General features: G+C 55.5%; 858 protein-coding genes, 14 tRNA genes and 34 pseudogenes (2 of these 906 only partly in view). 431 read left to right on the top strand and 475 right to left on the bottom strand.

Annotated features, from left to right (window positions below):
* The 3 genes from AC0L6A_RS12415 to AC0L6A_RS12405 form a co-directional block, all read right to left on the bottom strand.
* Positions 1-628: the 5' portion of a hypothetical protein gene (locus tag AC0L6A_RS12415; protein ID WP_473290424.1), read on the bottom strand. 50 nt of this gene lie to the left of the window's left edge; the window shows 628 of its 678 coding nt (coding positions 1-628); it begins with the start codon at positions 626-628; its stop codon lies beyond the left edge, outside the window.
* A gap of 36 nt (positions 629-664) precedes the next feature.
* The gene (locus tag AC0L6A_RS12410) at positions 665-1822 is read right to left on the bottom strand and encodes a tyrosine-type recombinase/integrase (protein ID WP_473290422.1); all 1158 of its coding nucleotides are present in this window, start codon (positions 1820-1822) and stop codon (positions 665-667) included.
* Between the two features lie 499 nt (positions 1823-2321).
* Positions 2322-4331, bottom strand: a complete 2010-nt coding sequence (locus tag AC0L6A_RS12405; RefSeq protein WP_473290420.1) for an autotransporter domain-containing protein — start codon at positions 4329-4331, stop codon at positions 2322-2324.
* A 799-nt stretch (positions 4332-5130) separates the two neighbouring features.
* On the opposite strand from AC0L6A_RS12405, the gene AC0L6A_RS12400 reads away from it, so the two are divergent.
* From AC0L6A_RS12400 to AC0L6A_RS12380, 5 genes are all read left to right on the top strand, one after another.
* On the top strand, positions 5131-5373 hold the full coding sequence (locus AC0L6A_RS12400) for an acyl carrier protein (protein ID WP_473290418.1): 243 nt from the start codon (positions 5131-5133) through the stop codon (positions 5371-5373).
* Positions 5374-5491: 118 nt separating this feature from the next.
* The gene (locus AC0L6A_RS12395; RefSeq protein ID WP_473290416.1) at positions 5492-7090 is read left to right on the top strand and encodes a GSCFA domain-containing protein; all 1599 of its coding nucleotides are present in this window, start codon (positions 5492-5494) and stop codon (positions 7088-7090) included.
* Positions 7091-7100: 10 nt separating this feature from the next.
* Entirely contained in the window at positions 7101-8339 is a 1239-nt protein-coding gene (locus AC0L6A_RS12390) for a hypothetical protein (RefSeq protein ID WP_473290414.1), read from the top strand.
* A gap of 41 nt (positions 8340-8380) precedes the next feature.
* On the top strand, positions 8381-9847 hold the full coding sequence (locus AC0L6A_RS12385) for an AMP-binding protein (protein WP_473290412.1): 1467 nt from the start codon (positions 8381-8383) through the stop codon (positions 9845-9847).
* Between the two features lie 51 nt (positions 9848-9898).
* Entirely contained in the window at positions 9899-10462 is a 564-nt protein-coding gene (locus tag AC0L6A_RS12380) for a GNAT family N-acetyltransferase (protein WP_473290410.1), read from the top strand.
* A 258-nt stretch (positions 10463-10720) separates the two neighbouring features.
* Here AC0L6A_RS12380 and AC0L6A_RS12375 read toward each other — a convergent pair whose 3' ends face one another.
* The 8 genes and pseudogenes from AC0L6A_RS12375 to AC0L6A_RS12340 all read right to left on the bottom strand — a co-directional run bounded on the left by AC0L6A_RS12375 (position 10721) and on the right by AC0L6A_RS12340 (position 20251).
* Entirely contained in the window at positions 10721-14095 is a 3375-nt protein-coding gene (locus AC0L6A_RS12375; RefSeq protein ID WP_473290408.1) for an error-prone DNA polymerase, read from the bottom strand.
* On the bottom strand, positions 14092-15585 hold the full coding sequence (locus AC0L6A_RS12370; protein ID WP_473290406.1) for a Y-family DNA polymerase: 1494 nt from the start codon (positions 15583-15585) through the stop codon (positions 14092-14094). The genes AC0L6A_RS12375 and AC0L6A_RS12370 overlap by 4 nt, the downstream gene beginning before the upstream one ends.
* Entirely contained in the window at positions 15527-16093 is a 567-nt protein-coding gene (locus AC0L6A_RS12365; RefSeq protein ID WP_473290404.1) for an ImuA family protein, read from the bottom strand. The genes AC0L6A_RS12370 and AC0L6A_RS12365 overlap by 59 nt, the downstream gene beginning before the upstream one ends.
* Positions 16094-16200: 107 nt before the next feature.
* The gene (locus AC0L6A_RS12360) at positions 16201-17055 is read right to left on the bottom strand and encodes a ferredoxin--NADP reductase (RefSeq protein ID WP_473290402.1); all 855 of its coding nucleotides are present in this window, start codon (positions 17053-17055) and stop codon (positions 16201-16203) included.
* Positions 17056-17123: 68 nt separating this feature from the next.
* Positions 17124-17535, bottom strand: a pseudogene (locus AC0L6A_RS12355) (DUF934 domain-containing protein).
* Entirely contained in the window at positions 17532-18272 is a 741-nt protein-coding gene (locus tag AC0L6A_RS12350; protein ID WP_473290400.1) for a phosphoadenylyl-sulfate reductase, read from the bottom strand. The pseudogene AC0L6A_RS12355 and the gene AC0L6A_RS12350 overlap by 4 nt, the downstream one beginning before the upstream one ends.
* Positions 18262-19932, bottom strand: coding sequence for a nitrite/sulfite reductase (locus AC0L6A_RS12345; protein ID WP_473290398.1), 1671 nt, complete (start codon positions 19930-19932; stop codon positions 18262-18264). The genes AC0L6A_RS12350 and AC0L6A_RS12345 overlap by 11 nt, the downstream gene beginning before the upstream one ends.
* Positions 19925-20251 (bottom strand): DUF2849 domain-containing protein, encoded by a 327-nt coding sequence (locus AC0L6A_RS12340; RefSeq protein ID WP_473290397.1) that lies wholly within the window; start codon positions 20249-20251, stop codon positions 19925-19927. Before AC0L6A_RS12340 ends, AC0L6A_RS12345 begins: the two co-directional genes overlap by 8 nt.
* 140 nt (positions 20252-20391) lie before the next feature.
* On the opposite strand from AC0L6A_RS12340, the gene AC0L6A_RS12335 reads away from it, so the two are divergent.
* Positions 20392-20853, top strand: a complete 462-nt coding sequence (locus tag AC0L6A_RS12335; RefSeq protein ID WP_142853437.1) for an Lrp/AsnC family transcriptional regulator — start codon at positions 20392-20394, stop codon at positions 20851-20853.
* Here the strand turns inward: AC0L6A_RS12335 and AC0L6A_RS12330 are convergent, their stop codons facing one another.
* The gene (locus AC0L6A_RS12330; protein WP_473290395.1) at positions 20854-22029 is read right to left on the bottom strand and encodes a cytochrome P450; all 1176 of its coding nucleotides are present in this window, start codon (positions 22027-22029) and stop codon (positions 20854-20856) included.
* 59 nt (positions 22030-22088) lie between these two features.
* Here AC0L6A_RS12330 and AC0L6A_RS12325 point away from each other — a divergent pair, with 59 nt between their 5' ends.
* The 5 genes from AC0L6A_RS12325 to AC0L6A_RS12305 all read left to right on the top strand — a co-directional run bounded on the left by AC0L6A_RS12325 (position 22089) and on the right by AC0L6A_RS12305 (position 28460).
* Positions 22089-23825, top strand: a complete 1737-nt coding sequence (locus AC0L6A_RS12325) for a sensor histidine kinase (protein ID WP_473290393.1) — start codon at positions 22089-22091, stop codon at positions 23823-23825.
* Positions 23822-25063: a sigma-54-dependent transcriptional regulator gene (locus tag AC0L6A_RS12320; RefSeq protein ID WP_473290391.1), complete on the top strand. Its 1242-nt coding sequence runs from the start codon at positions 23822-23824 to the stop codon at positions 25061-25063. Before AC0L6A_RS12325 ends, AC0L6A_RS12320 begins: the two co-directional genes overlap by 4 nt.
* A 235-nt stretch (positions 25064-25298) precedes the next feature.
* Entirely contained in the window at positions 25299-26300 is a 1002-nt protein-coding gene (locus tag AC0L6A_RS12315) for a DctP family TRAP transporter solute-binding subunit (protein ID WP_473290390.1), read from the top strand.
* 105 nt (positions 26301-26405) lie between these two features.
* A complete protein-coding gene (locus tag AC0L6A_RS12310; RefSeq protein WP_473290389.1) occupies positions 26406-27065 on the top strand; it encodes a TRAP transporter small permease in 660 nt (219 codons plus the stop codon).
* Between the two features lie 3 nt (positions 27066-27068).
* Entirely contained in the window at positions 27069-28460 is a 1392-nt protein-coding gene (locus tag AC0L6A_RS12305; protein ID WP_473290388.1) for a TRAP transporter large permease, read from the top strand.
* Positions 28461-28574: 114 nt separating this feature from the next.
* On the opposite strand, the gene AC0L6A_RS12300 is transcribed toward AC0L6A_RS12305, so the two are convergent.
* The 7 genes and pseudogenes from AC0L6A_RS12300 to AC0L6A_RS12270 form a co-directional block, all read right to left on the bottom strand.
* The gene (locus AC0L6A_RS12300; RefSeq protein WP_473290387.1) at positions 28575-28778 is read right to left on the bottom strand and encodes a YgaP family membrane protein; all 204 of its coding nucleotides are present in this window, start codon (positions 28776-28778) and stop codon (positions 28575-28577) included.
* Between the two features lie 77 nt (positions 28779-28855).
* The gene (locus tag AC0L6A_RS12295; RefSeq protein ID WP_473290386.1) at positions 28856-29515 is read right to left on the bottom strand and encodes a Crp/Fnr family transcriptional regulator; all 660 of its coding nucleotides are present in this window, start codon (positions 29513-29515) and stop codon (positions 28856-28858) included.
* A 25-nt stretch (positions 29516-29540) separates the two neighbouring features.
* Positions 29541-30431, bottom strand: coding sequence for a 3-hydroxyisobutyrate dehydrogenase (gene mmsB, locus AC0L6A_RS12290; protein WP_473293490.1), 891 nt, complete (start codon positions 30429-30431; stop codon positions 29541-29543).
* Positions 30425-31453, bottom strand: coding sequence for a 3-hydroxyisobutyryl-CoA hydrolase (locus AC0L6A_RS12285; protein ID WP_473290385.1), 1029 nt, complete (start codon positions 31451-31453; stop codon positions 30425-30427). Before AC0L6A_RS12285 ends, mmsB begins: the two co-directional genes overlap by 7 nt.
* A pseudogene (locus AC0L6A_RS12280) lies at positions 31453-32605 on the bottom strand (acyl-CoA dehydrogenase family protein). The gene AC0L6A_RS12285 and the pseudogene AC0L6A_RS12280 overlap by 1 nt, the downstream one beginning before the upstream one ends.
* A gap of 139 nt (positions 32606-32744) precedes the next feature.
* Positions 32745-33896: a carboxylate-amine ligase gene (locus AC0L6A_RS12275; protein WP_473290384.1), complete on the bottom strand. Its 1152-nt coding sequence runs from the start codon at positions 33894-33896 to the stop codon at positions 32745-32747.
* 122 nt (positions 33897-34018) lie between these two features.
* Positions 34019-35518 (bottom strand): CoA-acylating methylmalonate-semialdehyde dehydrogenase, encoded by a 1500-nt coding sequence (locus tag AC0L6A_RS12270; protein ID WP_473290383.1) that lies wholly within the window; start codon positions 35516-35518, stop codon positions 34019-34021.
* Between the two features lie 164 nt (positions 35519-35682).
* Here AC0L6A_RS12270 and AC0L6A_RS12265 point away from each other — a divergent pair.
* The 5 genes and pseudogenes from AC0L6A_RS12265 to AC0L6A_RS12245 all read left to right on the top strand — a co-directional run bounded on the left by AC0L6A_RS12265 (position 35683) and on the right by AC0L6A_RS12245 (position 38764).
* Positions 35683-36577, top strand: a pseudogene (locus AC0L6A_RS12265) (LysR family transcriptional regulator).
* 95 nt (positions 36578-36672) lie between these two features.
* Positions 36673-37107: a CBS domain-containing protein gene (locus AC0L6A_RS12260; protein WP_473290382.1), complete on the top strand. Its 435-nt coding sequence runs from the start codon at positions 36673-36675 to the stop codon at positions 37105-37107.
* 204 nt (positions 37108-37311) lie between these two features.
* Positions 37312-37803 (top strand): pantetheine-phosphate adenylyltransferase, encoded by a 492-nt coding sequence (coaD, locus tag AC0L6A_RS12255; RefSeq protein WP_473290381.1) that lies wholly within the window; start codon positions 37312-37314, stop codon positions 37801-37803.
* A 306-nt stretch (positions 37804-38109) separates the two neighbouring features.
* Positions 38110-38577 (top strand): MmcB family DNA repair protein, encoded by a 468-nt coding sequence (locus AC0L6A_RS12250; protein WP_473290379.1) that lies wholly within the window; start codon positions 38110-38112, stop codon positions 38575-38577.
* Positions 38578-38581: 4 nt separating this feature from the next.
* The gene (locus tag AC0L6A_RS12245) at positions 38582-38764 is read left to right on the top strand and encodes a hypothetical protein (protein ID WP_473290378.1); all 183 of its coding nucleotides are present in this window, start codon (positions 38582-38584) and stop codon (positions 38762-38764) included.
* 3 nt (positions 38765-38767) lie between these two features.
* Here AC0L6A_RS12245 and AC0L6A_RS12240 read toward each other — a convergent pair whose 3' ends face one another.
* Entirely contained in the window at positions 38768-38974 is a 207-nt protein-coding gene (locus AC0L6A_RS12240; RefSeq protein WP_473290376.1) for a DUF6324 family protein, read from the bottom strand.
* Between the two features lie 106 nt (positions 38975-39080).
* Between AC0L6A_RS12240 and AC0L6A_RS12235 the strand changes: the two genes are divergently transcribed.
* Positions 39081-39157 (top strand) — tRNA-His (locus AC0L6A_RS12235).
* 28 nt (positions 39158-39185) lie between these two features.
* On the opposite strand, the gene AC0L6A_RS12230 is transcribed toward AC0L6A_RS12235, so the two are convergent.
* Positions 39186-39515 carry a DUF6476 family protein gene (locus AC0L6A_RS12230; protein WP_473290375.1) on the bottom strand — a complete coding sequence of 110 codons (330 nt, stop codon included), beginning with the start codon at positions 39513-39515 and terminating at the stop codon, positions 39186-39188.
* Here AC0L6A_RS12230 and AC0L6A_RS12225 point away from each other — a divergent pair.
* The 4 genes and pseudogenes from AC0L6A_RS12225 (at position 39514) to rpoH (ending at position 43104) form a co-directional block, all read left to right on the top strand.
* Positions 39514-40548 (top strand): RluA family pseudouridine synthase, encoded by a 1035-nt coding sequence (locus AC0L6A_RS12225; RefSeq protein WP_473290374.1) that lies wholly within the window; start codon positions 39514-39516, stop codon positions 40546-40548. The genes AC0L6A_RS12230 and AC0L6A_RS12225 overlap by 2 nt on opposite strands.
* A 33-nt stretch (positions 40549-40581) precedes the next feature.
* A pseudogene (locus tag AC0L6A_RS12220) lies at positions 40582-40716 on the top strand (hypothetical protein); the annotation flags it as partial.
* Positions 40717-40744: 28 nt separating this feature from the next.
* Positions 40745-42028 (top strand): phospholipase D-like domain-containing protein, encoded by a 1284-nt coding sequence (locus AC0L6A_RS12215; protein ID WP_473290372.1) that lies wholly within the window; start codon positions 40745-40747, stop codon positions 42026-42028.
* Positions 42029-42207: 179 nt separating this feature from the next.
* Entirely contained in the window at positions 42208-43104 is an 897-nt protein-coding gene (rpoH, locus tag AC0L6A_RS12210) for an RNA polymerase sigma factor RpoH (RefSeq protein WP_473290371.1), read from the top strand.
* A gap of 72 nt (positions 43105-43176) precedes the next feature.
* Here rpoH and AC0L6A_RS12205 read toward each other — a convergent pair whose 3' ends face one another.
* The 16 genes and pseudogenes from AC0L6A_RS12205 to AC0L6A_RS12130 all read right to left on the bottom strand — a co-directional run bounded on the left by AC0L6A_RS12205 (position 43177) and on the right by AC0L6A_RS12130 (position 58126).
* Positions 43177-43971 (bottom strand): hypothetical protein, encoded by a 795-nt coding sequence (locus AC0L6A_RS12205; protein WP_473290369.1) that lies wholly within the window; start codon positions 43969-43971, stop codon positions 43177-43179.
* Between the two features lie 4 nt (positions 43972-43975).
* Positions 43976-46003, bottom strand: a complete 2028-nt coding sequence (gene paaZ, locus AC0L6A_RS12200; RefSeq protein ID WP_473290367.1) for a phenylacetic acid degradation bifunctional protein PaaZ — start codon at positions 46001-46003, stop codon at positions 43976-43978.
* A gap of 36 nt (positions 46004-46039) precedes the next feature.
* Positions 46040-46798, bottom strand: coding sequence for a Phenylacetic acid catabolic protein (locus AC0L6A_RS12195; protein ID WP_473290365.1), 759 nt, complete (start codon positions 46796-46798; stop codon positions 46040-46042).
* Positions 46799-46808: 10 nt separating this feature from the next.
* Positions 46809-47873: a 2Fe-2S iron-sulfur cluster-binding protein gene (locus tag AC0L6A_RS12190; RefSeq protein WP_473290363.1), complete on the bottom strand. Its 1065-nt coding sequence runs from the start codon at positions 47871-47873 to the stop codon at positions 46809-46811.
* 20 nt (positions 47874-47893) lie between these two features.
* Positions 47894-48356, bottom strand: a pseudogene (paaD, locus tag AC0L6A_RS12185) (1,2-phenylacetyl-CoA epoxidase subunit PaaD).
* Between the two features lies 1 nt (position 48357).
* Entirely contained in the window at positions 48358-49116 is a 759-nt protein-coding gene (gene paaC / locus AC0L6A_RS12180) for a 1,2-phenylacetyl-CoA epoxidase subunit PaaC (protein ID WP_473290362.1), read from the bottom strand.
* Positions 49116-49400 (bottom strand): 1,2-phenylacetyl-CoA epoxidase subunit PaaB, encoded by a 285-nt coding sequence (gene paaB / locus AC0L6A_RS12175; protein ID WP_473290360.1) that lies wholly within the window; start codon positions 49398-49400, stop codon positions 49116-49118. The genes paaC and paaB overlap by 1 nt, the downstream gene beginning before the upstream one ends.
* A gap of 11 nt (positions 49401-49411) precedes the next feature.
* Entirely contained in the window at positions 49412-50389 is a 978-nt protein-coding gene (gene paaA, locus AC0L6A_RS12170) for a 1,2-phenylacetyl-CoA epoxidase subunit PaaA (RefSeq protein ID WP_473293488.1), read from the bottom strand.
* 12 nt (positions 50390-50401) lie between these two features.
* A pseudogene (gene pcaF, locus AC0L6A_RS12165) lies at positions 50402-51595 on the bottom strand (3-oxoadipyl-CoA thiolase); the annotation flags it as partial.
* A gap of 157 nt (positions 51596-51752) precedes the next feature.
* On the bottom strand, positions 51753-52691 hold the full coding sequence (locus AC0L6A_RS12160; RefSeq protein ID WP_473290359.1) for an AEC family transporter: 939 nt from the start codon (positions 52689-52691) through the stop codon (positions 51753-51755).
* Positions 52688-53503 (bottom strand): MBL fold metallo-hydrolase, encoded by an 816-nt coding sequence (locus AC0L6A_RS12155; RefSeq protein ID WP_473290357.1) that lies wholly within the window; start codon positions 53501-53503, stop codon positions 52688-52690. Before AC0L6A_RS12155 ends, AC0L6A_RS12160 begins: the two co-directional genes overlap by 4 nt.
* Positions 53500-54303, bottom strand: coding sequence for a TatD family hydrolase (locus AC0L6A_RS12150; RefSeq protein WP_473290355.1), 804 nt, complete (start codon positions 54301-54303; stop codon positions 53500-53502). Before AC0L6A_RS12150 ends, AC0L6A_RS12155 begins: the two co-directional genes overlap by 4 nt.
* 16 nt (positions 54304-54319) lie before the next feature.
* Positions 54320-55447, bottom strand: a complete 1128-nt coding sequence (locus AC0L6A_RS12145) for a DNA polymerase III subunit delta' (RefSeq protein WP_473290353.1) — start codon at positions 55445-55447, stop codon at positions 54320-54322.
* Positions 55444-56073: a dTMP kinase gene (gene tmk / locus AC0L6A_RS12140; RefSeq protein WP_473290351.1), complete on the bottom strand. Its 630-nt coding sequence runs from the start codon at positions 56071-56073 to the stop codon at positions 55444-55446. Before tmk ends, AC0L6A_RS12145 begins: the two co-directional genes overlap by 4 nt.
* Positions 56074-56080: 7 nt before the next feature.
* Positions 56081-57283: a D-alanyl-D-alanine carboxypeptidase family protein gene (locus AC0L6A_RS12135; protein ID WP_473290349.1), complete on the bottom strand. Its 1203-nt coding sequence runs from the start codon at positions 57281-57283 to the stop codon at positions 56081-56083.
* Between the two features lie 63 nt (positions 57284-57346).
* A complete protein-coding gene (locus AC0L6A_RS12130) occupies positions 57347-58126 on the bottom strand; it encodes an SPOR domain-containing protein (protein WP_473290347.1) in 780 nt (259 codons plus the stop codon).
* Between the two features lie 287 nt (positions 58127-58413).
* On the opposite strand from AC0L6A_RS12130, the gene AC0L6A_RS12125 reads away from it, so the two are divergent.
* The 5 genes from AC0L6A_RS12125 (at position 58414) to argE (AC0L6A_RS12105) (ending at position 63958) form a co-directional block, all read left to right on the top strand.
* Positions 58414-58503, top strand: a tRNA-Ser gene (locus tag AC0L6A_RS12125).
* 117 nt (positions 58504-58620) lie between these two features.
* Complete coding sequence (locus tag AC0L6A_RS12120) at positions 58621-58881, top strand: hypothetical protein (protein WP_473290345.1); 261 nt, start codon at positions 58621-58623, stop codon at positions 58879-58881.
* A 1149-nt stretch (positions 58882-60030) separates the two neighbouring features.
* The gene (locus AC0L6A_RS12115) at positions 60031-61170 is read left to right on the top strand and encodes a helix-turn-helix transcriptional regulator (protein WP_473290344.1); all 1140 of its coding nucleotides are present in this window, start codon (positions 60031-60033) and stop codon (positions 61168-61170) included.
* Positions 61171-61560: 390 nt separating this feature from the next.
* Entirely contained in the window at positions 61561-62799 is a 1239-nt protein-coding gene (locus tag AC0L6A_RS12110) for a flavin-containing monooxygenase (protein WP_473290343.1), read from the top strand.
* A complete protein-coding gene (argE, locus tag AC0L6A_RS12105) occupies positions 62789-63958 on the top strand; it encodes an acetylornithine deacetylase (RefSeq protein WP_473290341.1) in 1170 nt (389 codons plus the stop codon). The genes AC0L6A_RS12110 and argE (AC0L6A_RS12105) overlap by 11 nt, the downstream gene beginning before the upstream one ends.
* On the opposite strand, the gene AC0L6A_RS12100 is transcribed toward argE (AC0L6A_RS12105), so the two are convergent.
* The 23 genes from AC0L6A_RS12100 to AC0L6A_RS11990 all read right to left on the bottom strand — a co-directional run bounded on the left by AC0L6A_RS12100 (position 63955) and on the right by AC0L6A_RS11990 (position 87069).
* Positions 63955-64887, bottom strand: coding sequence for a LysR family transcriptional regulator (locus AC0L6A_RS12100; RefSeq protein WP_473290340.1), 933 nt, complete (start codon positions 64885-64887; stop codon positions 63955-63957). The genes argE (AC0L6A_RS12105) and AC0L6A_RS12100 overlap by 4 nt on opposite strands.
* A gap of 30 nt (positions 64888-64917) precedes the next feature.
* Positions 64918-66060: an aromatic ring-hydroxylating oxygenase subunit alpha gene (locus AC0L6A_RS12095; RefSeq protein WP_473290338.1), complete on the bottom strand. Its 1143-nt coding sequence runs from the start codon at positions 66058-66060 to the stop codon at positions 64918-64920.
* The gene (locus tag AC0L6A_RS12090; protein ID WP_473290337.1) at positions 66053-66727 is read right to left on the bottom strand and encodes a DUF1028 domain-containing protein; all 675 of its coding nucleotides are present in this window, start codon (positions 66725-66727) and stop codon (positions 66053-66055) included. Before AC0L6A_RS12090 ends, AC0L6A_RS12095 begins: the two co-directional genes overlap by 8 nt.
* Entirely contained in the window at positions 66724-67140 is a 417-nt protein-coding gene (locus AC0L6A_RS12085; protein ID WP_473290336.1) for a RidA family protein, read from the bottom strand. Before AC0L6A_RS12085 ends, AC0L6A_RS12090 begins: the two co-directional genes overlap by 4 nt.
* 9 nt (positions 67141-67149) lie before the next feature.
* Positions 67150-68277 (bottom strand): aromatic ring-hydroxylating oxygenase subunit alpha, encoded by a 1128-nt coding sequence (locus tag AC0L6A_RS12080; RefSeq protein WP_473290334.1) that lies wholly within the window; start codon positions 68275-68277, stop codon positions 67150-67152.
* Positions 68278-68766: 489 nt separating this feature from the next.
* A complete protein-coding gene (locus AC0L6A_RS12075; protein ID WP_473290333.1) occupies positions 68767-70398 on the bottom strand; it encodes a hypothetical protein in 1632 nt (543 codons plus the stop codon).
* Positions 70399-70401: 3 nt separating this feature from the next.
* Positions 70402-71142 (bottom strand): ABC transporter ATP-binding protein, encoded by a 741-nt coding sequence (locus AC0L6A_RS12070; RefSeq protein ID WP_473290331.1) that lies wholly within the window; start codon positions 71140-71142, stop codon positions 70402-70404.
* A gap of 301 nt (positions 71143-71443) precedes the next feature.
* Positions 71444-72076 (bottom strand): tyrosine-type recombinase/integrase, encoded by a 633-nt coding sequence (locus AC0L6A_RS12065; RefSeq protein WP_473290330.1) that lies wholly within the window; start codon positions 72074-72076, stop codon positions 71444-71446.
* A gap of 274 nt (positions 72077-72350) precedes the next feature.
* Complete coding sequence (locus AC0L6A_RS12060; protein ID WP_473290328.1) at positions 72351-73046, bottom strand: RraA family protein; 696 nt, start codon at positions 73044-73046, stop codon at positions 72351-72353.
* A complete protein-coding gene (locus tag AC0L6A_RS12055) occupies positions 73046-73738 on the bottom strand; it encodes an alpha/beta fold hydrolase (protein ID WP_473290326.1) in 693 nt (230 codons plus the stop codon). The genes AC0L6A_RS12060 and AC0L6A_RS12055 overlap by 1 nt, the downstream gene beginning before the upstream one ends.
* Complete coding sequence (locus tag AC0L6A_RS12050; protein WP_473290324.1) at positions 73735-74859, bottom strand: cobalamin-independent methionine synthase II family protein; 1125 nt, start codon at positions 74857-74859, stop codon at positions 73735-73737. Before AC0L6A_RS12050 ends, AC0L6A_RS12055 begins: the two co-directional genes overlap by 4 nt.
* A 20-nt stretch (positions 74860-74879) precedes the next feature.
* Positions 74880-75839 (bottom strand): cupin domain-containing protein, encoded by a 960-nt coding sequence (locus AC0L6A_RS12045; RefSeq protein ID WP_473290323.1) that lies wholly within the window; start codon positions 75837-75839, stop codon positions 74880-74882.
* Between the two features lie 150 nt (positions 75840-75989).
* Positions 75990-76964: a nuclear transport factor 2 family protein gene (locus AC0L6A_RS12040; protein ID WP_473290321.1), complete on the bottom strand. Its 975-nt coding sequence runs from the start codon at positions 76962-76964 to the stop codon at positions 75990-75992.
* Entirely contained in the window at positions 76961-77980 is a 1020-nt protein-coding gene (locus AC0L6A_RS12035; RefSeq protein WP_473290319.1) for a LacI family DNA-binding transcriptional regulator, read from the bottom strand. The genes AC0L6A_RS12040 and AC0L6A_RS12035 overlap by 4 nt, the downstream gene beginning before the upstream one ends.
* Complete coding sequence (locus AC0L6A_RS12030; protein WP_473290318.1) at positions 77977-78741, bottom strand: SDR family NAD(P)-dependent oxidoreductase; 765 nt, start codon at positions 78739-78741, stop codon at positions 77977-77979. Before AC0L6A_RS12030 ends, AC0L6A_RS12035 begins: the two co-directional genes overlap by 4 nt.
* Positions 78738-79784: an ester cyclase gene (locus tag AC0L6A_RS12025; protein WP_473290316.1), complete on the bottom strand. Its 1047-nt coding sequence runs from the start codon at positions 79782-79784 to the stop codon at positions 78738-78740. The genes AC0L6A_RS12030 and AC0L6A_RS12025 overlap by 4 nt, the downstream gene beginning before the upstream one ends.
* On the bottom strand, positions 79784-81094 hold the full coding sequence (gene hisD, locus AC0L6A_RS12020) for a histidinol dehydrogenase (protein WP_473290315.1): 1311 nt from the start codon (positions 81092-81094) through the stop codon (positions 79784-79786). Before hisD ends, AC0L6A_RS12025 begins: the two co-directional genes overlap by 1 nt.
* A gap of 14 nt (positions 81095-81108) precedes the next feature.
* Complete coding sequence (locus AC0L6A_RS12015; RefSeq protein ID WP_473290314.1) at positions 81109-81648, bottom strand: ester cyclase; 540 nt, start codon at positions 81646-81648, stop codon at positions 81109-81111.
* Positions 81645-82673 carry a nuclear transport factor 2 family protein gene (locus tag AC0L6A_RS12010; RefSeq protein WP_473290312.1) on the bottom strand — a complete coding sequence of 343 codons (1029 nt, stop codon included), beginning with the start codon at positions 82671-82673 and terminating at the stop codon, positions 81645-81647. The genes AC0L6A_RS12015 and AC0L6A_RS12010 overlap by 4 nt, the downstream gene beginning before the upstream one ends.
* 45 nt (positions 82674-82718) lie before the next feature.
* Positions 82719-83561 (bottom strand): carbohydrate ABC transporter permease, encoded by an 843-nt coding sequence (locus tag AC0L6A_RS12005; protein WP_473293486.1) that lies wholly within the window; start codon positions 83559-83561, stop codon positions 82719-82721.
* 46 nt (positions 83562-83607) lie between these two features.
* Positions 83608-84630 carry a carbohydrate ABC transporter permease gene (locus AC0L6A_RS12000; protein ID WP_473290311.1) on the bottom strand — a complete coding sequence of 341 codons (1023 nt, stop codon included), beginning with the start codon at positions 84628-84630 and terminating at the stop codon, positions 83608-83610.
* 81 nt (positions 84631-84711) lie between these two features.
* Positions 84712-85938 (bottom strand): extracellular solute-binding protein, encoded by a 1227-nt coding sequence (locus AC0L6A_RS11995; protein ID WP_473290309.1) that lies wholly within the window; start codon positions 85936-85938, stop codon positions 84712-84714.
* An 81-nt stretch (positions 85939-86019) separates the two neighbouring features.
* Complete coding sequence (locus AC0L6A_RS11990; protein WP_473290308.1) at positions 86020-87069, bottom strand: ABC transporter ATP-binding protein; 1050 nt, start codon at positions 87067-87069, stop codon at positions 86020-86022.
* Positions 87070-87190: 121 nt separating this feature from the next.
* Between AC0L6A_RS11990 and AC0L6A_RS11985 the strand changes: the two genes are divergently transcribed.
* Both AC0L6A_RS11985 and AC0L6A_RS11980 read left to right on the top strand, forming a co-directional pair.
* Positions 87191-88237: a nuclear transport factor 2 family protein gene (locus AC0L6A_RS11985; protein WP_473290306.1), complete on the top strand. Its 1047-nt coding sequence runs from the start codon at positions 87191-87193 to the stop codon at positions 88235-88237.
* Complete coding sequence (locus AC0L6A_RS11980; protein ID WP_473290305.1) at positions 88234-89103, top strand: amidohydrolase family protein; 870 nt, start codon at positions 88234-88236, stop codon at positions 89101-89103. The genes AC0L6A_RS11985 and AC0L6A_RS11980 overlap by 4 nt, the downstream gene beginning before the upstream one ends.
* A 516-nt stretch (positions 89104-89619) precedes the next feature.
* Here the strand turns inward: AC0L6A_RS11980 and AC0L6A_RS11975 are convergent.
* From AC0L6A_RS11975 to AC0L6A_RS11960, 4 genes are read right to left on the bottom strand one after another with little or no spacing between them, the layout of a single operon-like run.
* Entirely contained in the window at positions 89620-90633 is a 1014-nt protein-coding gene (locus AC0L6A_RS11975; RefSeq protein ID WP_473290303.1) for a glycosyltransferase family 4 protein, read from the bottom strand.
* Positions 90630-91628: a glycosyltransferase family 2 protein gene (locus tag AC0L6A_RS11970; RefSeq protein WP_473290301.1), complete on the bottom strand. Its 999-nt coding sequence runs from the start codon at positions 91626-91628 to the stop codon at positions 90630-90632. The genes AC0L6A_RS11975 and AC0L6A_RS11970 overlap by 4 nt, the downstream gene beginning before the upstream one ends.
* 12 nt (positions 91629-91640) lie before the next feature.
* Positions 91641-92561 carry a glycosyltransferase family 2 protein gene (locus tag AC0L6A_RS11965; protein ID WP_473290300.1) on the bottom strand — a complete coding sequence of 307 codons (921 nt, stop codon included), beginning with the start codon at positions 92559-92561 and terminating at the stop codon, positions 91641-91643.
* 3 nt (positions 92562-92564) lie between these two features.
* Positions 92565-93800 carry an oligosaccharide flippase family protein gene (locus tag AC0L6A_RS11960; protein WP_473290298.1) on the bottom strand — a complete coding sequence of 412 codons (1236 nt, stop codon included), beginning with the start codon at positions 93798-93800 and terminating at the stop codon, positions 92565-92567.
* A 213-nt stretch (positions 93801-94013) separates the two neighbouring features.
* Here AC0L6A_RS11960 and AC0L6A_RS11955 point away from each other — a divergent pair, with 213 nt between their 5' ends.
* The gene (locus AC0L6A_RS11955) at positions 94014-95186 is read left to right on the top strand and encodes a polysaccharide biosynthesis/export family protein (protein ID WP_473290297.1); all 1173 of its coding nucleotides are present in this window, start codon (positions 94014-94016) and stop codon (positions 95184-95186) included.
* 4 nt (positions 95187-95190) lie between these two features.
* Here the strand turns inward: AC0L6A_RS11955 and AC0L6A_RS11950 are convergent, their stop codons facing one another.
* The 4 genes from AC0L6A_RS11950 to AC0L6A_RS11935 all read right to left on the bottom strand — a co-directional run bounded on the left by AC0L6A_RS11950 (position 95191) and on the right by AC0L6A_RS11935 (position 100692).
* On the bottom strand, positions 95191-97689 hold the full coding sequence (locus AC0L6A_RS11950; protein WP_473290296.1) for an ATP-binding protein: 2499 nt from the start codon (positions 97687-97689) through the stop codon (positions 95191-95193).
* Between the two features lie 72 nt (positions 97690-97761).
* The gene (locus AC0L6A_RS11945) at positions 97762-98259 is read right to left on the bottom strand and encodes a putative pterin-binding protein (RefSeq protein ID WP_473290294.1); all 498 of its coding nucleotides are present in this window, start codon (positions 98257-98259) and stop codon (positions 97762-97764) included.
* A gap of 104 nt (positions 98260-98363) precedes the next feature.
* Complete coding sequence (locus AC0L6A_RS11940; protein WP_473290292.1) at positions 98364-99251, bottom strand: UTP--glucose-1-phosphate uridylyltransferase; 888 nt, start codon at positions 99249-99251, stop codon at positions 98364-98366.
* A 25-nt stretch (positions 99252-99276) separates the two neighbouring features.
* Positions 99277-100692, bottom strand: a complete 1416-nt coding sequence (locus AC0L6A_RS11935) for a WecB/TagA/CpsF family glycosyltransferase (protein ID WP_473290290.1) — start codon at positions 100690-100692, stop codon at positions 99277-99279.
* A 246-nt stretch (positions 100693-100938) separates the two neighbouring features.
* On the opposite strand from AC0L6A_RS11935, the gene AC0L6A_RS11930 reads away from it, so the two are divergent.
* The 3 genes from AC0L6A_RS11930 to AC0L6A_RS11920 all read left to right on the top strand — a co-directional run bounded on the left by AC0L6A_RS11930 (position 100939) and on the right by AC0L6A_RS11920 (position 104364).
* Complete coding sequence (locus AC0L6A_RS11930; protein WP_473290288.1) at positions 100939-101580, top strand: response regulator transcription factor; 642 nt, start codon at positions 100939-100941, stop codon at positions 101578-101580.
* An 82-nt stretch (positions 101581-101662) separates the two neighbouring features.
* On the top strand, positions 101663-103105 hold the full coding sequence (locus AC0L6A_RS11925; protein ID WP_473290286.1) for a GumC family protein: 1443 nt from the start codon (positions 101663-101665) through the stop codon (positions 103103-103105).
* Between the two features lie 2 nt (positions 103106-103107).
* A complete protein-coding gene (locus AC0L6A_RS11920) occupies positions 103108-104364 on the top strand; it encodes an O-antigen ligase domain-containing protein (protein WP_473290284.1) in 1257 nt (418 codons plus the stop codon).
* Here AC0L6A_RS11920 and AC0L6A_RS11915 read toward each other — a convergent pair.
* From AC0L6A_RS11915 to AC0L6A_RS11875, 9 genes are all read right to left on the bottom strand, one after another.
* Entirely contained in the window at positions 104358-104627 is a 270-nt protein-coding gene (locus tag AC0L6A_RS11915) for a hypothetical protein (protein ID WP_473290283.1), read from the bottom strand. The genes AC0L6A_RS11920 and AC0L6A_RS11915 overlap by 7 nt on opposite strands.
* 645 nt (positions 104628-105272) lie before the next feature.
* On the bottom strand, positions 105273-105461 hold the full coding sequence (locus AC0L6A_RS11910) for a hypothetical protein (RefSeq protein WP_473290281.1): 189 nt from the start codon (positions 105459-105461) through the stop codon (positions 105273-105275).
* A 37-nt stretch (positions 105462-105498) separates the two neighbouring features.
* Positions 105499-105999 (bottom strand): cytochrome b, encoded by a 501-nt coding sequence (locus AC0L6A_RS11905; protein ID WP_473290279.1) that lies wholly within the window; start codon positions 105997-105999, stop codon positions 105499-105501.
* Between the two features lie 63 nt (positions 106000-106062).
* Positions 106063-106914, bottom strand: coding sequence for a hypothetical protein (locus AC0L6A_RS11900; protein ID WP_473290277.1), 852 nt, complete (start codon positions 106912-106914; stop codon positions 106063-106065).
* Positions 106915-106999: 85 nt separating this feature from the next.
* Entirely contained in the window at positions 107000-107308 is a 309-nt protein-coding gene (locus AC0L6A_RS11895; RefSeq protein WP_473293484.1) for a sensor histidine kinase, read from the bottom strand.
* Positions 107309-107336: 28 nt separating this feature from the next.
* On the bottom strand, positions 107337-108317 hold the full coding sequence (locus tag AC0L6A_RS11890; protein WP_473290275.1) for a sensor histidine kinase: 981 nt from the start codon (positions 108315-108317) through the stop codon (positions 107337-107339).
* A complete protein-coding gene (locus AC0L6A_RS11885) occupies positions 108298-108975 on the bottom strand; it encodes a winged helix-turn-helix domain-containing protein (protein ID WP_473290273.1) in 678 nt (225 codons plus the stop codon). Before AC0L6A_RS11885 ends, AC0L6A_RS11890 begins: the two co-directional genes overlap by 20 nt.
* Positions 108956-110290, bottom strand: a complete 1335-nt coding sequence (locus AC0L6A_RS11880) for a ferric reductase-like transmembrane domain-containing protein (protein WP_473290271.1) — start codon at positions 110288-110290, stop codon at positions 108956-108958. Before AC0L6A_RS11880 ends, AC0L6A_RS11885 begins: the two co-directional genes overlap by 20 nt.
* 298 nt (positions 110291-110588) lie before the next feature.
* Positions 110589-111275, bottom strand: coding sequence for a GntR family transcriptional regulator (locus AC0L6A_RS11875; protein ID WP_473290269.1), 687 nt, complete (start codon positions 111273-111275; stop codon positions 110589-110591).
* 138 nt (positions 111276-111413) lie between these two features.
* Here AC0L6A_RS11875 and AC0L6A_RS11870 point away from each other — a divergent pair, with 138 nt between their 5' ends.
* Positions 111414-112571, top strand: a complete 1158-nt coding sequence (locus tag AC0L6A_RS11870) for a M24 family metallopeptidase (RefSeq protein WP_473290267.1) — start codon at positions 111414-111416, stop codon at positions 112569-112571.
* Positions 112571-113368 carry a carbon-nitrogen hydrolase family protein gene (locus tag AC0L6A_RS11865; RefSeq protein ID WP_473290265.1) on the top strand — a complete coding sequence of 266 codons (798 nt, stop codon included), beginning with the start codon at positions 112571-112573 and terminating at the stop codon, positions 113366-113368. Before AC0L6A_RS11870 ends, AC0L6A_RS11865 begins: the two co-directional genes overlap by 1 nt.
* Positions 113369-113789: 421 nt before the next feature.
* Here the strand turns inward: AC0L6A_RS11865 and AC0L6A_RS11860 are convergent, their stop codons facing one another.
* Together AC0L6A_RS11860 and AC0L6A_RS11855 are read right to left on the bottom strand one after the other, a co-directional pair.
* Entirely contained in the window at positions 113790-114851 is a 1062-nt protein-coding gene (locus tag AC0L6A_RS11860) for an ABC transporter ATP-binding protein (protein WP_473290263.1), read from the bottom strand.
* 15 nt (positions 114852-114866) lie between these two features.
* Positions 114867-115661: an IclR family transcriptional regulator gene (locus AC0L6A_RS11855; RefSeq protein WP_473290261.1), complete on the bottom strand. Its 795-nt coding sequence runs from the start codon at positions 115659-115661 to the stop codon at positions 114867-114869.
* Between the two features lie 150 nt (positions 115662-115811).
* On the opposite strand from AC0L6A_RS11855, the gene AC0L6A_RS11850 reads away from it, so the two are divergent.
* The 11 genes from AC0L6A_RS11850 (at position 115812) to AC0L6A_RS11800 (ending at position 128426) form a co-directional block, all read left to right on the top strand.
* Positions 115812-117053 (top strand): ABC transporter substrate-binding protein, encoded by a 1242-nt coding sequence (locus AC0L6A_RS11850; protein WP_473290259.1) that lies wholly within the window; start codon positions 115812-115814, stop codon positions 117051-117053.
* Positions 117054-117171: 118 nt separating this feature from the next.
* Complete coding sequence (locus tag AC0L6A_RS11845; RefSeq protein WP_473290257.1) at positions 117172-118086, top strand: carbohydrate ABC transporter permease; 915 nt, start codon at positions 117172-117174, stop codon at positions 118084-118086.
* Positions 118087-118090: 4 nt separating this feature from the next.
* Entirely contained in the window at positions 118091-118939 is an 849-nt protein-coding gene (locus AC0L6A_RS11840; RefSeq protein ID WP_473290255.1) for a carbohydrate ABC transporter permease, read from the top strand.
* Positions 118936-120279, top strand: coding sequence for an alpha-galactosidase (gene melA, locus AC0L6A_RS11835; protein ID WP_473290253.1), 1344 nt, complete (start codon positions 118936-118938; stop codon positions 120277-120279). The genes AC0L6A_RS11840 and melA overlap by 4 nt, the downstream gene beginning before the upstream one ends.
* Entirely contained in the window at positions 120276-121985 is a 1710-nt protein-coding gene (locus AC0L6A_RS11830; RefSeq protein WP_473290251.1) for an IlvD/Edd family dehydratase, read from the top strand. The genes melA and AC0L6A_RS11830 overlap by 4 nt, the downstream gene beginning before the upstream one ends.
* The gene (locus AC0L6A_RS11825; protein WP_473290249.1) at positions 121985-122752 is read left to right on the top strand and encodes an SDR family NAD(P)-dependent oxidoreductase; all 768 of its coding nucleotides are present in this window, start codon (positions 121985-121987) and stop codon (positions 122750-122752) included. Before AC0L6A_RS11830 ends, AC0L6A_RS11825 begins: the two co-directional genes overlap by 1 nt.
* 5 nt (positions 122753-122757) lie before the next feature.
* Positions 122758-123663 carry a 2-dehydro-3-deoxygalactonokinase gene (locus tag AC0L6A_RS11820; protein WP_473290247.1) on the top strand — a complete coding sequence of 302 codons (906 nt, stop codon included), beginning with the start codon at positions 122758-122760 and terminating at the stop codon, positions 123661-123663.
* The gene (locus AC0L6A_RS11815; protein ID WP_473290245.1) at positions 123660-124265 is read left to right on the top strand and encodes a 2-dehydro-3-deoxy-6-phosphogalactonate aldolase; all 606 of its coding nucleotides are present in this window, start codon (positions 123660-123662) and stop codon (positions 124263-124265) included. The genes AC0L6A_RS11820 and AC0L6A_RS11815 overlap by 4 nt, the downstream gene beginning before the upstream one ends.
* On the top strand, positions 124262-125107 hold the full coding sequence (locus tag AC0L6A_RS11810; RefSeq protein WP_473290243.1) for an SMP-30/gluconolactonase/LRE family protein: 846 nt from the start codon (positions 124262-124264) through the stop codon (positions 125105-125107). The genes AC0L6A_RS11815 and AC0L6A_RS11810 overlap by 4 nt, the downstream gene beginning before the upstream one ends.
* 7 nt (positions 125108-125114) lie before the next feature.
* Complete coding sequence (locus AC0L6A_RS11805) at positions 125115-127016, top strand: beta-galactosidase (RefSeq protein ID WP_473290241.1); 1902 nt, start codon at positions 125115-125117, stop codon at positions 127014-127016.
* Positions 127017-127175: 159 nt separating this feature from the next.
* The gene (locus AC0L6A_RS11800; RefSeq protein WP_473290239.1) at positions 127176-128426 is read left to right on the top strand and encodes an imelysin family protein; all 1251 of its coding nucleotides are present in this window, start codon (positions 127176-127178) and stop codon (positions 128424-128426) included.
* Positions 128427-128481: 55 nt separating this feature from the next.
* Here AC0L6A_RS11800 and AC0L6A_RS11795 read toward each other — a convergent pair whose 3' ends face one another.
* Positions 128482-129591: a CaiB/BaiF CoA transferase family protein gene (locus AC0L6A_RS11795; RefSeq protein ID WP_473290237.1), complete on the bottom strand. Its 1110-nt coding sequence runs from the start codon at positions 129589-129591 to the stop codon at positions 128482-128484.
* Between the two features lie 8 nt (positions 129592-129599).
* Positions 129600-130181: a cupin domain-containing protein gene (locus AC0L6A_RS11790; protein WP_473290235.1), complete on the bottom strand. Its 582-nt coding sequence runs from the start codon at positions 130179-130181 to the stop codon at positions 129600-129602.
* 135 nt (positions 130182-130316) lie between these two features.
* On the opposite strand from AC0L6A_RS11790, the gene gabT reads away from it, so the two are divergent.
* The 3 genes from gabT (at position 130317) to AC0L6A_RS11775 (ending at position 136530) form a co-directional block, all read left to right on the top strand.
* On the top strand, positions 130317-131612 hold the full coding sequence (gabT, locus tag AC0L6A_RS11785; RefSeq protein ID WP_473290233.1) for a 4-aminobutyrate--2-oxoglutarate transaminase: 1296 nt from the start codon (positions 130317-130319) through the stop codon (positions 131610-131612).
* A gap of 3 nt (positions 131613-131615) precedes the next feature.
* On the top strand, positions 131616-132827 hold the full coding sequence (locus tag AC0L6A_RS11780) for an acyl-CoA dehydrogenase (RefSeq protein ID WP_473290231.1): 1212 nt from the start codon (positions 131616-131618) through the stop codon (positions 132825-132827).
* Between the two features lie 112 nt (positions 132828-132939).
* Positions 132940-136530, top strand: a complete 3591-nt coding sequence (locus AC0L6A_RS11775; protein WP_473290229.1) for a hydantoinase B/oxoprolinase family protein — start codon at positions 132940-132942, stop codon at positions 136528-136530.
* Between the two features lie 47 nt (positions 136531-136577).
* Here the strand turns inward: AC0L6A_RS11775 and AC0L6A_RS11770 are convergent, their stop codons facing one another.
* The gene (locus AC0L6A_RS11770) at positions 136578-137618 is read right to left on the bottom strand and encodes a zinc ABC transporter substrate-binding protein (RefSeq protein WP_473290227.1); all 1041 of its coding nucleotides are present in this window, start codon (positions 137616-137618) and stop codon (positions 136578-136580) included.
* A gap of 76 nt (positions 137619-137694) precedes the next feature.
* Here AC0L6A_RS11770 and AC0L6A_RS11765 point away from each other — a divergent pair, with 76 nt between their 5' ends.
* From AC0L6A_RS11765 to AC0L6A_RS11755, 3 genes are read left to right on the top strand one after another with little or no spacing between them, the layout of a single operon-like run.
* Complete coding sequence (locus AC0L6A_RS11765) at positions 137695-138183, top strand: Fur family transcriptional regulator (protein WP_473290225.1); 489 nt, start codon at positions 137695-137697, stop codon at positions 138181-138183.
* Entirely contained in the window at positions 138180-138935 is a 756-nt protein-coding gene (locus AC0L6A_RS11760; RefSeq protein WP_473290224.1) for a metal ABC transporter ATP-binding protein, read from the top strand. Before AC0L6A_RS11765 ends, AC0L6A_RS11760 begins: the two co-directional genes overlap by 4 nt.
* On the top strand, positions 138925-139722 hold the full coding sequence (locus tag AC0L6A_RS11755; protein ID WP_473293482.1) for a metal ABC transporter permease: 798 nt from the start codon (positions 138925-138927) through the stop codon (positions 139720-139722). Before AC0L6A_RS11760 ends, AC0L6A_RS11755 begins: the two co-directional genes overlap by 11 nt.
* A gap of 91 nt (positions 139723-139813) precedes the next feature.
* Here the strand turns inward: AC0L6A_RS11755 and pta are convergent, their stop codons facing one another.
* From pta to AC0L6A_RS11725, 6 genes are all read right to left on the bottom strand, one after another.
* Entirely contained in the window at positions 139814-140818 is a 1005-nt protein-coding gene (pta, locus tag AC0L6A_RS11750; RefSeq protein ID WP_473290223.1) for a phosphate acetyltransferase, read from the bottom strand.
* 99 nt (positions 140819-140917) lie between these two features.
* Positions 140918-142696, bottom strand: coding sequence for a sulfoacetaldehyde acetyltransferase (gene xsc / locus AC0L6A_RS11745; protein ID WP_473290221.1), 1779 nt, complete (start codon positions 142694-142696; stop codon positions 140918-140920).
* Positions 142697-142813: 117 nt separating this feature from the next.
* Complete coding sequence (gene pdxR / locus AC0L6A_RS11740) at positions 142814-144292, bottom strand: MocR-like pyridoxine biosynthesis transcription factor PdxR (protein ID WP_473290219.1); 1479 nt, start codon at positions 144290-144292, stop codon at positions 142814-142816.
* Between the two features lie 167 nt (positions 144293-144459).
* Positions 144460-144762: a hypothetical protein gene (locus AC0L6A_RS11735; RefSeq protein ID WP_473290218.1), complete on the bottom strand. Its 303-nt coding sequence runs from the start codon at positions 144760-144762 to the stop codon at positions 144460-144462.
* 107 nt (positions 144763-144869) lie between these two features.
* On the bottom strand, positions 144870-145445 hold the full coding sequence (locus AC0L6A_RS11730) for a GNAT family N-acetyltransferase (RefSeq protein WP_473290216.1): 576 nt from the start codon (positions 145443-145445) through the stop codon (positions 144870-144872).
* 95 nt (positions 145446-145540) lie between these two features.
* Positions 145541-146938, bottom strand: coding sequence for an aminotransferase family protein (locus AC0L6A_RS11725; RefSeq protein ID WP_473293480.1), 1398 nt, complete (start codon positions 146936-146938; stop codon positions 145541-145543).
* Positions 146939-147178: 240 nt separating this feature from the next.
* On the opposite strand from AC0L6A_RS11725, the gene AC0L6A_RS11720 reads away from it, so the two are divergent.
* A complete protein-coding gene (locus AC0L6A_RS11720) occupies positions 147179-147829 on the top strand; it encodes a GntR family transcriptional regulator (RefSeq protein ID WP_473290215.1) in 651 nt (216 codons plus the stop codon).
* 5 nt (positions 147830-147834) lie between these two features.
* Here the strand turns inward: AC0L6A_RS11720 and AC0L6A_RS11715 are convergent, their stop codons facing one another.
* Positions 147835-148554: a type 1 glutamine amidotransferase gene (locus AC0L6A_RS11715; protein ID WP_473290213.1), complete on the bottom strand. Its 720-nt coding sequence runs from the start codon at positions 148552-148554 to the stop codon at positions 147835-147837.
* Between the two features lie 87 nt (positions 148555-148641).
* Between AC0L6A_RS11715 and AC0L6A_RS11710 the strand changes: the two genes are divergently transcribed.
* From AC0L6A_RS11710 to AC0L6A_RS11695, 4 genes are read left to right on the top strand one after another with little or no spacing between them, the layout of a single operon-like run.
* On the top strand, positions 148642-149901 hold the full coding sequence (locus AC0L6A_RS11710) for a cytochrome P450 (protein WP_473290212.1): 1260 nt from the start codon (positions 148642-148644) through the stop codon (positions 149899-149901).
* A 42-nt stretch (positions 149902-149943) separates the two neighbouring features.
* On the top strand, positions 149944-151233 hold the full coding sequence (locus AC0L6A_RS11705) for a type I glutamate--ammonia ligase (RefSeq protein WP_473290211.1): 1290 nt from the start codon (positions 149944-149946) through the stop codon (positions 151231-151233).
* Between the two features lie 26 nt (positions 151234-151259).
* Positions 151260-151571, top strand: a complete 312-nt coding sequence (locus AC0L6A_RS11700; protein ID WP_473290210.1) for a 2Fe-2S iron-sulfur cluster-binding protein — start codon at positions 151260-151262, stop codon at positions 151569-151571.
* Between the two features lie 53 nt (positions 151572-151624).
* Positions 151625-151993 (top strand): VOC family protein, encoded by a 369-nt coding sequence (locus AC0L6A_RS11695; protein WP_473290208.1) that lies wholly within the window; start codon positions 151625-151627, stop codon positions 151991-151993.
* Between the two features lie 50 nt (positions 151994-152043).
* On the opposite strand, the gene AC0L6A_RS11690 is transcribed toward AC0L6A_RS11695, so the two are convergent.
* Together AC0L6A_RS11690 and AC0L6A_RS11685 are read right to left on the bottom strand one after the other, a co-directional pair.
* On the bottom strand, positions 152044-153396 hold the full coding sequence (locus tag AC0L6A_RS11690; RefSeq protein WP_473290207.1) for an aminotransferase class III-fold pyridoxal phosphate-dependent enzyme: 1353 nt from the start codon (positions 153394-153396) through the stop codon (positions 152044-152046).
* Positions 153393-154208: an IclR family transcriptional regulator gene (locus tag AC0L6A_RS11685; protein ID WP_473290206.1), complete on the bottom strand. Its 816-nt coding sequence runs from the start codon at positions 154206-154208 to the stop codon at positions 153393-153395. Before AC0L6A_RS11685 ends, AC0L6A_RS11690 begins: the two co-directional genes overlap by 4 nt.
* 177 nt (positions 154209-154385) lie before the next feature.
* Between AC0L6A_RS11685 and AC0L6A_RS11680 the strand changes: the two genes are divergently transcribed.
* From AC0L6A_RS11680 to AC0L6A_RS11645, 8 genes are all read left to right on the top strand, one after another.
* Positions 154386-155327 carry a tripartite tricarboxylate transporter substrate-binding protein gene (locus AC0L6A_RS11680; RefSeq protein WP_473290204.1) on the top strand — a complete coding sequence of 314 codons (942 nt, stop codon included), beginning with the start codon at positions 154386-154388 and terminating at the stop codon, positions 155325-155327.
* A gap of 90 nt (positions 155328-155417) precedes the next feature.
* On the top strand, positions 155418-156107 hold the full coding sequence (locus AC0L6A_RS11675; RefSeq protein ID WP_473290202.1) for a tripartite tricarboxylate transporter TctB family protein: 690 nt from the start codon (positions 155418-155420) through the stop codon (positions 156105-156107).
* Positions 156108-156114: 7 nt separating this feature from the next.
* Positions 156115-157755 (top strand): tripartite tricarboxylate transporter permease, encoded by a 1641-nt coding sequence (locus AC0L6A_RS11670; protein WP_473290201.1) that lies wholly within the window; start codon positions 156115-156117, stop codon positions 157753-157755.
* Positions 157662-159104, top strand: coding sequence for an aldehyde dehydrogenase (locus AC0L6A_RS11665; protein WP_473293478.1), 1443 nt, complete (start codon positions 157662-157664; stop codon positions 159102-159104). The genes AC0L6A_RS11670 and AC0L6A_RS11665 overlap by 94 nt, the downstream gene beginning before the upstream one ends.
* Positions 159101-160333: a Tm-1-like ATP-binding domain-containing protein gene (locus AC0L6A_RS11660; RefSeq protein ID WP_473290200.1), complete on the top strand. Its 1233-nt coding sequence runs from the start codon at positions 159101-159103 to the stop codon at positions 160331-160333. Before AC0L6A_RS11665 ends, AC0L6A_RS11660 begins: the two co-directional genes overlap by 4 nt.
* A 74-nt stretch (positions 160334-160407) precedes the next feature.
* Positions 160408-160854 (top strand): hypothetical protein, encoded by a 447-nt coding sequence (locus AC0L6A_RS11655; protein WP_473290198.1) that lies wholly within the window; start codon positions 160408-160410, stop codon positions 160852-160854.
* Positions 160802-161230 carry a MarR family transcriptional regulator gene (locus AC0L6A_RS11650; protein ID WP_473290197.1) on the top strand — a complete coding sequence of 143 codons (429 nt, stop codon included), beginning with the start codon at positions 160802-160804 and terminating at the stop codon, positions 161228-161230. The genes AC0L6A_RS11655 and AC0L6A_RS11650 overlap by 53 nt, the downstream gene beginning before the upstream one ends.
* 52 nt (positions 161231-161282) lie before the next feature.
* Positions 161283-161702 (top strand): acyl-CoA thioesterase, encoded by a 420-nt coding sequence (locus AC0L6A_RS11645; protein ID WP_473290196.1) that lies wholly within the window; start codon positions 161283-161285, stop codon positions 161700-161702.
* Here AC0L6A_RS11645 and AC0L6A_RS11640 read toward each other — a convergent pair.
* The 4 genes from AC0L6A_RS11640 to ettA all read right to left on the bottom strand — a co-directional run bounded on the left by AC0L6A_RS11640 (position 161699) and on the right by ettA (position 165644).
* Positions 161699-162190, bottom strand: a complete 492-nt coding sequence (locus tag AC0L6A_RS11640; protein WP_473290194.1) for a histidine phosphatase family protein — start codon at positions 162188-162190, stop codon at positions 161699-161701. The genes AC0L6A_RS11645 and AC0L6A_RS11640 overlap by 4 nt on opposite strands.
* 166 nt (positions 162191-162356) lie before the next feature.
* Positions 162357-162536: an RSP_7527 family protein gene (locus tag AC0L6A_RS11635; protein ID WP_473290193.1), complete on the bottom strand. Its 180-nt coding sequence runs from the start codon at positions 162534-162536 to the stop codon at positions 162357-162359.
* A 280-nt stretch (positions 162537-162816) separates the two neighbouring features.
* Entirely contained in the window at positions 162817-163863 is a 1047-nt protein-coding gene (locus tag AC0L6A_RS11630; RefSeq protein ID WP_473290191.1) for a Hint domain-containing protein, read from the bottom strand.
* A 125-nt stretch (positions 163864-163988) separates the two neighbouring features.
* A complete protein-coding gene (gene ettA, locus AC0L6A_RS11625; RefSeq protein ID WP_473290189.1) occupies positions 163989-165644 on the bottom strand; it encodes an energy-dependent translational throttle protein EttA in 1656 nt (551 codons plus the stop codon).
* A 137-nt stretch (positions 165645-165781) separates the two neighbouring features.
* On the opposite strand from ettA, the gene AC0L6A_RS11620 reads away from it, so the two are divergent.
* Together AC0L6A_RS11620 and dacB are read left to right on the top strand one after the other, a co-directional pair.
* Positions 165782-166378 (top strand): nicotinate-nucleotide adenylyltransferase, encoded by a 597-nt coding sequence (locus AC0L6A_RS11620; protein ID WP_473290187.1) that lies wholly within the window; start codon positions 165782-165784, stop codon positions 166376-166378.
* 74 nt (positions 166379-166452) lie between these two features.
* Positions 166453-167937, top strand: a complete 1485-nt coding sequence (gene dacB, locus AC0L6A_RS11615; RefSeq protein WP_473290186.1) for a D-alanyl-D-alanine carboxypeptidase/D-alanyl-D-alanine endopeptidase — start codon at positions 166453-166455, stop codon at positions 167935-167937.
* 38 nt (positions 167938-167975) lie between these two features.
* Here the strand turns inward: dacB and AC0L6A_RS11610 are convergent, their stop codons facing one another.
* From AC0L6A_RS11610 to AC0L6A_RS11600, 3 genes are all read right to left on the bottom strand, one after another.
* A complete protein-coding gene (locus tag AC0L6A_RS11610; RefSeq protein ID WP_473290184.1) occupies positions 167976-168446 on the bottom strand; it encodes a DUF1203 domain-containing protein in 471 nt (156 codons plus the stop codon).
* Between the two features lie 222 nt (positions 168447-168668).
* Positions 168669-169382, bottom strand: coding sequence for a glutathione binding-like protein (locus tag AC0L6A_RS11605; RefSeq protein ID WP_473290182.1), 714 nt, complete (start codon positions 169380-169382; stop codon positions 168669-168671).
* A gap of 39 nt (positions 169383-169421) precedes the next feature.
* The gene (locus tag AC0L6A_RS11600; protein ID WP_473293476.1) at positions 169422-169793 is read right to left on the bottom strand and encodes a tellurite resistance TerB family protein; all 372 of its coding nucleotides are present in this window, start codon (positions 169791-169793) and stop codon (positions 169422-169424) included.
* A 152-nt stretch (positions 169794-169945) separates the two neighbouring features.
* Between AC0L6A_RS11600 and AC0L6A_RS11595 the strand changes: the two genes are divergently transcribed.
* From AC0L6A_RS11595 to AC0L6A_RS11575, 5 genes are all read left to right on the top strand, one after another.
* Positions 169946-171592 carry a lysine--tRNA ligase gene (locus tag AC0L6A_RS11595; RefSeq protein WP_473290181.1) on the top strand — a complete coding sequence of 549 codons (1647 nt, stop codon included), beginning with the start codon at positions 169946-169948 and terminating at the stop codon, positions 171590-171592.
* A gap of 219 nt (positions 171593-171811) precedes the next feature.
* The gene (locus tag AC0L6A_RS11590; protein WP_473290180.1) at positions 171812-174103 is read left to right on the top strand and encodes a glycosyl hydrolase family 28-related protein; all 2292 of its coding nucleotides are present in this window, start codon (positions 171812-171814) and stop codon (positions 174101-174103) included.
* A 152-nt stretch (positions 174104-174255) separates the two neighbouring features.
* A complete protein-coding gene (gene ppk2, locus AC0L6A_RS11585; RefSeq protein ID WP_473290178.1) occupies positions 174256-175221 on the top strand; it encodes a polyphosphate kinase 2 in 966 nt (321 codons plus the stop codon).
* A gap of 146 nt (positions 175222-175367) precedes the next feature.
* Positions 175368-176522, top strand: a complete 1155-nt coding sequence (locus AC0L6A_RS11580; RefSeq protein ID WP_473290176.1) for a lytic murein transglycosylase — start codon at positions 175368-175370, stop codon at positions 176520-176522.
* A 124-nt stretch (positions 176523-176646) separates the two neighbouring features.
* Complete coding sequence (locus AC0L6A_RS11575; protein WP_473290174.1) at positions 176647-178005, top strand: MATE family efflux transporter; 1359 nt, start codon at positions 176647-176649, stop codon at positions 178003-178005.
* Between the two features lie 25 nt (positions 178006-178030).
* Here the strand turns inward: AC0L6A_RS11575 and AC0L6A_RS11570 are convergent, their stop codons facing one another.
* Both AC0L6A_RS11570 and AC0L6A_RS11565 read right to left on the bottom strand, forming a co-directional pair.
* Positions 178031-178441 (bottom strand): hypothetical protein, encoded by a 411-nt coding sequence (locus AC0L6A_RS11570; RefSeq protein ID WP_473290173.1) that lies wholly within the window; start codon positions 178439-178441, stop codon positions 178031-178033.
* A 32-nt stretch (positions 178442-178473) separates the two neighbouring features.
* A complete protein-coding gene (locus AC0L6A_RS11565) occupies positions 178474-179676 on the bottom strand; it encodes a pyridoxal phosphate-dependent aminotransferase (protein ID WP_473290171.1) in 1203 nt (400 codons plus the stop codon).
* A 106-nt stretch (positions 179677-179782) separates the two neighbouring features.
* On the opposite strand from AC0L6A_RS11565, the gene AC0L6A_RS11560 reads away from it, so the two are divergent.
* The 3 genes from AC0L6A_RS11560 (at position 179783) to AC0L6A_RS11550 (ending at position 181104) form a co-directional block, all read left to right on the top strand.
* Positions 179783-180178, top strand: coding sequence for a helix-turn-helix domain-containing protein (locus tag AC0L6A_RS11560; RefSeq protein WP_473290169.1), 396 nt, complete (start codon positions 179783-179785; stop codon positions 180176-180178).
* A gap of 3 nt (positions 180179-180181) precedes the next feature.
* Positions 180182-180490: a succinate dehydrogenase assembly factor 2 gene (locus tag AC0L6A_RS11555; RefSeq protein WP_473290167.1), complete on the top strand. Its 309-nt coding sequence runs from the start codon at positions 180182-180184 to the stop codon at positions 180488-180490.
* Positions 180491-180606: 116 nt separating this feature from the next.
* On the top strand, positions 180607-181104 hold the full coding sequence (locus AC0L6A_RS11550; protein WP_473290166.1) for a MarR family winged helix-turn-helix transcriptional regulator: 498 nt from the start codon (positions 180607-180609) through the stop codon (positions 181102-181104).
* Here the strand turns inward: AC0L6A_RS11550 and AC0L6A_RS11545 are convergent.
* Both AC0L6A_RS11545 and AC0L6A_RS11540 read right to left on the bottom strand, forming a co-directional pair.
* Complete coding sequence (locus AC0L6A_RS11545) at positions 181098-181895, bottom strand: DUF1194 domain-containing protein (RefSeq protein ID WP_473290165.1); 798 nt, start codon at positions 181893-181895, stop codon at positions 181098-181100. The two genes, AC0L6A_RS11550 and AC0L6A_RS11545, sit on opposite strands and share 7 nt — an antisense overlap.
* Entirely contained in the window at positions 181862-182290 is a 429-nt protein-coding gene (locus AC0L6A_RS11540) for a VOC family protein (protein ID WP_473290163.1), read from the bottom strand. The genes AC0L6A_RS11545 and AC0L6A_RS11540 overlap by 34 nt, the downstream gene beginning before the upstream one ends.
* Positions 182291-182442: 152 nt before the next feature.
* Here AC0L6A_RS11540 and thyX point away from each other — a divergent pair, with 152 nt between their 5' ends.
* Both thyX and AC0L6A_RS11530 read left to right on the top strand, forming a co-directional pair.
* On the top strand, positions 182443-183351 hold the full coding sequence (gene thyX / locus AC0L6A_RS11535) for an FAD-dependent thymidylate synthase (RefSeq protein ID WP_473290162.1): 909 nt from the start codon (positions 182443-182445) through the stop codon (positions 183349-183351).
* A gap of 104 nt (positions 183352-183455) precedes the next feature.
* Positions 183456-184352: a DUF4238 domain-containing protein gene (locus AC0L6A_RS11530; protein WP_473290161.1), complete on the top strand. Its 897-nt coding sequence runs from the start codon at positions 183456-183458 to the stop codon at positions 184350-184352.
* A gap of 267 nt (positions 184353-184619) precedes the next feature.
* On the opposite strand, the gene AC0L6A_RS11525 is transcribed toward AC0L6A_RS11530, so the two are convergent.
* Positions 184620-184838 (bottom strand): cold-shock protein, encoded by a 219-nt coding sequence (locus tag AC0L6A_RS11525; protein WP_473290159.1) that lies wholly within the window; start codon positions 184836-184838, stop codon positions 184620-184622.
* Between the two features lie 269 nt (positions 184839-185107).
* Here AC0L6A_RS11525 and AC0L6A_RS11520 point away from each other — a divergent pair, with 269 nt between their 5' ends.
* The 5 genes from AC0L6A_RS11520 to AC0L6A_RS11500 all read left to right on the top strand — a co-directional run bounded on the left by AC0L6A_RS11520 (position 185108) and on the right by AC0L6A_RS11500 (position 189522).
* On the top strand, positions 185108-185443 hold the full coding sequence (locus AC0L6A_RS11520; RefSeq protein WP_473290158.1) for an arsenate reductase family protein: 336 nt from the start codon (positions 185108-185110) through the stop codon (positions 185441-185443).
* A gap of 36 nt (positions 185444-185479) precedes the next feature.
* Positions 185480-185836: a hypothetical protein gene (locus AC0L6A_RS11515; RefSeq protein ID WP_473290156.1), complete on the top strand. Its 357-nt coding sequence runs from the start codon at positions 185480-185482 to the stop codon at positions 185834-185836.
* Between the two features lie 201 nt (positions 185837-186037).
* Positions 186038-187384: a uracil-xanthine permease family protein gene (locus tag AC0L6A_RS11510; protein WP_473290154.1), complete on the top strand. Its 1347-nt coding sequence runs from the start codon at positions 186038-186040 to the stop codon at positions 187382-187384.
* A 486-nt stretch (positions 187385-187870) separates the two neighbouring features.
* The gene (locus tag AC0L6A_RS11505) at positions 187871-188284 is read left to right on the top strand and encodes a hypothetical protein (RefSeq protein ID WP_473290152.1); all 414 of its coding nucleotides are present in this window, start codon (positions 187871-187873) and stop codon (positions 188282-188284) included.
* Between the two features lie 101 nt (positions 188285-188385).
* Positions 188386-189522, top strand: coding sequence for an O-antigen ligase family protein (locus AC0L6A_RS11500; protein WP_473290151.1), 1137 nt, complete (start codon positions 188386-188388; stop codon positions 189520-189522).
* Here AC0L6A_RS11500 and AC0L6A_RS11495 read toward each other — a convergent pair.
* Both AC0L6A_RS11495 and AC0L6A_RS11490 read right to left on the bottom strand, forming a co-directional pair.
* A complete protein-coding gene (locus AC0L6A_RS11495) occupies positions 189504-190400 on the bottom strand; it encodes a sulfotransferase (RefSeq protein ID WP_473290149.1) in 897 nt (298 codons plus the stop codon). The genes AC0L6A_RS11500 and AC0L6A_RS11495 overlap by 19 nt on opposite strands.
* A 769-nt stretch (positions 190401-191169) precedes the next feature.
* Complete coding sequence (locus tag AC0L6A_RS11490) at positions 191170-191322, bottom strand: hypothetical protein (RefSeq protein ID WP_473290148.1); 153 nt, start codon at positions 191320-191322, stop codon at positions 191170-191172.
* On the opposite strand from AC0L6A_RS11490, the gene AC0L6A_RS11485 reads away from it, so the two are divergent.
* Positions 191316-191843 (top strand): glycosyltransferase, encoded by a 528-nt coding sequence (locus tag AC0L6A_RS11485; RefSeq protein WP_473290146.1) that lies wholly within the window; start codon positions 191316-191318, stop codon positions 191841-191843. The two genes, AC0L6A_RS11490 and AC0L6A_RS11485, sit on opposite strands and share 7 nt — an antisense overlap.
* A 361-nt stretch (positions 191844-192204) precedes the next feature.
* Here the strand turns inward: AC0L6A_RS11485 and AC0L6A_RS11480 are convergent.
* From AC0L6A_RS11480 to thrS, 5 genes and pseudogenes are all read right to left on the bottom strand, one after another.
* Positions 192205-192754: pseudogene (locus AC0L6A_RS11480) on the bottom strand (DoxX family protein).
* 21 nt (positions 192755-192775) lie between these two features.
* Positions 192776-193564, bottom strand: a complete 789-nt coding sequence (locus AC0L6A_RS11475) for an HvfC/BufC N-terminal domain-containing protein (RefSeq protein ID WP_473290145.1) — start codon at positions 193562-193564, stop codon at positions 192776-192778.
* Positions 193561-194427: an MNIO family bufferin maturase gene (gene bufB, locus AC0L6A_RS11470; protein WP_473290143.1), complete on the bottom strand. Its 867-nt coding sequence runs from the start codon at positions 194425-194427 to the stop codon at positions 193561-193563. The genes AC0L6A_RS11475 and bufB overlap by 4 nt, the downstream gene beginning before the upstream one ends.
* Before the next feature lie 93 nt (positions 194428-194520).
* A complete protein-coding gene (locus AC0L6A_RS11465) occupies positions 194521-194814 on the bottom strand; it encodes a BufA1 family periplasmic bufferin-type metallophore (protein WP_473290142.1) in 294 nt (97 codons plus the stop codon).
* 418 nt (positions 194815-195232) lie between these two features.
* Entirely contained in the window at positions 195233-197179 is a 1947-nt protein-coding gene (gene thrS / locus AC0L6A_RS11460) for a threonine--tRNA ligase (RefSeq protein ID WP_473290140.1), read from the bottom strand.
* A 160-nt stretch (positions 197180-197339) separates the two neighbouring features.
* Here thrS and AC0L6A_RS11455 point away from each other — a divergent pair, with 160 nt between their 5' ends.
* The 4 genes from AC0L6A_RS11455 to AC0L6A_RS11440 all read left to right on the top strand — a co-directional run bounded on the left by AC0L6A_RS11455 (position 197340) and on the right by AC0L6A_RS11440 (position 200524).
* The gene (locus AC0L6A_RS11455; protein ID WP_473290138.1) at positions 197340-198008 is read left to right on the top strand and encodes a DNA-3-methyladenine glycosylase I; all 669 of its coding nucleotides are present in this window, start codon (positions 197340-197342) and stop codon (positions 198006-198008) included.
* Positions 198009-198022: 14 nt separating this feature from the next.
* Entirely contained in the window at positions 198023-198784 is a 762-nt protein-coding gene (locus AC0L6A_RS11450; protein ID WP_473290137.1) for an alpha/beta fold hydrolase, read from the top strand.
* Positions 198781-199749, top strand: a complete 969-nt coding sequence (locus AC0L6A_RS11445; RefSeq protein ID WP_473290135.1) for an alpha/beta hydrolase — start codon at positions 198781-198783, stop codon at positions 199747-199749. Before AC0L6A_RS11450 ends, AC0L6A_RS11445 begins: the two co-directional genes overlap by 4 nt.
* A 64-nt stretch (positions 199750-199813) precedes the next feature.
* A complete protein-coding gene (locus tag AC0L6A_RS11440) occupies positions 199814-200524 on the top strand; it encodes an alpha/beta fold hydrolase (protein ID WP_473290134.1) in 711 nt (236 codons plus the stop codon).
* Between the two features lie 55 nt (positions 200525-200579).
* Here AC0L6A_RS11440 and phaZ read toward each other — a convergent pair whose 3' ends face one another.
* The gene (phaZ, locus tag AC0L6A_RS11435) at positions 200580-201887 is read right to left on the bottom strand and encodes a polyhydroxyalkanoate depolymerase (protein ID WP_473290132.1); all 1308 of its coding nucleotides are present in this window, start codon (positions 201885-201887) and stop codon (positions 200580-200582) included.
* 111 nt (positions 201888-201998) lie between these two features.
* Between phaZ and AC0L6A_RS11430 the strand changes: the two genes are divergently transcribed.
* The 3 genes from AC0L6A_RS11430 (at position 201999) to phaR (ending at position 205145) form a co-directional block, all read left to right on the top strand.
* On the top strand, positions 201999-203804 hold the full coding sequence (locus tag AC0L6A_RS11430) for a PHA/PHB synthase family protein (protein ID WP_473290131.1): 1806 nt from the start codon (positions 201999-202001) through the stop codon (positions 203802-203804).
* A gap of 150 nt (positions 203805-203954) precedes the next feature.
* Complete coding sequence (locus AC0L6A_RS11425; protein ID WP_473290129.1) at positions 203955-204398, top strand: Phasin; 444 nt, start codon at positions 203955-203957, stop codon at positions 204396-204398.
* Between the two features lie 177 nt (positions 204399-204575).
* Positions 204576-205145 carry a polyhydroxyalkanoate synthesis repressor PhaR gene (gene phaR, locus AC0L6A_RS11420; RefSeq protein ID WP_473290128.1) on the top strand — a complete coding sequence of 190 codons (570 nt, stop codon included), beginning with the start codon at positions 204576-204578 and terminating at the stop codon, positions 205143-205145.
* A gap of 74 nt (positions 205146-205219) precedes the next feature.
* Here the strand turns inward: phaR and lexA are convergent, their stop codons facing one another.
* From lexA to AC0L6A_RS11390, 6 genes are all read right to left on the bottom strand, one after another.
* Positions 205220-205918, bottom strand: a complete 699-nt coding sequence (lexA, locus tag AC0L6A_RS11415) for a transcriptional repressor LexA (protein ID WP_473293474.1) — start codon at positions 205916-205918, stop codon at positions 205220-205222.
* Between the two features lie 171 nt (positions 205919-206089).
* Complete coding sequence (locus tag AC0L6A_RS11410) at positions 206090-207262, bottom strand: molybdopterin molybdotransferase MoeA (RefSeq protein ID WP_473290126.1); 1173 nt, start codon at positions 207260-207262, stop codon at positions 206090-206092.
* Complete coding sequence (gene moaC, locus AC0L6A_RS11405; protein WP_473290124.1) at positions 207262-207759, bottom strand: cyclic pyranopterin monophosphate synthase MoaC; 498 nt, start codon at positions 207757-207759, stop codon at positions 207262-207264. Before moaC ends, AC0L6A_RS11410 begins: the two co-directional genes overlap by 1 nt.
* A complete protein-coding gene (trpC, locus tag AC0L6A_RS11400; RefSeq protein ID WP_473290122.1) occupies positions 207756-208556 on the bottom strand; it encodes an indole-3-glycerol phosphate synthase TrpC in 801 nt (266 codons plus the stop codon). The genes moaC and trpC overlap by 4 nt, the downstream gene beginning before the upstream one ends.
* A gap of 36 nt (positions 208557-208592) precedes the next feature.
* Positions 208593-209609: an anthranilate phosphoribosyltransferase gene (gene trpD, locus AC0L6A_RS11395; RefSeq protein ID WP_473290121.1), complete on the bottom strand. Its 1017-nt coding sequence runs from the start codon at positions 209607-209609 to the stop codon at positions 208593-208595.
* Entirely contained in the window at positions 209606-210187 is a 582-nt protein-coding gene (locus tag AC0L6A_RS11390; RefSeq protein ID WP_473290119.1) for an anthranilate synthase component II, read from the bottom strand. Before AC0L6A_RS11390 ends, trpD begins: the two co-directional genes overlap by 4 nt.
* Before the next feature lie 129 nt (positions 210188-210316).
* Between AC0L6A_RS11390 and AC0L6A_RS11385 the strand changes: the two genes are divergently transcribed.
* Positions 210317-211585, top strand: coding sequence for a divergent polysaccharide deacetylase family protein (locus AC0L6A_RS11385; RefSeq protein ID WP_473290117.1), 1269 nt, complete (start codon positions 210317-210319; stop codon positions 211583-211585).
* Between the two features lie 2 nt (positions 211586-211587).
* Here AC0L6A_RS11385 and AC0L6A_RS11380 read toward each other — a convergent pair.
* The 6 genes and pseudogenes from AC0L6A_RS11380 to AC0L6A_RS11355 all read right to left on the bottom strand — a co-directional run bounded on the left by AC0L6A_RS11380 (position 211588) and on the right by AC0L6A_RS11355 (position 216175).
* Positions 211588-212014 (bottom strand): annotated as a pseudogene (locus AC0L6A_RS11380) (cupin domain-containing protein).
* Between the two features lie 7 nt (positions 212015-212021).
* The gene (locus tag AC0L6A_RS11375) at positions 212022-212798 is read right to left on the bottom strand and encodes a hypothetical protein (protein ID WP_473290115.1); all 777 of its coding nucleotides are present in this window, start codon (positions 212796-212798) and stop codon (positions 212022-212024) included.
* Positions 212799-212884: 86 nt separating this feature from the next.
* Positions 212885-213391 carry a GNAT family N-acetyltransferase gene (locus AC0L6A_RS11370; RefSeq protein ID WP_473290113.1) on the bottom strand — a complete coding sequence of 169 codons (507 nt, stop codon included), beginning with the start codon at positions 213389-213391 and terminating at the stop codon, positions 212885-212887.
* Between the two features lie 37 nt (positions 213392-213428).
* The gene (gene eno / locus AC0L6A_RS11365) at positions 213429-214703 is read right to left on the bottom strand and encodes a phosphopyruvate hydratase (protein ID WP_473290112.1); all 1275 of its coding nucleotides are present in this window, start codon (positions 214701-214703) and stop codon (positions 213429-213431) included.
* An 82-nt stretch (positions 214704-214785) separates the two neighbouring features.
* Complete coding sequence (locus AC0L6A_RS11360) at positions 214786-215658, bottom strand: DMT family transporter (RefSeq protein ID WP_473290111.1); 873 nt, start codon at positions 215656-215658, stop codon at positions 214786-214788.
* Positions 215659-215758: 100 nt separating this feature from the next.
* On the bottom strand, positions 215759-216175 hold the full coding sequence (locus AC0L6A_RS11355) for a Fur family transcriptional regulator (protein ID WP_473290109.1): 417 nt from the start codon (positions 216173-216175) through the stop codon (positions 215759-215761).
* 169 nt (positions 216176-216344) lie between these two features.
* Between AC0L6A_RS11355 and AC0L6A_RS11350 the strand changes: the two genes are divergently transcribed.
* Positions 216345-217007, top strand: a complete 663-nt coding sequence (locus tag AC0L6A_RS11350; RefSeq protein ID WP_473290107.1) for a TetR/AcrR family transcriptional regulator — start codon at positions 216345-216347, stop codon at positions 217005-217007.
* Here the strand turns inward: AC0L6A_RS11350 and AC0L6A_RS11345 are convergent.
* The 6 genes from AC0L6A_RS11345 to xth form a co-directional block, all read right to left on the bottom strand.
* Positions 216997-217833: a PhzF family phenazine biosynthesis protein gene (locus tag AC0L6A_RS11345; protein ID WP_473290106.1), complete on the bottom strand. Its 837-nt coding sequence runs from the start codon at positions 217831-217833 to the stop codon at positions 216997-216999. The two genes, AC0L6A_RS11350 and AC0L6A_RS11345, sit on opposite strands and share 11 nt — an antisense overlap.
* Entirely contained in the window at positions 217833-219095 is a 1263-nt protein-coding gene (locus AC0L6A_RS11340; RefSeq protein WP_473290104.1) for a cation:proton antiporter, read from the bottom strand. The genes AC0L6A_RS11345 and AC0L6A_RS11340 overlap by 1 nt, the downstream gene beginning before the upstream one ends.
* Before the next feature lie 90 nt (positions 219096-219185).
* On the bottom strand, positions 219186-219869 hold the full coding sequence (locus tag AC0L6A_RS11335; protein WP_473290102.1) for an endonuclease/exonuclease/phosphatase family protein: 684 nt from the start codon (positions 219867-219869) through the stop codon (positions 219186-219188).
* Positions 219870-219893: 24 nt separating this feature from the next.
* On the bottom strand, positions 219894-220340 hold the full coding sequence (locus AC0L6A_RS11330; RefSeq protein WP_473290100.1) for a GNAT family N-acetyltransferase: 447 nt from the start codon (positions 220338-220340) through the stop codon (positions 219894-219896).
* The gene (locus AC0L6A_RS11325; protein WP_473290098.1) at positions 220337-221275 is read right to left on the bottom strand and encodes a nucleoside hydrolase; all 939 of its coding nucleotides are present in this window, start codon (positions 221273-221275) and stop codon (positions 220337-220339) included. Before AC0L6A_RS11325 ends, AC0L6A_RS11330 begins: the two co-directional genes overlap by 4 nt.
* A gap of 9 nt (positions 221276-221284) precedes the next feature.
* Positions 221285-222064 (bottom strand): exodeoxyribonuclease III, encoded by a 780-nt coding sequence (gene xth / locus AC0L6A_RS11320; RefSeq protein WP_473290096.1) that lies wholly within the window; start codon positions 222062-222064, stop codon positions 221285-221287.
* A gap of 156 nt (positions 222065-222220) precedes the next feature.
* Here xth and AC0L6A_RS11315 point away from each other — a divergent pair, with 156 nt between their 5' ends.
* Positions 222221-222919: a GIN domain-containing protein gene (locus tag AC0L6A_RS11315; protein ID WP_473290095.1), complete on the top strand. Its 699-nt coding sequence runs from the start codon at positions 222221-222223 to the stop codon at positions 222917-222919.
* Here AC0L6A_RS11315 and AC0L6A_RS11310 read toward each other — a convergent pair.
* On the bottom strand, positions 222910-224100 hold the full coding sequence (locus AC0L6A_RS11310) for a BaiN/RdsA family NAD(P)/FAD-dependent oxidoreductase (protein ID WP_473290093.1): 1191 nt from the start codon (positions 224098-224100) through the stop codon (positions 222910-222912). The two genes, AC0L6A_RS11315 and AC0L6A_RS11310, sit on opposite strands and share 10 nt — an antisense overlap.
* 141 nt (positions 224101-224241) lie before the next feature.
* Here AC0L6A_RS11310 and AC0L6A_RS11305 point away from each other — a divergent pair, with 141 nt between their 5' ends.
* Complete coding sequence (locus AC0L6A_RS11305; protein ID WP_473290091.1) at positions 224242-224658, top strand: globin family protein; 417 nt, start codon at positions 224242-224244, stop codon at positions 224656-224658.
* Between the two features lie 3 nt (positions 224659-224661).
* Here the strand turns inward: AC0L6A_RS11305 and AC0L6A_RS11300 are convergent, their stop codons facing one another.
* On the bottom strand, positions 224662-224991 hold the full coding sequence (locus AC0L6A_RS11300; protein WP_473290089.1) for a HesB/IscA family protein: 330 nt from the start codon (positions 224989-224991) through the stop codon (positions 224662-224664).
* Positions 224992-225125: 134 nt separating this feature from the next.
* Between AC0L6A_RS11300 and AC0L6A_RS11295 the strand changes: the two genes are divergently transcribed.
* The 7 genes from AC0L6A_RS11295 to AC0L6A_RS11265 all read left to right on the top strand — a co-directional run bounded on the left by AC0L6A_RS11295 (position 225126) and on the right by AC0L6A_RS11265 (position 232781).
* Positions 225126-226268 carry a deoxyguanosinetriphosphate triphosphohydrolase gene (locus AC0L6A_RS11295; RefSeq protein ID WP_473290088.1) on the top strand — a complete coding sequence of 381 codons (1143 nt, stop codon included), beginning with the start codon at positions 225126-225128 and terminating at the stop codon, positions 226266-226268.
* Between the two features lie 141 nt (positions 226269-226409).
* Positions 226410-228131, top strand: coding sequence for an arginine--tRNA ligase (argS, locus tag AC0L6A_RS11290; RefSeq protein ID WP_473290086.1), 1722 nt, complete (start codon positions 226410-226412; stop codon positions 228129-228131).
* Between the two features lie 100 nt (positions 228132-228231).
* The gene (locus AC0L6A_RS11285) at positions 228232-229413 is read left to right on the top strand and encodes an SPOR domain-containing protein (protein WP_473290084.1); all 1182 of its coding nucleotides are present in this window, start codon (positions 228232-228234) and stop codon (positions 229411-229413) included.
* Positions 229414-229415: 2 nt separating this feature from the next.
* Entirely contained in the window at positions 229416-230447 is a 1032-nt protein-coding gene (locus AC0L6A_RS11280) for a glycoside hydrolase family 3 N-terminal domain-containing protein (protein ID WP_473290082.1), read from the top strand.
* Positions 230434-231228, top strand: a complete 795-nt coding sequence (locus AC0L6A_RS11275) for a segregation and condensation protein A (RefSeq protein ID WP_473290080.1) — start codon at positions 230434-230436, stop codon at positions 231226-231228. The genes AC0L6A_RS11280 and AC0L6A_RS11275 overlap by 14 nt, the downstream gene beginning before the upstream one ends.
* Positions 231218-231907: an SMC-Scp complex subunit ScpB gene (gene scpB, locus AC0L6A_RS11270; protein WP_473290079.1), complete on the top strand. Its 690-nt coding sequence runs from the start codon at positions 231218-231220 to the stop codon at positions 231905-231907. Before AC0L6A_RS11275 ends, scpB begins: the two co-directional genes overlap by 11 nt.
* A gap of 82 nt (positions 231908-231989) precedes the next feature.
* Positions 231990-232781 (top strand): formate/nitrite transporter family protein, encoded by a 792-nt coding sequence (locus AC0L6A_RS11265; protein WP_473290077.1) that lies wholly within the window; start codon positions 231990-231992, stop codon positions 232779-232781.
* A 6-nt stretch (positions 232782-232787) separates the two neighbouring features.
* On the opposite strand, the gene AC0L6A_RS11260 is transcribed toward AC0L6A_RS11265, so the two are convergent.
* The 8 genes from AC0L6A_RS11260 to AC0L6A_RS11225 form a co-directional block, all read right to left on the bottom strand.
* The gene (locus AC0L6A_RS11260) at positions 232788-233861 is read right to left on the bottom strand and encodes a 2'-deoxycytidine 5'-triphosphate deaminase (protein WP_473290075.1); all 1074 of its coding nucleotides are present in this window, start codon (positions 233859-233861) and stop codon (positions 232788-232790) included.
* 85 nt (positions 233862-233946) lie between these two features.
* Positions 233947-234023 (bottom strand) — tRNA-Pro (locus AC0L6A_RS11255).
* Positions 234024-234135: 112 nt separating this feature from the next.
* On the bottom strand, positions 234136-235125 hold the full coding sequence (locus tag AC0L6A_RS11250; RefSeq protein ID WP_473290074.1) for a MerR family transcriptional regulator: 990 nt from the start codon (positions 235123-235125) through the stop codon (positions 234136-234138).
* Positions 235126-235187: 62 nt separating this feature from the next.
* On the bottom strand, positions 235188-235490 hold the full coding sequence (ihfA, locus tag AC0L6A_RS11245; RefSeq protein WP_473290073.1) for an integration host factor subunit alpha: 303 nt from the start codon (positions 235488-235490) through the stop codon (positions 235188-235190).
* 224 nt (positions 235491-235714) lie between these two features.
* On the bottom strand, positions 235715-236689 hold the full coding sequence (locus AC0L6A_RS11240; RefSeq protein WP_473290072.1) for a beta-ketoacyl-ACP synthase III: 975 nt from the start codon (positions 236687-236689) through the stop codon (positions 235715-235717).
* The gene (plsX, locus tag AC0L6A_RS11235; RefSeq protein ID WP_473290070.1) at positions 236686-237774 is read right to left on the bottom strand and encodes a phosphate acyltransferase PlsX; all 1089 of its coding nucleotides are present in this window, start codon (positions 237772-237774) and stop codon (positions 236686-236688) included. Before plsX ends, AC0L6A_RS11240 begins: the two co-directional genes overlap by 4 nt.
* A 56-nt stretch (positions 237775-237830) precedes the next feature.
* Positions 237831-238040, bottom strand: a complete 210-nt coding sequence (gene rpmF / locus AC0L6A_RS11230; protein ID WP_108856658.1) for a 50S ribosomal protein L32 — start codon at positions 238038-238040, stop codon at positions 237831-237833.
* A 247-nt stretch (positions 238041-238287) separates the two neighbouring features.
* On the bottom strand, positions 238288-238878 hold the full coding sequence (locus AC0L6A_RS11225) for a YceD family protein (protein ID WP_473290068.1): 591 nt from the start codon (positions 238876-238878) through the stop codon (positions 238288-238290).
* Between the two features lie 142 nt (positions 238879-239020).
* Between AC0L6A_RS11225 and AC0L6A_RS11220 the strand changes: the two genes are divergently transcribed.
* The 3 genes and pseudogenes from AC0L6A_RS11220 (at position 239021) to AC0L6A_RS11210 (ending at position 242293) form a co-directional block, all read left to right on the top strand.
* On the top strand, positions 239021-239494 hold the full coding sequence (locus AC0L6A_RS11220; protein WP_473290066.1) for an outer membrane protein assembly factor BamE: 474 nt from the start codon (positions 239021-239023) through the stop codon (positions 239492-239494).
* 180 nt (positions 239495-239674) lie between these two features.
* Positions 239675-240415 carry a GNAT family N-acetyltransferase gene (locus AC0L6A_RS11215; RefSeq protein WP_473290065.1) on the top strand — a complete coding sequence of 247 codons (741 nt, stop codon included), beginning with the start codon at positions 239675-239677 and terminating at the stop codon, positions 240413-240415.
* A 55-nt stretch (positions 240416-240470) separates the two neighbouring features.
* A pseudogene (locus tag AC0L6A_RS11210) lies at positions 240471-242293 on the top strand (ABC-F family ATP-binding cassette domain-containing protein).
* A gap of 54 nt (positions 242294-242347) precedes the next feature.
* Here AC0L6A_RS11210 and AC0L6A_RS11205 read toward each other — a convergent pair.
* The 4 genes and pseudogenes from AC0L6A_RS11205 to tpiA form a co-directional block, all read right to left on the bottom strand.
* Positions 242348-243887, bottom strand: a pseudogene (locus AC0L6A_RS11205) (trimethylamine methyltransferase family protein).
* Between the two features lie 242 nt (positions 243888-244129).
* Positions 244130-244864 (bottom strand): PAQR family membrane homeostasis protein TrhA, encoded by a 735-nt coding sequence (gene trhA / locus AC0L6A_RS11200; protein ID WP_473290064.1) that lies wholly within the window; start codon positions 244862-244864, stop codon positions 244130-244132.
* Positions 244865-245010: 146 nt separating this feature from the next.
* The gene (locus AC0L6A_RS11195) at positions 245011-246408 is read right to left on the bottom strand and encodes a pyridoxal phosphate-dependent decarboxylase family protein (protein ID WP_473290062.1); all 1398 of its coding nucleotides are present in this window, start codon (positions 246406-246408) and stop codon (positions 245011-245013) included.
* A gap of 116 nt (positions 246409-246524) precedes the next feature.
* Positions 246525-247271 (bottom strand): triose-phosphate isomerase, encoded by a 747-nt coding sequence (gene tpiA, locus AC0L6A_RS11190; protein WP_473290061.1) that lies wholly within the window; start codon positions 247269-247271, stop codon positions 246525-246527.
* A 131-nt stretch (positions 247272-247402) separates the two neighbouring features.
* Between tpiA and AC0L6A_RS11185 the strand changes: the two genes are divergently transcribed.
* Positions 247403-248320, top strand: coding sequence for an isopenicillin N synthase family dioxygenase (locus AC0L6A_RS11185; RefSeq protein WP_473290060.1), 918 nt, complete (start codon positions 247403-247405; stop codon positions 248318-248320).
* Here the strand turns inward: AC0L6A_RS11185 and AC0L6A_RS11180 are convergent.
* The 5 genes from AC0L6A_RS11180 to AC0L6A_RS11160 form a co-directional block, all read right to left on the bottom strand.
* Positions 248317-248625 carry a TfoX/Sxy family protein gene (locus tag AC0L6A_RS11180; protein WP_108856649.1) on the bottom strand — a complete coding sequence of 103 codons (309 nt, stop codon included), beginning with the start codon at positions 248623-248625 and terminating at the stop codon, positions 248317-248319. The genes AC0L6A_RS11185 and AC0L6A_RS11180 overlap by 4 nt on opposite strands.
* A complete protein-coding gene (locus AC0L6A_RS11175) occupies positions 248625-249017 on the bottom strand; it encodes a HesB/IscA family protein (RefSeq protein ID WP_473290058.1) in 393 nt (130 codons plus the stop codon). The genes AC0L6A_RS11180 and AC0L6A_RS11175 overlap by 1 nt, the downstream gene beginning before the upstream one ends.
* Before the next feature lie 29 nt (positions 249018-249046).
* A complete protein-coding gene (locus AC0L6A_RS11170; protein ID WP_473290057.1) occupies positions 249047-249754 on the bottom strand; it encodes a DUF3307 domain-containing protein in 708 nt (235 codons plus the stop codon).
* Positions 249751-250395 carry a hypothetical protein gene (locus AC0L6A_RS11165; protein ID WP_473290056.1) on the bottom strand — a complete coding sequence of 215 codons (645 nt, stop codon included), beginning with the start codon at positions 250393-250395 and terminating at the stop codon, positions 249751-249753. Before AC0L6A_RS11165 ends, AC0L6A_RS11170 begins: the two co-directional genes overlap by 4 nt.
* Positions 250396-250515: 120 nt before the next feature.
* Positions 250516-250881 (bottom strand): SUF system Fe-S cluster assembly protein, encoded by a 366-nt coding sequence (locus AC0L6A_RS11160; RefSeq protein ID WP_473290054.1) that lies wholly within the window; start codon positions 250879-250881, stop codon positions 250516-250518.
* A gap of 261 nt (positions 250882-251142) precedes the next feature.
* Between AC0L6A_RS11160 and AC0L6A_RS11155 the strand changes: the two genes are divergently transcribed.
* The 4 genes from AC0L6A_RS11155 (at position 251143) to lon (ending at position 255718) form a co-directional block, all read left to right on the top strand.
* Positions 251143-251397 carry a hypothetical protein gene (locus tag AC0L6A_RS11155; protein WP_473290053.1) on the top strand — a complete coding sequence of 85 codons (255 nt, stop codon included), beginning with the start codon at positions 251143-251145 and terminating at the stop codon, positions 251395-251397.
* A gap of 54 nt (positions 251398-251451) precedes the next feature.
* Complete coding sequence (gene tgt / locus AC0L6A_RS11150) at positions 251452-252594, top strand: tRNA guanosine(34) transglycosylase Tgt (RefSeq protein ID WP_473290051.1); 1143 nt, start codon at positions 251452-251454, stop codon at positions 252592-252594.
* A 6-nt stretch (positions 252595-252600) separates the two neighbouring features.
* Positions 252601-253086, top strand: a complete 486-nt coding sequence (locus tag AC0L6A_RS11145) for a flavodoxin family protein (RefSeq protein WP_473290050.1) — start codon at positions 252601-252603, stop codon at positions 253084-253086.
* Positions 253087-253312: 226 nt separating this feature from the next.
* A complete protein-coding gene (gene lon, locus AC0L6A_RS11140) occupies positions 253313-255718 on the top strand; it encodes an endopeptidase La (RefSeq protein WP_473290048.1) in 2406 nt (801 codons plus the stop codon).
* 73 nt (positions 255719-255791) lie between these two features.
* On the opposite strand, the gene AC0L6A_RS11135 is transcribed toward lon, so the two are convergent.
* Positions 255792-256862, bottom strand: coding sequence for a GlxA family transcriptional regulator (locus AC0L6A_RS11135; protein ID WP_473290046.1), 1071 nt, complete (start codon positions 256860-256862; stop codon positions 255792-255794).
* A gap of 89 nt (positions 256863-256951) precedes the next feature.
* Here AC0L6A_RS11135 and AC0L6A_RS11130 point away from each other — a divergent pair.
* From AC0L6A_RS11130 to AC0L6A_RS11110, 5 genes are all read left to right on the top strand, one after another.
* Positions 256952-257027 (top strand) — tRNA-Val (locus tag AC0L6A_RS11130).
* Between the two features lie 38 nt (positions 257028-257065).
* A complete protein-coding gene (locus AC0L6A_RS11125; RefSeq protein ID WP_473290044.1) occupies positions 257066-257662 on the top strand; it encodes a histidine phosphatase family protein in 597 nt (198 codons plus the stop codon).
* Between the two features lie 79 nt (positions 257663-257741).
* Positions 257742-257818, top strand: a tRNA-Asp gene (locus tag AC0L6A_RS11120).
* 150 nt (positions 257819-257968) lie between these two features.
* Positions 257969-258045, top strand: a tRNA-Asp gene (locus tag AC0L6A_RS11115).
* A gap of 81 nt (positions 258046-258126) precedes the next feature.
* On the top strand, positions 258127-258339 hold the full coding sequence (locus AC0L6A_RS11110) for an RND transporter (protein ID WP_473290043.1): 213 nt from the start codon (positions 258127-258129) through the stop codon (positions 258337-258339).
* A gap of 57 nt (positions 258340-258396) precedes the next feature.
* Here the strand turns inward: AC0L6A_RS11110 and AC0L6A_RS11105 are convergent, their stop codons facing one another.
* The gene (locus AC0L6A_RS11105; RefSeq protein WP_473290041.1) at positions 258397-259773 is read right to left on the bottom strand and encodes a M20/M25/M40 family metallo-hydrolase; all 1377 of its coding nucleotides are present in this window, start codon (positions 259771-259773) and stop codon (positions 258397-258399) included.
* Between the two features lie 260 nt (positions 259774-260033).
* On the opposite strand from AC0L6A_RS11105, the gene hemA reads away from it, so the two are divergent.
* From hemA to AC0L6A_RS11085, 4 genes are all read left to right on the top strand, one after another.
* A complete protein-coding gene (gene hemA / locus AC0L6A_RS11100) occupies positions 260034-261257 on the top strand; it encodes a 5-aminolevulinate synthase (protein WP_473290040.1) in 1224 nt (407 codons plus the stop codon).
* Positions 261258-261364: 107 nt separating this feature from the next.
* Positions 261365-262585, top strand: coding sequence for a helix-turn-helix domain-containing protein (locus AC0L6A_RS11095; protein WP_473290038.1), 1221 nt, complete (start codon positions 261365-261367; stop codon positions 262583-262585).
* A 95-nt stretch (positions 262586-262680) separates the two neighbouring features.
* Positions 262681-263802, top strand: coding sequence for a flavodoxin-dependent (E)-4-hydroxy-3-methylbut-2-enyl-diphosphate synthase (gene ispG / locus AC0L6A_RS11090; RefSeq protein WP_473290037.1), 1122 nt, complete (start codon positions 262681-262683; stop codon positions 263800-263802).
* Between the two features lie 90 nt (positions 263803-263892).
* Positions 263893-265230, top strand: a complete 1338-nt coding sequence (locus AC0L6A_RS11085; protein WP_473290035.1) for a S41 family peptidase — start codon at positions 263893-263895, stop codon at positions 265228-265230.
* A gap of 21 nt (positions 265231-265251) precedes the next feature.
* Here the strand turns inward: AC0L6A_RS11085 and AC0L6A_RS11080 are convergent, their stop codons facing one another.
* The 4 genes from AC0L6A_RS11080 to ccmI all read right to left on the bottom strand — a co-directional run bounded on the left by AC0L6A_RS11080 (position 265252) and on the right by ccmI (position 267678).
* Positions 265252-265605 (bottom strand): hypothetical protein, encoded by a 354-nt coding sequence (locus AC0L6A_RS11080; RefSeq protein ID WP_473290034.1) that lies wholly within the window; start codon positions 265603-265605, stop codon positions 265252-265254.
* A gap of 119 nt (positions 265606-265724) precedes the next feature.
* Positions 265725-265952 carry a DUF1289 domain-containing protein gene (locus AC0L6A_RS11075; protein WP_473290032.1) on the bottom strand — a complete coding sequence of 76 codons (228 nt, stop codon included), beginning with the start codon at positions 265950-265952 and terminating at the stop codon, positions 265725-265727.
* Positions 265949-266416 carry a Holliday junction resolvase RuvX gene (gene ruvX, locus AC0L6A_RS11070; RefSeq protein WP_473290031.1) on the bottom strand — a complete coding sequence of 156 codons (468 nt, stop codon included), beginning with the start codon at positions 266414-266416 and terminating at the stop codon, positions 265949-265951. Before ruvX ends, AC0L6A_RS11075 begins: the two co-directional genes overlap by 4 nt.
* Entirely contained in the window at positions 266413-267678 is a 1266-nt protein-coding gene (ccmI, locus tag AC0L6A_RS11065) for a c-type cytochrome biogenesis protein CcmI (protein ID WP_473290029.1), read from the bottom strand. The genes ruvX and ccmI overlap by 4 nt, the downstream gene beginning before the upstream one ends.
* 223 nt (positions 267679-267901) lie before the next feature.
* Between ccmI and AC0L6A_RS11060 the strand changes: the two genes are divergently transcribed.
* The 9 genes and pseudogenes from AC0L6A_RS11060 (at position 267902) to AC0L6A_RS11020 (ending at position 276063) form a co-directional block, all read left to right on the top strand.
* Complete coding sequence (locus AC0L6A_RS11060) at positions 267902-269149, top strand: sarcosine oxidase subunit beta family protein (protein ID WP_473290028.1); 1248 nt, start codon at positions 267902-267904, stop codon at positions 269147-269149.
* Between the two features lie 337 nt (positions 269150-269486).
* Complete coding sequence (locus AC0L6A_RS11055; protein ID WP_473290027.1) at positions 269487-269810, top strand: sarcosine oxidase subunit delta; 324 nt, start codon at positions 269487-269489, stop codon at positions 269808-269810.
* Positions 269807-272825, top strand: a pseudogene (locus AC0L6A_RS11050) (sarcosine oxidase subunit alpha family protein). Before AC0L6A_RS11055 ends, AC0L6A_RS11050 begins: the two are co-directional and overlap by 4 nt.
* Positions 272818-273372: a sarcosine oxidase subunit gamma gene (locus tag AC0L6A_RS11045; protein ID WP_473290026.1), complete on the top strand. Its 555-nt coding sequence runs from the start codon at positions 272818-272820 to the stop codon at positions 273370-273372. Before AC0L6A_RS11050 ends, AC0L6A_RS11045 begins: the two are co-directional and overlap by 8 nt.
* A gap of 66 nt (positions 273373-273438) precedes the next feature.
* Positions 273439-273855 (top strand): hypothetical protein, encoded by a 417-nt coding sequence (locus AC0L6A_RS11040; RefSeq protein ID WP_473290025.1) that lies wholly within the window; start codon positions 273439-273441, stop codon positions 273853-273855.
* 140 nt (positions 273856-273995) lie between these two features.
* A complete protein-coding gene (locus AC0L6A_RS11035; RefSeq protein WP_473290024.1) occupies positions 273996-274418 on the top strand; it encodes a hypothetical protein in 423 nt (140 codons plus the stop codon).
* A gap of 56 nt (positions 274419-274474) precedes the next feature.
* Positions 274475-274876 (top strand): hypothetical protein, encoded by a 402-nt coding sequence (locus tag AC0L6A_RS11030; protein WP_473290023.1) that lies wholly within the window; start codon positions 274475-274477, stop codon positions 274874-274876.
* Positions 274877-274970: 94 nt separating this feature from the next.
* Positions 274971-275570: a superoxide dismutase gene (locus tag AC0L6A_RS11025; protein ID WP_473290021.1), complete on the top strand. Its 600-nt coding sequence runs from the start codon at positions 274971-274973 to the stop codon at positions 275568-275570.
* A gap of 85 nt (positions 275571-275655) precedes the next feature.
* Positions 275656-276063, top strand: coding sequence for a GFA family protein (locus tag AC0L6A_RS11020; RefSeq protein WP_473290020.1), 408 nt, complete (start codon positions 275656-275658; stop codon positions 276061-276063).
* Positions 276064-276104: 41 nt separating this feature from the next.
* Here AC0L6A_RS11020 and AC0L6A_RS11015 read toward each other — a convergent pair whose 3' ends face one another.
* Positions 276105-277469, bottom strand: a complete 1365-nt coding sequence (locus tag AC0L6A_RS11015) for a tryptophanase (protein ID WP_473290019.1) — start codon at positions 277467-277469, stop codon at positions 276105-276107.
* Between the two features lie 145 nt (positions 277470-277614).
* Positions 277615-278176, bottom strand: a pseudogene (locus tag AC0L6A_RS11010) (LOG family protein).
* Between the two features lie 107 nt (positions 278177-278283).
* Between AC0L6A_RS11010 and AC0L6A_RS11005 the strand changes: the two are divergent.
* Complete coding sequence (locus AC0L6A_RS11005) at positions 278284-279453, top strand: LysM peptidoglycan-binding domain-containing protein (RefSeq protein ID WP_473290018.1); 1170 nt, start codon at positions 278284-278286, stop codon at positions 279451-279453.
* Between the two features lie 4 nt (positions 279454-279457).
* On the opposite strand, the gene AC0L6A_RS11000 is transcribed toward AC0L6A_RS11005, so the two are convergent.
* Complete coding sequence (locus AC0L6A_RS11000) at positions 279458-279808, bottom strand: ArsR/SmtB family transcription factor (protein ID WP_473290017.1); 351 nt, start codon at positions 279806-279808, stop codon at positions 279458-279460.
* Positions 279809-279889: 81 nt separating this feature from the next.
* Here AC0L6A_RS11000 and AC0L6A_RS10995 point away from each other — a divergent pair, with 81 nt between their 5' ends.
* Positions 279890-281716: an ABCB family ABC transporter ATP-binding protein/permease gene (locus AC0L6A_RS10995; protein ID WP_473290016.1), complete on the top strand. Its 1827-nt coding sequence runs from the start codon at positions 279890-279892 to the stop codon at positions 281714-281716.
* Between the two features lie 47 nt (positions 281717-281763).
* Here the strand turns inward: AC0L6A_RS10995 and AC0L6A_RS10990 are convergent, their stop codons facing one another.
* Both AC0L6A_RS10990 and AC0L6A_RS10985 read right to left on the bottom strand, forming a co-directional pair.
* Positions 281764-285537 (bottom strand): efflux RND transporter permease subunit, encoded by a 3774-nt coding sequence (locus AC0L6A_RS10990; protein WP_473290015.1) that lies wholly within the window; start codon positions 285535-285537, stop codon positions 281764-281766.
* On the bottom strand, positions 285534-286766 hold the full coding sequence (locus AC0L6A_RS10985) for an efflux RND transporter periplasmic adaptor subunit (RefSeq protein ID WP_473290014.1): 1233 nt from the start codon (positions 286764-286766) through the stop codon (positions 285534-285536). Before AC0L6A_RS10985 ends, AC0L6A_RS10990 begins: the two co-directional genes overlap by 4 nt.
* Before the next feature lie 216 nt (positions 286767-286982).
* Here AC0L6A_RS10985 and AC0L6A_RS10980 point away from each other — a divergent pair, with 216 nt between their 5' ends.
* The 4 genes from AC0L6A_RS10980 to AC0L6A_RS10965 all read left to right on the top strand — a co-directional run bounded on the left by AC0L6A_RS10980 (position 286983) and on the right by AC0L6A_RS10965 (position 292652).
* Positions 286983-287621: a hypothetical protein gene (locus tag AC0L6A_RS10980; protein ID WP_473290013.1), complete on the top strand. Its 639-nt coding sequence runs from the start codon at positions 286983-286985 to the stop codon at positions 287619-287621.
* Between the two features lie 61 nt (positions 287622-287682).
* Positions 287683-289032 (top strand): PQQ-like beta-propeller repeat protein, encoded by a 1350-nt coding sequence (locus AC0L6A_RS10975; RefSeq protein ID WP_473290012.1) that lies wholly within the window; start codon positions 287683-287685, stop codon positions 289030-289032.
* A 47-nt stretch (positions 289033-289079) separates the two neighbouring features.
* Positions 289080-290537 carry a ribosome biogenesis GTPase Der gene (gene der, locus AC0L6A_RS10970; protein WP_473290010.1) on the top strand — a complete coding sequence of 486 codons (1458 nt, stop codon included), beginning with the start codon at positions 289080-289082 and terminating at the stop codon, positions 290535-290537.
* Between the two features lie 156 nt (positions 290538-290693).
* On the top strand, positions 290694-292652 hold the full coding sequence (locus tag AC0L6A_RS10965) for a bifunctional 2',3'-cyclic-nucleotide 2'-phosphodiesterase/3'-nucleotidase (RefSeq protein ID WP_473290009.1): 1959 nt from the start codon (positions 290694-290696) through the stop codon (positions 292650-292652).
* A 62-nt stretch (positions 292653-292714) separates the two neighbouring features.
* Here AC0L6A_RS10965 and AC0L6A_RS10960 read toward each other — a convergent pair whose 3' ends face one another.
* The 13 genes and pseudogenes from AC0L6A_RS10960 to AC0L6A_RS10900 form a co-directional block, all read right to left on the bottom strand.
* Positions 292715-293896, bottom strand: coding sequence for a LysM peptidoglycan-binding domain-containing protein (locus tag AC0L6A_RS10960; RefSeq protein ID WP_473290008.1), 1182 nt, complete (start codon positions 293894-293896; stop codon positions 292715-292717).
* A gap of 118 nt (positions 293897-294014) precedes the next feature.
* On the bottom strand, positions 294015-294683 hold the full coding sequence (locus AC0L6A_RS10955; RefSeq protein ID WP_473290007.1) for a protein-L-isoaspartate(D-aspartate) O-methyltransferase: 669 nt from the start codon (positions 294681-294683) through the stop codon (positions 294015-294017).
* Positions 294680-295478: pseudogene (surE, locus tag AC0L6A_RS10950) on the bottom strand (5'/3'-nucleotidase SurE). The gene AC0L6A_RS10955 and the pseudogene surE overlap by 4 nt, the downstream one beginning before the upstream one ends.
* Positions 295479-295600: 122 nt before the next feature.
* The gene (locus tag AC0L6A_RS10945) at positions 295601-296254 is read right to left on the bottom strand and encodes an SDR family NAD(P)-dependent oxidoreductase (protein ID WP_473290005.1); all 654 of its coding nucleotides are present in this window, start codon (positions 296252-296254) and stop codon (positions 295601-295603) included.
* A 48-nt stretch (positions 296255-296302) separates the two neighbouring features.
* Positions 296303-296866, bottom strand: coding sequence for a DUF2199 domain-containing protein (locus AC0L6A_RS10940; RefSeq protein WP_473293472.1), 564 nt, complete (start codon positions 296864-296866; stop codon positions 296303-296305).
* A gap of 39 nt (positions 296867-296905) precedes the next feature.
* Positions 296906-298357, bottom strand: coding sequence for an amidophosphoribosyltransferase (purF, locus tag AC0L6A_RS10935; protein ID WP_473293470.1), 1452 nt, complete (start codon positions 298355-298357; stop codon positions 296906-296908).
* A 171-nt stretch (positions 298358-298528) separates the two neighbouring features.
* On the bottom strand, positions 298529-299113 hold the full coding sequence (locus AC0L6A_RS10930; protein ID WP_473290004.1) for a CvpA family protein: 585 nt from the start codon (positions 299111-299113) through the stop codon (positions 298529-298531).
* Positions 299114-299164: 51 nt separating this feature from the next.
* Positions 299165-300533: pseudogene (gene radA / locus AC0L6A_RS10925) on the bottom strand (DNA repair protein RadA).
* 55 nt (positions 300534-300588) lie between these two features.
* Positions 300589-301029: a paraquat-inducible protein A gene (locus AC0L6A_RS10920; RefSeq protein ID WP_473290003.1), complete on the bottom strand. Its 441-nt coding sequence runs from the start codon at positions 301027-301029 to the stop codon at positions 300589-300591.
* 81 nt (positions 301030-301110) lie between these two features.
* Entirely contained in the window at positions 301111-301857 is a 747-nt protein-coding gene (locus AC0L6A_RS10915) for an ABC transporter ATP-binding protein (protein ID WP_473290001.1), read from the bottom strand.
* Positions 301854-302639, bottom strand: a complete 786-nt coding sequence (locus AC0L6A_RS10910) for an MlaE family ABC transporter permease (RefSeq protein ID WP_473290000.1) — start codon at positions 302637-302639, stop codon at positions 301854-301856. Before AC0L6A_RS10910 ends, AC0L6A_RS10915 begins: the two co-directional genes overlap by 4 nt.
* A complete protein-coding gene (alr, locus tag AC0L6A_RS10905) occupies positions 302636-303685 on the bottom strand; it encodes an alanine racemase (RefSeq protein WP_473289998.1) in 1050 nt (349 codons plus the stop codon). Before alr ends, AC0L6A_RS10910 begins: the two co-directional genes overlap by 4 nt.
* A 92-nt stretch (positions 303686-303777) precedes the next feature.
* Positions 303778-304992, bottom strand: coding sequence for a bifunctional alpha/beta hydrolase/OsmC family protein (locus AC0L6A_RS10900; protein ID WP_473289997.1), 1215 nt, complete (start codon positions 304990-304992; stop codon positions 303778-303780).
* Positions 304993-305234: 242 nt separating this feature from the next.
* On the opposite strand from AC0L6A_RS10900, the gene AC0L6A_RS10895 reads away from it, so the two are divergent.
* Together AC0L6A_RS10895 and AC0L6A_RS10890 are read left to right on the top strand one after the other, a co-directional pair.
* Positions 305235-306011 (top strand): heme-dependent oxidative N-demethylase family protein, encoded by a 777-nt coding sequence (locus tag AC0L6A_RS10895; protein WP_473289996.1) that lies wholly within the window; start codon positions 305235-305237, stop codon positions 306009-306011.
* Positions 306012-306146: 135 nt separating this feature from the next.
* Positions 306147-306422, top strand: a complete 276-nt coding sequence (locus AC0L6A_RS10890; RefSeq protein WP_473289994.1) for a hypothetical protein — start codon at positions 306147-306149, stop codon at positions 306420-306422.
* Positions 306423-306588: 166 nt separating this feature from the next.
* Here AC0L6A_RS10890 and glnA read toward each other — a convergent pair whose 3' ends face one another.
* On the bottom strand, positions 306589-307995 hold the full coding sequence (gene glnA / locus AC0L6A_RS10885) for a type I glutamate--ammonia ligase (protein WP_473289993.1): 1407 nt from the start codon (positions 307993-307995) through the stop codon (positions 306589-306591).
* 35 nt (positions 307996-308030) lie between these two features.
* Positions 308031-308369, bottom strand: coding sequence for a P-II family nitrogen regulator (locus tag AC0L6A_RS10880; RefSeq protein ID WP_473289992.1), 339 nt, complete (start codon positions 308367-308369; stop codon positions 308031-308033).
* Between the two features lie 167 nt (positions 308370-308536).
* On the opposite strand from AC0L6A_RS10880, the gene AC0L6A_RS10875 reads away from it, so the two are divergent.
* From AC0L6A_RS10875 to tig, 3 genes are all read left to right on the top strand, one after another.
* Positions 308537-310117: an NAD(P)H-hydrate dehydratase gene (locus AC0L6A_RS10875; protein WP_473289991.1), complete on the top strand. Its 1581-nt coding sequence runs from the start codon at positions 308537-308539 to the stop codon at positions 310115-310117.
* A 169-nt stretch (positions 310118-310286) separates the two neighbouring features.
* A tRNA-Leu gene (locus tag AC0L6A_RS10870) sits at positions 310287-310371 on the top strand.
* A gap of 22 nt (positions 310372-310393) precedes the next feature.
* The gene (tig, locus tag AC0L6A_RS10865) at positions 310394-311725 is read left to right on the top strand and encodes a trigger factor (RefSeq protein WP_473289989.1); all 1332 of its coding nucleotides are present in this window, start codon (positions 310394-310396) and stop codon (positions 311723-311725) included.
* 72 nt (positions 311726-311797) lie between these two features.
* Here the strand turns inward: tig and AC0L6A_RS10860 are convergent, their stop codons facing one another.
* From AC0L6A_RS10860 to rpsF, 5 genes are all read right to left on the bottom strand, one after another.
* Positions 311798-312295 carry a transglycosylase SLT domain-containing protein gene (locus AC0L6A_RS10860; protein WP_473289988.1) on the bottom strand — a complete coding sequence of 166 codons (498 nt, stop codon included), beginning with the start codon at positions 312293-312295 and terminating at the stop codon, positions 311798-311800.
* A 78-nt stretch (positions 312296-312373) separates the two neighbouring features.
* Entirely contained in the window at positions 312374-312781 is a 408-nt protein-coding gene (locus AC0L6A_RS10855) for a VOC family protein (protein WP_473289987.1), read from the bottom strand.
* A 177-nt stretch (positions 312782-312958) separates the two neighbouring features.
* Positions 312959-313588: a 50S ribosomal protein L9 gene (gene rplI / locus AC0L6A_RS10850; RefSeq protein WP_473289985.1), complete on the bottom strand. Its 630-nt coding sequence runs from the start codon at positions 313586-313588 to the stop codon at positions 312959-312961.
* A 13-nt stretch (positions 313589-313601) separates the two neighbouring features.
* On the bottom strand, positions 313602-313829 hold the full coding sequence (gene rpsR / locus AC0L6A_RS10845; protein ID WP_005982441.1) for a 30S ribosomal protein S18: 228 nt from the start codon (positions 313827-313829) through the stop codon (positions 313602-313604).
* 15 nt (positions 313830-313844) lie between these two features.
* The gene (rpsF, locus tag AC0L6A_RS10840; RefSeq protein ID WP_473289982.1) at positions 313845-314201 is read right to left on the bottom strand and encodes a 30S ribosomal protein S6; all 357 of its coding nucleotides are present in this window, start codon (positions 314199-314201) and stop codon (positions 313845-313847) included.
* 451 nt (positions 314202-314652) lie between these two features.
* Between rpsF and AC0L6A_RS10835 the strand changes: the two genes are divergently transcribed.
* The 24 genes from AC0L6A_RS10835 (at position 314653) to AC0L6A_RS10720 (ending at position 336111) form a co-directional block, all read left to right on the top strand.
* Positions 314653-315231: a hypothetical protein gene (locus AC0L6A_RS10835; RefSeq protein WP_473289980.1), complete on the top strand. Its 579-nt coding sequence runs from the start codon at positions 314653-314655 to the stop codon at positions 315229-315231.
* 90 nt (positions 315232-315321) lie between these two features.
* The gene (gene fabD / locus AC0L6A_RS10830) at positions 315322-316257 is read left to right on the top strand and encodes an ACP S-malonyltransferase (RefSeq protein WP_473289978.1); all 936 of its coding nucleotides are present in this window, start codon (positions 315322-315324) and stop codon (positions 316255-316257) included.
* A gap of 6 nt (positions 316258-316263) precedes the next feature.
* Positions 316264-316893, top strand: coding sequence for a COG3904 family protein (locus AC0L6A_RS10825; RefSeq protein WP_473289976.1), 630 nt, complete (start codon positions 316264-316266; stop codon positions 316891-316893).
* Between the two features lie 15 nt (positions 316894-316908).
* Positions 316909-317646 (top strand): 3-oxoacyl-[acyl-carrier-protein] reductase, encoded by a 738-nt coding sequence (fabG, locus tag AC0L6A_RS10820; RefSeq protein ID WP_473289974.1) that lies wholly within the window; start codon positions 316909-316911, stop codon positions 317644-317646.
* Positions 317647-317853: 207 nt separating this feature from the next.
* Positions 317854-318087, top strand: coding sequence for an acyl carrier protein (locus AC0L6A_RS10815; RefSeq protein ID WP_083100649.1), 234 nt, complete (start codon positions 317854-317856; stop codon positions 318085-318087).
* Positions 318088-318258: 171 nt separating this feature from the next.
* Entirely contained in the window at positions 318259-319002 is a 744-nt protein-coding gene (locus tag AC0L6A_RS10810) for a 1-(5-phosphoribosyl)-5-[(5-phosphoribosylamino)methylideneamino]imidazole-4-carboxamide isomerase (RefSeq protein ID WP_473289972.1), read from the top strand.
* Positions 319003-319194: 192 nt separating this feature from the next.
* The gene (gene fabF, locus AC0L6A_RS10805; RefSeq protein WP_473289970.1) at positions 319195-320457 is read left to right on the top strand and encodes a beta-ketoacyl-ACP synthase II; all 1263 of its coding nucleotides are present in this window, start codon (positions 319195-319197) and stop codon (positions 320455-320457) included.
* Complete coding sequence (gene mltG, locus AC0L6A_RS10800) at positions 320457-321617, top strand: endolytic transglycosylase MltG (RefSeq protein ID WP_473289969.1); 1161 nt, start codon at positions 320457-320459, stop codon at positions 321615-321617. The genes fabF and mltG overlap by 1 nt, the downstream gene beginning before the upstream one ends.
* 457 nt (positions 321618-322074) lie before the next feature.
* A complete protein-coding gene (locus AC0L6A_RS10795; protein WP_473293468.1) occupies positions 322075-323424 on the top strand; it encodes a DNA-packaging protein in 1350 nt (449 codons plus the stop codon).
* A gap of 192 nt (positions 323425-323616) precedes the next feature.
* Positions 323617-324804 carry a phage portal protein gene (locus AC0L6A_RS10790; RefSeq protein WP_473289967.1) on the top strand — a complete coding sequence of 396 codons (1188 nt, stop codon included), beginning with the start codon at positions 323617-323619 and terminating at the stop codon, positions 324802-324804.
* Positions 324805-324821: 17 nt separating this feature from the next.
* Entirely contained in the window at positions 324822-325394 is a 573-nt protein-coding gene (locus tag AC0L6A_RS10785) for an HK97 family phage prohead protease (RefSeq protein ID WP_473289965.1), read from the top strand.
* 34 nt (positions 325395-325428) lie between these two features.
* Complete coding sequence (locus AC0L6A_RS10780) at positions 325429-326646, top strand: phage major capsid protein (protein ID WP_473289963.1); 1218 nt, start codon at positions 325429-325431, stop codon at positions 326644-326646.
* A 164-nt stretch (positions 326647-326810) separates the two neighbouring features.
* Complete coding sequence (locus AC0L6A_RS10775; RefSeq protein ID WP_473289961.1) at positions 326811-327419, top strand: head-tail connector protein; 609 nt, start codon at positions 326811-326813, stop codon at positions 327417-327419.
* Complete coding sequence (locus AC0L6A_RS10770; RefSeq protein ID WP_473289959.1) at positions 327416-327754, top strand: phage head closure protein; 339 nt, start codon at positions 327416-327418, stop codon at positions 327752-327754. The genes AC0L6A_RS10775 and AC0L6A_RS10770 overlap by 4 nt, the downstream gene beginning before the upstream one ends.
* Complete coding sequence (locus AC0L6A_RS10765; protein ID WP_246928704.1) at positions 327751-328161, top strand: DUF3168 domain-containing protein; 411 nt, start codon at positions 327751-327753, stop codon at positions 328159-328161. Before AC0L6A_RS10770 ends, AC0L6A_RS10765 begins: the two co-directional genes overlap by 4 nt.
* Before the next feature lie 23 nt (positions 328162-328184).
* Positions 328185-328598: a phage major tail protein, TP901-1 family gene (locus AC0L6A_RS10760; RefSeq protein WP_473289957.1), complete on the top strand. Its 414-nt coding sequence runs from the start codon at positions 328185-328187 to the stop codon at positions 328596-328598.
* A 2-nt stretch (positions 328599-328600) separates the two neighbouring features.
* Positions 328601-328933 (top strand): gene transfer agent family protein, encoded by a 333-nt coding sequence (locus AC0L6A_RS10755; RefSeq protein ID WP_473289955.1) that lies wholly within the window; start codon positions 328601-328603, stop codon positions 328931-328933.
* Positions 328926-329144 (top strand): rcc01693 family protein, encoded by a 219-nt coding sequence (locus tag AC0L6A_RS10750; protein WP_473289953.1) that lies wholly within the window; start codon positions 328926-328928, stop codon positions 329142-329144. Before AC0L6A_RS10755 ends, AC0L6A_RS10750 begins: the two co-directional genes overlap by 8 nt.
* Complete coding sequence (locus tag AC0L6A_RS10745; protein ID WP_246928699.1) at positions 329144-329806, top strand: phage tail tape measure family protein; 663 nt, start codon at positions 329144-329146, stop codon at positions 329804-329806. The genes AC0L6A_RS10750 and AC0L6A_RS10745 overlap by 1 nt, the downstream gene beginning before the upstream one ends.
* 33 nt (positions 329807-329839) lie before the next feature.
* Positions 329840-330472 carry a phage distal tail protein, Rcc01695 family gene (locus tag AC0L6A_RS10740; protein WP_473289951.1) on the top strand — a complete coding sequence of 211 codons (633 nt, stop codon included), beginning with the start codon at positions 329840-329842 and terminating at the stop codon, positions 330470-330472.
* Complete coding sequence (locus AC0L6A_RS10735; protein WP_473289950.1) at positions 330472-331431, top strand: DUF2163 domain-containing protein; 960 nt, start codon at positions 330472-330474, stop codon at positions 331429-331431. The genes AC0L6A_RS10740 and AC0L6A_RS10735 overlap by 1 nt, the downstream gene beginning before the upstream one ends.
* Position 331432: 1 nt before the next feature.
* Complete coding sequence (locus AC0L6A_RS10730; RefSeq protein ID WP_473289948.1) at positions 331433-331879, top strand: NlpC/P60 family protein; 447 nt, start codon at positions 331433-331435, stop codon at positions 331877-331879.
* On the top strand, positions 331879-335808 hold the full coding sequence (locus AC0L6A_RS10725) for a baseplate multidomain protein megatron (protein ID WP_473289946.1): 3930 nt from the start codon (positions 331879-331881) through the stop codon (positions 335806-335808). The genes AC0L6A_RS10730 and AC0L6A_RS10725 overlap by 1 nt, the downstream gene beginning before the upstream one ends.
* On the top strand, positions 335809-336111 hold the full coding sequence (locus tag AC0L6A_RS10720) for a DUF7742 family protein (protein ID WP_473289944.1): 303 nt from the start codon (positions 335809-335811) through the stop codon (positions 336109-336111).
* On the opposite strand, the gene AC0L6A_RS10715 is transcribed toward AC0L6A_RS10720, so the two are convergent.
* A complete protein-coding gene (locus tag AC0L6A_RS10715; protein WP_473289942.1) occupies positions 336092-336448 on the bottom strand; it encodes a TraR/DksA family transcriptional regulator in 357 nt (118 codons plus the stop codon). The genes AC0L6A_RS10720 and AC0L6A_RS10715 overlap by 20 nt on opposite strands.
* Positions 336449-336515: 67 nt before the next feature.
* Between AC0L6A_RS10715 and cysE the strand changes: the two genes are divergently transcribed.
* Positions 336516-337319, top strand: a complete 804-nt coding sequence (gene cysE / locus AC0L6A_RS10710; RefSeq protein WP_246928693.1) for a serine O-acetyltransferase — start codon at positions 336516-336518, stop codon at positions 337317-337319.
* Positions 337320-337658: 339 nt separating this feature from the next.
* On the opposite strand, the gene AC0L6A_RS10705 is transcribed toward cysE, so the two are convergent.
* From AC0L6A_RS10705 to AC0L6A_RS10665, 9 genes are all read right to left on the bottom strand, one after another.
* Complete coding sequence (locus AC0L6A_RS10705) at positions 337659-337994, bottom strand: carboxymuconolactone decarboxylase family protein (protein ID WP_246928692.1); 336 nt, start codon at positions 337992-337994, stop codon at positions 337659-337661.
* A 99-nt stretch (positions 337995-338093) separates the two neighbouring features.
* Positions 338094-339407 (bottom strand): pyruvate dehydrogenase complex dihydrolipoamide acetyltransferase, encoded by a 1314-nt coding sequence (locus tag AC0L6A_RS10700; protein WP_473289939.1) that lies wholly within the window; start codon positions 339405-339407, stop codon positions 338094-338096.
* Positions 339408-339419: 12 nt separating this feature from the next.
* Positions 339420-340805, bottom strand: a complete 1386-nt coding sequence (locus tag AC0L6A_RS10695; RefSeq protein ID WP_473289938.1) for a pyruvate dehydrogenase complex E1 component subunit beta — start codon at positions 340803-340805, stop codon at positions 339420-339422.
* A gap of 23 nt (positions 340806-340828) precedes the next feature.
* Positions 340829-341830, bottom strand: a complete 1002-nt coding sequence (gene pdhA / locus AC0L6A_RS10690) for a pyruvate dehydrogenase (acetyl-transferring) E1 component subunit alpha (RefSeq protein WP_473289937.1) — start codon at positions 341828-341830, stop codon at positions 340829-340831.
* 179 nt (positions 341831-342009) lie between these two features.
* Positions 342010-342312, bottom strand: a complete 303-nt coding sequence (locus AC0L6A_RS10685; protein ID WP_473289935.1) for an FtsB family cell division protein — start codon at positions 342310-342312, stop codon at positions 342010-342012.
* 209 nt (positions 342313-342521) lie between these two features.
* Entirely contained in the window at positions 342522-343415 is an 894-nt protein-coding gene (locus AC0L6A_RS10680) for a fructose bisphosphate aldolase (protein ID WP_473293466.1), read from the bottom strand.
* Positions 343416-343631: 216 nt separating this feature from the next.
* Positions 343632-343802 carry a hemin uptake protein HemP gene (gene hemP, locus AC0L6A_RS10675; protein WP_473289933.1) on the bottom strand — a complete coding sequence of 57 codons (171 nt, stop codon included), beginning with the start codon at positions 343800-343802 and terminating at the stop codon, positions 343632-343634.
* Positions 343799-343924 (bottom strand): hypothetical protein, encoded by a 126-nt coding sequence (locus AC0L6A_RS10670; RefSeq protein ID WP_473289931.1) that lies wholly within the window; start codon positions 343922-343924, stop codon positions 343799-343801. The genes hemP and AC0L6A_RS10670 overlap by 4 nt, the downstream gene beginning before the upstream one ends.
* A 197-nt stretch (positions 343925-344121) precedes the next feature.
* Complete coding sequence (locus tag AC0L6A_RS10665; RefSeq protein WP_473289929.1) at positions 344122-345309, bottom strand: phosphoglycerate kinase; 1188 nt, start codon at positions 345307-345309, stop codon at positions 344122-344124.
* A 154-nt stretch (positions 345310-345463) separates the two neighbouring features.
* Here AC0L6A_RS10665 and AC0L6A_RS10660 point away from each other — a divergent pair, with 154 nt between their 5' ends.
* The 3 genes from AC0L6A_RS10660 to AC0L6A_RS10650 all read left to right on the top strand — a co-directional run bounded on the left by AC0L6A_RS10660 (position 345464) and on the right by AC0L6A_RS10650 (position 347670).
* Positions 345464-345964, top strand: coding sequence for a peptidylprolyl isomerase (locus tag AC0L6A_RS10660; RefSeq protein ID WP_473289927.1), 501 nt, complete (start codon positions 345464-345466; stop codon positions 345962-345964).
* Positions 345965-346076: 112 nt separating this feature from the next.
* Entirely contained in the window at positions 346077-346598 is a 522-nt protein-coding gene (locus AC0L6A_RS10655) for a peptidylprolyl isomerase (RefSeq protein ID WP_473293464.1), read from the top strand.
* A gap of 97 nt (positions 346599-346695) precedes the next feature.
* Complete coding sequence (locus AC0L6A_RS10650; RefSeq protein WP_473289925.1) at positions 346696-347670, top strand: DUF3179 domain-containing protein; 975 nt, start codon at positions 346696-346698, stop codon at positions 347668-347670.
* A gap of 3 nt (positions 347671-347673) precedes the next feature.
* Here the strand turns inward: AC0L6A_RS10650 and AC0L6A_RS10645 are convergent, their stop codons facing one another.
* The 6 genes from AC0L6A_RS10645 to tyrS all read right to left on the bottom strand — a co-directional run bounded on the left by AC0L6A_RS10645 (position 347674) and on the right by tyrS (position 355427).
* Positions 347674-347937: a hypothetical protein gene (locus AC0L6A_RS10645; protein WP_473289923.1), complete on the bottom strand. Its 264-nt coding sequence runs from the start codon at positions 347935-347937 to the stop codon at positions 347674-347676.
* A 192-nt stretch (positions 347938-348129) separates the two neighbouring features.
* Positions 348130-349641: an anthranilate synthase component I gene (trpE, locus tag AC0L6A_RS10640; RefSeq protein ID WP_473289921.1), complete on the bottom strand. Its 1512-nt coding sequence runs from the start codon at positions 349639-349641 to the stop codon at positions 348130-348132.
* A gap of 24 nt (positions 349642-349665) precedes the next feature.
* Positions 349666-351507: a peptidyl-prolyl cis-trans isomerase gene (locus AC0L6A_RS10635; protein WP_473289919.1), complete on the bottom strand. Its 1842-nt coding sequence runs from the start codon at positions 351505-351507 to the stop codon at positions 349666-349668.
* Between the two features lie 109 nt (positions 351508-351616).
* Complete coding sequence (locus tag AC0L6A_RS10630; protein ID WP_473289917.1) at positions 351617-352801, bottom strand: aminotransferase; 1185 nt, start codon at positions 352799-352801, stop codon at positions 351617-351619.
* A gap of 147 nt (positions 352802-352948) precedes the next feature.
* On the bottom strand, positions 352949-353893 hold the full coding sequence (locus AC0L6A_RS10625; protein ID WP_473289915.1) for a hypothetical protein: 945 nt from the start codon (positions 353891-353893) through the stop codon (positions 352949-352951).
* A 277-nt stretch (positions 353894-354170) separates the two neighbouring features.
* Complete coding sequence (gene tyrS, locus AC0L6A_RS10620) at positions 354171-355427, bottom strand: tyrosine--tRNA ligase (RefSeq protein ID WP_473289914.1); 1257 nt, start codon at positions 355425-355427, stop codon at positions 354171-354173.
* 124 nt (positions 355428-355551) lie between these two features.
* On the opposite strand from tyrS, the gene AC0L6A_RS10615 reads away from it, so the two are divergent.
* A complete protein-coding gene (locus tag AC0L6A_RS10615; protein ID WP_473293462.1) occupies positions 355552-356631 on the top strand; it encodes an anhydro-N-acetylmuramic acid kinase in 1080 nt (359 codons plus the stop codon).
* On the opposite strand, the gene AC0L6A_RS10610 is transcribed toward AC0L6A_RS10615, so the two are convergent.
* The 6 genes and pseudogenes from AC0L6A_RS10610 to AC0L6A_RS10585 form a co-directional block, all read right to left on the bottom strand.
* A complete protein-coding gene (locus AC0L6A_RS10610) occupies positions 356628-356969 on the bottom strand; it encodes a DUF427 domain-containing protein (protein WP_473289912.1) in 342 nt (113 codons plus the stop codon). The two genes, AC0L6A_RS10615 and AC0L6A_RS10610, sit on opposite strands and share 4 nt — an antisense overlap.
* A gap of 61 nt (positions 356970-357030) precedes the next feature.
* On the bottom strand, positions 357031-358830 hold the full coding sequence (locus tag AC0L6A_RS10605) for an aminopeptidase P family protein (protein WP_473289910.1): 1800 nt from the start codon (positions 358828-358830) through the stop codon (positions 357031-357033).
* A gap of 215 nt (positions 358831-359045) precedes the next feature.
* Positions 359046-360920, bottom strand: coding sequence for a cobaltochelatase subunit CobT (gene cobT / locus AC0L6A_RS10600; RefSeq protein ID WP_473289909.1), 1875 nt, complete (start codon positions 360918-360920; stop codon positions 359046-359048).
* Positions 360917-361378, bottom strand: coding sequence for a hypothetical protein (locus AC0L6A_RS10595; protein ID WP_473289908.1), 462 nt, complete (start codon positions 361376-361378; stop codon positions 360917-360919). Before AC0L6A_RS10595 ends, cobT (AC0L6A_RS10600) begins: the two co-directional genes overlap by 4 nt.
* Positions 361378-362364 carry a cobaltochelatase subunit CobS gene (cobS, locus tag AC0L6A_RS10590; protein ID WP_473289906.1) on the bottom strand — a complete coding sequence of 329 codons (987 nt, stop codon included), beginning with the start codon at positions 362362-362364 and terminating at the stop codon, positions 361378-361380. Before cobS (AC0L6A_RS10590) ends, AC0L6A_RS10595 begins: the two co-directional genes overlap by 1 nt.
* Before the next feature lie 206 nt (positions 362365-362570).
* Positions 362571-363198: pseudogene (locus tag AC0L6A_RS10585) on the bottom strand (DnaJ domain-containing protein).
* A gap of 76 nt (positions 363199-363274) precedes the next feature.
* On the opposite strand from AC0L6A_RS10585, the gene AC0L6A_RS10580 reads away from it, so the two are divergent.
* Positions 363275-363520, top strand: coding sequence for a BolA family protein (locus AC0L6A_RS10580; protein WP_473289905.1), 246 nt, complete (start codon positions 363275-363277; stop codon positions 363518-363520).
* 20 nt (positions 363521-363540) lie between these two features.
* Here the strand turns inward: AC0L6A_RS10580 and AC0L6A_RS10575 are convergent, their stop codons facing one another.
* The 3 genes from AC0L6A_RS10575 to gatB all read right to left on the bottom strand — a co-directional run bounded on the left by AC0L6A_RS10575 (position 363541) and on the right by gatB (position 367321).
* Positions 363541-363948 carry a DUF4177 domain-containing protein gene (locus AC0L6A_RS10575; protein WP_473289903.1) on the bottom strand — a complete coding sequence of 136 codons (408 nt, stop codon included), beginning with the start codon at positions 363946-363948 and terminating at the stop codon, positions 363541-363543.
* Positions 363949-364049: 101 nt separating this feature from the next.
* Positions 364050-365729: a U32 family peptidase C-terminal domain-containing protein gene (locus AC0L6A_RS10570; RefSeq protein ID WP_473289901.1), complete on the bottom strand. Its 1680-nt coding sequence runs from the start codon at positions 365727-365729 to the stop codon at positions 364050-364052.
* Positions 365730-365806: 77 nt separating this feature from the next.
* Positions 365807-367321, bottom strand: coding sequence for an Asp-tRNA(Asn)/Glu-tRNA(Gln) amidotransferase subunit GatB (gene gatB / locus AC0L6A_RS10565; protein WP_473289900.1), 1515 nt, complete (start codon positions 367319-367321; stop codon positions 365807-365809).
* Between the two features lie 313 nt (positions 367322-367634).
* On the opposite strand from gatB, the gene AC0L6A_RS10560 reads away from it, so the two are divergent.
* Positions 367635-368231 (top strand): transglycosylase SLT domain-containing protein, encoded by a 597-nt coding sequence (locus AC0L6A_RS10560; protein WP_473289898.1) that lies wholly within the window; start codon positions 367635-367637, stop codon positions 368229-368231.
* Positions 368232-368301: 70 nt separating this feature from the next.
* On the opposite strand, the gene AC0L6A_RS10555 is transcribed toward AC0L6A_RS10560, so the two are convergent.
* Positions 368302-368829: a hypothetical protein gene (locus tag AC0L6A_RS10555; protein ID WP_473289897.1), complete on the bottom strand. Its 528-nt coding sequence runs from the start codon at positions 368827-368829 to the stop codon at positions 368302-368304.
* Between the two features lie 65 nt (positions 368830-368894).
* Positions 368895-371447: an aminopeptidase N gene (gene pepN, locus AC0L6A_RS10550; protein ID WP_473289895.1), complete on the bottom strand. Its 2553-nt coding sequence runs from the start codon at positions 371445-371447 to the stop codon at positions 368895-368897.
* A 189-nt stretch (positions 371448-371636) separates the two neighbouring features.
* Here pepN and AC0L6A_RS10545 point away from each other — a divergent pair, with 189 nt between their 5' ends.
* The 4 genes from AC0L6A_RS10545 to AC0L6A_RS10530 all read left to right on the top strand — a co-directional run bounded on the left by AC0L6A_RS10545 (position 371637) and on the right by AC0L6A_RS10530 (position 375613).
* Complete coding sequence (locus tag AC0L6A_RS10545; RefSeq protein WP_473289893.1) at positions 371637-373739, top strand: malate synthase G; 2103 nt, start codon at positions 371637-371639, stop codon at positions 373737-373739.
* A 9-nt stretch (positions 373740-373748) separates the two neighbouring features.
* Positions 373749-374177, top strand: a complete 429-nt coding sequence (locus tag AC0L6A_RS10540; RefSeq protein ID WP_473289892.1) for a GlcG/HbpS family heme-binding protein — start codon at positions 373749-373751, stop codon at positions 374175-374177.
* Between the two features lie 131 nt (positions 374178-374308).
* Positions 374309-375082 (top strand): gamma-glutamyl-gamma-aminobutyrate hydrolase family protein, encoded by a 774-nt coding sequence (locus AC0L6A_RS10535; protein ID WP_473289890.1) that lies wholly within the window; start codon positions 374309-374311, stop codon positions 375080-375082.
* Between the two features lie 90 nt (positions 375083-375172).
* Positions 375173-375613, top strand: a complete 441-nt coding sequence (locus AC0L6A_RS10530; protein WP_473289888.1) for a c-type cytochrome — start codon at positions 375173-375175, stop codon at positions 375611-375613.
* A gap of 55 nt (positions 375614-375668) precedes the next feature.
* Here AC0L6A_RS10530 and AC0L6A_RS10525 read toward each other — a convergent pair whose 3' ends face one another.
* Positions 375669-377663 (bottom strand): Hint domain-containing protein, encoded by a 1995-nt coding sequence (locus tag AC0L6A_RS10525; protein WP_473289887.1) that lies wholly within the window; start codon positions 377661-377663, stop codon positions 375669-375671.
* A 310-nt stretch (positions 377664-377973) separates the two neighbouring features.
* Complete coding sequence (locus AC0L6A_RS10520) at positions 377974-379113, bottom strand: pyridoxal phosphate-dependent aminotransferase (protein WP_473289885.1); 1140 nt, start codon at positions 379111-379113, stop codon at positions 377974-377976.
* A gap of 276 nt (positions 379114-379389) precedes the next feature.
* Here AC0L6A_RS10520 and AC0L6A_RS10515 point away from each other — a divergent pair, with 276 nt between their 5' ends.
* Genes AC0L6A_RS10515 through AC0L6A_RS10505 form a run of 3 tightly spaced genes read left to right on the top strand, consistent with a single transcriptional unit; the run spans position 379390 to position 381612 of the window.
* Complete coding sequence (locus tag AC0L6A_RS10515; protein ID WP_473289883.1) at positions 379390-380163, top strand: DsbA family protein; 774 nt, start codon at positions 379390-379392, stop codon at positions 380161-380163.
* A gap of 41 nt (positions 380164-380204) precedes the next feature.
* The gene (locus tag AC0L6A_RS10510; RefSeq protein ID WP_473289881.1) at positions 380205-381371 is read left to right on the top strand and encodes an N-acetylmuramoyl-L-alanine amidase; all 1167 of its coding nucleotides are present in this window, start codon (positions 380205-380207) and stop codon (positions 381369-381371) included.
* On the top strand, positions 381352-381612 hold the full coding sequence (locus AC0L6A_RS10505; RefSeq protein WP_473289879.1) for an N-acetylmuramoyl-L-alanine amidase family protein: 261 nt from the start codon (positions 381352-381354) through the stop codon (positions 381610-381612). The genes AC0L6A_RS10510 and AC0L6A_RS10505 overlap by 20 nt, the downstream gene beginning before the upstream one ends.
* A 69-nt stretch (positions 381613-381681) precedes the next feature.
* Here AC0L6A_RS10505 and AC0L6A_RS10500 read toward each other — a convergent pair.
* A pseudogene (locus AC0L6A_RS10500) lies at positions 381682-383113 on the bottom strand (Glu/Leu/Phe/Val family dehydrogenase).
* A gap of 364 nt (positions 383114-383477) precedes the next feature.
* Between AC0L6A_RS10500 and AC0L6A_RS10495 the strand changes: the two are divergent.
* The 8 genes and pseudogenes from AC0L6A_RS10495 to AC0L6A_RS10460 all read left to right on the top strand — a co-directional run bounded on the left by AC0L6A_RS10495 (position 383478) and on the right by AC0L6A_RS10460 (position 391551).
* Complete coding sequence (locus tag AC0L6A_RS10495; RefSeq protein ID WP_473289878.1) at positions 383478-385406, top strand: TadE/TadG family type IV pilus assembly protein; 1929 nt, start codon at positions 383478-383480, stop codon at positions 385404-385406.
* Positions 385407-385516: 110 nt separating this feature from the next.
* The gene (locus AC0L6A_RS10490; RefSeq protein ID WP_473289877.1) at positions 385517-385729 is read left to right on the top strand and encodes a TadE/TadG family type IV pilus assembly protein; all 213 of its coding nucleotides are present in this window, start codon (positions 385517-385519) and stop codon (positions 385727-385729) included.
* A 126-nt stretch (positions 385730-385855) separates the two neighbouring features.
* On the top strand, positions 385856-386029 hold the full coding sequence (locus AC0L6A_RS10485) for a hypothetical protein (protein WP_473289875.1): 174 nt from the start codon (positions 385856-385858) through the stop codon (positions 386027-386029).
* A gap of 11 nt (positions 386030-386040) precedes the next feature.
* Positions 386041-386712, top strand: coding sequence for a TadE/TadG family type IV pilus assembly protein (locus tag AC0L6A_RS10480; protein ID WP_473289874.1), 672 nt, complete (start codon positions 386041-386043; stop codon positions 386710-386712).
* A 150-nt stretch (positions 386713-386862) separates the two neighbouring features.
* A pseudogene (locus AC0L6A_RS10475) lies at positions 386863-387775 on the top strand (pirin family protein).
* A gap of 85 nt (positions 387776-387860) precedes the next feature.
* Positions 387861-388343: a methyltransferase family protein gene (locus AC0L6A_RS10470; RefSeq protein ID WP_473289872.1), complete on the top strand. Its 483-nt coding sequence runs from the start codon at positions 387861-387863 to the stop codon at positions 388341-388343.
* Positions 388344-388520: 177 nt separating this feature from the next.
* The gene (locus tag AC0L6A_RS10465; protein WP_473289871.1) at positions 388521-390092 is read left to right on the top strand and encodes a Re/Si-specific NAD(P)(+) transhydrogenase subunit alpha; all 1572 of its coding nucleotides are present in this window, start codon (positions 388521-388523) and stop codon (positions 390090-390092) included.
* Positions 390093-390105: 13 nt separating this feature from the next.
* Entirely contained in the window at positions 390106-391551 is a 1446-nt protein-coding gene (locus AC0L6A_RS10460) for an NAD(P)(+) transhydrogenase (Re/Si-specific) subunit beta (protein WP_473289870.1), read from the top strand.
* A 102-nt stretch (positions 391552-391653) separates the two neighbouring features.
* Here AC0L6A_RS10460 and AC0L6A_RS10455 read toward each other — a convergent pair whose 3' ends face one another.
* Together AC0L6A_RS10455 and AC0L6A_RS10450 are read right to left on the bottom strand one after the other, a co-directional pair.
* Entirely contained in the window at positions 391654-392973 is a 1320-nt protein-coding gene (locus AC0L6A_RS10455; protein WP_473289868.1) for an MFS transporter, read from the bottom strand.
* Between the two features lie 6 nt (positions 392974-392979).
* Entirely contained in the window at positions 392980-393237 is a 258-nt protein-coding gene (locus AC0L6A_RS10450) for a metal-sensing transcriptional repressor (RefSeq protein WP_473289867.1), read from the bottom strand.
* A 126-nt stretch (positions 393238-393363) separates the two neighbouring features.
* Between AC0L6A_RS10450 and AC0L6A_RS10445 the strand changes: the two genes are divergently transcribed.
* The 15 genes from AC0L6A_RS10445 to recN all read left to right on the top strand — a co-directional run bounded on the left by AC0L6A_RS10445 (position 393364) and on the right by recN (position 410282).
* Complete coding sequence (locus tag AC0L6A_RS10445; RefSeq protein WP_473289866.1) at positions 393364-394281, top strand: DMT family transporter; 918 nt, start codon at positions 393364-393366, stop codon at positions 394279-394281.
* A 170-nt stretch (positions 394282-394451) separates the two neighbouring features.
* A complete protein-coding gene (gene ftsW / locus AC0L6A_RS10440; protein ID WP_473289864.1) occupies positions 394452-395621 on the top strand; it encodes a putative lipid II flippase FtsW in 1170 nt (389 codons plus the stop codon).
* Entirely contained in the window at positions 395618-396715 is a 1098-nt protein-coding gene (gene murG / locus AC0L6A_RS10435; protein ID WP_473289863.1) for an undecaprenyldiphospho-muramoylpentapeptide beta-N-acetylglucosaminyltransferase, read from the top strand. Before ftsW ends, murG begins: the two co-directional genes overlap by 4 nt.
* Before the next feature lie 44 nt (positions 396716-396759).
* Entirely contained in the window at positions 396760-398157 is a 1398-nt protein-coding gene (gene murC, locus AC0L6A_RS10430; RefSeq protein ID WP_473289862.1) for a UDP-N-acetylmuramate--L-alanine ligase, read from the top strand.
* An 89-nt stretch (positions 398158-398246) separates the two neighbouring features.
* Complete coding sequence (locus AC0L6A_RS10425; protein ID WP_473289860.1) at positions 398247-399443, top strand: APC family permease; 1197 nt, start codon at positions 398247-398249, stop codon at positions 399441-399443.
* Positions 399440-399679, top strand: coding sequence for a DUF2484 family protein (locus AC0L6A_RS10420; RefSeq protein ID WP_473289858.1), 240 nt, complete (start codon positions 399440-399442; stop codon positions 399677-399679). The genes AC0L6A_RS10425 and AC0L6A_RS10420 overlap by 4 nt, the downstream gene beginning before the upstream one ends.
* Complete coding sequence (locus AC0L6A_RS10415; protein ID WP_246936886.1) at positions 399676-399915, top strand: DUF2484 family protein; 240 nt, start codon at positions 399676-399678, stop codon at positions 399913-399915. Before AC0L6A_RS10420 ends, AC0L6A_RS10415 begins: the two co-directional genes overlap by 4 nt.
* Positions 399916-399919: 4 nt before the next feature.
* Complete coding sequence (gene murB / locus AC0L6A_RS10410) at positions 399920-400852, top strand: UDP-N-acetylmuramate dehydrogenase (RefSeq protein WP_473289856.1); 933 nt, start codon at positions 399920-399922, stop codon at positions 400850-400852.
* A gap of 213 nt (positions 400853-401065) precedes the next feature.
* Positions 401066-401980 carry a D-alanine--D-alanine ligase gene (locus AC0L6A_RS10405; RefSeq protein WP_473289854.1) on the top strand — a complete coding sequence of 305 codons (915 nt, stop codon included), beginning with the start codon at positions 401066-401068 and terminating at the stop codon, positions 401978-401980.
* Entirely contained in the window at positions 401977-402870 is an 894-nt protein-coding gene (locus AC0L6A_RS10400; protein ID WP_473289852.1) for a cell division protein FtsQ/DivIB, read from the top strand. Before AC0L6A_RS10405 ends, AC0L6A_RS10400 begins: the two co-directional genes overlap by 4 nt.
* On the top strand, positions 402867-404201 hold the full coding sequence (gene ftsA / locus AC0L6A_RS10395) for a cell division protein FtsA (RefSeq protein ID WP_473289850.1): 1335 nt from the start codon (positions 402867-402869) through the stop codon (positions 404199-404201). The genes AC0L6A_RS10400 and ftsA overlap by 4 nt, the downstream gene beginning before the upstream one ends.
* A 230-nt stretch (positions 404202-404431) precedes the next feature.
* Positions 404432-406075, top strand: a complete 1644-nt coding sequence (gene ftsZ, locus AC0L6A_RS10390; RefSeq protein WP_473289849.1) for a cell division protein FtsZ — start codon at positions 404432-404434, stop codon at positions 406073-406075.
* A gap of 437 nt (positions 406076-406512) precedes the next feature.
* Positions 406513-407433, top strand: a complete 921-nt coding sequence (gene lpxC / locus AC0L6A_RS10385) for a UDP-3-O-acyl-N-acetylglucosamine deacetylase (protein WP_473289847.1) — start codon at positions 406513-406515, stop codon at positions 407431-407433.
* Positions 407434-407642: 209 nt separating this feature from the next.
* Positions 407643-408569, top strand: coding sequence for an outer membrane protein assembly factor BamD (locus AC0L6A_RS10380; RefSeq protein ID WP_473293461.1), 927 nt, complete (start codon positions 407643-407645; stop codon positions 408567-408569).
* Positions 408570-408629: 60 nt separating this feature from the next.
* Entirely contained in the window at positions 408630-410282 is a 1653-nt protein-coding gene (gene recN, locus AC0L6A_RS10375; RefSeq protein ID WP_473289845.1) for a DNA repair protein RecN, read from the top strand.
* Here the strand turns inward: recN and AC0L6A_RS10370 are convergent.
* Entirely contained in the window at positions 410279-411652 is a 1374-nt protein-coding gene (locus AC0L6A_RS10370; RefSeq protein ID WP_473289843.1) for an FAD-binding oxidoreductase, read from the bottom strand. The two genes, recN and AC0L6A_RS10370, sit on opposite strands and share 4 nt — an antisense overlap.
* A 100-nt stretch (positions 411653-411752) precedes the next feature.
* Here AC0L6A_RS10370 and AC0L6A_RS10365 point away from each other — a divergent pair, with 100 nt between their 5' ends.
* Positions 411753-413417: a chloride channel protein gene (locus tag AC0L6A_RS10365; protein WP_473289841.1), complete on the top strand. Its 1665-nt coding sequence runs from the start codon at positions 411753-411755 to the stop codon at positions 413415-413417.
* A gap of 15 nt (positions 413418-413432) precedes the next feature.
* On the opposite strand, the gene rsmA is transcribed toward AC0L6A_RS10365, so the two are convergent.
* From rsmA to lptF, 6 genes are all read right to left on the bottom strand, one after another.
* Positions 413433-414269 carry a 16S rRNA (adenine(1518)-N(6)/adenine(1519)-N(6))-dimethyltransferase RsmA gene (gene rsmA / locus AC0L6A_RS10360; RefSeq protein ID WP_473289839.1) on the bottom strand — a complete coding sequence of 279 codons (837 nt, stop codon included), beginning with the start codon at positions 414267-414269 and terminating at the stop codon, positions 413433-413435.
* Positions 414266-415270, bottom strand: coding sequence for a 4-hydroxythreonine-4-phosphate dehydrogenase PdxA (gene pdxA, locus AC0L6A_RS10355; protein WP_473289837.1), 1005 nt, complete (start codon positions 415268-415270; stop codon positions 414266-414268). Before pdxA ends, rsmA begins: the two co-directional genes overlap by 4 nt.
* Entirely contained in the window at positions 415267-416559 is a 1293-nt protein-coding gene (locus tag AC0L6A_RS10350; RefSeq protein ID WP_473289835.1) for a peptidylprolyl isomerase, read from the bottom strand. The genes pdxA and AC0L6A_RS10350 overlap by 4 nt, the downstream gene beginning before the upstream one ends.
* Positions 416560-416630: 71 nt before the next feature.
* Complete coding sequence (locus AC0L6A_RS10345) at positions 416631-418784, bottom strand: LPS-assembly protein LptD (protein ID WP_473289833.1); 2154 nt, start codon at positions 418782-418784, stop codon at positions 416631-416633.
* Entirely contained in the window at positions 418781-419878 is a 1098-nt protein-coding gene (lptG, locus tag AC0L6A_RS10340; RefSeq protein ID WP_473289831.1) for an LPS export ABC transporter permease LptG, read from the bottom strand. The genes AC0L6A_RS10345 and lptG overlap by 4 nt, the downstream gene beginning before the upstream one ends.
* On the bottom strand, positions 419875-421038 hold the full coding sequence (lptF, locus tag AC0L6A_RS10335) for an LPS export ABC transporter permease LptF (protein WP_473289829.1): 1164 nt from the start codon (positions 421036-421038) through the stop codon (positions 419875-419877). The genes lptG and lptF overlap by 4 nt, the downstream gene beginning before the upstream one ends.
* Before the next feature lie 132 nt (positions 421039-421170).
* Here lptF and AC0L6A_RS10330 point away from each other — a divergent pair, with 132 nt between their 5' ends.
* Positions 421171-422643: a leucyl aminopeptidase gene (locus tag AC0L6A_RS10330; protein WP_473289827.1), complete on the top strand. Its 1473-nt coding sequence runs from the start codon at positions 421171-421173 to the stop codon at positions 422641-422643.
* 4 nt (positions 422644-422647) lie between these two features.
* The gene (locus AC0L6A_RS10325) at positions 422648-423163 is read left to right on the top strand and encodes a DNA polymerase III subunit chi (RefSeq protein ID WP_473289825.1); all 516 of its coding nucleotides are present in this window, start codon (positions 422648-422650) and stop codon (positions 423161-423163) included.
* A gap of 10 nt (positions 423164-423173) precedes the next feature.
* Here AC0L6A_RS10325 and AC0L6A_RS10320 read toward each other — a convergent pair whose 3' ends face one another.
* From AC0L6A_RS10320 to AC0L6A_RS10310, 3 genes are read right to left on the bottom strand one after another with little or no spacing between them, the layout of a single operon-like run.
* Positions 423174-423779: a retropepsin-like aspartic protease family protein gene (locus AC0L6A_RS10320; protein WP_473289823.1), complete on the bottom strand. Its 606-nt coding sequence runs from the start codon at positions 423777-423779 to the stop codon at positions 423174-423176.
* Positions 423780-423807: 28 nt separating this feature from the next.
* Positions 423808-424428: a MarC family protein gene (locus AC0L6A_RS10315; RefSeq protein ID WP_473289822.1), complete on the bottom strand. Its 621-nt coding sequence runs from the start codon at positions 424426-424428 to the stop codon at positions 423808-423810.
* A gap of 2 nt (positions 424429-424430) precedes the next feature.
* Entirely contained in the window at positions 424431-426287 is a 1857-nt protein-coding gene (locus tag AC0L6A_RS10310) for an ABC-F family ATP-binding cassette domain-containing protein (RefSeq protein WP_473289820.1), read from the bottom strand.
* A 134-nt stretch (positions 426288-426421) separates the two neighbouring features.
* On the opposite strand from AC0L6A_RS10310, the gene ndk reads away from it, so the two are divergent.
* Positions 426422-426844, top strand: a complete 423-nt coding sequence (gene ndk, locus AC0L6A_RS10305; protein ID WP_473289818.1) for a nucleoside-diphosphate kinase — start codon at positions 426422-426424, stop codon at positions 426842-426844.
* A 60-nt stretch (positions 426845-426904) separates the two neighbouring features.
* On the opposite strand, the gene AC0L6A_RS10300 is transcribed toward ndk, so the two are convergent.
* The 8 genes from AC0L6A_RS10300 to AC0L6A_RS10265 form a co-directional block, all read right to left on the bottom strand.
* On the bottom strand, positions 426905-427237 hold the full coding sequence (locus tag AC0L6A_RS10300) for a TfoX/Sxy family DNA transformation protein (RefSeq protein WP_473289817.1): 333 nt from the start codon (positions 427235-427237) through the stop codon (positions 426905-426907).
* A 152-nt stretch (positions 427238-427389) separates the two neighbouring features.
* Positions 427390-427539, bottom strand: a complete 150-nt coding sequence (locus tag AC0L6A_RS10295; protein ID WP_473289815.1) for a hypothetical protein — start codon at positions 427537-427539, stop codon at positions 427390-427392.
* Positions 427540-427799: 260 nt separating this feature from the next.
* Entirely contained in the window at positions 427800-431585 is a 3786-nt protein-coding gene (locus AC0L6A_RS10290) for a translocation/assembly module TamB domain-containing protein (RefSeq protein ID WP_473289813.1), read from the bottom strand.
* Between the two features lie 2 nt (positions 431586-431587).
* Positions 431588-433396, bottom strand: a complete 1809-nt coding sequence (locus tag AC0L6A_RS10285) for an autotransporter assembly complex protein TamA (protein WP_473289811.1) — start codon at positions 433394-433396, stop codon at positions 431588-431590.
* A 114-nt stretch (positions 433397-433510) separates the two neighbouring features.
* Complete coding sequence (locus AC0L6A_RS10280) at positions 433511-434281, bottom strand: maleate cis-trans isomerase family protein (RefSeq protein ID WP_473289809.1); 771 nt, start codon at positions 434279-434281, stop codon at positions 433511-433513.
* Positions 434282-434288: 7 nt separating this feature from the next.
* Positions 434289-435464, bottom strand: a complete 1176-nt coding sequence (locus AC0L6A_RS10275) for a M24 family metallopeptidase (RefSeq protein ID WP_473289808.1) — start codon at positions 435462-435464, stop codon at positions 434289-434291.
* Positions 435457-436650, bottom strand: a complete 1194-nt coding sequence (locus tag AC0L6A_RS10270; protein WP_473289807.1) for a diaminopropionate ammonia-lyase — start codon at positions 436648-436650, stop codon at positions 435457-435459. The genes AC0L6A_RS10275 and AC0L6A_RS10270 overlap by 8 nt, the downstream gene beginning before the upstream one ends.
* Before the next feature lie 2 nt (positions 436651-436652).
* A complete protein-coding gene (locus AC0L6A_RS10265; RefSeq protein WP_473293459.1) occupies positions 436653-437768 on the bottom strand; it encodes an amidohydrolase in 1116 nt (371 codons plus the stop codon).
* Between the two features lie 145 nt (positions 437769-437913).
* On the opposite strand from AC0L6A_RS10265, the gene AC0L6A_RS10260 reads away from it, so the two are divergent.
* The gene (locus AC0L6A_RS10260; protein WP_473289805.1) at positions 437914-438363 is read left to right on the top strand and encodes an Lrp/AsnC family transcriptional regulator; all 450 of its coding nucleotides are present in this window, start codon (positions 437914-437916) and stop codon (positions 438361-438363) included.
* 64 nt (positions 438364-438427) lie between these two features.
* Here the strand turns inward: AC0L6A_RS10260 and AC0L6A_RS10255 are convergent, their stop codons facing one another.
* Positions 438428-441118, bottom strand: a complete 2691-nt coding sequence (locus AC0L6A_RS10255) for a DUF3131 domain-containing protein (protein ID WP_473289804.1) — start codon at positions 441116-441118, stop codon at positions 438428-438430.
* Positions 441119-441294: 176 nt separating this feature from the next.
* Here AC0L6A_RS10255 and AC0L6A_RS10250 point away from each other — a divergent pair, with 176 nt between their 5' ends.
* Entirely contained in the window at positions 441295-444762 is a 3468-nt protein-coding gene (locus AC0L6A_RS10250; protein WP_473289802.1) for a trifunctional glycoside hydrolase family 18/polysaccharide deacetylase/glycosyltransferase family 2 protein, read from the top strand.
* Positions 444763-444778: 16 nt separating this feature from the next.
* On the opposite strand, the gene AC0L6A_RS10245 is transcribed toward AC0L6A_RS10250, so the two are convergent.
* A complete protein-coding gene (locus tag AC0L6A_RS10245) occupies positions 444779-445249 on the bottom strand; it encodes a hypothetical protein (protein WP_473289800.1) in 471 nt (156 codons plus the stop codon).
* A gap of 772 nt (positions 445250-446021) precedes the next feature.
* On the opposite strand from AC0L6A_RS10245, the gene AC0L6A_RS10240 reads away from it, so the two are divergent.
* The 8 genes from AC0L6A_RS10240 (at position 446022) to AC0L6A_RS10205 (ending at position 453522) form a co-directional block, all read left to right on the top strand.
* Complete coding sequence (locus tag AC0L6A_RS10240) at positions 446022-447218, top strand: tyrosine-type recombinase/integrase (protein ID WP_473289798.1); 1197 nt, start codon at positions 446022-446024, stop codon at positions 447216-447218.
* 240 nt (positions 447219-447458) lie between these two features.
* Positions 447459-448169 (top strand): hypothetical protein, encoded by a 711-nt coding sequence (locus AC0L6A_RS10235; RefSeq protein WP_473289796.1) that lies wholly within the window; start codon positions 447459-447461, stop codon positions 448167-448169.
* Between the two features lie 87 nt (positions 448170-448256).
* Positions 448257-448487 carry a helix-turn-helix transcriptional regulator gene (locus AC0L6A_RS10230; protein WP_473289795.1) on the top strand — a complete coding sequence of 77 codons (231 nt, stop codon included), beginning with the start codon at positions 448257-448259 and terminating at the stop codon, positions 448485-448487.
* A 1124-nt stretch (positions 448488-449611) separates the two neighbouring features.
* Positions 449612-449914, top strand: coding sequence for a hypothetical protein (locus AC0L6A_RS10225; RefSeq protein WP_473289793.1), 303 nt, complete (start codon positions 449612-449614; stop codon positions 449912-449914).
* Complete coding sequence (locus tag AC0L6A_RS10220) at positions 449911-450264, top strand: hypothetical protein (RefSeq protein ID WP_473289792.1); 354 nt, start codon at positions 449911-449913, stop codon at positions 450262-450264. Before AC0L6A_RS10225 ends, AC0L6A_RS10220 begins: the two co-directional genes overlap by 4 nt.
* Positions 450265-450409: 145 nt before the next feature.
* Positions 450410-451144 carry a hypothetical protein gene (locus AC0L6A_RS10215; RefSeq protein WP_473289790.1) on the top strand — a complete coding sequence of 245 codons (735 nt, stop codon included), beginning with the start codon at positions 450410-450412 and terminating at the stop codon, positions 451142-451144.
* Between the two features lie 36 nt (positions 451145-451180).
* On the top strand, positions 451181-452380 hold the full coding sequence (locus AC0L6A_RS10210) for an N-acetyltransferase DgcN family protein (protein WP_473289788.1): 1200 nt from the start codon (positions 451181-451183) through the stop codon (positions 452378-452380).
* Positions 452377-453522, top strand: a complete 1146-nt coding sequence (locus tag AC0L6A_RS10205) for an alanine racemase (protein WP_473289786.1) — start codon at positions 452377-452379, stop codon at positions 453520-453522. Before AC0L6A_RS10210 ends, AC0L6A_RS10205 begins: the two co-directional genes overlap by 4 nt.
* A gap of 548 nt (positions 453523-454070) precedes the next feature.
* Here the strand turns inward: AC0L6A_RS10205 and AC0L6A_RS10200 are convergent.
* Both AC0L6A_RS10200 and AC0L6A_RS10195 read right to left on the bottom strand, forming a co-directional pair.
* Positions 454071-454145, bottom strand: a tRNA-Asn gene (locus tag AC0L6A_RS10200).
* Positions 454146-454194: 49 nt separating this feature from the next.
* Positions 454195-455121: an MBL fold metallo-hydrolase gene (locus AC0L6A_RS10195; protein WP_473289784.1), complete on the bottom strand. Its 927-nt coding sequence runs from the start codon at positions 455119-455121 to the stop codon at positions 454195-454197.
* 90 nt (positions 455122-455211) lie between these two features.
* On the opposite strand from AC0L6A_RS10195, the gene AC0L6A_RS10190 reads away from it, so the two are divergent.
* A complete protein-coding gene (locus AC0L6A_RS10190) occupies positions 455212-456561 on the top strand; it encodes an ATP-binding protein (protein ID WP_473293457.1) in 1350 nt (449 codons plus the stop codon).
* An 80-nt stretch (positions 456562-456641) separates the two neighbouring features.
* Positions 456642-457397, top strand: a complete 756-nt coding sequence (locus AC0L6A_RS10185) for a class II aldolase and adducin N-terminal domain-containing protein (RefSeq protein WP_473289782.1) — start codon at positions 456642-456644, stop codon at positions 457395-457397.
* 51 nt (positions 457398-457448) lie between these two features.
* Here AC0L6A_RS10185 and AC0L6A_RS10180 read toward each other — a convergent pair whose 3' ends face one another.
* Both AC0L6A_RS10180 and AC0L6A_RS10175 read right to left on the bottom strand, forming a co-directional pair.
* Entirely contained in the window at positions 457449-458480 is a 1032-nt protein-coding gene (locus AC0L6A_RS10180; protein ID WP_473289781.1) for an NADP-dependent oxidoreductase, read from the bottom strand.
* A gap of 136 nt (positions 458481-458616) precedes the next feature.
* Positions 458617-458692 (bottom strand) — tRNA-Ile (locus AC0L6A_RS10175).
* A gap of 124 nt (positions 458693-458816) precedes the next feature.
* On the opposite strand from AC0L6A_RS10175, the gene purM reads away from it, so the two are divergent.
* The 3 genes from purM to rnd all read left to right on the top strand — a co-directional run bounded on the left by purM (position 458817) and on the right by rnd (position 461736).
* Positions 458817-459866 carry a phosphoribosylformylglycinamidine cyclo-ligase gene (gene purM / locus AC0L6A_RS10170; RefSeq protein WP_473289779.1) on the top strand — a complete coding sequence of 350 codons (1050 nt, stop codon included), beginning with the start codon at positions 458817-458819 and terminating at the stop codon, positions 459864-459866.
* On the top strand, positions 459863-460468 hold the full coding sequence (purN, locus tag AC0L6A_RS10165) for a phosphoribosylglycinamide formyltransferase (protein WP_473289776.1): 606 nt from the start codon (positions 459863-459865) through the stop codon (positions 460466-460468). The genes purM and purN overlap by 4 nt, the downstream gene beginning before the upstream one ends.
* Positions 460469-460575: 107 nt before the next feature.
* The gene (gene rnd, locus AC0L6A_RS10160) at positions 460576-461736 is read left to right on the top strand and encodes a ribonuclease D (protein WP_473289774.1); all 1161 of its coding nucleotides are present in this window, start codon (positions 460576-460578) and stop codon (positions 461734-461736) included.
* 7 nt (positions 461737-461743) lie between these two features.
* On the opposite strand, the gene AC0L6A_RS10155 is transcribed toward rnd, so the two are convergent.
* Positions 461744-462223, bottom strand: a complete 480-nt coding sequence (locus AC0L6A_RS10155; RefSeq protein WP_473289773.1) for a hypothetical protein — start codon at positions 462221-462223, stop codon at positions 461744-461746.
* 131 nt (positions 462224-462354) lie between these two features.
* On the opposite strand from AC0L6A_RS10155, the gene AC0L6A_RS10150 reads away from it, so the two are divergent.
* Positions 462355-462765 carry a SufE family protein gene (locus AC0L6A_RS10150; protein ID WP_473289771.1) on the top strand — a complete coding sequence of 137 codons (411 nt, stop codon included), beginning with the start codon at positions 462355-462357 and terminating at the stop codon, positions 462763-462765.
* Here AC0L6A_RS10150 and AC0L6A_RS10145 read toward each other — a convergent pair.
* The 3 genes and pseudogenes from AC0L6A_RS10145 to AC0L6A_RS10135 all read right to left on the bottom strand — a co-directional run bounded on the left by AC0L6A_RS10145 (position 462762) and on the right by AC0L6A_RS10135 (position 464375).
* A pseudogene (locus AC0L6A_RS10145) lies at positions 462762-463407 on the bottom strand (DUF1638 domain-containing protein). The gene AC0L6A_RS10150 and the pseudogene AC0L6A_RS10145 sit on opposite strands and share 4 nt — an antisense overlap.
* Complete coding sequence (locus AC0L6A_RS10140) at positions 463404-463589, bottom strand: hypothetical protein (protein WP_473289770.1); 186 nt, start codon at positions 463587-463589, stop codon at positions 463404-463406. The pseudogene AC0L6A_RS10145 and the gene AC0L6A_RS10140 overlap by 4 nt, the downstream one beginning before the upstream one ends.
* Before the next feature lie 81 nt (positions 463590-463670).
* A complete protein-coding gene (locus AC0L6A_RS10135; protein WP_473289768.1) occupies positions 463671-464375 on the bottom strand; it encodes a corrinoid protein in 705 nt (234 codons plus the stop codon).
* Between the two features lie 179 nt (positions 464376-464554).
* On the opposite strand from AC0L6A_RS10135, the gene AC0L6A_RS10130 reads away from it, so the two are divergent.
* On the top strand, positions 464555-465640 hold the full coding sequence (locus tag AC0L6A_RS10130) for a PA0069 family radical SAM protein (protein WP_473289766.1): 1086 nt from the start codon (positions 464555-464557) through the stop codon (positions 465638-465640).
* Between the two features lie 82 nt (positions 465641-465722).
* On the opposite strand, the gene bmt is transcribed toward AC0L6A_RS10130, so the two are convergent.
* From bmt to AC0L6A_RS10115, 3 genes are all read right to left on the bottom strand, one after another.
* Positions 465723-466739: a betaine--homocysteine S-methyltransferase gene (gene bmt / locus AC0L6A_RS10125; RefSeq protein WP_473289764.1), complete on the bottom strand. Its 1017-nt coding sequence runs from the start codon at positions 466737-466739 to the stop codon at positions 465723-465725.
* Positions 466740-466880: 141 nt separating this feature from the next.
* Positions 466881-468848: a phosphatidylglycerol lysyltransferase domain-containing protein gene (locus AC0L6A_RS10120; protein ID WP_473289761.1), complete on the bottom strand. Its 1968-nt coding sequence runs from the start codon at positions 468846-468848 to the stop codon at positions 466881-466883.
* A gap of 189 nt (positions 468849-469037) precedes the next feature.
* Positions 469038-469349 (bottom strand): DUF1476 domain-containing protein, encoded by a 312-nt coding sequence (locus AC0L6A_RS10115; RefSeq protein WP_473289759.1) that lies wholly within the window; start codon positions 469347-469349, stop codon positions 469038-469040.
* 256 nt (positions 469350-469605) lie between these two features.
* Between AC0L6A_RS10115 and purC the strand changes: the two genes are divergently transcribed.
* From purC to AC0L6A_RS10080, 7 genes are all read left to right on the top strand, one after another.
* Positions 469606-470370 (top strand): phosphoribosylaminoimidazolesuccinocarboxamide synthase, encoded by a 765-nt coding sequence (gene purC, locus AC0L6A_RS10110; protein ID WP_473289757.1) that lies wholly within the window; start codon positions 469606-469608, stop codon positions 470368-470370.
* A 12-nt stretch (positions 470371-470382) separates the two neighbouring features.
* Positions 470383-470613 (top strand): phosphoribosylformylglycinamidine synthase subunit PurS, encoded by a 231-nt coding sequence (purS, locus tag AC0L6A_RS10105; protein ID WP_473289754.1) that lies wholly within the window; start codon positions 470383-470385, stop codon positions 470611-470613.
* Positions 470613-471281: a phosphoribosylformylglycinamidine synthase subunit PurQ gene (gene purQ / locus AC0L6A_RS10100; RefSeq protein WP_473289750.1), complete on the top strand. Its 669-nt coding sequence runs from the start codon at positions 470613-470615 to the stop codon at positions 471279-471281. Before purS ends, purQ begins: the two co-directional genes overlap by 1 nt.
* 95 nt (positions 471282-471376) lie before the next feature.
* Positions 471377-473095, top strand: coding sequence for a sensor histidine kinase (locus AC0L6A_RS10095; protein WP_473289747.1), 1719 nt, complete (start codon positions 471377-471379; stop codon positions 473093-473095).
* 32 nt (positions 473096-473127) lie between these two features.
* Positions 473128-474462 (top strand): sigma-54-dependent transcriptional regulator, encoded by a 1335-nt coding sequence (locus tag AC0L6A_RS10090; RefSeq protein ID WP_473289745.1) that lies wholly within the window; start codon positions 473128-473130, stop codon positions 474460-474462.
* 80 nt (positions 474463-474542) lie between these two features.
* Positions 474543-475322 carry an HpcH/HpaI aldolase family protein gene (locus AC0L6A_RS10085; protein WP_473289744.1) on the top strand — a complete coding sequence of 260 codons (780 nt, stop codon included), beginning with the start codon at positions 474543-474545 and terminating at the stop codon, positions 475320-475322.
* A gap of 393 nt (positions 475323-475715) precedes the next feature.
* On the top strand, positions 475716-476417 hold the full coding sequence (locus tag AC0L6A_RS10080) for a TDT family transporter (protein WP_473289742.1): 702 nt from the start codon (positions 475716-475718) through the stop codon (positions 476415-476417).
* On the opposite strand, the gene AC0L6A_RS10075 is transcribed toward AC0L6A_RS10080, so the two are convergent.
* Entirely contained in the window at positions 476414-476773 is a 360-nt protein-coding gene (locus AC0L6A_RS10075; protein WP_473289740.1) for an MmcQ/YjbR family DNA-binding protein, read from the bottom strand. The two genes, AC0L6A_RS10080 and AC0L6A_RS10075, sit on opposite strands and share 4 nt — an antisense overlap.
* Before the next feature lie 216 nt (positions 476774-476989).
* On the opposite strand from AC0L6A_RS10075, the gene cysS reads away from it, so the two are divergent.
* The 4 genes from cysS (at position 476990) to AC0L6A_RS10055 (ending at position 482072) form a co-directional block, all read left to right on the top strand.
* Positions 476990-478384 (top strand): cysteine--tRNA ligase, encoded by a 1395-nt coding sequence (gene cysS / locus AC0L6A_RS10070; RefSeq protein WP_473289739.1) that lies wholly within the window; start codon positions 476990-476992, stop codon positions 478382-478384.
* 109 nt (positions 478385-478493) lie between these two features.
* Entirely contained in the window at positions 478494-480113 is a 1620-nt protein-coding gene (gene cimA / locus AC0L6A_RS10065) for a citramalate synthase (RefSeq protein ID WP_473289737.1), read from the top strand.
* The gene (locus AC0L6A_RS10060) at positions 480110-480904 is read left to right on the top strand and encodes a squalene/phytoene synthase family protein (protein ID WP_473289735.1); all 795 of its coding nucleotides are present in this window, start codon (positions 480110-480112) and stop codon (positions 480902-480904) included. Before cimA ends, AC0L6A_RS10060 begins: the two co-directional genes overlap by 4 nt.
* Positions 480905-481187: 283 nt before the next feature.
* The gene (locus AC0L6A_RS10055; protein ID WP_473289733.1) at positions 481188-482072 is read left to right on the top strand and encodes a LysR family transcriptional regulator; all 885 of its coding nucleotides are present in this window, start codon (positions 481188-481190) and stop codon (positions 482070-482072) included.
* Positions 482073-482081: 9 nt separating this feature from the next.
* On the opposite strand, the gene AC0L6A_RS10050 is transcribed toward AC0L6A_RS10055, so the two are convergent.
* Genes AC0L6A_RS10050 through edd form a run of 3 tightly spaced genes read right to left on the bottom strand, consistent with a single transcriptional unit; the run spans position 482082 to position 484872 of the window.
* Positions 482082-482390, bottom strand: a complete 309-nt coding sequence (locus AC0L6A_RS10050; protein ID WP_473289732.1) for a Dabb family protein — start codon at positions 482388-482390, stop codon at positions 482082-482084.
* Positions 482391-482414: 24 nt separating this feature from the next.
* Complete coding sequence (eda, locus tag AC0L6A_RS10045; protein WP_473289729.1) at positions 482415-483056, bottom strand: bifunctional 4-hydroxy-2-oxoglutarate aldolase/2-dehydro-3-deoxy-phosphogluconate aldolase; 642 nt, start codon at positions 483054-483056, stop codon at positions 482415-482417.
* A gap of 13 nt (positions 483057-483069) precedes the next feature.
* Positions 483070-484872: a phosphogluconate dehydratase gene (gene edd / locus AC0L6A_RS10040; RefSeq protein ID WP_473289728.1), complete on the bottom strand. Its 1803-nt coding sequence runs from the start codon at positions 484870-484872 to the stop codon at positions 483070-483072.
* A 245-nt stretch (positions 484873-485117) separates the two neighbouring features.
* On the opposite strand from edd, the gene AC0L6A_RS10035 reads away from it, so the two are divergent.
* Together AC0L6A_RS10035 and AC0L6A_RS10030 are read left to right on the top strand one after the other, a co-directional pair.
* Complete coding sequence (locus tag AC0L6A_RS10035; protein WP_473289726.1) at positions 485118-486335, top strand: RSP_2647 family RNA methyltransferase; 1218 nt, start codon at positions 485118-485120, stop codon at positions 486333-486335.
* Positions 486332-486880 carry an RSP_2648 family PIN domain-containing protein gene (locus AC0L6A_RS10030; protein WP_473289723.1) on the top strand — a complete coding sequence of 183 codons (549 nt, stop codon included), beginning with the start codon at positions 486332-486334 and terminating at the stop codon, positions 486878-486880. Before AC0L6A_RS10035 ends, AC0L6A_RS10030 begins: the two co-directional genes overlap by 4 nt.
* Here the strand turns inward: AC0L6A_RS10030 and AC0L6A_RS10025 are convergent.
* The 3 genes from AC0L6A_RS10025 to AC0L6A_RS10015 are packed head-to-tail and all read right to left on the bottom strand — an operon-like array spanning position 486877 to position 488603.
* Positions 486877-487557, bottom strand: a complete 681-nt coding sequence (locus tag AC0L6A_RS10025) for a M48 family metallopeptidase (RefSeq protein ID WP_473289721.1) — start codon at positions 487555-487557, stop codon at positions 486877-486879. The two genes, AC0L6A_RS10030 and AC0L6A_RS10025, sit on opposite strands and share 4 nt — an antisense overlap.
* A gap of 39 nt (positions 487558-487596) precedes the next feature.
* Positions 487597-488238, bottom strand: a complete 642-nt coding sequence (locus tag AC0L6A_RS10020; RefSeq protein ID WP_473289719.1) for a DedA family protein — start codon at positions 488236-488238, stop codon at positions 487597-487599.
* On the bottom strand, positions 488235-488603 hold the full coding sequence (locus tag AC0L6A_RS10015) for a hypothetical protein (RefSeq protein ID WP_473289718.1): 369 nt from the start codon (positions 488601-488603) through the stop codon (positions 488235-488237). Before AC0L6A_RS10015 ends, AC0L6A_RS10020 begins: the two co-directional genes overlap by 4 nt.
* Before the next feature lie 136 nt (positions 488604-488739).
* On the opposite strand from AC0L6A_RS10015, the gene AC0L6A_RS10010 reads away from it, so the two are divergent.
* The gene (locus AC0L6A_RS10010) at positions 488740-489063 is read left to right on the top strand and encodes a DUF3817 domain-containing protein (RefSeq protein WP_473289716.1); all 324 of its coding nucleotides are present in this window, start codon (positions 488740-488742) and stop codon (positions 489061-489063) included.
* Here the strand turns inward: AC0L6A_RS10010 and AC0L6A_RS10005 are convergent.
* The 4 genes from AC0L6A_RS10005 to AC0L6A_RS09990 all read right to left on the bottom strand — a co-directional run bounded on the left by AC0L6A_RS10005 (position 489060) and on the right by AC0L6A_RS09990 (position 493373).
* Positions 489060-490244: a vWA domain-containing protein gene (locus AC0L6A_RS10005; protein ID WP_473289714.1), complete on the bottom strand. Its 1185-nt coding sequence runs from the start codon at positions 490242-490244 to the stop codon at positions 489060-489062. The genes AC0L6A_RS10010 and AC0L6A_RS10005 overlap by 4 nt on opposite strands.
* Before the next feature lie 35 nt (positions 490245-490279).
* Complete coding sequence (locus AC0L6A_RS10000; RefSeq protein WP_473289712.1) at positions 490280-490480, bottom strand: hypothetical protein; 201 nt, start codon at positions 490478-490480, stop codon at positions 490280-490282.
* Positions 490481-490504: 24 nt separating this feature from the next.
* Positions 490505-491923, bottom strand: a complete 1419-nt coding sequence (locus AC0L6A_RS09995; protein ID WP_473289710.1) for a DUF2927 domain-containing protein — start codon at positions 491921-491923, stop codon at positions 490505-490507.
* A gap of 604 nt (positions 491924-492527) precedes the next feature.
* A complete protein-coding gene (locus AC0L6A_RS09990; RefSeq protein WP_473289708.1) occupies positions 492528-493373 on the bottom strand; it encodes an AAA family ATPase in 846 nt (281 codons plus the stop codon).
* A 325-nt stretch (positions 493374-493698) separates the two neighbouring features.
* On the opposite strand from AC0L6A_RS09990, the gene dksA reads away from it, so the two are divergent.
* Both dksA and AC0L6A_RS09980 read left to right on the top strand, forming a co-directional pair.
* The gene (dksA, locus tag AC0L6A_RS09985) at positions 493699-494121 is read left to right on the top strand and encodes an RNA polymerase-binding protein DksA (RefSeq protein WP_246937057.1); all 423 of its coding nucleotides are present in this window, start codon (positions 493699-493701) and stop codon (positions 494119-494121) included.
* Positions 494122-494308: 187 nt separating this feature from the next.
* Positions 494309-495481, top strand: a complete 1173-nt coding sequence (locus AC0L6A_RS09980) for an FAD-dependent monooxygenase (protein WP_473289706.1) — start codon at positions 494309-494311, stop codon at positions 495479-495481.
* Here AC0L6A_RS09980 and AC0L6A_RS09975 read toward each other — a convergent pair.
* Both AC0L6A_RS09975 and AC0L6A_RS09970 read right to left on the bottom strand, forming a co-directional pair.
* On the bottom strand, positions 495478-496296 hold the full coding sequence (locus AC0L6A_RS09975) for an isocitrate lyase/PEP mutase family protein (RefSeq protein ID WP_473289704.1): 819 nt from the start codon (positions 496294-496296) through the stop codon (positions 495478-495480). The genes AC0L6A_RS09980 and AC0L6A_RS09975 overlap by 4 nt on opposite strands.
* Complete coding sequence (locus AC0L6A_RS09970) at positions 496293-497480, bottom strand: pyridoxal phosphate-dependent aminotransferase (RefSeq protein ID WP_473289703.1); 1188 nt, start codon at positions 497478-497480, stop codon at positions 496293-496295. Before AC0L6A_RS09970 ends, AC0L6A_RS09975 begins: the two co-directional genes overlap by 4 nt.
* A gap of 209 nt (positions 497481-497689) precedes the next feature.
* Here AC0L6A_RS09970 and guaB point away from each other — a divergent pair, with 209 nt between their 5' ends.
* The 6 genes from guaB (at position 497690) to AC0L6A_RS09940 (ending at position 507396) form a co-directional block, all read left to right on the top strand.
* Positions 497690-499138: an IMP dehydrogenase gene (gene guaB, locus AC0L6A_RS09965; protein WP_473289701.1), complete on the top strand. Its 1449-nt coding sequence runs from the start codon at positions 497690-497692 to the stop codon at positions 499136-499138.
* 24 nt (positions 499139-499162) lie between these two features.
* Positions 499163-500323: an RsmB/NOP family class I SAM-dependent RNA methyltransferase gene (locus tag AC0L6A_RS09960; RefSeq protein WP_473289699.1), complete on the top strand. Its 1161-nt coding sequence runs from the start codon at positions 499163-499165 to the stop codon at positions 500321-500323.
* 192 nt (positions 500324-500515) lie between these two features.
* Complete coding sequence (locus AC0L6A_RS09955) at positions 500516-502906, top strand: ATP-binding response regulator (RefSeq protein ID WP_473293455.1); 2391 nt, start codon at positions 500516-500518, stop codon at positions 502904-502906.
* A 266-nt stretch (positions 502907-503172) separates the two neighbouring features.
* Positions 503173-504249, top strand: a complete 1077-nt coding sequence (gene recA, locus AC0L6A_RS09950; protein ID WP_473289698.1) for a recombinase RecA — start codon at positions 503173-503175, stop codon at positions 504247-504249.
* 139 nt (positions 504250-504388) lie between these two features.
* On the top strand, positions 504389-507034 hold the full coding sequence (gene alaS, locus AC0L6A_RS09945; RefSeq protein ID WP_473289696.1) for an alanine--tRNA ligase: 2646 nt from the start codon (positions 504389-504391) through the stop codon (positions 507032-507034).
* Between the two features lie 74 nt (positions 507035-507108).
* Entirely contained in the window at positions 507109-507396 is a 288-nt protein-coding gene (locus tag AC0L6A_RS09940) for a DUF1330 domain-containing protein (RefSeq protein ID WP_473289695.1), read from the top strand.
* A 74-nt stretch (positions 507397-507470) separates the two neighbouring features.
* On the opposite strand, the gene typA is transcribed toward AC0L6A_RS09940, so the two are convergent.
* From typA to AC0L6A_RS09925, 3 genes are all read right to left on the bottom strand, one after another.
* A complete protein-coding gene (gene typA, locus AC0L6A_RS09935; protein ID WP_473289693.1) occupies positions 507471-509291 on the bottom strand; it encodes a translational GTPase TypA in 1821 nt (606 codons plus the stop codon).
* A gap of 103 nt (positions 509292-509394) precedes the next feature.
* The gene (locus AC0L6A_RS09930) at positions 509395-509724 is read right to left on the bottom strand and encodes a DMT family transporter (protein ID WP_473289691.1); all 330 of its coding nucleotides are present in this window, start codon (positions 509722-509724) and stop codon (positions 509395-509397) included.
* A gap of 54 nt (positions 509725-509778) precedes the next feature.
* Complete coding sequence (locus tag AC0L6A_RS09925) at positions 509779-510237, bottom strand: Lrp/AsnC family transcriptional regulator (protein WP_473289689.1); 459 nt, start codon at positions 510235-510237, stop codon at positions 509779-509781.
* A gap of 111 nt (positions 510238-510348) precedes the next feature.
* On the opposite strand from AC0L6A_RS09925, the gene AC0L6A_RS09920 reads away from it, so the two are divergent.
* Together AC0L6A_RS09920 and AC0L6A_RS09915 are read left to right on the top strand one after the other, a co-directional pair.
* Positions 510349-510555: a DUF6356 family protein gene (locus AC0L6A_RS09920; protein WP_473289687.1), complete on the top strand. Its 207-nt coding sequence runs from the start codon at positions 510349-510351 to the stop codon at positions 510553-510555.
* 9 nt (positions 510556-510564) lie between these two features.
* The gene (locus AC0L6A_RS09915; protein WP_473289685.1) at positions 510565-511341 is read left to right on the top strand and encodes a class II glutamine amidotransferase; all 777 of its coding nucleotides are present in this window, start codon (positions 510565-510567) and stop codon (positions 511339-511341) included.
* 11 nt (positions 511342-511352) lie between these two features.
* On the opposite strand, the gene AC0L6A_RS09910 is transcribed toward AC0L6A_RS09915, so the two are convergent.
* Positions 511353-512156 (bottom strand): enoyl-CoA hydratase, encoded by an 804-nt coding sequence (locus tag AC0L6A_RS09910; protein WP_473289683.1) that lies wholly within the window; start codon positions 512154-512156, stop codon positions 511353-511355.
* A 56-nt stretch (positions 512157-512212) separates the two neighbouring features.
* Here AC0L6A_RS09910 and AC0L6A_RS09905 point away from each other — a divergent pair, with 56 nt between their 5' ends.
* From AC0L6A_RS09905 to AC0L6A_RS09895, 3 genes and pseudogenes are all read left to right on the top strand, one after another.
* Positions 512213-512638, top strand: a complete 426-nt coding sequence (locus AC0L6A_RS09905) for a PaaI family thioesterase (protein ID WP_473289682.1) — start codon at positions 512213-512215, stop codon at positions 512636-512638.
* 57 nt (positions 512639-512695) lie between these two features.
* Positions 512696-512983: pseudogene (locus AC0L6A_RS09900) on the top strand (SLAC1 family transporter); the annotation flags it as partial.
* A gap of 85 nt (positions 512984-513068) precedes the next feature.
* Complete coding sequence (locus AC0L6A_RS09895) at positions 513069-513686, top strand: SLAC1 anion channel family protein (RefSeq protein WP_473289681.1); 618 nt, start codon at positions 513069-513071, stop codon at positions 513684-513686.
* Positions 513687-513733: 47 nt separating this feature from the next.
* Here the strand turns inward: AC0L6A_RS09895 and AC0L6A_RS09890 are convergent, their stop codons facing one another.
* Positions 513734-513967, bottom strand: a complete 234-nt coding sequence (locus AC0L6A_RS09890; protein WP_473289679.1) for a DUF1127 domain-containing protein — start codon at positions 513965-513967, stop codon at positions 513734-513736.
* Positions 513968-514061: 94 nt separating this feature from the next.
* Here AC0L6A_RS09890 and AC0L6A_RS09885 point away from each other — a divergent pair, with 94 nt between their 5' ends.
* The 5 genes from AC0L6A_RS09885 (at position 514062) to AC0L6A_RS09865 (ending at position 517176) form a co-directional block, all read left to right on the top strand.
* Complete coding sequence (locus tag AC0L6A_RS09885) at positions 514062-515480, top strand: aminotransferase-like domain-containing protein (RefSeq protein ID WP_473289677.1); 1419 nt, start codon at positions 514062-514064, stop codon at positions 515478-515480.
* A gap of 150 nt (positions 515481-515630) precedes the next feature.
* Positions 515631-516095 carry a 50S ribosomal protein L13 gene (gene rplM, locus AC0L6A_RS09880; protein ID WP_473289675.1) on the top strand — a complete coding sequence of 155 codons (465 nt, stop codon included), beginning with the start codon at positions 515631-515633 and terminating at the stop codon, positions 516093-516095.
* A 2-nt stretch (positions 516096-516097) separates the two neighbouring features.
* Complete coding sequence (gene rpsI / locus AC0L6A_RS09875) at positions 516098-516586, top strand: 30S ribosomal protein S9 (RefSeq protein WP_473289673.1); 489 nt, start codon at positions 516098-516100, stop codon at positions 516584-516586.
* Between the two features lie 120 nt (positions 516587-516706).
* Positions 516707-516783, top strand: a tRNA-Arg gene (locus AC0L6A_RS09870).
* A 63-nt stretch (positions 516784-516846) separates the two neighbouring features.
* Complete coding sequence (locus AC0L6A_RS09865) at positions 516847-517176, top strand: nucleotidyltransferase domain-containing protein (RefSeq protein ID WP_473289671.1); 330 nt, start codon at positions 516847-516849, stop codon at positions 517174-517176.
* A gap of 89 nt (positions 517177-517265) precedes the next feature.
* On the opposite strand, the gene AC0L6A_RS09860 is transcribed toward AC0L6A_RS09865, so the two are convergent.
* Positions 517266-518009, bottom strand: a complete 744-nt coding sequence (locus AC0L6A_RS09860) for a glutamine amidotransferase (RefSeq protein WP_473293453.1) — start codon at positions 518007-518009, stop codon at positions 517266-517268.
* Between the two features lie 118 nt (positions 518010-518127).
* Positions 518128-518709, bottom strand: coding sequence for a peptidoglycan L,D-endopeptidase MepK (gene mepK, locus AC0L6A_RS09855; protein ID WP_473289669.1), 582 nt, complete (start codon positions 518707-518709; stop codon positions 518128-518130).
* Positions 518710-519072: 363 nt separating this feature from the next.
* On the opposite strand from mepK, the gene AC0L6A_RS09850 reads away from it, so the two are divergent.
* Genes AC0L6A_RS09850 through AC0L6A_RS09835 form a run of 4 tightly spaced genes read left to right on the top strand, consistent with a single transcriptional unit; the run spans position 519073 to position 523369 of the window.
* Complete coding sequence (locus tag AC0L6A_RS09850) at positions 519073-520698, top strand: L,D-transpeptidase family protein (protein ID WP_473289667.1); 1626 nt, start codon at positions 519073-519075, stop codon at positions 520696-520698.
* A gap of 56 nt (positions 520699-520754) precedes the next feature.
* Positions 520755-521861 carry a UDP-3-O-(3-hydroxymyristoyl)glucosamine N-acyltransferase gene (locus AC0L6A_RS09845; RefSeq protein WP_473289665.1) on the top strand — a complete coding sequence of 369 codons (1107 nt, stop codon included), beginning with the start codon at positions 520755-520757 and terminating at the stop codon, positions 521859-521861.
* A 27-nt stretch (positions 521862-521888) separates the two neighbouring features.
* A complete protein-coding gene (locus AC0L6A_RS09840; RefSeq protein ID WP_473289663.1) occupies positions 521889-522155 on the top strand; it encodes an acyl carrier protein in 267 nt (88 codons plus the stop codon).
* 5 nt (positions 522156-522160) lie between these two features.
* The gene (locus AC0L6A_RS09835) at positions 522161-523369 is read left to right on the top strand and encodes a beta-ketoacyl-[acyl-carrier-protein] synthase family protein (protein ID WP_473289661.1); all 1209 of its coding nucleotides are present in this window, start codon (positions 522161-522163) and stop codon (positions 523367-523369) included.
* Between the two features lie 71 nt (positions 523370-523440).
* Here the strand turns inward: AC0L6A_RS09835 and AC0L6A_RS09830 are convergent, their stop codons facing one another.
* Positions 523441-524079 (bottom strand): invasion associated locus B family protein, encoded by a 639-nt coding sequence (locus AC0L6A_RS09830; RefSeq protein WP_473289659.1) that lies wholly within the window; start codon positions 524077-524079, stop codon positions 523441-523443.
* A gap of 545 nt (positions 524080-524624) precedes the next feature.
* Here AC0L6A_RS09830 and AC0L6A_RS09825 point away from each other — a divergent pair.
* A pseudogene (locus AC0L6A_RS09825) lies at positions 524625-526170 on the top strand (helicase HerA-like domain-containing protein).
* A 14-nt stretch (positions 526171-526184) separates the two neighbouring features.
* Here the strand turns inward: AC0L6A_RS09825 and AC0L6A_RS09820 are convergent.
* From AC0L6A_RS09820 to AC0L6A_RS09795, 6 genes and pseudogenes are all read right to left on the bottom strand, one after another.
* A complete protein-coding gene (locus AC0L6A_RS09820) occupies positions 526185-526538 on the bottom strand; it encodes a hypothetical protein (RefSeq protein WP_473289657.1) in 354 nt (117 codons plus the stop codon).
* Between the two features lie 100 nt (positions 526539-526638).
* Positions 526639-527919, bottom strand: coding sequence for an HlyC/CorC family transporter (locus tag AC0L6A_RS09815; protein ID WP_473289656.1), 1281 nt, complete (start codon positions 527917-527919; stop codon positions 526639-526641).
* A gap of 134 nt (positions 527920-528053) precedes the next feature.
* Positions 528054-529236 (bottom strand): annotated as a pseudogene (locus AC0L6A_RS09810) (ammonium transporter).
* A gap of 170 nt (positions 529237-529406) precedes the next feature.
* Positions 529407-529892 carry a CinA family protein gene (locus tag AC0L6A_RS09805; protein ID WP_473289654.1) on the bottom strand — a complete coding sequence of 162 codons (486 nt, stop codon included), beginning with the start codon at positions 529890-529892 and terminating at the stop codon, positions 529407-529409.
* A complete protein-coding gene (locus tag AC0L6A_RS09800) occupies positions 529889-530389 on the bottom strand; it encodes a phosphatidylglycerophosphatase A family protein (protein ID WP_473289652.1) in 501 nt (166 codons plus the stop codon). The genes AC0L6A_RS09805 and AC0L6A_RS09800 overlap by 4 nt, the downstream gene beginning before the upstream one ends.
* A gap of 1 nt (position 530390) precedes the next feature.
* The gene (locus tag AC0L6A_RS09795; protein ID WP_473289650.1) at positions 530391-531545 is read right to left on the bottom strand and encodes a bifunctional 2-C-methyl-D-erythritol 4-phosphate cytidylyltransferase/2-C-methyl-D-erythritol 2,4-cyclodiphosphate synthase; all 1155 of its coding nucleotides are present in this window, start codon (positions 531543-531545) and stop codon (positions 530391-530393) included.
* 166 nt (positions 531546-531711) lie between these two features.
* On the opposite strand from AC0L6A_RS09795, the gene dusB reads away from it, so the two are divergent.
* The 9 genes and pseudogenes from dusB to hflX all read left to right on the top strand — a co-directional run bounded on the left by dusB (position 531712) and on the right by hflX (position 543774).
* On the top strand, positions 531712-532692 hold the full coding sequence (dusB, locus tag AC0L6A_RS09790) for a tRNA dihydrouridine synthase DusB (RefSeq protein WP_473289648.1): 981 nt from the start codon (positions 531712-531714) through the stop codon (positions 532690-532692).
* A complete protein-coding gene (locus AC0L6A_RS09785) occupies positions 532692-533801 on the top strand; it encodes a two-component system sensor histidine kinase NtrB (protein WP_473289646.1) in 1110 nt (369 codons plus the stop codon). Before dusB ends, AC0L6A_RS09785 begins: the two co-directional genes overlap by 1 nt.
* Complete coding sequence (locus tag AC0L6A_RS09780) at positions 533801-535195, top strand: response regulator (protein ID WP_473293451.1); 1395 nt, start codon at positions 533801-533803, stop codon at positions 535193-535195. Before AC0L6A_RS09785 ends, AC0L6A_RS09780 begins: the two co-directional genes overlap by 1 nt.
* A gap of 189 nt (positions 535196-535384) precedes the next feature.
* Positions 535385-537577 carry a sensor histidine kinase NtrY-like gene (locus AC0L6A_RS09775; protein ID WP_473289644.1) on the top strand — a complete coding sequence of 731 codons (2193 nt, stop codon included), beginning with the start codon at positions 535385-535387 and terminating at the stop codon, positions 537575-537577.
* Positions 537574-538999 (top strand): annotated as a pseudogene (gene ntrX, locus AC0L6A_RS09770) (nitrogen assimilation response regulator NtrX). Before AC0L6A_RS09775 ends, ntrX begins: the two are co-directional and overlap by 4 nt.
* 139 nt (positions 539000-539138) lie before the next feature.
* Positions 539139-540515: a Trk system potassium transporter TrkA gene (gene trkA, locus AC0L6A_RS09765; protein WP_473289643.1), complete on the top strand. Its 1377-nt coding sequence runs from the start codon at positions 539139-539141 to the stop codon at positions 540513-540515.
* Between the two features lie 9 nt (positions 540516-540524).
* Positions 540525-542063, top strand: a complete 1539-nt coding sequence (locus AC0L6A_RS09760; protein ID WP_473289641.1) for a TrkH family potassium uptake protein — start codon at positions 540525-540527, stop codon at positions 542061-542063.
* Between the two features lie 167 nt (positions 542064-542230).
* Positions 542231-542467: an RNA chaperone Hfq gene (hfq, locus tag AC0L6A_RS09755; protein WP_133488330.1), complete on the top strand. Its 237-nt coding sequence runs from the start codon at positions 542231-542233 to the stop codon at positions 542465-542467.
* An 8-nt stretch (positions 542468-542475) separates the two neighbouring features.
* Positions 542476-543774: a GTPase HflX gene (hflX, locus tag AC0L6A_RS09750; protein ID WP_473293449.1), complete on the top strand. Its 1299-nt coding sequence runs from the start codon at positions 542476-542478 to the stop codon at positions 543772-543774.
* 86 nt (positions 543775-543860) lie between these two features.
* Here hflX and AC0L6A_RS09745 read toward each other — a convergent pair whose 3' ends face one another.
* Positions 543861-544664 (bottom strand): mechanosensitive ion channel family protein, encoded by an 804-nt coding sequence (locus AC0L6A_RS09745; protein ID WP_473289638.1) that lies wholly within the window; start codon positions 544662-544664, stop codon positions 543861-543863.
* A 99-nt stretch (positions 544665-544763) separates the two neighbouring features.
* Positions 544764-547232 carry a penicillin acylase family protein gene (locus tag AC0L6A_RS09740; protein ID WP_473289636.1) on the bottom strand — a complete coding sequence of 823 codons (2469 nt, stop codon included), beginning with the start codon at positions 547230-547232 and terminating at the stop codon, positions 544764-544766.
* A gap of 106 nt (positions 547233-547338) precedes the next feature.
* Here AC0L6A_RS09740 and AC0L6A_RS09735 point away from each other — a divergent pair, with 106 nt between their 5' ends.
* Positions 547339-548211, top strand: a complete 873-nt coding sequence (locus AC0L6A_RS09735) for an NAD(P)-dependent oxidoreductase (protein ID WP_473289634.1) — start codon at positions 547339-547341, stop codon at positions 548209-548211.
* Positions 548212-548275: 64 nt separating this feature from the next.
* Here the strand turns inward: AC0L6A_RS09735 and AC0L6A_RS09730 are convergent, their stop codons facing one another.
* Positions 548276-548842 (bottom strand): lipid-binding SYLF domain-containing protein, encoded by a 567-nt coding sequence (locus AC0L6A_RS09730; RefSeq protein WP_473289632.1) that lies wholly within the window; start codon positions 548840-548842, stop codon positions 548276-548278.
* Between the two features lie 172 nt (positions 548843-549014).
* Complete coding sequence (hemB, locus tag AC0L6A_RS09725; RefSeq protein ID WP_473289630.1) at positions 549015-550031, bottom strand: porphobilinogen synthase; 1017 nt, start codon at positions 550029-550031, stop codon at positions 549015-549017.
* Positions 550032-550213: 182 nt separating this feature from the next.
* On the opposite strand from hemB, the gene AC0L6A_RS09720 reads away from it, so the two are divergent.
* The 8 genes from AC0L6A_RS09720 to lpxB all read left to right on the top strand — a co-directional run bounded on the left by AC0L6A_RS09720 (position 550214) and on the right by lpxB (position 560831).
* Entirely contained in the window at positions 550214-550738 is a 525-nt protein-coding gene (locus AC0L6A_RS09720; protein WP_473289628.1) for a component of SufBCD complex, read from the top strand.
* 55 nt (positions 550739-550793) lie between these two features.
* Entirely contained in the window at positions 550794-554252 is a 3459-nt protein-coding gene (mfd, locus tag AC0L6A_RS09715; protein ID WP_473289626.1) for a transcription-repair coupling factor, read from the top strand.
* A gap of 214 nt (positions 554253-554466) precedes the next feature.
* Positions 554467-556836, top strand: coding sequence for an outer membrane protein assembly factor BamA (gene bamA / locus AC0L6A_RS09710; RefSeq protein ID WP_473289623.1), 2370 nt, complete (start codon positions 554467-554469; stop codon positions 556834-556836).
* Positions 556790-557497 (top strand): OmpH/Skp family outer membrane protein, encoded by a 708-nt coding sequence (locus tag AC0L6A_RS09705; protein WP_473289621.1) that lies wholly within the window; start codon positions 556790-556792, stop codon positions 557495-557497. The genes bamA and AC0L6A_RS09705 overlap by 47 nt, the downstream gene beginning before the upstream one ends.
* Positions 557498-557584: 87 nt before the next feature.
* A complete protein-coding gene (fabZ, locus tag AC0L6A_RS09700) occupies positions 557585-558049 on the top strand; it encodes a 3-hydroxyacyl-ACP dehydratase FabZ (RefSeq protein ID WP_473289619.1) in 465 nt (154 codons plus the stop codon).
* A 3-nt stretch (positions 558050-558052) separates the two neighbouring features.
* Positions 558053-558850 (top strand): acyl-ACP--UDP-N-acetylglucosamine O-acyltransferase, encoded by a 798-nt coding sequence (lpxA, locus tag AC0L6A_RS09695; RefSeq protein ID WP_473289617.1) that lies wholly within the window; start codon positions 558053-558055, stop codon positions 558848-558850.
* 8 nt (positions 558851-558858) lie between these two features.
* Complete coding sequence (locus AC0L6A_RS09690; protein WP_473289615.1) at positions 558859-559671, top strand: LpxI family protein; 813 nt, start codon at positions 558859-558861, stop codon at positions 559669-559671.
* A complete protein-coding gene (lpxB, locus tag AC0L6A_RS09685) occupies positions 559668-560831 on the top strand; it encodes a lipid-A-disaccharide synthase (RefSeq protein WP_473289613.1) in 1164 nt (387 codons plus the stop codon). Before AC0L6A_RS09690 ends, lpxB begins: the two co-directional genes overlap by 4 nt.
* A 30-nt stretch (positions 560832-560861) precedes the next feature.
* On the opposite strand, the gene AC0L6A_RS09680 is transcribed toward lpxB, so the two are convergent.
* Together AC0L6A_RS09680 and mnmA are read right to left on the bottom strand one after the other, a co-directional pair.
* Positions 560862-561287 (bottom strand): DUF2059 domain-containing protein, encoded by a 426-nt coding sequence (locus tag AC0L6A_RS09680; protein WP_473289611.1) that lies wholly within the window; start codon positions 561285-561287, stop codon positions 560862-560864.
* Between the two features lie 148 nt (positions 561288-561435).
* Complete coding sequence (gene mnmA / locus AC0L6A_RS09675; RefSeq protein ID WP_473289609.1) at positions 561436-562587, bottom strand: tRNA 2-thiouridine(34) synthase MnmA; 1152 nt, start codon at positions 562585-562587, stop codon at positions 561436-561438.
* Positions 562588-562710: 123 nt separating this feature from the next.
* Here mnmA and sciP point away from each other — a divergent pair, with 123 nt between their 5' ends.
* Both sciP and ctrA read left to right on the top strand, forming a co-directional pair.
* Positions 562711-562989, top strand: coding sequence for a CtrA inhibitor SciP (sciP, locus tag AC0L6A_RS09670; protein ID WP_473289607.1), 279 nt, complete (start codon positions 562711-562713; stop codon positions 562987-562989).
* Positions 562990-563082: 93 nt separating this feature from the next.
* Entirely contained in the window at positions 563083-563796 is a 714-nt protein-coding gene (ctrA, locus tag AC0L6A_RS09665) for a response regulator transcription factor CtrA (RefSeq protein WP_473289605.1), read from the top strand.
* A gap of 73 nt (positions 563797-563869) precedes the next feature.
* Here ctrA and AC0L6A_RS09660 read toward each other — a convergent pair whose 3' ends face one another.
* Complete coding sequence (locus tag AC0L6A_RS09660) at positions 563870-564781, bottom strand: pseudouridine-5'-phosphate glycosidase (RefSeq protein WP_473289603.1); 912 nt, start codon at positions 564779-564781, stop codon at positions 563870-563872.
* Complete coding sequence (locus tag AC0L6A_RS09655) at positions 564778-565671, bottom strand: PfkB family carbohydrate kinase (protein WP_473289601.1); 894 nt, start codon at positions 565669-565671, stop codon at positions 564778-564780. Before AC0L6A_RS09655 ends, AC0L6A_RS09660 begins: the two co-directional genes overlap by 4 nt.
* A 208-nt stretch (positions 565672-565879) precedes the next feature.
* On the opposite strand from AC0L6A_RS09655, the gene rpsB reads away from it, so the two are divergent.
* Both rpsB and tsf read left to right on the top strand, forming a co-directional pair.
* Positions 565880-566668 (top strand): 30S ribosomal protein S2, encoded by a 789-nt coding sequence (gene rpsB / locus AC0L6A_RS09650; protein WP_473289599.1) that lies wholly within the window; start codon positions 565880-565882, stop codon positions 566666-566668.
* Between the two features lie 103 nt (positions 566669-566771).
* The gene (gene tsf, locus AC0L6A_RS09645; RefSeq protein WP_473289597.1) at positions 566772-567647 is read left to right on the top strand and encodes a translation elongation factor Ts; all 876 of its coding nucleotides are present in this window, start codon (positions 566772-566774) and stop codon (positions 567645-567647) included.
* Between the two features lie 443 nt (positions 567648-568090).
* On the opposite strand, the gene AC0L6A_RS09640 is transcribed toward tsf, so the two are convergent.
* The 9 genes from AC0L6A_RS09640 to AC0L6A_RS09600 all read right to left on the bottom strand — a co-directional run bounded on the left by AC0L6A_RS09640 (position 568091) and on the right by AC0L6A_RS09600 (position 579771).
* Positions 568091-568834 (bottom strand): helix-turn-helix transcriptional regulator, encoded by a 744-nt coding sequence (locus AC0L6A_RS09640; protein WP_473289595.1) that lies wholly within the window; start codon positions 568832-568834, stop codon positions 568091-568093.
* On the bottom strand, positions 568834-569274 hold the full coding sequence (aroQ, locus tag AC0L6A_RS09635; protein ID WP_473289593.1) for a type II 3-dehydroquinate dehydratase: 441 nt from the start codon (positions 569272-569274) through the stop codon (positions 568834-568836). The genes AC0L6A_RS09640 and aroQ overlap by 1 nt, the downstream gene beginning before the upstream one ends.
* Positions 569275-569815: 541 nt before the next feature.
* Positions 569816-571036 carry a polysaccharide pyruvyl transferase family protein gene (locus AC0L6A_RS09630; RefSeq protein WP_473289591.1) on the bottom strand — a complete coding sequence of 407 codons (1221 nt, stop codon included), beginning with the start codon at positions 571034-571036 and terminating at the stop codon, positions 569816-569818.
* 168 nt (positions 571037-571204) lie between these two features.
* Positions 571205-572029, bottom strand: coding sequence for a sulfotransferase family protein (locus AC0L6A_RS09625; protein ID WP_473289590.1), 825 nt, complete (start codon positions 572027-572029; stop codon positions 571205-571207).
* A 375-nt stretch (positions 572030-572404) separates the two neighbouring features.
* Positions 572405-574837, bottom strand: coding sequence for a GcvT family protein (locus AC0L6A_RS09620; protein WP_473289588.1), 2433 nt, complete (start codon positions 574835-574837; stop codon positions 572405-572407).
* 9 nt (positions 574838-574846) lie between these two features.
* Positions 574847-575722 carry a choline/ethanolamine kinase family protein gene (locus AC0L6A_RS09615; RefSeq protein WP_473289587.1) on the bottom strand — a complete coding sequence of 292 codons (876 nt, stop codon included), beginning with the start codon at positions 575720-575722 and terminating at the stop codon, positions 574847-574849.
* Complete coding sequence (locus AC0L6A_RS09610) at positions 575719-577710, bottom strand: ABC transporter permease (protein ID WP_473289585.1); 1992 nt, start codon at positions 577708-577710, stop codon at positions 575719-575721. The genes AC0L6A_RS09615 and AC0L6A_RS09610 overlap by 4 nt, the downstream gene beginning before the upstream one ends.
* Positions 577710-578723 (bottom strand): quaternary amine ABC transporter ATP-binding protein, encoded by a 1014-nt coding sequence (locus tag AC0L6A_RS09605; RefSeq protein WP_473289584.1) that lies wholly within the window; start codon positions 578721-578723, stop codon positions 577710-577712. The genes AC0L6A_RS09610 and AC0L6A_RS09605 overlap by 1 nt, the downstream gene beginning before the upstream one ends.
* Before the next feature lie 115 nt (positions 578724-578838).
* Complete coding sequence (locus AC0L6A_RS09600) at positions 578839-579771, bottom strand: ABC transporter substrate-binding protein (RefSeq protein WP_473289582.1); 933 nt, start codon at positions 579769-579771, stop codon at positions 578839-578841.
* Between the two features lie 432 nt (positions 579772-580203).
* On the opposite strand from AC0L6A_RS09600, the gene AC0L6A_RS09595 reads away from it, so the two are divergent.
* Positions 580204-580740 (top strand): inositol monophosphatase family protein, encoded by a 537-nt coding sequence (locus AC0L6A_RS09595; RefSeq protein ID WP_473289580.1) that lies wholly within the window; start codon positions 580204-580206, stop codon positions 580738-580740.
* Positions 580737-581507: a DeoR/GlpR family DNA-binding transcription regulator gene (locus AC0L6A_RS09590; protein WP_473289578.1), complete on the top strand. Its 771-nt coding sequence runs from the start codon at positions 580737-580739 to the stop codon at positions 581505-581507. Before AC0L6A_RS09595 ends, AC0L6A_RS09590 begins: the two co-directional genes overlap by 4 nt.
* Positions 581508-581577: 70 nt before the next feature.
* Here the strand turns inward: AC0L6A_RS09590 and katG are convergent, their stop codons facing one another.
* Entirely contained in the window at positions 581578-583758 is a 2181-nt protein-coding gene (gene katG, locus AC0L6A_RS09585; RefSeq protein WP_473289577.1) for a catalase/peroxidase HPI, read from the bottom strand.
* A 124-nt stretch (positions 583759-583882) separates the two neighbouring features.
* Here katG and AC0L6A_RS09580 point away from each other — a divergent pair, with 124 nt between their 5' ends.
* Positions 583883-584782 carry a LysR substrate-binding domain-containing protein gene (locus AC0L6A_RS09580; protein ID WP_473289575.1) on the top strand — a complete coding sequence of 300 codons (900 nt, stop codon included), beginning with the start codon at positions 583883-583885 and terminating at the stop codon, positions 584780-584782.
* Here AC0L6A_RS09580 and rseP read toward each other — a convergent pair.
* The 6 genes from rseP to pyrH form a co-directional block, all read right to left on the bottom strand.
* Entirely contained in the window at positions 584779-586119 is a 1341-nt protein-coding gene (gene rseP / locus AC0L6A_RS09575) for an RIP metalloprotease RseP (RefSeq protein ID WP_473289574.1), read from the bottom strand. The genes AC0L6A_RS09580 and rseP overlap by 4 nt on opposite strands.
* Before the next feature lie 46 nt (positions 586120-586165).
* Positions 586166-587353, bottom strand: coding sequence for a 1-deoxy-D-xylulose-5-phosphate reductoisomerase (gene dxr, locus AC0L6A_RS09570; protein ID WP_473289572.1), 1188 nt, complete (start codon positions 587351-587353; stop codon positions 586166-586168).
* 9 nt (positions 587354-587362) lie between these two features.
* Entirely contained in the window at positions 587363-588172 is an 810-nt protein-coding gene (locus tag AC0L6A_RS09565) for a phosphatidate cytidylyltransferase (RefSeq protein WP_473289570.1), read from the bottom strand.
* 59 nt (positions 588173-588231) lie between these two features.
* On the bottom strand, positions 588232-588981 hold the full coding sequence (locus AC0L6A_RS09560; protein WP_473289568.1) for an isoprenyl transferase: 750 nt from the start codon (positions 588979-588981) through the stop codon (positions 588232-588234).
* Positions 588982-589020: 39 nt separating this feature from the next.
* On the bottom strand, positions 589021-589584 hold the full coding sequence (gene frr, locus AC0L6A_RS09555) for a ribosome recycling factor (RefSeq protein ID WP_473289566.1): 564 nt from the start codon (positions 589582-589584) through the stop codon (positions 589021-589023).
* 146 nt (positions 589585-589730) lie between these two features.
* Positions 589731-590483: a UMP kinase gene (gene pyrH, locus AC0L6A_RS09550; RefSeq protein ID WP_473289565.1), complete on the bottom strand. Its 753-nt coding sequence runs from the start codon at positions 590481-590483 to the stop codon at positions 589731-589733.
* Positions 590484-590596: 113 nt separating this feature from the next.
* Here pyrH and miaA point away from each other — a divergent pair, with 113 nt between their 5' ends.
* The 4 genes from miaA to AC0L6A_RS09530 all read left to right on the top strand — a co-directional run bounded on the left by miaA (position 590597) and on the right by AC0L6A_RS09530 (position 593563).
* Positions 590597-591505 carry a tRNA (adenosine(37)-N6)-dimethylallyltransferase MiaA gene (gene miaA / locus AC0L6A_RS09545; protein WP_473289563.1) on the top strand — a complete coding sequence of 303 codons (909 nt, stop codon included), beginning with the start codon at positions 590597-590599 and terminating at the stop codon, positions 591503-591505.
* Between the two features lie 195 nt (positions 591506-591700).
* Positions 591701-592507, top strand: coding sequence for an AraC family transcriptional regulator (locus tag AC0L6A_RS09540; RefSeq protein ID WP_473289561.1), 807 nt, complete (start codon positions 591701-591703; stop codon positions 592505-592507).
* A gap of 94 nt (positions 592508-592601) precedes the next feature.
* Positions 592602-593147 carry a VOC family protein gene (locus AC0L6A_RS09535; RefSeq protein WP_473289559.1) on the top strand — a complete coding sequence of 182 codons (546 nt, stop codon included), beginning with the start codon at positions 592602-592604 and terminating at the stop codon, positions 593145-593147.
* A 62-nt stretch (positions 593148-593209) separates the two neighbouring features.
* Complete coding sequence (locus AC0L6A_RS09530; RefSeq protein ID WP_473289557.1) at positions 593210-593563, top strand: antibiotic biosynthesis monooxygenase family protein; 354 nt, start codon at positions 593210-593212, stop codon at positions 593561-593563.
* An 8-nt stretch (positions 593564-593571) separates the two neighbouring features.
* Here AC0L6A_RS09530 and AC0L6A_RS09525 read toward each other — a convergent pair whose 3' ends face one another.
* Entirely contained in the window at positions 593572-594162 is a 591-nt protein-coding gene (locus AC0L6A_RS09525) for a lytic transglycosylase domain-containing protein (RefSeq protein ID WP_473289555.1), read from the bottom strand.
* A 198-nt stretch (positions 594163-594360) separates the two neighbouring features.
* Between AC0L6A_RS09525 and ssb the strand changes: the two genes are divergently transcribed.
* Together ssb and AC0L6A_RS09515 are read left to right on the top strand one after the other, a co-directional pair.
* A complete protein-coding gene (ssb, locus tag AC0L6A_RS09520) occupies positions 594361-594855 on the top strand; it encodes a single-stranded DNA-binding protein (RefSeq protein WP_473289553.1) in 495 nt (164 codons plus the stop codon).
* A gap of 27 nt (positions 594856-594882) precedes the next feature.
* Positions 594883-595953 (top strand): site-2 protease family protein, encoded by a 1071-nt coding sequence (locus AC0L6A_RS09515; protein WP_473289551.1) that lies wholly within the window; start codon positions 594883-594885, stop codon positions 595951-595953.
* Between the two features lie 13 nt (positions 595954-595966).
* Here the strand turns inward: AC0L6A_RS09515 and aroB are convergent, their stop codons facing one another.
* On the bottom strand, positions 595967-597076 hold the full coding sequence (gene aroB, locus AC0L6A_RS09510) for a 3-dehydroquinate synthase (protein ID WP_473289549.1): 1110 nt from the start codon (positions 597074-597076) through the stop codon (positions 595967-595969).
* A complete protein-coding gene (locus tag AC0L6A_RS09505; RefSeq protein WP_473289548.1) occupies positions 597073-597624 on the bottom strand; it encodes a shikimate kinase in 552 nt (183 codons plus the stop codon). The genes aroB and AC0L6A_RS09505 overlap by 4 nt, the downstream gene beginning before the upstream one ends.
* A gap of 116 nt (positions 597625-597740) precedes the next feature.
* Here AC0L6A_RS09505 and AC0L6A_RS09500 point away from each other — a divergent pair, with 116 nt between their 5' ends.
* From AC0L6A_RS09500 to AC0L6A_RS09485, 4 genes are read left to right on the top strand one after another with little or no spacing between them, the layout of a single operon-like run.
* Positions 597741-597878: a hypothetical protein gene (locus AC0L6A_RS09500; RefSeq protein WP_473289547.1), complete on the top strand. Its 138-nt coding sequence runs from the start codon at positions 597741-597743 to the stop codon at positions 597876-597878.
* 43 nt (positions 597879-597921) lie between these two features.
* Positions 597922-599457 carry a hypothetical protein gene (locus AC0L6A_RS09495; RefSeq protein ID WP_473289545.1) on the top strand — a complete coding sequence of 512 codons (1536 nt, stop codon included), beginning with the start codon at positions 597922-597924 and terminating at the stop codon, positions 599455-599457.
* 9 nt (positions 599458-599466) lie between these two features.
* Positions 599467-600393 (top strand): site-specific tyrosine recombinase XerD, encoded by a 927-nt coding sequence (locus tag AC0L6A_RS09490; RefSeq protein WP_473289543.1) that lies wholly within the window; start codon positions 599467-599469, stop codon positions 600391-600393.
* 2 nt (positions 600394-600395) lie between these two features.
* Entirely contained in the window at positions 600396-600758 is a 363-nt protein-coding gene (locus AC0L6A_RS09485; RefSeq protein WP_473289541.1) for a DUF1304 domain-containing protein, read from the top strand.
* Here AC0L6A_RS09485 and AC0L6A_RS09480 read toward each other — a convergent pair whose 3' ends face one another.
* Complete coding sequence (locus AC0L6A_RS09480) at positions 600759-601208, bottom strand: type II toxin-antitoxin system RatA family toxin (protein ID WP_473289539.1); 450 nt, start codon at positions 601206-601208, stop codon at positions 600759-600761.
* A 71-nt stretch (positions 601209-601279) separates the two neighbouring features.
* Here AC0L6A_RS09480 and hpt point away from each other — a divergent pair, with 71 nt between their 5' ends.
* Entirely contained in the window at positions 601280-601837 is a 558-nt protein-coding gene (hpt, locus tag AC0L6A_RS09475) for a hypoxanthine phosphoribosyltransferase (RefSeq protein WP_473293447.1), read from the top strand.
* Between the two features lie 27 nt (positions 601838-601864).
* Positions 601865-602020 carry a hypothetical protein gene (locus AC0L6A_RS09470; RefSeq protein ID WP_473289537.1) on the top strand — a complete coding sequence of 52 codons (156 nt, stop codon included), beginning with the start codon at positions 601865-601867 and terminating at the stop codon, positions 602018-602020.
* Positions 602021-602022: 2 nt separating this feature from the next.
* Here the strand turns inward: AC0L6A_RS09470 and lipA are convergent, their stop codons facing one another.
* Positions 602023-602973 carry a lipoyl synthase gene (lipA, locus tag AC0L6A_RS09465; RefSeq protein WP_473289535.1) on the bottom strand — a complete coding sequence of 317 codons (951 nt, stop codon included), beginning with the start codon at positions 602971-602973 and terminating at the stop codon, positions 602023-602025.
* 232 nt (positions 602974-603205) lie between these two features.
* Between lipA and AC0L6A_RS09460 the strand changes: the two genes are divergently transcribed.
* Positions 603206-603751, top strand: coding sequence for a redoxin family protein (locus AC0L6A_RS09460; RefSeq protein ID WP_473289533.1), 546 nt, complete (start codon positions 603206-603208; stop codon positions 603749-603751).
* 241 nt (positions 603752-603992) lie between these two features.
* On the opposite strand, the gene AC0L6A_RS09455 is transcribed toward AC0L6A_RS09460, so the two are convergent.
* From AC0L6A_RS09455 to AC0L6A_RS09435, 5 genes are all read right to left on the bottom strand, one after another.
* A complete protein-coding gene (locus AC0L6A_RS09455; RefSeq protein WP_473289531.1) occupies positions 603993-604937 on the bottom strand; it encodes a hypothetical protein in 945 nt (314 codons plus the stop codon).
* A gap of 6 nt (positions 604938-604943) precedes the next feature.
* Positions 604944-606257 (bottom strand): TRAP transporter large permease, encoded by a 1314-nt coding sequence (locus tag AC0L6A_RS09450; protein WP_473289529.1) that lies wholly within the window; start codon positions 606255-606257, stop codon positions 604944-604946.
* The gene (locus AC0L6A_RS09445; protein WP_473289527.1) at positions 606254-606967 is read right to left on the bottom strand and encodes a TRAP transporter small permease; all 714 of its coding nucleotides are present in this window, start codon (positions 606965-606967) and stop codon (positions 606254-606256) included. Before AC0L6A_RS09445 ends, AC0L6A_RS09450 begins: the two co-directional genes overlap by 4 nt.
* A 63-nt stretch (positions 606968-607030) precedes the next feature.
* Complete coding sequence (locus tag AC0L6A_RS09440; RefSeq protein WP_473293445.1) at positions 607031-607978, bottom strand: TRAP transporter substrate-binding protein; 948 nt, start codon at positions 607976-607978, stop codon at positions 607031-607033.
* 70 nt (positions 607979-608048) lie between these two features.
* A complete protein-coding gene (locus AC0L6A_RS09435; protein WP_473289526.1) occupies positions 608049-609299 on the bottom strand; it encodes an NAD(P)/FAD-dependent oxidoreductase in 1251 nt (416 codons plus the stop codon).
* Between the two features lie 104 nt (positions 609300-609403).
* On the opposite strand from AC0L6A_RS09435, the gene AC0L6A_RS09430 reads away from it, so the two are divergent.
* Positions 609404-610324 (top strand): LysR family transcriptional regulator, encoded by a 921-nt coding sequence (locus AC0L6A_RS09430; protein WP_473289524.1) that lies wholly within the window; start codon positions 609404-609406, stop codon positions 610322-610324.
* An 8-nt stretch (positions 610325-610332) separates the two neighbouring features.
* The gene (locus AC0L6A_RS09425) at positions 610333-611019 is read left to right on the top strand and encodes an aspartate/glutamate racemase family protein (protein WP_473289523.1); all 687 of its coding nucleotides are present in this window, start codon (positions 610333-610335) and stop codon (positions 611017-611019) included.
* A gap of 509 nt (positions 611020-611528) precedes the next feature.
* On the opposite strand, the gene AC0L6A_RS09420 is transcribed toward AC0L6A_RS09425, so the two are convergent.
* From AC0L6A_RS09420 to AC0L6A_RS09410, 3 genes are read right to left on the bottom strand one after another with little or no spacing between them, the layout of a single operon-like run.
* Positions 611529-612050 carry a gamma carbonic anhydrase family protein gene (locus tag AC0L6A_RS09420; RefSeq protein ID WP_473289521.1) on the bottom strand — a complete coding sequence of 174 codons (522 nt, stop codon included), beginning with the start codon at positions 612048-612050 and terminating at the stop codon, positions 611529-611531.
* Positions 612047-612703: a guanylate kinase gene (gmk, locus tag AC0L6A_RS09415; RefSeq protein ID WP_473289519.1), complete on the bottom strand. Its 657-nt coding sequence runs from the start codon at positions 612701-612703 to the stop codon at positions 612047-612049. Before gmk ends, AC0L6A_RS09420 begins: the two co-directional genes overlap by 4 nt.
* Before the next feature lie 4 nt (positions 612704-612707).
* Complete coding sequence (locus tag AC0L6A_RS09410) at positions 612708-613601, bottom strand: YicC/YloC family endoribonuclease (RefSeq protein WP_473289517.1); 894 nt, start codon at positions 613599-613601, stop codon at positions 612708-612710.
* A 159-nt stretch (positions 613602-613760) separates the two neighbouring features.
* On the opposite strand from AC0L6A_RS09410, the gene AC0L6A_RS09405 reads away from it, so the two are divergent.
* Entirely contained in the window at positions 613761-614585 is an 825-nt protein-coding gene (locus AC0L6A_RS09405; RefSeq protein ID WP_473289515.1) for a PAS domain-containing protein, read from the top strand.
* 95 nt (positions 614586-614680) lie between these two features.
* Here AC0L6A_RS09405 and AC0L6A_RS09400 read toward each other — a convergent pair whose 3' ends face one another.
* Positions 614681-616054, bottom strand: a complete 1374-nt coding sequence (locus AC0L6A_RS09400) for a class II 3-deoxy-7-phosphoheptulonate synthase (protein ID WP_473289514.1) — start codon at positions 616052-616054, stop codon at positions 614681-614683.
* Positions 616055-616292: 238 nt separating this feature from the next.
* Between AC0L6A_RS09400 and AC0L6A_RS09395 the strand changes: the two genes are divergently transcribed.
* From AC0L6A_RS09395 to AC0L6A_RS09355, 9 genes are all read left to right on the top strand, one after another.
* Positions 616293-617279 carry a GlxA family transcriptional regulator gene (locus AC0L6A_RS09395; protein WP_473289512.1) on the top strand — a complete coding sequence of 329 codons (987 nt, stop codon included), beginning with the start codon at positions 616293-616295 and terminating at the stop codon, positions 617277-617279.
* Entirely contained in the window at positions 617276-617788 is a 513-nt protein-coding gene (locus AC0L6A_RS09390; RefSeq protein ID WP_473289510.1) for a GNAT family N-acetyltransferase, read from the top strand. The genes AC0L6A_RS09395 and AC0L6A_RS09390 overlap by 4 nt, the downstream gene beginning before the upstream one ends.
* A gap of 99 nt (positions 617789-617887) precedes the next feature.
* Positions 617888-619078, top strand: coding sequence for an ABC transporter substrate-binding protein (locus tag AC0L6A_RS09385; protein WP_473289508.1), 1191 nt, complete (start codon positions 617888-617890; stop codon positions 619076-619078).
* Between the two features lie 88 nt (positions 619079-619166).
* Positions 619167-619949 carry an ABC transporter ATP-binding protein gene (locus AC0L6A_RS09380; protein ID WP_473289506.1) on the top strand — a complete coding sequence of 261 codons (783 nt, stop codon included), beginning with the start codon at positions 619167-619169 and terminating at the stop codon, positions 619947-619949.
* The gene (locus AC0L6A_RS09375; protein WP_473289504.1) at positions 619946-620773 is read left to right on the top strand and encodes an ABC transporter ATP-binding protein; all 828 of its coding nucleotides are present in this window, start codon (positions 619946-619948) and stop codon (positions 620771-620773) included. The genes AC0L6A_RS09380 and AC0L6A_RS09375 overlap by 4 nt, the downstream gene beginning before the upstream one ends.
* Before the next feature lie 3 nt (positions 620774-620776).
* Positions 620777-621112 carry a hypothetical protein gene (locus AC0L6A_RS09370; RefSeq protein ID WP_473289502.1) on the top strand — a complete coding sequence of 112 codons (336 nt, stop codon included), beginning with the start codon at positions 620777-620779 and terminating at the stop codon, positions 621110-621112.
* Positions 621112-622122, top strand: coding sequence for a branched-chain amino acid ABC transporter permease (locus tag AC0L6A_RS09365; RefSeq protein WP_473289500.1), 1011 nt, complete (start codon positions 621112-621114; stop codon positions 622120-622122). Before AC0L6A_RS09370 ends, AC0L6A_RS09365 begins: the two co-directional genes overlap by 1 nt.
* Positions 622119-623474 carry an ABC transporter permease subunit gene (locus AC0L6A_RS09360; RefSeq protein WP_473289498.1) on the top strand — a complete coding sequence of 452 codons (1356 nt, stop codon included), beginning with the start codon at positions 622119-622121 and terminating at the stop codon, positions 623472-623474. The genes AC0L6A_RS09365 and AC0L6A_RS09360 overlap by 4 nt, the downstream gene beginning before the upstream one ends.
* 3 nt (positions 623475-623477) lie before the next feature.
* Positions 623478-623870, top strand: coding sequence for a nucleotidyltransferase family protein (locus tag AC0L6A_RS09355; protein WP_473289496.1), 393 nt, complete (start codon positions 623478-623480; stop codon positions 623868-623870).
* A 185-nt stretch (positions 623871-624055) separates the two neighbouring features.
* Here AC0L6A_RS09355 and AC0L6A_RS09350 read toward each other — a convergent pair whose 3' ends face one another.
* From AC0L6A_RS09350 to ypfJ, 7 genes are all read right to left on the bottom strand, one after another.
* A complete protein-coding gene (locus AC0L6A_RS09350; RefSeq protein ID WP_473289494.1) occupies positions 624056-624595 on the bottom strand; it encodes a Hint domain-containing protein in 540 nt (179 codons plus the stop codon).
* Between the two features lie 542 nt (positions 624596-625137).
* Positions 625138-626271 carry a cystathionine gamma-lyase gene (locus AC0L6A_RS09345; protein WP_473289492.1) on the bottom strand — a complete coding sequence of 378 codons (1134 nt, stop codon included), beginning with the start codon at positions 626269-626271 and terminating at the stop codon, positions 625138-625140.
* A gap of 53 nt (positions 626272-626324) precedes the next feature.
* Positions 626325-626410, bottom strand: a tRNA-Leu gene (locus AC0L6A_RS09340).
* A gap of 76 nt (positions 626411-626486) precedes the next feature.
* Positions 626487-627839, bottom strand: a complete 1353-nt coding sequence (locus AC0L6A_RS09335) for a TRAP transporter large permease (protein WP_473289491.1) — start codon at positions 627837-627839, stop codon at positions 626487-626489.
* The gene (locus tag AC0L6A_RS09330) at positions 627836-628420 is read right to left on the bottom strand and encodes a TRAP transporter small permease (RefSeq protein WP_473289489.1); all 585 of its coding nucleotides are present in this window, start codon (positions 628418-628420) and stop codon (positions 627836-627838) included. Before AC0L6A_RS09330 ends, AC0L6A_RS09335 begins: the two co-directional genes overlap by 4 nt.
* Before the next feature lie 103 nt (positions 628421-628523).
* The gene (locus AC0L6A_RS09325) at positions 628524-629561 is read right to left on the bottom strand and encodes a TRAP transporter substrate-binding protein (RefSeq protein WP_473289488.1); all 1038 of its coding nucleotides are present in this window, start codon (positions 629559-629561) and stop codon (positions 628524-628526) included.
* Between the two features lie 274 nt (positions 629562-629835).
* Positions 629836-630678 (bottom strand): KPN_02809 family neutral zinc metallopeptidase, encoded by an 843-nt coding sequence (gene ypfJ, locus AC0L6A_RS09320; RefSeq protein WP_473289487.1) that lies wholly within the window; start codon positions 630676-630678, stop codon positions 629836-629838.
* A gap of 139 nt (positions 630679-630817) precedes the next feature.
* On the opposite strand from ypfJ, the gene AC0L6A_RS09315 reads away from it, so the two are divergent.
* Positions 630818-631396, top strand: a complete 579-nt coding sequence (locus tag AC0L6A_RS09315; protein ID WP_473289486.1) for a YqaA family protein — start codon at positions 630818-630820, stop codon at positions 631394-631396.
* Complete coding sequence (locus tag AC0L6A_RS09310) at positions 631393-631893, top strand: disulfide bond formation protein B (protein WP_473289485.1); 501 nt, start codon at positions 631393-631395, stop codon at positions 631891-631893. The genes AC0L6A_RS09315 and AC0L6A_RS09310 overlap by 4 nt, the downstream gene beginning before the upstream one ends.
* Here the strand turns inward: AC0L6A_RS09310 and AC0L6A_RS09305 are convergent.
* Complete coding sequence (locus AC0L6A_RS09305) at positions 631890-632645, bottom strand: RNA methyltransferase (protein ID WP_473293443.1); 756 nt, start codon at positions 632643-632645, stop codon at positions 631890-631892. The genes AC0L6A_RS09310 and AC0L6A_RS09305 overlap by 4 nt on opposite strands.
* A gap of 74 nt (positions 632646-632719) precedes the next feature.
* Between AC0L6A_RS09305 and AC0L6A_RS09300 the strand changes: the two genes are divergently transcribed.
* Positions 632720-633049, top strand: a complete 330-nt coding sequence (locus tag AC0L6A_RS09300) for a TfoX/Sxy family protein (RefSeq protein ID WP_473289483.1) — start codon at positions 632720-632722, stop codon at positions 633047-633049.
* A gap of 69 nt (positions 633050-633118) precedes the next feature.
* Complete coding sequence (locus AC0L6A_RS09295) at positions 633119-633760, top strand: thiamine phosphate synthase (protein WP_473289482.1); 642 nt, start codon at positions 633119-633121, stop codon at positions 633758-633760.
* Here AC0L6A_RS09295 and olsA read toward each other — a convergent pair.
* The 3 genes from olsA to AC0L6A_RS09280 all read right to left on the bottom strand — a co-directional run bounded on the left by olsA (position 633757) and on the right by AC0L6A_RS09280 (position 635624).
* Positions 633757-634590: a lyso-ornithine lipid O-acyltransferase gene (gene olsA, locus AC0L6A_RS09290; protein ID WP_473289481.1), complete on the bottom strand. Its 834-nt coding sequence runs from the start codon at positions 634588-634590 to the stop codon at positions 633757-633759. The genes AC0L6A_RS09295 and olsA overlap by 4 nt on opposite strands.
* A complete protein-coding gene (gene olsB, locus AC0L6A_RS09285; RefSeq protein WP_473289479.1) occupies positions 634587-635357 on the bottom strand; it encodes an L-ornithine N(alpha)-acyltransferase in 771 nt (256 codons plus the stop codon). The genes olsA and olsB overlap by 4 nt, the downstream gene beginning before the upstream one ends.
* Before the next feature lie 75 nt (positions 635358-635432).
* Complete coding sequence (locus AC0L6A_RS09280; protein ID WP_473289478.1) at positions 635433-635624, bottom strand: DUF3553 domain-containing protein; 192 nt, start codon at positions 635622-635624, stop codon at positions 635433-635435.
* Positions 635625-635651: 27 nt separating this feature from the next.
* On the opposite strand from AC0L6A_RS09280, the gene AC0L6A_RS09275 reads away from it, so the two are divergent.
* The gene (locus AC0L6A_RS09275; RefSeq protein ID WP_473289476.1) at positions 635652-636251 is read left to right on the top strand and encodes a histidine phosphotransferase family protein; all 600 of its coding nucleotides are present in this window, start codon (positions 635652-635654) and stop codon (positions 636249-636251) included.
* A 55-nt stretch (positions 636252-636306) separates the two neighbouring features.
* On the opposite strand, the gene AC0L6A_RS09270 is transcribed toward AC0L6A_RS09275, so the two are convergent.
* The 8 genes from AC0L6A_RS09270 to AC0L6A_RS09235 form a co-directional block, all read right to left on the bottom strand.
* Complete coding sequence (locus AC0L6A_RS09270) at positions 636307-637554, bottom strand: glutamate-5-semialdehyde dehydrogenase (RefSeq protein WP_473289475.1); 1248 nt, start codon at positions 637552-637554, stop codon at positions 636307-636309.
* Between the two features lie 40 nt (positions 637555-637594).
* Positions 637595-638701: a glutamate 5-kinase gene (gene proB, locus AC0L6A_RS09265; protein WP_473289473.1), complete on the bottom strand. Its 1107-nt coding sequence runs from the start codon at positions 638699-638701 to the stop codon at positions 637595-637597.
* A complete protein-coding gene (gene obgE, locus AC0L6A_RS09260) occupies positions 638689-639720 on the bottom strand; it encodes a GTPase ObgE (protein WP_473289472.1) in 1032 nt (343 codons plus the stop codon). The genes proB and obgE overlap by 13 nt, the downstream gene beginning before the upstream one ends.
* An 86-nt stretch (positions 639721-639806) precedes the next feature.
* On the bottom strand, positions 639807-640319 hold the full coding sequence (locus tag AC0L6A_RS09255) for a GNAT family N-acetyltransferase (protein WP_473289470.1): 513 nt from the start codon (positions 640317-640319) through the stop codon (positions 639807-639809).
* The gene (locus tag AC0L6A_RS09250; RefSeq protein ID WP_473289469.1) at positions 640316-640834 is read right to left on the bottom strand and encodes a GNAT family N-acetyltransferase; all 519 of its coding nucleotides are present in this window, start codon (positions 640832-640834) and stop codon (positions 640316-640318) included. The genes AC0L6A_RS09255 and AC0L6A_RS09250 overlap by 4 nt, the downstream gene beginning before the upstream one ends.
* 9 nt (positions 640835-640843) lie before the next feature.
* On the bottom strand, positions 640844-641383 hold the full coding sequence (locus AC0L6A_RS09245) for a GNAT family N-acetyltransferase (RefSeq protein WP_473289467.1): 540 nt from the start codon (positions 641381-641383) through the stop codon (positions 640844-640846).
* 198 nt (positions 641384-641581) lie between these two features.
* Positions 641582-641851, bottom strand: coding sequence for a 50S ribosomal protein L27 (rpmA, locus tag AC0L6A_RS09240; RefSeq protein ID WP_133488497.1), 270 nt, complete (start codon positions 641849-641851; stop codon positions 641582-641584).
* A gap of 21 nt (positions 641852-641872) precedes the next feature.
* On the bottom strand, positions 641873-642532 hold the full coding sequence (locus AC0L6A_RS09235; protein WP_473293441.1) for a 50S ribosomal protein L21: 660 nt from the start codon (positions 642530-642532) through the stop codon (positions 641873-641875).
* Between the two features lie 304 nt (positions 642533-642836).
* On the opposite strand from AC0L6A_RS09235, the gene AC0L6A_RS09230 reads away from it, so the two are divergent.
* A complete protein-coding gene (locus AC0L6A_RS09230) occupies positions 642837-644996 on the top strand; it encodes a tetratricopeptide repeat-containing sulfotransferase family protein (RefSeq protein WP_473289465.1) in 2160 nt (719 codons plus the stop codon).
* 1 nt (position 644997) lies between these two features.
* On the opposite strand, the gene AC0L6A_RS09225 is transcribed toward AC0L6A_RS09230, so the two are convergent.
* Positions 644998-645870 carry a hypothetical protein gene (locus AC0L6A_RS09225; protein ID WP_473289463.1) on the bottom strand — a complete coding sequence of 291 codons (873 nt, stop codon included), beginning with the start codon at positions 645868-645870 and terminating at the stop codon, positions 644998-645000.
* Positions 645871-645899: 29 nt separating this feature from the next.
* Positions 645900-646721, bottom strand: coding sequence for a DUF2059 domain-containing protein (locus tag AC0L6A_RS09220; RefSeq protein WP_473289462.1), 822 nt, complete (start codon positions 646719-646721; stop codon positions 645900-645902).
* A 164-nt stretch (positions 646722-646885) separates the two neighbouring features.
* Between AC0L6A_RS09220 and AC0L6A_RS09215 the strand changes: the two genes are divergently transcribed.
* Positions 646886-646975, top strand: a tRNA-Ser gene (locus tag AC0L6A_RS09215).
* A gap of 185 nt (positions 646976-647160) precedes the next feature.
* Here the strand turns inward: AC0L6A_RS09215 and phoB are convergent.
* From phoB to AC0L6A_RS09180, 7 genes are all read right to left on the bottom strand, one after another.
* Positions 647161-647850 carry a phosphate regulon transcriptional regulator PhoB gene (phoB, locus tag AC0L6A_RS09210; RefSeq protein WP_473289461.1) on the bottom strand — a complete coding sequence of 230 codons (690 nt, stop codon included), beginning with the start codon at positions 647848-647850 and terminating at the stop codon, positions 647161-647163.
* Between the two features lie 2 nt (positions 647851-647852).
* Positions 647853-648578: a phosphate signaling complex protein PhoU gene (gene phoU, locus AC0L6A_RS09205; protein WP_473289460.1), complete on the bottom strand. Its 726-nt coding sequence runs from the start codon at positions 648576-648578 to the stop codon at positions 647853-647855.
* A gap of 25 nt (positions 648579-648603) precedes the next feature.
* The gene (gene pstB / locus AC0L6A_RS09200; RefSeq protein WP_473289458.1) at positions 648604-649401 is read right to left on the bottom strand and encodes a phosphate ABC transporter ATP-binding protein PstB; all 798 of its coding nucleotides are present in this window, start codon (positions 649399-649401) and stop codon (positions 648604-648606) included.
* Positions 649402-649415: 14 nt separating this feature from the next.
* The gene (gene pstA, locus AC0L6A_RS09195) at positions 649416-650780 is read right to left on the bottom strand and encodes a phosphate ABC transporter permease PstA (RefSeq protein WP_473289457.1); all 1365 of its coding nucleotides are present in this window, start codon (positions 650778-650780) and stop codon (positions 649416-649418) included.
* A complete protein-coding gene (pstC, locus tag AC0L6A_RS09190) occupies positions 650777-652243 on the bottom strand; it encodes a phosphate ABC transporter permease subunit PstC (protein ID WP_473289455.1) in 1467 nt (488 codons plus the stop codon). The genes pstA and pstC overlap by 4 nt, the downstream gene beginning before the upstream one ends.
* Positions 652244-652336: 93 nt before the next feature.
* Complete coding sequence (locus tag AC0L6A_RS09185) at positions 652337-653389, bottom strand: substrate-binding domain-containing protein (protein ID WP_473289453.1); 1053 nt, start codon at positions 653387-653389, stop codon at positions 652337-652339.
* A 160-nt stretch (positions 653390-653549) separates the two neighbouring features.
* Positions 653550-654605, bottom strand: coding sequence for an ATP-binding protein (locus AC0L6A_RS09180; protein WP_473289451.1), 1056 nt, complete (start codon positions 654603-654605; stop codon positions 653550-653552).
* Between the two features lie 151 nt (positions 654606-654756).
* Between AC0L6A_RS09180 and AC0L6A_RS09175 the strand changes: the two genes are divergently transcribed.
* Positions 654757-655152, top strand: coding sequence for a hypothetical protein (locus AC0L6A_RS09175; protein WP_473289450.1), 396 nt, complete (start codon positions 654757-654759; stop codon positions 655150-655152).
* Positions 655153-655155: 3 nt separating this feature from the next.
* Here AC0L6A_RS09175 and AC0L6A_RS09170 read toward each other — a convergent pair whose 3' ends face one another.
* Positions 655156-656271 (bottom strand): DUF6456 domain-containing protein, encoded by a 1116-nt coding sequence (locus tag AC0L6A_RS09170; RefSeq protein ID WP_473289449.1) that lies wholly within the window; start codon positions 656269-656271, stop codon positions 655156-655158.
* Between the two features lie 242 nt (positions 656272-656513).
* Between AC0L6A_RS09170 and AC0L6A_RS09165 the strand changes: the two genes are divergently transcribed.
* Positions 656514-656807 carry a DUF6477 family protein gene (locus AC0L6A_RS09165; RefSeq protein WP_473289448.1) on the top strand — a complete coding sequence of 98 codons (294 nt, stop codon included), beginning with the start codon at positions 656514-656516 and terminating at the stop codon, positions 656805-656807.
* Between the two features lie 83 nt (positions 656808-656890).
* On the opposite strand, the gene AC0L6A_RS09160 is transcribed toward AC0L6A_RS09165, so the two are convergent.
* Complete coding sequence (locus AC0L6A_RS09160; RefSeq protein WP_473289447.1) at positions 656891-658429, bottom strand: trimethylamine methyltransferase family protein; 1539 nt, start codon at positions 658427-658429, stop codon at positions 656891-656893.
* 134 nt (positions 658430-658563) lie between these two features.
* Positions 658564-658731, bottom strand: a complete 168-nt coding sequence (locus tag AC0L6A_RS09155; RefSeq protein WP_473289446.1) for a hypothetical protein — start codon at positions 658729-658731, stop codon at positions 658564-658566.
* A gap of 371 nt (positions 658732-659102) precedes the next feature.
* Between AC0L6A_RS09155 and guaA the strand changes: the two genes are divergently transcribed.
* The 12 genes from guaA to AC0L6A_RS09095 all read left to right on the top strand — a co-directional run bounded on the left by guaA (position 659103) and on the right by AC0L6A_RS09095 (position 670551).
* Positions 659103-660662 (top strand): glutamine-hydrolyzing GMP synthase, encoded by a 1560-nt coding sequence (guaA, locus tag AC0L6A_RS09150; RefSeq protein ID WP_473289444.1) that lies wholly within the window; start codon positions 659103-659105, stop codon positions 660660-660662.
* A 730-nt stretch (positions 660663-661392) separates the two neighbouring features.
* On the top strand, positions 661393-661668 hold the full coding sequence (locus tag AC0L6A_RS09145) for a hypothetical protein (protein ID WP_473289442.1): 276 nt from the start codon (positions 661393-661395) through the stop codon (positions 661666-661668).
* Entirely contained in the window at positions 661669-662346 is a 678-nt protein-coding gene (locus AC0L6A_RS09140) for an SDR family NAD(P)-dependent oxidoreductase (RefSeq protein WP_473289440.1), read from the top strand.
* On the top strand, positions 662346-663641 hold the full coding sequence (locus tag AC0L6A_RS09135) for an ANL family adenylate-forming protein (RefSeq protein WP_473289439.1): 1296 nt from the start codon (positions 662346-662348) through the stop codon (positions 663639-663641). Before AC0L6A_RS09140 ends, AC0L6A_RS09135 begins: the two co-directional genes overlap by 1 nt.
* Before the next feature lie 2 nt (positions 663642-663643).
* Positions 663644-664279 (top strand): acetyltransferase, encoded by a 636-nt coding sequence (locus AC0L6A_RS09130; protein ID WP_473289437.1) that lies wholly within the window; start codon positions 663644-663646, stop codon positions 664277-664279.
* Positions 664280-664630: 351 nt separating this feature from the next.
* Positions 664631-664918 carry a putative quinol monooxygenase gene (locus tag AC0L6A_RS09125; RefSeq protein WP_473289436.1) on the top strand — a complete coding sequence of 96 codons (288 nt, stop codon included), beginning with the start codon at positions 664631-664633 and terminating at the stop codon, positions 664916-664918.
* Complete coding sequence (locus tag AC0L6A_RS09120) at positions 664915-665787, top strand: DMT family transporter (RefSeq protein WP_473289434.1); 873 nt, start codon at positions 664915-664917, stop codon at positions 665785-665787. Before AC0L6A_RS09125 ends, AC0L6A_RS09120 begins: the two co-directional genes overlap by 4 nt.
* A gap of 186 nt (positions 665788-665973) precedes the next feature.
* On the top strand, positions 665974-667035 hold the full coding sequence (locus AC0L6A_RS09115; RefSeq protein WP_473289433.1) for an OmpP1/FadL family transporter: 1062 nt from the start codon (positions 665974-665976) through the stop codon (positions 667033-667035).
* Between the two features lie 121 nt (positions 667036-667156).
* Positions 667157-668014, top strand: coding sequence for an ATPase (locus AC0L6A_RS09110; RefSeq protein ID WP_473289431.1), 858 nt, complete (start codon positions 667157-667159; stop codon positions 668012-668014).
* A 50-nt stretch (positions 668015-668064) separates the two neighbouring features.
* Complete coding sequence (locus tag AC0L6A_RS09105) at positions 668065-669003, top strand: homoserine O-succinyltransferase (RefSeq protein WP_473289430.1); 939 nt, start codon at positions 668065-668067, stop codon at positions 669001-669003.
* A gap of 56 nt (positions 669004-669059) precedes the next feature.
* Positions 669060-669941 carry a polyphosphate kinase 2 gene (ppk2, locus tag AC0L6A_RS09100; RefSeq protein ID WP_473289428.1) on the top strand — a complete coding sequence of 294 codons (882 nt, stop codon included), beginning with the start codon at positions 669060-669062 and terminating at the stop codon, positions 669939-669941.
* A complete protein-coding gene (locus AC0L6A_RS09095) occupies positions 669934-670551 on the top strand; it encodes a TetR/AcrR family transcriptional regulator (protein ID WP_473293439.1) in 618 nt (205 codons plus the stop codon). The genes ppk2 (AC0L6A_RS09100) and AC0L6A_RS09095 overlap by 8 nt, the downstream gene beginning before the upstream one ends.
* A 13-nt stretch (positions 670552-670564) precedes the next feature.
* Here AC0L6A_RS09095 and AC0L6A_RS09090 read toward each other — a convergent pair whose 3' ends face one another.
* The 10 genes and pseudogenes from AC0L6A_RS09090 to iscR all read right to left on the bottom strand — a co-directional run bounded on the left by AC0L6A_RS09090 (position 670565) and on the right by iscR (position 678633).
* Positions 670565-671785 carry a cysteine desulfurase gene (locus AC0L6A_RS09090; RefSeq protein ID WP_473293437.1) on the bottom strand — a complete coding sequence of 407 codons (1221 nt, stop codon included), beginning with the start codon at positions 671783-671785 and terminating at the stop codon, positions 670565-670567.
* 11 nt (positions 671786-671796) lie between these two features.
* On the bottom strand, positions 671797-672393 hold the full coding sequence (locus AC0L6A_RS09085; RefSeq protein ID WP_473289426.1) for a YIP1 family protein: 597 nt from the start codon (positions 672391-672393) through the stop codon (positions 671797-671799).
* A complete protein-coding gene (locus AC0L6A_RS09080; RefSeq protein WP_473289424.1) occupies positions 672393-672896 on the bottom strand; it encodes a YIP1 family protein in 504 nt (167 codons plus the stop codon). Before AC0L6A_RS09080 ends, AC0L6A_RS09085 begins: the two co-directional genes overlap by 1 nt.
* A gap of 17 nt (positions 672897-672913) precedes the next feature.
* Entirely contained in the window at positions 672914-674203 is a 1290-nt protein-coding gene (gene sufD, locus AC0L6A_RS09075; RefSeq protein ID WP_473289423.1) for a Fe-S cluster assembly protein SufD, read from the bottom strand.
* Positions 674200-674958: a Fe-S cluster assembly ATPase SufC gene (sufC, locus tag AC0L6A_RS09070; RefSeq protein ID WP_473289421.1), complete on the bottom strand. Its 759-nt coding sequence runs from the start codon at positions 674956-674958 to the stop codon at positions 674200-674202. The genes sufD and sufC overlap by 4 nt, the downstream gene beginning before the upstream one ends.
* A 10-nt stretch (positions 674959-674968) precedes the next feature.
* Complete coding sequence (locus tag AC0L6A_RS09065; RefSeq protein WP_473289419.1) at positions 674969-675280, bottom strand: heavy metal-binding domain-containing protein; 312 nt, start codon at positions 675278-675280, stop codon at positions 674969-674971.
* Between the two features lie 27 nt (positions 675281-675307).
* Entirely contained in the window at positions 675308-675520 is a 213-nt protein-coding gene (locus tag AC0L6A_RS09060; protein ID WP_473289417.1) for a hypothetical protein, read from the bottom strand.
* A gap of 2 nt (positions 675521-675522) precedes the next feature.
* The gene (gene sufB, locus AC0L6A_RS09055) at positions 675523-677046 is read right to left on the bottom strand and encodes a Fe-S cluster assembly protein SufB (RefSeq protein WP_473293435.1); all 1524 of its coding nucleotides are present in this window, start codon (positions 677044-677046) and stop codon (positions 675523-675525) included.
* A gap of 25 nt (positions 677047-677071) precedes the next feature.
* Positions 677072-678117 (bottom strand): annotated as a pseudogene (locus AC0L6A_RS09050) (cysteine desulfurase family protein).
* A gap of 54 nt (positions 678118-678171) precedes the next feature.
* Positions 678172-678633 carry a Fe-S cluster assembly transcriptional regulator IscR gene (iscR, locus tag AC0L6A_RS09045; protein ID WP_473289415.1) on the bottom strand — a complete coding sequence of 154 codons (462 nt, stop codon included), beginning with the start codon at positions 678631-678633 and terminating at the stop codon, positions 678172-678174.
* A gap of 189 nt (positions 678634-678822) precedes the next feature.
* Between iscR and AC0L6A_RS09040 the strand changes: the two genes are divergently transcribed.
* From AC0L6A_RS09040 to AC0L6A_RS09030, 3 genes are all read left to right on the top strand, one after another.
* On the top strand, positions 678823-679476 hold the full coding sequence (locus AC0L6A_RS09040; protein WP_473289413.1) for an alpha/beta hydrolase: 654 nt from the start codon (positions 678823-678825) through the stop codon (positions 679474-679476).
* Between the two features lie 7 nt (positions 679477-679483).
* A complete protein-coding gene (locus tag AC0L6A_RS09035) occupies positions 679484-679705 on the top strand; it encodes a hypothetical protein (RefSeq protein WP_473289412.1) in 222 nt (73 codons plus the stop codon).
* 277 nt (positions 679706-679982) lie between these two features.
* The gene (locus AC0L6A_RS09030; RefSeq protein ID WP_473289410.1) at positions 679983-680651 is read left to right on the top strand and encodes a hypothetical protein; all 669 of its coding nucleotides are present in this window, start codon (positions 679983-679985) and stop codon (positions 680649-680651) included.
* A gap of 180 nt (positions 680652-680831) precedes the next feature.
* On the opposite strand, the gene AC0L6A_RS09025 is transcribed toward AC0L6A_RS09030, so the two are convergent.
* From AC0L6A_RS09025 to ctaA, 3 genes are all read right to left on the bottom strand, one after another.
* Complete coding sequence (locus AC0L6A_RS09025) at positions 680832-681443, bottom strand: transglutaminase-like cysteine peptidase (protein ID WP_473289408.1); 612 nt, start codon at positions 681441-681443, stop codon at positions 680832-680834.
* 309 nt (positions 681444-681752) lie between these two features.
* Complete coding sequence (locus AC0L6A_RS09020) at positions 681753-683231, bottom strand: carboxypeptidase M32 (RefSeq protein ID WP_473289407.1); 1479 nt, start codon at positions 683229-683231, stop codon at positions 681753-681755.
* A gap of 2 nt (positions 683232-683233) precedes the next feature.
* Positions 683234-684382, bottom strand: coding sequence for a heme A synthase (gene ctaA / locus AC0L6A_RS09015; RefSeq protein WP_473289406.1), 1149 nt, complete (start codon positions 684380-684382; stop codon positions 683234-683236).
* Positions 684383-684578: 196 nt separating this feature from the next.
* Between ctaA and gyrA the strand changes: the two genes are divergently transcribed.
* The 4 genes from gyrA (at position 684579) to gluQRS (ending at position 690401) form a co-directional block, all read left to right on the top strand.
* Positions 684579-687311 carry a DNA gyrase subunit A gene (gene gyrA / locus AC0L6A_RS09010; protein ID WP_473293433.1) on the top strand — a complete coding sequence of 911 codons (2733 nt, stop codon included), beginning with the start codon at positions 684579-684581 and terminating at the stop codon, positions 687309-687311.
* A 94-nt stretch (positions 687312-687405) separates the two neighbouring features.
* Positions 687406-687795, top strand: coding sequence for a VOC family protein (locus AC0L6A_RS09005; RefSeq protein WP_473289405.1), 390 nt, complete (start codon positions 687406-687408; stop codon positions 687793-687795).
* Positions 687796-688155: 360 nt separating this feature from the next.
* A complete protein-coding gene (gene trmFO / locus AC0L6A_RS09000; protein ID WP_473289403.1) occupies positions 688156-689502 on the top strand; it encodes a methylenetetrahydrofolate--tRNA-(uracil(54)-C(5))-methyltransferase (FADH(2)-oxidizing) TrmFO in 1347 nt (448 codons plus the stop codon).
* A 14-nt stretch (positions 689503-689516) separates the two neighbouring features.
* Positions 689517-690401 carry a tRNA glutamyl-Q(34) synthetase GluQRS gene (gene gluQRS / locus AC0L6A_RS08995; RefSeq protein WP_473289402.1) on the top strand — a complete coding sequence of 295 codons (885 nt, stop codon included), beginning with the start codon at positions 689517-689519 and terminating at the stop codon, positions 690399-690401.
* On the opposite strand, the gene hisI is transcribed toward gluQRS, so the two are convergent.
* Positions 690398-690757: a phosphoribosyl-AMP cyclohydrolase gene (hisI, locus tag AC0L6A_RS08990; RefSeq protein ID WP_473289401.1), complete on the bottom strand. Its 360-nt coding sequence runs from the start codon at positions 690755-690757 to the stop codon at positions 690398-690400. The two genes, gluQRS and hisI, sit on opposite strands and share 4 nt — an antisense overlap.
* Positions 690758-690827: 70 nt before the next feature.
* On the opposite strand from hisI, the gene AC0L6A_RS08985 reads away from it, so the two are divergent.
* A complete protein-coding gene (locus tag AC0L6A_RS08985) occupies positions 690828-691271 on the top strand; it encodes an iron-sulfur cluster assembly scaffold protein (protein WP_473289400.1) in 444 nt (147 codons plus the stop codon).
* Positions 691272-691488: 217 nt separating this feature from the next.
* On the opposite strand, the gene AC0L6A_RS08980 is transcribed toward AC0L6A_RS08985, so the two are convergent.
* The 3 genes and pseudogenes from AC0L6A_RS08980 to ligA form a co-directional block, all read right to left on the bottom strand.
* Positions 691489-691611 (bottom strand): hypothetical protein, encoded by a 123-nt coding sequence (locus AC0L6A_RS08980; RefSeq protein ID WP_424939879.1) that lies wholly within the window; start codon positions 691609-691611, stop codon positions 691489-691491.
* A 133-nt stretch (positions 691612-691744) separates the two neighbouring features.
* A pseudogene (gene recG, locus AC0L6A_RS08975) lies at positions 691745-693836 on the bottom strand (ATP-dependent DNA helicase RecG).
* The gene (gene ligA / locus AC0L6A_RS08970) at positions 693836-695965 is read right to left on the bottom strand and encodes an NAD-dependent DNA ligase LigA (RefSeq protein WP_473289398.1); all 2130 of its coding nucleotides are present in this window, start codon (positions 695963-695965) and stop codon (positions 693836-693838) included. The pseudogene recG and the gene ligA overlap by 1 nt, the downstream one beginning before the upstream one ends.
* Before the next feature lie 211 nt (positions 695966-696176).
* On the opposite strand from ligA, the gene AC0L6A_RS08965 reads away from it, so the two are divergent.
* Both AC0L6A_RS08965 and AC0L6A_RS08960 read left to right on the top strand, forming a co-directional pair.
* Entirely contained in the window at positions 696177-696923 is a 747-nt protein-coding gene (locus tag AC0L6A_RS08965) for a DUF502 domain-containing protein (protein WP_473289396.1), read from the top strand.
* A complete protein-coding gene (locus tag AC0L6A_RS08960) occupies positions 696920-697549 on the top strand; it encodes a LysE/ArgO family amino acid transporter (RefSeq protein WP_473289394.1) in 630 nt (209 codons plus the stop codon). Before AC0L6A_RS08965 ends, AC0L6A_RS08960 begins: the two co-directional genes overlap by 4 nt.
* Before the next feature lie 3 nt (positions 697550-697552).
* Here AC0L6A_RS08960 and AC0L6A_RS08955 read toward each other — a convergent pair whose 3' ends face one another.
* Both AC0L6A_RS08955 and AC0L6A_RS08950 read right to left on the bottom strand, forming a co-directional pair.
* Positions 697553-698605, bottom strand: a complete 1053-nt coding sequence (locus AC0L6A_RS08955) for a patatin-like phospholipase family protein (RefSeq protein ID WP_473289392.1) — start codon at positions 698603-698605, stop codon at positions 697553-697555.
* 3 nt (positions 698606-698608) lie between these two features.
* Positions 698609-699394 carry a 3-hydroxybutyrate dehydrogenase gene (locus AC0L6A_RS08950; protein ID WP_473289391.1) on the bottom strand — a complete coding sequence of 262 codons (786 nt, stop codon included), beginning with the start codon at positions 699392-699394 and terminating at the stop codon, positions 698609-698611.
* 351 nt (positions 699395-699745) lie between these two features.
* On the opposite strand from AC0L6A_RS08950, the gene AC0L6A_RS08945 reads away from it, so the two are divergent.
* Positions 699746-701566, top strand: a complete 1821-nt coding sequence (locus AC0L6A_RS08945) for an extracellular solute-binding protein (RefSeq protein WP_473289389.1) — start codon at positions 699746-699748, stop codon at positions 701564-701566.
* Positions 701567-701655: 89 nt separating this feature from the next.
* Positions 701656-702675, top strand: coding sequence for an ACR3 family arsenite efflux transporter (gene arsB / locus AC0L6A_RS08940; RefSeq protein WP_473289388.1), 1020 nt, complete (start codon positions 701656-701658; stop codon positions 702673-702675).
* A 7-nt stretch (positions 702676-702682) separates the two neighbouring features.
* Here arsB and AC0L6A_RS08935 read toward each other — a convergent pair whose 3' ends face one another.
* Together AC0L6A_RS08935 and AC0L6A_RS08930 are read right to left on the bottom strand one after the other, a co-directional pair.
* Positions 702683-703309: a helix-turn-helix domain-containing protein gene (locus tag AC0L6A_RS08935; protein ID WP_473289387.1), complete on the bottom strand. Its 627-nt coding sequence runs from the start codon at positions 703307-703309 to the stop codon at positions 702683-702685.
* Positions 703306-703446, bottom strand: coding sequence for a hypothetical protein (locus AC0L6A_RS08930; protein WP_473289385.1), 141 nt, complete (start codon positions 703444-703446; stop codon positions 703306-703308). The genes AC0L6A_RS08935 and AC0L6A_RS08930 overlap by 4 nt, the downstream gene beginning before the upstream one ends.
* Between AC0L6A_RS08930 and AC0L6A_RS08925 the strand changes: the two genes are divergently transcribed.
* The 3 genes from AC0L6A_RS08925 to AC0L6A_RS08915 are packed head-to-tail and all read left to right on the top strand — an operon-like array spanning position 703445 to position 706881.
* Positions 703445-704932 carry a class I adenylate-forming enzyme family protein gene (locus AC0L6A_RS08925; protein WP_473289383.1) on the top strand — a complete coding sequence of 496 codons (1488 nt, stop codon included), beginning with the start codon at positions 703445-703447 and terminating at the stop codon, positions 704930-704932. The two genes, AC0L6A_RS08930 and AC0L6A_RS08925, sit on opposite strands and share 2 nt — an antisense overlap.
* 54 nt (positions 704933-704986) lie before the next feature.
* Positions 704987-705664 carry a DsbA family oxidoreductase gene (locus tag AC0L6A_RS08920; RefSeq protein WP_473289381.1) on the top strand — a complete coding sequence of 226 codons (678 nt, stop codon included), beginning with the start codon at positions 704987-704989 and terminating at the stop codon, positions 705662-705664.
* Positions 705661-706881, top strand: coding sequence for a multidrug effflux MFS transporter (locus AC0L6A_RS08915; protein ID WP_473289379.1), 1221 nt, complete (start codon positions 705661-705663; stop codon positions 706879-706881). The genes AC0L6A_RS08920 and AC0L6A_RS08915 overlap by 4 nt, the downstream gene beginning before the upstream one ends.
* A 143-nt stretch (positions 706882-707024) precedes the next feature.
* Here AC0L6A_RS08915 and betB read toward each other — a convergent pair whose 3' ends face one another.
* From betB to AC0L6A_RS08900, 3 genes are all read right to left on the bottom strand, one after another.
* Positions 707025-708479: a betaine-aldehyde dehydrogenase gene (gene betB, locus AC0L6A_RS08910; protein ID WP_473289378.1), complete on the bottom strand. Its 1455-nt coding sequence runs from the start codon at positions 708477-708479 to the stop codon at positions 707025-707027.
* Positions 708480-708658: 179 nt separating this feature from the next.
* Positions 708659-709423, bottom strand: coding sequence for an RlmE family RNA methyltransferase (locus tag AC0L6A_RS08905; protein ID WP_473289377.1), 765 nt, complete (start codon positions 709421-709423; stop codon positions 708659-708661).
* A complete protein-coding gene (locus AC0L6A_RS08900; protein ID WP_473289376.1) occupies positions 709423-710535 on the bottom strand; it encodes a Ppx/GppA phosphatase family protein in 1113 nt (370 codons plus the stop codon). The genes AC0L6A_RS08905 and AC0L6A_RS08900 overlap by 1 nt, the downstream gene beginning before the upstream one ends.
* 299 nt (positions 710536-710834) lie before the next feature.
* On the opposite strand from AC0L6A_RS08900, the gene AC0L6A_RS08895 reads away from it, so the two are divergent.
* From AC0L6A_RS08895 to AC0L6A_RS08865, 7 genes are all read left to right on the top strand, one after another.
* Positions 710835-711131, top strand: coding sequence for a virulence factor (locus tag AC0L6A_RS08895; protein WP_473289374.1), 297 nt, complete (start codon positions 710835-710837; stop codon positions 711129-711131).
* 26 nt (positions 711132-711157) lie between these two features.
* Entirely contained in the window at positions 711158-712096 is a 939-nt protein-coding gene (locus AC0L6A_RS08890) for a methylenetetrahydrofolate reductase (RefSeq protein ID WP_473289372.1), read from the top strand.
* A gap of 3 nt (positions 712097-712099) precedes the next feature.
* Positions 712100-713173, top strand: coding sequence for a dihydropteroate synthase (locus AC0L6A_RS08885; RefSeq protein ID WP_473289370.1), 1074 nt, complete (start codon positions 712100-712102; stop codon positions 713171-713173).
* A gap of 499 nt (positions 713174-713672) precedes the next feature.
* The gene (locus tag AC0L6A_RS08880) at positions 713673-714833 is read left to right on the top strand and encodes a CaiB/BaiF CoA transferase family protein (protein ID WP_473289368.1); all 1161 of its coding nucleotides are present in this window, start codon (positions 713673-713675) and stop codon (positions 714831-714833) included.
* A gap of 112 nt (positions 714834-714945) precedes the next feature.
* A complete protein-coding gene (locus AC0L6A_RS08875) occupies positions 714946-716991 on the top strand; it encodes an ASKHA domain-containing protein (RefSeq protein WP_473289366.1) in 2046 nt (681 codons plus the stop codon).
* A gap of 50 nt (positions 716992-717041) precedes the next feature.
* Positions 717042-717115: transfer RNA gene (locus tag AC0L6A_RS08870), tRNA-Gly, on the top strand.
* Between the two features lie 64 nt (positions 717116-717179).
* Complete coding sequence (locus AC0L6A_RS08865) at positions 717180-717671, top strand: acyl-CoA thioesterase (protein WP_473289364.1); 492 nt, start codon at positions 717180-717182, stop codon at positions 717669-717671.
* A 15-nt stretch (positions 717672-717686) separates the two neighbouring features.
* On the opposite strand, the gene AC0L6A_RS08860 is transcribed toward AC0L6A_RS08865, so the two are convergent.
* Together AC0L6A_RS08860 and dusA are read right to left on the bottom strand one after the other, a co-directional pair.
* Positions 717687-718511: a sulfite exporter TauE/SafE family protein gene (locus tag AC0L6A_RS08860; protein WP_473289362.1), complete on the bottom strand. Its 825-nt coding sequence runs from the start codon at positions 718509-718511 to the stop codon at positions 717687-717689.
* Between the two features lie 7 nt (positions 718512-718518).
* The gene (gene dusA, locus AC0L6A_RS08855; RefSeq protein ID WP_473289360.1) at positions 718519-719550 is read right to left on the bottom strand and encodes a tRNA dihydrouridine(20/20a) synthase DusA; all 1032 of its coding nucleotides are present in this window, start codon (positions 719548-719550) and stop codon (positions 718519-718521) included.
* Positions 719551-719822: 272 nt separating this feature from the next.
* On the opposite strand from dusA, the gene AC0L6A_RS08850 reads away from it, so the two are divergent.
* Positions 719823-720968, top strand: coding sequence for a tyrosine-type recombinase/integrase (locus AC0L6A_RS08850; protein WP_473289358.1), 1146 nt, complete (start codon positions 719823-719825; stop codon positions 720966-720968).
* A gap of 60 nt (positions 720969-721028) precedes the next feature.
* Here AC0L6A_RS08850 and AC0L6A_RS08845 read toward each other — a convergent pair whose 3' ends face one another.
* The 4 genes from AC0L6A_RS08845 to AC0L6A_RS08830 are packed head-to-tail and all read right to left on the bottom strand — an operon-like array spanning position 721029 to position 728794.
* Positions 721029-722753, bottom strand: a complete 1725-nt coding sequence (locus tag AC0L6A_RS08845; protein ID WP_473289356.1) for an ATP-dependent nuclease — start codon at positions 722751-722753, stop codon at positions 721029-721031.
* Positions 722754-722810: 57 nt separating this feature from the next.
* Positions 722811-723959: a GIY-YIG nuclease family protein gene (locus AC0L6A_RS08840; RefSeq protein ID WP_473289354.1), complete on the bottom strand. Its 1149-nt coding sequence runs from the start codon at positions 723957-723959 to the stop codon at positions 722811-722813.
* Between the two features lie 50 nt (positions 723960-724009).
* The gene (locus AC0L6A_RS08835; protein ID WP_473289352.1) at positions 724010-726082 is read right to left on the bottom strand and encodes a DEAD/DEAH box helicase; all 2073 of its coding nucleotides are present in this window, start codon (positions 726080-726082) and stop codon (positions 724010-724012) included.
* On the bottom strand, positions 726083-728794 hold the full coding sequence (locus tag AC0L6A_RS08830) for a class I SAM-dependent DNA methyltransferase (RefSeq protein ID WP_247035639.1): 2712 nt from the start codon (positions 728792-728794) through the stop codon (positions 726083-726085). It abuts the gene before it with no gap.
* A 396-nt stretch (positions 728795-729190) separates the two neighbouring features.
* On the opposite strand from AC0L6A_RS08830, the gene AC0L6A_RS08825 reads away from it, so the two are divergent.
* Together AC0L6A_RS08825 and AC0L6A_RS08820 are read left to right on the top strand one after the other, a co-directional pair.
* A complete protein-coding gene (locus AC0L6A_RS08825; RefSeq protein ID WP_473289350.1) occupies positions 729191-729709 on the top strand; it encodes a hypothetical protein in 519 nt (172 codons plus the stop codon).
* An 89-nt stretch (positions 729710-729798) separates the two neighbouring features.
* Positions 729799-730344 (top strand): hypothetical protein, encoded by a 546-nt coding sequence (locus tag AC0L6A_RS08820; RefSeq protein WP_473289348.1) that lies wholly within the window; start codon positions 729799-729801, stop codon positions 730342-730344.
* A 61-nt stretch (positions 730345-730405) separates the two neighbouring features.
* Here AC0L6A_RS08820 and AC0L6A_RS08815 read toward each other — a convergent pair whose 3' ends face one another.
* Positions 730406-730687 carry a hypothetical protein gene (locus AC0L6A_RS08815; RefSeq protein ID WP_247035636.1) on the bottom strand — a complete coding sequence of 94 codons (282 nt, stop codon included), beginning with the start codon at positions 730685-730687 and terminating at the stop codon, positions 730406-730408.
* A gap of 205 nt (positions 730688-730892) precedes the next feature.
* Between AC0L6A_RS08815 and AC0L6A_RS08810 the strand changes: the two genes are divergently transcribed.
* From AC0L6A_RS08810 to AC0L6A_RS08790, 5 genes are all read left to right on the top strand, one after another.
* The gene (locus AC0L6A_RS08810; RefSeq protein WP_473289346.1) at positions 730893-732110 is read left to right on the top strand and encodes a MobA/MobL family protein; all 1218 of its coding nucleotides are present in this window, start codon (positions 730893-730895) and stop codon (positions 732108-732110) included.
* Between the two features lie 723 nt (positions 732111-732833).
* Positions 732834-734135, top strand: a complete 1302-nt coding sequence (locus tag AC0L6A_RS08805) for a DNA-primase RepB domain-containing protein (protein WP_473289344.1) — start codon at positions 732834-732836, stop codon at positions 734133-734135.
* A gap of 459 nt (positions 734136-734594) precedes the next feature.
* The gene (locus tag AC0L6A_RS08800) at positions 734595-735008 is read left to right on the top strand and encodes a hypothetical protein (protein WP_473289342.1); all 414 of its coding nucleotides are present in this window, start codon (positions 734595-734597) and stop codon (positions 735006-735008) included.
* 170 nt (positions 735009-735178) lie between these two features.
* The gene (locus AC0L6A_RS08795; protein ID WP_473289341.1) at positions 735179-735424 is read left to right on the top strand and encodes a pyocin activator PrtN family protein; all 246 of its coding nucleotides are present in this window, start codon (positions 735179-735181) and stop codon (positions 735422-735424) included.
* A gap of 19 nt (positions 735425-735443) precedes the next feature.
* A complete protein-coding gene (locus tag AC0L6A_RS08790) occupies positions 735444-735728 on the top strand; it encodes a pyocin activator PrtN family protein (RefSeq protein ID WP_473289339.1) in 285 nt (94 codons plus the stop codon).
* 257 nt (positions 735729-735985) lie between these two features.
* Here AC0L6A_RS08790 and AC0L6A_RS08785 read toward each other — a convergent pair whose 3' ends face one another.
* From AC0L6A_RS08785 to AC0L6A_RS08695, 19 genes and pseudogenes are all read right to left on the bottom strand, one after another.
* The gene (locus tag AC0L6A_RS08785; protein ID WP_473289337.1) at positions 735986-737107 is read right to left on the bottom strand and encodes an SUMF1/EgtB/PvdO family nonheme iron enzyme; all 1122 of its coding nucleotides are present in this window, start codon (positions 737105-737107) and stop codon (positions 735986-735988) included.
* Positions 737031-737840, bottom strand: coding sequence for a hypothetical protein (locus AC0L6A_RS08780; protein WP_473289336.1), 810 nt, complete (start codon positions 737838-737840; stop codon positions 737031-737033). Before AC0L6A_RS08780 ends, AC0L6A_RS08785 begins: the two co-directional genes overlap by 77 nt.
* A 464-nt stretch (positions 737841-738304) precedes the next feature.
* Positions 738305-739072 carry an SDR family NAD(P)-dependent oxidoreductase gene (locus AC0L6A_RS08775; protein ID WP_473289334.1) on the bottom strand — a complete coding sequence of 256 codons (768 nt, stop codon included), beginning with the start codon at positions 739070-739072 and terminating at the stop codon, positions 738305-738307.
* Between the two features lie 116 nt (positions 739073-739188).
* On the bottom strand, positions 739189-740931 hold the full coding sequence (locus tag AC0L6A_RS08770) for a SulP family inorganic anion transporter (RefSeq protein ID WP_473289332.1): 1743 nt from the start codon (positions 740929-740931) through the stop codon (positions 739189-739191).
* 37 nt (positions 740932-740968) lie between these two features.
* On the bottom strand, positions 740969-741298 hold the full coding sequence (locus AC0L6A_RS08765) for a protein tyrosine phosphatase family protein (protein ID WP_473289331.1): 330 nt from the start codon (positions 741296-741298) through the stop codon (positions 740969-740971).
* A gap of 14 nt (positions 741299-741312) precedes the next feature.
* Positions 741313-742200: an MBL fold metallo-hydrolase gene (locus tag AC0L6A_RS08760; protein ID WP_473289329.1), complete on the bottom strand. Its 888-nt coding sequence runs from the start codon at positions 742198-742200 to the stop codon at positions 741313-741315.
* Between the two features lie 40 nt (positions 742201-742240).
* Complete coding sequence (locus tag AC0L6A_RS08755) at positions 742241-742684, bottom strand: DUF6691 family protein (protein WP_473289328.1); 444 nt, start codon at positions 742682-742684, stop codon at positions 742241-742243.
* A 12-nt stretch (positions 742685-742696) separates the two neighbouring features.
* Positions 742697-743143 (bottom strand): YeeE/YedE family protein, encoded by a 447-nt coding sequence (locus AC0L6A_RS08750; RefSeq protein ID WP_473293432.1) that lies wholly within the window; start codon positions 743141-743143, stop codon positions 742697-742699.
* Positions 743144-743303: 160 nt separating this feature from the next.
* Complete coding sequence (locus AC0L6A_RS08745) at positions 743304-743765, bottom strand: DUF302 domain-containing protein (protein WP_473289326.1); 462 nt, start codon at positions 743763-743765, stop codon at positions 743304-743306.
* A gap of 121 nt (positions 743766-743886) precedes the next feature.
* A complete protein-coding gene (locus AC0L6A_RS08740; protein WP_473289324.1) occupies positions 743887-745161 on the bottom strand; it encodes an FCSD flavin-binding domain-containing protein in 1275 nt (424 codons plus the stop codon).
* 76 nt (positions 745162-745237) lie between these two features.
* Positions 745238-745945 (bottom strand): c-type cytochrome, encoded by a 708-nt coding sequence (locus tag AC0L6A_RS08735; protein WP_473289322.1) that lies wholly within the window; start codon positions 745943-745945, stop codon positions 745238-745240.
* Between the two features lie 142 nt (positions 745946-746087).
* Positions 746088-747195 (bottom strand): annotated as a pseudogene (locus tag AC0L6A_RS08730) (c-type cytochrome).
* Complete coding sequence (gene soxC / locus AC0L6A_RS08725) at positions 747179-748459, bottom strand: sulfite dehydrogenase (RefSeq protein ID WP_473289321.1); 1281 nt, start codon at positions 748457-748459, stop codon at positions 747179-747181. The pseudogene AC0L6A_RS08730 and the gene soxC overlap by 17 nt, the downstream one beginning before the upstream one ends.
* Positions 748460-748611: 152 nt before the next feature.
* Positions 748612-750309: a thiosulfohydrolase SoxB gene (soxB, locus tag AC0L6A_RS08720; protein ID WP_473289319.1), complete on the bottom strand. Its 1698-nt coding sequence runs from the start codon at positions 750307-750309 to the stop codon at positions 748612-748614.
* 111 nt (positions 750310-750420) lie between these two features.
* Positions 750421-751269: a sulfur oxidation c-type cytochrome SoxA gene (soxA, locus tag AC0L6A_RS08715; RefSeq protein ID WP_473289317.1), complete on the bottom strand. Its 849-nt coding sequence runs from the start codon at positions 751267-751269 to the stop codon at positions 750421-750423.
* Positions 751270-751293: 24 nt separating this feature from the next.
* On the bottom strand, positions 751294-751623 hold the full coding sequence (soxZ, locus tag AC0L6A_RS08710) for a thiosulfate oxidation carrier complex protein SoxZ (RefSeq protein WP_473289315.1): 330 nt from the start codon (positions 751621-751623) through the stop codon (positions 751294-751296).
* A 19-nt stretch (positions 751624-751642) separates the two neighbouring features.
* A complete protein-coding gene (gene soxY / locus AC0L6A_RS08705; RefSeq protein ID WP_473289314.1) occupies positions 751643-752059 on the bottom strand; it encodes a thiosulfate oxidation carrier protein SoxY in 417 nt (138 codons plus the stop codon).
* Positions 752060-752099: 40 nt separating this feature from the next.
* Entirely contained in the window at positions 752100-752573 is a 474-nt protein-coding gene (soxX, locus tag AC0L6A_RS08700) for a sulfur oxidation c-type cytochrome SoxX (protein WP_473289312.1), read from the bottom strand.
* A gap of 296 nt (positions 752574-752869) precedes the next feature.
* On the bottom strand, positions 752870-753607 hold the full coding sequence (locus AC0L6A_RS08695; RefSeq protein WP_473289310.1) for a cytochrome c biogenesis CcdA family protein: 738 nt from the start codon (positions 753605-753607) through the stop codon (positions 752870-752872).
* Between the two features lie 86 nt (positions 753608-753693).
* On the opposite strand from AC0L6A_RS08695, the gene AC0L6A_RS08690 reads away from it, so the two are divergent.
* The 4 genes from AC0L6A_RS08690 to AC0L6A_RS08675 all read left to right on the top strand — a co-directional run bounded on the left by AC0L6A_RS08690 (position 753694) and on the right by AC0L6A_RS08675 (position 756340).
* On the top strand, positions 753694-754083 hold the full coding sequence (locus AC0L6A_RS08690) for a hypothetical protein (RefSeq protein ID WP_473289309.1): 390 nt from the start codon (positions 753694-753696) through the stop codon (positions 754081-754083).
* 139 nt (positions 754084-754222) lie between these two features.
* Complete coding sequence (locus AC0L6A_RS08685; RefSeq protein ID WP_473289307.1) at positions 754223-754591, top strand: ArsR/SmtB family transcription factor; 369 nt, start codon at positions 754223-754225, stop codon at positions 754589-754591.
* Between the two features lie 58 nt (positions 754592-754649).
* Positions 754650-755708, top strand: a complete 1059-nt coding sequence (locus AC0L6A_RS08680) for a YeeE/YedE family protein (protein WP_473289306.1) — start codon at positions 754650-754652, stop codon at positions 755706-755708.
* Between the two features lie 137 nt (positions 755709-755845).
* Entirely contained in the window at positions 755846-756340 is a 495-nt protein-coding gene (locus AC0L6A_RS08675) for a flavin reductase family protein (protein WP_473289304.1), read from the top strand.
* Between the two features lie 3 nt (positions 756341-756343).
* On the opposite strand, the gene AC0L6A_RS08670 is transcribed toward AC0L6A_RS08675, so the two are convergent.
* Positions 756344-756757 (bottom strand): hypothetical protein, encoded by a 414-nt coding sequence (locus tag AC0L6A_RS08670; RefSeq protein ID WP_473289303.1) that lies wholly within the window; start codon positions 756755-756757, stop codon positions 756344-756346.
* Between the two features lie 113 nt (positions 756758-756870).
* Between AC0L6A_RS08670 and AC0L6A_RS08665 the strand changes: the two genes are divergently transcribed.
* The gene (locus AC0L6A_RS08665) at positions 756871-757896 is read left to right on the top strand and encodes a hypothetical protein (protein ID WP_473289301.1); all 1026 of its coding nucleotides are present in this window, start codon (positions 756871-756873) and stop codon (positions 757894-757896) included.
* 99 nt (positions 757897-757995) lie between these two features.
* Here AC0L6A_RS08665 and AC0L6A_RS08660 read toward each other — a convergent pair whose 3' ends face one another.
* Positions 757996-758886 carry a LysR family transcriptional regulator gene (locus AC0L6A_RS08660; RefSeq protein ID WP_473289300.1) on the bottom strand — a complete coding sequence of 297 codons (891 nt, stop codon included), beginning with the start codon at positions 758884-758886 and terminating at the stop codon, positions 757996-757998.
* Between the two features lie 104 nt (positions 758887-758990).
* Between AC0L6A_RS08660 and AC0L6A_RS08655 the strand changes: the two genes are divergently transcribed.
* Together AC0L6A_RS08655 and AC0L6A_RS08650 are read left to right on the top strand one after the other, a co-directional pair.
* On the top strand, positions 758991-759785 hold the full coding sequence (locus AC0L6A_RS08655; protein WP_473289299.1) for a VOC family protein: 795 nt from the start codon (positions 758991-758993) through the stop codon (positions 759783-759785).
* A gap of 36 nt (positions 759786-759821) precedes the next feature.
* On the top strand, positions 759822-760592 hold the full coding sequence (locus tag AC0L6A_RS08650; protein ID WP_473289297.1) for a nuclear transport factor 2 family protein: 771 nt from the start codon (positions 759822-759824) through the stop codon (positions 760590-760592).
* A 63-nt stretch (positions 760593-760655) separates the two neighbouring features.
* Here AC0L6A_RS08650 and AC0L6A_RS08645 read toward each other — a convergent pair whose 3' ends face one another.
* The 3 genes from AC0L6A_RS08645 to AC0L6A_RS08635 form a co-directional block, all read right to left on the bottom strand.
* Positions 760656-761444 carry an ATP-binding cassette domain-containing protein gene (locus AC0L6A_RS08645; protein ID WP_473289296.1) on the bottom strand — a complete coding sequence of 263 codons (789 nt, stop codon included), beginning with the start codon at positions 761442-761444 and terminating at the stop codon, positions 760656-760658.
* A gap of 1 nt (position 761445) precedes the next feature.
* The gene (locus tag AC0L6A_RS08640) at positions 761446-762570 is read right to left on the bottom strand and encodes an ABC transporter permease (RefSeq protein WP_473289294.1); all 1125 of its coding nucleotides are present in this window, start codon (positions 762568-762570) and stop codon (positions 761446-761448) included.
* Between the two features lie 75 nt (positions 762571-762645).
* Positions 762646-763596, bottom strand: coding sequence for a sugar ABC transporter substrate-binding protein (locus AC0L6A_RS08635; protein WP_473289292.1), 951 nt, complete (start codon positions 763594-763596; stop codon positions 762646-762648).
* Between the two features lie 187 nt (positions 763597-763783).
* On the opposite strand from AC0L6A_RS08635, the gene AC0L6A_RS08630 reads away from it, so the two are divergent.
* Positions 763784-764785: a LacI family DNA-binding transcriptional regulator gene (locus tag AC0L6A_RS08630; RefSeq protein ID WP_473289290.1), complete on the top strand. Its 1002-nt coding sequence runs from the start codon at positions 763784-763786 to the stop codon at positions 764783-764785.
* A 98-nt stretch (positions 764786-764883) separates the two neighbouring features.
* Here AC0L6A_RS08630 and AC0L6A_RS08625 read toward each other — a convergent pair whose 3' ends face one another.
* Genes AC0L6A_RS08625 through AC0L6A_RS08615 form a run of 3 tightly spaced genes read right to left on the bottom strand, consistent with a single transcriptional unit; the run spans position 764884 to position 768045 of the window.
* Positions 764884-766017, bottom strand: a complete 1134-nt coding sequence (locus AC0L6A_RS08625; protein WP_473289288.1) for a Gfo/Idh/MocA family protein — start codon at positions 766015-766017, stop codon at positions 764884-764886.
* 12 nt (positions 766018-766029) lie between these two features.
* Positions 766030-766923: a TIM barrel protein gene (locus tag AC0L6A_RS08620; RefSeq protein ID WP_473289287.1), complete on the bottom strand. Its 894-nt coding sequence runs from the start codon at positions 766921-766923 to the stop codon at positions 766030-766032.
* A gap of 18 nt (positions 766924-766941) precedes the next feature.
* Positions 766942-768045 (bottom strand): Gfo/Idh/MocA family protein, encoded by a 1104-nt coding sequence (locus AC0L6A_RS08615; RefSeq protein WP_473289285.1) that lies wholly within the window; start codon positions 768043-768045, stop codon positions 766942-766944.
* 124 nt (positions 768046-768169) lie between these two features.
* Here AC0L6A_RS08615 and iolD point away from each other — a divergent pair, with 124 nt between their 5' ends.
* The 6 genes and pseudogenes from iolD to iolG all read left to right on the top strand — a co-directional run bounded on the left by iolD (position 768170) and on the right by iolG (position 774527).
* Positions 768170-770041, top strand: a complete 1872-nt coding sequence (gene iolD, locus AC0L6A_RS08610; RefSeq protein WP_473289283.1) for a 3D-(3,5/4)-trihydroxycyclohexane-1,2-dione acylhydrolase (decyclizing) — start codon at positions 768170-768172, stop codon at positions 770039-770041.
* Positions 770042-770881, top strand: a complete 840-nt coding sequence (locus AC0L6A_RS08605; protein ID WP_473289281.1) for a phytanoyl-CoA dioxygenase family protein — start codon at positions 770042-770044, stop codon at positions 770879-770881.
* A pseudogene (gene iolC, locus AC0L6A_RS08600) lies at positions 770878-771856 on the top strand (5-dehydro-2-deoxygluconokinase). The gene AC0L6A_RS08605 and the pseudogene iolC overlap by 4 nt, the downstream one beginning before the upstream one ends.
* Before the next feature lie 10 nt (positions 771857-771866).
* Positions 771867-772709: a 5-deoxy-glucuronate isomerase gene (locus AC0L6A_RS08595; protein ID WP_473289279.1), complete on the top strand. Its 843-nt coding sequence runs from the start codon at positions 771867-771869 to the stop codon at positions 772707-772709.
* Positions 772706-773536 carry a class II fructose-bisphosphate aldolase gene (locus AC0L6A_RS08590; RefSeq protein ID WP_473289277.1) on the top strand — a complete coding sequence of 277 codons (831 nt, stop codon included), beginning with the start codon at positions 772706-772708 and terminating at the stop codon, positions 773534-773536. Before AC0L6A_RS08595 ends, AC0L6A_RS08590 begins: the two co-directional genes overlap by 4 nt.
* Position 773537: 1 nt before the next feature.
* On the top strand, positions 773538-774527 hold the full coding sequence (iolG, locus tag AC0L6A_RS08585) for an inositol 2-dehydrogenase (RefSeq protein WP_473289275.1): 990 nt from the start codon (positions 773538-773540) through the stop codon (positions 774525-774527).
* On the opposite strand, the gene AC0L6A_RS08580 is transcribed toward iolG, so the two are convergent.
* Complete coding sequence (locus AC0L6A_RS08580; protein ID WP_473289273.1) at positions 774516-774779, bottom strand: hypothetical protein; 264 nt, start codon at positions 774777-774779, stop codon at positions 774516-774518. The two genes, iolG and AC0L6A_RS08580, sit on opposite strands and share 12 nt — an antisense overlap.
* A gap of 21 nt (positions 774780-774800) precedes the next feature.
* Positions 774801-775670 carry a LysR family transcriptional regulator gene (locus AC0L6A_RS08575; protein WP_473289271.1) on the bottom strand — a complete coding sequence of 290 codons (870 nt, stop codon included), beginning with the start codon at positions 775668-775670 and terminating at the stop codon, positions 774801-774803.
* A 96-nt stretch (positions 775671-775766) separates the two neighbouring features.
* On the opposite strand from AC0L6A_RS08575, the gene AC0L6A_RS08570 reads away from it, so the two are divergent.
* Entirely contained in the window at positions 775767-777074 is a 1308-nt protein-coding gene (locus tag AC0L6A_RS08570) for an aminotransferase class I/II-fold pyridoxal phosphate-dependent enzyme (RefSeq protein ID WP_473289269.1), read from the top strand.
* Between the two features lie 173 nt (positions 777075-777247).
* On the opposite strand, the gene AC0L6A_RS08565 is transcribed toward AC0L6A_RS08570, so the two are convergent.
* The 3 genes from AC0L6A_RS08565 to AC0L6A_RS08555 all read right to left on the bottom strand — a co-directional run bounded on the left by AC0L6A_RS08565 (position 777248) and on the right by AC0L6A_RS08555 (position 779171).
* Positions 777248-777889: a TPM domain-containing protein gene (locus tag AC0L6A_RS08565; RefSeq protein ID WP_473289267.1), complete on the bottom strand. Its 642-nt coding sequence runs from the start codon at positions 777887-777889 to the stop codon at positions 777248-777250.
* Positions 777889-778551, bottom strand: a complete 663-nt coding sequence (locus tag AC0L6A_RS08560; protein ID WP_473289265.1) for a TPM domain-containing protein — start codon at positions 778549-778551, stop codon at positions 777889-777891. Before AC0L6A_RS08560 ends, AC0L6A_RS08565 begins: the two co-directional genes overlap by 1 nt.
* A 209-nt stretch (positions 778552-778760) precedes the next feature.
* Positions 778761-779171: a VOC family protein gene (locus AC0L6A_RS08555; protein ID WP_473289263.1), complete on the bottom strand. Its 411-nt coding sequence runs from the start codon at positions 779169-779171 to the stop codon at positions 778761-778763.
* A gap of 181 nt (positions 779172-779352) precedes the next feature.
* On the opposite strand from AC0L6A_RS08555, the gene AC0L6A_RS08550 reads away from it, so the two are divergent.
* Entirely contained in the window at positions 779353-780645 is a 1293-nt protein-coding gene (locus AC0L6A_RS08550; RefSeq protein WP_473289261.1) for an O-acetylhomoserine aminocarboxypropyltransferase/cysteine synthase family protein, read from the top strand.
* 74 nt (positions 780646-780719) lie between these two features.
* Here AC0L6A_RS08550 and AC0L6A_RS08545 read toward each other — a convergent pair whose 3' ends face one another.
* Positions 780720-781412 (bottom strand): SIMPL domain-containing protein, encoded by a 693-nt coding sequence (locus tag AC0L6A_RS08545; RefSeq protein WP_473289259.1) that lies wholly within the window; start codon positions 781410-781412, stop codon positions 780720-780722.
* Between the two features lie 172 nt (positions 781413-781584).
* Between AC0L6A_RS08545 and AC0L6A_RS08540 the strand changes: the two genes are divergently transcribed.
* Both AC0L6A_RS08540 and AC0L6A_RS08535 read left to right on the top strand, forming a co-directional pair.
* A complete protein-coding gene (locus AC0L6A_RS08540; RefSeq protein WP_473289258.1) occupies positions 781585-783207 on the top strand; it encodes a hypothetical protein in 1623 nt (540 codons plus the stop codon).
* Complete coding sequence (locus AC0L6A_RS08535; protein WP_473289256.1) at positions 783146-784396, top strand: hypothetical protein; 1251 nt, start codon at positions 783146-783148, stop codon at positions 784394-784396. The genes AC0L6A_RS08540 and AC0L6A_RS08535 overlap by 62 nt, the downstream gene beginning before the upstream one ends.
* A 56-nt stretch (positions 784397-784452) precedes the next feature.
* Here the strand turns inward: AC0L6A_RS08535 and hppD are convergent, their stop codons facing one another.
* Positions 784453-785550: a 4-hydroxyphenylpyruvate dioxygenase gene (gene hppD, locus AC0L6A_RS08530; RefSeq protein ID WP_473289255.1), complete on the bottom strand. Its 1098-nt coding sequence runs from the start codon at positions 785548-785550 to the stop codon at positions 784453-784455.
* Positions 785551-785682: 132 nt separating this feature from the next.
* On the opposite strand from hppD, the gene AC0L6A_RS08525 reads away from it, so the two are divergent.
* The gene (locus AC0L6A_RS08525) at positions 785683-786153 is read left to right on the top strand and encodes an Lrp/AsnC family transcriptional regulator (RefSeq protein ID WP_473289253.1); all 471 of its coding nucleotides are present in this window, start codon (positions 785683-785685) and stop codon (positions 786151-786153) included.
* Between the two features lie 56 nt (positions 786154-786209).
* Here the strand turns inward: AC0L6A_RS08525 and cobT (AC0L6A_RS08520) are convergent, their stop codons facing one another.
* Complete coding sequence (cobT, locus tag AC0L6A_RS08520) at positions 786210-787229, bottom strand: nicotinate-nucleotide--dimethylbenzimidazole phosphoribosyltransferase (protein WP_473289251.1); 1020 nt, start codon at positions 787227-787229, stop codon at positions 786210-786212.
* An 81-nt stretch (positions 787230-787310) separates the two neighbouring features.
* On the opposite strand from cobT (AC0L6A_RS08520), the gene cobS (AC0L6A_RS08515) reads away from it, so the two are divergent.
* A complete protein-coding gene (gene cobS / locus AC0L6A_RS08515) occupies positions 787311-788102 on the top strand; it encodes an adenosylcobinamide-GDP ribazoletransferase (RefSeq protein ID WP_473289249.1) in 792 nt (263 codons plus the stop codon).
* Positions 788103-788156: 54 nt separating this feature from the next.
* On the opposite strand, the gene AC0L6A_RS08510 is transcribed toward cobS (AC0L6A_RS08515), so the two are convergent.
* The 5 genes from AC0L6A_RS08510 to AC0L6A_RS08490 form a co-directional block, all read right to left on the bottom strand.
* Positions 788157-788675, bottom strand: coding sequence for a CarD family transcriptional regulator (locus tag AC0L6A_RS08510; protein WP_473289248.1), 519 nt, complete (start codon positions 788673-788675; stop codon positions 788157-788159).
* Between the two features lie 277 nt (positions 788676-788952).
* On the bottom strand, positions 788953-789288 hold the full coding sequence (gene fdxA / locus AC0L6A_RS08505) for a ferredoxin FdxA (protein ID WP_473289246.1): 336 nt from the start codon (positions 789286-789288) through the stop codon (positions 788953-788955).
* A gap of 49 nt (positions 789289-789337) precedes the next feature.
* A complete protein-coding gene (locus AC0L6A_RS08500; RefSeq protein WP_473289245.1) occupies positions 789338-789766 on the bottom strand; it encodes an RNA-binding S4 domain-containing protein in 429 nt (142 codons plus the stop codon).
* Between the two features lie 6 nt (positions 789767-789772).
* Positions 789773-792601 carry a helicase-related protein gene (locus AC0L6A_RS08495; protein WP_473289243.1) on the bottom strand — a complete coding sequence of 943 codons (2829 nt, stop codon included), beginning with the start codon at positions 792599-792601 and terminating at the stop codon, positions 789773-789775.
* Between the two features lie 35 nt (positions 792602-792636).
* Complete coding sequence (locus AC0L6A_RS08490; protein ID WP_473289242.1) at positions 792637-793191, bottom strand: tetratricopeptide repeat protein; 555 nt, start codon at positions 793189-793191, stop codon at positions 792637-792639.
* 186 nt (positions 793192-793377) lie between these two features.
* On the opposite strand from AC0L6A_RS08490, the gene AC0L6A_RS08485 reads away from it, so the two are divergent.
* Entirely contained in the window at positions 793378-793668 is a 291-nt protein-coding gene (locus AC0L6A_RS08485) for an SCP2 sterol-binding domain-containing protein (RefSeq protein ID WP_473289240.1), read from the top strand.
* A gap of 43 nt (positions 793669-793711) precedes the next feature.
* Positions 793712-794677, top strand: a complete 966-nt coding sequence (locus tag AC0L6A_RS08480; protein ID WP_473289239.1) for an alpha/beta fold hydrolase — start codon at positions 793712-793714, stop codon at positions 794675-794677.
* 13 nt (positions 794678-794690) lie between these two features.
* Here the strand turns inward: AC0L6A_RS08480 and pgi are convergent.
* From pgi to AC0L6A_RS08435, 9 genes and pseudogenes are all read right to left on the bottom strand, one after another.
* A pseudogene (gene pgi / locus AC0L6A_RS08475) lies at positions 794691-796320 on the bottom strand (glucose-6-phosphate isomerase).
* Positions 796321-796349: 29 nt separating this feature from the next.
* Positions 796350-797024, bottom strand: coding sequence for a 6-phosphogluconolactonase (pgl, locus tag AC0L6A_RS08470; RefSeq protein ID WP_473289237.1), 675 nt, complete (start codon positions 797022-797024; stop codon positions 796350-796352).
* A complete protein-coding gene (gene zwf / locus AC0L6A_RS08465; protein WP_473289235.1) occupies positions 797021-798475 on the bottom strand; it encodes a glucose-6-phosphate dehydrogenase in 1455 nt (484 codons plus the stop codon). The genes pgl and zwf overlap by 4 nt, the downstream gene beginning before the upstream one ends.
* 111 nt (positions 798476-798586) lie before the next feature.
* A complete protein-coding gene (gene speB / locus AC0L6A_RS08460; RefSeq protein WP_473289233.1) occupies positions 798587-799543 on the bottom strand; it encodes an agmatinase in 957 nt (318 codons plus the stop codon).
* Positions 799544-799608: 65 nt separating this feature from the next.
* Positions 799609-800193: an HNH endonuclease gene (locus AC0L6A_RS08455; protein WP_473289231.1), complete on the bottom strand. Its 585-nt coding sequence runs from the start codon at positions 800191-800193 to the stop codon at positions 799609-799611.
* A gap of 175 nt (positions 800194-800368) precedes the next feature.
* Complete coding sequence (locus AC0L6A_RS08450; protein WP_473289230.1) at positions 800369-801052, bottom strand: alpha/beta hydrolase; 684 nt, start codon at positions 801050-801052, stop codon at positions 800369-800371.
* Positions 801049-801690, bottom strand: coding sequence for a DNA-3-methyladenine glycosylase family protein (locus AC0L6A_RS08445; RefSeq protein WP_473289228.1), 642 nt, complete (start codon positions 801688-801690; stop codon positions 801049-801051). The genes AC0L6A_RS08450 and AC0L6A_RS08445 overlap by 4 nt, the downstream gene beginning before the upstream one ends.
* Positions 801666-802397: a precorrin-6A reductase gene (gene cobK / locus AC0L6A_RS08440; RefSeq protein WP_473289227.1), complete on the bottom strand. Its 732-nt coding sequence runs from the start codon at positions 802395-802397 to the stop codon at positions 801666-801668. The genes AC0L6A_RS08445 and cobK overlap by 25 nt, the downstream gene beginning before the upstream one ends.
* The gene (locus AC0L6A_RS08435; RefSeq protein ID WP_473289226.1) at positions 802394-803446 is read right to left on the bottom strand and encodes a cobalt-precorrin-5B (C(1))-methyltransferase; all 1053 of its coding nucleotides are present in this window, start codon (positions 803444-803446) and stop codon (positions 802394-802396) included. Before AC0L6A_RS08435 ends, cobK begins: the two co-directional genes overlap by 4 nt.
* A gap of 97 nt (positions 803447-803543) precedes the next feature.
* On the opposite strand from AC0L6A_RS08435, the gene cobA reads away from it, so the two are divergent.
* From cobA to AC0L6A_RS08420, 3 genes are all read left to right on the top strand, one after another.
* A complete protein-coding gene (gene cobA / locus AC0L6A_RS08430; RefSeq protein WP_473289224.1) occupies positions 803544-804413 on the top strand; it encodes a uroporphyrinogen-III C-methyltransferase in 870 nt (289 codons plus the stop codon).
* On the top strand, positions 804413-805708 hold the full coding sequence (locus AC0L6A_RS08425; RefSeq protein ID WP_473289223.1) for a cobyrinate a,c-diamide synthase: 1296 nt from the start codon (positions 804413-804415) through the stop codon (positions 805706-805708). Before cobA ends, AC0L6A_RS08425 begins: the two co-directional genes overlap by 1 nt.
* A gap of 75 nt (positions 805709-805783) precedes the next feature.
* Positions 805784-807004, top strand: coding sequence for an MFS transporter (locus tag AC0L6A_RS08420; RefSeq protein WP_473293430.1), 1221 nt, complete (start codon positions 805784-805786; stop codon positions 807002-807004).
* A gap of 21 nt (positions 807005-807025) precedes the next feature.
* On the opposite strand, the gene AC0L6A_RS08415 is transcribed toward AC0L6A_RS08420, so the two are convergent.
* The 3 genes from AC0L6A_RS08415 to AC0L6A_RS08405 all read right to left on the bottom strand — a co-directional run bounded on the left by AC0L6A_RS08415 (position 807026) and on the right by AC0L6A_RS08405 (position 811129).
* Positions 807026-807979 (bottom strand): hypothetical protein, encoded by a 954-nt coding sequence (locus tag AC0L6A_RS08415; protein WP_473289221.1) that lies wholly within the window; start codon positions 807977-807979, stop codon positions 807026-807028.
* A gap of 62 nt (positions 807980-808041) precedes the next feature.
* A complete protein-coding gene (locus AC0L6A_RS08410; protein WP_473289219.1) occupies positions 808042-808314 on the bottom strand; it encodes a hypothetical protein in 273 nt (90 codons plus the stop codon).
* A 19-nt stretch (positions 808315-808333) separates the two neighbouring features.
* A complete protein-coding gene (locus AC0L6A_RS08405; protein ID WP_473289217.1) occupies positions 808334-811129 on the bottom strand; it encodes a [protein-PII] uridylyltransferase family protein in 2796 nt (931 codons plus the stop codon).
* Between the two features lie 161 nt (positions 811130-811290).
* Between AC0L6A_RS08405 and AC0L6A_RS08400 the strand changes: the two genes are divergently transcribed.
* A complete protein-coding gene (locus tag AC0L6A_RS08400) occupies positions 811291-811758 on the top strand; it encodes a YbaK/EbsC family protein (RefSeq protein ID WP_473289215.1) in 468 nt (155 codons plus the stop codon).
* Here AC0L6A_RS08400 and AC0L6A_RS08395 read toward each other — a convergent pair.
* Positions 811737-812210, bottom strand: a complete 474-nt coding sequence (locus AC0L6A_RS08395) for a MarR family winged helix-turn-helix transcriptional regulator (protein WP_473289213.1) — start codon at positions 812208-812210, stop codon at positions 811737-811739. The two genes, AC0L6A_RS08400 and AC0L6A_RS08395, sit on opposite strands and share 22 nt — an antisense overlap.
* Positions 812211-812316: 106 nt before the next feature.
* On the opposite strand from AC0L6A_RS08395, the gene AC0L6A_RS08390 reads away from it, so the two are divergent.
* The 7 genes from AC0L6A_RS08390 (at position 812317) to ilvN (ending at position 818282) form a co-directional block, all read left to right on the top strand.
* Positions 812317-812850: a cytochrome b gene (locus AC0L6A_RS08390; protein WP_473289212.1), complete on the top strand. Its 534-nt coding sequence runs from the start codon at positions 812317-812319 to the stop codon at positions 812848-812850.
* 3 nt (positions 812851-812853) lie between these two features.
* The gene (locus AC0L6A_RS08385; RefSeq protein ID WP_473289210.1) at positions 812854-813342 is read left to right on the top strand and encodes an enoyl-CoA hydratase; all 489 of its coding nucleotides are present in this window, start codon (positions 812854-812856) and stop codon (positions 813340-813342) included.
* Between the two features lie 192 nt (positions 813343-813534).
* On the top strand, positions 813535-814062 hold the full coding sequence (locus tag AC0L6A_RS08380; RefSeq protein WP_473289209.1) for a DUF2852 domain-containing protein: 528 nt from the start codon (positions 813535-813537) through the stop codon (positions 814060-814062).
* A 74-nt stretch (positions 814063-814136) separates the two neighbouring features.
* Positions 814137-814622, top strand: a complete 486-nt coding sequence (locus AC0L6A_RS08375; protein ID WP_473289207.1) for an RDD family protein — start codon at positions 814137-814139, stop codon at positions 814620-814622.
* A gap of 102 nt (positions 814623-814724) precedes the next feature.
* A complete protein-coding gene (locus tag AC0L6A_RS08370) occupies positions 814725-815582 on the top strand; it encodes an arginyltransferase (RefSeq protein WP_473289206.1) in 858 nt (285 codons plus the stop codon).
* 371 nt (positions 815583-815953) lie between these two features.
* Complete coding sequence (locus AC0L6A_RS08365) at positions 815954-817708, top strand: acetolactate synthase 3 large subunit (RefSeq protein ID WP_473289204.1); 1755 nt, start codon at positions 815954-815956, stop codon at positions 817706-817708.
* Between the two features lie 13 nt (positions 817709-817721).
* Complete coding sequence (gene ilvN, locus AC0L6A_RS08360) at positions 817722-818282, top strand: acetolactate synthase small subunit (protein WP_473289203.1); 561 nt, start codon at positions 817722-817724, stop codon at positions 818280-818282.
* Between the two features lie 290 nt (positions 818283-818572).
* Here the strand turns inward: ilvN and AC0L6A_RS08355 are convergent, their stop codons facing one another.
* The 5 genes from AC0L6A_RS08355 to pdxH all read right to left on the bottom strand — a co-directional run bounded on the left by AC0L6A_RS08355 (position 818573) and on the right by pdxH (position 824880).
* Positions 818573-822274 carry a vitamin B12-dependent ribonucleotide reductase gene (locus AC0L6A_RS08355; protein WP_473289201.1) on the bottom strand — a complete coding sequence of 1234 codons (3702 nt, stop codon included), beginning with the start codon at positions 822272-822274 and terminating at the stop codon, positions 818573-818575.
* A 693-nt stretch (positions 822275-822967) separates the two neighbouring features.
* Positions 822968-823044, bottom strand: a tRNA-Pro gene (locus AC0L6A_RS08350).
* A gap of 68 nt (positions 823045-823112) precedes the next feature.
* Positions 823113-823553, bottom strand: a complete 441-nt coding sequence (locus AC0L6A_RS08345; RefSeq protein WP_473293428.1) for a DUF192 domain-containing protein — start codon at positions 823551-823553, stop codon at positions 823113-823115.
* A 62-nt stretch (positions 823554-823615) separates the two neighbouring features.
* Positions 823616-824161 (bottom strand): cold-shock protein, encoded by a 546-nt coding sequence (locus AC0L6A_RS08340; RefSeq protein WP_473289199.1) that lies wholly within the window; start codon positions 824159-824161, stop codon positions 823616-823618.
* A 113-nt stretch (positions 824162-824274) separates the two neighbouring features.
* On the bottom strand, positions 824275-824880 hold the full coding sequence (gene pdxH / locus AC0L6A_RS08335) for a pyridoxamine 5'-phosphate oxidase (protein ID WP_473289197.1): 606 nt from the start codon (positions 824878-824880) through the stop codon (positions 824275-824277).
* A gap of 158 nt (positions 824881-825038) precedes the next feature.
* Between pdxH and fabI the strand changes: the two genes are divergently transcribed.
* The gene (gene fabI / locus AC0L6A_RS08330) at positions 825039-825857 is read left to right on the top strand and encodes an enoyl-ACP reductase FabI (protein ID WP_473289195.1); all 819 of its coding nucleotides are present in this window, start codon (positions 825039-825041) and stop codon (positions 825855-825857) included.
* A 12-nt stretch (positions 825858-825869) separates the two neighbouring features.
* Complete coding sequence (gene gpt / locus AC0L6A_RS08325) at positions 825870-826388, top strand: xanthine phosphoribosyltransferase (protein ID WP_473289194.1); 519 nt, start codon at positions 825870-825872, stop codon at positions 826386-826388.
* 70 nt (positions 826389-826458) lie between these two features.
* Here gpt and AC0L6A_RS08320 read toward each other — a convergent pair whose 3' ends face one another.
* The 6 genes from AC0L6A_RS08320 to AC0L6A_RS08295 form a co-directional block, all read right to left on the bottom strand.
* Positions 826459-827037: a DUF4167 domain-containing protein gene (locus tag AC0L6A_RS08320; RefSeq protein WP_473289192.1), complete on the bottom strand. Its 579-nt coding sequence runs from the start codon at positions 827035-827037 to the stop codon at positions 826459-826461.
* A 243-nt stretch (positions 827038-827280) separates the two neighbouring features.
* Positions 827281-828129 (bottom strand): peptide chain release factor N(5)-glutamine methyltransferase, encoded by an 849-nt coding sequence (prmC, locus tag AC0L6A_RS08315; RefSeq protein WP_473289191.1) that lies wholly within the window; start codon positions 828127-828129, stop codon positions 827281-827283.
* Positions 828126-829181: a peptide chain release factor 1 gene (gene prfA / locus AC0L6A_RS08310; protein WP_473289189.1), complete on the bottom strand. Its 1056-nt coding sequence runs from the start codon at positions 829179-829181 to the stop codon at positions 828126-828128. Before prfA ends, prmC begins: the two co-directional genes overlap by 4 nt.
* A 290-nt stretch (positions 829182-829471) precedes the next feature.
* Positions 829472-829900 (bottom strand): DUF1499 domain-containing protein, encoded by a 429-nt coding sequence (locus AC0L6A_RS08305; RefSeq protein WP_473289187.1) that lies wholly within the window; start codon positions 829898-829900, stop codon positions 829472-829474.
* A 56-nt stretch (positions 829901-829956) separates the two neighbouring features.
* Positions 829957-830919 (bottom strand): agmatinase, encoded by a 963-nt coding sequence (gene speB / locus AC0L6A_RS08300; RefSeq protein ID WP_473289185.1) that lies wholly within the window; start codon positions 830917-830919, stop codon positions 829957-829959.
* A 66-nt stretch (positions 830920-830985) separates the two neighbouring features.
* On the bottom strand, positions 830986-832149 hold the full coding sequence (locus AC0L6A_RS08295; protein WP_473289183.1) for a M20 aminoacylase family protein: 1164 nt from the start codon (positions 832147-832149) through the stop codon (positions 830986-830988).
* Between the two features lie 53 nt (positions 832150-832202).
* On the opposite strand from AC0L6A_RS08295, the gene mazG reads away from it, so the two are divergent.
* On the top strand, positions 832203-833045 hold the full coding sequence (gene mazG / locus AC0L6A_RS08290; protein ID WP_473289181.1) for a nucleoside triphosphate pyrophosphohydrolase: 843 nt from the start codon (positions 832203-832205) through the stop codon (positions 833043-833045).
* Between the two features lie 94 nt (positions 833046-833139).
* Positions 833140-834156, top strand: coding sequence for a Fe(3+) ABC transporter substrate-binding protein (locus tag AC0L6A_RS08285; RefSeq protein WP_473289179.1), 1017 nt, complete (start codon positions 833140-833142; stop codon positions 834154-834156).
* A gap of 45 nt (positions 834157-834201) precedes the next feature.
* Here AC0L6A_RS08285 and AC0L6A_RS08280 read toward each other — a convergent pair whose 3' ends face one another.
* The 4 genes and pseudogenes from AC0L6A_RS08280 to uvrA form a co-directional block, all read right to left on the bottom strand.
* Entirely contained in the window at positions 834202-834375 is a 174-nt protein-coding gene (locus AC0L6A_RS08280) for a hypothetical protein (protein WP_473293528.1), read from the bottom strand.
* A 270-nt stretch (positions 834376-834645) separates the two neighbouring features.
* Positions 834646-834696: pseudogene (locus tag AC0L6A_RS08275) on the bottom strand (hypothetical protein); the annotation flags it as partial.
* A gap of 64 nt (positions 834697-834760) precedes the next feature.
* A pseudogene (locus AC0L6A_RS08270) lies at positions 834761-835117 on the bottom strand (patatin-like phospholipase family protein); the annotation flags it as partial.
* A gap of 24 nt (positions 835118-835141) precedes the next feature.
* Entirely contained in the window at positions 835142-837994 is a 2853-nt protein-coding gene (gene uvrA, locus AC0L6A_RS08265) for an excinuclease ABC subunit UvrA (protein ID WP_473289177.1), read from the bottom strand.
* A 212-nt stretch (positions 837995-838206) separates the two neighbouring features.
* Here uvrA and AC0L6A_RS08260 point away from each other — a divergent pair, with 212 nt between their 5' ends.
* The 4 genes from AC0L6A_RS08260 (at position 838207) to AC0L6A_RS08245 (ending at position 839814) form a co-directional block, all read left to right on the top strand.
* Positions 838207-838560: a rhodanese-like domain-containing protein gene (locus AC0L6A_RS08260; protein ID WP_473289175.1), complete on the top strand. Its 354-nt coding sequence runs from the start codon at positions 838207-838209 to the stop codon at positions 838558-838560.
* A 120-nt stretch (positions 838561-838680) separates the two neighbouring features.
* Entirely contained in the window at positions 838681-839022 is a 342-nt protein-coding gene (locus tag AC0L6A_RS08255) for an ArsR/SmtB family transcription factor (RefSeq protein ID WP_473289173.1), read from the top strand.
* Positions 839015-839449, top strand: a complete 435-nt coding sequence (locus AC0L6A_RS08250; RefSeq protein WP_473289171.1) for an SRPBCC family protein — start codon at positions 839015-839017, stop codon at positions 839447-839449. Before AC0L6A_RS08255 ends, AC0L6A_RS08250 begins: the two co-directional genes overlap by 8 nt.
* A 5-nt stretch (positions 839450-839454) precedes the next feature.
* Positions 839455-839814, top strand: coding sequence for a DUF1761 family protein (locus tag AC0L6A_RS08245; protein ID WP_473289170.1), 360 nt, complete (start codon positions 839455-839457; stop codon positions 839812-839814).
* A gap of 50 nt (positions 839815-839864) precedes the next feature.
* Here the strand turns inward: AC0L6A_RS08245 and lpdA are convergent, their stop codons facing one another.
* The 6 genes from lpdA to AC0L6A_RS08215 form a co-directional block, all read right to left on the bottom strand.
* Positions 839865-841259, bottom strand: coding sequence for a dihydrolipoyl dehydrogenase (gene lpdA / locus AC0L6A_RS08240; RefSeq protein ID WP_473289169.1), 1395 nt, complete (start codon positions 841257-841259; stop codon positions 839865-839867).
* Positions 841260-841372: 113 nt separating this feature from the next.
* Positions 841373-841957: a DUF924 family protein gene (locus AC0L6A_RS08235; RefSeq protein WP_473289167.1), complete on the bottom strand. Its 585-nt coding sequence runs from the start codon at positions 841955-841957 to the stop codon at positions 841373-841375.
* Between the two features lie 59 nt (positions 841958-842016).
* A complete protein-coding gene (locus AC0L6A_RS08230) occupies positions 842017-843276 on the bottom strand; it encodes an MFS transporter (protein ID WP_473289166.1) in 1260 nt (419 codons plus the stop codon).
* 106 nt (positions 843277-843382) lie between these two features.
* Positions 843383-844435 carry a tRNA preQ1(34) S-adenosylmethionine ribosyltransferase-isomerase QueA gene (queA, locus tag AC0L6A_RS08225; protein ID WP_473289164.1) on the bottom strand — a complete coding sequence of 351 codons (1053 nt, stop codon included), beginning with the start codon at positions 844433-844435 and terminating at the stop codon, positions 843383-843385.
* Between the two features lie 36 nt (positions 844436-844471).
* The gene (locus AC0L6A_RS08220; RefSeq protein ID WP_473289162.1) at positions 844472-845470 is read right to left on the bottom strand and encodes a hypothetical protein; all 999 of its coding nucleotides are present in this window, start codon (positions 845468-845470) and stop codon (positions 844472-844474) included.
* 43 nt (positions 845471-845513) lie between these two features.
* Positions 845514-848210, bottom strand: a complete 2697-nt coding sequence (locus AC0L6A_RS08215; RefSeq protein WP_473289160.1) for a hypothetical protein — start codon at positions 848208-848210, stop codon at positions 845514-845516.
* A 219-nt stretch (positions 848211-848429) separates the two neighbouring features.
* Here AC0L6A_RS08215 and bcp point away from each other — a divergent pair, with 219 nt between their 5' ends.
* The 4 genes and pseudogenes from bcp (at position 848430) to AC0L6A_RS08195 (ending at position 851873) form a co-directional block, all read left to right on the top strand.
* Positions 848430-848915: a thioredoxin-dependent thiol peroxidase gene (bcp, locus tag AC0L6A_RS08210; protein ID WP_473289158.1), complete on the top strand. Its 486-nt coding sequence runs from the start codon at positions 848430-848432 to the stop codon at positions 848913-848915.
* A gap of 26 nt (positions 848916-848941) precedes the next feature.
* Positions 848942-849785: pseudogene (locus tag AC0L6A_RS08205) on the top strand (ferritin-like domain-containing protein).
* A 268-nt stretch (positions 849786-850053) separates the two neighbouring features.
* A pseudogene (locus tag AC0L6A_RS08200) lies at positions 850054-851374 on the top strand (DUF5930 domain-containing protein).
* A complete protein-coding gene (locus AC0L6A_RS08195) occupies positions 851364-851873 on the top strand; it encodes a bactofilin family protein (RefSeq protein ID WP_473289156.1) in 510 nt (169 codons plus the stop codon). The pseudogene AC0L6A_RS08200 and the gene AC0L6A_RS08195 overlap by 11 nt, the downstream one beginning before the upstream one ends.
* Before the next feature lie 79 nt (positions 851874-851952).
* Here AC0L6A_RS08195 and AC0L6A_RS08190 read toward each other — a convergent pair whose 3' ends face one another.
* A complete protein-coding gene (locus AC0L6A_RS08190; RefSeq protein WP_473289155.1) occupies positions 851953-852741 on the bottom strand; it encodes a DUF2189 domain-containing protein in 789 nt (262 codons plus the stop codon).
* Between the two features lie 275 nt (positions 852742-853016).
* Between AC0L6A_RS08190 and AC0L6A_RS08185 the strand changes: the two genes are divergently transcribed.
* A complete protein-coding gene (locus tag AC0L6A_RS08185) occupies positions 853017-853820 on the top strand; it encodes a lytic murein transglycosylase (protein WP_473289153.1) in 804 nt (267 codons plus the stop codon).
* Between the two features lie 46 nt (positions 853821-853866).
* Here the strand turns inward: AC0L6A_RS08185 and prfB are convergent, their stop codons facing one another.
* The 6 genes and pseudogenes from prfB to AC0L6A_RS08155 form a co-directional block, all read right to left on the bottom strand.
* Complete coding sequence (prfB, locus tag AC0L6A_RS08180) at positions 853867-854994, bottom strand: peptide chain release factor 2 (protein ID WP_473289151.1); 1128 nt, start codon at positions 854992-854994, stop codon at positions 853867-853869.
* 129 nt (positions 854995-855123) lie between these two features.
* Positions 855124-856233 carry an ABC transporter ATP-binding protein gene (locus tag AC0L6A_RS08175; RefSeq protein WP_473289149.1) on the bottom strand — a complete coding sequence of 370 codons (1110 nt, stop codon included), beginning with the start codon at positions 856231-856233 and terminating at the stop codon, positions 855124-855126.
* Between the two features lie 2 nt (positions 856234-856235).
* Positions 856236-857843, bottom strand: a complete 1608-nt coding sequence (locus tag AC0L6A_RS08170; protein WP_473289147.1) for an alpha-amylase family glycosyl hydrolase — start codon at positions 857841-857843, stop codon at positions 856236-856238.
* Positions 857844-857873: 30 nt separating this feature from the next.
* A complete protein-coding gene (locus AC0L6A_RS08165) occupies positions 857874-859007 on the bottom strand; it encodes a carbohydrate ABC transporter permease (protein WP_473289145.1) in 1134 nt (377 codons plus the stop codon).
* Positions 859007-860003, bottom strand: a pseudogene (locus AC0L6A_RS08160) (carbohydrate ABC transporter permease). Before AC0L6A_RS08160 ends, AC0L6A_RS08165 begins: the two are co-directional and overlap by 1 nt.
* Before the next feature lie 76 nt (positions 860004-860079).
* On the bottom strand, positions 860080-861432 hold the full coding sequence (locus AC0L6A_RS08155) for an ABC transporter substrate-binding protein (protein WP_473289143.1): 1353 nt from the start codon (positions 861430-861432) through the stop codon (positions 860080-860082).
* 259 nt (positions 861433-861691) lie between these two features.
* Between AC0L6A_RS08155 and AC0L6A_RS08150 the strand changes: the two genes are divergently transcribed.
* The 4 genes from AC0L6A_RS08150 to AC0L6A_RS08135 are packed head-to-tail and all read left to right on the top strand — an operon-like array spanning position 861692 to position 865764.
* A complete protein-coding gene (locus AC0L6A_RS08150; RefSeq protein WP_473289141.1) occupies positions 861692-862717 on the top strand; it encodes a LacI family DNA-binding transcriptional regulator in 1026 nt (341 codons plus the stop codon).
* A gap of 40 nt (positions 862718-862757) precedes the next feature.
* A complete protein-coding gene (locus AC0L6A_RS08145) occupies positions 862758-864098 on the top strand; it encodes a GH1 family beta-glucosidase (protein ID WP_473289139.1) in 1341 nt (446 codons plus the stop codon).
* Complete coding sequence (locus AC0L6A_RS08140; RefSeq protein ID WP_473289138.1) at positions 864098-865057, top strand: glucokinase; 960 nt, start codon at positions 864098-864100, stop codon at positions 865055-865057. Before AC0L6A_RS08145 ends, AC0L6A_RS08140 begins: the two co-directional genes overlap by 1 nt.
* 50 nt (positions 865058-865107) lie before the next feature.
* Positions 865108-865764, top strand: a complete 657-nt coding sequence (locus tag AC0L6A_RS08135) for an NnrU family protein (protein WP_473289136.1) — start codon at positions 865108-865110, stop codon at positions 865762-865764.
* On the opposite strand, the gene AC0L6A_RS08130 is transcribed toward AC0L6A_RS08135, so the two are convergent.
* The gene (locus AC0L6A_RS08130) at positions 865739-866713 is read right to left on the bottom strand and encodes a GlxA family transcriptional regulator (RefSeq protein ID WP_473289134.1); all 975 of its coding nucleotides are present in this window, start codon (positions 866711-866713) and stop codon (positions 865739-865741) included. The two genes, AC0L6A_RS08135 and AC0L6A_RS08130, sit on opposite strands and share 26 nt — an antisense overlap.
* Before the next feature lie 82 nt (positions 866714-866795).
* On the opposite strand from AC0L6A_RS08130, the gene bcoG reads away from it, so the two are divergent.
* The 6 genes and pseudogenes from bcoG to AC0L6A_RS08100 all read left to right on the top strand — a co-directional run bounded on the left by bcoG (position 866796) and on the right by AC0L6A_RS08100 (position 873877).
* Positions 866796-867707, top strand: a complete 912-nt coding sequence (gene bcoG, locus AC0L6A_RS08125; RefSeq protein WP_473289132.1) for a 3-dehydrocarnitine:acetyl-CoA trimethylamine transferase BcoG — start codon at positions 866796-866798, stop codon at positions 867705-867707.
* Positions 867704-868480 carry an SDR family oxidoreductase gene (locus AC0L6A_RS08120; protein WP_473289131.1) on the top strand — a complete coding sequence of 259 codons (777 nt, stop codon included), beginning with the start codon at positions 867704-867706 and terminating at the stop codon, positions 868478-868480. The genes bcoG and AC0L6A_RS08120 overlap by 4 nt, the downstream gene beginning before the upstream one ends.
* A 6-nt stretch (positions 868481-868486) precedes the next feature.
* Positions 868487-869887: a carnitine 3-dehydrogenase gene (locus AC0L6A_RS08115; RefSeq protein ID WP_473289129.1), complete on the top strand. Its 1401-nt coding sequence runs from the start codon at positions 868487-868489 to the stop codon at positions 869885-869887.
* Entirely contained in the window at positions 869887-871047 is a 1161-nt protein-coding gene (locus AC0L6A_RS08110; protein ID WP_473289127.1) for an acyl-CoA dehydrogenase family protein, read from the top strand. Before AC0L6A_RS08115 ends, AC0L6A_RS08110 begins: the two co-directional genes overlap by 1 nt.
* Before the next feature lies 1 nt (position 871048).
* The gene (locus tag AC0L6A_RS08105; RefSeq protein WP_473289126.1) at positions 871049-873076 is read left to right on the top strand and encodes an acetate--CoA ligase family protein; all 2028 of its coding nucleotides are present in this window, start codon (positions 871049-871051) and stop codon (positions 873074-873076) included.
* Positions 873073-873877: pseudogene (locus tag AC0L6A_RS08100) on the top strand (carnitinyl-CoA dehydratase). The gene AC0L6A_RS08105 and the pseudogene AC0L6A_RS08100 overlap by 4 nt, the downstream one beginning before the upstream one ends.
* Positions 873878-873986: 109 nt before the next feature.
* Here the strand turns inward: AC0L6A_RS08100 and AC0L6A_RS08095 are convergent.
* From AC0L6A_RS08095 to AC0L6A_RS08070, 6 genes are all read right to left on the bottom strand, one after another.
* A complete protein-coding gene (locus tag AC0L6A_RS08095; protein ID WP_473289124.1) occupies positions 873987-874982 on the bottom strand; it encodes an ABC transporter ATP-binding protein in 996 nt (331 codons plus the stop codon).
* Positions 874979-876013, bottom strand: a complete 1035-nt coding sequence (locus tag AC0L6A_RS08090) for a Gfo/Idh/MocA family protein (protein WP_473289122.1) — start codon at positions 876011-876013, stop codon at positions 874979-874981. Before AC0L6A_RS08090 ends, AC0L6A_RS08095 begins: the two co-directional genes overlap by 4 nt.
* Positions 876010-876849 (bottom strand): carbohydrate ABC transporter permease, encoded by an 840-nt coding sequence (locus AC0L6A_RS08085; protein ID WP_473289120.1) that lies wholly within the window; start codon positions 876847-876849, stop codon positions 876010-876012. The genes AC0L6A_RS08090 and AC0L6A_RS08085 overlap by 4 nt, the downstream gene beginning before the upstream one ends.
* 12 nt (positions 876850-876861) lie before the next feature.
* On the bottom strand, positions 876862-877776 hold the full coding sequence (locus AC0L6A_RS08080; protein ID WP_473289119.1) for a carbohydrate ABC transporter permease: 915 nt from the start codon (positions 877774-877776) through the stop codon (positions 876862-876864).
* A 64-nt stretch (positions 877777-877840) separates the two neighbouring features.
* The gene (locus AC0L6A_RS08075; RefSeq protein ID WP_473289117.1) at positions 877841-879094 is read right to left on the bottom strand and encodes an ABC transporter substrate-binding protein; all 1254 of its coding nucleotides are present in this window, start codon (positions 879092-879094) and stop codon (positions 877841-877843) included.
* A 22-nt stretch (positions 879095-879116) separates the two neighbouring features.
* Positions 879117-880010, bottom strand: coding sequence for an N-acetylmuramic acid 6-phosphate etherase (locus tag AC0L6A_RS08070; RefSeq protein WP_473289115.1), 894 nt, complete (start codon positions 880008-880010; stop codon positions 879117-879119).
* A 160-nt stretch (positions 880011-880170) separates the two neighbouring features.
* Here AC0L6A_RS08070 and AC0L6A_RS08065 point away from each other — a divergent pair, with 160 nt between their 5' ends.
* From AC0L6A_RS08065 to nagA, 4 genes are read left to right on the top strand one after another with little or no spacing between them, the layout of a single operon-like run.
* On the top strand, positions 880171-881067 hold the full coding sequence (locus tag AC0L6A_RS08065; protein WP_473289114.1) for a glucosamine kinase nucleotide-binding domain-containing protein: 897 nt from the start codon (positions 880171-880173) through the stop codon (positions 881065-881067).
* On the top strand, positions 881054-881809 hold the full coding sequence (locus tag AC0L6A_RS08060; RefSeq protein ID WP_473289112.1) for a GntR family transcriptional regulator: 756 nt from the start codon (positions 881054-881056) through the stop codon (positions 881807-881809). The genes AC0L6A_RS08065 and AC0L6A_RS08060 overlap by 14 nt, the downstream gene beginning before the upstream one ends.
* Before the next feature lie 26 nt (positions 881810-881835).
* A complete protein-coding gene (locus tag AC0L6A_RS08055) occupies positions 881836-882867 on the top strand; it encodes an SIS domain-containing protein (RefSeq protein WP_473289110.1) in 1032 nt (343 codons plus the stop codon).
* Positions 882864-884006 (top strand): N-acetylglucosamine-6-phosphate deacetylase, encoded by a 1143-nt coding sequence (nagA, locus tag AC0L6A_RS08050; RefSeq protein WP_473289108.1) that lies wholly within the window; start codon positions 882864-882866, stop codon positions 884004-884006. Before AC0L6A_RS08055 ends, nagA begins: the two co-directional genes overlap by 4 nt.
* Positions 884007-884249: 243 nt before the next feature.
* Here the strand turns inward: nagA and AC0L6A_RS08045 are convergent, their stop codons facing one another.
* Positions 884250-884996, bottom strand: coding sequence for a gamma-glutamylcyclotransferase (locus AC0L6A_RS08045; protein WP_473289106.1), 747 nt, complete (start codon positions 884994-884996; stop codon positions 884250-884252).
* A 353-nt stretch (positions 884997-885349) separates the two neighbouring features.
* Between AC0L6A_RS08045 and AC0L6A_RS08040 the strand changes: the two genes are divergently transcribed.
* The 6 genes from AC0L6A_RS08040 to AC0L6A_RS08015 all read left to right on the top strand — a co-directional run bounded on the left by AC0L6A_RS08040 (position 885350) and on the right by AC0L6A_RS08015 (position 892789).
* Positions 885350-886726 carry an aminotransferase gene (locus tag AC0L6A_RS08040; protein WP_473293426.1) on the top strand — a complete coding sequence of 459 codons (1377 nt, stop codon included), beginning with the start codon at positions 885350-885352 and terminating at the stop codon, positions 886724-886726.
* A gap of 4 nt (positions 886727-886730) precedes the next feature.
* The gene (locus AC0L6A_RS08035) at positions 886731-887915 is read left to right on the top strand and encodes a M24 family metallopeptidase (RefSeq protein WP_473289104.1); all 1185 of its coding nucleotides are present in this window, start codon (positions 886731-886733) and stop codon (positions 887913-887915) included.
* Complete coding sequence (gene argE / locus AC0L6A_RS08030) at positions 887915-889072, top strand: acetylornithine deacetylase (protein WP_473289102.1); 1158 nt, start codon at positions 887915-887917, stop codon at positions 889070-889072. Before AC0L6A_RS08035 ends, argE (AC0L6A_RS08030) begins: the two co-directional genes overlap by 1 nt.
* 573 nt (positions 889073-889645) lie before the next feature.
* A complete protein-coding gene (locus tag AC0L6A_RS08025; RefSeq protein WP_473289100.1) occupies positions 889646-890635 on the top strand; it encodes a taurine ABC transporter substrate-binding protein in 990 nt (329 codons plus the stop codon).
* Between the two features lie 88 nt (positions 890636-890723).
* A complete protein-coding gene (locus tag AC0L6A_RS08020) occupies positions 890724-891530 on the top strand; it encodes an ATP-binding cassette domain-containing protein (protein WP_473289099.1) in 807 nt (268 codons plus the stop codon).
* Complete coding sequence (locus tag AC0L6A_RS08015; RefSeq protein WP_473289098.1) at positions 891527-892789, top strand: ABC transporter permease; 1263 nt, start codon at positions 891527-891529, stop codon at positions 892787-892789. The genes AC0L6A_RS08020 and AC0L6A_RS08015 overlap by 4 nt, the downstream gene beginning before the upstream one ends.
* Before the next feature lie 187 nt (positions 892790-892976).
* Here the strand turns inward: AC0L6A_RS08015 and AC0L6A_RS08010 are convergent.
* Positions 892977-893212: pseudogene (locus AC0L6A_RS08010) on the bottom strand (IS3 family transposase); the annotation flags it as partial.
* A gap of 483 nt (positions 893213-893695) precedes the next feature.
* Between AC0L6A_RS08010 and AC0L6A_RS08005 the strand changes: the two are divergent.
* From AC0L6A_RS08005 to AC0L6A_RS07985, 5 genes are read left to right on the top strand one after another with little or no spacing between them, the layout of a single operon-like run.
* Positions 893696-894247 (top strand): hypothetical protein, encoded by a 552-nt coding sequence (locus tag AC0L6A_RS08005; RefSeq protein WP_473289096.1) that lies wholly within the window; start codon positions 893696-893698, stop codon positions 894245-894247.
* Positions 894142-895263 (top strand): MBOAT family O-acyltransferase, encoded by a 1122-nt coding sequence (locus AC0L6A_RS08000; RefSeq protein WP_473293424.1) that lies wholly within the window; start codon positions 894142-894144, stop codon positions 895261-895263. Before AC0L6A_RS08005 ends, AC0L6A_RS08000 begins: the two co-directional genes overlap by 106 nt.
* Before the next feature lie 3 nt (positions 895264-895266).
* A complete protein-coding gene (locus AC0L6A_RS07995; RefSeq protein ID WP_473289094.1) occupies positions 895267-896445 on the top strand; it encodes a hypothetical protein in 1179 nt (392 codons plus the stop codon).
* Between the two features lie 53 nt (positions 896446-896498).
* Complete coding sequence (locus tag AC0L6A_RS07990; protein ID WP_473289093.1) at positions 896499-896744, top strand: acyl carrier protein; 246 nt, start codon at positions 896499-896501, stop codon at positions 896742-896744.
* On the top strand, positions 896741-898636 hold the full coding sequence (locus AC0L6A_RS07985; RefSeq protein WP_473289092.1) for an HAD-IIIC family phosphatase: 1896 nt from the start codon (positions 896741-896743) through the stop codon (positions 898634-898636). The genes AC0L6A_RS07990 and AC0L6A_RS07985 overlap by 4 nt, the downstream gene beginning before the upstream one ends.
* 391 nt (positions 898637-899027) lie before the next feature.
* On the opposite strand, the gene AC0L6A_RS07980 is transcribed toward AC0L6A_RS07985, so the two are convergent.
* Genes AC0L6A_RS07980 through AC0L6A_RS07945 form a run of 8 tightly spaced genes read right to left on the bottom strand, consistent with a single transcriptional unit; the run spans position 899028 to position 907790 of the window.
* Positions 899028-900227, bottom strand: a complete 1200-nt coding sequence (locus AC0L6A_RS07980; RefSeq protein ID WP_473289090.1) for a catalase family protein — start codon at positions 900225-900227, stop codon at positions 899028-899030.
* Positions 900228-901742: a Dyp-type peroxidase gene (locus AC0L6A_RS07975; RefSeq protein WP_473289089.1), complete on the bottom strand. Its 1515-nt coding sequence runs from the start codon at positions 901740-901742 to the stop codon at positions 900228-900230.
* Complete coding sequence (locus AC0L6A_RS07970; protein WP_473289087.1) at positions 901739-902350, bottom strand: hypothetical protein; 612 nt, start codon at positions 902348-902350, stop codon at positions 901739-901741. The genes AC0L6A_RS07975 and AC0L6A_RS07970 overlap by 4 nt, the downstream gene beginning before the upstream one ends.
* Positions 902316-903041, bottom strand: a complete 726-nt coding sequence (locus AC0L6A_RS07965) for a hypothetical protein (RefSeq protein WP_473289085.1) — start codon at positions 903039-903041, stop codon at positions 902316-902318. The genes AC0L6A_RS07970 and AC0L6A_RS07965 overlap by 35 nt, the downstream gene beginning before the upstream one ends.
* 8 nt (positions 903042-903049) lie before the next feature.
* Positions 903050-903493 carry a hypothetical protein gene (locus tag AC0L6A_RS07960; RefSeq protein WP_473289084.1) on the bottom strand — a complete coding sequence of 148 codons (444 nt, stop codon included), beginning with the start codon at positions 903491-903493 and terminating at the stop codon, positions 903050-903052.
* Positions 903483-905366 carry a GMC family oxidoreductase gene (locus tag AC0L6A_RS07955; RefSeq protein WP_473289082.1) on the bottom strand — a complete coding sequence of 628 codons (1884 nt, stop codon included), beginning with the start codon at positions 905364-905366 and terminating at the stop codon, positions 903483-903485. The genes AC0L6A_RS07960 and AC0L6A_RS07955 overlap by 11 nt, the downstream gene beginning before the upstream one ends.
* A gap of 11 nt (positions 905367-905377) precedes the next feature.
* Positions 905378-907054: a c-type cytochrome gene (locus AC0L6A_RS07950; protein ID WP_473289080.1), complete on the bottom strand. Its 1677-nt coding sequence runs from the start codon at positions 907052-907054 to the stop codon at positions 905378-905380.
* Entirely contained in the window at positions 907008-907790 is a 783-nt protein-coding gene (locus AC0L6A_RS07945; protein WP_473289079.1) for a hypothetical protein, read from the bottom strand. Before AC0L6A_RS07945 ends, AC0L6A_RS07950 begins: the two co-directional genes overlap by 47 nt.
* 416 nt (positions 907791-908206) lie before the next feature.
* Here AC0L6A_RS07945 and AC0L6A_RS07940 point away from each other — a divergent pair, with 416 nt between their 5' ends.
* Positions 908207-911218 carry a peptidoglycan-binding domain-containing protein gene (locus AC0L6A_RS07940; protein ID WP_473293329.1) on the top strand — a complete coding sequence of 1004 codons (3012 nt, stop codon included), beginning with the start codon at positions 908207-908209 and terminating at the stop codon, positions 911216-911218.
* Positions 911215-911811: a hypothetical protein gene (locus tag AC0L6A_RS07935; protein WP_473293328.1), complete on the top strand. Its 597-nt coding sequence runs from the start codon at positions 911215-911217 to the stop codon at positions 911809-911811. The genes AC0L6A_RS07940 and AC0L6A_RS07935 overlap by 4 nt, the downstream gene beginning before the upstream one ends.
* Positions 911812-912081: 270 nt before the next feature.
* Here AC0L6A_RS07935 and AC0L6A_RS07930 read toward each other — a convergent pair whose 3' ends face one another.
* From AC0L6A_RS07930 to AC0L6A_RS07910, 5 genes are read right to left on the bottom strand one after another with little or no spacing between them, the layout of a single operon-like run.
* Positions 912082-913359 (bottom strand): amidohydrolase family protein, encoded by a 1278-nt coding sequence (locus tag AC0L6A_RS07930; protein WP_473293326.1) that lies wholly within the window; start codon positions 913357-913359, stop codon positions 912082-912084.
* Positions 913359-914306: an ABC transporter permease gene (locus AC0L6A_RS07925; protein WP_473293422.1), complete on the bottom strand. Its 948-nt coding sequence runs from the start codon at positions 914304-914306 to the stop codon at positions 913359-913361. The genes AC0L6A_RS07930 and AC0L6A_RS07925 overlap by 1 nt, the downstream gene beginning before the upstream one ends.
* Positions 914307-915356: an ABC transporter permease gene (locus tag AC0L6A_RS07920; protein ID WP_473293324.1), complete on the bottom strand. Its 1050-nt coding sequence runs from the start codon at positions 915354-915356 to the stop codon at positions 914307-914309. It abuts the gene before it with no gap.
* Complete coding sequence (locus AC0L6A_RS07915; RefSeq protein WP_473293323.1) at positions 915346-916887, bottom strand: ABC transporter ATP-binding protein; 1542 nt, start codon at positions 916885-916887, stop codon at positions 915346-915348. Before AC0L6A_RS07915 ends, AC0L6A_RS07920 begins: the two co-directional genes overlap by 11 nt.
* Before the next feature lie 3 nt (positions 916888-916890).
* Positions 916891-917910 (bottom strand): BMP family protein, encoded by a 1020-nt coding sequence (locus AC0L6A_RS07910; RefSeq protein ID WP_473293321.1) that lies wholly within the window; start codon positions 917908-917910, stop codon positions 916891-916893.
* Positions 917911-918104: 194 nt separating this feature from the next.
* Here AC0L6A_RS07910 and AC0L6A_RS07905 point away from each other — a divergent pair, with 194 nt between their 5' ends.
* Positions 918105-918284 (top strand): HAD hydrolase-like protein, encoded by a 180-nt coding sequence (locus AC0L6A_RS07905; RefSeq protein WP_473293319.1) that lies wholly within the window; start codon positions 918105-918107, stop codon positions 918282-918284.
* Between the two features lie 549 nt (positions 918285-918833).
* On the opposite strand, the gene AC0L6A_RS07900 is transcribed toward AC0L6A_RS07905, so the two are convergent.
* The 3 genes in view from AC0L6A_RS07900 to AC0L6A_RS07890 are tightly spaced (at most 15 nt apart) and all read right to left on the bottom strand, a layout consistent with a single transcriptional unit that may run on beyond the window.
* Positions 918834-919598, bottom strand: a complete 765-nt coding sequence (locus AC0L6A_RS07900) for an HpcH/HpaI aldolase family protein (protein WP_473293317.1) — start codon at positions 919596-919598, stop codon at positions 918834-918836.
* Positions 919599-919613: 15 nt separating this feature from the next.
* On the bottom strand, positions 919614-921407 hold the full coding sequence (locus tag AC0L6A_RS07895) for a thiamine pyrophosphate-binding protein (protein ID WP_473293315.1): 1794 nt from the start codon (positions 921405-921407) through the stop codon (positions 919614-919616).
* Positions 921407-922746, bottom strand: partial view of an aldehyde dehydrogenase family protein gene (locus AC0L6A_RS07890; protein ID WP_473293313.1) — the 3' portion only. The gene runs 70 nt beyond the window's last position; only the last 1340 of its 1410 coding nucleotides appear in the window; its start codon lies off the right edge, out of view — the gene reads right to left on this strand; it ends in the stop codon at positions 921407-921409. Before AC0L6A_RS07890 ends, AC0L6A_RS07895 begins: the two co-directional genes overlap by 1 nt.

Genomic DNA, 922746 nt, shown 5'->3' with positions numbered 1-922746 from the left:
TGCCAAAACCTGCATACGAAAGCGCGATTAAAACTGCCTTTACCAAATGAAAGAACCTGCCATTGAACCCGTCTTCAACAGTGTCGTCGCGGTAGCAATGTGAGTTCGCGGAAACTCCTGTTTCTGTTTCGTACAGGGCACTCAGATCAATGATCAATTGGTCCAGAGAAGGGTTTTGACTGCCTCTGGTAGTGCCCTTGCTCTGATCAAGCAGCTGAATCTCCAGTCCGCAGGCATCTTGGAGTTTTGTGCAGGCTTGCCTCACCTGAGTGAACGTATCATCTTCATTTGGGAACTTTTGTTCTGCATTGAAGAAGTCGAACCCCTCCCACCTTTCTTCGTAGGAAAGCTCATTCAGGTGCGAGCCGATGCTTTGCGAAACCTGTTCGTTCAGAGTGTTTATAGCCTGTAGGAGGTGCCCAGCCTTATCCCGCAGCCGTGTTACTTGTTCGCGTCGATCATTACGCGTCACTTTCGGGAAACGGACTAGATTGCGCTCGTAGCGCCTTAGGACTATCGCCAGCCTTTCCTTAAATAGGACCGTCTCGCGCTTCCCTTCGATTAATTGGTGAAGTCTCTCAACCATTTCGTCGGAGCATTGCGTATCGATTTCTTCACGCCGCTTCATTGCAAACAAGCTTCCCTTGGTCTCAGGCTGCCGATGTTACGCCACACTTCCCAATGCGCTTGCAAGCCGATTGGCGATTTGTCCCGCCGCTTTCTGCACGGCATCATCAGAAAGGTGCGCATAGCGCAATGTCGTGGACAGGTTCTTGTGGCCTAGAATTTCCTTCAATGTGAATGGATCAATACCATTCATCACCGCAACAGACGCATAGGTGTGTCGCAAGTCATGCACGCGCACGTCTGTTAATCCCGCCCGTTTCCGGATTTTGCGCCAAGGCTTCTGTAAGTCGTTATAGTAGCCCTCAGAGTGCATACCTAAGATTACATAAGGGTTGCCCTCGCGGCGCTCCAATGTGTCCAGAAGCGCGCGAGCTTCGCGGGGCAGGGGGATGTGACGCCGTCCTGTCTTACTGTCGGGCAATTCTAGATGAGTGCGGGTGACGTAGTCCCATTTCAGTTTCTGGATTTCCCCAAGGCGACACCCTGTCAGCAACAGCAAATAGAATGCGGCGAACACGTACCGGGTGATTTCCTCGTTTTGCAGCATGTTTGCCAGAACTCTGCCAAGGCGTTCTTGTTCGGCTTCGTCCAAATATCTTTTCTTCTCTTCTTCGGGATAGCGTTTGATGCGGCGCGTCGGGTTGGTGTTCATGGGGCGCAATCCCCAATCCTCTGCGAGGTTCAACATCTTTGATAGGACCATGACCCCGCGATTGGCCTGATAGGGTGTGTCGCGGCGTTTGAGGTGAAACGCTTGAATGTCGGTGAAGGTGATCTCGGAGACCTTGATGCTTCCAAGAACGGGGTTTACGACACCGCGCAGCATGTTTCGGTAATCGTATAGGGTTGCTGGTTTGCAATGCAGCGCCACGTGGTCGGTCAGGAATCGCTCGCCTAGCTCCTTGATTGTCGGACTGCGTAAACGCGCCTTACGTTCGGCTGAGGGGTCAGAACCTCGTGCCACGTCCGCCTGCACGAGCTTGGCGTCTTTACGGGCTTCCTCGGCGGTCAGGACGCCGTGTTGTCCTAGGTTCTTTCGCCGCGTGCGCCCATGCAACCGATATTGCACCACATAGACCCGTCGCCCGGTCGGATAAACCCTGACGCCGAAGCCCGCTAATTCATCATCCCAAATGATGCGTTCCTTGGTTTCAGGTGATAGGCTTTCAACAAGTCGTTTGGTCAGTTTTGGCATCTTCTTATCCACTGTTGGCTGCGAAATCCGGAAGCATATCGGAAGCATCATGCAGCGTTTCGTGGCGTCAGTGATGAAAGCTCAGCGTGTGAAGTGTCAATAAAAACTGTTTGAGTTCATGTGTTTATGTCTGTTTGGCGGTGTTTGGAGAAATCCTGAGAAATCCCGTTTTGGCCGTTTGTAATCAGTAGGTCCGCGGTTCGAGTCCGTGTGGGGGCACCATTAACCATTAAATAACAATTACTTGCAACGTTCATCGTTGTGTGTATTTCCGGCGGATGAGTTCCGGAGGCAGTTTTTGCAGTGGCCATCCCACTTCGGTCATGTGTAGGAATCTGTGCGAGCGACGTCCCCACGTTTGCTCTGCTGGAATGTCAGATGATCTCTAAAACGTTAAACGTTGTCGTGGATACGGTGATCCTGGCAGGTGAAGAGCCGTTCGGAGAAATGATTTAGGATCTTATGAATCTGGCTCTCTAAACCGTCGCGGTTAAGCCAGTTAGAAGCGCATGCTGTATGTCACTCCAAGCCCTACAGATGGCGTGCTTCCATATACCGCCTCGCTGAAACGCACATCACCAGAAATGGATGATCCGTTTTCTAGATGATGCACGTATCCAATCGTTGCAAACGCGCGCGTGCGGTTGGGGTTGGACGTGCTTTCAACGTCAAACGTGGTCAGCCCCGGAAGGTCTGAGGTTCCGGTCAGTCGCGGGCGTTCTGGATTGACTTCATAGTCCACCCCAGCACCCAGCAACAGGCGGCCTTTCTCGCCCAGCGCGAACTCACCTGTGATGCCCGCTTTCGCTACTGTGCGGCGGGTGTCCATTGCATCATAGCTGGCGTTGAAAGCGCCGCCGCTCTCTGTATAGGCAGCGCGTGTCGTATCGTAATGTGCCACGCCTACGCTGGGAGTAAGCAACCAATCGCCCTGTTTATAGCCATAGCCCACGGACACCTGCGCTGCTCGGGTTGTGACGCTCGAATTGCCTGTTGCAAGCACGACATCGGTCAACAGGCGGCCACGCGCCACGTCGCCCTTGTTGCGCATATAACCCAAAGCAGCACTGATTTGCAGGCCTGTGCGGGCTGTGCCGCCCTCGCTATACTGTCCCCAGATGGCAGCACCAAATCCTGTGCCCATGTCGTAAGCGTTGTTGTTCAGGCTTGTACCGCTCAGGCTGAGGGTTGCGCCCACAGTGATATTGCCGTCCAGCCCACGGCCGAAGTTCAGCGCGCCCAGCGATGTTGTGCGCGCGCCCACGGTTGTTGGGTTGCGATTTGTGAGCTGGCTTCCTGCATGGCTGGACATCACAGTTTGCCCTGCCGCCGCAAACGCGCCCTGCGACATGATTTGCCCAAGGGCGAATTGCTGCTCAGCTTGCATCACTGCGCTGTCATTACCCAAGACTTCGAATGAAGCGATCAGATTGACGTAGTCTTCCATCGTCCCGGCACGCCAAATGAACGCGTGGGTTCTTCCACTGATGGTGAGAACTGTCCCCACAACGACTGATCCATCGGCGCTGACGTCATATGCATAGCTGCTGCCCCCGACAGATAGAGTGCCAAGGCTTTCCATGCCTTTGCCTTCCACCCAGCGAAAGGCACGGGTTCCCTGAGAGGATCCGCTCACGCCGACCACGACCGTGCCATCGGCATTGACGGCATGGGCCCTGCTAGAGCCCCCCCCGAATAAGGTGCCGAGGCCCTTGATGCCTTTGCCTTCCACCCAACGAAATGCGCGGAAACCGCTTTCGCCGACCACAACCGTTCCATCAGCATTGACATCATGTGCAAAGCTGCTGAATGCCCCTGATAGGGTGCCGAGGTCCTGCATGCCCGTTCCTTCGACCCAGCGAAAGGCGCGGTAGTTGCTTTGACCGACCACGACCGTACCATCGGCGTTGACGCCTACCGCAAAGCTTTCACCCGTTCCAGTTAGGGTGCCGAGGTCCTGCATGCCCGTTCCTTCGACCCAGCGAAAGGCACGGTCGTTGCTTTGGCCAACCACGACCGTTCCGTCGTCATTCACGTTAGAGGCATAGCTTTCAGTGCCTCCGGGTAGGGTGCCGAGGTCTTCCATGCCTTGGCCTTCCACCCAACGAAAAGCTCTGTACCCACTGTTAGAGACGCCAATTCCCACCACGACCGTTCCATCGGCACTGGCGTCAAAAGCAGAACTTTCAAGCCAGCCGGGTAGTTTGCCGAGGCTTTCCATGCCATTGCCTTCGACCCAGCGAAATGCGCGGTCGTTACTGGCACCTACTGCGACTGTTCCATCGGCATTGATGCCATAAGCACGACTTCCGTATCGTCCACCTAGAGTGCCCAAGTCACATATTACACTATCTTTTGGCCCGCCGGACGGTGGGATGTCGCATGCCAGCCCCTGCGCGTACGCGACATCTGACAGCAGTCCTGCTGTTATGAGAGCTGCTAAGCCAGTTATGCCGAGTGTAGGTTTTACATTCCGATCAATCCGCGCCCTGCGCGTCAGTTTTAACATCAGGACACCCCCTACTTATTTAGCAACACAGACCTGTTCTGGCGAAGCTACCCATCCGATAATCACCAGTCAATCTTTCATCTTTTGATAGTCAGGGACGGGGCGTTTGGGTTTTCCTCGCCTTGCCTTTTGGCTGATCCCATGCAACTCCGTTGGTCTCTGCCAAACCTCATTGTATGGAAACCAGCAATGGAGAACGGCAATGAGCAGCAGTACCTTTCCTAAGACAGGCTTCGTCCGTCTTTCGCAGATATTGGGCCCAACAGGATCAACCCCCGTTTCAAAATCGACATGGTGGCAAAAGGTCAATGAACTGTGCCGAGAGGCAAAGGATCTCAAAGAAGTGGTTGCTGAACAGACGTTCAAACTGTGCTTTCTCAAAAGCATTTACGACGGCAGGGGGACCACGAATGAGAAATCTTGGATCAGAGAAGTTGGAGATAATCCGTCTGGTCGAGGGGGCGGGAGTATCCGGAACTCTGTGTATGAGGCTTCGACCGTGCGCTTGAAACGGGTCATTTGTTGAACCGTTCGTGTACAGGATAGCAAACTGGTTTTGAACGGCTGATCCATCAGCACCATAAGCTGTCGCGCATGCACTTCAAGACTGGTCAGGGTGCCGCCCGAAGAAAACCCTGCGAGATATCATTACGAAAACGACCGAACAACATCTGGGCGGCTCGTCGCATGACCAGAAATTAACCAACCCACACAATTCGCGAAATAGCCTTGAAATGGCCCTTTTACTAGTAGAAGAGTATATCAGTCGATTGTGCAGTACATCAAAGGTAAAACATCCATGACAAAAGAAGAATTGATCGAATTCATCTGCGAAGATGCTGGTCTGAATGTTTCTGAAATCGACGAGAATACGCCCCTCTTCACAGATGGCTACATCGACAGCTTTACGATGGCATCGATGATCGCTTTCATTGAAGATAAAGTGGGAATTGAAATTCAGCAATCGGCGGTGACGCTCGACAATTTCGATACCGTAGCCCGTATTATGGCCCATGTTGGTGAAGTGAATGCCTCTCGCTAGTTACACGCCTGCGGAGATTCAGGCGAGGGCGGCGAAGAACCGGCTTCGGAACTACCCCTCTCTTCGCAAGGGATATGACCGCCTTCTGCCCTATGCCAAACCGCAAATCCGGACAGAGATGCAGTTTCCGGAAAACGCAACGTTCTTCGTTGTGGGAAATTGTTTCGGACGTAACATTGAGCGCGCTCTGACAGCAGGCAACCGGACCTTTCTGTCGAGTTCCCGGAATACCGATCTCCCAGGGACCGCACAGGAGCAATACAATCGCTACAATATGGTCAATCTGGACGTGGCCGCAAATGAGATCATCTGGGCAATTGACCCGAAGGCTCAGCCTTTGGATGATGCCCTGATCAAGGTGGGTGACGAATGGGTCGACATGCAGATCCATTGGAGCTTCGCGCATGATCTCGAAACCGCCCGGTCCTACCGTGGCATTTACAATCAGGGCTACGCTCCGGTCGTCGATGCGGATGTCGTTGTCCTCATCCTTGGCGGGTTCGAACAATGGTATGATCAGGAAACCGGGCTCTACCTCAATGGGATGCCGACGCGCAAAATGACAGAGCTTTATCCGGATCGGTTTGCCTTCCATCAGATGAACGAGGCCGCCGAACAAAGCCTGCGTCGATGCATTGACACGATTCTTGCGCATTCGAATAAAAACCCGCAAATCCTTGCGACCCTGACACCTGGCCAACAACCGCTTATGTTTGGCAATGACGATGCAATACTCGAACTTGCTCTGGCAAAATCCTACCAGAGAATTGCGATTGATCGCGTTTGTCGCGATTATGCGCAAGTTGAATACCTGCCAAGCCAGGAATTTGCGTCCATGAGTGATTTCAAGTTCACTTACTTGGACAAGAGCATCAACCATCCTAAGCAAAACTTGGCGAACCGCGTCGTTGCTGAGATGCTTTTGAAATATGACGGTAAATCGCCCTCTTATCACGCGATCAATGCCATAGGACACGCCGAGGCCCTTAGTCTTGCCGAAGACTATGAAGCGGCCGTCGCCGTATGCGACGCGGCGATCGAAAACTCTGCGCCTCGTAGCTTGGAATTTGATTTTCAATATGTTGAAGCGCTACGTCGAAATTCAGAACATTCTCGCGCCATCTGCTGGATCATCGGCCGTCTTGACGAGGTCGATGGTGAGTACCGCGAAACGCTCATCAAGCGCCTGTGTAGCCTCACCCGGTCACATGGAACCATCGAGCAAATTGATGACGTTGTTAAAATAGTTGAACAGAACGCGGCTGATGAAGAATTGCTGCTCTGGTTACAGCAGGCCCGTGAAGCCCGTCTGGCGGGCCCGGCAAAGAATCTTACACAAAGTCCTCTACGGACAACTGTTATTGATGCTTTCAAAGTTCAGGATTTTGAGCGTGTGATCGAACTCGCCAAAGAAGCGCTGAGCGATGATGATCTGAGTGATGATGTGAAGCATAGTATCTTGCCGCACACCTTTAACAGTTTCACTCGTCTCGACCGCAAGAAAGAGGCGATCACCTTCCTTCTGGAAATGGCAGAAAGCCTTGACGGCCAGCTGACAGAGCGCTGGAGCACTTTGCTGATCAACATGTCAAAGACACACAAGGACGATGCGCTCAACACGCACATTAGAGCGACAGCTCCAAAGCTTCAAACGCCCCTGTTGAGCGAGTTTGTTGATGTGGAACTCTCGGCGGAATACGCAGGAAAGCCAGTCTGATATGGGGGCGATGTCCGAGACACAAGATGATCCCTACAGCATCCTGCTGATGGGGTTTGGGCAATCCAACGCAGATATTCATGATGCAGGTCCGAGGATTTATCCAGAGACAGATCAGATTATCGAAGTATATACGCCCAATGATGCCCGGGGCTTTCGCGGATGGGGATACCGGAAACAGGAAACACCGATAACCGGGTTCATCCCCATATCGGAGGCATCGCCGAAAATTCAGTCCCTTTTGACTGCTGCGGCCGGTCATATGCTGCACGAATCTCGTGACGACGCGTTGTCCCGGATCATCGTGCGCAGCGGAGCGGTTGGAGGGCGCCGCTTTCATGCCATCGTGAAAGAGGATCGAAAGAGTCCCGGGATCTATACTGATGTCGATGGCGAGAGTTCTCTAATTTTTCTGCAATTTTTTGATACGATCCGGCAATGTGTCGAAACCTCGCGCAATGATCCGGCCCCGATCAAGAAAGTGTATGTTGTCTGGATGCATGGGGAGTCAGACCGCGTCATGCCCAGAGAGCAATATCGGGACACTTTGCTTTCTCTGATGCGGGAAACCGAGACCAAGCTGGCTGACATCGGGGTCGAAATTAACTGGGCTTTGGTTCAGCCCAGTGGTTCGGGAGACCGGGGCAATGGCAATGCCTGGCCCAATCGCCTATCTCTGTTTGATGTCGCAAATGTCACGGACAATGCGTTCATCCCGGCCGCGGCCTACGCCTATGAGATGTTCGACGGTTCACATTTCTCGGGACAAGGTAAGCTCCTCCTAGGAGAGATGCTCGGCCAACAGATCACAAAGCACCTTCAGGGACGGTTCGAGCCTCTTCCACTGCCCGAAAGAATGACCGTTGATGGTACCCAGGCTCAAATCTTCTTTCCCGAAAATGTACGGCTGGCATTGGAAGCAGAGGCGTTATTACCCCCCGGTCCTGGCATGGGATTTGGCGTCAACCTGGGGACAAGATGCAGCATTGAACGTGTCGAACTGACTGCGCCCAACTGTGTTAATCTACACTTTGATACAGCCCCCGATCCTGAGACCCTTATTGTCACCTACGCCTATATTCTGAACCGCAAAAATCTGACAAACGTGGCGGTCAGTGATTACCCGGTTGGCCGTGGCGGCCTGCGTCTGGCTGATGAAATCCGCTCGTCTCTCCACTCAGAAACAGTTCTCTATGATTGGATTCCCGGGTTCACTATCAGTGCGACCGGGGGGGTTAATCCGGAATAATCCGGTCAGATGGTACGGATAGAAGATATAGGTAATTGAAGATGACAGACCCGCTTTATCGCTTCATGGAAATCGCTCAGGCCCATCCGGATGCGCCTGCCATTCATACTGAACGCGCCACCTGGACCTATTCAGAGCTGTGTCAGCATGTTCACACCTTTGCCAGTATTTTTGCCGAGAAAGACGCTCCGCGCATCGCGATCATTCTTCCACAATGCAACGCGGCCTATGCGTCATTTCTTGGGGCAGGCCTTGCAGGGGGCTATTACGCGCCACTGAATATTCAGTCTCCGCTCGATAAATTACAGCGCATCATCGACCGGTTGCAGCCCGATTTCATCCTGGCAGAAGCACATATGCACGTAGATCTGGCACGCATTGCCCCGGCCGCAGATCTTCTCAGCCCCGATGTGTTGGAGAACCCGAGGCCCTTTGAAAAAGAAGTCCCGCTGCACACCTATTCGCATATCATTTTCACCTCTGGATCGACCGGAATCCCAAAGGGTGTTGTTATTCCGCGAGAGGCGATGACAAATTTCGTCGACTGGCTGGAAGTGTTCAATCTGACACCTGACGACCGGGTTTCGCAGCAACCGAACCTCGCCTTCGATATGTCCCAGACTGATATCTATGCAGCCTTCTGTTTTGGTGCCTGCCTCTATCCGCTGGCAGAGATTGGTGAAAAAATGATGCCCGGCCGGTTTGTGCAACAACACGGGATCACATTCTGGAACTCCACGTCGAGCGCGATCAGCCAGATGCGTCGCAGTGGTCAGCTGACCCCGGAAACTTTTGCCAGCGTCCGCTTCACGGTTTTCGCCGGAGAGCCATTGTTCGTTGAGCAGGTCGAAGCTCTGTTCGACGTCAATCCGGATCTGACGATCTGTAACTCTTACGGTCCGACCGAGACAACCATTACAATGACCTATGTGTTCCTCACGAAGGACAACTATAGACATTATGTGGGCACAAGCATGGCGCTTGGTGATCTGTATGACAATATTAGCATTGAGCTAGTCGATGGTCCCCATGAAAATGAAGGAGAAGCCCTGATCTTTGGCCCTCAGGTTGCGATCGGATACTGGGAAGATTCCGAGAAAACGGCAGCATCCTTTTTTGAGAAGGACGGTGTCAGGGGGTATCGCAGTGGCGACTGGATTGTTCGAACTGAGGATGGGCGGCTGTTTTTCAAGGAACGTGTGGATTTTCAGGTCAAGAGTCGGGGTTTCCGGATCGAGCTTGATGAGGTGACCTCAGCGCTGCGACGGTCCGGCTGGACGGTCGCTGTTGCATTCAAGTACGAAGATATGCTCGGTGCGGTCGTTGAACATGAACGTGGTAAAGAATTTAACGAACGTGCTCTGAAGAAAACGCTCGGGACCTACATTGAGCGCCACGCCATTCCAGACCGCATTCTGGCGATGGATGCCATTCCCCGAAACGCCAATGACAAACTGGACCGCAAGGCGACTGCGGCGTTGTTTGCAGAGCATATCAACCGGGGATGACCGCAACGCGGATTACAGATGTCAAAACATAATCTCAGCTTCGCGTCTCTCATGAACAATGGCTATGATGCGCAGACTCTGCGTTTAGTCGCGCAGCTTGTCTTTGAATCTTTTCATGATTTTTATCTCTACCTCCCGCTTGAACGAGAGGTTGTTCTTGACGTGATCGCACAGCAGATGCTCGATCCCAAGACAGAGTGTTTCGACCCGTTCCTGCTGAAACAGGGCGACACGATTGTTGGGATCATCTGCAGCTTTCCAGCTTCAGAACTGGCAGTGCGGCAACGCACCAGCACGGTCGATTTTATTCGTTTGCTGGACCGCGCTGGCAGGGCGGCCTTCAAACAGGCGATGATTGAGGGAAACCACTCCGCGGCGGCTCTGCCGGACACTGAGGGCCTGTACGTGTCTCGTGTCGCGATCGCTGCAAACTGCAAGGGGCAGGGACTGGGAGGGGTGTTCCTGGACGAATTCATTGCTCGCTTTCCGGGCTCCAGAATTCAGCTGCATGTGGATCAGTCAAACCTGATTGCGCAGAAGATGTATCTCTCACGGGGGTTCTCGCTGATACAGCAATCTGAACATCGTAAAATCGTGATGTTCCGCGAGGGATAGTCCTGTGACGGGTCCATCATTGGGGTGTTTTGTTGCGGCCTGATTGAATTCTAAAAAGATAACAAAGGTCTAGTATACTATTGTTGGTCCGTGTGGGTGTGAAATCTTGACAATCTTAATACGCCCAAAAGGTCCCGTGTTACGTGGCTTTCAGTGAAGCTTTTGTTCGTTGGTGTTTTTTGCCTTCCGAAGAAAGTTTTGGTCGGTCGTGTTTTGGTCAGGGTTCTCGCAGTCAGATTGACCCGGCTCGGCTATGGATTAGTGAAAATCCCTGCTGGGGAATAGTCGTTTTGCCTGATCGCGCGGATGCATGGCGCTGGAAGGGTAGCGGGACTTCTTCGGGGTGTCGTCTGCTCGTGGTCCTTCGGTCGTCAGCGCTTCGGGCATGGGGTGGCCCATTTCATAAAGCTTGTGTGATAGGTCGCAGATTTCTTGCGCAATCAGGTGGACGACGATGCCTTCCCGCTGCAGGTAACCGGTAACCTGTAACAGCCGGGCGCCCATCACCATGCGGCGAAAACGCTTGTAGACTTTTGGCCAGACCACCACATTGCTTACCCCGGTTTCATCCTCGAGCGTCAGGAAAATGACGCCTGATGCAGTGCCAGGGCGCTGGCGGGTGATCACAAGGCCGCAAACCGTGTGCCGCCCCAGTGGAACATCCTGAAGCGCATCATGGGGGGTCAGGTTCGGGATGCTGGGGCGCAGCAGTTCCATAGGATGCGCGCGCAAGGACAGGCGGGTCGACACGTAGTCTTCAACCACCTCCTCGCCCAGATGCATGGTCGGAAGGTGAACTTGCGGTTCATGGATGTTTTCCCCATCGATCGGGTCATTGAACAGGGGCAGGGGTTTCTCGCTGCGGATGGCCTTGACGTGCCACAGGGCGTCACGGCGGGTCAGGCCCATGCCGCTGAACGCATCCGCTTCGGCCAGTCGCGTCAACAGATCCGGGCGCAGACCTGCGCGCAACCAAAGGGCGGTTGGGTCCTGATATCCATTGCCCCGCGCGGCCACGATCCAGCCTGCGTCTTCTTCGCGGAAGCCTTTGATTTGGCGAAACCCCAGACGAAGCGCCAATGCGCCGTCCGGGCGGCGTTCCAGTGTGTTGTCCCATTCAGAGCGATTTACGCATATGGGGCGCGTTTCAACGCCATGTTCGCGCGCGTCGCGTACAATCTGGGCGGGCGCATAGAACCCCATCGGTTGGGAATTCAGCAGCGCGCAGGCAAAAACCGCCGGGTGGTGGCATTTCAGCCAAGCCGAGACATAAGCCAGCATGGCAAAAGCGGCCGCGTGGCTTTCGGGGAACCCATAATCGGCAAAGCCTTCGATCTGCGAAAAGCAGCGTTGTGCGACCTCAAGATCATACCCGTTCGTCAGCATTCCGGCGATGAACTTGTCTTGAAAGGCACCAATGGTGCCCATGCGTCGGAACGAGGCCAAAGATCGGCGCAGATGATCTGCCTCTTCGGCGGTGAAACCTGCGCCAACAACGGCGATCTGCATGGCTTGCTCTTGAAACAGGGGCACACCAAGGGTGCGGCGTGTCACCTCTTCCAGCGCGGGGCCGAAGGGTTCGGGTTGCTCAAGCCCTTGGCGGCGCCTGATAAAGGGCTGCACCATTCCCCCCTGAATGGGGCCGGGGCGAACGATGGCGACCTCGATCACCAGATCATAAAACGTGCGCGGCTTCATGCGCGGCAGGAAATTCATCTGGGCGCGGCTTTCGACCTGAAACACCCCAACGGCATCTGCGGTGCAAAGCATGTCATAGGTGGCGGGGTCTTCCTGAGGAACTGTCGCAATGCCAATGCTTTGGCCTTCATGCTGCTGCATTAGGTCAAACGCTTTGCGCACGCAGCTGAGCATTCCCAACCCCAGAATGTCGATCTTCAGCACCCCCAGCGCATCAATGTCATCTTTGTCCCAGCAGATGACGGTCCGATCCTCCATGGCGGCATTTTCAATCGGGGCCAGTTCGTCCAGACGCCCGCAGGTGATGACAAAGCCGCCCACATGCTGGGACAGATGGCGGGGGAAGCCGATGATCTGGCCAATCAGATGAATGGTCTGCATCAGGCGATGGTCATCGGGGTTCAGGCCAATTTCGCGGATACGGTCCAGATCGACGCCGCCGTTGCTCATGCCCCAGATTTGCCCCGACAGGCTTGAGGTGACATCTTGCGACAGGCCCATGACTTTACCGACCTCTCGGATCGCAGCTCGGGTGCGGAAGTGGATGACCGTGGCGCAGAGCCCGGCGCGATGGCGGCCGTATTTCTGATAGATCCACTGGATCACTTCTTCACGCCGCTCGTGTTCGAAATCCACGTCGATATCCGGCGGCTCACCGCGGTATTTCGAGATGAAACGCTCAAACACCATTGCGATCATGTCTGGGCTGACATCGGTAATGCCCAGAAGGTAGCACAAGATCGAATTGGCGGCGGAACCGCGCCCCTGACATAGGATGCCCTGTGATTTGGCAAACTGCACGATGTCATGGACGGTTAAGAAATAGGCTGGAAAATCAAGGTCTTGAACCACCGCCAGTTCCTTGTGCATCAATTCAATCGCCCGCGCGGGCGGGCCAGAGGGGTAACGACGCGCTAAGCCTTCATGTGCCAGCCGTTCCAGCCGGGCTTGGGGTGTTTCCGCACCGTCATCTTCATGCGGGTATTCATAGGACAGCTCGGCCAGATCAAAGCTGCATCTGTCGGCAATTTCCAACGTGCGGCGGATTGCGCCCGGATGGTTGCGAAACAGGCGGATCATATCTGCACCTGGTTTGAGGCGACGTTCGGCATTGGGCAAGGCGCGGGTGCCGATTTGATCGATGGTGATATGTTTGCGCAGGCAGGTCAGAACATCTGCCAGTTGGCGGCGGCTGGCGTGGTGCATCAGCACATCCCCGACGGCGACCATCGGCGCACAGGCCGATTGCGCGGCGTTTGCACAGGCTGTCAGCCAAGCCTGATCACTGCCGTCATAGCGCGGGGACGCTCCCAGAAAGACATGGTCAGGAAAGTGCCGGCGCAGCCGCTGAATTTCGGACACCGCTGGCTTCAATCCTTTTTGCGGAAGAGCAATCAGGATCATCCCTGTGCAGGCCGGGATCATATCCTTGGTGTAAAGCAGGCAATCGCCTTTCTCGGCGCGCCGTTTTCCCAAGGTCAGTAGACGGGTCAGCCGTTGATACGCAGCCCGGTCACGGGGCAGGGCGACCCATTCTACCGTACTGTCTTGTAAGACCAGACGGCAGCCCACGATCAGTTTGGGCAGCGTGCTGGGGGCGGGCTTGGTCAGTGGGGCCCCGTGATGTGTCACCTGCCGGGACGACGCATCCATCCTTTGCCCGGATCGAATGTGCAGCGCTTCGTCAGCCTCGCGCTTCAACTCTTTCAAGGCGCTCCAGGCGCGCACCACACCGGCCAGCGAATTTCGGTCCGTGATTGCCAAAGCTGAAAGACCCAGCTCGGCCGCGCGCACCAGAAGTTCTTCGGGGTGCGAGGCCCCGGTTAAGAAGGTGAAATTGCTGGTTACGCAAAGCTCGGCATAGTCTTGCCCTTGTGGTCGCAGGCTCCGCCGTCGCCCTTTCGCAGGATCATAGGTGCGCGTGTCATGGGTCATGCGAATTCCCCCTGCACAAACCAGCCGGGGTTTTGTGGCGTGTAAAACAGCCAAAGCCGCCGTCCCTGCGTGGTCTCGACCTGCCAATAATCGCGCAGGCCCGATCGCCAGTTTTCATCCTGAAGCCACCATTCGGGTGCAATACGTTCAGGTCCTGTTGCACGTCCTGTCGTCAGGGTCATGCGCCTCCAGCGGAAGCGTTCAGGTGGCTGCGGCCCTTGGGCGGCAATCGGTTCGGGTGGGAACAAGCATAGCGGTCGTGGGGATGTGCAAGCCCATGCACCACCACGAACCGGTTCTGAATAGGCCACCGGCGCAATGATGAAGCTGCGTTCGGGGATATGGCTGTCGGCGGGCAGGAAGCGCTGGATGTTTTCCAGCCCGATCCGCGCGCCAATCCGGGTGACCAAATCCTCAAGCTGCCCCGAGCTGCCGTTCTGCGCGGTTGAGGCATGGGTGATTTGCTGGGCGCGCAGAGGCTCGACATGAGTGGCCTGAAGTCTGAGCTGATCAATGCCAAAGCCCGCGTCGACCTCGGCCAAGCCACGTTCGAACAGGGGGAGGATGCGGTGCGGATCGTGCAGAGCACGGGCTAGCCGCAGTTCCACATCCTGACTGTCCTGATCCACCCGGCGCACTGTGACCATCAGAATGCGCGCGCCCATCTCATGGGCTTGCAGCTTGGCGCAAAGCTGGTCCAGCAGGCGCGAGACACCCGCCATCACATCCCCGATTAGGCCAATGGGTTCGGGCAGAGTCATGCGGACCCCGTAATGGGTTGGTTCGGCCAGCGGGGTGATGTCTTCGGGCTGATGTCCCAAGGCCTGATCCAGCCGCATCAGCACATCCGGCCCAAACCGGCGCGCAAGGGGCGCGCGGGCGGTGCCGGCCAGATCCCCGATCTTGCGCAGCCCCAGCCGTTCCAGCGCGGTTGTGGTCTTGTTGTCCAGTCGTAAGGCGGCAATCGGCAGCGTTTTAAGTACGGGCAGAGGGTCGCCCACTTGGGCCACGCCTTCGCCAAAATGCGCCAAGGCCCAGGCCGCCCCCCGTGTGTCTGCCATCCCGATTTGCACCGACAGACCCGCACGCATCAGGCGCATCCGCAGATCACCAAGCAGGCCCTCTTCGCCGTCAAAAAGATGGGTGGAGCCGGTGACATCCAGCACAAGCCCGTCTTGGCCTTCAAGCCCGACCCACGGGCAATAGCGCGTGGCCCAGCGGCGCAGCAGATGTAAAAACCGCGTGTCCTGCGGAAGGTCTGCCGGGGTTGTTTGCAGATCAGGGCAAAAGGCGCGCGCATCGGAATAGGGCATGCCTTGATGCAACCCGTGTTTCAGGGCCTGCATATTCAGGCAATACAACCGATCCGTATTGTTTTGTTTCAGGGTCAGGGCAAAGGGTGCATCCAGCGGACAGCGGCGTAGAACCCGGTCACTTGCCAACCGGGGGAACCACAACGAGACGACGCGACGCCTGATCCCATCGAACATACCAAACACCCAATGTTCCTGATTTGTTCTTTTTAAGCTCCCACCGATGCAGAGTCGAGTCTTCGCCGCCATAATCTGGGTCAAAAACTGGTGCACAGTGCCATCGTGTTTCGGCGGCATTGCTGCCCATGCCTTCTGAGATAAGGGCCAAGCCGGTGGATTTCCCATCCCGGGCTGCAAGCTGCAAACGCCGCCCCTCGGTCAGGCCCAATGGTTTTTGCAGGGATATCATCACAAGCGAAACCGCACCGTCGCGCAAGGCCTCTTCCGCGACAGCCAAGGTTTGCTGCTGATCTTTTGTGTTACAGAAGGCCAGATCCGCTGGGTCAACGAACTGGGCAAAGCCGTTGGGGTTGATCTGGGCCGCCTCCCATCCACCGCGTATCCAAAGGGAAGTGCCGCCCAAACGAGCGGCAAGCGCGAAAGCGAAGACAGGCGCACCGGGGCCATAGACTTCGTGCGTGCGCGCCTTGGCGAGCGGAAAATGAGGCCGATCGAAAATCTGCATGGGGTCAGATTAGCACTGAGTCGTCAAAAAGAACATATGAAGAACAAATCCGCCCGCGGCACGGGGGTGCTGCGGGCGGAGAATGTGTTAGCGGTGATCGGTGTGGATCAGTCCAAAAACGCCTTCTCGACCACATATTGCGCGGGTTTTGAGTTTGCGCCTTCTTCCAGGCCATATTCCTCGAACATTTCTTTCAGTTCCAGGTTAAAGGCCAGGTTGCCGCAGATCATGGCCCGGTCATGTTCGGGACACAGCGGTTCGACGCCCAGATCCTTGAACGCCTCGCCCGAACGCATCAGGTCGGTGATGCGGCCCATCTTCGGGCTCTCTTCACGGGTGGTGGTCGGGTAATACTTGATCTTCTTCCAGAAGCCTTCGCCGATCACTTCGTTCAGAAGCTCATCATCCTTCAGCGCTTCGATCAGTTTGGCACCATAGGTCAGCTCGCCCACTTCGCGGCAGGTGTGAGTGATGATGATCTCGTCATAATCCTCGTATGTCTGCGGCTCGCGCAGAAGCGATGCAAAGGGCGCAAAGCCGGTGCCGGTGGCAAAGAACCAAATGCGTTTGCCGGGTATCAGCGCGTCATGCACCAGCGTGCCGACGGGTTTCGGGCGCAGAATAATCTCGTCCCCTACCTTAAGGTGCTGCAGCTTCGAGGTCAGCGGCCCGTCAGGGACCTTGATCGAATAAAACTCCAGCTCTTCATCCCAACTGGGCGAGGCAATGGAATAAGCGCGCAGAAGTGGTTTCTGTTTGCCGGTTTCCGGGTGCGGGTCGCCCATCAACCCGATCATCACAAACTCGCCCGAGCGGAAGCGCAGGGTTTGAGGCCGCGTGCAGCGGAACCTAAACAGGCGGTCGGTGTAATGTTCAACTTCGGTCACCGTCTGCGCATCGGGCAGGGTGGGGACCGGTTTTACTTTGGTTTCAGCATCCATAACGGGCGTCACTTCATTCATAAGCGTCAGCAGGGCACAATGCCCCGCCCTTTCCTGTCAGAGTATATAGGAGGGTTGCTTGGGCCGGTCTAGCCGGTCATCCGCGACCTATAGTCATAGGCCTTCCAGTCCGCGCGGAACTGCCATTCGGCCTCAGGCTGGCGCTGGGCCAGATCATCCGAGATCTTCGACTTCGTCAAAACCCGACCGGCGCGCCATTGCATATTGGTCCGAAATCACGTGGCCATGGGCGCGCAGACGCCCCTCGAAGCCCAAAAGGCGCAGCTGGCGACCAAGAGTGAAACCACGACCATCCGCGAAAGAAGGAAAGTCGATGCGGATGACGGGCACGCCCACCATCAGATCAGCCAGAGCCGCCGAATCCGTATCAGATGCCAGATGCAAGCCGCGCGTGTCATTGGCCGCGCGGTCTTCGGGGGTTGCGAACCCGTCGGTCAAATCGTCACGGGCAAAGCCGTTATCGGTTACAATCACGCTCATGCTTCTGCTCCTACGCGTACCATCTTTCCATCCACGAAATGAATGCCGCATTCTGATTTCTCGGCCCCACGCCAGCGTCCGGCGCGCGGGTCTTCACCGGGCTTCACAGCCGATGTACAAGGCGCACAGCCGATCGATGGAAAGCCCCGGCTGACCAGCGGGTGCTTGGGCAGCCGGTTGTTGATCAGGTAATCCTGCACATCTGATGCCGCCCAATGGGCCAACGGGTTGACCTTCAACTGGCCGTTTTCAGCCTCGAAGAACTCCAGATCGACGCGCTTGCCGCCCTGAAAACGTTTGCGCCCGGTGATCCAGCCGTCAAACCCGCTCAGCACGTTGTCCAGCGGTTCGACTTTACGAAGGGAGCAGCAGGCATCTGTGTCAGCCAAATGCAGAATGTTGTCCGGGTCGCGGGCAAACAGGTCTTCGGGATCAGGATGAATGACACGCATATCGGTCAGGCCCAGCTTCTCGGCGACCTCAACCTGATAATCTAGCGTTTCCTGAAACAACATTTGCGTGTCCAGAAAGATCACCGGCACTGTGCGGTCGACCTTGGCCACCAGATGCAGCAGCGCAACGCTTTCCGCGCCAAAACTGGACACCAGCGCAAGCGAGCCGATGGTGCTGTCTGATAAAGCGCGTTCAACGACAGAGGTCGCGGAATGGTGTTTGTAGCGACTGTTCAGATCGGCCGCCCGTTCTTCTGCCGGGGGAAGGGGGATTTCAAGCGGCATTGGTCTTGTCCTCTTCCGGATAGAGGGCCGCCTTGAAGGGGGCTTCGCCGAGACGGCGGAAGGCGTTGATGAAGGTTTCGCTCTCGTCTTCGCGATGTTCCAGATAGGCGTGCACAAGACGTTCGATGGCTGGCACGATCTGGTCATAGGCAAAGCCCGGACCCGCGCGTTTGCCGATCACGGTGTCCGGGCCAGCGTCACCACCCAAGGTGATCTGATAGTTTTCGACGCCCGCGCGATCCAACCCCAGAATGCCGATATGGCCTAGGTGGTGGTGACCACAGGCGTTGATGCAGCCCGAGATCTTGATCTGCAGATGACCGATATCGTGTTCGATTTTCAGTTCGTCGAAACGCTCGGCAATCTCTTGCGCGACAGGGATCGAGCGGGCCGTTGCCAGCGCGCAGTAATCCATGCCGGGGCAGGCGATGATGTCCGAGATCAAACCGGCATTTGCCGTCGCCATGCCATGCGCACGCAGGGCCGCGAAGATCGCTGGCAGATCCGCGCGGTGGACATGCGGGAAGATCACGTTCTGCTCGTGGCTGATGCGGATGTCGCTGTGGCCAAACTGTTCGGCCAGATCGGCCAGCACACGCATCTGATCTGCGTTGGCGTCCCCCGGCGTGGCCCCGTGGGCTTTCATCGAGATCGTGACGATGCCGTAGCCATCGGCGCGGTGATCATCCACGTTGGTATCACTCCACGACCGGAAGATCGGGTCAGCGTCACGGGCCGCGTGATAGCCAGCAAGGTCCGCCGTCTTGAAGTCCGGTGCAGTGAAATCAGCGGCGATATTGGCGAAATGCTCCTGATCTACACCCGAGAAGAGCGGACGCAGCTGTGCAAAGCGGGCCTCGACCAGCTCATGGATCTTGTCGATCCCGTTCTCCATCGTGGTGATCTTGATGCGCGCCTTGTACTTGTTATCGCGGCGACCCAGCGTGTTGTAGACGCTGACGATGGCCTCGACATAAGGCAGCAGATCTTCGCGCGGCAGGAAGTCTTTCAAGACCTGACCGACGACAGGCGTACGGCCAAGGCCACCACCGACAAGGATCTGATAACCCACATCGCCGGCGTCGTTCTTCACGATGCGGATGCCGATGTCATGCGCCTTTGTCACGGCGCGGTCAGCTTTCGATCCTGTTACGGCGAGTTTGAACTTGCGCGGCAAGAACTGGAACTCCGGATGGTCGGTGGACCACTGACGCAAAAGCTCGGCCGTGGGGCGCGGGTCTTCAATCTCGTCCGCAGCAGCACCAGCGAAATGGTCGGCGGTCACGTTACGGATCGTGTTGCCCGAGGTCTGGATGGCATGCATGCCAACATCCGCCAGCGCGTCCAGCATGTCAGGGATGTCCGACAGGCGCGGCCAGTTGTACTGAATGTTCTGGCGCGTGGTCCAGTGGCCGTAACCCTTGTCCCAGCGTTCGCCAATCATGGCCAGCTGGCGCATCTGGTTTGGATTAAGCGAGCCATAGGGGATCGCAACCCGCAACATATAAGCGTGCAGTTGCAGGTAGACACCGTTCATCAGACGCAGAGGTTTGAACTCGTCTTCGGTCAGCGCGCCCGATATGCGGCGGCCCACCTGTTCGCGGAACTGAGAGACACGATTGCGTACGAAACTTTCGTCGAAATGGTTGTAATCATACATTGGCCACGGCCTCCGGTGCCGATTGCTCTGACTGTTTGCCATGGAAGCGGTTCGACGGGCCGGTGGCACGGAACGCTTCGCGGAAATGGATGGGGATAGGACCGGTTGGGCCAGCGGCAGCACCTGCCAGATAAGCGCCAACGGCCACGCCGGATTCGGCTTCTGCGCGGGCCAGCTGGGCGTTGGCCTCGACCTCTTCCTCGATCAGCCACGCCATACACATCTCGCGCACCCATGACCCGTTGCGGGCCATATAGATCACGTCGCCCTCGATCAGGTCGTTGGCGGTTATCACTTTAGGGCTAAATGGGCGGGGCATGGCGTGTCCTTTCCGGTTGCGTTCAAGCAATATATAGGACATTTTCCCTGTAATCCGCGAGGTGACGCGGGAAATAAGGAACGTTGTTTCGGTTTGCGCGCCAAATGGAACGCCCGGACCAGAAGAAGGGAAAAAGCAGAATGTCTGTTCGTCTGGACGAGATCGACAGGAAAATCCTGCGGGAGCTGCAACGCGATGCAGGCCAGTCGCTGGATGTAATTGCCAAGAAAGTCGGGTCATCGAAGACCCCGGTCTGGAACCGGATTCGCAAGATGCGTGAAGGCGGCGTGATCGGTCAGAACACGATGGTGATGGACGCCGAAAGCCTTGGGTTCGAAGCCTGTTTCTTTGTCCTGATCCGCACGTCCGAGCACGAGGCTGACTGGCAGGAGAAGTTCCTAGCAGCCCTGCGCGCGCGCCCTGAAGTGATGGAGGCCCACCGTCTGGCAGGCGAGATTGATTATATCCTGAAGGTCCGCGTCGAAAACGCCCGCGCTTATGACGAGTTCTATCAGGCGCTGATTTCCGAGGTGAAGATTTTCAACGTCACCGCGCTATTGTCGATGGAAGAGATCAAGTTCTCGACTGAGTTGCCAATCTGATCACACACGAACCATGAGCCGTTCCAACCCGTGGAAGTGATAGACATTTCCGTATTGCGGCGGGGCGGTCATTTTCAGGTTCGGGCAGCGCTCAAAGAGGATCGACAGAGAATGCACCATCTCTAACCGAGCCAACGGTGCACCTATGCAAAAATGCGCGCCCGCGCCGAATGCGGTGTTTTGTTTGATGCGGCGGTTCGGTTCGAATTCGTTCGGGTCGTCCCACATATCTGGGTCGCGGTTGGCCGCGCCCAACAGAAGCCCAATCTCGTCTCCGCGTTTGAAATCCTGCCCGTAAAGCGTGGTGTCCTCATAGACATGACGGGTGAACATATGAAGCGGGGGATCGAAGCGCAAAAGCTCTTCCACTGTGCCGTCAATCGCGTCCGGAGCCAAATCCGCTGCGGGATTGCCATGTTCCAGCAGGGTCTTCACTGCAATCGCCATGGCATGCACGGTGGCCTCGTGCCCCGCGTTCAAAAGCAAGATACAGGTCGAGATCAGTTCGTCGGGCGACAGCTTCTCGCCCTCAGCCTCGGCGGCAATCAATTCCGAGATCAAGTCATCGCGCGGATCGTTGCGGCGTTCTTCGACATAACTGCGCAGGAAGGCGACAAATTCTTCTGTGGCAGAAACCGCGGCATCCTCGATCGCGCGCGTGCGGCGCGCTTGATACATCGACACCATGGCGTTGGACCAGCGCAACAGATCGTCCGCCCGATCTTCGGGCACGCCCAACAGCCGACAGATGATGATCACAGGGATGCGCGTAGCAAAGGCAGGCAGCAGGTCGAAATCGCCCGTCGGAAACGCGTCGATCAGCTCATGTGCCAGCGTTTCGATCTCGGGGCCAAGCCCAGCAATACGTCGCGAAGTGAAAGCCCGCAGGACAAGCTTGCGCAATCTTGTGTGACGAGGCGCTTCCAGCTCCAACATAGAATGCGCTTCGACGGCGTAGAAGGCGGTCAGGTGATCGGGAAAGGGGCGCGGATCAACGGGTTCGCGGCCAAATCTGCGATCACGCAAGAGCGCGTTTACGGCCCGAAAGCTAACGGCCATTGGAAGGTCATAATCCTCCCAGATAAACAAATCCCCGGCTGAACGGGCGCGGTCATAGAACGCATACGGGTTCTGGATGAAATCGGGATCAGTCGGGGATTGGGTAAATCGCTTCATACGCGCATGTTCCTTAAAGCTGCTGGTCAATGCAAGGCCTGCTTCCTATGCTCGCCCCCATGTTTCGCTTCTTGCATACGAAATGGGTTTTTCCCTTTCTTCTTGGGACACTGCTGATCAGTGCGGGGGTCTGGGCCGCTGCTTGGCGCGCTGCGCTAAAGCCATTGGCCGAGCAAGCGTCGTCCGAGCTGGCACTGGCCTCGGATCAGTTGACACGTCACCTGTTTCGCTATCGTGAACTTGCGGTGGTGTTGGCAGAGCATCCTGTCCTGAAAAGCCGATTGAAAGATGCACAGTTGGAAGCCGCGGATCAGCTGCTTCAATCCATGGCCGATATGACAGGGGCGCATCAGCTTTTGTTGATTGATCGGGAAGGGCAGGTGTTGGCAGCGTCGCACCGAACCGCGATGCAACTTGACCCTTCAAGCCCTTTGATCCATCGCGCTTTGACTGGCGCACTTGGCGCTGATGCGCGGTTTCAAGCGCAGGTTAAAGGCACAACGCGGCGGGTGTTTTCGTTTGCCGCACCCGTTCTGGACAGAGCGGGCCAAAGCCAAGGGGCGGTGATTGCGCGCACAGACCTGCTGGATTTCGAGGAAAACTGGCCTTCAACCGCAGCGGCATTGTTTTTCACACTGAACGGCGAACGTGTCTTTGCGGCCAATCGGTTGGACCTTGTGAATGTCGCCCGCCCGACTGAACGATTTCTAAACAGCAGCAGTTCCAGCTGGACCGGTCACGAGGTTTGGCAGCTTGAGGCTGGGCCCTACCTGCCTGACCGCGCGCTGCACCTGACCCGCAGCCTGCCCGTCGTCGGGCTGAGCGGGGAGATCTTGCTCGATACCACGCCTGCCGAACGCAGTGCGGCGCTTTTGGCGGCAATTGCGGCTGCAATCTGCTTGGGCATCGGTGGCTTGCTGCTTGCTGTCGGTGAACGCAGGCGGGCGTTGAACGAACGGCTTCGGATCGAAGCCGCCGCCAATGCCCGGCTTGAAGCGCGGGTGGCGGAACGCACAATGGCCCTGTCCGAAGCCAACGTGGATTTGCAGCGAGAAAACCGGGAACGGCGCGAAGCAGAAGCAGCTTTGAAAAAGGCACAGGATGATCTTGTGCAGGCCGGAAAGCTTTCGGCCTTGGGGCAGATGTCAGCGGGCATCAGTCACGAGTTGAACCAACCTTTGATGGCCATCCGCAGTTTCTCGGAAAATGCCACATTGTTTTTAGAGCGCGGGCAGGAGGCCAATGCGGGACAAAACCTGACGCGTATCTCAGAACTGGCGCACCGGATGGGGCGGATCATCAAAAACCTGCGGGCGTTTGCCCGCAACGAAAACGAGCCGATGGGAAAGGTGGATTTGGGTCACGTGGTATCGACCGCGATAGAGCTGACTGAGCCACGTCTTAAGGCGGATGGTATTGCGCTTGACTGGGTGCCTCCATCCGATCCGGTTTTTGCAAAAGCTGGGGAAGTGCGGCTTTCACAGGTCTTTGTGAACCTTATCAACAACGCAGCAGACGCGATGCTGGATCAGGATCAGCGGAATATTCACATAGCGATCAACAAGGGTGAAAAACTATCCGTAACTGTGCGCGATACCGGGCCGGGTATTGAAGACCCCGATCGGATATTTGAACCCTTCTTTTCGACCAAACAGGTTGGTGAAGATGGCATGGGGCTGGGCCTGTCGATCTCGTACGGTTTGGTGCAAAGTTTCGGAGGCGACATTCGCGGACGGAACTGCGAAAACGGCGCCATATTTACGGTTGAGCTGCCGTATTGGGAGGACACGGAATGACGCAATCAGTGTTGTTGGTGGATGACGATATGATGGTGCGCGAAGCACTTGGCCAAACACTTGAACTGGCAGGCCTGACGGTTATTTCCGCGGGCAGTTATGTCGAGGCCAAGGACCATATCACGATGGGGTTTCCGGGTGTGGTCCTTTCAGACATTCGTATGCCCGGTAAAGATGGGTTCGCGTTGTTGAAACAAGCGCAAGCCGTTGATCCCGAGCTACCAATAATTCTGCTAACGGGCGAAGGCGATATCCCAACCGCCGTGCGAGGTATGTCGGAAGGTGCCTTTGATTTCTTGGAAAAGCCATGTGATCCCAGCATCCTGCTTGCGGTTATTGGACGGGCCATTCAGACGCGCGTGCTGGTGTTGGAAAACCGAGCCCTCCGTGCCAAGGCCGAAACCGGAGATGCAGCGGCCCGACTTCTTTTTGGTGAAAGTGATATGGCCGAGGATTTGCGCGCACGCGTTCGTGCAGCAGCACGCACCAAGGCAGAGGTCCTGATATGCGGAGAACCGGGTTCAGGGACATCAAAAGTTGCCGAAGTGCTCCATCTGCTATCGGGTGATGCCACGCGCCCCTTTGTCAAACTGGCCGCCGCGGGGCTATCCCCCCGGGATTTGGCGATTGGCGTGAAACGCGCAGAAGGCGGCACATTGTTTTTAGACGAGGTTGCTGCGCTAGGTGCGGCGACGCAGTTTCAATTGCTTGAACTTCTGGATGAGCCTGGAAGCTGGCGTGTTGTAGCCGGCAGCTATCGAGACTTGGATGAAGAACAACGCGCGGGACGGTTCAACGCAGATTTGTTTTACAAACTGGATCTTCTGCGGATCCGAATACCTGCCTTGCGCGAGCGAAAAGACGATATTCCGGTGTTGTTCCGACACTATGTTTCGATTGCCGCCGAGCAAGCGGCATTGACCCCGCCTGAAGTTGGTCGCGACGTGATTGCACAGCTCATGGCACAGGATTGGCCGGGGAATGCGCGGGCTTTGATGAATGCCGCGATGCGGTTCTCTATGGGGCTTGGATTGGCTGAATTGGACAATCCGCACGATGCCGTCGGGCTTGGTTTGTCCGAGCAACTGGCGCAGGTTGAACGCTCGCTTTTGATGGATGCGCTAAAACGCCATGTAGGTGGTGCAACGGCAGCGGCGAAAGAGCTGAAACTGCCGCGAAAAACTTTCTATGACAAACTTGCGCGTCATGGGATTCGCCCTGAAGACTACCGCGCCTGATCTGTGTGAAAATCCGCACAAATCGCCGAATGTGCTGTGTGACATCCCGCCCATGCCGCTGATGCAAAGCTGGCATGCAAAGGGTTGGTTTCTGCGTAATAGACTGAAAATTAAAGCACAAACCGGATTTTATTTGGTATTGGGCGCTTCCCCTTGGCGCTGTCACTTTCCCGTGACCCAATAAGGCAGCTGCCCAAAATGGGCGCTTTCTAATATCTGTCTGGGAGGACACCACATGAAATTCCTGACCCTTGCGGCCTCGGCCATTGCCATTGCCGCTTCTGTCACCACCGCAAATGCGGCCTGTGATGACGGCGAGATCGTCATCAAGTTCAGCCACGTTACCAACACCGACAAGCACCCGAAGGGCATCGCCGCTTCGCTGCTTGAGCAACGCGTGAACGACGAAATGAACGGCAAGGCCTGTATGGAGGTCTACCCGAACTCGACGCTTTACAACGACAACCAAGTTCTGGAAGCAATGCTTCAGGGCGACGTGCAGATGGCAGCGCCTTCGCTGTCGAAGTTCGAAGCTTTCACCAAGCAATTCCGTATCTTTGACCTGCCATTCATGTTCAAAAACATGGATGCTGTGGATGCGTTCCAGCAGTCGGAAACCGGTCAGGCGATGAAAGAATCGATGACCCGTCGCGGTCTTCTGGGCCTGGCGTTCTGGCACAATGGTCTGAAGCAGTTTTCGGCCAACAAACCGCTTGAACTGCCGACCGACGCAGCCGGTCTAAAATTCCGCGTTCAAACCTCGGACGTTCTGGTTGCCCAGATGGAAGCGATTGGCGCAAGCCCTCAGCCCATGGCCTTCTCGGAAGTCTACGGTGCCTTGCAGCAGGGTGTTGTTGATGGTCAGGAAAACACCTGGTCGAACATCTACGGCAAGAAGTTCTTCGAAGTGCAGGACGGCATCACCGAAACCAACCACGGCATCATCGACTATCTGGTCGTGACTAATGTGGATTGGTGGGAAGGTCTGGATGCGGACGTACGCGACCAGCTGGCCACGATCATGAAAGAAGTGACCATGACCCGCAACGGCGAAGCCTTCGCAGTGAACGAAGCCGCCAAGCAGGCGGTGGTCGATGCAGGCAGCACCGTGCGTCAGCTGACTGACGAACAACGCACCGCATGGGTTGACGCCATGAAGCCTGTTTGGACTCAGTTCGAAGGTGACGTGGGCGCGGAAAACATCGCGGAAGCCCAAAAAATCAACGGCATGCACTAAGCTTGCCTGTCAGGGGCCGCGCTTTGTACGGCGTGGCCCTTGCATCCTCCATACATCGGCCCGGCCTGACGGCACGCGGCCCATCCTCATGGGGAGGGGACAGCCATGAGTTCTCATACACATAACACCAAAGGCTTCGAAGAGACGGTAATCTCGATCCTGCTTGGCCTGATGGTGATGATTACATTCGTAAACGTTGTGATGCGCTACGTGTTCAACAGCGCGATCATCTGGGGTCTGGAAGTAACCCTGATCCTATTCGCTTGGCTTGTGCTTTTCGGCGTAAGCTACGGTGTGAAGGTCACCGCCCATCTTGGGGTTGATGCCCTGACCAACATGATGGCACCGCGCACCCGCCGGGTGGTGGCATTGATCGCCGGGGCCATCTGTATCATTTATTCCTTTCTGCTTCTGAAAGGGGCATGGGATTACTGGGCACCTTACGCTGCGCTCGATCGCACGTCGGGCCGCTGGTTCCCAACCGGGTTCGAAAAAACCCGCGACCAAGCTTGGTACATCACCGATCAGGTGCCGATGCCCGAAATCTTTCGCTTCCTAGAGGGGCTGATCAATCAGGGCGAGACCTATGACAAACTGCCCCGCGTGATCCCTTATTCCATCTTGCCAGTTGGTGTGGGCTTACTTCTGTACCGTTTCATTCAGGCCACGATGCGCATTTGGCGCGGCCAGCAAGAAGCCTTGATCGTCAGCCACGAGGTTGAAGACGAGATCGATCAACTCAAAGACAACCAGTGGGAGGAATAATCCATGGACGTCATTTTCCTCTTTGCCATGGTCATCGGCTTTTTGATGATCGGTGTGCCGATTGCGGTTGCGCTGGGCATGAGCTCGATCATCTTCCTGCTCATCTTCTCGGACACGTCATTGGCGTCGGTTGCGCAGAGCTTTTACCAAGCTGAAGCCGGGCACTATACGCTTCTTGCGATCCCGTTCTTCATTCTGGCTTCAAGCTTCATGTCCACCGGCGGCGTCGCGGCGCGGATCATCCGTTTCTCGATTGCTTGTGTGGGTCACTTCCGTGGCGGTCTGGCGATTGCGGGCGTCTTTGCCTGTATGTTGTTTGCCGCTTTGTCGGGCTCATCCCCTGCGACGGTTGTGGCGATCGGTACCATCGTGATCGCAGCGATGCAGCAGGTCGGTTATTCCAAGGATTTCGCCGCTGGTGTGATCTGTAACGCGGGCACACTGGGCATCCTAATCCCGCCCTCGATCGTGATGGTGGTCTATGCGTCTTCCGTCGAAGTGTCCGTGGGTCGCATGTTCCTAGCAGGCGTCATTCCCGGCATCTTGGCGGGCCTGTTGCTGATGATTGCGATCTATGTGATCGCCACCATCAAAGACATGCCCAAAGGCGATTTTGCAGGCTGGCGCGAGATCCTCTCAAGCTTCTCGGACGCGCTTTGGGGCCTTCTTCTGATCGTGATCATCATGGTTGGCATCTACGGCATTCCCGGTGTCACGGGGGCTTTGTTTACACCAACCGAAGCGGCCGCTGTTGCCTCGGTCTATGCGTTTATCGTCGCGACCTTCATCTATCGCGACATGGGGCCGCTGGCCGATTCCGGAGACGGCAAGAAAAGCCTTTTGCAAAAGCCGCAAGCGCTGATCACTGCCTTCTTCCATAAAGACACGCGCAACACGCTGTTCGAGGCCGGTCGCCTGACCATCACGCTGATGTTCATCATCGCCAACGCGCTGATCCTGAAGCATGTTTTGACGGACGAGCAAATCCCGCAGCAGATCGCAAATGCAATGCTGTCGGCAGGATTTGGCAAGATCATGTTCCTGATCATCGTGAACGTGATCTTGTTGATTGGTGGTCAGTTCATGGAACCGTCAGGCCTGATCGTGATCGTGGCCCCGCTGGTCTTCCCGATTGCGATTGAGCTGGGCGTAGATCCGATCCATCTGGGCATCATCATGGTGGTGAACATGGAGATCGGGATGATCACGCCTCCGGTTGGTCTGAACCTCTTCGTGACCTCGGGCGTGGCAGGTATGCCGATGATGAAAGTCGTGAAGGCGGCTGCGCCGTTTCTTGCTGTGCTCTTCGTCTTCCTGATCATGGTGACCTATATCCCGTTCCTGTCCACATGGTTGCCAACCTTGCTGATGGGACCAGAGATCATCACGAAATAGAGAAGGGGCAGCGTCGTGCTGCCCCTCCAAAACAACAGCGCCGGGCCTTTTTGGGGCCCGGCGTATACTATTCCACTCACTACCTATACCGATATAGACGGCATTGGTTGCGAATTACTGAACGTTGTTTTTCAGTTTGCAGGTGTTGACCCCCAAAAGGGTATAGAGCCCGCAAAACCCCAACGCGCCTGTTGCCAACGGCACAATGCCGATCAACGACCAGATTGGACCGCCTGCGAAAAAGTACCACCCCAGAAGGGCAAGACCCACAACGATGCGTGCGATGCGATCCAGATTTCCTGTGTTTTTCTTGAACATGATGAGTTCCTTTCCTTGTCTGCTTTCAGACTAGACCCGATGGGTTGGAAAGGCATGTGACGTGGTCACACAGGATGTTAAAAAGCTGCCCCGTTGACGAAACTATTCAGCGCTTTGCGGTCCAGAATGGTCACCACACCGCGTTCATGCGCCACCGATCCTGATTGCGCCATCTTATCCAACCTGCGCGAGATCACCTCGCGCGCGGTTCCAATGGCTGTTGCCATCTCGGCTTGCGTCATATGCAAGCACCCATCCGGGCCAGAACGGTCCAGTATAAGCGCTGCCAAACGGGCCTCGACCGTCATGAAGGACACATTCTCGATCAGCTGCATCATGGATTGCATGCGTTCGGCAAAGGCACCGAAAACGAGCCGTCGAAATCCGGGTGAGCTGTCCAGAAGGGCAAAGAACACATCGCGCGGGATCAGGACAAGGCGGGCCGGGGTCTCGGCCATCGCTTCAGCGGTGTAATCATCCCCGCCCAGAAGGCCCAATGTGGATTGAATGCAGCTTTGACCCGGTGCCACGCGATACAGCAGGATATCGCGTCCGTTTGGGCCGATCAGGTTCACGTCAACCTGTCCGGACAGCATGACGACGTAGCCTTTCACGGCCTCACCGGGGCAAAACAGAACCGCACCCTTTGGGACGTCCATTGGCGTGAACGTGTCCAGAAGTGCGCGGGCAGGGGCGTCCAGCGTTGCGATCTCGTCGGTATGTTCGGTCCAGCTCATGACGACAAGCTAGACCGATTGCGCCTTAGCTGCGACCGCGTTTTTCAAACCGCGGCAACATGGCCGAGAAATCCATGCCCAACCCGTCTTCGTTCTCAACGAATTGCGTGTAGAGGTCTGTCGCGGCCTGACCCATTGGGGTGTCGGCGTCTGCTGCCTCAGCGGCTTGCTGAGACAGGCGCAAGTCTTTCAACATCAGTTCAGCCGCAAAGCCCGGCTGATAGTCGTTGTCAGCGGGCGAAGCAGGTCCAACGCCCGGCGCGGGGCAATAGGCATTCATTGTCCAGCTGTACCCCGATGACGTCGACACAACGTCAAACATTTTTTGACGATCCAGACCCAACTTGTCGGCCAGCGCGAAGGCTTCGCAGGTGCCGATCATGGTGATGCCAAGGATCATGTTGTTGCAGATCTTAGCAGCTTGACCCGCACCGCTGTCGCCACAATGCACGGCTTTCTGGCCCATAATGTCAAACAAGGGATCGGCTTTCGCAAAAGCATCTGCCGAGCCGCCCGCCATGAAGGTCAGTGTGCCGCCAGAAGCCCCACCGACACCGCCAGAGACAGGTGCGTCGACAGGCAGAAGGCCTGCGGCTGTGGCCTGTTCCGCCACGGCGCGTGCGCTTTCCACATCGACGGTCGAGCAGTCCACAAATGCCGCGCCCTTGTCCATCGCGGGGATGATTTCATTGGCGACAGCACGCAGAATTTGACCATTGGGCAGCATGGTGACGACTACGTCTTGTCCGGTGGCAGCTTCAGCGCCCGAGCTTGCCAGCGTGACGCCTTCGATCTCGACCTTGGCCATGTCAAAGCCGGTGACTTCGTGGCCGGCCTTGGCCAAGTTTGCGGCCATCGGGCCACCCATATTACCCAGTCCGATAAATCCGATTTTCATGGCAGATCTCCCTAAAATGTCAGTTTGTTGTCGCCCAAAGGCGCAAGCATGTGTTCGACTGCCTCTTGCGGCAGGTTTTCCATGTCGTATTCCCAGTTCGGGGTGCGGTCCTTGTCGATCACTGCGGCACGAATGCCCTCGACCAGGTCGGAATGTTCTAGCGCACGATAGACGAAGCGGTATTCCAGTTCGAGCGACGTGCGGACGTCACGGGTGTCCGACATGCGGTGTAGCATTTCGACTGTGCAGGCCATCGATAGAGGTGAGTTCCGACTTAGAAGCTCCAGCGTGTTTTCGGTAAACTGGCTGTCTTCGGCGCGCAGGGACGCGACAATCTCGCCCAAGCTGCCGCCGCCGAAATGGGCGTCGATCATCGGTTGCATCGCCGACAGATTGCCGGGGATCGGCGGGATCGCGGCCTCGTCGATATGGCTTGGGTCGCCCGTGCGGATCAGGTCCGCTTTCAGCGCGTCCCATTCCGCCTGTCGGATTACGTAATCGGCAAAGCCCGCGTGGATCGCATCACCCGGTGCAAGGCGCGCGCCGGTCATGCCTATATATTCGCCCAGTCGTCCCGGTGCATGAGCCAAGATCAACGAGCCACCCACATCTGGCACCAGTCCAATCCCGCATTCCGGCATCGCCATTTTGGACGAGCGTGCCATGATCCGGTGTGATCCGTGGCAGCCAACGCCGACGCCGCCGCCCATGGTGAAGCCCTGCATGAAGCTGACCACAGGTTTGGGGAATTCGAACAGGCGCGCGTTCATGCGGTATTCGTCGCGCCAGAATTCCTGCGCGCGGGTGTGATCGCCCGATAGACCAATCTCGTAAATCTCGCGAATGTCGCCACCTGCACAGAAGGCGCGGTCGCCCTCAGCGTCGATCAGGATCAGTGCCACTTCGTCATCATTGGCCCATTTGATTAGGGCCGCGTCGATGGCCAGACACATGTCATAGCTGAGAGCATTCAGCGCGTCCGGGCGGGTCAGAGTGATCCGTCCGGCTTTGCCTTCTTTGCGGATAAAGATGTCAGACATCAGCCGCGGTCGCGCTCGACCAGCAACTGGCGTCCGACGATCAGGCGCATGATCTCGTTCGTGCCTTCAAGGATCTGGTGCACGCGCAGGTCACGCACAATTTTTTCGATCCCGTAGTCCGACAGATAACCATAGCCGCCATGCAGTTGCAGGCATCCATTGGCCACATCAAACGCCGCGTCGGTCACCATCAGCTTCGCCATGGCACAGAACTTCGACGCGTCATGCGCACCATTGTCCAGCTTCCATGCGGCCTGACGCAGGAAGGTGCGCGAGGCCTGAAGACGGGTCTCATACTCCGCCAGACGGAACTGCAGGGCTTGGAACTGGTCGATGGTTTTGCCGAAGGCTTTGCGCTCGCCCATATATTGCAACGTCAGGATCCAGAGCTTTCTGCGCACCACCCAAAGCACCAGCCGAGATGTTTAGACGTCCACCATCAAGACCGGCCATAGCATAGGTGAAACCTTTGCCTTCTTCGCCCAGCAGGTTTTCATGAGGTATGGCGCAATCATCGAATTGCACCTGCGATGTTGGCTGTGCTTTCCAGCCCATCTTACGCTCATTCGCGCCAAAGCTCAGACCTGGCGTGCCGTCTTCGACCACAACGGTCGAAATGCCCTTGGGGCCATCTTCGCCGGTGCGGCACATGGTGACGTAAACGTCTGAATAACCGCCGCCCGAGATGAAGGCCTTGTTGCCGTTCAACACGTAGCCTTCGTTGGTTTTTTCAGCGCGGGTTTTCAGTGCGGCTGCGTCGGAACCAGAGCCCGGTTCAGTCAGACAGTACGAAAAGACTTTTTCCATCGAACACAGGGCAGGCAGCCATTTTTGCTTGTCTTCTTCCTTGCCGAACTTGTCGATCATCCCGCCGCACATATTGTGGATCGACAGGAACGACCCAATTGCTGGATCGGCCATAGCAAGCGCTTCGAAAATCAGCGTGGCGTCAAGGCGCGACAGGCCCGACCCGCCGTATTCTTCGGACACATAGATGCCACCAAAACCCAGTTCAGCCAGCTGAGGCCAAAGCTCTTTCGGGATGGTTTCTTCGGCCTCCCACTTTTCGGAATTGGGTGCGATATTCTCTTCGCCAAAGCTTTTGGCCATGTCGAAAATGAGGGTCTGTTCCTCGGTCAGCGCAAAATCCATCTGGTTCTCCCATCCACGTGTCTTGGCGCAGGATATGGCGCAATCCTTACAGGAGTTTTTCAAGCGCCGTCTCTGTTTTGCCGTTCACTGTGATTTACTTGGGTCTAAGCCTACGAAAAACCACGTAGAAATACGGTACTTACAGCCCGTCGTGAAAGGCATCGACCAAATGGCGAACCACATCGCGCAGGTCTTCATCTGTTGGTTTTTCTGCCTGAATGCTGTCTTGGAAAACAGCGCGTTGTCGGTCGGCTGGCGTGCCGCCGGTCAGGATGTGGCGCGCCGCTTCGATTTCTCTAACGCACCCCAACACCTCGGCATCTTCTGTGACCAGTTCGATCATCTCATTCAGCAGCTCATCAAACGGGGCAATTTCACCCACACCAAAGTCGATCAATCCGCCCGAAACGCCATAGCGTTGCGCCCTCCAGCGGTTCTCGCCGATCAGGAAATTATCATACAAGCGCCAGCGTTGGTTCTTGGCTTTTAATCGCCACAACATGCGCGTCAGGCACTGGATTAGTGCTGCCAGTGACAGTGTGTCCTCAAGCCGTGGTTGCACATCGCAGATACGTGCTTCGATGGTCGGGAACCGTGCCGATGGGCGCAGATCCCACCAAATTTTTGAACTGTCTTCAATCACCCCGATATCCACCAGAGCTTGGACCGAGCGTTCATATTCGGACCAACTGCCAAGTTGCGGGGGCAAACCCGTACGCGGCAGGTTATCAAAAACCGTCAAACGATACGACGCGAGCCCAGTATCTTCGCCCTGCCAGAAAGGCGAGCTGGCGGACATCGCCAGAAGATGCGGAAGAAAGTAGGTAAGCTGGTTTACAAGGTCGATGCGCGTGTCGGAATCCGGAATGCCCACATGCACATGCATCCCGCAAATCACCATCCGACGAACTACGCCGGCCAGATCGCGACGCAGGTCGTTGTAGCGATCTTTGTTGACGTGATGCTGGTCTTTCCAATTGGCGAAGGGGTGGCAACTTGCTGCGATGGGGGCCAGCCCATAGTCATTTGCGTTTTTTGCAACGGACGCTCGCAGGCGTTTTAGATCATCGCGTGCTTCCGAGATGTTGGCGCAGACACGAGTGCCGATTTCGATCTGGCACTGCAGGTATTCTGGACTGACCTGACCTTCCAGCTCGGCACGGCAGGCTTCCATCATTTCTTCCGGGGCTTCTTGCAGGGCAAAACTGTCACGATCGACCAGAAGATACTCTTCCTCGATGCCGATGGAAAACGTAGGAGTTTCTCGGGCCATGGCCATTCCTTGTGTCATCGTCGCGCAAGGGCAGTTTGGCAAGAGATTGGCAATTGAACAAGCGCCGAGGCAAAAACAGGCCCGGAAACGCGAAACGCCCCGATGAAAACCGGGGCGTTTCGTTCAAACCAAATGTGGTTTTAGTCCATGGCTTTGAAGTTAAACTCGCCACCTTCTTTGATGCCCGACGGCCAGCGCTGGGTCACGGTCTTGGTGCGCGTGTAGAACTTGAACGCGTCCGGGCCGTGCTGGTTCAGGTCACCAAAGCCCGATTTCTTCCAGCCGCCAAAGGTGTGATAGGCCAGCGGAACCGGGATTGGCACGTTGATGCCGACCATACCGATGTTGATCCGGTTGGCGAAATCACGAGCCGTATCACCGTCACGGGTGAAGATCGCGGTGCCGTTACCGTATTCGTGATCCATCGCGTGGCCAAGGGCCTCTTCATAGTTTTCGGCGCGAACCATCGACAGAACCGGTCCGAAGATCTCTTGCTTGTAGATGTCCATGTCGGTGGTGACATTGTCGAACAAATGTGGACCGACGAAGAACCCGTCTTCGTAGCCCTGCAGTTTGAAGTCGCGGTTGTCGACAACAAGGTCGGCACCCTGTTCCACACCCGAGTTGATCAAGCGCAGGATGTTTTCCTTCGCAGCCGAGGTCACAACGGGGCCATAATCCACGTCATCACCTGCGGTGTAGGGCGCGACTTTCAGCTTTTCGATGCGTGGCACAAGGGCGTCACGCAGCTTGTCTGCGGTCTCGTTACCCACAGGAACAGCGACCGAAATCGCCATGCAGCGTTCGCCTGCTGCGCCGAAGCCGGCACCGATCAGCGCGTCTGCGGCTTGTTCGATATCTGCGTCGGGCATGATGATCATGTGGTTCTTTGCACCACCGAAACACTGCGCGCGTTTGCCGTTGGCTGTGGCACGCGAATAGATGTAATGCGCAATTGGGGTCGAGCCGACAAAGGCAACGCCCTGAATGGTTTCGTTGTCCAAGATCGCGTCGACCGCATCTTTGTCGCCGTTTACAACCTGAAGAACACCATCGGGCAGGCCGGCTTCTTTGCACAGCTCAGCCAGCATCATCGGAACCGAGGGGTCACGCTCGGACGGTTTCAGGATCATCGCGTTGCCAGCGGCCAGCGCCGGACCCATGCCCCACAGCGGGATCATCGCAGGGAAGTTGAACGGAGTGATCGACGCAACAACACCCAGCGGTTGACGCATAGAGTACATGTCGATGCCGGGGCCTGCGCTGTCGGTGAATTCACCCTTCATCATCTGGGCAGCACCGATGCAGTATTCGATGACTTCCAGACCACGCTGAACGTCGCCTTTTGCGTCGGGGATGGTCTTACCGTGCTCGCGCGACAGCGCCTCGGCCAGCTTGTCCATGTCACGGTTCAGAAGGCCAACAAGGGCCATCATCACACGACCGCGTTTTTGTGGGTTGGTGGCGCCCCAAGCTTTCTGGGCTTCGGCGGCTTTGGCGACTGCATCGTCCATTTCGGCTTTCGTAGCCAGTGCTACGGTGGCCTGCACTTCGCCGGTGGCAGGGTTGAAAATGTCAGCGGTGCGGCCTGATGTGCCGTCGACCATCTGACCGTTGATCCAGTGTCCTAGTTTTTGCATGGTACTTCTCCCAATATTCGAGTGCAGGATAGTCTTGCAGAATTGCCGGGAAAAGGGGTAGTTTTCCAAAAGCATTTTGCATTATTGCAAAGCAAGGGCAGGGAAGGCGGCAGGGTTCAATCCCGAAATGCCGATCCTGTACGCAAAGCGGGGAACGATTAGCTATGGATTGGGATGATCTGAAGGTCTTTTTGGCTGTTGCGCGCGGGGAAAGCCTGTCGCGGGCGGGCCATGTTCTAAAGCGTGATGCAGCGACGGTGGGTCGGCGCGTGGCGAAATTGGAAACTGAACTGGGATTGTCGCTTTTTACGAAGTCTCCGCAGGGCTACGCGTTGACCGAAGCGGGCCTGCGGCTGCTTTCCCACGCTGAACGGGCCGAGCAGGCGGTCATGTCCGGGGTGGATGAACTGGCAGGGCAATCGGGTCAATTGTCTGGGCAGGTGCGGATCGGGGCGACGGATGGGTGTGCCAGTTTCATCCTGCCGCAGGTTTGCGCAGCCATCCAACGCGATCATCCAGAGCTTGAGTTGCAGATCGTAGCCCTTCCACGCGTGATCAATCTGTCCAAACGCGAGGCAGATATGGCGATCACCGTATCGCCGCCTCAGACTGGCCGGATCACAGTGCAAAAGATCACTGATTATCACCTGCATCTTGCTGCGTCACACCAGTATCTGAACACATCCGGTCCTTTGGAGAATCTAAGCGATCTGCGCAATCACCCAGTGGTGGGCTATATTCAGGACATGATTTTTTATCCCGAATTGGACTTCCTTGAGGTATCTGGGCGTTGAGAAAGCAGCCCTCGCGTCAAACCTTGTGTCCGTGCAGCTTGGGCTTGTCCGGCAAGGCGGCGGGGTGGGGGTGACACATGATTTCATTCTGCCCTTCGCGCCCGAATTGGAGCGCGTTTTGACCGACGAATTGTCGATCACACGCTCGTTTTACTTGGTCCGTCACGAAGGGGATGCCCGGATGGAGCGGTTCGCACGAGTGGGCGAGGAGTTAATGCGCGGAATTCGCGAAGAAGTCGCGCGGCTGGAAGGTTTGGTGACCTGATTTCGCTGCAACTGCAAAGAGCTCTTGACATTTTGTTGCGTAAAGAGTGACGCTGGGGACAGAAAAATACAAGATATTCAAGCCGGAGAGCGCCAATGCTTATTCACCAGATCCTCAAAGACAAAGACCTCGCAGGGGTTGCCACGGTCAAGCCAGGCAGCAAGGTGGCTGACGCGGCAAATCTTTTGTCCCAAAAGAAAATTGGGGCGGTGATCGTGTCGGAGGATGGGGTACACCCGAAGGGTATCCTGTCAGAACGGGATATCGTGTCCGAGCTGGGCAAGGTCGGCACCGGCTGTTTGGATCAGCCAGTCGATGACTTGATGACAGCCAAGTTGATCACCTGTGCCCCCGGCGATCGTGCCATTCAAGTGCTGCAAACCATGACCGAAGGCCGTTTTCGCCACATGCCAGTGATGGAAGGCGACGAGATGGTCGGATTGGTGTCTATCGGGGACGTCGTTAAAGCGCGATTGGAAGAGCTTTCGCAGCAAGCGGATTCATTGAAAAACATGATTATGGGTTACTGATCCGTATAGAGCGTTTCGGGTTTAGCCTGAAAAGGTGAAAGCTGAAACGCAGTGCCCGATATCCGTGTTGTGGGCGTTTCGGAACAAAATTGTGTATCAAGTTTATCCAGAAACGCTTTGAGTAAGAATACGCTGCAGTGCGGAAAAAGCTTGCATTTGGGCGCGCCATAATGTTGCGTGCGCCCACTGCAAGGAGATCAGATCATGCGTGTCGGACTATACCCCGGAACCTTTGACCCCATCACTTTGGGACACACAGACATCATTCGCCGGGCTTGTGCTCTGGTCGATAGGCTGGTGATCGGTGTGGCGATTAATACCGGCAAAGGACCGTTGTTTTCGCTGGATGAACGCGTCGCTATGGTCGAGTCAGAATGTGCCAAACTGTCAGCTGAGACCGGAACCGAGATCGTAGCCCATCCGTTCCAAAACCTTCTGATTGATTGTGCCCATGATGTAGGTGCGCAGATCATCATTCGCGGTCTACGCGCTGTTACGGATTTCGAGTATGAATATCAAATGGTTGGAATGAATCGGGCGATGGATGACACCGTTGAAACCGTATTCCTAATGGCCGAAGCTCGGTATCAAGCGATTGCATCCAAACTGGTGAAAGAAATCGCCAAGTTGGATGGGGACATTAGCAAGTTTGTCCCCGAAGATGTGCGCCATAAATTGCTGGAAAAGATCAACTAGACGTCCGCACGTTTCAAGCAGACCTGCAGTTGATGGGAAGAAGTGGCGGCCCCACCGCAACCGTCGGGGTCTGAATTCCCGAGGACCTGTATATACAGGTGGGCGCCGGGTAAGTGGACCACGGTCCAAACAGAGCCAGCTCCCTCGGAATTGCTTAAGGCCACTGGAATTTTACCCACATGTGACGCGAAGGGCAGAAGCCGCCAAGGGTTAGATAGGCGGCGAAGCGCGCGGTTGCAAGGGAAGACATGTAATGTTGCGCACGCATCATTGACAATTTGTTCATGAATTGTTCATGGTGGGTCTATGGATACGACAGCCCAATCCCTTATGCCCGGCCAGCTTTTGGCACGGGGCGTCTGCCGCCACATGCTAAGCCATGGCTTTGTCACGGTAGAAGAGCTGGTGCCGACACGCGGCTTGCGTGTCGATGTGATGGCATTGGGCCCAAAGGGCGAAATCTGGGTGATTGAATGCAAATCATCGCGTGCGGATTTCACGTCCGACAGTAAATGGCAGGGCTATTTGGAATGGTGCGACCGCTATTTTTGGGCGGTAGACGCCGATTTCCCGGCCGATCTGCTGCCCGAAAGCACTGGGTTGATCATCGCAGATAGCTATGACGCGGAAATCATGCGCATGGGCCCCGAGGATAAGCTGGCGCCTGCGCGGCGCAAAGTGATGGTGCAAAAGTTCGCGACCCATGCAGCGCGCCGGTTACACGGGTTCCGTGATCCCGGAGTAGCGGCGCTTACGGAAGGATCAGGAGGATAAGCAGATGATGATCAAATATTATTACCCTGACGGGGATTGGTGCTATCGCGCGCTGCACACTGCACATGCCGTTTTCAATAAGGACGGCAAATTGATTGCGCGGGCCCAGAAGCCCGACGGAACCGGGCTTTATGAATTTGAGATCACCGGATTCGAGCTGATCGGACCGGGTGAGATTCACAAATAGGCGTCAGTCTTTTTTGCCGGATTTCTCGGCCATGGAGCGCGCTTGCGCGGCAGCGGCCCTCAGTTCTTCGGCGATTTCTTCTGCTTCTTCAGGTTCGAAATCCATTGGAAGTTCAACGCCGCCACCTTCTACGTAAAGACGCACCATTCCCACCGAAGTTGGTCCGATCTGCAAGTTTGCGTCGATGTTACTTTCGTCGTTGATGCCCATGTCTGGCCTCCTGAATTTCACCTGTCTGGGTTATTGATCTTTCCTGCATTTTTCAACCCGCGACCTCTTGCAATGCTCAGCATGTGACGGTAAATGCTCATCGTGTGCCGGCATAGCTCAGTAGGTTAGAGCGCTTGATTGTGGATCAAGAGGTCCCCCGTTCGAACCGGGGTGCTGGTACCACTCCCTTACTTCGGTTGAAGACTTCGTATCAGCGGACGTTGATACGTTTTAGCAGCTCGCCGTCTTTTCCATAGATCAAGATTTCGTTGCCGGATACGATCGCGATCCAGTCACGACCCATAGTGACTGCATCCGCACTTACGCCATCAGGCAATTTGATCTCGTCCGGAAGGGCGAGGGTGGTCGGTACCGGCGCGGTCTGCGAAAACTTCACCACCACAATTGTGATAAGCACAATCAACCCAAGGATCGTTGTGACGGTCATTGCCGTGACAAGCGTTTTCAGGTAGCGCACGGTGCCAAGGCCCGCGCTGTCTTCCAAGGCTGCGTCCAGTTCCTGTTCAGGAGTTTTATCCATGTCTACCTCGCACCGGATTGTCCAGGTTGTCATTGCCGAGAACCCGCCCAAGCGCCTTGATAAGGCGATTGCACGCGATGTGCCAGAGGAAGCGAACCTTTCGCGGTCTCGGCTGGCGAAGTTGATTGCCGATGGGGCGGTCACGATGGGCGGGCAGGTGATGGATGATCCACGCGCGAAGCTTGCGGAAGGTGATGCATTGGAAGTGCGGGTGCCCGAGGCGACCGAAAGCCATATTGGCCCAGAAGACATCCCTCTCGACATTGTTTACGAAGATGACGAACTGATTGTGGTGAACAAGCCCGCTGGCATGGTGGTGCATCCTGCGCCGGGCACGCCCACGGGAACTTTGGTCAACGCGCTGTTGCATCACTTTGGTGGGGAACTGTCCGGTGTCGGCGGTGAAAAGCGCCCCGGTATCGTGCACCGGATTGACAAGGACACATCGGGGCTTTTGGTGGTGGCTAAATCGGATGCGGCGCATCACGGGCTTGCCAAACAATTCGAGGCCCACAGTGCCGAACGCCACTATCTGGCGGTCACCTATGGGGCGCCGGATCAGGCCGATCCGCGATTGGGCGGCATGAAGGGCGCAAATTTTGAGCGCGGCAATATCCTGAAGATCACCACCCATCTGGCGCGCCACAAGACGGACCGGCAAAAGCAGGCGGTGCTGTTTTCGGGTGGACGTCATGCGGTGACCCGTGCGCGTATTCTGGAAAGCTTCGGCAGCCCCGCGCAGGCCGCATTGATAGAATGCTGGCTTGAAACCGGACGCACCCACCAAATTCGCGTGCATATGGCCCATGTCGGTCATGGGCTGATTGGTGATCCCACCTATGGCGGCCGTCGGAAGTTGAATGTGAAAGTGATCGGTGAAGACGCCGTCGACGCGGCGCGTGTTTTCCCACGACAAGCGCTACATGCCGCTACGCTGGGATTTGAACATCCGGTATCGGGCGAAAAACTCAGCTTTGAAGCACCGATCCCAAAGGATATGCTGGAGTTGATAGAAACTTTGCGCGCAGGCTAAACCCGCGCGCTCCGAGCGCGAGGCGAAGTGTCCATGACAGAACTTTCCTGGGCATCCTGGGGCGGAATATGGGCAGTCCTTTTGGTCCTGATCGATATTGCCACTGTCGCGCGTGCCGTTACCCGCGAACACCGGTCGGCTGCGTCCCGTTTGGCTTGGGTTGTGGTCATCCTGTCGCTGCCACTTGTGGGCGTGATTGCCTATTTCTTTTTGGGGGACACCAGCGCAGACCGCCGGTCTGATCGGAAACTTAAGGATTCTGCGGCGCGAACTTCCCAAGCGGCCCACCGGAAATCTGTCACGTCCCGAGCTTCCACTGCTGTATCGCCAGGCGTTTGCCCGTGCGGCCTCGGTCAACGGGTTTCAACCGGTGTCAGGAAATCGGGCTGAGGTCACGATTGACAGCAATGAAAGCATGGACTGGCTGGTCGAGGACATTGATGCCGCTAAAGAGCATGTTCACCTGCTTTTTTATATCTGGCTTGCAGATGGGAACGGAACGCGGGTCGCTGAGGCGCTGATGCGTGCGACGCGCCGGGGGGTCACATGCCGGGTCATCGTAGATGGGCTTGGGTCCCGTGGTCTTTTGGCAGATCCGCTTTGGCAAAAGATGCAAAACGCAGGCGTTGAAACGGTTACGGCGTTTGCATTCCGCTTTGCCCCGTTGGCGGCCTTCTTTCGCAGGCTCGACATTCGCAACCACCGCAAAATCATCGTCATTGATCACGACACCACCTATGTCGGTAGCCAGAATTGCGCAGATGCGGCATTCCTTGTCAAAAAGAAGTTTGCGCCGTGGGTGGACATGATGTTGCGCATCACGGGTCCCGTGGCGTGGCAATCGCAACGCCTTTTCGTATCGGACTGGATGGTGAATGGCGGTAACGACATTTCTGATGTGCTGAGGCGCGACGCACCGGAGTCAGTTGATGGGTTTCCTGCAGTTGCTGCGGGAACGGGGCCAAATATCGACGTACAAGGGGTGCCAGACATGGCGCAAATGCTTCTTGCAAGCGCCCAAAATGACGTTGTGATCACCACGCCCTACTATGTTCCGTCCGAAGCCTTGCAACAGCAGATATGTGCCACCGCCGTGCGCGGCGTGCGCGTGCGTTTGAACGTGCCTGCCAATAACGACAGCCATGTGGTGGGGTTTGCATCGCGCAGTTTTTACCGTGCGCTTTTAAAGGCCGGGGTCGAGATTCACGAGTTCCAGCCCGGCTTGTTACACGCAAAGATTATGACTGTGGACGGGCAGGCGGCGATGCTGGGATCGGCCAACCTGGATCGGCGCAGTTTTGACCTGAACTATGAAAACAGCATGATGCTGGTCGATCGCGCACTGGTGGGCGAGCTGGTGGTGAAGCAAGAGGTTTTCCTAAACGCGTCTTTGCCGGTTGATCGAAAAAAAGTGGAAAGCTGGTCGGTGACCCGACGCGTTCTTATCAACTCTGTGGGGATGATGGCCCCTTTGTTGTGATTTGCAACTTTGTGCACGAGCGCGTGAGATTTCATGACATGGGCTTCACTTCACGAAAGCAGAGGTTCATATCTTCTTCACAATTATCGGCGACACCCCTCTTGAATTCGCCATGTTAGCGCTTATCTCAATGTTAAGCCCTTAAACATGAGGGGACAGGACAGGAGAAGTTTGCCACTATGAGCAACTACAAAAATTTACCGGCCCCGACGCCAGAAGGCGGTCTGAACCGCTATCTTCAAGACATTCGGAAGTTCCCGATGCTTGAGCCGGAAGAGGAATACATGCTGGCCAAACGCTGGGCCGACCACCAAGACCGTAATGCGGCGCACCAGATGGTGAACTCGCATCTACGTTTGGCGGCCAAGATCGCTATGGGCTATCGCGGCTATGGTCTTCCGCAGGCTGAAGTGATTTCCGAAGCCAACGTTGGCTTGATGCAGGCCGTGAAACGGTTTGATCCGGAAAAAGGCTTCCGTCTGGCGACCTATGCCATGTGGTGGATCCGTGCCTCGATCCAGGAATATATCCTGCGTTCGTGGTCGCTGGTGAAACTTGGAACAACCTCGGCGCAGAAGAAGCTGTTCTTCAACCTTCGCAAAGCGAAAGCCCGCATTGGTGCGCTTGAAGATGGTGACCTGCGCCCGGAAAACGTTCAAAGGATCGCTCAGGATCTGAACGTGACTGAGGAAGAAGTGATTTCCATGAACCGCCGTATGTCAGGCGGGGATGCGTCGCTGAACGCCACAGTTTCGGCCGATGGCGAAGGCACAATGCAATGGCAGGATTGGCTGGAAGATGAAGACGCTGATCAGGCTGGCGACTATGCAGAATCGGATGAATTGAATGTTCGTCGCGAGCTTCTGGCGCAAGCAATGGAAGTTCTGAATGACCGCGAAAAGGACATTCTGACCCAACGCCGCTTGCAGGACAAACCTGTGACGCTTGAAGATCTGTCCGGCGTTTACAGCGTCAGCCGTGAACGTATCCGTCAGATCGAAGTCCGCGCCTTTGAAAAGCTGCAAAAGCGCATGCAGGAACTCGCCTCGGAAAAAGGTATGTTCGAGGACGCTTGATCCCGAACTGAACAAATAAAAAGGCCCTCCGCATCTGCGTGGGGCCTTTTTTATGGGAGCCGAGGTTTGAGTTTAAGCCAACACGTGCTCAATTCGCAGGGGCCCTAGGGCCTCCAGCGCTCTATGCACCTCGTCGCGAACTTGAAGATCTTCGTAAATTGCCTCAACCGGCAGCTCTGGCAAGCGCAGGGCGATACGGCGCCATTCATGCAGTAAAACAAGGCGCAAAGCGTTGCGATCCAATGCCGGTAGGTCAGCCAACTGCTCGCCTGAAAGCTGTGAGATTGCAGTTTGCAACAGCTTGATGTCGTCTCGCAATCTTTGTGGCGCCAATTGCTGTTTCACCCAATCGGGCAGCACAACTTCGGTGTCAGAAAACGAAAGCGCTTCGGATTCAGTTGGAGGTTTGCACGCGCCAAGAAAAACACTGGGCAGGATTTCGTTGAAGCCTGCGGCGATCAATGCGTCAAAGCTGCTGTCATCTGTGATCTGCGGCGAAAGCGCGACCAGATGCCATCGGGTTGGCGCAGGACGCGCAGGTCCATAAATGCGTTCAGCAACGGCCTGTGTTTGCGCGCGTCCATCTTTTGAAAGGTGGTAAACCGATTGCCGGCCATGGCGTGTGCTTTCAATCCATCCGTCTTTGCGCAAGCGGTGGAGCGCGACACGCGTGGCTTCGGGGCGAATGCCAAGGGACGACATAATTTGCCCCAAGGCTTGACCAGAAACGCCGGAAGCATCAGCATCCGGCGTCCCCATAACGGTCAAATCCCCCATCAAGGTGATGATCACCGACCACACACGCAAATCACTGCTGTCGCGCAAATGCGCCAGAGTGTGTGCAAGCGGGTCGGTTGTGGTCATCATGTCCTCAATAAGCGTTCATCGTCAGAAGTTCGTATTCTGCAACCAGTTCATCATCCTGATTGGTCAGGGTGACATGCCAACGCACTTCGCCATATTCGTCCGTCCGGCGCGTTTTGGCCTTTACAGTCAGGCGCACTTTCATGCTGTCGCCGGCTTCCACCGGTTTCATGAAGCGCAGGTTATCAAGGCCTGTGTTGGCCAGAACTGGGCCTTCGTTGGGCTCGACAAACAGGCCAGCGGCAAAGCTTAAAAGCAGATAGCCGTGCGCCACGCGGTCCGGGAAGAACGGGTTCCGTTTTGCCGCTTCGCTGTCCATATGGGCATAGAATGTGTCACCGGTGAAATTGGCGAATTTCTCGATGTCATCCAGAGTGACTTCGCGCGATTTGGTGTGCAGTGTTTCACCAATCGACAGCTCGCCATATTTGCGGGTGAACGGGTGGGCGGGGCCTTTGATCTCGGTTGCGCCGGGCACCCAGCGACCACTGACTGACGTCAGGATGTCGGGGCTGCCCTGAATGGCGGTGCGTTGCATGTAGTGCAGTACGCCGCGCACGCCACCCATTTCTTCGCCACCACCAGCGCGACCGGGGCCGCCATGCACCATGTGCGGCAGGGGCGAACCGTGGCCGGTGCTTTCCTTCATCGAGGTGGCGTTGTTGAAGTAAAGCCGCCCGTGGAAGGCGCCGGCACCCATCGCAACTTCGCGTGCCACGTCGCCTGACCCGGTGATGACCGAAGCCACCAGCGAGCCTTCGCCTTTGTTTGCCAGCTCAATGGCGTGGGCAATGTCGCGGTATCCCATGATGGTTGAGACGGGGCCGAAAGCCTCGGTCTCGTGCACGATTGTGGCCGTGTCGGGGGTTTCGCAGTGGAACAGCATGGGCTTCACGAACGCGCCTGCATCCACGTCGCCTGCGAAATCACGGGCGTCAGGGTCGCCATAGACCATTTTGCTTTCCGACCCGATCAGCGCGGCTTTTTCCAGCACGTCGGCTTTTTGACCAGCGGACACCAGCGCGCCCATGCGCACGCCCTCGGTGCGCGGATCACCGATCACGGTTTTGTCTAGTCGGGCGGACAGCGCCTCGATCACGTTTGCGACCTGTGCTTCGGGCGCAATGATGCGACGGATGGCGGTACATTTCTGACCGGCTTTTGTGGTCATCTCGCGGTGCACCTCTTTGATAAAGAGGTCAAATTCCGGGGCGTCCGGTGTAACGTCCGGACCAAGGATCGATGCGTTCAAACTGTCCTGCTCGGCCACGAACCGCACCGAGTTTTTCAGGATGTTCGGGTTTGATCGCAGCATCGACGCTGTCTGCGCGGACCCTGTGAAGCTGACGATATCTTGCGGGCCAAGACGGTCCAGAAGGTCGCCTGTGCCGCCTGAAATCAGCTGCAACGCGCCCTCAGGCAGGATGCCACTGTCCAACATGATACGTACGGCAGCCTCGGTCACGTAAGAGGTCGCTGTGGCCGGTTTCACGATGGCGGGCACGCCTGCCAGAAGGGTCGGGGCGAGCTTTTCCAACATCCCCCAAACCGGGAAGTTAAACGCGTTGATATGCACAGCCACGCCCTGCATCGGCGTCGCGATATGCATGCCAAGGAAAGTGCCATTGCGCGAAAGTTGTTCAATCTCGCCGTCGATATAGATTTGCCCATCCGGCATCTCACGCCGGCCCTTGGAGGCAAAGACAAACACCGTGCCGACACCGCCATCAATGTCGATCATGTGATCGGATTGCGTGGCGCCGGTGTCGAAGCTGAGGTCATAAAGCTCTTGCTTGTGCTTCCCCAGATCCATCGCCAGTGCTTTCAGCATCTTGGCGCGGTCGTGAAAACCCATCTCGCGCAGGGCAGGGCCACCCACGTTGCGCGCATGGTCGATCATCGCCTGCATATCCAGATCGGCACCACCTGCTTCGGCAATCTGTGCGCCGGTGATGGCGGACGCGATGGGGCGGGCCTTTGCGCCCGGTGCAATCCATTGGCCAGCCGCGAAGCTGGAGACTTTCATCAGGGTCATACTCTGTCCTCTGTTCGCAATAATTTCGGACGGCGCTTACGGTGCGCTCAGGCCCAGTTTTTTCAGTTGGGTGGCAACAGCGGCTTCCCATTCTTCGCGCAGTTCCGCGTTGGTGGAGTGGCGCAGCCCAAAGGCTTGCAGCTGGCTTGCACGGGTCGACACATCTTTGCCGAAGCTCGCGGCCACACGCGGCCACCAATAGGTGACGCTGGCTTGCAGGTCGGCTTTGCTGGTGCCGGTCTCGATCAGATGCTCAATACCCTCGGCGGCAAGCTCTGTGTGACGGGCTTCAACAGGTCCGACATCGCGAAATGCTTCAGCTAAAGGAGCGTAAGACACGCGTTTGAATTCGCTCATTTGCACACCAACGGCCAGACCCATCAAAAGGTTCATGACCACCGCATCGGACCAGCCTTGCATCGGGTAATTGAACACCGACAGGCGCATATCCGTGTCAGTGCGCGAGGTGCCGATGTCAGCGTCACGCGCCAAACGGTCCGTCCACGGATGGTGGTTGGCATAGCGTGCTGTATTTGCGCCAAAGTCACCCATGATCGACAGCACTTTGTCAGCATTGTCGGTCTTTTCCAGAACGATCTTGGCGGCCGCGATGCGTTCTTTGATGCCCGGCCCTTCGTTGATGATGTCGGCAAAGCCAGCAGCGCCTGCCAGTGCGCTGTCCACGAATGTGGCCATCAGGCGCATAAGCTCGGCGCGGTAACGCGCGGGGACATTCTCGGGATTGGTCAGGACGCCGCCCTGAGCCAGATAATCGGTGATGCTCATCTCGGTCATGGTGGTCTCCTTATTGATCAAAATCGACGACAACTTTGCCCGAGCGGGCATAAGACTGGCACGAAAGGACATAGCCTTTCTCGACCTCGTAATCTTCCAGTGCGTGGTTGGTGATCATGTCCACGTCACCTTCCAGAACCCTGCAGCGGCAGGTCGAACAGACGCCCGCTTTACACGCAAAGGGCGCGTCCATGTCATTGGCCAAAGCTGCGTCCAAGATCGAGGTTTCGCCGTCCATGGTGATGGTGCGGCTAGCGCCGTCCATCGAAATCACAGCCTCGATGCCTTCGCCTGTGACGGCAGATTTGCTGGTGGCTTTCTTGGCGGCCCGACCGGGTTGGCTTGATGCAAAAAGCTCGAATTTAATCTGTGCGTCGTCCAGCCCGTGATCGCGCAGCGCCTTGGCGATGCCCAGCATCATTGGCTCTGGCCCACAGATGAAAGCGGTGTCGACGGACTTGATGTCGATCCAAGTTTTGAACAGCTGCGCACATTTTTCCGCATCCACCAGCCCGGTGAACAGATCGATTTCCTGTGCGTCGCTCTCCAGAATATGGATCACGTTAAAGCGGCCCATATAGAGGTTCTTGAGGTCTTCCAGCTCCTCGCGGAACATGATCGTGGTCACGGCCTTGTTGGCGTAGACCAGCGTGAATTCGGATTCCGGTTCACGCGCCAGCGTGGTCTTGATGATCGACAGAACCGGCGTGATGCCAGATCCGCCAGCAAAGCCCAGATAGTGGCGGTTGGTGGTCGCATCCAGCGGCATGTGGAAGCTGCCCATAGGCGGCATGGCTTCGATGGTGATGCCCTCGGACAGCTCTTCATTGGCCCAAGTGGAAAAGGTTCCGCCTTCCACCCGTTTGATGCCGACCTGAAGTTTGCCGTCGTCCAGACCCGAACAGATCGAGTATGAGCGGCGCAGTTCCTGCCCGTCGAAATCACGACGGAAAGTGATGTATTGGCCTTGGGTGAAGTCAAAGGCGTCCGGGTCGTCAGGGGTGAGCGTCACCACCACCGCGTCGCGGATGGTTTTTTGGATGTCGGTCACGGTAAGGCTGTGGAAGCGCGCCATGTTGGGTCTCCTCAATGCAGTTAGATGCACTTGAAATAATCGAAGGGTTCAAGGCAGTCGCGGCATCGCCACAGCGCCTTGCAAGGGGTGGATCCGAATTGGCTGGTGCGTTCCAGATCATGGCCACCACAATTTGGGCAGCGTTCGGGTTCGCCTTTCGGGGAAGGGGGGGCAATGCCGAATTTCTCCAGCTCTGCTTTACCCTTTTCCGACAGCCAGTCGGTGGTCCACGGGGGGGACAGTTGTTGGGTAAGCGTCAGTTTCTTGATCCCGCGGTCGCGCAACGCGGTTTCAATATCGATATTGATGATCGAGGTGGCCGGGCACCCAGAATAGGTCGGGGTGACGGCGACGTTCAGCACATCGTCTTCCCACCGAACATCCCGGATGATGCCCAGATCGACCAACGAAATCACGGGAGTATTCGGGGTCGGGCACCTTGTCCAGCCACGCCCAAATCGTATCTACTGACGGCTGACCCATCTTACCAGGTCGCGCCTGGATAAGCGCGCTGCAGCCACTGCATCGTGCACAGAAGATGGCCCAAATGCTCGGTATGCATATAGCCGGTGCGCCCGCCCTTGTGATGGAACGTGTCGGTCGGAACGGTCAGCGTTGCTTGGCCCAAAACCTTGCCAACAAGCGCGTCATATTCTGCGCGCAAGCTGGCGGGATCGGGGGCAATGCCCGCTTTGACCATGGCCGCATCCACGTCGTCGCCGTCAAACATTTCGCCCACATAGGGCCAGAGGTAATCAAGCGCGGCTTGCATGCGAGCATGGCTTTCTTCGGTCCCGTCGCCAAGGCCAACCACCGTGTCGCCTGAGCGTTCCACGTGATAGGTCACTTCCTTGGAGGCTTTCGCCGCGATCGCAGCCACTCGTTCATCGGACGAGGTCATCAACCGGCCCAGCATGACCGACGACCAGGCGTCGAACAGGAACTGGCGCATCAAGGTCTGGCCGAAATCGCCGTTGGGCAATTCGCACAGAAGCACGTTGCGGAAATCCCATGTGTCGCGCAGGAAAGCCAGATCGTCAGCGGTGCGGCCTTTGCCTTCGACTTCACCGGCAAGACCCAGCCAAAATTGCGTCTGACCGATAAGGTCCAGCGCCGTGTTGGCCAGCGCGATATCTTCTTCCAGCACCGGCGAATGGCCACACCATTCGCTGACGCGATGGCCAAGGATCAGGCTGTTGTCGCCCATCCTTAGCAGGAATTGAAAGAGTGCGTTGTCAGCCATTACATGTGCCCCACTTCTTCGGGGATGTCGAAGAAGGTCGGGTGACGATAAACCTTCGAATTCGAGGGCTCGTAGAGCGGACCTTTTTCTTCCGGGCTTGAGGCGGCGATATGCATCGCTTCAACAACCCAGATCGACACGCCTTCGTTGCGACGGGTGTAGACGTCACGGGCGTTCTTGATTGCCATTTCTGCGTCCGGGGCGTGCAGGCTGCCCACGTGACGGTGGCTGAGGCCATGCTGACCACGGATAAATACTTCCCAAAGGGGCCATTCTTTCGACATGTGATCTCTCCTTACTCGGCGGCTGTGCGTGCAGCTGATTTCTTGCGGCCATGGGCCAGCAGACCGTCGCGCACCCATGCGCCGTCTTCCCAAGCATTGGTCCGATCTTTCAAACGGTCCACGTTGCAAGGGCCTTTGCCTTTGATAACGTTGAAGAACTCGGTCCAATCGGGATCAGAGAAGTCATAGTGACCCCGTTCTTCGTTCCACTTGATGCCGGGATCCGGCAGGTCCAAGCCAAGGTATTCAATTTGTGGGATGGTCTGGTCGACGAACTGCTGACGCAGGTCATCGTTTGAGCGCACCTTAATCTTCCACGTCATCGATTGTTCCGAATGCACGCTTTCGCTGTCCGACGGGCCAAACATCATGATCGAGGGGAACCACAGACGGTTCACGGCGTCCTGCGCCATTGCTTTCTGCGCTGGCGTACCAAAAGCCATCTTCATGATCGCGTGATAACCCTGACGAGCGTGGAAGCTTTCTTCCTTACAGATGCGGATCATGGCGCGGCTATATGGCCCGTAGGATGTCCGTTGCAGCGCCACTTGGTTCACAATGGCCGCACCATCCACCAGCCAACCGACCGCGCCGATATCGGCCCAGTTCAGTGTGGGGTAGTTGAAGATCGACGAATATTTCATCTTACCTTCATGCAGAAGCTCGACCAGCTCATCACGGCTCACGCCCAGCGTTTCAGCGGCTGAATAAAGGTAGAGCCCGTGTCCGGCCTCGTCCTGAACTTTCGCCAGCAGGATCGCTTTGCGCTCCAGAGTAGGCGCGCGGGTGATCCAGTTGCCTTCGGGCAACTGACCCACGACTTCCGAATGTGCGTGCTGGCCCATTTGGCGGATCAGCGTCTTGCGATACGCCATCGGCATCCAGTCTTTCGGCTCGATCTTTTCATCGCGATCAATCCGCGCCTGAAACTCTTTAAGCAGCTTGGAATCCTCGTCCGAGGCCTCGGCTGTGATCATCTGTGCATACATCGTCAGATCACTTTCCAGAATAAGGGCAACGCCCTGTCCAACACCCACACACATGGTGCACAGCGCATAGCGCCCACCGGTGCGTTTCAGTTGATAGGCGGCGGTTAGAACAAGCCGCGCGCCTGACATGCCAAGCGGGTGGCCCAGTGCAATCGCACCGCCATTGGGGTTTACGCGGGGGTCATCATCGGCCACGCCCAGCTCGCGCAGGGTGGCAAGACCTTGGCTTGCAAAAGCCTCGTTCAGCTCGATGACGTCGATTTGGTCTATGCTCAGCCCGGCTTTCGCCAGGGCTTTACGGCTGGCAGGGACGGGGCCGATGCCCATCACGCGCGGTGCAACCCCAGCGGCTTGCATGGATACCACGCGGGCCATCGGGGTCAGTTTGTTGGCTGCGGCTGCGGCTTCAGAAGCGATCAGCATCGCAGCGGCCCCGTCGTTCACGCCGGACGCGTTGCCCGCCGTGACAGTCAGGTCAGGACCGTTCACGCCACGCAGGCCCGACAGCTTTTCAGCCGAGGTGCCGGGGCGGGGGTGTTCGTCTGTGTCGACCACAATCGCATCGCCTTTGCGCTGCGGAATGGTAACGGGAATGATCTCGTCTGCGAACATGCCAGCCTCGTGCGCGGCGGCCCATCGGGCTTGGCTTCTGGCGGCAAAAATGTCCTGATCTTCGCGGCTTACAGCGTAATCTTCAGCCACATTGTCAGCTGTCTGTGGCATCGAATGCGTGCCGTGCAGCTTGTCCATCTTCGGATTCACGAAGCGCCAGCCGATTGTGGTGTCGTAAACCGCATTGGCGCGGGTAAAAGCGTTTGTTGCCTTGGGCATCACGAAGGGTGCGCGGCTCATGCTTTCGACGCCACCTGCGATGCAAAGGTCATAGTCACCCGCTTTGATCCCGCGTGCGGCCATGCCGACCGCATCCATGCCCGAGGCGCAAAGGCGGTTGATTGTGGTGCCGGGAACTTCGACGGGCAGACCGGCCAGAAGGGCAGCCATACGCGCGACATTGCGGTTGTCTTCGCCCGCTTGGTTGGCCGAGCCATAGAGCACGTCGTCAACTGACGCCCAATCCACATTTGGGTTCCGCTCTTTCAAAGCGGCGATTGGCAGGGCTGCCAAATCGTCTGCTCGCACGCTGGACAAAGCACCGCCGTAACGACCGATTGGTGTGCGCACTGCATCGCAGATCAAAGCTTCCATGTATCCCTCCCAGGGCAGACCGAGCGCGGACCAAGAAGCTTAGGCGGCTCGAAGTATTGCTGACCGTTTGGTCGAATATAGTCCGAAAGACGATTCGCCTCAATAGATATGTTACGAAAATAATTTGTGATGACGGAAGACGTAACAGTTCGGGCGGTTAGCCCGCGGTTCCCAACAATGTTAGCCAACCCCAAGCCGTGATGATAGACAGGGTGGTGCCAACCAAAACAGTGGTTGCCGCGATGCGTTTGCCAACGCCATAGAAGCTGGCAAAGACATATGCGTTGATGCCCGGGGCGCTGGCCGCGGTCAGGACTGCAGACCTGAATGGTGCCGTATCAAGTCCCTGCGCGCTGCCCAATGTCCATGTGATGGCCGGATGTAAGACCAACGAGACCGCACAAAGAAACGCAACGACCTTCATGTCGCCCTCGGGGCGGTAAAGGTACAGCACGCCTCCTAAAGCAAACAGAGCGGTGGGAAGGGCTGCACGTGCCACCAAGGACAAGGCTTCAACAAGAACGCCGGGAAGGGGCAGGCCGGTCAAGTTCACAACAAAACCCGCAGCGATGGCCAAGACTAACACATTTCGCGACATAGAGCGGCCGATTTGGCGCAATGTCTGAAGCGCACCTGCACCCTGAGCGCGCGCAATCTCCATTGCCGTGATGCCAACGGCATAGCAGAACGGCGCATGCATCGCGATGATCGCATAGTTTCCGGCCAATGCATCGGGGCCAAAGGCGCGTTCAGTGATGGGCAGGCCCAACAGCACTGAGTTTGAGAAAAGCGAAACAAAGCCAATGGCAACCGCATCGGTCCAAGGGCGTTGGAACAGGAACCTTGCGCCCACTAGGCCCACAAGGAACCCCATGAACGCGCCCGTATAGAAGCTGATCAAAAGGGGGAAGTTGAACTCGGCCCCAAGATCCAGCCGTGCGATGGCGAGGAACAAAAGACAGGGAATGGCGACGGTTTGCGAGAACTTCATCAACCCGTCGATTGCGCTGTCATTAAGCGCACCGCGCCAGCGAACGACAAAACCGAACCCAACCACCAGAAAAACCGGCAGGATGATGTCGATCAGTGCGTTCATGGGTGACGAATGGCCAGCACCATTCCGTCATAGGCGGCAACCACATTGTCCGGGGTCTCAGCCTCGACCGTGGCATGATCAAGATCGATGTGCATGTTGGTCAGAACCCCGCGCTTAGCGCCGGTGCGCTGGACCCAGTGCAATGCATCATCAAGGCTGAAATGGGTCGGATGCGGCGTGCGCCGCAAAGCGTCGATCACAAAGATCTCAAGGCCTTGCAGAACATGGGTCACATCCTCGGGGATTTCGCTGACATCGGGTAAATAGGCCAGATCCCCGATGCGGAAACCCAATGCGTCCATGCCGCCATGGCGTACCTCGAACGGGGTTAGGCGGATTGCGCCACCTTCGCCTTCGATGACAACGTCTCCATCAATGGAATACAAATCGAGGATCGGTGGATAGTTTGAGCCTTCAGGCTGAATAAACGCATATCCAAACCGCGACATCAGCGCGCTTTGTGTTGGGCTGTCGGCCCAAACCGGCACGCGTTTGCGCATATTATAAACGATCATGCGCAAGTCATCGATGCCATGCATATGATCGGCATGGCTGTGGGTGTAAATCACGGCGTCCAAGGTGCCGACGTCGGCTGCCAGAAGCTGGCTGCGCATGTCAGGCGATGTATCAATCAGCACACGGGTGACGCCACCATCTTCGGCCACACGGGTGACCAATGCCGAACAGCGCGTGCGGCGGTTTTTGGGGTTGTCCGGGTCACAATCCCCCCAGTTGCCACCCAAACGCGGAACGCCTCCGGACGAGCCACATCCAAGGATGGTGAAGTGGGTGCCGGGCGCTAGCTCTGTCATGCAGAACCCCTGTGCGCGGCGGCTTTGATGAACAGCCGTTCGAAATTCGCTTCGGTCTGGGCCGCGAAGTCTTCATAGGAAAGGCCAAACAGCTCAGCCCCAACTTTGGCGGTGTGCACGGTATAGCCGGGTTCATTGCGCTTGCCGCGATAGGGCGGCGGGGCAAGATACGGCGCGTCAGTTTCTACAAGAATGCGATCCACAGGCGCCGCGGCGAAAATATCGCGAACCTCTTGGCTGCGCGGGAAAGCCGCAATGCCGGACATGGACAGGTAGAACCCCAAATCCAGCGCTGCCTTGGCCAACTCCGGACCAGAACTGAAACAATGCATGACGCAGCTGAACGCGCCCTTGCTGTGCTCGTCTGTCAGAATGCGTGCCATGTCGTCATCCGCGTCACGCGAATGGATGATCAGGGGCAGACCGGTTTGGCGTGCAGCTTCGATATGGATCAGCAGGCTTTCGATCTGCACGTCACGGCTTTCGGCGGTGTAGTGATAGTCCAGCCCGGTTTCACCAATTCCAACGAATTTGGGATGCTCTGCTAGTGCTACGAGCTGATCGACCGAGACCATGGGTTCGGACGCGACGCTCATCGGGTGCGTGGCGGCTGCGAAGAAAACGGGGGCGTGCGCGTCTGCAATCGCCTGAACCTGCGGAAGATTGGCCATCTTGGTGCAAATCGTCACCATGCGGGCCACGCCAGCATCAGCAGCATTGGAAATCACTTCATCCAGACGGCCTTCGAAATCCGGAAAGTCCAGATGGCAGTGGCTGTCGGTAATGCGGGGCGTGCTCATTGGGGGCGTCCTTGCCTCAGGCGGCTTGTTTCGCCGCCGTATCATTTATCCTGAAAACCATATCAAGGATGAGCGCCGCAGGGTCAAGGTTCACCGCCCGACCATGACCGGCGCGGGCGGACAATTCTTGTTGCAAACTGGCCCATGCGCGCGCCGCGTTGGGGGTGGGCGACAGGCGTGCCAAACAAGCGGCTTCACCGGGGGCAGCTTCGGCCGCAGGCTGGAACCCCGTGCCGGACCGGGCAAGCCTTGCAAGGAACAAATCAAACAGCCTTAGGATCAGTTCAAACCGTTCCGCATTGGCTTTGCCCACAGCACTTTCGGCCAGTTTCAAAGCCCGTGGTCTGTCGAAATCACGGTGCGAGAAGATCTGAACCAAATCCGCATAGACACCCAGCCCATTCAAATGGGTTAGGCGCAGCGCATCGCCAGCCGATCCGGCGGCCAGTTCGTTCAGACGAATTGTATCTTCTGGGGTAGGCTGTTCATCCAGCCCTTGCATGACTTCGGCCAACGCTTCGGGGGCGAGCGGTCCAAGACGCAGCTCGCGACAGCGCGACCTGATCGTTGGCAACAAACGAGATGGCTGGTGGCTGATCAACATAAGAACAGCCCCTTCTGGGGGTTCTTCCAGAAGTTTCAAAAGCGCGTTGGCGGCGTTCGAATTCATCTCGTCCGCTACATCCACGATCACCACACGTCGTCCGCCACCGGCAGCAGACAGTGCAAAGAAGTTTTTGAGTTTGCGCACCTCGTCCACGGTGATTTCACCCTTCAGGCGCTTTGCTTTCTCGTCCCAAGGACGTCGTAGCAAAAACAATCCGGGTTCAGATAACGCGGCAATGCGATGTGACACAGGATGGTCAGCTGAGATGTCGAGCGTGTCGGGGGCAGGGGCCGCGAACATGCCACCATCATCGGGGGGCGTGGCCAGCAAGAAACGGGCAATCCGCCACGCGAGTGTGGCTTTCCCCACACCACGAGGGCCGGAAATCAGCCAGCCATGATGCATACGATCCGAGTTGTAGGCAGTCAGAAAGGCTTGCTCTGCCGCATCTTGACCTATCAGTCGCGTGGCTTCGCGGGGATGCGGTGCGCCTTCGACTTGATCGGGTTGTGGAATGTCCTCGGGATCGGTGCTCATCGGCGCGCCTCGATCTCAGCCAAGGCCGTGGCCAGCACATCTGCAGCGACGATATCAATGTTGCGGGTCCCGTCGATCACGCGGAAACGATCCGGGTGGTCCTTCGCAAGCTCCAGAAAACCGGCGCGCATTTTATGTTGAAGTTCAGCGCCGAAATCCTCGAACCGTTCCTCGGTCCCACCGCGCCCTTTGGCGCGGGCATGGCCAAGATCCGGATCCATGTCGATCAAGAAGGTCACATCCGGTTCGCGCCCAATCATTAGATCATGAAGCGCATCAACCTGCGCGCGCTTGTCGCCGGAACGTGTGCCCTGATACATGCGAGAGCTGTCGGCAAAGCGATCGGTTATCACGATCTTCCCCTTAGCCAGCGCGGGGTCGATAAGCCGTTCCAGATGATCCCTGCGTGCCGCGGTGAACAGCAACAGCTCGGTCTCTGCGGACCAGCGATCGGGATCGCCTTCCAACACAAGTGCACGGATTTCTTCGGCCCCATCCGAACCGCCGGGTTCGCGGGTTAACACAATATCGTGCCCCGCATCCTCTAACGCGCTTGCCAGAAGGCGTGCCTGCGTCGACTTGCCCGAGCCGTCAATGCCCTCGAAGCTGAAAAACAATCCGCTCATACCGTGGTCAGTTTGTTGCAGTAGGGGTTGCACCAGGAACAACCGCTGGCGGCGGCGTGTCGCCCCCCATGACCAAAGTCATCACCTTGCCAGCCGCAGCCGTCAGGCGCTTTGTGTACCCTGCGTTCCCAACACCCTGTTCGGCATAAAGCGGAATAACCGTATCGCTTAACCCGTCGCGGCTGATGACCATCTGTGCCAGCTCCTGCCCTTGGGCGATCGGAGCGGGAATGGGGCCTGTCCAGTTGATGGTTGCGACCATGCCGTCGCGCTGTCCGGCGGGGATCAATAGGTTTACATCTTCGGCAGCAACAAGGCCGACCAGATCACTGGACCCAAGCCAAACCGGCGCTTCTGCGATACGCTCGCCCGCCTTGAGGGTGGTCTTCATGGTGAACTGTCGGAACGCCCAGTTTACGATCGCTTCGGCTTCTTCCGCACGTTCCTTTTCAGACGTCATTCCCGAGATCACGAATACGATGCGGCGATCACCCTGTTTGGCCAACCCAACCAGACCATAACCAGCTTCTTGCGTGTGACCGGTTTTCAAACCGTCTGCGCCGATCCCCAAGCTAAGCAAAGGGTTGCGGTTAAACCGGTTATCCGGTGCACGATCTTTATAGTGGTATTCAGTTTGCGAGAAGTACCGGTAGTAATCCGGAAAATCGACAATCAGGTGGCGCGACAACAGGGCCAGATCTTTCATCGACATGCGCTGGAGTGGATGCGGCCAACCTGATGAATTGCCAAAGCTTGAGTTCTCAAGACCCATGTCACGCGCACGATCGGTCATCATCCGGGCAAAAGCGTCTTCAGTGCCTGCAAGGCCTTCGGCCACTGCAACGCAAGCATCGTTTCCGGATTGCACGATGATGCCTTGTAGCAGATCTTCGACCGTTGGACGGTCTCCGCGTGTCAGGAACATGGTTGAGCCACCCATATTCGCCGCACGATCCGATACGCCAAATGGCGTAGACAAGGTGACGCGACCATCTGCCAATGCTTCGAACAGCATGTTTACGGTCATCAATTTGGACATTGATGCCGGGGGCAAAGCAGTATCCGCGTTCTTCTCAAGCAAAACCGTTCCGGTGGTCACGTCCAAAACGTAGGCAGAGCTTGCCCGTGTGTCGAACGCACGCGCTGGTGCTGCGGCAAGAAGAACCAAGGCTACAATGGCTGATATGTACAAGATCAGGTGGCGAAACATGGTCAGTTATATGTCCTATGGGTGGTCTGGGTGGGCAATTGCCCAGTTTTGAGTGTTCCGGTGTCAGTTGGATACGAAGTAGGCATCAGCAAATCCGAGACCCTTGATCTTTTTCAAGATGGTCGCCCGTTCGGATTTGTCCGCGGCAGGTCCAGCCAGTACACGCCAGAAATCTTTCCCGTTGGATTTTCCGGGCTTGATGGTTGGGATAACGCCAACTCCGCGCAGAGACTGGGCCGTGTTTTTGGCGTTCTGTTCGACCGAGAAGATGCCGATCTGAATATAGGGTTTTGACAACGCGCTTTTTGTCGCTGCTTTCGCGGGTTTAGCTACTGCGGGAAGTGCAGTCGGCTTGGCAACAGGTTTGGGTGCGGCGCTTTCGGTGCGATCCAACGCGGCCTCTGCGGCTGCTATCGGGTCATCCAAAGAGGTCTGTTCGATAGCTTCGGGGTTCTCCAAAATCGGCTCTTCCGCGACTTCAGGCGCTTCAACCACTTTTTCTTTACGCAATGCGGTTACGCTCAACTCAGCTGGGGCACCTGCTAACAACCCAAGTTCGGCCGCAGCGTCAGATGAGACTTGCAGTCGAGGGCCGGGAACATCACGTTCACGGCGGAATATGGCACCAACCACAAACTTGTTGTTAGCGGTGTTGCGGATCATCACACGCTCGGGATCTTCGACAGTCGGGTGTGCAACCCAAACTCCCCCAAGGCTAGGGCGTCCATCCCAAAGACCTTTTTCAGTCACTTGAAAAACCTCTGGCGCTTCCACATCGCGTTCTGTCGTGCTCGCGGATGATGCTTTGGCTGCAGTTTTCGTACCATCTTTGGAATTTTTCATGAAACTCGGAAGGTTGGTGTCGTCGCATGCGGCAACAAAAAAAGCACTTCCCAGTGCGACGGCCACTTTAAAGGTGGTCTTTATCGACATATCGCGCCCCTAATATTTCTAAACCGGATCTTTTGATCTGGACTGCTCGTTGAGGGTAATCCCTGAATTTGTGGGCAGTCTAAACACAACCTTCGCTCGAGAAAAGGGTGGCGATGTCTTGAATGTTGCATGAGCACCTTCCCGCGTGAAATCGGCACTTTCAGAATCGTTCAAACGAAGTTAAGCGTCACCTTGTCGGAGGAGTGGCAGAGTGGTTGAATGCACCGGTCTTGAAAACCGACGTAGGTGAAAGTCTACCGTGGGTTCGAATCCCACCTCCTCCGCCAGCCACCTTGAAGTCATTGGTTTTAAAGTGAAACCGCCATGCGGTACAACCTCTTGTGTGATACATGATGGACCACAGGAAGACCCTACAAAATACCACAGGAACGCGGGTGCATGACATGCAGAACCTGTCGAGACCTCGCGGCAAAGGCTACTCACTGCGCATGGTGACACCTGAATTCTTGGTGGGAACTATCAACCCATGGACAAAGAAACGCTTCGAGCGAGAGATTAAGCTTGGGTTGAACACAACAAAACACGCAAAAGCTCTACGCATCCGTGACATTCGTATCGGTCAGATCAGACAGCTTGAGGCTGATGCTTTGGCATCGGCTCAGCAAGCGGCGGTTGGTAACCGAACAAGGAGCTCGCCCCTTTAACGAGGGGTGGGCTGTATTAAGAGCTTTTTTATCGATGGTTTAAATATGGTCCCACCATTGAATAATGCTCCCCTGTCGCTAATGCTATAGAGCAAGGCTCAACCCCTAGCTTACCTGTTGTTGAAGGCGCACAGGAGTTACTGAGAGCACGTGTAAAGCAGGTGCGAGGTCTGCAGTTGGGAGCCCCCGCCAAACAGCACAGACTCTTTCCTGAGTGCCTTTAAAGCCTGCCACAGGAAAGGTTAACTCAGCCTCGCAGTGGTTTACTCGTTACTGTCGCGATACCTTAGGTGAAGAGACTGATGGGCAGCTGGTATGCGCTCGTTCCGACACCCGTGGAGAACTGTTGCGAGACGCGCAGGCATACCTGAAGATCGGATACACGAGCTTGGTGGATGGGAAGGCGTCAAAGATACGTCCAAGGTTTACGATCACGGTCTGACCAAGCAACAGCTCTGAGAAGTGCAGACGCAAGTTTGGAACGCTTTTGATGACGCTGAATTTCTAGGAGCGTTCTAAGCCATCTGGTTTACTTTACTTCGAAGCTTAGTCCGCGCGTGAATATAGCCTCGGATTAGAACATTCAGTTTCGACTGTTGCGTCCAACAGCTTGAGTAAGGCTAACTGCACATGTCTTAAGTATTGAGAAGTGATCTGTGTTCTCATCTATCCACATCCTGTAAAACTTGTACCCTTCCACACTGACCTGAGCACTTTGTGCCGATGACAGCTGCTTAAATGCTTCTAAGGTGTAGTCAGGGTGCAGAGCTACCTTCAACACTTCAAAGTTGTCTACGCAGTACATCGCTTCTGCTTTTCTAAGAGGGTATTTTGCTGCTCTTTCATTGCAAAGCAGGTGCGTGAAAACATTGGTATATAACTCACTTGAGACACCGCCAAATCGGGTTTCCTCAGCACCTAAGTTATTGGGGGGAAAGCTGGCTGCACATAGTAAAAGTAGAAGGCTGGGCAGGGAATTGTTCCGCATTGTTTTCACTCCAACAGTAGTCTCTAAAAGACGAAAGTGTTGACCTGTAGCCGTACATTCTAGGCTGCAGAGGCTGAGCCCAATTTTGAGAACAAGTGGATCTATGTCATGATCCAGCTGGACTAAGGTTGAGGACAAGTGATTATTTTTGGAACTCAGATATGGAAGTCGAAACATTTGCACGCCTAAATGCTAGGATGCTATCTGCATCGATTGAGCCTGCACTCTGGGTCGACTTTTTGGATGAACTATCTAGTATTTCCGGTGGCGTTAGGACGCACATATTTGGATATGATGTGGAATGCGATGCGCGCCATCCTCTAATCTCTTCGGGCTACGAGGATGATTATGTAAAATCATATCATGATCACTACCACGCAATTAACGAGTGGGCGTACGGATTTGCGAAAGGCGCCGTAGGGCAGGTGATTGCTAGTGAGGAAATGTGCTCGTCCGAGCGATTGAGAAATACTGAGTTTTACAACGACTGGGTGCGGCCCCAAGAAGATATTCGTTATGGTGGTGGGACCATTCTCTTCAAAGAACGATCGCGGTTCTTCGCACTAGGTGGGAACATCAGAACTAAAGATGGCAGACAAAAAGAGATGATGTTTCTACGGACGGTCAAGCTTTTAGCGCCCAGCTTGCGACTAGCTTTCGATATAAGCAGAAATGTCCTCGCAAATAGGCTGTTAGAAAGCACTGACAAATCTGCGAAAGATAGGGGGAATGGTGACACCGTGATCCTAAATAGCAAAGGGCAGATCATCTATGTTTCACCAACTTCTGATCACCTTTTCAGCACGTCAGGGTTACTTAAGTTCAATTCCGATAGTCGGCTTGGCCTTTTTGATCAATGTGCGGAGCTAAAGCTTTATCAAGCTCTGTCTAATTTACGATCCAATCTTGTATTCTTCGGGACAGAGTTCTGTGTGGAGAGTGCTCACGGGATCAAGTTCTTTGTGCGATTGGCAGCTTATCAACCCGATAGGCTAGAGAACGATCGGCTCAATCTGTTGGTGAGCATTGATGAGCCGTGTCTCCTGCTTGTCATTACACGTGCCACCAAGCAGAAATCCCTATTTTCCCTTCTTGTTGATTTACATGGGTTTACGGGCGCAGAAGCTGAAGTCAGCGAGCTTTTGGCAGATTTCCATAGTCCGCGAAAAATTTCGCAGATGCGTAAATCTAGCATTCACACAGTAAGGAACCAAATTAAGTCAGGAATGGCAAAAATGGCAATTCGTCAGCGCTCAAAGTACATCTTGATGCTGTGTAGCATCAGAGACCGACATTGGTAGGCAATAATTAAGTGTTACTATTGCAAATTTGGCGTAATTTTCTTGAGAACAAATAGGTATCCCAAAGGGCTGTGAAGCTCAGAATTCGACTAATCAAGACCAATGCTGGCTTCTTAGATAATTCATGCCTTTTTATGGAGTAGGAGCGGAAACCGGACGTTCGCTGCGGGTGCAGCTTTGATGACAAGCTAAACATGTGCAGACACCTGGTGGGCGAACTATTGTATCCCGCTCTATCGCCAATGAAATCATTGAAAAGTAGCAAATCGTCAATGCAAATTGTCGACGCTTAGCGTTACGCCAAGCGTTGATTAGCTTTTCCGTGGTTTCCGGTGGTCCGCGCCGCCGCTATCTTTTGTTGGACAAATGCCATTGCAAAACGGAAGCCTTATGACCACCGAATACATTGATACACTTGTCGTGGGTGGTGGGCAGGCTGGGCTTGCAATGAGCGAGCATTTAAGCGCCAATAACATACCCCATTTGGTGCTTGAACGCAGCCGCATTGCAGAGCGTTGGCGTGTTGAGCGCTGGGCATCTCTAGTGGCAAATGGGCCCGCTTGGCATGACCGCTTTCCAAGCAAGGAATTCGCGGATTGTGGGCCAGATGATTTTCCAACCAAAGACAGCGTTGTGTCCTATTTTGAGGAATTTGTTGAAGAAAAGCGCGTACCGATCCGCTGTGGTGTCGAGGTGATTAAGGCGTCAAAGTCGCTGGACGGACAAGGCTTTGATGTTCAGACCTCGGATGGGGCGATCCGTGCGCGCAACATCGTCGCGGCAACTGGTCCGTTCCAAAATCCTGCAATCCCTCCTGTGGTGCCTGCGCAAAAGGGACTGCACCAAATCCATTCGACTGCCTATCAAAAACCCGATGATATTCCCGCTGGTGCCGTACTTGTTGTTGGCGCTGGTTCATCGGGCAGCCAGATCGCCGAAGAATTACGCAAAAGTGGACGCGATGTCTATTTGTCGGTCGGCGCGCATGATCGCCCGCCACGCCGGTATCGGGGCAAGGACTTTGTCTGGTGGTTGGGCGTTTTGGGCAAATGGCAGATGAAATCGCCGCCCGCCGGGGCCGAACATACGACCATTGCGGTGAGCGGTGCCAATGGCGGACAAACCGTCGACTTTCGGCGCTTTGTGGGGATGGGTATCACGCTGCTTGGCATGACGTCGGCGTTTGCGGATGGCAAGCTGACGTTTGCCCCTGATCTTGCAGGCAACATCGCCAACGGCGACGCGAACTATCTGTCGGTGCTGGACGAGGCAGACGCCTATGTCGCGCAAGAGGGTCTTGATCTGCCGCTGGACCTAGAGGCGCGGATCATTGGGGACGACCCTGCGTGTGTGACCAATCCGGTCCTAAACCTTGATCTGGCTGCTGCTGGGATCACCACTATCATTTGGGCGACAGGGTTCACGCAGGACTTCTCATGGCTTGACGTGGATACCTTTGATGGGTCGGGAAAGCCGCTCCATACCGATGGTGTTTCTCAGGCAGAAGGGGTGTATTTCCTTGGCCTGCCGTGGCTATCGATGCGGGGGTCTTCGTTCATCTGGGGCGTTTGGGTCGATGCGCAGAACTTAGCGCAGCACATCGCAGGCTCGGACCGACATGAACGATGAAGGTTGGACCACGCAAGACCTGTTAGGCAAACTGATCGGTTATCCAACGGTCAGTGCAGACCCCAACCTTGCGCTGATAATCTTTTGTGCGGATCTGCTTGAAAGCGTTGGTGCACAGGTCACAATTTTGCGTGACGCGACCGGCAAGAAGGCCAACCTTTATGCCACCATCGGCCCGACTGATCGGCCGGGTGTTTTGTTGTCTGGGCATACGGACGTGGTTCCGGCCAAGGGGCAAAATTGGACTGTGCCGCCGTTTGAAATGACATCGCAGGACGGTAAGTTTTACGGGCGTGGCACTTGCGACATGAAGGGATTTGTCGCGTCTGCATTGGTCAGCGCGCTAAGGGCGGCACGGCTAGATTTGCAAACGCCGTTACACCTTGCGCTGTCTTATGACGAGGAAATTGGCTGCGTCGGTGTGCGGTCGTTGATTGATATGCTGGCGGACGCCCCGTTCGTGCCGCAGTTCTGTATCGTCGGAGAACCAACGTCGATGCGGGTGGCGACGGGTCACAAAGGCAAGACAGCGGCCAAGGTGGTGGCGACAGGCCATGCTGCGCATTCCGCGCTGGCGCCATCGGGCATGAACGCCATTCATATGGCCTGCGATATGATTGCAGTCTTGCGTGATTTGCAAACCGAACTGAGCACAACAGGAGCGCGCGATGATGGCTATGACGTGCCCTACAGCACGGTTCATGTCGGAACGTTCAGCGGCGGCACCGTTCTGAATATCGTTCCGGACCGCGCCGAGTTCATGTTCGAAATTCGTAATTTGCCGGATGACGATCCCGCGCAGATCATGGCGCGGCTCGAGACTTTCAGAGAAGGGTATCTAAACGACATCAACCGGCGCTTTCCTGATGCAAACATCACCATCAAGGTCACCAATAGCTATCCGTCGTTGGCGACTGATCTTGCAAGCGATGTTGTAGAACTGGTGCAGTCACTGACCCAAACACATCACACTATCAAAGTTGCTTTTGGCACCGAAGGAGGCTTGTTTTCTGACAAGCTCGGCGTGCCGACTGTTGTCTGTGGACCCGGATCAATGGATCAAGGACACAAACCGGACGAATATGTCGAGAATAGCCAACTTGCGGCGTGCGACGCTATGATGGACGCGCTGCTGAAGCGTTTGGTTGCGGGCCTTTAGGGAAATGTCGCAGTGGCAGGCAATCCCTGTGCGTCAATTTCTGCGCGCAGGTGGTCATAAAAGGCCTGCACAATCGCGGACCGCAATGTGATCTGCTTGGTGGCCAGGCCCAGCGTGATGTGGCCGATATCTTCTTGGATTGGGCGAATGACAAGTGGCTGACCATCTGGCGCATAGGAAATATCAGTGCCAATGTTTAGCAAGCCATACCCGTATCCGTTCGCCACAAGGCTTCGCGCCACCGATAGATCATTGGTGCGATCGCCGATATTTGGGGTTATCCCCAGGCTGCGGAAAGTGGCCAAAAAGTAGTCCCGGCTTAGCGGCAGATCAAGCAAGACCAAAGGGTCTTTGGCTATGTCGCGCAAGGGCACATCGTGACCAGCGGCCAATGGATGATCTGGGTGCATCATCACACAAGGCCGCAGCGCGATCAGTCCTTCAAAGTGGACATCTTGCGGGATTTCCATGTCATAGGTGATCGCAACATCAATCTCGGCACGCGCCAACTGTTGAAACAGCGCCGCCTGATCCCCTGTGAACAGGGCGACGGCGGCCTCTGGGAAACAGTGCTCAAATGACTTGCGGAATTTTGCACTCAGCAGCGGAGCAAGGGTCGACAATGCGCCGACGTTCAACGGTCCACCTGGTCTTTTGGCGACGTCTTCAGCGATGTTGTTCAGCGCGGCTGCGTCCGCAAGCATGCGTTTTGCCTCCAAGAACACCCGCCTCCCGCCTGGTGTAAGTGCGAGGCCTTGCGCATGGTGGCGCACGAAAAGCTGGACACCAAAATGCGCCTCTAGCTGATTGATGGCAGTTGATATCGATGGCGAAGACACATTTAATTGCAACGCAGCTTGCGCGATGGTGCCCGCATCACCAACGGCGACAAGGTATTCCAATTGACGATATGTAAACCGAACAGCCATGCACCTGCATCGCCCGCGCAGAAGATCAGGTCAAGCGGCGTCTTGGCGTGCGAGCCATAGTAGAAAATCGCGCACCGTGCCCTCGTAATCATCTTCGGCCAGAGGACCGCCCGTCGCGAAAACCGACGCCAGTGCGACCTGCATCGCCTCCAGCTTCTCACGGTCCTCACGGTTCACGTCTTCCCATAGGGCGATGCGTTGATCGATGGTGTCCCCGTCAAGGCTGTCGCCGTATACAGACATGGACCAGCGCACTCTTATGGATGTGGGCGTCAACGGGCGAATGTTTAGCGAGACCAAAAGCGAGGCCGCAACGCTGACCACTTGGCAAGGAAAAGCCGCGAACAGGGTCGAGCGGTGACGCTCTTGTTCGGTCAAGTCCGGCGCGCCTTCGCCGCGCGGCGGGATGTTGTCGGGGTAGTTGGCGAAATAGCTGGTGTAGCCTGCGCCGTTTGGACCCTTCTTGCTAAGACCTGTTGGCGTGTAGCCGTGCAGTGTTTGTGGGTGCACAACGGACAGGTGGTAGCCCTCCATGAAATTCTCGACCAGACACTTCCAATTGCAGTTCCAGACCTCGCTGTCGCTGTGGACGGTGACGTATTTTTCTGGCTCGTATTGCCCGATCACGTCTTTCAGTCCGGCAAGGTCCGCGTCGATGTCAGAGGGATCTTGCGACAAGCTGACATAAACAAATCCAAACCGCACCACGCACGGAAACGTGCCTAACTTACAATTTTTGGCATCAAAACCTGTGTTCTTCATGCGCGGCGCGCGCAGTAAAGCGCCATCGGTGCCGTAAGCCCAAGCGTGGTAGCGGCACACAAAGCGGTTGGCGTTGCCTTGTCCTTCGGCAAGCGGCATGCCGCGGTGACGACAGACGTTGGACAGGGCTTTGATTTCGTCTTTGTCGCGCACGATGATTAGCGGTTCACCCAACAGTTCCAGCGCAAGATAATCGCCGTGTTCTGCGTATTCATCGGCCCGCCCGACACAGTGCCAACCGTCGCGCAAAATGGTCCGGCATTCGTGGTCAAAGAACACCGGATCATTGTAGAAGTGCCCCGGCAAACCCTGCGGCGCGTCATCCGGAGTAGCGGCACAATCGGCCAAGGTCTGGCGCATCTGCTCGACACGCTGGGTTTCATATGCGCTCCATGCAACCTGTTCATTCATCACCGGGCACTCCGTAAGATGGGGCTTCGCGTGGGTCGAGCGCGCGTTGCACGTAGGCGTCTAGCTGTGGTTTATAGACGTCCCATGCAGTTGCGATCGCCTCGATCGGGCAGTCTTCGGTCCAATCACAGCGCAGGTCCGCAACGGGCCAAACGACCTTGTCGCATAGCTGCATGCCAGCAGAATGGATCGGCCCAGCCTCGCCACCTGCGGCCAGTCCCGCACGCATGGCCACGATCAGCCGGTCACCCAGATGACCTGCGCTTTGTGTGAAACCATCAACCATGGCTTGCGGCACGTCTGCGTTGGCCAGCAGGTTGCCTGCTGCAATCACGTCTTGTCCTGCTGCATCGGTCCAGATGCCAAGCGAGTTTGGACCGGAATGAATGGCCGTGTTTCCATTCTTGTCAATCACCATGACCTGACGGTAGGCGGCATGCTGTGCTTGATGGCGCACGCCCGCGATAGCCTCGGCGGCAGTCATCCCACCTTGCATCACATCCAGAGCAAAGGGGCCAAGGCGCGGGTCGGTTATGTTTTGGCTGGCAACGGCGCCCACGCCCGCGCGCGTATAGGCGCAGCGCGCCGCAACAGCAGGGGAAGACGACGCGATGGCGATGCCAAACATGCCTGTATCAGCGCAACGCGCGACCAATGAAAACGTCATGTCGGGATCACCGCTGTGCCGTCGATTTCCACCAACCATTCAGGCCGCGCAAGGGCCTGCACAACCAAACCGGTGGACACAGGATGCACATCTTTGATGTATTCGCCCATGGTGCGATAGATCGCCGCGCGGTGGCGTACGTCAGTGATGTAGACGACGACCTTCACCAGATGCGCCATCTCGCCACCAGCTTCTTCGATCAGTTGTTGGATGTTCTGCATGACCTTGTGGGTTTGTTCGACTGGGTCGTGGCTGTCGATGTTTTTGGCGTCATCAAGGTTCTGTGGACATTGACCTCGGAGCCAAACAGTCTTGCCACCCTCTGTCACCACGGCCTGACACAAATCATTGTCGAGGTTCTGTTCTGGATAGGTGTCGCTCGTGTTGAACTTGCGAATGCGCGTGTGTGCCAAGGTGTTGTCCTATGCGTTTGCGCTTTGAACGCGCGCGTTGATGTAATGGGCAAAATCGTAGTTCGGTCGTTCAAGGTGCGACAGATGCCCTGGGGCAGATCCATCCGACGACAGACCTTTGTAGACCTTTTCGGTGCAGCCCTTGTCTTCGATATTCACGTCATCCAGTAACGTTTTGAGCTGCTCAAAATTGGCTTGTGCGTCTGGATCACCGGCATAGTCATTGGACATGCCGCCACCAAACCCGATGCGGACCTTGCCGACACCTTCTGGGTGCAGGGTCAGGTACCAGAAATATCCGGGCGTCAGTGTGATCAGCAGGCTGGGGTAGATAGCCAAAAGATACGTCGTGCGGCGACGTTCGCCTTCCATCCGCGTGTTGGAGGGGTGCGCCATCGCGATTTGTAACGATTCGTCTTTAAGGATCGTATGATAGTTAAACGCATCTTCACCCGGCGGGCAGATCATTTCTTCGAGCTTGGACAACCCGCCGATGGTGCCTGCATGACAGACGGGCAGGTGGTAGCTTTCCATGAAATTTTCAGCGAGAACTTTCCAGTTCGTGTCCCAGACGTGGGTTTCAAAGAAGGTCTCGGTGTAGTTGGTCATGTCATAATCGCCGACCATGTCCGCGACTTTGGACAGTTGTGTGGCAACAGGCGGGCTGTCGGGGTTCAGTGACACAAACACCCAGCCCAACCACTCTTCGCAACGAATTTCGGGCAGCTGGTAGTCGGATTTACAAAAGCCTTCGTTCTGGGTCATTGCAGGCGCGCCGCGCAAAGACCCATCGAGATTATAAGTCCAAGCGTGATATGGACACACGATGCTACGGGCATTGCCGCGCCCCTCTAGTAGCGTCGACATGCGGTGTCGGCAGACATTTGACATCGCTCGTAAAGCACCGTCTTTCGCCCGCAGCACAATAATCGGCTGGCCAGCCAATTCTAGCGTGACGTAGTCACCAGATGCAGCGAGTGCCGATGCACGGCCAACGCAAAACCAATCCTTTGCGAAAATATCGCGCAACTCTCGGTCAAGAAAGTCTGGAGACGTATACACAGATGGCGGCATCGCACGGGCCTGTTCAAACGGAACCGAGACACTTTCCAAAAGCTCAGTGGCGGCATCTTTCATGAAACAGTTCCTTATGCAGGCATAGTCCTACCGCCTTGATACAACCAAGTAAGGTTCAGTCACGGTGCTGCTAAATTCTGTTTTGGTAAAGGATACTCTGCAGAACGCCTGATTTGAGGTAGCCTAATCAGACCGCGAACGTTTGGATCTCGTTTTGGCCTGTAGAATGCATTAGACTTGAATACGACGACGCAGAAACCGTCGAGAAGGCGATCGTATCGGCAAGGGTGTTTATCGTTCGCATTATCGCGTCACAGCAATTCATGAATAACTTGCGGCCAATGCCGAAAATAGGCTCTGGCGGGCTATCTCGGTGATGACAATTCTCTGTCGTCACCGCACCTATCAGCGCGAGGCTAACAAAAGAACCAAACCCATTGAAAGACCGGTTTGGGAAAAGCTGTTCCGAAACGTTCGGCGATTTTGGGTATGTCCGCTAAGGGCCTAAAGCATGCTGGTCGCCTCTGGTGAGGTTCTTTATTCTTGGCCCTAGTCGACGGTTTCAGCCACTGCGAACCGGCGGAAAGCATATTGCATCATGACCAACGTTAAAAGCACGATCAAGGTCAGGGTTATCCAGCTCGCCAACGCTGGCAGGACCAAGGAGGATGCAATAGTTGTTAATGTGACAAACCCCACGGCAGCCGATGCCGCAGAAGCAGACAAAACGACAATCGTCTTCACAATGAACTCGACAAGTGAACGGCCAAGAAACTCGAAGTCTGCGCGCCCCATCGGAACGAGTTTTTTCGGAAACAAAAGATGTATCGTGTTCTCGACTGTATAGATGAGCACAGTCAACGGGAGCGCAAAAGCCGCAAAGACGAGTGCGCCAGATGTGACGAAACCCTTTTCAAAGACGGTGATGCTGACGATCAGGGACAAAACGATGACATAGGTAACAAGCACCTGAACCACGAGCTGGCCTGCGCAGATGCGCCACGGGGCTATGGGCAGGGTCTTGTAGATTTCCATCCTGCTCAGGTCGCCACGAAAATCGCAAACCAACGTGCGCGGCAGGATGAATCCGAAAAAGGTGTAAACAATCGTCAAAGCCCGCGGGTCCGTGAGGGGTATACCGACTGCCGCAACAAGCGGCCCGGCGCAGGCGGCGATGCCAACGAACACGACGACGACCTTCAAAGAATTGCGGGCAACGTTCAGGGCCTGTCGCCAAGCAATGGGCCCCAAGCCTCCCCAGGCCGGCGAACGGCGGATTGAGCGCACCTCGGCTCGTTGCGTGGCCCAGTAAGAACCTCCTTGCTTAACGCGCTCCCATCGGTTGCTCTCTTGGGCGTGTTCGCTAAGGGCGCGGTCGGTCGTGCGGGCGTCGAGCACGATAGCCGCGCGCAGCAGTGCAATGTTGATGAGAAGCGCGATACAGCCCCAAATGGCCAGTTGTGGCAACGATGACGACACGAAGAGTTCGGCAAACACAATGTAGGGTATTAGGATGATGGTGCCGATCCACGAATGTCGAAACGCGGATAGTAGATCAAAGAGGTTACGGTCGGGCGCTGCCCATGCATAAAGTATGCTGGCGACTGCAGCTGCGAAAAGCAGCGCTATGACGGGATATCGTAGCCGCGCGAGACTGCTGCCTTCCAGTGTCTGAGAGGTCATGACGATGACGGCGCTGTTTAACTGAACGAATATGATCGTCAGGAGCGACGCGAAGAAAGCAAAAAGGGCTGAGCCTGTTTGCCCCTGCGCAAAAACGGCGATGAGCGCACTGCTTAAGGTGGCCCCGGCAACGTAGGCGCTAAATTTGTAGATGATTAGGTCGCGGCGACGGAACGGCCCGGTAAAAAGAAAATTGATCTCTGCCGGCGAAAAATGAAATGTAGGCCCAGTCGACAGCGCGACTGTGAGCAGCGACATCGCAAGCATACTGATCGGCATGTAAGTGCTGATCTGCGCGCTTAAAGCTTGCCGATCCAGGGCTACGTCAGACATGGACCCCATGTCCGACGAGGAACTGTTCGTAACGACGAGCAGCCAAATGATCCCGAAAAAAGCAAGGAAGAAAAGCAGGCCACGCAAGCTTGTCAACTGGATCAGGCGCTGGCGAAAACCGCCGCGCATTCGCATCATAAGAAGACGAAAAAGCGCTTGATCCATAGCTTAGGCCTGACCCATCTCGTTGTTCTGGGTGATTGTGAAATACGCCTCTTCAAGGGCCGAGTTATTGTCGGTCTGGCCGAACTCGCTCAGCACGTTGTCCATCGTGCCAAATAGACGGCATTCGCCAAGGTTCAACACCATAATATGCGTGCATAAATCCTCGAACAGGCTCAATAGGTGCGAGCTGATGATGATAGCCGCGCCGGCTTGCGCACGTTCGCGGATCGCCTGCTTGATGCCCCGGATACCTTGAGGATCAAGCCCCGTGAGCGGCTCATCAAACAGGATAACCATTGGGTCGTGCAAGAAGGCGCATGCGATCGCCACCTTTTGGCGCATACCGCGAGACAAGTTATGGACGAGCGTGTCGCGCTTGTGTGTAAGTTCGAATGACATAAGAAGCGCTTCGGCGTCTTTCTCAAAATCTGTGACTTTGTAGGCCGCCGCAGTGAACGCCAGATGCTCCCAGACCGTCATGGTGTCAAATAGCCGCGGATCGTCAGGAATATAGCCGATGTTCTGTTTGGCTTCGATGGGCGACTGGATAATGTCATGGCCCGCAACCAATAGGCGTCCCGAGGTGGGGGGGATAATCCCGCACAAGGCACGCAAAGTCGTAGTCTTGCCCGCCCCATTCGGGCCGAGCAACCCAAGGATCTGGCCGGGTTCAACCGAAAAACTCAGGTCCTTTACGGCCGTGAAGCCTTTGTACTGCTTACTGAAATTTGTGACTGTGATCATATGTTCTTTGGTCAAGCTTATCCGGTTTACCTGCGGCCGTGCGGTCTGACGTGGACTCCACAACGCTCAGGCCAGCGATGTTTTGCACCAATTCATGGCAACTCTATGTCCAAATCATCAACTGTGCACCTATCTGAGCGAGAAGGTGGAAATACGCGGTTGGCGTACCGAGATATGCAGAAGTTTGCGTCGAATTGCAGCACAACAATAAGTGTTGCGTTCTGGCTGCTCACTTTCAAGAGCTGGCATTCAGTTTTCATACCTGATTGCTTGCGAAGTCCCGTGAAGGCGGACCAGATCGTTAGATTTCAATTGCTTCCGCAATCGCCAGCGCGTCTTCAAGCTCGACACCCAGATACCTAACGGTGCTGACCGTTTTCGTATGACCGAGCAGCAATTGCACAGTGCGTAGGTTGCCTGTCTTCTTATTTATCTGGGTCACCTTGGTCCGTCGCATTGAATGCGTGCCAGATGCGGTCGCTTCCAAACCGATTGAGGTAACCCAATCCCGCACGATACGCGCATACTGGCGTGTTGAAATATGAAGTCTTTCATGGAACCGGCCAGGCCAAAGGTACTCAGACCCGACCATCAGTGGGTCCTCCATCCACTTCTCGACCGACGCACGTGTGCCTTCGGAGATCTCAAAACGCAGGGGCTTCTGCGTCTTGCTCTTCAGAACTGAAGCTCGCTCTTTGATTTGGCCGGAGGCCATGACATCGACCACCTGCATTCGGACCAGATCACAGCCTCGGAGCTTACTGTCGATTGCCATGTTGAACAGCGCGAGGTCACGATGGTTCTCGGCGAGTTCAAGTCGAACCCTGATTGCCCAGACGTGTTTTGGTGTTAGCGGGCGCTTCTGGCTGATGATACGGCCCTTGTTCCATGCTGGCCAAAGTGCGCGAATGGCTGGTAAGTTTGGTGTTTCCATGACTGGTTCTCCGATCCGCCATGCCCTCCCACAACGACAACCCGACGTTGACCTAGGCAACATATCACAGGATGTTGCGCTGCATCCGAGGTCTGGAAGGAGCCAATCGTAGCTAGTGCTGCGATCACTACAAACGTCTGGTTTGCTGAGAACACGCTGTCTGAGCGTGCCAGACAGGTAGGCGCAATGCGAATTTCGAAGGCAAGCAAAGCGAGACATTGAAGAGTTCAGTCGAAAATCACCCTGTTGTTGTTTGCAACACAAGAGGGAACTTCTATGTTCGCGCCGCTTCAAAGGCTGCCCAGGCGGCTTCGAAAGCGTCGAAATCAAACCCGTCCTTGCGTGCAGGATCCAGTACCAGCTTTTCGGTGTCGAGCAATCTGCGGATGGCCATTTCCAGATCCGGCAGCACCTCGGGTGGAATGACAAGCGCACCATGCCGGTCGGCGTGAACCAAATCTCCATCAGCGATTTCCAGACCGAATACGGTTACTGCTGTTGCGATTTCTTTAACATGCACAAATCCATGGCTGGGGCCGATGGAACCAGCCACAACTGGGAAACCGTCGGGCAGGTCACCTAGGTCGCGCATAACTCCGTTTGTTAGAGCCCCCGATACGCCAAAGCCTTTGTGAACGGTCGTGTTGATCTCGCCCCAGTAGGCCCCGATGCAATGTGGGAAATCGGTATCTTCCACCACTGTGATGGCGGGGCGTGGGCCTTCAGCCATGTGGCGGTAATAGTCCATGCGGCGGGCCTTGATGATTTCGGGCGGTTCATCTGGTGGCTCAACAGCCGCAATCTTCGCGGTACGGGCGTATCCGACCATCGCGGGCGCTTCGGGATGCGAGGCCAACATGGTGCCACGTGTGAAAGCGTTGAAACCGCGTTTTCCTTGCGCGACTTCGATGGCGTTGCAAACTGTCGGCGTGTCGACCTGTTTGAGCAGGTTTAGGAGTGTGTCGTCCATTATTCCTCCAGCCAGCGGGCAAGCGCTGTATTGGTTTTTTCGGGTTGTTCCAAAGTCGGCAAATGTCCCGCACCATCGATGATCTCCAGCCGTGCGCCTGGGATCAGACCGGCCATCATCTCGTGGCGAGCGACCGGGCACAACGTGTCTTCCCGCCCGCACAGGATAAGCGCTGGAACGGCAGCATTGCGTAAAGTTTCGGTCTGGTCAGACCGATCCATCAAGGCACGGGATTGGTTCAAAAACACATGCGGACCGAGATCAAGTGCCATGTCCATACACAGATCAAGCACTTCGCCACGCCGTGGCCCCTCGCTTAGATAATTCGGCTTCATTTCATCACGCATGATCGCCGAGAGCTTCCCCTCTTTCACGGCAACCATTTGGGGATATCGGCGGGCCTTAACTTCGTCAGTTTCGGCCAAGGGATTGGTGTCCAGAAGCGCAATCCGTTCTACCCGCTCAGGAGCTTGACGCAGGACCTCCATCGCGACGATCCCGCCCATCGACAGGCCTGCCAAAGCGAAACACTGGGGCGCATCGGCAAGAATGTCCGCGGCTAGCTCTTCGATGCTGGAGCGTTCTGCCAAAGAAGTACAAATCACTGTCCGGCACCCCGATAACGCAGCGACTTGCGGTGCGAACAACCGCGCGTCGCACATCATTCCGGGAAGCAGGACCAGTGGTGTCATTTGACCAGCGCCGCCCCTTCAGACAGGGCTGACAGTTTGGCATAGGCAATGTCAGGGTCGACCGCACCGAAGCCCGCAAACGTGCCAAAGCCGCAATCGGACCCGGCGATCACACGATCTGTGCCGACGATATCCACGAAGCGTTCGATGCGCTGGGCGACAAGCTCCGGGTGCTCCACGAAGTTGGTGGTTGTATCGACGACGCCGGGCACCAGTACCTTGTCATCAGGAATGTCTGCTTTGCGATCACGGAAGGTGGACCATTCATGGCCGTGGCGCGGGTTCGATGTTTCGAACAGAACATAGCGCGATTTCGTCGCCATCAACGTGTCGAACATCTTGGCCATTGGAATGTCACAGCAATGCGGTCCTTCATAGTTGCCCCAGCAGATATGGACGCGCACCTTATCGGCAGGCACGTCGGAAAGCGCGTGATTTAGGGCCTCGACATGCATGTTCGCGACCTTGATGAACTCGTCATCTGACAGATCGGTGAACAGCATGTGGCGCGACAGGGCTAGGTCTGGGCAATCCAGCTGTAGGTCCAACCCAGCGGCTACGATGGTCTCATACTCTGTCTTCATCGCGTCGGCCAAAGCGGCCAGATAAGCCTCGCGCGATTTGTAGTAGTCGTTTTGCAGGAACAGTGAGATCACACCGGGGCTGGCAGCGTTCATGAAACCTCGTTCTGCGCCATGATCAGCCATCGCCGCCTTGAGGTTCGCGATGTCCTTCTCTAGCTCGCCCTGACCCTTGGACCGCACCTCACCCACGCACATTGGACGCGCATATTTTGGTGTGCCGCCGTCATCGGCCAAACGTTCAAGAAAGCCCGGAAACATCTTCAGGTCAGCAGGTGCGTTGCGTGGGCTGTCGCCGCCAAACCCGGTATAGCGGTCTTTCACATAAGTGGCGTAGGAGATCTTCGACGTCTCACCGTCCGACACGATGTCGATGCCTGCCTCGACCTGCTTACGCACGGTTTCTGACACCGCTGACGTCATACAGGCGTCGAATTCGGCTTGATCAAATGGTTTCTCATTCTCGCGCGCGAAAATGAAATCCACCACGTCCTGCGTGCGTGGCAAAGAGCCCACATGAGTTGTTTTTATCTTGGTCATAATGGGCCCTTTCCCTTGTGTTAAACTGCGCCGGTCAGGCCAGCAGGATCGTCGGTGGCGCGGATGCGGTAAAGGCTCGCCTCGCCGGTCATTGACGGTGTGACGGAATGAGCCTCGCCTGCTTTGATCAGACAGGTGTCGCCCGGGTTCAGAGACGTTGTTTCGCCCGCCAGTTCCACTTTCCAGTGACCGCGTACAGGCATCAGAACGGTGTTCTGATCGTGAGTATGCACTTCGGCCGAGATGGAGTTGCGTGACAGAAAATCGACCTCGAAACCGGGACGGTCGCGCAAGATCGCATCGGCACCAATCACGTTGGCGGGCTGCTTGTCAGAAAGCGCCATCAGGTCCCAATAACGTGCGATGTGATTTGGCAGAACGTCCGCTGTGGTCGGCTCGGCGCGCTTGGCCAGCTCTTCTTCTGACATCAGAGGCATCGGGTTGACGTTGTGGGGTAACTTATCGCCCTTCTTGCTGTCATAAAGAACGCCGTTTTCGCCCAGTACGAGGCCATGGGAGGCAGCATCCTCGATCACCTGAGGAGCCCAATGCACACCGCCGCCAGCATCATTACCGCCCAGAACGGCCATGATCATCCCGTAGTCTGTACCGATGTTTTCAAAGCCACGGAAGATGCCGGTGGGGATGTTGAATATGTCGCCTTCTTCCAGCGTCACTTCACCAGCATTGCCCCAACGACCCCAGAAGAACCGCCACTTGCCTTTAAGGACAAAGAACACCTCGGCGGTGTTGTGGTCGTGCAGTGAATTGCGCACGCGCGGTGGCTGGCCAGCGGCCCCGATATTGAACCCGATTTGGTCGGCGATGTGCACATGCTGGTCGGGGCTTTCAGACACGCCACCACCGATGATGGTGAAGTTTTCTTTCTGATCCGATCCCGGCGTGTGCGCGTCAATAAACGCGGTTTTGCAGGGTTTCAGGTCGCCGTAGCGAACGATGCGATTTTCGATGTTACTCATTGTATTGTCTCCTTTGGTTTGGGTTTGATTGGTTCAAACCCAACCGCTGGGCGGGCGGTTGTTCAGCCGACGCGCGCGCAGACTGGCGCGGTGGGTGTGAAACCGCCGCGTCGCCTGACTGGCATCAAGATATGAGTGTCCTACGTCCACTTAGCACGCACCCGTCTGCATCAGGATCTGCTTCCAGATCGAAACGTGGTCAAACAGCGTCCATTCGCGGCGCAGCCCAAAGGGGCCAAACTCGGCATGGGTGAAGCCCATCACGTAGACATCCGCTCCTGTTGGCTGGCCAAACATACCCCAGCCATCATGCTTGCCGTGCAGGCTCCACCGAACGGCGGCGCGGGGTGATAGCATTGGGTCTTCTCGCCCGATCTGATGCTCAATCTTGAACTCGGCGTTCGGGAACGATGCGCGCAGACCCATCCACAGCTTTTCAGTATCTGCCCAAGAATGCACGGTGGTCGAGGCTGGATGCTCGGTATGAACCGCCCGGTCATATTCCGCGCGGATCACCGCGAAGTCTTTGTTCATCATCCGGGTCAGAATGCCTGACATCCGAGCGCCCCATTCATTGTCATTGCCGCGCCCTTTGTAGGGGCCTTCGACATCGACAGCGGGGCAGAACGGCTTGACGCAATGCGCTGGCCCGCCTTCGCGCGCGATCAGATTGCGCGCGAATTTCTTCGGCTTCATTCCAAGTTGCAGGACGATACCTGCCGTGTCGCGGATCAGCCATTCATCGTTGATCTGATCATTGATCGCGGCACAATCGGCAATGGCGCGGATGACAAACCGCTTGCCAGTGGCTGGACCGAAATATCCGCCGCCAGTGTGTGTTCCCATAGTCAGCAGACGGTGCGAGGACAGGAACCCATCTTCCTCGTTCCCAGACCAAATCACATCCTCGCCGGTCAGCTCGCGATCCGGGAACTCCGCCAATGTGGCCAACGTCCCGTTCATGGTCTTCTGATTGCCGATCGAGACACCTTCAGGGAAGCGCATCGGAATGTCTTCGGTGTAATAGTGGTTCAGCGTGGCGATGCCACGATCCTCCCAAATTTCTTGTGTGATCTTCAGGATGTAATCCGGGAAATCGGTGAATTTCGGGGCAAAACCCTTCATGCGGTCCATCCTTCTGGAATGCGGGCCGATCCGCGCAGGATCAGCGGCCCGTCAATGGCGATGCGGCGTGGTTCGTCGCTTTTGTTTTCAATCTGGTCGAGCAGGATTTCCACCGTGTCGGCCACCATACGGTTGGCGGGCTGGCGGACAGTGGTCAGATTGTAGGCGGGCCATCCGGCGGCTGGCACATCATCAAAACCCACAACCGATACGTCTTCGGGCACCTTGAAGCCAAGTTCGAACCGCAATGTGTCCATGACCGCCACGGCCATATGGTCGTTGGCCACGAACACCGCGTCGGGCGGGTCTGATGCGAACATTTTTCGGGTGGCTTCCGCAGCTTTCTCCATGGTGAAGTCGCCGGCGGCGCGGGAATGCAGAGCGACACCCGCTTCGGCTAATGCCGAGATGAACCCAGCTTCGCGGTCACGTTGGGTCGAGGCACCTTCCCACCCGGCGATATGCCCGATTTTGCGATGACCGGCGGCCAGCAGGAACTCTGCAATTTTGCGCCCACCTGCATAGTTGTCTGAGGTCACAGCGGACATATTGGGGTCATCTTGGCTTCGGTTGAATAGCACCATCGGTACGCCTGCCGCCCGGCACCGATCAGATAGATCCGAAGACATAGCGACCGAAGCTGCTATGATCCCATCCACTTGATAATCAAGGATTTCCTCGACGACATCGTCAATATTTCCAGCGGTTTGCTCAGCCAGAAAGATCAGCACGTGATAGCCACGCTGCTGAAGCTCGTTCGACAGTTTTTCAAGCGCTTCTGGGTAAAACTGGTTTTCCAGATAGGCGACGACCAACCCGATGATCCGGCTTTTTCCAGACACCATTGCGCGGGCCAGAACGTTGGGGCGATAGCCCAGCTCGGTCGCAGCTTTGCGGACCTTCTCGACAGTTTTCTTCGAGGCTGACGCGCCGGGCGTGAACACCCGGCTGACTGCCGATTGGCTGACGCCGGCGCGTTCCGCAACTTGTTGGGATGTGACTTTGGCTGTGCTCATTCTGCTGTCCACCCGCCATCAATCATCAACGCCGTACCCGTCACCAAAGAGGATGCGTCCGAGGCCAGATAAGCCACGGCCCCCATGATGTCCTCAACCTCGCCCACACGGCCCAGTTTGATCTTATCTTCGATCCACGCGCGTTTGTCGGGCTGTTCGAATGTCGAGCGGGTTAGGTCTGTCAGGATAAAGGTGGGACAGATCGTGTTGACGCGAATGCCCGCCTTGCCCCATTCGATCGCCATGGATTTCGTGAACCCCTCAACAGCATGTTTGGTGGCGCAATAAACTGCGCGATCAAGTCCGCCGACATGTGCCATCTGCGAAGATATGTTGATAAGGCTGCCGGGCTTACCCGCGGCCAGAAGCCCTTTGGCGACAGCCTGCGTCAGAAAATATGCACCTTTGATGTTGAGGTTCGAAACCGCGTCGAAATCGTCCGCGGTCGTTTCGCTGGCTGGGCTGTGGCGCGCTAGTCCCGCAGAGTTCACGAGGATATCAAACGGGCCATTGTCGGCGATCGCTTCCCGCGTGCCCGCCACATCGGCAACGTCCAGAGGGAGCGCTCGGGCCGACATGCCCACAGCTTTCATCTCATCAACCAAACCGGCCAGTACATCGGCCCGGCGTGCGGCCAAAGTGACCTCGGCCCCAGCCTCACCCAAAGCTGCGGCACAGGCCAGACCGATGCCAGAACTGGCACCAGCCACCAGCGCGTGTTTGCCATCAAGGCGCAAGGATGGGGTCTTAGGCAAGGTCATCTGGCGGCTCCTATCGGGAATGGAATACGGCCCGGAACGCGTGCTTTGTTGAACTCTCGCAGTCGGGCAAACACATCTACGCCCAGCTGGGCACAGACGTCCAGCAGATCGACCAGAACCCAGTTTTCACGGATGCGGTCGCCTTCGACGCGCCAGAAATCGAGGCTCTTCATGGTGATCTTCTGCCCGGCAGGCGCGATGCCCAGCCAGCCGTCTCCGGTCACAGTCATTTGCATGTTGGGCCAGCCGGTCACAGCGACGTAATTTCCATCGGCAAAGAAGTGCGAATTGAACGTTCCAGTTGTGCCACCCTTGCGATCAGGCAGTGCGTTCAAAAACGGGATCTGGTGCCAGTTGCGAAAGCCCGCAATGCCACGCGTGGTGCCGATGCCCGCAGGACCGTACCAGTTCATGCGCGGATGCCAGAAGCGTTCCGCCTGCATGATCTCTGGCCCTCCTTCAGACGGATGGCGCGACAGGTGCGTTAGCATGTCGATCACCAGATCATGGCTGGTTTGACTGACACCGGGGTCGTGGTTCGACAAACCGTCTTGGGTCATCGGTGCCGGCACACAGAATTCGCGACCAAGGCTTGGTACCATCGGCCATGCCCCGGCTTGCATCATCAGCTCAGGCAGGTCCCAGATGGCCTGCATCTCGACGACGCGATCCCCTTCGATGCGGAAGAACTCGTGAAACCGCATATGGGCAAGATGGCCGGAGGGCGGGATATCGAGAAACGGCGCGGCGAAGGTGCCCATATAGTGACCCATACAGCCGACCCAATGGCCACCATCCTCGTCATTCCCTGCAACAACGATCAGATCGCGTCGCTCGAGGTCTGGCAAAGCCTCAAGCAGCGGTGCATAGGCGCGGTCGTAAAACTCCGCCCCGGACATCTCGCCCAAGGGATGCGAGAGCCGCACCGTTGCGTCATTAGCCAGAACATTGCTCAGCGTCACGCGCACCCCATCCTCGGAGAACTCCGCCATAGCCGCGCGTAGGGGCGCGATCAGGGATTTGAGATACGCAGGCGTGCTCATTACTCGGCGGCCTCACCGTAAGGTACGTTTTGCCCACCGTAACGACGTACGCGCAGGTTGCATTGCTCGGCATGGCCAACAAAACCTTCGAGCAAACATAGACGTGAGCCATAAGCCCCGATCTTTGCGGCAGCCTCATCTGTTGTAATTTTCTGATAGCTGTGTGTTTTCAAATACTTGCCAACCCAAAGTCCGCCAGTGTAGCGCCCAGCCTTTTTGGTGGGCAACGTGTGGTTTGTGCCGATCACCTTGTCCCCGTTCGAGACATTGGTGCGTGGCCCAAGGAACAGAGCGCCATAGCAGGTCATGTTTTCAAGGAACCAATCGTCCCGGTCGGTCATCACTTGAACATGCTCGGACGCGATGTCGTCTGCGACCGCAAGCATCTCGTCATAGGTGTCGCACACGATGACCTCGCCGTAGTCTTGCCAGCTGACGCCAGCCGTGCCTGCGGTGGGCAGAATTTTTAGGATGCGATCGATTTCGCTCAGCGTACCTTCGGCCAATTTGCGTGAGTTTGTCACCAAAACAGCGGGGGAATTGTAGCCGTGTTCGGCTTGGCCCAGCAGGTCGGTCGCGCACATCTCAGCGTCGACGGTCTCGTCTGCGATCACCATGGTCTCGGTCGGGCCTGCGAACAGGTCGATGCCAACGCGACCGAATAGCTGCCGCTTGGCTTCCGCCACAAAAGCATTGCCGGGTCCGACCAGCAGATGAACAGGGTCGATGGTTTCGGTGCCAAGGGCCATCGCGCCCACGGCTTGAATGCCGCCAAGGACATAGATTTCATGTGCTCCGCCCAGATGCATCGCGGCGATCACGGCGGGGTTGGGTTCACCGTTGAATGGCGGGGTGCAGGCAATGATGCGCGGCACACCGGCAACCTTGGCGGTGGCGACCGACATATGGGCCGAAGCGACCATCGGAAACTTGCCGCCGGGCACGTAGCAGCCGACAGATTGCACGGGAATGTTTTTGTGGCCCAGAATGACGCCGGGCATAGTCTCAACCTCGATATCCAACATGCTGTCGCGTTGGGCTTGGGCGAAGTTAACCACCTGCGCCTGTGCAAACTTGATATCTTCAAGGTCGCGGGGGCTGACCTTGGCGATCAGGGCGTCGATCTCGTCTTGGGTCAGGCGATAGCTGTCGCGATCATACCCGTCGAACTTGTTGGCCAACTCGCGCACGGCGGTGTCTCCACGGGTTTCGATGTCCTTCAACGTCGCGGCCACAACGGCGGCGGTCTTCGCATCGTCCTCGGCGCGATCTGCTTCGGGTTTGCCACGTTTGAGGTATTCTATTGTCATTGCTTTTTCCTCGTTTAATCCGGACGCGTATCAGGGGTGGGGGCTGTACGCTCGCCCCGATCATAGGTTTCCCAGCCTTCTCCGTTGAACAGGTCGACGCCCAACTGGGCGGCCACATGGGCGAAGTCCACGTTCACCCAGTTGTCGACGATCTTGCCATCCACGACTTTCCAGAAATCCATATAGCGGATCTCGATCCGTTTTCCGGTGGGGGCGATGCCAAGAAATTCACCTGAATGGGTGGCTTCCTGTCGGCCAAATGCGGCGGCCCATTCGCCCATGTAAAGGCGGGCCTCGTCGATGCAGGTCTTGTCGGAGAACGCCGCCTGAAAGGGGCGCTGCCAGTTGTCCTGAAATTCTTCCAGGCCAGTTTTAGTGCCACAGCCCTGATTGCCCATCCAACGAAAACCTTGGCTGAAAAACTCGCCAATATCGTTGATGCGGTGGTCATTCAGACCATCCACCATGGTTTCGATCACCCGGCGGGTGTCATCGGTCTTCGACATGTCCGTGTCGCGTGTTAAGACCGCTTGTTCTGGACGAGAACCCTTCATGCTGCTTTCTCCACTTCGGCGAACAGGTCGTATCCCAACTGCATCAGCACATGTGGGATATCGAGCATGCACCAATTTTCGATGATCTTTCCGTCCTCGCAGCGCCACCAATCGCAGTCGCGCATGAAGACGCGCTTACCCGTAGGGGCGAGGCCGAGAAACGGGCCGACATGTATGCCAGTGATCTGGCGCCACCCATGTAGGAAGGCATAGTCGCCATCGCCCGCTTTGCAGTTTGAACCAACATCGGTGAAGCCGTCGTCTTGACCGTCGCCCCAACCGTCAAAGGTCAGCTCAAACGGACGTTGGAACGCTGCAAAGGCGTCGACCGTTGCATAAGAACCAAGGCCGCCTGGTCCGTACCAAACCATGCGGTCATGCCAATCGGGGCGCCAAGCTTCATCCTCGGATGTCAGCTTTTTCAACATGCCTTCAACGAGATTGGCAGAGGCGCGGGAGCGGTTTGGATCAGACGCATCTGTCACGATCCCATCATGCGAAGCTGGACCGGGCACAACCCCTTCGTACCCCTGACTTTCGGCCAGTGGCCACAGCCCTAACGCTATGATCAGTTCGGCAAATCCGAGATAGACATGGCTTTCGACAATTTTGCCATCTTCCATGCGGTGAAATTCACCGAAGCGCAGATAGGCCAGCTTGCCGCTGGGCGGGATGCCTAAAAGAGGCTTCTCGAAATGTCCGTGGAAATATCCGGTTGATGTCACCCATTCGGTTCCAAGATACTCGCCGCCGATCATGACGTAGTTTTGCCGGGTGCATCCGGCAAAGGCTTGCATGATAGGTTCGATGATATCGGTAAAATACCCAACCCCGTCGCGCGCTTCGTTGATCGGGTGGCTGGCGTTAACTTTAGCGCCAGTATCAAAGTGATCTGCAACCGCTTTTTCAACGCTGCTTGCACGACCTTTGTCAAAAGACGTCAGAAAGCTGTGATAAACTTTCTTGTTCTCAGCGCTTTGATGGGTCGCAATGCCCATTTCTGGTCGTGCCGCACGTGCGCACATGTCAGTGTCCTTTTTGTTCTTCTTGAATTCTGGTCAGCAGGCGCATCACCCTTTGACCGCGCCGGCGGTCAGGCCACCGACAATCTGACGTTGGAAGAACAGAACCATGACGAACAACGGCGCTGTCACCGAGACAACAGCCGACACCGCAAACATCACGTTGCCCTTGGTCTGTGTCGTGCCAAGGAAGCTGTTGATCTTAGGGATCATGGTTTGGTTTTCTTTCGACAGCAGCATCGTTGTGACCGCAAAGTCATTGTAGGCCAGCAGGAACGAGAAGAGGCCCGTGGTGATCACACCCGGCCACATCACCGGAATGATCACGTTGCGAAACGCCTGAAAACGGGTGCAGCCATCGACCATCGCGCTTTCGTCAAGCTCGGCTGGAATGTTCTTAAAGAAGGAATGCAGCATCCAAAGTGTGAAGGGCTGATTGATCGCCACCAGTACGACGATGGTCGTCGCGGTGTGCCCCCAAAGGTTCCACTGGAAAAACACCGGCAGATAGCCCGACACCAACGTGATCGGCGGCATGGCACGAAAGATCAGCGCGGCAAGCAGGAACCAGAATGCATAGCGATAGGTTGAACGGGCCAGTGCATATCCACCAAGTGTGCCAAGCGTCAGCGAGATCGACACAACGAAGATACAGACGATTACCGAATTCAACGCGGCGCGCCAGAACTCTTCCTGAACCCATGCCCCTTCATATCCGTCGCCGGTAAACCGGCCTCCGGTTTCGACCTGCGTTAGCGTGCCCTTGATGGCATTAGACCAATCGGCTTTGGAGAAGAAATCGCCCTCGACCTTGAAAGACCCCCAAAGCGTCCAAAGGAACGGAAAGGCTGCTAAGATCATCCAGATCGCCAGAACGGCGACAACCATCATCGTAACGGCGGGGGGCTGGCGTTTTAATTTGCTAGACATATTTCACCTACTTCCGATCGAATTCGCGCCATGTGCGCACGAGGACTGGTGACAACAGAATGGCCACACCAAGAATTGTCAGAACCGAGGTTGCAGCCGCAGACGAAAGCTGTCGGGTTTCCCCACCAAGGTCGTTGTAGATCGCCCAGCTAAGCGACGTCGCATGCGCGCTGGCAGCAAAACTGACGATCGGCTCAAACACTCTGAAGTTATCCATCAGCTGCATCAGCGCGATGAAGGTTGTGAGGGGTAGCAGATGCGGGATGATCACATGGCGGATCTGTAGCCAGCGGTTGGCTCCGTCCACCCGCGCGGCTTCTAGTGTGTCCTGATTTACGGATTGCAGACCCGCATAATAGACGATGAAGGCAAAGGGCACGGCGTGCCACACGCCATAGACCATCAGCATGATCCACATCATCGGCGTGGACGCTTTGACGGACAAACTTGGATCCCCTGCCAGATACTGCAGGGTGGTACCAACGATCCCGCGCGCGTCCACCATCCAAAACAGGATCAGTGCTCCGACCAAGGGTGTGATCATCATTGGCAGAAGCGAGAAGAAGATCAGCACACCGCGCAACCGTTTGGCTGCACCGTTGACGGCGACGGCGACGATAAAACCGAGAACAATCACCAAAGGCGTTACGACGAAGGTAAAGGTGAGCGTGAAACCTATCGCTTTATAGAACGGCAGGTTCAGCATCTGCGACCCGAAATCGCGCCAACTGTTGGTTCTGTTCCAGGTCGCGCTAACTTCGGTCGTTGCCAGATGATTTCGGTCTAGATAAGTTTTGAAGCCCGAGAATTGACCCAAAGGCTTTGCTTCTTTCAAAGCAGCGGTGGCTTCCTGATCAACAGTCGTGGATTCCTTGCACCCAAAAAGGTCACAGGATTCGACGACCTTGATGACCTGTTCATGTTCGACGTGAACCGACTGAACGATCACCGAGATGATTGGGAAAAAGATAAACAGCATCATCGCTAAGGCCGACGGCAGAACAAACCAGAAGAATGATTTATGTTTCATTGTCCAATTGCCCCCGGGCGTTTGGTGTTGATGCTTGGGACGTCTGGGGCAACCAAAGTTGCCCCAGACAGATCGCGTTCCTTACTTAAGGAACCCTTTTTCTTTCGCGGCAGCGGTGTACGCGGCTTCTGAGTTTGCCAAAGCTTGTTCAGCACTCTCTTTGCCCAACAGGAAGTCAGACAGGTTGTCGCCAATTGCTGTGTGCAGCAGACCTACATACGGCAGCATTGGGTACGACTTGGTACCCGCAGCGATGGCTGCGAAGACGCCATCATTCACCGGTGCCGGTGTGTAGCCTTCGATAATCCAAACGGCTTGGCCCATGGTTTCGTCGTTCAGGATCGCCGGGCTGGTGCCGTGCTTCATCGCCAGGAATGTCGCAACCGCATCTTCGTCCGAGATGTTTTTGGCAACGGTCCAGCCATCCCACCACAGTGTGGAGGCCGGGGTTGTTCCACCTCCAACGGTCAGAGGGGGGCCGACGGTGATGTTGGAATAAACCTGCTCTTCCGCGCCTTCGTCATCCATCAAAGGTCCCATGCGAGAGCCCCACATGTTCATCAACATGACGTTGCCTGCTTCCATTTCAGCGCCAGTGGCGTTTGAATCATGGGTCAGGAAATCGGGGTTCATATAGGCGGTCAGCGCCTTCATCATCTCAAGTGCGGCAACGCCTTGCTCGTTGTTGATCGCAACTTCGGCCGAGCCGGGAACGAAGAACTCACCGCCAAATCCGGAATACATGTTCACGAATTCTTCAGCGAGGTTCCAACCAGCCTTGTATGCGCCACCGACCGGGTATTCGCTGATACCAGCAGCGCGGATTTTCTCAGCGGCTGCCAGCACGTCTTCGTAGGTTGCTGGAACGTCTACGCCAACTTCTGCAAGAACATCCTTGCGATAGGCCAGCGTCTGGGCGTTCGCCATAAAGGCCACTGCCATGATCTTACCACCGATGGTGATCAGCTGGTTCTTGGGAATGTCCTGACCGTATTCAGCGACCAGATCGTCCAAAGGCCGGATGACATCTTCGTTCATCAGGGCGACAACCGAAGAATTGGCGATGATTGCGGTGGAATACTCAGCAGGATTGCCCTGCATACCCGCGACGTTGATCTTCTGATGGTCAGCTGTCAGGTTGGATTTCACTTCCCCGCCGGTACATTTCGCTGCGCCATTGGCAACGGTGTGAATGGCCGGAAATTCGTTGCCAACAATGCTGACATTGCCCGGAATTTCACATTCCGCCAATGCCGTGCCGGCCATCAAGGCCAAACCACTGGCCAGTGCTGCGTGTTTCAGAAACATAATGTCTCTCTCCCTGTTTGGATGGATGCACCTTCGAAGTCTGCACCCTGTTGTCCCGTCGTGCGGGAAGTTGCGAGGGGGCTATCCCCCGATACGTTCACCTGTTTCGGAATCGAATAGGTGGCAGTGATCTTTGTGAACTTGGATGGATACGGCGTCGTCGATCTCGGCGCGGAAAAGCTTGTCGGCCTTCACGCTGACCAATGCGCCGCTGATGCGAACGGACACCATTGTGGCATCGCCCAGAAGCTCCATTGTGTAGATGGGGGCGTTAATCTCGCCGCCGCTTTCAACGACGTTCGCGTCTTCGGCGCGGAACCCGAGCGTGACCTTTCCATCAGGGCCGTTTAGGCCGGTAATCTCGGTGTTTTTCGCGCGAAACACGCCATCTTTCAGTTCGCCATCCACAAGGTTCATCGCCGGGCTACCAATGAAGCTGGCGACGAACGCATTTGCAGGTGCGTCATAGATATCGGTCGGGCTGCCGACTTGCTGAACCACACCTTGCTTCATCACGACAACGCGGTCGGCCAAAGTCATCGCCTCGATCTGATCATGGGTCACATAGATCGTGGTCACAGCCAGTTCATGGCTCAGGTTCTTGATCTGCGCACGGGTCGAGACACGCAGTTTCGCATCAAGGTTCGAAAGAGGTTCATCCATCAAGAAGACATTCGGTTCGCGTACGATCGCACGCGCCAAGGCCACACGTTGACGCTGCCCACCTGACAGTTCGGCGGGTTTGCGATGCAGGAACTCATCAAGCTCGACCATCGCACTGGCACGGCGAACTTTTTCGTCGTGCAAGCTGGGATCGATACCGCGCACTTTCAGCGGAAAGCGGATGTTGTCATAGACGTTCATGTTTGGGTAAAGCGCATAGCTTTGGAACACCATTGCCACGTCGCGGTCTTTAGGTTCCAGATCATTCACCCGCTTGCCATCGACAAGAATGTCGCCTTCGGTAGCGTCTTCAAGTCCCGCGATCATCCGCATCGTTGTGGTTTTGCCGCAGCCCGACGGCCCTAACAGAACCAGGAATTCTTTATCGGCAATCGTCAGGTCAAAGTTGTCGACACCGACAAATGCCCCCCAACGCTTGGATAGATTGCGCAGTTGAATTTCAGCCATGGTTCCCCCCGGGCGGAATCGTTTGCATACGTTTGCAATATGCTAGACTCGGGTGTTACGTTTTGGCAATGTATTTTTGCAAGCGTATGCAAAAAGCGACTCAAGTAAGGCAAATTTGAAAATGAAAGACAACGATTTTCAGGCGGCTAAACAATTGGTTAGGGATTACTATACCCAACTCGATGCGGCTTCTCCTGATGATATGATATCCGTGCAGGAGCGTTTTATCTCGTCGGAATACTTGTGGCGTGGCTTTCATCCGTTCCATGAATTGCGCGACAGAGACGAGGTGGCTGATCAGTTCTGGACCCCGCTCAGAACGGCCCTTACCCATATGCAGCGCCGCATGGATGTGTTCATGGCAGGTCGGAATACGATTGAGGATCACGGTGGCGTTTGGGTGGTGTCGATGGGGCATCTGATGGGGCTGTTTGATCAGCCCTGGCTGGGCATCCCCCCAACGGGCAAAATCGCCATGCTACGATATTGCGAGTTTCACAGGGTCGACGGAGACAAGATTACAGAGACGGCGATGTATTTCGACATTCCTCATCTCATGATGCAGGCGGGCCTTCAGCCATTTCCGACACAAACCGCAGCCCATATGGTGCAGCCGGGGCCAATGACACATGACGGTTTGATGTTCGATGCTCAGGACCCCGACGAAGGGCGCCGAACGCTGGCTTCCATCGACCACATGGTGAATGATATCAAGACGTGGCGTGGCGGCGCCGAAGAGCCTCTGGTTGACGAACTTAGGCGCAGCTGGAACGAAGACATGATCTGGTGGGGACCTGCAGGGATCGGGGCGACTTATACGATCGAGCGATATGCCAAGCAGCACTCTGGCCCATTCCGCGCTGGACTAACAGATCGCACTTTTAATGGTCATGTTTGCCGCATTGCCGAGGGGCACTTTGGCGGATTTTTTGGCTGGCCCAACCTGACGCTCACACCCTCGGGCGGATTTATGGGGATGCCAGCCACCAACACGCCCGGCGATATGCGCGTGATCGATATCTATCGGCGCGACGGAAGTAAACTGACCGAGAACTGGATTTTCATCGACCTTCTGCATTTCTGGAATATGCAAGGTATAGATGTTTTGGCGCGGACGACCGGCATTTCTGCGGGACGCGAAACAGGTGTACTTGGGGCTACGAAATGATCGACGCACATCATCACCTTTGGGACCTTTCTGCAGTTCACTATCCGTGGCTAATGGCGCACGGTGTGGAACGGTTCTTTGGCGACCCGTCCCCCATACAACGCAACTATTTGTTGGATGAGTTTCGGTCCGAAGCAACGCCGCTTGGGTTTACGGGTTCGGTGCATATTCAAGTTGGAGCGGAAAATGGACTAGCAGAGGCCCGTTGGGTTCAATCTGTGGCCGACGCCAATCCTGACTGGCCGATGAAGCAGGTGGTTTTCTGCGACCTCACCGCGCCTGATTTGAACACGCAGCTTGACCAGTTTCAAAGCCTTTCGACAGTAGTCGGCGTGCGCCAGATTGTTGGGCGTGCACCTGAAGAGGACGCGGCGACCGGCACAAACGACTTGTTGGACAATCCAAAATTTGCGGACGGATTGCGAGAGGCCGGCGCCCGCGGCCTGAGCTTTGATTTGCAGCTGATCCCAGAACTCATGGAAAAAATGGCAAAAGTTCTGGAGCGTGCGCCCGACACCGAAGTCGCACTCTGCCACGCGGGGTCTCCTCATGATCGGACGGCCCAAGGACTAGAAAGCTGGGGCATGCAATTGAGGCATCTATCAGCCCAGCCGAAAGTGTTCTGCAAACTATCCGGGCTGGGGATGTTCGATCACAACTGGACGACCGAGAGCATTCGACCGATCGTGGATACTTGCCTCAACCAGTTCGGTGCTGGTCGCTGCATGTTCGGCTCGAATTTTCCGGTGGATAAGCTCTACTCGGACTATGCAGCGGTCGTCGATTCACACCTCAGTCTCGTATCGCAATCACACCGGGACAAGGTGTTTAGAGAAACTGCTAGCTGTTTCTATTCGTTTTCGTAGATTATTTGAGAAACGGACTTTAGTTTCTTTGCGGCGAACGTCTGAAAAGACCGCAGAACTGCCAATCGTTGTTCGTGTGCGGTTGGAAGCGTCCTTGAAGCAGTCAGTCCGTCTACAGAAAACAACATTTCTTCATCCGCCTGCCGAAGGGGCGGGTTCAGACACATGCGAAGTTTGCTAAAATTCGCTGCCGACCAGGCTTCTATTTACAACCTCTTCAACTCCGAGCGCAGCCTTAACTCCAGACCAAATTATAAGATATACCACGCCGCTGCTCTGGCCGAGTGGCGCGGTCTCTTTGCGGAATAAAGGGCAGTCTCGCTGCCCAACCAGGGACTTGTTCGTATTAGTCGGACAGCACCGCCACTTTGCCCTAAGTCCTTTCAAATTCTTCGGACAAGCTCGCGCGGAGGGGTTTGACGATTGAGCTTGGTTTGGGGTTCAGCAGTAAAGCCCGCGGAAGTTGCCAATGTACTAGTGTCAGACGGACAAAGCATTGATTGAAAATGCCATTTCTTATGCCAGTGCGTATTCCGGGTCGGGATCATAACACAGTTCCTGGATTAGCTTGTCCCACGCTTCCGCAAACCTCTGTTCTTGTGACTTACTGGTGTCGCACGTCGTTGCGATCATCGCGTTTTCGCGCGTTGCGGCGTCTATCGCGTTAGTCCAAGCCCAGGGATCGGCTGATGGTATGATGCGAGCGCCAAATTCAACGTGGTCGATCAGCCCGTCGATGGCACTTGCCAAGATCGGGCGCTTCGCCGCGAGGGCTTCTGCAGCAACAAGCCCATAAGCCTCCCAACGCGATGGCATTAAAACGGCATCCACTTGACTGTAGATCGTTTCCGGGATCGTGCAGTGCCCCATGAATGAAATCCGTGCATCACCCTGCGCAAGATGTTTTAGATTTTCTTCTTCGGGTCCGGTCCCGAAAATGCGCAGTTCAACATTGGGGGCCGTTACGTCCTTGAAGGCTTTGATAAGCATGTCAAAGCCCTTTTGGCGATCTAAGCGACCGACGGCTCCAAAAACGCGGGGATCGCTTTTGGGAGCGTCGAGCACGCGTAGGTCTGCGAAAGAAACGGTGGATTGGATTACGCTAAGCTGGGTTGGTCGAACAAGGCCATCCGTGGCCAACCAACGCCCCTGTGCATAGCTTACAGCGACCACTTCGTCGTAAAGCGCGAAAGCTGTACGCAACAGTGTTTTGAAACGACCTTTGCTACGCACATTATGCTCCATGAAGCTTTCAGTGTAGCTATGTTCGACGTGGACCATGGGTGTGCTGGGGTTCAGAGCGCGTACCACGATATGACCGGGTAGCGTTTTCCAAGCAATAGAGAGGTGAGATACGATCACATCTGCATTCAGATGCCCGATGTTCGTTGCACCGCGCTTAACGAACTTGGTGATATGTCGATCTCCGGATGCACCGATGATTGGGCAGTTTTTGATATGATCCAGAACGCGAGTTACACCGCCGCTGGTTTGATCGTCACAAAGGTGAATGATGGTTTTGCGGCTCATGAGTGGGCTCCTTGGCGATTGGTTGTGGCGGTGATGGCAAAGGCGCGACGAAGAAGGCTGGCTCCAAAGGTGGACAAAAGCAGCAATGCTCCCCAGGTCGTGATCGATTTCACTGGCTCTTCGAAGAACGGACGATAAGAGCTTTGCACCCAAGCTTTGGCGTAGTGACGGGCCCGTTTGACATCGAGGGATTTCAAAGCCCTGCGGCATAGGTAACGGTGTTGATAGGCGCGCGCGACAGGAGCGTGCTTTTCAAAGAAATTGGGATTGATCGGGGTTAACTTCTTGACCATTTGTTCCCAGGCCAGCATTTGGTTTTCCGTCGATGCAGACAAACCATTTGAGTTGATGCGGTATCGTGTGAGTAGTCCTTTGACCCCCTCAAATTCCCAGGCTGTTGTCAGCGCGATACGTGTCCAGCATTCGATGTCCTCGGATTGACGAAAGGTTTCGTCAAAATACCAGTTGCGTTCAGTTTCGTGTTTTGGACGGTAGCCGATGTCTTCAAACACTTCTCGGCGCACCACGACGGTTGATCCATTCCCGATTGGATTACGTTTGAACACATGTGCCGGTGTGATGGAGAGAAGCTTTGGGTTCTGCGATTGGCCGAGCGGGGCGTCAAAATCATCAATGAGTGTTGACCCGGAATAGCTGAGCCCAACCGATGGGTTTGCCTCTAGATGAGCGACGTGACGCGCAAGTTTTGCGGGTTCCCAAATGTCGTCAGCATCGCACAGACCAATGTAGGCTCCCTTTGCAGCATGAATTCCGCTGTTGCGCGCCCCGGCCAATCCGCGATTGCGTTGGTGTACAACGCGAATATTCTCTTCTTGAGCGTAGCGATTTGAAAGCTCGATTGTCGTGTCGATGGACCCGTCGTCGACAATAATGATTTCGAAGTTTTTATAGGTCTGGGCTACAAGCGAATTGATCGTTGTGGGCAGGGTTTTGGCTGCGTTGTAAGCAGGCACTATAATAGAAACGAAAGTCATGTCGTTATCCTTTTATACAAAGAGGTTGCGCGCGATCAGGCGTGGCATAACCAAGACGCAAAGTGCGGCCGTGAGGGTAAGTGCGCCGCGGCGGGGGGAAGAGAAAAAGCCAGCAGGGCTACTTTGCAGCCCAGCTAGGGTGAAACGAAGCGGTAGCAAGCGGTCTTCGCTCATGCGCAGAGCACGACGGGCCAAATATCGGTTATAAATCGCGTGGCTCTGCGGGCTTGGGCTTGCACCGAAATCCTCCGCTGTTTGCAGAACTTTTCGGCGGGAGCTTTCCATCGCATTGAGGTCCGAGGAAAGTCCGTTGGGGCTAGTGCGGTAATTCGTATGCAGCGATCGCAGTCCAACAAATTTCATGCCGCGCCCAACAGCGCGTACAAGCCAATCCAGGTCTTCGTTGTGCACCATGTCTGTTGCGAAGCCACCAGTCGCAATAAACGCGTTGCGACGAATATTGATGTTGGAACAGGTGCAGACCGGGTTTTCACCCAATAGCATTTCTATCGTCAGGTGCTTTTGTGGGACCGTTGAAAACACGGATGCATCGCATGGCGTTTTGTTGAAGAACGCGATTTGACCATATGCGCCTTCAACATCCTGTTCATTGAACGCCTGCGAGAGGGTGGCAAGCTTGTTCTCAGTCCAAGTGTCATCTGCATCGCAAAACGCAATGATTTCTCCGCGCGCGACATTCATTGCGCCATAGTTGCGCGCAGCACTTGGCCCTTTGCCCAGATTGTAGATCAACTGAATCCGCGTATCGGACTGCACCATTGATTGCACGATCTGACAGCTTGCATCTGAGGAGCCATCATCGACGATGATTGCTTCCCAATCCAAAAAGGTCTGTGCGCGGAAGCTGTTTAATGTGTCTGCAATGGTGTGTTCGGCGTTAAAGCACGGAACGATTATTGAAAATTTGGGCATCGGTTACGCTTTCACTTGAGGTGTCCCATAGGCCAGTAGAACGGCTGGGGCTGAGGCGATGAAAAGGATTGCTGCAGTGACAAGCGCATATCCGGTTGCGACTGATGTCAGCCCGAGTGGTGCAAGGATGGCGGCATTGGCCAGTAAAGCAGCGGTTAGAATAACGGTCACCCAAAGTTCGACTTCCGGGCGGTCCTGAGCGCGCAGCCAACCTGCCGCAGCAGACCAAAGTGTTGTTGGGATTGCGACGAGGCACAGAATGGATACGACGGTGCTGATGGCGTCCCAGCCGTCCCCGAAAAGAACAGGCACGTAGTAGGGGGCCAATACGGCTTGCAACATGACGATCGGGGCAACCACAAACAGCGGCATCGAAATGCTCTGGCGTAGTGCCTTTGCTTTGTCCTGAGCATTACACAGGTGAGGAAAGACAACGGTTGCCAGGGCGACAGATACGGAATTGGCAAGGCTAAGCCCAGCGTTGAAAGCCATGAAATAAAGGCCAAGTGTTTCTGCGCCCATCAACGCGCCGACGATCACTTTGTCAGCCTGCAGGCGCAGCGCTTTGGTCACTTCTGTTCCAAGAACGGCGCGACCGAATTGAATAAATGGACCTACGGGGGCATTGCCCGCTGCGGGATTTGCGTCCCAGGGATGCAAGCGCCGCTGCGCTATTAACCAGAACGGAGCGGACAAAACGCGAGGAAGGATCAATGCCAAGGGATTTGCCCAGACCAGCGCAAGCGCAACGGCTGCGAGGTTGGAGCCGACGATCTGAGCCCCTGAAATCGCGGCGGTTTGCTGCAATTTGCCCGCGCGCATGGCAAGTGCGACCTGAACCAGACCACCCGGCATAAAAAGGTATTCAACGCTAAGCAGAAGGATGAGTGCAGCGAGTACCTCGCTTCCGCCTGACATGTAGATCGCTCCGGCGACGATGGCTTGCACTGAAAAGAGGCCAAGGCACCAGGCCCAGAAAATCTTGTGTGCTGTATTGCACGTTGCATCCAGCGTATCTTCACGGGCGGAAATGATCTTTTGACCTACACCGTTTTCTGTCAGCGCTTTTACGATGTCACCGACGGCCATTGCAGCGGCGGCTATCCCGATCTCGGTCAGTTCAAGCGTCCGTGCGACAGCAACGACCACAAAAAGACGCGATGCCTTAGCGGCGACTTCCGAAGCGCCGTATGCCATTAGGCTTTTAGTGAACGTGTTGATCTGAGGAGTTGCAGTCATTCGGACATCCAATTCGTTGATGATCCGAAATTATCTTTAAATAACTGAGGTGTCTTGGACGCTACTGGACAGTTTCATGGCGCGGAAGGCTTGACACCTACCCGAGCGGATAGGGATGTTATCCTAACGACCTTTGGTGGTTTTTGCGCAGCTGGGCTAAGCCTATGGTGATAGTGTTCTTGAGAGATCAAAATGTATAAAGCCGTTAAAACTATGACCGCCTGCTCCACCTTCGCTGTGCTCTCGAACTGTGCCAGTCTTGAAACTCCGGGCAACCTAGAGCCAGTCCAACAAGGCGATGCGTATCAAGCACAGTATCGTGCACCGACAACCGCTGACTCTGACAGCGGCTATTTGCGCTCGTCCACGATGAACGCGCAAAAATGCTTGCCGTTGCGCGGAGGGGCGGGAGGCAAAGGAACGATCCATCTGGTCGGCGAAAGGTTAACGCGTAACGATCTGGTTGAGGTGTTCGTCAGTGACGATGACACTTTTGGTGGGTCGTACGTGGTTTCTCGTGACGGGACGCTCAAGCTGCCGTTTCTAAGTCCTGTGCGTGCTCAAGGACGTTTGACCTCTGAGATTGAACGCGACATTGCGGCGAAGCTTCAAGCCGGCGACTTTTTCACAGACCGCCCGAATGTCTCCGTACGCGTCAAAGATTTTGCATCTGTAACCGTTGGAGTATCCGGTGCTGTTTTCGAACCTCATGCGACCGAGATCGGCGCAGTTTCAGGAGAAGACATCGACAATCGCCGTCAGGATGCTTTGGGCGCGTCGTCTGAAGGACGTAACCTGTCCGCCGCATTGCGTGCTGCAGGGGGCATTCGCCCAGATGCAGATATTTCAGCCGTTGAAGTCGAGCGTGGATCAAATGTCTATAAGATCGATATGCGCGGTGTGTTCGAAGGGCGCAACAACGTCGATATCATGCTTCTTTCTGGTGACGAAGTACGTGTGCCAAGTCGCTGGTGTTTCCAAGAGGATCTGATGCGTCCAAGCCCGATTAGCCCCCCGGGCATCGCGCTTTTCGTATCCAACCTAACTCAGCCCGCCACCGGCAACGCGCCGTCGGCCAATGGCAAAGAAATCCGTCAGGTGCCTTACGGAACGCGCTTCCTGCAAGCTGCGATAAACATGAACTGCGTCGGAGGTGCAAAAACCACTAGCGCAAACCGTTCGGCTGTTTTGTTCTCTCGCAATCCAGAAACCCAGGTGTCTGCGGTTGTTGAGCGCAATATCGAGCAGTTAATGCGGCGTCCGGAACGGGACGATTTTGACCCTTATCTTCTTCCCGGAGATGCGCTGGCCTGCTACGACAGCTCGGTGACGAACATCACCGAAGTTGGTCGTGTTCTTGGAGTGCTTACCTTGGGAACACTCTAATCGTCTAGGTGTTGCGCGCGTTGAATTCGTTCAGCGTGCGCGCCCAAAGATCCGGTAGCTCTGCAACCATTTCCATAACAGTTGTAAGGTCATTCGACTTGGCGGCTGTTTCAATTGTGCGCAGGCGATCTGCCACGTCCAAAGCGCCAATTGCGGCTGCGCCTCCTGCAATATTATGGGCCGATTTGACCAGATCCGGCAGGGTACTGACCGTCGAAGCGCTGTATGCAGCATTAAACGCGGAAAGTTCGCCCGATACGCGATCAAACAGCTTTTCATGCTGCTCGGCACCGATCACTTCACGCATCTCAGCGAAATGATCGTTGGATATGAGCGAACCAGATACACCTGTCGTTCCCACGACGTCCTCAGAGCCCCATTTTCCAATGATTTCGTGCAGTGCTTCTGCATTTAGGGGCTTGGTGATAAGGTCGTTCATCCCGTCTTCCAGGAACGCCTCATGCTCTTGCGGTAGAACATTCGCCGTCAGGGCTACGATGGGTACCGATCTTGACACGCCATTCCCGGCGCGGATACGTCGCGTGGCTTCGCGCCCATCCATGACAGGCATGCTGATGTCCATGAAAATAAGGTCGAAATGGCGTGCGTCGGCCAGCTCCACACCGGTTTCACCGTTCTCTGCGGTTGCCACTTTGTGACCGGCCTTTTGCAGCATCTCTTTTGCCACGAACTGGTTGATCTCATTGTCTTCGACCAACAAAATGTCGAGCGATCTGGTGGATTCCTGAATGCTCTCTTCCGCGGTCTTAGGTTTTTTGCGTTTCACGATCCGTGTTGGGAACGAAACGCTGAAACATGTTCCTTTGCCAACGGTGCTCTTCACATCGACCTTTCCGCCAAGGGCTTCAACGAACCGTTTCACAATCCCCAAGCCAAGCCCCGTGCCCCCAACTTCGCGATTGTAAGAGGCATCTCCCGTTACGAAATCCTCGAAAATTCGGTTGAGTAGTTCGCCTTCAATGCCTGCGCCAGTGTCTGAAACGCGCAGCTGAGCCATGGTCTGCCCCGTCGCGTTTTCTGTTACTTCGGCTTCAACGCTGATGCGGCCTTCATGTGTAAATTTGATGGCGTTGCCGACTAGGTTGACTAGAATGTTCTGGATCTTTCGTTGGTCGGTCTCGATCCAATCTACCGGATCGCCTTTCCATCCCCATTCCAAGGTCGTCCCATTGGCCATAGCCGCGCTGGATTGGCTGCTAACAATATCTTCAAGAAGCGTGCTCAGGGCTACTGGAGAAAGACGCGCCTCGAGTTTTCCAGCATCGTAAGTGGTAATGTCCAGCACATCCGAGATATGGTTTGTCAGTAAATGCCCCGACTTTTCCATGTTCGATACATAGGTCGATTGTTTGTCACTCAACTTAGTATCTTGGAGCAACATGAGGTTGCCCAAAAGTCCGTTCAATGGCGTGCGGATTTCGTGGCTCATGGTCGCCAGAAAGTTTGTTTTGGCTTGTTCGCTTTCAAGCGCTTTATCGCGCGCTTTGATCAGTTCCTCATCCGCGGCAATGCGTGCAGAGATGTCGCGCAAGAATGCCACAAATATCTCTCCATCAGCGGTGTTTGCGGATTGCAATGCCATTTCGACGGGGAAAGAGCTGCCATCCGAACGCATGCCTTCAAGCTTCACGCGACCTTGGCCGACCACGCGCCTTTCACCTGATCTACGCATACGCCGCATGCCAGCAACATGGGCATCTCTGAGTTTCTCGGGAACGATGAGTTCACCAAGCTCTTTGCCCAATGCATAGTTCTTGGAATACCCAAAGATTGTTTCCGCAGCGTCGTTGTAATCAAGCACTTTGCCAGACAGATCTGTTACGATTACTGCGTCCAGAGATGTGTTGATGATGGTCTCTGTTCGGTCTTGCGAGTTACGTGCAGTTAGCATGTTGCGTCGGTTGCGTTTGCTGGTCGAGTTCAAAAGCAGCGTTAGCCCTACAAGAGCGATCGTAAGGAGCCCAATCGCGATTGCCAGTTGGCTAAGTGTTTGCAGCAGAGAATTACGTCGGACATCAGACAGATTTGCGAAATAGAGAAGCCCGGAATTCGAGAGCGCACGCGCAACCGGTCCCAGTTCATCGGTCTTTTGCAGGATCTGGGGCAGGGCAGTACTAAGCGCTTCATCTGAAGCGTCAATAAACGCGGTCGTTTCGTTTAGGAATGATTGAAGAGAAGATAAGCTGGTTCCAAAAACAAGTTTACCTCTTAGATCGGAATAGATATTTGATTGCGTTAGTGTGTTGATACGGCTGTAGAAAATATCAAATTCACGGCGAACGAGTTCAAGATCTGGTGAGTCACTTTGGCTTGCCATGATTGCAGCATGCTCGAACTCAAGGAAATCCACTTCCGTTTGGGTCAGAGACCATTGAATGTTGTCTGAATCTGCAGAGTAAAGTTGCCTAATGTCTCGTGCGACATCAATTGAAAGAACGGTGATCGCAAAAGTCGAAAGCCCGACGAATAACGCCAGGCTCAATACACCAATCTTACTATTTGCTAAGCGGGAGAGCATGACATCAACCCTTGTCGGTTTTCTATTCACAAAAGGTTACTGTAGAAATTCAAGCCGCGCGAGCTGCCAAATACTTTGTGAGTAAATAACTTCGGTTCGGAATTGTGCCGATGAATCATAGGGGTAGATTACCCAAACTGGTCCTTTCTCACGTACGGACATTGGAATTGAGTTGCGCTTGACCGCAAGGATAGGCCCCCCAACGACCGCATTGCTGACCGGAATCTCGACGGCGTAGTCATTCAGGGCCACGGCGCTGATGGTGCCTGATGTAATACCAAGCGCCTTTGTGAGCGTCGCAAGTTCAACGCCCTCGAAAACTTGTACGCCTTCGGTCCAAATGGTCGTGGTTTCGATTGTTGTCATTCCGAGTGCGTCCAGACCCGCAAGGTCGAACTCGATCTTTTGGGCCGTGTCAGTGCCATATGTGATGGTGAGCAGTACATCGCCTTCTGGTGCTTTGAAATCAGCGCCAAGAACCGTGAGTGGTGTCATGAAGATGAACGCTATGATGGCCAGCAGTTTAGAATACATCGGATTCTCCTGTTTACTGCACGCATTCTAGAAAACAGGAAAGTTCTTAGACATCCTCTATTAAGTATAGCGACCTACCCGATCGGATAGGTCGCTATATTCTTTCAGGCGGCGAGGGGGTGGGCTCTAATCCGACCTGAAAGAAATTCGTTTAGCTCAAGACCTAGATCCGAGCGCGCAAGAGCGAACGCTGCCGTGGCTTGGACGAAGCCCTGTACAGAGCCGCAGTCAAACCGTTCACCCTCAAATTGGTAACCGGCAACGGGCGTCGACGCGATATCAGCGCAGATCGCATCCGTTAGTTGCAGCTCGCCCCCCGCACCGGGTTTGATATTTGCGAGGCGGTCAAAAATAGATGGTTCAAGAATGTAACGTCCAACGATTGCTTGGTTAGAAGGCGCATGCTCTGGCGTAGGTTTTTCGACCAATCCACGCGCTTTGATGATAGGTCCGACCGATGCATCGGGATCGATCACACCGTATGAGGCGATTTGGTCCGGTGAAACCTGCATGGTTGCAAGCATGTGACCACCCAAATTGGCGTGTGCGTCGATCATTTGACTAAGCGCGCCCTTTGGAGCGGAAATCACGTCATCCGGCAGCAACACTGCAAAAGGTTCGTTGCCAACAAGACGACGCGCGAGGCTCACGGCATGGCCAAGGCCGCGCGGATGTTTTTGGCGTACGAACGAAAGGCTACCTTCTGGAAGGTTGGTTTGCTTGAGTGCATCCAATGCGGTTGTCTTGTTGTTGTCACGTAGTTGTTGCTCAAGCGCACGCGCAGTGTCGAAGTAATCCTCAAGTGCACCTTTTCCTGCTGCGGTGACAAATATGAACTCTTCAATCCCTGCTTCGCGGGCTTCATTAAGCGCGTATTGAATTAAGGGTTTGTCGACGAGCGGTAGCATCTCTTTCGGTACTGATTTGGTTGCAGGCAGGAAACGTGTGCCCATACCGGCAATCGGGAAAACGGCTTTGCGAATATGTGTCATTGGAATGGCCTTTTAGAAAATGGGATTAGTAAGCACCACGTCCGGTGGCGACCGCACGGAAGGTGAGAAGAATGAGAATGAGATCAAGAAGGATTGTGCGTGATTTTGTATAAGCAAGGTCCATGTCGATCATTTTTTCAAAGCTAATTTCAGCGCGCCCTGAAACCTGCCAGACACCGGTGATACCCGGCTTTACTGCCAGTCGTCCGTGCGCGCGCGCAGGGTATTGTGCGACTTCGCTTGGCAGGGCAGGGCGTGGCCCTACGATGGCCATGTCGCCCAGAAACACGTTGATCAACTGTGGTAGTTCATCCAGCGACGTGCGGCGCAACAATTTTCCAATGCGGGTTGTGCGAGGATCGTCTTTTTGCTTGAAGCAGATACCTTCACGCTCGGAGTGAGCAAGCAGGTCTGCGCGGCGTTCTTCAGCATCAATGTGCATCGAACGGAATTTGAGAACACGGAAGGGCTTGCCGTCTTTCCCAACGCGAGTTTGTGAGAAAAACGCTGGCCCCTTGCTGTCGAGTCTGATCAATCCCGCAAGGGCCAGGAACAGTGGCGACAATGCCAGAAGTGAACCGCCCGAGATCAACAGATCCTGAGCGCGGCGCGCTGTGCTTGTCGGAGTTGGCATCAGTTTGGAGCGTTTCAGGCTTCCGGCCAGAAAAGACAGGTTTCCCAGCAGATAGCGTTTCGCCATGCGACGAGGCTCTATCGCCAGGCGCCAGATCCATTCCAAATTTGCCGCGCGAATTGCACTTGGGGCGCGTGTCACATTTCCTGCGCAGAAATCAAAGAAAGCGCCAACGCCCATGGTCAAGGAAGGGGTCAGTTGGCGTGCGTTACGCGACAGCCAGATGTCTTGTTGAGGCACACCAAGCGCGACCAACAGAATATCGGCACCGCTGTCATTTATGTTTTTGATCAACGCGTCTTCATCGCGCATGTCGTCAAAGCCATTCGCTGAACCTGCGATACGTAGGCCGGGAATGTCATGTACAAGGGACGCAGCCGCTGCGTCTGCGGTTCCGGGCTTCGCTCCAAGAAGAAAAACGGATTTACCAAGCTTTGCCGCAGCGGCCATCAGCGCAGGGATGAAGTCTGTGCCATTGAGGTTCTCTTTCAGAACTTCTTGATCCATTTTCGCAGCAAGTTCGATGCCGATGCCATCTGGAAGGCGGTAATCTGCACTCATGACCGCAGCGCTGTAATGTGCATCTCGACGCGAGATGTTTACGCAATGGGCATTCATAAAGCAGACGCGGCGTCGATCAGGGGCAAGCAGTACTTCCACAGCAGTGGACGTTGTCGCGTCCATGATGGACATCCCAAGGGCAGGGATGTGTTTTGTCAGTGAAGATACATCAGTTTTCATCAAAGACGCTTGGTTGGCGTAAACTGCGGTCGCAGTGTTTGTTTCAATTCGAGCAGCAGATGTCATTGTCGTCGCCTTTCGCGGTTCGTTGCTTGAACTAAACCTGACGCAGCACGATCTGCGGCTCAACGGAGCGAACGGACAACTTGAGGAAACAAGGGATGGGCATGAGGCGCGAATGAAGCGAAAGATGAATTGATGACTAGTCGACCTATCCGATTGGAGAGGCGTACCTAACCAATCGGGCGTTTGATTTGCCCAATTAATGTCGTATTCAAAGACTAACTATTTGGCGACTAGGAGGCTCACTTAATGCGTGTTTTGATTGCCGATGACCACGACCTGTTACGAGACACTTTAGTTATGTTCTTGGAAGGGCAGGATAATATCGAAACTCAAACGGCCGCTGATCTTGACGCCGCTTTGGAAATTGTTTCAAACGAAGCACCGTTCGATTTAATTTTGCTCGACTACAACATGCCAGGGATGAACGCACTTGCGGGTTTGACCAGGGCAATGGAGCACGAAGGTGGGCAACGCGTTGCTCTTATGTCAGGGCAGGCAACACGTGACGTTGCGGAAAAGGCGCTTGAAGCTGGTGCCGCTGGGTTCGTGCCAAAGACGCTGCCTGCGAAATCGATGGTGAATGCAATCCGTTTCATGGCTATGGGCGAGCAGTACGCGCCAATCGATTTTATGACTGCCCCAGTAGACGAGCCTCAAAACGAACTTGCTGATAAGCTCTCGCCGCGCGAGTTTCAGGTGCTGCGAGGTCTGACCGAGGGTAAGTCCAATAAAGAGATTGCACGCGATCTGGATATTCAGGAACCAACGGTTAAGCTTCATGTCAAAACGCTTTATCGCAAGATTGATGCGGCGAACCGGACACAGGCCGCTTTGATCGCACGCGAAGCCGGTCTGTTTGCCGATACCCTATCGGATAGGTTCGGCTGACCCTTTGCCCCTTCGTTCTAGCCGAGGGCGCACACGCGTATCGTAATCAGAGCCGTTATATTCAGACCATGGAGATCATGGAATGAATATGTACGTTACCAAAGACCAACCAGTCCGTTTGCCGATATTCAAAAAGCGGTTCGATGTGAAACGCGTACTCGTGGGCGGGAAGCTTAGCGATCTAGGACGACTGCCCCGTTACACGGCTTTTGCGCTTCTTGGCCTGACGCTGATTTGGGCGCCGATCACCGGCTACCTCAAGTCCGCTCCACTGGTTTTCAAATCCACCGTGTCGCTCATCCTGCCCGGCTCTGGTGCTTCGGCGTCAATGAACCTCAATGGCATCGGGCAGGCGACCTCTTACGCAAATTCAGCGTTTTCCAGCAATTCTGTCAGCCCGACCGAGACTTATAAGCGCCTTATCGGTGCAGACCGCATTCTGAACGCGGCAGCAAAGAGCACGGGCGAAACACGCCAAACATTTGGAAGGCCGCGTATCAATCTGGTGGACCAAACTGGATTGATCCACCTTGAGATGTCTGGATACAGCCCTGAACAGTCACAGAAACGGGCCGAGGCGCTGCTGGATGCGTTCTTTATTGAACTAGATGCACTGCGGTCCGATGAACAAAGCACGCGCGAAGATAGCGGGCTGGCGGCAATCGAAGACTATCGCGCATCTGTCGCCGAAACGCGCGATGACATTGAAAACCTGCAAGCCTCATCCGGCCTGCTTTCAGCGGGTCAATATGACGTGCTGCTTTCGAATGCGAGTGCATTGGAGGTTGAGCTTAACACCCTGTCCGGCACCCTAAGCGACCGTACTCAATCCGTGCGTGCGTTAGAGGCCGCATTGGGGCTTCGTGCCAAAACTGCAGCAGAAACGCTAAAGGCCTTTGCTGATCCAGAGTTTGTATCGCTCAGCGATGAACGCTCAGTTCAGGCGGCTACCCTTGCTGATCTTAAGTCTCGGTTTGGGGATAAGCACCCCAAGGTTCAATCAGCACGACGGGCGTATGATGCGGTGTCGCGTGCTGCGACCCAGCGTGCGGCTTTCGTGACAGGTCTTCAAACTCAAGAATTGAGCAAACTTGACTTTGCACGAGACGGAGCACGTGCCGATCTGCTTTCGCGGTTGGTGCAGCTTGAAACAGAGCGTGCAGGTGTCCAGCATAAATATGAAACACTTGATACGCAGCTTTCTGATCAACACACGCGACTGGAAGCATTGGCAGGTCCCGCTGCACGCCTTCTGGATCTTCAACGCGACTTCTCAGTTGCCGAAGCGATCTTTGCCTCGGCGATAGCGCGCAATCAGTCCAGCAAATCGGACCCCTACGCGTCATACCCGCTTGTTCAAGTCCTCGAAAACCCGTCTTTACCCGAAAAGCCGTCGTCGCCAAGCCGTAAACTAGCTTTGGTGGCGGGCATAGCAGCCTCTTTCTTTCTGCTTGTCGGCTTGGTTCTGGGATGGGTGCGTCTTGCACTACTAGGACGGCTTTTGAAAAAGCCAGAGGCCAAGTAACGATGGATATGAACCCGGTCGAGCGTTTTGTTTTTCGCGCACTGGCTTACACGTGGCCGTTCTATGCGCTGGGCGCACTCTACGTTGTAGGTCCTGTGCTGGCTTGGTTGCTGGCCGGATTTGCCTTGCTGTGCTGGTATTTGGGCGATGCCGTGCGAGAAGACATGCAAGTGACAGGGTCTGTACCAGCGTTAATCTGGGCTTGTGGGGCAGGGATGCTTGTGATGCTTGTCGCGCTTTGGCTGGGGCACCTGAACTGGGACCTCGGAATGAAGACGATGATAAAGTCTTCGATCGGTTGGGCCAAAGGCTGGGCGCTTCTCGCGTTGTTTCCTTTAGCAGGTGCATTGCTTCCAATACGCCGCGATATCATCGTTCGCGGTCAAAGCGTGGTTGGGGCCTGCACGCTTGTGCTTGCCCCTTTATTGTTGGCAGCGCCCTATATCGGACTACCAGAACGTATATTTACGTCGCCTCTTAAAGCCGTCGGCGGTCCCGGTCCCGAGTACTTCACCGTCTACTTTTTTACTTTTGACCCGGCGAGTTGGACGCCGCGTTGGCAGTTCTACGCCCCTTGGTCGCCATTTGCGGCACTCTTGGGGGTCGTGTCCGTTCTCATGGCACTTGAAGAAAAAGACTTCAATTGGCGGTCGATCGGGATTGCCGCAGGTGTCTTGATGATCCTCGCTTCAAAATCCCGGATGGGTCTTGTCGGACTTGTAGCCTGTACTACACTGCCGCGCATGATGCCCTTGATCACCAAGGCATGGGCTTGGAAAACAGTTGCTGGACTAACCGCATCGCTTGCGGTGATCGGGACCGCGCTTTTCCAGTTTTTCAAAGACTTCGTTGCTGCGTTTCGTGGCGCACGCGCCGACAGCACGCGCGTGCGAGAAACTCTTCAGAGGATAGCTTATGAGAGGTGGCAGAACGAAGCAGTATGGTTTGGACACGGGCGCGTTCAGCCGGGGCCGCATTTAGTGGAATACATGCCCATTGGCAGTCATCACACATGGTATGGGCTGCTTTTTGTGAAGGGAATTGTAGGTTTTCTTGCGTTGTTGGGACCGATGCTCTTCCATACTCTGTTCACGATGTATGACGCGGCCCGACATCCTCGTGGGCGTCTTCCTTTGGGGATTATGCTGACGTTGATCCTGTTATCATTTGGTGAGAACATCGAGATCGAAGTATATCTCCTTTGGCCCGCTTTGATGATACTGGGAATTCACCTGAGAGAAGTCGCAAGTGATCAGTGAGTAGCCAAAACTTCAGCCTGATACACAGAATGGTTTCGGCACTGCATTGTGTTTTGCTTGTTGGACGCGCTCTGCGAACGGCCTCCAAGGATGAGGCGTTGTTCGACACCGCACCGTCCAATGATCAAAGGCGTCGAGAAGGTTAGTGGTGCTTTCATATACGCGTTGGGCTTGTCCTCGAGCGTCTTGGCAAGCGTGATGGGGCATAGAGTGATAGTAAGGCAGACCGCACCGAGCCAGATCCGGTCAACAAGGGTAGACATCACTTTGCGGCCTTCGGCGTTGCCGATGAGGATGTTTGATAGCTTAGCCTTTGTGGTGGCTGCCTCCTGAGGACGTGCTTTTTCTAAAATCCAGGCCTAGGTCACTGGCGTGCTCAGGTGCACGCAAATGGCTTGCTCGACGCCCGTTTCAATCTAGGAGGCTGGCAGGCGCCAACCCCGTTGGATCACGTCTTTTGATCAGTCGATTTGAGGTGCAGTAATGATGGGTCTTTCCGTTTTTCTTAGTGTGGCTGGGCGTTAGGTGATCTTCCCGATTATCAAAGAGCTTGCCTTTGAGAAGGGGGTGCGCATTGCGCTTGAATGTAGAGCCGCGCGGTCTTTGGGTTGAGCTGGACAGTTGCGTTTGAACCCGATCCCAGAGGTGCTGAGCGACAATTGCGTCGTGCTGCTCCGGATAGACTTTGTCCTGATGGCGATGGGGCAGGTGCCTGTTCAAATTGGCAATGGGACAACGGCGAGAACATCATCAAGATCCACGACGATCGGCCTAACCTATGACGGACGGCCGATCACGAGGGTGTTTTGCTTAAAAGCTTCGGTTGCAAATAACAAGATCACTGCGCTGCGATGGTTGAGACCAACATCAGGCACTCCATTTGGGTCTCCTTTTGAAATTGTGTCTCGTTATGTTTGATCTTGCGGTGTCGACCGATTGTATTGGCGCAGATGCCACGCGGCAGCGATCGTTCCGACGAGTATCGCAGCGACTGAAGCCCCAAGTGCGGCCAAGCCGAGCCAAACGAAGACTGGCAAGAGCACGACGGCAAGGACGACACCGAACGCGGCACGGGCGATTGATTTGAAAGTTTCCATTTTGTAGTTCCTTTTTGTTTGTGTTTGTCGTGTTGATTTAGAGAGGGAGGCGTCCGGTCATGCTTTCCAGCACACCGTCGCGGCGAACGGCCTTATGCCAAATCGCTCCGGCAATATGCGCCAGAAGCAGCAGCGGCAGGAGTGTCAGGGCAACTTCGTGCAGGCCGATCATCGCTGTCAGGAACACACCGCCAAGAACGGGCGTTGCAAACCCAAGGGCAATGCCCAATCCGGTCAGGACAATGGCGAAAACGCTGCCATAAAGCCCTGCATGAACCAGTCGGGAGGCTTTGTGTTCCCAGTTTGGCGCGTCCTGCGGCAACCGTGTGGTGCCGGCGACTGCCTTGGTCCAGATCAGCCGCGCAAGGAACACGGCCCCCAAGCCAAGAGCGAACCAAATTTCCAACTGGAACAGTGCGGGATCGGCAAGTTGCGATACATCTTCAAGGCCTTTGAAATACCCAAAAGCGACAAGCGCACCCGAAACCCAGTGAAGGCCTTTGGTGACGAAACCGTGCGGTTTAGCAAGGGCAGTCATGGTGTATCCTTTCATGTGACTTCGCGGAGGTGTAGCGCCGCCAATGGCAGCGCCATGGGGCAGTTATCGCGGCAACTGCGCGAGGTAGATCGGTGGTTCTGGCAGGTAGCTTTCGGCGTCGCCCATCAGAACGATTTGCCCATCACGAATGGTCAGGCCAGAAGCCTCGTTGATGTTGTCGATGCCATAAGCGTCTGTCACGAGCCCGCTCATTTTGATGGAAAGGACGGAACTGAACGCCTCGCTATTGGCCAGAAGACGACCATCCTCAAAGCCCATGCCTGCGATGGTAAATTCGGCCCAGTCGCGCCCTGCAGCAACTTCAAGCGAGGGTGACAGAGCCATATCGATGATGTCGACAGCACGGCTGCTCAGATCGATGGCGTAAAGCCGCTTTTCGCCCGTCTTCTGCGCCGTGAACAGGGTGTTCGTGGCTGGATCATACGCCGCCGAGCCAAGCTGCGTTCCCGCGACCATTCCGTCGATGGCAAAACGATCAGTTTCACTCCAACCTTCGCCTTCGCGTGCAAGGATGACGACGACGCCACGCTCTCCCACAACGGCTGCACGGCCATGCCCAAGGTAGGCGACGCCTTCTGTGTCGCCGGTCCCAAGCGGCTTGGATGAGACTGTGATTTGCGACAAGACAGTCATGTAATCAGCAGATACCTCGGCGACGACACGATTGTCCGTGCTGATTAGGTAGGTGGCGCTATCCGCCATCCAGGTGATGCCCGCAGGGTTTTTCACGGCGGCATCAAAGGCGATGCTGCTGCCCTGAAGAATTTGCATGTCTACGATCGGGGCATTTGCAGGGGCCGGATCGACTTCGGGAATGCGATCATAGATTGTGTAGCCGCCAAATGCGGCCGCGCCGACGAATGCGGTGACGATGGTTGTCTTGATGATGTTCATTGTGAAAACCCTCTTTGTTTCGATTTGATGAAACAAAGATGGAGGCTGACTCTCACATCAGCTTGGCCGCAGGTTTACATATTTGTCATTTTTGAAAATCGACAGACACGGTAAGACCGCGCCCGTTTGGACCGTCGGAAAGGGTCAGCGTGGCATCATGCAAATCGCATATTGCCCGCACCATGGAGAGGCCCAGACCAAAGCCTTCATCTTGGCGCGTGCCCTCAAGCTGAAATAGGGGCTGAAGCACTTGGTCACGTTGGTCGATCGCAATCCCGGGACCTTCGTCGGACACAGATAGCGTTGTGCCCTCAACTGCAAGCGTGATGGCCTGCCCTTCGGGGCCGTAGCGAAGCGCATTCTGGATCAGGTTTGCCATCAGTTGGAAGATCAGATCGGCGTCGCCGTTTACCTGCGCGGCGTCAGAGAACTCTTAGGTGCAGCGATTGGCCGGTATCCTCGATTACGGGCGCGAAAGTTTCTGTAACCTGTTCCGTTAGGAATCCAAGGTTGACGGGTGCAAAGGCCGTCTTGCCCGCCCCTTGCTCGATCCGCGCCAATCGCAGCAGCGCATTGAAGGTTCCGGTAATGTGGTCGATTTGCTCCAACGCAGCGCCAAGATCATCAACACTGACGGGCCGCTTCTGTTCGCTCAGCGCGATCAGAGTGCTTTCGATTTGGGCGCGCAGTCGGGCAAGCGGTGTGCGCAGATCATGGGCGATATTGGACGATTGCACCCGCATTTGGCCCACAACTTGTTCAAGCCGGGCGGTGGTAGAGTTGATCTGATCGGCCAACAGGCCAAGATCATCGTCGCGCCCATCCAGCGCGATGCGCGTCTTAAGGTTGCCTTGAGCGACCTGTGCAAGCCCTGCACCGATAACGTCCAGTCGCTTTTGACTGCGCCAGGCCAGCAAAAGCCCGGCAAGGGCCCCCACCGCCAACATCCCGACAAGCGAGACCATCATGCCCGCCCCTAAGATTGCACGCAGTTCTTCTTGTCGGTCAGTGCTCTCAGCAATGATGATGCGACCATCGGGTCTGTTCTCAATCAAATACCGAAATTCTGGATCATCGTGATCGGAAGGGTCAAAATCATAGGTTCCATCAGCCTGTCTTTGAATTGGAAAAGACAAGCTGCCCAAGGATCCTTGCCCCGTGACCACAAAGATCTCTTGTCCAAACCCCGGTTGAGGCAAGTCTTCTCCAGCGCCCAATGCCATTCGCACGATTTCCAACTGCGCCTGCAGCCGTGCGTCCACCAATCGGTTCATTTCTCGTTGGACCAAAAAATAGGTCGCTGCCCACGCCATCAAAGTGATGATGGCGAAAACCGACAAAAGGCTGAATGTCAGTCGAATGGCCGACAAGCGGTAAAACGTCTTAAGCCGGTTCAAAAACATAACCAGCCCCTCTGATAGAGCGGATCAATTTGTCACCGAAGGGCTTTTCGATCTTTCCGCGCAATCGGCTGATATGCGTCTCAACGACACTGGTCGTTGGGTCAAAATTCAGGTCCCAAACCCGCTCAAGCAACATGGTGCGTGTTTGAACGCGACCTTTGGATCGCAAAAACACTTCAAGCAACAAGAACTCTTTGGGGTTCAGGTCAATCGGCTGGCCCCGACGGGTGCAAGTGCGTTTGTGCAGATCAATCTCAATGTCACCCGCAGCCAGAAGCGAGGATTGCTCTTCGGTGGCACCTTGCCTGCGGACCAAAACATCAACGCGCGCCAACAACTCGCTGAATGCAAATGGCTTGGCAAGATAGTCGTCGCCACCGGCGCGCAAGCCTTCAACGCGATCCTCGACATCATCCAGTGCAGTTAGGAATATCGCAGGTGCAGTAACTTTTGCCTGTCGCAGCGCCTTGAGAACGGAAAGCCCGTCCAACCCCGGCACCATCCGGTCAAGGACAAGGACCTCGTAATTCTGGGTCGTGGCAGCAACGAGCGCGTCTTTGCCATTGCTGAACAGGTCAACGACATGGCCAGCCTCGCGCAGACCTTTTTCGATCCAAGGTCCGAGCGTCTTGTCATCTTCAAGAACCAAGAGACGCATGGCTGTGCTCCTGTTTAGGCCGAGTGGTGCGGCGCGCTGCATTCTCTACCGACTTGCCGAATTTTAGCATGTCGGTCAATCCAATTGCACCGCGGAAATCAAAGAGCTCTATGTGCAGTTGGCCCGTCAGACCAAGCGTTTCCCAGCTTCGCTCTACCATTCCGGTAAGGCCAGAAGGGCCGCAGAGAAAGGCTTGGCAATTCATAGGCAACCCGCGCAAATACTCTTCCAGCAGCGCCTCGCTCATGCTCTCTCCATGATCATCCGTAAGCACGAGCAAGTCCAGCTGCGGCAGCCGGGCGGCGTGGCGCTTGACCTCATCAAGTCCACTCACGCTATCAGGTGAACGGATAGACCAGAGCAGCTTGATCGGCGCTGACTGATTGGGCTTTAGTTGATCCAGTGCGGCCAAGAACGGTGCGATACCAACGCCCCCGGCAACCCAAAGCTGCGCCGTGCGCTTGTTGTTGATCTTCGGCAGAAACCGTCCCTGGCTGCGGCCTATCCAGACCTCGTCGCCCGCTTTCGCGTTTGTCACGAAGTCACGGGTCCAGTCGCCACTTGCCCGCACCACAAAGCGGCGCGACGTGGCATCGCCGCCAGCGATCGTGAATGGGTGCGCCTCTGAATTAGGCGTTCCAGTCGACAGCGCGGCAAACTGACCCGCGCGGAATTTCGGCAGCTTTCCCTCGCCGCGCAATGTCAGGTCGATCCCGTCTTCAAACGGCGTTGCGGTCTCAATTGTCATCTTCGTGGTCGGCGCGATCTTACGCAACAGCGTTTGCACCCAAGCAACCAATCCAATTGATGTCACGCCGAGCATTGCGATCCAGGGCGCGCTTCCGACGATCAACGGGCTGGCGATGAAGAACGTGTGATACGCCGCCACAACAAAGATCGGTCCCATCAGCATGTGGCTGAATTTCCAAATGCGATAGGGGATCGCGCGAAGCATCGCCGTTGCGGTCAGCAGCAAAAGCCCCACGCCTGAGATTACACCAGCGCCCTCTGCGCTTTCAGCCAGAAACGGTAGAAGCGCAGCGCCAGCCGAGGAGGCGAGCGCCCAATGCCCGATTGTTCCGATAACCGCGAAACCCGCAAACCAGCGATGTGCGATATAGGACTTGTCTGGACCTCCGGTGAAGCGATCGACGATCTGCCAGCGTGCAGCCAAGACCAATGAGACAGCCATCGCCGAGAGCGCTGCCGCGCCCAACCCCACAGGCAAAATGCTTGCTGTGGTCACGAAGGGCGCGACCAGCGCAAAGTGGAGAGCGAAAAAACTGAGTGCGGCAAAGATGGATTTGAGTGTCATTTGGGCCTCTCATGAAAAATGCGCGAGTTGATGTCTGAAATATCAACTGCGGACCTCAAATCTGCCTGTTGCCAATCTTACAATTTTGTAATGTTGCGGGGACTGAGAGCCCCTGTGCGACCAGCTATTATATTGGCGGACATGATCAGCCTGAAGGTGCTCGGAAGCTCTTTGGTTGGCCGAGCCTGCGACAGCGATGAACGACGACTGGATGACTTCTTGCAGGGGGGAACTAGTTTTTTGCGGGCACATCCGCCGCCACAGGTCTACAGACGGCTTTGTGCAAAAATGGGTTTGGTCATTCTGCTTCCGGTGACAGCAATTGGGCTTGGATGCGTTTGTAGCCATATCCGATATGTGTGCGCTGGATATATCCGATGGCGGCCGTATCACCTTGCTTCAGCGCCCTGTTGATGTCCGCAAGTTCGTCGACCAGCGCTTTCGCCACTTCGGGTCCGTTCTGAGTGCTGACGCGATACCAGGTGCTCGCCGCTTGGTAGTAGGTTTGCCACCAAAACGATTGCAGCGTGGTGTTGCCGATCAGGCTGGCGATTAAACCATGAAGCTGGTGGTTGATTTCGACATATCGCCTTGGGTCAAAGTCACGGCTTAGCGCCTTGGCCTGCTGAAGTAGATCATGCCCTGTTGCTTTGTTGGCCAGCGTAACTGTCCGCGGCGACAGAGTTCCAATCAGTGACGCGAGCTCCAGCCGAACATCATAGACATGACGAATTTGCGCGGGGCTCAGTGCGACAACCACCGTGCCGACGCCGTTGCGCGTTTCGATTAGACCCAAGTGGCTGATGCGGCTGATCGCATCCCGCACCGGCGTGCGGCTGACACCAAATTCAGCGGCAAGTTCGGCTTCTTTCAATTGGTCACCGGGGCGATAATCCAAGAAGCAAATGCGCTGGAGTATCTCAGTTTGGATCGTTTGAACGGTGCTTTTGGGGGTCGCTTCAGTCGCGGTTTGGCTGATGGTCACAGAATTCTCCTTATGCAATGCTGCATACACCAAAGCCTCAGTTGACGCCAGTGCAGCAGTTTTTAGGATATTGACCCGGAAGCTGTATGCAGCTTAGCGTTTCAGAAGCGAACGACTCACTGAACTGGAACCAGACACATGCTAAACGAAGCTAAGACCCGCACGCTTGCCCTTCAGGCGCTCATGCAAGAACAGGGCATTCAGCGGGCCGTCTTTACCGACGAAAGTTCAATCGCCTATCTCGCCGGTTTCTGGGGCTATCTGGGCATCGAATTTGGTCGACCCTCCATGCTGGTGGTGGATGCAGTCGAGGCCCCGGTTGTTATCACGCCCTTGATGGAAAGCGAGATGGTCGGGGCCATGACCTGGGTCGAGGATGTGCGGGTTTGGGAGGACATGGGCCAGCGGACGTGGGGCAGGGCCCTTTCCGAAGTCTTGGGTGACACGCCGAGTGATATCTGGGTTGAACGCAGCACCCTTCCCGCGATCGTGCGCAATTATATGGATGAGGCGTACCCGGGCGTTCCGGTCAAAGACATCTCGCCCGTGTTGGGTGCGCTGCGGACGATCAAGTCCCCGTTCGAAATTCAGGTGATGAAAGAAGCCGGTCAGATCGCCGGAGCGATGATGGCGGCTGCTCACGGCAGTCTGCAGGAAGGGGCGCAGGAGTACGAAAGTGCGTTGGCGGTGATCGAAGCAGGCTCACGCAAAGCGGCGACGTTCCTGACGGACAAGGGTTGGGACAGGTTCGTATCACCAATGATTCACAACCTGCAAATCCTGCAAAGCGGCAAGGACACGTCCATGGTGCATCGACGCGCCTCGGTGCGCCACTACCAGCGGGCTGATCCGGTTTATTTCTGCTTTTGCAACATGGCGCAGTTCAAGCAATACAAACTTGGGTTCGACCGGATGTTCCATATCGGCGAAGTGACCGATGAAGCTGCCCGCGTGCAAGAGGCTGCCATTGATGCCCAGCAAGCCGCAATCGCAGCCATCCGCCCCGGCATTCAGGCGCAGGACGTCGCAGCTGCGGCCAACGAAGTTTATGCCGCGCGGGGTTATGAAACCGGTTATCGAACGGGGCGATCCATAGGGGTCGCATATCTTGAAGCGCCAGAATTGAAGGCCGGTGATACCACAATCTTGCAGCCCGGTATGACCTTCGCCGTCGACGGAGGCATTTCCATCGACGGGGTCACGGCGGGGCGCATCGGCGACTCGATTGTCGTGACAGAAACGGGATTTGACTACATTACCGACTATCCCCGCACGTTGTTGGTCACGGATCGCTAATGGCAGGTTGCACGTTCCGCCTTGCCGTCGGGCAATCGCCAGCCGATCTGCCCACAATGCGCGACCGGCTGGGTTGGTTGAGAGAAGCTTTGCCGACGGTCGCCAAACAAGGTGCTGACCTGCTGTTATTGCCCGAGCTTTTTGCGACTGGCTACAATATCGGCGCGCAGATCGTTGAACGGGCCGAGCCTGCGGACGGCCCCACTGCCAAAGCTATCGCAGCGCTTGCCCAAGCACACGGCGTCGCTGTTCACTATGGCTTTGCCGAAACTGAAGGAGCATCTATATTCAACGCCGCCCAATGCTTTGGCCCGGACGGCGCGCGTTTGGGTGGCCACCGAAAATTGATCATCCCTCCCGGATTTGAACACGACCACTTCACGCGGGGCAGTGGCTGCGACGTGTTCACCTACCGCAATGTGCGCATTGCCACATTGATCTGCTATGACGCTGAATTCCCCGAGACCGCGCGCCATGTCGCGTCTCTTGGGGCGGAGCTTATTCTCGTTCCCACAGCCCTTGGGGCACAATGGGAATGGGTTGCGCAACGAATGATTCCAACCCGTGCCTATGAAAACGGCGTTTACCTTGCCTATGCCAATAGTGCCGGGATCGAACATGGGATGGAATTTCTGGGGCAAAGCTTCATTGCCGCGCCAGACGGCCAAGAACTCGCGCGGGCTGGGGCACAGCCAGAGATTATCTTTGGCACGTTGCAGCTCGATAAAGTGGCTGCCTCACAAGCCCGGCTTCCCTACCTTAGGGATCGCAAGTTGTTCGCGCCAGATATCACCTGAACTTCCATATGATTGAAAACCCGTAATTAGAGGTGCACGGTTGGCAATTGGTTGGGCGTTGTTGGATGCCTAGCAACGGAATTGAGACTGGTTAGAAAGTGTCTGGCAGCTCCGCCAGCTAGCTTTACTAGTAGGTAGATGGATATTTTTTACGACTAGTTCTGTCTCGCCTACTTTTGACCTAGTGTAAGATGACATCGGTGCCGCTTAGATTTTCTGAGGAGGCGATGTGAGGTAGGTCAGGCGGTCAGGTCTTAGTGGCAACATAAAGTGCTCACTGGGCGGGAAGCAGGCAATCGCAGTTTAAGCACTAGACCCATTAAAGTGCCAACAAACCGAACCTGCATATCTTGTGTTGAGTACACACCGATACAGTTACAACCATCCGCCCTTTGAAGCAGCTAGATTCTGGATCATCGTTTCAGCGCAGACGTTGTTCGGTTTTGGCATCAAAGAACATGCAGTTTTCGGCATCGAACCCAACAATAACAGCACTGCCCTCCGGCAGAGTGTCTTCCTCGCGGTTTTCCACAATGATCTTCTCACCATCTTCTGCGATCAGATAGTCGTAAGATACTCCGCCAAGATGTTCGCGCAGATCCAGAACGGTTCCACCATCACCCGCTTCGATCCTGAGGTGCTGAGGGCGCACGCCAACCAGAACTTGCTGGCCTTCGGCTGGAAGCGTCACATTCGTCTCGATTTCACGACCGCGAAGCGATGGTATCACCACGTTACCCCCAGCCACGATCCCTTTAAGGAAGTTCATAGCAGGGGACCCGATAAACCCGGCGACGAACCTATTGTCGGGGTCCTTATAAAGCTCCATCGGACTGCCGACCTGCTCGATCACACCTGCGCGTAAGACGACAATCTTGTCGGCAAGCGTCATTGCCTCGACCTGATCGTGCGTCACATAGATCATCGTCGCGCCAATCTCCTTGTGCAGGCGTGCGATCTCGACGCGCATGTCCACGCGAAGTTCAGCATCCAGGTTTGAAAGAGGTTCGTCGAACAAGAATACTTCGGGTCCGCGTACAATGGCACGCCCGATTGCAACACGCTGTCGTTGACCGCCCGAAAGCGCCTTTGGTTTGCGTTTAAGGTAGTCGTCTAGTTGAAGAATACGGCTGGCTTCGCCAACTTTCTTCTGGATCTCTTCCTTTGGGTGGCCATTCATTCGCAAGCCAAACCCCATGTTTTCTTCGACCGACATGTGCGGATAGAGCGCATAGGTTTGAAAAACCATCGCCACACCTCGTTCGGACGCGTCCATATGTGTCACGTCTCGCGCGCCGATCTTGATTTCCCCGGCGGTCGTTTCCTCAAGTCCGGCGATCATTCGCAAAAGCGTGGACTTGCCGCAGCCTGATGGGCCGACGAAAACACAAAACTCGCCATTGTCGATTTGCAGGTCGATGTCGTGGATGACCTGAACTTCACCATATTTTTTGATGGCATTCTTGAGTGTTACGCCGGACATCGGAAACTCTCCTGTTTACGAGCTTGGGAACTGCCAGTTTTCGGCAGCCTGAGCGATTTCTTTTGCGGTGTTCAGAAGCACAGGACGCAGACCGTCCAGTTTTTCCAGCGAGTATTTTTGTGTGGTTGTTGTGATAGACAAAGCACCGATCACGCGTTCATTCGAAGACAAGATCGGGGCTGCAATGCAAATAATGCCCGGCTCATGTTCTTCTCTGTCATAAGCGACGCCGTCGGTGTTGATCTCTTTAAGCTCTGCGCGCAACGCATCAGCGCTGATCAAAGTATGATCCGTGTGTTTGTGGAAAGACTGATTCTGGATGGCTTGCTCTAACTCTGCGGGCTTCAGATAAGCCATCATCGCTTTGCCAACACCTGTGCAATATCCGGGGCCAACCTTGCCGGCTTGCGAAAACATTTCGACTGGCGAGGCTGCGTTGCGTTTGTCGACATAAAGCACCTGCCCGCGATCTATCTGGGCCAAGTGAATAGTCTCGCCTACCTCACGCGACAGGGCATCCAGAAACGGACGTGCAACCGGCGCCAGCGAGCTTTGTCGCCAAGCCGCATGTGCCAAACGCACAAGGCGCATCCCAGGGGCGTACGTCTGACGTTCCTCATCATAGCTGAGCAGTCCTTGAGACGTGAGCGTCTGAAGTAGGCGATAAAGCGTGGCCTTGGGATAGGGCGAACCCTCCAGCACATCGTTAAATCGCACTGGGCGCATCTTTTCGGCGACCATGTCCAGCACATGTAGTGCCTTTCCGACCGTGCCGCCCGCTGCCTCTGGTGGCGTCTCCATTGAACCCATAAAACGTCTCCTCCTGTTTCCCGTCCTCCTAAGGAAACTGTTGACATCTGTAACCACGATTCCGCATAGTTTCAATAGTTGAACGTAAGTTTCAATATATGGAACTAAGAATTGGCTGAAAACCTTGGGAGGAAACTCATGCTAAATTCAATGAAAGCTTCTGTCGCGACAGTGGCTGTCACCGTAGGTCTTACGACCTCTGCAATGGCTGAAGATCTGTCTGGAACGCTTCGCATCATCTCGGACATGTCAAACCCTGCACCACGCGCGATCATGGAAGGCCTTGCGGCTGACTTTGACGCCATGCATTCCGGCCTGACAGTCGAACTGGAAGTGGTCGACCGCGAAGCCTGGAAAAGCCAGATCCGTAATGCACTTACGGCAAATCCACCGGACGTGATCAATTGGTACGCTGCCAACCGCATGGCCCCCTTTGTGAACGCGGGTCTGTTTGAAGACATCTCGGACATGTGGTCAGGTGGCGATTTGCCCGGATTGGACAGCGTCAAAGGCGCGATGACCATCGACGGTAAGCAGTACGGCGTGCCGTACACCTACTATCAGTGGGGCATCTATTACCGCGAAGACATCTTCAAAGAGCTGGGCCTGACCGAACCGGCAACTTTCGATGAAGAGATCGCCAACTGTCAGAAGATCGTTGATTCGGGTCGCAAGTGTTACACCATTGGGTCGAAGTTCCTTTGGACCGCTGGTGGTTGGTTCGACTACATGAACATGCGCACCAACGGCTTTGACTTCCACATGAAGCTTGCCACTGGCGAAGCGGAATGGACGTCAGACGAAGTGCGTGCAACCTTCGCCAACTGGCGCAAGCTGATCGACATGGGCGCCTTCATTGACGACCACCAGACCTATAGCTGGCAGGAGGCTCTGCCCTTCTTCGTGAATGGTGAAGCAACCGCTTACCTGATGGGTAACTTCGTTGTGCCCCACCTGCGTGAAGCTGGCCTTGGTGATGACCAGATCGACTTCTATCAGTTCCCGAAAATTGCAGACGTGCCTATGGGTGAAGACGCCCCGACCGACACGTTCCACATCGCGTCGAACGCTCAGAACAAAGCGGCAGCGCGTGCATTCCTGCAGTTTGTGACGTCACCTGACGTTCAGTCGAAGATCAACGGACCTGATGGTCTGGGTCAGCTGCCTGTAAACGCATCTGGGTCCGTGGCTGATGACGAGTTCATCAAACAAGGCTTTGAAATGCTGTCAAACAACGCCACCGGCGGAATTGCACAGTTCTTCGACCGTGACTTCCCCGCCGAAATGGCGTCGGTTGGCATGGAGGGCCTGCAAGAATTCATGGTGTTCCCGGACAATCTGGAAGACATCCTGAACCGCTTGGAAGACGCACGTCAGCGTATCTACAAGTAAACTGAATTTGCGAGCGCCCTGCCTATTGGTGGGGCGTTCGTTCTCATTCACCAAATGCCACACGCTATCGGTAAGCCATGAACGGGCTTTCCCATGACGTGTCCAAAGGAGGAGCGAAATGACCACCGCACATGCAGAAATGGGCTGGGTCCGGCGCAACCGGATGACCATAACGCCATTACTCTTCCTTTTGCCGGGCATCCTATTTTTCTCGGTTTACGTGATCATCCCAATTCTGCAGAGCTTCAACATCTCGCTCTATGAATGGGACGGGTTGGGCGAAGCCACGTATGTTGGTCTTGGCAACTATCAAGAACTTGTCGGCGACCGCGCCTTCGAAATCTCACTTTGGAACAATGTTAAATGGTTGGCGCTCTATCTGCTGGCTATTCCTGCTGGCCTGTTCATCGCGTTGTTTTTGAACCAGACGATTGTGGGGATTCGGCTATACAAGTCGCTCTTTTTCTTCCCATTTGTGCTGAGCCAGGTGGTCGTGGGTCTGGTTTTCTCATGGTTTTACCTGCCCAATGTCGGATTGTTTGACATCATCACTGGATGGTTCGGCGTCGATGTGCGTGGGGGAATATTGGGCAACCCGAATACGGCCACATATGGCATTATTGCCGCGGGTCTTTGGCCTCAGACCGCCTACTGCATGATCTTGTACCTCACCGGTTTGAACGCGGTGGACCCTGAACAGATCGAGGCCGGGCGTCTGGACGGTGCTAAAGGATGGCGCATGCTCTGGCACGTAATCCTACCACAGCTGAAACCAGCCACGTTCATCGCCTTTGTGGTGACAATCATCGGCGCGCTTCGGTCGTTTGACCTCATCTCGATTATGACCAATGGCGGCCCGTTTGGATCTACGCGTGTGCTCAGCTTCTACATGTTCGAAAAAGCGCTTTCGGAATACGGGTTCCGGATGGGTTATGGCTCGGCCATCGCGGTTGTTTTGTTCCTGATTATGCTCGTCTTCATCGGCTACTTCCTGTGGTCGATGTACAAAGACGAAAAAGCGGCGCGGAGGTAAGACGATGTTTCCAACACCTATCGAAAAACGTTCCCGTGGCACACAAATCACCTATCAAGCTCTGGTGCCCTTTGCGTTGATCATGTGGCTTTTGCCTTTGCTGGCCGTGGCGCTTTTCTCGGTTCGACCCTTGGCGGATTTCACGAATGGCAACTACTGGGGCATGCCCAGTTCGTTCGAGTTTTTCACCAACTACGGCAAGGTGTTTTTCGAAAGCGATATGCCACGCTACATGTTGAACTCGGTCCTGATCACGGTGCCGACGGTGATCGGTGCGGTGGCTCTGTCTTGCATGACTGGGTTCGCACTGGGCATTTATCGCTTCCGGGGCAACATACTGATCTTTTTCATGTTCATTGCGGGTAACTTTGTCCCGTTCCAGATTCTGATGGTGCCGGTTCGCGACCTGACAGTATCTGCTGGATTATACGATACCAAACTGGGTCTGGTCTTGTTCCATATCGCGTTTCAAACTGGGTTCTGCACGCTTTTCATGCGCAACTTCATCCGCGCGCTACCGTTTGAACTGATCGAGGCTGCGCGCGTTGAAGGCATCGCAGAATGGCGCATCTTCTGGTACATCGTGCTGCCCTTGATGAAGCCCGCAATTGCAGCGCTGTCGGTTCTGATTTTCACCTTCATCTGGAACGACTATTTCTGGGCCATCGTGCTGACCCAAGGGCCAGACGCACAGCCGGTGACCGCTGGCATCACGTCCTTCAACTCGCAATTCGTGGCGCAGTACCACCTGATGAGCGCGGGCAGCATCGTTGCGGCTCTGCCGCCGGTAGCCATGTTCTTCTTGATGCAACGTCACTTCATTGCTGGTCTCACACTCGGAGCTGTTAAATGACGAAACTGACCTTCATTGGTGCTGGCTCAACGATCTTCATGAAGAACATCGTGGGCGACATGCTGCATTTCGAAGCGCTGAAAGACGCCAAGATTGCACTGATGGATATCGACCCCATTCGGCTGGCGGAAAGCGAGCTGGTGGCGGAAAAGATGATCGCCACGATGGGCACAGGCGCAAAGGTCGAAACGTATACCGATCAGCGTCGCGCGTTAGAAGGCGCTGATTTCGTCGTCACTGCCTTTCAGATCGGCGGCTATGATCCCTGCACGATCACTGACTTTGAACTGCCCAAGCAATATGGGTTGCGGCAGACCATCGCCGACACATTGGGCATTGGCGGTATTATGCGCGGGCTTCGCACAGTGCCACATCTTTGGTCAGTTGCGCGCGATATGGAGGCTGTCTGCCCTGACGCGCTGCTGATGCAGTACGTAAACCCAATGGCGATCAACACATGGGCGCTGGCTGAGCGGTTCCCGCATATTAAGCAGGTGGGACTTTGCCATTCGGTGCAAAACACGGTTCAGGAACTGGCCCACGATTTGAACATGGCGCAGGCAGACATTCGTTACAAAGTTGCGGGCGTGAATCATGTGGCGTTTTTCCTTCGGCTTGAAGATGCCACGGGCAAAAACCTCTATCCCACTCTACGCGACGGCTATCGATCTGGTGCCTTGCCAAAACCACCGCTTCTCATGCCACGGTGTGGCAATAAGGTGCGCTATGAGGTGATGGAGCAACTGGGTTACTTCTGCACCGAAAGTTCCGAGCATTTCGCGGAATACGTCCCGTGGTTCATCAAGGACGGGCGCGACGATCTAATTGCCGAGTTCGGTATTCCTCTGGATGAGTACCCGAAGCGCTGCATTGAACAACAAGCCGAGTGGAAAGAGCAGGCGGCATCTCTGAATTCCGCAGCCAGCATCGACGTGCACAAGAGCCACGAATTTGCGGCCGAGATGATGAACGCAATCGTCATAGGCCAGCCCTATACGGCCTATGGCAACTTGCCCAACACTGGGCAAATCCCTCAGCTGCCTATGGGGGCAGCAGTCGAAACCCCCTGCCTTGTTGATATGAATGGCGTCCAGCCCAGCGTGGTCACCGACATCCCGCCGCAACTGATTGCGTTGATGCGCACACAAATCAACGTGCAGGAGTTGACGGTTCGGGCGCTGCTGGATGAAAATCCAGAACATATCTATCACGCCGCGATGATGGATCCTCATACCGCTGCCGAACTGGACCTGCGCCAGATCCGGTCATTGGTCAGCGATCTGCTGGCCGCGCATGGTGATTGGATCCCCGAGTGGGCACGCGTAAGGAAAGCCGCATGAGCAAGGAAAGACGGAACCGGAGTTGGTATGGGATGCTCGACAAGGACGGGTTCATTCGCCGGTCCTGGATGAAGAACCAAGGCTTCCCGGATCATGCTTTTGATGGCCGCCCGGTAATTGGCATTTGCAACACCTGGTCGGAACTAACCCCCTGCAACTCAGGCCTGCGCGAGCTGGCCGAGGGCGTGAAACGTGGCGTGTGGGAGGCTGGCGGCTTCCCCGTCGAGTTCCCGGTCATGTCGCTGGGCGAAACCCAGATGAAGCCAACGGCGATGCTGTTTCGCAATCTGCTGGCTATGGATGTCGAGGAATCGATCCGCGCCTATGGCATGGATGGCGTCGTCCTTTTGGGCGGCTGTGACAAAACCACACCGGGACAGTTGATGGGCGCGGCCTCGGTCGATTTGCCGTCGATAGTCGTGTCTGCAGGCCCGATGCTGAACGGCAAGTGGAAAGGGCGCGATCTGGGATCGGGCACCGATGTGCGCAAGTTCGCGATGGATGTAAAAGCGGGCGATATGAGCCTGAAGGATTTCATGGCCACCGAAAGCGGGATGTCGCGGTCCAAAGGTGTGTGCATGACGATGGGTACAGCGTCCACCATGTCGTCGCTGTCCGAAGCAATGGGCTTGTCGCTGCCGATGAATGGATCGCTTCCTGCTGTTGACGCCCGCCGCATGGCCTTGGCGCATATGACCGGAAAACGGATCGTAGAAATGGTTGAAGAAGACCTGAAACTGTCTGACGTTCTGACCAAAGACAGCTTTGAGAACGCAATCCTGACAAACGCCGCGCTTGGCGGTTCGACCAACGCCGTCGTGCACCTTCTGGCGCTGGCCGGCCGTGTCGGCATTGACTTGACCATGGATGACTTCGAGATTGGGGGCGAGATTCCCCTTCTTGTGAACTGCATGCCATCGGGAAAATACCTGATGGAGGATTTCTGCTATGCGGGCGGCGTGCCTGTTGTGCTGAAGGAATTAGAGCACAAGCTGCGGTCCGCCAACACGGTGATGGGCAAGGATATCTCGCATTATTATGGCGAGGCTGAGTGTTATAATCGCGACGTGATTTATGCCTATGACGCACCGCTCAAACCTGCGGCGGGCCTACGTGTCCTGCGCGGTAATCTTGCGCCCAACGGGGCCATCGTAAAGCCTTCGGCCGCATCAGATCATCTACTGGAGCATGAAGGCGAGGCCTATGTTTTTGAAACCATCGAAGAGCTGAAGGCCAATATCGACCGCGATAACCTTCCGGTGGACGAAAACACCATTCTGGTATTGAAGAACTGCGGGCCGAAAGGCTATCCAGGCATGCCCGAAGTGGGCGATATGCCTGTGCCCGCGAAGCTGGTGAAAAAGGGCGTGCGTGACATTGTGCGCGTGTCGGATGCCCGCATGTCGGGCACCGCTTTCGGAACCGTCGTTTTGCACGTCGCGCCCGAAGCCACTGCAGGGGGTCCGTTGGCTTTGGTCAAGACCGGTGACCGTATCAAAGTGTCCGCCAGCCAAGGCATTTTGGAACTGCTTGTAGATCACGCCGAGATGGACAAGCGGCGCGCAGCCTGGACCGCGCCCGAACCGCATTACACCCGTGGTTATGCCAAGATGTATGTCGATCACGTTCTGCAAGCTGACAAAGGCGCAGACCTTGATTTCCTTGTCGGCAAAGACACCCGACCCGTGACACGAGAGAGCCACTGATGAGCATCGCAACATTTCACGACCTCGACGGTGCGTCCGTCTTTATTACCGGTGGCGGATCGGGCATTGGCGCTGCGCTGACCGAAGGGTTCCTTCGTCAGGGCGCGAAGGTGGGTTTCGTTGGGCGCTCGGACGCATCTGCGTTTGTCGATCAGATGGAAGCTGAAACCGGGAACCGCCCCCAATTTGTTCAGTGCGACATCACCGACATTCCCGCATTAAAAGCGGCGATGGCAAAATGCGCAGAGGTGAACGGCCCGATCACAACACTGGTGAACAACGCTGCGAATGATCAGCGCCACACGACTGAGGAAGTGACCGAAGAGTTTTGGGACTGGGCGCAAGCGATCAACCTGAAAGCCTATTTCTTTGCCTGTCAGGCCGCGATTGACGGGATGCGCGCAGCTGGTGGCGGCGCAATCATCAACTTCACCTCGATCAGCTACATGATGGGGAACACCGGGTATCCGGCGTACACGACTGCGAATAGCGGCATCAATGGCATGACCCGGTCTTTGGCACGCGAATTTGGCCCTGACAAAATCCGCGTGAACGCGCTGGCCCCGGGATGGGTTCTGACACAGAAACAACTCGGTATGTGGGCCAATCCAGAAGCGCTTGCTGCACATTTAGAGCGTCAGTGCCTGAAGGAACATCTTGACCCCGAGGACATCGTGTCCTCGACCCTGTTCCTTGCATCGAAAGCAAGTCGAATGATCACAGGTCAAGCGCTGGTCGTCGATGGGGGCGTGGCCGTAACAGGATGAAGCGAATGGGACAGACACCTGACTGGATCGCCGTAGATTGGGGCACGACGCATATGCGAGCGTGGCTCATGTCGAATGACGGAACCGTGCTGGACCGTCGCGCTAGCAACAAAGGCATGGGCTGCCTGTCCCAAGATCAGTTTGAGCCCGCGTTGGACAATCTGCTATCTGACGTGCTTTCCAATGCCCCTTTACCAGTTATCGTTTGCGGAATGGCCGGATCCCGACAGGGTTGGGCTGAAGCGCCCTATGTCGCTGTACCGTGCATTCCCCCCGGAAGTTCCCTTGCCACGCATGTAGACGCTGCCAATTGGAATGTGCGCATTCTTCCCGGCGTGAAACAGTCCAACCCCGCGGATGTTATGCGCGGAGAAGAGACGCAGATCGCGGGCTTCCTTGCCGGTGAGCCCGATTTTGACGGCATTCTATGTCTGCCCGGCACGCATAATAAGTGGGTTCATATCAGTGCGGGTGAGATTGTCAGCTTCCGCACCTTCATGACCGGCGAAATTTTCGCGCTGCTGGCCACACAATCGGTGCTGCGCCATTCGGTTGACACGGATGACTGGGATGAATCCGCATTTGCCGACGCCTTGTCCGATACCTTGTCGCGGCCGGCTGACCTTGCGGCCAAGCTCTTTACCCTGCGGGCGGAAAGTCTGCTGAATGATATGCCCGCCGCTAAGGTTAAGTCGCGCATGTCCGCCCTTCTGATTGGGTCTGAACTGGCAGCGGCGAAGCCCTATTGGCTGGGGCAGCAGGTGGTCATTTTGGGCGAAGGGCAGGTTGCCCGCGCCTATGAAACAGCCCTGAACATTCAAGCAGCTATGGTGCGCTGCGTGAATGCTGAAAACATGACCCTGGTTGGGTTATCTGCCGCCTTTGAAGAATTGAAAGAGACACAGACATGAGCCGCGAAATCATCGCCATCTTGCGCGGCATTCAGCCGGATGAATCCGTCGATATTCTGAACGCATTGATAGATGCGGGCATCACCAAAATCGAGGTTCCGTTAAATTCGCCCGATCCGTTCGACAGTATTGAACGCATGGTGAAGGCGGCAGGAGATCGCGCGCTTGTCGGGGCCGGGACCGTGCTGGATGTGAACGCCGTCGCGCGGCTTGCTTCGATTGGCGCTCAGATGGTCGTGTCGCCTGATGCGAACCCCGACGTGATCGCGGCGACTAAAGCCAATGACATGTTGTCTTACCCCGGTGTTTTCACTCCGACCGAGGCATTTTCGGCCCTGCGCTTTGGCGCGGACGGGTTGAAGTTCTTCCCCGCCTTCAAACTCGGATTGGACGGGTTCAAAGCGCTATCCGCTGTTCTGCCCAGAGAGACGAACACTTATGCTGTTGGCGGCGTCGGCCCTGCGGATTTCGAAGACTGGCTGAGCGCCGGTATCACCGGTTTTGGGCTGGGATCGAACATCTACAAGCCTGGCTATTCAGCCGAGAAGGTTGGTGCGCTGGCTACCCAGATCGTGGCGGCATATGACGCGGCGACCTCATGACGGCGCGGGTCTTTTCAGACACCAAATGCACCCTTGGCGAAGGGGCGTTCTGGCATCCTAAGCGCGAACAGTTCTTTTGGTTCGACATCCTTGGCAAACGTCTTTTGACGCGCACGGGCAATGACGAAAAGGTGTGGGCATTTGACGAATGCGTGTCCGCTGCAGGCTGGGCGGACTACGACACGCTAATCATGGCCAGTGCATCAGCGCTGTGGCGGTTTAGGATTGAGACGGGCAAATGTGAAAAGATTGTAGATCTTGAAGCCGACAACCCCAGCACTCGCTCGAATGACGGGCGTGCTGACCCACAGGGCGGGTTCTGGATCGGGACGATGGGATACTGTGCAGAGCCCGGGGCAGGTGCGATCTATCGCTTCTATCGGGGCGAATTGCGCAAGCTTTTCGACAAGATCACAATCTCCAATGCGATCTGTTTCACGCCTGACGGGGACACCGCTTACTTCACAGACACTAAAGATGGTCGCGTAATGCGCGTCGCGCTGGATGACGAGGGCTGGCCCTCATCTGAACCGCAAGTCTTTCTTGACCTGCGCGATCAAGATTTCGGTGCAGATGGCGCTGTGGTCGACGCCCTAGGGAACTTCTGGAATGCCCAATGGGGCGCGTCCCGCGTGGCCTGCTATGCCCACGACGGCACGTTGATCATGACGCACGCGGTGCCGACTCCTCAAGTGTCCTGCCCTTGCTTCGGTGGCGCTGATCTGAGCACTCTTTTCGTGACCACAGCCGCCGATGGTCTGATAGGCGACGACATGGCGGGCAAGACCTTTGCCATCTACACCAATGCAACCGGCCAACCCGAACACAAGGTAATTCTTTGAGGGACATATGAAACGCACGCTAGGAACATGCTATTACCCAGAGCATTGGGCCGAGGAGATGTGGGCGGAGGACGCCCGACGTATGGTTCAAGCAGGCCTGACATGGGTTCGGATCGGCGAGTTTTCGTGGTCGCGTCTGGAACCTTCGCCTGGAGAATTTCTTTGGGACTGGCTGGATCGCGCCATCGATGTGCTGGGCAAGGCCGGGTTGAAGGTCGTACTGGGGACGCCCACGGCCACACCTCCGCGCTGGATGATCGACAAACACCCGGACATGTTGGCAGTGGATGCAGATGGAAACCCACGCAAGTTCGGCTCAAGGCGGCATTACTGCTTCAGCCATCTGGGATACCGCGAGGAAAGCCGCCGCATCACCAGTTTGATGGCCGAACGCTATGGAAAGAACCCGTATGTGGCTGCGTGGCAAACCGACAATGAGTATGGGTGCCATGACACGACGATTTCCTATTCAAACGCCGCCAAGCACGGGTTTCGGAATTGGCTGGACGATCGTTATGGCGACATCGACGCGCTGAATACAGCGTGGGGCAACATCTTCTGGTCGATGGAGTATCGCAGCTTCGTTGATATCGACTTGCCCAACCTGACTGTAACCGATCCCAACCCCGCCCATGTACAGGATTTCCGCCGCTACAGTTCGGACATGGTGGTTGCGTTCAACCGGGTTCAAGTCGACGAAATTAAGGCGCATTCCGACGCGCCGATCTCTCACAACTATATGGGTCGGATCACCGATTTCGACCATTTCGACGTTGGTGCGGATCTGGAAATCGCGACATGGGACAGTTACCCACTGGGCTTTCTTGAGGATCGCGTAGGAGCCGACGATGCCCACAAGCGCGCCTACGCCCGTCAGGGTGACCCTGATTTTCAGGCCTTCCACCATGACCTTTACCGTGCAGTAGGTCGCGGACGTTGGTGGGTAATGGAACAGCAACCCGGCCCGGTGAACTGGGCGCCATATAACCCATCGCCCCTGCCAGGCATGGTCCGTCTTTGGACATGGGAGGCGTTTGCCCATGGGGCCGAGGCTGTGTGCTATTTCCGCTGGCGTCAGGCACATTTCGCGCAAGAGCAATTGCATGCGGGCCTGTTGCGGCCGGACAGCAAAGATGCCCCAGCCATGGCTGAGGCACAGAAAGTCGCCCAAGAGCTGGCCGACGCGCCCGACGTCCAGTCCGCGCAGGCCCCGGTTGCGCTGGTTTTTGACTACGATGCCGACTGGGCTTGGGCGACGCAACCGCATGGCGCGGGGCTTAGCTATTTCGGCTTGGTCTTTGACCACTATAAAGCACTCCGACGCGCAGGCCTGACGATCGATGTCGTGTCGTCTAATCAGCCAGATTTCTCGGGCTATGAATTGATTATGGTGCCGGGGATGATGCACCTGCCCGAGGGGCTGCGCGTGGCGCTCGCTGAAACCAGTGGCCATGTTTGCTATGGTCCGCGTACCGGTGCGCGAGACGCAGGTTTTCAGATCCCAGTGCCACTTCCACCGGCGATTAACGGTCTGAACGTGACGGTTTCACGGCTTGAAAGCCTCCGCCCGGATATGCCGATCTCGTTAGAGGGCGGTGGCGCTGTGATGGGCTATCTGGAAGAGCTTGAAGGCACCGCGCCCGTTTTGATGTCAACAGATCAAGGCGTGCCTGTTCTGGTCGGCGGGGCAGGGCAGGCCTATTGCGGCGCATGGCTGGATGCAGACGGTTTGGATCGTCTTGTCGCGCTACTGGCTGAACACTCTGGGTTGGAAATACGTGTGTTGCCCGAAGGCATACGCACCCGCCGAACCGCGACAGAAGAGTTTTGGTTCAACCACACAACTGAGCGTGCGGAAACGCCAGTCGGTACCCTGCCGTCTGCAGGCGTCCTGCGGCGCACCTTGTGACAATTTCAAAACGCGCAACGTTGCCAGATGGTATTTGAACTTGCTGACAGCGCCATTGTTTGTAACAGGAATGTAAATCCGACAAAAATAATAAGATAAGGGTTTACCTGATAAAAAGACTCCGTTATTTCGTGGGCAACCAACAACTTCGAGGTTCCCATGATCCGCAATTTCTTTTTGACCACCTGCGCCGCAAGCTTGACCGCCGCTGCCGTGTTTGCCGCAACTCCCGAGGACGTCGTCCAGAACTACGCCAACATTGCACAAGCTGGATATGAAGACAGCCTGACCACTGCCAAATTCCTGAAAGCTGCCGTAGACGCCCTTGTTGCCGCGCCAAACGATGCAACTTTGGAAGCTGCCAAAGAGGCTTGGCTTGCCGCGCGCATTCCGTATCAGCAGACCGAGGCGTTCCGCTTCGGCAATCCAACCGTTGATGCTTGGGAAGGTAAGGTCAACGCATGGCCGCTGGACGAGGGGCTGATTGACTACATAGCCTCGGACTTCGGAGCGAATGATGAAAACCCGTTTTCGACTGCAAACCTTGTCGCAAACGCAAAGCTGAACGCGGGCGGTGCGATGATTGACGCATCAACGATCACCCCTGATCTTCTTGAGAGCCTGCATGAGGTTGAGGGCATCGAGGCGAATGTGGCCACCGGCTATCACGCGATCGAGTTTTTGCTGTGGGGACAGGACCTGTCCGGCACAGATCACGGTGCTGGCAACCGCCCAGCCTCTGACTTCGATACGGCAAACTGTACAGGCGACAATTGTGATCGCCGGGCACAGTACCTGATTGCTGCGACGGACCTGCTGATTTCGGATCTTGAAGATGCTGTGGCCAACTGGTCCGATGGCGGGCAGGGGCGCTCTGATGTTTCTGTTGATGCCTCAAAAGGTGTTACAATGGCGTTCACAGGCCTTGGTTCACTGTCGTATGGTGAACAGGCGGGCGAGCGTATGAAGCTGGGCCTGTTGCTCAATGACCCGGAAGAAGAGCATGATTGCTTTTCTGACAACACCCACAACTCGCACTATTATGACGGATTGGGCATGCGCAATGTCTATACGGGGCGATATGTCCGGGTGGATGGAACCGTGGTTGAGGGCGCGTCGCTTTATGATCTTGTGAAGGCCGCTGATGGCAATTTAGCTGACAACCTTCTGGGTGACATGAACGCCACGATGATTGCGCTCAGCGATATCCGAACCGCTGCGGAGGCGGGCACATCCTATGACCAGATGCTGGCTGCGGGCCATGCGGGCGGTGCGCTGGTTCAAAACGCGATCGACCGTCTGGTGGACCAAACGCGCAACATCGAACGTGCTGTTGCAGCCGTTGGGAGTGACGAGATCGCAGTTGAGGGGTCCGACAGCTTGGACAACCCGACCGCCGTGTTCGAATAGGCTTTCATCACAGCAATACTGAAAGGGCAGGCGCTGTTGCCTGCCCTTTTTGTTTCTACTTCTTCTGGGGCAGCTTTGGTGCGGATTTCTCCAACTTCAGCTCAGCATCCGAGAATACCCATGGCCCGCGCACACCCGACACGCCTTCAGGGCTGATCTTCATGCCGCGATGCTGGATTTGCGGGTTCTGAAAGGTCTGTTCCATTGTATTGATCGGGCCTGCCGGCACGGTGGCGTCTTCAAGTGCTGCAAGGATGTCCTGCATGCTCCAGTCGGACAGGCTGTCTTCGATGGCGGGGGTTAGCGCATCGCGGTTGGCCACGCGGTCCGAGTTGGTGCCAAAGCGGGCATCTTTCGTCAAATCCTCGCGCCCGATCACCGTGCAAAACCGTTGAAACTGTCCGTCATTGCCCACGGCGAGGATAATGTGACCGTCTTTCACCGGGCAGACCTGATAAGGCGTGATATTTGGGTGTGCATTGCCCAAACGGTTAGGGCTTTGCCCCGTGGCCAGATAGTTCATCGCTTGATTGGCCATAAGAGCGGTGGCGCAGTCCAAAAGGCTCATGTCTACATGCTGACCGCGCCCAGTGCGGTGGCGCTGTTCCACGGCGGCTAGAATGCCGATCGTGCCGTAAAGCCCTGTCACAATATCAGTGATTGCGACACCAACTTTCTGTGGCTGTCCGTCTGGGTCGCCTGTCACCGACATTAGGCCCGATAAGCCTTGAAGCAGAAAATCATAACCCGCCCGTTTGGCCCACGGGCCATCCTGCCCAAACCCTGTGACCGAGCAGTAGATCAGCCGCGGGTTCAGCTTCGACAAGCTGTCGTAATCCAGCCCGTACTTTGCAAGCCCGCCAACCTTGAAGTTCTCGATCAGGATATCCGCATCCTTGATCAGATCGCGCACGGCGGCTTGGCCTTCGGGTGTGCGGAAATCGGCGGTGATCACGTCTTTGCCCCTGTTGGCGCAATAGTAATAGGCCGCAGTTTTGTCGCCCTCGCGTTCGATAAAGGGCGGGCCCCACGCGCGGGTATCGTCGCCGGTTTCAGCCTCGACCTTCACCACGTCGGCGCCAAGATCGGCCAGCGATTGTCCGATCCAAGGGCCGGCCAAGATGCGGGCGAGTTCGACGACTTTTAGTCCTTCAAGCGGATGCATGAGTTCTCCTAGAGATAAGGCGGTGTGCAAGCGGACACGACGCGGGTCGGTCGGTCCGAGATGTTGCGAAAGCGATGTGGCGCGCGTGAATTAAACAAAAATGCGTCACCCGCTTTCAAAACGCGGGTCTCGGCTCCGACAGTGATTTCCAGCTCGCCTTCGATGACGATACCACCCTCATTGGCTTCGTGTTCGATCATCGTCTCACCGGTATCGGCGCCGGGTTCATAGAATTCCTGCAAGACCTGAAGGCCATGTGCCTTGGCATCCCCAACCTGACGGATCGAGATCATGCGCTGGGCGGCTTCATTGTCCTGATACAGAGCTGACGTCAGGTCGCGAAGCTCGCTGGGGGTGAAGAAAACTTGCTGCGTGCTGGGGGCTTCGGGTTCAAAAAATTCGGACATGGACATCTGCAATCCGCCCAAAATCTTGCGCAAGCTGGCGACAGAGGGCGAAGAGTGGTTCCTTTCGATCATCGAGATCTGGCCATGGGGCACACCTGCAGCTTCGGCCAATTGCCTTTGAGACAAGCCAAATTGCTGCCTTAGCTCTTTCAGGCGTGTGCCAACGTCAAACTCATCTTGCATCCTGAACCCCTTTCCCGGTGATCGCATTTGGACCCGGTGAGTCTCGTCTTTCGCATATCTTGCGCAAAATTTTGATAGCATTGCTCAGAATTTTGCGCAATATGGCATGGAATCAAATTCTGACAGGGGGTTCGCATGTCGAATACTGACGCTCTCAAATCCCGCCGCGCTGACGCCGTGGCAAATGGTGTTGCCACCCGTGGCATCTATGCTGCGCGCGCCGAAAACGCCGAGCTGTGGGACGTGGATGGCAAACGCTTCATCGACTTTGCGGCAGGCATCGCGGTGAACAACACAGGCCATCGCCATCCGAAAGTGATGGCCGCAGTTGCCCAACAGGCCGAGGCCTTCACTCACACCTGTTTCCACGTTGCCCCCTATGAGGGTTATGTGTCGCTGGCCGAGCGTCTGAACGCCGCCACCCCGGGCGATTTCACCAAGAAAACGATGCTGGTCACCACCGGTGCAGAAGCAGTTGAGAACGCGGTCAAAATGGCGCGCGCTTTCACGGGTCGTTCAGGCGTGATTGCTTTTTCCGGCGCCTTCCATGGCCGCACGCTGATGGGCATGGCGCTATGCGGCAAGGTGAACCCCTATAAGAAGGCCTTCGGCGCGATGCCGCCCGAAGTGCTGCACGCGCCATTCCCGAACGCCTTCCACGGCGTGTCGGTCGAACAGTCGCTGGCCGTATTGGACAATATGCTGAAAAGCTCGATCGATCCCGAGCGTGTGGCCGCGATGATCATCGAGCCGGTGCAGGGTGAGGGGGGCTTCAACATCGCTCCAACTGAATTCCTGAAGGCCATCCGCGCCATTTGTGACGAACACGGCATCATCCTGATTGCCGACGAGGTTCAGGCAGGCATCGCACGCACAGGCAAAATGTTTGCCTTTGATCATGCTGGTGTCGCCGCCGACTTGGTGACCATGGCCAAGGGTCTTGCGGGCGGCTTCCCTCTGTCCGCTGTCACAGGCCGGGCCGAGATCGTCGATGCAGCCCCCGCAGGCGGTATCGGTGGCACCTATGCCGGTAACCCATTGGCGGTCGCTGCCTCGCACGCCGTATTGGATGTGATCGACGAGGAAAAACTGTGTGATCGCGCCACCGAGATCGGTGAAAAGATCAACGCTCGTCTGACCGACATTGCATCCCGCCAAGGCATGGAAGCCATTGGCGACGTGCGTGGTCTGGGCGCGATGGTGGCCTTTGAACTGGTCACGGATCGCGATAGCAATGCACCGGATGCCGCATTGACCATGGCCATCGTGGCCGAGGCCGAGGCGCGTGGATTGATCATCCTGCCTTGTGGCACCCGAGGCAATGCAGTTCGCCTGCTGCCGCCCCTGACTGTTCCGGCTGATCAGCTGGACGAAGCCCTTGATATCCTGGAGGCTTCCATCGAAGCTGCCATCAACGCGAAAGGAGCCTGAGACATGGCCGATCTTGCCCCTCAATCCCGCCCTGAACTGTCCAGTTTCAACTGGGAAGATCCCTTCCTTCTGGAAGATCAGCTGAACGAAGATGAGCGCATGGTGCGCGATGCGGCTCAGGCCTATTGCGCCGAGAAGCTCGCCCCACGCGTGACCGAAGCCTATGCGACCGAAACCACAGACCCTGCGATCTTTGCCGAAATGGGCGAAATGGGTCTTCTGGGCACCACGATCCCCGAAGAATACGGCGGCATCGGCGCAGGCTATGTCACCTATGGCCTAGTTGCCCGCGAAGTAGAGCGGATCGACAGTGGTTATCGTTCGATGATGTCGGTGCAATCCTCACTGGTCATGTACCCGATCTACGCCTACGGCACTGAAGAACAGCGTATGAAATACCTGCCGAAACTGGCGTCGGGCGAATGGATCGGCTGCTTTGGTCTGACCGAACCTGATGCGGGATCTGATCCCGGCTCGATGAAGACTGTGGCCAAGAAAGTGGATGGCGGCTACGTGCTGTCAGGCTCGAAAATGTGGATTTCGAACGCGCCCATCGCGGACGTCTTCGTTGTCTGGGCCAAGTCCGAAGCCCACGGCGGCAAGATCAAAGGCTTCGTGCTTGAGAAAGGCATGAAAGGCCTTTCTGCGCCGAAGATTGAAAACAAGGCCAGCTTGCGTGCATCCATCACCGGCGAGATCGTCATGGATGGGGTCGAAGTCTCGGAAGACGCGCTGTTGCCCAATGTTGAAGGCCTGAAAGGTCCGTTTGGCTGTCTGAACCGCGCACGTTTTGGCATCGCATGGGGCGCTATGGGGGCTGCTGAAGCCTGCTGGCACTCTGCCCGTCAATATGGTCTGGATCGCAAGCAGTTCGGGAAACCCTTGGCGCAGACGCAGTTGTTCCAGCTGAAACTGGCCAATATGCAAACCGAAATTTCGCTGGGACTTCAGGCCGCATTGCGCGTTGGCCGTTTGATGGATGAAGCGAAAGCTGCGCCTGAAATGGTTTCGGTCATCAAGCGCAACAACTGCGGCAAAGCGCTTGAGATCGCGCGTCATGCCCGTGATATGCATGGCGGCAACGGTATCTCGCTTGAGTTTAACGTGATCCGTCACATGGTGAACCTTGAAACGGTGAACACCTATGAAGGTACTCATGACGTGCATGCGTTGATCTTGGGCCGTGCGCAAACGGGTCTGCAGGCGTTCTTCTGATCGCTGGATCATCCAACAACTGGGGCGTCCCGCGGGGCGCCCTTTTTCGTCTGCCCGATTGACATTTTAGGGTCCATGCCTGACCTCTATCTGACAGATCAGGGAGACATGCATGTCGGACGGCAAATGGGAATTCTGGGTGGATCGTGGTGGCACATTCACCGACATCGTGGCGCGTGATCCTGACGGAGGCCTGCAAAGCCACAAGCTGCTAAGCGAAAACCCAGAACGCTACCGCGATGCGGCCGTGCAAGGTATCCGAGAGCTTCTTGATCTTGGTGCGGATCAGGCCATTCCGAACGGGGCAATCGCTTCGGTCAAAATGGGAACCACCGTGGCCACAAATGCGCTTTTGGAGCGGAAGGGCGATGACACGCTTCTTCTGATCACCAAGGGCTTCAAGGATCTTCTGCGCATTGGGTACCAAACACGTCCGCGATTGTTCGATCTGCATATCAAACGCCCCGATCTGCTTTATGCGGCGGTCGAGGAAGTGGACGAGCGGCTTGATGCAGATGGGAGTGTTCTGACCGCTGTTGATGAAGACGCTGTGCGGGTGCTGTTGCAACGCCACTTTGATGCGGGCATCCGGGGCGTCGCCATCGCCTTGCTGCATGGCTATCTGAACCCGGCACATGAAGCACAAGTGGCCCAAATCGCACGAGAGATTGGCTATACTCAGGTGTCAGAAAGCCACGCGGTCTCGCGTCTGTCCAAACTGGTCAGCCGGGGCGATACGACGGTGGTGGACGCCTATCTGTCCCCGATCCTGCGCCGCTATGTCGAACAGGTTGCGGGTGCGCTGGACATCGGCACGGCCTGCGATCGGCTTTTGTTTATGCAGTCGAATGGCGGCCTGACCGATGCGGCGATGTTTCAGGGTAAAGATGCGATCCTGTCTGGGCCTGCGGGCGGGATTGTCGGAATGGTCAAGACGGGCGAAGTCGCTGGGTATGATCACCTAATCGGGTTCGACATGGGCGGCACATCGACCGATGTCAGCCACTATGCGGGCAGTTATGAACGCAGTTTTGAGACCGAGGTTGCTGGCGTCCGTATGCGCGCGCCAATGATGGACATTCACACGGTTGCGGCTGGGGGTGGCTCGATCTGTCAGTTCCGTGATGGGCGCTTTCAGGTGGGTCCGGAAAGTGCAGGGGCCAATCCAGGACCTGCTGCCTACCGACGCGGTGGGCCGCTGACGGTCACCGATTGCAATGTGATGTTGGGGCGGCTTCAACCCGCCCATTTCCCACATGTTTTTGGACCTGATGGAGATTTACCGTTGGACCATGAGGTCGTGCGCCAAAAGTTCGAAACCATGGCCCAAGAGATCGCGACCGAGACCGGCCAAACGGCCCAATCGGCCGAGGATGTGGCCCGTGGCTTCCTGCGCATTGCGGTCGACAACATGGCCAACGCGATCAAAAAGATTAGCGTCGAGCGCGGCCATGACGTGACCCGATATGTGTTGCAATGCTTCGGCGGGGCAGGCGGGCAGCATGCCTGTTTGGTGGCGGATGCTCTGGGCATGAAGAAGGTGTTTCTGCACCCTTTCGCGGGCGTTTTGTCGGCCTACGGTATGGGCTTGGCCGAGATCCGCGCGCTGCGTCAGGAACAGTTCGACGCGTCGCTTGACGCAAAAGGTGAAGCCGCTTCTCGGTTGCAGATCTTGGCCGCAGATGCACAGGCCGAGGTTGCCAAACAGGGCGTCACGGACATCCAGATCGAACGCATCGCGCACCTGCGCTATGACGGCTCACATCAGGCGCTTGAAGTGCCGTTTGGCGATGCCGCCCAGATGCGGGCAGATTTTGAAGCGGCTCATGAGACACGCTTTGGCTTCCACTCGCCCGAACGCGCAATCTTGTTTGAGGTGCTGGCGGTCGAAGCCATTGGAACATCTGGCGAAGCACCGCGAGGCCATGCCACAGGTGGCGATGATCAGCCCGACGATCGCGTGCAGATTTGCACCGAAGATGGGTGGCAAAATGTGCCGCTATATGATCGCGCGAACCTGTCGGCAGAGGCCCGGATTTCTGGCCCAGCGATCATTCGCGAATCCACGGGCACCAACATGATCGAACCGGGGTGGCAGGCAGGTCAGGATGCTCATGGAAATCTGATCCTTGAACGTGTTTCCGAACTTGCCCGCTCTCATGCGGCGGGAACGAATGTGGACCCGGTTCTGCTTGAGGTGTTCAACAACCTGTTCATGTCAGTTGCCGATCAGATGGGGGCGACGCTGGCCAATACCTCGTGGTCTGTGAATATCAAAGAGCGGCTCGATTTTTCCTGCGCGATCTTTGATGTTCAGGGCGATCTGGTGGCCAACGCGCCGCATGTGCCAGTGCATTTGGGGTCAATGTCCGACAGCATCCGAACCGTGATGCGTGACAACGCAGGCCATGTGAAGCCGGGTGATGCGTTTGTTCTGAACAGCCCCTTCAACGGTGGGACCCACCTGCCGGACGTGACCGTTGTGACGCCGGTTTTCGCGGGCGACAGCATCGCCTTCTGGCTGGGCTCGCGTGGGCACCATGCCGACATTGGCGGGCGCACACCGGGCTCTGGTCCGCCTGACAGCACCCATATCGAGCATGAAGGTGTGTTGATCGAAAACACACGTCTGGTCGCTGAAGGTCAGTTGCAGGAAGACGACATGCGGGCCCTTCTGGCGTCGGGCAAATATCCGTGTCGTAACATCGATCAGAACATGGCTGATCTGAAGGCACAGGTGGCGGCCAATGAAACCGGACGCCAGGCCCTTTTGGGGGTCGTGGATCGCTATGGTCTGGATGTTGTGCAGGCCTATATGGGCCACGTTCAGGAAAATGCCGAAGAAAGCGTACGCCGCGTGATTGATCGTCTGCGGGACGGGGCTTTCACCTACCCGATGGATGGCGGGTCTGAAATTCAGGTGACTGTAAAAGTCGACAAAGCAACACGTTCGGCCACGGTCGATTTCACGGGCACGTCAGACCAGCAGACAGGCAATTACAATGCTCCGCTGTCGATCAGCCGCGCCGTGGTGCTTTATGTATTCCGTACGCTTGTCGGGGCGGAGATTCCGCTGAATGAGGGCTGCCTTGCGCCGCTAAACATCATTGTGCCAGAGGGATCGATGCTGAACCCGCGCTACCCGGCAGCGGTGATTTCCGGCAATACCGAAGTCAGTCAGGCCGCCTGCAATGCGCTTTATGGCGCGCTTGATGTGATTGCAGGCTCGCAAGGCACCATGAACAATTTCATTTGGGGCAATGAGGACTTCCAGAATTACGAGACCATCGCGGGTGGCACTGGCGCGGGGCCGGGTTTTGATGGGTGCGATGGCGTGCAAAGCCATATGACCAACACCCGCATGACCGACCCTGAAATCCTTGAGAAACGGTTCCCCGTGCGGCTTGAGGCCTTCACCTTACGCAAAGGTTCAGGCGGGGCAGGGCAGTGGCGCGGCGGGGATGGCGTCATCCGCAGACTTCGCTTTTTGAAGCCCGTGACAGTCACCACGCTTAGCTCACATCGCGTTGTGCCGCCCTTTGGGAAAGAGAGTGGCGCACCGGGAACGGTCGGTGTGAACACGGCTGAGAAAGAAGATGGTACCCGCATTCCGATGCCGGGAAACGGAGAAGTTGCGCTTAGTCCGGGCGATCTGTTTGAAATGTGCACCCCGGGTGGCGGTGGCTGGGGGAAGCCGGACTAACAACGCCATGAATTGAAAACGGGCGCCGCGTTGGCGCCCGTTTTAGATTACTTGCCTTCCAGGCAGGTCGCGATTGTGTTTGCCGTGGTCCACAGCAGGTCTTCATATAGCATCAGACCTATTTCTTGTGAGGCGCCAGAAGGGTCCAGAACCGCGGTGCCGGCCCCGGCGCTCTTCGCCAGCTCAAGCACCAAAGATTCACCCTGTGCGGGTTCCGAGAAGATGCATGCGACTTCTCCATGCTCAATCTTCTCGGAAATCTCGGCCAATTGCGCGGCCGAGGGCGGGGCGGAGTCCGTTTCGCGGATCGCACCCAGATTGTTCAGATCATAGTGATCCGAGAAATAGCCAAATGCGTCGTGAAACAGCACAAACCCTTTCTTCTTGATTGGGGCCACGCGGGCTTGAATACGCTCGTCCAGCGCCGTGATGTTTTCCTGCGCTTCATGAGCGTTTTCGTGGTAGATTTTGGCGTTGTCCGGGTCGATCTCTGACAGCTCTTCCGCGATGGCCTCAAGCCAAACTTGGGCGTTTTTCGGGGACAGCCAAGCGTGCGGATCTACGCCTTCTGCATGCTCTGCGTGGTCGTCCTGCCCATGTTCATCATGCTTTTCTTCATCTGCATGTTCGTCATGTTTTTCGTGATCGTGGTCGTCGTGATCATCATTTTTGTCATGATCATGATCATGATCATCGTGTGCTTCTTTTGATTCATCGTCATGATGATCGTCGTGATCTTCATCATGATCATGTCCACCTTCGCGCAACACTGTATCCGAGTGGGACAAAAGCGCCATGCTGTGATCAAGTGAAGCCCCCTCAATGGCGCGCTCAAGCCACGGGGTCATTGCTGGTCCAACCCAAATCAGCAGGTCAGCGTCGGATAGCGCGCGCATCTGCGATGGGCGCATTTGAAACCCATGAGGATCCGCGCCTTGTGGCAACAACAATTCTGGCTCGCCAACACCCTTCATCACCTGCGATGCAAGCGAATGGATCGGGGCAATGTCTGTTACAACACTGGGCGGATCTGCAAAAAGTAAAGTTGGGCAAAAGCAAAGGGCCGTTGCGGTGCGGATCAATGTCATCGGGGCTTGTTCCTGATCTTGTGATGTTATATCATTTTGAGAGAGTGATATTATTACATAACGCAGGTGTCAACCCATGTCCGATCCCGCATATGCCTTTCAGAAACACGATCACGGCAACTGTGCGCGTGATGCCCTTCTAAGGGCCGAGGAAATCTGTCGTGAGGCAGGGGCGCGTCTAACGCCCGTGCGACGCCGCGCGCTTGAAATTTTGCTGGAAGAACATCGCGCTATGGGGGCGTATGACGTGTTAGAACGGCTGGCCGCAGATGGATTTGGAAGCCAGCCTCCGGTTGCCTATAGGGCTTTGGAATTTCTTGTGGATCAAGGCTTGGCCCATCGCATTCGACGCCTGAATGCGTTCGCGGCCTGCACAACGCTGGAATGTGACCACGCCCCGGCTTTTTTCATCTGCAAAAGCTGCAAAGCCGTTGCTGAAACGCCTGCAGATGCGCTGCGCGACCAAATCGACAAAGCGGGGGCCGCGCTTGGTTTTGTGGTGGAACGCGCAAATGTCGAGGCATTGGGCCTGTGCCCAACTTGCCAGACCGAGGCGCGCGCATGAGCTTACTTAAAGCCAACGACCTGACCGTCCGGCAAGGCGCGCAGCTGGTTTTGGATCGGGTTAATATCTCGATTGAAACGGGCGAGATCGTGACAATTGTCGGGCCAAATGGCTCCGGCAAAACATCGCTTCTACGCGCTCTTTTGGGGCTGACACCATCGAAGGGGACAATCCAGAAGAAATCGGGATTGGTGATCGGCTATGTGCCCCAGAAATTGGCACTGGACCCAACCTTGCCGCTTCCTGTTCAGTCATTTCTAAACCTTCCCAAGTCGCATCCCGCCGCGCAGATTGCGGCGATGTTGCAGCGTGTAGGAGTGCCGGGGATTGAAGCGAAGCAAGTCGCGGAATTGTCTGGTGGCCAATTGCAGCGCGTGCTTCTGGCGCGTGCATTGCTGGCAGCACCTGATCTGCTGATTTTGGACGAGCCGACCCAAGGTTTGGATCAAATGGGCGAGGCGGGATTTTACCGGCTGATCGAAGACGTGCGCCGCGAAACTGGTGTGGCTGTGCTTATGGTCTCGCATGATCTTCACGTGGTGATGAGCGCCTCTGATCGGGTCATTTGTCTGAATGGACATGTCTGTTGTGAGGGCAAGCCCCACGTGGTTCAAAATGCCCCAGAATACCGCGCCTTGTTTGGACATGGCACGCAAGGGGCGTTGGCCTTGTATCAACACGCGCATGATCACGACCATGATTGTGGGCACGATCATTCGCATGATCATGATGAGGTTCAGAATGCTGGATGATTTCCTTGTACGTGCTGCGCTGGCTGCCTTTGGTCTGTCCATTGCAACCGGGCCGCTTGGGGCGTTTGTTGTCTGGCGGCGTATGGCCTATTTCGGCGACGCGACAGCTCATGCCGCCATTCTGGGAGTAGCTTTTGCCCTGATTTTTTCCCTGCCCATCAGCCTTGGAACGTTAATTGTCGCATTGGTGATGGCCGGCGCAATCAGCTGGATGATGTCAAAAGGGCAGTCGCCAGATAGCGGCCTTGGCGTGCTGTCCTTCGGCGCATTGTCTGCGGGTTTGGTGGCGATCTCATTTGCGCCGGGTGTACGGGTCGATTTGTCTGCCTATCTTTTTGGGGATATTCTTACCGTTACGCGATCTGACCTGGTTCTGGTCTGGGGCGGTGCCTTGGCAGTGGCTGCGGTGATTGCATGGCGTTGGTCAAAGCTTCTTCTGACCACCGTAAGCCCCGATCTGGCAGCCGCCTCTGGTGTAAACCCCGCACGCGAAGGCCTTGTTATCACAGTGGCAATTGCGGTTGTGGTTGCCGTGTCTTTGAAAGTGGTTGGGGCGTTGTTGGTGTCCGCGATGCTGATCATTCCTGCAGCGGCTGCGCGGGGCGTCTCGGGCTCTCCTATACAGATGGTGGGCGTTGCAGTGGTTTTCAGCTGGATCGCCAGCGGGGCCGGGCTTTGGGCATCGTTGAAGCTGGACACACCCGCCGGGCCATCAATCATCGTCGCTGCGGCGCTGATCTTTGCATTAACGACTGGCTATAGGACGATCCGCAAGCAAACCGCATGATGGGGCAGACTGATAACGGCGACGCTGGATTGAGCATTCGAGATTGCCGCGCAGACCAAACCGCGCGCCGACAGGGATAGTAAGCGTGCGCTTAATTCACGTCGCTTGCTTGCGCGGCTGTGACGGCGATCATGTGCAGAATGTCGTCGGCTGAGCATCCACGCGACAGATCATTGGCAGGCTTGGCCAAACCTTGAAGGATCGGGCCGATGGCTTCAGCCCCGGCCATGCGTTGGGCGATTTTGTATGCGATGTTTCCGCTTTCCAGATTTGGGAAAATGAACACATTTGCATTGCCCTGCAGCGGGCTGTCTTCGGCCTTGCGCGCGGCCACATCTGGAACGAAGGCTGCATCGAACTGAAGCTCTCCATCAATCAGCAGATCGGGTGCACGTTCACGCGCTGTTTGGGTGGCGGTTACGACTTTGGACACTGCCTCATGTTTTGCGCTGCCACGGGTCGAAAAGGACAACATGGCGACGCGGGGTGGTTCGCCGATCAACCGTTCAAAAGAATTTGCCGAGCTAAGTGCGATCTGGGCCAATTCATCTGCCGAGGAATCTACGACAAGACCGCTGTCTGCAAAGATCATTGCGCCTTTGCGGTCGTGATGCTCTTTACAAAACAACATCAAAAAGAAGGACGAGACCAGCTTGGTATCGGGCTTCGTACCGATGATCTGGATGGCCGCACGCACGATGTCAGCCGTGGTTGCAACGGCCCCTCCTACGGTGCCATCTGCGTGGCCGGATTTCACCAAAAGTGCCGCGAAAACATGTGGAAGCAGTGCTGCGTCCCGTGCATCGTCTTTCGAAACACCCTTATGTTTTCTTAGTTCGTGGAAAAGATCAGCGAGTTCATCTTTTAGGGGGGATGTGGCAGGGTCGTGGATCATGATCCCGTCGACAATTTCTAAGCCCTGCGCTGCAAATTCGGCCTGAATGTCTTTGGTAGCCCCAACCAGACCAATGCGGGCAATGCCTTGTGATGCAGCCTGAAACCCAGCGGTGACCGCACGCGGGTCGCTTCCTTCGGAAAGCACAATCCGAAGGTTGGTGCGGGCGGCAGTCTTTAGAAGAGTTTCAAGCGGTTTCATCGACGCCTCACAAAAAGGAAGATTTGTCGCGGGGGCCGTAGGCCCAAGCCAGCGTCAGTATGTCCGGGCGCAAGGTTAGCTGCGCCCGGAGTAGTAAGTTCAGACTTTCTGCGGACGCATGTCGTCTTTGCTGATGCCGGCAACTTTGACCGGGTTCTTCATGGCGTCGCGACGGAAGGGTTCGCCCAGCTCTTGGTTGATCATGGCTTCGATCAGAGTTGTGACACCGTTTTCCATCTGGTCTTTGACCGCTTGGTTCAGAGCATCTGTCAGCTCGTCCATCGTGCGGGCGACAACACCTTTCAGGCCACATGCATTGGCGATACCAGCATAAGAGACCTGTGTGTCCAATTCGGTGCCAACGAAGTTGTCGTCAAACCACAGTGTCGAGTTGCGCTTTTCAGCACCCCACTGGTAGTTGCGGAAAACGATCTGCGTGACGGCAGGCCATTCTTCGCGACCAATTGCGGTCAGCTCAGTCACGGCGATGCCGAATGCGCCGTCGCCTGAGAAGCCAACGACCGGCACATCTGGGCAGCCGATTTTCGCGCCAACAACCGATGGCAAGCCGTAACCACATGGGCCGAACAGGCCAGGTGCCAAATATTTACGGCCTTCTTCGAACGAGGGGTAGGCGTTACCGATTGCGCAGTTGTTGCCGATGTCGGACGAAATGATCGCATTTTTCGGCAGAGCCGCTTGGATTGCACGCCACGCTTTGCGGGGCGACAGCCAATCTGGCTTCGCGTCACGTGCGCGCTCGTTCCAGGTTGTGCCGGGATCGTCTTGCTCGTGATCCATCGATGTCAGTTCTTGTGCCCAACGCGACTTTTTGTCGGCGATGTTCGCCTTGCGTGCATCGCGGCCCGCATCACCGGCTGTGTCGGACAGTTGTGCCATGATGTTGTTTGCCACAGTGGCTGCATCACCAACGATACCGACCGAGACTTTCTTGGTTAGGCCAATACGGTCAGGGTTGATGTCAATCTGAATGATTTTCGCGTCTGCAGGCCAGTATTCCATGCCATATCCTGGCAGGGTCGAGAATGGGTTCAAGCGTGTACCCAAGCAAAGAACGACGTCTGCTTCATTGATGATCTCCATCGCAGCTTTCGAGCCGTTATAGCCTAAGGGGCCGGCAAACAGAGGGTGCGATCCGGGGAACGCGTCGTTGTGCTGATAACCAACACAAACGGCAGCATCCAAACGTTCAGCCAGCGCTTTTGAAGCAGCGATGCCGCCTTTCGACAGAACCGTACCTGCGCCGTTTAGGATGACCGGGTTTTTCGCGCTCGACAAAAGCGCCGCGGCTTCGGTCACGGATGAGGCACCGCCAGCTGGCAGTTCGAATTCGACGACGGCTGGCAGTTCGATGTCAACGACTTGTGTAAAGAAGTCACGCGGTACGTTGATTTGAGCAGGAGCGGAGGCGCGTTTGGCTTGCATGATAACGCGGCTCAGAACTTCGGCCATGCGCGAAGGATCACGCACTTCTTCCTGATAGCAAACGCAATCAGCAAACATGCGCATTTGTTCCATTTCCTGAAAGCCGCCCTGACCCATAGTCTTGTTGGCGGCCTGTGGTGTGACCAGCAGCAAAGGAGTGTGGTTCCAGTAAGCGGTTTTCACTGCCGTTACAAAGTTAGCAATGCCAGGACCGTTTTGCGCGATCATCATTGACATTTTACCAGTCGCACGTGTGTAGCCATCGGCCATCATCCCGCCGGAGCCTTCGTGGGCGCAGTCCCAGAATGTTATGCCGGCAACATCAAAGATGTCCGAAATCGGCATCATAGCCGAGCCGATAATACCGAAAGCATGCTCAATCCCATGCATTTGAAGCGTTTTTACAAAAGCTTCCTCAGTGGTCATTTTCATCTCGACGCTCTCCCTTGAAATAGTGGTGGGCGGGCAAATTTGCCTCGGCCATCCTGTCAGTTACCTGAATCTTTTTTAGGCAGCACAAGCTGTTGCCTATAGGGCCAGTTGTCTTGGCTATCTGTTGCCAGATTTAACTTTACCTGTAATTTCGTCCGCAATAATCGCGATACCATCCGCAATACGCGAGGCCGGGATCGAGCTATATGCGATCCGGTAAAAGTTAGTTGGCTGATTGGGGCCGCGAAAAAACGGAGTGCCCGGTTCGATCAGCACGCCTCTTTCCTGCAGGCATACAGCAAGTTCGCCCATATCGACACCTTGCGGTGCGCGCATCCAGAAAGCGGAGCCTCCGAAAACGCCGCGACCGGCAATTGTCAGCCCGCTTTCCTCGATGGCGAGATTCATCACTTCCCGACGCTCTTGATAAGCGCTGCCCATGCGACGGATCAGGGCGTCGTAATGTCCAAGAGAAAGGAAGTAGGCGACGGTACGTTGGATAAGGCCCGGAGGGTGGCGCAACACTGCCGACCGAAGGGCACGTGCTTCACGGATGAAGGGTTCCGATCCCACCATGTATCCAAGGCGAAGCCCTGGAAAGAGTGACTTCGAGAAGCTGCCCACATAGATCACGCGACCTTCCCGGTCCAACGATTTCAACGCAGGCGAGGGCGGTTTAAGAAACGACATCTCGAAATCGTAATCGTCTTCTACAATGACGGCGTCCAGCTCTTTCGCGCGGGCCAAAAGGGCCTTTCGACGGGCAAGTGGCATTGTTGCGGTGGTTGGGCTGTGGTGGCTGGGCGTCGAAAAAATGACGTCGGTCCCATCAGGCAGCTCTTCTGGCGGCAGACCATCGCGATCAACTGGAATGTTCACCAGATGACAGCGGCTTTGCGTCAGGACGTCGCGCAATGAATAGTAGCAGGGGTCCTCAATCGCAGCAGTGCGCCGTTGTGTCAGCAGGATTTGTGCAGCCATCCAAAGGGCATTTTGCGCACCAAGCGTGATCAAGATTTCTTCGGGCCGGGCCAGAATTCCACGCCGGGGCAGGATGTGACGGGCAATGAACTCGATCAATTGCGGGTCGTCCTGATCGTAGTAATCGCCCATCATGACCGCATGATCTTTGTGGCCTAGCGCACGTAGGGCGCAAAGCCGCCACGCGTTGTGATCGAACAGTTTGGGGTCAGCTTGACCATAAACGAAGGGGTATTTTTGCTGCCGCCAGTTCTGCGGCTTATGCGGGGTGCTGCCCCCGGTGAAGTGATTGCCAATCGCACGGTGCCAATCGACCTTGTCTTCCCCGCGGGCGCGAGGTTGAAACGTTGGCGGTTCCGGTGCGTTTTCAGAGACATAGAAACCCGACCGCCCTTTAGACGACAGGTAATCATTGGCTTGAAGTTCGGTATAGGCCAGCGTGACGGTAATTCGGCTGACGCCCAGATGTGCGGACAGCTTGCGCGTTGATGGAAGCTTTTCACCACGGGGTAGGCGGCCGGACAAGATTGCCTCGGCGATCATTTGTTGGATCTGGGCCTGAAGCGTGCCTTGGGCGTCGGGGTCCAGAAAGAATGTCTCAACGGGTGCAACCATGTAGGGCACCATATATTGGACTTAGTCCGGGCGCAATCTGGATATACTCAATTTCTCAAAACGGTTTTCGCAAAGCCTGGTACAGGTTTTACGAAAACTGTCCTTTCAATGCGTAGATGTTGCGACATTTCTCATAAACCCGATGCGACAGGTTGATGAGAAACGCTTTAGCGATTTGACGAAATCCACGCAGACATCAATCCAGCATCGCGAAAGCATTCATCTGGCACCGAACGGCGTTTGGCCCGCGCGATACGTTCGGCAAAGGCGACCTGTTTGGATGTTGCGCGATTGTCGCGTGGTTGCTGAGATCGCACCTTAAGGCGCGCCTGATGTTCGCCAATCCACCCTGAAAGGGCAGCACGGTCGTGGATGACCTCAGCAGGAATGGCCGCGCCCAGCTTGGTGGCAATCGCGCGCGCGTAATCCGTTTGTTTCGGCGTTGGGGGCAGACTTTGGGCATAGGCCATTGCGCGTTCCTTTGTTCTTCGTGATGGGAACAAATATAGAACAAAATGGTTAATTGTCCAGTGTCAGCGGTTCACGTCGCGGTGATGCCCCTTAGTTTCTGGGCTTTTCAAGCCTCCACGTCAGGTTTGCCCGCACCGCCGGCCATTCCGAGGCGATGATCGAATAAACCGCTGTGTCGCGCATCACGCCGTTGCCTTGATCCATGTGGCTGCGCAATACGCCATCGAGTTTCGCGCCAAGACGCTCGATCGCTGTGCGGCTTTGATGGTTCATGAAATGCGTCCGAAGTTCGACCGCAATGCATCCCAGTATCCTCGAAGGCATGAGTTAGTAGCAACCTTTTCGCTTCGGCATTCAAGGGGCCGCGTTGTACAGATTTACGATACCAGGTCGACCCGATTTCAACCCGTTTGTTGGTCGCGTCGATATTCATAAAGGTGGTCATGCCAACGGGCGTGCCATCCGGCGTCATCACGCAAAAAGGCAACATCGAGCCCGCGTCCTGTTGCGCCAAACGCCGGCTGATTTCGGTTTCCATGTTTTCAGGCGTGGGCACGGTTGTGTACCAAAGGCGATGCAATTCGCCATCCACGCTGGCCTCTTTCAGTGCAGGGGCATGTGCGATGCTAAGGGGCGCAAGCGTGACGTGGTCGCCGGAAAGTGTGACAGGTGCAGGCCACATGGAAGAGTTCCTTCTAAATTGGTTGTCTCAATCAAAAGGCGGCCCCAGTGACAGGACCGCCTTCATAGCTCACACTATTCCAAAATAGTGAAGGTTCAACCAAACACTTTGGACAAAGCGTTGTCGACAGCTTCGCAGATCCGATCGATGTCTTGCTCGGTCGCGATCAGGGCCGGGCTGAAGCACAACGTGTTGTTGCGACCGGGAAGGGACCGGTTGGTCGCCCCGATGATCACGCCGTTCGCACCACAGTCTGCAACCACCGCGCCTACATTGGCCTCGGAAACGGGTTCTTTGGTCTCGCGGTCGGTGACCAGTTCAACACCAAGGAACAGTCCTTTGCCACGCACGTCGCCAATCACGCTGTGCTTTTCAGCAAGGGCGTTCAGATTGGCCAGCATACGCGCGCCCATCTTTGTTGTGTTTTCCAACAGGCCTTCATCTTCGATGATGCGCAGGTTTTCCAGCGCCGCCACAGGACCGGCGGTGCAGCCGCCAAAGGTCGAGATGTCGCGGAAATAGCCCAGCGGGTCCGATGCATCCTCTTTGAACATGTCAAAAACACGCTCGTTGGACACACAGCAGGCAATTGCTGCATAGCCTGAAGCCACACCTTTTGCCATGGTCACGAAGTCAGGCTTGATGCCGTAGTGCTGATAGCCAAACCAGGTACCAGTACGGCCCAAACCGCAGACCACTTCGTCGATATGAAGCAGGAGGTCATACTTCTCGCAAATCTCCTGTACGCGTGGCCAGTACCCTTCGGGGGCTTCAATGACGCCGCCACCCGCGGTGATCGGCTCTAGGCAAAGCGCGCCAACAGTTTCCGGGCCTTCACGCAGAATAACCTCTTCAATTGCATCCGCTGCGGCACGACCGAACTCGGCACCCGACAGATGCTCAAGCCCCAGCTCGTGCTTGCGGTATTCCATGCAGTGCGGCACGCGGATGAAATCCGGTGCGAAGGGGCCGTACTGCGCGTTGCGCTCGTCCTGACCGCCTGCCGACATCGTTGCCAGCGTCGAGCCGTGATAATCGCGGTCGCGATACAGGATTTTGGTTTTCTTGCCGCCATATTTCTTATGAGCGATCTGGCGGATCATCTTAAAGGCTTTTTCGTTGGCCTCGGATCCTGAATTCGTGATGTAGACGCGGCTCATGCCCGGCATCTTCTCGATCAGTTTTTCCGAGAACAGCGCACCGGGGATCGAACCAGCTGAGGCGGCGAAGTAATTCAACTTCACCAGTTGATCGCGCACCGCGTCAGCGATGGTTTCGCGCCCATACCCTACATTTACGGTCCACACCCCACCAGATACGGCGTCGAGATACTCTTTACCGTTCTGATCCCAAACCCGCATGCCTTTGCCTTCCACGATGATACGCGGATCAACGGTTTCAAATGGCTTGTGCTGGGTCAGGTGGTGCCACACATGGGCTTTATCGGCCTCGACCACGTGGCTGATGTCGTTCTCTTTCAGTTGTCCGTCCATCGGTTCCTCCATCGGCATGGTGTTCCCCGTGCGAAGCGGGCCGTGGGAACAGAGATTCTTTGATCAAAATATCTTCTCGGAATTTTGAAACGAAAATAGGGCCAGCCCGCTATTAGAATATAGCCAGTCTTGGCCGCGGCTGGATTGATCAGCGATCTCAATGTGTCTGGCCAGAAGGAATGATATGACGGTTTTCTTTTGTAGGCTGGAATTTATGGCTGGTTTTGCTTAACTCATCTTATGGCTGGCCAAACTGAAACCGTATTGAACGCAATCTTGATCGGAATCGACAAAGGGGATTTGTCGCCGGGTGAAACGATTGATGAGAACGCTCTGATCGAGCGGTACGAAGTATCGCGCACTCCGCTGCGCGAGGCGTTGCTTCGGCTTGAAGCGATGGGCTTGGTCGTCCGCCCCCCGCGCAAAGGTGCCGTTCTGTTCAAGCCAAGCTTTGAAGAGTTCCTTGCGATACTTGAGGTCAACGCCCAGCTTGAAGGTCAGGCGGCGGGTTTGGCCGCGCGCCGGATAGGGGCCGAAGATGGTGCAAACCTGTTGCGCATCGTCGAAGCGTGCGAGGCACACGCCCAGCAAAACGGGGATGACGACCCGGATGGCTATTATGCGCTGAACCTCGAATTCCACAAACAAGTGGCCGAGGCGTCGGGCAATCCGTTCCTTCTGGACATGATCAAGATGAATGGGCGCAAGCTTTTGGCTTATTATCGGGCGCGTTATCGTAATCCCGGGGCGATTGCGGAAAGTGCGCGTGAGCATCGTCAAATTGCTGAACTGATCCTGGCCCATGACGCGGATCGCGCGCAGGCACTCATGTCAGAGCATATCCTTTTCGACCGCGTGACGGTGATGGATTTGCTGGCGGCTTTGGGATAGCCGGTTCAGCGCCAATTAGGCTTTTGATTGGCATGTTCAAAGAACCTGACAATCCACGACGCAAATATCGGGCCATCCGCCAATAAACGCATGGACTCGCGGGCATGCGCGATGACATCCGCCGGTTTGTCGTCTGCCAATTCCTCGATCAACGCGCTGATGAAGCTGCGTGTCATTTCGGGGTGGTTTTGGGTGGTAAAGATATGATCACCCATGCGGAAACCACCGATTGGGCATCCCTCGGATGTCATGATGTTTGTTGCCCCTTTGGGCATTTGGGTCACTTGTTCAATATGCGCGCCATAAAGCCAGAAGCGCTTCACCTCAAGCCACGGGGCAGATGCCGTGATCTCGGTCTCGGTTGATCCGAAGATCCAACCATCGGGGTTTGTACCGATCTTTCCACCCAAGGCTTTGGCGATGGCTTGATGGCCAAAACAGGCGCCGAACAGCGGTCGTTTCTGTTTGTTCAGTTTTTGGATTACTTTGGACAGGTCTTTCATCCACGGCTCATCGTCTTGGACTGACGCCGGGCTGCCGGTGATCACGAAACCATCAAACTTCTCTAGTTTTTTGGGGAACTCTCCGTCTTTCACGGAGAACACGGAATATGTCCAGTCGGGGCGCTTTTTTGACAAAAGCTCGATCCACTTTTCACCATCCTTTGGATGAAGTTGTGCGAATTCGCTTTCATCCGTGTTGGTTACCAAGATCGCGATATGCATTATTTCGGCCCTTTACATATTTAACATGTTCTATAATATATTTATAGAAGTGCTATACACAATAGCAAAAACACCAGGGAGGTGCGCATGACAGTCTGGACCCCAAATGATGATGGATTTGCCGATCTGTCCAGTCACGATACGTTTGTAAATGGCGCACCTCACAACACTTTTGCCCGTCTACGGCGCGAAGACCCACTTAGCTGGACCGATTGGGATGGCGGCGAAGGGTTCTGGAACGTGGTGCGGCATGCGGACATTACTGCGCTTAACCGCAATTATGAACTCATGTCCTCGGCCCGTGGAATACGGATGGAGGATCAGTCCTACGAGGAATATCTGGCTCGCCGGACCTTTCAGGAAACCGATCCGCCCGAACATATGAAGACCCGCGTGATTGTGGGTAAGGCGTTCTCACGCCCCGTTGTTGCGGGGTTCGAAGATCAGATCCGCGAGTTGTGTCACCCCATTTTGGATGCGGCACTTGAGGCGGGCACGTTTGATGCCACCAAGATGATCGCGCGCCAGCTGCCGATGATGATGCTTGGTCGCATCCTAGGTACTCCGGACGCGGATTTGCCGTGGTTGGTGGAAAAGGGCGACGCGCTGATTGCCAATACGGACCCGGATTTCACCGATCACGTGCTGGATAAGATGGAGACGGATGAATACCGGATGATGCCGTTCAACTCGCCCGCTGGGGCCGAGCTGTTTGACTATGCGAAAAAGCTGATCGAGGAAAAGAACCGCAAGGGCGACACAGATGGCGTGTTGCATATGATCCTGCAGCCAAACCGCGACGGTGACGTGATGCCGGAACAAGAGTTCCGCAATTTCTTCTGCCTGCTTGTGGCGGCTGGCAATGACACCACGCGCTATTCGATTGCAGCGGGCATTCAGGCCATGGCGCATCAGCAGGAATTGCTTGGGCAGATGCAAGACGGTGGTGACATCTGGGCCACGGCGCCTGACGAAATCATCCGCTGGGCCACACCCGCGCTTTATTTCCGCCGCACAGCAACGCGTGATCATGAAATGCACGGGAAACAGATCAAAGAAGGCGACAAGGTGCTTTATTGGTGGTCATCGGCCAACCGCGATGAAGAGGTGTTTGAGGACCCCAATCGCGTGGACCTTTTCCGCAGCCCCAACCGTCACATGTCCTTCGGGCAGGGCGGTCCGCATGTCTGTCTGGGCATGCACCTTGCGCGACTTGAAGTGCGCGTTTTGTTCGAAGAACTGGCGAAACGCGTGAAAATGGTGGAACCTGCTGGGGATCATAAGTTTCTACGCTCTAACTTCGTGGGTGGGATCAAGGAATTGCCTGTAACGATGCAGGCCAAATAACCCCTACAGGGGACGACCCGGAACACCGGGCTGGGAGGATTGATGAAAGATCGTTTGCGGGCCCTTTGGCTCGATCACCTGAGTATTCTGCGGGGCAAGTATTTGCCCGGGTCAAAAATCGGCACCAACGAGACACGGTTTTGCCGGTCCACTTACGGCGTGCATTACGACAAGGACCTGTTGGACGCACCGGGTGCGATGATGAAGCAGGGTATGCCGGATATGGAGCTGCGCTGGCGGGCAGAAGACATTCGCGACGGGTGGGAGGCGTCGACCCAGATTGTCATCGGCGATCTTTACGACCAAGACGGCGTCCCGTTGGAGCTTTGCGGACGGCAGGCGTTGAAACGCGCCATTGCGGCGTGGGAAGATCGTGGTTTGAAGCCCATGGTCGGGATCGAACTGGAATGCTTTGCCCTGATGGCCAATGAAATTGGACGCCTTGTGCCCTATGATGCGCCGGGTGGTGTGGTCTATGGCACCGGGCCTTTCACCGACCCTTTGCGCTTTACCGATGATATCTGGGAACGGGCCGAAAAACTGGGCTTCAATCTGGAAATGATGACGGGCGAATACGATAGCCCTCAGTTCGAGTTCACCCTGACCTTTGACGAGGCGCTGAAGCATGTGGACGACATCGTTCTGTTCCGCCAGATGGCGCGCGAAGTGGCACTGGAACACGGGCTGGTTCTGACCTTCATGCCCAAACCGATTGCCGAGGCTGGCGGGTCGGGCATGCATATCAACTACAGCTTCCGGGACCACTCGGGCGGCAATGCATTGGATAATGGTCCGGTAGGCGGGCCAGAGCATATGAACGATCTGGCGCACGGCTGTATTTCGGGCCTGATGCACCACCACAAGGGACTAGCGGGGTTGGTGGCGCCGACGACGAACTCTTATCAGCGTTTGCAACCGGGATCGCTGTCTGGCTATTGGCGCAATTGGGGTGGCGATCACCGCAACGTCACCACGCGGATTTCCGGCGAAGGCGGTGCGAAATCTCGGCTGGAGCACCGCATGGCCGATGCGACAGCCAACCCATACACCGCAGTGGCGGCAGTGTTGCAGGCGTCGCTGCTGGGGCTTGAGAACAACTACCCGCTTGGTCCCATCGAAGGCGGCGACGGGTTTGACCGGACAGAGGCCAAGGAGGGCACGGCGGTAAACCTGAAAGCCGCAATGAACGACCTTGAAGCCGACAAAATACTTGGTGATCGCGTGGGTCGTATGTTGGTCGACAACCATATTTTCATGAAGCGCAAAGAGGTCATCAAAACCCGCGATCTGGAAGGTGACGGGCTGCGCGACTTCTACGTGAACTTTGTCTAAATAGCGTAAAAACAAGGAGATTTAAGATGAAAGTAACCTGGGTCCTGCCTGGGGGCGGGGAAGTTATGGCTGATGTCCAAACGGGCGTGAACCTGATGGAAGCTGCCCAAGCCAACAATGTTGCGGGTGTTTTGGGCGAATGCGGCGGTTCGCTGTCCTGTGCCACATGCCATGTCCATGTGGATGGTGATTGGCTGTCCAAAACCGGCGAGAAAGGTGACTTCGAAGAGGCGATGTTGGACATGGCTGACGGCGAAGTCACCGACGCCTCGCGCTTGTCGTGCCAGATCGAAGCGTCCGATGATCTGGATGGCATAAGGCTGATCGTACCAGTGTAGTCTCTTGGTGGCCCTCCAATGTGTTACACTGGTCGCAAAGGGAGGATCACATCATGCAACTGGGCGCGTTTTCTATCAGCCTTGGGGTCAAAGACCTTGGCAAGTCGAAGGCCTTTTACGAGGCGCTGGGCTTCACAGTTTTTGGCGGTACCGAAGAGCACAATTACCTGATCATGAAGAACGGCGAAACGCTGGTCGGTATTTTTCAAGGGATGTTTGAAGGCGCTATGCTGACCTTCAACCCCGGTTGGGATCAGAGTGCCACGAGTGTCGATCCGTTTGACGATGTGCGTGCGATCAAAGCGCAGCTCGCTGCGGCAGGGGTTGAGATCACGCAAGAACAGGGGGGCGCTGAAGGCCCAGCTAGTTTTGTGGTCACCGATCCTGACGGATATCCAGTTCTGATTGATCAACACAGATGAAAAAAGCCGCCCGGATTGGGGCGGCTTTTCTTGTTTAGTTTGGTGGTGGGTCAGAGCGCTGCAAACCCCGCCTTAAGTGCGGACAGAATGGTCTGGACGTCTTCGGATGTCAGCACCAAGGGCGGGGACATAATGACATTCGGACCAGAGACACGCACCATAGCGCCGTTCTCATACGCGACCTCTTGAAGGGTGCCGATCGATTTCTTGTCGATAGAGGCTTTCGTGGCCCGGTCGGACACCAGTTCCAAGGCGCACATCAATCCATGTCCACCGCGCACGTCGCCGATGACGTCATGGGCAGCACCGAGTTCTTGTAGCCCGGCGTACAGTTCTGCACCGCGGGCGGCCGCGTTTTCGTTCACTTTTAGGCGCAGGGTTTCTTCCATACAGGCAATTGCAGCAGCTGCCCCAACCGGGTGGCCAGAGTAGGTGTATCCGTGGCCGATCGCGGCCTTGCCGGTCTCGTCTTTCTCAAAGGTTTCAACGACATGGTCGGCGATCATCACAGCGCCGAAGGGAAAGTAACCATTGGTGATTGCCTTGGCAGTGCACATGAAATCGGGCTGAACGCCCCAATACCGGCTGCCTGACCAGCCACCGGTACGACCGAAGGCGGTAATGACCTCGTCGGCGATCAGAAGGATGCCGTGTTTCGTACAGATATCACGAACGCCGGGCATGAAGCTTTCATGCGGCGGGATTACACCACCGGCGCCAAGAATAGGCTCCATGATCATCGCGGCAATGGTCCCGGCCCCTTGGAACGCAATCTCGTCCTCCATCGCTTGCAGGCAGAGTTGCGCAAGACGTTCGGGATCGGTTTCGTTGAAGGGGTTGCGATAGGTAAAAGGCGCAGGGATGTGAAAACAGCCCGGCAAGAGCGGTTCGTACTGGGTGCGGAAATTCGCGTTTCCGTTCACCGAAGCCCCGCCCATATGGGTGCCGTGATAGCCTTTCTTCAGGCTTAGGAACTTGGTGCGGCCGGTGTCACCCTTAACTTTGTGATATTGGCGCGCCAGACGCAGTGCGGTTTCAACACTGTCTGACCCGCCTGACGTATAGAACGCCCGCGTCAGCCCGTCGGGTTCAAAGAAGTCCCGCAGAATCTCCGACAGCTCGATCACCTTATCATTGGTGGTGCCGCGGAAGGTCGAATAATAGGGCAGGGTGTCCAGCTGCGCGGCAATCGCGTCCTTGATCGGCTGACACGAGAACCCAAGGTTTACGTTCCACAAGCCACCCACGGCATCGACAACTTCGTGCCCATCGACGTCCTTGATTTTGACGCCCGAAGCGCCGGTTACGATGGTTGGCGGGTTTTGAAGACTGTCGGCGGGATGCGCCATTGGGTGCCAGAGCGAACGGGCGTTCTTTTCTTTCAGAAAGTTGGAATCTTTCATGTCAGCTCGCTTTCTGCAGGGATTTCTGCGGTTTCTGCGGGTATAAATGTTGGAAAAGTGTCAGGAGGAAAGCCGCCCAGTACACGTGTCGTACGCCGTGCAGCGGCTGCCAATTCGGATTGGATGTCTTTTTGAAGTGCCTCGGTCATCCGTGATACGGGAGCAGCCACTGCCAATGCACCAATGCAGTGAGATGAGGCATCAAAGATTGGCGCCGCATAGGAGCACACATCTTTTTCAAAGCCACCAGCGGACCTAGCCATCCCGCGTTCGCGTATCTGCGGAAGCAGCGCCCGGATCGCATCTGGGTCGGTGATTGTTTCTGTTGTTCGCGAAATCAGTGGGCCGCTCAAAACAGCTTCGACAAACGGGGCTGGTGAAAAGGCCAGCACTGCAAGACCTGAGCCGGTTGAGTGAAGCTCGAGCACCTCGGCGTCCTCCATCATCACCATTGTCCCGTGCTGGTTGGCATAGCTATAGGCGAGGTTGGAAAGAACCTCGCCATTCAGCAAGGACATATGGGATGTCTCTCCGGTGGCTTCGCTTAGGTATTTCAGTTCAGCCATCACCAATTCGCGCATCGGAACGGCTTTTTCGCGCAGAGCAGCAAGTCGTAGAAAGGCGGGGCCAAGGCGATACTCACGTCCTGCACCAATCTGTTCGACGAATCCATGTTCGGCTAGTTCGCTCATAAGGCGATGTACGGTAGCCTTATTGACACCAGACAGACGCGCCATGTCGCTGAGCCCAATCTGTGGCTGCGATCGCGTAAAGTAATTTAATAAAGACAACGCCTTAGAGGCAGTACCCATGGTCTGTTCGGTTCCGTTTTCACAACCAACGCGGAGAGCGTGGGCTGGTTTTTCGTTTACTTGTTAAATGTTTTGTTGACAGGAAACACTCCGGTCTGTCAATCTATTTTAAAACCAACGGTTCATATAATAAACCGAATTGAAGTGATACCGATCTGACGAAACAGGGAGACCGTCATGAAAACCAAATCCATTCTGGCTGGCGCACTGGCCGTAACTGCATCCATGGTGGCGCTGCCCGCCATGGCCGAATATCCGGAAAAGCCAGTCAGCTTCATCGTGCCGTGGCCTCCGGGTGATCTTGAAGACGTGCTGACACGCATGATCGCAGAGGACTTTCAGGCCGAATACGGCATCTCTGCCGCTGTTGTGAACAAACCCGGTGGGGGCGGTGGTCCGTTCCCCGGTGCTATCGATGTCGCGACCGCGCCAGCGGATGGTTATACCATCGGTAGCTTCGTTCCTGCCGTCCCGGTCATTGGACATGAAATCGGTATCGATGAGCTGGCCCCAGCCAAGTTCGACCCGATTGGTATCTTTCTGACATACCCCTTCGTGATCGCCACCAAAGGCGACGCGCCTTACAGCTCGATGGAAGAGCTGGCAGCCTATGCTAAGGAAAACGACGTAGCATTGGGCCATTTCGGGGATGTTCTGACCCCAACGCAGGTCACCAAAGCCTATTCGAAGAACGCTGGCTTCGAGTGGGGTTCGGACGCGGCGTTTGATGCCCTCGATTGCAACACGCTCGCTTCTGGCGATGCGGATGTGATCAACACAACGCTGCAATTGATCCTGCCATGCCTTGATGATGTGAAGGTGCTGATGGCCGTAACGGACGAGCGTATCAGCCTTGTGCCCGACACGCCCACCATTGGTGAGCTGGACGATAGCCTGAACATCGCGCTTTGGAACGGTTTGTTTGTGACCAAGGACACGCCTGCTGACGTGCGCGAGAAGATTGCAGCCGTCGCATCGAAAACTGTGATGAGCGAACGTGCTCAGGCCGTGGCGAAAGAAACCGGCGCTCTTGTTTATTGGATGGATGCCGAAGCTTCTGCTGCGCGCATTGCCAAAGATCAGGAAACCGGCGCGATGATTGGTAAGATCCTCGAGTAACGACCGGACGATTTGAACGCGCGGGGCTGGCTTTGGCTGGCCCCGTGTTACGCACAGACCGGCCTTCTGGCGCAAGGAATACCCTCCGAAATGAGCGATGAGATAATTGAACATCCTGACCGGCCCCAGCGGGGTCAGGTGTTGTTTGCAGCCCTGTTTCTGATCTGCGCGACGCTTTTGCTGGCGGCGATTGGGGATCAGACCAAATGGTTGAAGGGCAAAGATTTCTTTGCACAACCCCGGTTCTGGCCGGGAGTCGGTGTCGGCGGCATGGTTCTGTTTACAGCGCTGCATTTCTGGCACCTGCCTCGCAAACAACGTCGCCTACCCAGATGGATGCGCGAGGCGGATTGGTTCCAATGGGCAGAGAGTTTGTTCTGGGCGTTTCTTGCCGCAGGTCTGGCATTGTGGCTTGGCCCGCTTGCCGCAGCGCCCATCATCTTCCTTGTGGCGGTGGTTCGCGTGACATGGCTTTACCAGCACTGGACCGACCGGCGCGAGGCCAAGGTCTGGGCATCCGTTTTTGAATGGGCCGGATGGTTTTTGGTGTATGTTCTGTTGGTGCCAATCATCGGTTACCTGCCTGTGACGATGGCCTTTGCGCCGATCCTGACGTGGCGGGTTGGGTATCGTTCGCGCCTTATGCTGTGGATCTCGGTCGTTTTTGCGGTCGTGGTCGTGCTGATTTTCAAAAGTTTCTTGCAAGTGAAGATCCCCGGCGCGGCCATCTATGAATACCTACCGGGCGCAATGCGCTCGTTCTTTATCCTGAATTTCTGAGGACCGCATGGATCTTATCTACGATTTCCTCACGCAGGTGCAGGCCTCGTCATCGTACTTAGCACGATGGGACGTGGTTTTGGCCCTACTGGTGGGCTCGGTCGGCGGAGTGCTGATTGGGGCGATCCCTGGTGTCGGGCCGGCCGTTGCCATTGCGATCTTGCTGCCCGCGACCTTTTCGATGGATCCGATCGTGGGCCTTACGGTGCTTTTAGGCATCTATGGCAGTTCGATGTATGGCGGGTCGATCCCTGCGATCTTGATAAACACGCCGGGTACGGCAGTGAATGCGCTAACCACTTATGACGGCTATCCCATGACCACACGGGGCGAGGCGCGGCGCGCGCTCTCGCTGGCCTATAGTTCGTCCTTTTTCGGGGGCATCTTTTCGGTCATCTGTCTGATCTTATTCGCACCCATTTTGGCGAAAATCGCTCCGATGTTTGGATCGCGCGAGATCTTTTTGGCGGCGCTTTTGGGTCTAATTCTTGTCGTCACAGCGCACCGAAAGCACACCTTGATTGCGGCGGCGATGGCTTGTTTTGGCATTTGGTTGAACACAATTGGCCTGCATCCAGCAAGCTATTCAAAACGCTACACATTTGACCAAAGCTGGTTGTCAGGTGGCGTGAACCTGATCGTTGTTGTGTTGGGCCTGTTCGCCCTTAGCCAAGCCTTCACTCTTTTACATGGCGACGATGAGAAGGTGCGCCTGACCAAGCTGAAAGGCAGCTTCTTTCAGGGGTTCCGGGAACTCGCGCGTCACCCGCGCATCGCCGGTATCTCTGCCACGTTTGGTGTGGTCATGGGGATGATCCCTGGCGTGGGCGAATTCACCGCGCAGTTCATGTCCTACACCTACGCGCAGAAGTCCTCGAAACGCCCCGAGGACTTCGGGCATGGCTCTTCCGAGGGTCTGATCGCTGCCGAGACCGCGAACAACGCCGTTCCGGGTGCGGCCATGGTGCCGCTTTTAGCGCTTGGCATTCCGGGCGAGGCGCTGACGGCGATGATGCTGTCCGTTTTCTACGTGCATAACGTGATCCCCGGACCGCAGCTTTTCCAGAACGATATGGATTTCGTGGTGGCGCTTTACCTCGCGCTTCTGATCCTGAATGTGCTGGTGGTGGCCTTCCTGTTGGTCGCAACAAACCAGCTGATCAAAGTGGTGAAAATCCCCAACCGTTTCCTTGGCGTGTGTATTCTGATCCTCAGCTTCGTTGGGGTCTATAGCCTCCGCAACTCGCTAACCGACTGCATCATTGCGGCAGCCTTCGGCATCTTTGGTTTCATCATGAAACGCATGCAGTTGCCCGTGGTTCCCATCGTTTTGGGCATGGTGTTGGGCGGCATTATGGAAGTGAAACTGCGCAGCGCCATGGCACGCGTAAAAACCCCGTTAGACTTCATTGATCGCCCCATCGCGGCGATCCTGTTTGGAATGATCATTCTGGTTTTGGCCCTGCATTTGCGCCGGGTCTGGCTGGACTACAAAGAAAGAAAGACCGACGAATGGCAGATCAGTCACGCATCAACGAGCTTTCCAGCCATCCTATCGCGCCGCAGAAACTTTATATTGACGGAGCGTGGCAAGACGCTGAGGACGAAGCGCAAGACGTTCTCTCGCCGATTGACGGACAAAGACTAACCACGATTGCGCGGGCCACGGCTGCGGATGTCGATCGGGCTGTTGCGGCGGCCAGACGCGCGTTTGATGACGGGCGCTGGTCGCGCGCAGCACCTGCACATCGCAAAAAAGTGCTGCACAAGCTGGCCGATCTGATCGAGAAAAACGCGCTGGAACTGGCCGTTCTGGGCGTGCGCGACAACGGGACCGAGATTGGCATGGCGCTGAAGGCCGAGCCGGGATCGGCAGCAGGCACCTTCCGCTACTACGCCGAGGCTTTGGATAAAGTTTACGGGGAAATTGCCCCGACCGCGGGCAATGTACTGGGCCTTGTGCACAAAGAACCCGTGGGTGTTGTTGGCGCGATTGTTCCGTGGAACTTCCCCCTGATGATCGGAGCATGGAAACTGGCGCCCGCCTTGGCGGCTGGAAATTCGGTCGTGCTGAAGCCTGCCGAAACCGCCTCTTTGACGCTGCTTAGGTTGGCCGAGTTGGCCAGTGAAGCAGGGGTGCCGGATGGTGTTCTGAACGTGGTGACCGGGTCCGGCGCTGTCACGGGCGAAGCCTTAGCTTTGTCCATGGACGTCGATGTGTTGGTCTTCACCGGCTCAGGCGGGGTGGGGCGGCGGCTGTTGGAATACTCGGCGCGGTCCAATTTGAAACGCTGCTATCTGGAGCTGGGCGGCAAGTCCCCCAACGTGGTCTTTGCAGATGCGACAGATTTGGAGCAGGCGGCCAAGGTGTCAGCCGCAGGCATCTTCCGCAACGCGGGGCAGGTCTGCGTGGCAGGCTCGCGCCTTTTGGTTGAAGAAAGCGTGCATGACGAATTTGTCGAAGCGCTGTCGCGTCATGCGGCGGCAATGAAAGTGGGCAACCCTCTAGACCTGACCACCAACATTGGCGCCGTGAACAACCTGACCCAGCTTGAGGGCAATCTGAACTTTGTCACGAAAGCCATCGAAGAGGGGGCCGAGGTTGCCTTGGGCGGATCGCGGATCATGGAAGATACAGGCGGCTATTTCATGGAACCGACCGTGCTCAAAGGCGTGAAGCCCGAACACAACGTGGCGCAGAACGAGGTCTTCGGCCCGGTGCTGGCGGTAACCCCGTTCAAAACGGACGCTGAGGCCGTCGCCATCGCCAACTCCACCAAATTCGGTTTGGCTGCAGGGGTTTGGACGTCGAACTTCAGCCGTGCGCACAATATGGTGCGCGATATTCAGGCGGGTGTTGTGCATGTGAACACCTATGGCGGTGCGGACGGCACGGTGCCATTGGGGGGCGTGAAACAATCGGGCAATGGGCATGACAAGTCGATGCACGCGTTCGACAAGTATTTCGACCTCAAGACAGCATGGATGCAGCTATGAGTGACAGGACAATTCTAGTCGTCGGGACCTACGACACGAAAGATGACGAGCTGAACTATCTGGCCGAGGTGATCCGTGGGCAAGGCGGAGGCGTAGCCACGATGGACATCTCGGTTCTAGGCGATCCCAGCGCGCCGTGTGATTATTCCAAACATGATGTGGCCGAGGCCGGCGGGTCGTCCATTCAGGCGGCCATCGACAGCGGGAACGAGAATACTGCCATGCAGATCATGGCACAGGGATCGGCGGCGCTGGCGCTGAAGCTGTATCGTGAGGGCGTGTTTGACGGGCTGATTGTCCTTGGTGGCACGATGGGCACGGACGCGGCCTTGGACCTGTGTCAGGCCTTGCCAATCGGGGTGCCGAAATACGTTGTCTCGACGGTCAGTTTCTCGCCGCTCATTCCGCCAGAACGTCTGCCGGCGGACGTTCAGATGATACTGTGGGCGGGCGGATTGTATGGTCTGAACTCGATCTGCAAAGCGTCGCTGTCTCAGGCGGCTGGGGCCGTATTGGGCGCCGCGCGCGCGGTCGAGAAGCCAGCTTCCAAAAAACCGCTTATCGGTATGACCAGCTTCGGGAAAACCGTGCTGCGCTATATGGTTAGCCTGAAACCTGCGTTGGAAGAACGCGGGTTTGAGGTTGCCGTGTTTCATGCCACCGGCATGGGTGGTCGGGCGTTTGAGAGCTTGGCCGCCGAAGGTGCATTCGCCGCTGTTCTGGATTTCGCACCGCAAGAGCTGGGCAATCACATCATGGGATCGACCATTTCCGCAGGCCCGGATCGGATGACCAATGCAGGGGCGTCCTCCACACCGCAAATGGTGTCCATTGGCTGCTATGATCTTGTCGATATCATTGGCTGGCAGGCGGTGCCGCCGAAGCTGGAAGGACAAGAGGTGCACGCGCATAACCGTCTTCTGTCTTCAGTGATGATGACACCTGAGCAACGGCGCGAGATGGCACAAGCAATGTGCCAACAGCTATCCGGTGCGAAAGGGCCCGTGAACCTGATCCTGCCACTTCACGGCGGCAATGAATGGGACCGTCCCGGCGGGCCACTGCATGACGCCGAAGGGCTTGCGGCCTTCATCGACGAAATTCGTGCAAATTGCCCGGACAACGTGACCTTGATCGAGCTGGATGCACATATCAATGACGCGGCCTTCTCGGACCGGGTGTTGGCCGAATTCGACGCGTGGGTTGCAGCAGGTTTGGTGAAAGCCTGAGGCAACTTGTTGCACCCGCAATGAATTGCAATTTCCACGCGAGCGGTATTTACTGCCGGTGTTAAGGAGTGAACATGCCACACCTGTCTTTCGAATACAGCAACGGGCTGGGCCAGCAAGCGGATCTGCAAGCCGTGGCCGAAACCATGCGCGCTGCACTGGTCGCCACGGGGCAATGCCCCATCGGCGGCATCCGCGTGCGTGGGTTCGAAGCTGACGTTGATGCAATCGGAGACGGGGCAGGCGGGTATCACTTCGTCGATATGATCCTAAGACTTGGGCAGGGACGGGACGAGGCCACGCGCGAGGCCATCGCCGACACCCTATACAGCGCGGTTGAGGACGCGCTGCGCCCACAGATGGGCGACACGCCCTTTATTCTAAGTCTTGAGGTTCAGGAAATTGAAACCCGCTTCAGTCGCAAAGGCTGGAGCACGATCCACGCGGCCATCCGCGAAAGGACCCAAGATGATGAAGAAACTCGATCGCGCGCTGCCTCTGGCCCTTCTCCACGCCCGTGAAGCAACCCTCAAACCCTTCCGCCTTGAACTTGATGAAATTGGTCTGACCGTCCAGCAATGGCGCGTGATCCGCGTGCTGGCCGAAGGCAAAGCCTGCTGCGCCACCGAATTGGCAGAACGCTGCGTCCTGATGCCGCCCAGCCTGTCGCGCATCCTGAAAACGCTGACTGAGCAGAAGCTGATCGAGCGGGTCGAAGACAGCGACGCGCGCCGCCGTCGGGTGCAGATTTCGTCCGGGGGGCGGGAAAAATACGCCACGATGGCCGGGAAAGCTGCGGGCATCTATGAGGACCTCGAAACCCGCTTTGGGACCGAGAAGATGGAGACCCTTCTGGACCTTCTGAACGAACTTTATGACGTGGCAAAGCCTGCGTAACGTAAAGACGACCTTGCACGGCGCGCGTGCGCGGCTTACCCAAGGGGCAACAATGAACGAGGCCCCCCCAATGTCCACTAAGACGTCCGATACTCAATCCGCGCCAGAAGGCGACATCATCCTGCGCACGCTTGCCATGCCCAAGGACACCAACGTGGCCGGAGACATCTTCGGCGGCTGGGTGCTGTCACAAATGGACATCGCGGGCGGCGTGTTGGCTGCGGAATACGCAGGCGGGCGCGTGGCGACCGTGGCGGTGGACGCGATGAAATTCATCTCTCCCGTCAAAGTGGGCGACGTTTTGTGCCTTTACGGAGAGGTCACGAAAGTTGGCCGTACTTCGATGGCGATCACACTCGAGGCGTGGTCAGAACGCGATCGCGGTCGGTCAAAACACAAGGTGACCGAAGGCGTGTTCATCTTTGTTTCACTGGATGACGAAGGCAACCCTGTACCAGTTAAAAGGGACTAGGCGTCTGGGCCGTGCTGGCGCCGTTCGATCTGCAACATGCCGAAGCGATTGGCCGTCACGGTGAACAAGTCGCCATAGTTCAGCGGTGGCTCGCCGCCTGCACCCAAAGTATCCCAAATCTCGCGCAGATTGCCTTTGTTGCCAACCCACACCACAGTCTTTCCCGACGCGGCAGTGATCAGCCGGGACGCCATTCCATTGGCTGGTAGGCGGTTTATGAGCAAATCGCGATCAGTCGCAAGCGGCTGCGCCGTATCCAGATTTCGCTGAACGCTTGGCGCAAAGATCGCATCGACAGGAATGCCATCCAGCGCACCCACCAAAGCTTGCGCCCGCGCGCGCCCTTTCGCGTTCAGGTCAGGCCCCGTACGATCCCCATGTCTTAGGATGATTAACTTGGTGTTGGGTGCGAGCCTGATAGCACCCGAGCGTGCACACGCAGTGACAAGACCGGCGCAGCTAAGCGCCAGAAAACCCCTTCGTTTCATAATGTTTTCCCCTCTTCTTAATGGGGAAAGCTTAGGGCTGAGGGGTGTGAACGGTCAACTTGGCGGGAACACCGGGGGTGATGGGGTTAAAAAATAGGTGTGTTCGAGTTCGAAAACACCGAACGATGAAGCCCCCCTGTTGCGGTCAACAGGGGGCGGCGCTTCTTTACAGGGACATCTGTGCCGGTGCCCGGTCACTTGTGACCGAGATCGACCGACGATGTGTTAGCCAAGTCCAAGCACTGCGCACCCAGCTTGCCATAGCCTCGGCCCGCATTTGCTGCGCATTGCGGATGATGGCATCGATTTCGTCCTGCGTGGGGTAGGTGTATTCGGTCTTTTCCATGATCTTGCCCTTCTGGCGGTGATTATCAGTTGCCGCTTAGGTAAGGGCGATCATGGGTGAGTACATCGTGTGATTTGGTATTGCCGGTATGCGGTGGGGGCATGGTGGGGGTCTAGAGGAGTGGTCTGAACGCGATCGCGCCCGGTCCAAACACAAAGTTACCGAAGGGGGGGGAGTTTTCGGCACTGTATGATGATGGGAACTCACCCCCCGTCTGAGGTGAGTAAGCCATTATGCCCCGGCTATATTGCTCGTGATCAATAATGCTGGAAGCGCAGACCTAGCGTTTGTTAAGACAAACCGCTTCATAAGCGCGCAAGAAACGCGCGGCCTTTGGGGTGCAAAATACACCATCCTGAAAAAGCTCTGGAAAGAGCGTCAGAAGCTCCTGTTGGTAGTCTGCTGAAACCGCGCCCATGGCTACGATGCCCGGATAGAGGCTTTCAGTGGGAATGCCTTCGGAATAGATGATCTGATGGCGTTCGAACAGAACGTGATAGTAGGTGACCACACCACCCGGTCGACGATAAATCGTTTCGCCATTCACAAGATCGACCGCCCGTGCGATCACTTGATCCTCGCCAAACAAAAACTGTGCACGCCAATCTTTGATGACAATGCCGTGCTGAGGGGATACGACCAATTCGCGCATGTTTCCAAGAGCACCCTTCGATATCACAATCGGCGCAAGCTTCCCTGCCGCTGTAACTGTCGTTTGACCGACCCAAATCAAGGGCTGGTAGTCCCCGGATTGCGTCAATACCATATCACCGGGTTCCAAATTTTCGATGGGAGTCGAACCTGAACGCGTTTCGATCAAAGTCCCCTTGGTGAAGCAAACCACCTGAGCCCCAAGATCTAAATGCAGCGCGCCGGCGTCATTTTCCACAATAGGGCCGACGGTCAGATCGGTACCGGCGGGCGGGATTCCATCCGGGAAAACCAGATAGTACCCATCTTCACCCGCATCCTGCAGATCGTCATCATTGTTCAGATCAACATCAATCACCGCCACGCGGAAGACGGTTCCGTCAGCGGCAGTGACTTCAAAGGTGTAATCCCAGACAACCTGACGATCGGTCCCGCCGATCTCGACTGTCTGAGCCCAGACACCGCCAATTTGTTCCTGTGCCGAAACCTGTTCGTTGGTCACGTCGCCGTTGAAATTGGAGGCACCGTCGTTTTCTTTGACGGCAAAGTTGGTGCTTGTTCCGGACCAGCTCCAGGTGCCGCCAACGGTGGGCGCAGAATTGTAGTTAAACGCAGAGCCGTTGATCGTGCTCTGCGTCCCAAAGATGGCATTCTGATAGCCATAGTAGACAACCATGCTTCTGCCTCACATCAGAAACTCGTAAAAACCTTGTGTTAAAGATAGCACGAAAATCATGTGCCTGTTGGGTAACTTTTTAACGATTGCGTGAGGTTTAGCAGGTTTTCGCCGTGACCGCCCTCTTATCTCGTAAACTTCTTATGCTTCAAGCGTTTGGGCTCCAGAGCATCAGGTCCGAGCCTGCGCTTCTTGTCCTCTTCGTAATCCTCGAAGTTGCCTTCGAACCATTCCACATGCGCGTCGCCTTCGAAGGCCAAGATGTGGGTACAGATACGGTCAAGGAAGAAGCGGTCGTGCGAGATGACGACGGCGCAGCCGGCGAAGTCGACCAGCGCGTCCTCCAAGGCCCGCAGGGTTTCCACGTCCAAATCGTTGGTCGGTTCGTCAAGCAGCAGCACGTTGCCGCCCTCTTTCAACAGGCGCGCCATGTGCACGCGGTTGCGTTCACCGCCCGACAGCAGGTTCAGCGTTTTCTGCTGATCGCCGCCTTTGAAGTTGAAGGATGAGCAGTACGCGCGGGAATTCACCTGTGCGTCGCCCAGTTCAATGATCTCGGCCCCGCCGGAAATCGCTTCCCATACGGTTTCATTCGCCTTCAGATCGTCACGGGACTGGTCGACATAGGACAGTTTCACCGTGTCGCCCAATTCAATCGTACCTTCGTCGGGCGTCTCTTGCCCGGTCATCATTTTGAACAGGGTCGATTTACCCGCGCCGTTGGGGCCGATCACGCCGACGATGCCGCCGGGAGGGATCGAGAACGACAGATCCTCGATCAACAGCTTGTCGCCCATGTGTTTCTTCAGGCCTTCGACCTCGATCACCTTGGCGCCAAGGCGGGGACCGTTGGGAATGACGATCTGAGCGCGGCCCACCTTATCACGCTCGGACTGGCCAGCCATTTCGTTATAGGCGTTGATCCGGGCTTTGGATTTCGCCTGACGGGCTTTCGCACCCTGACGCATCCATTCCAGCTCGCGCTCAAGCGTTTTTTGCTTGGATTTGTCTTCGCGGGCTTCTTGCGACAGGCGCTTGGCTTTCTGTTCCAGCCAAGCCGAGTAGTTGCCTTCGTAAGGAATGCCCGAGCCACGGTCGAGTTCCAAAATCCAGCTGGTGATGTCATCCAGGAAGTAACGGTCGTGGGTGACGATCAGGATGGTGCCTTTGTAGTCGATCAGGTGCTGTTGCAGCCACGCGATGGTTTCGGCGTCCAAGTGGTTGGTCGGCTCATCCAGCAGCAGCATGTCGGGGGCTTCAAGTAGCAGCTTGCACAGCGCGACGCGGCGTTTTTCACCACCTGACAGGGTTGTCACGTCGGCGTCATCAGGGGGGCAGCGCAGAGCCTCCATAGACACATCGATTTGCGCATCCAGATCCCAGAGGTTCTGGGCGTCGATCTCGTCCTGCAGTTTGGCCATCTCGTCCGCAGTTTCGTCCGAATAGTTCATGGCCAGTTCGTTATACCGCTCAAGAATGGCTTTCTTTTCAGACACGCCCAGCATCACGTTGCCACGCACATCAAGCGATGCATCCAGTTCTGGCTCCTGCGGCAGATAGCCAACCTTGGCACCTTCAGCAGCCCAGGCTTCGCCCTGAAATTCCTTATCGATGCCCGCCATGATGCGCATCAGCGTCGATTTACCGGTACCGTTGACGCCCACGACGCCGATTTTCACGCCGGGCAGGAAGCTTAGGCGGATGTTTTCAAAGCACTTCTTCCCACCGGGATAAGTCTTGGAAACGCCGTCCATGTGGTAGACATATTGATAAGCGGCCATGTGAATGCTCCGTGCGGGGGCGAGTGCCCAGTTGAACAAGAGCGCAGGTGATTTGCGCAGTTCCCATGCAAATAGCGATTTCACTGGACGAGGGCAATTGCCCCGCGATAGGGAAGTTGCGGTTTATCGGGTGAATAATGCGTCACGAATTTCCATATGCGCGCGAGGGGCAGGTGATCGGGCTTTTGGGCGGGTCGTTTGATCCGGCCCATGCGGGTCATGTGCATATCACGCGCGAAGCACTGAAGCGGTTCGGGTTGGATCAGGTTTGGTGGCTGGTGACGCCGGGAAATCCGTTGAAAGAACATGGCCCCGCGCCGCTTGATCAACGTGTTGCGTATGCACGGGATGTGATAAAACACCCACGCGTCCAGGTCACTCAGATCGAAGCCCATACCGGCACGCAGTATACGGCAGAGACATTGGAAGCGCTGATCGCGCTGTATCCTGGCGTGCAGTTTGTCTGGCTGATGGGCGCGGACAATCTGGCAGGTTTTCATCGCTGGGAGCGCTGGGACTGGATCATGGCAAACGTGCCGATTGGTGTGCTTGCACGGCCCGGAGATCGCGGGCAGGCGCGTATGTCCAAAGCTGCACGACGGTTTCGGGCGGCCCAGATCAAGGGGCGCGATGCAGAGCAGCTTCGGATTGCGCAGGCGCCCGCGTGGTGTCTGGTGAATGTGCCCATGGTGGACATTTCATCGTCTCAGATCAGAGAGCGCGGTGATTGGTGAACCTGTCAGAAAGAACCTGCTGATCGTTGGGTTTCGCACTTGAATGACTGGACCATGAAAGGTTTACTCGCTTCATGGCGAAAGCAATTTCCAGACGCGTATTTTTATCAGGACTTGGGGCCGGTGTAGCCTCGCCTGTGTTGGCGAATGCGCCTGCGACGTCGTTGTTTCCCGTACCAAAGCCCGAAGACTTTGCAAAAAGTAGCCTTCCATCTGTTGATCAACTGCTTGATGCAGCCGGGCTTGGGGGCAAGCTGGGCTTCATGGTCGCAGATGCCAGAAGCGGTGAAGTGCTTGAGGTTCGAAACCCCATTTTACCACTGCCCCCGGCCAGTGTTGCGAAGGCAATCACGGGGGCCTATGCCCTGTCAGTTCTCGGTGGGGGGCATCAGTTTGCCACGCGCTTGATGGCAACCGGGGCTATCAAGAATGGCGTCATTCAAGGCGATCTGATCCTTGTGGGTGGGGCGGATCCGACGCTTGATACGGATGGGTTGGCCCAGATGGCACTGGACTTGCAGGCCCAAGGAGTGACCGGGATCACCGGCAGTTTCAAGGTGGATGGTGCTTACCTTCCGTACCAGCGCGTCATTGATCCGGGGCAACCAGATCACCTTGGCTATAATCCTTCGATCTCGGGCCTGAACCTGAACTTCAACCGCGTGCATTTTGAATGGAAACGCGCGGGGCAGGGCTGGGACGTGGCCATGGATGCCCGATCCGAGACGCTTCGACCCGCCGTTAAAATGGCGCGGATGCAAATTGTTGACCGCAAGTCCCCCATTTTTACCTACAAAGATGCCTCGGGCGTCGACAGCTGGACTGTGGCCCAGACGGCTTTGGGTAAAGGTGGGTCGCGATGGCTGCCCGTGCGGCGTCCCGACCTTTATGCCGGTGAAGTCTTTCAGGTCTTGGCGCGTGGGCAGGGGATCAAACTGCCGCGCCCTATGCCGCAAGACACCACGACAAATGGAAGCGTGCTGACCACTTATTACTCGGCCCCGGTGTCCGAGATTGTGAGGGGCATGTTGAAGTATTCGACCAATTTGACCGCCGAAGTGGTTGGTATGGCGGCCAGCGTCGAAGCGGGCGCCTCGCCAGCTGATTTGCCCGGATCGGCAACCGCGATGTCCTTATGGTCCAAGGAGGCACTTGGAACCCGCCGCCTGAGTTTTGTCGATCACAGTGGTTTAAGTGACCAATCGAAGGTCACCGCGCGTGATATGGTGCGGGCTTTGATCGCGACGTCACCGGATGGCGATTTGGCGCCGTTGCTGAAGAATGTCCCGTCAAGATCAGAGCTTCTGCCTGATGGCGGAAGCCACACCATCCGCGCAAAGACGGGGACGCTGAACTTTGTTTCGTCTCTGGCGGGGTACGTGACCGCCCCAAATGGGCGAGAGCTGGCCTTTGCGATTTTCACAGCAGATATGGAGCGACGCGGCGCAATTCAGCGCGCGTTTCGTGAACGCCCACAAGGTGCACGTGGTTGGAGCAGACGATCGCGCCGCTTGCAACACGATCTGATTGCGCGTTGGTCTGTGTTGTTTGGGGCCTAAGGTCGGGTCGGGGGGACCGCTTCATCCAACTACACTATCTAAACTGTGCGGGTGACGGATGCAGCAAAACAACCGGGTTTGGCGTAGTGCAAATGAGCATAAGACACCTGATCGTTTTCAAACGCTGTTGTAATGGCGTCGGCGAGACCGTCTCCTTGAAGAACATCAGCATCAATCATCATATGATTGCTATCAAACAATCGTAGTGAAATGAGGCGAGATCGTAAAACTTCTGGCACTTCGCCAACAGCCAACTGGGCTTGCGGCGCACCTTCCCGCACAAAGATTGCATGTGTCGCCTTATACGGCGACTTCTCTGGTTGGTGCTCATAGTTGAGCAGAATAACAGTTTCGCCCACTTCGGCATCGGCCATGCTCACGCGGCATGGTGTACCGGGCTTCGATTGCACAATCTGGCGGCACGCGTTTTTTTCGGTTAGCTCAGCGTTGGAAAGCGCGAACAGGTCAGCAAAGTCCTCGGCTGGTAAAGAATGAATTTGAAAGCTCATCTTCTTGGTTCCTATGTCGTTTGGAGCCTAGATAGCGCCATGCCTTTTGATGGATCGACCCGAAACATGCTCAAAGCTAACACGAGCATTCATTCCGAACGCAGCATCACGCAAAAAAGGGCACTAGGCCGACACCCAATGGAAAAGGCCGGGCCGCGTGAAAAGCATGCCCGACCTTTGTCAGCAGATTAAGGGGTTTGTAAGCCCCCTCTCAAAACCCAATCAGGGTCTGGGTGGGACGTTGACTGCAGTTTTAGACGCTGGGCGATCTGCGCAGTTTGTGTGCCAGCGCAGCACGTTCGGGAAGCTCTCAAGTTCTAAGACATCACCTGCATTATAAGCAGTGAACAGCGCCCGGACCCACGGCCAGATGGCAATGTCGGCGATGGAGTATTCGTCGCCTGCAACGACCTCGCGCCCGTCCAGACGTTTGTCCAAAACGGCAAGTAGACGCTTTGCTTCATCGCGGTAACGCTCCATTGGGCGCTTGTCTTCGATGTCTTTGCCGCCATAGGCGTAGAAGAACCCAAACTGGCCAAGCATCGGTCCAAAGCCGCCCATCTGCCACATCAGCCACTGCATGACTTCTGCACGTTTCGACGGGTCAGTCGGCAGGAACTTCCCGGACTTTTCAGCCAGATAGATCAGAATTGCTCCAGTTTCCCAAAGCGGCAGCGGCGCGCCATCTGGACCGTTTGGGTCAATGATGGCCGGGATCTTGTTGTTGGGGTTCAGAGACAGATACTCTGGCGTGAATTGATCTCCATCCATGATGTTGATCAAATGCGCCTCGTACGGAAGGCCGGTTTCTTCAAGCATCGCCGACACCTTTACGCCATTTGGCGTGGGCAGCGAATAGAGCTGAATGACATTCGCGTCTTTGGCCGGCCAGCGCCGGGTGATTTCAAAGCTGTCGAGCATGACGGCCCTTTCCATATATAGCTGTTAGATTGGAAGACGCAGAGGCTGCGTCGATCACAGGTTCATATGGCGTGCCCGTGCGCCCCGTTCAATGGCTGCCGCATGTAAACGATCAATGCTGAGCTCGTAGCGGATTTCTTCAAGGATGCGAATCTCGGGCCCGTGCAATACGCCATCAGAGGCCGCAACGTCACATGCCAGCGCATAGGCCGTTTCCCACAGGTTTTCGGGAAGATTGTCGCGCACCAAGCCAAACAGGGCGTCCAGCCCATCTTCGACAGCAAATAGGTCAAAGACGGTTTGCGATACGGTTTTAAAGCGATCTGGGTCATAGGTGGCGAACACTGGAAGGTGGTTGACGATACGCTCGATGGTCAAAAGCTCGGCGGATGTGATTTCTTCATCCGACGCGGAAACCGCCATCATGACTGCAATCAGGCAGTCCTGAGCGGTTAGGGAATGGGGAATGTCTTGCACTTGGATATGCTCCTCTGTTGCGGTGCAGAATATTGACCCCGCGACCCCTACGCAATAGGGAGAGCACTTAGCGCAATTTGCGCGATAAGAAAGGAAAGCACATGTCCGAGATGCGCGACGCCGCGATGAGTTCGAAAGCCTGGCCCTTTGAAGAGGCACGCCGGGTGCTCAAACGTTACCAGAAGGGCGCGCCAGAGAAGGGATATGTGCTGTTTGAAACGGGCTATGGTCCGTCGGGCCTGCCGCATATCGGGACATTTGGCGAAGTTGCACGCACGACAATGATCCAGCGCGCGTTCGAGGTGATATCGGACATCCCAACCAAGCTGATCTGTTTTTCGGATGATTTGGACGGGATGCGAAAAGTGCCGGGCAATGTTCCAGACGCGGAAAGCCTGGAAGCACATATGCAAAAGCCGCTGACCAGCGTGCCGGACCCGTTTGGCACCCATGAAAGCTTTGGCCATCACAACAACGCCATGCTGCGCCGGTTCCTTGATACGTTTGGGTTTGAGTACGAATTCTATTCGGCCACTGAATTCTACGGCACGGGCCAATTTGACGAAGTGCTGAAACGCGCTGTCGAGAAATATGACGAGGTAATGGAGGTGATGCTGAAATCCCTTCGTGAAGAGCGTCGCCAGACCTATTCGATTTTCCTGCCGATCCATCCGGAAACGGGCCGCGTGCTTTACGTGCCGATGAAAGAAGTGAACGCAGAAAACCATACCATCACGTTCGATGATGAGGACGGCAAGGAATGGACGTTGCCCGTCACCGGCGGCAACGTGAAGCTGCAGTGGAAGCCAGATTTTGGCGCGCGCTGGGCCGCGCTGGAAGTTGACTTCGAGATGTATGGCAAAGACCACAGCACAAATACGCCGATCTATGACAAGATTTGCCGTATCTTGGGTCATCGTGCGCCCGAGCACTTCACATACGAGCTGTTTTTGGATTCGAACGGGCAGAAGATCTCGAAAACTTCGGGCAACGGGATTTCGATTGATGAATGGCTGACCTATGCGTCGACCGAAAGCCTGTCATACTTCATGTATCTTAAGCCTAAGACCGCCAAGCGCATGCATTTTGATGTGATCCCGAAGGCGATGGACGAATATCATCAGCAGCTGAACGCCTATCACAAGCAAGACTTGAAAGCGCAGCTGAACAATCCGGTTTGGCACATCCATGCGGGTGATGTGCCGATGTCGAACATGGTGGTTCCGTTCTCGATGCTGTTGAACCTTGCGTCTGTGGCACATGCCCACGACAAAACGCAGCTTTGGGGTTTCATCCAGCGCTATGCGCCGGACGCTTCGCCCGAAACCCATCCCGATCTGGATGCGGCGGCAGGCTATGCAGTGAAGTATTACGAAGACTTCGTGGAGCCCGAGAAGGTGTTCCGCCTGCCCACGGATCAAGAACGTGGCGCGCTGGAGGAACTGGCACATGCGCTGCGCGACGGTGACGTTGCGCTGGATGCGATTGCCCGTAAGAACGAGATGATGGGCAATGAAGATCCGCTTCCCGCGGTCGATTTCAGCTCGGATGAGTTCTTGCAATCGGTCGTCTTTGCGCTGGGCAAACTGCACGGGTTTGACAACCTGCGCGATTGGTTCAAAGCCCTTTACGAGGTGCTTCTGGGCGCCAGCCAAGGCCCGCGGTTCGGTGGCTTTGCAGCCCTTTACGGGGCCGAAGAAACGGCGGCCTTGATTGATCGTGCCCTTGCGGGTGACCTTGCGAAATAACGGACAATATGATTTTAAAACAAAGCGGTGCGTCATTCAGTTGACGCACCGTTTTTCGTTTTGAGGCCCCGCAACGCGCGCATGCGTTAAGCCCTGTTAAACCCTGGGCATTACCCCTTTCCGCGTATCTTGCCCCTGAATTCGCTGCATTGAACGGCTGGCCGTTTCGTCTGCGATCAATCGGGGCCTTGCGTGAATTTCGACCTGAAAGGGGTTTCTATGAACAAGGCGATAACCGATGGTGTGGTGTTCATGCCGCCAGAATTCGAAGATGGGCTTGATGTCTGGTCAAGCGAAGACGGCACCCCGGGCACAAATACATATGATGGTGCGGGCAATGCGGCCATTGTTCCGGCAGATCAGGATTTCGACAGCTGTCTTGAACTGTTCAAAGACCAAAACACCCAAACGCTTCGTTACATGGGGCAAACGCCGTTTGAGCAAGGGTGTTATCTACGGGTTCGCGCGAAGGTCAAAGCGATCTCGGGCCCACTTCCGTCGGTGCGCATTGCAGCGCGTCCAAGCCTGACAGGTGGGGGCCATGCGGGCGGTTATGTTGAAACCGGAGCGGTCGTTGCTTTGACCTCTTATGGTGAAGTGGTTGAGGTCTCAGCCATCATCGGATCGGGCAGCCGGTCCAGCGTGGATATGGTTTGGGGCGATGACGTCGCCTATGCCCATTTGGGGTTGGATCTGATCGGGTCTAACGGTGCTGCAGTCCGCATTGATGAGATTGTCATTGAGGATGTCACCGGGGCCTATCTGCGCGACATGATGGACTGGGTGGATGTGCGCGACTTTGGGGCGGCAGGGGATGGCGTTACCGATGACCGCGCTGCCTTTGCGGCGGCTGACGCTGCGTCTGCCGGGCGTACGCTTTTGGTGCCAGAGGGCATCTTTCATATCGGTTCGAACCTGACCCTGCATTCCGACATTCGGTTTGAGGGCACCGTCACGATGGCCGACAACGTGTATCTGTCCCTTACACGTTCCTTTGACCTTCCAACCTATATCGACGCGTTTGGAACCGAGCTTTTGGGCTTTCGCAAGGCGTTTCAGGCGCTGTTGCACTATGCCGATCACGAAACGCTGGACATGTGCGGCCGTCGCATTGATGTGACCGAGCCGATTGATATGCAGGCAGCTTATGCCACGTCGGATTCGTTTCTAATCCGCCGCGTGATCAAGAACGGGCAGTTTTACGTGATTGGAGGTGCGGCTTGGGATGATGAGGTTGCGACCTCGACCGCGCAGTACAACCCGGCCAACCCTTATACGCTGACAAACGTTGCCAACATTTCGGCCATCGACCCCGGCGCGATCATTACGGGGAATGGCGTTGGTCGCGAGGTCTATGTGAAAACGGTGAATGTTGGCGCCGCCGAGGTGGAGTTGAGCCAACCTCTTTGGGGTCCGGCCACCAATCAAAGCTACACGTTTACACGCCACAAATATGTGTTGGATTTCGGAGGGTTTGCGCAGGTCAACCGCATGAATATGGTTGAAGTGGAATTCCAGTGTAACAACCATTCCTCGGCTGTGATGCTGCCTCGTGATGGCGAAAACTTCGTTTTTCAGGATTGTTTCTTCATCAAAGCCAAGAACCACGCGATTACCTCAACCGGGCGCGGTTGTCAGGATCTACATGTGGATCGCTGTCAGTTCATTTCGGGCGAACAAGCGCTGGCTGCGACGGATCGTGTCTCGGTGGCATTTAACGTGAATGCCAATGATGCAAAGATCCGCGACAGCCGTTTCCAACGCATGGGACTGTCCATGATTTTTCATGGGTCCAACCACATCATCCAAGGCAACCACCTGTTTCAAGGGGATGACGTCAGTGATGGCCCGCGAACTCCGGGCATGGTGTTTACCTATGAAAACAACAACGCGGTGATCACAGGGAACTACATCGACAATTGTTCGATCGAATGGAACAACGAACATGACCAGAAGCCGGATTTCGGCTCCGAGTACTCGTTCGGTGGCATGACCATCGCAAACAACACGTTCCTGTGCATTGATGCGGCGTCTTGGTTTAAATGGATCCTCGTGAAACCATTTGGAACGGGCCATTATGTGTCAGGCTTACATGTGACTGGAAACGTGTTCCGTAGCGTTGCAGGCTTTGTGGACCGAGTTGATGGTGTGGTGAGCACACATGGAACCCTCGACGATTGGAGCATGCGTGATGTGACCTTCGAGAACAACGCGTTCGTAGGGATCACCCAGCGCACGATGTCCCCCGTGACATTGGAGTTTAACCAAAACACCGCAGCCAGCACGTGGACATTGGACGGGTCGGACTATTTCCCATTTGGTGGAAATGCGCGGACGGTCAGTTCTGTTGTGATCGAAGGGGCGCTTCGGGATGGGTCAAACAATCAGGTTTGGGACAATCCGCATGTCGAGGTTAATCAGGGGCCAAGTGCGGAACTTGCTGAACTGAAATGGTCCAAGCCCGTGCGTGGGACGGCACATGTGACGCTTCGGGTTGACCGGCCAAACTAAACCATACTCCGAAAAGGCTCGCCTCATGGTGGGCCTTTTTTTGATCCCCCTGCACGCATCTGAATAGCTATCTTCATTTTTCTTGATGCGGATCAAAGCGTGTCTCCGAACGCAATGCTAAAGGCAGCGTGGACAAATAAGGAGAGATGCGAATGAGTGTGAATCAGACCCGTACAACTGCGCCTAAAACTGCAGCCAAAGCTCCGGCGAAGCCGGCGAACGCCGCAGAGGCACAACCAGAAATTCAGGCGAAGCCTTTTCCCAGCGTCAGCGCAGACCAAATCCGCGAAACGTTCGAAAACGGTAAGTATCCATACACGACCAAGCTGGGTCGCAAGGAATACGAAACCGAAAAAGCGCTTATTCAAGCCGAGCTTTTGAAGGTTCAGCGCTGGGTTGGCGAAACGGGTCAGAAGTTTGTGCTGTTGTTTGAAGGTCGCGATGCGGCTGGTAAAGGCGGCACGATCAAACGCTTTATGGAGCATCTTAACCCACGCGAAGCCCGTGTGGTGGCCCTGAATAAACCAACCGACGAAGAGCGCGGACAGTGGTTTTATCAGCGTTACATCAGCCAATTGCCGACCGAAGGCGAAATGGTGTTCTATGACCGCTCTTGGTACAACCGCGCCGGTGTTGAACGTGTGATGGGGTTCTGTAATCCCGGTGAGTATCTGGAGTTCATGCGCCAGACACCCGAGTTTGAACGTATGCTGACACGCTCGGGCATTCGTCTTTACAAATACTGGTTCTCAGTCACGCGCGAAGAACAGAAACGTCGTTTTGACAGTCGCAAGGATGACCCATTGAAGCGCTGGAAGCTTAGCCCGGTCGATCTGGCGTCCTTGTCCAAATGGGACGACTACACTGAAGCCAAAGAAGCGATGTTCTTCTACACCCACACGGCCGATGCGCCTTGGACCATCATCAAGTCCAACGACAAGAAACGTGCGCGCCTTGAATGCATGCGTCATTTCCTGTCGACGGTCGAATACCCGGACAAGGATCACGAATTGGTAGGCCAACCCGATCCTTTGATCGTTGGCCAGGCCAGCCAGGTGATCCACAAGGCCGATCACATACTGGGCGCAAGTTTGCATCCAGAACAGCGTCGCGGCTAAGCGGACATTCGCGTAGAAAGAAATTGGGGCGCTTCGGCGTCCCTTTTTCATTCAAAACTTGTTGGGCAGAGGGTAGTGTTTGAAAAAAGTGTTGCCCAATCCATGCTATCTGGATTGCGCTGAGTAAAGCAGTACAGGTGATTACAATGCCCCTTTCCCGACGTTTCTTTTTGGCCGGTGTATCTGCCGCTTCCCTTGCCGCGTGTCGGTCGGGCGGGGTGGATCGCGTGGTGACATCTTCATCCCGATCTTCCTCGGGTTCTACTATGCGCGCTGCGCCCAATGCTGGGTTTGATGCCTGGGTGGGCGGGGCCAAAGAACGTGCTAAGGCGCGCGGTATCAGTTCCTCCACGATCAACAGGGCTTTTAAAGGCGTAGGCTTTCTGCCCGGCGTGGTAGAACGTGACCGCAACCAAACGGAATTTGTGCGCAGTTTCGAAGACTATTTGGCCATTGCAGCATCCGATGCGCGGATCGAAAAAGGCCGTGTGATGCTTAAGAAACATGCAGGCCTGTTGAGCCAGCTGGAAGCTAAATACGGTGTCGAGAAAGAGGTCATCGTCGCGGTCTGGGGCGTGGAAAGCCGATATGGGGAACGCCGCGGGGACGTGCCAGTGATCTCGGCCCTGTCGACGCTTGCCTATGACGGGCGGCGCGGAAAGTTTTTCGAAGGTCAGCTGATGGCGGCTTTGAAAATCCTCCAGAGAGGCGATATTCCAGCGGATCGCATGACCGGAAGCTGGGCAGGAGCCATGGGCCATACCCAGTTCATTCCAACCTCTTATCTGGCCTACGCGGTTGATTTCCGTGGCGATGGAAGACGTGACATTTGGTCGGATGACCCGACCGATGCGCTGGCGTCGACCGCCGCTTATCTAAGCCGGTCTGGCTGGAGGCGCGGTCAGCGTTGGGGCGAAGAGATCACAGGACGTGCCCCATCGGGCCGTGGACGTGTGGTGAAGCCTGCGGGTGATAACGGTCCGGTGTTTGAGGCCTATCACAACTACTCTGTTCTAGGTCGCTACAACAACGCGCAGAAATACATCATTGGTGTCGGGCACCTCTCGGACCGTTTGTCGGGGCGGCCCGCTTTGCGCGCGTCGTTTGGACCGGATGAACACGGGCTGACCCTTAACGATCGAAAGGCCCTTCAGCGCGGATTGACCAGCGCAGGCTTTGATGCTGGCGAGGCGGACGGCGTGTTGGGCAAAAAGACCTTTGCCGCGATCGAAGCCTTCCAGCGTGCACGTGGGTTGCCTGTGACCGGCACGCCAAGCAAAGCATTGCTGGCGATGCTATAGCCTTACCGCGACACCACTGTAGCAGGGGGCAAAGCTAAACCACCGCCAAGCATTGGCCAATTGTTGCTGGTAGCGCCATCAGTCTGTGCTTGCCGATCCGTACCACCGGGAATAGAGGTGGGGGATGACACAGGTAATGACTCTTCCTCAGCACATGCGCGCGGTACTGGTGCTTGGCTCGCCGCTGGTTGCATCGCAACTGGCGCAGTTCTCGGTGCAGATAACCGATACAATCATGCTGGGCTGGTACGGGGTTGATGAACTGGCCGCCGTGACGCTGGCCGGTACCTTCTTTTTCATTTTCCTGATCATGGGGGCAGGGCCCGCATTCGCGTTGATGCCGATGGTCGCTGAAGCCGCTGAAGCAGGGGACGAGGTCCGCGTGCGTCGCCTGACCCGTATGGCCCTTTGGGTATCGGTTGGCTTTGCGATCGCCGTATTGCCGCTTATGTGGTTTTCCGCCCCCATACTGCAGAGCATGGGGCAGGACGTAGAGCTTAGCCTGATTGCACAGGACTACCTTAGGATTGCAGGATTTGGGATGATCCCCGCTTTGGCCGTCATGGCGTTGCGCAGCTATTTGTCAGCGCTGGAACACGCCCGGATTGTCCTGTGGGCAACGGTTATCGCGGCTGTGATGAACGGTGTGATTAACTATGCCCTGATCTTTGGTAACTGGGGCGCGCCAGAGCTTGGCGTGCGTGGAGCAGCGATTGCATCGGTCACTATTCAGGTCGCTGCGGGTGTGGTCCTTTGGATCTATGCCGCGCGCATGAACCCCGAACAGGAATTGTTCCGACGTCTGTGGAAGCCCGATTGGGAAGCCCTTTCGGCGCTGCTGAAGCTTGGCATTCCCATTGGACTGACCACACTGGCCGAGGTGGGGATGTTCTCGGCCTCGACCATTGTTGTGGGGCTGATCGGAACCGTTGAACTTGCTGCCCACGGGATCGCACTACAAATCACGGCGGCGTTCTTCATGGTGCATTTGGGGCTATCCATGACCTCAACCGTGCGGGCCGGGCGTGCGCTGGGGCGCAAAGATGAACTGGGTCTGCGCCGTGGGGCGCTGGCTGTCACGCTGACGTCGCTTCTGTTTGGCGGGCTGACTGTTATCCTCTTCCTGGGTTTCCCCGCGCCGTTGATCCAATTGTTCCTAGATCCGGCCGAAGTCCTGCGCGATCAAATCGTGGTTCTGGGCACGTCGCTTCTGGTGGTTGCTGCGCTGTTTCAAATTGCCGATGGGGCGCAAGCCATTGCCATGGGCCTTCTGCGCGGTGTGCAGGATACCCGCGTGCCGATGATCATCGCCAGCCTAAGCTATTGGGTGGTCGGAATGGGCTCGTCTTACGTGCTTGGGATCACACTTGGGTTCGGAGCCGTCGGCGTTTGGTGGGGGCTTTTGCTGGGGTTGGTCTGCGCAGGCGCGTTCATGTCATGGCGGTTCTGGATGCGGTCTTCCCGCATCGGCAGCGCAAGCTAGTCCCGGTCAACACACATCCAGTGCGTTATTCTGACTTTCCCTTGATCAGCCTGTCAGCTTTCTTGCGCACAAGCATCGTGCGCAGGTCGTGCATGGCCAACAAAAGTGCGTCGGTTACCTGTTCCAAATCTTCGTCCGAGGCGCGCGCTTGCGCCCAGTGTGTTGTCAGGTTCAGATGGTCAACTGTTCGAAGGATGTCATCAATGTCACGCTGCGCCAGTTGTGCACGACGCTGTTCCATCCAGTCCGAAATGGCGGCCTTATCGGCATCCGTTAGGGTGCGGCCGCCGTTTGGTTTGACCTCGCCGTTTTTGACGTTCAAGACCGCAATCTGATCCAGCTCGATCCGGCGCTGGCGGTTTTCCGTATCAACCTTGAACACGAAGGCGCCGTTCTCACGGACGCGGAAATAATACTCGGGCAATACGGCGGTCATTGGAAACCTTTCGAATCGGAACGCAGGCTCTTCTACACCAAAGAGGCGCAGAAATCCTGAATGCGTGTACAGGCTTCCTTCAGTGCATCATCTGACGTGGCATAGCTGACACGGAAGTTTGGGGACAATCCAAAGGCCGATCCAAAGACCACAGCCACGCCTTTCTCTTCCAAAAGCGCCTTTGCGAAGACCTCATCATTGTCGATCTTCACACCACCCGCCGTGGTTTTGCCCAGACAGCCCTTGATCGATGGATAGACGTAAAACGCCCCGTCCGGCACCGGGCAGTCGATGCCCTCTGCGGCGTTCAACATCTCGACCACCAGATCACGGCGCCGCACGAACATCTTGTTGTTTTCAGGGATGAAGTCCTGTGACCCGTTCAGCGCCTCAACAGCAGCCCATTGACTGACCGAACAGGGGTTCGAGGTCGATTGCGATTGGATCTTGCGCATGGCCGCGATCAGCTTGACCGGGCCGCCAGCATAACCAATCCGCCAACCGGTCATAGCATAGGCTTTGGATACGCCGTTGCAGGTGAGTGTGCGATCATAAAGGCCCGGTTCGATTTCGGCGGGCGTCGAGAACTCGAAATCGTCATACGCAAGGTGTTCATACATGTCGTCGGTCATCACCCAGACATGCGGATGACGCATCAACACGTCGGTCAACGCCTTCAGCTGCTCACGGGTGTAGCCCGCGCCAGTCGGGTTCGACGGCGAGTTGAAGATAAGCCACTTGGTCTTCGGCGTGATGGCGGCCTCAAGCTGTTCCGGTGTCATGCGGAACCCGGTTTCAATCGGGCATTCCACCACAACAGGCTCGCCCCCTGCCAGCAACACCATATCCGGATAGCTGACCCAGTAAGGCGCAGGGATGATCACTTCGTCGCCGGGGTTCATCGTTGCCATCAGCGCGTTGTAAAGGATTTGCTTGCCACCCGTCCCAACCGAGATCTGAGCTGGTGTATAGTCCAATCCGTTTTCGCGTTTGAACTTTTCGCAGATCGCCTGCTTCAGCTCGGGCATTCCGTCGGGCGCGGTGTATTTCGTCTTGCCTGCATCAATCGCAGCTTTGGCTGCTGCTTTGATGTTTTCCGGTGTATCGAAATCCGGTTCGCCGGCCCCCAGCCCAATAACGTCACGCCCAGCGGCTTTCAGTTCAGCGGCAAGTGTAGATACAGCAATGGTCGGTGAGGGTTTTACGCGGTCAAGTGTCGCGGAGAGGAAAGACATGGCGGCCTCGGTTTGTATGTTGGTTACAATTCTTCTAGGGTGCGCCGCGAAGCTGATCAAGCATCAACAGGTGCCGGTTATCGACAATGTGTAAGGAGAGGCAGGCATGGAACAGACAGAAGCAAATGGTGATTGGTATTCGGAAGAAACCGCCACCTTCGGAGATCGTCTTGCAGCCGCCCGTGAAGCTGAAAGCATGTCGCAATCTGCTTTGTCGAAACGGTTGGGCATTAAGTTGAAAACCCTGCGTGGATGGGAAGAAGACCTGTCCGAACCGCGTGCCAACAAACTTCAGATGGTTTCTGGGGTCCTGAACGTCTCGATGCGCTGGCTTTTGACCGGCGAGGGGACCGGGGTCGAAGAACCCACCCAAGGTGAAGGGGACGCCCCAGAAGTTCGTGATCTATTGCTTGAAATCCGCGATATCAAAATGCAGATGTCGCGCTCTGCAGATCAATTGGGCCGTTTGGAGAAGCGTCTACGCAAACGGTTGGAAGGATAAGTCATGAGCGGCATTCCCTTTGATCAGTTGAAAGAGACCCCCGGTGCACATGAAGGCGAAACGCATGAACATCGCGTCAAGCGATTGGCCATGCGGTCGATGCGGCGTGGGATCAAGGAAATGGATATCATCCTATCGCGCTACGCAGATGACCATCTGCACGTGATGAGCACGCAAGAGCTTGATCTATACGAAGCGCTTTTGGGCGAGAACGATCAGGATCTGTATCAATGGGTATCGGGTCAGCAAGATGCGCCCGAAGCGCATTCCGAACTGGTATCCCGCATCGCCAGCCACATGCAGGCGCGCTAGTCCCACCCACATTTTCAGAAAATTGTCCTGATCTCTGTCAGAGCATGCCGACATATTTAACCGAATGTTCTTCTTTCGGTCTCAATAGTCGTCATTATAACGGTTCGGAGAGACGGATGAGCATGCATTCCCAGATTGGGCAAACGGAAAATCAAAGCTTTGTCCTGCAGTATCTCGAGGCTTTGGCGCTGGTTGAGCGCCTACACAGGTTGCTGCTGGATGTGATCAAGGATGAATTTGAACGGGTTGGCGTGTTGGAAGTGAACGCAGTGCAAGCGCTGCTTCTTTTCAACATTGGCGACAACGAAGTTACGGCGGGCGAATTGAAAAGCCGCGGTTACTATCAAGGGTCCAATGTGTCCTACAACCTGAAGAAGCTCGTCGATATGGGCTATATGCACCATCACCGCTGCGAGATTGATCGCCGCTCGGTCCGTGTGCGTCTAACCGAAAAAGGCCGCTCGATCCGAGATATCGTGGCGACCTTGTTTGAACGGCACGCCGATGGGCTTCAGTCCCGTGATGTTCTATCCTCGGATGGGATCAGCGACATCAATGGTTCATTGAAGCGCGTGGAAAGATACTGGACGGATCAGATTCGCTATATCTACTGAACGGGTTCTGGCGTTTGGGGGGCTGGGTTGGCGTGCGAGACCATAAGCCCCTGCAGTTCACGCAAGAGCTTCTTGGTCATCGCCTGTTCAAAGGCGTCGAAACTGGCGGCTTGAATGGCGAAGCTTCCAATCCCGTGCAAAACGACGGCTTCGAAATAGGATTTCAAATCACGCCCGCCGTCAGTGTCTCCAACGACCAGCGCATTCACAACGACGTTTTGAAACAGGCTGTTGGTTCGCACATCCTGTGGTCGCGGGCCGGAATTCGATCGTCCGTCCCCGGATAGGTCCAGACTATGCGCCCAGCAATCTGGCCGTTTCGCAAGTAACGCACCCCCAAAGACCATGGCGCGGCCCAATCCCGTGGATGGATCAGCGGGAACTCGGATCGTGCTGCGCAACCGGTCTGCAACCCTTTTGATCTCTGCTTCAGACGTCATTGGGGTCCAGTCTTGCACCAACCGTTGATGGTTGGGGCCGCTCCATTCAAACACACTGATGTCTACGCGGGTGCTCGCAAGCCCCAGAAGCTTTTCGACAACAGGAGCACTTTCAAGCGCGGCAGCAAGCCCATCCAGTTGCAGACGGTATTCACGCTCATCAACTGACCCGGACACATCCAATCCAAGCGCAAGGGCTTGTCTGCATTGGGTCTGTGCAATGCTTTCGGACGGGGCCAGACAGGTCAGCATGGCCAGGCAGGTAAAGAACACGGACGTTACCTTCGCCCCAGATTTCTTCACTCGGTAGACAGTCATCACCAGTGTCCGGTGTTTTCCATGCTTGCCCATGGTTCTTGCGAGGGAAGGGGCGTACCTGCTTGCAACAGCTCGACCGAGATATTGTCAGGTGAACGCACAAACGCCATACGCCCATCACGCGGGGGGCGATTGATCACCACGCCATTGTCCTGCAAGTGCTGGCACATCGCGTAGATATCCTCGACTTCATAGGCAAGATGTCCGAAATGGCGGCTGTCAGATGGCAACCCATCGTCGCCATCCCAGTTATGTGTCAGCTCGACCGGGCAATCAGGCTGACCGGGGGGCGCCATGAAGATCAATGAAAACCGACCCTCTTCGAAATCGGAATGCCGGATTTTCTCCAACCCCAGTAGTTCGAAGAAACGAACGCTGGCCTCAAAGTCCTTCACCCGGACCATTGTGTGCAGATAACGGATTTTCATTTGAGGCCTCCCAAAAGTTGCGGATCACTGGCGCCACCATAGCACCAACAGGGCCAAGGGGAAGCTAAGTCACATTTTCCGTCATATGGCTGTTTTTCCGAAGGCCACAACTAGATATAGTGGCCGGGCAGCCAACTTACGAGAGATTCGAAATGTCATTGAGCCCCGAGCAGCTAAAAGAAATTGAAGAGCAACGCGCCCAAACAGGCACCACCCGCCGCGCGATCAGCGAGGGGATGGAAAAGCACCTCTATACGGCGCATGAAGTGCTGGATCATGGCTTCGTGCGGGTCATCGATTATATGGGTGACGACGCCGCGATTTGTCAGGCCGCGCGGGTGTCTTACGGCAAGGGCACCAAATCGGTGCAGAATGACGAAGGTCTGATCCGGTATCTGATGCGCCACTGGCACTCGACCCCGTTTGAGATGTGCGAGATCAAGCTGCATGTGAAACTGCCCGTCTTCGTGGCCCGCCAGTGGATCCGCCACCGGACGGCCAATGTGAACGAATACTCGGCGCGTTACTCGATCCTTGACCGCGAGTTCTATATCCCGGCCCCCGAACACGTTGCCGCGCAATCGGTTGTGAACAATCAGGGCAGGGGCGCTGCGCTGGAAGGCGAAGAGGCCGCACGGGTTCTGGAAATCCTCAAGGCTGACAGCAACCGCGCCTATGACAATTACGAGGCGATGATCAGCGATGAAGGCCAAGAGGGACTGGCGCGCGAATTGGCCCGCATGAACCTGCCTGCCAACATCTATACCCAATGGTACTGGAAAGTTGACCTGCACAACCTGTTCCACTTCCTGCGCCTGCGCGCCGACCACCACGCCCAATACGAAATCCGCGTCTATGCCGACGCGATCTGCAACATCGTTGCCGACTGGGTCCCCGCCGCATACGGCGCGTTCGAGGATTACCGTCTGGGCGGTGCCAACCTATCTGGCCGCGCCATGGACTGCGTGCGCCGCATGTTGAAAGGCGAAGAGGTCACGCAAGAGACCTCTGGCATGTCGAAGGGGGAATGGCGGGAGTTTGAGGCCGAGTTGAAGGGGTGATGAACGGTCGGGGCGAAGCCCCGATCAGTTGAACTGGGGGATCAATTGAAGTGAAGAATGGTCACTGCAGGGCGCGGCCAATTGCCTGGATCGGTTAGTACATAGTGTCAAAGAAGCGTTCTATCCATCATCACTATGTTCCTCGAGTTTTGCAAAAGCAGTTTTGCTTTGAGAGAGCTTCACTATTCTACACCAAGAAAAATCCTGATGGGCGCTTTAACAGAGTTGAACGTAGGAACACGAAGTCTGTATTTCAGGAAAGAAACCACTTCACTATACTAGATGGTAACCTCGATCCATCCGACATAGTTGAAACAACTGTTTGGGGAAACGTAGATAACTATTTAGGTGAGTTACTACCCCAAATTGTCGGTATTGTGAGCAACGGTAAGGTCCCGCAACTTAGTTCTGAAGAGGAAGTGAAGTTTAGAGATGTCGTTACATTTCTACTTCGTCGATCCCCCGATTTCTCACGAGAAAGAAAGCAAGATAGCCAAGTAGGATTGGAGTTCTACGAAAGCTTAATTGAGTCGCCAAATTTCAGTGAGCTACCGTTTCAAGACCAAAGCAAGCTACTCGCTGAAAGTAACAAACTGCAAACTGTAACAGCAGTTGGTCGCTCTTTAAGGGCTCAGTCTCAAATCCGCCCTCTTGGACAAAAGGCCGATGACTACTTGTCAAAATATAGCCTTCGATGGGCATTGGCGCAGGATGCGGCTGAGTTCATTTTATCAAGCCGAATGATATATAGAATCGGTAACGGTGGCTCAAATGGCTTAGCCAACCCCAAGTCAGAAATGTGGTTCCCAATCTCACCTAAGGTGGCTGCGGTTTTTGTACGCGATGAAAATCAACATATTCCAATTGCAGCGCCAGTAGATTGGAATTTTATGTATGATATCAATGTTTTCGCATTGCGGAACTCGAATGAAGCGGCTTCTCATTCAAAAGAGCTTCTCGAATTCTATGTAGAGCAGAGTGAATTGCCGTCAAGTGAGTAGATACAAAACCCGTGTCTCACACCGGCTGTGCCCGACCCTCCCCGTCGTGCCGGAGGCACGCTTTCGGCGTGACAGGGCGCTTCGCACCCACCCAGGGTCAGGCGCAACCCTTTGCAGATGTTGGGTGATCGTGGCGGCGGGTGCTTCGCTCGCTCCTGAGGTCTAGCGCTGCCCTCTGCAAAGCCGCACCCCCAACCACTCCCCCAAAGAAAAACCCCGCCGAGTCTTCACTCTGCGGGGTTTCATAATTCCGGTGATCAGAACCGATCAATCGGCCAGTTCAAGATCCACAGCTGACGCGCGGCCGTCACGGCCCTCTTGCAGGTCATAGCGAACCTTTTGGTTGTCAGCGAGGCCCGTCAGGCCCGAACGCTCGACAGCCGAGATGTGTACAAACACATCGTTGCCACCTGCTTCTGGGGCGATGAAGCCGAAGCCTTTTGTGGTGTTGAACCATTTTACGGTGCCGGTTTGTTTATCGGACATATCCGTCTCTCCTTAGGTGATGTCCCTGCACTGTGCAGGGTCTTCGTCGTGCAGTCAGGTATCGTCCGACTGCATGAAAGGAGGCGGTAGATAGTTCTGTCTTACCCCTTTGACATGGGGCGCGGGGCGTCGAAAAGCAAGAAAAACCTTAAAAACGCCTGATTTGCAGCGGAACTCTGCATCCTTTCGTTTCACGCCATATGGGGTCATAAATGGCGCTGGTGGCACCATCAGGGGGCTGCGTGACAGGAATATGACAGGGGGCATCAATGCGCGTCTGGGGACTGAAAAATTGTGATACCTGCCGCAAGGCAGTGAAGGCGCTGGAAGGCGCGGGGCATGCGTTGGACTATGTGGATGTGCGTGCCGATGGCGTTGACCGCGAGGATCTGGAACGCTTCTTTGCGGCCTTTGGCGAGGCGCTGGTGAACAAGCGTTCAACCACGTGGCGCGGATTGCCGGACGATGAACGGGCCGGGGCTCCGGTTGCGCTGTTGGCTGGGAACCCAACCTTGATGAAACGCCCTGTGATCGAGGCAAATGGCGACTTGACGCTGGGTTGGGATGCAAAAACGCAAGCGAAATGGTTGGCGAACGGTAATTGATCCCTTATCTGGGATGAATGAGCAGGAGGAAAAACGATGCGTAATGCCGCTTTGGTTCTTGGTGTGATTGCAGGTGTTCTTGGCATGATCGTCGGGTTTTTTGGATTTGGATATACAGAGGCGATTGACCGGTTTGGCGAGCTTCCTGACTTGGCCGAGCAGGTGGACAACCCCGGCCGGGTTCGTGTGTTTGCACTGATCGCGCCGCTTCTGGCGCTGGCAGGTGGTGCGATGGCGCGGTCCGTGGCGCAGATTGGGGGCGGGCTGATGCTTGCGTCGGCTGCGGGGATGTATTTTGCCTTTGGTTACAACGTATTCACGATGTTCCCAATCGCACTGGCCGCATTGGGTGGCATTCTGGCATTGGCGGCGACCAAGCCCGACCCGCACTAAGTCACCCACGAAAATCTAAAAATTGAAGCGCCTGTGGAGCCAATCCGCAGGCGTTTTTTGCTGCCCTGCGGCGTTGGGTTTTCTGCACTTGCGTGACTAGAATTTGCATTAAAGGCCGATCGCGGCCAGTCTCAGTTTCATAAAAGAAGCGGAAAACCCGCTCTCAGAAACGGGCAAAGCCCCAGCGAACAGGGAAGTGAAATGACAGATATTAGTAACGCAGAGGCCCTGCGGGACCCCAACTACATGCCTCCATTGGGGCAAGCGGTGCCGCTTGGCATTCAACATGTTCTGGCGATGTTTGCCTCGAACGTCACGCCGGCCATCATCGTTGCAGGTGCGGCTGGCTTCGGCTTCGGGTCTAACTCACCAGATTTTCCGGTCATGCTTTACATGATCCAGATGTCGATGCTGTTTGCAGGCATCGCAACACTCATTCAGACGATTGGCATGGGACCCGTGGGGGCGCGTTTGCCCATTGTACAGGGGACAAGTTTTGCCTTCCTTCCCGTGATGATCCCGGCAGTGGCCGGTCAGGGCGTGGCCGGAATGGCGGGATTGATGACAGGCGTCATGATCGGTGGGGTGTTCCATTTCCTGCTGGGCACCGTAATCGGCAAAATCCGATTTGCGTTGCCGCCTTTGGTCACGGGGTTGATCGTTTTGATGATCGGTTTGTCCCTTGTGAAAGTCGGCATTCAATATGCCGCAGGTGGTGTGCCTTTGATGGGCAAACCTGAGTTTGGCAGCCTGAACATGTGGATTCCCGCACTGGTCGTCGTGGTGGTCACGCTGGCGATCAAGTTCTTCACACGAGGCTTCATGGCCGTCGCAGCGGTCTTGGTTGGTCTGATTGCAGGCTACGTCGTCGCCATGCTGATGGGGCAGGTGAGCTTCGGCAATGTCGGACGTGCATCATGGTTTGCGGTACCAACGCCCTTCAAGTGGGGCATGGATTTCAACGGCGCCATCATCATCGGCATGTGCTTCATGGCTGTAATTTCGGCGATTGAAACCGTGGGCGATACGTCAGGCATCACCAAAGGTGGCGCAGGGCGCGAAGCAACGGATGACGAGATTTCAGGCGCGACCTATGCAGATGGTTTGGGAACAGCTATTGCCGGCATCTTTGGCGGCCTTCCGAACACGTCGTTCAGTCAGAATGTTGGCTTGATCAGCATGACTGGCATGATGAGCCGCCACGTGGTGACCATCGGTGCGCTGTTCTTGATCGTTTGCGGGTTGGTTCCGAAAATCGGATCAATCGTATCCACAGTGCCAATTAACGTGCTTGGTGGCGGTGTGATCGTCATGTTCGGCATGGTTGCGGCCGCTGGTCTGAACATGCTGTCCGAGGTGACTTGGAACCGTCGCAACATGGTGATTTTCGCCGTGTCACTGTCGATGGGGCTTGGACTTCAGCTGGTTCCTGAAGCGCTTCAGCATATGGGCCGGACCTGGCAGATCTTGCTGACCTCGGGCCTGTTGCCCGCGGCCTTCTTGTCGATCGTGCTGAACTTGGTGCTGCCGGAAGAACTGGGCGAATAAAACCTGTCCTTTGAAGATCAAATGAGACTTGAAAAGATGCTCTCAAGCCTTTGACAAACCCCGCTCTTTTGAGCGGGGTTTCCTTTGTGTTGTTCGGCAGAAGTTGCTTTGGTGTTCAAACGTTCGCGTGCATCGGCCCCGACATGACGGATGATTGTTTTTGCTGCCTTTGGAGCGATTGTGCAGGAGGCGAGAAATGGACAGTTCCTTCGGCTAGCCGGTTCGGTTCTGACGAGGCGATAGCCTTGCCGCCCTGTGGAGGCCTAAGGATGGCGTTCCCTTAGGGGCAGCGATAGACATCCGCATCTGCATCATAGTGATACTGATGCGTGTGCATCATGTTGTTGTGGCCTCAGCGCAAAAGTTGGGATGGCGCTCGCGCGAAGCAGGTATATGGTGTTCACAAAGTCTATTTCCATGTATTGACTGAATGAGGCTGGGCTATTCGCCATCTATTTTGCTTCAAGCCGCCTGAGTGGGGGATCCATGCCAAAAGTTTTCCGGCGCCTTGTCCATTTCGACGATACCGCCCCTCGCATTCTGCGGAATGCCGGCTATCTCGGCCCCGATGGACTCAACTATATCCCGCTTGTTGCAACTGCGTTTTTGATATCTTTACGACCTACCACGATCGCACTATTGAAGTTATTTGACCGCTTGGGCTTTCTTACGATATTGGACTGCTGCCTGGTTGTCATTCGGCTGACTATCGAAGCTGTGGTTTGGGCGTTCGATCTTGGGATAAAAGCTTTTAGTGTCATGTTGCTTCTGCTCAATCTATCCGATGGTATCGTGGCTATTGCCCTGTCATTACAAGAGATTTCTCTGCGTGGGTATCGTAGCCTGAGAGGCCTATGGTATCTGGAGATGTGCTCTCTTTCGGAAAAGCCTGCCGCATGAGTAACGCAGGCCCGATAACCGCGAACTACTCCCCTGTCCGACAGGCGCCCACCAAGCGGTTGGAGTTGTATTTGGCAATCGCTACGGTTGCGTTATCGCCTATGAATTACCTTCGCCTTGACGTGGCCTATTTTACGGCCAGCGACTTGTTCGGGCTCATGACGTTGGTTGCTATGCTGCTCAACCGCAGCGTGCCGCTGCGTTTTTACGGGCCAGTGACGTCGCTCTGGCTCTTTTCGCTCATACTTTTTCTCGGCGGGTTACTTCTTAGTTCGATCGTACAGGGCAATCCTGTCGACGGCCTTGTTGTATTTATTCAGTATTTCTACTCGTTGATTGTAATCCCGATAATCATCTCTTGCCGACGTCTGGAAGAAACGTTTCTGCTGATGCGGGTGCTTATTTTTTCTATGGTAGCGATCATGTTGCATGGCATTTATCTGGTTACTTATGTGCCCGATGTTAGTCATCAACTTGTTTCGGGCAGTGGGCGTCTGCGCTCGCTTTTGGAGCGCGAGAATGCAGCGGGTGCCATGGCAGCTATCACGATCACATTTAGCGTCTATCTGCGAATGGTCGGGAAGTTCCCACTGAAGTATTTCTTACCGGTTATAGCTATCCTGTTTTATGGTTTGATGCTTACCGGATCGAATACTGGATTTGGCGCGACGCTCCTGGGGGTCGGCTTGGTACTTCTGTTGGTAGGAAGCATTCGCGCCATTCTTACTACGGCAGGTCTTGGGATTGCTTTCTATTTGATCGCTCTGCAAATTGGCGATTTGTTTCTGCCCGAAATCTTCCAAAAGCGCGTATTCGGCGCGCTGACTTCGGCGGATCTCGAGCAAGCGGGAACTTTTTCGGACCGGTATGAATTGATACAAGAGGCAATCCAGTTCTCTACTGAAACGGTGTGGCTTGGTCTTGGCGCTAACCAGTACCGGGTGTTAAGCGACCATGGTGCGCCGGTGCACAATTCTTACCTGCTGATTTTGTCAGAAGGCGGGCTCTTCTCATTACTTGGTTTTTGCGGCTTATTCTTCTCGGCGTCGGCGTTGGGAGTAAGTGCCTATAGATCGCGTGAGAGCCGGGCACACGGTGCCATCACACTGGTCACGGTTATTCTGTTCGCTCTTTTGCTGAATGCATTCGCACATTTTTACGCCCGTTTCTGGCATGTGCCGCTGGCAATTGCGATTAGCCTTAGTCTGCCGCGTGCTGCTTATTCAAGGTACCGGTAACGTCTGAGCTGGGTACCTGCTGCCATTTCGACTTGTTTTCTCGACGCTTTTGAAATTTCAAGTTCCCAAGCATCGTCATATCGCAAAGCCACGGGCCCTTTCATCCGCAGTCGGCTTCCCGCCATCTGGTGTGCGGGTTCAATTTTTGCGCCTTCTGAAATCTGCTTTGCAATTGCCGAGAGATCTGCGCCGATTGCCTCAGATATCCGTGTCATCTCAGTCAGCGGGTCGCGGGCAAGGTCTTCATATCGGACGCGAACCGAGTGTTCTGATGGAAGACAGGCTCGTAACTTCTCTGCGACGCTATTGTACATCCGCCATCTCAGAGCAGTTCGAAGGTATGGGCGTGGCACAATCTTCTTCTGCACGCCTTTCGCAACATCAAGGGGAAGTGTCCGGCCCATGGCATGCGCTACTGCGCGGGCGTCGCGAACCAGATGGATCACCCGCAGGTCAACATCTGGATCTTGAGCCAATGCAAGCGCCCGCCCGGGTGCTTTGGACGAGTCTAGAATGATGGGTTGCCCCGTCTCGGCGCGAATGGCCGAAAACATCGACCGTGATTGGGCGAGATATGCGTCGAGCTTTCTGCCCCCGATCATGCGAACAGGAGCATAGAGCGGCTCGATAGCGCGCTGCAGGGCAAGATAGTCGTCTGGATCACAATCCTTGGTCCAGCGCTCCATGACCGGTGCCCACACCTCGCAATCTCTCAGTCGATCACCGCAGGCGCAATACTCATTCTCTCTCCAAACATGTCGGCTCATGGCCGAGATCTCACCGGATCCGAATATCTCGGGGTGCATCCCCAACATGATATCGACCACAGTTGATCCGCTGCGGCCGTAGCCGGCGATGTAGATAATCTTTGATTTCATTCGAGTCCCCAGCGGCCGGTAAAGTGTCTTTAAAGTAGCCCGTTTCGCTGTCGACGCAGACTCTTTTTTAGGATAACTTACTAGATTATTGATCTATTGTTGAGTTTGGCAGTAATTACTAAAATAGTGGTTGGCGGAGCGCTCATGCGTGTCGCAACGGAACCGACGACACGTCTTGCGCTAAGCGACATACTTGAAGTCATTATCGCAGTCCTGTCGTTTTGTGCAAACAATGAGCGCTTTTTTTTGCGTTTTTCCTGAGGTCATTTTTTTGAACCAGTTGCGAATACTATTTCCTTTCATTGGAGGCAAAACCGTCGGTGGCAGCCATATTTCAGCCCTTAAACTTGTAGCTGGGTTGGACCGCAGCCGTTTCTCCCCAACTATTTTGTTGCATGACCTTGATGGAGAGGGGCCGGGACGGCTGGGAGAGTACATCCATTCATTGGGACTTGAATATCAGACACTGCCGGATGTCCCGATTATGTCCTCGTCGCACAGCACGACCTCAAGCCCGATTTCGGTTAGAACTTATCTTACCCGAACACTGCCTACTCTGCGGCGACTATTGGTGAAGGGTGGCTATGACATCGTCCACACCAACGACGGACGGATGCATGCCAATTGGGCCGCACCTGCGCGCCTCGCAGGTTGCCGACTGCTATGGCATCATCGCGAGGATCCAACGAGTTTTGGGGTCAACACCATCGCGCCCTTTCTTGCAAACCGAATTGCGACTGTTTCAAATTTCGCGCGCCCGTCCCGCCCTTTATTGCCTGTCAAACGGCGCACCCATGTCGTCCACAGCCCATTTGAATTCGATGAACAGCCTGATCGAGAGGCGGCTCGCGCCGCTCTTTTGCACGAGATCGGAGCTGGTGAAGAAGCGCTGCTCCTTGGTTTTTTTGGATTCTTGTGCCACGCAAACAACCAGTTGCCTTCGTTGAGGCGGTGGCGGAAACGGTCAAGGCACTCCCCGATCGGGATGTTCGTGGATTGTTTTTCGGTGAAGCTATCCTACCTCATGCGCCGCTTGACCGCGAAGCACAGGCATTGGCCGATCGCCTTGGGATCAGTGACCGCATCCATTTTATGGGCTTCAGACGGCCGATCGATGGACCGATGGCGGCGATGGACGCAACAATCGTGACAGCTCTGAATGAACCCTTCGGCCGAACGCTGATCGAGGCGATGTATCTGGGTGTACCGGTGGTTGCTACACGGCACGGTGGCAACATAGAAGCCATAGAGGACGGCCGGACAGGGCGGCTTGTGCCGGTAGGTGATGCGAGCGCCATTGCTGATGCGATTGTACAGCTAGAAAGTGATCCAGAATACCGCGCAGCCATTGTTGCTGCTGCCAGTGAGGATCTGGTCAGTCGTTACGGTACGGAGCGCCACATAGAACTGATCACCCAGATTTACGAAGATTACCTGACTTAAACGCCACTGGGACGGGTTCGTAGTATTCGCATCGGAGGGTTTATCGATGTGGAAAGGGGGGGCACGAATTGGTAACACCGCGCGTCGGGTGGCAAGGCCAACGAATAGGTTCGCCGAATTCCTTATGAGTGCATCCACATCGAACAGGCTGATCGCGTCAGTGAAGTAAGCGCCATCGCAGCTTTTAAAGTACCATTTCCTGCGAACTGATCACATTTCGTAGGTCAAACTGCGATCAGTAGTTCGTGCTAAAGCCAACCATATAACAAGAAAGAAGGCCGGGCTGCGAAAATGCAAACCCGACCTTTGTCAGTGACCCGAGAGCACCTGACAGGGTGCTCTTTTTTTGAGGTGAAGCCGGTTATCTGAGCTTTAACAGTCGATCCACCGACAGCGTACCCGCGCCTTTGAAAACGAGGATCAGAAGCACAACGACCCAGAACAGGCGTTGGTCCAGGATGATGCTGTCTGGAATGCGATCGAACCAAGCGCCCAAGGTCTCAGCATGTTCAATGCCACCGTGACCAAACAGGTCAGTGAGGCTTTGAACGATGACAAACCCGATCATACCAAGCGACGCCAGACGTGTGAACAGCCCGATTACGATCAAAAGCGGTAGGATGAACTCTGCTACGATGCCGGCAAAGACGACGGTCCAGTGGAAGAAACTAAGATCGCCGACGTTGTAGCTGGCGGCCTCCATCGCTTTGGGGAAGAATCTGTGCGTAGGCCCCCAGTGAGGGCTTGAAGATGCCAAGCAACCCAGGACCGACCTTGGTCAGGGCTGAGGCCCAGAAATACCCCAGCAGCGTGGCCGCAAAGGTGAATCGCGCCAGTAGCGGGAGGGCCTCGGGGGCTAAACGATCAGCCAGCCCGGCCAGCCGGTTGTGAATGTTAGCCAAGGCGAGCATGGCAATGTCCTTCCTTCTTCTTCAGTCGTCCCGGTCTATGCCGGTTATTGCTTGCGCCGCGATCAGGACCGTCAGCGTTTCAGTCAAATCGAAATTCGGTGTTTCAGATGTGGCAAGACCCAAGGCCGTCCCAAAACTACGCCCTTTCAAAAGGGAGCTGACAAAGGACGCAGCACCTTCGGGCAACAGGTAAGTATTGGGCTCAAATCCGATGCGCGAAATCAGGATGTCTTCGCCACCTGCCGATGGCTGTGGCCCGTCGGTCATATTGAAATCCCAAATGGATTTGGCGGGCCATTTTGCGCGCAGGACCTCGCAGGCAGGGGCCAGAGTAAGGCGGGCTTCCATCAGCTCGTGCTGGGTAAGGGCCGTCAGGTCTGCGGGATCGATCGGATCGGCATCGCCTGCGTGATAGGCGCGGCGCAAGGCCAGCTCCAACCGGGCAACATCGGGTAGATATTTCAGGTGCAGCGTGCCGGGGAAGCTTTCCAGAAAGCCCGGTAAGGCGGCCCCGTAATGCATCATCAATTGCGATGCCGGGGGATGGATGCGCAGATAGACCTTTGCCATCTCGCGGAAAAATTCGTCCCCCAGAAGCTTTGCCAGAACTGGAAAACCTGTCAGCATCGCCTCGGACAGGCTGTGGACCACATTGTTTCGATAAACCGAAAACCGTTTCGATGCCTGCTGACCATCCGGGTTCACCAACCCCTCAGGAACATCAGCCTGTGCATTCAAGATCGCGTTTCGAAAGTCGGTTTGGCTGACTGAAACGCGCGCCGAAGGCTGCGAAAGGGTATCTTGCGTCATGCCGGCACCTTTTGAATTTGCTTTGCCATCTGGGACGTGGCGCGTGCGGCTTCGCTTTCCAAAATGTCCCAGTCGGGAACATCGTTATCCCATTCGATCAGGGCTGGACGTGGACCACTGCGCGCGATGACATGGTCAAACAGCGCCCATACGGGTTCGTCCACCGGCTTGCCATGGCTGTCGATCAACAGCTTGCGGCCAAGCTCATCCGCATCTTCGTCGTGTCCCGCCAGGTGGATCTCTTCGACCAGCTCAAGCGGGTAGGCATCCAGATAATCCAATGCCTCAAACTCAAGATTGGTTGCCGAGATGAACACGTTGTTCACGTCCAGCAGCAAGCCACAACCAGTGCGACGCGCGACCTCGCGGATGAAATCCGGTTCTGACCATGTGCTTTCAGCAAATGCCAGATACGAGGACGGGTTTTCCAACAGCATCTTGCGGCCCAGAAGCTCTTGCACTTCGTTGATATGGGCGGTGACGCGGTTCAGCGTTTCGTTTGTGTAGGGCAGGGGCAGCAGGTCGTTCAGGAACGCGCTGTCATGGGTCGACCACGCCAGATGTTCTGAAAAGCTGGCGGGGTTAAGCCAATCGACCAGCTTTTTCAGGCGGGCCAGATGTTCAGGGTCCAAACGGGTCTCGCCCCCAATGGAAGCGCCGACACCATGTACGGAAATCGGAAAATGTTCGGCAAGGTGACGCAATTGCGCGATTTGGCGACCGCCATCCCCCATGTAATTCTCGGCGTGGATTTCTAGCCATGAAACGGCGCCAGGGGCGTTCAGAAGGTCTTGGAAATGCTGCGGTTTGTATCCAACGCCAGCGCCATCAGGAAGCGTTGTGTGATTGCGTCGATCCAGCATGTCAAAGCCCTTCGTATTTTTGTTTCAAGTGTGCTCTGGCCAAGCGATGTTGGCCAGAGCGTTTTCTTGGGATGAGCCAGCTATCCGTGCGGATTAGCCGGGCAGGTTCATTTCGGTCGCTTCCAGCGTACCCATGTGCTTTTTGCCGTCTGCATCGGTGATTTCCATGGTTTCGCACGAACCGGCCGGAACCAGTTTCCAAGCGTTACCCTGATAGTCTACGGTCGACGAACCGGCGCATGTGGTGCCGGGGCCAGCGGCGCAGTCGTTCTGACCTGCCAGCGAAACGCCGAAGCATTTTTCATTGTCTTCAGCAAAAGCAGGAGCAGCGTTGGCAGCTACAGCAGCGGTGACGGCGCCCAGGATGGCTACAGTTTTTTTCGACATCGAGTTTCCTTTCGGGTTTTAAATTCGATCCGCTTCGAAGCGGTAAGGGAAAGTTAGGCGGCGAAATGCGTTGTCTCCACTCACGAAAACGTGGATCACAGGCCTGTTAAGGCGACGTGATCGCTGTTCACGACCGTGTGAGCTTCGTGAGTAAGCGATTACACGCTCAGGGCCTGTAATTATTGGTATTCCCTAGGGTTAACCGCCTTGAGCTTTGTGCGTGCGCTCACAGATGTGTCAGGAAATGCTGCAATTGATTTCAGCATACCTCAGGTGGAAATTGCTTTTGTTACAACCTTCTGCGCTGCGGCATGAGCCGTTTCACCACGGATGTGAGCAATTGTAACGAACCATCGGAACAAAAAAACGCCCCCAAACACGAATGTGCGGGGGCGTTTAAGGCGATATTTTAAAAAAATCAGGTCAGGTCAGGCGCTGTTGCTTCGGCTGCAAGGGTGGTTGCGACCTCGTCCAGCGGCAACACTTTGGAATGCTTTTCGCCCAATCGACGCATCGATACACTGCCGTCTTCAACTTCTTTCATGCCGCACGCCAAGATCACCGGCACTTTGCCGACCGAGTGTTCGCGGACTTTGTAGTTGATCTTCTCATTACGGATGTCGGCCTCGGCACGGATGCCTTTGGCTTTCAATGCATCAACCACTTTATGCACATAGTCATCGGCGTCCGACACGATGGCGGCAACTACGACCTGACGCGGAGCCAGCCAGAAGGGCAGTTTGCCCGCGAAGCTTTCGATCAGGATACCGATGAAGCGTTCAAACGAGCCCAGCGTCGCACGGTGCAACATGACCGGGCGGTGCTTGCCGCCATCTTCGCCGACATAAGTCGCGTCCAGACGTTCGGGCAGAACGAAATCCACCTGATGCGTGCCACACTGCCAATCACGGCCGATGGCGTCGGTCAGAACGAATTCCAGCTTCGGGCCATAGAAAGCGCCTTCGCCGGGGTTCAATTCTGGCTCGATCCCTGCTGCACGGGTGGCCGACAACAGAGCGGCCTCGGCTTTGTCCCATACCTCGTCCGATCCGGCGCGCATTTCAGGCCGGTCGGAAAACTTGACCGAGAAGCTTTCGAACCCAAGGTCCTTATAGACGTTTGACAGGAACGAGATGAACTCGGCCGTTTCCAATTCAATCTGATCTTCGCGACAGAAGATGTGCCCGTCATCCTGTGTAAACCCACGCACCCGCATGATCCCATGCAAAGCGCCTGAAGGTTCGTACCGGTTGCATGATCCAAATTCGGCCATCCGCAAGGGCAGATCGCGATAGGATTTCATGCCCTGATTATAGACCTGCACGTGGCACGGGCAGTTCATCGGTTTCAGCGCGTTCACGGACTTCTCGCGGGCATGTTCTTCGTCCACTTCGACGATGAACATATGATCTTGATACTTTTCCCAGTGGCCCGAGGCTTCCCACAGTTTGCGATCCACAACCTGAGGCGTGTTCACCTCGACATAGCCGCCGCGTTTTTGCTGGCGACGCATGTAGTCCTGAAGCTCGGTATAGATCGTCCAGCCGTTCGGGTGCCAGAAGATCTGGCCGGGGGCCTCTTCTTGCATGTGAAACAGGTTCATCTCGCGGCCCAGTTTGCGGTGGTCGCGTTTGGCGGCCTCCTCCAACATCAGCAGGTGCTTTTTCAGGCCGTCTTTGTTCTGGAAGGCCACACCGTAGATACGCTGAAGCATGGCGCGGTCGCTGTCACCACGCCAGTAAGCCCCGGCCACGCTCATCAGTTTGAACGCGTCACCGGGCAGTTGGCCCGTGTGCTGAAGGTGCGGTCCACGGCAAAGATCCTGCCAATGGCCGTGCCAATACATGCGCAGCGGCTCGTCGCCCGGAATGGCCTCGATCAGCTCGACTTTGTACGGCTCGTTGTTGGCCTCATAGAATTTCACCGCGCGGTCACGTTCCCAAATCTCGGTCGTCACAGGCTCGCGCTTGTTGATGATTTCCTTCATCTTCGCTTCGATCGTGCCGAGGTCTTCGGGCGAAAACGGCTCTTCGCGGTCAAAGTCGTAATACCAACCATCTTTGATGACCGGGCCGATGGTGACTTTGACGTCCGGCCAAATCTCTTGCACTGCGCGGGCCATCACATGGGCAAAGTCATGGCGGATCAGCTCAAGCGCCTGCACGTCATCTTTCATCGTGTGAATGGCGATGGAAGCGTCCGCGTTGATCGGCCACTGCATGTCCCAATGGTCACCATCCACAGTGGCGGATATGGCCTTTTTAGCCAGCGAATTGGAAATGCCAGCGGCCACTTCAGCAGGGGTTACGCCTGCGTCATAGTCACGCGAATTGCCGTCAGGAAATGTAAGGGATATCTGGCTCATTGGCCTAGCTCCTCGTCGTTTTGGCGCCCACGGAACGCCCGGTTGCGGGTTATGTGTGGCTGCGTTTTGGCCTGCGCACGTCCCGAAGTCAACGGTGGCGTGGGGAAAATCGCCCTTGCAATCACGAGGGCTGGGGGCAAGATGCGGGCAGGAGGCTTTGATGCGAAAATTTGACGACATTCTGATGATGGCGGTCGAACACAAAGGCTCGTTCGAGGTGGTGCTGGGCGATATTGCAGAGCCGAAATCCACCGCCGAATTGGCCGCGATGGACGACAGTGCATGGTTGGCCTGTTTTGCGAAGGGAATATTCCAAGCAGGGCTGGCTTGGCAGGTGATCGTGAACAAATGGGATGGGATCGAAGAAGCTTTCCACGGGTTCGATATTGGTCGCTGTGCGATGATGTCCGATGAATGGTTTGATGAGCTGCTGGCCGACAAACGCGTGATACGCAGCGCGCCCAAGATCCGCTCTATTCAGGAGAATGCTGTGTTCATTCAGTCGGTTTCCGCGGAAGCTGGCAGCTTCGGACAGAAGATTGGCGATTGGCCTGTAGAAGATTACTTCGGGCTACTGGATTGGTTAAAAGCCAACGGAGCCCGCTTGGGCGGAAACACAGGTGCCTATGCGTTGCGGATGATGGGACGTGACGGGTTCATGATGACACATGACGTTGTGGCCCGGCTGGTTCATGAAGGCGTGATCGACAAGGCGCCGACCTCGAAAGCCGCGAAAGCGGCGGTGCAGGCGGCGTTTAACGACTGGGCGCAGGAAAGTGGGCGTAGTTTCACCGAAATTTCCCGCGTTCTGGCATATAGTATCGACTGAAAAAGGATAGAGGATTGACCGCGTATCTTGATACGGCGCAAGGGCGTCGAATTGCCTATGTGAAAACCGAAGGGGCCGAGGGGTATACTGGACCGACGATCCTGTTTTTGGCTGGCCTTAAATCAGACATGGAAGGCACCAAGGCTGTCGCGCTGGAAGCATGGGCCAAGTCGCAAGGGCGCGCTTTCGTGCGTTTCGACTATTCAGGACACGGTGCCAGCTCGGGCGAGTTTGCGGAAGGCTGCATCGGTGACTGGCATGAAGACACGCTTGAGGTCGTGGATAACGTGATCGACGGGCCGGTTCTGGCCGTGGGAAGTTCGATGGGGGGCTGGCAGTCGCTTCTTTTGTCACGCGCGCGCCCTGATCGCGTGATGGGATTGGTGACCATCGCCGCGGCCCCGGATTTCACAGAAGACGGATATTGGGCCGGATTTTCGGATGAGCAAAAGGCCGAGCTGGAGCGCGAGGGTTTCCTGTCGATCCCGTCAGATTATGACGAGGATTATATCATCACGAAGCGCATGATCGAAGATGGGCGTGATCACATGGTATTGCGGACCGCGCTGCGGTTGGACATGCCTGTACGCTTTCTGCAGGGCACCGAGGACACCGCCGTCCCGACGTCTCAGGCTGTGAAGCTGTTGGAACATGCAGAAGGTGAGGACATTCGCTTAACGCTTGTGAAAGGTGCCGACCATCGGTTCTCGGATGAGGAATGTCTGCGCTTGATACAGAAAATGGTGAAGGTCGTTCTGACCCGAGGTGAAGCATGAAGAACCTATTGCGAGGAGCCATGGGCTTGGCCGCAGTTATCGCGGCTGCTTTTGTGATTGGCCCATATGAGCCGGTCAATCTTGAAGTCCAGTTCGACGACGCAGCGATTGGGGCCGACCCTGACGCCTATCTAACCCGGCGTGAGGCGGTGTTTGATGATCTGATCGTGGGCGCCGAGAAGCAGATAATCTGGGCAGGTGAAGCTGGGCAGAAGACGCCGCTTTCGGTTGTCTATATCCACGGCTTTTCGGCCTCTCATCAGGAAATCAGCCCCGTGCAGAAAATGGTGGCTGAAGAGCTCGGGGCCAATCTCTATAACACGCGTCTGGCTGGGCACGGTCGCAGCTCTGATGCGATGGCTGGTCCGACTGTAAACGACTGGATGGTTGATTTTTCCGAGGCGATGGCGATCGGGCGCGCTATTGGGGATGAGGTCTTGATCATAGCGACCTCAACCGGTGGAACGATTGCGGCACTTGGTATGTTCGACGAACAGGCAGCGCAGGGGGTGAAAGGCATCACCTTCATCTCACCGAATTTTGGCATCAACCATGCTGCTGCGCCACTTCTGACCTTTCCGGCGGCACGCCATTGGTTGCCATTGGTTTCCGGCGCGACCCGTGGTTTTGAACCATTGAATGACGAACAAGCAAAGTTCTGGACCGAAAGCTATCCCACCACAGCGCTGATGCCGATGGCGGCTATGGTCAAAGTTGCTGCAAACTCGGGTTATCGGATCGTTTCAGTCCCCGCATTGTTTATCTATTCGAAAAACGATCAGGTGGTTTCTGCCAAAGCGACCGAGAAAGTGGCGAGTGGTTGGGGCGGCATCGTGCACCGGTACGAAGTTATGCCTGCAGCTGGACTAGATCCAATGGAACATGTGTTGGCGGGTGACATTGTCAGCCCAAATGGCACGGCCCCCACGGTTGAAAAAATTCTGGACTGGGCACGCGGGTTATAGCTTGCGTGCCTCATCTGGCCGGGTCACTGTCGGGATGAGGCAGAAAAATATAAGCGAGACAGTGATGCAAGAACCCTTGGTTCTGATCCCCGGAATGATGTGCGATGCACGCGTATTCGGGCCGCAAATCAATGACCTATCGCGGGATCATACCGTGATTGTTGCCGCACCCACACGTGGTGAAACCGTGCGTGAAATGGCGGCGTTGTTGCTTGAGGAGTTACCAGATCGGTTTGCACTTGCGGGCCTTAGCCTTGGCGGCATTGTTGCGATGGAAATGGCGCGCCGTGCGCCTGATCGCGTGAACCGGCTGGCATTGATTTCGACAACGCCCTTGTCTGACACTCCGGCGCAAGCCACGTGGCGCGAGCCGCAAATTGTGCGAGCAAGCGCGGGACGGTTGGATGAGGCGATGGCCGAGGCATTCCCGGCGGATTGTCTTGCCCTGACTGATGGGAAGGCTGCGATATTGGATTTGGTGTATCAGATGGCGCACGATTTGGGGCCTGAGGTTTTCGTGCGGCAAGCACGCGCGCTTCAACGTCGACCAGATGCACAACGTTCGCTTCAGCGTCTGAAAGTGCCGACTATGGTGATGTGTGGGGCGCATGATACACTGACCCCACCCAAGCGGCATGAAACAATGTCCGAGTTGATCCATGATGCAGAGCTTGTCGTTTTGCCGGATGCGGGGCATTTGCCGACGCTGGAGATGCCAGAGCATGTGAGTATCGGCATCAGGGCTTGGATGGATCTGCCACTACAGTTGCGGTGACACAAAAAAAACGCGCCGTCTGGCGCGTTTTCCGTTTTGAGGCTGTCTGTTAGCTTTACCCAACGACCTTTTTCAATGCGACCGGCTTGCCCTTCTTGGCAGCCTTTTTCTTTGCGGCTTGTGCTGCATGGCGACCAGCATTTTGGTCAATGAAGTCCAAAACCAACGGTCTGATATTGGTGCGCCAGCTTTTGCCCGCGAAAATACCATAGTGGCCGGCCCCTTCTTCAACGTGGCTGGCTTTTTTGTCATCCGATAGGCCGGTCAACATATCCAATGCTGCGATGCATTGGCCGGGTGCGGTTATGTCGTCTTTGGTGCCTTCGACGGTTTTCACTGCTACATCGGTGATCTTGCCGATATCAACTTTGTGCCCATCAACCATGAATTCATTCTTTGCGATCTCGCCGTGTTTGAACACGCGTTCAACCGTCGACAAGTAGAATTCTGCGGTCATGTCCATCACGGCCAGATACTCATCATAAAAGCGATTATGCTTGTCGTGATCCGACGCCTCGCCCTTGGCCACGCGCATGATCTGATCAGCAAATGCTTTTGAATGGGTTTCGGAATTCATGGACATGAAGCCCGCCAACTGCAGAAGGCCCGGATAAACCATCCGTCCAGCACCTGCGTATTTAAAACCAACGCGCTGAATGGCCATTTCTTCCAACTGGCCCATCGTCACACGACGGCCGAAATCTGTTACGTCAGTGGCCGCGGCGTCCGGATTGATCGGTCCGCCAATCAGGGTCAGAGTCTGAGGCTGTGCTTCGGGATCAATCTCGGCCAAATAGGCAGTGGCGGCAAGCGTCAACGGGGCCGGTTGGCAAACCGCGACAACATTGATGTCCGGACCGAGATTCCGCATGAAATCAACAAGATAGAGTGTGTAGTCTTCGACGTCGAACTTGCCTTCACTGACTGGAATGTCGCGGGCATTGTGCCAGTCGGTCACGTACACTTCCGCATCGGGCAGAAGGCTTGCAACAGTAGAATGTAGAAGCGTTGCATAGTGCCCGGACATGGGGGCAACCAGCATGATGCGGCGGGATTTTTCAGGGCGTCCAAGAACTTTAAACTGGATCAGGTCACCAAAGGGACGCTCGACCAGTTTTTCAACCTGAACAACATGGTCACGGCCATCTTCGGCAACAACGCTGGTGATGCCCCAATCGGGTTTCACGATCATGCGGTGGAAGCTGCGTTCTGCGACCTCACCCCATGCTGCCATCATTTGAAAAAACGGGTTCGGGACCAGCGACGTGGCCGGATAGGACCCCATTGCTGCAGCCGTAGCACCGAGCCACTGATTCGTGTTTCGGATGGTCTCCATCAGGTCGTAGGTCGCCATGTATCGCATGTACTGCCCCTATTTAGCCTTTGCATTTTTGTTTCTGCATTCGCATAGTTCTTAACATATGCGGTTTTTAATATGCTGCAACAGCGAAAAGAATAGGGGGGAATTCGTTATATGACAACAGACCAAAAGGTAACACCGCCCGATCAGACGCTTGAAATGACCGAGTTGGGAGAGAATCTCGCTAAGATCGAAGCGCTCTCGACCCGCCTTGGCGAGATCATGGCGAACCGCAAACCGGTGCGCTCCAGCCTTCAGGGTCCGGGGCAGGATTTCTACCTAAAAGCTGCCAGCTCGATGTGGTCAGACATGATGGCAAACCCAGCCAAGATGATTGAACAGCAGGCGGCATTCTGGGGAAAAACGCTGGAGCACGCCGTCGAGGCGCAGGCGGCTCTGATGTCTGGCGAGTTCAAAGCACCGGAAGATCCGGCGCCGAAGGACAGACGTTTCTCGAACCCCCTTTGGGAAACGCACCCGTATTTCAATTATCTAAAACGACAATATCAAATCACCTCGGGTACGATGGCCGAGGCGCTGGACGGCGTGGAAGGTCTAGATGCCGATGAACGCAAGCGGATGGATTTCTTCACTCAGCAAATGATCGACATGATGAGCCCAACGAACTTCCTTGGCACCAATCCCGATGCCATGGAGCGTGCGATTGAAACCAATGGTCAGTCATTGGTGGATGGGCTGGAAAATCTGGTCACTGACTTGGAAGCCAATGAAGGCGAGCTTTTGGTGAAACTTGTCGATGAAAGCGCCTTTGAAGTTGGCGGCAACATCGCCACCACACCCGGCGAAGTCGTTTACCGCAATCGGATGATCGAACTGATCCAGTACGCGCCGACAACTGACAAGGTGCACGCCACACCGCTGATTATCTTCCCGCCCTGGATCAACAAATTCTACATCATGGATTTGAAAGAGCAGAACAGCTTGATCAAGTGGATCGTCGATCAAGGCTATACGCTGTTTGTTGTAAGCTGGGTTAACCCTGATACATCCTATCGCGATGTTGGGTTGGGCGATTACGTCGAAGACGGATACATGGCGGCCATCCGTGAAGTGAAAGACATCACAGACCAGAAGAAGGTGAATGTCGTTGGGTACTGCATTGCAGGCACAACTCTGTCCCTAGTGCTGGCTTTGATGAAAAAGCGCGGTGATAAATCAATAAACTCAGCGACGTTCTTTACCACGCTGACCGACTTCTCGGATCAAGGGGAGGTCGGCGTCTTTCTTGATGATGATTTCGTTAGAGGCATCGAAGAAGAGGTTATGGAGCGCGGGTATCTGGACAGTTTCTTCATGTCGCGCACCTTTTCGTATCTGCGCCCCAACGACCTGATCTATGGCCCCGCGATCAACAGCTACATGCTGGGGAAAACCCCGCCAGCGTTTGATCTTTTGTATTGGAATGGCGACAGCACCAATCTACCGGCCAAGATGACGGTCGAGTATCTGCGTGGTCTCTGCGTAGGGAACGAACTCGCAGACGGCGGCTATGATCTGTTGGGCGAAACACTGTCATTATCGGATGTGGAAACGCCGATCTGCGCCATTGCCTGCGAAACGGATCACATCGCTGCTTGGAAGTCATCTTATCAAGGAATGCGCCAAATGTCGGGGAAGGATAAAACATTTATCCTATCCGAAAGCGGTCATATCGCCGGGATTGTGAACCCACCTTCAAAGAAGAAGTATGGGCACTACACCAACGAAGATTGGCCGGAAGCGCCTGAGGATTGGCAGAAGAACGCCAGCTTCCATGAGGGATCATGGTGGGGACGTTGGGACAAATGGTTGGCCAAAAAGTCTGGGAAAAAGGTGGATGCACGCGAACCGGGCGATTCGTCCCATCCGTCGCTGGCGCCCGCGCCGGGCACATATGTTAAGGCCGTGCCCAAGGATTAGTCCGTCATAAAAGCTTGGAAAGTAACAACTTAAAAGTGTTACATGCTGCAGTGCAGAAAAAGCTTGATTTGCTGCGCTGCAGCATTCATATTGAGTTCAGAAACAAAACGGCGCTTTCTCCCGGCGCCCCCGTTACTCTAGGAGCTTAAAATGACCAAGACTCAAGATTACACAAAAATGTTCCAGGACATGATGGCCAACTTCCCGCTGGACATGTCTGTTGCTCAAGACGCCTTCAAAAATCAGGCTGCTATGGGCGAGAAAATGACCAAAGTTGCTCTGCAGGCTGCAGACAAATCGGCTGAAATCTCGACCAAATGGACCAAAGAAACTTTGGCCAAAATGGGCGATGTTTCTGCTGCTAAAGAAGACGCCGCAGACTACACCAAAGCAATGACCGACTTCGCTTCGGCTCAAGCTGAGCTGGCTGCTGAGAACATGGCTGCTTTCGCTGAAGTTGCCAAAAAAGTTCAAGCTGAAACCGTTGAGCTGATGATGGCTGCTGGCCAAGAGATGGGCGAAGAAGCTCAGGCTGCTGTTAAGAAAGCCTCGGACGAAGTTTCGAAGGCTGCCAAAAAAGCAACCGCTAAATAAGCACTGGAATTCCTGCCGGGCACTCCTCCCTGCCGGCACCTTCCTGAAGGACGAGCCAATGGCTCGTCCTTTTTTGTTTTCTACCCCTGCAAGGAATTTGAGCAAAAGTCTTGCCTTTGCGGACCGCGCTGTTAGGCTTTTGCAGTGCAGAAAGGGAAATTTCTGCGGGGAGGTATTATGAACAAGTCTCAGGACGCTCTGCTGATCAAGCGCTATGCAAGCCGTCGGCTCTACAACACCGAAACGTCCGATTATGTCACATTGGATGATATCGCTGGTTTCATCCGCGATGGCCGAGAGGTGCAGATCATTGATCTGAAGTCAGGTGATGACCTAACACGCCAGTATCTGCTGCAAATCATCGCCGAACACGAAAGCCGTGGTGAAAGCGTTTTGCCTGTGGACGTGCTGACAGATCTTGTCCGGTCTTACACAAGTCAGGCGCAAAGCGTTGTTCCGCAGTTTCTGGCAGCCAGCTTCGAAATGCTGCGCGATGGCCAGTCCAAGATGATGGAAAACCTGGGTACTATGGGAAATCCCATGGCGAACATGCCGGGGTTTGAGGCCATGCAAGCCCAACAGGAAGCCTTCATGAAGGCGATGATGGGGGGCATGCCCGGCTCATCTGGACCTTCGCAAGAAGATGACACCAGCGAGAAGCCCAAAGAAGCCGCGGACAATGACGAATTGGAAAAGATCAAAAAGCAGTTGAGCGATCTTCAAGCCAAACTGTCCAAACTCAGCTGATCCAGGCAGCCAATATTCAAGCAAAAAGCCCGGCACTGACCGGGCTTTTCTTTTGCGTCAACGCAGGGCTGGGATCAGTAAGTCCGGATCAGTCCAACCAGCTTGCCTTGAACCTTAACCTGACCTTCGGGCAGAAGGCGGGTTTCATAGGCTGGGTTGGCAGCTTCAAGCGCGATCATATCGCCGTTCTTACGGAAGCGCTTCAACGTCGCCTCGTACCCATCAACCTGAGCTACAACGATATCACCATTGTCAGCGTGGCCAGTTTCGCGGATCACCACGACGTCGCCATTGTTGATTCCGGCATCGATCATCGAATCCCCTTTGACTTCAAGGGCATAGTGGCGGCCACCTGCACCAAGCATCGCACCGGGAACAGACACATGCTGTGCGCCATCGGTGATTGCTTCGATCGGCTCACCAGCGGCGATGCGACCCAGAAGCGGCAGTTCGTTTACGCTTAGCGCGTCCAATGGCAGGGCGCTGCCCGGCGTGCTTTCGGGGCGTCCACCTTCAACAACGCGCGGCTCAAACCCCGCACGGCCGGAGTTTTCCATGGTTTCGGGCAGTTTCACGATTTCGATGGCACGGGCGCGATGGGCAAGTCGGCGAATAAAGCCGCGTTCTTCCAAAGCCGTAATCAGTCGGTGAATGCCCGACTTCGAGCGCAGATCAAGCGCTTCTTTCATTTCGTCAAACGAGGGCGATACCCCGTCCTTCTGCATCCGTCTGTGGATGAATTCCAGAAGTTCCAACTGCTTTCGGGTCAGCATATGCGTTCCTCCGTCCTCGTTCATGGGCAGAGAACCCTGTCAGGCGACGAAAAATCACCCAATATTCATGGTTCAGCCCTTGGCCCTCGTTGCGGGGCGTTCAAGTGATGTTCTACCCATGTTCTCGATTTGTGTCAACATGGCAGCAGAAAGTCTGGACCGCCTGTTTAACTAAATCGATAGATATTCGATTACATCACCGCTGGAACGTGCAGGGTCGGAACGTGGTCGCACGGCCAATGCATTGGCCTGAGCCAGAACACTAAGAAGAGCACTGTCCTGGCTGTTGAAGATGGTGATCTGATCGCCATCTACGCGCGCGCGCATGTAGTGCTCGCGTGGGCCATTTTCGGCAATATCATCCTTCAGTCGCGCCTGACGACGCGGGGCCGCCGCTTCGCCAAGACCCAACATCGCACGAAGGGCCGGGACAAGGAAAACATGACCACACACCATCGAGGACACGGGGTTTCCGGGCAGACCGATCATAGTGGCGTTGCCCATGCGTCCTGCCATCAGCGGTTTTCCGGGGCGCATCAGGACTTTGTAAAAGCTCTGATCCATGCCCATTTCGGCAGCAACATCGCCAACGATGTCATGATCACCGACGGATGCCCCACCGATCGTGACAATAAGGTCGGCATCGGCGGCCAGTTCCAATGCCGTGCGCAAACTGTCTTTGTTATCGCGTGCGATGGGCAACATGCGGGCGTGACCGCCATTTGCTTCGACCAGTGCTTTCAGACCGAAGGCGTTGGAGGCGATGATCTGGTCTGGGCCGGGCTCTTCGCCGGGCATCACCAGTTCATCCCCCGTGGCCAGCAGAGCAACAATGGGTTTGCGTGCTACAGTCAGCGTGGGCACGTTCATGGCGGCGGCAAGTGCAAGGTCGGCTGGGGTCAAAACGCGTGGGGCAGGGATCGTGTCGCCGGGCGCGAAATCTGCACCAGCAGGGCGCACATGTGGTCCTTTGTCCAACTTACGGGCCAGCGTGATCAGGTCGCCTTTGCGGTCAACATCTTCTTGAATAATAACGCGATTGCTGCCGTCAGGCAGGGGCGCACCTGTAAAAATTCGCACGCATTCACCGGGACCTACACGACCGTCAAACCCATGCCCGGCAGCGCTTTCTCCAATCACGCGGAACATCGCTTCGGGGTCGGCTTCGACGCCATTCAGCGCGTAGCCATCCATAGCTGATGCCGCGAAGGGTGGTTGCAGACGGGTCGCGGTGACAGCGGTGGCAAGGGTGCGGCCGGCGGCCTCGACCAGCGGCACGTCTTCCGTTCCACAAGGCGTGACCAAATCAAAGATTGCGTCCAGCGCCTCGTTCACCGTGATCATCAGCTTGCCCCAGAATCTACCGTGTATGTTCCCGACTTCCCGCCTTCTTTGCGCAGAAGGCGAATGCCTGTGATCTCCATACCCTTTTCAGCGGCTTTGAGCATGTCATAGACGGTCAGACAGGCCACAGAGACAGCGGTCAGGGCTTCCATCTCAACGCCTGTTTGGCCGCCGGTTTTGACCGTGGCTGTGATGCGCACGCCGGGCAGATCGGGCTGGGGTTCAAGCACCAGCGCAACCTTGGTGATTGGCAGCGGGTGGCACAGCGGGATCAAATCGGACGTCTTCTTGGCCCCCATGATTCCGGCCAATCGCGCGACCCCCAGAACGTCACCTTTTTTGGCGGAACCAGAGGTCACCAACGCAAGTGTCTCGGGCGTCATTTTGACAAAACCCTCGGCCAAGGCGACGCGATCGGTCACGGCTTTGTCGGACACGTCGACCATATGGGCCTGACCGTCCGCGTCGAAATGGGTGAGGGGGCTTTTGTCGCTCATGCTGGCACCGGACCGGCAAGGATTGCGCGGGTTGCAGCCTCGACATCGTTCTGCCGCATAAGGCTTTCCCCGATCAGGAAGGACCGTGCGCCATGGGCGGCCATGTCAGCCAAATCCTGCGGCGTGAAAAGCCCGCTTTCGCACACCAGATGGCGTTCGGCCCCTGCCAATTTTGACAGGCGTCGCGTTGTGTCGAGCGAGGTTTCGAACGTCTTCAGATTGCGGTTGTTCACGCCCAGAAGCGGTGATTTCAAGATCGTCGCGCGTTCGAGCTCTTCTTCATCATGCACTTCGACCAGAACATCCATGCCCCATGAAAAGGCTGCATCTTCAAGCTCTTGCGCCTGTGCATCCTCAACAGACGCCATGATGATTAGGATGCAGTCAGCCCCCAGCGCGCGCGCCTCGGCGACCTGATAGGTGTCATACATGAAATCCTTGCGGAGCGCTGGCAGGGATACCGCCGAACGTGCGGCCACAAGAAACTCGTCCGCCCCTTGGAACGACGGCGTGTCAGTCAGCACAGACAGGCAGGAAGCGCCACCCGCCTCATAGGCTTTGGCCAATTCGGGTGGGTTGAAATCCTCGCGGATCAGACCCTTTGACGGACTGGCTTTCTTCACCTCGGCGATCAAGCCATAGCCTGTTTCGGCGTCTTTCATCAGCGATGCAGCGAAGCCCCGCGTGGGGGACGCTTCGCGGGCGGCTGCCTCGACCTCGGACATTGGGCGGTCGGCTTTGCAGGCGGCCACATGCTCAAGTTTGTAGGCTTTGATCTTATCTAGAACGGTGCTCATGAGACGGGTTTAAGTCCTTGAAGGGGCAGGGGCAAGTCAGGCGGCCGAAGTCAGCGCAGCCAGCGCTTCGATTTTGGCTTTGGCAGCCCCGCTGTCGATGCTTTGGGCCGCCATTTCGACGCCAGCTTTCAAGTCACTGACTTTGTCGGCGACAATCAAAGCAGCAGACGCATTCAGAAGGACAGCGTCGCGATAAGCAGACGCTTCCCCTGCCAGCAAAGCCCGGAAAGCCACTGCATTTTCCGCAGGTTCGCCACCCAAGATTGACGCCAGCTTGTGAACGGGCAGCCCCGCATCCTCGGGGTGGATTTCACGCGCGTGGATCTTGCCGTCTTCCAATGCCGCGACAGAGGTAGGTCCGGTGATCGAGATTTCGTCCATCCCATCAGCGCCATGAACCAACCACGCCTTTTCAGAACCCAAGGATTGAAGCGTTTCGGCCATCGGGAAGATCAGGTCAGCAGCAAAAGCTCCAGTCAGCTGGCGTTTGGCGCCAGCAGGGTTGGTGAGCGGGCCAAGGATGTTGAAGATCGTCTTACAGCCCATTTCTTGACGCACCGGCATGACATGTTTCATCGCCGGATGGTGCATCGGGGCCATCATGAAGCCGATCCCGACTTCATTTATCGCACGTTCGGCGACATCTGCACCGACCATCACGTTCACACCCATTTCGGTCAGCGCGTCCGCAGCGCCGGATTTGGACGACAGGTTGCGGTTACCGTGCTTTGCGACGGTGACGCCAGCACCTGCCACGACAAAGGCCGTCGCGGTCGAGATGTTCAGCGTGCCCATCCCGTCACCGCCGGTCCCGACGATGTCCATAGCGCCGACAGGAGCTGATACTTTGGCGCATTTCGCGCGCATGACAGCCGCCGCCGCAGCGTATTCAGCAACACTTTCACCACGGGCGCGCATGGCGGCCAGAAGCGCACCAATCTGTGCAGGCGTCGCGCGGCCTTCAAACAATTCTTCAAATGCCGCCTCAGCCTGCGCACGCGAAAGGGGTCCTTCGGTGGCTGCATAGATCAGGGGCTTCATTGCGTCGCTCATGCGGGCACCTTTGTTTTCTTCAAGAAGTTATCAAGCATCGCGTGACCGTGTTCCGACCGAATGCTTTCGGGGTGGAACTGCACGCCTTCGATCTCAAGCTCTTTATGGCGCAGCCCCATGATCAGGCCGTTGTCCAGCTCGGCGGTGATCTCAAGGCAATCGGGCAGGGTGGCGCGGTCCACGACAAGCGAATGATAACGCGTCGCCTGAAGTGGCGAGGGCAGACCTTCAAACACGCCTTTGCCTTCGTGGCGGACCTCTCCCATCTTGCCATGCACGATTTCGGGCGCGCGGATCACATCGCCGCCGAAAGCCTCGCCAATGGTTTGATGGCCAAGACAAACCCCGAAAAGAGGGATCTTTGCTTCTGCAGCCGCCATGGTCAGCGGCAGACAGATGCCTGCCTGCGCAGGGTCACATGGGCCCGGAGACAACACGATGCCGTTGGCCCCCATGCCCATCGCCTCTTGCACATCCAGCGCATCATTGCGGCGCACAACCACATCGGCCCCAAGCTCTCCAAAGTAATGGACGAGGTTGTAGGTGAAGCTGTCATAGTTATCGATCAACAGGATCATCTTGCGGCCTTTCGCCAAAGTTGTATCAGAAGGGGTTACGAACGGCCCTTGTCCGGCTATACATGGTCCAGGCAAGCGCCAAGGGTCAAGTGCGGCGCGGGATCAATCGAGTATTTGGGGGTAACAGCCATGGCAAAAGGCTTCCTTGCAGGTGTAATTATGGGCGGAGCTGTATCAGTTCTGGGTTTGGCCATTGTGTCACCCATGCTGCCGCCAATCAAATCGGCATCCATGAACGAGGTTCCGGTCGAGACACTATCTGACACCACCGAGCCCGCAGCGGATACGCCGCCGGTAGAAGAAACCATTGATGAGTCCGAAGCTGCGCCGTCGACAGATCCTGTTGACGAAGCACCGGCGACGGAAGAGGCCACTCCTAACGAACAGCCATCGGATTCCGAGCAAACGGCCCCAATGAGCACTGATGACGATGGTGGCACGGAAGAGCCCGCGACAACACCCCAACCAGTGGCGCCAGAGGTTGGCGCGGAGCCAGAAGCCGCTCCTGACGAGAACGCGCCAGAGGTATCTCAAAGTGAACAAGGTGGATTTGGAACAGCCGTTACGCCGATTGATGATCGTGCAACAGGCGTGACCACAGACCGCCTTCCCAGCATTGGTGGTGAAGGCGCAGTCCCTGATGATGCAACGCTAGACGACCCAGAAGAAGACACCAGCCCTGAACCCGTTCCCGGTCTGGCGCAAAGTGATCTATCGAATTCTCCGTTGGCGATTGAACGCAACGCCGTGCCCCATCCTGCGACAGATGGGCGCCCGCTGATGGCGATTGTCCTGAAGGATATGGGGGAAGCGCGCATGCAGTTGCAGGGGATAGACAACCTGCCCTTCGCGATCAGTGTCGTTGTTAACGTCAATGCACCCGATCTGGATGACGCAATCGCATTTTACCGCGATGCAGGAGCAGAGCTTTTGATTGAAGCGGATCTGCCACCCGAATCAACTCCTGCTGATGCCGAAGTGAATTTCCAAGTGCAGCAACCGAACCTGAACAAGGGGGCCGCTGTCTTTATGTCACCTGAAAGCGGGTTTCAAACCAACGCACCTTTGTCGCGCCAGATTGCCGAAATACTGGTTGTATCGGGGCATGGACTGGTTACGCGTCCTGAAGGTTTGAATACCGGTCATAAGAACGCTTTGAAAACTGGTGTTCCATCTGGTCTGGTCTTCCGTGATCTTGATGGCAACGGACAAGACGGCAAGGTGATCCGGCGCTTTCTGGACAATGCCGCCTTCAAAGCGAGCGTGGGAGATGGTGTAATCTTGATGGGACGCGCTGTGCCCGAAACACTGGCCGCGCTTATAGAATGGAACCTTGGCAATCGCGCGAATTCGGTTGCATTGGTGCCTGTTTCCACGGTGCTTCTGGGTGGAACCTGATTTCAGCGGCGGGGGATGTCGAAACCCTTTGGCGCGAGCGTGAACCCTTCGAATTGGAAGCCCGGCGAAACCGTGCAACTGACCAGAGTGTAGGCTCCGGTTGAACGCGCTGCCTGCCAATGGCCTTTTGGGACAATGATCTGCGGGGCCTGACCTTTCGCTAAGTCGGGTCCAAGGTGATGATCCACTGCAGGCCCCTGATCGCTTTCTGCCATGGATAGGATCAGCGGAGCACCGGAATGATAAAGCCAGATCTTCGGTCGCATCGACCCTGTGCCAGTGGCTGCTTTCCCCCTCTTTCAACAGAAAATAGATGCAGGTGCCCGTGGGCCGTCCATCACTGTCTTGATCCACCCAAGTCTGGCAATAATGCCCACCTTCTGGATGTGGTGTCAGATTTAGGTGGGTGATGATCTGGTCTGGAGTCATAGGGCGCTCATGATTTACTCAGGCTTGCTTTGAGTTCTACAAGGGATTTGCCCAGCCGAAACGGGGCGGCAAAGCTGACCATGCAAAGGGCGATCACTTGCCAAATCAGGATGCTAGCATGCTGCTGCAAGTATTCCCATTCGGCTTTCAATACTCCGACTTCTTTGACAAGCACGTCATAGCTTTGGGCCAAAACGTTGAAGTCACCGGTCACCTCGGGGCGTGATAGCGCCAGAGCAGAGGCGGCTTGTTTGGTTTTCTCATCTTGTGCCGCAAACACAAGGAACCGGTCGATTGAAAAGGCGTCAACATGATCGACGATGCTTTGCATCTCGGCGGCACGGTTTGTTTGATGCTCGCCAAATAGAAAACTTAACCCGGCCAATGGCGCGACGGATTGGGTAACCTCGATGAACAGGGGCAGTTCGGAATTCTTGGCGGTCGAGGCGGACAGAAACTCGATCTTCTCGCACAGCGTCAGCAGATGTGGGTCCGAAGCCCCTTCGCAATAGCGCAACCGGAACCGTGCCGCGTCCCCGTCAAAGGCACGCGTGACCGTATAAGCCACGTCAATTTGCCGGTCCAACCGCGAGCTATCAGACGTGTAAAGCCCGGCGATTATCGCCACCAAAGCACCAATCCCACCCAACAGCACCCAGATCAGGTCAGCCAATTTCCACATTTTGTGGCCGGGCGGTTTGCGAAACAAAAACAATGTGCCGAAGGCCCCAATGGCGAAAAGCATGAGCATGAGGTGAACTTGGTATTGCGCGATAAATGACATGAGCGGAGTTTAGGCGCTGGGCAGGGTAGGGCAACAGGGATGACGAAGATGTCATCCGATGACTGGTGGCGCAGACCCTTCGATTTCTAAAGATCCATTTCAAAGAAAAGCAATTGCCCGTCTGCGATATCGGGCACGTCTTGATAAGGACCGCGAGGTTTGAAGCCCATGGACAGGTAGAGTTTCTGTGCGGACACAAGCGGTTTGGAGGTGTCCATGAGGATACGCTTGTATCCCGTGTTGCGGGCCTGATTGATCAAAGATTCCATCAATGCGTAACCGGCACCTGTGCCGCGCGCGCTGTCCGTCACATAGACGCGTTTGATCTCGGCCGTGCCGGGGGCGAGGGCGTGATACATCCCGCATCCAACAGGCTGTGCGCCTTTCCATGCAAGCCGAATTGCGCCCGCCGGAGCAGCATGTTCATGTTCAAGATTGTCGACGATGCGCTGATATTTTTCAGCAGGATAGACGCTATAAACGATTTTTGCGTCAAACGGGCTGAGTGCCCGCAGGAACTCAAGGTATTCCCAACAAAGACGCCGAACCGCATCAAGCTGGTCCGGCGTTTTCGGGTCTGTGATTTCCAGCATGTCGGGCTCCTTTTCGGGAAGCCTAACATGTTTTCCGTTACTTCAGAATGCTGCGTCCAGCATACTCTGCCGTCGCGCCAAGGCTTTCTTCGATGCGGATCAGCTGGTTGTATTTCGCCAACCGATCAGACCGTGCAAGCGAGCCGGTTTTGATCTGGCCACAGTTGGTGGCGACAGCAAGGTCCGCGATGGTTGCGTCCTCGGTCTCGCCTGAACGGTGCGACATCACGTTGGTCATGCGGGCACGGTGGGCCATGTCTACGGCCTTCAAGGTCTCAGACAACGTGCCGATTTGGTTCACTTTCACCAGCATCGAGTTCGCAGCACCCTTGGCGATGCCTTCGGCCAGACGCTCGGGGTTGGTCACAAACAGGTCGTCGCCAACCAGCTGCACCTTATCACCGATGGCTTTGGTCAGAGCGACCCAGCCGTCCCAGTCGTCTTCGTCCATGCCGTCTTCGATCGAGATGATCGGGTAGTCATCACAAAGCGCGGCCAAATAGGCGGCGTTCTCTTCTGACGACAGCGACTTGCCTTCACCCGCCAGAACGTATTTGCCGTCCTTGTAGTATTCAGTCGCGGCACAATCGAGGGCCAGATAGATATCTTCACCCGGTTTGTATCCGGCTTTCTTGATCGAGTTCATGATGAAATCGAGTGCTTCGCGGGTCGAGCCGATGTTGGGGGCAAAGCCACCTTCGTCGCCGATGCCGGTCGACAGGCCAGCGGCTGCCAGCTCTTTCTTCAGCGTGTGGAACACCTCGGCACCCATGCGCACAGCATCGCGGATGTTTTCCGCAGCGACCGGCATGATCATGAATTCCTGAATGTCGATCGGGTTGTCAGCATGTTCGCCGCCATTGATGATGTTCATCATGGGAACGGGCAAAACGCGGGCCGACGCACCACCAACATATCGGTAAAGCGGCAGGGCCGAGGCATCAGCAGCCGCTTTTGCCACAGCCAGCGACACGCCCAGAATGGCGTTTGCACCCAGGCGGGCTTTGTTCGGCGTTCCGTCCAGTTCGCACATGGCGGCGTCGATGGCTTCTTGCTCGGTCGCGTCAAACCCAACCAGCATGTCGGCGATCTCACCATTCACCGCTTCGACAGCGGCCAACACGCCTTTGCCAAGATAACGCGCTTTGTCGCCGTCACGTTTCTCTACGGCTTCATGCGCGCCTGTCGATGCACCCGAGGGCACAGCAGCGCGTCCCAGCGTGCCGTCTTCCAAAACCACGTCCACCTCAACGGTGGGGTTGCCCCGGCTGTCCAGAATCTCGCGGGCGAAAATATCGACGATGGTGCTCATGTTAGCGCTCCCAATAAGAAGAAAACTTCAGTTGAGGCTCTTTAGCGCGTTGAGCGCGTCACGACAACAGGGCAGGGGAATGTTAGCGCGCGCGGGACTTCTGTTCGCGTAAGAACATGTAGATTCCGGTGCCAATGATGATGGCGGCGCCAAAATAGGTCCACTGGTCGGGTCGTTCGGCAAAGATCAGCATGCCAAGGATCATCGAAAAGATCAGCCGCATGTAGCGAAAAGGCATGATGATGGACGTCTCGGCAATTCGCATCGCTTGCACGATGGCGTAATAGCCCGACACGCCACAGACCACCGCGCCAAGGATATAAGCCCATTCAATGCCAGCGGGCATCACGAAGGGGTCATTGATCGGGGCGAGGATCAAACCGGCGGGAATGACAGATGCAAAGCCATAGAATGCCACGCTAAGCGACGGGATGGATGTGTCCATCTGGCGGGTCAGAAGATCACGCAAAGCGATGCCAAAGACCGCCGCAATGGGTAAAAGAGCAACCATCTGAAAGCTCTCACCCCCGGGGCGAATGATGATCAACACGCCGATGAAGCCAATGGTAATCGCGCTCCAACGACGCCAACCCACCTGTTCGCCCAGAAACAGCGCAGCGCCTGCGGTGATCGCAAGCGGGGTGGCTTGAAACACCGCAGCAACGGTCGACAGCGGGACAAGCGACAGGGCTGTGATGAAGAACATGGCCGACACGGCTTCAGAGGCATTGCGCCACAACATGATGGGTGATCGCATGTCACGGTGAACCAACGGCGCAAGCGTTCCGCGCTGCATATAGGTCATGATGGCAAAGGCAATCATCCCGCCCGCCCCCAGAAAAAGCAGCACCTCGGACACCGGAATGCCGCGCGACATCGATTTGATAAACACGTCTTCCCCGGCGAAAGCCGCCATCGAGAAGATCACTAAGATGATGCCACGAACATTTTGCATTGAAGGTCCCATTCACGCGTCAGGCGACAGAACCCGATAAAAGGATGCGCGACAAGACAGATTTTTGGATAGATGGAATCACGAAATGTGATGAGGTCGATCAGGGCTTCTTGCGGACGCCATACAACTCCAGTCGGTGGCCCTTCAATTCAAAGCCCAGTTTGGCTGCGATCTTTTCCTGAAGCGCCTCGATCTCGGGGTCCAGAAACTCGATCACCTCACCCGTCGACAGGTCAATCAGGTGGTCGTGATGATCGCGGTCCGCACTTTCGTAACGCGCGCGTCCGTCACCGAATTCATTCTTGACCAGAATTCCGGCCTCTTCGAACAGCTTCACGGTGCGATAGACGGTCGCCAGCGAAATGCGGTTGTCCACTGCGGCAGCACGCGCGTGCAGGCCTTCGACGTCGGGATGGTCATGGTGGGCATCTTCCAGCACGCGCGCAATCACACGGCGCTGCTCGGTCATGCGCAGCCCCATGTCTTCACAGCGTTTTAAGATGGATGCGTCTGACATCTGATCCTAGGTCCTTTGTGTTTTGCCTCTTATGCCGCGAAAAGATGGGCAGGCAAAGGGGTTACGTTAAATCCGTCGCCGGGGATTACATTCAACAGAGTTTGCACTAGAAATAGGTGGGGTCGTCATCTGTTTGGCGGGCAAGTCTGGGGTGACAAGGCGACAATACGTGACAGCTGACCAAAACATCAAACGCGCGCGATCTGAAGAGCAGAAGGCCGAACGTCAGGCCGCAATTCTTGCAGCTGCGCGTGTCATGATCGACGAGATCGGTTTTGATCGCGTGACGATGAGCGCTTTGGCCAAACAGGTCGGATTGGCGAAGGGTACGCTATATCTGTATGTGCGGACGAAAGAAGAGCTGTTCTTGCTGTTGTTCGTGCAAGCCATGGAACGAGTTGTGATCCGTTTCAAAGCCGAGGTTCATCCAGGTAGCAACGCGGCACAAATCGCGAAGGGCATTACGGAACAGGCGCAAACAACGCCGCTGTTCTTGCCGATGTTTGCGCGTCTGGTTGCCGTGATTGAATCGAACGTGGCGGATGAGCCTTTGTTCGCGGCCAAAAGACAAATGATGGCTCTGAGTGCGGAATGGGGCGCGCATTTGGCACAGGTCACAGGTGTTGCGCCGGATCGGATTGAAGCGCTGGCACATGCGATCATGATGGCCTTGCAAGGGGCGGCGCAGTTTGATCTGTCTTCCCAACGTGATCCCGCAGGCTTACCTGACGATATCCGCGATGCTTTCTCACGTTACGCGTTTGCACCCAGTTTTGAACCATCAGCCCGTCTGTTGCTTGAAGCTGCGATGGGCGAAGAGCCTAGCGAATAAGCTGACCAGACATCATGCGAACGGCCGATCCGGCCACGGTGACTTTTCCCGGTTCCGCCTGCAACTCGATTTGCGATGGACGCCCCATATCGTAGCCCTGATAAATGGTCAGGGTCTGAGGTGCGCCGCGGGTTTCGCATAAAAGTGCAGCCAGCGGGGCCGCAGCTGACCCTGTGGCGGGATCTTCGGGTATGCCGTCGAGCGGTGCAAACATGCGGGCGTGAAGCGCACCGTCGTCATCTTCCACCCAGGCATACACCGCAAAGTCGTGATTGCCGGGGAACTGTTTGGTTCCTTCGCGCATGGCGTCTGTGTTTGGACTTAGGGCCGCCAGCGTGTCACGGCTATCCAGCTGGGCATAGACAAAATCTCCGCCCAGTGACGCGATTTCCGGCTGACCGACGATCTGTTGCGCCGAGCATCCAATGGCGCGGGCCACAAGGTCAGCTGCCGGCTTACCTTTGCGCTCCAACGGCACCTCGGTCACGAAACTGGCTTGCCCAGCCGCAGCATTTGCGGGCAGGGGGCCGACGCCCAGCTCAAGCACCATGTCCGGGCCATGGCCCATTTCAGCCAGCATAACCGCCGTGCCGATGGTCGGGTGCCCCGCAAAGGGCAATTCCCGATTTGGTGTGAAGATACGAATGCGCGCAGTGTGTTTAGGATCTTCCGGGGGCAACACAAAGGTCGTTTCCGAGAAGTTGAACTCCCGCGCGATCGTTTGCATCTGGGTGTCCGAAAGACCTGTGCCATCCGGAATTACAGCCAGCTGATTGCCGCCAAATGGCGTTTCTGTGAACACATCATAGACGGCATAATCTCGCATCACATTAGCTCCGGTTCGCGGCCGATCCGCGTTGCTATTGGGGCAACTGTCAATCCTTGAACGATGATCGAGAAGATCACGACGATATAGGTTGCGGTCAGGATCAGCGGTTTCCATTCACTGTCGGGCAGGGACAGGGCCAGCGCAACCGAAATCCCGCCTTTCAAGCCACCCCAGGTCATGATCGGGATTACCCCTTTCGAGAAGCTGCGGAAGGGTTTGAGCAACATCACCGGCACCGCCACTGCTGTCAGGCGTGCGACCAAGGCCAAGGCAATTGCGAATGTGCCGGCCATCACCGCGTCCATGGTGAAGGCAACTGCGAAGACCTCGAACCCGATCATCAGGAACAGAACAGCGTTCAGAATCTCGTCGATCAGTTTCCAGAACGCGTCAACATAGTTGCGGGTCTCTTCGCTCATCCCATGTTTTGCGCCCACGTCGCCGATCAAAAGACCGGCACAGACTGCCATGATAGGGGCCGAGAAGTGCAATGCCACCGCCAGTTCATAGCCACCAAAGGCCAGCCCCAAGGTCAAAAGCACTTCAAGCGAGTAGTCGTCGATCCGACGCATAATGCGGAAGGTCAGCCAGCCAAGTGCGACACCCAGAACGGCGCCTCCCACGGCTTCTTGTAGGAACAGCATGACGGCACCCATGGCGGCACTTTCCTCGTGCCCGCCGCCATGACCCCCATGATGTGGAAAGGCCAGTCCGACCAACACAAGAAAGACCACATAACCCACACCATCGTTGAACAGGCTTTCGCCTGCGATCTTGGTTTCGAGTGTTTTCTGCAGGTTGGCCTCGCGCAGGACGCCCAGAACGGCAACCGGGTCGGTCGGTGTGATCAACGCGCCAAAGACAAGCGCGATCAAGATCGGCATGCCGGTGATCCAGCTGAACCCAACACCAACCACCACAGTGGAAAGGGCCACGCCCATTGTGGCCATCAAAAACACCAATCGCCACTGTTCCCGCAGGTCCGAGATCTTGACGTGCAGCGCGCCTGCAAACAGCAACAGACCCAGCATGCCCTCAAGCAGCGCGTCCGAGAAGTCGATGCTGGTTACTTGCGTGCGCACCTGATCCGCGACCCCCAAACCGGGCGCAACCAGATCCAGCACCAAGATCGCAATCGAGGCCGCAAGCGACACAACCAAAATGCCGATGGACGATGGCAGTTTCAAAAATAAGTAGTTGATGGCCCCAAAAAGGCCAGCAAGAACAATCAATAGCGAAGCAATTTGCAGAAAAGTCATTTTTGATCCCGTATGAATTCGCGTCACGTTGATGTGCCTCATAACATGCACATCGCGTGTGACAAACCTTGGAAATTGCGACCGATTTACTCAGTCCGGGACACGCAGCTTGGCCCAGACGGGCAGATGGTCGGACGCGATACGTGCAAGCTTGGACTGATCGACGCCCGCGTCGCGCAGCTCTACCCCTTTGGACGTCGCAACGCGATCCAATGCCGCCACGGGCCGAGAGGCATGATAGGACCGCCCCGGTGTGTGGATGTCGAAATGCACTTCCAGTGGTTCAAAACCACGGCGGGGGGACCATTCGTTGAAATCTCCAAGGATAATGGTTGGCAAGTCGATATGATCGAAGTGACCCGCCAGCGCGCGCATCTGCTGGTGTCGATACGGCCGTAGCAACCCCAAATGCGTGCCGATCACCTGCACCTTCCCGCCGATCCCAACCGAGACGGCGCCGCGTGGTTCCAATCCGGGCAGTTCAAGCGTGCGTACATCGTGGAACGTCAGGCCTTTGCGCACCAGAATTGCATTTCCATGGCTTCCCAAAGAAAGCCCGTTGGATGCAAAGGGAACGGGTGTGAAATCCGTTTCACTGTCGATCATCTTATAAGGCAGCGCGGTTGGGCGTTGACCCAAACGCCGGTCAGCCTCTTGCAAGACAATCACATCTGCATGCAGGTCGTTCAGGACATGCAAAATGCGATGGGGATCGCGTCTGCGGTCAAGCCCAATCGCTTTGCGCATATTGTAGGTTGCGATTTTCAGGTCCATGTCGAAAGTGCCGTGTGGCGAAGGTCAAAACTTATGCGTCATCAAATGATAGCGATTGCGCGACCGAAAGCCCATGCGTTCATAAAGCGCACGCGCGCGTTCATTGTCGTTGTCGACCTCAAGATGCATGGCTTTAATTCCCTGATCTGACAGGGCGCGGACCAAAGCGGCCAGCGCTTCGGACCCCATGCCGCGACCGCGCACTTTCTCGCGCACATAAAGCTCGTCCAGAAACACGTCGATGCCGCCGAACTCGATCGACCAGCCGAAGCTGACCGCCACGTATCCCACCGGGGCAACACGTGGCCCGATCATCCAGATGGCCCCATGTGGCGACCCTTCAAGCAAAGGCATCAGGGCGCCGCGACGAGTGTCGTCATCCTGTTCGATCCCTTCTTCGGCGTGAAATCCCGCCACAAGCGGCATAAGCCGATCCAGATCTTCTGGTGTTGCAAGGCGAAGGCTGCTCATAGGCGGGCGATCCTTTTGGTGAGAAGGTCAAAAAAGCCATCAGCATCAAGATCGCCAATGAATAGGGCATTGGGTTGGGCATCCGTGACGCCCCACCAGTCCGCAACCGTCATGCCCATTGTCAGCTCTGATCCGGTTTCGATCTGGACGTTCACATGCCGACCTGAAAACAGATCGGGTTGGATCAGATAGGCAATCACGGTCGGATCGTGCAACGGCGCACCTTCCGAGCCGTATTTGTGGATGTCGAACCGTTCGAAGAAATCCGTCATCTCGGCCACCGCGTGGCCTACATCACCGGGAAGGGCGCGAAAGGCGTCATTGCGCGCTTTGGTGACCAGCGCTTTGTGGGTCACATCCAGCGGCATTACCACAAGGGGCACACCGGATTGAAAAACGATGTCTGCGGCCTGGGGGTCTACGTAGATGTTGAACTCTGCCGTTGGGGTGACATTTCCTACCTCGAAATAGGCGCCGCCCATCAGGATGATTTCCTGCACGCGGTTTACGATATCCGGGGCACGCTCGAACGCGGTGGCGATATTTGTCAGCGGACCCAACAGGCACAGCGTGACTGTGCCGGGGGCCTCAGTGCGCAGGGTGTCGATGATGAAGTCCACGGCGTGCTGATCTTGAAGTGGCATTTTTGGGTCGGGCAGGTCGGGCCCATCCAGCCCAGTTTTGCCGTGCACATACTCGGCCGTAACCAGATCGCGCCGCAGAGGGCGATCGCAGCCTGCAAAAACTTTGGTGTCAGGTTTTCCGGCCAGTTCACACACGATGCGAGCGTTCTTCGCGGTCAAAGACAATGGTACGTTTCCCGCCACCGCGGTGATGCCCAAAATATCGACGTCTTCAGGGCTGGCCAGTGCCAACAGGATTGCGACGGCGTCGTCCTGCCCGGGATCGGTATCAATAATGATTTTACGCGTCATGACAGCCCTTTACGCGGCAAGTTTAATCCAAATGGGAACGTGATCCGAGGGCTTCTCGCGCCCGCGCACCTCTTTGTCGATCTGGCAGTCTTCCAGCATGTCCGCGCATTCTGGCGACAAAAGGAAGTGGTCGATGCGGATGCCATCATTGCGCTGCCATGAGCCGCGTTGGAAATCCCAAAACGTGTATTGTTCAGACGCGGGGCTGCGGGCGCGGAAGGCTTCGGTTAGGCCAAGGTTCAGGATCTTGCGCCATGCCTCGCGGCTTTCCGGCCTGTAAAGCGCGTCTTCCATCCAATCCTGCGGACGTGCCGCGTCTTCGGGTTGTGGGATAATGTTGTAATCCCCTGCCATTAGGAAGGGCATTTCTTCAGCCAGAAGTCCCTCAGCACGGGCGCGCAGCCGGTCCATCCATGCAAGCTTGTAATCGTATTTTGGCCCCGGAACCGGGTTTCCGTTGGGCAGATACAATCCGCAGATGCGCACGGCGTGATCGCCCACCACGGTGGCCTCGATATAACGGGCTTGTTCGTCCTCGTCGTCGCCCGGCAATCCGCGCGTCACATCCTCAAGCGGCAGCTTGGACAGAAGGGCCACGCCGTTGAAGCTTTTCTGCCCATGCGTTTCGACGTTATACCCTTTGTCTTCAAAGGCTTCGCGGGGGAAGTTCTCGTCAATCGACTTTATCTCTTGCAAGATCGCCACGTCCGGTTGGGCCTCGTCCAGCCAGTCCATAAGCGCAGGAAGGCGTGCCTTAATCCCATTGATGTTGAAACTGGCGATTTTCATAAGGCCTCCGGATGTCATTCAAACCTATGTAAGGGGCAACAGCCATGATGCACAAGCGCGCATCGGATCTAGGCTTGGTCGCGGCGGAAATCTGTCGGGAAGGCTTGAATGTAAATCGAGTAAACATATGTAGAGCCTGTCCATAGGAGAATTCTGATGAAACACATTTTATTGGCAGGGGGCTTTGCCCTGTCCACAACCGCAGCTTTTGCCGACACCAAGAATTTTGACGTGAACCCCTTTGATGAATTGCATGTCAGCGCCGGATTGCAGGTCGAAGTTTCTGCAGGCAAGGCGTTTGAAGTGCGGGCCGAAGGCAAGTCGCGTGGATTGAAGCGTTTGGATGTGAAACAGTCCGGAGACACCATAAGCCTAAGCCAATCCGAGAAAGGCTTGGCGCGGTTTTCACCATTTCTGAAAATGCAGGATGCATCGATTATTGTGCATGTCACTTTACCGGAACTGACCGAGCTTAAGGTGTCGTCTGGATCGCAGGTGTCGGCAGAAGACGGTTTTGCGTCCACATTTTCGGCGCAGATCAGTTCTGGTTCAGCGGTAGATCTGGAAGGGGTCAAGTCAGCGGAAGTCACCGTCAAAGTCAGCTCGGGCTCCTCTGCCACGCTTGATGGGGATTGTGATCGGTTGACGGCGGAAGTTTCGTCGGGGGCGGAACTGCGCGCCAAAGGACTGGAATGTGACACGGCCGACGCACAGGCCAGTTCCGGCAGCTCCATGTCCGTTCACGCAGATCAGGTTGAAGCACGCGCGTCGTCCGGTGCTCGTGTCGATATCTATGGCGCGGTCGAGGTATCAGCCGAAGCCAGCTCTGGTGGCCATATCAAGCGTCACGATTGAGCGATATGTTGTCCGGCGGCATGGGCGCTGGCCCATGCCCATTGGAAATTGAACCCGCCCAGCCAGCCGGTCACATCAACGCATTCGCCGATGAAATAAAGCCCCGGAACGGTTTTTGACATCATGGACTTGCTGTCCAATCCATCGGTGGACACGCCGCCCAGCGTGACCTCTGCCGTGCGATAACCTTCGGTGCCTGATGGGGTCAGCTGCCAGTCGGACAAGCGCGCAACAAGTGCCTCAAGAGCTGCGTCTGATTGGTCCGCAAGGCGCTGGGTCAGATCAAACTGACCCGCCCATTCGGTGGCCAGAAACTCCACAAGCCGCGCGGGCAGGTGGCGGGCCAATTCGGTGGACAATTGGTGGCGCCCCGCGTTTTGGCGCTGGGCGCGCATCTTGTCGAGCAGACCCATATTGTGGACCAGATCGATGTGAACGGCTTCCCCCATCTGCCAATAGGACGAGATTTGCAGGATCGCCGGGCCAGACAGGCCGCGATGGGTGAATAAAAACGCTTCCTCAAAGCTGGCGCGCTCATTCCAGACGCGCACGGGCAACGAAACACCCGCCAGCGCTGCGAACCGCCCATCGGGGAAGGTGAATGGCACCAGGCCTGCGTGCGTTTCGACAATCTCATGGTGGAATTGTCTCGCAATATCATAGGCAAAGCCGGTTGCCCCCATCTTTGGGATCGACTTGCCACCGGTGGCAATCACAAGGTTTTGGCAGGTGAGTGGTCCGCGCGATGTATCCAGCTGAAAACTGTCCTCAGTGCGCGTAACAGTGGCGACGGTTGTCGACAGCGCAAGTTCGGCCCCAGCGTCACGCAATCGGGACGTCAGCATCTCGACAATCTGGGTGGATTTTTCATCGCAAAAAAGCTGCCCCAGCGTCTTTTCATGCCATTTGATGCCCGCTTGATCGACCAACGCGACGAAATCCCATTGGGTAAAACGGGCCAGCGCGGATTTTTGAAAATGTGGGTTCTGGCTCAGGAAATTCTTCGGCTCAGCATACATGTTGGTGAAGTTGCTGCGACCGCCGCCTGAGATGCGGATCTTTTCACCCGGTTTCTTTGCGTGATCAATGACAAGTGTGGCCCTAGCCTTGGCGGCATAGGGTGCTGCAAACAGCCCGGCTGCGCCCGCGCCAATGATGATCGTATGCCAGTCGGATTTCATGGCCGCGTCCTAACGCGTTCTGGGGCCGGGGGGAAGAAAATTGCGGGTTCGGGGCAGTTTCTTAGATGCTGGTCAGAAGTTATTAACTTCAATCCTTCAAGTTTGAGGCAAATCGAATGCTTCAAAGGAAAGGCCGTTGCCATGGATCATCTGACACGCTCGCAATGCCAACACAGTCTGGATTTGCTGGTTGGTAAGGAAGACGCGTTTGCGCAAGCCTTTTTCCCGCTGCTTTTCCAGCGCGCGCCAGAGCTCCGCGTGCTGTTTCCAGCCGACATTGATGATCACGCAGTCCAGATGCAGCTGATTTATCGCATGATCGTCGCGTTTGTTGGGAAAGAGGTCAGCTTGACAGCAGGGCTGCGGTTGATTGGATTTCGGATGGCCATGCGTGGTCTGCATGCGGATCACTGCGAACTGCTTGCCAGCACATTAATTGGCACGCTAAAGCGCCAGCTTGGCAATTCGTGGCAAAGCGACTTCGCCTATGCATGGCGGATTGCGAAAGAAGACGCGTTGGGCGCAATGGAGGTTGGGGCCGGCCTTATGGCAGCCTGAAGTTCACATCGAGAATGATGTGCCACACCCGCACGAAGCGGTGGCGTTCGGATTGTCGATCACAAACCGCGCCCCGATCAGCTCTTCTGTGAAGTCGATCACGGCGCTGGTCAAAAAGGGCAGGGACACTTCATCCACGACCACTTGCTCGCCGCTGCCTTCAAGAACCAAATCACCTTCGGCCGGATCATCCAGCGAAATCTCGTACTGAAAGCCAGAACAGCCACCACCCTCGACCGCTACACGAAGGGCTTTGCCCTGTGCGTTTGCGCCGATCTCGGACAAACGCGCGAAAGCTCGTTCAGTGACTTTGGGGGGCAGGGTCAGGTCCATCGGGAATTCCGTTTCATGTTCACGCCAAAGGGAATATAGGTTGGCCAGACGGGCGCGACAAGACGTCCTGAACATCTGTGATGCAGACGGGACATCTGCATCGCTATTGCGATGACAGGCAGAAAGGGGCAGCCATGCTTGCCAGCTTTGCAACCCAGCCCGGTGGCAGCCGGGGGCGGCTTCATGCGGAAGCGGAAAGCGAATTTCGCGAGCCCTATCAACGGGATCGCGACCGGATCATTCATTCCTCGGGCTTTCGCCGATTGAAGCACAAGACGCAGGTCTTCGTGGAACATGAAGGCGATTATTTCCGTACGCGACTGACCCATTCGATCGAAGTTGCGCAAGTAGCGCGCACAATTGCGGGGGATTTAAGGCTGAACGGTCATTTGACCGAGGCCGTCGCGCTGGCCCATGACTTGGGTCACACACCGTTTGGACATACCGGCGAGGATAAGCTGGATGAGCTGATGGCCCCCTTTGGTGGGTTTGATCACAACGCGCAGGCACTTAGGATCGTGACCTCTCTTGAGCGGCATTACGCAGGCTGGGACGGGCTGAACCTGACATGGGAAACGCTTGAGGGGATCGCCAAACACAACGGCCCGGTGACGGGCGATCTGCCCTACGCGCTGGCTGACTACAACGCGCTGCATGATTTGGAACTGTCCACCCATGCAGGCGCTGAGGCGCAGGTGGCCGCATTGGCTGATGACATCGCATATAACAATCACGACCTGCATGACGGGTTGCGCGCGGGCCTTTTCACCATGGAAGAAATCTCTGAGCTGCCCATCGTGGGGGCTGCGATTTCCGAAGTGGACGGGCTTTACCCGAATCTCGATGCGGGACGGCGGCGGCACGAGGCATTGCGCCGTGTTTTCGGCGTGATGGTCGAGGATGTGCTGATGACCTCCAAGGCTTTATTACAAGAAGCGGACCCCAAAACCGTGGAAGACATTCGCGCACTCGGTCACCCGGTCATCCAGTTCTCGCCAGCTTTGTGGGCTGATTTGAAGGTGATCCGTCAGTTCCTGTTCACACGCATGTATCGTGCTCCGTCCGTGGTGGAAATGCGCACGCAGGTTACCGCAGTGGTCGGTGATCTGTTTGGTCATTTCCTAGCTCATCCAATGGAATTGCCTGATGAATGGTGCCGCGAGATCGAAGCCGCAAATGGGCAGACCGCTTTGGCACGGCTGGTTTCGGATTACATTGCGGGGATGACGGATCGTTTTGCCCTTCAGGAACACGCACGTTTGGGGTTGGACGGGTAGGGGGCTGCCCTGCATGTACATGGTCCGGTTGCTTTAGGATGTTCACAGCTAAAACGCGCCGTTGCTGGGTTCTACTGTCGCATCGCTTGACCTTTGGGGCCGGGGTGCTAGGAGTGCGCCTAAGAGAAAAGGACCAAACCCATGAACCTGTTTGCCGACATTCGCACGCTTGTGATCGACGCCCTGACCACCATGGTCAGCGAAGGCGCTTTGCCCGAAGGGCTGAGCTTTGACAACGTGGCTGTCGAACCGCCCCGCGATGCGGCGCATGGGGACATGGCGACCAATGCCGCGATGGTATTGGCGAAACCTGCCAAAATGAAACCACGCGACATCGCAGACGTTCTGGCGGGCAAGCTGGTGGAAGATGCGCGGATCGATGTTGCCGAAGTGGCTGGACCGGGCTTTCTGAACCTGCGTTTGTCAGCATCCGTCTGGACAGGTCTTGTCGAAGCCGTTCTTGCCGTTGATGGCTTTGGCCGGTCAACCGTGGGGGCAGGGCAGAAGGTGAATGTCGAATATGTCTCGGCGAACCCCACCGGGCCATTGCATGTTGGGCACACGCGTGGCGCGGTGTTTGGCGACGCTTTGGCCAGTTTGCTGGAACTCGCCGGGCATGATGTGACCCGTGAATACTATATCAACGATGGCGGCGCGCAGGTCGATGTGCTCGCGCGGTCAGTTTACCTGCGGTATCTGGAAGCTCACGGCCAAGAGGTTGCTTTCGAGGATGGCACTTATCCCGGCGATTATCTTATTCCTGTTGGCGAAGCGCTGAAAGCCAAGGTTGGCGATGCATTCGTCGGCAAGGGTGAACAGTTCTGGCTGGAAGAGATCCGTGAATACGCGACCGAAGCGATGATGGATCTGATCCGCGAGGATCTGGCGCAGCTGGGCGTGAAGATGGATGTCTTCTATTCGGAAAAATCGCTTTATGGCACAGGTCTGATTGAAAGCGCACTTGAGGCGCTGACCGACAAGGGCTTGATCTACGAAGGCGTGCTGGAGCCACCCAAGGGCAAGAAGCCCGAAGACTGGGAGCCACGCGAGCAGACCTTGTTCAAATCGACCGAGCATGGCGATGACGTGGACCGCCCGGTGAAAAAGTCGGATGGAAGCTGGACCTATTTTGCGCCTGACATCGCCTATCACTATGACAAGGTTGAACGGGGCTTCGACGCGCTGATCGACGTGTTCGGCGCGGATCACGGCGGCTATGTAAAACGCATGAAAGCGGCTGTGTCGGCGCTGTCAGATGGTAAGGTGCCACTGGATGTGAAACTTACGCAATTGGTTAAGCTTTATAAGAATGGCGAGCCGTTTAAAATGTCGAAGCGTGCTGGCACCTTCGTCACGCTGCGCGATGTGGTTGATCAAGTGGGCGCGGACGTGACGCGGTTTGTCATGCTGACGCGCAAAAACGATGCGCCTTTGGATTTCGATTTCGACAAGGTGTTAGAGCAATCCAAGGACAATCCGGTGTTCTATGTGCAATACGCACACGCTCGCGTCCGGTCTGTTTTGCGCAAGGCGCAAGAGCAGGGCGTGACCCTGATCAACACGCCGGATTTGCAGGATGAAGCCGAACTGGCGGTTGCCAAAAAGCTGGCCGAATGGCCGCGTTTGGTCGAGATCGCCGCGCGCACCCATGAACCGCATCGGATTGCCTTCTATCTGTATGAGTTGGCATCCGAATTCCACGCGCTGTGGAACCGCGGCAATGACAATCCCGAGCTGCGCTTCCTTCAGGATGGCAATAATGACTCAACGGCGGCGAAAATCGCCCTGCCGCGCGCAGTGGCCGTTGTCATTTCATCTGGATTGGGTATTTTGGGCATAACTCCGGCCGAGGAAATGCGCTGACAAAGGCGCCCCGGTTGGGTTCGAGTAGAGCAGTTTGACCGGTGCAGGGTGTGTAAAGAGCCATAAGGCCAAGCCCCTCAAATACCGGGTGTGAGGCAAAATGGCAGAAATGAACTGGGGTCAAGGCACCCCACATCCGGCGTATCAAAATCATCCTGACTATGGTCATGCGACCCGTCCTGTGGCCGCACCTACTGCGGCCCCAGCTGTCGGTTCTGCCTATGTGCATCCGGCGCATGGTGGTCCTGCGCTGCAGGCGCCATATGATCAGCCTGATCAGTATGGGTATCACCAAGATCCCGGCTATGCCGCACCTGCTGGCGGGGCTTCTGCCAATGGCAAAGCGGGAAGCCTGATGAACTATGCCGGGGCGGCTGTGTCGTTGGCTTTGATCGTTGGATTGGGCGTTTGGGGATACAAACTGGCCATGCGCGATGTGACTGGCATCCCGGTTGTGCGCGCGCTTGAAGGTCCGATGCGTGTTCAGCCCGTAAATCCCGGCGGCCAATCAGCGGATCACCAAGGTCTTGCCGTAAATGCTGTTCAGGCCGAAGGCGAGGCCTCGGCCCCCGCCGACCGTTTGGTATTGGCCCCTGAACCTGCTTCCCTGACCACTGAAGAAGACATAACTGCCGAAGTTGCCCGCGCGGATACAGACGTAACTGTCCCCGCAGCCGCTATTCAGGCCTATGTCAGAGCGCCCGGAGAAGAAGTTGATCCAGTTGCCGCGGCTTTGGCGATTGCTGAACAGGTCGCCGCGAATGCGCCCGTTCTGGGTGGCGACACCCCAGCACAACCGACCGAGGTCATCGCGTCGCTTGCAGCCACACCCGTTCCGACAGCACCCGTTGTTGAAGAGGCTGTTGCCGCCGCAGTGCCCGGCGTTAAAATCATTCCAGCCTCGGTCCCTGGCGTTAGCAAATCCTTGCGTCCTGCTCTTAGGCCATCGGATCTGAACACCAAAGTCGCGGCCACTGCGCCCAGCACCGCCACGACAGCCACCAAGGAAGTAGATCCTGCGACCTTGGCATCTGGTACACGGCTTGTTCAGCTGGGTGCGTTTGACAGTACAGAAGTTGCCCGCGAACAGTGGGACGTTCTGGCCACCCGTTTCGAGGATTACATGGGCGGTAAGGCCCGGGTGATCGAGAAAGCCCAGACAGGTGGCAAGACCTTCTATCGCCTGCGCGCGATGGGGTTTGCTGATCTGGCAGATGCACGGCGCTTCTGTTCAGTGCTTATGGCGTCCAAGGCCGCCTGCATTCCGGTTGCGACCAGATAATCATGTCACGCCAAGGCGCATATATATTCGGCTGCGAGGGCACGTCCCTATCGCGCGCCGAGCGTGACTTCTATGAGCGTGTGCAGCCTTGGGGGTTCATTCTGTTTGCCCGCAATGTTGAAACGCCAGATCAATTGCGCGCACTAACCAGCGAACTTCGGGGCGCTGTTGGGCGCGATGTGCCCATTTTCATTGATCAGGAAGGTGGCCGCGTTGCCCGCATGGGCGCGCCACATTGGCGTGAATGGCTGCCGGCTTTTGACCAGGTGAAGCTGAACCCAAGGGATTCAGTGCGCAGCTTATATGTTCGTTACCGGTTGATCTCTGACGAGCTTCTGTCCGTCGGAATTGACGGGAATTGTGCACCATTGGCGGATATCGCCACGGCTGATACGCATCCAATTCTGCGCAATCGCTGCTATGGGGAAGACGTTGTTAAAGTGGCCGAACGGGCCGCAAGCGTGGCGCAGGCCCTTCTGGACGGCGGTGTGCTTCCGGTTGTCAAACACATCCCCGGCCACGGTCGGTCGACGCTTGATACACATCTTGAGCTTCCACGGGTTAAAACCAAAGCGAAAGAGCTGGGCTGGTCAGATTTCATGGCGTTTGAGCCGTTGGCCGGTCTACCGCTGGGCATGTCGGCGCATATCATTTTTGAAGACATTGATCCGGACCTTCCCGCGACGCAAAGCCCAGACATGATTGCTCTGATCCGAAATAAGATTGGCTTTGGCGGTCTATTGATGACCGATGACATTAACATGCAAGCGCTGTCGGGGGCGTTGTCTGTGCGGTCGCGTGCGGCCTTAAGGGCCGGATGTGACATCGTTTTGCACTGCAACGGGGTGCTTGAGCAGATGGAAGAGGTCGCAGATGCCTGCGAAGATCTGTCTGGGGATGCACTTTCACGGGCAGAAACTGCGCTTTCGTGGCGCAAACCACCCGTTCCCATTGACATTGACGCTTTGGACGCCGAATTTCAGAGCCTGATGACAGGTCAGGCAGTGAAACAGGCGGGTGATGAGCGAAGCTGAAGAGTTTCAAGAAGATGCGATGTCAGTGTCCGAGCGGTTGGCCGCCGAGGCATTGATTGTTGACGTCGAGGGGTTCGAGGGCCCGCTTGACCTTCTGTTGACTCTGTCGCGCACACAAAAGGTGGATTTGCGCAAAATCTCGGTGTTGGAGCTGTCCGTTCAGTATCTGGCCTTTGTGGAACAGGCGCGTCACCTTCGGATCGAACTTGCTGCGGACTATCTGGTTATGGCCGCGTGGCTGGCGTTCCTGAAGTCGCGGCTTTTGCTTCCACCCGACCCAACCGAAGAAGGCCCGTCAGGCGAAGAACTGGCAGCCCACCTTGCGTTCCAGTTGGAGCGCCTGCAGGGCATGCGCGATTCCGCTGCCAAGTTGATGGCACGTGATCAGCTGGGTCGTGACTTTTTCGCCCGCGGTGTGCCCGAAGATGTGACCCGCGTGCGCCGGGTGACCTACACCGCCACGCTTCTGGACCTGATGCAGGGCTACGCCCGCATTCGCACCAAAGACGAGTTCCGTCCCTTTGTCATGGACCGCGACGCGGTGATGACGATGGAGCAGGCCTTGGACCGTATGCGTGGGTTAATTGGATATGCCGGAGATTGGACAGAGCTGACGTCCTATCTGCCCGAAGGGTGGGAGGTCGAACCGGCCAAACGCCGTTCGGCTATGGCTGCGAACTTTGCTGCCACGCTGGAAATGGCCAAGCGCGGCGAGTTAGAGCTTAGACAGGGCGAGACGTTCTCGCCCATTCAAATCCGCAGGAAATCGAATGACGGATGATGTGATTGGTAATGCGCCCAGTGATGGGCAAGACGAAGCCGCCGCGCGCGAGGAAAGCTTGTTTGAAGCCCCTCCGATGGGCGAACAGGAACGTATGGTGGAAGCCATCCTGTTTGCGTCGGCCGAAGCTGTCAGCGTGAAAGAGCTGGAAGACCGGATGCCACATGGCTGCGATGCGGCCGAGGCCTTGGTCTATCTGCGCAAGCGCTATGAAGGTCGGGGTGTATCGGTCGTGAAGGTGGGGGACGCTTGGGCCATCCGCACAGCACCTGACCTGGGTTACCTGATGCAAAAGGAAACAGTCGAGCAACGCAAGCTTAGCCGTGCGGCCATCGAAACCTTGGCAATTATCGCTTATCATCAACCAGTTACGCGCGCCGAGATTGAAGAAATCCGGGGCGTGTCCGTCAGCCGCGGCACCATTGATCAACTGATCGAGATGGAGTGGATCCGCTTTGGTCGTCGCCGAATGACACCGGGCCGTCCTGTTACTTTTGTGGTTACTCCGGGTTTCCTTGATCAATTTGGCTTGGAAAGTGCGCGCGACCTGCCGGGGTTGAAAGAACTGCGCTCGGCCGGACTTCTGGAAAGCCGTCCACCCCCTGGCACAATGCCTGGGCCTGTCAGTGACGAGGAAGAGGAAAGCGCAGAAGGACAGTCGGAACTGTTCGAGGATTAGACCTGTTGCGTTCGGATCGATCATGGCCCTTTTCGTAGGACAAGGTTAGACGCGTCTGATTTGATCCGCTAACGTCGTGCAAATGAGTGATCCAACGTCCCACGATGCTTATCGCCCGCCTGTAATCGCAGCTCTGATTGAAACCTCAGGCGTGTCCAAAGCGGCCCTTCCTGCAACGCAAATGCTGGTCTTGGCTATTCTGGCAGGGGCTTTCATTGGGTTTGGTGCAGCGGCCTACACAACTGTCATGACCGGGGTCGACACAAGCTTTGGCCCTGCGCGCCTTGTGGGCGGTATCGTGTTTTCCTTGGGGCTGATCCTTGTGATCATCGGCGGTGCTGAACTGTTTACCGGGAACGCATTGATGGTGATGGCGGCGGTGGATGGAAAGATCACACCGGCGCAGCTGTTTCGGAACTGGGGCATTGTCTATCTGGGCAATCTGATCGGTGCAGTAGGGCTGGGGATCGCTTTCGGATTGTCAGGGCTATTGGATGGGCCCGTTGGGGCCACAGCCGTTAAACTGGCCGAAGCCAAGGCGAACCTGACGATTATGGAAGCACTGGTGCGGGGCGCGTTATGCAATGCACTTGTCTGTCTTGCCGTATGGCTGACATTCGCCGCGCGCAGCGTCACCGGGAAAATCCTTGCAATTCTGTGGCCTATTTCCGGGTTTGTGCTGTTGGGGTTGGAGCACTCGGTGGCCAATATGTTCTTCTTCCCACAGGGCTGGGCAGCCGGGGCTAATGTGTCGGCAACTGCGGCGTTTTCAAATTTGTTTTACGTTACAATCGGCAACATCGTTGGTGGCGCGTTTGGCGTAGCACTGGCCTATCGGCTTGCCTATCTGGGCCCACGCCAAGCTGGCGACTAAAGCGTTCTACCGGAAATGCTTCGACAGTTTCAGACCTTGGCCCTGATAGTTCGACTTGATGTCGACACCGTAAAGGGCCTCGGGCATTTCGCTCATTTTTTCATAGACCAATCGACCGACGACTTGTCCGTGCTCAAGCACAAAGGGGGCTTCGTGGCAGCGGACTTCCAATACGCCGCGTGAACCCGATCCCCCAGCCGCGTCATAGCCAAATCCAGGGTCAAAGAAGCCTGCATAATGCACGCGGAACTCACCCACCATGGCAAGATAGGGGGCCATTTCGGCGGCGCAATCGGGTGGGATCGCAATCGCCTCGCGACTGACAAGGATATAGAAAGCGCCGGGGTCAAGGATGATGCGGCCCTCGGTGGTCCGGACCTCTTCCCAGTACTCGGACGGATCGTAATGGGCCAGTTTCGACAAATCCACAACGCCTGTGTGCCGTTTGGCGCGGTAGCCCACCAGATCGCCCTCGGCGGGCTTCAGGTCAACCGAGAATCCCAATCCATCTGATATCACCGGATCACCCGAAACAATCGGGTTGCGATCGTGTATGGCGCGCAGTTCTTCATCCGATAAGATCGTCTTTCCTTGGCGGAAAATGATCTGGTTCAGAAGTTGGCCGGGTTGGGCCACCACCGAAAAGCTTTGTGGGCAAAGCTCGGCGTAGAGCGGGCCGTCATAGCCTTCGGGTACGCGATCAAATTCGATCCCTTGATCGGTGATCACGCGGGTCATTAGATCGACACGACCGATCGAGCTTTTGGCACTGGCTGCCGCGGTCATACCTTCGGGCAGGTTCACGCGTTCCATCAACGGAATCACATAGACGCAGCCCTTTTCCAGAACGGCACCACCGGTCAAAGACAGCTCGTGCATTGTCAGCTCGGACAGGCGATCCGCCACAGTGGCGCCCTTGCCTGGAAGGAACGAGGCGCGCACGCGATAGGCTTTTTCGCCCAAGCGCAGATCAAGTGACGCGGGTTGGATCTGATCATTAAGAATCGGAGAGGACGCGGAAATTCCGCCTTCTGTGATCATCTGTTTGATCTGATGATCCGCCAAGACACCGGATTTCATGGCGTTCCTCCTTCGCCGCAGACCGAAAGACGGCCTGTTAGATACAAAAACACCCGCCCGAATGCCGGGCGGGCGGTTTTTGAATTGGTCGGGCTAGCAGGACTCGAACCTGCGACCTTCCGTCCCCCAGACGGACGCGCTACCAGACTGCGCCATAGCCCGACTGAGGCTCTTACATAGTGATTTTCACGGGCAGGGCAAGCGGGAAAAGCCGGGAAATCGCGCATTCCTTCCGATGAAATATCCAAGTCTCCGAAACGGATCTGCGCAAGCGTCATTCAGCCCGCCCATCATCAGATGGGCCAGGGGGCATTCGCGTCGCCAAATCCTTCAATCGTGCGATCATTCCGTCAACGGCACCTTCCGGCAACGCACCGCCAGAAGACTTAAGTGCGCGCAACTTGGACGCTACGGATGCTTTGGCTGCTGCGACAAACGCATCGTCCGCAACATCAGGTGAGATATGCGAGACATCGATGGCGACAGCCGGGGCGGTTTCCGTTTGAGCGTCCGCCGAGTCAGCAGGCGGCGTGTCGTCGGCACTTTTCACCTCAGGTGCTTCCAGCTCCTCAGTTGGTGTGACCTCGACTGGTTCCTCTTCGGTTTCAGCCTCCAATGTACTTTGATCTTGGGGCGCTTCGGCGGTGGCTTGAGGCGTTTCTTCGGCACGCTTGGAAAACAGATCAGCTGCAGTATCCGCTTCGGGCTCACTGGAGGAAACGGACTGGTCCTCAGCCTCTTCCGGTGCGTCGGTCAACGTGGGCGGAACGTCCTGATCGTGCGCAACACTCGCGGCCTCGGGCACTGTTTCCTGGCTATCCGCTTGAATAGGCGCCGAAGTTTCTGCCAACTTCTGCTCCGCCGGGGCGTCAACAGGTTGCAGTGCTTCAGGCTCTGGCGCGGGAACAGGTTTCTGCGGCTCCCGTTCGGGGGCGGGTGTCAGGGACACCACATTTGATCCATCCGGGTCTCGCAGATCATCGCTATCCAACGGGGGCGACATAGCCGCCACATGTTTGACGCCGTTTTCACGCAAAAGCTTCTGAACGCCACGGATGGTCATGCCATCCTCGTGCAAAAGCTTACGGATGCCGCCAAGCAATTCCATATCGGCAGGGCGATAATAACGTCGTCCACCTGCACGTTTGACTGGTTTTACCTGCGTGAAGCGGCTTTCCCAAAAACGCAGCACATGTGTGGGCACGCCCAACCAATCGGCCACCTCGCTAATAGTGCGAAAGGCGTCGGGTGACTTTTTGTCCATGTCTCTGCCCGTTCTTATCGTTGCTTTGCTTGTGGCGGTTTCCAGTCCACAAGCGGCCTATGTCAGCGCTTGTTTCCTGCGGCGACCCGGTCTTTCATCAGATGCGATGGACGGAAGGTCAGCACACGCCGTGGCAGGATCGGCACTTCTTCTCCGGTTTTGGGGTTGCGGCCCACACGCGCCGCTTTGTCACGGACCGAAAATGTTCCAAAAGAAGAGATTTTGACACTCTGGCCACTGACCAGTGTGTCCGAGATGTGGTTCAAAACGTTTTCTACCAATTGCGCGCTTTCATTGCGCGACAGGCCGACCTCGCGAAACACGGACTCGCTTAAGTCCATACGCGTCAAAGTCTTTTCACTCATATTGTCCCCCTGAATATATTTTTTTATTGCCCATTTATTGGCGATTGGACGCCGGGCGCGTTCAGATACTGTTGCGAAGCATGGAAGCTTTGAATTTCCGAGTCAATATCAATGACTTGCGAAAGCAGAAGCTTGCCGGGGCAATTTGGGGTGGAAAGGTCAGTTTGCAGTGAAATGCAATGATCTGATCCGTGCGTAGGGTGACGTTGGGGTAATTCGCAGCCTTACCAGCGCAGAACCACAGCCCCCCAAGCCAGTCCGCCGCCGATAGCTTCGGCCACCAAAAGATCGCCATCCTTGATCTTGCCTTCGCTGCGCGCGACCGACATGGCCAGCGGGATAGAGGCCGCGGACGTGTTTCCGTGATCCTGAACGGTGACAACAACACGATCCATTGGCACACCCATCTTCTTGGCGGTGCCTTGAATGATGCGGATGTTGGCCTGATGCGGGACGATCCAGTTGATATCGTCATCCGTTAGACCGGCTTTGTCCAATGCGGCCTCGGCCGTTTCGGTCAGTTTGCCCACGGCCTGACGGAACAAGGGGTTGCCCTGCATACGCAAGTGCCCCGAGGTTTGCGTGGTCGACACGCCGCCATCCACGTAGAGCATTTCGCGCATGCTGCCGTCGGAGTTAAGATCAGCAGACAGGATGCCGCGATCTTCGTTGGTGCCAGTGCCGTCTTGCGCTTCAAGCACAAGCGCACCTGCGCCGTCGCCGAACAAGACACAGGTTGCACGGTCTTTCATATCTAGAATGCGCGAGAATGTTTCAGCACCGATAACCAAAACACGCTTGGCTTGTCCTGACACGATCAATGCGTTGGCATTGGTCAGCGCAAAAACGAAGCCAGCACATACAGCCTGCACATCAAACCCAAAGCCGCGTGTCATGCCCAGTTCGCTTTGAACCATTGTGGCCACGGACGGGAAGGTCAGGTCTGGCGTTGAAGTTGCCAAAACAATTGCGTCGATGTCGTTAGGCTTAAGCCCAGCATCTTCCAGAGCACCGCGCGCAGCGTGTGTCGCCATCTGCGAGGTGGTTTCGCCTTCGGCGGCAAAGTGGCGGCGTTCAATACCGGATCGTGTGCGAATCCATTCATCTGTTGTGTCGACAATGTCTTCGAAATACGAGTTCGGAACCACGCGTTCGGGCAGATAATGCCCGACGCCTTTGACCACGGCACGAAGTGTCATTCTGGCTGCTCACCTTCCGGTTTTTTTGTTGTGGCATCTTGGCTTGGCGCAACTGCGGATGCAACCCGAGCTGCAAGCTTCTGATTAAAGCCGCTTTCACCCAAGCGGAAAGCCAGCTTGATGGCCGCTGACATGCCCGTCGCATCTGCTGATCCGTGGCTTTTGACGACGGTGCCGTTCAGGCCAAGGAACACGCCGCCATTGTTGCGGCGCGGATCGACACGTTTGCTGAGGCGGCGCAGTGACGTCAGCGCCAGCAAAGCCGAAACCTTCGATAGGATCGTTGCGTTAAACGCATCGCGAAGCAGTCCAGACACCAAGCTTGCCGTGCCCTCTGCGGTTTTGAGCGCCACATTGCCGGTGAACCCATCCGTGACAATGACGTCGACGCGATCAGACGGAATGTCGCCGCCCTCAATGAAGCCAATATAGTCGATATCGGCGCTCTCGGCGGCGTCGCCGATCAGCTCGTGAGCGCTTTTCAGCTCTGGCCGGCCTTTATGTTCTTCAGTTCCGACGTTCAAAAGCCCAACGCGTGGTCGCGCAAGGCCCAGCCCGTTGCGTGCGTAAGACGCGCCCATCAGGGCATATTGCAAAAGGTCGGTGTCGTCGGCACGGATATCAGCGCCCACGTCCAGCATCACATTGAACCCTTCTGGGTTCCGCGAAGGCCAGAGGCAGGCGATGGCAGGGCGGTTCACGCCGGGCAATTTGCGCAGGCGGACCATCGAAAGCAGCATCAGCGCGCCCGTGTTCCCGCAGCTTACGGCCACGTCGGCTTCGCCGTTGCGAACAGCATCAATGGTTGACCACATCGAGGTGTCCTGACCATTGCGCATAACAAAGCTGGGCTTTGCATCCATCGTCACGACTTCGTCGGCGTGACGAATATCACAGACGTCAGACAATCCTTTTGTCCGGGCGACCAGTTTTTCAAGTTCGGATTTGTTTCCATGCAGAATAAACCCGATATTCGGGTTCTTGTCTGCAGACAGCGCAAGACCGGCAACGACAGCTGCCGGTCCAAGATCTCCGCCCATGGCGTCGACCGATACGATTGTGCGTTTGGGGGCGTTCATTGTCATTTTTTATCCCATGCTCGGGGATTTTCTGACATGCCCACCCGCGCGGGGCAAGTGCCTTACGCTGCGTCCTCGTCATCCAGGTCGATTTCATCGGCCATGGCGACAACTTCGCGATCATCATAGTGACCGCAAGATGGGCAAACGTGGTGGGGGCGCTTCAGCTCACCGCAGTTCGAACATTCGTTCGGGTTCGCAGCAACCAGGGCGTCGTGGGCGCGGCGATTGTTGCGGCGCGACTTGGATACTTTGTTCTGTTGGACGGCCATGGTCTCAACCTTCGATTTTGGGGGCGCATGGCCCGTTGAATTCTGAGGCTTCGAAAAGCCGGTTATCTCAATCCGTGTCTGAGTCTCGGCGCCTCATACGCGTTTTGCGGGGCACTGTCCAACCCATCTTGTGGAGGAAGGCGGAAAATACTGGGATTCGTATTTCTTGCAAGGGCTGATTTGGGTGAATCTGCCCAATATGCCCTGTTTTTGCGCTGTAACCCGTTTTGTTCTGTGATCGGGCGACTTATTCGTCGTCGTTTTCCTTGTCGCCCGCCAGCTGGTCGCGCAGCGCAGACAGGCCCGCAAAGGGGCGCGCGTCTTCATCACGCATTGGCGTTACACCGGGGGCAGCGAAATTCTGGGCTGCAAGCTCTGCACCCTCAACCCGCGGAAACAGCGGCAACGCCAAGGCAAGGGATTCGATCATCACCGTGCCCAGATCAATTTCAGCCCCGAGGATTTCCAGTGATTCATCTTCGGGCATCTCGACCTCGTCACCCATCTCAAGCTCAGGCAAGTCGCGCACCCAGCGGCGGCTTACAGGCTCTTCTAAGCGTGTAGTCACAGGCTCAAGCGTCACCACGCAGTCCTGTACAACGGTCGCGCCAAGCTGGGCTTTAAGCTGCCAGTCCGTTTTGCCGCGCGCCGAAAGCGTCCCTTTGAAACGCAGCTTTCGCAGAGCGGGCAGACCAAGGTCTTCAGCGATGGCTTTGCAATCGGCGTCTGCGGGCACTAGTTCAAACTGTGTGTCCACACCAGTAGACAGATCAGAAATGCGCAGGACATGCGAATACAGGGGCGTTTGCTGGTTCGTTGTGGGTTTGTCGGTGCTCATTGACGTTTCTCCTGACCTTTAGCGGGCGGATATGGTGGTAATCCTCACCAACGAGAAACAAGATCAGTATCGTTTCTTGAACCGTGGCCATTCCTGCGATAAGCCGATACCCAGAAGCATGGGCAGAACGCAAGGGGAGCATATGTCTTATCTTACGGATGGGCTGAAGAAAGCTGGCAAGGCCGTCGCAATGGCAACGCTTGCGATCTCTCTGGCCGCCTGTGCAGCGACCTATCGCAATCACGGATATATGCCGGTGAAAGAGGATGTAGATCTTCTGGTTGTCGGCAAGGATACACGCGAAACCGTGGCCGAGGCCATCGGCAAGCCCGGTACTTCGGGGCTTTTGGCGGATAGCGGCTACTACTTTGTGCGCTCGCGATTCGAGCATTATCTTTACAATGCGCCGAAAGAGATCGACCGTGAAGTGCTGGCCATCAGCTTCGATGGCACTGGGCGTGTCGAGAATATTGAACGTTTCGGACTTGAAGATGGCCGCGTCGTCGTGCTTGAGCGTCGCGTGACCGAAAGTAACATCAAAGGTGTTAGCTTCCTGCGTCAGCTCTTTGGCTCATTCGGGCGCATCGACTTGGCTGAGCAACTTGGCGGTGGCTAAGGATTGCAGTCATCCAAACAACAAGGCGTCGGTCATCCGGCGCCTTTTTTGTATGGGGTGGGCTGTTGCCTGCCGCGACGCACGTTTTCGCCACGTCATTTGGATGTCATGTCTTGTCGGCACAACGGGTCGACCACATATGTTAACCCAAGCAGATTACGCCATTGGCGGAGGCACGATATGCCGACACTGAACACGCCCCGGTATCGGGCACGGTTTGACGAAACGCTCGCCGACATTCGCGCAGCACAAGCGTTGCGTCACAGATGTTTCCGTACGGGCGAAGGGTCGGACAGCGACCCTTATGACGAGATTTGCCGCCATGTGCTGGTCGAGGACCAAACCACTGGAAAGCTGGTTGCCTGTTTTCGCTTGATGCCGTTTCAGAACGGGCAATCCATCGGAGACAGCTACTCTGCGCAATTCTACGAGCTTTCAGCGCTTCGCGACTATTCGGACCCGATGATCGAGATGGGGCGGTTCTGTATCGACCCGGATGCACAGGATGGGGCCGATATACTGCGCGTCGCTTGGGGGGCGATGACGCGCTACGTGGATGCAGAAAACATTGGCCTGATGTTTGGGTGCTCATCCTTCCAAGGAACGGACGAGGCGAGGTATCTGGATACGTTTGCATTGTTACGGGACCGCCACATTGCGCCAAAACGCTGGCTGCCCCGTGTCAAAGCCCCCAAGGTTTTTCGTTTTGCGCAACGTCTACGCCGTAAGCCGGATGCGAAACGCGCCATGCTGGGGCTACCACCCCTGCTGCGCACCTATCTGATGATGGGGGGATGGGTATCCGATCACGCGGTGGTGGATCATGATCTGAATACGCTCCACGTGTTCACCGGAGTGGAAATCGCCTCGGTCCCGCCAGCGCGTGCACGCCTTCTTAGGGCCGTCGCGCCCACTACCTGAGTGTCTGCCCTTACATCGCCTTGACCAGATGCGCACAAGACCGTAACCCGGCGGCATGGCACGTGTACCCCTTCTTCAAATGAACGACATCGCCCTGACCTTTGGCGGCGATCCCATTTTCAACGGCTTGGACCTTGTGGTTCAGCCCGGTGATCGCGTGGCGCTTGTTGGGCGCAACGGGTCCGGCAAATCGACGCTTGTGAAGATCATGGCGGGCATGGTCGAACCTGACAGCGGAACCCGTGTTCTGTCGCCGGGCGTGACGGTTGGCTACATGGATCAACACCCCGATTTGTCTGCGTTTGAGACTTTAGGAGAGTTTGCAGCATCCGGACTGGAACCCGGAGAGGATTACCTTGTTGAGCGTGTGGCAGAAGGGCTGAAGATGCGTTTGGACACGCCGGTTGCGACTGCATCTGGTGGTGAACGTCGCCGTGCGGCTTTGGCCAAACTTCTGGCCGAAGCGCCAAAGCTGATGTTGCTGGACGAACCCACCAACCATCTGGACATTCAGGCGATTGAATGGCTGGAAAACGAGCTAAAGCAAACGCGCGTTGGTTTCGTTCTGATCAGCCACGACAGGGCCTTTTTGCGTGCCCTGACCCGTGCAACGCTTTGGGTTGACCGGGGCGAGGTGCGCCGACAGGAAAAAGGGTTCGAACATTTTGAAGCATGGCGCGACAAGATGTGGGACGAAGAGGATCAGAACCGTCACAAACTAAACCGTAAAATCAAAGCGGAAGCGCGCTGGGCGGTTGAGGGATCTCGGCGCGTCGCAAACGCAATCAAGGACGGTTGCGTGCTTTGCAGGATCTTAAGTCCAATCGGGCCTCGCAGATCAAACGGCAGGGTGCGGCCGAAATGGCGCTTGAGGCTGGGCCCAAGTCAGGCCGAAAAGTGATCGAAGCTAAAGGAATTTCAAAGTCTTATGGCGATAAGTTGATCCTAAAACCCTTCGATTTGCGTGTGATGCGTGGGGAAACCATCGCTTTTGTTGGACCGAATGGCGCAGGTAAAACCACGCTTCTGAAAATGCTCACCGGACAGGAAGGACCTGACACTGGCAGCGTGTCCTTTGGCACCGGGATTGAGATGGCGGTCTTCGACCAGAACCGGTCAACGCTGGATGAAAATGCCAGCCTTTGGGAAAACCTGACCTCGGACCCTGAAATGAGCATCTCGGGCAAATCCGATCAGGTGATGGTGCGAGGCAACCCAAAACACGTCGTCGGATATCTGAAAGAATTTCTGTTCTCGGATGAACAGGCCCGCGCGCCTGTGCGGTCCCTGTCTGGCGGTGAAAAGGCCCGTTTGATCCTTGCCCGTATTATGGCGCGGGAATCCAACCTGCTGGTGCTGGATGAACCGACAAACGATCTGGACGTGGAAACGCTTGATCTGTTGCAAGAGCTGATATCAGGCTTTGATGGAACGGTTTTGGTGGTTAGCCACGACCGGGATTTCCTGGATCGTGTCGCCGAGCGTACCATCGCGATGGAAGGGGACGGGATCGCCACAGCTTACGCCGGTGGCTGGTCTGATTATCGCGATCAACGGCTAGATGTGTCAGAGCCAAGCCCAAAGAAAAGCGACAAAGCCAAGCCCGTTCGGGAAGAGAAACCCAAGGAACAGAAGCCCACGACAGGGCTGAGTTTCACGGAAAAACATCGGCTGGAAGCGCTTCCGGGTGAAATCGATCGCTTGATGGCAGAGATCGCAAAGCTGGAAGAGTTTATGATGGATCCTGAGCTTTTCTCGAAAGAGCCGGTGAAGTTCAAGAAAGCGTCCGAGGGTCTGGCCGAACGCCAACAAAAGCTGGCGGCTTCTGAAGAAGAATGGTTGCTTCTGGAAGAGAAAGCCGAAACTGAAGGCAGCTGATTTTTAGAAGGGACCGGGGTGACCCGATCCCTTTTTATTCATTTGGTCAGTTGCTTACCGCGGCAAGTGAATGTTGAAACGCTCACGTATTGCAGCGTCGACACGCGGATCAAGAAGCGCCTGCGATGGCTCCGCAAGGATGGTTTCTTTGCGCGCGGTGGCCGCAGACACCAAGTCAGGTTTGCCCACTTCCGCCCATTCCTTGGGCGAACAACGATCCCCAAGGTTTGGATAGACATACTCTGTCTGCATCAGGCTCAGCGTTTGATCTGCACCAAGATAATGACCGGGACCTTCCAGACAAACCGACCGCATAAGATCCAGAATCTACTGCGTCTTCCGTCACCTCAATCCCGCGTATACAGCGCAATGCCTGCCCAATGATGTCGTCGCCCAAGATCAGACTTTCATGGCAGAACCCCAGAAGGGACGCATGCATGCCGGCAGCCTCATAGACCATGTTCAAACCCGACAGCCCCGCCATCACGTTCGAGCACATCTGCTCCCACCCTGCTTGCATGTCAGGAAGCTTGGAATCGCAAAACCCAGACGCAGCGCCACCGGGAAGCCCGTAGAACTGGTGCATTTGCGAACACCCTGCGGCAAGCAAAGCCTGTTCGCCCGACCCACCCGACATTGCGCCAGATCGCAGATCGACCACAAAGGGCCATGTGCCGAAAATAGCAGGGTGACCGGGCGAGATCGCGTTGACATAGACCACGCCTGCCAGACACTCTGCCACGGCCTGCACAATCGTGCCCGCCAATGTGGGGGGCGCGGTGGCCGTCGCCATACCGGCGGACAACAACAATACTGGCATGCCGGCAGCGATGACTTTCTCCATCACTTCGCAGCTTTCGGTGGCGAATTTCATCGGAGGCACCACAAAGCAATTTGAGTTCGACACAAATGGACGCGCGCGCCATGCGTCTTCACCCCCGGCCATCATGTGCAACAGCTCGATCCCGTCTTCGACAAAATCGGGCTCAGAGAAAGACACGCCGATATGTTTCTTCGTCCCGGTAACGCAGGCATAGATCGAGTTCAGATCCATCTCGCGATTGTCCAGAATGTCTCGGCAGACCATGGGGCGTTGCAGGAAGTGGATGTTGTCCAGCTGGTCCGCAATGCGGGCCGCGTTATGCAAATCTTGCACTGTGCTGTCGCGATATTCCTTGCCGTCTGGTTCGACCACATGCACCGCCGCCCCGGCCGTGCCATAGTGAACACGGTTGCCCGATAGGTTCAGATCATGTTGGGGGTCGCGTGCGCACAGCGTGATGCCCTTGGCTGCTTTGGCCAGCATGTCTTCGACCAATGCGCGTGGGAACCGTAGACGCCCGTCATCGCCCAGAATAGCGCCCGCACGGGTCATGATGTCGATGCCCGATGGCGGCGCATCTGCCAGACCGATTTGCTCAAGCGCATCCAGTGCCGCTTGGTGGATGCGTTCCATGCCTGCTTGTGTCAGGGGTTTGTAAGCGCCGCCCTCAAGGCCTGCGCGCACGGGGCGGGATTCTTTGGCCAACGGGGCCGCACGCAGCGCTTGTCGTGCCTGCCGTCCACCAGAGCGGCGTGAAGTTTTAGTTGTCATATGGATTTGTCCTTCCTGCTGAATTGTCATGTCCTTAGAAATGACTTCAGCAGGGGCGGCCTCGTGCCGCGCGGCCACGTTCTGCGCCAATGGTGCGCACAACGATCGAGATCTTCCAATCCAGTCGATCCATTTGTTTCCTCCACAGGTTAACTATTGGAGGCGCCAGCACAGGATTCTATCCCGTTTGCGTCATGGGAAATGACGTTTTTCGGATCAGGGTTGATGAATGTAACACGCTGCTATGACCAAGCAACGATCACCACAGCGGCGTAATGCGCAGCAGCCCCAAGCAATACGTGCACATGCCAAATCGCCCGATTAAACGGCCAATGATCACGCAAATGGAACAGCGTGCCGATGGTGAACAGAAACCCACCACCCACCAGTAAGATGAGCACCCCAAGACTGACACTGGCCAGAAGCGGGCCGATCATCAGAACGCCCATCCAGCCCAGCATGAGGGTCAGCATGAAGCCTGTACGTTCGAACCGGCACAGGAAGAAGAGCTTCAGCGTCATGCCAACAAGCGCGACGGTCCAGATCAGAGCCGCCCATGCCATGCCGGTGCCGCCCCCTATCCCGATCAGCGCGATGGGCGTGTAGGTGGCTGCAATAAAAAGAAAAATCGCCGCATGATCAAAGCGGCGAAGGACAGAACGGGCAGATGTGTGAAGGGTCATGTTGTAGGCGGCGGATAGGGCGAAACTGGCGACCATCCCGATGCCGTAGACAAGAAGTGGCGGAAGACGCCCCATATCCGCATCGCCTGAGGCCCAAAGGATCAACGTGATCGATCCGATCAGCGCGGCGATCACCCCAAACCCATGCACAACCCCGTCGGCCACATATTCGCGAAACGTGAAATGCTGCCCGAAAAGATGCCGATCGGGCAGAGTGTCAGTGTGTTGGGCAGTGCAGCTGTCCGATAGGTTTTCAGCGTGACGGCCCAGAAAATGTTCACGGAACTGATCCATGTGAATACCCTCTCTCGCTTGCCTCTAATATAAGGGGCGATACAGGCTTGGGTGTGCCGGGCTTTGGTCAATAAAATGTCAGTTGCCCGTGACACCAGCCTCTTCAAGATAGAGCATAGTCATGAAAATGTAAATATTTCCTGTGGTTACAGATCTTTTGTCAGTTCTGCCAAAACAGATGGGATGGTCATCACGTCTTCTCGCGTGCAGTTGAACTGTCCTACAGACACGCGAATGACGAACTGTCCATCGTGATGGGTCTGGGTCAGATAGATGCGCCCATCGCGGTTCACGCGCTCCAGCAGCTCTGCTGATTGTGCGTCGTCACGATAGCGAAAACTGAACAGTGACAGGATTGGGGGCGTGGTGATTTCAAAGCCCGGCAGGGCGGCGATGGCGTTGCTGGCCTCATTCGCCCAAGCGACGTGATTGCGGATGCGGGCGCGCAAGCCAGACAGGCCCTCGGCACGCAAGAGGAACCAGATTTTCAACGCACGGAAGCGGCGGCCAAGGGGTAGGGTCCATTCGTTGTAGTTCACAACCTCGTCCGCGCCCTGTGTTTTCAGATACTCCGGGCGCAGTCCCATTGCCCCGATCTGCGGGCCGGGGTCACGCAGGAACTGCACGGCACAGTCGAACTGAGCGCCCAGCCATTTATGCGGGTTGAAGATGATGCTGTCGGCGTCCTCGATCCCCGCCCAAAGGTTCCGGAACTCTTCGCAGATCATTGCAGACCCTGCCCATGCCGCGTCCACATGCACGGTCAGCCCGTGACTGTGGGCGACCTTGATGCAGGCGGCAATGTCATCACATGCCCCGATTGAGGTGCCGCCGACGCAAAGCACCACACCCGCTGGCTTGCGCCCGGCGTCTATGTCTTCGCGGATCAAGCGATCCAGAGCTTTCGGGTCCATCGACCACGTGGCATGTCCGGGAATGGTGGGCACTTTCACAAGGTTGTCCTGCCCGATGCCCGACAGACGCACCGCTTTATCAACGCTGGAATGGGTTTGCGCGCTGGCATAAATGCGAAGCTGCGGCGCGCCCGACAGGCCCTTGGTGATGCCCGTATGATCCAAAGCAAGCTCGCGCATTGTGGTTACCGCCGAGAACGTGGCGGTCGTCGCGCTGTCATGAATGGTGCCGGTGAAATCGGCGGGAAGCCCCATCCCGTCGCGCAGCCAGCGGATCACTAGATCTTCCATCTCATTGGCGGCAGGGGCGGTTTGCCACAGCATGGCTTGGGCCGACATGGCGTTTGCCAGCTGTTCGGCCAGCATCGAAGCGGGGGCCGCATTTGCCGGGAAATACGCAAAGAAGCGCGGGTGCTGCCAATGAGTCATGGCGTCAGGCACAAGGCGGGTGAAGTCGTCGAAAATGGTCTCTACCGGCTCGGGGGCTTCGGGAACCGGAGCTTCGATCTTGGACAGAAATTCACCGGGGGCCAGATCTGGGCGCACCGGACGGTCGCGCAGGCCCGCGTGATAATCGCGCGCCCAGTCGGCGGCTTTCTTTTGCCAGTCGGCCAGATCGTCATAGTTCATCACGGGCTCCCATAAATAACAGTTGCGATGTTAAATAAATGTAGCGGACTGTCAAGTTGCAAAAACCCCAGCGCTGGGCCGGGGTTTTCTTTTTGTACAGATTGGGTCCACAGACGTCAGGCCGCGCCCAATGCGGTGATGATCTGGCCGAAATCATCGGCCTTAAGGCTTGCGCCACCGACCAAGGCGCCGTCCACGTTGGACACGTCAAAGATATCGGCCGCATTGCTGGGTTTGACCGAACCGCCATAAAGAACGCGGGTGGAACGCCCGACACCTTCGCCGAACCGGCGTTCAAGGCGTGCGCGAATGAAGTCATGCACGTCGCCGATTTGGTCCAGCGTTGGCACCTTGCCGGTACCAATGGCCCAGATGGGCTCATAGGCAACGATAAGGTTTTCGCCGGTCACTTCATCCGGGATAGACCCGGCGAGTTGTCCGCCGATAATATCGAGCGTGTTGTTGGCTTCACGCTCTTCCAAGCTTTCGCCACAGCAGATGACAACCTTCAAACCAGCTTTGATCGCGGCTTTGGCCTTAAGCCGCACGTCGTGGTCACTTTCGTTGTGGTCTTCACGGCGTTCCGAATGACCAAGAATAACATGTGTCGCGCCCGCGTCTTTCAGCATCTGGCCCGAGATGTCGCCAGTATGTGCGCCGGTCTCGGATTGATGGCAATCTTGCCCACCAATGGCGATAGAGGGGCCCGACATCTCAGCCGCACGGTGGATCAGCGTCGCCGGGGGGCAGATCAGAATGTCGCAATTTGCATCTGCAAAGCTTTGCGCCAAAGCGCTCAACTCGGCCAGATTGTCCTGGATGCCATTCATTTTCCAGTTGCCAGCTGCCATCTTGCGCCGCATGTCGATCTCCCTTTTCAAGTTACGCCCGTTTTCCGATGCAGGGCACGAGGCGTCAAGCCCTGCGGCCATTTTGCGATTGATCCGTGGGGCCTGTGATGTAGAAGCGGACAAGTTTATCTGCGAGGCCCAAAATGATCCCCAGACTGGATGCTGCCCTGATCGATGCCCGTGACCCCGCCACGATGCAGGAGCTTCTGCGCGGCGTGCAAGAGGTTGGGTTTCTGACCGTTCACAACACGGCCATCAGCAACGAAGAACTGTCCGCAACAATCGCGATGTATCGTGATTTCTTTCACCAGCCCAAGGGCCTGAAGGAAGCTGTCAACATGGCCAAGACCGGTGCCAACCGTGGCTGGGGCGCTGCCGGAAGCGAACAGGTGGACCCGGATGCCAACCCGGACTTCAAAGAGGTGTTTGATTGCGGCTTTGAACTGGCTGCTGACGATCCTTTGCGTGCCGAAAACCTGTTGGTCTATGGCGACAACCAATGGCCAGAGCTTGAGGGCTTCCAAGAAGCCATCCAAGCCTACTATTCCAAAGCGCTGGGCGTCGCGATGGGTGTGCTGCGCGGTATTGCAGCCGCAATCGGCGAGGATGAGACCTATTTTGATGCAGCCTTTACCCGCCCCATGGCGCTTTTGCGTGGAAACTACTATCCGCCGCGCCCTGATTGGGCAGGGGATAAGGATTTCGGCATTGCGGCGCACACGGATTACGGCTGCGTGACGTTGCTGGCATCCGACGGTGTGGCCGGGCTTGAGGTTTTGGGGGCGGATGAGACTTGGTTGCCAGTTGATGCGCCCCTTGGGGATTTTGTCATCAATTTCGGCGAGATGCTTGAAATGTGGACCGAAACCCGAGTGAAAGCGACGCTTCACCGCGTTGTGGGGTCCGGGGATGAACGGATTTCAGTTCCGATGTTCTTCAATCCCAATCACGATACGAACGTGGCCCCTAAAGGCGCGGATCACGTCATTCTGGCTGGCGATCACATGAAGAAGCGGTTTGATGAAACCTATCTGCACCTGATGGCGCAGAACGCCTCTTAAAGCGCGTCCAGCGCGCGGCGGGCCCAATCGGTCGCAAGTTCGGGGTCGTCCAAAGCGTCTTCGGGCAAGGTCCAGTATCCCATGGTTTTGCCGCCCATCCCAAAAATGCGACTGCCCGCGTCGGCCATTGCGTCTGCAAATGCGCCTTTTGCCTTTAGGAAGACCTCGCCCTCGCTGGACAGGATCGCAAAGACCTGCCCGTCGCAGTAAAACGTGGCGCCGCCCATCATCTTGCGATGCGTCAGCGGACCAAGGCCGGAAAACAGCTCTTTGACGAAAGCGATGTCGCTGTCCGTGACAGCCATCAGAATTTAGGAGGGGCGTTCAGATCCGCGGGTGCTGCTGACAACGTGTCGTCGAATTTGATCGATTCACCACAGCCGCAAGCCTCGGTCACGTTGGGATTGTTGAACTTAAAGCCGCTTTCCAGAAGCGATACTTCATAGTCAATCTCGGTCCCGAACAGGAACATCTGCGCCATTGGGGCGATCATCACCCGTGCGCCACCTTGTTCGACCACCTCGTCATGGGCTTCAACGTCGTCCACATAGTCCATCGTGTACTCCATCCCCGCACAGCCGCCTTTCTTGACGCCAATACGCAGGCCTTTGTGGCCGTCTTTTTCCATCAGCCGGGCAATCTGAGCCTCGGCCGCTGGGGTCATGGTGATGGGTGATTTGCCGGGAATGCCGAACATATGTGTGATCCTTGTCGCTTGTCCCTAATTTAGGGAAGCCAAGCGGTAATCTCAAGCGGTGGAAATAGGGAAAGCAGTCCTTGGGTGGCAAAACCCGCCAGGATCGCCCAGCCGAAACTGGCCAAGGTGCCAATGATCACATATTCGGCAGTGCGTTGATCTCGGCTGGCAGTACCAAAGCGCAAGATGGATTTGGCAGCGATCAAGAAGCCCACACCAAGGGGTAGGTTGGCGAGGATCAGGACAAAGACCAATCCACGTTCCAACACACCAATGGTCCAGCCACCGCCCTTTAGCCCGTTGTTGCGGATGCGCATCGAATGCGGTTGCATAAGCAGCCCAACGGCGAACCCACCCGCGCGCGTGGCAAGGATAAACCCCGTGGCCAGCGCCATAAGGGGCAGGGCGGTGTCGGGCCATGTGCCCCAAAGCGTTGGGGCATAGGCGGCAAGAGCTGCAAGAGACAGCAGATGCGCCGCCTGATCCCACAGATAGCCCGAGAGTTTCCGAAACCCGCCAAACTGCTTCATCCAGTCGATGATCAGATGGACGAGAGCAAGCCCCAACAGCTCGGGCGCGTCATAGACGCCCAGCGCGGCCTGTGCGGTGATCAGCACGATCAGCGCGTGAAGCAGCAAGACCGGGAAACGGTGCTTGTTGTCGTTGATCCATTTGGTTTGGAACACGAAATCGGCCAGCACATGGGCAAAGAGGAGAGCTGTGAAGGTTTCAATCATTTTGGACCTATGGCTTCAATTTCAGCGAGAGAGAATAGAATAGCCTCGCTTCCAGCTCCGTCTAGTGCCTTGCTCACGGCCTGTCGGGTTTTGCCCAGAGAACGGGCAATTTGAGAATGGCTGGGCTGCTGAGCCGGTGTCAATGCAAGGAGCATTGCCGCAGATTGAGCGGGGGTCCAACTTTGTGAGATGTGATCCGCCAACGCAAATGCAGCACCAGTTGTTCCGCTCATCTGGTGATATAGTTTCATACTCGCGGCCGAATTTTTTAGTGCATCTAGAATTCGACCACTCGTAACAAATACTCCCTCCGACGCGGCATTTAGATCGGTACCCTGCGGAACCGGTCCCGCTTCCCCGTCAGCCACAGCCATAAACGTCGAAAACTCTTTTCCCTCACAGCGCAGCGCGGCTCGAAAGGCGAGCGCAGACCGCAAGGCCAGTTCCGGGCGGGCGAGCCTGACTTGCCACCCATCCCCGCGTTGCCGTGTGAAATGTAGATCTTCTCCGTGCCAATCGGCTTGAACCTCTGCCGAGACGGACAGCGCGTCGAACGCCCGTTCCAAATCAGCCGGCTTCATCTGGGTGGACCCGATGATGTCCCCGGTCAGGACAGCGATATGTGTGTGTTTGTCAGTCATGTTGCAACCATAATAGGTTGCGATTGTCGAAATGCAACCTTTTTTGGTTGCGTTTCACGTTGTGCAACCTTTTTCGGATGCGTTCTGCATTGCGCAACCCAAATAGGGTGCGCTGGGCGTTTACATAAAGCCCAGCTCCAAACGTGCTTCGTCTGACATCATTTCCATGCCCCAGGGCGGTTCCCAAGTCAGTTCGACATTGACCTGTTTCACACCTGCGACCGGTTCAATCGCTTCGACCAGCCAGCCCGGCATTTCGCCCGCAACCGGGCAGCCGGGGGCAGTTAGGGTCATGATCAGGTCGACCTCGTTCTGGTCATTGATTTCAATGGTGTAAACAAGACCAAGATCGTAGATGTTCACCGGAATCTCGGGGTCGTAGACCGTGCGGCAGGCGTCAACCACCGCATCATAAAGCGGGTGTTCTACGCTGGACGGCTTGATCAGAGGTTCCCCTTCGATCCGGGTATCGGCTGTGTTGGTCATGTCTGTCTCATTCTAATCCTGAGCAAACATATAGGGTTCACGCGTCCAGAGGTCCAGAGCCGCAATGTGCCACATGGTAAATAGACCAAAGAGATGCTAATATATCCACATTAAGAAGTCCGTATGGACTTCAGCTTTATATTGACGAAGAAGTGGCAAATTTTCGCCATAGTTGTAGGTCAATTCTGGCTGGACGACTAAGCACTTTCGATTGGTGCAATCGTTTACGGGTATAGGGGATTAAAAGGGGATCGTGGCGGCATGACCACGGATATTAAAGGCTCTTCTGGTAGAGGGGCTGTTGAAAAAAATCGGATTGATCAATTGTCGGAAGCGGCGCAGATGGTTCAGGACTTTACCTATGACCTTGCGGCCTATCTCGATCCAATTACGACAACTGAGTTGATGTTGACCAGCAGAAGGCTGGAACGTCTGGCAGATCGCCTTTCGAAAGAACCCGGTGTGCTGGCTGCGTTGTCCAAAATGGACGACGTTGGAGCAGGCACTGAGGGATAAGGCCGTCTGACAAAAGCTCTTGGCTTTCGGGCTGTGTTGGGTCACATCTCGGCCATGACTGATCAAAGCACGAAAAACTTCTCGTATACGCTCAAGGCGACTGATGGGCTGGCACGCACCGGCGTGATCTCAACGCCTCGTGGTGACATCCGCACACCGGCTTTCATGCCAGTAGGCACAGCGGCTACCGTCAAGGCGATGATGCCCGAAAGCGTTGCCGCTACGGGTGCCGATATTCTGCTGGGCAACACCTATCACCTGATGCTGCGTCCCACAGCGGAACGGATCGACCGTCTGGGTGGGCTGCACAAGTTCATGAATTGGGACAAGCCGATCTTAACGGATAGCGGCGGATTTCAGGTGATGAGCTTGGCAAGTCTGCGCAAGTTGACCGAGAAGGGCGTGACCTTCAAATCGCATATCGACGGATCCAAGCACGAGCTGACGCCGGAACGATCGATGGAAATTCAGCGCCTGTTGGGGTCGGACATCGTCATGTGTTTCGACGAATGCCCAGCACTGCCAGCAGATCGCGACCGGATTGCAGAAAGCATGCGCCTGTCCATGCGCTGGGCCGAGCGATCACGAGACGCGTTTGGGGATCGGCCGGGATACGCGCTGTTTGGTATCATGCAGGGCGGGCTGGAGCGTGATTTCCGCGAGGAAAGTGCGGAAGCTCTGAAGGCCATCGGCTTTGAAGGCTATGCCATCGGCGGTTTGGCCGTGGGCGAGGGGCAGGAGGCAATGTTTGACTGTCTCGACTTCGCGCCGGGTTATCTGCCTGAAGACAAGCCGCGCTATTTGATGGGTGTTGGCAAGCCAGACGACATTGTTGGCGCTGTGAAACGCGGTGTGGACATGATGGATTGCGTGCTGCCGTCACGTTCGGGGCGTACCGGTCAGGTCTGGACACGTATGGGCGTTCTGAACATCAAGAACGCGCGCCACCAAGATGATCCGCGCCCCATTGACGACACCTGCAGCTGTCCTGCCTGCTCCAACTACTCGCGCGCTTATCTGCATCACGTCTTCCGCTCGAACGAGATGATTTCGGGCATGCTGCTGACGTGGCACAACCTGCATTACTTCCAAGAGATTATGCAGGGCATGCGGGATGCGATTTCCGAAGGGCGTTTCGACGCGTGGGAGGCTGACTTTCACGCCGGGCGTGCCCAAGGGGATATTGATCCGCTATAAGGGGATATGGCTGAGCTTCTGATCATATGGCATTCGCGTACCGGGGGCAGTCAACAGATGGCAGACGCGGCCTTTGACGCGGCGCGCACTGAAGGTCCAGCGCGTATGTTGCGCGCCGAGGACACCCAGCCAGACGATCTTCTGGCTGCATCCGGGTATCTGTTCTGCGCGCCCGAAAATCTCGCCAGCTTGTCAGGGCAGATGAAAGAATTCTTCGACCGTTGTTATTATCCGGTGTTGGGCAAGATCGAAGGCCGACCCTATGCACAGATGATATGTGCCGGATCAGACGGGCAGGGCGCGGCGCGTCAATTGGCACGGATCGCAACGGGATGGCGGCTACGCGAAGTGCAGCCGGCATTGATGCTTTGCACCCATGCGCAGACGCCAGAGAAGATTCTCGCGCGCAAAAAACTGACCGATGATCAATTATCGCCATGCCGCGAATTGGGGGCCGCATTGGCTGCCGGACTGTCGTTGGGCGTCTTTTAGGGCGGCTTGGCCCGTATTTCCTGTGGATATCCTTTTCTGACGTCTTGTGGAACCTCGCACAGACCGTCACAATGCTGCGAAAGACTGGCCGACAGGTGGTTGAAACCCGCTGATCATACCCCCAGATAGGCGTGACCGGCCTTTCATCTGAAGGCTGACAATCCGGAGGCGATCCGAGCTGCCGCAAAGCGGGGCCGCATCACCTGCCCAATAACAAGGATTACCCATGAGTGAGCAACTGAGCCAATCCTTCCCGGTCCTCCCGCTGCGTGACATTGTGGTCTTCCCACATATGATCGTGCCGCTGTTTGTAGGACGCGAAAAAAGCGTTCGCGCGTTGGAAGAAGTGATGGCGGATGACAAGCAGATCCTGCTGTCCAGCCAGATTGATCCCGCCATTGACGAACCCGATGTTGAAGGCATCTACGAAGTTGGCGTCTTGGCCAATGTTCTGCAATTGCTGAAGCTGCCCGATGGTACTGTAAAAGTGCTGGTCGAAGGCCAGTCGCGTGTGCGCATCACCGACTATGTGGACAATGCAGATTATTTCGAAGCCTTTGCGGAAATCATTGATGAGCGCCCCGGCGACCCGAACGAGATCGAAGCACTTCTGCGCTCGGTTGGGGACGAGTTCGAGCGTTACGCCAAGATCAAGAAAAACATCCCGGAAGAGGCGCTGGCCGCCGTGTCCGAGACCCGCGCGCCCGATAAACTGGCTGACCTGGTCGCCGGTCATCTGGGTGTGGAAGTGGACCAGAAGCAGGAGCTTTTGGAGACCTTTGTCGTGTCTGAACGGCTTGAGAAAGTCTATGGCCTGATGCAGGGCGAAATGTCCGTTCTGAAGGTCGAAAAAAAGATCAAGACCCGTGTGAAATCCCAGATGGAGCGCACCCAGCGCGAGTACTATCTGAATGAGCAAATGAAGGCCATTCAGAAGGAATTGGGTGATGGCGACGAGGGCCAGAATGAACTGGCCGAGCTGGAAGAGAAGATTGAAGAAACCAAGCTTTCGAACGAAGCGCGTGAAAAGGCAGATGCTGAGCTGAAGAAGCTCAAGAACATGTCGCCCATGTCGGCGGAAGCCACAGTTGTGCGCAACTACCTTGACTGGATGCTGGGCCTGCCTTGGGGCAAGAAAAGCCGCGTGAAGAAAGACCTGAACAACGCTCAAAAGGTGCTCGACGCGGATCACTATGGGCTTGAGAAGGTCAAGGAACGCATCGTTGAATACCTGGCAGTGCAGCAACGCTCGAAAAAGCTGAAAGGCCCGATTATGTGCCTTGTTGGCCCTCCGGGTGTTGGTAAAACCTCGCTTGGGAAATCGGTTGCCAAGGCGACGGGGCGCGAGTTCATTCGCATCTCGCTGGGTGGTGTGCGGGACGAAAGCGAAATCCGCGGTCACCGCCGGACTTATATTGGGTCCATGCCCGGTAAGATCATTCAGGCGCTGAAAAAGGCGAAAACCACGAACCCGCTTATCTTGCTCGATGAAATCGACAAGATGGGTCAGGATTTCCGTGGCGATCCCGCCTCTGCGATGCTGGAAGTGCTTGATCCAGAACAGAACTCGACTTTTGTGGACCACTATCTTGAGGTGGAATATGACCTGTCGAACGTGATGTTCCTGACCACGGCGAACTCCTACAACATGCCCGGCCCGCTTTTGGACCGGATGGAGATCATCACGCTGGCTGGCTACACCGAAGACGAAAAGCGCGAGATCGCGACCCGTCACCTGTTGGCGGATACCATCAAGGACCACGGCCTGAAGCAGGGCGAGTTCTCGGTCTCGGAAAGCGCTTTGACGGATATGATCCGCTATTACACCCGCGAAGCCGGGGTGCGGAACCTGAAGCGCGAGCTTGCGAAACTGGCCCGCAAGGCGGTGACCAAGCTGGTGAAGAAAGAGGTCGAAAGCGTCGAGATCACACCAGAGCTTCTGGACGACTATCTGGGCGTGCGCAAACATCGTTTTGGATTGGCTGAAGACGCCGATCAGGTGGGTGTCGTAACGGGTCTGGCTTGGACCAGCGTTGGCGGCGATCTCTTGTCGATCGAAGCGCTGCGCTTACCGGGTAAGGGCCGTATGAAGACCACCGGGAAACTGGGTGACGTCATGAAGGAATTGATTGATGCGGCCAGTTCCTATGTCCGCTCGATTGCGCCTGAAATCGGTGTGAAGCCGCCCCAGTTCGAAAAGTGGGACATCCACGTGCACGTACCAGAAGGTGCGACGCCGAAAGATGGTCCTTCGGCGGGTCTTGCGATGGTAACATCCATCGTGTCCGTGCTGACTGGCATTCCGGTGAAGAAAGACATCGCCATGACGGGCGAGGTTACGCTGCGCGGTAATGCGTTGGCCATTGGCGGCTTGAAAGAAAAGCTGCTGGCGGCGCTGCGTGGAGGCATCAAGACCGTGCTGATCCCGGCAGAGAACGAAAAAGATTTGCGCGAGATCCCGGACAACGTGAAAGAGGGGCTGACAATCATCCCCGTAAGCCATGTGTCCGAAGTGCTGGAACATGCATTGGTGCGCAAACCGGAAGCTGTCGAATGGGATGAAGCGGCGGAAGAAGCTGCAGCCAAAGCCCTTGCGAAAGAGGCAGGAACCTCGGGCGCGACAGCGCACTAAAGCAGCTGATAAACTGAATTAAAGGGCGTGGCAGTGAATGCCGCGCCCTTTTTTGTTTTGCTTAGATAACCAGCTATCCGCCGCCGGCAGAAAACCGATGCGGGGACATGCCAAATGTTTCGCGGAATTGTTTTGAGAAGTAGGCGGCAGAATCATAGCCGCAGGCGATGGCCACATCGACAACGGGCATGTCCGTTTCCGCCAAAAGGATACGTGCCCGTTGAAGGCGCAGATCCTGAAGGTACTTCTTTGGGGTCGTGTTTAGGTGGTGCCGGAACAGACGCTCCATCTGGCGACGTGAAATGCCCAGCTCTTCGGTGACGTGATCCAGATTGACGCTGTCTTCCAGGTTTTCCTCAAAATAGGTCAGCACGCGCACCAGCTTGTCATTGCGCACCCCAATCGTCGCGGAAGTCGAGCTTTGTTGGCGATCGGTCTCGGACCTTTGAACCGTGTGAAGGCACATGTTCAGGACGGCTTGCGCCAGAACCGGGCCGTGCGTGTCATAGATAAGACGTAGGAACAGATCGGTCGCTGCGGACCCGCCGCCACAAGACATCACGCGATTGTCGATGGTGTATAGCTGCTCGACCGGATCAAGGTCCGGAAAATGCTCGCGAAATGGGGCGATGTTTTCCCAGTGCAGCGTAAACTTGTGCCCGCCAAGAATGCCCGCTTTTGCCAGAGTATACGCGCCTGTGCAAAGCGATCCGACCGTATGCCCCATACGCCATTGCAAGCGCACCCAGTCCGATACTTTTGCGGATACGGATTTTTCTGGCTGCACACCTGAACAGATGAAAACCCGGCTGTTTGGGGGAATGTCGCCCAAAGGCTGGTCGATCCCAATCTCGATCCCGTTTGAGCAGCGTACGTTTTCCCCGTCTTCGGACATCGTAGTCCAGCTGTAAAGGCTTTGCCCTGTTAGCTGATTGGCGATGCGCAAAGGCTCAATCGCCGAGGTAAACGCCAGCATTGATAGGTTATCCAGCAGCACGAAAACAATCGGCTCTGGGGCAACCTGTGAGGTGATGGCGACATGTGCGACGCCCTTTGGAACGACGGGTTTTGGCATGGTAAACCTACTAATCTGATGTGTGATCTTAGCGGGGTTTGAGCGCCAAACAAAGTGAAGCAGCGTCATGTTGCAAACTGCTTGCGTCAGAAATTAAAAAAAGTGGATTTCACCTCTTGCCAAGCCCCGGTGAATAGCGATATGTCGCGTCCCACGGCGGGTGATTAGCTCAGTTGGTAGAGCGCTTCGTTTACACCGAAGATGTCGGGAGTTCGAGCCTCTCATCACCCACCATTTACTCCCCAAACCAATGATCGCATGATGCCAACATCATGACTTATGCGTTTCCAGAGCTTTACGTTATTCGCCACGGCCAGACCGAATGGAACGTCGCGCGACGCCATCAGGGGCGATTGGATTCGCCGTTGACTGTGAAAGGTCAGCAGCAAGCCCGCGACATGGGGCAAATGCTTGTGCAAGAGCTGGCAAGTCTTTCCGACATTCATGCATTCAGTTCACCGCAGGGGCGGGCGCTTCAAACTGCAGAATTGGCACTCGCCTCAATCGGTTGGCCGGTAACGCAGGACGCGCGCTTATGTGAGGTTGCGTTTGGAGCGTGGGAAGGGCTAACGCAGGACGAGATTGACGCAGGCTGGCCAGAACAGGCGTCCTATGCGGAACAGAACCCAGTTGAATGGAATTTCTCGTCCCCTGGCGGTGAGGGGCTGTACGATCTGCAAGCCCGTGCCGACAGTTTTCTGCGCGACCTAACCGGGCCTGCGGTTGTCTTTACCCATGGTGTCCTGTCGCGCGTTTTACGGGCGCGCTGGCTGGGGTTGAACGAATACGACATGCTGGGCCTTCCGGGCGGGCAGGGGGTTATTTTCCACCTGAGTTCCAGCGGCGGGCATCGCGTGATCGAAAAATAATCTGAATTTCGCAAAAGGCCGCTTGACGCCCCCGGCGGCTGGGCCTAGAACGCCCAAACAGTCGCAAGACTGGCAGTGAGCGGTTGTAGCTCAGATGGTTAGAGTACCGGCCTGTCACGCCGGGGGTCGCGGGTTCGAGCCCCGTCAACCGCGCCACCACTGCCCGAAAGAAGCCCCGCCTTTGGCGGGGTTTTTTCGTTGTTCAGCCTGTCGATTTCACGTCACGAAAGTGGAAGATAATTCCGCAGATCACAGAGCTTTTTCCATTGACCAGTTTGTGACCTCGGGCTATTCACGCCGCCACGCGCGGTTGTAGCTCAGCTGGTTAGAGTACCGGCCTGTCACGCCGGGGGTCGCGGGTTCGAGCCCCGTCAACCGCGCCATTTCACCACATTTCGTCAGATGCTCCGGCCTGTTAGGCGGGGATGCTGTTGTGGCGAAACCTCTGGGATCAGGAGCTAAAAATGTCCTTCATCGACGAATTGCCGTTCTCACTGATCTTGGTTGCCTGTTTGACCTTGGGTCTTGCGCCCTATGCCCCGCCGCATATTTGGGAAAAGCTGGGCATGCTGTTTTCTGGCACGTTGACCAAACCCGTGGATATCTTTGATTTCCTGATGCATAGCACGCCTTGGATCGTACTGATCTTAAAGCTGGTCCGCATGAAGCGCGCATAAGAAAACCCCGATAGGCAGTGCCCCCGGGGTTTCAGTTGTTTTAGGATTTGGTGGTGATCAGGCGAGTTCATCCAGAATACGAGCCCAGCTGCGGATTCCTTTGTGGAAGCTGTTCAGATCATATTTCTCGTTTGGCGAATGAATCTTGTCATCATCATTGGCAAAGCCCACCAACATGCTTTCCATGCCCAAGATCGATTTGAAATAGCCTGCAATCGGGATCGATCCGCCCATGCCGGCAAAGACAGCTTCGCGCTTCCATTCGTCTGACAGGGCCTTCTGCGCGGCACTGAACTCGGGCCGTGTAATGTCCATGACGGCTGCGGGTGAGCCTTCCAGATCATTGTCCCAGACCACTTTCATATCGGGCTTCAGCTGTGCTTCGACATGGGCGCGCACGCGGTCACGCAGCTTGTCGGGGTCCATATCGCCCACAAGGCGGCAGGTGATTTTGCAGTGCGCCTCGGATGGGATCACGGTTTTTGAACCAACCCCGTTATATCCGCCCCAGATGCCGTTCACTTCCAGCGTTGGGCGCGCCCATTGCTGTTCCAGACACGAGCGGTCCTTTTCGCCATGGTTCATCGTGTAGCCAGCATTGTCCAAATAGGCTTTTTCGTCGAAGCCCGAGTTTTCCCAGCCTTGCAACTGCTGGGTGGGGGTGTCGTGAACGCCCTCGTAAAATCCTTCGACAGCGACCTGACCGGTTTCTTCATTGTAGAAGCTGGCCACGATACGGGACATCTCGCGCAGAGGGTTCAGGCCGGGACCGCCGTAGTGGCCCGAATGCAAATCCAGCTTGGGGCCGATCAGGGTGAATTCGTCTTTCAACATGCCGCGCAGCTGGCTGGAAATCGAGGGCACACCGGGGCTGACCATTGAGGTGTCGCAGATCAGCGCAATATCCGAGGTCAGTTCATCGCGATTCTCTTCCATGAAGGGGATCAAGGACGGAGACCCCGATTCCTCTTCACCTTCAAAGAAGATTGTGAGTTTTGTGGGAAGCGAGCCGTGCACCTCTTTCCAAGCGCGGCACGCTTCGACAAAGGTCATCAATTGTCCCTTGTCATCGGATGCCCCGCGGGCGCGGATGATCTTGCCGTTCGGGGTATCTTCGACAAAAGGCGCAAACGGATCGTGGCCCCATTTGTCCAAGGACTCTACCGGCTGCACGTCGTAGTGGCCGTAAAATAGAAGATGCCGGTCGCCATCCCCGCCATGTCCCACAACCATCGGGTGGCCCGGAGTGTCGCGTCTATCAGCCTGAAAACCAATGGTTTTAAGGTCATCCACCAACCAATCAGCAGCCGTAACACAGTGTTCAGCGAATGCTGGATCTGTTGAAATGGATTGAATGCGCAAAAGGTCGATCAAGCGGTCGACGGCATCGGGAAGGTCCGCGTCAATGCGGTCCAGGACTTTATCAAGCGACATGTGGTGTCTCCGGTATCGGGAATTTGGCCGGGAGCCTATCACCCTAACGGCCACTGTCCAGATCGATTGCGCGCGGGACGAGTTGTCGCGATGGTTCGGAAAACTCTTCCGTTTGAGATGGATCAATGTAAAACCCCGATCAGTCCCGATATATGGGGCGAGCGAACAGACGCAACATACGTTTTTTTGAATGTGTTTTGCGGGGGAATCCCTGTATAAGACTGCGCAGGGAACTGGATGAAACGGCCCGGGAGGGTAACTTGGACTATAATCATAAGCTGGACGAGGCGCTGGCGCGTCTACACGAAGAAGGCCGCTATCGCACCTTTATCGAGATTGAGCGCGCGAAGGGGCAGTTCCCCCATGCGACATGGCTTAAGCCCGATGGGTCCGAAGCGCCTGTCACCGTTTGGTGCGGCAATGATTACCTTGGGATGGGGCAGCATCCGGCTGTTCTGGACGCCATGCACGAAGCGATTGACGCAACAGGCGCTGGGTCTGGTGGGACGCGCAACATCTCGGGCACCACGGTCTATCACAAGCGTCTGGAAGCTGAGATTGCAGATCTGCACCAGAAGGAAAGCGCGCTGCTTTTCACCTCGGCCTACATTGCGAATGACGCCACACTGTCGACGCTGCCCAAGCTGTTCCCCGGCCTGATTATTTACTCCGACGCCTTAAACCACGCGTCGATGATTGAAGGCGTGCGCCGCAATGGCGGTTCCAAGCGCATTTTCCGTCACAATGATGTCGAACATCTGCGCGAGTTGTTGCAGGCCGATGATCCGGCCGCGCCTAAGCTGATCGCGTTCGAGAGTGTTTACTCGATGGATGGCGACTTTGGTCCGATTGAAGAGATTTGTGACCTTGCCGACGAATTCGGTGCGCTGACCTATATCGACGAAGTGCACGCCGTGGGCATGTACGGCCCGCGTGGGGCAGGGGTCACCGAGCGTGACAACCTTGCGCACCGGATCGACATCATCAATGGCACGCTTGCCAAAGCCTATGGTGTGATGGGGGGCTATATCGCGGCCTCGGACAAGATGTGTGACGCTGTGCGCTCTTACGCGCCGGGCTTCATTTTCACCACGTCATTGCCGCCCGCAGTGGCCGCTGCTGCCGCTGCTTCGGTGAAGCATTTGAAAACAGATCAGGAATTGCGCGACAAACATCAGACGCAAGCCAAGATTTTGAAGACCCGCCTGAAGGCAATGGGGCTGCCGATCATTGATCACGGGTCGCATATCGTTCCAGTGATCGTGGGTGATCCGGTTCACACCAAGCAGCTGTCCGATATGTTGTTGGAAAACTTCGGTATTTACGTTCAGCCGATCAATTTCCCAACCGTTCCACGCGGCACTGAAAGGCTTCGGTTTACGCCGTCTCCGGTGCATGGTCCGGACGAAATGGACAAGCTTATTCGCGCACTGGATAGCCTCTGGTCGCATTGTGAGCTAAATCGTGCCGAACTCTCTGCTTAAGCGGAAAGTTAATATACACAAATTTGCGTGATGTGTTACCTTCCCTCAACGGAAACGGTGGACCACGAATTGTTTCCTTGGGACAATGAGGCATCAGGAGCAATCGTATGATCGGGCGTTGGAGCACGTCTCAGGTCGAGGAGGAAGAACAACCTACTGGGTTTGATTCCTACGATGTCCTGCTTGGCGACGTTATGCGCGGTGAACGCGCAACGCTTGGAAAGTCCCTTTTGGATGTTCAGCGAGAGCTCAAGATCAAAGCCACCTACATCGCAGCTATTGAGAATTCCGACCCCTCGGCCTTTGCATCGCAAGGCTTTATTGCGGGGTATGTTCGTTCCTATGCACGCTATCTGGGACTTGACCCGGAATGGGCTTATTCGACCTTCTGTAAGGAAGCCGGTTTCGAAGTGGATCGGGGTAGTTCCAACGGCCTTATGAGCGAAAAGAAGGCTGATCGGAGACCTGAGCACCGCGGCGATCCCCTTTCCAATCCAAAGGCCAGCTGGGTTCCTAAGAAGGAAAGCGTGTTCACGGGTGTCGAACCCGGTGCGATCGGCTCAATTTCCATGCTTCTGTTGCTGATTGGCGGCCTTGGCTATGGTGGCTGGGCAATGCTGAAAGAAGTTCAGCGCGTTGATTTCGCCCCGATTGAACAGACCCCCGGAGTTCTGTCAGAGCTGCCTGATTTTGGCACTGCAACCTCACCCGTTGCCAGTGAAGAAACCGAAATCGCCTCTGCCGCAGGTCTGAATACGCCACCATCCGTTGAGGCGTTGGATCGACTTTATCGCCCGCAGGCCTTGGACGTGCCGGTAATGACCCATCGCGATGCACCGATTTCGACACTGAACCCGAATTCTGTTGGCGCTTTGGCGGGACTTCAGACCCCATCCTTGGAACTGCCGGAAGAAGCATTCCCCGAAAGCGCGACACGCTTGGCTGATGCGTCCAGCGCGAGCGTTCCCGAAAGCAGCGTGCAAGTTTTGGGCGCAGACGCCGCGGATGTCGCGGTCTTCGCAGTGCGCCCGTCTTGGGTTCGCATTCAAGCCGCAGATGGCAGCGTGATCTTTGAGAAAATCCTTGATGCCGGTGAAACCTACGTGCTGCCGAAGACCGAACAAGCCCCGGTCTTGCGGTCGGGTAATGCAGGTTCCGTTTACTTCGCCGTAAACGGGGCGGCTTATGGCCCCGCTGGGGATGGCCCATCGGTCGTCAAGAACGTGGCATTGTCACAAGATGCGGTGCTTGAGAACTTCGCTTTGGCCGATCTTGAAGGCGATGCCGACCTTGCGACCGTTGTGGTCGAGCTTCAGGCGACCGAGTAACCGCGCATTCTCAGATCTATTTTCGGGCGCGCCTTGTCGCCTCGGGGATGGCGGGTTATCTCTCACTCCAAGTGAACCCATTTGGAAGCCTGCACATGTCTCACAATCCCATTCGTCCGTGGCGTGATATCGAGCGTCGGAAATCCCGGCAAATCATGGTGGGGAATGTGCCCGTAGGGGGCGATGCGCCGATTGCCGTGCAGACCATGACCAACACCGACAGTTCGGATGTGAAGGCCACGCTGGGACAGGTTCTGGCCGCCGCCGAGGCAGGCGCAGATATCGTGCGCATTTCCTGCCCGGATGTGTCATCGACCACCGCATTGAAAGAGATCGTGGCAGAAAGCCCGGTGCCGATCGTGGCCGACATTCATTTCCACTACAAACGCGCCATTGAGGCCGCCGAGGCAGGGGCCGCCTGTCTGCGGATCAACCCGGGCAACATCGGGGATGCAGGCCGCGTGCGCGAAGTGATCAAGGCTGCGAAGGATCACGGTTGTTCGATCCGTATCGGGGTGAATGCCGGGTCATTGGAACGCCATCTGCTTGAAAAATATGGGGAACCTTGCCCCGAGGCGATGGTGGAAAGCGGATTGGAGCACATCCGTATCTTGGAAGACAATGACTTCCGCGAATACAAAATCAGCGTGAAGGCGTCGGACGTTTTCTTGTCCGCAGCAGCCTATCACGGCATTGCAGATGCAACGGACGCGCCCATTCACCTGGGTATTACCGAGGCTGGTGGCTTTGTGTCCGGCACGATCAAAAGTGCTGTTGGCCTTGGCAATCTGCTTTGGGCCGGGATCGGGGACACGATCCGTGTCAGCCTGTCTGCCGATCCGGTGGAAGAGGTGAAAGTAGGATTTGAAATCCTGAAGTCCCTTGGCCTTCGCCATCGTGGTGTAAACATCATCTCGTGTCCCTCGTGCGCCCGTCAGGGCTTTGACGTGATCAAAACAGTGGCCGAATTAGAAGGTCGTTTGGCGCATATTCACACCCCCATGAGCCTGTCGATCATCGGCTGCGTGGTGAACGGACCGGGCGAGGCACTGATGACCGATGTGGGCTTTACCGGCGGTGGCGCAGGGGCTGGCATGGTCTACGTGGCAGGCAAACAGGACCATAAGCTCGACAATGAAAAGATGGTGGATCACATCGTCGGATTGGTCGAAAAGCGTGCCGCCCAGATCGAGGCCGAAGCCGACGCAGAAACATAGACTATCGTATAGTATTTTAATGGACGCCTATTGATCCTTACCTATGGTCACCCCATCTAAACTCTGTCGCGCAGAACAGAGGATTTGAGCATGAAACGATTAACTGCATTTCTGGGTGCAGCCTGTTTTTCATTGCCTATCGCTGCTCAAGCTGAAGGCTTGAATGGTGTTTGGAAGTCAAAGGGTTACGGTCTGTATATGAGCCTAACGGACGATGGCGTTGTGCTGGATCAGGTCAGTGCTGGTGGCTGCGTAAAGCTCGGATCCTCGGATATTGAAGGTGGCAGTGATGGCCGCCTCCATGGCTCGGTAAAACTAACCGGCATGGGACGCTGGGCGGATACATTTGATTTCGATTTGGTTCCCAGCGGCGCGGATTTAGCGCTTGAGATTGGTAAGCTAAGCGAGATCACATTCAGCCCGGTTGAAACCTTACCACCGTCCTGCGAAGACCGTCCTGGCTGGGGTGCCTTAGAGAGTTTCGACATCTATTGGAGCTACTTCGACGAAAACTATGCGTTTTTTGAAGAACGTGGTGTCGATTGGCAGGTCCAGCGTGCGAAATTCCGTCCCGAAGTTGAAGGGGGGATAGGTCGCGGGCGTTTGTTCGAAATCCTAACTGAGATGACGCAACCGCTGAACGACGGGCACGTGTCTTTGCAAGCGATCCTGAACGAGGCTGAGTTCGGCGAAATCCCCGATTGGATTACAGAGATTGGTGAAGATCGTTTTGAAGGCATGGCGCGTGAATGGTTGAACATGGCCATAGACGGCAAGCCGACTAAGGCGGCGGATACCATCGCCTACGGCCGTACCGCAGATAATCTTGGCTATATGGCCATTATCGGCATGGATGGTGCGTTGCTGGATGAAAGCTCTGCGCGATTGGCCGCTGTTATGGATCAGGTGCTTGGGGATTTGGCCGGCACGGATGCGCTGGTGATCGATCTGCGCATGAACGGCGGTGGGGACGACCGTGTGGGGTATTATATCGCCGGGCGTTTCACCGATCAGGTTATCCCGGTTGGGACGAAGCAAGTTAAGGCTGCTGATGGCTGGCATCAGCTGATGGGCCTGCAGATTACGCCGACCAAAGGAGTGCACTATGAAAAGCCCGTTTATGTGCTGACCAGCGGCTTTAGTGCCAGCGCGGCCGAGACCTTTGCGCTTGCGCTGTCGCATTTTGAGAAGGTGACAATTGTTGGCGAACCCTCCAACGGTATCTTCTCGGATATGTTCTTTGTGGCGCTTCCAAACTGGTGGATGGCAACCATTTCAAACGAACGGTATCTGGACGCGCAAGGTCGCAATCACGAGGCAAAGGGCGTGCCATTGGACGTTGATGTCCCGATCCTTGCGTCGGATATTTTGGCCGGCAAAGATGCGGTGATGGAAAAGGTTCGGGGGCTGCACAGCGCAGACGATTGATACTTTCGCGGTACCCGGTCCCTAACGGATCGGGAACCGCAACCCGTCTTCCGTGATCAGCGCCCAACGTTCATTTGTTTGTACGTAAAGATCGCAGCGGCGTGATCCAGTAACAAAGGTGACGCAAATCACGCCGTCACCTTCGATGGTATAATGCCCAAGCCAAGTGCCACCTTCACCGTAAGTGTATGAATATTCGCCATTTTCAGAATATACACTTTCCCCGCCATCAAAGAAGGTCAGGGTGTGCCCTACGATCTGGTTGCTGATCTCATCTTTGGTCAGCGCGCGATCATCAGGGCGCGTGGTCCAACCGTCCGCAACCGCGAACTGTGGAAGCATCATCAAGCAAAGCAGGAATGGTCGTCGCAGCATGTGTTTCCCCGGTTGTGTTACGAAGCCACCTTGCGTTTCGGCGCGAGCCTAAACGCATTGGGTCTTCCGGAGCATAACGTGTGCGAAATGACGAAGGGGTAACAACCGAGTGAGCTGGATTAACCGAGGCGAGCGCGCCGTCCGCCGCGACGGCGTGTCAGTGTCGACTTGCGCGAGGGGAGCTCTTCCAGAACCGCGCGTCTTTCATCTTGCGACATTTGGGACCATGCGCCGATTTCGTCGATTGTGCGCAGACAGCCGGTACAGATGCGGGCCTTTGGGTGGACCACACATATATTCACACAGGGGCTTTCCACCTCGTCGCGTTTCCAGACGTCGTCGGTCATGTCAGGTGCCTCATCCGGTCAAGTACACCTTGAAGGATATACCCAGCAGCGACGTGATCGATGACCTCTGCGCGACGCTTTCGAGACGTATCCGCCTCAAGCAACGCCCGTTCAGCAGCCACAGTGGACAGGCGTTCATCCCAATAGGTGATCGGCAAATCGGTTAGTTTTTCAAGATTACGGGCGAAGGCGCGGGTGGATTGGCAGCGCGGGCCTTCTGACCCGTCCATGTTGCGCGGCAGTCCCAACACCAGCCCGCCCAGCTGCCGATCCTTGACGATTTCCAGCAACCGTTCCGCGTCCAATGTGAATTTCTTGCGTTTGATTGTCTCAAGTGGAGTGGCCACCTGCCGGAAACTATCCGACACGGCGACGCCAATGGTTTTGGTGCCCAGGTCCAGGCCCGCCACTGCGGTCATGGGGGGAAGGGACGCCGCGAACTCCTCAACGGTTTCGTAGATCACTGGGCAACCCCAGCTTGCGTCGCCGCGTCACGCACGGTGGCCAGCGCTTCGGGGTGGGCTGCAAAGATCGTCTGCGCCTCGTCCCAGATTGCTTGTGCGCGGGACGTATCACCGACCACACCCAGCACCGATATCAAACGCGCCCATTCTTCAGGCGTTCCACCTTCTGTGGCCAAACGCTCCGACAGGCGGGTGACCATGGATTGGATCATTGCTGCGCGATCTTCACCGCTCATGTCCGATGCCGCTTCGATATCTTCAGCGCTTGGGCCAGCAAGACCGGCAACCGGCGGGGCAATCGGGGCCTCAGGTGGCGTGTAGTTTTCACCGGCAAGGGTGGCCAGATCACCGATCTGATCGCGAATTGCGGGCCACCATTCTGCGTCAGCCGGGCCTTCTTCAAGCAACCCACGCCACAAGCGGAACGCCAAATCTGGGCGACCGTTCTGGGCAAACATCAAACCGGTATAGAACCGGGCAAACTGATGGCGGGGGTCACGCTCTAACGCGCTTTTCAACAGGGCTTCGGCATCTGGCGATATGAAACCACCGGCTGCGTTGATCATCAGCTCCGCCCGACGGGCATAGTCATCCGCAGTGGCCGCGTCGCCTTTAAGGTCAATTAGTTGCCCCATGGCAGCGTGTGCAGCGGTCAAATTGCCCAAAGCAGCTTCGTGCTGGGCTAGAAGGTCCAAGCCGCGCGGATCGTCTGGGCGTCCTGCCACAGCCTTACGCAGTCCATCGACAAGCTCTAGATAGTCCTGAGGCGCGTCAGCTGGCGGACCCGCCCAAGGGGGCATATCCGCTTCTGCCTGCGCTTGCGATGGACGACTCTCGCGCATTTCATTGCTCAGCTCAATGCGTTTGCTGCGTCCAAAGTCCGGCGCGCCGGGCACGCCGATGGTCAGGTAAAGCCCAAAGCTTCCGGCTGCCAACGCAGCAGCTACAAGACCCATGGCCCAACGGGTCAGGCCTTTGGGCGTCTCGGACGCGCGAATTCGGTTTTGGACAGCCTTGTCGGCCTCCAGCAAACGGCGCGAGATCTCGACCCGCGCGCGATCAGCGTCTTCTTTGGATACGGTGCCACGCGCAATATCACGGTCCAATTCAGACAGCTGGTCGCGATAGACCTTCATGTCCGAACTCATGGCAGCTTCGTCAGGGCGACTTTCCGGAGCGGCCGCCAGCATACGCCGTGCCAGTACAAGAATTGTAGCCAAGGTTGCTGCGCCAACAATGGCCCAGAATGTCCAGATTTCCATGTATTCTCCGCGCCTCTTCGCAACCTACTAGCCCACCCCATGTACTGCGCCAAGGGCTGTTACAAAACCCCAGATATCAGACTGCGACAAAAGGCATGCCAGGAAATTGGCGGGAAAAGCGCATTATGTCGTCTTTTTCCAATCAAATGACGCTGGGCTTTGATGGGATTTTGTCGTTTGGGCGTAAAACCGACACAAATCGAAACCCAAACAGGGGAATCGCATGCGACGTTATTCGGCATTTGCCATTGCGCGGGAAGCCGCGCGCTATCACAGCGGATGGGAACGGGCTTGGCGCTCGCCCAAGCCAAAGAAGAAATACGATGTTGTCATCGTGGGCGCGGGCGGCCACGGGCTGGCCACGGCGTTTTATCTTGGCAAGAACTTCGGGATCACCAATGTTGCGATCATCGAAAAGGGCTGGCTGGGCGGCGGCAACACGGGCCGCAACACCACCATCATCCGGTCGAACTACCTGCAAGACCCCTCGGCGGCGATCTACGAAAAAGCGCGTTCGCTTTACGAGACGATGAGTCAAGACCTGAACTACAACGTCATGTTCAGCCCTCGCGGCGTTATGATGCTGGCTCAGACCGAAAGCGAAGTGCGCGGATACGAGCGCACGGCGCATGCCAATGCGCTGCAAGGTGTGACGACCGAGTTCATTTCGCCCGAGCGCGTCAAAGAACTTGTGCCGATCATGAACATCAACGGCCCGCGTTATCCCGTTCTGGGCGCGCTGTGGCAGGCGCGTGGCGGCACGGCCCGTCACGATGCGGTTGCATGGGGCTATGCGCGTGCGTGTTCCGACATGGGCATGGACATCATCCAGAAATGCGAAGTGACCGGCGTGCGCCAAGAGGGTGGCAACGTCACCGGCGTTGATACGACCCACGGTCAGATCGACTGCGATAAGCTGGCGATGGTTGTTGCGGGCAACGCTGGCCATCTGGCTGATATGGCGGGCTTCCGTCTGCCGATGGAAAGCGTCGCCCTACAAGCGCTCGTGTCCGAGCCGATCAAACCCTGCATCGACGTGGTGGTCATGGCCAACACCGTGCACGGCTATATGTCTCAGTCCGATAAGGGCGAGCTTGTGATTGGCGGCGGCACCGACGGGTTCAACAACTACACCCAGCGCGGCTCGTTCCACCACGTGGAAGAAACCGTGCGCGCACTGGTCGAGACCTTCCCGATCATCTCACGTCTGAAAATGCTGCGCCAATGGGGTGGCATCGTGGACGTGACCGGAGACCGCTCGCCCATCATCGGCACAACGCCCTTGGGCAACTGCTTTATCAACTGCGGTTGGGGCACCGGCGGGTTCAAATCCATCCCCGGATCGGGCTGGGCCATGGCCGAGACCGTCGCCAAAGGCGAACCCGGCGCGCTGGCTGGCGCGTTTGGCCTGAACCGCTTCACCGAAGGGCGCTTTATTGATGAGAGCGTGGCAGCGGGGGTGGCGCATTGATGGTTACTCATCTGAAAACTGGCGTTTACGCTTCAGTTCCCAATCGTATTCCCAGCGCAGTTGCTCGACTGCGTAGGTATAGCCCATTGAATGCTCTGAGCATTTCAAAACAAGCCTATACAGCCGTCGAAGTTCGTGATTGGGGTGACTTTTCGCCCAGTTTAATTCGTTCTCAAGGTCGGACAATCTCGGCTTCCCTTCTAAGGAATCGCTTGCGGAATCGTTTCTGCAACCAACGTCAAGGCATTGGTTCAAATTCCCAATGCACACACTTTTGGAAGTTGTCCTCTGGCGCTTTCCCTAGGGAAAACCTGTTCATTTTGAAAGGAGTGCAGCCATGCTGATCCTTGAATGCCCCTATTGCGGCGTGATGGCCGATGAAACGGACCTGCATGGCGGCGGCGAGGCGCATCTGAAGCGCTATGGTCCCGGCTCGTCTGATGATGATTTCGAGACCTATTTGTTCCACCGCGCGAACCCCAAAGGCGTTCATTTTGAACGCTGGCGGCATGTCTCGGGTTGCGGCAAGTGGTTTCACGCGGCGCGCAACACCATGACGCTAGAGGTCTACGGCACCTATTCCGCCCAGACCTATGAGCCGCCCAAGGCGATCATCAATGCGGTCAAAAAGAAACATCCCGAATGGGAGGGCTATAAATGAGCACCCGTCTGGCAAATGGCGGTCGACTGATCGACCGCTCGAAACCGAAAAACTTCACCTTCAACGGCAAACGTATGAAGGGCTATGAAGGCGACACGTTGGCCGCAGCGCTTCTGGGTGAAGATCAGATGCTGATGGGCCGGTCGTTCAAATACCACCGTCCGCGTGGCGTTGTGGCCTCGGGCGCGGAAGAACCCAATGCCTTGGTCAATCTGGGGCAGGGCGGGCGTTTTGAACCCAACCAGCGCGTCACCACGACCGAGCTGTTTGACGGTCTGACCGCGACCTCGCAAAACCACTGGCCGAGCCTTGAGTTCGACGTGGGCGTGGTGAACAACTACGCCGCGCGCTTCCTGCCGGCGGGCTTCTATTACAAGACGTTCATGGCCCCTGCGGCCGCGTGGAAGCACGTGTTTGAACCGATCATCCGTAAATCCGCAGGTCTGGGCCAAGTCCCGACCGAAGCGGACGTGGATCGCTACGAGCATTACTATCACCACACAGACGTTATGGTTGTCGGCGGCGGTGTCGCCGGACTGGCGGCTGCTCTGGCCGCTGGTCGTTCCGGTGCGAAAACGCTGGTGATGGAGCAGACCCACCATTGGGGCGGACGTGCCCCTGTGGATGGCGGCGAGATTGACGGGCAGAGCGTTGACGACTGGATCGCGGCGACTTTGGCCGAGCTGGAAGGCATGAACAACGTCACCCTGCGCACCCGCATGATGGGATCGGGCGTTTATGACCACGGCTATGCGCTGGGGTATGAACGTGTGGCCGATCACACGCCGGGCGACGATCGTCCACGTCACCGTCTGTGGCGCATCCGTGCAGCCCAAATCGTGACCGCAACGGGCGCGATTGAACGTCCGTTGTCCTTTGCAGGCAACGACATTCCAGGCGTCATGCTGGCCGCGGCTGTGCGCGATTTTGCGGTGAACTGGGGCGTGTCCGTTGGTGACCGCACTGTGGTTGTCACCAACAATGACGACGCCTATCGCACCGCGCTTGTGTTGAAGGAAGCCGGGCTTGAAGTGCCCGTGATCCTTGACGCGCGCCCCGAAGCAACCGGCCCATTGGCCGAAGCGGCCCGTGCCGCTGGCATCCGAGTTGAGCCGGGCCGGGCCATCGCGAAAGTGAACGGTGGCAAGCGCGTCACCGGCGTCTCGATCTGCTTGCAAGCAGGCGAGGGATCGGCGCTGGAAGAAATCCCCTGCGACGCGGTCGCGATGTCGGGCGGCTGGTCCCCCGTTGTGCACCTGTGGTCGCATTGCGGTGGCAAGCTGAACTGGGTCGAGGCGCACGCGCATTTCCGCCCAGATCCTGACCGTGCGCCCACGGGCCATGATGGTGAAGCGTTTGTTGTGACCGCAGGTACGGCCTCGGGCGCGATGTCGCTGGCTGACACGCTGACTGATGCCTATGACGCAGGCAAGCAGGCGGCGAAAGAGGCGGGTGGTAAAGCCGTACGCAAGGCTGGTCCGAAGGCCGACGCGGAAGATGCGCAGCCTATGGCGCCCGTCTGGATTATGCCGCAAGGCGCGGGTCCGCAGAAGCGCATGAAGATGTGGCTGGATTACCAGAACGACGTGAAGGTTTCCGACGTGCAGCTGGCTGCGCGCGAAGGCTATGAAAGCGTTGAACATACCAAGCGCTACACCACATTAGGCATGGCGACCGACCAAGGAAAGCTTTCCAATATCAATGGCTTGGCGGTTCTTTCTGATGCGTTGGATCAAGAAATTCCAACCACCGGCACCACGACGTTCCGTCCACCCTACACGCCAATCAGCTTCGGGGCGATTGCGGGTGAAGCACGCCATGAAATCTTCCAGCCAATCCGTCGCACGCCGATGCACGAATGGCACGAAGAGGCAGGCGCGTATATGGAACCGGTTGGCCACTGGCGTCGTGCCTATTGCTATGCCAAGCCGGGTGAAACCAACGAACAAGCGGTACATCGCGAAGTTCTGAACACCCGCGAGAACCTCGGCCTTCTGGACGCGTCAACGCTGGGTAAACTGGTCGTCAAAGGCCCCGACGCGGGCAAGTTCATGGACATGATGTACACCAACATGATGTCGAACTTGGCTGTCGGGAAATGCCGCTATGGCCTGATGTGCTCGGAAAACGGGTTCCTGTCGGACGATGGTGTTGTTGCGCGCATCGACGAGGATACATGGCTGTGCCACACCACCTCGGGCGGGGCAGACCGCATCCACGCGTGGATGGAGGAATGGCTGCAAACCGAATGGTGGGACTGGAAAGTCTATGTCGCCAACATCACCGAGCAGCTGGCGCAAGTCGCTGTGGTTGGTCCGAATGCCCGAAAGGTGCTGGAAAAACTCGGTGGCATGGATGTGTCGAAAGAAACGCTGCCCTTCATGCAGTGGAAAGACGGCACGATCGGCGGGTTTGACGCGCGGGTCTATCGCATCTCGTTCTCGGGTGAATTGTCGTACGAGATTGCTGTTCCCGCCAGCCAAGGCCGTGCCTTCTGGGATGCGCTTTTGGAAGCGGGTGAAGAGTTCGGCGTGATGCCGTATGGCACCGAATGTCTGCACATCATGCGCGCCGAGAAGGGCTTTATCATGATCGGGGACGAAACCGACGGCACCGTGATCCCGCAGGATACTGGGGCTGAACTGGGCGATCTCGAAAAAGAAAGAAGACTTCCTTGGCAAGCGTGCACAACTGCGTAGCCACATGACCGATCCGACCCGTTGGAAACTTGTCGGGCTGGAAACGCTGGACGGTTCCGTCATTCCCGACGGCGCCTATGCAGTGGGCGAGGGCGACAATGTCTACGGTCAGCGCAACATGATTGGGCGCGTGACCTCGACCTATTATTCGCCGACGCTGAAAAAAGGCATCGCGATGGGTCTTGTGCTGCATGGACCTGACCGTATGGGCGAAGTGATCAGCTTCCCCACGGTAGATGGCTCCAACACGGTGATCAAGGCGCGGATCTGTGATCCGGTCTTCTATGACAAGGACGGGGAGAAGCAGAATGTCTAATGCTGTATCCGCACTCCAAGGTGCGTCGTTTGATGGCTATTGCAAAGTAGAAGAGGCCGGACTGGTCGGCATGATCACCTTGCGCGGCGACTTGTCGTCTGCGGGTATCGCCAAGGTTGTGAAAGCGGCCACGGGCGCCGCTATGCCGGGGCAGGGCGAGATTGCCGAGGGCAAAAAAGGCCGTGTTGGCTGGATGTCGCCAGACGAACTTTTGCTCATCGTAGATCACGCCGAGGCCCCGAAAGTGGTTGAGACCGCGACCAAAGCACTGGCGAAAGAGCATGCGCTGGTTGTCAACGTTTCGGACGCGCGCGCGGTCTATCGCGTAACAGGCGCAGCAAGTCGCGAAGTGATCGCCAAATTGGCGCCTGCTGACATGTCGATCATGCAGCCAGGTATGCTGCGCCGCTCACGCATCGCGCAAATCCCGGCGGCGTTTTACATGGAAGATGACGAGACCGCAGTTCTGGTCTGCTTCCGATCGGTCGCGCAATACGCGTTTGATCTGCTGAAAGACGCGGCCAAATCTGGGGGTGAGGTCTGGTAGACCTTCCCCCAGGCTCTCGGTGATATTGGCTTGCAATCAATGGTTGTTGTTGCCTAACTTCGCCGCATGCGTTTCATTTTAACGACTGTTTTCCTCGCCCTACTGCCAGCAATGGCTCAGGGTGAGATATTTCGGTGTAATATCAAACCTGATGGTACCGGCGATTGGATTCCAAAACGGCTGTTGATCGACCATAGTTCGGGGCAGGTTACAGCTGAAGTTTGGGGCCCGCTGATCAAGTATTTTGTTGGATCGCCAATGCCCGCTCGTGTCGTGGTTGAGAACGAAAAACGCCTGACTGTCGCGTGGGAAATAACACGTTTGACCAACCGCGCGGGGTCGGGGCGCCAGTACACACCGGCACTGGCATTTCGCGCAACACTTCTGAAGCCTTCGCTTCGATTGATCGTCAAATCCAAACCACGCGGCTACCCCAATGATTATCGAGGGGCAGGAGCCTGTCGGGTGCATTTAAAATCCTGATCACCTCATCTCGCGAGATAGAAACATGATCTACTGTGACACATTGCTGCGGTAGGGATTACCCTTCTTGTTTGGGTTGAAGTCGCTGCGATTTAAGGTAGATATGGGTGACGATTTTTATTTTTGAAGGGTACTGATTCATGAAGAATCTCGTTTTGAAAGCCGTTGCAACCGCCGCAGTTTGTGTTTTAGCAGTTCCAGCTTTCGCAACCACATATGAGTGCAAATTGAAGATGGGCAAGTCGGGTGGCAACTGGATGGGCCCCACCATGCACGTGAAGTACGACGAACAACGCGGTACAGCGACTGTGATTGATGGGGTGATCAATCACTACTATGGAAAACCGATTGAGGTTAGCCGGATCACAGACAACAACAAACGCGTCACGTTCGCCTGGAATGCACGCTTCGAAAGCCGCGCGGTGAACCGTCCCGGAGGTCGCAACTCGAACTTGGCTTACAGTCTGACAATCTTGAAGGCGAACATGAAAGCCAAAGTGCGTATGAAGCCTGTTGGGTATCGCAACAGCTGGAATGACAGCGGCGTGTGTGTTCGTAAGTAAGCCATCAAAACCTACCTACTTTTTACGATATGAGATCTAGTATGATGAATCTAAACATGAAAACCGCTTTGTGTGCGGTGTTTGCCATCTCGACGTCGGCATCGGCCGCGTTTGCAGTCAACTACAAATGTGAAATGAAAGAGAATTCGCTCATCCCGCCGCTTATCTTCATCATTGAAGACGGCGACCAAACATTCGCCTACGATGGATTAATCAAAGACATCTACGGCAAACCAATTCTGGCTAAAATTAGCGTCGATAACAACAAGCGCATGACCTATAGTTGGAATGTACATGGCGTGGTGGGAAAAAACTCAAATCGCGGAAACTCGGTTAATGGGAATATCAATTATCGCCTGACTCGTCAGAAGACGAGCGGTAAGGCTACCCTTCAGGGCAAGTTGGTTGGTTATGACAACAGTTTCCGTTCAAGTGGAAAATGCTCAATAACGAAGTAAAGATTGCAGTAGGCGGTGTGGTCCCTCTTGACCTTACCCCGCCTGCTGTCCCATCTAAGGGGCAACGGAAACACGCATGAACAGGGGGCCCAAAATGGCTTTTGAACTTCCCGATCTTCCTTACGCCCATGACGCACTTGCCGAACACGGCATGTCTGCAGAAACCATGGAATTCCACCATGACCTGCACCACAACGCTTATGTCACCAACGGCAACAAGCTGATTGAGGGCACTGAGTGGGCAAATAAATCTCTCGAAGAGATCATTGTTGGCACCTATGACGACAAAACTGTCGCGCAGAACGGTATCTTCAACAACATTTCGCAGCTGTGGAACCACAACCAGTTCTGGGAAATGATGGGTCCGGGCAAAGCGGCAATGCCGGGTGAGCTTGAAAAAGCAATCACCGAAAGCTTCGGTTCGGTTGACGAGTTTAAGTCGCAGTTCGCTGCTGCTGGCGCTGGTCAGTTCGGTTCGGGCTGGGCATGGTTGGTCAAGAACGCTGACGGATCATTGGCTGTCACCAAAACTGAAAATGGCGTTAACCCGCTGTGCTTTGGTCAGACCGCATTGCTGGGTTGCGACGTGTGGGAGCATTCGTACTACATCGACTTCCGCAACAAGCGTCCGGCTTACCTGACGAACTTCCTCGACAACCTGGTGAACTGGGACAACGTGGCTTCGCGCCTGTGATCGCTTGACTGGTTGAGCTAAGTTTTTCAAGGGGCGCCATTTTGGCGCCCCTTGTCATTTCAGACTGCAGAACAAGGATATGAAGATGAGTGAAGCTCGAAAAGCAGCCTGTCATTGTGGTGCCGTGACGTTCGAAGTGACGCTGAAAGAGGACCTTGCGACGGCGCGCCGATGTGATTGCAGCATGTGCCGGATGCGTGGCGCGGTGGTGGTGTCGGCGTCGTTGGATGGGATCAGTTTTACCAATGGGGAAGACAATCTGACCCTCTATCAGTTTGGCACAAAAACGGCGAAACACTATTTCTGCAAGACATGCGGAATCTACACGCATCATCAGCGCCGTTCCGACCCAAACGAGTTTGGCGTGAACGTGGCCTGTCTTGATGGGGTCAGCCCTTTTGATTTCCCCCAAGTGGTTGTGCATGACGGCGTAAATCACCCGTCGGACGGAAAAAGCGGTGTTGCCGGGGTGTTGAGATACAGCACCACATAGAATTTCGGCCCCTTTGAAACAGGAAAAGGGGCCGAAAGAAATTAGAGTGGCGCGAACTTACAGGTGAAATGCCGCATTAGCTTTGGCTCTTCAATGATTTTAAAGCCACGTATACTTTCGCGGATTTCCACAATCTCTTCAAAGGCTTCAATGATGTAGTCCGCGTGGCTTTGGGTATAAGTTCGACGCGGGATTGCAAGGCGTACCAGATCCATAGCTGCCGGTATTTCCGACCCGTCTGGTTGACGTCCAAACATGACCGTGCCGATCTCGCAGGAACGTACACCGGCAATTTCATACAAAGCCACCGCCAGCGCTTGGCCGGGATATTGGGTGGGCGGAATATGAGGTAACCAGCTGCGCGCGTCGATGAACACCGCATGGCCGCCTGCAGGTTTCACCACCGGTACGCCAAGTGCGTCCAGCCTTTCCACGATGTATTCGTTGGTGCGGATGCGATACCGAAGATAGTCTTCATCTACGATCTCGGTCAGACCCTGCGCCAGCGCATCCAGATCGCGTCCAGCCAATCCCCCATAGGTCGGGAACCCTTCGGTGCGGATCAGGTGGGCACGCGCCTGTTCAGCCAGATCGTCATCATTCAATGCCAGCCAACCGCCAATATTGCCAAAAGCGTCTTTCTTGGCGGACATGGTCATGCCATCAGCCACGGTGAAACAATCGCGGGTAACCTCGACGATGGATCGGTCCTGTTGCCCAGGCTCGCGTGATTTGATGAACCACGCGTTCTCGGCGAAGCGACACCCGTCGATGAAGAAGGGCTTGCCGTGGGCCTTGGCCGTGCGGGCAACCGCTTGGATATTTTCAAGGCTGACCGGTTGGCCGCCGCCTGCATTGTTGGTGATTGTCAGCATCACACAAGGAACGGCATCTCCGTGCTCGATCAGATAGGATTCAAGCTTGGCGATGTCCATATTGCCCTTGAAAGGGTGCAGAGATTTCGGGTCGCGCCCTTCGTCGATCACAAGGTCATGGGCCAGCGCCCCCGAGGCTTCGATGTTGCCCCGGGTCGTATCGAAATGGGTGTTTGAGGGGATCACATTGCCAACCCCGCCAAAGATGGCAAACAGGATCGCTTCGGCCGCGCGGCCCTGATGAGTGGGGATGATGTGTTTGAACGGGGCAAGGTTCTGCACCGCATCGCGAAAGCGGTGAAAGCTGGGTGAACCGGCATAGCTTTCATCCCCTCGCATCATCGCAGCCCATTGTTCTGCGGACATGGCCCCGGTGCCTAAATCGGTCAGAAGATCGATCAGAACGTCGTCCGAGTTCAGAGCAAACAAGTTGTAGCAGGCTGACTGCAAAAGCTTTTTGCGTTCGTCCCGTGTGGTCATGCGAATGGGTTCTACAGATTTGATGCGAAAAGGTTCGATGATTGTTTTCATCTTTAGGGCTCCATAAGAGGGCCCCCAAATCCTCGCAGCAACTCACATACACGAAGGGGCCCAGCGCCACGGTTGCCTGCTTTTGCAGACCGCGCTCAGCGCCCATCAAGTTGCGTGCACAGAATTCATATTCTGTGGTGTGTCGTCAAGCGCTGAGTGTCACTTTCAGGTGGTCCACTGCTTGGGCCACATCTTGCACAACGGTCACGAACTCTTTCAGGCCTTCCTCGGCAAAGCCTTGTACGATGACGTGATCCACCAGCCCGATCAGCGAGATCCCAGAACCCGTTTACGTTTAAAAGCAAGATGGGTTTCTTGTGCAGACCCAGTTGACGCCATGTCAGGATCTCGAAAAATTCGTCCAGCGACCCTGCGCCGCCGGGCAAGACCACCACAGCGTCTGAGTTCATGAACATGACCTTTTTGCGCTCATGCATGTTTTCGGTGACGATGAAGCTGGTCAGGTCTCGTTTGCCGACTTCCCATTTCAGCAAGTGTTCAGGGATAACGCCAAACGTATCGGCACCTGCAGCTTGGGCTGCTTGTGCAACTTCGCCCATCAAACCCACATCCCCGGCACCGTAAACGAGCCGCCAATCATTGGCCGCCAAGGCCTTGCCCAAAGCTTCGGCGCTGGCGCGATAGGCTGGATCGTTCCCCATGCGAGAACCGCAATAAACGCAAATTGATGCTGTATGTTGTGTCATGGGGGTCTCCGAGCCGAATATATCGTAATGATCTTTTGACCGGTGTTAGCGGTATTGTTAGGGTCGGGCAAGACAACGCGGCGCAAAGATCGCTGAAGGGGACGTTCATGGCTGGAAGTATCGGCGGCGCGACAGGCGCTGGCAAAATCTGGATTGGTGTAGGGGTTGCTTTGGCCATTGCCGCGGCAGCCTATGGCATCTTTATGCGCCCGGTCGGGGAATTGCCTGCAGTGGACGTGACCGAGGTCGAGGTGGCACCTTCTGGGGTCCCCGCGACGACGACGGACACTCCTGTACCCGAAGCCAGTGCTGAAAGCGCTGCGGAAGACGTTGCTCAGCCTAAGGCTGAGACAGCAGTTGTCCCCAAATTCGATGTTGTCCGTGTGGATCCGGAGGGCCGGACGGTTGTGGCAGGGCATGCCGCGCCGGGGGTGAGCCTACAGTTGCTTCTAAATGGTGAGCCGCTTGAAACCCTAAGCACAGATGCGTCAGGCAATTTCGTGGCGCTTTTGAATATCCCTGTAACCGAACCCGGACAGCTGAGCCTGCAAGAGGTTGATGGCGCAGGGCAGGTCAAGGAAGATCAGCTTGCAAGTGCGATTGTGATGATTGAACCAGTGACGCCTGCGACCAGCACGGTCACATCAGAACCCGCTGCCACGGATGAGACAGAAGGCACGGAAACGGTAGCAGAGGACGCAGCCGAAGTGCCTGCCGTTGAAGAAGCGACACCTGCACCTCGTGTGTTACTGGCGGATGATGAGGGCATCACAGTTCTCCAAGACAGCGCAGGCGATCTTACGGTGCAAAACGTGGTCATTGATGCGATTTCCTATGACGATGCGGGTGAAGTGGCTCTGTCTGGCCGCGCGACAGCGGGCGGGAACGTGCGCGTGTATTTGGACAATGAACCGGTTAAGACGACCACAATCCCCGAAAGCGGGCAATGGCGCTTGCCTTTGCCGGATGTCGCTAGCGGAGTGTATACCCTGCGCGTGGATGAGATCGCGCCTGATGGCTCGGTCACGTCGCGCACCGAAACGCCGTTTAAGCGCGAAGAACCTGCGCAGGTTGCCGCGATTTCAGATGCGGAAACTCCGCGTGAACGGGTCGAAGCGATTACAGTTCAGCCCGGCGCGACCCTGTGGGCCATCGCGCGTACGCATCTGGGCGAGGGGCTTTTGTATGTTCAGCTGTTTGATGCCAACCGGGAGCAGATCAAGGATCCTGATCTGATCTATCCGGGACAGGTCTTTGCAATTCCGGGTGAGGAATAGGCGCTTAAGCCTGTTCTGTGGACGCTTGCGCCTGGGCGCGCTTCGCACCCATACAGGCGGACACATCCGCAGCCCCTGCACAGCAGTCATTCAAGAGATACGCAATGACCTCCCCCAACGCAGTACGATCTGCGGCATAGATCACATGACGGCTTTCCTTGCGCGAAGTTAGAAGCCCGGCTTGCTCTAACTGTGACAGGTGAAACGACAGACCCGAGGCTGATACGTCAAGGGTCTGTGCGATATCGCCTGCACACAGCCCATCATCCCCCCGCGGCACAAGAAGGCGCACGATCTCTAGCCGCGTGTCATGGGCCATTGCAGACAGGGATTTCAGGACTCGACTCTGTTTCATAGTTCAAATATTGATGAAATATTGAAATGACGCAAGCCCCAATGGGTTCAACTGCTCAGCTTGCCCAAAGCCAGGATCACTATGTCTCCCAGCCGCATCACCGCTACCGAGCTTCCAGATGACAATTGGCGCACCATCCGACGGGTCGCGCCTTATCTTTGGCCAGATGAACATCCTTGGGTGAAACGGCGGGTTGTGCTGGCGATGCTGGCGCTTTTGCTGTCCAAGGTGATCTCGGTCGCGACGCCATGGTTTTACCGTGAAGCTGTCAATGCGCTGGCGGGTGAGGGATCTGATCCTGCATTCCTGATGGGGGCAGGGGCGGTGGGACTGACGCTGGCCTATGGCATGGCGCGTCTGATGACCAACGGCTTTCAGCAGTTGCGTGATGCGATTTTTGCCAAAGTCGGCCAACGCGCGCTTCGGCAACTGGCGTTGGAAACCTTCACCCATATTCACCGCCTGTCGATGCGCTATCATATCACGCGGAAAACCGGTGGGCTAAGCCGCATCATCGAACGTGGCGTGAAGGGGGTCGAGTTCCTGTTGCGGTTCATGCTGTTCTCAATGGGCCCTTTGGTCCTTGAGCTTGGCTTGATCGCGCTGATCCTCTTTATCACGTTTGATGTTTGGTATCTGGCGGTCGTGGTGGTCACGATTTGGGCCTATGTCTGGTTCACCTTCAAGGTTACGGAATGGCGTGTGCGGATCCGTAAGGAGATGAACGACCAAGACACGGATGCCAACCAGAAGGCCATCGACAGTCTTCTGAACTTCGAAACTGTGAAGTATTTTGGCGCTGAGAAGCGTGAGGCCGAACGCTATGACGTGGCCATGGCCGGATACGAACAAGCCGCGCTGAAAACCTCGTATTCCTTGGCGTTCTTAAACTTTGGTCAGGCGTTGTTAATCACCGGCGGATTGGTTGCCGTGATGGTTCTGGCGGCTGTCGGGGTCCAAAATGGCCAACTGACCGTGGGCGATTTTGTCATGGTCAACGCCTATATGATCCAGATCACAATGCCCCTGAACTTCCTTGGCACTGTCTATCGTGAAATCCGACAGTCACTGGTCGATATGAGCGAAATGTTTGATCTGTTAGAACAGCCGGCTGAGGTTAAGGATAAGGCATCTGCCCCGGGCATTGCGGTGAAGGGCGGCGCGCTTAGCTTTAAAGATGTGCATTTCGGATATGAACCCGAGCGCCCGATCCTGAAAGGTGTATCGCTGGATGTTGGTGCTGGAAAAACGGTCGCGATTGTTGGTCCGTCAGGGTCTGGAAAATCGACCATCGGGCGGCTGTTGTTCCGGTTCTATGATGTCAATGATGGCAGTCTGTCGATTGACGAGCAGGATGTGCGCGACGTGACCCAAGACAGTCTGCATCGCCAGATTGGCGTGGTGCCGCAGGACACAGTGCTGTTCAATGACACGATCTTTTACAACATCGCCTATGGTCGCCCCGAGGCGACCCGCGCAGAAATCGAAGACGCTGCCAGAGCCGCCAAAATCCATGACTTCATCATGGAACTGCCCGAGGGCTATCAGACGCAGGTGGGTGAACGTGGGTTGAAGCTGTCAGGCGGCGAAAAGCAACGTGTGGGCATTGCGCGTACTTTGTTGAAGAACCCGCCGATCCTTTTGTTGGACGAAGCAACCTCGGCCTTGGATACGCAAACTGAACGCGACATTCAGGACAGCCTGCGCGAGATGGGGCAGGGGCGCACGGTGATAACCATTGCACACCGTTTGTCGACCATCGTGGATGCCGACGAGATTGTCGTGCTGGACGCCGGAGTGATCGTCGAGAAGGGCACCCATGACGCGCTGTTGGAACGTGGCGGTCGCTATGCTGCGATGTGGGCGCGGCAGGCAAGTGAAGGTGAGCCTGACGCATTGGCGGGCTGAAACGACGAGCCATAAAAACGAAAAGGCGCGGTTTCCCGCGCCTTTTTCTATTCTGCTGCTTGCTTGCCGCCCGAAGGCTTAGGCTTAGGTTTCGGCCGCTTCGCCTTCGTCGCTTCGACAGCGGTTTCCTTTGGGCTTTCAACGGGCTCTTGCGCGACTGGCTGATCGCTGGGAACAACCTCTTCGTCCTCAAGCGTCCAGATCACTTCATGAAGTTCTTGCTTTTTCGCGGCTTTCTCAAGCATGCGATCACGCGCTGACTGACCCGAGCTGCGGGCAAGTAATTCAAGTAATGTGACCGAACGATAAGCTCCTGCGGATATCCAGACCCGCAAAGCCAGCATCGACGGTGTGAACACCAAGGTCAGCACAGTCGCGATGCCAAGTCCAAAGACGACAGCTGTGGCCAGCTGCTTCCACCACAAGGCGGTTGGGCTGTCGATCGAATAGCCACCGCCGAAGAAATCAAGCGACAGCCCAAACATCATCGGGGTCAGTCCGGCCATGGTTGTGATCGTGGTCAACAGAACTGGGCGAATGCGTGCTTCTGCCGTGCGGGTAATGGCCTCGATCTTGGGCATATGCCTTGAGTAGTCCTGATACGTATCGATCAAAACAATGTTGTTGTTCACCACAATTCCTGCCAGTGCCACGATCCCCGTTCCGGTCATGATGATCGAAAACGGCTGCTGCATCACCATCATGCCGATCAGAACGCCTGTGGTGGACAAGACCACCGCCAAAAGCACCAGAACCGAGTTGTAGATGCTGTTGAACTGCGCCAGCAGGATGATGAACATCAGCCCCAGCGCGCCAATGAAAGCCTGACCAAGGAAGGCCTGGCTTTCGGCCTCGTCTTCCTGATCGCCAGTCCATTCGTAGGAAATGCCTTCGGGCAGGCCTGTGGCTTCGATCCACTCGGTCAGTGTGGCAATCTGTACGGCTGGAGTTACTGGAGTGCGCGTCAGGTCCGGAGTGTCCTCCATGATCTTCGTTGCCTCGTTCAGCGTGACGACTTGTTCACTGCCATCCTCGTCTGTCAGGCGCACCAGATCGGCAACCACAGCAGCCTTAATGTCGTAGTATCGGCTCTGATCCACTCGGTCGATCTGCGCAAAGCTAGGAACCGGTTTGCGTGTCACGAAGTTCGACAGCGGCACCAGACCACCCGGCGTGCGCAGCCGCAACGTGTCCAGCGTGGACAAGACGCGGTCTTCTTCCGGAAGACGTACGCGGATTTCGATCTCTTCGTCCGAGCTGTCGACCCGCATCGTATCCAGCAAGATCCCATTGGTGATCAATTGCACCATGCCGCCCACGGTGGCGACGTTGGTGCCAAAGCGTCCAGCCTCGGCGACATCCACCTGCAGCTGCCAGTCGATGCCGGGCAGGGGCAGGGTGTCTTCGATGGCATTCAGGCCGGGGGTGGTTTCAAATTTCGCGACGGCTGCGGCCGTTGCAGCTTGCAAGGCGTCCCAATTGTCACCCTTCAAGCGTAGATGAACAGGTTTGGCTGAGGCCGGGCCACGGTTCAGGTTCAGAACCTCAATCCGAATGCCCGGAATGGTCTTCAGACGTTCTTCAAGACGCAGCATGACCGCGTCGCCGTCAAATTCTGGATCAATCTCGCGCGTGGTAAACGGAATGATCCCGAACAGCGGGGCATCCGTTTCGACAGACGGTCTGTCATCCCAAGAGACCAGCTCAATCTGCAATTGTCCCACAGTGTCGCGGGGGCCAGATGCGCCGCCAGTGTTCTGGTTCAACCCACCAGCGCCAGCAAATGCAAAGACGCTTTCGATGCCTTTGGTGCTGAGCGCGATGTCTTCAGCTTGACGCACCATTGCGTCTTTTTCAGAGATGCTCAGATTGCCACGTCCGCGCACGTAAACAATGGCTTGTTCGGGTTCACTGTCCGTGAAGAACTCTACGCCAAGGCTGTTGCGACCAAACGTGCTGAACGTGGCAGCAACAAAGCCCACCACCAGAACAATACTGACAACCGGCATGATCGGATTGCCTGCGATGAAATAAATCACGCGCCCAAAGGTGGTGCGTTGATATCCGCCATGCACGTGATCATCTTCGCGATGCCACGGCATATGCCAGTCAATCGATCCCATCGCGATCGAGGTCGCGGATGCCCCGATCAGGAACATCAGGGCGCCGGGCAGGATGGCCATCGCGCCCTCGAACGGGCTGGTGCCGCCGAAAAGGTATCCGGGATTAAGCAACTGAAGGGCGGACAGGAACAGAACGTAAGCCGACACAACCGCCAAGGGGAGGCGCACCCAAATTGGCGTGACGGACAAGGCGTTGGACAAGGTGCCAAACAACCGGCTGATGCGGCCCGAAACCCCACCCACAACGGGCAGATAAACAAGTGCCACCAGCAGTGATGCCGATAGAACATAGATCAGGGTCTTTGGCAGCCAGCCCATGAATTGACCTGGAATGCCCGGCCAGAACAACATGGGCAAGAACGCACAAAGTGTCGTCGCGGTTGAGCTGACAATGGGCCAGAACATCCGCTTGGCCGCCATCGTGTAGGCCTGCATGGGACCCACGCCCAGTTTGATCTTTTTATCTGCATATTCGACGACAACAATGGCCCCGTCGACAAGCATGCCGACGGCAAGGATCAACCCAAACATCACGATGTTCGAGATCGTAACCCCAAGCGCGCCAAACAATGCAAAGGTCAGAAGGAATGATGTTGGAATGGCAAAACCCACCAGCAGCGCCGGACGGGTGCCAAGCGCGCCCAGAACGACGATCATCACCAGTGCTATCGCTGTCACGACCGAGCCTTCCAACTGGCGCACCATGCTGTCCACGATGATGGATTGGTCATTCGACACGCCTACCCATACTGCTTGTTGCAGCTCGGGGGGCCAATCGGCGCGGGTTTCATCAACGATGCGCCGAACTTCGGCAGCTGTGCCGATCAGGTTGAACCCTTTGCGTTTCACGACCTGAAGCGCAACGGTGGTGTCGCCGTTGAAGCGGGCAGTGCCCTCGCGGTCCTCAAACGTCAGACGGATGGTCGCCAGATCGCCAAGCGTCACAACGCTGTCGTCATTCACTTTGATGGGAAGGTCATAAATGTCCTGCAGCTCATCAAAGGACGAGGGAATTTTGATCGCTGTTGATCCTGTTGGCGTCTTGATATCGCCCGCTGCAATCAGCTGGTTGTTGTTTTGCACAACCGAGATCAACTCGCCCGCTGTCACGTTGTAAGCCTCAAGCTTCAGCGGATCGATTTCGACCTCAATCATCTCATCGCGATATCCAGCAAGCGAGGCCTCAAGCACACTGTCCAGCGCTTCAAGCCGGTCTTGAAGATCGCGCGCGATCTGTACCAGCGTGCGTTCAGGCACGTTTCCGGTCAGGTTCACAATGATGATCGGGAATTCCGAGAAGTTGATTTCATTGACCGAATAGCTGTCATAGCCAGAAGGGAAGTCCCCTTCGGCGTTGTTCATCGCGTCCCGGACGTCGGCCATGACCTTGGTTTTGTCCCAGCCAAACTCGAACTCCAACGCGACGCCTGCATAGCCTTCGGCGGCAGTGCTCGACATGGTTTTCAGCCCGTCGACATCCGCCAGCTGGGTCTCCATCGGGCGAACCAGAAGCTGTTCGGCATCCGCGGCGGAAATGCCGGGGAAGGGGACAGAGACAAAGATCGCTGGGATTTCAATGTCCGGCTCGCCTTCTTTTGGAAGGCTGACATAGGCAATTGTGCCTGCCAAAACAGACAGGAACACGAAGGCAATAACCATTCGGGCCCGTTCAGAGGCCCAGTCAATGATTCCGGTCATAACCCGGCCTCCTGATAGGTGATGTCCAGTTCAGAGCCGTCAGTGACATAGTGATGGCCGATGATGATGACATCTGTTGCGTCACCCAGTCCGGTTACCCAGACGCCTTTCAGGCTGTCGCGCACAACCGTTACGGTTTTGAACCCAGCGGTTTGACCATCTGCAACAACACGCACGCCAAGATCTCCGTTATCGTCCAGCGTCAGGGCGCTTTGCGGCAAGAGATGCGCAGTGGTTCCCTGACCGTTGGCAATAATCTCGGCTGTCTGGCCTGCGCGCACGGGGGATTCACCCTCTGCCGGCTGGACCTCAACATCGACGCGGAAGGTGCGCGTCACGGGATCGGCCGTATCCGCAACAAAGGTGACTTTACCTTGAAGTGTCCGGCCCGATGCCAAACGCACATTTGCACCCAGCCCTGTGGAAAGCTGATCAACCAACAGCTCTGAAACAAAGCCTACAACCCGCACCGGATCATATTGCACCAAGGTTACGCATTGCGCGCCCGGCTGCAGCAATGTGCCAATATCGGCGGTATCTGTTTCAAGCTCACCTGCAAAGGGCGCGCGGATCTGAAGGCGTTCAATCTCGCGTTCAGCGGCGGCAACGCCGGCTGCGGCCGACTGGATCGATGCGTCTGAACTGGATGCCCCGGAACGGGCTGAAATGACACCAGCCCGCGCTGTTTCAACACCGGCGCGGGCGTTTGCAACGCGCGTGTCTGAGGCAAATCCGCCTTCAGACAGCTTCGTGGCGGCGGTCAGATTGATTGTGGCTTCATCCAAGCGGGCCTGAGCTTCGATCACGCGGGCTTCAGATTCGGGCGCACGCGCCTTGGCTTCGGCAAGACGTGCTTTGGCTTCAGCCAGACTGGCTTCGCGCGTGCCCGGATCAAGGCGACACATGACGTCCCCCTTTGCAACGCTTAGACCTTTGGAAAGCTTGTCCGAGATAACTTGCCCTGATGTTTCAGCGCGCAATTCGACACGGCGGGTGGCTTCGGTGCGCCCTCGAATAACAATGGGTGTTTCGATTTCGCGGGCCGTAGATTTCAGCACAACCACTGAAAGGCCAAGCTTGTCAGCCCCGTCAGCTTTCTGCGGGCTGTCTGCAACTTCCGTTGCGACCTTAGAAACGCCGGCGGCCTCATCAAGGGTGTCGCGTTGGAAAACAAGCATGAATAAGCCTGCAATGACCAGCACAGCTGTCAGAATAGGAAATAGACGCATGACCCCTCCTGGTGGGAAAATTTATGAAGGTAATGTTTTGCGACTGAACATAGGTGCTTGTGTTCGCGGTAACAAGTTCAGAGGTCGGATTTGATGATTGCCATTCGTGATGAATCGGATCGCTTTTGGCGCTTTGTTCACGGTTGCATTCTATGCCCCTTGGCAACGCTGCTTCGTTCGGGCAAAAGAAAGCGACTGAAATCGGAGGCAGGCGCCGTGAGCGACACAGATAGTTTCATCGAAGAAGTGACCGAAGAGGTCCGTCGAGACAAGCTTTATTCAATGATGCGACGTTATGGCTGGATTGCCGTTCTTGCAGTTGTCGCTGTTGTGGGTGCTGCGGCCTATAATGAATGGCGCAAAGCCAGTGAACGTGCCGCGGCCGAGGCTTTTGGCGACGCCATATTGGCCGCCGAAAGTATTTCTGAGCCCGAACAGAGAATCGCAGCGCTTTATGGTGTTGCAGCGTCGGGCGAACAAAGCGCCGTTTTGAACCTTCTTTTGGCAGCGGACACATCGGATCAATCCGCCGAGGCCCTTGGCAAAATCGCGTCTGACGCAAGCCTGCCGGATCATTTCCGTCACCTAGCCATGTTGCGTCTTGCCCAGTTGCAAGACGAGGCTGTGACGCTAGATGAGCTTCGGGGCATGCTTGCTTCGGTTGTTGTCGCTGGCGCGCCTTACCGCGTCCTTGGAGAAGAAGCTCTTGCCATTGCTGAACTGCAGGCCGGAGAAAATGAAGCCGCACTAACCCGCCTTCAGGCACTTTTGGTTGATGACGAAGCATCGGGGGCCTTGCGTCGCCGGGCTTCTCAGTTGATTGTTGCGCTAGGGGGCACGCCAGAGGCATCCTGATTGCCAGGAATATGCTGTAAGCCTTTGACGATATTTATATGAGATCCTTGGGGGATTTGTTGTGAAATTCAAATTGAGCGCCGCGCTTTTGACTTCGATGAGCATTCTGGCTGGATGTTCGACCCCGGAATATATTTTGCCGGGTGACCGCGAAGGTCTGCGCAGTCCCAACCCTCAAACTCTTGGTGAAGATGCTGCTGCCGACGCAATTGCGCAACGCGCCGAGACAGAACAAGAAGATGGGGCACGGCCGATCAGCCTGCCGCGTCAGGTGAACCACGCCAGCTGGACCCATTTGGCCGGATCACCGACCCATCAGGTACAGCATGCGGCTTTGTCCTCAACGCCTCAGCTGATTTGGAGCGCCCCGATCGGGCAGGGCAATGATCGCAAACACCGCATCACTGCTGATCCGATCGTTGCCAATGGCCGCATCTATACACTGGATAGCCGTGCACAAGTGGTGGCAACGTCGACCTCTGGCGCGTCCGTTTGGTCGCGTGATCTGACACCGGCCTCAGACAAGTCTGATGACGCGTCGGGCGGTGGTTTGGCTTACGCTAATGGCGTTGTTTACGTGTCCTCTGGTTTTGGGCTTGTGTCGGCGTTGGATGCCGCCACCGGCAAAGTGAAATGGCAACAACGTATGGATGCGCCGGGTTCGGGCGCACCGGCTGCTGTTGGTGGATTGGTCTATGTGGTCAGTCGCGACAACACGGCGTGGGCGATGGACGCTGCCACGGGCAAGGTGAAGTGGCGCCTGACCGGCACACCAAGTCAAGAAGGAGTGGTTGGCGTTTCGTCACCTGCCGTGACCGACCGCGTTGTGCTTTTGCCCTTCGCCTCGGGCGAGATCGTAGCAGCCCTGAAAAAAGGCGGCACACGCACTTGGTCTAGCTTGATTGCCGGGGAACGTTCGGGCCGTGCCTATACACAGGTCACGGATATCACCGGCGAACCTGTGGTGAAAAACGGCGTGATCTATTCCGGCAGCCCGGCAGGTCGCACTGTGGCCCTGAACCTTTCAGGCGAACGGCTTTGGACGGCGACGGAAGGGGCGACCAGCCCGGTTTGGGTCACAGGTGGCTCTGTCTTCCTTGTGTCGGATGAAAACGAGATTGTGCGCCTTGATGCGGAAACCGGCGAACGGGTCTGGGGCACGCGTCTGCCTTACTTCACCAAACGAAAAGCACGTAAGATCAAACGGATCCATGCCAATCTTGGCCCGGTTCTGGCGGGTGGAAAGCTGTGGGTTGCGTCGTCTGACGGGATCATGCGCGGCTATAATCCCGTGGATGGTACCCTGATTGCACAGACCGCTGTACCGGGTGGCGCAGCGACGCGACCAGTAGTTGTGAACGGTGTCGCCTATGTGGTTGCACGCGACGGCAAACTTCTGGCTTTGCGCTGACCGTAAAAGCGTGTATGCGGGGCGCTTGACGCAACCCGGAGTGCAAAATGAGCTTCACCCTAGCCATCGTGGGGCGCCCAAATGTGGGCAAATCCACCCTGTTCAACCGCTTGGTTGGCAAACGCCTTGCACTGGTCGATGACCAACCTGGCGTGACCCGTGATCTGCGCGAAGGCGAAGCGCGGTTGGGGGATTTGCGCTTCACTGTCATCGACAGCGCCGGGCTTGAAGAAGCCACGGACCAAAGCCTGCAAGGGCGGATGCGTCGTTTGACCGAACGCGCGGTCGAAATGGCGGATGCATGCTTGTTCCTTGTGGACGCGCGCGCTGGGATTTTGCCCTCGGACGAGGTGTTTGCTGACATCCTGCGTCGCAAGAACGCCCATGTCATTCTGGCCGCCAATAAGTCCGAAGGCAAAGCCGGGGAAGCCGGTTACCTCGAAGCCTTTTCGTTGGGATTGGGTGAGCCGATCCGCCTATCCGGCGAACATGGTGAGGGAATGGGCGAGCTGATGGATATCCTCCGCCCCATCTCAGAGAAATTTGAAGCGCGCGCCGCTGAAACAGCGCCCGAAACCGACGTAGATTATGATGAGGATGCGGATGACGGCCCACGCATGCCGACAGAAGAAAAACCTTTGCAGATTGCTGTCATCGGCCGCCCGAACGCTGGGAAATCAACGCTGATTAACAAGTTGATCGGTGAAGAACGTTTGCTGACTGGCCCCGAAGCCGGCATTACGCGCGACGCTATTTCGGTACGTTATGACTGGGGTGGTGTGCCTGCCCGGATTTTTGACACAGCAGGCATGCGTAAGCGTGCCAAGGTTCAGGAAAAGCTAGAGAAGCTATCCGTCTCTGACGGTGTGCGAGCGGTGAAGTTCGCCGAGGTTGTTGTTGTCCTGTTGGACGCTGCAATACCCTTTGAGCAGCAAGATTTGCGCATCGCCGATCTGGCCGAACGGGAAGGCCGCGCCGTCGTTGTCGCCGTGAATAAATGGGACGTGGAAACAGAAAAGCAGGCCAAGCTGAAAGAACTGAAAGAGGCGTTTGACCGCCTTCTTCCGCAACTACGCGGTGCCCCGCTGATCACGATCTCGGCCAAGACAGGTCGTGGGTTGGAACGTTTGCAAGAAGCCGTCATGCGCGCCCATGATGTCTGGAACCGTCGCGTGAAAACCGCGCAGTTGAACGGTTGGCTGGCTGAAATGGTATCCGCACACCCACCCCCCGCGCCGGGTGGCCGCCGTATTAAACTGCGGTACATGACTCAGGTTAAAACCCGACCACCGGGGTTCGTTGTGATGTGTTCGCATCCCGACAAGCTGCCGGAAAGCTATTCACGCTATCTGGTTAATGGGTTGCGGGAAGACTTCGATATGCCGGGTACACCCATCCGCCTGACCATGCGTGGACAGGGTGACAAGAACCCCTATAAAAACCGCAAGAAATCAACACCTTCGCGGTTGCGTAAGCACCTTGGAAAAGGACGCGCGGACGAATAATCCATGCGCTATCCGCACTGAAAAGCAGAAACTCCGTCCGTTGCAAAACGGGCGGAGTTTCGCTTTTGTGGGGAAAAAGACTCTCGGTTTACGTCATTCGTCTGTCATGCTGGGGCCATAGCATTCCGAAATCATACCAACACGACCGAGGTTCTCATGTCCCTTTCAATGACTCGTCGCGGTTTTCTGGCTGGATCAGCCGGTTTCATCGCGCTTCATCCTTACTCTGTCCAGGCGTCCACCAATCAGGCCCATTTGCGCATCATGGAAACGACGGACCTGCATGTTCATGTCTTTCCATATGACTACTATTCTGACCGCGAGACGGACAGGGTTGGCTTGGCGCGCACGGCTTCGTTAATCAACGATGTCCGGGCCGAGGCGACAAATTCGTTGCTGTTGGACAATGGAGATTTCCTTCAGGGAAATCCCATGGGTGACTACATCGCCTATGAACGTGGCATGAAGGAAGGCGACACCCATCCGGTTATCAACGCCATGAATACATTGGGGTTTGACGCGTCGACTTTGGGCAATCATGAGTTCAACTACGGTCTGGATTTCTTGATGAAGTCGCTCGCCGGGTCCGGTTTCCCTGTTGTTTGTGCGAATGTTGCCAAGAAATTGGGGGCCACGCCGCGCGAAGATGAAACGCTTTTGCCGCCTTATGTGATTGTCGAACGCTCTATCACCAATGGTGCGGGAACTACTCAACCTATTAAGATCGGCTTTATCGGTTTCGTGCCGCCGCAGATCATGAACTGGGATCGCCGCCATCTGGAAGGTAACGTACAGGCCCGCGATATTATCGAGGCCGCCCGCGCATACATCCCACAGATGCGCGAAGAAGGCGCAGATCTGATCATTGCCCTGTCGCATTCCGGAATCGGTGCTGCGGATCATAGCGATGGAATGGAAAACGCCTCGATCCCATTGGCTGCAATCGAAGGCATCGACGCGATCCTGACCGGGCACTCGCATTTGGTCTTCCCATCATCGACCTATGCCGATTATCCCGGGGTAGATGTTGAACGCGGTACGATTATGAGCACACCCGCTGTCATGGGTGGCTTCTGGGGGTCCCACATGGGTCTGATCGATCTTTTGATCGAACATGACGGCGGCGCGTGGCGCGTGGTGTCACACACGTCGGAAGCGCGCCCGATCTATAAACGCGAAGAGGATCGTTCGATTACAGCGCTTGTGGAAAGCGATGCGAAGGTTCTGGCTTCGGTTCAGTCCGATCATGACGAAACGCTTGCCTATGTGCGCCGTGCCGTTGGCAAGACGGATGCGCCTCTGCACAGTTATTTTGCGCTGGTGGCGGATGATCCTTCGGTCCAGATCGTGTCCAATGCGCAGACCTGGTACATCAAACAGATGATGCAGGGGACGGAACATGAAGGGCTGCCGATCTTATCGGCCGCTGCACCGTTCAAAGCAGGTGGGCGCGGAGGTCCGGACTACTACACCGATGTGGCGGTCGGGGATGTCGCGATCAAGAACGTGGCGGATCTGTATCTTTACCCCAACACCGTGCGGGCTGTTCGTATCAACGGTGCAACAGTGCGTGAATGGCTTGAGAGGTCAGCGAGCATCTTCAATCAAGTTGATCCGGGGGCCGAGGACGCCATCCTGTTGAACCCCGAAATGCCGTCTTACAATTTTGATGTGATCGACGGCGTGACCTATCAGATTAATCTTGGCCAAGCCGCGCGCTATAACCGGGACGGAGAGGTCGTGGCCCCGGATGCCCATCGCATCGAGAACTTAAAGTTCGGTGGTCAACCTATTGACGACGCACAAGAGTTCATCATCGCCACAAACAACTACCGCGCAGGCGGCGGCGGGCATTTCCCCGGGGCTGATGGGACAACCACGGTTTTCGAAGGCCCAGATACCAATCGTGATGTGATCGTGCGCTACATCGTTGAACAGGGCACGGTTAGCCCGCGGGCGGATGCAAATTGGTCCTTCACTTCGATCGACGGAACAACGGTGTTGTTTGAAACCGGACCTGCCGCGTCGAAACACATTGAAGGTGTCGAGGGCATGACAATCGAAGAGGTTGGCATGACAGAAAGCGGCTTTGCGCAGTATCGCATTTCGCTTTGATCCCAAAATTGAAAGGGCGGCCCTTTGGCCGCCCTTAATCGTCAAGTCTGACCTAAACCCGATCAGTTCAAATACGGCATTGGGTCCACAGGTTCCGTGCCTTTGAAGACAAGGAACTGGATCGCGTTGTAGCGGTTCTTGGTTGCCACAGCGATTTGCTGACCGCGTTTGACCTTCTGGCCTTTCTTCACCTTGATGCCCGCAATAAAGCTATAGGCCGTTTGCGTGCCATTTCCGTGGTCAATCACAACGATCTCTTCGCCTTCGACATCCTTTGATACCAAGCGCACGGTTCCTGTTGCGGCGGCTTTCACGGCCTCTCCGGGTTTGGCAGAGATCAGGATATAGCCAGCTTTCTCGGCATCAAAAAGGCTTGTGACTTTGCCGGCCACGGGCAGCGCCATTCTGGCAGAGCTTGCTTGCGTGCGTGTGTCCGACAGTTTCGGGGCAGTCGGCGCTTTCGGGGCAGGTTGCTTGACCTCATCCTTTGGAAGCGCCGCGGCAGCCGAAGGCGGTGTCGGTGTAGCAGACCCCTGACCAGGTTGCGAAATCCGGGTTTCTTTCACCGGTGCGGATACTTTAACGGGGATCAACAGGTGCTGCCCCTCGCGAACGGTCAGGTTGGAGCCCAATCCGTTCCAATCGGCAAGGGATCGTACGGATACGCCGTAGTTGCGAGCAATCGAATAAGCCGTTTCGCCACGCTGAACGCGGTGGCGGACGGGTTGCTGGCCTGACACTGTCGGAGCGGTTGTCGCATTGGATGTGTTGCCAGCGCGGTCGATCGCATCACCTGCCAAAGTGCTGATGTCAATCTCGCCGTCAGGCTTGATGACGCCTGTCGTCGGTTCAGCCACACGGCGGGGCAGAGCCAGAAGCTCTCCATCGCGCAGGGGGGCGTCCAGCGCCAGACCGTTATAGCGACCAAGTTCCGCAGGGTTCATGCCGATCCGTCCCGCAACTTTCGCAACGGTGTCCCCACGTTTGGCCAAAGCGACCTGATAGCTGGGGTATGAGATCACGCCGCGCGCATCAGGCTTTGGCCGTTGCGCAGTGCCGACAGATTGGGCGGCTTGGCTGGTCGAAAGGTCGCCACCCGCAAGTCCCCTGAAATCCAGATCGAAATTGTCGCCGCAGGCGCTTAGGGCCAGTAGTGACCCAAGTAAAACTGTTGTACGCGTTTTCGCCCCGGTGCGTGTTTCGGCACGGGGTTTCAGGCACGCAATTGTGCTGTGGAGTGGCATTGCTCGTCTTCCTCAATCCATGGGCCTGTTTTTCAGGCTCTGCATGTGACCCTTTTCGGGCCTTGTTATATTCTGGCTGGGGTATCCCAACCTGATCCCGCCGTCGCGGGGAAAATTGCTATTCGCGCCCCAGCCCTTCCAATAGGGGAACAAACCGCACCGGCAAAAGCTCGTCATAGTCGAAACCTGTTTCGGTTCTTGTGACCTTTATCAGGCTTTGAACAGTATCAGACTGACCTACCGGTACGATCATGATACCGCCAACGGCCAGCTGCGCCAAGAGCGGACTGGGTGGGTCCTCGGCGGCGGCGGTGACAATGATGCGATCAAAGGGGGCCTGATCGGGCAATCCACGCGATCCATCCCCGGTAATGGCGGTGATATTGTGCAAATCCATCTCTTCGAAAAGTTCGCGGGCTTCGGCGACCAGACGACGATGGCGATCAACCGTGTAAACGCGGCGTGCGAGCTTCGACAGGATGGCGGCTTGATATCCAGACCCGGTTCCAAGTTCCAACACTTTGTCGCGTGGCGAGATGTTGGCGGCTTGCGTCATCAACCCGACAACTGACGGCTGCGAGATGGTTTGTCCGCAAGCAATCGGCAGGGGCATATCTTCATAGGCGCGTTTGGCAAAAACGCCACGCACAAAGGGGCCGCGGTCAATCTCTTCCATAGCCGACAGAACGCGCGGGTTCGTGACGCCCTTCGAGCGCAGGGCGAACAGAAACTGCATCTTTTGCTCAGCGTCCCATGCCACCTGTGTTTGTCCGTCTGCCTGGTTCATGCAAACAGATCCTCAAGTGCCGATAGCCTGTCATTGGCGGTCAGATCGGCCCGCATCGGGGTGACTGAGACGTAGCCCTCAAGGTTCAGGGTCAGGTCCATGCCGGGCTCGGACGGGTTTGCTTGCGGTCCACCTTTGATCCACAGGAATTTGCGGCCAGACGGGCTGTGATGGGCTTGCGTCCCAAAGAAGGCGTCGTGGCGCCATCCTTGTGGTGCAGCGCGCACCCCTTTCACAAGATCAGCCCCAACCGGAGGGAAATTGACGTTGTAAAACAAAGGATAGTTCGCACCTTTGTCCCAAGGCCCAGCTTCGATCAGCTTTTGTACGATTTCAGGCCCATAACGTTCGGCGGCTTGGAATGGGCTGTCCAGTATCCTTGGTGCCCACGCCCATATATTGCGACAGAGCAATGGCGGGCAGACCCTGAAGCGCGGCCTCCATCGCAGCACCCAGTGTGCCGGAATACAGCGCGTTTTCGGCCGAGTTGTTGCCCCGGTTCACACCCGAGATCACAAGGTCAGGGCGTTCTGGCATCACGTCATAGAGGGCGGCCAACACGCAATCGGCGGGGCTGCCCTCGGCCGCAAAACGTCGGGGTTCAAGTTCGGCGATCATGAACGGGCTGGTGTATGAGATACAGTGCCCAACGCCGGATTGTTCGAACGCGGGGGCAACGGTCCAGATCTCGGCTTTTTCGCCCGCCAGATCCTGCGCGACTTGATTGGCGATCGCTTCCGCGACGATCAGCCCCGGCGCGTTAATCCCGTCGTCATTTGTGATGAGGATACGCATGATCCGCCCTTTCCGCCGTTTGGCCCAGTGTTTTTGGGCCGTTGGCAAATCAATAGGGCAGCTTGGAGCGTGCGGCAAGCACAGCGGTCCAATCGACGGTCAGGAAAACGGGGGCGTTGCGATCAAGCCAGCCCGGCGTCAGTCAAAATGCGTTTCGCTTCGGCGTCTACGGGGGCAAGCGTGCTGCGATCTTCACCGGGGAAGAACCGGCCCCGCATCGATGTGGCAAGAGGTTTGGGTTCGGCAACAACAATGCGCGGTCCGATATTGGCGTTTTCAGCCGCCCAGCTGCGCACCATCGCGACCTGAGCCGCTTTGGTGGCGCCGTAGCCTGCAAAGAACTTCTGGCCTGCATGATCATCCGCAAAGAACAGCGCCGTGCTGTCATCTGTCATCAACGCATTAACCATGAAGATCAAATTGCGTGTGGCTTCGACATTTGTATTCCACGCCTGCGTCCAGCCTTTGTCGTCCAGATCAGGCGTCGGCATCAGGGCAGGGCCATAGATGGCGGTGTGCGCCCAGACGTCAATCGGTCCCCAGCGATCATGGATCGACCGACACAGATGCGCCATCGCGTCTTTGTTGGTGATGTCCATCGGCGCCAGAGTGGCGGACCCTCCGGCGGCCTTGATCTTGTCATCCAGCTCTTCCAGCGCACCTGTGGTGCGGCCCACGGCGACAACGTGATGCGTTTTGGAAAGCTCCAGCGCCAACGCGGCCCCAAGGCCACGCGATGCACCGGTAACGAGGGCGATTTTCTGTGTATCAGTCATAGGGGCGACTTAACGTTGTCCAATTGAAATGTCGAGTACGTGAGCCCCTTATGCATCTGAAAGATGCGGGCGAAAATCATTTCCGGTTTTAGCGTAGATATCAAGAAGGGTGTCAAAGCTGATCCCGTCGTTCTGCGTGTCGAAAAATGCATGGCCTTCCTGAACCCACAAAGTAGGGCGCTGCCCATTGTCGCCGGGCGTCATGTTGCATGGTAACGGGTCGGTACTTTCAAAGCAGGGCAGGCTGTTTGCAAGCCATGAAAAAGCACCCTCGAACTTTGCTGTTCCACGCGCGTCTTCAAGGTAACTGTCCAAGCTCTCGTCACTTAGTGATCCCCAGCAGCCGAATCCAAATTTTTCGTCGGTGCCTTGAATGGGAAGATACAGAACAGATCGGACGAAGTTGTGCCCAGCAAATTTGCACAAGTCGGTTCCAAGGCGATCATCGCCAACGACCAGCTCTTCTTGGCCGCTTTCCTTGCGGTTTCCGTACGGCCATGGATCGGGGTGATCGAAGCCGATATCAAAAATGCCCGAAAAGCTTTGGTCGCAGCAGGGGCATTTATACGCGCTGTCGTTGAAACGCTGCCAGCGAGGATTCTTTGGACAAATCCTCGTTTCGGTTCTGACGGAAGCGTTCCAGAAACTTCACTATTCCGCCGCCTTGATCTCGAACCCTTTTTCGATCTGGTCGGCAGGTGTCACCGGGTATTCGCCCGAGAAACATGCGTCGCAGTATTGTGGGCAGTCGTTCTTGCGGCCTTCCGCTTCGCCAACAGCACGGTAAAGCCCATCCAGAGAGATGAATTTCAGGCTGTCGACCTTCAGATGTGCGCACATCTCGTCTTCGGTCATTTGGGCCGCCAAAAGCTTGTCGCGGTTGGGTGTGTCGACGCCATAGAAACAAGGCCAAGCGGTGGGAGGCGAGGCGATGCGGAAGTGGACTTCCTTGGCACCTGCATCCAGAAGCATGTCCTTGATTTTGCGGGTTGTCGTACCGCGCACCACGCTGTCATCGACCAGAATAACACGTTTGCCGCGGATCAAGGCGCGGTTCACGTTTAGCTTCAGGCGCACACCCATGTTTCGGATTTGCTCGGTCGGCTCAATAAAGGTTCGGCCCATATACTGGTTGCGGATGATCCCAAGTGCATAGGGAATGCCGCTTTCCTGGCTGTAGCCGATGGCCGAGGGCACGCCGCTGTCCGGGATCGGGCAGACCAGATCGGCATCGACCGGGGTTTCGCGGGCCAATTCTACGCCGATCTGGCGGCGGGTTTCATAGACCGAACGGCCACCATAGATGCTGTCAGGGCGCGAGAAGTAGACATGTTCAAAGATACAGAACTTTGAGGGCTGCGGACGGAAAGGAAACGTGCTGTCGACACCTTGATCGGTGATGACCACCATCTCGCCCGGTTCAATCTCGCGAATGAAATCAGCCCCGATGATGTCCAACGCACAGGTTTCCGATGACAGAACCCAGCCTTCGCCCAGCTTGCCCAGAACCAGCGGACGAACCCCATGCGGGTCACGCACGCCCATCAGCTTGGTGCGGGTCATAGCCACGACCGAGAACGCGCCTTCGACACGGCGCAGTGCGTCTTCCATGCGTTCAGGAATGTTGCGTTGAAGCGAACGGGCCATCAGGTGGATGATGCATTCGCTGTCAGACGAGCTTTGGAAAATCGAACCGCGTTCAATCAGTTCTTTGCGCAGGGCGTCGGCATTTGTGATGTTGCCGTTATGGGCAATGGCTGCCCCGCCCATCGAAAACTCGCCAAAGAAAGGCTGCACGTCACGGATGACAGCGCCTTTTGATCCGGCGGTGGAGTAACGCACGTGGCCAATGGCAAGTGGACCCGGCAAAGTCTCCATCACGCTGGCTTTGGTGAAGTTATCGCGCACATAGCCAAAGCGACGGGCAGAATTGAAGCCTTCTTCGGGGTCGTGGCAGACGATGCCGCCTGCTTCTTGTCCGCGGTGTTGCAGGGCGTGAAGACCAAGGGCCACGAAGTTCGCGGCGTCTTTCAGGCCGATGACACCAAATACGCCGCATTCCTCCTTTAGCTTGTCGTCATCAAACGGATGCGCAAATGGCATGGTTGAAGGGCAGGCAGGCGAGGTGTCGGACATGGACGGCAGTCTCCGATTCCGTGGCGTTGGGCTTCTCTTAATGGACAGGCTGCGCCATGTCATCAAACTATCACAATCCCTGTGCGTTTTATCTGGCCCAGAATGAAACAACGCGCCCGAAGGCGCGTTGTGAGTGTATTAGCTGCCGGTGTCTTCGGTGCTTGGCGTGCCGCCCGAGCATGATCCGACCAGCTCTTCATATTTTCCGACGATCCAGCCGGGGGCGTCCTCGGGGATCTGTTCGTTGATACGATCCTGCGTGCGCGCAAAGATCTTGGCGGTGCGGCTGTCATCCACCATTGGGATCGTGTCCGTTGTGACGATGCGGTCATAAACAACCAAGGCAATGGCGACCAGCACCAAGCCGCGTGCGACACCAAAGATAAAGCCAAGCGCCTGATCCAACCCACCAAGGGCCGAACGCTGTACGGCCGATGAGAAGAGCGGCGTAAAGATCGACACCACAACCAGCGCAAGTGCGAACACGCCGGCAAAGGCTGCGATCATCGACAATTCACAGCTGTCTGAAATGAAGTCCTTAAGAACCGGGATCTCTTTGATCAGCGGCAATGCGCGTGGCGCAAAAATATAGGCCAAGACCGCAGCGGCGATCCAGCCGAGGATTGACATGCCTTCCCGCACGAAGCCGCGCGAATAGGCCAAGATCGCCGAGATTAGAATGACCGCGGCCACGATCCCGTCAATCAGTGTAAAACCTTCCATCTTCGTCACTTCGGTTCGGGTCTAGGCCCAATACCGTCCCTGTTGTCGGGCCTATCCGGCCCCAAAAATATCTCCGACGAACCCGGTTAGGTCCGACATCTTCTGAATGTTCAGCCCGGATTCCCGAGCCTGTCTTGCTGCGCTCTGGCGCGATGGCTGACGTGAAACCAAGTTTTTGCGCTTCTTTCAACCGGTTTTCTGTCTGTCCGACAGGCCGTAACGCCCCTGATAGACTGATTTCGCCAAAAACCACAGTCTCTTTGGGGATCGCGGCGTCCTCGCGGGCAGAAAGTAGCGCCGCCGCCACAGCCAGATCTGCGGCGGGTTCGGTGATCTTCATGCCGCCCGCGACGTTCAGGTAAACATCAAGGCCTGCAAATGGGATGCCACAGCGTGCTTCGAGTACCGCAAGGATCATCGCCAAGCGCCCTCCGTCCCAGCCAAGAACGGAACGCCGGGGTTGTGAATGCGGCGACGGCGCGACGAGGGCTTGGAATTCGACCAACACGGGCCGAGTGCCTTCAATACCAGCAAACACGACCGAACCAGGGGCCGGGTCTTCGCGGTCTGACAGGAAAAGTGCCGAGGGATTTAGGACTTCGGACAGCCCTTGCCCTGTCATCTCAAAAACGCCGATCTCATCTGCTGGACCGAAGCGGTTCTTGACCGCGCGCAGGATGCGGAACTGGTGGCCACGTTCGCCTTCGAAATAAAGCACTGTGTCGACCATATGTTCGACCACGCGTGGACCGGCGATCTGACCTTCTTTCGTGACATGACCCACAAGGACGACGGAAATGCCGCGTTTTTTTGCAAATGTGGTTAGTTCATGTGCGGCCGCGCGCACCTGACTGACCGATCCGGGAGCGCTGTCCACATTGTCGGCCCACATGGTTTGAATCGAATCGATGATCGCAAGGGCAGGGCGCTCGTTGTCCAATGTGGTCATGATGTCGCGCAGATTGGTTTCAGCAGCCAACCGGACCGGCGCGTCCGTAAGGCCCAGTCGCTGGGCGCGCATACGGACCTGTGCGGATGCTTCTTCGCCAGAAACATAAATAGTGGGCAAGCCTGCCTGCGCGAAGCGGGCAGCCGCTTGCAGCAGAAGTGTCGACTTCCCGATACCGGGATCACCGCCCACCAAAATGGCCGATCCGGGGACAAGCCCGCCGCCTAGAACGCGATCCAGCTCTCCCATGCCGCATTCCGTGCGGGGCGGGGGAGCTTCTTCGGTCGATAGATCGGTCAGGGTGATCGACGCGCCACGCTTGCCACCCAAGGATTTCGAGGCAGGACCCGCACTTAGCGGCGCATCTTCAACGATCGAGTTCCATTCGCCGCACCCTTCGCAACGCCCCGACCATTTCGAGGAACTGGCCCCGCAGGCCGAACAGGTGAAGATTTTTTGTGCTTTTGCCATTCGGAATTTCTGCCCGGTTGGTGCGCCTTGCGCAAGGGGTTAGGCGGTTGCGACGTCAGGCTTTTTGACGTTTCGCGGTGGCAAAGCTGATTGCGATCGAGGTCAGCACGCAAGCGGTGAACAGATAAAGCCCCCAACCGGTCTCGATCTTGGCAAGTCCGATGCCTTTCACCAACACGATATAAAGCGCGATCAGGAAGATGTCGGCCATCGCGAGTTTTCCAAGGACGTTGAACACAGGCAGCATCTTGCGTCGCATCATGCCGAACTGGATCAACGCCAAGCCCAGCACTTTCATGATCGGAGCAAACACCGCAAAGAAGGTGACCAGAAGCGCGAGGATCACGTCCGTATCCCACAACGCTTGCAAGCCCGAGATCACGCTGACCTCTTTCAATCCAAACAGCGGCAGGTTGATGCCCGCCCGCATAAGCGGCGCGAACCACGCGATGGGGAAGGCGATGAGAAGGGCGAGGTTGAGGTAACGCATGTTCATAGGTTTTATGAAAGTGCTCCTGTGTCACTTCTCAAGTTGGAGTTTGGGGGAGAAACTCAAAAGTTTTCCCGCTTGTGGTTCTTACCGCACAGCCTCGATCGGTCCCTCAGCGCTGCCTGAAATGAACTGTGCCACATAAGGGTCGCCCGAATTGTCCATGTCTCCCACGGGGCCGGTCCACTGGATTTTCCCGTCATGAAGCATCGCCACATGGTCCGCAATCACGCGCACGGATGACATGTCGTGGGTGATGGTCATGGCGGTGGCGCCCATCTCTACCACAATCTCGCGGATCAGGTCGTTGATGACGCCGGACATGATTGGGTCAAGGCCGGTGGTGGGTTCGTCAAAGAAGATAATCTCGGGCTCAGCTGCGATGGCGCGGGCAAGGCCTACGCGTTTTTGCATGCCGCCAGACAGCTCGGCAGGAAACAGGTCGGCGACGTCAGGAGTCAGGCCCACACGGCGCAGTTTTTCGATTGCGATTTCGCGGGCTTCTTCTTTGGGCTTGGCCAGTGAGCCACGCAATAGACGGAAGGCGACGTTTTGCCAGACCGGCAAGCTGTCAAAAAGCGCGCCGCCTTGGAAGAGCATGCCAAAACGGGCCAGAAAGGCGTCACGCTCGACCTTCGACGTGTCTTCCCCGTCTAGTGTGATTGAGCCGCTATCTTGCGTCATCAGACCCAGAACGCATTTCAAAAGCACGGATTTGCCGGTGCCAGAGCCGCCGATGATCACCATGCTTTCGCCGCGGTTGATGGTCAGGTTTACCCCATCCAAAACACGTTTCGGGCCAAAGGCTTTGTGGACGTTTGTAAGTTCAATCATGTGGCAAAAAAGAAGCTCGTGAGAAGGAAGTTGGCGGCAAGGATCAGAACGGCTGCGGCCTCGACCGAAGTTTTTGTAGCACGACCGACGCCTTGTGCGCCACGGCCCGATCGCATGCCGTGATAGCAGCCCATGACGGCGGCGATAAAGCCAAAGGCCGCGCCTTTGATCAGCGACGACACAATGTCCGAGGTCTCAAGGAAGTTCCACGTATTGTTTAGATACGGGCCTGTGGCGAAACCAAGTTGTTGGGTGCCCACGATGAAGCCACCCATGATGCCGATCACGTCCCCGATGCCGACCAAAAGCGGGACGACCAGTGTGGCGGCCAGCACGCGTGGGGCGGTCAGGTATTTCATTGGGTGGGTCGATAGGGTGACCAGTGCATCAATCTGCTCGGTCACTTTCATAGTGGCGATTTCGGCTGCAATCGAGGATGTCACGCGTGCCGCGATCATAAGGCCGACCAGAACCGGGCCAAGCTCGCGCACCATGCCGATGGCAACGATTTGCGGCACCACGGCCTCGGCCGAGAAACGTTGTCCTCCCGAGTAAATCTGAAGCGCCAGCGCCGCACCGGTGAAGATTGCGGTCAGGCCGACAACAGGCAGGCTGAAATAGCCGATGTTCAGGATCGCGGTCAGAAGCTCACGCGGATAGAAGGGGGGGCGGACAATATGGGCGATACATTGGCCCGCGAAGATAGCAACGCGCCCGACAAGGGCCAGGAACCCAAGCGTCACGCGCCCTATCGTGGCCAAAGGTTTGGTCAAGGCGTTCATGTGCGGCCCCTAGAATAGTGGCGGTCATAGCGCGCGCCCAGTTGGGTCAAGACTTCATACCCGATGGTGCCAGCTATTTCAGCCAGATCATCAACGGTCTGTTGTTTGGACAGCATTGTTAAAGATTTAGGAGTGTCACGAATGTGGGTGATGTCGACGCAGATCAAATCCATCGAAACGCGCCCCAAGATCGGACAGGGCGTATCTTCGTGAAACATCACGGCATGGTTGGACAAATGCCGGCTTAGTCCGTCTGCATAGCCGCCACAAACGGTGGCCACGCGGGTCGGCTGTTCAGCTTGCCAAGTATTTGAATACCCGACGGTTTCGCCCTCGGAAAGATCGCGGATTTGAACGACCGGAAGGTCAAGATGGACGACGGTTTGTGCGTCTTCGAAGGGCAAGCCACCGTAAAGACCGATCCCGGGGCGGGTAAGATCGAAGTGATAGTCCGGCCCCAGAAGGATGCCGCCCGTGGCAGATATACTGCGCGGAACGTCGATCCCGTCCGTCATGTCGTGGAAAGCCGACAGTTGCTGATGGTTCATAGGGTGATCGGGGTCATCCGTACAGGCCAGATGGCTCATGATCAGGCGCGGGTGTTGTGCCAGAAGAATGTCGCGCAGGGCGGCCCATTCGCCGGGCTCCATCCCCAGCCGGTTCATTCCGGTGTCCAGCTGAATGCCAAATGGGTGACCGGGCAGGGCTTCAAGGTGTCGTGTGACTTGTTCAACCGAGTTCAGCATGGGCACCAGCCCAAGGTCGTGGATCATATCAGTGTCGCCAGACATATGGCCTGAAAACACGCTGATCTCAGGGCCGGGACCAAGTGCTTCGCGCAGGGCGGCGGCTTCCTCGGCGACGGCGACAAAGAATCGACGCGTGCCAGCGGCCGCAAGGGCACGGGCAATTCTGCCAGAACCCAAGCCGTAACCATCGGCTTTCACCACCGCAGCGGTTTGCACCTCTGCGCCGCTCATGGCATCCAGTGAGCGCCAGTTTGCGACCACTGCATCCAGATCTATTGTTAGTCTGCCCGTACTCATAAAAGGGTTTTTGACGGGGTGGTGGCTCAGGTCAAGGCAAAAAGCAGCACATGTCGTTCTGCGTGCGGTTTTCCCCCGTGGTCATCCAGTCGTTATCCCGCCAAAACTGTCTCGATATGACTGGAGTTTTCGAGGGTTCGGTGTACCGGACAGCGGTCAGCGATTTCCAGCAGGCGCTGGCGCTGGTCAGCATCCAATTTGCCCGTCAGATGGATCTCACGGCGAAATGTGTCGATCCGATTTTTTGCACCGGTTTCAGCATCTTGCGCGTGCACTTTGTCATGGCTGACCTCAACCCGGACATGTTCCAATGGCCACCCTTTTCGCCGGGCATACATCCGTATGGTCATCGAGGTACAAGCCCCTAACCCCGCAGACAAAAACCCATAGGGCGACATGCCTTTGTTGGTGCCCCCATAAGCGAGGGGTTCGTCAGCGAGTGTGTGGTGATTTGGTCCTGATTGAATGTCCTGAAGGAACCCACGTGCATCGGCTTCGGACACGCGAACGATGCCTTCGGGGGCACCGGGCGGCGGGGCCGGGGGTGTTAGGTTGATGTATTTCGTGGCCCAGGTCGCAATGACATCAGCAACATATTCCGCGTCCGTGGCGCGGCTGATCAGATGATCAGCATCATCCAGTGTCACGAAGCTTTTGGGGTGCTTGGCCCCCATGAACAGGGTGGCAGCATTGTCGATCGAAACGATCTGATCGCGCGGCGCGTGCAGAACCAGAAGTGCGGCATCCAGAGTTTTGAGCGCGTCCTCAAGCTCGGTGCTTTGCACGTCCTCGACAAACCCCGCGCTTATGCGGAAAGGGCGTCCACCCAAACACACTTCGGATGAGCCATCAGCGTGGATGTTGCTGAGCTCTTCTGCAAAGTTTTCAATGACATGAGACGGATCAGCGGGTGCGCCGATGGTGACGACACCCTGAATGCCGCTGAGTTCCGGCGCGGCTTTGATAACGGCTGCTCCGCCAAGGGAATGCCCGATGAGTAAGCTGGGGGGAAGCCCGCGCGCGCTTAGGGCTTGGGCTGCGTTTTCCAGATCACGCACATTCGATGTGAAACTCGTATTCTCGAAATCACCATCAGAGTGACCAAGGCCGGTAAAGTCGAAGCGAAGCACGGCAATGCCAACGGCCGCAAGGCGCGCAGAAATACGACGGGCCGCTGCAATATCCTTACCGCAGGTGAAGCAATGGGCGAAGAGCGCCGTGGCCAGATGTGGACCGTCCGGAAGGTCCAGACGCGCGGCCAAATCATGTCCGGCATGACCTGGGAAAGTGAACTTTTCAGTCGGCATGTGGGCTCCTGTCGCGGTCGGAACTACAGACTGGCCAGAAACTGATTGTCTGGCCGCGCAGTTTTGATGGTTTGATTGGCTCCTCAGAAGGTGGCGAAGTAGGGACATATCGACAAGAGCAACGTCGAATTGTTCACGCAAGGGTGATGAGTTGTTGGTTCCAGTGAAAGCGACATCGGAAAGGACTTGCGCGTTTCACGTGCGCTGCGCAAAGTCGCTGAAGACAATCGAGGAGTTCTCAAATGGTCGAGATTTGCCAGGAATTTCTTCCGATTCTGCCTTGGGCGGATCCGAAAACTGCGCGTCTTCCAGGCCTGAATCCCGTTGAACCGGGTCATTGGTTACAATTTGATGACGCCTATAGTGCACAAATGCAGCACAGACTGTTTCTGATGCGTGAACATGGCAAAATCACCCATAGGTTGAGCGATATGGCGCTGCCTGCCGCCGAAGAACTTCTGGAAGAGGTTCTTGTGGAATTATCTGGGATGGACGGATTTGATATCGCCGAAAACACTGTGACCTGTCCGGATGGTCGGGAGGTTGTTATTGATCGATCCTTACCGTTGCTAACACTTGGCGCAATGGTTCAGGAGGATTTTGTCATCCTGCAAAAGCAGGGTGATGAACACGTAATGACAGGCGCGATTCTGTGTTTTCCTGCGAGTTGGCATATCGACCAGAAGTTCATGAAACCATTGGTAAAAATTCACAGTACTGTGGATGAATACACACCAGATGTTGCCCGCCGTGTTCAGCGATTGTTTGATTGCATCCAGGTGTCCCGTCCCATGTGGCGGGCAAACTATTTGTGCTACAATGATCCCGAACTGTTCCAGCCACGTCGTGAAGAGGAGCGACGAAGCTATGATGCAGCCAAACCCAGCTGGCTTCGGGTCGAGCGTCAAAGCATGAAGCGCTTGCCCAAAACACAAGCCGTTGTGTTCTCGATCCATACATATGTGCTGCAAGAGAAAAAATTAAGAAGCCTTGGGCTGTCTCTACCGATAGAAGAATAATTAACAATACGATGCTATTAGCAGAATCCTAGGTGCTTGAAACGGCCATATTTCAGCCCTATTAGTATGACAGATCAAGGTCGGGCACCCGGCGGTGTTTTTTTTGATCAGTGAGAAAGTAAAGCGGGAAAAACTATGAAAAAACTATCTTTGGTGATTGCAATCACCGCCTCAGGGGTGATGGCAGGCTGCGTCAGCAAAACAGCATATGAGAGCAACCCTGTGCAAATTCAGACGCCAAAAGGCACCGTAACTTGCCAGCTGTATACGCGCGATCGCGTTCAGTGGGACGAGTCGATTGCAGTGCCATCGGGCATGACGAAAGCCGAGGGTGACGCTTACTGTATTCAGGAAGGCCATCGCCAGTATCGTGGCGCGCATAATAGCGTACGCACGGTTCCGAGTTCCTGATCTAAGAAGCTTACCTGATTCAGTCCTTGCTTGAGTAAGGAGCTGAGTTTCGGAAAAAGGCGCCTTGCTGGGCGCCTTTTTGTTTGGGAATGCATTACTTCTTGCAACAGGCGCGAAACGAAAAGGGCACCCGATTGGGTGCCCTTTTGTATGATTTTCCGAAGTCTTAGCAGCTGTAGTAAAGCTGATACTCGACCGGGTGGGGTGTGTGCTCGTAGGCGTAGACCTCTTCCCATTTCAGGTCGATGTAACCTTGGATCTGGTCTTTGGTGAACACGTCGCCAGCGGTCAGGAAGTCATTGTCTGCTTCCAGAGCACCCAAAGCTTCACGCAAGGACACGCAAACAGTTGGGATGCCTTCCAGCTCTTCCGGTGGCAGATCGTACAGGTTTTTGTCCTGAGCGGGGCCTGGATCGATCTTGTTCTTGATGCCATCAAGGCCAGCCATCAGAAGCGCTGCGAAACACAGGTAAGGGTTCGCTGCGGGATCGGGGAAACGAGCCTCAACGCGCTTGGCTTTCGGGCTTTCCGTCCACGGAATACGTACACAACCCGACCGGTTCGAGGCCGAATAGGCGCGCAGAACGGGGGCTTCAAAGCCTGGGATCAGGCGCTTGTAGCTGTTGGTCGACGGGTTGGTGAAAGCGTTCAGCGTCTTGGCGTGCTTCAGGATGCCGCCGATGAACCAGATCGCTTCTTGGCTCAGGTCAGCGTATTTGTCGCCAGCGAAAAGCGGCTTGCCGTCTTTCCAGATCGACATGTTCACGTGCATGCCTGTGCCGTTGTCGCCTGCGATGGGCTTGGGCATAAAGGTAGCCGTTTTGCCGTAAGCATGCGCCACGTTGTGGATGATGTACTTGTATTTCTGCAGCTCGTCAGCCTGTTTGGTCAGGCTGTCAAAGATCAAGCCCAGCTCGTGCTGGCAAGACGCCACTTCGTGGTGGTGTTTGTCGGTTTTCATGCCGATGTTCTTCATCGTGGTCAGCATTTCCGAACGCAGGTCTTGTGCGTCGTCAATCGGGTTCACGGGGAAGTAGCCGCCTTTGACGCCGGGACGGTGACCTGTGTTGCCCATCTCGTATTCAGCGTCCGAGTTCCAAGACGCGTCAACCGCATCCACTTCGAACGACACTTTGTTCATGGTGTTCGAGAAACGAACGTCGTCAAACAGGAAAAACTCAGCTTCCGGACCCATATAGGCCACGTCGCCGATGCCCGAAGACTTCAGGTAAGCTTCGGCTTTCTGCGCGGTGCCGCGCGGGTCACGACCGTAGGATTCCCCGGTGTCAGGCTCAACGATCGAGCAGTGAATGCACAGTGTTTTTTCCGCATAGAACGGGTCGATATAGGTGCTTTCGGTGTCGGGCATCAGTTTCATGTCCGAGCTTTCGATCGACTTCCAGCCGGCAATCGACGAGCCGTCGAACATAAAGCCTTCTTCAAGGAAGTCTTCGTCAACAAGGTCGCAATCCACGGTCACGTGCTGCAGCTTGCCGCGTACGTCGGTGAAGCGGATGTCGACATACGCGATGTCGTCTTCCTTGATCTGTTTGAGTACGTTCTGAACGCTCATATCAGTATCCTTTGGTTCGTGTCTGTTCGTTTTGGTCAAAGAGCATCGTCGCCGGTTTCACCGGTGCGGATGCGAATGGCTTGTTCTACGGGCGAGACAAAGATTTTGCCGTCGCCGATCTTGTCGGTCTTGGCCGCGTCGATGATCGCCTCGATGGCGTCTTCGACCTGATCGTCGGGCAGAACGATCTCGATCTTCACTTTGGGCAGGAAGTCGACGACGTATTCGGCGCCGCGGTAAAGCTCGGTGTGGCCTTTTTGACGGCCAAAACCCTTCACCTCGATCACTGAAAGACCTTGCACGCCGATATCCTGCAGGGCTTCTTTCACTTCATCCAGCTTGAACGGCTTGATGATGGCTTCGATCTTTTTCATCTGCATCCCTCATGTGGTTGCTCGCGTTGCGACCCAAAGACCACTTTCCTATGGGCGCGACAATTGGATAGGCTGACGCAGGGCGGTCAATTTCGACCGATTTCCGGGCTACTGCATAAAAATTAGGCAGTTGGTTTAAGAATTGAGCATTTGGCGAAAGGTGACCCATGACTGAATTGCTGACAGCGGCCCAAATGAGGGCGATCGAGCAAGCGGCCATCGACTCAGGTGAGGTCACCGGGCTGGAGCTGATGGAGCGTGCGGGCAGGGGCGTGGTCGAGGCGATTTTTGAGGAATGGCCCGAGCTTGCCAAGACCTCTCACAAGGCTGTGGTGCTGTGCGGTCCGGGGAATAATGGCGGCGACGGGTTTGTGGTCGCGCGTTTTCTGAAAGAGTGGGGCTGGGAGGTCGAGGTGTTCCTCTATGGAGACGCAGACAAGCTGCCCCCGGACGCACGTGTGAACTATGAGCGGTGGTGTGAGTTGGGCGGCGAGATTGTTGGTAAAGCGCCTGATGCATGGGAATTGCGCAGACAGGGTTTTGATCTTGTGATTGATGCGGTGTTCGGCACCGGGTTGTCGCGTCCGCTCAGTGGTGAGGCAAAGGTATTTTGCTTAGAGATGTTTAAGCTTGGGATTGATGTGGCGATTGATGTCCCATCCGGCTTTTGCGCAGACAGCGGTAAGTTTATGGATGAAACACACGACTATAGTGATGGCCCGTTGGGCGTAGGCCTTATCGTCACCTTTGAGCGTAAGCGAGTTGGGCATGAATTGAGTATTTTATCAGATCAAGCCGACGCTCTAAAGGTTCAGGAAATCGGGATATCCAACTTCGTTCCATCCTCACGTAGAGATTATTCCATTCTCTATGAAGCTGGAAGGTCTCGCTCTAGGGCGGCACATAAACACGTGTATGGGGTTCTTGCGGAGAGGCCTTGCCATAAATACTCTCACGGCCACGCGCTTATTCTCTCTGGCCCTTCCGGCAAAGGCGGTGCCGCACGTCTTGCGGCCCGTGGGGCGCTGCGTATCGGGGCAGGGCTTGTCACCGTTGCCCCCACACCCGGCGCGCTGCAAGAAAACGCGGCGCGGTTGGATGCGATTATGTTGTCTCCGGTTGGGGATGCGCAGACGTTGGAGGCTGTGTTGGCGGATGAACGGCTGAATGCGCTGTGCCTTGGACCGGGTTTGGGGCAGGAACGCGCGCGGGATTTGGTGCCGGTTGCTTTGGCGGTGAAGCGCGCGACAGTGCTGGATGCGGATGCGTTGACGGCGTTCGCGGACGATCCGTCTGTGCTGTTCGACATGTTGCACGAGTACTGCGTACTGACACCCCATGCAGGAGAGTTCGCGCGGTTGTTCCCCGACATCGCCGAGAAGCTGAGTGCTCCCGCCACCAAAGGTCCAGCCTATTCCAAAGTGGACGCGACCCGAGAGGCCGCGGCGCGGGCAGGGTGCGTGGTGCTGTTTAAGGGGCCAGATACGGTGATTGCTGCGCCTGATGGCGCATGTTCGATCAACTCTGCCGCCTACGAACGGTCCGCTCCTTGGCTGGCCACCGCTGGATCAGGCGATGTGCTGGCGGGCTTTATCTCCGGGCTGCTCGCGCGGGGTTTCGCTCCGATGCAGGCGGCAGAAACCGCCGCGTGGTTGCATGTGGAATGTGCGCTGGAGTTTGGACCGGGCCTGATCGCCGAAGATCTGCCGGAACAATTGCCCGCCGTCTTCCGTAAACTGGGGGCGTGAGCGCCTGATTCTGGGTCTTCCGCCGGGCCTACCTGCCGAAAGAGTAAGAAATTGCGCAAACTCCCGCCGTATAAGGGCGCTTTTCCTCTCGCATCCGCTGCGCACTGGTGCTAGAAGGGCGCGAATTTGGACGGCCCCGTCCTGAAAACGTGGGCCGTCCTCGGTTTTAGCGGGTGTGGCGGAATTGGTAGACGCACCAGATTTAGGTTCTGGCGCCGCAAGGCGTGGGGGTTCGAGTCCCTTCACCCGCACCAAAATTGAAAGAAGGACGAGACGATGCAGGTCACCGAGACGCTGAACGAAGGTCTGAAACGCGGCTATAAGATCGTGGTTCCTGCCGCTGATCTGGACTCCAAAGTCAACGAAAAGCTGGTTGAAGCCCAACCCGAAGTCGAAATGAAAGGCTTCCGCAAAGGCAAAGTGCCTATGGCGCTTCTGAAAAAGCAGTTCGGTGAGCGCCTGATGGGCGAAGCCATGCAGGAAGCTGTTGATGGCGCGATGAACAAGCACTTCGAAGAATCGGGTGACCGTCCGGCGATGCAGCCTGACGTGAAGATGACCAACGAAGATTGGAAAGAAGGCGACGACGTTGAGATTGAAATGTCGTACGAAGCCCTTCCCGCGATCCCTGAGGTCGATCTGAAAGGCATCAAGCTGGAAAAACTGGTCGTGAAGGCCGGTGAAGGCGAAGTCGACGAAGCGCTGGCCAACCTGGCCGAGACCGCTCAGGACTTCAAAGATCGCAAGAAAGGTTCGAAATCGAAAGATGGCGACCAAGTTGTGATCAACTTCCTTGGTAAAGTAGACGGCGAAGCCTTTGATGGTGGCGCTGCTGAAGACTACCCGCTGGTTCTGGGTTCGAACTCGTTCATTCCGGGTTTCGAAGAGCAGCTGGTTGGCGCCAAAGCTGGTGAAGAAGTTGAAGTTAAAGTAGCTTTCCCTGCCGAATACGGTGCGGAAAACCTGGCTGGCAAAGACGCTGTGTTCGAATGCACAGTGAAAGAAGTCAAAGAGCCTGTCGCCGCTGAAGTAAACGACGAGCTGGCCACCAAGTTTGGTGCCGAAGATCTGAATGCTTTGAAAGCGCAGATCGGTGAGCGTCTGGAAGCTGAATTCGCAGGTGCTGCACGCGCTGTTATGAAACGCGGCCTGCTGGACGAACTGGACAAGTTGGTTGATTTCGATCTGCCACCGTCGCTTCTGGATGCAGAAGCTGGCCAGATCGCACATCAGCTGTGGCATGAAGAAAACCCGGACGTGCAAGGTCACGATCACCCGGAAATCGAAACCACAGACGAGCATAAGAAACTTGCCGGTCGCCGCGTGCGCCTTGGTCTGCTTCTGGCCGAACTGGGTCAGAAAGCCGAGATCGAAGTCACCGACGCTGAGATGACGCAAGCGGTTATGAACCAAGCCCGTCAGTATCCGGGTCAAGAGAAGCAATTCTTTGAATTCGTTCAGCAAAACCCGCAGATGCGTCAGCAGTTGCAAGCGCCGATCTTCGAAGACAAAGTTGTCGACTATGTCTTTGAGCTGGCCAAGGTTTCTGAAAAAGAAGTCTCGAAAGACGATCTTCAGAAAGCTGTTGAGACTCTGGAAGAAGAATAAGAACGGATCATTCGTTCAAACGAAAAGGCCGCCCAGTGGGCGGCCTTTTTTGTTAGGAACGTCGGATTGAGCTTATCCGGGGCGCAGTCCTGTTTCGACCAGCAGTCCCAGCCGCTTAGCCTCGTAATAATAGCCGCGCGCATACCATTTCATCGCGCCTTCAATGCTGCCGCCAGATACGAGGTACGCACCTTTCAGGTACTTTCCTGCGTATTTCAGGTTCACATCGGGGTCCAATAGCTCTTTCGCCGGGCCACGATGGCCCATGGTGCGCGCCGTTTGGGGCAGGATCTGCAAAAGTCCCCAATAGGGCCCGTTGCGCGCCCAGGGACGGTGTGTGCTTTCGCGCACAGCTTGCCGGTGCACTAGTTCGCGTGGGATTTCGTAATGGTCGGCCCATTTATTGATCAGCGCGCGCAGCTCTGGCGTTTCGTTGGGGTAAAGCGGTGGGTTGAACGCATCACTGGTTTTGATGCGTGTCGGTGGCTCGTCTTTCTTTCGCCTAGAACAAGCACTTACTGAGACTGCGGCGAGTGAAAGAATTGCATAGCGTCGTGAATAATGTGTCATGCGCGCGAGCATAGGTGGGGATTGAGACGCCGGGTAGGGGCTTTGTGAGCGTCGGCGAGGGCGTGCTTATCTAGGGTTCTAGCCATCGCGCCCTGGTTCGTTCCGATCATTGGATAACAATGCAATTTTGTTGCCTTGTGGGTCGCGAAGGTAGCCCACGTAGAAGTATGGCCCATACAAGTCACGAAAGCCCGGTTGGCCTTCGTCAAACCCGCCTGCGGCGAGCGCGGCAGAATGAAGCGCACGCACCTGTTTCTGACTGCGCGCTTTGAAAGCAATCATCGTGCCGTTCCCTGCCGTCGCTGGTCGACCATCAAACGTCAGCCGAACGTAGAGCGTTGTGGACGGGGCGGATTGATCGGGCAACGTAAACCCCAGCCCCTCGTCGCTTTCTTCTATTTCATAGCCAAGAGGGGAGAGGACTGCGGAGTAAAACCGTTTCGCGCGGGCTATGTCATCGGCCCCGACCGTGACGTAGGAAATCATCTGCAGTGATCCTTCTACAAACTAAACTGGTGCAAGAAGGTTAGGCCAAAACGGCCAGCCTGCACAAATCTGTTCACAAATAAACGCGCGTACAGGAGTGTTTTACACATCGGGTGCGCCAAATGAAAAAGGCCGCCCCAATTGGAGCGGCCCTTAGGATCTTGTATCGAAGGAAGATTACTCTTCTTCTTTGGTCTCGTCCGCTGCAGGAGCGTCTTCGACGGCTTCGGCCAGATCATCATCTTCCGATGCGGCTGCGCCGATATCGTCAAACAGTTCTGCAATCTCGAACTCGGCTTCAGCTTCTGCTTCAGCGGCCAGTTCTTGGATCGATTTGCCCGAAGCCTGCAATTCGGCTTCTTCGACCGAGCGTGCCACGTTCAGGCCAATCTCGGTTTCGACCTCAGGGTGCAGACGTACAGTGACAGTGTGCAGGCCCAGCTCTTTGATCGGAGCAGTCAGGATGATCTGCTTCTTGTCGACGGTGAAGCCAGCTTCAGTCGCGACATCAGCGGCGTCACGTGGAGAAACAGAGCCGTAAAGCGCGCCAGCGTCCGAGGCCGAGCGAATCACGATGAACTGTTCGCCGCCCAGCTTTTCAGCCAGTGCGTCAGCTTCTTTCTTGGTCTCCAGGTTGTGCGCTTCAAGCTGCGCTTTCTGGGATTCAAAAGAAGTAATGTTGGCCTGAGATGCCGACAGGGCTTTGCCCTGGGGCAACAGGAAGTTGCGTGCGTAACCAGGCTTAACGTCTACGACGTCGCCCATTTGGCCAAGCTTGGCTACACGTTCCAGAAGGATAACTTGCATTGATCAGGTCCCCTTACTTAACGGCGTAGGGAAGCAGAGCAAGGAAACGGGCGCGCTTGATAGCACGGGCCAGTTCACGCTGCTTCTTTGCCGAAACGGCGGTGATACGCGAAGGAACGATTTTGCCACGCTCAGAGATGTAGCGCTGCAGAAGACGAGTGTCTTTGTAATCGATCTTCGGTGCGTTGTCGCCCGAGAAGGGACATACCTTGCGGCGACGGAAAAACGGTTTAGCTGCCATGAGTTAGACCTCCGATTAACGGTCACGGCCACGGCGGTCGCCGCGTTCGTCACGTTTTTGCATTTGGACCGACGGGCCTTCGGCGTGATCGTCGACTTTGATCGTCAGAACGCGCATCACATCGTCATGCAGGCGCATCAGGCGTTCCATTTCCTGAATGGCGACCGACGGAGCGTCGGACTTCAGGAAGGCGTAGTGGCCTTTGCGGTTCTTGTTGATCTTGTAAGCCATCGTCTTGACGCCCCAGTACTCGCTGTCAACGACTTTACCGCCGTTGTCACCCAGTACGGTGCCAAAATGTTCGATGAGGTTCTCAGCTTGCGTGTTGGAAAGATCCTGACGCGAGATGAAGACATGCTCGTACAGTGGCATGTGAACTCCAGTTCTATTTTCAAGCGCGCTTCAAAGAATGGGCCAAAACCTTTCCGCGACCCATCCACGAGAGGCAACGCGGTTCATTCACTTACGGAAAGGAAGGTGCCTTATACACGCTTGGCCGGACTGCGCAAGGCGCTTAAAGGGCCTTTTGGTGGGGCGCAAAAAAGGGGGTTGGCAACAGTTTGCGCAAATTATGGCCCTGTATTGACCCATGTGACGCCCAATTTCCGTCACACTTCAGGTGGATCAATAGTTAACTGCCCTGAACTGGGCGAGAATTATTGGTCCGGACGAGCTGCTTTTGTCCGAGCTGCCCTTACTAAAAAGAAAGTATTGTCCCATGACGATGGTATCACCTCTTCCTAAGTCTGGCGCGGAAACATCAAGTTCGGCGCAACCTGTTTTACTGAGCCCTGCTCAGTGGGGATATTCTTTGAATGATCAGATGAACGGGAAATCTGGGGATTCGATCACGCGGGCCTTTAGCCGGATCCTTGGGGTAGCACTGGTCATTTCGTCCATCGGTCTATGGGTTGTGCCAAACGCGCCTGGAATGGGGGATGCGGTTCTTCTGACTATGAAGCTTGGGTTGACCTGCCTGTTCATCGGTTTGGGTGGCTTGCTTTTCCTTTTTGGTAGGGACCGTGGGGCGTCTGTTACACAAGTTGATCTGTATAACCGCACCATTCGTCGCGGGCGGATCGTAGACAACAACGCTTTCGAAGCCGAAACATCTGTTCCTTTCGAAGACGTGAAAGGTCTTTTGCTATCCTCTGACGATCGTGCAGGGGCAGATCGCGACGCCACTATGGCCACATTGTATCTGCGTCTCGATGATGGCGAAGAGAATATGACGGCTGTCGAGGTTCTGAAAGGTCCCGAAATTCTGCTGCGTCCTATCCGTGAGCGCCTACTGCGCGATCTGAAAAATGACCGTGGTGGCCTTCCGTTGCCGAGCTTTGAAAGCCGCAAAGCGTCTAGATATTCCGTTGCTGGACCCGGCCTGGCCTTTCAGGCGGCCTGATCCGCAAGGGATCACCCCCAAACAGTTTGCACAGCGCCCCGTCGCGGGGTATCCCATTCCCTAACGCCAATGGCATAAAGAGGAGGGTGCATGAGCCGCGCATTCGTATTTCCCGGACAGGGAGCCCAAAGCATCGGGATGGGGAAAGCCCTCGCAGATGCATATCCCACCGCAAAAGCTGTCTTCGACGAAGTTGATGAAGCACTGGGTGAAAAGCTTTCCACGTTGATTTGGGAAGGCGAACAAGACCAACTGACCCTCACACAAAATGCCCAACCTGCATTGATGGCGACATCACTGGCCACCATGCGTGCGTTGGAGGCGGAAGGCGTCACCATCGAAGCCGCATCCTTTGTTGCGGGACATTCGCTGGGCGAATACTCGGCGCTGGCCGCGGCTGGGGCATTGTCTGTCGCAGATACAGCACGTCTTTTGCGAACGCGCGGGAAAGCCATGCAAGACGCCGTGCCGGTTGGTGTGGGCGCTATGGCTGCTATTTTGGGGCTGGATTTTGACACGGCTGCTGACGTTGCATCTGAGGCGGCACATGATCAGATCTGCCAAGCGGCAAATGACAATGATCCGGCTCAGGTTGTGGTTTCCGGCCACAAAGAAGCTGTTGAGCGTGCGGTTGAGATTGCCAAAGGCAAAGGCGCGCGTCGTGCGGTTCTGTTGCCCGTAAGTGCTCCATTCCATTGCGCTTTGATGGAACCTGCTGCCGAAGTCATGGCTGAAGCTTTGGCGCATGTTGAAATGAATCGCCCGGTTGTTCCGCTGGTTGCCAACGTGCGTGCGGTCGAAATCTCTGACCCGGCTGTTATCCGATCTTTGTTGGTCGAGCAGGTCACTGGATCGGTGCGCTGGCGCGAAAGCGTCGCTTGGATGGCCGAGCATGGTGTGACCGAGATCTGGGAGATCGGCGCAGGTAAAGCCCTGTCTGGCATGATCAAGCGGATCGACAAGTCGGTCGCAACCCGTGCGATTGGGACGCCAGAGGATGTTAAAGCTGCGATCGAAGCGGGTTAAGTCCAAATGATCAGCCTTAGACGACTTCTTTATGGTGCTGGCGGCATCGCGGTTCTGGCTGTGGGGCTTGCCTGCACGACCCCGCTTGGCGAGGTCGCGACCGTCATGGCTTTGAACCAAATCGAGACCACCAAGTTTCAGGTTGAAGGTGACGTTCTGATCATGAACGGCGAAATCAACTCTAAGACCTTGGATCAGTTTGAAAATATCATATCGGCCAACCCAAACATCAAAACCCTTCGAGAGGTTGATGTGCCGGGATCGCTTGATGATGACACCATGATTCCGCTGGCATATCGCGTGCGGGAACTTGGTTTGAACACAGAGCTTTTGGCGACCAGCAAGATCTACTCGGGCGGTGTTGACCTGTTCCTTGCAGGTGTAAAACGCGTCGCCACCGAAGGGGCCGAGATTGGCGTGCATTCTTGGTCGGATGGCATGAAGGAAGCGATTGAATATCCAAGGGATGCCCCTGAACACGAGGCCAATCGCGCCTATATCGAGAAGATGCTTGGCGATGATGCCTTCTATTGGTTTACCATCGAGGCAGCCCCTGCAGATGACATCCATGTCATGACGCGGCAGGAAATCGAAAAATATGGTCTATTGACCGAACCGATGCGCAAAGCGCAGTAGGATACAGGAGAGCAAATGTTTGATCTTACAGGTAAAAACGCACTCGTAACGGGCGCTTCGGGCGGTATTGGTGGTGCGATTGCAAAAGCGTTGCATAGCGCTGGTGCAACCGTAGCGCTGTCGGGCACTCGGGTTGAACCGTTGGAGGCGCTAGCTGCCGAATTGGGTGATCGCGCGCATGTTCTGCCGTGTAACTTGTCCGATGCGGAAGCCGTTGATGCGCTGCCGAAACAGGCGGTCGAAGCCATGGGATCGGTTGATATTCTGGTCAACAACGCGGGTATCACACGCGACCAGCTGTTCATGCGTCTGTCGGATGATGATTGGAATGATGTGATCAACGTCAATCTGACGTCGACCATGCGCCTGTGCCGTGGTGTGATGCGCCCGATGATGAAGGCGCGTTGGGGCCGGATCGTCAACATTGGCTCGATTGTCGGGTCAACTGGCAACCCCGGGCAGGTGAACTACGCGGCCTCCAAGGCGGGCATGGTTGGTCTGACCAAGTCTATCGCATATGAAGTTGCCAGCCGTGGCATCACCGCAAACTGCATTGCGCCCGGCTTTATTGGCACTGCGATGACGGAAAAACTGACAGATGATCAGAAATCCGGAACGTTGGCCCAAATCCCGGCTGGCCGCATGGGATCCCCTGAAGAAATCGCAGCAGCAGTTCTGTATCTGGCTTCAAATGAAGCAGGATACACCACCGGAGCCACCATTCACGTGAATGGCGGAATGGCGATGCTGTAGCGGCGCAGGGCAGGGTCGGCGGAAAAATGACCGTGCCCTTGCACCGCGAAAGCGTTTGCCTATCTTATGCGATGTGCTATAGGCGGCGCAGGTTTACCCCGACAGCCTAAATTAGGTGGGGGTTTCGGCGTTACGCGCTGGAAACTTAACGGCCCGGATCGGGTCAAACGAAAAGGGCTATGCCCTGAACTAACGTGAGGATTTATCATGAGCGACGTCGCAGATCGCGTGAAAAAGATCGTAGTTGAGCACTTGGGTGTTGAAGAGGACAAGGTCACCGAGACCGCCTCGTTCATCGACGACCTGGGCGCCGACAGCCTGGACACCGTAGAGCTGGTTATGGCTTTCGAAGAAGAGTTTGGAATTGAAATTCCTGACGACGCTGCCGAAACCATTCAGACTTTCGGCGACGCTGTGAAATTCATCACAGAAGCTTCCTGATTCATCAGGACGCAAGAGTTTCTAAAGCGGCCTACCATCGGGTGGGCCGCTTTTTTTATGGAATTTGGCTTTGTCGCCGTTTTCGGTGCGAATTGAGCCGAATTTAAGCGCTCATGCTAGGTTGTGTTAAACTTCACTAAACCATCAAAGGTTTGGCGAAGGAAACGCTCCATGATTATCTACCCAACACTTGAATTGCAGAACGGTCGTTGTGTGACGTTGCACCGTGGCCGCCTTGAAGAGCCATCAATTTGGCATGTCGATCCCGTGGAAACTGCACAAGGATTTGCCGACGCAGGTGCCGAGTGGATCCATGTGACCGATTTTGATGCCGTGGCCGGTGAAGGCGACAATGCCGAGTTGATCGAGACGATAATTAAATCGGCCGGGTGCTCGGTGCAGGTCGCAGGCGGGATCCGTACCCGTGACATGGTTGAAATCTGGATTGAGAAAGGCGCAGGACGTGTTGTTCTGGGAACCGTGGCCGCGCGTGATCCAGCCATGGTGAAAGAGCTTGCCAACCGGTATCCCGACCAAATCGTTCTGGCCGCAGATGTTTGGCAGGGGAAACTGATGACCGACGGGTGGCGAAATCCTGTTGCAATGTCCCCGGAAAGCTTCCTTGTGTCCTATGCGGATGTACCGTTGGCAAGTGTGCTGATCACCGATATCGACAGCAATATCGAGCAACCTGACGCGCAATTGGGGCTTCTTAGTTCACTTGCGGGCGAAACGAAGCATCAGGTTATTGCAGCCGGTACGGTACATGAATTGGACGATGTAGCGCGTCTGAAATATGTGCCGAATATTGCGGTCACCCTGATTGGGCGGGCTTTGTTTTCAAAAAATGTGGATTTGAGCGAGGCTTTGGCCGTCGCGCGCCCCACACCAGAACCAAAAGCAAAGTTCATCTGATACTTTGCGAAACGGATCTGTTGGCCAGAGAAGGAAACAGGTTTTAGCCTGCCCCTGGCCAACAATCTCTGGTGTGAGGTTGTTTCAAGATCATAGGCGGGCATCCACCTGTGATCGGATTCGGCTTGCCCCATCATACCTAGGCGCGCTATCACCGCCGAGACATTTGAAAACCTGAGAAAGGGCAACAGAATGCGTCGAGTGGTTGTAACAGGATTGGGTATGGTTTCTCCGCTGGCATGCGGCGTTGAGGAAACATGGAAACGCATTCTGGATGGACAATCGGGCGCTGGCCCGATCCAAAAGTTTGACGCTTCGCGCGTAACCACAAAATACGCCTGCGAAGTGCCTTTGGGCGATGGTTCAGATGGAACCTTCAACCCAGATGATTGGATGGCGCCGAAAGAACGCCGGAAAGTCGATGATTTCATTCTCTATGGTCTTGCCGCTGCCGAAATGGCTGTGAAAGACGCCAATTGGTTGCCTGAAGACGAAGAAGGCCAGCTGCGCACGGGTGTGATGATCGGATCGGGTATTGGGGGGCTGTCGACCATTGCTGACACCTCGATCCTGCTGAACGAACGTGGACCGCGTCGCGTGTCGCCGTTCTTCATTCCGGGGTCGCTGATCAACCTGATTTCGGGGCAGGTCTCGATCAAGTTCGGCTTTAAGGGGCCGAACCACTCGGTCGTGACGGCCTGTTCCACTGGCGCACATGCCATTGGAGACGCCAGCCGCCTGATCCAAACAGGTGATGCGGATGTGATGGTTGCAGGGGGCGCTGAAGCGGCCATCTGCGAACTTGGCATCGCGGGCTTTAACGCCTGTAAAGCCCTGTCCACGAAGCGCGAAGATGACCCGCAAGCCGCAAGCCGCCCCTATGACGAAGACCGCGATGGGTTCGTGATGGGCGAGGGCGCTGGCATTGTGGTTCTGGAAGAATATGAACACGCCAAAGCGCGTGGTGCGAAAATCTATGCCGAAGTTCTTGGCTATGGCCTGTCGGGCGATGCTTATCACATCACAGCGCCGTCCGAGGATGGCGACGGTGGCTTCCGTGCGATGCAGGCCGCGCTTGGCAAAGCTGGGCTGGAGCCGTCGCAGATTGACTATATCAACGCGCACGGTACATCGACCATGGCGGATACGGTGGAATTGGGTGCTGTGGAACGCCTGTTGGGTGATGCGGCTGACACGGCCACTATGTCCTCGACCAAGTCTTCTATCGGCCACCTTTTGGGTGCTGCAGGCGCAGTCGAAGCCATCTTCTGCGTGCTTGCCCTTCGCGATCAAATCGCGCCGCCGACCATCAACCTTGATAACCCGGCCATCGCGCCGCGTCTGTCGCTGGCTGCAAACAAGGCCGAGCCGCGCGAGATCAACATTACACTGTCCAACAGCTTCGGCTTTGGCGGTACAAATGCGAGCCTTGTTTTGGGTAAGGTTGCTGACTGATGTGGCGCAATATCGCTTCGAACGCGCTGAGTCTGTTCATCGTCGGCCTGATCGTCGTTGTCGGTGTGATTGCATGGGGCAAAAAACAGTACACAGCTGAAGGCCCGCTGACAGAAACGATCTGCTTGCGGGTCGAGCGTGGAAGCTCGTTTGGGCGGGTTGCGGACAATCTTGAGGCGCAGGGGGCGATCTCGAACGCATCGATCTTCCGAATTGGCGTCGAATACTCTGACAAATCCAGCGCATTGAAAGCGGGATCTTTCCTGGTTCAGGAAGGTGCGTCGATGGATGAGATCGTGGACGTTGTCACGCGTGGTGGCGCGTCGACCTGCGGCACAGAAATTCTGTATCGTGTGGGCATTTTGGCGGCCGTCATGCAAGTCCGCGAGCTGGACCCAGCAACGCAGGACTATGAGATCACTGCAGAGTTCAAACCTGCTGAGCTTGAGGGCGACGCCCCGGCCGCGTACGTCGAAAAACGTGCCGAAAGTGATACACGGTTTCGAATTGCTTTGGCGGAAGGTGTGACCAGCTGGCAAGTTGTGGACAGCCTGAGCCGGGCTGATTTCCTGTCGGGTGAGGTGCCAAGCATCCCTGCGGAAGGTAGCCTTGCGCCGGACAGCTATGAGGTGAAGCTGGATTCCGATCGGGCGGGTCTGATAGCGAAAATGCAGGACGCTCAGGTTGAGATTCTTGCGGACGCTTGGAATGCGCGGGCGTCAGATTTGCCTTATGCCAATGCCGATGAAGCGTTGGTTATGGCGTCGATTGTGGAAAAAGAAACGGGCTTGGCGGAAGAGCGCCGTCAGGTTGCCAGCGTCTTTGTGAACCGATTGAACAAGAGCATGCGCCTGCAAACGGACCCAACAGTGATTTACGGGATCACCAAGGGGCAGGGCAGTCTTGGCCGTGGTTTGCGCCAAAGCGAATTGCGTAAGGAAACGCCTTACAACACTTATGTGATTGATGCTTTGCCACCCACACCGATTGCCAATCCGGGCCGGGCTGCGATCGAAGCCGCTTTGAACCCGGACAGCACGCCTTATCTGTTCTTCGTAGCAGACGGAACGGGTGGTCACGCCTTTGCCGAAACGCTTGCCCAGCACAACACCAATGTGGCGGAGTGGCGCAAGATCGAGGCAGAACGCGCCAATCAATAGGTTTCCAAATTGTGACTTTGGCGCGCGGTCCCCGTGCGGTGCGTTTTGACCGATCGCACGGTCCAATGTAGTCTCTGACATACGCTAGAAGACGTGAATTCACGGCCTTGGGCACCTGCCTGGGGCCGTTTTTTCATGTCGCTTGTGCGGACAAGAGCATGAGAGGCAACAACAAAAAACATGACAATTATCACGCCCTTGGGGAAGGACGCGGCTTCGGAGGATTACCTAAAGATCGCGGACTCGTTTTTTCTACGTGTTTTGAAAGAGTTGGATCGCCAGTTGTCGGCGGCAGAAACAGCTGGGTGCGAAACCACACCTGAATTGGCGAAAGCCATGACGGAAGTGCGCCGCGCCATGCAAACGGTATTTGAGGAAAGGAAACGTCTTGAACAAAGTGGTAAAACCGACTTTGGCGGGGGACGAGCATCAGAGCTCAACCTTGCTCAGGCCCGAGATGAAGTCGGGCGCCGATTGGCTTGCCTGCGCGACGCAAGATGAGCGCGAAGGCTTCCTGAACGATCTGAGTGACGGTGCGCTGATGGCGCTTCCGTATCTGTTTGAGTTCTGGGCTTTGGATCACCAATTGCCGCCCGAGGGGGATTGGCGCACATGGGTGATCATGGGCGGGCGTGGCGCGGGGAAAACCCGCGCCGGGTCCGAATGGGTGCGCGCAGAGGTCGAGGGGGCGGGGCCATTGGACCCCGGCCGCTCGCGTCGGGTGGCCTTGGTGGGCGAAACCATTGATCAGGTGCGCGAGGTGATGGTGTTTGGCGAAAGCGGCATACTTGCGTGTTCACCGCCTGACCGTCGTCCCACATGGGAGGCTGGCCGCAGACGGCTTGTCTGGCCCAATGGGGCGATTGCACAGGTCTTTTCAGCCTATGAACCAGAAAGCTTGCGAGGCCCGCAGTTCGATGCGGCTTGGGTGGACGAGTTGGCCAAGTGGAAAAAGGCCGAGGAAACGTGGGACATGCTGCAGTTCGGTTTGCGCCTTGGTACTCTTCCGCGTCAATGCGTGACCACAACGCCGCGCAATGTGGGGGTGTTGAAGCAAATCCTGAAGAACCCTTCGACCGTGACAACCCACGCGCCGACAGAAGCCAACCGTGCCTATCTGGCGAAAAGCTTTCTGGACGAGGTGCGCACGCGCTATGCCGACACGCGACTTGGACGGCAAGAGCTGGACGGCGTGCTTTTGGAAGATACGGAGGGCGCGCTGTGGACCATGGCGATGCTGGACAAGCACCGTTTGGGGTCGGAAACGCCCGTGCTTGATCGGATTGTGGTTGCGGTCGATCCGCCTGTGACGGGTCATAAAGGCTCGGACGAATGCGGGATTGTTGTGGCTGGTATCTTCGCCAAAGGACCGCCGGGCGATTGGAAAGCTGTGGTGCTGGAGGATGCCAGTGTCTCGGCCGCCAGCCCGTCGGAATGGGCCGAAGCCGCGTTGGCGGCGATGGAGCGGCACAAAGCGGACCGTTTGGTGGCTGAGGTCAACCAAGGCGGCGACCTTGTGGAAAGCGTTATCCGCCAGATCGACGCGACCGTCGCTTATAAGGCGGTGCGCGCCACCCGAGGGAAACATGCACGGGCCGAGCCTGTGGCGGCTCTGTACGAACAGGGGCGGGTATCCCATGCGGGTGGGATGGCACAGCTGGAAGATCAGATGTGCCGAATGACCAACAAGGGTTTTGAAGGCAAAGGCAGTCCTGACCGCGTTGATGCGCTGGTTTGGGCCCTGCATGAGCTGATCATCGAGCCCGTTGCATCCTATCGCCGCCCGCAAGTGCGCACGCTTGGTTAAAGAGTTTTTTAACCCTCAATGGCAAAGTGCAAAACATCGAAAGGCGGGGCCCAATAGCCCACCCGGCAAACGGGCCCTGACCTGATCACCTGATGACGAGATTGACCGCTCGGGATGTGCGACCACGTGCACCCGGACAAGGAAGGTTTGCCCGGTGCCAGCCGGAGAACCGAAACCAAGGAGCCAAGGCGCATGGTATTTGATTTTCTCAAGCGAGGCGCAGATGACGCGAAGGCAGAGATGCCCGGCGAAGCAAAGGCATCAGCCACAGGGCCTGTCATCGCGTATGGCAATTCGGGCCGCGTGGCCTGGAGCCCGCGTGACACGGTTAGCCTGACCCGCAGCGGCTTTTCGGCCAACCCGGTCGGCTTTCGCTCGGTCAAACTGATCGCAGAAGCTGCCAGCGCGCTGCCTTTGGTTTTGCAAGATGACCAGCAACGCTATGATATTCACCCGCTTTTGGACCTTCTGGCACGTCCGAATGCCGCGCAGGGCCGCGCAGAGTTGTTCGAGGCCTTCTTTGGTCAGCTTCTGTTGACGGGGAACGGCTATCTTGAAGCGGTACCCGGCGAAGATGGCGCCCCAAAAGAGCTTCATGTGCTGCGTTCAGACCGAATGGCACTGGTGCCCGGCGCGGATGGCTGGCCGGTCGCCTATGACTATACGGTGGGCGCACGCAAACACCGTTTCAATGTCGGTGAGGGTGCTTCCCCGATTTGTCACGTGAAAGCCTTCCACCCGCAGGACGACCATTATGGCCTGTCCCCGTTGCAGGCGGCCGCGACAGCGATTGATGTCCACAACGCTGCAAGTCGCTGGTCCAAAGCGCTTTTGGACAATGCGGCACGCCCTTCAGGTGCGATTGTTTACAAAGGTGCTGATGGGCAGGCGCAGCTGAGCGCAGATCAATATGACCGGCTGCTGTCCGAGATGGAAAGCCACCATGTTGGGGCGCGCAACGCAGGGCGACCGATGTTGCTTGAAGGCGGGCTGGATTGGAAGCCGATGGGGTTTAGCCCCTCGGACATGGAATTCCAGAAAACCAAAGAAGCCGCGGCGCGTGAGATCGCGCAGGCCTTTGGGGTGCCGCCTATGCTGATCGGCATTCCAGGTGACGCCACTTACGCCAACTACCAAGAGGCCAGCCGTGCGTTTTATCGCCTGACCGTTGTGCCACTTGTCAGCCGCGTGGCTGCCAGTGTTGGCCACTGGTTGGCGGGGTACTCGGGCGAGGCGGTGAAGTTGAAACCGGATCTAGACCAAGTGCCCGCTTTGGCTGCGGAACGCGATCAGCAATGGACCCGCGTGGCCGAGGCATCATTCCTGTCGGATGCGGAAAAGCGCAGCCTTCTGGGCCTGCCGCCACTGGCACAAGATTAATGAGAAAGGGCGATATTATGGGTGATTATCACACCGATTTCGGACTGGAGCACAAGTTTGTCAAACTTGGTGAGACGGTTCAAACCGCCGAGGGCATTCAAATCGACGGTTATGCCAGCTTCTTTGAGCAGGTGGACAATGGCGGCGATATCGTGGCCCGTGGCGCCTATGCCAAGTCTTTGGATGACCTCAAGGCCAAGGGACGCGGCGTCAAGATGCTGTGGCAGCACGACCCGGCACAGCCCATTGGGGTGTGGGACGAGGTGCGTGAGGATGCAAAAGGTCTTTACGTCAAAGGCCGCATTCTGGGTGACGTTGAAAAAGGTCGCGAAGCGGCGGCACTGATTGAAGCCGGTGCGATTGACGGGCTGTCCATCGGGTATCGCACCAAGAAATCCACAAAGACACAACAAGGCCAACGGCTTTTGACTGAATTGGAGCTGTGGGAGGTGTCGCTTGTCACGTTCCCAATGCTTCCAACGGCGCGGGTGGGGGCAAAAGACGACACGTCAATTGCTCAGAATACCACTCTGCGTGAACTGGCTGCGACCATTGAGGATGCACGCCTGATGCTGGCCCGTAAAGCCTGAGCCAGCGATCTGAACCCCTGAAAAGGACCCAATTATGAGCAAGAAAGAGACAAAGGCTCAGGGCCAGTCGGCCGCGCCCACTGGCTTGGCTACAGGCCCAAATCCGGCTGCCGAGGTGAAGACCGCATTGGCTGGTTTTATGAGTGATATCAATGAGTTTCACGACGACATTTCGACTAAACTTCAACAACAGGAAGAGCGACTGACCATGCTGGATCGCAAATCTAACACCATCGCGGGCCGCCCGCACCTTTCCGCCGCTGCCGATCTGGAAGCGCCCCATCAGAAGGCTTTTGAGGCCTATGTCCGTTCGGGTGATGATGACGCGCTGCGCGGCATTGATCTGGAAGGCAAAGCCATGTCTTCGGCCGTGGCAGCTGATGGTGGTTACCTTGTGGACCCGATCACTGCTGACACCATCAAAGGTGTTCTGAACAGCGCCGCTTCGCTGCGTTCGGTTGCCAATGTGGTAAACGTGGAAGGCACTGCCTATGACGTGCTTATCGATCAAGGCGACCTGATCACCGGTTGGGCTTCGGAAACCGGTTCGACAGCTGAAACCGGCACCCCACAGATCGACCGTATTTCGATCCCGCTGCACGAGCTGTCGGCCCTGCCGAAAGTGTCGCAACGCTTGCTGGACGACAGCGCTTTTGACATCGAAAGCTGGCTGGCTGGTCGCATCGCCGACAAATTCTCGCGCGCAGAAAGCGGTGCGTTCATCAATGGTGACGGTGTTGAAAAGCCTGTGGGCATTCTGAACCACGCCATCGTCGATAATACCTCTTGGAGCTGGGGCGATCTGGGCTATGTGGCCACGGGTGAAGCTGGTGATTTCAACGCGACAAACCCAGCTGACGCGATTTTCGACCTGATCTATGCCCTGGGTGCTGATTATCGTGCCAATTCGGTCTTCGTGATGAATTCGAAAACTGTGGGTGCCGTGCGCAAGTTGAAAGACGCTGATGGCCGCTTCCTGTGGTCGGATGCCACCGTTGCTGGCGAACCTGCCCGTTTGATTGGCTACCCGGTTCTGGTCGTCGAGGATATGCCCGACATTGGTGCTGACAGCCACTCGATCGCATTTGGTGACTTTGCTGCGGGTTACACCATCGCAGAACGTCCCGACACGCGCATCCTGCGTGACCCGTTCTCGGCCAAGCCACACGTCCTGTTCTATGCCACCAAACGTGTTGGCGGCGACGTAAGCGACTTTGCTGCGATCAAGCTGCTGAAGTTCTCGGTCTCTTAAGAGATGAACCTGATCCCGTGACATCCTGACGGATGTTGCGGGGCAGGGCGCGCGCCGGCCAATCCCGTGTTGTCTAGCTGCTCCCCCTCCGTCCGAGCAATACGGACGGCGCGCGCCCACCCTTTTGAACATGACGTGAGGGGCCCGAATTTCGGAGATGATCCATGATGTTAGTCGAGCAGACCACAGTGCCGGGCACGGCCATTCCGGTCGCCCAATTCAAGGACCACCTGCGGCTGGGTACCGGGTTTGCCGATGACGGGGTGCAAGATCAGGTGCTGGAAACCTACCTTCGGGCCGCAATGGCCGCGATCGAGGCCCGCACTGGAAAGATCCTTCTGTCGCGCGAGTTTACCTGGACCCTGACCGCTTGGCGCGATCTTGCGTCGCAAGCATTGCCGGTTGGTCCGGTCAGTCAGGTCCTCAGCCTTGAGATCCATGATCGTCTGGGCGGCACTGAAACCATTGATCCGGCCCGCTTCGCGCTGGAGCAAGACATGCACCGGCCGCGCCTTGTGTCGACTGGCCTTTGTTTGCCAGCGATCCCAGTGGGCGGACAAGCCGTCATTGGGTTTGAAGCCGGGTTTGGTGCCGCATGGTCCGACCTGCCTGCAGATCTTGGGCAAGCAGTGATGCTGCTGGCGGCCAGTTACTATGAGAACCGGGCGGATGCCGGGGGCTCAATGGGGCAAGGTGAATTTCCCTCTGTGATCTCGGCCCTGCTGCAACGCTATCGCACCGTGCGCCTGTTTGGTGGTGGGGGGGCAGCATGAAGCGGCCCGTCTTAAACCGAAAACTGGTGTTGGAAGAGCCTGTGCGCACAGCAGATGGTGCAGGCGGCTTCACACAAAACTGGCAAGCGTTGGGTCAGGTCTGGGCCGAGGTTAAACCCGGCTCTGGACGTGAACGTGCGGCGGGATTTGCGACCGTATCGTCAATTGCCTTTCGCATCACGGTGCGCGCTGCACCTGATGGGGCGCCGTCCCGTCCAAAACCCGATCAGCGGTTTCGCGATGGCTCGCGGATCTTCCGCATCCTTGCGGTCACAGAAGCGGATGCGGGCGCGCATTTCTTGACCTGTTTCGCACAAGAGGAGGTGTCGGCATGAGCTATGGCGTTTCAGCTTCGCTTCAACAGGCCATCTATCAGCGGCTTGCTGCGGATGTGACCCTGTCCACACTGGTGGCCGGTGCGATTTATGATGCTGTCCCCGCAGGGATCATTACAGGCACCTATGTCAGCCTTGGTCCCGAGGATGTGCGCGAGCGGTCGGACAAGACCGGTCATGGCGCGCTGCACGAGGTCACGGTCAGCGTGGTCACGGATGCGGCCGGGTTCCAGGCCGCCAAAGAGGTGGCCGCTGCCGTCAGCGACTCGTTGGTCGATGCCAGCTTGGTTCTGGCACGCGGCAGCCTTGTTTACCTGAATTTCCATCGTGCGCGGGCGCGGCGGGTTGAAGACGCGGATGTGCGTCGCATCGACCTGATCTTCCGCGCACGTGTTGAAGACAATTAAACCTTTCAAAACGGAGTGATCCTATGGCTGCGCAAAACGGCAAAGACCTTCTGATCAAGCTCGATATGACCGACACCGGCGTATTCGAGACCATTGCAGGCCTTCGGGCCACGCGCCTGAGCTTCAACGCGGAAAGCGTTGATGTGACCAGTCTGGAAAGCACAGGCGGATGGCGTGAACTTCTGGGCGGAGCAGGCGTGAAATCCGCATCAATTTCAGGATCGGGTGTGTTCAAAGACGCCTCAACAGATGAGCGGGCGCGTCAGATCTTTTTTGACAACGAAGTGCCGAACTTCCAAGTGATTGTGCCCGGTTTTGGCGTGGTTGAAGGTGCGTTCATGATCACCTCGATTGAATATGCGGGTTCGCATAACGGCGAGGCGACATACGAGCTGTCGATGGCGTCGGCCGGTGAACTGACCTTCACGGCGCTTTGATCATGGCCAATCCCTGGACAGGCGAGGTCGCCCTGGTCATCGACGGCACGTCCCACGTGTTGAAGTTGACGCTTGGTGCATTGGCCGAGCTGGAAGAGCAGCTGGGAGAGGCTTCAATCGTATCGCTGGTCGAACGGTTTGAAAGCGGAGCTTTCTCAAGCCGGGATGTTCTGGCGTTGATTGTCGCGGGACTGCGTGGCGGTGGCTGGGCTGGCACTTCGCAAGACTTACTTGCCGCCGAAATCCAAGGCGGACCCGTCGAAGCTGCAAAGGCCGCAGGCCTGCTGCTGACACGCGCCTTTGCCCTGACGCCAGGGGAAGACGCGTGTGGCTGATGCCACGGGGTTCGACTGGCCGGGGTTGATGCGCCTTGGTCTTGGAAAACTGGGACTGCGCCCGGAAGACTTCTGGGCGCTGACCCCGATCGAATTGGCTGTGATGGCCGGGCTAGAGGGGCAACCCGCCACGTGCCTGCGATCTCGGCTCGATGAGCTTGCCCGTGCGTTCCCTGATGAACCACGTGGCCCCAACGAAAGAGGCATGTGATGGCTGGATTGGACAGTATCGACGGTTTCGAAGACCAGATCGACGCTTTGGAAGCAGCACTTGGTGGCGCGCAGCAAATGACCGCTGGGTTCATCTTCGAGCTAAAGGGCATGCATTCGACGGTTTCGGATCTGAATGCGGATGTCAGCACTTTATCTTCGGGCATTTCATCTGGATTGCGCCGTGCGTTTGAAGGCTTGGCCTTCGACGGCATGAAGCTGTCAGATGCGCTGAAAGAGGTTGCACGCTCGATGACCGATGCGGCCTTTAATGCCGCCATCAATCCTGTAACCAACCATTTCGGAAACATCCTTGGGCAAGGCGTTGGTGCCATCACCAATGGATTTCTGCCTTTTGCCGATGGGGGCGCCTTCGCCCAAGGGCGCGTCATGCCGTTCGCCAAGGGGGGCGTGGTATCGCAGGCGACGTCCTTCCCGATGCGGGGCGGAATGGGCCTGATGGGTGAGGCGGGACCGGAAGCCATCATGCCGCTGAGCCGCGGGGCTGATGGCCGGCTTGGCGTGCGCACGCAGGGCGGCGGCCAGCCGGTGAATGTCACCATGAATATCTCGACCCCGGATGTTGAAAGCTTCCGCCGGTCGCAAAGTCAGATTGCCGCCAATGTCCAACGTGCATTGGCGCGTGGTCAGCGTCATCGCTAACCACCTGTTTTCCCGATCTTAGGAGGGTTCCACATGTCTTTTCATGAAATTCGTTTCCCGGCCAATCTGAGTTTCGGCTCGGTTGGGGGTCCCGAACGGCGCACCGAGGTGGTGACGCTGGCCAACGGGTTCGAAGAACGCAACAGCCCGTGGGAGCATTCGCGCCGTCGCTATGATGCGGGGATCGGAATGCGGTCTTTGGATGATGTGGAGACTCTTATCGCGTTCTTCGAAGCGCGCCGTGGGCAGTTGCACGCGTTCCGCTGGAAAGACTGGTCAGACTTTAAAAGCAGTCTGCCCTCGGCAGAGCCTGCTTATACGGATCAGATTATCGGTTGGGGTGACGGTACAACCACCGATTTCCAGCTGATTAAGACCTATAGGTCGGGAACCAATACCTATGAGAGGCCAATCCAGAAGCCGCTTGAGGGCACGGTGAAGCTTGGGCTGAAAGGTGACCCTCAGATTGAAGGGACACAGTTTAATGTCGATCTGACAACCGGGCTGATCAGCTTCGTGACAGCTCCGGAAGATGGGGCCGAAGTTACAGCCGGCTACGAATTTGATGTGCCTGTGCGGTTCGACACCGATCGTGTCCACACGTCGGTCGCGTCGTTCCAAGCGGGTGAGGCGCCCAATGTGCCTGTGGTCGAGGTGCGTGTCTGATGGTGGTCTCTACAGAACTTCAGGCGCATCTCAGCGAAGGCGTGACAACAATTGCGCGGTTGTGGAAGGTCACGCGACGCGATGGTGCGGTCTATGGGTTTACCGATCACGATCTGGATATCCAGATGGAGGGTGTGACCTATAAGGCCGACACCGGAATGACGGCTCAGGCGTTAAGCCAATCCACGGGGCTTTCGATAGACAACACCGAAGCGCTGGGTGTTTTGTCCACTGATGCGATCAGTGAAAAAGACATTCGCGCAGGACGCTATGATGGGGCCGATGTCGAAGCCTGGTTGGTGAACTGGAAAGATGTCACGCAACGCTATCTGCGGTTTCGCGGATCAGTGGGTGAGCTGGCGCGTGAGGCGGGCGGTTTCCGGGCAGAGCTGAACGGGTTGAGTGAGGCGATGAATCAGCCTCAGGGGCGGGCGTATCAATCACAGTGTTCCGCCGTGTTGGGAGATGGGATGTGCCGGTTCAATCTAAGTCAGAATGGATACTCGGTTGAGCTGGATCTTATCAGCAACGATGAAGAGACCGTGTTTCGGTTCGGTGACATGTCGCTTTATCCAAAGAATTGGTTTGTACGCGGTCGGTTTGAAGTTTTAACCGGTGAAGCCGAAGGGCTGAGCGGGATCATCAAAAATGACGCCAGGGGTGAAGACGGCGCACGGACCATCGAATTGTGGGAAGCGTTGCGGGCCGTCATGCTGCCCGGCGATCGTGTGCGGTTAGAGGCGGGCTGTGACAAACTTCCCAGAACGTGTCGAAAGAAATTCAGCAACTTCCGGAATTTTCGTGGCTTCCCAGATATCCCCGGTGAGGACTGGCTGATGTCCTATCCCGTACCACATGAACGCAATGATGGTGGCGATGGGCGCGAAACGTTGGACATTCAAGGTTTGATCTTTGGTGACGATGATGACAACCCGTTCAATCCGCTTTCCGGAGCCTGATATGACGCAGGCACGGGATATGATTTTAAGCGAGTTACAGGCGTGGCTTGGAACACCCTATGTACATCAGGCCTCTCAGAAAGGGGCGGGATGTGATTGTCTTGGACTGGTGCGTGGTGTTTGGAGGGCCGTTTTGGGGCATGAGCCTGTGAGCGTGCCGCCGTACACGTCGGATTGGTCCGAAACTGATGGGCAGGAGGCGCTTTGGCAGGCGGCGCAAGCTCATCTGATTTCCAAACCTCTGGATGCAAAGCAACCGGGCGACATTCTGCTGTTTCGGATGCGATCTGACGCGGTGGCAAAACATCTGGGGTTCGTGGCCAGCACTGGGCCAGCCCCTTCCTTTATCCACGCTTATAGCGGTCATGGAGTGGTGGAAAGTTCGCTTTCCACCCCATGGGAACGCCGGATTGTGGCGTGTTTTGAATTTCCTGAAAGGACAAGCTGATGGCGACGATACTTCTTTCTGCGGTAGGTGCTGCGGCTGGGGCCTCGATCGGGGGTGGGATCCTGGGTTTGTCATCCGTGGTAATCGGCAAAGCGATTGGCGCCACGCTTGGGCAGGCCATCGATAATCGTATTCTCGGGCAGGGGTCAGAACCGATTGAAACGGGCCGCGTTGATCGGCTGCGCTTGAGTGGTGCTTCAGAGGGCACAGCAATCCCTATGATTTACGGTCGTGCACGACTGGGTGGTCAGGTGATCTGGTCCACACGTTTCAAGGAAAATGTCACGACGACTGGTGGCGGCGGCGGAGGCAAAGGGCCCCCCAAGCCTCCGGAACCCGAAATCACGACCTATAGCTACTCCATCAGCGTGGCCGTCGCCCTGTGCGAGGGGCAGATCACGCGTCTGGGTCGGATTTGGGCGGACGGAAACCAGATCGCGAAGAAAGATATGAACATTCGGATCTATAAGGGAACCGAAACTCAGCTGCCGGATTCCAAGATAGAAGCGGTGAAGGGCGCGGGGAAAGCCCCGGCCTATCGCGGGATCGCCTATGTGGTGATCGAGGATCTGGATCTGACGCCATTCGGCAATCGTGTGCCGCAGTTCAGCTTCGAAGTATTTCGACCAGAACAGCCATTCCAAGACAAAGAGGTCGCACGTGGCACCCAAGCCGTGGCGCTGATCCCTGGAACGGGTGAATACGCGATGGCGACGTCTGCCGTGCATTATGATGGCGGGCCGGGTGTCAGTGGTGGGTCAAACCAGAACAGCCCATCGGGACTCACGGATATTGTGACATCCTATCGTCAGATGCGCGAGGAACTGCCCAACTGCAAGAATACGGCGCTTGTCGTGTCTTGGTTCGGGGATGATCTGCGCTGTGGATCGTGCCAGATCCGCCCGCGTGTTGAACAAAAGCAGATGGATGGCAAATCCATGCCATGGACGGTCAGCGGCATTTCACGGTCGCAAGCGGGGCTGGTGCCGCGCGATGATGACGACCGCCCAGTTTATGGCGGCACGCCTACGGACCAATCGGTGAAAGAGGCGATTGTTCTTGCTTCACATCTCGATCGAAAAACGACGTTCTATCCCTTCATCTTGATGGAACAGATGGATGGCAACAGCCTGTTTGACCCGTGGTCGGCGCAAATCGGGCAGCCCGAGCTGCCGTGGCGCGGACGGATTACAACCACGCTTGCACCTCATCACCCAGGTTCACCTGATGGTTCGGCCGCGGCGGTCTCGCAAGTTGCGGCGTTCTTCGGGAATGCGCAGCCCAATGACTTTACCGTCACCGCGAAGGGTGTGAATTACACCGGCCCGAACGAGTTCTCGTATCGTCGGTTTATCCTGCACTATGCGCATCTGTGTAAATCGGCGGGGGGTGTTGATGCATTCCTGATCGGATCAGAGCTGCGCAGCTTGACGCAAATCCGAGGACCCGGAAACAGCTTCCCAGTTGTTGATCAGCTGATGCAGCTGGTTGACGACGTAAGGGGTATAATGGGTGCAAGTACCAAGATCTCTTACGCGGCAGACTGGTCCGAATACTTTGGCTATCACCCACAAGATGGTTCTGGGGATGTATTCTTTCACCTCGATCCAATTTGGAGCCATGACGAAGTCGATTTTATCGGCATGGACAACTACATGCCGCTATCCGATTGGCGTGACGGCTTTGACCATGCGGATGCGCACTTCGAAAGCATCTACGACCTTGGCTATCTGCAATCCAACATCGAAGGCGGTGAGGGGTTTGATTGGTACTATAAAAACCCGGACGCCCGAGAGCTGCAAATCCGCACCCCGATCACCGATGGGGCCCATGGCGAGGATTGGATCTATCGCTACAAAGATCTGCGCGGATGGTGGGAAAGCTCGCATCACAACCGTGTGGGGGGTGTTCGGAGTGTAACGCCAACTAATTGGTTGCCTGGATCAAAGCCTTTCTGGTTCACAGAACTGGGATGCGCGGCGATTGATAAGGGCACCAACCAGCCCAACAAGTTCCTTGATCCCAAAAGCTCGGAAAGTTCCAAGCCGCGCTATTCGAACGGGCGGCGTGATGATCTGATGCAAGCGCAATATTTGCGTGCGATTTATGGATATTGGAAGAAAAACGCCAACAACCCGGCGCATTCGGCAACCGGCATCAAGATGCTGGACATGTCACGTGCGCATGTCTGGGCTTGGGATACACGACCGTACCCGCAATTCCCGAACCGCAAGGGGTTGTGGAGCGATGGTGGAAACTATAGCCGGGGACATTGGTTGAACGGGCGGGCGTCTTCACGATCACTGGCATCAGTGGTCAGCGAAATTTGCGAACGGTCCGGTGTGACGCGCTACGACGTGTCCAAACTGCATGGTTTGGTGCGCGGGTACATTGTTGATCAGATCAGCGGAGCGCGCGCAGCGTTGCAACCATTGATGTTGGCCTATGGATTTGAGGTGGCTGAACGTGAAGGCGTTTTGATCTTCTCGTCACGTACTGGGCGACCTGATCAGATCCTTGATCCCGAAAAGATGGCGCTGTCGCCAGATCGCGAGACTACTCTTGAACGCGTTCGTGCGCCCGAGGCTGAAATCGCGGGCCGTGTTCGCCTGAACTATATCGAAAGTGGCGGTGACTATGACATTCGGGCCGTCGAGGCGATTTTCCCGGATGAGACAAGCTATACCGTTTCGACATCGGAAATTCCCTTGGTCCTGACACGCACAGAAGCGCGTGTGATCACCGAGCGTTGGTTGTCTGAAGCACGTGTGGCGAGGGATTCTGCATCCTTTGCTTTACCGCCGTCGGAATTGTCCAAAGGGGCAGGGGACGTTCTGAAGCTGGAGACCGAAGCCGGGACCGAGCATTTCCGCGTCGACCATGTCGAACATGCCGGTGTGCAGAACATCCGCGCTGTACGTGTAGAGCCCGGGTTGTTTCTGCCCTCGGATAGCATCGAGCCCGCCCCAGCGGTGAAGCCGTATGTCCCACCTGCGCCGGTCTTTCCGCTGTTCATGGATCTGCCGCTGCTGACCGGGGACGAGGTGCCGCACGCACCACATGTAGCAATCACGGCTGATCCCTGGCCGGGGAATGTGGCGATCTATCGGTCAGCCAATGACAACGGCTATCGACGCATTGAACGCGTTCTGTCCCGGTCCATTATTGGTGTAACCGAAACGGATTTGTTTGCGTCGCCGTCGGGCCTGTTGGATCAAGGGGCCGCATTACGGGTGAAACTCGCCTCTGCTGCGACGCTATCCTCGGTGTCTGTTGATGACATGTTGAACGGGGCCAATGTTGTCGCCATCGGGGATGGCAGCCCGGACAATTGGGAAATCCTGCAATTTGCCACGGCTGATCTGGTTGGCGAGCAAACCTATGATCTGAGCGTGCGTTTGCGTGGCCAATTGGGCACCGATGCCACCATGCCCAGTATATGGCCTGCGGGAAGTTATCTGGTGGTGCTGGATGGCACCCAAGACCAGATCCCCTTGGCGTCGTCAGCCCGTGGCTTGAACCGCCATTATCGTATCGGCCCTGCGCGTAAGGCCTATACAGATGCGTCCTATCTGCACGAGGTTATGGCCTTTAAGGGAATTGGCCTGCGCCCCTATGCGCCTGTCCACCTGGTCGCTCAAGATCAGGCAGGGGATCATCAGCTCAGCTGGATCAGGCGCACGCGGATTGACGGAGACCCTTGGGGGGATGTCGATGTGCCAATGGGGGAGGTGGACGAACGCTATCGTGTTCGGATCATCGACGGGGGAACCGTAAAGCGCGAGCTTATCGTGACCGCGCCAAACTGGAGCTACGATGCCGCGCTCCGCACTGCTGATCTGGTTACGGGCCCCTACGCCATCGAGGTTGCCCAACTGTCCGAGAAATTTGGGGCGGGTCCTAATGCCCGATTGGAGGTTGATCTGTAAATGCGCCCGGTTCTGCCCGGTGACGCAATTGCCGCGGCCTGCGCACTTTTGGTGCTTGGGCCGCGCAAACGACCTGGCGCGATGCTTTCGATGTTGCATCGCGCCGATGCGGCAGATCGGTATCGCCTTGCGCTGGGCCGGCTGCATCCGCGATGGGGAAATGGAAGTCTTGGATCGGTGGCCATGTCGCTGCCACGTAAACCAGAACCCTTGCATGATGATCCTGACTTTCTGGATTGTTTGCTGACTGTTTACGCCGCACTCAAAGCCCGACACACACGTTTCATCCAGAGGCGCAGCTGACGCATTTCGGGGCGGTGGGATCAAGTTCTAGCCGCCCCAGTGCGATGTTATCGCCGCAATCCTCGCAATACCCGAACTCGTCTTCGTTGATCCGCTCAAGAGCCATCAGAACCCTTTGGCGCTGGGCCATTCTGCGCGCGCCAGTGGCTTTTGCCATCGCTTGATTTTGCAATGCATCCATGCGGGAAAGCCGTCCAACAGCCTGCTGATCCAGCTCAACAATCTTTTGCCCGTCTTGGCCAAGCGCATCTTCCTGATCCAGCTCATCCAGCTTGGCCAATAACAGCGCCTTAAACCGTGTGATCTGGGATTCATTCATCTTTGCAATCTTTCCCATCAGGGGTTTGCGTTTGGAATTCAAATCCTATCTGGTGTAATGTATTCGTTCAACGCGAGGAGCAGACATGGCTGAGAAACGTGCGATTGTGACCAAAATTGATCCTGTCTGGGACCGGATCACCAGCGAGGCCAAGCAAGCCGTGGCGGAAGAGCCGCTGCTGGGTGGTTTAGTTGGGGCGTGTGTGCTTCATCACAAGACGCTTGAGAAAGCCCTGTCTTACCGGTTTGCGGCCAAACTCAGCTCAAATGAGATGAGCATGGTGCTTTTGCGTGAAATTGCTGACGAAGCTTATGACAGTTGCTCTGAGCTGACGGAAGCTGCGCGCGCTGACATTACGGCTGTGCTGGATCGTGATCCGGCCTGCCATCGCATGTTGCAGCCCTTGCTTTACTTCAAGGGCTTTCAAGCGATGCAAGCCTATCGGTTGGCGCATTACCTTTGGAAAGAGGGCCGCAAAGATCTGGCCTATTTCATCCAGATGCGCTGCTCTGAAGTGTATGGCATTGATATCCATCCCGGCGCACGTATTGGCCGTGGCATCATGATCGACCACGCCCATTCGATAGTGATTGGGGAAACGGCTATTGTGGGCGACAATGTCTCGATGCTGCATTCCGTCACCTTGGGCGGTACTGGTAAGGAAGACGAAGATCGTCATCCCAAGATCGGAGACGGTGTTCTGATCGGGGCCGGGGCCAAGGTGCTTGGAAACATCAAAGTCGGAGAATGCTCGCGTATTGCTGCAGGGTCTGTGGTGCTTGAAGAAGTCCCGCGCAACAAAACCGTGGCAGGCGTGCCCGCCCGCGTTGTTGGCGAGGCAGGATGTGACCGCCCTGCAATGAGCATGGATCAGACGCTTATCCAATAACGCCTATTCAATAGTCGGTGTTCCGGCCGGTGGCATGACTGCCATCGGCGGTTTTTCGCAGACTTGAGGTATATCAATGTATTGCCAGATGGATTTGATCTATAGGGGCCATGTGAAAACCTGGGAGACCCCGAAATGAAACAGATCTGGCTTGCCACCGTCGTGGCATTTTCCGCAGTGTTTCTTGTAGCAGTCGCCGGCTAACTGTTGTTTTGAAGACCTGAACCACGGGTCAATTCATCACAGCAGATAAAGGCAGACTAAAGACTGCAAAGACGGTCGGAACACAAAAAGGGCGACGCTTCCAGCGCCGCCCTTTTGTAATTCTGGCTGCTACCCTCAGGCCGAAAGCTGGTCGTAAGCCTCCATAGCGCGTGCGCCATACATATAGCCGGGACCGCCCCCCATCATGATCGCAACAGCGACGGTTTCCGCAACTTCTTCACGGCTGGCGCCAGCTTTGATCGCGGCACGCACGTGGAAGCCGATACAGTCGTTGCACTGCTTTGCAATGCCGATCGCGATGCACTGAAGTTCTTTTTCTTTCACCGACAGTGCACCATCCACCATGGCGGCTTTGTGCATGGCACGAAAGCCATTGGCGCCGTCAGGGTGCACCTCTGCAAAAGATTTGGTGTTCGCTGATGTGTTGTCCAGTAGGGCTTTGAAGTCCATTGAGTATCTCCGAAATTATCTGTTCGGAAAAGCAAATGGCCCAAGGCGTGGAAGGTCGCCTTGAGCCATGTCAATAGATCGCAATTTTAGAATGTGACGTTACGCCAGCATCGCCATCGGGTTCTCAAGATTGTCGACAATCGCGTTCAGCAGGTTCGCACCAACCGCGCCATCAATCACACGGTGATCAACGGACATGGTGACGCTCATCACAGTGGCGACCGTCAGCGCGCCATCTTCGCCGACAACAGGCTTTTTAACACCTGCGCCTACGGCCAGAATTCCGGCGTGGGGCGGGTTTACGATGGCGTCGAAGTTATCGATGCCAAACATGCCCAGGTTTGAGATTGCAAAGCTGCCACCTTGGTATTCGTGCGGTGCAAGCTTGCGCTCACGTGCACGGCCCGCCAGATCTTTCATCTGGATCGACAGGCTGGACAGTGATTTCTGATCAGCATCCTGCAAGACGGGTGTAAACAGCCCGCCTTCGATGGCGACAGCAACTGCGACATCCGACGCTTTCATCTGCAACACACGGTCGCCAGCCCAAACAGCATTGGCTTCGGGCACCTGTTGCAGCGCAAGAGCCACGGCTTTGATGATGAAGTCATTGACCGACAGCTTCACGCCACGCGCTTCCAACTGCTTGTTCAACTGACCGCGGAAAGCCAGAAGCGCATCCAGCTTGATGTCGCGACGCAGATAGAAATGCGGGATGGTCTGCTTGGCTTCCGACAAACGCGCGGCAATGATTTTGCGCATACCGTCAAGCTTGACGTCCTCATACTCGCGGTCCTGATACATCGCAGCCACCATATCGGCCGAGGGGCCGGTGGGCGCCGCTGCAGCGGCAGGTGCGGCTGCCAGAGCCGCAGCAGGAGCCGCCGCAGGGGCAGCTTTCGGAGCAGCGGTTGCACCTTCCACATCAGCTTTCACGATCCGACCTTTCGGACCCGATCCGGTGATTTGTGTCAGGTCCAGACCCTTGTCAGCCGCAATACGTCGCGCCAGAGGAGAGGCGAAAATGCGTGCACCATCAGCCGCTTGCGGGGCAGGGGCTGCAGGAGCGGGCGCTGCTGCAGGTGCTGCTGTCGGGGCCGCAGGGGCGGCCTCAGCTTCGGCAGCTGCAGGTGCTGCGGGTGCGCTGGCGGCAACGTCACCGACCTCTTCACCTTCTTCCACAAGGATGGCGATGGCTGTGTTCACCTTCACCGCTTCAGTGCCTTCTGCGATCAGAATTTTGCCGATGATGCCTTCATCAACAGCCTCAAATTCCATCGTGGCTTTGTCGGTCTCGATTTCGGCCAGAAGATCGCCAGACGCAACCTCGTCACCTTCTTTGACCAACCATTTGGCAAGCGTGCCTTCTTCCATCGTGGGCGACAGGGCGGGCATGAGAATTTCGATAGCCATGTGTCTGTCTCCTTAGCGATACGTTACGGCTTTGGCGGCTTGGATCACCTCGGCGGTGGTCACAAGTGCAAGCTTTTCAAGGTTGGCGGCGTAAGGCATTGGAACGTCCTTGCCGGTCAAGTTGATCACCGGAGCGTCCAGATAGTCGAACGCGCGTTCCATGATCGACGCGGTGATGTGGTTGCCGATTGATGCAACGGGCCAACCTTCTTCAACTGTGATGCAACGGTTTGTTTTCATGACAGAATTGATCACCGTGTCATAATCAAGCGGGCGCAGGGTACGCAGGTCAATCACCTCAGCTGAAATACCGTCTTCAGCCAGCGCGTCGGCAGCTTCAAGCGCGTATTTCATTCCGATGCCAAAGCTGACGATTGTCAGATCGGTGCCTTCGCGCCAGATGCGTGCTTTGCCGAAGGGGACGGTATAGTCATCCATCACAGGCACGTCGAAGCTTTGACCATACAGCAGTTCGTTTTCCAAAAAGACCACTGGGTTTTCGTCACGGATTGCAGATTTCAGCAGGCCTTTTGCATCCGCTGCCGAATACGGCATTGCCACATGCAGTCCGGGGATCTGCGCATACCATGCAGCGTAATCCTGACTGTGCTGCGCCCCAACACGGGCAGCGGCACCATTGGCCCCACGGAACACGATGGGGCAGGACATCTGGCCGCCCGACATATAGCGTGTCTTGGCGGCGGTGTTGATGATGTGATCGATCGCCTGCATGGCGAAGTTGAAGGTCATGAACTCGACAATCGGTTTCAATCCACCCATCGCAGCGCCCGTTGCAAGACCGGTAAAGCCGTGCTCGGTGATTGGCGTGTCGATCACGCGTTTCGCGCCGAACTCTTCCAGCAGACCTTGGCTGATCTTATAGGCGCCTTGGTATTCCGCTACCTCTTCCCCCATCAGGAAGACGGCGTTGTCACCGCGCATTTCCTCGGCCATCGCGTCGCGCAAAGCTTCACGCACTGTGGTCGACCGCATTTCGGTGCCTTCCGGAACTTCGGGATCGGCTGCGATAACAGGTGTGATCGGCTGGGCCGCAACAGGAGCCGCTGCCGCAGGGGTAGGTGCCGCAGGGGCAGGCGTTGCAGCGGGCGCAGGTTCGGCGGCCACGCTTGCGGCAGGCACGGCATCCGCGCTTTCACCGTCTTCAAGCAAAACCGCAATCGGCGTGTTCACTTTCACACCTTCGGTGCCTTCGGCGATCAGAATTTTGCCGATGATGCCTTCATCAACAGCTTCAAATTCCATTGTGGCCTTGTCGGTTTCGATCTCGGCCATAATGTCACCAGAAGCGACCTCATCACCCTCTTTTACAAGCCATTTTGCCAGTGTTCCCTCTTCCATCGTGGGGGACAGGGCGGGCATCAGTACTTCAGTAGCCATGTTGTTCTCTCCTCTGTCCGGGATCAGGCGTAAATATCGGTCCAAAGCTCTTCAAGTGCGGGCTCTGGGCTGGTTTTCGAAAACTCGGCGGCATCATTCACGACCGCTTTGATCTCTTTATCAATGGCCTTCAGGTCATCCTCAGAGGCGTGTTTGCCTTGCAGCAGAAGTTCACGCACATGATCAATGGCGTCACGTTCTTCACGCACCTTCTGGACCTCTTCCCGGGTCCGATACTTGGCCGGATCCGACATCGAATGACCGCGGTAACGGTATGTTTTCATTTCCAGAATGTAAGGACCTTTGCCCGCGCGGCAATGCGCAGTTGCGCGTTCACCTGCGTCTTTCACAGCCAAAACGTCCATGCCATCGACGGCTTCCCCGGGTATGCCAAAGGCCGCGCCTCGGGTATAGATATCTGGGGTTGAGCTGGCACGCTGTAGCGAGGTGCCCATGGCGTATTGGTTGTTCTCGATCACATAGACGACCGGAAGCTCCCAAAGGGATGCCATATTGAAGCTTTCGTAAACTTGGCCCTGGTTGGCTGCACCATCACCGAAATAGGCAAAAGTGACGCCGCCGTTTTCCAGATATTTATCTGCGAAGGCCAGTCCGGTTCCGATGGGCACCTGCGCGCCAACAATGCCGTGGCCGCCATAGAAGTGCTTCTCGGTCGAGAACATGTGCATCGAGCCACCTTTACCGCGCGAATAACCACCTTCGCGGCCTGTCAGCTCGGCCATGACGCCTTTCGGGTCCATACCGCAGGCCAGCATGTGGCCGTGATCGCGATACGAGGTCAGACGTTTGTCGCCTTCCTTTGCGGCGGCTTCCAGCCCAACCACAACGGCCTCTTGTCCGATGTAAAGGTGGCAGAACCCACCAATCAGGCCCATGCCATACAACTGGCCGGCCTTTTCTTCGAATCGACGGATAAGCAGCATTTCGCGATAATGCGCAAGCAGCTCTTCCTTGGATGTGTTTGATTTAGCGGGCTTTTTCTGGGCGCTTTTACGGGCGGCCATATGGCGTCCTCCTCCTGGCGACAGCTGGCATCTGATAATAGTTTAGTGTTAAACTATCTTATACAGCCTTCACCCTTTCGGGTCGACAAAAACTTGACCATCCTTGTGACGGGCAGGGTTGCACGGCACGCAAGGCTGGCATTTACGTTTTAAAATAAGGGTCTAGGGATCAGTAAGGATCAGCGCAGGACAACTTCGTCTGCACGAACGACGCCAAGCACATTGCGTGCTTGTTCGTCCAAAAGGTCCAGATCAAGGAAGTCATCGGACAAGCGTTTGGTCTTATTACGCAGCTGAGCGATCTGAGCCGAGAGCGCATCACGTTCTTTTAAGAACGTTTGCGTCTCGGCCTCGATCTGAACGCGACGGAACAATCCATAGTCGCCCTGCACACTGGCAAACGTGAAGTACAAGCCAAGGCCAACAGCCCCGACAAAGTAGACAACTCCACCAATTCCAGCTTGTGCGCGAGGTGCGCCCATAGGTTTCCCGCCTGTATGTACTGCCTCTTGCCCGCCTCTTAGTTGGGCGGTGCACAAAGACTATGCCATAGGTGATTCGGCTTGTGAATCCCAAAAACGAATCGGTAGCGGTTTTTTTCCGATACGCCGATGACGAAACGGGGCGTCAAAACGAAAACAGCCCACCAACTAGGGCGGGCCGTTTGAAATTGTCTTTTAGTGCCGACGGTTTAACCAGCAATCGACGCTGTGTAGATGCTGTCGATCGTGTCCGCGATAGTGCTGTTGAACGTATCGTCGCTTTGCTGCGCCGAAAGACCTTCGGTCAACGCGCGCGAGAAGCTGGCGATCATGCCCGAGTTTTGTTCTAGGCGGCGGTTGGCTTCTTCGCGCGAATAGCCGCCCGACAGGGCAACAACCGACGCGACGCGCGGGTGATTGACCAGCGCCTGATAGTGGTTTGCAGCTTCTGGCAGGGTCAGTTTCAACATCACGGTCTGGTCGTCCAACAGGGCATCCAGCTGGGTTTTGATCTCGCCCACAAGGATGTCTTCCGCAGCTGCTTTGTCGGCGATCGAGATCGTCACTTCAGGTTCGATGATCGGAACAAGCCCGTGACCAATGATCTGCTTCCCAACTGCAAACTGCTGGGCCACGTTGGCCTTAATGCCGTCTGCATTGGCCGCATTGATCACCGAGCGCATCTTTGTGCCAAAAACACCGGCTTTCACAGCGCGTTCGCACAATGCATCCAGTTCTGGCATCGGCTTCATAAGCTGAACGCCATTTTCTTCGTCAGCCAAACCTTTGTCGACCTTCAAAAACGGCACGACGCCACGTTCTTCCCACATGTAGGTGGCGGTGGGCTTGCCGTCGATTTCACGGTCCATGGTCATCTCAAACAGGATCGCGCCGACAACCTTGTCGCCAGTGAAAGCCGGGGCCTGAGCGATACGCGAGCGCATGGCGTGGATCAGGTCGTACATCTCGGCGTCGCTGGAATAGGCGTCTTCTGTGATGCCATAAAGGCCCAGTGCCTTTGGGGTCGAGCCACCCGACTGGTCCAAAGCTGCGATGAAGCCCTTACCGGCTTTGATCTTTTCCATTTGTGCTTGGTTCGGCATGTCGATCCCACGTTCTGAATAAAGTAAACTGTGCTTGTTCATAGGCGAGGGAGACGGGGCATGCAATTCTGCTGGCGCTAACGGCGGTGCAGGAATTTGGGTGGAGGGCAAGGTTGGATGAAACGGTTAGGGCCTTGCCCTCCGGACGACGGGCGCGGAGGGGATTGGGTTGTCTGAGGGAACCAGACAGAACCGCGCGCGTGCGTTTGGGTGTCTTTATTTGGTCAAGATCAGCTTTCCGGCGCGTGTGATCGTCAGGGTGTAGACCATATCATTCAGCTTGATCCGTGCGGTTTTGCCAAAATCGGTCAATTGCAACGCGTCATGTTCTGGTGGGATCGTGCGCAGTCCATTGTCGAATGCGGTGCTGGAAAGGGGGGCGGTCATGTGCGGTCTCCTTCGATGGCAGCCTCGATCCATGCGGCCAAAGCTTTCAGGCCGGGGATGAAGGGCACAGGGTGGGGAATGTCAGATTGGGCCGTGTTGGACCCGTGGAAAAATTCTTTCATCGTCGCGCTCCTGATATGTGGGGCAGGTGTTCTGCCTCTCAGGTCTCCGGCTGATCGCATTGAAGATGTTGCGCGACTGGCTGATAGGTATAACCTACTAAAATACTCAGAAAATAGTCAAGTGGTAACCCGCAAAGAAAAACGCCCTGCAAATCTCCTTGCAGGGCGTTGATAGTATTGAGTATTTCTGGTGCGCTTTAGCTAAGAGCCGCAACGCCCGGCAAAGTTTTGCCTTCCATCCATTCCAAGAAAGCCCCGCCTGCGGTCGAGATATAGGTGAAGCGTTCGGCCGCACCGGCTTTGTTCAGGGCGGCGACGGTATCCCCACCACCTGCGACAGAAACCAGATTGCCTGCCTCTGACAGCTCGGCCGCTTTCAGCGCGGCGGCGTTGGTTGCGGTGTCAAATGGCTCGATCTCAAACGCGCCAAGGGGGCCGTTCCAGATAAGCGTTTTTGAGTTCTCAAACGTCTCCACAATGCGGGCCACACTGTCGGGCCCGGCATCCAGGATCATCGCATCTTCGGGGCACGCATTCGCCGCAACGGTTTCGTTCGCCGCATTTGCAGCAAATTCACGCGCGACAACGACATCGGTAGGCAGAATGACTTCGCACCCTGCAGACTTTGCCTTGGCCAAAATCTCGGATGCCGTATCGGTCATTTCGTGTTCGGCAAGTGATTTGCCGACATTGATGCCCTGCGCGGCAAGGAAAGTATTTGCCATGCCCCCACCAATGACCAAATAGTTAACTTTTTCGACAAGGTTCCCCAACAAGTCCAATTTGGTCGAGACCTTGGCCCCCCCCACAACAGCCACCACGGGGCGTTCGGGTTCACCTAACGCGGCCTCAAGCGCGGACAGTTCTGCTTGCATCAAGCGCCCTGCGCAGGACGGCAACAGGCGTGCAATCCCTTCGGTTGATCCATGCGCGCGGTGGGCTGCCGAAAAAGCATCGTTGCAATAGACATTTCCCAAAGCCGCCAAGGCCGCAGCAAACGCCCCATCATTTTTAGGCTCTTCAGCGTGGAACCGGGTGTTTTCCAGCAGCAAAATCTCGCCTGCCTCAAGCGCTGCAACGGCTTGCTTGGCTGGACCGCCAATGCAGTCTTCGGCAAACTTCACCGGCATTCCAAGTGCGGCTTCAAGGGCAGGGCGCACAATGGACAGGCTCATCTCAGGCACGCGCTGTCCCTTGGGGCGGCCAAAATGCGCCAGCAAGACGGGTTTACCGCCAGCCGCCAAGATGTCGCGGATTGTGGGCAGGATACGCTGGATGCGGGTGTCGTCAGTGACCACGCCGTCCTTCACAGGCACGTTGATATCTACGCGGGTCAGAACGGTTTTGCCGTTCAGTTCCATCTCGTCGAGTGTCTTCCAGGCCATTGGTCCCTCCATCAAGTGTTGGGGGTGTTGCACACCAAAAGTGCGCGCTGGTCAACAGGTGCGGGTGAAAATGAACAGACTGGCCCTTTCATCTTTGGGCATGCGCGCATAGTTTGGCGGCAACAAAGACACTCCAAGTTTAAAGGAGGCCCAGATGGCCGAATATAAAGATCCCGAAAACACCATCCTGATGGAACTCAAAAACGGCACCGTCGTCATCGAGTTGATGGCTGATGTGGCACCGAAACATGCTGAGCGCATGAAAGAGCTGGCACGTTCAGGCGAATACGACGGCGTTGTGTTCCACCGCGTGATTGATGGGTTCATGGCCCAAACCGGCGATGTGGCCAATGGCAAAGACCCGATGAGCCTGCGTCGCGCCGGCACCGGTGGCTCGTCCTTGCCGGATCTGCCTGCTGAGTTTTCAAAACTGCCCCACGATCGCGGCACTTTGGGTGCAGCACGCTCGCAGAACCCGAACTCGGCCAACAGCCAGTTTTTCATTAACTTCAGCGACAACCACTTCCTGAACGGTCAATACACTGTCTATGGCCGTGTGACTTCGGGCATGGAGCATGTCGACGCAATCACCCGTGGCGAGCCGCCAGCAGAGCCGGATCTTATGGTGTCGGTCAAGGTGGCTGCAGATGTCTGACGGCAACTACACTCCTCGGGACCGGCGCACATTCATTGTGGCGTTTCTGGCTGGGGTGGCTTTGGTTGTGGGCTATGCGATCTATGCGCTTTGGCCCGCTTCGCCACCCGAAATGGATCAAGCCGTTGTTGGGGATGCGCCCAAGGTTGAAATCACGGTCGCTGGCGTTGCCAATGGCGTGGTTGAGATCACATTGCGTCCCGATCTGGCCCCCAAACATGTCGAACGGATCGTCACGTTGGCCAAAGAAGGCACTTATGACAACGTGGTGTTCCACCGTGTCATCGACGGCTTCATGGCCCAAACCGGTGATGTCGAATTTGGCAAGGCTGACGGGAACGGAGGCCGCGCAGGTCAGGGCGGGTCGTCCTATCCCGACCTACCGGCCGAGTTCAGTGATGAGCCCTATGTGGCTGGCACGGTTGGCATGGCGCGTTCGCAAAGCCCAAACTCGGCCAACAGCCAGTTCTTCATCATGTTCGCACCGGGCGATTTCCTGAACGGGAAGTACACGGTGGTCGGACAGGTGACGAATGGCTTTGACGTGGTTCAGGCCATCAAACTTGGTGAAGGCCCGAACGGAGCCATGATTGGCACACCCGACGTCATGACCTCGATGCGCGTGGTCGAATAGGCCCCGCGCACGATTGCTCAAACCCCCGTGAGGGGGGCTATGGGGCCGCTTCTTTCTCTGTCAGGGTAAGTCCAACAGATGAAAAAGGAGCGGCCCCATGCGTATTTTGATGACACTGATCGCGATCGGGGTCGGGCTGTGGGTGCAGGACGTCCGAGCCAATCCGGCAAACTGGGAACGTGAATTCCCGAAAACTGATTTCTCACGATCCGATGTGGGGGACTGGAACGAAATCTTGTCCGGTGGCCCTGGTCGTGATGGTATTCCAGCGCTCAGCGCCCCGGCGTTTCGCAAAGTCGGCAGTGAAACACGAATTGGCCCACGTGAACCCGTCCTGACTGTCGAAATCGCAGGCGCAACCCCGCGTGCATATCCCCTGCGCTATCTGACATGGCATGAGATCGTGAACGACACGGTCGGTGGCGTGCCGGTCGCGGTGACCTTCTGCCCCTTGTGTAATTCTGGCATGGTGTTTGACCGCCGCGTTGGTGGGACTGAGCTGACATTCGGTGTTTCAGGCAAGCTGCGCAACTCGGACATGGTGATGTATGACCACCAAACCGAAAGCTGGTGGCAACAAGCCTTGGGGCAGGGGATTGTCGGGGCACATACGGGCACGCAGTTGAAGCAACTTCCGGCCTGGATGGAAAGCTGGTCCGAGTTCGCCAGCCGCAATCCAGACGGGCTGGTCATGGATCAACCCGATGCCCGCCGCCCTTATGGCCGCAACCCTTATGCGCGCTACGACAGCCGCGATCGCCCTTATGATTTCTTCACCGGGGAACAGCCACCACACGGCGTGCCAGCCTTGGCCCGCGTGGTCCGCGTTGGGGAACGCGCTTGGCCGGTGGAACGTTTGTCGAATGAAGGCGAGATTACTGAGGCCGGCGTGACGATCAGCTGGGCTGCCGGGCAGGCCTCAGCCCTAGATGCATCGCAAATCGCGAAAGGCCGGGATGTCGGCACCATTCGCGTACGTGACGCAAAGGGCAGGGATGTCCCGCACGATGTGCTGTTCGCCTTTGCGTTCCACGCGTTCTGGCCAAAGGGGAAGTGGATGCTGGGGCGCTAATGCCTAGTCTCCATGTAGCTGAAGCGTGATGGAGTGCCAAACCCAAGTGAAATGTGGAATGTAGTACTTAAAGCCTGTTGCGCTTACATTTAGCGAGACCTGAATGTCATTTTTGTTTTGGCGAACCTGAACTGAGGTGATGTCATCACGATGGATGACAATCCCCGCTGGCAACACACGAATGTCGTTTGGGCCTACTTGGATAAATTGGACCTTCTTGCCGCATAGCCAGACGGAATAAGTCCAAAGCCCGACGGCTACAGTCATGAGGAGAAGCTTCAGGTATTCAGGATCATTTCCCAGATACATGCTCAAAAAGACGACAGGAATGAGCGGAATAACTACTGCGACCAACCAGAACAGAACTTTGGTGGGCCGAGTTCTCAGCCGGTAACTTCCTTGGTGTTCTGAAAAGAAAGTCTCGACGTCAACTTTGTCGTAAAACCACATGAAAACCGCTTAACCGTTCCCACGCCGGGTGAACATCGCGGCATCTTCGGCTGCGCGCCGGATGGCTTTGGACTTGTTCACGGTCTCTTCGTACTCGGCTTCTGCATCGCTGTCATAGACCACGCCACCGCCGGCCTGAATATAAAGCTTTTCGTCTTTCACTACAGCAGTCCGCAGCGCGATACACATGTCCATGTCACCGCCCGCGCTGAAATAGCCCAGTCCACCGCCATAGATGCCGCGTTTTTCTGGTTCCAGCTCGTCAATGATCTCCATCGCGCGCACTTTCGGAGCGCCTGACACGGTGCCCGCTGGCATACCTGCCATGAAGGCAGACAGGGCGTCTTGATCGTCGGCCAGCTCGCCCACGACATTTGAGACGATATGCATCACGTGGCTGTAGCGTTCGATGATGAACTCTTCCGTGGGGCGGACAGTGCCGATCTTGGACACTTTGCCTGTGTCGTTACGGCCCAGATCCAGAAGCATCAGATGTTCTGCCAGTTCCTTCTGGTCGGCCAGAAGATCGGCTTCCATCGCCTTGTCTTCCTCGGGCGTCTTGCCTCGTGGGCGGGTGCCTGCGATGGGGCGGATTGTAACCTCTCCATCAAAAACGCGCACAAGGATTTCGGGGCTGGCGCCCACGACCTGAAAGCCGCCGAAATTGAAGTAGAACATGAAGGGCGACGGGTTGGTGCGACGCAGGCTGCGATAGAGCGCAAATGGCGGCAGTGGAAAGCTTTGCGTCCAGCGTTGGCTGGGGACGACCTGAAAGATGTCGCCCGCACGGATGTAGTCCTTGGCCTTTTCCACGGCGGCCAGATAGTCGGGTTTGGCAAAATTGGAAACCAGCGGTCCAAGTTCCTGCGCTTCGCCCAGATCGCGGCTTTCGCCCGGGGGCGCACGGTCCAAATCGCGCAACGCGTCCATGACGCGCTCAGCGGCCTGCGCATACGCTGCTTTGGCGCTAAGGCCAGAGCTGACAAACGCAGGCGACACCAGCGTCACGTCACCCTTTACCCCATCCAGAACAGCCACGACAGATGGGCGCATCATCATCGCATCCGGCACACCCAGAGGGTCCGGATTCACGTCAGGCAGGTGTTCGACCAGACGGATCATGTCATAGCCAAGATAGCCAAAAAGCCCAGCTGACGCTTGCGGCAGGTCAGTGGGAAGATCAATTGCACTTTCGGCCAAAACAGACCGCAGGGCATCCAGCGGATCACCCGGCATGTCTTCGAACGCCTCTGCATCGAAACGCGCCATGCGGTTGATGCGGCTCACCTCGCCCCGGCAGTCCCAAATCAAATCGGGTTTCATGCCCACGATGGAATAGCGCCCGCGCACCTCGCCCCCGGTGACACTTTCCAGCATGAAGCTGTCACGCCGCGCTTCGGTCAGCTTCAACATCAGGCTGACTGGCGTGTCCAGATCAGCAGCCAGACGAGTGTAAACCACCTGGTTCTTGCCCGCTTTCCAGCCGGCTTCGAACTCTTCAAACGTGGGCGTAAGGGCCATAAGATCTCTTCCCGGTCAGGCTGGTTACTGGAACTGAGCGTTCACAGCGTTGATCATGGGGCGGTTCAATTCGATACCCGCCTTGGTCTGGATAGCACGTGAAAAGGCATTCTCGATGTCGATCGCGATTTCTTGCGCAGTTTGCGCTGCAAAATTCGCTTTGATCGTGGTGGCTTCTTCACCGTTCTGATCCGCAGGAACGATCGCATCCAGACGCACAATCAGCACTCCGTCGACGGACGGAACCACTTGCCATGTACCTTCATTCATCTCGAACACTTCTGTCATGAAGGCAGGCGGCGTGCCTTCGACAAAGGCGTCGCGTTCTTGTCCCTCTTCGACCACTTCGGTCAGACCCGATGACGCAAGGCTTTCGCCCCCTTCCAAAGTGGGGATCATCTCGCGAGCTTGTTCAGCCAGCAATTCAAGACGTTTCTCAGCTTGCCATCCGGTCAATACGGCCTCAGCAACTTCAAATTCGTCTTGGACGCGCGAAGGCTCCAGCGCATCCAGACGGAGTGCAAACACACCGCCATCTGACATCAGAGTGATTTCCGGGAAGTCCCCTTCGCTGGCTGCGGAGGCCGCGTCGCGGAAGGCTTCATAGGCTGCGATCCCGTCGCTGCTGTCGGCCGTCCAGTCGATGCTGTCCAGCACCATGTTGTGGCTTTCGCTGATCTCTTCCAGCGTAGCGCCGCCGGCCATCAGATCATCAAGTTCTGCAACCATATCGCCCACACGACGACGCGCTGCATCAGCGGCCAGTTCTGAATTCAGGCTGTCACGTACATCTTCGATCGGCGTGTTTTGCGCCGACAAGATGGCGTTCACACGAAACAGGGCAGGGCCAAGATCGGTCGGAAGCGGGCCAACAATGCCCGGCTCTTCCAGCGCGAAGATGGCATCCCCTGCGGCACCAAGTTCGGGCTTGCTGACGTCACCCAGATCAATATCAGAAAGCTCCAACTGGCGCTCGCTGACCATATCCTCAAAGCTGGTCTCACCAGCGGCAATCGCATCGGCGCTGGCTTGAGCTTCTTCTTGCGTTCCAAGAACTAGACGTTCCACCATTCGGCGCTCGGGCTGGTTGTACTGTTCGTTGCGCTCGTCATAGAGCGCTTTGATCTGTGCCTCGTCCACTTTGATTTCGCTGACCAAGGACTGCGGGTCCAGCCACGCATAGGTGACCTTTTTGGTCTCAGGCAGGGTAAACGACGCGGGGTTCGCGTCGTAATAGGCTGTCAATTCTTCTGCGGTCGCTTCGGGCAGCGCTGATTCCAAACGCGCCACCGGCAGTTCGGCCCAAGTGAAGTTCCGGGCTTCGCGCGCAAACCCATAAAGCGTGTTCACGTAGCTATCGTTTGCTGTGACACCGTTCGCCACAGCAGCCTGCAGAATTTGGCGGCTTACTTCGGCGCGCAGCGTTTGTTCAAAACCCGCGGCGGTCAGGCCGGATTGCTCCAGCGCAAAGCGATAGCTTTCTTTGTTAAACTTGCCGTCAACACCCGCAAAAGCCGGGATGTCCACAATGCGTGCGCGCAGCTGATCATCGCCAACCGAAATGCCAAGCCGTGCCGTTTCATCTTCTAACGCGACGGACGAGATGACGCGCGACAGAACCTGCTGATCAACGCCGAAAGCTTGGGCTTGTTGCATGGTCAGACGCTGGCCGGTTTGTGCCTCGAAAGCATTCAGTTCCGATTGCAATTCGCGCGAATAGCGGCGTGCATCGATTTCGGTGTCTCCCACCGTGCCAATTGACTGGCCGGAGCCGCCGAAATTCGTTGATCCGAACCCCACCAGTCCCACCATCACAAGACCCATCAAGATCCAACCGAAGGTACGAGAAGCCTTGCCAGTCGCCATGCTAGAAATCCTTTTGTTGCTTCCCCCATTTTGGGGCGCAAAGAGTTGTCTGAAGGTTTGTAGGTGAGCCTGACGGAATTGCCAAGCCGCGATGCATCGAGATTTCAGGTCAGGATGGCTGAAGAGCCTTTAGCCGGCCTATAAACTCACCAATGCCCGCCCGATCAATATTGGCAAAAGCAACGCGCATGTGCTGTGCCCCAGCTGGATCATCCTCTGGTGTGAACATCGTTCCGGGCAAAGCTAGGACCGAGGCTTTGTCGACCAGCCAAGGGGCCAATTGGTCCGACGTCTTGCTGAACGGGTGCTGTACATAGGCAAAATACGCGCCGCATCCCTTCAGTTTCCAGCCCTGTGCTTCCAACGGCCCAAACGCATCACGCATGGCTTGTGCGCGCGCCAGAATCTCCAACCGTTCCCCGGCCAGCCAATCATCCAGATTGCGCAGACCCCAAAGGGCTGCGTGTTGGCCCAACTGGGCAGGGCAGATCGTGACCGAGTCCAGAAACTTCTCAACTTCAGCCAGACGAGCAGGCGCGGCGACAATGGCCCCCACGCGATGCCCCGTCAGCCGGTATGATTTCGAAAAACTGTAAAGCTGGATCACGGTGTCATCCCAATCCGGGTCCGTGAACAACTGATGTGGCGCGCCGTCCTGCGAATGGAAGTCGCGATAGGTCTCGTCGACGATCAGCGCGATATTATTTTCGCGTGCCAAATCCCGAAACGCCGCAATCAGGTCCGCAGAATACTCAACACCCGTTGGATTGTTTGGACTGACCAGCACGATCGCCCGTGTGCGCGGCGTGATCAGTGCTTTGGCCTGATCAGGATTGGGCAGAAGGTCGTCCCCTGTGGGCAACGGAACCGCGCGGATTCCACCCATGTCGAGCCACATTTTGTGATTGAAATACCATGGGGTTGGAATAATGACCTCATCCCCCGCAGCGGCCAGAGTTGCGATGCTTGCCGCAAAAGCCTGATTGCAGCCCGACGTGATGGCCACGTGTTTGGCGGTGACATGCGCCCCATAATGACGGTTGATGTTAAATGCCAGCTCGTCGCGCAGTTCGGGCAAACCCAAGACCGGGCCGTAAAGATGCGCTTCTGGCCGGGTCAGGACCACCTCGGCCATGGCAGCACGCATCGCATCGGGGGGCGGAACAACCGGCGCGGCTTGTGAGACATTGATCAACGGGCGATCTGACGGAAAGCTCTTCCCCTCAACCCAACGCCGCGCCTCCATCACAGGGGGGGCAGAGGTGGCGGTTAGATTTGGGTTTATGTGGCGCATACGAAGTCTCGCTCGGGATGTTGTAATCCAACGTTAGCAACGCAAGACCACAGTCGCAATCGGCCGATGGAGATATGGATGCGGGTGGGGTCTGCTTAGCGGACAAAGCTGCCATTGATACTCTTGAAACGAATGACTGTTTTATACTCAGCCTGTCATCACAGCGTCAGGCATAGAATTGCGAATTGTAGCTTTGAGCGTGTCCAGCGCTGTATCCATTTCTTCGGCACTCCATTGAACCCTAAACGCGTGCTCTACATCAAAGTGTGGTTTTCCGTCACTATCTTTCCGGTGGAGATAAATCACGGGTTTTCCAAGCCCTTCCGCCATGCCAGCTTCCCAGTATGCGCCAAGGTTACTATGCGTTAACTCCACCAGCAAGAAGCGCGCTTCTCTGATCTGTAATTTCATGCGCGTGTCAATCAATCCCGCTTCGGGTTTGTCGTCGACCCTCTCTAACTCGTACCCTGTTTGTTTCACTGCAACCCGCAGTTTCGGCAACCAATCTGCCTCAAGGTCTGGTTTGCCAAATGGCATCGCGATAAACGCCTTACGGCCAACACTATGATCTTCCAAAATGCTCTCGTACTCTATCCAGCCTGCCACTGTGAGAGCTGCCGTGATCTGGCCCGTCGCACCTACTTGTCCGTCAATAAAGCCCCGATAGTGAAGATGTTTTCCAAGACCTACGAGGCCTTGTCTTGTCTTGCAGCCTACCTTGAATTGAACTTCTTCTGGTGGTAAACTGAAAGTTGGCCCCGGTTCACCGACAGTGTCTCCCATCACCCTTAGCAAGTTGGCGAGCTGAGCAGTGACATTCGGAAAATGTGGTTCTTCTTTATGCTTCTGAAGGATGTCAGATGTGAGCATTGGGCTGCGACCGAGGCGCTGTTGCTCCTGAAGCCAATGACTCAGGGATGCTGCAATGTTGGGAATTTTTGAAAGCTCTCTGTTATTGAGTATCGAAACGGCAGTCCCTGAAACTTTGAAATCACCACAACAGCGACAATCGTAGTGTCGGTAATCGCCACTTGCGGGTCTTTCTGTGGCCGTCGCACTTCCACATACTGGGCAGTTTGTTTGATCTGACACTTAACACTTTTCTCCCATTGGTTTGCTGATAAGGCCACAAAGAACACCGTACAGCAACAGTAGCAACAGCCTACAAAGACTTGTTTTGGCGGCCCAAGAGGTCATTTCTAAAGTCAGATTTCGTCGTTTCTCGGCCTTTTATTGAAAGTGCAGCATCGGTCAGAATGGGCTCTAAGCGGCCCTTAGAGCAAATACGAATCTCTAGGCAGAAGGTCTCTCTATGTGCCGAAAAAAGAGCGCCATTGGGGCGCTCTTTTGGAGGATATATTCTGGTGGTTCAGCCTTCCAAAACCACCAGCGCATGTCGCTTTTTGCCTGCGGACAGTTTCATCGGTTCGGACAAGTCACCAGCACCAACCATCATGCCAGTCTCGGTCAGGGCCGCGTCGTTTACCTTGGCACCATTTTCGGCAATCAGGCGTTTGGCTTCTTTGCCCGATTTCACCAGCCCAGATTTCACGAAAAGCTGGATGATCGAGATGCCGTCGCCCAAATCATCCGCGCTGAGCGTGACGGTGGGCAGATCATCCCCGGTGCCGCCTTTTTCAAACACTTCGCGTGCGGTGGCTTCGGCGGCTGCGGCAGCGTCGGCCCCATGCGCCAACGTGGTTACTTCGTTCGCCAACACGATTTTTGCGTCGTTGATGGCTTGGCCTTCCAACGCGCCAAGGCGGTCACATTCCTCAACCGGCAGTTCGGTGTAGAGCTTCAGGAAACGGCCAACATCCGCATCCGTGGTGTTGCGCCAGAACTGCCAGAACTCATATGGCGACAGCATATCGGCGTTCAGCCAGATCGCACCGTTCAGCGACTTGCCCATCTTCTTGCCGTCTGACGTGGTCAGAAGCGGCGAGGTCAGGCCGTAGATTTCGCTGTCCAGAACACGACGGGTCAGGTCGATCCCGTTCACGATGTTGCCCCATTGATCCGAGCCACCCATCTGCAGCAGACAGCCATAGCGGCGGTTCAGCTCAAGGAAGTCATAAGCCTGCAGGATCATGTAGTTGAACTCAAGGAACGACAGGCTTTGCTCGCGATCCAGACGTGACTTCACGCTTTCAAAGCTCAGCATCCGGTTGACCGAGAAATGACGCCCAATGTCGCGCAGGAAATCGAGGTAGTTAAGCCCATCAAGCCATTCGGCATTGTTCAGCATAAGCGCCTTGTTCGGCCCCTCGCTGTCATAGTCGATATAGCCTGCGAAGACCTTCTTGATACCCGCGATGTTGTCATCAATCTGATCGGGCGTCAGCAAAGGCCGTTCGTCGGCGCGGAAAGACGGATCACCCACTTTCGTTGTGCCGCCACCCATCAACGTGATTGGCTGATGGCCGGTTTTTTGCAGCCAGCGCAGCATCATGATTTGGATCAGCGACCCAACATGCAATGACTTGGCCGTTGCATCAAAGCCGATATAGGCGGGCACGACACCTGCAACCAAAGCTTCGTCCAGCGACTGGTAATCAGTGCAATCGGCCAAAAAGCCGCGCTCGATCATCACACGCATGAAGTCGGATTTCGGGTGGTAGGTCATCGTTTTTCAGTCCATCCTGTGAATTGTGGCTTTCCGTATAGACGCGGGGCGCGCAAAGGAAAAGAGCGTGTTGGAGGCTAGTGTGAAACACGAGCTTGAAAACGGCCCAATCTGGGCCTTGGGAATGATGTCGGGCACGTCACTGGATGGCGTGGACGCGGCCTTTGTTCAGACCGATGGAAAGCAAATCTTTTCATTTGGGCCTCATGCGTATCTTGATTATTCGGATGACCAGCGCGGGGTTTTACGCGCAGCCCTTGGGCAGTGGCAGGATGGATCAGAGGTTGCCGCCGCCGCGCAAGTCGGGGAGGCCGCACATATCGCGCTTGCCCGTCAGTTGATCTCTGATCGAGCACCAGCGCTACTAGGGTTTCACGGCCAAACGCTGGCGCACGACCCCAAAAACCACCGCACGCATCAAACAGGGGACGGGCAGGTGTTGGCCGATGCTTTGGACGTGCCTGTCGTGTGGGATTTTCGCAGCAAAGATGTCGCTGAAGGTGGTGAGGGCGCACCGCTCGCGCCGTTTTTCCATCATGCCTGTGCGCGCTTCATTGGCGCTGACACCCCGTTGGCGTTCCTGAACCTAGGCGGCGTGGGAAATGTCACATGGGTTGATCCGCGCATTGATGCGCCCGAGGCCCCGAATGCCTGCCTTGCCTTTGATACCGGTCCAGCCAATGCGCCGATCAACGACCTGATGCTGGTGCGCAGAGGGGAGGCGCTGGATCGGGACGGTGCACTGGCCCTGAGCGGTAAGACCGATGAACGCCTTGTGCAGAAGTTTCTGGATCACCCCTATTTCAAACGCCTGCCACCCAAATCCCTAGACCGGGATCAATTTCCGGATTTGTCCGCAGCCGTGGCTGACCTGTCGGACGCCAATGCCGTGCGGACACTGGTGGCCTGCGCGGCCGAGGCTGTGGCGCAAGGCATGGCCCATTGCCCGAGCCGCCCTGAACGGGTTCTGGTGACCGGGGGTGGGCGCAAAAATGCAGCGTTGATGCAAGAGCTTTCAACACGCCTATCCCTGCCGGTGCAGGATATTGATGAGACAGGGCTTGATGGCGACATGCTTGAGGCACAGGCTTTCGCTTATCTGGCCGTGCGCGTGGCGCGCGGTCTGCCAACCTCGTCCCCGACAACAACCGGGGTTAAGCGGCCAACCTGTGGGGGCAAGATCGCGTACCCGCCCCGGACTTAGGTGCGGGCCACAGTTGCCTTATCAGCATAGAACGCCAGATAGCCTTTGATCTGTTCCAGATCTTCGATAGGCGCATCATAAGACCACGCAGCATCCTCGATCAAAGTGGATTTCGTCTGGATCGAGAAATGCCGCGCCTCGCCCTTGTACGGACAAGTGGTCACGGTCTTGCTGCTATCCAGAAAAGCCATCGCGATATCTGCGCGCGGAAAGTAGATCACGGGTGGAAGATCGCCTTCGCGAAGTTCAAGCGCGTCGCGGCTTTCACCAATCACAGCACCCCCAGCACGAACGGTCCATTTGCCTTCTGCGGCGCGTATATTGATATTATCCGACATGGTTTTCTTTCTCCGGGCGACTTTGGCAGCAGACTAACAGAACTTACGTGAAAAGCGCGTGTCAAATGGGCGCACAAGCCGATTGAAGCCATTTCGACGCTGCGTCAGTCACGTGATCGTTCAACAATTCCAGTGTCTTGGCGTGATAGGTGTTCAGCCAATCGCGTTCTTCCCCAGACAGCATGTCTTTGACGATCAATGACGTGTCGATCGGCACAAAGGTCAGCGTTTCAAGGTTCAACATGTCGCGTTCGCGATCGCCACCGAGTGGCGTTTCAGCCTCTTGCACCACCACCAGGTTCTCCAACCGAATGCCGAAAGACCCGTTGCGATAATAGCCGGGCTCGTTGGACAGGATCATGCCGGGCAGAAGCTCAATATCCGAGATGTGATTGAACCGCGCGGGTCCCTCGTGCACGGAAAGATACGCCCCAACACCGTGGCCGGTTCCATGGTTGAAATCCAAATGCGCGGCCCAAAGGGGATAGCGAGCGATCGGGTCCAGATCGCGGCCAGTGCGACCACGCGGGAAGAACGTCCGGGACAGGGCGATCATGCCTTGCAGAACGCGGGTGAAACAGCGTTTCTCGTCTTCTCCAACTTCACCCACGCGCAAGGTGCGAGTGATGTCGGTTGTGCCGTCGCGATACTGGCCACCGCTGTCCAACACCACCAAGTTTCCGTCTTCAAGCTGCCGGTTGGTGTCTTCGGTGACGCGGTAATGCATGATCGCACCGTTGGGACCCGCACCTGCGATAGTCTCAAACGAGATATCCATCAATGCGTTCGAGGCGCGGCGCTTTTCCTCAAGCCGCGTGACCAAATCAATCTCGGTCAGAGTGTTTTTGTCGCTTGCGTTGAACCAGGCCAGAAACTCGACCACAGCGGCGGCGTCGCGCAAATGTGCTTGCCGCGCGCCTTTCAATTCGGTGGGATTCTTCTGCGCTTTGGGCAAGATGGCGGGATCATCGGCCCAGTCGATCGGGATTTTCCGATCCGTCAGGATTTGCCAGATCGCATAGGGGGCCGTTGCTCGGTCGACCCGAACAGGGCCCTCAAGCTTGGTCAACGCCGCCGAAAACGTGCCAATGGGTTGAAGTGTGACGTCGGCATCCCAATTTGCCTCAACTGTACGGCCTTCAGTTGCAAAAAACTGGACCGAGGCATCATCACCCAATAGCGCAAAACCCTGCACAACCGGGATGCACGGAATGTCATTTCCGCGGATGTTCAATAGCCACGCAATGCTGTCAGACAGGGTAAGAACCGCAGCTTTCTGCCCTTTGGCCAACAGCTCGTCCGCCAGTTCGCTGCGTTTTGCTGCACTGGATTGACCCGCATATTCAAGCGGTTGCTCGATGATCTTGCCACTTGGAGGGGCAGGGCGGTCTTCCCAGATTTGGTCAACCAGATTGTCCGTGGGCACCAGAGTAACTTGGGTGCCGTCCAGAGCTTTCTCGATCTTCTCGATCTCGGATTTTGTGTGAAGCCAGGGGTCAAAACCGATCCGGGCCTTTTGCCCTTCAAGCTGATCACGCAACCAGTCACCGGGCTGCACTTCGGGCCAGTCAACAGGGGTGAACGCATCCATGTCCGCCTGTTCACGCACCTGAACGCGATAGCGACCGTCAACGAAAATCCCAGCGATGCTTTTCAAAGCGATGCAGAATCCCGCAGAGCCTGTGAACCCCGTTACCCAAGCCAGTCGGGCATCGCAGGCCGCAACATATTCACCCTGATGCGCATCGGCGCGCGGCACGATGAAGCCATCCACACCTTTCAATCCCATCGCCCTGCGCAGACGGTCCAAACGGGCGGGGCCACGGGTTGGGTCGGCAGTGTTGGTGAAGGTCTGGAACATCGGGGTCTCCAAAAGATCGGGTGGTCAAAATAGGATACGCCCGCGAAAGGCGGGCGCGTGTTGGGGGCAACATGACGTGAAAACGGCGCGGTGGAAAGGGGGGTAAAGCGTTTCAGTCTTAACCTGACACGGGGAAAAACTAAACCACGTCGCGAGATATCAATATTGCATGCGTTTCGGGACAATCTTGTGCCGCAAGTTTGTCCCGATACGCTTTACATGGCTTTCTTGATGCCCATGATGCGGGCTCGGGCGCGTGGGTCGCTGTCAAACAGCGCGGCCAGTTGTTCCGTCATGGCACCCGCCAGTTGTTCAACATCGGTGATCGTCACGGCGCGGTCGTAATAGCGCGTCACGTCATGGCCGATACCGATGGCCAAAAGCTCTACCTGTTTACGTTTCTCGACCATGGCAATCACGTCGCGCAGGTGTTTTTCCAAGTAATTCGCGGGGTTAACGGACAAAGTTGAATCGTCCACCGGCGCGCCATCGGAAATGACCATCAGGATCTTACGCTGCTCGGGCCGCGCGACAATCCGGCGGTGCGCCCATTCAAGCGCTTCGCCGTCGATGTTTTCCTTCAGAAGGCCCTCTTTCATCATCAAGCCAAGATTATCCCGTGTGCGGCGCATGGGGGCATCGGCTTTTTTGTAGATGATGTGGCGCAGATCGTTCAGACGACCGGGCTGCTGAGGACGCCCTTCAGAGAGCCATTTTTCACGGGCCAACCCGCCTTTCCACGCACGGGTGGTAAAGCCCAGAACCTCGACCTTCACCTGACACCGCTCCAGCGTGCGCGACAGCACGTCGGCACAAATCGCGGCGATTGAGATTGGGCGCCCACGCATAGACCCGGAGTTGTCCAACAACAGCGTCACAACCGTGTCGCGGAATTCGGTGTCTTTTTCTTGCTTAAAGGACAGGGGCGTCGTGGGGTTCGCCACCACACGGGCCAAGCGGCCTGCGTCCAAAATGCCCTCTTCCAAGTCAAACAACCACGAACGGTTCTGTTGTGCCTGCAGACGGCGTTGCAGCTTATTGGCCAAACGGCTGACAGCGCCCTTCAGGGGCTCCAGCTGTTGATCCAGATAGGCACGTAGGCGTTCCAATTCGGCAGGTTCCGCCAAATCCTCGGCCATAACCTCTTCATCATGATCGCTCAGATAAACGAGGTAATCCGGGTCCGCATCCGACGCAGGCTGTGGGGCGGGCGGCTCAATCGGCGCATCCGCGTCCGGCATCTCGGCCTCTTCGCCCACTTCATCCTCGGCCATGTCATCAATGGTGACCTGCGCTTCGGAGGGGTCCATCTGTTCGTCCTGCGAACGCTCTGGGTCAGCCTCGGCTTCTTCGTCATCCGGTGACTGTTCCGAATTCGGATCGTCCTGCGCCTCGTCGTCTTCGGGCTGCGCTTCGTCTTCGTTCTCGTCGTCCTCGCCATCCGGGTCATCGCCCAGCTGATCGCCATAGCCCAAATCTTCGATGATCTGGCGTGCGAAACGGGAAAACGCCTGCTGGTCTTCCAGTGCGCCGGTCAGGTCGTCCAGATGCTCGCCGCATTGCGCTTCGATAAAGTCGCGCCACAGACCCATCACGTTGTCGGCGGCTGGGGGCAGATCACGCCCCGTCGCCAGATGGCGCATCAGATAGCCAGCAGCAACGGGCAGGGGGGCGTCTGCGGGGGCGGTGATCTGGTCATAGCCAGCCCGGTCAGCCTCGTGCCCAATCTTGGCGTCGATATTGCCAGCGGTGCCCGGCATGTCGCGTGCGCCAAGCGCCTCGCAACGGGCGGTTTCCATCGCCTCGTAGATGTCGCGCGCCATGTTGCCCGCAGGGGCGTATTTCGCATGGGTGGCATCGTTGTGATAGCGCAGCTTCATCGCGTAAGCGTCCGCCGTGCCACGGGCCAACAACACCTCGTCGCGGGTCATACGGCGCGTGACCTGAGGCAGGCGCACCGCCTCGCGGCTCATGCCTGACGGATCGACCGTAAAGCTGACCGACAGTTCCGGCTCGTCTGCAAGCGTCTTCGTCGCTTCAGCCAGCGCTTTCTTGAACGGATCAGCAGGGTTGTCGGATGGTTTATTCATTGAGATGAAAGCTCCCATTTACCACTCGAACATACGGCAATTGGGTTTTGCTTCCAATTCTCGTAGCAAAGTAGGACTTCCTTTTTTAGATGTTTGCCAACCTGTTCAATGAATGATTGAACCGCGTGCATATCGTCGGGTGAGGATATGTCTTTTGGATCAATATCCATCTCAATTTCATCCAGCGAAAAGAAATGACAGATGACATTCAGCCCCTTAGCAAGCCGAATGCGAAGATAGACCGGGCCTGTAGTTTGTACGTGGTGCACCGCTTGTTCACTTCGAAAGGACTCAAGTTTACCGAATGGCTCACTCAATTCACATGCAAATCCCAATTGTTTGAGCATCTGAATCAATCTTTCCCAGTCGTCGCCGGTGGTGTTTTCTACATAGATATCCCTAAGAGAACCGTCCGGCACCATTTCTTGAAGCAAGCGTTCTGTAAAGGGGTGGTTCATCACCCCAAGCTCATGCTCACTGCGCTCTCCGGCAGTTCCTCGTCAAAGCAACGCTGATAGAACTCGGCCACGGTCTGGCGTTCCAGCTCGTCACATTTGTTCAGGAAAGATAGGCGGAAGGCATAGCCGACGTCGCGGAAAATCTGAGCGTTCTGCGCCCAATTGATAACGGTCCGTGGGCTCATCACAGTGGACAGATCGCCATTCATAAACGCCGTACGGGTCAGGTCCGCGACGGTGACCATCTGGCCCACGGTTTTGCGTCCAGCTTCGGTGTTCAGGAACGGGTTTTTCGCCAGTACGATGTTGGTCTCGGCGTCATGTGACAGATAGTTCAACGTGGCGACCAGCGACCAACGGTCCATCTGCGCTTGGTTGATCTGCTGCACGCCGTGGTAAAGCCCGGTTGTGTCGCCCAGACCGACGGTGTTTGCGGTGGCAAACAGGCGGAAGGACGGGTGGGGGGTGATTACTTCGTTCTGGTCCAGAAGGGTCAGCTTGCCGTCATGCTCCAACACACGTTGGATGACGAACATCACGTCCGCGCGGCCCGCATCGTATTCATCAAACACAATCGCAGTCGGGTTGCGCAGCGCCCAAGGCAGAATGCCTTCCTGAAACTCGGTGACCTGCATGCCGTCTTTCAGCTTGATCGCATCCTTACCAATAAGGTCGATCCGGCTGATGTGGCTGTCAAGGTTCACACGCACGGCGGGCCAGTTCAGACGGGCCGCGACCTGTTCGATGTGGGTCGACTTCCCTGTGCCGTGATAGCCTTGGATCATCACGCGGCGATTGTGCGAAAAGCCTGCCAGAATGGCCAGCGTGGTGTCGGGATCAAACTTATAGGTGCTGTCCACCTCGGGCACACGACTGGTGCGGTCGGCAAAGCCTTTGACCTTCATGTCGCTGTCGATGCCGAAAACCTCGCGTACCGAGATATCTTCGGTCGGTTTCGCGTTCATGTCCAAGGTGCCGTCTGCCATCTAAGTGATCCTTCTTTCGCGCGCTGCGCACTCTGTCGCAAATTCTGGAAACGTGATGCCCGATGATGCGCGGTCGTGCAAGGGGAAGGAATGGGAAAAGGTGACGCCGGGCAAAGCTGGCCTTAATGACGTTGCGTGTCTGGTCTGAAAACAAATCAGGGTGCCGAAATGGGCACCCTGAAAACTGTATCGAGGATTAGGTGATATTACCTAAAACTACGGCTTTCCTTGATCTGATCCCACGCCCAGCGAACTTCCTGCAACTGATCCTCTTGGCTGCGATCGCCGCCATTCATGTCAGGGTGTAGGACCTTAATCAGCTTCTTGTAAGACTTGCGGATACTCGGCCTTGGTCCAATGATCTTTGGCCTCAAGAATGTCGACGGCGCGGCGTTCTGTGGGGGGCAGTTTACGGGTGCCGGTGATGGACTTGCCGGGGTTTTGCGTGGCGTTGTCGCCCAGAACCTGATGGGGGTCGTCCACACCCAGACGCGCCCAAGCGCGTTGTTCATCTTTGGTGCCCAAGGGCTTCGTCTCGCGTTCCCACACGCGATCCTTTTCCATCTGCGCGTTCATTTCCTCTTCGGTCGACCCATCAAAGAAATTCCATTTCAGATTATATTCACGCACGTGGTCTTTGCAGAACCATTTGAACTCGTCCAAATGATCGGGCGAGCGCGGCGCACGGTATTGGCCCGCCTCTTGGCAGCCATCATGTTCGCACACGCGCTTTGAGGTTTCAAAGGCACCAGACATGCCACGCTTGCCGCGTGGATTGCGCTTTTTGGCCGCTGAGACCGACATGTCAAAACCAAAGGGATCATCGTTGGACATCGTAATCTTCTCTTTTCAACTCGGACCCGAGAGTTTACTGCTTTTTCACCGGGTTTGAAGAGGGTAGTGCGAAGAAATGGACCGAAAAAGCCGAATTCACCAGGCGCTTCAAGACGCGTTCACCCCCGAACACCTTGAAGTTGTTGATGAAAGTGAACAACATATCGGCCACGCCGGGTATCAAGAAGGTGGTGAAAGTCATTTTCGCGTAATCATTCGTGCACCGCTTTTTACTGAAATGTCACGCATTGCACGCCATCGGGCCGTTCACAAAGCCTTAGGCGCAGAGCTCGTGGCCGAAGATCCACGCCTTGGCGCTTGAAATATCAGGATAAGACAGGCTTACGGATCGTGACGTTCGATGCTGGGTGCCGTATCGGCAGCCTCATTCGCATCGGTCGCTGATGGCAAGGTCGGAGCAAAGCTCTCTTCGTGGGTTTCAACCGTTTCATCCGTTTCAGCAAGCGCGGTGATGGCCGCGAAATCCGCATCTGCTTCCGTTTGGGCCGAGGGTTCCTCAACCGCGCGGCGAAACACCAGCATGTTCTGGTAAACGGTGGTGCGCCCAGTCAGGCCCGAACGCTCTTCGCTGGGCAAAGTGTCCGTGCGCAGGTATTCCCAGCCTTCCTCAGCAGCTTCGTTCAGCACATCCTGCATAGCGTGGGCAAAACGAGCTTCAGCCCCTTTAACGCCGCGGGCCTTCTTGCCTTTGCGGGGGGCGGGGATCACCTGATATTCGTAGCTTGTCATGGGCTGACCTTTTCATGAAGTCCGGTAGTGGGCGGTATTAAAGTGTTTCGTTCGTTTGTCCAAGAGGGCGATCCGCAAGCGGCGGATTGCCCCGGTTCACTTTAATTGGCCAGTATTGGCTGGGCGTCTTGTTTCAGTTCGATGGCTTCGGCGCGACTGAGTTGTTCACCTTGTTTGCGCTTTAACAGAACCTCGCGGGCGCGGGCGTATTCGTCGCCTTGCCAGAAGATCAGGCAGCCGTTGCAACCCTTGCCGCAACATCCATCGGTGCCGACGCGATTGGTTTTCAGACGTGTCTCACGCCCATCTTCCGCGATGGCATCCGACAGCTCGTCACGACGTTTCTCATACGCTTTTGGGTTCTCTTTCCCAGAAATCTCAAGTCCTTGGGTCAGCTTATCAAAACGAATGCGTTTCCACTGCTCATCTGTCAGCGCCTTTTCTTTGCGCATCACGGAAAGGGCTGGGAAGCGGGCTTTCAGATCGTCCAGATCCTCGTGATCGAATAGGGCGAACGGCACGCGAATGGTGGTCTTGGTTCCGCCTTGCACAACCTCTTTCATGTCGCCCGTTTCGGCGTCCTCAAAATCATACATGCGCAACAGGACGGTTTCGCGCGCGATAGGAGAGATGAACTCCAACACTTCGCCCGCTTCCAGTTTGTTCTTCACTTCGATGAGGAACGCGTCTTCGGTCACTTCGCGCACAACGCCTGCGTATTCCCACTGCGCCAAAGATGCGGTGTGTTCATAGTCGTGGGAATAGTTGGTCAGGCGACCCTCGTGGAAGGCCAACGTGTAGCCGCGGTTTCCGACGGCCTCAAGCTCGCGCATATAGGGCTTCGGATCCCAGTTTTCCGGGTCTTCGTAATAGTCGTCGATGGCCATGCGATAAGCGCGGGCGACGATGGCACAGTAGTATTCCGACTTGCCGCGGCCTTCGACCTTCAAGCTGTCGACGCCGATCTTCAGATACTCATCCAGTTTCGGCATGATGCAAAGGTCGCGGGAGTTCAGGATGTAGGATCCACGGCCGTCTTCTTCGATCGGCATGAACTCACCCGGACGACAGCCTTCTTCCAGCAAAAATTCAAAGAGATCAGCGTTTTCCTCGGTGATGTTCAAGTCTTCGATGGTGCCGTCTTTCAGGCGCATACGCACGCCATAGTTCCAGCGGCACGAGTTCGCGCAGTTGCCTTGGTTCGCCCCGCGTTCCGACATGAAGTTGGACAGAAGGCAGCGACCTGAATAGGTCATGCACATCGCGCCGTGCACAAAGGCCTCAAGCTGTACGTCAGGGCACTGCTCGCGGATTTCGACCAGCTCGGGGTAGGACACCTCGCGCGCTAGAACGACCAGTTCCGCGCCTTGTTCTTCCCAGAATTTCACCGACAACCACGAACAAACATTGGCCTGCGTTGAGATATGAAGCGGCAATTCCGGCGCATGGGTGCGCACGTATTGGAACACACCGGGGTCAGCGATGATCAGCCCGTCCGGCTTCACGCGGCGCACGGTTTCGATATATTCAGCCAGCTTTGGAATGTCTTTGTTGTGGCTGAAAAGGTTCAGCGTCAGATAGGCGCGACGGCCGTGGGCGTGGCAGAACTCCACCCCTTCGATCACGTCTTCCAAAGAAAACTGCGATTTGGTGCGCAGCGACATATCGGGCGTGCCCAGATAGACGGCATCCGCGCCATAAAGCACAGCCATCTTCAGTTTTCGTAGGTTGCCCGCAGGCATCAAAAGTTCAGAGCGTCGTTTCGTCATATCATCACCCATGTGTTCGCGCTTCAGGGTTGCTAAGAAAATGGCAAAGGCCCCAGACAGGGGCCTTCGTCACAAAATATCGTTTGAAATCAGAGGCCCAGCTTGGCCGTCACGATCTCGTTCACTGCTTTCGGGTTGGCCTTGCCGCCGGTGGCTTTCATCACCTGACCGACGAAGAAGCCGACCAGTTTCGGGTTCTCTTTGGCTTTTTCGACCTGTGCGGGGTTCGCCGCAATCACATCGTCCACGGCAGCCTCGATGGCGCCGGTGTCTGTGACCTGTTTCATACCGCGGGCTTCCACGATGGCAGCCGGATCGCCACCTTCTGTATACACGATTTCAAACAGGTCTTTGGCGATCTTGCCCGAGATGTCACCCTTGGTGATCAGTTCGATGATGCCGCCCAGTTGCTCGGGGCTGACCGGGCTTTCCGTGATCGAGTGATCTTCTTTCTTCAAGCGGCCAAACAGTTCGTTGATCACCCAGTTGGCGGCCAGCTTGCCGTCACGACCTTCAGCGACCTTCTCAAAGAAAGCGGCGTTTTCAGCTTCGGCAGTAAGGACGCCCGCGTCATATTCGGACAGGCCGAAATTGGTCACAAAGCGTGTTTTCTTCTCATCGGGAAGCTCGGGCAGGGATTTGGCGATATCATCGACCCAATCCTGTTCGATCTCCAACGGCAGAAGGTCGGGGCAGGGGAAGTAGCGATAATCATGCGCTTCTTCTTTCGAACGCATCGAACGGGTTTCGTTCTTATCCGCATCATACAGGCGAGTTTCCTGAACGACCTCGCCGCCGTCTTCCAGAATGGCGATCTGGCGCTTGGCCTCATAATCAATCGCGGCCTGAATGAAACGCATGGAGTTCATGTTCTTGATCTCGCAACGCGTGCCCAGATGGCCGAAGTCCTGCGTTTCCATGTATTTCTCGTGCTGGCCCGGACGGCAGACGGATACGTTCACGTCTGCACGCATGTTTCCGTTTTGCATGTTGCCATCGCAGGTGCCCAAATAGCGCAGCAGCTGACGCATCTTGGTGACATACGCCGCAGCCTCTTCAGGGCCACGAATATCAGGGCGGCTGACGATTTCCATCAGAGCAACACCGGTCCGGTTCAGGTCGACGAATGACATGTTCGGGTCCATGTCGTGCACAGATTTACCCGCATCCTGTTCCAAGTGAATGCGCTCGATACGCACCTTGCGGGCCACACCGGGGCCCATGTCCACGATCACTTCGCCTTCGCCAACGATCGGGTGGTAAAGCTGCGAAATCTGGTAGCCCTGCGGCAGATCCGGGTAGAAATAGTTCTTGCGGTCAAAGGCCGAGAACAGGTTGATCTCGGCTTTCAGACCCAAACCCGTGCGCACGGCTTGTTCAACGCAGAACTCGTTGATCACGGGCAACATGCCGGGCATGGCGGCGTCCACGAAGGCCACGTTCGAATTCGGCTCAGCGCCAAACTTGGTTGATGCACCGGAAAACAGCTTTGCGTTCGAGCTGACCTGAGCATGGATTTCCATCCCGATGACCAGTTCCCAATCGTCTTTGGCCCCGGCAATCACTTTCGGCTGAGGGCTTTCATAAGCGAGATGATCAAGCATGTGCGTTTTCCCAAGTGTCATAACCTTTCCGGGTTCTAGTGGAGCGGACGAAAAGGGGCAAGAGGGCAGGCGTAGGAGATCTTTGCATTGAATGCTGGAATGCTGCACTGCAGCAAGTAGATCACTAAACCGGGGGTAGTATTCCACGCTTGTTACTGAGCGGTGTGCATAGCAGCTTTGCAAACAAGGCATATCAGCGAATTTTGGCCTATTGCTGCAGCGCCGCAATTGCGGGGTTGCAGAGTGCAAGTAACATCCCTATTTCACCCCGATCGGACGAGTGGGAACGTTTGTGACTGACGTAGGTGGGAAGATGAAACGGATTATGATGGGCCTGGTGGCGACGGCATTGCTGTCAAACGCTGCACACGCCGAAGACTTTTTTGGTACAAGCGCTGCACGCCAGCCCGTGCTGACAATGAAGTGGGATGAGAAGCCGCATGCGAAGGCATGGACGGACGCTACCATCGCTGCTCTTGAAAACCATGGCACGGCTTTGTCGCAAAGCATCCCTGCAGATATTGCTGACTGGTGCCCTGACTACGAAAACCAAGACGAAGCAGGGCGCAACGCGTTTTGGGCTGGGCTTCTATCGGCATTGTCCTTCTATGAAAGCACATGGCGCCAAACTGCAGTTGGTGGTGGGGGCAAATGGTACGGGCTTGTACAAATTCTGCCCGCTACAGCGCGCGGTTATGGCTGCGAAGCACGGTCAGGCGAAGCACTGAAGAACGGTGAAATGAACCTGAGCTGCGCCGTCCGTATCCTGTCGGTCACCGTCCCTCGGGACAACGTGGTGTCACGCGGCATGAAGGGCGTTGCTGCCGATTGGGGCCCGTTCCATTCCAAGCGCAAACGCGAAGGCATGCGCAAATGGGTACGTGAACAGAACTATTGCAAAGCCAGCTAACGGCTTTGCACTCTAAGGCCCATTCCCATTTTCACGGGTGGGGATAGGGCGTTCCCCGTGCCCTATCCAGCTACGAAATCCGGAACGCCTTTTTCAGGTCGGCCAACGCATCCGACTGACGATCAGACAGACCTCCGGATGCGACAGCGGCTTGGTTAAGCACAGACATCAAGGGCTGAAACGACCCAGCGCCATCCAACTTGTAGATGCGTCTGCCGATGCGGGTGATGGCCTGATCTGGTGATCCGCATTCATTCACCAGCCAGCGCCCATAGGTCAAAAGCTCTTCCGCGTCGTTTGTTGTCAGCTGATATTCCCGCCCCAGCGCGGCGATGCTGGCGTTTTGAGTTTCGGACTTCGGCAGGCCGTCCAGCTCGATAAAGGCGGCAGCAAACCCTGCAACCAGCTCCTCAGGATGTTCACATTGCTCAACCGGATGGATGTTGGCTTGTCGTTTGAACTTCATACGGCGGGGCGCGCGGCGCGCTTCCCCAGCGATTTCAACCACATCTTCAATGGTGCCAACCGCACCGCGATTTCGAATGTAGTAGAAAATTCCGGCAACGATAAGCGTGCCAAGTAGTCCAAGAATGGGCATAAAAGAAAACCTTCACTGATCAAATCTGCGGACAGAATGACTAGTGAAGGTTGAAAAGGTCAAGCTTATCCGTTCAGGATCCGCCCCAACATTTCCTGACTGTCGCGGCTGATGCCCTTGGCATTCAGCATACGCTCGATCTGGGCTTTCATCATCGCTTGACGGTCGACGTCATAACGGTGCCACGTCTCAAACGCGGACGTCATTCGGGCCGCGATTTGCGGGTTCACGGGGTCTAGTTTGATCAGCCAGTCCGCCCCCAGTTCATAGGCTTTGCCCGAACTGTGATGGAAGCCCGCAGGGTTCATCGCCAGTGCGCCGAACAGGGCGCGGAAGCGATTGGGGTTTTTCCAGTTAAAGGCGGGGTCTTTGCAAAGCCTTTCGACCACCTCTACCGCATCATCGGGCGTCGCATGATACACTTGAAGCGAGAACCACTTGTCCATCACCAGATCGTCGTCTTCGAACTGTTTGCGGAACGCGGCAAGGGCTGCATCGCCTTTCTGGGCTTGAAGCAGATACCCCAAGGCTCCAAGGCGCAGGGTCATGTTGTCGGCCTTGTCATACAGCGCTTGTGCTGCGGCCCCACCATCCAAACGGTTCAGCAAGTTCAAAAGCCCAAGGCCAAGGGCGCGTTTGCCAGCCTGTTCTGCACTGGGTGCAAACGGCTCGGTCACGTCCATTTCCGCCATCATGCGGGGCAGGTGGTCTTGCAGATGTTCCGCCATCGCTTGCCACAACGTTTGCTGGGCGCGGTAGATTCTTTGTGGGTCGGGTGTGATGCCCGCATCAAACAGGGTTTGGGCCAGGTCATCTTGGCTGGGCAATCCAAGCGTCAAGGCACGGAAGGCTGGGTCCAGACTTTCATCACGCAACATTACAGTGATGGCGTCTAGGTAAGCCTCGAGCGGTGCATCCTCACCTGTCACCATGGCCACCAACACGTCTTTGGCAAGCGTGCGACCCGCCTCCCACTTGTTGAAGGGATCGGTGTCATGGGCCAGCAGGAACGCGCGTTCCTGCGCATCGCTGTCACGTTCCAAGATTACTGGAGCCGAGAAATGGCGCAGGATCGACGGCGTGGGCCGCGCCGATAGCCCATCAAAGGTGAAGCTTTGCTGCGCTTCGGTCATTTCAAGGATTTGCGTTTTTAGCACCTCATCCCCGTTTGGACCAATCAGACCAACCGCGATGGGGATGTGTTGGGCAAGCTTCTCATCTTGCCCCGGCGTTGGCGGTGTTTCCTGTTTGAAATGAAGTGTATAGCTTCCATCCTTGAAGTCATCAGTCACGCTCAGACGCGGTGTTCCGGCCTGCTTATACCAGCGGCGGAAATGGGTCAGGTCGCGCCCGGTGCTGTCTTCAAACACCTTCACCCAATCTTCGATTGTGGCGGCTTCGCCGTCGTGGCGTTGGAAATACAGATCAAGCGCCTTGTCATAGGCGTCGTCCCCAACCAGCGTCTTCATCATGCCAATCAGCTCGGCACCTTTTTCATAAATAGTCGCGGTGTAGAAGTTGTTGATCTCGACAAAGCTGTCGGGCTGAACTTGGTGCGCAAGCGGGCCATTGTCTTCGCGGAATTGACGGCCGCGCAGGGCAATCACGTCATTGATCCGGCACACAGCCTTGGACCGCATGTCGCCCGAGAACTGCTGGTCGCGAAACACGGTCAGCCCTTCCTTCAGGCTTAACTGGAACCAATCGCGGCAGGTGATCCGATTGCCAGTCCAGTTGTGGAAATACTCATGCGCAATGATCGCTTCGATCCGTTCGAAATTCGCATCGGTCGAGGTGTCAGGGCTGGCCAACACGGCAGAGGTATTGAAGATGTTCAGCCCTTTGTTTTCCATCGCGCCCATGTTGAAGTCAGACACGGCCACGATCTGGAAAATATCCAAATCATACTCGCGGCCATAAACCTCTTCGTCCCACTTCATGCTGTCTATCAGGGCTTGCATGCCAAAGGCGGTTTTACCTTCATCGCCAGGACGCACCCACAGCTTCAGGTCAACGTCTTTGCCGGACATGGTGGTGAAGCTGTCATCACGCGCCACCAGATCGCCTGCGACCAAGGCAAACAAATAGGCCGGTTTGGGCCATGGGTCATGCCATTCGGCCCAGCCGTCCCCCGATGCGGTCGGGTTGCCGTTGGACAGAAGGACCGGATCAGTTCCTTCGATGCGCACCTTAAACGGGGCCATCACATCCGGGCGGTCGGGATAGTAGGTGATGCGGCGAAAGCCTTCGGCCTCGCATTGGGTGCAATACATGCCATTGGACATATAAAGACCGGACAATGAGGTGTTGTCTTCGGGGGCGATCTCAACCTCGGCTTCCCAAGTGAAGGGCGCATCGGGGACATCGGCGGTCAGGCCTTCATCGACAAATTCCGGCGTGATGTCTGTCCCGTCAATGGACGCGCGGATCAACGTAAGCTCTTCCCCGTGAAGGAAAAACTCTTTTGACGTGGCATTCGGATTGGGTGTGAATCGGATTTTCGAAATCACGCGCGTAGCTGTTGGATTCAACAAAAATTTCAGCTCGACCGTTTCGATCAGAAAGGCGGGCGGCGTGTAGTCTGCCAGATAGATCGGTTGGGGTGCGGCGTCTTTCATGTGATGTCCTTCATAAATGGGGCCAGACCCGAAACCTATGCGCGCAGGCCGAGAGCCGCAAGTGCTGGCAAGCGGTGCTGCTGGAGTTCGGGCAAGCTTAGTTTAAGTGGCATCAAAATAAACGTACTTGCGGTTTTGTTTCGCATAGGAAACTCTATCTTTCGACACAGAATTCAAAAGGGGATCGGCATGAGTGACTACATTGAACGGGCGGGGCTTCAAGTCCATCGCGAACTGGGCCGTTTTCTGGAAACACGCGCTTTGGCCCGGACGGCGTTGCGCTATGACGATTTCTGGGCGGGCTTTGCCGCGATCCTGACTGATCTGGCCCCAAAGAACCAAGCGCTTTTGGCTAAGCGCAAGGACTTGCAGGCGCAGATTGACGGTTGGCACAAAGCGCGGGCAGGGCAGCCCCATGATGCGGATGAGTATCGTAGCTTCCTTGAAGAGATTGGTTACCTCGTCCCGGAAGGGCCTGATTTCTCGATCGAGACCGAAAATGTCGACCCCGAGATTGCCATGATCCCCGGTCCGCAGCTGGTCGTGCCGATCATGATCGCGCGCTATGCGTTGAATGCGGCCAATGCCCGTTGGGGCAGTCTGTATGATGCGCTTTATGGCACCGATGCGTTGGGCGATCTTCCGACGGGTAAAGGCTATGACCCGGTGCGTGGGGCGCGTGTAATTGCGGCCGCAAAAGGGTTCCTTGATGCGGCATTGCCTCTGGCCGATGGCAGTTGGTCCGAGGCGGTGATGATCGGGAAAACCCCACCAGCGCTGGCCAATCCGGCGCAGTTTCTTGGCGGTCGTGATGGCAGTTACTTCTATGAAAACAATGGATTGAGAATCGTTCTTGAATTTGATGAAACAAGCCAAATTGGCGCGACCGACCCCCTTGGCCTGTCTGATGTGAAGCTTGAAAGCGCCATGTCTGCGATAATGGATTGCGAAGACAGCGTGGCGGCCGTGGATGCCGAGGATAAGGTTCTGGCCTATTCAAATTGGCTTGGGCTGATGGATGGCTCTCTGACCGAGGAAGTCATTAAGGGTGGCAAGTCGTTCGAACGTAAGCTGAATGACGATCTTGTTTTTGACGGGCCGGATGGGGAGGTGACCCTGAAAGGTCGCGCCTTGATGCTGGTACGCAATGTGGGTCACCTGATGACCAACCCGGCCATTCTTTTGCCCGACGGCAGTGAAGTGCCTGAGGGGTTGATGGACGCGGTGATCACGACGCTTTGTGCCATGCACGATCTGATGCGCGAAGGTGGCAATTCGCTGCACGGCTCGGTTTATGTGGTGAAGCCCAAGATGCACGGACCCGAAGAAGTGGCCTTCGCGGACGAGATTTTCACCCGCGTGGAAAGCCTGCTTGGCCTGCCCGCAAACACGGTGAAACTGGGCATCATGGATGAGGAACGGCGCACCTCGGTTAACCTAAAGGAATGTATCCGGGCTGCAAAATCCCGCGTGGCATTCATCAACACCGGTTTCCTCGACCGTACGGGTGACGAAATTCATACGTCAATGGAAGCGGGCCCCATGATCCGCAAAGGCGAGATGAAAAATGCGCCGTGGATTGCGTCTTATGAAGATCGCAACGTGGATATCGGGTTGGCCTGCGGGCTGAAGGGCAGGGCGCAGATCGGCAAGGGCATGTGGGCCGCACCTGATCGCATGGCCAACATGCTGGATCAGAAAATTGGCCATCCTCTGGCCGGGGCGACTTGTGCATGGGTGCCAAGCCCGACGGCGGCGACGCTGCACGCCACGCACTACCATCAGGTTGATGTGTTGGCGCGTCAGGACGAGCTTGCAGAAGGTGGCGCGCGTGGCACGTTAGAGGACCTGCTGACGATCCCAGTCGCGAAAGGTGTGAACTGGTCGCCGGATGAAATCCGAGAAGAGATCGAAAACAACGCCCAAGGCATTCTTGGCTATGTGGTGCGTTGGGTCGATGCGGGTGTGGGGTGCTCGAAAGTGCCAGACATTCATGACGTTGGCCTTATGGAGGATCGCGCGACCTGCCGGATCTCAAGCCAAGCGCTTGCCAATTGGCTGCATCATGGTGTGGTCTCTGAGGATGAAGTCATGGCCGCAATGCAGAAGATGGCCGCAAAAGTGGATGGTCAAAACGCGGATGATCCTTCGTATCAAGCAATGGCACCGGGTTTTGACGGTGTTGCGTTCAAAGCGGCCTGCGACCTTGTGTTCAAGGGACGCGTGCAGCCGTCCGGCTATACTGAACCGGTGCTACATGCACGGCGATTGGAAAAGAAAGCCGAAGGATAAGGCCAAGATATGGACCGGATTACGTTGGACGCTGCCCGTGTCATGATTCATGACACGATGGCTTATGGGCTTGATAAGGGAATGAAGCCGCTTACGGTCATTGTGGTCGACGCGGGTGGGCACGTGTTGGCCTTTGAACGCGCAGACGGCGCTCCCCCCGGAAGGTTTGATATCGCCCGCGGCAAGGCCTATGGAGCCGTGATGCTGGGTCTTGGCGGCACAGCGCAGCGCGAGCGGGCCGAGGCGCAATCCTACTTTATGACTGCAGTCGGCGCTGCCTATGACGGCAAGCTCATCCCGGTACCCGGGGGCATTTTGGTGCGCAATTCATCGGGTGATGTGATTGGTGCGGTTGGTGTCACAGGCGATACTTCAGAAAATGATCTGGAAGCTGGGACTGCCGGGATCAATTCCGTCGGTTTAACCGCCGAGGGGTGATCGCGCCGCATCACGGTGCATTGATCTGACGCGCAATGGTTTGAACTTCGTCAAAAGCTGCATTACGTCATTGATATACACATATACGCCAAAGGCATATGTCTTTTGGAAAAACAGTAGTCGGAGCAGACATGAAGCGACCTATCGTCGGCATTATTGGTAATTCCTATCTGTTAAACGATCACTATCCGACCCACGCGGGCGGTACGATGAACTCCGAGGCCGTGTCGCAGGTGTCCGACTGCTTGCCATTGATCGTCCCAACCGATCCGCACTTCGTAACGGTCGAAGAGCTTTTGGAAACCTGCGACGGGTTTCTTTTCACAGGTGGTCGCCCGAATGTGCATCCCGAAGAATACGGCGAAGATGAAACCGAAGCGCATGGTGAATTTGACCGCTGTCGGGATGCGATCACTTTGCCCTTGATCCGTGCTTGTGTGGACAGGGGTCAGCCGTTTTTCGGCATCTGCCGCGGGTTTCAAGAAGTGAACGTCGCCATGGGCGGCACGCTTTACCCCGAAATCCGCGAACTGCCCGGTCGTATGAACCATCGCATGCCGCCGGATGGCACGCTGGATGAGAAATTCGCCATCCGTCATGACGTGCACTTCGATGAAGGCGGTGTGTTTCATGGCATGTTGGGCAAGACCGTGCGAACCAACACGCTGCACGGGCAGGGGATCAAGACCTCTGGCCCGCGTGTGATCATCGAAGGTCACGCCGATGATGGCACACCCGAGGCGATTGTGATCAAAGATGCGCCGGGCTTTACGCTTTCCGTTCAGTGGCATCCTGAATACATGGCGACTGAGGATCCGGTGTCCCGCGTCCTGTTCAAAGCATTTGGGGATGCGGTGCGTGCTTGGGCGACACGCGAAGTCCGGGATCACAACCCTGTGACCTAGTTCCTATTTGATCTGGCGCTTATTGACCTTCCCCCTGCTGGAACCCGTATGGCCTGTCCTAATGAGGATTGGACAAGGAAGCAGGGCGCTATGAAGCCAGCATATGTTTTGGGGATAGCCGGGCTGTCCGGGGCGGCGTTGATTGCGTGGTTCGGACTTGGGTCCCAACCTGCCGTGGAAGAAGTCGCCGGCAGCGATCTAGAGGCCACGCCCCTTGAAATGGTTCAAGTGACATTGCCCGAACTTAGCGACGATCTTGCGATCGGTGCGCGTGCGTTTACGGCCAAATGTGCCGCATGTCACGGGCCATCAGCAGGAGGTTTGGAGGGATCCGGCCCACCGCTTATTCACAAGATTTATAAATCATCCCATCATGGGGATGCCGCATTCTTCCGCGCAGCCGAGCTGGGCGTGCGTGCGCATCATTGGCCCTTTGGCAATATGCCCCCGGTCGATGGCATCACACGTGCTGAGATAGGTGAGATTGTGAAATACCTGCGCGTGGTCCAGCGGGAAAACGGGATACTCTAACAGAAAAGGGCCCCAACTTTGTGGGGCCCATTTCTTTAATAAGCTTGGTTGAAACCTAGCGCGTCAGATCCAACACGCGCGCCTCATAACCTTTCAGAACCATACGTGCGGTGTCACCGTACTGGCGCGGTTCACTGCGCAGTTCTGGGAACAGCGTGAACAATTCCGTGCGGGCTGCATCATCAATGGCACCCAAGCCCTGGTGGCCAGGGTGGAAGCTTTCCGTCGCAGCACCATTGGCAAAGATCACCTGATGCTCATCGAACATGATGTGGAAATACGTCACCTGATCCACGTCGGCTTGCGTCGCGCACCCGCTGTGCAGCAGATGAACTGCCGGGATCATAACCTCTGGCTGGGCAAACAGCAGGTTGGCCTGTGGCCCTTCATAGACCATGCGGTGTTGAGGCGACACGATCAGAGTACTGTGATTGCCAAATGCCCCGGCCTGAATGCGAATGGGAGCCAAACGTCCAGCGCCGACCGTTGATTTCTGGCCGATCCAGCGAATGGGCTGAAGACCTTGGTCGCGTGTGACCACCATGTCGCCAACCCGCAGGTCCTGCACAGGGCGCTCACCGTGATCTGTCAAAATCATGCTACCGGTCGTGAAGCAAATCACGTCACGGTAATCCAGATCCCCACCTGAACCCAAGTCGCCATCTGTATCGGGCAAGGTAGAGTTTCCCGAGCCGTCGATATCGTCGTCATTTACGTCCCATCCAACAACATCATCGACCACATCCTTGATGCCGTCACCATCGGCATCACCCGAGGCGTCGATTTCTGCTTGGGTAAAGCCGTGACCAGCTTCGTCGGTGTCCGAGATACCGTCATTGTCACTGTCAGTGTCAATATAGTCGGCAGTGCCGTCGTTATCTGTGTCTTCTGGGGTTAGACCGTTGGACCCCGCAGCACCCGTTGTCGGCGTGGCGTCATAGGCATCATCCACCCCGTCGCCATCGGCGTCATTACCGGATGGCGCAACGTACCCAGCGGTGCTCTGAGCCTCGACGTTGTCGGTGATACCGTCATTGTCGCTGTCCAGATCAAGATAGTCGGCGATCCCGTCGCCGTCAGTATCTAGAGCATCAATATCGAAAGTAAATGTCGCTTCACTTCCAAAGTCTTCGTATCCCGAACTGCTGATCGGGTTGCCGCCATTGTCGAGAACGGTCGTGCCGCCAATAGAAAGTGAGAAACCTGCGTCAGAATTGGTGTCGCTTCCGGTCCAAGACAGACCATCACCAAAAGTATCGACCACGCGGAAGGTGTAATTCGAACCTGCGGGAACATCGACATCCCAAGTTTCCACGCCAGATGAAGTTACTGCACCCGAGGCGACAACATTTCCATTTTCATCGACGATTTCCCACGAGTTTTCTTCGCCTGCGGGTCCCGAATAGTAGTCGCCATCGAACGTGACGGTCATCGTGGTGTTTCCACCACCTTCGTCTTCATTCAGGATACCGTCGCCGTCGATGTCTAGGTCGACTGAATCGGGTACGCCATCGCCATCGGTATCTACGGAAGATTGTTGAAAGCTAACCGGAAAACGGTCCGCGATCGTGCCATAAACATCTGTGCCGTTAAAAGGTGCCGCTGTGCCCAATTCAATCGAGGAAATCGGTTGTGCCTGCAGCGCATTTGAGTAACTGCTTGGACCTGATGTGGGGGGCATCAGGTACAGATTACCGTTCGTGTCCTGTGTGACGATGGCATCTACCGTCGCGGTCGAGCCGTCTTCATAAGTGATGACGGTGTTCTCATAAATCATCAGGGTGTCGTGGACCTGCGCCGCGCCGCCGTCGATCGAGAACGTCTCGTTCGCTATCGAGTTGTTTAAATCATAAAAACTTAAATCCTGACCACCAGTATAAGGGGAGGTGTTGTCAGGGCTGAACGTCGCGATGTGATCAGATAACGGATCACCGGTAGAACCGAAAACCAAGCTTTCAAGCGCAGTAGCGTTTTCTGCTGTCAGGTTGCCTTCAACGGTATCGATTTCCGGTGCGACGCCAAGAAAGATTACTTCGAATGTAGTGGCCATGTCTTTCCCCAGTCTCGTTCAATCGTTACGCTTGCCTTGGTTCGACTGAGTGATGTCGAACGCGACAAATTTGTTGGTCATCCACACAACCAAAGTTACTGCTCATTTCCTATCCCAATGGTTAATAAGCCACTGAGTCTAACAATTGGATACTTATGACCGTCTGAATGAGACAAATTCAAGGCGAAGATGAAACAAATTGCATGTAAATAAGGGGAAAATGTGGGCAAAGGTAACCCATTGTTTACCAGCCGTAAACCGAGGGTGGAGAGGCTGGTGTAGATCTACGATTTAGGCGCGATAACCCATTCTATCTCTGATTCATGAATCGCTTCAAGCGCGCCAATCCTTCGCGGATGTCATCAGTCGATCGCGCATAAGAAAACCGAAGGGTTTGGTGACCGCGGATAGGGTCAAAATCTAGTCCCGGTGTCACGGCCACATCTGCTTTCTCAAGGATCTCAGCGGCAAATGCCCGGCTGTCATTTGTGTGCTCACTCACATCTGCATAGATGTAAAATGCGCCATCTGGTGGGGCGATTTTGTCAAATCCCGCTTTGGGCAGCTCTTCCAGCATAAGCTGGCGGTTGGTGCGATAGGTGGCCAAATTCGCATCCAACTCGTCGCGCGCCTCCAAAGCTGCCAACGCGGTGATTTGGCTGGCATGTGGTGGACAGATAAACATGTTCTGCGCCAGACGTTCGATGGTGCGGATGTGATCCTCGGGGACGATCATCCAACCAACGCGCCATCCGGTCATCGAGAAATACTTTGAGAAACTGTTGATCACGTAGATGTCATCCGACACTTCCAGCGCGGAAACGGCACGATCCTCATACTGAAGGCCGTGGTAGATTTCGTCGGCAATGAAGCTGGTACTCTTGGTCTGGCACGTGTCGATCAACCCCTCAAGTGCGGCGTGATCCAGCATTGTGCCGGACGGATTAGCAGGCGAGGCCGTGATCAGCCCAGCCAGCCCGTCTGGGATGTCTTCGGGCACAGGCTGCAACCTGTTTTCGGGGCGCGTCTGAAGGCCAACGGGCTGCAAGTTCAGGGCTTTCAAAATTTGACGATAAGAGGGGTAACCGGGTTCCCCCAATCCGACCTTGTCACCCGCTTCAAACAACGCGGTGAATGCCAGAATGAAAGCGCCAGAGCTGCCCGGTGTCACAACCACGCGTTCTGGGTTGAGATCGATATTATACCAATCTTTATATAGCTTTGCGATGCCTTCTCGAAGTGCTGGAAGGCCAAGGGCGACGGTGTAACCGAGGGCGTCTTGGCCCATCGCTTGCGTCAAAGCCTGACGCGCTTTCAACGGGGCCGGTGTGGACGGCTGACCGACCTCCATGTGGATGATATGGCGCCCTGCGGCCTCGGCGGCGCGGGCAGCTTCCATCACATCCATCACGATGAATGCATCGACATTCCCACGGTTGGAACTTTTCATAATCTGCCCTTTCTTCCCACCAAAGCTGCGTGACGAAATGGCCAAGGAGCGCTCTGAGACATGTCTTGCCACCTGAGCACGTAATCGAAAAAGATCAGCCCAAGCTTTGGGGCGGATGGGTGCCCGTCCTTCCCCCAGAAGTCAATGCGCCAGAATGTACCGATTGCTGCGTCACATCGCAGGCAATGGTTGGCAGTCTCGCGTGTTTGGCTTACATCGTTTGCAACACAGTTTTACTTTGCCCGTACCGGGTGCTTAGACAGGAAATGACCGCCAATGAAATTTGCTTTGCCACGCGCCCTGCGCCTTGCCACCATGACCGCAGTTCTTGGCCTGGCCACGGCCCTTCCGGTTTCAGCGCTGGATCTTGGAGCATTGTCCGATGATGAACGCAATGCTTTCCGGGACGAGGTGCGGGCCTATCTGCTGGATAACCCCGAAGTTCTGATGGAAGCCTTCGCCGTTCTTGAGCAGCGCCAGGCGGAAGCTCAGGGTCAGCAGGATAAAGATCTGATCTCTGTAAATGCTGACGACATCTTTAACGACGGCTATTCCCATGTCGCAGGAAACCCAGACGGGGACTACACGATTGTAGAGTTTGTGGACTACCAATGTGGGTACTGCCGAAAGGCTTATGACGTGCTCAAAGATCTACTTGAAAAAGATGGCAATATCCGATTGATATTAAAGGAATTTCCGATCCTCAGCGAAGCCAGTTTGTTGTCTGCCAAGTTCGCAATTTCCGCCCAGCAAAAATTCGGCCAAGAGGCCTATGGAAAGCTGCATGATGAGCTGATCGCCGTGCGCGGCAATGTGACCGAGGACCGTTTGATCGAAGTTGCAAATGAGCTTGGTTTGGATGGCGCGGCAATTGCTGCAGGCATGTCCTCGCCTGAAGTTGACCGAGTTCTGAAACAAAACCGGGATCTGGGCAAACGCCTCCAGATCACCGGAACGCCTGCCTTTGTCATGCACAACACGATGGCACGCGGTTTCATGGAACTGGATCAAATGGAATATATGGTATCGCAAGGGCGCGCCGCACAGTAAGTTGATCGCAGACAGAAACAATCAACAGTAAGTTGGGATTGATGGCAGGATCAAATCATTGGGGCTGGGGTCGCTGGCTGGCGGCCTGCGTGTTTGCAGGGCTGCTTCCTTTCACGGCATGGGCTGACAGCGATCTGGCCCCCAAGACGTCTATCCTGCCCAAACCCCGCCCGGCACTGGCTGCTCAAGCAGATCAAGACATTGGGGCAGGGGATAGCAAGGTTTCGGACAGCGCCCCCTTGGTTGTCACAGCCAATTCCCCAACAGCCCTTAGCGGTCTGGCCTATGTCGCTAACGGAGGCGTCGCGCTTTCGGATCGTTGGCGCGGTGTCGCGATCGAAGTGCCAATGACGCAAGCCATTCCTTGGCGGGTTTTCACGCTAGACAACCCCAAGCGGCTTGTCATTGATTTCTCGGAACTGGATTGGCAGGGGTTAGATATTCCGAACCTTCTGTCACAGGGCGATTGGTTCTCAGATATTCGTGCAGGGCTTTATCGCCCCGGCTGGACCCGGATCGTCTTTGGGCTGTCCGCGCCGTATCAGGTCGTTTCCGCCGGGCTTAAAACGCAAGATCAGTCAGCTGGAACGTCTGCCCAACGGGTTGAGGCTGCACGCTTGCGGATTGAACTGACAACCGGATCGCCAGAAGAATTTGCGGCTGCAGCAGGCGCGCCAAAAGATGCTCTGTTTGATCGTCCAGCCCGTCCCATGCCGTCCCCCAAAACACGTCAGCGGGGTTTTGGGGATATCACGGTGGTTCTTGATCCCGGCCACGGGGGGATTGATCCCGGTGCCGAACGCGGTGGCGTGGTCGAAGCACATCTGATGATGAGCTTTGCACGAGAGCTGAAAGAAGAGCTGCTTCGAGCCGGCGGATTTAACGTCGTGCTGACACGCGATGCAGATGAATTTGTACCGCTTGAGGAACGTGTAACAATCGCACGTAGGGCAGGGGCTGATGTGTTCTTGTCGTTGCATGCTGACGCGCTTGCACAGGGCCGCGCGACCGGAGCCAGCGTATACACCCTGTCGCAAGATGCCTCTGACGAGGCATCGCGCAAGCTGGCCGAACGGCACGACAGAAGCGATATCCTAGCAGGCGTCGATCTGTCCCAGCAGGGGGATGCTGTTGCTTTGGTTTTGATGGATCTGGCACGAACCGATACCGCGCCACGCTCGGAAATCCTTGGCGGACAGTCTGGTTGAGGGCATCCACAGCGCCACGGGATCAACCTATAAAACGCCGCGCCTGCAAGCTGGGTTTTCAGTTCTGAAAGCGGCCGACATCCCGTCGGTTTTGATCGAGCTTGGTTTCCTATCATCGGAACGTGACCGTGAACGGCTGACGTCGCGGGAATGGCGGGCGGATGCTGCACGTGGGATACGTGAAGCGCTGCAGTATTGGGTGCTGCAAGACGCAGGCAAAGCGGATCTTCTTCGCCAATAGGCCTTATTTACAAAAGAAAACGGCCACCGCATGGGGTGGCCGCATCCGTTGTATTCTTAGGCTGTCAGGTCATAGACCCTTGGCGCGATAGCTGGCCGCGATACGCTCAATCGACACGATGAAGGCGGCCATGCGCAAGTCATCAACGTCATCGCGCGAATGCCAGACTTCGCGCATCGCCTGATAGGCCGTGCGCATCGTGTCATCCAGACCCGACCGCACCAGCTCCAGCTCGTCAGCACCGCGCAGATACTTGTCTTTGAACGCCGGTGTCATAGACCAGGCATCCCCCAGATACCGGTCAAGACGCTCAAGCTCGTCCACCACAAGTTGGTGGCGGGCTTCTTCTTGACGACGCTGCATGCGACCAAATCGGATGTGGCTTAGGTTTTTGACCCATTCGAAATAGGACACCGTCACACCGCCTGCGTTGGCATATAAATCAGGGATGATCACTGTGCCTTTGTCGCGTAGCACCTTGTCCGCGCCAGATGTAATCGGGCCGTTCGCCGCTTCGATGATCAACGGGGCTTTAACACGATCAGCATTGCTCAAGTTTATGACGGCTTCGAGGGCCGCGGGGATAAGAATGTCGCATTCAACCTCGAGCAGCTCGCTGCCGTTCTCGATATATTCAGCGTCCGCAAAGCCCTTTACGCCGCCATGGCCCGCGATCCAGTGGTGGACCGCTTCCACATCGAGGCCCTTTGCGTCGAACAACGCGCCGTCACGTTCGATGATGCCGATGATTTTTGATCCGTCCTCATGGGACAGGAACTTGGCGGCGTGATAACCAACGTTACCAAGGCCTTGAACAACGATACGTTTGTCCTTGAGTTTGCCGGTCAGATTGGCTTTCTTGATGTCTTCCGGGTGCCGGAAGAATTCACGCAATGCATATTGAACACCGCGACCTGTGGCTTCAACACGCCCCGCAATACCACCCGCATGTGGCGGCTTGCCGGTGACACAGGCCTTGGCGTTAATGTCAGTGGTGTTCATGCGTGCGTATTGGTCGGCAATCCAAGCCATTTCGCGTTCGCCGGTGCCCATGTCCGGGGCAGGGACGTTTTGTGACGGGTGAATTAGGTCACGTTTCGCAAGCTCATAGGCAAAACGGCGGGTGATCAGCTCCAACTCATGCTCTTCATACTGGCGTGGGTCGATGCAAAGACCGCCTTTTGATCCCCCGAATGGCGTTTCGACCAGCGCGCATTTGAAGGTCATGAGCGAGGCGAGGGCTTCAACTTCGTCCTGATTGACGCCAAGTGCATAGCGGATACCGCCTTTAACGGGTTCCATATGCTCCGAGTGGACGGAGCGATAGCCGGTAAACGTCTGAATCTCACCTCGCAATCGCACGCCAAAGCGCACGGTATAAGTTGCGTTACAAACTCGGATCTTTCTCTTCCAAGCCTGAAGGCAGGTTCATAATGGAGGCAGCCCGGTTGAACATCAGTTCAACGGATTCTCGAAAACTCGGCTCATTCGTAAGGGACATTTTGTACCTCTGTACAGGTTGTGCTTTTAGTTTGCTGCAATGCCGCAGAATCGCTTTGAGCTGCGACAATACAGCACAGAGGTTAGGAGGAATTGAACAAAGTTCCACCCCATAACAAAGCCGACCAGATGGTCACGGATAATGGTTAAGTGTTTCCAATCAGGAAACGAGGTGACATTTGCACCATTATTCACGGTTGATTCATAAACAAAAATAGACCTTTAGTGACCTTTGTGATGATTTTAGTTTCAATGACCACAGGCACGCCTTACTTTTGACACAGGGAAATTGTTGCTTGGCACCTGCTTAATAGTGGGTGCGAGTGTCCTGTGGGTCGCAAGAATGCGACTGGGAAGGTAAAGAAATGGCTCATATTTCGGAGCGTAAGAGTATGTTTGAATCGGCTTTCAAAAATAGGCTGGCGTTTCGCCGGCCATTTTCGCGTGTTAAAACCTTCGCGTCTGATGAAGATGGCGCGATGCTTGGCTTCTCAATGTTGATTTTCTTAACCATGCTCATCTTTTCCGGCTTGGCGATTGATTTGATGCGGCACGAGGTTCACCGTTCGCGGGTTCAGGCTACAATGGATCGCGCACTTCTTGCAGCCGCTCATCCCGATCAGGAAACCGACCGTAAAGAAGTGGTATTGGACTACTTCAAGCGTGCCGGTCTTGATGGGATTGTAAAGAATGAGAACATTAAAGTAGAAGTTGCATCTGACGGCACAAGCGTCTCGGCTAAGGCAGATAGCTGGATTCATACGCCATTCATGAAATATGTTGGCGTTAGTAGCTTGCCCGCCCCTGTCGGTGGTGGTGCTGCGAAGGTTAACCAGCTGACCGAAGTCTCATTGGTCGTCGACGTCTCGGGATCGATGCGGAATAACTCTGTTAATGGTGTTCCTAAAATCGAAGAACTGCGCGATGCAGCTACAGAGTTTTCGAACTTACTGCTTTGCAACCCGAATGATTCAAGTTCGCCAGCGGATTGGAGCACATGTCCGGTTCAATCCAACAAAACATCGATAACGCTTGTCCCTTATTCGTCTCAGGTTTCGGTCGGGTCAAATCTGCTTAGCAAGTTCACGGTAACTGACACGCATGATAAGTCATCCTGTGTCACTTTCGGAGCGGACGAGTTCGATGATGTTGGCATTTCGACGACAAGCACCATTCATCAAACTGCCCAGTATGTAGGTGGGGGTCAGCGGTATCTTAATAATCGCTATTGGTTTAGCAACAGTGGTTGGGTAGAGCCTGATCCTGCCAGCGCGCAGTGGTACGAAACCTACTGGAGCTGCTTTACAGCACCGTGGCGTGAGATTGTACCGTTTGAAAACTCGCCAGAAGACTTGGCGGACGAGATTGACGATCTGCAAGGGTTGGGCGGTACTGCAATTCATGTGGGTATGAAGTGGGGCACGGCGCTGCTGCATCATGATGCAGAACCTGCGATCAATTCACTGATCACAGATGATAATTTGGTGCATTCCAACTTTCTTGGGCGTCCTTACAATCCGGCCTCAACAGCATCGACCAAATTCATCGTGCTGATGACAGATGGAATTAACTCGAGTAACGCAACGCTGAAAGACAATTTCCGTACGGGCGCATCACCGATTTGGTACAATTCGGAGACCGACGTTATGTCGATCCTCGATGACCGCGACACACCAGAAAACTTGGCGGATGACCGGTGGTATTGGTTTAATCCCAAGAACACCAACAACAATGGACGTACAACGCCCTATGGCCTATGGCAGACCCGCCCGTTCGGGCATGAGGGTGCCAACGATTGTTTCGATATCAATAATGATGGTCATGGTGAAGTTTGTACACCTACACCCCCATCGGAAAGCTTTGTAACCTCGTATACCAAACGTCTCGATTGGAAAGAGTTCTGGCAGAGCGGGTATTCCTGGCGGATCTTTGATAGTTTCCCGCATATCGGAAACGAGATCGGAACTCCGGGAAGAAGTACTGGTGGTGTTTTCCTCTCCAACGCGGCTGACGATCGTTACCTGGCGGATGGATTTCCGAACAAAGCTGTTGGCGATAATTGGATGAACGTTGACCAACTTCTGATTGATCAGTGCGATGCGGCGAAAGGCGCTGGCATGAAAATCTATGCAATCGAAATGCAAACTGGGGGCGCAACGAGTGATGTGATGTTCGATTGTGCTTCCGATATCAACGGCGAACGACAGCACTATGCGGTAAGTGCAACTCTAGATCTGTCGACCGTGTTCAACAAGATTGCAGAGGACATCAACAAACTAAGGTTGACGCACTAAACGCCACTGGTTCGACCAAGTCAGAAATCTTGGTCACGCTAGCTTTAAGAGTTTAAGTTTAAGAGGCACAGAAAGTGATATCGGGAAATTCCATAAGCAAACGCCGTAAGATGCGCCAAACTTGGTGGCGGGATCAGTGTGGCACCTCAACGATTGAGTTTGTCATGTGGTTCCCTTTGTTTATCACTCTGTTTATGACCTCGTTCGAGTTAAGCTATTATAGCCTGCGTTCAGTTGTTTTGGAGCGCGCCGTAGACTTGACAGTACGAGAACTTCGTTTGGGCATTAGGCGCCCACAAAACACTGCTGAGTTTAAGACTTAGGTTTGCGAAAAAACGCTTTTAGCAAAAAATTGCGAAGAAGATTTGATGGTTGAGCTGACCTTGGTCGATCAGAATTCATGGAACCTTCCAAGAGGGCAGATGAGTTGCATTGACAGAAATGATCCCATGCAAGTTCCTCCAGCCTTTGGATCTGGTGGTGGAGGCGACTTGATGCTTTTGCGGATTTGCTGGCTAAAGCGGCCTTTCTTCGCAACTACGCCTTTTGTGATGGGTTTGCCGCGTGATTCTAACGGCGAAATCGCGCTGTCTGCGGTTACCACCTATGTGAACGAGCCATGATAGGGACAAAAATGATGAGTACTCCTCAGGGCAATTTGAGCAATGATTTGTTGCAGCGCGTCGGACAACGTATGGCCGACTTTGTGCGCTCTGATTCCGGAACGGTGACTATGGAAAGTCTTATCATCCTTCCGATATTGCTTGTTGGCCTTCAGGCGACCTATGCATTTTTTGAAGGCTATCGCCATCAAAGTCTGGCGTTGAAGGCCAATTATGCGGTCGCAGATTACTTGTCGCGCACCCATGCTTATGATGACAGTATTGTGGCTGGTTTGGATGAGTTGTTCGAATACATGACACGCACCGCTGACGACAGCTGGGTTAGAGTGACCGTGGTTGAATGCAAACGGACAGCGAATAAGTGTAACAACCTCATTCCTCGGCGTATTCACGTTCCACAAGATGGAAATCTTGTTTGGAACTCTAGGGCAAGTAATGGTGTTCGGCCGCACAATACAGCGAGAATGCGCGACCAACTCTCCTCCTACATTCCCAAGATGTATCGTGGTGAGCATCTGATTGTGGTTGAGACTTCAGCCAAGTTCCGGCCCACATTTGCTGGCCGGTGGACGGGAATTCATTCACCTGTATTTACCAATGTTACGGTGACCAGTCCTCGTGAATATGACACGCTGTGCCTGCGCATTGGGTCCGTCACGTGTCCGGTCCCTACAAACTCGTAACGACCATAGTCATTTGTCACAGCCGGTATGAGTTTAGGGCCGCTTTCTGTGCAAATCTGAACGAACCTGTGTTCACTTGTGCAAGTTGCGCGTTTGTGCGCGGACAACTAACTTCCTTTCATTCAAGATGACCAAGGAAGTGAGGATCTTATGTCCATTCGGCCCGTACTCTCCGCCAGCCAGTCTCAGCCAACGTTGGAAGGGGCAGGGGTGCATCTGCACCGTGCCTTTGGGTTTCAAGAACCCGAGGCTTATGATCCCTTTCTGCTGTTTGATGACTTTCGCAATGATGATCCGCGCTTGTCGGACAAGGGTTTTCCTTGGCACCCACATCGTGGGATCGAAACCATCACGTACGTTCTTGCTGGGGATATCGAGCACGAGGACAGCCTGGGCAACAAAGGTGTTCTTGGGGCGGGCGACATTCAGTGGATGACTGCGGGCTCTGGCATCATGCACCAAGAAATGCCGATCGCGAACAAACGCGGGCAAATGCACGGGTTTCAACTTTGGGCCAATCTGCCGCGCGACCTTAAGATGACCGCGCCGAACTATCAGGATGTGCCAGCGGTCGAAGATCCCGGTGATTGAGGAAGATGACGGCACCAAGGTCCGCGTGATTGTGGGTGATTTCTGGGGTCGCTCTGGCCCGGTAGATGGGATTGCTGCCGATCCATTGTATCTGGATATCAGCGTGCCAGCGGGTGTGACCAAAACCTTTCCCGTAGACACCCGCCGTCAGGCCTTTGCTTACGTCTTTGAAGGGGCAGCGGCTTTTGCCCATGCAGCGCCGCCGCAAGGCGTGTTGTTAGAAAAGGAAGTAGCAGGGCAGGAGGTCAACATCCGCGATCTTTCGGGCAACCGCACTGTGATCCGCTTTGGTGCGGGCGACGAGGTGCGCGTGCAAGCCGGTCCCGAGGGGCTGCGCTTTTTACTGGTTGCCGGTGCCCCAATCCGCGAGCCCGTGGCCTGGCACGGCCCCATCGTCATGAACACCAAAGACGAGCTGCAGCAGGCCATGAGCGATCTGCGCAATGGCACATTCATCAAACCCGCGCACTAAGGGACAGCGCCTTAAAGGAGTGTCGCATTTCGATTTGATGATGTCGGACATTGCATAAACCTGACGAATTGTTACAAGGACAGCAATGCTGCCTTTTTGTTTGGGAACCATGGCCAAACTGCTCAGACTTCTTGATATGCCACCTGTATGGTTGATCGCCTTGGCTGCGATCGCTTTCGGTCTGGATCGTTGGCTTCCCGGTCTTGGGTTGGGCTGGAACGGGTCCTATTGGCTTGGAAACGGTTTGATTGGCTTGGGTCTGGGCGCGATGGGCTTGGCCATGTGGGAATTTCTATCCGCACGCACAACGATAATTCCGCGCCAGATCCCGACATCTTTCCTGCAGACAGGTATCTATCGCTTTTCCCGCAACCCCATTTACTTGGGGGACGCGTTGATTTTAGCGGGGCTGATCCTGCGTTGGGATGTACTCCCGGCGTTGATTTTGGTTCCCTTGTTTACAAGAATCATCACAGCTCGGTTCATCATCGGAGAAGAGGCCGGGCTGACCAGACTGTTTGGTGACGAGTTTAAAAATTGGGCCGCGACGGTGCGTCGTTGGCTATAATTTGCTGCAAAGCGGCATTGAACCGCGACCTGCTGTCGCGTATTGAAATAAAATTGTCGCAGCAGGCGTCGAAACGATAGCTTCTTGCGCAGTGGATGCGTATAGAATGCGCCATGAAGCCGCCGGGGCCGAGGGGGAAACCCCTCGTTCGGCACACGACGGGAGAAGGAAGAGACTGTGAAAATCGGTGTACCCAAGGAAGTTTTCGAGGGCGAGAACCGGGTCGCAATGACCCCGGAAAGCGCCAAGATGCTGCAAAAGCTGGGCTATGACTGCGTGATCGAGACCAAGGCAGGCTTAAATGCCGGCTTCTCGGACGCGGTTTATAAAGAAGCAGGTGTTGAGGTCGTAAAGACCGCCGCCGCGCTTTGGAAAGCGGCTGACATCATCGCCAAAGTGCGCGAGCCAAACAATACAGAGCTGAAGCGTTTGTCTGCGGACAAAACCCTGATCAGTTTCTTCAATCCAGGCGGCAACGAAGACGGCATGGAGAAGGCGAAAGCCTCAGGTGCCAACGTCATCGCCATGGAAATGGTGCCGCGTATTTCGCGTGCGCAGAAGATGGACGCTCTGTCATCAATGGCGAACATCGCGGGTTATCGCGCGGTTATTGAGGCGGGCAACAACTTCGGTCGTTTCTTCACCGGTCAGATCACCGCGGCGGGCAAAGTCCCCCCTGCGAAAGTTCTGGTTGTTGGTGCAGGTGTGGCTGGTCTGGCTGCCATCGGGACGTCCACATCCTTGGGCGCTGTCACCTATGCATTCGACGTGCGCCCCGAAGTGGCAGAGCAAGTTGAATCCATGGGCGCCGAGTTTGTTTACCTCGACTTTGAGGAAGAACAGCAAGACGGCGCGGCGACAGGTGGCTACGCTGCCGTGTCTTCACCTGAGTTCCGCGAAGCCCAGCTGGCAAAGTTCCGCGAATTGGCTCCTGAGGTCGACATCGTCATCACCACGGCCCTGATCCCCAACCGTCCAGCCCCGAAGCTGTGGCTTGAGGATATGATCAAGGCGATGAAACCGGGCTCGGTCATCGTTGACTTGGCGGCAGAGCGTGGCGGCAACGCCGAAGGTACAGTTCCAGACGAGAAGATCGTGACCGACAATGGCGTGACCATCATCGGCTACACCGACTTCCCGTCGCGCATGGCCTCGCAAGCGTCATCGCTTTACGCCAACAACATCCGTCACATGATCTCTGACCTGACGCCCGAGAAGGACGGCAAGGTCAATCACGACATGGAAGATGATGTGATCCGTGGCGCGACCGTGACCCATCAGGGCGAGATTACGTTCCCACCGCCACCCCCGAAGGTGCAGGCGATTGCAGCCAAACCCAAGGAAGTGGTGCCGGAACTGACGCCGGAAGAAAAACGCGCCGCCGAGGTGGCCGCGTTCAAAGCGCAGACCAAACAGCAGGTTACACTGCTGGCAGTCGGTGGAGCACTGATGTTGCTGCTGGGACTTTATGCACCAGCCAGCTTCATGCAGCACTTCATCGTGTTCGTCTTGGCTGTATTCGTAGGCTTCCAGGTGATCTGGAACGTCTCGCATTCACTTCACACACCGCTGATGGCTGTCACCAACGCCATTTCGTCGATCATTATTCTGGGCGCGCTTATGCAGATCGGATCGGGGAGCTTCCTCGTTATCCTTCTGGCCGCGGCCTCGGTCTTTATGGCCGGGATCAACATCTTCGGTGGCTTTCTTGTAACACGGCGCATGCTTGCCATGTTCCAGAAATCTTAAGGGGGTAGGGATCATGGAATTTGGTTTCACCACAGCTGCATATGTTGTTGCAGCAGTTCTTTTCATCCTCTCTCTTGGCGGTTTGTCGGGACAGGAAAGCGCGAAACGCGCTGTATGGTATGGCATCGTCGGCATGGGTCTGGCGGTTGCCGCAACCCTGATCGGCCCCGGTTCGGGCCTGTGGCTGTTGTCGATCCCGCTGATCGCTGCGGGTGGCTTCATTGGTTACCAGTTGGCATCGAAGGTCGAGATGACACAGATGCCAGAGCTTGTGGCTGGCATGCACGCGCTGGTCGGCCTGGCCGCTGTCTTCGTGGGCTTCAACGCGCATTTCGAAATCGGCAACGCGGCCGAGGCCTTGGCCGCTGGCGGCGATGCTGTCAAAGAGCTTGGTGCCTTTGGCAAGCTGATCGCCAAGAAATCCGCAGTTGAGATCAGCATCCTGTTGGTTGAACTGTCGCTGGGTGTCTGGATCGGTGCCGTAACCTTCACGGGTTCGGTCATCGCCTATGGCAAACTGTCGGGCAAAGTGACCTCGTCGGCTGAAAAGCTGCCCGGCGGTCACATGCTGAATGCGGGTGCTGCGGCACTCTCGGTCATCTGCCTGATCTGGTATCTGAACACGGCAGCATTCCTGCCGCTGATGATCCTGACCATTGCGGCGCTCTTCATCGGGTATCACCTGATCATGGGCATTGGCGGCGCAGACATGCCTGTCGTTGTGTCGATGCTGAACAGCTATTCAGGTTGGGCTGCTGCGGCCATCGGCTTCTCGCTCGGCAACGACCTTCTGATCGTTGTGGGTGCGCTGGTTGGCTCGTCTGGTGCGATCCTCAGCTACATCATGTGTAAGGCGATGAACCGTTCGTTCGTCAGCGTTATCCTTGGTGGCTTTGGTGGTGGTTCTGATGGTCCGGCCATGGAAATCGAAGGCGAGCAAATCGCCATCGACGCCGATGGTGTTGCCGCTGCGTTGGATGATGCAGACAGCGTTGTGATCATCCCCGGCTATGGTATGGCTGTGGCGCAAGCCCAGCAAAACGTGGCCGAGCTGACACGCCGTTTGCGTGCCAAAGGCAAGAACGTGCGCTTTGCGATCCACCCGGTCGCGGGTCGTCTGCCCGGTCACATGAACGTGCTCTTGGCGGAAGCCAAAGTGCCTTACGACATCGTGCTTGAGATGGATGAGATCAATGACGACTTCCCGGAAACGGATGTCGCCATCGTCATCGGCTCGAACGACATCGTGAACCCAGCTGCGCAAGAAGACCCCAACAGCCCCATCGCCGGTATGCCGGTTCTGGAATGCTGGAAAGCCAAGCAGGTCTTCGTGTCGAAACGTGGTCAGGGTACCGGCTATTCGGGCATCGAGAACCCGCTGTTCTTCAAAGAGAACACGCGCATGTTCTACGGTGATGCCAAGCAGTCGCTGGACACGCTTCTGACGCTGATCAACTAAGCGCAGAGCAAGCTTCGAAATGAAAACGCCCCCGGTTTCGGGGGCGTTTTTTCGTTTGATCCGGTGTGTGGGTTCATCAGACCCCAGTGGCTTTGTCTTGTGTCAGAAATGCGAGCCCCACTGAGGGTGCACATCATCGATGATCAAAGCATGGGTGTGCTTGCGATGGCCTTTCAGATGGGGATGGTCCAATGGCAGATTGTCGTGGGTATGCGTGATCACGACCGGATCGTCTGACGGCCAGACCCGACGCGCGAACGTGATTCCAGTGAACGCCAAAGCCGCGAGTATGAACAGGGTTGGGACGGGTCCCAGTCCGGTCATTAGCCATCCCGACAGCGGGTAGGTAATAAGCCAACAGGCATGGGACAACGCGAACTGGGCTGCAAATATGGCTGGACGATCTTCGGTATGGGCCGAACGAGCCAACAGCCGCCCGGACGGCGTCAGGACTGTTGAATAGCCCAGGCCAATGACTGCCCACGCAATCAACATAGATCGCCAGCTGAGCCCCCAAATGCTGATCACTGCACTGAACCCGAACAGGGCCAGAACCATCAGACTTGCTCCTGTCAGCATCAGCGGACGCTCGGCCCATTTATTCAGCGCTTTGGGTAGAATGAAGGCGGCGATCATGCTGCCCAGTCCAAATGCAAACATGCTCCATGCAAGGGCTGCTTCATCCAAGCCAAGCTGGCTGCGCACCAAAACCACCGAGTTGACCAGAACCATGGCCCCAGCGCTGGACACAGCAAGGCTCAAACCCAAAAGCCCGCGCAGGCGTGGGGTCGCCAGATAGATGCGGATGCCGCGTGTGGTGCGTTCATAAAACCCATGCGGGGCGGAAGGCTTTGGGTCAGGCAAACGGACAAGAACGATCAACAGCGCAGATATTGCGAAGCCCAGCACAGTGCCAAGAAACAGGTTGCTGAAGCTCATCACTGTTAACAGCAAGGCGGCAAGGGTTGGCGAAAGGATGTTCTCTAAATCATAGGCCAATCGCGACAGCGACAGGGCCTTGGTATACTCGGCCTCGTCCGGCAAAACATCTGGAATGGTCGCTTGAAATGTCGGTGTAAAGGCTGCCGATGCGGACTGAAGCAGAAAAACCAGCACATAGACCTGCCAGATTTCGGTTACGAAGGGCAGGCATAACACAACGGCCGCGCGCACGAGATTAAGGGCCACAAGCAAGGCGCGCCGGTTCATCCGGTCGGCAAGCGCACCCGCAATCGGTGCCAACCCAACATAGGCAATCATTTTAATCGTGAAGATCGTTCCAAGAATGATCGCGGCATTTGCGCCTGCAAGATCATAGGCCAAAAGGCCAAGCGCCACTGTTGAAAGCCCGGTGCCAAGCAGGGACACGACCTGCGCCAGAAACAAATTGCGATAGACGCGGTTTCTTAGAACTTCAAACATGGCGGCTCATAGATATCGCGTGATGGATTTAAGCTCGGCTACCGCGGGCGAGGTTTCGTCGCCAAGGCAATGATCCAGATGGTCATGGATCAAGGCCTGTTTCGCGTTGCGAATGGCGCTTTCTACGGCCTGCAATTGCTGGGCCAGATCAACACAAGGTCGGCCTTGTTCAATCATCTCGATCACCGATTGAAGATGTCCGTCTGCACGTTTCAGCCGGGCTATGATCTTAGGGTGACTGGTGTGGGCATGTGGTTTTTCCATATGCAGACGGTATCCTCCTGGGGGGGATGCATCAACCTACATCATCGTGACGATGGTGATTTGTCCCAGTTCCGTGATCGCGTCGGTTTCGCTTTTCACGGTCCCGACAAGGGGGTATGCGAAGCTATGAACCCAAGTCGTGGCATCTTTCTGAAGCTCGGATCGGTCTGCTTTTTCATGTCCATGCAGGCCATGGTGAAAGCGGTGACCATCGGCATTCCACCGGGTGAGATCGTCTTTTTCCGCTCGATCTTTGCGCTGCCCGTGATCTTCGCATGGCTCGCCTACGAGGGCCGGTTGGATTCTGCACTGCGCACCCGCCAACCTTTGGCGCATGTCAGCCGAGGCACCGTTGGCGTGATGGCGATGGGGTTGAATTTCACGGCAGTCGGTTATCTGACATTGCCGGATGTAACGGCCATTTTCTATGCCTCGCCCATCATCACAGTCGTGCTGGCTGTGATATTTCTGGGCGAACAGGTGCGTTTGGTGCGCGTGTCGGCGGTGCTGGCCGGACTGGTGGGGGTGATGATCATCATGTGGCCGCAGCTGTCAGGTTGGGGCGCCGGTGATGATCTGAAAGCCTTTGGGGCAATGCTGGCGCTGTGTGCGGCTTGTTTTGTTGCGGTTGCGAAGATCCTGGTGCGCAAGCTGGTAGGGATGGATCCGCCCTCGACCGTGGTGATTTACGCGTCCCTGACCGCGATCACGCTGTCGCTTCTGTCGATCCCGTTTGGCTGGATTATGCCCACACGGACAGAGTTCCTTTTGCTTCTGGGGGCAGGGCTGGCCGGAGGGGTCGGGCAGCTTATGCTGACCACCGCCTATACCCACGCCGAAGCGTCAACGATTGCCCCCTTCGATTACTCCTCGATGATCTTTGCTTTGGCGTTTGGATATCTGTTCTTTGGCGACTTGCCGACGGTGCAAACAGTGATCGGTGCAGCCATCGTCATCACAGCGGGAATGGTGATCATTTGGCGCGAAGGTCGCTTGGGCAAGCTCAGCTCTAAGGCGCGTGCGGTGCAAGCGCCAAGCGGGTGATTGCCGAAAAGCTGAAAAGCAGACGTAAAATCACTGGAAATGTGGGGAAAACCCAACTATCCTTACCTCAATGCTTCGCGTAAGACGGGCACACAGGCGCCGGCACCAATAACCCGCAAAGGGATGGGCCGGTTTTTACGAGCGGTACAGAAAATTGCAGGCGGTTATTCATGACTGAGATGGTGTATGGCGCGATCCCCGCACAAAGCGGCGATCCCATTCTTCCCCGTTGGTGGCGCACAATCGACAAGTGGTCGGTCTCGTGCATCCTGATCCTTTTTGGCATTGGTATTTTGTTGGGGCTCGCCGCCTCACCGCCGCTGGCGGAACGAAACGGGCTTGGATATTTCCATTATGTCGAGCGTCAGCTGATTTTCGGCGTCGCCGCGCTGATCACCATGTTTGTCTTCACCATGATGACCCCGCAGATGGTGCGCCGTCTGGGCGTGCTTGGATTTATTGTGGCGATGGTGGCTGTGATGCTTCTGCCGGTGTTGGGCACTGATTTCGGTAAAGGGGCCACGCGCTGGTATTCGCTTGGCTTCGCCTCGCTGCAGCCGTCTGAGTTTTTGAAGCCCGGTTTTGTCGTTGTGTCTGCGTGGTTGTTGGCTGCCAGTCAGGAAATTAACGGCCCGCCCGGACGTGCAATGTCCGCGGGACTGGTCACCGTAATTGTTATGTTTCTGGCTATGCAGCCGGATTTCGGACAGTCGGCGCTGATCTTATTTGGCTGGGGTGTCATGTATTTCTTGGCAGGCGCTCCGATCCTGTTGCTTGTAGGCGCGGCTGGATTGGTCGTTCTGGGCGGCACGTTTGCCTATCACAATTCCCAACACTTCGCGCGACGGATTGACGGGTTCCTGAACCCCGAGGTCGACCCAACAACCCAGCTTGGATATGCCACAAACGCAATCCGTGAGGGCGGGTTCTTTGGTGTGGGCGTGGGCGAGGGACAAGTGAAATGGTCCCTGCCAGATGCGCACACGGATTTCATTATTGCGGTCGCCGCCGAAGAATATGGTCTGCTTCTGGTCCTTATCATCATCGCGCTTTACGCAACCATCGTGGTGCGCAGCTTTCTGCGCCTGATCCGCGAGCGGAACACGTTTATTCGGCTGGCAGGCTCTGGTCTGGCCGCCATGTTCGGCGTGCAGGCGTTGATCAATATGGGTGTAGCAGTGCGCCTGCTGCCCGCGAAAGGCATGACCTTGCCCTTTGTCAGCTATGGCGGCTCGTCTTTGATCGCCGGGGGTATTGCGCTTGGCATGCTTTTGGCCTTTACCCGCACGCGGCCGCAGGGCCGGATGCAGGACGTATTTGCAAATAGGCAAGGCAGATGACAACAGAACAACCGCTTCTTGTGATTGCTGCCGGTGGGACCGGCGGCCACATGTTTCCCGCGCAAGCGTTGGCCGAGGCGATGTTGCGCAAAGGCTGGCGCGTTAAGCTGTCAACGGACGCGCGTGGTGCGCGCTATACAGGTGGCTTTCCACATGTTGTCGAGATCGAGCAGGTAAGCTCGGCCACATTCCAGCGCGGTGGGATCTTGGCCAAGGCCTTGGTGCCATTTCGAATTGTGGGCGGAGTTGTCGGCGCTGTTTGGAAAATGCGCCGCGACCGACCCAATGCCGTTGTGGGGTTTGGCGGGTATCCAACGATCCCCGCGCTTGGTGCGGCAAAGCTTCTGGGCTTGCCGCGTATGATTCATGAACAAAACGGTGTTCTGGGTCGGGTGAACACCCTTTTCTCAACCCGCGTTAACCGCGTTGCCTGTGGCACTTGGCCCACGGACCTTCCGCAAGGTGTGGAAGGTGTTTACACCGGCAATCCGGTTCGTAGCGAAGTCATGGCCAGACAGGGCGCTGGCTATATCGCGCCGGGCGATTATCCAATGTCGGTTCTTGTCATCGGTGGATCGCAGGGCGCGCGGGCACTTTCTGATTACGTGCCGGCAGCACTTGCCAGCCTGCCCGACACGCTTCGCCGTCATATCTCGGTCAGCCATCAGGCACGGGACGAGGATATGGACCGGGTCAGCGCTTATTACCACGAACATGGCATCCGCGCGGATGTGCAAAGCTTCTTTACCGATATCCCACGGCGGATGTCCGAAGCTCAGCTGGTGATCAGCAGGGCGGGGGCATCGTCAGTTGCCGATATCTCGGTCATTGGGCGCCCGTCGATCCTGATCCCACTGCCGACTGCGACGGATGATCACCAATCCGCCAACGCGCGTGGGTTGGTGGATGCAGGCGCTGCGATTTTGCTGCCAGAAAGCATGTTGAATGCTGAAAGTCTGGCAGAGCAGGTGGCACTGGTTCTTGAAAACTCCGACGGGGCCGAACAGATGGCGCGCGCAGCGATTTCACATGGCCGCCCGGATGCAACGGACGCGCTTGTGGCATTGGTCGAGGATTTGGCCGCGCAAGGTTAATAGTTACCCCGTGCCAAACGGGGATGAATTTGAAAGGTACTAAGATGAACGCAGCAGCTACCAAGCTTCCTACGGAAATGGGCAGAATTCACTTCGTGGGCATTGGTGGTATTGGCATGTCGGGCATCGCCGAAGTGCTGCTGAACCATGGCTATCTGGTGCAGGGTTCTGATCTGAAAGAAACCAAGATCACGGATCGCCTGAAAGATCTGGGGGCCGAGATCTTTGTGGGTCAGCGGGCCGAAAACCTTGAAAACGCTGAAGTTGTTGTGATTTCTTCCGCCATCAAGCCGGGTAATCCCGAACTGGACGCCGCGCGTGCCCAAGGGCTTCCCGTGGTGCGCCGGGCCGAGATGCTGGCTGAACTGATGCGCCTGAAATCCAACATCGCCGTTGCGGGCACGCATGGCAAAACCACCACCACCACGATGGTCGCAGAACTGCTGGTTAAGGGGGGCATTGACCCCACCGTGATCAACGGCGGTATCATCCACGCTTATGGCTCGAACGCCCGCATGGGGCAGGGCGAATGGATGGTTGTGGAAGCGGACGAAAGCGACGGCACCTTCAACCGTCTGCCCGCTACGATTGCCATTGTCACCAATATCGACCCCGAGCATATGGAGCACTGGGGCGACTTCGATACGCTACGCCAAGGTTTCCTCGATTTCGTATCGAACATCCCGTTTTACGGTCTGGCCGTCTGTTGCACAGATCATCCGGAAGTGCAGGCGCTTGTGGGCAAAGTGACCGACCGTCGCGTCGTCACCTATGGCTTTAACGCGCAAGCAGATGTGCGCGCCGTGAACCTGACCTACAAGGCCGGCGTGGCGCATTTCGACATCGAACTGAACCACGAAGGCACGCGCATTGATGGCTGCACGCTGCCGATGCCGGGGGATCACAACGTCTCGAACGCGCTGTCTGCCGTGGCCGTGTCGCGCCAACTGGGAATGAAGCGTGATGAGATCCGGACCGCACTTGCCAGTTTCGGCGGCGTAAACCGTCGCTTCACCAAAGTGGGCGAAGTAAACGGCGTCACCATCATTGACGATTACGGCCACCATCCAGTTGAAATCGCAGCGGTCCTGAAAGCCGCGCGGCAGGCGACCGAGGGTCGTGTGATCGCCGTGCACCAACCCCACCGCTTCTCGCGCCTACATGATCTGTTTGAAGATTTCTGCGCTTGTTTTAACGAGGCTGACGTGGTCGGCATCGCGGATGTTTTCGCCGCTGGTGAGGACCCGATCGAAGGCGCGTCGCGCGATGATCTGGTGGCAGGACTAGTCCGTCACGGCCATCGTCACGCAATGGCCATCGAAAACGAAGACGCATTGACGGCTCTGGTCAAGGAACACGCAGAACCGGGCGACATGGTGGTTTGCTTAGGCGCAGGTACGATCAGCGCATGGGCGAACAACTTGCCAGAGCGATTGGGATAATCGCGCCTCACGCGACGGCGCGCTTGAACCGCTTGGTGATCCATGGTGATCTGCAGCTAACGCGCGCCAAGTTGGCTTGAGGTAACACCATGAAACCCGCCCCACTTAAACGAAATCTCGGTCTTGGTCTTTTGACCATGTATGGCGTTGGCGTCATGGTCGGGGCTGGGATTTATGTGCTTGTCGGCGCTGTCGCGGCCGAGGCAGGTGTCTGGGCGCCATTGGCCTTCTTACTTGCAGGGCTGATCGCGGCACCGTCTGCGCTGAGCTACGCAGAGCTTAGCTCGCGTATTCCCGAAGCCTCGGGTGAAGCCGCGTATGTTGAAAAGGGGCTGAACAGCCACCTTCTGGCCGTGCTGATCGGTCTGGCCATTGTGGTCGCTGGAACGGTATCCGCCGCAGCGGTCCTGAGGGGAGGGGTCGGGTATCTGACCGCCCTGGTCGACATTCCCAGTGAATGGGCCATCATTGGCATTGGGGCCGCACTGACCCTTGTCGCGCTGATCGGTGTCTTAGAAAGCTTGTCGCTTGCAGCGCTTTTCACGGTGATCGAGGTGCTGGGGCTGATCGCTGTCATTTATGCTGGATTCACCGCAGACCCGGTGGCGCAATTCGTCGAGCTGCCCGAGATTTACTGGCCTGGCGTTGCTGGGGCCGCCGCGCTGGCCTTCTTCGCCTTCATTGGGTTCGAAGACATGGTGAACATGGCGGAAGAGGCGAAGAACCCAACCTATGTCGTTCCCCGTGCCATTCTGATCGCGCTGGTCGTCACCACATTACTCTATGCGCTGGTGTCGTTCGCGGCTGTACGGTCTGTGCCGGTTGATGCGCTTGCCAGTTCGGATCGCCCGCTGGTGCTTGTGTGGGAAAGCAGCTTCACGATGTCGCCTGTGGTGCTTGGTGCCATCGCAGTTGTGGCAGCGCTGAATGGAGTACTCGCGCAGATCGTGATGGCCGCGCGGGTGCTGTTTGGCCTTGGGCGAAGAGACAAGTTCTTGTCTGTTTTCTATCGCGCGCATCCCCGTTTTGGGACGCCCGTTCTTGCGACACTTCTATTGGGGGTCGGGGTGATATCGGCGGCTTTGATGTTGCCAGTATCTGAATTGGCCACCGTGACCTCAACCGTTCTTTTGATTGTTTTTGCTGTGGTCAACATCGCGTTGATCGCGTTGAAACGGAAATCACCGGACGCGCCATTTCGCACTGCGGTTTGGGTGCCATGGCTTGGGCTCATTGGCGCAGTTTTGGCGCTTGCGGCCTCATTCATGACAGGGGTCATGAATTGAATACACCTTTGATTGTAGCGGCCCTGTGGGTCATCGCGGCGACGCTTGTCGCCTTGTTGCCAATGCGGATGCAGTTCCCGCCGGGGATCGTCCTGCTTATTTCAGCGCCCATTCTGATTGTCTGGATTGGGGCGACCAACGGTTGGCTCTGGGCCGCCGTTGGATTGGCAGCGTTCCTGTCCATGTTCCGACGCCCCCTGTGGTATTTGGCGCGTAAGGCGGTAGGGCGGGTATGACGCTGTCGCTTATCCTTGCCTGTCTGTGGATCATAACCGCGCAGATTATCGCGCTGACCCCTTCGCGCGATCACCATTGGCGGGTGGCTTACGTCTTGATTGCCGTGGGCATTCCGCTATTGGGTTACGTGATTTACGAGAATGGCCCATGGGTTGGGCTTTTGGTTTTGCTAGGTGCGATGTCGATCCTGCGTTGGCCAGTGATTTACCTGACCCGCTGGCTAAAGAAGAGGTAACCCCATGGCGCGTCCTGACCAGATAGATATTCGCGGCAGCCTGATGGCCGATAAAGATCTTTCAGGGCTGACATGGTTACGTGTGGGCGGCCCCGCAGATTGGCTTTTCATGCCAGCGGACGAAGATGATCTGGCGCAGTTCTTGTCTCAGCTGGATGCGGATATTCCGGTGTTTCCTATGGGCGTTGGATCGAACCTGATCGTGCGCGACGGCGGCATCCGGGGTGTTGTGATCCGTATGGGGCGTGGGTTCAATGGGGTCGAAATTGACGGGCAGACCGTCACTGCCGGAGTTGCTGCGCTGGATGCTCAGGTGGCCAAGAAGGCCGCATCTGAAGGTGTGGATCTGACCTTTTTGCGTACCATTCCGGGTGCGATTGGGGGTGCGGTTTGCATGAATGCTGGCTGCTATGGCGCTTATATTGCTGATGTTTTTGTGTCTGCCACGGCGCTTACTCGGACGGGCGAACGCGTGACGCTAACCGAAGATGATCTAAACTTTCAGTATCGGCAAAGCGATCTGCCTGACGGCTGGGTTCTGACAAGCGCCGTTCTGAAAGGTCCGTCAGGTGATCCGGATGAGCTGACCGACCGGATGGAGGCGCAGCTGGCCAAACGTGACGAGACGCAACCGACAAAAGACCGCACGGCGGGGTCGACCTTTCGCAATCCAGCAGGTTTCAGCTCAACCGGACGCGCGGATGACAGTCACGAATTGAAAGCGTGGAAGGTCATTGACGAGGCCGGAATGCGTGGTGCCACACGGGGTGGGGCGCAGATGAACCAGATGCATTCGAACTTTCTGACCAACACCGGCGGGGCCAGTGCTGCGGACCTTGAAGGATTGGGCGAAGAGGTCAGAAAAAAGGTTTACGAACACAGCGGCATAGAGCTAGTATGGGAAATTAAGCGCGTAGGCGAACCGGCGGCAGAATAAGCCGGGCGCAACATCGCAAAAGACACGGCCAAAAAGGCCGGAGATTGAGGGGTCGGGCAGGCCCTGATAGCCGAAAACTAGACGCAGAGAACTGCGCAGATGATCGGTTCGGGGCGGTACGCCTCATGACATAAAACCGTGGTTACACGGATTAACGCCGGAAACGGCAAGGCATTTTGGTCGCGTTGCGATCGGGTATGAGGCAGTGCAGGCATGTCGGAGCAGTCCGTCAGCAAAGTAGTTGTATTAATGGGTGGCCCCTCGGCTGAGCGTGATGTCTCGCTGAGTTCGGGTGAGGAATGCGCGAAGGCCTTGGCCGATGAAGGTTTTGAGGTCGTTAAAATCGACGCGGGCCCCGATCTGGCAGAGCGTTTGAAAGCTGAAGCCCCTGATGTTGTGTTTAACGCATTGCACGGACGCTGGGGCGAAGATGGTTGCGTTCAAGGTCTGCTTGAGTGGCTGCAACTTCCCTACACACATTCCGGCGTTCTGGCCTCATCCCTTGCGATGGACAAAGAGCGGGCAAAGGACACGTTCCGTGCCGCCGGGCTTCCCGTGGTTGCCAGCGTTCTGGCCGACAAGGACGAGGTTCAGGCCCGTCATGTGATGGAGCCACCTTACGTGGTGAAGCCCTATAACGAAGGCAGCTCGGTCGGGATTTACATCGTCTGCGATGGGGCGAACACGCCGCCGAAGCTTGACGCAACCATGCCCGACACAGTGATGGTGGAAACCTATGCCCCGGGGCGCGAGTTGACGACCACGGTGATGGGCGATCGGGCGCTCGGCGTCACCGACATCATTACGGATGGTTGGTATGACTACGACGCGAAATACGCAGAAGGCGGATCGCGCCATGTGATCCCCGCTGACATTCCTGCTGATATCGAAGCCGCCTGTCTGGATTATGCCGTGCGCGCGCATGAAGCGCTTGGGTGCCGCGGTGTCAGCCGCACTGATTTCCGCTGGGACGAGGCGCGTGGGCTGGATGGTCTGATCATTCTGGAAACCAACACGCAGCCCGGAATGACGCCGACCTCATTGGCGCCAGAGCAGGGCGCGCATCTGGGCTATAGCTTTGGCCAGTTTTGCGCTTGGATGGTGGAGGACGCGTCGTGCAACCGATGACCTCTTCCCAACATGACAAACCCGATGCACAGCGCCGCGATCCAGCGCCGTCGCGCCTGGCCTACAAAGCGCATCGTTTATGGCTCACGCCGGTGTTTCGCGCGTTCCTTCGTGTTGGCGTGCCTGTTTTTGCAGTGCTGATGGCCACGGGGTGGTATTTGTCGAACCCGACCAACCGCTACGCGATTGGCGAAAAGCTGACGAATATGAAGCGATCGGTTCAGGAACGGCCCGAGTTTTTGGTCAAGCTGATGGCCGTCGAAGGCGCAACGCCGGTTGTCGATAACGCGGTTCGCCAGATCCTTCCCATTGATTTCCCCATCTCCAGCTTCGATTTGGATCTTGAGCGGATGCGCTCTGAGATCATGAAGCTTGACGTGATCGAAGATGCCGATCTGCGTATCCGTCCGGGTGGCGTGCTGGAAGTGGCGCTGACGGAAAGACAGCCCGTGATCCTTTGGCGCCATGACGGTGTCTTGGACATGTTGGATGCAGGAGGGCATCGCGTTGCCAGCCTGCTGGATCGCAATGCACGCTCCGACTTGCCGCTTATTACTGGGGCAGGGGCGTCCGATGCCGTTCCCGAGGCGCGTGAACTTCTTAATACGGCTGGTCCGTTGCGTGGTGATTTGCGTGGTTTGATCCGCGTGGGCGAACGCCGCTGGGACTTGGTCTTGAAAAGCGATCAGCGCATTTTGCTGCCATCCGAAGCCCCTGTGGCCGCGCTTGAACAAGTTATTGCCTTGCATCAGGCGCAAGACCTGTTTGGTCGCGACCTGAGCGTGATTGATATGAGAAATCCCCTAAGACCGACGCTGCGTCTTGGCGAAACCGCCATGACCGAACAGCGACGTTTGCGTGGAATACAGATTGAAGAGGTTTCCCAATGACCGATATTTACAGCCAGCAACGCGCCATGCGTGCCATGCGCGAAGCCGCCATGCAGCGCGGTGTCATTGCCATTCTGGATATCGGAAGTGCCAAAATCGGGTGCCTGATCCTGCGGTTTGACGGTCCTGATCAGTTTCGTGATAGCGACGGTGTTGGGTCGCTGGCGGGGCAAAGCGCCTTTCGTGTGATTGGCGCGGCCACCACCCGTTCGCGCGGTGTACGCTTTGGTGAAATTGACGCCATGGCCGAGACCGAGCGCGCCATTCGCACCGCCGTTCAGGCTGCGCAAAAAATGGCCAACATCCGCGTAGATCATGTGATCGCCTGTTTCTCAGGCGCGAACCCGCGCAGCTATGGTTTGGACGGCGTGGTCGAACTGGACGGTCGTGCGGTGACCGAAGATGATGTTGCGCGTGTTCTTGCGGCATGTGACATGCCTGAGATCGGGGATGACCGCGAGGTGCTGCACGCACAGCCGGTTAACTTTGCTTTGGATCATCGCTCTGGACTTGGGGACCCACGCGGGCAAATCGGAAACCGATTGGCCGCTGACCTGCATGTGCTGACGGTCGACAGCGACGTCATTCAGAACCTGCTTTACTGTATCAAACGGTGCGATCTTGAGGTCGCGGGGCTAGCAAGCTCTGCCTATGTCTCGGGGATTTCGGCGTTGGTCGAAGACGAGCAAGAGCTTGGTGCGGCGTGTATTGATTTAGGTGGTGGTTCAACTGGACTGTCTATCTTCATGAAAAAACACATGATCTATGCCGACTGCGTGCGGTTGGGCGGGGATCACGTGACATCGGATATCTCAAAAGGTCTACAGGTTCCGCTGTCCACGGCGGAGCGGATTAAGACTTTTTACGGCGGCGTCATTGCCACCGGAATGGACGACCGCGAGATGATCGAGATCGGCGGAGACACCGGCGATTGGGAACATGATCGCCGCACAGTCAGCCGGGCCGAGCTGATTGGCATCATGCGTCCGCGCGTCGAAGAAATCCTGGAAGAGGTCCGTATGCGCCTTGATGCTGCTGGGTTTGATCACTTGCCCAGCCAATCCATTGTGCTGACCGGCGGCGGAAGCCAGATCCCAGGCTTGGATAGCCTCGCGCCGAAGATCCTTGGACAGAACGTCCGCATTGGTCGCCCGCTTCGGGTTCAGGGTTTGCCACAGGCCGCCACCGGGGCAGGGTTTGCTTCAGCTGTTGGGCTTTGCCTATTTGCAGCGCACCCGCAGGATGAGTGGTGGGATTTCGAAATGCCGGCAGAAAGCTACCCGGCACGCAGTTTCCGCCGGGCGTTCAAGTGGTTCAAGGACAATTGGTAAGCATCACGCGAAACCACAATATCCTGTGCTTTCGGCGAAATCCTGCTGAAACAGCCAACATTTCCTCAATATTTTGCGGTTTCAGGCCCCTTTTGGGCGTGACGACCCATGCATTTTTGAGGTAACATGGATGAAAGAGGCAGTTACCGGCGATTCAGTCGGAATAACAAACATAGCAGCCGCCTTCGGGGCACATCGAAGCGGCGAGGACCTAAACAGGCGGAAAAATCATGACTTTGAACCTTACCATGCCCGGTCAGGAAGAGTTGAAACCTCGTATCACGGTGTTTGGCGTAGGCGGTGCTGGTGGCAACGCTGTCAACAACATGATCGAGAAGGAACTCGAGGGCGTAGAATTTGTAGTGGCCAACACGGACGCGCAGGCATTGCAGCACTCGCGCGCCAAAGATCGCATCCAGATGGGTGTGAAGGTAACCGAAGGTTTGGGCGCCGGTGCGCGCGCAACTGTCGGTGCAGCCGCGGCTGAAGAAAGCATTGAACAGATCGTAGACCATCTGGCGGGGGCACATATGTGCTTCATCACCGCCGGTATGGGCGGCGGCACCGGCACAGGTGCAGCCCCGATCATCGCGCAAGCGGCCCGCGAACTGGGTGTTTTGACGGTGGGTGTTGTCACCAAGCCGTTCCAGTTCGAAGGCGCCAAGCGCATGCGTCAAGCCGAAGACGGTGTTGAAGCCCTTCAGAAAATGGTCGACACGCTGATCATTATTCCCAACCAGAACCTGTTCCGTCTGGCCAACGAAAAGACAACGTTCACCGAAGCGTTCTCGATGGCAGATGATGTTCTTTATCAAGGTGTTAAGGGCGTAACGGACCTGATGGTTCGCCCCGGTCTGATCAACCTCGACTTCGCTGATGTCCGCGCTGTTATGGATGAGATGGGCAAAGCCATGATGGGAACCGGTGAAAGCACGGGCGAAGATCGCGCGATCCAAGCGGCCGAAAAAGCCATCGCCAACCCGCTTCTGGACGAAATCAGCCTGCGTGGCGCAAACGGTGTGTTGATCAACATCACCGGTGGCTACGATCTGACATTGTTCGAACTGGACGAAGCAGCCAACCGTATCCGCGAAGAAGTGGACCCGGACGCCAACATCATCGTTGGTTCGACTTTGGACGAAGGTATGGAAGGTGGGATGCGCGTTTCTGTGGTCGCCACAGGTATCGACGCTGCTGAAATTCCATTGGAGGTCCCAGTGCCGCGTCGTTCGCTGGCCCAACCTTTGCAGGCACCACATGATGTGGAGCAGAAGATGGAAGCCGAAGCGCCTGCCGCACTCGCAGCAGCAGCTGAAATCGATGCAGCAATGCCTGTGACCGAGGAAGTGGCCGAAGCTCCGCAAGAGCCTTCGCTGTTTACCGAGATGGAGCAACCTGCTGCTGAACCTGAAATGGATCACAGCTTCCCTGCTGAAACGGCAGGTGGCGATGTTCCTCCTCCGGTGTATCAGCCGCGTGAAGAAGAAGCGTATGAGCAGGCCACTGATCCGCGCTTCGACAGCGAACCTGCCGTTGCGCAGTTCGTAGCACCTAAGGCTCCGACCCCGGGAACTCCGTCTCCGGAAGCGATGGCGCGTCTGCAAGCTGCTGTGCAGAACCAGCCGCGTGCTGGTCAGCCGGCGCAGCCCGCAGCACCTGCACCGCAGGCCGAAGCGCCTGCGTCTCAGGAAAAGCCGCGTTTCGGTATCAACTCGTTGATCAACCGGATGACAGGTTCGGGCGCTGCTGATAGCACCGCGCGATCGCAGCCACCGGTACACAGCGAACAGCCCGTTCAGCATCAGGCCCCCGCGGCTGATCCTGAGCAGGAAAAAGTTGAAATTCCGGCCTTCTTGCGTCGTCAAGCCAACTAAGCCGGAATAAACTTCAAAGAAATCAAACCGCTGCGCAGAAATGCGCGGCGGTTTTTCTATTGAGGTCGGGTTATTCTGGGCGGTCGCAAGTACGGAATGCCCCATTAACCTTGAATTCGGAAAACTCAGCGAATGATTGCCCGTTTTAGAGGTGATGCTACTGCGGCATATGAAAGCTGAGGTGGTGATTAATATTGAATAATAACAGTGGGGTAGGCCGCAATTTGATGCGCTCAGGCGGATTTTTGCCAAGCCTGTGGCACATGTTACAAACCGTTACAGAGGTTTGAATTGAGATTAACGCCCGACAAGACTACCCAGTAATGCACCAGTCGAACGCGATTGGTGCGCACCCGAAGGGGCGCAAAAGACAATAACGCGGAGCGGGCCATAGGCCAGACATCGCGACCGAACTGAGGCAAAGAAAGAGGCGTCACGTGCAAACCACTGTAGCCAGCACTGTCAATTTCAACGGCACCGGATTGCATTCCGGACGACCCGTGCGCATGAAAGTGCAGCCGGCTTCGGCAGAATATGGCATTTGGTTCAAACGCATCGACATCGAAGATCGCGACAATATGATTGCCGTACATTGGGCCTCTGGTGTGCCGTCGCCTTTGTGCACATTGATCCGCAACGAAGCCGGTGTTGAAGTCCAGACCATCGAACATATCATGGCGGCCTTGGCCGGTTGTGGCATTCACAATGCCTTGATCGAGATCGACGGCCCCGAAGTTCCAATCATGGATGGCAGCTCGGCCAGGTTTGTGGATGGTCTGATCCGTGCAGGCCAGCGCGAGCTGACAGCGCCTGTGCGCGTGATTGAAGTGCTTAAACCGGTTGAGTATCGCGAAGGTGATGCTTGGGCGCGACTGGAACCGTCGGATGGTTTCTATATTGATTTCCACATTTCATTCCCAGATGCCGCGATCGGCACGCAGGAACTGAGCTTGGACATGTCCAACGGTAATTTCGTACGCGAGCTGTCGGATTGCCGGACGTTCTGCCGTCAAGCGGATGTGGACGCGATGCACAAGGCGGGATTGGCCTTGGGTGGCACCTATGAAAACGCCGTGGTTGTGGACGGGGACGCCGTTCTGTCGCCCGGCGGACTTCGCCGTATTGACGAAGCCGTTCGCCATAAGATGCTGGATGCATTGGGGGATTTGGCTTTGGCTGGGGCGCCTTTGCGCGCACGTTACACAGGTCATCGTGCAGGCCACGCCATGACAAACAACCTTTTGCGAGCGTTGTTTGACACTCCGGATGCATGGCGTCTGATCGAGTGTGACAGCTCGACCGCCCGCAGATTGCCGGGGGTAGGTGTGCGGTCTTCAGATCTGCCAATGTCGGCCTGATCCTCGAAGATTGTGGATTGTAGAACGGACAGAGACTTCGGCCAAACCCGAAGATCGGACCCGGAAATAGTCACGTTCTGGATAAACTATTCGAACATGGGTGAAATTCGGTGCGCAAACCATTTTGCCTTGAAAAATTCTGTGCTAGGAATCGCTGGAAGATGCCGAAATTATTCTATCGGCAGAGAACAGTTGGGGTAACACCGGTTATGATCCGCGTGAAATTGGGCAAAACCATCAGCGTTGCACTGGTATCTGGGTTGGTTCTTACCGGCTGCGGAGGTGGCTCTGGCAGTTTGGGATTCGGAAGCCTAGGTGGAAGTTCTGGATTCGGCGGCGGTGGGACTGCTGCCGGTGGTGGGATCTTCGGCAGCCGTGTTGAAAAACGCCCCATTGATCAATGGAGCGCCGAAGAAATCTTCAAGCGCGGCGAATATGATCTTGAGGGCGGTGACCCGTCAGAAGCGGCCAAATGGTTCGGCGAGGTCGAGCGCCTGTATCCCTATTCAGAATGGGCCAAGCGCGCTTTGATCATGCAGGCGTTCTCGCATCACAAAGACAAAGAATACGAATTGGCGCGCGCAAGTGCACAGCGCTATATGGATTTCTATCCGGGTGACGAAGATGCAGCCTATGCCCAGTATCTTCTGGCGATCAGCTATTATGACCAGATCGACGAGATTGGGCGCGATCAGGGTCTGACTTATCAGGCGCTTCAGGCTTTGCGCGTGGTGATCGAACGCTATCCCGATACTGAATACGCCAAATCGGCAATTCTGAAATTCGATCTGGCCTTTGACCACCTTGCCGCCAAGGAAATGGAAATCGGCCGCTACTATCTGAAACGCAAGCATTACTCGGCTTCGATCAATCGGTTCCGTGTTGTTGTTGAGCAGTTCCAGACCACCACGCATGTGGCTGAAGCGCTGCATCGCTTAGTCGAAGCTTATCTGTCGCTTGGTCTGGTGAATGACGCGCAAACTGCGGCTGCTATTCTTGGCCATAACTTCCAATCGACTGAATGGTATCAAGACAGCTATCGCTTGCTCACCAGTCGTGGTTTGAAGCCGGAAGCCAAGGGCAACAGCTGGCTGCGCCAAGTGCACCGCCAGATGATCAAGGGCGAGTGGCTCTGACCGTGTCGGGCCGCATGGCCTGCCAATCGGTTTTCGGGCCGAACGCTGACGGGGCATAGTATGCTGCGGTCTCTCGATATTCGGGATATGCTTATCATCGACCGGTTGGAGCTTGAGTTCCAACCGGGTTTAAACGTGCTGACCGGGGAAACCGGGGCGGGTAAGTCGATCCTTCTGGACAGTCTGGGATTTGTGCTTGGCTGGCGCGGGCGTGCTGATCTGGTGCGCTCTGGTGCCGAGCAGGGAGAGGTCGTCGCCGTTTTCGATCTGCCAGCAACTCATCCAGCGCGCGACGCTTTGGACGAGGCGGGCATCCCAGTGGAGGACGAGCTTGTCCTGCGCCGTATCAACCGTTCGGACGGGCGCAAGACGGCTTGGGTAAATGACCGCCGCGCCAGCGGAGAGGTTTTACGCGCCCTTTCAGATACGTTGGTCGAACTTCATGGGCAGCAGGATGACAAGGGGCTTTTGAACCCGCGGGTTCACCGGCTTTTGCTGGACGAATTTGCGAAACTTGGACCTGATGTTGATGGCGTGAAAGCGGCTTGGCGGTTGGTAGCAACGGCTACCAAGGATCTGGACGAAGCACGCGAACGGATCGCCGCAGCGCAGGCGGAAGAAGAATTCCTGCGTCATTCTGTTGAAGAACTGGATGGGCTAGATCCGCAACCCGGCGAAGATGCAGAACTGGATGCGCGCCGCCGTTTGATGCAGGCATCTGAACGGATCGGGGAAGATATCTCGCGGGCGCATCAGGCACTGGGTGTAAACGACGGGGCCGAGGCCCGATTGGGCGACGCACTGCGCTGGCTGGAAGGCGCTGCGGAACAGGCAGGCGACATTCTGGACGCCCCAATTGCCGCCCTTGGGCGTGCCCTTGATGAAATGGGCGAGGCCGCGTCTGGGGTTGAGACTGCGATGGACAGCCTGTCGTTCAACCCGCATGAGCTGGAGCAAGCAGAGGAACGTTTGTTCGCAATCCGCGCCATGGCGCGCAAGCATCACACCACTCCGGATGAACTGGGCGTTTTCGCCAACGAGCTAAGGGTGCGGCTGACTGCATTGGATGCGGGCGCGGATGAAATCAACGCGTTAGAGGTGGCTCTGGCCACTGCGCGATCGCAATATGATCGTGCGGCTTCGGGTCTGTCGAAAGCGCGCCACAAAGCTGCGTTGAAGCTGGACGAAGCGATGGGGGCGGAACTTGCGCCGTTGAAAATGGAACGCGCGGTATTCACAACCCAGATATCGCCGTCCGATCCCGGACCCGATGGAATTGACGCAGTGACGTTTACTGTGGCCACCAACCCAGGTGCGCCATCGGGGCCTCTGAACAAGATTGCATCAGGCGGGGAACTAAGCCGTTTCCTGTTGGCCCTAAAGGTGTGCCTGACCCGAGATGCCACCGGGCTGACCATGATTTTTGACGAGATTGACCGCGGTGTGGGCGGTGCAACTGCCGACGCTGTTGGGCGCAGGCTGGCCGATCTGGCGGCGTCGGGCCAGGTGTTGGTCGTAACCCACAGCCCTCAAGTTGCGGCCCTTGGCGGACACCACTGGCAGGTCAGCAAATCTGTTACGGATGGGATGACGATTTCGACAGTGTCGCCTTTGACCGCAGGCGAACGCGTGGACGAGATTGCGCGCATGATCTCGGGCGACACAGTAACGGACGCGGCCCGCGCCGCTGCGAAAGAGCTGCTGAGCGGTTAAGGCTGAGGCACCAATTTGCCGGGGTTCAGGATGTTTCCGGGATCCAACATGGCTTTTATGTCGCCCATAACAGCCCAGCCGTCGCCGTGTTCTTCTTCCATCAAATGCAACTTACCCATGCCCACACCGTGCTCTCCGGTGATGGTCCCGCCAAGCGCTAAGGCACGGCGGCTCATCTGTTCGGCAAGCGATTTCGCCGTTTCCATCTCTTCAGGGTCGGCTGGATCAATCAGCAGAATTGCATGAAAATTCCCGTCACCTACATGTCCCAGAATTGGGCCGGGTAGGGCTGAGGCTTCAATTTCCGCACGGGTTTCTTCAACAGCTTTCGCCAGTTTCGAGATCGGGACGCAAATGTCTGTCACCAGCGCGTGGGCACCGGGGCGCAGGCTTTGAACAGCATAGAAAGCGTGATGGCGGATTTTCCAAAGCGCGTTTCGATCTTCGGTTTTTGATGCATGCTCATACCCTGTCGCGCCGAAATCCTGGCTGATCTCATCAAATATGATGCTGGCCTCGTCCACGGACGTCGGGCTTCCATGGAACTCCACAAGAAGATGTGGGCATTCGGTCATCTCGGTTCCGGCATAACCGTTAAAGGCGCGCGCGGTTGCGTCATCAACGAACTCGATCCGTGCCATGGGAATTCCCATCTGGATAACCTGCTGCACGGCCCCTACGGCAGAGCCCATATCCGGAAAGGCGCAAATACCTGCGCGGATTTCTTCCGGAACCCCATGCAATCGGAGTGTCAGCTCGGTGATGACTCCAAGTGTTCCTTCGGACCCTAAGAAAAGCGCCGTAAGATCATAGCCAGACGACGATTTGGCCGCGCGTGATCCTGTGCGGATGACCCGCCCATCCGCCAACACAACGGTCATCCCCAATACGTTTTGCCGCATAGAGCCATAGCGCACAGTTGTCGTGCCAGAGGCGCGCGTGGCGGCCATTCCACCTAATGTCGCATTGGCGCCGGGATCGACGGGAAAGAATATGCCAAGATCGCGCAATTCATGGTTAAGCTCTTCGCGGGTCAGACCGGCTTGTGCCTGCACAATCATGTCGCCGGGATCCTGCCGAAGGATGTTATTCATCCGTGTCATATTCAGACAAACACCGCCTTTGGTGGCGCTGGTATGCCCCTCTAATGACGTGCCTGCGCCATAGGGGATCACCGGTAGGTTGGCCTGGCTGCAGATTTTTACGATCTGGCTGACTTCACATGTATTTAAGGGCCAAACGACGATATCGGGTGGCGCGGGGGCAAAATATGTCTCAGAACCGCCATGCTGTTCCAGAACAGGCTTGGACCGGCTGATCCGATCGCCTAGAACTGACGAAAGCTCGGTTAACGCGGTGTCGATGGCCATCCCATCCTCCCCTGAAAAACCGGAACAACTTATGGTAAATGGTGGGCCTTGGGAAGGGTTCTATACGCGCAGCACAATGATAAAACAGATAAAATTGATAATGTTTAAGCGCGCTCGAAACCTTGGCGTGAAAGCCAATGAGGCTTGGGGACTTTTGATTGAAAAAGGACCAAGCCAGATACAGTTTTGGCTGATCGCTCTGATCATTGGCGTGGCGTCGGGTGCTGCGGCGCTTGGCTTTCGCAAGGGGATCGAAACCTTGCAGGCGGCGCTCTATGGAACCGAAGATCTGGCGCATTTGCACAGTTTCGCCGGGACATTGCCATGGTATTGGATCTTGCTTCTGCCGACCATTGGCGGGCTGATCGTTGGGATTATTCTGAACTGGTTTACCCATGATGGACGCGTACGCGCGGTCGCGGACGTGATCGAGGGCGCTGCCCTTTGGGACGGACGTGTTGAAAAGCGCGCTGGCCTTGGGTCGGCGCTGGCATCCCTTGTCACGCTCAGCACGGGTGGTTCAAGTGGTCGGGAAGGGCCTGTTGTGCACTTGGCGGCCGTCATCTCAAGCTGGATTTCGGCACGTATCAACGCCAACGGCATCACAGGACGAGACCTATTGGGCTGTGCTGTCGCGGGCGCGGTTTCAGCCAGCTTTAACGCCCCGATTGCCGGGGCATTGTTCGCCCTTGAAGTTGTTTTGCGCCATTTCGCAGTGCATGCATTTGCCCCGATCGCCATTGCCGCAGTCTCTGGAACAGTAATCAACCGCCTTGAATACGGCGATGTGACCGAATTTATCCTGCCTGCCGAAGGAAGCTTGGCATTCTACGTTGAACTGCCCGCCTTCCTGCTTCTGGGTTTGGTTTCTGGCGTGGTCGCCGTGATCCTAATGAAGTCGATTTTCTGGGCCGAGGATCTTGGCAACAGCGTTCAGGATCGCTTGCGCCTTCCACGTGTCCTGCGTCCGGCAGTGTCCGGTTTCATGCTGGGGGCGATTGCCATCTGGTTTCCCCATATCATCGGTGTTGGGTACGAAACGACATCGGCTGCCCTGACAGGCAGCCTGACAGCAACGGCGGCGATCATCTATGTTGCTGTAAAGGTCGCTGCGGTTGCGATCACCATGGCGGGCCGCATGGGGGGCGGAGTGTTTTCACCCGCCTTGATGGTCGGCGCGCTGACGGGCCTTGCGTTCGGGATCATCGCAACGGCAATCTTCCCCGATGTCTCGGGCTCCGAGACGCTATATGCGCTTGCAGGCATGGGCGCGGTGGCCGCTGCCGTTCTGGGGGCACCCGTTTCGACCACTTTGATCGTGTTTGAATTGACCGGTGACTGGCAGACCGGAATTGCTGTGATGGCGGCCGTTTCGCTTTCAACCGCACTGGCCAGTCAAATGGTGGATCGAAGCTTCTTCCTGACCCAGCTAGAACGGCGCAACATCCATCTGGCTGCCGGTCCGCAGGCCTATCTGCTTTCAACGGTGCGCGTGGCGCAGGTTATGCGTGACCTTGAACATGCCCGCGCAGCAGGCGAGGAACATTGCTGGGAACTGATCGAGGCCGGGATCTATGCAGACGGAAACACCACGCTGGAAACCCTGATGCCTGTTTTCGAGCGGACAAATGAAAGTTTCATCCCAGTTGTCACCTTGGGGGGCGAGGGCGATCCGCCCGAGCTTTGGGGGGCAGTGTTCCATGTGGATGCCTTGAAGGCATTCAATCGCGCTCTTGCGGAAACCGCCGCCGAGGAACACTCGTAACTTACGATGCTGCGATCACGTCAGAGCGCGTGACAGGGCGCAAAAGGCCTCCACATCAATCTCTTCTGCGCGCGAAGTTGGCTTGATCCCAACTGACGTCAACACATCCTCGATCTGAGGATGCAGGCCTTTTAGTGATGCGCGAAGCATTTTGCGACGTTGCCCAAACGCCTTGGCGACAACGGCCTGCAATTTCTTAGCGTCGGCCTCGAACCGCGGGGCTGGTAGCGCCTCAAAATGCACCACGGCCGAATGAATTTTCGGGGGCGGAGTGAAGGCTTCGGGCGGCAATTCCATGACCACACGCGGATCGGTGCGCCACTGAGACAGAACAGCCAGACGTCCGTATTTTTTGCTTCCGGGTTGCGCGACGATACGCTCTGCCACTTCTTTTTGAAACATCAGTGTCAGGCTGGACCAAGTCGGGGGCCAGCTTGGCGGGGTCAACCAGCGGACCAAAAGCTCGGTCCCAATGTTGTAGGGCAGGTTGGCGATAATCCGGATCGGCGGTGTCAGATGTTCAAGCGGGTCCAGTTCAAGCGCATCGGCATTCACGACTTCAAGTCGCCCCGGATAGGCCGCTTGGATCTCGGCCAACGGCGCCATGGCGCGGCTGTCTTTTTCGACGGCCAGCACCTTACGCGCGCCTTCGACCAGCAAACCACGGGTCAAGCCACCGGGGCCGGGTCCGACCTCAAGCACATCACAGGCTGACAGATCACCGGCCTGGCGGGCAATCTTGGCGGTCAGATTTAGATCCAGGAGAAAGTTCTGCCCCAGCGATTTCTTTGCGATCAACCCATGTGTGTTGATCACCTCGCGCAGCGGTGGAAGGCCGTCGATTTGGCTCATGTCTGGCTCTCCTGTCGGCGGGCCAAGCCCATTTGATGTGCCATCCGCAACGCGTTGACCAATGACGTGGCGTCTGCGGTGCCGGTTCCGGCGATGTCGTATGCGGTTCCATGATCGGGCGATGTACGCACGAAGGGCAGGCCGAGTGTGACGTTGACGCCCCCCGCGAAATCTATGGTTTTGATCGGGATCAGCGCCTGATCGTGATACATGCAGATCGCCGCGTCATAGCCTGCGCGCGCGCTGGTGTGAAACATCGTATCTGCGGGCAAGGGACCCATAAGGTAGAACCCTTCGGCGCGTAGCTTGTCCAAAAGGGGGGCGATCATATCAATCTCGTCCATCCCCATCGTACCGCCTTCCCCCGCATGAGGGTTCAGGCCTGCCACCGCAATGCGCGGCGCGGGAACGGCGAAATCACGGATCAGGGCGGCATGTGTGGTGCGGATCACTTGTTCCAGTTTGCCTTTTGATAGCGTCTTTGGAACCTCGGACAGCGCGATATGAATGGTTGCCGGTACAACCCGCAGCTCATCACAGGCCAACATCATCACAACATCCGCATCCCCCGCCAGATGCGACAGAAATTCGGTGTGACCGGGGAAGGCAAAACCGGCCCCATCTTTTAGGGCTTTCTTGTTGATCGGGTTGGTGCACATCGCCAGTGCCTGCCCATTTTGGGCCATGTCCACGGCCTTCGCAATCACGTCGATCACGGCCTGAGCATGATCGGCTTGCGCCACGCCCGGCGCGCGTGCGGATTTGAAATCATGCGCCAGAACAGGAAGGGACGTGGCCGCTTGGACCTGATCTGGATGATCGATCTGAGTGAACGCCACACCATCAGGAAGATGGCGCGGATCGCCGATCAGAAAGAAAGGGACTTCGCCATGAAGTATGCCGAAAGCCTTGGCGGCAATCTCGGGCCCGATACCGGCAGGTTCGCCCATGGTCAACGCCACGGGCGGAACAGTGCCAGACACGCGGCGATTGCCGGTCATTGGGCGTCATATTCCTCGATAAACGCGGCGGCGCGCAGTTCTTCCAGATAGGCTATGGAGTAAGACTGAAGGCGTTGGTTTTGCAGACGTACGCGCAATTGATCGCGGCTGACCTCTTCCGGCAAGTCGCGGCTGCGTGAACAAAGCATCAGGAAAACAAGGCTCTGACCGTTGGAGGATGTCAGCGCGGTTGAGGCTTCACCCTTGTCCAACTGGGCAAGTTCGACAGCATAGCGCGTCGGAAGCTCTCCGATGGAAACGGCTTCACGCTGAATTTGGGCTTCGGTCGAGCCGGGGAAAAGGCCAAACAGGTCATTACAGCTGTCAGCCTTGGACCGAATTTCGGCCGCTTGGGTCAGTGCCTCAGTGCTACGTCCGCCGGGGATCATCAGGGCAGCGTACTCAACAGTGACGTCTGTTGGGGTTGGGCGATCAAGCTCTTCAATGGCACGCAGTTGAAAAACCGCAACACCGTTTTTCACGGGAACCGGATCGGTCACGTGGCCGGGTTCCAACGCAACAACTTGCGCGGACACCGCAGGGGGCAAATCCGATATTTCCATCCAGTTCAAACGGCCCGAACGCCCACGGGACGGCGCAACCGAAGACTGACGCGCAGCAGAGGCAAAAGCCCCCAGTGTCGTGATCTCGGAAAGCTCAGAAGCGCGCGCGTTCGCGATCTGCATGGCTTGAGGGTTCTGGGCGGGCAGAATGATTTCCGACAGCAAAACGCGTACATTTTGTCCAGGAGCAGTCAGAGACAATTGGCGATCAATCTCGTCTTCAGTCACGTTGACGCGACCTTTCCAGCGTTCGCGCACAACAGTCCGCCAAGCCAGGCCGCCAGATACGAAGTCGCGGAAGGTTTCCGGTGCGATGCCAGCCTGAGCGATAATCTGGTTGAACTCTTCGGCCTTCAGGTTGAAGCGACCTGCAAACTCTTCCATCCCAGCCAGAACTTCTTCGGCCGTTATGCTTACACCAGCAGTTTTAGCTGCTTGCCTTTGAAGGGCTTCGTCGGTCAGCTGTTTCGCCGCCAGTTCTTGCAGGTTTCCGGGGGCACGGAGCACAGTCAGGAAAGCTATGCGCTGAGATAATTCATAGGCTGTGATGACACGGTCATTGACCTTCTTTATCGGGGCGAACAGGTTTTGCGCCTGTGCTGGAGCTGCGCCCAATCCAACGACTGAAACCAATCCAAGCATGACGCCTGTTGCAGCGCAGGTCCAAGCCGAAGCGGTCGATTTGCGCGGGGCGCGCAGTGCTTTTGATTGGCGAAGAAATCCCATAGGTCTTTTCCTGTCTCGCATGAAGCTCGTATCCTCTGACCTTGGTCTATCGCGTTCAATTCGCTTTGTCTTTAGCTGCGACATTTATTTACCGTCGCGCCACGGCCACTTCCGAAACCGATCAATTCGAATTGCAGACCAAAATCCGTTGTTGGCTCTACATTAATAGAGGTTGTGAAGCGACGCGAGAGGGAAAGATCAACTGAAAGACATTCATTTCGGTATTCGACACCGAAACCAGCACGCGTGGCCTGTCTTGCCTCAACGTCAAAGCTGCCGTCAGCCGAAATCGTCCAAAAATCACCAATCCTCCAAGCGCTGTCCAAGCGAAGCTCATGGGTCGGTGTTGGGCGCTTCTCTGCGATGTCTTCGATGACCCAGATATGGGCGGCTCCCAATTGGAATTGATCAGTTAGCCATGCAGCGCGGGTTTCGGATTTGGTTAGCCCAAAGTCATCATCCAACAACGCACGCCCTTGGATCGAAAACTGCCCGCCTAGATTGACCGCAGCCCCCAAAAGCCAATCCGATTGCTGACCGGCAAGTCCGGACGCGTCGGTAAACTGTCCCAAATCAAGATCGTGGAAGACGCGACCCGCAGCCAGTGAGAAGCTCCAACCAGATGGGGAACTGCGTGTCCAACTTAGACCCAGAGCTGCGCGAAGGCCTTCTTCGCGCCGATCGCTGCCGGGAAAGCGGCTCAGATCAAACAGGTTGCCTTGATCAAATTCGACGAATTGGCTGTCTTCATTGGGGATGTCCGCGCCCACCTGTTCAGACCAAGCAAGTGCTGCGACGGGCTCAAGTATATCCACGGCCCCGTTACGAGAAACGCGTGACAGCGGCCAACGCAGTGTCAGACCTGCTGATGGTGTCACAAAACTCTGTTCTGTTAGATAGCGACTGTCTTGCTCAATCCAATAAACATCGGCATCCAACGCGGCCTGACCTTCGATCAGCAAACCAGCCGGACCTATCCAGTCGCGCCGCCACTCCAGACCAGCCCCCATTCGTGCGACGTCACGCCCCAATACATCCAGCTTACTTTCGCGGAAATGCGCTTGCCACGATAGGTTGGTGCGCAATTCGCCTCCAACAAATCCACCGGGGTGAAAGCGGCGCTCATAAAACGCATCAATTTGTGCGAAGGGCAGTTGGTCTGAGATTGGAAGCTCGGATGCGCGCAACGTGTCATAGCGGGTGATGCCGGCAAATGCGAATTCATCCCGGCGGGCACGCATGACTGTGATGGCGTTCCGCAAACGGTCTTGATCGGAATACCCGTAGTCCAGCAAATATCCGGGGTCCGAGACCTCTTGCAGTTGGAAGGACAACACGAAATCGCGCGGCAACTGGAATTCGCCCTCACCAAAGACATAAAAGCGCGTTTTGTTTTTCAGAACGCTGTCTCGGCTGACGGCGCCCTCGACAAACAGATCACCGTTGCGAAAGGCCTGTCGGTACTTCAGTTCAAGTGTGCGGGTTTTATCGGCAACGAAAGGTGTAACCGTTACATCCGCATGATCTCCGAGCTTCAGGAAATACGGCGTGGCCAAGCCAAATCCAAGGGTCGAATTCGTGCGGATCTTTGGCGGCAAAAAGCCAGAGGCGCGTTTCAGCGTAGGATCGGGCAGGCGCAGGCGGGGCAGATAGAAGATAGGAACATCCGCAACCCGAAGCTGCGCCCCGTGGAAATAAAGCTGCTGCTCTGCCTCGTCATGCACAACGCGATCCGCCCGGATTTGCCAAAGCGGGACCGGGTTTTTCTTACACACATGGCAAGAGGACGCCACGACGCGGGAAAGCTGCGTATAGCGGTCTTGAACGCGGTTAATCTGGGCGGCGGCTATCTGAAGCTGCTCATCCAAAACCAGCCGCGCACTGGTCAAGATACCGTTTCGAAGATCGGCGGACAGTTGAGCCTCATCTGCCACCAAGATCGTGCCGTCGGGACGCGTGATCGTAATAGGGCCGGTGATGTTCAGCGTATCTGTCGCTTTGTCATAGCGGACGCGGGTTGCCGTCAGACGAGAGCCGCCAAACAATACAACAACATTGCCTTCCGCCACCAGCCCGCCATTTCCATCCACACGCACGTGGTCTGCAATAAGGCTGGCGGTTTGTGCACTCGCTGCGCTGATGGGCAAAGCAAAGGTTGCACCCGCACCAGCCAAAAGGGCCAAGGCAAAACGCCCTGCGCGCAGGTGCTTTGACAAATGTTTCATCCGTCCTCCAGATGCAAAAGGATACCCATAGGCATCAGGATCGCGGCGATAGGGGGGGCCCATGCTGCCAGCCAAATCGGGATCTGGCCGTTGTCACCAAGGATTTGTGCAAAGTTGCGAATGAAATAAGCACCGAAGCCCATCATCAATGCAAATAGCACCATAACGCCTGTCCGCCCAAAACGGGTGTGACGCATGGTGAAGCCAGCGCCAATCAGAACCATAGCAACCAAAAAGAACGGCATCGCCAGTTCCATATGCAACCAGACGCGATGCGCGCGGGCTGAAAACCCTGCGGCTTCAAGTTGCCGAATGAATTTGGGCAGGTCCCAAATGGGAATGGCGCTTGGTTTGCCGAAGCTGTCACGGATCTGTTCCAGTGTCAGATTAGAAGCCAGTGTGAACATCGGGTATTGAATGGCCGTGGTTTCTGGATTGTCGTCACTGACCAAATCCCAGACTTTAGCACCGCGAATTGCCCAGTACCCGGGTTCGAGCCGCGCGCTGGCAGCCTCGATGCGAAGGGTGGGTGGTCCCTCTGGTGCAAAGGAAAAGAAAGTGACGTCAAAAAGTTCGGTCCCCTCAAGGTTGGACCGATCCGCCCGGATCACTGTTTGGCCGGTCTCATTCCCTTGTCGCAGCCAGACACCATCAGAAGCAATCGACAGAACCGACGCCCCGCCACCTTCATATTGTGCCGCAAGACGCTCGTATTTCTTGGTGGTTCCAGCAGCTATCGGGTTGCCAATGGCGACCGCAAGAATGCCAAACAGAAACACCGTCAAAATGGGTGAAATCAGTGTCATCAGTGCTGACCGACCTGCCGCACGGGTCACCACCATTTCCGAGCTGCGTGCAAGACTAAGAAACATCCAAACCGTCGACAAGATTACGATCAAGGGCAGAATGCGATACATCCAGACCGGGGCATTCAGAAGTGTCAGGCCAAGCACATTCGTGAACCCAACCGACCCGGCATCAAATCGGCGCATGCCTTCGACCATGTCCAGCAAAACAAAGATCATCGCCAGCACGAAAAGCATGCTGAGAAAGGCGCGTAGAAAGCGACGTGCGATATAGAAATGCAACTTCATGCGCTGGCCTCGGATATCTGACGGCCACGCTCACGCAGGGTTCGGCGTCGACGGCGAAGGTCTGAAAAGGAAGGTCGTGTGGCAAGGAAGAGGACCGCAAGATTAAAGACAACACCAACGGCAGCTGCGACATATACCAGCCAAACTCCACCTTCTGTTCTGCGTGCCAAATCAAGCATGGTGTTGTCCAAAGATTGCAGCAATGCGACGGATGCAAGGGCCAACACCACCTGTCGCCACAAGCCAAACCGGCTGAAACCAGCGACAATCAGCATGGAAAACCCAGCCATTGCCGTGACAATGGAATAAAGTGCCTGCGCATTTCGAAAATGACCTTCGGCCCGTAGAGCCGCGCGTGTTTCACCAAGTTCCTTAAGTGTAGCAGCCGGCGGGTTAAGCAATTCGGGTGTGTAGACTTGGCTTAGGCTACGCGCACCTTCAGCTGTGCCCGTCAGAAGCGTCGCGATATTATAGGTGAAATCCTCAAATCCGGTGGTCGTCAGGCGCTGGCTTTCAATGTTGATCACCTGAGCCAGACCATCAAACATCACAAGGCGCGGGCCAAGATCTGTCTTCACGATCAAGGCGCGGCGCGCGGTATAGGTATAGTGCTGTTCGTCATCGCGTTCATCTGACAGGAAGATGTCAAAAAGCTCACCCGCTGGGCTGATTTCACGGATGTACAAGGTGATGCCGTCAGCGGGATGGACAAAAGTCCCTTCCGTCAAGAAGCGCGCTGTGACGTTCTCGGCGATCTCGGCCTGACGTTCTGCAAAGCGCAACTGGCTCATCGGGACAAGGATATGCGTAAGAATAAGCATGAATACGGCGGTCAGGACACCAAAGACCAACACGGGGCGCGCCAGCCGAAATGGTCCATATCCTGCAGCCTGTGCCACAACCAATTCGCTTTCAGAGTTCAAACGGTTGGTGACCGAAACCGCTGCTGCGAAAGAGGCAATCGGGATGATGAAAACAATCACGCCGGGCAAGATCATGGCTGAGAATTCCAGGAACACCAGAGCGGTTTGACCATTGGCGATCAGCTGATCAAACAAGCGCACGGCCCGGTTCACCCAGAAGAGCATAACCAACACAAGCCCGTAAAAGCCGAACAGCACCACAAGCTGCGACAGCATATACCGGTCGAATCTGGCCACGTTTCCCCCTGAAAACCCAACATCTTGTGGTTTGGTTTCTAAACCATCCGAGGGACGGGGAAAACTGCTATCTGGTCAAAGTCGCAGCAGGCCGCTACCAATGGCAGAAACCTGCCAGAAAAAGGACCAATTATGACCTCTCCGATCCTTCCAAGTTTCACCGATATCAACCTTGATACGATTGGCACGCATTCTGGCCGCATAGTTGTGGTTCTTGCAGAGCCCGGCAAGCTGCATCCAGCTGCCCGGCGTGTAAACAAGCTGATGCGCGGTGCCCTTGTGCGCTTCGCCGAAAGCGACGCGTTTGAAAAAATGAAGGATGGCGAAACGCAGGACATCGCTTGGCCAACTGGGCTTCAGGCAGAAGCTGTACAAGTTGTACGTTTGTCTCCGCGAGCCGACGACGATGTTGCGCGTAAGGCAGGTGGAACGATCGGCAAGGCATTGTTGGGAAAAGATGTTTTGGTTCTGGCTGGGGCTTTGAAATCAGCAGATGAGCTGGCGTTGGGGGCAACGCTCCGCGCCTATGCTTTTGATGATCATCAGACGAATGAAGATGCGCCAGAAGGCGGCAGCTTGACGGTGATGGTTTCAAAACCAGAAAACTTTGAGACGACCCCAGACAGCATCAAGGCGCTGTCAGAAGGCGTGTTCTTCACACGTGATCTGGTGAACGAGCCTGCCAATGTTCTGACCACCACAGAATTCGCCGATCGCTTGATTGCACTTGGCGATCTTGGGGTGAATGTGAAAGTTCTGGAAGAAGACGAACTGGACGCCCTTGGCATGCGCGCACTACTTGCCGTTGGGCAGGGGTCGGAAAGCCCCTCGAAAGTGGTCGTGATGGAGTGGCTGAAGGGTGAAAAAGGTGCGGCTCCGCTTGCGCTGGTCGGCAAGGGCGTTGTCTTCGACACAGGCGGCATCAGCCTGAAGCCGGGTGCGGGTATGGAAGACATGACCATGGATATGGGTGGCGCTGGCACCGTATCGGGCGTCATGAAAACGCTGGCTTTGCGTGGTGCAAAAGCCAACGTGGTTGGTCTGGTTGGACTGGTTGAAAACATGCCAGATGGGCGCGCGCAACGTCCCGGTGATATCGTGAAATCCATGAAGGGCGACACGATCGAGGTGATCAACACGGACGCCGAAGGTCGGCTTGTTCTGTGTGACGTGATGTGGCACGCGCAAGAAGCATATAAACCTGCTGCAATGGTGGATTTGGCCACGTTGACGGGGGCGGTCATTATCGGGCTTGGGCATGAAAACACTGGCGTTTTCTCGAACAATGACAAGTTCTGCAATGGGTTCCTGAAAGCGGCTGAAGCAGAAGCAGAGGGCGCGTGGCGGCTGCCGATGGGCCCGGGGTATGACAAGCTGATCAAGTCCCACAAAGCTGACATCAAGAATGTGGGTGGTCGCGCCGCTGGCTCCATCACAGCCGCGCAATTCCTTGGTCGTTTCGTGAAAGAGGATCAGCCTTGGATTCACTTGGACATCGCGGGCACAGCGCAGCTGTCCAGCGAAAGCCCGCTTGCACCTAAGGGCGCGACTGGTTGGGGCGTGTTGGCTTTGAACCGTATGGTGAAAGACCAGTACGAAGGATAATGCGATGAACGACGCTGCGGAGACCGAGATTGAGGAGAAAGGAAAAGGCGAAGTCTTTTTCTATCACTTAACTCGGTCACCGCTTGAAGCGGCCTTGCCGATGCTTCTGGATCGGAGCTTGCAGGCGGGGTGGCGCGTTTGTGTGCGTGGTCCGAACGAGGATCGCCTGAACTGGTTGGATGAGCGTCTGTGGCTTCATCCCGAAGACGGTTTCTTGCCGCATGGAAGGGCCGGAAACGCGCAGGATGCTTTGCAGCCGATCCTTCTGACAACTTCTGACGACATTCCAAATAATGCCGATGCACTTATGTCCATCGAGGGGGCTGCGATCTCGGAATCCGAGATGCGAGATCATAAGCGCGTTTTTGTGGTGTTTGATGGCAATGATGCCGATGCGGTTGCGCATGCCCGGACACAGTGGATGGCTGTGAAACAGGCGGGTGTCACGGCGAAGTATTGGAGTCAGGAAAGCGGGCGCTGGGAAATGAAAGCCAGCACAGAACCGGAAGACAGCACTTAGCGCGGCACGGCTATCGAGTCAGGACAAGCTTGTCGCGGCGGATTTCAATCTTTTCAAACCGTTGCAGGTAATCATTGCCAAGAAGGGAACCCGGCATCTCGCCTTCGTTCACCCAAACTTCAACGCCGAAATCCTGAATGCCCAACAGCTCTACCTTCGCAATGTGCGCAGGGGCTGTACGAACTTCGCCATTCGCGCTCATCGCGCGGCCGTAAAACCGCAATGCGTTCATTTCGACGCCAGCGCGGGCAGCGTCTTCCTTGGTCAGGACGATATTGCTGGCACCTGTATCCACAACGAAATCAATGGGTTGACCGTTCATCGACAATGTCACGTAGAAGTGCCCGTCAAACGCGCGTGGTAAGACAACTTCCCCGGTGTCTTGTACAAGGCTTTGGCGTGGCGCGATGTCGTCGCGAACATCATTCCACAATCCGACGCCTGCTAGAACACCAAGAAAAATCAAACCCCAAATTAGAGCGTGACGCAGGTTCTGCCCCAAATTCGCGCGTTGTTCGGCCACAAAATAACCGCCCACTGCTGTCAGCAATAGTACAAGGTATGCGATTCTGGCGAAGTCGTCTCCGGTCATGGAGTAGATATAGGAACCCGTCATCAGATTGTCACCGGGGCAGGGTGCCACGTCATCCCATCAGGCCGAAATCACGCAATCCTTCCAGAACAAACTGAACCGCAAGGGCCGCCAGAAGCATACCCAGAAGACGCGTGACGACTTTAATGCCGGTTTCGCGCAAAAGGCGTTCCAGCAAGGGGGCTGCGTTGAATAGGACAAAGGCGATCAGCAGAACAAGCGCCATCACAACCAGTGCCAGACCAACACTGGCAATTCCATCACCTTGACCAGCCAAAAGGATCACGGTGGCGATCGCGCCCGGTCCGGCGATCAGAGGCATGGCAAGTGGAAAGACAGAAGGGTCGTCGTCGCTATCAGCCTCTTCCGACTGGTCTTTGCGGCGTTGGGTGCGGCGTTCGAACAGCATGTCCAGCGCGGTCAGCAAAAGCAGGATGCCACCTGCGATGCGGAAGGCCGGCATCGAAATCCCAAGGAAGTTCAGAAGGCTTTCACCAAGGAACGCAAACAATGTCAGCAAGACACCGGCCACGGCGCAAGCACGGATGGCGACGCCACGTCGTTTCGCAGTGCTCATCCCTTGGGTCAGCGCCATGAAAAGGGGCGTAATTCCAATCGGATCCATCACCACAAACAAAGTGACAAACGAGGGTAGGAATAGTTCAAGTTCCAAGTCTAACCCTCTGCTTTTTCGAGTTTACTTTGAGCGCGAAGCCAAAGGTCCTCTGCGCGTTCCAGTGCCTCGTGTACCTCGGCGTGTTTCTTTTGCCAGACAATAACCTCGTCCTTGCGCTCAGGCTCGTAAAGCTCGGAATCTGCCAATTTGGAGTTGAGCTTATCGCGCATTTCTTCCAGCTTGGTCACACGGGCTTCGGCCTTGCGCAGATCGGCACGCAGGGCGAGGATCGTATCGCGATCCGCGCGTTTGGGCTTGGCTTTTGGGGGCTTCACTTTCGCAGGCTTCTTATCGTCGTCCGAGGACAGAAGCATCTTGCGATAGGTTTGCAGGTCTTCCTCGTACGGGTCGACATGTCCATTTTTTACAAGCCACAGACGGTCCGCCACCATCGATAGCAAATGCATGTCGTGGCTGACCAAAATCACAGCCCCGCTATAGGCGGTCAGCGCATCAACCAAAGCTTCGCGGCTTTCGATGTCCAGGTGGTTGGTCGGTTCGTCTAGGATCAGCAAATGTGGGGCAGGCAGTGTGGCCAAAAGCAGCGACAGACGCGCCTTTTGGCCGCCCGACAGGCGTCCAACCTCGGTATCCGCTTGATCTGGACCCAGTCCAAACCCAGCCAGCCTTGCGCGTAGCTTGGCTTGTCCTTCAGCAGCGCGTTCCCGCATCAAATGTTGCAGGGGCGTTTCGTCAACATACAGCTCGTCCACCTGATGCTGAGCAAAGAACCCGATACGCAACTTGTTCGAGGACACCATATTGCCCTCCATCAGGTCCAAACGACCTGATAACAGTTTGGACAGCGTCGACTTCCCTTCGCCATTTCGTCCCAGCAAAGCGATGCGGTCGTCTTGGTCAATGCGCAGGTTCAGATTGCGCAGAACAACGGTCTCGCCATAGCCCACAGCCGCCTTTTCGGTGGCGATGATCGGCGGCGAAAGCTCCTCTGGTTTGGGGAAGGTGAACACGGTGCGCGCCGCGTCCTCGGGCGCGCGGATGGTTTCCATCCGTTCCAACGCCTTAACACGCGATTGCGCTTGTTTCGCCTTTGATGCTTTGGCTTTGAAGCGATCCACAAACGCCTGCAAATGCGCACGCTGTGCGTCTTGTTTCTTGGCTGCCGACGCCAACAGCGCGCGCTTTTGGGCGCGTTGTTTGGCAAACATATCGTAGGTGCCCGTGTAGTAAATCAGGCCTTTGTCCTCGAGGTGCAAAATGCCCCCAACAGATCGGTTCAGAAGCTCGCGGTCATGCGAAACGATCAACACCGTGTGCGGGTATTTAACCAGATACGCCTCAAGCCACAGCGCGCCTTCAAGGTCCAGATAGTTGGTCGGCTCATCCAAGAGCAACAGGTCAGGCTCGGAAAACAGCACGGCTGCCAGAGCCACACGCATACGCCAACCACCCGAGAACGCCGAGCATGGCATTTGCTGTTCCTGATGGGTAAATCCAAGCCCCTTCAGGATCGAGGCGGCTCGCGCCTCAGCCGACCACGCGTCAATGTCAGTCAGCCGGGTCTGAACCTCGGCAATACGGGTCGGATCGGTGGCCGTTTCCGCTTCCTGCATCAATGCTTCGCGTTCCGTGTCCGCGCGCAGAACCGTGTCGATCAGTGACACCTCATTGCCAGGCACTTCTTGGCTGACACCACCGATTTTCCAGCCCTTCGGGAGCGAAACCGAACCGGTGTCCAACACCATCTCGCCGCGAATGATCTTAAACAGCGTCGTTTTGCCAGAGCCATTGCGCCCCACCAGGCCCACTTTGTGACCCGTCGGAATGGTGACCGAGGCATTTTCAACCAAGGTGCGACCAGAGATAGAATATGTGATGTCTGAGATTTTAAGCATAGGAACCCACATGCCTGAGCAATGCGGGGGCGTCAATCGCGGCTTTTCAAAATGATCCACCCATGGTACGGGGGCGCAAATCACACGTGCATCGGGGCAGGGGTCCCGTTGCCTCAAACGTAAAAGGGACCATCATGGCCATTCAACGTACATTCTCGATCATCAAACCCGATGCCACCAAACGCAACCTGACTGGCAAAATCGCCGCGAAGTTCGAAGAAGCTGGCCTGCGCATCGTCGCATCTAAGCGCATTCAGCTGACCTTGGCACAAGCTCAGCAGTTCTATGGTGTACACGCTGAACGCCCCTTCTTTGGCGAACTGTGTGAATTCATGATCTCCGAGCCGATTGTTGTTCAGGTTCTGGAAGGCGAAGACGCCATTGCCAAAAACCGCGAAGTTATGGGCGCAACCAACCCGGCCGACGCGGACGCAGGCACCATCCGTAAAGAGTTCGCTCTTTCGATCGGCGAAAACTCGGTCCACGGTTCGGACGCCCCGGAAACCGCAGCAGAAGAAATCGCATTCTTCTTCTCGGGACTTGAACTGGTCGGCTAAGCCGATCTGTCAGATTTAAGAAAGGCCGCTCGGGGAAACTCGGGCGGCTTTTTTTACGCTTTACCGCGGCCGTATCCCAATCTCATCCAAAATGGCTTCCATCTTATCTTTGGGGGGCTTCTTCGCAGCGGCCTCGGCCTTTAGCGCGTCGAACTTTACGCGCAGGGCGTCTTTTTCTTTACCCTTACAATCGTTCCAAGGGCGTCCTTGTAACCCCATCACCATCGCGTAATAGCCAATGAAATGAGGTCTCGAACCTGTCGCCAGCAACCGTCGGTATCCTTCATCTGCACCAAGTGTGCGCAGCTTTTCTGCTGTGTGAATGCCCGCGCGGGCAAACACCGCGTCTGAGGCCGGTCCAAGATTGCGGATGGTTGATACAGGATCGCTCATGTGCCGAGGCTACTCGGTACAGAAAAATTCTTAAACCCGTATCGTGCGCAGATAAGCGCATCTGGTTCCTATTGGATCACTTCTTCGCTGCCTCTCCCTTCGGTCGAACGCGAAAAGCGATGCTCAATGTCTTTGCGTGAACCAGAAACGCTTTAGATGCTGGCCCAATCGGTAAATAGAACCGTCGGCTCTTTCGGCTCGTCCGTGCGGGTGCGATCCCGCTTGGGCGGTGCCTTAACGTGCACATAACGTGCGCCGCCAGACGGTGGTTTTTGCTTATCTTCGGTCTTTTCCCCAGCCATTTTCTTGCTCCGTTACTCATTCAAAAACGCGTCAGAATAGACGCATAAAATTCCCCACAGGAGCCTTTCGGCCTTCACATGTTAACATATCGTCGCGCAATATTCGTAAAAAATTGAACACAAATTGTTTCCAAAGTGAAAAGGTGTGGCGGCGATGCGACAAGTCGGCTGTCGCAAGGATCGCGCGGTTTGAGGCAACGCTTCTCGATTAATGCTATGGGAATTTTGTGTAAGTCACTGACCGAAATAACAAATACGACTTAGTAGTCGCGTTCGTAATAGAACCCGACCCCGGTGTCGCCATCTGACCCCAACGTGCCCCGTGCTGTAAGGGACGGCGTGATCGTCAGGTTCAAATTCACTTCGGCCTTTCCCTCTGCGCCGACAGTGACGTCCGTATAGATGTTTTCCGAGATGTATTTGCCCGCCCGGACAGACGCCGCGCCGGTTTCATCGGTCGTTACATCCAAATCATCCAAAGCAAAGTTGTTGCGCAGTTTGCCAAGCACGCCTTCACCACCCTTGCCCGCCAGAGTGCGGACGGCCGCTGCAAGACGTATGGCTTGAATGGCTGAGATCTGAGTGATGTCTTTACCAAACAACAAGCGCGCCAGCACCTCGTCTTCGGGAAGGTCTGGTGACGAGGTGAAACTGATCTCGGGCGACGATGCTGGGCCGTCTACGCCGATATACACGTCCGCGTCTTCAGCGCGGGCTTCGGCCAAGAAATGCAGATACGGATTGAAGTTGCCTTGAAGGCTAACATCGCCTTCGGTCAGCGTCAGACGCTTGCCCAGAATATCCAAACGGCCCCGGATCAAGTTGAACTCGCCTTGAGGGATCACATTTGCGCTGGTGCCTGTGACGCGCAGCGCGCCGCCAAGCTCTGCATCCAAGCCACGGCCTCGCACGAATAGCTGCCCGGGCGCATTTAGCGTGATGTCCAGCGGGTAGGGGCGTCCGGGGGCTGCTGAAGCGGGTGGGACCATAAGCCCTGCAAACTGTCGCGTCTGTCGAACCGCTGCGGGTTCACCCACATGGGACAATCCCTCCATCACGGGCAAAGCACCGGCCGTGGTTTCTGGCACGCGTATTTCGGTGCGGCCAAGGGTTAATGCCGCGCGCAAAGTCGCGCCACCTTGTAGGGGCCCCTGCAATCCGGCGGTTCCATTCAGTGTGGTTTCAAAAAGCTCTCCATCCGTCAGGCGCAATTGGTCCAAGAGGATGTTCAGATTGGCTTGCATCGGTGGGGCCAGCCCAATGGTGCCAGTGGTCGCGACGCGTCCACCTGCTGCGATTGAGCTTTGAATGTCCAGTGTGGCTTGTCCGCCCGACAGCGACACTTGTCCGCTGTTGATATCGATGGACTGCCTTAGACGAGGCAGCGCGACACGTGCGTTCTGGGTGGTAATTGTCCCGGATACGGAAGCCAGTACCAAGGGGCCACGAAGCGCAAGATCGTAGCTTGCAGTCCCTGCGGCGAGACGGGGTTGGATGGCGGAATTTGCCAGCGCCAATGGGGCAGAACCTGACATCGCCAGATCCGCCTGAGAGGCATCGGATTTCACCGACCCTGTAACGTGCGCGTTTACACCTGCCGGTCCCGTCGCATTGAGCGAAAGGCGCCAGTTGTCGCCGTCCAGCTGGGCATTTCCTTCGGCATGGGCGGGACCGGACATGCCCTCGGCCAAAAGCCCAACATCAGTGACGCGTGATTGGAAAGCGATGCGCGTGCTGCCATTGGATGGCAGGCCTTCGGCGTTTAGGTCTAAGGCAGCGCTTCGAAAGGTCAGGCGATCCAGAAGCACGGGCGCGTCACCTTCACGATGGGCGGTTAGGGAAAAACTGCTGGCGCCGCGAAGTATCGCGTCAACTTGCGCAATGCCGGTGCCAATCGATTGTCCTGATCCGCTCAGGTCTATCGTGAACGCACCGCTTTCAGGCTGCATTTGCCCTTTGGCTTCGAATTTCATTCCACCAGAAACTTGGCGCTTGGCGATCCCGCGATATGGCGCAAGCGATGCGACTTGACCCCGGGCTGTGCCTTCGACGTTATCAATTATACCGTCAGCTAATCGAACAAGCGCAGCTGCGTTGACGGAGGTTTCACCGGGGGCCGTCAGGTCCGCATCCAACTGCCAATCAATGCCCCTCTGTTGGGCTGTCGCAGTCAGCCGGGCCGGACCGCGCATGCTTGCCTCAACTGCACTTGCATCGGGCAGATCCAAAGTGATCTTGGCGAAAGAGGCATCGGTTTTGAGATCTGCAGTTGCTGAAAGCTGTGCCTTGTCCGTGGTCAGATCAAACAGCTTTACCCGCGTGCCGTTGGTGTCCCTTACTGCTTTAAGGGCCAGTTCGCTTTGTCCGCCGATCAGTCGATCAAGCTCTGGCTGGTTCACACCGATACCCGCTCCCGTGCCATTCAAACGGATATCAAACGCGCCGGCCAACAGGTTGCTTTCGCCCTTTGCTTCAAGGGCGACCTGACCGGAAAGGGGCGCGCCAATGACACCAGAGAACCGCGACAGGTCACGGGCTGACAAACGTAAACTATCGCTGCGCGCAACAATCCCTTCGGCGAAATCAGACAGGCTTAGCGCGCCTGTAAGGTCATAATCTGCGCCAGCAAGTTTGAGGTCTGACAGGGCAAGCTTGCCATTGTCCTGCCAGTCAAACTGAACCTGTCCCAACACGTCCGATCCAATGGCCGCGGCCAGTTCCGGGCTTTGAGGGAAAACACCGTTCACATCAAACCTCACGTTGCCATCTATCAATGGGGTGGCCCCAGAGGCTGCCGCGCGAAGCTCTCCCGTTCCATTCAGTTTGGCGGTCGTAATTGTAAGGTCATCGCGCGTCAGGCCCGATAGGTTGGCGGTTGCGGTCCACTGATCACTGACGCTTGCGTCATAGTTTGCTTTCAGATCAACGGATGACACCTGTGTGCGATCACCGGCGATGGGCAGCTGAACAAGCCCGCCATCCTGTGACGCGATTTGACCTTGAAGGGCAAACCGTTCTGGCCAACCGCCGGGGGACAGAACCAAATCACCCTGCAGATCCAGCGATGCGGACTGCAAAGACAAGGCATCGATCCGGGTCGACCCGTCCGTCTGTTGAACAGCACGCGCCTTCAGATCGACGCTGTCACCAAAGAAGCCATGATAATCCGCATGCAACAGCGCCGTAATGTCGCCAGATAAGTCCAGCGCATATTGCCGCTCGGGCGTGGTTGCGGGTGTTTCACCTTCGGCCAGGGCGCGCTCAAGAAGCGTGACTTGTCCGTTTAGTCGGTCCTGACCATCGGTTGCCAAGGCGATGTCAGCCGTAAACTCTGACAGGGGACCGGTCCCCTCGATCATCAGGCCAACGGAGGGCTTATCAGGGATGTTCAAAAGGTTTGCTGCAATCCCATTGGCCTGTTCTTGCAATGCCAAAGACAGCGACAGAATCCGTTCGATATTGTCATAGCTGCCCGACAGTTTCAGATCGCCGTTTGGACCATCTAGCCGCGTAATCTGTAGAACGGCATCCCCTTTGCCAGAGGCCAAAGATGCGGAGCCTTCAAGTGATAGCGTGGCAGCGGCACCTATAACGGTCTCGCCTAAGATCACGCGTTTTGCCCGAATGACGCCGACGTTCAGAGAAACAGGAAGTTCGGGCAACGAGAATTCGGTCGCTTCCGGGCTGGGCAGACCCGGTTCCGGGATTGGCCTGCGCAGTAAGTTAATTTCATCGGCTTCTAAGGCATCAATGTGAACGTTGCCGGTTAACAGGGCGCTGCGGGTCCACGTAAGCGTCAGACCCCGCATGCTCAGCCAAATACCTTCGCCATCGGCGATGGTGATTTCGTCAACGGTTGCTTTCGAATTGAACGCACCCTGAAAGCCAATGATCCTGATGTTGCGCCCGGTATCTGACAAGTTGTCTTCAAGAAAGGCCTGCAAATAGCCACGATCATCCTCGGACGAGGCGTTCGTGGATTGGGACAAAGCTGCGATTGGCAGGATAACAAGCGTCAGAAGGGCCAGAAACAAACGTTGGATCATGATCAGAACGCCTGCCCAATACCAAGATAGATTTGGACACCATCGCCAGTATCGCCAGAAATCGGACCAGCGACGTCCAAACGCAGCGGACCAATCGGTGTTTTGTAGCGCAGGCCCAATCCAGCCCCAGCGTGCCAACCACCATCGCCAGCAAACAAGCTGTCATCGCTGACATGTCCTGCATCTGCGAAGGCAACCACACCAATCGTATCTGTGATCGTCGCGCGCAGCTCTGTCGATACGGCCAAGTAGGAACGCGCGCCGCGTAGATCACCATTTCCAACCGGAATACCCAGTGATTGATAAGGCTGCCCACGAACCGAGTTCCCGCCGCCCGAATAGAAAAGATATTCCGGCGGGATGTCTTTGACATCGTCGGAATAGACCGTGCCGGCCTGCATCCGTCCGGCCAGGACGAAGCGGTCGCCTGCATCAAGCGCACGATAGGCGCGCGCGTCCACATAGGCGCGTGCGCCGCTGCCGCCCTCGTTCAGGGAAAGGAACGGCGTAACCTCAGCGCGAAGAAAGCTGCCCGAGGTCGCATCCAACAGGTCATTGCGCCGGTCCCAAGTCAGACCAATGGGGAGCGTCAGGTGAAAGAACTCGCGGTCTCCGAAAACGTCGGTTGTTTCTGAGTAATGAATACCCACGCCAATCTCGCCGGTCAGTGTCTCTGAAAAGATACGGGTCATCCCAACACCCAGATCCACATTGCGCGAGATATAGGCCGGTTCATCTTCGTAGGCTGCTGTGGCATAGCCAAAAGCGGTTGTATCAGGACCAAAGGTTGCGGGCTGTTCCAGCCGCGCGCCCAGGCGATAGTCGACCCCACCGTGCTGTCCGCCAATGCCGGTTATTTCGCCATCCACACGAAAACGCTCGGCCCCGCCAAAGAAGTTGCGATGCATCCAGAATGCAGACACGCCGACGCCCTCAAGCGATGAAAGCTCTGCGCCGACGCCAAACCGTCGCGGCTTTTCGTCGGCAAGCGCCAGACCCACATCAAGTGTGTTGTCCGGGTTTAGGGTGTCCGCTTCGCTTAGCGCGACGGATGAAAACGCCCCGGTGCGACGCAGGCGATTTGCGACAACCTCAAGCGCGTCCGGCGAGAATGTCGTCCCAGTGGGGAAGCCCGCGATGCGCGCAATGCGATCTGATCGTACGGCACTTTGGGTTGTTTGTGTCATCCGCCCAAAATGCACCTTTGGTCCGGGCGAGAACTGCAGGTCGGCGGACAATTGGCTTCGGTTGTGGTCGGCGGTGATCTTTTGACCGGTCAGATTGGCTTTTGCGTGTCCTGCTTGTCGCCAAGCAAGATGCGCTGCATCCGCCGCAGCTTGGATTTCTGTGCTTTGTGCCGGTGCGCCTGCTTTAAAACCATCGGGCAGGGCGGTGCCGGGGGCCAAGGGCGATACGCGGGCCTGACCGAAGGTGAAGGCCGCCCCGGGATCGACCGAGACTGCGACCGTGTTTATCTGCTGAGGCAGCTTGAAAACGGGGATCAACCCGGCCTCGCGCCCGTCGACCCTGACGTTGACCACGCCGCTGTAGTAGCCATGCGCATATAGAATTTCGGTCAGGCGACCATATTCGGCAAGGGCTGCTGCCATCACGTCGCGCGGATCAGTTTCACCGTCATTTTTGGCGGTCTGAACTAGGGATGCTGCTTCAATGGCTGATTTCAGATCGTCGTCAGATCCCAGAACGTTGATCTCGACAGTCTCAAGCGCAAGCGCTGCCTGACTGCAAACAGCCAGCGCTGCCGATAGGTAAATCCGTCGCCAAGTCGGCGCCAAACTTGTCTTTCCCACACCCAGGTTCCTTGTGAGCAATAAAGCATCTAGCAATGTATGGAAGCCTACCCCGTCACCCGGATATGCACCACCGGAAACGCGCCATAGGCAGCTTTCCGCCTTGGGCGTAGGTTAAGCGCGCAGCGCGGTGTCAAACAAGCGACCGAACTGGGGCATCCTGTTTTCAATTCCTGCCAGTCTTAACATGTGCCACGTCAGGGCGATATTGCTGGACAGCACAGGGATGCCAAGTTGAGCCTCTAGCTTGGGAACCACGGACAGACAGCGCAGATTGGTGCAAGATATCAACAGCGCGTCGCACGGCGCATCTTTGGGCGCAGCTTGCGCCACACGCATGCTGGCGTCATAGATTGCGTCCTCGGATATTCTGGCGACGACCCGGTCATCTCCTTCTTCAAATGATCCGCCTGAAGTGATCGTAAATCCAGCGTTTTCGAGCTTGCCGCGCATGCGCTGCGAAACTTCGGGCACATACGGTGTGACAAAGCCAAGGTTAACCACGCCAAGACTGTGGCCCGCCGCGATCATGGCCGCCAAGGGATCGGTGACCTTAACACCGGGGCGTACGCTTTGAATGGCTGCGGCGACCTTGTCGGACCCGATCACGGTCGAGGCTGACGTGCATCCATATCCGATCACGTCGAAATCCAGCGCAGGCGGCAGAAGTTGGGTTGATGCGGGAAGATCGTCCAGCATTTGCATCAGCGTATCTGGGCGAACTTCGCTGACCATCGGAATGCGGCTGTGATAGCGCGCGACGCCGTCGATATCTGTAAGGCGCGCGAACTCGGCCTCGAGCGTTTCATCCGTTTCCAGAACGATCATGCCCAGATTGGCCCGCGTTCCAATGCCATCATCTGTGTCAAAGTCGAGTTTCAGCATATTGCCCTCAGATCACCGGAAGGTCGGTGGGTGCTCGGTCTGTAAGAAGCTGAGCCCCGGTTGCACGCACAACGATGTTTTCTTCGTGAACCATGATACGCCCGTCACCATAGGACAGCGAAGGTTCAAGCGTCAGCACCATGTTCTCTTCAATCACAGTCTTATCAAATGCAGCATGTGACGGCCATTCGGTCAATTGCATGCCAAGCCCATGCCCCAGACGTCCGATATCTCCACCCTGATCATCAATCTCGGCGATCACGGACTGCATGGCGTGAAACAGCTCTGCACAGGTGTTGCCCGGACGGGCGGCTTGGATCCCGGCCTCTGTCGCGCGCCACAGAACATCATATGCACGCTTTGAAAGATCGTCGGCCTGACCAACAGCCCAGTTGCGATCAAAATCGCAGTAATACCCATCCCATGTGGACCCCGTGTCCAGCATGAAAATATCCCCAGTTTGTAACGGGCGCGCAGAAGGCGGCGAGATCACATCGTGATATCCCCCCTGATCAGCGCCACCGACCAAATAGGGCACATTATCCGCCCCGTGATACATCGCCTCACGTCGAAAGAGCCGGAACAGATCCTCAAAGGGCAGTCCTTCGCGGGCCAATGTCGGGACCTCGGCAAACACCCGTGATCCGATTGCGCAGATGTAAGAGAGCTTTTCAATCTCAGCCTCGGATTTCACCATGCGCAAAGCGCGCACCAATCCGGTTGCATCTTCAACCTGAAGACCGGGCAATCCCGCCATCAGGCGTTCGTAATCCCCCAAAGGCATACGAAGACCGGTCTCGTGCCCTTTCAAAACGCCAAGCCGCCCACCGGAATTGGCAAGCGGTGACAGAAGCTCCGTAAGCAAGCTGATGCCGTCATCCGTTGGGGCAGGGGCGCTCCAGGTGCGGATGTCTTCCACCCAAGTTTGATGCATAAGAGCCGCGCCAATTTCGGGAATGATAGCGATGGGTTTTCCCTTTGCGGGGACAAACAGGAACCAAGGCCGTGTCGGGCTTTGCCAAAAGAGAGTATGGAAGCCGCTAAAGTACCGGACCTCAGGCTCGGTCATCAAAAGAAGCCCGTCCAAACCCTGAACCGCCATCAAGGCCTGCGCTCTATCAGTGCGGGCTTGGTATTCTGAAACCGCGAAGCCCCGAACCGGGGTGTTGCCAACCTCAGACATGATCTGCCCCTGCCATAATCGCTTTGAAGATATCGGGGTCGGTGACGCCTTCAGATCCAATCAGCAACACGCGAGAATTTGCGTGCAATCCCAGAGCGTCTGACAGCGCGGAATCTTGTCGCGCTGCGATCACCGCAGCCAATCCCGCCACAGCGCTTTCGCCCGCTTCGACGGCTGTATCGCCGGTCTCACTATTGGCCAAAAGACGCACGGTCGGGGCGACGATGCTGTCAGGAATGGTCAGAAAATCGCTGGCTTCTTCCGCCAGAATTTCCCACGCCATTTCGGATGGTTCGCCGCAGGAAAGCCCAGCCATAATGGTTTCTTCAGCAATCTCGAACGTGGTGGGCTTGCCCTGCTTGGCACTGTCGAACAAACAGGCAGCCAACTCCGGCTCGACGATCACAACGCGCGGTGCTGCGTCTTTGTAATACTGCCGAAGACCTGCTGCGACCGAGGCCGCCAACCCGCCAACGCCACCTTGCAAGAAGACATGTGTGGGCGGCTCATCCAACGCATCGCAAGCTTCACGCGTCATCACGCCATACCCGGCCATCACATCGCGCGGCGGCTCGGTATATCCCTCCCACGAGGTGTCGGACACGACAAACCACCCATTTTCTTCCGCTTCAGATTTCGCCAGCAAGACGGACGCGTCGTAATCCCCTTCGATGCGGATGACGTCAGCCCCCAGATCACGCATGGCGCTGGCGCGGCCTTCGCTGACTTCCGCATGAATATAGATGCGGCACGGGGCCCCAAAGCGCTGACAGCCCCAAGCCAATGAACGCCCGTGATTGCCGTCAGTCGCGGACACCAACGTGATCCCGGCGCAGGCCGCGCGATGATCGCCATTGCGGATTTCTTCCAAGCTGACCGTACGACCCATCTGAGCACTGAGCTCGCGTTGCAAAACACGAAGGGCGGCATAGGACCCACCCAGCGCTTTGAAGCTGCCCAACCCGAAACGGGGCCCTTCATCCTTGTAGTCGATCCGCGCCACGTTCACTTCCTTCGCCAGACCGGACAAAGACACCAGCGGGGTAGGGGTGTAGCCCTTCCAAGCCATGATCTCGGAGCAGGCATTGTCGAAATCCTGTTCCGAAAGCACGCGAAACGCGGCTTGTGCGGGTTTGGGGTTTCCGGCGGTGTGCCGCAGCACGGCCGCGTTGAATACGTCGTTCATTGTTAGTCCTTTCGCACAGGCAGGCGATCGCGCACCAGTTTTGTCCAAAACGTAGCCCCAATGGGCAGAAGGTCGTCGTTAAAGTCGTAGTCCGAGGCATGCAGCGGCTGGCCATGGGCCCCATCGGTGCCGTTGCCCATCAACAGAAAACAACCGGGGATAGCGGCGGTGAAATGGGCAAAATCTTCGGAAAAGCTCATCGGTTGTCGATCCGGGATCACGTCAAGATCTGCGGCGTTTGCCGCACGCACAACTGCTTCGGTTGGCAATTCGGCGTTGATCGTTTCAATGAACTCGGTCTGAAAAGAAACCGTCGCGGTGATGCCATGTGCCGTGGCAATGCCATCGGCGATCTGGCGCATCAGCACTTCGACCTTGTTACGATCCTCGGGCGCGCGGGCCCTGACATCGCCTTTCAGGATGGCTTGCCCCGGTAAAACATTGCGCTGCCCATCGGTCAGGAATTCAGTCACAGAAACGACCACGCCTGCGCCGGGCGCAAGTTTGCGCGCAACGATCGTTTGCAGGGCCAGCACCAGCTCGGCCCCCACCGTAATCGCATCAACGCCCACCTGTGGCATGGACGCATGTCCGCCTTGACCATGCACTGTAATCTCGAACAGGCTTTCGCTGCTGCAGATCAAACCCTTGCGGGTCGAGACTTCGCCCACCGGGGCGCCGGGCAAGTTGTGAATGGCATAGACCTCCTCCATCGGAAATCGTTCCAAGATGCCTTCGTCGATCATGGCCCGCGCACCGAGCCCGTGTTCTTCGTTCGGTTGGAACAAGAAGATCACAGTGCCGTCAAAGCCACCCTCAGAAGAAAGCTTTTCGGCCGCCCCAAGCAGCATGGTCATATGCCCATCATGCCCGCAGGCATGCATCACGCCGGGGTTTTGCGACACGTAATCATGTGTTGAGGTTTCCAAGATCGGCAACGCATCCATATCGGCCCGCAGCCCGATTGCGCGATTGCTGGTGCCTTGTCGCAAGATGCCAACGACACCAACGCCTTCATGCACCTCAATCCCAAGGTCTCGCAGATGTTTCGCGATAGTCGACTTGGTGTTGTCTTCCTGAAACCCCAGTTCAGGCGTGCGATGAAACTGTCGCCGCATCTCTGTCAAATGATCCAATCTGCCAATCCTTTTGACCCGTGTTGAAGCCATATTAGAAGGACCATCCGGGTGATTTGCATCGAAATATGCATCCAGTGTGACGAATATTATTGCAATCCCTCAAATTCGAGAGGAAATTCAGAGCATGGATGACAAAGACCTACAGATTTTGCGCTTGGTGCAAGGAAATGCCCGTCTGACCGCCGAAGCGATCAGCGAAGCCGTTGGCCTGTCCCCCGCAGCGGTCCAGAAACGGCTGAAGAAGCTGCGCGAAACTGGCGTGATTGAACGAGAGATTGCAGTTTTATCCCCCAACAAGTTGGGCCGAGAGCTCACAGTGGTTGTTGAGGTCATTCTGGAACGCGAGAACCGGCAACAACTTGATGCTTTCAAACGCAAAATGCGCAACGCGCCTTCGGTTCAGCAATGCTATTACACAACGGGTGAGGCTGATTTTTTACTGATCCTAAACGTGCGTGACATCAAGGAATATGAAGCCTTCACCCAAGCTTACTTCTTTGATGAATCAAATATCAGCCGGTTTAAAACGTCAATCGTTATGGATCGGGTGAAAAGCTCTTTGGACGTTCTTTAAGACCACGCCCGGACGGGCTGATGAAGCAGTGAAGAACGGTTTCAGAAGGATTTCGTCTGATCAGTTAACCCTTGAATTTCCATTCGACGCAGGGTTTGCGTCCATTCAGCATGTAAGCGATTGCCTGCAAGATGATACCGTTCGTGTTCACGTCGCTGTAGGCCTGAATTGAATTGCCAGCGACCGAGAACACCCCCGGACTGAATCCAAGCGAGGTGATTTTTGCGTTTTCTCGGGTGTGTGCGAGCAGCAGGTCGTTGTATTCGCTAGGTCTATAGACGTTCCACAGGAATGCTGCTTTGCTGTTCAACATGTCAACGATCCGGGTGAACCCCTTCGTCTTGAAGCGAGGAGAAGGATCTAGTGTTTCATAGGCCCACTGGCCCTGGTCTTCCCCAATTTGAAACCCTTGGTATACGAACCACGGTTCGCGATTGATCGGACCCTCTGAAACGCAGACCAGTTTTCCGGTCGCGCGGTATTCCTCGATCTGAGCTGCGTAAAGCGCATCCGATGCTGCGCGGGCCAAGTTGGATGCGCCCAGTTCGACGGCTTCAAGCAGGTGCGGCTCTGTGCCGATCGGGCCAAACTCTGCAATGTCGTGAAGGACGTGGACGCCTTGGTCGAATGGCGAGCCAGGATTTGGTTCCGAATAAGGTGATTTTACCGGATACCCCCAAAGGCCAAAACCCCGCGCGATATAGCCTGCGTAGTTGGAACGATATGATGATACCAAACTTGTGCCGCGCACGGTCAGGGGAACTCCATCCCGGATGGTTTCAACAAGATCCCAGCCTTTAAGAATACCACGGATTCCAAGGTCCTTATCCGTGTAGTTTTCAAGCAGGTATAGCGCGGTCAACAGCCTTGCCGTGTCGCTGGCATTGTATTTATCAATGCCGACGGCTTTCCCGTCGGTGGATGTCAGGCCTTTTGGAAGTCGCAAGCCATTGTTGTCAGCCGTTGCCAACCCTTCAAGAACCGCCTCTGTTCGCTTAGCAAATTCTGCGTCGTTCAATATGCCAATGTTATGCGCGCTTATGATGGCGAGCACCTGAGAACCAGTGTCCCACATTGTGCTGAACTGATAGGATTGAATCTTGCCTTCGTCGAGCCAAGCTGTTGCTGGCACCAAACCACTGTCAGGGTTTGTCAGATGATCGAAGTAGGACCAAGCCAATTTTGCGTCTTCGATCAACAAGGCGCGTTCAGTGGCGTCTAATTCGTCCGCGTTCTGGCGGACAGGCCAGCGCCGAGCAGCACGCAGAAGCCTGGCGGGCTCGCTCTTGACCGAAACGGCCTCTAGGTATTGCGCCACATCTAGGACATTGAACTCATTGGAGTTTCCAAGTTTTGAAAGCTCGTCCGCTAGTGTGCTCGCATCGCCTTTCTCGCTGAATTCCTTTTCTTTGATCAGAAGCACAACATCTTCAGCGGGTGAGGTTGCTTCCTCAATCCACGTTTGGAGTGTGTCCATAGAAGAAATGGAATTGCTACCGTCAAGCACAAGTGACGTGCGAACCTGCAAGGCGCCGTGGGCATCAAACCCAGAAACCCGCATTTCATCGCGTGACAAGTTAAGGATGACCTCAAACCCTGCATGCTTATCTTCAGTTTCAGAGCGGCCGTAACTTTCACCAATCGCCGCACATGGTGTGGGCGTGACGGTGTTCTGCGCCGCATCTGGCGTAATGCCTTGGAAAGCTTGATACCTGGCTTTTTGCCACGTGTTGTCGTCCGTCGCCGCGACCATAAAGCAGTTATGCGGCATCTGCGCGTTAGTTGCTTTTGACGTCACGCCGGACATCTGATCCGCGCCCTCAAGCGGTTGGTTGATCTCTGTAAATGGCACCCCAGCCGCCGAAAGTATTGCGCTGAGCGAGGCTGCGGAGCTGACGTTTTTGTCTTTCTGGATGCAAACCACTAAGTGGCGCGCGAAGGCGTCACCTGATCTGAACCTCAACTCAGATGGCAAGATGAGATAGGTCCGGCTGGTGGTCAGGTTTTGTCGAAACGCGTCTCCGAAGATTGCGCCTTGTTCAAACAGTTCCTCATCGCTTTGCGCAACGGTATCAGAGTAGTTCAGGGAAAAAACAACGGGCCCGTCGTGGAGCGTCGCCCTGGAGATTGTCGCGGAAACTTCCTTACCGGATGGCGACGGTGGAAAGCCCCATCCGCCGTTTGTCTGCTGGGTGCCGTCGGTGTTTCGCCAGATCTCAGTCGGCTCACCGGAGTCTGAAAGCAGGATGGAAGTTAAGACACCAGCTGATCGTAGCCCTTCTATGGTTGGGACCTCGCCACTTGGGCGTCGGGTCACAATTGTCTGCGGAACGGTCGCGGGCGCCTCTTTGCCGGTGGCCTCAGAAAAAGCTCGCCTGAATTGGTTCCGCGCTACGCTCGCGGATCGCATGCGTAGATACGCAGGTTGAGAAGAGAGATCGGGCAGTTCAAGGGCCAGATCAATCAATCCCGGGTAGTTCTCTAACATCGACGAGAACAGCTTCATTAAGCCAGCGGTGGCACTTGATGTGCCCCATTCTTCGGAAGCGAATGAGATCGCAATGCACACTGGAGTATTCTGAGAAATGATCGGATCAAGGAGCGAGAAAAGCCCAGACGGCGAGGTGTTCGGCGTCACACCATTGATGAGCAAAATACCTGGGTAGGTGTTTGTCGATCCTGCCGCCTGTAAAGGCGGTGAAAGCGCAGCCGCTCCGCTGACAACAATGCGGGATAGAAATGTACGGCGATCCATTTTTTCACCTCTATAACGGCCTAGTTTAGCATTGCAGTTCTACATACAACGGCCAACAACCAAGTTGCCGCACCTCGTCGACCTGCGACAGTATACGCATTTCGCCCACTCAGTGAGCGTGCCATACTTCATATGAAGAGCAGCATGTTTAGTCGGCACGACCTGGGGAACCGAATTTGAAGAAGCCCAAAAAGACCGAAGGCGAAACCTCGAACAAACCAGTATTTTTTGATCCCACATCCCATCGGCTTGTGGTCGTTACTGTTTTTTCAGCCGTTTTCCTGGTTTTCGGCTTAGTGTGGTTCGTTCTGTTCTTTGCGCAAATGTTGAATTCGGAACTTCCATCGAGTTCCGTAGAAGCCGCGCCAGAAACCGTTGATAGTGGCTTGGACAAATTCATGTTGCCTTCCCCAGACGGTCAGGGCGATCCTCTGACCTCTTCGTCGAATGTCACGGAGGCCGTCAATTGGACGGAGACATTTAAGGACTACGCGCCATTAGAGGGCGAACTAGCGCTGCGGCGGGATGTTCAGGATACCACAGTGCGCGCGTATGTTCCCTATTGGTCTATCGCAGGTTTGGCGGAAACGCGTGCAAACATTGCGGCAGTTGATGTCCTGATGCCGCAATGGTTTTTACTTGATCATCAGCTCGGTGAAGTTACAGAACTTCCCAACGTCCAACGCGACAAACTTCAAGACATTTGGTTGCAGAACAAAAATCGCGTCAGACTTGTTCCTGTTGTGACTTCCGGTTTCAACCAAAGCAATGAGGGGGCAGGGTGGTTGGCTGCTTCCAATCAGAAAACCGACCTCATTCAAGAGATGGCCCTTTTGGTTGAGGGTAACGGATTTGATGGCCTTTGCCTCGATTTCGCCGGAGCGGATGCCAATGAAACCGAAGCCATAGTCGCGTTTTCTTTGGCGTTGAAAAAAGAGTTCGATTTTTCAGGAAAAGAAAGCTGTATTATCGCGTCAATTGACGACGGGCTGTTACAACATCCGAAAGCTGCGGATCTGGCGGATAGCCTTGTTGTGTTGGCCTTCCAGGAACCTGGCCCATTTAGCGGACCTGCGCCGCTTTCTCCTCAGGATTGGTACGTTGAAAGACTGACGGCGCTGCAGGATGAGATCCCTGCAGAAAAGCTGACAATCGCGCTTGGCAGTTTTGGTATGGAATGGACCAGTGGACAGTCCAACCCTGACTACTTGACCTTCTTTGATATCACCGAGGCCGTGGCCAAGCACAACGGTTCCATAGAGTTTGACCATAGAAGCCTGAACTCGGAAGCTTCATTTTTGGATGCTCAAGGACTGCGGCATCAGATTTGGTTTCTGGATGCATTGAGTGCCTATAACCAGCTAAGACAAACCCCTCTTGAGAAAATTGGTGGGGTGGCAATCTGGCCCGTAAACGGAGGGGACCCCGGAGTATGGGAACTTCTTTCCCCCACGGTTCCAGATCAGAGTAATCCCCAGAGTGCCTTAAAGAAAATCGAACTGGCCTCTCACGTCAAATACGTTGGGGACGGTCCGCTTCTTACGGTTCAAAACCCTGCTGTTTCAGGATTGCGGAGCTTGGAAACTGATCCGGAAAGCGGCCTGATAGTTGATGCCAACTACATAGACCTTCCCCATCCGTTTACGATCTCGTTGAGCGGTGCTTTACCGAAAAATACCGCAATCCTTACTTTCGATGATGGACCAAGCAAAAAATACACGCCGCAAATACTGGATATCCTGAAAGAATATGACGTTCCGGCGGTGTTCTTTGTTGTTGGTGACCGCGTTCAAAAAAACCCCGAGATCGCCCGACGTGTCGTTGAGGAAGGTCATGAGCTGGGTGTGCATACTTACTACCACCCCAACATTTCTGAAATATCCGAACTGCGCCTTAAACTGGAACTCCATGCGTCGCAGGAGCTGATCGAACACATCTCGGGGATAAACACGAACTTGTTCCGCGCTCCATATGGGTTCGATGAGAACCCAGAAACGCCGGATGAGGCGAGAGTTCTTAGTCTGATATCGAACGAAAATTATGTTGTCGTCGGCATTGAAATCGACTCGACTGATTGGACCCGCCCCGGCGCGGACAAAATCGCTGAAACCGTCACCGACCTCATTCAGGAAAATCAAGGAAATGTAGTCCTGCTTCACGATGCAGGCGGTGATCGAAAGCAGACGGTTCAGGCGCTTCCAAAGATTATCGAGGCGCTTCAGAAAGAGGGGGTGTCCTTTGTCTCTTTGGCGAGTATCTCAGATCGATGCGCGCCCCAAAAGCCTTGCAGCGAGGTGAAAAGAGAAGACCTAGTTCGCGACACGTCATTTTGGCTAATGAGAACACTGAACTCCGCTTTGACAGCAATTTTCTTTTTCTTAATCACAGTCGGTATCATTCGATCACTGACGATATTGGTACTTGCACTGATAAAGGAACGGCGCGTGCACAAAAGCGGTGAGGCGCGATTGCCTGTCTCCGTTTTGATCCCTGCGTATTGCGAAGAAACGGTCATAACCAAGTCTGTGACATCTGTGCTTGAATTGTCCTACCCGATCGATCAGGTGATCGTCATTGATGATGGTTCCACGGACGACACCGCTAAGGTGGTTATGGCCAATTTCGGATCTGATCCCCGTGTTCGTCTTGTCACACAAGAAAACCAAGGCAAAGCAGAAGCGCTGAACCACGGGATGAGGCTGATCAAAACGCCCGTGTTCGTCGCCATTGATGCCGACACCATTATTTCTCCTGAGGCAATTGGCCAGTTGGTCAAGCATTTCAACGATGAAACAGTCGGAGCCGTTGCAGGTAATGTCAAAGTCGGGAACCGTTGCAATTTGCTGACCCGCCTTCAGGCGATCGAATACATCACCGCCCAAAACCTAGATCGAAGGGCCTTTGAAGTTATCAATGGCATCATGGTCGTGCCCGGTTCGATCGGAGCTTGGCGGAAGGCAGCCGTGCAAAGCTCTGGTGGCTACACGACCCAGACCATTGTAGAAGACGCGGACCTCACTGTTTCAATGGTCCGCGCTGGCTATAAGGTTGTATTCGAACCTAAGGCGCACGCATTTACCGAAGCCCCTGAGACAATCCCACAGTGGATGAGGCAGCGGTTGCGCTGGCACTTTGGGATGCTACAGGTTGCATGGAAGCACAAATCCGCATTTCTGGAGCGCCGCGTCATCGGAATGATTTCGATCCCGGATTTGGTTTTGTTTGGGGCCGTGTTTTCAGTTTTCGCGCCCATCGCGGACATCGTGGTGATCGTAAATCTGTTCGCTCTGGCCGACCAACTCTCTGATGCGTCTTGGGCATCGATGCAAAGCACCTCTGTCCTTGTCGCAATTGCCTATGTTGCCTATCTGCTCTCGGACCTCGTACTGGCGACCATAGCGTTTGGCCTCGAGCCAAAAGAAAACAAGCGACTACTGCCTTGGGTCCTGACCCAGAGGTTCTTCTATCGCCAAATTTTTTGGATGGTAGCCCTTCGTTCGATTGCGCGGGCGATGACGGGGCGTTTCACAGGATGGCGCAAAATCACTCGGACGTCGTCGATCAACCCAGTTCATACGCTTAGTCTGTCCCGTGCACATAGTAGGAATGTGTCCACCGACCGGATTTCAGGTCAGGACAATTAATAGGTATCAAAACTGGTCAGTTGCAGGTTTGGAAGCTCACCGCGCCTGAGCCGGATCCGAACCTCTGCATGGTGTGTTTCTCAATATCGATAAGGAAACCATCACCACCCAGATTGTTGGTGCAACAGCCGTTGCAATCAGCGTCGGAACACAGATCCAGCACTTTGACGATGATCTCCTGACCGTTTTTTCGCAGTCGCAGGTGCTTGCCTCCGAACTTGCTCCAATGCTTCTGATGCACGGCGGCAATATTGGTCTTTGCCACCCATTTCTCGGATTTTTTGCCCTTCACACCGTAGAACTGGCCAGCCCATTTGCAGCCATTATACTTGACGCATTCCTCACTGCCTGGGTCCGGGTAACTTTCATAGTTGGTCAAAGCTGCGCTTTGCCAATTACCTTCGCAGGTCACCTTAGCCAGCGCCGATTGCGCAAAAAACAGTTGTGTAATGAACAAGATCGACAGAGCTGCCCTCAACATCGTCATTTCGCTCTCCTCAACTCGGGAACTTTGACCGTTCCCTTGGCTCGAATTCGATAGTGGAAGATCGACCGCTGGTCATTCTTCCAGTAGGCTACAGTGCAACGCCTGCATCGACCGCAGTGGCCAGAAAACGTGCAAAATAAATTCAACATCGCTAAAGCCTTCTCGGCTTAGGATGCAAAAAATCGATATAGGTACGCCCATCTTGTTTTGCGACTTTTCAAGCAGGTATTTTTGCCGAAACAGACACAATCCACGTCAACTAAGTTGTATTTGTACACGTATATTGTGTTTATTTTATGGATTTCAATTGAATGGATGACATCGGCAATTCTCCTCTCAATCAGGGGCGAACCAATCGCGCTGGACCAAGCAGGTAAAACGATTGTCCTCGTTGAATGTATGGCGCGGAGGCTCACGTGAAGCCCCTCAAGGCAACCGCGTTTCCGGAATGTATGGACGCGACTTTTCGCTAAATAATTCAGAGAGATGTTTGAATAAATAAGGCCCTCCGCAAACTATTGCGAAAGGCCTTATTTATATGGCTCCGGCGGTAGGGATCGAACCTACGACCAATTGATTAACAGCCGGAAAAACCGGGTTTCTCCGGTTTTCGCCAGAACGCGCCCGTCTGACATAAGTGGCTGACACTGAACGATAATTATTGACGAAATCCACGCTGAAGATTCATTCAATACTCTATGAAGCGCTGCACAGTGCTTCCGTAATGCTTCCGTAAACCGGAGCAAGGGAAGCCAATTGGAGAGGGCGGAACATGGTGAAATTGACCAAGCGGTTTGTGAATGGGTTGGAACCTGAAGCGCGGGACTATCTTCTCTGGGACGATGATCTTGCCGGATTTGGTGTGCGGGTGTTTCCTTCGGGGCGGCGGAGCTATCTTGTGCAGTATCGGGCGGATGGTCGGACCCGACGCCGCTCAATCGGGCAGCATGGCGCATTAACCGCAGAAGAGGCGCGCAAAGAAGCGCGTAAGCTGCTTGGAGAGGTCGCTAAGGGGGGAAATCCCTCGGAGGAACGTAAGAGCCGCCTGCAAGCTCCTACTGTGGCCTCGCTCTGTGATCGGTTTCTTGAAGAGTATGCGGAGCATCACTGCAAACCTAATACGCGAAACGGCTATGAGATCGTCATTCGCCGTTGCATTCGCCCCAAGTTGGGTCCGCGAAAAATCATAGATGTGACCCGTGCAGATATCGTGACGTTTCACCATGAGCTGCGCGAGAAGCCCTATATGGCCAATCGCGCAGTTAGCATCCTATCGAAGATGTTCAACTTGGCGGAGGATTGGGGACTTCGCAGTGATGGGACCAACCCGGCCCGGCGTATCAAGAAGTTCAAGGAAGAAGAGAAGAAGCGTTATCTAAGCGATGATGAACAGGGTCGCCTTGGTGGCGTGCTTTTAGATGCGTTGGAGCAAGGCGAGGAAAGCCCCTATGCGGTTTCTGCGATTTTCTTGCTACTCCTTACAGGTTGTCGCCTTGGGGAAATTCTCACCTTGCAATGGGATCATGTCGGGCCGTTTCACTTAGAACTGCCAGACAGCAAAACAGGACGTCGGCGTATTCCTTTGCCAGCAGAGGCTCGCGAAATCCTTGGTTCATTGGAGCGGGTGCCGGCAAACCCTTACGTTATCGTCGGAGTGGTTGAAGGGCAGCACCTTGTGAACTTGCAAAAGACATGGCTGCGTGTCCGCAAGAAAGCTGGGATTTCTGATGTGCGAATGCATGATCTGCGACACACCTACGCCTCTGTTGCGGTTATGAACGGTGTTGATCCGTTCATGCTTAAAGAAATCTTGGGTCATAAGAGTTTGCAAACGACATTGCGATACTCACATTTGGCAGACCATGCTGTGCAAGCTGCGGCTGGATCAGTTGCCAGTCGGCTAGCTGGTGCGCTTCGCCAACGGGGTGGAGCGACTGCCAATCCCAAACTTCGCGTTGTGTCGGGTTAACCCACCGAACAGGGAGGTGGGGCAGGTCATTCGGACGCTTGGTGCTTGGTCTGGATGGGTCTCTTTGTGTCCGAGGGCGTAACGTTACATTACATAGGGATTTAACTGGCAGAATTTTCGCTACATAAGGTAATCTAAAGGCACCTAGTTCTAAACCCGGTTGAGATTACTTTGTCCCCCTTTGAAACGTCACTTCTGATCCTCCTTTGGGAAAACGCTACGCCATCCCAAACAGCCCCATTGTCATTCCTTCCGTCAGATTGCCTGCCCAAAGGAAAAACACACGCTGATTTTGCCAAGCCGAAATTTACCCTTTCTGCAATGGTCGCTAATCTCGAGTCGCAAGCGGATGCGAAGGAAGCTGCGAATGGCGATCCCTTGGCTATTCTAAGTCAATCGGTTGCCGAAACGAGCGCTCTTGATCACGATCGCAACCGGTTAACCGAAACCGGCAAAGAACGGCTATTGCAGTCGCTGGCGGCGGGTAATGTACTTGCTTTGGGATTTGAACACCCTCGAAAGCGTCAGGATGTGCCGATTAAGCTGGAAGCTTCGGATTTTGGCGGTGCTGCGCGTTTTCGCTGGGATTTAGGCACCTTGCGTTCGCATGGCCTACATACCTTAGAGGTCCGCTTTATATCGGCAGAGCGAGCGGAGAGAATTGCCAAGAAACTGCATGCTGAAACTCTTGAGCGTTCAGGCGTGAAGTTTGCTGAGCCTGCCAAACCCGTTGGACGCCCCACAATCAAACCTCAGATCGAAGCAGCTTTCAATGCGCTTTTGAAAGAGGGAAATGTCGATACTACAGCGCCAATGAAAAGAAATTATATTCTTATAAGACAGTGGCTTGCAGTGCATTGCTCAGAAGCAACGGTAACGCCTGACACGCCGAATGATGAAACCATTCGACGCATCATACAACCCCTCTATGATCAGGCCAAAAAACAATAAATTCGGTGCCATTTTATTGTTGTTTTTTGTGGTTCAGGACTTCCGCAGAACAGAGACATCAAACGTTTCTAAGCGGAGAACATGAAAATGAACTACTCAACACAAATCCTCAAAGCTGCCGACAGTGATCTCGATCAACTGATGGACGAACGCGAAGCAGCATCGATCCTTTGCTACTCGGTACGTGCTTTGCAGAATTGGCGTCATCGCGGAGGCGGGCCAAAATTCGTGAAAGTGTCGGCGCGCTCAGTGCGATATCGTCGTCGCGACCTTCTGGATTGGGTCGAAGCACGCATTGTTACCAATACCTCTGAATGACGCGAAATGAGGTTCTGATATGTCAATTCAAGACGGCACCAATTCCAGAGCACCACGAAGCATAGGTTCCGTTTTGTCGGATGTGCAGGGCAGGGGCCAAAGCAAAGCTTTGAGCCCCAGCAGCAGGAGCAAGGCGGCGAGCTACTCAGAGGTGAAGCAGGCCTGGGCGGAGCAAGTTGCTGCCGACAAGGCATTGACAGGGATCGCCCTGCGAATAGCTCTCGCATTTCCCAAGTGGCTCAATCGCGAAAGCTTGCTCGCATGGCCTGCTCAATCGACGCTTGCCGAAGTGATAAACTCGCAAGTGCGCAGTGTTCGGGCCGCTCTCAAGCTCATGGAGGAACGAGGGCACTTGGTCTGCGTAAGCGAGTTTCGTGGAGGTCGGCAGACAAATCGCTACAGGATTGTTTAGCAGGAAACGGAAATCACGCCTGTCCTATATGATCACGGATCGTTTGATCCGGTCAGAGAGGTTTCAGAGGACAGGAGTGAAGGGATGCCTCCATCCCGTCCGAGCGGTTCTCCAAATACGGTCTGCGCGGACCGGATCAAACGAGGAACACCTGAAAGAACACAAGAATATACAATGATGCGCAGAACGCTACGGGTGAAGAGGGGCAGCTAAGACCGCGCGTAACTCCCCAGAGAGCAGTTGAGATCATGCGTGAAGTTATGGGAGAAGACCGGGTGTCTGAAACCGGGTATTTGAGCAGAGAATGAAAGACGAAAAAGATCAAGTTTTGACACATTTTCAAGCAGAGGTGATCTTAGGTGACGAAGGGTGTTGAGCCGTCATACGCTGCATTCCTCGCTAAAGTCTGCATGCGGACCTATTTAACGTACCGTGCAATACTTTGCTTGTCCGGTTCTGCGTCGCAGGGGTCACATGATAAGACCTTAGTATCTCGGTGAATTGAAGACTGGGCCTCGGAGAGTTGCCACTCTTTCAACTTTGAATGCGGCTTTAACTGGTTGAAAAATTTTGAAATCTCCCTATATAGAAACAATACATGAATGCGAATTCTAATCGAGCGGGCAAGCAGCCTGCACTAGAAATCGCAGTGTTCCATCAAGAAAATTCAGACGTCCCGGCGAAATCGCCGTGATTTTTGGGAAAGGTGCCGATGACCTCGCGCACGACGACCACTGTGGTGGCGTTTGCTTATCCTTTCGAACTGGCCGGTTGTCCCGGCACATTGCCTGCAGGGCAATATCAGGTCATCGCTGAAGACGAACTTATCCAAAATCTGAGCTTTGAGGCGTATCGAAGAACCGCGACCTTTCTGGTGAAGAAAGGCCAAGGTCTTACGCAACACTTTCCAATCCGCGAGGCGGACCTCGATTTGGCTCTTGTCACGGATCGCGCCCTTTCAGAACAAATTCATGACAGCGTGGCGGCGCTTCCTCCGCCGGAGGATAAACTATGAATGACTTTAAATGGCTTAAACCAGGAATATATGGTTTCGTGGTCGGCGCAATTGCGATCCCGATGATCGGATTCAGCTGGGGCGGATGGCAAAGCAGTGGCGCCGCAGATAAAGCGGCTAGAGCTTTCGCCAACGATGAAATCACCCGCTCGATGGTGCCGGTCTGCTTGGAAATGGCCGCCAGCGATCCGCAACGGCTGGTCAAACTGGCCGGACTTAAGGCCACAGCAGGTTTCACACGACGCAGCGCGATGATGGCCACCGGATGGGCAACCGTACCCGGGTCCGATACACCTGATCGGAATCTGGCAGAAGCCTGTATCGAAGGAATTGACCTTGATGCTTCGTAAGGCTGGCCCCATACCCGGTGAGGGTGTGGCTGGTGATTGCGCGGACACACGTTCGAGGCAACAGGGGTTCTTTGCGAGGTTCTTTACGCGTCGACGCAAGTCAGGTCAAAAGAGCAACTTGTTACGAACAGGATATGCACTGAGTTTGGTATTGTCGGTTTTCGCGACCCAGGTTTCCGCACAATCTACAGCCACATCCATTCCTGAAAACGCCCATGCCAAGAGATATGGCGACGGGTGGGAATGTGATGTTGCCTACAGGCCCGACGGTGATCAATGTGTCGCCGTTGTCATTCCCGAAAACGCCTATGGCATCAATCACGCCTATGGCAAGGGATGGGAGTGCCATCATGGTTTCAGAGAAACCAACGAAACAAATTGCGTAAAAGTTGTCGTTCCCGAGGGCGGATACCTCGATTCCCTAGGAGAGCGCTGGCGCTGTTTGCGCGGGTTCGAGAAGATGGAAGAGACCTGTCGCAAGATTGTTGTACCCCCACATGCTTATCTCGAACGCTCTGTTTATGGAACGGAATGGCATTGCGATCGGGGGTTTACGGCCAGCGAAGGCAAGTGTGTTGCCATCGACGTACCCATGAACGGTTATCTGAATCCACGACGCTATGGGAAACCTTGGGTTTGCGAGCGTGGCTTTTTTGAAAACGAACAAAGGTGTGATGCGGTCATCGTCCCCTCGAACGCTTACTTCGACGGCTCATCGTCCAACTCTAGATGGGTGTGCGAGCGTGGATACTCGAAAGTCAATGACGGGTGCGAACTAATTGTTTTGCCCGAGAATGCGCATCTGGACAACGCAGGCAACCGCTGGACCTGCAATCGAAATTTTCAGCTCAAAGAAGGGCGTTGCGTACCGAGGCGCTAGTCTCAGGTGCTGCCGACCGTTCAAAAAGGAAAAATCATGGATTCTACAAACCTCAAACCGAGATCGCCTCTGAAAAACATCCGCGTTGCCCAAGGGCCACCAGCGGATACGTCAGTAAGCTCAACTAACGTAATCGACACACCTGTCACGCGCGCGCCTTCTGCCGTTGTGTATTGTGAAGGTAATTTCGCAAAAATCGACGGAAAGACCGCAAATGGACTCGTTCGGCATTCTCAAGCCTATCGTATTCATTCGGTCATCGACAGTGACAAGGCCGGACAGGACAGCGGTATTGTTCTAGATGGAGCCGCCAACCACATCCCGCTGTTTTGCGATCTGAAAACGGCAGTTTTCAGTGGATTAGAGGTTCCAGACACGCTGATTTACGGCATGGCCCCGTCGACTGGCAAGCTGTCTGCCAAGGATCGCGAAGTCATCTTGGATGCCATCGGCTTCGGTATGAATATTGTCAGCGGCCTGCACGAATTCCTAAGCGACGATCCGGAAATCAAAGAGGCTGCCAAATTAGGCGAAGTTTCGATCCGTGACATCCGAAAACCGCGACCGGCCAAGGATATGCGCTTGTTTGATGGTTCAGTGTCGCGTGTCAACGCCATCTGCATTGCCGTCATGGGGACCGATTGTGCAATCGGCAAGCGCACAACGGCAACCGTTCTGGCCGAAGCTTTAAATGCAAAAGGCGTCAAAACCGTGCTGGTTGGAACAGGCCAAACAGGGCTGATGCAGGGTGCCCGACATGGGATCGCAATGGATGCTATCCCACCACAATTCTGCTGCGGTGAATTGGAACGAGCAATCGTCGAAGCCGCTGATGCAGAAACCCCGGATGTCATCTTGGTTGAGGGTCAAGGCGCACTTAGCCATCCAGCATTTTGCACGTCAGCCTTCATCCTGCGGGGAAGCCAACCTGATGCTGTTATCCTTCAGCATGCACCCAAGCGTGATTTTCGCTGTGATTTTCCCGATATGGCGATGCCGACCCCTTCGTCGGAAATTGCTCTGATTGAAGCCTTTTCGGACACCACGGTGATCGGGTTGACGCTGAACCACGAAGGCATGTCCGACGACGAGATTGATGGGGCGATTTCGAGGTATTCCGACGAACTGGAGTTGCCCGTCACCGATGCTCTTGCCCGTCCGGTCTATGATCTCGTTTCGATGGTTCGTGATGCATTCCCAGTGTTGCACCCCCGCCGCAGTTCGGGACAGTTATGACCGCCACGCCCCGCATCGACGTTGAGCTTGATAAAGTTCGCCACAACACGCGCATACTGGTCCAGCGGCTTCACCCGCTTGGGATCAGTGTGATCGGCGTTACCAAGGCGGTGTGTGGGCATCCTGAGATAGCCAAGGCCATGCTTGATGGCGGTGTTAGCGGCTTGGCCGACGCACGGATTAGCAATGTTCTAAGAATGAGGCGGGCGGGCATCACGGCCCCCATCGTGATGATACGGCCGCCGATGCTCAGCCAGATTTGCGAGGTAACAGACGCTTGCAGTTCAAGCTACAACTCCGAATTTGAAACGATCGCGGCCTTAGGCGCGGCCGCGCATCGGGAGGGAGAAACTCACGGCGTTATTTTGTTGATCGAGATGGGAGACCTTAGGGATGGAATTCTGCCTGATGATCTGAGCGCGCTCGTGGCCCGGATTGTCGATCTGCCTGGCGTTTCCTTGAACGGAATAGCAACCAACTTTGCCTGCCTTGGACGAAAGGAACCCGATCATTGCACGATGGCAACCTTCTCTGCCCTCGCCGATGAAGTCGAAGGCGCGCATGGGCCTTGTATGGAAGCTGTTTCCGGCGGAAGCTCGGCAAGCCTGCCTTGGGCTCTGGGGCCTTTCAAAAAAGGGCGCATCAATGAACTCAGACTGGGTGAGGCGATCCTTTTGGGTGTTCATCCATTAACGGGAAATCCAATCCCCGGACTGCATACGGATGCATTTTCAATCAAAGTTGAAGTGATTGAAGCAAAAGTCAAAACTCTATCTTGCAGCAACTCTCGTATTTCTCCGGAAGTTCCATCGCTGCGATTGGTCCCCGATCACGTTGAAAGCATCCGGGTAAACCTCGCCATCGGGTATCAGGACACTGATATTGCCGGACTAAAGTTCCCAGAAGGGATTGTGCTGGCGGGGGCAACAAGCGACCACACCGTCGTAGAAACCAAAGATCGCGGCTTGCGACCCGGAAATGAAGTAAACACACAGCCAAATTACAGTGCACTGATGCGCGCCATGGCCGCGCCCGACGTTTCAGAAGTCATGCATAGCGCATACGATGTATCGTCACGCGGGCCGAAGCGTAACACTCAACCAAAACTGTCCCTGGTCGCAATTGATGGGGGCTTTGAATGAAGAAGAAACGTCTGATCAGAAACCCGGCCATTCAAGCCGCCAGCGACGTCCCCAAAAAACGCCGTTGTTTACGCTGTAGTGGGTATTTTGAAAGTGATAGCTTTGGCAACCGCATTTGTGGCCAGTGCAAGTCGACGACAGCTTGGCGCAATGGAGTTGCATTTGCTCCTGGAACGTCTAGCCGGCGCTAACTCAACGGGAAAAAATCTACAAAGGATGCGGGTCTAAAACACGACCTTAACCAAAAATTGAGTTTGATAACCGGTTGTTGTTAGCCTCGTTCCGTACGAGGCAGACTTTCGCGCTTATATCAGTATTTGGCATATCGGGCTCAAATCAGCCCTACGTTTTGACCGTCGTAAAGGTGGCTAATTGAAGTGAACCATGAACAATGTTTGCAGTAGGATTTAGTTTGTAGGAAATGTTGCGACAAATTTACAACGTGCTTTAAAGGTCGCGATGCTTCCGTAGCGCTTCCGCGGCTCAAATTAAACCAGTCGCCCTAAAAGCCAAAAAACCTTCAAGCTATTGAGCTTGAAGGTTTTTTATGGCTCCGGCGGTAGGGATCGAACCTACGACCAATTGATTAACAGTCAACTGCTCTACCGCTGAGCTACGCCGGAACATGTGGGGCGATATAGCAAGGGCGATTTAGGGCCGCAAGAGGCGAATTTACTTTTTTTCATCCGACATTCGAAAAACAGCATTTGCTTCAAGCGCGGGTGTTGCGAAGACTATTCCGCGCGTGGCGAGGTCGATCAGATGGGCGAAGACGTTGCGCTCTGCGGCAGGGATTAGGGCAACCGGAGTTTCCTTGTAGATTGCGCGGGTTAAGGCGGGAATTGTTGTCTCTTTCAGCTGATCTAGAGTGGCCTGGATCTCGGCTTCGCGAGACTGGCGATGGTTGATCAGCCAGTCCAAACGCTCTTTGGGGGTATCGATAGGGTTCCCATGTGCCGGGTAATAGGCGCGGTCTGATCGGGCCACCAGCTTTCGGCACGAGGCCATGAAGGCCGTCAGATCCCCATCTGGCGGAGACACTAGGGAACTGGCCCATTCCATGATGTGATCACCAGTAAAAACAACGCCTTGTGCGGCAAAGCTTAAGTGGTTGGCAAAATGGCCGGGAGTCCAAATCGCCTCGACCTCGACACCACCGGCTGTGAATTTCTCACCGTCTTCAAGGCAGATGTCACAGGTAAATTCAGCGTCCACGCCTTCGCCACCAGACGACAAGCCGCGCGCCACAAGATCGCGCATGACATCGCTTCGCCCCGACAGTGCATCGCCATACGCCAAGACCGGAGCGCCGGTCGATTGCGACAGCAAAGATGCAAGGGGTGAATGATCCAAATGGGCATGAGTCACAAGAATCTGTGTGACGCGTTCCTTTGGCTCAAGGCCGTCCAGAATTGCCTCTAGGTGATCCATATCGGCGGGACCGGGATCAATCACCGCAACATCACCTTCGCCCAGCACAAACGTATTGGTGCCCCAATAGGTCATCGGCGATGGGTTTGGCGCGATAATTCGGCGGATGCCGGGTTCCATCTGCTGCATGATACCTGCAGGCGGGCGCTGTGCGGGATCAGATGTCATTCTTGACGCTCCTAGGCTGTCGTTTCGTCATTCCTGACGCCGCACCCTTCGCTTGGCAAGCGCGTCGCCGCGTCATAGGGTCGGGCCATGATGCAGAACAATCGTCCAAACCGCACAAAGTGGCTCGATTTTGCGTGGCTTAAGCAGTTTATGCCACGCAGTCTAAATGGCCGTGCGGCGCTTATTCTTCTGGTCCCGATTGTCACGCTTCAACTGGTTGTTTCAGTTGCGTTTATCCAACGGCATTTCAACCGGATCACAGTTCAGATGACAGAATCTGTTGTTGCTGAAATCGCGCTGCTACGAAATGAGGTGGGCAATGCCACATCGTTGGAGCATGCAGTTGCGCAGGCCGGGCGTATTGCCCAACCGCTTTCAATGCGTGTCGAACTTCCCGCTCCTGAGGTTTCAACGCAGGTGAGGCTGCTGGATTTCACCGGTCCGCGGGTTTTGCGCACTTTGCAAACCGGTTTGCCAGAATTGTTGGGCGCTGATCTTGTGTCAGATCGGGAGAAGGTCACGCTCGCGCTCCCCACCAAGTATGGCATCATGCAGGTTGAGCTGCCCCGCCAGCGCGTCTCGGCGACAAACCCGCATCAATTGCTTGTTTTGATGGTTGTCGCAGGGTTCTTGATGACGCTGATCGCATACTTATTCCTGCGCAATCAGTTGCGACCAATCCGTCGCCTTGCGCGTGCGGCTGAGGCGTTCGGGAAAGGGCAGGTGGTGAAATACAGGCTGGCAGGCGCAACCGAAGTTCGTGCAGCTGGCAAAGCGTTTCTGGACATGCGGTCCCGAATTGATCGCCAGATCGAGCAACGTACGTTGATGCTGTCCGGCGTCAGCCATGATCTGCGAACGCCCTTAACGCGGCTTAAATTGGGTCTGTCGATGATTGAAGATGATGCGCGTGAAGATTTGGAACGCGATGTCGACGATATGGAGCGGCTGGTGGATCGTTTTCTGGGCTTTGCGCAGGCCGAGGCGCTGGAAGACGCGCCAGAACCTGTTGATCCGGTCGCGTTGGTGCATCACTTGGCCGAGAATGCGCAACGTGCTGGCATGAAGGTCACATTGGGAGAGCTGTCTGATCCCGGTGAACGTCCCCTTAGGCGCGCTTCGCTTGAACGGGCTTTGGAGAATCTTCTGGGCAACGCGACGCGTTATGGATCGCAGGCGCGGTTTTCTTTGGTTACTGGGCGCGGGGATCTGCGGTTCGTGATTGAAGATGACGGACCGGGGATTGCGCCTGAAGACCGCGAAGAAGCTTTGAAACCATTTGCGCGTTTGGACAAATCCCGCAACCAGAACAAGGGGTCTGGCGTGGGTCTGGGGCTTGCCATTGCCAGCGACATTGCACGCGGACACGGCGGACATTTGCGATTGGGGGAAAGCGCGGATATGGGCGGCTTGAAGGTCGAGCTTGTTCTTCCGCTTTAATCCCCGACCGTCAGGTCGCAAACTGACAAGACAAGATCCCAGAGGCGTCGTTTTCTAATGCTGAAACGTAGGAGCACCCCATGACGCTAACCGCCCCCATACCCAACATTGCCCATTGGAATGAACGCGTTGATATCGCTGCGGCCTTCCGTTGGACAGTACGGCTGAACATGCACGAAGGGGTGGCCAACCATTTCAGCCTTGCGGTGAATGACAGCGGCACAAAATTCCTGATGAACCCCAACCAGATGCATTTTGCGCGCATCCGGGCCTCGGACTTGCTGGAAATCGACGCCGAGGATCCGTCTACTATGGATCGTCCCGACGCGCCCGATCCAACCGCGTGGGGGCTGCATGGTGGGGTGCATCGCCATTGTCCGCACGCACGCTGTGTGATGCATGTACATTCGATCCACGCAACGGTTTTGGCGTCTTTGGCGGATAGCAATCTGCCACCAATCGATCAGAATTGCGCGACGTTCTACAATCGCTATGTGATCGACGATGGCTATGGTGGGTTGGCGTTTGAGGATGAAGGCGCGCGCTGTGCCGCGATGCTGACGGACCCGAAGGTCAAGGTGATGATCATGGGCAATCACGGCGTACTGGTGATCGGAGACAGCGTCGCCGACACATTCAACCGGCTTTACTATTTCGAACGCGCGGCCGAGACATATATCCGAGCGCTGCAAACCGGCCAGCCTTTGCGTGTGTTGTCTGACGAGGTCGCTGAAAAGACGGCGCAAGAGCTCGAGAACTACCCCGAACAAGGGGATCGCCATATGGCGGAACTGAAGGCCATTCTGGACGACGAAGGCAGCAACTACGCGACTTGAGCGTGTGTTTGGCGCCTTCGCCGTTTGCTTTGATTATAAGGTGGCTCGGTCCTAATCGACCTTAACCACCATTTTCCCAAAGCTCTTACCAAGAAGCAGATCATTAAGTGCTTTGGGCGCATGCTCAAGCCCATCGACAACCTGTTCTTTGTATTTGACCTTTCCCTCGGCCAACCAGCCCGTCATGTCCTTAGCAAACTCTTGGTAGGTGCTCAGGGGGAAGCTGTCGAAAATGATGAAGCCTTGCACCTTCACTTTCATTCTTAGAATCGTGCCCATGATGGCGGGGCCCATATCGGGGCCATCGGGAAGACCGTTTAGGTTGTACCATGACACGACACCACAAACGGGCATACGTGCGAAGGGGTTCAAAAGAGGCAACACACCATAAAGCACCTTGCCGCCTACATTTTCGAAGTAGACATCAATGCCGTCGGGGCAGGCGGCGGCAAGCTGTTCAGCGAAGTCTTCAGCCTTGTGATTGATACAGGCGTCAAAGCCCAGATTGTCCACCACATGCGCGCATTTCTCTGCGCCACCCGCGATTCCCACCGCCCGGCAGCCCTTGATTTTTGCGATCTGACCGACCGTGGCGCCAACTGGGCCTGAGGCCGCTGCAACCACGACGGTTTCGCCGGGCTTTGGCTCGCCGATCTTCAATAATCCAGCGTAAGCGGTGTAGCCTGGCATGCCTAGAATACCCAATGACCATGAGGGGTTAGCGGGTGATGCGCCAAGATTGATCACTTCGGTGCCATCAGAGACGGCATAGTCTTGCCAGCCGCTTCCAGCCAGAACGAAGTCACCCGCCGAATACCCATCAAGATTTGAAGACATCACCTCTGCAACGACCTGACCGGTCATCACGTCATCAATTCTCACAGGCTCAGCATAGGATTTCGCATCGTTCATACGCCCGCGCATATATGGATCGAGCGACAGGAAAACTGTGCGCAACAGCATCTCACCATCCTTCGGGGTGGGAACGGCGGTGTCCTCAAGACGAAGCGTGTTTTGATCCGGAAGCCCGTTGGGGCGCTCTGCCAAGACGATGCGGCGGTTGCTGGATGCGGTTTGTGGCATGAAATGCTCCTGTCAGTGTAACTGTAGTGTAACCCGTTATGGACCATCACTACGAGCGGATTGTCATCTATGCATTTGCCCCAACTGCGGAAAATGGCTCGTGAAATGCGTATAGCGGATGAACTTCAGGAAAAGATGGTAGGCCCGGAGGGATTTGAACCCCCAACCAAAGCGTTATGAGCGCTCTGCTCTAACCGTTGAGCTACAGGCCCACTGTTTCTCTCGGTGCGCCATAGCTAGCAAACTGGCGCGCAGCGTCAAGCGGGGCGTGGACTCTTAGCGTGCCTTAAGTTATCGGATGCGCAGATTTCTTTAGGCGCCATCCGGGGGATAGACATGAGCGACGGCAAGAACGGTATCACTTATGCGGATGCAGGCGTGGACATCGACGCAGGCAACGAACTTGTCGAGCGGATCAAACCCGCCGCAAAACGCACCAATCGCCCCGGTGTGATGGCTGGTCTGGGCGGTTTCGGCGCACTGTTTGATCTGAAAGGGGCTGGTTTCACCGATCCGGTTCTGGTTTCGGCAACAGACGGTGTTGGCACCAAGCTGCGCATCGCAATTGACACCGGCAACGTGGACACGATCGGCATCGATCTTGTGGCCATGTGCGTGAATGACCTTGTCTGCCAGGGCGCTGAGCCATTGTTCTTCTTGGATTATTTCGCAACGGGTCGTCTGGAGACAGACAAGGCCGCGCGCATCATCGAAGGTATCGCCAAGGGCTGCGAGCTGTCGGGCTGCGCGCTGATCGGTGGGGAAACCGCCGAGATGCCGGGCATGTATGAAGACGGCGATTTTGACCTTGCTGGATTCTCGGTCGGTGCGATGGAACGCGGTGAAGATCTGCCCAAAGGCGTGCGCGAAGGTGACGTGCTGTTGGGGCTCGCGTCCGACGGGGTGCATTCGAACGGATATTCGCTGGTGCGCAAATTGGTTGAAGTGTCTGGCCTTGGTTGGGATGCGGACTGTCCTTGGGATGCTGAGATCACGCTGGGTGAGGCGCTGTTGGCCCCAACCCGTCTGTACGTTCGTTCCACACTGGATGCCGTGCGGGATGGGGGCGTGCATGCGATGGCCCATATTACGGGCGGTGGTTTGACCGAAAACCTGCCGCGTGTATTGCCCAAGGGGCTTGGTGCGCTGGTCGATCTGGACGAATGGGAGTTGCCCCCAGTCTTCAAATGGTTGGCTGCAACCGGCAGCATGAGCGAGGCCGAAATGCTGAAGACCTTTAATTCAGGTCAGGGCATGGTTTTGGTGGTTGATGCAAAAGCCGCCAAAGAGGTGACCGAGCAGTTGACCAACGCAGGCGAACGCGTGACCCGACTTGGCCGTATCCAAAAGGGCGAGGGCGTCAGCTATCTGGGAACGCTCGCGTGAGCGACACCCCCAAGAAACGGGTAGCCATCCTGATTTCTGGGGGTGGTTCTAATATGGTGACGCTGGTCAACTCTATGACCGGCGATCACCCGGCACGGCCCTGTTTGGTTCTGGCGAATGTACCAGATGCCGGTGGGCTGGCCAAAGCCGAAGCCATGGGTATTCCCACCGCAGTCGTTGATCATCGGGACTTTAAGGGTGACCGGGAAGGCTTTGAAAAAGCTTTAAATTCCAAGTTGGATGCCGCGCAGCCAGATATTCTATGCCTTGCAGGGTTCATGCGGATTTTAACCCCCACCTTCACCGGTCATTGGGCGGGGCGGTGCTTGAATATCCACCCGTCGCTTTTGCCGAAATACAAAGGCCTCCACACGCATCAACGCGCACTTGATGCCGAAGATGCGGAAGCAGGCTGTTCCGTGCATGAAGTCACGGCTGAGTTAGATGGCGGCCCGATCCTTGGACAGGCGCGTGTACCTGTTGAAGCGGGCGATACTTCTGACAGTTTGGCCGCACGCGTGCTGGTGCAAGAACATCTCCTGTATCCAGCAGTGTTGCGGCGGTTTGCTGACGGTGACCGGACGCCCGTTTTACTACCGTGAAACGGACAGAATGGCTGAGCAGCGCCGTGGGCTTCCCTTTCGTGGAATTTCCTCGTAAACCCGTGCAAAGCCCTAGTTTGGTGCGGTAAAGAGCAGGTAGACTTTTTATGATCACGATCACGACGACCGAAGCGCTGGAAGAATTCTGTATCCGCGCAACCTCGCACCCTTATGTGACCGTCGATACTGAATTTTTACGCGAACGCACCTATTACTCGAAGCTATGCCTGATCCAATTGGCCGTTCCGGGTGACAACGATAAAGACGCCGTTCTTGTGGACCCACTTGTCGATGGTCTGTCGCTTGAGCCGCTTTATGAGCTGTTTCGTGATGAACGCGTGGTCAAAGTGTTTCACGCAGCGCGTCAGGATCTTGAAATTTTCTTTGTTGAAGCGGGTGTTTTCCCGCGTCCATTGTTTGACACTCAAGTCGCTGCGATGGTCTGTGGCTTTGGGGATCAGGTCGGATATGAGACGCTTGTGCGCAAAATCTCGCGCGAGCAGATGGATAAATCCAGCCGGTTTACCGACTGGTCGCGCCGCCCATTGACCGATGCGCAGATGAAGTACGCGCAAGGTGATGTGACCCACTTGCGCGGTATTTACGAACATCTGGCGAAAGAACTTGAAAGCTCGGGTCGTGCCCACTGGGTTCAGGAAGAGCTGGCCGGTCTGACCGATCCGGCGACCTATACCATTCATCCTGAAGACGCATGGAAACGTTTGAAAACGCGCACGAATTCCGGGCGTTTCCTTGGTGTGGCGAAAGAACTTGCCCGGTTCCGGGAAGGCTATGCTCAAGCCCGGAACGTCCCGCGTAACCGCGTGATGAAGGACGATGCGTTGCTTGAGCTCGCGTCGACCAAACCACGCAATATGCAAGATTTGAACCGTTCGCGTTTGCTGCTTCGCGAGGCGCGCAAAGGCGATATCGCTGACGGTATCTTGAAAGCAGTCACCGTGGGAATTGAGCTTCCAAATGATCAGCTGCCGAAAGTGTCAGACCGGTCGAAAGAGAAGCTTCAGGTGAACCCAGCATTGGCCGATCTTCTGCGTGTGCTTCTGAAGGCCCGTTGCGAACAAGAGAAAGTCGCCCAGAAACTGATCGCATCAGCCGCTGATTTGGACGCTCTAGCCGCTGGAAAGCGGGACATGAAGGCGTTGACCGGTTGGCGTGCAGAAGTCTTTGGCGACGATGCACAAAGACTGTGTGACGGTAAACTAGCACTTGCTGCCAAAGGGCAGCGTGTCGAAGTGTTCGAGGTTTAAGACCGGCTTAACGACGGGCGGAACGGCTGTTGTTGGTCCCGACGACGCGAATTGTCCGAACGCCTTGCAGCTTCGTATCCGACACGAAATGTCCGACATAGACTTCACGTTGCTGAGGGCGGCCAGTTTGGGTGCGGTAATAGGGTTCGGTGATCCGGAACATATACGTCAGAACACCATCCTCGGCGCGCTCAAAATTCTCTGCAACAAGTTCGGCGTTCCAATACCCAAGACGCGGTGGCAGGCCTTTTGCACGAATGATCGCGCCGCCCTGCGTGCGTAAGATCTGAAGGTCGACAACCTGAGTCACAAGCCCGCGATTTTCCTGATCTTCCAGAAATCCGCCTTCAGGAATGATCGCGACTTCCTCAACACCATTGGAGTTGAACCAGCTAAACGGGTTGAGGTTTGTATTTCCTCCACACGCAGTCAGCGTCACTACAAGCGCGGACATCAGGGCAGGGGCAGCAAGTCGGCGGAAATTCATGTCGGTTCCTCTTTCTCTGCCCAAAGGGTTAGCCCATGTCGGGGGTTTTGAAAAGACAGCAATCTGTTCTGACACTGGACCTTTTTGCGCGATCGTCTTAGGTCAGGGAAGAAAGATGAAAGTGATCCCCCATGGCAAGCCCAGCATTTGAAGAGATTGTTGAGGATTTCGAGTTCCTGGACGACTGGGAAGATCGTTATGCGACTGTGATCGACATGGGTAAATCGCTGCCTGATATGGACCCGGCACTGAAGGTTCCGGCCACCAAGGTTGAAGGCTGTGCCAGTCAGGTCTGGTTGCACCCGGAAATCGCCGACGGTCGCTTTCAGTTCTCGGGTGACAGCGACGCAATGATCGTCAAGGGACTGATTGCAGTATTGTCTGCGCTTTACACTGGGGTCCCGCTGTCCGAGGTCGCCAAAGTCGATGCAACAGCTGAACTGGGCCGGCTTGGGTTGAATGAACATTTGTCATCGCAACGCTCAAACGGCGTTCGTGCGATGGTCGAACGGATCCGCCACTATGCGTCGGAAGCGGCTTAACTGTGGGTCAGCGCCTCTAACGACGTCGCCAGATCGCCATACCCCGTAAAACAACGCTCATATGACAGCCCAAGACGCTTAGCCGCGTCTTCGGCCATTTGGTCCAATTCGGGATTATCCGACTGAGCCAGATACATCAGCTTGGTGTAGTGGCCGAAATACATGTCCCGAAGCTGCGGGTGCCTGTCCAAGCCCAAAGGCTTGATCACGAAGTTTTCAAACCCTCGGGCCAGAAAGTCGGTCAGGTAGAAGACATCAATCTCGCCTTCAGTGCGTTTTTCGAAAGCATCGTTGCCCTCAAAGAACGAATAACAATGCGGCCCGCGGATCATCGTGATGCCCATCTCGTCGCAGATCGCGTCAAGCTGGCCCCCGGTTCCACAATCCGCATAAGCCAGAAACACCTGATCGAAATCCGCTTGGTGCTTGTTCACTGCGTCTCGCACGGCGTCTGGAGATCTTTTCAGGCGTGTTGTGCAAGATCGCGGGCAGGCAGGTCAGGCTCATGTGATCCCAGCCATTCAGGCGGATCAGCGCCAGAATTTCATTTGCCAATGCGCCACAGGCCAGGACCAAGACCGATCCCTTGGACTGGGTCAGTGCCAGCCCATCTTGTGTCAGAGTATCATCGTTCACGTTCATTTCTCGGTCCTTCCTGAAAGGGCGCGCCAAGCGATCGAGGCCAGCATGACCAATGGTAACAGCGCCATCGCGACCTGCCCATCCAGCTTACCAGAAGCAGCAGCCCAGCCGGCAACCAATACTGTCAGGCCACCAGACGCGATCACCAAGGCGATCAGAAAAATGAAACGAGATTTGCTCATCTGTTCAATCTGGGGACTGTGCGGGCAAAAGAAAAGGCCCCACCGCATGGCAGGGCCTTTGTAAACGTGTTTCGCAAAGACTTAGCCTGCGGCGAGCTGGTTGTGCTTGCGCGCCATGTATTCTTTTGCGGTTTCCACAGCAACGGCTGCGTCGCGGCAATAGCTGTCTGCGCCAATGGCCTTGCCGAACTCTTCGTTCAGCGGAGCACCACCAACAAGAACGGTGTAATTGTCGCGGATGCCTTTTTCGACCATCGTGTCGATAACCACTTTCATGTAAGGCATTGTGGTGGTCAGCAGGGCGGACATGCCAAGAATGTCGGGCTCTTCTTTTTCAAGCGCTTCAAGGTAAGCATCGACCGCGTTGTTGATGCCAAGATCCACAACGTCGAAACCTGCGCCTTCCATCATCATCGACACAAGGTTCTTGCCGATGTCGTGGATGTCGCCCTTCACAGTGCCGATCACCATCTTGCCCATACGCGGTGCGCCGGTTTCAGCAAGCAGAGGTTTCAGGATCTTCATTCCGGTTTTCATGGCATTCGCGGCCAGAAGAACTTCGGGCACAAACAAGATGCCGTCACGGAAGTCGATGCCAACGATTGTCATGCCACCAACCAACGCATCGGTCAGAACTTCATAGGGCTGCCAGCCGCGTTCAAGCAGGATGTTGACACCTTCTTCGATCTCTTCAGCAAGACCGTCGTAAAGGTCGTCATGCATCTGCTGCACCAACTCTTCATCATTGAGTTCGCTCAGGATGATATCTTCTTCTTGATCAGACATGTGCGTCTTTCCCTGGCTAGAGGTCTGTTTCTTATTCCCTAATGCGGCAAGATGGCGCGTTGGGTCTGGACAATTTGCGACATGGAGTGCCCTGTCACCGACCTGTTGGCAAATGAATTATATGCGTAAGAAACGTGAATTTCATTTGATTGTTCTGCAAATGTTCTTATTTTGATCTCATGGATGAGGATCGTTCCGACAGAATTGACGCTGAGTGTCGACGTGGCCGGGGGGCAACCTCGAATGCCACGGGTCGATTCGAGGGTTTTCAACGTGTTCGCGTGGAAGATGGCTGGACGGAAGAGCCGCTTCCCCCGTTCCGAACCGAGGTGTCAATCGAGCGTCCAAAGTCAGTTATCTCAAAAAACAGCTCGCCCGATTTGCGGTTTGATCAGTCTCTGAATCCATATCGTGGTTGCGAACACGGGTGCATTTATTGCTATGCGCGCCCGACCCATTCCTGGCTTGGATATTCAGCAGGGCTGGATTTTGAGACGCGGTTGATCGCACGGCCCGATGCCGCCAAGCAGCTGGAAATCGAATTGCGGCGCAAGGCGTATCGCGTGGCACCGCTGGCGTTGGGAACCAACACCGATCCCTATCAACCCATCGAAGGGCGTTACCGCGTTACCCGTGAGGTGCTTGAGGTGCTGGAGCGGTTTCAGCATCCTGTCTTGATCATAACAAAAGGCACGTTGATCGAGCGGGATCTGGATATCCTGTCTCGTATGGCGGCCAAAGGTCTGGCGCAGGTTGGCATTTCGATCACAAGTTTGCAGCCTGAGCTGTCCCGCAAGATGGAGCCTCGGGTACCCAGCCCGAAGCGGCGTCTGCAAATGATCGAACGCTTGTCCGGGGCAGGGGTTCCGGTGCGCGTCATGGTGTCTCCGGTCGTGCCAGGACTGACGGATCACGAGCTGGAACCCATCATGCATGCCGGGCGCGAAGCTGGAGCGGTGGCGGCCAGCTACATCCTTTTGCGCCTTCCCGGAGAGGTATCTGAGCTGTTTCAGGACTGGTTAGAGGAGCATTATCCTGATCGTGCGGCGAAGGTCATGAACCGCGTGCGCGAGATGCGGGGCGGGCAAGACTATCAATCAGAGTTCGGTCAGCGCATGGTTGGCCGCGGTGTTTTTGCCGAGCTTTTGAAGCAGCGGTTCCAAAAGGCCTGCCAGCGGTTTGAACTGACGAAGCTGATGCCTGACCTGCGTCGCGATTTGTTTGAACCACCAATCGCGCAAGGCGATCAGTTAAGCCTGTTTTGAAATAGGGCTGGGCAGGTATTCCTGATGCGAAAAAGAAAAAGGGCGCTCGACCTGCGAACGCCCTTTGATATTGAAAGTGCCTTTAACCGCGGCGACGGCGATTGCGGCGTGCAGGTTGCGCTGCATCATCCCCAGTGCCATCCGACGCCGATGAAAACCCACCAATCGCTTCCGAGATTTCGTCCAGAGTTGGGCGGCTATCGCCTCTTGGACGTGTCTCAAGTGCTTCGCGCATGGATTTCAGGTGCTCAGGCGTTGTGCCGCAACATCCGCCGATGATCTTAGCGCCGCAATCACGCGCAAGCACGGCGTAGTCAGCCATCAGCTCAGGCGTGCCATCATAGTGGATATGACCGTCGACATATTGCGGGATGCCCGCATTTCCCTTCGCAATAATAGGCCGTTCGGTGCCTTGTGCCGCGAAACCAAGAACGGTTCGCAGCAGGTCGGCCGCGCCAACGCCGCAGTTTGCCCCAAAAGCCAAGGGGGGATTGGGCAATGTTTCGACCATCTTGGCCAGATCGGCCGAGGTCAGTCCCATCATTGTGCGTCCGGCGGTGTCAAAGCTCATCGTGCCACACCAAGGCATTCCGGTCAGCTCAGCCGCGCGAGCGGCAGCTTTGTATTCTTCAGGGGCCGAAATGGTTTCGACCCAAAGTACATCAGCGCCGCCTTCTTTCAGACCCTCGGCTTGTTCGTGGAACATCTCGACCGCGCCATCATAGGTCAGCGATCCCATCGGCTCCATAATTTCACCCGTTGGACCAACAGAGCCTGCCACGATCACAGTCCGGCCAGATGCATCGGCGACTTCGCGTCCAAGTTCAGCGCCAACGCGGTTCAATTCGCGCACGCGATCTTGCGCGTCGTGCAGTTTCAGGCGCGAGGCATTGCCGCCAAAAGTGTTGGTCAGAAAAATATCCGATCCCGCTTCAACGGGGCCACGATAGAGCGCGCGGATATTGTCAGGTTTGTCCACGTTCCAAAGCTCGGGCGCATCGCCCGACGTCAGGCCCATATTGAACAGGGTCGTCCCGGTGGCGCCATCCGCCATCAGCCAGTCGCGTTCGTTCATCAGTTTCGTCAGGGCATCTGTCATGGGTGTCTCCGTTCACCGCGGGTCTGCGCGCTACCTGCCACGGAACGCCCGCGTGTGCAAATGCAATGCATTCATGTTGCCTTTGAGCCGAATTCACAATGCGCCCGGCGTAAACAATGAGAGAGGTTGTTTGAAATGGCTCTAGCAACGTTTGGAGCGAACACCGATCCCAGCTTTGCGACAGATTTCCCGTGTCACATCCAAAGCGCCAAAGGCTAGAGAGATCCGTGAGGGCGCCGCCGCATAGAGGGTTTCCCAACGCGGTGCGAAAGAGGATTTGAACTGGCGCAATCCGGCAGCACCTGTGATCTGATCCAGCTTAAGCCGTGCGAGATGGAAAACCCAAGGCTCATGAGGTTGGTCATCAAGCGGAACGGCGGCCAAGGAGAGGCGCGTGCAACCTTCCCCACCTGCCTGAGAAATTGCGAATGCCAGCAGCGCATGCATCGTACCATCGGGCGCATCCGGGCTCATACGCATCAAATCCAAGGCTTGCTCTGATGCGTTTTCATGCAATGTCAGAAAGCCGATCACCTCGGCATCTCGTCTGGCCAGATAAACGCGGGCATGGGGCAGGTGGTCTGGGTGCCATTGCCCCATCGAAAACCCACGTTCACCGCCGCGCAGGCAGCGCCATTCATCTGCGATCGTCTGCATTTGGGACAAGGGCAGGTCTGCGCCGGCCTCGATAATAACAAGCCCCGCTATTTCTGCCTGTCGAAGCTTTCGGCGCAGCTGCCGTTTGTTCGAACCCGACAGAGTGAACTGGGTTGGGTCAATCCAGCCTTCGCGGGCGATGGGCAATACCTGCCAACCGGCTTTGCGTGCGGCAACTGCCCAGCGTGGCCCGGCCTTGTAAAGGAACGGGGACAGAAAACTGCTCTCAGCCAGTGCCTTCAGCGATGTCAGCAGTGTTTTTTGGCTAACCTCTTTGGTCAATGGGTCGGACAGAACCAGTAAGCTTTGGCTCGACGATGCCCCCATCGCAGATGGTCTGCCGTGTTCATCGGTGAGCAGTGACAGCCGACCTTGGCGCAGCAGGCCAGCCTCGGCTCTCGGGGCTTCTGTGATGGTTTTCGCGATATGAGGCGGCAAGATTGGGGCGGATTTAAGGGACTGTATTTTTGCACCTTTATGGGGCACAGCGTTCATGTGCTTTTTATTGGGACCGCGGATCACGACCAACGCAGCGATTGCCGCTGGAAGCGCGTAATAGATGGTGCGAAACGCTAAAATGGCGGCCAAGAGCGGCTCGGCATCAAGCGACGGAAGAAGCGCCAAGAGGGTAAGCTCAAACGCCCCCATGCCGCCGGGGGCGCTGCTGATCAGGCCCGCGCCCAAGGCCAAAAGGTATGCGGCAATCAGCGGCAGAAGGGCAATGTCACACCCCTCGGGCATAACCATCCACAGTGCGATCCCCGCCGCAGCCGTATCGACCAGCGCCAATGCAAGGAAAGCCCCCATCGCCTTAAGGGGCGGTATATGCAGCGCCATCATGGCAAAGGGACGAAATACGGACAAAGCTGCAAACACCATCGCGATCCCCAAGACGGACCATGCAATCCAATCCGCCCAGGGAGTTATCATAGGGACGGTGAGCACGATGAGGGCTGCAACCACGGCCCATGCGGAAAGAAAAGAGACTGCAACAGTGGCTGAAATTCGTACGGCTTGAAGCGAAGACAGCTCTGGCAGCATGCGCCAGCGCACAAAGGCTGACGAGACAACCCCAAGCCCAACAGTTTGGGACAAAGCGATTGCAGTGATTCCTGCACGTTCAGCCGTTTTGGACGACACGCCCGTTCCAATCAGGCGATGGACAACACCATCATAACGCCCAAGCGCCCAGAACGAGATTGCAGAAAACACAGCGGCCCCAATCCACTGCGAAAGCGTAACGGTTTTGAGGGAGGCGTAGATATAGGCGACATCCAATCCGTCGATGCGCTGCCACAACAAGACCAACAATCCAACCGTCAGCCCAAATGGAAGAAGTTGACGCAACGCCGTGCGCCGAAGATCCAGCCCGCTTTCCGCACTGCGCGCCATCGCTGTGGTAAAGCCACGCTTTTGACCATTTACTGAACTGTCTTCCACGTATTTCTTCATCCCGCGTCCCACCCATCTTGGCCATTGGCCCGGGACAGTATTCTGCGATGCAACGAAAAGAAGTCTTAACAGATCCAACTTTAAGGAAATTCTCGGCTAGGAGCGATCACACATTTATTGATCGTTTCAGCTCGAAAAAAAGGCGCACCTGACAGGTACGCCTTTAAAGTCAAAAAACGAGGAGGCCGATTAGCCTTCGTTCATGATCTCGTGTTTGGTTTGGGCCAGAAGCTCGGCGCGTTTGGCGCGAACTTCGTCTGCGCTGACGCTGCCCAGATCGCCGGTTACCTTGCGCACGACGTCTTCGTGGCCGGCTTCTTCAAAATCCGACACGATTACTTCGCGGGCGTAAGCTTCGGCGTCATCACCGGTTTTGCCCATCTTCTCAGCTGCCCAAAGCCCAAGCTTCTTGTTTGCACGGGCCTCGGCCTTGAAGATCATTTCTTCATCATGGGCAAATTTGGCTTCAAAGGCGCTTTCGCGATCGTCAAAGGTGGTCATGGTTATCCCTTGTCTTGGTCTTGCAGCTGATCAAGCAGATGCCTGCAGCCGCGTTCCTGTCTGATATGCCAATCACAAGCGCGTATCGCAACCCCGCTAGCGCTCTCACAGCGGTGATTTCCTGTATTTCTTGATTCAGTGGGTGATATTCTTGCCCCTTTTCAGCCTTTCCCGTATAGGGCGGGCAACGGCGGAGACTCGCACGGGCAGGGGGCTCGTGGCGAAGGTGACTGCCAAACTTGACGCGGGGGATCCCATGGCACGGCGCAAGAAGCTTTATGAAGGCAAGGCTAAGGTTCTTTACGAAGGTCCCGAGCCCGGAACACTTGTTCAGTATTTCAAGGATGATGCGACTGCGTTTAATGCAGAGAAGAAAGACGTCATTGAAGGCAAAGGCGTTCTTAACAACCGTCTTAGCGAGTTTTTCATGAGAGGTCTGACGCAGATCGGCGTCCCGAACCACTTCCTGAAGCGCTTGAACATGCGCGAGCAACTGATACGTGCTGCTGAAATCGTGCCGCTGGAAGTGATTGTGCGCAACTATGCTGCCGGATCAATGGCAAAGCGGCTTGGGTTTGAAGAAGGCATGCAGCTGCCACGCCCCATCGTCGAGTTTTCGTATAAAGATGACAGCCTGGGCGACCCGCTGGTGCCCGAAGAATACATCGTTGCCTTAGGCTGGGCGTCCCAGCAGGACATGGACGATATTGTTGCAATGGCGCTGCGCGTGAATGACTTCATGTCAGGCACCATGTATGGCGTTGGCATCAAGCTGATCGATTTCAAAATCGAATTCGGGCGCGTTTACGAAGGTGACTACCAGCGTCTGATCGTCGCCGATGAAATTAGCCCCGACAGCTGCCGACTGTGGGACATCGAAACCGGCCAGAAGCTGGATAAAGATGTGTTCCGCCAAGACCTTGGCAACCTGAATGATGCTTATACCGAGGTTGCGCGCCGCTTGGGGGTTTTGCCCTCGAATGTGACGCATGCAGCCACCAAACCGACCCTGATCAACTAAGGAATTGTGCGCATGAAAGTACGTGTTGATGTGATGCTGAAAACCGGCGTTCTGGACCCTCAGGGCGAGGCTGTGCGCCACGCGCTTGGCAATCTGGGTTTCGAAGGTGTCGAAAAGGTTCGTCAGGGCAAGGTGATCGAGCTGGACGTGGCCGAGGGCACCTCGGAAGAAAAGATCAAAGAGATGTGCGAGAAGCTGCTCGCCAATACTGTGATCGAAAACTACGCCATTCAGGTGCTGTGATGAAGGCGGGCGTAATCGTATTTCCCGGCTCAAACTGCGACCGCGATCTTGCGGTGGCGTTCGAGCAAGCCGGTGCTCAGGTCCAGATGATCTGGCACAAGGAAACTGAACTGCCAGGTGATCTGGATATCGTCGGCATTCCTGGCGGGTTCTCATTCGGTGATTATCTGCGTTGTGGTGCGATCGCCGCGCAATCCCCTATCACTCGGTCTTTGATCAAGCACACCGAACGTGGTGGCTATGCGATGGGCATCTGCAACGGATTTCAGGTGCTGACCGAAACCGGCATTCTTCCCGGTGCGTTGATGCGCAATTCGAACCTGAAGTTCATCTGCAAACCCGTTGGTTTGAAAGTGGAAACCACGGATTGTGACTTCTTGTCAGGCTATGAGGTTGGGCAAGAAATCACGGTCCCGGTTGCCCATCATGATGGCAACTACAACGTGACGGATGAAAAGCTTGCCCAGTTGCGCGCTGAAGGCCGTATCGCATTTACATACACCGACAATCCCAACGGCTCGACCGGGGATATCGCTGGCGTAATCTCAAAGAACCGTCGTGTTCTTGGTATGATGCCGCACCCGGAACGGTGCGTGGACGAGATGCATGGCGGAACCGATGGGGTGGCAATGTTCCGCTCGTTGGTGGATAGCGTCGTTGCGGCCTGATTGTGATGGGGCCTGAAGCGCCCTATCTTTCCCCTATGGGGGACGAAACCACACACACGCCACTCAGCCCGCGGCCTCCGCGGCCGGGGGTGAGCATGAGGGCGCGACTGGTGCTGATTGCGCTGATCACGTTGGCCGTGGCAGTTGTCTTTTTTTCCAACAAGCTTCTAACCGAACGTTATACTGAAACGACCCGCAACCGCGCCGAACTGCGTGTTGCGCTCTATTCCGGTAACCTGATCAGCGAATTGCAGAGAAACTCGGTCGTGCCGCTGCTTTTGTCGCGTGATCCGGCCTTTATTACTGCTCTTAACAGCTCGGATTTCTCGCAAAGTACGGCGCGTCTGATTTCTTATCTGGATGAGATCGAAGCGGCGTCCCTTTTGCTGCTTGATCGTGATGGGCGCGCTGTTGCGACGACGAACCGCGAAATTCTTGGCTCGCAGCACCGATCGGACCCGTATTTCATCGAAGCGCTTCGCAGCAACGATACCGTATTCACAACGGTTCAGTCCGAAGCCGGACAATATGTCTTTACCTATTCGCGTAAGATCGAGCTGGCCGGAAAAACGCTTGGCGTGATCGTGGTGGGCGTGGACTTGCGCAAGTTTGAAACCAGTTGGGCTGGGATCTCGGACGCGGTGCTTGTGACGGACAGCGAAGGCAATGTCATCCTGTCCACAGAACCGCGTTGGCGCGGCAAGCCTGAAGGCGAGGCGCTGGCCACGATTTCCGCCACCGAAGCCATCCGCCGATCTGCACGGCAAGCCATTGACTGGTCAGGGCTTCCCGCCGAAGTGCTCTATCTTGGCGAAGCGGTCATGCGTCACGAAACACGTGTTCCGTTTCAGGGATGGCGCATGACGTCATTTACATCCTACGCATCGGTGCGTGAGAAGGTGAACGCGGTTTTGTCCTTGGAAATCATGGCCTTCGCTATGATCCTTTCCTTCCTGTTCTACTTGATAAGCCGCCGAGCGCAGTGGCGCAGCGCTGAGTTCGCGCAGGAATCAGCAGAGCTTCGCCAATTGAACGTCGCCCTTCAACGCGAGATTTCCGAGCGTAAGCGCGCCGAAGAAAACCTACAGGTTGCAGAGCAAACCTTGGCGCAAAGCTCAAAACTGGCCGCCTTGGGCGAGATGTCGGCGGCGGTTAGCCATGAACTTAACCAGCCTCTTGCTGCGATGAAGACTTATCTGGCTGGTGCGCGTTTACTATTGCAACGCAAACGCCCGGATGAGGCTCTTTCAAGCTTTCAGCGAATTGATGATCTGATTGGGCGTATGGGGGCGATTACCCGTCAATTGAAATCCTATGCGCGCAAAGGGGGCGATACGTTCGAACCAATGGATGTGCGTGATTGTGTTTCGTCGGCTTTGTCGATGATGGAGCCGCAGCTGAAACGGCGTGAAGTTCGCATCACGCGCAATATTCCGCGCGATCCGGTCATGGTTATGGGCGATCGGTTGCGTTTAGAGCAAGTCCTGATCAATTTGCTGCGTAACGCACTGGACGCGACCAAATCTGTCGACCTGCCTCAGGTCGACATCATTGTCAGTCTTGGCGACTACGCGCTGATCACGGTGCGTGACAACGGAGATGGTGTGAACGATTTGGACAGTCTTTTTGAACCCTTCTACACAACCAAGGCCCCCGGTGATGGGGTTGGGCTGGGGCTGGCGATCTCGTCCGGCATTGTGTCCGATCTTGGTGGACGCCTGACTGCACGAAACGGTCAGGACGGAGGGGCTGTATTTGAAGTCGAGCTTCCTATCTTGAAAGAGGAAGACGCCAATATTGAAGCCGCCGAATAGCGGCCAAGACAAGAATCGCACAGGAGAGCGACATGGCACAGGCAATAAAAATTGCGATCGTCGATGACGAACAGGATATGCGGCAATCCATTTCCCAATGGTTGTCCTTGTCAGGGTTCGAAACCGACACGTTCCCGTCAGCGGAAGATGCTTTGAAAGCCATTGGACCCGAGTATCCGGGCATCGTGATTTCGGACATCCGTATGCCCGGTATGGATGGGATGGGCTTCCTGAAAAAGCTGATGAGCCAAGATAGCAGCTTGCCTGTGATCATGATCACAGGCCACGGGGACGTGCCCATGGCTGTCGAAGCGATGCGCGTTGGAGCGTATGATTTTCTGGAAAAGCCCTTTAATCCTGACCAGCTGACCAAGCTGGTGAAGACTGCATCGCACAAGCGCCGCATGGCGATGGATGCACGCGCCCTACGGCGCGAGCTGGGCGATGGCAACACGATCATGAAAAAACTGATCGGAGCCTCTCCGATCATGTCTCGCCTGCGTGAAGATATTCTGGATATCGGCCAATCGGACGGCCACGTGTTGATCGAAGGTGAAACAGGCACCGGTAAAACCTTGGTGGCACATGCGCTTCATGCGGTGGGGGCCAAAGCGGGTAAACGTTTTGTCGTGACCTCATGTGCCGGTGTGGATGAAGACGAGCTAACACGCCGTTTGTTCGGCCCGATTGACGAAGGTGGCGCGATTCCATTGGTGGAAGAAGCCCGTGGCGGCACCTTGGTGTTGGAAGACATCGAAGGCATGCCAATGGACCTTCAGGCGCGGCTTTTGACGTGGATGAACGATCAGGGATCGCCTGCCGAAACCCGTGTGGTCGCGATTTGTAACCTGCAAGAACAGGGCAAAACTTGCGAAGACTGTTTGCGCCCCGATCTGTTCTATCGCCTTGCTGCGATGAAAATCACGCTGCCACCGCTTCGTCAGCGTGGTGAAGATATCTTGATGTTGTTTACGGTTTTCGCGGATCAGTTTGCCGATGAATATGGTTGCGCCGCTCCGGGTGTCAGCGCGCAGGAAGCCGCACAGCTTCTGCAAGCGCCATGGCCGGGCAACATTCGACAGCTTGAAAACATCGCGGAACGTGCCGTGCTTCAATCGCGTCGTGGCTCTGGCACGATCTCATCGCTTCTGATGTCGGATCACGATGAGGTCCAGCCCGTCATGACGACCGAAGGCAAGCCCTTGAAGGAATACGTGGAAGCTTTTGAGCGGATGCTGATCGACAACACGATGCGTCGTCACAAAGGGTCGATTGTTGGCGTGATGGATGAGCTTTGCCTGCCACGCCGGACATTGAATGAGAAGATGGCCAAATACGGACTGCAGCGCTCAGATTACCTGAGTTAACGCGCGGGCTTGGACTGACTTGAAGAGGGATGCCGGATCGTTTACGCTAATCGTTGCGATGTTAAGCAATGGAGGGCGAAATGCCGGCATCACCTAACAAGCTCAAAAGACACTTGGCAGGAAAGAACCTTCAGATTGGCCTTTGGCTAAACTTGGGGGACGTGTCCGCAACCGAAATTGCTGCGGCTGCTGGATTTGATTGGTGTCTGATCGACGGCGAACACGCGCCCTATGATCCCGTCACCATCCAAAATCAGCTGCGCGCAATGGCTGCGTTTGACAGCGAACCTGTTGTCCGCGTCCCTGTTGGTGAAGATTGGATCATCAAGCAAACCCTTGATATTGGGGCGCAAAGCTTGTTGGTTCCGATGGTGGATACGCCGGAACATGCGCAACAAATGGTTGCGGCTACACGGTATGCACCTGAAGGACGGCGTGGCATGGGGGCTGCCGTAGCACGGGCATCTGGCTGGGGTCGCAATGCTGACTACGGTGCGAATATCAACGATGAGATTTGCTTGATCGTGCAGGCCGAAACCCGTCTTGCAATGCAGAATATCGACCAGATTGCAGCCGTCGAGGGCGTGGATTGCGTCTTTATTGGCCCGGCGGATCTTTCCGCTGATATGGGCCATCGCGGCAATCCCGGCCATCCTGAGGTGAAAGAAGCCATTGCCGATGGCATCGCACGCATTCTGGCTGCCGGTAAGGCTGCAGGCATCTTGCATTACGACAGTGCAAACTATGCCTATTATCGTGATCTGGGTGTGACGTTTCTGGGGGTCGGGTCCGAGGCCTCGTTGCTGCGCGCTGCAGTTCAAACAACGCTGCAAGACGCCAGACGGGCAGTTTCGGGCTAAGCTCTCGTAATCACGTGCGACAATGCAGCGCCAAGGGGAGGCTTTAGATTTGCCAGCGCGCGCGCTACATCGGGAACAAGCCGAAAGGACTCAGTATGAGCAAAACGCCCCATTTTCCGCCTCCGCCCCCCATTCCTGAGAAGACCCGCCTGTTCCAACGGACACCTCCAGCGATATTCCCACCAATTATGGGACTGTTCGGGCTGGGCCTGGCATGGCGCAGGGCCGCTGACGGTTTTGGCGTTCCAGGGGCTTTGGGCGATATGATCCTTGGGGCCGTAACTCTGCTTTACCTTTTTGCTATAGCTGCTTATGCGGCAAAGTTCATCCAAAGACCCGCCACTTTCTTTGAGGATCTGAAGAATCCTGCCGGGGCGTGCGGGCATCATTGCGATGGCTTTGTCTGGGTACCTTTTGGCGGCCACAGTGGTTCCTTTTTCAACGCTTTTGGCGGGCGTAATATTCGGCTCGGCGCTGACTGTGCATGTGATTGTGGCGCTGCGCGTCGCCTATACTTTGATCACCGGCCCGGTCGAAGCGCGATCGGTCACACCGGTCTGGCATCTGCTATTCGTGGGGTTCATCATTAGCCCGCTGGCGGCTCAGCCTTTGGGGCTTCACACCTATTCAACCTTTGTGTTCTGGGGATGTCTGGCCATTGCGCTGGCAATCTGGGGCGCAAGCCTTGCGCAGTTTGTCCGTGCAAGCGTGCCCGCGCCCCTTCGCCCACTTCTTGCAATTCATCTGGCCCCGGCAAGCGTGTTGGGAACGGTAGCTTTTCTTGTTGGGCAGCCGCTCATGGGTATATTGCTTGGCCTTCTGGCCGTGCTTATTTCTGCTGTCTTGATCTTGCGCGTACGTTGGTTGACCGAGGCTGGATTCAGCCCGCTTTGGGGGGCGTTTACCTTCCCGCTTGCGGCCTTTGCGACGCTGCTTCAGATGCTGAACCTAGTGGTTACGTCGGACATGTTGCGCATCCTGTCAGGCCTTGTGCTGGTGGCGGCCACACTGATCATCCCACCGATTGCCTACAAGGTGCTGATGATGTGGTCCAAAGGCGTGCTGGCAGTGAAAACCAACGCGGCCCAGGCTTAGTCTTTGGCCTGATCCTCAAAAGCGGGCAGGGTGGCTTGGGCTTTCTTGGTTAAGCTGCCCCGCATCAACGCGTAAGAGCGATGGATGCGGTGGGTCAGTTCATCCTCGCTCGCATCAAAGGGCAGATTCACCCAAGAGCGGTGAAAATAAGGGGCTTTTACGCCTACGCCAGCCTCAATTAGCATGGCTGCGGTCTCAATATCCGGGGTTTTCACGGAAATGCCGGGCGTCTTTGCCCCGATCGCCGCAAAAATCTTACCGCCAATTTTCCACACATCATGGCCGGGGCCGAAGGGTTCGGACCACTCTGCACCCGGAAGCGCGTTACACATTGCTTTCACTTGATCTCGTGTCATGGCGTCACGCTAACAGGCTTGGCAGATGCAGGGAAGGGTGCTAGCGTGCGCGACATGAAACGGACAGTAAAGCCCTTGGGCATCACTATTATTTGCTGCATTACCATCTGAGATACTCAGGCGGGCCGTTCTTCTATTCCATACATGTCAGGAACTTGGTAAGCCCGCACGGGATAATTCTGTGGGAACACATGTGCGCAGACTTGCGAGGACTACATGACGGATATTAAGCTTTACAACACGATGGCGCGGGCGAAGCAGGACTTCACTCCGATCGACCCCAACAACGTCCGCATGTATGTCTGTGGGCCGACGGTCTATGACCGCGCCCATCTGGGCAACGCGCGCCCCGTGGTGGTGTTCGATGTGCTCTATCGCTTGCTGCGTCATGTCTATGGTGACGATCACGTGACCTACGTGCGCAACTTCACCGATGTGGATGACAAGATCAACGCAACCGCCCTGCAACGCAAAGAGGCGGGCGCTGAAGGCACGTTGGAAGAGCTGGTCCACGAGCGCTCAAACGAAACCATCGACTGGTATCTGAACGACATGCGCGCGCTTGGTGCGATGGACCCTGACCAGATGCCCCGCGCGACCGAATTCATCGGACCGATGGTTGCAATGATCGAGGACCTGATCGCCAAGGGGCATGCGTACGAGGCCGAGGGCCACGTGCTGTTCGCAGTCGAGAGCTATGAAGATTACGGCACACTGTCTGGCAGATCCATCGATGATATGGTCGCCGGTGCACGGGTCGAGGTCGCGCCCTACAAACGCAATCCGATGGATTTCGTGCTTTGGAAACCGTCCACGGATGATCTGCCCGGTTGGGACAGTCCGTGGGGCCGAGGCCGTCCGGGCTGGCATATCGAATGTTCCGCGATGAGCCACGATCTACTGGGTGCGTCATTCGACATCCATGGCGGTGGCAATGACCTTCAGTTCCCACATCATGAAAACGAGATCGCTCAGTCAAAATGCGCGCATCCCGATGCTGGCTTTGCGAATTACTGGCTGCACAACGAGATGCTGCAGGTCGAGGGCAAGAAGATGTCCAAGTCCTTGGGCAATTTCTTCACCGTGCATGACCTGCTGGAGCAAGGCGTCCCGGGCGAGGTGATCCGCTTCGTGTTCCTTGGCACGCATTATCGCAAGCCGATGGATTGGACAGAGAAGAAACGGGTTGAGGCGGAGGCGACGTTACGCAAGTGGTATAGGCAGGTTGAGGGTTCTGACCTTCCCACCCGAGTTTCAGAAAGCGTGGAAATTGCACTTTCGGACGACCTGAATACCCCGAAAGCGATTACCGCGCTGCATGGCCTAAGTGATTTATCGGAGCTCTCGGGTCTCAAGGGTGGAATGCAGGTATTGGGGTTGTGGCGCGGTTCTGTTCCGGATTGGGCTGCAGCGCCTACGATAGATTTTTCCGAGATATCCGCACGCTTTTTCAGTTTGCGCGAGCAAGCTATTGAGGAAAAAGACTTCTCGAAAGTTGATAAACTCAAGTCCGATCTGGTTAGTGCCGGAGTGGAGGTTCAGATAACCAAAGATGAAGTCGTTTTGATAGCTGGGCCAAATTTCGACCCCTCAAAACTGGAGGGATTGTGATGCCTTTACTCACTAAGGACAGCGCCCGAGCCTGGGTGGGTGCGAAGCGCCCTCCCGCGGGGAGGGTCGGGCGCTGCCCGGTCTATCATCCGGGCGACGGAGCTATGCTATGACCGAACGCCTCTATCTCTACGACACCACGCTCCGCGACGGCCAGCAGACCCAAGGGGTCCAATTTTCGCTCGCTGAAAAGCACCAGATCACCGAAGCGCTCGACGCGCTTGGGATCGACTATATCGAAGGCGGCTGGCCCGGTGCGAACCCGACCGACAGCGACTTTTTCGACGCGGCGCCCAAGACCCGCGCGACCTTCACGGCGTTCGGTATGACCAAGCGGGCAGGGTACTCGGCTGAGAACGACGACGTGTTGGCGGGCGTGATGAATGCGGGTACCACGGCCGTTTGTCTGGTGGGCAAAAGCCATGATTTCCACGTCACCACCGCGCTGGGAATTACACTGGAAGAGAACGTGGAAAATATCCGCGCAACAATGGCTTACATGGTGCGCGAGGATCGCGAGGCGCTCTATGATGCCGAGCATTTCTTTGATGGCTACAAGGCCAATCCGTCTTACGCGCTGGACTGTGTGAAAGCTGCATACGACGCTGGCGCGCGCTGGATTGTTCTGTGTGACACCAATGGCGGCACCCTGCCGCACGAGGTGCATGACATCACCAAAGCCGTCATCGCGTCGGGCATTCCCGGCGATCACGTTGGCATCCACACGCATGACGACACGGGCAACGCCGTGGCCTGTTCGCTGGCGGCCGTCGACGCAGGTGCGCGCCAAATCCAAGGCACTCTGAATGGGCTTGGCGAACGTTGTGGCAATGCAGATTTGGTCACTCTGATCCCCACGCTGTTGTTGAAAGAGCCGTACGCCAGCCAGTTTGAAACGGGCGTCAGCCGAGAGGCTCTGGCCGGTCTGACCCGCGTGTCGCGTCAGTTGGATGACATCCTGAACCGGGTGCCTGATAAATCAGCGCCCTTCGTCGGCGCCTCGGCCTTTGCGCATAAGGCGGGGCTACACGCGTCCGCGATCTTAAAAGACCCGACCACATACGAACACATCCCGCCCGAAACCGTGGGCAACACGCGCATTGTGCCGATGTCGAACCAAGCGGGGCAGTCCAACCTTCGTGCGCGTTTGGCTGATGCGGGCATCGAGGTCGAAAAAGGTGATCGGCGCCTTGGTGACATCCTGAACCGCGTGAAAGAATTTGAAGATCAGGGATACGCTTATGACGGGGCGCAAGCCTCGTTTGAGCTGGTGGCGCGCGACGTTCTGGGTCAGTTGCCGCAGTTTTTCGAGGTGAAACGCTATAAGGTCACCGTCGAGCGGCGCAAAAACAAGCGCAACAAGATGATCAGCCTGTCCGAGGCTATCGTGGTTGTGAAAATCGGCGATGAAAAGAAGCTGTCCGTCAGTGAAAGCATGGATGAGCGTGGCACGGATCGCGGTCCGGTAAACGCCCTGTCGAAAGCATTGGCCAAGGATTTGGGGCCATATCAGGCGATCATTGAAGACATGCAGCTGGTCGATTTCAAAGTACGCATCACCCAAGGCGGGACCGAGGCGCAGACCCGCGTGATCATCGACAGCGAAGACAGTGCTGGGCATCGCTGGTCCACCGTCGGGGTCAGCCCGAACATAGTTGATGCCTCGTTCGAAGCGTTGCTGGATGCGATCACATGGAAGCTTCTGCGTGACGGGGCCGCTCCGGTATGAGCGACGCCTATGATCCCATCGCTGCCTGCGCTGAACAGGTCTTTAAAGGCGACCCGGATCGATTTCTGGCAACGATGAGCGGTTCACTGGAAGAGCGTAAACGCTTGTTCCCGCTTTATGCATTTAACCTTGAAGTCGCGCGCGCGCCTTACATGTCGCAAGAGCCGATGATCTCGATGATCCGTCTGCAATTCTGGCGCGACGTGGTGACCGCGGCCACTGATGGCACAGAAGCGCCACGGCATGATGTGGCGACGCCGTTGTCAAAGTTGATCATCTGGGGGGATATGCGAGCCGAACCTTTGCTGCGGATCATCGAAGCGCGCGAGGGGGAAGTGCAGGGGGATCGCCCGCAAAATCTGGATGATATTTGCGCCTATCTTCGTGCGACCTCGGGTGCATTGATGCTGGCAGGTGGTCAGCTTTGCGGCATGACCGAATTTGCAGGTGATCACGAAGTTGATACAGCCTTGGAAGATCTGGGCGAGGCTGCGGGAGCGGCCAATTGGCTATTGGCGCAACCTGCTTTGAGCCAAGCGGGTCGTGGTCATGTCACACCAAGCGAAGATACGATCCGTCAGCTATGTGACATGGGTTTGGAGCAGTTCAAATCCGCCCATAAAATTCTTGATCGCCAAGGCAACCCCGCATTGCGTAGCGCATGGCGGGGGCGGTCGATTTTGGCGCAAGCCGCCAAGCAACCTTCTTTGGTTGCAGAAGGTGCTCTTGGCGGCGCCGAATTCACCCGGCGCGGCCATATGTTGTGGTTGGGCCTGACCCGTCGTTGGTGACGCCACCTGCCAGTCTTTTACCCGATGTGCCAGCGTTGATTCCACCGACGCAGTTCCATTTTCGCAGTCTTGACCCGATCGCAATCACGCTGCCGTTCGGTGCGGATCGTAGGTTTCTGACCTTCGGAATGACGGTCCATCCGAGTTGCGGTTCGGAATGAAGATGAAAGTATCGAGAGCATTGGCGTTCTCCTTCTCAATGTGTTTCTGCACTTAAAATAAGCTTGAAATGCTCTTTCAGGCAAAGCAGTATGATTTCCATAGTGTAAGTTGAGGTTACATAATGGATTGGAGATCTCTGCCGTCCTTGGCCACGTTGCGCGCTTTCGAAGCCGCAGCGCGCCATCAGAACCTAAGCGAGGCTGCACGTGAACTGAACGTCACCCATGCCGCCATCAGTCAGCACGTGCGCCGGCTTGAGGAAGAACTGGGCGAGGCGCTTTTGATGCGACAAGGTCGGGGAATGGCGTTGACGGATGCGGGGCGTTTGTTGGCGGATGCGCTGAGCAACGGGTTTACAACAATCAAAGACGGGGTCGACCAAATCAGGCAGCGCGGTTTGGACAGGGCGGTCCAGATCTCGGTGACGCCTGCATTTGCATCCCATTGGCTGATGCCACGGATCGGCGCGTTCTGGGCTGAGTTCCCTGAGGTCACGATCAACATCAACCCCAGCATGGAATTGATTGATCTACGCCGGGATGGGGTCGACCTTGCGGTGCGCTATGGCGACGGAAATTGGCCGGGGCTTGAGGCCGAGCTTTTGACGGATGGCGAATTTGTGGTCGTGGCACACCCGGATCTTGTGCGCGGGCGGCAGGTGGGCAAACTTTCGGATTTGGTTGATCTGCCGTGGGTTATGGAAAACCACATGATGGAACGCCGCCGCATCGTGGAAAAAGAAGGCATTGATCTAAGCGAGGTTGCTCTGACAACCATGCAGACCAGCGGATTGGTCATGTCTGCTGTCACGGCCGGGCTTGGTGTCTCTGTTCAGCCGCGATCTTTGGTGGAAGCACAGGTGGCGGCGGGAACCGTCGTGTCACTTCACCGGTTCACGCAATGCGAGCTGGGCTATTACATCGTTACCAGACCGGGTGGTTTAACCCAAAACGCCGAGACGTTTCGAAAGTGGTTACGGCGTAAAGGGGCTGAGGTCGCGCATTAGCCGGATGGTTCAGCACTCAAGGTCAAACACGATGATGCCGTCGGCACCTCCGACGCACAGCTGACACAGGCGTTCACCCAATGCGTGATGCGTGGGATGCTCCGCATAGTGTTTTTGCGCAGACTGTTCTGAAAATCGAATGACGAAGCCTGCTTGGAAGGCCTGAGATTTCCGTTCAAAATCACGGTTGGGACCGTATTCGAAGCTTAGTACGCCTGGAAAATCCGCACATAAATCTGCAAGGCCCTGCAGGACATTTGATGTTTCGGCTGGATCGGCGTCGGGGCGAATTTGGCAAAAGACGCAATGGATAAACATTTGTTTTCGCCTATCAGTAATCGGTTACGAGGTCAGCGCCGCCGCTTCAGCCGCCAGTTCACGGATTCCGTCCCAATCCCCAGCTTCCACAAGGTTCCCCGGTGCGACCCATGATCCGCCTACGCAAAGCGTGTTGGGCAAAGACAGATAGTCCATCGCATTCTTCAGGCTCACGCCGCCGGTTGGGCAAAAGCGGATTTGGGGCAGGGGCGAGGATAAGGATTTCAAGAAGGGCACACCGCCAGCGGCTTCTGCCGGGAAGAATTTTTGAACGGTATATCCGCGCTCCAACAAGCGCATGCTTTCGCTGGCTGAGGTCGCGCCGGGCAGAAGTGGCAGATCGTTGGCTTCGCAGGCGTCAAGCAGGCGATCCGTTGCGCCGGGGGAAACACCAAAGGTTGCGCCAGCTTTCTTGGCGCGCTCAACATCATCTGACGTCAACAACGTGCCGGCGCCGACCACGCCCCCGTCAATCTGCGCCATCTCAGCAATCACATCCAGCGCGGCCGGTGTGCGCAAAGTCACTTCCAGCGCAGGCAGTCCCCCCTTTACCAAGGCGTCGGCCAGAGGCGCTGCATGGGCCACTTGTTTGACCACCAACACAGGCACAACAGGGGCCAGGCGGCAGATTTTTTCAGCGGCATCACTTGCCATTTCGGGTGTCATATCAATCAGTTCCTTATGAGATCGACGAAGCGCCTTCGGTTGCCGGGCGTGCGGCCCGACGGAAGGTTTCGAAAAGTTCGCGGCCGCAGCCATCGTTGTTGTCGCTGAGATCAACCTGAGCCGCCGGACGGTCGATTGCGCCCTCGGTCAGCACTTCCAAAGTGCCGTTGGTGGCATCAAGGCGAATGATGTCGCCATCTTGGATACGCGCAATTGGCCCACCATCAGCCGCTTCCGGGGCCACGTGAATGGCTGCGGGTACTTTACCCGATGCGCCGGACATGCGCCCATCGGTGACAAGCGCAATGCGCTGACCGCGTGATTGAAGAACGGATAGAACCGGGGTCAGGCCATGCAGCTCGGGCATTCCATTGGCGCGGGGGCCTTGGAAGCGTAGAACAAAGATGATGTCGCCCTCAAGCTCGCCAGCTTTAAAGGCTGTTTTGACGCTTTCCTGATCGTGAAAGATCCGCGCAGGGGCTTCGATGATATGCCGGTCTGGGTCCACAGCCGATATCTTGATCACTCCTTGTCCCAGATTGCCTGACAGTTGCGCCAAGCCTCCGGTTTTCTGGAAAGGGTCGCTGGCAGGGCGTAGGATTTTGTCATTCAGGCTAGCGCGCGGGGCAGGTTCCCAACATACGCGATCGCCATCAAGCTTGGCCTCCTGTGCATAAGCGCTCAGGTCACCTGCATTGGTGGTGGCGTCGGGGTGCAGCAATCCTTCTTCCAAAAGGTTGCCGATCATATAGCCCAGACCGCCTGCAGCATGGAAATGGTTCACATCCGCCAAGCCGTTTGGATAGACACGCGCCATTAGTGGCACCAAGGCGGAAACGTCTGCAAAATCCTCGAGCGTTAGGATGATCCCGGCGGCGCGCGCCATCGCAGGCAGGTGCAGCACAAGATTTGTCGAACCACCCGTGGCCATCAGTCCAACCAGCCCGTTCACAAAGGCTTTTTCATCAAGCACATGTCCAACGGGCGTAAACTGTTCGGTTCCGTGGGCGATCTCAAGCGCACGCCGTGTCCCTTCCGCAGTCAAAGCGTCGCGCAAAGGTGTGTGCGGCGTGACAAAGGATGAGCCCGGTAGATGCAGCCCCATGAACTCCATCAGCATCTGATTGGTGTTGGCTGTGCCATAGAATGTGCATGTGCCGGGGCCGTGATAGGCGGCCATTTCAGAGGCCATAAGTTCTTCCCTCGTGGCATCTCCGGTCGCAAATTTCTTGCGTGTCTCGGCCTTTTCATCGTTCGAGATGCCTGACGCCATTGGGCCCGCAGGCAAAAACAAGGTTGGGATATGGCCAAAGCTGGCGGCGGCAATCATAAGGCCCGGGACGATCTTGTCGCAAACACCAAGGTAGAGTGCCGCGTCAAAGGTGTTGTGGCTCATCGCCACTGCGGCAGCCATGGCAATCACGTCGCGTGAAAACAGGCTTAGTTCCATCCCGGTTTCACCTTGGGTTACACCGTCGCACATCGCGGGCACACCACCGGCCACTTGCGCCGTTGCCCCTTCGTCGCGGGCGATGCGTTTGATTAGGTCTGGGTAGGTCGCAAAAGGGGCGTGGGCCGACAGCATGTCGTTATAGGCGGTGACGATGCCCAGATTTGGCGCACGACCCTTGGCAAGTGTCGCCTGATCCATGCCTGCGCCGGCATAGGCGTGGGCTTGACCCGAACAGCTAAGATGCGCGCGGCGGGGGCCTTCGTCGATCGCACGCGAGATCTTCTTGAGATAAGTGGCACGACTGTCGCGCGAACGTTCGGCGATGCGATCCGTGATGGCGGTAAGGGTCGGATGGGTGGCCATGTGGTGCCTTTCCAAGTGCATTCGATTGCGCGATGCGATCAGGTTATCGTCTTTGCGCCTCTGATAACAGCAAATGGTAGCGCTAACAATAGTCAGTGTTGCCGTTCGGAAAGATTGGTCGAAATTCACCACAGATATTTAAACAAGTGGACTTGGATCTGCGAAGGGCTGCAATTCGCCTTTCCGTTACTGCTGCCACAGGGTAGGGAGGGTCCAACATCCAATCAAATATGGCAGAACCTCTGATGTCTGAGACACCTGAAGACCACACTGACCGCCCCGTTATTCGTCTGAAACCCAAAGCCAATGCGCGGGCCATTCGTCACGGAGCGCCGTGGGTTTATGACAACGAACTGGTCACAGATCGTCGTACCAAAAAGATCCCGGCTGGAAGCATTGCAACGCTTGAGGATGCCGGCCGTGACGTGATTGGAACCGTCGCGGTCACGCCGGAATCGCGTATTTTCGCCCGTATATTGGAACGTGCGCCTGATGTTCAGATCAACAGCGATTGGTTTGAGAAAAAACTACAATCTGCGCTGGATCACCGAAGTCGCTTGTATGACGAGCCGTTTTACCGGCTTGTCCATGCCGAGGCCGACGGGCTGCCCGGCGTCATCATTGATCGGTTTGGCGATGCGGCGGTCATTCAACCGAACGCAGCATGGGCTGACGTGCATCTTGGTCTTTTGACCAATGCCTTGGCGAAGATCACGGGTGTCACAACCATTTTGAAGAATTCAGCGGGCCGCGCACGTCAGCTTGAAGGTCTGGACGCTGAAAATGCAGTACTTATTGGGGATGCCCCAACTGCTCCGGTCCATGTGTCGATGAACGGGGCCACCTATCTGGCGGACCTTACCGGAGGTCAGAAAACCGGCCTGTTTTATGATCAACGCCCCAACCATGCGTTCATGGCCAATCTATCCAAAGACGCCCGTGTGTTGGACGTGTTTTCCCATGTCGGAGGGTTCTCACTGGCTGCACTGGCTAACGGCGCGTCGTCCGCCTTGGCCGTGGATGGATCTGCACCTGCTTTGGCGCTGGCTGAAGGCGGGGCCGACGCCATGGGCGCCTCAGATCGCTTTTCGACACGTCAGGGCGATGCGTTTGATGTGTTGACCGCACTGAACGAAGAGGGCGCGCAGTTTGATGTGGTCATCTGCGATCCCCCTGCATTTGCGCCGTCAAAACGGTCGTTGGAAGCGGGGCTTCGTGCCTACGAACGCGTGGCGCGATTGGCTGCGACGCTGGTTGCGCCCGGTGGCTATCTTGGTCTGTGTTCGTGTTCACACGCTGCCACGATCGAGAAATTTCGCAACGCGTCGATCCGGGGTATCGGACGCGCGGAACGCAATTCTCAGCTGATCCATACGGGCTTTGCGGGCGCGGATCATCCGATGCATCCACAACTGGCAGAAAGCGGCTATCTTAAGTCGATCTTCTTCCGGATCATGCCGTGAAAGTCCTGATCGACGCCTGTGTTCTGTACCCAACCGTCATGCGTGAAATGGTATTGGGCGCAGCCGGGCATGGGTTGTTCACGCCGCTTTGGTCCCCCCGCATCCTTGAAGAATGGGCCCGTGCAACCATCAAGCTTGGGCCAGAGCAAGAAACCTTCGCGCGCGGTGAAATTGCGATTTTAACCGCGCGTTGGCCCAAATCCAGCATCAAGCCGAACGACGGTGTCACAGCGCGGCTTTGGCTGCCCGACCCCAACGATATTCACGTGCTTGCGGCTGCGATCACTGGTGGGGCGGACGTGCTGCTGACGATGAACAACGCAGATTTCCCACGTCATACACTTGCTGAAGAAGACCTGCGTCGCGACGGACCGGACCTGTTCTTGCGCAACCTCTTGGATACGCATCCAGAGCAAATCCAAGAAGTTGCTGAAAAGGTGCTGTCACAAGCGATCACGCTGTCTGGAGAAGACTGGACCATGCGTCGTTTGATGAAAAAAGCGCGTTTACCACGATTGGGAAAGGCGTTGGAGCCCGCAAGCTAGCTCCACTCTGCCTCATTTTTTTCAATTGCTGCAATCCGTTCTGCGGATTTTGGATGGCTCATCAGCCAGGCGGGCATGACACCAGATCGCGATTTGGTCAGCGTATCGAGCTTATCAAACAGGCTTTTCTGAGCATCTGCCCCAATGCCTGATTTGATCAGCAAAGCCGTGGCATAGGCGTCGGCTTCGTACTCGTCGCCTCGGCTTAGCCCAGCGGCCACCAGTTTGGTCAGTATCCGGGCGATATACACGCCAGCTCCGGGCAGAAATCGCGAGATCATCATGGTTAACACGGTGCGCAACGCATTCTGACCCGAAAAGTCGATCATGCGTTTTCGCGCGTGGCCCAAGGCGACATGCCCCAGCTCGTGCGCGATCACGCTGGCCATTTCGTCCGCAGTGACCCGGCCTTGTCGATATTCATCATAGAACCCGCGGGTAATAAAGATCCGTCCATCGGGGGCGGCCAAGCCGTTTACGGGCTGAATTTCATAGATGTGAACGGGGATGTCCGCCAGATCCAGCGTCTTGGCCATCTGGTCGGTTTTGGCTTTCAATACCGGATCTGCCAGCCGGGTAGATTTCGCATCTAGCTCGCGATGGGTGCGCCAGACCGAGAACCGGTACAGGATCAATCCATAGATCAGTGGCAGCAGGATGGGCAAAAGCTTGGTCATACCGCCTATATGGTGGCAAATCACAAGCGATGAAAGGGGTTAGATAGCTGGGCCTGATTTTGCCGCCACCTTGAAGCTTTGTCTGTCTTTTGCGTGCATCATGGCGCGGATCCAAAGAATTGCACCCGCTGCGATCACCAGCGCGGCCAACAAACCCGCAACGTTGCCCATCAGGCTGGCAAGGCTTTCGATCCGCGATGCGAACCCATAACCCAATCCGATATAGAGCGTGACCCAGATGACCTCGCCCAAAAAATCCCAGATTGCAAAGCGCACCCAGCCCAAGCCGGTCGCGCCTGCCGCGAAATTCACCCATGGCCCTAAGGGCGCCACCGCCCATGTCGACAAAAACACGCCAATACCGCCACGGCGTTCGACAAGGTTTTGAGCCTTGTTCAACACGGCTTTTCGGGCTGGCGTTCGGGTGAGTTTTTCCAACGCGGGCGCGCCGCCAATCCGTCCAATCGCAAAGCCCGTCTGATCCCCAATCACAGCCCCGGCAAACGCAGCCGCAACAACATTGGTGAGTGAAAGATCACCTGCGGCGGCAAATGCCCCTCCGGCCAGCATCATCAGGGATGTCGGGATGGGAAGCGCGAGGCAGGATAGAAAGGCCGACGCAAACACGACCCAAGGGCCATAGTCGGATAGCAGCGTGAATACCAACTCGGTCGTGATCATTGTGCTTGATCCGTGTCGGGCGATGTTGTCCGGTGATCTTCAATGGCCAGCTCGATCTCATTGATCAGAACTTCGACAGACACTCCTTTGATTTCGGCCAAACGCTTTAAGTTGCGGTGCTTTGGATCCTCTTCTCTAAGGGCTAGAGCATCGAGCATCACATCGCGGGGCACCTGCCAAGAGAAGGCAATGTAACGCGGTGTCATCCAGCCCGCGATGGGTTGGTCGATATGGGCAGGGTCGCTCCAATAAACCCAGCTTGTGATCGAGCGCACAGCAAAGAAGGCACCGGCGGTTAGGGCAACAGCCAGAACCACCGTTGCAATGGGCGCTGCGGTCCACATGCGTCGGATTTTGGAAATCATGATCACGCTCCTTGTGCCCACCTTAAACGGTTGGCGCTGGTTTTTCCGTCGACAATCTATGCGACATTTCGCCGGGTTCCGCACAAGCCAAATCTCTGTGGATATGCCCACAAGACCGCGCCAAAGGAAAAGCTCTATGTCAAAAGCCCGCTCAATCTGGATGTTTCGCAAGATCGCCTCGGTCGAGGGATGGAGCTATCTGTTGCTCTTGTTCATCGCGATGCCGCTGAAATACTGGGGCAATATGCCGGATCTTGTTCCTTTCGTCGGCATGGCGCATGGCTGGTTGTTCATCGCGTATATTGGCAGTTTGATCTTTGCCTCAGCCCATGGCGGCTTGTCTATGGCGCGGGTAAACTGGGCTATATTGGCAAGCCTTCTTCCCTTTGGCACCTTCGTGCATGATCCCTATCTAAAGCGGGAAGAGGAAGCTGTGCGTTTGGCTGACGCGACGCCTTAACGCCCCAATTCTTTCATGCCGCGTTCAATCCCGTCGATGGTCATCGGCACCATGCGGTTTTCGAAGATCTGGCTGATCATCTGGACTGATTGAGTGTAGCGCCAATGTGTTTCGGGCAGGGGATTGATCCACATATTGTCCGGCCATTGCTCGCGGGCGCGTTCCAGCCAAACTTGTCCGGTTTCGTCATTCCAGTGTTCGTTTGCCCCACCACGATAGGCGATCTCATAAGGGCTCATCGAGGCGTCACCGACGAAGATGCACTTATAGTCGGACCCATAGGTGCGCAAAACCTCCCACGTGGGGGTCTGATCATTCCAACGTCGCCCATTGTCACGCCAAACGCCTTCGTAAAGACAGTTGTGGAAATAGTAGTATTCAAGATGCTTGAACTCGGCGCGGGCGGCTGAAAACAGCTCTTCCACCATTTTGATGTAGGGGTCCATTGAACCGCCAACATCAAGAAATAACAACAGCTTAACAGCGTTTCTTCGTTCTGGTCTGGTCTTTACGTCCAGATATCCATGTTCGGCCGTGGCGCGGATGGTGCCATCCAGATCCAGCTCATCATGTGCGCCATCACGCGCCCAGTTGCGCAGGCGTTTCAAGGCGACCTTGATGTTGCGGGTGCCCAGTTCGACCGAGTCATCGAGGTTCTTGAACTCGCGCTTATCCCAGACCTTCACGGCCCGTTGATGCCGCGAGCGATCTTGCCCGATGCGCACCCCTTCGGGGTTGTACCCATAGGCCCCAAACGGAGAGGTGCCAGCGGTGCCAATCCACTTGTTGCCGCCCTGATGGCGACTTTCTTGTTCCTTCAAACGCTCTTTCAGCGTCTCCATCAGCTTGTCAAACCCGCCCAAGGCCTCGACCACGGCCTTTTCTTCGGGGGTCATGAACTTTTCGGCCATCTTCTCAAGCCATTCCTGTGGAATGTCGACGGCCTCCAACATCTCGTCCGAGGTGATGGCTTCAAGCCCTTCAAAGCTGGCAGCAAATGCGCGATCGAACTTGTCCAGGTTTCGTTCGTCTTTCACCATCGCGGTGCGCGCGAGATAGTAAAAGCCCTCAATGTCATAGGTGACCAGCCCGGCCTTCATCGCCTCAAGGAACGACAAGTATTCCCGTAGTGACACCGGCACGTTGGCTGCACGCAAGTTTTCAAAGAAGGGCAGGAACATAACAGAAAGCTCTTAATAATCGGCAGGAACCGTATTCAAAGATGGCCAAGATTGCGTTCGCCAATGATCAAAATGAAAAGAACAATCAACGCGAGGCCAATGCCATAAACAGCGCCATACTGCGCCATATCCAGCCGATTGCCGCCCCGCTTTTTTGCGCGCAGTGCGCCGAAAACAGCACCCAAAACCAATGCAACAATTACGACCATCTTCGCATCCTCGGCTAAGGGGGCCATGCAGGTATGGCCCGTTCATCATGCCTAACCTGGTGCGATGGCTGCGATTTCCTGAAGCCGCGCTCCAACTTGGGCGTTTGAGCCGAAGCCATACCGCGCCCAGCCAAGACTGTCGAGCCGTACGCGCTGTGCTTCATCAATTCTTCCCATATGCTCCAGAGCCTCGGCTTTGATCATCAGCAAGGTTGCTAAAAGAGCTGCATTCTGGGCCTGTTTCACGGCTGGAAGATGGCGGTTGATGGTTGCCACAGCCTGATCGGCATGACCGGCGGACAAGGCATAGGCCGAAAGCTGAACGCCCATATGTGCGGCATGAAGCTCGGTCCCGCTGCGCGATAGGTATATCGCCTCGGCTTCGCGGAAGGCTGCAAAGGCGGCTTGGCTGTCCGTTTGCATGCTCAGGCGGCCCTGGGCAAACAGGCTGAAGGCAAGGCGTGTGTCCTGCCACCCGCGCTGACGCGCTATCGACACAGCGCGCTGTGCGGCGGCTTGGCGGGTAGGCTTGGGTTTATGCCGTCCCAGAGCATCAACAATCGCTTGTTTCCACGCGCCCGGAGAGCCCGGTGTGATGCGCGGTGTGCCTGTTCCACCCGCGGGATTGAGGCGTTCAAGCACGGCGGGCAAGCGTTGGGCAACCTCGGCTTGCGATAATCCCGACTGAAGCTCTGGCGCGTAGTAGGCGCGCAGGATCAGCATGTCGAAGCCCGTTAGAACTGTGTGGAAATTGTCATCATTGAAGACGCTATTTTCCAGCCGATATAGATCGTTCACCGGCCCAATGGCCTGCGCAATTTCTTCATGCAGACAGTCCCGCATTTCTTGCGGGCTGACATCAGAGGGCAAAAAGACCGACATTTTGGTGCGTTGGCGCAGTTTGGTCCAATCGGTCAGAGCGGTACCGCGTGCGCGCAGATACTCACCCCAGCCCGAGACATTGGGCGCGACAAAGCAGGCCGCATGTGGGACGTGCTTTTGAAGTTTGCGTTTCGGGATCATCTCAACCGTGATCAGGCCAGATGCGCTGGCACTTCCGCGCCTGATGTTTATCCCAGCTTCACGGCGCAAACGTCCCAAAAGCCGTTCCAAATCGGCTTGCATCTGCTGCGGGGCCTGACCCTTTACGGCGACTGTAATCGGCGTTTCAAAGCGGGACAGAACGGGCAGGGTACGCCCGCTTTCTAGCTGGAAGCTCAGATCAAGAAAATCCCCCATAATCAAACTGTTGGCACGGATTGGTGCGCTTGATTTGGTTCGGGAAAAGGCTTTCATTGGGGGCAGCTGACTTGGCAGTCTGATGGTTTGTGTAACAACGGCTCCGCCGCCAGAGCCACGCTGAACGGCTTGCTGCGGATCGAACCCCGTTTCCTTTGAGATGGGGGCGACGCACGCCGCCAACCCCAGCAACGCAAGGGTGATCAGTGAGACGCTGACTTGAGACCGCATACTCGGCTCCTTCCACAACAATGCAGTCCCGCAAATGAAGGCGGTGTCCTGCCGGCGTGTTGTGTTGAAGAGAGCGTTTTGGTGAATGCATACAAATGGAACCCGGATTCTGAAATCAGGATCCAAGGTCAGGCCGCACATTTCGTGCAGGCCTGCGACCTCGTCCGGGTGGCACCCGTACAAGCTCGCTCTCGTTCGAAGTGATATCCAGAAAGTCGGCAGGGGCGGTTTCACGTACCCCAAAGCCTCGTTCTAACGACAAACCAGCCATACAACCTTCCCACGGGTTGCAGAGCGCCGGATCGTCGCGCGATATCAGCGTTCGAACGGAAATGTAGGCATTGTTTCCCATAACAATACAAACACACCGTTTTTATGCCCCCCCAGGCAAGCTTCGACCCTACTGCAGGGGCGCAGTTGGACCAAGGTAAACCGTCGATTTCCATGCGTGATCGTTCGGAAAAAGCAAAACAGGTCAATATGTTGTGGGACGCTGTTCATCACACACTACGCCAGCGGTCAGCCATAGGTGCTTATACAGCGAATCGCTTACGACTGCTGTTGTGCTGGTGACGTCACCAAATATGGGTCGTGGCGTTGGGGCTTAGCGCCCGCTGCGCGCCATAAAGGCCAACCGTTCGAACAGGTGGACGTCCTGTTCGTTTTTAAGCAATGCGCCGTGAAGGGTTGGCAATGCATTGGCCCCGTCGCGCTTCAGCTCTGCTGGGTCAATGTCTTCAGCCAGCAACAGTTTCAACCAATCCAGAACTTCGGACGTTGACGGTTTTTTCTTCAAGCCGGGTTGTTCACGGATTTCATAAAACTGGGTCAGTGCTTCGGTCAGAAGGCGGGGTTTGATCCCCGGGTGATGCACTTCAACGATTTTTGCCAACGTATCGGCATCAGGGAAGCGAATGTAGTGAAAGAAGCAGCGGCGCAGGAAGGCGTCCGGCAGCTCTTTTTCGTTGTTCGACGTGATGATGATAATCGGGCGGTTTTTGGCACGGATGGTCTCGCCCGTCTCGTAGACGTGGAATTCCATTTTATCGAGCTCTTGCAGCAAATCGTTCGGGAACTCGATATCCGCTTTGTCGATCTCGTCGATCAACAGGACAATGCGCTCATCCGCCTCGAAGGCGTCCCAAAGCTTGCCGCGTTTGATGTAGTTTTTCACGTCATTCACGCGCTCATCACCAAGTTGGCTGTCACGCAACCGGCTTACGGCATCGTATTCGTAAAGCCCTTGCTGCGCCTTGGTGGTGGATTTGATGTTCCATTCGATCATCTTGGCACCCAAAGCGCTTGCAACCTGCAAAGCGAGCTCGGTTTTACCCGTGCCGGGTTCGCCTTTGACCAGTAGAGGGCGTTCCAGAGTGACCGCCGCGTTTACCGCGATTTTCAGATCATCGGTGGCGACATAACTGTCGGTTCCATCAAAACGATTGGTCATTCTTATCCCTCACATCAGGTTCGTGCGATTTGGGTGAGGTAACCGTCACGTCGCATTTTGGCAAGGCCAGAGCTTTCTGACACAGCGATTGATGGTTGAAAACTTGGGGTGCACCCGGTTTGCCGACAAAAACGCTCATAGGTTAAGTGAAAGATGTCATGCGCTATCAGTGTCTTAACCAATGTGACCGGCCAACACGCGATGGTTGGGTTTTTCATACGTGACATTCCCTGTTAGCGGGTGTAAACGAGCGCCATAAAGTAGCGGGCGTCCACTGCCGAGAGGGTTCGACAGGGACCGTAGCCCGGAAGAAGAGGGAGTTGGTATGAAAGCCGAGACTTTCCTGCCCGACGATTATCGGCCAGCCGAAGATGAACCATTTATGAACGACCGGCAGATGGAGTATTTCCGCCGCAAGCTTGAAGCTTGGAAGGCCGAATTGCTTGATGAAAGCCGTCACACAATCGAAGGTTTGCAAGGCAACACGCGCAATATCCCTGATATTGCGGATCGTGCGTCTGAGGAAACAGATCGTGCGCTAGAGCTGCGCACGCGTGATCGTTCGCGCAAGCTGGTTGGCAAAATTGATCAGGCTTTGCGCCGTATCGAAGAAGGCGAATATGGCTATTGCTCGGAAACGGGTGATCCAATTTCGCTGAAACGACTGGATGCACGTCCGATCGCCACGCTGAGCCTTGAGGCACAAGAGCGCCACGAGCGTCGTGAAAAGGTTCATCGCGACGATTGATCTTTGGTCGGGGCATGAGAATTTGTCCCGGTCACGGTGCAATTTGCCACGGTGCAATTTGTCACGTTACACCAAATAAAAAACCATGTCACAAAGGCGGCGGGCTCTCTGTCGCCTTTTTGCTTTGGTAGGGTGCAAACAGAGTTACCGCCTGCGATACGGACCTGAACAGGGACAGAGGTAAAGCATGATCACAGATCAGCCGATCACCATTCTGGGCGCTGGTATTGGCGGACTGGCTGCAGCAACTGCTCTGGCCCAGCGCGGCGCTACGGTGACGGTCCTTGAACAAGCCCCCGAGATCACCGAGGTCGGCGCTGGTCTGCAGATCAGCCCCAATGGCGTAAGAGTACTTGATGCCCTGGGCCTGGGCGATAAAGCGCGCGCGGGTGCTACGCAAGGGCAAGGTGTCTGGCTGCGTGACGGGATGTCAGGCCACGGCGTGCTGGATCTAAATTTTCGGAAGCTGAAGCCAAAAGATACGTTCCTGCTGTATCACCGCGCCGATCTTCAGAGATTGCTATATGATGCAGCGCTTGAAGCAGGTGTGACGATCCAATGTGGTCAGCGCGTTTTGGCCGTTCAGCCCGGTCAGGGTGGCACCTTTGTAACCTTGGACGGTGAAGCCCCCCAAAACATGGGCTTCGTCGTCGGGGCAGATGGCCTGCATTCTGTGATGCGGCCCGCGTTGAATGGCGCAGCTTCTCCAAAGTTCACGGGTCAGGTGGCATGGCGCGCATTGGTGCCCGCGACCGGGCGCGAACAGGCCGAAGCCACAATCTTTATGGGACCGGGGCGCCATATGGTGACCTATCCGCTTCGTGATGGAAGTATCGTCAACATAGTCGCTGTCGAAGAACGTAGCGACTGGGCTGAAGAAGGTTGGTTCCATCAAGATGACCCCGCGAATTTGCTTTCTGCGTTTTCGGGCTTTTGCGATGATGCGCTTGCACTTCTAGAACGGGTCGAGACTGCGCATGTCTGGGGGCTGTTTCTGCATCCCGTGGCGGCAAACTGGCATCAGGGACAGGCGGTGTTGCTTGGCGATGCGGCGCATCCCACCTTGCCTTTCATGGCGCAAGGGGCCGTGATGGCACTTGAGGATGCATGGGTGTTGGCAGATTGCCTTGATCGCTATGGGTTGGAGCGCGGCCCGTCCGAGTATCAGGCCTTGCGAAAACCGCGCACCGAAAGAATTGTCGCCGAGGCATATAAGAATGCGCGGAATTATCACTACAGCAACCCAGTGCTGCGCAAAGCGGGCCACTCGTCTTTGCGCCTTGCAGGGCGGTTTGCGCCGCAGATGCTGATGCGCCGTTATGACTGGATCTATGACAAGGATGTCACGCGCGCGCCCTAGTCGGACAATAGATCATCCACTTTGTCGCCAGAAATCCCGCGGCCAAGCCGATTGAAGTCGCCCGCACCAAACATGTCCTGTGCGGCATCGTAAATCACTTTATGTGTGGCGCGCGCCAGCGCAGACCCAAGCGAAATCCGTGCAACTCCTGCTTTCGCAAAATCTGCACGGCTATGCGCGGTAAACGGGCCAGCTGCCAACGCGTTCACGGGAAGGTCGGTTGACGCACAAATCGCCGCTTGATCCTGAAGCGTGCCGGGCAGGGGAATGTACAGACAATCCGCTCCGGCCTCTTCATAGCCTGCGATCCGTGCCATAGCCTCGGCCAAGTCATACCGTCCGTTCATCACCCCATCTGCGCGGGCGACCAGCACAAAATCTCCGGGCAGGGCGCGGGCTGCAGCGCTTGCTGCGCGGATCCGCTCAATCGCCAGATCACGCTCATACGGGGTTGCAGCAGGCAGCGCCGTATCCTCGATCGAGATACCAGCAAGCCCGGCCTCATAAGCCAGTCGCACGGTCTCCGCGCAGGTCTCTGGCGCATCCCCAAACCCATTTTCAAAATCGCCCGAGACTGGGACGTTCACAGCCGCAACCAAATCTTCTGCATGGGCCAGTGCTTCATCCCGCGTGACATGCCCCATGTCAGGACGACCTATAGTAAATGCGTGCGCCGCGGATGACGTGGCAATGGCTTCAGCGCCCAGACTGGCCAACATCTTTGCGCTTCCGATGTCCCATGCGTTGGCCAGAATGAAGGGGTTGCCTTTTTGGTGCAGAGCGCGGAATTGGGTACCGCGATTTCGATCTGTCATGCGTGTTCTCCTTCAAGTGCTAACTCACCAGCAAAGCGGATCAGCCGCTCGACCGCTTCCAGGAATCTTTGGTCTTCGATTGTCATTGCGATGCGGATATGCCCAGCGGCTGCGCGCCCGAAGCTTTCACCGGGCATCACCGCGATGTGTTCTTCATCCAAAAGGCGAAGGGCAAATTCCTCGCCGGACAGCCCTGTCGCCCGAATGTCGACCATCAGATACATCGCCCCGCCGGACGGGATAAGCTTGGCCGCATCTTGCCCGCGAAAAAGATGCGTGGCGGCATCGCGTCGGCGTCGAAAGGGTTCAGCGATCTTTGCTTCAAAACCTGCACCTTGTTTCAGTGCGAACAGCGCGGCGTCTTGGATGAACCCAGCCACACCGTAATTGGTGTTGATGGCAAGCGTTGCCAGATGAGCGATTGCTGCTTCCGGTCCGACGATCCATCCCAACCGACTGCCTGTCATGGCGTGGCTTTTGGACATTGACCCAACAACCAAGGTGCGTTCTGCCATATCGGGCAGGGCGCGCGGGCTTTGATGAGCCCCGGACCAGACCTGACTGTCATAAACCTCGTCCGAGATCAGCCAGAGGTCTTCACGCTGGCAAATCTCGGCAACGCCCTGAAGGCTGGCGTCGGAATAGATCACGCCTGTGGGATTGTTTGGTGTGTTGATCAACAGGCTTTTGGCACCCTTGGCCGCGTTTCCCAAGGCCGCAAGGTCCGGTTGAAACTCTTCTGACGACCACGCCGGAACAGAAACAGCTTTCGCACCTACGGCCCGAACTGTGCCGGGATAGGTGGCGTAATGCGGATCAATGAAAAGCGCGGTGTCGCCTTCGTCACAGACCGCCATATGGGCTGCAAACAGCGCGGCCTGCCCACCCGGCGTGATCAGGACATTGCTGCGGGTTGTCACCACGCCACTTTGCGCTTCAACCCGTGCGGCCACAGCGTCGCGCAGGGCAGGCGTGCCCGGAATATCCGCATACCCAGTGTGGCCGCCCAGCGCAGCGTCGTGCATCGCCGTCAAGATGGACGGGTCCGTGCGGATGTCATGTTCGCCAATGGTAAGCTCGGTCACATCGACACCGGCGTGTTTCATGGCGCGCGCTTTGTAGAACACGCCCCAGCCGTCATCGCCTCCGTCCAGAATGTTTTGAATGCGCGTTGAAAGCTGCATGAGCGCCCCCGTAAATTATCGATCTCGCTTCAAAGGAGCCTTCGCGCCACGGCTTTGTCAAATCCGGAAATCAGTTCGCAGGCCACGGATCGTGGAAAACAACGTAAGAAATCTATGCTTCACGGCAGAAAACGCATCTGCCCCCTTTCCAAATGCCCCAACCCATGAGATAGGGACGTGTCAAACGAACACTCCCGAGGAGATAGCCCATGGAGATTCGCGAGGCGCTCACTTTTGACGACGTCCTTCTGGTGCCGGCCGCAAGCAATGTGCTTCCGTCCACTGCTGACACAACCACGCGTGTGACGCGTTCTATTGCCCTGAACATCCCGCTGATGAGTTCGGCAATGGACACGGTGACCGAGGCGCGGATGGCCATTGCCATGGCGCAGGCTGGCGGCATGGGGGTCATTCACAAGAACCTTGATGTAGAAGAGCAAGCCCGCCAAGTGCGCCGGGTAAAACGCTTTGAAAGCGGGATCGTTTATAACCCGATCACGCTGACCGCTGATCAGACGCTTGCGGATGCCAAGGCCCTGCAGGAACGTTACCGCGTGACGGGCTTCCCGGTGGTCGATGACAAGGGCCATGTTGTTGGCATTGTGACCAACCGCGATATGCGCTTTGCGACATCTGATGACACACCCGTCAGCGTCATGATGACCTCGGACAACCTTGCAATGCTGCAAGAACCGGCCGAGCTGGAAGAGGCGAAAAGCCTGATGAAAGCCCGCCGGATCGAGAAGCTTCTGGTTACCGACGGAAACGGCAAACTGACCGGGCTTTTGACTTTGAAAGATACAGAACAGGCCGTTCTGAACCCAACTGCCTGTAAGGACGATTTGGGTCGCTTGCGCGTGGCCGCGGCAAGCTCGGTCGGAGACAGCGGTTTTGCCCGGTCTGAAGCGTTGATTGATGCTGGCGTTGATATTGTGATCATCGATACGGCTCATGGCCATTCGGCAGGTGTGATCGAGGCGGTGAAACGCGTGAAAGCACTGAACAGCGACGTTCAGGTCATCGCAGGCAACGTTGCCACCGGTGAAGCGACACGCGCGCTGATCGAGGCCGGCGCGGATGCGGTGAAAGTGGGCATTGGCCCCGGCTCGATTTGTACCACGCGCATGGTTGCGGGTGTGGGTGTGCCCCAGCTGACGGCCATTTCGGATTGTGCTGAAGCCGCAGGTGACGTGCCAGTCATCGCAGATGGCGGTATTAAGTTCTCAGGTGATTTCGCAAAAGCCATCGCAGCCGGCGCAAGCTGCGCCATGGTTGGGTCGATGATTGCAGGTACCGATGAAAGCCCGGGTGAGGTGATCCTTTATCAAGGCCGCTCGTTCAAAGCTTATCGTGGAATGGGATCGCTGGGTGCCATGGCGCGCGGCTCGGCTGATCGCTATTTCCAGAAAGACGCCGCATCCGACAAGCTCGTTCCTGAAGGGATCGAGGGGCAGGTGCCCTATAAAGGTCCTGCGGGCACGGTTGTTCACCAACTGGTGGGCGGCTTGCGTGCAGCCATGGGCTATACCGGCTGTGCAACAGTCGAAGAGATGCGCAAGAACTGCCGCTTCGTGAAAATCACGGGTGCAGGACTGAAGGAAAGCCATGTGCATGACGTGCAAATCACGCGCGAAAGCCCGAACTATCGGATCGGCTAAGCCTATGATGATCGGGATCCGCCCATGACGCCCGGCGCGCGCGTTGCAGCTGCCATTGAAGTACTCGACAGCTATTTGTCGGGCACGCCTGTTGAACAAGCTCTGACCAGGTGGGCGCGCAATCATCGGTTTGCCGGTTCCAAAGATCGTGCCGCCATTCGCGATCATGTGTTTGATGCTGTGCGGCGTTTGCTGTCGTCTCAGGCGCTTGGGGGTGGCACGGATGGCCGGGCCACAATGATCGGGCTGCTGCGTGGGCAGGGTCGGGATCCGTCAGAGCTTTTCACGGCAGAAGGTCACGCACCTTCACAGCTTACACAGGATGAGCTTTCCTTTACGGGTGAACTTGATCGTGCGCAGCAGCTTGACTGCCCCGCGTGGTTGCTGCCCCTGTTTGACGAAAGTCTGGGCCCCAAAGCTGACGACGTTTTGGACAGCCTGCGTCAGCGGGCACCCGTGTTTGTAAGGACAAATCTGGCCCGTACCAGCCGGGATGACGCGGCCAAGATGCTGGCGGAAGATGAGATTGGGTCGCAGCCAAATGACCTCTCTGAAACCGCGCTTGAGATCATTGAAAATCCACGCAAAGTCAAAGTGTCACGGGCCTTTCTTGATGGATATGTCGAGATGCAGGATGCAGCCTCTCAGGCTGTGATCGAGGCGTTGAACATTCAACCCGGAATGCGGGTATTGGATTTCTGCGCGGGGGGTGGCGGTAAAGCCTTGGCAATGGCGGCCCTTGGGGCGGATGTCACCGCACATGACCTTTCGTGGGAGCGGATGAAGGACATCCCAGACCGCGCTGAGCGCGCAGGTGTCTCAATCAAGCGCGTTCGTCCAGACGATTTGAAGGATTTGCCCCCTTTTGATCTGGTGCTCGCGGATGCGCCATGTTCCGGAAGTGGATCATGGCGGCGTGCCCCTCATGGCAAATGGCTGCTTACACCTGACAGGCTTGCGCAGATCCAGACTGCTCAGAAGGATATCCTTGCCAGCATGCCTGATTACATCACACAGGACGGTGTTTTGGCTTATGCCACATGCTCGGTCTTGCAGTGTGAAAACGGGGAGCAAGTGCAGGGCTTCTTGACGGATCAAAGTGGTTTTCAACTGATATCAGAGCGTCAGTTCACGCCCTTGGACGGTGGGGACGGGTTTTATTTAGCCCAACTAAAACGCGGATAGCACTTGATAGCATCAACTTAAGGTTGCTAACGTTTCTTTGTTAATCAGAGCTTAACTCTCTTCTTCCAGAAAAGAGCTCGATACAAAGAAAGAAAAGCCGTGCACACAACTGCTTTCACCTCGCACCCGTTTACGCTTGCGGCCAATCGTCTGGCTCCGAAAACCTTTGCATTGTTGCTGATTGGCGCTGCAATGCTTGGGGCGTCGTGGTTTGTCGTGATGCCAGTGATCGGGCTTGGTCTGGTTGTAACCGGACTGACTTTTGTCTGTTTGGCGGTGATAGTGCGGTTGGTCTTCATTTTGCAAAAACTGCAACGTGATCGCTTGATGCACCTAATTACGGATGTCGTCGAAAATGACTCGGTTTCAGTGTGTCTGACAGACCCTGATGGGGCCGTTCTTTATAGAAATGATGCCGCAAGTCAGCTTTTGGCGCCTCAGGATGATGATGTCCTGTCGGCGCAGCTGTCTGACCTGTTTGTCGCCCCCGCGTCGGTTCTTTATCGTCTGCAAGCCCGCGCGCAAGCCAAGGGGTCCGCAAGCGAGGACGTGAGCTCTTCACGTGGATTGATACGTGTATCGGCCCATCTTGTTGAGGGCCGGGGCTATCTGTGGCGGTTTGAAAAACTGACGGACCGAGGGGCGTTTGGCCGCGCAGGCGAAAACATCAACTTGCCGATGTTGAAGGTCTCAAAGACCGGGACAGTTCTTTTTATGAACGACGCCGCGCGTGACCTTTTGGGCGGCCGCGAAACGACAATTGATCGGATTTTCACGGAACTTCCAGTCCAACCCGGTACAATCATGCTGGTGTCCGGCAGGGAAGGCCCGGTTCCAGCATTGATCTGGGAAGTTCCGGTCACGGCTGGGCGACGTGAGATTTATTTGCTGCCACCAAACTCAGCCCCCGAGCTGTCATCAGAAGAATGGGCGTTTATCGATGGCCTTCCAGTTCCCTTGCTGAAGCTTGATGTTGGGGGGCGTATCACCATGGCCAATCGCCGCGCGCGCGATTTATTGGGTGATGACGACGCGATTGGGTCGCTAATGGCTGATCAGGTTGAGGGGTTGGGGCGATCAGTCACGGAATGGCTGCGCGAAGCACATGCCGGCCGGCATCTTGGCCGATCCGAGATTGTGCGTGCTACGCGGTCGGACGATGATGTCTTCATTCAGATATCGTTGGCACAAATTACCGAAGAAACGGGCACGGCGTTGGTGGCGGTTTTGCAGGATGCGACCGAACTGAAATCTCTGGAGGCGCAATTTGTTCAAAGCCAGAAGATGGAGGCGATTGGGCAGCTCGCCGGGGGTGTTGCACATGATTTCAATAACTTGCTGACCGCAATCTCTGGGCATTGTGATCTTCTGATGTTGGGGCGAGACGAAAAGGATCCTGCCTATTCGGACCTTTCCCAGATCATGCAAAACGCCAATCGGGCTGCGGCGCTGGTCCGGCAATTGCTTGCCTTTTCGCGCAAGCAGACACTTCGACCGGAAAAGCTTTTGCTTACAGATTCCCTTTCCGATTTGACCCACCTTCTAAACCGGCTTGTGGGCGAGAAAATCAATCTCCAACTTGACCATGACGCGGCACTTTTGCCAATTCGTGCGGATCGGCGTCAATTGGATCAGGTGATCATGAACCTTGTGGTGAACGCCCGCGACGCAATGGAGCGGGGGGGGACAATTCGCGTGGAAACGCGCAATGTGATTTTGGAAAGCGCGCTTCAAAGGGATCGCGCCAATGTGCCCTCTGGCGACTATGTCACCATCCGTGTGATCGATCAGGGCACGGGCATTCCGGCAGATAAGATTGCTAAGATTTTCGAGCCATTCTTTACAACCAAGAAAGCAGGGAAGGGCACGGGGCTGGGTTTGTCTATGGCCTATGGGATTGTGAAGCAGATGGGTGGGTACATCTTTGTGGATACCATGCCCGAGCAGGGAACAACCTTCACTCTCTACTTTCCAGTCAGCCGCGACAGTGACCCGGATGAGGTGTCTTATGACGCTGGGGGTGATGCAAGTGATCCAACAGTTGAGGCGGCATTGCTGACGGGTCAAATCGTCGACTACGATACAGGCCCTCCCACAAACGCGACAGAGATACCGAGGTTCATGAATACTGTTCCTCCTCAACAGGCGACAACACCAATTGGGGACGCGGCACCCCTTCAAACGGTGCCCCCGTGCGAATTGGAAGCCGAAGACAGATCCGGTGGAATTGTGCTTTTGGTGGAAGATGAAGCGCCGGTCAGGGCTTTTGCGTCGCGCGCACTTCGGATGCGCGGCTATACGGTGTTAGAGGCTGACTGTGCAGAACAGGCCTTAAAGACGCTTGAAGATACGGCTTTGAAGGTGGACGTGTTTGTCACGGATGTGATCATGCCCGGCATGGATGGTCCAACATGGGTGGCGAAGGCGTTGGAAGATCGGCCCGACGTGAAAGTTGTGTTCGTATCTGGCTATGCCGAAGATTCGGTATCGGATCACCAAGCTCGCATTCCGAACTCGGTTTTCCTTCCTAAACCGTTCTCACTGACCGAGTTAACAGCGACAGTTGGTGAACAAATTCACTGAATTACTGACTTTTCTTTGCAGGTTTTTCCAAGCCAATCATTATCATTAGTCATTGATAAAATAGGCTAAATGCCGGTTTCTTTGGCTGATTTCATGGCTTGGTTCTGGCGTTAAGAACTTGGTTACCAATCCGACATAGAATAATATTCAATGAAAACTTTACTTGAAATGTTCTCATTATGTACTCATACAGGGTGCTAGAACAAGACAAGAACAACCCTTTGATTGCCGCATGCAGGCGGGTATGGAATAAGTGAGGGCAGGACATGGCAATAGCGGATATTTTCGAGATGAAAAAAGACAGCGACAAGCAAAAGGCGCTCGATAGCGCTCTGGCCCAGATTGAACGCCAGTTCGGCAAGGGCTCGATCATGAAACTTGGCGCGGATAATCCGGTGACCGAAATTGAATCGACGTCGACCGGCTCATTGGGGTTGGATATTGCGCTTGGAATTGGCGGCCTGCCCAAGGGGCGGATTGTCGAGATATATGGCCCTGAAAGTTCGGGTAAGACGACTTTGACGCTTCATTGTGTTGCGGAAGAGCAAAAGAAGGGCGGGGTTTGCGCCTTTGTAGATGCTGAGCACGCGTTGGATCCGCTTTATGCCAGGAAACTGGGCGTTGATCTGGACGAGCTCCTGATTTCGCAGCCTGACACTGGTGAACAGGCGCTTGAGATTGTGGATACACTCGTGCGTTCGGGCGCGGTGAACATGGTTGTGGTAGATTCCGTTGCTGCGCTGACACCGAAATCTGAACTCGAAGGTGATATGGGTGACAGCAATGTTGGCGTGCAGGCTCGGTTGATGAGCCAGGCAATGCGCAAATTGACCGGTTCAATTTCGCGCTCCAACTGCATGGTGATCTTCATCAATCAGATCCGGATGAAAATCGGCGTGATGTTTGGCAGTCCGGAAACCACTACTGGCGGCAATGCGCTAAAATTCTATAGCTCGGTTCGTTTGGACATTCGCCGCATCGGCGCGATCAAAGATCGGGATGAAGTTGTTGGCAACGCCACGCGTGTGAAGGTCGTCAAGAACAAGGTGGCCCCGCCGTTTAAACAGGTCGAGTTCGACATTATGTATGGCGAAGGTATCTCAAAAATGGGCGAGCTTTTGGACCTTGGTGTCAAAGCTGGCGTGGTCGAGAAGTCTGGCGCTTGGTTCAGCTATGGCGACGAACGCATCGGGCAGGGGCGTGAAAATGCCAAGACCTACTTGAAAGAACACAACCGCACAGCGCTTGAAATTGAAGACAAGATCCGCGCCGCTCATGGGCTTGATTTCGATATGCCCGAGGCCGAAAAGAAAGAAGATGATGACGGGCTTCTTGAGGCTTGATTGCATCTGATAATTTGATCAAAGGATCGGCTTCGGCCGGTCCTTTTTTCGTTGAGAAGAAGAGACATGGCCTGTGCTGTGGACAGCACGCGCGTGCAGGGGTAAACGAAAGCAACAGCGCATAAAAGACGAGATGAGAATGGCCAGCCTCAACGATATCCGTTCAACCTTCCTGAACTACTTCGAAAGCGAAGGGCACACGATCGTGGACAGCTCTCCGCTTGTACCGCGCAATGATCCGACGCTGATGTTCGTGAATTCGGGCATGGTGCAGTTCAAGAACCTCTTCACTGGGGTGGAAAAGCGCGACTATGTACGCGCGACAAGCTCTCAGAAATGTGTGCGCGCGGGCGGCAAGCACAATGACCTGGACAATGTGGGTTACACAGCGCGCCACCATACATTTTTCGAAATGCTTGGGAATTTCAGCTTTGGAGATTACTTCAAATCCGAAGCCATTCCGTTTGCGTGGAACCTGATCACCAAGGAATTCGGCATCCCGAAAGAGAAGCTTTATGTCACCGTTTATCACACGGATGACGAAGCTTATGACATCTGGAAAAAGCTGGGCGTTCCGGAAGAACGGATCATCCGTATCGCCACGTCGGATAATTTCTGGCAGATGGGGCCGACCGGTCCTTGCGGTCCGTGCACCGAGATTTTTTACGACCATGGCGAACACATCTGGGGAGGCCCTCCGGGCAGCCCGGAAGAAGATGGCGACCGTTTCATTGAAATCTGGAACATCGTGTTCATGCAAAATGAACAGTTCGAAGACGGTTCGATGGTCGATCTGAAAATGCAGTCGATTGACACCGGCATGGGGCTGGAACGCATCGGGGCACTGCTGCAGGGAAGCCACGACAATTACGACACTGATCTGTTCAAAGCGCTGATTGAGGCGTCGGCCCATGCGACCGGCGTTGACCCTTTTGGGGACAAGAACGTGCATCATCGGGTGATCGCGGATCACTTGCGCTCGACCTCCTTCTTGATTGCGGATGGCGTGATGCCGTCTAACGAAGGCCGAGGATATGTGCTGCGTCGCATCATGCGCCGCGCCATGCGTCATGCGCATCTCCTGGGGGCTAAGGACCCGGTCATGCATCGTTTGGTGCCGGAACTGGTGGCGCAGATGGGGCAAGCTTACCCTGAGCTTTCTCGCGGTCAGGCGATGATTGAAGAGACGCTTTTGAACGAAGAAACTCGGTTCAAGAAGACGCTGGATCGTGGCTTGAAGCTTCTGGATGATGAAGTATCGAACCTAACAGAAGGCGCTGACCTTCCGGGTGAAACTGCCTTTAAACTCTATGACACCTATGGCTTCCCGCTGGATTTGACGCAGGATGCGCTGCGCGAAAAGGGTCATGGGGTAGATCAGCCGGGCTTTGATACGGCGATGGAAGAACAAAAAGCGCGTGCGCGTGCGGCGTGGTCCGGATCGGGCGAAGCAGCTGACGCGACCATCTGGTTTGATATTGCAGAAGAACACGGCGTGACCGAGTTCCTGGGCTATGACACCGAACATGCTGAAGGGCAGGTTATGGCGTTGGTCCAAGACGGGAAACCATTGGACGGCGCAAAAGCAGGTGACGAGGTGATGATCGTCGTAAACCAGACGCCGTTCTACGCTGAAAGCGGCGGTCAGGTCGGGGACACAGGTCTGATCCGCACGGAAAGCGGCTCGGCCCATGTAACCGACACCAAGAAAGTGGCCGACGTCTTCATCCATATCGCCAAAATTGACGAGGGCGAGATCACCAAGGGGCAGGGCGCCGAATTGGCCGTTGATCATCTGCGTCGCGGTGCCATTCGCGCCAACCACTCGGCCACGCACTTGCTGCACGAGGCGTTGCGCAATGAATTAGGTGAACATGTTGCCCAGCGTGGGTCGTTGAATGCGCCGGATCGTTTGCGCTTTGATTTCAGCCATAGCAAGGCAGTAAGCGCACAAGAGCTTGGCAATATTGCGCGTGAAGTGAACACTTACATTCGCCAAAACTCGCCGGTTGAGACACGGATCATGACGCCGGACGATGCGCGCGACATCGGTGCGCAAGCGCTGTTTGGCGAGAAATACGGTGACGAAGTGCGCGTGGTCTCGATGGGGCATGCGGCGACCGGCAAGGGCACTGGGGGCGAGACCTATTCGATCGAGCTGTGCGGTGGGACCCATGTGAAACAGACCGGCGACATTGGCATCTGTGTGATCCTGTCCGAAGGTGCGTCAGCGGCCGGCATTCGTCGGATCGAGGCTTTGACCGGCAAAACTGCAGTGGCGCATATCGAAGCTGAAGCCACACGTGGGTCCGAGCTTCAGGGCATGTTGAAAGCCAAACCGGACGAGGTCGTGGACCGCGTGAAAGGTCTGATGGACGAACGCAAAGCGCTGCAAAACGAGATTTCATCGTTGAAGCGCGAGCTGGCGAAAGCTGCCGGAGCAGGTGCAGAAGCGAAAGAAATCAATGGCGTGAAATTCCTGGCCATGTCCATTTCGGGTGTCGGCGGGAAAGACCTGCAAGCGCTTGTAAACGAACAGAAAGACACCTTGGGTTCCGGCGCGGTTTTGATCATCTCGGACAATGATGGCAAGGTTGCCGTCGCTGCGGGTGTCACATCCGATTTGACGGACAAGCTGTCGGCGGTTGACCTTGTAAAAGCTGCTGTACCGGAGCTGGGTGGCAAAGGGGGCGGTGGACGTCCCGAACTGGCGCAAGGTGGAGGTGCGGATGCATCCAAATCGGCCGAGGCGATTGCAGCAGCAGAGGCTGCCATCACGGGCTAAACCGCCCTTTCCAAACACAAAAAGGCCGCGTATCGTTTGCTCGATACGCGGCCTTATTAGTTGGAGAACTGCCCATGCCTGCCCTTTGGATTGCCCATGTTACCGTTACGGATGAAGAGGCCTATGGAAAATACGCCAAGCTGGCTGGGCCCGCGATTGCCAAACATGGCGGACATTTCATCGCGCGCGCAGGGCGCTATGTTCAGTTAGAGGGCAAAGATCGGCCGCGCAATGTCGTGGCAAAGTTTCCAAGCGTCGAAGCCGCCGAGGCTTGCTATCACTCACCCGAATACCAAGAAGCACTGGGCCATGCGCGTGGAGCATCTGAGCGGGAATTGCTGGTTGTAGAAACGGATGAGTGACGCACTGCAACTTATTGAATGGAAATAATAAAGGGGCCTTTCGGCCCCTTTGTCATTCTTGGATATCAAACGCTTTACTGTGCAGCGCGCGCCTGACGTTTCCGCTCGTGCGGGTCAAGATAGCGTTTGCGTAGGCGGATGTTTTCGGGTGTCACTTCGACCAGTTCGTCGTCGTTGATATAGGCAATCGCCTCTTCCAAGGAGAGTGTAACCGGCGTGGTCAGGCGGACCGCTTCGTCGGTGCCTGAGGCGCGCACGTTGGTCAGTTTCTTACCTTTCAGCGGGTTCACCTCAAGGTCGTTTTCACGGCTGTGTTCGCCGATGATCATGCCTTGATAGACATCAACCTGCGCGCCAATGAACATCTTGCCGCGATCTTCAAGGTTCCACAGCGCGAATGCCACCGATTGTCCGTTCTCCATCGAGATCAGAACACCAGCGCGACGACCGGGAATAGAGCCTTTATGTGCAGTCCAACCGTGGAAGACGCGGTTCAGCACACCGGTGCCGCGCGTGTCGGTCAAAAACTCGCCGTGATAACCAATCAAACCGCGTGATGGCACATGCGCGATGATACGCGTTTTGCCAGCGCCAGCTGGTTTCATTTCGACCAGCTCGCCTTTGCGCGCACCGGTCAGCTTTTCAATCACGGCGCCGGAGTATTCGTCATCCACATCGATTGTGGCTTCTTCGACGGGCTCCATGCGGACACCGTTTTCTTCTTTCATGATCACCTGCGGGCGCGAGATCGACAGTTCGAACCCTTCGCGACGCATGTTTTCGATCAGAACGCCCATTTGGAGTTCCCCACGGCCTGAAACCTCAAAGGCTTCGCCGCCGGGGGTGTCTGCGATCTTGATGGCGACGTTCGATTCCGCTTCTTTCATCAGGCGATCACGAATGACGCGCGACTGTACTTTTTTACCGTCACGGCCCGCCAACGGGCTGTCGTTGATGCCGAAGGTCACGGTGATTGTGGGCGGATCGATCGGCTGGGCGTCAAGCGGCGTATCGACCGCCAGCGCACAGATCGTGTCGGCCACAGTGGATTTTGACATGCCTGCAATCGAGACGATGTCGCCAGCCTGCGCTTCTTCGATATCGGCCTCTTCCAGACCGCGGAACGCGCGGATCTTGGTGACGCGGAATTGTTCGATCTTTTGACCGATACGGCTGAGGGCCTGAACAGTGGCGCCGACTCTCAGCGTGCCGCTTTCAACACGACCGGTCAGGATACGACCCACGAACGGGTCCGCACCCAGCGTGGTGGCCAGCATACGGAAATCTTCGCCCTGATGCGCGATCTGCTTGGGGGCAGGGACGTGGTTGACGATCAGGTCAAACAGCGCGTGCAGGTCTTCGCGCGGTCCATCAAGTTCGTGATCTGCCCAGCCCGAACGGCCTGAAGCATACATATGCGGGAAGTCCAGTTGGTCTTCGGTGGCTTCAAGGTTTGCAAACAGGTCAAAGCATTCGTCCAGCGCGCGGTCGGGTTCGGCGTCGGGCTTGTCCACTTTGTTCAGGACTACGATCGGGCGCAGGCCCAGCGCCAACGCTTTCGAGGTTACGAACTTGGTCTGCGGCATCGGGCCTTCAGCGGCGTCCACCAACAGAACAACGCCGTCAACCATCGACAGGATGCGTTCAACCTCGCCGCCGAAATCGGCGTGACCGGGGGTGTCCACGATGTTGATACGTGTGCCTTTCCATTCAACCGAGGTCGGCTTGGCGAAAATCGTGATGCCACGCTCGCGTTCAATCGCGTCATTGTCCATAGCGCGTTCGGCAACGGCCTGGTTTTCCCGGAAGGCTCCGGATTGTTTCAGAAGTTCGTCAACAAGGGTTGTTTTGCCGTGGTCAACGTGGGCGATGATCGCAATATTGCGCAGGTCCATAAGGGCCACCTTCGAATGAAAAAGGGATAAGTTAGGGCGCGCATAGCCCGGTTGCGGCATGATTGCCAGTAGAAATGCGTTTGGGTGCGGGTATTTCGCCTGTTCAGTGTTGAGCGGACTGCGAAAACAGGTGAATGACAAGGATCCCACCCAGGATCATGCACAGCCCCAGTATCGCAGGCGCGTCTAGCTTTTGGCCAAAAAGGGCATAACCAATGGCCGCAATCAACACGATACCCAAGCCCGACCAGATGGCATATGCCACCCCAACGGCCATGTATTTCAACGCCCATCCCAGCAAAATGAAGCTGATCGCATAGGCCACCACCACGGTTAACGAAGGCCACAGGCGGGTGAACTGCTGACTTGCTTGAAGCGCAGTGGTGCCAATGGTTTCCGCAATGACGGCCAAGATCAGAATGAAGTAGGGCATGGGGCGGCTTTCGTTTGAGGTAGGATAGGGCAAATCCAGCGGATCAATCTGGCCCTAAAGCGACAATTCAGTCGTTTCCTTCAGCTCTTCCATCACAAAACTGGCAGAGACATCGCTTAGGTCAACCTTCTCGATCAATCGTTGATACAGGGCGTCGTAATCCGCCACGTCGCGCACGCGCGCATGGATAAGGTAATCCAAATCGCCGGTCATCCGGTACGCTCCCAGTATCTCCGGCATCAGTTTGACGGCACGAGAGAAACGCGTAAGCCATTCCGGCGCGTGGTTCGACGTGCGAACCTGAATAAATACTGACAGGCCCAACCCAAGTTTTTGCGGATCAAGAAGTGCGACCCGTTTGCGGATCAACCCGCTTTCTTGCAAATTTCGCACGCGTCGCCAGCAGGCGTTACGCGACAAGCCAACACGCGCCCCAAGGTCTTCCAGACTTTGGTCCGCGTCGTGTTGCAGCGCGCTCAGTATTTTTCTGTCAATTGCATCAATGTTTACCATAAATGTAGAATAGTGAGATAAAATCACAATAACAACCTGTTTGGCCGCAACATTGGGAAGTTCTCTTGCCGAAGTTAAGTATTCTGTATGTACGCAAACAGGAGACACCAAATGATCAACCGGATTTTCATCGAACATCCCCAGTCGGTCGACGAGACCTATTTCCAGCATGCCCGCTTTGCTGCGACATTCAGCTTTTGGCTCTTTCTGGCGGCGGGGGCAGCGCTTATACACGCGTTTATTCCGGCGGCATTTGAGAAAACAGGCAGCCGCATCATCGCAAAGCTTTATGCAAAGACCCATAACCGGGGACAGTAAGGGGGCTTTATGTGCCGTTGGGCCGCCTATCTAGGTGAACCGATTTTCATGGAAGAGGTCGTTGTTCAACCCGGCCATTCCTTGATCCAGCAAAGCCAAGAGGCAGAAGAAGCCAAAACTGCTATCAATGCGGATGGGTTTGGTGTGGCTTGGTACGATCAAAGGCCAGAACCCGGGCTGTATCGTGATGTGCTTCCGGCTTGGTCTGATCCCAACCTGCGTGCCATTGCGCGTCAGGTGAAGTCTCCGTTGTTTCTGGCGCATGTTCGGGCATCGACTGGGTCAGCAACCAGCCGCAACAATTGTCACCCTTTTGCCTATGAGCAGTGGAGCTTCATGCATAACGGGCAAATCGGAGGCTTTGAGCATTTCCGCAAACAGGCCGACATGTTGATCCCTGATGCGCTGTACAGCCAGCGTAAAGGTGCGACGGATAGCGAAGTTCTGTTCTTGTTGGCGATTGACGCTATCGGGCAGGGGGCTGACGTGCCCCAGGCGTTAAAGCACGCGACGGGCGAGATGCTTGCCCTGTCTCGCGCTCACGGCTCCAGCCCGCATTTACGCCTGTCTGCGGCAATGTCGGATGGTCGGTCGCTATGGGCAGCACGATGCGCGTCAGATCAATATGCGCCTTCGGTTTACTATCGTTGGTCCGAAAGCCGTCAGGGCTGGGCCGTGGTGTCAGAGCCATTGGATCAAAGCGAAGGGGGGTGGATCTGTCTTCCGCCCGGTCACATTGCGCAATTCTATGGACGGGATGCCGAGGTCACGGCCTTTCAGCCATGACCTGATGCTGTTTAGGCGTCTTCGTTCTGCGACCACTCCGGCTTGCGCTTTTCGATAAAGGCCTGAATGCCTTCTGCCGTGTCGCGCAGCATCATGTTCTCGGCCATAGCTTCACCTGCGAAGTCATACGCCTCTTCCAAGCCCATCATAGCTTGATCGTAGAAGGCAGATTTGCCGATTTTCACGGCAGCGCCCAGCTTTGTTGCCACAGTAGTCGCCAGCTCATCCGTTGCGGCGCGCAGGTTTTCATGCGGGACAACGCGGTTGACCAAGCCAACCTCTCGGGCGCGTTCGGCGTTGATGAACTCGCCCGTGGTCAGCATTTCAAACGCGACTTTGCGAGGGATGTTGCGTGACAAAGCCACCATGGGGGTCGAGCAGAAAAGCCCGATATTCACGCCGTTCACGCCAAACCGTGTGCCTTCAGCAGCGACGGCCATATCGCAGGTGGCCACCAATTGGCAGCCCGCGGCGGTGGCAATTCCATGAACCTCGGCGATGACAGGTTGGGGCAGGCGAGGGATCAAGGTCATGACTTCGGCGCAGCGGGCGAAAAGGTCCGCGAAGTAAGCGCGCCCGCCATCCTCTGCCGCGCGTCCGGCTGTCATTTCTTTCAAGTCATGGCCCGCGCAGAACACCTTCCCTGCACCGACAATCACGATGGCGCGAATGCTGTCATCTTCAGCCAAGGCCATCAGCTCTGCCTTAAGCGCGGCCAGCATTGCATCAGACAGCGCGTTCAATGCGCCGGGGTTGTTTAGTGTCAAACGCGCAATTGACGCTGCGTCCTCGCGGATCAGAAGTGGTTCTGCCATCTTGTCCTCCCATCATGTCCGGCCCACGATAGGCGGGAAGTGACATAGGGGAAACCATGCAGTTGAAAATGACGCAACGTGACTTGCAGGCCTTTCTGCAGACCGAGTTTCCGCAAGTGGCGGATGATTTCGAAGTGGCCGAGGTCGCGCCGATGCGGGCGACGATCCGCAAGCGCATTGGTGACAAGCATCTGCGGCCCGGTGGAACTGTGTCCGGACCAACAATGTTCGCTTTGGCGGATGTGGCTATGTACCTTGCGATCCTTGCCATGATCGGTCCAAAGGCATTGGCCGTGACCACCAATTGCTCAATTGATTTTATGCGCAAACCGGCATCTGATGCGGACCTTCTGGCCCATGCGACATTGCATAAGATGGGACGGGTCTTGGCTGTTGGGGATGTCTTGATTTTTTCGGAAGGCGATGATCGCCCGGTCGCCCGTGCCAGTTTGACATACTCGATCCCACCCGAACGGGCTTGACCCCCAAGGGGGAAAAGCGCACCCATAAGGGGATTGCAATATGTCCCCGAGGTTCTGATGAGCACCGAAACTGACCCCCAAGACAACATGCCCGCTGAGTTTAGCCGTCTGGCGCATTTTCCCGTGACTTTTTTCGCCATCGTGATGGGGATCATGGGTCTTACATTGGCTTTGCATGCGGGCGCACCGTCCATGCCTATGTTGGTAAACGCCTCGTCACTTGTGCTGCTGATTGGTGCGGCGATCATGATCATCATTTCAATGATCTATGTGGCCAAAGCGCTGCGGCATCCCGGAATGGTGATCGAAGAATGGCACCATCCGGTGAAATTGGCGTTCTTCCCAACAATCTCGATCTCGCTTCTGTTGCTGGCTACGGCCACCCACCCGCACAACGAAACGCTGGCAGAGTGGATTCTGGCTTGCGGGTGTGGCGGGGCAGGGTGTGTTGACGATTGCCGTGATTTCGGGGTGGATCAGTCACCGGTCTTTCCAAGTGGGTCATCTGACACCTGCATGGTTCATTCCAGCCGTGGGGAACGTGATTGTCCCGGTTCTTGGGGCTCGGATGGGGTATATCGAGACGTCTTGGCTTTTCTTTTCAGGCGGGATGCTGTTCTGGATCGTGCTTCTGACCTTGGTGATGAACCGGCTTATCTTCCACGATCCAATTGTCGCACGTTTGTTTCCCACAATGGTGATCTTGATCGCACCGCCAGCCGTGGCGTTTCTGGCCTATGTTTCGATGACCGGAGAGGTTGATGGTTTTGCGCGGATTTTGCTGAATGCGGGCTACATTTTTGCAGCCCTCGTGGTGGCGCAGGTGCCGCGTCTTGCGAAATTGCCCTTTGCGCTCAGTTGGTGGGCGCTAAGCTTTCCCATCGCTGCACTGTCGATTGCCTCTTTCCGCTTTGCTCAACTTGATGGGTCGCGGGCGCATGAACAAATTGGGTTTTTACTGCTGTTGGTGCTTTGTGGGGTGGTTGCTGGCCTGATCTACAGGACCGGTAAAGCCATCGCTCGTGGTGAGATTTGCGTACCTGAATAAAAAATGGCCGGGGAAAACCCCGGCCCAGTAAGAGGTCCGTTTAGGTATCAGTCACGCCAGAAGGGCTTTTCCGACTCAAACTGCGCATCGGTTTTCGCGACACCAATATCCTTGCAAAGATAATCTGGTAGATCCTTCAGCGCCTGTCGTGTGCTAAGTCGCACGCGCCATTTGGTGATGGTCACAGCGACGACAAGGGCCAGTTCCGCAATGGCGGGCAAGGGGCGTTGTGTGTCTAGAAAGGCGAGCCGGTCGTGCCGGTACGTGTTTCCGTGTTCCATCTTGAACTCCAAGAATTGTATTGATACAAAATGACGTTAATGTCATAACGTATTGATACAAACCGAACGCGTTACGCACAATTGGAACATTGTTATGGGTACAATATTTTCAGCCGAGCTTTTAGGCGGGCAGGGGCCAAAATACCGACGGCTTGTAAATGGATTGGCGGACGCCATCAAAACAGGCGCTTTGCCAGAAGGTGAAAAGCTCCCCCCTGTGCGAGAGCTGGCGTGGGAGCTTAAGATCACCCCAGGAACTGTCGCACGCGCCTATTCGATCCTTGGGGATGAAGGCTGGGTTTTGGCGGAAGTGGGGCGTGGAACCTATGTCCAGCCCATGAAGGACCTCGCGACCCCACGACCTGCACGAGGTATGGGGTATGTGAAGCGCCAAGAACATGCGTTGCACAACGAGCCTGAGACGGATTTCCTGTTTGCCCCGCGCTTGCCAGATGTCGGACAGGTCAGCATCATCAGGGATGCAATCAATGCAGCGGCCGACCTGCCAGATACGCTTTTGCTGCGCTATCCATTTCACGGGTCACAAGCATACCTGCGTGAAGCATTGTTGGACCACATCCCGGAAAGCGAAAGGGGTGGGCTAAGCGCGGAAGACATCGTTGTTACAAATGGTGGGCAGAACGCGATCATGCTGTCGATGCAGACCTTGCTGGCCGAAGGTCCGCGCGTTGTCATGGTCGAAGAGCATTCATATCCGGGGCTAAGGCGCGCTGTTGAGCTTTTGGGTGCGAAGGTCGTGGCAGTACCGATGGATGACCGCGGAGTGGACCCGCAAGCGTTGGAGCATGTTGCGCGCAGTTCGCAGGCCAGTCTTCTGTTTACCATGCCGGAGGCACATAATCCGACCTGTCGCGTGACGGACGAAGCAAGGCGCCATGAGGTTGCAGATGTAGCGCGAAAGCTTGGCTTTCATGTGGTGCAGGATGATTGCTATCGATTGGGGCCGGCGCGTGCGCCCAGCTATCGATCTATGCTGCCTGAACAGTCTTGGTTCATTTCATCATTCTCGAAAACCATATCGCCTGCGCTTAGGGCTGGTTACGCGGTTACGCCGTCTAACTGGTCGGGTAAATTGCGGCGGGTGGTGGATGTGAACTATTTTGGAATTTCATCGCCAACGGCTGAGATTTTGTACCAAGTGCTAACGCATCCCGATCTTGCACAGTCCATGGCCGAGATGCGCCGGAGAAACCGGGAATACATCGAAATTGCAGTGAACATGTTGGGCCGGTTCGAATTGGGGTGGAGCCATGATGTCCCGTTCTTCTGGCTTAAGCTGCCCCTAGGCTGGCGTGTTTCGAACTTCTGCCAGAAGGCTGAAAACAAGGGTATTCGGGTGCGCCCCGGGGATGATTTTGCTTTGCGCGATGGACCATCCCCGCAAGCGGTCCGCATTTCGGTGAACGGGCAGATGCCGTTGGATCATTTCCGGTCCGTGCTGTCTGAACTGGTCGAGCTTTTGGACAATCCAACGGATACTTTAAGCGCATAAGGGCTGACTCGCAGTGATTTGATGTGGGGTAAAATAATACCTTATTTGCAACCTATTGATAATGAACGATTTAATAGACCATACTGCGCTTGACCCGCCGCGCAAAACCTCTAAAACCAGCCCATCCGAAACCCAATCAGGGCTGAATCAATGAAAACCTTCTCTGCAACGCCTGCAGATATCGACAAAAAGTGGATCATCATCGACGCCGAAGGCGTTGTTCTTGGTCGTCTGGCATCGATTATCGCTATGCGTCTTCGTGGCAAACACAAAGCCTCGTTCACGCCGCATATGGACATGGGTGACAATGTCATCGTGATCAATGCGGACAAAGTACAAATGACCGGCAAGAAGCGCACCGACAAAGTGCACTACTGGCACACCGGTTACCCGGGCGGCATCAAGTCGCGCACTGCGGGTCAGATCCTTGAGGGCAAATACCCCGAGCGTCTGCTGACCAAAGCGGTTCAGCGTATGCTGCCAGGTGGCCCTCTGAGCCGTCAGCAGATGACCAATCTGCGCATCTACGCCGGCGCCGAGCACCCCCACGAGGCCCAGAGCCCCGAAGTGCTGGACGTCAAGTCGATGAACCCCAAAAACACACGTGAGGGCTGATCATGACTGAAGAGATCAAATCACTGGACGAGCTTAACGCCGTCGCAGAAGGCACCGAAGCCGTTGTTGAGATTGCAGCCCCCCGTGAGCCCGTCCGTGACGAGCTGGGTCGTTCTTATGCCACCGGTAAGCGTAAAGACGCGGTTGCCCGCGTTTGGATCAAGCCGGGTTCCGGCAAGGTCACCGTGAACGGTAAAGAAATGGACAAATACTTTGCACGCCCGGTGCTGCAGCTGATCGTTCGTCAGCCTGCACAGATTGCTGGTGTGGAAGGTGAATTCGACGTTGTTGCCACCGTTAAAGGCGGCGGTCTGTCGGGCCAAGCTGGTGCCGTAAAGCACGGGATTTCAAAAGCTCTGCAGCTTTATGAACCCTCGCTGCGTGGTGCCCTGAAAGCTGCTGGCTTCCTGACCCGTGACTCGCGTGTTGTTGAACGTAAGAAGTTCGGCCGCCGCAAAGCGCGTCGTTCGTTCCAGTTCTCGAAGCGTTAATCGCTGGACAACAAGTTTTGGAAGGGGCTGCCGGTTCGGCGGCCCTTTTCTTTTGTGGGCTTTGAAATCCGGCTCATTTCGTGTTGCGAGGGGCAGGGGGATGGCCTATATCCGCCTGAGGCACCCGTAGCTCAGCTGGATAGAGCGCTGCCCTCCGAAGGCAGAGGCCAGAGGTTCGAATCCTCTCGGGTGCGCCAGTTTTCCAAATAATCAAAGATCCTATCCAAATCAGTCACGCGAGATGGAGCAGTGTTTCCAACATGAGTTTATCAGAAGAAGATCGAAAAAAGATCATTAAGTGGGCTCAGCAACATTCCGAGATTGTCGAAGTTTATCTGTATGGTAGCCGTGCTCGCGGAGACAACAGAGAAGACAGTGACATTGATCTTGCGCTAGTTATGCGAGCTACACCTGGCACAAACAGCGGGTACGGCACTTGGTTTTTCTGGCACAAACGTTACAAAGAAGCACCGGATCTTGTCCTGGGACATCAGCCGCATTTAGAGTGGTACGAAGCGGATGCTGGTCTGGATTTCGTTGGGCCGGGCGTTCAACGGGATGGTGTCTTGCTCTTCCGTAGAGAAGATTAAGCAGGACGGCTCGTTACTCTTAAGATAACAACGTCCATTTGGACCTTTGTTCTTAGAACTCCAGTTAGCATTCACACTCTAGTTGCGGCTTAACTCTCGCGATACCGGTCCACAAAATTCCGTAGAATTTGCGCAGGGGCATGCACATTTGCGGCATGTACCATGTCGATCAGCACGTCGGCCTCTTCCGGTGGGAAATAGCCGTGGTGCTTGTAGATGCCAATCCGTGTCTCAAAATTATGCGCGTCGGCCTCTGGGTGGAACTGTGTGGCATAGACATTCTGGCCATAGCGGATCATCTGAAACGCGCAGGGCGCTGAGGTGACCAGCTGCACGCAGCCGTCAGGCAGGTGTTGCATGGCTTCCTTGTGCCCGACGAAGGCTTCGAACGCGTCGGGGATGCCTGACAAAAGCGGATCATCCTGACCTTCTTTGGTCACGCGGCACGGGCTGGCGCTGACGGGTTCTCCGAATTGATCTTTGGAGACCGATCCAGCTTCAAGGTGATGACCAAGAATGCCAATTCCGTAGCAGCAGCCCAGAAAGGGGATGTCATGGTCGGTGATCTGAGGCATCAAGGACAAGCATTCCGCTTCGATCTTGGCTTCGATCATGGATTTCTTTTCCGGCGCGTCCGACACACAGCCGGGTCCGCCGCCAACAATGACGCCAGCATAGTTGGACAGGTCCAAGTTGGCCGGAATATCCTCTTGATCCAGTCGAATGCGATGCACTTCGTCCACCGCAAGACCGCCTTTTGACAGAAATGCTTGGAACTCGTCATCCGAGGCATCGGTCTCGGGGCGCAGTTGTAGGATCAAGAAGGGTTTCATCGGGGCCTCGCCTTGCGTTCGGGACTTGATGCCAAAGCGGGGCAGGCGGGTCAACACCACCCCAGACACAAAAAAAGCGCCTGCGCGGCGCTTTCTTCAACATCAATGTAAGTTGGGCTTAGCGGCCCCAAGTACGAACCACGCCGCAATCCATATGCACGAAGTTCGAGCCAGAGTATCGTCCGACACCGCCACCACGACAGGCAACAGCAGCTTTGAACATCTGGTTGACTGAGCGCGACTTCAGGCGAAGATCAGCGGCCTGACCTTTCATATGAAGCGAGTTCTTCGCCACACCGCGAGAGCGGGAGCGAAGCATTGCGTTGGTCTTGGGCGAACGATAGCCCGAAAGCATGGTGTAGGGTTCGCGAACATCCATCAGGCCATGTGCGGCAGCCATGATGTCGACGGTGCGGGTGTCGATTTTGATCGACGTGTCCGTACGCCAGTCACGCATGAAATGGTTGATCTCTTTCAAGGCGTCTTTGATGTATTTGCCTTCAATCCAGTAGATCATGTTGATCGTTTCACCGGTGCGGCCAGAATACATGGCCAGACGGCGAACATCGCCGCCACCGCGTAGGAAGCCAGCTGCATTGGCATACATGGGGGCGGTTGTCACTGCGGTGGCTGCAAATGCACCCAATAATCCGCGTCGTGTAATGCCCGATTTCAAGCCGTTCGAAGTCCCGTAGGTCATAGTCGTAGCGTGTCCCGTCGCTTGCCTGTCTTCAATCCCGTGTGACTCTGTGGTCAGTTCAGGTGTGTGTGCCTATACCCCAGGCGTGCCTTCTTATGGCACAACTCGAATCGTGCGCCAAGTAGAGTTTTCAGTCGCTTAACGGGTTCAAGAAAAATCGGCAGGAATTTGCTGAAATTCCTAAAACTCTGGTTAACCGTGACCCCTTCGCTGCATTTCGGAAAGATTTGGTAAGGATATCCAGGAGTGGTGGCAAAAGTTATTCACAAAACCACCGGGAGTTTTCTTTATTGTGAATAGACAGTCGGTCCGAGATGTTGGAATACTGTTTTTCAGCACGATTGATATCATTTCGGACATCACATGACGAAAACATTGCCTACGCGGACACGTTCGCCATTTTTGACATTTGCATTTGCAGCCATTGGCGCTGTGACGTTCAGCTTCAACACGCCTTCAGTCGCCACGGCGCAAAGCTCTGTGTCCGCCTTTGCACAATCTGTTGCGGAAGCTGCGGCGCGTAACAGCGAGGTCGCAGCGTTTTATCGTGCAAATGCATACCAGCCGATTTGGACAGGTACGTCTCAGGCTGATTTGGCACGGCGCCAAGCGCTGCTTGCGGCACTGGCAGGGGCCAGTGATCACGGATTGCCGGCTGTAGATATTGAAGACCTGAAAAGTCGAATGGCAAATGTCTCATCGGTTCGGGAACTGGGCGCGCTTGAGGTTGAGCTGTCCAAACTGCTCGTCTCTTATGCGCAAGGCGTCAATTCGGGCATCCTGAAACCCTCGAAAGTCGACAGCGGGATCGTACGGAAAATCGATCGTATAGATGGTGCCGAAATTCTGTCAGCATTTGCTGGGGGTACACCTGCACGGTATCTGAAAACGCTGCCGCCAACGAACGCCGAATACGGCCGACTGATGCGCGAGCGGTTGCGCCTTGAGCAGCAGCTTCAACACGGTGGCTGGGGCGAGGTTGTTTCGGCAAAATCTCTGAAACCCGGCCAAAGCGGAAATGAAGTAATTTCGCTTCGTAACCGATTGGTTCGAATGGGTTATTTGAACCGATCTGCAAGCCGAAGCTATGATGCATCCATCCAGAAAGCCGTGCAGCAGTTTCAAGCGGATCACGGTCTGAATGATGATGGCGTTGCGGGTGCGGGGACCATCAAAGAAATCAATGTCTCGCCTGATAAACGTCTGTCGTCGATCCTTGTGGCGATGGAGCGTGAGCGCTGGACGAATTTTGAGCGCGGACAGCGTCATGTCTGGGTGAACCTGACCGATTTTACTGCGAAAATTGTGGATGGCGGAAGCGTCACGTTCCAAACGCGTTCGGTCATTGGTAAGAATATTTCTGATCAACGCAGCCCCGAGTTTTCGGATGTGATGGAATTCTTGGTGATTAACCCCACATGGAATGTGCCACGCTCGATCGCAACGAAAGAGTATCTGCCGATGCTCAAACGCAATCCAAATGCGGTCAGCCATCTGAAGCTGATCGACAGCCGCGGGCGCGTTGTGAACCGAGGTGCCGTAGATTTCAAAAGATTTACCGCACGCAACTTCCCTTTTGCGATCAAACAACCGCCATCTTCGCGCAATGCGCTGGGGCTTGTGAAGTTTATGTTCCCAAACAAGCACAACATTTATTTGCACGATACGCCGTCGAAAAGCTTGTTCGCACGGGAAGTGCGCGCCTTCAGTCATGGCTGCATTCGTCTTAGCGACCCGTTTGACTTTGCCTACGCTCTTTTGGCGAAGCAAAGCAGCGATCCAAAGGCGACGTTCCACAAGGCGCTGAATACGCGTAAGGAATCACGGATCAACTTGGAACAGCCCGTGCCGGTGCACCTAGTTTACCGTACAGCGGTCGCACCAGCGAAGGGGCGTGTAAACTATCGTCGCGACATTTATGGGCGAGATGCGAAAGTTTGGACGGCTTTGCAGAATGCTGGGGTAGCACTTCGCGCCGTGGATGGTTAAATCCTTTGGATACGGTAATCGGGCAAACCGGCTTGGTACTATCAAAGGAACGCTGAATGACATTCACCCTTTCAGATATCGCGGCCTCACTTGGGGCTAAATTTCAGGGCGATGGAGATATTGCCTTGTCCGGCGCTGCCGAGCCGCAGGACGCTGGGCCGGATCAGCTTGCTTTGGCGATGGACCCCAAATACGCAGACGGGATCGCCCAAGGGCAGGCCCGTGCCGCCCTGTTGTGGGAAGGTGCTGACTGGAAGGCGCTTGGCCTGGACGGTGCGATATGCATGACACGCGGGAAAACCGCGATGCCACTTCTGACCCGAGCACTTGATCCAGGACTTGGGATTGTTCAAGGTATACACCCTTCTGCGGTGGTGGATGAAACCGCTGAAATTGGCCGTGGTGCAAGGATCGGTCCACTGGCGGTGATCGGCGAGGACGTGAAGATCGGAGAGAATGCACAGATCGGAGCGCATGCCTCGGTTGGCTATGGAACCGTCATTGGCGATGACTTGATCCTACATCCTGGCGCACGCATCGCGCATTTGTGCTCCATTGGGAACCGCTACACCGGCCAATCGAACTCGGTCGTCGGTGGTGATGGGTTTTCCTTTGTGACGTTGGACAAAGAAAGCGCAGTTGAAAGCCTGCGTGGAAATATGGCCGAAGGGGAAACAGCAGCCTCGGTCGAAGGCAGCGCCCATTGGGCTCGCGTTCATTCGTTGGGCGGGGTCGAGATCGGCGACGACGTGGAGCTGGGTGCAGGGTCAACCATCGACCGCGGCACCATCCGCGCCACCCGTATTGGACGTGGCACCAAAATCGATTGTCAGGTGCAGGTCGGGCACAACGCCGAAGTGGGCGAAGATGTCATGATGTGCGGCAATGTGGGCGTGTCCGGATCTGCCAAGATCGGCAATCGCGTTGTATTGGGCGGTAAGGTCGGAGTCAGTGACAATATCTTCATCGGGGATGATGTGATTGCTGGTGGTGGGACCAACATCTACACCAATGTTCCAGCCGGTCGTGCCGTATTGGGCAGCCCCGCTGTGAAAATCGAAACCGAGATGGCCATTCGTCGCGAATTGCGCCGCCTGCCACGCTTGGCCGAGACGTTACGTGAGCTTCAAAAAACAGTTACAAAACTCGTAGACAAGGACTAGATATTCGCCAACGCGAAAGGAAACCACATGTCTGACAGTATTCAGAACCGCGTCATCGCCATCATCGCAGAACAGGCCGTGCTTGAACCGGGCGATGTAAATCTAGGCCAAACATTGGAAGATCTGGGCATCGATAGTCTGGGGCTGGTGGAAAGCATCTTCGCCATCGAAGAAGCCTTTGATATTTCAGTACCTTTTAACGCCAATGATCCGAAAGACAGCGAGTTTGATATCTCATCCGTCGCTGCGATCATCCGCGCTGTTGAGGGCCTGGTCGCGGACCAAGCCGCGTAAGCAAAATGAAAAGAATAGTCATTACAGGTCAGGGCACGATCAATGCACTTGGCCGAAATGTGCCTGAAACGCTAAATGCGATGCGTGAAGGCAAGTGCGGAATATCGGATCTTGAGTTTCAGGACGTGGAGCGTCTGTCGATCCGAATTGGGGCGCAGGTAAAGGGCTATGAGGCGGAGAAGACATTCAATCGTCAGCAGATCGCGCTTTATGACCGTTTTACACAGTTCACTCTGATCGCCGCACGCGAAGCCATCACGCAATCTGGGCTTGCATTCTCGGGCGAGCTTTCTGCGCGATCTGGCGTGGTATTGGGCACGTCGGGCGGGGGTATGAACACGCTCGATGAAAACTATCGATCCGTCTATGAGGACGGCAAAAACCGAGTGCATCCTTTTGTCGTTCCCAAGTTGATGAACAACGCGGCGGCCAGCCATGTCTCGATGGAATGGAACCTGAAAGGTCCAAGTTTCACTGTGGCGACGGCCTGCGCAAGTTCCAACCATGCGATGGGGCAGGCAATGATGATGATCCGGTCAGGTATGGCGGATGTCATGATTGCCGGCGGGTCCGAAGCCATGTTGTGTTTTGGCGGGATCAAAGCGTGGGAAGGTCTGCGTGTGATGTCAAAGGATGCGTGCCGACCGTTCTCGGCCAATCGCAACGGAATGGTGCAGGGCGAGGGGTCAGCCGTCTTTGTGTTCGAAGAATACGAACATGCCCGCGCCCGCGGGGCCGAGATCTTGGCCGAAGTGGTTGGCTTTGCCATGACCTCTGATGCGGCCGACATTGTGATGCCTTCGAAACAGGGTGCATCACGGGCCATTACCGGTGCCATGCGGGACGCCTGCATGAACCCCGAGGAAGTCACCTATATTAACGCGCATGGCACGGGCACGGCCGCCAATGACAAAACCGAATGTTCGGCGGTTGCGGATGCGTTTGGTCATCATGCGGATGATTTGATGATTTCGTCGACCAAATCGATGCATGGTCATTTGATCGGCGGAACCGGCGCGGTAGAGCTTCTGGCCTGTATCATGGCACTGCGTGAAGGCGTTATCGCGCCAACGATCGGCTATGAAGAAAGCGATCCGGAATGTGCTTTGGATGTGGTGCCAAATGTGGCACGCGATGTGAAGGTCGACGCTGTCCTGTCCAATGCATTCGCATTTGGGGGATTGAACGCGGTCTTGGCGTTGCGCGCGTTCTAAGAAGTCAAAACCTATCGCCAAACAAGAAACGCCGCCCACAGGGCGGCGCTTTAATTTCCAAGACCAGTGGCTTATTGCGCAGCAGGTTTTGGCGCTTTCAGCTCATCATAGCCAGCGGTGAAGCCCGACAGGGACATCGAAAGATTAACGCGCTGATCAGGTGCCGCAGCCGGTACGATGGATACAGTCGCTTTCGCACCACCTTTGAAGCCCGAAATCTCAGCAGCGGTGAAGCCGATATTGGCGACGCAACCCTGCTGTGTGCAGAAACGGAAGGGGTAACGGCGGCCTTGCGCGCCATCTACGGAAATCGTCAGCTGCTGCGTTAGCAGCGTTTCAAGCGGAACCACAACAGTGGCACCTGCAACAGCTTGTCCACTTTCAGGCAATTTGCCCATTGAAATCTCAGCAACTGGGTTGCCGGTTTCGTCTTTCAGCAGTTGATATAGCTGACACGGATCTTCACCACGACCTTCCGGCAGCACGATGCATTTGCGTTCCCAGTCGCCAGACACTTTCTCGACATAAGTCTGTCCGGGCTGACGTTCGCCGTCTACAGGCTCTCCAAGATCAACAAGAGGCTGCGTTGCCGGTGCTTCTTCTGTTTGGGCTTCTTCAGTGGTGGTTTCGGTGTTTTCCTGCGCGAAAGCCGCAGTGCCCATCGAAAGCGCTGCAATCAGCGAGAGGGATTTGATCAGCTCGATCTTCATGATCTTTCCTTGTATCGAAATCAGTTTTTGTTGTCGGTTGGATAGCATGACGTAAAAGTCGTGTCAGGTGGAAATGCTTATTCTAAGGGCGTTTTCATCGCATGACGGAAATGTTGGCAGCAAGTTGCCGATTGTCTGCGTTCTTAAGTGAAGATTTGGAGTGAAATCACGTCTGGTTTGAGGGTAAGGCAGGGGCAAAAAAGTAAAGAGACCCGCTATCGCGGATCTCTTCAAAATTTCTCTCCCTGCCGGACTGACCGGCTTATGGCTGTGACGCTATGTCACTTGTAAGGACCGGTCAAGACACATTTTGACGTGTAATCGACATTATTTTGACTTTCTACCGCGCGCCAATGGTCATTGGGGTGCAATTGGCTAAGTTACTGAATGTGTTAAGAAAACCGCGCCCGAAGGCGCGGCAGTCTGACAGGGAGGAAGTATTCCCACGCCAAAAGGGCGTCCGGGAATGAATACAGTATGGTCTGTAGTGGTTAATTTAGTATTGTCGCGAGCAAGAATATTAAAAAGCCCAGGAGACAGGCAAAATGAATGGTACGATTTTTATCGGTGGTGGCGGCGAAAACTACGGCGAAAAACAGGGACTTTTGCTGAAATATGCCAACCGCCACGGGCTTGTGGCTGGCGCTACGGGTACTGGTAAAACCGTAACCCTTCAGATCATGGCGGAAAGCTTTGCGGCCCAGGGTGTGCCGGTGTTTCTGTCTGATGTAAAAGGCGATCTTTCCGGGTTGGCGAAGGCAGGTACTGAAGGGTTCAAACTGCACGAGGCTTTCACATCCCGCGCCGAAAAAATTGGGTTTCCAGACTACAGCTATGACGCATTTCCGGTAACCTTCTGGGATCTTTACGGCGATCAGGGCCATCCGGTTCGCACAACAGTTTCTGAAATGGGGCCGCTTTTGCTGTCCCGTCTGCTGGAACTTTCCGATGCGCAAGAAGGTGTGTTGAACATCGCATTCCGCACCGCTGACGAACAAGGGCTTCCACTGTTGGATCTGAAGGACCTTCAGGCTCTTTTGGTCTGGGTGGGGGAAAACGCCAAAGACTCTATCTCTGCGTTATGGCAATGTTTCGACCTCGTCGATCGGGGCCATTCAACGGTCTCTTTTGGTTCTGGAGAACCAAGGGGGCCATAAGCTTTTTGGTGAACCGGCGTTGGAACTGTCTGACATCATGCGCACGGATGCAGATGGTCGTGGCCGGATATCGATCCTTGCGTCTGACAAGCTGATGGGGGCCCCACGGCTTTATGCGACGTTCCTTTTGTGGCTGCTGTCAGAATTGTTTGAAGAGCTGCCCGAGGTGGGTGATCCAGACAAACCAAAGCTGGTGTTCTTCTTTGATGAAGCACACCTTTTGTTTGATGATGCCCCAAAAGCGCTGGTTGATAAGGTTGAGCAGGTCGCCCGCCTGATCCGGTCCAAAGGCGTTGGCGTTTATTTTGTGACCCAGAACCCGGCAGATGTGCCCGAAGACATTCTGGGTCAGCTTGGCAACCGGGTACAGCATGCGCTGCGTGCATTCACTGCTAAGGACCGCCGCGCCCTGAAGCAAGCGGCTGAAACTTATCGCGACAACCCGCGGTTTTCGACCGAAGACGCCATCCGTGAGGTTGGTGTGGGCGAGGCTGTGACCTCGTTTCTGGAATCAAAGGGCGCACCGGGCGTGGTTGAACGTACGTTGATCAGACCGCCTTCGTCGCAACTTGGTCCCCTTGAGGCCGCTGAACGTAAAGCGTTTATTGATGCCTCTCCGATCGCTGGGAAATACGAAACGCTTCATGACCGCGAAAGCGCCTATGAGGTTTTGACCAAACGGGCCGCTGACGCCGCGAAAGAAGCCGAGGATGCGGAACGCCGCGAGGAAGAAGCAGAAAGCGTGGCCGAGCGCGAATACCGCGCAGGGCGCCGCTATTCGGGCAACAAAGTCGGGCGCTCGACCTCGCGCAGAAAGTCATCCTCTGGCGGGTTTGGCAAAGCCGTGACCAATGTCGTGCTGAAAGAGCTGAAAGGCACCACAGGCAAGCGCATCGTGCGCGGCATTCTGGGATCGCTGTTTAAGGGACGTTAAAGGCGCGCGCGCACCTATCGCAAAGTGTAGGTGCGCGTGTTTCCGTCTTCACTGACCAGCGTTGCCTGATCGCCGTCGATCTGGACATTAAGACATCCGCTTGTGCGCATCGGCTCGGGCGTAGGCTCGGTCAGGGTGCGGCAGTATTTGCCGTCCTCGATTGTCCACGTACCACCAAACTGGAACTTGTCATTGCCGCCACTGATCGTGCCATCAGTTTCAAGTTTGATCGCAAGGCCGCTTTTGCCAACAAAAGATTTCCCCGCCAAATCGTGAAACAAGGGGTCCTGCGTATCGCTTTGGGCCAGAACGGCAGGTGTGACTGCCAGACATGCGCAAAACGCTGTGGTCAGTTTAAACGGTGACATGGTTGATGCTCCGATCTCAATTCGAGTTAACTTACCTAACCGCTTTCGGGCGGTCAGATGCAAGCGAGATGTCAGCGACAAACCCGCGCATCATGCGACCTTATAGAGGGCGGATCTTCAGCCGCTCAATCCGGTTGCCAGCACGTTCCGTGACCTCGAAGCGGAAGCCGTGGAAAGAAAACACCTGACCTTCATTGGGGATCATCTGTGCTTCGTGAATGACCAAGCCTGCAATGGTATTTGCTTCCTCATCGGGCAGCTCCCAATCATTCGCGCGGTTCAGGTCGCGGATGGTCACACCACCTTCCACCATGAAGCTGCCGTCATTTTCTGACTTGATTTCGTGCTCAGATTCGACATCGAATTCATCCGTGATTTCGCCCACGATCTCTTCCAGAATGTCTTCCAGCGTGATTAGGCCTTCAAGCGATCCATATTCATCGACGACAAGCGCAAAATGCGTGTGGCGCTTCAGAAACTCGCGCATCTGATCGTCCAAAGTTGTCGTCTCGGGGATGAAATAGGGTTCCATCGCGACCTGAAGAATATCGAATTCTTCGATAATTCTGCCTTCGCGTTGAAACGCATACATGGCGCGGCTTAGGTCTTTGGCGTGTATGACGCCAATGATGTTTTCGGGTTCATCTTTATAGATCGGATGGCGTGTGTGACGGGATTCAAGGATCTGCTCCAACACCTCAACAGCGGGGGCTGAGATGTCGATCATTTCGATCTGGCTACGGTGAAGCATGATCTCTTCCACAGCGCGGTCGCCCAGATCCAAGGCTCCCAGCAACCGGTCGCGGTCTTCTTTCTCAACAGACCCTTCCGAGTGGCCAAGGGCGATTGCGCCCATGATCTCTTCCCTGACTGCAAGGATATGACTGTCCGGGTCGATTTCCACACCAAACAGACGCAGCACACCGCGCGTGATGGCCCGGACTGCCGATACGATCGGCGCGAAAACAAGGATGATCAGCGCAATGGCCCCCGAGGCTTTCGCCGCGGCAGTTTCCGGACGCGTGATGGCGTAGGTTTTGGGCAAAACCTCAGCAAAGATAAGCACCAGCAACGTCATGACCAACGTCGCAAGTGCCACGCCGCTATCGCCAAAAAGCCGTGTGAACAGGGCAGTGGCAAGCGAGGCCGCAAGGATGTTCACAAGGTTATTGCCCAACAAGACAGACCCGATCAGGCGTTCGTTGTCCTCGGTGATGTCCAAAGCGCGTTCAGCGCCGCGATCACCTTTGTCAGCACGCCTGCGCAACTTACCACGCGAGGCAGCCGTCAAGGCTGTTTCAGAGCCCGAGAAAAAGGCAGACAGCACCAAAAGCGCAGCAATCGACGCGCAAGAAATCCAAAAACCGCTGTCCAAATCCATCAAATTTCTCCTTTGTTGCCACATCTTATGGGCACTTGTGCCGGGGCTTTCAAGTGAGCGGTGTCATTGCCGCGGAAAAGCGAAAAGGCGAAAGCTTGCGCCTTCGCCTTTTTAGTTGCCGTGAGTGGGCAGGTTTATGAGGTGATGTCGTAGGCGCGCTCGCCGTGAGCGGACAGGTCCAGCCCGTTCACTTCGCTTTCGAGGTCGGCGCGCAAAGGTGTGATCGCTGCGGTGACTTTGATCAGCACATAGGTGATCACGAAGGTGAAGACACCTACGATAAGAAGCGCACCCATTTGCGAAACCCACGCGCCTTGTCCGAAAACGGCAATCATGATCGTACCGAAGATGCCGCCGACACCATGTACGGCGAACACGTCCAGTGTGTCGTCAATCTTTAAGGTGTTGCGCACAAGGTTCACGGCCTCTTGGCACAGGACCCCAGCGACCGCACCGATGATCAACGCTTCAATCGGCCCAACGAAGCCCGAAGCCGGTGTGATCGACGCTAGGCCTGCAATCGTACCGGTGACGATGCCAACAAGGCTGGATTTGCCAAACTTGATGCGTTCATAAAGCGCCCATGACAGCGATGCGGTGGCCGCCGAGATATGCGTGACCGTGATGGCCATGGCTGCTCCGCCATCTGCGGCCAGCTGAGAGCCTCCGTTAAAGCCAAACCAACCGACCCACAGCATGGCTGCGCCCACAAAAACCATCCAAGGCGCGTGAGGCGGGGTGGTGCGATGTTTGCGCGGACCAAGGGCCACAGCGATCATCAGGGCAGCAATGCCTGCAGTTTCGTGCACAACGATGCCGCCAGCAAAATCGCGGGTGCCAACCTCGCCAAAGATACCGCCATCTGCCAGCGCGCCGCCGCCCCAGGATCCAATGCACCACGGGGGCGTAACAAAGAAGCATCCAGAGGGACGAGAAGGTAAGGACAAAGCCGAACCCCACACGCTCTACATAGGCACCAACGATGAGGGCAGGGGTGATGATGGCAAAGGTCATCTGGAAGGCAAAGAACAGCACTTCGGGAAGGCTGCCTGACAGGCTGTCAGCTGTGACACCAGTCAGGAACATCTTGTCCAGCGATCCGAACCAGCCATGGGTCGCGTCCCCAAAAGCAATTGTGTATCCGAAGGCCAGCCATAGGATGCTCATCAAACACGCGATGGCATAGACATGCATGAACACGCTCAGCACGTTGCGCGCCCGTACAAGGCCGCCATAAAACAGCGCCAATCCCGGCAATGACATGAACAGCACCAGTGCCGTTGCTACGATGATCCAGGCAGTATCTGCGCCGTTCATAATTCACTCCTTGGTTTTCAGACCGTTGAAGTGGGTGTGATCGAAAATCTGGCGCACTACATCCAGAACGCGCTTTTCATAAGCACTGAACGTGCGGAATTTCTTATCTGCTCAATATTTGGGCGTGATGCTTAGGTGAATGCGCGGTGATTGCGCGCTGTAAAAATACTCTAGGGCGTGTTGGAAAGCGCAACTGCCCCTTGGTTGAGCAGCGAAAGCGCATGGAATGCGGCGGCTTCACGCACCTTGTCACGTCCGATCGCGCCAAACTCTTGCGTTTCGACATGAATAACGTCGCGATAAGCAAGGCCAAAGCAAACGCGGCCTTCGGGCTTGTGTTCAGATCCGCCTGGTCCGGCGATGCCTGTAATCGAAACGGCGATATCCGCTGTGGAATGCGTCAACGCTCCCGCAGCCATTTCGCTTGCGACCTCTTCTGATACTGCGCCAAACGCGTCCAAGGTTGCGGTTTGAACACCAAGCATGTCCTGCTTGGCCGCGTTCGAATAGGTAATGAAACCGCGATCATATACGTCCGAGCTGCCCGGAACCTCGGTCAACCACGCGCCAACAAGACCGCCGGTGCAGCTTTCCGCTGTGGCAAGTTTAAGGCCGTGAGTGCGGCAAAGGTCCAGAAGGGCGGCGGCATTGCTCATGCAAACAATCCATGAGCCGCATAGGCTGTCACAACCACAACAATGGCAGCAGCCACGCCAGCATAAACATCATCCATCATGACGCCGGTCGCATCGCCGCGCCGGTCGGCCGTGCCAATCGGGCCCCATTTGGTGATGTCAAACAGCCGGAACGCAAGAAAGGCAACAATCCAACCGGGATAGAGCGCAAGGATGTCCACGCCCATCATGCGGGCCCCGAAGGAGACCGGGAACAGGGCAATCCACATGCCGACTACTTCGTCGATCACAACCTCGGACGGATCGTGGTCGGATTTGCCCGCTGTGTAAGCTTCGGTTGCTTTTACACCAATCAGATAGGCCGCAATGCTCGCGCCAGTCAGCGCGATTGGGCCGCCGATCAAATGTAGAACCCATGCGGCGGGCAGGGCGGCAAGACTGCCCCAAGTGCCGGGCGCGGGTCGCATCAGGCCCGCGTAAAAGAAAGTCGCAATCAGTTTGGCGGTTGAAGGGCTCATGTCACGCTCCGATCAAAGTTGCCGTGGCCATCGAGGCTATGCCCTCGGACCGTCCAGTAAAACCAAGCCGTTCGCTTGTCGTGGCTTTCACGCTGATCCGGTCTTCGGTCAGCCCCATGATTTCGGACAATGAAGCGCGCATGGCCTGCGCATGTGGGCCGATCTTGGGGTGCTCGCAAATCAAAGTCACATCAACATTCGAGATGCGATAACCGCGTTTGGCCGCCAGATCGACCGCATGGCGCAGGAATATGTCGCTGGCAGCCCCTTTCCATTGCGGGTCAGAGGGCGGGAAGTGCTGTCCAATGTCGCCATCTGCCAACGCGCCATAAATCGCATCGGTCAGCGCATGCATCCCAACATCGGCGTCAGAATGCCCCTTTAGTTTGCGGTTATGCGGGATTTCGACGCCACATAGGATCACGTGATCCCCGTCTTCAAACGCGTGAACGTCATATCCACTGCCTACCCGAACATCCATCAGGCTCTCCTTATCGTTCTGTTCGCGCTGCAAAAGCAGGCGCTCGGCCCGTTCAAAATCTTCGGGTGTCGTAATTTTCAGGTTCTGTTCATCGCCGTCTACAATGGTGACATCCAGATGAGCCGTGCGGGCAACTTCAACGTCATCGGCGGCGTTGCCGGGGTGCGATTGATGCGCAGCCAGTATTTCGGCAAATCGGAAGCCTTGTGGCGTCTGCGCACGATAAAGCCCGCTGCGATCCTGTGTGCCCATCACTTTCTGATCCGAACCGCGCCACAAAGCATCTGTCACCGCAAGGGCAGGTGCCGCACCGGGCGCGGTGTCCAGCGCTGCAATGACGTCATTGATCACTTTGGATGAGACCAGCGGGCGGGCAACGTCGTGGATCAAAACAAGGTTTGGAGCGTCCTTGGCTAGTGCTTCAAGCCCAGCGCGGACACTGGCGTCTCTCGTTGCGCCCCCATGCACCAAAGTGACACCATCAATTGATGCAGCAATCGCTTCGTCATCGGGATGGATTACAAGAACCACACGCGAAATACTGGAGTGATCGCGGAACGCTTTCACGGTATGAGCCGCGATCTGATCCCCCGCGATCCGTCGCCATTGTTTTGGCATTTCACCGCCTGCGCGCATACCTCGCCCGGCGGCCACGATGATGGCTGCTGTATTCATGAGACTTGTTTAGGCTTTGCTCAGTGGAAGAACAACAGCGCTGTCATGGGCGACAAAAGCGCCTAAAAAATAAGCATAATGCAAATCTGATGCTCGAACCTCGTGCATATTGTTGATATATATTAGGGCGTCAGTCCAATCTGACCGCACTGCACAAGGAATAAGCATGTCCCTTTCCGTCGGACCACTTCAATTGGAGACGCCCGTGATTCTGGCCCCCATGGCTGGGATCACCGATTTGCCGTTCCGCAATCTGGTTGCAGGTTTCGGGGCAGGGCTGGTGGTTTCTGAAATGGTTGCCAGTCAGGAAATGGTGCAGGCCAAACCTGGCGTGCGCGAGCGGGCAGAGCTTGGGTTTGGATTGGACAAGACCTCGGTACAACTGGCAGCGCGGGATGTTTACTGGGCGGGCGAGGCTGCGCGCATGGTAGAACAGAACGGCGCACGGTTGATTGACATCAATATGGGCTGCCCCGCGCGCAAAGTAGTGGGCGGTATGTCCGGATCGGCTTTGATGCGCGATCTGGATCATGCGCTTAGACTTATCGAAGCGATCGTGGGTGCTGTCAGTATCCCAGTCACGCTGAAAACCCGTTTAGGCTGGGACGACAACAGTTTGAACGCGCCGAAGCTGGCGCAGCTCGCCGAAGGGGCGGGCATTCAATTGATTACGATACATGGACGCACGCGCTGCCAGTTTTACAAAGGTACGGCGGATTGGGCAGCCATCCGCCCCGTGAAAGAGGCCGTGTCGATCCCTGTCATTGCCAATGGTGACATCGTAAACAGTGGTACCGCGCGGCAGGCCTTGGCGCAAAGTGGCGCTGATGGGGTGATGATCGGACGAGGGGCGGGCGGCCGACCCTGGCTTTTGGCGCAGGTCGCGCATGATCTATACGAGGCACCGGCCCCTACGATCCCGCAAGGCGATGATCTGATCGCAATGGTGATTGACCACTATCACGCCAGCCTCGATTTTTACGGACCTGAACTGGGTGCGCGGGTGATCAGAAAGCATCTTGGGTGGTATATGGACGAGGTCAGATCTGACCCGGAATTGCGCCGTCAACTCCTGTCCTCACGTGACCCGGTGCAGGTTGTCGATCTTCTGCCCCGCGCCTTAAACCCAGTGAACGAGGCCGCATAATGCAGGATGAACGTCTCTGGTCCGTATTACCCGTTCCAACGCTAGAGCTGGATGAAGCCGGGCTTGTGTCCCGCGTAAATGGGGCGGGTGAGAGTTTTCTGAACATGTCTGAGCGCCGTTTGACAGGCAAGCACCCCAATGTGGCATTGGGTTTGGCACAAAAGCTGGACGACATGCTGGAACGGGTTCAGCGTACCGAAAGCCCGCTTTTTGTGGATGGTATCAATTTACGCCTGTCTGATGGTACCCAGCGCGAGGTCAGCTTGCATATCGCGCCGCTCCCAGCATCTGACACTGATCCGGCCGGGATGATCATCATGCTGCATTCACGCAGTGGGTCTGATGCGCTTGGGCAGGTCCAAGCACCCAAATCCGCAGCGCGTCAGGCGATCGGAATGGCTGAAATGCTGGCGCATGAAATCAAAAACCCACTGGCCGGCATTTCGGGTGCAGCACAACTGCTGTCGATGTCTCTGTCCCCAGAGGATCAAGAGATGACCGATCTGATCGTAGCAGAGACACGGCGAGTGGTCGCGCTGTTGGAACAGGTGGAACGTTTCGGCGATCTTCGCCCTCCTGTTCGCCAACCAACAAATATTCACGACCTGCTAGATCGCGCACGCGCTACGGCCCGGTTGGGTTACGCGTCAGGCGTAACATTTTCCGAGCTTTATGATCCGTCGCTTCCTGATGTTTTGGTGGATGCGGATCAGATTCAGCAAGTATTCTTGAATTTGATTAAAAATGCATCAGAAGTCACTAATAATGAAGGAAAAATAGAGTTTCGAACATTCTATGACAGTGGCTTGCGCGTGCCTCTTGCAGGTGGGGGGCAAGCACATCTTCCGATACAGGTTGAGATCATTGATGATGGCCCCGGTTTGCCGCCCGACATAGCTGACAATGTCTTTGATCCCTTTGTGTCAGGCCGCGAAAACGGAACTGGGCTTGGATTGGCATTGGTCTCCAAGATCGTGACAGATCATGGTGCTTTGATTTCAGTTAACAGCGTGCCCGGTCGCACGGTGTTCAGGATCAGTTTGCCGGTCGCAAAGCCGGGATCGGACCGCAGTGAACCACCCCAAGTTAGCCCGCAAGGAGACGAATGATGGACGGAACAGTTCTGGTAGCAGATGACGACCGCACAATCCGGACGGTGCTGACACAGGCCCTGACACGGGCGGGGTGCCGCGTTCATGCGACGGGCTCGATGCAGACATTGATGCGCTGGGTGGAAGAAGGGCGGGGTGACGTCGTGATTTCGGACGTGGTCATGCCGGACGGCAACGGGCTTGAGGCGTTGCCACGCATTTTGAAGCTGCGCCCCGACCTGCCTGTGATCGTGATTTCGGCCCAGAACACCATCATGACCGCCATTCAGGCGGCTGAGGCCGACGCCTTCGACTATTTGCCCAAGCCCTTTGATCTGCCAGAATTGATGAAGCGCACCGCGCGTGCGCTTGAGCGTAAACGTGTACGTCCATCCGAACCAGATACCACCGCAATCCGGCCCGCCCGCGATGTGGATGACTTGCCTTTGGTGGGTCATAGCCCGGCCATGCAAGAGCTCTATCGCCTTGTTGCGCGGGTTTTGAATGTCGATCTTCCCGTTCTAATCACCGGGGAAAGCGGTGTTGGTAAGTCTCTGATTGCGCGGGCATTGCATGATTTTTCGGACCGGGGGGAGGCCCCTTTCATCATCGCCTCACCAGATGATCTGGAACGATCAGAGGCCGTTAACTCGTTGATGTCGCGGGCCCGTGATGGCGTCATTCTGTTTGACGGCATTCAAGATTTGAATGACACCGCGCAAGGACGACTGGCCCGGTTGCTGGACACGGCAGAAGCAAACAACACGCGGGTCCTGTCCATTTCGCAGGGTGATCTTGCAGTTGAGGCGGCGAATGGGCGGTTTCGCTCTGATCTTTACTATCGGCTTGCTGGGATCGCGATCCCGGTGCCGGCTTTGCGCGACAGGATTGAAGACATTGTTGGTCTTGCCGCACACTTCTTAGCGCGCGCTGAACAAGAGGGCATGTCACGAAGACAATTGCCCGAAAAGGCGGCTTCGGCGCTGCGGTCCTATTCTTGGCCTGGAAATGTAAGGCAGCTTGAAAACTTGATCAGTCGGTTGGTGGTGACGGGTGTTGAGGAACAGATCTCGGTTGATGAAATCGAGACAGCACTTGGTGGTTCCGCTGCACAATCCAATGCTATTCATCAAAGCTCAGGCGGCACTGTGAATTCCGACGCGCGCCTTGCGGATACGATTGCGCAACACCTGCAACGTTATTTCGATCTACATGGTGGCGCGCTGCCTCCTAACGGGCTGTACCAGCGTATTTTGCGGGAAATGGAGCTTCCTTTGCTGGAAATCGCATTGGACGCCACGGGCGGAAATCAAGCTAGATGTGCTGATTTGCTTGGCATCAACCGCAATACTTTGCGCAAAAAGATCACCGAATTGGGAATCGAGGTGACACGCCGCCGTAAGTTGATGTAAAAGGGCAACATAGCGTGGCATTCGGGCACAAGATCCGATTCACATAGGTGGTACCTGTTCGCTTGAGGCGGTGAACAGAATTTTTACAGGGTGAGCACAGTGGCGCAGCGCGCGGTGCGGAAATCGAATTACGAGCGTTATTTGTCCTTGCGTCGCTGGCGCAGGTACAGTTCTTATGGCGCATTTGGAATGATTGTGTTGGGACCGGTTTTGGCGGTCACCACTTTCCTTGTGCTTGGCCCCTTCGCTCAGGGCGCGGACAGCAAAGCGCTCCGGCTGATTCTTCTGGCAGACATTATCTATGTGATCTTGGTGGCGGGGCTGGTGATGACTGGCGTCGGTCGCATGATCGCAGCACGCCGCAAAGAAAGTGCTGGGTCGAGGCTGCACTTGCGTCTGACGGGTGTCTTTGCCGTGATCGCGCTTAGCCCAACTATCCTTGTGGCTATTTTCGCGATGCTCACGCTGAATATGGGGCTTGAAGGGTGGTTCTCAGATAGGGTTCGCACCGTGGTCGGCAATTCTCGTGCTGCGGCTGAAGCTTATAAACAAGAAAGCCGCGATGGGCTGGTCCAAGATGCACGCGCAATTGCTGCGTTTCTAGAGCTGCAGCGCCAATCGCAACTGTTGCTGACAGACGCAGAGCTGGGTCAGTTCCTGAAGCAAGCACAAGAGCGTATTCAACGCGGCCTGCGCGAGGCTTATGTGATTTCAGGCGACGGCACGATCCGTGTGCGCGGGGCCAGATCCTACTTGTTTGACTATGAACAACCAACTCCTGAACAGTTTGCCAAAGCTGAAGAAGGTGAGGCCGTCGTCATCGAGGACTGGATGATCAACGAGTTCCGAGTGTTGATCCGACTAAGAGAGTTCACCGACCATTACATTTTGCTAACACGCGACGTGAACGGCGACATTCTTGATCTTGCCGACGAAACGCAGGAAGCCGCACGCGTATACAATCAACTTGAATCGCAACGCGGACAGCGTCTGTTCCAATTTGGCCTTATTTATCTGGGCTTTGCGGCTATTCTGATCCTTGCCGCGATTTGGATGGGGATGTGGTTCGCCGAGCGTTTGTCGCGCCCTGTTGGCCGTCTGGCCAGTGCGGCCCAAAGGGTCGGTGCAGGGGATCTGGATGTACGTGTCATCGAGGAAGAGGGTGATGACGAGCTTTCGATGCTTGGGCGTTATTTCAACCAGATGACAACCCGGTTGAAGGGGCAGCGCGATCGGCTTTTGGAAAACACCGAACAGATTGAACGACGCCGTCGTTTGTTTGACAGCGTGCTTGGCTCGGTTACGGGTGGTGTCATTGGTTTGAATGCGGACGGGCAAGTGGCGTTCCTGAACCGAGCTGCGGAACTGCTTTTGGATGTACGGGACGAAAACGGGCAAGAGCATGATCTGTCGCTTGTTGTTCCTGAATTTCAGCCATTGTTGGACGCTGTGACACGCGATGGTCAGCAAAGCGCCCAACAAGAAATGCGTCTGACGCGGAATGGGAAGCAAGAAAACCTGCTGGTGCGTATCGCCATGCGTCGCAACGACGATGGTGGGCTTGAAGGCTACGTGATCGCGTTTGACGATGTGACCGACCTTGTGTCGGCACAACGTATGGCGGCCTGGGGCGATGTGGCCCGAAGAATTGCCCATGAGATCAAGAACCCACTGACCCCGATCCAGCTGTCGGCTGAACGGATCAAGCGCAAGTTTTCCCTTGTTGATGGCGTGGATGTGGAGGCATTGGAGCAATACACAGATGTGATTGTGCGCCAGACAAACGACCTTCGACGCATCGTGGACGAGTTCTCAAAATTCGCCCGTATGCCTGAACCGGAACGGCGTGAAACGGATTTGACGAAGCTTCTGAAAGACATTGTACTGTTGCAGGATGCCGGTCAGGAAGGCGTTCGGATCGAAGCAGAACTTCTTGATCACCCAGTCTTGATCGAGATCGACCAGACCATGATCGGTCAGGCTTTGACCAACCTGATTAAGAATGCAGGAGAGGCTATTGAAACCTTGTACGAAAATGAAAAGCCAGACGGGCATAAAGCAGAGATAAAAGTCGCTATGTCCGAGGGTGAAGGCGGTGTTGTGATCACGATCGCGGACAATGGTATTGGTCTTCCAGAAGACCGTGCCAGACTGTTTGAGCCTTACGTGACAACACGCGAAAAGGGCACCGGTCTGGGGCTGCCCATTGTGAAGAAAATTATCGAAGAACATGGCGGGCGGTTGAGCTTGGAAGATGCCCCCGTCTTTGAAACAGAAAAAGCAAACGGCGGCGCACATTTTGGCGCGATGGCACGCATTTTCCTGCCAAAGAGCACTGCAGGTGGTGATGCCAATGTCGTTAAAACAGGAGACCCCACATGAGCGATATTCTGATTGTTGATGACGAACGGGACATTCGTGAGCTGATTTCCGATATTTTGGAGGATGAAGGCTTTTCGACCCGGCTTGCAGGCACCTCGGACGAGGCGGTGGCACAGGTTAAGGCAGAGCTGCCTTCGTTAATGATCCTAGACATTTGGCTGAAAGACAGCGCCATGGATGGGATCGACATCTTGAAGATGGTGAAACGCGAACACCCTGAAGTTCCGGTGGTAATCATTTCCGGTCACGGAAATATCGAAATCGCCGTCGCTGCGATCAAGCAAGGCGCTTACGACTTTATCGAAAAGCCCTTCAATATTGATCAGCTAATGGTTGTGATCACACGGGCGATGGAAACCAGCCGCCTGCGTCGTGAAAACACAGAGCTTAAGCGGCGCGATAGCTTCCCATCCGAGATGGTTGGACAAAGTTCGGCCTTCAAGGCATTGAAATCTAATCTTGAAAAAGTGACCAAATCAAACGGTCGTGTGATGCTGACCGGCCCGGCTGGTGTCGGGAAAGAGCTTGCCGCCCGCTATATTCACGCGAATTCTGATCGTGCGTCAGCGCCCTTGGTTGTCGTCAATTCGGCCTCGATCGAAGCGGATCGTATGGAAGAAGTTCTGTTTGGCCGAGAAAGCGAAGAACGTGGGATCGAACCGGGATTGCTGGAAGAGGCCAATGGCGGTGTCGTCTATTTCGACGAAGTTGCCGACATGCCAGTTGGGACGCAGTCCAAGATCCTTCGCGTGTTGGTCGATCAACGGTTCCAAAGGGTAGGTGGTGCAGACAAGGTCTCGGTCGATTTACGGGTCATATCCTCAACAAGCCGTGATCTGCAGAGTGAGATCGCAGCTGGAACCTTTAGAGAAGAGCTGTATCACCGTTTGAATGTGGTTCCGATTGCGGTGCCGCCGTTGGATGAACGGCGCGAGGATATTCCAGAGCTGGCTGCACATTTCATCACGGTGTTTAACGCCGAACAAGGCTTGCCCCTGCGCGATTTGGCTGAAGACGCTCAGGCGATGCTGCAAACCATGCAATGGCCTGGGAATGTCCGCCAACTGAAAAACGTGGTCGAGCGGGTGTTGATCCTTGGTGACGGCACGGATGAAATCGCTGCTTCCGAACTTCCGGGGCAAGAAGCGTCTGCAGACGAAGGGGCCGATCAGGCGATTGTCGTCTCTGGGGCTTTGGCGATGATGCCGCTTCGCGAAGCGCGCGAAGCGTTTGAACGCGAGTATCTGTTAACCCAGATCAACCGTTTCGGCGGCAATATCTCGCGGACTGCGAATTTTGTCGGAATGGAGAGATCTCGCCTTGCACCGAAAACTTAAGTCGCTTGGTGTTGTCACTGGGTCAAAAGCTGGGGCTCGTATGGCCTATGTTGCTGGCGAAGAAGAGGAATCCGCTGAGGCGTGAGCATATGGTGACACCTAGTCTCCCGGTAACACACGACGCGGCCGGGCATTGACCCTTTCGCGCCCATCTGCCATCCCTTCAAAGGAGCTGCGTGACTGTCAGGCGTGGTTGAAGCGGTAGGGCGTTCCAAGGAGGCCGGATGAAAGTTATCATTTGCGGTGCAGGGCAGGTTGGTTGGCAGATTGCCCGCCATTTGTCGGGCGAAAAGAACGACGTCACCGTTGTAGACAACAACCCCGAACTTGTGGCCCGTGCGACTGATACCTTGGACGTACAAGGGATCGCCGGTCATGCGTCGCACCCGGACGTGCTGGATCGTGCCAATGCGCGCGATGCCGACATGATCATCGCCGCGACCTATTCGGACGAAGTGAATATGGTCACCTGTCAGGTGGCCCATTCGGTGTTTTCGATCCCACGCAAAATCGCGCGCCTGCGGTCGCAAAGCTATCTGGATGCGATCTACGCGGATCTCTATCGCCGCGATCACCTGCCAATTGATGTGGTTATCAGCCCTGAACGCGAAGTGGCCGAGGCTGTCCTGAAACGCATTCAGGCGCCATCCGCCTTTGATATTGAAAGCTTCCTTGGGGGGAAGGTTCAGCTTTTGGGCATTCAACTGGGCGAAGATTGCCCGGTAATCAACACGCCGTTGCGCCAGCTGACGGACCTTTTTTCGACGCTCAGTGCAATTGTTGTTGGTATTCGCCGCGACAAAAGCCTGTTTGCGCCCGAGCCGGGTGACCAACTGTTCGCGGGTGACCAAATCTATGTCTTCACCCGCAGCGAAGACGTCAATCGCACGCTCGAAGTATTTGGCAAATCCACCCGCCGTCAGGAACGCGTTGTTATCCTTGGGGGCGGCAATGTTGGACTTGCGGTTGCGCGCGAGCTTGAAACCCGCACCGACAGGATCCGCGCAAAGGTCATTGAGCTGGATCGCGGTGTGGCCGAACGGGCTGCAGATACGCTTGAACGCACCGTCGTTTTGCACGGCGACGGGATGAACCGCGAACTGATGAAAGAGGCGGGCGTACCCCGCGCTGATGCTATTTTAGCGGTCACCGATGATGACAAGGTGAACCTGCTGGCGTCAGTCCGGGCGAAGTCGGAAGGCTGTGCCATGTCCATTGCTCTTGTGAATGATCCGACGCTGGTTGGATTGATGGAGCCATTGGATATCGATGCCTACATCAACCCGCGCACCCAGACTGTCAGCTCGATCCTGCGTCACATTCGGCATGGTAAAGTCCGCGAAGTCTATTCCTTGGGCGACGCTGAGGCTGAGGTGATCGAGGCTCAGGTTTTGTCGACCTCTCCCATCGCTGGCAAGGCAATCCGGGACGTTGATTTTCCCGAAGGCGTGTTGGTCGGAGCGGTCATGAAAGGCGAAACCGTGGTGAAGCCCACAGGCAAAGTCAGGATCGACGAGGGCGATGTGGTCACATTGTTCTGCATGGCCGCCGATGTGCCGGAAGTTGAACGGTTGCTGCAGGTTTCGATCGATTTCTTCTAGGATCGCCATATGCTGACGCAGATCACCAAATTGCCGCTGCTTGTCATCCTGATGGGGATCAGCGTGCTGACCATGCTGATGCCAGCGGGATACGCTTGGACGGTCGAGGAATACTATCAGGGGCGTGTGTTTCTGTATGGTGCCCTGCTGTTTGGTTTCATAACCTTCTTTCTGGCCATCGCCATGGCAGACCGCCCCAGATCTACACGACACCGCCGCCACTTGATGGCGCTATTGGGGCTATTCGTTTTGCTGCCGCTTATGTTGGCGGTTCCCTTCCATCAGGCCGTGCGAACAACCAGCTTTCTAAACGCGTATGTCGAGATGGTGTCGGCCCTGACCACAACGGGTCTCACCCTGTTTCCAGACGCAGACCGTTTGCCCAAATCATTGCATCTGTGGCGGGCTCTGGTCGGCTGGATGGGCGGCTTTTACATTTGGGTGGGCGCGATTGCCATTTTGGCCCCAATGGCCTTGGGCGGGTTTGAGGTCCGCACGCGGTTTGGGGCGCGCGGAAGTGCGCTCGATACCCGGTTGGGGGCAGGGCACAGTCAGATCACGCGGGTTGCAGATTTCTCGGATCGGATCAGAACCTACGGCGTGCGGCTGTTGCCGATCTATGCTGGTTTGACAGCCGCTTTGTGGGTCGGGTTGGTCATCGCCGGTGAAAGCCCGTTTGTCGCGCTGTGTCACGCCATGTCGACCCTTTCTACAAGTGGGATATCCCCTGTGGGCGGCCTGTCCGGCGGGGTCGCGGGCTTTGGCGGCGAGGTGATGATCGCTGCATTTCTAGTCTTTGCAATCTCCCGTCAAACCTTTGCCAGCGATATGAACACCAGCGAACTGCCGTCTTTGTGGAAGGACCCTGAAATTCGACTGGCCACCGTGATCACCGTGGCACTGACGGGATTTCTGTTTCTGCGCCATTGGGTTGGTGCCTATGAGGTCGATGAGGAACTGAATGTCGTTGCAGGCCTTACCTCCCTTTGGGGGTCTCTCTTTACCGTGCTGTCCTTCCTCACAACGTCTGGCTTTGAAAGCCAGGCTTGGGAGGCAAGTGGAAACTGGTCTGGGCTAAGCACACCGGGCCTTTTGTTGATGGGGCTGGCCTTGATTGGCGGTGGCGTTGCGACAACAGCGGGCGGGGCAAAGTTGATGCGTGTCTACGCGCTGTATCTGCACGGACTTCGCGAGATGGAGAAGCTGGTTCATCCGTCTTCGGTAGGTGGGGCAGGAACCGAAGCCCGCCACTTGCGTGGGCGTGGCGCATATATGGCCTGGGTTTTCTTTATGCTTATGGCGTTGTCCGTGGCACTTGTGATGGCATTTTTTGCACTAACGGGGCAGGACTTTGAAAGTGCGGTTATCCTGTCGATTGCTGCCCTGACAACAACGGGTCCTATCGTGAATGTCGCTGCGGTTGATCCGCTGTCTGTCGTAGATCTTTCCAGCGCTGCAAAACTAGTTCTGACCGGGGCAATGATTTTAGGACGGTTGGAAACACTTGCCATTATTGCACTTTTAAGCCCTGATATATGGCGTCGATAGAAAGACGTGCTTTTCCAGCGTGTTATTTGCCCTGTTGTTTACATGCCATACCCCATCTAAGGCGGCGCAATTTGGGGGTGGAAACACCCAAACGAGCAGTTCATAGTGTCTATTAGGTGAAATCCCTGCCGGGAAACGGCAGCACGAGAAAAAAAAGGCAAAAAACGATGGCTGCCGATAAGCAAAACCTACAAGACGCATTCTTGAATCATGTCCGCAAATCGAAAGTTCCTGTGACGATCTTTCTGATCAATGGCGTGAAGCTTCAGGGTGTTATTTCTTGGTTCGACAACTTCTGCGTACTATTGCGCCGTGATGGGCAATCTCAGCTTGTGTACAAGCATGCGATTTCGACCATCATGCCGGGCCAACCGATCAATCTTTATGACGGCGAAGAAAGCTGACAGACCTCATTGAACAAGAGGAGAAGGCCACCCGCGCTTGGGTCCTTCACCCGGAACTGACCTCAGACTCCAGTCGACGGGCTTCGGGCCCGGCGTTGAATGAAGCCGTGTCCTTGGCCTCGGCGCTTCCGCACCTTGAGGTGCTGGGGTCTGAGGTTGTGCGCCTGCGCGATCCCCATCCCGGCAAGCTTTTTTCAAAAGGAAAGCTTGATGATCTGAGCCAGCGCCTGAAAGTGGCCGAGGTTGACCTTGTGTTGGTTGATGGTCTTGTCAGCCCGGTTCAGCAGCGCAATCTGGAAAAAGAATGGGATGTGAAAATCCTTGATCGCACGGGTCTGATCCTCGAGATCTTCTCGGATCGTGCGCGTACCCGTGAAGGCGTGCTGCAAGTTGAAATGGCGGCGCTAAGCTATCAACGCACCCGTTTGGTGCGCGCTTGGACCCACCTTGAGCGCCAGCGTGGTGGTCTTGGGTTTGTTGGTGGACCCGGCGAAACCCAGATCGAGGCTGACCGACGCGCCATCGACGATCACATGAACCGACTGCGTAAGCAGCTTGAAAAGGTTGTTAAAACACGTGAACTGCACCGTGCAGCACGGGCCAAAGTTCCGTTCCCGATTGTGGCCCTTGTGGGTTATACCAATGCGGGGAAGTCGACGCTGTTCAATCGAATGACGGGCGCGAAGGTGCTGGCCAAAGACATGCTTTTTGCCACACTTGACCCAACCATGCGCCAAATTGAATTGCCTGCGGCCGGGAAAACACCTGAACAAGGTGGTGGGCGTAAGGTGATCTTGTCCGATACGGTGGGGTTCATCTCTGACCTGCCAACCCAGCTGGTCGCCGCTTTTCGCGCCACACTTGAAGAAGTGCTGGCCGCCGATCTGATCCTACACGTGCGCGACATCAGCCATGAAGGCACGGACGAACAGGCGCGCGATGTGGAAACCATCATGGCCGAACTTGGCGTAGATGAAGAGACCCCACAGCTTGAGATCTGGAACAAGCTTGATCTACTGGACGACGATGATGCCGAGGCTCGCCGTAAGGAAGCTTCGCGGTCAGATCATATCCTAACGCTTTCTGCGATCACCGGCGAAGGATTTGATGATCTGGTCTCTGCCATCGACGCAGCGCTTGATGAGCCACGTCGGACCGAGATTCTGCAATTGGCGTTCTCTGAAGGTAAGAAACGCGCATGGCTTTTCGAAAAAGGCATCGTTGAGGATGAAGATCCAGGGGAACAGGGTTGGGCCGTCACGGTTACATGGACTGACCGGCAAGCCGCTGAATTCGCCGCACTCTAATTATTTTGTCCCCAAACGAACGAAGACCATCCCGAGGGATGGCCTTCTGGCCGTGAGTGGCCACATCGTCCAAGTTTGGGGACGCGCTAGATGGCGTTATGGACGACGATCTGCTGGAATGGGATCTCGATCCCATCTTTCCGGAATTGCTCGTAAATAGCTTGGGGTAGGCTGTATTTGACGTCGAAGTAATGCGCACCTTCGGTAAACGGACGCACAAGGATATCAACCGAAGACGTATTCAGCGTTTCCACTTCAACGAAGGGCGCTGGTTCAGACAGCACATGTTCATTGGCTTTCAGAACTTTGGCGATCGAAGCCTTCACCTTTTTGATGTCACTTCCATAAGCGACCGAGGCAACCATATCGACCCCGCGAATAGAGTGGTGTGAGTGGTTGGTGATCTTGGTGCCCCAGATCTCGGAATTGGGGATGATGATGTGCTGATTGTCAAAAGTGATCATGTCTGTGGTGAACAAGGTAATTGAATCTACCTTACCGAAAGTGCCTGCAGCTTCAACGAAGTCACCTACTTTAAAGGGGCGGAACATGATCAACATGATGCCCGCAGCGAGGCTGGACAGGGTACCTTGCAGTGCCAACCCAACAGCCAGACCGGCTGCACCAAGGATGGCCACAAGAGATGTCGTTTCAATGCCGAAGCGATCAAGAACAACCAATCCTGCGAAAACCAACACCGCATATCGTGCGATGGAACCAAGGAAGTGGAATAAGGTCTCGTCAAGTGCCTCGTGGCTTTTACCAAAGCCGATGACGAGCCGCTTAACCAAACCGGCCACCCAATAGGCCGCGACGGCGATAACGACGACGTAAAGCACGTTCATTGCATTGGCTTGAAGCCAGCCCATTCCCTGAGAAACGTTGTCCATTCCAAATCCTTTTCGATCTCTGTGTTCGTGTTCTAATTGAAGATCGAGAATCTGAATAAGGGGAAAAGAATGGCCATCGTAACCCGAGACGGTTTTTAATCAGGGCTTAGGAAGCAGACGTGTGACGCCGACGGCTGCAGCTTTGGCAAGCTCTGGGTCCAATGACATTGGGGTGAATTCTCCGCGCCGCCACAGTTCCCCAAGATCATCATAGTGCCGGGACAGCGGGTGACCCGATTGGCCGGTCGAGGTGACGAACAGTGAACTGTCTGGATCCGAGAAGTCATAGATGCCGCGATAGCCTGCGCCATGAACGTTCTGGAAGGGGTTTTTACCGGTGCCTGCCGTCAATCCGCGTAACAGCGTGTTGTCACCGCCGGATGTCGACTGGCGGATGTTCACAAACCATTTCAGAAAGGGCACGTCACCCAGAACGGCGTGTTTGTGTACGGCTTGGTGGTAGTCGCCCCAACGCAGGCTTTCTTGTTTCCCCCCCGCATTCTCGGACAACCACAGCAAAGCATCATCCAGCGCAACACGCGCGATATCCGTGCAGGTTTCGGTTGCAGCGGATTGGATGACATCACACCAAACGGATGCGCCTTCGATATCGCGATATACGCGCTCCACGAACAATGGGTCGACATGTGTGAACGCTTCGGCCAGCGGTCCAAGTTCATCCCGGATCAATCGGTTTTGAAGGGCGCGTATCCAAGCCGAATAGATCAGAGGCTCGGGCATGTGTTCATTCATTTCGCCGTTCCAGTTGGCCAAAAGCTTCAACGCATCCTGCCGATCGCGTTCGGAAGTTCCTGCGGGTGCGGCTTCGCCGGTGAACCATAAATCGGCGCCAACTAGTGGCAACAACGTGCGTGCGGTCACGGAAACACTGTCCAGCTGAGCTTCGATAAAGCTGTCACGCGTATGAACTTCGCGGGCTTGCATAAGGCGTTTCCAACGCTGAATCCGTTGGCTGTCACCCCAGTTAAAACTCATATGTGCCGGGAAGGGGCGATCAATGATCTTGTTGTTGGTGTTCCCTAAAATCCCGCCTGAGGGCTGAACAAATTCAGGATTGGCGCTATAGCTCAGGGCTGTTCCCCACAGGTTTTCCTTGTTCCAGGCGGGGCTGGGGATACGCCCTTGGGTTTGGTGCCGAAGGTCACGACCAGGCATCTGACCGATGACTTTCATCGCAATCGTATCGTGATCCGCGAGTGTCAGTGTAAGGCTTGGGGACACGTAGTCCGCTGTCGCCGCAATACCCTCCATCACAGTCTGAGCGTGCATGAGTCCAACCCCTGCGCTCATTGACCTGTCTTTCTCGGTCAACAAGGTCCAAGACAGCGACATGGCATGCCCGGGAGGGGTAATCAGCCCCAGCCCATACATCTCGGCGGGAAGAATGGGACCGTTGGGGGACCATTGCATGGTCACGGTGACGGGGGCCTCGTCCTTAATTCGCAGGATCGTCGGGCGAGTGATGATGGGTGAAAAGCCCTTTGGCGTCTTCACCTCGTCCGGGTTTTCCGGGTTCAGTTTTTCAAGGTGAAGATCCTGATCGTCCAGGTAAGACGAAGTAATTCCGTAGCCAAAGCCCTCGGACCGGCCCGCAAGGATAAGCGGCATTCCGGGGATCGAGCCGCCAATAATACCGCCAGAACTCAGCTCTAGACGGGCAAGATACCAAATGGCCGGGGCGCTGAAGCCAAGATGTGGATCATTGGCAAGCAAGGTTGACCCGGCTGCCGAACGAACTGGTGCGGCCGCCCAAGCGTTTGATGCCCCTGCAAAGCCACGCTTTGGACTAGGCCACATCGCCGGGCGGGTTTGGTTGGGTGCATAGGTGGCGAAATTTGCCCGCGGGCCATCGAATAGCGACGCATAGTCGGGCAGGGCGGCAACGCCTTTTCCCGGCATGTCAGGAAGGATGTCCTTCACACGTTCTTCTGGAAGAGCAAGGGAAATGCGGGCGCGCAGGACTTCGTCTTCAAGCTGCCCCGACAGCTGCACTCCCATCAGTTTTAGGATGGCAAGGCTGTCTGCGGGTTGCCATGGCGAGATCTCGTTTGAGAACAGGAAGAACTCGGGCGCGCCGCGTCCAAGTGCTTCGGTGTTCACACGCGACAGATAGGCATTTACGCCCGAGGCATAGGCATTTAAAGCGACCTTGGTGTCTTCGTTTTGAAACTCCAACGAAGATCGCGCCAAGTTATAAAGATCCAGACGTCTCATCAGCTCGTCTGTTTTTAAGGTGCGTCTTCCGAAGACCTCAGACAAGCGTCCCTGAACAGTGCGCCGCATCATCATCATCTGCCACAGGCGGTCTTGTGCATGGACATAGCCAAGCCCAAAAAACACATCGCTGTCATTTGCACCCATGATGTGCGGAATGTTGGCGTTGTTGCGTATGATCTCGACCGGTGCGGTGATGCCGGGCGTCTGGCGGGTGACGTCATAATTGGGTAGGGATTGCGAGGCCAAGTAATAGACCATCGAGATTGCCAAAACAGCCAGAACCAACACGGCGGCAACACCGCGGATCAGCCATAAAATGAACTTGCCCATGCCCTAACCTAACTTCCGTCTCTGACGCATGAAACGCCCGTTGACCTTGCCTTCGCCAGCGGTAACTACTGTGACCTAAGACAGATTACAACGAAAGGGTCGCGAGATGGCAAAATGTGCGTTTTTAGGCTTGGGCGTAATGGGATATCCCATGGCCGGGCATCTGGTGGCTCAGGGGCACGAGGTCACCGTCTACAATCGAACCGCCACCAAGGCTAAGGCTTGGGCCAACGAACATGGCGGCAAACGGGCTGCGATCCCGCGCGAAGCATCCGCGGGCGCAGATTTTGTCATGGCGTGTGTCGGTAATGATGATGATCTTCGGTCGGTGGTGTCAGGAAGTGACGGCGCGCTGGCGGGCATGTCAGAGGGCGCGATATTTGTAGATCACACGACGGTTTCAGCCGCCGTGACACGCGAGTTGTTCGCTGAGGCGTCTAGCAAGAATATCTCGTTCGTAGATGCACCCGTTTCCGGTGGTCAGGCCGGCGCTGAGAACGGTGTGTTGTCGATCATGTGTGGCGGGGACGTCGATGCGTACTCGGCCGCTGAGCCGATCATGCAAAGCTATGGCCGCACGGTAAAACGTCTTGGAGACAGTGGTGCCGGTCAGCTGACCAAGATGGTCAACCAGATCTGCATTGCCGGATTGGTTCAGGGCCTGTCCGAAGGACTGCATTTCGCTGAAAAGGCCGGTTTGGACATTCGCGAGGTCGTGGACGTGATCCAAGGCGGGGCGGCGGGCAGCTGGCAAATGGTCAACCGACATGAAACCATGGCCGATGATCACTTTGACCACGGGTTTGCCGTGGATTGGATGCGCAAAGATCTGGGAATATGTCTGGACACTGCAAACGAAAACGGTGCGAGCTTACCCGTCACCGCGTTGATTGATCAGTTCTATAAAGATGTTCAGAAACTGGGTGGCGGACGTTGGGACACATCCAGTCTGATCAAACGCTTGCGCGCGTTGGATTGATAGAATTCAACAAAGAAAAGGGCGGCACATGGCCGCCCTTACAACTTGAAAATCGCGCAATGGATCAGGGAATGATCCGCGTGTATTTGGCCCCTTCAATCGACGCCCCGGCAATCAGACCGGTTTGTCCGAACACCACAGCGACGACGGGTGATGATGCCGTAATCGTATCTGCGGTCAGACGGTCACCTTCGTTCTGGAAGGCGTATTTGATGTCAGCAGATGCAACCCAGCCTGCATCGGCGCGGAAATCCTGAAGCGCTTCGTCGGTCATGAAGAACAGGACATGAGCAAATTGCTGTGCGCCGATCTGCAACCCTGCACTTGCTTGGGTAAGCGAGTAGTAGTCAACCGTCACGTCATTGATACGCAGCGCACCGCGCCCGTAAGCCCCGCCAAGACCAAAGCCAGCTTCTGTCACCAGCGGCATGATCAGTTGGCCCGTAGATTTCTCGGCCAATTGCCGTGCGCCGGGATAGCGGTTGTACAGGTATGCCAAGGTGCTGTCTGCGCGCGCATCGATCCGTGCGCCGCCACTTGATCCAATGCTGTTGTCGCAAGCTGCAAGTGCGACGCCAGCGCCGCCGACCCCGATCAAAAAGCCACGTCGAGAGATATCTGATGTTTGCATGTGTTTGCCTTTGTGCCTCATGCTGGGTCGCTATACCGCCTCGGCACAGTTCGACCTGGTTGCTCGAATGCGGATCTTTGTCCGCTTTGGCACAAAATATAGCGGATCACGCCAAGCCTGTCACCCAGAAGTAAAGAAGCTTGCGATTTTCTGCCTGTCTTTGAGCAGCTGATTACCGAGCTGCCAAGATGCGGGCCATACGCGGTGCAAAATAGGTGAGGATTCCGTCGCAACCTGCGCGTTTGAAAGCCATTAAGCTTTCTTCCATAACCTTGTCGCCATCCAGCCAACCGTTCTGCGCAGCGGCCATCAGCATCGCGTATTCCCCAGATACTTGATAGGCAAAGGTCGGCACCCCAAAGCTGTCTTTCACGCGCCGACAAATGTCCAAATACGGCATGCCAGGTTTGACCATGATCATATCGGCACCTTCTTGAAGATCACGCTCAACAAGCCTCATGGCTTCGTCGCTGTTGGCGGGGTCCATCTGATAGGTTTTCTTATCGCCTTTCAGCGCGCCAGAGGCACCAACCGCATCCCGGAATGGCCCATAGAAAGCGCTGGCGTATTTGGCGGTATAGCTCATGATCGTCAGGTTATGATGGCCCGCGGCTTCAATCGCGGTGCGGATTGCGCCGATCCGGCCATCCATCATATCTGACGGGCCCAGGATATCAGCGCCAGCTTCCGCCTGCGCCAATGCCATTTTCACCAAAGCCTCGACTGTCTCGTCATTCACGATCTCGCCGCCTCGCACAATGCCATCATGGCCGTTGGCGTTATACGGGTCCAATGCGATGTCGGTCATGACAGCGATGTCGGGTACAGCAGATTTAATGGCGCGGATCGCACGGTTGGACAGGTTGTCCGCGTTCCATGCTTCCTCACATGCCTCAGTCTTCAGGGCCGGGTCGGTATAGGGAAACAGGCAGATTGCCGGAATTCCCAACGCAGCTGCTTCCCGAGCAGCTTTTACAACCAAATCCACGGATTTACGTGTCACACCGGGCATCGAGGGTATGTCTTGCTCGACATTCTCACCCTCAACGACAAAAACCGGCCAGATCAGATCCGAAGCGCTCAGCGTCGTTTCCCGCACCAAATCGCGCAACGCCCCCGAGGATCGCGTGCGGCGCAAACGAAAGGCCGGGAAGGGGGCTACGGTGTTGGGCTGAGATGTGCGGCTCACGTGGCATTCCTTGGCTATGCCGCGACCGGAGCCCGGCAGTTTGTTTTGCTCTAAACTTCCTGCCATGTGGCTGGTGACATCACAAGTCTGCAATTCCCGGAAATTTACCCTTTTGGCGCTGGAACCCACCCCGGCCCGTCGCTAGGGTGGTTCAAACTTGACCACAGATAGGGGAACAAGGTTTGGACATCTACTCTACCGTTTTCGAGATTATCGATATGCGGTCATTTTCCAATCTGTGGTACTGGATTGCGCTTGCCGTGACTTGGTCAACGGCCAGTCACTGGATCATCGGGGTCCCCTATGACCTGGTGCACCGCGCCGCACGTCATGAAGGGCAAGCTCAGGAAGATCTTGAGGCAATTGTTCGGGTGAATTGTAATCGAATGCTGTCGATCTCAGAGAAGTCCGGATTGTGGTTGATGCTAACGGCGTCGGCCATGCTGTCGTCGCTTGTGACGTTAGGAGCTTGGTATGGAATTGAATTTGCACAAGCAGTTCTTCTGTTAATTCTACCGATGATGTTCGTCGCGTTTCTCTCTGTACGTACTGCAATTGTTATCGACCGCGAGGCGCTTTCTGGTGGATCACTTCGTGATCGGCTGTCCCGCCTTCGCCTGATAATACAGGGCGTCGGTATGATCTCGATTTTCGTAACTGCATCTTGGGGTATGTTTTACAACCTCAGCTATGGCGCATTGAGGTAACCGTTACACTCTCAGGCCCCTTGCATGGCCCCAATTGCAAAGATACATCCGCCGCATGGACAAGCTTATACTTTCTGGCGCCCCCGAGGGCTTCGACGCAACCCTTTTGGTGAAAGAGCTGGACCGCAATGGCGGACCTGTTGTCCACGTTGCGCGTGACGATAAAAGACTGGCTGCGATGCAAGCTGCATTGGCCTTTTTTGCGCCGGATGTAACCTGTATTTCGTTCCCCGGTTGGGACTGTCTTCCCTATGATCGGGTGTCCCCGAATGCGGATGTGTCTTCTGCGCGTATGGCCACGTTGGCAGGGTTGGCCACTGGGCAGATTTCTGGCCGTTTCGTTTTGTTGACCACGCTGAATGCCGTGACGCAGCGCCTTCCGGCGCGCGCTGTCTTGGCTGAATCAAGCTTTACGGCCCAAGTTGATCAGCTGCTTGATGTCGACGTTCTGCGCGCGTTTCTGGTTCGAATGGGGTTTGCGCAGTCTCCGACCGTGATGGAGCCCGGAGATTTTGCCGTTCGTGGCGGCATCATTGATATCTTTCCCCCCGGCGAAACCGGTCCGGTTCGGTTGGATTTGTTTGGCGACGTTCTGGATGGCGTGCGCCGGTTTGATCCTGCAACCCAACGGACTACGGATAGCTTAAAAGGGATCGAATTGGCCCCTGTGTCCGAGGTTATACTGGACGAAAAGGCAATTACGCGGTTTCGCCAAAACTATCGAATTGAGTTCGGCGCAGCGGGGTCAGATGACCCGCTTTATGAAGCGGTTTCCGCCGGGCGAAAGCATCAGGGCATAGAGCATTGGTTGCCTTTCTTCCACGAAGAGCTGGAAACTCTGTTCGATTATCTGCCGTCCGCTTCGGTGATGCTGGATGATGGATTAGAGCCCGCGCGGCTTGCCCGTTGGGACGCCATCACCGATCAGTATGAAACGCGCAAAATCGCGATGAACGCCAAGAACCGGATGGACAGCGTTTACAAGCCGTGCCCCCCTGATCTTCTGTATCTCGACGATCCCGCTTGGGCCACTGCGCTAGAAGGCCGCCGCGTGGTCCAACTGTCAGCATTGCCACAGCCCACGGGTGCAAGTGTCGTGGATGGTGGGGGGCGTATTGGACGCAATTTCTCGCCCGAACGCCAGCAGGAAAATGTAAACCTTTTCAAATCTCTGGCAGATCATATTGAGGCAAAAGATGATGAGCCTGTCATCGTGGCGTCTTATTCGGAAGGGGCGCGCGAACGGTTGCAGGGATTGCTGTCTGATGAAGGTGTGATCACAAACACTTTGATCAAGACCTTCCGTGATGTGCCTGACAGTTCGGGTGGCATCTATCTTGCGGTCTGGGCTCTGGAACATGGGTTCGAAGGCCCCGGCCTGACGGTGGTTTCTGAACAGGACGTTCTGGGCGATCGCCTGATCCGTGCCCCCAAGCGCAGGCGCCGCGCTGAAAACTTCCTGACCGAGGCGCAAAGCCTGTCGCCAGGGGACCTTATTGTTCACGTCGATCACGGTGTCGGCAAATATAATGGGCTTGAAACCGTCACTGCGATGGGGGCACCGCATGAATGCCTTGCATTGGAATATGCAGGCGGCGACCGTTTGTTTGTCCCCGTTGAAAACATTGAACTTATGTCCAAGTTTGGTCAGGACACAGGACTGCTGGACAAGCTGGGCGGCGGGGCATGGCAGGCGAAGAAAGCCAAGCTAAAGGAACGCATTCGCGAGATTGCGGACAAGCTTATCCGGTTGGCCGCTGAACGTGAATTGCGAAAAGCCCCATTGTTGGAAGCACCGCATCACGCTTGGGAAGAATTCGCGGCCCGTTTCCCATATCAAGAGACAGATGACCAAATGTCTGCCATCGAGGATGTCATTGAAGACCTTGCCTCGGGGCGCCCAATGGATCGATTGGTTTGTGGCGACGTTGGATTTGGTAAAACCGAAGTTGCGATGCGTGCGGCTTTTGTCGCGGCCATGTCCGGTCAGCAAGTTGCTGTGATTGCGCCCACAACGCTTTTGGCGCGGCAGCATTTCAAAAGCTTCTCAGAGCGGTTCCGGGGTTTTCCCATCAATGTGGGCCAGTTGTCGCGCTTTGTGGGGCAGGCCGAAACAAAGCGCACCCGTGAAGGCATGTCCCGCGGGACGATGGATATCGTTGTGGGTACGCATGCGTTGTTGGCCAAAGATGTGCGGTTCGAAAACCTTGGTCTTCTGATCGTAGATGAAGAACAGCGCTTTGGCGTGACCCACAAGGAGCAGCTTAAAGAATTGCGGTCTGACGTTCATGTTTTGACTCTGTCAGCCACGCCCATTCCCCGAACGCTTCAAATGTCATTGTCGGGCGTGCGTGATTTGTCGATCATCGGAACGCCTCCGGTCGATCGCCTGTCGATCCGAACTTACGTGTCAGAGTTTGACGGCGTCACCATCCGCGAAGCCCTGCTGCGCGAGCATTATCGCGGCGGTCAAAGCTTCTATGTGGTTCCGCGCATTAAGGACCTGCCGGACATCGAAGCTTTCCTGAAAGATCATGTGCCTGAGGTCAGCTATGTCGTTGCGCATGGGCAGATGGCGGCTGGGGAGTTGGACGACAGGATGAACGCCTTTTACGATGGCAAGTTCGACGTTCTGTTGGCGACAACGATTGTGGAAAGTGGGATCGACATCCCGACGGCCAATACGATGGTTGTGCATCGCGCAGATATGTTCGGTCTTGCGCAGCTGTATCAGATCCGGGGCAGGGTGGGACGCTCAAAAACACGCGCCTATGCCTATTTGACCACCAAACCACGCGCACCTTTGACGCCGACCGCACAGAAACGTCTGCGGGTCTTGGGATCGCTTGATACGCTTGGCGCAGGCTTCACGCTGGCCAGTCAGGATTTGGACATCCGGGGGGCTGGCAACCTTGTTGGTGAAGAACAATCCGGACAGATGCGTGAAGTGGGCTATGAGCTTTACCAACAGATGCTGGAAGAGGCGATCGCCAAGATTAAATCCGGCCAGTTGGAAGGCTTGTCCGAGGCTGATCACAGCTGGGCCCCGCAGATCAATCTTGGCGTTCCAGTATTGATCCCAGACACTTACGTGCCAGATTTGGATGTGCGTTTGGGCCTATATCGTCGTCTGTCGTCCTTGTCCAAGAAGGTAGAACTGGAAGGGTTCGCAGCCGAGTTGATTGACCGTTTTGGTCCGCTGCCAAAAGAGGTGAACACCCTTATGCTGGTCGTTCGCATCAAAGGGATGTGCAAACGCGCGGGCATTGCCAAATTGGATGGGGGTCCGAAGGGCGCAACCATCCAGTTCCACAATGACAAATTTGTATCTCCTGTTGGGTTGGTTGAGTTCATTCAGGCGCAAAACGGTATGGCAAAAGTGCGCGACAACAAGATCGTTGTGCGACGGGACTGGCGTAAAACGTCTGACAAAATCAAAGGTGCTTTCTCGATCGCGCAGGATCTTGCGGTGAAAGTCAAAGAAGCGAAGGCCCAGCAGGGCAAAACTTCTTAAGTCGTCAGACTCAATCTGGTTGTGCTGGCACGCTATCATGCAACGAAACCTGACTGTATTTCCCGTATGATTGGGGGGCATGCTTTCCGTGGGGTCGCCGGCAATGTGCAACCCGATGTGCAACACCTCGCAAACACCCGGTTTCGCGCTTTGACAAGACGGGTTTGACGCCTTATCCACGTCACTAATGGGATGTCTAAAGAAAGATAGAAATATGACATTTTTTGAGGGGGCGAGCAGCGCGGCAGGTACAGCCGCAGTAAAAACGCTCAAAGGTCTGGCAAGCTGCAGCGGACTGGCTATTTTTCTAGCAATTTCAGGGGTTGCTGCCACAACTCCGGGACCAGTTCAGGCACAGGCTTATTCGTTTAACAAAGTTGAGATTGAAGGAACGCAGCGGATCGAAGCTGCGACCATTCTATCTTATCTGGGAATTGCTCAGGGCGAGACTGTCAGTGCAGCACAGCTGAACGACGGATATCAACGCCTTGTTGGCTCAGGTCTTTTTGAAGATGTGCAGATTATTCCCCGCGGGAATGTTCTTGTCGTCAAGGTTCGCGAATACCCAACGATCAACGTTGTGTCTGTCGAGGGGAACCGGAAAATCAAAGATGATGTGTTTGAGCCTCTATTGAAGTCTCAACCGCGTCGGGTGTTCAGCCCGGCAACGGCAGAGCAGGATGTGCAAACCATTGTTGAGGTCTATCAGGCCCAAGGTCGCTTGGCGGCGCGGGTTACACCAAAAATCATCCGTCGCTCGAACAACCGCGTTGATCTGGTTTTTGAGGTGATCGAAGGCAAAAATACCGAAGTCGAGCGCCTGTCGTTCGTCGGCAACCGAAAGTTTTCGGACCCTCGTCTGCGTCGCGTGCTTGAAACCAAACAAGCTGGGATCTTGCGTGCGGTCATCCAGCGCGATTCTTACGTTCCGGACCGCATCGAATTTGACAAGCAAGTTCTGAAAGACTTCTACCAGTCTCGTGGTTATGTCGATTTCAAAACGACAGGTGTCACCAGCGAGTTCTCTCGTGAGCGCGACGCCTTCTTCATCACCTTTCAGGTGCAAGAAGGTCAGCAGTACCGGTTCGGTAAGATCACGACTGTTTCTGAAGTCGACGGTGTGAATGCTGACGAATTCCAAGCAGCTCAGAACATCAAATCGGGCAACGTCTTTAGCCCGGCACAGCTGGACAATGCCATTGCGCGCATGGAACGCCTTGCGATCCGCAAAGGGCTAGATTTCGTCCGTGTAGAGCCTCGCGTCACGCGTGATGAGCGCAACCAGCTGCTGGACATCGAACTTGTCCTGACCCGTGGGCCGCGCATCATTGTTGAGCGTATCGACATTGAGGGCAATGCCACGACGCTGGACCGCGTTGTGCGTGACCAGTTCCGCATCGTTGAAGGTGACCCTTTTAACCCACGTGAAATCCGCGAAGCTTCCGAACGTGTCCGTGCACTTGGGTTCTTTGCTGATGCACAGGTCGAAGCGCGACCGGGTTCTGCGCCTGATCAAGTTGTAATTGATGTTGATGTCGAGGAAGCGCCGACCGGCTCGCTAAGTCTGGGCGGTGTTTACAGCCTTGAGAACGGCTTTGGTCTAAACCTAGCGTTTACAGAGCGTAACTTCCTGGGACGTGGGCAGTTCTTGTCTGCGAGCTTCCAGAATTCATCTGACAGCCTCAATTTCTCGTTCAAGTTTGCAGAACCGGCTTTCTTGGGCCGTGATTTAGAATTTGGGTTTGAAACCTTCTATCAATCTACCGATGAGGCGTCCGCCAACTACAATACGCGTTCATTGGCGTTCCGTCCGTCGCTTGCCTTCCCGATCAACGAGTATTCGAGGCTAGGATTGCGGGTTTTCGCTGAAGGCACAGAGCTTATTGAGACAGATAACCTAAAATCCGACCTGATCTTGAAGGAAGCAGCGCGCGGGCGTCAGATCGGCGGCGGAGTTGGTTTCTCGTATAGCTATGATACGCGTCGCACTGGGCTTGATCCCAACCGTGGTTTGCTGTTCCAACTAAACGGTGACATCGGCGGTGTAGGTGCCGATTATCAATATGCGCGTGCAACTGCATTGGCACAGGCCCAAACAAAAGTTTGGAATGACCAGGTCACGCTTCTTGCAACAATGGAAGGTGGGATGCTGAAAAGCCTGAATGGGGCCAGCTCTCGTGTGACGGATCGTTTTCGTCTTGGACCCTCCAAGCTGCGTGGTTTTGCGACCAACGGCATCGGCCCACGTGATTTTTCGTCTGTGACAGCAGATGACACATCCGGGGATACCGTCGGTGGCAACATGTTCGCTGTGGCGCGTCTTGAGGCACAGTTCCCGCTCGGGTTGCCGGAAGAGTACGGCATTTCTGGTGGTGTTTTCGTTGATGCCGGAACTTTGTGGGGCCTTGATGATACGCTGGGTGGCCAAATTGATGACAGTGCGCATCTTCGGTCTTCAATCGGCGCTTCGGTCTTCTGGGAAACACCAATTGGTCCGCTGCGCTTCAACTATTCCAAGGTTCTGGCCAAGGAAAACTATGACGAAGAAAACAACTTCGAGCTTACAATCTCGGCTCAGTTCTGATCAGAAAGTGCCTCGGCAACACCGAGGCACTTTTTTTAGGAAGCTTATCAAAGCAAGCGCAGTGGCATTTGCAGGCGGTGTGGCTTGTGCACCAATTGCTGGACATGCCCAACAGGCTGAAACCCAGTCCGTATCGCAGATTGTAACCATTGATCGACAAAGCTTGTTCTCGGGCACCGCCTATGGTCGGCGTGTTGTGGAAACGGTAAAGGTGGAGCAGGCGCGGCTTGCGCAAGAGGCTCGCGCCACCGAAGCCGAATTAGCAGAAGAAGAAAAGCGCCTAACTGAGCAAAGAAAGTCGATGACCTCCGCTGAATTTCGGGTTTTAGCCGACGCCTTTGACAAGAAAGTCAGCACCTTACGTTCTGAAGTTGAAGTGAAGGGGCAGGCCTTTGCGCAGGTCTTAGAGCAAGAGCAATCAAAGTTTTTCGATAGGATCGGCCCTATCTTGGGGGAACTCGTACGAGAGCTTGGTGCAGTCGTAATTATCGACCGCCGAGCGATTTTGCTGTCGACGCAGAATATCGACATCACCGATTTGGCTGTAGCACGGATCGATCGTGAACTAGGTGATGGACTCACGTCTACTGACATTCCTCAAGACGAGAATGAGCCAACAACTCCGACAATCGCACCAGCGGATGACAGCGAAGAAAACTGAATCCGATTGTTTCGGGTAGGATCGACTGTTAATCACGGACAACAAACTATGAGGCGCTAAGCGCACGGATAGAAGGAAAAAACAGACATGGTCGATGTGCCCAGCACAGCTGATATTCAGCTTATTCAGGAATGTATCCCGCACCGCTATCCGTTTTTGCTTGTCGACCGTGTTGAAGACATCCGCAAAGGGGAATTTGCTCGTGGCATCAAAATGGTCACGATGAATGAACCCCATTTTCAAGGGCATTTCCCGGGCCTTCCAATCATGCCCGGCGTAACGATTATCGAGGCGATGGCGCAGACATCAGCCGTGATGGTGTCCTTGTCGCTGGACCTCGTCGGGTCGGGTGCCGTGGTATATTTCATGGGGATCGATAGTGCGAAATTCCGCCGCAAGGTCGTTCCGGGCGACGTGTTGACACTGGATGTGACAACCCTACGTGGCGGCGCAAAGGTGTGGAAATTTGACGGTGTTGCGAAAGTCGGCGACGAAGTGGCTTGTCAGGCGACGTTCATGGCGATGATCGACGTCACGGGCGGAAAGGGCTAAGCGATGGGCATCGACCCTTCTGCACAAGTTCACGCCAACGCCATCGTTGATGAAGGTGCCGCTATCGGGCCGAATTGCGAAGTTGGCCCGTTCTGCACCATCGGGGCTCAGGTCAAACTGGGTGCAAATGTGGTGCTGAAATCTCATGTGGTTGTCACTGGCGACACCGAGATTGGAGATGAGACAATCGTCTTTCCATTCTCGGTCATTGGTGAGATCCCGCAGGATCTGAAATTCGCGGGCGAAGACACAAAACTGGTCATTGGCAAACGCAATCGTATCCGCGAACACGTGACCATGAATGCCGGAACAGCGGGCGGGGGCTATGTCACCCGTGTGGGTGATGATGGGCTCTTTATGGCTGGGTGCCATGTGGCCCATGATGCGCAGATCGGAAACAACGTCATCTTGGTAAACAACGTGGCCGTTGCTGGTCATGTGGTGATCGAAGATGACGTGATTGTTGGCGGTTTGTCAGGCCTGCACCAATGGGTGCGCATCGGTCGTGGTGCGATAATCGGCGCGCTGTCCATGGTGACCGCAGATGTCCTGCCGCACGCTCTTGTCCAAGGCCCTCGCGGCGAGCTGGACGGATTGAACCTTGTTGGGCTCAAGCGTCGCGGTGTGAACCGTGCCGACATCACCGCCCTACGAGCGGCTTTCTTGATGCTTAAGCAGGGTGAAGGATCGTTTCAGGACCGTGCAGCCCGCCTGTCCGAAGAGGCAGACAGCGACTATGTGCGCGAGATGGTGGCCTTTATCACCGGCGACAGTGATCGCGGTTTCCTGACACCGAAATAGGGGCAGGGATGACCGATCGCCTCGCAATCATAGCCGGAACCGGGGAGCTGCCGCAAAAAGTCGCGGCAGCCAATCCAGACGCCCTGTTCGTGACCATCAAAGGCGTAGATGTTTCTGTGCCCGATGGGTTCGAGCATGTCGCGGCCAGCTATGAAAAACTGGGTGCGCTGTTCAAGTCGATGCGTGGGGCAGGGGTCGGACGTGTTGTGTTCGCCGGCAAGGTGGATCGACCCAAGCTGAACCCACTTCGCATGGACCGTGTGACTTTGGGTCTGTTTCCGCGGGTCAAAGCGGTGCTGGGAAAAGGCGATGACGCTTTGCTTAGGCTGGTTGCTGAGGTGTTTGAGGACCAAGGGTTTACGGTTGTGGCGGCGACAGATGTAACGTCATCTTTGACGATCAGCGCCAGTCACATTGGCCGTCAGACCAATGAGCAGGACAATGAGGATGCTGATCAAGGTTGGCGGCTTTTAAGTGTTCTGGCCACCGAAGACATCGCTCAGGGTGTTGTGATCGCCGGAGGTCAATGCCTTGGCATTGAAAGCATCCAAGGTACGAACGCTCTGCTGGAATTTGTAGCGCAAACGCCAGAGCACCTGAAACAAGGCGCACGTGGCGTGTTTGTGAAGCGCCCAAAGCCCGGTCAGGATGGCCGCATGGATATTCCGACGATCGGTCCAGACACAGTGCGTGCAGTAGCTGCAGCGGGTTTGGGTGGCATCGTGTTGGAAGAGGGCGTGATCGCACTGGACCGCACCGAGATCGAGCGCCTTATAGCCGAGCATGACTTGTTCCTTGACGTTCGAAAGAGGCAAGCATGAGAGTGTTCCTGATCGCGGGCGAACCATCAGGGGATCGTCTTGGCGCAGCTTTGATGGAGGGGCTGAAGTCTCTAAACCCCGAGATCGAATTTCTGGGCATTGGCGGTACTGCGATGGCAGAACAGGGTCTGACCTCTCGCTTTCCCATGTCCGAGCTGTCCATCATGGGCATTGCTGAGGTTGCGCCGAAATACTTTCACCTTAAACGCCGTATCCGTGAAACCGCCGAAGCTGTGGTTGAGGCGAACCCGGACGTTCTGATCACCATTGACAGCCCGGATTTCTGCCTGCGTGTGGCGCGGATCGTGAAGGAAGAAGAGGTCGAAGGGCAGACCTTTGGCCATGATATCCCCGTCGTTCACTATGTTGCGCCCTCGGTCTGGGCTTGGCGTCCTAAACGCGCCGCCAAGATGGCCCGCTGGGTGGATCATGTGCTGGCACTCTTGCCGTTTGAACCACCTTATATGCAAGCCGCTGGGATGGGTTGTGATTTCGTTGGTCACCCCGTCGTCGCCGAACCGCAGGCGGATGAAGGTGCTGCACAAGCCTTTCGGGTTGAGCACGGGATCGGTGATGCGCCCCTTCTTCTTATTCTTCCTGGGTCCCGTAAGGGCGAGGTGTCGCGACTGGCAGACCGGTTTGGCGAGGTGATCGCACATGCCAAACGTGAGAAACCCGACCTGCAAGTGGTTTTGCCAATGGCGCAAGGGGTCGAGGATCTTGTGCGTGAAGAAGTTTCAAAATGGTCTGTTGATCCCATTTTGATCCCTGCCGCCGAACAGGATGCGAAGATGGCGGCCTTTAGAGCTGCTGACGTGGCGCTTGCGGCCTCTGGCACCGTGTCGCTTGAACTTGCAGCGGCAAACACGCCGATGGTCATCGCTTATGACATGAACTGGCTTAGCCGTTTCCTGATCGGTCGGATGTTAAAGATCGATACAGTGACCCTTGTGAATCTAGTTTCGGAAACCCGCGCGGTTCCAGAGTTTCTGGGCGCCGATTGCACCCCAGATCGCATCACACCTGCACTTTTGTCAGTTCTGGATGCCCCTGATGCGCAGAATGACGCGATGAGGGTGACCATGGAGCGGCTAGGGAAGGGTGGTGAAGCGCCTGGCCTAAGAGCGGCAAGGGCCGTGTTGGGTGCCATGTCGCGGTAGACCGGCACCCAGTTCGTTCAATGACAAATGTTATTCGGCATCGATAATGGCAATAACTTTTGGCATCAGCGTACCCATTTCAGTCTCGACAATTTGCATGATCATTGGGCTTTGCGCTTCAAGCAGCTGAGGCAACTTTGTCATTGTCGCGCGCCCATGTTCCGTCGCGTAGAAATCAGCAAGCGCTGTGATTTCGTCCAATGTGAACAGATCAGCCATGATCTCGGTCTGGCCGCGCATTGTTTCGTACATCGGTTCGGTAAATGCGTCTTGATACAGCGCGTCGATCTGTACTTGCTTTGCGGCGCTGACCTCTTTGCCTTGGCTTTCGATCATCTGGACGACAGGCTTCCACATGGTCTGGATCAGCGCTTTCATGTCGAGGTCTTCAAGAGACATTTCAACATAGCCTTGCGCGGCTTTAACACGCTCGTCCCGCGTTTCGGAAAGGGCCATAAAGGGGGTGCTTGTTGCAACGACCAATGCGAGGGTTGCGGATAGGGATCTGAAGGACATTTGAATACCTGTTTTGACAATGTAGTACGCTTAGAAAAACAGCATTTCCGAACCGGAGCAACCGGATAAGGTCACTCTGGCAGAATTTTCAATTACCGCGCCAGATCCAGCCACCACCAAAAATTCTGGGACCATCTGACTCGTAGAAAACGCAGGCTTGCCCTGGGCTTACGCCTTCTTCCGCAGTCAAAAGTTCCACCTCCGCCTCGGTTTCTGAAATTGGTCGAATGATGGCGTCGCGCGGGGGACGGGTCGATCGGACCTTCACGCCCATGTTCCATTCTTTGCGTGATGTGAACGGCTCATCCCCCAGCCAGTTGATCTCGCGCACCGGGATTGTGCGCGTGGCAAGCATCTCTTTCGGACCGACGACAACCTGTTTGTTGTTCACATCCAGCTTTACGACATAAAGGGAATCTGCAAGCCCGCCGATGCCCAACCCGCGCCGTTGGCCGATTGTATAGTGGATGACGCCTTCATGTGCGCCCAGGACGCGGCCATCTGCATGCACGATCTCGCCGGGCTCAGCGGCACCCGGACGCAGTTTCTCGATCACGCCTGCATAGTTGCCGTCGGGCACAAAGCAGATGTCTTGACTGTCGGGCTTGTCTGCAACCTCAAGGTCATATTTCCGTGCAAGTTCACGGGTTTCCGCTTTGGTCTTCAAGTGACCAAGAGGGAATCGTAGGTAATCCAACTGCTCGGGCGTGGTGGAAAACAAGAAATAGCTTTGGTCGCGCACAGGATCGGCGGCGCGGTGCAGCTCGGCCCCGTGGTCGCCCATGGCGCGTTGGATGTAATGGCCGGTCGCCATGCAATCCGCACCCAGATCGCGTGCGGTTTCCAGAAGGTCTTTGAACTTCACCCGCTCGTTGCATCGAATACAGGGGACAGGAGTCGCACCGCCCAGATAGCTGTCGGCAAATTCTTCGATCACTGCGTCTTGGAATATGTTTTCATAATCAAGCACATAGTGTGGGAACCCCATCTCCTCGGCCACGCGGCGCGCGTCATGGATATCAATCCCGGCGCAGCAGGCACCTTTCTTAGCCAAGGCAGCCCCGTGGTCGTAAAGCTGAAGCGTGACGCCAATCACGTCATAGCCTTCTTCGGCCAGCATGGCAGCCACGACAGAGCTGTCCACGCCGCCAGACATGGCGACGACAACCCGCGTGTCGGCGGGTGATTTGGCAAAACCAAGCGAGTTCAGTGCGGGTAAGTCCGCCATGTTAACCGACATGTTGGGATCCTTTTAGAAGCGTTACGGAATATAGGAAAATTCGAACGAACAACAAGGGGGGCTTTCACAGATCCTTAAGGCTGAGTGGAGAGTGTTGGGCCAAATCTATTGCGAGGGTTCAATATGTATCTAAAGAAAATCGAAGGGCCACGCGCCGTAACCTTGCCTGACGGATCGATAATGACGCGGGCTGATCTGCCACCAAGTGAGACACGACGGTGGGTCGCCAGTCGCAAAGCATCCGTCGTCAAAGCCATTCAAAGTGGTCTGCTGTCTCAAGACGAGGCCTGTTCTTTGTACGATCTTTCTGAAGAAGAGTTAGCAGAGTGGTTGAACGCGGTTGATCAACACGGTGAGGCTGCTTTAAAGGCAACAGCACTACAAAGATATAGACAACCATAAGTGGTATTCGCTAAAAGTTCTTCTAGGGTAACCTGTGATTAACCATTTCACGCAATGTTCAACCCAGAACAACCAGATGCGGAGAACCCCATTATGCGAATCCTTCTTGTTGAAGATGATCCGACAACATCGCGCAGCATCGAACTGATGCTGACCCATGCGAACCTAAACGTCTATGCGACCGACTTGGGCGAAGAAGGGATCGACCTGGCAAAGCTTTATGATTACGACCTAATTCTTCTTGATCTTAATTTGCCTGACATGAACGGCCACGAAGTTTTGCGTCAGCTGCGCCTTGCGCGCATCGACACCCCGATCCTGATCCTTTCCGGTGCCGATGATACTGAAAACAAGATCAAAGGTTTTGGCTTCGGGGCAGACGACTACATGACCAAACCGTTCCATCGCGAGGAACTGATTGCGCGCATCCATGCAATCATCCGGCGATCAAAGGGCCATTCCCAGTCCGTTATCAAAACGGGGACTGTCGCGGTTAATCTCGATGCGAAAACTGTGGATGTTGATGGACGTCCCGTGCATCTGACCGGCAAAGAGTACCAGATGTTGGAGCTTCTTTCGCTGCGCAAGGGAACAACCCTGACGAAAGAGATGTTCTTAAACCATCTCTACGGCGGAATGGATGAGCCTGAATTGAAGATCATCGATGTGTTCATCTGTAAGCTTCGCAAAAAGCTGTCTACCGCGACAGGTGGTGAAAATCATATCGAGACTGTTTGGGGCCGGGGCTATGTGTTGCGCGATCCAGAACCGGTTGAGATGGACGCGCAAATCGCCATCGGGGCCTGAGCTCTCGACGTATTATAGATCAAACTTGAATGAGTTTAAGGGCGGCGTGGCCGCCCTTTTGCGTTTGTACGTGTTAATCTTCTGTCAGTGCGCGCGCGATCTGCGATGCCAATTCTGCGTTGTTTTTCACCAAAGCGATATTGGCCGCAAGTGATGCCCCTTCGGTGGCATGAAAAATACGATCAAGAAGATAGGGCGTGACGTCTTTGGCTGAAACGCCTTCGGCTTCAGCGGCGGTAAGCGCCTCTTCAATGACAGGCATGATGACCTCACGCGGTATTTCGGCCGCTACCGGGATCGGATTGGCCACCAACTGCCCGCCTTCAAGCCCCATCCGGGCACGGGTTTTTGCGGCTGAGGCGATCTGCTGTGCATTGTCCATGCGAAGGGGAGCTGCCAGATCCGAAATGCGTGACCAGAATGCAGGAAACATATCCTGACCATAGGCAATCACCGGCACACCAAGGGTTTCTAAAACCTCTAAGGTTTTGGGCAGATCAAGAATGGCCTTAGCCCCTGCGGCCACGACGGTCACGGGTGTCTTCGACAGTTCTTGAAGGTCAGCGGAAATGTCGAAGCTGTTTTCAGCCCCGCGGTGCACGCCGCCGATCCCACCCGTGGCGAAGACCGATATTCCAGCCAGATTTGCGGCAATCATGGTTGCAGCGACGGTCGTCGCACCGGTGCCACCCATCGCAATGCAGGCAGCCATATCGGCACGCGACAGCTTGGCGACGCCTTTCGCCTGACCCAGCGCATCCAATTGCGTGTCATTCAGTCCGATATGCAAACGCCCTTCAAGAACTGCAATGGTCGCAGGCACCGCTCCATTTTCGCGAATGACCGCTTCGACAGCACGGGCGGTATCCACGTTTTGCGGAAAGGGCATACCATGGGTGATGATGGTGCTTTCAAGCGCCACAATCGGCGCGCTTTTTTCACGCGCGGCTGCAACTTCTTCTGAGAAGTGAAGGGGCAGGGTCATAGGTCTTCTCCTGATACGTAGCGTGCTGCGCTCTTTTGTGCCGTTTCAAGTGCATCCTGCGGGGATTGTCCATCAAGTTCGGCCGCAATATGCGCCGCCATGAACGTATCCCCCGCACCGGTAATTCTGCGCACATGCACTTTGGGGCAGGGGGCTTGGATCACACCGCGCTGGTGATGTCCATCCGCCGCGTTTCCGCCCCCATCTGTCACCAGTACACGATGCGCACCGGACGCAATCATTCCCTGAGCCGCCTCAAACGCTGTGGCGTATAGTGTGTCCGTCAAATAACCCGCTTCCTCGCGGTTTACGTAAAGCGTGGCTCCTGCATGCTGCATCAGCGGGGCAAGCCGCCGTGCTTTGCCGGGACTTGCGGGGGCCACGCGCAGATCTGCACGCGCAAAGCTGTCTCGTGCGCAGATGTCTTGCAGCAACTCTTGTGTCAGATTTCCGTCAAGCGCGATCACGTGTTGATATGGGGCGTCTTTGCTGCCCAATCGTCCATCCTCAAGGGGCGCAAGGATCGCATCGCCAGCGGCCTCAAGCGTATGTGCATCTGCCACAGCAGCAATCAAGCCTCCTGGCCCCTCGATCGCCATATAGCGATCCGTTGGCAATCCCTCGGGTCGGTGAACGAAACCTGTCACCATACCGCGGGCGGCGCATTCCACCAAAAGCTCTTCACCTTCGGCATCCCGGCCGACTGCAGTTAGAAGTGCAGATCGCAAGCCAAACCGGTGCAGTGTCATCGCAATGTTCATTGCAACGCCGCCCGGAAGGCGTGTAATCCGTCCCGGTTCGTCTGATCCAACGTGCATAGGATGTGGTGTGCGCCCGATAACATCCCAAAGGACCGAGCCGATGCATAGAATATCTTGTGTCATGACCATTTACTTGCCGTGAATCGCCGTGAAGGACAAGCCATGTCGATGCGGGAACGATTAGGCCTTGCACGGTATAAGATCGCCCTATATACGCGCGCTCACAAACCACAGGTGTTGTGCGGGCCTTTGGGGGAGACATCCCCATCGCGTCCACCGGTTGAAGGGAGACCTTCCAAACGCAGCACCGAGGATGAAACCGGAAAGGATAAAGAACATGGCATTGCCTGATTTCTCACTGCGCCAGCTGCTTGAAGCTGGTGTCCACTTTGGTCACCAGACCCAACGTTGGAACCCCCGTATGGCCCCGTTTATCTACGGAGAGCGCAACGGTATTCACATTTTTGACCTGACCCAGACCCTGCCGATGCTGGACGCTGCGCTGAACGCTGTTCGCGACACCGTTGCAAAAGGTGGCCGCGTTCTGTTCGTCGGCACCAAACGTCAGGCCGCTGGCCCGATTGCTGATGCCGCTGAAAAGTTGGCTCAGTACTACATGAACCACCGTTGGTTGGGCGGCACGCTGACCAACTGGCAGACTGTTTCTAAGTCGATCAACCGCCTGAAAGAGGTGGACGAGAAGCTGGCTTCGGGCGCTGAAGGCCTGACCAAGAAAGAACGTCTGGGCATGGAACGCGACCAAGGCAAGCTGCAAGCTTCGCTGGGCGGCATCCGTGAAATGGGTGGTGTTCCTGATCTTCTGTTCGTCATTGACGTGAAGAAAGAAAGCCTGGCCATCGCAGAAGCCAACAAGCTGGGCATCCCAGTTGTAGCTGTTGTCGACACCAACTGCCCGCCAGAAGGCGTGGACTACATGATCCCAGGCAACGATGACGCCGCACGCGCCATCGCGCTGTACACCGACTTGGCAGCCCGTGCTGCGCTGGACGGCATGACAGCTCAGATGGGTGCTGCAGGTATCGACCTGGGCGCGATGGATGAAGCACCGGTTGAAGAAGCCGTTGCTGAAGAAGCTGCTCCGGCAGAAGCTGCTTCGGCAGAATAAGACAGCATTTATGCGCGGGGCAGGGACCTGATCCCGCGCATCTGTCACCGAATTGATACCCGGTGGGCTTATGACCCGACCGGAGACCCCAAGGAGTTGAGACATGGCAATTACTGCTGCACTCGTAAAAGAACTGCGCGAAGCCACTGGCGTTGGCATGATGGACGCAAAAAAGGCACTGGTCGAAAACGACGGCGACATGGAAGCTGCCGTTGATTGGCTGCGCACCAAAGGCTTGGCAAAAGCCGCGAAAAAAGCGGGCCGTACCGCCGCTGAAGGTCTGGTTGCTGTCGCAGTTGCCGGTGGCAAAGGCGTTGCTGTCGAAGTGAACTCGGAAACCGACTTTGTTGGCAAAAACGCTGAGTTCCAGAAAATGGTATCAGGCATCGCCACCGCCGCGCTAAGCGCTGATGATGTTGACACCCTGAATGCCGCTGACTTGGGCGGTAAAACGGTTGCTGAAACCATCACCGACAAAATCGCCACCATTGGTGAGAACATGTCGCTGCGCCGCATGGCGACGGTCGAAGCTGAGACTGTTGTTACCTATGTGCACAACGCTGTCACCGATGGCATGGGCAAAATCGGCGTACTTGTTGCGATGAACGGTGGCGATGAAGCCTTTGGTCGTCAGGTCGCTATGCACATTGCTGCTGCAAACCCGCAAGCTTTGAACGAAGCATCGCTGGATGGAGCACTGGTTGAAAAAGAACGTCAGGTTCTGACCGATCAAGCCCGTGAAAGCGGAAAGCCTGAAAACATCATCGAGAACATGATCAAGGGCCGCATGAAAAAGTATCTGGCAGAGGTTACACTTCTGGGTCAGGACTTTGTCATCAACCCAGATCTGACTGTTGAGGCTGCTGCTAAAGAAGCTGGCGCTGAAATCGTTGGATATGTTCGCATGGAAGTTGGCGAAGGCATCGAAAAAGAAGAAGTCGATTTCGCGGCTGAAGTAGCTGCCGCTGTTCAAGGCTAAGCCTTGAAGGGTAGGGCGCTTGCCCGCTGAAATCTAAGATTAAAGGGGCCGGTTGTTCAGACTGGCCCTTTTTTCAATTGGTCATGCAAACGCATGGCCAGCATAACTTTACAGTCCCAAACGAAAAAAACGCCGACCTAAGTCAGCGCCTTTGATACTCGTCAAATTTTCCGGTGTGCTGGTGCCTTTGGGATCAATACTCCATCGACACCAGCTCCGTTTTACCGGAAGAATGAAACGCGATCTGAAATCACAGTCCGTTCACCCCTAATGTCCCAAAGGCTAAAGCCACCACTCACGGAACACATTTAAGATGGCTGATTCGTGAAACAATTGGAAGTATGGGAATCCCTACCATTGCGATTGGAACGGAAACAAATGGGCCTGAAAGCCCTTAGTATATTGGATATATGGAATAAATAGCTGATCTGGATTTGGGAATATTACTCTTCTGGCGTGAAGATCTGGTTCAAAAACGACATTTTCAGAACAGCTTGTGCTGATGTGTCAACGCCTAACTTGTCCCGTGCGATGCGTAGGTGCTTTTCCACCGTTGCAGAGGTTACACCAAGGATCGTGGCGATGTCTTGGTTGGTTTTGCCATCTCCGACCCATTCAAGAACCTCACGTTGTCGTTTTGACAGACGTGCGCGTTCAGTGCTGAGGGGCAGGGAGATGATCTTCAAATGCGCAATGTTGTTCAGCGCTTCGATCTCTTCACCATGCTCACGCCAAATTGCATCTACTGCGTCCTGGCTTAACCCACGTTTAGCAGAAAGCGCGATGACGCTTTTTGATCTGCGAGATGTTTCCTGGAATGAAATTGTATAGCCAGCTGTGATGCCCATTTGGCGGTTCAACTCAAGAACCTTTCGGTTTCCTTCGTCCATCACATCGATGTTTTTGTGGACCCAAGACCAGCTGCACGCACCTGTGTTTTCTGTAGCCCACAGCAACATCGGGCTCGATCGATACAGCTCAAGTCCATAATAATGTTCCATGTATTCAGGGTCATGGGAGGACAGAGTCATGACATCTTCGCGTGGTCCCATCGAGTTCGGCGTCATGAAATGCGAGATTCCATAGATCAGACGGTCAAAGCCGTAACTCTCCATTTTCTTACAATGGATCTTCCAGACATCCTGCATGTCTTCGCAAAGGCAAATGCTTTTGATGTATTCAAGCATTAAGATTTCTCGGTCAGTCCTGATGCAGCATCAATAGCCAGAATGTACCCATGGGTTCCAAATCCACAAATCTGACCAACTGCTGCTCGCGCAATGTAAGACTTACGTCGAAAATCTTCACGGGCGTGAATGTTGGAAATGTGAAGTTCAATCGTTGGAACTTCAGACGCGTTGATGGCATCCATTAAGGCGATAGAGGTGTGGGTATAGGCACCGGCGTTCAGAATAATGACATCATGAACACCACGCGCGTCTTGGATCATTGTGACCAAAGCACCTTCGTCATTCGTCTGCTTAAACTGACAGGTGTGACCAAGAGCTGCTGTGTGCTTCATACAAGCAGCCTCGATATCCTCAAGACGCATCGCACCATAGATCTCAGGCTGCCTGATACCCAGCATATTCAAGTTAGGGCCGTTCAAAATCAGCAATGAGCTCATATCATCATCCTTTTGCAGACAATGTGTTATCAATGTTTTTCAATTCATTGTCGAGATGGATGTATCGATGCTGATGAATGATTGTTTACTGCGTCATAGGCTCTATTAACATAATATTGATTATGCGCGCTATATTAGCCGGCAAACATGAGTACGAACTCGTAAACAATGACGCTCCTCTTTCAAGTTTCATTGTCTTTGTTTTGCAGAGCCTTGATGAACGGCTCGACTATGCGAGTTGATTTCTTTTTTGTTCTGATAGAACCGTCATGCGTTGAGATGGTTTGAAAGTCTTGTGGTAAAGCCGTCTTATTAGTCCTTGTAATTGCTCAAAGATCACTGTGAATTCTAAAGCCACATTTGCTGGTGTTCGGCCGTGCCCCTTCCACGATTGTACCGTTTATCGGGTCATTCAGCCTGAATCAAAAGGAATGGGTCGGGAGCGGCGCTAACCGCCCCACGACCGTGGTAGCTTATACCTGAATCAAATTGATTGGCTTTCCTAGCGTGTGACTAAGCCTCGTCGACTGGTTGAGGATGCTCAATTTTTCAACGCGTTAAGGGCATCTTGCACAACGGAAGTCGCTTGAAGTTTCTCTAGCCGTTCGTTTATGCAGCGCGATTCCTGTTCATAGTTCTCGCCCATTTTGTCGATTTTCTCGAAAATCTGATCAACACCCGGGTTTCTAATATCAAACACGTAGTCTTGCTGTTGGAAATGTTCTGCAAGGTCAGTGTATTTGCTGGCCCACCCGAGGATGATCACTGGAACGCCGCTTCTGTAAGCGAACACCACAGAGTGATAACGTGACGCGACCACGTACTTGAATTTTCCAAGGATTTTGATCAATTCCGGACTTGCGTATTCCTTGGTGATCAAGCGTACCTTTTCTCTGTTCTTGGTCTTCTTCAGAACCTTTTCCACTAGGTGAATGTCTGCGGTGGATGTGTTCAGGATGTACACATTTTCACCCTTGTCGACCAACCTATCCAAAGCCTTTGCATACAGATCAAAGACCGCATCGGAATCGCCGATCCGGAATACGTTTTCATTGATTATGAAGCCGACAGAGCCTTCGACCGGGTAATCTAACTCTTCATTCTCGTACGAGGCATAGATTTCGCTCGCTGTTGGAAAGAGCTTCTCTCGGATAACCATGTCCGTCGACAGCTCGACATTATTCAAGCCCAGAGACTTCAGGCATTCATAGCCTTCCTTCTCACGCGGATATATTTTGGTGGCGTAAGACAGCTCTTTCTTAACCTTTTTAAGGAACTCTTCATTGTCACCGCCATCGTCCCAGTCAAACGGACCAAAGCTCTGAGGCATCAAGATGATCTTTTTATTATACTGCTTCGCGAGCCGTATCGTTTGCAGCAGCATCTCTCCCCCACCCTTGGGCCAACCTGAGCCAAGTGTGTAACCGCTCGCGTCAAAAATTGCGTCCGCTTCTCTCAGCGCTTTATCCATTTCAGATACTGCGCCGTTCCATTTGTCGGTTTTTCTGCGCTGGCCAGCGAAACGCGTTAGCAGCGGTTCCAATAGTGGCACTTTGTTCAAATGGTATCTGAATACCAATCGCGTGTAGTCATCATAGGGTAGCAACTTGAACGCATATTGCTCGGGCGAGTCATATTTATTCGAAAATCCAATGACTTCGCAGTCTTTGTAAATGGACTTCAAGCTATAGCATAGCGTTAGAAACATGGCTTGAGAGCCTTTGTTTCGCATCTGTATTCCGGTGATAATAAACTTTTTCATATCAAATAAGCGAAAGGCAGTGTGCTTTCACTTTTCCTCCTTGTTTGTCCGCGCTGTCGCTGGTGTCCTTACCTGCAGGACATCCAGCTATCATGTGTTTTCTGCAGAGACTTGAGCCCAATCTGAACACCTATGAAAAGCGTGCTCGTCTCGTCAGGCCGTTCGCTCCTAAGGCCCATACCAGTGGCTCAGCGATTGACCGCTCATCTGTTCCAGAGCCTCGATTGAAGGGTGGTAGTAGTCGTTTAGGCGATTTCGTAGCTCATCTGTCAACTTCGGATACTGAATTTCTTGTGCAACCGCCCCCCGAACAGCTTCGAATCCGGATGTCCCTCGCAAGGGGCGTATAATTGGCTTCAACCATGCAAGGCTCTTGCGCAATCGAGGGGAAACCGTCGGCGCTTTCTTGTCCTTAACTTTCTCGCGTCCAATTGAAGAAAGCGGGCGTGGCGGCAGGCCAAGGTGGGAACGAACCTGCGACATCTGCGCCTCTGGGTTTTGAGCCACACCTTCGAAAAACAGGATAAGAAGCTTATCTCGGCCGTAGAGGTCGATATAGCTCTGCAAGTGCGATGAGAACTTCCCCGAGATGAGGTACTTGAGGTTCTCGCCCAATGTAGGGTCAAGGTAATTTTCAATATCCGCTCCGACCTCTCCGCGCCGGAACCGCATGCAATAACTGGAATAGGCACGCTCAACCGGGTTGCGCAATTGCGCAATCAGTTTCACATGGGGAAGATCTTGGTGAAGCAGGCGCGCCGCATCGGGTTCGTAGAGGTAGGAATTGGATTTCTCACCAACGACCCTATCGTGAAGTTCTTCGTTGAACTGCGAAAAATACCAGTCCTGTCCCCTACTGTATTCTCTGGAAAAATAGTGAAGCTCCGGATCGGGCATGTAAATGGCTGGATCTGCTTGCAATTGTTGTTGTAACCATGTGGTTGCCGACTTCGCAGCACCAATAATTATAAAATCGATATCTTTGAAATCCATTAGCTAGTGGCGTCTCCGATTGATGCGCTGGAAAACGAAGCGATAAATGCCCATGGTATCGCGCAACTGAGATTTAGGTTTGTTCGGGGCTAAAGCCCCCGTTTCGATCAAAAGTTCTTCTCTAAATCATGCCAACAGGACTGTTCTGTCAAGGGTCGCAGCGAAATAGGCTGGGGATTTTGGTTGAATAACAGACAATAACCAAGTTTTGTGCGGTCTGTTCTTAGTTAGGACACGCGGAACTGGAAAACCCGCGATAATGTCTTTCGTCACAAGATCCATGCAGCTTTGGCTAATGCACTTGGTTTCAATTGAAATCGTGGTGGCAGAGGATCAATTAGCGGCTGAATTCTACTAGATCCCCTACCCTAGGACTTAACCGCGGACCCTCTCCATTTTTGGATCGTACAGCGGACTTAAAGTGACTTTGGCTGGCACGCGTTTGGTTGCCACTTCCAGCTCGTAAGTCCCGCTAAGGACATAGTCTTTGTCGATCTGCTCGGATGCGCGCACATACCCCATCCCGATCGAGCAGCCCAATGTATGTCCATATCCACCAGAGGAAAGCCAACCACATCTTTCACCGTTTCGGTAAATCGTTTCGCGGCCCGACAGGATGGTATCGCCATCTGTTGTAAAGGTCGCCAGGATCTTGTGGGTTCCATTTTCGCGTTGGCTTACAACAGCTTCACGCCCGTTGAATGGAATGTTGGATTTGATCTTCACAGCCCATCCAAGACCCGCTTCATCGGGTGTGTGATCTGGGCCGATATCCGAAGACCAGGCTCGGTATCCTTTTTCTAAGCGAAGCGTTTCGATGGCGCGGTACCCCGCATTCTTTAGCCCGTAGGCTGCGCCTGCCTTGTGCAATGCATCATAGACTGTTTGCGCGTATTCCGTGGGCAGATGAAGTTCCCAACCCAGTTCGCCAACATAGGTGATACGCAGAGCTAACACAGGACAGCCAGAAATCCCTATTTTTTGCGATTTCGCAAAGGGTTGCGCCTCGTTGCTAACGTCATCATTTGTGACTGTAGACAGGATGTCGCGTGCCCTCGGGCCAAACAGAGACAAAACCGCATTGGACGATGTCACATCAACAAGCTGCGCATTCAGCCCTTCCGGAATGTTTTGGCGGATCCAGTCGAAATCATGCGTGGCAAACCCGGTTCCCGTAACAATGTAGTAGCTGTCGTAACCCGTGCGTACACAGGTCAGATCACATTCAATCCCGCCCTTGTCGTTCAACATCTGGGTATAAATGATGGATCCTACGGGTTTGTCGACGCGATTGGCTGCGATCCATTGCAAAGCGGCTTCGGCATCGGGGCCTTGCAATATGAATTTGGCAAAGGAGCTTTGATCAAACAGCACTGCGGCCTCACGCGCCGCTTTGTGTTCGCGGCCCACTGGATCATGCCAGTTTGGTCGCTCAAACGTATAGATATCTCGGGCTTCTTCGCCTTCTTCCGCAAACCAGTTTGGCCGTTCCCAGCCCAGCTTTTCGCCGAACACGGCCCCTTCTGACTTAAGCCGGTCATAAAGGGGGGACCGACGGCACGGCCGCCCGCTTTCATGTTCCTCTGATGGCCACGCCATCGTGTAGTGCTTACCATAAGCCTCAAGCGTTCGGGTGCGCACCCAATCGGCGTCCGTATGTGGTCTGCCAAAGCGACGAATGTCGACGGGCCACAGATCATAGGGCGGTGCGCCCTTTGCGACCCATTCCGCCAACGCCATCCCTGCCCCGCCGCCGGATGCGATGCCGAACGCATTGAAGCCTGCGCCGATAAACACATTCGCCATCTCTGGCGCTTCGCCAAGTATGAAATTGCCATCCGGCGTGAAGCTTTCAGGACCGTTGATCAGCTGTTTCACACCAACTGTTTCAAGCTTTGGAACCCGCGGCAAAGACAGTTCCATCAACTGCTCGAAGTGATCGAAATTCGACTCCAGTAGCTGGAAATCGAAAGGATCAGGAATACCATCCTTGGCCCATGGAATACCGTTTGGCTCGTAGCCACCCATGACCAGACCACCGACTTCTTCTTTGTAGTAGGTCAGCCTGTCCGGATCGCGCAGTGTTGGAAGGTCTTTGGGTACGCCAAACGCCTCGGTCACCATGTATTGATGTTCGACGGATACAAGCGGCACCGTAACGCCGACGTCTTTGGCCAATTCGCGGGTCCATTGACCACAGCACAGCACCAGCTTTTCACACGCGATATCACCTTGAGGTGTGCGTACCCCGACCAGTTTCCCCTTCTCGGACAGGATTTTTGAGACGGGCGTGTTTTCCATCAAAATCGCGCCCTTAGCTCGTGCCCCCCGCGCAAGCGCTTGGGTGATGTCGGATGGGCTTGCCTGCCCGTCTGTTGGAAGAAAGGCCGCGCCAACAATGTCCGAAATATCCATAAGCGGCCAAAGATCTTGGGCCTCTTGCGGTGTCAAAAGTTGCATATCCAGACCAAAGGAATGCGCCGTGGTTGCTTGCCGCTTAACCTCAGTCCAGCGTTCTTCGTTGCAGGCCAAACGCAATCCACCATTCATCTTCCAGCCGGTGGCCAGCCCGGTTTCTTCCTCGAGCTTGTCGTAAAGATCGATCGAATAGCCAAGAAGCTGCGTGATGTTGGCGTTAGAGCGTAGCTGCCCAACCAATCCCGCCGCGTGCCAGGTCGATCCGGACGTCAAAGCGGCCTTTTCTAAAAGCAGCACCTCTTCCCCCATTTGGGCAAGGTGGTACGCGGTTGAGCAGCCGATGATGCCGCCGCCGATGATAAGTGTTTTAGCAGATGAAGGAAGCGTCATGGCGGGTCCTTATGTGTTTTGAAAGTCTTTGAGGGAAGCGTTAAGACGCTCCATATTTTCAGCGGTGTAGGCGACAAAATCGAAATCCAGTTCCGAATGGATTTCAGAGGTCATGGACCAAAGCGTTTCGCGCATCAGTGACACGCATTTCATCGCTTGATAGGCGCGCCAATGGGTTTGTGCGGGGGCTTCGAAATACTGTTCAAGCATGTCGTGTTCTTGCGCTTCGGAAAATCCGTTGTTCCCAGCAAGACCGGCAAGATCAAACAGCGGTGTGTTGAAGCCGCCGTATTCCCAGTCGATCAGCCAGAGTTTCTTGCCATCATCAAGGATATTGGCCGCAAGCAGATCATTATGCCCAATCACCAAAGTGACGGGCCCAGTTGCCTGTTCAAGCCTGTCCAGATCCTCCATCAGTGCGGGCAGTTTGGCAGAGTTACGAGACCCCTCGGCGTGAAGCCGCGTCACATAAGTCCGGTTCACTTGAAACGGCCAAAATGTCAGGATCGGTCCCGTCAAATGTGGGCTTAAGGCGTGATGAGCATGTTTCAGAAGCTTGATGATACGGGGAACATTGACTGGGTCACGCGCCATTTCTTCCGTGAATGTCTGCGCGTCGATGAAATCGAGAACAAGCGCCCCCGGCTCGTGGTAATGCACAGCCGGTGATATGTCCGCCGCCTCGGCAGCCCGGCTCAAGGCCAGTTCGTTCCACCGCATGACGCCGTGTTCGGGGATGTCATTGCCAAGCCGGACAACATAATCACGCCCCCCATCGGTCACCTTCAGGTTAACATTGGTGATCCCACCGCTTAGCGGTTCAATCTGTTTTGGGTCATCAAAACACGGCAAAGAAGCAGCCCGTGAGATTGCGTGTTCGGTCATAGGCCCAACCTTTGTTTTTGATTGTCTGAAAGGGCATGCACGATGCGGTCTGCGATAATCGCGATGAAGGCCACGCTAAGACCGGCAACAATCCCCTGCCCTGCATTGGCTTTTGTCAGCGCGATATAGACCTCTTGTCCAAGGTCGCGCGTTCCTACCAGTGCCGTGATCACCAACATTGAAAGGGCAAGCATGATGGTCTGGTTCAGCCCCAGCAAAAGCTGCGGCATTGCTAAGGGAAGCTTCACCCGCCAAAGCAATTGTCGCGGTGTGCAGCCCGCCATCTTCCCGGCTTCTAGCAACTGAGAAGGCACCTCGCGGATGCCATGCGCCGCATAGCGTACCGCCGGGGCCAGAGCGTACAGAACGACGGCAATCATCGCGCTGAAATCGCCCACTCTGAACAACATCACAACTGGGATCAGATAGACAAAAGACGGCAGGGTTTGCAGCGTATCCATCAACCCAAGAATGACACGCCCGGCTTTTGGTTTTTGCGCGGCCCAGATTCCCAATGGTGTGCCGATTAGTACGGCGATGAACACGGATACTCCGCACAGGTACAGAGTGACCATGGCTTTGCCCCACAGCCCGCTTGCGGCGATGAAAGCCATCATCAATCCAGCGACAATACCAAGTTTCAAGCCAGCAACGCGCCAAGTAATTAATCCGGTTACAAGTATTCCCCAGAGCCATGGAATGCCGACGAAGAACTTTTTCACGGGCAGCAAAATGCCCTTCAGCAACACCGTTTTGATCGCGTCTAAAGTATCAAAAAAGTTGACGTTGATCCACTCCATCGCGCTGGACCAGAACGTCCCGGTGCTGATCGTCAAGATATCTGGATAGCTTTGAACCGCTGGGATTAGCAGCCCTAGTAGGAAAGTCCCGACAATGATCACAAGCGTTGCGCTGGACCATGGGTGGCGTTGCACAATGGTTCCTTTCCGTGCGTGCATCATACGGCGTTCCGAAAAGGCTTGGCTGGTTCGATCAAGGGCAATGGCCATCACAACAATGGCCAACCCGGCCTCAATCCCGCCGCCAATGTCCAGCCGGCGCAAGCTGGCCAGAACATTGAAGCCCAGTCCGCCCGCTCCAATCATGGATGCGATGATCACCATGTTCAGCGTCAGCATAATCACCTGATTTGCGCCGACCATAAGTGTGGGCATCGCTGAAGGCACAAGCACTTTCCACGTCATTTGCCGCGGAGTGGCCCCCATCATGCGGCCTGCCTCTAACAGTTCTTTTGGAACGCCTTTCAGGGCTACGATGGTGACACGGATCATTGGGGGCATGGCATAGATCACGGTGGCCACAAGTGCGGCCACAGGCCCAAATCCAAACAGGATCAGGATCGGCACAAGGTAGGCAAAGACAGGCACGGTCTGCATTAGATCAAGGATGGGACGTAAGAGCAGCTCTACCCATGCTACGCGATAGGCCAGAATGCCAAGCAAAAGACCTCCGCCCGCGCCAATGGGAACCGCGACCAACACAGAGGCCAGCGTGATCATGGCGCTGTCCCACTGCCCAAACACCGCAAGATACAGGAAACACGCCCCTGCAAGTGCGGCCAATGACCAATCGCGCGCATAATGACCAAGGGCGACGACAATGCCGATCACAGCGATCCAGCTGAGCGAAGGCATGATGTGCACGGCAGTCTCACCCAACCCGGTTTGGAACCCTTCAACCAGAAGGTTTCGCAAGAACTGATACGGAATTTCTATCACCCATGCGATCGCGCGGGTCAGGTCGCGAAACGTGAAGACCCAAAAATTCGCGACATTGACCAACCAGTCCATGACGTCGCTTAATACAACATCAAAGTTCAGTTGATACTTTTTGGGGAACCGAATGATCCATCGGGCGTCGAGCGCTTTGTAGATTTGGAACGAAAACTGTGACAACGCCCAAGTGGCCAGGAATAACCCTGCCCAGAACAGCCTTGATCGCGTGATATGTCGCGCGAGACCGGACATCAGCTGCGCCCCACCAACACGTCGATGACAGCACGCGCAGTGATCTGACCGATCATGTTGCCGTCTTTCATCACTCGGAAGGGTAAATCTGCCTGCTCAACCTCGTCTGCGATAGATTCAATTGTCGCATCATGGGCCACATCGCCCGCAAAGCTGTCGCTGGTCGCAGGCTCCATTTGGCTTTGCGCGCGTACAACTTTTGACCGTGCAACATGACGTGTGAAATCCGCGACATAGTCGGTGGCTGGGTTCTGGACCAGTTCTTCTGGCGTTGCCACCTGTTCAATTATTCCGTCTTTCATAACGGCAATTCGATCGGCCAAACGTATGGCCTCGTCGAAATCATGAGTGATGAAAACAATGGTTTTCTTCAGCATGTTTTGCAGGCGAATGAACTCATCCTGCATCTCGCGACGGATCAACGGATCAAGCGCCGAGAAGGGTTCATCAAGGAACCAAAGGTCTGGCTCAACAATCAGGCTGCGGGCAATGCCAACACGTTGTTGCTGCCCACCAGACAATTCGCGCGGGTAATAGTCCTCGCGACCATTCAAGCCGACAAGTTCGATAACCTTATGGGCGCTCGCTTCACGCTTCACGCGATCGACACCTTGTATTTCAAGCGGGAAAGCAACGTTTTCCAGAACCGTTAGATGGGGCATCAGTGCAAACTGTTGAAACACCATCCCCATCTTCTTGCGCCGGATTTCAATAAGCTCTGCATCGGATGTGCTTAAGAGATCCCGACCGTCAAATTCGATTTCGCCAGACGTTGGTTCAACAAGGCGCGATAAGCACCTGACAAGAGTGGACTTTCCTGATCCAGACAAGCCCATGATCACAAAGATTTCGCCCTGATGTATCTGCACGTTGGCATCACGCACCGCGCCAATCACATTGGCTTTGGCAAGGGTTTCAGCATCGGGGATCTTGCCGTCTTTCAGCAAGGCATCCGCCCCCGCCCCGTAGAGCTTCCAGACATGGCGACAGTCAAGAATGACAGACTTGTTCATATGGTCCTCGGGTGCAGAATTCATGCACGGTCAAAGGCTGACCGAAGCGGCGGTTACTGTCTATCAGATTTCGGGAAATGGGCGCGGCGGACCGCGCCCAATATGGTCAGATGGATTATTTAGCGATCCAGCCCTGCCAAGTCGCTTCGTTCCCTGCCATCCAAGCGGCAACGACGTCATCGACGGATTTACCATTCAGATCCACATCAGCGACCATTGCGCTCATGTCATCATTTGAGATGTTGAAATTCTCAATGGTTTTGGCAGCATTCGGCCACTGCTCAGGCAGTCCAGCCCAAGCGGCTTTCCAGATCGGGCCTGTCGGTTTACCGCAATCATATGCAGCATCTTTGTTCATGCCGACGGAGGGATCGTTGTAGCATTCGACCGAGTATGGAGGAAACTCGATAAAGCTGCCCTCGTATTTCGTAAGTGCCCAATGCGGTGCATAAACCCATAGAACAATGGGATCTTTTCGTTGGTATGCTGCCTCAAGCTCGGCAAAGAGTGCTGCATCGGTGCCTGCATGGACAACTTCGAAGTCCATCCCCAAGGCTTCGATACGTTCTTCATCAAAGCCACCCCAAGTTACGGGGGCCCCAAGATAACGCCCTAAAGGTGCGGTTTCTGCGGTCGAGAATTCCTGCGCGCATTCATTCAGAGCCTTCCAGTCTGGAAGCCCCGGACAGCGCTCCTCCATATAAGCCGGATACCACCATTCCTCGATGGCGATCATTCCGGTTTCCCCCATATTGACGACATTGCCAGACCCAACAGCTTCGTCCAGCGCTTCACGTCCGGTGGTTTCCCAGATTTCCATCGCCAGATGCAAATCGCCGGTTCTAAGCCCTGCGAACTGCGCAATATAGTCCGCTTGCAGGTATTCTACGTTGTTGCCAGCTTTCTTCAGAACCTCGCCCATAAGCGTGGTGGTGATCAGCTGACCGGACCAATCATGCAGCGTCAGTTTAATCGGGTCGCTGGAATCTTTCGCCATCACAGGCGTTGCGGCAAGGAAAGCTGCAGTCAGAACAGACAAGTGTTTCATGTGATAACTCCCATTGGATGCCGACGCTCTGGTTCCGTGCAGTATTAATTTGGCACCGGCTTGATGCCGATAATCAACAACAGTTCTGGCTTAAATCAACAAAAATCGACAAAAAGTGAAAACTAATGTAGATATTAATTGTAACTCACTCGCTCTCAAGACAGTTTTAATGGGCACAATAGGACACGGGATCTAGTATGGATAAGCTGCGTACACGCCTTGATATTGCTCACAAAATCTCAGTTGAGGTGTCGCCCGTGGCGATGAAGATGTTTCGAAAACCGCTGGATGTAACATCAAAATCGGATGACAGCCCTGTTACGATCGCAGATCAGAACACTGAAAAGGCAATCAGGTCGGCGCTAGAGGCGGCTTTCCCAAAAGAATTCTATTCTGGGCGAGGAATTTGGCCAAAGTGGCGATCATTCAGATATGTGGATCGTTGATCCAATTGACGGAACCCGCTCTTTCATCACCGGTCTGCCATTGTTTGGAATACTGATCGGTTACCTTTCTGACGGCGAACCGCAGCTTGGCGTCGTCAACATGCCAGCGTTAGGAGAGGTCTACTCCGGTGCGAAGGGTCATGGCGCGCGTCTAAATGATACGCCGATTTCCGTTTCGTCCTGCAAGCAATTGTCGAAGGCGCGCGTGTTCATAAACGAAGCAGATAAAATGGCACTCGACGCGCCTGATCAGTTTGCACGCATAATCACCGCCGGAGAGCTGCGTAGATTTGGGGCGGATTGCTACCCTCATATGTTGGTGGCGAGTGGGCACGCGGACGCCGTTATTGACTTTGGGCTTCAACCATATGATTACCTGCCGGTTGCTGCTGTGATCGAAGCGGCTGGCGGGGTCATGACGGACTGGCAAGGCCAGCCTTTGTCCCTTACGTCGGACGGGCGCACAGTTACGGCCGCAACACCTGAAATGCATGCTGAATTGCTGGAGCTGGTTCGCCCATGAGCACACCAACCTCAAAATACAGCGAAGAGATACTTCGCCGGGTCGACATGATGGGGACTGTCAGTGTGCAGGAACTGTCGCAAATTATGGGCGTGTCAGACCAGACCATCCGCCGCGTCACGCGACCGCTTGCAGAACGCGGGGCGCTGAATAAAGTACACGGCGCGCTTGTGTCGAATAAATCCGCAATGGACCCCCCTTTCCTGTCGCGGATGAACCTGAACCGCGAGGCGAAGGTGGCCATTGCAAACAAGGTGGCTGAGCTTGTGAAGGATGGGGACAGCCTGACAATCGACACCGGGTCAACGTCAGCGTTCATTGCACAGGTATTGCGGGAACGTCGCGAACTGACCGTGGTGACCAATTCGGCCTTTGTGGCCAGCACATTGGCCATGATCCCCGGAAACAACGTTTCCATGGCGGGAACGCAGCTGCGTGATCACGACGGCGCGTCCTTCGATCGCTCAGCCTTTCAAGTGGTGGAGCGGGCTCAGGTTGATCACTGTGTGCTATCAGCCTCCATGGTACACCCTGACAAAGGGTTTATGGTGCATGAGCAATGCGAGGTCGACATGGCCTTCGCGATGATGAACAGCGCCTCGCGATCCATCATGGCGGTGGATGCGTCGAAATTTCAGCCGCAAACGCGCAAACCGTCTTTACGTCAGCCTGATCTTAAGGTTGGGGATGCTCTGGTCACCAATGAAGCGCCGCCCGAGGCGTTTTCTGAGGTGCTGTCGCATCTCGAAATACACGTCGCAGTCTAACGCAACCCCCACGAAAAAGGGGGCAGTCCCCTGCCCCCCTTAGGTTCACATTAACCGAAGTTCGAACGGCCTAGGCCAGATCAAAGCGATCTGCGTTCATAACCTTGGTCCAGGCCGCGACGAAATCCTCGACCATCTTCTGACCAGCGCCATTCTGAGCATAAACTTCAGCCAACGCGCGCAGTTGAGAATTTGAGCCAAAGGCCAAGTCTACCCGCGTCGCAGTCCATTTCTGTTTGCCCGAGGAACGATCAGTGCCGGCATAAGTGCCATCGCCCTGATCCGACCACTTGGTGCGCATATCCATCAGATTCACGAAGAAATCCGTGCTGAGCTTGCCCACGTTCTCGGTCAAGACACCATGTTTGCTGTCGCCATGGTTGGCACCCAGCACACGCAATCCGCCAACCAATACGGTCATTTCAGGGGCACCCAAACCCAGAAGCTGGGCTTTGTCGATCAACAGCTCTTCGGGTGAGATCGTGAACTCGGTCCGTTGCCAGTTTCGGAAGCCGTCCGCAGCAGGTTCAAGATGGCTGATGCTTTCCACATCCGTCATCTCTTGCGTGGTATCCCCGCGGCCCAATGTGCATGGCACAACGATACTGTGACCAGCATCTGCCGCAGCTTTCTCAACTGCTGCAGACCCTGCAATGACAATCAAGTCAGCCATCGAAACGGGCTTGCCGAAATCACCGCGCAGCTCTTCTAGTTTGGTCAGAACCCGGTCAAGCACCTCTGGTTCATTGACGTCCCAACGGTTCATTGGCTCAAGCCGGATGCGCGCGCCATTTGCGCCGCCCCGCATGTCCGATCCCCTGAACGTGGACGCCGATGCCCAAGCCGTTTTCACCAGATCCGAAATGCTCAGCCCCGTTTTCAGAACGGCAGCTTTCAAGGCGGTCACGTCTGCGTCGCTGAGTTTGGTGTCTGAGGCAGGAATGGGATCTTGCCAGATCATCTCCTCGCTTGGCACATCTGCACCCAGATAGCGTGCCCGAGGGCCCATATCTCGGTGGGTAAGCTTGAACCAAGCGCGTGCAAAAGCATCGGCAAACTGGTCTGGATTTTCGTGGAAACGTTTCGAGATTGGGCCGTAAATCGGGTCCATACGCATCGCCATATCGGCGGTGGTCATCATGGTCGGCACTTTTTTCGACGCGTCATGAGCCTGCGGGGCCTTGTCCTCTTCCGTCACACCGACGGGTTCCCAGATGTAAGCGCCAGCAGGCGATTTGGTTAGGTTCCAGTCGTAGCCAAACAGAAGGTCAAAAAACCCATTGTCCCATTTGATGGGATTAGCGGTCCACGCGCCTTCAATGCCGCTGGTTGTGGTGTCATCGCCATGGCCAGAGCCATGCGCATTGATCCAGCCAAAGCCCATTTCTTCGATTGAGGCGGCTTCGGGTTCGGGGCCTACCAATTCGGGATCGCCCGCGCCATGTGCCTTGCCGAAGGTGTGCCCACCCGCGACCAGCGCCACGGTTTCTTCGTCATTCATGGCCATGCGCGCAAAGGTATCGCGAATATCGCGCCCTGAAGCCAGAATATCGGGTTCTCCGTTCGGGCCTTCAGGGTTCACATAGATAAGACCCATCTGAACGGCCGCCAGCGGATTTTCCAGATCACGTTCACCGGAGTAACGACTGTTGGGGTTGTCGTCGCCGACCAGCCATTCCGTTTCGGCCCCCCAATAGGTGTCTTCTTCCGGCTCCCAAACATCGGCACGCCCACCAGCGAACCCAAAGCTCGGCCCACCCATCGACGTGATGGCCACAGTCCCAGCAAGGATCATCAGATCCGCCCATGAGATGCTGTTTCCGTATTTCTGTTTAATTGGCCAAAGAAGACGGCGCGCTTTGTCCAGGTTTCCGTTGTCGGGCCACGAATTCAGCGGCGCAAAACGTTGTTGACCGGTGCCTGCACCCCCGCGCCCATCGGCTGTGCGATACGTCCCGGCACTGTGCCACGCCATACGGATGAAAAACCCGCCATAGTGACCATAGTCCGCCGGCCACCAATCCTGACTGTCCGTCATCAACGCTGTCAGGTCTGCTTTGAGCGCCTCAAGATCAAGCGACTTGAAGGCCTCGGCGTAATCAAAACCTTCGCCCATCGGATCTGACTTGGCAGTGTTCTGATGGAGCATCCTTAGGTTCAGCTGGTTGGGCCACCAATCCTTGTTGGACCGCATCCCGACATTTGTCGCACCATGTGCTACCGGGCATTTTCCCACGCTGTTTCCGTCCATCTTAAGTCTCCCATGTTTGGTAAATCTGCAGGCAACGGAGGTTGCCGTATTTATGGCCTCACGATAGCCAATTTAAACGATAAGAGGAAATTGCACCTTTTAATCCATGTGATAGGATTACCTTATGAGTAATATCACCCTGCGCCAGCTTCGTTATTTCGACGCACTTGCCGAACACGGCCATTTTGGCCGCGCGGCAGACGCGTGTTCTGTGTCGCAGCCCGCCCTGTCTGTTCAGATCAAGGAACTTGAGGACGCATTGGGCTGTGTCTTGTGCGAACGGATGCACAGACAGGTGCGTTTGACCACGCTTGGCCGCGAATTTTTGCGTCGAACGAAAGACATACTGCGCTCCGTTGATGAATTGGAGGACGTGTCACGGGCCGCACGCGATCATTGGGTAGGTGAGCTGCGGATCGGTGTGATCCCGACCATCGCCCCCTATCTGTTGCCGCGCATCGTACAGGAGCTATCTGCCAGTTTTCAGGGTGCTGAAATTCACATGCGTGAAACGATGACGTCAAATCTGATCCGCGAACTTGTGGAAGGACGGATTGATACGGCAATTCTAGCGCTTCCCATATCAGACCCAGCCTTGACCGAGGTCGCTTTGTTTGACGAAGAATTTGTGTTGGTGCGTCCAGAGGCGGACAAAGACAAGCCTGTTCCAAATCGTGATGGGCTTCGCGAAATGCGATTGCTTTTGCTGGAAGAGGGTCATTGCTTTCGCGATCAGGCCCTGTCGTTTTGCGATATGCAAACCAACAATCCACGCGAAATGCTAGATGGCAGCGCCCTGTCGACCCTGGTCCAGATGGTTGGCGCTGGGATGGGTGTCACACTCATTCCAGACATGGCCGTTGGGGTGGAAACACGTTCTGCGCCCGTGGCTGTATCACGTTTCGAAGCCCCCAAACCCAGCCGCACCATCGGAATGGTCTGGCGTGCAAGCTCACCTTTGGCGCAGCAGTTTCATTTGATGGCTGACTGCGTCAAACGTGCTTCGACGGCAGATAGTAACTAGGGGCAGAACAGGTCGTTTGTCAGTCCAAACACCATCAATGTCAGAACCAACGCCAGACCAATTGCCAAAAGAATATTCAGGGCCTTGTCCGACGGTGGACGTCCGGTGACAGCCTCCCACGCGTGGAACACCAGATGGCCACCATCCAGAATTGGGATCGGAAACAGGTTCAACATGCCAATGGCCGTCGACAACAGCGCGATGAAGGACACAAAGGTTACGGCCCCCTGAGACGCGGCTTGTCCGGAAACTTGCGCAATTCCAATTGGACCTGAAAGGTTACAGCTGGAAATAGCGCCGGTGATCATATGCCAAAGGCCGGATAGGCTGCTTTGAATGATATAGACCACCCGGTCGGCACCTGATTTCAAGCTTTCCCAGACACCCGCCGGACGTGTGGCCGGTTCAAACACAAGACCTGACGTGATGCCGATCAACCAGCGCGTTTCGAACCCGCCATCAGCCGTGGGAATGTCTTGTCTGCGCGGAGTCAGGATCACATCGAGCGGTGCCCCTTCACGCAGAATGCCCAGAGACAATTCTTCACCATCCCCATTCACGACGATTTCGCGTAAGGAATTGAAGGTCGGAACGATCGTGCCGTTTACAGATTGAATGAAATCACCCTCTTGCAACCCGGCAGCCATTGCGGCGGATTGAGGGCTGACGGATCCGACCAGCGCTGGATATGGGTGCGTTGCTGATACCGTCAGGTCTTGCCCATCACGCTTTACGCGATAGTCGACCAATTCTGTTTCCGGCAGTTTTTCGATCACGTCGTAGAATTCAACCAACGGCGGCGTTTCAAAGCCTGCAATGGAAAGAATTTCGTCGCCTGCACGCAGCCCCTGCTCCATCCCGGGAACGTCCCGTACGGACTTAACAGCCAAGGAATCCCGCGCGACACCTGTCGACATTAATAGGCCAGCAAAGATGAGGATCGACAGGATGAAGTTGAAGATAGGACCGGCGGCCACAGTCGCCGCACGGGCCCAAAGTGGTGCGCCGTGCATTGTGTGGCGGCGATCTTCGTCGGACAATTCGGCCATGACAGCCTCGTCCGCCCCACCGGACGCAGCATTTGCATCGCCACGGAACTTTACATAGCCACCAATTGGAAAGGCAGCGACCTGCCATTGGGTGCCATGCCTATCTGTGCGTGCAAAAAGTACCGGGCCCATCCCAATTGAAAACACATCTGCTTTGATGCCGCTCCAACGCCCAACGATGTAATGGCCGTATTCATGGACGGCCACAATCACTGTCAAAGCGACAACAAAGGCAAGGATCGTAAAGGCAAGATTGCCGAAATCCGGCAGAAAACTGATCAGATCCATGTGTCAGGGGTGTCCTTTGGTTTGATACGCGTTGTGGCGCGTCTGTTCAGTTTTTTGCTGCGATCAGCTCGCGGGCAACGTTTCGTCCCATTTGGTCAGCGGCCAACACATTATCAAGGGTCATTGCCGTGTGGATTAGACTGCTATCCCCGTCAAGCCGTGTCAGAGCGTCTTCGACAAGCCCGGCCATCTCCATGAAGCCAAGCTGACCCGCGATAAAGCCATCAAGGGCGATTTCTTTCGCCGCGTTGAAGATCGCGCCGGTCAGCCCGCCTGCGGCCATCACTTCACGGGCAAGTCTCAATGCGGGATAACGCGTTTCATCAGGTGCACGAAACTCTAACGTCGCCACTTTCGCCAGGTCCAAACGTTCAACAGGCAGATCACGCCGTACCGGCCAGTGCAGCGCATAGCCAATGGCGTGACGCATGTCAGGCGCCCCCAAATGCGCCATAAGCGCGCCGTCGTTAAACCCAACCAAAGCATGTACAAGGCTTTGCGGGTGCACCAGAACTTCGATCTGATCTGGATTGATTTGGAAAAACTCTTTGGTTTCTATAACTTCCAGTGCCTTGTTGAACATCGATGCGCTGTCGATGGTGATCCTTTGACCCATATCCCAATTGGGATGTGAACTTGCCTGCGCCAAAGTGGCGGTGGCGAGTTTCTCAATCGGCCAGTCACGGAATGCGCCGCCAGAGGCCGTGATGATCACGCGCTCAACCGCCTCTATATCTTCGCCGACAAGCCCCTGAAACACCGCTGAATGTTCGCTGTCGACGGGAAGAATTCGGGCATGGTGCGCTTTGGCAGTTGCCATGATCAAAGGACCGGCCGTCACCAAGCTTTCTTTGTTGGCAAGCGCCAACGTGGCGCGCGCTTCAAGTGCGCGTAGTCCCGGCAAAAGACCTGCGGCCCCAACGATCGAAGACATGACCCAGTCACATGGCCGCGTTGCAGCTTCTTCCATCGCCGCAGGTCCCGCGGCGGCTTCAACGCCACTGCCCGCAAGTGCCTGTTGAAGTTCAGAGAGCTTATCGTCGTGCGCGGTAATCGCGATGTCCGCATTTAGTTCAACGGCGTCTTTCGCAAGCTGTGCGATATTTTGTCCGCCAGTCAGTGCAACAACATCGTAAGCCATAGCATCGCGCCGGATCAGATCGATGGTTGATTGCCCTATGGACCCTGTAGCACCAAATATCGAAATGCGGCGTTTGCCTGTATCGTTGCTCATCCCCTGCCCTCAGCCCGCGAGGATCAAGGTGCCGGCGCCCGCCAGAAGCACCAATGCCCCCGCAGCGCCAATCATGGCGTCAAACCGGTCCAGAACACCGCCATGGCCGGGAATTAGGTTGGAGCTGTCTTTGACACCCACCATGCGCTTGATGGCGCTTTGAACGATATCGCCCATTTGCCCAGCAAACGCGATCAAAGGCACAAGGCAGGCTTCTAGCGGCGTAAAGACCCCTTGCGACATGCCGATAAGGCCAAGGATCAAGGCCCCGATCCAGCCCGCGATGGTTCCAGACCACGTTTTCTTTGGGCTTACACGCGGCCAGAATTTTTTGCCACCGATCAGTCGTCCTGCGAAATAGCCCGCAACGTCCGAGATAATGATGATCAGAATAAACCAAATCAAGGCAGGTCCGGGGCCCATGGCCAAAAAGCCAAGCCCGGCCAGCATGATCAGCAACCCATACGCAAAGCACAGAAACCGATGGTTGGTCAGTAGGATCGCACCAACAAGCGGCGCTATGAACAATGCGGCAATCTTGGGTGAAAACACGATACCTGGCGCAGCTTCTACCCCGAGGCTCGAGATCAACAAGCTAAGCGACGCGGCAATGCCCAATGCGATGGGCAATGCGCTTGGTTCGGGCTGAAGCAGGCGAATGAACTCCCACATACACAGGCCGATCACGACAATGATCATTGCCTGATAGACGATCCCGCCGGACCAGATTGCGAATACTGCGATACCAGCCATCGCCACCGCGGACAAAACACGCGGGGCAAGATCGGACCATTTTGAAGTGGAACTGTCTGAACTCATTTGGGGGTTATCGCATTGCTCTGCTTTGGCCTCAAGTCAAAGTAAGGCCTCAGGGCGGACTATTCAGCCGCTGACTTGACTGAGCCGAAACGACGATCCCGGCCAGAAAAGCGATCCACAACTTCCTGAAACACCTCTGGCGAGAAATCGGGCCACAGAGTCTCGATGAACTCGTATTCCGCATAAGCAGATTGCCAGAGCAGGAAATTGGAGATGCGAGTTTCGCCAGATGTACGGATGACAAGATCAGGATCCGGTAAAACGCTTGTATCTAAATAGCTTGCGATGGTTTCTTCATCAACGCTTTCTGGTTTCAGCGCGCCATCTGCGATGTCTTGCGCCATACGTCTAGAGGCGCGGGCAAGTTCGTCCCTGCCGCCATAGTTCAAAGCAATGGTCATGATGACATGATCATTGTGGCTGGTCATTTCTTCCAGCTCGTTCATCAAAGAGACCAGTTTTTTACCCAATCGGGTGCGGTCCCCGATGAACCGAACACGCACTCCTTCTTCGACAAGGGCGCGGGCTTCTTTTTTGATGTAACGACGAAACAGAGTCATCAGGCCAGTGACTTCGGCCTCGGAACGTTTCCAGTTTTCAGTCGAGAAGGCAAAGATGGTGATGTATTTCACACCAAGATCTGGGCAACTGCGCACGATTTCACGTACACGTTTGGCGCCGGCACGATGGCCAAACAAACGCGGTTTTCCACGCTGCTGCGCCCAACGACCATTGCCATCCATGATGATGGCAACATGTCTTGGCGATTTAAGCACTTGCGCTTCCTTATCGACAATTGCCTTGTTCATCACCTAATCCAATACCTGTAACACACTGACAACGCAGGGTTAAACCTGCATGATCTCTTCTTGTTTTGTTTCCAAAGATTTATCGACATGGGTCACAAATTTGTCTGTCAGTTCTTGCACTTCGTCTGACCACATCTTTGCATCATCTTCCGACATGCCGTCCTTGGCTTTTTTAATCTGCTGCATGCCATCCTGGCGTACATTGCGTACGGACACGCGGGCGTGTTCGGCATACTGAGCAGCCACGCGAGTCAACTCGCGGCGACGCTCTTCATTCAATTCCGGGATCGGCAGCATGATAATTGTTCCGTTCAGCTGCGGGTTAATACCCAGACCGCTTTCACGGATGGCTTTTTCCACAGCCTGAACCATGCTTTTGTCCCAAACATTCACCGTAACCATGCGGGGCTCCGGTACATTGACCGTACCAACCTGGTTCAGCGGTGTTCGCTGTCCATATGCTTCAACAGTGATCGGATCCAGCATCGAGGCCGACGCGCGCCCTGTGCGCAAGGATGCGAATTCTGTTCTTAGTGCGCCAATCGCGCCTTCCATCCGGCGTTCCAGATCATCGATATCCAGTTCAAACTCTTCGTCAGCCATCCCTAGGTCACCCCTTCGTCTTTCAAGCTCTTATGAACGAGCGTGTTTCGCCCGGTATAACGCCACCGCCCCCTGATTGTATAGGTCAGGCTCTGCAGACCGTGGCAAAGAAGTATTTCTGGGCGAAAATCCGCCCCGCGCAGCCGTTATCCGCTAACGCGTGTGTATGTCCCCTGCCCAGCCAGAATGCCACGGAACCCGCCCGGCTCATCCAATGAGAACACGATGATCGGCAGGTTGTTGTCGCGTGCAAGTGCGATGGCAGATGCGTCCATGACGCCCAAGCGTTTGGCCAGCACATCGTCATAAGACACGTTGTCATAGCGTACTGCGTCGTCGTTCGTGACTGGGTCCTTGTCGTAGACCCCGTCCACCTTCGTGCCTTTAAAGATCGCTTCGCAGGCCATTTCATTGGCACGCAGGGTCGCGGCTGTATCCGTCGTGAAATACGGGTTGCCGGTTCCGGCGGCGAAAATGCAAACACGCTTTTTCTCAAGGTGACGCACAGCGCGGCGACGGATGTAAGGCTCACAGACCTGGTCCATTGGAATGGCAGAAATGACGCGGGTGTAGACACCAAGACCTTCCAGCGCGGATTGCATGGCCAGCGCGTTCATCACTGTGGCGAGCATCCCCATATAGTCTGCCGTGGTCCGCTCCATCCCCTGCGCCGAGCCCTGAAGCCCGCGGAAAATGTTGCCGCCGCCGATGACCATGCAGATCTCGACCCCCATATCGTGGACCGTTTTCACTTCGCGCGCGATGCGTTCGACGGTGGGTGGGTTCAGGCCAAATCCCTGATCCCCCATCAAGGCCTCGCCTGAGATTTTCAACATGACACGTTTATAGGTCGGCTGCGGGGTGTCACCCTCTGCCGTCGTCTGGGCCTGATCAGTCATCTGTTGCCACTCTCTGATTGTCGTGATTGTGTTGCGCGGTAATTTGACCGATTAGGGCGGAATGTTCAATGAGCGATCCACCCATCGCTCATAAAAAATGAGGACGGGTTTACGTGTCGCAAACTCAACGATCGCTTGAACAGCTGGCAAGTCAGGTCGGATCGGATCAGCCAGTTCTAATTGCTGGTGCAACCGCATCTGGAAAGTCCACACTGGCCTTAGCCATTGCCGAGCAATCGGGCGGAGTGATCGTGAACGCGGACGCCCTCCAAGTGTTTGAAAATTGGCGCATCGTGACAGCCCGCCCGTCAGTGGAAGAAGAAGCGCGCGCGCCTCACCTTCTTTACGGGCATATTCCGGGCGATCAGGAATACTCGGTTGGGCACTGGTTGCGCGAGGTTGCACCTCTGCTGTCCGGCCCACAACGTCCTATTATCGTTGGCGGAACCGGCCTGAACCTAAGCGCCCTGACCGAGGGGCTGGCTGATATTCCAATGACACCCCCAGCAATTCGTCGTGACGGTGAAGCGCGTCTGGCCGAAGGCGGTCTTTCGGCGTTATTGGCAGATTTGGACCCGGACACACTGGCGCGCATTGATATCCGAAACCCTGCCCGCGTCGCCCGCGCGTGGGAGGTTCAGCACACAACCGGGCGCGGCCTTGCCAGTTGGCAAGATGATACGCCGCCGCCTCTTTTGCCGCTGTCTGATGCGTTTGCAATTCATCTGGACGCAGATCGCGATTGGTTGCGCGATCGGATCGCGCGACGCTTTGACATCATGTTGGAAAACGGTGCGTTGGACGAAGCCCAACGGAACCTGAGCACCTGGGATCCCAAGGCTCCATCATCAAAAGCCATTGGAGCGCCTGAACTGATTGCCCATTTGAAAGGCGAAATCACATTAGACGAGGCACGCAGCGCCGCGATCATCGCAAGCCAACAATATGCCAAACGACAGCGCACTTGGTTTCGTAAGCGCATGAAGGATTGGAACGTGATTCCCTTGGGATCAGATCACTGAACATATAAAGCGAATTTCACTTTTTCGATGTCCGCTCTCGAATCACTTTATGCACTTATCCACAGGTAGCGTCGTAATCCTGTGGATCATCCTGTGGATAACGTGTAACGTGCCAAAAAAATTGAGACAGGTCGAACAGAGTAAGATAGCGATTGGGCAGTAAGTTTTATTACTGGCTGCTGCGATTGTATTGTTATGACTGACTCAAATCTTCCCAATTCACCGTTCCGGGTGCTCCCAATTGCTCGATTAGGGGCTGGCGGACGCTGGCGCACTGAAGCCATGCGATCTTACGGCGCGCCTGTGCTTTTGTGGTTCACACGTGGACAAGGTCGGATCACGGTGAACGGAGTGACCTCTGGCTATGGTCCCCACAATTGCATTTTTCTGCCCGCCGGCGCGATGCATGGGTTTGAGATGAGTTCCCAGGTCTCGGGTACGATCATCGTGTTCCCGAAAGGCAGTGAAGAACAACTTGGCTTGCCTCAGGATACTGTTCATTTACGCCTGCGCGATGCTGATCGACAGATAGACCTCAACAAGCTTGTTGATGATCTTCAACGTGAGATGGGAAAAGGATCTTCACGGGCGTCGCGTGCGATGATGTGCCATGCGGGTCTCATTTCCGTCTGGTTGGATCGTCAAATCGAACAGATCGACGAGGAAGACCGAGAGATCAAGTCAGGTCAACGACTGGTCAACGCCTTCACGGCCCTTGTCGAACAAGATTTCCACAGCGCAAAAACCGTTCGTGACTATGCCGCGGACCTTGGGATCACGCCGACGCATCTAAGCCGCGTTTGCAACAATGCCTGCGGACGTCCCGCTTCGGCGATCTTGCAAGATCGTGTCACATACGAAGCGCGTCGTCTTCTGACCGAAACCCGCGTTCCTATTAAAGACATTGCGGCGTCGCTTGGTTTTGCCTCTGCTGCCTATTTCACGCGGGCCTTCCAGAAACAAACCGGTCAGACACCTTCAACCTTCCGAAAACACGGGTAAAACAGGGCGCCCTACCCGGCTCAGACTTCCTTTCGCTATATTCGTTGCAAATGAAACGAATATAGCCTATATCCCTTCTCAAAAGGAGGACGCCATGAAAATTGAACAGATTCACCACGTCGCGTATCGTTGCAAAGATGCCAAGGAAACCGTCGAATGGTACGGCAAGATGCTGAATATGGATTTCATCCTAGCCATCGCGGAAAACCATGTTCCATCCACCCACGAGCCTGATCCCTACATGCACGTGTTCTTGGATGCGGGAAACGCAAATGTTTTGGCGTTCTTCGAGCTTCCAACCAAGCCAGAAATGGGTCGCGACCCGAACACTCCTATCTGGGTTCAGCACATCGCATTCAAAGTGAAAGATCGCGCTGAACTTATTGAATTCAAAGACCATCTAGAAGCTGAAGGTGTTGAGGTTCTTGGCGTGACCGATCACTCGATCTTCCATTCGATCTATTTCTTTGATCCGAATGGTCACCGTGTCGAACTGGCTTGCCCAGATCCCGAAGAAGACGCCATGCTTAAGCGCATGGACGAAGTTAAGTGGGACATGCTGAACGAATGGTCTGAAACCAAGCGCGCACCGAAACATGCGGATTGGCTTCATAAGAAAGAGCTTTCGAGCGTTGAATGACACTGGCTGACGCCGGCACAAATTTGATCTAAACATGGGCGTATCTGCAAAAGGATGCGCCCATGTCATTTGATACTGACCGTTTCGCCCCTCTTCCCGAACCGCCCTATTATGCGGTGATTTTCACCAACCAATTGTCCCCTTCGCCGCAGGGCTATGAGCAGATGTCCGATAAGATATTTGAGCTGGCCCAAAAACAGGACGGGTATTTGGGCGCGGAAAGCACGCGCGACGCGTTTGGCGTCGGGATCACGGTATCTTACTGGAAAGATGAAGCGTCCATTGCGGCATGGAAGGCTGATACGGATCACCTTATGGCGCAGAAAATAGGGCAAACGCGCTTCTATGCACATTATCACCTGCGTGTGGCGAAGGTCGAACGGTCCTATTCAGGACCAGAAGGTCGCGCTCTTTAAAGGTAGGACTAACTGCCCAAAATGGCCTTCACGTAGCCGCGCGTCTCCTTGTAAGGCGGAACACCATTGTATTTGGCGACGGCCTCGGGCCCCGCATTATATGCGGCAAGTGCCAAGCGCCATGACTGGAACCGATTATACTGCTGTCGCAGATACCGCGCGCCACCTTCCAGGTTTTGCGACGGGTTCCAAGGATCGACGCCCAGTTTGCGCGCTGTAAATGGCATCAGCTGTGCAAGACCAATGGCCCCTGCATGGCTTTTCGCCTTCGGATTCCATCCGCTTTCTTGCTGTACCAACCGCAAGAACAGATCCTCGGGAATACCGTGCTGTCGCGCCACGGCCTTTGCGATCGGCAGATACTGGCCTTTGTAATTTCCAGAATAGTTGGGAATGCCGTAGCTTGCTGGCGTAGACGGAGGCTTGGGGGTCAAACGGGTCGAGCTTGAGTACTGCTGCGCAGCGCGCGTGTCCAAAACCGTCGTCTGCGAATTAAACGCACTTCTTCCACCCGAACTGCCAAACAGGCTTTCGGCTTGCGCCATGTTCTGCGTTGCTTCGAAGCCAAGGCTGACAGCAACATTCAGCCCGACAATCATAAATACTCTTTGGCGCAACATCCCGCCCCCACATTGAATACCTGCGTAATATAGTGTGAACGGTTGGCTCTGGGAAGTGCGGATGGAAGAATAGCGCATAACTACGCGCATTCCGCGGGCAAGCTTGTATAAATCACGTTCCCCTCGTCCATATATGGTGTAACCATATGGCCCAATTTAGAATCGAAAGGACGCAGGATGGCAGGTTCGCTTAACAAGGTCATGCTTATTGGAAATCTGGGTGCAGATCCCGAAGTACGGACCTTCCAGAACGGTGGAAAAGTGTGCAACCTGCGCATTGCAACGTCGGAAACTTGGAAAGATCGCAATACGGGCGAACGCCGCGAAAAGACTGAATGGCACACTGTGTCAGTCTTCTCGGAAGGCCTTGTTCGTGTTTGCGAGCAGTTTCTTCGCAAGGAATCTAAGGTTTTCGTCGAAGGCCAACTTCAGACCCGCAAATGGCAAGACCAAACCGGCAATGATCGCTATTCGACCGAAGTTGTCCTGCAAGGCTTTAACGGCACTTTGACCATGCTTGACGGACGCAGCGGCGGCCAAGGCGGTGGTGGCCAAGGTGGCGGTGGCTATGGTGGTCAAAGCGGCGGTGGCAACCAAGGTGGCTATGGCGGCGACAGCGGCCCTGCTCCTGCTGGCGGCGGCGGTGGTTTCGACGACGAAATCCCGTTCTAAGGAACACGTAATTTAAGGAGGCGCGCGATGTCATGGTCATTTCCAATCGGGCGCCTCTTCGGCTCGCAGTTGCGCGTCCATGTAACGTTCTTTCTTCTGCTGGCCTTCATTGGCGCTTCAACCTGGTCTGAAAAGGGCCCTGAAGCAGCACTTTGGACCGTAATTTTCATCCTTCTTCTATTTGCTTGCGTTGTAGCGCATGAGTTCGGCCATGCCCTAATGGCGCGTCGTTTCGGTATTCGCACGCCCGATGTGACACTTCTTCCTATCGGAGGTCTGGCACGCTTAGAGCGTATGCCCGAAAAGCCGGAACAAGAAATCTTAGTGGCATTGGCCGGCCCAGCGGTGAATATCGTCATTTGGGCCGTTCTGACGTTGTTCCTAGGTGCGCCGACCGAGACCGATCAGTTGACCGGAATGGCCATTACGCCTTCCACCCTGCCCGCGCAGTTGGCCACGCTGAACCTCGTCTTGGCCGTGTTCAACATGATCCCGGCCTTTCCCATGGATGGCGGTCGCGTGCTGCGCGCAGTCCTGACGTTGTTTACCGACCGGGTCAAAGCCACGCGTATTGCAGCCAGTGCGGGTCAGTTCGTGGCCTTTTTGATGGCGTTGACCGGGCTTATGTCGGGAAACCTGATGCTGGTGCTGATCGCTGGTTTCATCTTCATTGCGGCGGGCGGAGAAAGCGCCGATGTCGCCATGCGGGACGTTGCGCGCAAGCTGATGGCGCGCGATGCAATGATCACAGAGTATGAAAGCCTGCGTCCTGAAGATCCGATTGGTCTTGCGGCCTCAACTCTGATCCGGACCACACAGCACGAGTTTCCAGTGTTGGACGCCGATGGTCATCTGGCCGGATTCCTGACCTGCGAGGTGCTGTTTCACACAATGGCCGAAGGAACATCAGACAGTCGCGTTGGAAGTGTGATGCAAACCGTTCCAACCGCCGCATTAACGGATGGGCTTGAGACGATCCTTGAACGCTTAAGCTCTAACCCAGCGATCGCGGTAGTGGACAGCGACGGGTATTTCCTAGGCTACATCACGCGTGAGAATGTCGGTGAACTGATGGTGATCGCCAACGCGCGCCGTTGACAGGTCGAAAAGATTAGCGGTCTGACAACGCCTCGGTCAGTACGCCTTTTACGACACCCATATCCACGTCATCTGCGACAAAGGCATCCCCGATGGCGCGGGCCAGAACAAAACGCAGCTTGCCCTGAACGACCTTCTTATCCTGCGCCATAAGCTGGATTAGTCCTTCCGCATCAGGCAAATCACCCGGAATGTCGTTGATGTCTTTTTTCATGCCCATGGCGGCCAGATGCGCGCGGAAACGTGATGGGCTTTCCTGGCTCATCATTCCCAGCCGCGCCGAGGTCTCAAACGCCAACGCGCAGCCAATTGCGACCCCTTCACCGTGTAAAAGGCGATCCGAATAACCAGTCGCCGCTTCAAGCGCGTGACCGAACGTGTGGCCCAGATTTAGAAGTGCGCGATCGCCCTGCTCGGTTTCATCGCGGACCACTATATCAGCTTTCATCTGAACGGACCGTCGAACGGCTTCGCTTCGCAGGGCTTGATTACCCGCAGCTAACGCGGGCCCGTTCGCCTCTAACCAGTCAAAGAAATCTGCGTCGCCCAAGCCGCCATACTTGATGACCTCGCCATATCCAGCAAGGAAATCTCGGGGTTTCAGCGTGCCAAGCACGTCGATATCGGCCAACACCAACGAGGGCTGATGGAAAGCTCCGATCAGGTTCTTTCCGTGCGGTGCGTTGATCCCGGTTTTGCCCCCGACCGAGCTGTCCACCTGCGCCAAAAGGGATGTAGGCAACTGAACAAAGCGCACTCCACGACGAAGGATCGCCGCAGCGAAGCCGACCAAGTCTCCGATGACGCCGCCGCCAAAGGCCAAAACAACGTCTTTACGCTCGACCTTTTGGTCCAGCAGCCATTCAACGGTCTGCATCAAGAACGGCCAGCTTTTGGTCGCTTCACCCGGAGGAAGCACCAAAGCCTCGGCGGTGATGCCTGCTGTCGCCAAGCCATCTTTCAACGCATCCAGATGCAAGCCCGCTACGGTTTCCTCGGTCACGACCCACACCTTCGGGCGCGTCAACAATGGCGCGATCTCGTCCCCTGCCCGTGCCAACAAACCCGAGGCGATACGGACGTCATAGGCGCGATCCCCCAAGGGCACATGTACAGTGGTCATCTGGGGGTCTCCTCAAGCACATCGGATCGTGTTTTCAACACCTCGATCACGGCATCAGCCATTTGCGTGATCGAATAATCCGGATGCGCGTCAACAGCCAAATCGGCTTTTTCGTAAACCGGGACACGCGTTTCATAGATCTGGCGCAACGTGGCTTTGGGATCGGACGTGCGCAACAATGGACGCGTGTCCTTGTGTCTGACCCTGTTCCACAAAAGCTCAAGATCGGCACGCAAAAGAACAGACACGCCGCGCGCGCCAATAAGCTCGCGATTGCGATCGGCCAGAAACGCCCCGCCACCTGTCGATAAGACGGCGCATTCACCATCCAAAAGCCGTCCGATAACCTCGGTCTCACGGTCACGAAAAAACTGTTCTCCGTCGCGCGCGAAAATCTCGGCAATTGTCATGTTGGCGGCACGCACGATCTCTTCGTCACTGTCTAGAAAAGGCACGTTTAATCGGGCGGCCAAAGCTTGACCGACCGCGGTTTTACCCGCCCCCATCATGCCGACCATGACGATGGATTTTTTTACCTTGAATGCCAAAGCGGCGCCCACTTGCCCAAAACCAGATTTCTTTCCTGAATGGCGTGATCTTGAGCAAAATACCATATATAAAATCAGCAAAACGACGACCGAGGCAGAAAAATAGGTGACCCTCTATGCTGATCCGATTGATCAAGCTATTGTTATTTCTTGCAATTCTGGGTGTGATTGGGCTGTCTGGTTACGCCTATCTGGGCGATATGTCGCCCCCAAGTTCGCCCCAAAGTACCACTGTGACATTGAATGGCGGCTAAGGGGTTCCCCAAAGTCGCGTTGATAAGCGCGACATGTGTCGCGATGATTGGCGCGGCCCAGGCGCAGACCGCGCCGGGTTCTGCACCCATGTCGGCAATCGGCTGGCTGTCGGACAGCGTGGCGCTGCCGCCGCCCTCAATCGACAGTGCGGTCCTTCCCCCGGACCCAAACGAACCCAAGACCGCCGCGGGCGCGTCTGTGGCGCAAGTCACCATGAGCCTTCTGGAAACGCCCATGTTGGACGCAGTGGGTTTGTTGTCCAGCTCAACAACGGGGTTTGCGCGTGATCTATGGGGGCAATCGCGTCCCAATGACTTGGCGCGCCGGATCGCCAGCATGCCATTGCATCTGTATCCATCGACACAAGAACTTCTAAACACCCTTTTGCTGGCCGAGCTTAATCCGCCCAAAGGCGCACGCACCGGCGATGACCGGTTGTTCATGGCGCGGGTGGATCGCCTTCTTGCCATAGGTGCTCTGGATCAGGCCGAAGCACTTTTGGATCGCGCGGGCAACGTAAATGCGCGTGTTTTTCGCCGGGGATTTGATACGGCGCTTCTTTTAGGGTCCGAAGATCGCTTCTGCGAGGTGCTTAAAAACTCGCCTGACCTAAGCCCTACCTTTCCGGCGCGGGTCTTTTGTCTTGCACGATCTGGCGAATGGGAAGCGGCCGTTCTTACGCTCGAGACCGGTCGAGCGCTGGGATATATTAACGATTTCGAAGATGCCTTGCTTGCGCGTTTTCTTGATCCGGAGTTGTTCGAAGGAGAAGACCCTCCCCGTCGGCCCAAAAATCTAACCCCCCTGACCTATCGCATGTTCGAAGCGATTGGTGAGCATATTCCAACAACCAACCTTCCCTTGGCCTTTGCACAGGCCGATATGCGGGCGAATATCGGTTGGAAAGCGCGCGCAGAAGCCGCCGAGCGGCTGGCACGTGTTGGGTCTGCGACACCAAACCAGCTGCTTGGCCTTTACACCGAACGTCGACCGTCCGCATCTGGTGGCATCTGGGAGCGTATGCAATCCGTGCGTCGCCTGGAACAAAGCCTGTCCAGCGGGAACGACGCGGCCTTGACTGCGGCTTTGTCATCCCTGTGGCCACGCCTAGAGGACGCATCGCTAGAAGTCCCTGTTGCGCGCCTGTTTGGTGAGCGGTTGATCTCGAAAACCCCCACCGACCCGCAAGCACGCGTTGCCGCACTTTCCCTTGGGCTTCTGTCTGACAGTAGCGAGGAATTTGCAGCCTCTTGGACCGTACGTTCTGGCGACCGAAAAGAACCCGTCCTGACCGCCATCGCGCTTGGAAATACGGATGGGGTTCTGGCCTATAACGAAGCGTCACGCGCCGTGTTGGAAGGCCTGAATGCGACCAACGCCCCTGTGCGCCTTAAGTCATTGATGGACAGTGACAGAATGGGTGAAGCCATTTTGCGCGCCATATCTTTGTATGAATCCGGCACCAATGGAAACTTGGACGAGATCGCAGATGCACTGGCATTCTTTCGCCAAATCGGGTTGGAACGCGCAGCACGACAAGCCGCACTTGAGTTTCTTATCCTCGAGAGGCGCGGATGAACGCAGATCATGCGCGGTGGATTCTCTAGTTTTCTGGATGCACAGGCAGCAGAACTTGGGGCGTCTGACAACACGCGCATGGCCTATGGGCGGGATTTGAAAGCGTTCTCAGAATTTCTGGAAACACGCGGCCCCCGATTTGAAACGCTGGTGCGTGATGATATCGAAAGCTACCTGATAGATTGCGATGCACAAGGTTTGGCGACCTCAACTCGTGCACGGCGTCTATCTTCCATCAAACAGCTGTTTCGCTTTGCCTATGAAGAAGGCTGGCGTGACGATAATCCAGCACTGAAAATTCGCGGCCCCGGACAGGTAAAATCTCTGCCGAAAACTCTTTCTGAGGCGCAAGTTGAAGCCCTTCTTGGTGCTGCGCGTGAGGTCGGACAGAGCGATGCAGAACAGCTTCGCAATACCTGCATGATGGAGCTTCTCTACGCAACCGGCATGCGTGTAAGTGAACTTGTGTCCCTTCCAGTTTCCGCTACGCGCGGAGACCCACAATTGCTGCTGATCCGCGGCAAGGGCGATAAGGATCGGCTTGTCCCTTTGTCTTCAGAAGCACGTATCGCGCTTACAGATTGGCTGCAATGCAGGGACGCGGAGGAGGAAACCGCCCGATTGGAAAAAGGGGCCAAACCGTCCCCTTTCCTCTTCCCATCAAATGGATCAACCGGCCATCTGACACGACATCGGTTTTACGGCATCATCAAACAAATCGCGGTCAAAGCGGGTGTTTCGCCCGGCGAAGTAACCCCACACCGACTTCGCCATGCATTTGCAACCCATCTACTGGCCAACGGGGCAGACCTCAGGTCCATTCAGGCTCTGCTAGGCCACGCTGACCTTGCCACAACCGAAATCTACACGCATGTTCTTGAGGAACGCCTGCGCGAACTTGTGTTCACGCATCACCCATTGGCCAAGAAGGATTAATCATGAGCATCGTCGCAACCCTTCTGATCCTCCTGATCGCCGTTTTTCATTGCTACATTCTGTGGTTTGAGATGTTTGCCTGGGAAAGCCGGGGTCCAAAAATCTTCCGCCAGTTTCCACGTGATTTGTTCGCGCCGACAAAAGCCATGGCGGCCAATCAAGGTCTGTATAACGGGTTTCTCGCAGCGGGCTTGATCTGGTCGGTGATCATCCAAGACCCAAACTGGTCGAAGAACATTGCCGTGTTCTTTCTTGGGTGTGTGGCTGTGGCCGGTATCTTTGGGGCAGTTACCGCCTCTAAGCGGATATTCTACGTCCAGGCCCTGCCCGCCCTTATCGCACTGGTTGTGGTGTTGATCGCTTGATCAGCTTTGGTAAAGCGCAGCCGCGCGTTTTTCGAATGCGGCAACGATGCGGTGCATCGCCTCGTTAAAAACAAGGCCAATCACCTTTTGCAACATTGCGCTTTTGAACTCGAAATCAACGAAGAATTCAACTTCGCAGCCGTTCGGATGATCATTGAAAGTCCAAAAGGATTTCAAATACTTGAACGGACCATCCAAATACTCAGTATCAATGCGCTGCGCGTCCTGATCCAGTGTCACGCGACTGGTAAACCGTTCACGAAACACCTTGAAGCTGATCACAAGATCGGCCTCCATCATCATACGTCCATCTTCCAAAGGAACAGTCCGCCGCACCCGCGCCGCCGAGTTCCACGGCAGGAACTCGGGATAGCGTCCGACATCCGCAACAAGATCATACATCTGCTGTGGCGTGTACGGCATCACACGTTTTTCACCATGTGTTGGCATTTTTCGGCGTTTTCCCTTCTAAGATCGCAGCACATGTCTTAGGAATACGAGTGAAAATCAAGGGGGGCTTCATGGTTCAGCGACCATATGTCATTGATACGCTCATTTCTGCCAAGCAAATTGCCGCGCGGGTTGAAGAGTTATCCAAAGAAATTCACGACGAATTTGATGGTACCGATAAATTGGTTGTCGTTGGATTACTGAGGGGTTCGTTCGTCTTCATCGCGGATGTTGTGCGCGAATTGGACCTGCCCGTCGAAGTCGATTTTCTGGAAGCCTCATCTTACGGAGATTCCACCGAAAGCAGCCGAGAAGTTCGTATTCTCAAGGACTTACGTGGTGAGATCGCCGGGCGTGACGTTCTTGTCGTTGAAGACATCATTGATACCGGTTTCACCCTTCAGCACGTGGTTAAACTGCTTAAGGCAAAAGGCCCAAGTAAACTGCGAACGATTGCGCTTCTTGATAAACCCACACGTCGCGAAGTGGATGTGAAAGCCGATTGGACCGGTTTTGAAATTCCAGATGAATTTGTCGTCGGCTATGGCATCGACTATGCCCAACGCAATCGCAACCTGCCTCATATTGGCAAGGTGCGGTTTCTCGACACCCAAGACGGCGAGAGCTAGGTCATGAACCTGCATTGGCTTTTGCGGATGTCAAAATGGGCACGCAATCCGCCATCGGCAAAACGCGTTATGTTTGGCCTCGTGATCATCGCAATCTGTCTGGCGCTGCTGGCCTATGAACATTTCATAGGCGCGCCAGAGTGGATGGAGATTGAGCGTCTAAGGCGACCTAAACTCTATTAATATCAAGCTTTAGCAAGGCTTTCTTCACGTGCCTTACGTAGGCGCTCAAAGTCATCCCCTGCATGATAGGAAGACCGTGTCAGTGGCGTCGCAGACACCATCAGGAACCCTTTGCCATAGGCCGCCGTTTCGTATTCCTTGAACTCGTCAGGATGCACGAAACGCTCCACTGCGTGGTGCTTTGGTGTCGGCTGCAGATACTGGCCAACGGTCAGAAAATCGATGTCAGCCGCGCGCATGTCATCCATGATTTGCATGACGGATTGCCGATCTTCCCCCAGCCCAACCATGATACCTGACTTGGTGAACATCGAAGGATCAAGCTCTTTCACGCGCTGCAACAAGCGCAGAGAATGGAAATACCGCGCACCGGGGCGAACTTCGGGATAGAGGCCAGGAACAGTTTCTAGATTGTGGTTGAACACATTTGGACGCGCCTCGACCACAGTTTCCAGCACACTGTCGTCGCATTTCAGGAAATCTGGTGTCAGGATTTCGATCGTCGTGCCCGGTGACTGATGACGTACGGCACGGATGGTCTGGGCAAAGTGCTCTGCCCCGCCATCTTTCAGGTCGTCCCGGTCCACGGAAGTGATCACAACGTGGTTCAGGCCAAGTTTCTTGACCGCATGGGCCACCCTACCCGGTTCGAAAGTGTCCAACGTGTCTGGCTTGCCGGTCGCGACATTACAGAAGGTGCAACCGCGCGTACAAATCTCGCCCATGATCATCATGGTGGCGTGACCTTGGCTCCAGCATTCGCCGGCATTGGGGCAGCCGGCTTCTTCGCAGACGGTCACAAGGTTGTTTTCCCGCATGATCTTGTGCGTTTCCGCGTAGCCCTTGCCGCCGGGCGCTTTCACGCGAATCCAGCTGGGTTTTTTGGGCTGAGCGTTGTCGGGTCGGTGCGCCTTTTCAGGGTGACGACCTTCTGGGATGTTCAGATCACGCATGGCTTTCCTCCGGGCCAAGTTGTTCCAGCCTATATAGGCCTCCTTTGCCCTCAAGTCACCTTGAAACCCTGCTTTTCCGATATGCGCATACTGCATAGCCATAAGCAGTATGGAACCAAATTGACGCGCTGCAGAAAAACTCCGTTGAGGACCATTTGGAATCGTTCTAATCGTTGCACCAACGCGCGCAGCGATTCCCAGCCACGCGTATAAACTGTAAAGGATTTCCCCAATGAAAGCAGGCGTTAACGTCCCCAACATCACCTTCCACACCCGTGTACGTGATGAAAGCATTGAAGGCCCGAACCCGTTTCGTTGGCAGGACATGACTTCGGACGATTACTTCAAAGGCAAGCGCGTTGTTCTGTTTTCGCTTCCCGGCGCATTTACCCCGACCTGCTCAACCTATCAGCTGCCCGGTTTTGAAAAAGGCGCAGACGATTTCCGTGCCGAAGGCGTGGACGAGATCTATTGCATGTCCGTGAACGACAGCTTCGTTATGAACGCTTGGGCCCGTAACCAGGAACTGGAAAACGTGAAAGTCATCCCAGATGGCGCTGGTGAGTTCACCCGCTTGATGGGCATGCTGGTCGACAAATCCAACATCGGCTTTGGTGCCCGCTCATGGCGCTATGCTGCCGTCATCAATGACGGTGTTGTAGAAGCTTGGTTCGAAGAGCCCGGCCGCGAAGACAACCACGGCGATGACCCTTACGGCGAAAGCTCACCCGAGACGGTTCTGGCTTGGTTGAAAGAAGCCAAAGAAGCTGTCGCGTAAGCGATCGCTGAGTGAATGACGAAGGGCCGCCCGTTTGGGTGGCCCTCTTCTTATCCAATTGGGGTAAAGTGGCTTGGATTGAGTTTGCTTTCGGGACAAACCGCTACTTCGCTACATCTGCGCTAATGTCCACTTTGGAAGTATCAGGTCATCACGGCGATCACGGCCTGATTGAATATCATTGGTTTCGCTCCCTGCTTATCTAGGCAAGAACGATTTTAAAGCAAAGACACCACCCTTTTCACCCCAATTTTTCACCAGCACCTCGGTGCCCCAAAAGCGGGCGCATGAGGATTGGGGTCAGATACATTGGAAACTGGTAGCATCCCAAAAACAAAAGGAATTCATCAGTTTGGGTGGCTGATGAAGCGACTAGAAATAGTGCAACATTGCGGTTTCCGGCCACCAGAGCCATGGGTGCTGCGGTGTTCTCATTTCCTAATCGGCGCAAGCCCAAATATGCCATGACTTGCAATCCAAGATTGGCCGCCATTGCGACAATAAGCCAACCCACGAGCGACCAAGGGGCAGCCGACAAGGTTGGTGCGACAGCGCTCATAAGCCCGATTACAATGACGACCAAAGCAAGCGACGTTAGTCCGTCAAGCGCCTGGATTTCTGGCATATGCATGTCTGGCCGAAAAAGTGCGCGCAGCGCGAAAGCCACTGTGATGGTTGCACTGATCGAAAGACCAAGACGCAAGGCTGCATGAACCGCTTCTGATAGGTTCCCAAGCGCGGGTGAGAACCAAAAGATGGGGATAATTGTAAGTGGTAAGATAAATGTGCCAAGCATGAGGAGACGAAAGGCTGGCTCGGGTGCTTGGCCCAGTAGGACTGCCATGTTCGGGTTCGCGGTCAAAGACGGAGCGGCAAGCATGAGCGTTAACGCAATGGCTACTGGACTGTGTGCAAGACCGAAGACTGCGAACAGGGCGATGCAAAGCAGCGGCAATGCCAGTTGATAGACCAGCACAACCCCAAACGTATTACGGGTTTGAGTAAGTCCCTCAAGTGCTGAAGGCAGCCCAACCCGAAACGCAGTAAGAAATAACAAAAGCAGCACCAGTTCGCTAAGCCATGGGCGAAGTGCCAAGGCTGCGCCGGGCAACACAAGCCCGGCGACCAGCCCTACGACAAGGACAAAGCGCCCATAGCGCGCAATGAACCCAAGTAACTGAAGCATCTGGGCTTAGCCGCCCGGACCTTGGCGAATGTTCTCGGGCAGCCATGTAGCCAGCTCTGGCCAAATCACCAGAATGACCACCATAAGCAACATAAGGCCCACCATCGGGATGGCGGTCTTGGCGATGTATCCGATATCGTGTCGGGTCATTCCTTGCAGCACGAATAGATTAAAGCCAATGGGTGGTGTGACTTGTGCGGTTTCGATGACAACTACAAGGAAGATTCCAAACCAAATCACATCAATACCAGCGGCGCGGATCATCGGTTCGACAATTGCCATTGTCAAAACCACGGATGAAAGTCCGTCCATGAACATGCCGAGTATCAAGTAGAACACCGTCAGCACAGCGATAAGCGCCACAGGCGAAAGATTATAGCTCTCGATCAGTTCAGCCAGCGCACGCGGCAAGCCCGTGAAGCCCATCGAAAGAGACAAGAACGCAGCCCCCATAAGAATGAAGGCGATCATGGCCGAGGTTTTCGTGGCCCCCATCAGGCTGCCTTGGAACGTCTTCCAATCAAGTGAACCCTGCATAGCTGAAAGCGCAAGCGCCCCAACGACACCCACCGCCGCAGCTTCGGTGGCCGTGGCATAGCCAAGATACATGGACCCAATAACGACAAAGACCAAACCAAACAGCGGCAGTAGAAAGCGGCTTTCGGCAAGGCGCTGGCCAAATGGCATCGGTGGTTCCGGCTCTGGCCGCTGTCCTTTGTAAATAAAGTGCCAGGCCATGATGTACAGCATGAACAGCCCTGCCAAGACGAGGCCGGGAAAGACACCGGCCATAAAAAGCTTAGTGATGCTTTCGTTGATGGTCACGCCGTAGACAATCAGCGTAAGTGACGGCGGGATCATCAGTCCCAATGTCGCAGCACCCGCCAATGTGCCGATGATCATATACTCTGGATAACCACGTTTGCGCAGCTCGGGGATGGACATTTTGCCGACCATATTCAGCGTCGCTGCGGACGAACCGGAAACAGCTGCGAAGATCGTGCAGCCTGCGATGTTGGTGTGCAGCAGGCCACCGGGCAAGAAGCGCATCCATGGTGCAAGGCCGCGGAACATATCTTGGGATAATCGCGTTCGATACAAGATTTCGCCCATCCAGATGAAAAGTGGTAGGGCCGTGAGGGTCCAACTAGAAGCGCCAGTCCAGATTGTGGTGATCATCGCATCCCCGGCTGGGCGCGATGTGAACAGTTCCATTCCAACCCAAGCGACTCCCATCAGTGCAAGCCCGATCCAAACGGAACCCCCTAGAAGCGCAAAGAGAACGAAAAGGAAAATGACTGTGGCGTAAAGTTCGCTCATTCCAGAACCTCCCCGTGAATTTGACTTTTACGATGCGCGAGAAGTCGAGTGAGGTAATCCCAGATTGCGATTGCCAAAAGCACCGTGCCGATCGACATCGGCAGCTGTGGTAACCAAACGGGTGTGTACACCCATTCCGATCCTGTCTTTGCCCACATCTCTCCCCATTTAGTGGGAGAATTGGCGAACATGGAAAAGAACGTCAGAAGCCACTCCGGGACGAAATCCTGTCCTTGCGTCCGGTCATTTAACATCTCGGACATGATATTGGTCTTGATCGCATAACGCGCAAAATAGGTGGCGGTGATGGCGGCAATGAACATCGCCACAGAATCAAGCCAAAACTCGGTGTACCTATTGAGGTTAAGCAGCACCGATACACGGATATGTCCCCCTTGCGTCAGCGTATAAGCCAGCGCGAAAAAGGATGTCGCCGCCATGGCGTAGCCTGCGTATTCGGTCGATCCGGGAAATGTGAGGTTGGACCAACGGGCAATCATTTGCCCGATAATCAACAGCAAGATCAGCACCATAAAGCACGCAGCAAGCACGCCGGCGGCCTTGTAGATTTTATCGAGAAACCTCCAGACGGGTGACAGAAGCACGGCGGCTTTTGGACCCTGCCAAAGACAATAGAGCGCTAATAACGCTGGAAACACAAAGAGCCAGACCCATAAGGGAAGCCCTAAAAATGGTTGCCAATCTCGCATGAAAACTCCCCTGAATTCAGTTTGGCAGCGGCCTCATTCTACGCGAGGCCGCTGCCATAAAGCTTAGTTGGCTTTGTAAGCGTCAAGGATGGCTTGGCCATCCTCACCAACTTCAGCCAGCCAATCAGCTGTCATTTTTGCACCAATGGTTTCAAGCTCGGCAAGGAACTCGGGGCCCGCGTCTTCGACCTTCATGCCGTTGGCTTCCAGCTGCTCGAAATACCAGTTGGCAAGCTCTGCTGACTTGGCGGCGCATGCAGTGCCCGTTTCATCAGCGGCCTTCTGGACGTTTGCTTGCATGTCTGCACTTAGCCCATCCCAGACGCCTTTGTTGACCATGACATAGTTGCGCGGAAGCCATGCGTTCACTTTGTAATAATGGGTCAGGTTTTCCCAGACCTTCCGGTCATAGCCTGTTGAACCAGATGAGATGAACGACTCTGCGACACCTGTGGCCAACGCTTGGCTAAGCTCTGCGGCTTCAACTTGAACGGGGATCATTCCAAGCTCTTCAGCAAAGGTAGCGGTCGCCGTGTTGTACGAGCGGAACTTCACGCCTTGGGTGTCCTTAGACGACATGACTTCTTTCTTGAAATAGAAGCCCTGACCAGGCCATGGACAGGTGTACAACGCCACGAGGTTGAGATCAGACAGCTGTGCATTCACCTTGTCTTTGGCGGCAGCCCAAAGCTTGTCGTTGTCTTCATAAGTTGTCGCGATGAATGGCAGGTTGTCCCAACCCAAAAGCGGGGCTTCATTGGCATGGGCTGACATGAAGCGTTCGCCAATAGGCGCCTGACCTGTTTGGACCGCGCGTTTGATCTCTCCGCCTTTGAAAAGCGAGCCACCGGGGTGAACCGTGATGTCAATTTCGCCTCCTGAGTATTCACGCACTTTGTCCGCAAACACGACACCCATTTCCGAGTGGAAATTCGTTGCCGCGTACGCCATGGGCATGTCCCATTGCTCGGCCGAAGCAGCGGTACCTGCGATCGCCAGCGCCACAGTCATGGCCGCTGTGTTCAGTGTTTTGTTCAGTGGTTTCATTGTTCTCTCCCTGAGTTATTTTTGTTGATCTTGGTTATTTGCCCGCAGCGAAGCGCATAGGCTCGAAGGGGCGAATGTCGTTGTTGGAGTGGTTTCCAGAAATCATGTCTGCAACAAGGCGACCTGTTTTTGGCCCGCCCGTCAAACCGATGTGGTGATGGCCGAAGGCCGTGAAAACGCCGGTGTCGCGAAGCTCGCCAATCAGGGGCAGGCTGTCAGATGGTGCTGGGCGATACCCAAGCCATTCTTCATCATTCGCGTATGTCAGATCGGGGAACATCTCTTGCGCTTTTCGTCGCAGAAGCTTCAGCGGCGCTTTTGAAGGCGTCTCACTTAGCCCTCCAAATTCAACGACACCTGCACAGCGTACGCCTTGTTCCATCGCGGTGGCGACAAATTTTCCAGCCGTTAGCATCATTGGGTTGTTGGGCTTAAGGTTGGGTTCTTTAAACATGATGTGATAGCCGCGTTCTGCTTCAAGCGGTACATTCAACCCCAGCTTTTGCATAAGCGGTTTGGACCACACACCAGATGAAATAACTGCCTTGTCGCAGTGGATGCGACCAACGCTGGTGTCCACAGCACTGACCTGCGCCCCACCCAGTTCGAAGTCCTTAACTTCGGCCTGAATAAACTTTCCGCCCATCTGTCCCAGCAGCTCAACAAGATCCCCTACGTAAGAGCCAGGGTTTAGAATGAAACCGTGGTTCTTAAGTACGGCCAAAAGTTTTGTTCTAGGACCTAAGATCGGTTCTGCTTCTTGAACGGCATCGCCTTCGATAAACGTGGGTTCAAAACCGGCCTCTTGGCGCAGCTGCCATGCAAATGCATCGGCTTCAAAGGCGCTGCGGTCTGGATAGGCGAAACTATAGTCGCTTTCTTGAACCCACTTCGCGGCCTTGGTGCCCGTCGTCAAGGCTTGATGCTGCTCAAGGCTGTCGCCAACGATTGTCGTCAGTCCTTGGCTGATCCGGCGCGTGTCACCTTCATTTGCGTGCGACATGTATTTGATTAGCCACGGCACAAGTTTGGGTACATAGCCCCAACGCAGGAAAAGCGGGAAGTTCGGATCGGCCAAATACGCCGGGCTTTTCTTAAGAAGGCCCGGACCGGTTACTGGCACGACAGAGCAGCTCGCTAGGATGCCACCATTTCCGTAAGAAGCGCCCATCCCGGGCGCACCCTTATCAACTAGCGTGACATCATACCCCGCTCGGCGCAGCCAAATGGCTGAAGAGGCGCCAACAATCCCGGCACCGATGACAACAATATGCTCTGAAGGCATTAAGCGACTTTCTCCCAAGGTTGGGATCCAGTTTGTCAGCCGCTAGGTATCATTTCCAATACTAATTACTGGCAATCATATAACTCAAAGTGATATGTTGCGATATGAGACTTCGGTTCCGACAACTTCAGGCGTTCCATGCCATCATCGAGACCGGCACCGTCACAGGTGCTGCCGACTCCTTGGGAATCTCTCAGCCGGGGATATCAAACTTGCTGGCCCAACTAGAGCGTCAAACTGGGCTTACGCTTTTTGAGCGCTTGCACGGCCGGCTTGTCCCGACCCCGGAGGCAGAGCTGATGCACCGAGAGATCGACACGATCGTGCGCGGACTTGATCACGTCACACAGACCGTAGTTGATTTGCAAAACAAACAAGCCGGGCAACTTCAGATCGCGTCGCAGCACTCTATGTCATTCGGTTTTGTACCGAAGCTCATCGCCGAATTTGCAAAAACCAGACCTGACATGAACATCTCGTTCCAGTCGCAGTATAGTTCGAAAATTCAGGAGTGGGTCTTATCAGGTCTTTTCGAAATTGGCATCTGCGAAATGCCGATGCTTTATGACACGCTGCAATACTACCAGCTGCATGTAGAAACGCGCATAGCGTTGCACAAGGATAACCCGCTGCAACGACACGAAGTGCTTACACCAGAACTTCTGAAAGACGAGCCGTTGCTTGTGATGGGGCCTGATCACATCACCCAGCGGCGACTTCGAGAGGCGTTTGAGAATTCCAACGTCCCAATGAAATCACGGGTACATTCGCATCTATTTAAGAACCTACTAGCCTTCGTTAAGGAGGGCATGGGAGTTGCGTTGCTTGACCGCTTTGGGTTGGAGTTTGATTATGATGACCGCTTTGTCTCCCGTCGCTTTGAACCACCAATAATGATGGACATGGCCGTGATCACTTCTGCTACGCGACCGCTTTCGCAGCTTGGCAAAGAATTCCTGGCGCTGCTATTGACGGAATTGCAGCCATACAACGTCGACGGCAGACCCATCGAACGCGCGAAATAGGAGGCGATATGGAACGTGCAGCTATCGGAATACTGATGTTAGAGACCAATTTTCCGCGCCCTCTTGGCGACATTGGTCACAGGCACACGTGGGATTTTCCCGTCCATCTGCGCACGGTAGGTGGGGCCAGTGCTCAAAAAGTTGTGCACGAAGACCCGCGCGTGCTTTTGGACACCTTTATTCAAGTCGGACGCGAGTTGGTTGCCGACGGTTGCACTGGGCTGACAACGTCCTGCGGATTTCTGTCGCTTATGCAAGATGAGTTAAAAGACGCTCTGGGCGTTCCTTTTGCTAGTTCATCCTTGATGCAAATACCGATGATCGAGGCGATGCTGCCCACCAATCAAGAAGTCGGTGTTCTGACCATCTCAAAAGAAAGCTTGAGGACCGAGCATTTGCAAGCCGCAGGTGCCCGAGGCGATGTGCTGATAGAGGGATTGCCACGCGACGGGGCCTTTGCGACTGCAATTTTTGACGACTTACCTGACATAGATTTCGCGTCCTGCCAGACTGAAATGAACGCAATAGCGCAGAAGCTCGTTTCAACGCGCAAGTCCGTGGGTGCAATCGTGCTCGAATGCACCAACATGGCACCCTATGCTGCAGACATTGCAATGATCGCGGGGCGGCCGGTTTATTCGATTGTCAGCTTTCTGAACTGGTTTCAGGCGGGATTGGCTCCCATGCGTTACTAGATATTCTGGATAAGAATGGAGCACAGAATTCTAATCTCGATGAGCCTTAACGATTGTTTTCTTTCGCAATTTTACAGGTCTTCCAATTCAATCCAAAGCTCGTCTGGCGTTCAGTATTGACATCCAAACTGCACCCGTTGCGGTTTGAGGAGCGCACCATGACTATTGCATGACCTCACTGTGACAGTCGAAAATCAAAAGTTGCCTTACGATAGGCACCGCTCCCGACGATTGCCGGGTCTGCAATTAAAGATTGGTTACTGCAGCTGTTGTTCACGGCATGATCTGCAATAATCATATTTGTAATCTTCGGTACATATGGCTGGTTGGCCCCAATCCGGCGCGCTCGCCGCCTTTACCGAAGGTTTCAAACGCCGAGTGAAGCGATCTTAGACACTCTGTTTGGGGGGCTTGGATTAATTCTGATAAACAGTGTTGTAGCAAAGCCGACACTCATGCGCACTGCAGCATCGGTCAAAATGGGCTCAAAACAGACTTTGGACATCAACTCACCCGACAGCCTTCAACCCGGCCAAAAACCGCGCCGCATTCGCTTGATAGCCAAGCGCCGAGGCCTCTAGCCCCTTGATAGCCGCCGCATCCAACACGCGAACCACTTTGCCCGGCGCGCCCAGAACCATCGATCCATCCGGGATCACTTTGCCCTCTGTCACCAACGCCCCTGCCCCGATCAGACAGTTTTTGCCAATCACAGCGCCGTTCATCACCGTGGCGTTCATGCCGATCAGGCTGCCATCACCAATCGTGCAGCCGTGTAGCAGCACTTTGTGGCCAACGGTCACGTTCTTACCGATTGTCAGCGGAAAGCCCATATCCGTGTGGAAAACGCTGTTTTCCTGCACGTTGCTGCCTTCGCCCACCTCGATCAGCTCGTTATCCCCGCGCAGGGTCGATCCAAACCAGACCGAGGCTTTGGCTGCGATCCGCACTTTGCCAATCAGATTGGCGTCCGGCGCGATGAACGCATCTTCAGCAATCTCTGGGGCAATCCCGTCCAGTTCGTAAATCATACGCTTCCCTCTTCAAACTCGGATTGCAATTTGCGTACGTGGTCCAGCAGGCTTGGCTGTTGATTGCGGCGCTGACGGGTGGCTTCGACGATGGTAATCAATCGTTTCGCCGTTTCCTCTAGGTCGTCGTTCACCAGAACGTAATCATAGCTGCCCCAGTGGCTGATCTCGTCCCAGCTTTTCTGCATGCGCTTCTGGATCACGTCATCGCTGTCCTGCCCACGCCCAACCAGGCGCGATCGCAATTCGTCGATTGAGGGCGGCAGGATGAAAATCGATAAAGAATGCGAGGCCATGGACGAATTGCGGATCTGCACCTCGCCCTGCCAGTCCACATCAAACAGAACATCTTTGCCGCTTTCGATGGCTTTGCGCACGGGTTCTGCGGGAGATCCATAGAAGTTGCCGAAGACGTGAGCGTGCTCCAACATCTCGCCCTGAATAACCATTTCGCGAAAGCGGCTTTCGTCTACGAAATGATAGTGTTCGCCGTCTATTTCCCCGTCACGCGGCGCGCGCGTGGTGGCCGAGACCGAAAAGCTGAGCGTCGGATCCCACTCCATCAACCGTTTGGCCAAGGTTGATTTGCCAGCACCCGAAGGGGACGACAGGATGATAAGAAGGCCGCGGCGTTTGGTGTCAGGGGCGTTCATGGGGTCACTCCACGTTCTGAACTTGTTCGCGCATCTGATCAATCACGTGCTTCAGGTCAAGCCCTACGCTGGTCAGTTCGTTGAATTGTGCCTTGGAACACAAGGTGTTGGCTTCGCGATTGAATTCCTGCATCAAGAAATCGAGCTTGCGGCCTGCGGGCTCTCCTGCTTTCAGATGGGATCGCGCGGCGGATATGTGTGCCTTAAGGCGATCCAGTTCCTCGCGTACATCGGTTTTAACGGCGATCAACGCCAGCTCTTGCGCGATGCGATCAGGGTCAGCCCCTTCTGTGGCATCCATGATGCGTGCCATCGCGTCACGTAGCCCATCTGCCTGCGCCTGCGACCGGGCGTCAAGCAACCCTTCGGATTTTGAAACAAGCGTTTCAACGGTGTCGACTTGCCCCGACAGGATCGCCGCCAAAGACTGTCCTTCTTCAAGCCGCGAGGCTTTGAAAGCGTCAACCAAGGATGGGATTTGTTCCTTCAGCGCTTCGACCAAGGGCGCGCGGCTGTCAGCATCTGCGGCACGCATTTCGATAACGCCCCGAAGCTGCGCGATATCAGCGGCGGACACTTGGGATACCGGAAGCCCGCGCATTTCCGCCTCGGCCGCAATCGACGACAAGTGAGAAATCGCTTGCGCAAGACGGTCTGGATTTACAGCATATTGCCCGTCATCTTCGGGATGGGACACACGCAAAGTGACCGAAATATTTCCACGCGCGACGTTCTGTTTAAGGCATTTTCGCAGCTGATCCTCAACGCCATCCAGCCCATCTGGCAACCGAGTTCTAATGTCTAGCCCACGCGCATTCACCGATCTCAGGTCCCAAATCCAGGTAAATCCATTACGTTCACCTGTGGCGCTGGAGTATCCGGTCATCGAGTAAATCATGTTAGGTTAACCATTTGATAAGAATTCCCGCCAAATTCGATCTGAATGTGACATATTAAGACATCAGTAAGCATTACTTATATATTCGTTAACAAACGGTCACCGATTGAACAAGGATCAGACAGTATCCAAACGGGACCAAACTGCCGGGAACCTAAGATGAAAATCGACTATCTTCGAAACGGCAATGTCGTCTCATTGTCTTCGGCCCGTCAGGTTCAGAAGTTTAGTTCGATCGCGCAGGTCGAAGCATACTGGGACGGCCTACGGAATGGTCGCCTATGCCCAACCCGGCAAGAGGTCGATCCGCGAGGCATGGCTGGCGCATTGCACGAAGCCTTCATTCTTGAAAAGATCGCACCGGGACTGGCGCGCATCCGGCTTGCCGGTCAACACATGAATGATGTGCTGGACATGGAAGTGCGCGGGATGCCCATTTCTGTGTTCTTCACGACAGAAGCCCGAAAAGAGCTTCATCATGCGTTGGAGAATCTGTTTGATATGCCTTCTCAGATCACTTTATCGCTCGAAAGCGAAGGGCGCACTTTCCGTAGGGGACAAGAAGCCCAAATGGTTTTGCTTCCCCTGCGTGATGAAAGCGGTCTGATCACGCGTGCTCTTGGGGCATTGCAAGTCAGCGGCGAACTGGAGCGCGGACCGCAAAGGTTCACCATCCGCTCGGTCGACGTTACACCCATCGTCGTGGATGACAAGAACGCGCCGACCGATGATCAGGTAAAGAAAAGCTATCAAGCCGGAACGAAATCCGTAAACCCACATCAGCAAGTAGTAAATCAACGTTTAGGCACGCGTCCGCGCGGGCTTTCTGGTCATGTGTTTCGCGAACCAAAGAGTTTTGACGGCGACACGTCGGGTGAATTTGCGGAAGCGCGCCGTCACTTTGATCTTGGTGATGTGCATGAAACATCTACGGACCAAGTGAACGCGAAGGTCACCCATCTTAAGCTGATCAAGACCGATTAACTTTGCCATGTGTGGAAGGGGCGTTTCACCTCTTGGCAAGAAAAAACGCCCCGGTTTCGGCCGGGGCGTTTTTGGATTCTGACTGTGTCTTTGGCTTAGCTGGCTTTCGCCGCCAATGCATTCCCATTGCGCATGGAAGACAGCTCTTCCGCGACAAGGAACGCCAGTTCCAGCGATTGGCTGGCATTCAGGCGTGGGTCGCAGGCGGTGTGGTAGCGATCCGACAAATCTTCGTCGGTCACTGCGCGTACACCACCGGTGCATTCGGTGACGTCCGAACCGGTCATCTCGAAATGCACACCACCGGGGACCGAGCCCTCGGCCTTGTGAACACCAAAGAACTCCTGAACTTCGCGCAGCACGCTATCGAATGGACGTGTTTTGTAGCCCGAAGCCGATTTGATCGTGTTGCCATGCATTGGATCACAGGACCAAACGACATTCGCGCCCTCTTCCTGCACGGTCTTGATCAGCCGCGGTAGATGTTCAGCAACATTTCCAGCCCCGAAACGCGCGATCAGGGTCAAACGGCCAGGATCGTTTTCCGGGTTCAACTTCTCAAGCAGCACCTTCAGATCTTCAGCCGTCGTGGTTGGACCACATTTCAAACCAATCGGGTTGATCACACCACGCAGGAATTCGACATGCGCACCGTCAGGTTGACGGGTACGGTCGCCGATCCACAGCATGTGACCTGAACCGGCCACGGTTTTACCAGTTGTGGCGTCCAAACGGGTCAACGCTTCTTCATATTCAAGCAACAGGCTTTCGTGCGACGTGTAGAAATCTACCGTCTGCAAGCTGTGCATTCGGTCAGCAGTGACACCTGCGGACTGCATGAAATCGAGACTGTCCTGAATACGCTCGGCCATCGCGCGGTATTTCTCGGCCTCACCCGATGCGGTGAAATCCAACGTCCACTTATGCACCTGATGCACATCCGCCAGACCGCCTGTCGAAAAGGCGCGCAGAAGGTTCAGCGTGGCCGCTGACTGAGTATAGGCCTGCAGCATCTTCTGTGGATCAGGAATGCGCGAGTCCGAGGTGAAATCCAGCTCGTTGATGATATCACCACGGTAGCTGGGCAGTTCCACACCATCCAACGTTTCAGTCGGGGCCGAACGCGGCTTGGCGAACTGACCGGCCATGCGGCCGACTTTGATCACGGGCACTTTAGCGCCAAAGGTCAGAACCATGGCCATCTGCAGCATAACTTTGAACGTGTCGCGAATGCCATCTGCGGAAAAATCCGCAAAGCTTTCTGCACAGTCGCCGCCCTGCAAAAGGAACGCTTCTCCGCGCGATGCACGGCCAAGCTGTTCACGCAAACGCATGGCTTCGCCGGCAAAAACCAGTGGCGGATACTTTGCAAGTTGCGCCTCGACCACGGCCAATGCGGCCGGATCGGTATAGTCTGGCATCTGTACCCTTGGCTTATTGCGCCAGGTCGACTTGTCCCACTCCGTCATGGTTTTTCTCCGTAAACTATAGTTCTTCGCCCTCTTTTCCGGGCAAGACCTCTTCTACCGCGACAAACGCTTGCGTGCAAACAGTGTTGTACAACTTGATTTTGGCGTAAATCTCTCATCGTTTGTCGCATTCTTATTGGTGCGGTATGATTGATAAAAAAGCGACTTGCTGTAGGGTCGTAAAACTGCTGAATTCGTCGCTAGCTTTATTGAACCCAGAAAGCAAAGGGTGAGTCGTATGACCAATCTCTCGGAGAAAAATGAACAGGCCACGCGCCGGTTCGTTTTTGTGCTGGTTGACGGATTTACTCTGCTTAGTTTTGCAGGAGCGATTGACGCGTTGCGCATTGCCAATCGGGCAAGCGGTCAAAAGCTTTATGATTGGAAAATCCTGACCGAGGACGGCAGCGAAGTTAAGTCTTCCGCAGGGCCAAGCTTTCTGGCCGATGGTCCGCTGGAAGAGCTTCGGCGCGATGATACATTGGTGCTGGTGTCAGGTGTCGATGTTAAAAACAACTGCAGCACAAAGCTGTTGAACTGGTTGCGGCGCGAAGCGCGTCGCGGGGTTCGCATGGCTGGCCTGTGCACGGCGGCTCATATCTTGGCCAAAGCTGGATTGCTGAACGAAAAGCGTGCCACGATCCACTGGGAAAACCATGACAGTTTTTCAGAGGAATTCGATGAGGTCGAATTGACCAAACGAGTCTTTGTGGTGGATGGAAAGGTCATGACAGCTGCTGGCGGAACCGCAGCGATTGACTTGATTTTGAAGATTATCGCGGAAGATCAAGGCGAGGATGTCGCCAATGTGGTGGCCGATCAGCAGATTTACACCACAATTCGAACGGAAAGCGACAGCCAACGTCTGTCAGTGCCAACCCGGATTGGTGTTCGGCACCCCAAGCTCAGTGACGTTATCCGCAAGATGGAAGCAAATATTGAAGAGCCGATCTCGCCTTCCGTGCTTGCATCCGAAGTCGGCATGTCGACCCGCCAGTTAGAACGCCTGTTCCGTCGCTATCTTAACCGCTCTCCCAAACGCTATTACATGGAGCTGCGCCTTCAAAAAGCGCGCAACCTTCTGATGCAAACGGATATGAGCGTGATCAATGTCGCGCTGTCTTGCGGTTTCTCAAGCCCCTCGCATTTCTCAAAATGCTACCGGTCGCATTATGACACCACCCCCTATCGGGAACGCGGGAGCCGCGGTGTTAAACCAGCGTGATCATTAAGACTGATCGCCTAGTACTTCGTCCACCAAGCTTGGATGATGTCCAAGCGCTGCACCAGATATTTTCGGACCAATCTGCAATGGCTTATTGGAGCCACCCCGCGCATACGAGCCTGAAAAGAACACAGGAGACATTGGACGGTATGATCGCGTCCTACGCCAAAACCGGGTTGGAATATATCCTTGTGCATAACGGGCAAGTGATTGGCAAAGCCGGACTTTGGCGCATCGCCGAGATTGGCTATATCTTACATCCCGATTTTTGGGGACGCGGGTTAGCCAGTGAAGCGCTGCAGTGCATTATTGGCGCTGCTTGGGAAAAGCACCCTGCCCTGTCCAAGATCACAGCCGAAATTGATCCCAGAAATACTGGATCAAAGCGACTGTTGGCGCATCTGGGGTTTCAGCTGACGCATTCTGCGCGCGCGACAATCAAGATCAACGGAGAATGGTGCGACAGTGAATACTTTGCGCTTGCACGACCCAAGAATGACGATCCGTAAAGCCGGTGGTTTTTTGCCGAATTCCTTTGGTTCGGCCTTTTCTTTTTCGAAGCTCGCGCCTAGGGTCAAACCCGGAATTTTCCAATTGGGAGAACAATAATGAAGAAACTTTTGCTGGCCACTGCGGCCACCGCACTGACATGTGGCGCAGCCTTCGCTGACGATCACGCTGTCAAAATCGGCGTTCTGCTGGGCTTCACCGGTCCACTGGAAAGCCTTGCTCCGCCCATCGCTGGCGGCGCTGAAACCGCAATCAAAGAAGTCAGCGAAAGCGGCAAGTTCATGGGCGGCAAAGAAGTCATGGCTGTTCGCGGCGACTCGACCTGTGTTGACTCGGCTGCTGCAACCGCTGCTGCGGAACGTCTGGTCACTGGTGACGGTGTTGCCGGTATCGTTGGCGCCATGTGTTCGGGCGCAACCGGTGCAGTTCTGACCGGTGTTGCAATGCCAAACGGTGTGGCTCAGGTTTCGCCCTCGGCGACATCGCCTGCTCTGTCCACGCTGGAAGACAACGGTCTGTTCTTTCGTCTGGCCCCGTCAGATGCCCGTCAGGGTGAGCTGATGGCAGACATCATCATGGGCAAAGGCATCAAATCGGTTGCTTTGACCTACACCAACAACGACTACGGCAAAGGTCTGGCTGACAGCTTTGCTGCTTCGTTTGAAGCGGCTGGCGGTACAGTTACCATCAACGCTGCACACGAAGATGGCAAAGCCGACTACTCGGCTGAAGTTGGTGCACTGGCTTCGGCTGGTGGTGATGCACTGGTCGTCGCAGGCTATTCAGACCAAGGTGGCGCAGGCGTCATCCAAGGTGCTCTGGATTCCGGTGCATTTGACATGTTTGTCCTGCCCGACGGCATGGTTTCGGACGCTCTGACTGAAAAGTTCGGCGCGGATTTGGACGGTTCGTTCGGTCAGCACCCTGCTTCGAAGAACGACGGCGCAGGTGCGTTGGAAGCTCTGCTGGCAGATGCTGGTATCGACGGCAAATCAGTCTATGCAAAAGAAGGCTACGACTCGGCTGCTGTTCTTCTGCTGGGCATGCACAAAGCTGGCTCCACAGACGGTGCTGCTGTTGCAGCAGCGATCACTGAAGTTGCGAATGCCCCCGGTGAGCCGATCGGCCCCGGTGAACTGGCAAAAGCGCTTGAGATCCTGTCGAACGGCGGTGACATCGACTATGTTGGTGGTTCGGACGTTGAGCTGGTCGGCGCTGGCGAGAGCGGCGGAAGCTACCGTGAAGTCGTCATCGAAGGTGGCGAGTTCAAGGAAGTTGGCTTCCACTAAATTGACTTTGATTAAAGTGAAGCAGCCCGGTTTTTCCGGGCTGTTTCTGTAAGTTACGCCGCTAACTTAAGGTGGCAGGAGAGCACATATGATCGTCATCGAGGATGTCCACAAGCAATTCGGCGGATTTCGTGCTGTCGACGGGGCAACCATGACCATCCAAGAGCAGTCCATAACAGGACTGATCGGACCCAACGGCGCAGGCAAGACAACTCTGTTTAACGTGATCGCTGGCGTGTTGAAGCCCACTTCGGGGCGGATCACGATGGCGGGCGAAGACATTACCGGCCTGCCCCCACACGAATTATTCCACAAAGGCCTTCTGCGCACGTTCCAGATCGCGCATGAGTTTGGATCGATGACCTGCCGTGAGAACCTGATGATGGTGCCCGGTGGTCAATCCGGCGAACGGCTTTGGGACACTTGGTTTGGCCGCAAAAGGATTGCGGACGAAGAACGTGCGCTGCGCGCCAATGCGGATGAAGTGCTTGAATTCCTAACGATTTCTCACATTGCTGACTTGCGCGCGGGTGAGATTTCGGGCGGACAAAAGAAGTTGCTAGAGCTGGGCCGAACCATGATGGTGGACGCCAAGATCGTCTTTCTGGACGAAGTTGGCGCAGGCGTGAACCGCACGCTGCTTTACACCATTGCAGACGCCATCAAACGTCTGAACGAAGAGCGCGGCTATACCTTTGTCGTGATCGAACATGACATGGATTTCATCGAGAAAATCTGTGACCCGGTGATCTGTATGGCCGAGGGCAAAGTGCTGGCCGAAGGCACGCTGGCCGAGATTAAAGCCAATGAACACGTGATCGAAGCCTATTTGGGCACGGGTTTGAAAAATAAAGACAAGGTGGGCGCATGAGCGGCAATCCCTATCAGGAAAATCGCGGCAATAAAGACGCCTCGATCACCAATCCCAAAGGCCAAGGCACCTTGATCCCGGCAACTGGGACGGATCAGGCTGTGCACACAAAAGATGCCTTTCTGATTGGTGACAGTATGACCGGCGGTTACGGCAAGAACGGCCCCGATATTCTGCATGACTGCACCATTGCTGTGGAGAAAGGCGAGATTGCAGTCATTGTCGGCCCCAATGGTGCTGGCAAGTCGACAGGCATGAAAGCCGTATTCGGCATGTTACATCTACGACAGGGCGCGGTTCGGCTGGATGGCGAGGACATTACGAACCTTGCCCCTCAGGCGCGCGTGCGCAAGGGCATGGGTTTTGTCCCGCAAACAAACAACATCTTTGGCTCGATGAGCGTGGAAGAGAATCTGGAAATGGGTGCGTTCATCCGCGAAGACGGCGTGAAAGAAACCATGGAACAGGTCTATGACCTTTTCCCGATCCTGCGCGAGAAACGCAACCAGCCCGCAGGCGAGCTTTCTGGTGGGCAGCGTCAACAGGTGGCCGTGGGCCGCGCGTTGATGACCAAGCCGACCGTTTTGATGCTGGACGAACCCACCGCTGGCGTCAGCCCCATCGTGATGGACGAACTTTTTGACCGGATCATTGAGGTTGCCCGTACGGGCATCTCCATCTTGATGGTGGAACAGAATGCACGCCAAGCGCTTGAGATCGCAGATAAAGGCTATGTCCTGGTTCAAGGACGCAACGCGCACACTGGATCGGGAAAAGAGCTTCTGGCCGACCCAGAAGTCCGCCGATCGTTCTTGGGGGGCTAAGGAATGCGTTTGATTATACCGCTGACTGTCGCGCTTCTTCCGCTGCCCGCCTTCGCGCAGGAATGCTTGTTTGTAACCGAATGCTACGAAGCTGACGCCTGTCAGGAAACCGCCTTCTCACTGACCGCTGACATTGATGGGGAACTACTGATCACTGATTTCGGAGACCTCACCATCATTGCCGCCAAAAAGACTGACGCATTGACCACGATTTTCGCCACCGGCGACGGCGCTGAATACCTTTTGTCCCGCAATGGGGATACCGCGCGCTTTACGGCGCATGCCAATGATGGCCCAACGGTGATCACCTATCTGGGCACCTGTAAGGGAGAGTTCTGATGGACTTTCTAAACGCGATTGTCGCGCTTTCCAATTTTGTACTGATCCCCGCCATCGCCTATGGCAGCCAGTTGGCGCTTGGCGCGCTGGGGGTCACGCTGATCTATGGCATCCTGCGGTTCTCGAACTTCGCACATGGCGACACGATGGCATTCGGGGCGATGGTGACGATCTTGTTCACTTGGTGGTTTCAGTCGATGGGACTGTCTATTCACCCACTTCCCACCGCCCTTCTGGCCCTGCCCTTCGGCATCGCGGTCACCGCGCTTCTTTTGATCCTGACGGACCGGACGGTTTATCGCTTCTATCGACGGGTCAAAGCCAAACCGATTGTGTTCGTCATGGCCTCGATGGGTGTGATGTTCATCATGAACGGTGTTGTGCGCTTTATCGTTGGCCCCGGAGAGCAACGATTTGCGGATGGTGCGCGCTTTATTATCAAAGCGCGTGACTTCAAAACGGCCACGGGTCTCAGCGAGGGTTTGGCGTTCAAGACAAGCCAAGGCATCACCATCGTTACCGCAATCATCGTTGTGGCTGTGCTGTTTTGGTTCCTGAACCGCACACGCACCGGAAAATCCATGCGCGCCTTTTCCGATAACGAGGACTTGGCGCTTTTGTCAGGCATCAACCCCGAACGGGTGGTGATGATCACTTGGATCATCGTGGCTGCCTTGATCACAATCGCGGGCACGCTTTATGGGTTGGACAAAACATTCAAACCGTTCACTTATTTCCAACTGCTTCTTCCAATATTCGCGTCTGCGATCGTTGGCGGATTGGGAAGCCCACTTGGGGCCATCGCTGGCGGCTTCGTCATCGCGTTTTCAGAAGTCACCATCACTTATGCATGGAAGAAAATCGCGGTCTATCTGTTGCCGGAAAGCCTGGAACCTTCCAGCCTCGTGCAGTTGATGTCCACAGACTATAAATTCGCAGTCAGCTTCGTGATCCTGATCGTCGTGCTGCTGTTCAAACCCACCGGTCTTTTCAAGGGGCAATCGGTATGAGCCAGTCACTTCGTACTCCGCTTCTTTTTGCAGCTGTCGCGCTGTTGTTCATCCTTCAGGGATCAACGAATTGGTGGATTTTCGCAGGCAGCTGGAATGCCTCATTAACCATCCTGAACATGGCATTGATTTCGGCCATCATGGCGCTTGGAGTGAACCTTCAATGGGGCTATGCGGGGCTGTTTAATGTCGGGATCATGGGGTTCGTCGCCTTGGGGGGATTGGCCACCGTGCTCATTTCCATGCCAACGACGCCCGGCGCATGGTCGTCGGGTGGTGTCGGCATCGTAGTTGGACTTTTGATCGGCGGCGCCACCGTGGTTCTGACCGTTTTGCTTCGCAGTCGTATGCCTGCTGGACGTAACCGCGTTCTTGCCACCATTGCGATGTTGGTTGCGGGGTTCTTCCTGTATCGCTTCATTTTCGATGCGGGAGTTTCTGGCGTCGAGGCTATCAATCCAGCGCAAACCGGATATCTTGGCGGCCTAAACCCCGGTGGTCCGGACAATTACAAAGCGCACGGCTACATGACCATTCTGGCATGGCCGGTCGGGGGTCTATTGGCCGCTGGCGTTGCTTGGATCGTCGGCAAGACGGCGTTGGGTTTGCGGTCAGATTATCTGGCAATTGCGACGCTGGGGATTTCAGAGATCGTAATTGCCGTGATCAAGAACGAAGATTGGCTGGCACGTGGCGTTAAGAACGTCATCGGCCTGCCCCGCCCCGTTCCGTACGAAGTTGATCTGCAACAAAGCGCGGACTTCATTGCCCGCGCAGACAGCCTTGGGATCAACACCACCACCGCATCGACATTGGCGGTGAAACTGTCCTATTCCGCTCTGTTTACAGTGGTGCTGATCGTCCTGATCATTTTGGCGCAGCTTTCCCTGAATTCGCCTTGGGGCCGCATGATGCGCGCCATTCGCGACAACGAAGTCGCAGCACAAGCGATGGGCAAGGACGTCACAAAACGACACTTGCAGATATTTGTGCTTGGTTCGGCCTTGTGTGGGCTGGCAGGCGCGATGATGACCACGCTGGACGGGCAATTCATACCCGGAACATATCAACCTCTACGCTTCACCTTCCTGATCTGGGTGATGGTGATTGTTGGTGGATCTGGCAACAACCTTGGATCCGTCCTTGGTGCCTTCTTAATCTGGTTTTTGTGGATTCAGGTCGAGCCGATTGGCCATTGGTTGATGTCCGTTGTCACAATGGGGCTTGATGAAGGCTCTGCACTGAAAACCCATCTTCTAGATTCAGCTGCGCATATGCGCCTGTTCTCGATGGGGATCGTATTGCTTTTGGTTTTAAGGTTCAGCCCTCGTGGTTTGATCCCGGAAAAGTAAATCATGTCGGCGGCTGACATTGCCATAGTGCTTTTGGCCGCCGGCCAGTCCCGCCGAATGGGACAAGACAAGCTGATGCGTAAGCTTCCATCTGGGCATCGCCTTGTTGAAGATCGTATCGAGATGATCAATCAAGCAGGTTTTGTCCCCTATGTTGCTGTCCCAAAGGGCAGCAGTATTCAACAGGTCGTGGAAGGAACACAGGCGATCTGCGTTCAGGTTCCCAGTGACGCGCAGGGGATGGGGCACAGCCTATCGACGGTGGTGAAAGCTCTACCTTCAACGCCGACCAACATCATGGTTGTGCTGGCGGACCTGCCAGATACTGACGGCAAAGGATCTGACATCCATCTTGGACGCTTTCGATGGCCAGTCGATCCTGCGCGCGACCACTAACGATGGCAAGGCAGGACATCCCGTCGTCTTTCCGGTGCGGCTACGGCCGGATATGGAAAAGCTGTCAGGGGACACTGGGGCCAAGCATGTGATGTCGTCAGAGCACGTGAGACTTCATCCGTTGCCGAATAAGAATGCCCTACTGGATTTAGATACCCCAGAAGAATGGCGTGCTTGGGAAGCGTCTAAGCTGAAAAAATAACGCTGGCTTCGCGACGGTCAATCACCAGATGTTCGCGAAGATACGAGGCGATGCCACGCTGACTGCGCAGTCTAGGAAGGGCTGCCAAAATCTCATCAGCAGCTTCGGGTGCATCGCGACGGATAAGATCAATTTCCGGGATCAGGCTTTCCACCCAATAGTCACCGCAACGGATCATTTCAGTTTTATCCAACAGGATATGCACCATCATTGGCGCGACGCTTTCATCAACGTCTGCCTGATCGAGATCTGCCAGCATGTGGGCCGCACAAACTACTTGCGGTTCGCCTGTCAGCATTTCGCAGTAAGGATGATCAATCAGGACAAGGCTTCCGGGTGTAAGAAGAGCACCGGATTGTCCATCAGACAATTCAGGAAAACGAACTGGTGCGGCGCGTTGGGTTTTGGTGATCGTCGAATGACCCAACCAGCGGATTGGAACGAAACGGCCTTTTAGCGTCTTAATCTCGTCACCGACCTGCAAATCACGCGCAGCGACCGGACCACGTGATGTTTCGACCATTGTATTGGCTGATACACCAGATAGGGCAACACCAAGTTTTGCGCGACGGGATTCATTTTGCGCTGAGACAGAAGCCTCGCTGCGCACCACCGGAACCCCCGGCCACGAAACGCTCAATTCGTCCTCATTTTTATAGTCACGAAGTACCAACTGTTAACTCACAACTCGCCATTTACGGACTGGGTATACAGAATTCCAGTTCTCATTAAGGGGAATATAAACGAAAATAATGCCCAAAGTGTGAAAATGATCAAAAGAAGAGCAACCGACCGGGTTTTTTCCGGCTTTTGACATTCGGGCAAGTATCCATCGATTTTCCAGAACAGTTAACACTTAGTTTTAATGATACTTTTATTGATCTGCGGAGTGTAGCCAGCAGTGGTTTAATCACCATACTGCTTCTAAAAATGTTCTGATCATCTAGGTGAACACACTTTAAAGCACACAACCCACTCGCATTCATAGTCACGCATAAGTGCAAGGCCATCTATGGTGGTACAACCGTTAACGCCGTTAATAATTATGGCGACAAGTGGGCATAGCTACTGTCCATCAATCTTATCTAAGGAATCAGTTAAGTCTTGGCGCAACGCATCGATTGGCTCACAGCCGATCGACAGCCTGACATAGCCCGGTGATACATCGTCCCCCCAACGAGCCCTACGTTCTGCAGAGCTGTGAACGCCTCCGAAAGACGTTGCGGGTCTTAGGAAGTGACACCCATCGATGAACTGCTCGGCACGGTCTTCTGATCCAAAATCCAGTCCGATCAGAAACCCAAATCTTTCCATTTGTGACGCGGCAAGATTGTGGGAGGGATCGGTGGGCAGCCCCGGATAGCGGACAGATTTCACCGCCGGATGATCCGCAAGGACCGGGGCCAGTTGCTCTGCCGTGTCGCACATTCTGGCGAAGCGCAGCTCAAGTGTTTCAAGCCCACGATAAAGCGCCCATGCTGCATGAGGCGAGGGTATCGCCCCCGACATCTTCCGCCAGTTTTTAACACGTTCCAGAAGCGCTGGATCACGGGTTGTGACATGCCCCATCAACAGATCGGAGTGACCGCCTGGTGCTTTCGTATCAGACGCCACGACCACATCAGCCCCCAGATCCAGCGGGCGCTGTCCAAAGGGGGTCATCGTGGTGTTGTCGACAATTGTGATCCCACCCGCGACCCGAACCTCGGCACAGATTGCGCGCAGGTCGCATAGATCCAGCCCCGGGTTGGACGGTGTTTCGATGAACACCACATCAAAATCCTGAAACCCACCTTCGGAAAACTGCGCTGTTGCGCGTTCGTGCACGTCGACACCAAACGGTGCTAGAAACTCTGACGACAAAACGCGTGTTACGTAATATCCGTCGGACGGCACAAGAAGGCGCTTTCCGGATGCAAGGCTCGCAAACAACGCGGCCGAGATCGCAGCCATGCCCGACGGCAGTGCCACACAAGGCGCATCTTCAAGAATTGCCAGCGCCTCTTCCAAGGCTTCCCACGTGGGATTGTCGACACGGCCATATCCCGGCGTATCCGCCGGCTCACCCGGAAGATGGAACATCGAACTGGTGGTGATCGGAAGCGCAATTGGATCCCCCTTGGACAAACCCTGTCCACGGTGGTGCAACAGCTGCGCTGCGCGTTTCATCGAATTGAGATCTTTGGAAGAATCGTTCATGTCAAACTCCGGCCTACCACCGGAGAACATGTATCACGAATTCGGCGGGAAATTGGTGCCCAAGGTGGGAGTCGAACCCACACGCCCGTGAAGGCGGGGGATTTTGAATCCCCTGCGTCTACCATTCCGCCACTTGGGCACTGTTTGGGTGAGATACCTAAGCCACGGGGCAAGGTCAACGGCATTTCCACCCCTGCCCCGTGCATTTTTTCACGTCAGAATAACACCCCGACCAACCACAGTGTTATCCCCGGGAATGACACCAGAACAACCACGCGGATCAGGTCCGAAAGGACAAAGGGGGCAACGCCGCGATAGGTCGCGCTCATTGGGATATCCTGCGCCATCGAGTTGATGATGAAGAGGTTCATTCCAACGGGTGGCGTAATCAATCCAACCTCAACAACGATCAGAGCCAAGATACCAAACCAGATGCCAGCCTCCTCCGGTGTCAGCCCGAAATCCAGAACCTCGATGATCGGATAGAAGATTGGAATGGTCAGAAGGATCATCGACAAGCTGTCCATGACGCAGCCGAAGATCAGATAGGCCACCAGCATCAACGTCAACACCAACAAAGGCGCATAGCCTTGCGCAGTCACCCACTCGGCCAACATCTGCGGCGCTTGGGTGAAGGCAAGGAACGAATTGAATATCTGAGCACCCAACACGATGAAGAAGATCATCGCGGTGGACTGTGCGGTTGCCAGAACGCTATCCAGGAACCCTTTCCAGGTCAGCCCGCCGGTCATTACCCCGTATACCCCGGTTGCCACCGCACCAACTGCTGCGCCCTCGGTAGGCGTGAAGAGAGCCTGAACACCGGATTTCGTCCAGTTCCAGTCGCCAGCGATACCGCCCATCACAAGGCCGAAGATGACTACGACGGGCCAAATAGACAGAAGTGTTCTGAAGCGATGAGCGTAAGGCACGCGTTCGGCTGTTGTCGCGCTGTCAGGGTTGATGCGCACCATTACCGCAACGGTCAGCATATAGCCCAGGGCTGCAAGGATGCCGGGCACCAATGCCGCGATGAACATTTTCACGATGTTCTGCTCGGTCAGGATCGCGTAGATCACAAGGATGACAGACGGTGGGATCAGAATACCCAACGTGCCACCAGCAGCCAAAACACCGGTCGACAACGCGTCGGAATAGCCACGTTTGCGCATTTCCGGCAGAGCCACCTGCCCCATTGTAGATGCAGTTGCCAGCGACGAGCCACAAACAGCCCCGAAACCCGCACAAGCGCCAACTGCAGCCATGGCCACACCACCCTTACGGTGACCCAACCAATCAGAGGCCGCGTTGAACAAAGCCCCAGACATCCCGGACTTTGTCGCAAACTGCCCCATCAGTAGAAACAGAGGCACGATTGACAGCGAGTAGCTGGAAAACGTGTCATAAGAGAGTGTCTTAAGCTGGCTCAACGTCACCGATGGACGCCCCATCATATACCAGATGCCAAAGAACCCGGTCAGGCCCATGGCCAAGCCGATAGGCAGACGCAGGAAGATCGCCAAGAGCATTAACGCAAAGGCGACAATCGCAAGTTCAATACCGGTCATACGCGTTGTTCCTTACCGTCGAGAACCCAATTGAAAGATCGCCACATCGTGTAGACTGCGACGACAAGGAAGAAAGCAGCGCCAATCAGGCAAAGGCCAAAGGGTATCCACAAGGGGACCTCAAGCTCATAGGTGCTTTCTGCGAAGAAAGGCTTCGATCCCATGCCAAACACAGAACGAACCGCATCCGATCCAAAGGGAAACTTCTCTCCGAAGCCCAACCAAAGACGCCACAGGATGATGAGCGCTGCTCCGGTCAGGAACAGATCACCAATGAAACCAAGCAGGGCTTGAATGCGTTCTGGAAACCGCGTGATGAAGATGTCGACAGTGACGTGGCCACGTTTGTACTGACACCAGGGCATGAACGCGAAGACGGCAATAGCGCAGCCCATCTCGACAATTTCAAAGTCACCTTTGACGGGTGACAGGCCATAGCCTGACAGCGCGCGTCCGATGATCGAAACCACTGTGGTCATGGCAATGCCAACCAACACTGCTCCGCCCGAATACGCCATCCAGCGGCTTAGGAATTCCATGATACGCCCCACGCGGAGCTCGGCAGATTTCGCGATCGCCACAGCGTTCCCCCCTGTTTACCCCTTGCTGCGCAGAATTGGGCAGCAGCGAAAGAAAAACTCCGGGCAGCCGGTTAGGCCGCCCGGAGCTGTGATGTTTACCAGATCACTGGTCCGAGTATTTGGCAACAAGCTCTTTCGCCAGAGCAACCATGCCTTCGCCATCAAGACCTTTCGAGGTCATGTCAGCGGCCCAGGCTTCAACCTGTGCATCACCAATGGTTTTGATCTCGGCGACAAGTGCCGGGTCCAGTTCGTGGATCTTGTCGTCTGTACCAGCAACGATCTCGCGACCGATGACGTCTCCCTTATCGAACGAAGCACCAGCCCAGCCCGATGTCTCAAGACCCGAGTTGGCGTCGATGACGGCTTTCAGATCATCGGGCAGACCCGCATAAGTGTCTTTGTTCATCGCCCAAATGAAGAAGGTGTTATACAGCGAACGGTCACCGGGGATCTCGGTGTGGCTGTCTGCCAGTTCGTGCACTTTCAACGGCGGAACGATTTCCCACGGGATCACGCCACCTTCAACAACACCTTTGGATAGGCTTTCCGGGAATGTCGGCAACGGCATGCCAACCGGAGTTGCACCCAGCGTTTCAAACAACGCATTCGCCTGACGCGAAGGTCCGCGTAGTTTCAAACCATCGAAGTCGGCCAGAGCCATTACGGGCTCGCCCTTTTTGTGGATGACGCCGGGGCCGTGTACGTGAACAGCCAAAAGCTTAACGTCGCCCATGCGCTCCATCAGGTACTTTTCCGAGAACTCCCAAGCCGCTTTCGACGATGCTTCTGCATTGCGTGCGGTCATGAAGGGCAGTTCAAAGGCTTCTGCTTCTGGGAAACGGCCCGGAGTATATGCAGGCAAGGCCCAACCACAGTCGATCACGCCATCGCGGATTTGGTCATAAAGCGCTTGAGGCTTACCGCCCAGCTGCATTGCCGGGTACAGTTCAACCTTGATGCGTCCGCCCGAGTCTTTCTCGATTTTCTCAGCCCATGGCGCCATGAAGTAAAGCGGCGTCGAGCCCTTTGGCGGCAGGAAGTGTTGACAGCGCAGCGTCACGTCCTGTGCAAAGCTGGCTGTAGCGCTCAATCCTACGGCAAAGGCGCCGGCCAGTGTGGCTTTCGTCATAAATTTCATTTCGCTTCCTCCCAAAACGCGAGTGTATATCCCTGCCCGGCTGGTCTACCCGGCATTGGCAACAATAAGATCAGGCTCGGCTGACTCGTGCAAGCTTTTTTGACCGTGCGGTCAGCTTTGTTTGATCCTGTCGCTGGAAAATGTTTAGCGGTATTTCGTTGCGATCGCAACATTATTTGTACTGCTGTTTAATAACAACGTGTTAAATGCCGTCACGGGCAGTACTAAACATGTAAAATATCGATGCCGGCTCACTTAATGAACCGGCAAAGAATCACAGATTACGTTCGGAAAAAGTGTCGCAGCTGCGCATATCACCACTGTCGAACCCTTTTGCAAACCAACTTGCACGTTGTTCAGATGTTCCGTGGGTAAAGGTGTGCGGCATCGGAACGCGCCCTGCATTTCGCTGCAAAGTATCGTCCCCAATCTGCCGTGCGGCGTTCATGGCTTCGGCAATATCGCCGCGTTCCAAAGATCCGAAGCGTTGCTGAACTTCGCGTGCCCAGATACCTGAATAGCAATCGGCCTGAAGTTCGATCCGGACAGAAATGGAATTGCTTTCTTCTTCGCTGACTTGCTGGCGAATACGGTTGGCCTGCATCAAAATGCCAAGTTCGTTCTGAACGTGATGCGCAACCTCATGGGCCACGACATAGGCGGCCGCGAAATCTCCGCTGGCGCCAAGCTTACGTGACATTGTGGTAAAGAAGGCTGTGTCCAAATAGACTTTGCGATCGCCGGGGCAATAAAATGGTCCGGTCGCACCCGACGCACCGCCACAAGGGCTTTGCGTAACACCTTTATAAAGAACCAAAGTGACAGGGGTATAGCTTTCGCCCACTTGCGCTCTAAACAAGCTCGACCAAACTTCTTCTGTGTCAGCCAAGGTAACGGACACGAACTCTCCCGCTTGGCGATCTGCTTCTGTGATCTCTCCACCGACGCTGTCCCCTGAACCACCGCCACCTTGCAACAGAGGTGTCACATCCACCCCCATGAAATAGCCGATGGCCAGCACTGCCAGCAAACCCAGCCCGCCAACTTGCGCTTTGCCAGCACCGGCCCGTCTGCGATCTTCGATATTACGGCTTCCGCGCCGACCTTGCCATTTCATATTAAGCTTCCCTTACCTGCTACGCATCCGTGTCGTTCACAGTCAGTTTACCGACCTAATCGCAAGCTTCAAGCACTGCTCACTTGACCTTGGGCCATGCACGTGGTTCGTCAGGCGCAAGAAATTTACAGGCACAGACATGATCAAAAAGCTTTACGATTGGACGATGAGCTTGGCAGACACGCGATATGCGCTATGGGCGCTGGCCGTGGTCGCATTTCTAGAAAGCTCGGTTTTCCCCATTCCGCCCGACGTTTTGATGATCCCGATGATCATCGCCCGCCCTTCGCGTGCTTTTGTCATCGCGGGTGTGGCACTTGTCGCATCGGTCCTTGGTGGGATGTTTGGCTATTACATCGGCTGGGGTCTTTTCGAAAGCGTGGGACGTCCCGTGTTGGAGTTCTACGGCAAGGATGCCTATTTCGATGACTTCGCAACACGCTATAACGAATGGGGGGCATGGGCCGTTCTGATCGCTGGCGTCACCCCCTTCCCCTATAAGGTCATCACCATCCTGTCCGGTGCAACCGGTCTGAACTTTGCGGTCTTCATGGTCGCCAGTGTGATCGCACGTGGCCTGCGCTTTTTCATCGTGGCCACCCTTTTGTGGAAGTTTGGCGCGCCGATCCGTGACTTCATTGAACGCAGGCTGGGCCTGATGTTCATCCTCTTTTGTATCCTGCTAATTGGCGGATTCTATGTGGTGAAATTCCTATGAGCATTGTGAACCGTCTTTCGACCAAAACCCTGATCATCACCGCTGCGGTCGCGTCTGCAGGCATATTGGCAGGCGCTTTTGTCTTTCAGGCCTTAGGATATGCGCCCTGTAAGATGTGCTTCTGGCAGCGCTGGCCCCATGCAATCGCTTTTGTGCTTGGCGGGGCTGCTTTGGCGACAAAGCTTCGACTGCTGCGCTGGGTGGGTGCTTTGAACATGGCCATATCGGCTGGGCTGGGCATGTATCATTCCGGCGTTGAACGGAAATGGTGGGACGGCCCAACATCTTGCACAGGCGGCGGCGTTGGAGATTTGTCCGTCGAAGATCTGATGGCTCAGATCAAATCCGCCCCCCTTGTGCGCTGCGACGAAATCCCTTGGCGCTTGTCGGACATGATCCCGATCGAGGCTTTGGACATCACAATGGCCAATTTCAACGCAGTTGGATCACTGGTGTTGATGGTGATGTGGATCGTCGCTGCGCGTCGCGCGGACTAAGAACCGTCTTTCCCGCGCAGAAGCTGACGCAAAATGCCGTGAAACATCTGCACGTCTAAGCGGCTTAGGTTCAACCGGCTCCACATATTGCGCTGGGTGATTTTCATCACCTCGGCCTTTGTGTCCGGAAAGAAATAGCCTGCGTCCTCTAGCCGGATTTCGTAATGCTCTGCCAGCTTTTCGACCTCGATCGCGCTGGCAGGTTCGCTGCCGGCCCACTCTATCACATGATGTGCGACGTCATGGCTTTGGCGGCGGTATTCGTAAGCGGTCAGAAGCACACATTGCGCAAGGTTCAGCGACGCAAACTGGGGGTTCACTGGAACCGAAATCAATGCATTTGCGCGTGCCACTTCGTCATTTTCCAGCCCGGTTCGTTCTGGCCCGAACAAGACCGCGACCTTCTTTCCCTCAAGCCGCATGGCGCGGGCTTCTTCCATCGCGCGCTCCGGGCTCAGGATCGGCTTTGCCAGATCACGCGACCGCGCGGTTGTGGCATACACATAGTCGCAATCGCCAATCCCATCGGCCAGATTGTCAAAGACCCCCGCCGCATCCAGCACGCGCCCTGCCCCAGATGCCATCGCAACGGCGGCTTGGTTTGGCCATCCATCCCGCGGATCGATAATGCGCATACGCTCCAACCCGAAGTTCAGCATGGCGCGCGCAGCTGCCCCGATGTTTTCGCCCATTTGCGGGCGCACCAGAACAATCTCGGGTTGTGGTCCCAGTTTGGGCTCAGGGCTGTCCATCACGGCAATCTCTTTCAATTAGTCGGGCGCGTGATACGCTGACAAAGATCATTCGGCAAGCAGGAGCTGATCTTATGGCCTATGACGCAGGCATTTACGAAATTCTGAAAGACGATCTGGGTGAACGCCCTGATCTGGTTGAAAAGAAGATGTTTGGCGGAATTGCCTTCATGTTGAACGGCAACATGCTGTGTGGGGTGCATAAAAATGGCGCGATGTATCGGGTCGGCAAAGATCACGAGGCGCAGGCACTTGACCTGCCCGGCGCACGAAAGATGGACTTTACAGGCCGCCCCATGGGGGGCTTCATCGACGCGGGTGATGACGCGTTAGAGGACGACACCACGCGCGCAGCGCTTTTGCGCCTTTCACTAGAATATGTAAGCACCCTGCCCGCGAAATGACGCGCATACTTGCAATAGACGCAAACACGGCTATGAAGCTGAGCAGACAGAACAAAAAGGATCGCGCAGATGGCCCAGAACGTCCAAGAGACCGAAATGGATCGCCCCCAGCTTTATCTTGTGACCCCGCCTGAAATCGAGCTGTCTCGTTTTCCTGCTGTTCTGGCCAAGGTGCTTGATAGCTATGATACCGCGTGTCTGCGCCTGTCGCTGGCAACCACGGACGAAGACCGGATCATGCGTGCGGCAGACGCCTGCCGCGAAGTGGCCCATGCGCGTGACGTTCCAATTGTGATTTCAGAACATGCATTGCTGGTCGAACGTTTGGGACTGGATGGCGTGCATCTTGGCGATGGCGCACGCCGCGTTCGCAAAACCCGCGATGATCTTGGCAGTGACGCCATCATAGGCGCTTATTGTTCCGCGTCTCGCCATGATGGGTTGAACGCAGGCGAAGTTGGGGCTGACTATGTCAGTTTTGGCCCTGCTGGGACGACTGCATTGGGGGATGGAACCCGTGCTGAACATGACCTTTTTGAATGGTGGAGCCAGGTGGTCGAAGTCCCAGTGGTTGCTGAAGGGGCTTTGGACGAAGACACAATCCGTTCGCTAGCACCCGTAACCGACTTCTTCGCAATCGGTGAGGAGATTTGGCGCACCGATGATCCCAGCGCCACTTTGGGCCGCCTGTTGGCTGCGATGGATGGTTAACGCTCGATATTGAGCTCGCCCAACCCTTCACGTACCGCAGCCTCGCAATGTGCTGCCAGTTCTTTTCGACCGCTGAAATCAGCGACCTTAACTGGTGCGTGATAGACAATCTCAACCTGTCCCTGATGACGCGCGGCCAGTGTCTTTAGCAAATGCGGCGCAAACTCCATATCGCCCCACCAGCCATAGAAACGCGGATCGCGGCCTTCAGGCGCAAAATAGCGCAATGTTACCGGCTGTACCCACATGAAATCACGCAATTCCGGTGTGAAGAACGCGGCGAAGAGTGTTGATTTAAAAGGAAGTATCCTTTGGCTGTCCGAAGATGTGCCCTCAGGGAAAAACAGCAGTTTATGCCCCGCAGTCAGACGTTCTCGAAAGACTGCAATCTGATTTTGCGTTTCTTTCCGGTCCCGGTTGATGAAAACCGTCCCGGTGGCACGCGCCAGCCAGCCAATACCCGGCCAGTTTGCGACTTCGGATTTTGATACAAAATACACGCGCTTGCGAGCATTAAGTGAAAAAATGTCCAGCCATCCCGCGTGATTGGCAACCACAGCCCCCTTCTGGTGCATCGGCTGCCCAGTGGTTGTGAAGGATATCCCCAGCAGTCGGAACGCGTTTCGACAGACAAACTGAGTTATCCGGGGAGTGATCGGTCTGTTTTCTCCAAAAACTGGCCGTTCAACCAGCCGGATTAGCAGCAAGATGATCAACCCGCCAAACACCAGCACACCAAGGGGCAAACCGCGCAGCACTATGCGGAGATAGTCAAACCCCGTGGGGTGAAATCCGTGGGGCTTGCCCTCACCTTGCCAAGTCACGCTCATAGTTTTGCACCCGAGTAGATTGCTTTGTGTTTTTCACTGACCAGTGACATGTCGATGATCAGGCAAACATCAATTGTGTTGAACACCTGATCCACAAAAGCACCCTCGCCCACAAAGCCGCCAAGGCGCAAATAACCTTTGATCAAGGACGGGACTTCCCGCATTGCGGCGGGTCGGTCGATGGCGTCTTCTGGAAGCAAGTTCATGCTCTGAAACACATCGGGGTTCGCCCCCACCCGAATAGCTTCCGGGGCCAGATGTCGGTGGTGTAGCAGGGAAAGCGGGCCTTTTAGCGCCTCCACATCCGTGCCGTGGAACGATGCGACCCCAAACAGGATTTCGATTCCATGTTGGTCGACATAATCCGCCAAACCATTCCACAGATGCATCATGGCCGCGCCACCGCGATAGTCTGGATGCAGGCAAGACCGCCCCAATTCCAACAGCTTACGACCCGACGCCTTAAGCACCGTCACATCGTATTCTGCTTCTGAATAGAAGTGGTCTGGGCCTTCAGGAGTGTTTAACTTGTCGCCACGCAACAGCCGATAAACTCCAACCGCAGGAGAGCCTTCGCGCGCGTGGTCAAACAAGATCAGATGATCATAAAACGGATCAAACGCGTCCCGCTCCAACCCGTTTTCGTGATCGACAAGAGGCCCATCGCCACCCAACTCGCGGATGAAGACGTCATAGCGCAGCTTTTGTGCCGCAATAAGATCTGCTTCACTTCCGGCCAGTCTCAGTTCAAAATCGGGCGCAGCCATGTGGATTAACCATTTGATAACCTTATTGAGCTCATATGTCTCAGACGAAGGATTTGCAACGCAACTTCACTGCGTTCAAGAGGGATCAGAAAGATCGAAAACTGGTATCAAGTCAATCAACTCGATCATGATCACCTGTTTCCCTGCATGTTCGAAATTCACGGTCACACGGCCGCCGATGTTGGATTGCACTTGCCCCAGCCCCCAGTCGGGCTGTTGCGGATGGCGCACCAGCATTCCAGGTTCTAAAAGTGATCCCAAACCCATGACCCATATCCCTATCAGGCTTCATTCATGACCCAACAAGACCGCGACCTAACAGCTTTGATCGGCTCTCGTATTTGCCATGACCTTATCAGCCCTTTGGGGGCAATCGGCAATGGGGTTGAGTTGCTACAGCTGTCGGGAATGGCCGACAGCCCAGAAATGGCGTTGATTGCTGAAAGCGTGACAAACGCCAATTTGCGTATTCGGTATTTCCGTGTGGCCTTTGGAGCGGCGGCAGAGGGTCAGTCGCTTTCTGAAAAAGAGATCCGTGCGGTCCTTGCCCCGGGCGTTGACGGCCGCAAAACCGCGATTGATTGGCAACCCGTCGGTGACCTACCTCGGACAGAAGTCAAACTGGCCTTTCTGGCCCTTCAATGCTTTGAAAGTGCCATGCCTTGGGGTGGGCACGTGAGTGTTTCGCGCAATGAAGGGGCTTGGAAAATAGAAGCAGAGGCAGATCGCCTGAATGTTGACGCAGACCTTTGGTCGCTTTTGTCGGCAAGCAATTCAGAGCTCAACGTTCCACCAGCACAAGTGCATTTCGCGTTGATCCGCCCAGAACTGCTGAACCAGAAGCGGACAGCGGTTACGAAGATCACGGATCAAGCAATCAGCCTGTCGTTCTAAAGCCAACCTTGCGAGCTGAGCAGTTTTGTACAGATCGCAAGATAGTTGTTGTCGACTAGTCGCGCGTGGTTCCGTCACCCACCACCAGATATTTAAACGATGTCAATTGTTTGGCCCCAACCGGACCCCGCGCATGCATCTTACCCGTGGCAATTCCGATTTCGGCACCCATGCCAAATTCACCGCCGTCGGCAAATTGGGTCGAGGCATTGCGCATCAAAATGGCGCTGTCCAACCGCGTAAAGAAAAGCTCTGCTGTTGCGTCATCCTCGGTCATGATCGCATCCGTATGAGACGAAGAATAGCGGTTGATATGCTCAATCGCGCCATCCACATCGTCGACCAGCTTGGCGGCAATGATGCTGTCCAGATACTCGGTGCCCCAATCGGCATCCACTGCGGGTTTGCTGCCTGACAACCCCTCACCGGTCCGAACCTCAACCCCGGCTGCCATCAGGTCATCAATCACGCTTTGACCAAGTGCTTTGGCGTCCTTGTGGATCAGCAAACACTCCGCAGCCCCGCAAATGCCGGTCCGGCGCGTCTTTGCATTCAAAACAACTTTGCGCGTCTTCTCGGCATCTGCGTGCTTGTCGATATAAATATGTACGATACCTTCCAGATGCGCGAACACAGGCACGCGGGCTTCGCGTTGAACCAAGCCAACAAGCCCCTTACCGCCCCGCGGCACGATAACGTCGACATAGTCAATCATGGTTAACAGCTCGCTGACCGCCGCGCGATCGCGGGTTGGGATCAGCTGGATTGCATCTTCGGGCAAACCTGCAGCCCGCAATCCGTCTTGCAAACAGTCATGGATCAAGCCCGCAGAGTTAAAGCTTTCCGATCCGCCGCGCAAAATCACAGCATTGCCAGCTTTAAGGCAAAGCGCGCCCGCATCCGCCGTCACGTTCGGGCGGCTTTCATAGATCACGCCAATAACCCCCAAAGGCGTACGCACACGACGAATGTTCAGACCTGTAGGTCGATCCCAGTCTTCCATAACCTCACCGACCGGGTCATCCTGAGTGGCGACAGCACGCAAGCCGTCACACATTCCCTTGATGCGATCTTCGTCCAGCATCAGACGATCCATCATTGCATCCGACAGGCCCTTGTCGCGGCCAAAGGACATATCTTTCACATTTGCGGCAATGATTTCGTCGCGACGTGCCCAACAGGCGTCGGCAGCTGCCATCAAGGCCTTTTCTTTGGCAGAAGATGGGGCGAAAGCAAGGTCACGTGCGGCCGCGCGGGCGCGGGTGCCAATGTCGGTCATCATGGTTTTGATGTCATCGCTCATCTTGCATTCTCCGTTTGAATAGACGTCTATCTTATTGTGCTTAAAGGGACATATCATCCCGATGGATTAACGCTGCCCGACCCGGATGGCCAAGGATTGGCTCAATCTGGTCAGAGCGTTGCCCTTTGATCGCACGGGCTTCGTCCGCAGTATAGCCAACCAACCCTGCGCCCAAATGTGTGCCATCCGGCCCCTGTATGTCTACCGGATCCCCACGATGAAAGCTTCCAATTACATCGATCACGCCTGCCGAAAGCAGGGATTTGCCAGACTGCAATGCGACAACGGCACCTTGGTCAAGAACCAACGTGCCCTGAGGCTTCATGGACGCGATCCAGTGCTTGCGCGCGGCCTTGGGTGTGGTGCGCGCTGTGAACAGCGTGGACGCGGCGCCTTTAATTAGCGTTGTCAGAGGGTTAAGGCGTGACCCTTCCGTGATTGTCATATCGCACCCGGCCCCGGTTGCGGTCTTGGCTGCCATCACCTTGGTTTTCATACCGCCTTTGGACAACCCGGTCCCTGCGTCACCAGCCATCGCCTCGATCTCAGGCGTGATCTGGGTGATCACATCATAGCGCGTTGCGGTCGGATCGGTCTTTGGATTGCCAGAATAGAACCCGTCAACATCCGACAGAAGCACCAGATGATCAGCGCCAATGGTTACGGCAACCTGCGCGGCCAAACGATCATTGTCACCAAAGCGAATTTCATCCGTGGCGACCGTGTCGTTTTCATTCACGATCGGAACAACGCCCAATGATAGGAGCGTTTCAAGCGTTGCGCGCGAGTTTAGGTAGCGGCGGCGATCAGCGCTGTCTTCAAGCGTTACCAGCACTTGGGCCGTGTTGGCCCCCAACGGGGTAAGTGCTTCTTCATAAGCGCGGGCCAAGCGGATCTGACCAACGGCGGCAGCGGCTTGTGATTGCTCAAGCGACAGTGTTCCCACGGGAAGGTTTAAAACGCCGCGCCCCAAGGCAATTGATCCGGACGAAACCAGAACCACATCTGCCCCGGATGCCTTCAACGTCGCGACATCATCGCAAAGTGACCCCAACCAGTCAGCCTTAAGCGCACCGGTTTCAGCATCGACCAGCAAAGCTGATCCGATTTTGACAACGATGCGTTTTGCGTCGCTTAGGGCTGCCACGTTTCTTCTTCCTCGACAGGTTTTTGCCGGATACGATCTTCCGAAATTTCTTTACGCAAAGCGCGCAGAACGTCAGTTGTGCCCTGTTTGGCTACACCTGACATAAGCATCACGGGACCGGCGACAGCCTCTAACGCAGCTTGTTTTTCAGCCCGTTCCTCGTCATCCAAGGCGTCCACCTTGTTCAAAACCGTCACACGCTGCTTGCCGCCCAGAATGTCGCCGTAGTTCTCAATCTCGTGGATGATGGTCTGATAATCTGCAGCAACATCTTCCGATGTGCCATCGACCAGGTGCAGCAGCACTGCACAGCGCTCTACGTGGCCTAGGAACAGATCGCCCAACCCGCGTCCCTCGGACGCGCCTTCGATCAGACCCGGAATGTCAGCGACAACAAACTCTGCCCCATCCACACCGACAACGCCCAGATTGGGATGCAGCGTGGTGAACGGATAGTCAGCGATCTTTGGGCGCGCATTTGATGTCGCCGCTAGGAACGTAGATTTGCCCGCATTCGGCAGACCCAAAAGCCCCACATCAGCGATCAGCTTCAGGCGCAGCCAAATCGTACGCTCGATCCCCGGTTGGCCGGGATTGGCACGGCGTGGCGCGCGGTTGGTCGATGATGTGAAATGCAAGTTGCCAAAACCGCCATTGCCGCCTTTGGCAATCACATAGCGTTGTCCCACTTCGGTCATATCGGCCAGAACGGTCTCTTCGTCCTCGTCCATCACCTCGGTCCCGACGGGCACGCGAAGTACGATGTCATCGCCATCTGCGCCGGTGCGCTGTTGACCCATGCCAGGGCGTCCATTGCCCGCAAAGAAGTGCTGTTGGTAACGGAAGTCGATTAGCGTGTTCAGCCCGTCGACGACCTCGACAATGACCGAGCCTCCGCGACCGCCATCACCGCCATCCGGCCCGCCATATTCAATGTATTTCTCGCGCCGGAACGACACACAGCCGCCGCCGCCAGACCCTGACCGGATATAGACTTTGGCTAGATCGAGAAATTTCATGACACGCGCCTTTCTGCTTTGTCACAGGCGATAGAGGGAAATGGGGCAAGTCTCAAGGGCAGAGCCATGGCCCGCTTGGCTTTTGCTTAGTCTTGCGGTCGTAAAAGCTGGAAATTTCGCAAGGGTGCATGACCGTCACGCGCAACGCTGTGCCCAGTGGACGGGGGAAGCTCGGAAAAGCCCAGCTTTTCTAGCACCCGTGCTGATGCTGGATTGTCTTCAAAGACATCCGCCCGCACGATGTCCCAGCTGTAACGTTCCCAGCAATGATTAATAAGCGCGCGCGCCATTTCTGTTGCATAGCCCTGCCCCCAATGGTCACGCGAAAACATGTAGCCCAGCCCAGGTTCTTCACCGGCCCGTTGCGACAGGCCCATGCTGCCGATCACTTTGCCAGATAGGATCACAACACCGACCATCCCTGCGTCTGGATCAAACGGCGTACAGCGTTCGCGCGTCAAATCCGGATCCGCCGGATGCGGCCAAGACGCAGTATTGCTCGCCAGATCAAAGTCAGACACCAAGTCCAACATCGCGTCAAAATCGGACGGTTGGGTGCGGCGCATGGTCAGCCGCTTGGTGACAAGCTGCGTTTTCATTGCGCTGCCTTCCAATCCGAACGGGAGAGCCGCATTTTGATCAGAGTTTCTGGGCAATCGCGCGAAACACAGTGTGGGGTTTCGGTCTGGCCGGTATCTTGAAAGCCAAGCGACATCAGTACCGCGCGCGAAGCGTGGTTGCCCGGGAAATGACCGGAATTGATCTCGGAGAGGTCGGAAGTGTTAAACAGGTGACCCACCAGCGCACCGGCGGCTTCTTTCATAACGCCGCGGCCATGGTGATCGCGCCCCAGCCAATAGCCCAAAGAGCCATCAAACCCGACTATTCCGATCACGATGCCTGCTTCCTCGATCGCCAACCCACCAAAGGGCGAGCTTTGTGAAAGGTACTCAAGGAACCCGTCGAAATCGGCATGACGATAGGGATGCGGCACGACGGTAAGCCATCGCGCAACCTCAATATCATTTAAGGCTTTTACCACCTGATCGGCATCGCCAGCAGTCAGGGACCGCAGCACCAATCGCGGCGTATCAATCCGTATATTCCGTTCCATGGCAATATCTTACACCATTTTCCTGATGTAAGTCCAAGTTGGAACCGTAACGCCCCGCGCGACAGAATGGCTTTCCGCATCACCGATATATTCAAACCCAGCATGCGTCAGCACACGAGCCGAAGCGGGGCTGTCTTGAAAGACTTCCGCGAAAATGGAGCTGTTGCCCAATGGGTTTGACGCAATCAGGGCGCTGACAGCCTCGGACGCGATCCCCGCATTCCAGAATCCGGGCGCAACCCAATAGCCAAGTTGGCTTTGGCCGCGATCCAATGTGGAAAGCGTGATCACGCCAACAACGTTGTCTTGATCCTTGCCCATGCCATCCATGACCCACACGTCTTCATCACGGGTCTCAGACAAGGCGCGTTCAATAAATGCCTCGGTCACGCCGGGCGGCAGCGGATGTGGGATCGATCGGGTGCCTTCGGCGACGCGTTTGTCCGATACATTCATATTCAGCGCACCAAGATCCGATGAGCGAACCGGGCGCAGGACAAAACGTTCCGACTGAATGGTCGGCTGAGTTCTTATTTCTACATGCTTCATGACTTTCCCTCCTCTGAAAAGTTCTGAATGCACTGACTGTTCATTTCCCATAGGCCCACGCTTATCGTGCATATCAGGCGCTTTTAGGGCGTTCATATGAACCTGAGATGAACAGGCAGATAATCTTCAAATACAAAAAGAAAAGGGGCCGGCTATCACAGCCGGCCCCTGGTTTTTCACAACCTTGTTAGGTTCGGCTTACTCAGCGGCCTCCGCCACTGGGAGAACCGAAATAAAGGTGCGGCCTTTGAGGCCCTTGTGGAATTTGACGGTGCCTTCGCTGGTAGCAAAGATTGTGTGATCTTTGCCCATGCCCACGTTTTCACCCGGCCACATCTTGGTACCGCGCTGACGCACGATGATGTTACCCGGGATCACAACCTGACCACCGTATTTCTTTACACCAAGGCGACGACCGGCTGAGTCGCGGCCGTTACGGGATGAACCGCCTGCTTTTTTATGTGCCATTCTATCTCTCCTTAGCTCTCGTTAGCCTTTGGCCAATTCTTTGGCCTGCTCTACCCAACCTTCACGCTCGATGCGGCCTTTGAACGACAGTGCATCGTCGAACTTGGCAATATCATCGGCGCCCCAGGCTGCGATTTGAGCGAAGGTGGTTACACCAGCCGCCAGCAGTTTCTTCTCAAGCGCCGGACCTACACCCGACAGTTGCTTAAGATCGTCGGCACCCGCGGGTGCATCTGCCTTAGCGGCTTTCTTCGGCGCTGCTTTCGCAGGAGCTGCCTTCTTAGCCGGAGCTTTCTTGGCAGGCTTCGCAGCTGCAACAGCAGCACCCGAAACCGAACCTGCACCGATGGCAGCTTTCACGCCCGACTTGTCCGCACCTTTTTCAAGGATGTCGGTCACGCGCAGGAGCGTCAGTTGCTGACGGTGACCCTTGGTGCGCTTCGAACTGTGCTTACGGCGACGCTTCACGAAGTGAATGACTTTTTCGCCTTTGATCTGGTCGATGACCTCTGCTTGCACGCCAGCACCATCTACGGTGGGTGTGCCAACAGTTCCGCCGACCATCAGAATCTCGTTGAACTGGACTGTTTCGCCAGCATCGGCCGCCAGCTTTTCGACGCGCAGAACGTCCCCAGCTTGGACCTTATACTGCTTGCCGCCGGTTTTCATAACCGCAAACATATGATCTTCCTTCATAATCCGCGTCCTGTGGCCCCGACATATGCCGGTGTTTGACGAAGGGCCCATCCCCTCTATTGCCTCGAACTGCGCATCCGCCACTTAACGTTTTGGACATAGTTTTAAGTTCCCGCACAGGATAACCCGGGCAGGAATGGCGGCTTATCGGGTGGAACGGGATTAAAGTCAAGGCAATTTGGTCAATGAAACACGCTATTTTCAAACGCATCAGGCAGACCCTTGCGACCTTGCTTAAGTCATATTAGCCAAGAGTAGGAAGCCATACCAGCCAGAACGGATGTGCAACATGCTGCCATTGAATTCAAACCAGATCCCTGCCCTGTTTCAAAAAGCAGCCACTCTGGCACGCGCGGGCAAACCTGTGGACGCATTGAAGGTCTTATCACAACTGGAAACGATGGCGCCCACCCGTGCGGAAATCCCCTTCCAACAAGCCCAGATCAATCAACAAATGGGCAAAAACTATGCAGCTCTTGTGGCATATGAAAAAGCGACGCGCTTAGCGCCTGGCGAGATCACGGTTTGGCGGGCCTATGTCTCGCTCGCGGCAGCAATGAATGCCAACGCGCAGGCGACCGTGGCAAAACAGCTGAAAACCGCAAAGCTTCCTACCGCCGAACGCAAAAAGCTGTTGGCTTTACTAACAGGCAAGGCAAACAAAACACATCGGACAAGCAAAACTGCCTCAAAATCGGAAATCGAAGCTCTGACAAGTCTTCTGAACGCAGGGCGTGTCAAAGACGCGGAACAACAAGCACGCAGTTTGCTGAACCGTGGACCAAACGAGGCCATTTCCATGATCCACGGGGTCGCCTTGGCCGCACTTGGGCAAACACAAGATGCGGAACAGGCCTTCAAAACCGCACTTACTTCTGATCCTGACTATGGAGAGGCGCTGGCTCAATACGGGCAGTTCCTGTTGTTACAATCTCGCCGAACCGAGGCACGGTCGGTTCTAGAGCGGGCCCGACGCGTCATTCCCGACAACCCGATTGTTTTGGGGAATCTGGGGAAACTCTACACAGACATCAACGCGCCAAGCGATGCCTTGGAATGCCTTGATGCTTTGTTAAAGAAAGCCCCCGGCAACGCCGCTGGGCTGTTTACGCGGGCGCAAGCCAGATTGTCGCTTGAGGATGCAGCCGGTGCTATTGAAGACCTCGATGCGCTGCCAGAGCAGAGCGCGCCTGCAGGGGAAGTTTTAGCTTTGCGCGCAACAGCCGAGAAACTGCGCGGGAACCTGAAAGCGTCCAAGACAGCCATCGAACAGGCTTTAGACGCCGATCCAAACAATCTGCGAGTCGTTACGATAGCTGCGAACTTGCTGCAGCAAAGCGGAGACTTTGATGGTGCCGAGAAAGTCCTTCGCGATGCACTAGCGCGCGGCGTGCGTTCGGGCAGCGTTTATCGCATGGTTACACAAGGTCGAAAGCTGGACGCGGACGATCCGCTGATCGAGGAAATGAAATCTCTTTGGGACAGACAAGATCTTCCCGATGAGGCCCGTGTGGATTTGGGATATGGGCTGGTGAAGGTGATGGAGGACCAGAAAGACCCGGAAGCGGCTTGGTCCTATCTGTCACGTGCAAATGAAGTTATGTCACGGCTTTACCCGCATGACGCCACGAAAGAGCAAGGCGACTTCGACCGGTTTAGGGCCTTTCTGGAAGGGTTCGACCCCGCGCGAATTGGAAACTGCGGCCTGGATCAAAACAGCACCATCTTTGTGACCGGTCTGCCCCGCTCTGGTACGACTCTGGTTGAACAGATCCTTGCCAGTCATTCGACCGTCACAGGCGGAGACGAACTTGGGGTTTTTCATCCCTTGGGGTTCGAACACGTCGCGGAAGTTGCCAGAACTGGCGGGCATATCACGGATATGACAGATGCTCAGTTCGAACAGCTTGGCCGCGACTATCAACAGGCCATTGATACTCGCCTTCCGAACGCAGATCGCATCACAGACAAGACAATTTCGACGTATCAGATAGCGCCGCTTGTCTGGCTTGCAATGCCTAAAGCCAAGATCGTCGCTTTGCGGCGTGATCCCCGCGACAATCTTTGGTCGATCTTCAAAAACCGGTTTGTCCCTGGCTTGCATAGATACAGCTATTCGCAATCCGCGCTGGTGCAGACCTACAGACTGTACACCGAGTATTTGGACCTATGGCGTAACATGGCGCCTGACCGCATCCACGAAATCTCATATGAAGATCTTGTCGATGATCCCGAAACCGAAATTCGCAAGCTGCTTGAGTTTTGTGAACTTGATTGGGAAGACGCTTGCCTTGATTTTCACAAGACGAAACGGGATGTCAAAACGCTTTCTGTCGCACAGGTCCGCCAACCGCTTTACAAAAGCTCGGTCGGCAAATGGGAACCCTATTCAGAGCACCTGAAAGAACTTTTGGACGGGTTGGCTGAGATCGAGAAAGGGGAAGGCTGATCTACAGCTCTTCTTCTTGGGAAAAGGTACCAACAACGCCCCCTAAATCGCCGGACAGACGCAGATAGACAGCATCGAAAGCGTTGAACAAAGCCTGGTTCAATGCCTGCCCGGTAGGCGTTTCTGAATAAGCAACGTAACGCTCCAACGAACCCGTATCGATAGGTTCATAAGCCGTATGAAGATAGGCATACATCCATTCCGACGTGTCTGTGCGGATGTCGCTTTCCTGAGACCAAACATGGGTGAGTATCTCATCCTCGGTCATGTGTCCGGTGGTGTCAGGCAGGCTTTGGTTCAACTTGCTAAGAAATACAAAATTTGAGTTTAGCGCGCCCATGACGTTCAATTCGATAAGGTCGTTTTTATCGATGTAGCGCCCAATGATGTTGTCCAACGCCTCTGGCGTGTCCCCTTGCAACCAACGCTGACGTGCATCCTGTTCAACGTCGACATCAAGAAATGCACGGCGGGCCGAGATTTCATGCTGAATGATATCCTGCATGTCATCGCGCTTATAAAAATTACATAGGTCAGCCAGATCTGATTGTTGCAGGCTTTGCTGAAACTTCAGTCTCAGCTCATGCGTCAGTTCCTTCTCGTCATAGATTTCATGGACCGCAGCATCCCAACGAGGTCCGCCTTCATGCCCCAATAGGTCGATGTCGGATGACATGGCCATCTCAAGGCCCTCGTCATGAAGGATCGATACCATGTCAGCCATGCCAAGCAGGCTCCACAATTCGTCAAAGCGTTGAGCTTCACTTGCCTGAACTTGCTCAGTAACCTGCTGAACTGCATCCAAATTGGACGCTCCAGCAGCAAGCGGATGGGCAGCACCAAACGATATCGAAAGCGCCGCAATAGCACCCACGATGGGGCGCTGGTATCGACCCCGATTGATCACAGCTCTTGCTCGGGCGAAAGCTCACCAAGTCGACCGGCTAGAGCTTCGTAACGATTGGCCATAATCTCAAACTGAACAGCGTTTAAAATTTCATAGACCTGACCCATTTTAGGATCCTGAAGTGCGGATAGATAATCGATCAAATCGGTCTCGCTGACATCGCGATATGCGTAGGCGTTGGCGATCAACGAGTTTTCCGCGATCCCATCCCGCATGACGTCAGTTTGGCTCTGTAAGATGCCACGAAGATCATTTTCATCCAATTCAAGCTCGCTCGCCCCTGCTGCCATCGCAGCCAAAAGGTAACGCACCTGGATTTCGATAAGCGATCGAATGGCGGTATCGGTTGAGCCAATCGCGTCACCCATCGCCTTGTAAACCTGCACACGCAAATCGCCAGATTCCACCAATCCCGCAGCAATTTCAGCACCTTCCGCGTACTTAACCTCGTCCTCGGTCATGTGGCTTTCGTTTTCAACTTCGACCAAGCGTTGACCCAACGGGCTTTCGTAAAACGCTGCACCATGATCCAGAACATCCTGAGGCATGACAGCGGACAACATTTCGATGGCATCATCCAGCATCGCCTTGGGCTCAAACACTTCTTCTGCCAGCTTTTTCCACTGACGCCCAAACACATCCGGGTCTTCCCCAGTCAGAGCGGGACCCGCCATCGCGCCCAATTGGATCGATTCAATCGCGACGTCGAAACCAGTGATCTTCAGAAATGACCGGATTTCGGTTTCATCGCTTGCAGATGCACTTGAGACAGTCAAAAGAACGGCGGCAATAAAGCCCATAATTCTGTTTATAATCATGTTATTATCTAAGGTATCCAACTTTAGTTTCTGCGCAAGACTAGCGCCGAGAGCCCGCATTGCCAAGCGGCTGTTCATCACGTTTAATCCAGCATTTCCAAAATAGGTGAAAAAAGTGGTTGCACATGCGACGTAGGCGAATTACTTCCCCCCAAGACCCCCGCGGAGAGGTGCCGGAGTGGTCGAACGGGGCGGTCTCGAAAACCGTTGTGGGTGCAAGCCTACCCAGGGTTCGAATCCCTGTCTCTCCGCCACTATCCCTTCTTTTTCGGATAGCAGGCCCGGTCAGTTTCCAATCTGTAGTTTCAAGCGCCAGCCAAATTGGTGTTGCGGCGTGGTTCGTAATGCTGATGAAGAAATCGGGAAAACTACCCGCACCCCAAACGGATAATATCTTTACTTAACAAGGCGCTACAGTTGCTTTCTGATGCAACGCAAGTCAACCAAGGGCGTATCCTGTGCCACGTATCGTACGCACCGGATCTTCACCACCATTCCTACAAAGCGCTTTACGAAGACGTCCAACATGAACGTCAACCGTACGGGTATCCACATACACGTCCCGCCCCCAAACACGATCCAATAGCTGTTCGCGGCTCCAAACACGACCAGGCTTTTCCATCAATGTCGTCAGAAGGCGAAACTCAGTCGGGCCAAGCTTTACCGGTTCCCCTGCCCGCGTGACCCGGTGACTTTCACCATCCAGAACGATATCGACATATTCCAGCTTCTGCCCAACCGAAACCGGTCTGGTTCGGCGCAGCTGTGTTCGAATACGCGCCATCAGTTCGCCAACCGAATACGGTTTGACCACATAGTCGTCGGCACCCGTTTCCAAGCCACGCACCCGATCAACCTCTTCTGATCGCGCAGACAGCATGATCACAGGAATACTCCGCGTTTCTTTGCGGGTTTTGACCTGACGGCAAATCTCGATCCCGGATACGCCGGGCAACATCCAATCCAGCAAGATCAAATCTGGCATGACCTCTTCCACAAGGATCAAAGCGTCATCGCCATTCTCGGCAAGCGCCACCTCATAGCCCTCGGCGGTCAGGTTATAGCGAAGGATTTCGCGTTGCGCCGGTTCGTCTTCCACCAGCAAAACACTTGGCTTATCGGTGCTCATGCCTATTCCTCGCCAGCTTCTTCAACTGGCATTTCATAATTGGGCGCATTCCCTTTTGGCCGCGCCTCTTCTGGAAGTTCACCACTGACCAGATAAATCACCTGATCGGCGATAGACGTAACGTGATCGCCCATACGTTCGATATTCTTGGCTATGAAATGCAAGTGCATACAAGAGGTTATGTTGCGCGGGTCCTCCATCATGAAGGTCAGAAACTCGCGGAACAACGCGTTGTACATCTGGTCCACTTCCAGATCGCGATGACGTACATCATGCGCCAATTCTTCATCCCGGCGGATATAGGCATCCAACGCATCTGTCAGCATCTGCCGCACTTCGCTGGCCATCCGCTTGATCGCGCCAGACGCACCGTCGATGGGTTGCATATGCACCAATACGGTTGTCCGCTTGGCCATGTTCTTTGCATAGTCACCGATACGTTCGAGGTTTGCGGCAACCTTCATCACGGTCAGCACAGTGCGAAGATCCGAGGCGATTGGCTGACGTAAAGCCAGCACCCGCGCGCATTCTTCCTGAATTTTCAGATCCAGCGCGTCGATTTTCTTATCGTTCTTGCGCACTGTCTCGGCCAGCTCTTCGTCGCGGCCTTTCAGCGATTTCGCACCATCTCGGATCGAAACTTCAACCATCCCGCCCATCTTCATCAGATGTGCTTGAATCTCTTCCAGATCGCGGTCGAAAGCGGATGCAATATGTTGATCAATCATGTCTTTTCTCCTACCCCGAAGGGCCTTAGCCGATACGGCCAGTGATATAGCTTTCAGTGCGCGGATCTTCGGGGTTGGTGAAGATCTTGGTGGTGTCGTCATATTCCACCAAATTCCCAAGATGGAAGAACGCCGTCTTCTGGCTGACACGCGCGGCCTGCTGCATCGAGTGGGTGACAATCACCACCGAATAGCTTTGACGCAACTCGTCAATCAGCTCTTCCACTTGCGCGGTCGCAATTGGATCAAGGGCCGAGCATGGCTCGTCCATCAGCAGCACTTCCGGTTCAGTGGCAATCGCGCGGGCAATGCACAAGCGCTGCTGCTGGCCGCCTGACAATCCAGTGCCGGGAGCATTCAGGCGGTCTTTCACCTCGTCCCAGATGGCGCCGCGACGCAATGATTTCTCGACGATTTCATCCAGCTCTGCTTTGTTGCGGGCCAGACCGTGAATGCGCGGACCATAGGCGATATTGTCATAGATCGACTTCGGAAACGGGTTGGGTTTCTGAAACACCATACCCACCTTCGCGCGCAGCTGAACGGGATCAACGCGTTTGTCATAGATGTCTTCGCCATCCAGCAGGATGTCGCCCTCGACCCGACAGATATCGATCGTGTCATTCATGCGGTTCAGGCAACGCAGGAAGGTCGACTTGCCGCAGCCCGACGGGCCAATGAACGCGGTGACGGTCTTGTCTTCGATCTCGACCGAGACGTCTTTGATGGCGTGGTTGTCTGCATAATAGACCTGCACGCCCTTCGCCGAGATTTTCATATTGCTCATCTCTACGGCCCTTTCAACTTTCGTCATATCATTCATGTCTTCGGCCTTCTTTACCAACGACGCTCAAACCGGCGACGAAGAATGATTGCAATGATGTTCATACTCATCAGGAAGATAAGCAGAATGATGATGCCGCCCCAAGCACGTTCGTAATAGGCTGGATCGGCGCGTTTGGCCCATTCATAGATCTGCGCGGGCATGGCCGAGTTCGGCGACATAAATCCTTCGATCACTCCGCCCGGATAGTTCGAGGCAATATAACCCACCATACCGATCAAAAGCAGCGGCGCGGTTTCCCCAAGCGCCTGCGCAAGTCCGATGATGGTGCCCGTCAGGATGCCCGGCATGGCCAAGGGCAGCACGTGGTGAAACACTGTCTGCATCTTGGACGCGCCGATCCCAAATGCAGCCTCACGGATGGAAGGCGGCACCGATTTCAACGACGCGCGGGTTGAGATGATGATCGTTGGCAATGTCATAAGTGTCAGCACCAGACCACCCACCAGCGGGGCCGATTGCGGAAGGTGCGCAAACTGGATGAACACTGCCAAACCAAGAATACCGAACACGATGGACGGCACAGCCGCAAGGTTTGAGATATTCACCTCAATCAGGTCCGAGAACCAGTTCTGAGGGGCAAATTCTTCAAGATAGATCGAGGCCGCGACCCCAATGGGCAAGGCACAGGCCAAGACCACCAGCATCATGTACAAGCTGCCCAGAATAGACACGCCAATCCCGGCTTGCTCTGGTCGGCTTTCAGAGGCGTCCGCGCCTGTGATGAAGCTAAGATTGAAACCCTTGTATACAACACTGTTTTCCCGAAGTTGATCCACAACATCCAAATGCACAGGCGTCAGGTTCTTATCGCGGGCAAGGCTTTCCCGGCTTACACGTCCCTTCAGATACCCATCCACGCGGGACGAAGCCAGAAGGCGGAACTGAACCGTGTCACCGATCCGGTCAGGGTTCGCGATCACGAAGCGACGCAGGTCGGCTGCCGCGCCCGAGCTGAGCATCTTGCGCAGATCTTTGCCTTTGGCGAAGGGGTTTTCGACACCCGCGTCAGCCATGGCAGATTTCAGCGCGTTCTCAATCAGCGGGTTGTAACCAAAGGTCGTGACCTTCTTGATCTTCTCAATGTCACGCTCGCCGGTTTTGTCCAGTTTGCTTTCCAGAAGTTCCACATCCAGTGTGATAAATGTTTGCTGAAACGCACCGATCCCCTTGAAGAAGATCGAGGTGATCAGAACCACAAGAAACACCAGTCCCACTGCAATCGCTGCAATACCGTAGGCGCGAAAGCGGGTCTCGGCCGCATTTCTTTTCTTGGTGCGCTGATCTAACGACAGGATCGAGGTTCTGGTCGACGGCATGCCTGTATCAGGACCGCTCTTAAGGCTTGTATCGCTCATTCGTATTGCTCCCGATATTTGCGCACGATGTAGAGCGCAAGGACGTTCAGGCCGAGTGTCAGAAGAAACAGCGTCATGCCAAGCGCAAAGGCCACAAGGGCTTCGGGGCTTGCAAAGTCGCTGTCACCGGTCAGCTGGCTGACGATTTTCGCGGTGACAGTGGTCATGGCTTCAAACGGGTTCAGGTCAAGCCGGGCTGCGGCCCCTGCCCCCATGACAACGATCATCGTCTCGCCAATGGCGCGCGAGGCAGCCAGCAGGATGGCCCCCACGATACCCGGCAGAGCGGCGGGCAGAACCACTTGTTTTACGGTTTCCGATTGCGTCGCGCCCAGCCCATAAGATCCATCGCGCATGGCCTGCGGCACGGCGTTGATGATGTCATCGGACAAAGACGACACAAACGGGATCAACATGATGCCCATCACAAGACCGGCTGTCACAACCGACCGTGCGCCTTGCATCCAGCCAAGCCCATCTGCCCCAAAGAAATTGACCAATAGTGGACCAACAACAGTCAGCGCGAAAAGGCCGTAAACAATGGTGGGGATCCCGGCCAAAACCTCAAGCAGTGGTTTGGCAAAAGCGCGTGTGGCGTTGTTGGCGTATTCAGACAGGTAAATTGCCGCAAACAACCCAATGGGCACCGCCACCAAAAGCGCCACGATCGAGATGTAGATCGTGCCCCATAGCAGCGGCAGAATACCCAGATGCTCGGACCCGCCGCGCCCTTCTGGCGACCAGGTCAGGCCAAACAGGAAGTCACCTGCAGGGAACATTCCGAAAAACGTAATCGTGTTGAAGATCAGTGAAAGAACAATGCCAATGGTGGTTAAGATCGCGATCGAGGCCGCGCCGATCAGCAAGGCTTTCACCCCACCCTCAACCGCGTTGCGGGCACGGAAATCTCCGCGTGTCATCATCATGGCGGCGACAAATCCAGCCGCCGCGACCACCAAAATAGCAATTGTCATGAACAGGTTGCCACTGTCGGTCTTGCCACGCATCTCTTGCGCGGCTTGCAGGACCGATGGGTCAACATCGCCCCCAAGCGCCACACCAACCTGTCCCAACAGGGCGCGAATGTCAGTTGTTTCGGTGCTCAGTTGGGTAGCCTCTTTTGCAGTCATCACACCTTGCGCGACGGCCACGTTCAAACCCTCTGCCACACGCTTTACGTCGCTCATAATCAGGTTCAACTGACCTGCGTCTTCATAAAGCGTCGAAGGAATTTGCGTCGAGACCTGTGAGCTGATCAACATCGGCTGAATGATCACCCACATGCCAAGCACCAAAACAGCCGGCACAAACGCCAGCATAGCGACGTTGAACCCATAGTAATTCGGAAGCGAATGAAGAAGTCGGCGATCCCCTTTGACTGAGGATAAGGCGCGGCTTCGTCCCAGAATGAATCCGACGGCGGACAGCGCCAGGATGATCATAAGTAGCCAGAATGCAGACATTGACAGCTCTTGCAGCAAAGATGTGGGGCTTTGTCCCGACCCACGGAATGGGAAAGCGGCGCGGGGCAATCAACCCCGCGCCACCTGTTTGTCTTAGTTGGTCAGCACGTCTTCCGCAGCAACCAAAGCCTGTGTGGCCGCCAGTTCCGGGTCAGCAACCAGACCATATTCCGACAGCGGTCCGTCCGGGCCAGCGATCTCATCCGAGATGAAGAATTCAGCAAATTCTTTCAGGCCGGGGATCACGCCGATATGTGCTTTCTTGATGTAGAAATACAGCGGACGCGATACCGGATATTCGCCTGTCGAGATGGTTTCCGTCGAAGGTGAAACGCCAGACATGGTGGCCACGTTCAGCTTGTCGGTGTTGTTCTCGTAGAACGCCAGGCCGAAGATGCCGATGCCGTCTTTATTGGCGTCGATCGAGGCCAAAGTCTCGGTGTAGTCGCCGTCGATATCAACCGATTTGCCATCGGTGCGCACTTTGTAGCACATCTTCTTGGCGGCTTTGGATTTTGCCTTGTCGCTGTCGCCTTCGGCAGCGGCCAGGAAGACGTCATATGCGCCAGTGGCTTTACAACCAGCTTCCATAACCTTCACTTCGAACACTTCACGGGTGCCGTGCTTGGTTCCGGGGATGAAGGCAGCGATGTCTACAGCCGGCAGGTTGGCGTTGACGTCAGCCCACTGGTTAAAGTTGTTGTCGACCAACTGGCCATCAACCACAACCTGAGCGCCCAAGGCGTTATAGATGTCTGCGGGTTCAAATGCGTCGAAGCCGGGGCCTTCGATTTGCGATGCAAAGACGATGCCATCATAGCCGATGCGAACTTCGACGATGTCGGTCACGCCAGCTTCGGCACAGGCCTTGATTTCTTTGTCCTTGATGGCCCGCGAAGCGTTGGCCACGTCGATGGTGTTTTCGCCAACACCTTCACAGAAGCGTTTCAGACCGGCTGAAGAGCCGCCTGATTCAACAACGGGGGTCGGGAAATCAAAGTTTTCACCAAAGGCTTCAGCAACGATCGAAGCATAAGGCAGAACGGTTGAGGAACCAGCAACCTGCACCTGATCACGGGCAGTAGCAGCGGTGGCGGAAACGGCAGCGATCGCCAGAGTTGAGGCGGTCAGTTTCACGAAGGACATGGATATCTCCTGTTTAATCATTGTGACGTCCGTGGACGACATGACGCCCTCCTAAAGCCACTGATCAAAGCTTTTGTGAAAGTTGTGTAACAGGAGTATGACAATTTCGCCGTTATGGGCTGAATCCGTAGTTAACGTCGTGAAATAGTTAACGGCGCCATCATTCTGAACTTTGTAGATCATCACGCAACAGAACCGAAAACCTACTGCCTTCACCCACCGAGCTTTCGATACGCAGACGTCCACGATGTCGGTTGATGATGTGCTTTACAATGGCAAGTCCCAGACCTGTTCCACCCAATTCACGTGACCGGTGACTGTCGACCCGATAGAAACGTTCGGTCAAACGGGACAGATGGTATTCTTCAATGCCAGGGCCATCATCTTGGATCGTGATACAAATGGCAGGGCCTTTGAATGCGGGCAGCATATCGACACGCGACACCGTCGCTGTCACCTGACCACCCTTTTGGCCATATTTGATGGCATTCTCGATCAAATTTGTGAACACCTGAGCCAACTGGTCCAGATCGCCAGCAATCAAAACCGGCGTCTCAATCTTAGATTCAATCGTGACCGTAACATCGCGTGCTGCCGCCGTTTGCGACAAGGCATTGTTCACAGATTGCAGAATGGCGCAGACATCGACGTGGTCTTTTGGGCGCATTCGAACCATGTCCTCAACGCGGCTCAGCGACAACAGATCAGCCACCAACCTGTTCATGCGCTTACCTTCGGCCTCCATGATACCAAGGAACCGATCACGCGCTTCTTCATCGTTGCGTGCGGGGCCGCGCAACGTCTCAATGAACCCGGTTAATGCTGTAAGTGGTGTGCGCAATTCATGACTGACATTTGCGACAAAATCCGACCGCATCTGACCGGCTTCTTCTTGCGACTTCACATCCATGAAGGTCAAAAGCACACCGTCTTCACTTGCCTTGCCCGTGACCACACGATCCAAGTGAACCTCATAAACCACTTCCTGACCGGCTTCAGTAATGATGAAGCCCACCTGCCCCGCCTGCCCGTCCGACATGGATTTCTCGATATGATCCATCAGTGAGGGCTGGCGCAGAGCTGTCACATAGTGACGCCCATCAAGCTCCATATTCAAAAGTGACTGAGCTTTGGCATTTGACGAACGAATTCGGCTGTCTTCGCCTATGAAAATCGCCGCGATGGGCAATGCATCCAGAATACTGTGCGCAACCATTGCCAACCTTGCCTTCCGATATACTCAAGTCTTCTCGTCGTCACGCAAGACATGACGTCTAGCAAGTCTTGGGTCAATTCAAGATTTTATTCGCACAGGTTGCATTGCCTCTTCATCATTAACCCTTATGGTGATAACCGGGCGTACCGGGGTGAAAATTCAACACAAAGAATCCGCCCCTTTCTTCGATCTGGGAATGAAGCAGGCAGTGCAGTCGGAACAAACGATCTTGTTTCTCGGTACAACGCGCGAGTTGGCCGATTTGTATGATGCATCAGGCCGCGAAGTTTTCATGGCCTGTAGCGTCTTCGCACGCCTTAGTACAAAGCAGATTTCGGACCTTGATTTTGATGTCGTCGTTTCGCTGTTCATTTGTGACACGCTCGACTGTCTCGAGGTCAGTCAAAGGCTGGTCGGTTCAGGTTTCAAGGGACCTTATTATGTTCTGGTCCCGGACATTCCAAATCCAAAGATCATCTCAAATGAGATCACTCAGTCCTGTCCGGGAATCGACATTCGGTTCGTCACGACTCCCCTTCTCATATGATCATCAATAGATCAGTTCGTGATCTACGCCGGGCTGTTTTTTATAGTGACGCGCCAGATACTTAAGGGCAATTCGAAGCATATACTTGCCCGAACGCGCTGGCATGGACATTTCCCGTTCGACACGCTCCATACCCTTTTCATGGCAACAGACCGCGACTGCCAGCTCGGCCAACTCCGGCCCGATTGACTTGACCGCGTCAGCGAACCTGCGCTGTGCATCCAGCTTACGGTCGGACTTGTGATCCGAAGACCCGTGGAGCATGGCTTCCCCCCCTTCGCGCATCCAGTTTGACCAGTTCCCATTTGTCTGTGAATGCTCAAACTGCCCTAAAGCAAAGTCACGGTTTAACCGCTCTGCTGCTAAAACTAGATCCGATCCAAGATAAGGACTGTCTTTCCCGCGTTTTCTCGCCAGAACACGCACAGGGGTCTCTGAACCTGCTGATCTAGGCTTGCGCTGTTTCGCTCGAGCACCATTTTCCTGACCACCAGTTTTGGCAGGTCCAGAAACACCACAACCCGCAGCCAGGAACGAAGACTGGCTTTCAGCAAACCCCGTTGCCCGCGATTCCTGTTGGGCCAGCAGCTTGTTTAAGGCTTGCCGCCCAGCCGTTGTAATCTGATACCGCGCAACGCGGCCTTTGTCGTCGCCCTTGATCCACTCAAGCAACGCTAACAGTTCAACCACGCCTACAGGTGCTTTTGCGACGGCCACAGGGTCCGCATCTGGCATCGTCCTGAGCACCACGGCAGTGTCGACACCTTTGCCCACAACCAAACTGGTATTAGCGGCCAACAGCGACCGTAAGACACGCGTTAGATAAGGTGTCATCGGATCATCATTCGCATCCTCAAATGAGAACGAGATCGAGTCGTCCGAGCTGTCTTGCAGTTCACCACCCAAGCGCGACAGTAAGGAATCCACCAAAGGATCTTCTCGACGCGCTTCCGTTTTTCGCACCTGCCGAAGAACCGTAGATGCGTGCACCCCCATCCGCCGGGCAATCGCCCGGATGGATTCACCTTCTTCAGTGTGTTTCAGATAAGTCTGCACCTCATTTGGCAACCAATTCATAATGGATTTGCAGTCAATCTCGGTAGCAATCGTGTTTTGCATCTACGCCCCTTCCTAATTCCAACCCCAGACCTACGCCGCCCCAAAGGCTCAGTCCGCAGTTGTTTTAAAGCCGAACTGGCCTATCCATTTATGGTTACCGGTTCGTTAACTAAGTCATTACTCCTCAACACTAGTTTCTAAATTCATAACAACTATTAATGCCTGCGTACGGCGACATGGATCGGCGCAACACCCCTTCAGGTTGAGTCATGATGGCATGGAATCACAACAGCGAGGCTTCCATGACAAGCACAACCGACATCCTGAAAACCCTGCGCCGCCCCCGTCTACTTGTGCGCGCTGCTCGGTTTGGGTTGAGCGACTACAATCGAGACAAGGATTTGAAAAAGCTTATGAAAACCAACTCCACGCCATCGCCATCACAGGCCGTTGATGGGTTGCTTGCCACCGAAGCACATCTGGAAGACACGCGAAAATCGGGGGATGCGTCATATTCCTGTGCGCGTCATGTCGAAGTTTTGATTGCCCTTTTGGCTGAACTTCAATTGCTGCCACGATCCACAACTAGGATCTAAATTTCGTTCACGAATAGGCAAAAAGGAAAGGGGGCCGTTAAGCCCCCTTTCCAGATCGTTAATCATTCTGAACGCGCAACAGCTTAGGTGAAAGCGTCCGGCATCGAAGATTTCTTTTCTGCGATATAGTCTTTCAGACCCTCTGCGATGCCGGGATCCAATGTTGGTTCCTGATAGTCAGACAACATCTTCTTGACCTTTTCGGTGGCCAGCGCTTGCGTGTCACGCCCGCCTTCTTCTTCCCAAGTCTCGTAAGGCTTGTAGTCCAGAAGTTCGGACCGCCAAAAGGCTGATTTGAAGTTCTTCTGAGTGTGTTCGCACCCAAGGTAATGCCCGCCAGGTCCAACTTCACGGATGGCATCCATTGCTTGCGCATTGGCATCGGCTTCAACGCCCTTGGCAATTCCGTGCAACACGCCCAATTGGTCCGCATCCATCACGAACTTCTCGAAAGACGCGACCAGTCCGCCTTCCAGCCAACCAGCAGAGTGCAACATGAAGTTTACGCCCGACAAAAGCCCGGTGTTCAGGCTGTTCGCAGTCTCGTAAGCGGCCTGAGCATCCGGCAGCTTTGATCCGTTGAAAGACCCGGCTGAACGGTATGGCAAACCCAAACGGCGGAACAGCTGCCCTGCCCCATAAGTCACGTTGGCGGCTTCCGGTGTACCGAAAGTAGGTGCGCCCGAGTTCATATCAATCGAGCTTACGAAAGTACCTGCCACAACCGGCGCACCTTTGCGCACCAGCTGGCTATAGGCCACACCTGCCAGAACCTCGGCCAGAACCTGCGTCAGCGTTCCGGCGATCGATACAGGTGCCATTGCACCACCCACGATGAAAGGCGAGATAATCGAGGCTTGATTGTTTTCAGCAAACACCTCCATCGCACCCATCATCACGTCATCAAACTGCATGGGCGAGTTGATGTTGATAAGGGACGTCATCACGGTGTTTTGCTGCACAAATTCCTTACCAAAAAGAATTTCGCTCATCTCAACACTGTCTTGTGCGCGCTCAGGCGCGGTGACCGACCCCATGTAGGGCTTATCAGACAGGGTCATGTGGGCGTGCAGCATATCAAGGTGACGCTTGTTCACCGGCACATCTGTCGGCTCGCAAACGGTGCCGCCTGAGTGATGCAGATAGCGCGACATGTATCCCAAGCGCACAAAGTTGCGGAAGTCTTCGATCGTGGCGTAACGACGACCGCCTTCTGCATCTCTTACGAAGGGCGGGCCATAGACCGGCGCCAGCACAAGGCTTTTACCGCCAATCTCGACGCTCCGCTCTGGATTGCGCGCGTGCTGGGTGTAAGTTGACGGAGCCGTTTTACAAAGCTCTCGCGCCAGCCCACGTGGAATGCGTACACGTTCGCCATCCACGTCGGCCCCAGCATCTTTCCAACGCTCAAGTGCGACAGGGTTTTCGACGAAATTAACGCCGATCTCTTCCAGCACTGTTTCAGCGTTGTATTCGATGATCTCCATTGCCTCTTCATTGAGGATATCGAGATTCGGAATATTGCGCGTGATGAACTTTTCACATTCAATTTTGACAGCAGTGCGTTCTGCGCGACGGGCAGCACCCCCGCCACCACGGCGGCGTGTTCGAGCCTCGGCCATGGGAAACCTCCAATTTGTCCTGTTGCTTCTTAGATAGGTCAGGCGCTGTCGCAAATCTGCCCCGAAGCGGCCTTGCAGAGGCAAAAACGACATTCAGGCCAGATTGATGAATTTGAGGCCTTTGTCCTGTCGCATTAATCGTCGTTAGCGGCTTCCCAAGACAGGGATCTGATATTTGCGTCCAACATCAAAGGGGCAACAGCGGTCTTGATCCGGCTATCGCTGTTGTCTTCCACGTTGACCAGAACCTCGAGCGTGGTGTTCTCTTCTTTCTCGGACGCGTCATTGGAAACAAGCGCCAAACCGTGAAACGCTAATTTATGAATAAGAGGCGATTGAACCTTGCTTTCGTGCTTGGGCCGGTACGAAACCCATAAACGAAACTTCAACAGCAATGACTGACCAGTGCACCCAATATGACGGCACCGTCAGATTTACGGCGGCCATGTCCAAAGTGATGGCTCCTGCTGATAGGTTGTGTTTGTCCTTCAAGCCAGCACGAAGCGCATATCACACCAAGGCCCGGATAATTGCGACAAACTTGGCGCTGCTATCGGTCATTCCCAGCTTTTCCGCCGAAAATCGACCGGCAATTGCCATTGCGTGCTCATTTACTGCCATCCAAGTCGGCTTGGGACTTGCGAAACGCTTTCCCCTGCCCTAAGCGATCAACATGACAGATCAGAGCCACGACCGCCTTCTTATTATCGACTTCGGAAGCCAGGTGACGCAGCTGATTGCGCGCCGCTTACGCGAACTGAACGTCTATTGTGAAATCCACCCCTATCAGAACGTCACGATGGACTTCGTGCGCGAGATGGCACCGAAAGCGGTGATCTTCTCGGGCGGGCCCGACAGTGTAACTCGTGAAGGGTCTCCGCGTGCACCCCAGGAAATCTTTGACTATGGCGTGCCCATTTTGGGCATTTGCTATGGCCAGCAGACGATGATGACGCAATTGGGCGGCAAAGTGGAAAGCGGCCACGGCACTGCCGAGTTCGGACGCGCCTACGTAACCCCCAAAGCCAAGTTGGATTTGCTGGACGGTTGGTTCGAAGACGGCGACGAACAGGTCTGGATGAGCCACGGCGACCATGTCTCTGAAATTGCTCCGGGATTTGAGGTTTATGGAACCTCTCCCAACGCGCCATTTGCCATCACAGCAGACGTGAAACGTCACTTCTATGCGGTTCAGTTCCATCCCGAAGTGCACCACACACCGAACGGCGCGAAGCTTTATGAGCAGTTCGTAAAGGTGGCGGGCTTCAAGGGCGATTGGACCATGGGTGCCTATCGCGAAGAAGCCATCCGCGTAATCCGCGAACAGGTCGGCGATAGGCAGGTTATCTGTGGCCTATCCGGCGGCGTCGACAGCTCGGTCGCGGCCGTTCTAATCCACGAAGCCATCGGCGACCAGCTGACCTGCGTGTTTGTTGACCACGGTTTGCTGCGCAAGGGTGAGGCTGAAGAAGTCGTCACCATGTTCCGGGACCACTACAACATGCGTCTGATCCACGCAGACGAACAAGAACTATTCCTGGGCGAACTGGACGGGCAATCTGACCCGGAAACCAAACGCAAGATCATCGGCAAGCTGTTCATCGACGTGTTCCAGAAACATGCGGACACCATTGACGGTGCTGAGTTCCTTGCCCAAGGCACACTCTATCCCGATGTCATTGAATCAGTTAGTTTTTCTGGCGGTCCATCGGTCACGATCAAATCGCACCACAATGTAGGTGGCCTGCCCGAGAAGATGGGTCTGAAGCTGGTCGAACCGCTGCGCGAGTTGTTCAAAGACGAAGTGCGCGCGCTGGGTCGCGAACTTGGCCTTCCGCAAAGCTTCATTGGTCGCCACCCCTTCCCCGGACCAGGTCTTGCGATCCGCTGCCCCGGAGAGATCACCCGCGCCAAGCTGGATATCCTACGCGAGGCGGATGCGGTCTATATCGACCAGATCCGCAAGCATGGGCTTTACGACGAGATTTGGCAGGCCTTCGTAGCCATCCTTCCCGTTCGTACCGTGGGTGTCATGGGAGACGGACGGACTTATGACTACGCTTGTGCGCTGCGGGCCGTAAACTCGGTCGATGGGATGACAGCGGACTATTACCCGTTCAGCCATGAATTCCTCGGTGAAACAGCCACGCGTATCATCAACGAGGTAAAGGGCATCAACCGCGTCACTTATGATGTCACATCGAAGCCGCCGGGTACAATCGAGTGGGAGTAACTCATATAGTGTAAGTCATTGTTATTATTGTTTATAATGACTTACATCTTACTTTCATAAGTGAAAGCCAATCGTTGGTTTTCCTAGTCTTTTTTTCATACAGTTACACAAAATGTTGCACAAACGTGTGACTACTGAAACTCGTAGTAACTCAGAGATTAGGAATTGGATGCCAGGCACAAGCAGCAGTATAACAGCACTTGCTAAGAAAATGGCAAAACCAGAAACAAGGACTGTGACACGTACCCTAGCTGTGCCTAAGACGAAGAAATAAAACGGCAAACGCGACAGCAGACGACACCAAAAGACACAGAACGTACAAACTTCACACCTGTTCGTCCGCAACCTCAGTTACCAACTTAACAAAACGACAGCGATAAACACTGTAAACCAGTCAAAAGTGCACGGTTTGTAGCTGCTTGGCTATTTGCTTAACACAACGTCTAGCTGGCATAGCGAGGCGTTGTGTCGATACTTTCTACCACAATACAACTGGTTACAGCAGAGGTAGAAAAACGTGCTGTTCATCCTTTTAACAAATTTATAATGTATGACTGACACTTACCTGACAGTGGTGTGAGATGAAATGGAAGCAATTTTAGCAGCATTTGGTTGAAGCAAAAAAGATCGAACGTGCGAACGCACTCAAAGAAGTAAAGCGTCATTATAAAGAGTTTGGCTTTACTGCTGGGATGCTGAAAGGTGCTCTAGCTAAGGGACGGAAAAAACAGTGAATATCGAGCAAGCGAAAGAAATCGTCATATCTGCCATCAACGATGCGTTAGATGGTAAAGCTAAAATCTCTGAAGACATGCAATTAATTGGGGGCGAGTCACTACTTGATTCGATGAAGTTGGTAGAGGTTTGCCTTGCGCTTGAAGATTTAGCGGATGAGAATGAGTTTGAATTCGACTGGACATCAGACGCCACTATGTCGAAATCACGAAGCATGTTCCGCAGTGTGTCTGCACTTGCAGAAGAGTTTGCAAACCAGTCGGAGGCTTAAGTGATTATTGTTACCGGAGCCAGTCGAGGGTTGGGGCAAGCGATAGCTGAGCGTCTTATTGGGAGAGGTGAAGAGGTACTAGGGCTCGCTCGCAACACAAGCGAAATGGGTATTGATGCCATTGAATGTGATGTTAGCGATTATGCTTCTGTAAAGAACGCATCAAAAGAAGTGAAGCGCATGAAAAAGCCAGTTAAAGCATTTATTAATGCTGCTGGCGTGGCTTCAATGAACATGGCTGTCACAACGGATGAATCTACCGTTCAGAAGTTGATACAGACAAATCTAGTGGGAACTATTTATTGTTGTCAGCTGTTTGCTCCAATAATGCTGCGTCAAAAGCATGGTAGCTTTATCAACTTCTCTACAATTGCTGTTGCATTAGCCTTAAAGGGAGAGTCTGTGTACGCAGCTTCAAAAGCTGGTGTTGAATCGTTTTCTCGGACATTCGCAAGAGAGATGGCTGACTTCAATGTAAGAGTAAACTGCATTGCTCCAGGACCTATACGTACTGATTTGTTAAGAGGTATCACGGATACCCAGATCGAAAAAATAACATCTCAACAGGTCATTCCTAAGCAGTTCCAAAAGTCGGATGTATGCGATCTTGTAGAACTCCTAATTGATGCGAAAGCAGCATCGCTAAGTGGACAAGTGTTGAATGTAGGCGGTGTCTAATGAATATTTTAGAGAAACTTACGGATCGCTGGCGCGGTATCGAGTATCCATTCCTAGTTCACTCAACTGGATCATTGCTGTTCAGTGAAGTCGCAGAACAAAAGTCAGTTGATTTGTCTGAAGTTAATAGTGGTGATGTTGTTGCTTTGATTGGGGACTTTGATCCTCAATCTATTCTGACACTGTTACAGCTGATTGATAAGAATGTAATTTTGGTTCCATTAACAGCTGATACGAGAGCTCAGCACGAGTACTTCTTCAAGTCAGCTTTAGTTGATGTTGTGATCGAAGGCGATGAAATTAAGCGCATAAATCATAACCTAAAACATGAAATTATTGAGTCCCTTAGATCGAAAGAACACGCTGGCTTAGTTCTATTTTCAACAGGAACTACTGGACGTCCAAAAGCTATATTGCATGACTTGACACTTTTCATGCAACGTTTTGAAACACCACGTCCAACGCTAAAAACGATTAACTTTCTGTTATTTGATCACATCGGTGGGTTGAATACTCTGCTACATACTCTTTTCAATAAGGGTACAGTCGTAGCTCCAAAGTCACGTAGTGTAGAAGATATATTGGCCACATGTGCTGAACACGAAATTGAAGTGCTACCGACGACGCCCACATTTCTGCGTATGATGTTAATGAGTGGGTTAATCCCAGATAGTGTTCCAAATACATTAAGCATCATTACCTACGGAACTGAGCGCATGGATCAGCCTACTTTAGATGCACTGTGCGAACTGTTGCCGAATGTCGACTTTAGACAAACGTTTGGTATGTCTGAGCTGGGTATTGTTCGCGTGAAAAGCGAAGCGCGTAATAGCTTATTCATGAAAGTTGGTGGTGAAGGAGTTGAGACACGAGTTGTTGATAACGTCTTAGAGATCCGCTCTGAAACTAGAATGCTTGGCTATCTGAATGCTGACAGCCCCTTCGACGAAGAAGGTTGGTATAACACCAAAGACATTGTCGAAGAACGCGATGGTTTTTACAAAGTAACTGGCCGCACTAGTGAAGTGATAAACGTCGGTGGCCTGAAGTTTATGGCCTCGGAAGTTGAGAGGTTTGCGCTGCAATACGAATATGTTGAGCTTGCAAAAGTTGAGGCGAAGCCAAATCCGATCACTGGACAGCACGTTGAGTTAACAGTCCAATCTGCAGCTAATCATGATGTTGATAAGGCAGGCTTAAAGACGTTTTTAAGTGAACAGTTACCTAATCACATGATGCCAAAGCGCATAAGGGTAGCATCCGTAAGTGTCGGACACAGATTTAAGAAAGCTTAGAGATGGATGTTCTGGTAATTGGTACTGGGGGGCTTGCTCGTGAGTTTTCTTCCTTTTTCTCAAATGAAGTAAACATAGTTGGATTTTCTTCGACTAATCCAAATGAGTTTGACGATTTTTCTTTACGTGGTGAATTTTTTGGAAGTGAAGTTACTCCCGAAAGTGTAGGAACTAGACATGCTGTTCTTGCAATTGGTAGTCCAAGCGCTAAGCGAGTAGTGTCTGAAAGGTTGAAGAACTTAGGTTTTGAATTTCCAAACCTAGTTCACTCATCTGTTGTTAGCGCCACAAACATTAATGATAGCGACAGCGAAGGCGTCATTATATCGCCAAATAGCGTTATTGGCTCAAATGTCCAATTTGCCAATCATGTTTACGTTAATTTTATGGTTGGTATTGGACATGACGCAATATTTGACAGTTACATCCAAGTGAATCCAGGAGTGCAAATCGGTGGCGCTGTCTCAATTCATGAAGGAGTGCAAATAGGCTCTAGTTCTACAATCAGACAAGGGCTGAAAGTAAGAAGGGATTCCACTGTAGGTTCTGGTTCTGTGGTTTTATCTTCAGTGAGAGAAGGTATTACCGTAATTGGTAACCCTGCTAAACGTTTAAAGCTGCCAAACTTTAATGAGTGAGTGGTTCGACTGATCCTCCGTTTCCTTATATTGGGCCGGACCACTTCAGTATTGTCGAACCAAATGTGTGTGGGTTAAGCACGTTCTTCGTCTTATTGTGTGTAAGTGCTGCCTGCGCAAACTATCGAATTGCAATAGTTGCACATGCGTAGAAAAAACCTGCAAAGTGATTGGCGGATTGCACACTCACCATGAAGTTACGATAAGTACTTGATATTGATCCAAATAAAAACAACGTTACTACTGAGCAGGAATGACCCAATAGAGTTTCCAAGAAACGCCGTCCAAGTGGAGCGGCGTTTTTTCTTTCTCGCCTTTTGATGTAGCGGTTGATAGCCCTTGGAAATGACCATGGAACCAAACATTGTGCTGACGGGCTATGTCGATGTGCCCGCTGAACGTCTCGAGGCTGTGCGCACCGCCCTGCCCGATCATATCGCGTTGACCCGGGCTGAACCGGGTTGCCTTTCTTTTAATGTGGAAGAAGACCCAGATACCCACGGGCGCTTTAACGTGTCAGAACGGTTTACGGATCGCGTGTCCTTTGACGCGCACCAGACGCGCATGAAAGCCTCGCTCTGGGCGACCATCACAGCTGGAATCCCAAGACACTACAGTGTCGACGAGGTTGATCCGTGACACCCGTCAGTCGTGCTGCGATTTGGATGACCGGAGCGATTGCCTCATTTTCGATCATGGCCATTGCTGGGCGGGCTGTAAGCACTCAACTCGATACATTCGAACTGATGATGTATCGGTCTCTCGTGGGGCTGTGCATTATCCTTTGTGTACTGACGCTAAGTGGTCGTTGGCATCATATATCCCGACACCAGTTTGGATTGCACTTTGTTCGAAATATGGCGCATTTTGCGGGACAGAACTTATGGTTCTTCGCTCTTACCCTGATCCCCTTGGCACAAGTGTTTGCACTTGAATTCACCTCGCCGCTTTGGGTCGTATTTTTGGCACCGGTGCTTTTGGGGGAACGTCTTAAAACAAGTCAGATCCTCTGCGTCATAAGTGGTTTTATTGGCATCATTATCATAGTCGCACCAACACTATCCGAGCCTTCAACATCCACAGGAACGATATCGGCGGCCCTCGCTGCCATCTGCTTTGCGCTGACCGCGGTATTCACCCGCAGATTGACCCGAACCCAGACCACCCTTTCGATCTTGTTCTGGCTGACCTCGATGCAATTGGTTTTTGGGTTGGTTTCCTCTGGGGTAGACGGCTCAATCTCACTACCACACGGCGCTAATGTGCTCTGGCTGGTGTTGATCGGCTGCGCAGGTTTGCTTGCACATACCTGCCTGACACAAGCGCTTTCACTCGCCCCGGCATCCATCGTAATCCCAATCGACTTCACACGATTGCCTTTGATCGCGTTGGCGGGTTCTGTTTTCTATGATGAACCAGTTGGGTTGGCACTTCTAATCGGAAGCGCAATCATCATTTCAGCCAACATTCTGAGCATCCGAATCTCTGAAAATGGCACACGCAACTGATCAGGCAACGGCATGAAAACGAACGTGATTTCCCAGCAAACGTGTCGAAACAACACCTTTGAGCAACCAAATTACGACCTGACGTCACATTACCCAAAGTAAAGATTGACCACATTAGACCCCAACAAATACGTTTTCCCTAACGCCGTTCGGAGGATGCGGCAAAGAAAACCCCAGGGAGGAATCATGAAAAGACAAACCTTAACAATCGCAGCAGCGCTAACCGCAATGGCGACAGGCGCACAGGCGGGAATTGACCGTTCTGGCCAGGATATTGGAGTGCTTTTTGAAGATGGCAACTACTTCAAGTTCAGCTTTGCCAACGTCAGCCCAGACATCACCAGCGAAGCGGCTGGTGTAACAACTTCGGCCTCCGACTTCTCGACCTTCTCGTTTGGGTACAAGCAACAGTTCAACGACAAGCTGAGCTTTGCGCTGATCTGGGACCAGCCCTACGGCGCGGATATCGATTACATCGATGGACCAGCCGCGGGCGGATTTGCTCACATCAAAAGCTCACAGATCACCGGAATTCTGCGCTATGAAATGGGCAATGGTTTCTCGGTTCATGGTGGTGCCTTCGCCCAGAAGATTTCGGGCGAGGTTCTGACCGGATCTGGTCTTCTGGATGCCTCAGGCAGCACCGAATGGGGTGGTGTAGCAGGCGTTGCCTACGAACGGCCGGACATCGCTTTGCGCGTAGCTCTGACCTACTTCTCAGGCATCGATCACGAGCTCACTGGCACACATTCTGTACCACCCGGAGTTAACCCGCTTATACCAGCAGGTATTACGACCCCGGCTGCTGGTACGGTTTCCATGCCGGAAGCCTTCAATCTGGACTTCCAGACGGGTATTGCGCAGAACACACTGCTGTTTGGTTCGATCCGGCATGCCAAGTATGAAGGTATTTCGTTGGATACCGTCAGCCCACTGGGTGCGGTTAACTGGGTGAACTTCGTGGATGATGTGACCAGCTATGAGCTGGGCATTGGCCGCAAGCTGAACGACAACTGGTCGGTTGCTCTGATGCTGGGCTATGAAGATGGCGCCGATACAGGCGACACCTTCCTTGCTCCGGCAGGCGCTTCGCGTTCCATCGGGCTTGGTGCGACTTACACACATGAGAACTTCAAGATCTCTGGTGGTGTTCGCTACACCAAATTCAGCGAGAAAACCGTGCTTGGCCTCGTACCTTTCGAAGGTGACGCTCTTAGCGTAGGTGTAAGCGTCGGCATCGGCTTCTGATCTAACGCTTAATATGTATCGAAAACGCCCTGCCCTGTGCGGGGCGTTTTCTTTTTGACGCTAAGGGTTTGACCCGCTCTACGACGCCGTTTACCAAAGGCTGAACGAAACGAGGTCGCAGATGATCTATCAAACAGCTCAGGACTGGCAAAAGGCACCGCACAAACGCGTGCTGTTTTTTGGCATGTCCGGTTTAGGCAAAACATATCTGTCGAACTTGCTGCGCGATCAGGGGGATTGGTTCCACTACTCTGCCGATTACCGGATCGGAACGCGCTATATGGGCGAACATATTGCCGATAACTTCAAAGACGAGGCGATGAAGGTCCCGTTTCTGCGTGAACTGCTGTTGTCGGATTCAATCCGCATCTCATCAAAGATCAGTTTTGACAATCTCAGCCCCGTGGCCAGCTATCTGGGCAAGCCAGGAAGCCCTGAAAAAGGCGGTCTTCCCATAACGGAATACCAACGTCGGCAAGAACAGTTCAAACAAGCCGAGATTGCAGCGCTAAATGACACGGCGCATTTCATTGATCGAGCCGAGCGCATTTATGGCTATCCGAATTTCATTTGTGACAGCGGGGGATCTATTTGCGAATGGATTGACGCTGCCCTGGGCGATCTGGATCCTCTGATTAAAGAACTGTCACGCAACTGTCTTCTTGTGTGGTTGAAAGGTGATGAAGCTCATACACAAGAGCTGATCAAGCGCTTCGACCGCGCCCCCAAACCGATGGCGTATCAACCAGAGTTTTTGGCACGTGTTTGGAGTGAATATCTAAGTGAATTCAACATCAAAGAAGATGATCTTGACCCAGATGACTTCATTCGCTGGACCTATGCTCAGGCGCTTGCCCATCGGCAACCCCTGTATGAGCACATGGCACGCTATGGCGTCACACTCTGCGCGCACGAAGTCGCACAGATCAAATCGTCCGAGGATTTCGATCGAATGATCGCGGCGGCCATTGAAGCCTAAACGGCATTCCCCATTTAAACTTCTTACACCAACCAAAAAGGACCGGTTCCATGCCCATCAAGATCCCCTCGACTCTGCCAGCTGTAGACGTGCTGAAAGACGAAGGCGTGATGGTCATGCCCGAGGATCAGGCCGCAAAACAGGACATCCGCCCCATGCGGATTGCGCTTTTGAACCTGATGCCCAAGAAAATCGAGACCGAAACGCAGTTCTCGCGCCTGATCGGATCGCATCCGCTTCAGATCGAATTGACGTTGCTCCGTCCGTCTGAACACACATCGAAAAACACCAGCGAGGCGCATATCGGTGCGTATTACCAACCTTGGGAAGACGTCAAAGATCAGAAATTCGACGGTCTGATCATCACGGGTGCTCCGATCGAACACATGCCGTTTGAAGACGTGACCTATTGGGATGAACTGACCCAAATTCTGGATTGGACCCAGACCAATGTGCACTCGACATTTGGTGTATGTTGGGGGGGCATGGCGATGATTAACTACTTTCATGGCGTGCGAAAACACATTCTGGATGCCAAGGCGTTTGGGTGCTTTCCGCAAAAGAACCTCGACCCCACGTCCCCGTATTTACGTGGTTTTTCTGACAGTTGCGTGGTTCCTGTCAGTCGCTGGACCGAAATGAAGCAAGGCGAGGTAGACGCAGCCACCGGCCTGAGAACGCTGCTTGGGTCAGACGATACTGGTCCGTGTCTGATTGAAGACAAAGCGCATCGTGCGCTCTATATCTTCAATCATTTTGAGTATGATGATCTGACGCTTAAAGGTGAATACGACCGCGATATTGCCAAGGGCGCGCCGATAAACGTGCCCATGAACTACTATCCGGATGACGACCCCAGCCAGAAGCCCGAGAACCGCTGGCGAAGCCACGCGCATCTTCTGTATCAAAACTGGATCAGCGAGATGTACATGACCACACCATATGACATCAATCAGATCGGTCAGACTGTGAAGGATCGTCGCGTCTAAGCCGATTGCCAAACGCGCTCGCCGCCCCCATATTGGTGTGAAATCAGGAGTTTGCTATGTCATTGCCATTTGACGGAGCCATTTCAGAGTTCTTTCGTAAAACTGCACCTCAGGCTGTGCGCGACGTCATAAATGGCGCATCGAAAAAAGACATTCTGTCCAAGAGCTATCCGTACAAAAAACTGATCGACAAAGATGTCTATGCCGATGAGGTCGAGGCATTGCAGCTTGAGCTTGTGAAGCTACAAGCGGATGTCAAAGCGACCGGGAAGCGCGTTGTTGTTGTATTTGAAGGGCGCGACGCGGCTGGAAAAGGCGGCACCATCAAACGGTTCCGCGAAAACCTGAACCCGCGTGTGGCACGCGTGGTCGCGCTTTCAAAACCGTCCGACCGCGAAGCCGGGGAATGGTATTTTCAGCGTTATATCAAACACTTGCCGACAGAAGGCGAGATCGTTTTGTTTGACCGCAGTTGGTATAACCGCGGCGTGGTCGAGAAAGTGTTTGAGTTCTGTAAAGACAAGCAACGCGAAGCCTTTTTCCGCCAGCTGCCAGAGTTCGAGGACATGTTGGCCGACGAAGGCATTCACTTCGTAAAGATCTGGCTGAATGTCGGGCGCGCCGAACAGCTGCGCCGCTTTCTGTCACGTGAGAAGGATCCATTGAAGCAATGGAAGCTCAGCTGGATTGATGTGGAAGGTCTGAACCGCTGGGACGCCTATTCCGACGCTATCAAAGAAACCTTTGACCGCACCCATCGCGAACGCACCCCTTGGACGGTAATCCGGTCAGATGACAAGAAAAGAGCCCGGTTGGCCGCCTTGAAAGTGGTTCTGAACGACATCGATTACGCAGGCAAAGACAACAATGTCGCCAGCGCTCCTGATGACAAAATCTGTGGCGGTCCTGAGCTTTGGAATGATGGTGACGATGCCTAAGCGCGGCTATCATCACGGAAACCTCCGTCAGGCTTTGGTAGATGCTGCCTTGGCCCTGATCGAAGAGAAGGGCCCAACTGGGTTTACCCTGTCCGAGGCTGCAAAGCAGGCGGGTGTTACCCCCGCTGCGGTCTATCGCCACTTCGCAGGCCGCGAGGATCTGATCGCCGAGGCTGGGCGCCAAGGGTATGAGATTTTCGCGGACCTGATGGAATACGCCTATGACAAAGGCCAGCCATCCCCCCTAGCAAGTTTTGAAGCCACAGGGCGCGCGTACCTAGCGTTTGCGCGCAAATATCCCGGTCACTACATCTCGATGTTTGAAAGCGGGATATCGGTCAATCACTCACCCGAACTGGCGATGGTGGCAAACCGTGCGATGGGCGTGCTGGAAAAAGCAGCGTCTAAGCTGACCGAAAACATTCCACAAGACAAACGCCCCCCGGCCCGCATGGTCAGCGCACATATCTGGGCCATGAGCCACGGCGTGGTCGAATTGTTCGGTCGCGGCAGCCCCGGCCAGAAAAGCCCGTTTCCCCCAGAAGAGCTGCTGGAAAGCGGGATCGGGATTTACTTGCGCGGTCTTGGTTTGATCAAGTCGGACGAGTGACGAGCTTGAATCGTTAAGCCAACAGCTTGTGGCACAACTCCAGCCCGTCAATCAGCCGATCCACCTCGTCCTTGGTGTTATACAGGCCGAACGACGCGCGCGCCGTTGCTGCGACGCCCATATGCTCCATCAACGGCTTGGCACAGTGGTGCCCTGCCCGCACGGCGATCCCCTTCTTGTCCAGAATGGTCGAGATATCATGCGCATGCGCAGCCCCTTCCATCGTGAGCGAGAAGATGGCTGCTTTGCCCGGCGCGTGACCTTGCACATTCACCCAGTTCAGACCAGCGAAACGTTCGGCCGCATAGGTCGCAAGGGACGCCTCATGCGCTGCGACGTTCTCCATCCCCAGATCCATCAGGTATTCAAGCGCTGCGCCCATACCGATGGTTTGCACAATGCCCGGTGTGCCCGCTTCAAACTTCAAAGGAGGGTTTGCATAGGTCACGGTGTCTTTCGACACCTCATTGATCATGTCACCGCCACCCATAAAGGGCTGCATTTCGGCCTGTCGATCCGCGCGGATGTAGATCGCGCCGGACCCGGACGGACCGTAGAGCTTGTGACCCGTGATGGCGTAGAAATCGCAGCCGAGATCTTGCACATCCACTGGCATGTGAACGGCACCTTGTGAGCCATCCACCATAACCGGAACGCCCTTGTCGCGCGCACCGTTACAAATGGCTTTCACGTCGACAATCGTGCCCAAAACGTTTGAGCATTGCGTCACCGTGATCAGCTTGGTGCGATCCGTGATGGCTGCCAGAACCTTTTCAGGGTCCAGCGATCCATCAGCCTCGGGATCGATCCACTTGAGGACAACCCCTTGGCGTTCGCGCAGGAAGTGCCATGGTACGATATTGGCGTGATGCTCCATCGTGGACAGGATGATTTCGTCCCCGGCCTTCATGCGTGGTGCGGCCCACGCATAGGACACAAGGTTGATGCCTTCTGTCGTGCCCGAGTTAAAGATGATCTCCTCCTCGGACCCGGCGTTCAAGAACTTCGCGACGATCCCGCGAACCGCCTCGTAGCGTTCGGTCGACAGGTTTGACAGGTAGTGCAATCCGCGATGCACATTCGAATACTCTTCCGCATATCCGCGGGTGATTGCATCAATCACCACCTGCGGTTTCTGCGCAGACGCCCCGTTGTCCAGATAGGTCAACGGCTTGCCATTCACCTCACGCGACAGGATCGGAAAATCGGCGCGAATTTTTTCGATGTCATACATTGGTTTTCCAATCATTGGACAGGCAGTTGAACGGGTTCGACACCCAAGAGCACCAATACAAAAGACAAAGCGAACACGGCCAGAACCATGCAGGCCAGGATCGATACGAACACAAGCCCTGTTGACTGGAACCCGTGGTTTTCAGCGGTGAAATGGCTGAGTACCCAGAAGAAAAAGAAGACTGATGCAAACATCAAAAGGGCCGCCATCGCCGGCGCAATTGCGGTCAAAAGCAGTGTTGCGATTTGCAGGCCAAGGAAAATGAACTCCATCCAGACGATTGTCATGATGGCATTCTCAAGACTGCCCTGCCCGCCCATCATACGCCCGACCGCATAGATCGCGATGGTCAAACCGAACATGAATACGCCTTCGATCATCCCAAGTGTCGCCGGGTTGGACAAAATCGGTCCCATCAGCTGAGCGTCGATGGGAAAGACGATCTCTGCAACAACACTCATGGCGGTGGCCAGAACCACCATCAACAACAGCGCTGTCCACAGAAATTCTCGGCTCAGACCAAGTGCAAAAAGATCCCGCGCGACTTTGCGCGGCTCGGGCACGGTCTGAAGCGCCATTCCAAACAGATATCCCGGTGTAAATTGCATCACACTGCCTTGCTTGATTTCGGCGTGCCGCTTTCAGCTTCACGCAGATTGATTGACCAGAACAGGACGAACACCACAAGGGCCAAAAGCCCGACGATCGAAAGCTGTAGACCCTGACCTATGAAGCCGGCCACTAGTCCCCACAAAAGCCAAAGTGGTGTGGCACAAAGAAGCGCCCAAAAAAGCGCAAAGCGCGCTGAATAGGTGTTTCCTTTACCGCCAAACAGACGTGCGATCATATGGCTGAGCGTTCCCAATGCATAGAGAACCAACGGCATTATGAACAACCACGCCAGAAGCGATGCCCCCAACAGGACATTCAACTCCTCGCCCGTCTCATGCGCTTGTCGCGCCAAACGGGGCATTTGTGCTGCAAACACCAATGCGCAGGCGAACAAGAGAACCGCAAGCGCGCGATCCTCTCGCGGTTCTTCCCCGACGCGGCGACGAAACACCACGCGCGGGTTGCGATAGGTTTTCACCATATCCTGAAGAACCGACATACCGTCTTAGCTCCTTATCAGCCGCGGCGGCGGGTTAGCCAAGCATCAAGACGCCCGGTAACCTCGGCAGAGATGTCTTCATCTTCGATCTCTTCAATGGCATCCGCAAGGAAAGCCAAGACCAGAAGATCTGTTGCAACGGGAGTCGGAACTCCGCGTGATTGCAGATAAAACAATGCCTCTTCGTCGATCGCACCCGTGGTTGACCCATGCGAGCAGATCACGTCATCGGCATAAATCTCAAGCTCTGGTTTGGCTTGGAAACTTGCATCGTCATCCAGCAAAAGCGACTGTGATTTCTGATAGCCGTCGGTTTTCTGCGCGTCGGCTTTCACAAGGATTTTGCCTTGGAACACACCCTTTGCGCCGTTCTTCAGAACCTTCTTGAAGACCTGACGGCTTTCGCAAGCCACGGCGTCATGCGTGATGAACACAGTATCATCGTGATGGAATTCATTATCCGCCCCATCACCCAATGCAGCCCCGGCCACATGTGCCACGGCTTCGTCACCGATGATGTCGATCACGCATTCATTGCGGGTCAACTTGCCGTTCACAGTCATTGTGAAGCTTTTGAATACGGCCTCGGCATCAACGCGGGTGAAGAGATGCGTCACAGCTTGACGATCATGATCCCGACCCTGCGCACGAACGTGATGGAACTGCGCGCCTTTCGCGATATCAACCTCGGTCACTTGGTTGAACCGGGCAGCAGCAGCACCGTTTTCCAAAAGCGTCAGGTTTGCACCTTCTTCCACGCGAATAACATGGTGCAAGATCGCATCGGACGCTTTGTCGGCGTGACGATAGATCAACGACACCGGACGCGAAACCTGCCCTGTGGCACGGATCACAACCCCATCCGTGGCCTTTGCGGTGTTAAAGACGGCCAAAGGACGATTTACGGGTGTTTGTCCAGCGGTCTCAAGAACGCCATACAGGTCCTTGGCCCAGTGAATGTCCTTTTCAGCGGCCGTCGAAAGGCGTTCGATTTCAAGACCTTCGCCTTCCAAGGCGTCCGACGCATCCGCATCAAACACGCCATCAACGAAGACCAGCTTCAGGCGATCAATCTCGTGAAACACCAAGGATTCACCTTGGCTGTCAAAGACTTCCGCCTCGCTCGGCGCCGCCGAAATCAGGCTGTCCGGACGGGTCCATTTCCAATACTCGTCTTGGCGCTTGGGCAAACCCATCATCGCAAGCCGGTTTGCAGCATCCGTGCGCGCCTCAGCCGCCCAAGCCCCCGAGGCTGGGCGCTGATCCGCGTTGATCACGTCCGCAGTCATTTTCACAGCGGTGCTCATGCGTCGATCTCCGCCAGGATGTCGGCGTAGCCATTGTTCTCGACCTCAAGCGCCAGCTCTGGCCCGCCAGATTTCACGATGCGACCATTGGCCATGATATGCACAACGTCAGGTTTGATGTGGTCCAGAAGACGCTGGTAGTGAGTGATGACAAGGAACGAACGTCCTGCATCACGCAGCGCATTCACGCCTTCTGACACCAGCTTCATCGCATCCACGTCCAGACCCGAATCCGTTTCGTCCAAGATGCACATCTTGGGCTCAAGCATGGCCATCTGTAGGATTTCATTACGTTTTTTCTCACCACCCGAGAAACCGACATTCACGGGGCGTTTCAGCATATCCGCGTCGATCTTCAGATCTTTGGCTTTCGCACGAATGAACTTCAGGAAGTCGGCAGCGGACATTTCCTCTTCCCCGCGCGCTTTGCGTTGAGCGTTCACCGCGGTGCGCAGGAATGTCATGTTGCCAACACCGGGAATTTCCACCGGATATTGGAACGCAAGGAACAGGCCAGCAGCGGCACGTTCTTCCGGTTCCATGTCCAAAAGCTCGTCGCCATCCAACGTCGCGTCGCCATCGGTGACTTCATAGCCGTCGCGACCTGACAGAACGTAAGACAATGTCGACTTACCCGAGCCATTTGGCCCCATGATCGCATGCACTTTGCCCGCAGGCACCTCAAGGTCAACGCCTTTCAGGATTTGCTTGTCTTCTTCTTCAAGTTTGACGTGTAGATTATTGATTTTAAGCATTTTATCGTCCTTACGTAACAGTGACAGCCGTGCCCGAAGCCGACACCATCAACATGTTGTTTATTACTTCATAGTCGAGGTCCACGCCTACGACTGCATTTGCGCCCATCGAGGTCGCTTTGTCTTCCATCTCTGCAAGCGCAGTGCGGCGCGCTTTGCCAAGTTCAACTTCATATGCGCCGGAACGCCCGCCAACGATGTCGCGCACCTGCGCAAACAAATCGCGGAAGATATTAGCCCCCAGAATTGCTTCACCCGTAACAATGCCATGATACGCGCTGATCGGATGACCTTCGACGGATGGGGTTGTTGTGATGATCATTCAAGGATTTCCTTTTACGCAAATGTCTTAGCGAAGTTTTGTGAGCAGGTTGGTGGCAATGCGGGCTGCTATGAAACCAACAATGATCCCACCCCCGATCCAATACATCGGATTGAGCTGATCCATCTTATGCAAATTCACCCAGACAACGCCAAACACCCCACCGAGCGTTGGGAACACAAAGGGTATGGCGGCTTCGATGCCGTCCCGAACCGTTCGCATTTTGCTCTGCTGCGCCATGGTTAGCCCACCGACCCTTCCAGAGAAATCGCCACAAGCTGTTGAGCTTCCATGGCAAATTCCATCGGCAGGGCTTGCAATACTTCTTTGGCAAACCCGTTAACGATCAGGGCCACGGCCTCTTCTTCATCCATGCCACGTTGGCGGCAATAGAACATCTGCTCCTCGTCCACCTTCGAAGTTGTTGCCTCGTGTTCAACACGCGACGAATTGTTCTTCACCTCGATATACGGAACGGTGTGCGCGCCGCACTGATCACCGATCAGCAAGCTGTCACACTGCGTATAGTTGCGCGAGTTCTTAGCCTTCGGGTGCATCGACACAAGCCCACGATAGGTGTTCTGCGCTTTACCCGCGCTAATGCCTTTGGATACGATGCGCGATTTCGTATCGCGCCCCAAGTGCACCATTTTCGTGCCGGTATCGGCCTGCTGATAGTTGTTGGTGATCGCGATGGAATAGAACTCGCCCTGGCTTTCAGCACCGCGCAGGATGCAAGACGGGTATTTCCACGTCACGGCCGATCCGGTTTCCACTTGGGTCCACATCACCTTCGACCGATCGCCACGGCAATCCGCGCGTTTGGTCACGAAGTTATAGATGCCGCCCTTGCCTTCTTCGTTGCCCGGATACCAGTTCTGAACCGTGGAATATTTCACTTCCGCGTCTTCTTCGATGATGATCTCGACCACAGCGGCGTGCAGCTGAGCGGTGTCACGTTGCGGCGCGGTACAGCCTTCCAAATAGCTGACATAGCTGCCTTTATCGGCGATGATCAGAGTGCGTTCGAACTGGCCGGTGTTTTCTGCATTGATGCGGAAATAGGTCGACAGCTCCATCGGGCAGCGTGTGTTCGGCGGGATGTACACAAACGAACCGTCCGAAAACACGGCCGAGTTCAGCGTCGCATAATAGTTGTCGGACACCGGCACGACCGAGCCGAGGTATTTCTTCACCAGTTCAGGGTGCTCGCGGATCGCTTCCGAGATCGAGCAGAAAATGACGCCAGCCTTTTTCAGCTCGTCCTGGAAGGTCGTGCCAACTGAAACCGAGTCAAACACCGCATCCACAGCCACTTTGCGGCCCTCGGCGGGTGCGTCTTCCGCCCCTTCGACGCCAGCAAGGATCATTTGCTCTTTCAACGGAATACCCAGTTTCTTGTAGGTATCCAAAAGCTTGGGGTCCACCTCATCCAGAGATTTCGGCTTCACCTCCATCGATTTGGGACGCGCATAGTAATACTGGTCCTGAAAATCGATTTCGGGATAATCCAGCATGGCCCATTCGGGTTCTTTAAGCTTCTGCCAGCGTGCGAACGCTTCCAGACGCCATTCGGTCATCCATTCTGGCTCTTCGTTCTTGTCAGAAATCAAACGCACGATATCGGTGGTCAGCCCTTTGGGGGCGTATTCCATCTCGATATCGGTTTCCCAGCCGTATTTATATGTACCGGCAAGCGACTTAACCGCTTCAACGGTTTCTTCTTCGACGCCTTCTTTGACGTTTAGATCATCCAAACCGGCCACTGTATTTCCTTTCGATCCGCCGGGGCTAACGCCCGCGCGCGCGGAATTTATCATGTTCCCGAAGCCAGGCTTGTGCAAAAGCCCGGACGTCTTTCTCACTCGTCGCGGGGCCAAGCGAGACACGCAAAGCGCATCCCGCGTGATCCCGGTCAAATCCCATTGCTGCCAAGGCTGCACTGGTTTTTACCTTCCCGGATGAACAAGCCGAACCCGCGGAAACCGCAAAGCCGGCCAGATCCATCACCATCACCTGTGTCTCGCCCTTCCATCCGGGCGTGATGAAACACGAGGTGTTGGGAAGCCTGTTCGCGTCTTTCCCGACAAAAATAGTTCTATTTGCAGATTCGGCAATGGTGTTTTCTAGAATCTTTCTAAGTTTCTCAACACGACCCCACGTATCGCCTTCAAGATCCCTTTGTGCGGCAACCGCAGCGGCGGCAAAACCGGCGATTCCAATGACGTTTTCCGTGCCAGATCTTGCGACCCATTTCCTGACCGCCCCCTTTGATCCGCGCTTCGATCTCTGTGCCGCGCTTGACGATTAACGCGCCGATGCCTTTGGGCCCGCCCAGCTTGTGGGCTGACACAATGGCCATATCGGCACCGCACCAGTTGAACGCAAAGGGTATCTTTCCGAAAGCCTGCGTCGAGTCCGTCATTTTAAGCCCCTCGGGCAACGACTGGATGATACCGGTTTCCGAATTGGCCAACTGCAATGTGCTGCGCGAAGGTTCAGGGACGCCAACTGCACCCTGTTCGTCAATCAGCAGATTCTTCCTGACACCAAGACCGCACAGCATCATGTTCAATCCCCGCGCAAGACAGGCCGCGCCCTGCCAAAGCCAGCGCTGCCGCTTCGGTTGCAGACGAAGTGAAAATGATATCAGCCCCTTCAGCCCCCAAAGCAGCTGCTAAATCCTTACGAGCACGCTCGATCAAGCTTTTGGCCGCGCGCCCTTCTGCATGAACAGACGACGGGTTACCAACAATATCCATCGCAGCAATCATCGAGCCCTTTGCTTCAGCGCAAAGCGGCGTCGTCGCATTCCAATCCAAGTAGGTCCGGGTCACCGTCGTCCTCTTTGTCTTTGATGTTTCACATTTTCTTTGAAAACGCAGAGGAACCTAGTCCTCGTCAACCACTGAGAACAGTGTCGGCACTGCGGGACACGGGGTAAGTTCGTTCTTCACCACATCCGACAAGCGCGTTTGATGCAGGAAGACATAGACATGGGCCGACAACCCCTCCCACAAGCGATTGGTCATGGATTGGGCACGGGAACCGGACGACGCACCCGAAGCGCCTGCCCCTTTGTGCATGGCAGACACGGTTTCATCCACGGCCTCTAACACTTCTGAAACCCGAATGTCCGAAGCGCTTCGGGCCAGTTTGTAACCACCACCAGGCCCCCTGACGCTATCGACCAAACCCGCACGCCGAAGCTTCACAAACAGTTGCTCTAAATACGGAAGCGAAATGTCCTGCCGCTTTGCAAGATCAGTTAGTGACAAAAGCGAGCCTTCGTCCTGCATCGCCAGATCGGTCAGCGCCACCATTGCGTAACGCCCCTTAGTGGACAGCTTCATTGCATTCTCCCCGCAAAAACATTGACCTTTCAGGCCCCGCCCACTAGGTCACTTAGGACTGGTGATGGCCGGGCTTTCGCTCGGGCTCGATCCACCAACTCCGTATTATGGTGCGGGCCACTCAGCGTCAAGAAAGCCGGTTCTCGGTGTGCTGTGGCCCCAAGCAAAGTAAAAAGAGGCCCAGACCCGATGCCCGAAGTGATTTTTGCAGGCCCCGAAGGCCAACTTGAAGGCCGCTATCACGCACAGAAAGAAAAAGACGCCCCGATCGCCATCATTCTTCATCCGCATCCGCAGTTTGGCGGCACGATGAACAACAAGGTCGTCTATAATCTGCACTATGCGTTCCACAATATGGGCTTCAACGTACTGCGCTTTAACTTCCGCGGCGTTGGCCGCAGCCAAGGTGAGTATGATCAGGGCGTCGGTGAACTGTCCGATGCAGCATCCGCGTTGGATTACCTTCAGTCGATGAACCAAAACGCCAAGCATTGCTGGGTCGCAGGGTTTTCGTTTGGGGCTTGGATTGGAATGCAGCTGTTGATGCGTCGCCCGGAGATCACAGGCTTCATCTCTGTCAGCCCGCCCGCCAACATGTATGACTTCAGCTTCCTGGCACCCTGCCCAAGCTCTGGCTTGATCGTCAACGGTACTGCTGACCGCGTGGCTCCGCCTGCCGATACGCATACACTGGTCAATAAGCTGCATGAGCAAAAGGGTATCACTGTTACCCATGAAGAGATTCAGGGGTCCGGTCACTTCTTCGAAGATGATCATATGGATACGATGATCACCCTTGTGGACGAGTATGTTCGCCGTCGCCTGACAGAAACAACTCGCTGAGGTCAGTATGGATCTTCTTGAAAAAGTCTCGGACCAACTGGCGCAAGAGGTGCTTGAAGCTATCCGTGTGACTGGGGATGACTCGTTGGTAGATACGGTGAAGAAGACCATCGGTGCCTCCTCCACAACATTGGAAGAGGCATTCATGACTGCAGTGCGAATCCGTCGGGCTGAAGGTCGTGGACGGGATGCGCTGATCAGAATTTTGAAAGAAACTCAAGCAAAGTAGCGGTTCGAGATCGCAAATCGGAAGCCGTAATAACCGTTTACTATCATAGATTTACTATTTTTAGTTACATTTTTAATAGCACTCTCCCGCTATGCTAGACTGGCCCTGTGATTTCCAGGCCTCAGCCTCAATATTCCCGACCACTGAATACACTGTTTCCCATTTTGGCATTGGCGAAACCGTTTGAATTGTGTCATAATCATGCTCATTAAAGGCTAATTTATGTCATTTAGTTTATTAATTTTGTTGTAAAGCAATACTTTGAGAGGGGAAAAAGATGCTTACAAGAAAGACAGCGCTGGCCGCGCTTGCAATGGCCGGTGCGGTCTGGGGTGGTACTTCACAGATCGCGCACGCGCAATCCTGCAACCTAGCGACCGCTAAAATGTCACTGGAGCCTGCGGCTCTATGTGAATGTAAGGTCGTTACAACTTCTATGTTGCGATATATTCAGCGTCACGAAGAGTTCCTGACCGTGCTATCGAACGTAACAGAAGAGTGTCCTGCATTCGCAGATGCTTTGAACGCGCTTCCGACGGCGACGACTATTCCAAGTGGATCGCTTCGCAAGGACGACGATTCAGGAACAGGCATTCAAAAGCCTCCGTCCAAACCTAAGAAGCCTAAGAAACCCAAAAAGCCTAAGAAACCTAGGAAGCCAGGCGGTGGTGGGGGTGGTAACCCTGATCCCGGCGGCGGTGGTGGCGACGGCGGTAGCGGCGGTGGCGACGGCGGTAACAGCGGTGGCGACGGCGGTAACAGCGGTGGCGACGGCGGTAGCGGTGGTGGCGACGGTGGTAACACCGGTGGCGACGGCGGTAGCGGCGGTGGCGACGGCGGTAGCGGTGGTGGCGACGGTGGTAACACCGGTGGCGACGGCGGTAGCGGCGGTGGCGACGGCGGCGGTAATACCGTTGGCGACGGCGGTTACATCGTTGTCGACTAGCCAAATTGCGGCGGTGGCGACGGCGGTTCAAACACATCCGTTCGTGCCAGAGTTCGTTGTGATTAACTCACCGAATACATTTCAAAAACAAAAAGAGCGCGCCCATGGCGCGCTCTTTTTTACATTTACGTAAGTAACCCCGGTTTGCCTTCTGCGAACATGCCGCAAATGGCTGGGCAGTTAGCCACCGCTTAGAATATTCACCCAACGCGACGGGCGTTTAGGATCTTGCATCCGCAGGAAGACATAACGCGTGTCGCGCCAGTTCCGAATGCTGTTGGTCACATTGTCCAAAACAACATCACCAGCGCTTGTCCGAACCACCAAAACGGCATGAGGGCGACGGCTGCGGTCCAAAACGGTTGCGATAAACAACTGCTGAGGATCAATGCCTTTGCTGATCAAAGCACGTTTTTTGGCCAAAGCGTAATCTTCGCAATCACCACCACGACTGGTCGGAATGGCCCAACGTTCGGACACGCCATATTGCTGGCTATCTTCAATCGAACGCGTGGCCCGATTGATCTTCGAATTCACCGCACGCACTATCTGCATTTGGCCTGAAGTCACCTGACTGCGCGACGAACCCCGAGCACAAGCCCAGCTGTAAGTATTGCACAACCCTTGCGCACCTGGAGGTGCTGCCCCTTGGCTACGTGCTTTCAGGAAATTAGATTCACTGGCATAGCCGGTTTCGGGCATGACAACCGATGTTGCTACAACCATTGCGGACAGTGCTAACAATCTGCGTCCGAACTGGACCGATCTTTTAACATTCGTAACAGGCGTCATTCCTGTACCTCCTAAGGCTGACCTATTCCGTCACATCCCCGGATGGTGAATGCGCTGCGAGATAAGACAACCACGCTGCCCCTCTACAAGACCTTAACCTGAATGTGAAAAATGGCCAAATCCGGGCTGTGTTTGGACCTTAGTGCAACAATTTAGCGTCATTAACCAAGCTATCCTAAGGGATGATCGCAACAATCCGCCGAAAACTAGGCGATTATCCACCAAAGATAGAAATACCGGGGGCGCTCGAATTGAAGCCGATTCGACGCGGCAATTGGCGTTTTCGCGCCTTGGCCTGAACGGCATGTTTTACTTTTGGTAGATTTCGTTGAATTTGGTTTCAAGGTAAACAAGCAGCGGCTCGACCGACACAGGCTTGCCTGTTGCCTGTTCGATGGTCGCACGTGGCGTATGCAACGTCCCGTGACACTGCAGTTTGTCCTTCAACCACTCGGTCCCATAAACGGCATCGCCTTTGGCCAGGCGCTGATCCAGCTGAGGCCGGTCAGCGCGCAGGGCGTCATACAAGCACCCAGCATAGATGTTGCCCAAGGCGTATGTTGGGAAATAGCCAAACAGTCCGACGGACCAGTGCACATCCTGCAGCACGCCGTTTGACGCTTTATCCACTTCATAGCCAAAATCTGCTGCAAACCGTTCGTTCCACGCAGTTTCAAGATCAGCAACGTCCAGCTGTCCACCAATCAGCCGTCGCTCCAGATCGAAGCGCAGCATGATGTGCAGATTATACTGAACCTCATCCGCTTCGGTACGGATGAACCCTTTCTGAAGCCGATTGACCATGCGATAAAACGCTTGCGCATCAGACGCTGGTGTCTTCCCAAAGCGCTTTTCCATCTTCTGAAACAGCCACCCTGTAAACGCGCGCGAGCGACCCAGTTGGTTTTCATAGATGCGTGACTGGCTTTCATGAACCCCCATCGATGCCCCGCGCCCAATGGGCGTCAGCAGATAAGCGCGATCGATATTCTGTTCATAACAGGCATGACCAACTTCATGGATAGTGGAATAAAAGCAGTTGAACGGGTCTTCAACATTCGTGCGTGTTGTAATGCGCACGTCCAAGCCAGACCCCGAGCTAAACGGGTGCACTGCTTTGTCGATACGTCCATGGGTCAGATCATATCCAAAAGTTTTCGCCAGCTTTCCCGACAGCTTCATCTGCTGCTTTTCGGCCCAATTGCCCACAAGGATTTCGGGCTGATTTGAAGCTCCCAAAGCTCTGTCGCGTAGATTTACCAACCGGGGACGCATCGCATCAAAAAGCGTTTGAATATCGTTGCCAGTGATCCCCGGCTCGTAATCGTCCAGTAGCGCGTCATACAGATCGCCACCATCTGCCAGCGCACTGGCTTCCTCGCGGCGCAGTTTCACCACCTCTTCCAGAACTGGTTTGAAAGCCGCAAAGTCATCAGCTGATCGCGCTTCGGCCCACTTCCCTTGTGCGGCCGAGGTTACACGAGCAAGTTCCGCAGCCAAGGACACCGGAACCTTGTCTGCACGGTCGCGCGCACGGCGGATTTCGCGAACTTGCGCCCGCCCAGCATCATCCAGTGAGCTTTCGTTGATCGCCTCAAGCCATTCGCTGACACGTGAATCATTGCGCCGCGCGTGCAGCACTTTCTCCATCGCGGCCATTTCCTCGGCGCGCTGTTCCCCTGCCCCTTCGGGCATGACAGTTTCCTGATCCCAACCCAACCGGCCGGCAACTTCACCTAAAGCTTGCGTGTCGCGGTCAAATTCCAATAGCTCGTCATATGCAGTCATGGTCAGCTCCGAATTGATTGCTCAGCAGGATAGCCTGAAAGGTAGCGCGCGTTGATGATCAAGACCCATGTCAGGATCGCGCCAATCTGATGGGTGATGGCAACGTGCAGCGGCGACGCCTGCAACACGGTTGTAATCCCAAGTACCGCCTGCGCGCCGATCATCACACAAGCCAGCGTGAAGCCCATGCGCACCATTTGATTGCCCGACTTGCGTGACACACGCCAGACCACCACAGCATAAATCACAAGCAGATAGCCCACCATGCGGTGCATGAACTGAACAAGGCCTGCGTTTTCAAAAAGGTTGCGCCAGATCGGCGTGATGTCAAATGCATCTGGCGGGAAGAACTGCCCGGCCATCCATGGCCAATCCACAAAAGACCGACCCGCATCAATTCCGGCCACCAAGGCACCCAGCAGGATTTGCAGAAACGCCAGATGCATCAGTCCGGTGCCCATGCCAAACAGCTTCGCTTCCCGCAAACGCCGCGCGGCCATCAAGCCAGCCTCTTTGCGGCCTAACAGAAGCATGTACCACGCGATGAAACCCAGAATAATGAACGCAAGCCCTAGATGCACAGCCAGCCGGTATGAGGCCACGTCGACACGGTCTCCAGTCAGGCCCGAGGATACCATCCACCAGCCAATAGCCCCTTGTAGTCCGCCCAAAGCGCCCAAAAGCAAAAGCCGCCCTGTCCAGCCATTGGGGATTTTCCGTGCGGCTAGGAACCCAAAGAAACCAATCGCCCAGACCAGACCGATGAAACGGCCAAGCTGGCGATGGCCCCACTCCCACCAATAGATGGTTTTAAAGGCCTCAAGGTCCATATGGCTGTTTTGCAGCTTAAACTCTGGGATCTGTTGATACTTCGCGAACTCCGCCTGCCATGCGGCTTGATCCATCGGAGGCATCGCACCCGTAAACGGGGCCCATTCGGTGATCGAAAGCCCCGAATCCGTCAGCCGTGTCAGACCGCCCACAACAACCATCACCGCGACCAATGCAAAAAGCAGCATCAACCACAGGCGAATAGCGCCACGCGCGCCTCCTCCACCTGCACCACGTTCAATCGCACCTGTCTTGGGTGCGTCGGTGGTGGTCGGTTTGGTGCTGTCGACCTCTTCAAAAATGCTGCGGGGCTTGGACATTTGGCTCTCCGTTTCGCGTTTGCGCGATAATGGCCTTGGCAGACCAGATTGCCAAGAGGCCAATCGAATAGACGGGGTGTAAAAATCTGCACAGAAACCGCTTCTGTTGATGCCTTTTGGTTGCCCCCATATCAGGCGTTCTGCTAGAGTGTCCGAACCTATATATAGTGTGAAACGCACAAAAACGGCGGACAACGTGACAGATACCCCTGATACCCCGGAAAACATGGACGAAATGCCCGAGCGCCCCGTCTATGACGGCCCTCAGATTTCCATCGAAGAGGAAATGAAAAGCTCATACCTCGACTACGCAATGAGCGTGATCGTGAGCCGGGCGATTCCAGACCTTCGTGACGGATTGAAACCTGTCCACCGCCGCATCCTTTACGCGATGTACGAGACAAATAACGGCCACGACAAACCTTACCGTAAATCGGCCCGTCCTGTGGGCGACACGATGGGTAAGTATCACCCCCATGGTGATAGTGCGATCTATGACGCGCTGGTGCGTATGGCCCAGCCGTTTTCCATGTCGCTACCGCTTTTGGACGGCCAAGGTAACTTTGGCTCGATGGACGGGGATAACCCGGCTGCGATGCGTTATACCGAAGTGCGGATGGACAAGCCTGCGGCCTCATTGCTGGCGGACATTGAAAAAGACACCGTAAATTTCCAAGACAACTATGACGGCAAGGATCTTGAGCCGACCGTCCTGCCCGCCCGTTTCCCGAACATGCTGGTCAATGGTGCCGGCGGTATCGCTGTGGGTATGGCCACCAACATCCCGCCGCACAACCTTGGCGAAGTGATCGACGGCACTCTGGCGCTGATCGAAGACCCCGATTTGTCTTCTGAAGGCTTGATGGAGTACATCCCCGGCCCCGATTTCCCCACAGGTGGGATCATGTTGGGCCGTTCCGGTGCGCAGAAAGCCTATTTGGAAGGCCGTGGCAGCGTCATCATGCGTGCCAAGACCCGGATCGAGGAGATCCGCAAGGATCGCTATGCGATTGTTTTGGACGAAATTCCCTATCAGGTGAACAAAGCCACGCTTGTGGAACGCATCGCCGAAGGGGTGCGCGACAAGAAGCTTGAAGGCATTTCTGCCGTCCAGGATGAAAGTGACCGGATCGGTGTGCGCGTTGTGGTCGAGCTGAAGCGCGATGCAACGCCCGAAGTCGTTTTGAACCAACTGTTCCGCCATACGGCGATGCAAACCTCATTCGGCTGTAACATGCTGGCCTTGAATGGCGGACGGCCCGAGCAACTGACCCTGCGCGATTTCCTAAGCTATTTCATCACCTTCCGCGAGGAAGTTGTGACGCGACGTACGGCCTATGATCTGCGCAAAGCGCGTGAACGCAGCCACATCCTGTGTGGTCTGGCGGTGGCTGTTTCAAACGTGGACGAGGTGGTCGCGACCATCAGATCCTCGCAAGACCCAGCAGATGCGCGCGCCAAGCTGATGTCGCGTCGCTGGCCAGCAGGTGATATCGCAGAGTACATCCAGCTGATTGACGATCCGACCCATAAGATGAACGACGACGGGACCTATAACCTGTCTGAAACGCAAGCCCGCGCCATTCTGGAACTGCGCTTGCAACGTCTGACCGCCATGGGCGTAAAAGAAGTCACGGACGAGCTGCAGGAATTGGCCGCAAAGATCCGCGACTATCTGGACATCCTTCGGTCGCGTGAACGGATCATGTCGATCATCTCGGACGAGCTTCTTGAAGTACGGGAAGCCTTCGCCGTTCCCCGCCGCACACAGATCGTCGAATGGTCTGGCGATATGGATGACGAAGACCTGATCGAACGCGAGGATATGGTCGTCACTATTACGTCGACTGGTTGGGCAAAACGCACACCTCTGGCCGATTTCCGCGCGCAGAAACGTGGCGGTAAGGGCTTGTCTGGCATGCAGACCAAAGACGAAGACGTGATCACCACGCTTTTCGTTGCCAACACGCATACTCAGCTTCTGTTCTTCACCGATGACGGTATGGCCTACAAGCTGAAGACATGGCGCCTGCCCCAAGGCGGTCGGACCGCGAAGGGCAAGCCCTTGGTTAACATCCTGCCCATCCCAACCGGTGTTTCGATTGCGGCCATCCTGCCCGTCGACCGGGACGAGGATGAATGGGATGACCTGCAGATCGTCTTTGCGACGTCCAAAGGCTCGGTTCGTCGCAACCGACTGTCAGATTTCACCAATGTGAAAGCCAACGGCAAAATCGCGATGAAATTCGAAGGCGACGACGAAGGCACCCGCCTGATCAATGCGCGCATCTGTGATGAAAACGACGATGTGATGCTTGTCACCTCGGGCGGTCGCGCCATTCGCTTCCCTGTGACTGATGCGCGTGTGTTTAACTCGCGCGCATCCACCGGTGTACGTGGCATCAAGCTGGTGAACGAAGGGGACGAAGTCGTCTCGGCCTCGGTCATCAAGCACTTTGAGGCCACACCGGATGAGCGCAACGCGTTCATCAAACGTTTCCGCACTGAACTTGGGAACGACGCGGACGATGACAGCAGCGAAGAAGTGTCTAGCGATCTGGCCGATGAACGCTATCAGGAAATGCTGGCCGCCAATGACCTGTTGGTCACGATCAACAAGGGCGGCATCGGCAATCTGACATCAAGCCACGATTATCGCGTCAGCGGCCGTGGTGGTCAGGGTGTTGCAGCCATGAAAGGTGGCGAGATCGTCGCCTGTTTCCCGATTGAGATCGAAGACCAGATCATGCTGGCCACCTCTAAAGGTCAGTCAATCCGCTGCCCCGTAGATGGGATCAGTTTCCGATCACGTGGTGCGGGTGGCGTAAAAGTCTTCAACACCGGGAAAGGCGAAGAAGTCGTCTCGGTCGCGCGGATTGTTGAGCAATCAGAAGATGATGACGCCGAGGCATCCGGCGAAGAGGAATAAGGTTTAGCGCGTGATCCATGTCTTGGGTCACGCGCCTCAATCCCTCTAAATGTCATTGGACTGTAAGATCACTCTGCTGTCTTAAAGGGACACAATGAACCGACTAGCCCTAGTCACCTTTCTTACAGACGACTATGACAAAGCCATTGCTTGGTTTCAGGACGCACTTGAGTTCGTGTTGCTAGAAGATACCGACATGGGGGACGGCAAACGCTGGGTCCGTATGGCCCCGACCGAAGACGCTGACACCGCTTTTCTGATTGCTCGCGCAGTAGGCGAACAGGCCGATACAATTGGACGTCAGGCCGGGGGCCGCGTTGGCCACTTCTTATTCACGAATGATTTTGATCGCGCTTATTCTAGGATGCGAAAGTTCGGAGTCACGTTTCGCGAGCTACCCCGAAATGAAACCTACGGCAAAGTTGTCGTTTTCGAGGACCTGCACGGAAATCCCTGGGATTTGATGCAGGCAAAGAACTCCTGACAACTGGCTTATAAATCAGAATTACAATCAGTGAGCGTCGGCAATTTTTGGATGCAATCTACTGTTTAGCAAACACTTCCTTAATTTTGCCTCAATTGCCCTTATAGCTTCTCAACTATAGCGCGATTGTAAATGACGGCGGACCTCCGCCTAGTTGGAATGTCGACCATGGACGTCTTACAGCAGGATCAACTAAATCGATAGAAACTGAATTCTCTTTCCTTTCTGATCCACCCCACCCCAAAGGTCAGAAAGGACGTCCCCGATTAACGGGGCACGGGTGACATCCCCTCACCCGGAAAAGCCCGCCATCCCCATGGCGGGCTTTTCATTTCTTAGATGATGTCCTATCTGCGGGTCATGACAGATAAGACACTCCATATTGTCGGGGGCGGCATGGCCGGTTCCGAAGCAGCATGGCAAGCGGCGCATATGGGCGTCGATGTTGTGCTGCATGAAATGCGCCCTCAGGTCGAGACATTTGCCCACCAATCTGGCGACTTTGCCGAAATGGTCTGCTCGAACTCATTCAGGTCTGATGATGATGAACAGAACGCGGTTGGCCTTCTGCATTGGGAGATGCGCCAAGCTGACGGCTTGATCATGTCCAGCGCCGACGAAAATCGCCTGCCCGCTGGTGGTGCGCTTGCCGTGGACCGCGAGGCTTTTGCCCAACATGTCACAGCCAAACTGCGCGCATTGCCAAATGTCAGCGTTGAATATGGTGAGATCACCGAACTGCCCAAAGGCGGCAACTGGATCTTCGCCACGGGCCCCCTTACCTCGCCCACACTTGGTGAAGCGATTGCCCGCGAAACCGGCGCCGAACGCCTGGCGTTCTTCGATGCGATCGCTCCCATTGTCTATGCCGACAGCATCGACATGGATGTGGTCTGGGCGCAGTCGCGCTACGACAAAGGCGAGACTGAGGAAGAACAGAAAGCCTATCTGAACTGTCCTATGACGAAGGAACAGTATGAAGCGTTCATCGACGCGTTGCTAGCCGCCGATAAGACCGAGTTCCACGAGGGCGAAACTGCCACCTATTTCGACGGTTGCCTGCCGATTGAGGTCATGGCCGAGCGTGGCCGCGAAACCCTACGCTTTGGTCCGATGAAGCCCGTTGGTCTGACCAACGCCCATAAGCCTGATGATAAGGCCTATGCGGTTGTCCAGCTTCGTCGCGACAACGCTTTGGGAACGCTCTTCAACATCGTCGGCTTTCAAACCAAGATGAAATACGGCGCGCAAGCTGAGGTCTTTAAGACCATTCCGGGCTTGGAAAATGCGTCCTTCGCGCGTCTGGGCGGCATCCACCGCAATACGTTCATGAACTCGCCCACGCTTCTGGACGATCAGATGCGCTTGAAAACCCGCCCTAACCTGCGGTTTGCGGGTCAGGTGACAGGTGTTGAAGGCTATGTGGAAAGTGCCGCTATGGGATTGCTGGCTGGTCGCCTTGCGGCTGCTGAGATCCTTGGTCAGGACGTGCCGACGGTGCCGCAAGACACCGCCATGGGGGCTTTGATCCACCACATCACCGGCGGGGCCGAGGCCAAGACATTCCAGCCGATGAACGTGAACTTTGGTCTGTTCCAGCCGGTGGACGGATTGAAAGGTGGACGTCGTGGTCGCAAAGACCGCTACAAAGCCTATACGGATCGCGCCAAGGCCGATTGGACCAACTGGCTGGCGAGTTTCGCATAAGGGAGCGGGCGCAAATGACGGATTTTATTACAAGATTTGCGCCCAGCCCAACCGGCCCTTTGCATCTGGGCCATGCCTGTTCCGCGCTTCTGGCCCATGACATGGCGCGTGCAGTAGGTGGCAAGTTCCTTTTGCGGATCGAAGATATCGACACAACCCGCTCTCGGCCGCACTGGGAAGATCAGATCTATGAGGATCTCGCCTGGCTGGGCATCACTTGGGATGCGGCCCCCCTGCGACAGTCGGATCGGATTGGTGCTTATGAAGCTGCGCTGGACGACCTTTGGCGTCGCGGCGCCTTGTATTTGTGCCATTGCACCCGACGCGACATCGATGCCGCTTTAAGCGCACCACAAGAAGGTGCGGAACCCGTGTTCGGCCCAGATGGCCCGGTTTATCCCGGCACCTGCCGCGAGTTGCGTGACCACCTCCCCCATCATCAACGCCCAGACGGTGCGTTGAGGCTCAGAACTCGCGACGTAGAAACCGATTTTTATGCCGCGCAGGGCGCGCCGCACGACATGTCATTCACCGAAACAGGTATCGGGCCAAACGGCGAGACTGGTAGCATCAGATTTAACAGCCTCTCTCGTTCAATCGGAGACATCGTCCTGTCACGCCGAGATTTCCTTGGGTCTTATCACCTCTCCGTTGTTCTTGACGACGCAGCCCAAGGCATTACCCATGTCGTCCGAGGCCAAGATCTGTTTGAGGCAACTAAAATCCACGTCCTGCTGCAATGGCTGCTCGACCTGCCGACCCCCATTTACCACCACCACCGCCTGATCCGCGATGAGAACGGCAAGCGCCTTGCCAAACGCGATGACGCGCGTGCGATTTCGACCTATCGGGCCGAGGGTAAGTCGCCGGAAGACATCCGAAAGATGGTTGGGCTTTAGGTTTCGGGCGTCATCAGCTCGACGTCATTCCCATCGCGCACGGCAGTATAAAAACAACTGCGCCGGTTGGTGTGACAGGCTGGACCGGTCTGATTGACCATCACCAACAGACAATCGCGGTCGCAATCATAGCGGAAATCCACCAATTCCTGCACATTGCCCGAGCTTTCGCCTTTGACCCAAAAGCCCTGACGCGAGCGCGACCAATATGTCACGCGGCCTGTGTCCAAAGTGCGTTCAACCGCCTCTTTGTTCATCCAAGCCATCATCAACACTTCGCCCGAGGTATCGTCTTGGGCAATGGCAGGGATCAGACCCTTGTCATCAAACTTTAGCTGGCTCGCATCAAATTTCATGGCCTGTCCTTTTCTTTCCAACTGCGCGCTTCTATGTAGATCGGATACCCGCCCGACGAAAGGCCCTGTGATGAGCTACAATGACCTGATCCAGCTCTACTCCAAGCAAATTCTGGCTTTAGCTGCGTCTATACCGCATCAGACTGCTTTGGAGGCCCCGCAAGGGCAAGCCAAAGCGCGTTCACCGCTTTGTGGGTCTATGGTGTCGGTCGAACTGTCCCTGAGTGACAACAACGTTGCTGCGTACTCTCAGAACGTAAAGGCCTGCGCCTTGGGGCAAGCATCGGCGTCGATCTTGGGCAAGGTTGTCATTGGATTGGATCAGGACATTCTGCAGCGTGGCCGTGACGAGCTTTCTGCCATGCTGAAAGACAACGGTCCCGTGCCCTCTGCCCCTTTCGCGGGCTATGAAGTGCTGCAGCCCGCGCGGGAGTTTAAAAACCGTCATGCGTCTATCTTGTTGGCTTTTGATGCCACCCTGGATGCGTTCGACGCAGCAAAAGCCAACGCATAACCCACCCAACAAAAAAACCGCCGCGCTCCTGGCAGGGAGGCGGCGGAAGTGATGCGGCATTGGTCATCCAAATAAGCGTCGGTAAGAGGCAAAAAAAACCGACAGGCAGGTGACGGGCGGTACACCGTCGAAAGCATCGTGAAGGTTTCGGGACAGAAACGCTTCTGGGACATGATGCAGGATCAGACCATCCGCAGGCAGAAACTTGAATTTCGGGTTAGATCATCCCCGGCAGATGCAACGCGCCTAGCAAAAGCACAAGCAACGAGATCGCCCCAAGCGTATCCGAGACAATCGTGGTCGTGGATCGGGACAGTGCGATTTTTACATCGTTCAACATGGGGTTACTCCTGCTCTCAGTCTTTGTGGGCAACGTGTGTCGCTGCATCCGTGTTGCTATTTTGTTCGCATATCACGGAACACTTTGTAAAGAACTTTTTAAGAACATTTGTGAACTTTAGAGAACAAAGCTGCTAACCCACTGAAATCAAACGGATCGCTTCATCCTGCCGCATTAACCATAAAAGAACGCGCGCAGCGTGCCCGCGCGGCGTGCTGAGGTCAGGGTCTTGTTGCAGCAACAGCCGCGCATCTTTTTGGGCCACAGCCATCAAACCGGCCTGATGTTCCAGATCCGCGACCCAGAACCGGGGAAGTCCCGATTGCGCCGTGCCCAGCACATCGCCAGCGCCGCGCAATTCCAGATCAGCCTCTGAAATGACGAACCCGTCTTCCGTGTCGCGCATAACCGACAGGCGTTTCTCTCCGCCTTCGGTCAACGGGGATTGATACATCAACAAACAGGTGGATGCTGCCTGCCCCCGCCCGACGCGGCCGCGCAGCTGGTGCAACTGTGCCAACCCAAAATGCTCGGCCCGTTCGATCACCATGATCGAGGCATTGGGTACGTCCACGCCGACCTCAATCACCGTCGTCGCAACCAAAAGCTTGGTCTTACCAGCTACGAACTCCGCCATTGCCGTATCTTTTTCAGATGCAGGCATTTGGCCGTGCACCAAACCGACAACCCCTTCGCCCAGTTCAGCGCGCAGATGTTTGAACCGTTCTTCGGCGGCGGTCATATCCATGACCTCGCTTTCCTCGACCAGCGGACAGACCCAATAACATTGTGCTCCGTCAGCAATCGCATTGCGCAAACGGTCCACCACTTCATCCAAGCGACCGGTGTTGATCAGCACGGTTTTAATGGGTTTGCGGCCCGGTGGCTTTTCATCAAGAACCGAGACATCCATGTCGCCATATTGCGCCAGCGCCAGACTGCGCGGGATCGGTGTGGCCGTCATGACAAGCACATCTGACGCTTGTCCCTTCGCCCCCAGCTCCATTCGCTGAGACACGCCAAACCGGTGCTGTTCATCGACTACAGCCAAGCGAAGGTCCTGAAATTCCACATCTTTCTGGAACACCGCATGGGTGCCGACAAGGATGTGAATGTCTCCAGCCTTCAAGGCCTCAAGCTTGCGACGACGCTCGGCTCCTTTGTCACGACCAGTCAGGAGCTCGACAACAACGCCGGCCTCATCTGCCAAGGGGCGTAAGCCTTCCAGATGCTGACGCGCCAGAATTTCGGTGGGGGCCATCATGACGCCCTGCCCGCCAGCCTCGACCGAAACCAGAAGCGACATCAGCGCGACCAACGTCTTTCCGGATTCCACGTCGCCTTGAAGCAATCGGTTCATCCGCGTGCCTGCGGCCATGTCCGCGGCAATCTCATCCACGGCCCGTGATTGTGCCCCTGTTGGCTTATAAGGCAACGCAGCCAACACTTTGTTGCGCAGCGCGCCCGTTCCAACGCTGACCCGCCCTTTGCCACGTCGCACGGTGGCCCGCGCCAAGGCAAGTGTAAGTTGGTGAGCGAAGAACTCATCATAGGCCAAGCGGCGGCGCGCGGCTGTTTGGGGGGATAGATCATCAGGCCCCTCGGGCGCATGGGCCTGCATCAACGCGACATGCCAATCGGGCCAGTGTTCGCGTTCTTTCAGCGCTGGATCGACCCAGTCTTGCAAGATCGGCAGGCGACTTAGAACATCACCAACGCCCTTCATCACCGTTTTCCCAGTCACGCCCGCCGTTAATCGATAGACGGGCTCAAAATCGGGGTATCTGCGCGGCCTCGTGTGGCGGCAGGATGAAATCGGGATGCACTATCTGCACCTTGCCGTCGAAATGTTCGACCTTGCCCGAAATCACGCGCTTTGCGCCCTCAGGCAGTTGCTGTTCCAACCAGCGCGCATTGGCGTGGAAGAACACGAGCTCAAACGTGGTTAATGGATCGCTGACCTCAACCCGGTATGGTGCGTTGCGCGAGCGACCAGGGCGATGTGCGTTCACTTCGATCTCGACGGTCGCCATATCTCCGGGCTGCACCTCGGTCACCGAGGCGCGGAACTTGCGATCAATCCCGGCGTGCGGCAGCCAGAACAGAAGGTCTCGCGGCAGGGTAATCCCCAATCCTTCCAAAGCCTTAGCCGTCTTTGGCCCAATGCCACCAAGCGTTTCAAGCTCGGCGAACAATGGAAACAGGATTTCAGGCCGGGTCGACATTACGCATCCCCAATCAGCTCAAGCCAACCATCTTCGTCGATGGTTTCAACCCCAAGATCTGCGGCTTTTTTGGCCTTGGACCCTGCCCCGGGTCCCGCCACCAGCAAATCCGTCTTGCCCGAGACCGAGCCTGAAACCTTAGCCCCAAGCGCTTCAGCCCTGGCCTTCGCTTCAGCGCGGGTCATTTTCTCAAGCGACCCTGTAAACACGACAACTTTGCCCGCAACCGGGCTGCCATCTGTTTTGGGGGCTTCAATGGGTTGAATGTCCAATTGCTCTACCAAACGGTCGATCGAGGCGCGCTCTCGCTCTTGCGCAAAGGCCGCGACCAGTGATCCGACCATCACAGCACCCACGCCGTCAATGGACACCAAATCATCCCACTCGGACGTGTCAGGCTTTGCTGCCGTTACAGCAGCCTCAAACGCATCCCACGTGCCATAATGGCGGGCCAGAAGATTGCCGGCACTTTCACCAACATGTCGAATGCCAAGTGCAAATATCAATTTATTTAAGGGGATTACACGTCGTTCTTCAATTGCTTCAAAAAGCTTTTCGGCGCTTTTCTCACCCCAGCCATCGCGGTTTTTTAAACGTGCCAACTGCCCGGCATCACGGGTTTTCAGCGTAAAGATGTCGGCGGGTTCGCGAATTGGCAGGCCTTCGTCGTGATAGAACATCTCGACCTGTTTTGCGCCCAGTCCATCAATATCAAACGCACCACGGCTGACGAAATGCTTCAACTTCTCAACAGCTTGCGCGGGGCAGATGATGCCGCCGGTACAGCGGCGCACCGCATCGCCCTCATCCCGGATCGCATCTGATCCGCATTCCGGGCAAAGCTTCGGAAACTCAAACGGCACCGCATCCGACGCACGTTTCGTCAAATCCACATCCGAGATTTTTGGGATCACATCGCCTGCGCGGTAGACCTCGACCCAGTCCCCAACACGGATGTCTTTGCCATCGCGGATTTGGGCCCCTGTGTTGTTGCACCCCGCGATGTAGTCTTCGTTGTGAAGTGTGGCGTTGGACACCACAACACCGCCCACAGTCACCGGCGCCAGCCGTGCGACAGGTGACAACGCCCCTGTGCGGCCGACTTGAATGTCGATGGCTTCCAAACGAGTCCACGCCTTTTCCGCCGGAAATTTATGCGCGATGGCCCAACGTGGCGTAGTGGACCTGAATCCCAATCGCGCTTGCAATGACAGGTCATCCACCTTGTAGACGACCCCGTCGATATCATACCCCAGCGTGGCACGCTGTGCTTCGATCTGCCGATAATGCGCCAGCAAATCTGCAAGATCATCGAACCGTTTGGTTAGCGGATTGGTCTGAAAACCAAGTTCCGCCAATCGGGCCACGGCCCCCATCTGCGTCTCTGCCAGCGGTGCGGACAATGCCCCCCATGCATATGCGAAAAACCGAAGCGGACGATCGGCAGTGATCGAGGCATCAAGCTGACGCAAGGATCCGGCTGCCGCATTGCGCGGATTGGCGAAGGTTTTCCCCCCACGCGCAGCATAGCGTTCATTCAGATCGGCAAAATCCTCATGCGACATGTAAACTTCGCCGCGGACCTCAAGAACATCTGGGGCATCCTGAAGATATTGCGGTATATCTTTGATAGTTAACGCATTTTCAGTGACATTTTCGCCAACGGCACCATCGCCCCGCGTGACGGCATGCACCAGCTTTCCACCTTCATACCGGATCGAAAGGGACAACCCATCGATCTTTGGTTCTGCCGTGAAAGCAAGCGCCGCATCGCCCGTCAAACCGAGGAAAGACCTGATACGAGCCTCAAATTCTTGAACATCTTCGTCAGAGAACGCATTGCCCAGTGATAACATCCGCACTTCATGCGCAATCTTACCAAACCCGTCTGAGGGCGCTGCCCCAACCTGATCGGACGCACTGTCAGCGTGTTTCAAATGTGGAAAGCGTTCTTCAATCTCGGCATTGCGGCGCTTGGCGGCATCATAATCTGCGTCCGAAATATCGGGCGCATCTTTGCCGTGATAGGCCAGATTTGCAGCATGCAGCAGCTCTGCAAGGCGCGCGAGCTCTTCCTGCGCCTGTTCATCAGTCAGTTTAGAAACGGCAATCTGGCGAAGCTTGCTCATCTTGGGTCGGCACCTGTTGGGTTGATCACTTTTAAAAGAGATAGGCGCATCTACGATACGACGTCCACCCCCTACCCGACCAGATCGCACGCAAGCCCTTGAAATTCCGCGACCCGATCGGACAGAAGGATACAAATAGATAACGCATGCTATTGCCGATCCGGCCCCAAGCACATAAGTTTTACGCAAGAAGAAATGGGAACCCTCCTACATGCACGAAGAAGACGACCACCACAGGCGCAAGTGGCGCCCCTTTACCGGTCTGCGCAACAACTTCCTTGCGGGCCTCGTGGTCGTGGTTCCCATTGCCATTACCATGTGGATGATTTGGACCTTCGTTGGCTGGATCGATAGCTGGGTTTTGCCCTTTGTACCTGCGTCTTATCACCCGGACGCACTGATCGATTGGCTCTTTGGTGATAGCACATGGTTCAAGATGCTGTTCGGCGAGGACGTGCGCGTGAATGTGCGCGGTTTGGGCGTTGTGGTCTTCCTGATCTTCACCGTGCTGGTGGGGTGGATCACCAAGGGCTTGATCGGACGCTCATTCTTGTCCTGGGGCGAACGGCTTGTGGATCGTATGCCGGTCGTGCGGTCCTTGTATAACGGGTTGAAGCAGATCGCAGAAACCGTGTTCAGCCAATCCACTGACACGAAATTCGATAAGGCGTGTCTTGTCGAATACCCACGCAAAGGCATTTGGGCGATCGCGTTCATTTCGACCAAAGCAAAGGGTGAAGTGGATATGCGTATTCCTGTGAACGAGGATATCATCTCGGTCTTTCTGCCAACGACGCCCAACCCCACTTCTGGGTTTTTGCTGTTCGTTCCGCGCCATTCTGTGGTCGAACTGGACATGACCGTCGAAGATGCCGCCAAATTGGTGATCTCGGCCGGGTTGGTTTATCCAAATTCCAAAGACCCCTCTGAACCTGTCGACGGCCCCGAAAACGTATGAGCTTTGCGCCTGCACTGACGGGGTTTGCCACTGGCTTTTCACTGATTTTGGCGATCGGGGCACAAAACGCGTTTGTCCTAAGACAAGGGCTGATGAAACAGCACGTCTTCTGGCTATGCCTGTTTTGCGCAGCCTCTGATGCGCTTTTGATCGCAGCAGGCGTTGCCGGTTTCGGCGTATTGGTCGAGGCGATGCCATCCCTGCCGCTGGTCATGGCGCTTGCCGGTGCAGCTTTCCTGATCATTTACGGGCTTATGCGCTTTCTGGCAGCGATTAAGGGCAACTACGCGATGGAGATCGCGGGCAAGTCGCGCGGGCTTTGGGCCACTTTGGCCATTGCCGCAGCGTTTACTTGGGCGAACCCGCATGTCTATCTGGATACGCTTGGGTTGATCGGAGCCATTTCGACCTCATACGCCGATTGGAATACGCGCATCATCTTTGGCGCTGGTGCGGTGATCTCAAGCTTCGTTTTCTTCTTCTCGCTGGGCTATGGCGCGCGGTTCTTGGCGCCCATCATGCAAAAACCCGCCTCGTGGCGGGTTCTTGATGTGATCATCGGCGTGGTCATGTGGGCCATTGCGGCGAAGCTGCTGCTTGGTGTGGTGAACGGAACGCTACACTAAACGTCAGCCAAACATCTCTTCCAGATCGACTGTACTGTTGGTGTTCAGGTCATCCCGATGCGCAGACAAAAACGCCTTTGCAGCGTTGCGCCCAGCTTCTTTCAACCGTGATAGCATCACAGCTGTGGGGATCATCTTGGTTGCAATCGACAAATCCCGCATCAACACATCGTCCGAGATCATGTGAACCAAAATATCCCGCATTTTATCAGACGACATCTGTCCTTCAGAAATCAGGCGCTTCACAAATCTGATCGCACGAAGCTCGCGCAGCAAAGACGAGTTAAAGCTGATCTCGTTGATACGGTTTTGAATATCCTGCCCCGTGGTTGGCACATCCGGTCGGAACAGCGGATTGATGTTTACCACAACTAGATCCGCGGGAAGCGTACGATCGAAAAGCGGGAACAGAGCCGGGTTGCCTGTATAACCACCGTCCCAGAAGGCCTCGACCTGTCCGGTTTTGGGGTCCTCGAACTCGACGGCCTTAAACACCGTTGGTAAGCATGCAGACGCCAAGATCGCATTGGTCGAAATCTCGTCGCCTTGAAACACCCGAATTTTGCCAGTTCGGACGTTGGTCGCGGACACATAGAGACGCGGGCCAGTATTTGCGCAGACCTGATCGTAATCAAACACATCCACCACTGACTTCAATGGGTTCACGTAAAATGGGCCATATGAATAAGGGCTCATCACTCGGCTGGCCATATCAGCCCATGCAAAGACCGGTGTCGCTTCAAGCGTCTGGCTGATCAGGTCACTTTGCGGTGCAAACTGCGCAAACCATGAGGTCAGACGCAGATCATTCACGCCAGCAAGCCGATGCCAAAGCGCATCAAGCGCGGCGCGGGCCGCATCGCGATCCTGCCCCTTGCCATCCGAGACAAGTCCGGCCTTTAGCGCGGCACCATTAAGCGCGCCAGCAGACGCACCCGAAATCGCAGCGATCTCGATCCCTTCGTCTTCCAAAAGGCAATCAAGCACGCCCCATGTGAAGGCGCCATGCGCACCGCCGCCTTGAAGGGCCAAGTTAATACGTTTGGGGGATGCCATGATCTACAGCGCTGTCCAGCCGCCATCGACCGAAATGGTCGTGCCGGTGATCTGTGCCGCTGCATCGGAACACAGGAATGTGGCAGTGCCACCCATCTGCTCAACGGTTGCAAAATCCTTCGAGGGCTGACGGGCCAACATAACCTCACGCACCACCTGATCGCGGTCCATACCGTGCGTTTTCATCTGGTCGGGAATCTGGCTTTCCACCAATGGGGTCAAAACATACCCAGGGCAAATCGCATTCACTGTGATCGGATCTTCAGCGGTCTCAAGCGCAACGGTCTTGGTCAATCCAACCACGCCGTGCTTGGCCGCCACATAGGCCGACTTATAGGGTGATGCGGTTAGACCATGGGCCGATGCGACGTTGATCACCCGCCCCCAGCCATTTGCCCGCATTTGCAGCACGGCAGCTGCCGTGGTGTGAAAAGCCGAGCTCATATTGATCGCGATGATCGCATCCCACTTTTCTACTGGGAAATCTTCAACCGGGGCCACGTATTGGATGCCGGCGTTGTTCACCAAAATATCGCAGCGCCCGGCCTTCTCAACCAATGCGCGGCAATCGGCGGCTTTTGACATATCGGCCTGAATATAGCGAGCAGTCACGCCAAATTCCTGCGCAATGGCGTCCGCGATGGCATGGTCTTCAGGCGAATCGGTGAACGAGTTAAGAACGACATCTGCCCCGGCGCGCGCCAGTTCCCGGGCGACGCCAAGCCCAATGCCGGAATTCGATCCCGTAATGACAGCAGTTTTACCTTCCAACGACGTAGTAATGGCCATGTTTGCGTTCCTTATCCACCAAGTGAAATCTGTTGCAGTGCAGCATAACGCAAGGAATCCAAGGTACCAGTGCTTTCAACGGGGGAAAAATCACAAAGGAATCACCCAATTCTTCGCATCAAACGAAACACGGGACGATTGGATTTCTGCATGGAATGCGCCATAAAAAAAACGCCCGCACAAGGCGGGCGTAAAGTTATTGAGGCAGGTTTCATACAGGCAAGAAACCTATCGAGCAGTGAATTCTTTATAAGCGGTTCAACGCCTTTATCCAAGCTAAAAGTTTGAAAAGACAGATTACCACCACTAGTCTTTCCCAAACAAATCAGGGACGTGAAGGATTGTTGCGCCATGAGAACAAATATAACCCATAAGCTTCGTGGAATGATCGCAACGGGTGCGATTACTCTTTCTGCGGCGTTTGCAGTGCACGCGGAACCCATGCACGGAATCGCGATGTATGGCACACCCGCCCTGCCTGCTGATTTCACCGCCCTGCCGCATGTGAACCCCGATGCACCCAAAGGTGGGCGCATCACCTTTGCCGAGGCCGGAAGCTTCGACAGCCTTCATCCCTACATTCGGAAAGGCAGCACCCCATGGCAGCTGCGCTTCATGCTGGCCGAAAGCCTGATGGGACGTTCCTATGACGAACCGTTTACGCTTTACGGTCTGCTGGCTGAAAGCGTCGAAACCGATGACGCACGCACATGGGTCGCGTTTACCCTGCGCGAGGATGCCCAGTTTTCGGATGGGACCCCGGTGACCGTGGAAGATGTCATGTGGTCTTATGAGACTCTCGGCACCAAAGGTCACCCGCGTTACCATGGGGCTTGGGGCAAAATCGCCTCGATGGAGAAAACCGGCCCGCGTTCGATCAAGTTCACGTTTAACACCGAAGATCGCGAGCTGGCATTGATCCTTGGCCTGCGTCCAATCCTTAAAAAGGCACAGTGGGAGGGCAAGGATTTCGAAGCCTCTGGTGTTGATGTACTGCCGATCACCTCTGGTCCTTATGTGATTGGGGATTTTGAGCCGGGTCGCTATCTGACGCTGAATCGCAATCCTGATTACTGGGGCAATGACGTGCCCTTCATGCGCGGACAAGCCAATCTGGATGAGATCCGCTTTGACTACTACGGGGATGGTGGCGTGACCTTTGAGGCTTTCAAAGCCGGAGAAGCGAATACCCACCGCGAAACCAACGAGCACAAATGGGCGACGCAGTTCGATTTCCCTTCCGTCCAATCAGGCGACGTTGTGATGTCAGACATCCCACATCAGCGCCCCACTGGCATCAAAGGCTATGTGATGAACACGCGTCGCCCAGTCTTCACGGATATTCGCGTGCGCGATGCCATGATCCACGCCTTCAACTATGAATTCGTGAACCAGACCATTCATGGCGGCACCAAGAAGCGCATTCAGTCCTTTTTCCACAACTCGGTTCTGGGCATGGTGCCCGGCTCTGAGGCCGACGGTAAAGTCCGTGCGCTTCTTGACCAGTTTGCGGATGATCTGCCCGCAGGTGCGATCGAAGGCTACGCGGTGCCCACTTCTGACGGGTCCGAGCGGAACCGCGCAGGAATTCGCAAGGCGATGGGCTTGATGGAAGAAGCCGGTTGGACCGTTCAGGACGGTGTGATGAAGGATGCCTCTGGCACGCCATTCACATTTGAAGTTCTTCTGAAAACCGGTGCGGATGAGAACCGGCAGGAGATTGATATCTTCATCGCGGCCCTGTCGCGTCTGGGCATTACACCCTCGGTCACATCGGTTGATAGCGCGCAGTACAAAGAACGGACCACAGCCTTTGACTTTGACATGGCGTATTACTGGCGCGGGCTGTCGCTGTCGCCAGGCAATGAACAAAAGCTGTATTGGGGTGCCGGAAGCTCTGACACCGAAGGGTCGCGCAACTGGATGGGTGTGACCAATCCGGCGATTGATGGGTTGATTGACGCCATGTTGACGGCTGAAGATCAGGATGGGTTCCGCGCCGCCGTGAAGGCCTTGGATCGCGTGTTGACCGCAAGCCGTCTGGTCATTCCGCTGGGGTATAACGACACGTCCCACATCGCCCATGCCAAACAACTGCACTTCCCTACCCGCGTCCCCATGTATGGCGACTATCTTGGGTTCCAGCCCGAGACGTGGTGGTGGGAAGAATAAGACGCGCTTAGCGCTTGAACTGACACCGGGCGGCGGCTACCGCTATACGCAACATTGTTTGCCGCATAACTTGCCGCCCGGAGGTCATCATGGGTCTTTTTGAACGTTACCTGTCACTGTGGGTGGGCCTGTCGATCGTTGCGGGCGTTTCATTGGGCAACATCGCACCTGATCTTTTCGCCTTGATTGCTGGGTTTGAAGTCGCGCGGGTCAACCTTGTTGTCGCCGTGCTGATCTGGGTGATGATCTATCCCATGATGGTGCAGGTCGACTTTGCGTCCATCAAAGATGTCGGCAAACGACCGCGCGGATTGGTTCTGACGCTTGTCATCAACTGGCTAGTGAAACCCTTCACGATGGCTGCCCTTGGTTGGCTTTTCTTCCGGGTGATATTTGCGGGGCTCGTCGATCCTGACACTGCAAGCGAATACATCGCAGGCATGATCCTTTTGGGGGTCGCACCCTGTACCGCCATGGTCTTTGTCTGGAGCCAACTGACCAAAGGCGACCCGGCCTACACGCTGGTGCAGGTCAGCGTAAATGATGTGATCATGATCTTCGCCTTTGCCCCCATCGCCGCGTTTCTGCTGGGTCTAACCAACGTCACCGTGCCTTGGGAGACGTTGTTATTGTCCGTTCTGCTTTACGTGGTCTTGCCATTGGTCGCAGGCATCCTGACGCGGCGCAGCCTTGCGGCAAAAGGCGATGCGGCCCTTGCGGGGTTCTTGGCTCGGCTGAAACCATGGTCCATCGTGGGACTTCTGGCGACAGTGGTTTTACTGTTTGGCTTTCAGGCACAAACCATATTGGCGCAACCGCTGGCCATCGTTCTGATTGCCATTCCCCTGATGATCCAAACCTATGGGATTTTTGCCATCGCCTATGGCGCAGCGAAAGCAATGAAACTGCCCCACAACATCGCAGCACCCGCCTGCATGATCGGCACATCGAATTTCTTTGAACTGGCTGTGGCCGTGGCGATATCGCTGTTCGGCCTGAATTCAGGCGCTGCGCTGGCCACTGTGGTGGGCGTGCTTGTTGAAGTGCCCGTGATGCTGTCTCTGGTGGCCATCGCCAACCGCACGCGGCACTGGTTTCCCACCGCTTAAACTCGGTTTAGGTCAGCGAGGTCACCCAAAGGATCAACGCATCCTCTTCGCTGATCGAGGTCAAATTATGCCCCATCGAGGCGTCATAATAGGCGCTGTCGCCCCGGCGCATCTCAACCGGTTCATAGAACTCTGTGATCAGACGCACAGCCCCGGTCAGGACATACAGAAACTCTTCCCCGTCATGGCGCACCCAGCCGTCAAACTCGTCAAAAGACCGTGCGCGCACGCGGGCCCGATAGGGCAGCATGGTTTTCTTGGTCAGCGCGCCTGCCAACATCTCGTGTTCATAAGTCGCGGTTGGGTGGGCAACGCCCTCGCCCGATTTGGTGACCGCCATGCGGCCCGACACTTGCGCAGACTTCGGCGCGGTGAACAGTTGCGGCACCGAGATCTCAAGCCCAACCGCCAGCTTCTTCAGCGCTTCATAAGTGGGCGACATCTGACCGTTTTCGATCTTCGACAAGGTCGACCGGGCAAGCCCTGCCTGCCCTGCGGCTTGCTCTAACGTCCAACCACGAGATTTACGCAGATCCCGCACCCGTTGCCCCAGATCCAATGGGCTGGGATCGGGGATGTCTTCACCGGATTCTCGCGCTAGCTTGATCAGGCTGGGTTGGTATGGCTTCGTCATGCCCCTTGAATACAGACAATTTTGGGTGATGCAACCACGCCGCTTGCATCCAGTGCCATCCCTTGGCACATCAGAACAATGATCTCGGAAATACGCCCCTCGAAACCGCTGCCACCGGCTCCAACGCCGTTTAACATGGCACAATACGTTCTTCGTCATGCGGCAAAGCTTGGCGACAAAACCGCCTTGGCGATTTTATCAATCGACGGCGCAAATGATACCCGATGGAGTTATGCCCAGCTTGAACGTGCCGTTCGGGGCGTCGCAACGGGTCTTCTGGATCAGGGGCTGTTCCCCGGAGATCGCGTTTTACTGCGCTTGGGCAACAACGTCGATTTCCCGCTGGGTTTTCTGGGGGCAATCGCGGCGGGATTGGTGCCGATCCCCAGTTCATCCCAACTGACTGAAACTGAGATCACCAAAATGGCCGATCTTGTGATGCCCTCGTTGATCCTTGCCGATCCCGGCATTGCACTGCCAAACGCCTGCACGTGCCCGGTGATTGATACAAAAACTCTGCACAGCTTCGCAGAATTGCCCCCAGCAAGCTTCCATCAAGGAAATCCCGAGCGTCCGGCCTACATCATCTTCACCTCGGGCACCTCGGGGCAACCACGCGCAGTGGAACATGCACATCGCGCCATTTGGGCGCGGAAGATGATGTGGAATGACTGGTATGGCATCACGCAGAACGATCGGGTCATGCACGCGGGCGCCTTCAATTGGACATATACATTGGGTACCGGATTGATGGATCCTTGGTCAGTCGGCGCAACGGCCCTGATCCCGGCTGCAGGCAGCAAACCGGAACAGCTCGCCACGCTTTTGAAACGCGCTGACGCAAGTATTTTCGCAGCTGCACCAGGTATTTATCGGCAAATGCTAAAGCACGACTTGCCAGCTTTGCCGCATCTTCGCCATGGGCTGTCCGCCGGGGAAAAACTGCCAGAGGTTACGCGCAAGAACTGGGAAAGCCAGACAGGCACCCCGGTTCACGAGGCATTTGGCATGTCCGAATGCTCAACCTTCGTGTCAGCGTCACCCGCGCGTCCAGCCCCCAAAGACGCGCTGGGCTTTGCGCAATCGGGGCGGCATTTGGCCGTCTTGTCCGATGACGGAACACCCCTTCCACTGGGTCAGGCTGGAATTCTAGCAATACACCGAAGCGACCCCGGATTGATGTTGGGCTACTTAAATGCCCCACAGGCCACCAACGAGAAATTTCGCGGCGATTGGTTTTTGACAGGCGACAGCGCGTCGATGTCGGAAAATGGCGCGATTTTCTACGAAGGCCGATCCGATGACATCATGAATGCAGGCGGTTTTCGCGTCTCACCGATCGAGGTCGAGGCCGCCATGGCACAACACCCCGGCGTGCAAGAAGCCGGCTGTGTTGAAGTTTCCGTGAAAGCGGATGCAACGGTGATCGGGTGTTTCTATATCCCAACGGCTGACCCCATTGACGAAAGTGACCTGTCGCGCCATGCGCATGCCCTGCTTGCCCACTACAAATGCCCACGCCTGTTCCAACCCGTCGACAGGCTGCCACGATCCACTAACAACAAGCTCTCACGTGCAGTTTTGCGCCTATCGGTTGAGGAACAGTCCCAGGATATCTCCTGACCTCTTCCCAATCCTCTCAATCCCAGATAGAGCTTGTCTCCATAGGAGTTTTACATGATCCGCTTGGATGTATTTTCTGACCCGATTTGCCCTTGGTGCTACATCGGAAAGACAAGATTAGATTACGCATTGGAAACGCGCCCTGAACACCCATTTCAAATTCAGTGGCACCCGTTTCAGCTAAATCCCGAGATGCCACCGGAAGGCATGGATCGGCGTGAGTATCTGGAAGCCAAGTTTGGCGGCCAGCAAAAAGCCGTCAAAGCCTATCTGCCTGTAATCGAAGAGGCTGCGGCTTCTGGGCTCGAGATGAATCTTGAGGCGATCAAGCGCACTCCTAACACCATGAACGCGCATCGCCTGATCCACTGGGCCGGGCTTGAAGGTAAGCAAAATGCCATCGTAGATCGCCTGTTTCGCGCTTATTTTGTTGATGGCCGAGACCTTGGCGACCCAAAAGTATTGTGTGACATTGCCGGCGGTGCAGGTATGGACGCCGAGATCGCCGCGCGGTTGTTAGCGTCATCCGCAGATGCCAGTGATCTTCTGGCCCGAGACATGGACGCACGAAAGAAAGGCATCAATTCAGTGCCAACATTTGTGATTGCAAACCAACATGTTGTCCCTGGTGCTCAGCCAATCAAACTCTGGCAGCAGGTCATCGACGAAATCGTCGAAGAGCTGAAATCTCAGGATGCCACCGCTGATGGAAACGGGGCAGCATCTTCGTGAAGCCACGCACCTTCCCTCCGGTCAAACCGCTGCATCTGCGTGAATATGTGCTGCTTATGGCAGCGCTGTTTTCCATGGTGGCGTTTTCGATCGATTCCATCATGCCCGCCCTGCCCGAGATCGCATCGCTTTTGGTGCCCGAAGACGTTAACCGGGCGCAGCTTCTGATCAGCTCGTTCGTCATTGGCGCGGGGGCTGGGCAGCTTATCTTTGGGCCCCTTTCAGACACGATCGGGCGGCGTTGGTCTCTGGCGCTGGGGATGGTTCTTTATATGTTTGCGGCCTTCGCTGCCCTTTGGGCGCAATCGCTCGAAGCCTTGTTGTTCTGGCGCTTTGTTCAAGGCGCTGGTGCTGCAGGGCCACGCACGTGCGGAATGGCGATGACGCGCGACCTTTATGAAGGGCGACAGATGGCACGGGTCAACTCGATGGCCTTTACCTTCTTCGTTCTGGTGCCCGCAATTGCACCACTGATTGGCCAATGGGTCGTATTGGGGTTTGGGTGGCGACACATGTTCACCACCTACATTCTATTGGCCATCGTTATTCTGACTTGGTTTTTATTGCGCCAACCGGAAACTCTGGCGCCAGAGCGCCGCAGACCATTGTCCCCGCGGCCAACGGCTGAAGCATTTGCAATCGTCCTGAAAAGCCGCGTGACGCTTATCTACATGGCCGTCATCACCTTCGCATTCGCGCAACTCATGGCGTTTATCAGTTCCGCCCAGCAGATCTTTGTCGATGTCCTTGGCGCGGGAACGAAATTTCCGATCTATTTTGCATTGATCACAGTCTTTTCAGCTGCATCCGGGATGCTGAACGCGCAATTGGTCATGCGCATCGGAATGCGTCGTCTGGCGCAGGCTGGGTTCGCGACACAAACGCTTCTTGCAGGGATGACCCTGATTTATTGGTATTTCTACGAGCCGCAGGGAACCACTGCGCTGATCGTTTTTTGCCTCTGGGCTACAACGCTGTTCTTCTTGAACGGTTTGAGCTTTGGCAACCTGAACGCGCTAGCAATCCAGCCACTTGGGCATGTCGCGGGTACCGCCAGCGCCATTATCGGGGCACTTCCAACTGTCGCTGCGATAGCGATTGCTGCACCCATCGGGCTTAGCTTCAACGGGACCCCTCTTCCACTGTTGACCGGCGTCACCATCTGCTCGGGCCTTGCTTTGGCCATTATGCGTCTTGACCGACACAACAACAGTTAGAGTTCCGAACGGGCGATAATCAGGCTAAACCGAACAGCACGCACGGACGGACCATTTGTTCCATTTCACATCTAATCTGGGCCCCAAAACAGAAAAGCCGCCCAAGCCAATTGGCTGGGCGGCTTTTTTTGCATTTCACATTGTTAGAAAGGCGCTTCCAGATCGCTCAGGCGCACATAAACCGTTTTTAGTTCAGTATAATGCTCAATTGCGGCTTTTGAGTTTTCGCGGCCAACACCGGACGCTTTAGAACCTCCAAACGGGGCTTCAACAGGCGCGTCATTATAGGTGTTGATATAGCAGGTGCCTGCTTCGAACCCGGCAACAACGCGGTGCGCGCGGGTCAGGTCATTGGTAAAGACACCCGCGGCTAGACCGAATTCAGTGTCATTGGCGCGGGCCATGACCTCGGCCTCGTCATCGAAATCCAGAACCGACATGACAGGCCCAAAGATCTCTTCGCGTGCGATAGCCATATCATCCGTAACATCGGCAAAAACGGTGGGTTGCAGATAGAAGCCCTCACCATCAATCCGCGCGCCGCCATAGGCTAGTCGCGCGCCCTCTTCCTTGCCCTTTTCGATGTAATTCAACACGATGTTCAACTGACCTTCGCTGACCATCGGCCCAAAAGATGTATCTGGATCAAGCGGGTCACCAATCACAGCGCCGTCCAAACGTTCGGCCAGACGTTTCAGAAAAGCTTCCTTGATGCCCTTTTGAACGAAGACCCGCGTGCCGTTCGAACACACTTGCCCCGAGGAATAGAAGTTCCCAAGGATCGCGCCCGATACAGCGTTTTCAACATCGGCGTCGTCAAAGATGATCATGGGTGACTTGCCACCCAGCTCCATCGTGACGTGCTTCATGCCTTCCGCGGCGGCGGCATAAACTTTGCGGCCCGTCGGCACAGAACCAGTCAGCGAAACCTTGGCAACGCGATCATCCGTCACCAATGCGGCGCCCACATCGCCATAGCCCTGAATGACGTTGAAGATACCCGCGGGCGCGCCGGCTTCCATCAGGATTTCGGCAACCTTCAATGCAGAAAGCGGTGTCGTTTCCGAGGGTTTAAAGATCGATGTGTTGCCACAGGCCAAGGCAGGTGCTGCTTTCCAGCACGCGATCTGCGTCGGATAGTTCCATGCGCCAATACCAACGCAAACGCCAAGCGCCTCGCGCCGAGTATAGACGAAATCGCCATCGGGCATCTGGATGTGTTCACCTGTCAGCGACGCGGCCAACCCGCCGAAATATTCCAGCGCATCTGCGCCAGACGTCGCATCCGCCACGCTGGTTTCTTGATAGGGTTTACCAGTATCCAGTGTTTCCAGAACCGAAAGGTCATGGTTGCGCTCGCGAATGATATCTGCGGCGCGGCGCAGGATACGGCCACGTTCTGTCCCGGTCATCGCCGCCCAATCGGATTGCGCCGCCTTCGATGATGCGATGGCTTTCTCTACAATCGCGGGGGTGGCTGAATGCAGCTTGGCGATAACCTCGCCCGTTGCCGGGTAAATGACGTCGATTGCAGCGCCTGCTGTGTCTTCAACATATTCGCCATTGATGAAATGGCTGGCTTGAGGTTGCGCGCGCATGTTCAGTGCCTTTCGAAAGCGATCCCACAGGCCTGCGGGAATCGTGGTTCTGATCAGTTTCGTTCATTTGTGTCATGAGGGATCATCGTCTTCTACTCAAAAGACGACAAGAGAACGCCTGCCTTCGACCTTATCAACAACGACACATGCACCGCGTAGGAACATTCAGGAAATGACAGTTAGCCTTTGAAACCCATTGCCACGACGAACTTTTCAGAGCTGTCAGAACGGCTTGAAGGTGGCTTCACGTTCATCACCTTGTTGAACTTCGCTTTCAGCAGCTTTTGCAGCTCACCTTCAGCGCCACCGGCCAGAACTTTCGCAACAAAAGTCCCACCTTCGTCGAGCACATCAAAGGCAAAATAGGCCGCCGCTTCGCACAGCGAAATGATACGCAAATGGTCGGTTTGTTTGTGGCCTGAGCTTGAAGCAGCCATATCGGAAATCACGACATCTGCCTTACCGCCCAGCCAGTCCTGAACAACCTTGTCGGCGTCATCTTCCATGAAATCCAGCTGTTCGAACCGCGCACCCGCCAAAGGTTCGACCTCTTGCAGATCGACCCCCAGATATGTGCCAATCTGCTTGCCTGACTTTTCGCCCAACGCATTGATCCGCGGCACGGCGACTTGCGCCCACCCACCGGGTGCACAGCCCAAATCGACCACCCGTGCGCCATTGACCAAGAAGCGATATTTGTCGTCCAGATCCATGATTTTGTAGGCCGCACGTCCCCGATACCCTTCGGCCTTAGCACGCTGGACATAAGGGTCGTTCAATTGCCGCTGAAGCCAACGGGTCGATGAATTGCGACGACCCCGTGCGGTTTTCACCTTCACAGTCAGGTCGCGCAGACCACGGCCCGAGCTTTTGCGCGTACGTTTCGAGTATTTATTGCCGCCACCTGAGGTGCCGCCCGACTTACCGTCATCACTTTGAGACATCAGAAAGGTCCGCCTTCCAACACACCGTCCGAAGACATTTGAGAATAAAGTATACCCTCGCGCAGGCCACGATCGGCGACGCTTAGGCGATCCGTTGGCCACACGCGCAAAAGCGCCTGCAAAATGGCCGAACCGGACATGATCAACGATTGGCGATCCCGTCCAATATGAGAGTTCACACGCCGCCCCTTTGGCCCCATGGCCAGATAGCCCTGGATCACACGTTCGATCTGGTCCGAGGTCATGCGAAGCCCATCAACGCGGGTTCTATCGTATCGACGCAGCCCCAAATGCGTTGCGGCCACTGTCGTCACAGTGCCTGACGTCCCGATGATCTGGAAACCCTCACGTGGGGGTTCATGATGAAACGGGCTAAAGTCGGCCAGTTGTTCTTCAAAGTGCACCGACATCAAGGCATAGCGCCCAGCATCGTCGTCAACATCGTCAAACATCTCACGCAAAGTGGCGACACCCAGTGGAACCGAAATCCAATCAACAACACTTGCGGCCGGGAAGTCACCAATGCCACCCTTAAAGCCCCGGCCCATCCGCATAATGGATTGCGGGCGGTCAAGTGGGGGCACTTTGGACAGGTCGATCCAGACAAGCTCGGTCGAGCCGCCACCGATGTCGACGACCAAAAGCTGTTCAGTCTTAGTCGACACCAAGGGCGCACAGGACACCACGGCAAGACGCGCTTCTTCCTCGGGCTTGATGATTTCAAGATCCAGACCAGTATCGCGGCGAATACTGTTCATAAAATTCTTGCCGTTGGACGCACGCCTGCAAGCTTCGGTCGCCACAAGGCGCATGCGTTTCACATCATGCTTGATCAGTTTCTTACGGCAAATACGCAGCGCTTGAATGGTGCGCGTCATGGAGGAACGACTAAGCCGCCCGGACGCTTCCAGACCTCGGCCCAGCTGAACCGATTTCGAGAAACTGTCCACGACGTGAAACTGACTGCCCTTAGGTTGGGCAATCAGCATACGACAACTGTTCGTGCCGAGGTCCAGTGCCGCATAGAGGCTTGCTGGATCCACGGTAGATGGCGCGGGGGCTACAACCGCTTTCGGGAACACGCCCGCACCTTTGGGACGCTTGGGCGTCATAGTCTACGCCCTCCATTTTCGAGTTGCTTCCAAGATAGGGTCTGGGCAGCCCAGTAGCAATCCCTAGCGAACGTCAAATGCAACACTCTTGCGTAAGGTCATAATTTTCATGAATCGATTTCACAGTGGGGTGCATGGCCTGCGCGCAGCAAATTGCGTATGGCGTAGGGGCGGATCGCGCATTCCGAAACCTTGTGGACCGGTGGACGTCGCTTGTGAAACCCGGCGTGTCGAAAATCGACGCCGAACCAGCGGGCTACAAGATTAGGAATAAAGAACAGAGAGAGGGAGAATCGCACATGCCTGACGTGACCATCGTTTATTGGAGGGACATTCCCGCCCAAGTGATCGTCGGCAAAGGACGCCGGGGAAGCAAAGCTCCCCTGCCCGAGCGGTTTGAACAGGCCATTGACCGGGCCGCCATGAAAGTGAACGCGAAAGACAGCGACGCTTATTTGGCGGAATGGCGCAAGGCAGATTCCTTCTCTGTTGAAGGTGACCCGCAAGAGATTGCACAGGCCGAGGCTGCGCGCATCGATGCGGAATATGACAAAGAGCGGCTATTCGCTCTGATTGGCAACGACGGATGGGCTTGATCCCACCCTCTATCAAGGAGGCAGCCATGGCGCTGTTGAACTTCCGCAAGAAGCCGACCGAAGGTCAGGCCAATGCCGCATCCCCCGAACTTCAGGCTTTCCTGAAGGGTTACTCGATCGAAGTCATGCCCCGCACGGCCACCAAGGTCGAGGATTTCCGCGACCTGCTGCCTGAAGGCACCCGCGTTTACATCGCACACATCGAAGGCACGCCAATCGAAGACATGGTTGCCACCGCCAAGCGCATCAAAAACGAAGGCTTTGACGTGATGCCGCACTTCCCGGCGCGCATCATCAAAGACAAGGCCACTTTGGCTGACTGGATTGCCCAGTATCAGGGCGAAGCGGACGTGAAGCAGGGCTTGATCCTTGCCGGCGGCGTTGCCGAGCCTCATGGAGAGTTCGACAGCTCAATGCAGCTTCTGGAAACCGGTCTGTTTGATCAGGCGGGCTTTACCAACCTGAACGTGGCTGGTCACCCGGAGCCCAATCTGGATATCGACCCTAAAGGTGGGCGTGCCAACACCTATGCTGCGCTGGACTGGAAGCAAGAATTCGCCAAACGCACCGATGCGGATATGGCGCTTGCCACTCAGTTCTGCTTTGAGTCTGAGCCCGTCATCGCATGGGCCAACGAACTGGCTGAACGTGGCATGAACCTGCCAATCCACATCGGCATCGCAGGTCCAGCCAAGCTTCAGACCATGATCAAGTTCGCCATTGCCTGCGGTGTTGGTCCATCCCTGAAAGTGCTGCAAAAACGCGCCAAGGACGTATCGAAGCTGCTTTTGCCGCATGAACCCGATGACATCCTGAACGAATTGGCCCTGCACAAAGCTGCCAACCCCGATTTCAACATCTCTCAGGTGCATTTCTTCCCGCTGGGTGGGATCAAAACCAATGCCAACTGGGCCATCAACAATGGCGGTGACAACACTGCCCCAGTCAACGCGACCAAAGGATAAACCATGACCCGTACAATCGTCGAAAGCGCTTCTAAGACCTCGATCATCGGCTTTGACCAGCCGTTCTCGGTCATTGGCGAACGGATCAACCCGACGGGCCGCAAGATCCTGAACGAGGAACTAGAGCGCGACGATTTCAGCAGGGTTGAGCGTGATGCGCTGGCACAGGTGGCCGCAGGCGCAACCATTCTGGACATCAACTCGGGCGCGGTCTTTTCGAACAAGATGGCCGAAGACCCGCGTTATGCTGACAACAACTTTGTTGAACCGGACCTGATGCGCAAACTGGTCGAAACCGTTCAGGCCGTGACCGATTGCCCGCTTTGCATCGACTCGTCCGTGCCCGGCGCGCTGGAGGCCGGTCTTGCTGCCGCAAATGGTCGCCCGCTTTTGAACTCGGTCACCGGCGAAGAAGAACGGTTGGAGCTGGTTCTGCCTCTGGTCAAGAAATACAACGTGCCAGTCGTTGCCATCTCGAACGACGACACCGGCATTTCGGAAGATCCGGAAGTGCGCTTTGCTGTTGCGAAGAAGATCGTGGAACGTGCGGCTGATTTCGGCATTCCGGCGCATGACATCGTCGTTGACCCACTGGTCATGCCGATCGGCGCGATGGGTACGGCTGGTCTTCAGGTTTTTGAACTGAACAACCGTCTGCGCAATGAACTGGGTGTGAACACAACCTGTGGCGCGTCCAACATCTCGTTCGGCCTGCCCAACCGTCACGGCATCAACAACGCGTTCCTGCCGATGGCCATGGCCACCGGCATGACATCCGCGATCATGAACCCGATCGCCCTGCCCGTTGGTCCCAAAAAGCTGGCGGAAAAGAAGGCCGAGATCGAAGCCAAGGGCATCATCGTTCCGGCCGACATGGATGATGAAACCTTCTGTCAGCTGTTCGGGCTTGGATCGACCCAACCCAAAGCCGGTAAGGAAATGGAGGCCATCCGTGCCGCCAACTTCCTGACCAACAATGACGAAGGCGGGGCCGAGTGGATCCGGTTCAACTCCTCCAACGCGGGCGCTGCTGGTGCTGCTGGCGGACGTCGCGGAGGCCGCCGCCGTCGCGGTTAAAGCTTACGACATTCCAAGACAAAAAGCGCGCCCATCATGGTGCGCTTTTTGCATTTCATTGAATAACAACAATTATCTCGTGCTCGACAACGCCGTCGGAAGAGCTACATTTAGAGGGTATCCCTTTCTCTACCAGAATAGCATCTATATAAGGTTCGCGCGCGGCGTATTCGGAACCGTCTTTCAGAGTCACATACCCCCACATAGCGTGGGGTTGGAAAATTGAATGCACATCACATCGCCCTAGTATGACGCGCATTTCCTCCCAGCTTACAACCTTGGCCTCGGGATACGGATGGTAAAGCGCGGCACAACCAGACGAAGCGCAAATTGCGACGAGTAGAGCAAACAAGCTTAGTTTCATAGAATTCACTTTCGACTGACAGCGTTTTGTCACGCAACCTATGATAGCTTTACCCAGAGCATTCAATGCCTTAATTGAGCTTTGCTACACACTTAATAGAAGCTGATTACCTGATGCTGCCTCAAAGGACATCCCATGACCGCCCCTCTTTCTGACATCACCATTCTGGATCTGACACATGTGCTGGCCGGGCCCTATTGCTCAATGATCCTATCGGACCTTGGGGCGAAGGTGATCAAGGTGGAACAACCCGGCACAGGCGATGACACGCGCCACTTCCCCCCCTTTCGCGACGGCCACAGCGCGTATTTCGCAACGATCAACCGTGACAAGGAATCGATCGCTCTGAACCTGAAAGACGATGCCGACCGGGCGACATTTGAACGCCTGCTGGCGCAGGTGGACGTGGTCATGGAAAACTATCGCCCCGGCGTGATGGAGCGTTTGGGCTATGGCTACGACAAGCTGTCAGAGCGTTATCCGCACCTCATCTACGGCGCTGTGTCTGGCTTTGGTCACACTGGACCGGACGCCTTGAAACCAGCCTACGACATGGTCGCTCAGGCGCGGGGTGGTGTTATGTCCATCACCGGTGAAAAGAACCGTGAACCCGTACGTGTCGGGGCATCGGTCGGCGACATTGTGGCGGGTATGTTCTTGGGGCACGGACTTCTTGCTGCGCTTTATCAACGCGAAAAGACCGGCAAGGGACAAAAGGTCGATGTGGCGATGTTGGACAGCCAACTGGCCATCATGGAACACGCCATCGCCATTACCGGGGAAACGGGCAATCCGCCTGAACCATCCGGCGCGCGTCATCCCTCCATCGCGCCGTTCGAGACCTATCACACAGCCGACGGGCTGATGGTCATCGCCTGCGGCAACGATGTGCTGTTTGCTAAGCTGTGCCATGTACTCGGCAAACCCCATTGGGCCACCCTGCCCGAGTTTTCAGACAATCTTGCGCGCTGTGAAAACGTCATGTTGCTTAGACGACGGATCGAGACTGTAACCCTTGGCCACGCGCGCAAGCATTGGCTGGAGCTGTTGACGAATGAGGGCATCCCCTGCGCCCCAATCCAGAATGTTGCGGAAGCCATGCGCGACCCGCAAATATTGGCGCGCAACATGGTGAAAAACCTGCCAGCGCCGGATGGGGGAAAACCCTTCGTGGCTGCGGGAAATCCCATCAAGATGGACAGTGTGGATGACACGCGGCAACCGGGTGCAGCACCGTTACTAAACGGGAACCGGGACGAGATTCTTGCGTGGTTGTCGCAGCAGGAAACAACTTAATCCAGCTTCGGCCGAAAAAACGGCGTTTCCGACCCACATATGCCGCTCGCAGGCATTGCGTCCCCGCGCGGCATCCGTAAATTGATCAAAAATCAAACGGAAAGACGCGCGCATGTCTCAGGATCCTTTGGTCATCTTCACCCCCTCCGGCAAACGGGGACATTTCCCGGTTGGCACCCCAATTCTAACCGCTGCGCGGCAGTTGGGCGTTGATCTGGATTCTGTCTGCGGCGGGCGTGGAATATGCTCGAAATGTCAGATTACACCCAGCTTTGGCGAGTTTCCAAAGCATGGTGTGACGGTATCCGAGGATGCGCTGTCCGAATGGAACAAGGTCGAGCAGCGATACGATGACATCCGCGGATTGCCAAAGGGGCGTCGTTTGGGCTGTCAGGCCACTGTGCAAGGCGACATCGTAATCGATGTTCCGCCCGAAAGTCAGGTTCACAAGCAAGTTGTCCGCAAACGCGCCGAAGCGCGGGACATCACCTTGGATCCGGTGGTGAAGCTTTTTTATGTCGAGGTTGAAGAACCCGACATGCACGAACCCTCGGGCGATCTTGAGCGCCTTGTGACCGCGCTGGAAGAACAGTGGGAAATCAAAGGGGTGCGCGCCGATCTTCATATCCTTTCGACGCTTCAACCTTGTCTGCGCAAGGGCGAATGGAAGGTCACCGTGGCCGTGCATCTTGGCGACGAAGAAAATCCGCCCCGCGTTATGCATGTTTGGCCTGGTTATCATGAGGGCACGGTTTATGGCATGGCAGTTGATCTGGGATCGACAACCATTGCCGCGCATCTTTGCGACATGTCGACGGGCGAAGTTGTCGCCTCCTCCGGCCTGATGAACCCGCAAATCCGCTTTGGCGAAGATTTGATGAGCCGCGTCAGCTATTCGATGATGAACAGCGACGGCGCGCAGGAAATGACCACCGCTGTGCGCGAAGGCATGGATGCCTTGTTCACGCAGATCGCGGCGGATGCTGAGATCGACAAGTCCCTGATCATGGATGTGGTTGTGGTGTGTAACCCGGTCATGCACCACCTTTTCCTTGGCATTGATCCCTTTGAACTGGGTCAGGCGCCGTTTGCACTGGCAACATCAGATGCGCTTCGCCTTCGGGCAACGGATGTGGATCTGACAATTCATCCCCTCGCCCGCCTTTACTTGTTGCCTTGCATTGCAGGCCACGTTGGTGCGGACGCTGCCGCTGTCGCGCTGTCAGAAGCCCCGGATAAGTCCGAAGACCTTGTTTTGGTCGTTGATGTTGGCACCAATGCCGAAATCCTTCTGGGTGACAAAGATGGCGTCTTGGCCTGTTCCTCGCCCACCGGCCCCGCCTTTGAGGGCGCACAAATCAGTGCAGGCCAACGCGCCGCCCCCGGTGCCATTGAACGGGTCGAAATCGATCCCGTCACCAAAGAACCCCGTTTCCGCGTAATCGGATCGGACATCTGGTCGGACGAAGACGGTTTCGCCGAAGCCACGGCTGTAACAGGCGTCACAGGCATTTGTGGCTCTGGCATCATCGAAGTGATCGCAGAAATGCGCATGGCGGGCCTTGTGGATGCAGGCGGGTTGATCGGTTCGGCCGAGCAAACTGGTACCGAGCGTTGCATCGTCGACGGTCGTACCAATTCCTATCGCATGTGGGATGGTGATGAGGACCAGAAGCCCATCACAGTTACCAACGGAGATATCCGTGCCATCCAGATGGCGAAAGCTGCCCTTTATTCCGGCGCACGGCTTTTGATGGACAAACGTGGCGTGGACAAGGTTGACCGCGTGGTGCTGGCTGGGGCGTTTGGGGCCCATATCTCGGCCAAACACGCGATGGTTCTGGGCATGATCCCCGATTGCGAATTAGAAAAGGTGACATCGGCAGGCAACGCAGCGGGCACAGGCGCACGCATTGCGCTTTTGAACCGTGCGGCACGGGCCGAGATTGAAGACACCGTGCGCAAGATCACCAAGATCGAAACCGCCGTTGAGGCCAAATTCCAAGAGCATTTTGTAAATGCCTCGGCCATGCCGAACTCATCCGATCCTTTCCCAATTCTTCGCTCGAATGTGGAGCTGCCCGAACCCAGCTTCAACACGGGTGGCGGCGACGGTGAAGACGGTGGCGGTCGGCGCAGACGTCGTCGCCGTGGCTAAGCCCATACGCCCTTGAACTTTCAGCATCTGTGGCATACCTCGGGTATTCCGCGGGTGTAGCTCAATGGTAGAGCAGCAGCTTCCCAAGCTGACGACGAGGGTTCGATTCCCTTCACCCGCTCCAACCATCTAGCCTTGTGATCTGACCTGAACATCGGGCTGCTTGGCGCAAATGCAGGGCGACCGATATGAACGATCTTTACGCTGAAACACCACTTGTCACCCGGCTGAACGCAGACCAGTTGCACAGTGTTGGGGTACCTGAAGGTTGGAATTACGGTCAAGCAGATCGCGTGCGATTTCACGAATTAGACGCACTAAACCACGTAAACAACATCGTTTACCTACGCTGGTTCGAAGACATCCGCATCCCTTATTTTCAAGACCATGCGATCACCAGCTACAACGCCAAGAACGACCCGCAAGTTGTGCTAGCCACCAACTCAGCGCGGTATTTCAAGCCCATGTTTCTTAGTGAAACCTTTGTGGTCACAGCGCGTGCCAGCAGCTATCGAAACAGCTCGTTCGTGCTGGAATACGGCGTTTGGGTCGGACCAGAGCTTCGATGTTCAGGCGAAACCGTCGTCGTGACATTGGAACATGACGGAAAGACCAAACGTCCGCTGAGCGCTGACGCGATCAGCGCCTTGGCCGCTGATGGAGCGATTAAGGCGAACTAATCCAGCCTTCAACCTCTACCAGCCTAAGGCTTTGCGAAGCATATTCAGTGCAACCAACGTCAAGAACACCGCAAACACGCGTTTCAGGGGTTTGGGGTCCATTGCATGGGCCAATTTTACCCCTATCGGTGCTGTGAACAGCGTCATCGACACGATCAACGCAAACGCCGGAAGGTTTACGGCCCCAAAAGTGAATGGTGGGCGTGCCGCTGGGTCGATCTGCACGAACAGAAACCCAAGAACGGACGGGACAGCAATCAGGACACCAAACCCGGCTGCGGTGGCCACGGCATTGTGGATCGGGCGCCCATGCAAGGTCATCAGCGGCACACCAAAGCTGCCGCCTCCGATCCCCATAAGCACTGACAGAAAGCCCAACACCGGCGAAAACATAGCAACACGTGCACCTTTCGGCATGGCGTCGGCCAGCCTCCAATGGGTCTTGCCAAGCCCCAGATAAGCGCCGATGCACAGGCCCAGAACACCGAAGATCGCCTGCAGGACAACTGATTTCAGCCCAGAGGCCACGATCACGCCAATCAAAGCGCCCACAGCGATGCCCGGCGCCCATGTTTTCAAGATCTCCCAGTCCACCGCACCCTTTTTGTTATGCGACATCACCGATCGCACCGAAGTGACGATGATCGTCGCAAGAGACGTCGCCAAGCAGATCTGCATCAATTGATCGGACCCGTAGCCAAGCGCTGAAAAGGCATAAAAGAATGCGGGTACAAGAACGATGCCGCCCCCGACCCCCAGTAGCCCGGCAAGCACGCCAGCAAAGCCGCCGATCACCGCCAAAAGCGCGGTCATTGGTAAAAGCGTGGTCAGGTCAGGCATAAGGTATTCAGTCAACAGAGGCGTGTTCAGGAACAGAAGACAAGGCTTCCGCCACCAGCGCAACCCCTGCGCCTGGGCGTGTCGACCCTTCTGACAGAATGCGACGCCATTTCCGTGCGCCCGGTCGGCCGTTGAAAAGGCCCAACATATGCCGGGTGATCGAATGAAGGCGCGCGCCCTCAGCCAAACGCGTTTCAATGTATGGATACATCGCCTCGACCACGTCATGCGCGGTGGGAACCGGGGACGTATCGCCAAATATGGCCTGATCCGCCCCCAAAAGCACATTTCCGGGATCGTGGTAAGCAGCGCGCCCTATCATGACACCATCCATCACATCCAGATGCGCACGGGCGTCATCCAGTGATGAGATCCCCCCGTTGATCGACAGATGCAGATGGGGAAATGCCTCTTTCATCCGGTGGACCAGCGGATAATCCAAGGGGGGGATGTCCCGGTTTTCTTTTGGGCTTAAACCTTTCAACCATGCTTTGCGGGCATGGATGGTGAACCGATCAACACCTGCGGCAGAGACTTTCTCAATGAAATCTGGCAGCATATCCTCAGATGATTGATCATCAACTCCAATACGGCATTTCACTGTCACTTCAATGTCTTGCGAAGCATCCTTCATGGCGGACATGCAATCCGCAACCAGTTGAGGATCGCGCATCAAGACCGCACCAAATGTGCCGGACTGCACCCGGTCTGACGGACACCCCACATTCAGGTTCACTTCGTCATAACCGCGCTCGACACACAGTTTTGTGGCCGCGGCCAGTTCTTTTGGATCAGAGCCGCCCAACTGCACTGCGATCGGATGTTCTTCGGCATTGTAGTCCAAAAGGTGCACAGCCCCACCCCGCACCAATGCCGGCGCGGTTACCATTTCGGTATAGAGCAACGCGTGGCGGCTCATCAGCCGGTGAAAGTACCGACAATTCTTGTCGGTCCAATCCATCATGGGTGCAATGGATAAACGCGCAGCCCGCTGAACATCGGAAAACCCTGATTTTTCTTGGTTTTTTGGATCAACCATTTTTCACGTTTTCCTCGTTTCGGCTCGATTTAGCCTCGTTTTTGGGCGCGGTGCTACACGATGTAGCACTGGTGTCGGGATGTAGCACTTTTCCCCATGGGATTTCCACCTCGCACAATAAGACGATGGGCTTCTGCTCAATCAGTGGAATCATTCCTTCCTATTCGGCCCGATCACCACCGATTTCAAACAAAACTTCAAAGACCCGCTTCTCTAAAAAACAAACGATCAGATGTTCCGGCTAACGAAATCCCGGACTGGAAGGAAACACCATGGGAACCATTGTTGAACGTCAAAAGAAAGATGGAAAACCGAGCTTTACCGCGCAAATTCGAAAGAAACGGAAGGGTAAAGTCATTCTCAATTTGGTAGAGACATTTGCCACTCGATCAGCCGCAAAAAGCTGGCTGAATGACAGAGAAAGTGACCTTAATCGGAAAGGAGGCATGGAGCGAGCTGTCCGTGCAAAGGCACGCAAGTCCGTATCACAGTGCATTGATGATTATTCCGCTGCATCCCCGTTTGGTTTTGGAAAGTCGAAAGCCCAGATGCTCAGCACATTGCACAGACTCGAGTTCGGCGCCAAATCAATCGACGACCTCACGGCGGCGGATTTCATAGACCTCGCGAACAATCTTTTAATGGGCGTTCAGGCACCTCCGACCGACCCAAAACTGGACACGCCTGCGCACTACACGCTCAAACCACGTAAGCCTCAAACGGTAAATGGATACATGGTGACGTTGGGAACGCTCATTCGTTACGGTGGGCCTATATGCCGAGTAACGATGCCAGTTTCAGAGTTCGAAGAAGCCATGCGCACCCTTAAACATCATAGGATGGTAAAAAAATCCGACACCCGCTCGCGTCGCCCCTCTTTAGAAGAACTCGATAAGCTGATGGAGTATTTCTACTCCAGACATCAAGCTAACCCGCGTATCGTCCCAATGCACAAGATCATCGCAGCCGCCATTTTTGAAACACACAGGCAAGGGGCGATCCTTTCTCAAACATGGTCAGACTACGACCAAGCCAACGACCAAATCATGATCAGGAACATGAAGCACCCTATGCAAACAGACGGGAATGACATGTTGCTGGATATTCGAAAGGAGGCACAATCGATCATCAATAGTATGCCTCGGGTCGATGACCGGATTTTTCCTTACAATCGAGATGTCATCAGCCGGCACTTCACTGACGCGTGCAAGATTCTCGAAATCGAAGACCTACACTTTCATGATCTTCGGCATGAAGGCATTTCACGACTTTTCGAGATGGGGTTAACCATCCCTCAGGTCGCTCAAGTATCGGGGCATCGGTCCTGGCAAAGCCTCCAACGCTACACACAGATCAAGCACAGCGGCGACAAGTATGCGAATTGGAAATGGTGGCCTTTGATTGCCGCCTCGTCATGAACATGGTTGTGGCGGGCCGAGTGAGGCCCGCCACAACTACGAAATATCTCACAAGCAAAATCAAAGCAGTGCTTCGAGCGTTTCTCGCAATTCATCAACTAAAACCTGATCCAAATCAGGAGGCACAGACTTGCCAAAACTGCTCGCGCGAGGAAGCCCTTTATCTTGTGCGGATTTACGGATGGCACTTACCAAGTCTTTCCCCAGGACTTTGTGCTGATCACCATGCTCTGTTGCGGCCGCTTCTACCTCAACATCTCCAAATTGAGGAAGTTGGCCTCTTCGTGCCTCAGGGATTTTCTGACTGGCATCGTTTCTCTTCGTTCGACGTTTCTCCAAAGCCTTATTTTCAGCACAGGCCGCATTCACAGCTTCGGTCAAGATATCAGCCGCGGCTTCTCCACTCACCCCAAAATGAGCTTCGATAATACTTTGTTCCCCCCAATAGGCCTCCATATCCGAGCATTTCGTCACCCAGAAATGAAACCCCTTGTCCTGATATGGAGTTGCGAGCGCGACCACTTCTTCGGGCATCATGAAGTCCCGGTCTCTGTGGATAACAATCTCAATAGAATCTCCAAATAAGCCCTTGAGTCCATTTATCGTTTCAGGCGTAGGAAGCTTTCCAGTTCCATGAAAAGGCCAAATTGCTGTCGTTCTTTCTAAGTCTGGCCATTGAGAGAGTATCGATTGAAGCATCGCAGATCCGGTGTCTTCGGTCATCAATAGGATTCGCTTGTCGAGCAATCCCCAGCCCATCAGATTGCGAGCAACCTCATCGCCATTAGGTTGAACCGCACCATCTTTCATCCAAATGACCTTTGTATCCGCAGGCAAGGAACGCACAACAGAAGGGCTATGCGTTGCGAGAACGACTTGCGTGCCGAAGTCGCGAGCCGCTTCGGACAGCACAGAAATGAGTTTTTCCTGTGCTGTCGGATGGAGATGAGAGTCAGGCTCATCTACCAACAACAAAACAGGTCGAAAATAAACCAGATATGAAAAGATCTGAATGACTTGAAGAAAGCCAATTCCTGCGAGTTCAAGCGGCTTAAACCTCTTTGGGTCCGCCACCGCCATTTCAGCAGTTTGGAACTGCGCCAGAATTCTTGAATGCTGGTCTTCGTCGAAATCTACTTTGAGGGTAAGCTTGCCCATAACGCGTGAAACATAATCTTGCACTGTTTCGAGACCAGTCTTCCCGTCGGTTTCTTTCGCTTTTAGAAGATCCAGAACATTCCGAAGAACAGTATTGGCGTCCCCAGCCGCAGCCAATCGTTCTACTATGAGTTTGGTTCTCTTTTCTTCCAGCAAGGGAATCCCTGCCAAACCCGGGATGTATGCACTAATCTCTCTCCGCCGATCGCGTATCACGTTCGTTAAGGCATTTCCTGAAGGGATATGAACGCTAATACCTTCATTTCGTGCAGACTTTATCCAAAGGTCTGCAGATATGGACACTCCCTCTGTGTCCTTCGCTTCAACTTTCAAATCAAGCTTTGGGGAATTCTGAAAGTTTCCATATTCAGCGCCGTTTCCGGAATTTCTATATTCGGGTGAAGGCATGTAAGTAGCGTCGTTTTCCGAGAGCGTGGCACCCTCCGTGCTCTTCCTGTTTGCGGATACGCTGCGATTGCGCCCAGATTGGAAAACCCAATGCATCGCTTGCAAAACAGAGCTTTTTCCGGAACCATTTGCCCCAACAAGCACGTTGAAATCCGCAAGTTCAAGGGCCGCTCTATCAATTGCTTTGAAGTTTTGAACAGTTATTTTTGAAATTTTCATTAGAACAGCTCACAATCGTTTTTGTTTTCAATCTCAGATGTGGGAGATTTCTTTTTTTCATCGCCGCTCAATGACTTGCGCCTTCACGTTGTATCTAAACAAATGAAGCTCCTGTTTCTGTAATAATGTGGCAGCTTGGCTCACATGCTCCGGAAGCACGTAGAACCACTCTTTTGGATGCACCTTTTTGCCAAAACGGTCCAGAATGAAGAGTTCAGAAGGTCTGGCGCTCTCGAAGAATCTGTGAAGAAGTTGCTCTACCTTTTCCCGCGGGAGATTTTCCAGCTCAAAGGTGGCGACGACCTCAACTGGGGCCAAGAGAAACGTAGGATCATTCCGCGCATCTGCAACGCGCCTTCGAACGTCTTGGCTGGTGACCCCAATTTTGTGTAGGATTTTTCTTTGATCCTTGATTGCGGGATCATCAGACAATGACCGGGCGACGTAGATCGTGCCCGAAACACCCACCCGGTCGGCTTCCCATTCTGCATCCAGCGGCCCGAGACCTACTTTTTCGATTAGTCTAGAGGCTTTGTCATCGTTCAATGACTTGCGGAAAGAGGACATGAGTGGGTCGCTTTCCGTGCCATTTGAAAAGATCACTCGCAGCCGATGGTCTCGAGACCCACCACGCGCTGTCATCTCCGATTTCTCTGCGATCATCGCCAGCAAACCATTCCGAATGAAAAAATCGCCTTCAACTGGCTCAATCACAGCCCATTTCTTCACGGGCCTCGCCTTGCGCTCACCCGCTTCCAAAGCCGACTGCACCTCTTCGAACTTGTCGGCGTATCTATCGAAATCTGTGCACGGAACGAATTCCGCACGATGATCGGGCAAGTGGCGCTCGGCAGATGGTGTTACATGGCGAAGCGTCACGGCATCTTCATCCAGTTCCAAAGCATCATCGTCAAAGATGTCATCAAGACTGTCTGGAATTTGCCCTTCGTGAGGGTCTTCCCGCCAATTTGTTTGCGGAACATCCTTCGCCTCAAGCAATCCCAAGTGATCAGATGCTAACATCTCATCTGTTGGGTTCTGCCTTAGCTTTTCCCAAATCGTGCCGAGCCGCATCTCCTCATGATCAGCCGCATCTGGGTGGGGTAAATGGTCGGTTCGTTCAAAGAATGTGCTCACCTCGCCCAATATGGCCAATCCCCGATCAGTATACTGGGCGCCAGCAGCGCGCGGTTTTACCGCCAGCAATCCAAATTCGTCTAGCTCAGAAAAGATGTCATCAAGCGTTGGGCGAGGCATTACAGCGTTCCCTCACGCATGCGTTTGGCCTTCTGTGCTTTTAGCCATGACAGCGCTTCTGCCATTCGCTTTTCAAGCGCATCAGGAGAGTTGGGATTGGGTTCTCTCCCCTCGGATGCCCGAAATGCTTTAATACGCGGCCAAAGCGTTCGTGCCTCGTCTTCCGACATATCGACCCGCATTGCGACCATAGCTGATTGCACATGTGCCAGAAGCTTTGAGTCCAACGATTTGGAGGCAACTTCAAACCGCTCCTGAAACGCATTCACACTGTCAATCAGCTCCACATCGATATCGCGCACATTGATGAACTTCTTGACCATTTGAAGAAGGGTATTTGGCGCGCTGGCAAGCTCATCCACCTCGCTGTCCGCAGACGTCTCCGACTTACCTTCAAAAGCAGCCCCGGCCTCAGCCATGCCTTTTTGCTGTTCATCTCGGGCCAAGGTTAGGATGTTCATGTGCGCCGCAAGATGCTGACGAACGCTCTCGGCCTCTTCTTCATCAAGCGTTTCGTATCGCTTCTCAATGATGTCGGTCAAAATCATCTGGGTCGCGACCTCAGGCGCCGTTTCCGGTGACAATACGCGCTTGTCCATCGCCTGACAGGCCGCAGCCATCAGGTCATGCATATCTTGCTCGCAGATGTCCTTTGAGCGCTTCGTCGGGGGCATTAGCAGATCCCCTATGACAACGTTCACGTTCCCCTGCCCGTCTACCGAAATGGGCTCTCTAATGTCTCCATCTTCACGCCTATGGAACTTGAAATTTGGTGCCAGCACTTGCTCCATCAACAGCGATCCTGAAATCGCCTTGAGCATGTCATTCACCGCATCTGTGACCACACCGGTTTCAACACCCGGCTCTGCCACAAGGTTGGTGAACACAGCACGCGGCTTGCCCGGGGCGTCGCGGGTAGCGCGGCCGATAATTTGCACGATCTCCGTCAAGGATGAGCGATAACCGATGGTCAGCGCATGTTCGCACCAGACCCAGTCAAACCCCTCTTTGGCCATCCCGAGCGCGATGATGATATCGACCTTGGCACGGTCGGCTTCGTCATCCCGTTTGCCATCCGGTCCTTTGATCTCGCGCATCAATGCGGATTTGACGATATCCCGCCCCGGCCCATCATCGACCAGATCTGCAATCTTAAGCAGCCGTCCATCAGACGCCTCAACCAGATCAAACCCAGTCGCGTCTTCGCGTCCTTTGTGCGTGCCGATCAGATCCATGATTTTGCCGACTTCGTTGAACTTGTCGTCAAACGCCTCGGACGATCCACGATGAGGGATATGGATGATGGTCTTTTGCGAAACATCCAGAACATCAACTAAGCCGTTGATATATCGCCCCTTATAGAACTGATAGTTCACCCCCAGCGCCTTGAGGTGCTCATAGCCTTCCAGCTGCTCGTAATAGCTGTAGGTGATCGTGGTGAACTTAGCTTCATCCTCGGGCCGCAGCACAGGGTCGGCATCGCCGCGGAAATAGCTGCCGGTCATCGCCATCAAATGACACTTCTCGCGTGTTACCAGTGCCCGCAGGATCACGCCCAATCGGTTGTTGTCGGACGCGGACACATGGTGGAATTCATCAATCGCGATGAAGCACTCATCAAACGCCTCTGGCCCCTGCGCCTCAACCACCTTTTCATAGGCAAAGCGGAACGTGGCATGGGTGCACACCAGCACCTCGGCATCCGAACCCATGAACTCCACAAAGGCCTTCACCTTTTGGTCCGACGCATCCTCACCCGTCAGGCAGAGGTTCCATTTATCCTCAACTTCCCAATCGGCCTCAAACCCATAGGATGTCAGATCAGTCGAGCGGAACGATCCCCCAATCGAGGTTTCTGGCACGCAAACGATGACCTTTTCGCGCGCTTGGTGGCGCAGCTTGTCCAGCGCGATGAACATCAGCGCCCGGCTTTTGCCCGCCGCTGGGGGCGCCTTGAGCAACAGGAATTGCGCCGCCCGCGCCGCATAGGCCCGCGCCTGCATTTCGCGCATGCCCATGGGGTTGGTCGCTGATTTCTTGTGCCCGTATTGGACGTTCAACATCTGAGCCATTTATTTGCCCCTCTTGCCGCGCTTGGATTTCGCAGCATCTTTTTCAATCTGTTTAATCTTGGCAGCGTAGAGCTTGAATAAATGCTCCAGCCGTTCGGTATCGTTGCGGAACGGCCGCCCGATATACATGGTTTCCAGCAGCTCATCGTTTTCCCGATGCACCGCTCGCAGATCGTCGGGCATTTTGTCGGGGTCATACAATTCGGCAATGGTGGCCGGATAATGGCTGTAACGGGTTTTGAGGATCTTGCGGGCCGAAGCATTGAGCGCTTCAAGCTGATCGTCCGAGAAATTCGGCACCGGAAAGGTGTTCCAGCCAAGGGTGTTCGAATAACGGAAACGGCTTTCAAGCCTTCCACAAACAGTGGCGATCCAGACGAGGTGGATGCGCGAAGCGATCAGCGCGAGGCACCAGTCGGGGGCGTCGTAGAGGGCCATGTTGAGATTTGATGAGATCACACTCGCATCTACCCGATCTACTGGAAGATACGGACGGCGTTCAGAAGTCACGCTTGGGATGAGGATAGAATGGCTATTGGCTTCAAATACTTGCTTGAACCGGTAAGAAAGAGGGAGCAGTTTTTCACGAACATACTTGTCAGTGCTTTCCGCTCGAAATTCCTCAACTCTTTGAACTCTTTCTGAGATCGCAGGAATAGACATCGCCTCAGTCAATGTATCCGCAGTGATCCACAGGCAATAGCGACGGAAACCATTTACCACCTCTTTGGAGCCCATAAAGGGGCGTATGAAGGGCGAAACACGTGGCTCAGCGTGCAACAAAGTGGATTTCTCTTCTTCGGTCATGAGAAGAAACCCTCCTTCGACCGGCTTATTGCCATAGTCCATAGAAGGTAACCCGAACAATCCATCGCGCGTCCCGACCACCGAAACAGAGGGGGCATGCACCAAAAAGGCATTGATATTGTCCACCAGACTTTCAACGCCATTTGCAAACAAGCGTTTCGGAACCCTCGTCACATTTCGCAATCCAATAATCGAGCAAATTACTGCTGCATTTGCTGATGCGTTGTTCCGCCATTTGAAATCCTTGTGGGCAAACCCAATTTCCAAATCAGGCTCAAGAACATGCGGCCACAAAGCGGCAACTGAGTAGCCCTGACAAATCGAATTGGTCGAAACCAGAGCGGATCGTGCCGCCCTTCCCCGAATGTAACGTGACGCTTTGAAGAACCATGCAGCGACAAAATCAAACGCAGCAAAACTCTTCACATGCTCCTTGAACACAAAGGCCAGATCGGCCTTTTGCTCTTTGCTTTGATAGGTCGACCCCAAAAACGGCGGATTGCCCGCGATAAACACCTCTTCCCCCTCACCGGGTGGCGGGCAGACCTCGTCCCAATCCACCCTCAGGGCGTTGTCACAGACGATATGCGCGCTTTCGCGCAGTGGCAGGCTGGCGGGGCCTTGGCCGAACACCTCGCGAAACACCGCGTTGGCCTGATACTCGGCGATGAACAGCGCCAGCTTGGCGGTCTCGGCTGCGAAATCCGTGATCTCGATCCCGTGGAAATGGGCGATCTGAATGGCCGAGAACATCTCTTTCGTGCCCTCGCCCGTCAGTTCTTCCAACCGCTCCAGAATGCGCATCTCACGTTCGCGCAATTGACGATAGGACACGACCAGAAAGTTGCCCGACCCACAGGCCGGATCAAACACGCGGATCCCCTCAAGCCGTGTCAGCACCCGTTTCAGCGCGGCAGGTTTATCCCATGCTTTCTCGATATCCGCGTCCAGATCATCCAAAAACAGCGGCCCGATCACCTTCATGATGTTGGGCACCGAGGTATAGTGCATCCCCAGCTCAGAGCGCTGTTTGGGGTCGGCGACTGACTGGATCATCGAGCCAAAGATGTCAGGGTTGATCTCGCGCCAATCCAGATCGCAGGCATCGCGCAGATAGCGATAGGACGGCACATCGAACTTGGGCGCATCAATCGCCCCGGCGAACAAGCCACCGTTGACGTATTCCAGCTCCCCCGCCCAGCCTGGCAGATCGCCGCGCTGGTTCTTGGGGCGGTTCATGGCGGTGAAGGCTGCGATGATCACCTCGCGCGCTTCCTCGCCCTTGTTGCCCGAGTGGCTGAACAGGATTTGACTGAACTGATTGTCCGGGAAGATACCCACGTCTTCGGCAAACATGCAGAAGATCAGCCGCATCATCAGCTGGTTCATCTCGTGACGGCGCTCATCACTGGCCCAGTCGGGGTTGGCTTTGGCCAGCGCGTCATAGAGCCGGGCCAGTTTGCCGGTCGCTTTGACATCGACAGGGTTTTCCTGCACCGCGTCATAACGCTCTTTGCCCGCGGCGGGCAGGAAGAACCCAAAGTTGTCGCCGATCTCATCAAAACGGCAATGAAGCGTCTCTCCGCTCATCCGCTGCTCTGCCGCGACCATCTCGCCATCCGTGGCGATCAGGACAGCTGGTTTGGCAGTGGTCGTCTTTTTAGAGTTCCGAAGGGCCTCAAGTGTGACATCAACCATGCCGTCCAAGGCGGGTGCATAGTGGAACTTCTTGTTGACCAGCACACCACTGGGCTGGTCTGACTTGTTGGTCGTGCCATTTCGCAGCTTGGCAATTGCGGCCTGGGCCACGTCAGTCGCCTCGGCAAAGGCAAAAGGGAATTCCAGTGGATCGAATGGCTCGGACGAGATCTTCTCAAGGGCTTCAAAAATCTCAGTCGGGTTCATTAAAGGATCCTGTAATCAAAAGGAAAACAACGAGCGCCAAACAAAACCCTCTAAAAGATTTGTATTGGCAGCTTGCTGGCCATGCAACCTATTGATGTGCGCTGCGCCCCTGTTTTTCCAACAAATTCGGGCATCTACGCATCGAAAACGCCCCACCGAACAAGCACACCCAAAGGCAACAGGCGAACTTTTTTCTACCGCAGCATCTTGACGAGCTCGCCGAAAATTCCATCTAAGGCGTTAGCCTTCTTAACTCCCTTAAGAGTTTAGTGAATCCAGAGCGTTCGTCATGACGTTCTGGCATTCACCTAAACTCGAAGGGAGTAGTTGCATCCCTTGAGAGCATGGGGTGTAACCCAAGGGCGTCGATTTCCTTCCTCAAAATCGGAGCCCATCATGATGGCACTTGTGCCGGACGCGCAGCGTTCGATCACCGTTGGTGACGTTGTCACCTTTCAATTTCCTTACAAAAAAAGTGCAACCTTGAAGAACAGACCTTGCTTTGTTCTGCATGAAGATCACGAAACAGATGAAGTCGTGATTGCCTACGGGACAAGCAGCTTTGATCCCAGAGACGTGAGTATTCATGAAATGACGGCTTCCAGCCCAGAGATGCTTTCTGAATTCAACCTAAAAAAGCCAACTCGTTTCATCTTCAAACGCAGGATCCGCGTTCGGAAAGACGATCCTCGGTTCTGCATCAAGCCATGCGCCGGAACGTCTCGGATTGGTGGGCTCCCCGCCTATGCCTCTCCGTTTATCAGCAAGTGCTACAAAGAGCTTCCGTTTCGCGAAGCACAAGACGAACGCCAAGGGATCCATCCCAATAAGAAGGTGACTGCTAAGCGCCCCTTCTCTAACCGCGGACTGTTTGGCCGACAAAGATCTCGACCCGAGGTCATATCTGCAGTCTGAAGCCAACAAACCAAGTCTAATGCCTACTGCGCAGCCCCGCCTTTCACATGCGGGCCCGCAAGGCCGCCCCCCCAATCAAAGGATTATTTATGTCAGTCATCTCAGCCGTTCGTCGCCGTAATCTCATAGTCACCGGCATCTATTTCGCCGCCTCACTGCGTGCCAACTCTCGCAACCGCGGCATCCCTCGCTTAGAGGATTTTTTAAACGGCCTGATCACCGGTTCAGTATTGGTGAGCAACACTACCAATGGCTACGCCAATTTGGCCGACACCTTCCTCTGTGAGCAAATATACTTGGAAGACGCGCTGGCATCTCGAACGTTTCGCGAGGTTAAATCGGAAATCGCGCAACATGTGATCGGCGAAGCAATTGGCGACGTTGAATCCCAAAGAGCAGGCGTCGCGGCATCGGTCTTTCTCCTTGCACCTGAGATCGCCTCTGACCTCGGCTCTACTCAAGAAGATCTTTTGAGAATACTTGCGTTTGCTATCATTGCGACCTCAACCATACATTTCTCAGAGGAAACCAATACTGCGACCCAAGAACGCGTTCTTGATTTAATTCACGCAGCAGAGCGGCAAAACCCAAAGGGCTGTGATGTTAATCTATCCAGTTTGCGCTCATTGGTATAACGCTTAGCCAATCCCACAACTCTTCACGCTGGGTAGCCTGTGTAGCGTAACCCCCTTCATGCTACTCAGCGTGAACACCCTTATTGTGAGATTGCACCGGCAGCCCGAGAAATTCGCGATCTCTGTCATGGGTGATTTTGCCATGTAGTTTTGCAAGCAACCGCTCCTTTTGCTGGGGCTCCAGATCATCGAGAAAACTAAGAACCGCGATCCCATATAGAATCTTTCGGCGTGTTTCAGCCCTGCGTATTTTTTTCCTGCTCTGCGCAATCTGATCCTTCGCTCGAGCCTTTGCTTGGGCGATCCCCTGGGAGCTTTTCGCAACTTGCTGCTGGTATGACATAGTCTTTCCTCCAATCGTGTCTGAATGGGAAGTGGTGCTTCGAAAAGCTCATCGCTCGTAGAAAACCAAAAACTTTGGCTCGCCTCGCGCGCGCGCCCACGCGCGTTTACGCACGCGTGCGCGCAATTACGTAAACCCAAGGTTTACAGCGCGCCTGCAGCGGGCCAGAGGAGCGAAAACGATCGCTAGGAACCATTTCCCTTCTATGTTGCACAAAGCCAGCTTTTTCAAAGTCATCATTCACTCCCGCGCTGACGGGCGGTCCGCTGTAAAGTCCGCAGCCTACACTGCGCGCACCACCTACCGGGATGAGCGGGTTGGCAGGCAGTTTCGGGCGGGCAAATCGGGTGGCTTGTTGTCACACGAGTTGATTAACTGGAGTGGAACTGAAGAAACCCTCTGGAATGCTGCTGAAGCAGCAGAACAGCGCGGCAATGCACAGGTCGTTCGCGAACTGCGGCCTGCCCTGCCTGCCGAGCTACCGCTCGACAAACAGATCGCCTTGGTTCGAGGATATTGCCTTTGGCTACGAGATCAATATGGGGTTGCTGTTCAGGCTGACATTCATGCCCCTCGTTTTTTGGACGAGACTGTTCAACGACAACACGAACGAGGGAAAATGTCTTTGGAATCTGAGGGCTACCTCGAAGCCCTCTTTGATCCAGAACGCACGAACTTAAACTTTCATGCGCATCTGCTGCTCACAACACGCCATGTTTGCCAGACAACCGGAAAATTCAGGGCGAAGACGACCCAACTGACTGATCTAAAATCAGGGCCTGAAGAAATGCTGCGCATCCGGCAAGAATGGGAAAAGCGCACAAATTCGGCCCTCAAGAGTATTGGGTCTGATGCCCGAATAGACTTGCGTTCATATGAGGCTATGGCCCAAGCAGGCGACGCACCCGAAGGACTGATGGCCCAGGACCACATGGGCCCCCTAAATTCTGCCAGATCCCGTAAACGCCTTGAGGAAATCAAGCACGACGACACGCCCGCCGGAAAACGCCGAAGAGATCAACGCATCCACAATGATGCTCTATGGGATAACTGGGTGCTAAAACGCGCCAGCCAGCGCGCTACTGGTCGCAAAGAAGCTGCAAGGATAGCCAGAGTTCTCGAAACTGCGCGAAAACAGAAAGCCGGCGTAGAAAAACGCCGGCTCCAAGTTGTCACCGATGCCAAGGGGGCTGATGCCGCCCTTGAGGCCGCCACTCAGTTCGACAGCCTCAAGACTGGCTCTATTCTTCGCGCCGCTCTCCTTGCCGCGTGCGGAGAGCTGGACGAGCCACCTTGTTCTGAACCCGACGAGTATTCTTCAGAGGTCGATTTAGAGACTTACGAACCGCCTGCGGGGGCACCGCAACCTGAGCCGGTGCTTGAAGTGCGGATTGCTCGGGGCCCTGGTCAGAGGCAGCTATGACATCCTCGTTCTGCTCGAGTTCTTCAACGCGTGAGGTCAGGTAATCGATTTCAGCCAGAAGCCTTTGAACTTCGGCAGTATGTTCGGTTTTCATCAATACAAAATCACGATGTTGATAGCCCAATTGGCGAACATGCTGCTCGGTCTGGCTCACAGCCATTCCGGCCACCACTTTTTGAATCTCAGCCCCGAAGGCTATCAGCTTTGCGTCAAGCTCCGCTTGAACCTGATCGGGCAAAACGGGGTCGGCAGCCTTCTCCACGACCTCTTGGGCACAGTGTGTATCCCATAAGTCGCGGAAACGAGATAACTTCCCCCGACTACCTAGCTCCTTGTAGATCTCCCATGCCGGAACTGTCGTGCCTCTTCTGGCTGACAAAGCAATCCCCATCTCGATGATTTCGGCGTCTGAATTGATTGGTGTGCGCATCGTATAACTCCCTATTTTGCGATTGCAGGAGAGACGTGGGTTCAATGGCAAAAGCCAAAAAACAAACTTCCTAAGTTTTTTGAGCGCCAAAAGAAAAGGTTGGAATGTCACTTTGTTGGTAAGTCCGAAGGTCGGAGGTTTGTAGGTAAGTAAGTCGGTAAGTTTTTCAGGTTGGTAGGTCCGGGCGACATTCATCGACGCATGACGCGGCATCCTTTTGCACCGCGACTTGGGCCAACATTCAAATTATCCAGTTTTTTTCGTGATGGTGGTCTGGGGACCATTTCCCTGGGATGAAGCACTCCAATCCCTGCGAATTCGCCCCGACCGCCCAGATTCTCGACCTAACTGCCGAGGAGTATTTCCACCTTTTGCATCCGGAAGGGGCACGCGGGAAGGCCGCCGTTCTTTGCAAGCTTGGGCCTGACGATGTGGAAACCCATACCTATGAGGCAGCGCCCTTGATCGCGCAAATGCCGCACTTCGTCGACCGGACCAGTTTCCTGACGCTGAACCGCTTTTGGTATGGGCGAAAGCTGAAGTCGCTGGCATCGCTTAACGCGCTTTATGTCGATCTCGACTATTTCCATGCGCCACAATGGCGTGGAAAGCCGCCCGCCGAAGTTCAGAGTGCATTCGCCGCCCATCTGCTGATCTCGGGAATGCCGCAGCCGTCGGTGTTCCTACAGACGGGTCGCGGGCTTGCTGCGATCTGGCTGATCGAGCCGATTCCGGTCTCGGCGCTCCCGCGCTGGCAGGGTGCAATGGGCGCGCTGATCGACGTCGCGGCCGCGTTCGGTGCAGACAAGGCGTGCAAGGATGCGGCTCGCGTCTTCCGCATTCCGGGCACCCTCAACGAAAAGTCGCACAAGGAGGTTCGAGTCAGTGGCGGCACCGCAGAACGCCACCGTTTCGACGATCTGACGGATCAGATCTACAGGGCCGCCGGCAAGCCCACCCGCGCCGAATTGCAGGAGCGAAGGACGCACAAGTCGAAGAAACGCCGCGCAAACGCCGCGATGCCACGGGGGCTGACACAGACAGAGCGGTTCAGGTTAATCCGCGATGATCTGGCGGCATTTCGTGATGCGCATGGCGGTTTGATCCCGACGGGTCTGCGGAACACCTGGCTGCACTTCCATGCGACCTCCCTCACCCATTTGCCCGAGGTAATGGATCTGGAAGCAGAGATTTTGAGGGCCGCGCAGGGCGCGACACCGGGGCTGGAGCGGATCGAAGTGAATGCGATTGTCAGGCAGGCCATCCAGAAGGCAAAGCTTTTCACCAACGCGTCTTTGTGGGCTGACGGCCGCTATCACTATAAGGGCACAACGATGGCCGAGCGTCTGGGCATCACGCCGGACCTCGCGCGCAACCTCGGCCTCAAGCAGATGATCCCCGAAGAGGAAAGACGGCGCCGTAAGGCGGAGGCTGAAAGGCAGCGCCGCGCAGCAAATGGCGCCAAGTCCCGCGACGCGTATCTGGAGGCGAATAGCGCCTCGCGCATGAAGCCCTGGGCCGCACTCGGGATCGGTCGGACCAAGTATTACGAGCTGAAACGCGTGGGAATGCTGCCCGAACCTCTGGCGGCGTGATCGCGGACAGGTCCGTGCCCGCTTCAGGGGCAAAGCCCGCCCACCTGGCTCCAGCCTGGGGGCAGGAATGTCCCCAACAGTGGTGAACAGCCACTCGCAGCCCCACCGGCCCACCTCCGGACAAGCCCGCAGTCGCAGCACCGCCAAAGACCTGTCCGCCGGAGAGCAAAGCCATGCGCGAAGAAGGGATGAAAACCGCCGAGACGCTTGCCGTTTCGATCACGCCCCTCTTGGTGAGGGCGCGACCGGAAACGCAAGCCCCTCGGGAACCGAACAAAGTTGGTTCCATTGTGTGAGTGAAGTGATCCCGGGTCGGAGGTGAGTGGCCGGCTCGGGAAACGCTGGCCTCCCCCCAGTCTGGCATCATTTTCGCCGCCAGAACGCACCCGCTGGCAGCAACTCCCACTGCCCGCGTCTTGAGAGGCCACATAACGTGGTCTCACCTCCGGAGGACTCTTTATGGACGAAAAGACGGAACGCGAACTCCACGACCGGACGCTCAATGCAATCACCCACGGTCGCCTGCTGGCACAAGAATGGCACACAGCGGGCTTGGTTCCGCGGGGCAGCACAAAACAGCTGACGTTAGATCTGCTTCAAAAGCTGACCGACCGCTGCGGACTGCAGGACATCGATGACGATCGCATCGAATTGCTCGGTGATCAGATCCGTCGGTTTACCAACGAATACCGAGAGGGCCTCGGAGATCGTGCAATGGCTACAGATATCGAGACGGAGCACATCTACGATACTAAAGTCATCGACCTGATCAATCTCGCGTGGCGTTGGCGCCAATTCCGCGCGGCTCAGCGTGCGCTCGAGGACAAGGTCGCGGCGATACGGCAAACTGATAGACTGCTGGCGGGCATATGACCCCTGCCCGCAAGTTTTGAGATCACCTCGTTTAATGGGTTCTCGAACTCCAAAAAAATTTCTTCCGCGTTTTTGCAAATGAGCCATTTTCTCAAAACTGTCGCCACAAGGTGCCAGTTTTTGCAACAACAATAACCGTGTTCCGCGCGGTCGCATTCGAGGAAAACTAAATGAACACAGCAATCATGATGATAGCCATGTATAACGCCCGCCCGATTATCCCTTCCGAAGCGGTTGCCGCAGACTGGTTCAACCTGTCTGTCGGTAAATTTCATGAAAAGATCCGCAAGGGGGATATTCCTCTCCCGCTGGTAACCATGGAAGACAGCCAGAAGTGCGCAAAGGGTGTTCACCTGACTGACCTGGCGGATTACATCGACACGCGCCGTGCCGCTGCCGAAAAAGACATGAAGTAGATTGGGGGCTAAGACGCACATGACCACACTGATGTTGCTGTTGGCCCGCCATGATGGGCAAGAAGAGATCCCATTTCGGATTGTGGCCAGAGATTACTTTGGCCTTGATCCCGAGGTGCTTGAACGAAAGATCAAGAGGGGCACGATTCAACTCGACTTCCCAGCCGCGCGGATGAAAAAAATTCGAACTTGCGCCGTCCCTCTGACTTGCCTTGCGCGTTATATCCAGCGTCGACGCGATGATGCAAAGATCAAACTCGAGGAATATGTCACGGGCACTGCACTTCGGAGCACCGCTCTTTGATAGATTTCTACCGAAAGAGATCCGCTCGCGCTGATCGCTCATCCCTGTCCGTGGAAAGCGGGGGCATCAACGCCCCCGCTCCCGATAGTCTATTTACCTTTGCCGCCACCGGCTTGACCATTCGACCGTCCACCACCAGACGGATTTCCTGTCGTGCTTGGCCATCCGCCGCCGTTTCCTTGACCTTTACCCATTGTTACTCTCCTTGATTAGATTGTTTTATGTAGTGATTATTTGCCCTGCGGTGTTCAGCATGCTTAGGCACCGGCTAACTTCGTGTCCGGATATGCGTCCTCTGGCTCACTCGCTACGTCAATTTCGTAGACAAGCCTGAACCCAATCCGCCAATCCTTGTATGCACCCGTAGACTTTGGTGACATCCGATCCCGTGTCGCGGAAACTCTATCTCCCCACTTTGGCGAAACACTGGCACCACCATTTGCAACGGTGTCTTGCCCATCCATAAGATGAAGAGGCATCATATTCATCGCCCCAAAATGACGAGAGTTAATCACTGCACCCTCTGACAACAGCCATTCCCCAAAGTCGATGGCTCTAAGAAAGCTGATGCCGTCTTTTGTTTTTTCCCAAGGCAAATCTGCTTCGGCGCAATTGTAACCTGTGCCAAAAAATCCATGAATCAAACTGCGCGCACCTTTTTCAACAATTCGATCTTTATCCCTGGAGTGGGTATCCATCGAACCCACTTTAAGTGCTGAGCGAAATTCGTGACATATTTCAAGCCACTCCTCTTCGGTAGGAAGTCGAACCGGCAGTTTTCTCTTCTTGCTGACGGAAGCCGCGTAGGCGCAAGCGTCATACCAAGTGACCGATGCCGGCGCTGTGGCCACATCCCCCTCCACGTTGCATTGCTCCCAATCATCTTGATCCGGTGCCGTAGGGCGATACGCTGCATAGAGTTCATTTTCGATCGTCATAAACTCGCGGAACCGAGAAATCGAAATCGGATCTGACACCGCCAGACACCTGTCGCCAACCCTCACTTTTTTGAATCCTCCGGCCAATGGCGCCTTCTTGAATGGCGCCGAATAGCGGCCATTGTTTTGCAGATAGGCGCGCAGAATCTCGTCTTCTCCTGGATAGTTTCTTGTGCACCCGCCCAGTTCATAAAATGCAGATTCGGCGGCGTGCTGGTCCTGCTCCCTCCAACCATCGTATTCGAAGTAAAGCCAACGCTTGAAATGGTAACTGTCATCCGACTTTGGAACATCAGCATTTTTCAGAAAAGGGCTGTGGATGTTGTGATTGAAGCTTTTCGGTCTAAATCGTGGAAAAACAAAATCAAATCCACCCTGCCCGTCTCGTAAAAATACGAGTTTCTCGTTGAAAGGAATGAGGTCGACCCACCCTTGCTCCAAATTGGAAATGAGTGCTGAAAGAATTCTGCCTCCACCTAGAACTCTCCTCCTGCTCCGAGACGACGTCCTCTGATGCCATTGAGCTTGGAAAATACAATTGGGATACAAACTCGTTCGATTTAGGATCAGCTTCGTCTCGAAACGACAACAGTTGATCACCGAGCAAATTGTTGAGTTCCATACACTTTGAAAAAGCGAGGCTGTGGCCACCACTTCGGATGACCCATTGGTTAGGCGGATCTTGCCGAACACGGTCAATTTCGTCCTCGTGACAGAGTGTTGCGCGGGTGTAAGGGTTCACAACTTTGAAGCCCGACATTCCCATGGCCACTCCAAGCAGGTCGGCCCACTCGACCCCTGCTCCCGTAAAAATGCGCGAAGGACGCTCATGTGCTGATTGAAACCATCGGTCTGAAATCTGTTTCAACCCAATGCGAATGGGTCGATCTAAAATCTCGGGTTCAAAAAGGCCTGGGTTGACGAGGCCATGACGCGCCATGAACTCTTCGATGTCTTGTTCATAGTTTTTCTTGTAGCCCGCAAACCCACCTTTGAAGCCCAATTCCTTGCAAATGCGGTTCAGCGTGCTGTTGTATTTGATGTCCTCCCGATCGCGCCCCAAACGGCGGGCTGATCCGCGGATGTGGTCGGGTTTGATACCTGTCAGCTCCGCGATATGGAATTCAACGAACGGAAGGTATTTGGATGAAAGGTTGGATGATGACTTGGTCACAGATGCTTCTCCACTGTTCGGTGGAATAGCAGAACGTTATGGGCGCAGCATTCGCTGAGATCTCTTTGTCACCTGCACCGAACTTCGCAGATGCCACCGGCCGATCAAGCCGTCCCAATCCAATTATGTTGGCAAGTCTTCAATGTCAACCTATGCGGGCGCAAAAACCATCCAGCACTTGAAGTCCGCCAATTGCCTACGCAAACTCCGAGCGAACGCGTGCTACAACTTCTCTACAGGGTGTCATGAACATAGCGATGCTACAACCAATGCTACAAATTTCGATGACACCCCCTAAGCCCCCAAAAACTAGGGCTTTCAGATTGCGTCGGCCCCGTCCATCATCGGGGCGACAGACAGACGTGCTGCGTTACGTATGGTCGAATGCGTGTTCATCGCGCGCTACATAGGTGATCTGCGCGCGGGATGCCAGAGGGCGGTCGCCCGCCCCCGGCCCATAATTCTTAGCGCGGCGCCATGCGCACTGCGCCATCAAGCCGGATCACTTCACCGTTCAGGAAGGCATTCTCGACGATGTGGCGCACCATGCCAGCAAACTCGGCCGGATCCCCAAGGCGTGATGGGAAGGGAACTTGCGCACCAAGACTGTCCTGCACTTCTTGCGGAAGGCCAGCCACCATAGGTGTCTTGAAGATGCCCGGAGCAATTGCCATCACGCGGATGCCATCCCGCATCAAATCACGTGCCATCGGCAGGGTCATACCGACCACGCCGCCTTTGGACGATGCATAAGCCAACTGTCCGACCTGACCGTCCATCGCTGCAATGGATGCCGTGTTGACGATTACGCCGCGTTCGCCATCTTCCGTGACCGGATCGGTCATTGCCATTCCTGCAGCTGACTGGCTTGCGCAGTTGAAGGTCCCAATCAGGTTCACGCTAATGACTTTGGCATACAGGCTTGGGTCATGCGGCGCACCCTTGGATTGGGTCTTGGCGGCTGGCGCGATGCCTGCGCAGTTCACCATCACACGCTCTTGCCCTAAAGCCGCGCGCAAGGTTTTGAACCCTTCAGCAACCGACGCGGCATCGGAAACGTCGACCTTGGCGAAGGCACCGCCAAGCTTTTGCGCCATGGCCTGCCCGGCCTCTTCATTCAGGTCAAAAATACCTACTTTCGCGCCTGCGGCGGCAAGGGCTTCGGCAACTGCGCCGCCAAGGCCAGACGCGCCGCCTGACACGGTGACAACGGTGTTTTCGGTGATCTGCATGGGAACCCTCCGGTTTGGTTGGTTTGGCCCTAGCAAGAACTGCACAAGCGTTCAATAAATCTGACCGCCCTGCCAAAGATTACGCAGCGTCGCCCCTTAATACCAAGCCCTTTGCCCTACGAAACAGGCCCCAAAGCCTTCATGGCGGCATATTGCGTCAGATAGACATCCCCGGACAGATGATCCAGAAAATCTGTGCGCTTAAGTCGATCCATGACCGGTCCTTTCACTTCTGAAAAGCTAAGCGTGATGCCGCTGTCGCCAAGCTGGCGGTCAAGCTCTTCCAAAGTTTCCAAGGCCGACAGATCGATTTCGTTCACAGCCGAGCACATCAGAACCACATGTTTCAAACCGCCACGCGCAATGCGCGCCAGAAGGTAGTCCTCGATATACCGCGCATTGGCAAAATAGAGGTTTTCGTCCAACCGCAGGCTTACCAGCTCGGGGTGAGTTAAAACGTCGTGACGGTCAATGTTGCGGAAATGCTGTGTCCCGGGAACCAAGCCAACCTCGGCGATATGAGGCCGTGATGTCTTGTAGAGATAGAGCACAATGGACAGCACCACGCCTGCGGACACGCCAATTTCGACCCCGAAACCAAGCGTCAGCAGAATTGTTGCCAAAACAGCCGTGAAGTCCGCCCGGTGGTAGCGCCACGTGGATTTCAGGATCTGAAAATCCACCAACCCCAGCACGGCGACAATAATGGTGGCGGCCAGCGTGGCTTTGGGAAGGAAGTACAGCAGCGGTGTCAGGAACATCGCTGCCAGCAAGATACCAACTGCAGTGAAAGCGCCTGCGGCGGGCGTTTCAGCGCCTGCATCGAAGTTGACCACCGACCGGGCGAACCCACCCGTCACCGGGTACCCACCAGACATAGCCGCCGCGATGTTCGACGCGCCAAGGCCCACAAGCTCTTGATCCGGGACGATGCGTTGCCGCTTCTTCGCGGCCAAGGTTTGCGCCACCGAGATTGATTCCACAAAGCCAATGATTGAGATCAACAGGGCCGATCCAAACAGGCTGGACCAAAGGTCTGCATCAAAGCTTGGCAGGGTCAGCGGAGGCATCCCCGACGGCACAGCGCCAACGATGGCCACGCCTTTTGATTGCAGATCAAAGCCCCAGCTCAGCAGCGTTGTGGCCACCACAGCGCCCACGGGTCCTGCCTTGGCAAGCCCATCTGCCAAACGCTCCCCCAGCCCCATTTTAACCAAAAGGGGTTTCAGGCCCTTACGCACCCAAAACAGAAACGCAACCGATCCCGCGCCAATCACAAGCGTGATCAGGTTGGTCTGCCCTATATGGGCGAACAATGTGCCCAGAAGCTCGATCAGCGAATGGCCATGCGCGTCGATGCCCAGGATATGCTTCAATTGACTGGTCGCAATCAGCAGGCCTGAGGCGGTGATAAACCCCGCGATCACAGGGTGGCTAAGGAAATTCGCAAGAAAGCCCAGCCGGAACACGCCCATCACCAACAGGATCAAACCTGACAGGAAGGCCAACGTGATGGCCGCTGCAATATATTCCTGTGGCCCGGCCAAATCCAAGTTGCCCACCGCAGCTGCCGTCATAAGGCTGACCACGGCAACGGGCCCAACGGCAAGGGCACGCGACGTGCCAAAGATCGCGTAGGCCACCAACGGCAGGATCGAGGCATAAAGCCCCATTTCAGCAGGTAGCCCAGCCAACAGCGCATAGGCCAAGGACTGCGGGATCAACATGATGGTGACGATCACCGCCGCAAGCAAATCCGCAGACAGAATTTTCTGATCATAGTGCCTGCCCCATTCGAGCATCGGCACGAATTGTTTTAGGGCTGCGCCACGCGCTGCCAGAGCCTTGGATACATTCATGGCTGCTTTTCCGTTTGTTAAGGCCTTATCGGCCGTGTCAGCTCATCGCGAGGGTCCACAGGATCTCGCAACGCGTTCCTGTGCGGCAATAGGCAAAGACCGGACCTTCGGCCGCTTCCATCTCACCCCGAAAGGAATCCTTCAGGGCAATCGCATCTTCGCGCGTGGACATGGGCAAGAACGCTGTTTTCAATCCCACGGCCTCGGCCGCAGATTTCACGTCTTCCCAATCCGGTTGTCCGGGATCTTCGCCATCGGGGCGGTTACACATAAGCAAGGTAAAGCCTTGATCGCGAATGCTTTGTACATCCTCAATCGTGATCTGATGGCTTACCGTGATCGTGTCGTCTAGTTTTCTAGTCTGCATCTGACCTGAACCTCTTACAGCGCGTTTACGGGAACTTTCAGGAAAGTATTTCCGTCTTCATCTGCCGGTGGCATTTCACCTGCACGCATATTGACTTGAAGCGACGGGATAATCAGTCGCGGCATATCCAATTGCGCATCTCGTTCGGTGCGGAATTTCACAAACTCCTCACGCGATTTTCCTGCGCCGACATGGATATTGTGCTCTTTTTCTTCCGCAACCGTCGTTTCCCACTGAATATCACGGCCATTGGGACCGTAATCGTGGCACATGAACAACCGGGTTTCATCTGGAAGCGAAAGCACCTTCTGGATCGAGTCATACAGCTCGCCCGCGTCTCCGCCGGGGAAATCAGCACGTGCCGAACCACCATCGGGCATAAAGAGCGTGTCCCCCACGAAACCAGCGTTGCCCATCACATGCACCATGCAGGCGGGCGTGTGGCCCGGCGTATGAATGGTGAAAGCATCCATATTGCCGATCTTGTAGGTATCACCGTCTTCGAACAGAGCATCAAACTGGCTTCCATCACGTTGGAATTCAGTGCCTTCGTTGAAGACTTTCCCAAACACATCCTGAACAACCGTGATTTGGCTGCCGATGCCAATCTTGCCGCCCAGTTTCTCTTGGATATAGGGCGCGGCCGACAGGTGATCCGCATGGACATGGGTTTCGATCTGCCACTGAAGATCAAGACCTTCAGACTTGATATAAGCAATGATCTCGTCCGCATGTTCGTTCGAAATCCGGCCAGCGGCATAGTCGATGTCCATGACGCTATCGATCACCGCACATGCATTCGATGTCGGGTCTTTGACCACATAGGAAATCGTATTCGAGTCCGGCTCGAAAAAGGCTTTCACCTCGGGGATGAGATCGGTGTTTACTGGATAGTCGGTCATGACATTTCCTTTCCTTAGGGTCCCGGGCCGTGGCCCGGTTTTAGCTAGCAGTAACAGCGTCGCGTTTGGCCGCGGTCCGCTGGATCATGAAGCGTGCAATGAAGATGCCCGCGATAAGAGCAGCTGTGAAAATCAGCACGTCAGTGTTACCTGTCGAGATCACCGGAAGCGATGCGCCGGGGCAGAAACCGGCCAGCCCCCACCCCAGTCCGAAGGTGAAAGACTCACCCACCAGACGGCGGTCAATCAGCTTGGTGCCGGGCAGCGTGAACGCGTTGCCGAAAACAGGTTTGGGACTTTTCAGAACCAAGAAGTAGCCGGGTGCAGCAACAAGAATGGCCGCCCCCATCACAAAGATAAGGCTAGGATCCCAGATTCCTGCAAAGTCGAAGAAGTTCAGGACCTTGGCCGGATTGGCCATGCCAGATATTGAAATTCCAAGGCCGAAGATCAGGCCGATGGCATAAATGACGATCAAATGCATATCAGTCTCTCCTTACAGGCCAAAGATGTGGCGGGTGACAAACACCATGATGGTGATCCCTGCCATAAAGCTAAGAGTCGCCACGAAGCTGCGCGGAGACAACCGCGCCATGCCACAAACACCGTGGCCGGATGTGCAGCCTGATCCATACGTCACGCCGATGCCAACAACGATACCGCCGATGATCATCGACAAGGTGCTTACGGGCACTTGGATGGCTGGGAAGCTGCCGGTCATGAAAAGGTAGACAAACGGACCTGTCAGCATGCCCGCAAGGATTGCGGCGCGCCATGCCCAGTCGGCCGAGCTGTTGGGCTGCAAGAAACCGGCCAGAATACCAGTTGCACCCAGCACGTTGCCGCGTACCCACATCAAGAGCACGGAAGCCAGCCCGATTAAAGCGCCCCCTACTGTTGCTGCCAGCGGTGTGAATTCAGTTTCGATCATGTCTTGCCTCACAAGAATTTCTGTTCGCGTGTTAAACTTAGGGCGCTTCGTTGGACGGAACAAGACATACATTCATCTTTTTGAATGTTTTTTTGCATCCCCTTACGTCAAGCAATAAGGCCCCGCGCGTCATAGCGACACGCGGGGCCTTATTTTTCAAGCCAAATCGACCTTAATCAGAGACGGCTTCCTGAACAATTCCATCCAGAAGAGCCTGCACTTTTTGCATTTCTCCCTCTGGATAGGTTCGGTAGCCAACCCGCACGTCACCGTCGATATCCGTGACATAAACGCTGTAAGGGCAGAACGTGATATTGGCAGCGTCCACTTCCATTACTTCGCGGCTTACTTTTGCCGAGCAGAACAGGAAAATATCAGCCGCATCATAGATTTTCACGTCCGATCCGACATCGCCTTTGGTGCGCTCCAGCATCTCGCCCGTGTGGCTGACATAGTCGATCACCAACCCCTGCCCCACAATGGCGGACTCAACAGCGAAAGTTGCGTCATCAAAGCTTCCTTCAAAGGCGTAGGTGACAGCATGGTCTGTCATTTGCTTCCCATGACCGTCGGCAAAAGCTGGGGCCATACCTGCTGCGACAACAATCATTGCCGCGCCTATCATCTTGCGCATTCGTCTTCCTCCTGAATTGAGGGCCGTTCGCGCGAAGCCCGTTTACGTGAAACGGGGCCCGGACACCCGGACCCCGCGTTCTTTTTCAACATATTCGCATCAGCGAATGTTGGCAAGAAAATCAGCCAAACATGTCCGAGGTGATCCCGGCATACCAGCCAACGCTTTCCTCGTAAGTGGCCTGGCGCAGCTCTGCGTCTTCGCCCACTTGGCTGATGAACCCGTCGACCTTTGCGATCTTCTCGTCCGTCGCTTCGTAGCTTGCGCCCACTTTCACGCCGTCATTGTCGTTGATCAGCGACCAGCACGTGTTGGTGAACTTGGCCGGGAACAGCTTCGATCCGGTCAGTGCCGAACGTACGGCCATCGCCGCAACTTTCGCTTGGCTGTTGGCAGCAAAGCCCGATTTCGGCATATCGCCTTGTGAACTTGCGTCACCAAGAACGTGGATATTCTCATCAACACGCGATTGCATCGTATGCGGGTTCACAGGGGCCCAGTTGCCTTCGGTGATACCAGCCATGTCGCAGATCTTGCCCGCTTTCATTGCCGGGATGACGTTGCAGACATCCACCTTGGTTTCTTCACCATCGATTGTGACCGTCATGTCATGCGGGTTCACAGACACATTGCCACCACCGAAGTCGCCGCCAATCCAGTCGATCATGCCATCGTAGTGACGCGACCAACCATCCTGGAACAGTCCCATTTTCGAGAACTTCTCTTTCGGGTCCGCGATGATGATCTTCGCCGTCGGGTTCTTTTCCGTCAGGATATTCGCGATCATCGAAATCCGTTCATACGGCCCAGGGGGGCACCGGAACGGGTTGGGCGGCGCAACCATGGCGAACGTGCCGCCTTCTGGCATAGCTTCGACCTGAGCCTTTAACAGCTCGGATTGCGACCCGGCCTTATAGGCATGCGGCATGGCGTTTTGATGGCTGATGTCCCAGCCTTCAACCGCTCCATCAACAAAGTCGATGCCCGGCGACAGGATCAAACGGTCATAGTTCAGCGTGGCGCCACCCGCCAGCGACACGGTACGTGCCTCGCGGTCGATATCAATGGCCCAGTCATGAACGACGTTGATGCCATATTCAGCCGCAAGCTTACCATAGCTGTGCGCAATCGAACCCAGCTCGGTGAAGCCCGCCATATAGAGGTTCGAGAAGAAGCAAGTGTAATAGCTGCGGGTCGGTTCAACCAGCGTGACCTCAATCTCACCTTTAGAATCCTTTGCAATGTAGCGCGCAGCGGTTGCACCACCGGCACCGCCACCGATCACAACAACCTTGGGCTTGCCATGTCCAGCAGCGTGCACCATTGGCGCGGACAGCGTGGTTGCTGCTGCACCGGCGGCCACACCACCCATAAATAAACGTCTATTAAGTTTCATAATTTTCCTCCCTGTTGGCCGTGGATACGCGCACAGCCTCCGCGTCAGGCAGACCCGTCCCGGCCCGCCTACTGTCTCACTCGACCACTTCAAAATAAGCGGCCAAAGCGGCAATCTCGTCGTTGGACAAGCGGCCTGCCATCATCTGCATCACAGGATGCGGGCGAAACTTGTCTTTATATGCGTGCATGGCGACCACAAAATCCTCAGCTGGCCATCCGATGATGCCCGGAATGCCCTCATTGTCGCCCGAAAGCTGGTGGCAGGTCGTGCATTCTGAAGAAAGGTACTCGCCATATTCTGGGTCCCCTTGGATGGCCAGAATACTTGGATCAACCGAATGGTCTGTCCCAGCAGCAGTTGGTGCAGCTTCGGGAATATCCCCCGGATTGTCCGAGTATCGACGTAGAAACGCCAGCAAATCTGCCCGTTTCTGCTCGTCTTTCAACCCCTTATAGGACATGCGTGTGTCCGACGCGAAGGCCTTTGGATTTTCGATGTAACGATCCAGTAGGTCAAACTCCCAAACCAAGCCATCCTTGCCCATCCGCGCAAGCCCATTGGAGTATTTGAATCCCTCTTCAGATCCTGCGCGACGACCGAATATCCCATTCAGTTGAGGTCCAACCCGGTTCTTTGCATCCTTGCCAACCGAATGGCAGGACTTGCATTCTTTCCACAACGCCTCACCGTCTTGGGCGTTGCCAATTTCGTTTGAAAAAGAAGGTGTTGCGGCGCAAAGCGCAACCGTCAGACCTATCGCAGCGTTTCGAATCTTAAACATGGGCAGAGATTAACCTGTGAAGCAGATCCACTCAATAATTATCATATACTAATGCATGCATTAGTTGCACGATTATTGCGCAACCAAATAAAACGGGCGCCGAGTTCTCACCCGACGCCCGCAAGCATTATATTGGTTCAGCTTATTGGCTGTGCGATTTCAGATATTCCAAGATCGCTGCAATATCCTTGTCTTTCTTCAACCCGGCAAAGGACATTTTGGTGCCCTTCATATATTTGCGCGGGTTCGCCAAGTAACCGGACAGTTCAGCTTCATCCCAAACCAGACCGCCTTCTGCAGCGGCCTTCATTGGCTTGGAGTATTTGAAGCCATCAACCGCGCCAGCAGCGCGATCAAATACACCGGTCAACATCGGGCCGGTGCTGTTCTTGGCGCCGTCACCGATCTTGTGGCAGGCCTTACATTTCTTGAAGACCTTTTCACCCTTGGCAACCAGTTCAGCATCCAAAGCTGCAGCAGCGGGTGCCGCGGCGGCTTCCTCAACCGGTGCTTGCGTCGCTGGGGTTTCCTCGGCAGGCGCTTCAGTGGCCGGAGCAGCGGCTTCGGTTGCAGCCCCCGCGGCCCCCATCACAGCTTGGCTGATCGGGGTTGCATCCGTGCCCGAGTTCGGGTCGCCAGGGAAGACCACGGTTGTGGTGATCTCAACTGCGCCCGTTTTACAATCGCTCATGCAGCGGTTGTTGAACTTGCCATACTCGGTGGTCGCACGATCATCGACGATGAAGCCTTCCGCGTTGGGCAGAACCACATCCGCGAAGGTCTCTTTCGACAGGGTGAAATCGTCTTCAACCAAGTCGTTCGAGAATAGGATGTAAGCCACGATCGCATAGACATCATCATCCGACAGCGTGCCAGCGGCGCCAAAGGGCATCGACCGGCGCACATAGTCAAACGTCGTCGACAGATAGGGCCAGTAGGATACCAACGGTTTTCAGCGGATCTTCGTCGGCCAGCGTGTCATCGCCACCTGCCAGTTTTGGCCAGTTGCCCGACCCTTCGGCAAATTCACCGTGGCAGGATGCGCAGTTTTCCGAAAACACCTCTTCGCCAGTCCACACATCGCCCGAGCCATCCGGCAAGTCGGCTCCGTCCGGTGATATGTCCAGGTTCCACGCAGCCACTTCGGCCTCGGTGGCCGTACGGCCCAAACCCAGCTTTTCAGCCATCGCAGGTGCGGCGGTCAAAGTGGCAACTGACGCTGCCATCAAGAATTTAGGAAACTTCGACATTGTTCGCCTCCCCTTTTGCATTGACGTGCCACGTCTGGATGCAGTTGTTGTGGTAGATCGAGTTCAACCCGCGCACGTCGCGCAGTTGCGCTTTGGTGGGCTGAACGTAACCGGTTTCGTCCATCGCGCGGGACTGCAGGAACATCTCGGACCCATCCCAGTCGATGTCCAGATAGAAGCGGGTCAGCGCCATCTTCTTGCCCGGCTCAGCCAAGCGTGCTTCTTGCCAGGTCACGCCGCCATCCAGCGACACGTCGACGGCCGTGACCGCACCGTTGCCGGACCATGCCAAACCAGTGATGACCAGCGGGCCTTTGCCATGCTTGATCGGCATCTGCGGGCTGGGGCTGGTGACAACCGATTTTGTGTCCATCGCCCAAGTCCACTTGCGCGATGTACCGTCTTCCAGCGTGTCCGTATATTTCGAGGTCTCTTCGCGGCTTTCAACCGGCGCGTCCGTGACTTCGATACGACGCAGCCATTTGACCCACATGTTGCCTTCCCAACCGGGAACAACCAGACGCACTGGGTAACCGTGTTCCATGCGCAGCGCTTCGCCGTTGGCCTTGAACGCAACCATGCAGTCGTCCAGCGCCTTTTCCATTGGGATCGAGCGGCCGTTCGACGACGCATCCGCGCCTTCGACGTAGACCCATTTGTCTTTCAGATCACCAGCGGTGTCCAACCCAGCTTCTTCCAGCAAGGTCCGCAGGCTCACGCCGGTGTATTCCATGTTGTGGATCATGCCGTGGGTGTACTGCGCACCGTTCAACTGCGACCCAGCCCATTCCATGCCAGTGTTCGCGGCACATTCCAGAAAGAACGTCTGCTGCGAACGAGGGAAACGCTCAAGATCTTCATATGTGAAGACCAGCGGCGTATCGACCAACCCGTTGATCATCAGGCGATAATCTTCTTTCTTCAGCGTGATCGCACCCGAGTGATGGCGTTCAAACGCACACCCCTGCGGAGTGATCGTGCCGTCCAGCGCGTGGATCGGCGTGAAGTTGATCGAGGAAATCGTGTCAGCGGTCAGCCATTCCACGTTCCGGCGCACAACGTCGCCCTCAAATTCGATCGGCATGCCGTAAGGCGTGGCATCTACGCCCTCGCCCAGACCCGATGCCCATTCTTGTACTTCGGTGATCAGCGGATCCCCTTTTGCACGTGCCGCGCCCGCGGCCCCAACAGCTGCCCCTGCAGCGGCGGCCCCTTTCAGGAACCCGCGACGCGAGGTGCCTGCCTCTTTCGTTTCATTCGACATATGTCAAACCCCCTAAATCTGGCTGTTTGGCTAAAGCGTTTCCCGTTTTTGTTGGGTTTCGACAAAACCGGGAAATGCCCTCGATCCTTCAATGTTGCACCGCGTTTCCACACCACGTTGTCAAAACGAAGTGCGGAAACGCTTTAATGGTTTCAAGCGCCCACGACCTGAACCGAGTTGTTCGGATCAAGCTTGATGGTGCCTTGTTTCTTGATGTGGCTTTCGACGACATCCCAGATCTGTGGACCTTCGGTGCCTTCGTTCACGCTGGCCCAACCAGCGACCACATAGGTCTTGGAAGGATCAATCGCTTCGCCGGTTTTCAAAAGCGTCATATCTGTAATGCGCTCGCCCTGCGGCTTGTTGATGTCGATGCGGTAGCCCATGCCACCGATACGCACCATGTCGCCACCCTGCTGATAATAAGGATCAGGATTGAACAGGTTGTCGCCCACATCTTCAAGGATCGTGTGGATGAATTCACCAGTCATTTCAGTGCGATACGCTTCACCGTAAGACATCGAGGTCACGTTCCAAATGTCTTCGCGCGTGATCTCTTGTCCCGGCAGAATGCTCGGGCCCCAACGGACGCCGGGCGACATTGCGATGTCCGCCTCGCGTTCGTTGATCAGCGCATCACAGATCAGGTCATCCCATGATCCGTTGAAATTGCCGCGACGATAAAGCAGCGTGTCGGTTGTACCGATCACCTCTTCCAGCTGTTCTTTATATGGCGCGCGTTGTTCGTCGATCAGCGTTGTGATCGTCGCATCCGGCGTGATCACGTCGGCAAAGATCGGGATCAGCTTATGGCGGATGCCCATCATCTTGCCGTCGCGCACGTCCAGATCAATGCGGCTGACAAATTTCGAGTTCGATCCCGATGCGATAATGAAGGTCTGTTCAACCTGCACTGGTTCGGGCAACGCGTCATGGGTGTGACCTGATAGGATCACGTCGATACCGGTCACTTTCGTGGCCATCTTTTTGTCCACGTCAAAACCATTGTGGCTCAGGCAGACAACAAGCTCGGCCCCAGCGGCGCGAACTTCGTCGACCATCGCCTGCATGTTTTCGTCACGGATACCAAACGAGTATTCCGGGAACATCCAACGCGGGTTGGCGATGGGCATGTAAGGGAAGGCCTGACCGATCACGGCCACCTTCACGCCACCACGTTCGAAGAATTTGTAAGGTTTGAACAGCTCGGCGGGTTCATCCCATTCAGCGTCAAAAATGTTCTGACCTAGGGCTGCGAAAGGCAGGTTTTCAACGATCTCGTTTACACGCTCGGACCCCAGCGTGAATTCCCAGTGGAACGTCATCGCGTCGGGCTTCAGCGCGTTCATCACGTTGACCACGTCCTGCCCTTCGGTGTGGTGACAGGTGTATGACCCGTGCCACGTGTCACCGCCATCCAGAAGCAGCGCATCCGGACGATCCGCGCGGATCGCGTTCACAACGGTTGCCACGCGGTCCATGCCGCCCACCTTGCCATATCCCTGCGCAAGCGAGGAAAAGTCGTTATATGTCAAAGCGTAAGCGTTAGGAGAGCCATCCTCGATCCCATAAGCTTTGCGGAAATCTGCGCCTGTCACATGCGGCATCTGGCCGTTCGCCGCGCCAACACCAAGGTTGATCTCGGGCTCGCGGAAATAGATCGGCTTCAGCTGGGCGTGAATGTCAGTGATGTGGATCAGGCTGACATTGCCAAACGTATCGAACTTCAGAAGATCATCTTGGGTCAGGGCTTGCTGTGCAGCCAGTTTGGCCCAATTGCCAAAGCCCGACGTGCCATAAAGCGCGGACGCAGCCATCGAGACCTGAAGAAAGTCGCGGCGAGAAATCATGAGCGGTTATCCTTGGTTATCAGCCCCGTGCACATCTAACTTATGCTTGGGATTGAATGTGTTCGAATAAAGAAAACCCCGCCCGAAACATGTCCGGGCGGGGTCTTTGATTTAGTTGCGGACCGACGGGCCTTCGACCGACAGACCATTGCCGCGCGAAGCGACATACAGTTCCAGAGCGACGAACTCTTCCGAACCGGGGCTGTAGGTATGCGCGCGCGTATCGCGAACGCAGCCTTTGAAGCGCGAATGCACCCCGTTCAGCTTCGAGTTCTTCAGACGATAGGTCGGGAAGCCGTTGATCTGACCCTGCGACAGGTGGTCGGCACGGATCATGTTGCCGTAATTGTCTTCATGACAATTGGCACAGCTCATTTCAAGCTGACCAGTGCGGGCATAGTAGAGCTCTTTGCCCTGCTCCCACATGGCTTCCGCGGGACCGTCAATGGCCACGTTGACAGGCATACCGCGCGACACAGATGAAAGCAGAGCTTCCATGTTGATCGCGGGTGTCTTGTCGTAACCCCAAGGCTCTGCGCCCATGGCGTTTTCACGGCAGTTGTTGACAGCCATCTGAAGGGTATGGACCGTTTCGGCCTTGTCATTCCACTTCGGATAAGTTGGCTTCACGCCGGCCATATCTTCTGGCGCACCGTGACAGTCCGCGCAAGATTTGCCTTTTGATCCGTCCACAGTGTTCCAGATCTCGATGCCTTCTTCGACGCCCAGCATGCCGGGGTTGTCAAAGTCATCCATCTGCATTTCCTGCGTCTGATCAGACCGGAAACGCCAACCAGACAATACCTCGTCCAAAGCATCGGAAAGATGCGCTGGCGCGGCTGTTTTGGTGACAATATCGATCTCGCCGTTAACGGTGAGCTCAGCGCTTTCGTCGGCCGTGGCTGCGGCTGCCCCGAAGATGGTCGAGACAGCAAAAATAGCTGCGATGCCTTTTTTCATTATATATTCCTCCCTGCGCTGGCCTCAGCCGATGGCGATCGACTTGGTGGTGTCGTACACGTCACCATCGTCGTCATACCATGTGAATTTGAAATCACCGGCTTCGTCGACCTTTGCGTCAAATTCGACGTAAGGGTTGGTCGAGATTGCGGGTTCCAGCGTCACGTCGATGACCGACTTGCCGTTGAACTCGCAGGTGAAGCGGTTGATGATCGAACGCGGGATGAGGTTGCCCTCTTTATCCTTACGTTGACCCGATTCCATCTTGTGGCTGATCAGCGTCTTAATGGTCACCACATCGCCGGCAGCAGCCGTCTTGGGGACCTTTACGCGGGGTTTTGAACCTTTTGCCATATCTCTGATCTCCTAAAACTTAGCCGCCGCAGCCGCCGATGGTGACTTTTACGGTCGATTGCGCTTTCACGAAGCTTCCATCGGCCATTTTGGCGATGGCAACAACGTCTTGCGTTCCGGCCAGACGGATACGGGTCGAAGCGGACTGTGAACCAGCAGCTTCACCGAAGTTGAACTGCGCCACGCCCGGGGTGGGGTTGCCAGCTGCAAGCACCAGGATCGACGCCGCACCAGGGGCATCAACCGAGATCGGAACAGTGTTGCCGTTTTCAGCAATCTCGGGCGCGGTCAGGGTGATCCCGCCTTCGCCCATGTCTGCGCCGCCGGTGAAGGCCGCAATGGCCTCGTCTGCAGCAGCAAGTGCGCGCATTGGCAACATGGCAACGGCAGTCGCGCCGAGCCCAAGCGCCAGAGCATCACGTCGAGTGAATTTCATCTCTTGTCTCCTGTGAGTGTTTTCTGTGCCCTGATCCTGCTCAGTCTTTGAGCGTGATCAGATAGGCCACAACATCTTCAATCTGCTGAGCGCTCAGCAGCGGTTCGACTTCACCTTCATGAGCTTTGCCTGTGTAGGCTTTGCCAAGGCGAATGAAGCCTTCCGTCTTGTAGAATGATGGCATCATCGATTCATCGAATGTCATCTTCGCGTCTACAAGGATGCCACGCAGCTCTGCTTCGCTCCAGCGGTCACCTGCCCCGTCTAACATCGGGCCAACTTCTCCGTGGAACGGCACATCGGCCTGATCCGTGATTTCATGACATGCAACGCAGTTACCCTGCGATTTTGTCGTTACGACTATAGCGCCTTGTGCAGGGTCCCCTGCAACGCCAGTCAGTGATAGGGCGACTGCCCCTTCTTCGAAAGCGACAGAGGTGGGTGCCACTGTCTCGGCTTGCGCCGCTCCTAGCCCTGCAAGCAGAGCGCAAAGCGTGATCGTTGTCCGCTTCATGTTTCCTCCCGTAACCGTTGTTTGCTCAAACTACGCACGTGAAGCAATTTTCGCAATATCAAATTCGGTTATTTGAATTATAATAAGGTGAACGCGAAATATCATTGCGCAGTGAGCGTTTAGAATGCTGCGCCTGCGCTACGCATGCTGTTGTATGCATTGGGTAATTTCGGATGTCCTTCACAACAAACCCTTAGGATCAAAATGCTTTCCCCAGCTTTGCGCTGGCGGTCAAATTGAGACATTGCGTCATGTGTGTTGCAAAAATTGCGCCAATTCGAATCCGTTTCGTTGGGTCAGCCAAACGCCCCAAACCCCGGGAAGGTTTTCAACAACCATTGCCCGATGACGTTAACCTTGCCAAAGGCAATCAAGACCGCAAACACAATCAGCATAACTCCCATCGCTCGCTCGACCCATGGCAGGTATTTTCGGTTGCGCCCAACCCAGCCCAGAAACGGTTTCGCAAAAAGCGCTGCCAGCACGAAGGGGGTCGTCATGGCCAGCCCGTAGACCGCTAGCAAAAGTGTGCCTCTGGTCAGATCCCCCATCCCGCTTGCGATCATCAGGATCGATGCAAGCGCGGGCCCAACACAGGGCGTCCATCCGAACCCAAAGGCCAGCCCCATAACATACGCCCCAATTACCGACGTAGGGTCTGACCGGCTTTCAATACCTGCTTCGCGATACAAAAAGGGGATTCGCAAAATGCCAAGGAAATGCAGCCCAAACAGCAACAGAACCCCTGCCCCAACGTAACTCAACGTTCCTTGATACCGCGCAAATGCCGACCCCAGCGCCGTCGCGCCAAGTCCGAGCAGCATAAATATTGTCGTCACCCCTAGGGCGAATGCGATTGCAGACACTACACACCGCCTTTGCGCACCTTTGTTTATCTGCCCTTCACCGCCCAGTTCGGCCATCGACAACCCGGCCATGTAGCACAGGTAAAAAGGCACCATCGGCAGAATGCAGGGCGAGAAAAAAGACAAGAGCCCCGCAAGAGCTGCACCGGCAAAAGAGATATCCAGCATGAGGGGTTCCTTGAATTCACAACATATTCAATTTATCTATTGCATTGAACGAAAGTTAACCAGATGAAACTGAGACGAGCCCCAAAATGCGCAAAACTGCATTAAGTTTTCTGTCCATCACACTGATAATATTCGGTGTATCCGCAAACGCGGCAGAGCTTGTTATGGTCGAAGAACCCGGCTGTGCATGGTGTGCGAAATGGGAAAGTGAACTAGGTGATATCTATCCGAAAACCTCTGAAGGGAAATATGCACCTCTCAGAAAAGTCGAATTAAGCGAGCTAAAGTCGAAAAATGGACCCGAGGCTCTTGGTGTTCTAACGTCAGCGCCAGTCATCTTCACGCCCACATTTCTTCTACTGGAGGACGGAAAAGAGATCGCACGCCTTCAGGGCTATCCCGGCGAAGACTTCTTTTGGGGCATTCTAGAGCAGATGTTGATCGAAAATACAGATTATCGCGCTCCGGAAAGTTGAACGCGGGCACGATAAAGCCTGCAAAAGCTATTGCAGCCAGAACACGACTTGTTTATCGGGCTGCGACTATGATTGAAAAATAAAAGCTAGCCTATTAATACGGGCTGGTAACGGTAACGGACCACAAGGACCAGTCGGAATGGCACTGCCCGTCATAAAAGAAGACATGTCGCGCGACGAGCTGGACAAGATGATGACCAGCGCTTGCGATGCCTCAACCCTGTTGAAGGCTATCAGCCATGAAGGCCGATTGATGATTTTATGTCATCTGGTCACTGGCGAGAAATCCGTAACTGAGCTTGAAAAACTGCTTCACGCACGACAAGCCGCTGTATCGCAGCAACTTGCACGCTTACGGCTTGAGGGTCTTGTGACACCTCGCCGTGATGGCAAAACCATCTACTACTCGCTGACAGATGATCGCCCACGGCGCATTCTGGAAGTGATTTACGAGCTTTTCTGCTCGATCGATACTCCGCCTGCGGAAGAACGCAAAGCGGCTGAGTAACAGCCCTTTCGCAGCCCCTGGGGCGCATCCAACTGCCTAATGGAACTGGGAGGTTCCCATGTTCGACTGGATCAGCGACGCCAACCTTGCCGCGCTTGTCGGATTGGTCGGAGGTGTTCTGCTTGGGCTGTCGGCCCGATTGGGACGGTTCTGCACGCTGGGCGCCATCGAAGATGCGCTATATGCCCGATCGGGCCTTCGGCTTCGTATGTGGGGTGTCGCCATTGGCGTCGCCATGATCGGCACACATCTTTTAATTGCGACCGGACAAGTTCCTGCTGCCGAAGCTGTCTATCTTAGGCTGGGTTGGAACCCACTTGCATCCATTGTCGGCGGTTTGCTGTTTGGCTATGGCATGGCCATCTCGGGCAATTGTGGATTTGGGGCACTGGCCAGACTTGGCGGCGGGGATCTACGGTCTTTTGTGATCGTGCTTGTGATGGGATTGTCTGCTTATGTCGCGATCTCTGGCCCGTTATCCGGTTTGCGCGTTGCGCTGTTTCCAGAAATTGAGACCGACCCTAATGCCATCCCGTCTATCGCATTTGGATTGGAACGCGTGACTGGCGTATCGGCGGCACAGATCGGGATCGGTATTGGCGTTGTTTTGCTGGCCGTAATGCTTGCCAACCGGGAACTGCGCCAATCTTGGAACGAGCTATTCTGGGCAACTGTTGCAGGGCTTGCCGTGATCATCGGCTGGGCTGGGACCGCTTGGGTATTTGCTAATGGCTTCTCAAGCATCCCTGTGGAAAGCCACACCTATTCTGCCCCGCTGGGGGATATGATGATCTATTTGATGACCTCGTCCGGGAACAATCTGAATTTTGGGGTCGGGTCGGTCGTTGGCGTTCTAGCGGGCGCCTTTATCGGAAGCTTGTTCAAAGGTCATTTCCGCTGGGAAGCCTGCGAAGACCCGCGCGAACTGAAGCGTCAGATTGTCGGCGCTGTAATCATGGGTGTCGGCGCTGTCATCGGCTTTGGGTGTTCAATCGGGCAAGGTCTCTCGGCGTTTTCGATCCTTTACTACGGCGCACCCGTAACCTTTCTGGCCATCATCGCGGGCGCAGCATTTGGACTACGACAACTCATTTCAGGGTTCGCAGTGGCCGAATGACACCCAGCCCTTGCAAAGGTCTCTTTTCGCTCTTTCCTCACCTAAGCGCGCGCGATAGTGTCCGCGCCGAAACACATGGTCGCGTCCACCGATGACGCACCTTGTTCTGACTACGCGAAAACAGGACCGATAGTCTTATGACCAGCTTCACGCCAAGCCCGGACCATGCGGGTGAATTCAGACAGGCTTTGGGACAGTTCGCAACCGGCGTCACCGTTGTCACCGCTCCATCCGAGGTTGGCCCGATCGCGATGACTGTAAACAGTTTCACATCTGTTTCGTTGGATCCGCCGTTGGTCTTGTGGTGCCCGGCGCATGTATCAGAACGCCATGACGCCTTTGTAAGCGCATCACATTTCGCAATCCATGTGCTGAATGAAGATCAAATGGAGTTGGCCCGTCATTTTGCCAGTTTCGGGGAAGACTTCTCTCCGGTCACACTGATCAACGGCGCACATGATGTTCCGCTGTTTGACGATTGCCTTGCGCGGTTCGAATGCAAAACCCATGCAGTTCATAGCGGTGGGGATCATTCCATTATGATCGGGGAAGTCTTGCGCGTAACCTTAGATTTTGGTGCGCCACTGGCCTTTCAATCGGGTCATTTTGGGCGCTTTACACCGATCAGTTAAGCCTTACGGTATCTGGATCTGCGCGCGCTCGAAATGCGCGACGGCTTCTGTACCATCGTCATAGACAATCCGAACCTTCACTGTGTCTATCGATTGAAGGTCAAACGACAGATACGGCATAATATCGTCCACTTTCAACGCATTCGGAGTGGCTTCATTTTCATAACAAGGTTCAGCCTCGAAGCGCCGTTCATCGCCCTCATTTACACTGAAATAGATGCCATCAAGCCCACAACGCCACGCTAAAAGATGCGTGAAATACAGCAGATCACGGCCATCATATTCCCGAACAGCAATCCAGTTTCCCTGAGTTGCGTTCAGGATCGGGCGGACCTCTACGGCCGTGGTGAAAGTCTGCGCCAGCACGGGCGTGACGGCCCCAAACACCACAGCAGCAACTGTCAGAAATTTCCGCATAAATTCGTCCCTCGGCCAATGCCCAAGAAAGATCCGCAAACGTGATCGCGCTCTTCCAGACTCGTTGCATTCCAGACTATACTGCCTGAAAGAACAGCGCAGGCAAAGCAGTGATGGCAAAATCTTCGAAACCCACAGGCAAGGCGAAGGGGCGCACGACCACAGCCCACAATATCGTCATCGTCGCGCAAGATGGCCGCTTGGCCTATGAGGCGATCCTGTTTGCCGCCACCTTGCGCCACAGCGACCCCGATTTCGCAGGCCGCCTTCTGGTCGCTGAACCCCAGCCCGGAGATTTGTGGCTGGACGACCCTCGCCTGAAACCACACATCCGCGAAACGCTTGAAATGCTGGGCGCCGAAATCGTCCCCTTTGAAAGCAAACAGTTTGGACGGCACTATCCCTACGGCAATAAGATCGAAGCATTGCTGGCTCTGCCCGAGGGTGAACCGTTTCTATTCTTCGACACGGACACCGTGATCACAGGCAAACTGTCCGAGATGCCTATCCCCTATGACCGACCGTCCGCGTCAATGAAGCGCGAGGGCACATGGCCCACGATCGAACTTTACGGTCCCGGCTACACTCAGATCTGGAAATCGCTCTACGACAAGTTTGGGCTGGATTTTGAAGCATCTTTGGATCAAAGCCAGCCAGATGAATACTGGCAGCGTTACATGTATTTCAACGCAGGTTGGTTCTTCGGCCCCTGCCCGCGCGAATTTGGGACGCGGTTTAAAGACTACGCCGTGGCCATCCATCATGATGGCCCGGAAGAGATCGTCTGCCAGACGCTGTATCCGTGGCTTGACCAAATCGCCCTGCCCTTGGTGATTTCCAGCTTTGGAGGTGGACGTCCTGGGCCAGAACTTGATGGGCTTGACGGGGATGTCAGCTGTCACTGGCGCATCCTGCCTTTGGCCTACGCGCGCGAAAGCGATAAGGTAGTCGAGACAATCGATGCCGCCACGGCCCCCAACAAGATCAAAAAGGTCCTGAAGGAATACGATCCGATGAAACGGATGATCTTTCAGGGTCGTGGCCAGAAAGTGCGGGCATTATTTGACCAAGACAACCTGCCCCACAAAGAGCAAGCCATCCGCAACGCAATCAAGCGCGAGGGGTTCTGGATGCGCTAGAAGAAGAGGCTTTCGGGGCCGCTAATTAGGAAATGGTAGAACAAAAACCTAGTTTTTTCCCCAGGCTTCTGGATGACGTAGTCTGCACGAACGACGGCTTTAGAACCCCTGTGATCTGATCTCGTTTCTCATTGCCTCTAAAAAGGCTTTCACGCGGGGCTTGCGAAATGCTGATGGCAGCTGAACACTTTGGATTGGAAGAGTGCGGGAATGGAACTCGCTGAACAGCTCGACCAACTGCCCGGTCTCCAGATCATCCCCCAGAAACACATCTGGGCAAATGAAGATGCCTCGGCCCATGCGTGTGGGCACAAGGCAGGCAGGAGGACTATTGGCGAGGAATGGTCCGAAGACAGGCACTTGAACCGTTTGGCCCTCTACCTGAAAAGGCCAGCGGTTCGGATCGGGGTTGTTGGAGTCACGGATGCAGATGTGATCGGACAATTCCGCCGGGTGCGACGGTGTGCCGTGCTTGTCGAGATAGGATGGCGCGGCCACGACCTTCAAGTGCGTTTCGCCAAGCTTGCGGACAATGAGGCTGGAATCGCTGAGATCGCCAATCCTGATGGCAATATCAAAGCCGCCTCTTGCAAGATCAACATAGTGATCAGAAAGACTTAGTTCGACGGTGACATTGGGATGCTGCTGAACGAACTGGTCCGCGGCTTTTGCAACCGCCGTATCACCATATGTAAGGGGGGCTGCCACGCGAACTGTGCCTTTCAATCCTTCCGAGGCATCAAATTCGGTTTCTAACTGTTCCAGCTCCACAAGCACACGCCGCGCCCCTTCCAGATACCGTTCGCCTTCATGGGTCAGGGACATAGAACGCGTGGTACGGTGCAAGAGGCTCATACCAAGCAGGTTTTCAAGCTGGGCCACTCGTTTGCTTACCAACTTGTTCGATATCCCCAGGCGCTGCCCAGCAGCTGCAAAAGAGCCGGTTTCCACAACGGCGACGAAGCTCTTCATTCCATCTATGCGGTCCACATTATTATCCCCTAATTGACGATATACATTCGCACTTATCGCCATTTTATAGATCAAAGACCATGGCTAAGTTCCCTGCAAGTTGAAACGCAGGAGACAAGATCATGGCAACTTCAGACGCCCCCATCTCAATCGGTCAGGTCGCATTGACTGTGCGCGACCTGGACAGGACCGCCGCCTTTTATGAAGACGTGATTGGCCTTGGGTTGATCGAGCGCAGTGGTGAATGTGCTCTACTTGGTACTGACGGCACAGTTTTGATCGAGCTGCGCCAAAACCGAAAAGCCAGACCTTGCCCGAGAGAGGCCGGACTGTTTCACACGGCCTTTCTGTTGCCGTCCAAACAGGATCTTGGTGCGTGGTTGGTCTATGCCGAAGAACGCGGTGTCCGACTTGATGGGGCATCACATCATGGCGTCAGCGAGGCACTGTATTTGAACGATCCAGAAGGGAACGGGATCGAAATATATCATGATCTTCCTCGCGAGACTTGGATGCGCTCCGGTGAGACAGTCCAGATGACGACGCACTCGCTCGACCTGAAATCGCTCACACGGGATGCGTCGCAATGGAAAGGCGCACCAACGGGAACAGTCATCGGCCACGTCCATTTGCGTGTGGGTGATGTTGCTGAAGCCGCGAAGTTCATCACCAACAATGTCGGCATGGCGCAAACCTTCCAACTGCCGTCAGCACGGTGGTTCGGATCGGGTGGGTATCACCATCATCTCGCAGCCAACGAGTGGCAATCTCAAGGCGCAGGAATTCGATCCGACGGCAGCACAGGGCTCGCCAGTGTTGAACTGCTGGCGGACCCGAGCGTCCTCAATCCCGGTCGCATCAATGATCCATGGGGAACAGAATTCAAGATCACCACGGCGCAATCCCGCACCGCGTGAATATCGTCACCACCACCTTTAATCAGGAGACAAACAATGACACCTAAAGAAATCGTACTGGAGGCTGTAGCGGCCATCTTCATCAACTTCGATCCGTCCGCAGCCGAGCAATTGCTGACACCGGCCTACATCCAGCACAACCCCGCCGTGCCCACAGGTGCGGCACCCCTCCTCGGCTTCATTCCGGGCCTGAAAGAAAGCGGGATTGAGGTGGAAACCCACCGTGTGATCAGCGAAGGTGACATGGTGGTTCTGCACACCACCTACACCAATGCGCAGGCCTTTGGCGCCGAAACGTTGGTCGGCTTTGACGTATTCCGCGTCGAAGACGGCAAGGTTGCTGAACACTGGGACAACCTGACCCCAATCACAGCACCGAACCCTTCAGGTCACACACAGACCGATGGCCCGACCGAGATCACTGATCTGGACAAAACCGCAGAGAACAAGGCGCTTGTTACTGACTTTGTGGAAACCATCCTGAAAGGTGGCGAAGTTGACCGCATCACTGACTTCCTGTCCACCGAGACCTACATCCAGCACAACAGCCAGATCGCAGATGGCCTGAACGGTCTGGGGGCAGCTTTGGCCGCGATGGCGGATCAGGGCATCCAGATGGTCTATACCGATGTTCGTCTGGTTGTTGCCGAAGGCGACTTCGTCTTTACCGCATCCGAAGGTTCGTTCGCTGACAAACCAACAGCGTTCTATGATCTGTTCCGCGTAAAAGACGGCAAGATCGTCGAACATTGGGATGTGATTGCGGACATCCCATCCGAGATGGCTCACGATAATGGAAAGTTCTGATCGGTGACCAAAATGAACGCACCCGTGGAATTCCGCGGGTGCGTTCATGTTTTACGATCTTACTCAGATGGTTCCGCCGAGGCTGCCTTCCAGTGCAACAAGCTCTTGTCCACCGGCCATCAAGTCCTGCAACTCTTCAGGCGTGATTTGACCACGTTGCGCGGTGCCAAGGGTTTTGCCTCGATTGAGCACCGTGAACCGGTCCCCCACTGCAAGCGCGTGGCGTACGTTGTGAGTGATAAACACCACAGCAATACCCTCTTTGCGCACTTTATCGATGGTCGCCAAAACGTTGGCGGTTTGGCGAACCCCAAGCGCTGAAGTCGGTTCATCTAGGATCAACACTTTGGCCCCAAAATGAACAGCCCGCGCGATGGCCACGGTCTGACGTTCACCACCAGACAATGTGCCAACAGCCTGATCCGGCCCACGTAGATTGATGCCCATTTTGCGCATCTGTTCCATCGTGATTTCATTGGCTTTGTCGTGATCAAAGAACGTCAAGGGTCCAACCTTTTTCGTTGGCTCGTTCCCCAAGAAAAAGTTGCGGCTGACCGACATCAGAGGGATCATCGCCAAGTGCTGGTGCACTGTCGCAATCCCTGCTGTCATCGCATCACGTGGATCTTCAAAATGCATCGGCTTGCCTGCGAAGAATATCTCTCCCGCAGTTGGCTTATGGACGCCCGACATGGTTTTGATGAACGTCGACTTGCCCGCGCCGTTGTCGCCCAGAAGGCAGTGGCATTCTCCGGGAAAAACCTCGAGCGAGACACCGGCCAGCGCAATCACTGATCCAAAGTGCTTTTCGATGTTCTTCATTTGAATGATTGGTGCGTGTTCGGGATTCATATCAACGCTCCCCCGTGATCATGCGACGAATATAGGTGTTCAGGATCACAGCCGCCAAAAGGATGAGACCAAGGAACACGCGGAACAGTGAGCTTTCAACTCCGGCAAAGAACAGACCCTGCTGTACCACACCGAAGATCAGTGCACCCAAGGCCGCCCCAATGACCGAGCCGTAACCGCCGGTCAGCAATGCGCCACCGATGACCACCGCAATGATCGCTTCGAACTCTTTCAGAAGGCCACGGTCGGCACCGGCTGACCCGAACTCCATCACCTGACAGGTGGCGAAGACACAGGCACAGAAGGCTGTGAACATGAACATCAGGATTTTGACGCGATTCACAGGAACGCCCGAATTACGAGCAGCTTCCGCGTCGCCGCCGGATGCGAAAATCCAGTTGCCAAATTTGGTTTTGGTCAAAAGGATATGGCCGAAAATGATCAGGACAATAGCCCAGACAATCAGCATAGGGATACCGTTGACCACGGGTTCGCCCATGCGCGATCCGCGAGAGAACGTCTCGATCAATCCAATCTCGCCAAACCACTCAAACAGCCCTTTGAAAATTTTTCCGCCGAAAACGCCTGCGAGCCAATCGCCTTCCGCACGGTCAGATATCCCGCCGATGATCGTCTTACGTTCGATCGTCTGTGGAAAATAGATGGTGAAGCCACGAAGGATAAACAGAAATGCCAGCGTCACAATGAAGCTCGGAAGCCCCGTTCGGACCACGATGAAGCCATTCACAGCCCCAAGTGCTGTACACAGGATGAAGGTTACGATGATGGCCATCCAAACGGGCCAACCTAAAGTGACTGAGAATATGGCGATCATCATCCCGGCAAAGCCGATCATAGAGCCAACGGAAAGGTCAAACTCACCCGCGATCATAAGAAGACATGCGCCTACGGCGATAATCATAAACTGTGCTGAAACCTGACTCCAGTTCAGCGCGCCTTTTGATGAAAACATGCCGCTGTCAAATGCGAACAGCGCAAAAAGTACGAATACGATGACGGTGCCTACAATTCCCCCCAATTCGGGACGGATCATAGCTTCGCGGAAACGAGAGCGCGTTTTGATCCGCTCATCAGCCTCTGGAACAGCGTTGGGTGCTTCAGACATTAGTGATCTCCATATGCCTTGTTCGGGATGGAAAAAGGGCGGCCAATTCACATTGCCCGCCCCAATTTCGTAACGTTAGCGGTATTCGCCCGCGAACATTTCGACCTTCTCAAGCCCGTCTGCGGTTACAAAACCTGGGCCCGAGTTGATGTTGTTGCCCGGCAGAACGCCATAGCGGTGGAAGTTCGTCATCACGACGACCGGCAGGTAAGCTTGCAAGAAGGGCTGTTGGTCAATGCCCCAATTGATTGTGCCAGCCTTGATGCCTTTTACAATCTCTTCACCCAAATCGAACGTGCCGAAATAGATGTCGCCGGCCATGCCGTTTTCATCCAGCGCCAGAAGCGTTGGATCAGCTGATGTCGGTCCAAGCGTCAGGACAGCGTCGGTTTCAGGATTGGCTGAAAGATATGCCAAAACCTTGTTTTTGATTTCCGACGGATCTTGACCCGAATCGATCATCTGGTTGCCCAGATCCACACCCAGACCATCTGCGAAGCCTTGGCAACGCTCGGTCGATGATGGCGATGAGATGTAATGGTTTACGCACAGGAACGAGCCAACGCCGTCACCTTTTGCACGCAGACCAGCAGCATGACCTGCGTCATACTCTGGCTGACCAACGTACATCAATGCACCAACTTCACGTGCTTGATCAGGTGTACCCGAGTTCATGATGATTACGTCAACACCGCTATCGACAGCCGCTTTAATCGGGCCTGACAGAACGTCGTAGTCAGACAGCGTGGTGATGATGCCGTTGGGGCCAGAAGCCGCTGCTTGTTCGATGATCCGCGCCATGTCGGCAAGGTCACCAGTTGGTGGGTTGCGGTATTCAACCTCAACATTCATTTGCTCGCCTGCAAGGGCGATGCCGTTTTTGATGGTGTTCCACCAGCTGTCGCTGTCAGGTGCGTGGCTGACAAGAATGTACTTCTCGCCTTCGGCCATTGCGCCTGTCGCCGCCATGAGCGGTGCAGCCGCCACAGCCGTGGCCAGCGCAACTTTTTTCATTATTGATGTCATATAAACCTCCCTAGGTTCGCCATTTATGGCGTCAAAGAGCAGGCCTCCCCGGCTCTGCAACTCAAAGTTAAACATATCCTTCCTCATTTTGCAACCGGTTGCAAAATGAGGAAGGAACTTTAATGATGCTCCGGGTTGGTAAACCAGTTAAAAAGAGCTCACAAAGGCAGTTTGAGGTCGGGCATTCATGGCGATTACATTGAAAGAGGTTGCAGAAAAAGCGGGCGTTTCACGTTCGGCAGTATCTCGAACTTTCACGCCCGGAGCTTCTGTCTCGGATAAAACACGACGCAAGGTCGAAAAGGCCGCGAATGAATTGGGATACAGCCCCAACGCGCTTGCGTCTTCACTGACCACCGGCCGCACCAAGTTGATTGGCCTGGTTTCGAACAACTTCCACAACCCAATCTTTCTGGAAGTTTTCGACCTATTTACGCGTGGGCTTCAAGATCGCGGATTGCGGCCACTGCTTGTTAATTTGACAGACGAAACCGACCCTGAGCATTCGGTTCGTATGCTAAAGCAATACTCGGTCGACGGGGTCGTCGTCGCGTCATCGACCCTGCCGCCAGGGTTTTCAAAGGCTTTCCGCGACGCAGGTGTCCCAGTTGTTCATTCATTCGGGCGCTACTCTTCGAGTCCACAAGTTCACGTGGTCGGAATTGACAACGTAGAGTGCGGACGGATGGCAGCACGCACTCTGGCGGTACGTGGACATAAGACCGTTGGTTTCCTTGGCGGCCCTGAAGGCGCAACGTCAACACAGGACAGGCACAAGGGATTTGTCGCTGAAATGGAGGAGCATCCCGATATCGTCACCTCCTCTTCTTTCGCCGAAGCATACACCTTTGAGGCCGGACGACAGGAGATGCAGCGTTTGTTGGCCAACAATCCCTCACAAGCTTATTTCTGCGGGGACGATGTTCTTTCCATTGGCGCACTTTCAGCCATTGAAGAAAGCGGGCTTTGCGTCCCTGAAGACATCGGATTGATTGGCCTGAACGATATGGAAATGGCGGGTTGGGAAAACATCAATCTAACGACAATCCATCAGCCCATTCGCCAGATTGTTGCATCATCCATTGAACTGATGGTGAATATGCTGGATGAACCAGACCGTTACCCCGAGGCGCGTATCTTCCCCTGCACAATAATCGAGCGTGGGACTTTAAGACCCGAAGTAACCTGATACCCTACTTGTTGAGAAACGGCGAAAAAAGAGAAGAGCCGGGAAACCACCCAGCTCTTCATGACTGTCTAGCCCCTTATTCAGGGATGCCAATCATTTCAGCGAAACATCGGAGGACGCGCATCAACCCATGCGCCACCATCCTTGGCCGACGCAACAGCCATGTGGACCGCTGCCATCGAACGAACTCCATCAGCGGCATTCGGCAATCCGTCACGTTCTTCCCCGCGAATGGCATCGGCCAGATCGCAATAGATGTTCGCAACGGCAAGCGGGAAGCCTTCCGGGTGTGCAATCGCGACGCGTGACAGGCGTTCTGCATCTGCGTGCAACCCGCTTTCGCCCTTCTCGATGATTTGGGTTCGGCCTCCAACAGGCGTATATACTAACTGGTTTGGCTGCTCTGAAGCCCAGCGTAATCCACCCGTTTCACCAAAGACTTGAATGTCGAAACCATGCTGGCGTCCTATGGCCACGGACGAGGTCCACAAACGCCCAACCGTGCCCCCTTCCATGCGGAAGTTGACCATGGCGTCGTCTTCAAGCTCACGCGATGGAATGGTCGACGCGAAATCGGCAGACAGTGACGACACTTCGTCATCCGCGATGAAACTGGCCATGTGCAACGCATGGATACCGCAATCAGCAAATTGCCCAGAAACACCTGCCATGGCAGGGTCATAACGCCAGCGCACCCGTGGATTGTCCGCGTCTGTTGCATCGCCATGGTGTCCATGACTGAAATTGGTGACGACCAAACGTATCTTACCAATCTCTCCGGCACGCACCATCGCGCGGGCTTGCCGAACCATCGGATAAGCCGAGTAGCAGTAATTCACCGCACAAATTTTGCCCGATTTCTCGGCGATCTTGACGATCTCTTCGCCCTCTTCGACCGTCATGGTCATGGGCTTTTCACACAACACGTTGAACCCGGCTTCGAGGAAAGATTTGGTGATCTCGAAATGTGTGGAGTTTGGCGTGGCGATTGTGACCAGATCGATCCGATCATCACGGCCTTTTTCGCCTTCCAGCATCTCGGTCCAGTTTCCATAGGCTCGGTCCGCTGCAATACCAAGCCGCTGCGCGTATTCACGGCCGACATCCGGACGGTGATCCAAAGCGCCAGCCGATAATTCAAACAAGCCATCAGCTAAAGCACCCAACCGGTGCGCCGGGCCAATCTGACTGCCTTCGCCGCCGCCGATCATACCCCATTTCAGTTTTGCCATGAATTGATCTCCTTACTTGAAACCAATGGTTTCTAGATACTCGCGATTTTTCCGAGCGTCGCCGACCGGGTCCGGGTCAAGCAACGGATCGCAATCCTGTTCGACCGTACACCAACCTTCAAACCCGGCATCAAGCAGCACCTGACGTACGGACGGGAAATCCACATCACCGTCGCCCAAATTGCAGAAAATGCCCTGCCCGCACGCATCGTAAAAACCGGTCCGGTTTTCGATCACCTCAGCCTTTACGCGGGGATCTATGTCTTTGAAGTGCATATAGGATATGCGGTTGATATGCCGTTTCATGAACGCGACCGGGTCAAAACCAGCATATGAATGGTGACCGGTATCAAAACAGATTTTCAAAATGCGTTCGTCGACCTCATCAAGAAGCCGTTCAAGTTCAGGCTCAAAGTCCATAAAACCTGCCGCGTGGGCATGTATGCCAACGGTCAGGCCATATTCCTCGGATCCCATCTTGGCGACGGTTGCAATGCGGTCGCGATATGCGTTCCATTCGCCTGCATCCATTTGTACGGCCTCAGTGGCGCGACCGGCTGTTGGCGCGCGCCGCTCCGAAATCGAGTCGATCAGAACGAGATGCTTTGCGCCATGCGCCTTCAACGCCTGACACGTTCGAACAGCACCATCCATGACATCGTCCCAAGCGTCGGGATCATGGAATGCACGAAAGACTACGCCGCCAATCAGCTCTAGGTCATGTTCGGCTAAGGCATCGGACAAAACCGATGGCTCTTCGGGCATGAACCCCACAGGGCCCAACTCGATGCCCTTATAACCAGCTTCCGCGCAATCCCTCAGGACTGATTGCCAAGTCGGGTTGCGCGGATCATCCGCAAACTCTACGCCCCACGAACAGGGTGCGTTTCCAATTCTGATTGTCATCTATTTCTTCTCCGATGCTCAGAACGTGTTGATATCTTTCCATTTGCCCTCGCGTGACGACGCCCAAGCAGCGGCAATCACGCGGTTAACATCCAATCCATCACGGAATGTCGGCCAAACGGGGTTTCCTGTCTCGATGGCCTGCAAGAAGTCGCGTGCCTCGATTATGATTTGATCCTGATAACCCGTCCCATGCCCAGGCCCCTGACAAAATGGCAGATAGTCAGGATGTGCAGGTCCGGTCAGGATTTTGCGAAAGCCACGTTCGGCTTCCGGGTCATCCATACGGTAGAGCCAAAGCGCATTTTGATCTTCCTGATCGAAACGGATCGCGCCTTTTGTACCGGTGATTTCATAGGCGTAGCCCATCTTTCGCCCAGTGGCGATGCGGCTGAAATACATCTGCCCCATCGCGCCGTTTTCAAACCGGCACATCATCTGAGCATGGTCATCATTTGTAACTTCGCCGCCCGGACGCACAGGATGCACGGTCTCGACCTCGGCCATGACGCGGGCAATCGGGCCCAAAAGCGCAAGCGCCGCATTGATCATATGTGGCGACAGGTCGCCCATTGTGCCGTTGGCCTCGCCGCTTGTTCGCCAAGTGGCTGGCGTTTCCGGATCAGCATAGAAATCTTCGGTGTGTTCGCCACGAAACCATGTCACGTCGCCAATCTCGCCCGCAGCAATCAGCTGGCGCGCATACTGGCTTGCAGGTGTTCGGATATAGTTGAAGCCGACCATATTTGCACAGCCGGATGCCTCGGCAGCTTCGACCATCGCATAGCTGTCTTGCAACGACGCACCAAGCGGCTTTTCACAAAACACGGGCTTGCCCAATGCAAAGGCGGCTTCGGCGGCTGGCCTATGCGTTGCTTGCGGAGTCGCAATGACAATAGCTTCAACGGCAGGGTCATTGACGAGCGTACGCCACTCATCTGTTGACCGACGAAATCCAAAGGCGTCGCGATAGCGCACGGCGCTTTCGGGCGAGGATGCACAAACCATTTCCAGACGCGGGCGTAGAGCCGTATTAAAAACGGCCCCCACGGCGGACATGGCTACAGCGTGCGCTTTACCCATATAACCACCACCAAGAATACCAATTCCGATCTCTTTCATGCTTCTGGGTTCCATTTTTGAAATTCAGTTTGCAACCGGTTGCAAAACTTGTATCTTGAGAATCGAAAACTCGCAAGCAGCATTCGGCAGATTGCCGATATTTTCCCAAAGGGTGCGCGCTGAAATGACTATTAAACAAGACACCATTCGATTGACCACGGCCCAAGCGATTATTCGTTGGCTTTCCAATCAGTTCATCATGATTGATGATGAAGAAATGCGCCTTTGTGGAGGCGGTTTCGGAATCTTCGGACATGGCAATGTGACCTGTATTGGTGAAGCACTGCACAACGCGAGGCAAGAGCTGCCGCTTTATCGTGGCCAGAATGAACAAAGCATGGGATTCGCCGCGACGGGATACTCCAAACAGTGGCTTCGTCAGCGGTTTTTATTTTGCACCGCAAGCGCGGGTCCCGGCACATCAAACCTTTTGACCAGCGCTGCGCTGGCGCATGCAAACCGCCTGCCTATGCTCCTGCTGTGCGGTGACACGTTCCTAACTCGCCTGCCCGACCCAGTGTTGCAGCAGATGGAGAACTTCAACGACCCGACCTTTGGCGTGAACGATGCATTCAAACCAGTTGTACGCTACTGGGATCGCATCAGCCACCCGGCGCAAGTGATCCAGTCCCTGCCCGCCGCGATCGCGACGATGCTCGACCCAGCGGATTGCGGCCCTGCCTTTCTTGGCCTTCCGCAAGATGTGCAAGGTTGGACATACGACTATCCCAAAGCCTTTTTTGAAAAGAAGGTCCATCGCATTCGCAGAGTCACGCCCGATGCAGATGAAATCATTGATGCCACGGCATTGCTAGCGGGCGCTGAACGCCCAATGATCATCGCCGGTGGTGGCGTCCAGTATTCGCGCGCGGTTAAAGAACTGACAGCGTTCGCCGAAACCCATCAGATCCCAGTTGTCGAGACCATTGCCGGGCGGGCAAATATGTTGGCGACACATCCATTGAACATCGGGCCGATTGGTGTGACGGGTTCAGACAGCGCGAACGCAATCGCTGAGAAAGCCGACGTAATTGTCGCCGTCGGAACCCGGTTGCAGGACTTTACGACAGGATCTTGGACAGCCTTCGCGCAAGATGCCCGCTTTATTTCGATCAACGCCGCGCGGCATGACGCAGGAAAGCACATGTCGTTGCCGGTTGTGGGCGATGCAAAGCTTTCGCTGACGGCGCTCAGTGACGCGGCCCAAGGTTACACGGGCCCCTCCAGTTGGGTGTCCACTGCACAAGAAGAGCGCACGAAGTGGGACGCCTACGTCGCTCAGAACGTCTCTTATGGCAACAAACCTAATTCCTATGCACAGGCCATCGGGGTCGTGAACGATCTTTGCGACAAACGAGACCGCGTTGTTGCCGCAGCTGGGGGGCTTCCCGCTGAAGTCACCGCAAATTGGCGCACGCTTGATATCGGAACGGTCGATGTCGAATTCGGGTTTTCTTGCATGGGCTACGAGATTTCGGGCGCATGGGGGGCACGCATCGCGCAAGCCGAACAGGAACCTGATCAGGATACGATCGTCTTCCTTGGAGACGGGTCATATATGATGATGAACTCCGACATCTACTCGTCTGTTCTAAGTGAGAAAAAGCTGATCATCCTTGTTTTGGACAATGGCGGCTTTGCCGTGATCAACAAGCTTCAAAACAACACCGGCAACGAAAGCTTTAACAATCTGCTGAAAGACTGCCCGACCATCCCTGCGCCTTTTGCGGTGGATTTCGAGGCACACGCCGCATCACAGGGCGCGATCGCAGAAACCGTTTTGAACCCGGCCGAGTTGACGGACGCCTTCAAGCGCGCCAAGGCCTCTGACAAGACCCATGTGATCGTCATGAAGGTCGACCCTTATGAGGGCTGGACCACAGAGGGACACACTTGGTGGGAGGTCGGCACGCCTCATGTCACGGACAGCGATCGTGTTCGTGATGCACATGAGGATTGGGAAGCCAGCCGTTCAAAACAACGAAAGGGAGTCTAAATGAAGCGCTTTAAAGCAGAGAACGCTAATCCGGCTGAGATTGTCGATGAGCTTCTGAACGGTGGCGGAGCTGTTGGTATTTCGGGGCTCTTTACGCCCGAAGAAGTTGCCCAGGCCCGTGCTATCGTGATGGAGCATTCTGAAACGGCTTCCGAGAAGGTAACCCACTTTCAAGGTTCCGCCGAGGAAGACGGCCAACTGAACCTACAGCGTCGCGTCTGGAACCTTTTGGCAAAGGGTGACGTGTTTTCACGCATGGCCGCCCACCCAAAACTGATGGAGATCCTTCGTGCATTTTTGGGCACCGAATTCATCATGGGGTCGATTGCCGCCAATCGCATTCTTCCGGGTGGTCCCGGTCAGGAACCACACGTGGATTATCCGTATTGGGACTATCACAAACCTGAAACGCATCCTGTGGGCTTCAACGGGTCTTTCCCGATGAATGCACAGGTTTCAGTTCTGTTGGACCCGTTCACAGAAGAAAGCGGTGCGACTGGATACTTCCCCGGATCGCAGAAAGAATTGCGCTATCCCGGCCCCGAAGATAAATTCTTTGATCACTGCGAACGCATGACGGGGGAACCCGGTGATGTAGCTTTGTTTTTTGGTGTGACTTGGCACTGTGCGATGCCCAACCAGGCTGACCACGACCGCAGCGCCATTCTTATCCAATACTTGCCCAAATGGGTGAAGCCGATGGAGGACATGCCCGCCGCGTTGCCCGCATCATTTATTGAACAGGCAAGTCCTGATATTCGCCAGCTGCTCGGTTTGAACTACCCCTACCCTGAAGTGCTGGATGCTGCGAAAGCCGGCAACACTGAGGGACGGAAATGATCCTAGAGGGCATCAAGAAACGCAATTTCCTGGTGATCGGGCGGGTTGGCATGGACTTGTCACCCGAACCGGCTGGGACGCGCACCCAAGACGCAGAACTCTATGATGGTTGCGATGGGTGGCAGCAGCGCGAATATCGCAGCTGGGTTGGTCAAGTTTGGCTGCAAGGCCGCCCTTGTGACCAGCGTTTCAGACGATGCAATCGGCTGGTATTGCGAAAACCAGCTGGACCATTATGGCGTAGACCGTTCTCATGTGAAACGAATATCCGGGGAAGAACGCACGTCACTTGCTGTCTATGAAACGCGGATCGACGAGCATCAAAGCGTAATCTACCGCAACAACGCAGCCGACTTCAAAATGACAGTCGCTGACATTGAGGCCATCGACTTCAGCCAATATGGCGCCTTGATCACCGCCGGAACCGTGTTTGCGGCAGAGCCATCTCGCTCCGCTGCATTCAGGTCCTTTGAATTGGCGCGGGATGCCGGTCTTCCGGTAATCTTCGACGTCGACTATCGCCCCTACAGCTGGCCGTCTGCCGACGTGGCCCAAGAGGTTCTGTCGAAAGCTGGCGAAATGTCAGATGTCATTATTGGCAATGACGAAGAGTTCGGCTTCATGGCTGGCGACATCACCAAAGGCTTGGACAAAGCCCGTGAGCTGGCCAAGTCCAGCGCATCGATGGTCGTTTACAAAATGGGGCCAGAGGGCGCCGTGACATTTGCCGAAGATCAAGAATTACGCACTGGCATCTTTCCGGTCTCCGCTTTGAAACCAACAGGAGCAGGCGACAGTTTCATGGCAGGAATGATGGCTGCACTGTCGGAAGGTCACCCCATCAAAGAAAGCATATTACGAGGGTCAGCCTGCGCATCGATCGTCGTTTCAAAACCCGGCTGCGCTCCCGCCATGCCCAACACCGCCGAGCTTGAGGCCTTTTTGGCGTCGCATACCGGCCCCACCGAAAGCTGAAAGGAAAGTCATGCATATCGCACCACATGACAACCAGAACAAACCTATCGTCGATGTCGACAATTCGCTTGTTCCGTTGAACTATTTCAACATCGTCAAACTGAAGAAAGGCGACGCCTTCGAATACCAGGTGCCCGGATATGAAACCTGCATCGTACCAGCCACCGGCACAATTGACGTTGATATTGAAGGTCAGGTTTATGCCTCGCTTGGCAACAGAACAGTAGATGTGTGGGATGGCGAGCCGGAAGGTGTCTATGTTCCAGTGGGCGCGAAAGTGACCATCACGTGCTTAACCGATGAAACCGAAACTTTCATTGCCGGTGCGAAATACGACAAGGTTCTGGACCCATTCGATATCCGCGCGGACGAACTGGACCTCGTGCAATATGGATCGGACGACACGAAAACCCATCGGAAAATCAAACACATTCTGGGGCAAAAGCAACACGACAAGGTCGGTCGCCTGCTGGTGAGCGAGCTTTATACCGTTGGTCAGGGTGGCTGGTCAGGTTTCCCGTCGCACAAGCATGACACAGACCGTTTGCCGGACGAAACACGGCATGACGAAACCTACAACTTCCGCTTCCGTCCCAACTATGGGTCTGGCGTCCAGATGCTACAGCGTGAAGACAACAAACCCGGCGACGCGTATCACATCATGGATGGTTCAACGATTGTTTTGGACAAAGGATACCATCCTTGTGCAGTGCTGCCCGGATACGAGATGTATTACTTCACGATCCTAGGTGGTTTGAGTCAGCGCTCGCTGGTCCAGTATTTCCAGCCGACGCATGCCGCGCAACTGGAAACCATCCCCGGCATCAAGGACATGATCGCGAAGTTCAAATGACACTTGCTACACTTTCTGAAGTGCTTCAGCCCGCTCTGAAGCAGGGATATGCCGTGGCCGGGTTGGTTACGTTGGGTTGGGAAGACATGCGCGCCTATGTTTGCGCAGCCGAAGCAGAGGGCGTCCCGGTCATCTTGCAAGCTGGCCCATCTTGCCGCGAGCACACGCCCCTACCGGTGCTTGGCAAAATGTTTCGATACCTGGCGGAAAACGCCTCGGTCCCGGTCGTTGCTCATCTTGATCACGGCTACACCGTCGAAGATTGCAAGCTGGCTATCAACAGTGGCTTCACGTCCGTCATGTTTGATGGCTCGCGCAAACCACTGGCAGACAATATCCGGGAAACTGCGGCCATCGTGGAAATCGCCCATGCCGCAGGCGTTTCTTGCGAAGGGGAAATCGGCTTCGTCGGCTATTCCGGAGGCGAAGGATCAGCTGGAACCGATCCACAAGAAGCCGCGCGGTTCGCCTCTGAGACCGGCGTTGATGCAATGGCGATCTCTGTCGGGAACGTGCATCTTCAGCAGGACAAAGAAGGCGGGTTGGACGAAGCCCGCATCCGTGCCATCGAGGCATTGACGGAAGTACCTTTGGTCATTCACGGCGGATCTGGCGTGCCGGTCGCACAGCGAACTTCACTTGCGCAGGGGTCGCAGGTTTGCAAATTCAATATTGGCACGGAACTGCGCATGGCCTTCGGTGACGCGTTGCGCGATGCGGTGAACCGAGACGCAGCTCGATTTGATCGTGTGGCGATCCTGAAAGAAACCCATGAACCTGTCATCAAAGCCGCGCGGCAGGTTTTGCGAGCTTTTAAAGGAGCTTGATATGTTGAACATCGGAATTCTGGGCTGCGGTCGCATTGGACAAGTCCACGCGCGCTCGATTGCACAAACTGAAGGCGCGCGGGTCGTCGCAGTGTCTGATGCTTTCGAAGCACCTGCCAAGGCGTTGGCAGCGACTTCTGGCGCACAGGTGTTGGATAGCAACGCGTTGATCAACAGCGCCGATGTCGACGCGGTGGTGATCGGGACCCCGACAGACACACATTACGACCTGATCCACCAAGCTGCTCAGGCTGGTAAAGCCATGTTTTGTGAAAAACCTGTGGACCTTTCTGCGGATCGTATCCGTGATTGCATCAAGGTTGTCGAAAAAGCTGGCGTGCCATTCCTGACTGCGTTTAATCGCCGTTTTGATCCGAACTTCGCGAATATACAATCGCGTATTGAGCAAGGTGAGATCGGTGACGTAGAAATTGTCACGATCCTTTCTCGCGATCCAACCCCCCCGCCGGTCAGCTACATCGAAAGCTCGGGGGGATTGTTTCGCGACATGATGATCCATGACCTCGACATGGCGCGCTTCATTCTTGGGGAAGAACCGGTCAATGTTTATGCTGTTGGCTCTGCGCTCGTTGATCCTGAAATCGGCAAGGCTGGCGATGTAGACACCGCGGCGGTCACGCTGACGACAGCATCCGGAAAGATCTGCCAGATTTCCAATTCACGACGGGCCAGCTACGGATATGACCAAAGACTTGAGGTTCATGGCTCGACCGGCATGTTGCGGGCAGAGAACAATCTTGAAAACACTGTCGAAGTCGCAAATTCAGCGGGGTTTCGCAAAGCTCCTGCGCAAAACTTCTTCTTGGAACGATATGAGCTGGCTTACCGCAACGAAATGACCCATTTCGTTTCTGCCATTGCGGCGGGCCGCAAGATTTCGCCCGGCATTTACGACGGCCTCCGCGCCCAAATGCTGGCGGACGCAGCAAGTGAATCCCTTGCGGCCGGACGCGCGATCTCAATCGACTAAGCTTAAAGGTGGTGGGTTTAGGGGGCCGATACCTGAACTGATTTTTGTCAGTTCTACGCCCTCGGTGTGCACTTCGCATTTGTCCATCGAGAACTTGCTCATAAGGACAGGCTGCAGAAACGTTTTTGCGTCCACCAGAATCTTCGTAGCAATGATCCACATTTCAACAGCTGGGTGTTGCCATTTACGCAAATCACCCTCGCCCAGCAAAGTAGATCTGTGGCCCAAAGCATTAAATGCTGTGTTCTGCACAATTGATCGCTTTGCAACAGGCTACTCAGATAGCAAACGGACAACTTGGTCTGTTTCGGGTCTCTGTCTGGAGCGATGTGGCACATCAATGAGAAGTGAGCGACCAGTCCCGCAGGATTTACTATGTGCAGGCACAAGCGAACCGGATGCAAGAACCTCGTCAATTAGACAGAGATGACCCATCAGGATGCCCGCGCCCGCCTTCGCCTCTTCAACTGCGAGGCTGTAGAGGGAAAACTGCGGACCTCTACTTGGATCGTTCAAAGGCACCGATGTCGCCTTGGACCACACGGCCCAATCATCCGACCAAGTTTGATCATGCAGAAGCGTTGCTGAGTAAAGCTCGGCAAGTCGATCTTTCAGCGTAGGCGCGCAAACCGGAGTTATCTCATCTTGGCAAACACAAGTCTGATCGGTTGTTCCATCCGGCACGCCAAAGAATACCGACAAATCAAATAGCTCTCGTGTAAGGCTTGGCGGTTCTTCAAGCGCGGTGACTGAGAAATTGACCTGCGGCAATTGCTGTCTGACCTTGCTTAACCTTTTCGGCAACCAAAGCTGCGCAACCGACGGAAGAGCTGCGATGTGAAAGTCGGCATTGGGCTTTAGGTTTCGCAAAGCTCGTGTGGCATCAGCCAGCTTGCCGAAGGCAGAGGTAAACTCTGACACTAGCGACTTTCCAGCCTCGGTAAGTTCAACGCCTTGGGCATTTCGGCGAAACAACGGCGTACCCGCCCAGCTTTCTAAAGTCTTGATATGTTGAGATATCGCCCCGGGCGTGACGTTCAATTCCTCGCCTGCGATGGCAAAGCTCTCATGACGCGCTGCAGCCTCGAAGGCGCGCATGGCGTTGAGGGGAGGTCCCTTAGGACGGACTGGCGTGACGCTCATACTCTTAGACTCAGTTTTTCTACGCCAAGAAATAGCAAATCTGCTTTGCGCTGTCATTGCTCAACCGGCAAGCTGGATCAAACGGAAGGATGAACAATGAAACTTGCACAGCGAAACTGGGTGCCCGTCACCAGCGAAACTTTGGTCCAAGACATTGCAGCTAAGACTGCGGCCGCATCTTCGACAGATGTGCTGGCCCGTATCGAACATCTTGCCGAGCAGAACCGTGTGATCCACGAGCAGGAATGCTTCAACCTTAATCCGGCTACCAATGTAATGAACCCCAAGGCCGAGGCGCTATTGTCCTCTGGCATCGGGTCGCGTCCTTCCTTGGGTTATCCCGGTGACAAGTACGAAATGGGGTTGGAAGCGATTGAAGAGATCGAGGTGATCGCAGCCCAACTTTGTGCTGACGTCTTTGATGCCCAATTTGCTGAGGTCCGCGTGCCCTCCGGTGCGATTGCCAACCTTTATGGATTTATGGCGACCTGCAAACCGGGTGACACGATCATCGCACCGCCTGCCTCGATCGGGGGCCATGTGACACACCATGATGCCGGTTGCGCCGGACTTTACGGATTGCGGACGATTGAAGCTCCGGTCAATGCTGATGGCTATACGGTCGATCTGAACCGGTTGCGCGAGATCGCACTGGCAGAGCGGCCTAAACTTATCACCATCGGTGGCAGCCTGAACCTGTTTGAACATCCGGTGGCCGAAGTACGCACAATCGCGGATGAAATCGGTGCGAAGGTCATGTTCGACGCTGCCCATCAATGCGGGATTATCGCCGGACGCGCTTGGTCCAATCCGCTGAACGAAGGTGCGCATTTCATGACGATGAGCACCTACAAAAGCCTTGGCGGTCCAGCTGGGGGTTTGATCGTGTCAAACAATCCCGAAATCGCCAGATTCCTCGATGCCATTGCCTTCCCCGGCATGACCGCCAATTTCGACGCGGCTAAGACGGCGGCATTGGCTGTGACGATGCTGGATTGGAAAGATTTTGGCGAAGCTTACGCGAAAGAAATGATTGCCATGTCGCAGGCGTTGGCTGCCGCACTGGACGCAAATGGCGTCACTGTCTTCAAGGGGGCAGATGGCTTTACCAACTCGCATCAGTTTGCAGTCTTGGCCGAACCATTTGGTGGCGGACAAGCGGCGTCCAAACAGTTGCGGAAGAGTGGCTTTTTGGCCTGCGGCATTGGTCTTCCAACATCCGCTGTGGACGGCGACATGAACGGCCTACGGATCGGCACGCCAGAGCTGGTTCGCTGGGGCATGACAGCAAGTGATGCCGCGCGATTGGCTGACCTGATCACCCGAGGCCTGGGGGGCGAACGCATCAGTTCCGAAGTTTCTGCCTGGAGACAAGAGTTCGACACCTTGCAGTTTGTTCATTGAGTGGAACAGGGACAGGCAGAAAATGCCGGCATTGTTTGACCGGAACACCCTGCCCCAGAAAAGAACATGCCATCCGCCACACCATTAAGCGTGAAGGGTTTTGGATGCGGTGATTGATGGGGTTATCGGCCCGATCGCAGAGGCCCGCAACTGAGCCAACCTCAAGCGATTACTCAACTCACATAGCTCGGCCCATCAAGTTCTATAAGATGGTTAGGCAACTCGTCTGCCTTTGCGCTCTTAACGGGGAAATGATTCACTAACATCTCTCCCGCGCCAGCAATTATCTCTAGGAATCCTCTCTCCAACTTGTGCCCCTTAATATCGTGGATGAAGTCAGCAACAAGTTTATCCCAATCCCCTTGCTTGACCTTTTCATTGATACCCTTGTCGGCGACCACCGTCACAAATTTCTCATCCCATGACACAAAAATCAGGATGGCACTGCGCAATTTGGTTTCATGTAGCTGATGCCGGAAAAACTGCTCGGTGGCGTATCTTTGGCAATTTTGTTGCTTCAACAATTTCGGTGTCAGTTTGTGACCAAGCGGCGTGAAGACAAACAAGCTCGCGAGGAGCATGAACAGAACTGTCTGATGCGTGAATGTGATGCCAAACTCGGTAAATGGCTCGAGTATAGGCATAAAAAGCGCCATTGTGGACGCCATGAACAACGGGAAGAGTACGTAGCGCGCAGATCGACGGGTGACGAGACAAACAAGTTCGCTCTCACAATGCCGTTCGACCTCGCTAATGCTGTCGCGGATCTTAGCTTTTGAGTTCTCATCAATTCTATTCATCTGGGTTCCCATCATCACCAACTTCCCGAAGCTCCGCCGCCACCAAAGCTGCCACCGCCACCTGAAAATCCGCCCGAAATACTTCCGCCAAATCCAAGTAATCTACCAATTACAAACAATGGCAGAAAGATAAGGTGTAGGAATTTTTCCCAAGGGAGCTTTTCGCGATACTCACCGCCCAAAGCCTCGAGAATGGCCTTGTGACCCGCTACAATTCCTGCTTGCAAGTCTCCATCGCGGAACTTGGGAAGGATCTCATTGTCAATAATTCTCTGAGCAGTCGCATCACTTAAAACATCTTCAAGACCTAGCCCAACTTCGATGCGTACCTTGCGCTCGTTGGGTGCCACCAAAAGCAGGACACCATTATTCTTGTCTGATTGACCGATACCCCATTTATTCCCCAACCATCGTCCGTATCTCTCAATTGTCCAACCGACCAAAGAATTTACGGTCACCACGACAACCTGATTTGAGGTCTGCTCTTCAAACCTCTTTGCGTTTGTTGTCAATGATTGCTCAACTGAAGCACTGAGCACACCAGCTTGATCCGTGACCCAATATTGGGTCTGCGGTGCATTTGTCGGTTCTTGCGAAAAGGCCCCTGTAGAGAGGAAAAGGGGCAGAAAAAGCGCTACAAACAGTGCTTTTGTGAAAAATCGAAGTGGCTCTGGCATTTGGAAAACTCATTTAGCGCGCGATTGGTGGTTCGAAATCAATTTGCGTGCAATTGTCAGGTACAAAAGCGGCAATTTTTTGTTTCTGTGCAAATACGTTTTATGTACTTAACCGTGTATGGGTATCTATTGCCTAGGGCGATCATTGGCGCAATTGCAGCGAACGTCATTTCAACTGCAATTCAGACCAAAAAAATGTTCCGGACTGATCATGTAAAAACCCCGTCCATATCCTTGAACCCCTTCACCTCAATCGGGTTGCCCGAGGGGTCGCGAAAGAACATCGTCCATTGCTCGCCCGGTTCACCGATGAACCGTCCAGTTGGTGCGATCACCCACTCGACGCCCGCGGCCTCCAACCGGTCCGCCAGCGCGCGCCAGTCGTCATAAGCCAGAACCACGCCGAAATGCGGCATCGAGACCATGTGCGCACCAACCTTGCCGGTGTTTGCGGTCTCAAACGGTTTGCCCAGATGCAAGCTGAGTTGATGGCCAAAAAAGCTGTAATCGACCCAAGTTTCAGTGGAACGCCCTTCTGTGCACTCCAGTACATCTCCATAAAAGCTTCGTGTTTCGTCTAAATCCAAGACATTTATGGCTAAGTGGAAAGGTGTCAGCATCACAGGTCTCCAGAACATTTTTCCGAAACTCATATCAGAAGCGAAACAATTGACCAGTCTTGTCACGCAATGTGACCTTGGTTCCAAACACGAAGCCAATGACAACAGGGTGACAATCCGTCGTTGATGCAACGCCCTGTTTCCATTAGCCTTCCTGCGACCAAGAACGAGGGAGAACACTATGTCAGACGAGCGCCCACAAGGCTTTGATACGCTACAGATCCACGCGGGAACCGAACCCGATCCCGCGACCGGTGCCCGTCAGGTGCCGATTTACCAAACCACGGCCTATGTGTTTAAGGATGCAGATCACGCCGCGCGTCTCTTCAACCTCGAGGAAGTGGGCTATATTTATTCGCGTCTGACCAACCCGACTGTTGGCGCATTGGCCAACCGGATTGTGGCCCTTGAAGGCGGCGCAGGTGGGTTTTGCTGCTCGTCGGGCCACGCGGCCCAGATCATGGCACTGTTCCCGCTGATGGGTCCCGGCCTGAACATCGTGTCGTCGAACAAGCTTTATGGCGGCACAGTCACCCAGTTCACCCAGACCTTCAAACGTTTCGGCTGGGAAGCCAAGCTGGTAGATTTTGACGACCCGGCCGCCGTAGAGGCCGCCATCGACGACAACACCCGTGCGGTTTTCTGTGAAAGCATCGCGAACCCTGCAGGCGTTCCAACCGACATCCCGGCGATGGCAGCAATTGCCGACAAGGCGGGCGTGCCGCTGATCGTCGACAACACCTCGGCGACCCCCTATCTCGTCAAACCGATCGAGATGGGAGCAACCATCGTTGTGCATTCGACCACCAAATACCTGACCGGCAACGGCACCGTGACCGGCGGTTGTGTGGTTGATTCAGGCAAATTTGACTGGATGGCATCCGACAAGTTCCCATCGTTCAGCCAACCAGAGCCAGCCTATCACGGTCTGACCTTCGGCGCGGCGCTTGGCCCGATGGCCTACACCTTCCACGGCATCGCCATTGGTCTGCGTGACCTTGGCATGACCATGAACCCGCAAGGTGCGCATTATACGCTGATGGGGATCGAAACACTGTCTCTGCGCATGCAAAGACACGTGGAAAACGCGCAGGCGCTGGCCGAATGGCTGGAAAAGGACGACCGGATCGAAAGCGTCAGCTTTGCGGGCCTGCCCTCGTCGCCCTATTATGATCGTGCCAAAGCTGTGGCCCCGAAAGGTCCGGGCGCGCTGTTCACTGTTGGGGTGAAAGGCGGCTATGAAGCTTGCGTGAAGCTGGTCAACAGCCTGAAATTATTCAGCCATGTGGCCAACCTTGGCGATACGCGCTCGCTGATCATCCACTCGGCTTCGACCACACACCGTCAGCTGTCTGAAGAGCAGCAGGTCGCCGCAGGTGCTGCACCCAACGTGGTGCGCCTGTCCATCGGTACTGAGGACATCGCAGACATCATAGCCGACTTTGATCAGGCGCTGGCTGCTGCGACAGCCTAAGACGCACATCCTGAAACAAAAGAACCCCGCTTATTCGGCGGGGTTCTTTATTTTTTGCAGGCACTTAAGCGCGTTTATTCAACCAACTTAAACACCATCGTTACGCTGGAATTGATGCTCAATTCGCCCGCAGCGACGGGCATATCAGCCCCGGCACGTTCCATCGCCATCATCACGGGTCGACCACCACCGTCGCCGCCCTCTTGCATCATAAGCACTGAACCAAGTTTCATCCCAGCCGCTTCCGCCAAAACCGTGGCACGGTTCATCGCGTCTTTTACAGCCAAGCTGCGCGCGCTGTCCTCAGCCGCAGAGCGATCCTGAATATCAAACTGCAAACCGTGGATTTCATTTGCACCCACGGCTGTGACCGCGCTCATGATCGCCCCAAGTTTTGTCAGGTCCCGAACCTCAACGGACAAGGTTGAATTTGCCATAAACCCGACCAGCTTTGGCGCACCTTCATTCTGACGATTGTAGTCATATTGCGGTGAGAGGTTTACTTGGGTGCTTTGAACATCCCGTTCTTCGACCCCGGCTTCGGTTAGTTTGACCAGCATTTGGCCAATCGACCCTGCAACAGCCTCAAATGCAGCCCCCGCATCGTCAGAGCGTTCGCTGACTCCAAGGCTGATCCGCGCCATATCCGGCACAACTTGCGCTACACCCTGCCCCGTGACCGACAATTGCGGCACCTTGGCCGTATCTGCATAGCCGATCCCAGTAGCTGCAATCGTGATTGCAATAATAGATAGCAGTTTGCGCATCTTGTTCTCCTTTTTCGCCAGATTGCGCCGTATCTTGCCATAGGCAAGCCCGCGACCACGCGCCCCCTTCCCATGGGCGAATTCCTGCTGTAGTTTCAAACCTGTATTTAGCGGCTGCAAGGCCGCAAAAGGTGTGCCTGCTTGTAGGTGGTTTGAGAAGGACAAGGGCTGCATGAAACCAAGCTTTGCGCTTGATCTCAATCACGATGGGATCGGCCTTGTCCATCGCGGCAAGGGCGGCTGGCAACTTGTTGGCAAGGTTCGTCTGGATGATCCAGACCTAGGCATGGCACTTTCCACTTTGCGCGATACCGCAAAGGCGCTGGAGCCAGGAGCATTATCGACCAAGTTGATTGTGCCCGGATCACAGATCCTGTTCACTTCAATGACGGCACCCGGCCCTGACAAAGTCACGCGTGAAGCGCGAATTCGCGAAGGGTTAGAGGGCTTGACCCCCTACCCCATCGATCAGCTTGTTTTCGACTGGCAGGAAGACAGCGCAGAACCGGGCATGGTTCATGTGGCTGTCGTGGCGCATGAAACACTGAACGAAGCCCTAGGTTTTGCGCAGGAACACGGGATGAACCCGGTTGGTTTCGTCGCCAGACCAAAGGGCACATTCTCTGGAGAAGTTTACTTCGGCTCGGTTGAAGCCAGCAAATCCGGACTCGACCGCGAGAAACGGCCTGTTCCTAACCTTCTGGATGCCGACCTGCCTTCGTCTGATCCAGTGGTTTCTGATGGTTCCTTCTCTGATCCTGCTGTTGAACACTCAGCACCAGAGACATCTAATAACGCAGCTTCGGTAACGTCACATGATATTCCCGAACTTGCCCCTTTCCCGCCGACACCGGATGAACCGGATGTGCCGGTCGTGGATGAAGCTCCCAAGCAGCGGAAAAAATCAAAGAAGGCCGATAAACCTTCGGGACCAAAGGCGTCTGCCGCACCTGCGGACCCTCCGACAACAAAAGCGCCTTCAACAGCAGAACCCGCACAACCTGCAATCGGGTTTTCGTCAAGCCGAAACGCGGACGTGGACCCTTTGATGTTGGGCGAGGATCAAGCCGCGCCTTCCGCGCCCATCCCCACGTCTGAAGCCCCGCGAACCGAGGCGCGCCTGTCCTTTGGTCTACCAAAGGCACCAAGCAGCATTGCCCCAGGCGGCGACAAGCCGATTGACGCGCCAGCGCCATCCGTGCCGCCCAAGTCCGCGACAAAGGTCCATGTTCCGGTCACAGCCCCTGTCGCCTTTGACACGCAAGACACCCCGGCCAAGCCGAAGAAAACCAAGGTTGAACACGGGAAAGATGGCTTTGCGCAAGTGGCCCGAAAGGGTGCTGCTGGGCTGACTGCCGCAGCCGAACGCGCAAGCAACCTTGGGCGCCAAGCCGCAAGCAAAATTCCGTCCCCAAAACCCAAAGATCAGTCAAGTAAGGATACGGCCAAGCAGCCGACAGCCACCAGCCGCGTCTCTAAAGCGTTGGCTGGCGTCGGGGACCAGATCCGCAGCAAATCCCGCCCGAAGATGGACAAGTCCAATTCAAGCGGCCCCCAAGTTACGGCCATCGCGCCTCCACCCGGAGGCGCGGAAACAGAAACCGTCACGGGCAATGGAAACTGGACCCATGAAGCTGATGCTCTGACAGTATTCGGGGCACGCAAAGACTCAACAAGTTGGTGGCAAACCCCGTTTCTTGGGACTGTTCCTGTTTTTGGGGCTTTTGTTGTTCATGGCCATTCTGGTCATTTGGTCCATGCTGTTCTTGAACGACACCACCGCATCACTGGATGATGGGGTCGATCAGTTTGAGGCCGCAATCACAACCGCACAGCCGACACCGGGCGATGACACGCCATTTGGTGCAGATAGCAATCTTGTCGACCCCGCACTTGTTGAGGGCGAAGAGGTTCTGGATACGCAAACACCTGATCCCCTTTCTGAAGAAGCTGCGCAGGCGCGTTATGCCGCCACAGGTATTTGGCAACGCGCACCTGAACCGCTGAATGATGTTGATGCTGGGCGTATTGATGATCTTTACGTCGCCTCTATCGACCCAAACACATTGGGTCAGGATGCCGTGGCTTTAACGCCATTTAGATCGGATCAGCTCAGCGGGCCACTGCCAAATACTGCGGCGCCCCCCCCGTTGGGAACGGTGTTTAATGTTGATGAACGCGGGTTCGTTCGCGCAACTCCTGAGGGCGCACTTACCCCTGATGGGGCGCTGGTCTTTGCAGGCAGCCCGCGTGTCATCCCTGCCCCTGCCCCCCGGACAGGTCAAGCGGAAGCTGATCCCGAGATTGCAGACGGTACAGAAGAAGCCGAAACCCCGCCAACGCCTACGGAGCCTTCAATCCGCCCACGTGCGCGCCCGAGCGGGCTTGTTGAGGGTAATGAGCGCCTTAATCTTGGCGGGCACACACGTACCGAACTTGCTAAACTTCGCCCGCGCGCACGGCCAGAAGCCATTCTTGCCGCGGCACGGGCAGAAGCGGAAGCCCAAGCGCAGGCTCAAGCAGATGCCATTGCCGCAGCATTGTCAGGAGAGAACGCAGCAGCAGCCGGGATCGCGCCGACGGCTTTGGCTGTTCCCCGATCAGCTGCCCCCAAAGCGCGACCAAAGAACTTTTCGCGCATCGTTGCCCGCGCCCGCCCGAACGGAGGCGCATCTGACGGCAGCGTTGCCGTGGCCGCCGCATCCCCGCGTCAGACCACGACACCCAAAATTCCAACCCGCGCATCGGTCACAAAACAGGCCACAATCAAGAATGCCATCAACCTGCGCAAGGTCAGCTTGATCGGCATCTACGGCTCGTCCTCGTCACGTCGTGCGTTGGTCCGAATGCCCTCTGGGCGCTATGTTAAAGTGGGGATTGGCAGCCGTTTGGATGGCGGCAAAGTCGTCTCGATCTCGACCACCAAGCTGATCTACCAAAAGGGCGGCCGCACGGTCACGCTGAACGTCCTGCCCTTCAGCTAGAAAAACGGCCACCGGAGGAACCCGATGGCCGCTTTCGCATTTACAGATTTTGGCGTTTAGGCGACGTCGCCCAGCTCTCCGCTTTCGATTTGTTCGCGTTCGATGGACTCGAACAAGGCTTTGAAGTTCCCTTCGCCAAAGCCGTCATCCCCTTTGCGCTGGATGAATTCGAAAAAGATCGGACCAATCACGGTTTTTGAGAAGATTTGCAGGAGGCATCGGGTCTCGCCCCCGCCAACAACACCTTCGCCGTCGATCAGGATGCCGTGCTTCATCATGTCTTCTTTGGGTTCCTGATGGCCAACAACACGCTCATAAGACATGTCATAGTATAACTCGTTCGGGCCGGGCATGAATTTCAAGCCGCGACCCGCGATCGCATCTACCGAGGCGTAAATGTCATTGGTGCCAACGGCGATGTGCTGAATGCCTTCGCCCTTGTACTTTTTTAGATAGGCCACAATCTGACCCTTTTCACCACGATCTTCGTTGATCGGAATGCGGATCTTGCCACAGGGCGAGGTCAGCGCACGGCTTAGCAGCCCTGTGTATTTCCCCTGAATGTCAAAGAAACGAATTTCTTCGAAGTTGAACAAATCACCGTAGAAGTTGAACCACACATCCATGTTCCCTTTGAACACGTTGTGCGTCAGGTGATCGAGGTAGAAGAACCCAACGCCTTCTGGATGCGCATTGGTGATCCAGTCAAACTCGGCATTAAAGGCGCTTTCATCGAAATAGCTGTCGATGAAGTAAATCAGTGATTCGCCAATCCCGTAGATCGCCGGGACATCCATGCATTTGCCTTCACCCTCATAGGGTTTGGCACCCTTTTTCACGGCATAATCAAAGGCATGCTGCGCATCCACAACGCGCCACCCCATGGACGGAGCACAGGGGCCGTGCTCCTCAATGAACTTAGCGGCATGGCTTCCCGGCTCGATGTTCAACAGATAGCTGACATCACCCTGTTGCCAAAGCTCGACCTTGCGGGTCTTGTGGTTTGCCACATGAGCAAAACCCATTTTCGTGAAAAGATCCCGAAGCTCCTGCGGTTCGGGATGGGCAAATTCGACAAACTCGAACCCATCGGTACCTGCCGGGTTTTCGTCCGAAATTGTTGCGCGTGGGGCATCATGTGGAAAAGGACCCATGTCTCACTCCTGTTAGTTCACCTGTTATGAATCGGAGTATCGCGCATATGACTTGACCTTTTTGCGCTTTATATGCAGGTTTAAACGCTATTCATGCGCATAATAAGCGCCGTATATCCATAAGGCGCGCAGATGACGCAACTAGATCAAACAGACCGTAAATTGCTGAAAGCTTTGCAGCAAAACGCGCAACTGACCGCTCATGAATTGGGTGATCTTCTGAACTTGTCTCCAAGTCAGGCCGGGCGCCGGAAATTGCGGTTGGAGCAATCCGGTTTGATCGAACGATATGCGGCTAGGATTGATCCCGCCCAGCTTGGGCTGAGCGTGCAATCCTTCGTCCAAGTCCAAATGGCCAGCCAATCCCCCGAAGCTGCAAAGGCCTTTCTCAGCCTGACCGAGCGTCGGGACGAGATAACATCGGTTTGGACCCTAACCGGTGATGCAGATTACCTAATGCGGGTCTACTGCCACGATCTTGCAAGCCTGAACCAGTTAATCCATGAAATTCTATTGCCCCATGCATCTGTTGCGCGGGTTCAAAGTCAGATTGTGCTGGATCACGTGAAAAAAGATACGCCCCTGCCGACGGATTATGGATAAAGAAATGCCGGCGCGCTGAAAGCACACCGGCACGACTTTATTCGGGTTTGTGCCGATCAGCCGTCAGACACACCTGCTTCTGCAAAGGTAGCCATGCCGGAATGGCAGGCCACGGCTGATTTCAGGATGTTGATCGCAACCCCAGCGCCGGAGCCCTCGCCCAAGCGCATACCAAGGGATAGAAGAGGTTCTTTGCCCAGTCGTTTCAACGCATTGGCATGTGCGGCTTCCGCAGAAACATGTCCCGCGACCGCGTGGTCCAAAGCGCCATTTACGCTTTCATGCAAACATGCGGCCGCTGCGGTTGAAATGAAGCCGTCGATGATCACTGGAATGCGCAGAACGCGGGCGCGCGCCATCGCGCCGGCCATGGCTGCAACTTCACGACCACCAAGGCAGCGAAGGGCCTCAAGCCCGTTTCCAGCCGCTGTGGGGTTTGCATCAAGACCGTCACGGATCACGCGGGCTTTCAGGCTTAGGCCCTCATCATCCACACCGGTTCCGCGACCAACCCAGTCTTCCGCGTCGCCTTCGTAAAGCGCCAAAAACAGCGCTGCGGCTGACGTGGTGTTGCCGATCCCCATCTCGCCCGTCACCAGAATATCCGCATCCTCATTGACCGCATTCCAACCAACCAGTAGGGCCGAGATAACCTCGTCTTCGCTCATCGCAGCGCCTTTGGTGAAATCCTGCGTGGGACGATCCAGGTCCAACGCGTGCACATCCATTTGCGCGCCCGCTGCTTTGGATAATTGATTGATCGCCGCACCACCGTGCTGAAAGTTCAGGACCATCTGCTCGGTCACCTCTGCCGGAAAGGCTGACACGCCTTGCGCCGTGACCCCGTGATTGCCCGCAAAAACAACCACCTGAGGGGATTTCAAGTCGGGACGTCCGGTCCCTTGCCATCCGGCAACCCAAATCGCCAAGTCTTCAAGTCGTCCCAACGCGCCCGGGGGTTTGGTCAATTGACCATTACGCTCTTGTGCAGCTTGGATCGCCGTTGCATCAGGGCCTTGCGCCGCCTCAAGCTGTGCCTTGAATTCGGCCAATGTCGCGAAGGGCTGTTGGGGCATGGCGAGACTCCTTGATTGATTCCGTTCCCCTCACTCTTTACCCATGAGCATCACCTGCAACCAGACCGCAAAAGACCAAATATGACCAAACACGACAGTTCCGCGCAGAACACCGGGCCAATCATGCAATTTGCAGATATTCTATCGGCGATCGGGCTTCTAACGCGTCTACCCATACGCGTGGATACACAGCAAGCAACGCGGCGCGCGGCTTTGTCAGCTTGGGCTTGGCCGTTGGCGGGGGTGATCCCAGCGGTCATTGCTTGGGTTCTGGCGCTAGGTGCAACAGGCTTAGGACTGCCCTTATTCTTTGCGGCAAGCCTTGCAGTTTTGGGGCAAATCATGGTGACCGGCGCGCTGCATGAAGACGGGCTTGCTGACGTCGCAGACGGTTTCTGGGGCGGTTTTGATCGCGCTCGCCGATTGGAGATTATGAAAGACAGCCGGATCGGAGCCTATGGGGTCATTGCGCTGATCCTGTCACTTGGGCTGCGTATCTCGGCGCTGGCAGCCATTCTTGAGGGGACATACATCGTTCAAGCGTTGATCGTTGTGTCAGTCAGCAGCCGGTTGCCAATGGTGCTTTTGATGGCCGCGTTGCCCAATGCACGCGGCAGCGGCTTGGCAAATCAGGTCGGGCGCCCCTCCCGCATGACAGCTTGGATATCGACCGCCCTTGCCGCAGGGGTGGTTTTGGTGTTGCTGCCAGCTGCCCTGCCCCCATTGATCTTTTTCCTGGGGATAGGAGCAATCGCACTGGCCGCGTTGGCAAAGGTCAAGATCGGCGGTCAGACCGGCGATGTGCTTGGGGCATCGCAACAAATCTCGGAAATCATTGCGCTGTCCGTTTTGGCAGTGCTGCTTGGAAAATAAAAAAAGCCGCCCGCAATTGATTGCGGACGGCTTTGAAATTGTGAGTTCCGCCAATCAGGCAGCAGCGGCAGGCGCGCGTGTCAGAAGAACGTCCGAGACCTTTTTCTGAGCAGCAAGCTCATCCCCGCCACCAACAGCAGCCACTTCACGGGTCAAACGCTCCAACGCGGCTTCATAAAGCTGACGCTCGGAATAGCTCTGCTCGCGTTGGTCATCGGTGCGATGCAGGTCACGCACGACCTCGGCAATGGCAATCAGATCGCCCGAGTTAATCTTCTGTTCGTATTCCTGCGCACGACGCGACCACATGGCGCGCTTCACACGGGCTTTGCCCTTAAGCGTCGTCATCGCATGTGCGATTTCATCCGGGCTGGACAAGCCACGCATGCCAACTTCGGTGGCCTTATTGGTCGGCACACGCAAAGTCATCTTGTCTTTTTCAAACGAGATCACAAAGAGCTCAAGCTCGATCCCGGCGACTTCCTGTTCTTCAACAGAAACGATCTGACCAACACCGTGGGCAGGATAGACAACATATTCGTTCGGACGGAAATCCAGCTTTTTCTTGCTCATAATGGCAATCCTTCGCGTCATTGTTACATATGGGCATTATGGTTTCAGACAAATCAGACAATATTTTATTGCGGCGCCAAAGAAGCGCACAAGTCGTCGCGATTTTCCGATATAAAACGCCCTGTCTCAGGAACAGGGCGTCACATTCGACCCAAGCTTTGAAATAAGTATACCACAAAAACAGGGCATGGAAAAGCGCTGCAATGCAGAAGTTTGACCAGTCGGTCAGGCGCTGTGGCACACCTTATTCGCCAGATTACCCTGTCGGGTGCGGTATTTACTGCTCTGCCGGAGCTTCCGAGAACAGCTTTTCAAGCTTACCTTCTTCGCCATCACGCTCTTCCGCATCTGGCAAAGGCTCTTTGCGTTCGATGATAACCGGCCACAGTTCCGAGTACTTGCGGTTAAACTCAACCCATGTCTCGGTTCCCGGCTCGGTATCAGCACGGATGGCATCTGCCGGGCATTCCGGTTCACAAACGCCGCAATCGATGCATTCATCCGGATGGATGACCAGCATGTTCTCGCCTTCGTAGAAACAATCCACGGGGCAAACTTCTACACAATCGGTGTATTTGCAGGCGATGCAGTTGTCTTGGACGACATAGGTCATTGTGGCACCTTTAGTTGGTCTTGCGCCTCACTTAGGCCAGCACGCGGGATCAATCAAGCATGGACCTGCGGGTTTGATCCAAGATGCGACGATCTTTCTTGCTGGGACGCCCCTTCCCGTCGAATTTTGGCGCAGCCGTCGGGGTTTGTGGAATATTGTCCGCGGCCGCTTGTGGCGGATCTAGATCTTCATAGAGCGACTGCGCTTCAACGGCAGGCCCGCGACGCGTCGAAAGGGCAGCAATCTTGATTACACGGACCTGCTTGGCCTGCGCAAATGTCAAAACATCGCCTTCGCCAATTCCATGTGATGATTTGCTGATTTTGTCGCCATTGACCCGCAGGTGCCCTGCACCAACAATTTTGGTCGCCAAGCTTCGGGTCTTAAAAAAACGCGCGTGCCACAACCATTTGTCCACGCGCATCTTTGGTCCTGTTGGGGTGGGCGGTTGGCCGCCCTGCCCCAGTGTATCCGCCATCGCGGGTTAACCCTTGTCTTTCAGACCCATTAGGGCCGCTGCAAACGGGTTATCCGGGTCAATGGCCTTTTCTTTCTTCGGGCCTGACTGATAGCTTTTGGGCTTCATGTCACGTGGACCTTTATTGGGGCCTTTGTTGGGGCCTTTGCCACGTCTGGGTTTGCCGCCAGAACGATCCCTGCGAGGTTTGCCTCCCGGCTTGCCTTGCGCACCTTCACCACGTGGTTTTCCACCACCTGTGCGTGCGCGGCCAAAACCGCCCCAAGTGAAGGTGAAGAAGGTTTCCAACTCGGGACCGGTGTCTTCAGCAGGTGCCTCAGTGGCCTCGGGGGCTGCGGTGACCTCGGTGGCGGCTTCGGCAGGCGCCTCTTCAGCGGGCGCCTCGGCAGCAGGAGCTTCTTCAGCAGGCGTTTCAGCAGAAGCTTCAGCGACAGCCACGGCTTTGACTTTCTCGCGCTCTGCCTTCTCGGCCTTATAGCCCAGACCCTGCATAAGATCGGCAAACTGCTCTAGGGTCATACCCGTGATCGACAACATGTCGGCCTTGGCCTCAAACCCGCCACGGCTGTCTTCGGCACGCAGTTGATCGGCCAGACGTTCCAGCATGTCGATCCGAATCGCACGTGTGCCAGCTGGGCGATATCCCGACAGCATATAGGCTGTGTGATCCACGCCCTCGATCACCGGGATGGTCACCAGACCGGGGGGTGGGCTTTCCGGGAACTCAGACAGGTCTTTCCAGAGGCTGTCCAATACCAAACGCAGACGGGTTGGTGCTGGTTTCAAAAGCAAAGGCATGAAGATCGTGAACTGACCAAACCGCACACCGTGCTTGCGCAATGCGCCACGGGCGTCCTGATCCAGTTCCTTCACCTCTCCCGCGACTTGATCGCGCGGGATGATGCCCAGATTTTCGATCATGCGGTAACCAAAACCACGGGCCAGACCGGTAAGTGTCTCGTCTTTTTCGATCGTGGTAAGCGGTTCGAAAAGAGCCTGCACTTTACGGTCAATGAAATGCTGCAGACGGCGCGTGACTTTTTCAGCCACGTCAGTTCCAGCTTCGTCGTCAACGAAAGCCTGCACGCGCGGTTTCGCCACGTCGTCGCCTTTGACAAGCTTGCCGACAGCATGCTCGCCCCACATCAGGCCACCTTGTTCGGTGAAATCCATTTCCGTGTCCGGCGCATTGTAGAATCGATCCGCCCGCAGGTGAAACTCCGGTGCCAAAGCCTTCAGGCTGGCCGTACGCAGTGTTTTGGCTTCCTCGGGAGTCTGCGAAGCATCCTGGCTAAACCGGAACCCTTCCAGACGACCAACAAACTGGTCCTCTACCGTCACTTCACCGTTTTCGTTCACGTCAGCCACAAGGCTCTCCTTCTGCTTCAACCGGCGCAACAAAACGCTTGTGCGCCGATCAACAAATCTTTGGGTCAGGCGCTCGTGTAAAGCATCCGACAGGCGATCTTCTACAGCACGAGTCTCGCCGCGCCAATGGCTAACATCGTCCAGCCAGTCGCGGCGTTGCGCCACATAGGTCCATGTGCGGATATACGCCAATCGCTTGGACAACGCGTCGATGTCTCCGTCGGTGCGGTCGATACGTTTGACCTGCCGTGCAAACCAGTCCCGTTTGACCCGGCCAGACTGGTGAATGTCGTTAAAGAGCTGCGTGATCAGGCCCGCATGTTCCCCATGACTGATGCCGCGGAAATCCGGCAGCTGGCACAGCTCCCACAGAAGCGACACCGACCGCCCGTCACTGGCGCGCGCGGCGACCTCGGCATCCTTTGACAGAAGCTTCAGCGCACCAAGGTCATCGGCATCCCGGCCACGCGTCAGCCAATCATTGTTTGTCGGCGCCTCAAGCGATCGGATCAGGGCCGAGATCGAACCAAAGACCAGATCGCGATTACGCCAAGAAAGCTTCTTGTCAGGTGCAAACTGGTGCGAACAGATCGCGTCGGCCACGTCATCATGCATAAGCGGCGCTTCACCCGTCACCCCGAACGAGCCGTGGTTCATATGCCGCCCTGCCCGCCCCGCGATCTGCGCAAGTTCGGCGGGCAACAATGGCCGCATGCGATGTCCATCAAATTTGGTCAGAGCAGAAAACGCCACATGGTCGATATCAAGGTTCAACCCCATACCGATGGCATCTGTGGCGACCAGATAGTCCACGTCTCCGTTCTGGTACATCTCGACCTGCGCATTGCGCGTGCGCGGCGACAGCGCGCCCATCACCACGGCGACCCCGCCCTTCTGGCGGCGCATCAACTCGGCAATCGCATAGAGATTGTCGACCGAGAACCCAACGATGGCGGAGCGCCCCGGCATGCGGCTAAGCTTTTTGGACCCAGAATGGATCAGCTCGGAAAACCGCTCTCTGTGCAGGAACTGTACATCCGGCACCAAACCCGCGATGGCCGGCCGCATAGTATCGGCCCCTAGAAACAAGGTTTCCTGAGTTCCGCGCATGTTCAGCAAACGGTCGGTGAAAACATGGCCGCGTTCGGCATCCGCACAAAGCTGAATTTCGTCGATGGCAACAAATTCCGCCCCAAGTCCCAAGGGCATAGCTTCAACCGTTGCCACCCAATACTGGGCACGATCCGGGACAATGCGTTCTTCCCCGGTGACAAGCGCCACCGCGTTCGGGCCACGCAAACCCACCAGTTTGTCATAGACTTCGCGGGCCAACAGACGCAGCGGCAGACCGATAACACCGGTCCGATACGCAAGCATCCGTTCCAAGGCATAGTGGGTTTTGCCTGTGTTCGTCGGGCCAAGAACGGCTGTGATACGTGGGCCACCGCGCGCGCTGTCGGAAACCATTTTCTGCCCTCTCAAAGCCCGCCCAATATCAGGCGTTAAATATCCTTCACCCGTTTCTGTTCCAAACGGGCCACGGCGCCTTTTATGTCGTCACTGTGGGGATGTATAGCAAGGGCCTGTCGATAAGCTTCAAGTGCGCGCGCCTCATTCCCAAGCTCTTCGAGGATCAAACCCAATCCGGTCAAAGCCCCGAAATGGCGCGGCTCTAACACCAAGGTGTGCGCGATGTCGTTCAGCGACAATCCCAGCTCTCCTGTCAGAAAGAAAGCAGTTGCACGCGCATTCCAACCTTCCGCAAACTCCGGCGCATGATCTGTTAACGCGCTGAGATGTTCGATCGCGCGCTTCAGATCCCCTGCTTCGATTGCATTTTGTCCGCGCTTCAACAACAGATCCATCGATGCGGACCCGGACCGCGCCCAAAGGGCCCAGATCTCGTCCTCAAGCGCTTGCCAGTTGCTGTCATCGGCGCTCAGAAGTTGTTCGAACAGCGCATCAAGCTGCCCATGACGATCGTGGGTATCCGCCATAGATGGGCGGGCCAGCCCAACCACCAGAAGACAGACAAAGATCAGCGAAAGAATGCGCATACCGAATGGTAACGCGCAAAAACGCTCGGGAATAGTGACATTCGTGTGTATGGCTTGTTCAGATACCACCAAATAGCAAGGTTCCCTCGCGTCCACTCTTTGAAAATCTGGTTTACGCCTACGGAAGCTTTGATCTAGCATTAGAAGAACATTCACGCCCTAATGGGCTATATCGGAGGATTGCACGTGAGCGACGTGATCAACGCGGCAGTGACCGCCCTGAGCGAAAAAGTCACCGACGGATTTGACGGCGGTACTGCAAAGTTTGTCATCAACGGCGAAGGTGCTATCATCATTGACGCCGACGGTGTGCGGGCGGGCGATGACGAGGCGGACGTTACACTTACCGCTGACCCCGACGTGTTTCAGGAAATGCTGTCAGGCGAATTGAACCCAACGACGGCCTTCATGACCGGTAAACTGGCTGTGGATGGCAACATGGGGCTTGCTATGCAGCTGGGCGCCGTTCTGGCCTGACCAACACCTTAGCTTCGACCCATTTTCTACTAGGACAAGCGGTATGGACCAATCCAACGCACCTATGTTCGATGAAATTGCACAAGGACCCGCAGGAGGGCGGGCCTTTTGGCGTGAGACCAAGGATGGGGTCCGTCTGCGGCTAGGGCATTGGCCTGCCTCGGAAAATGTGGATGCTGCGGGGACTATTCTACTTTTTCCCGGCCGCACCGAGTATATCGAGAAATATGGCGTAATCGCCGCAGAACTGGCGGAACGTGGCTTTACCACGCTTTGTATTGATTGGCGCGGGCAAGGATTGTCTGATCGCGCGGATCAGGACCGCCTTTTGGGGCATGTCAGTCGGTTTTCGGAATACCAGCTGGACGTTGCCACCATGCTGGAGCTTGCACATGAGTTGGAACTGCCCAAGCCGTTTATCCTTCTGGGGCATTCGATGGGCGGATGCATCGGCCTGCGTTCGTTGCATGAAGGACTGGACGTAAAGGGCGCGTGTTTCACCGCGCCGATGTGGGGCATCACCATCGCGTCAGCTTTGCGCCCGATCGCTTGGAGCCTTACGTGGGCGCTCCATCACACCCCTTGGAAGCTGATGTTGACGCCGGGCACGGCCCGCAAAACTTATGTTGATATCCAACCGTTTGATGACAACATGCTGACCACTGATCCCGAGATGTATGCCCTAATGCAACTTCAGGCACGCGCACATCCCGAACTCACCCTTGGTGGCCCCACAGCTGGCTGGCTATACGCCGCCCTGCGTGAAACGACTGACCTTATGAAAATGCGCGCGCCGAGTGTTCCTTGTGTCACGTTCTTGGGCACCCAAGAACGCATTGTCGAATCCGATCCGATTCACGAATTGATGGGGCGCTGGAAAGAGGGTCAACTTCAGATCATGCCAGGTTGCGAGCATGAAGTGCTGATGGAAGCTGGGCCTTTGCGCGCACAAGTTTATGACGCTATCCACTCGCTCGCCAACGCCAAAGGGATGTTGGGAGCAGCTTGATATTGCAATAATATCAAGCCTCTAGGTCGCTCATTTCACTCAAAACTTCAATCATTGATCGGGTTGATCCATCAAGATCTTGTGTTGTGGCATCCCCACTAAGCACCGGCGTCAAAGCAACAGCCAGTTCCTTGCCCAGCTCGACCCCCCATTGATCGAATGAATTGATGCCCAGCAGAACGCCTTCCACGAAAACGCGGTGTTCATAGAGCGCGATGATGGCCCCCAGCACTTCCGGCGTTAGTTTTGAGTAGAGCAACGTTGTAGAGGGACGGTTGCCCGGGAAAACACGATGAGCGGCTTGTCGCTCCAACTCATCCCCTTCAAATCCCTTGTCTTGCATCAACGCGCGCGCTTCGGACAGGCTGCGGCCCGTCATCAAAGCCTGAGACTGGGCCAGACAGTTGGCGATAAGAAGCTGATGTTGATGCGAGAGGTCGGGTTCGTGCCCCTCTGCCCCCAGCATAAACTCACATGGGATGATGTCCGTTCCCTGGTGTATCAGCTGGTAAAACGCGTGCTGCCCGTTGGTGCCGGGCTCGCCCCACACGACCGGACCTGAGGGCATATCCAACGCTTGACCATCCAATGCCACCCGCTTGCCATTGCTCTCCATCTCGAGCTGCTGAAGATACGCAGGCAGGCGCGCCAGCCTTTGTTCATAGGGCAGCACAGCGCGGGTTGCATAGCCGCAGACCTGCCGATGCCAATACCCGACCAATGCCAGCATCAGGGGCAAATTCTCACGGCCTTGTGCTGATTGGAAATGAGCGTCCATCACCCGCGCACCGTCCAGCATTTGGTCGAAACGATTGGGACCGATGGCAACCATCAAGGACAGTCCAATTGGCCCCCACATGGAATAGCGGCCACCAACCCAATCCTCGAAGCCAAAAACCCGCTCGGCAGCAATGCCCCATTCAGTGGTTTTATCTTCGTTTGAGGACAATGCTGCGAAATGCAGTCCAACGGCCTCAGCCGGCACATCCCGCAACAACCAATCACGTGCCGTGGCGGCATTGGTCATGGTTTCAATCGTTGTGAAAGTCTTCGACGCCACCATGATCAGCGTTTCAGTCGGGTTCAGACCCTTCAATACATCCGTAATCTGCGCACCATCCACGTTCGACACAAAATGCACCCGTGGTCCATCATGGTAAGGTGACAAGGATTTTACGGCCATCGCTGGGCCCAGATCGGAACCGCCGATGCCAATGTTCACCACATCCCGAAATCGGCCACCCCCTGGGGCGCGGATCCTGGCCCGATCTTAGTCTGGTGGCAAAATCGCGCATCCGGGCCAGAGTTTCGTGAACACCGGGAACTACATTCTCACCGTCAACGAGCACCTCGGTATCAGAATCCGCGCGCAATGCTGTGTGAAGAACTGCGCGATCTTCTGTCAGGTTGATTTTGTCACCACGAAACATTTGTTCGCGTCGGATGGACACTCCTGCGTCTTCCGCAGCGGCCAGAAGCAAGTCTACACCAGCATCATCCAAACCCGTTTTCGACCAGTCAAAATACAGACCCGCAGCGCGTGACGCGAAGCGGCTTGCCCGATCTGGGTCGGTATCAAACAAGTCCTGAATACGCGTGTCTGCCAGTTCATCGCGATGTGCGATCAGCTTCTCAATTCCCATTTCCCCCCCAAGGGCAGTACTCAAATATACTATTCAGCCCAGTGTACAGTCATGTCCGCCAAAACCGCCTTAACCGGGGCAAGACGGGCATGTTTCGCGCCAACAGCTTGCTTTAAAGCAGCCCGTTTGGCGTCTCCCATAATCAACAAATGTTTCGACATGGCGCCGTTTAAAATCGGTGCGGTCAGCGTAACCCGTGGTTCATCCGCGCCCGGTGCACGCATCGGCAAAAGCGCAGGTGCATGACGCGACAAAGCTTCATCCAAATGATCAGCCCCTGGGAACAGACTGGCCGTGTGCATGTCTTCCCCCATACCAAGCAGCAACACTGAAATGGGAGCGATCGCATCAATCGCGCGCGACAGTTCAGGCAGCGCTTCTTCCGGGCGTTCAGTCGGGCCATAGAGCGGCACCAGATTGGCTTTCGCTGCATGACCCACCAGCAAGCGCGATTTTAAAAGCGCGGTATTCGATCGCGGGCTGCTTTCCGGCACCCAACGTTCGTCGGTCAGCAACACGTCCACGCGCGCCCAATCCAGATCCACCGCCGAAAGCGCATCAAATACCGGCCCGGGCGTGGTTCCGCCCGGCACAGCCAGTGACGCACGTTCCTCGTGATCCAGCATCGAGCTGAGCTCTGAGGCCAGCTTGTCTGCCAAATCCAACATCATCATGTCGCGATCTGCATATTCGATTAGGTTCATTCGCGGATCTCCCTCCAGCGGCGACCGTCTTTGTGAAGCAGCATAAGCGCCTCTTCCGGTCCCGTCGAGAAAGGTTCGTATAACGTAGGGGCATCCCTGCGGTCTTTCCAGCCTTCGATGATCGGATCGGTCCATGCCCAGGCGGCTTCAACCTCGTCCCCGCGCATGAACAAAGTCTGGTTCCCACGGATCACATCCATGATCAGACGTTCATAAGCATCAGGTGCGTCGGCCAGTTCCTCGCCCAAAGCTTCGGCAAAGGTCATATCAAGGGGCACATCGATCAAGCGCATCCCGCCCGGCCCCGGCTCTTTGATGGTTACTTTCAGATCCATGCCTTCGTTCGGCTGCAGGCGGATCGACAGCTCATTCGCGGATTGCCCGGTGTCCTCTTCAAAGATTGAATGCGGTGGTTCTTTGAACCTAACAACAATCTCGGACATGCGCGCCTTTAAACGTTTGCCAGTGCGCAGATAGAAAGGCGTGCCATTCCAACGCCAGTTTGCGATGTGCAACTTCATCGCTACGAAGCTTTCCGTGTCGCTTGCCTCGGTCTCGGCGTCCTGCAGATACGAGGCCGTTTCGTCTTCGCCGGCATATTGCCCACGGACGATATCTTCATGTGACACCGGATCCAGCGCGCGGATGATCTTCAGCTTTTCATCGCGCACCGCATCGGAATCGAATTTGGACGGAGGCTCCATCGCAGTCAGACACAGAAGTTGCATCAGGTGGTTTTGCACCATGTCCCGCATCGCGCCGGATTTGTCGTAGTAGCCTCCACGCCCCTCGACGCCAACCGTCTCGGCCACAGTGATCTGAATGTGATCTACGTACTGGGCATTCCAAAGAGGCTCGAAAAGCATATTGCCAAACCGCACGGCCATCAGGTTCTGAACGGTTTCTTTGCCCAGATAGTGATCAATCCGGTAAATCTGGCTTTCGTCGAAATGCGCAGCCAGCGTGGCGTTCAAAGCTTTCGCAGTTTCAAGGTCGTGGCCAAACGGCTTTTCGACAACGATCCGTGCGTCTGGTCCCGCAATGCCTTTTGTGTGAAGCCGTTCAGCAATTGGGCCAAACAAACGTGGTCCGACCGAGAAATAGAACGCCTGAACACGATCCTGTTTCACCAGCTTCTTAAGGTCACCCCAACCGCCATCCCCAAGCGCATCGACCGTCACGAATTCCAATGTCGCGCGGAACGCCTTTAGCGTTTCAGGATCACATTTGCCCTTAGAAACAAACTCACGCACAGCCTTTTCGACGAAATCCCGATAGCCTTCGCTGTCCATCTCGGATCGGGCAGCCCCGATGATACGTGCACCTTCCGGCATCTGCCCATCAAGGAAACGACGGTACAGCCCCGGTAAGATTTTGCGACGGGCCAGATCGCCCGTACCACCAAAAATCACAAGGTCAAAAGGATCGACAGGAATGACGCGCGAAACCATAAAATTCTCCGGTATTTGTTAGCGCTAACGGGCTTATTGATTGGCTTCTACCCGCTCTTCATCGCCAAGTCTAGCATTGATACCGGAGGTCACAAGGGCATGACATCCTGATCATTCAGATTTTGTCATAACGCAAAGCAGTTCAAACATGATCGACGCGCCAAGATAAGCTGTCGCACCAGATGCATCAAATGGCGGCGAGACTTCGACAAGGTCCGCCCCAATTATGTTCAACCCTTTCAGCGCACGCACCACTTCTAATGCTTGGAACGAATTCGGGCCGCCAATTTCCGGCGTACCTGTGCCCGGCGCGAAAGCAGGATCCACAAAATCGATATCATAGCTGACATAAGTTGCGCCCTGCCCAGCGATCTTGCGCGCCTCAACCATCACATCCTCGACGCCGCGTGCGTGGAATTCCTCAATCGGTATCACGCGTATGCCGACGCTTTCGGCAAAATCCCGGTCTTCATTGTCATAGGCCGTGCCGCGAATGCCGATCATCACCACACGATTGGGATCAAGCAATCCTTCCTCGACCGCACGCCGGAACGGGGTGCCGTGGGTGTACATAGTGCCGTCAAAATATGAATGAAACAGGTCTGTGTGGCTGTCGAAATGCACCATGCCAACAGGCGCGTCCTTGGCAAGAGCCCGCAGGATCGGAAGCGTACAAAGGTGATCGCCCCCGCCGGTCAGTGGCCGAATGCCAGCGTCGCGCACACGAGTATAGAACGCCTCCATCCGTTTCAGGCTGTCGATGACATCCGCAGGGTTCGGCGCAACGTCCCCCAGGTCGGCACAGTTCAGCGCCTCAAACGGCCGCACACCCGTCGCGCCGTTCTGTGCACGGATCATCGTGGACATATCGCGCAACTGTCGCGGGCCATGGCGTGGACCGGGTCGGTTGGTGGTGCCCCCGTCCCACGGCGCACCAATCAATCCAACATCAACGTCTTGAAGGCGAGGATGATCGAAATCCACATGCGGTAGCCGCATGAAAGTGGGCACACCCGCGAAACGCGGCAGGTCGAACCCGGAAACGGGGGTGAAAAACGGATCTGACATGGGACCTTCCTTTTTCGGATGACGCTAGCGGCAAAGCCCTTCCGCGTCATGCCAAAACTGACGGCTCACGCATCCAGTTCGGTGTCCCAATACAGGAAATCCATCCAGCTAGCGTGCAAATGGCCGGGTGGAAACTTGCGGCCCACGTTGCGCAGTTCTTCTGCCGTAGGTTGGCGCGCTGGCTTTCGCAGCGCCAACCCAGAGCGTCGCAAGGGCTTTGACCCTTTCTTCAGATTGCAATGCTGACAAGCCGCCACCACGTTTTCCCAACTGGTGACGCCCCCCGCTGCGCGTGGCACCACATGGTCGAATGTCAGATCACCACGCGCGCCACAATATTGGCAGCAAAACTCGTCCCTCAGAAATAAATTAAAGCGTGTGAAGGCCACGCGCTTTTGAGGTTTCACATAGTCTTTCAAGACGACGACCGACGGAATCCTGATTTCAAGCGACGGGCTTCTGACCACCTCGTCATACTCGGCCAGTATGTTGACCCGATCCAGCACCGCCGCCTTGATGGCATCCTGCCAAGGCCAAAGCGAAAGCGGATAATAGGACAAGGGTCTGAAATCCGCATTTAGCACCAGCGCCGAGTGGTTTTTCACCCCGCCGCCTTCGCGTACAAACTCTGTCCTGAAATCTCCATCCATAGTGCACTCATCCTCGCCCGATCGCCAAGCCAGCCCTTAAGGGCCGATCGACAGGGCGGGGACACCCGCGCCCCATGCTTATGGGTTGACTATATATAGATAGAACAACCTGACAACCCCAACATCTGGGGTCATCAATTGGTTAGCATGGGAGTATCTCAGAGATGTGACAGGATTACTTGTCGTCTTCAGGTTGCGCCAACCCAAGCTTGTCGAGCATGAAGCTCATCGCTACCGACAGACCGTCCATCGCGATCCCGTGGCCCGTGCCCTTCATGATGAAGCCATAGGTTTCAAAGCCAGCAGCCTGCAAAATCTCTCCGCTTTCCGAGAAATGACCGGGGGGCACCATGTCGTCCTGATCGCCGTGAACCAGCAAGATTGGCAGCTTGGACACCACGTTTTCAGCAAAGTTATCCGGCTCCAACATCCGACCCGAGAATGCAACCAACCCCGCGATGGGCTCGTCCCGACGAGGCAATACACGCAACGACATCATCGTCCCTTGCGAGAACCCGAAAACAATGAGTTCTGAAGGGCTTATCCCTTCATCCTCAAGCACTTGATCAAGGAAGGCATTGATATCTGCGCTGGCCGTTTCCACGCCGCGCATGCTGTCTTCTTCTGACGATCCGTCCAGCCACGGGATGGGGAACCACTGATATCCCATCGGGTTGCCCAAGCATTTCTCGGGTGCGTCCGGTGCGATAAAGGTTGTGTCTGGCATGTGCTCTGACAATGGGTCAGACAATCCCAGCAAATCCGCGCCATCCGCGCCGTAGCCATGCAAGAACACCACCACAGATTTTGTGGTACCCGAGGCCGCTTCGCGCCGTTTGCTTTCCAAGATGCGGGTCATTTGCCAATCCCTTCCCGTTTCGTTTCCATGCGGTAATAGGCCCAGAGCAACCGGGCCGCAACGCCCCTGTGTGGTGCCCAGTCCAATGCCAGCTCTCGCAACGGCTTTTCCTTGGGGCGGTCCGGCAAATCAAACAGGCGTTTTGCAGCTTCTTGCAGCGCCAAATCCCCAGCAGGGAACACATCTGCACGCGCCAAAGCGAAAAGCGCATATATTTCAGCCGTCCACAATCCAATCCCGGGCACAGCGGTCAATTTCTGAAGCACATCTGCGGATGACAAATCCCGCAACGCAGCATAATCAATCTGCTCCGCGGCCAGCGCATGGGCATAGCGAATCTTGGGGCGCGACAGCCCGGCATCCGCCAGATCCGCGTCGCTGGCCTTTGCCACATTGCCTTCCTGATCCAACCCAGCGGCTTGAACCCGCGCCCAAATCGCCGCAGCAGACGCGGTCGAGACTTGCTGGCCAACAATGGCAAACATGAGGGCGGAAAACCCGTCAGGGCGAAGCCGAAGCGGGACCTCATCCAATTGATCAAGGATTGGCTGGAACCTTGGCTCCTTCGCACACAGCGCGCGTGCACCACTTTGCAAGCACGCCTGCCCTTTGATCAGGATTTCTGTGTGTTCAGCCACGCAACGGCCCCCTCGACAGTCTCAGAGAACTGGCTGCCTGGCGCGGGTGGACGCGACAGCATCACAACGGGAAGGTCAAGTTGCCGGGCTGCGATCAGCTTTGATTGCGCAGCGCCACCCGCATTTTTGCTGATGACATGCGTGATACGATGCTCCCGCAGTGTTGCCACTTCATCTTCAACGGAAAATGGCGGCCTGCCGATGATCCAAGCACCTTCAAAGGGAAAAGGCGCATCAGACGGATCAACACGGCGGCAAAAAAGCGTGCGGTCCTTGGCCAATCCCGCCCATTCCTCCAATGACTGCGCACCCGTCGCCAGAAGCACCCGCGCGCCAGAAGGGATATGTTGTGTCGCCCCTTCAGGGATCGAAATCATGTGCCAAACATCGCCTTGTTCAGCTTTCCATTCAGGCCGCAGAAGTCGCAGATATGGCACTCCCAAACGAGATGAAATGTGGAAGCTTCGGCTGGAAATCTGTGTCGCAAATGGATGGGTTACATCAATCACGGCATCAAAAGCCGCCTGTTGCATGAATTCTTCCTGTTTCTCTTCGCCCCCAAACCCGCCGGTTCTGGTCGCCACAGGATAGGATTTCGGAGAACGCGTCGCCCCAGACAAGGACGCCAAGACATCATGTCCCAGATCAGACAGCACAGCTGCCAATTGTCGTGCCTCGGCCGTGCCCGCCAGCAAGAGAACCTTCAATCGGTTCGCGCGATGATCGCGCCCTGCCTATCAATCACGACGATATCCACCTCAACCGCGGCGCCCCGCAAAATCTGATAAGCCGTTTCTCGCGCTTTCTTCGCAACCAGATGAGACATTCTTTCACCATGTTTTTCATAGGCTTGCAGCGCGGTATTCATGTCGGAAATCTGATCATCTTCCAACCATTCAGCCAATTGTTTGAAATTGACCTGACTGCGCCCTGAATGCAGATCCCGCGCGCCTTGCGCCAGCTTGGTCAGCTTACCAATCCCGCCGCCAATCGTCACATGTCCAACCGGGTTGCGCGCCAGATATTTCAGCATTCCCCCTGCAAAATCACCCATGTCGATCATCGCGCCGTCAGACAGACCAAGCAAATCCTGCACAACCTTCTCAGACGTTGCCCCGGTACATCCGGCGACATGCGTCAGCCCCTCGGCCCGCGCCACATCGATCCCGCGATGAATAGATGCAATCCAGGCAGAACAGGAAAACGGCCGCACAATGCCCGTCGTTCCCAGAATGGACAAGCCACCCTTGATCCCCAATCGCGGATTCCAGGTTTTTTCGGCCAAGGCCGCACCATCATCGACCGAGATCGTGACAGTTACATCCGCCCCCTGCCCATAGGTGGCGGCAGCTTCATGCACCACGCCTTTGATCATCTGGCGCGGGACGGGGTTGATGGCAGGTTGCCCTACGGGAATGGGCAGCCCCGGTTTCGTGACCGTTCCGACACCATCACCCGCAACAAAGTAAACACCCTGTCCCGGCTTGGCAGGCGCCACACGGGCGCGGATGATGGCACCATGAGTGACATCAGGATCATCCCCTGCATCTTTGACGATTGCGGCCTCGGCCCAGCTGTCCCCTGACGCCTGATCATAAATCAGAAAATCCGGCGTTTCTCCGCGTGGTAAGGTGATCGAGACACGCGACGGCGTCCCCTGCCCCCAAAGCGCATCAAGGGCTGCTTTGACCGCTGCGGTCGCGCAGGCACCCGTGGTCCAGCCACGGCGTAATTCTGGGGGAGATTCCTGTTCCATCCTGTGGACTATAGGCTGGCAAACCCGCGCCGCCAATCCGTTCTGTGAGGTCGCAGTTGCGCTTTTCGCCAGCGCTCAACAGGTGCATAAGGGGCGCATGAGCGACTCGCGTAACTATACCACCCCCGTCCTACCCGGTCATGATTGGCCAAAGCTGGAACCCGGCTGGGTCTGGCTGTGTGGCGCTGGCCCCGGTGATCCGGGCCTTTTGACCATTCACGCGGTGAATGCGTTGATGCAGGCGGATGTGATTGTCCATGACGCGCTGGTTGCCCCAGAAATCCTTGATTGGGCCCGCCCCGAGACCGAGGTGATCTATGCCGGCAAGCGTGGTGGCAAACCATCGGCAAAACAGCGTGATATCTCGCTGCGACTGGTGGATTTGGCGAAAGATGGCAAACGGGTGCTGCGCCTGAAAGGCGGCGACCCCTTTGTTTTCGGACGTGGCGGCGAAGAAGGCCAAACGCTTGTTCAACATGGCGTTCCGATCCGTATCATTCCGGGCATCTCGGCCGGGATCGGCGGTTTGGCCTATGCCGGGATTCCCGTTACCCATCGCGACGTCAACCAATCTGTGACCTTTGTCACCGGACATGACCAATCGGGCAATGCCACTGGATCGCTGGACTGGAAAGCCATTGCGCGCGGATCGCAAGTGATTGTGATCTACATGGGCATGAAGCATCTGGACCGCATTCGAAATGCACTGATTGATGCAGGTCGACCGGGGGATGAACCGGTTGCCATCACCACGAACGCCACCACAAAAGATCAACGGGTGCTTGAAACATCCTTGGCCCGTTGCGTCGAAGATGCAGAACGCGACGGCATTGGCGCGCCCGCGATTATTTGCGTGGGCCGCGCCGTTTTGATGCGTCAGGCGCTGGATTGGCAAGCCATGGCCGCTGGATTGGCGCCGCGCGACACGGACCCCTTGGGACGGGGTCGCCCCGCCGAGGATCGCTGATGCCGCAGGACCGCCCCGCGAACGCCCCCACGGGTTTGGTCCTGTCTGCACCGTCTTCTGGCAGCGGAAAGACTACGTTGACCCTTGGATTGCTGCGCGCCTTGTCGCGACGTGGCGCCCAAGTCAGCGGCGCAAAATCCGGCCCGGACTACATCGATCCGCGCTTTCATGCGGCTGCTTGCGGTCGGGATTGTCCCAATTTGGATGCTTGGGCGATGGGACCGGCACGGTTGCACGACCTTGCCCGATCCGGCGCAGAGCTTTTGCTGATTGAAGGGGCGATGGGATTGTTTGACGGGGCCCCACCCGAGGGGCGTGGTGCAACCGCCGATTTGGCGCGTCAGTTTGGACTGCCAGTAATTTTGGTGGTAGATTGTGCCCGATTGGCACACTCGGTCGCGCCATTGGTCAACGGGTTTGCCCATCATGATCCCGGAACACGGGTTGCAGGTGTGATCCTGAACCACGTGGGAAGTCCCCGCCACGAGGCAATGTTGCGTGCAAGCCTGCAAGACAGTCTGATCCCGGTTCTTGGAGCAGTTTATCGACAAGCTGGGCTAGAGCACCCGTCGCGACATTTGGGTCTGGTTCAGGCCGAAGAGCATCCAGATTTGCAGGCGTACTTGGATCGTGTCGCCGATGTGGTCGAAGCGGCGATCGATCTTGATGCGCTGGTCGCTTTGGCAGGTCATCTAACGCCTTCACCGGGAAGTTCGCAGCGGCTGATCCCCCCCGGTCAGCGGATTGCGGTGGCTTCCGACAAAGCCTTTGCCTTTGCCTATCCGCACATCATGAACGACTGGCGAAACTCTGGCGCCGAGGTCATCCCATTCTCGCCTCTGGCAGACGAAGCCCCTGCCCCGAATGCTGATTTCATCTTTCTGCCCGGCGGATATCCGGAGCTTCACACTGAAACACTTGCCGCCGCGCAAAGCTTCAAACGCGGGATGCATAACGCCACCTGCCAGATCTATGGCGAATGTGGTGGTTACATGACATTGGGGCGCGCGCTCACAGACAAAGACGGTGTGCGCCATGAAATGTTGGGCCTTTTGGGGCTAGAGACAAGCTTTGCCAAACGCAAACTCCATCTGGGATACCGATCGCTTACCGCGTGTGACGGCCCATTCTCCGGCCAATGGAACGCACATGAGTTCCATTATGCCACAACACTTCTGGCTGAGGGCACACCGCTATTCGAGGCCACCGATGCCGAAGGGCGCGCCCTTGCCCCGATGGGGCTGATCAACGGCAACGTTTCGGGAAGTTTCGCCCATTTGATCGACCGGGCCTGACTGCGACATCACCCCTCAGCAATGGGTACAATTTCGCACTGGCCAAACCCTATATGCATGGATACGCATATCCGCATGACCGATGCGACCCTCTCACCCGCCGATGATGCACGCGCCAAGCGTAATGTAACCATTCTTGTGCTTGCGCAGGCCATCTTGGGTGCACAGATGCCCATGATTTTCACGATGGCTGGTCTGGCGGGGCAGTCATTGGCGACGAACCTTTGCTGGGCGACGCTTCCAATCTCGCTGATGGTGGGGGGATCGATGATCTTTGCCAACCCCGTCAGCTGGGTGATGCAAACCTTTGGCCGCCGCGTTGGGTTCTGGCTTGGCACGCTTGGCGGCTCAACCGGGGCAGCAATCAGTGCCTATGGATTGATGCAGGCGGACTTTACGATTTTCCTGATCGGGTCCTTTTTCATGGGATTGTACCAATCCGCACAAGGGTTCTATCGCTTTGCTGCAGCGGACACGGCATCTGATGCTTTCCGTCCCAAGGCGATTTCATATGTTATGGCAGGTGGATTGGCGTCGGCCATCATTGGCCCGCAGCTGTTTAACCTTACAAATGACGCCATGGTTGTACCCTTTCTGGGCGCTTACCTGACCATCATCGTCATCAACATTCTGGGATCATTTCTATTTCTGGGTTTGGACATACCCAAACCCGAGAAACCGCATGAAGATGCCCCTAAGGGTCGCACACGTATGGAGCTGCTGCGCGATCCGGTGATTGCCGTGGCAATCATCTGTGGCATGGTCTCGTACGCGCTTATGAACCTTGTCATGACGTCAACCCCGCTTGCGGTTGTCGGCTGTGGGTTCGAAACGGATATGGCCGGCAACATCGTGACGGCACATGTGTTGGCGATGTTTGTCCCCAGCTTTTTCACCGGCCATCTGATTGCACGGTTTGGAACGCGCTTGGTGATCGCGACCGGATTGGCCATTCTGGGGTTCGCCGGAGTGGTTGCCCTTCAAGGGGTCGAGCTTGAGAACTTCTTTATTGCTTTGATCCTGCTGGGTATTGGCTGGAACTTTGGCTTTATTGGCGCGACGTCGATGCTGGCGGGGGCTCATGCGCCCGAGGAACGCGGTCGTGTCCAAGGGATGAACGACATGATCGTCTTTGGCTGCGTGACCGTGGCGTCGCTGGCGTCGGGTGGCTTGATGAATTGCTCTGGCGGTACTGCCGTGGAAGGGTGGAGCGCCGTCAACATCGCAATGATCCCCTTCCTAGTGCTGGCGGGTGGATCGCTGATTTGGCTGATGATGCGGCCTACTGAGGCATAACGTACCAATCCGCTTCAACAGTCAATTATCCTCTTTAGACCTTGATATTGCCGTCGACTGATGACGCGAACAGGTTGCGTGGCAGCCCAAAGAAAAGCACGGTGCAGCATTCGATTGAATGCCACTATCGGCCAATGATAGTCTGCTTTTCTCAATCACATCTTTCAACATTTGTGGGCTGATTTTCGGCTTAAATTGGATCCCCGCAAAATAGCTGTTTTTCCACACAATTTGTCCGCGGGCTTTATGGCCACAGAAAAACAAATCCACCCAAATCTTTTCGGCATGTTCCGGTGCGACCTCTACCTTCATACCGGATCGGTTGATGTCCAGAATGTTGGTAACCGAACAGTTGTCACCATGAACAAGCAGCAGAGGTGTTCGGCACACAAGACGGACAGCACGATCCGTAAAACCACGGCGAAAAACAACTACAGATACAATGATAAGAGCGATCAAAGCCAATACGGAAACGCCCAGCGTGATTGCCTTACCCCCGGCAATCATCGATGATGTCCCATCATTGGAACGATCCACCAATTCAAGCGGCTTCGACTGATTACGCTTCGTAATTTGGTGCAAGTCAGAACATCCAAAGATGAGTTCGATCTTTTGCAACACACGCATCAGATCGGGCAGCTTTTGGCTGACATCAGCTCCGACAGAATTCGGGTTCAGAAGGATTCGGTCCAGCGCAGAAATAGCGAATGACATGTCCGATAGCGAACGGCTGTCAGCACTGCTATAGTACCTTAGCTTTACCCTTTTTAACAATCTCGACAGCTTACTTAGCTGATTGATTGTTGTCACACTGTCCGCAGAGTTCCAGGCAGTTGCTGCCCCTTGCTGCTGGCGTTTCAGTTCTGCAAACGAGGTACAGATTGCAGCATCATTCGCGATGACAGAGGTCCCAAAAGGTAAAAAAGCCATTACCAATAGGAGCATTCGGATTTGATGTTTGAACCGGATAACCATTACGGAACAAAGCTTGGCAGGTTTTTGTTACGAAACCGCTAAACCTTGACCCGTCAGAACGATTAACCCACCCGGCCCCGTCTTCCACCGCGTCGCTTGGGTTCGGCCTTTTTTTCAAGGGCCGCACGCAGAACGCTGGTCATTGGATGGTCGGGCGCGGCTACGCCATAGTGATCAAGCAACGCTTTGATCCGGTCCTCTTGCGCCATCTCGTGATCATCAAACAAGGCCCAATCCAGAAAGATCGAACGGCATTCACCAGCCTTGATCCCTTCGATCACATAGCTGTCGCGGATCAGCCCCCGCGGGTCGATAGCAGTCATGAGGTCAGTCATTTCTTCCTCCAGTACAAGCCTACCCTGGTGGGTTGGCCAGCACCTTTTCGATGGCTTGGGCCGCAGCCTTTGCCTTTTCCTCCAGATCCTCGATCAGGGCAGTCTCACTTTTCGCCCCGGTCTCGCGCAGAAGCAGTTCTTGCCCACCTTGCCCCAGATTTTCAAGATCCAATGGACCCTCTGACAACAGTTTAGACGCAGCCTGCAATCGCCACATTAAGTCATGCGAACGAGCCATAGATCGTCCCTGTCCGTCAGAAAACCAACCAATGGCGACACCTTGGGCGATCTGACGGTCTGGTTCGCGGGGCGTATCACCGGACAAAAGCGCGGCGGCTTGGGCCACCAGCTCGACATCTTGCAAATGACCTTCGCCCAATTTCGCATCCAATGCCCCGCCAGAATGCTTGGCGTCCGCAATCCGGTTTCGCATTTCAATCACATCCGCGACCACCTCGGCCGGATCACGATCAAACGCCAGCACTTCGGCGCGCGCGGCTTCATAGTCTTTGGCCAACCCATCTGGACCGGCGACCACACGAGCGCGTGTCAGCGCCAGATGTTCCCATGTCCAAGCTTCTTCGCGTTGATACGACCGGAAGCTTTCAATCGACGTCGCGACAGCCCCCTGCCGCCCCGAAGGTCGTAACCGCATGTCCACTTCGTAAAGCCGACCTTCCGACATTGGGGCCGACAACGCGGTCAAGAATGCCTGTGTAAGACGCGCATAGTATGCCCTTGTCGCCAATGGGCGGCGGCCATCGGACATGTCTTCGTCTTTCGGATCGTAGATCACGATCAAATCCAGATCTGACGTGGCGGTCAACGAACGCGCACCCAGCGAACCCATTCCGACAATCACGGCCCCCGCACCCGGAGGCGTTCCGTGTTTCAAGGAAAAGTTCGCGACAACCTCGGGCCAGAGCACTCGGATCACCGCATCCGCCAAATCGGTATATTGCGCCCCGGCTTCGCGCGCTTGAATCAGTCCACGTAGGAAGTGAACCCCAATCCGGAAATGCCACTCCTTCATCCAGCGCCGCGTGGTGTCCAATTTGGCTTCGTAATCCGGTGCAGCATCCAATCGCCCTGACAATTCGGCCTCAAGCGCAGGCAAGCCTGGCCATGTTTCAAAGAACCCGCCACCGATCACCGCGTCCAAAACCTGCGCGTTATGTCCCAGATACGCGGCAAGCGCGGGCGCTGTGGCCGCGATGTCCACGATCAAGTCCACCAATGTTGGATTTGCTTCAAAAAGCGAGAAAAGCTGCACGCCGGCTGGCAATCTTTTCAGGAAGCCATCGAATTGAAGCAAGGCATCATGCGGACGTGGCGCATCCGCAAGACGGGCCAGAAGGTCAGGTTTCAGGCGATTGAAGATCTGGACTGCACGGGCCGAGCGCAGGCAGGGATAGGTTTCCCAGCGGCTGACGATCTCGGCTTCGCTTTCGGTCAGTTCACGCGTATCTGCAGTGGTGCCGTCAGGTGCAAAGAATCCTTCTGTAACTTCATGTACCTCGGCCAAAGCATCATGGATGCGGGCCTTCAGAACTTCGGTATTCCCCTCGCCCATCATCCGGGCCAGCCGGTCAAATTCGTCATCCGTTTTGGGCAAGTTATGGGTTTGAGCATCGCGGAACATTTGCACCCGATGTTCAACCGTGCGGTGGAACCGATAGTGACGGGTTAGAATTTCCGCCACATCTGTGGGTATCCAGTCTTTCGAGGCCAACGCCGACAGACCGGGAACAGTATCACGCATGCGCAACCCCTCGTCCCGTCCGCCTGCAATGATCTGCCGTGTCTGGGTGAAAAACTCGATCTCACGAATGCCGCCACGCCCCAACTTCATGTCGTGACCGGGCAGAGTGATATCCCCGTGCAGACCTTTATGTTCGCGAATACGCAGGCGCATGTCATGGGCGTCTTGGATGGCGGCAAAATCCAAATGCTTGCGCCAGATGAAGGGACGAAGGCGGGTCAGATAGGCCTCACCCGCTGCAATGTCGCCTGCACAGGGTCGCGCTTTGATATGGGCGGCACGTTCCCATGTGCGCCCCAGGCTTTCATAATACCGCTCGGCCGCTTCCATCGACACGCAAACCGGGGTCACAGCTGGATCAGGCCGCAGGCGCAGATCGGTGCGGAAAACATAGCCGTCTTCGGTCAGCTCAGACAGCATCGTGCTCATCTTACGGGTGGCGCGGATGTGACTGGCGCGCGCCTCGTGGAAATCCGCGCCTTCAAAGCGGCTGTCATCAAACAGCATGATCAAATCGATATCCGAGCTATAGTTCAGCTCATGCGCGCCCATTTTCCCCATGGCCAGTGCAACCATACCGCCAGCGATTTCAACGTCGTCTTCGTCCATACCCGGCAGCTTGCCGCGACGGATTTCATTGCCAACCTGGAACGTCATCGCCTGATGGGTCGCAAAATCCGCAAGATCGGTCAGCGCACCTGTCACCTGTTCCAATTCATAGACACCAGCTAAATCGGCCAAGCCCGTCAGCAATGCGATGCGTTGCTTGGCAATACGCAGCGACCTGCGAAGCGCGCTGTCGCTGTCGCGGTCCATGCCTGACATAGCATCAGAAATCGCGTCTTCAGGAGGTTTCCCCAAAGCCTCACGCAACCAGTCAGATTGCATTTCCATCAAGCCCTTAAGATAGGGCGAACAGCCCGCCGCCCCGGCCAGCACCTCGCGCAGGTCCGGGGTGAGGTCAGAAAACCTTTCGGCAATATCGCGTGCAGGGTCTGCATCATATGCAATCGGAGTTCTGGTGATACGGGCAGAAAAAGTCGTTTGGCTCATTCTTGCAAATTGCGCTTGTCAGCCGAAAGCGTCAACCAGCGATGGCGGTGTGCGACAATCACGACCTGTTATTTGTTGTGTAGAAAGACGCACAGCCCGTCAGGACGCTTGCCCAGCGTGGCATCATCGGTATGGTCACCCATGATCAAGGGGGTTTGACCATGTCTAAAAGCTTGAAGCGGGTTAAATCGGCTCTGGAAACCGCGGGGATCAACACCGAGGTCATGGAAATGACCGACGGCACCCGAACCGCGGCGGATGCAGCCCGTGCTTGTGGCTGCGAACTGGATCAGATCGCCAAATCCATCATCTTTCGCGGGGAAGAAAGCGGCCATGTCCTGCTGTTTCTGACCGCTGGTGGCCATCAAGTCGACGCAGTAAAGGCGTCAGAGCTTGCCGGGGAACCGCTTGGCAAAGCGGATGCCGCCTTGATCCGCAAAGAAACAGGTTTCGCGATCGGAGGCGTGTCCCCGGTCGGCTTGATCAGTCCCGTGAAAGCATTCTATGACGCACGCCTATTGGAATTCGATGAGGTTTGGGCCGCGGCTGGAACCCCCCGCCACGTCTTTGCGGTGTCACCGTCGGACTTAATCAATGTCTGTGGTGCTCAACCCGGCTGCTTTACCTGATCTTCCGACTCCATCAACGACATCAGAAGTTGGCTGAGTTCGGCGCGCTGATTGTCTGGCAGCGGCGCAAGAAACGCCACATTTACGGCTTTTACCGTTTCAAACAGACTGGGCATCAATTTGATTCCTGCCTTGGTCAGAAAAACGCGGTGAGACCGGCGCGATTTGGCATCAGGTCGACGCTCGACAAGCCCTTCCCCTTCAAGATGGTCCAAAGCGCGGGTGATCGCATAGTTGGGCATTGAGATGTCGTCACCCAATTCAGTTTGAGTGACATTCTCACGCTCGGTCAGGTTCATAAGAATGACAAAGTGATCAATTTTCAGACCGAATTCGGCCAGCCGATCCGTCATATCCCGTTCAAGCGATCGCGCAAGTCGCTGAAACATCCAGCCCACACTGCTTTGACGAGTGGTTTGCGCGGTTTTTGAAAGTGAATTGTTGTTCTTCATAAGCAAGATCATAAACTGCGATTATTGCAGTTGCAAATGTTTTGTCTTGCTATTGTTGCAATTGCAAATATGATGAACGCGACTCTTTTGAAGAATGGAGAACTCAATGAAACGCTATCATCCCCTACTGGTCACCCTACACTGGGTCTTGGCCGCAATGATCGTTGGCGGCCTGGTTATGGGGGGACAGGTCTTGGCCGCGCTTCCCAATGACAGCCCTGACAAACTGTTTAGCTTGCGAATGCACATGAGCTTAGGAATGGTCATCGGAATCCTGATGATTATTCGGTTAATCACACGCCTCAAAACACAACATCCGCCTAAAGCAGATACTGGAAACGCACTTTTGAACATGGGCGGGCAAGCCGCGCACTGGGCGCTCTATGCTCTTGTGTTGCTTATGGTCGCCAGCGGCATCGGCATCTCGATAGGTGCGGGCCTTCCGGGAATTGTTTTCGGAGGATCAGGTGCACCTTTGCCAGAAACCTTCAATGATCTGGCCCCGCGTGCAGCTCACGGCATCCTCTCTAAACTCTTGGCACTGACCATCCTGGCTCATATCGCGGGCTGGGCGTACCACCAATTTATGCTGAAGGATGGATTGTTCAGCCGTATGTGGTTTGGAAACCGGGACGTCTAAGTGATGCGCAAAGCTCTCGACTTCGTGAATGAGATCGCCGGCATCCTGTATGTCGGCGGCATCTTATCGCACATTGTAATAGGAGTGGTGATTGGCACGCCGGACGGTGCGACGGCAGTGACGGTCTATAGCTACAAACTGACCAGCGCCTACATTCTGATCTTGCCTGGGCTGGCATTGAAGCTTGCCTGTGATCTGGCCCTGTTCTTCATTTGGAAAGAACGGTCGCGTTGGATGGTTGTCAAACTCGCCTGTCAGGCCTTCTTGGCTGTGAACGCATTTGTCTTCCTTGTGCCGATGATGCCCGATCTGCTTGCCATTGCAGAAGCCGGTGATCCGACAGCACCCGTCAGTGACGCGTTTCACGCACTTGAGGGGCGCGAGGCACTTGTGGGCATGTCCAATGTGCTACCGCTTGTGACAGAGCTAATAATGGGCGCATTCAAGCCGCGATTGGGCCAAAAAGCCCCAGATGGTGCCCTTCCAGCCTGATTAGATGGAATGAATGAGGAAAATGAGCGGTGATTTTCGCCGCTCTTTTTTTGTTTATTACATGCATTACAATGCGTTATACGATTTATGTAAAAAACATTCACATTACCTCTTGATGATCCCCCGGAAATACCCACATCCTAATCATGTGAAAGACATTCACATTCAAACATAAACCGAATGGAGACCATCATGAACACCGCCGCCCAAACCACTGACTACACCTCCGCCCCTCGCGGTTGGTTCTCACGGACCGAGGCGTGGCTGGACGAGCGCGGCAAAGGCGCTTGGATCGCCGCCATGGTCGTCAGCTTCATCTTTTTCTGGCCCGTCGGCCTTGCGCTACTGGCCTACATGATCTGGGGTAAACGCATGTTTTCGAAATCTTGTTCTCACCGCCGCAACCGCAACTCGCAGGCTTGGCAGGATAGCCACATGTCGCGCCGCCACGGTTTCACCAGCTCGGGCAACACCGCGTTTGACTCCTATAAAGCTGAAACGCTGCGCCGTTTGATGAGCGAACAAGAAGCGTTTGAAGCCTTCCTGGAACGCCTTCGCGCCGCAAAAGACAAGTCCGAGTTCGACCAATTCATGGATGACCGCGCCGAAGCTGCCCGCAGCACACATATCGACGATCAAGATGTGAACGACGATGATGATGTTGATGAAGTGGCCGAGGATGTCGAAATCCTTGATGAACCCAAGCGCAAAAAGAAGTAATCCGATCTGGATGACACCTTCCCGGCCCTCATTGGGCCGGGTTTTACTGACTTAACAGAGCTGCCAATCCCAAAATGACCCACTCCTTTGACCACCAAAACTCCCGTCGCGATGCGACGCTTTGGGGACTTCCTGATCCGGACACGCAATCCGAGTTCTACCAAGATGTGACCATGAAACGCCTACTGGCTTGGTTCATCGATGTCGTTCTGATCATCGGGATATGTATCGTGATTGGCCTGCTGACCCTTGGCATTGGTTTTTTCCTATGGGGTCTAGTTTATCTGGCGGTTGGGTTTGTTTATCGCATGTCCACCTTGACCCGGAAATCCGCAACCATAGGCATGCGCCTGACTGCGATCGAGCTGCGCCGACATGACGGACAACGCTTTGATCGGCAGACCGCAGCCCTGCACACTTTGGGTTACTATTTGTCGATGTCGACGGTCGTTCTTCAAATGATCTCGCTTGTGATGATGTTCACAACGGCGCGCGGCCAAGGCCTGGCCGACATGGTCCTGGGAACCACTGCGATCAACCGCATGGCCGAGCGCCGCTAAGCCGCCCCCCTGCCCCCGTTTACCCTAGCTGTTATCGGGGGCTTGCCCGACACCGCTTGCTCGGGCTAGGCTCCTTGCGATTTGAGTTGATTACGAGAAACCATGCGCCACACCCTTCCACTTGCACCCCAGTTCTATGTGACTGCGCCGCAGGAGTGTCCCTATCTGGACGGACGCCTTGAACGTAAGCTGTTCACTGCGCTTCAAGGGGAACACGCGGAAACCTTGAATGACACCCTTTCCAAACAGGGCTTCAGACGCTCTCAGAATGTGCTCTATCGCCCGTCCTGTGCTGAATGCTCGGCGTGTCTTTCCGCGCGCATCCGCGTTGCGGACTTCAAACCCAGAAAAAGCCAAAAACGAACGGTCAAACGCAACTCGGTGCTTGAACGCCGTGCACGTGCCCCTTGGGCAAGCGAAGATCAGTACGAGCTGTTCCGCCGCTATCTGGATGACCGGCACGCCGAAGGCGGCATGGCGGATATGGATGTGTTCGAATTCGCCGCGATGATCGAGGAAACGCCGATCAAAAGCCGCGTGATTGAATATGCGGAACGCGGACAAGGGCAAATGCCCGGCGATGACGCAACCGGTCCGTTGCGCGCTGTTTGTCTGACAGATGTGCTCGAAGATGGGTTGTCGATGGTCTATTCGTTCTACGACCCAGACTGGCATCGCAAATCCCTTGGCACCTATATGATCCTCGACCATATCGAGATCGCGCGCGAAGCTGGCCTGCCCTATGTCTATCTTGGCTATTGGGTGCCGGGCAGCTCCAAGATGGATTACAAAGCGGCATTCTCGTCTATCGAAATTTACCGTGACAACCAGTGGACCCCGCTGGACACGGGCGAGGATTACTCGGCTGAGTTACATCCCCTATCCACGGATCCGATTGCGGAACAGGTGGCAAGTATCAACCTTCCCGACACCGCCAGCAAAGTGCAGCGCGAGGGCTAGCGTGCCCAGGGGGACTCAGCTTTGCGGGTGAAACTGCAGCAATTCCCGAAAATCACAGCTCATATTTGCAATAGTTGCGCCAATCAGATCGCAATTGGACCAAAAATTACAAAAAATTCGCCTACGCGACATTTTATACGCGCTTTCGCTGTTGACGCCCCCCATCACCGCTCATAATGTCCCCGGCACGTAATGTGGAAGCCTTCAGGGATATCCTTGGGCAAGAACTTGGGAAACCTGCAATGAGCAGCGTCCTTGTGATTGTGAGAAATTGGCGCATGGGCCGGTAACGGAACCATAATGGAACCCCATGCGCCCCCGAGAAGATCGGGGGCTTTTTTATGAGAAGCGCACGTGGAACGGAGAAGAAGATGACACGTCAAATGACCGGAGCGAAAATGGTAGTTCAAGCCCTGAAGGATCAGGGTGTGGACACAGTCTTTGGCTACCCCGGGGGCGCTGTCCTACCGATTTACGACGAGATTTTTCAGCAAAATGACATTCGTCACATCTTGGTACGCCACGAACAAGGCGCTGTGCATGCGGCCGAAGGCTATGCGCGTTCGACAGGTAAGCCGGGTGTTGTCCTAGTAACCTCGGGCCCCGGCGCGACAAACGCCGTGACCGGCCTGACAGACGCGCTTTTGGATTCCATTCCGCTTGTTGTCCTGACTGGGCAGGTTCCGACCTTCATGATCGGCACCGATGGCTTTCAGGAAGCTGACACCGTTGGGATCACCCGCCCCTGCACAAAACATAACTGGTTGGTGAAAGAGACTGACAAACTGTCGGACGTGATCCATCAAGCGTTCCATGTGGCGACCTCGGGCCGACCGGGCCCAACGCTGATCGACATCCCGAAAGATGTTCAGTTTGCCACCGGCTCCTATACCCCGCCTGCCAAAGCAGCAACCGGGCATTATCAGCCGCAAATGCGTGGCGACATCAACGCGATCACCGAACTTGCCGAGCTGATGGAAACAGCCGAACGTCCCTTGTTTTACACGGGCGGTGGCGTGATCAACTCTGGCCTCGGTGCAAGCCAGCTTTTGCGTGAATTGGTTCAAGCCACAGGCTTCCCGATCACATCGACCTTGATGGGTCTTGGTGCCTATCCTGCATCGGGTGAACATTGGCTGGGCATGTTGGGGATGCACGGACTTTATGAAGCCAACATGGCAATGCATGATTGTGACCTGATGATCTGTGTGGGCGCCCGTTTTGACGACCGGATCACTGGCCGTATGGATGCGTTCAGCCCCGGATCCAAAAAAGCGCATATCGACATTGATCCAAGTTCCATCAACAAGGTGATCCATGTTGATCTGCCGATCATCGGCGATGTTGGTCATGTGCTTGAAGACCTTCTGAAGGTTTGGAAAGCCCGCGGTCGCAAAGTGAACAAAGACGGGCTGGCCAAGTGGGACGATCAGATTGCCACTTGGAAGGAACGTCGCTGCCTGAGCTACACCAACACCACGGATGTCATTCAGCCGCAATTCGCGTTGCAGCGCCTTGAAGAGCTGACAAAAGACAAAGATCGCTATGTCGCCACGGAAGTTGGACAACACCAGATGTGGGCCGCTCAGTTCCTTGGATTCGAGGACCCGAACCGCTGGCTGACATCGGGCGGGTTGGGCACGATGGGCTATGGCCTGCCAGCGTCGCTGGGTGCTCAGATCGCGCACCCGGATTCCTGCGTCGTTAACGTGGCTGGTGATGCGTCTTGGTTGATGAATATGCAGGAAATGGGCACCGCCGTTCAGTTCCGCGCGCCAATCAAACAGTTCATTCTGAACAATGAGCGTTTGGGCATGGTCCGCCAGTGGCAAGAACTGCTGCACGGCGAACGGTATTCGCACAGCTGGTCGGAAAGCCTGCCTGATTTCGTCAAACTGGCCGAGGCCTTTGGCTGTAAGGGGCGTCAGGTCTCGGATCCGGCTGAACTGGATGACGCCATTCAGGAAATGCTGGATTATGACGGCCCGTTCATTCTGGACGTACTGGTCGAAAAGCACGCAAACTGCTTCCCGATGATCCCATCGGGCGCGCCGCACAACGACATGCTGATGGGCGAAGCTGACACCCAAGGCGTCATCGGCGCCGCTGGCGCAACATTGGTTTAAGGAGGGTCTGTAAATGTCTGCACTTAAGATCAAAAAAGGCTCTTCGCGCAAGTCGGCTTATGACCTGCGCGACCCGAATTCGGATGTCATCGAAAGCCACACCTTGGCCTGTGTCGTCGACAACGAAGCCGGCGTTTTGGCCCGCGTGATCGGACTTTTTGCCGGTCGTGGTTATAACATCGAAAGCCTGACCGTGGCCGAGGTCGATCACGAAGGTCATCTGTCGCGCATCACCATCGTCACCACCGGCACCCCTGCTGTGATCGAACAGATCAAAGCGCAGCTGGGACGCATTGTTCCGGTGCATGAGGTGCATGACTTGACCGTCGAAGGGGCGTCCGTCGAACGCGAATTGGCCCTTTTGAAAGTCGAAGGATCCGGTGAAAAACGGGTTGAGGCCTTGCGCCTTGCCGATATTTTCCGCGCAAACGTCGTCGATTCAACTCTGGACAGCTTTGTGTTCGAAATCACCGGCACAACCGAGAAGATCGACGCTTTCGCAGATCTGATGCGCCCTCTTGGCCTGATCGAAGTGGCCCGTACGGGCGTTGCGGCCTTGTCGCGCGGCATCTAAGCCTAGTTCTCTGAACAAACAAACGCCCCGGTGATGTGTTCACCGGGGCGTTTTTCTTTTCCTAGACAGAAACCCAGAGCAATTCCCATCAGGCAAAAAAATGGGGCGCCGCAAGGACACCCCAGTTTCACTGATAGGGCTCTGATTGGTACCGCCCGGTTTATTTTGCCTGCGGCCCTATCCGTGTCAGGGCGAGCGCACCCGCCCCGTGTCAGGATGAGGGGCAACCCCCAACCCACCCTAACCTTGCCAGAGCCACCCCTTGGGAGTAGGCGGCCCTGACGAAACGCTTAGCTACAGCCCGTGGTCGACCCACAAGTGTTGCACTTCATGCAGGTGCCGTTGCGCACCAAGGTGTAGTTGCCGCATTCGCCGCATGGATCACCTTCGTAGCCCTGCATCTTCGCTTTCGTGCGCGCATCGATCGAGTTCACTGTGCCGGTTGAGACACTGGTCTCGCTAACCAGAGTTTCCGTGACCACAGTGCTTGCGGTTTCAGGCACCAATGTGCTGAGCGCGCCCACAGGATCGGTGCCCGTCAGGGCAGTTGCCCCGGCTTCCATACCGCCTTGCAACACCACCAGCTCTTGCGGCATGCGTTTGCGCAGATATCCGGTCGAGCTGATTTGCTTCAACACTTCCAAGGACTTAGTCGCTGCGGTTTCAGACGGTTGCTGAACGTTCGACACGCCCTCTTCCTCGCCACGGCCCAGATCATCGAACGCAGCGCCTTGCGGTTTGACATGCGCCAGATCGGTACGATCCAGATAGGACACAGCCAGTTCGCGGAAGATGTAATCAAGGATCGACGTCGCGTTCTTGATCGAGTCGTTGCCCTGAACCATGCCTGCCGGTTCGAACTTGGTGAAGGTGAAAGCATCCACGAATTCCTCAAGCGGAACACCGTATTGCAGACCGACCGACACAGCGATTGCGAAGTTGTTCATCATTGCACGGAAGCCAGCGCCTTCTTTGTGCATGTCGATGAAGATTTCGCCCAGATTGCCGTCTTCGTATTCACCGGTGCGCAGGTAAACCTTGTGCCCGCCGACGATGGCTTTCTGTGTGTATCCTTTGCGACGTTCGGGCAGTTTCTCACGTCCGCGCGCCACTTCCTTGATGACCACTTTCTCAATGATCTTCTCGGCCAGTGTCACGGCTTTCTCGTGGGGCGAACCCGACGCCAGAATTTCTTCTGCTTCCTCGTCATCTTCGACCAAAGCGGCTGCCAAAGGCTGGCTGAGTTTCGAGCCATCACGATACAGCGCGTTGGCTTTCACACCCAGCGACCAGCTGAGTTCGTAGGCCTTCTGGCAGTCTTCGATGGTCGCGTCATTCGGCATGTTGATCGTTTTCGAGATCGCACCGGAAATGAAGCTTTGCGCCGCTGCCATCATATAGATGTGGCTATCAACGCTCAGGAAACGCGTGCCTTTCTTTCCGCACGGGTTGGCGCAATCGAAGATGTTCAGATGCTCGTCTTTCAGGTTCGGTGCACCTTCAAGCGTCATCGTGCCACACACATGATCGTTGGCCGCGTCGATGTCTTTGCGGGTGAAGCCAAGATGGCTCAACAAGCTGAAGTCGGGATCGTTCAGCTTTTCAGCCGGGATACCCAGAACGTTGGTGCAGAACTCCTCGCCCAGCGTCCACTGGTTGAAGACAAAGCGGATGTCGAAGGCCGATGGCAATGCTGCCTCGATCTTGTCGATTTCGTTCTGTCCGAACCCGTGACCGATCAACGTGGTGTGGTTGATGCCCGGCGCATTGCCCAAAGTGCCGTGCCCGACCGCATAGCTGATAATCTCTTCAATCTGGGACGAGCTATAGCCGACTTTTTCCAACGCACCCGGAACCGAGCGGTTGATGATTTTAAAGTAGCCGCCACCGGCCAGCTTTTTGAACTTCACCAGCGCAAAGTCCGGCTCGATCCCTGTGGTATCGCAATCCATCACCAGACCGATGGTGCCGGTTGGGGCAATCACAGACACCTGCGCGTTGCGGTAACCGTGCTTTTCACCAAGTGCATAGGCTTCATCCCAGGTGCCCATGGCCAGATCGACCAGTTTGGCATCAGGGCAATTCTTCAGGTCCAAGGGAACGGGCTTCACGGCCAGATCCTCGTACCCATCGCTTGCTCCGTAAGCCGCGTTGCGGTGGTTGCGGATGACGCGCAGCATGTGGTCCTTGTTGCGCTCATAGCCTTCAAACGTGCCCAGCTCTCCGGCCATTTCAGCCGAGGTGGCGTAGGACACGCCGGTCATGATCGCGGTCAGGGCTCCACAAAGGGCGCGTCCTTCTTTCGAATCGTAGCCATACCCCATGTTCATCAGCAGACCGCCGATGTTGGCATAGCCCAGACCCAACGTGCGGAACACATAAGACAGCTCAGCAATTTCCTTGGACGGGAATTGCGCCATCATCACCGAGATTTCCAGCGTGATGGTCCACAGACGTGTGGCGTGCATGTAGTCTTCGGCCTGGAACTCGCCATCCTTCAAGAAGGTCAGCAGGTTCATCGACGCCAGGTTACACGCGGTGTCATCCAAGAACATGTATTCCGAGCACGGATTCGACCCGCGGATCGCGCCATCTTCCGGGCAGGTGTGCCAAGCGTTGACTGTGTCGTGATACTGGATGCCGGGATCTGCACAGGACCATGCTGCGTGGCCGATCTGTTCCCACAGGTCGCGCGCCTTGATAGTCTTGGCGACGGAACCGTCAGTACGGCGGATCAGTTCCCAATCCGCATCGTTTTCGACTGCCTTAAGGTAAGCATCAGTGACGCGAACCGAGTTGTTCGAGTTCTGACCCGAAACGGTGGCGTAAGCCTCTGAATCCCAGTCTGTATCATAGGTCGGGAACTCGATCGAGCCGAAGCCCTGCTTTGCATAATCCAACACGCGCTTGACGTAGTTTTCGGGAATCGCGACTTTTTTCGCGACCCGAATTGCACTTTTCAAACCTTCGTTGGTTTTCGGGTCAAATGCGTCTTCTTCCTTGCCGTCCCATGAACGAATGGCATCAAAGATGTGGTTCAGATGCTCTTCATGCATCTTCGAGCCAGCCACCAGCGAAGCAACCTTCTGCTCTTCTTTGACCTTCCAGTTGATGTATTCTTCGACATCCGGGTGGTCGGCATCGACGATAACCATCTTGGCCGCACGACGTGTTGTACCGCCCGATTTGATCGCACCGGCTGCCCGGTCACCAATTTTCAGGAAGCCCATCAGGCCCGAGGATTTACCGCCGCCCGACAGCTCTTCGTTCGCTGCACGCAGGGACGAGAAGTTGGTGCCTGTGCCCGAGCCGTATTTGAACAGGCGCGCCTCGCGGACCCACAGGTCCATGATGCCGCCGTCGCCGACCAGATCATCGCCAACCGACTGAATGAAACAGGCATGCGGCTGTGGATGCTCGTAGCTGGATTTCGACTTGGTCAGCTTGCGGGTCTTGTGATCCACATAATAGTGACCCTGTGCAGGACCATCGATGCCGTAAGCCCAATGCAAGCCAGTGTTGAACCACTGCGGCGAGTTCGGCGCGGCGCGTTGGCTGGCCAGCATGTGACGCATTTCGTCAAAATAGGTGCGCGCGTCTTCTTCAGTGGTGAAATAGCCACCTTTCCAACCCCAATACGCCCAAGCGCCTGCCAAGCGGTCGAACACTTGTTTGGCCGACGTTTCGCCGCCAAAGCGCGCGTCTTCGGGCAGATCTGCCATGGCTTTGTCGTCAGGAACGGAACGCCACAGGAATTCGGGAACATCTTTTTCCTTAACCTGCTTCAGAACAGCCGGGACGCCAGCTTTGCGGAAGTATTTCTGCGCAATCACATCCGAAGCCACTTGGCTCCAACTTGTGGGGACTTCGCACTCGTCCAGTTTGAATACGATCGTACCGTCAGGGTTTCGGATTTCAGAGGTCGTCGTGGTGAATTCCAGCTCCGAATAAGCGCCCTGCCCCGATTTTGTGAATTTGCGTTCAATCTTCATTGTGCCTGTCCAGTCCCTTCAGTCTCTCTTTGCGCCTTACGGCACTAAGATTCTGCCCTAATCGATAAATTTTCCACGCAGCCCTTGGTGGCAGGAATTTAGACATAGGATCACCGCCGAGTGCCGCTTCCACTAACGTGGCGCACCCTGATAACTTCAATATCGAAGCGTGGTCCCTGTTTCGTCCTGCTCAACCAACAGCCACTATATATTGTGGCCTTGCGGCTAGCTCCCACAAACTGGCGTAGTGACCCCTATATCGTCAACGATAATTTCATACATATCCCCAACTCTTTTCTGTTGACGCAGTTTGCCACACATCCAGTTATCCGAATGATTTTGATTCTCGCGCCTCTCCACTCTAAGGGGAGCTCTTCTTTTGCTAAGAAATTGGCCAGTTTAGGCTTCGATCGAAACAATCTGCTTGAAGCGAAGCGTGATTCTTTCATCGTATTAACGAACTGTGGCTAAAATGTTCGACCGCCAGATCCTTAACGCCGAAAGCGTTAACCAATGCACTCGAATGGCTCTTCAAGCCGCGTCAAACGCGACTCACATAGCCTGTTCTTAGATCAACAACAGCCATGCAGCCCTGTCATGCCTGATGCGATTCATCCGTCAGGTCTGCTTTAAGCACACGCCACATGAACCCAATCAGGTTGGGTAAAGAAAACAGAGTTAAATGAAGAATGGTGGTCGGGACGGCAAGATTCGAACTTGCGACCTACGGTACCCAAAACCGTCGCGCTACCAGGCTGCGCTACGCCCCGAACGCCCCCTCCTTACCGTTGTGTTCCGGCAATGAAAAGAGGGAAAACAGCCTAAATTCGTTGTCAGCCTATTCAGGTGTCATATCAGGGGCACAAGGCCAGGCTGCATCCGCCTGATCGAGGGCCGGATGTTGCAGTTCACTGCCCTCTGCGATGCCGAATCGCGCTGCGGTCCCACCATTCACTTCCAAAACAGCCTGCACCCCCACGCCACCATCAATTAATGTCGTGTCGTGGGGAATCGCATTGTGATGAACGCGCGAGACTGTTCCATCTTCCAGAACAAAGATCATATCTAATGGGATCAACGTGTTTTTCATCCAAAAACCGACTTGCTGCGGTTGTTCGAATAAAAAAAGCATGCCGTTCATGGTTGGAAGGTCTTCACGGAACATCAAGCCTTGGGCGCGTTCGCGCGGATCATCTGCCACTTCAATGGTAAAGGCCGCCTGCCCCCAAGGACCACGAACATTGACGCGGTCCGGTTCACACTCCGCAGCCCATGCCATCGACGTGCAGGCATACCCGGCCAAACTAAGAAATTGGATCAGACCAACGCGCAACGCGTAAGTCACGAGGCTGTTTCGCCCTCAACGGCCGCATCCCAAGCATGGACTGAGACCGCCATCTTACCACGCTTACCGTCTGCGGCACGGATGCTGATCGCCTCGCCCGGTTGAAGGTCAGCCAAGCCAGAGCGCCGCAACACTTCTACATGCACAAAGATGTCATCGGAACTGCCGAATGCATTGGCAAAGCCAAAACCCTTGGCCTTGTCAAACCACTTAACGCGAGCGGGTTCCATATCGCCAATGCTATCAGGATCGACCAGACCTTCTACGATCTCTTCCAGCTCGTTGATTTCGCTACCTTCAGGCGGCGTTATCGACAAGACAGTTACCGCCTGACGACCGCGATCAGTCGCCTGTACGGTTATTTCGATGCTGGATCCGTCGGCGACAGAGCTCTGTCCAAAGTTGCGCAGAACATTGGCGTGCAGCAGGATATCTGCTCCACCCTCGTTTGCGACAACGAAACCGAACCCTTTGTTCGGATCGAACCACTTGACCTGCCCTTGTACCACATCTGGCACGCGAGCGTCACCGATCTGCGCCATATCTACCTCTAGCAATTTGCGTCCCCGAGACACTATTGGGATGTTTATTCAGACGACGCAAGCCCCACCCCCCTGTATTTTTGGTTAGGTCAGGGCAAAAACAAGTATGCATATCAAGGATTCAGACGGGTTACCTGCCATGTGCCACCAGCCTCGGATCGTGTCCATCTGAACCTGTCATGAAGCCTGAACGCACCATCAGCCCAGAACTCGATTTCGACAGGTTGGATACGATATCCACCCCAAAATAAGGGCCTTTGTGGCGCTGGTCCGTGCTGCGCTGTAACCTTCGCGACCTTCGCCATTAGACTGGCCCGCGAGGCCAAGGGTTGGCTCTGATAAGAGGCCCAAGCACCCAGTTTGCTTTTGATTGATCTAGAGGAAAAATAATTATCCGCTTGAACGCCCTCTTCCCGCGTAACGAGACCCCGGACCCGTATCTGTCGCCTTAAACTTTTCCAGTGCATGACAAAGGCCGCTTTGCCGGCCTTTTCGATCTCATCGGCTTTGACAGATCCGTAGTTGGTGTAGAAGACGAAAGCGTTGTCCTCGATCTCTTTCAAAAGCACCATCCGGGCATTGGGTAAACCGTCCGCATCCACCGTAGACAGCGCAATCGCGTTTGGATCGTTCACTTCGCTTTTTTCGGCCTCTGCCAACCAGCTTCGTGCGATAACAAACGGGTCATCCCCCGCGAAAATTCCATCACGTTCAGACATTTGCATTCCTTTTAACTCACCCCAGTATTGCACATAGTTACAAAACTGGCTGGCCAATTCCCGCCATTTCACAAGCACGTAGCGCCAAGCCGGACTTGAAGACGAACGGCCAATCGCCTAAACGGTCTTAACGCAGTATCTCGGGACGAGGAACATATATGTCGACCGAATTGATGAAGGGAAAGCGCGGCCTGATCATGGGTCTCGCAAACGACAAGTCCATTGCATGGGGCATCGCAAAGGCTTGCGCCGAAGCGGGGGCCGAACTGGCCTTCTCGTATCAGGGCGAAGCCTTGAAGAAACGTGTGGGACCGTTGGCTGATCAGCTGGGGTCGGACATCATGATTGAATGTGATGTCGCCGACCAAGGGTCCATTGACGCGCTGTTCAACGATTTGGAAGCCAAGTGGGGCAAGCTTGACTTCATCGTACATGCCATTGGTTTCTCGGACAAAAACGAACTTCGCGGTCGTTATGTTGATACCAGTCCTGAAAACTTCCGTATGACGATGGACATCTCGGTTTACAGCTTCACTGCTGTTGCCCGTCGGGCATCGGCGATGATGACGGATGGTGGGTCCATGCTGACCCTCACCTATTATGGCGCTGAACAGGTCATGCCGCATTACAATGTCATGGGCGTTGCCAAGGCCGCGCTGGAAGCATCCGTGCGCTACCTTGCCGAGGATTTGGGCAAAGACGGTATCCGCGTGAACTCGATTTCCGCAGGCCCGATCAAAACGCTGGCCGCGTCTGGAATCGGTGATTTCCGCTATATCCTGAAATGGAACGAGCTGAATTCGCCCCTGCGTCGCAATGTGACCATTGGTGACGTCGGGAATTCGGCCCTGTATTTGCTGTCCGATCTGGGTGCAGGCGTTACAGGTGAAACTCATCACGTTGATGCAGGCTATCACGTTGTCGGCATGAAGGCCGTCGACGCGCCTGACATTGATGTGACCACCGGCCGTAAATAAGGAGCCCCCGTCATGAGCGATCGTCTGCCTCACGAAAAGGGATTTCACATCAGCTGGGATCAAATACACCGTGACAGCCGGGCACTGGCTTGGCGTCTTGATGGACAGGGCCCGGATGATGGCGCTTGGCGCGCTGTTGTGGCGATCACCCGCGGTGGCATGGCACCAGCGATGATCGTCAGCCGCGAATTGGACATCCGCACCGTCGACACGATCAGTGTGAAGTCCTACCATTCGGGCGGCGGCAAAGCTGACGCGCAAAGCGACGCCGAAGTGCTGAAGTCCCCGGATAACAACCTGATGGGCGATGGCACAGGCATCCTGATCATCGACGATCTGGTTGATAGCGGGAAAACGTTGGAACTGGTGCGTGAGCTGTATCCCAACGCTCATTTCGCCACGGTTTATGCCAAGCCCAAAGGCCGCCCCATGGTCGATACGTTTGTCACCGAGGTCAGCCAAGACACTTGGATCTTCTTTCCTTGGGACATGGCTTTGCAATACGTCGAACCCTATCGCGGCACAGACTAAAGCTAAGACGTTCTATTCAAAACAAAAAACCCCGGCACTGCCGGGGTTTTTTTGTTCCATTACTGGAAGCTTATTCTGCTGCTTCGCCAGACGTATCCGCATCGGGCTGGGCTGTCGCCTCGGCCGAGTTGTCTTCGCTACGTGCGGGCTTGCGTGGCTTGCGCGTGCGTGCAGGTTGCCGACGCGGCTTACTTTCCGGTGTCTCAACCAATCCGTTGTCACCACCATCTGTCACCTCGGGTTGCGGTGATTGGGACAGATCCGGCTGATCGCCTTCGCCTGGAGCGGTTTGATCAGTGCCGGGATTTGCATCCGGTGCAGAACGATCTGCACGGGCATCTTTTTCGCGCTGTTGACGTTCGCGGTTTTGCTGGTCGGCCTGCTGGCGACGGTTATCAACCTCGCGCTGAGCTTCGCCCAGAAGGCGGGTATAATGTTCGGCGTGTTGTTGAAAGCTCTCGCCTGCCACGCGGTCGTTCGACAGAAATGCATCCCGAGTCAGCTGGGTATACTTGTCGATAATCTGCTGCGGCGTTCCACGCACCTTACCTTCAGGGCCAGAACTGTCATACACGCGATTGATATTGTTGCCGGGGTTATTCCGGTTGCGGTTCGACTTGTTGCGCGAACGTGATTTCGACGATCTCATATATATTTTTCCGATTTCAGCACAGTCTTGCGGCATCCGCCGCGCTGTTGTCTCGGACATCAGTTGTTAAACAACCAGATGATCCGATTTTGAGGGCTTGTTCACAGCGGCTGTCCAGATGGACTGCGTCGTTGCTCTATATTGCTAACCATGCGCCCCAGCAAAAGACAAGCCTTATGTGGAACATTCGCAGGAATTTGCCGTATTTTGCGCCATTTGGGGGTTTCGAACACACCGGAGCGTTTAGGCCCGAACCAGACCCGAGGCTGCAACAACGCGATCTTTTCCCGCCAGATCCTTATGCACCAGCACATCTTTAAACCCGGCGGCAAGGCACAGAGCTGTGACGTCTGCGGCCTGTAGATAGCCGATTTCAAGTAGCATCCGGCCGCTTGGGGCAAGAAACTCTGCCGCACGGCTAACAATGCAGCGATAGGCATCCAGCCCGTCGCCCCCTGGCGTCAGCGCCACATGGGGTTCCCAATTGTGGACTTCCGGCGCTAGGGCACCCATCTCGTCTTTCGTAATGTAAGGCGGGTTCGAAACAATCAGGTCAAACTGTTTGGCAGGTTCTAATGGGTCAAACCAGCTGCCCTGCAACAGAGTTGCCCGCGTCCTAACATCCAGCAACGTTGCATTGCGATCAGCGACCTCTAAGGCCTTTTCTGATAGGTCCACCCCTACCCCGATTGCCGTGGGCACCTCGGCCAGAAGGCTTAGCAATATGCAGCCAGAGCCCGTTCCAAGGTCCAGCACCGATGTGAACGGCACAGATTTTGCCAAGTCAACGATCAGCTCTGTGTCTGGCCGCGGGTCAAGCACGTCTTGGGTGACAATGAAGTCCCGTCCGTAAAACGCACGCAATCCAATGATCTGTGCAACGGGCTGACGATTACAGCGGGCCTTAACTGACCGTTCGAACGCTTCGGTTTGCTCTGGCGTGACATCATCCTGCAGAACCAAGGTCAAACGGCTGCGGTCCACCTGCAAAGCATGGGACAAAAGAATACGCGCATCAGGGGCTGGATCCTCAATCCCGGCTGCGCGCAACTGCGCCACAGCCTTCGCCAACAGCACCGACGCGGTCGTCACGCGTCCAGATCCGCAAGCTGCGCCGCCTGCGCCTCGGCTGTCAGAGCATCTACGATCTCATCCAAATCACCGCCCATGATCTGATCCAGCTTGTAAAGCGTCAGATTAATGCGGTGGTCAGTCATGCGACCTTGCGGGAAATTGTAGGTGCGGATCCGTTCCGAGCGGTCCCCCGATCCCACCTGAGATTTCCGATCCGCGGCCCGCTCGCTGTCAACGCGTTGGCGTTCAAGGTCGTAAAGCCGCGTTTTCAGGACTTGCATGGCAATCTCGCGATTGCGGTGTTGGGACTTTTCCGAGCTGACCACCATGATGCCCGTGGGAAGATGTGTGATGCGCACGGCAGAATCCGTCGTGTTCACGTGCTGCCCACCCGATCCAGACGCGCGCATCGTATCAATTCGCAGATCCCCCGCATCAATCTGAATGTCCACGTCTTCCGCTTCCGGCAGCACCGCCACCGTCGCTGCTGAGGTATGAATACGTCCGCCGCTTTCAGTCTCGGGCACGCGCTGAACACGGTGAACACCGCTTTCGTATTTCAGCCGTGCGAAAACGCCTTCACCTTTCACATGTGCGGTGACTTCTTTGACGCCGCCAAGTTCAGAAAGGCTTTGTTCAACAATTTCAAATTTCCAGCCGCGCGCTTCGGCATAGCGCTGATACATGCGCAGCAGATCGCCCGCGAAAAGTGCGGCTTCATCTCCGCCAGTTCCGGGGCGAATTTCTATCATCGCAGGGCGGGCATCTGCTGCATCTTTGGGCAGCAAAACCAACCGCATCGATTGTTCCATTTCAGGCAGACGCGCACGCAATTCAGGCAGTTCTTCTTCGGCCAATTCGCGCATGTCCGGATCATCCAGCATCAGCTCTGCTTCGCTGATATCATCCAACAATTTCTGGAAGTTGGCGATCTGGTCGACCACCGGCTTCAATTCGGCATATTCGCGCCCCAGCGCGGCGATCTCATCACCGGACAGGCCTTCGGCCATACGGGCTTCAATATACTGAAAGCGCTCGGTGATCGCGTTGAGTTTTACCATAGGAACCATGGGGATGGTGTCTATGATTACGTGGATTTGGTCAAGGGGCACAGGCGTGCTAGAGTGCAGGCATGTTCTACCGTGCTCCACTCTTACTACTGATGCTAACCACGCCGGTTTTTGCGGATGTCACCGGTCCGGGTGGCAAGGTGATCGACTGCTATTGCACCGACACCCAAGGCGGGCGGGTTGAGCTTGGACAGTCGATCTGTTTGTTCGTCGATGGGCGCGCGTTTATGGCCCTATGTGATATGAGCCTGAACGTCCCGATCTGGCGTGATACCGGTCAGGGCTGCGTTTCATCGCAACGCAGCAGAGAGCAATTCAATCCATTGCCCCACTCGACGCCCATTAACCCCAACATCTGAACTTCCAATGACGAGATGCGCGTGGATGTGCAGATTGTCGTTCGCCAACCAGATACGTGTGACATCGGGAAAACCAAACAAACGCGACCGCGTCACGAAGCTGTGGCCTTGGTCCGCAGGCACTTCGACTGTCCCGTCAGTTTGACGCACGATTTTAAGCAGTTTGTTCAGGGCGTCTTCCGGCAAGCCCGTCAAAGGTACGACATGTTTCACCCCGCCCTTTAGCTCGTGAACTCCCACGTCATCCGGCCCCGGTGTCGCATGAAAACGCGCCTGATCAATTGGCTTCAATCTTGCATATACGGCCAGCGCAGCCAGCAGCAGAGCGACCACGCCCAGTATTGTCAAAACGACTTTCATAGTGCTTTCGAACCCTTGTTGCGGTGGTCACAGGACCAAATCCCGCCTTCACAATGTTAACTACGTTTGGGATAGGCCCAAAGGTTCAATATTTCCATCGCAACATGCGCACCAGCGATCGCCGTGGCCCCGGAGGTATCAAAGGGGGGTGAGACTTCGACGATATCACCGCCAACAAGGTTGATCCCAGCAAGGTCGCGCAAGATGATCGAGGCCTGCGCGGACGTTAAACCGCCCCAAACCGGCGTACCTGTTCCCGGCGCAAAGGCAGGGTCCAGCGCGTCGATGTCAAAGGTCAGATAGGTCTTGTTGTCGCCAAGGATCGATTTGATCTTTTCAACCACCGCCGCAGGGCCGGTTTCATGCACTTCGCGCGCATCGATAATGTTCACACCCAACGTATCTTCATTGGTGGTGCGAATGCCCACCTGAACCGAGCGTGCGGGGTCGATCAGCCCCTCTTTCACGGCCTTATAAAACATCGTGCCATGATCCACGCGGGTCATGTCGTCATCCGCCCATGTGTCGGTGTGGGCATCAAATTGCAAAAGGCTTAACGGCCCGTGTTTTTTCACATGCGCGCGCAGGATCGGAAAGGTGATGTAGTGATCCCCGCCCAGCGTCAGACAGGCCGCATCCTGATCGAGGATCGACGCGATATGCGCCTCGAGCGTCGCAGGGAACTGGTCGATATGGGCATAATCGAAGGCCAGATCGCCGTAGTCCGCGATGGCGAATTCAGACAGCACATCAAAGCCCCAGCCGTAAGCCGGATCGGGCGATTGCAGTGCGGATGCCTCGCGGATCGCGCGTGGGCCAAGGCGTGTGCCGGGGCGGTTGGTCACCGCTTGGTCAAAGGGTATTCCGGTTACCGCAATATCCACGCCCGTCAGGTCTTTGGCATAGCGTCGGCGCAGGAACGAGGTCACACCCCCAAAGGTGTTTTCAAAAGACAATCCTTTGAACCCATCGCGCGTCAGCGCGGTGTCGACCTGTTTGCTTGCGTCTTCCAAAGCCATGGTGATGCTCCTTGTTTTGTCCGTCGTAGCACAGGCCGTTCAGGGTGACTAGGTAATTTGATCAAATTAGCCCACAGCGTTCTTTTGTTCGACCAACCGGGCAAAAAAGCTTGCCCCAATGGGTGCGACGTCATCGTTAAAGTCAAACTTCGGATGATGCAGGCCTGCGCCTTCGCCCTGCCCGATGAACAGATAAGCGCCGGGCCTTTCGTTCAACATGTAAGCAAAGTCTTCGGCCCCCATCTCGCGCCCGCTATTGGGATGCACCAAAGCTTCGCCCGAGACACCAATTGCGGCTTGCGCGGCGGCGTCCACCGCGCCGGCTGTGTTGATCGTCGGTGGATAGCCCCGGTCATAGTCAATGTCTGCCGTGACGCCAAAGCTGTCCGCCTGCCCCGCAATCACATCACGTATGCGGCTTTCCAACATGTCGCGCACGTCGGGATCAAACGACCGTACCGTGGCCCCGAACCACGCTGTTTCGGGGGTGATGTTGTCTGCCGTGCCGCCCTCGATCTGAGTGACGGAAATCACGGCCTCATCCATCGGGTTCAAATTGCGCGTCAGGATGGATTGTAGCGCCTGCACCATTGAAACCATCGCGATGATCGGATCGATCGTCTCGTGCGGATAGGCCCCGTGCCCACCGCGCCCCGTGATCGTGACACGCAATGTATCAACTGCGGCCATGATCGGACCGGGTGTCGTTGAAAAACTTCCCACCTCATTGCCGGGCATCGTGTGAAGGGCAAAGACCTCGGCGATGTCGAACCGATCCATCATGCCTTCGTCGCACATGTATTTGGCCCCGCCGAAATTCTCTTCCGCTGGCTGGAAGATCAGCGCCACACGGCCTTTGAAGTTTCGTGTTTCCGCCAGATAACGCGCGGCCCCAAGAAGCATCGTGGTATGACCGTCATGACCACAGGCGTGCATCATGCCCGGCACGGTCGATGCATGGTCCAGCCCGGTTTCTTCGGGCATGGGCAGCGCGTCCATATCCGCACGCAGACCAATGGTTGGACCATCCCCCTGCCCGTTGATCACAGCCACCACACCCGACACGCCAATCTTCTCGTGAATCTCGTCCACACCGAAGGCGCGCAGCTTGTCGACCACAAAGGCAGCTGTGTCGTGACACTCCAACCCAAACTCCGGATGGGCATGCAAATGTCTACGCCACGCCTTCATATCCTCAGAAAACGCACCTATGCGGTTGATGATTGGCATGAGTTGCTCCTATCAATATGGCGAAACACAATCCCGAAAAGGCACAGAATGCAATGAGCAAAACGCTGAACAAAGCCGCCTCTGACGCGCTGGTCCATGACCCGAAGGGCGGTATGGACCGTCTACGCGAGATTATGCGGCGTTTGCGCGACCCTAAGACTGGCTGCCCGTGGGATATCGAACAGGGCTTCGCAACCATCGCCCCCTACACGATTGAAGAAGCATATGAGGTCGCGGACGCGATTGAGCGCGAGGCATGGGGCGAACTGAAAGGCGAACTGGGGGATTTGCTGTTTCAATCCGTCTTCCACGCCCAGATGGCCGAGGAAAAAGGGCTGTTCAGCTTTGACGAAGTGGCCGACACCATGTCCGACAAGATGGTCGCGCGTCATCCGCATGTGTTTGGGGACGAGGACCGGGATAAATCCGCCGAACAACAAACCCGAGACTGGGAGACAATCAAAGCCGCCGAACGAGCCGAGAAAGCTCAAGACGGCGTGCTGGATGGCGTGGCGATTGGCCTGCCTGCCCTATTGCGCGCAGGAAAACTGCAAAAACGGGCTGCCCGCGTTGGGTTTGACTGGCCCGAAATTGGCATGGTGCTGGACAAGATCACAGAAGAAGCGCACGAACTGGCCGAGGCGCGTGACGACTTAGGCCCAGAGGAAGTTCGCGAAGAACTGGGGGATTTGCTGTTTGTCATGGCCAATCTCGCGCGACACCTGAACGTCGAACCTGAAGAGGCCTTGCGTCACGCCAACGCAAAATTCGAACGCCGCTTTAAGGGGATCGAACGCAGATTGGCTGCGAAGGGCAAATCACCGGAACAGTCCACACTGGAAGAAATGGACGCATTCTGGGAGGCCGAAAAGGCGGCAGAACGGTCGGCAAAATGACTGCGACATTTTCTCCGATTATTTTAATCAGGTATTGACCCAAGTGAAAGACTCGGATTTAAGCGCGCTATCGAAACCGAAGGAGATTTGTTCGATGAAAACTGTTCGCTCGCTTGCCACGGCCCTGATTGCGGCCACAGCCCTAACCCCCGCCGCTGCAAGTGCTGACGAGGTTAATGTCTATTCCTACCGTCAACCCGAGCTGATCCAGCCGTTGATGGATGCGTTTCAGGACGAAACCGGTCTGACCGTAAACGTCGCGTTCCTGAAACAAGGCGTGATCGAACGCCTTGAAGCCGAAGGAAAACGCAGCCCCGCCGATCTGATCATGACCGTCGACATTTCGCGTCTGGCTGGTGTTGTTGAAGCAGGGCTGACCCAGCCCGTTGATTCCGACACTCTGGATGCCAACATCCCGGCTGAATATCGCGACCCCGGAGACCAATGGTTCGGGCTGACCTCACGCGCGCGTATCGTTTACGCATCAAAAGACCGCGTGGCGGAAGGCGAAGTCACCACCTATGAGGACCTCGCCGACCCGAAATGGAAAGGCCGCATCTGCACCCGTTCGGGCACGCACAGCTACACGCTTGGCCTTGTGTCCGCCCACTTGACCCACCATGACGCCCCCGCAACCAAAGCATGGTTGGAAGGCGTGAAAGCCAACCTTGCCCGCAAGCCACAGGGCAATGACCGCGCACAAGTTAAGGCGATTTGGGCCGGCGAATGCGACATCTCGATCGGCAACACCTATTACATGGGTAAAATGCTCGCAGACGAGGAACAGATCGCCTGGGCCGACAGCGTAAACGTGATCTTCCCAACCTTTGAAGGTTCGGGAACGCATGTGAACCTATCAGGCATGGCGCTGGCCAAGCACGCGCCAAACAAGGAAAACGCCATCAAGCTGATGGAATTCCTGTCCTCGCCGAAAGCGCAGGAAATCTATGCCTCGCAGAATTATGAATACCCGATCGCACCGGGGACAAAGGCTGATGAGATTGTCACCAGCTGGGGTGATTTCACCGCAGATGGGGTGAACCTGATGGAGGTCGCCGGACACCGCGCAGATGCCTTGAAACTGGTTCAGGAAGTCGATTTCGACGGCTAAGCCCTGATGAACCCAAGCAAAAGCCCGGCATGTCGCCGGGCTTTTTTACATGCAGGCCTCGAGGATCTGATCAGCCTGCGACATGGTCCGCACATATCCCATCTCAATCGCCTCGGCTCCGCGATGCAATTCCAACACCGTCAGATCGGTGAACCCCATATTGATCAACACATGCGGGGGATCACCCGCCAGTCGCGCGCGACGGATTTGATCGCTCATTATGTCAATCGTGGCATTCAACACCTCGAAATAATTCGGTTTTCCCGGTTCGCCTTTGGCGTCCGGGTTCAATCCAAGCGCCTGATGCCATTCGGGTGGCAACTGCGACGCGGCCCAAGCTTCGGCGCTCTGGCTGGGCTGGGGTGGCTTCCAAAACCGGCTGCGCGGTTTGGCGTTGGGGTTCACAGCAATCGTCACCTCGGCCCCCATCGCCCGCGCCATCGAGACAGGGATAGGGTTCGACAAACCGCCATCTAACAGCCAGTGCCCTTCGTGCTGGATAGGGCTGAAAACTCCGGGAATGCCAACCGACCCACGCACCGCGGGGTAAGTTGGCCCTTTCTGCAACCAGATCTTCGCGTCCTGTCTCCATATCGGTGGCGACGGCCCCAAAAGGACGAGGCAGCGCCTCGATCCGGTCTGGCACGCCGATGTCGCGCAACATCACCTCGATCTCGCGCGCTTCAACCAGACCCCCTGAGCCTAGTCGGACATCCATCAACCCAACATATTTGCCAGGAGTAAGTGCGAGAACCCAAGCCTCTAGCGCATCCAGCCGATCCGCCGCCCAGGCTGCCCAGGCTGCCCCGACAAGGGCCCCCATCGAGCAGCCCGACACAACAGCCGGTTCAATCCCCAATTCATTCAGCGCGCGCAAGACGCCGATATGGCACCAGCCACGTGCGCCACCCGACCCAAGGGCAAGGCCAATCGTTGGTTTTCGGCTTTCAATCACACTCATTTGCCCCCCTTTTCTGCCGACGGGCTATGACGGCAACATGTCCTTCAAATAGTGCCCGGTGTAGCTTTCGGCCACTTTTGCCACCTGCTCGGGCGTGCCTTTGGCCACGACCTGTCCGCCGCCATCGCCGCCCTCGGGGCCAATGTCGATGATGTGGTCGGCGGTCTTCACAACGTCCAGATTGTGTTCAATCACCACCACGGAATTTCCCTGATCCACCAATTCATGCAGCACTTCCAAAAGCTTACGCACATCTTCGAAATGTAATCCCGTCGTGGGTTCATCCAGAATATAGAGCGTGCGTCCGGTCGAGCGTTTCGAAAGCTCCTTCGACAGTTTCACCCGCTGCGCTTCACCGCCGGACAAAGTCGTGGCCTGCTGACCCACTTTGATATAGCCCAGCCCAACACGCATCAGCGCATCCATCTTGTCGCGGATGGTTGGTACAGCTTGGAAGAATTCCTGCGCGTCTTCGACAGTCATATCCAGCACGTCGGCGATGGATTTCCCTTTGAACTGCACCTCTAACGTTTCGCGATTATACCGCGCACCTTTGCAGGTTTCACATTGCACATAGACGTCTGGCAGGAAATGCATCTCGATCTTTATGACACCGTCACCCTGACAGGCCTCACACCGGCCGCCCTTTACGTTGAAGCTGAAGCGACCGGGCTTATAGCCACGGGTTTTCGATTCAGGCAGTCCCGCGAACCATTCACGAATGGGGGTAAACGCCCCGGTATAGGTCGCAGGGTTAGACCGCGGCGTCCGCCCGATGGGGCGCTGATCGATGTCGATCACCTTGTCCAGATGTTCCAGCCCCTTGATCGTTTCGCAAGGCGCAGGTGTCTGGCGCGCCCCGTTCAGACGCATCGACGCGGTCTTGAACAAGGTCTCAATCGTCAGCGTGGATTTGCCCCCGCCCGACACGCCGGTCACGCAGACAAACTTGGCCAGCGGGAAGTCGGCTGTGACGTTTTGCAGGTTGTTGCCCGTGGCCTTCTTGACGGTGATCTTCTTGCCATTGCCCTTGCGCCGCTTCGCGGGCACCGAGATTTCGCGCGTTCCGGTCAAATACTGCCCGGTGATAGACGCCTCACAGGCCTCGATTTCCGCAGGCGTGCCGTGGGCGATAACTTCACCGCCATGAACACCTGCCCCCGGACCAATATCAAAGACATAATCCGCCTCGCGGATGGCTTCTTCATCATGCTCAACGACAATCACAGTGTTGCCCTGATCGCGCAGGTTCTTGAGCGTGGTCAAAAGCCTGCCGTTGTCGCGCTGATGCAGCCCGATCGACGGCTCATCCAACACATAAAGCACGCCTGTCAGACCCGACCCGATTTGGCTGGCCAGACGAATGCGCTGACTTTCACCGCCCGACAGCGTGCCGGAGTTGCGGCTAAGCGTCAGATATTCCAGCCCCACATTGTTCAGGAACCCAAGCCGCTCGCGAATTTCTTTCAGAATCGCGCGGGCAATTTCGTTTTTCTGAGCGGTCAGATGTTTGGGCGCGTCTTCGACCCAGGCCAAGGCTTCGCGGATCGACATTTCGACCACCTGCCCCACATGTAAAAGCCCATCGGTAGAGCCGATCTTTACGGCCAAAGCCTCGTCTTTCAGACGATATCCACCACATGCACCACAGGGCCGATTGTTTTGGTAACGTTCGAATTCTTCGCGGATCCAGTTCGAATCCGTCTCGCGATAGCGGCGTTCCATATTGGGGATCACGCCCTCGAAGGGGCGCGTGACTTCGTAGACGCGTCCGCCTTCGTCAAAGCGGAATTTGATCTCGTCCTCACCAGAGCCATACAGAAAGACCTGCTGCACATGCGCGGGCAGGTTTTTCCACGGCGTGTTCTTGTCGAACTCGTAATGTTTCGCAATGGATTCAATCGTTTGAAGGAAGTACGGCGACTTGCCTTTACGCCACGGCGCCAGCGCCCCGTCATAAACCTTCAGCGTCGCATCCGGCACAACAAGGCGTTCATCAAAGAACAGCTCTTTGCCCAACCCATCACAGTCCGGACACGCCCCAAACGGCGCGTTAAACGAGAAGAGACGCGGTTCGATCTCGGGAATGGTGAAGCCACTTTCCGGGCAGGCGAAATTTTCTGAGAAGGTGTGAATTTCTGGATCGCCCTCTTTCGGAGCGGTCTCAAACAAAGCAATGCCATCGGCCAGATCAAGTGCTGTGCGGAAACTGTCGGCCAGCCGCTGCTCCATCCCTTCACGCACCACAACGCGATCCACCACCACGTCGATGTTGTGACGGTATTTCTTGTCCAATGTGGGTGGCGCGTCCAGCTCATACATCTCGCCATTTACTTTGACGCGCTGAAAGCCCTTCTTCTGAAGCTCTTGAAATTCCTTGCGATATTCACCCTTTCGGTCCCGCACGATGGGGGCCAAAAGATAAGCGCGCGTGCCTTCTTCCATCTGCATTACGCGGTCGACCATATCTTGCACCTGCTGGGCCTCAATCGGTAGACCGGTGGCAGGGGAATAGGGCGTTCCAGCGCGGGCAAACAGCAGGCGCATGTAGTCATAAATCTCGGTCACAGTGCCGACGGTTGAGCGAGGGTTCTTAGACGTGGTCTTTTGCTCGATGGATATCGCAGGTGACAGCCCTGCGATGTGATCCACATCGGGTTTTTCCATCATATCAAGGAACTGGCGCGCGTAGGCCGACAGGCTTTCCACATAGCGCCGCTGCCCTTCCGCATAGATCGTATCGAAGGCCAAAGACGACTTGCCAGACCCCGAAAGCCCGGTGATTACCACCAGCTGATCACGTGGAATATCCACATCAATGGATTTCAGATTGTGCTCGCGTGCGCCGCGGACTTGTATTTCTTTCAGCTCGGCCATTCTGACCCCCAATTCATCGTTGCTTAACCGTTAGGGCAAAGAAAAAGGAGAGACAATGGAAAAGTTAGAACATTGCAGGAACATGCCGCCAACACCTGACATACCAACCCCTTACATTCCTTTTCTTGAATATTAATGGGCAAAATGGGTTGAACCGCGTATACTGAAGCCTATATCCCCTCTCAAACGCCTATGCGTAAAGGAGCAACAAGATGTTTGGTTTCATGACTGGCGGGACAAAAATGGACCCGCGCGACGCGATCGCAAAAGTGAATGCAGGCGAGATTAACCTGATTGACGTGCGCGACCACGGCGAAGTGCAAATGACAGGCAAAGCAAAGGGCGCTGTGGTTGTCCCCCTTTCGGTGATGCCGTTTCAGTGCGACCCGAAAGGACCGGATTTTAATGCGTCCATCGATACGTCAAAACCCGTTGCGCTTTATTGCGCATCCGGCGCACGCTCAGCGCAAGGCGCGCAGGTTCTAAAGCGCCTTGGGTTCGAGGATGTCTATAACATTGGCGGGCTAGGACATTGGCATCAAGCGGGCGGAGAGATCACCCGTTAACGTCCCTGCCCTTGAAGATTGTGGAAACCGCGCTGGCACTGCCCTGCGCGGTTTTTCTTTGCCTAACACATCATTCACCCCAAAGGTTGACTGACTGAAAACGCCGTGTTATTCACCCATATGGTTGAACAACAAGATAGCGACCGCCTTGCCGCGGTTTTTAAGGCCTCAGCTGATCCAACGCGACGGGCCATCCTGACACTGCTCGCGCAGGAAGGCCCACTTAGGATCACAGATATCGCCGCGCGTTTTGACATCAGTCTCAACTCGGTTTCAAAGCATATCAAAGTACTGGAAACCGCAGGGTTGGTGACACGTCGCACTGAATGGCGTGAACATCTGATCGAGGTTCAGATGGGGCCACTTTCGCTTGTTGATCAATGGTTTAACGAACTCCGGTCGATCTGGGCAATGCGCCTAGACGCCCTAGAATCTGCCTTGAAGGAGGACGACAATGACTGAACTATCGCTTGAGATTACACGCCACATCCCCCACCCGCCTGAACGCGTGTTCGATGCGTGGCTGGACCCAAAAATGCTGGCGAAATTCATGGTCCCCGGACCGGGTGTCACCATTCCTGAGGCGAATGTTGACGCAAAGGTCGGCGGCCAATTTCTGATCATGATGCGTGTTCCAGAAGCCGGCGATTTACCTCATCAAGGTAAGTATATCGTCATCGACCGCCCCAATCAGCTGCAATTCACGTGGGAATCACCAGCAAGCACTGTCGAGAACTCGGTTGTTACTCTCGACTTCACGCCAAATGATGGAGGAACGGATCTCCGTCTGCATCATGTTCGTTTCCCCTCCGAAGAAAGCCGTGACAACCACAATGGCGGCTGGACCCGCATTCTTGACGCGCTGGCCGCGGTCAAGGTTCCAGCTTGAATGTCTTGGCTCTCGTTGCGGGCATTGTTGCAGCCTTCGTGCTTGGTTTCCTGATCTATGGCCCGTTCCTTGGTCTGCAGCACCGCTGGGCCGAGGACACGCGGATCAGCCCAGAACCACCCGAGAAACTGCCGGCTGGACCGATGTTCGCACAGATAATCTCGCTTGCCTTGCTGGCTTTGGTGATCGCAATGACGAAAACCACCGGCGCTTTAACAGTCGCGCTGGTCGCAATCCTTGCGGTGGCAGCACAGACTGCATCGGTTGGGGCTTGGGCACAGAAGTCGGGCTTCGCGATTGGTGTCGACGTTGCGTATGCACTGCTTTCCGGCGTCGTGATGATCCTTGCCCACGCGATCCTTTAAACAAAAAGGCCGGGCGATTGACCCGGCCTTTTTTGTTCATTTACATTGCCTTACATATGGATGACGCGATCATACGCATCCAGCACGGCTTCATGCATGCTTTCCGAAATTGTCGGATGCGGGAAGACGGTGTGCATCAGCTCTTCTTCCGTGGTTTCCAGCGTTTTGCCGACCACGTAACCCTGAATCATCTCGGTCACTTCCGGGCCAACCATGTGGGCCCCCAAAAGCTCACCGGTTTTGGCATCGAAGATGGTTTTGATCATGCCTTCTGGATCGCCCATCGCAATGGCCTTGCCGTTGCCGATGAAGGGGAAGCGGCCAACTTTGATCTCGTATCCCTGTTCTTTCGCTTTCGCCTCGGACAGGCCAACCGACGCCACCTGCGGGTGACAATAGGTGCAACCGGGGATGCTTTCGGGCTTCACAGGATGGGCATGTAGGCCCGAGATCAGTTCGGCAACCATCACACCTTCATGGCTGGCTTTGTGGGCGAGCCAAGGTGCGCCGGCGATATCCCCGATGGCATAAAGCCCGTCTACGCCAGTGCGGCAATGCGCATCCGTCACAACATGGGTCCGGTCAAGCTTCACGCCAAGCGCCTCTAGCCCCAAACCTTCAACATTGCCAACGATCCCAACGGCAGAGATCACGGTGTCAAACTCTTGTTTTTCGACCTTTCCGCCCACTTCGATATGCGCGGTGACTTTGCCTTTGGCACGATCCAGTTGCTTGACCATGGCTTTTTCCATGATCTTCATGCCCTGCTTGACGAAGGACTTCTTGGCGAAGGCCGAAATCTCGGCGTCTTCCACGGGCAACACGCGATCCATGACTTCGACGACGGTTGTGTCTGCACCCAACGTGTTGAAGAAGCTCGCAAATTCAATGCCAATCGCGCCGGAGCCAATAACCAGGAGTTTCTTCGGCATCCGCGGCGGGTTCAACGCGTGTTTGTAGGTCCAAACCAGATCGCCATCAGCCTCGAGCCCCGGCAATTCACGTGCACGCGCGCCTGTGGCCAACACGGTGTTCTTGGCGGTCAGTTCTTCTGTGCCTTTCTCGGTCTTGACCGAGACCTTCCCCTTTGCAGGGATTGTCGCTTCGCCCATCACCACGTCGACTTTGTTCTTTTTCATCAGATGACCGATGCCACCGGACAGCTGGGCTGCGACGCCACGCGAGCGTTTTACGATCGCGGGCAGATCATAGTCGATCTTACCGGCAGACAGGCCAAATTCCTTGGCTCGGTGCATCAAATGAAACACCTCAGCCGATCGCAACAGCGCCTTGGTTGGGATACAACCCCAGTTCAGACAGATACCGCCCAAATGCTCGCGTTCGACGATTACCACCTTCTGGCCCAGTTGAGCCGCCCGGATAGCTGCAACATAACCGCCCGGCCCTGCGCCGATCACGATGGTATCATATGCCTTACCCGCCATGGGGGATCACTCCTCATCCAAAAAGTAGTTTGCCATTAAACTATTTTGTTCAACGGATCAATTACCTCAGCGAAACCCTGCTATTCGCTCAGCGAAACCCTACGTAAATAGGGTCAATCGTCACCTTTCTGCATTTCATCACGTATGCTCGCATAGCCGCCATCCTTAATGAATGCGGTTTCCTCGGCGCTGCTTTCTCGTCCCAACGCCTCGTTGCGATACGGGAAGCGGCCAAATTTGCGGATAATTTCGCGGTGAACACGTGCGTGTAGTGTGTCCCCTTCTCCACGAGGGTCAGACATGCGGTCGCCCATCAAATCAATGCAGCGATCTTGGTCCGTCGTCTTCTCACTGTGCATGAACGGCATGTAGAAAAACTGGCGATTGGGCAGATCGATTTGCAGGTCGAGACCCGCTTGGATCGCAGCATCAGCACAAGAAAGCGCCACACCATCTGTCGCGAAACTTTTGGCATCCCCGCGAAACATGTTGCGCGGGAACTGGTCCGTAAGAATGATGAAACCTAAGGTGCCTTGTGCACTTTCTTTCCAGCTGGTCAGGTCACCTACACGGGCGGCTTCCCAATCTGCCAAGAAACGGCTGCGTATCTCGTCATCAAGCGCTTCGGTGCCGTTGTACCAGCCCTCTGGCCCAGTCTCGTCGATCCAGAACCGGACGATTTCTTCAGGTGTTGACATGGGTTCCTCCCTGCTGACCTTCCCACCCTAGCGCGGTGTGGAAAAGCTGCAAGGCGCGATTACCCCTCTTCGTCTTCTGCCGCTTCTGCTTCGTCCGCCCAGAACTCCTGCGCCATATCCACCGCCACGGGTGAAGCGGCAGGTGCCATGGTGACAAAGGCACCCGTTTCTTGTGGTGCAGGGGCAGAGCGTTGGGTCGAGCGCCACAGGCCATAGCCCAACAACACCACGAGAAGGACCGCCATGTAGAACCAGAACCCAGCGGGGCCCATGACACCCATCACCCAACCCGAAACGATCGGGCCTGCAATGGCACCCATTCCGTTAATGAAGATCAACCCGGCGGACGCCGCAGGCATGTCATCGGAATCCAGGAAGTCATTCACGTAGGCCAGCAGCAGGGCATATAGTGGGTTGGTCATCCCCCCCATCAGGAATGCCGCCACCAAAAGTAGCGAGTAACTCAGTCCCAGCGCCACGGGCAGCAGCCCTGCGACAGCTGCCACAGCGGTCACAATCAAAATCAAGACACGGCGATCCATTCGGTCCGAAATCCAGCCGATTGGATACTGCAATATCAGCCCACCGATGTAGAAAGTCGACACAAAGCCCGAGATCTGCGCGACGGACAGCCCCGCCTGTTGGCCGAACACTGACGCCATGCCGAACTGGGCCGCGAACACGCCGCCAAGGATCAGGAAGCCCACGCAGCCCAAAGGTGAGATGATGAAAAGCTCGCGCAGGCTAAGACCTTTGGTGGTCTCAAAGGCTGGGGTCGGATTAATTGATAGAAGGATCGGCGCAAACGCGATGGACACTAGCACTGAAGGGATGATGAACAGGATGAAATCCTGCGGATCACCTATCACCAACAAACCTTGTGCCGCGATAATTCCGATCATTTGGACGAACATATAAAGCGAAAGCGCCTTGCCACGGTTCGCGTTGTCGGCAGCGTTGTTCAGCCAGCTTTCTGCGGTAACGTAAACGCCCGAGAAGCAGAAGCCCACGATCACGCGTAGGGCGCTCCACGCCCAAGGGTCATTCATCGCTGGGTAAAGGATAAGAACAGCCGAGATAAAAGACCCAAGGGCCGCAAAGACACGCACATGTCCTACGCGACGGATCATAATCGGGGCCATGCGCGATCCAAACAGGAAACCCGCAAAGTAGCCGGACATGACAACGGAAAGCTCGAAGGTTGAAAAGCCTTCAAGCCCACCACGGATGCCCAACAGCGTACCTTGCACACCGTTGCCCACCATAAGAAGCATCATACCGAGCAAAAGTGCCCATGAGCTTTTCAGAACCTGAAGCATACCGCCCCCACCGACCAATTGTGAAAACCTGTAAAGATCAGTCTAGCTACGCCCAGCGCAGACGTGACGACAATTCGCGACTAAATAGAGTCGTGTTCCGGCCTTATCAGGGAAGAAGAAGCGAGCTGTCACCATACGAGAAAAACCGATAACGGTTGTTGATCGCATGGTCATAGACTTGCCGCATACGTTCGGTTCCCATCAACGCAGACACCAGCATCATCAGCGTGGATTTCGGCAAGTGGAAATTGGTCATCAGGGCATCGGCAATCTGAAAGCGGAAGCCCGGGGTGATGAAGATATCGGTTTCCCCCACCCAAGGCGCAATGCTTTCCGGAGCCATCGCTGCGCTTTCGATCAAACGCAGCGCCGTGGTTCCAACGGGAATGACACGTCCACCCGCGGCTTTGGTCGCGTTGATCTCGCTTGCGGCTTGGGTGCTGACCTCACCCCATTCCGCGTGCATTTTATGTTCTGAAACGTCATCGACCTTTACGGGCAGGAAGGTTCCCGCACCAACGTGAAGCGTGACATGGGTCAGGCCAACGCCCATCGCGGCAATCTTGGCCAACAAAGCCTCGTCAAAATGTAGGGACGCGGTGGGTGCAGCCACAGCGCCCATGTTGCGCGCGAAGACGGTTTGATAGTCCTCGTTGTCCTGATCATCCGCTGCACGCTTGGCTGCGATATAGGGCGGAAGAGGCATCTTGCCAGCCTGATCAATCGCTTCATCGAAGGCGTCGCCTTCAAGGTTGAAGCACAGAATGGCTTGATCATCATCGCGCCCGACAAACTCGGCTGAAAGCCAGTCTGAGAAGGTGACGACGTCGCCCTCTTTCAGCTTACGAAGCGGTTTGGCCATCGCGTGCCATTTGCCCTGCCCATCTGGTGACAGCAAAGTCACCTCGATATTCGCGACGCCCTCACCCGGGGCTTGCCCCGGACGGGTGCGCGTCCCGAAAAGACGGCCAGGAATGACTTTGGTATCGTTCAGGACAAGCCTATCACCGGGCTTTAGCCAATCTGTCAGATCACTAACATGGGCGTCCGTCATGCTATCACTCGTCGCCACAAGCATACGGCTTGCCGTACGCGGTCGCACCGGACGGGTTGCAATCAGATCTTCAGGCAGATCGAAATCAAAATCACTCAGCTTCATGGCCGCGCACATAGGTCTGATCCACTTGAAGGTCAATCATTCAGGTTTAGGAGGAGGCTCTCGCCGGAAGATGTCGCGGAAGAACCCGGGTGTGAAAACAGACAGCGGGTTCACTGACACTTGGGGCGAAGCCGCAGTTCCGCCAAGCTGGTAGTTGAACCCGACCAGCCCTTCCCCTTTGCGGGCAAAAATTCGCCCGGCAGAGTTCACGACATAGAAAGGGGAAATCACGCCCTGCATCTTCATCTGCTTGGACCCGAGGAAATAGTAGCCATCCATGGAAATGCCCATCGAATGCCCGGAGGCAGCACTTTCGTAGATGGTGACCTTCTCGGGGTCCAACCGGAAGCGCGCGTCGACATCTGTAAACGGAATGCCCTGACCACCCAGCTGCTGCAAAAGCCCAATCACCGAGATCGCTGACAAAAGCTCGGCCATAGCTGGCGCGTTGTGCACGTCGATATTGTCAGAGATGCTAAGGTTGCCATCATAAACACCTTTGCCACCGGCCGGGGCCAGAACAAGTTCCATCTTGCCGCCTTTGGCCGATTTGAACAAACCGGCCTCGCGCAGGACGGCGCCTGCGTTGTTGGCATTAATGCGAAATGCTGTGCCCTTCGGCTGGGCAGCTGCGACACCACGTATCCGGGGCTTCCCAGATACACGGCCTTCAAACTTGCCCGACAAGCCAGCTGCACTGCTCGTGAAACTTCCTTCGAACGGTGTCAGGACAATACCTTCGGAAATCGTCAGACGATCCAGCTTTAGATCAATGGGCAATTCGCCCCTTGCTGTGCTTCCTCCGCTTCCTGATCCGATTTTGGCACCCCGCATATCAATGGTGCCGCCATTCACGTTAACCGCCACGGGAACGCCTGCCCCGCGCCCAGTCAAAGTGACCTGTGCATCCAACCAGCCCCCCAGTTTCACCCGGTCGAAGGCTGCCGTGTCCAATCCCCCTTCCGGATTGATCGACACGCGTCCTGCGGCGGAAAGTCCCGGTGCGGTTAGCGCCAATTGATCAATACGCGGCACTTTTGCCAAATCGGCTGTCAGACTAACCTGACCATTCGACCCCTTAGACTTCGACCACCCCAAAGCACCGATCGACAGCCCAACCCCTTTTAGATTCTCCGTCGAGTGTCAGTCGGGGTGGTGTATCTTTGGCCAGCACGATCTTATAGCTCCCGCGCCCTTCACCACTGACCGATCCCTTCGGTAAACCGATGTTGAAAACATCCAGCATCTTGGCGTTCAAAGGGAAGCTTCCGGACACAACCGACTGACTTGCAGCTTTACCCGCCTTGAACGGAAGCTCCCACCTTCCCGACACGGGAAGCCCCGAGAGCGTCCCCTGCCCCTCAAGGTTAAGCGAGGTGTCGGTGTAGCGGATCGTAGCCTGCGGCAAGCGCAGCTCGTGATTGGGAACAATCTTAGAGCTTTCGATGTGGCGAAGATCGCCAACAAGATCATAGGAAACCGCATCACGCGGCGGTTTGGGCTGCATCTGAATATCAATGCGCCCCCGGATCGAGGCACGGCCCGTTGCAAGATCAGGCCCCAGTTTTCCCTCACTTGCCCTGAACACGCGGAACGGTTTTGCGTTCAGCAAATGAAGCGCGGCGGTCATCGGACCGCTTACAGCCAAGTCGACCTCTGCCGGCACAGGGGCGCGCGGTGAATTTGGGTCTTCCCCAACCGGGCGCGGCTTGGCCATTTTTGGAATAATAAAGCTGGTTCCAGACACATCCAGAACACCTGCAATGCCCCCGTCCGCATCTCGGGGTCGCACAACACCCCGATCCGCCGAGACGGAAAGGCGACGCCCCTCAATCACCAGACGACCTGCCGCGTTTTCGATGGGCAGCATGTTTTTCACCGCACGGATCGTCATGTCATTGAACGAGGCCGCTAGGTTCAGATAAGCCGGGTCTTCACCGTGTTTGCGCCACGCAAACGAGACATCTTCGAACTGCCCGCCGGATACATTTTTCCGGACCCAGTCACGGCTTTTAACACCGCGCGCTTCTGGCCAAAGGGCGATGACCTGTTCAGAGGTGACTTGATTGGCCCTGGTGTCAAACGCCAGGTTCCAACCCTTGCGATCTGCTGCAATTCGTCCGCTGCCTTCGATCCGGCGATTTTCATGCATGACATAGGCCTGCCCAATCGTCACATCGAACGGATCCATTTCAAGGCGGAAATCTGCCCCGCCTTCCCCAAGCAAGATCGTTTCTTCAAACAGATCAGACGGGTTGATCAGGGCATCAGACAGCTGAAGCTGGCCGATAAGCTGGCTTGGCCAGCCGCCCGACCACCCACGAAGATAGGCATGTCCGGCGGCTCGTGCCTCTACCCAATCGGACGACATGGACATTTCCGAGAAATCCATGCGCTCACGTTCCGGGTCATAGTCAATCGCAACTCTTCCCCCGTTAAAACGCACGGGCTTTGCGCCTTCGCTGGGGGACAGAACGCCTGCGCCGAACTCCAACGCCCCAGCCAAATCGGCGATGGCTCCGGTTTCATCAACGGTTGTCAGAAGCTCTCCTGAAATTGGCGCGTCGACAACTCCTAGAAACGCCAAAAGCGGGGATTGTGCCGCGATATCTTTGGAAAGCGCATTGCGGAATCGCGCCTTAAACGCGGCTTCGGACGAGTTCTTTGCGCTGCGAAATTCGAATATCGTTTCAGCCAGCGTTTCGGTTTGATTAAACACGTCAAAAGACAGAACCATGTCGACATGTTCCGCATCCTGCGTGATGACAAGCTTCCCATCAGTAACCTGCCAAATCCGCCCTGTTCGCGCGTCTTCCAGCGTGATGGTCAGCGCCTCGGCCCGGATTTCATCGGTGTGGGACAACGCCCCCTTTGCGAAAACATCATCAATGCCATCAAGGACCGTGGCGAAATCACCGCTGGCGCCGACCCCTTGCCCGAAACTTAGATCAAAGGCACCATCAGCCTGCCTGCGCACTGTGATTTGCGCTCCGGACAGCTCTAACGTTGCGGGTTCCAATCGCCCCGACAAAACCGGCAATACGAAGACCGAGCCTTCGACGGCATTCAAACGTCCAATCTCTAGCCCTGTTTCGTCACGCACGCCCAGATCAACAAGACGTAAGCGCGGGCGCCCATCGGTACCAATGCCAAGCTCAATCTTCGACAGGGACAGCCCAACCGCATCGGTTTGAGAGTTCAGTTGATCCTCAACCCGTTTCGCAACCCAATCAGGCATTGCGACCACACGTCCCGTGACGGACATCGACACCAGAACCAAAAACAGCGCCGCAGCACCGATCAAAAACACGGACCAAACGCCCAAACGTCGCTTTAGCTTTCGCGGTGTTTTGCGACGAGGCGTGGGGACCGAAACCTCGGGTGTATCCGTATTTGGAACGTCGCGAGACGGAACAACATCGAGAGGAGGAGTTGAACGGGAAAGCTTTGGGCGGCGCAGGCGTGGCACGGTGAACTTGCGCGCATGTGTCTTGTCATCAGACTTTGACTGGTCGCGCTTGACCAAGCTTTCTTTCCTCCGGGGCGTCCCAATTTTCCGAAAGGCTTGCGCGATCAATCCGCGCAGGGGTAACCTTCGCGCGCTGGCCGCCAGAACTGCGGCCTCGGCTTCCTCTATTGAAATCTCATCCGAGGGCGTATCGTCCGCCTGATCCGCGTCGTGATCCAAGACCTCTGTGTCCAACGCCTTGCCCTGCGCGCCATCCTTGCGGGGCCCATCATTTGGTTCTACGTCTGGCTTTTCATCACTGGTCATTGTGCCTGTCAGTCCGGCCCTTGCAGCCCCCTGTGTTTTCAATCATTCTGCCCAAAACTTGGGGACGGCGAAAGACCTGAATACCGGCTTACGCTCAGTTTTCCCTACATATTCGGCCTGCGCCCTCTACGGCAGATCACCTCTTTGCCGGATCAACACACAATCCGGTGCCAGGACCTGCTTTGGCTCTAACCGTTAGACGGAAGGATTTCCAGAAACATGACCCACACTATGTCCGCAATTGGCGACATCGCGCCGGATTTCACCCTTCCGCAGGACGGTGGCGAGCCCATCACCCTTACTGAATTGCCAAAAGGACCGGTCGTTTTGTTCTTTTATCCAAAGGACAGCACACCGGGCTGCACCACAGAAGCAATTGATTTCACATCTCTTCTGCCAGACTTTCAAAAGCTGGGCGTGCATGTATTTGGCATCTCAAAAGACAGCTTAAAACGGCACGAGAACTTTCGCTCCAAGCACGCGCTTGGCATTCCGCTTTTGTCTGACGCAGATGGCGACGTGTGCGAGCGTTACGGCACTTGGGGTGAGAAGATGAACTATGGCCGCACCTATATGGGCATCACCCGCACGACGTTCCTGATTGGGGAAGACGGTCGGATTGCACAGGTTTGGACAAAAGTGAAAGTCAAAGAACACGCCGAAGCCGTACTGGCTGAAGCGCGTGCTTTGGTGGGTGGCGCATGACCAACCCGCTCAAACCCTTGGCTGAAATGGCCAACGAAGTGCTTCGCACTGCTGATGGTCGACAGAAAACGGCCCTTGCCCGGTCCTATGCCAGCGCTTGGTTCGCGGCACGTGAGGCAGGGCAGATCACCTCGCCCCTTGATGAACGCGGGGCAATTATCGGGCAAGCCACTCCCCCGGAATTCCCGGCGCGCCCAGACAAGCCAGAGCTTAAAGATCCACGTGACGTCCCGCGTCGACGCCCCGGCTCCCGTCCGGGTCAGATCGCGCTTCTTCATGCGGTTGCGCATATCGAGCTGAATGCCGTGGACCTGCACTGGGACCTCATCGCGCGTTTCACCGACACCAAAATGCCTTTGGGATTCTATGATGACTGGGTGAAGGCTGCAGATGAAGAAGCCAAGCATTTCAATCTGGTATCCGACTGTCTTGAAGCCCTTGATAGCCATTACGGCGCGCTACCGGCTCATGCAGGAATGTGGCGCGCTGCCGAAGATACCGCGGACGACATCCTGGGCCGCCTTGCTGTTGTTCCAATGGTGTTGGAAGCGCGCGGATTAGACGTCACCCCGGGTATGATCGAGGTCTTCCGCAAAGCGGATTTGCCCGACACCGTGACAGCGCTTGAGGTGATCTATGCCGAAGAAGTTGGTCATGTTGCCTATGGATTCTAAATGGTTCCATTTCCTGTGTGGACGTCATGAACTTGACCCGAAAGATACGTTCCACACTTTGGTTCGAAAATACTTCCACGGCGCTTTGAAACCCCCTTTCAACGAGGAAAAGCGCGCCGAGGCAGGAATCCCTCCCGACTTCTATTGGCCGCTTGCCGACGAAACCCCGGACAAAGCCCGAGGGACCCCCAGCTGAGGCCGGGGCTTTCGCGTTTCGCGAGAGTTTCTCATGGCCTGCTGATACCAGATGTTGTAGGACTGGAATTCCCGACCACATCAAACCCAACTCAATCGCAACAGGTCGGCATAAAATCGCCCGTTTTGCTCCGACAAGCCTATGAAATTTCCAAATTTTCTTGCGCGAATGAAATCGCCACGTTAAGCACCTCGGGTCTGTCGGCATGCCTGCAAGAGCACTCATCCGCCGCAGCTAGGGATTTAGGGACGAGACTGGGGATTGCGCATTGCATAACCAACTGATCACGAAGACCAATCACCTGCTCGAGCGGATATTCCCCGAGCAGAGACTCTTCTTGCGATCTGAAGAAGGCACGCGCTTCATCCGCCTTTCGCCGCTAACGCAGGCGCTTGGCTGGACAGGCTCTGCTGCCTTCTTTGCATGGTCGATCATCGCAACTGCTGTTTTGCTGATGGATTCCATCGGATCTGGCAATCTGCGCGATCAGGCACAGCGCGATAAAATTCTCTACGAACAACGCGTCCAGACCTTGTCTGAAGAACGCGACACCCGAACCTCTGAAGCCATCGCAGCTCAGAAGCGTTTCAACTTGGCGCTGTCCGAAATTTCCGAAATGCAAAGCGAGCTTTTGGCGTCAGAAGAACGTCGTCGTGAACTCGAAACCGGAATCGGCGTCATTCAGTCAACACTGCGTCGCACCATCGGTGAACGAGATCAGGCGAACGGTAGCCTTGAACAGGTTCTGGCCGAGGCCCGTGAAAACGCCGAGAAGGCACCTACCAGCGTTGCATCGGCCAGCGGCAATGCGACATTGACCTTCATGACCGAAGAACTTGCTCGCACAGCTGCACAACGTGACCAAGTTGCGGCAAATGCAGAAGAAGCCGAGCGTTTTGCCCAAGACATGATGTACGAGGCCCGCTTGCGCGAAGAGCGCAATGACCAAATCTTCCGTCAGCTTGAAGACGCCGTCACCATCTCGCTTGAGCCTCTGGACAAGATGTTCGCGAAATCCGGCATGTCCGTTGACAACATTATTGGTCAAATTCGCCGCGGCTATTCTGGTCAAGGTGGTCCCCTGACCCCGTTGATCCTGTCCACAAGCGGTGGCGCTCCGGATGCTGACACCGAGCGTGCAAACCGCATTCTCGGCGAGCTGGATCGCATGAACCTTTATCGCATCGCCGCTCAGAAAATGCCCTTTGGCATGCCTGTGAAGTCCGGTTTCCGTTTCACATCGGGTTTCGGGTCACGCTGGGGCCGCATGCATAATGGCACAGATTTCGCCGCCCCTATCGGCACACCGGTCTATGCACCGGCTGATGGGGTGGTCGTTCACGCCGCCTGGTCCTCGGGCTATGGGCGGCTTATCAAGATCCAGACACGAATTCGGCATCGAAACCCGCTATGCCCATTTGTCGCGCATGAACGTGCGTAAAGGACAAAGGGTCTCGCGCGGAGAGCGAATTGGTGATATTGGAAACAGTGGGCGCTCTACCGGGCCGCATCTTCACTATGAAGTGCGCGTTGGCGGACGTCCGATCAACCCCATGATCTATATCAAGGCAGCACGCGATGTTTTCTAAAAGCAAGATCAACGAGCCCGGCCCCAAAGCCGGCGGACAGGACTCCACCTCGGCGGCTCCCGCTGCAGACAAGCCGGCGATCCCGCCCAAGGCGTCCACACCGCCCGTGCCGTCCGCTACTCCGAAAGCCAAGCCCCCAGCATCGACCCTGTCGTCTGACCTCGTCATCAAAGGCAACGTCAAATCAACCGGTGACATCATCGTGGAAGGCACTGTCGAGGGCGACATTCGCGCCCACCAGCTGACCGTTGGCGAAGGCGCCACCGTACGTGGCGAAGTCATCGGTGATGACGTTGTGATCAACGGTCGTATCATCGGCCGCTTGCGTGGCTTGAAGGTACGCCTAACCGCAACTGCGCGCGTCGAAGGTGACATCATTCATAAAACCATCGCAATCGAAAGCGGTGCGCATTTCGAAGGCACAGTCCAACGTCAGGACGATCCGCTTTCTACAGGTGCGAAAAAGACCCCTCCCCCGGCTCCTGCCGAAAAGGGCTGATACAGCTTCTGTTTTCCGGAACACCTAAAGAAAAGGCCGCCCTTGAAGGCGGCCTTTTTTCATTTTGATAACTGCAGTGTCAGTCATCAAACTTCATCACTTTTCGATAAAGGTGCCAGGTCGAATGACCCAGTACGGGTAGAACGATGAAGAGACCAAGAAAGAACGGCAGCATTCCAAGAACCATCAAGACCGAAACGATCACACCCCATGTTAACATGGGTACAAGGTTCTGCAGCACCGACTGGAACGAATAAATCATCGCAGTGATGAAATCGAGTTCTCGGTCCAGAAGCATGGGCAAACTGGTGACCGTCAACGAAAACAGGCAAAAGGACAGGAACGCACCGACCCCTGTTCCCACAGCCAGCATGGTGATGCCATTGCGGTTCAAAAGCGCATCTTGCCAGTTTGATGTGATGTTCGTAAGCGGCTCTAGCCCCATGAAGATTGCAAAAACCAGATGGGCCACGAACACCCAGAACATGAAGATCATAATGATGACCATGGCAATCGACGGAAACTGTCGGTCCTTCTGATTGAAGACCACACCAAGCACCTGCGCCCAGTCCAAAGCCTCGCCTTTTTCTAGGCGGCGACTGACTTCATACAAGCCGACCGCCAGGAACGGTGCAAGCAAGGGAAATCCAAGCCCAACCGGGATAATCCAATAGCTTTGATCCAGCACATCTAGCTGAAGGTAAATTACGATGCCCATCACGACGTAAAAGGCCGCGAAGAAAAGCCCATAGGCGGGCGCTCGCGCGAAATCTCGGGCTCCTGCGTTCAAAGCCGCGATTATATCTGCGAAAGATATGAGTTGGATATCTGGTGGCGCCGAGGCCTCCAAATGAGTTGCGTCAGACATGACTCCTCCCTGCTCGTGTCTTACTGTGATGTTCGCGCGTAAAACGAGTGTTGCCGTTGGATTGCGTTCCGTCAAGTTCGTGCACGCGTTAAGTGCCCGTTCATATGAGATTTTTCACATCGACGTGGCCCGATACGTGCATATCACAGCAATGAACTAGGCCTTGACCAACGGGCGTTCTACAGGCTTTCGTAGAAACCAGTATATTTGGCGCTGTCTTGAACATCAAAATTCGCTCGGGATGCGCCATCGCATTGAGTGACAAGGATTTGAGAATGCCTTTTCTTAGAAAACTAATCATTATTGGATACACCATATGCCTGACATCAGGCGCTGCGGCGGCTGCAAGCTGCGGAAACACATCTTCCGGGTTTGAAGCCTGGAAAGCCGGCTTCGCCAAAGAAGCAAAGAAAGCAGGTGTTGGAAAACGCGGACTTCTGGCTTTGGCATCAGCGAAGTATTCGTCCGCTACAATCAGCGCCGATCGGAACCAAAAATCTTTCCGCTACTCACTGTCGAAATTCATGCAGATCCGTGGTGCGACGACGATTGAAGCTCAAGGGCGAAAACGTCTAGCCAAAAGTCCCAGCTTCTACAATTCGCTCGAAAAGCGTTTTGGCGTGCCCGCAGGCGTGCTGTTGGCCATCCACGGGATGGAGACCGGGTTCGGCGGGTTCATGGGCAACACGCCTGTCGTGTCAGCAATCACAACTCTGGCCTATGACTGCCGCCGTTCGAATTTCTTCAAACCGCATGCCATTGGCGCATTGAAGCTGGTGGATCAAGGAACGATCACGGGCAATACACGCGGCGCGAAGCATGGAGAGCTTGGCCACACGCAATTTCTACCCGGCAACGCCTACAAATATGGCATCGATGCTTCTGGAGATGGGCGTGTTGACCTTTACAATCTAGCGGACGCCATGGCCTCGACCGCAAATTTCCTGCGCAAGAAAGGTTGGAAACCCGGCAAAGGTTACCAAGAAGGCCAACCAAACTTCAAAGTCATCAAACAGTGGAATGCTGCGACGGTTTACCAACAGGCCATTGCAATTATGGGCGCGCGGATCGACGGCTAAGCAACAGACCAAGAAAGCGGCCATAGGTCGCTTTCACTTACCCGTTTCAGTCGTCCAAATTCGCCTCGGCGCGTGATTTACCAGCAACGTCTTGCGCCAGCACCGACGCCATGAACGCATTCAAATCACCGTCCAGAACACCTTTGGTGTCTGACGTCTCGTGACCGGTGCGCAAGTCTTTGACCATCTGATAGGGCTGCAAAACATAGGACCGGATCTGATTGCCCCAGCCTGCGTCACCCTTGTTTTCATGGGCTTCGTTGATCGCGGCATTCCTGCGGTCCAATTCCATTTGGTAAAGGCGCGATTTCAGCGCCTTCATGGCAATGTCCCGGTTTTGGTGCTGTGACTTCACCGAACTGGTCGTGACGATCCCGGTCGGGATGTGGGTAATCCGCACAGCCGAATCCGTCGTGTTCACGTGCTGACCACCTGCCCCCGATGACCGGTAGGTGTCGATGCGGATGTCTGACGGGTTCACCTCGATCTCGATGTTGTCATCGACCACAGGATAGACCCAGACCGAGCTGAACGAGGTATGGCGCTTTGCGGCGCTGTCATAAGGAGAAATCCGCACCAGACGGTGCACACCTGATTCAGACTTCAGCCAACCATAGGCATTGTGGCCTGAAATTTTATACGCGGCAGATTTGATCCCCGCCTCTTCGCCCGCGCTTTCAGACTGAAGCTCGACCTTATAGCCTTGCTTTTCAGCCCAGCGGACATACATGCGCGCCAGCATCGACGCCCAGTCACAGCTTTCGGTGCCGCCGGCGCCCGAGTTGATCTCAAGAAACGTGTCATTTGAATCCGCTTCCCCATCAAGCAGCGCTTCCAGCTCGGCGGCAGCGGCTTTCTTGACAAGGGCCTTCAGGCCGTCTTCGGCCTCTGACACGACCTCTTCGTCCTCTTCCATCTCGCCCAGTTCAATCAGGTCAATATTGTCCTGCATATCTTGCGCCATGGCTTTATAGCCATTCACGCTGTCGAGCAGTGACTGACGCTCGCGCATCAGCTTTTGGGCACGCTCTGGATCGTTCCACAGATCAGGGTCTTCGGTCATCGCGTTGAATTCCTCAAGGCGATGTTCAGCAGTTTCCCAACCGATCCGTTGACGCAACAGCGCCAGCGACTTTTCGATGGCGTCTACGTTGCTTTGTGCCTCTGCCCGCATGGGTCATTCCCCTGTCCGAAAACTTGTCCCTCGCAATAGCAACCGAGGCGCAGATGGGCAAGCCGGATGGACAAATCACCATGCAACCTAATTTGCCGATTTGAATGATGCGGAGCGGGTCACCTCGTCTTAGAGGCGCATCGACAAGCCACCTGCGAATAACTGTAGCTTGGAAGAATCCGCAGTCAGCCGAACGGTCTGCCCTTTCAGGTCGGCATGGATGCCGGGCAGCTTGGCAATCAGGTGGGTTTGATTGGCGCTGTCTGCGCCCTCGCCCACTGACATATTTGCAGGAAGATACAGGAGCGACACTTCGCCGAGAGCCTCGACGATCTCGACCGCGCCTTCAAAGATGGCGTCCCCATCAGCCAGTACGAAATCCTCTGGCCGAATGCCCAGATTGACGGTCTTACCCATATCCGCGTCCGTGGTCGCGATCTTGGTCATCGCCACGCCACCAGCATCCAAGGTCACCTGCGTTTGCGCACCCGTCGCGGTGATCTTACCGGGCAACAGGTTCATCGCGGGCGAACCGATGAACTGCGCCACAAATTCGGTGCGCGGGTTCTCGTACAGCTCAAGCGGGCTGCCCACTTGGGCGATCCCTTTGTTGGCCAGCACCACGATGCGATCGGCCAGCGTCATCGCTTCGACCTGATCATGGGTCACATAGATCATGGTGCTTTCCGGCATCGCCTCTTTCAACTGAGAAATCTCAATCCGGGTTGCGACGCGCAAGGCGGCATCAAGATTGGAAAGTGGTTCGTCAAACAGATAGACCTTGGGGTCACGCACAATCGCACGGCCAATCGCCACGCGTTGACGTTGCCCACCAGACAGGGCTTTGGGCAAGCGATCGAGGTACGGTCCAAGCTGCAACGCGTGGGCCGCCTTGTCGACGGCGGCGTCAATTTCAGCCTTCGGTTTCTTTGCAATGTTCAACGCGAACGCCATGTTGTCGCGCACCGTCATATGCGGATAAAGCGCATAGGACTGGAACACCATCGCGATCCCGCGCTGGCTTGGCGGCACATCATTGACCACCTGCCCGTCAATCTGTAACTCGCCCTCGGTGATCTTCTCAAGCCCTGCGATCATGCGCAACAGCGTCGATTTCCCGCAGCCAGAGGGGCCAACAAAGACGATCAGCTCACCGGTCTCAATATCCAGATCAATATCGTTCAGGACGTTGATTGCGCCGTAGTTTTTACCAACATCTGTCAGTTTCAGATTGGCCATGACTACACCTCTTCCATCTTCAAAATTGCAACGCCCCAAGCAGGGATTTGATCCCCATCATGGCCAAACAAAACGCTCCAGTTTCCGTCCGGGCGATCTGCCTTTGACGGTGTGTCACCAAAATTGAACTGGCACAGAATACGTTCTGATCCGTATCGCCGCTCAAAGCGCAACATCTGATTGTTAGCTTCAAGGTTCACCATCTCGCCCTTAGACAAGGCTGGATGCGCGCGGCGCAGCGCAATCACCTGACGGTAGTGATGGATCAAAGCGTCCGGCCGCGCTTCGGCTTGATCAACGGCCATCGGAATGTGCTCAGACGCGACAGGCAACCACGTGCGACTAGATGATGAAAACCCGCCTTGCGGCGCATCCGCGGACCAAACCATAGGAGTGCGACATCCGTCACGCCCTTTGAACTCGGGCCAGAATTCAATGCCATACGGGTCTTGCAGGTCTTCAAATGCGACCTCGGCCTCGCTTAACCCAAGCTCTTCGCCCTGATAGATGCAGGCTGAACCGCGCAAACACATCATAAGGGTGGCAAACAGGCGCTGCGCGTCCTCCGACAAGGCCCAACGGGTCGCGTGACGGGCGACATCATGGTTGGAATACGCCCAACAGGCCCATCCATCAGACGCCACTTGGGCAACTTTGTTCATAACTTCCGTAACCCGCGCTGCATCCGGTTGTTCACCGGAAAGCAGCTCAAACGCATAGCACATTTGCACCAAATCATCGCCACGGGTGTAGTCGCCCATGATCTCAAGCCCACGCTGTGCATCACCAACTTCGCCCACAGCAGCAGCCCCGTAAGGCTCCATCATCGCCCGCAGTTTGCGTAAGAAATCAAGCGTTTCCGGGCGGTTCTTATCATAAAGGTGCTCTTGATGATTGTACGGGTTCACTGCTGGCGCGATCGAGCTGTTGCGATCCTCCGGGGCCAGAGGCGGGTTGTCGCGCAATTGCGCGTCATGCGTATAGAAGTTGATCGTATCCAACCGGAACCCATCCACACCGCGCTCTAACCAGAACCGCGCGACGTCCAGCAATGCGTCCTGAACCTGAGGCTCGTGGAAATTCAGATCAGGTTGTGAGGTCAGGAAGTTGTGCAGATAGTATTGCTGCCGTTTTCCATCCCACTGCCACGCAGAGCCGCCAAAAATCGACAGCCAGTTGTTCGGGGGCGTGCCATCCGGTTTCGGATCAGACCAGACATACCAATTGGCCCGTGCATTCTGACGATCAAGCCGGCTTTCGCCAAACCACGGATGCTGGTCCGATGTATGGCTGAGCACAAGGTCGATCATCACTTTCAAGCCCAAGCCATGCGCCGCGCTGATCAGCTGATCAAACTCGGCCAATGATCCAAACATCGGATCGACATCACAGTAGTCTGACACGTCATACCCAAAGTCTTTCATCGGAGACTTGAAGAAAGGCGAGATCCAGACCGCATCCACCCCCAACGACGCGATATGCGGCAAGCGCCGGGCAATTCCAGCCAGATCACCAATGCCGTCGCCATTGTCGTCCTGAAAGCTGCGCGGATAGACCTGATAGATCACGGCACCGCGCCACCAATCGGGGTCTTTGGTCAGATGTGTCATGTCTTTTTGGGAAACGGTTGCGTTCATTTTTCAGCCCCCTTTGACCGAACCGGCCAACAGGCCGCGCACTAGATAGCGTTGGAGTGAGAAGAAAACGAAAATCGGCACTGCGATCGAGATGAAGGCTGAAGCGGCCAAAATCTCCCAATCGCCACCGCGTGATCCCAACAGATCAACGATCCGGCCCGTCATGACCACCTGATCCTCGCCGGTGCCAAGGAAAACCTTGGCGACCAGAAGGTCATTCCAGACCCAAAGGAACTGGAAGATCGCAAAGGATGCGAGCGCCGGGAACGACAGGGGCAGGATGATGCGGCGAAAGATTTGAAAGTCTGTGGCGCCGTCCACACGGGCGCTTTCGATGATTTCGCCCGGAAGACCGACCATATAATTTCGTAAAAGGAACACGGCCAATGGCAATCCGAACCCCGTATGCGCCAGCCATATGCCCAGATAGCCCTTCCCCAGCCCGACCCCGATATGAAGTTTCAAAAGAGGGATAAACGCGACCTGAAGAGGTACAACCAACAGGCCAACAACGGCGGCCACCAAAAGCGCGCGGCCCGGCATCTCCATCCAAGCCAGCGCGTAGGCCGCAAAGGCGGCCACTAGCACGGGGATGATCGTTGCCGGAATGGTCACGGTAAGCGTGTTTAGAAGCGACCGCCCCATGCCTTCGGCAAACAAAACCTCTCGGTAATTGTCCAATGTGAACCCCGGTGGCGTTTCCGCCCTGACAAACAACCGTTGCCCGCGCTTTCCCGACGGCTCTTCCGGATATTCAATACGGTAGGTCCCATCGGCCCCAACCGTGATGGACTGGCCCCGCGCGTGGGTCGCTGTCTCGCCCGGTTTAAAGGCTTCGGGTTCTTTTGACGTGATGCCGAATGCAGTGATGGTCGTACCCTGACCTTCAAGCACGCGCCCTTCAATCACCCAGATATCACCTTCTTGCACAGCCTCACCGGGGGCCAAGGCGCGTTCAATCACGTTCTTTTCAGAGGCAGACAAAGCCGTCCACCAGCCCGAGGTCGAAATGGCATCGCGATCCCGGAACGAACTGATAAACAACCCGACCGTCGGGATGATCCAGAGCAGCACCAGCACAGCAGCCGATAGATTGACCGCCCATGTCAGGCGGGATTTGCCTCCTGCCATATCCATCAGCGTGACTCCTTATGTGCGTTGTAGATATTCCAGGCCATCACAGGCGTGACTAGAAGCATGATCACCACCACAATGGCAGACCCGCGACCGAAATCAGGTGATCCGCGGAACATCCAGTCATACATCAGATTGGCCAGAACCTGAGTGCCCCATTGGCCGTTGGTCATGGCAAAAACGATGTCGAAAACTTTCAAAACGGTCACGGTGATTGTTGTCCAAACCACTGCAATCGTGCCCCAAATCTGTGGGATCTTGATCTTGAAGAAGACTTGCAGCGGGCTTGCCCCGTCCAGATACGCAGCCTCGATCGTTTCTTCACTGATGCCTTTCAGGGCGGCTGACAGGATCACCATGGCAAAGCCGGTCTGGATTCCAGACAAGGATCGCCATCAGGAAGAAGTTGTTCCAGAATGGCAGCGTGATCCACGCCTGCGGGTCACCCCCGAACATCTCGACAATGGCGTTTAAAAGGCCAATCTGTTCGCCCTGATTGTCCCCGCGATAGTCATAAATGAACTTCCAGATCACTGCTGCGCCGACAAAACTGATGGCCATTGGCATGAAAACAAGGCTTTGTGCAGCCTGCCCCCACTTAATGCGATCCGTAAGTCCCGCCGCAACCAGTCCAAAAAAGGTCGAGGCTGCTGGCACGACAAGCAGCCAAAGCAGATTGTTAAGTAGGCTTTCGCGAAATTTCTCGTCCCCAGCCAGCCAGACATAGTTGCCCGCGCCGATGAACTGACCATCGCTGTCCCGCAAGGATAGGAAAAAGGTCGAGAACACCGGGTAGAGAAGGTAAATCGACAGAATGGCCAAGGCGGGAAAGAGAAACAACCAAGGGCGGATCGCGTTCGTCCGATTGATGTTGCGCCCGGCATTTGGGCCCTTGGCAGGCAACAGCCGATCCAGAATAACATTGGAAAAATAGAAATATGCGACGCAGCCGAATACACCAATGATGATTGTCGCCACCGCGAACAGTGCTTGTTGCATGTTCCCCTCCTACCAGCCGATCTGGAACAGAACCCCGGCGAACGGATCGCCGGGGGAATTGGATTGACTACAATCCTTACTTGATCGAGTCCCAGGTCGATTGGATCGACGCAGCAACTTCAGCGGCATCCTTGCCACCTGCATAGTCCACCATGCCTGTCCAGAAGACGCCAGCGCCAACGGCACCCGGCATCAGGTCAGACCCATCAAATCGGAACGTATCTGCATTCAGCAAAATGTCGTTCATCTTTGCAACGGTCGGATCTGTATAGACGCCGGTGTTCACACCCTTATGCGGGGTCAGGAAGCCGGTTTGAGCCATCCAGATTTCATGTGCAATCGGCGATTTCAGGAAGTCCATGAACGCCTGTGACCCTTTGCTGTCGGCGGTGATCGCCCAAAGAGTACCCGCACCTAGAACTGGTTTGCCCAGATTCTTGCCTTCATAGGATGGGAAGTAGAAGAAATCCGCATCCACACCCACTTCGGTGCCTTCCGGGAAGAAGCTTGGAATGAAGCTGGCCTGACGGTGCATGTAGCACTGCGGCGGTGACGCGAACATGCCTTGTGGGCTGTCGCGGAAGTCGGTTGTTGCCACAGCACCCGATCCACCCGAGACATAGGCGTCATTGCGGGCAAAAGCGCCAAACTCTTCTATTGCAGCAACGACTTTCGGATCGTCGAACTTCAGGTCATTGGCAACCCAAGCGTCATAATCCGCAGGGGTGTTGATGCGCAGCATCATATCTTCGACCCAGTCCGTCGCAGGCCAACCAGTTGCCCCGCCTGATCCCAGACCAATACACCAAGGCACACCGCCATCAGCCACAATCTGATCGGTCAGGGTCTTCAGTTCTTCCATCGAGCCCGGAATGTCATACCCCGCGTCTTCGAAATTTTCAGGCACGTACCAAACCAGTGATTTTAGATCGACTTTGTAGAAGAACCCATAATGCGCGGCCTCGCCGCCCTTGCCTGCGTAGGTGCCAAGATTCACCCAGCTTTGCCCGGCAGCATAGTTGTCACGCACCCAATCATCCGTGCCTGCTGGCAAAGGTGTCAGGAACCCTTTGGATGCCAAATCAGCCGCAAGACCCGGCTGCGGGAACACCGCAATATTCGGCGCGCTTCCTGCTTCGGCGTCGATAACGATCTGCTGCTCAAAGCTGTCGGACCCGGAATACTGAACATCCGCGCCGGTGGCGTCTTCGAAATAGTGGATCACACTTTCAATAAGTTCCTTATCTGGACCAAGCCACGGCCCAAGGATCGAGATGGTTTCCCCGGAAAGGTCCATCGATTTCAGCTCATCAAAGCTTGTCCAAGTAAAATCGCCCTCGCCCGGAGCGAACTTCAGGTGACCATCGGCAAAGCCAGCACCCGTCGACACGGCCAGCGCGGCAGCGCTTGCGTAAAACACGTTTTTCATAATGTCCTCCCACGACATTTCATCAAAGTGATGATGGTTTGGCCAGAAAAGCCTGACCCACGCCAAGGATCACGTTTATCCAAAGCGCTTTGAATACCTCAGAGTTACCTCTTAGCCGATTCCTGTCAACAGCAATGTTAGCGCAATCATAAATTCGGCTTTTTACCTTTACATGTTAGGCATCTCAGGAATAGCTTATTAAGGATCATGCCTCTTTACGGCCATTAGCAACGGCCAAACCGCTTTGGATATCGAATAGATGACTCTGAAAGAACTATCGAACCTTCTTGGACTTTCACCCACCACGGTAAGCCGGGCATTGAACGGCTACCCTGAGGTTTCCGAAGCCACGCGAAAGAAAGTCTCGGCTGCGGCACGCGCACATGGCTATGCCCCCAACACCCGCGCCCGGGCACTGGCCACGGGGCGTGCGATGGCCATTGGGCATGTCATCCCCATTAGTGCCAAGCATGAAATGGTGAACCCGGTATTCGCGGACTTCACCGCCGGAGCGGGCGAGGTTTATTCAAGAAACGGGTATGACATGCTGCTGTCTGTCGTGTCAGATGATGACGAGGAACTGGCCTATCGCAGCTTCGCGACCAAGCGAAATGTGGACGGGTTAATCATCCACGCGCCCACGCTGAACGATCAACGTATTCCCTTGTTGAACCAACTAGGAATTCCCTACGTGGTGCACGGGCGCAGTTCGAACGCCACTGCGCCCTATGCTTGGGTCGATGTAAACAACACCCGCGCCTTCCAACGGGCAACCGAACTGCTTTTGGATCTAGGCCACAAGCGCATCGCGCTTTTGAACGGTCTTGAGCATATGGACTTTGCCGCCAGACGACGCGCGGGATACGAAGCAGCCCTCGCGGCCCGGGGCGTCGCATCGGATCCAGACTTGATGTTCTCAGGCGAAATGACCGAAGCGCAGGGGCATGATCTGACCCGGTCCCTTTTGGCGCAACCCAATCCACCAAGCGCGATCCTCGTCAGCTCGATGATCATGGCCATTGGGGTACGACGAGGCATTGAAGAGCTTGGCTTGACCATAGGCCGCGACGTGTCGCTGATCACCTATGATGATGATCTCAGCTATTTCCGAAACGGCAAGGACATCCCTGTCTACACCGCTACGCGCTCGTCGGTCCGCGAGGCCGGGCGGCGCGCCTCGCAAATGCTGATCGACATCATCAACGGCAAAGACAGCCCGACCGAGGTCTTGTTGGAGGCAGAACTGATGCTCGGGATGTCCACAGGTCCGATGAGCCGAGACTAACCAAACACTTTTCATATCCAAACTTGAAGGATCACCGCAGATGCTGCCACATCGCTCGGATTTTCCACCAGACTTCCTGTTCGGGGCCGCAACCTCGGCCTATCAAATTGAAGGTCACGCCGCAGGTGGGGCCGGTCGCACCCATTGGGATGACTTCGCCGCGACGCCGGGAAATGTAGCTGGCTCTGAAAACGGCGCGATTGCGTGCGATCACCTACACCGGCTTGATGAAGATCTGGACCTGCTGAAAGCGGCGGGATTTGATGCCTATCGGTTCTCGACAAGCTGGGCACGTGTTCTTCCCGAAGGGCGCGGTACGGCAAATACTCAAGGCCTTGATTTCTATGATCGTTTGGTCGACGGCCTGCTGGAACGCGGCATCAAACCGGCCGCAACGCTTTATCATTGGGAGCTGCCTTCGGCCCTGTCAGACCTTGGTGGCTGGCGCAATCGCGACATTGCCAACTGGTTTGCGGATTATACCGAAGTGATCATGTCGCGCATCGGAGATCGTGTATGGTCAGCCGCCCCCATCAACGAACCGTGGTGCGTGTCCTGGCTGTCCCACTTCGAAGGGGCCCACGCCCCCGGAATCCGCGACATACGCGCCACTGCTCGGGCCATGCATCACGTATTGCTCGCGCACGGGCGCGCCACTCAAGTCATGCGCGGGCTAGGAATGCAAAACCTGGGCGCTGTCTGCAATATGGAGTTCGCAGCCCCGGCAACTGCATCTGAGGGCGCGCAAAAAGCGGCACAGGTTCAGGACGCCATTTACAATCACTTCTTCCTGTCTGGCATCACCAAGGGGTGCTATCCGGACGAGGTTTTGAACGGATTAGAAGCGCATCTGCCAAATGGATGGCAAGACGATTTTGACATCATTACGCTACCGATCGATTGGATTGGGCTGAACTACTATACGCGCAAGCTATATGACACTGCGCCCTCGGCGGGAGACCGCGCCGCACCTTGGCCTGCCACGGTCGAAGTAGAAGGTCCCTTGCCAAAAACTGCCATGAATTGGGAGGTTTATCCGCAAGGTCTGTCTCACTTCCTGACGATGATGCAGCGCGAGTATACCGGCGATCTTCCGATTTATGTGACAGAGAACGGCATGGCGGGCGTGTCCGAGCTTTCGGGTGACCCTTTGTCTGACCCCGATCGCATTGCCTACCTCACCAAACACCTTACCGAAGTTCAAGGCGCGCTGGATCAAGGCGTACCGGTCAAAGGCTACTTCGTTTGGTCACTTTTGGACAATTACGAATGGGCCTTAGGCTATGCCCCAAGATTTGGCCTGATACATGTGGACTGGACGACATTAAATCGTTATCCGAAGGCATCGTTTAGCGCTATCAGAGAGGCCTTGAAAAGCTGATGCACCATCAAGCCATTGTTGCCGATGTTGGCGGCACGAACACACGTGTCGCTGTTTCTCGGGATGGGGAAATCCTGCCAGACAGCATTCAGAAGTATCCGAATGCAGATCATAAAAGCCTCGAAGATATTCTGATCGCTTACCAGAATACCCATTCTGCAGGGCCGTTTGATCAGGCCGCAGTCGCTATTGCAGGTCCAGTGCGTGATGGGGCTGGACGATTGACCAATCTGGATTGGACCATTGATTGCACAGCTTTGTCCGGCGCAACGGGTGCAGAAGATGCCCATGTTCTGAATGACCTTCAGGCGCAAGCGCATGCCATTGGGCGCGTCGACCCTTCAAACATGGAAACTTTGAAAGCGGGTCCGGACGCTGGCCCGGTTTCGGCACATCTTGTGGTGGGCATCGGAACCGGCTTCAACTCGGCTGTGGCATATCACACGCCAAGTGGCCGTATTGTTCCGCCTGCGGAAAGCGGTCACGCGACCCTGCCGGCCAGCACGGTTGATCAGTTTGCCTTCTCAGAATACGCCCGCGATCGTTTCGGGCATGCTGCCATCGAAGACGCATTGTCGGGGCGCGGACTTGGCCATTGCCATGATTGGCTCTGCCACCGCGCGGACCTGCCGGTCGGAGCCTCCTCGGCCACGATTTTCCAAGCTGCCGCTGATGGCGACCAGACCGCAAAAGAGGCCATTAACCTGTTTTGCTGCTTTCTTGGCACCGTTCTGGGCGATCTGGCCCTGACCACTCTGCCCTTCGGAGGCATCTATCTGGTCGGCGGCATGTCCCGCGCCATCACGCCTTGGCTGGACCAGACCGATTTCATATCCGCCTGGCAGGACAAAGGCCGCTTTGGACCGTTTCTGGATCAGTTTCCGATCAAGCTTGTCACTGACGATTACGCCGCGCTAACAGGATGTGCGAGCTTTCTTGAAGAGTTCCGCGCAACCTAATAACACCCTGATTGAAGCGCACCTTCTGGCGCACCCCTCGGATACAGATCATGTTCGACTGGATCATATATGCGATTGCAATCATTGCGTTTTTTCTGACGCATTCAATTCCTGTGCGCCCTGCGATCAAAGCAAAGGTCGTGGCGCGCATTGGAAAATCGGGCTTTACGATCGGCTACTCAGCCTTGTCCATCGCAGCCCTAACCATGGTGATCATTGCCGCTAAACGCGCCCCATTTGTCGAGCTGTGGCCTTGGGCACCTTGGCACAACTACGTGACGCTGTTCGCAATGGGATGTGCCGTCGTGATCGCGGCGCTGGCCATCGGGCGCCCGAACCTTTTGTCTTTCGGCGGGCGAAACAATGATCAGTTCGATCCAAGTGCCGCGGGCATCGTCGGCTGGGTGCGCCACCCACTTCTGGCCGCGTTGCTTCTCTGGTCGTTGGGCCATTTGGTACCCAATGGAAATCTTGCCCATTTGATCCTGTTTGGCATATTCGCCAGTTTTTCATTCCTAGGAAAACGGATCATCGACAAGCGCAATCAGAGGCTCCTGGGCGTCGAAACTTGGCAACAACTGGCAGACACCACGCACGATGTCACGGTCACCAAATCAGGTGTGGCACGTGTCTTCATCGGTGTGGTTGTTTATCTGCTGCTCATACATTTCCACAGCGCAATTATCGGCGTGACACCCCTGCCCTGACCAGCTCACCGCGCGCAACGGCTATGGGGGTCAAACCGAATTCCTGCCGGAACGCGCGAGCGAAAGCACTGGCATCTGAATAACCTGATCGAAGCGAGACCTCCGCAACCGACAGCCCACCCGCCTCCAACATACGCCGCGCAGCATTAAGCCGCAGACGTCGATAGACTTTGCGTGGAGACGCCCCGAAATGACGCTCAAACCGCGCCTCAAGATCGCGTTGTCGACAGCCTGCCAGTTGCGCCAATGCGGGAATGGTTAAAGGGGCTTCGATATTGGCTTCCATCGCGCGCAGACATGTATCTACACGACGATCCGACCGTGCACGCGCGACAATCTGCGGCGCGGTGGCGTTTTCAGACATGAACATCTGGTTGATCTCTAACAGAATGGCGGCACCATGATCCTGTCCGATCAGCTCACAGGTCAGCTCATACGCCGCCATCCCCCCGCTGCAGGTGATCCTGTCTCGGTCTTGCAACCAACGCGCGCGCTCAACTTCGATGTCCGTAAACTGCTCGGCAAAGGCATCCTGCAAGTCAAAGTGAATGGTTGCGCGATATCCATCCAGCAACCCAGCCGCCCCTAACAACCAGCAACCCGCATCAACCCCTGCAACGGATGCGAACCGCCCCGCCAAACCACGCAAAACCTTGCTGGTATGCGCATTTGAGTGGCGCATATGATCATAGCTTGCCACAGCATAAACCACGTCACCCTTATCGATTTCGGCCATACGCGCGGTGGGCATAATCGGCAACCCGCTTGAGGTGTGCGCCACATCATCATCCGGTGTCACAATGCGCCAGCGATACGCCTCGCGGCCCAACAGCGTGTTGGTTGCCCGCAGCGGTTCAAGAAGATTGGCAAGCGCAAGGTTCGAGAACCTGTCGAACAGGAGAAACGCAATTTCCCGCGTTTTGGAGTCGGATTTTGACCAAATCTGCATAATCCAAACTAATTCCGCACGGAAGCATCCGTCAATTCCTCATGTGATGAACAGGTGAAACACCGCATCAGGAGGGACCAAGATGCCGCTCGCTATGAACCAGGACGTATTCATCACATGTGCCGTTACCGGATCAGGGTCAACGCAAGACCGGTCACCCCATGTGCCGCGCAGCCCAAAAGAGATCGCCGACAGCGCCATCGCGGCTGCAAAGGCTGGGGCAGCCGTTGTGCATTGTCACGTGCGCGATCCGGAAACCGGTGTCCCTTCGCGTGATCTGAAGCTTTATCGTGAGGTGACCGACCGTGTCCGCGACGCTGATGTCGACATGGTCTTGAACCTTACGGCGGGCATGGGGGGGGACATCGTTTTTGGTTCCACAGATGCGCCCCTCCCCGTGAACGCTTCGGGCACCGACATGGTTGGCGCGCAAGAACGCGTTGCCCACGTGGCCGAATGTTTGCCCGAGATCTGCACGTTGGATTGCGGCACAATGAACTTCGCCGAGGCCAACTATGTCATGACCAACACCCCCGGCATGCTGCGCGCGATGGGCCAGATGATGACCGATCTGGGCGTAAAGCCAGAAATCGAGGCGTTTGACACCGGCCACCTTTGGTTTGCCAAAGAACTGGTCAAGGAAGGCGTTTTGGAAGGCCCTGCCCTTGTGCAACTTTGCATGGGCGTGCCGTGGGGTGCACCCGATGACCTGAACACCTTCATGGCGATGGTGAACAATGTACCGGATGATTGGACATTCTCGGCGTTCGGGCTTGGGCGCAACCAGATGGCCTATGTCGCCGCTGCAGTTTTGGCCGGCGGCAATGTACGTGTTGGGCTGGAAGACAACCTGTGGCTTGGCAAAGGCGAGCTTGCGACCAACGCACAGCTTGTGACCCGCGCCCGCGGCATTATCGAAGGCATGGGTGCACGGGTAATTGGCCCCGAAGAGGTGCGCAATAAGCTCGGCCTGACCAAAAGAGCCCCTGTATGAGCGGACTTTCAGGCAAACGCGTCCTGATTACCGCCGGCGGCAGCGGCATCGGGGCGTGTTTCGCCCGTCGGTTCCATGCCGAAGGGGCCAAAGTCGCGATCTGCGACATGGACGCGGACGCGCTGGCAGAAACGGCAAGCACCCTACCCGGTGTCATCTCGGTTGCGGCCAATGTCACGGCCCCGGACGAAATGCAGGTGCTGTTTAACCAACTGGATCGCGATTGGGGCGGCGTCGATATGCTCTGCGCCAATGCGGGCACAGGTGGCCCGGCGGGTGCGATCGAGGACTTGTCGCTGGACGATTGGCGCGCCTGCCTTTCCGCCAATCTGGACGGAGCCTTTTTGGCTTGCGGCTGGGCCGCACGCCATATGAAGGAACAGGGCAGCGGCAGCATGCTTCTAACGTCGTCTACGGCGGGACTTTGGGGCTATCCAATGCGCTCTCCTTACGCGACGGCCAAATGGGGCGTCATTGGGCTTATGAAAACGCTGGCCTCCGAACTCGGCCCCTATGGCATCCGCGTGAACGCGCTCTGCCCTGGAGCCGTCGAAGGCCCCCGCATGGAACGGGTAATCACCCGCGAAGCCGAAGCGCATGGGCTGGACCCGGAAGAACTGCGCGAACGCTATGTGACTGGCGTAGCAATGAAAACTTGGGTCACGGCAGATGATCTGGCGGATACGGCGATCTTTTTGGCGTCAGACGCCAGTTGCAAGGTTTCTGGTCAAGCCTTGGCGGTCGATGGCCACACAGAATCTCTAGTTGGATAAAGACAGATGACACAAAAAGCAGCGATTATTGGTGGTGGTGTGATTGGCGGCGGATGGGCTGCACGCTTCCTATTGAACGGGTGGGACGTGGCGGTGTTCGACCCCGACCCCGAGGCTGAGCGCAAGATCAGCGAAGTCCTGACCAACGCGCGCCGCGCGCTTCCGGGGCTTTATGAAACCGCGCTGCCGACGGAAGGTAAACTGACCTATCACGCTGATCTGGCCGACGCCGTCGCGGATGCGGATTGGGTGCAAGAAAGCGTGCCGGAACGGTTGGAGCTGAAGCACAAAGTGTTTGCCGACATCGCGGCCCTCGCACCTGAAAGTGCCATCATTGGCTCATCAACTTCGGGCTTCAAACCATCGGAACTAAACGAGAAAGGCGCAAATGTAATCGTCGCGCACCCATTCAATCCGGTCTACCTTCTGCCGTTGATTGAACTGGTCGGCGACGCAGACACCTGCACCCGCGCAGCCGACATCCTTAGCAGCGTCGGCATGTACCCCTTGAAGGTCCGCAAGGAAATCGACGCCCATATCGCCGACCGCTTTCTTGAAGCCGTTTGGCGCGAAGCGTTGTGGCTGGTCAAAGACGGCATTGCAACCACGGAAGAGATCGACGAGGCCATCCGTATGGGCTTCGGCCTTCGCTGGGCGCAAATGGGACTGTTTGAAACCTACCGCGTCGCAGGTGGAGAGGCTGGCATGAAACACTTCATGGCTCAGTTCGGTCCCTGCCTATCGTGGCCTTGGACCAAACTGATGGACGTGCCTGAGTTCACAGATGAACTTGTGGACCTAATCGCAGGCCAATCCGATGCGCAATCTGGTCATTTGTCGATCCGTGAGCTGGAGCGCCTGCGTGATGACAACCTTGTGTCCATGTTGCGCGCCCTGAAAGCACGTGGCGACGGGTCTGGCGCGGGTCGGGTGATCCGCGAGCATGAAACAGGGCTGTGGCCCCCGATGGCGGATGAAACGCCCATTCGCACCGTGGCACGAGACGTGCCCATCGATTGGACTGACTATAACGGCCACATGAATGAAGGGCGCTATGGGCAAGTCTTTTCGGACGCCGCCGACCGCATCATGATCCATGTAGGGGCAGATGCGGACTACATCGCCTCGGGTCTTAGCTATTTCACCGCAGAAACCAACATCAAGTACATTGATGAATGCCACGCGGGCGATGCGGTTTATGTGGACACCACTGTCACGCTGGGCGCAGGCAAAAAGCTGCGCCTTTGGCACGAAATGAAGCGTGCATCTGATGACGGACTTCTAGCAACCTGCGACCAATTCCTGCTCCATGTGGACCTGAACACACGCAAATCCTGCCCGCCCCGCGCGGATGTCGAAGCCCGCGTCGAGACACTCGCCGCCCTGCATGCCAAAGGAGATGCCTGATGCATTTCGGCCTGTCTGAAGAACAAGAGATGATCATTTCGACCGTGCGCAGTTTTGTTGAGAACGAGATTTATCCGCATGAGGATATGGTCGAGCGCACCGGGCAAGTGCCCCATGAGCTTGGTCAGGAGATCAAACAGAAATGCGTGGATCTGGGGTTTTACGCCTGTAACTTTCCAGAAGAGGTCGGCGGTGCGGGCCTGTCCCACCTCGATTTCACGCTTGTAGAACGCGAACTTGGGCGGGGATCAATGGCGCTGACCCATTTCTTCGGACGCCCCCAAAACATCCTGATGGCATGTGAAGGTGAGCAGCGCGAGAAGTATCTTCTTCCGGCGGTGCGCGGAGAGAGGATGGATGCGCTTGCCATGACGGAACCAGACGCCGGATCGGACGTGCGGGGTATGAAATGCTCGGCAGTACGCGATGGTGGCGACTGGGTTGTAAACGGATCAAAGCACTTTATCTCTGGCGCTGAACATGCTGATTTCTTTATTGTTTTCGTCGCAACAGGCTTGGACGAAACCCCTAAAGGTCCCAAGAAACGGATCACCTGTTTCCTTGTGGATCGCGGCACGCCGGGCTTTGAGGTGCGCGAAGGCTATGCCTCGGTCAGCCACAAAGGCTACAAAAATTACGTACTGGATTTCGACAGCTGTCGCCTGCCAGACACGCAGGTTTTGGGCGATGTTGATGGTGGTTTTGCGGTGATGAACGAATGGCTTTATGCCACGCGCCTGACCGTCGCCGCCTTCTGCGTTGGCCGCGCGCGTCGCTGTTTTGACATGGCGTTGGAATACGCCGCCGAACGCAAGCAGTTCGGCCAACCCATTGCCAAATTCCAAGGCGTCAGTTTTCAGGTCGCTGACATGATCACCGAGATTGATGCAGCCGACTGGCTGACCCTCTCTGGTGCGTGGCGATTGGATCAAGACCTACCGGCCAACCGAGAGATCGCGTCAGCCAAACTCTATGCCTCGGAAATGCTGGCGCGTGTCACCGACACCACGCTGCAAATTTTTGGTGGTATGGGGCTTATGAACGACTTCCCCATCGAACGGTTCTGGCGCGACGCCCGTGTCGAGCGCATATGGGACGGCACATCCGAAATCCAACGCCACATCATCAGCCGCGACTTGTTCCGGCCACTTGGGGCTTAATATGAGCCGCCTAGATCGGCTTCTACGCCCACGTTCTATCTCGGTTATTGGTGGCGGATCGTGGTGCACCAACGTGATCGAGCAATGCCGTAAGATCGGGTTCACGGGGGATATCTGGCCGGTGCACCCGACGAAAACCGACGTTTCCGGCGTCGCCACCTACCCGTCGATCGAGGCATTGCCCTCGCCCCCCGATGCCAGCTTCATTGGTGTAAACCGTAACGTCACCATCGAAGCCGTTGCAGTCCTGTCCAAGGCTGGTGCAGGCGGTGCGATCTGCTTTGCGTCTGGCTTTCGCGAGGCGAAGTCTGAGCTTGAGGATGGTGAACATCTGGAAGAGGCGCTGTTGTCTGCTGCAGGCGACATGCCGATCATCGGACCAAACTGCTATGGGCTTTTGAACCTGCTTGATGGCGCGGCCCTTTGGCCTGACCAACACGGTGCAATCCGGTGTGATCGTGGCGTGGCAATCATCACCCAAAGTTCCAACATCGCGATCAACTTGACCATGCAAAAGCGCGGTTTGCCCGTGGCTTACGTGGTCACAGCGGGCAATCAGGCACAGACTGGTCTGGCTGAGATCGGCCAAGCATTGCTGGAAGATGCCCGCGTCACGGCGCTTGGGCTGCACATCGAGGGGGTCGGAGATCTGCGCGCATTCGAGGCATTGGCCCGACGCGCCCACGAGCTTGGCAAGCCTATCATCGCCCTCAAGATCGGGCGATCTGATCACGCACAGTCAGCCACCATATCTCACACGGCCTCTCTTGCCGGTAGCGACGCGGGCGCTCGCGCCTTGCTGGCCCGTCTGGGCATTGGACAAGCGCACGACCTCTCTGGTTTTCTGGAAACGCTTAAGCTTCTTCATGTGGCTGGCCCGCTGCCCTCAAACCGGATTGCATCCGCTTCGTGCTCGGGTGGGGAAGCAAGCCTGATCGCTGATGCGGCGCATGATCGTCTAATTTCATTCCCTGATCTTGCTTCGGGGCAACTGGCCGGGCTGCGTAGCGCCCTCGGCCCTAGGGTCGCGCTGGCCAACCCGTTGGATTACCACACGTATATCTGGGGGGATGAGGCAGCCATGACGGCGACCTTCACCGCGCTTATGCAATCGGACCTGTCTTTGGGGTTGGTGGTTTTGGACTTTCCGCGCACCGATCGCTGTGAAAGCCCGGAATGGGACAAGGTGATCGAAGCGGTCGCTGCAACCAAGTCGGCAAGCGGTCTACCGATGGGCATTTTGGCTTCATTGCCCGAGACCATGCCCGAGGCCATCGCGACGCAGCTAATTGATCGCGGGATTGTTCCTTTTTCGGGAATGGGGGCGGCAATGACAGCGATTGAAATCGCGGCCAACTTACCCGAGCCTACGTTGGACCCATTGTTCCTGACGCCCCCACCCAATCAGGGAAACATCCTATCCGAAGCCGATGCAAAGGCTTCTCTGGCGCAACATGGGTTGCGCGTCCCCAAATCGATGCGCGTCACCTCGCCTGCTGCGGCGGCTGAAGCGGCCGAGGAAATTGGCTTCCCGGTTGTTCTGAAAGGCGAAGGCATCGCCCACAAAACCGAAGCAGGCGCAGTGGCGCTGAACCTTTCTGACAAAAGATCGGTGGAAAGCGCGGCTGAGGGAATGCCCACAGATCAGTTTTTGGTCGAGGAGATGCTGACAAATGTGTTGGCAGAACTGCTGATCGGGGTGACCTACGACCCGGCGCATGGGTATGTTTTGACCGTGGCCGCAGGTGGTACACTGACCGAGATCTTGAACGACAGCCATTCTCTGCTTGTTCCCGCCAGTCGAACAGACATCCGCACCGCGCTGTTAAAGCTTAAAATAGCTCCGCTTTTGAATGGGTATCGTGGTGCCCCTCCTGCCGATATGAATGCCGTGCTGGACGCGGTGGATGCAATTCAGTCCTATGTAATGGCCAATCCGGTGGCCGAAGTTGAAGTAAACCCGCTTATGGTCATGGCCGATGGTGCCGTGGCTGCAGACGCCCTGATCCGCACAGGAGATAAGACATGACAGACCTGACCAACCTGACCGACGGCCCCATACGCACTGCTAAACGCGGCCATGTGCTTGAGGTCATATTGGATCGTCCCAAGGCCAACGCCATCGATTTGGCCACCAGCCGGATTATGGGCGACGTGTTCACTGTGTTCCGGGATGACCCTGATCTGCGCGTGGCGATTGTAACTGGCGCGGGCGAAAAGTTTTTCTGCCCTGGTTGGGATCTGAAAGCGGCGTCAGACGGCGATGCGGTCGATGGCGATTATGGGGTTGGCGGGTTTGGCGGTCTGCAGGAACTGCGCGGATTGAACAAGCCGGTCATCGCGGCTGTAAATGGCATTTGCTGCGGCGGTGGGTTGGAGCTGGCCCTGTCTGCTGACATCATTCTGGCCGCGGATTACGCCAGCTTCGCCTTGCCTGAAATCCGGTCTGGCACTGTGGCCGATGCGGCCTCGATCAAGCTGCCCAAGCGCATTCCTTATCACATCGCGATGGAGATGCTGCTGACCGGGCGCTGGATCGACACCGAGGAAGCCGCACATTGGGGCCTGATCAACCACATCTACCCGGCAAGCGATTTGATGGCAGAGGCCCGCAAACTGGCAGAGTCTATTGGCCTCTGGCCCACCGCTTGTCTATGCCGCGATCAAGGAAGTGGTCCGAGAGGCTGAGGACATGAAGTTCCAAGATGCCCTGAACAAAATCACCAAAAGTCAATTTGAAACCGTCGAGAAACTCTATCGCTCAGAAGATCAGCTGGAAGGCGCGCGTGCCTTTGCTGAAAAACGCGATCCGGTTTGGAAGGGCAAGTAGCCAGTCCACGCGGTTGATTGCCCGATCGCGTTTGACAGGGAAAGGGCACGATTAGCACCGCACCCTTCCCTGTCTATTTAGCAAACGCGATTAACGGTGCCGTTTTTCATCAGGCGACACGCGCACCGTCGTGATCGAAGTAAAAAGCATTGTCCGGATCAAACCCGAACCTGAGGGTCTGCCCATCGGCGACGTCATGCTGCCCGAACAAGCGGGCCGTTATCTGGTGGTCCCCAACGCGCGCAATAACGTTGGTATCACCACCCAGCTTTTCGACATGGCTTACATGGGCTTCAAGCGCTCCATCGTTTGCCAAAAACAGATCCTCAGGGCGGACACCCATGATACGCGCATCCCCATCTTTCAACAGGGCCGCAGGCAAGAAATTCATCGCCGGAGAGCCAAGGAAACCCGCCACAAACTGGTTCGCTGGGTTGTTATAAAGCTCCATCGGGCTTCCAACTTGTTCCACACGGCCGTCGCGCAACACCACAATCTTATCCGCCAAAGTCATAGCCTCGGTCTGATCGTGGGTCACATAGATCATCGACACCCCCAACTGCGCATGCAGCCCAGCGATCTCGATCCGCGTGTTCATGCGCAGGGCGGCGTCGAGGTTCGACAAAGGCTCATCAAACAGGAAAATCTTGGGCTGGCGCACGATGGCACGTCCAATGGCGACACGCTGGCGCTGACCACCTGACAGTTCAGACGGAAAGCGATCCAGATACTCTTCCAGGTTCAGCATCCGGCTGGCTTCTGCAACACGTTGTTCGATCACGTCTTTGGGCTGCTTTTCCTGCTTCAAGGCCAGCGACATGTTTTTGCGCACGTTCAGATGCGGATAAAGCGCATAGCTTTGAAACACCATCGCAAGCCCACGCTTGGAAGGAGGTGTCATATTGACCACGTCATCCCCAATGCGAATTTCGCCCGACGACGCGTCTTCAAGCCCTGCGATCACCCGCAAAAGAGTGGACTTGCCGCACCCGGATGGCCCGACGAAGACGACAAACTCGCCCTCTTCGATCTCGATATTGATATCTTTCAACACGTGAACTTTGCCGAAGGACTTGTTCACATTGGTCAGGGTCAGCGCCGTCATGGCGTCACCTCCTTCAGGTTAACGGGTTGTCCGGAACGCACGCTTTCGTCGGCAGCCAAGCAAATGGCCAAGGACTGAACAGCGTCCTGCATATGTCGTGTCAGGTCGATGCCTTCGCGAATGGCGCGCAGCATATATGCTTGCTCGGCGTCGCAGAGTTCTTGGTGGCCGGGTTCATTCGGCAAGTCGATCATGGTGTCGCCATCGGGACGATGAACCAAAAGCCCGCCCACCTTTGTGTGGCCATCCACATCCGAGGATCCAGCCTTGTCGGCCTCGGTAATGGAAACAGACCCGGCGGGCGATATCACGTCCTTCACAAAAAACGCGGTCTCGGACATCATCGGTCCCCACCCGGCCTCGTACCAGCCAACGGATCCGTCATCGAACGTGACCTGAAACTGGCCGTAGTTGTACATGTCGGGCGCAATTTCGTCCGACAAGCGCAGGCCCATCGCATTCACACGCACGGGCTGGGCGTCAGTGATTTGGCACCAAACATCCACATAATGCACACCGCAATCGACAATCGGCGCCGTGGTCTGCATCAGTGCCTTATGGGTCTCCCATTCGGCACCTTTGCTTTGCTGGTTCAGGTTCATGCGAAACACGTAAGGCCCGCCCAAAGCGCGCGCCTCTTCGATCAATCGAACCCAGCTGGGATGATGGCGCAGAATGTATCCCACGACCAGTTTTCGACCCAGCTGGGTCGCCGTTTCAACCACCCGGCGCGCGTCTTTCACCGTCGTCGCCAGTGGCTTTTCGACGAAAACATGCGCCCCTGCTTCCATTGCAGCCACGGCGAAATCGGCATGGCTGTCGGAATAGGTGGCGATAACCACAAGGTCGGGGTGAGTGGTGGCGAGTGCCTCGTGGTAATCTGTGTAAATCGGATAGGTGGCCAGCTCGGACTGATCAGTGCTGCCAGACCGATTGACCAGCCCAACAATCTCGGCGTCAGGGGTGTGGTGATGGGCCAATGCGTGGCTCATCCCCATATTCCCCAGTCCAGCAATCAAAACCCGCGTCATTTCACGGCTCCTGATGTGATGCCGCGGATAAGCTGACGCGAGAAGATCACATAAAGCACAAGCACCGGCAGGATCGCCATCGACAGGGCAGATAGAACCGCGTTCCAGTCGGTCACGAACTGACCGATGAAGACTTGGCTGCCAAGCGTCAGCGTTTTGGTTTCCTCAGCAGGGGCCAGGATCAATGGGAACCACAGGTCATTCCAAATCGGGATCATGTTGAACACGGCCACGGTGGCCATCGCGGGGCGCACCAGCGGCAGCACCAGCTTGAAGAAAATCGTGTACTCCGAAAGGCCGTCAATTCGCCCAGCATTCTTAAGATCATCGGAAACCTGCCGCATGAATTCGGACAAGATGAAGACGGCCAAAGGCAGGCCTTGCGCGGTATAGACAAGGATCAGCGCCCAAAGCGAGTTAACCAAACCGGTCGCCACCATCATTTCAAGAATGGCCACAGTCCCGATGCGGATCGGGATCATGATCCCAAGCGCAAGGTACAGCCCCATCAGCGTGTTGCCCTTGAACCGGTATTCGGCCAGCGCGAAGGCGGCCATTGCACCAAACAAAAGCACAAAGAACAGCGACGCCACGGTCACGATCAGAGAGTTCTGGAAGTAAAGGAAGAAATCCCCCTGCTTCATTACCGTCTGGTAGCCAATCATCGAGAAACTCTCGGCATCGGGAAGCGCCAAGGGTTCGCGAAAGATCGCCTTACGGGTCTTAAAGCTGTTGATCAGGATCACGAAGACCGGGAACAGCGCAATCAGTGTGTAAAGGATCAACACACCATGCATTGCAGCTGCGTTGAGCGGGTTTCTACGGGCCTGGTTCATGGTCCTTGCTCCTTACAGCTGGTAGCGGCGCATCCGGGTCTGGATGCCGAATAGATAGATGCAGACACCCACAAGGATGATCGCGAACATGGCCCCTGCGATCGCAGATCCCATATGCGGATCACCAAGTTGCAACTGGAAGCCAAAGAATGTGCGGTACATGAAGGTGCCAAGAATATCGGTCGAATAGTCCGGCCCGGCCAGCGCACCTTGGGCGGCATAGATCAGGTCGAACGCATTGAAGTTGCCCACGAAAGTCAGGATCGAGATAATTCCGATCGAAGGTAAAATAAGCGGCAGCTTGATCTTCCAGAAGGCCGACATGCCGGTGACACCGTCAACTTCGCCTGCTTCCAGAACCTCTTCGGGGATCGACAGAAGGGCGGCGTAGATCAGCATCATCGGGATACCGACAAACTGCCAGACAGAAATCAGCGCAAGCGTGGTTAGGGCGTATTCCTCTTTGCCCAGCCACGGCGCGAACAGTGATTTCAGGCCAACGGCGTCCAGCATCGAAGGCGCAATGCCCCAGATGGGTGACAGGATCAGTTTCCAGGCAAATCCGATGATCACGAAGCTTAGGATCGTGGGAATGAAAATGGCGGATCGGTAAAGCGCGGCAAAGCGCAGACGGGGGTGGCTAAGGATAGCAGCCAACGCGACCCCGATAGGGTTCTGAACCAGCATGTGGATCAGGAAAAACCAAAAATTGTTGCCCAATGCGTTCCAGAACTGCTCGGACCAAACGGGGTTACCGAACAGTGTTTTGAAGTTTTGAAGCCCGACGAACACCCGCTCTTGATCAACTTCGCTGAACAGCGACAGTCGCAGAGTATTGAACAAAGGGAAGATCATCACGGCCGTATAAACCAGCACCGCAGGGGCGAGGAACACGGCGATATGCCAACGGATACGAGGCTTTTGCATGGGAAACTCCGGTCAGGGTCCCGGACGCCACACAGGCGTCCGGGCAATTTGCAGCAAAGAAAGGTTACTGCTGCGGTGCGTACCAGCTGGCAAGACCGTCTTGCAGCTTCTGGCTCAGCTCTTCTGGGGTGCCAGCACCTTTGATGGCGGCAACGGATGCGCCCCAGGTGTCAGTTTCCAGGTTCGGCGTTCCGCGCGACAAGATCTGATAGGTCGATCGGATTGTGCTCTCACACTCGCCACGCCAGCCGATGATTTCCTTCGCCAGTGGGTCTGCCATTTCAACCGGTGTGCTGGACAGCGGGAAGAAGCCGGGCAGCGCGTTGCCGAAGATCGACGCAAACTCAGGACTTGCAACCCATGACAGGAAGGTCTTGGCGGCGTCTGGATTGGCAGTCTTGGCGTTCATTCCGATACCGATATCGGTGTGATCCGAGATATAGCAGGTGTCGCCTGCGTTCTGGACTGGCGGCTTGAAAGCGCCCATTTCGAAATCAACCAACGCGTTGAAACCCGAGATTTCCCACGATCCAGCCGGATACACAGCGGCACGGCCCAGCGTGAACAGGTTCTGGCTGTCTGGATATGTTTGGGCTTCGAACCCGTCACCCAGATAGCTGCCCCATTTGGCCAGCGTCGCATAAGGTGCAACCCACTGCGGGTCCGTCAGCTTCTGTTCGCCTTTGATCAGCGCCAGACGACCCTCTTCACCTTTCCAGTAGTTCGGACCGATGTTGTTATACCCCATCGTCGCGGCTTCCCACTGGTCGTTGGTGCCCATCGCCATCGGGATATACGTGCCGTCTTCCTTGATCTTATCAAGCGCTGCGAAGAACTCGGCTTCGGTGTTTGGTGCTTCGATGCCCAGCTCAGCAAAGGCGTCTTTGTTGTAGATGAAGCCGTGGATCACCGATGCCATCGGCACGCAGAAGCTGGCCGATCCATCGTCCGTTTGCCATGCAGATTTCGCCACATCCGAGAAGTTGCCCATGGCTTCCATGCCGCCCAAATCCGCCAGGTGACCAGCATCATACAGCGCAAGCGACGCATCGAACGGGCGACAGGTGATCAGGTCGCCGGCAGAACCCGCGTCCAACTTGGAATTCAGCACCGCGTTGTACTCCGCAGGAGCCGACGGTGTGAAATTTACCTTGATGCCGGGGTGCTTAGCTTCGAAAGCGGGAATGATTTTGTCCTGCCACAAGGTCAGGTCATCGTTGCGCCAGCTTTCGATGGTCAGCGTGACGTCCTCGGCATAGGCCGTGGTCGCGACAAGTGCCGTACCAGCAAGGGCCAGTGAGATAATGTTGCGTTTCATATTTTCCTCCCAAAGGTTTTGATTATTGGTTCTTAAGTTTCTCCAACACAGGGCGAAGGTGCCCTTTGCTGGCAGTCAGTTGGGTCTGGGCGTCTTTTAAGTTGCCCACACCGGATGCGATTAGTATGGCGGATTTCACGGCCCCGCTTGCAAGCTTCAAAGCGTCAACAGCAGTGGCCTCATCCACGGCGGCGATCTGCGCTACGATACCATGCGCGCGCTGCTCAAGCTTTGCATTGTCTGCGGTCAGATTGACCATCATGCCATCGTGCACGTGACCAAGTTCAACCGCCATAAGCGTCGACAACATGTTCAACGCAATCTTCTGCGCTGTCCCTGCCCCCATGCGGGTCGAACCCGACAAGATCTCGGGTGGTGAGGCCAGAAGGATGGGATAGTCGCTTAGGGTCAACAGCTCTGCGCCATCATTGTTGGCGATGCCAATCACTGAAGCCCCTACCGATTTTGCGATGCGCGCAGCTTCATTCGTGTAAGGCGTTGAACCGCTGGCCGAAACGGCGATCACCGTATCGTCCGCACCGATCCCAGCCAGGCTTTCACGGATTTCGTCGGTTTCATCTTCGGTCCCGCCGGGCATTTCTGCGCCCGTGGGAAGTCCGCCAGCCATGTGAATACGGATTTGCGTGGGCGGGATTGAGAACGTTCCGCCAAGCTCCATCGCGTCAGCAGCGGCCATCAGGCCTGATGATCCTGCGGCGACATAGTGCAGCGTCGCGCCACGGGAAATACTGTGCGCCATTGAACGGCTTGCTTGGGCAATCTGAGAAGCCGCCGCATCAACGCTGGATGCCGCAGCACCCTGCCCTTGCGACAATAGCAAAGCAATCTCGGACAATGGGCGGCGATCAAGCCCCAGCGCCATGTCATGCAATTGTTCCGTGACCCTTAACGACACGCGATTCCCCCCAAGGTTTGGTAAATAACATACCTTTTAGATACCATTTGTCTACCATTTAGTTCCACACGACCCAAAACACGTCAAATCCCCAGCTATTACGGTGAATTTCGCCAATTCCACCTTTTAAAGCGGGCAAAGGTATTATATAGGTATCAATATGAATCGTATGCCAACCCAAACCAACCCTCCCGTTCTTGCCATTGATGGCGGCGGAACCCGTTGCCGCCTTGCTGTGCGAAACGGTGACAAGGACATTGTGGTTGAGGTCGGGTCAGCCAATGTCACCACGAATTTTGACGCCGCAATTTCCGAATTGAAGCGCGGGCTGACGCTGCTGGGCAATCAAGCCGGATTAACGCTGGATGAAATAATCGAACTGCCTGCCTATGCCGGACTGGCTGGCGTGGCGGGCCCCGAGATTGCACAAAAGGTTGCACACGCCCTGCCCTTTTCGCACATCCGCGTTGAGGATGACCGCCCTTCCGCGCTGCAAGGCGCGTTAGGCGCACGCGACGGCGTGGTGGCGCATTCCGGCACCGGATCATTTGTGGCGGCACAGATAAACGGCACGCGTAAGTTTGCCGGCGGATGGGGCCCCGTGCTTGGCGACCCTGCATCTGCACAATGGGTTGGGCGGCGCGGCCTGTCCATCACACTTGAAGCTGTTGATGGCACAGTCCCGCACAGTGACCTGTCACAGCACTTTCTGGACGTGCATTCAGGCGCGGCAGGTATCGTCGCTTTCGCCTCGACTGCCCGTCCTGTTGATTTTGGCGCGCTGGCCCCAACAATCACAAAGCATGCTGCCGCAGGCGATGCGCTCGCCCAGAAAGTCATGCATGAGGCAGGACAATGCATTGCGGATGTTCTACCCGTTCTGGGCTGGACCCCCGGCATAGCGATCTGCTTGACCGGTGGTATTGCCCCGCATTTCGAACCGTATCTGCCAGACCAAATGCAAAGCTGCATCACAGCTCCTTTGGGACACCCCCTGTCCGGAGCCTTGTCTTTGGCACAGGAATTTAGCGAGGAGATCACCAATGAATGTCTCTGATTTCCTCGACCCTCAGGGCTGGATGGGTCAACGATCTGGCCCGCGCTATGTACAACTTCGTCGTCGTCTGGAAGACGCGATCGACAAAGGTATCCTGCCCCCAGACAGCTCACTTCCGCCTGAACGTGAGATAGCCGAGATCACCGATCTTTCACGCGTCACCGTACGCAAAGCCATTCAAGAACTGGTGAAGTTGGGGGTTGTCGAACAACGGCAAGGATCCGGATCCTTCGTGCGCGCACCCGTCGCGCGGGTTGAACAATCACTGTCGCATTTGACGTCATTTACCGAGGACATGAAGCGGCGCGGGTTGCAAACCACCTCGCGCTGGCTGGAACGCGGTGTCTTTATCCCGTCGCCCGAAGAGGTGCTTACCCTAGGCCTTGCAGCCGGAGACTCGGTCGCCCGCATTTATCGTCTGCGTGAGGCTGGCGGACAACCGATGGCGCTGGAGCGGGCATCGCTGCCTTTGGACATCCTGCCAAACCCGATCGAGGTCTCGCGATCCCTTTACGAAGTGCTGGAACAAAACGGCAATCGCCCTGTGCGCGCGGTGCAGAAGATCTCAGCCATCAATCTGGACCCTGACGACGCCGATCTTTTGGGTGTGGCCGAGGGGACAGCGGGACTGAGCATACAACGTATCTCGTACCTAGAAAGCGGCCGCGTGGCCGAATTGACCCGATCCGTATATCGCGGCGACGCCTATGACTTTGTGGCCGAACTGCGCCTATCGAACTGACTTGAAAAACATGAAAGCTGCCTGACATGTCACACGAAACGTCTACGCGCATGCGGCGCGAAATTAACGAGATCCCCGACGCTGTTGAACGACTTCTGACTGAGGGGCGCGCGGGTGTTCTGGCCACCGCAGACGAAATTCGCGCTCGTGATCCTCGGTTCCTGTTGTCCGTGGCGCGCGGGTCGTCCGATCACGCAGCGACGTATCTGAAATATGTCAGCGAGCTGCTGCTTGGACTGCCCATGGCGTCCGTCGGCCCATCGATCAAATCCATTTATGGCGTCGATGTCGCAGGCGAAGGATCGCTGTGCATATCAGTGTCTCAGTCGGGGCAAAGCCCCGACATCGTGCGACTGACGGAAGCTTTCGCCAAGACCGGGGCCTATACCGTAGCCATCACAAATGATGAAACTTCACCCTTGTCACAGGCCACCGCAGCAACCCTGCCGATCCATGCCGGACCAGAGCTGAGCGTTGCAGCGACCAAAACCTTTGTCACGTCCCTTGTGGCCGGCGTGTGGTTGCTGGCACAGATCAAAGAAGACGAGGGCTTAATCAAAGCGATACACGCCCTGCCCGGCCATCTGCAGAAAGCAACAAAATGCGACTGGTCCTCTGTGGTTGAAGCTGTGGATGGACGGTCCCTGTTTACCCTTGGGCGTGGGCCCAGCTGGGCGATTTCGAACGAAGCGGCGTTGAAGTTTAAAGAAACCTGCCAAATCCACGCCGAAAGCTATTCGTCCGCCGAGGTGCTTCACGGCCCTGTTTCCATTGTCGAACCGGGCTTCCCCGTGATCGCTTTCGCCGCCCGTGATGCGGCCGAAGACAGTGTGGCCGAAGTCGCTGATGCATTGGCAGAAAAAGGCGCGCTGGCCTTCGCAACGTCAGATCGCGTTAAAAGCGCCACCTGCCTTCCCCATGTTCGAACGGATCATTGGATTACCGATCCTGTGGCCTCGATCGTCTCGTTCTATGGAATGGTTGAAACCGTAGCGGCCCGACGCGGAATAAATCCCGATACGCCGCGCCATCTGAAGAAAGTGACAGAAACGGTATGACCTTGGATGTGGTGACATTTCGTGGTGGACGCGTCTTTGATGGCGTTCGCTTCCATGACGATCACGCCCTCTGTTTTAAAGGTGGGAATGTTGCGGGTTTTGGTCCCAATGACACCTTGCCGGACCGGGGCGAGGTCATCGACCTGTCTGGTGATATCCTTAGCCCCGGCTTCGTTGATCTTCAGATTAACGGTGGCGATGGGATCATGCTGAACGACGCCCCAACTGTCGAAACGCTACGGCGCATGTCCCGCGCGCACCGCGGGCTTGGGGTCACACAATTCCTACCAACTTTGATCACCGACACGCCTGAAAACACCCGTGCGACGATCAATGCGACGATCGACGCCATTCACAAGGGCGTTCCCGGCATTGCGGGGCTTCACCTTGAAGGCCCTCATCTGTCGGTCGTGCGCAAAGGTGCCCATGATGCCGATCTCATCCGGCCCATGGATGCCCAAGACCTTGCCGTTTTGATCGAGGCAGCGCGCGCCCTGCCCTGTCTGAAAGTGACGATCGCACCTGAGAACGTGTCTGAGGCGCAGGTCACAGCCCTTACGGACGCAGGTGTTCTGGTGTCCCTTGGCCACAGCGATGCGGACTATCAAACCTGCCGACGGTATTTCGACGCCGGTGCCCGCTGCGTTACGCACCTGTTCAACGCCATGAGCCAGCTTGGAAATCGCGAACCCGGCCTTGTTGGGGCCGCCCTTTCCTGCGGAACCGTGGCGACGGGACTAATTGCCGACGCCATTCATGTGCATCCAGAAAGCATCCGCGCCGCTTGGGCTGCGAAAACCGGACCAGGACGCATCTTTCTTGTCAGCGACGCGATGGCGGTGGCCGGATCAAACGCCACGTCGTTTCAACTAAACGATCGAACGATTTGCCGCCAAGATGGTCGCTTGACGCTTGAGGATGGCACATTGGCGGGGGCCGATCTGGATTTGATCACGGCAATCCGCGTGATGGTTGAACAGGTCGGCATCCCCCTTGAAGACGCTTTGAATGCTGCGACCCACACACCTGCAGCGTTGATCGGGGCACCACAGATCAGTCCTAACAATCCCACCAGCCGACTGACCGACTTGATCCGCATCTCAGATGATCTAAGCAAGATTGCCCTTCTGCAGCCTTAGTTCAGCGCGAGATGAATTCACCAGCTTCACCCGGTGATCAACTTGAATTCGTTTCGACTACGGGGCGTTAGATATCCGATCCGGAAATCTTGAGGTGAGCTCGAATGCGTTCATATGTGACCATTAAAGCGGCCTCTCTACCCTGCAAAGACCACGTCACTCAGCAAAATCGGCTGCAGATAATTCTCACAAGCTCAACCGGGACATCGCTGTGACGGTCGAAGAATGGGACCGATGTATTCATCAGCCATCCTTATTGCGTTGGTTGCTAGAGATATACGCGTCAACTTCTCTTAGCAGGGTTGTGCATTCCGCATCGTCAATCCCGAGATGGGTTAATTGTTGCACGATCTTAGCAAGATAGTCGTAACTTGATCCCAGAAAACCGGTACCTGTTGCTATCCACAGGACCTGATCAGACCTTTCGATATCCGGTAGCATTTCATCGGACGCGTGGTCAGCGACAAAGGAAAACACCTTTATTTCCTCCTGTCCGTTTTGCGCGGGAATGAATGTTGGAATGTAACCTGGCCCGATTAACTCGCGCCGAAACAGGATTTCCGTCTCTGTTTCAACGTCTTTTTCCGCAATCCGGTAAGCAAAACCTTCACACCCGTCCCCATCATCAAGCGCGGCCATCAAACCGGGAGCATCTTTTGAGCCCCGCGCGCCCCTATCTTCCTTAAGGATAAACTTGCGAGCATGGTTGGGGGCATACACCCGCCGCACCTCTTGGAATCGCAAAGCAGGGTCCCACATAAGCGAACCATAGGCGAATATCCAAAGATCGCCGGAGTGGTGCCCTAGAGCCTTGGCTCTGATCGCATCACGCTCCGCGTCTGTATGGCTCCAGGGACGAAGTTCTTCAAGTTGCGGGTGCTCTTTGAGCAAGTCATCAAGGCTAAACCCCCGAAAGAACGAGCTTTCACTGCATGCAATTTTATCCCGCAATTCTGGATGGTGAACGAATGGGTCAAGCATTTTGGTCATGGCACCCCTTCAGACCTAGACGTGGCTCTATGCTGGTCCGGCAGGACAGACATCAACCATTGGACGCCATCTTCGCGGATGCAAGCGTATGCCGCAACCATGCTACCCAACTTTTGAAGCTCATGGCGAAGCCGGAAACGTTCGAGCCAAATCAATCTCCCTCCAGATTTTCGTTGCTCTTGATGGATAAGCCGTGGTTGAGTTTGCGTACACCTTGGCAATAAAGGCATTGCGCGCTGCTGCTTGGGGACGGAGCCGGTTTGCTCATGGTCTGGGTCGTGATGACCCTCAGCGCACAACGGGTTCCCTTGAAAATCATCTGGCGGCGCGCCGCCACTGCCAAAGGGTCAGACATGCTGCATAACGACAATCTTGAACAATGGGATCGCGAGAACTTCTTCCACCCCTCAACACATCTTGCCGACTTTGCGCGCGGAGATATCCCCCACCGCATCATCACCGGGGGCACAGGCTGCCATATCGAAGATCGTGACGGCAACCGGTTGTTGGATGCATTCGCCGGGCTTTATTGCGTCAACGTCGGCTATGGCCGATCTGACATCGCTGATGCCATCGCAGATCAAGCCCGCGAGCTGGCATATTATCATTCCTATGTCGGTCACGGCACAGAAGCGTCGATCACGCTGGCCAAAATGGTGCTGGACCGTGCGCCGGATCATATGTCCAAGGTTTACTTTGGCTTGTCTGGGTCGGACGCGAACGAAACCAACATCAAGCTGATCTGGTATTACAACAACATCCTTGGCCGTCCCGAGAAGAAAAAGATTATCTCGCGTTGGCGGGGATATCACGGGTCGGGTCTGATGACGGGATCGTTGACGGGGCTAGAGCTGTTTCACAAAAAATTCGATCTGCCCTTGGCACAAGTGATCCACACCGAAGCACCATACTATTTCCGCCGCAGCGACATGGGGCAAAGCGAGGCAGCGTTTACGGCCCATTGCGTGGCCGAGCTGGAGGCAATGATCCACCGCGAGGGTGCAGATACGATTGCCGCCTTCATCGGTGAACCCGTGCTGGGGACTGGCGGCATTGTGCCCCCACCCGCAGGCTATTGGCCCGCAATCCAAGAGGTGCTGGACCGTCACGATATTCTGCTGATCGCAGACGAGGTTGTGACGGGTTTTGGGCGGTTGGGGACAATGTTTGGCTCTGACCACTACGGGATGCGTCCCGACCTGATCACGATTGCCAAGGGTTTGACGTCCGCATATGCACCCCTTTCTGGCTCGATCGTGTCAGACAAGATGTGGGCTGTGCTAGAGCGGGGCACGGATGAGAACGGCCCGATTGGTCACGGCTGGACCTATTCCGCACACCCGATCGGCGCTGCGGCGGGTGTCGCCAATTTGGAATTGATCGACAAGCTTGGTTTGGTTGAAAACGCAGGCGATGTTGGCGGATACCTCAATACCCAAATGCGTGCCGCCTTGGCCGAACACCCCCATGTCGGCGATGTGCGCGGCGAGGGTATGATCTGCGCGGTCGAATTCGTTGCCGACAAAAGCAGCCGCAAGCTCTACGAGGCCGCCGACAAGATCGGGCCTCAAATCTCGGCCAAGTTGCTTGAACAGAATAGCATCATCGCGCGGGCCATGCCGCAAGGTGATATCTTGGGCTTTGCCCCGCCGTTCTGCTTGACCCGAAAAGAGGCGGATCAAGTGGTGGACGCGACGGTCCAAGCCGTCACAACCGTTTTAGGAGGGTAATAACATGACCACGAGCAATGCACCCTTTGATCGTTCTGAATATGATCGGCGTATCGCGAAAACCCGCGTGGCGATGGACGCCGTGGGGCTGGATGCGATCTTCGTCACTGATCCGTCGAACCAAGCATGGCTAACTGGCTATGACGGCTGGTCGTTTTACGTACACCAAGGTGTAATCCTGACGATGGAGGGCGAGCCAATCTGGTGGGGTCGCTACATGGACATGATGGGGGGACGGCGCACCTGTTGGATGGGCCACGACAACATCATCGGCTATGGCGACCACTATGTGCAATCAACCGAGATCCATCCAATGCAGGATTTGGCAACGGTCCTCAAGTCGCGCGGCCTTGAACATGCACAGATCGGCGTCGAGATGGAGAACTACTATTACTCTGCCAAGGCCCACGATGTTCTAACGAATGAGATGACTTCGGCCACGCTGATCGATGCCACCGCATTGGTAAATTGGCAGAGGTTGATAAAATCAGAGGCTGAAATAGGTTTCATGCAACGGGCAGCACGTATTTCTGAAAAGGTGGTTCAAACAGCGATTGATCGGGCAGAGGTCGGGGTGCGCAAGAATGATCTTGTGGCCGACATCATGCACGCAGGCATCACAGGTGTTGGGGACGACTGGGGTGACTACCCGGCCATCTTGCCCCTGACGCCCTCGGGCCTAGATGCCACCGCCGCCCACCTGACGTGGGACGGCACGCCAATGCGAGAGGGTGAGGCGACGTTCTTTGAGCTCTCTGGTTGCTATCGACGTTACCACGCACCGCTTTGCCGAACCGTGTTTCTTGGCACCCCATCGGATGAGATGCGCCGTGCCGAAGCCGCGCAGATTGAAGGGATCGCCGCCGGCATTGATGCCGCCCGTGCTGGCAACCGGACTTGCGATATTGCAAATGCCTTTATGGGTGTCTTAGCCAAGTACGGTATCGAACGATCTGGGCGGATGGGCTATTCTATCGGCCTTAGCTATCCGCCAGACTGGGGCGAGCGGACGGCCTCGATCCGCAGCGAAGATACGACCGTTCTGGAACCGGGAATGGTGTTCCACTTTATGCCTGCGCTGTGGATGGACAGTTGGGGATTGGAAACAACCGAAACTTTGCTGATCACTCAGGACGGACCAGCCCAACCGTTCTGCGACATTGAACGCAAACTGTTTGTGAAGCCCTGATGCTTGATAAAACCAAGAGCATCCTGTCTGATCTGATCGCCTTCCCGACGGTATCGGCGGACAGCAATCTTGATTTGATCACCTATCTTGCTCAGCGGCTGGAAGACAGTGGCGCACAGGTTGACGTGATGCTTGATCCAAGTGGGCGCAAGGCCAATCTATTTGCCACCCTAGGCCCAATGAGAGACGGCGGCATTGTGTTGTCCGGGCACAGCGATGTGGTCCCCGTTTCCGATCAAGAATGGAACAGCGATCCATTTGAACTGGTTGAACGTGACGGGCGTCTGTACGGACGTGGAGCTTGCGATATGAAAGGGTTCATCGCGGCAACCATCGCAATGGCCCCACTGTTCGCCAAGAAAGTGCGCGACAGGCCTCTCCACTTTGCGTTCACATATGATGAAGAAACCGGCTGTATTGGCGCGGGAGAGCTTGTGCGGGACCTTGTTGATCGAGGGATCAAACCGTCGGTCGCGCTGATCGGTGAGCCGACAAATATGCGGATCATCGAAGGCCACAAAGGATGCCATGAATATAGCACCCATTTCCAAGGGCTAGAAGGGCACGGATCAGCCCCTGATCTCGGGGTGAACTCGGTTGAGATGGCAGTGCGCTATGTCACGCGTCTGCTTGAACTGCGAGCTGATCTGAAACAGATGGCACCCAGCGGCAGCCCGTTTGATCCGCCTTGGACCACGGTCAACATTGGGGCGTTGAACGGCGGACAGGTGCATAACGTGATCCCTGCCAAGGCATCAATCGATTGGGAAATGCGGCCCGTGCAACCAGATGATGCTACCTATGTAAAGGCCGCACTCAAGACTTATTGCGACGAGGTTCTTTTGCCATCGATGCGCGCCATTCACCCCGACGCCTCCATCACGACCGAGGTTGTCGGCGAAGTCGCGGGCCTTTTGCCCACAGATGAAAACGAAGCCCGCAAGATCGTGTCAGAACTAACAGGCGCAAACACGGCGGACGTGGTTTCATTTGGCACCGAAGCGGGATTATTCCAATCGCTTGGAATGGATGTTGTCGTCTGCGGCCCAGGTTCCATTGAACAAGCCCATAAGGCTGACGAGTTCTTAGCTGTGGATCAGTTGACCCAGTGCCTTAAGATGTTGGAAGGACTAGGTACTAAACTGGCCGTACAATAAATGAAATGTGGATCGATCATCGATAACCAAACTCTCGTCCGACTGAATACTATGCCTCAAAACAGTTTCGCATCACCCTAGCAGCGGGAAAGAATGGGTATACCCAAGCAAAGTGGAAAGAGACTTAGTTCTGAGGGAATGGCGCTGCTGTCAGACGAACCTGAGTTCGTCTCAATTGAGCCAATGTAGCAGTGTTTTATACCGTGCAGAGGCGTCGCCACTCAGCCAGAGAGGTGGTTGGACTCGCATGAAGCAGCATCTTCAAAGAAGGCCGCGATCCTGACTGAAGTGATAGTAATTGGATGCATGGAAGGTGGCGATTTTCTGCAAACTTCACGGCCGGCTGCTCAGGCTACGCGCCAACCTCGCAGCCTTGAGTAGTAAGGCGATGTGGCTCAAATAAAATTGTTGACGTAACATTGTTTCGCCTCCTACCGTCGTTGAGCAATTGTTTGTTGAACTAAAAAAGTGACTCTCAAATCTACAGAGAAAAGCACCGGAAGTATGTGCCTCTCTGAACCCAGTTTTGCGAAGCAGGATCAACCTGAACATTTTCCAACCGGAGGACTACGAATGAAATTGAAATCAAAGCTTCTTGGCGCGGCCGCAATGGCGATGCTTGGAAACACAGCAATGGCTGAAGATATTACTGTTGCGTATTTTCTAGAATGGCCAATGCCGTTCCAGTACGCGAAGGTTAAAGGCATGTATGACGAAGCCCTTGGTGGCACGGTCACATGGCGTAGCTTCGGGTCAGGCACAGAAATGTCTGCCGCAATGGCGTCAGGCGATGTCCACCTGTCGGTGAGCCAAGGCGTACCACCTTTCGTGGTTGCCGCCTCCGGCGGACAAGATCTGCAAATTGTTGACGTTGCCGTTAGCTATTCCGAGAACGACAACTGCGTCGTCGCAGAAGCGCTGGAAATCGACAAAGATTCAGCGGGCGAATTGGCTGGCAAAAAAGTTGCTGTCCCACTAGGAACCGCCGCGCACTATGGCTTCTTGAGCCAGATGAACCACTTTGGTGTCGACATCAGTACACTTGATATCGTCAACATGAATCCGCCTGAAGGCGCAGCCGCGCTGGCACAAGGTGCCGTTGATATGGCTTGTGGTTGGGGCGGTTCGCTTCGTCGCATGGTCGAGCACGGCAACGTGTTGCTGACCGGTGCCGAGAAAGAAGAACTGGGCATTCTGGTGTTTGACGCAACAACCGCGTCGGCTTCCTACCTCGCTGAGAACGGCGACACCGTGGCCAAGTTCCTGGCCGTCACAGCAAAAGCCAACGCAATGTGGGCTGATGCGGCAAACCGTGACGAAATGCTGCCGGTTATCGCACAGGATGCGGGTATGGATGTGGAAGCGACCGCTGCCACGATCGACACCTTCAAATTCCCAACAGTGGAAGAACAGCTTGGTGAAGCATGGCTGGGTGGTACCGCTCAGACCTTCATGAAGGGTGTCGCAGACGTGTTTGTAGCAGCTGAGTCAATTGACTCCGCACTCGACAGCTACGACGCAACAGTGAATACCGGCCCGCTTGAAGCTGCGGCCAGCATGTAAACTGTATGACGGTTGAATTGGCTGGCGGCGGACGTATTCCGCCGCCAGCTTTCGCCTACCAGCTCCTTAAAAACGAAAGGGGACCCCGATGAGTGGGATTTCCATCCAAGGCATTTCGATGCGTTTTGACCTTCCTGACGGAGGGTTTGTTCAGGCATTGGAAGATGTCTCACTTGACCTGAAAGAAGGCGAGCTGATGAGTGTGCTCGGCCCGTCGGGTTGCGGTAAGACGACACTTTTGAATATTGTCGCAGGCTTTCTGGCCCCTACAGGCGGTCAAATGGAACTGAACGGCCATCTGGTGACCGGACCCGATGCTGAACGCGGCATGGTGTTTCAGCAAGGCGCCCTGTTTGAATGGATGTCCGTGCGTGAAAACGTCAGCTTCGGCCCACGTATGCGCGGCAAGAAAGAAGCCGATTGGGGTGAAAACGTAGATCACCTTCTAGACGTCACTGGCTTGGGCGATTTCAAGGAAAAATCCGTTTACGAATTGTCGGGTGGCATGCAGCAACGTGTGGCTCTTGCCCGCTGCCTAGCCAACGATCCCGACGTGATCTTGATGGACGAACCACTGGGCGCACTGGACGCTCTGACTCGTGAAAAGATGCAAGGTCTGGTTCTGAAACTCTGGAAGGAGACGGGTAAGACAATTATCCTGATCACCCATTCAGTTGAAGAGGCACTGTTGTTAGGTGAACGCCTGATTGTAATGGCACCAAGACCCGGACGTATCCACAAAGAATACCGACTTCCCTTTGCAGATATGGGTGTTGATCGCGACCTGCGAGAGGTCAAGAAAGAACCTGAATTCGCAGAGAAACGCGAAGAAATCCTCAGCATGATCTGGGACATGGAAGAAGAAATCATGGGCCGCTCGGAGGATGCAGCATGATTATCCTTCTGATTTACATCGCAATTTTCGTTGTGGCGTTCTTCCTTGTGAAGGCCGTTGCAGCCCGCATGACAGCCCGAAGCGACTTTACCTCGCTTAAAACCGTGACGTTCGGCGACGAAAGCGCGGTCACAGCGAACCGCGCTGCTTCGTTCATATCTGTGCTGACGATCTTCTTGATTTGGGGCGCTTTTACTGGCTCAAGCCTTGTGCCAATTCACGCACCGGGTCCGTTCGAAGGTGAAACGACCTTCACCTATACAGCGTCCGACGGCAGCCAATCTGATGATGCGACCGTCTATGTTATGGTCGCGCGCCCCGGCGCGGAGGCTGTGGAGTCGCAATTTGAACCTGGTGACGGGTTTGCCAAAAACGACCAGACAGAAGTCGGCGCTTGGCGATCGGGATTGATCCGAGTCGACAAGAACGATGAGCTTGGTCGTGACGCAAACATGGCTGTCATCGCCATCGATGGTCAGGCCATTGCACCGGGCGAGACTGTTTCGGTAACGGACGGTAGCGTATCGATGACGCCGAAAGGCACATTATCTTTCGCCCCGACCAAAGGCTGGCAAATGGAGCCGATCTGGTTGCCGTCGCCTGAAGCCGTGGTGAAACGCACGATCGAGATTGCAGGATCTGGCTATCAGAACTTTACCTTGTGGGAGCATCTGGGTTGGTCTCTGGTCCGTGTTATCCTTGGCTTCGTCCTAGGTGCGATGGTGGGTATCCCACTCGGCTATGCCATGGGTCTTAGCAACTGGTTCCGTGGTTGGTTCGACCCGATTGTCGAATTCATGCGTCCTGTGCCACCTCTAGCTTTGATCCCTCTGGTGATCATTTGGGCCGGGATTGGCGAGGCCGGTAAGATCATACTGCTGTTCCTAGCGGCGTTGTGGATCATGACCATCGCTGCACGAGCGGGCGTGTCTGGTGTCAATATCACCAAAGTACACGCAGCTTATTCATTGGGAGCCTCAAAGCGACAACTCATGCAGCACGTGATTGTGCCGAATTCGCTGCCGGAAATCTTTACCGGTGCCCGCGTGGCAATGGGGGTTTGTTGGGGCACAGTTGTGGCCGCAGAATTGGTCGCCGCCGAAAAGGGGGCGGGTATGATGATCATGGTCGCCAGCCGCTTCCAACTGACCGATATCGTGATCATGGGTATTATCCTGATTGGTATCATCGGCTATGGCATCGATATCTTGATGCGCAAGGCTGAGAAGTGGCTCGTACCTTGGAAGGGTAAACACTAAAGCCGAAAAGCAACAACCCAAGCACAGGCTAGTGATGTGCTTGGGATCAACAACCTCTCCTCAGGAATCACACAGATAAAATTCCACGGTCCAAATACGTGATTGCTGATGGAGACAGTCATATCCGCCGTTATGTCGATTGAGGATGCTGTCAGACCAAGGCGATGTGAGGGGTTCAGTGGTTTCTCTGTGCGGCCACCGGTAGGATCAACTTGACCAACATCAGGTCTGACACAGCCCGACGCAGCCGATCATTCTGCTTCTGAAGCCGTTTAAGTTCCTTAAGTTGGTAGATTTCCGTACCACCCTATTACCCCGCAAGCGGTAGAACGTCTGTTCTGGTATCAGCACCTGACGGATTGCATCGACGCTGGACATTCCCTGCACACACTGCACCTCAACCCGCTGCAACTTCGTAACAATCTCTTCCGGCTTGTTTCGGTAGTTTCACTTCATTGATCCTTCGTTTCCTAACTAGATAGGCGGACCACTTCAGTGCGGGAGGATCAAAGCAACTGGCTATATGCAGCTTTGAGATTCCTATTGGTTGGGCTATGATCGCATACAGACATACAGCAACTGCTGGATTGCACCGGTGTTGATTTTGTTTATAATTTCGACTCGGGGAATGGCCGAGACTTATTAGATTTTTGGCTGCGGGATATAGTGAGCCTTTGAGCGAGGAGCTGGAAATTATTTCAGCTACGCCGTGGAAGGATACCCGTGTTATTGGGCAGTCCTTGGTGGATTGTAGGGGAAACTGAGTGAATGGGGGCGTTTTATTTAAGTGATGATCACTTGATGGCACAATCAGTGAATCCGTCGCATTTGAAAGAACGGTCGCTTAATATGAGATAATTGACCGATATTAAACGAGACAAATCCACTTCAACACGAGCATAGTTAATGATTTTCATTGATCCTCTATTTTTATTCGTTTTTTTGCCAATTACTTTGGTAATTTTCTACACAGTCGCGCATTTCTTCGACAAGAACAAAGCGCTTCTGGTTCTATTTGTCTCTTCAATCATCTTCTATATTCCGCATAGCCTGTTCTCGGTGATCCTGCTCTTATGCGCGTTGATCATTAACTTTGCGGTGGCGGTGAAAATCACCCGCCTTAGTGACGATTCCAAAAAAAGAAAGAGGATATATCACTTCGGCCAAGCCTATAATTTGCTGTCGCTGTGTTACTTCAAATATAAGATCGTCACGCTTTTATTTGGTGCGAATGCGGGCACCGTGGCAGACATTGCCGGGGTCGCAATTCCGGCTGGATCTCGTTCTATACGTTTCATCAGGCCGCTTTTCTTGCCGACACCTATGCCCGCGAAAAGAATGTCGTCGAATTCATTGGAAAGCTTGAGGGACCGAGTGCCGGGTTTTGGGCCTTCTGCCGCTATGGTGCGTTCGTTAGTTTTTTCCCGCAGCTCATTATCGGGCCAATCACCTATCTGAAAGAATTCAATCCTCAAATCCAATCGAAGCGATTTCTCGGCTTCAATCCGATCGATTTCGCGGTTGGCCTGACGTTTATCGCAATCGGAATGTTTAAGAAGGTTGTTATTGCAGACAACCTCGCTCCGACTGTCGACATCGTTTTTAGTGCTGCCGGAGCGGGTGCGGATCTGCATCCGATGCAGGCCTGGATCGGGGCGCTTGGTTACATGGGTCAGTTGTATTTCGACTTTTCCGGTTACTCTGATATGGCGCTTGGGCTCGCTCGGATGTTCGGATTGCGATATCCGATCAATTTCTTCTCGCCGTTCAAGGCGGTTGGGATCATCGACTATTATCGACGCTGGCACATGACACTGACCCGAGTCATCGCCCGGTTCCTCTTTACACCGCTTTCTGTGGCAGGGACGCGCTATGGCATGATCAATCGCCTTTCGCCCATCCCTGTGCATTTGCTAAGCCTATGGATCCCGATGCTTATCAATTTCCAGATTATCGGCCTTTGGCACGGCGCATTTTGGACGTTCTCGGTGTTCGGTGTGATGCACGGTTTGTTGTATGCGCTAGAGACTGAGGTTCGGGCAACCAAATGGTACAAAACCAAGCGCAAAACAGCGAATGTGGCGGTCCGAATGAGCATTGAACGCGCAATCTTCTTTTTGCCGCTTTGTTTAAGCCTGGCGATGTTCCGGTCTGAAAGCGTCGGGGCTGGCTTCCATCTTTACACGCAAATGTTTGGCACGGCATTCGATACGCCATCGGCGTTTGACATGCGCGAACCAGTCATGATGCTCGGCTTTGCGTTCTTCATTATCTATTTTTGCCCGAACGCTGTCGAGCTTATGCGCAAATACCGCCCGGCAATCATGACGTACAAAAATGAAAGTTATGGCCCTGCATTCTTGCGCGGCATCTGGCGTCCGGGCAAGGTAGCTGCGGCCTTCATAGTCGCCCTGGTTCTTGCATCATTGTACTACGTGGCACGGCAACCACCGTTTCTCTATCAAGGATTCTGACGTATGGCCAATTCGACAGAACACGAACCGAATAACGGCCCAAAGCGGGTTGGTTCGCTTGCCGAAACCCGCAGACGGGTCGCAAGGCCAATGATTGCCGGAGCAGCTTTGGTCGCAGCGGCGTACCTTTCTGTTGCGGCATTCGTGATCTCGGTTGATCCGCACAACATTTATAGCTGGGGAAGCGAACCGCGGATTGAAGCCGGCCATACGCCAAGGGATTTGGTCATCGACTGGATCGATGTTGCTGCCAAGGATAAGACTTACAACACATTTCTTGTCGGAAGTTCGGTGACAGCAGGCTACTCGCCGGAAACGGTTGAGAAAATTTTAGGCCCCGACGCGCGGGTTGCGAATTTGAGCTATGGTGGACCACGGCCAAATGACCGTGATCTGGTTCTGAACCGGGTCGCAAACAATCCGAACGTCGAAAGGATTATTCTGACCTTCGATTGGACATATATCCGAGACCCGGAAGTGACCAATATCAGTTTTCCGGCGTTCCTTTACGATGACAACATCATGAACGATCTACGCCAAGTAAACCTGTCCACCACCTTGCGGGCGCTCAAGGTCATGCAAGGCGAGCGCACCTACTACAACCCAGATCGGGGAGGCTTTTCGAAGTACACGGACCGGATGTACCGTAAATTCCAGACCGAAACGAAAATGGCCACGGTATCAAATTTGGTCAAACGCTATCAGGCGAATGTCGGGGCTCCGAGCATGAAGACGTGTGACAGCTTTAGCTCGATCAATGACCAGCTCGCCCCTGATTTGCGCGCGCTTTCCCAACGAGGGATCAAGGTGGATATCCTTGTACCGGTCACGTCATACGCGTTCTATTTTGCGCGGCAGACCGATATCAGCCCAACAATTCTGGACCAGGCCATGATCGCACGTCGCTGTCTTGTCGACGCGACCAGGGACCTGGAAAACGTTAAAATTTTCGCGTTCGATTCCGATCCGGCAATCGCAGGGGATCTCGCGAACTATCGTGACGTGGGGCATATTCACGGCGCGCAAATGCTTGATATGTTTATTTCATCGATCGGAAATGATCGTTACCTTTTGACCAGCGAAAATGTCGAACGTCAGGAGATGGCCATTCGCAAGGCCGTTGAGAGTTATCGCTTGACAAACACTCGTGTCCAACCGTCATCCTCGAAAGACGATGACTAATATGCTCTGCTGCGCCTTCGTGCATAGCAGACAGAATATAAGGAGTTCTGAGCTTGCCAGACCAAGAATTTGTTCTCGCCACCGTCACAGACGTGATGAGGAATTTATTCGATGAATATGAAGGTCCCATCACCACTGAGACAAACGCTGACGACATCGAACAATGGGACAGCCTTTCGCATGTCCGTCTGATGATCATGATTGAAATGGAATTGGGCGTTCGCTTTGACACGGCAGAACTGCAAGGTTTCAAGAACATCGGTGATTTGGTTAACGCCGCTGTGCGAGAAGCCGGATGACAGCGAGCACATTTCCGTGGCGTGCTCCACTTGCTTCAGACTGGGCAGAACGGTTCGCTAAGATCGAGGCTGCAATTGCAGAAGACCAACCGTGCGACTACGCAGAGCTCAAATCGCTCGCCAATCAGCAACTTGGTATGCGAGAGCAGTTGCGTGTCGAGCGTCTGGCGAAAAAGCTGCGCCAAAGTGGCTCGCCAAAGTCAGAGTTTCAGGCTCTAACCATCGGCCTATTGGGCAATCGTACGCTGAGCTACCTTCCCGCACCATTGGGGGCGGCAGGATTGGCGCGCGGGCTTCACGTATCGTGTATCGAGGCACCCTACGACAGCATGGCAAGCTTTGCCTTCTCTCCCGCGGATTGCTTTGGACAACCGCTGGATGCGCTGCTTGTCGTCCTTGATGAAAGCGCGTTCTCGGCCAAGCGTCCCTTGCTTGATATTGCGGCCGAAACCAACGCACTGGAAGACGCAGAGACGCTTGTCACTGCACTGGCGGAAGCAGCCAGATCGAAAACCAACTGCCCCGCGATCTTCGCGACACTGCCAAGTACCCATCAGGTCGGCGCATCGGATTTGGCAACCGTCGGATCAAGCGCTCGGTTCCGGCATTTGGTGAACCTGATGTTGGCCAATGGCGCGGTGGAAGGTCGATGGATTTTGTGGGATCAGGCCGCGCTTGCGAACCAGGTTGGCCTTGATCGCTGGCTTGATCCAAAAATGTATCACGCTGCAAGAATCCCCTTCAGCGTCGATGTTTGCCCATTGGCTGCCGACAACATCGCGGCACTGTTGGCCGCGATGAAAGGCAAAGCAGCAAGGGCGCTTGTCCTTGACCTTGATAACACGCTTTGGGGCGGTGTTATTGGTGACGACGGGCTTGCTGGGTTGGGGCTGGGACAGAACTCAGCCGTGGGCGAAGCATTCGTCGCGTTTCAAAACTTCATTCTCGGCCTGCGCGAACGCGGCGTCGTCCTTGCCGTCTGCTCTAAGAACAACGACGACATCGCACGGGAACCCTTCCAGAGCCATCCCGAGATGGTTCTTAAGGAAGAGCACATCGCGGTGTTTCAGGCGAACTGGAGTGATAAAGCGACGAACATTCGCTCAATCGCAGAAACCCTAAGCCTCGGACTTGAATCGATTGCTTTCGTTGACGACAATCCGGCGGAACGCGAACGCGTCAGACAAGAATTGCCTTTGGTTTCAACAATTGAAGTTGGCGCTGATCCATCGCTCTATATTGAACGGGTGACGCAGTCGGGCGTGTTTGACCATTTGCCGCTGAGCACGGAAGATATAGCACGCGCAGCAAGTTATGGTGGGCGTGCCGCCGCAGCGGAAGTTCGAGCAAAGATTGGCAACTACGAGGAATATCTGGCTTCTCTTGAAATGGATATGTCCATCAGTGGCTTCGATGATGTTGGACGCCCGCGAATAACTCAGCTCATCAACAAGTCCAACCAGTTCAATCTTACGACGCGCCGGTACGGTGAAGAGGATATCAGAAAATTTCAGGACGACCCCGACCTATTCGGCTGGCAAGTGACGCTGAACGATAAATTTGCAATGCACGGGATGATCGCCGTCGTGATCGTCAGAAAAGGCAATTCGGAATGGACGATTGATACATGGTTACAATCGTGCCGAGTACTAGAGCGAGGTGTAGAGCAATCCGTGATGAACAGCCTATTTGAAGCGGCCGCGCAAAACGGCGTTGAAACCATCAAGGCTACTTACATCCCGTCGGACCGGAACAAAATGGTAAAGGATTTCTACAACAAATTTGGCTTCGAAGTTTCTGAAAACCATGAAAATGGAACGATCGATTATGTCTGTTCCGTTGCTGACTATCAGCCCACATCGACTTTCATTTCTATCAAACAAGCCAGTTAGAATCGACTGTAAGTGTGGGGTGTGGGTTCAGTTCTTAGTGCCCCACTTGGGTGTTTTAACTGGTGAGCATATCAGGGACTAACGGGAAGCAATGCGTTGGGGCAGCTTTCCTTAATGTCCCAAAGATATTCCTCTGCCAAGGACGCAAACGCGCCAAAAAAGCGTCCATTTCTTCTGTTTCTTCGGTCTGTGTTCGTTAAAGCGAGACTGAGGGGGCTTCGGGCATGGTTTGATTGCACGAGAGAAAACCCAAAAAAGCTAACCGCACCTAGAAAACACGATTGGCGCTGGTGCGTTCGATACATATGGCCGTTGTTGTTGACCGACAAAACGCGGATGGACATCGACTAATTGCAGCATGCATTCTTCGGCGAAACCGTGTCATGCGTGTTTACTCGAACTCTTCCTTCCCGGTCGGCTCGATATGTTCTGCCCGGTTCATGTGCTGCCGGAATTGCGCCAGTTCCTGATACATCCGCCTGCGCGCGCGACTTTGATTGCCAAGGGGGCGGTGTTCAGGAAGGGAATGCCATGGATTGATCCGCATGTTGCGCCCAAAGGCCAATTGGGCGGGACGTTCGAAATCCTGCATGGGGATGTGGATACGGGCAACAGGAATCCATGGCGACAGCGTCTCGGGCCACAGAACCGAAGCATCCTCGATCGGCATCAGATGAGGATCGGTCTGCACTTGCACAACCATGTCAAACTCGACCGACTTTTCGCGCAGGGTCTTGGCCATGTTGTCACGCAGATAATTAGGGGGCACACGGCCAAACGGCACACCGGGAATGTCCATGAAAACCTCGCTACACGGTACATAGGAATATAGCATCGCCTGCCCTTCCCCCAGCAGATATGGCACGCAACTGAAATAGCGCTGCCCCAACGGGTTGTACTGCGTTTCGTTCCACAGCCCCTGCATCAAGAAATCAAGAAAATGGCTGTCGAAAGGATTGAGGAAATACCAAAGCGGCTCGTCGATGGTGCTCCAATACTGCAGCTTGGCGTTCTCGCGAACGTCCGGCGTGACGAAGGTTGGGGTCACGACAGCGGGCCAGTCTTGGGTGAAACGTTCCTCGTCCATCAATTTTGGCCCGGGCACATCCATCAGCTTTACGGACATTGATCCAAAGCCGACGTCACGAATGTCTTCGGGCACATCCGGTCCGGGGCCTGCGAAACGGATATAGGCCGGATACTCACGCTCTTTGGAAAACACCCCGTGGCGCAGATGCTCGGGAAGCCCGGGCAGCACGGTGAAGGTTGCCTTGATCAGTCCGTGCGTCTTGGTGTTCCCACCGCGTTCGTAGGCGCCGGGTTGGAAATGTAGGTTCATCTGCTCGCGCATCTCGTCAATGATGGTCTGCAGCGCTTCTTCTTCCCAGTCGAATATCTTTTCTTCGGCCAACTTCAGTCCAAGATCTTCGCGCTTTCGGTTCTTGAGCCGCTGGATCAACCGCGCAAGAGGCTGGCGAACAAGTGCGTTCAGGCGACGGCGAAAGAACGGCTCTAACCGTCGTTCGATTTGCAATCCGGCCTGTGTTGCCTGATGGATGAGGCGCCGTATGGGGATCAGGATCTTACGCATTCAAACCTCCGAGCTGCCGTGACTGGCGATGAATTGAAGCGCGCGCAGTCCGGGCAGGAAAAAATAGCCGCCGCCCTTTACCGTCACGAAACGAGGCAGATTGGCGTGGCGATCTTCGACCCCATCGGCATGTTGAACGGAAAACCCGTCGCTGGGAACGCCACAGACGGGGGAACGACCACCAAGCAACGGGTCGGCTTCGCCAGTCAATCCATTGAACGTGGGCGACGCGATCCACGCATTCTGAACAAACTCGAACTGCCGCACCAAATCAGCACAGAGGCATATGAACAACAGTCCGCGCTCCTCGGACTTGCCCTTGTCGGACAGGGCAGCCTCGGGCGTGATGTCCGGGCCATAGACCCGTCCGCGCCGCACCAACCGGTGAAATCTGGTCGAGGCAACAAGATCATGGCGCCCCGGAAGCTTGTCACGCCGCCGTCTGAACCCCAATGTGCTCAGAAGCCAGCCAATACGCCCCTCAAGCTGATGGGGATGGTCGCCTGTGCGCGGGTTGGCACGGCGAATATGCGCGCCCAGCGGGCAGGAAACGCCATTAACGTCATCCTCGTAAGTGAAGTCATTGCTACGCCGTGATCCATCAATGTCACGCCTGCCATGAATAAGCGGCGTGCCATCCCGTTTGCGCCCTACCATCTTGGCCGCCAACGCCTCGCGCTGCGCGGCGTCGCTGCTGGTTGCTGCATCCATGAACCGCCAGAAAGCGGGCACGTCCTGCGCCAATTGCCGGAACACCAGATAAGATCCGTTGAGCCCAAGATCGCGATACTCAGGGGCTTTGGGCATCTCGGCCAGATTGGCACTGCCGGCCGTAGTCACATTCACAGTTGGCGAAGCTGAGCGTTCGTTATACTCGTTGCGATGCCCCAAAATGACCTCGCCCGGAGAAACAAGATTGCTGTAATCCTCGCGCCCATGTTTCGAGGGGGGATGGGCGTTCTGCCAGTCAACCTTCGGCTCGGAAATGCCATCGCGAAACCCGAACGGTTCGACCCCAGCATTGGGCCGCGTGGGGAAACTATGGACTTGTTCAAAGGCAGCGTTAAACGCGGCAGTCAAGACTTTGTTTTTCCACGTTTTAAGACCATTTTTGCGCGCATAGAGCATGATCAAAACATGTGCCTCTGCCCCGTTCCAAATCCATTGATCTGGAGCGTTCTGGCCAGTATCGCCAAGCCGCCGCGATCTGCTGTCTTCCCCTGCCATGCCAGACAGAAACGGCTGTGCAAATTCCGACAGCACATCGTCAGATAAGCCAAACGCCGTCAGCCCGGTGGCAGTGAATGCAATTTGCAACGCAGATTGTGGGGGACTGTCCAATGCAGCGGCAGAAGCGACGGGCGCGCTTTGAAGCCACTGCCGGGCCAAGGCTGGGTCGCGAACATTGCACAGGATGAACTCGGCCTCGACCAATGCGCCGTGACCGAAACGGATCAATCCCTGCATGTCCTCGAACACGACCGGATCGACGGGTATGTCAGGTGTCTTGCTCATATCTTCGACAACCAATTGCGCAGGGCCTTGGCACCATTTGGGCGTTTCTCAAGGCCCTTGCGGATTTCACCATTGCGCATCAAATCGCGTGCGGTCAGGCCGGGATAGGCTTTGTACCAGACCTGCGTGGGCAGCTGTCGATTGCGCAAATATCGCTTGAACTTCGCCTCTTGCTCGGCCCCGTCCTTGATCAGAAACCGAGTTGAAGGATAGCCAACCCCATTCGAAAAAACGAGGTTTAGGCCCCACGCGACCTTGTTCACAAAATCATCCATATAGCTTTCAAGCGCCCCGTCGTAATTGCTGCAGAACATCACACGACGCTTATTGTCGACAAAGACCCAACGGGCGAAATGGATGGTCTGAACACGGGTCAGATAGCCGCGCCCAAAGATGTGGCGGGCCGAGTAGTTCAACAAATACAGTGCCACCGTCGTGACCATACGTCGAAACAGACCAGGCTTCACGTCGCCGAAAGCCGAAAAAGGGTTGGTGACGTCGTGATCCTCGTACCGGCCCAAATCCACGATACGGCCATCTTCTGGACGCGGCAAAATTTCAGGGTCCGCGCGTTCATGCTTGCGCAGAAGCACGATAAAAAACGGCAAGGCCAATAGCAGGATCGGGGACAGCAACAAAAGCAGAAGCGGCAAGCTGATAAGATCGACCAAGTTCCAGTATCCGCTGACCAAGGCGCGCGCGTTCTGGTGGGGTCAATTGAAGCGCGCCCTTGGTTTCCTGACGCGCCACAAACTCAACCAGATGTTCATGCAGACCAAACACATCCGCCGCCCCGCGTGCCTTGACCACAGAGGCCAGCTCGCCCCGCAACGCTGCAGAAAGAGCTGCCTCTTCATGGATTTGGCGCACCGTGCGACCGCGGACGTTCACATAGTTCGCCGCCTCGGTGACATTGTGATCCATCATCCACCGCAGAAGATCGGTGTCCTCATGAACCCCTTCGCAATGGCTGAAAACCTCGGACAGGCCGGCTGAACACTGGTCCACCATATCCTCGAGAAAAGATTGCCGATCGCCGTCGACATCTCCAAGGAAGGCGAGTTGAAGGGGAAAGGGCTGCGGAGATTGGCTGTAAACCTCAATGTCGCGCCACGTGTTCGCTTCGACCAGAAAGAAGCGGGCCACATGTAGACGATCAAACTGACCAAAGGGCACAAGAGCGTTGTTCGGATCGGCGAAACCTGGCTTGGAATTCATGCTTTCCAGCAAGGACAACAACTCTTCCACCCGGCCTACCGCGACCGGGGCAAGAATGAAGAATGTGTCCTGCTGCGTCATGGTTCGCCTCAGGTCTCAGCGTTGAATTCAAGCGCGAAATCAATCAGGTGGTTGTCGTCCCAGTAAACCTTGCCCAGATACATGTCTGGGCCGATTTGCCGGATTTCATCGCGGACCCATTGCGCGACGATTGAGGTGTCGGAATAGTCCAGAACGATGCATTCCTTCCCGTCCAACCAGCTTTTGTCCTTGTAAACCTTGGCCAGAATGGCGTTCAGCCCAAAGGGAAGAATACGGTTTTTCAACATGCTTTTTTCGCTGTCGAACACCTTTCCCTGCCAGGCAAAACTGTTGATGAAATGTGAAATCAGCGGGGTGAACCGGGTGCCGGGCGCGATGATCGCGGTGCCTTCGGCCTCGCCATCAGGGATGGGGCCGGCATCGACACTTGAAAACAGCTTATCAAGCTCGTCTTGCTCCAAATCCATCAGTGTTTCGATATCATGTGCCATATCGCTTGTCCTCACTTTCTGATTGCGATTGCGCATCCGCCAGCGCCAACTCGGCAGCTTTTTCGCCGATCATGTAGACGGCGGACGCAATGAAAAATCCGGGGATATGCGGGAAGACCGACGCATCCGCAACCCTCAGCCCCTTGGTGCCGTGAACCTGCAAACGGCTGTCCAGAACGCCGCCCTGTTGTGCAGGTCCGATGGGGCAGGAACAGGACGCGTGATGCCCCCAGCAATTGTCGCGCACGAACTGTGCGATCTCATCATCGGTTTGCACCTCTGGACCGGGAAGCTCCTCTTGCGCGATGCGCCCGTCCTTGTGCAGCGGTTCGCAAAGCGTGCGGGCAAATTTGACGCCTTCAACAACAGCCGAAAGATCTTCGTTCCCACCCTCGGCAAAATAGTTGAACTCGATGACCGGTCGGTCTCTGGGATCGGCCGAGGCCAAACGAACCCGCCCTGCCCTGTTCAATGTGTGCGCTTTCAAAACGGCCCAACTTAGATGGTTTAGGCTGTCTGCCAGATCGGCCGCATAGCCAGGGTAATACCCGCTGAACTTGCCCATAAGCGCCATGCAGAAAAGGTCGGGAACAGGCTTTGCTTCGGATGATCGCCGGATCACAGCAAGCGCCGCGCCGTTGGTGGAGTAAAGCCCCCCGCCCTGTTTTTTCCAACGCTGCCAAAGCGGGTCGCCAACCTTGTATCGGCAATCTTTCATGCTTTCCCAACTGTCGAAATTCATGCGATTTACGACCGTGACCTCGTACCGGTCCTGAAGCGACCGCCCGACACCGGGAAGCGAGACCTTTGGGGCGATACCGTGCGACGTCAGTTCTGCGGGGTCCCCGATGCCTGACAGCATCAAAAGCTGTGGCGTGTTGAAAGCCCCGCCCGCCAAGATAACCTCGCGCCCTGCATATGCCTGCCGGGTCTCGCCGAGCGCCGCATTGGGATTGGCATGGGCGCGGTAAAGACGTGCACCCTTCAAATACTCGACACCGATTGCCCGATTGTCGTGGTCCAGAAGCACCTTGGTCGCCAGCGCGTCCAGCTCGACCGTCAGCCGATCCGGGTGCCGCTCTGCCACGTCCAGAACCCTCTCGCGCGATCCAAAGCGCACCCCATCCCGTGTGGTGAGCGGCGTATAGACCATCCCGTCTGCGTCATCTGCGATCCGGTCGCGATCATTGGAATCTGCAGCGCTGTTGGCCAGCCACCGCAGGCGGCGAAGGACATCGCCCGTCGAGCCGAGGCTTTCGCGCACAGCAGCGCGCACGACACCCATGATCGCATCGTCGCGACGGGCGGCGCGCGGAATGGATTTCTCGGTCGACAGCCAGCCGTCGAACCCGTGGCCTGTCCTGTCGATCCCGATCGCGTTCAGGGTCCGCTGCACAGGCCGGTGGTGGCAATTTTCCATTCTCTGAAAGACCGCGTGCATCGCGTCGGGCGACCAGCCATCATCGCCGGTCAGTTCAGCAATCCGCTGCCAGTCTGACCGGTGCGGATAAACGAAGATCATCGCGTTATGTGCGGTGCAGCCGCCCAAAGTTCCTGCACGCGGGTACAAAACACCCTCTGGTCCTGCCTTGGGATCACGCGCCTGCGCAGCTGCATCCGTATAATGGCTGACATAGAAATCCCAACGCAGCGCCGCGTTTTCCGTCGCGAAGGGATGAAATGCGGGAACATCATAGTCGTCGGGCAGCCGGTTCTGGTCCTCGTCCAAGCCCCGCACACCGCCCGTCATAGACCGGGGATCACCACCTGCTTCCAGCAGCAAGACGCGCATACCTTCTTCTGCCAACCGCGCCGCAGCTGTGCCTCCGCCAGCACCCGAGCCGACGACGATGTAGTCATAGTTAGGCTCCACTGTCCCGCTCCTTAGAAGCGTTTAAGAAAGGCGATCAGGGCTTGCTTGTCTTCATCCGCAAGTTTGGTACCGAAATAATGGCCGCGATTGACGATGAAATCTGGGCACTTACTGAGCGCGAGCAGCGGTTCAACCAAATCCGCAAATATCGCGCGGGCCTGTTCGTCACTGGCGTCGTCGGGCAGCTCCTTCAAATCGCGTTTGATCTTGATCACCAGTTTGACCAGCTCGAAATCATGGTCCAATCGTTCCAGAAGGTCCGCATTGTCCAGCCGGATATTGAGGTTCGCCAACAACCCGATGGGCGTGCCCGCGGGGATGGGGCCAAGCTCGATATCACCGTCCAAGGTGAACAACCACGGCAGGTTATCGCGCAGCGGTGTCAAAAGTTTCACCAGAAACTCTGGCTGAAACCCTTTGGGGATGATCAGATAACTTTGTTCGGTCGTCCGGTCGATCACGCCCGGAACCTTGTCCCCCAACACCGTATCGCGCAGGCGTTTTTCCGGCCAAAGCATCTTGGCAATACCGTCCTCGAACGCATCCATTCGACCCTCGACCGACGGGTCCTGATTGTAGTATCCCACCGTATTGTTCAACAGATACGGCGCCGTAGACCACAGGCTGATCAACGACGGCACCCGGGTATATCCGCGCCCACCTGCGGGCATCACATAGTCAATTTCTTCACCGGTTTTGGGGTGATGCACTTTGATACTGCCCACTGACGGCAACGCCTTGTAAGACGAGGACGAGAAGTTGTCCCAGATATTGCCTTCGATCGCGTTGGTCGCCAGTGGGCTGCAAGCATTGGTTTCAAGTAGGGTGACAGGGATGCGCAGCTCATTCGACAGATAATTTCCATCAAGGAAATTATCGGCATGAACGATCTCGCGCATCTCTTCCTTAAAAGCGTCTGATCTGGTCAGGTCGCCATAGCGCTGAAAACACTCCAGATAGCCGGGGCCAGAACAGCCACCAGGCATCGCTTCATAAGCGCTTTCCGGCAATTTCGACGAATGGCATCCGGCGCAGTTTTCTGCAAAGACCGTCTTGCCCCGGTCCAAGGTGTCTACGTCATCGGTCAGGAAGCTGTCACCTCCCGGCGCGTCTTTCAGCAGATCGGGCCGGCCTGCCTTCAGAAAATACAGCGCGGTCAGCGGAGACTGATTTTCGGTCGCCCGCCAATAGGCCGAGTTCTTCTGCGCGGTCTCAATCTTGATCGGCGTGATGTCCTTACCACCAACAATCGGATTGAAATGACGGGTCCATTCCTCGCTGAACAATCCGATGTTCAGGTAGACCCGGTTCAGCGCGCCCAATGCGCCAACCGAATCCGCCCCATCCTTCAGAACACGCGGGCTAAAGCTGAGGTCCGGTTCCTCGAAGAAATCGGTCAGCGGGCCCTCATCCACATAGTCCTGAAACTGCTTGTTGTCGCGCTCGCCACCTTGCAAACGCTCTTCACCAAAGCGACGGGCGACGGCCAGCCGTTCTTCCAGTAGATAAATCGCATTCATCGTGCGCGGGTTGTTGATATAATCCGGCGACACCAATGACGTATCCAACGTGCCTGGGCGTGCCGTGTGGATCAGTTGGACCATGTATTGGCGGTCATCTGGGTTCCACGAAAATACCCTATCAAACCAGAAATACTGCGCTCCAACAGTGGCGTTCAGATTGCGCATGGCGGGGTTTTCTGGAATCCTCGGCGGACTCTATCGGGCTGGGCCCCACATGGCAAAAAGCACAGGACATGCCAACGCGGTAGGGACGTATCAGATCGTCATCATTGTAGTAGTCGGGATCGTCATAGAACCGCTCAGAATCCCAATTTAGCTGAGCGCGTTCGTCAAATTCAGGGTTCGGGAACAAGCGCAGGCCAAGCACACCTGTTGGCTCGCCATAATACGACCCAACCGGCATGTTGCGCCCGCGTGCTCCGATCTCGACACCAGGATATTTATCCGCATTGGCGAACGGATCAGGGGTGCAATCGGATTGGCGGACATCCAGCCACAGCCCCAAGCGATCCGCGACTGGGCCAGTGGCCTCGTCAAAACAGGGTTCGTTGATCAGGCCCAACTGCGCGAACCGATTGCTGCGCTTTGCCGGAAGACTGGGATGCGACGAAAGGGTCTTGAGCAGATCGAATTGACCAAATGTGTCGACGGTCAGGGTATCCCACAGCAGGTCATTGCCTCCGGTCCAGACCATCCACATGTTTCGGCCCTTGATCTCATCGGGCGTCAACGCGATGCCATTGTCCATTTCGGCGAAATAATCTTCGTCAGCGGGGGGGAATGTGGTTTCGTCCCGACCAACCAACAGCGCCTCGTCGAGCGGCCCCGAAAAAAGCTGCCCCGACGCTGGAAAGGGTACTGCTAACACTATAACAAACAACGACAAAATACGGAGTAACATGGGAAAACTCCTCACTGCGACTTGTGAAAAAGAATCAATTTTAAGTGTCAAAGAATGGGTTCATTCTCATCTCGACCCGCATTTTTTGCAACAGTTCTGAGTTTTGACTGCGATTGTTTAGCTTTGCTGGACAGTCATTCGACCCTCGTAAAAGCGCTAGAACCCGAGGTGAAACCATCGCGTTTCAAGCCCAACAATCCTTTGCTTGGTGTCCCCCACTCGGACCAGTCGACCGTGGCCAAACTGGATTTCTCTGCAAGGTTGTGGTAGGGTAACAACTAATTTCAAGGCGCTTTGCTCAAACCATTTATTGAATGGATACTATGATGCGCTTGCTTTTTCGCGGTCTCGCAACCGCGCTGATACTCTGGATTTCTACACTGCACTCCGTCTCCGCCCAGACGCTGCCGGACGGTATGGTAATTGCGGACGATCAGACCAAAACCGCTATTGTGCGAATGCTGACCAGCGGCAGAAGTCAAAATCTGTATCCGTTTCTTCAGAGTAAAGTTGTCTGCGTCGAAGACCGGGTTTTCGCGCGCTTTTTAATCGAGAGAAATATCCAAGCCATTGTTGTGACGAGACGGGTAGGAGCCACCGCTGTTGCATCGGGCGAATGCAATCTGTTCGTCGATGGGCGCGGCGCGATCCTGCTGCGCGCAATCCTAAGCGAAATCCCCGCACAAAATGACGTACGCACCCCGCAAGAGCCTACACCAGCAGATCGAAAGGGACCGGAAATACTGCCACTGCAGAAAGAGTTCACCGCGTCATCTGGCGCGGCAACTGTTGTGGTGGATATCGTTGATCCCAGCGGAGTTGCCCGCGCGGATGCTGCGGGCAATCGTCCATCCCAACGCGATGGAAAGCAGTTTGACTTCAACGTTAGATTACCGAACGATTATCAGCCCCAAACCGTGACGATCACGGCGGTGGATAGCGTTGGGAATTCCAGCGCAAGACGCGTCACGATCCGACGTATCCCGGCCTGCGGTCCATCGAGCGGTTTAAACCGAACCATAGCGCGCATCATTCAGACCGACCTGAATGCGCTGGGGTTCAATGCTGGCAGCGCGGATGGCTTGATTGGCAGGGGAAGCTGCGCCGCCATTCAAAGGTTCACGCCGCTATCCTTCAAAAGCTGGGCGGATCTGCAAGACGCATTGGCGCGCGCGCGGATCAGCATTTCCGCGAGTGTTCGATCAGACCCTTCTGACGCCGAACAAACGGTCGTGGCGACGGTCAACGATCCTCGTAACACCAACGCAGTCAGATGGGTGCGCGTGACCTCCCAAAGGGGCGGCACGGTACTGGAGCAAAGCTATCAAGGGCGGGATTTATCCTTCCCGTTCCAACTTGCCCCTGGCGAGACGCGAAGCCTTGTGGTTGAGGCCTTGGACAACCAGACAAGGGGCCTGGCAAAAACAAGCGTGACGCTTCGGCGATTACAGGACATGGACATGTTCCTCGCGGCACCGAATTTGGTGGGCACCCGCATTGAAACCTCCGACGCAAATGCCCGCATCACCGTGTCCCTTCGCAATCCCTGGCCTGATGTGGCGGTGGGGTGGCGAAGCGCGGATGGCAGTCAGGGCGCGCAAAAACGCTATGCAGGTGCGTCGGTCGTGTTCGATATCCCCATGCCCGAGCCGGAACAGTCCGAAACCGTGACATTTCAAACATTTGATCGTGCGGGACGTATCCAAATAGACAAGGTCCTGACGTTAACTCGCCTGCCAGAGATGCAGCTGCAGGTCCGTGCTGAAAACCTGGATGGCAGCCAAATCCAAGCTTTCTCGCCCGAGGTAAAACTCAGTATTGATCTGCGAAACGCCTGGCCGGGTGCCCAAATAGATCTTGTTGATGACAATGGACGCAACGAGCGTTGGTCTTACAGCGGATCTCCAAAAGAGGTTGCCGTCAGAATGCCTCTGCCGGGCCTGACGCACCAAGTCGCATTGCTGGTAAGAGACCGTGAAGGCAAATCTCATGATCACCGCGTCATCACGCTTCGTCGCCCCCCTTCAATGCGCCTTTCGCTGTCCGGTGAGAACATGGAGGCCGGGCGAATAACCACCACCTCCGACAGCGTTGCCCTTCGTGCCGAGGTCTTTGATGCGTGGCCGGGCGCGATACTGTCTTGGCAAGGCGACGGTGGTTCCTCTGGTCAAACACAGGTCGTCAGTTCGACCCATAACTTGCGGTTTGAAGCACCGCCGCCGGGGGACAGCAGACTGGTGTCTTTTGACCTTCGTGACGCCGAAGGGCTTCTGCATATCAACCAGAAAGTGGAGCTGACTCGGTTGGCGAATATGGGGCTTCACATCACATCCGAAGGTCAAACCGGCCGTGAATTCGAAACCACCGCCGAACGCATCGAGGTCACAGCAAACTTGTCAAATGCGTGGCCCCGCGCAGCCATCCGTATGGAAGCCGGCACGCATATCCGGGCGGTGCCCTACGAAGGCAGCCCCCTGCCCTTTTGGGTCTCGATGCCTGAGGCCGGAAGCAGTCAAGACATCACCTTCACGGCGCTCGACAGCAAAGGCCAGTCGTTTATTCAAGAGGTAGTCACGCTTAAGCGTACCGCACATATGGTGCTGAGCCTGACAGCTGATGGATTGTCTGGGGAGAGACTGGAAAGCAGCGCAGCTGTGACCACCGTGCAGGCCAGCATCGTGAACCCCTGGCCTGATGCATCAGTGGGATACCAATTTGCTGGCGGCCCCGAGGACCTGCGTGAGTATGCAGGAGCTGCGACGGAGTTCAGGGTAAATATGCCTTCTCCGGGAACACAATCGACAGTTCCGTTTGTCGCGCTCGATGGCAATGGAAACGAACATGATCGCATCGAGCTTACGATTGTCAGAGCCGCGGCAATCATGACGGTCTCGCCCGATCCCAAGCTTCAGACAGACGCGGAAGAAGGCGAACTTACGGTGCAGCTTCAAGGTGCCGATGCAGACACGCGGATCGAGGTGCTGGACCAAAACAGTACCCTGCTTTTCGACGCCATTTACACCCCGGGTCAGGCGTGGACCCGCGCGATACCGATGCCAGAGCGCGGCGCTTCACATACTGTCACGATCCGTGCGGTGGGACCGGATTCCCGTGTCTTGGCAAGCCGCCGCATCATGCTTGTCAGAAGCGCGGTCCCCTTCTCGGATTGGGCCATCCCCATCGCGGTCGCAGTTTTGCTTTTGGGCAGCGCAATCTGGCCAATCCGCCGATTGACGACCCCAAAATCAGCAGTGGACAAGCCCCCTGCCAATCTGGCTGCCGCGCCGCGTATCTACGCCAAACCGGATCACACCCCCACGTATGAGACAATTCCCGATCAGATGCCCGAAATCACCCTGACTGTTGATCCTGGAATCCTGTCCGAGATTACCATCCTCAGCGAGGAAGAAAGCGACAAGCCATCATGACGAACACTTCACAAACGCTCGAGACTTCGATCCCGCCAGCCGAATTCAGCAATATCGTCGAGGCGGTCAAATCGGCATTGACCAAAGGCGACGCAGGTGTGCGGCTTGCGGGTGCGGGGTTGGACAGTAAGACCCTACAAAGCAGCGTGGCCCAGGCCGTCGAGAACGCCCTGAAGATTTCGCTATTTGATACATTCATGAAAGCCTGGGAGGGCATGAAATCAGTGCGCACCCTAATGGGCGAAAAGGGCCCGACAGATGGCAAACCGCGCATCGCCGCGCTGATCAAACACAAGCTTAAGGTAACCCATACGCCTGAAATTCGCCTGACATTTGGCGAGGCATTAGATCTGCGCAAAGTGCGCCTTCCCGTGACGCTGACCGTCGAGGCGGCGGGTGTTGCCCTCACCATCAAGGATCGCCAGATCACAGGCATCTCCGCAGGCTATTTACAGCCCTCGGTGAAGATCAAGGTCGAAAAAGTAACTGTTGTTGAAACTAAACTCCAACGGTTGGATTTGACGGAAAACCTGCAAATCAACTGGCCTCGACGCCAAGACGACGCGCCGGAGGTAGCGCCCGAGACTGAGTAAGAATTCCCCTTACTAGCGCTCCCCTGTGGTTTCTCATAACGCTCAAACAGGATGTATGGATTCCTCCTCACTGCATCGCGTTGTACCAAGGTATCTGACGTCAGTACCTACCGGACAGATTTGGGGGTTTGAGGACGGGGCTGTTTCAAAGCAGCTAAATGGAGAGAGTTTGATCATCCTGAAATGCTAGGTGATCACCCTGCCCGCCTCTAGACAGTTTCAACTGACAGCGCACAAACCGAACCGAGGTTTCCGCCAAGTGATTTAGGCTCAACCGATATTATGCCGTCTTCGGATTTTCGACGGGCGACCATCAAGTGACAGCGTCGCATCCGGTCTAGGTGTTTGGCTGATCACACGCCCATTCGCGATGACGCACAAGCGGGTTGCACGCAACCTGAGTGCTTCAATCGTGTCCGTCGCATCAAGAACCAACAACGAGGCCTTAGCACCGACGTGAAGACCGTAGTCAGCTAGTCCCATCGTTTTGGCATTGTTTGTCGTGACCATTTCAAAGCACGTTCGCATCTCTTCTGGGCTGGTCATCTGCGCCACATGCAGCCCCATAAACGCGACATCAAGCATGTCCGCCGTACCGAGGGAATACCAAGGATCAAGCACGCAGTCCTGCCCCCATCCGACATTGATCCCCATGGCCAGCATTTCTTTGACGCGTGTTAGGCCACGTCGTTTTGGATATGTGTCGTGGCGTCCCTGCAAAACGATATTGATCAGAGGATTAGGGATCACGTTTATTTCTGCCTCTGCGATCACTGGCAGTAGCTTGGAGACATAGTAGTTGTCCATCGAATGCATAGAGGTAAGGTGTGATCCCGCGACACGACCATTCAGACCCAAACGCTGCGTCTCATTGGCTAATGTCTCGATGTGCCGGGAGAGCGGATCGTCGGTTTCGTCACAATGCATGTCAACTTGCAAACCTCGATCAGCTGCAATCTGGCACAGCTCTTTCACCGACGCTGCTCCGTCAGCCATCGTGCGTTCGAAATGTGGGATGCCCCCCACCACTTCAACACCCATGTCCAAAGCGCGGATCGTGTTCTCGCGCGCTGTTGGATCGCGGTAGAAACCGTCTTGTGGGAAGGCCACAAGTTGCAGGTCGATGTAGTCTTTAACTTGCTCTCGGACATGAAGCAAAGCTTCCACGCCAAGCAGGCGATCATCACAAGTATCAACATGGCTTCGGATCGCCAACAGCCCCATGCTTGCCGCCCAGTCACAATATGCAAGGGCACGGTTCACAACGTCATCTTGCGTCATGACCTGCTTAAGCTCGCCCCACAGCCCGATCCCTTCAAGAAGTGTTCCGGAGGCGTTGATACGAGGCAATCCATAAGACAGTGTCGCGTCCATGTGAAAATGCGGATCGACAAAGGGCGGGCTGATAAGGTCGCCCGTTGCATCAATGGTGTCTTTCGTTTCTGCGTCACCAAGCTGATCGATGGCAGAGATGCGATCGCCTTTGATGCCGATATCCATTACGCGCCCATCCGGCAAAACACCGCCTTTGACGATAAGATCAAACATCAGCGTTCTCCTTTATTGAACGGAACCATCAAGGCCGCAGGGACTTCAGCACGGCGCGACATCACAATTAGTGCAAGTATGGAAAGGATGTAGGGCATCATCAAGAAGACTTGATAGGGAATTTCAGAACCGAAACTGGTTTGCTGCACTCGAATTTGTAGCGCGTCAAAGGCCGCAAATAAAACCGCCCCCAGCAGCGCTTTGCCCGGTCTCCACGAGCCAAAAACCACAAGAGCAATACAAATCCACCCTCGACCATTAACCATTTCAAAGAAAAAGCTGTCAAAAGCGGACATGGTCAAGAAAGCGCCGCCCATTGCCATTAAGCCGCTGCCAAAAGTAACTGCCCCCATCCGGATCGCATTGACTGACAATCCTTGTGCCTCGGCTGCGGCCGGGTTTTCGCCGGCAGCACGAATGGCAAGGCCAAGTGGTGTGCGGTACAGAACCACCGACACCAGCAGCACCATGGCGAATGCCAGATAGGTAAATGGCGTTTGCGAAAACAGCGCCGGGCCAAGCAACGGGATATCTGACAAAACTGGTATCTCGAAGGGTTGGAAAGCTTCGATTTTTGGCGGACTGGTCACTTCAGGCAGTGCCACGCGGTAAGCATAATAGGTCGAGGACGTAGCCAACAGCGTGATGCCAAGACCAACAACGTGCTGTGACAAACCGAACGGCACGGTAAGTACACTATGGACGAACCCGAACAGCATCCCGGCCATCATCGCGATGCACACGCCAGTCCAAAGCGCCATTCCAGAATAAACCGCCATCCAGCCTGCGAAAGCGCCGACGACCATTATGCCCTCGATCCCTAGGTTCAACACACCTGCGCGTTCACAAATCAATTCACCAAGCGTGGCGAAGATCAGCGGGCTGGCGATCCGTATTGCAGCGGCCCAAAAGCTTGCGGTGAAAAGGATATCGAGTGATCTCCATATTTAGTCCCTCACCACGCGAAATTTGGTCAGCATGATCGCTAAAACCATAAGAAGCAGAGCCGTTGCCAGCATAATATCAGCCAGATAGGTCGGCACATCTGCGGCCCGGCTCATGCTGTCAGCACCCACGAAAATGCCCGCTACGAAGAGCGCGGCAATGATCACGCCAAGCGGATTAAGCAAGGCAAGCATCGCAACGATGATACCCGTGTAGCCAAAGCCCGGAGACAGATCGAGCGTCAGGCTGCCCTTCAACCCAGCAACTTCCGAAAAGCCCGCAAGTGCTGCAAGGCCACCGGACAGAAGCGCCGTTTTGACCAACACGCGCTTTACAGGGATACCAGCGAAACCTGCGGCTTCCTTGTTCAAGCCGACGGCGCGCATCTCGTAGCCAAGTGTGCTGCGGGTTTGAACAACCCACACAACCAAAGCTGAAAGGATCGCAATACCAAAGCCCCAGTGTAGGCGTAGATCGTCAACAATGCGCGGCAGGCGCACCTCAGGAACAACACGCGCCGATTTCGGCCACCCCATGCCCATGGGGTCCTTTATGGGTCCTTCTAGCAGCATCGAAATAAACAGAAGGAATATGAAGTTGAACAGCAACGTTGTGACGACTTCATCAACGCCAAAACGCGTTTTGAGTAGTGCTGGGATCAGCAACAAGACCGCTCCGGCGAGGATCGCCAACAAGGCAATTGTGGGCAATAGTAAGAAGCCGGGCCACTGTAGTTGGCCCGTACCCAGCAAAACCGTGATAAGCGCGCCCGCGTAAAGCTGCGCCTCCGCTCCGATATTCCAAAACTTGGCACGAAACGCGACCGCAACGGCAAGGCCTGTAAAAATCAAAGGTGTAGCTCGATTCAAGGTCTCAAGAATGGCGAACTTTGAGCCAAATGCCCCGCTTAAGATCAACCCGAACACAGAAAACGGGTTTGCCCCAGCAATCATGGCCAACAAAGACGCAATGACCACAGTAGCGATCAAAGCGATAGCAGGCGGTAACAACTTGCGAACGACAGACGGGTTTTTGATTGGTTCAAGACGCATGTGACGCCTTGTGCTCAAATCCTTGACCAGCCATCCATATCCCCAGCTCCGCCGGCGTCATCTCACCTCGGCCAAACCCCGGTGACAATCGGCCATCAGCGATAACATGGATCACGTCTGCCAATGACATGATCTCGTCTAGGTCTTCCGAAATCAGCAACACAGCTGCCCCGCGATCACGCGCCTCTAACAATTGGCTATGCACATAGTTGACCGCTCCGATATCAAGCCCCCGCACGGGTTGGTTGGCTAAGATAATCTGTGGATTGGCTTCTAACACGCGGCCTAGGATCAGCTTTTGCATGTTGCCACCCGACAGCAGACGAATTGCTGTGCCCGCACCGGGGCAACGCACATCGTATTTATCAATTATTCCATCAGCGAACTTGCGTGAGTCTCGCCAGTTAAGCCAGCCACTTTTGCTAAACGGCTTGCTGCTGTAACGCTCCAGGATGGCGTTTTCTGTCAGATCAAAGTCAGAGATCGTACCGATTTTTTGCCGGTCCTCAGGAATGCGCGCAATACCGCCTTGAACAGCATCTCGCGGGGTCCACCTTTGCACTGGCTGGTTGTCCAGCAGGACGTGCCCGTCTTTTGGGTGATGCAACCCTCCAACAACATCTGCGATCGCAGCTTGCCCATTGCCAGAAACACCAGCCAAACCAATAATCTGACCCGCCTTCAGCGCAAGCGACACAGACTTCAAGCCCGGTGCACTACCGATATTAGGCGTTGAGACATTTTTAAGTTCCAGCCGCGCTGGACCGGGATTGGATGGCGCTACATCAGGTGGTGTTGCCTCGACGCCCATCATCATTGCGGCCAAAGCGTGCTTGTCGGTATCTTTCGTGTCCGCCGATCCGGTTAGTTTGCCGTGCCTAAGCACCACTACACGGTCGGCAATCGCCATCACTTCGTGCAATTTGTGCGAGATGAAAATGATCGAAAGCCCATTCGCGATTGCTTGTCTAAGTGTGGCGAAGAGGTCATCAGTTTCTTGCGGAGTAAGCACCGCCGTCGGCTCATCCAGAATTAAGATGCGCACATCACGATAGAGCGCCTTAAGGATTTCGACACGCTGTCGTTCGCCTACACTAAGGCTACCAACCCGAACGTCAGGGGACACAGCTAAGTGAAACTTCTCGGACAACTCTACAATCCGAGCCCGCTCTGCGGCCCTATTTAAACTTGGACTGAGAAGAGATCTTACACCGAGCGTAATATTGTCCTGAACTGTCAGATTATCTGCCAAGGTAAAGTGCTGATGCACCATCCCAACACCTGAATCCAACGCGGCCCTCGAATTTCCGGGGGGCAAAGCATTTCCAAACACTTCTACTGTCCCGGCGTCAGCGGTGTACTGACCGAACAGAATGTTCATAAGGGTTGTCTTGCCCGCCCCGTTTTCGCCAAGCAGGGCAACAACCTCGCCTTTGTTCACAGAGAAGCTGACCGCGTCGTTTGCGGTCAACTCTCCAAATCGCTTGGTGATGGCATTAAGGCGAAGCGCCTCTACCGGCTTCTCAGGCATGTATTACTCAGACGACTTTGGTTCGTCGTCGTTAATGACCACATTAAAGGCCCCTGACATGATCTCTGCTTGGCGTACCGCAACCAATTCCATTGCAGCTTCAGGGACTTTTCCTTCGAATGTTCCCAGCGGTGCAAGCGACGTCCCACCTTGGTTCAAGAACGAATACACTCCGTAATCAGCAGCCACAAAACTGCCAGCTTGCACCTCTGCGATTGCCTTATCCAATGTTGGCTCAAAGTGCCAAATAGCCGAGGCGACAACCGTGTCGGGATATTCTGCTTGCGTATCGATCACATTGCCGATTGCCAAAGTGCCTTTTTCCTTCGCGGCGTCAGACACACCAAAACGCTCTGCATAAAGCACATCAGCGCCGTTTTCGATCATCGCGAATGCTGTTTCCTTCGCTTTGGGTGGGTCAAACCAACTTCCAATGAAACTAACCTGAAACTTGATGTCAGGGTTCATTTCAGATGCGCCCGCCATGAAGGCGTGCATAAGGCGGTTAACTTCCGGGATCGGGAACCCGCCGACCATGCCGATATTTCCGGATTTTGTCATCGCACCCGCAATGATGCCTGACAGATAAGAGGCATCCTGGATGTAGTTATCAAACACCGCGAAATTTGGCAGCGCTGGATCTTCTTTAAAGCTTGAGCCCATAAGGAACGCGATGTCGGGATATTCAGCGGCAACTTCGCGGGCTTCTTGTTCCGCGCCAAAGACTTCACCGATAATCAACTTGTTCCCGGCTTCTGCATATTCCCGAAGGACCCGGGCATAGTCGGTGTTACTGACGTTCTCAGAAAACGAGTAAGAAATATCGCCGCGATCTTGAGCAGTCAGCGCTGCTAAATGGATGCGGCTCACCCATTGTTGCTCTACCGGAACTGTATAGATGCCCGCTGTTTTGATCGGTTCGGCCGCCATGGCCTGATTGACCCCTAGCGTGCCAAGCAAAAGCGAAGACGCGGCAGCAGTTGTCAAAAGACGACGACGAGTAATATGTGTTGATTGTTTCATTTTTGGCCCCCTGTGTTGGCATACAGTAACAGCATATTTTACCATTTGGTCAAGAAATGAATCTGGCGCGCCTCGTCTGTTGGTAAATTCCACCAACTGCGAAGAACCGTGGCACTACCGCCCACCGGCCCTGGAATCCATCATTTGATAGCAACCACGCCAATCATCACTTACATTCAAATTGAACCACTTAGGTGGGGCTGATCAGTATCGTATTGGTCGGAGACACATTACATACCGATATAATCGGAAGTGCAGCACATGGTTGGCCCACCGTTTGTGTAATTCAGGACGGCATGTTTGCGGGCAACGATGTACACGATTATTGCCAATCATCCATGATATGCTCGGATTGGTGTTTGAAACGGATCTGAGTTGCCGTTCGCCGCGAGCAACTCAAATGTCTACTTTGGGGCGTCCTCACATTTGTCACACAAATCGAGTGACACAGAGGTGACACAGGGCTGCATGCAAAATGGTGACACAATGCGCGAAAAGATAAGCGGTTACCTCGTAACCGATTCAAACTATTATCTAATCTTGGAAAGAGTTTTGGCGGAGCCTAGCGGGGTCGAACCGCTGACCTCTTGCATGCCATGGGCGAGATTAGTCCGTCTGGCCAGTTGAGGTGATTGATGGAAAGCAAACGGAACTTGAACTTACCGCTCGATCTAAGAATGACTAACGATCTCGGTGAAAGGTTAAGTCTCATTGGGCTTGGGTGATAGTCATCGCGTTTGGCAGAGATGACTGGAATGGAGGGAAAATCTTGTCGAGCTTTCGCCTTTCTATCGTCCCATTAGAAGGCAGAGTATGAAATAAAAGTCATCTGATCGGACAAACGCGTCCTCTTAGTTCAATTCAAAATTAGGCGATATGAGCCAGTTAGGATTGGCGGAAATCACACCCGAATGAAAAAGGCGTCAGGTGAACCGTTGACGGATGTCTGCAACTGCATCCGCCAGCAGTACAAGATCCACTGCAATCGCCACGAAAGAGGCCCCGAGCATCAGGTAGCGATCGGCAACGTCAGGATCGAGCGCCATGACCCCGGCGGGTACGCCTAATCCTACCAATCGTTTGATCGCATCGCATACGGCCTTGTCTACATCCGGATGGGTCATTTGCCCACGCAACCCCATGCTTGCGCTAAGATCGGCCGGGCCAATGAACACCGCGTCGACTCCGTCCGTTTTGGCAATGGCGTCGAGGTTCCGTAGCCCCTCAAGCGTTTCCACCTGCACAACAAGGCACAGTTCATCCTCGGCGGCTGTGAAATAGTCATCAACTTTGCCATATCGTGTGGCGCGGGTCATGCCAGCCATCCCACGCATCCCTTTGGGGCCATAGCGCATGGCGTGAACCGCCGCTTTGGCTTCCTCGGCAGTTTGAACATAAGGCACCATCACGGTTTGCGCGCCCATGTCGAGCACCCGTTTGAACAGAGTGGTGTCGTTGGCCGCGATGCGCACAACGGCAGAGGTTTCGGGGTTCTGCCCGATGGCTTGCAGTGCGGGCAGAACCTCGATCGTTTCGATAGCGGCGTGTTCACAATCCACCAGCACCCAGTCAAACCCCGCCCCGCCAAGCAGTTCGGGCACAGTATTGCCACCGACGGTATTCCAGATCCCCAATTGGCGTGTCCCTGCAACAATTGCGGACTTAAAGCGGTTCTTGGGGATCTGCATGCGTTTGGACTTTCTTCAGGTGGACACGTGGCTAACGTCTTTGTCGGGGGAATAGATATCGAGGATATTCCAATGTCCTGTCGTCGGTGTAGGGTTGTTGATCATGGGCACATCCAACACCGTAGGCTTACCACTGGCAATGGCGGCCTGCAAAGCGGGTAACAGCTCGTCTGCCGATGTGATGCGGATACCCTCGGCGCCGTAGGCGCGCGCGATCTCGGCATAGCCAGGCCCATTTGTTGGGGCCGCGGCCGTGCCTGGGAAGGTCGTGCCATAGGTCAGACCATAATGCGCCTTTTGTAGGCCTGCGATGGTGCCGAAGGCGTTGTTGTTCATGACAAGCCAGACGATCCCAAGGTTAAGTTCCACAGCCGTAGCCAACATCGACGGGTTTTGGCCAAAGCCGCCATCCCCGACGAGGGATAGAACCACACGGTCCGGGGCCGCCAGTTTCGCACCAATGGCCGCGGGCGGGCCAAAACCCATCGTCGCAAAGCCGCCAGGCGTAAGGATCGAGCCCGGTGTCAGAATGTCAAATTGCTGTCCCACACCGTTCTTGTTCCATCCCACGTCGGTGGTGATGATCGCATCATCGGGAAGCGCCGTGCGCGCATCAGCCAGAATGCGTTCTGGCATCATCGGGAACGCGGATGAGCTTTGCATGTCGACATTTGAAGCTTTGAATGACTTCCGGAACGTGGCGATTTCAGCCTTCTTTTCACTGCGGTCAAAACCGTCTGGATACATCTCTTTCGCAACACGGGTCAGCACACGCAGCGCGGCCTTGGCATCCGCAACCACCCCGATTTCGGTCGGGTAGTTACGCCCGATTTCCTGAGGCTCGATATCGATGTGAATGACCTTCGTATCGTTGCCTTTGGCCCCAATGTTGAACGTGTAGCCTGGATACCAGCTGGAACAATCCGCTTCTTTAAAACGGGTGCCCACGGCAAAGACCATATCCGCGTTCAAACAGGTTTGGTTCACCAATTCTGTTCCCCAGAAACCAGTCATGCCCATGACCAGCGGGTGATCATCACGCACAGCGCCTTTGCCCATCAGGGAATGTGCAATCGGCAAGCCCATATGGGTTGCGAAGGCATCCAGCTCATCGCTCGCTTGCGCCAGAAGAATTCCGCCGCCGACATAAGCGACGGGCGCGCTGGCCGCTGCCAGACCGCTTACAATTTGGCGCGCGGTTTCGTCATCCAAGGATGGTTTGACAAGATGTTTGGTGTTGTTTGCGATGCGATCAAAAGTGTCGGACGGGATCACTTCGCTGAAAATATCCATCGGCACGTTAACCAAAACTGGGCCCGGTTGGCCGCTTTCGGCCAAATGGAACGCCTTTTCAAGGATCTCGGCCATCAGGTCGGCGCGGTCCACGCGCCACGCGCGTTTTACGAAGGGGCGATAGATTTCCCACTGGGCCGCATCCGCGTGCAGGTTCACCTCTTGATGGGGGTGTTTGCCATAGTAATGGGTCGGAATATCGCCCGCGATCACCACCATCGGGATGCAATCCAGCGCTGCATTCGCCACGCCAGTGGCGCAGTTTGTCAAACCAGGAGAGAGGTGCGAAAGCACCACCGAGGCCTTGCCTTTGACGCGCGCATAAGCGTCCGCCGCGTGGCTTGCGATTTGTTCATGACGCACGGTGATGAAATCAATCGGGCTTTCGGCTAAGGCAGCTAAAACCGCGATGTTGGTGTGGCCGCATAGGCCGAACACATGCTCTACTTCGCGTCTCCCCAGAAAATCTACGATATGTTCCGCTACGGTTTTGCCTTCTACCTTCGATCCGTCCATCACGCGACCTCCTGTCCAAAGAATTCGCCAAATAGCTCCTCTTCCGAGGGGCGGTCTTCGGCGATGGGCCGTGCGACCCACGTGTAGTTCATCATGTGTTTCATCGTGACGTTTTCATTGGTGATGTTGCCACCCCAAATGCCGCAACCAAGGCTGGACGTCATCGGCATCCCGTTGGTCCAAGACCCTGCGTTGGCTTTGGATTGGGGCTGACGCACCATCATGCGGCTGACCGGGGCAACCCGCGCCAAAGCATCGATGTTATCGTCAGAGTGACTGTAGATGCCGCAGGAATGACCAACGCCGCCAGTCGCGTAGATGGCACGAACAGTGTCGAGAGCATCGTCAAACGTCTCGAAGTGATAAAGCGCCATGACAGTGGTCAGCTTTTCCTTGCTGAACTTGTGCTCTGGTCCGATCTGACCTTGGTTTTCCACCATCAGGAATTTGCGATCCTCGGGAATTGTGAACCCCGCCACATCCGCAGTCTGCTGAGGTTTACAGGCAATCGTCGGGAAGGTGCGGTTGCCTTTTTCGTCCCACATGGCCGCTTCCAGCAGGCCCTTTTCTTCGGCACTGCACAGATACCCACCCTCGTCTTCAAGAGCGCGTACCATGTCGGCGTATACGGATTTTTGAATGATGATATTGCCATCCGCTGAACACCCCGACCCAAAGTCGGAGGTTTTGGAAATGCGGGTATTCTGCGCCGCGATGCCGATGTCGGCGGTTTCGTCGATCACGATGGACGAATTGCCCGCGCCGACGCCATAGGCCGGGCGGCCAGACGAATACGCCGCCTTGACCATGGGCTTTCCGCCCGTGGCCAAAGTCAGATCGCATTCCTCCATCAGGTGTTGAGTCAGCGGGATCGAAGGGTGCCGCACGGCCTGAAACAGATCAGCGGGCGCGCCAACAGCAACGCAGGCCTTGCGCATCACTTCCGTCATCTCAAACGTGGTACCCGCCGTGCGTGGATGCGGCGAAAAGATCACCGCGTTGCGCGCATTGGCAGATGAAACCCCCGTCACCGGAGGTGTCATTGCGGGGTTGGTCATCGGAATTAGCGAGGCGATCACACCGGCGGGTTTGGCGTATTTCACCAATCCCTTAGCCTCGTCCACATCTACGACCCCTGTTGAAGGCGTGCGTAACACATCACGCAGCACCATTTGAATTTTGAACCGTTTGGCAGGGCGGCCTGCACGGTCGCCGATTCCGGATTCATCAACACCCTGTTCGGACAGCCGCGTGAATGTCTTTTCATTGCCTGCATACCAAGCAATGGCCTGGCTTAATCGGTCCAGATCGGATTGGGACCAATCTTCAATCTCTGCCA

The organism is Aliiroseovarius sp. D2-2 (assembly GCF_055809455.1).
This window is presented reverse-complemented; position numbering and strand designations above follow the sequence as displayed.

Coding starts and splice junctions, on each gene's coding strand:
- AC0L6A_RS12410 (WP_473290422.1), bottom strand. CDS start 1,822: ATGCCAAAACTGACCAAACGACTTGTTGAAAGCCTATCACCTGAAACC.
- AC0L6A_RS12405 (WP_473290420.1), bottom strand. CDS start 4,331: ATGTTAAAACTGACGCGCAGGGCGCGGATTGATCGGAATGTAAAACCT.
- AC0L6A_RS12400 (WP_473290418.1), top strand. CDS start 5,131: ATGACAAAAGAAGAATTGATCGAATTCATCTGCGAAGATGCTGGTCTG.
- AC0L6A_RS12395 (WP_473290416.1), top strand. CDS start 5,492: ATGCAGTTTCCGGAAAACGCAACGTTCTTCGTTGTGGGAAATTGTTTC.
- AC0L6A_RS12390 (WP_473290414.1), top strand. CDS start 7,101: ATGTCCGAGACACAAGATGATCCCTACAGCATCCTGCTGATGGGGTTT.
- AC0L6A_RS12385 (WP_473290412.1), top strand. CDS start 8,381: ATGACAGACCCGCTTTATCGCTTCATGGAAATCGCTCAGGCCCATCCG.
- AC0L6A_RS12380 (WP_473290410.1), top strand. CDS start 9,899: ATGAACAATGGCTATGATGCGCAGACTCTGCGTTTAGTCGCGCAGCTT.
- AC0L6A_RS12375 (WP_473290408.1), bottom strand. CDS start 14,095: ATGACCCATGACACGCGCACCTATGATCCTGCGAAAGGGCGACGGCGG.
- AC0L6A_RS12370 (WP_473290406.1), bottom strand. CDS start 15,585: ATGTTCGATGGGATCAGGCGTCGCGTCGTCTCGTTGTGGTTCCCCCGG.
- AC0L6A_RS12365 (WP_473290404.1), bottom strand. CDS start 16,093: ATGCAGATTTTCGATCGGCCTCATTTTCCGCTCGCCAAGGCGCGCACG.
- AC0L6A_RS12360 (WP_473290402.1), bottom strand. CDS start 17,055: ATGAATGAAGTGACGCCCGTTATGGATGCTGAAACCAAAGTAAAACCG.
- AC0L6A_RS12350 (WP_473290400.1), bottom strand. CDS start 18,272: ATGCCGCTTGAAATCCCCCTTCCCCCGGCAGAAGAACGGGCGGCCGAT.
- AC0L6A_RS12345 (WP_473290398.1), bottom strand. CDS start 19,932: ATGTATGATTACAACCATTTCGACGAAAGTTTCGTACGCAATCGTGTC.
- AC0L6A_RS12340 (WP_473290397.1), bottom strand. CDS start 20,251: ATGCCCCGCCCATTTAGCCCTAAAGTGATAACCGCCAACGACCTGATC.
- AC0L6A_RS12335 (WP_142853437.1), top strand. CDS start 20,392: ATGTCTGTTCGTCTGGACGAGATCGACAGGAAAATCCTGCGGGAGCTG.
- AC0L6A_RS12330 (WP_473290395.1), bottom strand. CDS start 22,029: ATGAAGCGATTTACCCAATCCCCGACTGATCCCGATTTCATCCAGAAC.
- AC0L6A_RS12325 (WP_473290393.1), top strand. CDS start 22,089: ATGTTTCGCTTCTTGCATACGAAATGGGTTTTTCCCTTTCTTCTTGGG.
- AC0L6A_RS12320 (WP_473290391.1), top strand. CDS start 23,822: ATGACGCAATCAGTGTTGTTGGTGGATGACGATATGATGGTGCGCGAA.
- AC0L6A_RS12315 (WP_473290390.1), top strand. CDS start 25,299: ATGAAATTCCTGACCCTTGCGGCCTCGGCCATTGCCATTGCCGCTTCT.
- AC0L6A_RS12310 (WP_473290389.1), top strand. CDS start 26,406: ATGAGTTCTCATACACATAACACCAAAGGCTTCGAAGAGACGGTAATC.
- AC0L6A_RS12305 (WP_473290388.1), top strand. CDS start 27,069: ATGGACGTCATTTTCCTCTTTGCCATGGTCATCGGCTTTTTGATGATC.
- AC0L6A_RS12300 (WP_473290387.1), bottom strand. CDS start 28,778: ATGTTCAAGAAAAACACAGGAAATCTGGATCGCATCGCACGCATCGTT.
- AC0L6A_RS12295 (WP_473290386.1), bottom strand. CDS start 29,515: ATGAGCTGGACCGAACATACCGACGAGATCGCAACGCTGGACGCCCCT.
- AC0L6A_RS12285 (WP_473290385.1), bottom strand. CDS start 31,453: ATGTCTGACATCTTTATCCGCAAAGAAGGCAAAGCCGGACGGATCACT.
- AC0L6A_RS12275 (WP_473290384.1), bottom strand. CDS start 33,896: ATGACACAAGGAATGGCCATGGCCCGAGAAACTCCTACGTTTTCCATC.
- AC0L6A_RS12270 (WP_473290383.1), bottom strand. CDS start 35,518: ATGCAAAAACTAGGACACTGGATCAACGGTCAGATGGTCGACGGCACA.
- AC0L6A_RS12260 (WP_473290382.1), top strand. CDS start 36,673: ATGCTTATTCACCAGATCCTCAAAGACAAAGACCTCGCAGGGGTTGCC.
- coaD (WP_473290381.1), top strand. CDS start 37,312: ATGCGTGTCGGACTATACCCCGGAACCTTTGACCCCATCACTTTGGGA.
- AC0L6A_RS12250 (WP_473290379.1), top strand. CDS start 38,110: ATGGATACGACAGCCCAATCCCTTATGCCCGGCCAGCTTTTGGCACGG.
- AC0L6A_RS12245 (WP_473290378.1), top strand. CDS start 38,582: ATGATGATCAAATATTATTACCCTGACGGGGATTGGTGCTATCGCGCG.
- AC0L6A_RS12240 (WP_473290376.1), bottom strand. CDS start 38,974: ATGGGCATCAACGACGAAAGTAACATCGACGCAAACTTGCAGATCGGA.
- AC0L6A_RS12225 (WP_473290374.1), top strand. CDS start 39,514: ATGTCTACCTCGCACCGGATTGTCCAGGTTGTCATTGCCGAGAACCCG.
- AC0L6A_RS12230 (WP_473290375.1), bottom strand. CDS start 39,515: ATGGATAAAACTCCTGAACAGGAACTGGACGCAGCCTTGGAAGACAGC.
- rpoH (WP_473290371.1), top strand. CDS start 42,208: ATGAGCAACTACAAAAATTTACCGGCCCCGACGCCAGAAGGCGGTCTG.
- AC0L6A_RS12205 (WP_473290369.1), bottom strand. CDS start 43,971: ATGATGACCACAACCGACCCGCTTGCACACACTCTGGCGCATTTGCGC.
- paaZ (WP_473290367.1), bottom strand. CDS start 46,003: ATGACCCTGATGAAAGTCTCCAGCTTCGCGGCTGGCCAATGGATTGCA.
- AC0L6A_RS12195 (WP_473290365.1), bottom strand. CDS start 46,798: ATGACCGAGATGAGCATCACCGATTATCTGGCTCAGGGCGGCGTCCTG.
- AC0L6A_RS12190 (WP_473290363.1), bottom strand. CDS start 47,873: ATGGCGCGCTTCCACAGCCTTACCGTGACCGACATCCAAAAAACCATC.
- paaC (WP_473290362.1), bottom strand. CDS start 49,116: ATGGCTGACAACGCACTCTTTCAATTCCTGCTAAGGATGGGCGACAAC.
- paaB (WP_473290360.1), bottom strand. CDS start 49,400: ATGTCGAAAGAATGGCCCCTTTGGGAAGTATTTATCCGTGGTCAGCAT.
- paaA (WP_473293488.1), bottom strand. CDS start 50,389: ATGTATGCACAGATGATCACAGCCGAGGCCTCGGACGAGGATTCCAAG.
- AC0L6A_RS12160 (WP_473290359.1), bottom strand. CDS start 52,691: ATGAACGCACTGATCGACATCATCCTGCCGGTTTTTCTGGTGGTTGGG.
- AC0L6A_RS12155 (WP_473290357.1), bottom strand. CDS start 53,503: ATGACAGAGCTAGCGCCCGGCACCCACTTCACCATCCTTGGATGTGGC.
- AC0L6A_RS12150 (WP_473290355.1), bottom strand. CDS start 54,303: ATGAGCACGCCCCGCATTACCGACAGCCACTGCCATCTGGACTTTCCG.
- AC0L6A_RS12145 (WP_473290353.1), bottom strand. CDS start 55,447: ATGAGCACCGATCCCGAGGACATTCCACAACCCGATCAAGTCGAAGGC.
- tmk (WP_473290351.1), bottom strand. CDS start 56,073: ATGAGCGGATTGTTTTTCAGCTTCGAGGGCATTGACGGCTCGGGCAAG.
- AC0L6A_RS12135 (WP_473290349.1), bottom strand. CDS start 57,283: ATGTTTCGCCACCTGATCTTGTACATATCAGCCATTGTAGCCTTGGTT.
- AC0L6A_RS12130 (WP_473290347.1), bottom strand. CDS start 58,126: ATGAAAAATTCCAAAGATGGTACGAAAACTGCAGCCAAAGCATCATCC.
- AC0L6A_RS12120 (WP_473290345.1), top strand. CDS start 58,621: ATGCAGAACCTGTCGAGACCTCGCGGCAAAGGCTACTCACTGCGCATG.
- AC0L6A_RS12115 (WP_473290344.1), top strand. CDS start 60,031: ATGGAAGTCGAAACATTTGCACGCCTAAATGCTAGGATGCTATCTGCA.
- AC0L6A_RS12110 (WP_473290343.1), top strand. CDS start 61,561: ATGACCACCGAATACATTGATACACTTGTCGTGGGTGGTGGGCAGGCT.
- argE (WP_473290341.1), top strand. CDS start 62,789: ATGAACGATGAAGGTTGGACCACGCAAGACCTGTTAGGCAAACTGATC.
- AC0L6A_RS12100 (WP_473290340.1), bottom strand. CDS start 64,887: ATGGCTGTTCGGTTTACATATCGTCAATTGGAATACCTTGTCGCCGTT.
- AC0L6A_RS12095 (WP_473290338.1), bottom strand. CDS start 66,060: ATGAATGAACAGGTTGCATGGAGCGCATATGAAACCCAGCGTGTCGAG.
- AC0L6A_RS12090 (WP_473290337.1), bottom strand. CDS start 66,727: ATGACGTTTTCATTGGTCGCGCGTTGCGCTGATACAGGCATGTTTGGC.
- AC0L6A_RS12080 (WP_473290334.1), bottom strand. CDS start 68,277: ATGAAAGATGCCGCCACTGAGCTTTTGGAAAGTGTCTCGGTTCCGTTT.
- AC0L6A_RS12075 (WP_473290333.1), bottom strand. CDS start 70,398: ATGGATCAAGCGCTTTTTCGTCTTCTTATGATGCGAATGCGCGGCGGT.
- AC0L6A_RS12070 (WP_473290331.1), bottom strand. CDS start 71,142: ATGATCACAGTCACAAATTTCAGTAAGCAGTACAAAGGCTTCACGGCC.
- AC0L6A_RS12065 (WP_473290330.1), bottom strand. CDS start 72,076: ATGGAAACACCAAACTTACCAGCCATTCGCGCACTTTGGCCAGCATGG.
- AC0L6A_RS12060 (WP_473290328.1), bottom strand. CDS start 73,046: ATGGACGACACACTCCTAAACCTGCTCAAACAGGTCGACACGCCGACA.
- AC0L6A_RS12055 (WP_473290326.1), bottom strand. CDS start 73,738: ATGACACCACTGGTCCTGCTTCCCGGAATGATGTGCGACGCGCGGTTG.
- AC0L6A_RS12050 (WP_473290324.1), bottom strand. CDS start 74,859: ATGACCAAGATAAAAACAACTCATGTGGGCTCTTTGCCACGCACGCAG.
- AC0L6A_RS12045 (WP_473290323.1), bottom strand. CDS start 75,839: ATGAGTAACATCGAAAATCGCATCGTTCGCTACGGCGACCTGAAACCC.
- AC0L6A_RS12040 (WP_473290321.1), bottom strand. CDS start 76,964: ATGAAGGGTTTTGCCCCGAAATTCACCGATTTCCCGGATTACATCCTG.
- AC0L6A_RS12035 (WP_473290319.1), bottom strand. CDS start 77,980: ATGAGCACAGCCAAAGTCACATCCCAACAAGTTGCGGAACGCGCCGGC.
- AC0L6A_RS12030 (WP_473290318.1), bottom strand. CDS start 78,741: ATGACCTTGCCTAAGACCCCATCCTTGCGCCTTGATGGCAAACACGCG.
- AC0L6A_RS12025 (WP_473290316.1), bottom strand. CDS start 79,784: ATGAGCACGCCTGCGTATCTCAAATCCCTGATCGCGCCCCTACGCGCG.
- hisD (WP_473290315.1), bottom strand. CDS start 81,094: ATGACAATAGAATACCTCAAACGTGGCAAACCCGAAGCAGATCGCGCC.
- AC0L6A_RS12015 (WP_473290314.1), bottom strand. CDS start 81,648: ATGAAGGGTTCTCGTCCAGAACAAGCGGTCTTAACACGCGACACGGAC.
- AC0L6A_RS12010 (WP_473290312.1), bottom strand. CDS start 82,673: ATGTGCGCACGTGCGGCACGACCAGAAATGGGCATTGCGACCCATCAA.
- AC0L6A_RS12005 (WP_473293486.1), bottom strand. CDS start 83,561: ATGATGGTTGTCGCCGTTCTGGCGATCTGGATGATCTTAGCAGCCTTT.
- AC0L6A_RS12000 (WP_473290311.1), bottom strand. CDS start 84,630: ATGAAACATAAATCATTCTTCTGGTTTGTTCTGCCGTCGGCCTTAGCG.
- AC0L6A_RS11995 (WP_473290309.1), bottom strand. CDS start 85,938: ATGTTTCTGAAACACGCAGCACTGGCCAGTGGTTTGGCCTTGATGGCC.
- AC0L6A_RS11990 (WP_473290308.1), bottom strand. CDS start 87,069: ATGGCTGAAATTCAACTGCGCAATCTATCCAAGCGTTGGGGGGCATTT.
- AC0L6A_RS11985 (WP_473290306.1), top strand. CDS start 87,191: ATGAAAGACAACGATTTTCAGGCGGCTAAACAATTGGTTAGGGATTAC.
- AC0L6A_RS11980 (WP_473290305.1), top strand. CDS start 88,234: ATGATCGACGCACATCATCACCTTTGGGACCTTTCTGCAGTTCACTAT.
- AC0L6A_RS11975 (WP_473290303.1), bottom strand. CDS start 90,633: ATGAGCCGCAAAACCATCATTCACCTTTGTGACGATCAAACCAGCGGC.
- AC0L6A_RS11970 (WP_473290301.1), bottom strand. CDS start 91,628: ATGACTTTCGTTTCTATTATAGTGCCTGCTTACAACGCAGCCAAAACC.
- AC0L6A_RS11965 (WP_473290300.1), bottom strand. CDS start 92,561: ATGCCCAAATTTTCAATAATCGTTCCGTGCTTTAACGCCGAACACACC.
- AC0L6A_RS11960 (WP_473290298.1), bottom strand. CDS start 93,800: ATGACTGCAACTCCTCAGATCAACACGTTCACTAAAAGCCTAATGGCA.
- AC0L6A_RS11955 (WP_473290297.1), top strand. CDS start 94,014: ATGACCGCCTGCTCCACCTTCGCTGTGCTCTCGAACTGTGCCAGTCTT.
- AC0L6A_RS11945 (WP_473290294.1), bottom strand. CDS start 98,259: ATGTATTCTAAACTGCTGGCCATCATAGCGTTCATCTTCATGACACCA.
- AC0L6A_RS11940 (WP_473290292.1), bottom strand. CDS start 99,251: ATGACACATATTCGCAAAGCCGTTTTCCCGATTGCCGGTATGGGCACA.
- AC0L6A_RS11935 (WP_473290290.1), bottom strand. CDS start 100,692: ATGACATCTGCTGCTCGAATTGAAACAAACACTGCGACCGCAGTTTAC.
- AC0L6A_RS11930 (WP_473290288.1), top strand. CDS start 100,939: ATGCGTGTTTTGATTGCCGATGACCACGACCTGTTACGAGACACTTTA.
- AC0L6A_RS11925 (WP_473290286.1), top strand. CDS start 101,663: ATGAATATGTACGTTACCAAAGACCAACCAGTCCGTTTGCCGATATTC.
- AC0L6A_RS11920 (WP_473290284.1), top strand. CDS start 103,108: ATGGATATGAACCCGGTCGAGCGTTTTGTTTTTCGCGCACTGGCTTAC.
- AC0L6A_RS11915 (WP_473290283.1), bottom strand. CDS start 104,627: ATGTCTACCCTTGTTGACCGGATCTGGCTCGGTGCGGTCTGCCTTACT.
- AC0L6A_RS11910 (WP_473290281.1), bottom strand. CDS start 105,461: ATGGAAACTTTCAAATCAATCGCCCGTGCCGCGTTCGGTGTCGTCCTT.
- AC0L6A_RS11905 (WP_473290279.1), bottom strand. CDS start 105,999: ATGACTGCCCTTGCTAAACCGCACGGTTTCGTCACCAAAGGCCTTCAC.
- AC0L6A_RS11900 (WP_473290277.1), bottom strand. CDS start 106,914: ATGAACATCATCAAGACAACCATCGTCACCGCATTCGTCGGCGCGGCC.
- AC0L6A_RS11890 (WP_473290275.1), bottom strand. CDS start 108,317: ATGTTTTTGAACCGGCTTAAGACGTTTTACCGCTTGTCGGCCATTCGA.
- AC0L6A_RS11885 (WP_473290273.1), bottom strand. CDS start 108,975: ATGCGTCTCTTGGTTCTTGAAGATGACAAGACGCTCGGACCTTGGATC.
- AC0L6A_RS11880 (WP_473290271.1), bottom strand. CDS start 110,290: ATGACACTCAAATCCATCTTTGCCGCACTCAGTTTTTTCGCTCTCCAC.
- AC0L6A_RS11870 (WP_473290267.1), top strand. CDS start 111,414: ATGCTAAACGAAGCTAAGACCCGCACGCTTGCCCTTCAGGCGCTCATG.
- AC0L6A_RS11865 (WP_473290265.1), top strand. CDS start 112,571: ATGGCAGGTTGCACGTTCCGCCTTGCCGTCGGGCAATCGCCAGCCGAT.
- AC0L6A_RS11860 (WP_473290263.1), bottom strand. CDS start 114,851: ATGTCCGGCGTAACACTCAAGAATGCCATCAAAAAATATGGTGAAGTT.
- AC0L6A_RS11855 (WP_473290261.1), bottom strand. CDS start 115,661: ATGGGTTCAATGGAGACGCCACCAGAGGCAGCGGGCGGCACGGTCGGA.
- AC0L6A_RS11850 (WP_473290259.1), top strand. CDS start 115,812: ATGAAAGCTTCTGTCGCGACAGTGGCTGTCACCGTAGGTCTTACGACC.
- AC0L6A_RS11845 (WP_473290257.1), top strand. CDS start 117,172: ATGACCACCGCACATGCAGAAATGGGCTGGGTCCGGCGCAACCGGATG.
- AC0L6A_RS11840 (WP_473290255.1), top strand. CDS start 118,091: ATGTTTCCAACACCTATCGAAAAACGTTCCCGTGGCACACAAATCACC.
- melA (WP_473290253.1), top strand. CDS start 118,936: ATGACGAAACTGACCTTCATTGGTGCTGGCTCAACGATCTTCATGAAG.
- AC0L6A_RS11830 (WP_473290251.1), top strand. CDS start 120,276: ATGAGCAAGGAAAGACGGAACCGGAGTTGGTATGGGATGCTCGACAAG.
- AC0L6A_RS11825 (WP_473290249.1), top strand. CDS start 121,985: ATGAGCATCGCAACATTTCACGACCTCGACGGTGCGTCCGTCTTTATT.
- AC0L6A_RS11820 (WP_473290247.1), top strand. CDS start 122,758: ATGGGACAGACACCTGACTGGATCGCCGTAGATTGGGGCACGACGCAT.
- AC0L6A_RS11815 (WP_473290245.1), top strand. CDS start 123,660: ATGAGCCGCGAAATCATCGCCATCTTGCGCGGCATTCAGCCGGATGAA.
- AC0L6A_RS11810 (WP_473290243.1), top strand. CDS start 124,262: ATGACGGCGCGGGTCTTTTCAGACACCAAATGCACCCTTGGCGAAGGG.
- AC0L6A_RS11805 (WP_473290241.1), top strand. CDS start 125,115: ATGAAACGCACGCTAGGAACATGCTATTACCCAGAGCATTGGGCCGAG.
- AC0L6A_RS11800 (WP_473290239.1), top strand. CDS start 127,176: ATGATCCGCAATTTCTTTTTGACCACCTGCGCCGCAAGCTTGACCGCC.
- AC0L6A_RS11795 (WP_473290237.1), bottom strand. CDS start 129,591: ATGCATCCGCTTGAAGGACTAAAAGTCGTCGAACTCGCCCGCATCTTG.
- AC0L6A_RS11790 (WP_473290235.1), bottom strand. CDS start 130,181: ATGCAAGATGAGTTTGACGTTGGCACACGCCTGAAAGAGCTAAGGCAG.
- gabT (WP_473290233.1), top strand. CDS start 130,317: ATGTCGAATACTGACGCTCTCAAATCCCGCCGCGCTGACGCCGTGGCA.
- AC0L6A_RS11780 (WP_473290231.1), top strand. CDS start 131,616: ATGGCCGATCTTGCCCCTCAATCCCGCCCTGAACTGTCCAGTTTCAAC.
- AC0L6A_RS11775 (WP_473290229.1), top strand. CDS start 132,940: ATGTCGGACGGCAAATGGGAATTCTGGGTGGATCGTGGTGGCACATTC.
- AC0L6A_RS11770 (WP_473290227.1), bottom strand. CDS start 137,618: ATGACATTGATCCGCACCGCAACGGCCCTTTGCTTTTGCCCAACTTTA.
- AC0L6A_RS11765 (WP_473290225.1), top strand. CDS start 137,695: ATGTCCGATCCCGCATATGCCTTTCAGAAACACGATCACGGCAACTGT.
- AC0L6A_RS11760 (WP_473290224.1), top strand. CDS start 138,180: ATGAGCTTACTTAAAGCCAACGACCTGACCGTCCGGCAAGGCGCGCAG.
- AC0L6A_RS11755 (WP_473293482.1), top strand. CDS start 138,925: ATGCTGGATGATTTCCTTGTACGTGCTGCGCTGGCTGCCTTTGGTCTG.
- pta (WP_473290223.1), bottom strand. CDS start 140,818: ATGAAACCGCTTGAAACTCTTCTAAAGACTGCCGCCCGCACCAACCTT.
- xsc (WP_473290221.1), bottom strand. CDS start 142,696: ATGAAAATGACCACTGAGGAAGCTTTTGTAAAAACGCTTCAAATGCAT.
- pdxR (WP_473290219.1), bottom strand. CDS start 144,292: ATGGTTGCACCCGTTGAGACATTCTTTCTGGACCCCGACGCCCAAGGC.
- AC0L6A_RS11735 (WP_473290218.1), bottom strand. CDS start 144,762: ATGGCCTATGCCCAAAGTCTGCCCCCAACGCCGAAACAAACGGATTAC.
- AC0L6A_RS11730 (WP_473290216.1), bottom strand. CDS start 145,445: ATGTGGCCTGCACCTGTCACACTTTCCGGCGACCACGTCACGCTTGCG.
- AC0L6A_RS11725 (WP_473293480.1), bottom strand. CDS start 146,938: ATGGACGGACAACTGAAAGAGAACGACATCAGCCACGTGGTCGAGGCC.
- AC0L6A_RS11720 (WP_473290215.1), top strand. CDS start 147,179: ATGGCTGGCCAAACTGAAACCGTATTGAACGCAATCTTGATCGGAATC.
- AC0L6A_RS11715 (WP_473290213.1), bottom strand. CDS start 148,554: ATGCATATCGCGATCTTGGTAACCAACACGGATGAAAGCGAATTCGCA.
- AC0L6A_RS11710 (WP_473290212.1), top strand. CDS start 148,642: ATGACAGTCTGGACCCCAAATGATGATGGATTTGCCGATCTGTCCAGT.
- AC0L6A_RS11705 (WP_473290211.1), top strand. CDS start 149,944: ATGAAAGATCGTTTGCGGGCCCTTTGGCTCGATCACCTGAGTATTCTG.
- AC0L6A_RS11700 (WP_473290210.1), top strand. CDS start 151,260: ATGAAAGTAACCTGGGTCCTGCCTGGGGGCGGGGAAGTTATGGCTGAT.
- AC0L6A_RS11695 (WP_473290208.1), top strand. CDS start 151,625: ATGCAACTGGGCGCGTTTTCTATCAGCCTTGGGGTCAAAGACCTTGGC.
- AC0L6A_RS11690 (WP_473290207.1), bottom strand. CDS start 153,396: ATGAAAGATTCCAACTTTCTGAAAGAAAAGAACGCCCGTTCGCTCTGG.
- AC0L6A_RS11685 (WP_473290206.1), bottom strand. CDS start 154,208: ATGGGTACTGCCTCTAAGGCGTTGTCTTTATTAAATTACTTTACGCGA.
- AC0L6A_RS11680 (WP_473290204.1), top strand. CDS start 154,386: ATGAAAACCAAATCCATTCTGGCTGGCGCACTGGCCGTAACTGCATCC.
- AC0L6A_RS11675 (WP_473290202.1), top strand. CDS start 155,418: ATGAGCGATGAGATAATTGAACATCCTGACCGGCCCCAGCGGGGTCAG.
- AC0L6A_RS11670 (WP_473290201.1), top strand. CDS start 156,115: ATGGATCTTATCTACGATTTCCTCACGCAGGTGCAGGCCTCGTCATCG.
- AC0L6A_RS11660 (WP_473290200.1), top strand. CDS start 159,101: ATGAGTGACAGGACAATTCTAGTCGTCGGGACCTACGACACGAAAGAT.
- AC0L6A_RS11655 (WP_473290198.1), top strand. CDS start 160,408: ATGCCACACCTGTCTTTCGAATACAGCAACGGGCTGGGCCAGCAAGCG.
- AC0L6A_RS11650 (WP_473290197.1), top strand. CDS start 160,802: ATGATGAAGAAACTCGATCGCGCGCTGCCTCTGGCCCTTCTCCACGCC.
- AC0L6A_RS11645 (WP_473290196.1), top strand. CDS start 161,283: ATGAACGAGGCCCCCCCAATGTCCACTAAGACGTCCGATACTCAATCC.
- AC0L6A_RS11640 (WP_473290194.1), bottom strand. CDS start 162,190: ATGAAACGAAGGGGTTTTCTGGCGCTTAGCTGCGCCGGTCTTGTCACT.
- AC0L6A_RS11635 (WP_473290193.1), bottom strand. CDS start 162,536: ATGGAAAAGACCGAATACACCTACCCCACGCAGGACGAAATCGATGCC.
- AC0L6A_RS11630 (WP_473290191.1), bottom strand. CDS start 163,863: ATGGTTGTCTACTATGGCTATCAGAATGCCATCTTTGGGACGCAGAGC.
- ettA (WP_473290189.1), bottom strand. CDS start 165,644: ATGGCCGCTTATCAATATGTCTACCACATGGACGGCGTTTCCAAGACT.
- AC0L6A_RS11620 (WP_473290187.1), top strand. CDS start 165,782: ATGCGTCACGAATTTCCATATGCGCGCGAGGGGCAGGTGATCGGGCTT.
- dacB (WP_473290186.1), top strand. CDS start 166,453: ATGGCGAAAGCAATTTCCAGACGCGTATTTTTATCAGGACTTGGGGCC.
- AC0L6A_RS11610 (WP_473290184.1), bottom strand. CDS start 168,446: ATGAGCTTTCAAATTCATTCTTTACCAGCCGAGGACTTTGCTGACCTG.
- AC0L6A_RS11605 (WP_473290182.1), bottom strand. CDS start 169,382: ATGGAAAGGGCCGTCATGCTCGACAGCTTTGAAATCACCCGGCGCTGG.
- AC0L6A_RS11600 (WP_473293476.1), bottom strand. CDS start 169,793: ATGATGGCGGTTTCCGCGTCGGATGAAGAAATCACATCCGCCGAGCTT.
- AC0L6A_RS11595 (WP_473290181.1), top strand. CDS start 169,946: ATGTCCGAGATGCGCGACGCCGCGATGAGTTCGAAAGCCTGGCCCTTT.
- AC0L6A_RS11590 (WP_473290180.1), top strand. CDS start 171,812: ATGAACAAGGCGATAACCGATGGTGTGGTGTTCATGCCGCCAGAATTC.
- ppk2 (WP_473290178.1), top strand. CDS start 174,256: ATGAGTGTGAATCAGACCCGTACAACTGCGCCTAAAACTGCAGCCAAA.
- AC0L6A_RS11580 (WP_473290176.1), top strand. CDS start 175,368: ATGCCCCTTTCCCGACGTTTCTTTTTGGCCGGTGTATCTGCCGCTTCC.
- AC0L6A_RS11575 (WP_473290174.1), top strand. CDS start 176,647: ATGACACAGGTAATGACTCTTCCTCAGCACATGCGCGCGGTACTGGTG.
- AC0L6A_RS11570 (WP_473290173.1), bottom strand. CDS start 178,441: ATGACCGCCGTATTGCCCGAGTATTATTTCCGCGTCCGTGAGAACGGC.
- AC0L6A_RS11565 (WP_473290171.1), bottom strand. CDS start 179,676: ATGTCTTTCCTCTCCGCGACACTTGACCGCGTAAAACCCTCACCGACC.
- AC0L6A_RS11560 (WP_473290169.1), top strand. CDS start 179,783: ATGGAACAGACAGAAGCAAATGGTGATTGGTATTCGGAAGAAACCGCC.
- AC0L6A_RS11555 (WP_473290167.1), top strand. CDS start 180,182: ATGAGCGGCATTCCCTTTGATCAGTTGAAAGAGACCCCCGGTGCACAT.
- AC0L6A_RS11550 (WP_473290166.1), top strand. CDS start 180,607: ATGAGCATGCATTCCCAGATTGGGCAAACGGAAAATCAAAGCTTTGTC.
- AC0L6A_RS11545 (WP_473290165.1), bottom strand. CDS start 181,895: ATGGGCAAGCATGGAAAACACCGGACACTGGTGATGACTGTCTACCGA.
- AC0L6A_RS11540 (WP_473290163.1), bottom strand. CDS start 182,290: ATGAAAATCCGTTATCTGCACACAATGGTCCGGGTGAAGGACTTTGAG.
- thyX (WP_473290162.1), top strand. CDS start 182,443: ATGTCATTGAGCCCCGAGCAGCTAAAAGAAATTGAAGAGCAACGCGCC.
- AC0L6A_RS11525 (WP_473290159.1), bottom strand. CDS start 184,838: ATGTCCGATAAACAAACCGGCACCGTAAAATGGTTCAACACCACAAAA.
- AC0L6A_RS11520 (WP_473290158.1), top strand. CDS start 185,108: ATGCGCGTCTGGGGACTGAAAAATTGTGATACCTGCCGCAAGGCAGTG.
- AC0L6A_RS11515 (WP_473290156.1), top strand. CDS start 185,480: ATGCGTAATGCCGCTTTGGTTCTTGGTGTGATTGCAGGTGTTCTTGGC.
- AC0L6A_RS11510 (WP_473290154.1), top strand. CDS start 186,038: ATGACAGATATTAGTAACGCAGAGGCCCTGCGGGACCCCAACTACATG.
- AC0L6A_RS11505 (WP_473290152.1), top strand. CDS start 187,871: ATGCCAAAAGTTTTCCGGCGCCTTGTCCATTTCGACGATACCGCCCCT.
- AC0L6A_RS11500 (WP_473290151.1), top strand. CDS start 188,386: ATGAATTACCTTCGCCTTGACGTGGCCTATTTTACGGCCAGCGACTTG.
- AC0L6A_RS11495 (WP_473290149.1), bottom strand. CDS start 190,400: ATGAAATCAAAGATTATCTACATCGCCGGCTACGGCCGCAGCGGATCA.
- AC0L6A_RS11475 (WP_473290145.1), bottom strand. CDS start 193,564: ATGACGCAAGATACCCTTTCGCAGCCTTCGGCGCGCGTTTCAGTCAGC.
- bufB (WP_473290143.1), bottom strand. CDS start 194,427: ATGCTGGATCGACGCAATCACACAACGCTTCCTGATGGCGCTGGCGTT.
- AC0L6A_RS11465 (WP_473290142.1), bottom strand. CDS start 194,814: ATGTCGAAAAAAACTGTAGCCATCCTGGGCGCCGTCACCGCTGCTGTA.
- thrS (WP_473290140.1), bottom strand. CDS start 197,179: ATGAGCCAGATATCCCTTACATTTCCTGACGGCAATTCGCGTGACTAT.
- AC0L6A_RS11455 (WP_473290138.1), top strand. CDS start 197,340: ATGCGAAAATTTGACGACATTCTGATGATGGCGGTCGAACACAAAGGC.
- AC0L6A_RS11445 (WP_473290135.1), top strand. CDS start 198,781: ATGAAGAACCTATTGCGAGGAGCCATGGGCTTGGCCGCAGTTATCGCG.
- AC0L6A_RS11440 (WP_473290134.1), top strand. CDS start 199,814: ATGCAAGAACCCTTGGTTCTGATCCCCGGAATGATGTGCGATGCACGC.
- phaZ (WP_473290132.1), bottom strand. CDS start 201,887: ATGCGATACATGGCGACCTACGACCTGATGGAGACCATCCGAAACACG.
- AC0L6A_RS11430 (WP_473290131.1), top strand. CDS start 201,999: ATGACAACAGACCAAAAGGTAACACCGCCCGATCAGACGCTTGAAATG.
- AC0L6A_RS11425 (WP_473290129.1), top strand. CDS start 203,955: ATGACCAAGACTCAAGATTACACAAAAATGTTCCAGGACATGATGGCC.
- phaR (WP_473290128.1), top strand. CDS start 204,576: ATGAACAAGTCTCAGGACGCTCTGCTGATCAAGCGCTATGCAAGCCGT.
- lexA (WP_473293474.1), bottom strand. CDS start 205,918: ATGCTGACCCGAAAGCAGTTGGAACTTCTGGAATTCATCCACAGACGG.
- AC0L6A_RS11410 (WP_473290126.1), bottom strand. CDS start 207,262: ATGATCACGGTGAACGAGGCGCTGGACGCAATCTTTGATTTGGTCACG.
- moaC (WP_473290124.1), bottom strand. CDS start 207,759: ATGAGCGACAAAAGCCCCCTCACCCATTTCGACGCGGACGGTCAGGCC.
- trpC (WP_473290122.1), bottom strand. CDS start 208,556: ATGAGCACCGTTCTAGATAAGATCAAAGCCTACAAACTTGAGCATGTG.
- trpD (WP_473290121.1), bottom strand. CDS start 209,609: ATGAGCGACGCAATGAAGCCCCTGATCTATGCAGCCACCGAAGGACCC.
- AC0L6A_RS11390 (WP_473290119.1), bottom strand. CDS start 210,187: ATGATCCTGTTGATCGATAACTATGACAGCTTCACCTACAACCTCGTC.
- AC0L6A_RS11385 (WP_473290117.1), top strand. CDS start 210,317: ATGGCAAAAGGCTTCCTTGCAGGTGTAATTATGGGCGGAGCTGTATCA.
- AC0L6A_RS11375 (WP_473290115.1), bottom strand. CDS start 212,798: ATGTCATTTATCGCGCAATACCAAGTTCACCTCATGCTCATGCTTTTC.
- AC0L6A_RS11370 (WP_473290113.1), bottom strand. CDS start 213,391: ATGCTGGAAATCACAGACCCGAAAACGCCGGACCAGCTTGATGCGGTT.
- eno (WP_473290112.1), bottom strand. CDS start 214,703: ATGAGCACCATCGTCGATATTTTCGCCCGCGAGATTCTGGACAGCCGG.
- AC0L6A_RS11360 (WP_473290111.1), bottom strand. CDS start 215,658: ATGCAAAATGTTCGTGGCATCATCTTAGTGATCTTCTCGATGGCGGCT.
- AC0L6A_RS11355 (WP_473290109.1), bottom strand. CDS start 216,175: ATGTCAGACGCATCCATCTTAAAACGCTGTGAAGACATGGGGCTGCGC.
- AC0L6A_RS11345 (WP_473290106.1), bottom strand. CDS start 217,833: ATGCGAGATTATGCCGTCTATGATGTGTTCACAGAAACGCCATTTGGC.
- AC0L6A_RS11340 (WP_473290104.1), bottom strand. CDS start 219,095: ATGACTTTTCTGCAAATTGCTTCGCTATTGATTGTTCTTGCTGGCCTT.
- AC0L6A_RS11335 (WP_473290102.1), bottom strand. CDS start 219,869: ATGGACCTGAAAATCGCAACCTACAATATGCGCAAAGCGATTGGGCTT.
- AC0L6A_RS11330 (WP_473290100.1), bottom strand. CDS start 220,340: ATGAGCAGCCTTCGCCTTGCAACACCAGAAGATCTGGATCGGCTTATG.
- AC0L6A_RS11325 (WP_473290098.1), bottom strand. CDS start 221,275: ATGACGCGTAAAATCATTATTGATACCGATCCCGGGCAGGACGACGCC.
- xth (WP_473290096.1), bottom strand. CDS start 222,064: ATGAAAATCGCCAGTTTCAACATCAATGGGATTAAGGCACGCCTTCCT.
- AC0L6A_RS11315 (WP_473290095.1), top strand. CDS start 222,221: ATGAAACACATTTTATTGGCAGGGGGCTTTGCCCTGTCCACAACCGCA.
- AC0L6A_RS11310 (WP_473290093.1), bottom strand. CDS start 224,100: ATGAAATCCGACTGGCATACGATCATCATTGGCGCGGGCGCAGCCGGG.
- AC0L6A_RS11305 (WP_473290091.1), top strand. CDS start 224,242: ATGGATCATCTGACACGCTCGCAATGCCAACACAGTCTGGATTTGCTG.
- AC0L6A_RS11300 (WP_473290089.1), bottom strand. CDS start 224,991: ATGGACCTGACCCTGCCCCCCAAAGTCACTGAACGAGCTTTCGCGCGT.
- AC0L6A_RS11295 (WP_473290088.1), top strand. CDS start 225,126: ATGCTTGCCAGCTTTGCAACCCAGCCCGGTGGCAGCCGGGGGCGGCTT.
- argS (WP_473290086.1), top strand. CDS start 226,410: ATGAACCTGTTTGCCGACATTCGCACGCTTGTGATCGACGCCCTGACC.
- AC0L6A_RS11285 (WP_473290084.1), top strand. CDS start 228,232: ATGGCAGAAATGAACTGGGGTCAAGGCACCCCACATCCGGCGTATCAA.
- AC0L6A_RS11280 (WP_473290082.1), top strand. CDS start 229,416: ATGTCACGCCAAGGCGCATATATATTCGGCTGCGAGGGCACGTCCCTA.
- AC0L6A_RS11275 (WP_473290080.1), top strand. CDS start 230,434: ATGAGCGAAGCTGAAGAGTTTCAAGAAGATGCGATGTCAGTGTCCGAG.
- scpB (WP_473290079.1), top strand. CDS start 231,218: ATGACGGATGATGTGATTGGTAATGCGCCCAGTGATGGGCAAGACGAA.
- AC0L6A_RS11265 (WP_473290077.1), top strand. CDS start 231,990: ATGAGTGATCCAACGTCCCACGATGCTTATCGCCCGCCTGTAATCGCA.
- AC0L6A_RS11260 (WP_473290075.1), bottom strand. CDS start 233,861: ATGAAATCCGGTGTCTTGGCGGATCATCAGATCAAACAGATGATCACA.
- AC0L6A_RS11250 (WP_473290074.1), bottom strand. CDS start 235,125: ATGGACAAAAAGTCACCCGACGCCTTTCGCACTATTAGCGAGGTGGCC.
- ihfA (WP_473290073.1), bottom strand. CDS start 235,490: ATGAGTGAAAAGACTTTGACGCGTATGGACTTAAGCGAGTCCGTGTTT.
- AC0L6A_RS11240 (WP_473290072.1), bottom strand. CDS start 236,689: ATGACACTTCGTGCCGTGGTCAAAGGCGTCGGGCATTATCTGCCCGAA.
- plsX (WP_473290070.1), bottom strand. CDS start 237,774: ATGACAATGAACGCCCCCAAACGCACAATCGTATCGGTCGACGCCATG.
- rpmF (WP_108856658.1), bottom strand. CDS start 238,040: ATGGCCGTCCAACAGAACAAAGTATCCAAGTCGCGCCGCAACAATCGC.
- AC0L6A_RS11225 (WP_473290068.1), bottom strand. CDS start 238,878: ATGAGCACCGACAAACCCACAACGAACCAGCAAACGCCCCTGTATTCG.
- AC0L6A_RS11220 (WP_473290066.1), top strand. CDS start 239,021: ATGTCTTATCTTACGGATGGGCTGAAGAAAGCTGGCAAGGCCGTCGCA.
- AC0L6A_RS11215 (WP_473290065.1), top strand. CDS start 239,675: ATGCCGACACTGAACACGCCCCGGTATCGGGCACGGTTTGACGAAACG.
- trhA (WP_473290064.1), bottom strand. CDS start 244,864: ATGGATCAGTTCCGTGAACATTTTCTGGGCCGTCACGCTGAAAACCTA.
- AC0L6A_RS11195 (WP_473290062.1), bottom strand. CDS start 246,408: ATGAACTATGACGATCTGGCCGACTGGCAAAAGAAAGCCGCCGACTGG.
- tpiA (WP_473290061.1), bottom strand. CDS start 247,271: ATGCGGCGCAAGATGGCAGCTGGCAACTGGAAAATGAATGGCATCCAG.
- AC0L6A_RS11185 (WP_473290060.1), top strand. CDS start 247,403: ATGATCCCCAGACTGGATGCTGCCCTGATCGATGCCCGTGACCCCGCC.
- AC0L6A_RS11180 (WP_108856649.1), bottom strand. CDS start 248,625: ATGGCTGTCACGGACAGCGACATCGCTTTCGTCAAAGAGCTGTTTTCC.
- AC0L6A_RS11175 (WP_473290058.1), bottom strand. CDS start 249,017: ATGTTCGGCATTCCCGGCAAATCACCCATCACCATGACCCCAGCGGCC.
- AC0L6A_RS11170 (WP_473290057.1), bottom strand. CDS start 249,754: ATGATTGAAACCTTCACAGCTCTCCTCTTTGCCCATGTGCTGGCCGAT.
- AC0L6A_RS11165 (WP_473290056.1), bottom strand. CDS start 250,395: ATGACTGACAAACACACACATATCGCTGTCCTGACCGGGGACATCATC.
- AC0L6A_RS11160 (WP_473290054.1), bottom strand. CDS start 250,881: ATGACCAACACAGCCGATACCCGGATCGAAGGGGAACCTCTGATCAAG.
- AC0L6A_RS11155 (WP_473290053.1), top strand. CDS start 251,143: ATGACCACGGATATTAAAGGCTCTTCTGGTAGAGGGGCTGTTGAAAAA.
- tgt (WP_473290051.1), top strand. CDS start 251,452: ATGACTGATCAAAGCACGAAAAACTTCTCGTATACGCTCAAGGCGACT.
- AC0L6A_RS11145 (WP_473290050.1), top strand. CDS start 252,601: ATGGCTGAGCTTCTGATCATATGGCATTCGCGTACCGGGGGCAGTCAA.
- lon (WP_473290048.1), top strand. CDS start 253,313: ATGAGTGAGCAACTGAGCCAATCCTTCCCGGTCCTCCCGCTGCGTGAC.
- AC0L6A_RS11135 (WP_473290046.1), bottom strand. CDS start 256,862: ATGACGCTGCTTCACTTTGTTTGGCGCTCAAACCCCGCTAAGATCACA.
- AC0L6A_RS11125 (WP_473290044.1), top strand. CDS start 257,066: ATGACTTATGCGTTTCCAGAGCTTTACGTTATTCGCCACGGCCAGACC.
- AC0L6A_RS11110 (WP_473290043.1), top strand. CDS start 258,127: ATGTCCTTCATCGACGAATTGCCGTTCTCACTGATCTTGGTTGCCTGT.
- AC0L6A_RS11105 (WP_473290041.1), bottom strand. CDS start 259,773: ATGTCGCTTGATAAAGTCCTGGACCGCATTGACGCGGACCTTCCCGAT.
- AC0L6A_RS11095 (WP_473290038.1), top strand. CDS start 261,365: ATGATCGGGCGTTGGAGCACGTCTCAGGTCGAGGAGGAAGAACAACCT.
- ispG (WP_473290037.1), top strand. CDS start 262,681: ATGTCTCACAATCCCATTCGTCCGTGGCGTGATATCGAGCGTCGGAAA.
- AC0L6A_RS11085 (WP_473290035.1), top strand. CDS start 263,893: ATGAAACGATTAACTGCATTTCTGGGTGCAGCCTGTTTTTCATTGCCT.
- AC0L6A_RS11080 (WP_473290034.1), bottom strand. CDS start 265,605: ATGCTGCGACGACCATTCCTGCTTTGCTTGATGATGCTTCCACAGTTC.
- AC0L6A_RS11075 (WP_473290032.1), bottom strand. CDS start 265,952: ATGACCGACGACGTCTGGAAACGCGACGAGGTGGAAAGCCCCTGTGTG.
- ccmI (WP_473290029.1), bottom strand. CDS start 267,678: ATGGAAATCTGGACATTCTGGGCCATTGTTGGCGCAGCAACCTTGGCT.
- AC0L6A_RS11060 (WP_473290028.1), top strand. CDS start 267,902: ATGCGACGTTATTCGGCATTTGCCATTGCGCGGGAAGCCGCGCGCTAT.
- AC0L6A_RS11055 (WP_473290027.1), top strand. CDS start 269,487: ATGCTGATCCTTGAATGCCCCTATTGCGGCGTGATGGCCGATGAAACG.
- AC0L6A_RS11045 (WP_473290026.1), top strand. CDS start 272,818: ATGTCTAATGCTGTATCCGCACTCCAAGGTGCGTCGTTTGATGGCTAT.
- AC0L6A_RS11040 (WP_473290025.1), top strand. CDS start 273,439: ATGCGTTTCATTTTAACGACTGTTTTCCTCGCCCTACTGCCAGCAATG.
- AC0L6A_RS11035 (WP_473290024.1), top strand. CDS start 273,996: ATGAAGAATCTCGTTTTGAAAGCCGTTGCAACCGCCGCAGTTTGTGTT.
- AC0L6A_RS11030 (WP_473290023.1), top strand. CDS start 274,475: ATGAAAACCGCTTTGTGTGCGGTGTTTGCCATCTCGACGTCGGCATCG.
- AC0L6A_RS11025 (WP_473290021.1), top strand. CDS start 274,971: ATGGCTTTTGAACTTCCCGATCTTCCTTACGCCCATGACGCACTTGCC.
- AC0L6A_RS11020 (WP_473290020.1), top strand. CDS start 275,656: ATGAGTGAAGCTCGAAAAGCAGCCTGTCATTGTGGTGCCGTGACGTTC.
- AC0L6A_RS11015 (WP_473290019.1), bottom strand. CDS start 277,469: ATGAAAACAATCATCGAACCTTTTCGCATCAAATCTGTAGAACCCATT.
- AC0L6A_RS11005 (WP_473290018.1), top strand. CDS start 278,284: ATGGCTGGAAGTATCGGCGGCGCGACAGGCGCTGGCAAAATCTGGATT.
- AC0L6A_RS11000 (WP_473290017.1), bottom strand. CDS start 279,808: ATGAAACAGAGTCGAGTCCTGAAATCCCTGTCTGCAATGGCCCATGAC.
- AC0L6A_RS10995 (WP_473290016.1), top strand. CDS start 279,890: ATGTCTCCCAGCCGCATCACCGCTACCGAGCTTCCAGATGACAATTGG.
- AC0L6A_RS10990 (WP_473290015.1), bottom strand. CDS start 285,537: ATGACCGGAATCATTGACTGGGCCTCTGAACGGGCCCGAATGGTTATT.
- AC0L6A_RS10985 (WP_473290014.1), bottom strand. CDS start 286,766: ATGCGTCTATTTCCTATTCTGACAGCTGTGCTGGTCATTGCAGGCTTA.
- der (WP_473290010.1), top strand. CDS start 289,080: ATGAGCTTCACCCTAGCCATCGTGGGGCGCCCAAATGTGGGCAAATCC.
- AC0L6A_RS10965 (WP_473290009.1), top strand. CDS start 290,694: ATGTCCCTTTCAATGACTCGTCGCGGTTTTCTGGCTGGATCAGCCGGT.
- AC0L6A_RS10960 (WP_473290008.1), bottom strand. CDS start 293,896: ATGCCACTCCACAGCACAATTGCGTGCCTGAAACCCCGTGCCGAAACA.
- AC0L6A_RS10955 (WP_473290007.1), bottom strand. CDS start 294,683: ATGAACCAGGCAGACGGACAAACACAGGTGGCATGGGACGCTGAGCAA.
- AC0L6A_RS10945 (WP_473290005.1), bottom strand. CDS start 296,254: ATGACTGATACACAGAAAATCGCCCTCGTTACCGGTGCATCGCGTGGC.
- purF (WP_473293470.1), bottom strand. CDS start 298,357: ATGCCATTTGCGCATCCGTTTGATGACGACAAGCTAAAGGAGGAATGC.
- AC0L6A_RS10930 (WP_473290004.1), bottom strand. CDS start 299,113: ATGGAAGGTTTTACACTGATTGACGGGATCGTGGCCGCGGTCATTCTA.
- AC0L6A_RS10920 (WP_473290003.1), bottom strand. CDS start 301,029: ATGAACATGCGTTACCTCAACCTCGCCCTTCTCATCGCCTTCCCCATC.
- AC0L6A_RS10915 (WP_473290001.1), bottom strand. CDS start 301,857: ATGATTGAACTTACAAACGTCCACAAAGCCTTTGGCCCGAAACGTGTT.
- AC0L6A_RS10910 (WP_473290000.1), bottom strand. CDS start 302,639: ATGAACGCCTTGACCAAACCTTTGGCCACGATAGGGCGCGTGACGCTT.
- alr (WP_473289998.1), bottom strand. CDS start 303,685: ATGAGTACGGGCAGACTAACAATAGATCTGGATGCAGTGGTCGCAAAC.
- AC0L6A_RS10900 (WP_473289997.1), bottom strand. CDS start 304,992: ATGCCGACTGAAAAGTTCACTTTCCCAGGTCATGCCGGACATGATTTG.
- AC0L6A_RS10895 (WP_473289996.1), top strand. CDS start 305,235: ATGGTCGAGATTTGCCAGGAATTTCTTCCGATTCTGCCTTGGGCGGAT.
- AC0L6A_RS10890 (WP_473289994.1), top strand. CDS start 306,147: ATGAAAAAACTATCTTTGGTGATTGCAATCACCGCCTCAGGGGTGATG.
- glnA (WP_473289993.1), bottom strand. CDS start 307,995: ATGAGCGTTCAGAACGTACTCAAACAGATCAAGGAAGACGACATCGCG.
- AC0L6A_RS10880 (WP_473289992.1), bottom strand. CDS start 308,369: ATGAAAAAGATCGAAGCCATCATCAAGCCGTTCAAGCTGGATGAAGTG.
- AC0L6A_RS10875 (WP_473289991.1), top strand. CDS start 308,537: ATGACTGAATTGCTGACAGCGGCCCAAATGAGGGCGATCGAGCAAGCG.
- tig (WP_473289989.1), top strand. CDS start 310,394: ATGCAGGTCACCGAGACGCTGAACGAAGGTCTGAAACGCGGCTATAAG.
- AC0L6A_RS10860 (WP_473289988.1), bottom strand. CDS start 312,295: ATGACACATTATTCACGACGCTATGCAATTCTTTCACTCGCCGCAGTC.
- AC0L6A_RS10855 (WP_473289987.1), bottom strand. CDS start 312,781: ATGATTTCCTACGTCACGGTCGGGGCCGATGACATAGCCCGCGCGAAA.
- rplI (WP_473289985.1), bottom strand. CDS start 313,588: ATGCAAGTTATCCTTCTGGAACGTGTAGCCAAGCTTGGCCAAATGGGC.
- rpsR (WP_005982441.1), bottom strand. CDS start 313,829: ATGGCAGCTAAACCGTTTTTCCGTCGCCGCAAGGTATGTCCCTTCTCG.
- rpsF (WP_473289982.1), bottom strand. CDS start 314,201: ATGCCACTGTACGAGCATGTCTTCATCTCGCGTCAGGATCTTTCCAAC.
- AC0L6A_RS10835 (WP_473289980.1), top strand. CDS start 314,653: ATGAACGGGAAATCTGGGGATTCGATCACGCGGGCCTTTAGCCGGATC.
- fabD (WP_473289978.1), top strand. CDS start 315,322: ATGAGCCGCGCATTCGTATTTCCCGGACAGGGAGCCCAAAGCATCGGG.
- AC0L6A_RS10825 (WP_473289976.1), top strand. CDS start 316,264: ATGATCAGCCTTAGACGACTTCTTTATGGTGCTGGCGGCATCGCGGTT.
- fabG (WP_473289974.1), top strand. CDS start 316,909: ATGTTTGATCTTACAGGTAAAAACGCACTCGTAACGGGCGCTTCGGGC.
- AC0L6A_RS10815 (WP_083100649.1), top strand. CDS start 317,854: ATGAGCGACGTCGCAGATCGCGTGAAAAAGATCGTAGTTGAGCACTTG.
- AC0L6A_RS10810 (WP_473289972.1), top strand. CDS start 318,259: ATGATTATCTACCCAACACTTGAATTGCAGAACGGTCGTTGTGTGACG.
- fabF (WP_473289970.1), top strand. CDS start 319,195: ATGCGTCGAGTGGTTGTAACAGGATTGGGTATGGTTTCTCCGCTGGCA.
- mltG (WP_473289969.1), top strand. CDS start 320,457: ATGTGGCGCAATATCGCTTCGAACGCGCTGAGTCTGTTCATCGTCGGC.
- AC0L6A_RS10795 (WP_473293468.1), top strand. CDS start 322,075: ATGAAGTCGGGCGCCGATTGGCTTGCCTGCGCGACGCAAGATGAGCGC.
- AC0L6A_RS10790 (WP_473289967.1), top strand. CDS start 323,617: ATGGTATTTGATTTTCTCAAGCGAGGCGCAGATGACGCGAAGGCAGAG.
- AC0L6A_RS10785 (WP_473289965.1), top strand. CDS start 324,822: ATGGGTGATTATCACACCGATTTCGGACTGGAGCACAAGTTTGTCAAA.
- AC0L6A_RS10780 (WP_473289963.1), top strand. CDS start 325,429: ATGAGCAAGAAAGAGACAAAGGCTCAGGGCCAGTCGGCCGCGCCCACT.
- AC0L6A_RS10775 (WP_473289961.1), top strand. CDS start 326,811: ATGATGTTAGTCGAGCAGACCACAGTGCCGGGCACGGCCATTCCGGTC.
- AC0L6A_RS10770 (WP_473289959.1), top strand. CDS start 327,416: ATGAAGCGGCCCGTCTTAAACCGAAAACTGGTGTTGGAAGAGCCTGTG.
- AC0L6A_RS10765 (WP_246928704.1), top strand. CDS start 327,751: ATGAGCTATGGCGTTTCAGCTTCGCTTCAACAGGCCATCTATCAGCGG.
- AC0L6A_RS10760 (WP_473289957.1), top strand. CDS start 328,185: ATGGCTGCGCAAAACGGCAAAGACCTTCTGATCAAGCTCGATATGACC.
- AC0L6A_RS10755 (WP_473289955.1), top strand. CDS start 328,601: ATGGCCAATCCCTGGACAGGCGAGGTCGCCCTGGTCATCGACGGCACG.
- AC0L6A_RS10745 (WP_246928699.1), top strand. CDS start 329,144: ATGGCTGGATTGGACAGTATCGACGGTTTCGAAGACCAGATCGACGCT.
- AC0L6A_RS10740 (WP_473289951.1), top strand. CDS start 329,840: ATGTCTTTTCATGAAATTCGTTTCCCGGCCAATCTGAGTTTCGGCTCG.
- AC0L6A_RS10735 (WP_473289950.1), top strand. CDS start 330,472: ATGGTGGTCTCTACAGAACTTCAGGCGCATCTCAGCGAAGGCGTGACA.
- AC0L6A_RS10730 (WP_473289948.1), top strand. CDS start 331,433: ATGACGCAGGCACGGGATATGATTTTAAGCGAGTTACAGGCGTGGCTT.
- AC0L6A_RS10725 (WP_473289946.1), top strand. CDS start 331,879: ATGGCGACGATACTTCTTTCTGCGGTAGGTGCTGCGGCTGGGGCCTCG.
- AC0L6A_RS10720 (WP_473289944.1), top strand. CDS start 335,809: ATGCGCCCGGTTCTGCCCGGTGACGCAATTGCCGCGGCCTGCGCACTT.
- AC0L6A_RS10715 (WP_473289942.1), bottom strand. CDS start 336,448: ATGGGAAAGATTGCAAAGATGAATGAATCCCAGATCACACGGTTTAAG.
- cysE (WP_246928693.1), top strand. CDS start 336,516: ATGGCTGAGAAACGTGCGATTGTGACCAAAATTGATCCTGTCTGGGAC.
- AC0L6A_RS10705 (WP_246928692.1), bottom strand. CDS start 337,994: ATGGACTTCAAAGCCCTACTGGACAACACATCAGCGAACACCAAATCT.
- AC0L6A_RS10700 (WP_473289939.1), bottom strand. CDS start 339,407: ATGGCTATCGAAATTCTCATGCCCGCCCTGTCGCCCACGATGGAAGAA.
- AC0L6A_RS10695 (WP_473289938.1), bottom strand. CDS start 340,805: ATGGCTACTGAAGTACTGATGCCCGCCCTGTCCCCCACGATGGAAGAG.
- pdhA (WP_473289937.1), bottom strand. CDS start 341,830: ATGGCCGCCCGTAAAAGCGCCCAGAAAAAGCCCGCTAAATCAAACACA.
- AC0L6A_RS10685 (WP_473289935.1), bottom strand. CDS start 342,312: ATGGGCGCACCTCGCGCACAAGCTGGAATTGGTGGAGTTGTCTACTTT.
- AC0L6A_RS10680 (WP_473293466.1), bottom strand. CDS start 343,415: ATGCCGAACCAAGCACAAATGGAAAAGATCAAAGCCGGTAAGGGCTTC.
- hemP (WP_473289933.1), bottom strand. CDS start 343,802: ATGACCGCCCCCCTTTCCAGCACCGCATTCGACAATGGACTGCGCACG.
- AC0L6A_RS10670 (WP_473289931.1), bottom strand. CDS start 343,924: ATGAAAGAATTTTTCCACGGGTCCAACACGGCCCAATCTGACATTCCC.
- AC0L6A_RS10665 (WP_473289929.1), bottom strand. CDS start 345,309: ATGGCCTGGAAGACACTCGACGAGATGGAACTGAACGGCAAAACCGTT.
- AC0L6A_RS10660 (WP_473289927.1), top strand. CDS start 345,464: ATGGCCGAATATAAAGATCCCGAAAACACCATCCTGATGGAACTCAAA.
- AC0L6A_RS10655 (WP_473293464.1), top strand. CDS start 346,077: ATGGATCAAGCCGTTGTTGGGGATGCGCCCAAGGTTGAAATCACGGTC.
- AC0L6A_RS10650 (WP_473289925.1), top strand. CDS start 346,696: ATGCGTATTTTGATGACACTGATCGCGATCGGGGTCGGGCTGTGGGTG.
- AC0L6A_RS10645 (WP_473289923.1), bottom strand. CDS start 347,937: ATGACTGTAGCCGTCGGGCTTTGGACTTATTCCGTCTGGCTATGCGGC.
- trpE (WP_473289921.1), bottom strand. CDS start 349,641: ATGGCCCTTACGCCCACGTTTGAAGAGTTCGAAGCCGGCTGGAAAGCG.
- AC0L6A_RS10635 (WP_473289919.1), bottom strand. CDS start 351,507: ATGGCGACTGGCAAGGCTTCTCGTACCTTCGGTTGGATCTTGATGGGT.
- AC0L6A_RS10630 (WP_473289917.1), bottom strand. CDS start 352,801: ATGCGCCACATAAACCCAAATCTAACCGCCACCTCTGCCCCCCCTGTG.
- tyrS (WP_473289914.1), bottom strand. CDS start 355,427: ATGACCTACCACCCGAAATCCGACTTCATGCGTGTGATGATCGAGCGC.
- AC0L6A_RS10615 (WP_473293462.1), top strand. CDS start 355,552: ATGATGTCGGGCACGTCACTGGATGGCGTGGACGCGGCCTTTGTTCAG.
- AC0L6A_RS10610 (WP_473289912.1), bottom strand. CDS start 356,969: ATGTCGGATAATATCAATATACGCGCCGCAGAAGGCAAATGGACCGTT.
- AC0L6A_RS10605 (WP_473289910.1), bottom strand. CDS start 358,830: ATGTTCCAGACCTTCACCAACACTGCCGACCCAACCCGTGGCCCCGCC.
- cobT (WP_473289909.1), bottom strand. CDS start 360,920: ATGAATAAACCATCCGACAACCCTGCTGATCCGTTCAAGAAAGCGCTG.
- AC0L6A_RS10595 (WP_473289908.1), bottom strand. CDS start 361,378: ATGAACCACCCCTTTACAGAACGCTTGCTTCAAGAAATGGTGCCGGAC.
- cobS (WP_473289906.1), bottom strand. CDS start 362,364: ATGGCAGACGGCACCTTGGACATGAACGCGAAACCGACCGAAGATATC.
- AC0L6A_RS10580 (WP_473289905.1), top strand. CDS start 363,275: ATGGACCGAAAAAGCCGAATTCACCAGGCGCTTCAAGACGCGTTCACC.
- AC0L6A_RS10575 (WP_473289903.1), bottom strand. CDS start 363,948: ATGACAAGCTACGAATATCAGGTGATCCCCGCCCCCCGCAAAGGCAAG.
- AC0L6A_RS10570 (WP_473289901.1), bottom strand. CDS start 365,729: ATGGGTGATGATATGACGAAACGACGCTCTGAACTTTTGATGCCTGCG.
- gatB (WP_473289900.1), bottom strand. CDS start 367,321: ATGCTTGATCATCTCGCTTATGAAAGCCCTCAGCCGAAAGTGATTGCC.
- AC0L6A_RS10560 (WP_473289898.1), top strand. CDS start 367,635: ATGAAACGGATTATGATGGGCCTGGTGGCGACGGCATTGCTGTCAAAC.
- AC0L6A_RS10555 (WP_473289897.1), bottom strand. CDS start 368,829: ATGCCCATTCTTGGACTACTTGGCACGCTTATCGTTGCCGGAATTTTC.
- pepN (WP_473289895.1), bottom strand. CDS start 371,447: ATGAAAGACGCCGCACCCCAACCGATCTATCTGGCAGACTACACGCCG.
- AC0L6A_RS10545 (WP_473289893.1), top strand. CDS start 371,637: ATGAGTGACTACATTGAACGGGCGGGGCTTCAAGTCCATCGCGAACTG.
- AC0L6A_RS10540 (WP_473289892.1), top strand. CDS start 373,749: ATGGACCGGATTACGTTGGACGCTGCCCGTGTCATGATTCATGACACG.
- AC0L6A_RS10535 (WP_473289890.1), top strand. CDS start 374,309: ATGAAGCGACCTATCGTCGGCATTATTGGTAATTCCTATCTGTTAAAC.
- AC0L6A_RS10530 (WP_473289888.1), top strand. CDS start 375,173: ATGAAGCCAGCATATGTTTTGGGGATAGCCGGGCTGTCCGGGGCGGCG.
- AC0L6A_RS10525 (WP_473289887.1), bottom strand. CDS start 377,663: ATGGCCACTACATTCGAAGTAATCTTTCTTGGCGTCGCACCGGAAATC.
- AC0L6A_RS10520 (WP_473289885.1), bottom strand. CDS start 379,113: ATGAAAAGTTCCAACCGTGGGAATGTCGATGCATTCATCGTGATGGAT.
- AC0L6A_RS10515 (WP_473289883.1), top strand. CDS start 379,390: ATGAAATTTGCTTTGCCACGCGCCCTGCGCCTTGCCACCATGACCGCA.
- AC0L6A_RS10510 (WP_473289881.1), top strand. CDS start 380,205: ATGGCAGGATCAAATCATTGGGGCTGGGGTCGCTGGCTGGCGGCCTGC.
- AC0L6A_RS10495 (WP_473289878.1), top strand. CDS start 383,478: ATGGCTCATATTTCGGAGCGTAAGAGTATGTTTGAATCGGCTTTCAAA.
- AC0L6A_RS10490 (WP_473289877.1), top strand. CDS start 385,517: ATGCGCCAAACTTGGTGGCGGGATCAGTGTGGCACCTCAACGATTGAG.
- AC0L6A_RS10485 (WP_473289875.1), top strand. CDS start 385,856: ATGCAAGTTCCTCCAGCCTTTGGATCTGGTGGTGGAGGCGACTTGATG.
- AC0L6A_RS10480 (WP_473289874.1), top strand. CDS start 386,041: ATGATGAGTACTCCTCAGGGCAATTTGAGCAATGATTTGTTGCAGCGC.
- AC0L6A_RS10470 (WP_473289872.1), top strand. CDS start 387,861: ATGCTGCCTTTTTGTTTGGGAACCATGGCCAAACTGCTCAGACTTCTT.
- AC0L6A_RS10460 (WP_473289870.1), top strand. CDS start 390,106: ATGGAATTTGGTTTCACCACAGCTGCATATGTTGTTGCAGCAGTTCTT.
- AC0L6A_RS10455 (WP_473289868.1), bottom strand. CDS start 392,973: ATGTTTGAAGTTCTAAGAAACCGCGTCTATCGCAATTTGTTTCTGGCG.
- AC0L6A_RS10450 (WP_473289867.1), bottom strand. CDS start 393,237: ATGGAAAAACCACATGCCCACACCAGTCACCCTAAGATCATAGCCCGG.
- AC0L6A_RS10445 (WP_473289866.1), top strand. CDS start 393,364: ATGAACCCAAGTCGTGGCATCTTTCTGAAGCTCGGATCGGTCTGCTTT.
- ftsW (WP_473289864.1), top strand. CDS start 394,452: ATGACTGAGATGGTGTATGGCGCGATCCCCGCACAAAGCGGCGATCCC.
- murG (WP_473289863.1), top strand. CDS start 395,618: ATGACAACAGAACAACCGCTTCTTGTGATTGCTGCCGGTGGGACCGGC.
- murC (WP_473289862.1), top strand. CDS start 396,760: ATGAACGCAGCAGCTACCAAGCTTCCTACGGAAATGGGCAGAATTCAC.
- AC0L6A_RS10425 (WP_473289860.1), top strand. CDS start 398,247: ATGAAACCCGCCCCACTTAAACGAAATCTCGGTCTTGGTCTTTTGACC.
- AC0L6A_RS10415 (WP_246936886.1), top strand. CDS start 399,676: ATGACGCTGTCGCTTATCCTTGCCTGTCTGTGGATCATAACCGCGCAG.
- murB (WP_473289856.1), top strand. CDS start 399,920: ATGGCGCGTCCTGACCAGATAGATATTCGCGGCAGCCTGATGGCCGAT.
- AC0L6A_RS10405 (WP_473289854.1), top strand. CDS start 401,066: ATGTCGGAGCAGTCCGTCAGCAAAGTAGTTGTATTAATGGGTGGCCCC.
- AC0L6A_RS10400 (WP_473289852.1), top strand. CDS start 401,977: ATGACCTCTTCCCAACATGACAAACCCGATGCACAGCGCCGCGATCCA.
- ftsA (WP_473289850.1), top strand. CDS start 402,867: ATGACCGATATTTACAGCCAGCAACGCGCCATGCGTGCCATGCGCGAA.
- ftsZ (WP_473289849.1), top strand. CDS start 404,432: ATGACTTTGAACCTTACCATGCCCGGTCAGGAAGAGTTGAAACCTCGT.
- AC0L6A_RS10380 (WP_473293461.1), top strand. CDS start 407,643: ATGATCCGCGTGAAATTGGGCAAAACCATCAGCGTTGCACTGGTATCT.
- recN (WP_473289845.1), top strand. CDS start 408,630: ATGCTGCGGTCTCTCGATATTCGGGATATGCTTATCATCGACCGGTTG.
- AC0L6A_RS10370 (WP_473289843.1), bottom strand. CDS start 411,652: ATGGCCATCGACACCGCGTTAACCGAGCTTTCGTCAGTTCTAGGCGAT.
- AC0L6A_RS10365 (WP_473289841.1), top strand. CDS start 411,753: ATGTTTAAGCGCGCTCGAAACCTTGGCGTGAAAGCCAATGAGGCTTGG.
- rsmA (WP_473289839.1), bottom strand. CDS start 414,269: ATGAGCCAAATCGACGGCCTTCCACCGCTGCGCGAGGTGATCAACACA.
- pdxA (WP_473289837.1), bottom strand. CDS start 415,270: ATGACCGGCAATCGCCGCGTGTCTGGCACTGTTCCGCCCGTGGCGTTG.
- AC0L6A_RS10350 (WP_473289835.1), bottom strand. CDS start 416,559: ATGGGATTTCTTCGCCAATCAAAAGCACTGCGCGCCCCGCGCAAATCG.
- AC0L6A_RS10345 (WP_473289833.1), bottom strand. CDS start 418,784: ATGAAACATTTGTCAAAGCACCTGCGCGCAGGGCGTTTTGCCTTGGCC.
- lptG (WP_473289831.1), bottom strand. CDS start 419,878: ATGAAGTTGCATTTCTATATCGCACGTCGCTTTCTACGCGCCTTTCTC.
- AC0L6A_RS10330 (WP_473289827.1), top strand. CDS start 421,171: ATGACCTCTCCGATCCTTCCAAGTTTCACCGATATCAACCTTGATACG.
- AC0L6A_RS10325 (WP_473289825.1), top strand. CDS start 422,648: ATGAACGACGCTGCGGAGACCGAGATTGAGGAGAAAGGAAAAGGCGAA.
- AC0L6A_RS10320 (WP_473289823.1), bottom strand. CDS start 423,779: ATGACGGGTTCCTATATCTACTCCATGACCGGAGACGACTTCGCCAGA.
- AC0L6A_RS10310 (WP_473289820.1), bottom strand. CDS start 426,287: ATGCTTAAAATCTCAGACATCACATATTCTATCTCTGGTCGCACCTTG.
- ndk (WP_473289818.1), top strand. CDS start 426,422: ATGGCCATTCAACGTACATTCTCGATCATCAAACCCGATGCCACCAAA.
- AC0L6A_RS10300 (WP_473289817.1), bottom strand. CDS start 427,237: ATGAGCGATCCTGTATCAACCATCCGCAATCTTGGACCGGCCTCAGAC.
- AC0L6A_RS10295 (WP_473289815.1), bottom strand. CDS start 427,539: ATGGCTGGGGAAAAGACCGAAGATAAGCAAAAACCACCGTCTGGCGGC.
- AC0L6A_RS10290 (WP_473289813.1), bottom strand. CDS start 431,585: ATGATCCAACGTTTGTTTCTGGCCCTTCTGACGCTTGTTATCCTGCCA.
- AC0L6A_RS10280 (WP_473289809.1), bottom strand. CDS start 434,281: ATGCTGAAACTCGACTTTGACACAGATGATGGCATTGGAACGCGGGCC.
- AC0L6A_RS10275 (WP_473289808.1), bottom strand. CDS start 435,464: ATGTCTGAGGTTGGCAACACCCCGGTTCGGGGCTTCGCGGTTTCAGAA.
- AC0L6A_RS10270 (WP_473289807.1), bottom strand. CDS start 436,650: ATGAACGACGTATTCAACGCGGCCGTGCTGCGGCACACCGCCGGAAAC.
- AC0L6A_RS10265 (WP_473293459.1), bottom strand. CDS start 437,768: ATGCGGCGACAGTTTCATCGCACGCCTGAACTGGGGTTTCAGGAAGAC.
- AC0L6A_RS10260 (WP_473289805.1), top strand. CDS start 437,914: ATGGATGACAAAGACCTACAGATTTTGCGCTTGGTGCAAGGAAATGCC.
- AC0L6A_RS10255 (WP_473289804.1), bottom strand. CDS start 441,118: ATGGATCGCCGTACATTTCTATCCCGCATTGTTGTCAGCGGAGCGGCT.
- AC0L6A_RS10245 (WP_473289800.1), bottom strand. CDS start 445,249: ATGACGATGTTGAGGGCAGCTCTGTCGATCTTGTTCATTACACAACTG.
- AC0L6A_RS10240 (WP_473289798.1), top strand. CDS start 446,022: ATGGTGAAATTGACCAAGCGGTTTGTGAATGGGTTGGAACCTGAAGCG.
- AC0L6A_RS10230 (WP_473289795.1), top strand. CDS start 448,257: ATGAACTACTCAACACAAATCCTCAAAGCTGCCGACAGTGATCTCGAT.
- AC0L6A_RS10225 (WP_473289793.1), top strand. CDS start 449,612: ATGACCTCGCGCACGACGACCACTGTGGTGGCGTTTGCTTATCCTTTC.
- AC0L6A_RS10220 (WP_473289792.1), top strand. CDS start 449,911: ATGAATGACTTTAAATGGCTTAAACCAGGAATATATGGTTTCGTGGTC.
- AC0L6A_RS10210 (WP_473289788.1), top strand. CDS start 451,181: ATGGATTCTACAAACCTCAAACCGAGATCGCCTCTGAAAAACATCCGC.
- AC0L6A_RS10205 (WP_473289786.1), top strand. CDS start 452,377: ATGACCGCCACGCCCCGCATCGACGTTGAGCTTGATAAAGTTCGCCAC.
- AC0L6A_RS10195 (WP_473289784.1), bottom strand. CDS start 455,121: ATGACATCTGATCCCGCACAGCGCCCGCCTGCAGGTATCATGCAGCAG.
- AC0L6A_RS10190 (WP_473293457.1), top strand. CDS start 455,212: ATGCAGAACAATCGTCCAAACCGCACAAAGTGGCTCGATTTTGCGTGG.
- AC0L6A_RS10185 (WP_473289782.1), top strand. CDS start 456,642: ATGACGCTAACCGCCCCCATACCCAACATTGCCCATTGGAATGAACGC.
- AC0L6A_RS10180 (WP_473289781.1), bottom strand. CDS start 458,480: ATGCCACAAACCGCATCCAGCAACCGCCGCATCGTCTTGGCAGAGCGC.
- purM (WP_473289779.1), top strand. CDS start 458,817: ATGAGCGACGGCAAGAACGGTATCACTTATGCGGATGCAGGCGTGGAC.
- rnd (WP_473289774.1), top strand. CDS start 460,576: ATGATCACGATCACGACGACCGAAGCGCTGGAAGAATTCTGTATCCGC.
- AC0L6A_RS10155 (WP_473289773.1), bottom strand. CDS start 462,223: ATGAATTTCCGCCGACTTGCTGCCCCTGCCCTGATGTCCGCGCTTGTA.
- AC0L6A_RS10150 (WP_473289771.1), top strand. CDS start 462,355: ATGGCAAGCCCAGCATTTGAAGAGATTGTTGAGGATTTCGAGTTCCTG.
- AC0L6A_RS10140 (WP_473289770.1), bottom strand. CDS start 463,589: ATGAGCAAATCTCGTTTCATTTTTCTGATCGCCTTGGTGATCGCGTCT.
- AC0L6A_RS10135 (WP_473289768.1), bottom strand. CDS start 464,375: ATGTCTGATCAAGAAGAAGATATCATCCTGAGCGAACTCAATGATGAA.
- AC0L6A_RS10130 (WP_473289766.1), top strand. CDS start 464,555: ATGGATGAGGATCGTTCCGACAGAATTGACGCTGAGTGTCGACGTGGC.
- bmt (WP_473289764.1), bottom strand. CDS start 466,739: ATGACAGATGCCCTGACGAAACTGATGAACGAACGCGACTGGCTGATG.
- AC0L6A_RS10120 (WP_473289761.1), bottom strand. CDS start 468,848: ATGAAGAAATACGTGGAAGACAGTTCAGTAAATGGTCAAAAGCGTGGC.
- AC0L6A_RS10115 (WP_473289759.1), bottom strand. CDS start 469,349: ATGACCACCTTTGACGATCGCGAAAGCGCCTTTGAAGCCAAATTTGCC.
- purC (WP_473289757.1), top strand. CDS start 469,606: ATGGCACGGCGCAAGAAGCTTTATGAAGGCAAGGCTAAGGTTCTTTAC.
- purS (WP_473289754.1), top strand. CDS start 470,383: ATGAAAGTACGTGTTGATGTGATGCTGAAAACCGGCGTTCTGGACCCT.
- purQ (WP_473289750.1), top strand. CDS start 470,613: ATGAAGGCGGGCGTAATCGTATTTCCCGGCTCAAACTGCGACCGCGAT.
- AC0L6A_RS10095 (WP_473289747.1), top strand. CDS start 471,377: ATGAGGGCGCGACTGGTGCTGATTGCGCTGATCACGTTGGCCGTGGCA.
- AC0L6A_RS10090 (WP_473289745.1), top strand. CDS start 473,128: ATGGCACAGGCAATAAAAATTGCGATCGTCGATGACGAACAGGATATG.
- AC0L6A_RS10085 (WP_473289744.1), top strand. CDS start 474,543: ATGCCGGCATCACCTAACAAGCTCAAAAGACACTTGGCAGGAAAGAAC.
- AC0L6A_RS10080 (WP_473289742.1), top strand. CDS start 475,716: ATGGCTTTGTCTGGGTACCTTTTGGCGGCCACAGTGGTTCCTTTTTCA.
- AC0L6A_RS10075 (WP_473289740.1), bottom strand. CDS start 476,773: ATGACACGAGATCAAGTGAAAGCAATGTGTAACGCGCTTCCGGGTGCA.
- cysS (WP_473289739.1), top strand. CDS start 476,990: ATGACGGATATTAAGCTTTACAACACGATGGCGCGGGCGAAGCAGGAC.
- cimA (WP_473289737.1), top strand. CDS start 478,494: ATGACCGAACGCCTCTATCTCTACGACACCACGCTCCGCGACGGCCAG.
- AC0L6A_RS10060 (WP_473289735.1), top strand. CDS start 480,110: ATGAGCGACGCCTATGATCCCATCGCTGCCTGCGCTGAACAGGTCTTT.
- AC0L6A_RS10055 (WP_473289733.1), top strand. CDS start 481,188: ATGGATTGGAGATCTCTGCCGTCCTTGGCCACGTTGCGCGCTTTCGAA.
- AC0L6A_RS10050 (WP_473289732.1), bottom strand. CDS start 482,390: ATGTTTATCCATTGCGTCTTTTGCCAAATTCGCCCCGACGCCGATCCA.
- eda (WP_473289729.1), bottom strand. CDS start 483,056: ATGACACCCGAAATGGCAAGTGATGCCGCTGAAAAAATCTGCCGCCTG.
- edd (WP_473289728.1), bottom strand. CDS start 484,872: ATGGCCACCCATCCGACCCTTACCGCCATCACGGATCGCATCGCCGAA.
- AC0L6A_RS10035 (WP_473289726.1), top strand. CDS start 485,118: ATGTCTGAGACACCTGAAGACCACACTGACCGCCCCGTTATTCGTCTG.
- AC0L6A_RS10025 (WP_473289721.1), bottom strand. CDS start 487,557: ATGACCAAGCTTTTGCCCATCCTGCTGCCACTGATCTATGGATTGATC.
- AC0L6A_RS10020 (WP_473289719.1), bottom strand. CDS start 488,238: ATGATCACGACCGAGTTGGTATTCACGCTGCTATCCGACTATGGCCCT.
- AC0L6A_RS10015 (WP_473289718.1), bottom strand. CDS start 488,603: ATGATTTCCAAAATCCGACGCATGTGGACCGCAGCGCCCATTGCAACG.
- AC0L6A_RS10010 (WP_473289716.1), top strand. CDS start 488,740: ATGTCAAAAGCCCGCTCAATCTGGATGTTTCGCAAGATCGCCTCGGTC.
- AC0L6A_RS10005 (WP_473289714.1), bottom strand. CDS start 490,244: ATGTTCCTGCCCTTCTTTGAAAACTTGCGTGCAGCCAACGTGCCGGTG.
- AC0L6A_RS10000 (WP_473289712.1), bottom strand. CDS start 490,480: ATGGCCCCCTTAGCCGAGGATGCGAAGATGGTCGTAATTGTTGCATTG.
- AC0L6A_RS09995 (WP_473289710.1), bottom strand. CDS start 491,923: ATGCGGTCTCAAGTCAGCGTCTCACTGATCACCCTTGCGTTGCTGGGG.
- AC0L6A_RS09990 (WP_473289708.1), bottom strand. CDS start 493,373: ATGACCAATCGTTTTGATGGAACCGACAGTTATGTCGCCACCGATGAT.
- dksA (WP_246937057.1), top strand. CDS start 493,699: ATGAAAGCCGAGACTTTCCTGCCCGACGATTATCGGCCAGCCGAAGAT.
- AC0L6A_RS09980 (WP_473289706.1), top strand. CDS start 494,309: ATGATCACAGATCAGCCGATCACCATTCTGGGCGCTGGTATTGGCGGA.
- AC0L6A_RS09975 (WP_473289704.1), bottom strand. CDS start 496,296: ATGACAGATCGAAATCGCGGTACCCAATTCCGCGCTCTGCACCAAAAA.
- AC0L6A_RS09970 (WP_473289703.1), bottom strand. CDS start 497,480: ATGCAGCTTTCAACGCGCATTCAAAACATTCTGGACGGAGGCGATGAC.
- guaB (WP_473289701.1), top strand. CDS start 497,690: ATGGAGATTCGCGAGGCGCTCACTTTTGACGACGTCCTTCTGGTGCCG.
- AC0L6A_RS09960 (WP_473289699.1), top strand. CDS start 499,163: ATGACGCCCGGCGCGCGCGTTGCAGCTGCCATTGAAGTACTCGACAGC.
- AC0L6A_RS09955 (WP_473293455.1), top strand. CDS start 500,516: ATGCTTGGGGCGTCGTGGTTTGTCGTGATGCCAGTGATCGGGCTTGGT.
- recA (WP_473289698.1), top strand. CDS start 503,173: ATGGCAATAGCGGATATTTTCGAGATGAAAAAAGACAGCGACAAGCAA.
- alaS (WP_473289696.1), top strand. CDS start 504,389: ATGGCCAGCCTCAACGATATCCGTTCAACCTTCCTGAACTACTTCGAA.
- AC0L6A_RS09940 (WP_473289695.1), top strand. CDS start 507,109: ATGCCTGCCCTTTGGATTGCCCATGTTACCGTTACGGATGAAGAGGCC.
- typA (WP_473289693.1), bottom strand. CDS start 509,291: ATGGACCTGCGCAATATTGCGATCATCGCCCACGTTGACCACGGCAAA.
- AC0L6A_RS09930 (WP_473289691.1), bottom strand. CDS start 509,724: ATGCCCTACTTCATTCTGATCTTGGCCGTCATTGCGGAAACCATTGGC.
- AC0L6A_RS09925 (WP_473289689.1), bottom strand. CDS start 510,237: ATGGTAAACATTGATGCAATTGACAGAAAAATACTGAGCGCGCTGCAA.
- AC0L6A_RS09920 (WP_473289687.1), top strand. CDS start 510,349: ATGATCAACCGGATTTTCATCGAACATCCCCAGTCGGTCGACGAGACC.
- AC0L6A_RS09915 (WP_473289685.1), top strand. CDS start 510,565: ATGTGCCGTTGGGCCGCCTATCTAGGTGAACCGATTTTCATGGAAGAG.
- AC0L6A_RS09910 (WP_473289683.1), bottom strand. CDS start 512,156: ATGGCAGAACCACTTCTGATCCGCGAGGACGCAGCGTCAATTGCGCGT.
- AC0L6A_RS09905 (WP_473289682.1), top strand. CDS start 512,213: ATGCAGTTGAAAATGACGCAACGTGACTTGCAGGCCTTTCTGCAGACC.
- AC0L6A_RS09890 (WP_473289679.1), bottom strand. CDS start 513,967: ATGGAACACGGAAACACGTACCGGCACGACCGGCTCGCCTTTCTAGAC.
- AC0L6A_RS09885 (WP_473289677.1), top strand. CDS start 514,062: ATGGGTACAATATTTTCAGCCGAGCTTTTAGGCGGGCAGGGGCCAAAA.
- rplM (WP_473289675.1), top strand. CDS start 515,631: ATGAAAACCTTCTCTGCAACGCCTGCAGATATCGACAAAAAGTGGATC.
- rpsI (WP_473289673.1), top strand. CDS start 516,098: ATGACTGAAGAGATCAAATCACTGGACGAGCTTAACGCCGTCGCAGAA.
- AC0L6A_RS09865 (WP_473289671.1), top strand. CDS start 516,847: ATGAGTTTATCAGAAGAAGATCGAAAAAAGATCATTAAGTGGGCTCAG.
- AC0L6A_RS09860 (WP_473293453.1), bottom strand. CDS start 518,009: ATGAAACCCTTCTTGATCCTACAACTGCGCCCCGAGACCGATGCCTCG.
- mepK (WP_473289669.1), bottom strand. CDS start 518,709: ATGACCTACGGGACTTCGAACGGCTTGAAATCGGGCATTACACGACGC.
- AC0L6A_RS09850 (WP_473289667.1), top strand. CDS start 519,073: ATGACGAAAACATTGCCTACGCGGACACGTTCGCCATTTTTGACATTT.
- AC0L6A_RS09845 (WP_473289665.1), top strand. CDS start 520,755: ATGACATTCACCCTTTCAGATATCGCGGCCTCACTTGGGGCTAAATTT.
- AC0L6A_RS09840 (WP_473289663.1), top strand. CDS start 521,889: ATGTCTGACAGTATTCAGAACCGCGTCATCGCCATCATCGCAGAACAG.
- AC0L6A_RS09835 (WP_473289661.1), top strand. CDS start 522,161: ATGAAAAGAATAGTCATTACAGGTCAGGGCACGATCAATGCACTTGGC.
- AC0L6A_RS09830 (WP_473289659.1), bottom strand. CDS start 524,079: ATGAAGATCGAGCTGATCAAATCCCTCTCGCTGATTGCAGCGCTTTCG.
- AC0L6A_RS09820 (WP_473289657.1), bottom strand. CDS start 526,538: ATGTCACCGTTTAAACTGACCACAGCGTTTTGCGCATGTCTGGCAGTC.
- AC0L6A_RS09815 (WP_473289656.1), bottom strand. CDS start 527,919: ATGGATTTGGACAGCGGTTTTTGGATTTCTTGCGCGTCGATTGCTGCG.
- AC0L6A_RS09805 (WP_473289654.1), bottom strand. CDS start 529,892: ATGAGCAATGCCGCCGCCCTTCTGGACCTTTGCCGCACTCACGGCCTT.
- AC0L6A_RS09800 (WP_473289652.1), bottom strand. CDS start 530,389: ATGAGCCCTTCAACCGCCAAACTGATTGCGACTTTCTTTTACGCGGGC.
- AC0L6A_RS09795 (WP_473289650.1), bottom strand. CDS start 531,545: ATGAATACAGCAGCCATCATCGTGGCCGCCGGGCGAGGTATGCGCGCA.
- dusB (WP_473289648.1), top strand. CDS start 531,712: ATGTCCCTTTCCGTCGGACCACTTCAATTGGAGACGCCCGTGATTCTG.
- AC0L6A_RS09785 (WP_473289646.1), top strand. CDS start 532,692: ATGCAGGATGAACGTCTCTGGTCCGTATTACCCGTTCCAACGCTAGAG.
- AC0L6A_RS09780 (WP_473293451.1), top strand. CDS start 533,801: ATGGACGGAACAGTTCTGGTAGCAGATGACGACCGCACAATCCGGACG.
- AC0L6A_RS09775 (WP_473289644.1), top strand. CDS start 535,385: ATGATTGTGTTGGGACCGGTTTTGGCGGTCACCACTTTCCTTGTGCTT.
- trkA (WP_473289643.1), top strand. CDS start 539,139: ATGAAAGTTATCATTTGCGGTGCAGGGCAGGTTGGTTGGCAGATTGCC.
- AC0L6A_RS09760 (WP_473289641.1), top strand. CDS start 540,525: ATGCTGACGCAGATCACCAAATTGCCGCTGCTTGTCATCCTGATGGGG.
- hfq (WP_133488330.1), top strand. CDS start 542,231: ATGGCTGCCGATAAGCAAAACCTACAAGACGCATTCTTGAATCATGTC.
- AC0L6A_RS09745 (WP_473289638.1), bottom strand. CDS start 544,664: ATGGACAACGTTTCTCAGGGAATGGGCTGGCTTCAAGCCAATGCAATG.
- AC0L6A_RS09740 (WP_473289636.1), bottom strand. CDS start 547,232: ATGGGCAAGTTCATTTTATGGCTGATCCGCGGTGTTGCCGCCGTGTTG.
- AC0L6A_RS09735 (WP_473289634.1), top strand. CDS start 547,339: ATGGCAAAATGTGCGTTTTTAGGCTTGGGCGTAATGGGATATCCCATG.
- AC0L6A_RS09730 (WP_473289632.1), bottom strand. CDS start 548,842: ATGCAAACATCAGATATCTCTCGACGTGGCTTTTTGATCGGGGTCGGC.
- mfd (WP_473289626.1), top strand. CDS start 550,794: ATGGACAAGCTTATACTTTCTGGCGCCCCCGAGGGCTTCGACGCAACC.
- bamA (WP_473289623.1), top strand. CDS start 554,467: ATGACATTTTTTGAGGGGGCGAGCAGCGCGGCAGGTACAGCCGCAGTA.
- AC0L6A_RS09705 (WP_473289621.1), top strand. CDS start 556,790: ATGACGAAGAAAACAACTTCGAGCTTACAATCTCGGCTCAGTTCTGAT.
- fabZ (WP_473289619.1), top strand. CDS start 557,585: ATGGTCGATGTGCCCAGCACAGCTGATATTCAGCTTATTCAGGAATGT.
- lpxA (WP_473289617.1), top strand. CDS start 558,053: ATGGGCATCGACCCTTCTGCACAAGTTCACGCCAACGCCATCGTTGAT.
- AC0L6A_RS09690 (WP_473289615.1), top strand. CDS start 558,859: ATGACCGATCGCCTCGCAATCATAGCCGGAACCGGGGAGCTGCCGCAA.
- lpxB (WP_473289613.1), top strand. CDS start 559,668: ATGAGAGTGTTCCTGATCGCGGGCGAACCATCAGGGGATCGTCTTGGC.
- AC0L6A_RS09680 (WP_473289611.1), bottom strand. CDS start 561,287: ATGGCCCTTTCCGAAACGCGGGACGAGCGTGTTAAAGCCGCGCAAGGC.
- mnmA (WP_473289609.1), bottom strand. CDS start 562,587: ATGTCGGTTAACATGGCGGACTTACCCGCACTGAACTCGCTTGGTTTT.
- sciP (WP_473289607.1), top strand. CDS start 562,711: ATGTATCTAAAGAAAATCGAAGGGCCACGCGCCGTAACCTTGCCTGAC.
- ctrA (WP_473289605.1), top strand. CDS start 563,083: ATGCGAATCCTTCTTGTTGAAGATGATCCGACAACATCGCGCAGCATC.
- AC0L6A_RS09660 (WP_473289603.1), bottom strand. CDS start 564,781: ATGACCCTGCCCCTTCACTTCTCAGAAGAAGTTGCAGCCGCGCGTGAA.
- AC0L6A_RS09655 (WP_473289601.1), bottom strand. CDS start 565,671: ATGGTCATGACACAAGATATTCTATGCATCGGCTCGGTCCTTTGGGAT.
- rpsB (WP_473289599.1), top strand. CDS start 565,880: ATGGCATTGCCTGATTTCTCACTGCGCCAGCTGCTTGAAGCTGGTGTC.
- tsf (WP_473289597.1), top strand. CDS start 566,772: ATGGCAATTACTGCTGCACTCGTAAAAGAACTGCGCGAAGCCACTGGC.
- AC0L6A_RS09640 (WP_473289595.1), bottom strand. CDS start 568,834: ATGCTTGAATACATCAAAAGCATTTGCCTTTGCGAAGACATGCAGGAT.
- aroQ (WP_473289593.1), bottom strand. CDS start 569,274: ATGAGCTCATTGCTGATTTTGAACGGCCCTAACTTGAATATGCTGGGT.
- AC0L6A_RS09630 (WP_473289591.1), bottom strand. CDS start 571,036: ATGAAAAAGTTTATTATCACCGGAATACAGATGCGAAACAAAGGCTCT.
- AC0L6A_RS09625 (WP_473289590.1), bottom strand. CDS start 572,029: ATGGATTTCAAAGATATCGATTTTATAATTATTGGTGCTGCGAAGTCG.
- AC0L6A_RS09620 (WP_473289588.1), bottom strand. CDS start 574,837: ATGACGCTTCCTTCATCTGCTAAAACACTTATCATCGGCGGCGGCATC.
- AC0L6A_RS09615 (WP_473289587.1), bottom strand. CDS start 575,722: ATGACCGAACACGCAATCTCACGGGCTGCTTCTTTGCCGTGTTTTGAT.
- AC0L6A_RS09610 (WP_473289585.1), bottom strand. CDS start 577,710: ATGTCCGGTCTCGCGCGACATATCACGCGATCAAGGCTGTTCTGGGCA.
- AC0L6A_RS09605 (WP_473289584.1), bottom strand. CDS start 578,723: ATGAACAAGTCTGTCATTCTTGACTGTCGCCATGTCTGGAAGCTCTAC.
- AC0L6A_RS09600 (WP_473289582.1), bottom strand. CDS start 579,771: ATGAAACACTTGTCTGTTCTGACTGCAGCTTTCCTTGCCGCAACGCCT.
- AC0L6A_RS09595 (WP_473289580.1), top strand. CDS start 580,204: ATGTGGATCGTTGATCCAATTGACGGAACCCGCTCTTTCATCACCGGT.
- AC0L6A_RS09590 (WP_473289578.1), top strand. CDS start 580,737: ATGAGCACACCAACCTCAAAATACAGCGAAGAGATACTTCGCCGGGTC.
- katG (WP_473289577.1), bottom strand. CDS start 583,758: ATGGACGGAAACAGCGTGGGAAAATGCCCGGTAGCACATGGTGCGACA.
- AC0L6A_RS09580 (WP_473289575.1), top strand. CDS start 583,883: ATGAGTAATATCACCCTGCGCCAGCTTCGTTATTTCGACGCACTTGCC.
- rseP (WP_473289574.1), bottom strand. CDS start 586,119: ATGGATCTGATCAGTTTTCTGCCGGATTTCGGCAATCTTGCCTTTACG.
- dxr (WP_473289572.1), bottom strand. CDS start 587,353: ATGAGCAACGATACAGGCAAACGCCGCATTTCGATATTTGGTGCTACA.
- AC0L6A_RS09565 (WP_473289570.1), bottom strand. CDS start 588,172: ATGAGTTCAGACAGTTCCACTTCAAAATGGTCCGATCTTGCCCCGCGT.
- AC0L6A_RS09560 (WP_473289568.1), bottom strand. CDS start 588,981: ATGAACAAGGCAATTGTCGATAAGGAAGCGCAAGTGCTTAAATCGCCA.
- frr (WP_473289566.1), bottom strand. CDS start 589,584: ATGGCTGACGAAGAGTTTGAACTGGATATCGATGATCTGGAACGCCGG.
- pyrH (WP_473289565.1), bottom strand. CDS start 590,483: ATGACTGATCAGGCCCAGACGACGGCAGAGGGTGACACCCCGCAGCCG.
- AC0L6A_RS09540 (WP_473289561.1), top strand. CDS start 591,701: ATGACTGACTCAAATCTTCCCAATTCACCGTTCCGGGTGCTCCCAATT.
- AC0L6A_RS09535 (WP_473289559.1), top strand. CDS start 592,602: ATGAAAATTGAACAGATTCACCACGTCGCGTATCGTTGCAAAGATGCC.
- AC0L6A_RS09530 (WP_473289557.1), top strand. CDS start 593,210: ATGTCATTTGATACTGACCGTTTCGCCCCTCTTCCCGAACCGCCCTAT.
- AC0L6A_RS09525 (WP_473289555.1), bottom strand. CDS start 594,162: ATGATTGTCGGGCTGAATGTTGCTGTCAGCCTTGGCTTCGAAGCAACG.
- ssb (WP_473289553.1), top strand. CDS start 594,361: ATGGCAGGTTCGCTTAACAAGGTCATGCTTATTGGAAATCTGGGTGCA.
- AC0L6A_RS09515 (WP_473289551.1), top strand. CDS start 594,883: ATGTCATGGTCATTTCCAATCGGGCGCCTCTTCGGCTCGCAGTTGCGC.
- aroB (WP_473289549.1), bottom strand. CDS start 597,076: ATGACCACTGTACATGTGCCCTTGGGGGATCGCGCCTATGACGTCCGT.
- AC0L6A_RS09500 (WP_473289547.1), top strand. CDS start 597,741: ATGCTGATCCGATTGATCAAGCTATTGTTATTTCTTGCAATTCTGGGT.
- AC0L6A_RS09495 (WP_473289545.1), top strand. CDS start 597,922: ATGATTGGCGCGGCCCAGGCGCAGACCGCGCCGGGTTCTGCACCCATG.
- AC0L6A_RS09490 (WP_473289543.1), top strand. CDS start 599,467: ATGCGCGGTGGATTCTCTAGTTTTCTGGATGCACAGGCAGCAGAACTT.
- AC0L6A_RS09485 (WP_473289541.1), top strand. CDS start 600,396: ATGAGCATCGTCGCAACCCTTCTGATCCTCCTGATCGCCGTTTTTCAT.
- AC0L6A_RS09480 (WP_473289539.1), bottom strand. CDS start 601,208: ATGCCAACACATGGTGAAAAACGTGTGATGCCGTACACGCCACAGCAG.
- hpt (WP_473293447.1), top strand. CDS start 601,280: ATGGTTCAGCGACCATATGTCATTGATACGCTCATTTCTGCCAAGCAA.
- AC0L6A_RS09470 (WP_473289537.1), top strand. CDS start 601,865: ATGTCAAAATGGGCACGCAATCCGCCATCGGCAAAACGCGTTATGTTT.
- lipA (WP_473289535.1), bottom strand. CDS start 602,973: ATGCGTGATCTGAACATCCCAGAAGGTCGTCACCCTGAAAAGGCGCAC.
- AC0L6A_RS09460 (WP_473289533.1), top strand. CDS start 603,206: ATGAAAGCAGGCGTTAACGTCCCCAACATCACCTTCCACACCCGTGTA.
- AC0L6A_RS09455 (WP_473289531.1), bottom strand. CDS start 604,937: ATGCTTCAGTTACTTGGGTTCATTGCGCGCTATGGGCGCTTTGTCCTT.
- AC0L6A_RS09450 (WP_473289529.1), bottom strand. CDS start 606,257: ATGAGCGAACTTTACGCCACAGTCATTTTCCTTTTCGTTCTCTTTGCG.
- AC0L6A_RS09445 (WP_473289527.1), bottom strand. CDS start 606,967: ATGCGAGATTGGCAACCATTTTTAGGGCTTCCCTTATGGGTCTGGCTC.
- AC0L6A_RS09440 (WP_473293445.1), bottom strand. CDS start 607,978: ATGACTGTGGCGCTGGCGATCGCAGGTACCGCTGCTTCGGCCGAGCAA.
- AC0L6A_RS09435 (WP_473289526.1), bottom strand. CDS start 609,299: ATGCCTTCAGAGCATATTGTTGTCATCGGTGCCGGGATTGTTGGCGCC.
- AC0L6A_RS09430 (WP_473289524.1), top strand. CDS start 609,404: ATGAGACTTCGGTTCCGACAACTTCAGGCGTTCCATGCCATCATCGAG.
- AC0L6A_RS09425 (WP_473289523.1), top strand. CDS start 610,333: ATGGAACGTGCAGCTATCGGAATACTGATGTTAGAGACCAATTTTCCG.
- AC0L6A_RS09420 (WP_473289521.1), bottom strand. CDS start 612,050: ATGATTTACGAACTGGACGGGATTGCCCCAGAGATTGCTGAAGATGCG.
- gmk (WP_473289519.1), bottom strand. CDS start 612,703: ATGAACGCCCCTGACACCAAACGCCGCGGCCTTCTTATCATCCTGTCG.
- AC0L6A_RS09410 (WP_473289517.1), bottom strand. CDS start 613,601: ATGATTTACTCGATGACCGGATACTCCAGCGCCACAGGTGAACGTAAT.
- AC0L6A_RS09405 (WP_473289515.1), top strand. CDS start 613,761: ATGAAAATCGACTATCTTCGAAACGGCAATGTCGTCTCATTGTCTTCG.
- AC0L6A_RS09400 (WP_473289514.1), bottom strand. CDS start 616,054: ATGACGGAGTGGGACAAGTCGACCTGGCGCAATAAGCCAAGGGTACAG.
- AC0L6A_RS09395 (WP_473289512.1), top strand. CDS start 616,293: ATGACCAATCTCTCGGAGAAAAATGAACAGGCCACGCGCCGGTTCGTT.
- AC0L6A_RS09385 (WP_473289508.1), top strand. CDS start 617,888: ATGAAGAAACTTTTGCTGGCCACTGCGGCCACCGCACTGACATGTGGC.
- AC0L6A_RS09380 (WP_473289506.1), top strand. CDS start 619,167: ATGATCGTCATCGAGGATGTCCACAAGCAATTCGGCGGATTTCGTGCT.
- AC0L6A_RS09375 (WP_473289504.1), top strand. CDS start 619,946: ATGAGCGGCAATCCCTATCAGGAAAATCGCGGCAATAAAGACGCCTCG.
- AC0L6A_RS09370 (WP_473289502.1), top strand. CDS start 620,777: ATGCGTTTGATTATACCGCTGACTGTCGCGCTTCTTCCGCTGCCCGCC.
- AC0L6A_RS09365 (WP_473289500.1), top strand. CDS start 621,112: ATGGACTTTCTAAACGCGATTGTCGCGCTTTCCAATTTTGTACTGATC.
- AC0L6A_RS09360 (WP_473289498.1), top strand. CDS start 622,119: ATGAGCCAGTCACTTCGTACTCCGCTTCTTTTTGCAGCTGTCGCGCTG.
- AC0L6A_RS09355 (WP_473289496.1), top strand. CDS start 623,478: ATGTCGGCGGCTGACATTGCCATAGTGCTTTTGGCCGCCGGCCAGTCC.
- AC0L6A_RS09350 (WP_473289494.1), bottom strand. CDS start 624,595: ATGGTCGAAACATCACGTGGTCCGGTCGCTGCGCGTGATTTGCAGGTC.
- AC0L6A_RS09345 (WP_473289492.1), bottom strand. CDS start 626,271: ATGAACGATTCTTCCAAAGATCTCAATTCGATGAAACGCGCAGCGCAG.
- AC0L6A_RS09335 (WP_473289491.1), bottom strand. CDS start 627,839: ATGACCGGTATTGAACTTGCGATTGTCGCCTTTGCGTTAATGCTCTTG.
- AC0L6A_RS09325 (WP_473289488.1), bottom strand. CDS start 629,561: ATGAAATTTATGACGAAAGCCACACTGGCCGGCGCCTTTGCCGTAGGA.
- ypfJ (WP_473289487.1), bottom strand. CDS start 630,678: ATGAAATGGCAAGGTCGGCGCGGAAGCCGTAATATCGAAGATCGCAGA.
- AC0L6A_RS09315 (WP_473289486.1), top strand. CDS start 630,818: ATGATCAAAAAGCTTTACGATTGGACGATGAGCTTGGCAGACACGCGA.
- AC0L6A_RS09310 (WP_473289485.1), top strand. CDS start 631,393: ATGAGCATTGTGAACCGTCTTTCGACCAAAACCCTGATCATCACCGCT.
- AC0L6A_RS09305 (WP_473293443.1), bottom strand. CDS start 632,645: ATGGACAGCCCTGAGCCCAAACTGGGACCACAACCCGAGATTGTTCTG.
- AC0L6A_RS09300 (WP_473289483.1), top strand. CDS start 632,720: ATGGCCTATGACGCAGGCATTTACGAAATTCTGAAAGACGATCTGGGT.
- AC0L6A_RS09295 (WP_473289482.1), top strand. CDS start 633,119: ATGGCCCAGAACGTCCAAGAGACCGAAATGGATCGCCCCCAGCTTTAT.
- olsA (WP_473289481.1), bottom strand. CDS start 634,590: ATGAGCGTGACTTGGCAAGGTGAGGGCAAGCCCCACGGATTTCACCCC.
- olsB (WP_473289479.1), bottom strand. CDS start 635,357: ATGGCTGCGCCCGATTTTGAACTGAGACTGGCCGGAAGTGAAGCAGAT.
- AC0L6A_RS09280 (WP_473289478.1), bottom strand. CDS start 635,624: ATGGGTTTGGGATCACTTTTAGAACCTGGAATGCTGGTGCGCCATCCG.
- AC0L6A_RS09275 (WP_473289476.1), top strand. CDS start 635,652: ATGACCCAACAAGACCGCGACCTAACAGCTTTGATCGGCTCTCGTATT.
- AC0L6A_RS09270 (WP_473289475.1), bottom strand. CDS start 637,554: ATGAGCGATGACATCAAAACCATGATGACCGACATTGGCACCCGCGCC.
- obgE (WP_473289472.1), bottom strand. CDS start 639,720: ATGAAATTTCTCGATCTAGCCAAAGTCTATATCCGGTCAGGGTCTGGC.
- AC0L6A_RS09255 (WP_473289470.1), bottom strand. CDS start 640,319: ATGAAAACGCAGCTTGTCACCAAGCGGCTGACCATGCGCCGCACCCAA.
- AC0L6A_RS09250 (WP_473289469.1), bottom strand. CDS start 640,834: ATGGAACGGAATATACGGATTGATACGCCGCGATTGGTGCTGCGGTCC.
- AC0L6A_RS09245 (WP_473289467.1), bottom strand. CDS start 641,383: ATGAAGCATGTAGAAATAAGAACTCAGCCGACCATTCAGTCGGAACGT.
- rpmA (WP_133488497.1), bottom strand. CDS start 641,851: ATGGCACATAAAAAAGCAGGCGGTTCATCCCGTAACGGCCGCGACTCA.
- AC0L6A_RS09235 (WP_473293441.1), bottom strand. CDS start 642,532: ATGTTTGCGGTTATGAAAACCGGCGGCAAGCAGTATAAGGTCCAAGCT.
- AC0L6A_RS09230 (WP_473289465.1), top strand. CDS start 642,837: ATGCTGCCATTGAATTCAAACCAGATCCCTGCCCTGTTTCAAAAAGCA.
- AC0L6A_RS09220 (WP_473289462.1), bottom strand. CDS start 646,721: ATGATTATAAACAGAATTATGGGCTTTATTGCCGCCGTTCTTTTGACT.
- phoB (WP_473289461.1), bottom strand. CDS start 647,850: ATGAGCACCGATAAGCCAAGTGTTTTGCTGGTGGAAGACGAACCGGCG.
- phoU (WP_473289460.1), bottom strand. CDS start 648,578: ATGATTGATCAACATATTGCATCCGCTTTCGACCGCGATCTGGAAGAG.
- pstB (WP_473289458.1), bottom strand. CDS start 649,401: ATGAATGATATGACGAAAGTTGAAAGGGCCGTAGAGATGAGCAATATG.
- pstA (WP_473289457.1), bottom strand. CDS start 650,780: ATGAGCGATACAAGCCTTAAGAGCGGTCCTGATACAGGCATGCCGTCG.
- pstC (WP_473289455.1), bottom strand. CDS start 652,243: ATGTCTGCATTCTGGCTACTTATGATCATCCTGGCGCTGTCCGCCGTC.
- AC0L6A_RS09185 (WP_473289453.1), bottom strand. CDS start 653,389: ATGTCCTTCGTGAAACTGACCGCCTCAACTCTGGCGATCGCTGCCGTT.
- AC0L6A_RS09180 (WP_473289451.1), bottom strand. CDS start 654,605: ATGGTTGCGCACAGTATTCTGGATGCATTGCCCATCGCGGCGATTTTC.
- AC0L6A_RS09170 (WP_473289449.1), bottom strand. CDS start 656,271: ATGCAAAACACGATTGCTACCGAGATTGACTGCAAATCCATTATGAAT.
- AC0L6A_RS09165 (WP_473289448.1), top strand. CDS start 656,514: ATGACAAGCACAACCGACATCCTGAAAACCCTGCGCCGCCCCCGTCTA.
- AC0L6A_RS09160 (WP_473289447.1), bottom strand. CDS start 658,429: ATGGCCGAGGCTCGAACACGCCGCCGTGGTGGCGGGGGTGCTGCCCGT.
- guaA (WP_473289444.1), top strand. CDS start 659,103: ATGACAGATCAGAGCCACGACCGCCTTCTTATTATCGACTTCGGAAGC.
- AC0L6A_RS09135 (WP_473289439.1), top strand. CDS start 662,346: ATGAATATTTTAGAGAAACTTACGGATCGCTGGCGCGGTATCGAGTAT.
- AC0L6A_RS09130 (WP_473289437.1), top strand. CDS start 663,644: ATGGATGTTCTGGTAATTGGTACTGGGGGGCTTGCTCGTGAGTTTTCT.
- AC0L6A_RS09125 (WP_473289436.1), top strand. CDS start 664,631: ATGGAACCAAACATTGTGCTGACGGGCTATGTCGATGTGCCCGCTGAA.
- AC0L6A_RS09115 (WP_473289433.1), top strand. CDS start 665,974: ATGAAAAGACAAACCTTAACAATCGCAGCAGCGCTAACCGCAATGGCG.
- AC0L6A_RS09110 (WP_473289431.1), top strand. CDS start 667,157: ATGATCTATCAAACAGCTCAGGACTGGCAAAAGGCACCGCACAAACGC.
- AC0L6A_RS09105 (WP_473289430.1), top strand. CDS start 668,065: ATGCCCATCAAGATCCCCTCGACTCTGCCAGCTGTAGACGTGCTGAAA.
- ppk2 (WP_473289428.1), top strand. CDS start 669,060: ATGTCATTGCCATTTGACGGAGCCATTTCAGAGTTCTTTCGTAAAACT.
- AC0L6A_RS09095 (WP_473293439.1), top strand. CDS start 669,934: ATGCCTAAGCGCGGCTATCATCACGGAAACCTCCGTCAGGCTTTGGTA.
- AC0L6A_RS09090 (WP_473293437.1), bottom strand. CDS start 671,785: ATGTATGACATCGAAAAAATTCGCGCCGATTTTCCGATCCTGTCGCGT.
- AC0L6A_RS09085 (WP_473289426.1), bottom strand. CDS start 672,393: ATGCAATTTACACCGGGATATCTGTTTGGAATGGCGCTTCAGACCGTG.
- AC0L6A_RS09080 (WP_473289424.1), bottom strand. CDS start 672,896: ATGTCGGTTCTTCAGGATATGGTGAAAACCTATCGCAACCCGCGCGTG.
- sufD (WP_473289423.1), bottom strand. CDS start 674,203: ATGAGCACCGCTGTGAAAATGACTGCGGACGTGATCAACGCGGATCAG.
- sufC (WP_473289421.1), bottom strand. CDS start 674,958: ATGCTTAAAATCAATAATCTACACGTCAAACTTGAAGAAGAAGACAAG.
- AC0L6A_RS09065 (WP_473289419.1), bottom strand. CDS start 675,280: ATGATCATCACAACAACCCCATCCGTCGAAGGTCATCCGATCAGCGCG.
- AC0L6A_RS09060 (WP_473289417.1), bottom strand. CDS start 675,520: ATGGCGCAGCAGAGCAAAATGCGAACGGTTCGGGACGGCATCGAAGCC.
- iscR (WP_473289415.1), bottom strand. CDS start 678,633: ATGAAGCTGTCCACTAAGGGGCGTTACGCAATGGTGGCGCTGACCGAT.
- AC0L6A_RS09040 (WP_473289413.1), top strand. CDS start 678,823: ATGCCCGAAGTGATTTTTGCAGGCCCCGAAGGCCAACTTGAAGGCCGC.
- AC0L6A_RS09035 (WP_473289412.1), top strand. CDS start 679,484: ATGGATCTTCTTGAAAAAGTCTCGGACCAACTGGCGCAAGAGGTGCTT.
- AC0L6A_RS09030 (WP_473289410.1), top strand. CDS start 679,983: ATGCTTACAAGAAAGACAGCGCTGGCCGCGCTTGCAATGGCCGGTGCG.
- AC0L6A_RS09025 (WP_473289408.1), bottom strand. CDS start 681,443: ATGACGCCTGTTACGAATGTTAAAAGATCGGTCCAGTTCGGACGCAGA.
- AC0L6A_RS09020 (WP_473289407.1), bottom strand. CDS start 683,231: ATGACTGCATATGACGAGCTATTGGAATTTGACCGCGACACGCAAGCT.
- ctaA (WP_473289406.1), bottom strand. CDS start 684,382: ATGTCCAAGCCCCGCAGCATTTTTGAAGAGGTCGACAGCACCAAACCG.
- AC0L6A_RS09005 (WP_473289405.1), top strand. CDS start 687,406: ATGAACCGACTAGCCCTAGTCACCTTTCTTACAGACGACTATGACAAA.
- trmFO (WP_473289403.1), top strand. CDS start 688,156: ATGACAGATAAGACACTCCATATTGTCGGGGGCGGCATGGCCGGTTCC.
- gluQRS (WP_473289402.1), top strand. CDS start 689,517: ATGACGGATTTTATTACAAGATTTGCGCCCAGCCCAACCGGCCCTTTG.
- hisI (WP_473289401.1), bottom strand. CDS start 690,757: ATGAAATTTGATGCGAGCCAGCTAAAGTTTGATGACAAGGGTCTGATC.
- AC0L6A_RS08985 (WP_473289400.1), top strand. CDS start 690,828: ATGAGCTACAATGACCTGATCCAGCTCTACTCCAAGCAAATTCTGGCT.
- AC0L6A_RS08980 (WP_424939879.1), bottom strand. CDS start 691,611: ATGTTGAACGATGTAAAAATCGCACTGTCCCGATCCACGACCACGATT.
- ligA (WP_473289398.1), bottom strand. CDS start 695,965: ATGAGCAAGCTTCGCCAGATTGCCGTTTCTAAACTGACTGATGAACAG.
- AC0L6A_RS08965 (WP_473289396.1), top strand. CDS start 696,177: ATGCACGAAGAAGACGACCACCACAGGCGCAAGTGGCGCCCCTTTACC.
- AC0L6A_RS08960 (WP_473289394.1), top strand. CDS start 696,920: ATGAGCTTTGCGCCTGCACTGACGGGGTTTGCCACTGGCTTTTCACTG.
- AC0L6A_RS08955 (WP_473289392.1), bottom strand. CDS start 698,605: ATGGCATCCCCCAAACGTATTAACTTGGCCCTTCAAGGCGGCGGTGCG.
- AC0L6A_RS08950 (WP_473289391.1), bottom strand. CDS start 699,394: ATGGCCATTACTACGTCGTTGGAAGGTAAAACTGCTGTCATTACGGGA.
- AC0L6A_RS08945 (WP_473289389.1), top strand. CDS start 699,746: ATGAGAACAAATATAACCCATAAGCTTCGTGGAATGATCGCAACGGGT.
- arsB (WP_473289388.1), top strand. CDS start 701,656: ATGGGTCTTTTTGAACGTTACCTGTCACTGTGGGTGGGCCTGTCGATC.
- AC0L6A_RS08935 (WP_473289387.1), bottom strand. CDS start 703,309: ATGACGAAGCCATACCAACCCAGCCTGATCAAGCTAGCGCGAGAATCC.
- AC0L6A_RS08925 (WP_473289383.1), top strand. CDS start 703,445: ATGGCACAATACGTTCTTCGTCATGCGGCAAAGCTTGGCGACAAAACC.
- AC0L6A_RS08930 (WP_473289385.1), bottom strand. CDS start 703,446: ATGTTAAACGGCGTTGGAGCCGGTGGCAGCGGTTTCGAGGGGCGTATT.
- AC0L6A_RS08920 (WP_473289381.1), top strand. CDS start 704,987: ATGATCCGCTTGGATGTATTTTCTGACCCGATTTGCCCTTGGTGCTAC.
- betB (WP_473289378.1), bottom strand. CDS start 708,479: ATGCGCGCGCAACCTCAAGCCAGCCATTTCATCAATGGCGAATATGTT.
- AC0L6A_RS08905 (WP_473289377.1), bottom strand. CDS start 709,423: ATGTCTCAAAGTGATGACGGTAAGTCGGGCGGCACCTCAGGTGGCGGC.
- AC0L6A_RS08900 (WP_473289376.1), bottom strand. CDS start 710,535: ATGACGCCCAAGCGTCCCAAAGGTGCGGGCGTGTTCCCGAAAGCGGTT.
- AC0L6A_RS08895 (WP_473289374.1), top strand. CDS start 710,835: ATGCCTGACGTGACCATCGTTTATTGGAGGGACATTCCCGCCCAAGTG.
- AC0L6A_RS08890 (WP_473289372.1), top strand. CDS start 711,158: ATGGCGCTGTTGAACTTCCGCAAGAAGCCGACCGAAGGTCAGGCCAAT.
- AC0L6A_RS08885 (WP_473289370.1), top strand. CDS start 712,100: ATGACCCGTACAATCGTCGAAAGCGCTTCTAAGACCTCGATCATCGGC.
- AC0L6A_RS08880 (WP_473289368.1), top strand. CDS start 713,673: ATGACCGCCCCTCTTTCTGACATCACCATTCTGGATCTGACACATGTG.
- AC0L6A_RS08875 (WP_473289366.1), top strand. CDS start 714,946: ATGTCTCAGGATCCTTTGGTCATCTTCACCCCCTCCGGCAAACGGGGA.
- AC0L6A_RS08865 (WP_473289364.1), top strand. CDS start 717,180: ATGAACGATCTTTACGCTGAAACACCACTTGTCACCCGGCTGAACGCA.
- AC0L6A_RS08860 (WP_473289362.1), bottom strand. CDS start 718,511: ATGCCTGACCTGACCACGCTTTTACCAATGACCGCGCTTTTGGCGGTG.
- dusA (WP_473289360.1), bottom strand. CDS start 719,550: ATGGTTGATCCAAAAAACCAAGAAAAATCAGGGTTTTCCGATGTTCAG.
- AC0L6A_RS08850 (WP_473289358.1), top strand. CDS start 719,823: ATGGGAACCATTGTTGAACGTCAAAAGAAAGATGGAAAACCGAGCTTT.
- AC0L6A_RS08845 (WP_473289356.1), bottom strand. CDS start 722,753: ATGAAAATTTCAAAAATAACTGTTCAAAACTTCAAAGCAATTGATAGA.
- AC0L6A_RS08835 (WP_473289352.1), bottom strand. CDS start 726,082: ATGGCTCAGATGTTGAACGTCCAATACGGGCACAAGAAATCAGCGACC.
- AC0L6A_RS08830 (WP_247035639.1), bottom strand. CDS start 728,794: ATGAACCCGACTGAGATTTTTGAAGCCCTTGAGAAGATCTCGTCCGAG.
- AC0L6A_RS08825 (WP_473289350.1), top strand. CDS start 729,191: ATGATGGCACTTGTGCCGGACGCGCAGCGTTCGATCACCGTTGGTGAC.
- AC0L6A_RS08820 (WP_473289348.1), top strand. CDS start 729,799: ATGTCAGTCATCTCAGCCGTTCGTCGCCGTAATCTCATAGTCACCGGC.
- AC0L6A_RS08815 (WP_247035636.1), bottom strand. CDS start 730,687: ATGTCATACCAGCAGCAAGTTGCGAAAAGCTCCCAGGGGATCGCCCAA.
- AC0L6A_RS08810 (WP_473289346.1), top strand. CDS start 730,893: ATGTTGCACAAAGCCAGCTTTTTCAAAGTCATCATTCACTCCCGCGCT.
- AC0L6A_RS08805 (WP_473289344.1), top strand. CDS start 732,834: ATGAAGCACTCCAATCCCTGCGAATTCGCCCCGACCGCCCAGATTCTC.
- AC0L6A_RS08800 (WP_473289342.1), top strand. CDS start 734,595: ATGGACGAAAAGACGGAACGCGAACTCCACGACCGGACGCTCAATGCA.
- AC0L6A_RS08795 (WP_473289341.1), top strand. CDS start 735,179: ATGAACACAGCAATCATGATGATAGCCATGTATAACGCCCGCCCGATT.
- AC0L6A_RS08790 (WP_473289339.1), top strand. CDS start 735,444: ATGACCACACTGATGTTGCTGTTGGCCCGCCATGATGGGCAAGAAGAG.
- AC0L6A_RS08775 (WP_473289334.1), bottom strand. CDS start 739,072: ATGCAGATCACCGAAAACACCGTTGTCACCGTGTCAGGCGGCGCGTCT.
- AC0L6A_RS08770 (WP_473289332.1), bottom strand. CDS start 740,931: ATGAATGTATCCAAGGCTCTGGCAGCGCGTGGCGCAGCCCTAAAACAA.
- AC0L6A_RS08765 (WP_473289331.1), bottom strand. CDS start 741,298: ATGCAGACTAGAAAACTAGACGACACGATCACGGTAAGCCATCAGATC.
- AC0L6A_RS08760 (WP_473289329.1), bottom strand. CDS start 742,200: ATGACCGACTATCCAGTAAACACCGATCTCATCCCCGAGGTGAAAGCC.
- AC0L6A_RS08755 (WP_473289328.1), bottom strand. CDS start 742,684: ATGCATTTGATCGTCATTTATGCCATCGGCCTGATCTTCGGCCTTGGA.
- AC0L6A_RS08745 (WP_473289326.1), bottom strand. CDS start 743,765: ATGCGCAAGATGATAGGCGCGGCAATGATTGTTGTCGCAGCAGGTATG.
- AC0L6A_RS08740 (WP_473289324.1), bottom strand. CDS start 745,161: ATGAAACTTAATAGACGTTTATTTATGGGTGGTGTGGCCGCCGGTGCA.
- AC0L6A_RS08735 (WP_473289322.1), bottom strand. CDS start 745,945: ATGTTTAAGATTCGAAACGCTGCGATAGGTCTGACGGTTGCGCTTTGC.
- soxC (WP_473289321.1), bottom strand. CDS start 748,459: ATGTCGAATGAAACGAAAGAGGCAGGCACCTCGCGTCGCGGGTTCCTG.
- soxB (WP_473289319.1), bottom strand. CDS start 750,309: ATGATTTCTCGCCGCGACTTTCTTCAGGTCTCGATGGCTGCGTCCGCG.
- soxA (WP_473289317.1), bottom strand. CDS start 751,269: ATGAAAAAAGGCATCGCAGCTATTTTTGCTGTCTCGACCATCTTCGGG.
- soxZ (WP_473289315.1), bottom strand. CDS start 751,623: ATGGCAAAAGGTTCAAAACCCCGCGTAAAGGTCCCCAAGACGGCTGCT.
- soxY (WP_473289314.1), bottom strand. CDS start 752,059: ATGAAATTCACTCGACGTGATGCTCTGGCGCTTGGGCTCGGCGCGACT.
- soxX (WP_473289312.1), bottom strand. CDS start 752,573: ATGAAGCGGACAACGATCACGCTTTGCGCTCTGCTTGCAGGGCTAGGA.
- AC0L6A_RS08695 (WP_473289310.1), bottom strand. CDS start 753,607: ATGCTGGATATCTCTTTTGCCGGTGCAGCTCTTGCGGGGCTCTTGTCT.
- AC0L6A_RS08690 (WP_473289309.1), top strand. CDS start 753,694: ATGCGCAAAACTGCATTAAGTTTTCTGTCCATCACACTGATAATATTC.
- AC0L6A_RS08685 (WP_473289307.1), top strand. CDS start 754,223: ATGGCACTGCCCGTCATAAAAGAAGACATGTCGCGCGACGAGCTGGAC.
- AC0L6A_RS08680 (WP_473289306.1), top strand. CDS start 754,650: ATGTTCGACTGGATCAGCGACGCCAACCTTGCCGCGCTTGTCGGATTG.
- AC0L6A_RS08675 (WP_473289304.1), top strand. CDS start 755,846: ATGACCAGCTTCACGCCAAGCCCGGACCATGCGGGTGAATTCAGACAG.
- AC0L6A_RS08670 (WP_473289303.1), bottom strand. CDS start 756,757: ATGCGGAAATTTCTGACAGTTGCTGCTGTGGTGTTTGGGGCCGTCACG.
- AC0L6A_RS08665 (WP_473289301.1), top strand. CDS start 756,871: ATGGCAAAATCTTCGAAACCCACAGGCAAGGCGAAGGGGCGCACGACC.
- AC0L6A_RS08655 (WP_473289299.1), top strand. CDS start 758,991: ATGGCAACTTCAGACGCCCCCATCTCAATCGGTCAGGTCGCATTGACT.
- AC0L6A_RS08650 (WP_473289297.1), top strand. CDS start 759,822: ATGACACCTAAAGAAATCGTACTGGAGGCTGTAGCGGCCATCTTCATC.
- AC0L6A_RS08645 (WP_473289296.1), bottom strand. CDS start 761,444: ATGAATCCCGAACACGCACCAATCATTCAAATGAAGAACATCGAAAAG.
- AC0L6A_RS08640 (WP_473289294.1), bottom strand. CDS start 762,570: ATGTCTGAAGCACCCAACGCTGTTCCAGAGGCTGATGAGCGGATCAAA.
- AC0L6A_RS08635 (WP_473289292.1), bottom strand. CDS start 763,596: ATGACATCAATAATGAAAAAAGTTGCGCTGGCCACGGCTGTGGCGGCT.
- AC0L6A_RS08630 (WP_473289290.1), top strand. CDS start 763,784: ATGGCGATTACATTGAAAGAGGTTGCAGAAAAAGCGGGCGTTTCACGT.
- AC0L6A_RS08625 (WP_473289288.1), bottom strand. CDS start 766,017: ATGGCAAAACTGAAATGGGGTATGATCGGCGGCGGCGAAGGCAGTCAG.
- AC0L6A_RS08620 (WP_473289287.1), bottom strand. CDS start 766,923: ATGACAATCAGAATTGGAAACGCACCCTGTTCGTGGGGCGTAGAGTTT.
- AC0L6A_RS08615 (WP_473289285.1), bottom strand. CDS start 768,045: ATGAAAGAGATCGGAATTGGTATTCTTGGTGGTGGTTATATGGGTAAA.
- iolD (WP_473289283.1), top strand. CDS start 768,170: ATGACTATTAAACAAGACACCATTCGATTGACCACGGCCCAAGCGATT.
- AC0L6A_RS08605 (WP_473289281.1), top strand. CDS start 770,042: ATGAAGCGCTTTAAAGCAGAGAACGCTAATCCGGCTGAGATTGTCGAT.
- AC0L6A_RS08595 (WP_473289279.1), top strand. CDS start 771,867: ATGCATATCGCACCACATGACAACCAGAACAAACCTATCGTCGATGTC.
- AC0L6A_RS08590 (WP_473289277.1), top strand. CDS start 772,706: ATGACACTTGCTACACTTTCTGAAGTGCTTCAGCCCGCTCTGAAGCAG.
- iolG (WP_473289275.1), top strand. CDS start 773,538: ATGTTGAACATCGGAATTCTGGGCTGCGGTCGCATTGGACAAGTCCAC.
- AC0L6A_RS08575 (WP_473289271.1), bottom strand. CDS start 775,670: ATGAGCGTCACGCCAGTCCGTCCTAAGGGACCTCCCCTCAACGCCATG.
- AC0L6A_RS08570 (WP_473289269.1), top strand. CDS start 775,767: ATGAAACTTGCACAGCGAAACTGGGTGCCCGTCACCAGCGAAACTTTG.
- AC0L6A_RS08565 (WP_473289267.1), bottom strand. CDS start 777,889: ATGATGGGAACCCAGATGAATAGAATTGATGAGAACTCAAAAGCTAAG.
- AC0L6A_RS08560 (WP_473289265.1), bottom strand. CDS start 778,551: ATGCCAGAGCCACTTCGATTTTTCACAAAAGCACTGTTTGTAGCGCTT.
- AC0L6A_RS08555 (WP_473289263.1), bottom strand. CDS start 779,171: ATGCTGACACCTTTCCACTTAGCCATAAATGTCTTGGATTTAGACGAA.
- AC0L6A_RS08550 (WP_473289261.1), top strand. CDS start 779,353: ATGTCAGACGAGCGCCCACAAGGCTTTGATACGCTACAGATCCACGCG.
- AC0L6A_RS08545 (WP_473289259.1), bottom strand. CDS start 781,412: ATGCGCAAACTGCTATCTATTATTGCAATCACGATTGCAGCTACTGGG.
- AC0L6A_RS08540 (WP_473289258.1), top strand. CDS start 781,585: ATGAAACCAAGCTTTGCGCTTGATCTCAATCACGATGGGATCGGCCTT.
- AC0L6A_RS08535 (WP_473289256.1), top strand. CDS start 783,146: ATGGCCATTCTGGTCATTTGGTCCATGCTGTTCTTGAACGACACCACC.
- hppD (WP_473289255.1), bottom strand. CDS start 785,550: ATGGGTCCTTTTCCACATGATGCCCCACGCGCAACAATTTCGGACGAA.
- AC0L6A_RS08525 (WP_473289253.1), top strand. CDS start 785,683: ATGACGCAACTAGATCAAACAGACCGTAAATTGCTGAAAGCTTTGCAG.
- cobT (WP_473289251.1), bottom strand. CDS start 787,229: ATGCCCCAACAGCCCTTCGCGACATTGGCCGAATTCAAGGCACAGCTT.
- cobS (WP_473289249.1), top strand. CDS start 787,311: ATGACCAAACACGACAGTTCCGCGCAGAACACCGGGCCAATCATGCAA.
- AC0L6A_RS08510 (WP_473289248.1), bottom strand. CDS start 788,675: ATGAGCAAGAAAAAGCTGGATTTCCGTCCGAACGAATATGTTGTCTAT.
- fdxA (WP_473289246.1), bottom strand. CDS start 789,288: ATGACCTATGTCGTCCAAGACAACTGCATCGCCTGCAAATACACCGAT.
- AC0L6A_RS08500 (WP_473289245.1), bottom strand. CDS start 789,766: ATGGCGGATACACTGGGGCAGGGCGGCCAACCGCCCACCCCAACAGGA.
- AC0L6A_RS08495 (WP_473289243.1), bottom strand. CDS start 792,601: ATGGTTTCCGACAGCGCGCGCGGTGGCCCACGTATCACAGCCGTTCTT.
- AC0L6A_RS08490 (WP_473289242.1), bottom strand. CDS start 793,191: ATGCGCATTCTTTCGCTGATCTTTGTCTGTCTTCTGGTGGTTGGGCTG.
- AC0L6A_RS08480 (WP_473289239.1), top strand. CDS start 793,712: ATGGACCAATCCAACGCACCTATGTTCGATGAAATTGCACAAGGACCC.
- pgl (WP_473289237.1), bottom strand. CDS start 797,024: ATGAACCTAATCGAATATGCAGATCGCGACATGATGATGTTGGATTTG.
- zwf (WP_473289235.1), bottom strand. CDS start 798,475: ATGGTTTCGCGCGTCATTCCTGTCGATCCTTTTGACCTTGTGATTTTT.
- speB (WP_473289233.1), bottom strand. CDS start 799,543: ATGTCAGATCCGTTTTTCACCCCCGTTTCCGGGTTCGACCTGCCGCGT.
- AC0L6A_RS08455 (WP_473289231.1), bottom strand. CDS start 800,193: ATGGATGGAGATTTCAGGACAGAGTTTGTACGCGAAGGCGGCGGGGTG.
- AC0L6A_RS08450 (WP_473289230.1), bottom strand. CDS start 801,052: ATGACCCGCATCTTGGAAAGCAAACGGCGCGAAGCGGCCTCGGGTACC.
- AC0L6A_RS08435 (WP_473289226.1), bottom strand. CDS start 803,446: ATGGAACAGGAATCTCCCCCAGAATTACGCCGTGGCTGGACCACGGGT.
- cobA (WP_473289224.1), top strand. CDS start 803,544: ATGAGCGACTCGCGTAACTATACCACCCCCGTCCTACCCGGTCATGAT.
- AC0L6A_RS08425 (WP_473289223.1), top strand. CDS start 804,413: ATGCCGCAGGACCGCCCCGCGAACGCCCCCACGGGTTTGGTCCTGTCT.
- AC0L6A_RS08420 (WP_473293430.1), top strand. CDS start 805,784: ATGACCGATGCGACCCTCTCACCCGCCGATGATGCACGCGCCAAGCGT.
- AC0L6A_RS08415 (WP_473289221.1), bottom strand. CDS start 807,979: ATGGTTATCCGGTTCAAACATCAAATCCGAATGCTCCTATTGGTAATG.
- AC0L6A_RS08410 (WP_473289219.1), bottom strand. CDS start 808,314: ATGACTGACCTCATGACTGCTATCGACCCGCGGGGGCTGATCCGCGAC.
- AC0L6A_RS08405 (WP_473289217.1), bottom strand. CDS start 811,129: ATGAGCCAAACGACTTTTTCTGCCCGTATCACCAGAACTCCGATTGCA.
- AC0L6A_RS08400 (WP_473289215.1), top strand. CDS start 811,291: ATGTCTAAAAGCTTGAAGCGGGTTAAATCGGCTCTGGAAACCGCGGGG.
- AC0L6A_RS08395 (WP_473289213.1), bottom strand. CDS start 812,210: ATGAAGAACAACAATTCACTTTCAAAAACCGCGCAAACCACTCGTCAA.
- AC0L6A_RS08390 (WP_473289212.1), top strand. CDS start 812,317: ATGAAACGCTATCATCCCCTACTGGTCACCCTACACTGGGTCTTGGCC.
- AC0L6A_RS08385 (WP_473289210.1), top strand. CDS start 812,854: ATGCGCAAAGCTCTCGACTTCGTGAATGAGATCGCCGGCATCCTGTAT.
- AC0L6A_RS08380 (WP_473289209.1), top strand. CDS start 813,535: ATGAACACCGCCGCCCAAACCACTGACTACACCTCCGCCCCTCGCGGT.
- AC0L6A_RS08375 (WP_473289207.1), top strand. CDS start 814,137: ATGACCCACTCCTTTGACCACCAAAACTCCCGTCGCGATGCGACGCTT.
- AC0L6A_RS08370 (WP_473289206.1), top strand. CDS start 814,725: ATGCGCCACACCCTTCCACTTGCACCCCAGTTCTATGTGACTGCGCCG.
- AC0L6A_RS08365 (WP_473289204.1), top strand. CDS start 815,954: ATGACACGTCAAATGACCGGAGCGAAAATGGTAGTTCAAGCCCTGAAG.
- ilvN (WP_473289203.1), top strand. CDS start 817,722: ATGTCTGCACTTAAGATCAAAAAAGGCTCTTCGCGCAAGTCGGCTTAT.
- AC0L6A_RS08355 (WP_473289201.1), bottom strand. CDS start 822,274: ATGAAGATTGAACGCAAATTCACAAAATCGGGGCAGGGCGCTTATTCG.
- AC0L6A_RS08345 (WP_473293428.1), bottom strand. CDS start 823,553: ATGGCATGGGCTGCGGAGTGTGAACCGGACCGCGTCAATGTTCGTGGT.
- AC0L6A_RS08340 (WP_473289199.1), bottom strand. CDS start 824,161: ATGGCGCAGATCGGTGACGCTCGCGTGCCAGATGTGGTACAAGGGCAG.
- pdxH (WP_473289197.1), bottom strand. CDS start 824,880: ATGTCTGAACGTGATGGAATTTTCGCGGGGGATGACCCGTTTGTTATC.
- fabI (WP_473289195.1), top strand. CDS start 825,039: ATGTCGACCGAATTGATGAAGGGAAAGCGCGGCCTGATCATGGGTCTC.
- gpt (WP_473289194.1), top strand. CDS start 825,870: ATGAGCGATCGTCTGCCTCACGAAAAGGGATTTCACATCAGCTGGGAT.
- AC0L6A_RS08320 (WP_473289192.1), bottom strand. CDS start 827,037: ATGAGATCGTCGAAATCACGTTCGCGCAACAAGTCGAACCGCAACCGG.
- prfA (WP_473289189.1), bottom strand. CDS start 829,181: ATGGTTCCTATGGTAAAACTCAACGCGATCACCGAGCGCTTTCAGTAT.
- AC0L6A_RS08305 (WP_473289187.1), bottom strand. CDS start 829,900: ATGAAAGTCGTTTTGACAATACTGGGCGTGGTCGCTCTGCTGCTGGCT.
- speB (WP_473289185.1), bottom strand. CDS start 830,919: ATGGCTTTGGAAGACGCAAGCAAACAGGTCGACACCGCGCTGACGCGC.
- AC0L6A_RS08295 (WP_473289183.1), bottom strand. CDS start 832,149: ATGCCAATCATCAACCGCATAGGTGCGTTTTCTGAGGATATGAAGGCG.
- mazG (WP_473289181.1), top strand. CDS start 832,203: ATGAGCAAAACGCTGAACAAAGCCGCCTCTGACGCGCTGGTCCATGAC.
- AC0L6A_RS08285 (WP_473289179.1), top strand. CDS start 833,140: ATGAAAACTGTTCGCTCGCTTGCCACGGCCCTGATTGCGGCCACAGCC.
- AC0L6A_RS08280 (WP_473293528.1), bottom strand. CDS start 834,375: ATGAGCGATCAAATCCGTCGCGCGCGACTGGCGGGTGATCCCCCGCAT.
- uvrA (WP_473289177.1), bottom strand. CDS start 837,994: ATGGCCGAGCTGAAAGAAATACAAGTCCGCGGCGCACGCGAGCACAAT.
- AC0L6A_RS08260 (WP_473289175.1), top strand. CDS start 838,207: ATGTTTGGTTTCATGACTGGCGGGACAAAAATGGACCCGCGCGACGCG.
- AC0L6A_RS08255 (WP_473289173.1), top strand. CDS start 838,681: ATGGTTGAACAACAAGATAGCGACCGCCTTGCCGCGGTTTTTAAGGCC.
- AC0L6A_RS08250 (WP_473289171.1), top strand. CDS start 839,015: ATGACTGAACTATCGCTTGAGATTACACGCCACATCCCCCACCCGCCT.
- lpdA (WP_473289169.1), bottom strand. CDS start 841,259: ATGGCGGGTAAGGCATATGATACCATCGTGATCGGCGCAGGGCCGGGC.
- AC0L6A_RS08235 (WP_473289167.1), bottom strand. CDS start 841,957: ATGTCAACACCTGAAGAAATCGTCCGGTTCTGGATCGACGAGACTGGG.
- AC0L6A_RS08230 (WP_473289166.1), bottom strand. CDS start 843,276: ATGCTTCAGGTTCTGAAAAGCTCATGGGCACTTTTGCTCGGTATGATG.
- queA (WP_473289164.1), bottom strand. CDS start 844,435: ATGAAGCTGAGTGATTTTGATTTCGATCTGCCTGAAGATCTGATTGCA.
- AC0L6A_RS08215 (WP_473289160.1), bottom strand. CDS start 848,210: ATGACCAGTGATGAAAAGCCAGACGTAGAACCAAATGATGGGCCCCGC.
- bcp (WP_473289158.1), top strand. CDS start 848,430: ATGACCCACACTATGTCCGCAATTGGCGACATCGCGCCGGATTTCACC.
- AC0L6A_RS08195 (WP_473289156.1), top strand. CDS start 851,364: ATGTTTTCTAAAAGCAAGATCAACGAGCCCGGCCCCAAAGCCGGCGGA.
- AC0L6A_RS08190 (WP_473289155.1), bottom strand. CDS start 852,741: ATGTCTGACGCAACTCATTTGGAGGCCTCGGCGCCACCAGATATCCAA.
- AC0L6A_RS08185 (WP_473289153.1), top strand. CDS start 853,017: ATGCCTTTTCTTAGAAAACTAATCATTATTGGATACACCATATGCCTG.
- prfB (WP_473289151.1), bottom strand. CDS start 854,994: ATGCGGGCAGAGGCACAAAGCAACGTAGACGCCATCGAAAAGTCGCTG.
- AC0L6A_RS08175 (WP_473289149.1), bottom strand. CDS start 856,233: ATGGCCAATCTGAAACTGACAGATGTTGGTAAAAACTACGGCGCAATC.
- AC0L6A_RS08170 (WP_473289147.1), bottom strand. CDS start 857,843: ATGACACATCTGACCAAAGACCCCGATTGGTGGCGCGGTGCCGTGATC.
- AC0L6A_RS08165 (WP_473289145.1), bottom strand. CDS start 859,007: ATGGATATGGCAGGAGGCAAATCCCGCCTGACATGGGCGGTCAATCTA.
- AC0L6A_RS08155 (WP_473289143.1), bottom strand. CDS start 861,432: ATGAAAAACGTGTTTTACGCAAGCGCTGCCGCGCTGGCCGTGTCGACG.
- AC0L6A_RS08150 (WP_473289141.1), top strand. CDS start 861,692: ATGACTCTGAAAGAACTATCGAACCTTCTTGGACTTTCACCCACCACG.
- AC0L6A_RS08145 (WP_473289139.1), top strand. CDS start 862,758: ATGCTGCCACATCGCTCGGATTTTCCACCAGACTTCCTGTTCGGGGCC.
- AC0L6A_RS08140 (WP_473289138.1), top strand. CDS start 864,098: ATGCACCATCAAGCCATTGTTGCCGATGTTGGCGGCACGAACACACGT.
- AC0L6A_RS08135 (WP_473289136.1), top strand. CDS start 865,108: ATGTTCGACTGGATCATATATGCGATTGCAATCATTGCGTTTTTTCTG.
- AC0L6A_RS08130 (WP_473289134.1), bottom strand. CDS start 866,713: ATGCAGATTTGGTCAAAATCCGACTCCAAAACGCGGGAAATTGCGTTT.
- bcoG (WP_473289132.1), top strand. CDS start 866,796: ATGCCGCTCGCTATGAACCAGGACGTATTCATCACATGTGCCGTTACC.
- AC0L6A_RS08120 (WP_473289131.1), top strand. CDS start 867,704: ATGAGCGGACTTTCAGGCAAACGCGTCCTGATTACCGCCGGCGGCAGC.
- AC0L6A_RS08115 (WP_473289129.1), top strand. CDS start 868,487: ATGACACAAAAAGCAGCGATTATTGGTGGTGGTGTGATTGGCGGCGGA.
- AC0L6A_RS08110 (WP_473289127.1), top strand. CDS start 869,887: ATGCATTTCGGCCTGTCTGAAGAACAAGAGATGATCATTTCGACCGTG.
- AC0L6A_RS08105 (WP_473289126.1), top strand. CDS start 871,049: ATGAGCCGCCTAGATCGGCTTCTACGCCCACGTTCTATCTCGGTTATT.
- AC0L6A_RS08095 (WP_473289124.1), bottom strand. CDS start 874,982: ATGACGGCGCTGACCCTGACCAATGTGAACAAGTCCTTCGGCAAAGTT.
- AC0L6A_RS08090 (WP_473289122.1), bottom strand. CDS start 876,013: ATGACGCGGGTTTTGATTGCTGGACTGGGGAATATGGGGATGAGCCAC.
- AC0L6A_RS08085 (WP_473289120.1), bottom strand. CDS start 876,849: ATGAACCAGGCCCGTAGAAACCCGCTCAACGCAGCTGCAATGCATGGT.
- AC0L6A_RS08080 (WP_473289119.1), bottom strand. CDS start 877,776: ATGCAAAAGCCTCGTATCCGTTGGCATATCGCCGTGTTCCTCGCCCCT.
- AC0L6A_RS08075 (WP_473289117.1), bottom strand. CDS start 879,094: ATGAAACGCAACATTATCTCACTGGCCCTTGCTGGTACGGCACTTGTC.
- AC0L6A_RS08065 (WP_473289114.1), top strand. CDS start 880,171: ATGAATCGTATGCCAACCCAAACCAACCCTCCCGTTCTTGCCATTGAT.
- AC0L6A_RS08060 (WP_473289112.1), top strand. CDS start 881,054: ATGAATGTCTCTGATTTCCTCGACCCTCAGGGCTGGATGGGTCAACGA.
- AC0L6A_RS08055 (WP_473289110.1), top strand. CDS start 881,836: ATGTCACACGAAACGTCTACGCGCATGCGGCGCGAAATTAACGAGATC.
- nagA (WP_473289108.1), top strand. CDS start 882,864: ATGACCTTGGATGTGGTGACATTTCGTGGTGGACGCGTCTTTGATGGC.
- AC0L6A_RS08045 (WP_473289106.1), bottom strand. CDS start 884,996: ATGACCAAAATGCTTGACCCATTCGTTCACCATCCAGAATTGCGGGAT.
- AC0L6A_RS08040 (WP_473293426.1), top strand. CDS start 885,350: ATGCTGCATAACGACAATCTTGAACAATGGGATCGCGAGAACTTCTTC.
- AC0L6A_RS08035 (WP_473289104.1), top strand. CDS start 886,731: ATGACCACGAGCAATGCACCCTTTGATCGTTCTGAATATGATCGGCGT.
- argE (WP_473289102.1), top strand. CDS start 887,915: ATGCTTGATAAAACCAAGAGCATCCTGTCTGATCTGATCGCCTTCCCG.
- AC0L6A_RS08025 (WP_473289100.1), top strand. CDS start 889,646: ATGAAATTGAAATCAAAGCTTCTTGGCGCGGCCGCAATGGCGATGCTT.
- AC0L6A_RS08020 (WP_473289099.1), top strand. CDS start 890,724: ATGAGTGGGATTTCCATCCAAGGCATTTCGATGCGTTTTGACCTTCCT.
- AC0L6A_RS08015 (WP_473289098.1), top strand. CDS start 891,527: ATGATTATCCTTCTGATTTACATCGCAATTTTCGTTGTGGCGTTCTTC.
- AC0L6A_RS08005 (WP_473289096.1), top strand. CDS start 893,696: ATGATTTTCATTGATCCTCTATTTTTATTCGTTTTTTTGCCAATTACT.
- AC0L6A_RS07995 (WP_473289094.1), top strand. CDS start 895,267: ATGGCCAATTCGACAGAACACGAACCGAATAACGGCCCAAAGCGGGTT.
- AC0L6A_RS07985 (WP_473289092.1), top strand. CDS start 896,741: ATGACAGCGAGCACATTTCCGTGGCGTGCTCCACTTGCTTCAGACTGG.
- AC0L6A_RS07980 (WP_473289090.1), bottom strand. CDS start 900,227: ATGCGTAAGATCCTGATCCCCATACGGCGCCTCATCCATCAGGCAACA.
- AC0L6A_RS07975 (WP_473289089.1), bottom strand. CDS start 901,742: ATGAGCAAGACACCTGACATACCCGTCGATCCGGTCGTGTTCGAGGAC.
- AC0L6A_RS07965 (WP_473289085.1), bottom strand. CDS start 903,041: ATGACGCAGCAGGACACATTCTTCATTCTTGCCCCGGTCGCGGTAGGC.
- AC0L6A_RS07960 (WP_473289084.1), bottom strand. CDS start 903,493: ATGGCACATGATATCGAAACACTGATGGATTTGGAGCAAGACGAGCTT.
- AC0L6A_RS07950 (WP_473289080.1), bottom strand. CDS start 907,054: ATGCGCAATCTGAACGCCACTGTTGGAGCGCAGTATTTCTGGTTTGAT.
- AC0L6A_RS07945 (WP_473289079.1), bottom strand. CDS start 907,790: ATGTTACTCCGTATTTTGTCGTTGTTTGTTATAGTGTTAGCAGTACCC.
- AC0L6A_RS07940 (WP_473293329.1), top strand. CDS start 908,207: ATGGTAATTGCGGACGATCAGACCAAAACCGCTATTGTGCGAATGCTG.
- AC0L6A_RS07935 (WP_473293328.1), top strand. CDS start 911,215: ATGACGAACACTTCACAAACGCTCGAGACTTCGATCCCGCCAGCCGAA.
- AC0L6A_RS07930 (WP_473293326.1), bottom strand. CDS start 913,359: ATGTTTGATCTTATCGTCAAAGGCGGTGTTTTGCCGGATGGGCGCGTA.
- AC0L6A_RS07920 (WP_473293324.1), bottom strand. CDS start 915,356: ATGCGTCTTGAACCAATCAAAAACCCGTCTGTCGTTCGCAAGTTGTTA.
- AC0L6A_RS07915 (WP_473293323.1), bottom strand. CDS start 916,887: ATGCCTGAGAAGCCGGTAGAGGCGCTTCGCCTTAATGCCATCACCAAG.
- AC0L6A_RS07910 (WP_473293321.1), bottom strand. CDS start 917,910: ATGAAACAATCAACACATATTACTCGTCGTCGTCTTTTGACAACTGCT.
- AC0L6A_RS07900 (WP_473293317.1), bottom strand. CDS start 919,598: ATGCAGATCCCCAAGAACCGCTTTAAGTCCGCAATTGTTGCAGGGACA.
- AC0L6A_RS07895 (WP_473293315.1), bottom strand. CDS start 921,407: ATGGACGGATCGAAGGTAGAAGGCAAAACCGTAGCGGAACATATCGTA.